This window comes from Pseudomonas tritici (assembly GCF_014268275.3).
GTDB lineage: Bacteria > Pseudomonadota > Gammaproteobacteria > Pseudomonadales > Pseudomonadaceae > Aquipseudomonas > Aquipseudomonas tritici.
The window spans coordinates 4,527,480-5,447,500 of record NZ_CP077084.1; the positions used below are offsets into that span (position 1 = coordinate 4,527,480).

Consider the following 920,021-nt stretch of genomic DNA (forward strand, 5'->3'; position numbering starts at 1 on the left):
GCCGATCATTTTCGGGTTCGCCCTTATCCTGGCGGTGTGGAGCCTGCTCGCCGCCGCGCTGATCTGGCTCAGCCACCGCGTCCGCGAACGCTTCGGCCTGCCCGAAGAATTGCCGCAACACCCACGCACCTGGGACATGGTGCGCTTCGCGCTGCGCAAGCTCGGCCCATGGCTGATCGCGCTGGTGATCACGGTCTACCTGAGCTATGCCCTGCCCTCGTCCCTGGGCAAATCCCTGGCGATGGTCTTGGCCTACGCGCTGGTGGTCGGTACCTGCTTCTCTGCCATCTGCGTGATTGCCTTTTCGGTGCTCGACGGCCCGCATCGCCATCGCGCGCTGTACATCCTGCGTCACCAAGCGTTCCGCCCCCTGTGGTGGATCGGCAGCTTTGCCGCCTTCGGTGAGGCCTTGAGCGACCCGCGCCTCGTCCTGGCTCTGGGCCAGCACCTGTCACACACTGCCGCGACGATCGCCAATGTCATGGCAGCACTGTCGACCGGTGTGTTTATCCTGCGTTTCCGCCGGCCCATCGCCCACCTGATCCGCAACCAGCCGCTGTCCCGTCGCCTGACCCGCAGGGCCCTCAGCGACACCATCGAAATCATCGGCTCCTTCTGGTACATCCCGGCCTTGCTGTTGGTGGGCATCTCGCTGTTCGCCACCTTCGTGTCTGCCGGCGATACCAGCACGGCATTGCGCCAGTCGCTGCTGTGCACCGTTTTGTTGGTGTTGTGCATGGTGATCAATGGCCTTGTTCGTCGCCATGCGCTCAAGCCGCAACGCGGGCACAAACGCCATGCGTTGTACTCCGAGCGGCTGAAGAGCTTCGTCTATACCCTGGCGCATCTGGTGGTCTGGCTGGTGTTTATCGAACTGGGCCTGCGGGTCTGGGGCCTGTCGCTGATTCGCTTTACCGAAGGCGACGGGCATGAAATCAGCGTCAAGCTGTTCGGCCTCGGCGGCACGCTGCTGTTTGCCTGGCTGATCTGGATCCTCAGCGACACCGCGATCCACCACGCGCTCACCCGCTCGCGCAAAGGCCTGGCCAATGCCCGCGCGCAGACGATGATGCCGTTGATCCGCAACGTGCTGTTTGTGACCATCTTTATCATCGCTGCCATTGTTGCCCTGGCGAACATGGGCATGAACGTCACGCCGTTGCTGGCCGGTGCCGGTGTGATCGGCCTGGCCATTGGCTTTGGTGCGCAATCGCTGGTGGCAGACTTGATCACCGGCCTGTTCATCATCATCGAAGACTCCCTGGCCATCGATGACTATGTCGATGTCGGCGGCCACCTCGGTACGGTGGAAGGCCTGACCATCCGCACCGTGCGCCTGCGCGATATCGACGGCATTGTGCACACCATCCCGTTCAGCGAGATCAAGAGCATCAAGAACTACTCGCGGGAGTTCGGCTACGCGATCTTCCGCGTGGCGATCCCCTACAACATGGAAATCGACGACGCCATCAAGCTGATGCGCGACGTCGGCCAGAAAATGCGCAACGACCCACTGCAGCGCCGCAACATCTGGTCGCCGCTGGAGATTCAGGGCGTGGAGAGCTTCGAGTCAGGCAGTGCGATTCTACGTGCGCGCTTCAAGACGGCGCCGATCAAGCAGTGGGAAGTGTCGCGGGCGTTCAACCTGTCGCTCAAGCGTCATCTGGATGAAGCCGGGCTGGACCTGGCGACGCCGCGCTTGAGTGTGCAGGTGGTCACCGCCGGCACTGTGCAGGAGAAAGCGCTACAACAATAAACTCAGGAGAGGTCCTTATGCGTTTAACCGGTCTGACACACCCATGGGTTTTGGGCATGCTGTGCGGGGTCGCCAGCAGTGCCGTGATTGCCGCCAGCAGCGGCCAGGACAGTGCCCGGGAGGAAATCGCCGCGCAGGCAAAAATCCTTGAACCGGCGTTGCTGGAAACCCGCCGCGACATTCACGCCCACCCTGAATTGGGCAATACCGAAACCCGCACGGCCGAGCTGGTCGCCAAGCAGCTGCGCGACCTCGGCCTCGAGGTGAAAACCGGCGTAGCACGCACCGGCGTTGTTGCCGTGCTCAAAGGTGCCCTGCCCGGCCCGACCGTCGCCCTGCGCGCCGACATGGACGCGCTGCCCGTCAAGGAAGTCGCTGACCTGCCTTTCGCCTCAAAAGCCAAGGGCACCTACCTGGGCAAGGAAGTCGACGTGATGCACGCCTGTGGCCACGACGCCCACGTTGCCATTCTGCTGAGCACTGCAAAGATCCTGACCGGCATGCGTGAACGCCTGCCCGGTAACGTGGTGTTCTACTTCCAGCCGGCCGAGGAAGGCCCGAGTGATTTCATCCCCGACGGCAAAAACACCTGGGGCGCCAAAATGATGGTGCAGGAAGGCGTGATGAAGGCGCCCAAGCCGGACGCGGTGTTTGGCTTGCATGTATGGGCCGGTGTGCCCGCCGGCCGGATTGCGTATCGCCCGGGCCCGACCCTGGCAAGCTCCGATGACTTGCGCATCAAGATCCTCGGCAAGCAAACCCACGCCGGTCGCCCTTGGGATGGCATTGACCCGATTACCGTGGGCGCGCAGACCATTGTCGGCCTGCAAACCGTGGTCAGCCGCCGCACCGACATCTCGTCGTTTCCGTCGGTGGTGAGCATTGGCACCATCAATGGCGGTACGCGCTACAACATCATTCCTGAGTCGGTGGACATGGCCGGGACCATTCGCTCCTACGACTATGGCATCCGCCAGAAACTGCACGCAGACGTACGACAGACCGTGGAGAAAATCGCCGAAAGCGGCGGTGCCAAGGCTGAAGTTACCATCATCGAGAAGTACGACCCCACCATCAACAACCCGGCGCTGACCGAGAAGATGCTGCCAAGCCTGCGCTGGGCGGCCCAGGATGATGTGGTGCAGGGCCCGCTGGTGGGCGGCGCGGAAGACTTCTCGTTTTATGCCAAGGAGGCGCCGGGGCTGTTTGTGTTCCTGGGAGTGACGCCGCGGGATCAGGACATGAGCAAGGCTGCGCCGAATCACAATCCAGGGTTCTTTGTGGATGAGTCGGCGTTGGTGGTAGGGGTGAGGACGTTGGCGTCGTTGGCGACGGATTACCTGTACGCCAACTGACCGCTATTGTAGTGAGCGGGCTTGCCCCGCGCTGGGGGGCGAAGCCGCCCCAATCCGGCCACCGCGTTCTGCCAGACAGAATTCAGGCGCCTGGTTTTAGGGCGGCTTCGCCCCCCAGCGCGAGGCAAGCCCGCTCACTACAGATCAGGCGAGCGTGGCACCGTCCATTTTCTGACGCAGGCTCAGCGGGCGCATGTCGGTCCAGACTTCTTCGATGTAGGCCAGGCACTCTTTCTTCATGCCGCTCTTACCCACGGTCCGCCAGCCTTCCGGCACGGCTTTGTAGTCGGGCCAGATGGAGTACTGTTCTTCATGGTTGACCACTACCTGAAACAGGATGTCGTCGCGGTCAAATACTGAGGTCATTGCTGTTCTCCATCGCTAAAAGGCCGGCTGCGCACTGCACGCAGCACTGATATCTGTAGAAACGTATCAAGTTGCAAAAAAATTAGAGGCTGGCGACCGCCGCTGCCAACGCGCGACCGAAGATATCCACCACCCGATCAACTTCCGCGGCAGTGATCACCAGCGGCGGCAGGAAACGCACGACGCTGCCATGTCGACCGCCCAGTTCCAGGATCAGCCCGCGCTTGAGGCATTCGCGCTGCACCAGCGGCGCCAGTTGGCGATGGACGGGTGGGTGGCCTTGGATATCCAGTGCGCCATCCGGCTCAACCAGTTCCACGCCGAGCATCAGCCCGCGACCGCGAATATCCCCCAGGTGCGGAAAGTCTCGCTGCAGGATGCGCAGGTGTTCGCCCAGGCGCTCGCCCATGGCGGACGCATGGCCGGCCACGTCGTGGTCCTTGAGATAGCGCATCACCGCCGAACCCGCCGCCATCGCCATCTGATTGCCACGGAACGTCCCGGCATGCGCGCCCGGCAGCCAGGTGTCGAGCCAGTCGCGATAGACCACCACCGCCAGCGGCAGGCTGCCGCCGATGGCCTTGGACATCACCACCACATCCGGGATGATGCCGGCGTGCTCGAAGGCGAACATCTTGCCGGTGCGAGCAAAACCGCTCTGGATTTCATCGACGATCAACGCCACACCCGCTTGCTCGGTGATGCGGCGCAGGCCGCGCAGCCAGTCCAGATCAGCCGGAATCACACCGCCCTCGCCTTGCACCACCTCGACAATCACCGCCGCCGGCAGCAACACACCAGCTTCTGGGTCATTCAGCAGGTTTTCCAGGTAATGCAGGTTGACCCGCACGCCTTGCGCGCCACCCAGGCCGAACGGGCAACGGTAGTCGTAGGGGTACGGCAAAAATTGCACGCCGTTGCCCAGCAAGGCGCCCAAAGGTTTCTTCGGCCCCAGGCTGCCCATCAGGCTCAAGGCGCCCTGGCTCATGCCGTGGTAACCGCCCTGGAAGGACAACACGGTGCTACGACCGGTGGCGGTGCGCACCAGTTTCAACGCGGCTTCCACGGCATCGGTGCCGGTGGGGCCACAGAACTGGATCTTCGCTTCCCGCGCCAGCGCTGGTGGCAACAGGCCGAACAAGTCCTGCACGAACTGGTCTTTGACCGGCGTCGTCAGGTCCAGCGTGTGCAGCGGCAGTTCATCGGCCAGCACTTGCTGGATAGCTTCGATCACCACCGGGTGGTTGTGCCCCAGCGCCAGGGTGCCGGCGCCCGCCAGGCAATCGATGAAACTGCGGCCTTCCACGTCTTCCACGTAAATGCCCTTGGCGCGTTTGAGCGCCAGGGGAATGCGTCGAGGGTAACTGCGGGCGTTGGACTCCTGCTGGCGCTGGCGGGCGAGCAGCGGGGTTTCGTCGAACTGGTAGAGCGTTTCATGCACCTGGGCGTCTTCGATACGGCTGGTAGCGACTGACATTTCTCGATCCCTCAATACGCTGATGGTGGTGACCAAACTGCCGATCCGCTGGCGTCTGGCCCCGAGGGAGCGTGCGAACGGATTTACTGTTCTGGAAACGCACCAGCGCCGACGGGATTTACTCCTCCGGTCGCGAAAAGCCTATAGACCGCAGCTCGGGCACCCGTATCTACACATTTCTCACTGCTACGCGGGTGGCTCGCTTTGGAGGTGTCGATACCTATGCTGTGATGCGGTCAACTCGGCGTATCAGGAAAATCCGGTCGATGCCATCGCAGGCAAGCCAGCTCCCACAGAAGAGCAGCCAGTATCAGAGCCCGCGGTATTTTTCATTCAGCGCATACAAAATCGCGCAGGTCTCGCCATCCAGAAACCCACAATAATCCCGCGCCCTGAAGTGCATCTGAAACGCTCGCGTGCGCTGTTGAAACCCCTGCGGGTTCTTTGCAGGTGCGTACCCGAACCGCTGAAACGCCCGCTCCACCTCGGCTTCCGGTGGCAACCCGACACAAAAGCGTCGCTGATACATCGCCCGCGTCGCCTCATCAAACCAGGCCCCCAGCCCCGCTTCATGCAAGCGCTGCCAAGGCAACCTGGGGCCAGGATCACTCTTGCGCGCGTATGCCACGTCCGAATGCCCGAGGATGTCCGTGGGCCCAACCTGTGGGTAACGCCCGAGAATGTCGCGCACTAGCGCAATCAACACCTCAATTTGTTCCTCACCGTACTCAGGGAACGTGAACACGCCGCCGACATCCCGCGCCAGGTTGACGATCTCGATGCCAATCGAGCGGCTATTGAGGTTATCGCGCCCTGCCCAATGGCTGACCCCGGCATGCCAGGCGCGCTTGTCTTCCTCCACCAAGCGGAAGACACGCAACTCTTCATAGCCAGCCGCGCGGTAGCTGGGATCTTTTGGGTCGGGCAGCAAGTAGTGCGCACTCACCCCGTCCTGGGTGAGGGTGCGCAGGGAGGAGCCAAAAGGCGCCGCGGTGTAATGCAGGATGACCTGCCCCACAGGCTCGCCGTTACGTTCGTTGAAGCCTGTAGCAGGAAAACTGGTATCGATGACCAACATAAGAACCGTCCTTTTCAATACAGGCAGAGTCGTTCAGCCCGTTCAAGCGCAAAAAAATTACCGCCATCCTGAAGGCTTGAACTTCAGGAAGGCGGTAACTATTTGGCACGTGAAAGAAAAGTGATCAGCGCCGCAGCGGCATGCCCAGGTCGACGCGCAGGCCATCCGGTTGACTGTCGAATTTCAAGGAACAGGAACACCGCTGCACAATGGCTTGCACGATCGCCAGCCCCAGGCCGCAGCCTTCGCTGCTGCCATTACGCCAGAAGCGTTGGGTCAGGTATTGCAGGTCATCGGCGGAAATCTGCGTGCCGTGGTCACGCACGCGGAACACCACGTTGTCGGTGTCGGTGAATACACTGAGTTCCACCCGCGTATCCGCAGGCGTATGACGCAAGGCGTTGTCCAGCAAATTGCGCAGGGCTGCGACTGCCAGGCCCACAGGCATTTCCACCGGGGTGGCCGAAAGGTTGTCCGGCAGGATCAGGTCAATGCGCGAATTGTCGCCGGCATTCGCATCCTGGATCGCCAGGCGTGCCACTTCTTCGGCGCTGGACTGCAGCCCATCGTCGAATGACAGGCTGCCTTCCACGCGGGCCAGCAACAGCAACTGCTCCAGGGTGCGATGCAAACGGTCGGCGCCCGCCTCGGCATGGGCCAGGGACTGATCGCGGGCCGCGCCGTCGGTCATGCGCGCCACTTGCAGGTGGGTCTTGATCGCCGTCAAGGGGCTGCGCAGTTCGTGGGCGGCGTCGCCAGTGAGGCGGCGTTCGCGCTCGATGGTCTTGGCGATACGCTGCAACAGTTGATTCTGAGTGTCGAGCAGCGGTTTGAGTTCGCTGGGCAATGGGTGGATCTGCAGCGGTTCGAGAGAGTCGGCGCTGCGCCGCATCAAGGCGTCACGCATGCGGTTGAGCGGCAGCAGGCTCTGGCCGATGCCCAGCCACAACAAGCACAGGCAGCCGAGCATCGCCACACCCACCGGCACCGACGCGGCCAGCAGGATCGACAGGTTCAGCGCCTCGCGTTCCACTTGGCGGTCGGCGGTGGTGATCAACAGGTCGCCACGGGACAGGGTAAAACTGCGCCAGTTGACGCCATCGATCACCTGGTCACGAAAACCACTCTGGCGCGATTCCAGCCCTTCATCCGGCGTGGCGTGGCTACGCGCCAGTACTTCACCGCGCAAGGAGCTGACCTGGCACGCCATGCCCCCCGGAACATTCAGTTGTGCCCCATGGAAATGCGCGCCGCCGCCCACACTGGCGAGGCCCGGCATCTGCTCGGTCAGCCCCGCCACCATGCGCGCCGACGCCACCAGGCGTTGGTCGAGGGAGAACATCATCTGGTTGCGCAGGTCACTGAGCATCCAGGCCGCCGCCAGGGCCCAGATCAGCACAAAAGCGGCGCCCAGCTTGAACGTCAATCGCAGGCGCAGGCTTTTCACGACGCGTCCTCGCCCCCGTCGGCCGAGCCCAGGCGATAGCCGAGGCCGCGCACGGTCTCGACAATGCCATTGCCCAATTTTCGCCGCAGGTGGTGGATATGCACGTTGAGCGCGTTGCTTTCCAGCTCATCGTTGAAGCCGTAGACGCTGTCCTTGAGTTGCTCGCTGGAAAGCACACGGCCTTTGTTATGCAGCAGGGCTTGCAACAGCGCCTGTTCGCGGCGTGACAGGTCCACTGGCTGGCCGCCCAGGAAAGTTTCGCGGCTGCTCGGATCGTAGGCCAGGCGACCGTGCTCAATCAGGTTGACGCTGCGCCCCGCCATCCGCCGCAGCAGAGTTTGCAGGCGCGCGGCAAGTTCGCGCAGGTCGAAGGGCTTGAGCAGGTAGTCGTCGGCGCCGGCTTGGAGGCCGTCGACGCGGTTGGTCACCGAGTCCCGTGCGGTCAGGATCAGTACCGGGATTTCCAGGCCCTGGCTGCGTAGTTGTTGCAGCAGCTTGAGGCCATCTTCGTCCGGCAGGCCGAGGTCGAGCACCATGATGTCGAATGTCGCCGCCTTGAGCATGGCGCGCGCCGCGCCAGCCGAGGCCACGCGCTCGACGGTAAAACCCTGGGCGGTAAGGCCGGCCACGATGCCGCTGGCGATCAGTTCGTCGTCTTCACAGACCAGTACGTGCATGGTGAACCCTTCATGAAAGATGGGGGTGATTAGAAGTGCAGCGGATTAAGCGCAGATTATGCCGCTAAATGGTCCACACTCCCTCTAGAATAGCCTCGGTTAATCATCGGTTAATCAACGCCACACATTGTGTGCCTACTTGCATCGAACTAAGGCTTGACCATGCGGCATCTGTTTACCTTTCTGCTGGTGTTGTTCGCAGGGTTTGCCCAGGCCGCGCCTGGTAACCCGTTTGAGACCAAACCCGATTTCCTTCCGGTGGGCAAAGCCTTCACCTTTACCTCCGAACGTCTTGAAAGTGGCGAGACCCAGCTGTATTGGCAGATTGCCGACGGTTATTACCTGTACAAGCAGCGCATGAAGTTCGATGGCTTGGCTGAAAAGCCCACGCTGCCGCAAGGCGAGGCCCATAGCGATGAATTCTTCGGTGACCAAGAGGTGTATCGCCAAGGCCTGGAAGTGAAGATCCCGGCCGGCGCAACCGGCCAGATCAAGCTCGGCTGGCAGGGCTGTGCCGATGCGGGCCTGTGTTATCCGCCGCAGTCGATCACCGTGGACCTTGGCGGCAACCCGGCCGTCGCAGCGACCGCCGAAGCTCAGGACCAAAGCCTGGCCAGTGGCCTGCAACAACGCAGCCTGGGTTGGAGCCTGTTGCTGTTCTTCGGCCTAGGCCTGTTGCTGGCGTTTGCCCCCTGTTCGCTGCCGATGCTGCCGATCCTCGCCGGTCTGGTCGTCGGCAGTGGCGCCAGCCCACGTCGCGGTTTTGCCTTGGCCAGCAGCTATGTGGTGTGCATGGCGCTGGTGTATGCCGCACTGGGCGTGTTGGCCGCGCTGCTCGGCAGCAATCTAGCCGCGCTGCTGCAAACCCCGTGGATCCTCGGCAGCTTCGCCGCCTTGTTCGTGATCCTTGCCCTGCCGATGTTCGGCTTCTTTGAACTGCAACTGCCCGCCTTCCTGCGCGACCGCCTGGACAACGTCAGCCGCCAGCAAAGCGGTGGCAGCCTGGTCGGCGCCGGGGTTCTCGGCGCACTGTCCGGCCTGCTGGTGGGCCCATGCATGACCGCGCCGCTGGCCGGCGCCTTGCTCTACATCGCCCAGAGCGGCAATGCGCTGCACGGTGGCCTGATCCTGTTCGCCATGGGCATCGGCATCGGCATCCCACTGTTGCTGCTGGTCACCGTGGGTAATCGCTTCCTGCCCAAGCCAGGCACCTGGATGAACGTGCTCAAGGGGGTCTTCGGCTTCCTGTTCCTCGGCACCGCCGTGCTGATGCTGCGCCCGGTGGTTGGCGAAAGCCTGTGGATCGGCCTGTGGGGCGTACTCGCGCTGGTGATGGCTTACTGCGGCTGGACGCTGGCCCGCGAATACGGCCTCGCGGCCAAGGTGTTTGGCGCCGGTTCCCTGGTGCTGGGCCTGTGGGGCGCCGTGCTGATGGTCGGCGCAGCCGGTGGCAGCGATGACCTGTGGCAACCGCTGAAAGTCTACAGCGGCTCGCGGACCGTCGCTGCACCGACCGCCCACGACGCGTTCATGACCATCAACGATCCCGCCGTGCTGCAAAGCCAACTCGACAGCGCCAAGGCTCAGGGCCAATGGGTGCTGGTGGACTACTACGCCGACTGGTGCGTGTCGTGCAAGATCATGGAAAAACAGGTCTTCGGCAAACCCGAGGTCATGGACGCCCTGAAGGACGTGCGCCTGCTGCGCCTGGACGTTACCGCCGACAACGCCGCCAGCCGCGCGCTGCTCGGCCGCTACAAAGTCCCTGGCCCACCGAGCTTCGTGTGGATCGGCCCGGACGGTGAAGAGCGCCGCGCCCAACGCATCACCGGCGAAGTCGATGCCGTCACCTTCCTGCAACGCTGGACGCACACCCGGGACGCCCTCTGAATGCTGACCCTGACCATCGGCACCTTCGCCATCGCCCTGAATCACTTGCTGCTGATTACCGCGCTGATTCTCGCCACTCTGGTGGGCTGGCGCGTGGCCAAGCGTGGCGGTGAAAACCCGGAATCGGTGCTGTTCAGCCTGTTCCTGCTGGCGATGCTGGTAGCTCGCGTCAGCTTTGTACTGATGTACTGGAGTGATTACCGCCACGACCCGTTGCAGATGGTCGACCTGCGCGACGGCGGTTTCCTCGCCTGGCCCGGCGTGATCGCTCTGGTCGTCGGCGCCCTGGCCTACGGCTGGCGTCGTCCGGCCCTGCGCAAGCCCCTGAGTGCCGGGGTGATCACCGGCCTGGTGTTCTGGGGCATGACCAGTTTATCCCTGAGCCTCTACGACAAAGGCTCGCAACTGCCGGACATCACCCTGCGCAATGCCAACGGCGACGTGGTGCAACTGGCCGACTACAAGGGCGGCCCGCTGGTGATCAACCTGTGGGCGACCTGGTGCCCGCCGTGCCGTCGCGAAATGCCGGTATTGGAACGCGCCCAACACCAACGCCCCGACGTAACCTTCCTGTTCGTCAACCAGGCAGAAAACATGCAAAGCGTCAGCACCTTCCTCGCGACTCAGGGCCTGACCCTCGACAACGTGCTGTTCGACGCCAGCGGCCGCCTCGGCCAGGCCGTGGGCTCGATGGCCTTGCCAACCACCTTGTTCTACAGAGCCGATGGACGCCTGATCAACAGCCACTTGGGCGAACTGTCGCAAGCCAGCCTGGCCCGCGCCATGGAACCCTTCGATACCGCTCCAATAAGGAAACCGACATGCCCCGCCTCCGCCACCTGCTGACCCTGCTGCCGCTGACGCTCGCCGCCACCTTGGCCCAGGCCGAAGACTGGCCGGCGCCGATCAAACAGATCGAGGCCAAGGGCGCGAAGATCCTCGGCAAATTCGACGCCCCCAGCGGCCTCACCGGCTACGCCGCGCAGTACCAGAACCGCGGCATGGCCCTGTACCTGACCGCCGACGGCAAAAACGTGATCGCCGGCAACCTGTACGACGCCCAGGGCAACGACCTCAGCACCGCGCCCCTCGAAAAACTGGTGTACGCACCGATGGCCAAGGAAGTCTGGGCCAAGATGCAAAAAAGCAGCTGGATCCAGGACGGCGACGTCAACGCGCCGCGCACCGTCTACCTGTTCAGCGACCCCAACTGCCCGTACTGCAACATGTTCTGGGAACAGGCACGCCCGTGGGTAAAAGCCGGAAAGGTGCAATTGCGCCACATCATGGTCGGCATCATCCGCGAAGACAGCCCAGGCAAATCCGCCGCGCTGCTCGCCGCCAAGGACCCGCAAAAAGCTCTGGAAGAACATGAAGCCGCCGGTAAAGGCAGCAAGTTGCAGGCACTGGACAAGATTCCGGCGGATATCGAGGCCAAGCTTGATGCCAATATGAAGTTGATGGAGGAGCTGGAATTGTCGGCGACGCCGGCGATTTTCTATCTGGATGACAAGGGCGGGCTACAGCAACAGCAAGGGGCGCCTTCGCCGGAGAAGTTGGGGAAGATTATGGGGCCCAAGTGAGAAAAATGCTCCTGCAACAGGCAGGAGCATTTTTCACGGTAAAACGACTTTTCGACTATCCGCTCACTCGAATATCAGTGATCGCATAGTCATTGCCGGAAGCGCCTGACGACTCATGGCTGCGTATCTCCAGTTGCATCGTTGGTGCATTCGCAACAAACGTGCCCCTCAGCAGTGTCCATGCCATGTTGTAAAAGGTCGTGACCGGCGTAACAGCACCTGCGCTGGCCCACAGAGACAACCTTGGCAATGGAGCGGCGCCGTTGTAGGTGCAGGCGAGAATGCTGAAATCATACGTCGCACCGACTACTAGCCCCGTGAAGACTTTATACAGGACGTTGCCCACGCCAGCAGTACTCGCGGTGCCATTTGCCACGCAGGTCTTGCCAAAAAACGAGGCATACCTCATCTCGCCAAGGGCTGCTGGTCCGGGAATCCATCCGTTCCAGTTATTGCCGGCAAACGGTGTGAAATCATCCAGCGGCGAAAGCACCTGCAGCACCCGCTGAGGGCACACCACATTCGCAGTCGAACTGCCGTTTGTAGCTACGCTGTAAGTTAAGGTCAGGTTGCTTTCGTCCTTCAACTTGTCCAGCTCGGATCGTAGTACAGGACTCGCCACCCCAGCGGTCTCCTCTGCCACCTTAATCGCTCTGGCCGCGTACACATTGAACGAGTAAGGATTACCGTTTTTATTCGTCCCGGCTGCCTGCAGCCAGCACTTCTGCCCTGCCCGCAAGAACCACATAGCCTTCATGTGTGAATTGGCATTCCCAGCAAATGTTCTCAGGTCCAGAGAGGCATTCTGAGTCTCGGGCGGCGTAGCCTCCGGCACGTTCGGCGTTTCCAGGCGCACTGGCAGACTGATATTCAAGTGCAAAGGCGGTGAAGTCTGCACCTTGCAGGCGGTGGTGACAGTAAACGTGATCTCCACCACTTTACCCAAGCTCTCGATCACGGCCTCCGACGGCAGCAACCAGATCACCGCGCCCGTCGTGCTACCAGGTTGGGAGGTCACCAACCAGCAAGAACCGTTCGGTCTCTCCCAGCAGATAATGATGGAGTGCTTGGGATTGCTGCCGGTGTACTTCACTTCAACATGTACGCCGTTGCGCCCATTGTATGCGGTCAATTGGTCAGCCACCGCCTCCCTCACTGACGGCTCGATCAGTGCCAAAGGCTCCTGCTCGATTTTGAAAGTCTGAACAGGAAATTCGTGGGCATCCTCCAGCTCACACTTGCCACAGAAACTCGCCGCAAAGTGCAGCTCAAATTCGCTGCAGTCTGCCAGCTTTTGCAGCTCGACCCTTGGTATCGAGGCAGCGACTCCATTAGTTTTTCTGGCATCCTTAACAGGGGCATCCACCAAAATATCAATGCGGATAGCACTGCCGTCTTCACGCTCACCCGTGATCCACATCCAGCGACATTCCGAGCACTCGGCATAATCCCATTCAGCCACAAAAGCTGTCGCTTCCTCCGTAAATGTGCCGAGGTCCAGGATATGACCCGTTGCATCTTCAATCCCTGGATGAGTGAATTGGGGCAACAATACGTTGACCACCTGCTCAGGTGATTGCTGTGCTTCACCGCTACTGGCGAATTGAACGGTATAAGTCAGCGTCATCGACATGCTGAAAAAACAAGCAATATCACAGGCAGAAAGCTCGATGGTTGCCGGATCCCCGTCATTTTTAATTGTCACGCAGCCGAGTGGCTTTTTTTCGTGACCGGGCCCGCCCACATAAAAACAGATCTGGTCGCCTGCATAGGTTTCCAAGTCGGGGACGTCTACATTTCCGCGATCTTTGGTGAGCGCAGAGTTAAGGCACCACTCATTGTTGTAAAACGTCGACTGTCGTAGATGAGGGGCCGGCATATTTCCCATGCGAGGATCGACAATCAGGGCACTGGTAGGGCGAGGACGACCTTCAAGTGCGTTTTCCGGGAGACGCGTCTCATGGATAGGATCGACACTAGCCGGAGGGCGTGGGTGGCGACCATCGCAAATCCATCCCCAATGAATCGTCAACGCCCCCCAGGGTCGACGACGTCCCATCCAACTGCGTTTCAAAGAAAGTCTGAACTCATGACCCGGCACCGCTTCATCAGCAGTCACAACGCGAGAAAAAGCCACTGTCTTGAATGCAAAGGGCGTGCTGTCCTGATCACCCGCTACGTTCACGAATAGTTGATCGCGTGCTTTAACGAGAGGATGGGCATACGCCACGATCGTTTCATCCCCGGTAAACGTATACATGTCCAAGGTATCCGTGTTGTGAACAGACTTGGAGTGGACAAACCGGGGCACATAACCTTCAAGGTCTATTTCATCGTAAAAACGTACTTCCACCTCTGCTACCCGAGACTCTGCGGCCTTCCCTCCCACCTTCCCTCTATACTTGAACAACAGCGTGTGACCCATACCGGATGTAATGATGTTCAGGGGGATTGGGATTTTCCGGGCGCCACCAATACCACTTCTATCCACAATCTCTTCGAATACGGGTCCGCCGCCATCCTCAACCCAAATTGTGACGACAATATCCGAGTCATCCATGTCCGGATCCGTGGTCAGGTGCGGGTCATCTTTCGCATCGAGCGGATATATGCTTCCGCCTTCCCCTTTGTAAACCACTGGGGCTAAAACCTCGATAGCCTTGGGTTTGCGCGTATTAACCGGTTTTAAAGAAGCATTAGGCGCCGTTATTTTTTTAGCCATGGTCAGAACTCCGTGTTCCAAGGGTTGTAACCCAAAGCCAGTCTAAGGCCGAGGTCTCCTATTAGTGAGCACTTTTAACGCTTCTTCGCCTACTGTCAAAATTAACAGTTTTGACGAATTTCCCTTGCTCTCCGATCAATGACCATCCCACAACGCCATAACTTCATTATTGTGCTACCCCCAATGTGAATCGAGTAATCAGCAACGAGCGCCTTCGCGGAATAATTGGGGAAGATTTTGGAACCGAGGTAAGTTACTCAACGGCCTTACGAAAAGGGCCTTCACACAGTGAAGGCCCTATCTTTACATCGTCTCGGAAAATCAGAGTGTTCCCTCAAACACCCTGATCCATGTCACATCAAAATCATTGGCGGGATCTATTCCCATCCTGCGATTATCAATGCCAAGCCTGGCCGTACTTGAATCAGCAACAAACTTGCCCTCCAGTAAAAACCAGTTTGTGCCAGGTTCGATTACTGGGGTTATGTCTTTCCCATTCACTGTGAGTGCCATGCGAGGCGGCAAGGGTAGGCCAACAGAATCGCGGATCCATGCATGGAACGTATAGGAGTTCCCCGGCTCCAGGTTGGTGAAAATCCTGAACAGTTTCTCACTTTGCGTTGCCGGGTTGGATGTATTCGTATATCCCCAGTCTACCAACCAATAACCCATCCCCGTTTCCCAAGGATAAGGACCGTACTTGAGCACCAGATCCCTGGGATCGGTGGCGCCCGCACCTCTCTGCCAACCATTCCACCCTTTCCTGTTTGGATCGAAGGGCGTTTGGTCAAGCAAGCGCTTGCGAAAGATCAACTTCAACGGTGGAAAAGGGATAGCCTCATCGATATTAGCGCTGCCATCCGCGGTCAGCCTGAATGTGAAGGTCAATTTAGCGCCGGTTTCGTATTTATCCAATTCGAGCCGTTTGAGTACACGCGACAAACTGTTGGTGACATCCGTTGCAGTAATCACCTCGGCGTCCATCACCTTAAAGGTATGGACCGATCCATCCCACAGCGGGCCCGAGCACTCCAGCCAGCCCCGTTGCCCGACCAGCATGAACCACCAGTCCGGCACGCCTATGCGAGCGTCCCCGGCAAACGTACGTAAATCCAGAATGCCGCCTTGGGTGGCGGGTGGCGTTGCCTGCTGCACTTCCGGCGTCGTCAGACGTACAGGCACGCTGACCTCCAGATCCAAATCCCCCGATGTCTGAAGCTTGCACGCACTGGTAACGGTGTAGTTGAGCGTCAGCGTCTTGCCAGCGGCATGAATCACTTCTTCGCGGGCAACGCTGAAGTCCACATAACCCGGATTGGAGTTGCCCGGTTTGGGGGGTAACGGCACATCAGTGCCATCTGATCGTTTCCAGTTCAACTGGATCTGATGCCTGCTGCTCATGTGTGGGTAGGCCACCCGGACGGTGACCCCGTCCCGCCCGTTGTAAATCGTCAGTTGATTGCCCACAGCTTCGCGCACTTCAGGCGGATTCAACGCAAAATCTACCTGATCGATACTGAAGGTCTGAACCGGAAATTCGAGGGCCGTCGCCAGATCGCAGTTGCCATCGAAGCTCACCGCCGCATGCAGCTCAAAGTCACTGCAATCTTCCAGTTTTTGCAGTTCAGCCCTGGGAATGGGGGCGTCGACGCCATTAGTCATCCAGCCTGCAGTCAGCGGCTCATCCATCAGGATGAAGAATTGGTAAGAGCTGCCGCCCTCCAGGGTTCCGCTAATCCAAACCCAGACACATTGCCCGACAGCAGCGTAGTCCCAGATAGGCACCAGCACCGTTGCATCGTCGTCGAATGTCTTGAGGTCGAGGGTGTCACCCGTTGCTTGTTCGATACAGAGCTTGGTCAACTGAGGACCAAGTACCTGGATTACACACCCGGGAGAGTTCTGAGGCAGGTAATTGTTAAATTGAACGCTATAGATCAGTGTCAACGTTTGGCAGAACAGGGCTGCGAAAATCTCAGGGGCGACTTCGAATGAAAGACTTACATCGCCCAGCTTCACGTCCTGGCAACCGAGCGATAAGGGCCCATAATTCGGCCCCGAGGCTTGCATACAAACATGATCACCTTCGGTCATGCCGGGGTAGGTCACTAATGCATGGCCGCCCTGGGTGGTGTTGGCCGGGTTGACCTGCCAGTTACCCGGGGATATCTGCACCGCTTCCTGTAGACGAGGCGGATTCAAATCCAGCGCAGGATCGACGCGCAGCAGCACCGTAGAACGCTGGTGGAAATCCTGAGCGTTTCTAGGCAGCGGGTTCACATTCGACACCGGAGCCTCAGGGTGACAACCGTCCCAGATAACCCCCAGATGGCAGGTACAGGACGTGTAATCATCCAAGTGTGCTAACCATGGGCGCGACAAGAAGAACTCAAACACGTAGTCCTCATGCGCTTCCTCGTCAGTTACTACGTGATCAAAGGCTGCCCAGCAAAATTCAGGTGGTACATTTTGCTCATTACCGGCGACAACAACAAACAATCGCGAGCCCGCCCGAATCATCGGCCAGGCCTTGACCCGGATCGTTTCATCCCCCGTGAAATTGAACATGTTCAACCACAACGTGCCCCACTCCAATTCGGCATGCGCGAACCCAGGCATTGACGCACGCAGATCCTCTTCGCGGACGTCCTGAATCTCAAGCTCCAGTACCAGTGACTCTTTGTGTGCACCACCGACAACGGCCTCGTACCAGATCAGCACGGTATGCCCGATACAGGTACTGATCCATTGCCAGGGAATATCGGCTACATCACCGCTTGCGACACTGATCGGCGGGAACGTCGCACAGGCCTGGCCTTTAATAGCGAAATGCACAATGACCTGCGTGCTCCCTGCGGGAAGCGTCAGTGTCGCGGTCGTACCTTGGGCTGAATCCAGAGGGTAAAGCAGACTATTGTTCGTAGCGTACTGGATGATTGCAAAGGGTAATTCAGCCGTGGCCACCTTGGTTGATGGGGCGGGCGCAACGCTCATAGCCTGAGCTGGGGAGGTTTTTTTAGAGATCGGTTTTTTAGCCACGATAAGACTCCTGTCCAACGTTAGATAACCGTCGAGGCTGGCCAGGCCAGCCAGAAACTTCGGTTATCTAACGCTCGGTTCAGAAATCTTGGCTACTGTCAGATCTGACAGTTCTGCCGCCAATTCACGACTTCCCCGACCAACGGCAAACTCAAAATCTTCGACGTCATAACTTCAGTCTCGATAGCAGGCATGGAAGTTATCGATAAACGAATAGTCGCGCACAAGAATGGTCAACCAACTGATAGCCGTCCCCGGTTCTGTCACATGCTCGACCCAGAAACCTCCTCGCCAATCGTCAGGATAATCGACACTGGTTATGACCTTACCGCCTTCATCATAATAGACGACCGTCGCGGGTTGTTGTTTCCAGGCCCAGGCAAACTTGACGGACTCCAATGGCCGGACGAAGTCAATTCGGTGCAGTTGTGGCGGAACTTGATTATCGACGTTTTCACACATGACAAAGTGCTTGCCCGAATAGAACTCATCATTAGCGTACGTGACAATACCCGCCACACCAGAGCCCGACGCAAAGGTGATCTTCATCAAAGAAGTCTGCACACTCCCACCCACGCCAAAAGTACCCAGCGGCAGTGATTCGAAACGCTCGATGCCACAAATCAAAGGTCGCTTGATAGTCAGCTTCAGCGCTGGGAAAATGGTCGCACCGCTCTCATGCTCGCTGCCATCGGATGCGACAAGACAGGTGACGGTCAGAGAGGAATCGTGTTTCAACCCATCCAGCTCTGCTCGGATCAAAGGTGCTGCCAGCCCGTTCAGGACCTCGTCGTGCGTGAGCCGTCTGCCTTGCACCGCGTAGAACGTGCGGGGGCTCCCGTCCTTATTTGTGCCCGTGCATTTCAACCAGGCGTGGTGTCCCGCCAGAGCGAACCACCAGGCCGAAACGGTGATTGATGCATCGCCAAGAAAGGAGGCCAAATCCAGAATGCCACCCTGCGTCGCAGGCGGCGTAGCTTGAGGCACTACCGGCGTCGGCAGGCGCACAGGCACACTGATCTCCAACTCAAGATCCGGCGACGTCACGTGCTTGCAACGGCTAACGACACTGAAGCGGATCGGCACTGTTTTGCCAATCCCATGAATGACCGCTGCGCGAGGGATATGGAAGTCCACATAGCCCGCAACGGAGTCTCCCGGCTGGGGAGCTAACGCCAGGCAACCACCCGCTTGCTCCCAGCACAACGCGATGGTATGGCGATCGCACATGCCGTCATAGGCCACTCTCACCGTCACGCCATCACGGCCATTCCAGACGGTCAATAAATTACCGACTGCCTCTCGCACCGAAGGCGCCACCAGCTCGAGGTCTTTCTGAACCATTTCCAATGACAACGGTAGGAATGCAATTGCGTCCTCCATCTGGGTCGAGCCGCTGAAGCTCACTGAAAAATGAATCTGGAATACCTGGCAGTCGGCCAGTTTTTCCAACTCATCCCGAATCAGTGCCGCACTCACGCCAGCGGTCACCCACTCGGGTTTTACGGTCTCAGCAGTGAGTATGTCCCAGTGAAATGGGCTGCCGTCTCCTAGTTCTCCCGTTATCCACAAACAAACGGTTTGCCCTAAGGCAATGTAATCCCAAATCGAAACCCTGACCGTAGCGTCACCGGGAAAAGTGTTGAGGCAAATCTTACCGCCGGTTTTTTCATCAACGTCTATACCGCTCAATCCGGTGGGCTCAAGCACCCGAGCCAGTAACTCCGACGAAGGCCACACACTGCCACGAAGGACGGTGTAAGACACCTTAATGGGTTTACCGAAGTTCGCACTGATGGCCGAAGCAGGCACGCCGAACAACAGGCTGGTCTCTCCCTGCTGCACGACCTGACACGCCAATACCGGAGTGCCTGGGCCCGGCGTACCTGCCAACTCTACACATACCTTATCACCGGGTTTAATGCCGTCGTACGCCACCACGACATGGGCCCCATTGACGGTATTCGCCGGGTTGATCAAATACCCTTTCCCCTCGACATACACGGCTTCCCGGATAGTCGGCGCATACAGCGTCAACTCCGGCTCACGCACTCGCAGGTTAGCCGTGGCTCGTCGAGACAACTGCGCGTTCCCCGGGAGCCGGGAAATTCGCGGGTCCTCAGGTGCGGTGGCCTCAACATCTGAGTAGATGATGCCCACCCCCGTGGTGACGGACGAATAATCGTCATTTTCAGCCAGCCACGCGCGCAGGATGCCCAACAGGAAACAGAAGCCACTCTGCGCCTCCTCTTCCGTCACGACATGATTTTCAAGAATCCAGAAGAAACGCGGTTGTGCATGGTGTTCATTGCCAACCGCTTCAAACCATATGCGCTGCCCGGCAGCGATAAAGGGCAAATCGCACAATTCGACGCCGGCATCGCCTGGAAAAGTGGCCATGTCCAGCCACCAGGAGCCGTCAACGAAGGACAGGTCGGTGAACCTGGGAACAGGCATGTCATCAGGCTTGATCACTTCAATGAAGAGTTCCAGCCGGAAGGACTCACCCACCGCCGTCTTGTACCAAATGATCACGGTCAGGCCGATGCAATAGCCAATGACCCATGCGGGAACATTTACCTCGACATTGGGCGCTCCGGTGCCTTGGGTCATGGCGGTGAAAACGGGATTGGCTTCTTGGCCCTTGATCGCCACGCTCAGCGTAATTTGAGTGCCTGCGGGAATCGCTGACGGGCACGTTACCGTCGTCCCCGCCGTTGCATCTATCGGATACAACGTGTTGTTAGTCGTGGCGTTCTTTACAGTCGGCAACAGGTATTGGTTGGCTGGTTTTTTGGGAACGCCGGCCGAGCTGCCCCGGCCCGAAGCCGTTGTATTCGCTGAGCCTGTTGTGTTTGGTTTAGTCGGTTTAGCCACGATCGGCACTCCCATCCAAGGAAAGATAACCACCCGGCCCGCCTCTGCAGGCCAGGAAACAATAGTTATCTAAACCTCGTATGAGCCCACTTGCCTACTGTCAGATCTGACAGTTTTGATAAATGGTCCGCTCAAAGCCCCTCCAATTCCGCCATCAAATCACTCAATCGATCCACCTTCTCGGCACTGATCTCATTCCCTGCCAACCCCTCAATATACCCAGCCAACTCCGCCACCGTGCTGCACTCGAACATCGCCCGCAGCGGCACATCGCGCTGCAAGGACTTCTGCACCCGCGAGGCAATCTGCGTGGCCAGCAGCGAATGCCCGCCCAGCTCAAAGAAGTTGTCCTGCACCCCTACCCTTTCGACTTTCAGCACCTCGGCCCAGATCGCGGCCAGGGTGGTTTCCAGTTCGTTGCGTGGCGCCAGGTAGTCCTGGTTGTGCAACTGGCCGATCTCCAGGGCCGGCAGGGCGTTGCGGTCGAGTTTGCCGTTGGCGTTGTGCGGCAGGCGGTCGAGCCAGAGCCAGTGCAGCGGCACCATGTATTCCGGCAGTTCGGCGCGCAGGCGTTGTTTGATGCGGTCCAGGCGTTCGCTTGGGTTGAGCGCTTCATCAGCTGCCACCAGGTAGCCAACCAAATGCTTACCGTTGACGCCTTCCTGCACACCCACCGCCGCGTCGCGTATTTCCGGTTGTTCGTGCAAGCGCGCTTCGATTTCGCCCAGTTCGATGCGGTAGCCGCGAATCTTCACTTGGTGGTCGACACGCCCGACGTACTCCAGCACGCCATCGCTGCGACGCCGCGCCAGGTCGCCGGTGCGGTAGAGGCGCTCGCCCGGTGCGCCGAAGGGGTTGGGCACGAACACCGGGGCGGTGCGCAGCGGATCGCTGACGTAGCCGCGACCGACGCCAGTGCCAGCGACGCACAGCTCGCCCACAGCGCCTTGGGGCACCAACTCCAGCGCACCGTCCAACAGGTACAAACGGTTGTTGTCGGTGGGCGTACCAATCGGTAGGTAAGTACCGCGGGTAGACGCCAGGTCGACGCGGTAGAACGCCACGTCATCCGAGCATTCCGCCGGGCCATACGCGTTGACCAAGCCAATCTGCGGGTAGCGCAGCAGCCATTGGTGCGCCAGCTCCGGCGGCATCGCTTCACCGGTGGGTAGCATCCAGCGCAGGCCGTCCAGGCTGATACGGTCCTGGGCCAGCATGCCCTGGATCAGTGACGGCACGCTTTCCAGCACGGTGATGCCTTGGGCCTGGACATGCTCCAGCAGGCCCTGGGGATCATGCGCAATGGTATTCGGCACGATATCTACCCGTGCGCCGAACAGCGGTGCAGCGAGGAATTGCCACACGGAAATATCGAAGCTCTGCGAAGCGGTTTGCGCGATCACGTCCGCGTCGCTCAAGACCAAGTACGGCACCTTGCTCAGTTGGTTATTGAGCATGCCGCGCTGCTCGACCATCACGCCCTTGGGCAGGCCGGTGGAGCCCGAGGTGTAGATCACGTAGGCGAGGTTGTCCGGGCCGCTGTAGATGCCGGGATTTTCGCCACGCGCCGGTATTTCTTCCCACACCAGCAACTGGCAGTCGAAACCGTCCAGCAACGCGATGGCCTGCTCGCGACAGGCCTCAGTGCACACCAGCAACGGCGTGCGGCTCAGGTCGATGATGCTGCGCAGACGCTGGCTCGGCAGGCCCGGGTCCAGCGGCAGGTAGCCGGCACCGCCCTTGAAGCTGCCGATGATCATGCCCAGCAAATCCAAGTTACGTTCGGCCAGCAAGGCAACCGGTTGATCCAGGCCGACGCCTGCTGCGATCAGCGCATGACCCAGACCGTTGCTGCGGCGGTTCAGTTCGTCATAGGTCCACTGCTGGTCGAGGCAACTGGCGGCGATGCGCTGCGGATGCGCGGCCACTTGTTCTTCGAACAACTCGATGTAGCTGCGCTCCAGCGGATAGGCGTGTTCGCTCTGATTGCAGCCGTCCACCAGGAACGCGCGCTCCTGCTCGCCGATCAGCGGCAGGTCGGCCATGTCGCCATGGAAGCCCTGCACCAGCGCCAGCAGCAGGCGCTTGAACTCGCCGAGCATGCCTTGCACGGTGGTTTCGTCGAAATAACGCTGGTCATAGGAGAGATGCAAACCGAGGTCATCACCCGGATAACACACAGCCGTCAGCGGGAAATTGGTGTGAGTGCGACCGGAGTCCGAGGTGGCATTCAGGCTTTGCGCGCGGTCCAGCACCGAGACTTCCACCGGGGCGTTTTCGAACACGAACAGGCTGTCGAACAGCGGCTGGCCCTTGGGCAATTCGCTGTGTTCCTGGATCGTCACCAGCGGCAGGTATTCGTACTCGCGCAGCTGCATATTGCTGTCGAGCAGGCCACTCAACCACTGGCGCACGCTGCAGCGCTGGTCATCCTCGGGCAGTTTCACCCGCAGCGCGATGCTGTTGATGAACAGGCCGACCGTGCGTTGCATCTGCGGCATGTCCACCGGGCGTCCGGCCACGGTGACGCCGAACAGCACGTCGCGATCGCCGCTCAAACGGCGCAGTACCAGCGCCCATGCGGCCTGGGCAAACGTGTTGACGGTGAGTTGATGGGCCTGGGCCAGTTCACGCAGTTGCACACCGTCGCAGGCGTCGAGGCGGGTGTAGCAATCGCCCACCACCATGCCGCCGCTGTGGCCCGCGTGTTCACGCAGGAACGGCCGGTCGCTCGGAATCGGCGTGGTGCGCTCGAAGCCTTGCAGGTTCTGCTGCCACCACTGGCGTGCCTCATTCAGGTTCTGGCGCTGCAGCCAGGCGATGTAGTCGCGGTAGCGCGGTGGCGTGGCCAGTTGCGCATCGCGGCCTTCGCCCAGGGCCATGTAGATCTCGAAGAAGTCGTTCATCAGCAACGACCGGCACCAGGCATCGATGAGGATGTGGTGGTTGCTCATCATGAACCAGTAACGCTCAGCACCGACACGGATCAGGCGCAGGTGGAACGGCGCCTGCTCGAGCAGATCGAAACCGGCTTCGCGCTCTTGCTTGAGCAAGGCTTGAAGGCGCGGTTCCTGTTCGCTTTCCGGATCGTTGCTCCAGTCCAGATACTCAATCGGCGTGCTGCCCGGCTTATGGACCACTTGCAGCATGTCTTCGCCGACGTTCCAGCAGAACGAGGCGCGCAGGGCTTCGTGGCGGGCGATCACCGCTTGCCAGGCCTGGGCAAAACGCTCCGGGTCCAACGCGCTGTTGATGCGGTAACGGTCCTGCATGTAGTAGAGGCCGGTGCCCGGCTCCAGCAGGGTGTGCAGCAGCAGGCCCTCCTGCATCGGGGTCAGCGGGTAAACGTCTTCGATGGCACTGGCCGGAACCGGCAAGCTGTCGAGCTGTGACTGGGTCAAGTGCGCCAGCGGGAAGTCGGACGGTGTGAGGCCGCCGGCGGTGTCCTCAAGGCAATGCGCGACCAGACTTCGCAGTTCGGCCAGATACGCATCGGCCAATTCGCGAATGGTCTGTTGATCGTGGCGCTCACGGCTGAAGGTCCAGCGCAGCACCAGCTCGCCGCCGTACACCTGGCTGTCCACGCTCAACTCGTTGGGCAACGGCGCATCCGGATCATGGGCCAGGCCCGCGGACTCATCCAGCGGGTGGAACAGTGCATCGGCGCCAAAGCTCTGGTCGAACTGGCCGAGGTAGTTGAAGGTGATCTGCGCGCTCGGCAGTGCAGCCATGGCGCGTTTGCACACGTCATCCGCCAGGTAGCGCAGCACGCCATAGCCCACACCTTTATGCGGCACGGCACGCAGTTGTTCCTTGATCGCCTTGATCGAATCGCCCTGTCCGGCTTGCGGGGTGAGGCGCAATGGATAGGCACTGGTGAACCAGCCGACACTGCGGGTCAGGTCGACCTCATCGAACAGGGCTTCGCGGCCGTGCCCTTCCAGCTGGATCAGCGCCGAAGCGTGACCACTCCAGCGGCACAACACGCGCGCCAACGCGGTCAGCAGCAAGTCGTTGACCTGGGTGCGGTAGGCGCTCGGGGCCTGTTGCAGCAACTGGAGGGTGTGCTCGGCATCCAGGCGCACGCTGACGGTGTCGGCGTCACGGTTGCGCAGCGAGCCTTGCGGGCGTGCCACAGGAAGTGCGGCCTGCGGGCCGGCCAGTTGGTGCTGCCAGACGCTCAACTCTTCGCGCAGGGATTCGCTGCCGGCGTAGGCCTGCAAACGCGCGGCCCAGTCACGTAGCGCACTGGTCTTGGCTGGCAGGCTGACGGATTGGCCGTCGCTCAGTTGGCGGTAAACGCTTTGCAAGTCTTCGAGCAATACACGCCATGACACGCCGTCCACCACCAAGTGATGGATCGCGATCAGCAGGCGTTGCTGGCCCTCGGGACCATCCACCAACAAAGCGCGCAACAGCGGGCCGTGCTCCAGGTCGAGGCTGCGATGGGTCTCGGTGAACAGTGCGGTACATTGCGCCATATCCCGTACTTGCGCCTGCATCAACACACCACCTTGCGGTACGGCGAGGTATTCGGCGTGCCATTGCGCCTCGCGCCGGGTGAAGCTCAGGCGCAGCGCGTCGTGGTGTTCCAGTACCGCCAGCAGCGCTTGCTCAAGGCGGTGCGGGTCAAGCAGTTGCAGCGGTTTGAGCAGCAGCGCCTGGTTCCAGTGCTGACGCTGCGGGATCTCGGTGTCGAAGAACCAATGCTGGATCGGCGTCAGGCCCGAGCTGCCCGTCAGCACGCCTTGCTCAGCGCTGATGTGCTCAGCGCGCGTGGCGACAGCGGCCAGGGTTTGCACGGTCTGGTGCTGGAACAGGTCGCGCGGGCTGAAGTGAATGCCCGCTTGCCGCGCACGGCTGACCACCTGGATCGACAGGATCGAGTCGCCGCCCAGTTCAAAGAAGTTATCGTCCAGGCCGACTTGCTGCACATTCAACACTGCGCACCAGATCGCCGCCAAGGTGCTTTCCAGCTCATTGCGGGGCGCTACGTACTGTTGGCGATTGGCCTCGGGGTCGGGCTGCGGCAAGGCACGGCGGTCGAGTTTGCCATTGGCGGTCAGCGGCATACTGTCCAGCACGATCAAGTGCGCGGGCACCATGTAGTCCGGCAGCTGCGCCTTGAGGTGGGCCTTGAGCGCGTCACGCAACGCGCCGTGGTCTGCGTCGCTGACCAGGTACGCCACCAACTGTTTGCCGCTTGGCGAATCCAGCGCCAGCACCACCGCTTCGCGCACGCCATCGTGCTCCAGCAGGCGGGTTTCGATCTCGCCCAGTTCAATACGGAAACCGCGAATTTTTACTTGATGGTCGATGCGCCCCAGGTACTCCACCAGGCCATCGGCGCGCTGGCGCACCAGGTCGCCGGTGCGATATAGACGCCCGCCATGCGTGGCAAACGGATCCGCAACGAAGCGCTCCGCCGTCATGCCCGGGCGCTGGTGATAACCCTGCGCCAGACCGGCGCCGCCAACGTATAACTCGCCGGTCGAACCCTGCGGCACCAACGCCAGGTCGGCGTCGAGAATGTAGGCCACGCGCTCACCGATGATGCTGCCGATCGGCACGCTTGCGGCGCCCTCCTCCAACTGCTCGGGCGCAAGACTGGCCAGCGGCATCACCACGGTTTCGGTCGGGCCATAGGCGTTGAAGAACACCTCAGGCAGAAATGCGGCACGGATGCGTTGCAAGTGCTCGCCGGTCAGCGCTTCGCCACCGGTGATGCACATGCGCACCGGCAAGGTCTGCTGCTGGGTCGCCAACCACTGCGCCAACTGGCTGCCGTAGCTCGGTGTGAAGCCCAGGATGTTGATGCCATGGGTGCGGATCAATCCGCAGATTTCCTCGGCATCCCACTGGCCCTGGGCACGCAACACTACCTGGGCACCGCTGAGTAGCGGCACCAGCAGACGCTCGGTGGCGGCGTCGAAGTTGATCGAATAGAAGTGCAGCTCGCAGTCATCGGGACGCATGCCAAAGCGCTCGATCACCGCCGCGCAATGCATGGCGATTTCACCGTGGGACACCACCACGCCTTTCGGCTTGCCGGTGGAGCCGGAGGTGTAGATCAAATACGCCTGGTGTTGCGGCAGGCTGATAAACGGCAGCGCATCGCACGGGTAGTTGGCGAGCACCGGCAAGTCATCTTCCAGGCACCAGCATGCGACCGTCTCCGGCAACTTGCCGAGGGCTTCGAACATCGCCGCATCGCTGAGCAGCAGGCCGATGCCGCTGTCTTCGATCATGTAGTGCAGGCGGTCCAGCGGGTATTCCGGGTCCAGCGGCACATAGGCGCCACCGGCCTTGAGGATCGCCAGCAGGCCGATGACCATTTCCAGGGAACGCGGCAACGCGAGGCCGACGCGCACCTGCGGGCCGACGCCACGCTCGCGCAGCATCCAGGCCAGGCGGTTGGCGCGGGCGTCCAGCTCGGCGTAGGTGAGCGTTTCACCAGCAAAGGTCAGGGCCGGGGCATCAGGGCGATGCATCGCCTGCTCGCTGAACAGTGGATGGATGCACTGGTCGAGACGGTGCTGACCTTGTTCAACGCCCAGGCTGTCTTGCACCACACGCTGTTCATCGGCGCTCAGCAACGGCAACTCGCTGAGGCGTTGCTGCGGATTGGCGATCAAGGCTTCCAGCAGATTGCGCCAATGGTCGGCCATGCGCGCAATACGCGGTTCGTCGAACAGGTCGGTGCTGTAGGTCAGGCAGCAACCCAGGCGATGGTCGAGGTCGGTGACTTCCAGGTTGAGATCGAACTTGGTCGCGCGGGCATCGTTGGCCAGGTACTCGACGGTCATGCCGGCCAGTTGGCGGCTTTGCTGGAATTCCCAGCGCTGCACGTTGCACATCACCTGGAACAGCGGGTTGTACGCCGCACTGCGCGGCGGTTGCAGGGCTTCCACCAGGTGGTCGAACGGCAGGTCTTGATGGGACTGGCCTTCGATCACCGTGTGGCGCACGTGCTCGAACAGTTCGGCGACGTTCATCTGCCCATTGAGCTGGCAACGCAGCACCTGGGTGTTGAGGAACGCGCCAATCAGCCCTTCGCTTTCCGGGCGAATGCGGTTGGCGACGGGGGCGCCGATGCGCAGGTCGGTCTGGCCGCTGTAACGGTAGAGCAACACGGCCAGGGTGGCGGTCATGGTCATGAACAGGGTCAGGCCGCGCTCGGCATTGAAGGTACGCACGCGGGCGGCCAGGTCATCGCTGAGGTCGAAGCGGTACAGCTCGCCCTGATGGCTTTGCACCGGTGGGCGTGGGCGGTCGCCGGGCAGTTCCAGCAGCGGATGTTCAGTGCCCAGTTGCGCGGTCCAGTAGTCGAGTTGGCGCTGACGCTCGCCGGACTCCAGCCACTGACGCTGCCACACGCTGTAATCCAGGTATTGAACCGGCAACGGCGCCAGCGGCGATTCGCGCTCGTCGATAAAGGCTTCGTACAGCGCGCTGAGTTCACGGGCAAAGATGTCCATGGCCCAGCCTTCGGTGACGATGTGGTGCAGGGTCAGCACCAGGTAGTGTTCCTGTTCGCCGGCCTTGACCAGGCAGGCACGCAGCAACGGCCCGGTTTCCAGGTTGAACGGCGTGTGCGCTTCATGATCAGCCAACTGCTGCAGACGCTGCTGGCGCTCGGTTTCGTTCAGGCCTGAGAAATCCTGCCAATCCATGCGCAAGCCGGTCTGCGGCGAGACTTTTTGATAGGCCACGCCGTCGATGCTCGGGAAGGTGGTGCGCAGGGTTTCGTGACGCATGATCAAGGCCTGCAACGCTGCCTCGAAACGCCCCACATCCAGCACGCCACGCAAGCGCGCCATGCCGCCGACGTTGTAGGCCGGGCTGTCCGGCTCCATTTGCCACAGGAACCACATGCGCTGCTGGGAATAGGACAACGGCACCGGCTGGCTGCGGTCGACCTTAGCGATAGCCGTCTGCTGGTTGCGTAGGCCCGACGCCTGGATCAGGCCGACCTGCTCGGCAAAAGCGTCCAGCTCACCGGCTTCAAACAAGGTGCGTAACGGCAGCTCGACGTCACACGCTTGGCGGGTACGGGAGATGATCTGCGTGGCCAGCAACGAGTGGCCGCCGAGGGCGAAGAAGTCATCGCGCAGGCCGATTTTTGGCAGGCCGAGGACTTCGCGCCAGATGGCGGCGATCTGCTGTTGCAGTGGGGTTTCGGGCTCAATGTGTTCGCGGGTTTGCCACACCGGCTCAGGCAACGCGCGACGGTCCAGCTTGCCGCTGGGGCTCAGGGGCATGGCGTCCAGGCGCATCAGCAGCGCGGGCACCATGTACTCCGGCAGCTCGGCGGCCAGGGCAATTTTGACCTGCTGTTCATCCCGTTCGCCGTGGGCGGTGTAGTAGCCGATCAACTGCGCGTCACGCACCAGCACCACGGCTTGGGCGATGCCGTCCAGGGCCAGCATGCGCGCTTCGATTTCTTGCGGCTCCACGCGGAAACCGCGCAGCTTGACCTGCTGGTCGAGACGGCCCAGGTACTCAAGCACACCATCGGCACTCCAACGGGCACGGTCACCGGTGCGATAAAGTCGCGCACCCGAGTGGTCGGCGACAAAGCGCTCAGCCGTCAACTCGGCGCGCCCCAGATAACCCCGGGCCAGGCCGATACCGCCGATGCACAGTTCACCCGGCACACCCCGCGGCACGGGGTTGAGCTGATCGTCCAGCACGCGGCAGATCACATTCCCCAGCGGGCGGCCAATCGGCGAGCGCTCGCCGTCCTCCGCGCGGCAGTGCCAGTGGGTCACGTTGATCGCGGTTTCGGTCGGGCCATAACGGTTGTGCAGCTGCACCGCCGGCAACTGCGCCAGGACGCGGTTGCGCAGTTCGGCGGGCAAGGCTTCGCCACCGGAAAACAGGCGACGCAGGCTGGTGCATTCGGCGGCCAGCGGTTCGTCGATGAACAGCTGCAGCAGCGGCGGCACAAAGTGCAACGTGGTCACGCCGTGTTCCTGCACCAACTGCGCGATACGGTGCGGGTCGCGATGCTCGCCAGGGCCGGCCAGCACCAGGCGGCAACCGGTGATCAGCGGCCAGAAACATTCCCACACCGACACGTCGAAACTGATCGGTGCCTTTTGCATCAGCACATCGGTGTCATTCAGTTGATAGGTGGCCTGCATCCACTGCAAGCGTTCGGCCAGGGCCGCATGGGTATTGCCCACGCCTTTGGGCTGGCCGGTGGAACCGGAGGTGTAGATCACGTAAGCGAGGTTATCGCCGTGCAGGTGCAGGCCGGGTGGCTGGGTCGGCCAGCTGTCGAGGTGCAGGCTGTCCATCGCAATCACGCAGACGCCGCAGGCAACTGGCACGTGGTCCAGCAACGCGGTCTGGGTCAGCAACAGGTGCACGCCGCTGTCCTCCAGCATGTAGGCCAGGCGCTCGGCGGGGTAATCCGGGTCCAGCGGCACGTAGGCGCCACCGGCCTTGATGATCGCCAGCAGGCCGATCAGCAGTTGCGGCGAACGCTCGGCGGCGATGGCCACGCACACGTCCGGGCCGACGCCTTTGTCGCGCAGATAGTGGGCCAGGCGGTTGGCCTCGGTGTGCAGTTGGGCAAAGGTCAGGCTGCCGTCCTGCCAGACCAGCGCGGTGTTGTCCGAGGTCTGCTGGTTGAGCAGTTCCGGCAACCACTGTTGGGCCGGCGCGCAGGGTGCTGCGCTCCACGGCTGCTGTTCGTCGTGCTGCATCAGCTTTAGATCGCCGATGGCTTGCTGCGGCTGGTCACACGCGGCTTGCAACAGGTTGATGAAGTGCTCGGCCAGGCGCTGGACGGTCGCGCTGTCGAACAGCTCGTCGGCGTAGTCGAACGACAGGCTCAGGCGCCCGTTGCGGTCTTCTTCGCTGTGCAATTGCAGGTCGAACTTGGCGTCGCGGCTGTGCCATGGCAGCTCGTCGGCGAGCATGCCCGGCAGACGGCGCAAAGCGCTGAGGTCGCGTTGTTGGTGGTTGAACATGACCTGGAACAGGCCTTGTTCGCGGGCCTGCGGGAAGGCTTCCAGCAGTTGTTCGAACGGCAGATCCTGATGGGCCTGTGCGGCCATTGCCGTCTCGCGGGTTGCCGCCAACAGTTCGTTGAACGGCAGACGCCCATCCAGCTCGGCACGCATGACCTGCGTGTTGATGAAAAAGCCGACCAAGCCTTGGGTTTCCTGGCGCGGGCGGTTGGCATTGGGCACGCCGATGCGGATGTCACGCTGGCCGCTGTAGCGGTAGAGCAGGCTCTGGAATGCCGCCAGCAACAGCATGAACGGGGTGGATTGGTGGGCCTGGGCGGTCTGGCGAATCGCTTCGCTGAGGTGCACGCCAAGGCGTACGGTATGGCGCGAAGCGCTGTTGCGCTGTTGCGCCGAGCGCGGGTGGTCAGTGGCCAGACTCAGGGTTGGATGTTCTTCACCGAGTTGCGCTTTCCAGTACGCCAGTTGGCGCTGGCCTTCGCCTTCGGCCAGCCATTGGCGCTGCCAGCTGCCGTAGTCGGCGTATTGCAGGGCCAGCGGCGGCAGCTCAAGGGTTTCGCCCTGGGTTGCGGCGGCGTACAGGCGTGAGAATTCGTCGATGAGGATATTCAGCGACCAGCCATCGGCGATAATGTGGTGCAGCGTCACCAGCAACTGGTGATCTTCATCGTCCAGGCGCACCAGGGTCACCCACAGCAGCGGGCCTTTTTCCAGGTCGAACTGGGTGCGTGCTTCGTCTTCGCGGATCTGTTGCGCGCGGGCTTCACGCTCGGCAGCGGGCAGGTCGCTGAGGTCGATGACTTGCAGCTCGAAATCCGCCTTGGCCTCGACGCGCTGGAAGGCCTGGCCGTCGCGTTCGTAGAAGCGGGTGCGCAGGGCTTCGTGGCGCTGGACCAGGTGTTGAAAGCTCAAGCGCACGGCGTCTTCATCCAGCTCGCCGCGCAGGCGCAGGGCGCCGGGGATGGTGTAGGCGCTGCTGTGGGGGTCCAGTTGCCAGGTGATCCACAGGCGGTTTTGCGCCAGGGATTGGGGCAGGTCTTCCTGGCGTGACAGGGGTTGGATGGCGCCTTGGGCGACACCGCCGTCTTGCTGCAACTGCGCAACATAGGCGGCAAAGCCTTCCAGGGTTGGCGCTTCGAACAGCATGCGCAGGTTCAGCTCCAGGCCGAGTGTTTCACGCAGGCGCGCGACCACCTGGGTGGCGGTGATGGAGTTGCCGCCGAGCAGGAAGAAATGATCATCGGCCGCAACCGTCGCGACGTGCAGTTGCTCGCACCAGATCGCGGCGATCCGATTTTGCAGCTCCGATCCCAGCGCTGCATCGTTGACCTGCGTTTGCTGGCCAGGGAACTGCGCATAGCTGTCGAGGCTGCCATCGACATACCGCAGCGCGCACGCTGCACGTTGCACCTTGCCGCTGGAGGTCTTCGGCAGGGCGCCAGGGTTGAGCAGCACCACCACGCTCGGCGCCTCCTGATACGCCTCGGCAACGGCTTGGCGGATCGCCTTGATCAGTGCTTCGGGCGGCAGGATTTTCTGCACGCTGCGGCTGATTTCGGCGGCAATGCCAATACCTTCCAGGCCTTGGTCATTCACTGCAAACGCGGCGACCCGGCCCTTGCGCACCACTTCCACTTCGCGCTCGATGGTCTGCTCGATGTCCTGCGGGTACAGGTTATGACCGCGCACGATCAGCAGGTCTTTCAGGCGGCCGGTGATGTACACCTCACCGTCGCGGATAAAACCCAGGTCGCCGGTGCGCAGCCAGGTACGGCCAGCGTGTCGCACAAAGGTCTTGGCGGTGGCTTCGGGGTTGCGCCAGTAGCCGTGGGCGATGCTCGGCCCGGTGGCCCAGAGCTCGCCGACGTTATTCTCGGCCAGTTCGGTGAGGGTGTGCGGGTCGGCGATCAGCACCGCGTGTTCGGGTTGGCTGGTGCCGCAACTCATGATCGCACTGCCCTGCCCCGGCTCGGCACGGTTGGCAGCCAATGCCTGCTCGTCGACGCGCAGCGCCGGGATGCCATGGCCGCGAATGCCACCAGCGACAAACAGGGTCGCTTCAGCCAGGCCGTAGGACGCGAAGAAATTATTCGGGGTAAAACCGCAGGCCGCGAACTTCTCGGCGAAGCGTTCCAGGGTGTCGAGGCGGATCGGTTCGGAGCCGGAATAGGCCACGCGCCACTGGCTCAAGTCCAGGCGCTCCAACGCCGACTCGCTGACCCTTTCGCTGCACAGGCGATAGGCGAAATCCGGGCCGCCGCTGATGGTACCGCCGTATTCGCTGATCGCTTCCAGCCAGCGCAATGGCCGACCGAGGAAGTACGCCGGCGACATCAACACGCAGGGCACGCCGCTGAAGATTGGTTGCAGCAGGCCGCCGATCAGGCCCATGTCGTGGTACAGCGGCAGCCAGCTGACGATCACGTCATCCGGGTTAAGATCGATGCCAAAGCCGCGACGGATCAGCACTTCGTTGGCCACCAGGTTGCCATGGCTGACTTGCACGCCCTTGGGCAATGCGGTGGAGCCGGAGGTGTATTGCAGGAATGCGATGTCATTGGGGTGCAGGTCGGGGGCGATCCAAGTGCCGGCACTCTCCAGAGTATCGACGCTCAATACCATTGGGGCGTTTTCGATCTGCGCCAGGCCATCGGCAAGGCTCGCGACGGTCAGCAGCAGGCGCGGCTCGGCATCGCTGATGATCGACAGCAGGCGTTCCTGGTGGTGTCGACGGGTCGACTCCGGCGGGTAAGCCGGCACCGCAATGACCCCGGCGTACAGGCAACCAAAGAACGCCGCGACGTAATCCGGGCCGCTGGGGAACAACAGCACCGCACGGTCGCCCAGGTCCGCATTGGCTTGCAAGGCAGCGGCGATGCTGCGGGCGCGCAGGTCCAGGTCGCGGTAACTGAGCACAACGCCGTGCTCGGCCGACTCAGCGAGGAAGCGCAGAGCGACCTGGTCAGGCGTCTGCACGGCGCGACGTTGAAGGGACTGGACCAGCGTTTGGGGAAGTTCGAAGGCGTCCATCATGGGGTTCCTGCCTGAAATCGGCTTGCGGGAAATTCGGGAATTGGGGGGCTTTTAGCCGGCGGCCAGTTGCCGCGCCGTTGCGCCAGCGGGCCAGGTGTTCGTCGGCGTAGCGCCGCACGCAGCGCAGCACGGCGCTTTCGTGTTGGATGAGGAAGAAGTGGTGGCCGTCGAACATGTCCAGGGAAAAGCCACTGGCGGCGTCGAGTTGCCAGTCGAGCAACTGGTCGGCGCGCACGCTGTCCTGTTTGCCGCCAAATACATGAATCGGCATGCCCAGCGGCGCCCGCTCGCCATAGGTGAAGCTGCCGCACAAGAGAAAATCGGCGCGCAGGATTGGCAGCATCAACTGCATCAACTCGGGGTTGGCCAGGGCTTCTTCGGCGGTGCCTTGCAGCTCGCGCAGGCGGGTGATCAGTTGTTCGTCGGTCTTTTCGATGGCGTATTCGCTCACGTCACGACGTGCCGGCCCGGCTGTACCGGAAGCGAACAGCGCCAACGGCGCAGGCACATTGCGTGCATTCAGCGCGTGGGCCAGTTCGAAGGCGAGCAGGCCGCCGAGGCTGTGGCCGAACAAGGCATAAGGGCCGTTCAAGTCACGGCTGATTTCATCCGCGAGCTGCGCGGCCAAGGCTTTGATATCGCGCTGCAACGGTTCGTCCATGCGCATGCCACGGCCAGGCAATTCCAATGGGCACACGTGCAACCACTCTGGCAGGGCCCGGCGCCAACGCGCGTAAACCATGGCGCTGGCGCCCGAATAAGGCAGGCAGAACAGGCGCAGTCGAGCCGGCGTACTCATCAGGCGACGACTCCAAACTGAAACACGCTGTGTGCACGATGCAAACCCATCTCGTCCTCCTGCGGGTGCTGATCCTTGGTCGTTTTACTAACGGACCTGTCACCCAGAAGAACGGACGGCACCGACAAATAATTAGTCGTCGGGTACAAGCGAGACGCGGTTCACACCTAACCAGAAAGCATAAGATTAGTTCGTCTTCTCATTTGACAATCATTATCATTCAGCATAATTTGTTGCCCGATGTGTAGGAGGCCTCAGCAAGGACGCCCTCCCCTAACCTCTTTTGCGACAAGGTGATTTCCATGACGGAACAAGTATCCACAGGCAGGTGCGACTCACCGCTTCTCCAGGCGTTCGTCGATAATCGACTGATTCTGGTGAAGATTGCGGCACGTATTACCGGGTGCCGCTCCCGGGCCGAAGACGTAGTGCAGGATGCCTACTTCCGCCTGCAGTCGGCGCCGACGATCACCTCATCGTTCAAGGCCCAGCTCAGCTATCTGTTCCAGATCGTGCGCAACCTGGCGATCGATCACTACCGCAAGCAGGCCCTGGAGCTCAAATACTCAGGCACCGAAGAGGAAGGCTTGAATGTGGTTATTCACGGCGCTTCACCGGAAACCTCGCACATCAATTTCAATACCCTGGAAAACATCGCCGACGCCCTGACGGAGTTGCCGCAGCGCACCCGCTACGCGTTCGAGATGTACCGCCTGCATGGCGTGCCGCAAAAGGATATCGCCAAGGAACTCGGCGTATCGCCGACCTTGGTGAATTTTATGATTCGGGATGCGCTGGTGCATTGCCGCAAAGTGTCGGGCAACCACAGCGATACGTTTGCGCGGCGGGTCTGACACGCCGCTGTAAACAATGTGGAAGCTGGCTTGCCTGCGATAGCGGTGGGTCAGCTACCCATGTTTTCCCTGATACACCGCTATCGCAGGCAAGCCAGCTCCCACAGTTTTGATCTGTGTTGTGCCTGTCAGGGTACCGGCGTCACATCAATCCGATACGGCTCGAAAATCTTCAACATCTCGCCATTTTCGCGCAAGCGCTTGAGCAACGCGGAAAACGCTTCCCCCGTGATCGGCGCTTGGGGGCGCAGCAATGCGTAGTGGTGATACACCTGGTCGATACGCTCCGACACCAGGAACTGCCCGGCCATGTCCACGTTGCGCACCATGAAATCACTCAGGTAAGAACGGGTCACCAAGGCGATGTCGGCCCGCCCGCGCGCGACCATCAACAGGTTGCTGTCATGGGAGTAGGTCAACGTGGCGTTGAAGTGCTCAGCCATGTACTTGGGATCGGGGTTGAAATGTGCGAAGGCGTAGTGGTAACCGCTGAATACCGCCAAATGCTTGCCGTTCAGGTCAGCGAAATAGGCCTGGTCGCGACCAGGCTCACGCTGGGCGACGAAAATTTCCGCGTCTTCCAGGCCCATGTCGACTGTCGTGTGGGGGATCTCCTGCCAGCCCCAGTCGGGGTTCTCGAAGATGGCCATATCAATCCGGCCCTGCTCGAAATCGCGAAAACGTCGCGGAATTGAGGTGGGCACCAGCACAAATTTATAATCGGTCTGCGAGGCGTTCAAGGCCTCGACCAGTTGCGGCAGCAAACCGGTGTCAGCGCCCTGCTCCGGACGCACGGTGTAAGGCGGGAAATGCGCCGCGCCGATCCTGACCAATTGGGCAGCCGAAGCCGGCATCCACCACGCGGCGCCCACTGCCCAAAAAGTTAGTCCTGCAGCCAGCCGCCATGGCGAAAACATCAAGGCACACACCGTTCAACACGCTAATGGCGATAAGCTAGGCGTTTTTGTCTGGCGAGACAACTTTTCTCCGGCAAATTAATACCTTGCGCCTCAATCGGCCTTCAGAACCATCAGCAGGGCTTCTTCGGCTAATTGCTCGAGGGTCATGCTGCCCTCGGCGCGGAACCAAGTGGTGGTCCAGGACAAAGCGCCGGTCAGGAAGCGCCGGGTGATAAACACATCGCCACGGATATAGCCGGCGTCCTTGGCCTCGCCCAGCACTTGCAGCCACAGCGCCTCGTACACATCGCGCAGGGCCAGCACCTGAGCCTGGCCTTCAGCCGACAGCGAGCGCCATTCGTACACCAGCACCGCCATCGCTTCGCCGCTGCCGCCCATGATCGACTGCAATTCGCAGCGGATCAGCGCCAACACACGTTCGCGCACGTCGGTGGCTTCCTCAAGAGATGCGCGCATCATCGCGGTGTTGTAGTGGATGGTTTCTTCCATCACCGCGCGCAGGATCTCGTCCTTGCTCTTGAAGTGATGAAAGATGCTGCCGGACTGGATACCCACGGCGCTGGCCAGGTCGCGCACGGTGGTGCGCTCGAAGCCCTTGTTGCGAAACAGGTGGGCCGCCGTTTGCAGCAGCTTGCCACGAGCGCTTTCGGGGTCGGTCAATTGGCCGCCGTCGATCATGGTGCGCATCACCCGCAGGGCTTTATGCTCATCCATGCCTCTCTCCTCTACTTCCACGGACGTCTTGGCCGGCAATTTAGGCCGTGACAGCCACCCAAGCAAGCGCTTGGCTAAAACTTGTGCATGGAGTTTACAAACCAAGCGCTTGCTTGGTAGTCTCGCTAACAGCCATTCGAGGAAGGATTTCTCATGAGCAAGACGGTTCGTATCGGCTGTGCCAGCGCCTTCTGGGGCGACACGTGTACCGCTGCCGCGCAGTTGGTGCACGGCGGTGAGCTGGATTACCTGGTCTTCGACTACCTGGCGGAAGTCACGATGTCGATCCTGGCCGGTGCGCGGATGAAAGATCCCCAGGCCGGCTACGCCACGGATTTTGTCGACGTGCTCACGCCGTTGCTGGGCGATATCCAACGCCAGGGCGTCCGTGTGATCAGCAACGCTGGCGGCATCAACCCCCAGGCCTGCGCCGCCGCTCTGCAAGCAGCCTGTGACCATGCGGGCGTTGCACTGAACATCGCCGTGTTGCTGGGGGATGACCTGCAGCCTCAGCTCAAACGGCTGCACGGCATCACCGATATGTTCAATGGCGCACCGCTGCCGCCGATGTGCGTGTCCGCCAATGCTTACCTCGGCGCACCGGGCATTGCACAGGCGCTGGCATTGGGCGCGGACATCGTCATCACCGGCCGCGTGGTGGACAGTGCGGTGGTCAGCGCGGCGTTGGTGCATGCGTTCAACTGGTCCTGGCAGGACTACGACCGCCTCGCCCAGGCCGCACTGGCCGGGCATATCATCGAATGCGGCGCGCAGTGCACCGGCGGCAATTTCACCGATTGGCGCGAGGTACCGGACTACGAGCACATCGGCTTTCCTATCGTAGACGTCAGCGCCGACGGCCAGTTTATTGTGAGTAAAGTCGACGGCAGCGGTGGGCTGATCAGCGAACTCAGCGTGGCCGAACAGTTGCTGTATGAAATCGGCGATCCGCATGCCTACCTGCTACCGGATGTCATCTGCGATTTCAGCCAGGTCAAATTGCAGCAGCAAGGTAAGAACCGGGTGCGCCTGCATGGCGCCAAGGGCTCGCCCCCAACCGACCAGTACAAAGTCAGCGCCACCTACCCGGAGGGTTTTCGCTGCACCGCCAGTTGCCTGATCGCCGGAATCGATGCGGTGGCCAAGGCCGAACGGGTCGGCCAGGCGATCATCAACAAAACCTCGGAGCTGTTCAGCCAACGCGGCTGGGCGCCCTACACCGAGGTGAATATCGAACTGCTGGGGAGCGAAGCGACTTATGGCGCCCATGCGATGCGCCAGGACTGCCGCGAAGTGGTGGTGAAATTGGCGGTGCGACACCCCAGTAAACAGGCGCTGGTGCTGTTCGCCCGCGAGATTGCCCAGGCCGCCACCGGCATGGCGCCAGGGCTGACCGGCATCGTCGGCGGGCGGCCAACGGTGTATCCGCTGATTCGGCTGTTTTCGTTCCTGATCGACAAATCCGCCTGCGAGCTGGAAATCGACCTCCGAGGCGAACGCCACACCTGCGCACTGCCGATTGCCGACGCCCCCACCCTGCCCGCTGCACCGATCGTCCCACCCAAACCCCAAGGCCGCGCCGACGCCAGCGTGCCTCTGGTGAAACTGGCCGTGGCGCGCTCCGGCGACAAGGGTAACCACAGCAACATCGGCGTAATCGCCCGTGACCCCGACTACCTGCCGTGGATCGCCGAGGCGCTGACCCCGGAGGTGATTGTCGATTGGATGGGCCACGTACTGGATCCCGTGCATGGCCGCGTCGAGCGCTGGTATTTGCCCGGCAGCCACAGCCTCAACTTTTTGCTGGAAAACGCACTCGGTGGTGGTGGCATCGCCAGCCTGCGCATTGACCCGCAAGGTAAAGCCCTCGCCCAGCAACTGCTGGAAATCCCGATTGCCGTGCCGCAGCACATAGCCGATCAACTCGTATAACCAGGAGCGTTGCCGTGGCCTTCGACTCGATCTTCAAAGCCGACCTGTTTCAGGGGCAAACCGTGATTGTCACCGGCGGTGGCAGCGGGATTGGCCGTTGCACTGCACACGAATTGGCAGCCTTGGGCGCCCAGGTGATTCTGGTGGGACGCAAGCCGGAAAAGCTGCAAGCGGTCGCAGCGGAAATCGCTGAAGACGGTGGCATCGCTCATTGGCAGGCCTGCGACATTCGCGATGAGGAGGCGGTGAAGACGCTGGTCAGCCAGATCCTGAGTGATCACGGCCCGATCCACGGTTTGGTGAATAACGCCGGCGGCCAGTACCCGTCACCATTGGCCTCGATCAACCAGAAAGGCTTTGAAACCGTGCTGCGCACCAACCTGGTCGGCGGTTTCCTGATGGCCCGTGAAGTGTTCAACCAATCCATGAGCAAGCACGGTGGTGCCATCGTCAACATGCTCGCGGACATGTGGGGCGGCATGCCCGGCATGGGCCACTCGGGCGCGGCGCGCGCCGGCATGGACAACTTCACCAAGACCGCCGCCTTTGAGTGGGGTTGTGCCGGCGTGCGAGTCAACGCCGTCGCGCCGGGCTGGATCGCTTCCAGCGGCATGGACACCTACGAAGGTGCGTTCAAGGCAGTGATTCCAACCCTGCGCGAGCATGTGCCGCTCAAGCGCATCGGCACCGAGTCGGAAGTCAGCGCAGCCATCGTCTTCCTGCTCAGCCCCGCCGCCGCCTTTATCAGCGGTAGCACCCTGCGCATTGACGGCGCCGCCAGCCTCGGCAGCCGCGCCTGGCCGTTGCACAAGGCGCAACCGTCGAGCGAACCGTTCAACGGCTTCCACCGCGCCTACCTGCCGGATGTGCTCAAGGCGGAGAAATAAGCCATGCCGGTGATTGAATCCCTGATCGATACCCACAGCCCACAGTTCGCGCAGAACCGTGAAGCCATGCTCGCCGCCATCACCCACGTGCGCGAACTGGAACACACCCTGCTGAGCAAGGCACAGGACGCCAAGCCCAAGTTCGACAAGCGCGGCCAACTGCTGCCCCGCGAACGCCTCAACCTTTTGCTGGACCCCGGCGCGCCGTTTCTGGAGCTGGCCAGCCTGGCCGGCTACAAGCTGCACGACGACAAGGACGGCAGCGCCGCCGGCGGTGGGTTGATCGCCGGGATCGGCTACGTCAGCGGCGTGCGCATGCTGGTGGTGGCCAATAACAGCGCGATCAAGGGCGGCACCATTTCCCCCACGGGCTTGAAGAAATCCCTGCGCCTGCAACAGATCGCCATGGAGAACAAGCTGCCGGTGGTGACCCTGGCCGAGAGCGGCGGTGCCAACCTCAACTATGCCGCCGAGATTTTCGTCGAAGGCGCGCGCAGCTTTGCCAACCAGGCGCGCATGTCGGCCATGGGCTTGCCGCAGATCACCGTGGTGCATGGCTCGGCCACGGCGGGCGGTGCGTATCAGCCGGGGTTGTCGGATTACGTGGTGGTGGTGCGCGGACGCGCCAAACTGTTCCTCGCTGGTCCGCCGCTGCTCAAGGCCGCGACCGGCGAAGTGGCGACCGATGAAGAACTGGGCGGCGCCGAGATGCACGCACAAACGGCCGGCACCGCCGAGTACTTGGCGGAAAATGACGCCGACGGCGTACGCATCGCTCGTGAGATTGTCAGCCTGTTGCCTTGGGACGATCGCCTGCCGCCGGTGCCGAAACGCGCCTTCGCAGAGCCGCTGTACCCCATCGAAGAACTGCTGGGCCTGATCCCCGACGACCCGAAAAAACCCTACGACGTGCGCGAAATCCTCGCGCGCCTGGCAGACGGCTCGCAGTTCCTCGAGTTCAAAGGCGAGTTCGATGCGCACACTGTCTGCGGCCACCTGCACATCCAGGGCCGCGCCGTCGGCGTGATTGGCAACAATGGCCCCATCACGCCGAAGGGCGCGAGCAAGGCCGCGCAATTCATCCAGCTCTGCGACCAGAGCCGCACGCCGCTATTGTTCCTGCACAACACCACCGGTTTCATGGTGGGCACCGAGTCGGAACAACAAGGCGTGATCAAACACGGCGCAAAGATGATCCAGGCGGTGGCCAATGCCCGCGTGCCTAAACTCACGGTGGTGGTGGGCGGCTCTTATGGCGCGGGCAACTACGCGATGTGCGGCCGCGGCCTGGACCCGCGTTTTATCTTCGCCTGGCCCAACAGCCGCACCGCGGTCATGGGTGGCGCGCAGGCGGGCAAGGTGCTGCGGATTGTCACCGAGGCCAAGCAGTTGAAGGACGGCCTGGTGCCGGATCCCAAAGTGCTGGATATGTTGGAGCAGGTCACCGCGCAGAAGCTCGACAGCCAGTCCACCGCGCTGTACGGCAGCGCCAACCTGTGGGACGACGGGTTGATTGATCCACGGGATACGCGGACCTTGCTGGGCTTTTTGCTGGATACCTGCCACGAGGCCGAGGTGCGTGAGTTGCAAGCCAATACTTTCGGTGTAGCGCGTCTCTAAATTTCGCCGGGACGCTCCGCGTCGCGATCAGGAGAACAATAAAAATGATCTTCACCCAGGAACACCAGGAACTGCGCCGCACCGTCCGTGCCTTCGTCGACCGCGAGATCAACCCCCATGTGGATGAATGGGAAAAAGCCGGGCGCTTTCCCATCCACGAGATCTTCCGCAAGGCCGGCGACCTCGGCCTGCTGGGCATTTCCAAGCCGGAGACATTCGGCGGCATGGGCCTGGACTACAGCTACTCTATCGTCGCCGCCGAAGAGTTCGGCACCATCCGTTGCGGCGGTATCCCCATGTCCATCGGCGTGCAAACCGACATGTGCACCCCCGCCCTCGCCCGCTTCGGCTCCGATGAACTGCGCGACGAATTCCTGCGCCCGGCCATCAGCGGCGAACAGGTCGGCTGCATCGGCGTCTCGGAAACCGGCGCCGGTTCCGACGTGGCCGGGCTCAAGACCCATGCGCGCAAAGACGGCGACGACTACGTGATCAACGGCAGCAAAATGTGGATCACCAACTCGCCCAGCGCCGACTTTATCTGCTTGCTGGCCAACACCTCCGACGACAAACCGCACATCAACAAATCACTGATCATGCTGCCGATGAACACCCCCGGCATCAGCGTTAGCCCGCCCCTGGAAAAACTCGGCATGCACAGCTCCGAGACCGCGCAGGTGTTTTTCGACAACGTGCGCGTGCCCCAGCGCAACCGCATCGGCCACGAAGGCGCAGGCTTCATGATGCAGATGCTGCAATTCCAGGAAGAGCGCCTGTTTGGCGCGGCCAATATGATCAAGGGCCTGGAGCATTGCATCGACAGCACCATCGACTACTGCAAAGAGCGCCAGACCTTCGGCAAGGCGCTGATCGACAACCAAGTCATCCACTTTCGCCTGGCCGAACTGTCCACCGAAATCGAATGCCTGCGCGCGTTGGTCTACCAGGCCACCGAGCAATACGTCAAAGGCAAGGACGTAACCCGCCTGGCCTCCATGGCCAAACTCAAGGCCGGGCGTCTGGGCCGCGAAGTCAGCGACAGTTGCCTGCAATACTGGGGCGGCATGGGCTTTATGTGGGACAACCCTGTGGCCCGCGCTTACCGCGATGTGCGCCTCGTATCGATTGGCGGCGGCGCCGACGAAATCATGCTGGGCATCATCTGCAAACTGATGGGCACCCTGCCGGGGAAAAAATCATGAATACCTTGCTGCTGGAACCGCACAACGGCGTGCTGCACATCACCCTCAACCGACCGGAAAGCCGCAATGCGATGAGCCTGGAGATGGTCAACGAACTGCGCGCCGTATTGGCACAGCTGGACAGCCAGGTGCGCGCGCTGGTGATCAGCGGCGCGGGCGGACATTTCTGCGCCGGGGCGGATGTGAAGGACCTGGTCACTGCGGGCAACCAACTACAGGCGCTGAATCGGGCGTTTGGCACGTTACTGCAAGAAGTGGAAGCGGTGCCGCAAGTAGTGATCGTAGTGCTGCAAGGCGCGGTGCTGGGCGGTGGGTTCGGGTTGGCGTGTGTGAGTGATATTGCGATTGCCGATCACCAGGCGCAATTCGGTTTGCCGGAGACCAGTCTGGGGTTATTACCCGCGCAGATTGCGCCGTTTGTGGTGAAGCGCATTGGCCTGACCCAGGCACGACGGCTGGCGCTGACGGCGGCGCGGTTTGATGGGATGGAAGCGGAGCGACTGGGCGTCGTGCACTTCACCGAGCGCGACCCGCAGGCATTGGCGGAGCGTTTGGATGAGGTGTTGGGGCAAGTGCTGCGGTGTGCGCCGGGCGCGAATGGGCGGACTAAAGCGCTGTTGCTGGCGAGTGTGGATGAACCGCTTGAAGGCGTGCTGGATCGAGGCGCGCAGTGGTTTGCCGAGGCGGTGAGGAGCGAAGAAGGGATTGAGGGGACGCAGGCGTTTGTGCAGAAGCGCAAGCCGGGGTGGTGCAGATGACGCCTTCGCAGGCAAGCCAGCTCCCACATTTTTGACCGCATACGACACACAAAGCCGGTCGGCCCTAAGGCCGCCGCGCTTTTGCTTTTGATCTGAGGCGCCCCGTCAAACACGCTGGCCGAACGCAGGCTTTGGAGCGTGGGTAACCCGGCAGGACGCCGGGTTAGCCGCGCTGGGCCAAGGATGGCCCATCGCGGCGGCAAACGCTCCAAAGCCGGAGTGAGGGCACACCGAGCCTAGGCGAGGTGCCGAGTGTTGGGGCGAAGGCCTTTTGGTTACTTTTGGGCCTTTCCAAAAGTGACCCGCTGTAAGAGCGGAACCCTAAGTAGCCGTTACCTAAATAACGGATATACCCACGGAGCAAAAAAATGCCACAGCTCACCAAAATCCTTATCGCCAACCGCGGCGAAATCGCCTGCCGCATCCAACGCACCGCCCAAGCCCTGGGCTATCGCACGGTCGCGGTCTACAGCGACGCCGACACCCAAGCCCTGCACGTCCAGATGGCCGACGAAGCCGTCCATATCGGCCCTTCCCCGGTCCACCAGTCATACCTCAACATCGAGGCCATCCTCGACGCAGCCAAACGAACAGGCGCCGACGCCATCCACCCCGGCTACGGCTTCCTCTCCGAAAACCCCCATTTCGCCCGTGCCTGCCAGGACGCCAGCCTCACCTTCATCGGCCCCAGCGCTGAGGCCATCGAACTGATGGGCAGCAAACGCCAATCCAAACTCGCCATGCTCGAAGCCGGCGTCCCCTGCATCGCCGGCTACCAAGGCAGCGCCCAGGACGACACCACCCTGCAACAACAAGCCGAACGCATCGGCTACCCTCTGATGATCAAAGCCAGCGCCGGCGGCGGCGGTCGCGGCATGCGCTTGGTGCACCATCCAAAAGACCTGTTGAACAACCTGCACACCGCCCGCTCCGAAGCCAAAAATGCCTTTGGCAGCGACGAACTGATCCTCGAACAAGCCCTGATCGACCCACGCCACGTCGAAATCCAACTGTTCGGCGACAGCCACGGCAACCTGATCTACCTCGGCGAACGCGACTGCTCAATCCAACGCCGCCACCAGAAAGTCATCGAAGAAGCCCCCTGCCCCGTCATGACCCAAGCACTGCGCCAAGCCATGGGCGAAGCCGCCCTGAAGGCCGGGCGTGCGGTGAATTACGTCGGTGCGGGCACCGTGGAATTCCTGCTCGACCGCCACGGTCAGTTCTACTTCCTGGAGATGAACACCCGCCTGCAGGTGGAGCACCCGGTGACCGAACTCATCACCGGGCTGGACCTGGTGGATTGGCAACTGCAGATCGCCGCCGGCCAAACACTGCCACTGACCCAAGCCGACGTAACCCTGGGCGGCCATGCCATGGAAGTGCGCCTGTACGCCGAAGATCCGGCCCAGGGCTTCTTGCCGCAAACCGGCGATGTGCTGCTCTGGGAACCGGCCGTGGGCGTGCGCATCGATCATGGCGTGGTGGAGGGCCAGCGCATCAGCCCGTTCTACGACCCGATGCTGGGCAAGATCATTGCCCATGGCGCCACACGTGAAGAGGCGCGGCGCAAACTGCTGCGGGCGGTTGAAGACACCGTGTTGCTGGGGGTCGCGACCAATCGGCAGCTGTTGGCCGATATGCTCAAGCACCCGGACTTTATCGCTGGGGATTTCAGCACCGGATTTATCGCAGAACACTTCAACGAAGTCCTGCCCCAGTCCGCATCAAACGACCAACTCGCCCTGGCCGCCGCGCTGTTTTATACGCACAGCGCCGACCCGCATCCGCAAGCCCTGGCGGGATGGCGCAACAGCGCCAGCGTCCCAGGCACCTATCGCCTTGAAGTCAACGGCGAAATCCACAGCGTCAGCGCTGATCCTCTGCCACTCACCACCGACGGGCGCTACGCCACCGTGGTACTCAACGGCATCCGCCGCCGCGTTGCCTATCATCTTGACGGCAACCAACTGTGGCTGCCCGGCCTCACGGTGACCAACCGCACCCAGCAAGTCGCCAGCCGCCAGGCCGACGCCAGCAGCGGCACCGTCAAGGCACCGATGGACGGCGCCATCGTCGATGTGCGGGTTTGCGCCGGCGACAGCGTGACCAAAGGCCAACTGCTGCTGGTGCTCGAAGCCATGAAAATGGAGCATCCGCTGACCGCCGGTATCGACGGCGTGATCAAGGGCGTGCAGGTTATTGCCGGAGATCAAGTGCGCAATCGTCAGGTTTTACTGGAGATCGAATAGCCCCTAGGCGGAACTACACGGCCGGGCTACGCTCTATCCCCAACAGAAAGGGAAGAGTACGGGAACCTGCGCGATGCCTCATTGGCTGATTATTGACCTTGAAGCCACAACGGATGAAGGCGGCTGGCCCGTGACGGAGATGGAAGTCATTGAGATCGGCGCGAGCCTGGTCAACCGCCAGGGGCGCGAGCTGGATCATTTCCAGCGCTTTGTACGCCCGCTGCGCCGGCCATTGCTGACGCCTTTCTGTCGCCAACTGACGCACATCACCCAGGCAAACATCGATGGCGCGGCGCCGATCACCGAGGTGTGGCCGCTGTTCGAACGCTGGCTGGGCCAGCATCAGCCGCGCCTGGAAGGCTGGGCCAGTTGGGGCGATTACGATCGCAAGCAGTTGGAGCTGGAGTGGCAGCGCAATGGCCTGGCCAGCGCGCTCGCCAACACGCCCCATGTAAACCTCAAGCAGCGCTTCGCCAAGGCCCGGCGTCTGGACAAGCCTCTGGGCCTCAACGGCGCCCTGCAATTGGCGGGGATGCAGTTCCATGGCCAGCAGCATCGGGCGCTGGAGGATGCGCGCAATACGGCGCGCTTGTTACCGCTGATTCTGCCGGTCTAGGCAGCTCCCCTGCCCTTGGGCATACTGGCCGACCTTTCCAGACCCTTTTCCGAGGAATCGCCCATGTTTAAAGTCAACGAGTACTTCGACGGCACCGTCAAGTCGATCGCTTTCGGCACTGCAGAAGGTCCGGCGACCATCGGCGTAATGGCCCCGGGTGAATACGAGTTCGGTACGGCGCAGCGTGAAATCATGCACGTGGTCTCCGGCGCCCTGACCGTCAAACTGCCTGACGCCAGCGACTGGGAAACCTTCGCTGCCGGCAGCCAGTTCAACGTACCGGCCAACAGCAAGTTCCAGCTCAAGGTCGCCGTGGACACCGCTTACCTGTGCGAATACCGCGGGTAAGGGTTTTCCAAGGCTCAAAAAAATGCCCGTCTCCTGCGAGACGGGCATTTTTTTATGGGCGGGTGAATTACTCGAGAAGGGTCACCGGCATTCCAATCTCCAGTCGCCCAACGCCGTCATTGACCAGGTTCTGGCCGAAAATCGCGCCATCCTCAGTCTTGCGATAAGTCTCCAGCGTCGCAAAAGGCTCGCGGTCGGCGCTGCGTTCGCCGGTGTGCGGGTCGATGGTGGTAAGAATGCAGCGCGAGCACGGCTTGACCGCACGGAACTCCACATCGCCAATACGCAGGCGTTTCCAGCCGTCTTCGGCGAAGGCTTCGCTGCCTTCGATCACGAGGTTGGGACGAAAGCGCAGCATTTCCATGGGGCGGCCGATGCGTTGCGAGAGGTCGTCCAGGGAGGCCTGGCCGATCACGAGCAAGGGGTAACCGTCGGCAAACGCGACCTGGTCATCGTCCTTGCCGTAACCCGCCTGGGTGGTACGCGCGCGCTCCAGGGGGATGTGGACCAGTCGCGTCGGTTTGCCGATAAAGTCACTGACCCAGGCAGCCGCTGCGTCGCCGGCGTCGGGCACGCGCAGGGTGTCACGCCAGATGGTCACACCCCGCAACGCGTCGTCGCTGGCCGGCAGCGCCACGTCCAGCGGCGTGTAGCCAGGCGAACTCAGGGTGAGGCCACCGCGGCTGTTCCACAGCGCCGACAGTTGGCTCATCTTCGCCACGGCGCGCTGTGTGAGGAAACGCCCGCTGGCTTCATCCACCAGCATCCAGCGTCGATCCCCGTCCACACCGAGTTTATCCAGGCCGACCTGTTGCAGTATTTCGGCCTTGCCGGACTTCAAAGGGTAACGGTACAACGCGCTGAGACGAAGCATGAGCCTGCATTCCTGAACGAGTAAAGCCCACACTATAACCGCTCACTACATGGCGGGCACTTCGTCCAGCATCAGACGTTGGCGCACCACGTCCACCAGCTTGTCGGGCTGGAACTTGGACAGGAAGTTGTCACAGCCGACCTTCTTCACCATCGAGTCGTTGAAGCTGCCCGACAACGAGGTGTGCAGCACCACGTAGAGGCTGCGCAGGCGCGGATCATTGCGGATCTCGGTGGTGAGGCGGTAGCCGTCCATTTCGGGCATTTCGGCGTCGGTGAAGATCATCAACAGCTTGTCGGTCATCACCTGGCCGCTGTCGGCCCAGGCCTTGAGCATGTTCAAGGCCTTGAGACCATCGCTGGCGATGTGCATCTTCACGCCCAGTTGGCCGAGGGTGTCGCGCAGTTGCGAGAGGGCCACGTTGGAGTCATCCACCAGCAGCACTTCACGGCCACGGGCGCGTTCCAGCACCGGGTCTTCGAGTTTTTCACGGGAGACCTTGGCGTTGTACGGCACGATCTCAGCCAGGACTTTTTCCACGTCGATGATTTCCACCAACTGGTCGTCGACCTTGCTGATGGCGGTGAGGTAATGCTGGCGCCCGGCGCTGGCTGGCGGCGGCAGGATGGCTTCCCAGTTCATGTTGACGATGCGGTCCACGCCGCCCACCAGAAACGCCTGCACCGAACGGTTGTACTCGGTGACAATAATGGTGCTGTTGGGCCCCGGCACAAGCGGGCGCATGCCGATGGCCTGGGACAGGTCGATCACCGGCAGCGTCTGGCCCCGCAGGTTGACCACGCCACATACGAACGGGTGGCGTTGCGGCATCAACGTCAGCTTGGGCAGTTGCAGGACTTCCTGCACCTTGAACACGTTGATCGCGAACAGCTGCCGCCCGGCCAGGCGGAACATAAGGATCTCAAGGCGATTCTCACCCACCAGTTGCGTGCGTTGATCTACCGTGTCGAGAATGCCGGCCATTAAAAGCTCCTGATGCGCTAGGGGATTGTGCAGTTCACATAAGGTTTGTTATCGGCGGCGAGCGCCAGACCTTGACCCCTGTAAAATGCCACGTAAATGCATTGATGTCACACTGACATCATGGTTTACTGCTCTGGCTCTACAAGTAGCGGTGCAGCGACGTTGCGCGACATTAAGTTCGACGCAAGGTTCCGCCATGTAAGGGATTCCCCTATGCGCAATCAGGCCCGACCTGATATTCGCAATATCTAATAGCCATTAATGTGACGCCATTCTCAATGCATGAATGGAGTCAGGCTTTTGTTTGCCATCCCAAGCCCTCAGCCCGCGGGTCTTCCAGACACTCAGATGTCGGCACTTGAAGGTGTGCAATTGACCCCATTCATGAGGGCCGCGCACAGCCGTCGCCGTCACTCTAATAAACGTCCTACTGAAATCTCAGAACCAACCTACAGATTTCAGTCATATTTCAGCGCTACTTTTAAGCCATTCACCCGGTGCGACATCTCATCACCCGACCTTATGTTGTGGAGACTTGCATGATGAACAACGGTAGAGAGTGGCAACTTGCACTTCCCGAATTCCTGCACGAGGCGGAAAAGCTGCTGGCCAAATCGGAGGAATGCTTGAGCCACTTGCATTTGATCCGAAACGACAGTGACGCCATCGACTGCATGAAGGCCAGCCTGATCAAGCTCGCCGAGAGCGCCGATCACCTTGCACTGCAGGCGATCAGCGAGTTCTCGCGGCATATTCAGTACCTGATCGCCAATGCCGAGAGCCCCTTGCAGTTGCATGATCAAGCCTTGGACGCCCTGGAAGAGTGCTTGAAATTGCTCGCCTGGCAGCTGGAGTTGATTGATGTAAGAACCGGCCAACTGGCATTGGATGAAGCGGAGCAAACGACGCTGATTGCTACGGTAACTCTGCATATTCCACAAAAGGATTTCAGCTTTAAACCTCAGCAGCGAATGCACCACACGTCTTGAGCGGATATCAGGTCGTGTTTAAACCTGAAGGTATCTAAAAACGACATCGCCACCCATCAAATGGAATTGAATCCCACCCACGCAATATCAATTAGCCATTAACGGTAATAACGATACAAATTCACGGAAGTAATATAACCCCTCACTTCATGAACTCCGGGAATACCACCTGGAACATTTGCACGTTTAATAACCCAGCCAGGCGACCAACGGTAATAGTGGTGGTACTATGCCCCGCTCGAAGTGACCCAACTTCATCATGCTTGAAAACGATTCGATAACGCATTCCAAACAGAGCCCTGTCAGCCGCCATGACCGGTCTTCCCGCAGCGAACCCTCATTGGCTCCATCCGCTATGTACGCCAGCCTCAAGACACTCATCGCAAGGTCCGCGTCCCGCAGCAATGCACGCCGTTTGATCCTCGCCCTGTGCCTTGGCTCGCTGTTGCTGAGCCTCTGGACCTATACCCGTTCTGCGCCCTTGCCGCTGCTGGTGATTGTGCTCAACCTGGCCACCCTGCTCGTGATGGGCCTGCAACAGTGGCGCTCGCGCAAATCCATCAAGTTCCAGCCCCAGGAATTGGCCGACCGCCTGCTGCAAGTCCAGGAAAACGAACGCCACCGCCTCAGCCGCGAGCTGCATGACGATATCGGCCAACTGCTCACAGCCGCCAAGCTGCAAAGCGAATGGCTCAAGCGCCGCCTGCCGGACGACCTGCAAAGCCAGTGCACGGTGCTGTGCAACACCCTGAATGAAACCCTGGCCAAGGTGCGCGACGTCTCCGCCATTCTCAACCCTCGCCAGCTGGCCAGCCTGGGCCTGGAAGCCAGCCTGCGCGCGCACCTGCTCAAGACCCTGGAAAACACCCAGGTGTGCTGGAGCCTGGAATGCCAGCAACGGCTGACCGGTATTCCGGAAGAAATGGCGGTAGCGGCCTTTCGCATCACCCAAGAAGCGGTGACCAACATGCTACGCCACGCCCAGGCGGGTAACCTGCTGGTCCGCCTGCAACGCCTGCCCGAGGGCCTCTCGCTGAGTATCTGCGATGACGGCCAGGGTTTTTCGCCGGCCATCAACCCTGCCCTGGAAGGCCAACGGGGCATGGCCGGCATGTCCGAGCGGGTTGATCAGCTTGGCGGTTCATTATCCGTCAGCAGCCAGCCAGGCAAAGGGACACGGATCGACGCGCTTTTCCCCTGGGCGCCCCGCGCCCTTGAACGGGCCAGTTCCCCTAAGGTTATCGAGTGACCTGCAAATTACTCCTGGTGGATGACCACGCTTTGATCCGGGCCGGCGTACGCGCGCTGGTCCAGGACATTCCCGGCTACACCGTCATCGGCGAAGCCAGCGATGGCGCGCAACTACTTGAGCAGTTCAGCGCCTTGCTGCCCGATATCGTGTTATTGGACCTGTCGATGAAGCACACCGGCGGCCTGGATGCCTTGCAGCAACTCAAGCGGGCCTACCCCAAGAGCCGCGTACTGATCCTGTCGATGCACACTGACCCGGAACTGATCATGCGCGCGCTGGAATCCGGCGCCCATGGCTACCTGCTCAAGGACACCACCGCCAACGAGCTGGAACACGCGCTGCTGGCCTTGCGCAACAACGAACGTTACCTGAGCCCGGCGATTGCCCACACGGTGATCAACCAGGCGCTGGTCCGTAGCCAGGGGCCCGCCACGCCCGCCGCGCACAGCCATAACCTCACGGCGCGGCAGCTGGAAATCCTGCGCTTGATCGTGCGCGGCAAGTCCACCCGGGAAATCGCCCACGGCTTGGGCTTGAGCATCAAGACCGTGGAAGCGCACCGCTCGCAAATCATGAAACGCCTGCAGATTTTCGACGTGGCCGGCCTGGTGTTATTTGCCGTGCGCGAGCAGATCATCAGCCTGGACGACTAACGGCGAATCCACCGGCAGGTGCACGCGCAAGGCCTTGGGCAAGGCCTCGAAGTGCAGGTCGTCGCCCTCCAGCGGCTCGCCATCCAAGTTGATGTACAAGCCTTGCGCAACCTTGATATTCACCCACGGCAGCCGTGCACGGACAAACATGGTGTCCAGGCCCCAGCCATTGGTCATCAGCTCACGCAGCGTGCCGACCACTTCCTGCGGCGCGGGCAGGATACTGACGTCCAGCAGGCCATCATCCGCCATTGCACCGGGGCATAGCTCATGCCCACCCCCCGCCTGGCGACCGTTGCCGATACCCAAGGCGAGCAACTCGCCCTTCCAGTGAAAATCGGGACCATCCAGCTCGGCGTAGGCGGCCTTCAACTCGCTGAAACGCGACAGGCCGGTGAACAGGTATGCGGCGCCGCCGAGCACCTTCTTCAAGTCTTCGGAAGTGTTGGCAGTGACCTGGCTGCCAAAACCGCCGGTGGCCATATTGAGGAAAATTTGCCCGCCCACCTTACCGAGGTCGATGGCCCGTGGCGGCACGTCCAGCAGCGCCAGGGCCTGGGCGGGTTCCAGCGGCACACCGGCAGCCTTGGCGAAGTCGTTGGCGGTGCCCAAGGGCATCAGCACCAGGCTGGCGTCGGTTTTGGCCTGGGCCATGGCTTCGGCCACATCACGCAAGGTACCGTCGCCGCCGCCGGCGATGATATGGGTGTAGCCGTCGGTGAGGGCTTCATTGACCAGGCGCTGGGCGTCACCGCCCTCCCACGTCACCCGCACCGCCAGCTCGCCGCCCTGCTCGCGCCGGGCCTTCACGGCATCGCGCACATCCTCGTTGAGGGCTTGCTTGCCATGGAGGATCAACAGTGCCTTGGGGGTGGTCATGGGTGGGTTACTCCTGGATTCAAAGGTGCTTGAAGGATGTGGACCTTTGGCGAGGAGAAAAAAGCCATGGAATGGGAAAATAATTGGATGACTGAGTACCTATCCGTTTTTTAGGTAACGGCCACTACTTTTGGATCCTTCCAAAAGTGACCCGCTGTAAGAGCGGAACCATAGGTAGTCGTTACCGCAGGAATGGATATGTACGCCGAGCAAAGCCCACAGTCAGCTCTTATGCAGCTTACTCATCAACTGCGCCTCAGCCTGCGTCAACCCACACGACTGCGTCAGCTCATCCACCGTAGCCCCCATCCCCACCAACTTGGCGGCCTGGGCAAACGACAGACTCGAGGGATCCCGCTGCTCAATCTGCGCCAGCTTATCCGGGATCGGCGCAAGGATCGCGCGCAGTTCATGCACCTCATCCCCAACCTTTACCGCACTCTGCTGGTAATGATCGACTCGCTTTACCAACTCAAGCACGCGCCGGTCACGCACAGCATCGCGCTCAGCCTGCTGCAACAACAACTCGCGTTGCTGGCGCACATAGCGCAGCAGGAATGCCAACGTCCCGGCCCACAACAGGGCCAGGACAATTACCGCTGCTTCAAGAAACAATCAGATGTTCTCCAGATCCGACCATTCTTCTTCGCTCATCATCTTGTCCAGCTCAACCAGAATCAGCAGTTCGCCGTTCTTGTTGCACACGCCCTGGATGAACTTGGCGGACTCTTCGTTACCCACGTTCGGCGCGGTTTCAACTTCGGATTGGCGCAGGTAGACCACTTCGGCCACGCTATCGACCATGATCCCGACCACTTGCTTGTCGGCCTCGATGATGACGATACGCGTATTGTCGTTGACTTCGGTCGGCACCAGGCCGAAACGCTGGCGGGTGTCGATCACCGTCACCACGTTGCCGCGCAGGTTGATGATGCCCAGCACGTAGCTCGGTGCACCCGGTACCGGGGCAATCTCGGTGTAGCGCAGCACTTCCTGCACGCGCATCACGTTAATGCCATAGGACTCGTTGTCCAGTTTGAAGGTAACCCATTGCAGGATCGGATCATCCAAACCTTGTGCGGACGCTGACTTGTTCATACCCCTGACCCCTTCAAATGCCGTTTTACACGGCGTGTGTGCTTCGCTGACCGCATTCACATGCGGCCCTTATTGTTCAATCAACTGCGTTTAGTTATTGGCATCGACTTGGCGGCGCCACTGGCGATCAACTCGGCCAGTTCGGAAACATCAAGCAACGCGCACATGTGTTCAATCACGGTGCCCGCCAGCCAAGGCCGTTGACCCCGATGGCTGCGCCATTTGATTTCGTTCGGGTCCAGGCGCAACGAGCGGCTGACTTGATGCACGGCCAGCCCCCACTCGTAGCCCTGCACCGAGATCACGTATTGCAAGCCCTGGCGGAAGTCGTCGCGGTAACGGTCAGGCATGACCCAGCGCGCGGTATCGAGGACTTTCAGGTTGCCGGCCTGGCTGGGCAGGATGCCGAGAAACCACTCCGGTTGCCCGAACAGTGGCGTCAGTTCCTGGCCTTCCAGTGAATAAATCGAGCCCAGGCACACCAGCGGCACCGCCAGGGTCAACCCGGCGACGTCGAACAGCAGGCATTCAAACGGCTCTGCAGCCCAGCTCGGGCGGCCATCACCGGTCACCGGCGGCGGCGTGATGCTCGGTGGCAGGTGCACTTCCACCACCGGCTCGAGCACGACGGGCGCAACCACCACAGGCGCGGTCACAACCGGCGTAATCGGCACCACAACCTGCGCATCTCGGGCTTGCTCTTCCAGCACCGCCAACTGGAATTCATCCAGCAAGGCCACTGGTTCGACAGCCGGCTCCAGCACCAGGATCGGTTCCGGCAGTTCTTGCGCGGTCGCATCCTGCAGCAAGGCATCCAGGTAGGATTCCAGTGCCAGTTGCGGCCGGGTCTTGAGTTTGGTGGGCCGGTTCATCACGCCACCTGCGCCACAAGCTGCTGGGACAGCAGGTGCTTGAGCAATGCGCGGTAGGCAAGGACGCCACGGCTCTTGCCGTCGAACTGCGACGGTGTGAGACCTGCACGGCTGGCGTCACGCAGGCGCGTGTCCACCGGGATGTAGCCGTTCCAGATGGCCTCCGGATAGGCATCGCGCAATACGCGCAGGGTGCCGAGGGACGCTTGGGTGCGACGGTCGAACAAGGTCGGCACGATGCTGTACGGCAGCGCCTGTTTGCGCGAGCGGTTGATCATCGCCAGAGTGCTGACCATGCGCTCCAGGCCTTTAACCGCCAGGTGTTCAGTCTGCACCGGGATCACCAGTTGCTGGCTGGCTGCCAGGGCGTTCACCATCAACACGCCAAGCAACGGCGGGCTGTCGATGATCGCGTAGTCGAAGTCTTGCCACAGTTGCGCCAGGGTCTTGGCGATCACCAGGCCCAGCCCGCTCTGCCCCGGCGACTGGCGCTCCAGGGTGGCCAGGGCGGTGCTGGAGGGCAGCAGGGAAATGCTTTCGTTGCTGGTAGGCAGCAGCAGTTGGCCCGGCAAATCGGCCGGCACGCTGCCTTTATGCAGGAACAGGTCGTAGTTGCTGTGTTCCAGCGCATCCGGGTCGTAGCCGAAATAGCTGGTCATGGAGCCGTGAGGGTCCAGGTCCACCACGACCACACGCTTGCCCGCCTCAGCGAGCAAACCGGCTAAGGCGATGGAGGTGGTGGTCTTGCCGACTCCACCTTTTTGATTGGCAACTGCCCAGACTCTCATTCGGTTGGTTCCTCCCGGCGGGCACAGGCGCGACCGAGACATTGCATAGGGTTATTGAGCCGGCGACGGAGAATTGACGGCACTCTGACGAACCGGCGGCTTTGCAGGTGCCGGTGCAGTTTGTGTGCCAGCCCGCTTCAACGCCGCATCCGGAGTTGCATTGGCAGTGCCGGTACCGGTCAGGCTGCGGCGCACATCCAGGTTGCGCGACACCACCAGCACCACCCGACGATTGCGTGCGCGGCCTTCTACCGTGGCGTTATTCGCCACCGGCTGGAACTCGCCGTACCCTACCGACGCCAGGCGCCCGGGGTTCACGCCCTGCATCGCGAGCATGCGCACGATGCTCGACGCCCGTGCTGCCGAAAGCTCCCAGTTGGTCGGGTACTGCGCGGTGGCGATCGGGAAATTGTCGGTAAAGCCTTCAACGTGGATCGGGTTTTCGAACGGCTTCAGAATCGTCGCCACCTTGTCGATGATGGTGAATGCCTGGTCGCTGGGCATCGCATCGGCGCTGGCAAACAGCAGGCTGGAATTAAGCTCGATCTCCACCCACAACTCATTACCACGCACGGTCATCTGGTTGGAACTGATCAAGTCGCCAAACGCGGCACTGATGTCGTCGGCGATGCTTTTCAGCGGATCGCTGGTGCCACCGACGCCGGCAGCGGTTTCATCGCTATCGTTGACCAGCGGCTTGGCCGGGGTCACGGTCTTGGGCCGTTCTTCGCCGATCGGGATCGGCTTGAGGGCGCGGTCGGCGTCGTTGAACACGCCAATCAGCGCCTGGGAAATGACTTTGTACTTGCCTTCGTTAATCGACGAGATCGAGTACATCACCACGAAAAACGCGAACAGCAAGGTGATGAAGTCCGCGTAGGACACCAGCCACCGTTCGTGGTTGACGTGTTCTTCAGGCTCGCGACGACGACGGCTCATAATCGATATCTCCCATCAATCCATGAAGCCCTGGAGCTTCAATTCGATGGAACGCGGGTTCTCGCCCTCGGCAATCGACAGAATGCCTTCGAGCAACATTTCGCGGTAACGCGACTGGCGCATGGCAATCGACTTGAGCTTGCTGGCCACCGGCAACAACACCAGGTTGGCACTGGCCACACCGTAGATGGTGGCGACAAATGCCACGGCAATACCGCTGCCCAGTTGCGACGGATCGGCGAGGTTGCCCATCACGTGGATCAGGCCCATCACCGCACCGATGATGCCGATGGTCGGCGCGTAGCCGCCCATGCTTTCATAGACTTTGGCGGCGTTGATGTCGCGGCTTTCCTGGGTGTAGAAATCCACTTCCAGGATGCTGCGGATCGCTTCCGGCTCGGCGCCGTCCACCAGTAATTGCAGGCCTTTGCGCGCGTAGCTGTCGGGCTCCGCATCGGCCACGCCTTCCAGGCCCAGCAGGCCTTCCTTGCGTGCGGTGAGGCTCCAGTTGACCACGCGGTCGATGCCGCCTGGCAGGTCCACGCGAGGCGGAAAAATGATCCATATCAGAATCTGCATGGCGCGCTTGAACGAGCTCATGGGCGATTGCAGCAACGCCGCGCCCACGGTGCCACCGATCACGATCAGCGCCGCCGGGCCGTTGGCCAGGGCGCCGAGGTGGCCGCCCTCAAGGTAGTTGCCGCCGATAATCGCGACAAACGCCATGATGATGCCGATCAGGCTCAAGACATCCATCAGAGGCAAGCCTCCACCAGATGCTTGCCAATGTCGTCCAGGCTGTAGACCGCGTCGGCCAGGTCCGCTTTGACGATGGCCATGGGCATGCCATAGATCACACAGCTGGCTTCGTCCTGGGCCCAGATGGCGCTGCCGCCCTGCTTGAGCAGGCGCGCGCCTTCACGGCCGTCGGCGCCCATGCCGGTGAGCACCACCGCCAGAACTTTGTCGCCGTAGGACTTGGCGGCCGAACCAAAGGTGATATCCACGCACGGCTTGTAGTTCAGGCGCTCATCGCCCGGCAGGATTTTGATCGCACCACGGCCATCCACCATCATCTGCTTGCCACCCGGGGCCAGCAGCGCCAGGCCAGGACGCAGGATGTCGCCATCCTCGGCTTCCTTGACGCTGATGCGGCACAGCTTGTCCAGGCGCTCGGCAAAGGCCTTGGTGAAGGCGGCAGGCATGTGCTGGATCAACACGATCGGCGCCGGGAAATTGGCCGGCAGTTGGGTCAATACGCGTTGCAGGGCAACCGGGCCGCCCGTGGACGTACCAATAGCGACCAGCTTGTAGGCTTTACGCTTAGGTGCAGGCGAATGCGCACTTGGCGCAGACGCACGTGCCGGCATCACCGCAGGCCGTGCAACCGGGGCCGGGGCCGGAGCTGGGCGACTGAATGAGGAACTAGCGGGTGCAGCAGGGGCCACCACCGGTGCAGGCGCTGGCGCGCTGAATAAGCTGCGACGGTTACTGCGCGAAATGCTGTGCACCTTCTCGCACAGCATCTGCTTGACCTTCTCAGGATTGCGCGAGATGTCTTCGAAATTCTTCGGCAAGAAGTCCACTGCGCCAGCGTCCAACGCGTCGAGGGTCACTCGGGCGCCTTCGTGGGTCAGCGAGGAGAACATCAATACCGGGGTCGGGCAGCGTTGCATGATGTGCCGAACTGCCGTGATGCCATCCATCATCGGCATCTCGTAGTCCATGGTGATCACGTCCGGTTTCAACGCAATGGCTTGATCAATCGCCTCTTTACCGTTGGTGGCCGTGCCGACCACCTGGATCGTTGGATCAGCGGAAAGAATTTCCGAGACGCGGCGACGGAAGAAACCCGAATCGTCCACCACCAGGACCTTGACTGCCATAAACACTCCGTTAGGCGGGGCGGGCTAACCGCCCTGCCCCACCAGAATCAAATACGCCGAGCGGCGTAACGCTTGAGCATGCTCGGAACATCGAGAATCAGCGCGATCCGACCGTCACCGGTGATGGTCGCACCCGACATGCCCGGGGTTCCCTGCAGCATTTTGCCCAAAGGCTTGATGACCACCTCTTCCTGGCCAACCAACTGATCGACGACAAAGCCGATACGCTGGGTGCCCACGGAGAGAATCACCACATGGCCTTCGCGCTGCTCTTCATGGGCAGCCGAAGCGACCAGCCAGCGCTTGAGGTAGAACAGTGGCAACGCCTTGTCGCGCACAATCACCACTTCCTGGCCGTCCACCACGTTGGTGCGCGACAGGTCGAGGTGGAAGATCTCGTTGACGTTGACCAGCGGGAAGGCGAAGGCCTGGTTGCCCAGCATCACCATCAGGGTCGGCATGATCGCCAGGGTCAACGGCACCTTGATGACGATCTTCGAGCCCTGGCCCTTGGTCGAGTAGATGTTGATCGAGCCGTTGAGCTGGCTGATCTTGGTCTTCACCACGTCCATGCCCACACCGCGACCAGACACGTCGGAAATCTCGGTTTTGGTCGAGAAGCCCGGGGCAAAGATCAGGTTGTAGCATTCGCTATCGGTCAGGCGGTCGGCGGCGTCCTTGTCCATCACGCCACGCTTGACTGCGATATTACGCAATATGGCCGGGTCCATGCCTTTGCCGTCATCGGTGATCGACAGCAGGATGTGGTCGCCCTCTTGCTCCGCCGCCAGGATCACCTTGCCGCCACGGGACTTGCCCGAGGCTTCGCGTTCTTCCGGGGTTTCGACGCCGTGGTCGACGGCGTTGCGCACCAAGTGGACCAGCGGGTCGGCCAGGGCCTCGACAAGGTTCTTGTCGAGGTCGGTTTCTTCACCCACCAGTTCCAGGTTGATCTCTTTCTTCAACTGGCGCGCCAAGTCGCGAACCAGGCGCGGGAAGCGGCCGAAGACTTTCTTGATCGGCTGCATCCGCGTTTTCATCACGGCGGTCTGCAGGTCGGCAGTCACCACATCCAGGTTCGACACGGCCTTTTGCATGGCTTCATCGCCGCTGCTCAGGCCCAGGCGCACCAGGCGATTACGCACCAGTACCAGTTCGCCGACCATGTTCATGATGTCGTCCAGGCGTGCGGTATCAACGCGCACGGTGGTTTCGGCTTCACTGGCAGGCTTCTCGGCAACCGGTGCCGCTGCAGCACGTGCAGGCGCCGGAGCGGCGGCCGGTGCGGGCGCAGGCTTGGCGGCCGGTGCAGGGGCGGCGGCTTTGGCGGCAACCGGTGCAGCCGTGGCCACCGCAGCGGCCGGAGCAACTTCGCTGAACTTGCCCTTGCCGTGCAACTCGTCCAACAGGGATTCGAATTCGTGATCGGAAATCAACCCATCGCCTGCCGGTGCAGCAGCGGCAGGCGCTGCAGTGTTGGCAGCCGCTGCAGGCGTGGCGGCGACGGCCGGCAAGGCATCGGCCGCGAAGGTGCCCTTGCCATGCAGTTGGTCGAGCAACGCTTCAAATTCGTCGTCGGTGATGTCAGTGCTGACGGGCGCGGCAGGTGCCGCGGCAGCCGCCGCCGGTGGCACGGCGTCGGCCGCGAACTGGCCTTTGCCGTGCAACTGGTCGAGCAGGGATTCGAACTCAGCGTCGGTAATGTCTTCGCTGGTCGGCGCCGCTGCCGGAGCAACGGCGGCCGGTGCTTCTGCCTCGGCCTTGACGGCACTGAGGGAGTTGAGCAGCTGTTCGAACTCGCTGTCGGTCACGTCCGGCTCGGCCTCAGCCAACGGCTCAGGCGCCGCTTCTGCTACCGGCGCAGCCGACAGGTCGGCGGGCTCCGCATAACGTGCCAGCGCAGCCAACAGTTCCGGCGTGGCCGCGGTGATCGGGGAACGTTCGCGGACTTCGCTGAACATCCCGTTGACCGCATCCAGAGCTTCGAGAATCACGTCCATCAACTCCGAATCAACGTGACGCTCACCCTTGCGCAGGATGTCGAACACGTTCTCGGCGATGTGGCAGCACTCCACCAGCTCATGGAGCTGGAGGAAGCCGGCGCCCCCTTTTACAGTGTGAAAACCGCGAAAAATTGCATTGAGCAGGTTCGCATCATCTGGTCGGCTTTCCAGCTCGACCAGCTGTTCGGACAGCTGCTCTAAAATTTCGCCGGCCTCTACAAGGAAATCCTGAAGGATTTCTTCATCGGCGCCGAAGCTCATGTGGGTGCTCCTTAGAAGCCTAAACTGGATAACAGGTCATCAACATCATCCTGACCCGATACAACGTCTTCACGTTTATCGGCATGAATCTGCGGACCTTCACCCTTGGCGAGATGTTTTTGTGGATCTTTTTCCGAGAGGATCGCTTCGCGGTCATGTTCGATACCGGCAAAACGGTCTACCTGGCCTGCCATAAGCACTAATTTGAGCAAGTTGCTTTCCACTTCGGTGACCAACTGGGTCACACGCTTGATCACCTGGCCGGTGAGGTCCTGGTAATCCTGGGCGAGCAGAATGTCGTTGAGGTTGCTGGAAACCGTGCGGTTTTCCTGCTCGCTGCGTGACAAGAACCCTTCGACCCGACGCGCCAGCTCACGAAACTCTTCAGCCCCGACTTCGCGACGCATGAAGCGGCCCCAGTCAACGCTGAGGGCCTGGGCTTCGGTGGCCATGCCATTGACCAGGGGCGTGGCATTTTCCACCAGGTCCATGGTGCGGTTGGCCGCCGCCTCAGTCAGCCTGACCACGTAGGACAGGCGTTCGGTGGCATCGGTGATTTGCGAAATTTCTTCGGCCTGGGGCATATGCGGGTCAATCTGGAAATTGACGATCGCACTGTGCAGCTCGCGCGTGAGCTTGCCCACTTCCTGATACAGGCCGCGGTCACGGGTCTGGTTGAGCTCATGGATCAACTGCACCGCGTCGCCGAACTGGCCTTTTTCAAGGCTTTCGACCAACTGGTGAGCATGCTTTTTCAGGGTCGACTCAAAGTCTCCCTGTGACGTTTCTTTATGCTCCATAGCTCCCCCGCGATGGCATTAGCCGTGGATGCGTTCGAAGATTTTTTCGATCTTCTCTTTCAAGGCCAATGCAGTGAATGGCTTGACCACGTAACCGTTAACCCCGGCTTGGGCGGCTTCGATGATCTGCTCACGCTTGGCTTCGGCGGTCACCATCAGCACAGGAAGGCTGCGCAGCTTTTCGTCAGCACGCACGTGGCGCAGCAAGTCGATACCGGTCATGCCCGGCATGTTCCAGTCTGTTACCAGAAAGTCGATGCTGCCGCTGTTGAGGATCGGAATGGCTGTGATGCCGTCATCCGCCTCGACCGTGTTAGTGAACCCAAGGTCACGCAACAGGTTTTTTATGATCCGCCGCATCGTTGAGAAGTCATCAACGATGAGGATTTTCATGTTCTTGTCCAATTCGACCTCCAAGCAGTCTTAAACGCGCCCAGCACCTGGACGCGCCATTTCATTCAACAGGCATTACACAAAAAGGACTGCCGGGGCCACCACGGGTCGAACCCGCGAAGGTCAATCACCGTCGCGGTATCGTCTGCAGTGCCCCCCACACTGCCTGTCAGCGCGCTCGCCACTCTCCCAAACGCCCCCGCAAGCGGGCTGCGCACTGGCTATGCAACTGGCTGACCCGCGATTCACTGACCCCCAGGACCTCACCGATTTCCTTGAGGTTCAGCTCTTCGTCGTAGTACAGCGCCAACACCAGCCGCTCACGCTCCGGCAAATTGGCAATCGCTTCCGCCAGCGCCCCCTGGAAGCGTTCATCTTCCAAGTCGCGCGATGGCTCCATATGAGCGCTCGCGCCGTCTTCGTGCAGCCCTTCGTGTTCGCCGTCCTGCAACAGGTCGTCGAAACTGAACAAGCGGCTGCCCAAGGTATCGTTCAAAATCCCGTAATAATCGTCGAGACTCAATTGGAGTTCGGCCGCAACTTCGTGATCTTTAGCGTCGCGACCGGTTTTTGCTTCAATTGCGCGAATTGCGTCACTGACCATGCGCGTATTGCGGTGTACCGAACGCGGCGCCCAGTCGCCTTTACGCACTTCATCGAGCATCGCGCCACGGATACGGATACCCGCATACGTCTCGAAACTCGCCCCCTTGCTCGCGTCGTATTTGGTCGACACTTCGAGCAAACCGATCATGCCGGCCTGGATCAAGTCTTCGACCTGGACGCTGGCGGGCAGGCGTGCCAGCAAGTGATAGGCAATGCGCTTGACCAAGGGCGCGTAGCGCTCGATCAACTCGCCCTGGCTGTCACGGGCAGACTTCTTGTAAGCGTTGTAGCCGTTCGCTGTCATAGCACCGGTCCTGCGCTCGTCTGATGCACCAATCGCTCGACGAAAAACTCCAGATGCCCCCGAGGGTTGGCGGGCAACGGCCAGGTATCGACCTTCTGGGCAATAGCCTTGAACGCCAATGCGCATTTGGAACGAGGGAACGCTTCGTAGACTGCACGCTGCTTTTGCACAGCCTTGCGCACACACTCGTCGTAGGGAACTGCGCCAACGTATTGTAAGGCGACATCGAGGAAGCGGTCCGTGACCTTGGTCAACTTGGCGAACAGGTTGCGCCCTTCCTGCGGGCTCTGGGCCATGTTGGCCAGGACGCGGAAGCGGTTCATGCCGTAGTCGCGGTTAAGCAGTTTGATCAGGGCGTAGGCGTCGGTGATCGAGGTGGGTTCATCGCAGACCACCAGCAAGACTTCCTGCGCGGCGCGCACGAAGCTGACCACTGACTCGCCGATCCCGGCGGCGGTGTCGATCACCAGCACGTCGAGGTTGTCGCCGATATCACTGAACGCCTGGATCAGGCCGGCATGCTGCGCTGGGCTCAGGTGCACCATGCTCTGGGTGCCAGAGGCGGCCGGCACGATGCGGATGCCACCGGGGCCCTGCAGCAGCACATCGCGCAGCTCGCAGCGGCCCTCGATCACATCGGCAAGGGTGTGTTTGGGCGTCAGCCCCAGCAGAACGTCGACGTTCGCCAGCCCCAGGTCAGCATCCAGCAGCATGACGCGACGGCCAAGCTCTGCCAGGGCCAGGGACAAATTCACTGACACGTTAGTTTTTCCGACGCCACCTTTGCCGCCGGTCACCGCGATCACCTGTACGGGATGCATGCTGCCCATTTTATTTCTTTACCTTGTCTTGCTTAGACGCAGGCTACATGGCTTGGCCGCGTGAATCGCTTGCAGACCATCGATGTAGATACATTTCATTGTGTTCATCCTGACCTCAACCCACCCGTTTTGCGGGGCTGTGGTAAAGGTCGGCGAACATATCGGCCATCGCTTCCTCGCTAGGCTCTTCTTGCATTTGCACGCTGACTGCACGGCTGACCAACTGATGACGGCGCGGCAGATGCAGATCATCCGGAATCCGCGGCCCGTCGGTCAGGTAGGCGACCGGCAATTCATGACTGATGGCCAGGCTCAGCACTTCACCCAGGCTCGCGGTTTCATCGAGCTTGGTGAGGATGCAACCGGCCAGGCCACAACGCTTGTAACTATGATACGCAGCGGTAAGAACCTGTTTCTGGCTGGTGGTTGCAAGCACCAGGTAATTCTTCGACTTGATGCCACGCCCGGCGAGGCTTTCCAGCTGCATGCGCAAGGCCGGGTCGCTGGCTTGCAGGCCGGCGGTATCGATCAGCACCACGCGCTTGCGCAGCAACGGGTCGAGGGCGTTGGCCAGGGACTGGCCCGGATCGACGTGGGTCACCGGCACATTGAGAATTCGGCCCAGGGTCTTGAGCTGTTCCTGGGCGCCAATACGGTAGCTGTCCATGCTCACCAGCGCGATATTCTGCGCGCCGTACTTGAGCACATAACGCGCCGCCAGCTTGGCCAGGGTGGTGGTCTTGCCCATGCCGGCAGGGCCGACCATGGCAATCACACCGCCCTCTTCCAGAGGTTCGATTTCCGGCGTGGTGATCATCCGCGCCAGGTGCGCCAACAACATGCGCCAGGCCTGGCGTGGCTCTTCGATTTCGGTGGTCAGGGCCAGCAGGTCGCGCGACAACGGGCCGGACAGGCCGATGCGTTGCAGGCGGCGCCACAGGTTGGCCTGTAGCGGCTTGCTGCCTTGCAACTGCGTCCAGGCCAGCGAGCCTAGCTGCACTTCGAGCAGTTCGCGCAGGCCGTTGAGTTCAAACCGCATCGAGTCGAACACACGCTGGTCGACGCCAGCAGCCGGGGCTGGTGCGGCGGGACGCGGCGGTTCTTTGAAGGTCGGCTCAACCAACGGCTCGGAAGCCGTCAGCGGCAAGCCAGCGAACAATTGGCGATTGGTGGTGGCATCGCTGTCGCCACGCATGCTCAGTTCAGCCTGGGCCGAGACAATGCGCGACGCGGTCTTGCGCAGCTCGTCTTCGAGCTCCATGTTCGGCACGCGCGGCGCCAGTGCCGAGGGGGTGTAATCCAGGGCAGCCGTCAGCTCGACACCGCCGGCAATACGACGGTTTCCGATAATCGCGGCGTCGGCGCCCAGCTCATCACGAACCAGTTTCATGGCCTGACGCATATCGGCGGCGAAAAAACGCTTAACTTGCATAACCCACTACCCTCAGCCGTTCGGCCCTACTGTCGCGACGATAGTCACTTGCTTATTGTCAGGAATTTCCTGATAAGCCAAAACGTGCAAATTCGGTACTGCCAGGCGCCCAAACCGCGACAACATCGCCCGGACCGGGCCCGCCACCAGCAGGATCACTGGTTGGCCCTGCATTTCCTGGCGCTGCGCGGCGTCGATCAACGAACGTTGCAGCTTCTCAGCCATGCTTGGCTCCAGCAGGACGCCCTCTTCCTGGCCTTGCCCTGCCTTCTGAATACTATTCAGCAAAATCTGTTCCAACCTTGGTTCCAAGGTGATCACAGGCAGCTCGGAGTCAAGCCCTACAATGCTTTGCACGATTGCGCGGGACAATCCGACGCGCACCGCAGCCACCAAGGCGGCAGTATCTTGACTCTTGGCGGCATTGTTGGCGATGGCCTCGGCGATGCTGCGAATGTCGCGCACCGGTACCTGTTCGGCCAGCAGCGCCTGCAACACCTTGAGCAATTGCGACAGCGAGAGGATGCCCGGCACCAGCTCTTCGGCGAGTTTTGGCGAGGCTTTGCCGAGCAAACCCATCAATTGCTGGACTTCCTCGTGGCCGATCAGCTCGTGGGAGTGCTTGTACAGAATCTGATTGAGGTGCGTGGCGACCACGGTGCTGGCATCCACCACCGTGTAACCGAGGGACTGCGCCTGACTGCGCTGGCTGATTTCGATCCACACCGCGTCCAGGCCAAAAGCCGGATCTTTGGCGGTGATGCCGTTGAGGCTGCCGAACACCTGCCCTGGGTTGATCGCCAGCTCGCGGTCCGGGTAAATCTCGGCTTCGGCCAGGATCACGCCCATCAAGGTCAAGCGGTAGGCGCTCGGCGCCAGGTCGAGGTTGTCGCGGATATGCACGGTAGGCATCAGAAAGCCCAAGTCCTGCGACAACTTCTTGCGCACACCCTTGATCCGCGCGAGCAATTGGCCGCCCTGGTTGCGGTCCACCAGCGGAATCAGGCGGTAGCCCACTTCCAGGCCGATCATGTCGATCGGCGTCACGTCATCCCAGCCCAACTCCTTGGTTTCCTGAGCGCGGGCCGGGGATGGCAGCAGCTCCTGCTGACGCGCAACGTCCTGCAAGGCCTGCACCTTGACCGCATTTTGTTTTTTCCAGAACAGGTACGCACCACCACCGGCAAGGGCCGCCATGCTCAGGAACGAGACGTGGGGCATGCCCGGCACGATACCCATGATCGCCATGATGCCCGCCGCCACGGCCAGCGCCTTGGGCGATGCAAACATCTGCCGGCTGATCTGCTTACCCATGTCTTCGGAGCCCGAAGCACGGGTCACCATGATCGCTGCCGCTGTGGATAACAACAGTGATGGCAATTGCGCCACTAAACCGTCACCGATGGTCAACAAGGCGTAAACCTTGCCCGCATCGCCAAAGGTCATGCCGTGCTGGAAGATGCCGACCGCGATGCCGCCGATGAGGTTGATGAACAGGATCAGCAAGCCAGCGATGGCGTCACCGCGCACGAATTTGCTGGCACCGTCCATGGAGCCGTAGAACTCGGCCTCTTGGGCCACTTCCAGGCGACGGGATTTGGCTTGGTTCTGGTCGATCAGGCCGGCGTTGAGGTCGGCGTCGATGGCCATCTGTTTGCCGGGCATGGCGTCGAGGGTAAAGCGTGCGCTCACCTCGGAAATCCGCCCGGCACCCTTGGTCACCACCACGAAGTTGATGATCATCAGGATCGCAAACACCACGATACCGACCACGTAGTTACCGCCAATCACCACCTCACCGAAGGCCTGGATCACCTTACCGGCGGCGGCGTGGCCGTCCTGGCCGTGGAGCATGACCACGCGGGTGGAGGCCACGTTGAGCGCCAGCCGCAGCAGGGTCGCCACCAGCAGGATCGTCGGGAATACCGCGAAATCCAGCGGGCGCAGAGCGTAGACGCACACCAGCAAGACGACGACGGACAGGGCAATGTTGAAGGTGAAGAACACGTCCAGCAGGAACGGCGGCATTGGCAACATCATCATTGCCAGCATCACCAGCAACAACAACGGCACACCCAGATTGCCCCGTGAGAGGTCAGTCAGGGTGGTACGTGCAGTGCCGAGCATTTGAGAGCGATCCACCACCGGTATTCCTCGTATCCCTTGAAGCAAAGTTTTGACGCTGGGAGGCGTCCTGGAGGCGGTATTGCAAGAAGCCTTCCAACTTTGGTTCCGGGCGTGGATAACCTTACAAGCGACCGAGCTCACAGGGTGTAAACCGATTCCACACTTTAACTGTGTTCGACTTATGAATGAGTTAGAGCTTACGCACGTTCCCGGCCTGTGGTCCTTTAGGCCCCTCGGTAATTTCGAACTCCACTTTTTGATGTTCATCCAAACTTTTATAGCCAGCATTTTGAATGGCTGAGTAGTGGACAAAAACATCCGGACCGCCATTTTCGGGCGTGATAAAGCCAAACCCTTTTTCCGCGTTAAACCACTTCACCGTGCCTGTTTCCATCACCGTTCTCCTGCCGTCACTTCCAAGGATTTGCGCCGGGCGTGCTAGATCAGTTTCATGCGATACGCGTAGATGCCCTTGGGGCGGTGGATTCTGGAGAACTGCACCCGCTGGCCCTTTCTAAACCACAGCCCTGCCGAACTATTGAGATCCAACATTACTGGCTCTCGCTCACCGTCCGGTTCGATCAGACCTTCTCCGGTGGTGCGGCTATAAGATTTGATCGTGCCTATCACCCTTTCCATGATCACCTCCTGCATCTCTTGATTACCTGCGCGCAGTGTCTGGCGCCATGGAACCGCAAGCGTCCAACACTGACTACTGTCAAAGTTGACAGGTAGAGGAGATTTCAAGACGAATGGCACGGTGGCAATCAGCGGCTTATCCAGGGGGGTGGAGACGGCACGTTCTGCGGCTCATGCGTCCGATGATCTTTTGCGTTTGCGGGGGTTTCGCGGCGCGGGAGGGGCTGGCGGGACGTCATTGCGCTGAATGCCGGTCGACTGAGCGGCAACCTCGTTGCCATCGCGATCCCGAGCGATAAAGCCGATGCCTTTGACGGCATCAGACCAACTGACCGTACGCCTATCCATCACCGCCTCCCGAGCCGCGCAGGCTGCGCGCCTCATCGTGCTATCAAACCGTGGGCGCGGCGTATTGACTACTGTCAACGTTGACAGGTAGCCGCACAATTGCAGGCTCGCGACGGTCAGGAATCGCGACGCAAATCCGGCGGAATCGGCAGGTCTTTGAGCGGGTCCGGGCGTTTGCCCTTGCCCGCGCGGTATTGGCGGATCTGATAGACATAGGCCAATACCTGCGCCACGGCCAGGTACAGCCCGGCCGGGATTTCCTGATCGAGGTCGGTGGAGTAGAAGATCGACCGCGCCAACTCCGGCGACTCCAGCAACAGGATGTCGTTGGCCACCGCAATCTCACGAATCTTAAGGGCCGTAAAGTCACTGCCCTTGGCCAACAACATCGGCGCGCCGCCCTTCTCCGGGTCGTACTTGAGGGCCACGGCATAGTGCGTCGGGTTGGTGATGACCACGTCGGCGTCGGGCACCGCAGCCATCATCTTGCGCTGGGACATTTCCCGTTGCAGTTGGCGAATACGCTGTTTCACCTCGGGGCGGCCTTCCGAATCCTTGTGCTCGTCGCGCACTTCCTGCTTGGTCATCAGCAGTTTCTTGTGGCTTTCCCACAGCTGGATCGGCGCATCCACGGCGGCAATGATGATCAGCCCGGCGGCCATCCACAGCGCGCTCCAGCCCACCACCTGCACGCTGTGGATGATTGCCGACTCCAGCGGTTCATGGGCGATGCGCAGCAGGTCGTCGATGTCGGACGACAACACCATCAGCGCCACAAACAAGATCAGAATAAATTTGGCCAGGGCCTTGAGCAGTTCCACCAAGGCCTTGGCGGAAAACATGCGCTTGAGCCCGGCACCGGGGTTCATGCGGCTGAATTTGGGGGCCATGCTGCCGGCGGCGAACAGCCAGCCGCCGAGGGCGACCGGGCCGATCAGCGCGGCCAGCAGCAAGGTGATCAGGATCGGCTGCACCGCCAGGAGCGCGATTTTCCCCGAGTGCAGCAGGTACTGGCCCATGGCGTCGGGGTTGAGCAGCACCTCGCGGGGCAAGGCGAAGTTGTGCTTCATCAACTCCATCAAATCCAGCGCCAGGCCGCCACCGTAGATCAGCAAGGCGCCGGCGCCGGCCATCATGGTCGCAACCGTGTTGAGCTCTTTGGAGCGCGCAATCTCGCCCTTTTCCCTGGAGTCTTTTTTACGTTTCTCCGTGGGGTCTTCTGTTTTGTCCTGACCACTCTCGCTCTCGGCCATGGCTCAGCGCGCCCGTGCCAGATCACGTAAGAACTGCAGGGCGTCGGTCGCCAGCGGTTGATACTGATTGAGAATGTCAGCCAGGCCGACCCAGAAAATCCCCATGCCCAACACCAGGGTCAATGGGAAACCGATCGAGAAAATGTTCAGTTGTGGCGCCGCGCGGGTCATCACGCCAAACGCAATGTTGACCACCAGCAACGCGGTGATCGCCGGCAGCACCAGCAACAGCGAGGCGCCCAACACCCAACCGAGGCGCCCGACGATTTCCCAGAAGTGATTGACCACCAGCCCCGAGCCGACCGGCAAGGTGGTGAAGCTCTCGGTCAACACCTCGAACGCCACCAAGTGCCCATTCATCGCCAGGAACAGCAGGGTCACCAGCATGGTCAGGAACTGCCCGATCACCGCCGCCGACACACCGTTGGTAGGGTCGACCATGGACGCGAAGCCCATGCCCATCTGGATCGAGATGATTTGCCCGGCTATGACAAAGGCCTGGAAAAACAGCGAGAGGGAGAACCCCAACATCGCGCCGATCAGGACCTGCTCGGCAATCAGCAGCAGTGCGCTGAGGTCAATGGCATTGACCGGCGGCATCGGCGGCAAACCCGGCACGATCACCACGGTGATCGCCACCGCAAAGTACAGGCGCACGCGCCGTGGCACCAGGGTCGTGCCGAACACCGGCATGGCCATCAACATCGCCGTTACGCGAAACAGTGGCAGGATGAAGGAAGCCACCCAGGTGCTGATCTGGGTGTCGGTCAATGCCAGCAAAGACTGCATCGGGTCAGCCGATCAACTGCGGAATACTGCCGTACAACTGCAGGATGTATTCCATGAAGGTCTGTACCAGCCACGGGCCGGCAACGATCAGCGTGACCAGCATCACCAGCAGGCGCGGCAAAAAGCTCAAGGTCTGCTCGTTGATCTGGGTCGCGGCCTGGAACATCGCCACCAGCAGGCCCACCAACAGGCTTGGGACTACCAGCACGGCGACCATCACGGTGGTCAGCCACAACGCTTCACGGAACAGGTCGACGGCAACTTCAGGTGTCATCGCGCTATACCCCGCCGAAACTGCCGGCCAGGGTGCCGATAATCAGCGCCCAGCCGTCCACCAACACAAACAGCATGATTTTGAACGGCAACGAGATGATCAGCGGCGACAGCATCATCATACCCATCGCCATCAGCACGCTCGCCACCACCAGGTCGATGATCAGGAACGGAATAAAGATCATGAAGCCGATCTGGAACGCGGTCTTCAACTCGGACGTGACAAACGCCGGCACCAGGATGGTCAGCGGCGCCTGGTCCGGCGTAGCGATGTCGGTACGCTTGGACAGGCGCATGAACAGCTCAAGGTCGCTGGAGCGGGTCTGCGACAGCATGAAATCCTTGATCGGGACCTGGGCTTTGTCGATCGCATCCTGGGCGGTCATTTTCTCTGCCAGGTACGGTTGCAGCGCTTGTTGGTTCACCTTGTCGAACACCGGCGCCATGATGAACATCGTCAAGAACAATGCCATGCCGGTCAGGATCTGGTTCGACGGCGTCTGTTGCAGGCCCAGGGCCTGGCGCAGGATGGAGAACACGATGATGATCCGCGTGAAGCTGGTCATCAGCATGACAAACGCCGGGATAAAGCTCAGCGCGGTCATGATCAGCAGGATCTGCAGGCTGACCGAATACTCCTGCGCCCCGTCCGCGTTGGTGCCCAGCGTAATAGCCGGGATCGACAGCGGGTCGGCGCCAAACGCCAATGGCGCGGCCAGCAACAGCATGAGCGTCAATAAAACGCGCATTACTTCTTATCCTTCTGATCCTTGCCCAGCAACTCCATCAGGCGCTGGGCGAATTCTGGCGTGGCGGGCTTGGACGAGTCCACGTTCACCGGCGTCTTGAGCACGTGCAGCGGGGTGATACGTCCGGGGGTAATGCCCAGCAGGATCTGTTCCTCACCCACTTGCACCAGCACCAGCCGATCACGCGGGCCGAGGGCGCGGGAGCCGATCATTTCGATCACCTGGCCGTTGCCCGGGCCCACGCGCTGTACGCGGCGCATCAGCCAGGCCAGCGCAAAAATCAAGCCGACCACCAGCAACAGGCCCAGCACCAGCTGAGTGAGCTGCCCGCCGACACTGCCCACGGGCGCAGCGGCGGCCTGGGCCACCGGCTCAGCAGCCCAGGCGTCCAGGGGCAATGCGACTAACAGTCCCACGATCAGCCGTTTCATATCAGCGCAACTTCTTGATGCGTTCGCTCGGGCTGATCACGTCCGTCAGGCGAATACCGAACTTTTCGTTGACCACGACCACTTCGCCGTGAGCAATCAGCGTGCCGTTCACCAGCACGTCCAGCGGCTCGCCGGCCAGGCGGTCGAGCTCGATGACCGAGCCCTGGTTGAGTTGCAGCAGGTTGCGGATGTTGATTTCGGTGCTGCCGACTTCCATGGAGATCGACACCGGAATGTCGAGAATCACATCCAGGTTCGGGCCGTCGAGGGTCACCGGTTCGTTGTTCTTCGGCACGCTGCCGAATTCTTCCATTTGCAGGCGATTGCCGGCCGGTGCAGTGGCGGCGTCAGCGGCCAGCAGCGCATCGATATCGTCTTGGCCAACATCGCCGGTTTCTTCCAGGGCAGCCGCCCATTCGTCAGCCAGGGCCTGGTCTTCGGCGGAAGTGTTTTCGTGTTCGGTAGCCATTACATGTCCTCGGCGGAGCAAACATTCATAAATTAATTAGGGCGAATCAGCGACGGTTGATCGGCTCGACCACTTGCAGTGCCAGGTTGCCCTTGTGGGAACCGAGCTTGACCTTGAACGACGGCACGCCGTTGGCGCGCATGATCATTTCTTCCGGCAATTCGACAGGGATGATGTCCCCCGGCTGCATGTGCAAAATATCGCGCAGACGCAACTGGCGACGGGCCACGGTGGCGCTCAGCGGTACGTCGACGTCCAGCAGGTCTTCGCGCAGGGCCTTGACCCAGCGCTCGTCCTGGTCGTCCAGGTCGGACTGGAAGCCAGCGTCGAGCATTTCGCGCACCGGCTCGATCATCGAGTACGGCATGGTCACGTGCAGGTCGCCGCCGCCGCCATCGAGTTCGATGTGGAACGTCGACACCACAATGGCTTCGCTGGGGCCGACGATGTTGGCCATGGCCGGGTTCACTTCCGAGTTGATGTACTCGAAATTGACTTCCATGATCGCCTGCCAGGCTTCCTTCAAGTCGATGAAGGCTTGCTCCAGCACCATGCGCACCACCCGAAGCTCGGTGGGGGTGAACTCACGGCCTTCGATCTTGGCGTGACGGCCGTCGCCCCCGAAGAAGTTGTCCACCAGCTTGAACACCAGCTTGGCGTCAAGGATGAACAGCGCAGTGCCGCGCAGCGGCTTGATCTTGACCAGGTTGAGGCTGGTGGGCACGTACAGCGAATGCACGTACTCGCCGAACTTCATCACCTGCACACCGCCCACCGCCACGTCCGCCGAACGGCGCAACATGTTGAACATGCTGATGCGGGTGTAACGGGCGAAACGTTCGTTGATCATCTCCAGGGTCGGCATGCGTCCACGGACGATGCGATCCTGGCTGGTGAGGTCATAACTTTTGACGCTGCCGGGCTCGGCAGCCATTTCGGTCTGTACCAGACCATCGTCGACACCATGCAGCAGCGCGTCGATTTCATCCTGGGACAGCAGGTCTTGCACGGCCATGTCGTGATCCTACTGCAATACGAAGTTAGTGAAGAGCGCCTGTTCGATCACGACTTTGCCGAGTTCCTTCTGGGCCACTTCCTGCACACTGGCAGTGACCTTCTGGCGCAGCATTTCCTGGCCTACCGGGGTGGCGAGCGTGTCGAAGCTCTGGCCGGAGAACAGCATCACCAGGTTGTTGCGGATCACTGGCATATGCACCTTGAGGGCATCCAGGTCCGACTGGTTACGCGCCAGCAAGGTGATGCTCACCTGCAGGTAGCGTTGACGACCGTTCTGATTGAAGTTGGCGACAAAGGCCGGAAGCATCGGCTCGAAGATTGCCGGTTGCTTGACGTTACTGGCGGTTTCAGCGGGGGCTGCCGGTTTGGCGGCGCTGCTGTGCATGATGTACCAGGTGCCACCCACCGAGGCGCCGATGGCCAGGAGCAGGCCCACGACTATCAACAGGATAAGCTTGAGCTTACCTTTGCCTGCGGGTGGTTTTGCTGCGTCGTCGCTCTTCGCCATGCCAATAATCCGTCACTATTCGGGGATTCATAGATCTACGGAAAGGCAAGAGCAAGTGTTATGCCAGAGTTGTCTGGCAATCGGGGAAGAAGGGACACCGCGAACCAAATGTGGGAGCTGGCTTGCCTGCGATGGCGGTGGGTCAGTTGGCATCTCTTGCACTGATACACCGCCATCGCAGGCAAGCCAGCTCCCACATTGAGTGTGTTTAACCAGGGATCAGGCGTAGTAATCGACAGCGCTGGAGCCGATCACCGTAGAGGTCACGGGCGCGACAGCTTCAGCCACGTCAACGTGAGCGCCGTTGTCGCCGCTGTCACCACGCCCGCTGGCGCCGCCCACTCCACGGGTCTGAGCTTGCTGCTGTTGTTGTTCCTGCCCCCGCGATTGATCAGACACGTTCACATCCACCTGCCCCATGCCCTGCTGGGCAAACATCTCCCGCAAACGGCCCGACTGGCTTTCCAGCGCCTCGCGCACCACCGGGTGGGCGCTCATGAAGTTGACCTGGGCTTGCTGGTCGGCGGTCATGTTGACCTTGATATCCAGACGGCCGAGCTCAGCCGGTTGCAACTGGATCTCCGCCGACTTGAGGTTGGCGCTGGACAGGTACATCACGCGGTTGACGATTTCGTCGGTCCAGCCGCTCTGGTGCATGGCCAATGGCGCATTGGTCACCGGCGGCAAGGCATTCGCGGTTTTCGGCGTGGCGGCTTGAGTCAACGCGGCCAAGCGGTTGGCGAAGTCATCGACACGGGTGTCGCTGCTGGCGTTCTTCAGATCCTTGAGGCCATCTTCGATCAGCCCGCTGAACGCTTTGTCGCCGCCTTGGTCAGTGCTGTCCTTGGTGGCTTGCTGGTCGACCATAGTGGCCAGGCCAGCAGCGAAATTCTGTGCGGCGGTCGGTTGATCCTGGGTCGGGGCCGGGGCCGCTTTCGCCTGCGCCTGGCTGCTGGCTGAGACATGACCGCCCTGCTCCATCGCCAGGCGCACGGCCGGCATGGCATCCAGGGGATCCGCTTGCGGGTCGAAGGCCGGCTTGGCCTCCTCGGTTGCTGCGATCGGTGCCGCGACTACCGGCTGAGCCTTGTCATCCTTGGCGGTGGTCACGGGCGCCGGGGTTTCTACCGGTATTACCGGCACAGCCACCGGGGTGACGGTGGCAATCAATGCCGGGTCGACCACCGGATCAGCCGGAGGCTGCTGCACGAGGGTCGGGTCGGCCGGTGCGTCATCGTCTTTGCTGGCAGAGTCGTCGGTCTTCGCCGGCGGGGTGGCAGGCAAGGGTTTGCCGCTATCGGCAACTGCTGGCGTGCTGGCGGCAGGTTTGTCGTTGCCCGCTGCGGGTTTGGCACTTGTATCCGAAGACTTGCCGGCAGTGGGTTTGGGCGAGTTATCGTCGGCCTTGACCGTGGGTTTGGCGCCTTGGCTGGCGAACACTTGAGCGAAGCCAGGGCCCGTGTCCCGTGGGGTCGCAGCCGCTGCCGGTGGGTTGGCGACGGGTGCTTGAGGCTTGGCCGCAGGGGCAGCCTGAAGGAGCGAATTCGGGGCGACTGGCATAGGTAAAGGTCTCCACTGCATGGGGATCGGGGATGCAGTATCAGGAGGTACAGCAAGAGTTGGGCCAGGTTGGTATATCGACCGAGTAAATATCCATTTTTTCGGTAACGGCCAAATGGTGGGAGCTGGCTTGCCTGCGATGCAGGCAACTCGGTACATCAGGTAAACCAGGGTGATGCCATCGCAGGCAAGCCAGCTCCCACATTTGAACCGAGATCGACAGTTAGAAACCGGTCGGCTTTCAGGCCGCCGCGCTTTTGATCTTGATCTGGGGCGCCCCGTCAAACACGCTGGCCGAACGCAGGCTTTGGAGCGTGGGTAACCCGGCAGGACGCCGGGTTAGCCGCGCTGGGCCAAGGATGGCCCATCGCGGCGGCCCACGCTCCAAAGCCGGAGTGAGGGCACACAGAGCCTAGGCGAGGTGCCGAGTGTTGGGGCGAGGACCTTTGGTTACTTTTGGGTCCTTCCAAAAGTGACCCGCTGTAAGAGCGGAACCAATAGTGGCCGTTACCTAAATAACGGATATGCACACACTCAACTCAAACCCCAAACCGCTGCCGCTCCGACTCATACATCGGCTTAACCAAAGCAAACTCACGATCAATCTGATCCACCAACTCGCCCAAATCCCCAACCGCAGGTCCAACCGATTCAACCTCCAACCGCTGACACAACTGTGCCAACCGCACCGCCCCAAGGTTCCCACTGCTCCCCTTGAAGCTATGCGCAATCCGCCCCAACGCCTTCGCATCATCCCTAGCCTTGCGCAGCGCCTCGACACGCTTCTGGGAATCATCGAGAAAGGTATCAAGCAATTTGGGATACTCACCCTCCATGACTTCCTGCAAACCCGACAACACATCCGGGTCCAGATGTAGATCAACCACTTGCTCGCTCCTTGATCAAGAATCGGCGGATTATGCCAGAGCCTCCCAGCAAAACTCCACGCAGACACTGCGCCCGCCGTCGGACCAGCGTACATCGCTGCTCAACTGCCGTACCAAGCTCAACCCCCGGCCAGACAGACGGTCGATGTCCAGCGGCCGCGCCAGCACCTGTTCCACGTCAAAGCCCGCGCCGCTGTCTTCAATACTCAGGCTCAGGCGACCGCCCCCCTGCGTCGGCACCACCTGCACATGCACGCGCACATAACCGCTGGTTAGCAGGTTCAGGCGGTCATTGCGCAGGTGGTAATACTCGGCAAACCCTTGGGCATCGCGCTTGAGCCGGGAGTCCAGGCCCAGCACGCCATGCTCCAGCGCATTGGAGTACAGCTCGGCCATCACGCTGTAAAGCGCCCCGCTCTGCTCGCGAAGGCCATGGATTTCCAGCAGCAGTTGCAGCAGGTACGGCAAAGGGTTGTAACGTTTTAACGTTTCGGCGCGGAATTCAAAACTCACCGACCAATCCAGCGGGCATGCCTGCCCGCTGTCGGCGTACAACTGCCCGGTGGCACGCGGCTGCTGGCCGGCTTGCAGGGTGATTTCCACCATGCTCACGTCATCCCGCGCTTCACCTCGAAACGCCGCCAGGGCCTGTTCGATATCTTCAAATAAACGGTCAGGTTCGCGATTGGCAGCGAACACCTGCTGCAAACGCTCTGCGCCAAACAACTGGTCATTGGCGTCAGCGGTGTCCAACACGCCATCGGACAGCAAGAACACCCGGTCGCCCAGGGCCATGGGCCAGACTTCGGTGCGATCATCAAAGGCCTCAGCCGCCAGCACCCCCAACGGCAAATGTCGGGACGCCAGTGGCGTACGCTTGCCGGTGGCGACTTCATGCACATACCCTTCGGGCATGCCGCCGTTCCACACCTCCACCACCCGCCGCTGCGTGCTCAGGCACAACAGCGTGGCGCAGCAGAACATGTCCACCGGCAAGATGCGCTTGAGCTTAGCGTTCATCTCGCCCAGGATTTGCGCCAGGCCATAGCCCTTGGCGGTCATGCCGTAGAACACTTCTGCCAGGGGCATGGCGCCCACCGCCGCCGGCAGGCCGTGGCCGGTGAAATCACCGAGCAACACATGCATGTCGCCGGAGGGCGTGTAGGCGGCCAATAACAAGTCGCCGTTGAATAACGCATAGGGCGATTGCAGGTAGCGAATATTCGGCGCGGCGTTGATACAGCCCGAATGCGCGACCTTGTCGAACACCGCCTTGGCCACCCGCTGCTCATGCAGGAGATAGTCATGATGCTTGGCGATCAGGTCTCGCTGCTGCAGGACCGTGGCCTGCAACCGCCGCAGACGGTCCATCGCATTGATCTTCGCCGCGAGAATAAGTTGGTTATAGGGTTTGGGCAGGAAATCATCGCCGCCGGCATCCAGGCATTGGGCCAGGGCTTCGCTCTCGCGCAGGGAGGTGAGGAAAATCAGCGGCACCAGCTCTTCACCCGCCAACTGCTTGATCCGGCGCGCGGCTTCAAAGCCATCCATCACCGGCATCAGCGCATCCATTAACACCAACTGCGGGCGCTCACGGATAAACACCTCGACCGCCTCCGCACCGTTGGTGGCCGTCAGCACGTGGTGGCCCTGGCGCCGTACGATGGTCGCCAGCAACAGCAGGTCAGCGGCGCTGTCTTCGGCGATCAGGATCGTCAGCGGCTCAAGAACGGGGGCCAGGACGCTCAACTGATGTCGAACAGTTTGTCGAAGTTGGAGATAGCGAGGATCTTGCGCACATCGGAGTTGCTGTTTATTACCCGGACCTCCGACTCGTCGCCCCCCGCGTGATCACGCAACAGCAAGAGCATGCCCAAGGCCGAGCTGTCCATGTAGGTGGTATCCTTCAAGTCGACGACGTACAACTCAGGCACTTTGTAGAACCGCTCATAGGCGTCGCGAAAGGTTTGATGGCTGCCGAAATCGAACCGGCCTTTGATCACGATCGTCAATTTCTTCCCATCCAGGGATACTTCTGACTCAACTGACATGCGACTGCTTCCTTGTCATTGGCAATGACACAAGGTTTAGCAGGTGAACCGGCTATGGGCAACACAACGAATCAAATGTGTGTGGGCGATGCAATATCGTAGTGAGCGGGCTTGCCCCGCGCCGGGCTGCGAAGCGGCCCTAAAACCTGGCACCGCGTTTTAGCTGAAAAACCCGATGGCCTTGTTGGGGAGGCTTCGCCCCCCGGCGCGGGGCAAGCCCGCTCACTACAATAGTGTGTAAATACCCATGGCCATCGCAGGTAAGCCCGCTCCTTAATACTGTTCTTGGCGTGGAAGGCGCTGTGACAGTTCATCCAACAGCTTCTGCTCGCGCTTGTCTTCCAGCGCCCGCGCTTCATCGATGTAACGCTGCACCAGTTTGCGCAAGCCTTCGACGCGGGCAAATGCCTGCTGCCAACTCTCGCGGGCCTTGTCGAGGTTGTTCTGGTGCCACGCCAGGCTCTGGCGTTGCTGGGCGACGGCAGTTTCCAGTTGGTTGAGAAAGCCTTGGTAGCCCATCAACCATTGGCCCGAGACACCTTTGGTGCCGCGCTCGATCCATTGCTGCTGGTACTCGCCGCGAAAGCGCTCCAGGTCACCCAGTTTGCTTTCCGCCAGGCGGACCTGGCCCTGGAAATAACCCAGGCGCTGAACGGCAGTTTTTTCGGCCTTTTCGGCCATGTCCACCACCGGAGCCAGGCGCGCAGCGCGGCTGTTGGCCATGGCTTAGCCGCCCGGCGCGGGAGCAAAGATCGTCTGCAGGTGCGCTTCGCTTTCGCCCATGCTGATCTTGTCGTTGAGGCCCTGGCGCAAGTAGGTCACCAACTGAGGTTGCAGGGCGATGGCCAGGTCGGTCTCGCGATCGCCGCCGGCCACGTAGGCGCCGACGCTGATCAAATCGCGGCTCTGCTGATAACGCGACCATAATTGCTTGAACTGTTGCGCGCGGGCCATGTGTTCCGGCGTGACCACCGCCGGCATAACCCGGCTGATGGACGCTTCGATGTCGATGGCCGGGTAGTGCCCCTCTTCTGCCAGGCGCCGCGACAGCACGATGTGACCATCGAGCACGCCCCGCGCCGAGTCGGCAATCGGGTCCTGCTGGTCATCGCCCTCGGACAGCACGGTGTAGAACGCGGTGATCGAGCCACCGCCGGCCTCGGCGTTACCGGCGCGCTCCACCAGCTTGGGCAGCTTGGCGAACACCGACGGCGGATAGCCCTTGGTGGCAGGCGGCTCGCCAATGGCCAGGGCAATTTCCCGCTGGGCCTGGGCGAAACGTGTGAGCGAATCCATCAGCAAGAGGACGTTCTTGCCCTTGTCGCGAAAATATTCGGCGATGCGGGTGCAGTACATGGCGGCGCGCAAACGCATCAGCGGCGCATCATCCGCCGGCGACGCGACCACAACCGAGCGCTTGAGGCCTTCTTCGCCGAGGCTGTGCTCGATGAATTCCTTCACCTCACGGCCCCGCTCGCCGATCAGCCCCACCACGATGATGTCGGCTTCGGTGAAGCGCGTCATCATGCCCAGCAACACCGACTTACCCACGCCGGTACCGGCGAACAGGCCAAGGCGCTGGCCGCGACCGACCGTCAATAATCCGTTGATGCTGCGAATGCCCACATCCAGCGGCACGCTGATGGGGTTACGGTTGAGCGGGTTGATGGTGGGCCCGTCCATCGGCACCCAATCTTCGGCCTTCATGCCGCCTTTGCCATCCAACGCACGACCGGCACCGTCAAGTACGCGGCCGAGCATGCTCATGCCCATGGGCAGGCGGCCGGTGTCGGCCAATGGCACCACGCGAGCGCCGGGGGCAATGCCCGCCAGGCTGCCGACGGGCATCAGGAAAATCTTGTTGCCGGAAAAGCCCATCACTTCGGCTTCGACCTGCACCGGGTGGTAACTGTCGTCGTTGATCACCATGCAGCGGCTGCCCATGGCGGCGCGCAGGCCTTCGGCCTCGAGGGTCAGGCCGACCATGCGCAGCAGGCGCCCTTCAAGGATTGGCTGGCCGGGCAACTCTGTGGCGTCGGCGTAACCGCTCAAGCGCTTGGCGAAGCTGGTGCGATCAAGGCGCATCGGGGGTGTCCAGGTCCACGCTCAGGTCCGGTTCGGCCGGGTTCAACACCTGCTCGTGGGCCTGGTCCAGCAGCTTGGCCATGATCTGGCTGATGCGGGTTTCCACCGTGGCGTCGATGCGGCTGTGTTCGGTCTCGACACGGCAGCCACCGGGTTGCAGCGCCGCATCTTCGACGATGCGCCAGGTTTCTTCATGGCGCTCGCGCAGGGCTTTGACCTGTTCGAAATCCTGCGGGTTGATGTACAACCGCACATTGCCGACGCCCAGGGGCAGCAGCTTGAGCGCTTCGCGCATCACGCTTTCGATATGGCTGGAGTCCAGCACCAGCTCACGCTGGATCACCTGGCGGGCAATGTGCTGCACCAGGTCGACCATGGACTTTTCGATCTGCGAATCCTGCTCAGCGATAGGCTCGAACAGGCAGCCCATCAAGCGTTCCAGGCTGGCCAGCTTGACGCTCAGCGCTGCCTCGGCTTCCTGGCGCACCTTGAGCGTGGTGCTGCGAAAACCGTCTTTTTCACCGGCGGCGAAGCCTTCGTTGTAGGCCTCCTGGCGGATGCTTTCCAACTCTTCCAGGGTCAGTGGCTGGACTTCATCCAGCGGCACTTCTTCCATTTCCACCGGGGCTTCTACAACCGGTTCCGGTTCAGGCTCCGGCACGTGCGGGTCGAAGCTGGGCAACGACCAGATGTCGAACCCGCCGACATCCCGTGCGCGAATCAGATCGCTGGGTGCCTCATCTTTGTTCGACATGGAAAGCGCCTTAAATCATTTCTTCGCCGCCCTTCCCGCCGAGAACGATTTCTCCGGCTTCGGCCATACGGCGGGCAATGGTGAGGATTTCTTTCTGCGCGGTTTCCACGTCGCTGACGCGTACCGGGCCTTTGGCTTCCAGGTCGTCGCGCAACAGTTCCGAAGCGCGCTTGGACATGTTCTTGAAGATCTTTTCCTTGACGCCCTCGTCCGAGCCCTTGAGGGCCAGCACCAAAACATCAGACGACACTTCACGCAGCAGCGCCTGGATGCCACGGTCGTCGACATCGGAGAGGTTGTTGAACACAAACATGAGGTCTTCGATCTGGCCGGACAGGGTGTCGTCGATCTCGCGGATCGAGTCCATCAACTGGCCTTCGACCGAGCTGTCGAGGAAGTTCATGATGTCGGCCGCGCGCTTGATACCACCCAAGGTGGTACGCGAGGCGTTCGAGTTGCCGGAGAACTGCTTCTCCAGAATGGTGTTCAATTCTTTGAGGGCCGCCGGCTGCACAGTGTTCAGCGACGACACGCGCAGGATGATATCCAGGCGCACTTTATGGTCGAAGTGGCCGAGGACTTCACCGGCCTGGTCGGGGTCGAGGTACGCCACTACGATCGCCTGGATCTGCGGGTGCTCGTAGCGGATCACGTCGGCAACGGCGCGCGGCTCCATCCATTTCAGGCTGTCGAGGCCGCTGGTATTGCCACCCAGCAGGATGCGGTCGATCAGGCCGTTGGCTTTGTCTTCGCCCAGGGCCGAGGTGAGCATCTTGCGGATGTAGCTGTCGGAGCCGACGCCCAGGCTGGTCTGGTCGCCGACGATCTCGACGAACTCGCTCATCACCTGCTCGACTTGCTCGCGGTGCACATTGCGCATTTGCGCCATGGCCACGCCGACTCGTTGAACCTCTTTGGGGCCCATGTGGCGCAGCACTTGGGCGGCGTCGGTTTCACCGAGGGACAGCAGCAAGACTGCGGCTTTATCGACCTTGGTGAGCTTGGCAACAGCGGCTCGATCACTCATCTGCGTTAATCCACTCTTTCACGACCTGGGCCACACGGCCCGGGTCTTCTGCTACCAGACTCTTGATTGCGTTCAACTGAGCGTCATAGCCTTCGCTCGGGCTTGGCAACAGAATGCTTTGCGGGCCGCCCAGGCTGACGCGGTCGTTGGCCAGTTCGCCGTCCAGGCCGCCCATGCCACCCAACTCGACATCGCTGCCACCAAAGGCAGCCAGTTGTTTCTTGCCGTTGCCGGTGATGTTGTTGAGCACCGGGCGCAGCACGCCAAACACCAGTACCAGGATAAACAACACACCCAGCACTTGCTTGACGATGTCCCAGAACCACGGCTGCGTGTAGAACGCAGCCTCGGCGATGACTTCGCCACGTTCGGCGGAGAACGGCATATTGATCACGCTGACGCTGTCACCACGGCTGGCGTCGAAACCGACGGCGTCCTGCACCAGGCGAGTGAAGCGCGCCAATTCGTCGGCGCTCCATGGGGCGCGGGTTACCGCACCGTCAGCAGCGTTGACCTTGACTTGATCATCGACCACCACCGACACCGACAGGCGATTGACGCGCCCCTGTTGCTGCTTGGTGTGGCTGATGGAACGGTCAAGCTCGAAGTTCTTGGTGGACTGGTTACGCTTGTCCGCCGGGTACGGTGCGAGCATCGGCTGGCCAGTGGCCGGGTCCATGATCTGCTGGCCGTTGGCATCCAGCAATGGCTGGCCAGGCTGGATCGCACCCGCGGTAGCGGCAGCGCCACCTGTGGTTTGCGGAGCCGAGGCCGGGGCCGGTGGCTGGTTGCTCAGGGCACCCGGCACGCCTTGCGGCGGGCCATTGGCGGCGGTGCGTTGTTCGCTGGTCGACTGCTCGCTGCGCAACGCCGGCTGGTCCGGGTTGAACTGCTCGGAGGTCGACTCGACGGCGCTGAAGTCCACGTCGGCGGACACTTCAGCCTTGTAGCGATCATTGCCCAGCACCGGTTGCAGGATGTTGTGCACACGCTGGGTGAGCATGCTTTCCATGCGACGGCTGTAGTCGAACTGCTTGCCGGCCTGGGTCAGCGCGGAGTTTTCGGCCATGTCGGACAGCAGGTTGCCCTTCTGGTCAACGACGGTGATCTGCGACTTGCTCAGCTCAGGAACACTGGTGGCCACCAGGTTGATGATCGCCAGGACCTGGCCAGGCTCAAGGGAGCGGCCAGAAAACAGCTCAACCAATACCGAAGCACTTGGCTTGCGCTCATCGCGCACAAACACCGAGCTTTTCGGAATGGCCAGGTGCACGCGGGCACCCTTGACGTTATTCAGGCTGGAGATAGTGCGCGCCAGTTCGCCTTCCAGGCCACGACGGTAGCGGGTGGCTTCCATGAACTGGCTGGTCCCCAGGCCCTGGTCCTTGTCGAGGATTTCAAAACCGATATTGCTGTCGGACGGGGTCACGCCGGCCGCCGCGAGCTTCATGCGCGCTCGGGCCACATCGTCGGCCTTGACCAGCAGGGCCCCGGAGTTGGGCTCCACGGTGTAGGCGATGTCGGCGGCGGCCAGGGTTTCCATGATCTGTTTGGAATCCATGCCCGCCAGGCTGCCGTACAGCGGCCGGTAATCAGGTTGCTGCGACCACAGCACCACGGCAAAACCAATCGCCACGCTGGCAGCCAGGCCGACCAACAGGCCCACCTGACGCAACATGGTCATTTCGGAGAGGTTTTCCAGGAACGACAGGCCAAACAGCGGCGGCTTGCCGTCTGCCTTGGCGGGTGCGTTGTCCACGACTGCTTCTGCCATGACTTAAATCTCGTCCTTAAACCGGCATCTGCATGATGTCTTGGTAGGCCTGAACCAGCTTGTTACGCACTTGGGTCAGCGCCTGGAACGAAACGCTGGCCTTTTGCGAAGCGACCATCACGTCGGTGAGGTCCACGCCGCTTTTGCCGATCTCGAACGCATTGGCCAACTGGCTGGAGGCTTGCTGGGTGCTACTGACTTTGTTAATCGCCGAACCCAGCATGTCGGCAAAACTGCTTTGGCCCAATTCCGGCGCTGGCGCGACGGATTTCGGTTGAGCCATGGCGTCCATTTGCATGGAGCGCATATCCAACATCAACCGATTGAACTCAATACCCTGGCTCATGACCTTCTCTCTCCGACAACCCGCAGTTTTTTGACGCTACGCCGCAATTACTAAGGGAGGTAGCAACAAGGGTGCCAGCTCTGTATCAACTCGTAAGAAAAGGCGACAAAGCTTGTCGGCCTTGATACTAACTGCCGCGATAAAACTAGGTTGCAAACAGATACGCTTCCACGTCCATGCCGGCGTCGCGCATCTGCGCCAGCTTGTAACGCAGGGTACGCGGGCTGATGCCCAGGCGTTCGGCGGCCTCTTTGCGGCGGCCGCGTTCAGAACGCAGGGTGTCGATAATCATCTGGAATTCGCGGCGACGCAGGTCGTCGCCCAGGGCACCAGCGGTTTCGATTTCAGCCACCACGGGCGCAGGCGCCAAGGTTGGGAGCGGCGCCACGCCGCTGCCCATGGCTAGGCAGAAATCCTGGGGCTGAATCAGGCCGCCCTGCTGCAAGATCAGCGCGCGCTGGATGGCGTTGTCCAATTCCCGCACGTTGCCCGGCCATGGGTAGCTGATCAGGCAGGCCTGGGCCTCAGCGGACAGGCGTGCCTGAGCGTGCTTCATTTTTTTGACGTGGTTGTTCAGCAGGCGCTCGGCCAGCGGGATGATATCTGCCGGGCGCTCACGCAGAGGGCGCCAGGCCAGGGGGAACACCGACAGGCGGTAGAACAAATCCTCACGGAAGCGCCCCGCCGCCACTTCGCCCGCCAGGTCGCGGTTGGTGGTGGCGACCACGCGGATATCCAGCTGGATCGGCTTGCGTGCGCCGACGCGCTCGACTTCACGCTCCTGCAGCACCCGCAGCAACTTGGCTTGCAGGCCCAGGGGCATTTCCGAAATTTCATCGAGCAGGATGGTGCCGCCGTCGGCCTGTTCGAACTTGCCGGCCTGCGCCGCGATGGCGCCGGTGAACGAGCCTTTTTCGTGGCCGAACAGCGTGGCTTCGAGCATGTTGTCGGGGATCGCCGCGCAGTTGATCGCGATAAACGGTTGTTTGGCGCGGGTCGATTGTTGGTGGATGTAACGCGCCAGCACTTCCTTGCCGGTGCCGGACTCGCCGGAGATCAACACAGTGGAATCACTGCGCGCCACGCGTGCCGCCAGCTCCAGCAACTGAGCACTGGCCGGCTCGAAGGCAATCGGGCCCTCGCTTTCGCTGGCCGAGATCACACCGAGGGCATGCCGCGCGACCAGCTCAATCAGTGCTTTAGGCTCGAAGGGCTTGACCAGGTAATCTGCCGCGCCCTGGCGCATCGCGTCGACCGCGCGCTCAACGGCGCCATGGGCGGTCATCAGCAACACCGGCAACTGCGGCTGGCGTGCACGCAGCAGGCTGAGCAACTGGTGGCCGTCCATGCCGGGCATATTCACATCACTGACCACCAGGCTGAAGGACTCCTGTTCCACTGCCTCCAAGGCTTCCTCGGCAGAACCGACCGCCCGGTAGTCATGGCCCGCCAGCAGCAGCGTGTCAGCCAATGCTTCACGCAGGGCGCGATCGTCTTCCACCAACAGAACCTTGATAGCCATATCCTCTCTACTCCGCGCTTGCCGCGCATGAAAACAGCGGCAAGGTCATCAATGCACAAGTGCCACGCCCCAGGCGGGAATGCAGCTGCAATTCTCCCTGATGAGCACGCGCCACTGCCTTGACCACGGTCAGGCCCAGGCCTGTACCGTTGGTCTTGGTGGTGAAAAAGGGTTCGCCCAAACGCTGCAACACGGCGGGCTCGATACCGCTGCCGCTGTCACTGATGCACAGGCGCAGAGTTTGCTCGCGGTTGTACAGGTGCACCTTGAGCCGCGCGCCAGGGCCGCTGGCCTGGGTGGCGTTTTCGATCAGGTTGAGCAGTGAACCCACCAAGGTGTCGCGGTTGCACAGCAGCTCACCGAGATGGCTGTCGCACTGCCAGCGCACCTGGACGTCTTGAATATGGGTGGCGGCCGCCGCTTGCAGGGCCTGCATCAACTCGGATGGCGTGATGCGGTCGGTCAGCGGCAGTTCACCGCGGGCAAACACCAGCATGTCGCGCACTTGGTGTTCCAACTCGTGCAAACGCTCCTTGAGGCGTCCGGCAAAGCGCTGGTGGGTGGCGGCGGGCAATTGCTCATCAGTCAAATGACTGGCGTAGATCAACGCTGCCGACAATGGCGTGCGGATCTGATGCGCCAGAGAAGCGACCATGCGCCCCAGCGAGGACAAACGCTCGTGGCGGGCCAGTTGATCTTGCAAGTGACGGGTTTCGGTCAGGTCGTTGAGCAGCACCAACTGGCCCGGCTCCGCGTCAAGAGAACGGGTAGCGATGGACAACCGGCGGCCATCCTTGAGCGAGATCTCGTGGCCGTCGTCTTCACGCGGCGCAAAACAGCGGGTGATGACGTGCCGCCACAGCTCGCCTTCCAGCGGCAGACCAAGCATGTCGCAGGCGGCCGGATTGGCTTCGCGCACGCGGCCGTCTTCATCGATGACGATCACGCCGCCAGGCAATAGCGAGAGCAGGTTCTGCAGACGGTTGGCCAGGCGCTCTTTCTCGGCCAATTCTTCCATGCGCTGGGCACTGACCACGGCCAGCTCGCCTTTTAGCTCGGACACCCGGGCTTCGAGCAGGCTGTAGGAATCGGTCAGTTGGCTCGACATTTGGTTGAACTGCGAGAACGCGTGCTCAAGACCCTGACGGGTCGGCGGTTCTACAGGCGGGATCAACCCCTGGATGACAGGGGCCGAAGATAGTTGGGCGGCGTGGGGCATCATGCTCTCTCGCTTGGCTGACCGTCAGTTAAACGGAACGTTGCGAGGGCTGTAGCAATACTTGTGCCGAAAAAAAACCAAGGTGCCCGGCCTCGCCAATACAGTTTCGTTTTGACGAGTGGCTGTTGCCGTCAGACAAGGCGCAGCGACGACTCATAGCTGGCTATGGGGAGGAGCTGCAACGCAGTATGACGGCAACAGACGCCGTCAAAAACGGAACAGTATTGGCGAGGCCGGACACCCAAAATCAGCGGCTTGAAAAACAGGCGTCAATCATCCGCCTGTTCATCACCTTCTTTGCGGCTCATACCGTACTTGCGCATCTTCTCCACCAGCGTGGTTCGACGGATACGCAGGCGCTCAGCGGCGCGGGCGACGATGCCGTTGGCATCGTCCAGGGCTTGTTGAATCAAGCCTTGTTCCAGGTTGCCGAGGTAGTCCTTCAGGTCCAGACCTTCAGGCGGCAACATGGCGGTGGAACCGAAGTCCGGAGTATGGCCGTTGATGGCTACGCGCTCTTCCATGTCGCTGCGCAGGCTGTCGACCAGTTGCTCGTCTTCGTCGTCGACGTAGCGGAATTTCTTCGGCAACTCGACCACGCCGATCACACCGTAGGGGTGCATGATCGCCATGCGCTCCACCAGGTTGGCCAGCTCGCGCACGTTACCCGGCCAGCCGTGGCGGCACAGGGACATGATTGCAGCGGAGTTGAACCGGATCGAGCCGCGCTTTTCGTGCTCCATGCGCGAGATCAGTTCGTTCATCAGCAACGGGATGTCTTCCACGCGCTCACGCAGCGGAGCCATCTCGATGGGGAATACGTTGAGGCGGTAGTACAGGTCTTCGCGGAAACTGCCGACCTCGATCATGCTTTCGAGGTTCTTGTGGGTGGCCGCGATGATGCGCACGTCGACGCTCTGGGTCTTGTTGCTGCCCACGCGCTCGAAGGTGCGCTCCTGCAACACGCGCAGCAGCTTGACCTGCATCGGCAGCGGCATATCGCCGATTTCATCAAGGAACAGGGTGCCGCCGTTGGCCAGCTCGAAACGCCCGGCACGGCTGGTGATCGCCCCGGTAAAGGCGCCCTTCTCGTGGCCGAACAGTTCGCTTTCAAGCAACTCTGCCGGGATCGCCCCGCAGTTGACCGGCACAAAAGGCCCGTCGCGGCGCTTGGAGTGATAGTGCAGGTTGCGCGCGACCACTTCCTTGCCAGTGCCCGACTCGCCGAGGATCAACACGCTGGCGTCGGTATCGGCCACTTGCTGCATCATTTGGCGCACATGCTGGATGGCACGGCTGGTGCCGACCAGGCTGCGGAACAGGTTAGGTTCGCGATGGCGACCGCGCTCGCGCGCCTGGTCGTACATCTCACGATAAACCTGGGCACGGTGCAGGGAGTCCAGCAATTTGCTGTAGCTGGGCGGCATTTCCAGGGTGGAAAGCACGCGGCGGCGTTGGTCTTCTGGCAGATCGACAGAAGAAATATCGCCCATTAGCAACACAGGAAGGAACTCATCCCATGTGGACAGTGTCTTTAACAAGCCCAAAACAGCGCCAGGAGCGTTTACCGTCCCGATCAGCACGCATATGACTTCACGGCTCGACGACAATGAGCTGACCACCTGCTGCCAGTCATGGCTGCCGCAGGGCAAATTTTCTTCACCGAGAAAATTTAAAATCACCGCCAAGTCGCGGCGGCGGACGCTATCGTCATCGATCAGCAGAATTTTGGTTTCACGCCACATGCAATAGCAACTTCCCTAGTAAAACTTCCTGCCCGGTGTGAGGGCAATCGAGACGGCTGTAGGACTTCTTACTCTATAGACGTCTGAAATCTGAAAACAGCACTAGTTAAGTCAAAAAAGCTGGCACGGTCAAATTTATGACGCGCCGAATCGGATTAACTGCGCCTGTTCAGCCGAACAGATGGTAAACCTTTGACGCGTTTTTCGCTTGGTTGATCTGCGACATCTCTTCGAAAATCGCCTGGCGCTCGCCAGTCGTCACCTCGAGCAATTGCTGGTACACCGCCAGTAGGCTCTCAAGCTTTTCGCGCAACGCATCCTCATCTACCGGCGCTTCGTTGAGCACCTCATCGATCACGTGACGGCAGCCCAGGTCCAGTTCGCCGATGGCGTCCCAGTTACGGTCCGCCAGCGCGCCCATCAGCGCCTCACGGGTTTCATCAATGCGTTGCAGTGCTTGGCTCATGACGTGTTCCTCAAGGCCGATGGCCTTATTCTGCTGCTGCCTGTGGCGCCGCGATAGCGTCCCAGCCTTCTTTTACGGTGATCAGCAACCGCGCCACTTCGTCGATCATGTCGGCGTCGTTATGCAGGTTCGCTTCCATCAGTCGGTTGGTCATATATGCATACAAACTTTCCAACTGCTGGACGTAAGCCGGGTTATCACTCTTTGCTGCATCCAGGCCGTCACGCAGGCCGATCACGATATCAATCGCCTTGCCGAGCATCAGGCCCTTGGCCGCGATGTCGCCACGCGCCAGCGCGCCTTTGGCCTGCGCCATGCGGTCCAGACCGCCCTCCATCAGCATCTGCACCAGGCGATGTGGGCTGGCTTCGGAGATCTGAGCATGGGAATTGACCTTCTGGTATTGGCGAAGGGCTCTCATGGGATTCATGTTTCTACCTCGTGACAGGCGACAGCGGAAAGGATTTCAGTAACCAATATGTCGACTGGCTCGCAAAAAGCTTTAGCGCGAGTCGTCGTCTGATACAAAAAGGCCAGGCAGTTTGCCTGGCCTTCTTTATTTACTTGGAATCAATTATTGGTTTTTGGATTGTTCAACGCATTGAGCGTGGTCATGACGCTGGTGCTTTGCTGGCGCAATTGGGCGACCAGGGTGTCCATGGCGTTGTATTTGGCAGAGAGGCTGCTGGTGAGCAGGGTCATGCGCTCATCGAGCGTTGCCTGATCCTTGGACAGATCTTTCAACGTGTTCGACAAAGAAGCCGTGCGCGTAGCCAGTACGCCCGTGCTTGCCCTGGCGTAATCATCCGTCGCACTTTTCATGCGCGCCAGCATGCCGGTTTTGCCGGAAAACATGCTGCTGATGTCGGCTGCGTTGGTCTTGACCGCCGCGTCCCACTTTTTATCGTCCAGCGCCAGCATGCCGGTAGTCGAACTTGTACCTACGCCGAATTGAGCCAGCGACTTGAACGTACCGGTGCCAGACAGCTTGTTGAACTCGTTGCGGATAGCGTTCTGCAGCGCACGCATGCTGGAGTCGCCCGTCAGAGCCGCCGCCGTAGTGCTGCCATCGAGGTTGGTAGTGACCTTGGTCTCGGCGGTCATCGCAGTCATCAAGGCGTTGTAAGTATCGACAAAGCCCTTGACCCCGGATTTGAGGGCCGCGTTGTTTGTGCTGACCGTGATCAGCGTGGCGTTCCTCGGCGCATTTTCGGAATCGTCACCAGCCGTCACGGTAGCCGAGACCGAGACCAGCTTGATGTTCACCCCACTCAGGGCGCCTTCGATGTTGTTGGACTTGGAAACGGAATTGACCCCATCAATGCTGTATAGAGCATCCAACGGTTTATCAACGACCGTAGCGCCGACATCCAATCCCGAAGTCCCCGACAGCGTCAGGTCCGAGCCCGTCCCCATGGTGGTCGAGGTCAGGATCAACCGCGAACCATTGGCGTCGGTCTGGATGTTCGCACTCAACCCCGAAGTACCGAATTGGGTATTGATCGAGTCACGCACCTGCTGCAGGGTCGCACCAGCCGGGACGCTCAGGTCGTAGCCCTTGCCCGACTGCGTGATAGTTAACTTCGTCGGCTTATCAGTGGCGTTTACCACCGCATTGGCACCCGCGGAGAACGTTGTACTGGACAACTTGGACGCCTGGGCCAACTGACTCACGATCAAACGGAAACTACCGTTGGACGCCGTATTGCTCGCCGTCATGGTGGCGACCTTTTCATCCGAGGATGAACCCGTCAAGCCGGTGAAGCTGTTGCCGGTGGACATAGTGTCCAGGGCACCACGAAACGCATCCAGCGCTGCCTGAATCTTGCCGATCGAAGACAGCGTGGTGGTCGCCTTCTGGGACGCGGTATTGATCTGCGTCTGCTTGGGCACCTTTTCGGCGTCCACCAAGGACTTCACGATCGCTTGCGTATCGATGTTCGAACCGATACCACTTACCGTTGAACCCGCCATCATCTATCTCCTGTTCGGTGGCTGCCGTTATCTTGACTTATTACACCTCAAGACACGACAGCAACAAGTTTCATGCCAGCTCAGGCCTTGTCGTCAAACAACAGGTGGCTTGCGCTGGAAAGGTTCTGTGCCAGCTTCAGCGCCGTTTCCGACGGAATCTGACGGATCACTTCACCGCTGTCGGTGGCGATCACCTTGACCACCACACGATGGGTGGAGTCATCAATTGAAAAGTCCAGCTTGCGCTCGGACGCTTGTACGAATTCGCGAATATCGGTAACTGCTTTTTCCAGGTCCGCACGCTCAGGCTCTTTGCCTGTTGCCGGGGTTTCCTGGACTTTAGTGACGCTCTTGTCGGCGGCCACCTGCACAGGTGCGCCTTGAGGGGCAACCGGCGGATAAGACTGGTTCAGCTTTACACTCATGTCCATGTCCAATCTCCTCTAAACCGAAAAAACGGAAGGGCACTTAGCGCGCCCTTCCGTTAGTGACCAAGCGCTGGAGTTACTGAAGCAGCTTCAGTACAGCGGATGGCAGCTGGTTAGCCTGCGACAGAATCGCGGTGGAAGCCGATTGCAGGGTTTGTTGCTTGGTCAGCTCGGCGGTTTCGGAAGCGAAGTCGACGTCCTGAACGGTGGAGCGTGCAGCGGTGGAGTTCTTCTGAATGTTCTGCAGGTTGTCTGCAGTAGTAGTCAGACGGTTCTGGGTAGCACCCAGGCCCGAACGAACACCGTCGATGGTGCCGATGGCTTTGTCGATGACAGCCAGGGCGTTCTGGGCCTTGGTGGCGTCGGTCACGTCGGTTTGAGCAACGGTGGTCTTGGTCGCAGCTGCTTCGGTAGCAGCACCGGCCGCGAACAGACCAGCAACACCAGCACCACTCAGGGAGTAGCCTTTGGCGGAGTCCAGCGACACTTGACCGGTAACGATCAGGGCGTCCGCCAAGGCAACTGCAGTACCGTAAGCACCAGCACCATCTTTAGCAGCAACAGTCACCGAACCTGGAGCAGTCGAACCGCTGACCACGATGTTCTCACCGGTGTCGGACTTGACTTCCAGAGTCTTTTTGGTTTCGTCGAAGCTGACGCTGATACCCAGTTTGGCGGCGTTGGATTTCAGCTGGTCGGCCAGGCCGGCTTGGGTGGTAACGCCCTTGAACTCAACGGCAGCGCCGCCAACGGTCAGGGTGAACGAAGCAGGAGTAGTAGTGGCAGCCGCTTCGTCTACAGTGAACTTGGCTTCGGTGCTGGCAGTTGCAGTCAGGCCACCGATGAGGCCGTTCAGGTTGCTGGCGATGGTTTTAGCCGAGTCGCCGGCACCGGCAGTGTAGGTACCGGTCTGGCCGTTACCAGTGACGTTGATCGCGCCGGCAACAGTACCGGTACCTGGAGCGATGGCAACGCTTTTCAGCTGCTGGGAGCCGATGTTGTTGGCCGAAACGTTTTCCAGGCTCAGGTTGATGGTTTCGTTAGCGTTTGCGCCAACCTGGATGGCTTTGGTACCGTACGAACCGTCCAGCAACTTCTGGCCACCGAAGGTGGTAGTAGTGGAGATACGGGTCAGTTCCGAAGTCAGAGCCTGGTATTCGTCGTTGTTCGACTTACGGTCGTCAGGGCTGAGGGAACCAGTTGCCGAGGACAGAGCCAGGGTACGCATTTTTTGCAGGATGTCGGTCGAAGCCTGCATCGCGCCTTCAGCGGTCTGAGCGATCGAGATACCGTCGTTCACGTTCTTGACTGCTTGGCCCAGGCCGTTGATTTGGCTGGTCAGGCGGTTAGCGATCTGCAGGCCGGCAGCGTCGTCTTTAGCGCTGTTGATACGCAGGCCGGAAGACAGGCGCTGCATGGAAGTGGCCAGGGCGCCGCCGGCTTTGTTCAGGTTGCCCTGAGTAGTGATCGAAGCAATGTTGGTGTTTACTGTTAAAGCCATGACGAAATCCTCGTTGGATGGATACTGCGGCTTCCGGCCCTGGCAACCGCCGGGTGTGGCCTGAGAACCTACGTAATAGTTATCGTCGTGGTAGCCGGATGCTTGAGGATTTTTTTGAAATTATTTACTGGCGTCGTGCCACCCCTTGTAATTCAAGGGTTTACGCAGGCTCGAAACCCAGATTTCATTAGGTTTTCTGGCGCCAAATAAAAAACGCCGATGATCTTTCGATCATCGGCGTTTTTTTATTGAAGCGATTAAAGCATCAAGGGCGATAAAGAATCGCCGAACCCCACGACAGGCCCACACCAAAACCACTGATGGCCACGCGCTTCCAGGTGGCGTCCATCACGTGTTTTTCCAGCAGCAACGGAATGCTCGATGAAACGGTGTTGCCGGTCTCGACCATGTCCTTGATGAACTTGTCCACCGGGGCGTCTTCAAAACGGCGCGCCACGGCGTCGACAATGGCCGCACTGCCCTGGTGAATGCAGAAGGCATCAATCTCGTCAGCCTTGAGGTCCGACTCGTTGAGCAGCTCGTGCAAATGCGCCGGCACTTTAAGCAGCGCGAAGTTGAACACCTGGCGGCCATTCATAAAGAACACGCCGTCGCTGACCTTAAGGTGCGGTGCGCCGGAACCGTCGGTGCCGAACTTGGACTTGCCGAGCAACCACGGCGCGTCTTCGCCCATCCAGGTGGCGGTGGCAGCATCGCCGAACAGCATGGTGGTGTTGCGGTCTTCCGGGTCGACGATCTTCGAGTACGGGTCGGCGGTGATCAGCAGGCCGTTTTTCAGGCCCGTGGCTTCCATGAAGCCTTTCATCGCATAGATGCCATACACGTAGCCGGAGCAGCCCAGGGAAATATCGAACGCCGCGACGTGAGTCGGCAGGCCGAGTTTGTCCTGGACGATGGCGGCGGTGTGGGGCAAGCCCTCTTCATCACCGTTCTGGGTCACGACGATCAGTGTGTCGATGGACTCGCGCTTCAAATCCGGGTTGTTGGCAAACAAAGCGTTGACCGCTTCGACACACAGGTCAGACGTTTCCTGCGCGGCATCCTTGCGCGGCAAAAACGCCGAACCGATCTTGCCAATGATGAACTCTTCATCCTTGGCGAATTTGGCACCCTGGGCGTAGTTATCGATCCCGTCTGCCGGCACGTAACTGGCGATGCTTTTTATGCCAATCATTGTGGCTTCCCAATACTAAATAGCTGGAGAACACCCCTGGGACTGCGCCCGGAGTGCTGACAATAAAGGGGATAACCCCATAAAAATCTCGCTGAAAGCCGCCCCGCAAGGACCCTGTGACGACTTATCCTTTTCACACGATACAGTGAAGATGCGCTTTATGACTCACAGGTCACTCAATTTTGTGTGCTTTGTGCAAAACCTTCAAACAATTAAACCCCATAAACGACAACGGCCCGCCCTGTTTCCAGAGCGGGCCGCTTGGCGTTACGCCACTTACATCTTGTTGAAGAGGCTCAACTGCGAGACTTTTACAAACGCCAGCTGTGAGGCTTCCAGCATGGTTTGCTGCAGGGTCAGGCTGATCGCGGCTTCGCCCATGTCGATATTGGCCAGTGCACTCATGGTGGTGGTGTTGGCCAGGCCGATACTGGCGTTTGCGTCGGATTGCACATCGAGCGCGTTTTCGCGCGCACCAATCGAGCCGATCACATTGCCCAGTTGGGTAGTCGAGTTATCCAGGTTACTGACTGCGGCGTTCAGCGCATCCTGAAGCTTCACGCGCGCGCCCGGAATACCGTCAGCCGGTTTTTCCAGCGCTTGGCGCAGCTGACTCAACGTGTCGAGGGCGTTCTGGGTTTTTTGAGTGCTGGCACCGGCTGAAAACTGGTCACCGACCGCAGGCGCACTGCTCAGACCGAAGGTAACACCCGCTGCGGTGATCGAATTCGGTGTGGTCGTCGTGTCTATCACGCCCGAGTCAATCGCCTTGCTGTTCGTGCTATACGGCTGCGCAAATACCTGGAAGGCCGTAGGGTCGGTGTCACTGAACTTGATCAGCACCCCGCTATTGCCGGGAAAGGTACTGGCATAGTCTGTCGCACTGCTGACGTTGCCATTAGTCAGTTGTGCCATCGACTGGTTGCTTGCGGTACGCGAAACGCTGAACGTATCCGGTTTGGCAGCCAGGCTGAACTCGCGGCCCTTGACCAACGCATCGGCATTCGGCCCGGTGGCAGTGTCGGTAAGGTCGATGGTGATGTCGAACTTAACCCCGCGAAGGTTCACGCTGCCGCTGCCTTCCTTGGTGGAATCGAACGTGCCATTACCCGCAATCTCTGAGGTAATGTCATTGTTGTCCTTGTCCGTCACCGTGTACTGGGTGCTGCTGGTGAAGGTGAGCTTATACGGCTGGCCGTCGGCAAACTGCTTGGTGTAATCGACGCCCGAGGTCACCAGGCCGGCCGAGATCGCTACCTTCTTGTCATCGACCAGCGGCGGAGAAATCGCTGGCGGCAGCGGCGCGGTCGCAGGTGCAATGTAGGTAGATTGGGTGCGGCTGCTGTTGGCCGCGCCTTCCAGAATGGTTTTGCCGGTATCGCCCGTGCGCACAGTGAGCGTCTCGGAAACCTGCAGGCTCAGTTCGTTTTCGTCGCCCTGGTAGCTGTAGGTGCCATCGCTGTTGCGCGAATACGGTGGTGTTTGGGTCTTGGAGCCGGAGAACAAGTAATTGCCCGCCGCGTCCTTGCTGTTGAGCAAACCCAATACCTGCTCTTCCAGGGCCCCCACTTCGACCGAGATGGACTTGCGATCAGCATCGCTGGTCACACCGCCAGCCCGCAGGGCCAGTTGCTTGCCAGCCTGCATCGCCTTGTCGAGCGCATCCAGGATGCTCTGCTCGTTGGTCAGCGAACTTTTCAGGGAGCTGATATTGCCGCTGGACTGCGCCAGCATATCTTTCTGCTGCTGCAACATCAGCAAACGCTGCGCGGCCACCGGATCATCCCCAGCGGTCTGTACACGCACGCCGGAACTCGCCTGCTCCTGGGCCTTAACCACGCTGGAATAATTGTTCTGATACTTGCTCGCACTGGTGTCGAAATACTGCTGTGTAGAAATGCGCATCGTCCCAGACTCCCTTAAAGACTATTAATCAGCGTGCTGAAGGTTTCTTGCGCAGCCTTGATGATCTGCGACGACGCTGTGTAGTACTGCTGGAACTTGATCATGTCGCCCGCCTCTTCGTCCAGGTTGACCTGGGACACGGAGTTGCGCGCATTCTTGTTAGCCGTCAACAACGCATTGGTGGCGCTAGTGTCAGTGCTGGCCGCAGCGGCCTTGGCGCCAACGGTGGACACCAACTTACTGTTGGCCCCGACCAGGCTGGTGCCGCCGGTGCCATCTGTCGCCACGCCCACGGTGGCCTTGGTTTGCAGATTCAGCAGTTGCTGGGCATTGCGGTTGTCGGATACGCCCGTGGCGTTAAACGAAAAGGTGGTGCTGTCCCCATCGGTTGGCGAGCCCGCAACCGTGGTGTCAAAGCCAAAACTCTTGGCCGGCACAACCAGGGCACCGCTGGCATCACGCATCGGCACGTTGACGGTGATTTTATTGGCCTGCCCCGGAATGATGGTCCCCGAACCGATAGGATCGCCCTTGGCGTCGTTAAGGGTATAGCTCTGAGTGCCATCAGCCGCCGGCTTGCCGAACACCATCTTCACCGGCATCGAATTTTCAATGCCAACGCGCAGTTGCGCGGTAGTGGCGCCACCCTGGATGTCCAAGGGCAGGGTCAGGGTCGGCGGTGTGAAGCTACCGGTGCCCTGGTTGGTTTTGCTGGCCTCCCCTTTCAGCGGCGCGGCAAACGCAATCTTGCTCGGGTCGTTGAGGACAGTACCGATATCCTGGGCGCCACTGGCGGTCGGGCTGACTTTAAAGCTGTCACCCGCCTGCATCGGTCCGTTCTTGAGTTCCAGGGTAAAACCATCGATCACCGAGGGCGGTGTGGCCGTGATATCAAACGTGCCCATGGCTTTGCCATCAGAGCGCTCGACGGTGATTTTGTTGAGATCGGCAGGGTCGCTGAAGGTGACCTTGTAATCGAAGTTGGTCAGCTTGCTGGTGTCCTTGATCGTAACACCCAGGCTACCAACGCCCTGATTGCCTTGAGCGGAAAGGCTACGCAGCGCGACAGACGCAGCGCTGTTGATGTCCTTGAACATCGACGAGCCGAATTCGCCGTTCAGGTCGATGCCCTGGCCCAGCTGGCTGTTGATCGTATCGGCAGTGACGATAGCAATGCGACCCAGGTCATTGATGGCCGGCATCAACACATCGCTGCGATAGCGCAGCAAGCCGCCGATGCTGCCACCACTGATCACATTGCCCAGGTCCATCGCCGTCCCGCCAGACGCATTCATCTGAATCGTGTACTGGCTGGTGTCGCTCTTGCTCGGTACGGCGGAAAGGGTGTTGGACCGATCGCCCAGCACCAGGGACTGGCCAGTACCGGTGCTGACGCTGAACACACCGTTCTTCTCGCTGGCGTTCACGCCGATCAACTCATTGAGCGAACGTACGGCTTCGGCGCGCGCGTCCAGCAGGTTGGCCGGGGTGGTGTTCGAAGACCCCTGCACCTGGGTGATCTGCTTGTTGAGCGAAGCAATCGACGAAGTCAGCTGGTTGACCTGATCGGTCAGGGAGGTCAGCTGGCTGTTAATGGTTTCTTTCTGCTGGCTCAACTGGCTGGAGATCGAGTTGAAGCGGTTGCTCAATGTCTGGGCGCTCGTCAGCAGTATTTGGCGAGCCGAGGTATCGCTCGGGTTGGCCGAGGCGGTCTGAACAGCGGCAAAGAACGAGCTGAGTACGGACGACATGCCCGTCGTCTTATCCGACAACGTCTTGTCCACGGCGCTCACTTGATCCAGGTAAGCCTTGGCATCGCTGTTGAGCGAGGTGCTGTTCTGGTACGCCGTGTCCAGGTATTCGTTGTACACCCGGCGCACGTCGGCCAGGGTCGTGCCGCTGCCGATGAATACGCCGCCATACTGGTTCGACGCATTCGCGCTCTGGGTAGTCTGCTGACGCGAATAGCCCGCCGTGTTGGCGTTGGCAATGTTGTTACTCAAGACCGACAACGATCCTTGAGCAGCGTTAAGCCCCGACATCCCGATATTGAGCAAACTCATGGTTCAGACCTTATAAATGTGTGGTTGCGCCAGCGGCAGCGTAGTTCTGGTAACTGTCCATCGTTTTGGCGATCTGCGAAATCTTGCTGGCGTAGGCCGGGTCAGTTGCGTAACCGGCTTTTTGCAACTCGCGTACAAACTGTTCCGGGTTGTCGGCCGACTTCACAACTTCTTTATAGCGATCATTGCTTTGCAGCAATGTCACCAGGTCATGGAAGCTGTCCTGGTAAGAGTTGTAGGAACGGAACTGCGCCGTTTCCTTGACCATTGCCCCATCACGGAACTCACTGGTGATCGCACGCGCCTGGCCGCCCTGCCAACTCTGGCCAGCCTTGATGCCGAACAGGTTATGGCTGCTGCTGCCATCTTCGGCGCGCATCACCGATTTACCCCAACCGGTTTCCAGGGCGGCCTGGGCCACCAGGTACTTCGGATCGACGCCAATGCGCGCGGCGGCGGCCTTGGCCATCGGCAACATGGTCGCGACAAATTCATCCTGCGAACTGAAAGCCTTCTTCGCCGGCGCCAACGGTGGCTGGGCCACGGCACGACCGTAGACCTGCATGCGGTCGCCGGGTACCGCGAAAGTGCGCGCCGTGCTGTTGACCACGTTGTCATCGGCCGCGCTGTTACGCAGTGGCGCGGACTTGGCGACGGTCGTTGCATCGGTGCTCGGCACGATGCCGGCGAGCAGGCGATCGGTCAGCTTGCTCGGCAAGGAAATACGGCGCTGGTTCATCAATTCCATGTCATTGCTGTGGGACGCAGCGGCGCCAGCCTGTGGCTCAGCCACGCGATAAGCCCACAGCGGGCGCTGGCCATTTGAGCGGCCCAACGGACCTTCGGCCTGGGTGCCGGCGGCAATTTCCGTCGGCACGTTGACCTTCTTGGCAGCCTCAGCCGCCGCCGGGCCCTGCAGGGTGGCGGCCTGGGCCTCCACCGGTTTGTTCTTCTGCATCTGGCGCATCAGCACATCGGCCAGGCCGATACCCCCGCCTTCGCGGGACATCGAGACCGCCAGTTGCTGGTCGTACATTTCCTGGTATTGCTTGGCGGCCGGCGTGTTCAGCGGGTTGTCCTTACCCAACGCCTCGGTGGCCGAACGCATGGACTTGAGCATCTCGCTCAAAAACAGCGACTCGAACTCCTGCGCGACCTTGCGCATGTTGCCTTCGCTGTTCTTGTCGTCGCCGACCTTGAGCTGGTTAAGCCGGTTCAAGTCGGAGTAAGACCCCGAGTCCGCCGTGCTGCTGATACCGCTCTTGCGCATGTCCATGACCATGGCCTCAGATCACGATCAGGTCGGCTTGCAGGGCGCCGGCCTGTTTCAGTGCTTCAAGGATCGCCATCAAGTCGCCCGGCGCCGCGCCCACCTGGTTCACCGCACGGACAATCTCATCCAGGGTGGTGCCGGGGCCGAACTTGAACATCGGCTTGGCTTCTTGCTGGGCGTTGACGCGTGAGCGTGGCACCACCGCCGTCTGGCCGTTGGACAAAGGCCCAGGCTGGCTGACGATAGGGTCTTCGGTGATGGTCACGGTCAGGCTGCCGTGGGTCACCGCTGCCGGAGACACCTTGACGTTCTGGCCGATCACGATGGTACCGGTCCGCGAGTTGATGATGACTTTGGCCACCGCCTGCCCTGGGTCCACTTCGAGGTTTTCCAGGATCGACAGGTAATCCACGCGTTGGCTTGGGTCCAGCGGCGCGGTGACGCGGATCGAGCCGCCGTCGATGGCCTGGGCGACGCCAGGGCCGAGCATGTCGTTGATCTTGTCGACCACGCGCTTGGCGGTGGTGAAGTCGGAGCGGTTGAGGTTCAGGGTCAGGCTGTTGCCCTGGTTGAAACCGCTCGGCACGGTGCGTTCAACCGTGGCGCCGCCCGGAATACGACCGGCCGATGGCACGTTGACGGTAATCTTCGAACCGTCGCGACCTTCAGCATCAAACCCGCCCACCACCAGGTTGCCCTGGGCGATGGCGTAGACGTTGCCGTCGATACCTTTCAAAGGCGTCATCAGCAAGGTGCCGCCGCGCAGGCTTTTCGAGTTACCGATGGACGACACCGTAATGTCCACCACCTGGCCCGGCTTGGAGAACGCCGGCAAGTCCGCACTGATCGACACCGCCGCGACGTTTTTCAGTTGTACGTTGCCCGAACCCGCCGGCACCTTGATGCCGAACTGCGAGAGCATGTTGTTGAAGGTCTGCAGGGTGAACGGGGTCTGGGTGGTCTGGTCACCCGTACCACTGAGCCCCACCACCAGGCCGTAGCCGATCAACTGGTTGGAACGCACACCGGAAATGCTCGCGATGTCCTTCAGGCGTTCGGCCTGGGCGACAGCGCTTAAGCAAAGCAGGAGCGCGGCCGCCATCAGCTGTTTGAAGTTCAAAGTGGCCACCTAGAAAGGGAACAGCGGGCTAAGGAAGAAACGGTCGAACCAGCCCGGCTGGCTCGCATCGGCAAAGGCGCCCGTGCCGGAATACGTGATGCGTGCATCGGCAATCCGCGTGGACGGCACGGTGTTGTCGGTGGAGATATCATCGGCACGGACCATGCCGGCAATGCGCACCAGCTCGTCGCCGGTGTTGAGGGTCATCCACTTTTCACCGCGTACGGCGATGATGCCGTTGGGCAGTACATCGGCCACAGTCACGGTGATCGAACCGGTCAGGCTATTGCCCTGCCCCGCCGCGCTCTTGCCGTTGGTGGCACGGTCGCCGCTGTAGCCGGCGCTGAGGCTCAGGTCGCCATCACCCAATGGGTTGTTGACGTTGGGCACGGCGCCGAACAACGACGTCAGGCCGATGCCAGCCTTACTGGTCTTGCCGACTTGAGAGTTGGCGTTCTTGCTGGCCTGGGTGCGCTCGTTCAGGGTGATGGTGATGATGTCACCGACCCGGAATGCCTTGCGGTCGCTGTACAGGTTCTGTTCGAAGCCAGCCTGATAAATCGAGCCATTGTTGGCAGCCGCCGGCAACGGCGTGCGTGGCAACACCGGCGCGTAGTACGGGTCATTGGGTTTTGGCGTCGGGGCGACACAGCCCGCGAGCACGGCAATCCCACTCAATGCCAGAACAGAAACATAGCGATTCATGACCCTTACCTCACGGTGTTGCAGGCGCTCTCAAGAACGCCCCATAGACTTGATTACAGATTCTGCGTTACGAACGAAAGCATCTGGTCGGCGGTGGAGATCACCTTGGAGTTCATCTCGTAGGCGCGCTGGGTGGTGATCATGTTGACCATCTCCTCAACCGTGCTCACGTTGGACGTTTCCAGGGTGCTTTGCAGCGTGGTGCCGAAACCGTTCAGGCCAGGGGTGCCGATTTGCGGCGCGCCGCTGGCGGCGGTTTCCAGGAACAGGTTGTTACCCATGGCCTGCAGGCCGGCCGGGTTGATGAAGTCGGCGGTTTGCAGGTTGCCGATCACTTGCGAAGCCGGGTTACCGGCGACGGTGATGGACACGGTGCCGTCGTTGCCGACAGTGAACGTCTTGGCATCAGCCGGTACGACAACGGCTGGCTCCAGAGAGAAACCGTTGGCCGTCACAATCTGGCCGTTGGAATCCAGGTGGAAAGTACCGTCTCGGGTGTAGGAAGTGGTGCCGTCCGGTTGCAGGATCTGGAAGAAACCACGGCCGTTGATGGCCATGTCCAGCGGCTGGCCGGTCTGCTGCAGGTTGCCGGCGCTGAAGTTCTTCTGGGTGCCGACGATCTGCACACCGGTACCCAGTTGCAGGCCCGACGGCAGTTCGCTGTCCTGGGTCGATTGGGCGCCTGGCTGCTTCTTGATCTGATAGAGCAAGTCCTGGAACTCGGCACGGTCACGTTTGAAACCCGTGGTCGACACGTTGGCCAAGTTGTTGGAAATGGTGGTCAGGTTGGTGTCCTGGGCGGACAGACCTGTTTTGGCAACCCATAGAGCCGGAAGCATGCTGTTCTCCTTCGTGCGCCTGTTTGTTGGCGCTGCGTTGCAAATTAATTAGGGGCTATCAGCTCATCTGCATGACGCGAGTCATGGCCTGATCGTCTTCTTTAGCGCTGTTCATCATCTTGATGTGCAGCTCGAACTGCTTGGAAAGCGCCAACACCGCTGTCATTTCTTCTACGGCATTGACGTTGCTCGCCTGCAGGAAGCCCGAGGTCAGCGTGACCCTCGCGTCGGCTTGAGCCGGCTGGCCATCCTTGGTGTGGATGGTGCCGTCCAGGCCTTTGCTCATGTTCTTCAGGTCCGGCTGGACCAGCTTGATGCGGTCCACTTCAGCCATCACACGCGGGCCTTCACCCATGGCGCGGATGCTGATGGTGCCGTCGGCACCCACTTCGATTTTCTGCTGGGGTGGCACGGCAATCGGGCCACCGTTGCCCATGATCGGCATGCCGTTGCCGGCCCGCAGCACGCCCAGTGCATCGACGTTCATGCTGGCACTGCGCACGTAGGCTTCGCCGCCATCCGGGGTTTGCACGGCCATCCAGCCATCGCCGCTGACGGCAACGTCCAGGTCTCGGCCGGTCTCAATCATCGCGCCAGGGGAGAAGTCGGTGCCTGGGCGCTCGGTCAAGGCAAACGCCCGCGCCGGAAAGCTGTCACCGAACACCGGCATCGAACGCGCCTGCTCCAGGTCACGCTGGAAACCATTGGTGGAAATGTTCGCCAGGTTGTTGGCATGGGCCTTCTGCGCCAGAGCATTCTGGCTGGCGCCGGTCATTGCCACATAAAGGTACTTGTCCACGCTCTTTCCTCTTTCTGACGGACGCTTGCCGCCCACCGCTGTACTGATGAGGCTTAAGCAATTTGCGAACCAACTTTTGAAAAGAGGCTCAAGTGCAGGCGGGGCGGGGGTTTGGCGGCAGGCCTCAAGTTTTCAAGGCTGGGAGAGAGTCGAAAAAACGGCGGACTACTGCCGCCTGCGGCAAGTGGCGGTCTTGAAAGCGACAAAGATCAAAGGTGGGAGCTGGCTTGCCTGCGATAGCGATCAGTCAGTGAAGCCTGCGGGAGCTGACGCTCCGCTATCGCAGGCAAGCCAGCTCCTACAGTTTGACCCTGTTTAGCCAGTGGGTTATTTGTCCGCCTTGATCACTTCGTAATCGCGCAACTTATTGGCGATGGTGGTGTGCGATACCCCCAACCGCTTGCCCAACTGCCGACTGCTCGGGTGCTCGGCGTACAAACTTTCCAATACCGCCTTCTCAAACCGCCCGACGATGTCTTCCAAGCCGCCCTCCAGGGAAAAATCGCCAAGCGGCTGACGCACCCCGTAATCCGGCAACCGAATATGCTCCGCCTTGACCATCCCGCCCTCGCACAACGACACCGCCTGGAACAGCACGTTTTCCAATTGCCGTACGTTGCCTGGCCAGTGGTAGTGGCTCAGGCGATCCATCGCGGCGGGCGCCAACTTGGGCAATGGGCAGCCGATCTGCCGGCTCGCCTGGTCAAGGAAGTGATCCACCAAGGGCGCCAGCCCATCGAGGCATTCGCGCAGCGGCGGGATGTGCAGGGACAGCACGTTGAGGCGGTGATAAAGGTCCTGCCGGAATTCGCCACGGGCGCACAGTTCAGACAAGTCCACTTGGGTAGCACAGATCACCCGCACATCCAGGTACACCTCTTCATCGCTGCCTACGCGGCGGAAGCAACCGTCCTGCAAAAAGCGCAGCAACTTCACCTGCAAGCGCGCGCTCATTTCCCCCACGCCGTCGAGAAACAGCGTACCGCCCGCCGTCAGCTCCAGCAGCCCCAGCTTGCCTTCGGCGCGTGCGCCTTCGAACGCGCCGGGGCCGTAGCCGAACAGCTCGGTCTCGGCCATGGACTCCGGCAGGCCGGCGCAGTTAAGCGCCATCAACGGCGATTGACCACGCGGGCTGGCCAGGTGACAGGCACGGGCCAGCAGTTCTTTGCCAGTGCCGGTTTCGCCTTCTATTAATAGAGGCGCATCCAGCGGCGCCATGCGTCGCGCTTCGCGAACCACGGCGGCCATGACCTTGGAACTCTGGAAGATGCTGTCAAAGCCGCGCAGCTCCTGCTTGCGCACGTTGTAGATGCGTTCACCGACGCGGTCGGCGCGGTGCAACGTCAGCACGGCGCCGGCCATGGCCTCGCTGTCATCATGTTCGGACGATTGCAGTGGCGCGATGTCCGCCAGGAACACGTCACCCTTGACCTTGACCCGCAGGCCGTTGATCCGCGATTTGCTCGCACGCACCAGCTCCGGTAAGTCGAAGTCCTCGGCATACCGTGACAGCGGAATCCCCGGCACTTCATCCACCCGCACCCCGAGCAACTGGGCCGCCGCACGGTTGGCGGCGACGATGGAACCGCCCATGTCGATCGACAGCACCGGAAACTCCAGGGCGCCGAGCAGCGCATTGAGTTCCATGTGCCGGCGCTCGCTGGGCATCAGCCCTACCCTTTTCACCCCAAACACGCCGGCAATCGCCTCGAACTGCGGGCGCAGCGCCTGGAACTGCATGTTCACCAGGTTCGGGCAGTACAGGTAAATGGCATTGCCATGCTCACCGCCGACCTCGCCCTTGGCGACGTTGACACCGTACTCCACCAACAGGTTGAGGATGTCCCGCAGGATGCCGATGCGGTTCTGGCAGTGCACTTTGATACGCATGAAAAGGCCCGAAAGTTGGGTAAGCGCCGCGTCTTTTTGTCGCTGGGCGCAGATAGTCGTCAAGATTATGTGACAGCTTTGGGGGTTTTCCCAGCCCAACACAGCAGCAAACTCGACATCCGTAACGAATACTTTACGAAAAACGGTAAACTTTCCTACTCAGAGGCGTTTTAAACAGATGGAATCCCGGCGCGCGCGGGTTATCAATAGGCTCAACGCAGGACATAACAAGAACGAATGCTTAGCAGGAGAGCCGTATGAAGCAGACGCAGTACGTGGCCCGCGAGCCCGATGCGCAAGGTTTTATCCATTACCCGCCAGAAGAACACGCGGTGTGGAACACCCTGATCACTCGTCAATTGAAAGTGATTGAAGGGCGCGCCTGCCAGGAATACCTGGACGGCATCGACAAGCTCGGCCTGCCCCTGGACCGAATCCCGCAATTGGGCGAGATAAACAAGGTGCTGGCCGAAACCACCGGCTGGCAAGTCGCCCGCGTGCCGGCGCTGATTCCCTTCCAGACGTTCTTCGAATTGCTCGCCAACAAGCAGTTTCCGGTGGCGACCTTTATTCGCACCCGCGAAGAACTGGATTACCTGCAAGAGCCGGACATTTTCCACGAGATCTTTGGCCATTGCCCGCTGCTGACCAACCCCTGGTTTGCCGAATTCACCCATACCTACGGTAAGCTCGGCCTGGCGGCCACCAAGGAGCAACGGGTGTACCTGGCGCGCTTGTACTGGATGACCATCGAGTTTGGCCTGGTGGATACACCCGAAGGTCGGCGCATCTACGGTGGCGGTATTCTGTCGTCGCCCAAGGAAACGGTGTACAGCCTGTCTTCCGAGCCTGAACACCAAGCCTTCGATCCGCTGGAGGCCATGCGCACGCCGTATCGCATCGATATCCTGCAACCGCTGTACTTCGTGCTGCCAAACCTCAAGCGCCTGTTCGAAGTCGCGCAGGAAGACATCATGGGCATGGTCGAGCGTGGCATGCAGCTGGGTCTGCACGCCCCAAAATTTCCACCGAAGCCCAAGGCTGCTTGAACCCTACATCTTAAGGCCAGGTGAGTCTGTTCCCTGGCCCCGCGTTGCTTTAGGGTAACGCTACTGACCTTCAAACATTCGAATTCAGGACACCTCCATGACCACCTTGAACCAAGCCCACTGCGAAGCCTGCCGCGCCGATGCCCCGCAAGTCAGCGATGAAGAACTGCCGGTGCTGCTCAAGCAGATCCCCGACTGGAACATCGAAGTCCGCGACGGCGTGATGCAGCTGGAAAAGGTTTTCCTGTTCAAGAACTTCAAATTTGCCCTGGCCTTCACCAACGCCATGGGTGAAATCTCCGAAGCCGAAGGCCATCACCCAGGCCTGCTCACCGAGTGGGGCAAAGTCACCGTGACCTGGTGGAGCCACTCCATCAAGGGCCTGCACCGCAACGACTTCATCATGGCCGCACGCACGGACGAAGTGGCCAAGGACGCCGAGGGCCGCAAGTAATGCATTTCGATGCCATTGGCCGCGTGCCCGGCGACCCGATCCTCGGGCTGATGGACCTGTATGCCCAGGACACCAACCCGAACAAATTCGACCTGGGCGTGGGCGTCTACAAGGATGACCAGGGACTGACGCCGATTCCACACTCGGTGAAGTTGGCCGAGCAGCGCCTGGTGGACACGCAAACCACCAAGACCTACATCGGCGGCCACGGTAATGCTGCGTTCGGCTCGCTGATCAGCGAACTGGTGCTCGGCGCAGAGTCGGCGCTGATCCGTGAACGCCGCGCCGGCGCCACCCAGACCCCAGGCGGCACCGGCGCCCTGCGCCTGAGCGCCGACTTCATCGCGCACAATCTGCCCGGCCGTGGCGTATGGCTGAGCAACCCGACCTGGCCGATCCACGAAACCATTTTCGCCAAGGCCGGGATTAAGGTCAGCCATTACCCATACGTGGGTGCAGACAACCGCCTGGATGTGGCGGCGATGCTCACTACCCTGTCCAGCGTGCCAGAGGGCGATGTGGTGCTGTTGCATGCCTGCTGCCACAACCCGACCGGTTTCGACTTGACCCAGGATGATTGGCGCCAGGTGCTGCAGATTGTGCGTGAGCGCCAGTTGCTGCCGCTGATCGACTTCGCCTATCAGGGCTTTGGCGATGGCCTGGAGCAGGACGCCTGGGCCGTGCGCCTATTTGCGGCCGAGCTGCCGGAAGTGTTGGTCACCAGTTCCTGCTCGAAGAATTTTGGCCTGTACAGCGACCGTGTGGGCGCGTTGATCGTGTGTGCGGCGGATGCCGAGAAGTTGACGGATGTGCGCAGCCAGCTTGCTAACACGGCACGCAATCTGTGGTCGACGCCGCCGGATCACGGCGCAGCCGTGGTGGCCACGATTCTGGGCGATGCCGAGCTGAAAAAGCGATGGAGCAATGAAGTCGAAGCCATGCGCTCGCGGATCGCCCACCTGCGATCCGGGCTGGTGGAGGCGTTGGCGCCCCACGGTTTATCGGAGCGGTTTGCCCATATTGGGGCGCAGCGCGGGATGTTTTCCTATACCGGCTTGAGTGCCGAGCAGGTCAAGCAACTGCGGGAGAAGCACAGCGTGTACATGGTGAGTTCGGGGCGGGCTAACGTGGCGGGGATTGATGCGACGCGGTTGACGTTGCTGGCTCAAGCCATCGCCGACGTCTCCAACTGACGAAACCGAATCAGAACTGTGGGAGCTGGCTTGCCTGCGATGGCGGTCTATCAACAAAAAATGTGGGGCTGACACACCGCTATCGCAGGCAAGCCAGCTCCCACATTTTTGACCGTGTGAAGCCTTTAACTTGTGACCAGTTCAGCCTTCAGCAGTGCCTCTTTCGCCTGCGCATCCGCCAACCGATACAACTCGATACTCCCATCCCAGTGCTCGATCAACGCCGTGCACGACTCCACCCAATCCCCGCAGTTGAGGTAATCCACCTCGCCCACCTTACGAATCTCCGCATGGTGGATATGCCCGCACACCACGCCATGCAACCCGCGCTTGGTCACTTCGTGGGCGATCGCTTCTTCGAAATCGCTGATGAAACTCACCGCCGTCTTGACCTTGTGCTTGAGGTACGCCGACAGCGACCAATAGCCATAGCCATACCGTGCACGCCAATGGTTCAGCCAGCGGTTCAGCGTAAGAGTGAACTCATAGGCCGAGTCGCCGAGAAACGCCAACCAACGGTGATAGCGGGTGATCACGTCGAACTGATCGCCATGGATCACCAACAGATGACGGCCATCAGCAGTCACATGCACCGCCTCATCCACCAGTTGGATATTGCCCAGGATCAGCTTGGAGTAGCGGCGCAGGAATTCATCGTGGTTGCCGGTGACGTAGATTACCTCGGTGCCGCGCTTGGCCATGGTCAGCAAGCGGCGGATCACGTTGGTGTGGGCCTGGGGCCAATACATGCCGCCGCGCATTTTCCAGCCGTCGATGATGTCGCCTACCAGGTAAACCTTATCGGCGTGGTAGCCCTTGAGGAACTGCGATAGATGTTCGGCCTGGCAATCCCGGGTGCCCAGGTGCACGTCGGAAATCCACAAGGTACGAACCCGTTGCTTACGGCTGGGCTTGACGAACTCGGCACTGGTCATGGGCATCCCTCGACGCTGTTTTGGCGAGCTTGCGCCTTGGCGGTTAATAGCCCATGACAGCTGTGCGTCAGTCTGATGACAGCGCCGGCCGGCGACGAAGCGTTGTAGACTGGCTTGGCTATCCAGGAACATGCAGCCTAGGAGACCGCGATGAGCCCCACTCTCACGCTACGCCACTACCTCGACACGCCCATCGCCCACAGCCATGACCATGCGCAATTGGTGTTCGGCCTGTCCGGGCACCTGGATTTCGAAGTGGACGGCCGTGGCAGCCAGGTGCGCGAAAGCAGCGTGATGGTGCTGCCCTTCTCCGCGCATCATGCCTGCGGCAGCCGCGATGGCAGCCGCTGCCTGGTGCTGGATGTGCCCACCGAGCATTGGGTGCTGCAATCGTTGGGCGAACATGCCGATGCCAGTCGCCGCCTGCTTGATCAACCCACGCGACTCGCCCTGGATTCGCGGCAAAGCCAACTGGTGCAATGGCTGGCGCAGAGCCCGGTGGATGATCCGCTGATCGTCCAGCAAGGCGCGGTGCTGTTGTTGGCCAGCCTCAATCACCCGCTGGCTCAACCGCTGCCGGGCCGGCGCCTGCCGTACGAGGCATTCAATGCGCATATCGAGCGCCACGTTGCACACCCGTTGCAGGTAGCCGACCTGGCGCGCATCGCAGACCTGTCGGTGGCGCGCTTGCACGCGCGGTTCATGGCGGAATGCGGGCAGACGCCAATGGACTATATCCGCCGCCGGCGCCTGCACATGGCCTTGGACCTGCTGCGCAAAACGCCGTTACCCATTGGTGAAATCGCCGATCGCGTGGGCTATACCTCGCAAAGCGCATTTGCGGCCGCGATGCTGCGCGAGTTTGGCGCCTCGCCGGGCGCATTGCGGCGCAACACGTAGGACGAGTCCCGCGATAAAAATCGCGAGCCGGACGACAGACGCCTACACGGCAGACCCACTAGACTGCGCTTCTGTCACCCGCTTGATTCAAGGATCGCAATGACTCCCCGCTCAGCCCTCGGCGCCCTGCACATCGGCGCATTGATGTTTGGCCTCACCGGTGTATTCGGCAAACTGGCGGCCGCCTCGCCCGCCATCATCGTCTTTGGCCGCGCTGTGTTTGCCGTGGTTGCCCTGGCACTATTTGCACGGTTCGCGAGCAACACTGCCTGGAAAAAGCTGGAGCTGCGCGACTGGCGCCGGCTGCTGGTCAGCGGCGTATTGCTGGCCGCGCATTGGGTAACGTTCTTTATTGCCGTCAAGGTGGCCGGCGTGGCCGTCGCGACCCTGGGGTTTACCGCGTTCCCGGCCTTTACCGTGATCCTTGAGGGACTGATTTTCCGCGAGCGCATTCGCGCCAATGAAGTGCTGTTGGTGGTACTGGTCAGCATCGGCCTGGTGCTGGTCACGCCGGACTTCAACCTCGCCAGCGAAGCCACCGGCGGGTTGCTCTGGGGGATCGCTTCGGGGCTGCTGTTTTCCCTGCTGTCACTGAACAATCGCGCCAGTTCCGGGCGCATCCCTGCGGTGCAGGCGGCGCTGTGCCAGAACGTGGTGGTTGCAGCGTGCCTGTTGCCCGTGGCAGCACCTGGGCTGGCGGACGTGCGGGCGATTGACTGGCTGTGGATCGGCTTGCTCGGCGTGTTCTGCACGGGCCTGGCCCACAGCTTGTTTGTCGCCAGCCTCGCGGTGATCAAGGCGCGCACGGCTTCGGTGGTGTTTGCCATGGAGCCGGTCTACGGCATCACCGCAGCCTGGCTGCTATTTGCCGAAACCCCGACGCTGCGCATGCTGCTCGGCGGTGTGCTGATCATCGTCGCGATCGTGTTGTCGGGCTTGATGGGCGGCGCCAGCCAGGCCAAACAGCCTGCGGCAACGGCCTGATCTCTAAAACTTACTGCGTGCGGTCGTTGTGCCCCAGGTCACGTTGCGGGTCGATCTGGTCGCGCACGCGCTGCTTGAGCACCTTGGCTTCAGGGAAGCCGCCGTCGGCCTTACGCTCCCAGATCTGCACGCCATCGCAGGTGATGCGAAACGCGCCGCCGGTGGCGGGCGCCAGTGACACTTTGCCCAGGTCATCGGCAAACGTGCTCAACAATTCCTGCGCCAGCCAGGCGGCGCGCAGTAGCCACTGGCACTGGGTGCAATAGGTGATAACGATCTCGGGTTTGATCGAAGACATAATTTGAGAAGCTCCAGGCGTAACGGGCTTGGCGGATCGAGTGGCTATAATACCGGCCTTTATCGTCCAGCCTTGAGATTCATGATGCGCCGCCTGCTGTCCTGCCTGTTTCTGTGCTTGCTTCCCCTTGTTGCCGATGCCGTTGAAACGCCACGCCCGAAAATCGGCCTGGTGCTGTCCGGTGGCGCCGCCCGTGGGCTGGCGCATATCGGCGTACTCAAGGCGCTAGAGGAGCAAGGCATTCAGATCGATGCGATTGCCGGCACCAGCATGGGCGCGGTGATCGGTGGGTTGTACGCGTCAGGCTATAAGATTGATGAGCTGGAAAAACTGGCGCTGAGTATCGACTGGCAACAGGCGCTGTCTGACGCACCGCCTCGGGAAGACGTACCGTTCCGGCGCAAGCAGGATGACCGGGATTTCCTGGTCAAACAGAAACTCAGCTTCCGCGATGACGGCAGCCTCGGCTTGCCACTGGGCGTGATCCAGGGCCAGAACCTGGCACTGCTGCTGGAAAGCATGTTCGCCCACAGCAGCAACACGCGTAACTTCGACAAGCTGCCAATCCCCTTCAGAGCCGTTGCCACCGATATCACCACGGGCGAAAAGGTGGTGTTCAGCAAGGGCCACTTGCCCCAGGTGATCCGCGCCAGCATGTCGATCCCGGCCGTGTTCGCGCCAGTGGAGTTGGACGGAAGACTGCTGGTGGACGGCGGCATGACCGACAACATCCCGCTGGATGTGGCACGGGAAATGGGCGTGGATATCGCCATTGTCGTGGACATCGGCACCCCGCTGCGCTCGCGCAAGCAACTGGCCACGGTGGTGGACGTGCTTAACCAATCCATCACCCTGATGACCCGGCGCAACTCCGAAGAGCAACTCAAGGACCTGCACCCCAAGGACGTGCTGATCCAGCCGCCGCTCGCTGCCTATGGCGTGACCGACTTTGGCCGCGCCAAGGACATGATCGACGCCGGCTACCGCGCTACCCGCGCCCTCGATGCCCGCCTCGCCCATCTGCGCCCCGCCGAGCCAATCGACCCGCAATTAATGGCGGCCCGTACCCCAGGAGAACGCACGCCGACAATCACCGCCATCAGCGTGGAAAACGACTCGAAAGTCAGCGATGACGTGATCCGCTACTACATCCGCCAGAACCTGGGCGAGCCGCTGGACCTGGGCCGCCTGCAAACGGACATGGGCACCCTGTATGGCCTGGATTACTTCGAGCAAGTGCAATACCGCGTCATCAAGAAAGGCAAGGAAAACACCTTGGTGATCAGCGCGCGCGGCAAGCGCAGCGGCACCGATTACCTGCGCCTGGGCCTGAACCTGTCGGATGACATGCGCGGCGATAGCGCCTTCAACCTTGGCGCGAGCTACCGCGTGAACGGTATCAACCGCCTCGGCGCCGAATGGCTGACACGGGTGCAGATCGGTGATCGACAAGAGCTGTACAGCGAGTTCTACCAGCCGATGGACACTGGCTCGCGTTACTTTGTCGCCCCTTATATCAGCGCCCAGGCGCAGAACGTCGAACTGATCCTGGACAACGACCCCATCTCCGAATACCGCCTGGAACGCTACGGTTTCGGCTTGAACGTAGGGCGCCAGATTGGCAACAGTGGCGAGATCCGCTTCGGCGTCGGTGAAGCCTGGGGCAAGGCGGACGTGCGCATCGGCGACCGCGACCTGCCCAGCGTGAGTTTCAGCGAGGGCTTCTATGAGCTGAAGTACTCCTTCGACACCCTGGACAATGTGTACTTCCCCCACACCGGCGAAGACATCGGCCTGGCCTACCGCGAATTCGAACCGGGGCTGGGCTCAGACCAGCGCTACCGCCAATGGGAGTTCAAGCTGGACAAGGCCATGAGCCACGGCCCGGACACACTTGTGCTGGGGGGGCGCTATGGGCGCACGCTGGATGATTCGGATGTGGTGATTTCCAGCTTCCTGCTGGGGGGCGCGCGGCAGTTGTCGGGCTTCCGCCAGGATGCGATCTCGGGCCAGAACATCAGCTTGATGCGGGCGGTGTACTACCGCCGGCTGACGCCACGCTCGTACCTGCCGCTGGATTTCCCGTTGTACCTGGGGGCGTCACTGGAGCGCGGCCGGGCGTGGAACAACGACAATGAGTTCGACAGCGGCTATATCAACGCGGCGAGTATTTTCCTGGGCTTTGATACACCGTTGGGGCCGCTGAACTTCAGCTATGGGTTCAACGATGACAATCAGAAGGCGGTGTATCTGAACCTGGGGCAGACGTTCTAGGGCTGCCACAGCACGAATGTGTGTGCTTGTTGTGGCGAGGGAGCTTGCTCCCGCTGGGGCGCGAAGCGGCCCTAAAAAGATTAACTCGTTTTTTCAGATAGACCGGGGTCTGCCATGGGGTTGCTGCGCAGCCCAGCGGGAGCAAGCTCTTTCGCCACAACAAGCCCCATTATCAATCCGCCGTATCAGGACTTTTCCAGGTTCGCCAGGATGTGCCCGTGCACGCGCATGCACACACTCAAATCGGCTTCATCCACCCCCACAAACAACTCATGACGCAACGCCGTGGCGATCGTCTCGATCTGCTCGATCAGTGGCCGGGCGGTATCACACAGCAGGATGCGCTTGGCACGACGGTCTTCCACCACCGCCTGGCGTTGCACCAGGCCTTGGCCTTCAAGGCTGTCCAGCAGCCGGGCCAGTGTCGGCCCTTCGACGCCAACGCTTTGCGCCAACTCACGCTGGGTGGGCGCTTCTTCGAAACGGGCAAGGTGCAGCAGCACCAGCCAGCGAGCTTGGGACAAGCCAAGCCCCGCCAAACGGCGGTCCAGCTCGGCGCGCCAACCACGAGACATCTGCGCCAGTTGCATGCCAAATCGGTGTTGATCGGTTAACGGCATAAAAAACTCTTGTTTTAGACTGAAAATAAAGTGTGGCTAATTATTAGTCAGCTAAGCATGAGCTTTGCCAGTAGGCAAGAGTTGCTATGTACTGATCTATTACATTGTCGTAATTGGCGCACTAAATCTCGAATTCAGACCGCAAAGCCGCCCGCACGCAGTACAAAACACCCTCAGGAACACGGCCGGTAAACAGCGGCGCGATCTCCGCCACAGGTGGCAATTCGCCCTCTCCGTCGAGAAACGCATCCTGGATTTCGCCGAGCAGATCCTCTGGCAAATCAAGCGCCTGCTCCAACGACAACTGCTGCTTGCCGATGGATTCCGCCAGCAAGGTGTAGACGTTCTTTTCCGAGCATTGCAGTTGGCCGGCGATCTGGATCGGGGTCATGCCGGCGCGTGCCAGGCTGATCAGTTCGTGGCGGATATCGGCGACTTCCTTCGGCGCTTCGGCCTGGCCGTCGAGCACTTCAAGGAAGGCCTGGCCGTAGCGCTCCAGCTTGCGTGCGCCCACGCCACTGACGCGCGCCATCTCGGCCATGCTGGTGGGTTGCTCGCGCAACATCTCCAGCAGGGTGGAATCGGGAAAAATAACGTACGGCGGCACGCTGTGTTCCTGCGCCAGTTTGCGGCGCAGGGTGCGCAAGGCCTCCCACTGCTCGCGCTCTTCGCCACGCACCAACTGGCTGGCCTGGCTGGTGCTGCTCTTGGCGGTGGTCTGCGGCTTGAGGTCGCGGCGCAGCTCCAGGCTCACTTCGCCCTTGAGCAACGGTCGGCAGCTGTCGTTCAGGCGTAGGCCGCCAAAGCCCTCGATATCGATGTCTACCAAGCCCCGCGCAACCATCTGCCGGAACAGTGAGCGCCACTCGCCCTCGGCGCGGGCCTTGCCGACGCCGTAGACCGAAAGTTTCTCGTGGCCGAAGCTGCGCACTTTCTCGTTGTCCTTGCCCAGCAACACGTCCACCAAATGACCGACGCCATAACGCTGGCCCGTGCGATAAATAGCGGACAGAGCCTGACGCGCCGGCTCCGTGGCGTCCCAGGTCTGCACGCCATCAATGCAGTTGTCGCAATGGCCGCAAGGCTCAGGCATGTCTTCGTCAAAATACGCCAGCAAGGTCTGGCGACGGCAACGGGTCTCTTCACACAGCGAGAGCATCGCGTCGAGCTTGTGCTGCTCCAGGCGTTTGTGACGCTCGTCGCCTTCGGAGTTCTGCAGCATCTGCTTGAGCATCACCACGTCTTGCAGGCCGTAGACCATCCAGGCATCCGCCGGCAGGCCATCACGGCCGGCGCGACCGGTTTCCTGGTAGTACGCCTCGAGGGATTTAGGCAGGTCCATGTGCGCGACAAAGCGCACGTTGGATTTGTCGATGCCCATGCCGAACGCGATGGTGGCTACCATGATCAGCCCCTCCTCATTGAGGAAGCGCTTCTGGTGAGCAGAGCGCGTTTCGTTGGGCAGGCCGGCGTGATAAGGCAAGGCCGGATAACCTTGCTCGCAGAGGAACGCGGCGACTTCATCAACTTTTTTACGCGACAGGCAGTAAACGATGCCCGCGTCGCTGCGCCGCTCGGACAGGAACGCGAGCAACTGCTTGCGTGGCTGCTCCTTGGGCACAATGCGGTAGAAAATATTCGGCCGGTCAAAGCTCGACAGAAAGCGCTCGGCGTTCTGCAGGTGCAGCCGCTCGACGATTTCTTCGCGGGTGCGCTTGTCGGCGGTGGCCGTCAGGGCAATCCGCGGAACGTCGGGGAACAACTCAGCCAATTGCCCCAGTTGCAGGTATTCGCGACGGAAATCGTGGCCCCATTGCGATACGCAGTGGGCTTCGTCGATGGCGAACAGGGCGATTTCCAGGCTCTGTAGAAAGGCCAGCATGCGCGGCTGCACCAAGCGCTCAGGGGCCAGGTAAAGCATTTTTACTTCACCGCGCTTGATACGGGCCGCCAGGTCGCGCTGTTGCTCGGCACTGAGGGTAGAGTTCAAGGCCGCCGCAGCGACGCCGAGCTCTTCCAGGGTTGCCACCTGATCGTCCATCAGTGCGATCAGCGGCGACACCACCACCGCCAGGCCATTGCGCAACAGCGCCGGCACCTGGAAGCACAACGACTTGCCGCCCCCGGTAGGCATCAAGACCAGTGCGTCACCACCACTGGCCACGCGCTCAATGATCGCACCCTGGCGGCCACGAAAACTGTCGTAGCCGAAGATGTCCTTGAGGACGCGTTGAGCCTGCTCGAGCATGTAAAACTCCAAAATAGTGCGGAAATCCCTCTGTACAGGCTGGTCGAAAAAACCCGGTCTCACGGGAAATAATCCGTAAGCGAAGTTTTCGCGCGCTGGGTTTGGCCTGCAAGGGCATCACAAAACGCGGCAGTATACCCGAGCGATACCCGGCAAAGGGCGCCACTGACGAATTGCAGCCCGTCTCTAAAAGCGGGCAAATCTGCATGGCGGCTGGCCTGGGCGCTCAAGAAAGCCTAGAATTCAGCATCGTTTATTTCCAAGGTAGTCCTTCAATGTCCTTCGCTGAGCAACTAACCCGCCTGCAAGCCTTCCTCGACGCCGATGAGCTGCATGACGAGGCGCTGGACTACGTGGCCGCCCACGGCTATCTGACCGCCCTGTCGATCTGCGCCGAGGTCGTACCCGACCGTGAATGGATCGACGCCCTGTTCGCCGAAGAGCCGCACTACGCCGACGACGCGCAACGCGAAGAAATCGAATCCACCCTGTTGGCCCTCAAGGCCCACATCGGTCGCCAACTGGCGTCGGACGAAGAATTCGAGCTGCCATGCGAACTGGACCTGGGCGAAGAGCCGGACGACTCCGACCTGCGCGGCTGGTGCATCGGTTTCATGGAAGGCGTGTTCCTGCGCGAAGCCGCCTGGTTCGAAACTGCCGAGGAAGAAGTGAGCGAAATGTTGCTGCCGATCATGGTGGGGTCGGGCCTGTTCGACGACCAGCCGGAGTTCGCCGATATCGCCGCCGACGCCAACCTGATGGACGACATGATCGTACAGATCCCGGAAGCCCTCACCGCGCTGTACCTGCTGTGCAACGCCCCTGACGAAAAACCGGCGATCCTCAAGCCACGTCACCACTGAGTCGCTTGCCCGTGACACCCATGGGCAATCGTTCGCTGCTCCTGCGCTACGTGCTGCTGGCCATCGGCTGGTTGAGCGTAGCGCTGGGGGTGATCGGCATCTTCCTACCGGTCTTGCCGACAACGCCCTTCCTGCTTCTCGCCGCCGCTTGCTTCGCCCGAAGCTCCCCACGCTTCTACCATTGGCTGGTGCAACACCCGCGCCTGGGTCCGTGGATCCGCGACTACCTGGACGGCAACGGTATCCCTCTTAAAGGCAAGGTCTACGCCATCGGCTTGATGTGGTTGAGCATCAGTGTGTCCTGCTACCTGGTGCCATTGCCGTGGGCACGTGGCTTCATGTTGACCAGTGCCGTGCTGGTGACGATCTACATCCTGCGCCAAAAGACCCTGCCGCCTCGATAACGGCGGCGCCTGGCTTGCCTGCGAGCAAGTCCTCTGCGTAGCAGCTGTCGAGCCTCGGCGAGGCTGCGTCAGCGGTGTGTCAGACAGGCCGCCAACGCAGCCTCGCCGGGGCTCGACAGCTGCTACGTGCTATGACATTGAAAATGTGTAGATACACCGCAGGTTCATTCAGAGGACGCGTCGCTGCGTTGCGGGCAAGTCGTGGCGTCGCACCGCGGGCGCCCACACGAACCACTCACCCGACCTTGGTCGACACTGACTAACCCCGAGCATCATGCGAGACTGTCCAACCGGGCCTGGAATGCCCGGGTGTTCCCATGCTCGGAGTTACCATGACGCTGTCCAGCGGGCTGATCGCCGCCGTTGCCCTGGCCTATATGGCCATAATGTTTGCCATCGCCTTCTATGGTGACCGTCGCCGTGCGCCACTGCCGCCGCGCATGCGTGCCTGGGTGTATAGCCTGTCGCTGGCCGTGTATTGCACCAGTTGGACATTCTTCGGTGCTGTAGGTCAGGCCGCCGAACAGTTGTGGGCATTTTTACCGATCTACCTGGGACCGGTGCTGTTGCTGGTGTTGGCACCCTGGGTCCTGCAAAAGATGATCTTGATCAGCAAGCAGGAAAACATCACGTCCATCGCCGACTTTATCGCCGCGCGCTACGGTAAATCCCAATCGTTGGCGGTGGTGGTCGCGTTGATCTGCCTGGTGGGGGTACTGCCCTACATCGCGCTGCAACTCAAAGGCATCGTGCTGGGCGTCAATCTGCTGATCGGCGCTGGCGCCGACACCACCGGCACTCGTGCTCAAGACACCGCGCTGATCGTGTCACTGGTGTTGGCGCTGTTCACGATTGTCTTCGGTACACGCAACCTCGACGCCACGGAGCACCACCGCGGTATGGTGCTGGCGATTGCGTTTGAATCCCTCGTCAAGCTGTTCGCGTTTCTCGCGGTCGGCGCGTTTGTGACCTACGGCTTGTACGACGGATTCGGCGACCTTTTCAGCCAAGCGATGCTCGCCCCCCGCCTGGATGAATACTGGAAAGAGACCGTCAACTGGCCGTCCATGGTGGTGCAGACCGGTGTCGCGATGATGGCGATCATCTGCCTGCCTCGGCAGTTCCATGTCACGGTGGTGGAGAACATCGACCCTCAGGATCTGCGCCTGGCCAAATGGGTGTTTCCCGCGTATCTGATTCTTGCCGCGCTGTTTGTAGTACCGATCGCCTTGGGCGGCAAGATGATGCTGCCCAGCTCGGTAATGCCCGACTCCTACGTGATCAGCCTGCCGATGGCCGAAGCCCATCCCGCACTCGCCGTACTGGCGTTTATCGGCGGCGCTTCAGCGGCCACCGGCATGGTGATCGTGGCGAGCATTGCCTTGTCGACCATGGTGTCCAACGACATGCTGCTGCCCTGGCTGCTGCGCCGTTCCGGCGCCGAGCGACCGTTCGAAGTGTTCCGCCACTGGATGCTGTCGGTACGCCGGGTCAGCATCGTGATCATCCTGCTGTTGGCCTACGTGAGCTATCGCCTGTTGGGCTCAACCGCGAGCCTGGCGACCATCGGCCAGATCGCCTTTGCCGCCGTCACCCAACTGGCGCCGGCGATGCTCGGCGCACTGTATTGGAAGCAAGCCAACCGACGCGGTGTATTCGCGGGGCTCGCTGCGGGCACTTTCCTGTGGTTCTACACCTTGGTCCTACCGGTTACGGCGAAAAGCCTGGGTTGGTCCCTTAGCCTTTTCCCAGGACTGACGTGGATGCATTCGCACCCGCTGGGTCTGTCCGTCACCTCATTGACCTTGGGCACGGTGTTCTCCCTGGCGGGTAACTTTACGCTGTTTGTGTGGGTGTCGATGCTGTCCCGCACGCGGGTTTCCGAGCATTGGCAAGCCGGGCGGTTTATCGGCCAGGAAATCAGCCAGCGCGCCACCGCACGCTCGATGCTGTCGGTGCAGATCAGCGACTTGCTCAGCCTGGCCGCACGCTTCGTGGGTGAGGAACGGGCACAGCAAAGCTTCATCCGCTTTGCCTATCGCCAGGGTAAAGGCTTCAACCCCAATCAGAACGCAGACAACGAGTGGATCGCCCACACGGAGCGGTTGCTGGCGGGTGTACTCGGCGCATCGTCGACCCGGGCGGTGGTGAAAGCCGCCATCGAAGGGCGCGAGATGCAGCTGGAGGACGTAGTACGCATCGCCGATGAAGCGTCGGAAGTGCTGCAGTTCAACCGCGCATTGCTGCAAGGTGCTATTGAGAACATCACCCAGGGCATCAGCGTGGTCGATCAGTCCCTCAAATTGGTGGCCTGGAACCGGCGTTACCTGGAGTTGTTCAACTACCCGGACGGGCTGATCAGCGTCGGTCGGCCGATTGCCGACATCATCCGCTACAACGCCGAACGCGGCCTGTGCGGGCCGGGCGAAGCCGAGGTTCACGTGGCGCGCCGCCTGCACTGGATGCGCCAGGGCCGTGCGCACACCTCTGAACGTTTATTCCCCAATGGGCGGGTGATCGAGCTGATCGGCAACCCGATGCCCGGCGGCGGTTTCGTCATGAGTTTCACTGACATTACCGCCTTCCGCGAAGCCGAGCAGGCACTCACGGAGGCCAACGAAGGCCTGGAACGACGGGTGACCGAGCGCACCCATGAGCTGTCGCAGCTCAACGTAGCGCTCACCGACGCCAAGGGCGTGGCCGAGTCCGCCAGCCAGTCGAAGACGCGCTTCCTGGCGGCGGTCAGCCATGACCTGATGCAGCCCTTGAACGCTGCACGCCTGTTCTCCGCCGCCCTCTCGCACCAGAACGAAGGCCTGTCCGGCGAAGCCCGGCAATTGGTGCAGCACCTGGACAGCTCGCTGCGCTCCGCCGAAGACCTGATCAGCGACCTGCTGGATATCTCACGCCTGGAAAACGGCAAGATCAATCCGCAGCGCCAGCCTTTTGTACTCAACGAGCTGTTCGACACTTTGGGGGCAGAGTTCAAGGCGCTGGCCCAGGAGCAGGGTCTGCGCTTCCGCCTGCGCGGCAGTCGAGTGCGTGTCGACAGCGACATCAAGTTACTGCGGCGAATCCTGCAGAATTTTCTCACCAACGCCTTCCGTTATGCCGACGGCCCGGTGCTGCTGGGCGTACGTCGACGCAAGGGCGAACTGTGCCTGGAAGTGTGGGACCGTGGCCCCGGGATACCGTTGGATAAACAGCAAGTGATCTTTGAAGAATTCAAGCGTTTGGACAGCCACCAGACCCGCGCGGAGAAAGGCCTGGGGCTTGGCCTGGCCATCGCAGACGGCCTGTGCCGTGTGCTGGGCCATCGCCTGAGCGTGCGCTCATGGCCTGGCAAAGGCAGCGTATTCAGTGTGCGCGTGCCACTGGCGCGCAACCAGGCCAGCCCGCAGGTCAAGACATCACAGGAAACCGGCCTGCCGCTGAGCGGTGCTCAGGTGCTGTGCGTGGATAACGAAGAGAGCATTCTGATCGGCATGCGCAGCCTGTTGACGCGCTGGGGGTGTGAAGTGTGGACCGCGACGGACCAGGCGCAATGCGCGGCGTTGCTGGCGGATGGCGTGCGCCCGCAACTGGCTCTGGTGGACTACCACCTGGACCATGGCGAAACCGGTACTGAGTTGATGGGATGGCTGCGCGCGCAATTGGCGGAGCCGATTCCCGGCGTGGTGATCAGTGCCGACGGCCGCCCGGAGATGATGGCCGAGGTGCATGCGGCGGGGCTGGATTATTTGGCTAAACCGGTCAAGCCGGCGGCGTTGCGGGCTTTGCTGAGTCGGCATTTGCCGCTGTAGGCCGGTCCGACTGGGTCAAATGTGGGAGCTGGCTTGCCTGCGATAACGGTGGATCTTTCACGACCGCTATCGCAGGCAAGCCAGCTCCCACACCCACCGCATCTTATTCAGGTAGATGGGCAACACCGTCTGAATCGGTCATCGCCCGCTCCAACAAATCCGCCGGCAAGCTCTTGCTGGCCCGAGCACCAAGCAACCGCAATTGCTCGGTCCGGCTGACCAGATTTCCGCGTCCATCTGTCAGCTTGTTTCGCGCCGAGCTGTAAGCCTTATCCAGCTGTTGTAAGCGGTTACCTACTTCATCCAGGTCTTGGATAAACAGCACGAACTTGTCATACAGCCACCCCGCACGCTCGGCGATTTCTCGCGCGTTCTGGCTCTGGCGCTCCTGCTTCCACAGGCTGTCGATCACGCGCAGGGTAGCGAGCAACGTGGTCGGGCTGACGATCACGATATGGCGGTCGAACGCTTCCTGGAACAGATTCGGTTCGGCCTGCAACGCAGCGGAAAACGCTGCTTCGATCGGCACGAACAGCAACACGAAATCCAGGCTGTGCAGGCCTTCCAGGCGTTTGTAATCCTTACCGGCCAAACCTTTGACGTGATTACGCAGCGACAGCACGTGCTGCTTCAACGCCGCCTGGCCGATCACATCATCATCCGCGGCCACGTACTGTTGATACGCGGTGAGGCTGACCTTGGAATCCACCACCACCTGCTTGTCGCCGGGCAACATGATCAGCACGTCGGGCTGGAAACGCTCGCCGTCCGGGCCCTTCAGGCTGACCTGGGTCTGGTACTCGCGGCCTTTCTCCAGGCCCGCATGCTCCAGCACCCGCTCAAGGATCAGTTCACCCCAGTTGCCTTGGGTTTTCTGGCCCTTGAGCGCGCGGGTCAGGTTGGTGGCCTCGTCTGACAGGCGCAGGTTCAGTTGCTGTAGGCGCTCAAGCTCCTTGGCCAGGGAAAAACGCTCGCGCGCCTCGCTCTGATAGCTCTCTTCCACGCGTTTTTCGAAGGACTGGATGCGCTCTTTCAATGGGTCGAGCAGTTGGCCCAGGCGCTCCTGGCTGGTTTCGGCGAAGCGCTGTTCACGCTCGTCGAAGATCTTGCCGGCCAGTTCGGCGAACTGTGCACGCAGTTCATCCCGCGAGCCTTGCAGGTCGGCTAGGCGTTGTTGATGGCTATCCTGCTGTTCACGCAGTTCTGCGCGCAAAGCGGCCGACAACGCATCGAGGCGGCGGAGCTCGGTCTCCCTGGCGCTGCGGTCGAGGTTCCAGGCGTGGGCGGCGTCGCGCGCGTTGTCGCGGTCGATCTGCAGCAGTTCGACTTCGCGGCGCACAGCGGCCAAGTCAGCCTGCTTGGCCGCGTTGGCCTGGCTCAGATCGCTGATCTCATCGCGGCTGGCATCCAACTGTGCGGCGAAGCCTTCCTGGGCCAGTTGCGCGGTCGCCAGGCGCTCTTCGAGCAGTTCCCAGCCGGTCATGCGCGCGGTCAGCCGGCGCTGAAGCTGCCAGCACACGGCCAATAAAGGCACAGCTGCGCCAGCAAGGCCCAGGGCAATACTGGTCCAGTCAAAAACCATAGACATGTCTGCCATCACCGAAAAAAAGCAAGGTTAGCGGAGCACAGGGCCTGAGGACAGCTCAGTCTTCGACCTGGCCCAGTTCACGCTGGGCGCGGCGGTCACCGGCGCGGGCCGCCAGGCGCAGCAGGTCGTGGCCGATGCGGCGGTCGCGGGCATTTCCGCACTCACGGCACATCAGTTGGCCCAGGCGGCTTTGGGCGGCAACCACGCCTTCACGGGCCGGCTGCTTGAGCAAACGCCCGGCGAAGTGTTTGACGTTGGTGTTGTGACCCAGGCGGGGGCTGTCGAGCAACCACAAGGCAACTTTCAAGGAGAAGCGTTTGGGAGCGGTAACAGTTTGAGGAGTGTCGGTAACAGAAGGTGATACTGAGCGAAACTTCATAAAGCACTGTGGGACAGAACGGAAGGCGCGCCACTCTACTCTTTTTTTCGTACAGGTAAAGCTGAAAAAACTCTGTACGCCCGTTCTAGAGCAAGCGCTCGGGACAATCCACAGAAGCTGTGGATAACTCAGTGGACAACCCTGCTTTAACTCGCGCAAAGCCCCATGGCATGGGGGTCGCAGTCAAACTGACGATTTTTTCACCAATAAAAAAAAGCCAGATTTTTCATTGACTTAAATTTCCATTGCAGGCAACTGGTGGCTCTGCAGTGCAGTTGACAGCGCGGTTACACACCCCGCAACTAATGTGCACAAGTACCCATCCGCTGGTTATATCGCCGGCTTTTCTTGAAGCAATTCGCCGCAATAATGTTACCGCCAGGGCAAAACAGGGACTTTTTCAAATCTTTGCTGGCTCGCCACACTCCCCGCCCTAAAACGCAACGGTGGGTGAGTCGATGAAAGGAATGCTGTTGTTCGCCGTGTTGCTACTGGCCATCTGCTCCGCTTCCCTGGGAATCAATGCGGCACTGCCCTCCCCGGATGGCGCGCTATTTGCCATCGCTATCCTGCTGTCGGCGGCTTTCACTGCCGTGAGCCTGTGCATTGAATTGGGCGAAGGCCGCATCAATGACATGGCCGATGTGATGAAGGTGGTCGAGACCGGCCAGTCCCTGCGCTTGACGCTCGCCGCCTACGGACTGGGCTGCTCGCTGGCAGCGGCGATCACCGTGTTGTTCTATCGAGGCCTGCTGGGCGGTTAATTGAAGTTTTTTGGCCAACACACTTCCCTTACCTGATTCAATCCGTTACTATCCGCGGCGTTAGTACCAAGCTGAAAGTCAATTCTGGTCGAACAACTCCCCTGAACAACACGGGATCGACCACCTCGATGGTTTCCAGGTATCACTTGCGACGACACGGCCTTTGAACAAGCAAAGGGTGTCGCGAAGTTTCAATACTCTGACCGAACCAGCCTGCAAATTGATCAGGATCTTCACCCCGGGCCCAGAACCTTTGCCCCTGTTGTGTTGCCTGCCCTCCTAAGTACCTACCTGCCAGCCCAAGCGCGCCTAAATTATTAGCGCTTCAAACTGGCTGCTTTGTTCCAGTCGGGTTCTTCGTTTGATCAATAGTGATCAACGTCACTGGAACGTTTTAATAAGGCACGGCTCTTAATCCGTGTCATTTGTAGGAACACCCATAAGATGAACGCTCAAATCCATACTCAGGATGCCATTCGCACCCTCACCAACGCTTTTGCCCCAATGAACTGCCTGATCATGGCCGCTCGCAAAGGCTGCTTCAGCTTCACCCTGGTTAACGAACACGGCATCGCACGTCACAGCGAACGCCTGTACCCCGATCAATACTCCAGCGCAGAACCGCTGCAGGCCGTGATCGAGCGTACCCGTCAGGCACTGGTTGCCTGATCGACCCGAGTCGCTGAAACACAAAAGGCCCTGCTCAAAAAGCAGGGTTTTTTATTGCCTGCGATTTGAGTATCAACCTTTTGCCCTAAGTTCAAATAGATATAACCGTTATAACTAAATGCAGAAGATGTTTTAAAAACAGTCCTTTACATCACGAATATGACACTACACTTCAACTCAAGCGGCTTGATCCGCTTCCGGCGGGCCTGAGACCCGATCCAACGCTGCCAAGCCCCCTTCTCAGGACTCGCCGACCACTTTCACGGATTGAGGCGTGTATGGGTATCGCTGCCAGCGAATTGTGTCGTTATGTGATCCGGCCGACCTTGCTTTACCTCGGCCGCCATAACCAAACGGCTGAGTCCTTGCTGCTGGGCATTGCCGCCAGCCAATCGGAATTGGGTTCCGCCTTGCATGACCGGCGTGGACACGGCCTGTACAGCATCACCGAACCTCGCCATCGCGCCTTGTGGGACGATTACCTCGCGCTGGACCCCGATCGCGCGAGCCTAGTGCGCGGCCTGGCCAGCCAGCATGCGTTCCTCAGCGCGCCGCAACTCGAACTGACGGTTAACCTGCGCTACGCCACGGCCATTGCCTGGCTTTTAGTCGAACAACACACTCTCGCACTGCCCCCGCCGGGTGATGTGCTGGGTATGGCGCGTATCTGGAAAGAAATTTTTCACCCTCAGGGACGTCTGCGCGATTTCACTCAAGCCTGGCAAACCTGTGTTTCACCCATGAATCACGTGGTTTGCTGACCGGGCAATTTGCAAGATTCGTCAATAAACCTGAATTCTGGTCGGATTGTCCTACAAAACCGCTCTATCTCCTACGTTTCAGCCTATAGCGCGATGTTAAATTTATTGATACTTTCCGCAGCGGTGATCACTCGGAGTTCTAATAATGAAAAAAGTAATGCTCAAGACCACACTTAGCCTCGCCGTTGCCATGGCCTCCTCCCAACTGTTTGCAAGCGGTTTCGCGCTGAACGAACAAAGCGTGAGCGGGATGGGTACCGGTTTCGCGGGTCGCTCTTCTTCTGCCGATGATGCAAGCACTGTTTACGGTAACCCTGCCGGTATGGCTCGCCTGAATGGCCAGCAAATCACGGGTGGCGTTGCAGCAATTGATGCCTCGACTGACATCAGCGACACCGGCGGCAACTCGCGCGGCTCGAATAAAGGCGACATGGTCCCGTTCACCGCGGTGCCATTCGGTTTCTACACCAACAAACTCAATGATCAGTGGGCCATCGGCTTCGGTGTATATGCACCGTTTGGCCTGGTGACCGACTATGAAAACGGCTTCCAGGGCCGTGGCTTCGGCAGCAAGAGCGAAGTGAAGGTCATGACCTTCCAGCCAACTGTCAGCTATGCCTTCAACGACCGCGTATCCATCGGCTTTGGCCCGACCATCAACCGGATTTCCGGTGTACTGGAATCGGACAGGACGCTGAACCCTGCCGTCAGCGATACCAACGTCAAGATCAAGGGTGACGATACCGCGCTGGGCTTCAACGTCGGCGTACTGGTCCAGGCCACCGATACCACCCGTGTCGGCCTGACCTACCACTCGAAGGTCAAGTACAAGCTTGAAGGCCACACCACCGTCAGCGGCCCTACGGCGACTCAACCGTTTTTGCGAAACAACCGTTACGATGCTTCGCTGAAAATCGACACGCCTGAGTCCTACGACCTGTCGGTCACTCAAGACCTGACCGATGCCTGGAAATTGTATGGCGGTGCTACCTGGACGCGCTGGAGCCGCCTGAAGGAAATCACCGTCAACAACGAAGGCGTTACAGCCGCTGGCGGCGCTTTGGCAACAAGCCAACTCACTTCCATCACCGAAGAACAAAACTGGCACGACACTTGGGCCTACGCGGTGGGTACCTCCTACCAGTTGACCAAGCAAGTGGTGCTGCGTACCGGCCTGACGTTCGACCAGTCGCCCACCAACAATACTGACCGCTCGCCGCGCATCCCGACTGGCGACCGTACGATTTTCAGCGTTGGCCTGGGCTACAAAGTCATGGATAACATGACCGTCGACCTGGCTTACTCCTACCTGAAAGAAGAAGACATCAAGGTCAACCAGACCGCTGATGCACCGTCGACGGCGAGCTACCGCGCCAAGTACGAAAACAGTGCCAATGGTTTCGGCCTGGGCATGACCTACACCTTCTGATCCAGACAGGTGTAAAAAAGCCCCGCTCTCCTGCAAAGGAGGCGGGGCTTTTTAACGGCTGACAATCAAGGCTTGGAAGCAATCGCCTCTTCCACCGCCTTGATCAGGTCCGGGTTGTCCGGCTTGGTCAGGCTGGAGAAATTGGCAATCACCTTGCCCTGCCGATCCACCACGTACTTGTAGAAGTTCCACTTCGGCGGCGCGTCGGTCTGCTGCGCTAACACCTTGAACAGATGTACCGCATCCGGCCCCTTGACCTTCTGTGGTTCGGTCATGGTGAAGGTCACGCCGTAATTCACATAGCAGACTTTAGCCGTCTCTTCGCCGGTCTTGGCTTCCTGCTTGAAGTCATCGGAGGGCACGCCGATCACTTCCAGCCCTTCGCCCTTGTAGCGTTGGTACAAGGCTTCGAGACCTTTGAACTGTGGGGCGAACCCACAGAAGCTCGCCGTGTTGACGATGACCAAGGGTTTGCCGGCAAACCGCTCGCACAGGTCGATGGATTCCTTGGCGCGCAGCTTGGGCAACTGGCCTTCCAGCAGCGGCGGGCAACTGGCAGCCAGGGCGGCACTGCCGACAGCCATCAAGACGGGTACAGCGAGCCAACGCATCTGCATGTCGTGTGTCCTTGAAAATAATCAGACCATGAAGTTAACAGATCGACATACCCAACTGCATCAACGCGAGACCGCCGTTCTGCCAGCCCCACCAGGCCAGCAGCACCAGGATCAACCCCGCGATAACGACTAAACCACGTATCGCTATGCTCATGCCGCCTCCATCTGCGCCTGCAATCGCGCCACTGGCCGCTCACGCACCGGCCAATTCAAGGCCGCGGCGAGCAGGCTCAACAGAATTGCCACCTGCCAGATCAAATCGTAGCTACCGGTTCGATCATAGACCACCCCACCCAACCAGCCCCCCAGGAACGAACCGAGTTGGTGGAACAGGAACACTATCCCACCAAGCATGGAGAGGTTTCGCACACCAAACAGCGTCGCGACTGTGCCGTTGGTCAGCGGCACAGTGGACAGCCACAAGAAGCCCATGGCCATGCCGAACACGTAGGCCGTAACTTCGGTAACCGGCGCCCAAAGAAACACCACGATCACCACCGCACGCAGCAGGTACAACCCTGTCAACAAACGCGGCTTGGACATGCGCCCGCCGAGCCAGCCAGCAGTGTAGGTACCGAAGATATTGAACAGCCCGATCAGTGCCAGCACCGTGGTGCCTGTGGTGGCTGGCAAGTGCTGATCCACCAGATACGCCGGCAGGTGCACGCCGATAAACACCACCTGGAAACCGCAAACAAAAAAGCCAAAGGCCAACAGCCAGAACCCGGAGTGAGAGCACGCTTCCTTCAAGGCTTCGCGCAAGGTTTGCTGACCGGTCATCACCGGCAGTGGCCGGTCCTTGAGCATGGCGACCAGTGGCAGAATCAGTGCCACCATCAAGCCCAGCGCAAGCAATGCGGCGGACCAGCCCAACCAGCTGATCAAACCCAGTGTGCCCGGCACCATGGCGAACTGACCGAACGAACCGGCAGCACTCGCGATTCCCATCGCCATGCTGCGTTTTTCCGGGGCCACGGCGCGGCCGACCACGCCGAGAATCACCGAGAACGAGGTGCCGGACAGGCCGATACCAATCAGCAGGCCGGCACTGAGGGACAGCGACCACGCCGAATCGGACATGCCCATCAGCACCAGGCCCACCGCGTAAAGAACGCCGCCGACAAACACCGCTCTGGTGGCGCCAAACCGATCGGCCAGGGCGCCGGTAAACGGCTGTGCCAGGCCCCAGATAAGGTTCTGCAAGGCGATGGCGAAGGCAAAGGTCTCGCGGCCCCAGCCGAACTCGCTGCTCATCGGCGCCAGGAACAGGCCGAAACCGTGCCGCACACCCAACGACAGTGCCAGGATCAGCGCACTCCCCACAAGAATCCAGCCACTGGTGCGCCACATGGAAGTCATTTCTTATTCTCCGCTCGCGGGTATATACCCGCTTATAGTCGAACAAACCCGCGTTCAGGCGAGTTCGTCCAGCAAGGCCAACAAGGTTTCGCGTTTTTCCGCGCCGAGTTGATCGATCAATTTTTGCTGCGCCGCCTCCCAGGCGGGTAAAGCTGCAGCGAGTCGTGCTTCACCGTCCGCCGTCAGCATCACCAGGCGATTGCGCAGGTCATCGCCTTCCACCAGTTGCACCAGGCCTTCGCCTTCCAACACCCGAAGGTTGCGCCCCAAGGTGCTGCGGTCAAGTCCCATGGCTTCCGCCAGGCTGGAGATGCTCGGTTGATCGAGCCGCTGCAAGTTGCACAGCAACGAATACTGGGCGACGTTGATCCCGAAGCCATCAAGGGCGCCGTCGTAATGCCTGCTGACGCCACGGGCGGCACGTCGCAGGTTGGTACATAAACACTGGGAGGCAAGCATGGAACGTGTATATACCCGCGATTAAGGAAATGCAAGAAAGTGTTACAGCGCCAGAGCGACCAGAACCGCGACTTCCAGCAGCTCCAGCAAGGCGCCAGCGGTGTCACCCGTGGTGCCGCCCAGGCGATTGACCATCAGTTGGCGCAGGCCCATGAAGCAGAGTGCAGCGAGCAATACCGCAAGCCCACCCCTGAAGCCGCCGATCAGGATGCAGGCCAGGCCGCTGAGGATCAGTACCTGTTGGCCGACGATCCTCGGTAAATGATCCGACAACGCCTGGCCCAATCCTCCGGCACGCACATAGCGTGTGGTCAGAAACAGCGCCAGCATCGATGCGCGTCCGATCAGCGGCGCCAGGATCAGCGCTGCACCGTCATGTTGCTCGATCAACGCCACCAAGGCGGTGAACTTGAGCAGCAGCACCAACCCCAGGGTGACCACGGCAATCGGCCCGCTGCGCGGGTCCTTCATGATCGTGAGCGTACGCTCGCGGTCGCCGAAACCGCCCAACCAGGCATCGGCGCTGTCCGCAAGACCGTCCAGGTGCAGGCCGCCGCTGAGCAACACCCAGGCCGTCAGCAACAGCGCGGCATGCAGCAACAGCGGCGCGCCCATCAATACCGTGTTCAAGGCCCACAACAGCACGCCGAACAAAAGCCCCACCACCGGATAAAACAGCAGTGAACGTCCCAGCTCCTGAGGCTGCGGCATGCCCGGCAGACGAATCGGCAGGCTGCTGAGAAATTGCAGGGCGATCCAGAATGGCAGCATGATCACTCCAGCGCCTTCAGCACGCCGTCAGCGCAAACTTGCAGGCTGAATAACCCACCGTGGCCGACTTCGACATTCAAGAGTTGCTCCCGGGGCAAACCGCGTGCCTGTGCCAATAACAGACGCATCACGCCGCCATGACTGATCAACAGCACGCGCTCACCCGCATAAGCCTGGTGCAGGCGTGCGACAGCACCCAAAACGCGCTCGGAAAATTCACTGACAGGCTCCCCTTCCGGCGGCGTGAAACTGTAGGGATCGGCCCAGAACAGGCCCAGCCCTTCGGCGTCGGTCTCCATCAAGGCTGCCGCACTCTGCCCTTCCCAGGCGCCAAAGTGCAGCTCTTGCAACGCCTTTTCCAGCGTTACCGGCAAATTGAGCTGAGCCCCCAATTCATCGGCAAACCGCGCGCACCGTTGCAGCGGCGAACTGACCACGCGGTCCCACGGCCCCTGCTCCACTATCGCCGCGCGCATCTGCGCCCAGCCCTTGACGGTGAGTGCGTCGTCCAGGCTGCCACGCAAGCCGCCGCCTAGCTCGGTTTCGCCGTGTCGCAGCAGGTCCAGGCGCAAGGTCATGCCGGGCGGTCTGCCACGGCGGCTTCGGCGAAGGTCGCCATCTGCCCGTGCAACGCACAGGCCAGGCGCAACAACGGCACGGCCAGCGCTGCGCCACTGCCTTCGCCCAGGCGCAGGCCCAGGTCCAGCAGCGGTTGCGCGTCGAGGCTTTGCAGCACATGACGATGACCTGGCTCGGCACCACGATGGCCGAACATCAGCCACTCCCGGCAAGTTGGGTTCAAGCGCGTCGCGACCAGTGCGGCGACAGTGCAGATAAACCCATCCACCAGCACCACGATGCCCTCTTGAGCACACGCCAGATACGCGCCCACCAGGGCTGCAATCTCAAAGCCGCCGAGATTGAACAGGGTGTGCAATGCATCACCGCGCTGTCCGGCGTGTAACGCCAGTGCACGTTCGATCACGGCCACCTTGTGGCTGACGCCCTGGGCATTCAATCCGGTGCCCGGCCCCGTGAGATCACTGACCTGGCAGTCGAGCAAGGCACACGCCAGCGCACTGGCAGCGGTGGTGTTGCCGATACCCATCTCGCCGCCGATAAACAACTGCGCACCGTTTACCGATGCACGATGCACGCTGTCGCGGCCGGCTTGCAGGGCCAATTGCCCCTGGACCTCGGTCATCGCCGGGCCGTTGACAAAGTTTGCGGTGCCCGCGCCAATATTCAGGTGGCGTACACCGGGCAGGTCCAGGGACGGATTCACCGTGCCAAGGTCGACCACTTCCAACTGCGCCCCCAGCTGCCGCGCCAACACGCTGATGGCCGCGCCACCCGTGACAAAGTTATGCAGCATCTGCCCGGTGACTTCCTGTGGGAACGCCGACACGCCTTCCGCGACCACGCCATGGTCACCGGCGAAGATGGCGACCCATAGCTGATCCACCGACGGTTTGACTTGGCCCTGCAAGCCGGCCAATTGCACCGCGAGCGCTTCCAACTGGCCGAGGGAACCGGCCGGCTTGGTCAATTGCTGCTGGCGCGCCAGGGCGTGTTCATACGCTTGAGCGTCGCTCGCCTTACACGGGTTGAGCCACCAGGTGTCAGTCATAACGCAGTACCTTTCAAAGTCAGGGGCAGGCCGGCAACGGTCAGGACCACACGCTGACATTGCTCGGCCAAGGCTTGATGCAGCCAACCGGCTTCATCCACATAGCGGCGAGTCAATTCGCCCAGCGGCACGACACCCAGACCGGTCTCGTTGCTGACAAAAATGATTTCACCCGGCAGCGAGGCCAGGGTTTGCAGCAGTTGATCGCGCTCCAAAGCCAAGCGCTCCGGGTCTTCCAGCATCAGCAGATTGGTCAGCCACAGGGTCAGGCAATCCACCAGCAGGCAGCGCTCGGCAGCCGCGTATTCGCGCAGCACCCGCGCCAGTTCGATAGGCTCTTCGACCAAGCCCCAATGGTCGGGGCGACGTTGACGATGCAAGGCGACACGCTCATTCATCTCGCCATCCAAAGGTTGGCTGGTGGCGATGTAAGTGACCGGCAAAGCGCTGTCGCTGGCGAGCTTTTCGGCAAGACGGCTTTTGCCGGAGCGGGCGCCGCCGAGGATCAGTTGGAGCATAGCGTCACACCTTTTTTTACAACGCGGTCAAATGTGGGAGCTGGCTTGCCTGCGATGCAGTCACCTCGGTGTATCAGGGAGACCCGGTTGATGCCATCGCAGGCAAGCCAGCTCCCACAGGGGGATCGTGTGCACACCATCAAATCCCGCACAGTTTGCGTAACAGCTCGGTGTCCAGGTGGTTTTCCACCAAATCGGCCAGGCGCTCGATATCGCGCTCGCGCAAGGCGTGGTAGTCGACCTCCTGCACATCCTGCAACCCCGCCCAACGTAGCAGCGCACTGCACGCGGCCGGGGTTTCGAACAAGCCATGCAGGTAAGTGCCGAGGATCTGCCCGTCTGCACTTTGCGCGCCATCACTGCGACCGTCATCGAGGCGCACAGCGGCGTTCGACAAGGCATCGCCAGACGTCACGCCCGCATGGATCTCATAACCGCTGACGTCGGCATCTTCCAGTAACAGGCGACCGCGTACGTTGCGCAGCTGTTTCTCTTCTTCCAAGGTGGTGCTGAACGCCAATAACCCAAGGCCATCGCTGGAGCCCGCAAGCCCTTCCAGGCCCAACGGGTCATGCACCTGCTCGCCGAGCATCTGCAAGCCGCCGCAAATGCCGAGCACCTTGCCGCCGTAGCGCAAGTGCCGCGCCACGGCGGTGTCCCAACCGTTGGCACGCAGATAAGCCAGGTCGCTGCGCACGCTTTTCGAGCCTGGAAGGATAATCAGGTCGGCAGCAGGGATCGGCTGGCCTGGCCCGATGAATTGCAAGTCCACCTGGGGATGCAAACGCAACGGGTCGAAATCCGTATGGTTGCTGATGCGCGGCAGCACCGGCACCACCACCTTGAGTACCTGCGCAGCCTTATCGATTTGGCGCTGATCGATGCCGTCCTCAGCTTCCAGATGCAGGTCCATCACGTAAGGCAATACGCCCACCACCGGTTTGCCGGTGCGCGCTTCCAGCCAGTCCAGCCCCGGTTGCAACAACGCAATGTCGCCGCGAAATCGGTTGATGATGAAGCCTTTGACCCGTGCCTGCTCGCTGGGCGAAAGCAGTTCCAGGGTGCCGACCAGATGGGCAAACACCCCGCCGCGATTGATATCGGCGATCAGCAGCACCGGGCAATCCACTGCTTCGGCGAAGCCCATGTTGGCGATGTCATTGGCGCGCAGGTTGATCTCCGCCGGGGAGCCAGCGCCTTCCACCATCACGACGGGGTAGGCTTGGCTCAACCGTGCGTGGGAGGCCAGCACCGCCTGCATCGCGATGGCTTTGTAGTCGTGATAGGCCACCGCGTTCATGCTGGTAACAGCGCGGCCGTGGATGATCACTTGGGAACCGGTGTCGCTGTTGGGCTTGAGCAGCACCGGGTTCATATCGGTGTGCGGCGCCAGGTTGGCCGCCTGGGCCTGCACCGCTTGCGCACGACCGATCTCGCCGCCCTCGGCCGTCACGGCGCTGTTGAGCGCCATGTTCTGTGGCTTGAACGGCACCACTGGCACGCCCTGGCGCACCAACCAGCGACACAGCGCCGTCACCAAGGTGCTTTTGCCGGCGTCGGACGTCGTGCCTTGCACCATCAACGTACTCATGTCGCGTCCTTATAAGCGGCCAGGGCTTCGTCCAGGCGTTGCCAGTCGGCGTCGGTATCCGGCAGGCCAAAACGCAGGCTGCTGTTATGGACAAACAGGCGCAGCAGGATGCCGCGCTGGGCCATGAATTCATGCATGCGTTCGGCGTGCGGCGTGATCAGCCACTGGAACAAGGCGCAGCCGCCCTGAGGTTGAAAGCCGTGGCGCTCGAGCGCGGTAAACAAGCGCTGGCTCGCCTCGATGCAGCGCGCGCGTTGCTGCGCCTGCCCGGCAGTGTCGCGTAGGCAGACTCGGCCCAGTACCCGCGTCGGCCCGCTGACCGCCCAAGGGCCAACCTGCTCGGCCAGCAACTTGAGCAGCTTGCGTTCGGCCAGTACGAAGCCCAGTCGCACACCGGCCAGGCCGAAGAATTTACCGAACGAGCGCAGCACAATCAGGCCGACCTGATGCGCCTGGCCCGCCAGGCTCAATTCCGGAGTCACGTCCATGAACGCTTCGTCCACCACCAGCCAGCCGCCGCGCTGGGCCAGCCGCGAGTGCCAGTCCAACAAGCGTTGCGGGTTCAGGCTCAGGCCGGTGGGATTGTTGGGGTTGACCACCACCAGCACGTCAAGGCCATCAAGAAAGAAGTCGACTTCCTGCTCCAGCACTTCGCGCACCACGTAACCGGCACGGCGCCAGGCTTCGGCGTGTTCGGCATAGCACGGCGACAATACCCCGACCTTGCCGGCGCGACGCAGACGTGGCAGCAACTGAATCGCCGCCTGGGAGCCAGCTACTGGCAACAGATGCGCTGCGCCGTAATACTCGCTGGCGGCCTGCTCCAGGCCGTCATCGGTTTCCGGCAGACGCGCCCAGGCGCGCAGCGGGATCTCGGGGATCGCCCAGGGCCAGGGCGCCAGGCCGCTGGACAGGTCGAGCCAGTCAGCTTCGGCAATTCCGTACTGAATCGCTGCCTTGCGCAGCCGGCCACCGTGCTCAAGCATAAAATTGCCCCCCGACGCATAAGATCAGCAGCCACAACCATACGCCGCGCTGCACCAGTTGCCAGCCCCGGTCGATGGCGTCCGCATCCGCCGCCGGGCCCTCGCCCAGCGGCGGGCGCTGGTGCACTTCACCGTGATAGATCGCCGCGCCGCCCAGTTCAACGCCCAGCGCGCCTGCACCGGCAGCCATCACCGGGCCGGCGTTGGGGCTGTCCCAGGTCGGGCCTTGGGTGCGCCAGCATTTGAGCGCCAGACGGGTCTTGCCGAGCACGGCATAGGTCAAGGCGACCAAGCGTGCCGGAATGTAGTTCAGCACATCGTCGATTTTTGCCGCGGCCCAACCAAAGCGCTCAAAACGTTCGTTGCGATAACCCCACATGGCGTCGAGGGTATTGCTCAGGCGATAAAGCACCACGCCCGGCACGCCCGCCACCACAAACCAGAACAACGCGGCGAAGACTGCGTCGCTGCCGTTTTCCAGCACCGATTCGGTCGCGGCGCGGGCGACTTCGGTGCGGTACAGTTCGCTGGTCTGGCGGCTGACCAAGTAGCTGACGCGCTTGCGTGCTGCCTCCAGGTCATCGCTGCGCAGGGCCTGGGCCACCGGGATCACATGCTCGCCAAGGCTACGCATGCCGAGGGCGCAATACAGCGCCAGAATCTCTACTACCCAGCCGATATACGGCGCCCACGACAACGCCGTGGCCAGCAGGGTCAGCGGCACTACGGCGATAAACCAAGCGGTCACGCCATGGCTGCGCCAGCCACGGCCACCGGAGTTAAAACGTTGCTCGATGCGCCCGGCGAAATTGCCGAATGCCACCAGCGGATGCCAGCGCCTGGGTTCGCCCAGCAGCGCATCCAGCGCCACTGCAGCGACGCACAGCAAGGCCACACTCATTGACTCACTCCCCACACATTCTCATACAACATGTCACTCAGCGGCCGAGGCTCGGTCCAGCCTTCGAGTTGCAACATCGGTGCCGGGTAGAACTCGGTTACCGGCCCCAGGCACAACACGGCCAGGGGTTTCGCGCCGGGCGGCAAACCGAGCAGATCGGCCAGGGCCTGGGGTTCGAACAGCGAAACCCAGCCCATGCCGAGGCCTTCGACGCGAGCCGCCAGCCACAGATTCTGGATGGCACAGGCCAGCGAGGCCATGTCCATTTCCGGCAAGGTACGACGGCCGAAGATGTGCCGCTCACGGTCATCCATCAGCGCCGCCACCAGCACTTCGGCGCAGTCGTGGATGCCTTCGACCTTGAGCTTCATGAACGCGTCGGAGCGCTCGCCCAGGGCTTCGGCGGTGCGTACGCGCTCCTCTTCTACTAACTGCTGAATCTGCCCACGCAGTTGGCGATCGCTGATGCGGATGAAGCGCCAGGGCTGCATCAGGCCGACGCTGGGGGCCTGGTGCGCGGCCTGGAGCAGACGGTGCAGCAATTCGGGGGCGACAGCGCCGCCGCTGAAGTGGCGCATGTCACGGCGTTCGGCGATGGCGCGGTAGACGGCGTCGCGGTCGGCCTGGGGGAAGGCGTTGTCCGTCATGGCCTCTTCGCGGGCAAGTCGAATCGTCGCACCGCCCCTCCCACATTTTGATCTGTGAACACTGTCGATGTGGGAGCTGGCTTGCCTGCGATAGCGACATCACGGTCTGGCGCAAACAGTGCGGCTACAGCGGCTGGATTCGACGGGAAATAAAAATGCACGTAAGAAGCCGTCATCCGCCCCTGACGGTAAACCGCCTCAGCCCCGCGCCCACCATTGGGGCTCACCCCCCTGGCAATCGGCTGCCAGTCGGTGCTGGTCAGCGAATGGTGATAGGTGTGACCACGCAGTGTGCCTTCCGGCAACTCGACGCTTTGCAGCGCCAGGGCCGCCAGTTTCTTTTGCATCACCGCATCGCCCTGCAACAGGCCCACCAGTTCGGCGCGGGTGCCGTCGACATCGGTGAGCGAGTCCAGCAGGTAGAGCATGCCGCCGCATTCGGCGAGCAAGGGTTTGCCGGCCGCATGGTGAGCGCGGATCGCGTCGAGCATTGGGGCGTTTTCCGACAGCGCCTGGTGGTGCAGTTCCGGGTAACCGCCGGGCAGGTAGAGGCTGTCGGCATGAGGCAATGCGCGATCGTGAATGGGCGAGAAAAACTTCAGCTCGGCGCCCATGGCCCGCAGCAGATCAAGACTGGCGCCGTAGGTAAAAGCGAAGGCTTCGTCGCGGGCCACCGCAATACGCACACCCTTGAGCAGTGGCTCGGCCTCGATCACTTCCGGTGCAGCAAAGGTCACCGGCGGCGGCAAGGCCACTTCGCAACTGCTGCCCAAGGCTTGGGCGGCGGCGTCAAGGCGCACATCAAGGTCATTCAGTTCGCTGGCTTGCACCAGGCCCAGGTGACGGCTAGGCAGCTCTATACCGGTCTCGCGGGACAACGCGCCGTACCAGCGCAGGCCTTCGGTGAGGCTGCCTTCCAGCAATTGCGCATGACGCAGCGTGCCAACGCGGTTGGCCAGCACCCCGGCGAACGGCAAGTCCGGCTGATAACGCGCCAGGCCCAGGGCCAAGGCGCCAAAGGTCTGGGCCATGGCCGTGCCGTCAATAACGCCCAGTACCGGCACGCCGAAGTGTCGCGCCAGGTCGGCGCTGGAAGGGGTGCCGTCAAATAAGCCCATCACGCCTTCGATCAGGATCAAGTCGGCCTCGCCCGCTGCTTCCCACAGCAGGCGGCGACTTTCCTGCTCGCCCACCATCCACATGTCCAATTGATACACCGGCGCACCGCTGGCGCGCTCGTGGATCATCGGGTCGAGGAAATCCGGGCCGCATTTGAACACGCGCACCTTGCGACCCAGGTTGCGGTGCAATCGGGCCAGCGCGGCGGTGACGGTGGTTTTGCCCTGGCCGGACGCCGGTGCGGCGATCAATACGGCCGGGCAATGACGGGGCTGATTCAAAGTTCGACGCCCTTCTGTGCCTTGATACCGGCCTGGAACGCGTGCTTGAGCATGCCCATTTCGGTGACGGTGTCACCCATTTCGATCAACTCAGGCTTGGCGCCACGGCCGGTGACCACCACGTGCTGCATCGGCGGGCGGGCCTGCAAGTCACTGAGCACCTGGTCCAGTTCGAGGTAGCCGTGCTTGAGGGCGATGTTCAGCTCATCCAGCACGACCATGCCGATGCTCGGGTCTTGCAGCAGTTCGCGGGACACCGCCCAGGCGGCTTCGGCCGCGGCGATGTCACGTTGGCGATCCTGGGTTTCCCAGGTGAAGCCTTCGCCCATGACGTGGAAACGTACTTGCTCGGGGAATCGGCGGAAGAACAACTCTTCACCGGTGCTGTGACGCCCCTTGATGAACTGCACCACGCCGCACTGCATGCCGTGGCCCATGGCCCGGGCCAGCATGCCGAACGCGGAGCTGCTCTTGCCTTTGCCGTTGCCGGTGAGCACCAGCAGCAAGCCGCACTCGTTGGGGGAATTGGCAATGCGTTCGTCGATCACGGCTTTTTTGCGCAGCATGCGCGCCAGGTGGCGTTCGTCGCGGTCGGGGGAATCGGTCATGACAGCTCTCCGTTGGGGCTGGACAAAAACGGCGGGCAGGAAAAAAGAAAAACAGACAGCCAAGCATCGCCCACCGTGATGCTGTTGGATGTAACAGGCCGGTCTCCGGGCTCATGAGTGGCGCCGTTGCCCTCGTATAGAGAGCGCGCAGGCCAACGCTACGCCTTCCCATATCGCTGGCGATACAGTGGCAAAAGGCAGCGTCTTGACTCATTTACCGTTGCGGGGGCAGCGCCGGAATCGCGGCAGCACTGTGTACAAGTGCGCTCACTCACCGGCTTCCCTGTTTCACTCGGTCGACCCATTGGTCACAGAGCACCTGGAACAAGCCGCGAAGGTTAGTGGGTTGGGGGTGGAGCGTCAATGAAAGCTGACCTTGCACTTGAACCATCGCACCGCCGACCTCCTCTACCCTTACAGGTATTAAGGAGAACACCATGCATAAAACAAGACTTGCCCTACTCATCCTGGTCGCCGGCACCCTCGCCGCCTGCGGTGAAAGCTCCACCCTCCAGGTCTCCGACGGTACCGGGCCTTCGCCCAAGTTGCCGGAACCGAACAAAACCCTGATCCCCACCGTCAATATCGCCCCCGCCATCGGTTGGCCCGAGGGCGTGAAGCCAACGGCCGCCGCCGGTACCCAGGTTGCGGCGTTTGCCGAAGGCCTGGACCATCCGCGCTGGCTGTATGTGCTACCAAATGGCGATGTGCTGGTAGCGGAAACCAACGCGCCGCCCAAGCCGGATGACTCCAAGGGCGTTCGTGGCTGGGTCATGGAGAAAGTCATGGGCCGCGCTGGCGCCGGGGTGCCGAGCCCGAATCGCATCACGCTACTGCGTGACGCCGACCACGACGGCGTCGCAGAGACGCGCACGGTATTCCTGGAGAATCTCAATTCGCCGTTTGGCATGACACTGGTCGGCAACGACCTGTACGTCGCTGACTCGGACAAGCTGCTGCGTTTCCCCTATCAACCGGGTGACACTGCGATCAAGCAAGCCGGCACCAACGTCGTCGACCTGCCGGGCGGGCCTCTGAACCACCACTGGACGAAAAACGTGGTGGCCAGCAAGGACGGCACCAAGCTGTACGTGAGCGTGGGTTCCAATAGCAACGTCGGTGAAAACGGCCTGCAAGCGGAAGAAGGCCGGGCGGCGATCTGGGAAGTCGATCGCGCCAGCGGCGAGCACCGCATCTTCGCCTCCGGCCTGCGCAACCCGAACGGTATGGCGTGGGAGCCGCAGAGCGGTAAGTTGTGGACGGCAGTCAACGAGCGTGACGAAATCGGCAGCGACCTGGTGCCGGACTACATCACCTCGGTCAAGGATGGCGGCTTCTATGGCTGGCCGTTCAGCTACTACGGGCAGCATGTGGATGTGCGGGTCAATCCGCAGAATTTGGACTTGGTGGCCAAGGCGATCGCGCCGGATTACGCGGTAGGCCCGCACACCGCATCCCTGGGGCTGACGTTTGCCGAGGGCAGCAAACTCCCTGCGCAGTTCAGTAACGGCGCGTTTATCGGCCAGCATGGTTCGTGGAATCGCAAGCCGCACAGTGGCTACAAGGTGATCTTCGTGCCGTTCGAGGGTGGGCAGCCTAAAGGGCCGCCGGTGGACGTGCTGACGGGGTTCCTCGATAAGGACGAGAAAGCCATGGGCCGCCCGGTGGGCGTGGTGATTGACCAGCAGGGGGATTTGCTGGTGGCCGATGATGTGGGGAATAAGGTATGGCGGGTGTCGGCCGCTAGATAGCGGAGCAGCAAGCCTCACGCTTGAAGCTGCAAGCAGGCATTGCGCCTTTTTGCAGCTGACAGCTCGTAGCTGCCGCTAGGGATTACGCGCCAGATTCGCCGGCAACACACGCTTGGCACTCAGGTACGCATTCTGCCAATACGCCTTGGACAAGGTATCCAGCTTCACCGTACCGCCCGTTTGCGGCGCGTGCACAAAGCGCCCTTCCCCCACGTAGATCCCGGCGTGGCTGACCTGTGAACCACCACCGGTGGCGAAGAACAGCAGGTCGCCGGTCTGCAGGTTCTGCTCGCTGACGTCCTGGGCGCGCATTACGATCAGTTCACGCGTAGTACGCGGCAATGAGATGCCGGCAGCGTCGCGAAACACAAAACCAATCAAACCGCTGCAATCAAACCCGGAGTCCGGCGTGTTGCCGCCCCAACGATAAGGCGTGCCGACCAGACCCAGCGCGCGGAAGAGCACATCTTCAGCCGCAGGCGAGAAATTCTGGGTGGAATAGTTGAACACCGGCTTAGGCTTCACCGCGACAGGCGCGGGCGGCGGTGGGCGGCTTGCACAGGCGCTGAGCAGCGCGGCGCAAACAATAAGAATCAGGCGGGCCGAGGTCGACATGTGCAGAACAATCCTGGTCTGGATGCGGCTTTTCGCTGCCGAACGCTGAAAACCAGAACGCGCAAGCAAAGCTCGCGCGAACGGATTACAACAATGTCCAGGGATTCTAGCGCTTACACGTCAAACTTCAAGTATCACTTTAAGTTTACTTGCTAGCGGTAACCGTCGTCGGGGCCATGGCGAGTGCGCGCTTGGCTTCGATGAAGGTTTTGCTCCAGTAGCTATCACCCAGGTTGTCGACTCGAACACCGCCACTGCGACGGCTGCTGGAGTGGATAAACTGGTTATCGCCCAAGTAGATACCGGCATGGCTGACGCGACCACGACCTGCCGTACTAAAGAAAAGCAGATCACCGGGCTTGAGGTTGTTTCGCGCGACCAACGGTGCATTCACGTTGATCATTTCGCGAGTGGAGCGTGGCAGGTTCATGCCCGCTTCTTCACGAAACAGGTAGCCGATGAAACCGCTGCAGTCGAAACCGGCTTCGGAAGTACCGCCGAAACGGTAACGGGTACCGATCAGGGACATGCCGCGTTCGAGGATGCTGTCGGCGAGAACTGGAAGCTGGTAAGGCTTGCTGCCGGAGAAATTGGCCAATTCTTTTTCAGTTGCCAGCTCTTCTTCGTAAACAGAAGCAGACTGTGCAGCAACAAATTTGGCCTGGTTTTGAACCTGTGGTTTTTGCTGTTCTGCCACCTGTTGAGGGTGGGAGGCGCAACCAAACAACAGGGTAACGAGTGCGAGAGGCACGAGGGGTGCGAAGCGATTTAGCATGGGCACGACCGTGGCTGGTATGTAAAGAAGCCGAGACTATGCCTTCTATCACATCGATTTGCAAATTCAATCGTGGTCTATGTGACTTCCCGATTGGACTATGCCATCTAAGCCGTAATTCCATTTATCGATTGAAATGCGTGACCAATACGGTTCAAACGCAGGTTTTCTGGCGCCTGAAAATTGCCGAACCCCGTCAATTCAATGGGTTACCAGCCCAACGTTTCTTTCAGGAAAGGGATCGTCAATTTTCGTTGAGCCTGCAAGGAAGCCTGATCGAGTTGCTCGAGCAAATCGAATAAGGCGCTCATGCTGCGTGTGCCACGGGTAAGGATGAAATGCCCCACCTCGTCGGTGAGATGCAGGCCGCGACGCGACGCGCGCAATTGCAAGGCGCGCAGTTTGTCCTCGTCGGACAGCGGGCGCATCTGGAAGATCAGCGCCAGGGTCAGACGCGACTTGAGGTCAGCCAGCTTGATCGGAAGTTCACGTGGGGAAGTCGAGGCGGCAATCAATAAACGCCGACCGCTGTCACGCAGGCGGTTGAACAGGTGAAACAGCGCCTCTTCCCAGTCTGCCTTGCCGGCGATCGCTTGCAGATCGTCCAGGCACACCAGCTCGTATTGCTCGAGGTGGTCGAAGATGCCGATGCCACGGTCCATCAACTCAGCCAGGGGCAGGTAAACCGCTGGCTCGCCCATCTGCTCGAAACGCAGGCACGCGGCCTGCAACAGGTGAGTACGCCCTACGCCGTGCTTGCCCCACAGATAGATCAGGCTTTCGGTCCACCCGGCGTCGGCTTCGCAGAGCCGCTCGACATAGCCGAGTGCAGCGGCATTGGCGCCTGGGTAGTAGTTGATAAAGGTGGCGTCATCACGCAGACGCACACCCAAGGGCAGCTGAATCGGTTTCATGCTGACTGAACGGCTCCAAACGAACCGTTAGTGGCCTCTGTGTAAAGTTTGCAAAGTTTATACCCGTGACGCCGGGCGCACAATGCAGCAGACCGCAAGCAAAATCAAAGGTTTGCGTTAACTTGTTGGATTTGTGCAGATTGTTTGGCGCCGTTGCTCCAGAAACAACAAACCCGGCCTTGGCCGGGTTTGTTACGAAGCGGTTACAGCTCGGGGTCTTCAACGCCGGTATACACATCCGAATCCTTGTACAGATCGTGCATATGGCGCACCAGCACCATGATCACCGCCGCCACCGGCAGTGCCAGCAGGATGCCGGTAAACCCGAACAGCTCACCGCCCGCCAGGATTGCAAAGATCACCGCCACCGGGTGCAGGCCAATCCGGTCGCCCACCAGCAAGGGCGTGAGCACCATGCCTTCCAGCGCCTGGCCGACCATGAACACCGCAACAATCCCCAGCATCGGGTACAAGTCACCGCCAAACTGGAACAGCCCGGCCACCAGCGCCGCGCCGATACCGATCACAAAGCCCATGTACGGCACGATAGCGGCCAGGCCGGCGATCAGGCCGATCAACAAGCCCAGCTCCAGACCGATCGCCATCAAGCCGCCAGCATAGATGATGCCCAGCGCCAGCATCACCAGCAGTTGGCCACGCACAAACGCGCCCAACACCTCATGACACTCGCCTGCCAAGGAAACAATGCGCTCCTCACGATCGCGCGGTAGCAGGCTGCGGATCTTGGCCATCATGATGTCCCAGTCGCGCAGCAGGTAGAACGCCACGACCGGGATCAGCACCAGGTTGGTCAACCAACCGATCAGCGCCAGGCTGGACGCAGTTGCCTGGCTGAGGATGACACCGACGATATCGGTGGTCTGGCCCATGTGTTCGCTGATCGCCGCCTTGACCTTGTCGAACTTCCAGAAGCCGTCCGACAGCCCGAGCTTGGCCTGGGCCCACGGCATTGCCGTGTGTTGCAGCCAATCGAGCATCTGCGGCGCCAGTTCATACAAGCGATACAGCTGCTTGGCCAGCATGGGTACCAGCACCAATACCAATGCCGTGATGATCAAGGTAAACAGCGCAAACACTGCCACTACCCCCAGGGTACGCGACAAGCCAGCCTTTTCCAGGCGATCCACCACGGGATCGAACAGATACGCCAGCAGCAACGCAACCAGGAACGGCGTCAGGATCGAATGCAGCAGGAACACAAAGACGCACAGCAGGACAATCCCGCCAAGCCACACCCAACGACGCGTATCCGCCATAAACCACTCCATCTATATAAAGAAGAAAACTGCTACCAACGAAAACGCAGCTGTGCTTGAGGTTCAGGTGCGATTGCAGGCTGAGCGCCATCTGTTACAGGCTGCTGGACCGGTGCTTCACCGGCAGGAATCTCCTGCAACTTGGCCAGGCTTAGCTGGGTACGTAACTGATCGGCACTGCCGTTGACGCGGTACACGATGCGATTGCCATCCACCCGTTGGGGCTGGCCACCAAAGGGCTCAAGCAGATGACCCAGCGCGGCGTAGCGCTCAAGGGTCATGCCTTGCACTTCCAGCAATTGCTCGGTGCTCACGCCAGGCTTAACCGCAAAACGCGGCGCCAATTTCTGGCTGACCGCCAGCATCACCGCATCGGCCACGGCAGCAGTGTCGGCGCCTTGCGCAGTACCCTGCTCGTTCTTGTCGCCCAGCCACAGGCGCCATTTGGCCTGCCATTGGCTGCCTTCCTGGCGCGCATGCACGGCCAGCAGGGCGTCGGCGCCGTAACGCTCGGAGGCGGCGCGCAACGGTGTGGCATCGGCACTTTCCAAGTTCGGCGCGGTGGCGACCACCTGCTCATCCAGGTCCCCCAGCGGCAGACGCAACGGCAGGCCACGGTGTTGCGCAGCGCGGCGCAGCGCCTGGGCTACGGTTTGGCCGTCGCCTACCAGGCTGCTGCCTTCAGTAGAGTCGTTCAACCACCAACCGAGGATCGAGGGGCGATTGCTGCCCCAGATCGACAGGCCCGCATCGCGCAAGGCGCGGTCAGTACTGACCGGATCAAAATCCACTTGCAGGCTTTCCGGCGGACCAGCGTCGTACCCATATTGCGTGATGATTTGTTGCGGATCCTTGCGAATCGCCGCCAGGCCCGGGCCTTCGGCGGCCTTGGCATCACCGGTCAGGCGGATCACCAGGGTTTGCACGGCACGCTGGGTAGCCTGGTCGCGCTCTTGCGGGGACTGGCTGCTGACAGGCTCAAGTACTTGATAAAGGCCATTGAGTGTTTCGGCATGACTCGCCAGGCTGACCAACGACAAGCAGCCTACAAAGAAGAAGTTACACAGACGCATGGAAGATTCCCGAACGACAAATTTAGCGGCTGCAACAGACCGCGTGAACTCGGTTTGGCAAGGCTGTGACCACAGCCACCGGTAAAACATTCACCGGGTCATGGCAGTTTTTGTACTGTCATAACGATAGCGGGTTAAAGGCTATACCTTAATACGTGCCAAAGCAGAGTCGATTAGCATTTTTTTAACCCGCTTTTTTGACCTATATGGCCCTGCCCGTCGGCCCGAGGATGGCCGCTGCCCCTCAAGCCTGATAAAATCGCGCGCCTTCGCAGACCGTCAACGGCTGGGCCTTTTACCAAAAGCGCCTGCCCGCTCGGTCGTTACCCCTGAATCCCCCCTAAAGGCCTGGATCATGAGCAAGCAACCCTCCCTGAGCTACAAGGACGCCGGTGTAGACATCGACGCCGGTGAAGCATTGGTCGAACGCATCAAGAGCGTCGCCAAGCGCACTGCGCGCCCCGAAGTCATGGGCGGCCTGGGCGGTTTTGGCGCCCTCTGCGAAATCCCGGCCGGCTACAAGCAGCCTGTACTGGTTTCCGGCACCGACGGCGTGGGCACCAAGCTGCGCCTGGCGCTGAACCTGAACAAGCACGACAGCATCGGCATCGACCTGGTTGCCATGTGCGTCAACGACCTGGTGGTGTGCGGCGCTGAGCCGTTGTTCTTCCTGGACTACTACGCGACCGGCAAGCTCAATGTCGAAACCGCGACCCAGGTGGTGACCGGCATCGGCGCTGGCTGCGAACTGTCGGGTTGCTCCCTGGTTGGCGGCGAAACCGCTGAAATGCCAGGCATGTACGAAGGCGAAGACTACGACCTGGCCGGCTTCTGCGTCGGCGTTGTAGAAAAAGCCGAAATCATCGACGGCTCCAAAGTGGCTGCCGGTGATGCCCTGCTGGCCCTGCCATCCTCCGGCCCGCACTCCAACGGCTACTCGCTGATCCGCAAGATCATCGAAGTGTCCGGCGCCGACATCGAGAACATCCAGCTCGACGGCAAGCCGCTGACCGACCTGCTGATGGCCCCGACGCGCATCTACGTCAAGCCTCTGCTCAAGCTGATCAAGGACACTGGCGCAGTCAAAGCCATGGCCCACATCACTGGCGGCGGTTTGCTGGATAACATCCCGCGCGTCCTGCCAAAAGGCGCCCAGGCGATCGTCGACGTGGCCAGCTGGCAGCGTCCTGCGGTCTTCGACTGGCTGCAAGAGAAAGGCAACGTCGATGAAACCGAAATGCACCGCGTGCTGAACTGCGGCGTGGGCATGGTCATCTGCGTGGCCCAAGAGCACGTTGAAACCGCGCTGAACGTGCTGCGTGAAGCCGGCGAGCAGCCTTGGGTCATCGGCCAGATCGCCACCGCCCCAGAAGGCGCGGCACAGGTTGAACTGAAGAACCTCAAGGCTCACTGATGCCTCAGACCTGTGATGTCGTGGTGCTGCTTTCCGGCACCGGCAGTAACTTGCAGGCCCTGATCGACAGCACGCGCACCGGCGACAGCCCGGTGCGCATCGCTGCGGTGATCTCCAACCGCAGCGACGCCTACGGCCTGCAACGCGCCAGGGACGCGGGTATCGACACCCGCTCCTTGGATCACAAGGCTTTTGAAGGTCGCGAGGCCTTTGATAACGCCTTGATCGAACTGATTGACGCCTTCAACCCCAAACTCGTGGTACTGGCCGGCTTCATGCGCATCCTCAGCGCTGATTTCGTACGGCATTACGAAGGGCGCCTGCTGAATATCCACCCTTCCCTGCTGCCCAAGTACAAAGGCATGCACACGCACCAGCGTGCGCTAGACGCCGGCGACAGCGAGCATGGCTGCAGCGTGCACTTCGTCACCGAGGAACTCGATGGCGGGCCTCTGGTCGTACAGGCAGTGGTTCCGGTAGAGTCTGACGACTCGGCGCAGAGCCTTGCGCAACGGGTTCACACCCAGGAACACAGGATTTACCCGCTGGCCGTTCGCTGGTTTGCCGAAGGTCGGTTGATTCTTGGCGACCAGGGTGCATTATTGGACGGTCAGTTACTCGCGGCCAGCGGCCACTTGATTCGAACCTAGGAGATTTTATGCGTCGCGCCTTGCTCTTCGCTTTTGCGCTGTTCGCCTTGCCTGCCGTGCAAGCAGCAGACCTTCACCCCTTCTCCGCCAGCTACACCGCTGACTGGAAACAGTTGCCCATGAGTGGTTCGGCAGAACGCAGCCTGACCAAGAACAGCGACGGCACTTGGACGTTGAACTTCAAGGCGTCCATGATGATCGCCAGCCTGACCGAAACCAGTGCGATCGTGTTCGACAAGGACACACTGCAACCGAAGAGCTACACCTTCGAACGCGGCGGCTTGGGGAAGGCGAAGAAGATCAATCTGGATTTCGACCAATCCGCCAAGAAAGTTACCGGTTTTGAAAACAAAGACCCGGTCAACGTCACCCTTGAAAGTGGCATGCTCGACAAGTCGACTTACCAACTCGCCCTCCAGCGTGACGTGGCTGCCGGCAAGAAAAGCATGAGCTACCGTGTGGTCGAAGGCACGGACGTCGATACCTATGACTTCCGCGTCATCGGCCCTGAAAAGGTCCAGACCAAGGTAGGCTCCATCGACGCGATCAAGGTCGAGCGTGTGCGCGACCCGTCGCAGAGCAAGCGCATCACCCAGATGTGGTTTGCCAAGGACCAGGGCGGCATCCTGGTTGCCCTGCGCCAGGTTGAGACCGACGGCAAGGAATACAACATCATGCTGCTGGACGGCACCGTTGACGGTAAGGCTGTCAAAGGTAGCTGATCAGTAGATGGAACAAAGAGCCTCGCGAATGCGGGGCTTTTTTTCGTCTGGAAGTTTTGTGTTGAAGCCTTACGCCAACATGAAACTTTTGTCATAAAACTCAACACCCTGCGACGCAATACCGCGATTTACGCGGCCTGCAGGACTGTTGCAGCGGCTGCAATGAATTGTTGCGCGAAAAGTCGGTTTACTTAGCAAGCTAACAAAACATATAACAAAAGCCTGCGACGACTTGCCGCAGACCCACCAGAGATTGGAGCAAGCAGATGACTGTAAAAGTAACTGAACGCGACGACGAACATATGTCCCACGAAGCCTTGGGCCATGGGATTCACATCTGGGACGTACACCAACAAGACCTGCTGGTCGGCATGTTTCACAACGAGAGCGACGCTCAAAATTATAAGAACGAGCTCGAAACCCTTGAGATGAGACGCCAGGCGCAAGATTCCTGAAGACATATCTGTAGTGAGCGGGCTTGCCCCGCGCTGGGTGGCGAAGCCGCCCTAATAAAGACACCGTGCATTTCCAGGTAGAGTCACGTCGCCTGGTTTGGGGCGGCTTCGCCACCCAGCGCGGGCGGTGCGACGATTCGACAAGCCCGCTCACTACAAACGACAAACCCCGCCTTTTGAGCGGGGTTTGTCATTTTTAAAGCCTTACCACATCAGGTCATCCGGGATCTGGTAGGCGGCGTACGGATCATCCTCATCCGGCACCTGGCTCTCCGTCAGGATGTTGAGCTGCACGATACGCTCCGGTGCGCGCTCCTGGATCTTCAGCGCTGCTTCGCGCGGGATCACCTCATAGCTGCCGCCGTGATGCACGATCGCTAGGGATCCGTTGCTCAGCTTGTTGCGCATCAAGGTGTTGACCGACAGGCGCTTGACCTTCTTGTCATCCACGAAGTTGTAGTAGTCCTCGGTGGTCAGCTTGGGCAGGCGCGAGGTCTCGATCAGTTGCTTGACCTGGGCCGTGCGGGCCTTGGCCTCGGCTTTTTCCTGCTGCTGGCGGTTCAGCTCCTGGTCGCGCTTGATCTTCTCAGCCTTTGCCTCGGCTGCCAGGCGGGCCTGGGTGTCGTCAGCCTCGATCTGGCCTTTGTGGACCAGGCGCTGCTGCTTCTGTTTGTCTTTGCCGACCTGCTTGGCCTGCTTTTGGTTGACCAGACCTGCTTTGAGTAACTGATCGCGAAGGGAAATGCTCATGGTGCTTACTCACTTAGGCAGCCGCTCAACCGCAGCTGGACATGTTCTTTTCCTGACGTTTGGCTTCGCCCCACAGGGCGTCCAATTCTTCGAGGGTGCAATCTTCTATGGGACGATGGGTATCGCGCAATGCCTGTTCGATAAATCGGAAACGTCGTTCGAACTTGGCATTGGCGCCACGCAGTGCGGTTTCCGGGTCGACCTTGAGGTGGCGGGCCAGGTTGACCGCCGCAAACAGCAGGTCGCCGACCTCGTCAGCAATGGCCGCCGAGTCGTTATCGGCCATGGCTTCGAGCACTTCATCGAGCTCTTCGCGCACGTTATCCACCACCGGCAAGGCCGATGGCCAATCGAAGCCAACCTGGCTGGCGCGCTTTTGCAACTTGGCGGCACGGGACAGGGATGGCAAGGCGGTGGGTACATCGTCCAGCAGGGAGAGTTGCTCTGGTGCGTCGGATTTTTCCGCGCGCTCCTCGGCCTTGATCTGCTCCCAGCGTTGCTTGACCTGCTCTTCGCTCAGCTGCGGGATATCCAGCGGTGCATACAGATCGCCGGTGGGGAATACGTGGGGATGGCGACGGATCAGCTTGCGCGTGATGCTGTCGATCACCCCGGCAAATTCGAAGCGCCCTTCCTCCCGCGCCAACTGGCTGTAATACACCACCTGGAATAACAGGTCGCCCAACTCGCCTTGCAGGTGATCAAAATCGCCGCGCTCGATGGCGTCGGCGACTTCGTAGGCTTCTTCCAAGGTGTGCGGGACGATGGTCGCGTAGGTTTGCTTGATGTCCCACGGGCAGCCGTATTGCGGGTCGCGCAGACGGTTCATCAGGTGCAGCAGGTCTTCGAGTGAATACATCAATTTGTGCCTGATCAAGTTGGAACGCCGCCGCTCAAATGTGGGAGCGGGCTTGCTCGCGAATACGGTGTGTCAGTTCCAGATGCATTGGCTGATCCACCGCATTCGCGAGCAAGCCCGCTCCCACATTTTCAGACCGCGTTCATCCAGATGTTCATGGCGTGCGATTACGCCGCGTCTCGATGATATTCGGCAACTGGGAAATCCGCCCCAGCAACCGCCCCAGTGCGTCCAACCCCGGAATCTCGATGGTCAGGGACATCAACGCGGTGTTGTCCTCTTTGTTCGAGCGGGTGTTGACCGCCAGCACGTTGATCCGCTCATTGAGCAGCACTTGCGACACGTCACGCAGCAAACCGGAACGGTCGTAGGCGCGAATGATGATATCCACCGGGTAGGTCAGCACCGGCACCGGGCCCCAACTGACCTGGATGATCCGCTCCGGCTCACGCCCGCCCAATTGCAGCACCGAGGCGCAATCCTGACGGTGAATGCTAACGCCACGGCCCTGGGTGATATAGCCGACGATGGCATCCCCCGGCAATGGCTGGCAGCAACCGGCGATTTGCGTCATCAGGTTGCCCACGCCCTGGATCTGGATATCGCCACGCTTGCCAGGCTTGTAGCCGGTGGCTTTGCGTGGGATCAGCTCCAGCTGTTCGCTGCCGCGTTCCGGTTCGACCAGTTGCTGCGCCAGGTTGACGAGTTGCGCCAGGCGCAAATCGCCAGCACCGAGGGCGGCGAACATGTCTTCGGCAATCTTCATGTTGGCTTTTTCGGCCAGCTTGTCGAAGTCCACCTGCGGCAGGCCCAGGCGTGCCAGTTCGCGTTCAAGCAAGGTTTTACCGGCGGCGACGTTCTGGTCACGCGCCTGCAACTTGAACCAATGGACGATCTTCGCCCGCGCCCGCGACGTGGTGATGTAGCCCAGGTTCGGGTTCAGCCAGTCGCGGCTCGGCGTACCGTGCTTGCTGGTGATGATCTCGACCTGCTCACCGGTCTGCAGGCTGTAGTTGAGCGGCACGATGCGCCCGTTGATCTTCGCGCCCCGGCAGTTGTGGCCGATCTCAGTGTGTACGCGGTAGGCGAAATCCAGCGGCGTGGCGCCCTTCGGCAGATCGATGGCGTGGCCGTCGGGGGTAAAGATATAGACCCGGTCCGGTTCGATATCCACCCGCAACTGCTCGGCCAGGCCGCCGATGTCACCGAGTTCTTCGTGCCATTCCAGCACTTGGCGCAGCCAGGAGATTTTCTCTTCGTACTGGTTGGACCCGGCCTTGACGTCCGTGCCCTTGTAGCGCCAGTGCGCACAAACCCCCAGCTCGGCCTCTTCGTGCATGGCATGGGTGCGGATCTGCACTTCCAGTACCTTGCCCTCGGGGCCTATCACGGCGGTGTGCAGCGAGCGGTAGCCGTTTTCCTTGGGGTTGGCGATGTAGTCGTCAAACTCCTTGGGGATGTGCCGCCACAGCGTGTGGACGATACCCAGCGCGGTGTAGCAGTCGCGCATTTCCGGCACCAGCACACGCACGGCTCGCACGTCGTAGATCTGGCTGAAAGCCAGGCCTTTGCGCTGCATTTTGCGCCAGATGGAATAGATGTGTTTGGCGCGGCCGCTGATGTCGGCTTCGACACCGGTGGCCTGCAACTCGGAGCGCAACTGGTTCATCACGTCGGCGATAAAACGCTCACGGTCGAGCCGCCGCTCGTGCAGCAACGTGGCAATCTGTTTGTATTGATCGGGTTCGAGGTAGCGGAAGGACAAGTCCTCCAGCTCCCACTTGATATGGCCGATACCCAGGCGGTGCGCCAGCGGCGCGTAGATATCGAAGACTTCGCGGGCGACGCGGTTACGCTTCTCGTCGTCGGCGGTTTTTACCGCACGGATCGCGCAGGTACGCTCGGCCAGCTTGATCAGCGCGACGCGTACGTCGTCGACCATTGCCACCAACATCTTGCGCAGGTTTTCGACCTGGCCCTGAGTGCCCAGCACCAGGGACTGACGCGGGCTGAGGCTGGCGCTGATCGCGGCCATGCGCAGCACGCCGTCGATCAGCTTGGCCACTACCGAGCCGAAACGCTGGCCAACGGTCGCCAACTGAATGTGCCCTTCCCGCACGCCGCGATACAGCACGGCGGCGATCAGCGAATCCTGGTCCAGCTTGAGATCGGCGAGGATCTCGGCGATTTCCAACCCGGTGCGAAAGCTTGACGTGCCTTCGGCCCACAGGTTCTTGGCCGCATTGTCTTGCTGCTCAGACTCACGAGCGAACTCGCAGGCTGCTTTCAAGGCTTCACGGTCCAGTGCCGGGTCGACACTGATGGCATGATCCAGCCATGCCTCGAGATTGATACTGCCGTCGGTGTTGATCGGCTGGTGTGCTCTCACCTGTACCATCTTGCTTACCTTCCCTACGACGCACCTTGGGTGCGCCAAAAATCATCCCGACCTTTGCTGCAAGCTCCCTGGCAGTTCACGGCCCTGAAGAATGCAGGCCAGTCGGATTAAACGGGCATCCTAGCCCGCTTCAAATAACGCCATGGCCTCGACATGCGCGGTTTGCGGAAACATATCGAGGATCCCGGCACGTTTTAGCCGGTAGCCTTGCTTGACCAACTCAACCGTGTCCCGCGCCAGCGTGGCTGGGTTGCAGGACACATACACCAGACGCTTGGCCTTGAGGGTCGCAAGCTTGCGCACAACCTCCAGGGCACCATCGCGCGGTGGGTCCAAGAGTACCGCAGAAAAGCCCTGTTTGGCCCATTCCGCGTCAGTCAAAGGCTGGGACAAATCGGCCTGAAAAAACTGCGCATTATGCAAATCGTTGCTGACGGCATTGGCGGCAGCCCGCTCTACCATGGCCTGCACACCTTCCACCGCCACTACTTCACGCACCTGGCGCGCCAGTGGCAGGGCAAAGTTGCCCAGGCCACAAAACAGATCCAGCACCCGCTCGTCGGGGTGTGGCGCCAGCCATTTCAGGGCCTGGGCGACCATCGCCGCGTTGACCCCGGCGTTGACCTGCACGAAGTCACCTGGCCGGTAGGCCAACTCCAGGTCCCATTGTTCCAATCGAAACCCCAACACCGAATCAGCTTCGACCGGTTCCGGCTGGCCCTCGCCATGCAGCCACAATTGGGCTTCATGGAAACTGCAGAATTCTTTGAGGATCAGCAGGTCCGCGTCCGACAACGGCGCCATGTGCCGCAGCAATACCGCGATGGACGTACCGCTGAACAACTCCACATGCCCCAGGGCCTGAGGTTTGCTCAGGCGGCGCAGCATGCCAGGCAGACGCTGCATGATCGGTTGCAAGGCCTGTACCAGCACCGGGCAATCATCAATGGCGACAATGTCTTGGCTGGCCACGGCGCGGAAACCGACTTCCAGACGCTTCGCCTTGGCATCCCAACGCACCGCCACGCGGGCGCGGCGTCGGTAGCCGAATTCCGGGCCACTCAAAGGTGCAGCCCACTCTTGCGGTTCGACACCCGCCACACGGGACAGTTGCTCGGCGAGCATGCGCTGTTTCAGGGCAAGTTGTTCGGCATGGGGCAAGTGCTGCACGCTGCAACCGCCACAGCGGCCAACGTGCGCGCACGGTGCCGGGCGACGCAGTTCGCTGGCGGTGAACACACGTTCGGTGCGCGCTTCGACGATCTTGCCGTGGGCGCCCAGTACCCGTGCTTCGACTTCTTCGCCGGCCAGCGCACCATTCACAAACCAGGTGCGGCCCTCAAAGAACACGATGCCGCGCCCGTCATTGGCCAGGCGCTCGATGGTCAGGCGTTGTTTCTTGCCCACGGGGATCTGCGGGGCTCGGCTGCCGCCCGTCGGTTGGAAGCGCAGCCCCCTCTCGTGCTTGGCCATCAGTTGGGTTCGTCGAAGATGCCGGTCGACAGGTAACGGTCGCCTCGGTCACAGATGATCGCGACGATCACCGCGTTTTCCACTTCTTTGGACAAGCGCAACATACCGGCCACAGCGCCACCGGAGGACACACCGCAGAAGATGCCTTCTTCACGGGCCAGGCGGCGGGTGGTGTCTTCGGCTTCACGCTGGGCCATGTCGATGATGCGGTCCACGCGGGTCGCGTTGTAGATCTTCGGCAGATACTCTTCGGGCCAACGGCGGATGCCCGGGATGGCAGAGCCTTCCATCGGTTGCAGGCCGATAATCTGGATCTCGGGGTTCTGCTCCTTGAGGTAGCGCGAATTGCCCATGATGGTGCCGGTGGTCCCCATCGAACTGACGAAATGGGTGATGGTGCCCCCGGTCTGGCGCCAGATTTCCGGGCCGGTGGTGGTGTAGTGCGCCTCGGGGTTGTCGCCGTTGGCGAACTGGTCCAGCACCTGGCCACGGCCTTCGGCGGCCATGCGTTCAGCGAGATCGCGCGCGCCTTCCATGCCTTCTTCCTGGGTCACCAGCACCAGCTCGGCGCCATAGGCGGTCATCGCCGCCTTGCGCTCGGCGCTGCCGTTGTCGGGCATGATCAGCACCATCTTGTAACCCTTGATCGCGGCGGCCATGGCCAGGGCGATCCCGGTGTTACCCGAGGTGGCTTCGATCAGGGTGTCGCCCGGCTTGATCTGCCCGCGCAACTCGGCGCGGGTGATCATCGACAACGCCGGACGGTCCTTGACGGAGCCGGCCGGGTTGTTGCCTTCGAGCTTGAGCAACAAGGTATTGCTGGTTTCGCCCGCCATGCGTTGCAAGCGGACCAGGGGCGTGTTGCCGACGCAATCGGCGATTGTAGGGTACTGCAAGGTCATGGCGTATTCGCAATCCAGACTGCGGGGGCGGACATCATACCGGGAAAGGCCGGCGGGCCATATCACGCAAAGTGCGGTGCTTATGGCTTAAAGGCATAAGCACAGAATGTGTTGCCTGGGAGGATGCTATCGCGGGCATGCCCGCTCCCACACTTGAAATGCGCGCTTCTGTGGGAGCTCGCTTGGCTGCGATGGCCGCGCATCGGTCAGCCTGCTAGCCATGCCGACCGTCGCCATGGTTTCGCTGAAAAACCGCGTCCCCCATCGCCGCAATCTGGCCTTCGATCAAGGCGTCGAAGGGCTTGAGCAACGGCTCGAATGAGGTGGGTGCCTCCAGCACTTGCAATGCCTGCACGATGGCTTCCACGGTGGACAAGGCACCCGGCCCTGGCGCCTTGCGCAGCCGATAGCGGGAAACGGCACCCTCGGCCAACGTTACCCGGGGCAACGCCGCCAACAATGGATTGAGGTGCAGCAGTTTGCGCGCCTTGCGCCAGGTGCCGTCGGGGACCACTAGCAACAGCGGTTGATCGCTGGGTGCATAGCCTTGCAGCAACTGAGCATCGTCAGCAGGAAACAATAGTCGCGCTTGGTAGCCGGGCGGATTCAGCAAGGTAGGCAAGTCATCAAACACCTCCCCCACCACCAATTGCGCATTGTTCAACCCCAACGCCGCTAAACGCGCAGTATTCAGCGCATGGTTGACCTCACTCGGGTGCTGCAATAGCAATACGCGGGTGCGGCTGTCGAGGCTGGGGATCAGCGCGCACAGGCAGTGGGGGGTAGGCCGCAAGCAGCGGGAGCATTGGGGTCTGGACATATGGGTTTCAGGCCTGGTTGAGCTGGGCTTTGAGCAAGTCGCGGAAGGTCTGGATCAGTGGTTCACGGCTGCGGCCGCGGCGCATGATCATCGAGAACGGCGCCTGGTAGCCGAAGGTCGCCGGCAGCAGCACGCGCAGGTCGCCCTTGTCGGCCCAGGCCTGGGCGTAGTGCTCGGGCAAATAGCCGATATAGGCACCGGACAGCACCAGGATCAACTGCGCTTCCATACTTTCCACGGTCGCGGCGCTGTGCTTGAAACCGTGGCGCGCCAGTTCGGCCTGGCTCCAATAGCCACGACCGACCATGCGTTGTTGGGTGATGACTTGCTCGGGGATACGCCGTTCATTGAATAAAGGATGCCGGGTGCTGCAATACAACCAATGCTGCTCGCGATACAGCGGCATGTAGATCAGCCCGCTCATGCGGTTGGAGAAAGCACCGATGGCCAGGTCCAGGCGATTGTCCTGCACGCCCAATTGCAATTCGTAAGGGCTCATCACCGACAAATGCAGGTGCACCGCCGGGTGTTCCTGGCTGTAGGCGCCGATGACTTCGGCGAACGGCAGGGCTTTGTCGCTGACGGTGGAGTCGAGCACGCCGAGCTTGAGGGTACCGCGCAGTTCGCCCTTCAACGCCGCCGCGTATTGTTCGAACCCTTCCAACTCACCGAGCAGGCGCAGGGTTTCCTGATGGAACAACTCGCCCTTGCTGGTCAGGCTGAAGCCGCCCCGGCCGCGATGGCACAACACCAGCCCCAGCGCCGATTCCAACTGGCTCATGTAGGTGCTGATGGCCGACGTCGACAGGTTGAGTTCGTGCTGGGCATTGGCGAACCCCTGGTGCCGCACGACGCTGACGAAGATGCGCAAGAGTTTCAGGTCGGGCAGAGCATTGGCCATGGGGTCTCCGAAGGCACACACAAAATCCTACATTTGAACCGAGTCTACCTCAGCCATTAGTTTAGAAAAATCTGAACTAAGTATTTGCCCCTGGCGATTCTTTCGTTTCCAGGGATTTCGCAGAATCGGCCCCTAATAAACAAAACAACGATGAGGCACTCCCGTGGACAAGATTTTTCACCAACCACTGGGCGGCAACGAAATGCCGCGCTTTGCCGGCATCGCCACCATGATGCGTCTTCCCCACCTGCAATCGGCCAAGGGCCTGGACGCCGCTTTTGTCGGCGTGCCGCTGGACATCGGCACCTCGCTGCGTGCCGGCACCCGTTTCGGGCCGCGTGAAATCCGCGCCGAATCGGTGATGATCCGCCCGTACAACATGGCCACCGGCGCCGCCCCGTTTGATTCGCTGTCGGTTGCCGACATCGGCGACGTGGCGATCAACACCTTCAACCTGCTCGACGCCGTGCGCATCATCGAAGAAGCCTATGACGAGATCCTCGAGCACGGCGTGATCCCGATGACGCTGGGTGGCGACCACACCATCACCCTGCCGATCCTGCGGGCGATCCATAAAAAACACGGCAAGGTCGGGCTGGTGCACATCGATGCCCACGCCGACGTCAACGACCATATGTTCGGCGAGAAAATCGCCCACGGCACCACCTTCCGCCGCGCCGTGGAAGAAGGCCTGCTCGATTGCGACCGTGTGGTACAGATCGGCCTGCGTGCGCAGGGCTACACCGCCGAAGATTTCAACTGGAGCCGCAAGCAAGGTTTCCGCGTGGTCCAGGCCGAAGAATGCTGGCACCACTCCCTCGCGCCGTTGATGGCCGAAGTGCGTGAAAAAGTCGGCGGTGGCCCGGTGTACCTGAGCTTCGATATCGACGGCATCGACCCGGCCTGGGCGCCAGGCACTGGCACCCCGGAAATCGGCGGGCTGACCACCATCCAGGCCATCGAGATCATCCGTGGCTGCCAGGGCCTCGACCTGATTGGTTGCGACCTGGTAGAAGTTTCGCCGCCCTACGACACCACCGGTAACACCTCACTGCTGGGCGCCAACCTGTTGTACGAAATGCTCTGCGTACTGCCAGGCGTGGCGCACCGCTGATGAGCACGCACGACGTGCTGCAAGCCGCCGCCGAGCTGGTGGCGGCGTTCGCGCGCAACGACCGCGACGCCTACTTCGGGGCATTCACGGCCGATGCCAGCTTTGTGTTCTACACCCTCCCCCAGCCGCTGCTCAGTCGCGATGCCTATCAGGTGTTGTGGGACAGCTGGCGCCGGGACGAGGGCTTCGAGGTGCTGTCGTGCACCTCGAGCAATGCCTTTGTCAGCCTGCAAGGCGACGTGGCGATATTCATGCATGACGTGGCCACCGAGCTGCGCATGCAAGGGGAGCAATTCTTTAGCCAGGAGCGCGAGACCATTGTCTTTAAACGGCAAGGGTCTGGCACACAACAAAAACAAGGCCTGTGGCTGGCCTGTCACGAACATTTGTCCGCTATGCCGGAAGGGCTGCCGCCCCCTTAGCCAATGTGATCGGAGCTGATCATGAATAATAAAAACAACGATAAAAGTATTCGCAAGATAGAAACCAACGGGGTCGAGCAGATCCCGGACCACGAACGCACCGCCACACCCAAGGATCTGTTCCGGCTGATCTTCGGCGGAGCCAATACCTTTGCCACCGCTGTGCTGGGCTCTTTCCCCGTGCTGTTCGGTTTGTCATTCCAGGCCGGCGTCTGGGCGATTGTGCTGGGCGTGCTGGTGGGTGCGCTGATCCTGGCGCCCATGGGCCTGTTCGGGCCGATCAATGGCACCAACAATGCGGTGTCTTCCGGTGCGCACTTCGGCGTGCACGGGCGGATTGTCGGCTCGTTTCTCTCGCTCCTTACCGCGATTGCCTTCTTCTCACTGTCGGTGTGGAGTTCGGGCGATGCGCTGGTGGGGGGTGCGAAACGTCTGATCGGCCTGCCGGAAACCGACCTGAGCCTGGGCCTGGCCTACGGCGTGTTCGCCATTCTCGTCCTGACGGTGTGCATTTACGGCTTTCGTTTCATGTTGTGGGTCAACCGCATTGCGGTGTGGGCGGCGAGCCTGCTGTTCCTGCTGGGGATCTTCGCCTTTGCCCCGGCTTTCGACCGCCATTTTGCAGGCACCGTAGCGATGGGACAGACCGGTTTCTGGGCGGCCTTTATCGGCGCCGCGCTGGTAGCCATGAGCAACCCGATTTCCTTCGGCGCGTTCCTCGGTGACTGGTCCCGCTACATCCCGCGTGAGACGTCGAAAATGCGCATCATGCTGGCGGTGGTCCTCGCGCAGATTGCCACCTTGATCCCGTTCCTGTTCGGCCTGGCCACCGCGACCATCGTGGCGATCAAGGCGCCGGACTACATCGCGGCGAATAACTATGTCGGCGGTTTGCTGGCGGTGGCGCCCACCTGGTTCTTCCTACCGGTGTGTTTGATCGCGGTGATCGGCGGCATGTCCACCGGCACCACCTCGCTGTATGGCACCGGGCTGGACATGTCCAGCGTGTTTCCGCGCTTGTTGTCGCGGGTCAAGGCCACGCTGCTGATCGGGGTGATGTCGATTGCCTTCATCTTTATCGGACGTTTCGCCGCCAACCTGGTGCAGAGCGTGTCGACCTTCGCCGTGCTGATCATCACCTGCACCACCCCATGGATGGTGATGATGATCATCGGGCTGATTGTGCGTCGCGGCTTCTACTGCCCGGATGACCTGCAGGTATTTACGCGCGGCGAAACCGGCGGCCGCTACTGGTTCAGCCATGGGTGGAACTGGCGCGGGCTGGGGGCGTGGATTCCGAGTGCGCTGGTGGGCCTGTGCTTTGTCAACCTGCCGGGGCAGTTTGTCGGTCCGCTGGGCAACCTGGCCGATGGCATTGATATCAGCCTGCCGGTCACGCTGGGGTTGGCGTCGGTGGTGTACCTGACCTTGCTGCGTGCGTTTCCGGAACCGACGGCTGTCTACGGCCCGACCGTTGTGGCGAGAGAGCTTGCTCCCGTTCGACAGCGAAGGTGGGGCCGCTTCGCAGCCCAGCGGGAGCAAGCTCCCTCGCCACAGCAAGCACCTTCACCACAATAAAAAGATAATTGGAGACTCGCCGTCATGGCTTTGGATTTATTCGTCGTACTCATCTACGCCGCCGGCATGCTCGTGCTCGGCTATTACGGCATGCGTCGCGCCAAGACCCATGAAGACTACCTGGTGGCCGGGCGCAACCTGGGCCCGTCGCTGTACATGGGCACCATGGCGGCCACAGTACTGGGCGGCGCATCGACCGTCGGCACCGTGCGCCTGGGTTATGTGCATGGCATCTCCGGCTTCTGGCTGTGTGCCGCGCTGGGCATGGGCATCATCGCGCTGAACCTGTTCCTCGCCAAGCCGCTGCTCAAGCTGAAGATCTTCACCGTCACCCAGGTCTTGGAAAAGCGCTACAACCCCATGGCGCGTCAGGCCAGTGCGGTGATCATGCTGGCGTATGCGCTGATGATCGGCGTGACCTCGATCCTGGCCATCGGCACGGTGTTGCAAGTGCTGTTCGGCCTGCCGTTCTGGATCTCGGTGCTGCTCGGCGGTGGCGTGGTGGTGGTGTATTCGACCATCGGTGGCATGTGGTCGCTGACGCTGACCGATATCGTGCAATTCGTGATCAAGACCGTTGGCCTGATGTTTATCCTGCTGCCGATCTGCCTGTACCGCGTGGGCGGCTGGGACGAGCTGGTGGCCAAGCTGCCGGCGTCGAGCTTCAGCTTTATCGCCATCGGCTGGGACACGATCATCACCTACTTCATGATCTACTTCTTCGGCATCCTGATCGGCCAAGACATTTGGCAACGGGTATTCACCGCCCGTGACGAAAAAGTCGCCAAGTACGCAGGCACTTTCGCCGGTTTCTACTGCATCCTCTACGGCCTGGCCTGTGCACTGATCGGCATGGCGGCGCATGTGCTGATTCCGGACCTGGATAACGTCAACAACGCCTTCGCGGCGATCGTGAAAGCATCGCTGCCCGACGGGATTCGCGGCCTGGTGATTGCCGCGGCTCTCGCGGCGATGATGTCAACGGCCAGCGCCGGTTTGTTGGCCGCCTCCACCGTCCTGACCGAAGACCTGCTGCCGCGCCTGCGTGGTGGTAAACAGTCGAGCCTGGCGATCAACCGTTTGTTCACGATGCTGACCGGTATTGCCGTGCTGGGGATCGCACTGGTGGTGAACGACGTGATCAGCGCACTGACCCTGGCTTACAACCTGCTGGTGGGCGGTATGCTGGTTCCGCTGATTGGCGCGATCTTCTGGAAACGCGCGACCACGTCGGGGGCGATTACCTCCATGACCTTGGGTTTTGTGACGGCACTGGTGTTTATGTTCAAGGATGGGCTGGATGCGAACACGCCGATTTACTACAGCCTGGCGGTTGGGCTGGTGAGTTTTGTCGTGGTGAGTTTGTTGTCGCGTAAGCCGGAGGCGGTGGCAACGGCGGTTTGATGCAGAACGAGCTTTAAAGCGGTTTCTTCAGCGGGTGCGACGTCGGATGTCGCACCCGTTTTTTTATCACTCAACGCTCAAGTGTTAGTTTGCTGGATGATTTCCTGAACTAAAGAAGCCCATACCAATCCCTGCGTTGTGCCCGCCGCGTAAGTTCCCCCAGCCGCGATTCGATGATAGGCCGACCAATAAACGATCGACAGTCCATCTGCGGTGCAAGGCCTGGCACATTCGATAATATGCAAGTCGCCACTTTCGATCGCCCTGCGGTAGGACATCGGAAAGTGCCGAGAAACAGCGGCCAGGCACGCCGCCAATATCTGCTCCTTGCATTCCGACGTCGAATCAGGCGGAACCTGCCCGCCGGAGACAAGTATGCAATCCCCATCCAACCGGCAATTCATGACGCCGACGGGCAGATCGTACTGCAGCTTGAGTCCGCGCACTTCGACGCCTTCATCACCGACAGCACGCAGTTTGAAAAACCAGCCAATGATCGCGATTACCTCTGACTCCTCCACCCCCATGGCTGTGATGACGAAGTGCTCTCTGCTCAGCTCAGTAATTTGGGCCGGACTCAGATGCTGGGGCTGAAACTGAACGCCAGAGCACTGCAGAAGCGCCTCTAGCTCATTCTTTAAATGGATGAACTCAACATCGTAGCCCGATACCTCAATAGCCCGACCAATCCCTGGGATTGCATAGTTTGCCTGGAATTGCAGTTGACTGATCTCTGCGAGTTCATATCCCGGCTTCCCACTTGGCCAACGCCTGCTTTCAATATCACGCTGCTCAAGAATCGCGGCCTCTACACCACTCGCACCCACCCTATAGGCTCGTACAATCCCCGCCTGTGCGAATTGTGCAAGCGATGGGTTGTCGGCCAGAAGCTTTTCAAAGAGCTCAATGCCTGCGCGGTTGCACGCAACAGCAAAGCACTGATTCCCGGGAGTCAGATGGTCATTATGCAGCGGCTTTGCAGTTGTCTCCGTTGCGGAAAGATGGCGCATGTTCACCTGCTTATGACTGGCTCCATTGCTCTCGCGATTTCCTCCGTATACGACGACCTGATAATTCGCCAGGCGTAACATCATGGCTTGGAGCAGACCGTTGATTCCTCTACCGATGATCGACACGCGCGGCGCACCGACATGTGTGTGTTGAGAGGGGATCATTAACGATTGTGCAAGCTTGCGCCTGACAACACCCCGCAACGCCATTAAGCTCAGTTGGACTGCGACCGCATAGTCAAGGTCGCAATGGCAGGCTTCGGTGGTTGCCGCCCGTGCAGTGAGCGTCGCCGGTTTACGCCACGTGGAGACACTACAGCCGAGCATTTGGGTACGCATCCGAAACACATCCAATGTCGTAGGTCCGTAATCGACGACAAGCTGGATGCCTCCAGCCGCCGCCAACATTCGCAATGCATCATCGCTAAAGACATCCGGTTTGGCGACACAGACCAGGCGAGCTTGTTTGTGCATACATTCAATGAGGGCCTGATCAATGCGATACGTAGACTCATCATTCAGTGATAAACATATGGCAACAGCAGAGGCACCCTCTAACGCCTCGAACCAGTCTGCGACAAAAGTCACCCGGTTATCGGAAAAGGCTGTCCCATTATTATCTGGCGCTCGACAGTGTCGAACCAACACCTTTATCCGAACATCCGGATCTCGATCAAGCAACAACTTGACCAGCTCTTTGCCTACATTGCCGTATCCCAATATACGGACATCATGGGGTAAGGAGCCGTCGGCCAGTTTCAACCAATGCGTGATATAGGCAGCCACATGCGGCGCATTGACCCCAGGCGTATTGATCACCCGAATACTGTTAGATTTACACAGGTCCAGCCGCACTTTATCCAAACTCGTACCTCTTCGGATCAGATAGAGGTCTTCAAAAGGATGAGATATACGCCATTGGTCAATGACGTCTGCATCGATAGATTGGTCGCCGACAATTATCGTTGATGGGCGCAGGAGCCCAATCTGTATGAGCAGAGCTTGCTTAGTTAACGTTGGGGGAAGAAAAACTACGTTGCTGGGGGCCTCAGCCTTCCAGGCTCTCGACACAGGCGCGATATGTAAAATGTTTTCAGTTATGGCAATGAGTGGCGCAGCGACGGGCGGAACCGAAGAGAGCAACATAGCTTTGTCTCCAACCAATTCTGACTTACTGGTACCTCAAAGCGAGGCACTCAATAAAGTTAGGGCGCGATGAAAATGCGCTTAGTTTTTATCCGAGACTAGTTGCCTTGGTCCCTAATGGAACCCAACCTACGCGTGTCTTTATAATTAAATAAGCCAGCCGATTCTGACAATCATGCAGTCCAATTCCGACAAATGAGTGCCAAAACCTGATTGACATGCGTGAAATCGGGCTAGTCACCCGAAATCCCGTGAACAAGAGCGGATACGACTTCAGATATCACTTCTATCTTTTCAACCCGTCGCTATTTTTTGGCGCCTTCAAACACATCACCGCAGTCCTTGCAGCCAAAGTACTGCGCAGTTGCCGGGCACTCAATCTCCCCCGTAGCGCCTGCCCTCACCCGCCAAATGCATGCCTTGCCTTGATATTTCAGCGTGCCCTCCAGGTAACAAGGCGCCCAGTCATACTCATCGTGCAGCGTACGACCATCAATAAGTTCAGCCTGCTTGAAAAAGGCCGCTACCTGCCGCTCATCCAGCGCAACGTCACTGGGACGGCAACGCTCAGGTTCTTCGGAATGGAAGCCCGCGATGGAGATAGCCTCAACATCACGCGGGGTGGACGCGCATCCGGCGAGTAACATCCACACGCCCAGTGTCCATCGCGCTGAAGTCATTGCCACACCGCACTGCTGGCTTCACCTGGATGTTTGTATGAGATTTGCGGGTGCGTGTAGATGTCTTCCGGTGTCAGACGGAAATGACCACGCAATTCAGACACCAACCACTGCAGAGACTGATTCTGCAGTGCGGTAACCCGCTCATAACGCGTGGCATCCAGGTGTTTGCCGACCAATTCGATACCCAGGGAGTCCGCATTCATCGGGTATCGTTCAGGATAGCCCTTGGTGCGTTCGTGCCGGTCCAGCGCGCGAATCTGTAACGTCCAGGTGAGCGCTTGAATCGACTGGATTTGAGCGGTATCACAGGTCGTTTTATCAACTGCCAGGCACTTGGAGCGCAGGTAGCGCCCAACGTGATAACAGCGTTTTTTCAGGCTGGCCGTCTGGTAGATGAGGCCATCTTTTTCAATCAAAAAGTGCGCACCGTTGCCTTTGGACAGATAACCGTTAAAGGTGTGCTGTGCCGTTGGGGCATCCGTCTGGTGAATCACCAAGGCACGCACGCTACGCATATCTCCCTGCTCAATCGATGGAAACCGACGACGCTCAACCCTGTCGGAAATCACCATACCTTCGCCATCAATGCTCGACATCCCACTACCCTTCCGTCCTTGTGAAGACAAAAATATAGAAGGACGAACCGGAAAAAGGTACGGATGACAGGATAAAAAGAAGGGTCCGACGACAACGCTGGCCTCGTCAGATAATCCAGTAAAGCGGCGGGGAACAAACTGCGGCTGCGCCCGAATGACAGGGAACCGAGCACGCCCTGAATAACAACCCATTGCAAAGCGCCCGCACGATCAACGAGTCGATCGCATGAGCGCTTCAGGACTTACCGGCGGCGTGGGCGGCGCTGCTCATCATCTGTGCGGATAGGCACCGGTTGTAGCGGAGGCTCGATCAAGCCCAGTGCAACACCCAGATCATGGAGCCAGTTTTGAATTTTCTCTTTCATGGTTGCCCCCCTTGAGGGTAATGCTGGTAGGCGCAAGTTCTGTCGCCTTTTCCTACACTGATAGTAGCCCTAAGTCCTACGTAATGCATGAACGAAACCACAACGAACTATTACTGAATTGATTCAAATCCTGACGGATCGTTCAAGCAATTGCGCGTGCGTCTCGCAGGACCTCTGCCTTGCCCTCTTGCTGAAGGTCGATCCATGCATTGAGGTTAGCGCCGAGCATACCCTTTCGCCACATCAGCCAGGTGGTCGCAGTGGCAAAAGGCCCCGTCAGCGGATGAACGGACACATTTTCCTTGCCTGGCAGGCTGTCGAGCATGGACTCGGACATCAACGCCACCCCGGAGCCAGCAATCACGCAGGCGAGCATGCCTTGATAGGATTCAATCTCGATTGCCCGCCCCATGGCCACACGCTCGTGGGAAAACCAGGTTTCCAGACGAGTGCGATAAGCGCAACTGCGGCGGAAGGTGAACACTGAACGCCCGGCCACATCCTGCGGCCCGCGCACCGACGGGTGATCGGCCTCGCATATCAGTACCAATCGTTCCTCGCACAGGGCGACTCCGTCCAGGGACGCGATTGTGATGGGGCCGTCCACGAATGCAGCATCCAGACGACCGGTGATCAAGCCTTCAAGCAACTCACCGCTGGGCGCCGATTGCACTTGCAGGTTCACCATCGGATAAGCCTTGTGATAGCGCGCCAGCAGCTTGGGCAAGTGAACCGCTGCCGTGCTGTACATGCTGCCCAACACAAAATCCCCAGCCGGTTGCCCGCCTTGCACGGCGCCATGGGCTTCATCGTGCAGCGCCAGCAGGCGGGTGCTGTAGTCCAGCAACACCTTGCCTACAGGAGAAAGCTGCAAGCGTTGGCGTTCACGTACGAACAGCTCGACGCCGAGCTGTTCCTCCATCTGCTTGAGCCGGGTCGACAGATTCGACGGCACCCGATGCAGACGCTCGGCGGCGCGGGTGATGGAGCCCTCTTCGGCCACGGCCTGGAAAATGCGCAATTGACTGAACTCCATAACTTTCTCCAAAACTGAACAAGTTGCTAACTATTATTCAATTTTACAGAAAGTCAATCAGCTTTAGCCTGAGGGTATTCGCTTACCCGCAGGAAACTTGACCATGTCTCCCTTGATACGCTTACTTGCCAGCTTCGTCGCCCTGATGATGGCGATGGGCATTGGCCGCTTCGCCCTCACCCCACAAATGCCGCACCTGCTCAGTGAAGGGCAGATCGACCTGACCGGCGCCGGCCTGATCGCTGCCGCCAACTACCTGGGCTACTTCGTCGGCGCGGTGGATTCGATCTTTGCGCGCAGCCACCACCACGTGCGCGGGCGCTTGTATGGCGGCTTATGGCTGTGTGTGTTGCTGACGCTGGCGTCGTATTGGGCTCATGGGTTCTGGCCGCACCTATTACTGCGCTTTGGTACCGGTGTCGCGAGTGCCTGGGCCCTGGTGATGATCACCAGCCTCAGCCAACCATTGGCGATTGCGGCCGGGCGTCCGCGCCTGGGCGCCTTGGTATTCGCCGGGCCAGGGTTGGGGATTCTGTTGACCGGGTTATTGGCGCTGGGCTCCAACCTGCAGGGGCAAAACTCGGCGACGTTATGGCTGGTGTATGGCGTGGTGGCGTTGGTGATGTTGTTGGCAATCCTGCCTTTCCTGCCCAGGCCTTATGCCGATGGCGCAGCGGTTGCCAGCCACACCGAGGGAGGCAGCAACGGCAGCATCGCGCATTTGTGCTGGATCTACGTGCTGTTCGGCCTTGGCTACATCATTCCGGCAACCTTCCTGTCGCAGATGGCCAGCGCGCAGTTCAAGGGCGCCTGGCAGGCCGATCTGTTCTGGCCGTGCTTTGGCCTGGCCGCAACGATTGGCGTGGGAGTGGCGAGTCTGCGCCGCAAGGACCCGCACACCACGCGCCGTTGGCTGATGACCACGCTGTGGCTGCAAGCGGCCGGCGTATTCGCCTGTTTGTTCGGCAATGGCTGGGGTTTAGCGCTGGGCGTGCTGCTGTGTGGCGGGCCGTTCCTGGCCTGCATGCAGTTGGTAATGGCCCGCCTGCGGGACGTCGCGCCCCACGGCTACCAGCGCAGTACCGGGCTGCTGACCGCCAGCTTTGCCATCGGCCAACTGAGCGGCCCGTTGCTGGCGTCGGTCAGCAGCCACCTCAGCGGCGGGTTGCAACCCGCGCTGGTGATTGCCGGCGCGGGCCTTTTAATAGCGGGCTCGGTGCTGCTCAGCCGACAACCAGCGGCGCAGGCACATGAATCTGCTCACGCCGAGCCAGCACCAGGAAAAACAGCCCACCCAGGAAGCAGCCGGTAAACCAGGCGAAGTTGGCCATAAACTGCAACGCCGGGGTAAAGGTGATCGCGACCCCCACCAGCGTCGCGGGCACAAGCGCTTTGACCGCCGTCCAGTTCACGCCACCGTCGAAGTAGTAGCGCCCGCTGGGGCTGTCATCAAACAGTGCATCCACGTCGATCTTTTGTTTTTTGATCAGGTAGAAATCCACCAACAGAATCCCGAACAGTGGCCCGATAAACGCGGCGAGGATATCCAGGGTGTAGTGGATCATCAGCGGGTTATTGAACAGATTCCACGGCGTGATAAAGATCGACGCCACGGCGGCGATCATCCCGCCGGCACGCCAACTGATTTTGCTCGGCGCGACGTTGGCGAAGTCAAACGCCGGGGAAACGAAGTTGGCGACGATATTGATACCAATGGTCGCGGTGACAAAGGCAAAGGCACCGAGCAACACCGCCATGCTGTTATCGATGCGCGAAACCGTGGCAATCGGGTCATGCAGCATTTCGCCGAACACCGGCAAGGTGCCCGAGACGATGACTACGGTGACCAGGGAAAACGCCAGGAAATTCACCGGCAGCCCCCAGAAGTTGCCGCGTCGTACGTCCTGCATGCTGCGACAGTAGCGGCTGAAGTCACCGAAATTCAGGGTGGGCCCGGAGAAGTACGACACCACCAGCGCGGTGGCCACGATCACCTGGCCAAACGCCTGCCAACCCGACAGGGATTTCTCTGACAGGGTGAAGCTGATATTCGACCAGCCCGCCTTCCACACGATCCAGCCGGCCAGGGCAAACATCACCGCATACACCACCGGCCCCGCCCAATCGATAAAGCGGCGGATAGACTCCATACCAGCCCAGAACACGGCCGCCTGGAGCAACCACAGGCTCAGGAATCCAAACCAGCCGAGGTACGACAGGCCTGCAAAGTGCGGTTCGGCATACACCGCCATCTGCGGGAAGAAGCGCAGCACCACGATGATCAACGCACTTGATGCCAAATACGTCTGAATCCCATACCAGGCCACGGCGATCAAGCCACGAATCACTGCGGGGATATTCGCGCCAAACACGCCAAACGCCAGCCGACAAATCACGGGATACGGCACAGCGGCCTGCTGGCTCGGCCTGGCCACCAAGTTAGCGATCAACTGAACAATGCAAATACCGGCGAGCAAGGCGATCAACACCTGCCAACTGGCCAGCCCCAGGGCGAACAGGCTGGCGGCGAACACATAACCGCCAACGCTGTGCACGTCGCTCATCCAGAAGGCGAAGATGTTGTACCAGGTCCACTTTTGCGGCAGTGGGCCCAAGTCCTTGTTGTACAGGCGCGGGCTGTAGCCTTTGGGCAATTGTTCGGTCATCGCTGGGCTCCTCGAAATACCGGCCTGCGCTTCCGTCACGGGGTGCATACGGGAGGCGGCATGGTTTGTATACGAGACAGTCAGCAGAATGCGTGCCAATTGAGCGCAATCCCTTTGATACGGTGTTCCAAAGAGATTGATACAGGTCTATAAGCGGGGACCGCGCTCAGCTACGGTGCACATCAATCCTGTACACAATCAACGGTGCACTCGATGTGCACACAAGTAGCCCACCGTACAGCACGCCGCCGTCAGAAAGGTGCCCCAGGCCATGTCCATGATCGCCAATTGCGCGGACCAACCTTGCAGCGTGGCCCAGTTGCTCAGGTCATAGGTGCCGTAGGCAACCAGACCAAGCAAGGCGCCAAGGCGTGCGGCGCGTTGCCAGCTTGTGCTGGGCAAGACCACGAACACTACGCAACCCAGTACATAAAGGAGATAGAAGAGTGTCGCAGGCAACAGGCGGGGCTGATCCAGCATCAGTGGACCCAGCAGGGATTTGTAGGTGGGTCCCATGAGGACGCCAAGCCAGAGGCCGTCCAGGATCAGGAACGCGAGCAGAGTGCCGAGGTAGGCGAAGAGCATTTTCTTGGTCATTGATGCAACCTCTGTAGGCACCGGACGGCGCCTACAGAAGAGCAAAGCGCGATCAGCTTAGTTCAATGCGATCCGCGTGAATCACGATCTGGCCCTGCTTATACAGCGCACCAATGGCTTTCTTGAAGTTGCCCTTGCTCACGCCGAACAAGTTACTGATCACCGTCGGGTCGCTTTTGTCGCTGACCGGCAAGATGCCGTTGTTTTCACGCAACTTGGCGAGGATCTTCGAGTTCAGGCTGGAGGCCGCTTCCTGTCCGACCGGTTGCAGGCTCAGGCTGATATTGCCGTCAGCGCGGATTTCTTTGATAAAGCCTTTTTCTTCCTTGCCCGGGCGCAGGAACTTGAACACTTCGTTCTTGTGGATCAGGCCCCAATGCTTGTTGTTGATGATCGCCTTGAAGCCCATATCAGTGGCTTCGGCCACCAGCAGGTCGACTTCCTGGCCCACCTGGTAGTTAGCAGGCGTTTTGTCCAGGTAACGATCCAGGCGCGCAGTGGCGGTGATGCGCTTGGTGTGTTTGTCGAGATAAACGTGCACCACGCAGTATTCACCTGCGGTCATCTGGCGTTTTTCTTCCGAGTAAGGCAGCAACAGATCCTTGGGCAAACCCCAGTCAAGGAACACGCCAATACTGTTGACTTCCACCACTTTCAAACTGGCGAATTCACCCACTTGAACTTTCGGTTTTTCAGTGGTGGCGATGAGTTTGTCATCGCTGTCCAGATAGATGAAAACGTTAAGCCAGTCTTCATCTTCGCTGGGAATATCTTTAGGGATATACCGATTAGGCAAGAGGATTTCACCGTCTTGCGCACCATCCAGGTACAAACCGAAGTTAGTGTGTTTTACCACTTGCAAGCTGTTGTAGCGCCCGACTAAAGCCATGTCCAAATACCCTCATTGCGTGAGCGGCATTCTACCCGAGTTGGACCCGCCACGCGCGGGCGCCTGAAAAAACGCGGGCTGAGGTGGCCTTGCAATAGCATCGCCCAACGCACAGCCCCGCTCGTCCGATCAATCGGCCAGTTTTTTCAAGCCGCCAACCCTCGACCGCCCCATGGTTTCGAATTAAAACAATAAGTTAGGGGGCTTATTTGAAAAATGAAACTTTGCTGTTTCCGACCGCTGCACTTATTCCCGGGGGATATTTACCAAGCAATTGTCAAGTATTTCCTGTACGATGCCTGGCCAAGTTAATTTTCTACAGGTTAGTGGCCGCCATGCGTGTAAAAGCATCCAACAGCAAAGCAAAGCCAGCTCCAGCCGTTGAAACCAGCGAATCGATCAACAGCCAGATCGCTGCGTTCCTTAAGTCCGGCGGCGAAATCCAGCAAATTGCCAAAGGCGTGAGCGGCCAGACTTTCGGCCCATCCAAGCAGATCAGCTTGGGTAAAAAGTAATACCGCGCAACACACCTGGTCCCTAAGCGTCTTGCCCTCAAGGCGCTAGGACTAGAGCTCGAAATACCCTCTCCAATCATCCACATTTTTGCATGAATCGACGAACGGGCCTCACCTGCAGGCATTCGCCGGTATGCTTGCACGCGTCTAGCACGGGCATCTGCCCGATTTCCTTCGTCACTGCTCCTCGCTTTTCATGGAGTGAAGCATGCTCAAATCCTGTATTTTCCTGGTCGGTGCCCTGGTGACCTGCCCCCTCGCCGAAGCGCAAATCTTTCAGCGCGAATTGGGTGATTTCGATTTGAAATTGGGCACCACTCCCAGCCGCAGCATGGCGCAGGGCTTGGTCAAGCCGACGTCGCCTGGCAGCGACTCGTTCCATGGCGGGTTGGACCTGAGCCACGACAGCGGCCTGTACTTCGGCCAGTTTTCCCCGAATATGGGCTTGTCCTCGGCCAGCACCCTCGAAGTCGATTCCTACATGGGTTTCAAACACCCCTTCGATCAGACCCTGGGCTACGAAGTGGGCTTGATCCATTACAGCTACCCCAAGCTCAGCCCCCTCGACAGCCAGGAGTTCTACGGCGGCCTGAACCTGCTGGGCAATCGCTTTGGCGCCTCCTTCAGCAACGATCCGGACCGCCAGGACAGCACCCTGTTTGCCGACCTCGGCGGCACCCAACCTTTCGGCATTGGGGTCAGCATGAAATACACCACTCATCAGTTGGGCGCTCCAGTCTCGGTGGACGGCGGCTCCATCCGCGCCTTCAGTGACTGGTCGGTGCAATTCTCGCGGGAATGGATGGGCGTTGACCTGAACCTGATCTACAGCGACTCCAGCCTGAGCGGCGGGGATTGCTCGGCGTATTCCGGACATAATTCGCAATGCGATGGTCTGTTGACGTTGAAGGCCGCGCGGACGTTTTATTAATGGGCTGAACTGTCGCGCCCAGCGCGGGTTCACATGTGACACCCCATTCCGCGAAGGACCCGCCCATGCTGCGTCGGCTCAAATTACTGGTGGTATTGCTGACCGTGAGCCTGATGCTCGCCGGCTGCAATCGCGTGGGCCTGGCCTACCGCAACCTGGACGTGATCATCCCCTGGACCCTCAACGATTACCTGGACATGAACGCCGGGCAAAAGAGCTGGTTCAACGACAAACTCAAGGAACACCTGGCCTGGCACTGCACCACGCAGCTGCCGGGTTATCTGGATTGGCTGGATCGCCTGCAACAGATGGTCGACAACAACCAGGTCACAGACGCCGCCTTGCAGACCCGTACCGCCGAAGCCAAGCAGGCTATTGACGAGGTCGCCCGTGAGATCACGCCATCGGCCATCAAACTGCTCAAGGGCCTGGACGATCAGCAGGTCAAGGAAATGAACGAGGCGCTGGCCAAGGATCTGCGCAAGCGCCAGGATGAATACCTGAAGCCGCCACTGGCCAAGCAGATCCAAGAACGTGCCGAGCGCATGAGCAAGCGCCTGGATACGTGGATGGGCCCGCTCAGCGCCAGTCAGCAGAATCGCGTGACGGCGTGGTCGCTCGCATTGGGAGACCAGAACACGGAATGGATCGGCAACCGTGCGCAGTGGCAGGCTCAATTCATCGACGCCGTGCAACACCGTGCAAGCGCCGACTTCCCGCAGAAAATGCAGCAGTTGCTGGTGGATCGGGAGAGCTTGTGGACCCCGGAGTATCGCGCTGCTTATGCCCAGACAGAGGCTGCAGCGCGCAGTCTGTTGGTCGACCTGATGGCAGACAGTAGCGCGCAACAACGCTTGAAGCTGACGCAGAAAATTGACGGCGTGCGCAGCGACTTCAAAGCGCTGAAATGCCTGAAGGCTGCCACGATCTAAAAATGTGGGAGCGGGCTTGCCCGCGATAGCGATCGGTCAGTAACGACTATATCGACTGACACGCCGTCATCGCGGGCAAGCCCGCTCCCACAGAAGCACTCAGGCAATCTGAGCTTTTGACGCCACTTCAGCAAAGGTCGCCGGATCCAGTGCATCCGCCTGCTCATCCAACACCTGACGCGGATGATCGTTGCCCGGGATCGAACTGTCGATCAGCGCCAGCAACTGCGCGCCGAGTGCAGTCAGGATGAAGTTCTCGCCATTACCGCCCTCTTCCTCAGGGCGCGATTCAATAAAGCCACGCTTGAACAGCAGCGCCTCATAATCCGCAGCGGTCTTTTTCAGCGCATCCAGGTTGCCGGTCGATTCGCCCGCCGTCGCCTTCTCGGCTGCTTCCTGCTCGGCATACTTGCGCGGCGCGAAGCTGCCCTCGCCGTTCTGCACTTCATGCAACAGCCGTTCGATCAGATCCCAGTTGTAAGTCGTCATCCTGATTCCTCCTGCAGGCTTAAGGAAAATTAGCCCGTCTTGAGGTGTGACCCGTCACGTCAGCCGCCGTTCAGCCGAATAGACGGCGTGTCATTTCTCTGAACTTTCCAGACGTTCGCGCCCTCAACAGCACATAACCGCCAAGGAGGTCTCTCCATGAAAACCCTGAAAAACCTGGCGATCGCCGCCACGCTGCTGACTGCTCTGCCAACCTGGGCCTGCACACCAGACGAGGCCACGGCCAAGCGCGAACAACTGGCCCAGGAAGTGGCCAAACTGACCGAACAGAACCCGACCAAGGCCAAGGAGATGAACGACGAGCTGCAGAAGATGGATCTGGATACCGAAAGTGCCGAGTTTCCTGACAAGTGCCAGTTGATCGATGCCCGACTCAAGGAACTCAAGGAAGCAGCCGCCAAAGCCAAAAGCTGAAGGCATAAAAAACCGGACAAATGTCCGGTTTTTTTCATCACTCAAGCCTTACTCAGCAGCCGGTGCTTCAGGCTTGCGGCGCTTAAGTGGCGCCATGCCATCTTTGCTGACGAGCGACAGGTTGTCGGTCTTCGGCCGGTTGGCGATCTTGCGCTTGGTCGGCGACTTGGCGCCGGTTTTCTTCTTGTCGCCCTTGGCGTCGGTCTTTTTCTTCTTTACGCCAACCGCCTTGCCCGACGCCTTGACCTTCTTCGGTCCGGTGTACGTGCCTTTGACTTCCTTGATGGTGCGACGCTCGAACGACTGCTTGAGGTAGCGCTCGATGCTCGACATCAGGTTCCAGTCGCCGTGGCAGATCAGCGAAATGGCCAAGCCGTCGTTGCCGGCACGCCCGGTACGCCCGATACGGTGCACGTATTCGTCGCCGCTGCGCGGCATGTCGAAGTTGATCACCAAGTCCAGGCCGTCCACGTCCAGGCCGCGCGCGGCAACGTCGGTGGCAACCAGAATCTTCACGCCGCCAGCCTTGAGGCGGTCGATGGCCAGTTTGCGGTCCTTCTGGTCTTTGTCACCGTGCAGCACGAACGCTTTGTATTCCTGGGCCACCAGGCGACCGTAGATGCGGTCGGCCGCAGCGCGGGTGTTGGTGAACACGATGGCTTTCTGATAAGTCTCGTTGGCCAGCAGCCAGTTGAGAATCTGCTCTTTGTGCACATTGTGGTCGGCGGTGACGATCTGCTGACGCGTGGTCGCGTTCAGGTCGCTGACGTTGTTGACCTGCAGGTGCTCAGGGTTGTTGAGGATCTTGGCGACCATTTCACGCAGGGTCGAACCGCCGGTGGTGGCGGAGAACAGCATGGTCTGCTGGCGGTTGACGCACTCGGCTACCAGGCGCTGCACGTCGTCGGCAAAGCCCATGTCGAGCATGCGGTCGGCTTCGTCCAATACCAGCACTTCGACTTCCTTGAGGTCAAGGTTGCCGGCGTTGAGTTGCTCGATCATGCGGCCAGGGGTGCCGATCAGGATATCCGGCACCTTGCGCAGCATGGCGGCCTGGACCTTGAAGTCTTCGCCGCCGGTGATCAGGCCGGACTTGATAAACGTGAACTGCGAGAAGCGCTCCACTTCCTTCAAGGTCTGCTGGGCAAGCTCGCGGGTCGGCAGCAGGATCAGGGTCTTGATGCTGACGCGGACTTTGGCCGGGCCAATCAAACGATGCAGAATCGGCAGGACGAAAGCGGCAGTCTTGCCACTCCCGGTTTGAGCAGTCACCCGCAGGTCACGCCCTTCGAGCGCGAGCGGGATGGCCGCTGCTTGCACCGGCGTAGGCTCGACAAATTTAAGCTCGGCCACGGCTTTGAGCAGGCGTTCGTGCAGGGCGAATTGGGAAAACACGGGTGCTACCTCGAAGAAATACAAAAAAACAGCTGCATAGGTTACCGGTTTCGGGCGTCCAAACCGAGTTTCTTTACGCGAACGGTACTAATCAGCTGCTTTTTTGTCAGGGCATTTGTCCATGACGTCAACTTTGTCGCACTTAAATGCTCTAATCGCCCCGTCTTGTCTTACAGAAGAATCGGTCTCATCCATGGATATCAAACAGCTCTGGCTCAACGTCCAAGACCTTTGGGGCACCCTCGATCAACACCCGTTGCTCCATGCCAGCCTCGGTCTGCTGGTGTTGCTGGTCGTGGCGCTGCTGCTTGGACGTGTAGCGCGTTATCTCATTCTCCACGCCGTCAAATTGCTCGGCCGGCAGCCGGCCCTGCACTGGGTCAACGATCTGCGGCATAACAAAGTCTTTCATCGCCTGGCCCAGATGACGCCGTCGCTGGTGATCCAGTTCGGCCTGTACCTGGTGCCGGACCTGAGCAAGACCGCCATTCTGTTTATCGGTAACGTGGCCCTGTCGCTCACCATTCTGTTCCTGGTACTGGCCATGAGCGCACTGCTCAGCGCCTTGCTGGACATCTACGCACGTACCGAACACGCACGCACCCGCTCGATCAAGGGCTATGTGCAGTTAGCGAAGATGGTGTTGTTCGTGTTTGGCGCGATCATTATTGTCGCCACCCTGATCGACCGTTCGCCGCTGTTGCTGCTCTCAGGCCTGGGTGCGATGTCGGCGGTGATCCTGTTGGTGTACAAGGACACCTTGCTGTCGTTCGTCGCCAGCGTACAACTGACCAGCAACGACATGTTGCGGGTCGGTGACTGGATCGAAATGCCCCAGGTCGGCGCCGACGGCGATGTGGTGGACATCACCTTGCACACAGTCAAGGTGCAGAACTTCGACAAGACCATCGTCTCCATCCCCACTTGGCGCCTGATGTCCGAGTCGTTCAAGAACTGGCGCGGCATGCAGGCCTCCGGCGGGCGCCGCATCAAGCGCTGCCTGTATATCGACGCCAGTGGCGTGCGTTTCCTGCGTGACGATGAAGAACTGCGCATGACCCAGGTGCACCTGCTCACCGACTACATCGGGCGCAAGCAGGCTGAACTCAAGGCCTGGAATGAAGCTCAGGGGAACAGCGCGCAATTGTCGGCAAACCGCCGCCGCATGACCAACCTCGGCACCTTCCGCGCTTATGCCCTGGCGTACCTGAAAAGCCACCCGGACATCCAGCCGAACATGACCTGCATGGTGCGCCAGATGCAAACCACCGCCCAGGGCGTACCGCTGGAGATCTACTGCTTTACCCGCACCACAGCGTGGGCGGATTACGAGCGGATCCAGGGGGATATCTTTGATTACCTGCTGGCGGTATTGCCGGAGTTTGGCTTGAGCTTGTATCAGCAGCCGAGTGGCAATGATCTGCGCGCTGGGATGTTGCCGGCGGTGCTCGGGGCCAGTCATTTGCCGGCCCCGGAAAAAATATCGATTTAACGACGCGGCCTATTGTGGGAGCGAGCCAGCCCGCTCCCACAAGGGGTTCAGCGTAACAATGGCGCCTTTCGCACACCCAACCGACTGATCCACACCGCCCCCAGAATCACCAACCCACCCAAGGCCAAGCGGCCCAGCGGTTCGTGCTGGTTCCAGATCAGCAGGTTCAGCAGCAGCCCCACCGGCACATGCAGATTGTTCATCACCGCCAGGGTGCCGCCATGGACCAGGCAGGCGCCTTTGTTCCACCAATACATCCCCAGGGCGGTGCTGACCAGTCCAAGAAATACCAGCACGCCCCATTGCAGCGGTGCTTCCGGCAGAAAGTTCGACTTGCCGAACAGCAGGAACGCCGGCAACACCACCAGCAACGCGCCCACGTAGAAGTAACCAAAGCGTCGGTAGTGCGGCAAATCACTGGGATAACGCGCGACCAAATGCTTGTACATCACCTGCCCGGCGGCGTAGGTGAAGTTGGCCAGTTGCAGCAGCAGGAAGCCCCCAAGGAAGTGCGGGGTGATCTGGTCGAAGCGGATCACCGCCGCGCCGGCCACTGCCACCAACGCGGCGATCAACGCCCACGGGTTGAAACGGCGGTTGAGGGCATCTTCGATCAGGGTCACGTGCAGCGGCGTGAGGATAGTGAACAGCAGCACCTCCGGCACCGTGAGCACGCGAAAGCTCAGGTACAGGCACACGTAGGTCACGCCAAACTGCAGCGCGCCAATCACTAGCATGCCGCGCATGAAGGCTGGCTCCACCGAACGCCAGCGCGTCAGCGGGATAAATATCAGCCCGGCCAGCAACACGCGCACCAGCACTGCAAAGTAGCTGTCGACGTGACCGGCGAGGTATTCGCCGATCAAGCTGAAGGAAAATGCCTGAATCAGAGTGACAACCAGTAAATAGCCCATGCGCGCCTCATTTCGAATGGGCGGGACATTAAAGGTTTTCGACGATTGAAGAAACTCGGCGCAAAAAAAACCCGACCTCGCTAATGCGTCAGTCGGGCAGGAGCACTCAGGAGCAAAAAGTGCAAAGGGAGGTTCGATACGCGTACTTGAAGGGTTGCGTGGCGCTAGATAAACACCGAGGGATTATCTGGCGATTAAAAGATCAGGCGACCTGTGCCAGCAGCGCCTTGGCGTGGTTAATGCCTTTTTCCTGGAAGTCCCCACTCAGGTTCACCCCTTCGGCGTGAATGAAGGTGACGTCGTGAATCCCGATGAATGCCATGACCTGACGCAGGTAGGGTTCCTGGTGATCGGAAGTGGCCCCCGTGTGGATGCCGCCGCGCGCGGTGAGCACGATGGCGCGCTTGCCGGTCAGCAAACCCTGAGAGCCGGTGGCGGTGTATTTGAAGGTCACACCCGCACGCAACACGTGGTCCAGCCAGGCCTTGAGGGTGCTGGGGATGGCAAAGTTGTACATCGGTGCGGCCATCACCAGTACGTCGGCCGCCAGCAGTTCGTTGGTCAATTCGTCGGAGCGATCCAGGGACGCCTGCTCGTTGCCGTTGCGCTGATCCGCGGGCTTCATCCAGCCGCCAAGCAAGTTGGCGTCCAGGTGCGGGACCGGGTTGAGGGCCACGTCACGCACAGTGATCTGATCCGCCGGATGGGCGGCCTGCCATTGGCTGATGAACTGCCGGGTGAGTTGGCGGGAAATCGAATCCTGCTGGCGGGCGCTGCTTTCGATGATCAGAACATTGGACATGGCTTTGTAGGCTCCATCTGTAATTGCTGTAAGTCGATGGAGTGAAGATTAAACAGAGCCAATTCGATTAAAAAGCGTAAAAAACTGCTATAACCCATCTATAAATTTGTTCATAAGCGGAGTATTGCTGTCAGCATGCTCCGCTGTCGGGTTACTTCGGCCCGCAAGCCAGGGCGATACGCATCTTGATAATGGCGCGGTTGAACTTGGCCGTGGTGTTCGTGCTTTTTCCCGCCGGCACCGTGACCGTGCGGCGACGCGGTGATTCCGGCCCGTTGGTGAAGGTTACCGAGCATACGGCGTCATTCGTGCCGTAGTTATTGAGCTGGATCGAACTGATATCGCCGTCCACATCGGAGGCGGTGTAATCGATGCTGACGCCGTCGATCTTTTTTGTGACGTCGATGGGGTAGGCAAATGCGCTCATCGGCAGCAGCGCCAGCAACACACAACAGAATTTTCTCATTCGGCAGTCTCCAATAAGGACTGTCAGCTTAGGACAAGAGGAACCCATCTTGAAAGCGCCCCGCGTTACCCTCGATCAATGGCGTACGTTGCAAGCCGTGGTCGACCATGGCGGCTTCGCCCAGGCGGCCGAAGCGCTGCACCGTTCGCAGTCTTCGGTGAGCTACACCGTGGCCCGCATGCAAGACCAGCTCGGTGTGCCGCTGCTGCGCATTGATGGGCGCAAGGCGGTGCTCACCGACGCCGGTGAAGTGCTGTTGCGCCGCTCCCGGCAACTGGTGAAAAACGCCAGCCAGCTGGAAGACCTCGCGCACCATATGGAGCAGGGCTGGGAAGCCGAGGTCCGCCTGGTGGTGGACGCGGCCTATCCGAACGCACGCCTTGTGCGCGCGCTCTCCGCCTTCATGCCGCAGAGCCGTGGTTGCCGCGTGCGCCTGCGTGAGGAGGTGCTGTCGGGCGTTGAAGAGCTGCTGATTGAAGGCGTGGCCGACCTGGCGATTTGCGGTTTCAGCATCCCGGGCTACCTGGGCACGGAAATGAGCGATGTGGAATTTGTCGCCGTGGCCCACCCCGAGCACACCCTGCACCGCATGAATCGCGAGCTGAGTTTCCAGGACCTGGAAAGCCAGATGCAGGTGGTGATCCGCGACTCCGGTCGCCAGCAACCACGGGATGTGGGCTGGCTTGGCGCCGAACAGCGCTGGACCGTCGGCAGCCTGGCCACCGCCGCCGCCTTTGTGGGCAGCGGCCTGGGCTTTGCCTGGTTGCCTCGGCACATGATCGAACGTGAACTCAGCGAAGGCGTGCTCAAGCAGCTACCCTTGGAACAGGGCGGCAGCCGCCACCCCACGTTCTATCTGTATTCAAACAAAGACAAACCCTTGGGGCCGGCGACGCAGATCCTCGTGGAACTGCTGCGCACCTTTGACACCGCCCCCCTGGACGCGCCCTTCGCTGCCCCCTGGCAAGCCTGAAACGGAGTTCAAGCATGGCCTGGTTCGACCACGAAGGATGCAGCCTGCACTACGAGGAATACGGCCACGGCACCCCGCTGATCCTGATCCACGGCCTGGGCTCCAGCAGCCAGGATTGGGAGCTGCAGATTCCCGTGCTGGCCAAACATTACCGCCTGGTCCTGGTGGATGTGCGCGGTCATGGGCGCTCGGACAAACCGCGCGAACGCTACAGCATCCAGGGCTTCACCTTTGATCTGCTCGCGCTGATCGAACACCTGGCCCTGCCGCCCGCCCATGTGGTGGGCTTATCCATGGGCGGCATGATTGCCTTCCAACTGGCGGTGGATGAACCTGCACGGGTCAAGAGCCTGTGCATCGTCAACAGCGCGCCGGAGGTGAAGGTACGCAGCGCCGATGATTACTGGCAGTGGGCCAAGCGCTGGAGCCTGGCGCGTGTGCTCAGCCTGGCCACTATCGGCAAGGCGCTGGGCGACCGCCTATTCCCCAAACCGCATCAGGCCGACCTGCGCCGCAAGATGGCCGAACGCTGGGCAAAAAACGACAAACGTGCTTATCTCGCCAGCTTCGATGCGATTGTAGGCTGGGGTGTGCAGGAACGCCTTTCGAGGATTACCTGTCCAACCCTTGTCATCAGCGCCGACCACGACTACACCCCCGTGGCGCAGAAAGAAAACTATGTAAAACTGCTGCCCGATGCGCGACTGGTGGTGATCAGAGATTCCCGCCACGCCACGCCATTGGATCAACCCGAAGTCTTTAACGCCACGCTGCTCGATTTTCTAACGACAGTCGAAACCACTACCCAGGATCATTGACCCATGCTGAAAAAAATCGCCTTTCTTGCCGGTTCTGTTTTGTTCGCTGCCAACCTGATGGCGGCCGAACCCGCCAAGGCGCCTCACGTACTGATCACCACCACCAACGGCGACATTGAAATCGAACTGGACCCGGTCAAGGCCCCGATCAGCACCAAGAATTTCCTGGCCTATGTCGACAAGGGCTTCTACAACAACACGATTTTCCACCGTGTGATCCCGGGCTTCATGGTCCAGGGCGGTGGGTTCACCCAGTCGATGTCGCAAAAGCCAACCGAAGCGCCGATCAAGAACGAAGCCAGTAATGGTCTGCATAACGTACGTGGCACCTTGTCCATGGCGCGCACCAGTGATCCGGATTCGGCCACCAGCCAGTTCTTCATCAATGTGGCCGACAACGCTTTCCTCGACCCAGGCCGTGATCGCGGTTATGCCGTATTCGCCAAAGTGGTCAAGGGCATGGACGTGGTCGACGTGATCGTCAATTCGCAGACCACCACCAAGCAAGGCATGCAGAACGTGCCTATCGATCCTGTCTACATCAAGTCGGCCAAGCGCATCGACTGAGATCTGCAGGAAGCTCCGTGCGCAGCCCACAAGGCTGCGCGCGCATTTGAACAGGAGAGCCCGCCAGGCGGGCGTCAACCCTAATGCTCTATCGTCGTTTTGAACAACTGATCGATATTTTCCGCGACGCGCCAAGCGCCGCCCCGCCCGATAAAGTCCTGCCGTTCTACCTCTACTACCTGCGCCAGGTGTGGCCATGTTTTGCCGCGCTGTTGGTGGTGGGCTTGATCGGCGCATTGATCGAAGTCGCGCTGTTCAGCTACCTGAGCCGTATCATCGACCTGGCCCAGGGCACGCCGCCCGCCAACTTCTTCCAGGTCCACAGCACCGAGCTGATCTGGATGGCCGCAGTTGCCCTGTTGCTGCGTCCGATCTTCGGCGCCCTGCATGACCTGCTGGTGCACCAGACCATCAGCCCCGGCATGACCAGCCTGATCCGCTGGCAGAACCATAGCTACGTACTCAAGCAGAGCCTGAATTTCTTCCAGAACGACTTCGCCGGGCGTATCGCCCAGCGCATCATGCAAACCGGCAACTCGCTGCGTGACTCTGCCGTGGCTGCGGTGGACGCGATCTGGCACGTGGCGATCTACGCCATCAGCTCCCTGGTGCTGTTTGCCGAGGCCGACTGGCGCCTGATGATCCCGCTGGTGAGCTGGATCATCTGCTACAGCCTGGCGCTACGCTATTTCGTGCCCCGGGTAAAGGAGCGCTCGGTGATTTCGTCCGAGGCGCGCTCCAAACTGATGGGCCGCATCGTCGATGGCTACACCAACATCACCACCTTGAAGCTGTTTGCCCATACTCAATCCGAGCAGGAATACGCCAAGGAAGCGATCATCGAGCAGACTGAAAAAACCCAGCTGGCCAGCCGGGTGGTGACCAGCATGGACGTGGTGATCACCACCATGAACGGCCTGCTGATTGTCACCACCACCGGCCTGGCGCTGTGGCTGTGGACGCAGTCGCTGATTTCCGTGGGCGCCATCGCGCTGGCCACCGGCTTGGTCATTCGCATCGTCAACATGTCCGGCTGGATCATGTGGGTGGTCAACGGCATTTTCGAAAACATCGGCATGGTGCAGGACGGCCTGAAAACCATCGCACAGCCACTGGCCGTGATCGACCGCGACAACGCCCCGCGCCTCAGCGTGCCCCGGGGCGAAGTGCGCTTCGAGCAAGTAGATTTCCACTACGGCAAGAAGAGCGGGATCATTGGCGGCCTTAACCTTGAGATCAAGGCCGGTGAAAAGATCGGCCTGATCGGCCCGTCCGGTGCGGGCAAGTCGACGCTGGTCAACCTGTTGCTGCGACTCTACGACCTGCAAGGCGGACGCATCCTGATCGACGGCCAGAACATCGCCGAGGTCGCCCAGGAAAGCCTGCGCGCACAGATTGGCATGATCACCCAGGACACCTCGTTGCTGCACCGCTCGATCCGCGACAACCTGCTGTACGGCAAGCCCGACGCCACCGACGAAGAACTCTGGGCCGCCGTGCACAAGGCCCGCGCCGATGAGTTCATCCCGCTGCTGTCGGACGCTGAAGGCCGTACCGGGCTGGATGCTCACGTGGGTGAGCGCGGCGTGAAACTCTCCGGCGGGCAGCGCCAACGTATCGCCATCGCCCGCGTGCTGCTCAAGGACGCGCCGATTCTGATCATGGACGAAGCCACGTCAGCCCTGGACTCGGAAGTGGAAGCGGCGATCCAGGAAAGCCTGGAGACCTTGATGAAAGGCAAGACGGTGATTGCGATTGCGCACCGCTTGTCGACCATTGCGCGGATGGACCGCCTGGTGGTGCTGGAGAAAGGCCTGATTGCCGAGAGTGGCAGCCATGCCGAGTTGCTGGCGCATGGTGGGTTGTATGCGCGGTTGTGGCAGCACCAGACGGGCGGGTTTGTCGGTATCGACTGACACAACACCGTGACCCCTGTGGGAGCTGGCTTGCCTGCGATGGCGGTCTGTCAGCCAGCCTCCCAGTACTGACCCACCGCTATCGCAGGCAAGCCAGCTCCCACCCTTGACTTGCGCCAGGCGTCCGACCCCAAAGGACACTGGCGCTTTTTCATGCCCTGGATTTGTGCCGCAATCGTGCTGTACTCAGTGCAGTGCCCAGACGGGCGCTGAAGTAAATCTGCAGGGAGCATCACTGATTTACTGATCTGGTAGAGCGATCTATCAAGGACGTGTTGCATGTCTTTGTTCAAGCGTTCAGTCACAGAGGGGTTAGGTACGTTTTGGTTGGTGTTGGGCGGGTGTGGGAGTGCGGTGTTGGCCGCAGCGTTCCCCGCAGTCGGGATCGGCTTGCTGGGTGTGGCCCTGGCATTCGGGCTCACGGTGCTGACCATGGCGTTCGCCATCGGGCATATCAGTGGTTGTCACCTCAACCCGGCGGTATCAGTGGGGCTGGTCGTGGGCGGAAGGTTTCCGGCCAGGGAATTACCGGCGTACATCGTGGCGCAGGTTATCGGCGGTACGGTCGCCGCGGCGCTGTTGTACTTCATTGCCAGTGGCAAACCGGGGTTTGAACTGGCGTCGGGGCTGGCGTCCAACGGCTATGGTGAGCATTCACCCGGTGGTTATTCGCTGGCGGCGGGGTTTGTCACAGAGCTGGTGATGACGGCGATGTTCGTGCTGATTATCCTCGGCGCCACCGACCGCCGCGCCCCACCGGGCCTTGCGCCCATTGCCATCGGTCTGGCGCTGACCCTGATCCACCTGATCTCCATTCCCGTAACCAACACCTCAGTCAACCCGGCCCGCAGTACCGGCCCGGCATTGATCGTCGGCGGGTGGGCGATCCAGCAATTGTGGATGTTCTGGCTCGCGCCGATCCTTGGCGCGGTGATCGGCGGCTTTACCTATCGATGGCTGGGCAAGGAGGAGCCAGGCTGAGGCAGAGCGCTATCCTTTGTAGTGAGCGGGCTTGTCCCGCGCTGGGCGGCGTAGCTGCCCTAACCAAGACGTTGCATTTTTTCAGGCAAATCGCAGCGCCGGGTTTTGGGGCAGCTTCGCCGCCCAGCGCGGGACAAGCCCGCTCACTACAAATACTTATTCATATCGGAACACGTATTCATCCAGTAGCACTCACCTTAGACCTGCCGATACGGCAGCGCCGTCTTCGCCTCTTCGGCATACGCCACGATCCCCACCCGCTCGCGCTCGAGGAAATCCTCTACGGCGTTTTTCAATCCGGGATGGCGCAGGTAATGCCACGACCGTGTAATCACCGGCTCAAACCCGCGAATCAACTTGTGCTCGCCCTGGGCTCCCGCATCAAAGCGTTGCAGGCCGTGGGCGATGGCGTAGTCCATTCCCTGGTAGAAGCAGGTTTCGAAGTGCAGGCGGTCGAATTCCGCCAGACAGCCCCAGTAGCGGCCGTAGAAGCTGTCACCACCGATCAGACTGAAGGCCATGGCGACCGGGCGGGTACCTTGTTTGGCCAGGACTACCCGAATCGCTTCGGGCATGCGCTCGGCCAGCAGGCTGAAAAAAACGCGGGTCAGGTAAGGGGCTTGGCGGCGGACCGCGTAGGTGTTGGCGTAGCAGGCGTAGACAAAATCCCACTGTGCTTCGCTCAGTTCATGCCCTTGCAGCCATTCGAACTCGATGCCCTGCCCCGCCACTTGCTCACGTTCCTTGCGCATCTGTTTGCGCTTGCGCGAGCTCAAGGCATCAAGGAAATCCTGGAAGTCGCGGTAGCCACGGTTCTGCCAGTGAAACTGACAACCCAGGCGCTGCAACCAACCCGGCTGTTGCGCCAGTGCAGCATCGGCCAGCGCGTCAGTGAAGTTGATGTGGGCACTGGAGAGTCCCTCGATTTCGAGGTAACCCGGCAGGCTTTTCAGCAACTCAAAACCCGCCTCGGCATTCGCCGCCAACAGGCGTGGCCCGCTCACCGGGCTGAACGGCACAGCCGTCAGCAACTTGGGATAGTAATCGATGCCGGCCCGCTCACAGGCATCCGCCCAGCCATGGTCGAACACGTACTCGCCATAGGAATGCCACTTGCGATAACTGGGTAACGCTGCCACCAGCCGATCACCGTCCCAATGCAGCAAATGCTCCGGCTGCCAGCCGGATTGCGGACCCAGGCTGGCGCTGTCTTCCAGGGCACTCAGGAAGGCATGCCGCACGAAAGGCTGGGCGTCCGGCACCAGTGCATCCCAAACCTGCGGGGCGATTTCGGACAGGCTGTCCAGGCGTTGCAACGGCATGTGCATCCTCACTGATCGGGGCGTGAAAGCCTCGCGAGTATCGCTTATCGCCGGTCCCAGCACACCCCCGAATCGCGTGACAAGGCTCTAAACCAATAGTTCCGATCCTAAATAATTTGTCATCTAGATGACATCACTTAGCCACTGCGCCGTCATAAACGATCGTGATACTGACGCCTGTTTTTAGAGCCCCTGGTTCTAGCAGGTGGTTATTTTTCCGTCCGTCATCGGTCGGTTGTGTCCTGGATGGTTTGCCATCCCTCCTCACTTTCGGAGATTGATATGCGTCTTGCTTCCACTAAAACTGCGGCGGCCCTGTGCGGCGGCCTGTTACTGGCCCTGAGCGTTCCGGCCAGCGCTGCAGTCGACGCTAAATTGCTCGACATGCTCAAGGCCAACGGTCAGATCACCGCGGCGCAGTACACTGAACTGCAAAGCGAATTGGCCAAAGACCAGAAAGAACAGCAGATCGCACGGCAAGCTCAACAAGAGACCAACGAACAGATCGCCGCCACCGCGAAGAAAACCAATGAGCTGAGCAGTTTCGACCAGAAGCTGGCCTGGGCTGCCAAGACCCAGCTCAAGGGTGACGTGCGCTTCCGCCACGAAACCATCAAGATCGACGGCACCCCGAACAACGGCGGCAAGGACAAGGACCGTGAGCGCATCCGTGCTCGTCTGGGCGCCTACACCGAGATCAACTCGCAGGTCGACACCGGCATCCGTATCGCCACGGGTAGCAGTGATGACGCGCGTTCCACCAACCAGGACCTGGACGGCTACTTCAACAAGAAGTCGATCTGGCTGGACCTCGGCTACATCGACTACCACCCGGACCAGATCAAGAACCTGCACGTGATCGGCGGCAAAATGCTGCAGCCGTGGGTCAGCATGGGTGATGTGATCTGGGATAGCGATATCAACCCGGAAGGCCTGGCCCTGACTTACAAATACCCACTGGGCAGCAGCGCCGAACTGTTCGGCAGCCTGGGTAACTACAACCTCAAGGACAACGTCAACGGCGACGGCGTGCAATTTCGCAATGACCTGCGCATGACCGCCGGCCAGTTGGGTTCGCGCTTCACCCTGACCGACAACCTGAAACTGACGCTGGGCGGCAGTGTTTATGCGTTCCAGAACGATGAAGACAGCCGCTGCCCGACCGCTGGCTCCACCGCTTGCCTGACTCCAGCCGAGACGGTCGCCAACACCACAGCCGGTAATGCCAGCGAGTACCGCTTGTATGAAGGCTTCAGCCAGATCGATATCGGCGGCCTGGCTGTACCGTTGTCGTTCTATGGCCAGTACGTGCAAAACACCAAAGCCACAGATAAAGACCAGGACACTGCCTGGTTGCTCGGTGCCAAGTCCAAAGTGTTCGGCTTCAACCTGGACTACAACTACCGCGACGTACAACGCTACGCAGTGGTCGGCGCCCTCACCGACTCGGACTTCGCCGGCGGTTTCACCGGTGCACGCGGTCACAAGTTCAAAGTCGGCTACGACATCGACAAGAACTTCGCTGTCGGCGCCACTTACTTCCTGACCAAAGCGGACTACGCCAGCGCCGCAGGCTACCGCGATGCCAACGCCAACACCCTTCAGTTGGACGCAGAAGCCAAGTTCTAAGACGGACAGCGGTGAGTTTCACGCTACACGCTTCAAGGAAGAGCATGTCACTTGCAGCTTCAAGCCAACCGCTTGAAGCTGCTTCTTTAACAGTCTTGCGCGGTTGGATCGATCCCCATCATCCGTTCGATCCAACCGCGCGAGCCTGCTTATTCCCCGCCTTTGTGATCCTTGAGCCGCTCGGCAGCCAGCCGCTGCGCCAAGGCATCCACGCCTTCAACCGGCTCATCCGGCATTATCTTCAGCGTTGCCTGCATCAGGCGCATCTGGCGGATAAACCGTCGGCAGTTCGGGCAGAACATCAAGTGATGACGCACCAGCAGACGTTCGCGAAAGGTCAATTGCCCATCGAGATAGTCACTGGAACGTGCCACTTGTTCTTTACAGGTCAGCATTCGCCCGTCTCCTCAAAATGCTCCACCGTGGCGAAGACTTTAAGCCGCGCTCGGTGCAACAGCACACGGACATTGGAGAGCGACAGCGTCAGGAGATTACAAATCTCTTCCAGCTCCAGGCCCTGGCGTTCACGCAGCACCAGCACGCTGCTTTGCAGCTCAGACAGGCTCAGCAATGTGTGTTCCAGGCATTCACGCAGTTCATCCTCGGTCAGCAAGGCTTCCGGAGTGTCCTGGTGCCAGGCGTAGGGGGCGACGGCCCAGTGGCCATCGTCCGGGGCGAAACGGTCATCACCAATGGTGCCGTGGGGTGAAGGCAGATCATCGAGCAATACTTCGCGACGATTCTGCTTGTAGCGCCCCTTGGCCGCGTTGGCGGTGATAGTCAGCAGCCAGGTCTTGAGGCTGGAACGCCCTTCGAATTTGCCCAGGTTGCGTACCACAGACAGCCAGGCATCCTGCACGATTTCGTCGGCGTGGCGCTGGCCGACGATGGCATAGGCCACTGCACGCATGGCGCTCTGATAGGTGGCGACCAACTCCTTATAGGCCCGTTGCTCACCCTTGAGCAGACGTTCAAGCAGGTGCGCGTCGTCCGCTGCTGCCATTGATTAACCTCGATTTCACTGTCGAAATCCGATCCCCTGTAGGAGCTGGCTTGCCTGCGATGGCATCACTGCGGTGTAACTGATACACCAAGGTGTCTGTATCGCAGGCAAGCCAGCCTCCCACAGTTGACCGTGATCGACCGGTAGATCAGCGTTTACGCAGGATCACGCTGCCAATCGAATAGCCCGCGCCAAACGAACTGAGCACGGCCACGGAACCCTTGGGCAAATCATCTTGATAGGTGTGAAACGCAATCACCGAACCTGCCGAACTGGTATTGGCGTAGGTGTCGAGGATCACCGGCGCTTCTTCCACCGTGGCTTCGCGGCCGAGCAGTTTCTTCACGATCAGGTGGTTCATGCTCAAGTTGGCCTGATGCAGCCAAAAGCGCTTCACATCGGCCACGTTCAGCTGGTTTTCCGCCAGGTGCACGCCGATCAGCTCGGCCACCATCGGGCAGACATCGCGGAAAACCTTGCGGCCTTCCTGCACGAACAGCTTGTCAGGCGCGCCGACGCCCTCTTCCGCGGCGCGGTTGAGAAAGCCGAAGTTGTTGCGGATGTTATTGGAGAACTTGGTCAGCAGCTTGGTGCTCACCACGTCAAACTGATGCTCGGAGGTGGCCAGGTCGGCGCGCTCGAGGATCACAGCCGTGGCCGCGTCACCAAAGATGAAGTGGCTGTCACGGTCGCGGAAGTTCAGGTGGCCGGTGCAGACTTCCGGGTTGACCATCAGGATCGCCCGCGCCTGGCCCAGCTGGATGCTGTTGGCGGCGTTCTGGATGCCGAAGGTGGCCGAGGAACACGCCACGTTCATGTCAAAACCAAAACCCTCGATGCCCAGGGCTTCCTGGACCTCAATGGCGATGGCCGGGTAGGCGCGCTGCAGGTTCGAACAGGCGACTATGACACCGTCGATGTCAGCGGCGGTCTTGCCGGCGCGTTGCAGGGCTTGTTCGGCAGCACCGATGGCCATCTGGCAGAGCACCGACCACTCGTCGTTGCTGCGCTCAGGCAGGCGCGGGGCCATGCGCTGCGGGTCGAGGATGCCGTCTTTGTCCATCACGAAGCGGCTCTTGATGCCCGAGGCTTTTTCGATGAAGGCTGCGCTGGATTCAGTCAAGGCTTGCACGTCACCGCGCTCGATGGCGGCGGCGTTAGCGCTGTTGAACTGTTGCACGTAAGCATTGAAAGACTGCACCAGCTCTTCGTTGGAGATGCTGTTGGCCGGGGTGTACAGGCCAGTGCCGCTGATGACGACGTTATGCACGGTCGTTCCTCTAAATCTGTCAGGCAGAAGATATTGGTACCGTCGTACCAAACTGTAAGTAGTCCGATTCCGCACCGCGGACACCAAACTGGCATCGCTTTATTCCATCGCGTCGCGACGCTTCACGACGATCCCGGCATTTATAACGGCGAAGTTTGCCACAAACCCTGGGATTTGGCGCCATCTCGCAGATATGTCCATTTTAATGTGGGAGCGGGCTTGCTCGCGAAGGCGGTGTGTCAGTCACAGATGTATCAACTGAAACACCGCCTTCGCGAGCAAGCCCGCTCCCACACTGGACCTGCGTCGTCCTTGAAACCGGGAACGATCTCAGGCCTCCACCAAGCTCCACTGTTTACTCAGGCGCTTGTCGGAAATCGGCACTTTGGTGCCCAATTGCTGGCCAAACAACGACACCCGATACTCCTCCAACCACCAGCGATACAGCTCCAACTGGGGATCGCGCTTGCCTTCCTGGGCGTGCTTTTTCAGGCGGTTTTCGTAGTGCGTCCACAAGCCTCCCAGCTCGCCGCTCCATACCCGATCCTTTTGTACTTGGCTGGGCAGTTTCTCCAGGCGCAGCTCGATAGCCTTGAGGTAACGCGGCAGTTCCTTGAACCACTGCGCCGGGGTTTCCCGCACGAAACCGGGGTACACCAGGCTGCTCAACTGCTGCTTGATGTCATTTAGGGCCACGGCCTGGGCCAGGTCGATCTTGCCTTTGAAGCGCTTCTGCAAGCCATGCCAGAGTTTCAGCACCTCGAGGGTCAAGCGCGCCAGGCGTTCGGCGTGTTCAGTCCAGCTGCCACGCTTGCGCTCAGCCAAGGCAGCCAAACCGGCACCGTCACGCGGCAGGCTGGCTTCGCCTTCAAGTACGCAGGTGTCGAGGCTGGCCAGCAGAATGTCTTCCACCAGCGCGTCGATACGCCCCAATTCGCGGTACATCAGCCCCAGTTCGGTCAGGCCAGGCAACTTGCCGCGCAGGAACTTGGCCGGTTCCGCCAGTTGCTGCATCAGCAGACGCTGCAATGCGCGGCGATGCTGGAATTCAGCCTCGGCCGCCGTCGAGAAGCGCCCCTCCTTGACCGTGCCGTTTTCTTCCACCAGCGCCGGATACACCGTCATCGACAGCCCGGCAATCTTCTGTTGAGTTTTTTCCGCCACCGCCGCAAACACCTTGGCCTCCACCGGCTGCTGGCTTTTCGCGGTTTGCGGCACGGCCAACGCTGCCTGGCTGGCCTCGGCAAAGCGCGCCGTCAGTTCAGCCAGGTCGCGGCCTTCGCCGAGGAACTTGCCCTGGCCGTCGACCACTTCAAGGTTCATCTTCAGGTGGTTTTCCACCTGCTGTGACGCTTCGGCCCAGGCTTCATCGCTGACCCGCGCGCCGGTCATGCGCAGCAGCTCGCGGCCCAACGCCTGAGGCAACGAGCCCTGGCCGAATTCGATGCGTTGCAAAGCGGCCTTGACGAAGTCCGGCACTGGCACAAAGTTTTTGCGCAGCGCCTTGGGCAGGTTGCGCACCAGGGCGATGCACTTGGCCTCGATCACCCCCGGCACCAGCCATTCCAGACGCTCCGGCGGCAAGGCCGGCAACAGCGGTGCCGGCACGCGCAGGGTCACGCCGTCGCGCGGGTGATTGGGTTCGAAGTGGTAACTCAACGCCAGTTCCAGGTCGCCCAAGTGCAGGGTGTCCGGATAATGCGCGGCGGTGACTTCATTGGCCTCGCGGGCCAGCACGTCTTCTTCGCGCATGATCAGCAGTTGCGGGTCTTTCTGGCTGTTGACCTTGTACCAGCTGTCGAAGGTCGCGGTCTGGTGGATTTCTGCGGGCAGGCGCGCATCGTAGAAAGCGTAAAGCGTTTCTTCATCGGCCAGGATGTCACGGCGGCGCGCCTTGGCTTCCAACTCGTCGAGCTGTTCCAGCAATTGCTGATTGGCCGTCAGGCACTTGGCCCGCGATTGAATCTCGCCACGCACCAGGCCTTCGCGGATAAACAGCTCGCGCGACACCACTGGGTCGATCGGCCCGTAATGCACCGGCCGCCGCCCGACCACAATCAGCCCGAACAACGTGATCTGCTCAAAGGCCACGACTTGCCCGCGCTTCTTCTCCCAATGGGGCTCAAAGTGGTTTTTCTTGATCAAGTGCCCGGCCAGCGGCTCGATCCAGTCGGCATCGATCTTGGCGACCATGCGCGCATACAGCTTGGTGGTTTCCACCAGTTCGGCGGTCATCAGCCATTGCGGGCGCTTCTTGCCGATGCCCGACGACGGGTGAATCCAGAAGCGTCGCTGGCGTGCGCCGAGGTAATCGCCGTCTTCGGTTTTCTGGCCGATCTGGCTGAGCAAGCCGGACAACACCGCCTTGTGCAGCTTTGGAAAGTCCGCCGGCTCTTTGTTGAGGGTCAACTGCATATCGCGGCAGATCAGGCTCAACTGCCGGTGGGAATCGCGCCACTCGCGCAGGCGCAGGTAGTTGAGGAAGTTCTTGCGGCACCAGTTGCGCAGCGGGCTGGCGGTCAATTCCTGGCGCTGTTCTTCAAAGCCGCGCCACAAATTGACCAAACCAGCGAAGTCCGAGTCCGGATCTTTCCACTGCGCATGGGCCTGGTCGGCGGCTTGCTGACGTTCGGGCGGACGCTCGCGCGGGTCCTGGATCGACATAGCACTGGCGACGATCAGCACTTCCTGCAAGCTGCCGAGTTTGGCCGCTTCCAGCAGCATGCGGCCCATGCGCGGGTCCACCGGCAGGCGCGCCAGTTGGCGACCCAACGGCGTGAGCTGGCTGTTACGGTCGACCGCCGAGAGCTCTTGCAGCAGGTTGAAACCGTCGCTGATGGCCTTGCCGTCCGGCGGCTCGATAAACGGGAAGTCGGTGATTTCGCCGAGGCGCAGGTGCAGCATCTGCAAGATCACGGCAGCGAGGTTGGTGCGCAGGATTTCCGGGTCGGTAAATTCCGGGCGGCCGATAAAGTCTTCTTCGCTGAACAAGCGAATGCAGATCCCCGGCTCGACCCGGCCACAGCGGCCTTTACGCTGGTTGGCGCTGGCCTGGGAAATCGCCTCGATCGGCAGGCGCTGCACCTTGGCGCGATAGCTGTAGCGGCTGATACGCGCGGTGCCGCTGTCGATCACATAACGGATGCCCGGCACAGTCAGCGAGGTTTCCGCAACGTTGGTCGCCAACACCACGCGCCGGCCCGGATGGGACTGGAAGATGCGCTGCTGTTCGGCCGGTGAGAGGCGCGCGTACAGCGGCAGGATTTCGGTGTGCTTGAGCTGGGCTTTGCGCAACATGTCGGCGGCGTCGCGAATCTCGCGCTCACCCGGTAGAAACACCAGCACGTCGCCGGGGCTGCGCCGTTCGCTGCGCTCATAAGCGGCGATCTCATCGAGGGTGGCGAGGATCGCCTGGTCAACCGTCAAGTCGTCTTCGACGCGGTTGCCCTCCTCGTCCTGCTCCAGGGTCAACGGGCGATACCACGTGTCCACCGGGAAGGTGCGGCCCGACACCTCGACAATCGGTGCACCGTCAAAGTGTTTGGAAAAACGCTCCAGATCGATGGTCGCCGAGGTGATGATCACCTTCAGGTCCGGGCGACGCGGCAGCAGGGTTTTCAGGTAGCCCAGCAGGAAGTCGATGTTGAGGCTGCGCTCGTGGGCTTCGTCGACGATGATCGTGTCGTAGCGTTCCAGATAGCGGTCGTTCTGGGTTTCCGCCAGCAGGATGCCGTCGGTCATCAGCTTGATCAGGGTGTTCGAATCGCTCTGGTCTTCGAACCGAACTTGATAGCCGACCAGCGCGCCCAGCGGCGTAGCCAGTTCTTCGGCCACCCGGCTGGCAACGCTGCGCGCAGCGATCCGGCGTGGCTGGGTGTGGCCGATCAGGCCGAACTGGCCCCGACCGATTTCGAGGCAGATTTTCGGCAGCTGGGTGGTCTTACCCGAACCGGTCTCACCGGCAATGATCAGCACCTGATGCTTGTTCAACGCCGCCTTGATTTCATCGCGCTTGGCGGCAATCGGCAGGCTGTCGTCGTAGCGAATCACCGGCAGGCTGGCACGCCGCGCCGTGACCTGGGCGCAGGACGCCTGCATCCGCGCAACCCACTGCGCCAGCTTTTCCTCGTCGGGTTTCTTGCGCAGCTCAAGCAACTGCCGCCGCAAGCGGTTGCGGTCGGCAAGCATGGCGTGATCGAGGGTTTTGAGCAGTTGGTCGATAGTCGGCGCTTGGTCAGTCATCAGGGCGGCAAGGGTCTTTTGGGTAAGGCAGGCGAGACCTGCACAGCATTAATCGATTGAGTGGGAGGGATTGTCGCAGATTTCGACCCATCGGGAGACGTTCCATCATGTGGCGATGGTCTTTATGCCTAACCCAACCGCGACTTTTACTACATGGCTTTGGAGCCCCTTCTCACTGTTAAAAAGCGAAAGTCCGATTTGATGAATGAGGCGCACAGGCTTCAATAGACCTCCAGATACGTCTCGCAAATCAGACCGCTCAACTATGAATACGGAGCTTTATATGCCAATCGATTCCGTCACGTCGCGCTTGCCAAGCTATGAAAAATCCATGCGAGCAAAACCGCGTTCGGCGGATACGCAGCCACCGCCCCGCTATGAGTTCCCTCCGGCCTACACGGAAAAGCCGCCCTCACCCCCCCCCCAACAGCCAAGTCTCGTCGGAGCAGCCAACCAACCTGAGGGCGAATATAATTTCGAACTACCCCGTTACAAGCCAAGCAGTACGAGGAATGAGTTTTATGAGCGGTCTATAACTCACAGAAGCAGCGATATCAGAGCTTTCTTACGAGAGAACGTTGAAAAAATCCCGCGCGCTTTTGAGATAAAGTTCATGTGCTCATGAAGACCTCCAAATCAGAGTGAGCGCTCCACTTATTAATTACCAAAATGGTTAGTCGGAGTATTTATGCCTATAGATCGTATGTCTTCTTCTCGTGTCGGAGGCTATGGACATTCATTTGCGGAAAAGCACCAACGCACCCCCGAATACACGTCACAAGGTGCATCGGCCCCCTCTTCCAGCTCATGGAAAACACTTGAGACTTTAAAAAAGCTCCCCACGGACTTCCCTACGTCCGTCGTGAGTCAAAGTTCCCTTGATAGACCTATAGGCTTATTACAGCGAAAAATAGAATTGGAGGGCAAGGGCGGTTCGACCAAGAATGTCGACCAAGCCTATAAGGATTCGATAAACAATCTGTATCAGGAAACTTCGAAAGCCCAGAGTAAGGCCCCAGACGAGAAAGACAGGAACCGCCTGACCAACTGGAGTGATCAAATACTACAAACTAATCAATACACGCCGTTTTTGACAAAATAGCAAATAAGCCTTACCGAAAATACACCACCTGTAAATACCTCCCACCTCAAACTACTGACACTTTCATAAGTGTCGGTAGTTTAACGGCACGTTCTAAAGATTACTAAGTCGCGATCATTAAGCTGTTCAAGACACTCCTCCTCACCTGCGCCGGTAAGGAAACACATCAATGACCTTGCCGGCGCGAATCGCTTCCTGCAGCCCTTTCCAGTAGTCGGCGTTGTACAACTCGCCATGCAGCTCATCAAACAGCTTGCGCTGGCCGGCATCGGCGAACAGGAACGGTGGGAATTCTTCGGGGAACACATCCAGCGGGCCGATGGAGTACCAGGGCTCGGAGGCCATTTCATCCTCGGGCGTACGCGGTGCGGGGATGTGGCGGAAGTTGGCCTCGGTGAGAAAGCAGATTTCGTCGTAGTCGTAGAACACCACACGGCCGTGGCGGGTGACGCCGAAGTTTTTCAGCAGCATGTCGCCGGGGAAGATATTCGCCGCCGCCAGTTGCTTGATGGCCAGGCCGTAGTCCTCCAGGGCTTCGCGCACTTGGGCGGGGTTGGCATTCTCGAGGTAAAGGTTGAGCGGGGTCATGCGCCGTTCGGTCCAGCAGTGGCGGATCAGCACGGTGTCGCCTTCTACTTCAACGGTGCCGGCGGCGACTTCCAACAGCTCGGCCAGGCACTCGGGTTCGAATTTGCTCAGGGGGAAGCGGAAGTCGGCGAACTCCTGGGTATCGGCCATGCGCCCGACGCGGTCGACACTTTTAACCAGGCGATACTTTTCGATCACCGTGGCGCGGTTGACGTTTTTCGACGGTGAAAAGCGGTCCTTGATGATTTTGAACACGGTGTTGAAGCCCGGCAGAGTAAACACGCTCATGACCATGCCGCGCACACCGGGGGCCATGATGAATTGATCGTCGGTGGTCGCCAGGTGGTTGATCAGGGCACGGTAGAACTCTGACTTGCCGTGCTTGTAAAAACCGATGGAGGTGTACAGCTCGGCGATGTGCTTGCCCGGCAGGATGCGCTTGAGAAAACCGATGAATTCCGCCGGCACCGGCACATCGACCATGAAGTAGGAACGGGTGAACGAGAAGATGATCGACACATCGGCTTCGTCGGTGATCAGCGCATCGATCTGGATGCCCTGGCCTTCGCGGTGCAGCAGCGGGATCACCAGGGGCCATTGTTCGTCGCGGGTATAGATACGCCCGACGAGGTAGGCGCCTTTATTGCGGTAGAGCACCGAGGAAAACAGCTCGACCTTGAGGTCCGGGTCCTTGCAGACCCAGTCCGGCAGGTTTTCCCGCAGTTGGGCTTCAAGGCGGCGCAGGTCGGCGGCGAGGTCGGCGTAAGGTTCGCTGAAGCTGTAGTCGGCAAAGATCTGCGCGAGCATTTCCGGGATTTTCCCGGCGGGCGTGTAGGTGCGCGTCTGCGCGGCCCTTGCCCGGCGCAGGCTGGGCCGGGTGGTGTGGATAAACATGCAGCCGTCGCTGATCAGGTCGTGACTGAACAGGCCGCAGAAGATCGAGTTGTACCAGGTCTCGGAAAGCTCATCGTCAAAACGCAGGTCGATCAGGCCGATGTAGGCGCTTTTCACCACGGGCCACACATCAATGTCGAGCAGCGCGGCAGCATCGAAGTGCTCGCGCAGGCGTGCGGTCACTTCACCGACCTTGTCTTCATAGAGGTTGATCCGCGCCGCCGACGCCGCCTGGCCCTGTTGCCACTGGGCCTTTTCAAAACGCTCGCGGGCGCCATCGGTGATCTGGCGGAAGTGCTCACGGTAATCGTCGAAGCCATCGAGGATCATCTGGGCGACAGCGAGGGCGGACTGCGACATGCGGGAAACCTCTATGGGCATCTGGAGGCCCTGAGCTTAGCCAGTGTACGAGGGCAGGAGAAGGGTCATTTTTTGGACTGCCTTGTACAACTTCGTTCATTTCGTACATTTATTTTCAATTTTTTAATTCGACCATTCGGTCAATAAACGCACCGTTTAGTCGCGCTGCGTTTTATCTGCACGCTTGAAACGGCGGGCCTTGGCAGCTTGAGGCTGCAAAATCGTCTTCCTCACTGGTCTGGGTGAGCCACCAGGGCATTGGATCCAAGTAAGGGAAACCCTGATTACCACAGTGATAGCACTTTGATATACAGCGCGCCCTCTCCCACCCTAACAAGGTCCAAAGACCGATCCGGGAGCAGGTTCTAATCGCCCAAGGAGCATTGAGATGTCATTGAGGAACATGAAGATCGGCCTGCGTGCCAGTCTGAGTTTTGCGGTTTTGGCCAGCTTGCTGGTGATCGTCGGGATGTTTGGCCTGGGCCAGATGGCCAAGCTGCGGCAAAGCGCACTGATCATTGAAGAATCGTGGATGCCGAGCATCGAGAATATCCACGACAGCGCGGCCATTGTCGCCAGTATCCGCCTGGAGGCCTTGCGTCTGGCGACTACTGACGAATCGCGGATCCGCGACAATAGCAAAGTCCAGATCACCCGCCAGCGCGTCGAACTGCAAACCCTGCTCGACCATCATAAAACCCTGCTCAGCGGCGACGAGGAAGGCGAGTTGCTCAAGCAGCTCGACGTTAACGTACACGCCTACCTGAGCCTGGTCGGGCAGATCATTGCCCTGGTGGACAAGGATCAGCAACAAGAAGCCATCGACCTGCTCAACAGCCGCCTCGCGCCACAGGGCGTGGCCCTCAACAAGAGCCTGGAAGACATGATCAGCTTCAACCAGAACGGCGTGGAAGCCGCAGCAGACGCCGCCGCGCAGACGTATTCCAGCGCGCAGTGGATCGTCGGCTTGATCATCGTGTTCGCGCTCATCGCCACCTTGCTGCTGGCCTGGCTGCTGACGCGCAGCATCACCGCCCCAATCGGCCAGGCGCTGATCGTGGCACGCACCATCGCCAGCGGCGACTTGAGCCAGCCGATCGCCGTCAGCGGTAACGACGAACCGGCTCAATTGCTCACCGCCCTCGCCACCATGCAGTTGCAATTGCAGGGCACTATCCGCGGCATCAGCGAATCGGCGCAACAGCTGGCGTCGGCTGCCGAAGAGATGAGTTCGGTGATGGAACAAAGCACCCGTGGCCTGCAGGCGCAGAACGATGAGATCGAACAGGCCGCCACCGCCGTGACTGAAATGAGCGCCGCCGTGGACGAAGTGGCAGGCAATGCCGTGTCCAGCGCCGAGGCGTCCCAGGCCTCGGACGAGGACAGCAAGCACGGCCACTACCAGATCAGCCAAACCATCAGCTCGATCCAGAACCTGGTGGACGAAGTGCTCGGCGCCTCGAACAAGGCCGAAGGCCTGGCGGTGCAGGCGCAGGACATCAGCAAAGTGCTGGAAGTGATCCGTGGCATCGCCGCGCAAACCAACCTGCTGGCACTCAACGCCGCCATTGAGGCGGCGCGTGCAGGCGAAGCCGGGCGTGGTTTTGCGGTAGTCGCCGACGAAGTGCGCTCCCTGGCGCAACGCACCCAGGACTCCACCGAAGAAATCGAACAGATGATCACCGGTATCCAGCAAGGCACCCAGGACACCGTCGAAGCCCTGAACAGCAGCGCCGAGCACGCCGGCCAAACCTTGCAACGGGCCAACAGCGCTGGCAGCGCCTTGGAGAAAATCACCGCGGCCATCTCGCAGATCAGCCAGCGCAACCTGGTGATCGCCAGCGCGGCCGAGCAACAGGCGCTGGTGGCACGTGATGTGGATCGCAGCCTGGTGAATATTCGCGACCTGTCCACCCAGACCGCCGCTGGCGCCACTCAAACTTCGGCGGCCAGCCAGGAACTGTCGCGTTTAGCGGTGGACCTGAATGGGATGGTGACGCGGTTTGTTCTGTAATCATTAGAAATGTCATGCAACACTCGCCGCCTATTTATGTGGGAGTGATCCGTGAGACCTGTCGACACCCTTTATCTGCTGGGGCTCGCCGCCATCTGGGGCGCGAGTTTCCTGTTCATGCGCATTATCGCGCCGGAAATCGGCACGGTGCCGACTGCGTTTTTCCGCGTGTCGATTGCCGCCGCCGGGTTGCTGGCGATCCTGGCGATGATGCGGGTGAGCTGGGATTTCCAGGGCAAGTTCAAGACCGTTTTGCTATTGGGGGTGATCAACTCCGGAATTCCGGCAACCATGTATTCGGTGGCGGCCCAGGTGCTGCCGGCGGGTTACTCGGCGATCTTCAATGCCACCACGCCGTTGATGGGCGTGCTGATTGGCGGGCTGTTTTTCAGCGAACGCCTGACGCCGTCGAAAGTCGCTGGGGTGTGCCTCGGCTTGTTGGGCGTGGGTGTGCTGACCCGCGCGGGGCCGGTGGCGTTTGACTTGGAGCTATTGATGGGCGCACTGGCCTGTCTGCTGGCAACCACCTGTTACGGCTTTGCCGGGTTCCTGGCACGGCGCTGGCTGGATCAGCGCGGCGGCTTGGACAGTCGCCTGTCGGCCCTGGGCAGCATGCTTGGCGCGACCTTGTTTCTGCTGCCGTTCTTCGCCTACAGCGCGATCAGCCAGCCTCCAGCGAGTTGGGGTGGTTGGCAGGTGTGGTTGTCGCTACTGGGATTGGGGCTGGTGTGCACGGCGTTTGCCTACATCCTGTACTTCCGCCTGCTGACGTCCATTGGGCCGGTGAGGTCGATGACCGTGACCTTCATGATCCCGCCGTTCGGCGTACTGTGGGGGGCGTTGCTGCTGGATGAGCCATTGTCCATGGCGCACCTGTATGGCGGGGTGTTGATTGCGGGCGCGTTGTGGTTGGTGTTGCGGCCGAAAAAACTGTGAGCGAAGCCGTTCGCTCACAGTTTGATTGGATCAGTTTTTACGGAAGACAAACATCAACCCGATGATGATCAACCCCATCCCCAACAGGCTCAGCACAGCGAGCGTGTTGCCAAAGATCAGGTAGTCCATCACCGCCGTCACCGCCGGCACCAGGTAAAACAGACTGGTGACATTCACCAGGTTGCCCCGGGCGATCAGGCGGTACAGCAACAGCGTTGCCAGCACCGACACCACCAGCGCCATCCACAACACCGGCAGGTAGAAACCGCTGTTATGCTCGAAGTGGAACGGCTGGAACGGCACCACCACCGAACACAGCAATAGCCCCGCCAGGTACTGCACCGGCAGCGTGCCCAAGGGGTTGTCGGTGATACGCTTTTGCATGATCGAGCCGAAGGTCATGCTTGCCAGGGCCAACAGCCCGAACAGCACGCCGGCCAGGGACATACCAGACAACCCGATGCCCTGGTAGACCACCATGATCAGCCCCGCCAACCCTAGCCCCAGGCCGAACAGCCGGCGCCACGAGCGCTGACGTTCCATCAGCACCACCGTCAGGATCGGCTGCACGCCCATGATGGTTGCCATCATGCCGGGAGTGACTTTCAGGTCCAGGGCCAACAGATAAAAAATCTGGTAGGCCCCCAGCAACACCAGGCCGGTAGCCGCCGCATACGCCATGGGTTTGCCGGGGCGTGGCAATTTCAGCGTGAGGATCGGCACCAGAATCACCAACCCCGCCAGGGCAATGGCAAAGCGGATCAACAGAAACGCGAAGGGTGAAGCATGGGCCAGGCCCAATTTGGAGAAGATCGCCCCGCTGCTCCACAGCAAGACAAACAGGCTCGTCGAGGCCGCTGCGGCCACGGATTGTTTCGAAAAAACAGACATGGATACCACCTGTCATCAGGCAAAAAAAGCCGATTCAGCAGTTGCTGAAACTCAGTAGGTTTTTTTCAGGCGGGCAGACGGGAACAGCAATCAGCTGATCAGCTGATCAGCCCGAAAGGCCAACACCCGGCGGTGATACGACTGCGTACACCGGCGTGCGACTGACAGGTGGGGGGTAGTGGCTGATCTGCGCAGGCTGCTGGTTCCCGCACGGCACGACTGCAGCGTTGGACGCTGAATCGACTACCGCTATGCGCTGGAAAGCTGGCATGGGCTGATCTTGTGTGAAGGGATGAAGAGGCCCGGACTATAACCAGTCGTTACCCGGGTTGGCAATCACTTCACCCACGCGCAGTGCGTGGAGGCGTTTTCATGCAGGCCTTGGCGGACCGGTCGCTATAATGCGCCCAGATTTTTCCAAGGACTTCCCATGCTCGCATTGCCCTGGCTGTACCTGGCGCTTCTTTCTATCGGCTACCTATTGGCCTTGATCTACGGGCAACTGGGGGTGCTGGCGGGTGTGTCCGTCGCCCTGCTGCTGATCGCCGGCTATGCCGTACGCCAGCAACGCACACCTTGGGCGCGCTACCTGGGCCACGGGCTGTTTATTGTATTGGCCCTGGGCCTGGCGATGCACTGGCTGCCGGGTTTCTACAACGGGCGTGGTATTGCCCCACAACGTTTCACCGCCGACGCCGTGCCCTTCTCGATGTACCTGAACCAGGACAAACCGCTGATTGGCTTCTGGCTGTTGCTGGCCTGCCCCTGGATCGTGGCGCGGCGCTCGCTGCGCCTGTCGATCTGCGTGACCGCCCTGGCCCTGACCCTCACCGCCATCGCCGCCTTGGGCACTGCCACCTTGCTCGGAGTGATCAGTTGGGCGCCGAAATGGCCGGAACCGGCCTGGCTCTGGGTGCTCAATAACCTGCTGTTAGTGACCCTGGTAGAAGAAGCCCTGTTCCGTGGCTATGTCCAGGGCGGCTTGAGCCAGCGCTTCAAACATCTGCCTTACGGCGAAAACCTCGCACTGCTGCTGGCCTCGCTGCTGTTTGGCCTGGTGCATGCCGGCGCAGGCTGGCACTGGGTGCTGCTGGCCAGCATTGCCGGGGTGGGATATGGCCTGGCTTATCGCTTCGGCGGCCTGGGCGCGGCGATAGCCACGCACTTTGGTTTGAATCTGCTTCACTTTGGGTTGTTTACCTACCCGATGCTGGCAGGCTGACTCGACCCGCTTTACGTGACACAAAGGCCGCCTCAGGGCGGCTTTTGAGTTTTCACAAGACCGGTAACATGCCGTAACTAGCCGAACGGTCAGTAGTCGGCCACGCCCCCTTGAGGCAAAATCAACTCTTCTTTTCGTACCCAACCCAATCCGCACAACCCAGTTACCACGTGCTCAAAAGCCTGGCACTGCGTTGAAGGCAGCTGTGCACCCGCGTTTCAGGCTCAGCGTTTATTCATCCGCTAAACAAGAAGCCATCCCCATGCCTCTCAAGACACTGTGCATATTCGGCACTCGCCCCGAAGCCATCAAAATGGCACCGATGGTTATCAACCTCGCGAACGACGATCGTTTCCACTCGAAAGTGTGTGTCACAGCGCAACACCGCGAGATGTTGGACCAAGTGCTTGAACTGTTTGGACTGGTGCCTGACTACGACCTGAACATCATGACCGTCGATCAGAGCCTGACCCATGTAACCACCGCGATCATTCAAGGGCTGCAATCGGTACTGGAAGACTTCAAACCGGATGTGATCCTTGTGCATGGCGATACGGCGACCACTTTTGCGGCAAGCCTGGCGGCTTATTACCAGCAAATCCCCGTCGCGCATATCGAAGCCGGGCTGCGTACACACAACCTTTACTCACCCTGGCCAGAGGAAGGCAACCGACGCCTCACGGGCAGCCTCGCATCGATGCATTTTGCGCCCACTCAAACCTCCCGGCAGAACCTGCTGAATGAGGGCGTCCTCGCCGAGCGCATTCATGTCACGGGCAACACTGTGATCGATGCGCTGCTCAGTGTTGTCGAGAAACTGCGCTCTGCTACATCGCCACTGCGCAGCCGACTTGACCAGCAATTTTCCTTCCTGCCCCCAGGTCAGCGCATGGTCCTGGTGACGGGGCATCGCCGAGAAAACCTTGGCGACGGTCTTGAGCGTATATGCGAGGCGTTGGCAGAAACCGCCGCGAGCTTCCCAACCGTGGCCTTTGTTTACCCTGTGCACCTGAACCCCAATGTGCAAGAACCCGTACAACGCCGGCTGGCTGGCATCAAGAATGTGCATCTGATCGGGCCACAGGACTACCTGCCGTTTGTCTACTTGATGACCCGCGCGTACGTGATTCTCACGGATTCGGGCGGTATCCAGGAGGAAGCGCCTGCGCTCGGCAAGCCGGTGCTGGTAACACGCGACACAACTGAACGTCCCGAAGCCGTCGACGCCGGGACGGTCCGGCTGGTGGGCACCGAGATCGCGACTATTACCCATCACCTTAAAGAGTTGCTCAGCAATGAAGCCGTCTATCGAGCGATGAGCAACGCCCACAACCCCTACGGTGACGGCAACGCTTGCGGACGCATCCGCGAAGTTCTTATCGCAACCTGGCGCGAAAACGAGGTGGCGGCATGAGCCTTCCAACGTTATGCGTCGTGGGCCTGGGTTACATCGGCCTGCCCACCGCTGCGCTGTTTTCCTCACCTCAACGGCAGGTCATTGGCGTCGACATCAACCAGCACGTTGTGGACCTCGTCAATCTTGGCCAAGTGCATATCGTCGAGCCAGCGCTGGACCCGTTGGTCCACTCAGCGGTCAGCCAAGGCTATCTGCGTGCGACAACCCAGCCAGAACCAGCGGACGCCTTCTTGATTGCCGTGCCGACGCCATTCCTGGAAAACCGTGAGCCAGACCTGAGCTGTATCAAAGCGGCCAGCCGCGCCATTGCTCCTGTGCTGAAAAAGAACGACCTCGTGATCCTGGAGTCGACATCTCCGGTCGGCACCACCGAACTGATGGCTCAATGGCTGGCCAATGCCCGCCCGGACCTGACCTTTCCCCCAACCCATGGGGAAGCCAGCGATATCCGTATCGCTCACTGCCCGGAACGTGTGCTGCCGGGTCATATCTTGGGAGAACTGGTCTCCAATGACCGAATCATCGGCGGCATGACCCCTGCCTGCTCAAGCGCAGCAGTACGGCTGTATAAACAGTGTGTTGAAGGCCAGTGCATTGTCACCGGCACACGCACCGCCGAGATGTGCAAGCTGACCGAAAACAGTTTTCGCGACGTCAATATCGCCTTCGCCAACGAACTCTCGATGATCTGCGCGCAGTTGGAGATAGACCCATGGGAGCTGATACGCCTGGCGAACCACCATCCACGCGTAAATATCCTGCAGCCAGGGTCTGGCGTCGGCGGGCACTGTATTGCGGTCGATCCTTGGTTCATCGTCAGTAAAACGCCCGAACTGGCGCGGTTAATCCACACTGCGCGCCGGGTCAACGACAGCAAGCCACAATGGGTTATCCAACAGGTCAAGCTGGCGGTGGCGAATCTTCTATTCAAGCACCCGGGGCTTAGCGCGCACGACGTGCGAATTGCCTGCTATGGCTTGGCGTTCAAGGCAGACATCGATGACCTGCGCGAAAGCCCCGCACTTGGCATCGCCCGGCAGTTGGCCAAGGAATTGGGGGTTACGTTGCTGCTGGTCGAGCCGAACATTCATACGCTTCCCGCCGATCTGCGCAGCCATACATTGACCGATACGGCCTGTGCCTGGGACACCGCGCATATCCATGTGTTGTTGGTCGGGCATCGCGAGTTCAGGTCACTGCCTGCGCAACACACCCACGAGGTGGTGATTGATGCTGCCGGCGTATTGGCGAACTGACGATGAATGCCCCACGGCCACTGGCCGATACCCACGATCGCGTCATGGAAGCCTACTACGGCAAGCTGGGTGAGCACTTCATGCAGGAGACGCGCGCGCGGATCCATTGGATCTGCGCCCAGATCATCGGCAAGACAGTCCTCGACGTAGGCTGCTCTCAGGGCATCATTCCTGTATTGCTCGCCCGTGAAGGGCATGTGGTCACGGGCGTGGACAGCAGCCCCCAGGCAATCAAACAGGCCGGCGACTATCTGCGGGCGGAACCCGACCACGTGCAGCAGAATATTTGTTACTTGAACGCAGACTTTCTGTCGCTGGATACCGAGCGTGTCGAACCTGACAGCATCGTGATCAGTGAAGTGCTTGAACACCTCATCCACCCCGCCACCTTCGTCGAGAAAGCAGCGTCGATGCTCAAACCGCATGGCCGATTGATCATCACCGTGCCATTCGGGGTGAATGATTTTATCGATCACAAGCACACGTTCTACCTGCTGGAGCCGTTTCGGTTATTGAGTTCGCACCTGCACGTCGTCCGGATTGAAATACTGGGCAAGTGGGTGGGAATGGTCGCCATCAAAGCCGAGCCGGGGAAGAGCTCACTGGAGCTTGACCACATCCGCCAGCTCGAAACTGCGTTCGAGTCAGTCGAGCGAAGCCTGCTTCGCCAGCTAGCCGCCAGTCGCCAACACTGGGAGCAGGCGAATCAGAAATACCGTGGAACCACTGAACACATTGACCTACTCAAGAACAAGCTTAGGCTCTGTACCCAGCAAATGGAGGCCCTGACCGCCAGCCTGCAACGCGCGGATGCCAGATGCCATCTGCTGGAAAATCGCTTGATCAAGACGCGGGCCAGCACGACCTATCAGTTGGGTTATCAACTGCGTATGGCGGCGGGCTCGCTGCGCGAGTGCCTGCGTTTGCCAGTGGCGTTATTCAAGCTGTACCAGCACGCCTGCGCGCGTCGCAATGGCCAAGCACCCACGTCATTCGCAGACCGTGACGCTCTCCCAACAACGTCATCTGACACCGCCGTTTTCCTTGCAACACCGGCCCCCACGCCATTGCCGGATGCAGCCTATGTGCGCAGCCAACTGATGCTCGCCCCTCATGACACGGCCAAGCCCTTCAGAATTGCCTGCGTGCTGGACACCTTTTCCCATGAGGCATACCGGTATGAAAGCGAGCTGTTGCAACTGACGCCAGAGCAGGGCCTGGCCGAGCTGCGAGCATTTAAACCGGACCTGCTGTTCATCGAATCCGCATGGCGCGGCAAGGAGGACCGCTGGCAGAACAAGATCGCCCAGAACAGCGTAGAACTGCGCGGGATCTTGCACTGGTGCCGGGAACACAAAGTGCCAACAGTGTTCTGGAACAAAGAAGACCCGGTGCACTTTGAGACGTTCCTGGGTACCGCCAAGCAGTTTGACCTGGTGTTCACCACGGATATCGACTGTATTCAACGCTATAAAAGCGCGTTGGGGCATGAGCGTGTCTACCTGCTGCCCTTCGCCTGCCAACCGGCCATACACAATCCGCTCGAACTGTATGAACGCAAGGATGCGTTCTGCTTCGCCGGCGCCTACTACACCCGATACACCGAGCGGACCCGCGATCTGGAACACTTTATCAACGACCTGCCTGGCTTCCGTCCCCTGGAGATCTACGATCGTAACTTCGGTACCACAGAGCCCAACTATCAGTTTCCAATCCGGTATCGGGGCCACATTGCTGGCACGTTGAACGCGGCGCAAATGGACCTGGCTTATAAGGGCTACCGCTATGCGATGAATCTCAACTCGATCAAACAGTCGCAATCCATGTTCGCCCGCCGCATCTATGAATTACTGGGGTCCAACACCCTCACCGTCAGCAACTTTTCTCGCGGCCTGCGTGTACTGATGGGTGATCTGGTCATTTGCAGCGACAGCAGTCAGGAAGTATTACGTCGCCTCGACACTCCCGGTGAGCACGCCAGGCAGCGGTTGGCCGGCCTGCGCAAGGTGATGCAGGAACACACCTATGCCCATCGTTTGCGCTATGTGACGAGCAAAATCACAGGTCGCGTGGATGACGTGCCTCTGCCGACCATTTGCCTCGTCGCCGAGGCGCTCAATGACGTTCAGCTGCAGGCACTCAAGGAGCATCTGCAACGCCAGCGCTACCCCCACGTCAATCTGCATGTCGTGGTGAACGATTCGACAACAAGGCAGCCCGCCAGCGTGGATTCCCGCTTACACCTGATTGGGCGCAGCCAGCTGGATAACCTTACCCTGGTCGACTTGGCAAATGGCGCAGAGTGGTGTGGCGTGATGATTGCGGCTGACTACTACGGCCCTCACTACCTGCTCGACCTGGCCTTGGCCACGCGTTACAGCAAGGCGCATGTGATCGGCAAGATGGCTCATCATGCCGCGGACAAACAAGGCGTACACCTGATAAACCCGGGTCAGGAATACCGCTGCACGCTCGGTATAGCCGCACGCCGAGCCATGATCAGGACGGTGGCAGTGGCGCAACAGCGCGCCCGTGATTGGCTGGAAAGCCTGTCAAGTCTCACCTACACGCACCCTGATTCCCTCGCGATTGACGCTTTCAACTACTGCGAAAACGCCGCAGGCAGCGATCTACAGCATGTTATCAACGTGGTGAACGACCTTGATTTGAATACCGGTATCAGCCTCGATCAGCTTCAGCGCAGCAGTGAAGCCATCCCGCCACTGAACGCAAGTAGCTCCGGCCCGCAGACCAGCGGCGAGGGCCTGGCAAAACTGTTCGGACCACTGCGCAGTAAGCATTTGCAAGCCCAGGTCGAAGGCAACACCTGGCATATCCACTCCTCTCTCGCAGACGGAAAACACGAATACCACTACGCCAGGCAGACCTTGAGTGTTGCGCAACTAGAGGGGACCGAAGGCACATTGAGATTGATGCTCGATGCCACGCCGGGCCTGAACCTGCAACTGGTTGTACTGTTTCTGGATGCGCAGGCCCAACGGATCAGCCATGTCATGCAACTGGCTAATCGGAGTCAGGCCTGGGATGTACCGCCAGAGACGGCTTCCTTGCGTCTAGGCCTGCGCGTCTACGGCAATGGCAGTTCGACGATCAAGACGCTGGTTCAAGGCCATTTCGACATTCAACCCTCTACCGTCCTCGCGAAGGCTAAGCATCTGCTGCTCACCAACCACTACCCGGCCTATGGCGACCTGTATCGAAATGGTTTTATTCATACCCGTGTCTCGGCCTATCAGGAGCAGGGCCTGCCCATAGACGTCTTTCGGTTGCGACCCAACGAACCGATCAGTTATCACGAATTTGACAATGTTGACGTAGTGACCGGGCCTGGAAGCGCCTTGAAGAACATGCTTGACGCCGGACACTACACATCGGTGCTGGTGCACTTTCTGGACCTGCAGATGTGGGAAATAGTGCGCCCCTACCTGCCTCGCCTTCGATTGATTGTCTGGGTGCACGGCGCGGAGATCCAACCCTGGTGGCGTCGGGCTTACAACTACGGCGATCAAGCGCAGTTGCAACTGGGCAAGCTCGACAGCGAAAGACGCATGGCATTCTGGCGCAGCGTGCTGCAACCCATGCCACCCAATCTGCAAGTGGTATTCGTGTCGCGGCAGTTCGCCGAGGAAGCAATGGAAGACCTAGGGTTCCGGTTGCCTCATAACCAACACCGAATCATCCACAACCCCATTGATACCCGACTGTTTTCTCACGCGGAGAAAGCGCTTGAACAGCGCAAAAAGATCCTGTCGATCCGCCCCTATGTATCACGCACTTACGCCAATGATCTGAGCGTCAAAGCCATTCAACTGCTGGAGACAAAGCCTTGGTTCAACGAGCTTGAGTTCCTGATGGTGGGCGATGGGCCGTTGTTTGAAGAAACCCTTGCACCGCTGCGCAAGTACCCGAACGTCCGGATCGAAAAAGGTTACTTGAAACAATCCCAGATCGCCGACCTGCATAAACACTACGGCGTATTTCTGTGCCCCAGCCGAATGGACACTCAAGGCGTTTCTCGCGATGAAGCGATGGCCTCAGGCCTGGTCCCTATTACCAATCGGGTCGGAGCAATCCCCGAGTTTGTTGATGACGCCTGCGGTTTTTTAGCTGATCCCGAGAGTTTTACCGGGATCAGCGACGCGATAGAAACGCTGTTTTTAAACCCGGGAATGTTCAAGGAAAAGTCCTTGAACGCCAGACAACGAGTGCTGATGCAAAGCGATGTGCAATTGATCACCGCATCAGAACTAAGCCTTATACGAGAACCCCACGGTGAGCCGAGAAATCAGGGCCTTGCACCACAGTATCCTGTCGACACTCATCTGGTGCGTACACTTGGGCCGTAACTTCATGAACATCGCTCCACGCGCAATGTTGATGGCTCATGCTGCGCATTTTTGCGCACAGATGTTGTTGATAACGACCCATTTCCTGCCGATCAAGATTGTCATTCTGCTCGGCTCAGAGACGGTTCCAGCCTATTTGCCGCCGGTGCTGAAAGACCTTAATAAAATCACCCTGATCATCGGGTTAGGCCTGTTGACGGTCATCCTCTAAGTTTTTTACCTAGGGGCCGGTTTTATGGCGTCCCGTTACTCAAGAAACGGCGCACGCGCTCTGATAAAACGCTGCGCAGAACCAACACTGCTCAAAACCCAATTACCCCTGGCTGCCAAAGCGTTTTCCAGATTCACACGGGGCTTATCCGATGCCGTGTTTGCCCTGACCGTTTTCATGGCATTGCTCTACCTTTACCCGTCACTCCTGGCCGTCAGCCTTATCTATTATGCAACCGCAGCGGCTGTGCTGATTGGTTTGAACAACCGTAGTCACCGCGTGCATTCGATGCTGTCCCGCCACCCTCTCACAGTAGCCGACACATTCCATGCCACCGGTTTCCTGGTGACATTCGCCTTCATCATTGTCGACTTTCTTTATCTGACGCCTCCCCACCTTTACATCGCGCTTATAGCGCTGATTCTCCTGCGTCAAAGCTTCAGCCGGTTGAAGGTCCTCACACAGGACGTTCTTTACCTGAGCAGTCACTCGCTGAACATCAATCGGATGTTTCTTGCCACCAACCCGATTCACTGAACACCCGCGAAATCAACAGGAATTCCCCCGTGCCCCCTATCGCCATGATCGTCTGGAATGAGTTCCGCAATGACGCCCGCGTATTGAAACAAGCCCGGACACTCCAAGCGGCTGGTTATCAAGTGACAGTGTTCGCATTGCATACACCAGGCGTAACGCAGCGCCAGGAAGTACTGGCGGAAGGCATCCGTGTGATACGCGTGGCACGCAGCCTGAGATGGCGACCCGCAAGTGCTGGATCTTGCGATTCAACCGGCTCACCGCCAACAGAACAGTCGATGCCGCTGCCACGCATCCTTTCACGACTTTGGGTGCATGCAGGGCTAATGGTGCGGATCACTCTGCATCGCGCCGCAGTTGTGCATGCCCATGATGTTAATACGCTGCCCACTGCATGGCTGGCCGCCCGGCTCAGCAGAGCGAGACTGGTGTACGACGCCCATGAAGTCAGTACCAGCCGCGAGGGGTATGCGCGCTTTCGCAAGTGGGTTGCCTGTATCGAAAAAGCCTTGATGCCCAGGGCTGAGGGCACCATTACCACCACACAAAGCAGGGCTAAGTTCTTTGCCAGGGCCTACGGGATAACCCGTCCGCTGGTGCTGCAAAATCGTCCGTGCCTGATCGCCAGCCCACCGAGCCAGAGGATTCGCCATGAGCTGGGTTTGAAACAGCCCTGGCCCATCGTTCTCTATCAGGGCGGCCTTCAACAGGGGCGCGGCCTGGAGCGTTTGTTACGCGTCGCAGTCACATTGCAATGCGCTTACTTCGTACTGATCGGGGGCGGCAGGCTTACGACCCCCCTGAAGATGTTGAGCGAGGAGCTTGGCTTGACAGAGCGAGTGCACTTTATTCCGACTGTTTCATTAGCGGATTTGCCCAGCTATACCGCGTCAGCCGATATCGGTGTGCAGCCTATAGAAAATACCTGCCTGAACCACTTCACCACCGACTCCAATAAGCTGTTCGAATACATCATCGCCGGGCTGCCCGTGGTCGCGACGGAGTTTCCGGAGATTCGCAAAATTGTCCGGTCCCACGCTGTGGGGGTGTTGGTGGCGGCAGGCTCGGATCAATCACTGCACCGGGAATTACAGCGGTTGATCGATGAACCGTTGTTACGTCAGACACTGGCCCAAAACGCAAAAAATGCCGCCTCGTCTCTAAGTTGGGAGCAGCAAGAAAGCAAATTGCTAACACTGTATGAACGCGTACTGACGGGCAAGACTGAGATGTGCATATGACAGTGCGTATTCTTTTATTGAGCTATTACTTTCCGCCCGACCTGTCGGCCTTTCGCGTCGAGGCGCTGGTCAATGGCTTGCTCACCCACGGTAACGATGAGATAGCGATCGACGTGCTGACCACTCAGCCGAACCGCTACCCATCTTATAAGCTCTCCTGGGATCGCACCGCACATCAGCCAAGGCTGTCCATCACCCGCATAGACCTGCCCACGCACGGATTCAGCGTTTGGGGCCAGGCCTTGGGGTTTGCCAACTATGCCTGCGGCGTACTTCGAGCGGTAAAAGGCAAGCAGTACGACGTGATTGTCGCGACTTCTTCCCGGCTGATGACGGCCGCACTGGGCGCCGCTATTGCGCGCCAAAAAAAGGCACCGTTCTATCTGGATATCCGAGATATCTTTGTCGACGTACTGCCTGAACTTTTCCCTGGCGTCCTGGGCAAACTCCTGGCGCAAGTATTTTCCCGCTTTGAAAAATTCACCCTTGATCGCGCAACGCGGGTAAACCTGATATCACCCGGGTTTCTGAGTTACTTCTCGGCTCGTTATCCACACAAACGCTTTTCAACTTTCACCCACGGTGTGGACGATCTCTTTCTTGAAACCCCGTTCTATCCAGACACGCCTAACGAACCAACACGCCCACTGAAGATTGTCTACGCTGGCAATATCGGCGTCGGCCAAGGCTTGGATAAAATACTGCCATCACTGGCCGAACGGCTCGCGAACACAGCTTGTTTCTACGTGATTGGCGATGGCAGTACGATGAAAAAACTGCGCGAAACGCTGATCAAGGGACATGTAAAGAATGTCGAGCTTATTCCGCCCATGCCCCGACACGAACTGATTCATTACTATCAGCAAGCCGATGTGCTTTTTTTGCACCTCAATGACTTCAAGGCATTCTTGAAAGTCATTCCCTCCAAACTGTTTGAATATGCCGCTACCGGAAAGCCAATACTCGCGGGACTGGAGGGTTATTCAAAAGCGTTCACACTCAATCATATTCCCAATGCTTGCGTGTTTGCCCCCGGCAACGCGGACGCGGCGGTTGCCGCACTTGCCCGCCTTAGGCTCAGTGCGACTGACCGCGAGGCATTTTTAAGAGCGTATTCCCGAAGCACAATCCAGCAGCGCATGGCGTTCGACATTCTCGAGACCGCAAAACTTAAAGAACAGTGACGCGAGGCGTTGGTCGGTTGATTGTTGCAAAATTAAGTTAAATAAAAGCGTTTTCCGGCCGACAACCCTTGAAAGCCTTGCGGATTGAACAATCATGCGTAATAACCAACCCGTTACCCAGCGCGAACGTACCTTCCCCGCTCAGCAACGGTTGATCTCCACCACAGATGCCAAGGGCGTGATCACCTACTGCAACGACGCATTTGTCGAAATCAGTGGGTACACCCACGAAGAACTGGTCCGTGCCCCGCACAACCTGGTCCGTCACCCGGATGTTCCGGCGGGGGTGTTCGCGCACATGTGGTCGACGCTCAAACAAGGCTTGCCATGGATGGGCATCGTCAAGAATCGCTGCAAGACCGGTGATCACTACTGGGTTAACGCCTATGTGACGCCCGTCTTCGACGGCAACCAGGTGGTCGGCTACGAATCGGTGCGCATCAAGCCCACCTCTGAGCAGATCCGCCGGGCCGAAGCGCTTTATCACCGCATCAACCAGGGCAAGTCAGCGATCCCGCAGCGGGACAAGTGGCTGCCGGTGTTGCAGGACTGGCTGCCGTTTATCCTGGTGAGCCAGCTGAGCTTCATGATCGGCGCGTCACTCAACTCCCACTGGGGCTTTGCCCTGGCGGCTGGGTTGTCGGTGCCGTTGGGCCTGCTCGGCCTGAGCTGGCAACAGCGTGGCCTCAAGCGCTTGCTGCGACTGGCCGAGCAGACCACGTCCGACCCGTTGATCGCGCAGATGTACACCGACAGCCGTGGCGCCCAGGCGCGCCTGGAGATGTCGATCCTCAGCCAGGAGGCGCGTCTGAAGACGTGTCTGACGCGCTTGCAGGACACTGCCGAGCACCTGAACGCCCAGGCGGCGCAGTCCAACACCCTGGCGCATAACAGCTCCAGCGGCCTGGAACGCCAGCGTGTGGAAACCGAGCAGGTGGCTACGGCGGTCAACCAGATGGCGGCGACGACCCAGGAAGTCGCCAGCCATGTGCAGCGCACCGCCGATGCGACCCAAGAGGCTAACCGCCTGACCGGTCGCGGTCGCGACATTGCCGGGGAAACCCGCGAGGCGATTCAGCGCCTGTCAGCCGCCGTTGGAGAGACGGGCGCGACCGTTACCCAGTTGGCCAAGGACAGTGATGAGATCGGCGGCGTAGTCGACGTGATCAAGGGCATTGCCGACCAAACCAACCTGCTGGCGCTGAACGCAGCCATCGAAGCGGCGCGTGCCGGTGAAATGGGCCGTGGGTTTGCGGTGGTCGCTGACGAAGTCCGTCAACTGGCCCAGCGTACCGCCGAGTCGACCGGGCAGATCCATGCCCTGATCGCCAAGCTGCAGCACACCGCTGCGGCGGCTGTGCAAACCATGGACGCCGGGCATCGCCAGGCCGAAGAAGGCGTAGCGCGGGTGATGGAAGCGGATCAGGCGTTGGTTGGCATCAGCGAAGCGGTGGCACATATCACCGACATGACCACCCAGATCGCTGCTGCCACTGAAGAGCAAAGCTCCGTGGCCGAAGAGATCAGCCGCAATATCAGCACGATTGCGCTGTTGGCGGACCAGACGTCGGAGCAAGCGTTGAACTCGGCGCAGTTGAGTGAAGAGCTGACGCATACCGCGAATACCCAGTATTCGCTGGTGGAGCGTTTTAACCGGTAAATGGATTGTGGCGAGGGAGCTTGCTCCCTCGCCACAGGTTTCACTCAAGCTCTCTAATAAAGCTAGAAACCCGCACCGCCGCAGCCTCCAGATGCTGCTCATGACTACACCCCGACGCCTTCAACGGCTTCAAATCATGATCCCCCGCCACCAGCCACATCACCTCGATGCTCGGCGACAAGTCGTACCTCTCCACCGCCGCCCGATTACCCAGCGCATCGCGCTCGCCCTGCACAATCAACGTCGGCGCCTTCAACCCGGCCAGGTGCTCGACCCGTGGTTTTTCTGGCTTGCCCACCGCATAGAACGGATACCCCAGGCACACCAGCCCATCGGCGCCCACTTCATCGGCCAACAAACTGGCCATGCGTCCGCCCATGGACTTGCCGCCGATAACCAGTTTCCCAGCGACATGACGTCGCACCTCGGCATACACCTCACGCCAGGCTTCGAGCAGTTTTGGCGCCGGATTCGGTGGCCGCCTGCCCCCGTCCACCCGGCGCTGGGCCATGTACGGAAACTCGAAGCGCAACACGTTCACACCATGCCCGGCAAGGCGTGCAGCCATGTCGTTCATAAACCCGGAATCCATTGGTGCACCGGCGCCGTGGGCCAGGATCAGCGTGACGGGAGCGGCTGAAGTCGTCCTCGACGCCGCATCCCACAACCACCCATGTTCCCGCACACACTGCGCCCATTGATCCCCGTCAATACTGGCCTTGTGCTCTTTGCCCATGCTTGCCTCGCTTTTTAGTCTACCTATAACTCCAGCCCAAGTGCCGCATCTGCTTGGGTTGAACCGTGGATGGGGAACCATGAACACTACTTTAAGTACCGCCTATAACTACAAGGTGGTCCGCCAATTCGCCATTATGACGGTGGTGTGGGGCATCGTCGGCATGGGGCTCGGGGTTTTTCTCGCTGCTCAATTGGTTTGGCCTGCACTCAACTTCGACTTGCCCTGGACCAGCTTCGGCCGCCTGCGCCCGTTGCACACCAACGCGGTGATCTTCGCCTTCGGTGGCTGCGCGCTGTTCGCCAGCTCCTTCTACTCGGTGCAACGTACCTGCCAGACGCAGCTGTTCGCGCCGAAAATCGCCGCATTCTGCTTCTGGGGCTGGCAGCTTGTCATTCTCTTGGCCGCCATCTCCTTGCCACTGGGCTACACCAGTTCCAAGGAATACGCAGAACTGGAATGGCCGATCGACATCCTGATCACCATTGTCTGGGTGGCGTATGCCATCGTGTTCTTTGGCACGATCATGAAGCGCAACACCAAGCACATCTACGTCGGCAACTGGTTCTTCGGTGCGTTCATCATCACCGTGGCCATCCTGCATATCGTCAACAACCTGGAAATCCCGGTCAGCCTGACCAAGTCCTACTCCCTCTACGGCGGTGCGACGGATGCCATGGTGCAGTGGTGGTATGGGCATAACGCGGTAGGATTTTTCCTCACCGCCGGCTTCCTCGGCATGATGTATTACTTCGTGCCGAAACAGGCCGAGCGCCCGGTGTATTCCTATCGGTTGTCCATCGTGCACTTCTGGGCACTGATCACCCTGTACATCTGGGCCGGCCCGCACCACTTGCACTACACCGCGCTGCCGGACTGGGCACAGTCGCTGGGCATGGTGATGTCGCTGGTGCTGCTGGCACCGAGCTGGGGCGGCATGATCAACGGCATGATGACGTTGTCGGGTGCCTGGCATAAGTTGCGCAGCGACCCGATCCTGCGCTTCCTCGTCGTCTCCCTGGCGTTCTACGGCATGTCGACCTTCGAAGGCCCGATGATGGCGATCAAGACCGTCAACGCCCTCTCCCACTACACCGACTGGACCATCGGCCACGTACACGCCGGCGCCCTTGGCTGGGTGGCGATGATTTCCATTGGCGCGCTGTACCACATGATCCCGAAAGTCTTCGGTCGCGAGCAGATGTACAGCCTTGGCCTGATCAACGCGCACTTCTGGCTGGCCACCATCGGCACCGTGCTCTACATCGCCTCGATGTGGGTCAACGGCATTGCCCAGGGCCTGATGTGGCGTGCGGTCAACGAAGACGGCACCTTGACCTACTCCTTCGTCGAAACCCTGGTGGCCAGCCACCCTGGCTTCATCGTGCGGTTGGTGGGCGGTGCGATCTTCCTCAGCGGCATGTTCCTGATGGCTTACAACACTTGGCGCACCGTGCGTTCGGCGCAACCTGCCGAAGTTGCCGCTGCGGCGCAGATGGCCTGAGGAGTCTGTGATGAAACACGAAACGATTGAAAAGAACGTCGGCCTGCTGATGCTGCTCATGGTGCTAGCCGTGAGCATCGGCGGCCTGACCCAGATCGTCCCGCTGTTCTTCCAGGACGTGACCAACAAACCGGTTGAAGGCATGAAGCCCTACACCGCGTTGCAACTGGAAGGCCGTGACATCTACATCCGCGAAGGCTGCGTACAGTGCCACTCGCAGATGATCCGCCCGTTCCGCGCCGAAACGGAACGCTACGGCCACTACTCGGTCGCCGGTGAAAGCGTGTGGGACCACCCGTTCCTGTGGGGTTCCAAGCGCACCGGGCCGGACCTGGCGCGCGTTGGCGCACGCTACTCGGACGACTGGCACCGCGCGCACTTGTACAACCCGCGCAACGTGGTGCCCGAGTCGAAAATGCCGGCCTATCCGTGGCTGGTCACCGCCCAGGTCGACAGCAGCCATACCGAGACCAAGTTGAACGTGATGCGCACCCTCGGCGTGCCCTACACCGACGACGACATCAGTGCCGCCGTGGCCAGCCTCAAAGGCAAGACCGAGATGGACGCGCTGGTTTCGTACCTGCAAGTACTCGGTACTGCCATCAAGAGCAAGAGGTGAGCCATGGGATTTGAATTCGATGCGGGCACCATCCGCGGCCTCGGCACGCTGGTGGTCGCCATCGCCTTTATCGGCCTGTCGCTGTGGGTGTTCAACAACCGGCGCAATGCGGAATTCGAGCAGGCGCGCCTGCTGCCCTTCGCCGATGAACCTTCTCCATCCGACGCTCAAGAAGAGCCTGCAATAAGGAGCACTCGGCCATGACCCTGTTTTGGAGTACATGGATCTGCGTACTGACCCTCGGCAGCCTGATCGGCCTGACCTGGCTCTTGATCGGTACCCGCAAGGGCGAGACCAAGGGCAGCGTCGACCAGACCATGGGCCACGCCTTCGACGGTATCGAGGAATACGACAACCCGCTGCCCCAGTGGTGGTTCATGCTGTTCGCCGGCACCCTGGTGTTTGCGGTCGGCTACCTGATCCTCTACCCGGGCCTGGGCAACTGGAAAGGCGTGTTGCCGGGCTATGAAGACGGCTGGACGTCGGCCAAGGAGTGGGACAAGGAGATGGCCAAGGCCGACACCAAGTTCGGGCCGATCTTCGCCAAATTCTCGGCCATGCCGCTGGAAGAAGTCGCAAAGGACCCGCAAGCGCTGAAAATGGGCGGTCGCCTGTTCGCTTCCAACTGCTCGGTGTGCCACGGCTCGGATGCCAAGGGCGCGTTTGGTTTCCCAAACCTGGCGGACAACATCTGGCGCTGGGGCGGTTCGGCTGAAGCGATCAAGACCACCATCCTGAACGGCCGCCACGCGGCGATGCCGGCCTGGGGTGACATGCTCGGCGACAACGGAGTGAAAAACGTCGCTGCGTACGTCCGCCACGACGTGGCCAAGCTGCCATTGCCTGCCGACAGCACCGCTGACCTGGCCGCAGGCCAAGCGGCGTTCAACACCACGTGTGTCGCGTGCCACGGTCCAGAAGGCCACGGCATGGAAGCCATGGGCGCACCCGACCTGACCAAACCGGCCGGCTACATCTACGGCACCAGCCTCGCGCAGTTGCAGCAGACCATCCGTCACGGCCGCCAAGGCCAAATGCCGGCGCAGGAAGTGCTGCAAGGTAACGATAAGGTGCACTTGTTGGCCGCGTATGTTTACAGCCTGTCCCACAACGCTGATGGTGCAACGCCAGAAAGCCAGCCCGAGTGACCTCTGAATGCCGCCCCAACTTGGGGCGGCAGCTCTACCCCGCTACGCGACCAAGTGTCGCACCCTTCCAAAGCACACCTTTCCCCCCCTCACTTTCGGGTCTACGCTTGTTCCCACAGCGGACCAATTCTGGCGTACGCAACGACATGCGTTGCGACCCCAAAATTTTCCTGTCCACTTGATCAGCTTTCTATTTCGGATTTTATCCCTACGCTAAACATGGAAAGGGCGCAGAATCTGGCGTGGAACGCATTGATACAGGTCAGCCATTGCGTTGCAATGGCCCCTCGCTTTCTCCATACTTGCGGCCGATTTTACCTATAAAAAAACCTAAACCGTGGAACCTTAGAATGAGCACAGCAATCAGTCCGACTGCTTATAACTATAAGGTAGTCCGCCAGTTCGCCATCATGACGGTGGTCTGGGGGATCCTTGGCATGGGGCTCGGGGTGTTTATCGCCTCGCAACTGGTTTGGCCGGAATTGAATTTCGGTTTGCCATGGACGACCTTTGGCCGCCTGCGCCCGCTGCACACCAACCTGGTGATCTTCGCCTTCGGCGGATGTGCATTGTTTGCCACCTCCTACTATGTCGTGCAGCGAACCTGCCAGACGCGACTGATCTCCGACAGCCTCGCGGCCTTCACCTTCTGGGGTTGGCAAGCGGTCATTGTCGGCGCCATCGTCACCCTGCCACTGGGGTACACCACCACCAAGGAATACGCCGAGCTGGAATGGCCCATCGCCATTTTGCTTGCCATTGTGTGGGTGACCTATGCCGTGGTGTTCTTCGGTACCATCGTCAAGCGCAAGACCAAGCACATCTATGTGGGCAACTGGTTCTACGGCGCCTTTATCCTGGTGACGGCGATGCTGCACATCGTCAACCACGCCTCGTTGCCGGTCAGCCTGTTCAAGTCTTACTCGGCTTACGCCGGGGCGACTGACGCGATGATCCAGTGGTGGTACGGCCACAACGCCGTAGGGTTTTTCCTCACCACCGGTTTCCTGGGGATGATGTACTACTTCGTGCCGAAACAGGCCGAACGTCCTATTTACTCGTACCGCCTGTCCATCGTGCACTTCTGGGCGCTGATCACCCTGTACATCTGGGCCGGCCCGCACCACTTGCACTACACCGCGTTGCCGGACTGGGCGCAGTCCCTGGGCATGGCAATGTCGATCATCCTGCTGGCCCCGAGCTGGGGCGGCATGATCAACGGCATGATGACCCTGTCGGGGGCCTGGCATAAATTGCGCACTGACCCGATCCTGCGCTTCCTCGTGGTATCGCTGGCGTTCTACGGCATGTCGACCTTTGAAGGGCCGATGATGGCGATCAAGACCGTCAACTCGCTGTCCCACTACACCGACTGGACCATCGGCCACGTACACGCCGGTGCGCTCGGTTGGGTCGCGATGATCTCCATCGGCGCGATCTACCACATGATCCCCAGACTGTTCGGCCGCGTGCAGATGCACAGTGTCGGGCTGATCAACACGCACTTCTGGCTGGCGACCATCGGTACCGTGCTCTACATCGCCTCGATGTGGGTCAACGGCATCACCCAGGGCCTGATGTGGCGTGCAATCAACGATGACGGCACCCTCACCTACTCCTTCGTCGAAGCGCTGCAGGCCAGCCATCCGGGCTTTATCGTCCGCGCGTTGGGCGGTGCGTTCTTTGCCACCGGCATGCTGTTCATGGCCTACAACGTCTGGCGCACCGTGCGTGCCTCGGACCCTGCCGAAGCCGAAGCCGCCGCCAAGATCGCCGTTGTGGGAGCCCACTGATGAAGCATGAAGTAGTCGAGAAGAATATCGGCCTGCTGGCCTTCTTCATGGTCATCGCCGTGAGTATCGGCGGCCTGACCCAGATCGTTCCGCTGTTTTTCCAGGACGTCACCAACAAGCCGGTGGAAGGCATGAAGCCGCGCACCGCGCTTGAACTGGAAGGCCGCGACGTCTACATCGCCAACGGTTGTGTCGGCTGCCACTCGCAGATGATCCGTCCGTTCCGCGCCGAAACCGAACGCTACGGCCACTACTCGGTCGCCGGCGAAAGCGTGTGGGACCACCCATTCCTGTGGGGTTCCAAACGTACCGGCCCGGATTTGGCGCGTGTCGGCGGTCGTTACTCTGATGACTGGCAACGTGCGCACTTGTACAACCCGCGCAACGTTGTGCCTGAGTCGAAAATGCCAGCGTACCCGTTCCTCGTGGAAAACAAGCTCGACGGCAAGGACACCGCGAAGAAGATGGAAGTCTTGCGCACCCTGGGCGTGCCCTACACCGACGAAGACATCGCCGGTGCAGCCGCAGCAGTGAAAGGCAAGACCGAAATGGACGCATTGGTGGCCTACCTGCAAGGCCTTGGCACCATCATCAAAAGCAAACGGTGATTCTTCATGGATATCGGGATGATTCGTGGCTTGGGCACCGTTGTGGTGATGGTGGCCTTTATCGGCCTGGCGTTGTGGGTGTTCAGCCCCAAGCGCAAGTCGGAGTTTGAAGACGCGACCTTGCTGCCCTTTGCGGATGATCCCGAAGCCATCAAGCACGTCGAGCAAGCTTCTAGGAGTAACAAAGAATGACTACGTTCTGGAGTCTGTACGTCACAGTCCTCAGTCTGGGTACCATCTTCGCCCTGACCTGGCTGCTGCTGTCGACCCGCAAGGGCCAGCGCGCCGAGCAAACCGACGAGACTGTCGGCCACTCGTTCGACGGCATCGAGGAGTACGACAACCCACTGCCCAAGTGGTGGTTCATGCTGTTTGTCGGCACCATCATCTTCGCCCTCGGCTACCTGGTGCTGTACCCGGGCCTGGGCAATTGGAAGGGCCTGCTGCCGGGCTACAACTACCTCGACAACGACAAGCAAACCGCTTTCGCCAATGGCCAGACCGGTTGGACCGGCGTGCACGAGTGGGAAAAGGAAATGGCCAGGTCGGACGCCAAGTTCGGGCCGATCTTCGCCAAATTCGCCTCGATGCCGATTGAGGAAGTCGCCAAGGATCCGCAAGCCTTGAAGATGGGGGGCCGCCTGTTCGCCTCCAACTGCTCGGTGTGCCACGGTTCCGACGCCAAGGGCGCCTATGGCTTCCCCAACCTGACCGACGCCGACTGGCGATGGGGTGGCGAGCCCGCCACCATCAAGGAAACCATCATGAAGGGCCGCCATGCCGTGATGCCGGCCTGGCTGGATATCCTCAAGGAACAAGGCGTCAGCGATGTCGCCGCCTTCGTGGTGACCAACCTCGACGGTCGCAAGCTGCCAGAAGGCGTCAAGGCTGACGTGGCCAACGGCGAAAAACTCTTCGCCGCCAACTGCGTGGCCTGCCATGGCCCGGCCGGTAAAGGCACGCCCGCCATGGGCGCACCCGACCTGACCCACCCGGGTGCATTCATCTACGGTTCGAGCTTCGCCCAACTGCAACAGACCATCCGTTGGGGCCGCCAGGGCCAGATGCCTGCGCAGGAGCAACTGCAGGGGAACGACAAGGTGCACTTGCTGGCAGCCTATGTTTACAGCTTGTCCCATGGGGATAAGAAGGCTGAAGAGCAGTAAGACCTCGAAACATCAAAGCCCCGTGCAGCGAACGCTGGCGGGGCTTTGTTCATTCTGGCTTTCGAAGACTCTGTAAGCAGGTACCCGCTACCACTCGTAGCCTCACACTTGCGACCTGCAACAACCAAGTAGTAACGTAACTACATCCAGCCAAATAAAGGGGGCTCCCCCATGACCATCACCACCATTTCCAGCCGCGAATTCAACCAAGACACAAGTGGTGCCAAAAAAGCAGCCCGCCAAGGGCCGGTTTTTATCACCGATCGCGGCAAGCCGGCCCATGTACTGCTAAGCATTGAGGACTACCAGAAACTGACAGGGCTCAATGCCGACATCGTTGATCTGCTAGTGATGCCAGAAGCGGCCGATATCGACTTCGAAACCGAACGCGCCGTGATCACTCATCGACCTGTGGACCTCTCTTGATGTATCTACTCGACACCAATGTTATTTCTGAACTTCGCAAACCCCACGCCGACGCAAAGGTGGTCGCATGGGCAAAGAGTGTCATCGCTCCACGCATGTTTATCTCTGCGATAACGCTTAAAGAACTGGAGACCGGAGTCTTGCGCATAGAGCGGCGAGACCCGGCGCAGGGGAAGGTATTGCGTACCTGGCTCAAACGCCATGTGATGCCCGCTTTCGATACCCGAATCCTGCCTGTTGACGCTGCGGTCGCACTGCGTTGCGCACATTTGCATGTTCCAGATCGGGCCAATGAAAGTGATGCGTTGATCGCCGCTACCGCCTTGGTTCATGGCCTCACCGTTGTGACGCGCAACGTCAGTGACTTCACATCCAGTGGCGTTTCACTGATTAATCCATGGGACGAATAACCGGCTTGGCCGCAAAAACCGTCCATACTTCCCAAGTCAATTGATCCAGGTCACGTACACCATCAATTGATTTCACCCAACGCGACCAAAGGTCGCACCCTTGACGTACTATCGGGGGCGTATCATTAGGCCACCGCAACACCCTTAATTTGACCCCGGTTGGCACGTACTGGCCGAGGCAAATCTCCACCGCCGTGGGATGCAATGATGAGCGACCAAATACCGGTACATAACGTTACCCCGCCTGCCAAAACCGTCGACCTCTACGCCTCGCGAGAGAAAATCTACACCCGTGCCTTCACCGGCCTATTCCGCAATCTGCGCATGCTCGGTGGTGCCGGCCTGTTCCTGCTCTACTTCGGCACCGTGTGGCTGAACTGGGGTGGCCACCAGGCCGTGTGGTGGAACCTGCCGGAACGTAAGTTCTTTATTTTTGGTGCGACCTTCTGGCCCCAGGACTTCATCCTGCTCTCAGGTATTTTGATTGTTGCGGCGTTTGGCCTGTTCTTTATCACTGTGTACGCCGGTCGCGTGTGGTGCGGGTATACCTGCCCGCAAAGCGTGTGGACATGGATCTTCATGTGGTGCGAAAAGGTCACCGAAGGCGACCGCAACCAGCGCATCAAGCTGGATAAAGCGCCGATGGGCGCCAACAAATTCTTGCGCAAATTCAGCAAGCACACCCTTTGGCTGCTGATCGGTTTTGTCACCGGCATGACCTTTGTCGGCTACTTCTCACCGATCCGCGAACTGGTGTTCGAGTTCTTCACCGGCCAGGCCGATGGCTGGTCGTATTTCTGGGTCGGTTTCTTCACCCTCGCCACCTATGGCAACGCCGGCTGGCTGCGCGAACAGGTGTGCATCTACATGTGTCCGTATGCGCGCTTCCAGAGCGTGATGTTCGACAAAGACACCCTGATCGTCTCCTACGACCCACGTCGTGGCGAACTGCGCGGCCCGCGTAAAAAGGGCGTCGACTACAAGGCCCAGGGCCTGGGGGATTGCATCGATTGCACGATGTGCGTGCAGGTGTGCCCGACCGGTATCGACATCCGCGACGGCCTGCAGATCGAGTGCATCGGCTGCGCCGCCTGTATCGACGCCTGCGACAACATCATGGACAAGATGGACTATCCGCGCGGCCTGATCAGCTACACCACCGAGCACAACCTGTCGGGGCAGAAAACCCACAAGCTGCGCCCGCGATTGATCGGCTACGCGCTGGTGTTGCTGGCGATGATCAGCCTGCTGGTGGCGGCGTTCTTCATGCGCTCGCTGGTGGGTTTCGACGTGAGCAAAGACCGCGTGCTGTTTCGCGAAAACGCCGAAGGGCGTATCGAAAACGTCTACAGCCTGAAGATCATGAACAAGGACCAGCGCGACCACACCTACGTGCTCGATGCTTCGGGCCTGCCGGACCTCAAGCTGCAGGGCCGCCGCGAGATCAAGGTGGCCGCCGGCGATATCGTCAGCATGCCGGTGGAGCTGTCGAGTGCGCCGGAGCAATTGCCGTCGAGCACCAACGAGGTGACCTTCATGCTCAAGGATGCCGATGACACCAGCGTCCAGATTGAAGCCAAGAGCCGATTCATCGGCCCGCAAGTTCGTTAATCAAGAGAACCGAACAATGTCCGTAGCAACTGCTGCAAGCCCTTGGTACAAGCATCTGTGGCCCTGGATCATCATCGGGATCCTGGCCTGCTCGGTGACCTTGACCCTGTCCATGGTGACCATCGCGGTGAACAACCCGGACAACCTGGTCAACGACAACTACTACGAGGCCGGCAAAGGCATCAACCGTTCTCTCGACCGTGAGCTGCTGGCCCAGACCCTGCAACTGCGCGCCAAGGTGCACCTGGATGAGTTGACCGGTGAAGTCGAGGTGAACCTCACCGGCAACAGCAACCCGACCACCCTGGAATTGAACCTGATTTCCCCGACCCAGCCCGAGAAGGATCGCAAGATCAACCTGGCCCGCAGTGACAGTGAACCCGGCCGCTACATAGGGCAGGTCACCGACAAGGTCGAAGGCCGTCGCTTCGTCGAATTGCTCGGCGTGGAAGGCGACCGCACCTGGCGCATGTTCGAGGAAGAACAGGTCAGCCACGACAAGGACTTGCTGCTGGGTGATGAACCGCTGCAGGGTGCCGAAGACCTGAAAAAGTAAAAACCTGCGCAAAGAGGTCCTCCCTGCCACCTTAGATTCCAGATCATGACCATCCCGTGCTACCACTGCGCCCTCCCCGTCCCCTCCGGCAGCCGGTTTACCGCCGTGATCCTCGGCGAACGCCGCGAACTCTGCTGCCCCGGCTGCCAGGCAGTGGCCGAAGCGATTGTCGCCGGTGGCCTGGAAAGCTACTACCAGCACCGTAGCGAAGCCTCGGCCAACCCCGAGGCGTTACCCGTGCAGTTGGTGGACGAGCTGGCGCTGTTCGACCGCGCCGACGTGCAAAAACCCTTTGTACGCCACGACGGCGAACTCGCCGAGGCCACCCTGCTGATGGAAGGCATCAGCTGCGCCGCCTGTGGCTGGCTGATCGAGAAACACCTGCGCAGCCTGCCCGCTGTGGCCGAGGCGCGGCTGAACTTGTCCAACCACCGCTTGCTGGTGCGTTGGGCTGACGGGCAGTTGCCGTTGAGCCAGTTACTCAGCGAGCTGCGCCATATCGGTTACGCCGCCCACCCGTATCAAGCGGACCGCGCGGCCGAGCAATTGGCCAGCGAAAACCGCCTGGCCCTGCGCCAATTGGGTGTTGCTGGGCTGCTGTGGTTCCAGGCGATGATGGCAACCATGGCTACCTGGCCGGAATTCAACATCGACCTGAGCCCGGAGCTTCATGTGATCCTGCGCTGGGTGGCGATGTTTCTTACAACACCCATCGTGTTCTACAGCTGTGCACCGTTTTTCAAGGGTGCCCTGCGCGACTTGCGTACGCGTCACCTGACCATGGATGTGTCGGTTTCATTGGCCATCGGCGGTGCATATCTGGCGGGCATCTGGACCACGATCACCGGCCTAGGTGAGTTGTACTTCGATGCGGTGGGCATGTTTGCGCTGTTCTTGCTGGCCGGTCGCTACCTCGAGCGGCGTGCCCGCGAGCGTACAGCCGCCGCGACGGCGCAGTTGGTCAACTTGCTGCCCGCCTCGTGCCTGCGGCTGAAGGCGGATGGTCAAAGCGAGCGCATCCTGCTTCCCGAGCTGGCGTTGGGTGACCGTGTACTGGTGCACCCAGGTGCCGTACTGCCGGCGGATGGCGTGATTCTCGACGGCCAATCCAGCATCGATGAATCCCTGCTCACCGGTGAATACCTGCCGCAACCGCGCCAAACCGGGGATGCGGTCACGGCGGGCACGCTCAATGTGGAAGGCGCCTTGACAGTCGAAGTGCGCGCCTTGGGCCATGACACGCGCCTGTCCGCCATCGTGCGCCTGCTGGAGCGCGCCCAGGCCGAGAAACCGCGCCTGGCGCAGATCGCTGACCGCGCTGCGCAGTGGTTCCTGCTGTGCTCGCTGATCGCCGCCGCCCTGATCGGCTTGCTGTGGTGGGAATTGGATTCTTCGCGGGCGTTCTGGATTGTACTGGCGATGTTGGTCGCGACCTGCCCCTGTGCATTGTCCCTGGCCACCCCCACCGCGCTCACTGCCGCCACTGGCACCTTGCACAAACTCGGGTTATTGCTGACCCGCGGACACGTGCTGGAAGGGCTGAACCAGATCGACACGGTGATTTTCGACAAGACCGGCACCCTCACCGAAGGCCGCTTGGCCTTGAGAGCCATCCGCCCCCTGGGCACATTAAGCACGGACCTGTGCCTGAGCCTTGCCGCCGCCCTGGAAAACCGTTCCGAACACCCGATTGCCCGCGCCTTTGGTCGCGCGCCGCTGGCCGCCGATGAGGTGCTCAGTTCGCCTGGGCTTGGTCTTGAAGGTCGCGTTGGCGAGCGCCAATTGCGCATTGGTCAACCCGGTTATGTCTGCGAACTCAGTGGTTGCGCGATCCCCGCCTCACCGACAGATTCGGGTCAATGGCTGCTGCTCGGCGACCGCGAAGGCGCCCTCGCCTGGTTTGTGCTCGATGACCGCCTGCGCAGCGACGCGCCGGCCCTGCTGGCCGCCTGCAAGGCACGCGGCTGGCGCACGCTGTTGCTGTCCGGGGACAGTTCGCCGATGGTCGCCAGTGTCGCCGCCGAATTGGGCATCGACGAAGCCCACGGCGGCCTGCGCCCTGATGACAAGTTGCAGGTGCTGCAACAACTGCACAAGGAAGGCCGCAAGGTGCTGATGCTCGGCGATGGGGTCAACGATGTGCCCGTGCTCGCCGCCGCGGATATCAGCGTGGCCATGGGCACCGCCACCGACCTAGCCAAGACCAGCGCCGATGCGGTGTTGCTGTCCAACCGCCTGGACGCGCTGGTGCAAGCCTTTTCCCTGGCGCGGCGCACCCGTCGCGTGATCATTGAAAACCTGCTGTGGGCCGGGCTGTACAATGGCCTAATGCTGCCGTTTGCCGCCCTGGGTTGGATCACGCCCATCTGGGCGGCTATCGGTATGTCCCTCAGTTCGTTGACCGTGGTGCTCAATGCCCTGCGCCTGACTCGCCTGCCGAGCGCGCCAGTTGCCCGAGCCCCCTCAGTAACCCGCCCGCTGCCGGTGTGAGCCGCGCGGGCATGGAGTGCAGATGCCAGCTTTATACGTGATGATTCCGGCGGCGCTGCTGTTAGTGGGCGTGGCCATCTACATCTTCTTCTGGGCCGTGGACAGCGGCCAATACGACGACCTCGATGGGCCGGCCCATAGCGTGCTGTTCGACGACCAGGACCCGAATCACCTGGCCGGCGTCGAAGAAGCCAACCACCCCGAACAACCGCCTAAAGACCCACCCCATGCTTGAACTGGCGCCGCTGCTGGTCTCCGCACTGATCCTCGGCCTGCTGGGGGGCGGCCATTGCCTGGGCATGTGCGGCGGGCTAATGGGCGCGTTGACCCTGGCGATCCCCAAGGAGCAGCGCAGCCGCAGGTTTCGCCTGCTGCTGGCGTACAACCTGGGGCGCATCCTCAGCTATGCCGCTGCCGGCGTGTTGATTGGCCTGGCCGGCTGGGCGGTGGCGAACAGCCCGGCCGCGATGTTCATGCGCGTACTTGCCGGGCTATTACTGATCAGCATGGGCCTGTACCTGGCGGGCTGGTGGAGCGGCCTCACCCGCGTCGAAAGCCTCGGGCGCGGCCTGTGGCGGCATATCCAGCCGGTTGCCAACCGTTTGCTGCCGGTGTCCAGCCTGCCGCGCGCGTTGCTGCTGGGCGCACTCTGGGGCTGGTTGCCGTGCGGATTGGTCTACAGCACGTTGCTGTGGGCGGCGAGCCAGGGGAATGCGCTGGACAGCGGGTTGCTGATGCTGGCGTTTGGACTGGGCACTTGGCCGGTACTGTTGGCCACCGGCCTGGCGGCTGAGCGGGTCACGGCGCTACTGCGCAAACGCAGCGTGCGGATGGCCGGTGGCTTGTTGGTGATCCTGTTTGGTATCTGGACGTTGCCGGGGCCGCACCAGCACTGGCTAATGGGCCACTAAATGCATAGCGCCGCTCCCCGTTGATGCAAATCAAGATGCCACCTTCGACGCGCCCCTAGACTCACCCCACTAGCCAATCCGGGGGAGCGCCCGCATGCTCGACGCCATTCGTTGGGACACCAATCTGATTCACCGCTACGACTTGGCGGGACCGCGCTACACGTCCTACCCCACCGCCGTACAATTCGACAGCCAGGTCGGCACGTTCGACTTGCTCCACGCCCTGCGCGACAGTCGCAAGGCTGTGCGGCCATTGTCACTGTATGTGCATGTGCCGTTTTGCGCGAACATTTGCTACTACTGCGCCTGCAACAAAGTCATCACCAAGGATCGTGGCCGCGCCCAGGCTTACCTGCAACGCCTGGTGCAGGAAATCCAACTGGTGGCCTGCCACCTCGACCCGAAACAACCGGTGGAACAACTGCACTTCGGCGGCGGCACGCCGACGTTTCTCAGCCACGACGAACTGCGCCAGGTCATGGCATGCCTGCGTCAGCACTTCAATTTGCTGGATGATGATTCCGGCGACTACGGCATCGAGATCGACCCCCGCGAGGCGGATTGGGCCACGATGGGCCTGCTGCGTGAGCTGGGCTTCAACCGCGTCAGCATCGGCCTGCAAGACCTCGACCCCGAGGTGCAACGCGCGGTCAACCGCCTGCAAAGCCTGGAAGAAACCCGTGCGGTCATCGACGCGGCGCGCACCCTGCAATTTCGCTCGATCAATATCGACCTGATCTACGGCCTGCCCAAGCAGACCCCGCTGAACTTCGCGCGCACCATCGAGGAAGTGATCAACTTGCAACCGGACCGCCTGTCGGTATTTAACTATGCGCATCTACCGGAACGCTTCATGCCGCAGCGGCGCATCAACACCGACGACTTGCCTTCACCGGCAGAAAAGCTGCTGATGCTGCAAACCACCATCGAGCAATTGACCCAGGCCGGCTATCGCTACATCGGCATGGATCACTTCGCTCTACCGGACGACGAGCTGGCCATCGCCCAGGAAGAAGGCACCCTGCAACGCAACTTCCAGGGCTACACCACCCACGGTCATTGCGACCTGATCGGGCTCGGGGTGTCGGCGATCAGCCAGATCGGCGACCTGTACTGCCAGAACAGCAGCGACCTCAACGCCTACCAGAACAGCTTGGCCGGCGCGCAACTGGCCACCAGCCGCGGCTTGGTCTGCACCACGGACGATCGGTTGCGGCGGGAGGTTATCCAACAGTTGATCTGCAATTTCAGCCTGGCGTTCGAGAAGATCGAGCCGGCCTTCAACATTGATTTTCGCGGGTATTTTGACGACATCTGGCCGCAACTGGAGACCATGGCCGAAGATGGCCTGATCGAACTCGGCGCCCAGGGCATTCGTGTATTGCCCGCCGGGCGACTGCTGGTGCGTTCGGTGTGCATGGTGTTCGATGCCTACCTGGAGCACCAGAATCGGCAACGATTTTCACGGGTAATCTGATTACATCGACAACGAGGCGGCCTTCATCGAGTCGTTGGCGCTCATACCTTTCATCGACTTGGCCAGGGAGGTCTGAGCCGACATCAGGCCCGCCTGCAAAGCACTGATTTCGCTTTGCAGAGCACTGGTCTTGGCTCGAGCCTCTTCGGGCGAGAGGTTATTGGCCGCCGCGACTGCCGCCAGTTCGGCCTGTTTTTCGGCGATCTGCTGTTTCAGTTGGCGGATCATTTTCAGCACCTGTTTGACGTTGTCGTCCAGGCCACTGTCATCGATATCCGCATTGGAGCTTTTGGCCGCACCAGCGGCTTTGAAGGCATCGGCGGAAATAGTCACGGTCACACCTTCAACCACTTTGGGTGCAGTAGCCGTTTCAGCGCCTGGTGCTTCTTCCTTGGCCTCAGCCAGTGGTTTTGCATCCGGCACAGTCGGAATGCGGATGGCAGGGTTGTAGGCGGCGATAACAGACATGATCCAGGCTCCGACTAAATAGGTATGCCTGCTGTATCGACCTCGGTACAAAAACCTTTATATGGTTGCCGGTTTTTTGTACACGCTGGCTTCAGCGACCTCCAGTGCGTTACCCTTACGTCTTATGTGTGTTTTCCCACAAGGATTTAAGAAATGTCCGAGCCAGTTAAACTGCGCGCTCACAGCCAGGCCCATTGCAAGGATTGCAGCCTGGCCCCCCTGTGCCTGCCACTTTCGTTGAATTTGGAAGACATGGAAGCGCTGGACGAGATCGTTAAACGCGGTCGCCCGCTGAAAAAAGGCGAGTTTCTGTTTCGCCAGGGCGACAAGTTCGATTCCGTTTATGCAGTGCGTTCGGGCGCGTTGAAGACGTTCAGCCTGAGCGATGGCGGCGAAGAACAGATCACGGGGTTCCACTTGCCCAGCGAACTGGTGGGGCTGTCAGGCATGGACACCGAGATTCACCCGGTGTCGGCCCAGGCTCTGGAGACTACGTCAGTGTGCGAAATCCCCTTCGAGCGCCTGGACGAACTGGCCCTGCAATTGCCGCAACTGCGCCGTCAGCTGATGCGCGTGATGAGCCGCGAGATTCGCGACGACCAGCAAATGATGCTGCTGTTGTCGAAGAAAACCGCCGACGAGCGCATCGCCACCTTCCTGGTCAACTTGTCCGCGCGGTTCCGTGCCCGTGGTTTCTCGGCCAACCAGTTCCGCCTGAGCATGTCGCGCAATGAAATCGGCAACTACCTGGGCCTGGCGGTGGAAACCGTGTCCCGCGTGTTTACCCGTTTCCAGCAGAACGAGTTGATCGCTGCCGAAGGCAAGGAAGTGCATATCCTCGACCCGATCCAACTGTGTGCGTTGGCCGGCGGCACGGTCGACGCCTGATCCAGACGCTGCGGCCGCGCCAACTGGCGAGGCCGCAGGTATACTTCGAGTCCGTTTCCAGCCCAGGACTCTTCGACGATGACCTTTGATTCGTTCGACATCAAATCCCTGATCCGCCCTGTCATCGACTTCCCCAAGCCTGGGGTGATCTTTCGTGACATCACCCCGCTGTTCCAATCGCCTCGCGCCCTGCGCCTGGTGGCCGACAGTTTTGCCCAGCGTTATGTCGAGGCTGACTTCACGCACATCGGCGCGATGGATGCGCGGGGGTTCCTGATCGGTTCGATCATCGCCTATCAACTGAACAAGCCGCTGATCCTGTTTCGCAAGCAGGGCAAGCTGCCAGCCGACGTGCTGGCCGAGGGTTACCAGACCGAGTACGGCGAGGCCTTCCTGGAAGTGCACGCTGACAGCCTGTGTGAGGGTGACTCGGTATTGATCTTTGATGATTTGATTGCCACCGGCGGCACCCTGATCGCGGCGGCGAACCTGGTGCGGCGCATGGGTGCGCAGATTTTTGAAGCGGCGGCGATCATTGATTTGCCGGAGTTGGGTGGGTCGCAGCGGTTGGAAGACATGGGGATTCCGACGTTTTGTCTGACGCAGTTCGCGTTGACTGAAAGGTAACGGTTGCCTGGACTGGCCTTTTCGCGGGCAAGTCGAATCGTCGCACCGCCGCTCCCACATTTGATTGGGTCCACACATTCATATCTGTGGGAGCTGGCTTGCCTGCGATGAGGCCCGAAAGAACACTGCAGCTCACAACCCCATCTGCTTGCTGATGATTTCATTCATCACTTCCCGGGTCCCTCCCCCGATGGACAGGATGCGGTTGTCCCGATACAGCCGCTCCACCAGGCTCCCACGCATATACCCCTGGCCCCCGAGTATCTGCACGGCGTCAAACGTCACGCGGTCGGCGGTGTCGGTGGCGAGATTCTTGGCCATGGAAATTTCCTTGATCACACTTTTTCCGGCGGCCATCTTTGCCGCCTGGCGATAGGTGAATTCGCGGGAGACTTCAACGGCGGTGGCCATTTCCGCCAGGCGATGCTTGATCACTTGGAATTTGCCGATAGGCTTGCCGAAGGCTTCGCGTTGCGCGGCCCATTTGAGGCTTTCCTCAAGTGCCAACTGTGCGGTCATGTTGGCCATAAGGGCCAAGGCCAGGCGTTCGCTCTGGAAGTTGCCCATGATGCAGGCGAACCCCATGTTCTCGGCGCCGATCAGGTTGCCCACCGGCACCCGGCAATCGTCGAAGAACAATTCAGCCGTGTCCGACGCCCACCAGCCCATTTTCTTCAGAGGCTGGCCGACGGTAAAACCGGGGGTGTCTTTTTCGATCAGCAGCAGGCTGATACCGGCAAAGCCCGGCCCGCCGGTGCGCACGGCCACGGTGTAGAAATCGGCGCGGATGCCGCTGGTGATAAAGGTCTTGCTGCCGCTGACGCGGTAGTGGTCGCCGTCGCGAATGGCGCGGGTTTGCAGGCTGGCCACGTCGGAACCGCCGCCCGGCTCTGTGACAGCCAGGGCGATGATCTTCTCACCCGACAACACCAGCGGCGCTACGCGCTGACGGACGTCGGGTCGCGCCCACTTGACGACAGGCGGCAGGCCGATATCCAGCGAACCCAGCCCCGCCACCACGCCGCCGGAGCCGCAGCGCATCAACTCCTCGCTGGCGGCCACTTTGGCGAACAGATCACCTTCATGGCTGCCCCCCAGGGCTTCGGGGTAACCGATGCCCAGTATCCCCGCCGCGCCGGCCTTGAGGTACAGCGCTCGGGGAAAACTCTCGGCCTCTTCCCACTGCTCGACGCCGGGCAACATTTCGCGTTCGACAAAACGGCGCACGCTGTCGCGGACCAATTGGTGGCTGGGGTCGAAGTAGTCCTGATAGGCAGACATCGGCAAGCTCCACGGAGAGGTGGAGCAAAATTACCAAGCGCTTGCTTGGTTATCAAGCCGGATGCAGATTTCACCAACAACACAAAACCAGTGTGGGAGCTGGCTTGCCTGCGATGCAGGCACCGGGGTGTGTCAGTTACACCGTGGTGATGCTATCGCAGGCAAGCCAGCTCCCACCGTTGTAGTGCGGTGTGCCTTTAGAGGGCGATGGGTTTGCGACCGGCGAAGGAATGCGCCAGCGTCCCACCGTCCACCAATTCCAACTCGCCACCCAGCGGCACGCCATGGGCGATGCGCGAGGTGATCAGGCCTTTGTTACTCAGGAGTTGGGCGATGTAATGCGCGGTCGCCTCACCTTCCACCGTCGGATTGGTGGCCAGGATCACTTCGGTAAAGGTGCCCTGCTCTTCAATTCGCGCCACCAGTTGCGGAATGCCGATGGCTTCCGGGCCCAAGCCGTCCAGCGGCGACAGGTGGCCCTTGAGCACGAAGTAGCGCCCGCGATAGCCCGTCTGTTCCACCGCGTACACATCCATCGGCCCTTCCACCACGCACAGCAGCGTGTCGTCGCGGCGCGGGTCGGCACATTGCGGGCAGAGTTCCTCTTCGGTGAGGGTGCGGCACTGGCGGCAGTGGCCCACTCCGGTCATGGCCTGGCTCAGGGCCTGGGCCAACCGGGTGCCGCCGCTGCGATCACGCTCCAGCAGTTGCAGCGCCATGCGCTGGGCGGTTTTCTGGCCCACGCCCGGCAAAGTGCGCAGGGCGTCGATCAGTTGGCGAATCAGGGGGCTGAAGCTCATGGGCGAAAGGTCCGACAAAACAACGAGACGCGGTTTATACCCGCGCCTCGGATTAGCGTCAAATGCTCAATCCTGTGCGACGCGCACCACCAACTTGCCGAAGTTGCGTCCCTCCAGCAAACCGATGAAGGCTTCGGGCGCCTGCTCCAGGCCGTCGACCACATCTTCGCGGAACTTGATCTTGCCATCGCGCACCCACGGCGCCATGGCGCTGAGGAACTCGGGCTGGCGATCACCGTAGTCGTCGAACACGATAAAACCCTGGATGCGCACACGCTTGGTCAGCAACGTACGCTGCAAGGCCGGCAACCGGTCCGGCCCGCTGGGGGCTTCATGGGCATTGTAGCCGGCGATCAACCCGCACAGCGGAATGCGCGCCTTGGGGTTGAGCAAGGGCACCACGGCGTCGAAGACTTTGTCGCCGACGTTCTCGAAATAGATGTCCACGCCCTTGTCGCACGCCTGCGCCAATTCGTTGGCAAAGTCCTCGCTCTTATGGTCGATGCAGGCATCAAAGCCCAATTCGTCCACCACGTAGCGGCACTTGTCCGCCCCCCCGGCGATCCCGATGACGCGCAAGCCCTTGAGCTTGGCCACCTGCCCCACCACCGAACCGACCGCGCCGGATGCCGCTGCCACTACCAGGGTTTCCCCCTCCTTGGGCTGGCCGATGTCCATCAGCCCCATGTAGGCGGTCATGCCCGGCATGCCCAGCACACCCAGGGCCATCGACGGGCTGGCGAGCCCTTTTGGCACCGGCATCAGGTTGCGACCATCGGAAATGCTGTGGCTCTGCCAGCCGGTAGCACCGACTACCAGGTCGCCTACTTCGAATTTCGGATTACGCGACTGCTCGATACGGCTGACAGCGCCACCGGTCATCACTTCGTCGATTTCCACCGGCGCTGCGTAGGACGGTGCGTCGCTCATGCGTCCGCGCATATACGGGTCAAGTGACAGGTACAGCGTCTTAAGCAGGACCTGGCCGTCTGCCAGGTCCGGCAGATTCACCCGCTCCAGGCGGAAGTTTTCCGGGGTGGGGGCGCCCTGCGGGCGTGAGACCAGGACAATGCGCTGGTTCAGGATCGGTTCTTGAGACATGAGGGGGCTCCTTTATCGAATTCATCGGTATAGGGTGCAGACACCGGCTGATACCTCGAGGTTCTATAGAGTCACCGACTCGTAGCAGCTGTCGAGCGCCAGCGAGGCTGCGTCGGCCACACCAATGTCTTGCGCCAGGCGAATATCCGAGGCGCCCCCACGCAGCCTCGCTGGCGCTCGACAGCTGCTACGGGCGAGTAAAAAAAATGCCAGGCACGAGGCCTGGCATTGGAGTCTAGCTAAAGCTTGCCGGTCAGAACGGCAGCTTCATGCCCGGTGGCAATTGCATGCCAGCGGTCACGCCGCCCATTTTTTCCTGGCTGTTGGCTTCGATCTTGCGCACGGCGTCGTTGACGGCCGCGGCGAACAGCGCCTCGAGCATTTCCAGGTCATCTTCGCTGGTGCCTGGCAATACGCTTGGGTCGATGCTCACGCGCTTGATGTCGTGACGACCGGTCATTACCACACTGACCATATCGCCACCGGCCTTACCGGTGACTTCGGCGTTGGCCAGTTCTTCCTGCATCTTGGCCATCTTTTCCTGCATCTGCTGCGCCTGCTTCATCAGGCCGGCCATGCCACCTTTCATCATGGGAATCACCTCAAAAGTACGTGGATCAATGAGTAGCCCGGTGTTATGACGCTTGGGGCACCGGGGCTTCGACGGGTTCAATAGTATCGTGACGGACGACCGCACCGAACTGTTGCATCATTTGCTGGATGAGCGGATCAGCGTGGATCGAGTCCTCTGCTTCACGCTGGCGGTTGATACGCCGGCGGCTCGCGGCCTGGGCCGGGGTTTCCTGCTCAGGCTTGATCAGCTCGATGGCGATGGTCAGCGTGCGCTCATGGTACTGGTTCAGCGCATCGTTCAGGCGGCGCTGCTGGGTCGCGTTGAACAGGGCGCTGTGGGCCGGGTCCAGGTGCAACAGCCAGTGGTCGCCCTCAATGGAAATCAGTGTGCAGTTGGCGGCGATGCTGCCGGTCATGCCGGAGATCGGCAGTTTCGGGAACAGCTCCAGCCATTGCAGGGCCAGGCCGGTGGCCGGGGCTGCAGCGGGTTCCGCCTCGGGCTCAGGGGCCGGCTCGGCGGTGTGTTCGCTGGCCAGGTCGTCCAGGTAGCTGTAGGCCGAATCCATGTCCGGCTCGATATAGTCTTCGTCCAGCGGCGGTTCGTCGTCGAGGTCGATGCCTGGGGTGGCAGCTTCCACTTGGGCCACGGTTGGCTCGGGGACAGGCGCAGAGGCCCACTCAGGGGCATCCGGCACCACGCTGTCCGGGGTCGGCGTGGGCATCGGCGTCAGCTCGGGCTGCTCGCTGCTGGTTTCCAGCACGGGCTCCACGGCAGGCACCTGCTCGACTTCAGCGTCGGCGTCTACCGGATCATTCCAAGGCAAATCGACGACCGGCTCAGGCTCGACAATCGGTTCCGGCTCGACCACTGGCGCCACAGGCTCAGGCTCAGGTGCCGGCGCGACCGGCGCGGGTGCAGCCACCACTGGCGCAACCGCTGCCGCGCCAGCCACTGGTTTGGCGGAATCAACTGTGGCCTGGCTGATCCCCACTGGCTTTAGCGGCTGTCTCGGCGCATCGGCCGAGTCGGCGGGCCGGAAGGCCAGCATGCGCAGCAGCACCATTTCAAAGCCACCGCGCGGGTCCGGCGCCAAAGGCAGATCCCGGCGACCGATCAGGCCCATCTGGTAGTAGAACTGCACATCTTCGGCCGGCAATGCCTGGGCCAGGGCCAGCACGCGGTCGCGGTCGCCATGGCCATTGTCGACACCTTCCGGCAGAGCCTGGGCGATGGCAACGCGGTGCAGCACATTGAGGATTTCCGACAGCACGCCGTTCCAGTCCGGGCCTTGCTCCGACAGGTGACGCACGGCTTCGAGCAACGCCTTGGCGTCGCCTTCGATCAGCGCGTGCAGCACGTCGAATACCTGACCGTGGTCGAGGGTGCCGAGCATGGCGCGCACGTCGGCGGCCATGACCTTGCCTTCACCAAAGGCGATGGCCTGATCGGTGAGGCTCATGGCGTCCCGCATCGAACCATCGGCGGCGCGGCCGAGCAGCCACAAGGCGTCGTCTTCAAACGGTACGTTCTCGACGCCCAGCACGTGGGTCAAATGCTCGACCACTCGCTCGGGGGTCATGTTTTTCAGGGAGAACTGCAGGCACCGCGACAGAATAGTTGCAGGTAGTTTCTGCGGGTCGGTGGTGGCCAGGATGAATTTGACGTAGGGCGGCGGCTCTTCCAAGGTTTTCAACAAGGCGTTGAAGGAATGGCTGGACAGCATGTGCACTTCGTCGATCAGGTAGACCTTGAAGCGGCCACGGCTCGGCGCGTACTGCACGTTATCCAGCAGCTCGCGGGTGTCTTCGACCTTGGTACGGCTCGCGGCGTCGATCTCGATCAGGTCGACAAAACGCCCTTCGTCGATTTCCTTGCACACCGAGCAGGTGCCGCAGGGCGTCGAAGTGATACCGGTTTCACAGTTCAGGCATTTGGCGATGATGCGCGCAATGGTGGTCTTGCCCACTCCCCGGGTACCGGTGAACAGGTAGGCATGGTGCAGCCGTTGGCTGTCCAAGGCATTGATCAGAGCCTTGAGCACATGGGTCTGGCCGACCATTTCGCGGAACGAGCGCGGACGCCATTTACGTGCAAGAACCTGATAACTCATCGAAAACCGTCGCAACTGGGAAGCGGAAGCCGGTAATGCTAGCGGAGCAAGGGGGAAATTGCATCCGGCACGCTCGCCTAATCTGACTAAGCTTGCCTGATTGGCCCCAAAAAGGCCTGAACCCGGAGAGCATATGCGCGTAGTCCTGGGCGCCTTATGGATGATTACCACGGCAAGCCTGGCAGCGCCCGCACCGTTGCGTTTCTCGGTTTCCGACAGCTGGGCGATGCCCATGGTGCAATTGGAGGGCGGACAGCCCACCCAAGGCATTTTGTATGACCTGATGTTGAGCCTGGCCACCCAGGTCGGCCACCCGGCCGAATTCCACGTACTGGCTCGCGCGCGAATTGCCAGCGCTATGGAGCATGGCGAGATTGATGTGCGCTGTTATGTCACCCAGGCCTGGGTCGACAACTTGTCCGGTGACTACACGTGGAGTATCCCGTTGATGGTGCAGCGCAACCTGTTGATCAGCACCCATATCCCTGCGCAGCCGGTTCAGGTTGTCAAACTTGCGCCACAAGCCATCGGCACGGTGCTCAATTATCGCTACGCCACCCTTGAGCCTTTGTTTGCCAGCGGCCAGCTCAGCCGTGACGATGCCCGCAGCGAAGAGCAGGTGCTGCAAAAACTGGTGGCCGGGCGCTTCAAGTTCGCCGTGACCAATGAATGGACACTCGACCGGTTCAACCAGCGGATGCCGGTCGGCAAACGCCTGCACAAGGTCGCGGTGATCGATCAACAGAACCTGGGCTGCACCGTGCGCAATGATCCGAATGTGCCCGTGCAAAAAATCCTGCGCACCTTATTGCGGATGAAGATATCGGGCGAGATCGACGAAATCATCAAGCTGTATACCGGAGAGGCCAGCGTAAACGCCCCTCCAGACTGATTGCTGCCACGCTGGCCAATACAATCACGCCGCCCAGCACCACTTGCAGGGCGATGTGCTCACCCAGCAACGTCGCCGCCATCACCATGGCGACCGGCGGGATCAGGTACATCGCCACCGAGGCGCGGCTGACCTCGACATGCTTCAACACGTAGCCCCACGCCAGGTACGCCAAAGCGCTGGGGAAAATCCCGAGCACCAGCACTGCAAGGTTCTCCGACAGCGGCGCCTGCATCACGGCAGCGGGCAGGCCTGGCAGGTTCACGCAGAGCATCAACGTGCCCACCCACACCATGTAGCACGCCATCGTCAGCGGGCTATAGCGATGGGCATAGTGTTTCTGGATGACGAAGTACAGGCTCCACGACACCGCCGCCAGCAGGATCAGCGAACCGCGCGGGTCGATATCGCCCACGACGTGATCGCCCCAGATCACCACCAGCACGCCGAGCAAGCCAAGCAACACGCAGCTCCAGCGCCAGAGGCTGACTCGCTCCTTCAAGCAGAAAAACGCGATCAAAACACTGAACAGGGGTGCCGATTGCGCCAGTACGCTGGACGCCGCGGCACTCACGAATTGCTGTCCATAATTGAGGCTGGTGTGATGCAGGAACACCCCGAAAAAGCTCAACACCAGCAGCCACGGCACATCCCTCAGGCGCGGCCGGCCGATGCCCATCACCAGCGCCACACCAGCCATGAACACCGAAGCGATCAGAAACCGCAGCAGCGCGAGCTGCCCAGGGCTGTAGCTGTGCAGCCCGATGTGCACGCCAATCGGCGAATAGGCCCAACAGAGGATGACGCTGGCGATGACTAGCGTAAGCTTCAGGGGTGACGGGGTGTTCATCGACGGCATCCGAAAACTGAGAAGGAATGCCGTCAGTCTTGGCCCGGGCAAGGCGTAGGACAATTAAGCGTTTCTGACTTCTGAAATCACTGGAACTGAGTAATGGAACTGGCCCAACTGAAAATGGTGCGAGCCGTGGCGCAGACCGGCAGCGTGGCCCAGGCCGCCCTGCAATTGCACTGTGTGCCGTCCAACATCACCACGCGTATCAAGCAGTTGGAAGGCGAGTTGGGCACGCCGCTGTTTATCCGCGCCGGGCGCGGGCTGGCGATCAGTGCTGCCGGTGAGATTTTCCTCGAGTATTGCGAACGCATCCTGGCCTTGGTCGACGAATCCAAACGCGCCGTGGATGCCAACGCCATTCCCCGTGGCACCCTGCGCATCGGTGCGGTGGAGTCCAGCGCCAGCGGCCGTCTGCCGCCGCTGCTGGCGGAATATCACCGGCGCTACCCGGATGTGAGCCTGGAGCTGGTCACCGGCGCCTGGGGCGAACTGCTCGATGACCTGCAACACCACCGCCTGGATGTGGCGCTGGTGGCTGCCGGCAACAAACGCGCGAAGCTCGAGCACAGCGTGGTCTACAGCGAACGCCTCGTATTGATCGCCAGCGCCTCCAGCGCACCGATCCACAGCGCCGAGGACCTGGCCGGCCGTACCCTGCTGGTATGGCCGCCTGGCTGCCCGTATCGGGCGGCGCTGGAGAACTGGGTCAAGCCCCATGACTTCAAGCCGGCCATCGCCAGCTATGCCAGCTGGGGCACGATCATCGGTTGTGTCAGCGCGGGGATTGGCGTGGCGCTCGCGCCGGAAGGCATCCTGGCCCGCTATGAGCAGGCCAATCAGCTGGCGTCGTACCGGTTTGATGAACTGCAGGCCGTGGGCAATTTGCTGTTCTGGCACAAGGACACCCAGCGGCACCTGGCGCGGGATGCGTTTGCCGGGTTGTTGCGGGAGACTTTTGGCTAACCCGTAACAGGTTCTTTCAGTTATTATTTTGCGAAATTAATTCAAAATGTAAGGGACTACCATGAATTACTTCCGCCTGTTGTTGGCGGCGGCCGTTTTGAGCCTGCCTGCCGCCCCCGCCTTTGCCGCTTCCACACCCGCGCCCGTTGAAGCCAGTGCGCCCGCCGAAACGGCCGAGCACTTCCTCAAGTCCCTCAAGCAGAAGACCGGCACGGTCACCCTGCCCAGTGGCATAGCAACCCTCAAGCTCAACGACGAGTTCTATTACCTCGACCCCGCCGACACCGAGCGCTTGCTGACGGACGGCTGGGGCAACCCGCCGGGCTTCAAGACCCTGGGCATGATCGTGCCGAAAGCCGTTAGCCCACTGTCGGAACGTGGCTGGGGCGTGATCGTCAGCTACAAGGCCGACGGGCACATTTCCGACGAGGACGCCGCAAAAATCGACTACGCCGAACTGCTCAAACAAATGCAGGAAGAAGACGAGGCCGAAAACAAAGAACGCCAGCAACAAGGCTACGCCGGCCTGCACTTGCTGGGCTGGGCCGAGCCGCCGCACTACGACGACACCACCCACAAGATGTATTGGGCCCGCGAACTGAAGGCCGACGACGCCGAGCAGACCACCCTCAACTACAGCATCCGCGTGCTGGGCCGTGAAGGCGTGCTGGAACTCAACGCCGTCGCCGCCATGACCGACCTGCCCACCATCAAGCAGGAATTGCCCAAGGTCTTGGCCTTCACCAACTTCACCGACGGCAACCTGTACACCGACTTCAACCCGAGCACCGACAAGCTTGCCACTTACGGCCTCGCGGCGTTGGTCGCCGGCGGGATTGCGGCCAAAGCCGGATTGTTCGCCAAGATCGGCATCTTCCTGCTGGCCGCGAAGAAGTTCCTGGTGATAGGCGTGGTGGCGTTGTTCGCCGTGATCCGTAAGCTGTTCAACCGCAACAAAGCCTGAACCCAGACATGAAAACGCCGCAACGTGCGTGGCACGTTGCGGCGTAATCGGAGGTTCTGAGTTGGGCTGCGCGTGTCTAGGGTTTAGGCGCAGACAAACGGCTGTACTGATCCTGGCTGATCCAACCGGTAAACGAACGGCTCTGCGCATTGATGAATTCGACCTGCGCCCAACCATCCTTAAAGGCCAGCACGCCGACCACGTCGTTTTTGACAATGTAGGGGCGTTTCACGGGCTTGGCAGTTGGGGTTTTCAGCAAGTACGCCTTGTCGGCGGACACCGTCACCAGGCCGATCCATTTCTTGTTGGCGGTCTGGGTCAAGTCCAGGCCGGTGGCGATCTCCGGCATCAGCACATTCAAGCAACCGGGGTGCTGGCGGCCCTCTTTTACGGTCAGGGTCACGCCGTCCGAAGAAGGCGCCACGCTGCCAGGGTAGGCCTCATCGTTCCAGGTGGTCAGCGCGTCAGGCTTGCCTTGCAGGTAGAACGTGCAACTGCGCGTGACACCCTCACCCATCGCTTCTGCGTAATAGCCTTCGACCTGATGCTCGGGCGTCACCGCCAGCATCAACCCCTCGTACTTGCCCGAATGCAACGCGGGTGCACCGGCCAAGGCAGGCGCTACGGCGCACAACGACAACACACCCACTGCTAGAAAACGGATCATCTTATTTTTTCCCTTCAAGTTTCTCGTAGGCTTCTTTCATCAGGACGTCATAGTTGCCGTAGTCCTTGCCGTTATAGTTTCGCGCCATGGAAGTGAAATCCTTGGCTTTCATGGCCGTCATCAACGCTGAGCTGTTAGCGCAAAACGCGAGAAACGCCTTCAGTTGGTTACCGACATTCACTTTCAATGCCGCGGCAAACTCAAACACCGTCTTGTAACCGCATGAGGCGTAGTTGAACCCCATGGTCTGAAACATGCCCCACGACGCCGACATCAACGCCGCTTCCTGATCCAGGGCGAAGGCGGTGGCCATGGTTTCCCAGGCCTTGACCTGATCCTTGTTATTGACCTGCCACTGCGGCCCGGCCTTTCTTACATAGACGTACGAAAGCAACGGGTGCGCCTGGTCGTAGATATGCTTGGTGTACTTGCGAAACTGGTGCCCTTCAAACGCAATGATCGGCAACTTGGCCGGCCCAAAACCTGATCGACCACCGGACTCAACCGTGGCGAAGGCCCTGATGACATTCACCGAAATGCCGTTGCCCAACTGCTTGGCGGCATTCTGAAAATCCGCATCGGAGAGCGTCATGCCGCCGTCGCACGTGGCCTGGAGCATTAACTGGCGGTTACGTCGCTCGGCTTCGATCATCGCGCGCATGCGGTCCAGGTACACGTTGACCGTCGCCTGCACTGCATCACCCTGATTGTTACCGAATGCGTTCAGAAAGCTTGGAATGCGCATGCTCGGGAAGGCCTTCAACGGCACCTTTACCGCTTCTTCGATCAAGCTGTTGAAGGTGCGACCGGTGGGGTCGATCACGCCATCGGGGTGGGCGTATTTGAGGTGACGGAACTGGTACTGGCTGATGCACTGCACCAACTGGCCATCGCACTTGCCGTTCTCGGCCAGCGGAAAACCCAGTTTGGGAATGATCAGGTTGAATAAATACTGGATGCACTGCACATCGGCGGGCAAGTTGCGGGCTTTACCGGGAGTCCCTACCGAAGCACTGATAAGACGGGGTAACCCTTGCAGGCTTTTCATCACAGACATCCTTGTTAGTTAAAGAAGTGATAGCACTTCAATATCAACTACACACCCTTGTCATACTCTGAAACAAGTGGCTGGCGGAAACTAGCAAGGCGGTTTGGGGTTGTCCAGAAAGTGTTTTAAAAGCTGTGAGGGAGCCCTCAAGGACAGATCGGGAACACGCAGTTTTTCGACTGATAGGCAGTATTCAGCCGCCTGTTGGGCTACTGTCTCTGCCTCACATTATTTTCAAGGATTGAAATGAAAATCACGTTAGTTGTTTTGTCTGTCTTGGCCCTGCTCTGCGGTTGCACTTCGCCCCCAGCCACTGTTGCCCCCGACCTGTCGCGCCCATCCATTGCCGAAACCAAATCGGTGGTGTTCGACGGCAAGACATTCGTCCTGAAATTTCAGAAACCCGGCCTATGGGAATACTTCCCGGCGCAGGAAAGCGTCGATGCCTGGAATGAGATGGTGGATTTTACCGTGGTCCCTCGCGAGATGAACCGTTTCGAACCCCTCGACCTCGCCAAGAATACCGTCCGGCTTCACCAGCAGGAAAACCCCAATATGCCGTCGATCCTCGCGACGGACAATGCCACCGGGATCGTGTATTTGGTGATGTATTTCCCCGAGTCTCTGCGCAAGGACGGACGTTTCTCTGAAGTCAGTTTCTTCAAATATTACCGGGACAGTGGCACCGGCCAGACCATCATCTTTCACTTTGCCAGGAACATTCCAACACCGAGCGATCCGCCAAAAACGGTAGAGGCGATGGGCCCCGAAATTGTCCCGGTGATCAAGGCATTCCCGGTGTACCGGCCGTAATATCAGTAACCGTGCGACCCGCTGAACCCCTGATAATGGTGATACTTGAGCCATTCGACCACATCGTAAGGGACGTAAAGCTGTTGCTTTGCGCGGGAAATTGCGATGTACACGGCACAGATCCGCTGATCGAACGCGTAGGCATCCTTGAACTTCACGTTGGTCAGCAGCTCAGGGGTCAGCAGCACCCGATTGAATTCCATGCCACCCGCCTCTTCCGCCAGCATCAGCAGGCAACGCTTGCCGGGGACCCCGCCCAAGCGGTTCAAGCGTGTGATATCGGCGACATTGAAGCCTTTTTCCAGCTCACTCTCGACCCACAGGAACGACTCATCAAACTGGCTGGCATCACGCACCTGTTGCCAGTCAGCCATGTCGCTGAAATACACGTGCGGCCCGTTCTCGTTGTGCTCGTTGCTGTAGAACTGCGGCTTGAACAGGGCGATGGCGCTGATCATGAAGCGCTGGAGATCCTGCTGCGCCGCGTTGTCGGGGAACCCGAACGGGCAGTTGGCCTGCTGCAAATGAATGGCCCATTTCATCGTGTCCCAAGGCGACGCGGTCAACACCACGCAGCCTTCCGGCGGCACGAAGCCCTGGGGGTAATGTTCGATGCCGACGTCCGCATCCCGCGCGCCTTCGAAGGGGGTCTTGCACTTTTGCGAGTGCACGCTGATCAACGGGTTGACCAGCCGCTCGACGTTGCGGCCCGAGCGCACGGAATAGCTGATGTCGGTGTGCCGGACTTCGCGCTTTCTTCTGACCATCACACCGCTGGCCAATTGGTACTCATCGCCGAGGGTGATCAGCACTTGGCGGCCGCGTTCGATAATCTGCAACAACGAAGGCGGGATGTCCTGGCTTTCATCGATCAATACATGGGTGTACCGAGGCGGCACCACACAACCGTCGAGACTCGCGCGCTTGATCAGCAACAACGCCGCGAACTCGGGTGGGCTGGCCCATTGCGGGTTGGCCTCCAGGTAAGTCCACACACGGCTGGAATACTCCAGTAACACCTGGGCATCCACACCTGACAACGGTTGTTTGAAATGCGGCAAATGCCTGGCCGAGAGGCTGTGATGGCTGGAATGACAATAGCGTTCGAGCACCTTGAGACACACATCGACGGTCGCTGGACCCTCGTGGCCGCGCCACCCATGGATATCCAGGGTTTGCGCCACAGCCAGTTTGCCGGGCAACCTGGCCGGCGTTGCCTGCGCGGGCGGGCGTGGCCCGTGCAACAGGGCCTTGGCGAAACCAGCAAACGTCGAGCCGGCCTTGCTGTCGCGCCCCAACCCCATACGTTCGCGAAGAGTCGCCAGCTTTGCTGGCGTGCGCGCCAGTATCAGGGTCTGTTCAGGCCGCAGGCACTCCATCAAGGCGCCGAGCAGGTGGCTCTTGCCGATGCCCGCGTAGCCTTGAACATGCAAGTCTTCATTCAAGTTGGCCCGAAAGGTGCGCACCAGCTTGTCCTGAGCCGGGCTGAGCCAGCGTTCGCGGTGCCGGGGTGTAATCATTTGCTGGCTGAACGGGTCATTGCTGCGCAGATGGCGGACCTTGTAGCCGATATCCCATTTACCCGTAGGCAACAGGTAATACCGCGCCGCCACTTCTTCAGCTGAAAGCAGGCGCAGGTTCACGCTTTTGAGCGCGTTAAACCCAAAGTACAGCTTGCGCGGGTCGAACAGCCGTTGCGCTTCAGACAGCAACGTCGCAGCGCCCGAAGACGGTGAATCCACTGCCCAGCCGAGCAACTTTTCCAGGATGCGTTCAGCGCCAGCGCACGTCAGGTCTTTTTCCGCGGCCTGGGCCAGGTTCTGGATGACGAGCACGGCGGCCAGCTCCGGGTCCGTCAGGCCGACCAAGGCCTCGGCGCCGTTCGTGCCGAGCAGGGCGGTGCAGGTTTCGTCCGTGACGGGCAGGAAGACGGGGCTGGATAAATCAAAGTGTTCCGGTTGCATAGTTCCTCGCAGCCAGGGGCCGACGTACGTCGCGTGGATCAGGCATGGTCCTGGCTACCCAGTTCGAACCGATACTCGCCCAGGGAGCCTGACATCCCGCCGCAGCGGGCCGGCGAGTCAGCCCCAGAGGCCATCGCATTGATCTGCTGCTGGAGTTCGAAAACCGCCATCTCGAGCAACCTGCGCAAGTCTTCGGCACTCTGCGCGGCCACATTCAATTGCAGCGTGCAGGCGCCCGCGAGTGGCGGCGGCGCGGGCTGGGCGATCGGCGCGGGGGCATCCGTCACTTCCTCGACCCGGATCATTTGCGCCTCGCTGAGGATTTGCGCGTGTTCGTCGTCCATCAGGTCCAATACCCTCGACAATTCCAGGGTCTGTTCAGGATGCGATTGAATACGGTCCTTGATCTCCAGGCGCCGCATCTGCCATTCCCGCAGTTTTTCGCGCGTGAGGTCGTCGACTTTTTCCACGTGTGCTGTCTCCGGATGCCAGGCATAGGAGTATGCCGCCATGGACTGCCCGATGGCAGATGGCGTGAAAGCATTTTTGAATTGAAAGTGATGAGGTGTTGCAAGAAAGAGCGTTATGGAGGCAACCCCACCAGCCACACCCCGGCACACAATGTTCCCGCTGTGGCTGCTGCCTTCCGGCTCTGACCAGGTTCACGGGTAATCGTTGCGGGGGGACCGATGGGGTCACCATAACGACGCCTGCCTCTCGGCAAGCGGGGCCATTGTACCGATCTCATCGGAAGTTACAACCGTTGGGGCCGGATTAAAAATATGAAGGAGCTCAAGCACTTGTCTGCGCCCCAGGGAGCCACACAGAACCCTGTGGTAGCCGGGCTTGCCCGCGATGCTGACGACTCGGTCTGCCTGGGCTACCGAGTGATGCCATCGCAGGCAAGCCAGCTCCCACACACGGCGAGTTACTGCGCCTGTACCACCTCATCCGCCCTACCGCCCTCTTCCTGGATCACCAGGTGAATAAAGTGCAGCTTGGCGATTACTGCCGGTGGCAGCACGAAGGGATAGAAATCCGGCTGGCCCATGCTGCGCGACAGCTCGTTAAGCATGCCGGCCAGTTCGATCCAGGCATTGACGAACGACAGGAACGCTGCACCGCCAGGGTGTTCAGGGTCGTAGAGCGTGCTGAGCGGGAATGGCTGGTAATCCAGCTCCATCGTGCGGGCGCTCATGCCGAAGCCGAGGGCGGTGTCGACCGCGTCCATCATGTGCAGGTAGTGGGCCCAGGTTTCGGCCCAGTCTTCCCAGGGGTGCATGGTGGCGTAGGCACTGACGCAGGTTTGCTGCCAGTCGGGGCGTGGCCCGTTCTGGTAGTGCTGGTCGAGCGCATCGGCATAACTGGCGCGTTCGTCGCCGAACAGGTTGCGAAACGCTTCAAGCCAATGGGTATTGGCGACCAGGCGATCCCAGTAATAGTGACCGACCTCATGGCGAAAGTGCCCGAGCAAGGTGCGATAGGGTTCGCGCATTTGCACACGGACTTTTTCACGGTGGGCGTCGTCGGCTTCCTTGATGTCGAGGGTGATCAGACCGTTCGCATGGCCGGTCATGGGCGCGTTGCCTTCCAGGTCGATACCAACGAAGTCGAAGGCCAGGCCGTTATCTTCATCGGCACTCTTTGGCACAACGCGCAAACCCAAGCTGATCAGTTGCGCGACCAAGCGGCGCTTGGCGGTCTCGACCTTGCGCCAGCGGTCGTGGTTTTCCGCGATCGACAGGTCGGGGATGGTGCGGTTCAAGCTGCAGGCCACGCACAGCGATGCCGTGCTGTGGGCCGGGATCAGCCAGTTGCAGGCGGCCGGCGTGTCGAGGTTGGCGCAGCGGCGGAAGGCGCCGGCGGCGAGGTTGTCGTCCTGTAGCCAGGTGCCCTCGACGGGACCGGGCTGCAGGGAGGACAGGCGACTTTGTTGCGCTTGATACCCCAGCAACGCCTGGCAGGCCAGGCATTGGCTGTTGCGAAAAAACAGCGATTGACCGCACCGGCACTGCCACACCTTGCTATCGCGAGACGTGCCGGCTACGAACGGTGCAGCGATGCGCGAACTGAGTTGTTCGAAGTAGCGGAACATGGCGATCTCTTCCTGTCTTGAGTACCAAAAATAACCGCGTAGCCGCTGTCGAGCTTAAGCGAGACTGCGTCGGCAACACTGCCCATCCTGCGTCGGGCCCTGCACCGCATCGCCTCCAACGCAGCCTCGTTGGCGCTCGACAGCTGCTACGGGGCGCGCGTAGGAACTCTGAGCATCGCCAGTAAGAGATCGTTCAGTAAGAATCAGACCGTGATGTTGTGCTTGGCGAGGAAGGCGACGAAGGCTTCTTCATCCAATACCTTCAAGCCCAACTCGCTGGCTTTGGCCAGCTTGGAACCCGCCCCCGGCCCCGCCACCACGCAATGGGTTTTCGCCGAGACGGAACCCGCCACCTTGGCGCCGAGGCTTTCGAGTTTTTCCTTCGCCACGTCGCGACTCATCAGCTCCAGGGAGCCGGTGAGCACCCAGGTGTGCCCGGCTTCGGGCAAACCTTCGACGACTTTCTTCTCGCTCAGCCAGTGCATGCCGAAGTCCTTGAGCTGCTGCTCGATGGCCAGGGCGCGGTTGGCATTGCCTTGGTTGTCAAAAAAGTCGCGTACGGCCTTGGCCTGTTTCTCGGGCAGGGCCTGGCGCATATCCAGCCAGTCCGCCTTGATCACGCCTTCGAGGGTGCCGAACTTGTCCGCCAGTTTCTGCGCAGCGCCCGGGCCGACGCTCGGCACGTGCAACTTGTCGAGCAAGCCGCCCAAGGTGGTGCTGGCGGCGAATTCGGCACTCAGGTCGCCCTGCTCCTGCAATTGCAGACCGCATTCATCCGGCGACAGCAGCGCACCGATCACATCCTGGTTATGGCTGTCTTCAAAGAAGCTGTGGATCTCGTGCGCCACTTCCAGACCGACGTCCGGCAAGTACGTCAGCACTTCCGGCAAGGCCTTCTGCACACGTTCCAGCGAGGCCAGGGAGCGCGCCAGCACCTTGGCGGTCTCCTCGCCTACGTCGGGAATGCCCAGGGCATAGATAAAGCGCGCCAGGGTCGGGGTCTTGCTGTTTTCGATGGCGCTAATCAGCTTCTTGCTGGAAATATCGGCGAAGCCTTCCAGGTCGATGATCTGCTCGTACTTCAGTTTGTAGAGATCCGCCGGCGAGCCGATGAGTTTTTCATCCACCAACTGTTCGATGGTCTTGTCGCCGAGGCCGTCGATATCCATGGCACGACGCGAAACAAAATGGATGATCGCCTGCTTGAGCTGCGCGCCACAGGCCAGGCGGCCGACGCAACGGTACACCGCGCCCTCGCTGACGGTTTCCTTGCCTTTGCTGCGCTTGACCAGTTGCGTGCGTTCCACATGGGAACCGCACACCGGGCAGCGCTCGGGGATCGGCACTGGCCGCGCCGTTTCCGGGCGTCGTTCAAGCACCACCGACACGACTTGTGGGATTACGTCACCGGCACGGCGGATGATCACGGTATCGCCGATCATCACGCCCAGGCGCGCCACTTCGTCCATGTTGTGCAAGGTCGCGTTGGACACGGTGACACCCGCGACCTTGACCGGCTTCAGGCGCGCCACCGGCGTGACGGCACCGGTGCGGCCAACCTGGAATTCGACGTCGAGCAGTTCGGTCAGCTCTTCCAGGGCCGGGAATTTATGCGCGATGGCCCAGCGCGGTTCGCGGGCGCGGAAACCCAGTTCGCGCTGGGAGGCAATGCTGTTGACCTTGAACACCACACCGTCGATCTCATACGGCAGGCTGTTCCGCCGCTCGCCGATATCACGGTAGTACTCCAGGCAATCCTGGATGCCCTTGGCCAGCTTCAGCTCGTGACTGATGGGCATGCCCCACTGCTTCAGTTGCTGCAGGTTGCCAATGTGGCTGTCGCTGATATCGGTGGTCACGCCATAACAGCAAAATTCCAGCGGGCGGCTGGCAGTGATCTTTGAGTCCAACTGGCGCAGGCTGCCGGCAGCCGCATTGCGCGGGTTGGCGAAGGTCTTGCCGCCGACGTCCAGTTGCGAGCCGTTGAGCCGCTCGAAACCGGCCTTGGACATAAACACTTCGCCGCGCACCTCAAGGGTGGCCGGCCAGCCGCTGCCGTGCAGCTTCAATGGGATATTGCGCACGGTGCGCACGTTGACGCTGATGTCTTCACCGGTGGTGCCGTCGCCACGGGTAGCGCCCCGTACCAACTCGCCATCCTGGTACAGCAGGCTGACCGCCAGGCCGTCCAGCTTGGGCTCGCAGCTGTACTCCACCGCCGCGCCACCGCCAAACAGATCGCCTGCAGGCAGGTCGAGACCTTCGGTCACCCGGCGATCGAACTCCAGCATGGTGGTTTCATCAAACGCGTTGCCCAGGCTGAGCATCGGAATCTCGTGCTTCACCTGCGTGAACGCCGACAGCGCCGCACTGCCGACCCGCTGCGTCGGTGAGTCCCGCGTAATCAGCTCCGGATGCTCGGCCTCCAGGGCCTTGAGCTCATGGAACAACCGGTCGTACTCGGCGTCCGGAATGCTTGGCTCGTCGAGGACGTGGTAACGGTAGTTGTGCTGATCCAGTTCAGCGCGCAGTTCGAGGATGCGGGTAGGGGCGGCGGTCATGGGTGTTCTCTCATAAAGCAAAAGAGCAGCCGAAGCTGCTCAATATGTTAGTGCACGGATTCTACAGGCAACGCTTAAGATCAGGCCTCAGCGTTTCTGTGTCAGGGCGCGACGCTCGAACTCGACGATGCGCTGACGGTAATGTTCGATGGTCTGCGCAGTGAGGACGCTGCGCTGGTCGTCCTTGAGCTCGCCATTCAGTTCCTGGGACAGCTTGCGGGCTGCGGCCACCATCACGTCGAATGCTTGTTTCGGGTGACGTGGGCCTGGCAGGCCAAGGAAGAAGCTCACTGCCGGGGTGCTGAACAGGTCGATATCGTCCAGGTCGAAAGTGCCCGGCTTGACCGCATTGGCCATGGAGAACAGTACTTCGCCGTTACCCGCCATGCTTTCGTGACGGTGGAAAATATCCATCTCGCCAAAACGCAGGCCGCTTTCCAGGATGTTCTGCAGCAGGGCCGGGCCTTTGAAACCGGCGGCGTCGCGGCAGATCACGCTGATCACCAGCACTTCTTCGGCGGCGGGCTGGTCGTTGACCGATTGGCGCGGCGCGCTGGAGGTCTTGCCGACGTTTTCGTCCGGGAAATCATCGTCGCGGCTGCTGAAGCTCGGGCCTTCATCGACGTCAAGGTTCAAGTCGCCCTGATGCGGCTCGGCAGCGCCGGTACTGGCGCGCTTGCCACGCTTGGACGACGGCTCGCGGGCTTCACGCAGCGGCGCGCTCATCGACGGCAAGTCGTGCTCGTCCAACTGAGGTTCTTTATGGGTATCGAGCACACGGGGCGGCCCCAGCAGCTCGGCGGCACCGTCGTCGTCAGGCAAGTTGGACAGATTGCGGTCCAGACGAAATTTAAGCTTCCCCTTGCCACCGCGCATGCGGCGCCAGCCATCAAAAAGAATACCGGCAATGACAATGATGCCGATGACGATCAGCCACTCGCGCAGACCGATTTCCATGTAATCCCGTGCCTCTAATAAAAAATGCTGAAAAATAAGGGGTTTAGCACTGTGCAAACCGCTTTAAAACGTGGCGCCAACTCTATGTTCTGACTGACGTTTTGCCCACGCAGATGAAAATTTGACATTAAACTAGCACGACCAAAGATAACTTTACACCGTCTGTCAAAATGGCTTGAACAAATATGTCCATTTGCCACTTTCGCCAGACCGGTAAAGCGTCTTACCGCACGCTATAAAAATTCTCCCCCGGCAGGGCTCAAGACTCCACCAACGCCATCGCTTCTTCGACATCCACCGCTACCAAACGCGAGCAGCCGGGCTCATGCATCGTCACACCCATCAACTGATCCGCCATTTCCATGGCGATCTTATTGTGGGTGATATAGATGAACTGCACGGTCTGGGACATCTCTTTGACCAACCGCGCGTACCGTCCAACGTTAGCGTCATCCAGCGGGGCGTCAACTTCATCAAGCATGCAGAACGGCGCCGGGTTCAACTTGAAGATGGCAAATACCAGGGCCAATGCGGTCAGGGCTTTCTCGCCGCCGGACAACAAATGGATGGTGCTGTTCTTCTTGCCCGGAGGCCGCGCCATGATCGTTACCCCTGTATCGAGTAGATCTTCGCCCGTCAGTTCCAAGTAAGCGCTGCCACCGCCGAAAACTTTTGGGAATAACGCCTGTAAACCGGCATTAATCTGATCAAAGGTATCTTTGAAGCGGTTACGGGTTTCCTTGTCGATCTTGCGGATCACGTTTTCCAGGGTGTCCAGCGCTTCCACCAGGTCGGCGTTCTGGGCATCCAGATAACGTTTACGCTCGGATTGCTGCTGGTATTCGTCAATGGCCGCCAAGTTGATCGCGCCCAGTCGCTGGATACGCGCAGCAATGCGTTCGAGTTCTTCTTCGGCCTCTTTCTCGTTGGCCTGGGCGGTCAGGGTGTTGAGCACGCCGTGCAGGTCGTAGCCGTCTTCCAGCAATTGGTCTTGCAGGGTCTTGCGGCGCACGGTCAGGGCTTGCCATTCCATGCGCTGTTGCTCGAGCTGACCACGGATAAGCTGGGACTGCTGCTCGGCCTGGGTCCGGCGTTTTTCGGCGTCGCGCAATTCGCGGTCGGCGTCTTCCAGGGCGATCTGCGCGGTCTTGAGTTCTTCGTCGACGGTCATGCGCTTGTCGAGCAATTCTTCGAGCTTGAGGCGCAGCTCTTCCAACGGCGCTTCGCCCTCCTCCAGATTGAGGCTCAACTGCTCGCGCTTTTCGGTGAGGCGTTCCGATTGCATCTCCAGGCGCTCAAGGGCCTGAGCCGTGGAGTTGTGCTGGGCGCGCAGGGAGCCGAGGCGCACTGCCAATTGGTGGGCGTGGTCTTTGTGCTGGCGGGCTTCCTGGCGCACGCGGTCGAGGCGTTCGCGCAGGCTGTCGCGCTGGGCCAGCAGCAATTCACGTTGCTCGGTGTCGAGGGCCATGCTGTCCAGGGCCTCCTGCAACTGCAGGCGCGCTTCGCCGATCTGCTCGTGTTCGAGCGCGCGTTGTTCGCCCATCTCGGCGACTTCTTCATCAAGACGGGTGCGGCGCAGGGTCAACTGTTCGGCCTTGGCTTTGCTCGCGGAGAGCTGGGCCTTGAGCTCGCCTTGCTGGCGCGCTTCGTCCTGCAACAGGCGGCGCAGGTGTTCGCGGCCGGTCTCTTGCTGGCGCTGGGTGGCGCGCAGGGTCTGCAGTTCGGTTTCCAGGCTTTCGAGAGTGGCTTCGCGTTCTTCGCGTTCGGCGCTCAGGTTGACGATTTCCTGGCCTCGGGCCAGGACGCCGCTTTCGGCTTCACTGGCACGGCGTACCCGCAGGAAATGGCGACCGACCCAGTAGCCGTCGCGGCTGATCAGGCTCTCGCCGACGCCAAGCTGGCCGCGCTGGGCCAAGGCCTGCTCAAGTGATTCAACCGGTTTGACCTGGCCCAGCCACGGCGACAGATCAATTGCCGCTTCGACCTTGTCCAGCAAACTGCCCGGCACCCGCGTGCCATCGGCCGCAGGGCTGAGCAAGCGCAGATCACCCTGGGCAAAACCGGCCAGGTCGAAGCCGCCAAAATCATCCACCAGCACAGCCTGCAGGTCGGCGCCGAGCACGGTTTCCACCGCCAGCTCCCAACCCGCCTCGACCTTCAAGCCTTCCGCTAATCGCGGGCGTTCGGCCAAATGCTGCTCGCGCAACCATTCAGCCGTACCGGTGCCTGGGTCCAGGGCGGCTTGCTGCAAGGCCTCAAGGGAGGCCAAGCGCCCATTGAGCCGCTGCAAATCACCCTGGGCCTGCTGCTGCGCCTGGGTCGCCTGTTGCAATTGCTGACGCAATTGCTCCAGGCGCTCCACTTGCTGTTCTTCGCTGGCTTCCAGCTCCTCGAGCGTCATTTCGCTTTCGGCCAGTTGCTCGCTCAGCGCCATGATTGCCGCGTCTTCCGGGTCGGCGGCGAGCAACACACGCTCTTCCTGCAGACGACGCTGGCGTTCGGCCAGGCGCTCCATGCTGGTTTCCAATTGCTGGATGCGCGACTGCTGCACCTCGGCCTGGCGACGCGGCTCGGCGGATTGCAGGTTGAAGGTGTCCCACTGCTCCTGCCAGCCGTGCATAGTGGTTTCGGCTTCTTCCAGAGCGGCAGCAGCCTCTTCGGCGGCGGCGCTGGTGATTTCCTGCTCGGGGGTGAGCATGTCCAGCTCTTCGCCAAGGGTCAGCAGCAACGTGCGGTCGTGGCCCAGGTGAGATTCTGTTTCCAGGCGCGCGCGCTCGGCTTCCTTCAAGTCATCCTGCAATTGGCGCAAGCGCTGCTGGCCGTGCTGGATGCTCTGCTCGACGCGAGCAATATCGCCGCCCACCGAATAGAAGCGGCCCTGCACCAGATTGAAGCGCTCGGACAGGTCGTGGTGCCCATCACGCAGGCGTTCGATGCTGGCGTCGGCATTGCGCTGCTCGGCCACCAGCGCTTCAAAACTGATTTCCTGGGTGCCAATGATCGCTTCGCGCTGGCCAACCTGGTCATTCAGCGCTTGCCAACGCAGGGCCGACAGTTGTGCCTTGAGCTGGCGCTCTTCGCCCTTGTATTCCTGGTACTTCTCGGCGGCCTGGGCCTGGCGGTGCAGGCGCTCCAACTGGCGCTCCAGCTCTTCGCGCAGGTCGGTCAGGCGGGCGAGGTTCTCGTGGGTACGGCGGATGCGGTTTTCGGTCTCGCGGCGGCGCTCCTTGTACTTGGAGATGCCGGCCGCTTCCTCGATAAAGTTACGCAGGTCTTCGGGCTTGGCTTCGATCAGCTTGGAGATCATGCCCTGCTCGATGATCGAGTAGCTGCGCGGGCCCAAGCCTGTGCCGAGGAAAATATCGGTGATGTCCCGACGGCGACACTTGGTGCCGTTGAGGAAGTAACTGTTCTGGCTGTCGCGCGTCACTTTGCGGCGGATCGAGATTTCGGCGTAGGCCGCGTACTCGCCGACCAAGGTGCCGTCGGAGTTGTCAAATACCAGTTCGATGCTGGCCTGGCTGACGGGCTTGCGGCTGGTGGAACCGTTGAAGATGACGTCGGTCATCGATTCGCCGCGCAGGTTTTTTGCCGAGCTCTCGCCCATCACCCAGCGTACGGCGTCGATGATGTTCGACTTGCCGCAACCATTGGGCCCGACCACCGCCGCCATATTACTGGGGAAGTTCACCGTGGTCGGGTCGACGAAGGATTTGAACCCCGCCAGTTTGATGCACTTGAGCCGCACGTTTAGGCGTCCGCCAACGCGGCGATGACCAGCGATGAACTGCGCTGGCAGTAGGCCGACAGCACCAGGCGAATCTGCACCAGGTCACGGGCCAGTACAGCGGCGAGCAGTTGTTCGAACAGGGCCAGGTACTCGCTCATGGACGCCTTGCGTTGATCCAGGGCCAGGTAATAGGCACGGTTCATCGCTGGCTGCAGGTTCTCGACGGTTTCCTGCAAATAGGGGTTGTTGGCGAAGGGGTACGCGGCGCGCATGACATTGAAGCTTTCTTCAACGAAGGCGCGGATGTCCTCGCGCTCATAGCTGACCTGCAGGCGCTGCTGTATTTGCAGAAACGGCGCCATGTCGACCTGGCTTTGCCAGCCTTCGGCAACCGCATTGCCGAGCAGGATGTACATCTCGCCCATTAACGTACACAGGCTCTGCACCTTGTGCGCGGTGAGTTCGGTGACGTGGGCGCCACGGCGCGGCAGGATCGCGATCAGGTGGCGACGTTCGAGGATCAACAAGGCTTCACGCACGGAACCACGGCTGACATTGAGTGCCAGCGTGACCTTTTGCTCCTGGATCCGCTCCCCAGGCTTGAGATCGCCGCGAATGATGCGTTCGGCGAGGTGGTGAGCGATTTGCTCGGCGAGACTGTCCGGCGCCTTGAACGTCATGTTTTCCCTTCAAAATCTTCTATCAATACAAGCGCGGCAGTGTAGCGCATTGGCCCGCTGATGGCGCTACGCCCACCGTGGCGAATTTGGCACGGAATAAGCAAAGATTGCAGTGCATAAGCCCGCAAAAACAACGGTTCCAGAAGACTGGACCATAATTGAACGTGTTGCGATCGCATTTTCTTGACCCTTAGGTCAGAAAACAATTGACCGAAAAGTCAGACATGACTAGATTCGGCGCAAAGCGGTTAACAACAATAATGAGTCTGCGAGGCCTTCCGTGATCCAGTTTTTACTTAACCAGGAACTCCGTAGCGAGCACGCCCTGGACCCCAACCTGACTGTGCTCAACTATCTGCGCGAGCATGTGGGCAAATCCGGCACCAAGGAAGGCTGCGCCAGCGGCGATTGCGGTGCCTGCACCGTGGTGGTCGGCGAACTGCACACGGACGATCAAGGCGCCGAGCAGATCCGTTATCGCAGCCTCAACTCCTGCCTGACCTTTGTCTCGTCCCTGCACGGCAAACAACTGATCAGCGTCGAAGACCTCAAGCACCAAGGCCAACTGCACAGCGTGCAACAGGCCATGGTCGAGTGCCACGGTTCACAATGCGGCTTTTGCACCCCCGGTTTTGTGATGTCATTGTTTGCCCTGCAAAAGAACAGCGACGCCCCCGACAGCCAGAAAGCCCATGAAGCCCTGGCCGGCAACCTGTGCCGCTGCACCGGTTATCGCCCGATTCTCGCGGCCGCCGAACAGGCTTGCTGCAACAAACCCCAGGATCAGTTCGACAGCCGCCAGGCCGACACCATCGCCCGCCTCAAAGCCATTGCGCCGACACAAACCGGTGAACTCAACAGCGGCGACAAACGTTGCCTGGTGCCGTTGACCGTTGCCGATCTGGCCGACCTCTACGATGCTTATCCCCAAGCGCGCTTGCTGGCCGGCGGCACCGACCTGGCGCTGGAAGTCACCCAGTTCCACCGCACGCTGCCGGTGATGATCTACGTCGGCAACATTGAAGAAATGAAGCGCATCGAAGAGTTCGACGACCGCCTGGAAATCGGCGCGGCCACCGCCCTCTCCGATTGCTACGCCGCGTTGAACGCGGAATACCCGGACTTTGGCGAACTGCTGCATCGCTTCGCCTCTCTGCAAATCCGCAACCAGGGCACCCTGGGCGGCAATATCGGCAATGCGTCGCCGATTGGTGATTCGCCACCGCTGCTGATCGCCCTCGGCGCGCAGATCGTGCTGTGCAAGGGCGAAACCCGCCGCACCCTGGCGCTTGAAGATTACTTCATCGATTACCGCGTCACCGCGCGCCAGGACAGCGAGTTCATCGAGAAAATCATCGTGCCGAAGGGCCACGCGCTGTTCCGCGCCTACAAGGTTTCCAAGCGCCTGGACGATGACATTTCCGCCGTGTGCGCCGCGTTCAACTTGAAGATTGAAAACGGTGTGATCAGCAACGCCCGCGTCGCCTTCGGCGGCATGGCTGCTACGCCAAAACGCGCAAAAAACTGCGAGACGGTATTGCTCGGCGCCACCTGGAACTCGACCACCGTCGAACAAGCCTGCGCCGCCCTGGCCGAGGATTTCACCCCGCTGTCAGACTTCCGCGCCAGCAAGGAATATCGCCTGCTCAGCGCGCAGAACCTGCTGCGCAAATACTTCATCGAACTGCAAACGCCGCACATCGAGACTCGGGTGACCGCTTATGTCTAACCATCACGCCGTCGTTAAAACCCAAGCCGAACTTGCCGAGCTGTTCGCCCAGGACCTCACCTCTGGCGTGGGCCGCAGCGTCAAGCATGACAGCGCCGCCAAGCACGTCAGCGGTGAAGCGCAATACATCGATGACCGCCTTGAATTCCCCAACCAATTGCACCTGTATGCGCGCATGTCCGACCGTGCCCACGCGCGGATCATCAGCATCGACACCGCACCCTGCTATGCCTTTGAAGGCGTGCGCATTGTTATCACCCATGAAGACGTGCCGGGCCTGAAAGACATCGGCCCGCTGATGCCCGGCGATCCGTTGCTGGCGATTGATACGGTGCAGTACGTCGGCCAGGTTGTACTCGCTGTGGCTGCCCGCGACCTGGACACCGCACGCAAAGCAGCGATGGCGGCGGTGATCGAATACGAAGACCTGAAACCGGTGCTGGATGTGGTCGAGGCGTTTCGCAAAAAACACTTCGTGCTCGACAGCCACACCCACCAGCGCGGTGATTCAGTCGGCGCATTGGCCACGGCCAAAAACCGTATCCAGGGCACTCTTCATATCGGCGGCCAGGAACACTTCTACCTGGAAACCCAGATCTCGTCGGTGATGCCCACCGAAGACGGCGGCATGATCGTCTATTGCTCTACGCAAAACCCCACCGAAGTGCAGAAACTGGTGGCCGAAGTACTCGACGTGTCGATGAACAAGATCGTCGTGGATATGCGCCGCATGGGCGGTGGTTTCGGCGGCAAGGAAACCCAGGCCGCAAGCCCGGCGTGCTTGTGCGCGGTGGTTGCACGCCTCACTGGCCAGCCGACCAAGATGCGCCTGCCGCGTGTGGAAGACATGCTGATGACCGGCAAGCGCCACCCCTTCTATATCGAATACGACGTCGGCTTCGACGACAGCGGTCGCCTGCACGGCATCAACCTGGAGCTGGCGGGTAACTGCGGCTGTTCGCCGGACCTGTCCAACTCGATTGTCGACCGTGCAATGTTCCACTCCGACAACGCGTATTACCTCGGCGATGCCACGGTGAACGGCCATCGATGCAAGACCAACACTGCGTCCAACACCGCCTACCGTGGCTTCGGCGGCCCGCAAGGCATGGTCGCCATCGAGGAAGTGATGGACGCCATCGCCCGCCATTTGGCGCTCGACCCGCTGGCGGTGCGCAAGGCCAACTACTACGGCAAGACCGAGCGCAACGTCACCCACTACTACCAGACCGTCGAGCACAACATGCTCGAAGAGATGACCGCCGAGCTTGAAGCCAGCAGCCAATACGCCGAGCGCCGCGAAGCGATTCGCCTGTACAACGCCAACAGCCCGATCCTGAAAAAAGGCCTGGCTCTGACGCCTGTGAAGTTCGGCATTTCGTTTACCGCCAGCTTTCTCAACCAGGCGGGTGCACTGATCCACATCTATACCGACGGCAGCATCCACCTGAACCACGGCGGCACCGAGATGGGCCAGGGTTTGAACACCAAGGTCGCGCAGGTGGTGGCCGAGGTGTTCCAGGTGGAGATCGACCGCGTACAGATCACCGCCACCAACACTGACAAAGTGCCCAACACCTCGCCGACCGCCGCCTCCAGCGGTGCTGACCTGAACGGTAAGGCCGCGCAGAACGCCGCCGAAACCATCAAGCAGCGCCTGGTGGAGTTTGCCGCACGCAAGTACGACGTGAGCGAGGCAGATGTGGAGTTCCACAACGGCCATGTGCGCGTGCGCGACCAGATCCTGACCTTTGAGGCGTTGATCCAGCAGGCGTATTTCGCCCAGGTTTCGCTGTCGAGCACCGGCTTCTACAAGACCCCGAAAATCTTCTACGACCGCAGCCAGTCACGCGGTCGGCCGTTCTACTACTTCGCGTTCGGCGCGGCCTGTTGCGAAGTGATCGTCGACACCCTGACCGGCGAATACAAGATGCTGCGCACCGACATCCTCCACGACGTCGGCGCCTCGCTGAACCCGGCCATCGACATCGGCCAGGTCGAAGGCGGCTTTATCCAGGGCATGGGCTGGCTGACCATGGAAGAGCTGGTGTGGAACAACAAGGGCAAGCTGATGACCAACGGCCCTGCCAGCTACAAGATCCCAGCCGTCGCGGACATGCCGCTGGACCTGCGCGTCAAGCTGGTGGAAAACCGCAAGAACCCGGAAGACACGGTGTTCCATTCCAAGGCCGTGGGCGAGCCGCCGTTCATGCTCGGGATTGCTTCGTGGTGCGCGATCAAGGACGCGGTGGCGAGCCTGGGTGATTATCGCCATCAGCCGAAGATTGACGCACCGGCGACGCCGGAACGGGTGTTGTGGGGGTGTGAGCAGATGCGGCAGTTGCAGGCGGCGAAAGCCATTGAGACTGAAACCGATATGGCTTCGCTCTAGACCGAGGCGCTGCCATCGCGGGCAAGCCCGGCTCCCACATGTTGATCTGTGAACCCGATCAACTGTGGGAGCTGGCTTGCCTGCGATAGCGGCCTCACAGACACCACTGGAGGTGACTATGAACAACTGGATCAGCGCCCTCGCCGACCTGCAAAACCAGGGCGAACCCTGCGTCCTGGTGACCATCATCGAAGAGCTCGGCTCCACGCCGCGCAACGCCGGTTCAAAGATGGTAATCAGCGCCGCGCAGACCTTCGACACCATCGGCGGCGGGCACTTGGAATACAAAGCCATGCAGATCGCCCGCGACATGCTCGTACGTGGCCAGCAGAACACCCATCTGGAACGCTTCAGCCTCGGCGCGAGCCTGGGCCAGTGCTGTGGCGGCGTGACCGTGCTGCTGTTCGAACCCATGGGCCAAGTGCAGGCGCAGATCGCGGTGTTTGGCGCCGGGCATGTTGGGCGCGCATTGGTGCCGTTGCTGGCGAGCCTGCCGTGCCGGGTGCGTTGGATCGATTCGCGCGACCAGGAGTTTCCGGAACATATCCCGCAAGGCGTGCGTAAAATCGTCAGCGAAGAGCCGGTCGACGAAATCGCCGACTTGCCGGCAGGCAGTTACTGCATCGTGATGACTCACAATCACGCGCTGGACCTGGAACTGACCGCCGCCCTGCTCAAACGCAATGACTTTGCCTATTTCGGCCTGATTGGCTCAAAGACCAAACGGGTCAAATTCGAACATCGCCTGCGTGATCGCGGCTTCGACGCCGCGCAGCTGCAACGCATGCGCTGCCCCATGGGCCTCACCGAGGTGAAGGGCAAATTGCCGGTGGAGATCGCCATTTCCATCGCCGGCGAAATCATCGCCACCTATAACGCGAATTTCGGCCAGCACACCGCCAGCGCCGAACCCATTGCCAAACTGCTGCCGGCTTCGCGTCGCAGCCAAGCCCTTTGAATTGAGACGATCATGCCTTTGACTCGCAAAGCCTACCGTGCCGCCATTCTGCACAGCATCGCCGACCCCGCTGAAGTGGGGATCGAAGCGTCCTACGAGTATTTCGAAGACGGCCTGCTGGTGATCGAAAACGGCCGGATCAGCGCGGTCGGCCATGCCGGCGATTTACTGCCGACGTTGCCCGCCGATATCGACATCACCCACTACCAGGACGCGCTGATCACGCCCGGCCTGATCGACACCCATATCCACCTGCCGCAAACCGGCATGGTCGGCGCGTATGGGGAGCAATTGCTGGATTGGCTGAACACCTACACGTTCCCGTGCGAAAGCCAGTTCGCCGACAAGGCTCACGCCGAGGAAGTCGCGGATATCTTCATCAAGGAATTGCTGCGCAACGGCACCACCACCGCGCTGGTGTTTGGCAGCGTGCATCCGCAGTCAGTGAATGCGTTTTTTGAAGCGGCTGAAAAGCTCGACCTGCGCATGATCGCCGGCAAGGTGATGATGGACCGCAACGCGCCGGACTACCTGACCGATACCGCCGAATCCGGCTACCAGGAGAGCAAGGCGCTGATCGAGCGCTGGCACGGCAAGGGCCGCCTGCACTATGCGGTCACGCCGCGCTTTGCGCCGACCAGCACGCCGGAGCAATTGGCGTTGGCCGGGCAACTGCTGGGCGAATACCCGGACCTGTACATGCAGACCCATATCAGTGAGAACAAACAGGAAGTTGAGTGGGTGAAGGCACTCTTCCCGGAGCGCAATGGCTACCTGGACGTGTACGACCACTACCAATTGCTGGGCGAGCGCTCGGTGTTTGCCCATGGCGTGCACCTGTGCGATGACGAATGCGCGCGACTGGCTGAAACGGGCTCGGCCGTCGCGTTTTGCCCGACCTCGAACTTGTTCCTCGGCAGCGGTTTGTTCAACCTGCCGATGGCCGAGAAGCACAAGTTAAATGTAGGCCTGGGCACGGACGTGGGCGGCGGCACCAGTTTCTCGTTGCTGCAAACCTTGAACGAAGCCTACAAGGTCATGCAGTTGCAGGGCGCGCGGTTGAGCCCGTTCAAATCGCTGTACCTGGCGACCCTGGGCGGTGCGCGGGCGCTGCGGTTGGAAGACAAGATCGGCACATTGCAGCCGGGGACGGATGCGGACTTTTTGGTGTTGGACTACAACGCTACGCCGTTACTGAGCTATCGCTTGAAGCAGGCGAATAACATTGCCGAGACGTTGTTTGTGTTGATGACACTGGGGGATGATCGAACGGTGATGCAGACGTATGCGGCGGGGCAATTGGTGCACCAGCGCTAATATTAGTCACCACACAAAACCAAATGTGGGAGCAAACCCGCTCCCACATTTTTAATTCCGGGTGAGCCTGGGAAATTACAGTTTGACCGAAGAGCGCCCCGGCTTCTTGGTCTGCAACAAATGCGAAAACACCGCGTGCAAATCATCCGACGCGCTTTCCTCATCGAGGTTGAGCTTGCTGTCGATATGGTCCATGTGGTGCATCATCAAATTCACCGCCAACGCCGCATCCCGCGCTTCGATCGCATCGATCAGCTGGGTGTGTTCATCATAGGAACAGTGCGAGCGGTTGCCGCTTTCGTACTGGGCGATGATCAATGAGGTCTGTGACACCAGGCTGCGCTGGAAGCTGATCAGCGGCGCGTTCTTCGCCGCTTCGGCCAGCTTGAGGTGGAACTCGCCGGAGAGGCGGATACCCGCACCGCGGTCGCCACGAGAGAAGCTGTCGCGTTCGTCGTTGACCATCTGGCGCAGCTCGGCCAGTTGTTCGGCGGTGGCGTGTTGCACCGCCAATTCAGTGATCGCCCGCTCCACCAGACGTCGCGCGAGGAACACCTGGCGCGCTTCCTCGACGCTCGGGCTGGCCACCACCGCACCGCGATTGGGCCGCAGCAGCACCACGCCTTCATGGGCCAGGCGCGACAGGGCGCGGCGAATGATGGTGCGGCTGACGCCGAAGATTTCGCCCAGTGCCTCTTCACTCAATTTAGTACCGGGTGCCAGGCGTTGTTCGAGGATCGCCTCGAAGATATGCGCGTAGACGATATCGTCCTGGGTTCCGCTGCGACCGGCCTTGCCGGCTCGCGGTGTTTTCTTGAGAGGTTGCAACTGTTCGTTCATGGGCACTCGGGTTTGGAGAACGGCGGCGAATTAACGGTAATACGTCAACAGCGGGTCGCTGGCAAGTATCACCTAAAAACAGGGCACATTGTACACAACCGGATGCGCCAACACACTGTACGGCTGTTTGCGCCGTCGGCTGTATTGCAATGAGTCGTTACGTTTGAGTTTAGGCTTGAATCCGTGCCGCCAACGGCAAAAACCCAGGTAAAAGGAACGCCTCTTCATGAACGACGCCACCCAAGCGCCTTTGCGCCCGCTGGCCGACACGTCTGCGTCGGCCGTCGTCGCCGGCTTCATCGCCATGATGACCGGCTACACCAGCTCCCTGGTGCTGATGTTCCAGGCCGGGCAAGCCGCCGGCTTGACCACGGCGCAGATTTCTTCATGGATCTGGGCGATTTCCATCGGCATGGCGGTGTGCAGCATCGGCCTGTCCTTGCGTTATCGCACGCCCATCACCATTGCCTGGTCGACGCCAGGCGCGGCGCTGCTGATCACCAGCCTTGGCGGCGTCAGCTATGGCGAGGCCATCGGCGCCTACATCACCTGCGCCGTGCTGGTGACGATTTGCGGGCTGACCGGCAGCTTTGAAAAACTGGTCAGGCGTATTCCGGCGTCACTCGCGGCCGCCCTGCTGGCGGGTATTCTGTTCAAGATCGGCAGCGAGATCTTCGTTGCCGCGCAGCATCGTACCGGGCTGGTGCTGGGGATGTTCTTCACTTACTTGATCATCAAACGCCTGTCGCCGCGTTACGCGGTGCTGGCCGCGCTGGTGATCGGCACGGGATTGTCGGGGTTGATGGGGCTCCTGGATTTCAGCGGGTTTCACCTGGAAGTAGCAACGCCGGTGTGGACCACGCCGCACTTCTCGCTGGCGGCGACCATCAGCATCGGCATTCCACTGTTCGTGGTCGCGATGACTTCACAGAACATGCCCGGCGTCGCGGTACTCAGGGCCGACGGTTACACCGTGCCCGCCTCGCCCCTGATCACCGCCACCGGCCTGGCGTCCCTGGTGCTGGCGCCGTTCGGCTCCCACGGCATCAACCTGGCAGCGATCAGCGCGGCCATCTGCACCGGGCCACATGCCCATGAGGATCGTAACAAGCGCTACACCGCGGCGGTGTGGTGCGGGGTGTTCTACGGAATCGCGGGAGTGTTCGGCGCGACCTTGGCGGCCTTGTTCGCAGCCTTGCCCAAGGAACTGGTGCTGTCGATTGCAGCCCTGGCGTTGTTTGGCTCGATCATCAATGGCTTGAGTATCGCCATGAATGAGCCGAAGGAACGGGAAGCGGCGCTGATCACCTTTATGGTTACCGCGTCTGGCTTGACGCTGTTTTCCATCGGTTCGGCGTTCTGGGGAATTGTGGCGGGGGTGTTGACGCTGCTGATTCTGAACTGGCGCAAGGCATAAAAAAACGGCGACCCTGAGGTCGCCGTTTTTTTTAGTATCACTTAGCCGCGTTGATCGGCTTTTCCGGATACCACACGTCCAGCAACGGGCTGACTTCAGCGCTTTTCAGTTCGCTGCGGCCTTTGAGCCAGCTTTCAACAGCTACGCGCTGTTCTTCGTTGACAGAGCCACGCTTCTGCAGGCAAACCAGACCGAAGTCATCGCCGCCGACATAGCCCAGACCATTGGCTTCCATGGCTTCTTTGATGAATGCTTCGAGGAAAGCATCGGTAGCTTCTTCACTCAGGCCTTCTTTGAAGTCCAGGTTCAGTTCGAAACCCAGCTCTTGAAATTCATCAACGCACAGTTTTTTGCGCAGACGCTGGGAACGGTTAGTCGCCATTGGAACAATCCTCATAAGTAATAACGGGCGGCACTTTAGCAGTTTAAGGCGACGATTGCCCGACTCTCTGGGACAGGCGGCACAATGCCGGCAAAAAAAACGCTGAATACCCGCTATCGTTCAGCTACAAGTGAGCCTACCTTGGGGCATAATGCCGACACTTTCATGACCATTGAGGGATTTTTCTTATTTACCCCTCGCCTTTTTCACCCTCCTCAGCAGTAGGGTTTTACTTCTTATGATCAAATCTTTGCGTTCAGTGTTTTTCGCCGGTCTTATTCTGCCACTGGCCTTTTCGGCCACCGCTGCCCCCGTCAACAACACCCTGCCGCCGAATGTTCAGCAGGCCCTTTCAAAAGCCAAACTGCAAAACAATGCGTTGTCCCTGGTAATGATCCCTTTGAACGGCCCGGGCACGCCTACCGTATTCAATGCCGACGTCTCGGTGAACCCAGCGTCCACCATGAAACTGGTCACCACTTACGCGGCCTTGGAAATGCTCGGCCCCAACCACCAGTGGAAAACCGAGTTCTACACCGACGGCACCCTCAGCGGTGGTGTGTTGCACGGCAACCTGTACCTCAAGGGCGGCGGCGACCCCAAGCTGAACATGGAAAAACTCTGGCTGCTGATGCGCGACCTGCGCGCCAACGGCGTGCAGCAAGTCACCGGTGACTTGGTGCTGGACCGTGGCTTCTTTATCCAACCGCAATTGCCCGAGTTCAATGACGATGGCAATGACGAGAACAAGCCGTTCCTGGTCAAACCAGACGCGCTGCTGGTCAACCTGAAGGCGCTGCGTTTTGTGACTCGCAATGATTCCGGCCGGGTACTGGTGTCGGTCGAGCCGCCGATTGCCAGCATCCGCATCGACAACCAGGTCAAGGTCTCCAACGCCAAGCAATGCACCGGCGATGTGCGCTACAACCCAGTCACCGCCGCCGATGGCAGCGTGACAGTAACGGTCAGCGGCCAATTGGCCGAAGGCTGCAGTTCGCAGACCTATCTGTCGCTGCTGGACCACGCCACCTACACCGCCGGCGCCGTACGGGCGATCTGGAAGGAATTGGGCGGCACTATCCAGGGCCGGGATATCCAGGCGCCCGTGCCCAAGGATGCCAAAGTGCTGGCCCGGGCGTTCTCGCCGGACCTGGCGGAAATCATTCGCGACATCAACAAATACAGTAACAACACCATGGCCCAGCAGTTGTTCCTGAGCCTGGGTGCACAGTTTCGCAACGATGCCGATGGCGACGATGCCAAGGCGGCGCAACGCGTAGTGCGCCAGTGGCTGGCGAAGAAAGGCATCACCGCGCCGCACTTGGTGATGGAGAACGGCTCCGGCCTTTCCCGTGCTGAACGCGTCAGCGCCCGCGAGATGGCAGCCATGCTGCAAGCGGCGTGGAAAAGCCCTTACGCGGCGGAATACATCAGCTCGATGCCAATTGCCGGCACCGACGGCACCATGCGCAAGCGCCTGAAGACCACTGCCATGCGCGGCGAAGCCCACGTCAAGACCGGCACCTTGAACACCGTGCGCGCCATCGCCGGGTTCAGCCGCGACAACAACGGCAATACCTGGGCGGTGGTGGCGATTCTCAACGATCCGAAGCCATGGGGCGCTTCGTCGGTGCTGGACCAGGTGTTGCTGGACCTGTATCGCCAACCTAAATTGGCAGCGGCTGCACCTGTCCTCTAAATAGCAACAGCTCCCACATTGATAGTGTTTTGCCTAGAAGACCCTGTTAATCAAGCCCGAAGCCGTTCCGCCTCGACGCGGTCGCGGCCCGCCTGCTTGGCCACGTACACCGCTGAGTCGGCGCGCAGCAGCAACCCGTCGACACCTTCATCCACCCGCCAGCTGGCCACGCCAAAGCTGGCGGTGACAGTGCCGACCGGCTCCATCGGTGCGCTGCGCAGTGACTTCCACAACTCTATGGCCAGGCTGTAGGCCTGCTCGCCATCGGTATGGGGGCACAGCACCATGAATTCCTCGCCTCCCAGGCGACAGAACACATCAGTGCGGCGCAGGCGCTGGCTGATGCGTTTGCACAACTCCTGCAATACCCCATCGCCGACGGCATGCCCATGCCTGTCGTTGATGCGCTTGAAGTGATCGATATCCAGCATGATCACCGACAGTGCCCCCGAGGTGCGGTTGAGCTTCACCATCTCGGCCCTCAGGCGATCCTGAAAATAGCGGCGGTTATGAATCCCGGTCAGGGAGTCAGTGATGGAAAGCGCGCGTAGCTCCTCTTCCACCCGCTTCAAGTCGGAAATATCCGACACATAGCCATGCCACAGCGTGCCGCCTCCCGGTAACTCTTCCGGGGTGGCCTCCCCACGAATCCAGCGCAGGCCGCGTTGTGGCAACTGCACCCGGTACTCTTCGCGCCAATGGCTCAACTGCAACGCGGACAAGCGGATCGATGCGCGCACCCGTTCCACATCCTGCGGATGGATACGCTCAAAGACCCTCTTCGCGTCTTGCTGCAATACGCCGGGCTCGATTTCATAGATGTCGCGCATGCCATCACTGGCGTAGATGAATTTCCAGTTGTTCTGGGGCTCCAGGGTGAACTGGAAGATGCCGCCGGGGACATGGGCGCTGAGTTTCTTGAGCAGGCGGTCCCGCGCCGCCAATGCCTCGTAGGCACGCTTTTGCTCGGTAATGTCCAGGTAAATCGCCAGGTGGCCGATCCACAAACCATGGTCGTCCAGCAGCACGGTGGCCAGCATGTTTACGGTCAACTGGCTGCCGTCTTCGCGGACCAAGGTCCATTCGCGGGCTTCGTGCAGGTTGTCCGGGCTTTCCACCAACATCGCCTGGCTCGCGGGAATACGCTTGCCCAAGGCCACACTCAAAGTGGCGGAACGCGCCTCCAGTTCCACCGCCAGGTGCAGGCTTTCCAGGGTGTGTGTGCCCACCACTTGCTCGGCCTCGAACCCCAGCATCTGCTCCGCACCGGCGTTGAAGGTGTTGATGACGCCGCGCAGGTCGGTGGCAATGATTGCGACCTGCGTGGCCGCATTGAGCACGCTGCGCAACTGACCATGAGCCGCGCGTAACTCCTGCTCGCGCATACGCAGTTGCACGGTACGTTGCTCCACCAGTTTCAACGCGCGTTGGCGTTGGCTCACCAGTACATAGAGCAAGGCACTGAGCAACAGGCTGAGCAGGCCCCCCATGGTCAGAATCGCGGACAACGAAGAATGGTTGGCCTGTTCGAATACCTGGCTCGGACGCAGGTTCAGGGCGTAGACGTGATCGCCCAGCGTCAGGCGGCGCGTGCCGACAAGGTCGTTTTTGCTGGCCCCGAACGTGCCGGACTCGAAAAGCACGCGCATGTGCAGGTCGGAGGTGTCGACTATCTGCATCATCAGGTTATCCCGGTCAGGCTTGGGCAAACCGTCGGCCACCAGCTGGCGAATGCTGATCACCGCCATCACATAGCCGTAGGGTTCGTTCTGGGATTGTCCGGAGAGGGGCAAGTGGCTCACCGGCGCGACCAGTAACACTCCAGTGGCATAGGCCGGTTCTACGCCCACCCATTGCATGGGCTGGGACACCGCCAGCTTGCCGGTCTTTTGCGCACGCTCAAGGGCTGAACGCCGCAGGGGCTGGGCCAGCAGATCAAAGCCGAGTGGTGCACCCATCGGGTTTTGGGTCTGGCTGTACAACATTGGCACGTATTCATCGCGCTCGGTCGCAGGGGCCAGCTCACCCGCCGAATTCAACTCACGGATAACAAAGGGCACGCCTCCCCGCTCGGACACGTTTTGCTCAAACTGGCTGCGTTGTTCGCGATACACCCGGGGCGCCCAGGAGTATGCGAGGGTGCGCAACAACAAGGGCTGGGCAAAACCGTCGAATTCTTCGTGGGACACATCATCGGAATTGACAAAGAAACGCCGCAGGCTGTTCAGCCGCTGCTCCTGGTCTTCGAAACGTTCCTGCAGGCGGGTATAGCGTTCATTAACCAGCAATTGAAAGCGCTGGCGCAGTTGCTGCTGATAGAGGTCGGAGGCTGCCCAGGCAACAATGGCCGTCAAGGCAAATCCCGCCAGTAAAACCACCAATGCCACCAGCCAAGCCGACGCCTGCTCATTGATAAAGCCTAGGATTTTCGGGCGAACAGCTTGCAGCGACATAGGCAACACTCACAGCGCCAGCGTGCGGGGGTGTCACTTTGGCTGGACCTTAAGTTATAGCCATCGACCTTGAGTTTGACCAGCGTAAAAAAGCCGCAAGCCCGGAATAATCCAGGCTTGCGGCTTTTTAGTGGCGGCGATCAGCGAGCAGTGATTTTCCACGCCCGGTGGATCTTCGCATTACGTGCGAAATCCGGGTCGATGGTCTTGTCACTGATCTCCTCGACCGCATAGCGTTCGCTGAGGTTGTCCTCCAACGCAAACTTGCGGAAGTTGTTCGAGAAGTACAGCACGCCGCCCGGTGCCAGGCGTGCCATGGCCAAGTCGAGCAATTGCACGTGGTCACGCTGTACGTCGAAGATGCCTTCCATGCGCTTGGAGTTGGAGAAGGTCGGCGGGTCGATGAAGATCATGTCGAACTCATCGCGGCTGGCTTCCAGCCACGCCATCACATCACCCTGCTCCAGGCGGTTCTTGTCGGAGAAACCGTTGAGCGAGAAGTTGCGACGCGCCCAGTCCAGGTAGGTCTTGGACAGGTCGACACTGGTGGTGCTGCGCGCACCGCCCTTGGCCGCGTGCACACTGGCGGTAGCGGTGTAGCAATACAAATTGAGGAAGCGCTTGCCGGCGGCTTCTTTCTGGATGCGCATGCGCATCGGACGGTGGTCGAGAAACAGGCCGGTGTCCAGGTAATCGGTGAGGTTGACCAGCAACTTCACGCCGCCTTCACTGACTTCGGTGAACTTGCCTTGGGCGCTCTGACGCTCGTACTGCTTGGTGCCGCTCTGACGCTCGCGGCGCTTGACCACCACGCGGCTCTTGTCGATGTTCAGGGCCTGGGGAATCGCAGCCAGGGCATCGAACATGCGCGCGGAGGCTTTTTCCGGGTCGATGGACTTCGGTGCGACATATTCCTGCACGTGGACCCAATCGTGATACAGGTCGATGGCCATGGAGTATTCCGGCATGTCGGCGTCGTACACCCGGTAGCAATCCACGCCTTCGCGCTTGGCCCACTTGCCCAGCAGCTTGAGGTTCTTCTGCAGGCGGTTGGCGAACATCTGCCCGCCTTCACTCAGGCGCGGCTGCTCAACCACAGGCGCCGGAGCGGGTTTGATCGGGTTGCCGTTCTTGTTGTACTGACGCTCTTGCGGCTCAGCCGGGGCTTGATCGTAAGCGGCTTGCTCACGTTCGGCCTGGCGCTGTTCCGGGGTGCGACGCTCACCGGTGACGAACTGGTCGGGGTTGACCTTGATCAGCAACAATTTGCACGGCAGGGCGCCGTTCCAGAACGAGTACTGCTTGTGGCTACGGATACCCATGCGCTTGCCCAGGTCCGGCGCGCCAGTGAATACCGCCGCTTCCCAGCCCATGCACGCTTGGCGCAGACGCTCGCCAAGGTTCTGGTAGAGGTACAACAGGCTGGCTTCGTCACCCAAACGCTCGCCGTACGGCGGGTTGCAGATGACCAGGCCTTTCTGGTTCTGGTCCGGGCGCGGCTCGAAGGTGCCGACTTCGCCCTGGTACACCTTGATCCAGTGGCTGAGGCCGGCACGCTCGATGTTATTGCGCGCGGGCTGAATCAGACGTGGGTCGGCTTCGTAGCCGCGAATCCACAGCGGCGGCTTGTTCATGCCGACGGCGGCACGTTCGGTGGCCTCGGTGTGCAGTTTTTTCCACAATGCCGGGACGTGACCCAGCCAGGTGGTGAAACCCCACAGTTCGCGATTCAGGTTGGGCGCCATGTCGGCAGCGATCATCGCGCCCTCCACCAGGAAGGTACCCACGCCGCACATTGGGTCGCTCAGCGCGCCGCCTTCAGCCGCAATGCGCGGCCAGCCGGCACGGATCAGGATCGCGGCCGCCAGGTTTTCTTTCAGCGGTGCCGCGCCCTGCTGCAGACGGTAGCCACGCTGGTGCAAGCTGTGGCCGGAAAGGTCGAGGGACAGGATCGCTTCGCCGCGGTCTAGGCGCAGGTGGATGCGCAGGTCCGGGTTGATCTTGTCGATGGACGGGCGTTCGCCGGTGGGGGTGCGCAGCTTGTCGACAATCGCATCCTTGACCTTCAGTGCGCCGAAGTGAGTGTTGTCGATGCCCGAACCATGGCCGCTGAATTCAACAGCAAGTGTGCCATCGGAGACCATATGGTCGGCCCACTCGATATCCAGCACGCCGTGGTAGAGGTCTTCGGCGTCCTTCATCGGGAAGCGCTTGAGTACCAGCAGCACGCGGTTGGCCAGGCGCGACCAGAGGCACAGGCGGTAGGCGGTTTCCATGTCGGCCATGCCGCGCACGGCCGAGGTGTGCTCGCGGGCTTCCTCAAGGCCAAGCCCGACGGCTTCCTCGATCAGCAGGCCTTCGAGGCCCTTGGGGCAGGTGAGGAAGAGTTCAAAACGGTCCGACATGGGGCATTCCAGGCTTTTCAGCAATAAATGAACGGGCGACGCATCGCCGGCTCGGTTTTCAATCAAGCACTTTTCTTGAAGAGTGCTCGCGTGGCACGAATGTGCCGTCCCACCCCGTCTGCCGGGCCCTTGGGCCCTCATCGACGAGGCAGAGAGAACTGTTTAACAACAAAACGCGTAACAAAAAGAAATATTCCGCCCTTTCGTCGAATAATAACCGACCGCAACGGACGGGCATTCTCACTAAAGGATTAAACCCATCCTCTTTGCAGGGCACATCATAGCTGGGTTTGCCGGATAAATGGGGCGAAAAGCCAGCCCAGCTTATGGCTATAGCATCGTTATCGTTACGTGCTTATGACAAAACGATCATTGAATCCATGTGACCTATTGGTTAGAACTCAACACAGGTTGGCGCCGTAACGACGCCGACACATAGGCTCGCCACGCCGGCAGCGAGCCCACCAACGGCAGAAAAACTCTGCCCGGCCCCAGACGAGGCCGAAGGATATCAAGACAGTCAACAAGTGAGGGAAACACCCTATGAGAAGACTTAAGCGTGATCCGTTGGAAAGAGCATTTTTACGCGGATATCAATATGGCGTTCATGGCAAATCCCGTGAGCTTTGCCCATTTACTCTACCGTCGGTACGCCAAGCCTGGATTAACGGCTGGCGAGAAGGACGCGGCGACAACTGGGACGGTATGACTGGCACTGCGGGAATCCACAGACTCAACGAACTTCACGCCGTCGGCTAATCAAGGGCAATTAATTCCGACATCACACCTTTGAATGTGTAACGACTTAACCACGCACGTCCTATCCGGGCGGCGGGCTTCGGCCCAGGGGGCTCCTTCAAGGAGCCCTTTTTATTGGCTGGCGCATAAGGGCCTGAGTCGCCTGTACCTTTATGGCGACGATTCGTAAGGCTGAAAAATCTTTTTGTAGTGAGCGGGCTTGCCCCGCGCTGGGCTGCGAAGCTGCCCCAACAAAGACACCTCCGAGTTTCAGGATAAACCCAGGTCGCCTGGTTTGGGGCCGCTTCGCAGCCCAGCGCGGGGCAAGCCCGCTCACTACAAGGTTGTGTAGATACCTTTAGCTATCGCAGTGCAGCGATTGCATCCACCGACTGGCGGATCAGCGCCGGGCCTTTATAGATGAAGCCGGAGTAGAGCTGCACCAGGCTGGCACCCGCGGCGATCTTCTCGGCTGCGTGCTTGCCTTCGGTGATGCCACCGGCGGCGATAATCGGCAAACGCCCCGCCAATTCGGCAGCCAGCACCTTGACGATATGCGTGCTCTGCTCGCGCACCGGGGCACCCGACAGGCCACCCGCTTCATCGCCATGGGCCAGGCCTTCGACGCCTACGCGGCTGAGGGTGGTGTTGGTCGCGATCACCGCGTCCATGCCTGAGTCCACCAGGGCCTGGGCGACCAGCACGGTTTCCTCGTCGCTCATGTCCGGGGCAATCTTGATCGCCAACGGCACGCGCTTGCCATGGCGCACAGCCAGGTCTTCCTGGCGCTGACGCAAGGCTTCGAGCAGTTGCTTGAGGGAGTCGCCGAACTGCAGGCTACGCAGGCCCGGGGTGTTGGGCGAGCTGACGTTGACCGTGACGTAGCTGGCGTGGGCGTAGACCTTGTCCAGGCAGATCAGGTAGTCATCCACGGCACGTTCAACCGGGGTATCGAAGTTCTTGCCGATATTGATGCCCAGGATGCCTTTGTACTTCGCCGCTTGAACCCGCGACAGCAGATGATCAACCCCCAGGTTGTTAAAGCCCATGCGGTTGATGATCGCCTCGGCTTCCGGCAGGCGGAAGATACGCGGCTTGGGGTTACCCGGTTGCGGCCTTGGGGTCACGGTGCCGATTTCGACAAAACCGAAACCCAACTGAGCAAAACCATCAATGGCCGCACCGTTTTTATCCAGGCCAGCCGCCAGCCCGACCGGATTGGGGAAATCAAGCCCCATCACCGATACCGGCATTTTTGCCGGCGCCTTGCATACCAGGCCATTGAGCCCCAGGCGACCACCGGCACCGATCAGGTCCAGGGACAGATCGTGTGAAGTTTCCGGGGAGAGTTTGAACAACAGCTGGCGGGCCAGGGTATACATGGGCGGGCTAGACTCGGATGGCGGCGAAAGGTGGCGGCGATTATAGCCGGGGAGGCAGGGAGCGCGCGAGGCGCGAACCTCAATCGTCAGTAGCGATGCGCGACCAACTGCTCGTAATACGCCCAGATTTTCTGCGCATACCGCATGCGCAACGCCTCACGCTCGGGCCCGGAGCCCGTCCCAACGTTGTAGGAACCTACCGCTGTCCAGTTGTAGCCAAAGCGCTGGATGAACTCGGCGAGAATCGAAGCGCCCACCTCAACCGACAGACAGGGCTCGTTGATCAGACGCTCCTCGGTAATACCCTGCTCGAGCAGGCGAGGCAAATGGATGCTGTTGATCTGCATCAGGCCGATGTCCCGAGTGCCATTACGGTTGGCAAGATTCATCGCTTGTGCCCGATTACCTGACTCCACGACGGCGATCGCTTGCAGCAACTCGGGTTCGATATCGTAGTGCCTGGCGGCCTCCTCCCAGCAATAGGCCAAGGCTTGATGACTGGTCATCATCAGGCTCAACACCAAGCCTTTGCTCCAGAACCTAGCCACGGTTTATCGAACCAGGGCTGACTTGGCCGCAGGCCGAGCACACATGTCTCATGCAGCCCGGCGCATGCTCCTCGGCGGTGACCGGGCAAGTAAAGCGGTACCCTTGACCGTAGATCGTCTTGATAAACCCCTTGTCGACGCCAAGGTACTTGCGCAGTGAGTAAATGCAGCGCGTCAACGACTCCTCGGCCACCTCCCCCTGCGGCCAGGCCAGCTCCAGCAAGCGATCCTTGGTCATCAACGCGCCACCGGATGCCAGTAGCAGTCGCAACACCTGCCATTCCTTGGGCGGTAACTGAACATCCGAACCCTCGCCGGTCAGGCGACCGTCGTGATGCAGGGTCCAGCGCGAAAAAACCAGGGAAGTCGTCGTCCCTGCATCATCCATGACGGCCATCATTACCTCGGCATCCGACTACTGACATTGAAGTCCTCATTTGCATCACTGGCTCATGTACCTAGGTCACGACTATAAAAACCTGCCTCCCGACTCACGCTAGGAAAAAGCCCATTCATCCAGCGGTTTTCGATACTGCTCTGTAAGACCTTTCCCTATCCGCCGCCTCCAGGCAGCCACGCCTGATACACCTCATGCAACTCAACCCCTAGCCTGTCCTCCAACTGCACCAGTTCGCCCAAGGCGAGTAATTGCCCATTCACCCGAACTTCCACGCAGTGGGTTATCTGCTGCGTCAATGGCAATATCTTTCCGGGCGCGAAGGCTGCCAGGCGCCTGCGGCTGATCAGCTGTTCCTGTAGAAGAATTTCCAGATGCATGGGTTACCACCTTGTTTACGGTGAAACATCGCGCCCCGGCCGCACAAAAGCACGTTGAACGCGCTCATATTGCGCGGCGGTCAAGGGTGGTGGCCCTACGCCCTCGTCCGGCCCCTTCAACGCGCCGCCCACCGCTCTGGCCTGGATCACAAATAGGCGCACTAGTGCCGGGCGACCAGCCCCCCGTCCTTCTGACTCCCTTTGAAACGCGCCCAGCCATAGGCGTCTGCCTTGGGGCACACGCACCACACTGTTGACGCCCACTCGTCCCACCGCTGTGTTTTTTTCACGCCGTCCCGGCTCGGTCATCTGGCGACCCTCGTCGACCTCAACGCGCATCTCGATCTGGTTGGCCTCGGCAAAACGCGGCAAGACACTGACTTGGGTGCCGTAACGCACTGGTGTCCAGCCGGTTTTGTCGTTTTCGGGAGGTGGCAGATAGAACGTGTGGTTGTCCTGAAAAACCGCCGGCACGTTCTCCTGGGTGAGAATCACCGGCAGTGTTGTTACCTTCGCGCGCCGACGACGCTCCAATGCGCTGATCTGCACCATCAGGTGGCTATCGTCCAACGGCGCTAACACGCGCGATGTCGAAGCCTTGCTTTGCGTATCCCAATCCAAGCCCAGCGTCTTCAGTTCGTCGCGCTCCACATCCACCCACCACAGCGAGACCTCGATCGCGCGCTTGGGTACGTCGAGTTCCGCTACCAGTTTCTGGATGAAACTCACCTGTGCTGGCTTACCCTTGATAAGCAGGCTGTTGCTATCCGGGTAGGCAATAACGCCAAGGCTCTTGTCGGACAGCAACCCCTTGTGCTCGCTGGCCAGCAGGGTCTCGATCATCGACGCCATCCCCGGGACGGTGACCGGGCTGTCGCTTGTGCCGTACTGATGGTTCGCCACATCGGTGTTGAGCACTTGCACGACGCCAAAGGCCTGTGCCCCCACCCGTAACTCAGCCCTTTGACGGTCCATCAACTGGGCCAGGCGCAGCACCTGGTCGACATAATTCGGTGGGCCGGACACATAGAATGTTCGGCCGGTACTTTCACGCAACGGATAGCGCGACTCATCCAGGCCCGAGCGGCGCATGAGGCTACGCAGCCTGTCGACGGAAATATGCCGCAAGGTCACCGCAGAGCTTTTAGCCTCGCCCGCGTCATAGACATACAGCGCTTGCCCGTCGCTGTACCAGATCAATCCTTGTTGCAACGCAAGCGTCTCCAGGGCCTGTTGCGGTGCATCGAAATCCAGCGCTGCGCTGAGGCGTTTGCGTGCCACCTCACGGCTGACAACGATGGGCAAGCCCAATGGCTCCGACAGTGCGGTAAACACGGTATGCAGGCTTTCATCCTGCGCCTGGTAAAGCCCGGCCCAGGCAACCGCACTTTCGGACACCAGCACGGCAAGCAGCGCAGTAAAAAACAGCCAGCGGCGGGGCATCGTTGCAAGGAAGTCGGCGTACACCGTGGGGTTTCCTGGGCGGTCTGGCATTAAGAATGCGGCCATACTGAAAGGCCGCCCGATTTCAATCTTGATGGAAAGTTGACGGCTGCCCGGGCCTCACCCCCGTGGCATGTGCCTTGCTATGCACTCTGTATCAGAGCACGCGCCAACGGCGGAGCGAGCTTACGGACAAAGGCGTCGTTACCCGCACTGGCTTACATCGCCATCTGAGGGAACGACGCTTTTTTTTGAAAGAAAAGGTAGGTATTGATGAACGATTCTGTTGGCAACAGCCCGATGAACGACCCACTGGCGTGGGTCAACGGCAGTGATGCCCCGGAAAAGAGCAGCATCGACCTGGGCTTCATGGCTTTGAGCGACTGCGCATCAATAGTGGTAGCGGCCACCCAGGGCTTCGCTCAACCCTATGGCCTGACCCTGAACCTCAAGCGCCAATCGTCCTGGGCCAACCTGCGCGACAAACTGGTCAGCGGCGAACTGGACGCCGCCCACAGCCTGTACGGGCTGATTTATGCCGTGCACCTGGGCATCGGCGGCGTAGCGTCCACCGACATGGCGGTACTGATGGGGCTTAACCAGAACGGCCAGAGCATCAACCTGTCCCACGGGTTGCAGCAACAAGGGGTGATCACTCCTGAGGCACTGGAACGCCATGTGCACCAAAGCCGAACAAAACTGACCTTTGCTCAGACCTTTCCCACAGGCACCCACGCCATGTGGTTGTATTACTGGCTGGCGAGCCAAGGCATTCATCCCTTGCGGGATGTGGACAGCGTGGTGGTCCCGCCACCGCAAATGGTTGCGCACCTGCACGCCGGACGCATCGATGGTTTTTGCGTCGGCGAACCCTGGTGCGCCAGTGCGGTCAAGCAAAACCAAGGGTTTACCCTGGCAACAACCCAGGCGATCTGGCCGGATCATCCAGAAAAGGTGCTCGGCTGTACCCAGGCGTTTGTCGACCAGTACCCCAACACCGCGCGCGTACTGGTAATGGCGATCCTGGAGGCCAGTCGATTTATCGAAGAAAGCACCGAAAACCGCCGTTCCACCGCGCAACTGCTCAGTGGCCGCGAGTACCTCGACGCCCCACTCGACTGCATCGAACCGCGCCTGCTCGGCGCCTACAACGATGGCCTGGGCAACCGGTGGCAGGATCCCCACGCCTTGCGCTTTTTTGCTGATGGCGAGGTGAACCTGCCCTACCTCTCTGACGGCATGTGGTTCATGACCCAGTTTCGGCGCTGGGGCCTGCTGCGTGAAGACCCGGACTATCTCGGCGTTGCGCGCCAAGTGCAGCAGTTGCCGCTGTTTCGCCAGGCGGCCGACGCGCTGGGTATCACGGCGAAAGACCAGGACATGCGCAGCAGCCAACTGATCGACGGCAAAATCTGGGACGGTTCCGACCCCGCCGGCTATGCCCGCAGCTTCCGCCTGCATGCCCTGGCCAACACCACCCACCGCCAAGCCTTGCGCTGACAGGAGGACTTCCATGCTGCGAATCCTGTTGATCAACGACACACCGCGCAAAGTCGGCCGACTTAGGACGGCGCTGATCGAGGCCGGTTTTGAAGTCATCGACGAGTCCGGCTTGACCATCGACCTGCCCGCACGCGTCGAAACAGTGCGCCCGGACGTGATCCTGATCGATACCGAGTCACCGGGCCGTGATGTGATGGAGCAAGTGGTATTGGTCAGCCGCGACCAACCCCGGCCGATTGTGATGTTCACCGACGAACACGACCCAAGCGTGATGCGCCAGGCTATCAAATCCGGTGTCAGCGCTTATATCGTCGAAGGCATCCAGGCCGAGCGCCTGCAGCCGATCCTCGATGTGGCCATGGCGCGCTTCGAAAGCGACCAGGCCTTGCGCGCTCAGCTTCACGCTCGAGACCAGCAACTGGCCGAACGCAAGCGCATCGAGCTGGCCAAGGGCATGCTGATGAAAATGAAGGAATGCAATGAGGAAGAGGCCTACACCTTGATGCGCCGGCAGGCCATGAGTCGCCAGCAGAAACTGATCCAGGTGGCGGAGCAGATTATCGCCATGAGTGAGTTGCTCGGCTGATGTGGCGCAGCTCTTGCTAAGTAAACATCACAGGTAGCCAACGGCGGTTGCCCCTCCACGACAAAGACGTCGCACACCCGGTTTGCCCTCGCGAACCCGGTGGCGGCGTTTTTTCGTTTTGGCCCCCGCTAAAGGGGCCGGTGGGGCGGCCTTAACCGGCTGTTCCATCACCAGGCCTTCTTACAAGACTCCCAACCGTTGAGGTGCGTGATGAAATCAAGCTTCTGGAAATCCGGGCACACCCCGACCCTGTTTGCCGCGTTCCTGTATTTCGACCTGAGCTTCATGGTCTGGTACCTGCTGGGCCCACTGGCGATACAAATTGCCGCCGACTTGCACTTGACCACTCAACAGCGCGGCCTGATGGTCGCAACGCCCATCCTCGCCGGTGCGATTTTGCGCTTTCTGATGGGGATGCTGGCTGACAAGCTGTCGCCGAAGACCGCGGGGCTGATTGGCCAGGTGATTGTGATCTGCGCCCTGTTCGTCGCCTGGAAGCTGGGAATCCACAGTTACGAGCAAGCCTTGCTGTTGGGCGTGTTCCTCGGCATGGCCGGCGCATCGTTTGCCGTCGCACTGCCACTGGCCTCCCAATGGTACCCGGCAGAACACCAGGGCAAGGCCATGGGCATCGCCGGCGCGGGCAACTCCGGCACTGTATTCGCCGCATTGTTGGCGCCTGTGCTGGCGGCCGCTTTTGGCTGGAACAACGTCTTCGGCTTTGCCGTGATTCCACTGGTGTTGACCCTGATTGTCTTTGCCTGGCTGGCGCGCAACGCCCCTGAACGCCCGAAAGCCAAATCCATGGCTGACTACTTCAAGGCCCTGGGCGACCGTGACAGCTGGTGGTTCATGTTTTTCTACAGCGTGACCTTTGGCGGGTTTATCGGCCTGGCCAGCGCCCTGCCCGGCTACTTCAACGACCAGTACGGCCTGAGCCCGGTGACCGCCGGTTACTACACCGCCGCCTGCGTGTTCGGCGGCAGCCTGATGCGCCCCCTGGGTGGCGCCTTGGCGGACCGTTTCGGCGGGATTCGTACCCTGTTGGGCATGTACAGCGTGTCGGCGATTTGTATCGCAGCGGTGGGTTTCAACCTACCGAGTTCCTACGCGGCACTGGCACTTTTCGTCTGCACGATGCTCGGCCTGGGTGCCGGGAATGGCGCGGTGTTCCAACTGGTGCCACAGCGTTTCCGTCGCGAGATCGGCGTGATGACCGGCCTGATCGGCATGGCCGGCGGTATCGGCGGTTTTGCTCTGGCGGCGGGCATGGGCGCGATCAAACAAAGCACCGGCAGCTATCAACTGGCCCTGTGGCTGTTCGCCAGCCTGGGCGTGTTGGCCTGGTTCGGCTTGCATGGCGTGAAGCGTCGCTGGAGGACCACCTGGGGCTCGGCTGCCGTGACGGCTGCGCGGGTCTGATGAGCCTGCAACTGAGCGTCGCCCAAGCCAGTGCCATCGGCCCACGGGCGGAAAACCAGGACGCGCTGCGGGTGGTGACTCCTGTGGCCGAACTGGCGGCGAGCAAAGGTTACTTGTGCGCCATCGCCGACGGCGTAAGCCAGTGCGCCGACGGTGGTCTGGCCGCGCGCACGACCCTGCAGGCGCTGGCGTTGGATTACTACGCCACGCCGCAAACCTGGGGCGTGGCCCAGGCCCTGGAACGTTTGCTGCTGGCACAGAATCGCTGGCTGCAGGCGAATGGCGGTGGTCAGCCCTTGCTGACCACCCTCAGCGCCCTGGTGTTTCGCGGCCAGCGCTTTACCCTGGCGCACGTCGGCGATTGCCGGGCCTATCGTTGGCTGGATGGCGAATTGCAGCGCATCAGCGAGGATCACGTGTGGGAACAACCGGGCATGCAACATGTGCTCAAGCGCGCGCTCGGCCTGGATCAACACCTGGTGTTGGATTTTCTCGACGGCCAACTGCGCGAAGGCGAATGTTTCCTGCTGCTCAGTGATGGCGTATGGGCGACGTTGGGTGATCAGAGCATCCGCGCGATTTTACGCGAGCAAACGGACCTGGATCTGGCGGTCAACACGCTGGTGAGCGCCGCACACCTGGCCGGCAGCCAAGACAATGCCAGCGCACTGCTGGTGCGCATCGACAGCCTAGGTGCAGCCACGCTCGGCGACGCCTTGGTGCAGTTGCAGCAATGGCCCCTGCCACCACCGCTGAAAGCCGGGCAACACTTCGAAGGCTGGCACGTGGAGACCGTTCTGGCGCAAAGCCGACAGTCGTTGTTGTACCGGGTAAGGGACGCCCAGCAGCAACCCTGGCTGCTGAAAACCCTGCCGTTGAGCCGTGACGATGATCGCGACGCCGGCCAGGCATTGCTGTCGGAGGAATGGTTTTTAAGGCGGGTTGCAGGGCGGGCATTTCCTGAAGTGCATGTCGCCAGCGGGCGCCAGCATCTGTACTACGTGATGCGTGAATATTCCGGTGAAACCCTGGCTGAACTGTTCCAGCGCCAAGGTCCATTGCCCCTGGCGCAATGGCAGTCTATGGCCGAACGCTTGCTGCGGGCGGTGGGGATGCTGCATCGGCGGCAGATCCTGCACCGTGATATCAAGCCGGAAAACCTCCTGCTGGGGGACGACGGCGAACTGCGGGTGCTGGATTTCGGCCTGGCGTACTGCCCAGGCCTGTCGGAAGACCATCCCCATGCACTGCCGGGCACGCCAAGCTTCATAGCACCGGAGGCATTCAATGGCGACCGTCCTACGGCCCAACAGGATTTATACAGTGTCGGCGTCGCCCTTTATTACCTGCTGACCGGGCATTACCCCTACGGTGAAATCGAAGCCTTCCAACGGCCAAGGTTTACCCACCCTGTCAGCGCCAGCCGCTATCGCCCCGACCTGCCGGATTGGTTGCCCCTGAGCCTGGAAAGGGCCGTGGCTGCCCATCCGACAAACCGCTATGAAACCGCCGAAGAGTGGTTGCGGGTGCTGGAACAGGCTGACCGGCAGGAACTGAGCATCCGCCCCAGGCCGTTGCTGGAGCGTGAACCCTTGAAGGTCTGGCGCGCGCTGGGGTTGATCTCAATGCTGATCAACCTGGTGCTGTTGTACTCACTCTTTCACAGCTGACGTCATCCCTGGACGAGGAAAAACCTATGAACGCAAAAGTCTGGCTGGTAGGCGCAGGTCCCGGTGACCCGGAGCTGTTGACCCTCAAGGCCGTTCGGGCCATGCGCGAAGCCGATGTGGTACTGATCGATGATCTGGTCAACCCGGCGGTGCTGGAACACTGTGCTCAAGCGCGGGTGATTACCGTGGGCAAACGCGGTGGCTGTCGCTCGACTCCACAGGATTTTATCCACCGCCTGATGCTGCGTTATGCGCGCCAAGGCAAATGCGTGGTGCGGCTCAAGGGTGGCGACCCGTGCATTTTCGGCCGCGGTGGTGAAGAAGCAGTGTGGTTGCGTGAGCGAGGCGTCGAGGTGGAATTGGTCAACGGGATTACTGCCGGCTTGGCCGGCGCTACGAATTGCGCGGTTCCGTTGACGTTACGCGGGGTAAGCCGTGGCGTGACCCTGGTCACGGCGCACACTCAGGACGACAGCAGCCTGAATTGGCGTGCGCTGGCAGAGGGCGGGACAACCTTGGTGGTGTATATGGGCGTGGCGAAACTGGAGGAAATTCGCCAGCAATTGCTGGATGGCGGGATGACGCCGGATATGCCGGTGGCGATGATTGAAAATGCATCGTTGCCGCAGCAAAGGGAATGCCGCAGCGATCTGTCCCATATGCATGAGGATGCCCGTGCGTTTGCCCTGAAGAGCCCGGCAATCCTGGTGATCGGCCGCGTTGCCGCCACCGAACAGGCTGTTTGCCTGGCAGAGGCAGCCCGCGCCTGAGGCAAATCCCAGGCGAAAAAAAGCCCGGCCTAAGCCGGGCTTTTTTCTACAACTCAGTAATTACTGAGCGGTAGCTTCAACCGACGCTTCTACGCGACGGTTAACAGCGCGACCAGCTTCAGTTGCGTTGTCAGCAACTGGGCGGGATTCGCCGTAACCTACTGCAGTTACACGGCTTGGAGCAACGCCGTCTTTAACCAGGACTTGCTTAACAGCGTCAGCACGACGCTGGGACAGCTTCTGGTTGTAAGCGTCTGGACCTACGGAGTCAGTGTGACCAGCAACTTCTACGTTGGTAGCTGGGTACTGAGCCATGAAGTCGGCCAGGTTTTTAACGTCGCCGTAGCTGTTAGGCTTAACAACAGCCTTGTCGAAGTCGAACTTAACGTCCAGCTCAACACGAACAACCTGAGCAACTGGAGCTTCTGGCTCTGGAGTTGGCTCTGGAGCTGGTGCTGGGGTAGGAGCTGGAGCTGCTGCGCCAGCGTTACCGCCGAAGTTCACGCCCAGGCCGACCAGTGCGGAGTAGTCCCACTTGCCGTTGTCCAGACCGTAGTCAGCTTCAACACCGGCACGAGCGTACAGGTTGTTGGTGAAGTAGTACTTCACGCCAGTACCAACGGTAGCGAAAGTGGTCTGGTCGCGACCGCTGTGGCCGTCAGCTTGAACGTTGGTACGGCTCTGGTGGCCGAAACCGCCTTCTACGTACGGACGCAGGCTGTCTACGCCAGCTTGACCGAAGTGATACTGGGCAACCAGGCTGCCGGTATCGCCTTTGATCTTCTGGTTACCAGTACCGTCGTTCGAACGGGTGTGGTTGGTCTTGTCGTAGGACAGGTTCAAGGACAGGTCGTCGGTCAGGAAGTAACCGATGCGAGCGCCAGGATTGAAGCCGTCTTCGATGTGCTTGACGCTATCGTTGTACTGCTTCTTGTAGAACAGCTCGCCTTCAACTGCGCCTTGGCCTTGTGCCAGAACGCCGAAAGAAGTAGCGGCAATAAGAGAACCAATGGCCAAGCCCAAGGTGTTTTTCAGTTTCATCCGTTAAATCCCCATCTGGTGATTGTAAAGCAGTCCCACAAACCGGGGGACAACTCGGCGACAAGTCTAACAGAACTTGCCTACACGTAAGAGATATTTGCCACGCACTAAGTTTCAGTCTCGCCCGCAAATTTCTCACGTAATTTATCAAGAGCACGTTTGTAACGCATTTTTGTAGCACTCAAACCCATGTGCATGATGTCAGCGATTTCCTGAAATTCCAGCTCTGCGACAAATCGTAGCACCAGAATTTCGCGGTCAATCGGGTTCACATACACCAACCAGCGATCAAGTCCGCCCTTATCCTCGGGTGCCGGCGCCTTTTCTTCAGACGCCTCCTCAAGGGGGTCAAGACTCAAGGCGTCCATCAAGCGACGCTTTCGCCGTTCCTTCCGATACTGCGTGATGCACTCGTTGTACGTGATGCTGTACAGCCACGTCTTGAACTTCGATTTGCCCTCGAAGTTCTTCAGGCCGTAAAGCACCTTGAGCATCACTTCCTGACAGACATCATCCGCATCTCTATCGTTCCCTAAATACCTTGAACAAACGTTGAACAGAGTGCGTTGATATCTGCGCATCAATTCTTCATACGCACGAGTTACGTGAAACAGCTCCGTGTGCGAGCGCGCGACCAACTCCTCATCAGAGAGCTCACGGGGGTCATAGCGCGTGGACAGCGTTTGGGCTTTATTCAAAACAAGTCGTGCCGACAGTCAGGTCAATGTCCGCCACAGCCCGGTCAGCCGGGTTCGCGGCGGCGTACATTAGCAGGGTTTTCCGGATTAGCGGCTACTGACCTGCTGCTCGAGGAGAATCCGATTGGACAACGACACCAGGTCGCCGTCATCGGTGAGCACGGTCGTCTTGACTGTGCCGATCTCTTCGATTTGCCCTTCGACCTCGCCCACACGCACCTGTTGCCCTACCTGATACAGCTCACGCACATAGATTCCCGCAAGAATCTGACCGGCAATTTCCCGGCTTCCCAAGCCCATGGCCAGCGCAACGGCCAGACCAACGGTAATCAAAACGATCACAATCACGTGGTTGAGCAGGTCAGTCTTGACCTCCAACTGGCTGATCGCGACCGAAATACTGATGATGATCACCAGTCCCTGAGCAATTCGCCCAAGACCGGCGGCATAGTCCAGCCCCACTCCTTCAGCGGCGCCGCGCACCAGCCCATTGGCCAATTGCGCCAGCAAAACGCCTACCAGCAGTACCAGCGCGCCGCCGAAAACCTTCGGCAAATACAGCGCCAGCATGTCGAGCGTAGCTGAAACTCGCTCAAGTCCAAGGGATTGAGCCGCAGAAACCAGAAAAATCAGCAAAACAAACCAATAAACGATCTTGCCGATCAATGTGGAGATCGGCACCTGCAGCCCTGCGCGGCCCAGCAGCTTAGTCAGGCCAGTGCCTGCCATCAAGCGGTCGAGGCCCAATTTTGCAAGCAGCTTGGACAGCAGGGTGTCGAGCAACTTGGCCACGACAAAGCCCAGCAGTACCAGTACCAGTGCACCAAACAGGTTGGGAATGAAATTCGCCACCTTGGTCCACAATGCAGTCATCGCAGTGACCAGGCTCTGGGTCCAGAGATCAAGTTCCATATTCAATCAGCCTTATCAGCAGTGCGAGCAAGAGGTTTACGACGGGAAACCGGCGATACGTGGGCCGAACCGTTGTTCAGGGCCATCATCAACGCCGGTACCCAGCGGCCGAGCAGACCGAACAGGTCACCCGCACCCACCTGACGGTTGGCGGTTTTCAACACGCGACCCAGGCAAGCATCGTCGTCACGGTTGGACGGCGAGGCATTGAGCATGTCACGCAAAGACTGTTCGAACGGATCGTGCATATAGACCTCTCGCAAGTGATTTAAAAGACGAGGGTAAAATTCTTGAGGTCACATAGGCCCCTTCCTACGTTCAGCTCATATTCAGCTCAAACCCAGCGCAATCGTCGAAAAAGCCACCACTGGCCGAGCGCAACCGAGGCCATCAACAGGCACGCAATCATGAATCCATAGGGGCTGGCGGAGAACGGAATCCCCCCCACATTTATACCCAGCAGACCGGTGAGAAAACTCATCGGCAGGAAGATCCCGGTAATGATCCCGAAGCGGTACATGGTGCGGTTCATACGCACGCTCAAGCGCCGATCTTCGGCCTCAAGCACAAGCCCCACGCGCTCTCGGGTCAATTCGAGCTCTTCCAGATAACGGGTCAGGCTGTTGTTCAATTCGTTCCAGTAGTCGGCATCGTCGTCACAGAACCACGGTAATTTGATGCGTGTGAGCTGGGCAAAAATATCCCGCTGCGGCGCGAGGAATCGCTTCAGCCCGGCCGCTCTCCGGCGGATCTGCAAAATGCTGCCATGTTCCGGGGTATACCGTTCGTCGGTATCGAGTTTTTCTTCCTCGGCGTCGACGACTTCCGACAGGTCGGCGACCAAATCCTGCACTTTATGGGTCAGGTACTGCGCCATATAAAGGATGAGTTCCGAAGCGGTTCTAGGCCCCTTACCGTCCGCCAATTGCACCAGCAGCTCATCAGTGGCGCGCAACGGGCGCAATCGCAGGGAAATCACACGGCTGGCCGCTGCGAAAATACGCACCGAAACCATATCTTCCGGTTCTGCGCCCGGGTTGAGGTTGACCCCACGCAGGAACAACAGCAATTCCGAGTCCGGCAGCGGCAACAGACGCGGCCGGGTATTTTCCTCCAGCAACAGGTCACAGGCGAACTCACTCAACCCACTGGATTTACGCAACCAGGTCTGGGTTTGCGGGTGGCTGCGATCCCAATGCAGCCAGAGGCTTTCCTGGGGCTGCAGTTGCAAATCATCGAGCTCAGTCCGGGCAATCGAACGCGCACCGCCTTTACCGTCCAGCACCAGGGCATGCACCAGCCCCCATTGCGCGTTTTCTTCCTCGAACATCCTCACTCCTGTCTTATTCAGGCATTTTCAGCGGGCTGGGTGAAACGATCACGCCGTTGTTATCGGCGTATACGTATTCACCCGGGCGAAACGTCACGCCTGCAAACGTGACCACTACGTTCAGGTCACCGATACCGCGCTTGTCAGTCTTCATCGGATGGCTGGCCAGCGCCTGAATACCCAGGTCGGTCTGGGCGATCACATCGACGTCACGGATGCAGCCGTAGATCACCAGGCCTTCCCAGCCGTTTTTCGCGGCTTTCTCGGCAATCATGTCGCCCAGCAGCGCGCGGCGCAGCGAACCACCCCCGTCGACCACCAGCACCTTGCCAGCGCCAGGCTGGTCGGCTTGTTCCTTGACCAGGGAGTTATCTTCGAAGCATTTGATGGTGACAATCTCGCCGCCAAACGAATCTCGGCCGCCGAAATTGCTGAACATCGGCTCCAGCACTTGCACCAGGTCCGGGTAGGCGTCGCACAGGTCGGGAGTCACGTAATGGTTCATTGAAAAATTCCTTTCTGTCAAAGAGGTGTCTTTCGAAAGAAGCGCCAGGCCAAGCAGGTGCGAAACATCCCATCCGCTTCGCCGCAACGCAATAGCCACTGCGCGACTGAATATGACCAGAAGCGTTTAACGCGTCATATCTTAGCCGCAACCACACACGAGTGAAACGCCCTTGGCAGAGCGCTCCTTCAAACCTCGGCCAATACCTCGGCTTGCGCGCCAGTCAAGGGTGTGAGCGGATCTTTCAGCCACTGCGCCACCAATGGCCACACTTCGACCTGCGCGGCTTTGCTGACGAGCATTTCCACATGCCCGAAATCCCCGCTGAACCCTTGTTGGCGGCCCAGGCACAAGTATTGGCGGTGCTCGGAGCCGACTTGCTCGAACAACGTGCGGCAGGCCCAGTCGGGGTCTTGATGATCCCCGGCAGCACTGACAGCCAGCAGCGGTACATCGACGCTTGCCAAGCCTTTCCACCAGTCGTGTTTACCTTCGCCAAACCGCCCGAACAGGCCATTCCAGCGCATCGCCTCGATCAACACGCCCGCAGGCTCGTCCTCCGGGCCGCGCTTGAAGCGCGAACCAGACAGCTCGCCGAAGCGTTTCAAGAGCAAGCGGCCCGTCCATTCCACCGGGGGGAGTTTCAACGGCCAGTGGGTGCGACTGACCTGACAGCCAAACAGTGCCACTGAAGCCACTGCCGGCGCGCCAAGGTGCTGCCCACCCAAGGCCGCCGCCAAGCTGGTCCCCCCCAGGGAGTGGCCGATCCAGTGTGGAATCTGCCCGCTTTGCTCACGCACAAACGCGCCAATGGCCGGTAAGTCATAGCGTGCATAGTCCGCGACGCGGTTGCGAGCATAGTGATGATTGCGCTTGGACAGGCCGTGACCGCGCATTTCCGGGATCCACACATCAAAGCCCTGGCGTGCCAGATAAGCGCCCAGGCCAATCCCCTTGGGCGAGTACCAGAAGCGCCGATTGGAAAAACTGCCATGCAACAAAATAACCGGAATGCCCCGGCTTTCCGGGACATCGGCCAAGCCCAAACGGGTAACCGCCAACTCGACGGTGCCGTCGGGGCTGTTGCCGGGTTTGAGGCGGTACACATCTTCACTCAGGTCGCCACGACGTTCAGCGCTGATCAGGGCGACGGGAAACAGGTTGCTGCTGCTTTGCATAATGCTCTTGCACAAAAAAGGGCGGCGTCCGGAAGGAGTTCCGCCCTGCACAGATAAGAATGCCGGTCACCCTCAGCGGGTGACCGGCACTTTTGACGTGACGACCTTAGGCCGGCGCTTGGCCTTCCGCCAGGAAGAACCAGGTTTCCAGCACGGAATCGGGGTTCAGCGAGACACTTTCGATGCCCTGCTCCATCAGCCATTTGGCCAGATCCGGGTGATCGGAAGGACCTTGGCCGCAGATACCGATGTACTTGCCGGCCTTGTTACAGGCCTGGATGGCGTTGGCCAACAGCTTCTTGACAGCAGGGTTACGCTCGTCGAACAGGTGAGCGATGATCCCGGAGTCGCGGTCCAGGCCCAGGGTCAGTTGGGTCAGGTCGTTGGAGCCGATGGAGAAACCGTCGAAGAATTCCAGGAATTCTTCAGCCAGGATGGCGTTGGACGGCAGTTCGCACATCATGATGACGCGCAGGCCGTTCTCGCCACGGGACAGGCCGTTTTCCGCCAGCAGGTCAACCACCTGGCTCGCTTCGCCCAAGGTGCGCACGAACGGCACCATGATCTCGACGTTGGTCAGGCCCATCTCGTTGCGCACGCGCTTGAGGGCGCGGCACTCGAGTTCGAAGCAGTCACGGAACGCTTCGCTGATGTAACGCGAGGCGCCACGGAAGCCCAACATCGGGTTTTCTTCTTCCGGCTCGTAGAGTTTGCCGCCGATCAGGTTGGCGTATTCGTTGGACTTGAAGTCCGACAGGCGCACGATGACCTTTTTCGGGTAGAACGCCGCCGCCAGGGTGCTGATGCCTTCCACCAGCTTCTCGACGTAGAAGCCCACCGGATCGTTATAGCCAGCGATGCGCTTGTCGACGCTTTCTTTAATATCCAGCGGCAGGCCGTCGTAGTTCAACAGGGCCTTGGGGTGCACGCCGATCATGCGGTTGATGATGAACTCCAGGCGGGCCAGGCCCACGCCGGCGTTCGGCAACTGCGCGAAGTCAAAGGCACGGTCCGGGTTGCCGACGTTCATCATGATCTTGAACGGCAGGTCAGGCATGGCGTCGATGGAGTTCTGCTTGATATCGAAGCCCAGTTCGCCTTCAAAGATAAAGCCGGTGTCGCCCTCGGCGCAGGAAACCGTCACGCCCTGACCGTCCTTGAGCAATTGGGTGGCGTTACCACAACCCACTACCGCAGGAATCCCCAGCTCACGAGCGATGATCGCCGCGTGGCAGGTACGCCCGCCCCGGTTGGTGACGATGGCGCTGGCGCGTTTCATCACCGGTTCCCAGTCCGGGTCGGTCATGTCGGAAACCAGTACGTCACCTGGCTGGACTTTGTCCATTTCGGACACGTCCTTGATGATCCGCACCTTGCCGGCGCCGATGCGCTGGCCGATGGCACGGCCTTCCACCAGTACGGTGCCGGTTTCTTTCAGCAGGTAGCGTTCCATGACATTGGCCGAAGTGCGGCTCTTCACGGTTTCCGGACGGGCCTGCACGATGTACAGCTTGCCGTCGTCACCGTCTTTGGCCCATTCGATGTCCATCGGGCACTTGTAGTGCTTTTCGATGATCATCGCTTGTTTAGCCAATTCGCTGACTTCAGCGTCGGTCAGGCAGAAACGCGCGCGCTCGGCCTTGTCGACATCAACGGTCTTAACCGAGCGACCGGCCTTGGCCTCGTCGCCGTAGATCATCTTGATGGCCTTGCTGCCCAGGTTGCGGCGCAAGATGGCCGGACGGCCGGCTTCAAGGGTGTGCTTGTGTACGTAGAATTCGTCTGGGTTGACCGCGCCTTGTACAACGGTTTCGCCCAGGCCGTAGGCACCGGTGATGAACACCACGTCACGGAAGCCCGATTCGGTATCCAGGGTGAACATCACACCGGCGGTGCCGGTTTCCGAGCGCACCATGCGCTGTACACCGGCGGACAAGGCCACCAGCTTGTGGTCGAAACCTTGGTGCACACGGTAGGAAATCGCGCGATCGTTAAACAGCGAGGCGAAGACTTCCTTGGCTGCGCGGATCACGTTTTCCACGCCGCGGATGTTCAGGAAGGTCTCTTGCTGGCCGGCGAAAGAGGCGTCTGGCAGGTCTTCGGCGGTGGCCGACGAGCGCACGGCGACGGCCATGTCCGGGTTGCCAGCCGACAGGGTAGCGAAGGCGACGCGGATTTCTTCGTTGAGCTTCTCGGGGAACTCGGCTTCCATAATCCACTTACGGATCTGGGCGCCAGTCTTGGCCAGGGCGTTGACGTCATCGACGTCCAGAGCGTCCAGCGCGGCGTGGATCTGAGCGTTAAGGCCGCTCAGTTCGAGGAAATCGCGGTAAGCCTGGGCCGTGGTGGCGAAACCACCGGGCACCGACACACCTGCGCCTGCAAGATTACTGATCATCTCGCCGAGGGATGCGTTCTTGCCCCCCACGTGCTCTACATCATGGACGCCGAGCTTATCGAGGGAAACTACGTACTCTACCAAGGTGATCTCTCCACTAAACTGTGTTGGAAAAGCTCAGGACGCCGGCAGCTCAGTAGGAGCATTCGCCAGCGCTTGTGGCCTGGACCTGGAAAATAAGTGAGAATGCGGCCCACTGCGGGACGGCAAAATCGCGCCTATCATATCCAAGATTCGCCATCAGCTTAAGGCCCAGGGCTCAAATGAAACGATCTGCTTTCTTTATCTCCGACGGCACCGGCATCACAGCCGAAACATTGGGTCAAAGCCTGCTCGCGCAGTTCGAAAACAATACCTTCGCCAAATTCACGCGGCCCTATATCGACAGCGTGGATAAAGCGCGGGCCATGGTACAACAAATCAATCTGGCGGCTGAAAAAGACGGCTTTCGGCCGATCATTTTTGACACCATCGTCAATCAAGACATCCGTGAGATCCTCGCAACCTCCAATGGTTTCATGATCGACATCTTCTCGACGTTCCTGGCGCCGCTGGAGCAGGAGTTGAGTGAACACTCCTCCTATTCAGTAGGAAAGTCCCATTCCATTGGTCATAACTCCAACTATATGGAGCGGATCGAGGCCGTCAACTTCGCCCTCGACAACGATGACGGCGCCCGCACTCACTATTACGACAAAGCCGACCTGATCCTGGTGGGCGTGTCGCGTTGCGGCAAGACCCCGACCTGTCTGTACATGGCTATGCAATTCGGCATTCGTGCGGCCAACTACCCGCTGACCGAAGATGACATGGAGCACTTGACGCTGCCGGCCGCCCTGCGCGCGCATTCGCACAAGCTGTTTGGCCTGACTATTGACCCGGACCGCCTCACTGCGATCCGCAATGAGCGCAAGCCCAATAGCCGCTACTCCAGTTATGCCCAGTGCGAGTTCGAGGTGCGCGAGGTAGAAAATCTGTTCCGTCGCGAGAATATTGCGCATATCAATTCCACGCATTTTTCGGTGGAAGAGATTTCGGCGAAGATTTTGGTGGAGAAAGGGGTGGAGCGTAGATTCAAATAATCGATTGACCGGACTGACGCTATCGCAGGCAAGCCAGCTCCCACATTTGACTGCATTCCAAAGTTGGAACTCGGTCAAATGTGGGAGCTGGCTTGCCTGCGAAGACCGATAACTCGGTAAGCCTGCCTACAAATGAAACCGCCCGCCCCCCTGCCCCAGCGCCGTGGCCAACGCATCAAACCCCGCCCGCAACAATTGATCATCCCCCGACGTATTACAGATACTCGCCCGAATAAACTGCGGCACTGCCGTCTGCCCCACGGCAAACGCCTCGGCCGTAGCAATCAAGTAGTTGTTCTGCCTGAGTTCCGCCTCGATTTCCGACGCACGCCACGGCTCCGGCACTTCAATCCAGAAATGCGGGCTGTTGAGGTGGGTGCGGTATTCCAGGCCCGCCAGAAGATCACGTACCAGCGCCTTACGCCGGCTGATCTCATTGATCTGCTGGCGCAACAGGTATTCCGCCGTGCCGTTTTCAATCCACTGGGTGGCCAGCTCAAGGGTGACGGGCGTGGCCATCCAGCAGGTAGAACGCAGCGCCGCCGAAATACGGCTGACCAACGCCGGCGGCGCATGCACATAGCCCACACGCAGCCCGGCCGACACCGCCTTGCTCAGGCTACTGATCAAAATCGTACGCTCGGGGGCGAAATGGCTGAGGGGCGGCGGTCGGTCTTCGACCAGCACCCCGTGGGCCTCATCCTCAAGAATCAGCAGGTTGTGTTCCCGACACACCCTGACCAAGGCTTCGCGACGCGCCACCGAGAGCACCGCGGTGGTCGGGTTCTGGATCGTCGGCGTGCAATACAGCGCTGAGACCCGGTGATTACGACAGACTTCATCCAGCGCGCTCGGCAGCACACCTTCTTCGTCCATTTCCAGGCCGATCAACCGGATACCCAGCATGCGCGCGGCGGTGATCAAGCCGGGGTAAGTCAGTTGTTCGGTGACCACCGTATCGCCGGCCCGCAACAGCGCCATCATCGAGCACAGCAAGCCATGCTGGCCGCCGTTGACGCAGATGACTTGCTCGGGGATCGGATGAAAATCACGCTGCACCAGCCACTGCGCACCGGCTTCACGGTAGCGCGGCAGGCCGGCGTCCGGGGTGTAGGCACTGATGTCCTGGAGGAACTTGGCGTTGGTCGACAGGGTTTGGAAGCTCTGGGCCAGAAACAGCGTTTCCTGCCCCGGGATGTGCATGTTGCGGCTCATGTCGAAAAACTGGCGCGGCTCTTCGCTGAAGTTGCGAAAACCTTCATCGCGCTGGCGCTCCATTCCACGCTTGCGCACGAACGTGCCGTCACCGACCCGCGCGACAACTAACCCCAGGCGTTCCAGCTCGCCGTAAGCGCGGCTGATCGTGCCGATGGTGACGCCAAGATTGTCGGAAAGCACCCGATGGGGCGGCAGTTTTCGTCCGGGTTCAATCAAGCCTTCAAGGATGCCCCGTTCCATGACATCGGACAGGCGCTTGTACTTCACGCCCTGCCCGTTGGACAACCCATCACGCATAATTGACACCATGTCAATATTTGTTTTGACAGCCATCTTTCGCCCTAATAGTGTGCTTTTACGGGTTCAATCGCCGAATTTTACAACTCATTACAAGCTCAATATAGAGTTCAATTTCGGCTCAGGGAAGCAATAAACGATGCCAATGTTCGCCGTTCTCGAAAACACTGCCAAGACAAAAACCCAAAAACAGTGGTTGGCTGGCTTGGTCACCAGCGTGATGTTCCTGATCGTGTGCCTGAGCTGGGGCACAACCTGGCTGGGGATCAAGATTGCCGTGGAGAGCGTTCCTCCACTGACCTCCGCCGGTTTGCGCTTCCTCATCGCCTTCCCGCTGTTCCTGTGTTTTGCCATGGTGCGTCGCGAGCCGATCCTGTTTCCCCGTGAGAGCCGCTGGTTCTTCGTGTTCGTGACCTTGTCCTACTTCAGCGTGCCCTACTACCTGCTCAACTACGGCGAGATGCATGTCTCATCTGGCCTCACAGCGCTGTTATTCAGCTGCATGCCGGTATTCATCCTGATTTTCTCCGCGCTGTTCCTGCGCGAACGTATCTACTTTTCCCAGGTGGTCGGCATCGGTATCGGCTTCGGCAGCCTCTACATGATCATCAAGAGCCAGGGCCTGCACCTGGACCACGCGGAGTTCTTTGGCGTCCTGGCGATCCTGACCGCCGCGATCATGCATGCCTTGTGCTACGTGATTACCAAGCAAAAAGGCAGCGCCATCAGCGTTATTACCTACAACACTTTGCCCATCGGCATTGCCGGGATGATGCTGTTCGTCGCCGGCTTGTGGTTTGAAACGCCGACATTCGAAGACATCACCCTGCGCTCCTGGAGTGCCCTGTTCTACCTGGGGCTGGTGGCTTCAGTGGGTGGGTTCATCGTGTACTTCATGCTGCTCAAGCGCTTGAGCCCGATCATCCTGTCGTTCGTGTTCATCATCTTTCCGGTGTTCGCGGTGATCATCGGTGCCTGGTACGAAGGCTTGGCGATTTCCCGCGACCTGATGCTGTATTCGGCCATTCTGCTGGCCGGCTTTGCGATTACCAAATTGCCCATCGAGAAACTCATGGCCAAGAAAAATTGACCCTCCTTTCCCATCAACATGAGCAACGCGAGAGAAACATGGACGTCCTCCGCCCAAAAGCCCTGGAACAGATTTACGCCCACGCCAGCCGCAGCTACCCCGAGGAGTGCTGTGGCTTTGTCTTCGCCGACGGCAGCGTGTACCTGGGCAGCAATATCCAGAATGAGCTGCACCGCAAAAACCCTGAGATGTACCCGCGCAGCGCGGCCAATGGCTACACGTTTTCGGTGGCCGACACCCTGCTGATGAACAAGGCGTTTCGCAGCGACAACCCGGTGGTGGTGATCTACCACTCCCATCCGGATGTGGGCGCCTATTTCAGCGACGAAGACCAGGACAAGGCACTGTTCATGGGCGAGCCGATCTACCCCGTCAGCTACCTGGTGGTAGACGTTCGCCAGGGCCAGGCCCTGGGCTCCAAGCTGTTTGCCTGGGACGGCAAGCATTTCGCCCTTAAACCTTTCAACGACCTGCACACGGAGTTGTCCATGAACGCTGTCTCTTTCCCTGACATTCTGGTTCGCGTGGCCAAGCTGCCGGAATCGACCCTCGAGGGCACCGGATCGACATTGCGCGAAGTCATTGAAAACCTCTGCAGCAGCCACCCGCAATTGCGTCCGCACCTGTTTCACGAGAAGAACAACCAGCTCAAGGAACACTTCCTGTTTACCGCTGAGGAGGCGCTGGTTGATCCCGATGAACGGCTGCCGGAAAAAGCCAGAATCGAAGTACTGCTCGCCACGTCGGGCGGCATCGACGTCGACGCTTTGAGCAACGAGGAAGTACAGCGCTATGTGCGCCACATCACCCTGCCGGGTGTCGGTCGCGAAGGTCAGTTGAACCTCAAGAAAGCCAAGGTGCTGATCATCGGCACCGGTGGCCTGGGTTCGCCGATCAGCCTGTACCTGGCAGCCGCCGGCATCGGCACCCTGGGGCTGGTGGACTTCGATGTGGTGGAAAGCAGCAACCTGCAACGCCAGATCGTCCACGGCAACAGCACGTTGGGCATGCCAAAGGTCGAATCGGCCAAGCAGCGCCTGCAAGACCTCAACAGTCATATCCAGATCAATGCCCACGACACCGCCCTGAATGCCGACAACGCCCTGGAACTGGTGGGCGCCTACGACCTGGTGATCGACGGCACCGACAATTTCGACACCCGCTATTTGGTCAACGACGCCTGCGTGCAACTCGGCAAGCCCTTGGTGTACGGCGCCATCTACCGCTTCGACGGGCAGATCAGCGTGCTCAACTACAAAGGCGGCCCATGCTACCGCTGCCTGTTCCCCAGCGCGCCGCCTGCCGAACTGGCACCCAATTGCAGCGCCGGTGGCGTGATCGGCGTACTGCCCGGCGTGGTCGGGATGATCCAGGCGACCGAGGCCATCAAGCTACTGATCGGCATTGGCGAGCCTTTGTCCGGCCGCTTGATGCGTTTCGATGCGCTGGCGATGAAGTTCAGCGAGATCCGCTTCAAGCGCCGCGCCGATTGCCCGTGCTGCTCGGAACTGCGCCACAGCCAGCCCCACACACCAGCGGTCTGCGCCGACGCCGTACCGAACAAGCCTTCACTGGCCGAAGAACGCTACATCAAGCCCCGCGTGCTCAAGCAACTGCTCGACCACCCACGCAGCGCCGACGTACTGCTGGACGTGCGTGACGCCAGCGAACTGGAAGTGTGCAAATTGCCGGGCGTGGTGCACATCCCCCTCGCCGAACTGGATGGGCACCTGGACAGCCTCAGTCGGGACAACACCCACTACCTGATCTGCTACGCCGGGACCCGGGCCGAACAAGCCGCCAGTACCTTGCTGGCAGCCGGCTTCGCTAACACCAAAGTCCTGCAAGGCGGCATGAAACACTGGGTTCGCGACGTCGAACCCGACATGCCTTTGTACTGAGCCGGGAGCTGACTGATGTTGCATAACTCCATTCTCGACGTGATCGGCCATACGCCGATCGTGCGCCTGGCGCAGTTTTCCGAAGACCTGGGCATCGAAGTGTATGCCAAGCTGGAATCCCTCAACCCGGGCGGCAGCCACAAGGCGCGCATCGCGCTGGGCATGATCCTCGACGCCGAACGCCGGGGTGTGCTGATCCGCGACTCCGGGCAAACCATCATCGAGCCCAGCGGCGGCAATACCGGCATTGGCCTGGTCATGGCCGGCAATGTGCTGGGCTACAAAGTCGTGCTGGTGATCCCCGACAACTACAGCCCCGAAAAACAGAAGTTGCTGCGTTTGTACGGGGCCAAGGTGGTGCTGTCGGACAGTCGCTTGGGTAACAATTCCCACGGCGAAAAGTGCATGGAACTGCAGCTGGAAAACCCCAGCTACGTGATGCTCAACCAGCAGCGCAACGGCGCCAACCCGCAAACCCATCGCGACACCACCGCACCGGAAATCCTCCGTGCGTTTGGTGATCTTCGTGTGGACTATTTTGTCAGCGGCATCGGCACCGGCGGGCACATCACCGGCATCGGCGAAACGCTGAAAGCCGCCTGGCCAGCCCTTCGCGTCATGGGCGTGGAACCGGAAGAATGCGACCTGCTGAAAGACCAGCATGCGCCGCACCACATCCAGGGCCTGTCGATCGGCCTGATCCCGAGCATCCTCAACCTGAAGGTGATCGACGGCATGCTCAAGGTCTCGCGCCAGGCGTGCATCGACATGATGAAACGCATCATGCGCACCGACGCCATCAGCCTGGGCCTGTCTTCCGCCGCCAACATGGTGGCCATCGCCAAGCTCGCCCCCGAACTGCCGCCCGAAACGGTGGTGTTGACCATGGTCTACGACAATGCCGACAGCTACCTGCCGAGTTTCGAATAATCGGTTTTCCAATCATTCAGAATGCGGGGGTGCCTCCATGGGCGGCTTTATCGACATGCAACAGTTGCACGATGAGTTGATCACTCACCTCATCAAGACCCTCACACCCTTGCAAATGAAACAGTTGGAACCGCATCTGGCACCGTTGATCCAGAATGCTGCCCAGGCAGTGGCCGAGGACCTGATCGCCTACGCCTACCGCGATCCTGCATCGCGTGGGCGCGGCGAGCTGATCCTGGAGTCCTACGCCTCGTTCAAGGCGGTGCTGTATTACCGCCTGGCGCACCTGGTGTGGAATTTTCCCGACCAGACCAACGGGATGTTTTCCCGCATCGCGCTCAAGCTCAGCAACCAGGGCAAAGTGCTCTCCGGTGCCGAGATCCACCCGGCAGCGCGGATCGGCCGACGCTTCGTGCTGGACCACGGCTACGGCACGGTGATCGGCGAAACCTGCGAGATCGGCAACGACTGCTACATCCTCTGCGGCGTCACCCTGGGCGCCCGTGGCATCGCCAACAACCCCGACGGCAAGCGTCACCCGCGCCTGGGCAATAACGTCGAAGTCGGCTCCGGCGCCCGCGTGCTGGGTTATGTGCTGATCGGCGACAACGTATTTATCAGCCCGTCCTGCGTGATCACACAGGACGTTCCCGCCGGCACCAAAGTGAAGGTAGTGAACCAGATCCAACTGCAAAAGAACGATGAGTCGGACCACAGCAACTACCTCGGCGCCTTCGCCCTGGATGAGCGGTTACATGTGGTTGGCGAGATCAATGTCAGCCACAAGGTGACGGTGCTGGACGCCGACTTTCACCCCTTGCAGGGCCTGATGCTGGAGCCCACGGTAAAAGAGCGTCACCACCTGCAGTTCCGGTTGCACCGGGTGGAGTCGGGCAACCAATTGCCGCGCTTGCCACTGAACCTGAAGGTCTGCGGCCCCGAATTTGAAATCACCCTGCTCTCACCTCCTGGCTTGAGTGCAATGGTGCGTTCCCTGCTGCAAGCCAGCCCACTGATCGTGCGAGGTTGAACATGTCTGTGCACACCATGGAAACCCTGGCGCTGTTCGACAGCGCGCCCTACCAGAATGCTTTCAGCGCCCGGGTGATTGCCGTCAGCGAACACGGCATTGCCCTGGAGCACACGCTGTTCTATCCCACGGGTGGCGGGCAGCCAGGCGACACCGGCCACCTCACACTGGCGGACGGTACGCGGGTCGAAGTGACGGGCACGGTGCGCGACCCGGTGCTGCGCTCGATCATCTGGCATCAGGTGGAACACTGCCCCGAGCAACTGGTTGCCGGGGTGCAGGTGGACGCCGGACTCGATTGGGATCGCCGTTACCAGCACATGAAAATGCACACCTGCCTGCACCTGTTGTGCTCGATCATCGACGCACCGGTAACGGGATGCAGCATCAGCGCGGATAAGGGCCGCCTGGATTTCGACCTGCCGGAAATGACCCTCGATAAAGACACCATCACCCGCGACCTGAATGCGCTGATTGAACAGGCTCACGCGGTCAAAACCCTGTCGATGCCGGCTTCCGAATACTCGACTCTGCTACAGATCACCCGCACACAAGCCGTGGCCCCGCCGGTGATTCAGGGCTCGGTCCGAGTGATTGAAATTGCCGGTATTGATATCCAGCCGTGTGGGGGCACCCATGTGATCAACACCGAAGAAATCGGCCGGGTGTTTTGCGAGAAGATCGAGAAGAAGAGCAAGCACAACCGCCGGGTGATCCTGCGGTTTGAGTGAACACGATTCAATGTGGGAGCGTCGAACCGCAGTTCCCACATTGACCCTGTTACGGCTTAGATCACGAACAGGTCCACAAACCGATTGACGGGAGTGGCCTCAAGTCGCGCCTGGTCCTTGCATAACGCAAAAATCTCAGCGCTGCGCTGGCCGGTAAACCGCGTCGCCAGGTTGGCCTTGAACTTGTCTTCCAGCAACGGAATGCCATCCACCCGGCGCCGACGATGACCAATCGGGTATTCAACCGCCACCTGCTCAGTGCTGCTGCCATCCGTGAAGAACACCTGAACGGCGTTGGCGATGGAACGCTTGTCGGCTTCCAGGTATTCACGGCTGTAGCGTGGGTCTTCGACGATGACCATTTTTTCCCGCAACTGATCGATGATGGGATGCGCGGCGTGGAATTCATCTTCGTACTGCTCGGCCACCAGATTGCCGAAGGCCAGCGGTACCGCAGTCATGTATTGCAGGCAATGGTCACGGTCCGCTGCATTCGCCAGTGGGCCGACCTTGGAGATAATGCGAATCGCCGACTCGTGGGTGGTAATGACGATACGCTCGATTTCATGCAGGCGATCTTTCACCCATGGATGCAAGGTCACCGCCGCTTCACAGGCCGTTTGCGCGTGGAACTCTGCAGGGAAGCTAATCTTGAACAGCACGTTCTCCATCACATAAGTGCCGTAGGGCTGGGACAGGCTGAACGCGCGTTTGTCCTCCGGCTTGAGCATCTGGTCCTTGTTGGTGTGGCTGAACAGCACGTCGTAGAACCCCCACTGCGGCGCGCTCAATACGCCGGGAATACCCATCTCGCCACGCAACGCGATATCTGCCAGCCGCACGCCCCGACTCGACGCATCCCCTGCCGCCCAGGATTTGCGCGACCCGGCGTTCGGCGCATGCCGATAAGTGCGCAACGCCTGCCCATCGACAAACGCATGCGACAACGCCGCCAGCAACTGCTCCCGGTTGGCGCCCATCAGCTTGGCGGTGACGGCCGTGGAGGCGACTTTCACCAACAGCACATGGTCTAGGCCGACGCGGTTGAACGAGTTTTCCAGGGCAATCACGCCCTGGATTTCGTGGGCCATGATCATCGCTTCCAGCACTGTGCGAACGGTCAGCGGTGCGTCGCCATGGGCCACGCGCTTTTGCGACAGGTGATCGGCGACGGCGAGGATGCCGCCGAGGTTATCCGAAGGGTGACCCCATTCGGCGGCGAGCCAGGTGTCGTTGTAGTCGAGCCAACGCACGATGCAACCGATGTCCCACGCCGCCTTGACCGGGTCCAGCCGGAACGACGTCCCCGGCACCCGCGCGCCAAACGGCACCACCGTGCCCTCGACGATCGGCCCCAGGTGCTTGGTGCACTCGGGGAAACGCAGGGCCAGCAGGCCGCAACCGAGGGTATCCATCAAGCAATGACGGGCGGTGTCCAATGCGTCCTGCGAGTCGATCCGGCAGTTGAGGACGTAGTCGGCGATGTCCTGCAGGACCTGGTCGTAGTCGGGGCGGTTGTTCTGGTCGACGTTGGCGCTCATGGCAGTACTCCAAAAAATGGGTGGGGGGTAGTCCTCGGGTCACGGTTGATCGGGTTACGGCAGGTCTGGCGCCTGCCTATATGCGAAATGCACCACTAAACCATGTGGGAGCGGTGCAGGCAGTTAGAAAGAATCGCCGGGCACGCGGACGAAACCTTCCATCAAGACGCGTGCGCTGCGGCTCATGATGGCTTTCTTAACAATCCATTCGCCATTCACTTGAGTGGCTTCGGCCCCAACACGCAAGGTGCCGGACGGATGCCCAAACCGCACGGCGTTACGCTCGATACCACCGGCTGCGAGGTTGACCAAGGTCCCGGAAATGGCCGCTGCAGTGCCAATCGCCACTGCCGCCGTGCCCATCATCGCGTGGTGCAGCTTGCCCATGGACAGCGCGCGCACCAGCAAGTCCACATCGTCGGCCTTGATCGCCTTTCCGCTGGAAGCCACGTAATCCGAAGGCTTGGCCACAAACGCCACCTTCGGCGTGTGCTGGCGCTGCGCGGCTTCGTCCAGGTGTTTGATCAGGCCCATGCGCAACGCGCCGTAGCCCCGCACGGTTTCGAACATGGCCAACGCTTTCGGATCGCTGTTGATTGCGCCTTGCAGCTCGGTACCGGTGTAGCCGAGGTCTTCAGCGTTGATGAAAATCGTCGGGATGCCGGCATTGATCAGCGTCGCCTTGAAGGTGCCGACACCGGGGACTTCCAGGTCATCTACCAGGTTGCCAGTGGGGAACATCGAGCCACCACCGCCCTCTTCTTCCGCCGCGGGGTCCATGAACTCCAACTGCACTTCGGCTGCCGGGAAGGTCACGCCGTCCAGTTCGAAATCGCCGGTTTCCTGCACCGCGCCGTCCGTGATCGGTACATGGGCGATGATGGTCTTGCCGATATTCGCCTGCCACACGCGCACCACGGCCACGCCGTTACGGGGCACGCGGGCGGGGTCAACCAAGCCGGCGCTGATGGCGAAGGCGCCGACCGCCGCCGACAGGTTGCCGCAGTTGCCGCTCCAATCGACGAAGGGTTTGTCGATGGAGACCTGGCCAAACAGGTAGTCCACGTCATGCTCGGCGCGGGTGCTTTTGGCCAGGATTACGGTTTTGCTGGTGCTCGACGTGGCACCGCCCATACCGTCGATCTGCTTGTCATACGGGTCGGGGCTGCCGATCACCCGCAGCAACAGGGCATCCCGTGCGGCGCCCGGTACTTGCGCCGCTTCGGGCAGGTCCTGGAGGCTGAAAAATACACCCTTGCTGGTGCCGCCACGCATGTAGGTGGCGGGGATCTTGATTTGCGCTACGTGTGCCATGGTTCCCCCTCAGGCAGTCGCCGCCGATTCCAGGAAGTCCTGGGCAAAACGCTGCAACACGCCGCCCGCCTCGTAGATCGACACTTCTTCGGCGGTGTCCAGGCGGCAGGTCACCGGCACTTCGACACGTTCGCCATTCTTGCGGTTGATCACCAATGTCAGCGTGGCACGCGGGGTGCGCGCACCAACAACGTCATAGGTCTCGCTGCCATCGATCTTCAGCGTATGGCGATCCGTGCCCGGCAGGAACTCCAGCGGCAACACGCCCATGCCCACCAGGTTAGTGCGGTGGATACGCTCGAAGCCTTCGGCGGCAATCGCTTCCACACCGGCCAGTCGCACGCCTTTGGCCGCCCAGTCGCGGGACGAGCCCTGGCCGTAGTCGGCGCCGGCGATGATGATCAGCGGCTGCTTGCGTTCCATGTAGGTTTCGATGGCTTCCCACATCCGCGTGACCTGGCCTTCCGGCTCGATCCGCGCCAGGGAACCCTGCTTGACCTTGCCGTTTTCAACGACCATTTCGTTGAACAGTTTCGGGTTGGCAAAGGTCGCGCGTTGCGCTGTCAGGTGGTCGCCGCGATGCGTGGCGTAGGAGTTGAAGTCGACTTCCGGCAAGCCCATTTTCGCGAGGTATTCGCCGGCGGCGCTGTCGAGCATGATCGCGTTGGACGGCGACAGGTGGTCAGTGGTGATGTTGTCCGGCAGCACCGCCAGCGGGCGCATGCCCTTGAGCGGGCGGGCGCCGGCCAGTGCGCCTTCCCAATACGGCGGGCGGCGGATGTAGGTGCTTTGTGGGCGCCAATCGTACAACGGCGCGACTTTCGGGCCGGTGTCTTCGTGGATCGCGAACATCGGAATGTAGACCTTGCGGAACTGCTCCGGCTTGACCGAGGCCTTGACCACCGCGTCGATCTCTTCGTCGCTCGGCCAGATGTCCTGCAGGCGGATTTCCTTGCCGTTGGCGTCGAGACCGAGCACGTCTTTTTCGATGTCGAAACGAATAGTGCCGGCAATCGCGTAAGCCACTACCAGCGGCGGCGAGGCCAGGAAAGCTTGCTTGGCGTACGGGTGAATACGCCCGTCGAAGTTGCGGTTGCCCGAGAGCACGGCGGTCGCGTACAGGTCGCGGTCGATGATTTCCTGCTGGATCACCGGGTCGAGTGCGCCGGACATACCGTTGCAGGTGGTGCAGGCGAAGGCCACGACACCAAAACCAAGCTGCTCCAATTCAGTGGTCAAGCCGGCTTCGTCGAGGTACATGGCCACGGTTTTCGAACCAGGAGCCAGGGACGATTTGACCCACGGTTTGCGCACCAGCCCCAGTTTGTTGGCGTTGCGCGCCAAGAGGCCTGCGGCGATGACGTTGCGCGGGTTGCTGGTGTTGGTGCAACTGGTGATAGCGGCGATGATTACCGCGCCGTCGGGCATTTGCCCCGGCACTTCGTCCCACTGGCCAGAGATGCCTTTGGCCGCCAGGTCACGGGTAGCGACGCGCGCGTGCGGGTTGCTCGGGCCGGCCATGTTGCGCACGACGCTGGACAGGTCGAAGGTGAGACCACGCTCGTATTGCGCGCCTTTGAGGTCATCGGCCCACAGGCCAGTGTGGCGGGCGTATTGCTCAACCAAGGTGACTTGTTCGTCTTCGCGACCGGTGAGCTTGAGGTACGCGATGGTCTGCTGATCGATATAGAACATCGCCGCCGTAGCGCCGTATTCCGGGGCCATGTTGGAGATGGTCGCACGGTCGCCCAAGGTGAGATTTGAGGCACCCTCGCCGAAGAACTCCAGCCAGGCGCCGACCACTTTTTGCTTGCGCAGGAACTCGGTCAGCGCCAGCACCATATCGGTGGCGGTGATGCCAGGTTGCAGCTTGCCGGTGAGCTCCACGCCAACACTTTCCGGCAGGCGCATCCACGAGGCGCGGCCAAGCATCACGCTTTCAGCTTCGAGACCACCGACGCCGATGGCGATTACGCCCAACGCGTCTACGTGTGGCGTGTGGCTGTCGGTGCCGACGCACGTGTCGGGGAACGCAACGCCGTCACGCACCTGAATCACCGGGGACATTTTCTCCAGGTTGATCTGGTGCATGATGCCGTTGCCCGGCGGGATCACATCGACGTTCTTGAACGCCTTCTTGGTCCACTCGATAAAGTGGAAACGGTCTTCGTTGCGACGGTCTTCGATGGCGCGGTTTTTCTCGAACGCGTCCGGGTCAGAACCACCGGCTTCGACGGCCAGGGAATGGTCGACGATCAATTGGGTCGGCACCACCGGATTGACCTGCGCCGGGTCACCGCCTTGCAGGGCGATAGCATCGCGCAGGCCAGCGAGGTCGACCAAGGCGGTCTGGCCGAGAATGTCGTGGCACACCACACGCGCCGGGAACCACGGGAAGTCGAGGTCGCGCTTGCGTTCGATCAGTTGGCTCAGGGACGCGTTGAGGGTGGCCGGGTCGCAACGACGCACGAGGTTTTCTGCGAGGACGCGGGAGGTGTAGGGCAAGGTGGCGTAGGCGCCGGGGGTGATTGCCTCGACAGCCGCACGGGCGTCGAAGAAATCCAGGCGGCTGCCGGGGAGTGGTTTGCGAAATTCAGTGTTCATCGTCAGGACTCGGTCACGGTAGTTAGGCGGCACGAACCTGCTGCAGGGGTCTGGATGAACTCGGTCCCTGTGAGAGCCGGGCTTGCCCGCGATGACTGACTGTCATTCAACACATGTGTCGACAGTAATACCGCTATCGCGGGCAAGCCCGGCTCCCACATTGACCCGGTTCCAACCATGAAAACCGGTGCCTCAGGTTCATCCCATTCAGCGACGTTCGATTGGCACGAACTTGCGCTGCTCAACGCCGGTGTATTCGGCGCTTGGACGGATGATGCGGTTGTTGGCGCGCTGCTCGAAGACATGCGCGGCCCAGCCAGTCAGGCGCGAGCACACGAAGATCGGGGTGAACAGCTTGGTCGGGATGCCCATGAAGTGATACGCCGAGGCATGGTAGAAATCGGCGTTGGGAAACAGCTTCTTCTGTTCCCACATGGTTTTGTCGATGGCTTCGGAGACCGGGAACAACACCTTGTCCCCTACCTCGTCAGCGAGTTTTTTCGACCAGCCCTTGATCACTTCATTGCGCGGGTCGTTGTCTTTGTAGATCGCGTGGCCGAAGCCCATGATCTTGTCCTTGCGCGCCAGCATGCCGAGGGTGCCTTCGACGGCTTCTTCAGCCGACGAGAACCGCTCGATCATCTCCATCGCCGCTTCGTTGGCGCCGCCATGCAGAGGACCGCGCAGGGAACCGATGGCGGCGGTGACGCAGGAATAGAGGTCGGACAGGGTCGACGCACACACCCGTGCGGTGAAGGTCGAAGCGTTGAATTCGTGCTCGGCGTAGAGAATCAGCGACACGTTCATGACCTTCTCGTGCAACTCGCTCGGCTTTTCGCCGTGCAACAGGTGCAGGAAGTGGCCGCCGATGGTCGGCTCGTCGGTCACGCAGTCGATACGCTTGCCGTCGTGGCTGAAGCGATACCAGTAGCACATGATCGCCGGGAAGGCCGCCAGCAGACGATCGGTAACGTCGCGCTGCACGCTGAAGTCTTTCTCTGGCTCGATATTGCCGAGGAACGAGCAACCGGTGCGCATCACGTCCATCGGGTGGGCGTCGGCGGGGATGCGTTCCAGTACTTCCTTCAATGCGTGCGGCAGGTCGCGCAGCTTGCTCAGCTTGGCACTGTAGGCGGCCAGTTCGGTCTTTGTCGGCAGCTCGCCATACAGCAGCAGGTAGGCGACTTCTTCAAACTGCGCATCGGCGGCCAGTTCACGCACGTCGTAGCCGCGATAGGTCAGGCCGGCGCCGGCTTGGCCGACGGTGGACAGTGCGGTCTGCCCGGCCACCTGGCCACGCAGGCCGGCGCCACTGAGTACTTTTGCTTCAGCCATGTTCTTTCTCCAATCTTGAATTTATTAGGGAGGCCGTTCGTTACTTCTTGGCTGCGAACAGCGCGTCGAGCTTCTGCTCGAAGGTGTGGTAGTCGATGCGATCGTAAAGCTCCATGCGGGTTTGCATGGTGTCGATCACGTTCTGCTGGGTGCCGTCGCGACGGATCGCGGTGTAGACGTTTTCGGCGGCCTTGTTCATGGCGCGGAAGGCCGAGAGCGGGTACAGCACGATGGAAACATCGGCAGATTTCAACTGTTCGGTGGTGTACAGCGGCGTGGCGCCGAATTCGGTGATGTTGGCCAGGATCGGGACCTTTACCTTTGACGCGAAGAGCTTGTACATCTCCAATTCGGTAATGGCCTCCGGAAACACCATGTCGGCGCCGGCTTCGATGCAGGCGGCGGCGCGTTCCAGGGCGGATTCCAATCCCTCGACGGCCAGGGCATCGGTGCGCGCCATGATCACGAAGCTGTCATCGGTGCGCGCATCCACGGCGGCCTTGATGCGGTCGACCATTTCCTGCTGGGACACGATTTCTTTGTTCGGGCGATGGCCGCAGCGCTTGGCGCCGACCTGGTCTTCGATATGGATGGCAGCCGCGCCAAACTTGATCATCGACTTGACGGTACGCGCCACGTTGAACGCCGAGGAGCCGAAACCGGTGTCCACGTCCACCAGCAGCGGCAGGTCGCACACATCGGTGATGCGGCGTACGTCGGTGAGTACGTCATCCAGGCCGGTGATGCCCAGGTCCGGCACGCCGAGGGAGCCGGCAGCCACCCCGCCACCCGACAGGTAGATCGCCTTGAAACCGGCACGCTTGGCCAGCAGCGCGTGATTGGCGTTGATCGCACCGACCACCTGCAAGGGGTGCTCACTGGCGACGGCGTCACGGAAACGCTGGCCGGGGGTGCTTTTATTGTTAGAACTCATGACTCACCTCTATCAGTAGCACCGCCTGGGAAGTGACGGGCAATGTTGCGTTTGGAAGCGCCGATATGCCGGCGCATCAACAGTTCGGCCAGTTCACCGTCGCGATCGGCAATCGCGTCAAGAATGCGGTGGTGCTCGGCAAAGGCCTGGCGTGGACGATTGGGGGTGGCGGAAAACTGGATGCGGTACATGCGCACCAGTTGGTACAGCTCGCCGCAGAGCATTTGGGTCAGGGTGCGGTTGCCGGCGCCTTGAATGATCCGGTAATGAAAATCGAAGTCGCCTTCCTGCTGGTAATAGCCGAGGCCGGCCTGGAAGGCTTCATCGCGCTCGTGGGTGTGCAGCACCTGGCGCAGCTCTTCGATTTCCGCATCGGTCATGCGCTCGGCGGCCAGGCGACAGGCCATGCCTTCGAGGGATTCGCGGATTTCATAGAGTTCGATCAGCTCGGCATGGCTCAACGACACCACCCGCGCGCCGACGTGGGGCACACGCACCAGCAGGCGCTGGCCTTCCAGGCGGTGGATCGCCTCGCGCAGCGGACCTCGGCTGATGCCGTAGGTGCGTGCCAGTTCCGGCTCGGAGATCTTGCTGCCGGGGGCGATCTCACCCTTGACGATGGCGGCCTGGATACGCCGGAAGACGTTCTCGGACATGGTCTGGGAATCGTCTTGCGCCACTACTGGGGATTCCAGCTGATCCAGCATATTGTCGACACCTTTAAAAGCAATGCCGCAAAAACTAGCCAATCAGACCAAGATAGTCAAAGAATAAATCAACATTGTCGACAATCGTCTAATAACCGCTGCTGAACTCGTGCAGGGCATGGCCGCCTGCCAGCGCTGGCGCCAAAAAAGCATCATGTTAGAATGCTCGCCGTATTTGCCTGACATCACTAGATGAAACGGCGCACGAGGGAGCTTGCGCAGTAATGCCAGTCGCCTTGAATCAAACATCGCACTGCACCGCCTCAGGATTTATGAGACTCAAGCCCTTCCCCCTGTTCTGCCTATTGTTCATGCCAGGCCTTGGCACCGCTGCCGAGAAGACCGTGTATGGCCTCAACGAATACGCCCAATTGGCCGGCATTAACCTGGAAGTCGCCGCCAAACTGGACACCGGTGCCAAGACCGCGTCCCTCAGCGCCCGCGACATCAAGCGCTTCAAGCGCAACGGCGAATCCTGGGTTCGCTTCTACCTGGCCATCGACACCGCCCATTCCCACCCCATCGAACGCCCCCTGGCCCGCGTCAGCAAGATCAAGCGCCGCGCCGGTGACTACGACCCCGATGAGGACAAGAACTACACCGCCCGTCCAGTGATAGCCCTGGATATCTGCATGGGCACCGCTTTACGCAGCATCGAAGTGAACTTGACTGACCGCAGCGCATTCCAATACCCGCTGCTGATTGGCTCCGAAGCGCTGAAACGCTTTGATGCGCTGGTCGACCCCAGTCTTAAATACGCAGCGGGCAAACCCGCTTGCGCCGCCGACGCTCATACCGCCGAGTAAAACGAATGCGCTCTCTGACCCTGCACCTGAAAATCCTGATCGCCATCCTGGTGGTGCTGGGTATTTCGGTCACCTCCTATCAGATCTTCGTGCTGGGGATCCCCGTTACCGAGGACGCCACCGACGACTTGTGGAACATCGACGCCAAGGTCGAGTTCGTCGCCAACCCGAAAGATCCCGTGAAAATCCAGATGTTCGTGCCGCCCTTGAGCCGCGACTTCGTCAGCCTCAACGAGAGTTTCATCTCGAATAATTACGGCGTGAGCGTCAACCGCACCGACGGCAACCGCAAGGTCACCTGGTCGGCACGCCGCGCCAAGGGTAACCAGACCCTGTATTACCGCCTGGTCCTGACCAAGCGCTACAGCGGCGAAAAGGTCAAGGTCAAGGGCCCCACCTTCCGCGACAGCATTGCCGTCGAAGGCCCGGAGAAAATCGCCGCCGAAGCCCTGCTTGCGCCGATCCGCCAGCACTCGGCCGACGTCGAGACCTTTATTACTGAAGCCATCAAGCGCACCAACAACCTCAACGACGACAACGTGAAACTGCTGCTCGCGGGCGATCCGTCGACGCCGCACAAAGCCAAGATCGTCGAATTGCTGCTGTCCATTGCCCACGTGCCGGTGGAAAAAGTCCACACCATCCGCCTGGTCGCCGACCAGCCGCAAAGCCCGGAACTGTGGCTGCGCAGCTTCAACGGCAATGACTGGTTGTACTTCAACCCGGAGACCGGCGAACAAGGCCTGCCCGCCGACCGCCTGCTGTGGTGGACAGGCGATGAAAACCTGATCACTGTCGATGGCGGCAAGAAGGCCATGGTGACCTTCAGCTTGAACAACAGCGAAATGAACGCGATTCGCCTGGCCAAGCTGACCGACGAGAACACCGACGCCAACTTCCTCGAGTACTCGCTCTACGGCCTGCCGCTGCAAACCCAGCAGACCTTCATGATCATGGTGATGATCCCGATTGGCGTGTTGGTGATTTTGATCCTGCGCAACCTGATCGGCCTGCAGACCTTGGGCACATTCACCCCGGTGCTGATCGCCCTGGCGTTCCGCGAGACGCAGCTGGGCTTCGGGATTGTGCTGTTTACGATCATCACGGCGCTGGGCTTGTCGCTCAGGTCGTACCTGGAACACTTGAAGCTGCAGATGCTGCCGAGGTTGTCGGTGGTGTTGACCTTTGTGGTGGTGCTGATCGCGGCCATCAGCCTGTTCAGCCACAAACTGGGGCTGGAGCGCGGGCTGTCGGTGGCGCTGTTCCCGATGGTGATTTTGACCATGACCATCGAACGCCTGTCCATCACTTGGGAAGAGCGCGGCGCCAACCATGCGCTGAAAGTGGCGATTGGTACGCTGTTCGCCGCATCCCTGGCACACCTGATCATGAGCGTGCCGGAACTGATCTACTTTGTGTTCACCTTCCCGGCGATCCTGCTGATTTTGGTGGGCTTCATGCTGGCCATGGGTCGGTATCGCGGCTACCGCTTGACCGAGCTGGTGCGATTCAAGGCCTTCTTGAAGGCTGATCAGTAATGTTCGGATTCTGGAAGACCTGGAAAGCGCTGGAAGCGCGGGGGATCATGGGCATCAACCGGCGGAATGCCGACTACGTGCTCAAGTACAACAAGCGCAGCCTGTACCCGATTGTGGATGACAAGATCATCACCAAGGAACGCGCGCTGGCGGCCGGCATCCATGTGCCGGAAATGTACGGGGTGATCTCCACCGAGAAGGAAATCGACAAGCTCGACGAGATCCTCAAAGGGCGCAGCGACTTCGTGATCAAGCCGGCCCAGGGCGCCGGCGGCGACGGCATCCTGGTGGTGGCGGACCGCTTTGAAGGGCGCTATCGCACGGTGTCCGGCAAGATCATCAGCCATGAAGAAATCGAACATCAGATTTCCAGCATCCTCACCGGCCTGTATTCGTTGGGCGGCCACCGTGATCGTGCGCTGATCGAATACCGCGTGGTGCCCGACCAGATCTTCAAGAGCATCAGCTATGAAGGTGTGCCGGACATTCGCATCATCGTATTGATGGGTTACCCGGTGATGGCCATGCTGCGCTTGCCGACCCGCCAATCGGGCGGCAAGGCCAACCTGCACCAGGGCGCCATCGGTGTGGGGGTGGACTTGGCCACGGGCCTGACCCTGCGCGGCACCTGGCTGAACAACATCATCACCAAACACCCAGACACCACCAATGCGGTGGATGGCGTGCAACTGCCCAACTGGGACGGTTTCATGAAGCTCGCAGCCGGCTGCTATGAGCTGTGCGGGCTGGGTTACATCGGCGTGGACATGGTGCTGGACCAGGAGAAAGGCCCGCTGATCCTGGAACTGAATGCGCGACCGGGGCTGAATATCCAGATCGCCAACGACTGTGGTTTGACCCTGCGCACCCATGCGGTGGAGGCGCGGCTGGAAGAACTGAAGGCAGCCGGCGTGACAGAAACTCCTGAGGAGCGGGTTAAGTTTGCGCAGGAGATGTTTGGGCATATTCCGCCTGTAGAAGGCTGAGCGCTCCCACATTTAGACTGCGCTCTAGGATCAAACCCTTCGTGGGGACTACAATCCCCTCCCCCACGCCAACAGCTGATCCACCCCGCATGTCGACCTGTTCCGTACACCCGCTGCCCTACCGGGCCAACCCCGCCGAGTATTTCGCGGTCATTCGCCACGCGCCTGGTGCCGTACTGCTGGACAGTGGCCGGCCAGCGGCTGAACGCGGGCGGTATGACCTTCTCAGCGCTTGGCCGCAAGCAACGTTGACGGTGTCGCCTGATGAAAGCGGTGGCGATTTCCTGCAACGGTTGCGGGAAAATCTCACGCAGCTGGGTGAGGCGGATTTGCCTGTCGAGTATGAGCTGCCATTTGCCGGAGGCCTGATCGGCTACCTGAGCTATGACTTTGGTCGGCACCTTGAGCAGATGCCGCACCTTGCAACAGACGACCTGCACCTGCCGGATGCGCGCTTTGGGCTGTATGCCTGGGCGCTGGTCAGCGATCACCACACGCAGACCAGCCAGTTGGTGTTTCATCCGGCACTGGCCGATAGCGAGCAGCAACGGTTGATTGCGCTATTCAGCACTGGCGCTATCGACGCGCCCGCGTCCTTCAAACTTCACGGCCCCATGGCCCCGGACCTCACCGCCGAGGCTTACCGTCAGGCCATCGTGCGCATCCAGGATTACATTCAGGCCGGCGACTGCTACCAGGTCAACTTCGCCCAGCGTTTCCGTGCACCGTGCATGGGCGATCCATGGGTCGCCTACTGCGCCCTGCGAGAAGCCTGCCCGACGCCGTTCTCCGGGTTCCAGAGCCTGCCGGACGACGGCGCGGTACTGAGCCTGTCGCCCGAGCGCTTCGTGCATATCAGCAAGCGTCGCGTCGAAACCCGCCCCATCAAAGGCACCCGCCCCCGTGGCCTGACGCCCGAAGAAGACGCCGCCAACGCCGCCGAACTGCTGGCCAGCCCCAAGGACCGCGCCGAAAACCTGATGATCGTCGACCTGCTGCGCAACGACCTCGGCCGTACCTGCCGCACCGGCTCGGTGAGCGTGCCGGAGCTGTTCAGCCTGGAAAGCTACCCCAACGTCCACCATCTGGTGAGCAGCGTTATCGGCGAGTTGGCCGACGACAAAGACGCTCTCGACCTGATCGCGGGCAGCTTTCCCGGCGGCTCGATCACCGGCGCACCGAAGATCCGTGCGATGCAGATCATCGACGAGCTGGAGCCTACTCGACGCGGACTGTACTGCGGTTCTTTGGTGTATCTGGATGTTAGGGGGGAGATGGACAGTTCCATCGCCATCCGTAGCTTACTGGTCAAGGAGGGTCAGGTCTGCTGCTGGGGCGGCGGCGGGATCGTGGCGGATTCGCAGTGGGAGGCGGAATATCAGGAGTCGCTGACGAAGGTGCGGGTGTTGTTACGCACTTTGGAAGGCCTGTAATAACCAAGCCCCTCCAGGTTTCGGGTGCAGCGCTGGTCGGCAGGAAAAAGCCTGAATCAGAACGTCTATGGACGGAGTTTGCGCTGGTAGATAGCGTCCAGCCCCGACCGTCCACTGGCCGTCTGTGAGGGATCACATGAAACGACTGCTTACTCGTCAGAAATTATTTCCGAGATTGCATCTCAAACCAACCGCACCTATCATCTCCCAAATTGGGAGGTTTCAGCGATGCGGATAATCGCTCTCTCCACCCTACGCATATTTTGGGAAAGCCACTGCGCCTATTCCGACGCAAAAACACCCCTGGTCGAGCTGTATCGCCATATGGAGAAAGCAACGTACCCAACGCCGCAAGCGCTCAAAGCAGAGCTTAGAACAGCAAGCATTCTTAAAAGTGGCAGGGTTGTCTTCAACGTCGGTGGCAACAAGTACCGAGTAATCATGGCGATCGATTATCAGCGACAGCTTGGGTTCATACGCTTCGTAGGAACTCACGCGCAGTACGATCAGATCAACGCGGAGACCGTGTGATGAACATCAAACCGATTCATTCCCAAGAGGATCTAACTGCAGCCCTCGCTCGTGTGGAGCAAATATGGGGAGCGGAAGTCGGCTCACCCGAAGGTGACGAGCTGGAAGTCCTCGCAATACTCATCGAAAAATATGAGGCCGAACATTATCCAATGCCCCCTTCGGACCCGGTGGAGGCGATCAAATTTCGCATGGAGCAACTGGGCATGACCGCCCGCGATCTGGAACCCTTTATCGGCACCAGTGGGCGGGTGTCAGAGGTGTTGAACCACAAGCGCAAGCTCAGCTTGTCGATGATCAAGCGCTTGCACGAGGGGTTGCGCATTCCTTATGAGAGCTTGCTGGCAGGGGTTTAGGCGGTGAACGTGCTGGCCTCATCGCGGCATAAGTATCCACACATCTTGAGGGAGCCCTCTGCTACGCAATTTCACATTGAAAATGTGTAGATACCTATGCCCATCGCGGGCAAGCCCGGCTCCCACATTTGATCGGGTTCACATCATTCAAATGTGGGAGCTGGCTTGCCTGCGAAGAGGCCATCAGCCGCGCTGAAGGACCTACAAGCTCAACTGCCGATTCGAGGCCTTGATGAACTCTTTCTTCAAGTCCTCAAACGTATGCACCGCCGGAAACTGCGGGAACTCGCGAATCACGTTCTCCGGCGCATGGAACAAGATCCCACGGTCGGCCTCGCCCAGCATGGTGGTGTCGTTGTAGGAATCGCCGGCGGCGATCACGCGGTAGTACAGGCTCTTGAAGGCCAATACCGACTGGCGCTTGGGGTCTTTCTGGCGCAGTTGATAACTCACCACGCGGTCGGTTTCGTCGGTGATGAGGCGGTGGCAGAGCAGGGTCGGGAAACCCAGTTGGCGCATCAGCGGCTGGGAGAACTCGTAGAAGGTGTCTGACAGGATCACCACCTGGAAGCGCTCGCGCAGCCAGTTGACGAACTCGATAGCGCCGTCCAGCGGCTTGAGGGTGGCGATCACTTCCTGGATGTCGGCGAGCTTGAGCCCGTGTTCGTCGAGGATGCGCAGGCGTTGCTTCATCAGCACGTCGTAGTCGGGAATGTCCCGGGTGGTGGCCCGCAGGGATTCAATACCGGTTTTTTCGGCGAAGGCGATCCAGATTTCCGGAACCAGTACCCCTTCCAGGTCAAGGCAGGCAATTTCCACAAGACACTCCCATTTAGATGTTGTTGATTGAGCGGGCAAAAGGACTGCCGAACTCTAGCGACTCACGCTCGCCGCCGCAACGCAGGGCGGATTTTGATACCATCGCTCCCCTATAGAGCGCTCAGCGCCACTGACCTGTAGGAAACCGTCCTGATGAACCAAGCCTTCGACGTCGTTGAACTCGCCACGACTTACGCCAACAAGTCTGCGCAGGACATTCTCAAGCTGGCGTTCAGCCAGTTCGGTGATGACCTGTGGATCTCCTTCAGCGGCGCCGAGGACGTGGTGCTGGTAGACATGGCCTGGAAGCTGAACAAGAACGTCAAGGTGTTCAGCCTCGACACCGGCCGCCTGCACCCGGAGACCTACCGGTTTATCGAGCAGGTGCGCGACTTCTACAAGATCGACATCGAGTTGATTTCACCGGACCAGAGCAAGCTGGAGCCCTTCGTTAAAGAGAAGGGCCTGTTCAGCTTTTACAAGGACGGCCATGGCGAATGCTGCGGCGTGCGCAAGATCGAGCCGCTGCGTCGCAAACTCTCCGGCGTAAATGCCTGGGCCACCGGCCAGCGCCGCGACCAGAGCCCGGGTACACGGAGCCAGGTGGCGGCACTGGAAATCGACACGGCGTTCTCTACGCCGGAGCGCACCTTGTACAAGTTCAACCCGCTGGCGCAAATGACCAGTGAGGAGGTTTGGGGTTACATCCGCATGCTGGAGCTGCCGTATAACAGCTTGCATGAGCGTGGTTTCATCAGCATTGGCTGCGAACCTTGCACGCGTCCGGTGTTGCCGAACCAGCATGAACGCGAGGGGCGTTGGTGGTGGGAAGAGGCTACGCAGAAGGAATGTGGGTTGCATGCGGGGAATATCATCAGTAAGGCTTGATGCCTGGCGCGATATGAAAATGTGGGAGCGGGCTTGCTCGCGAATGCAGTGTGTCATTCACCGAATAAGTGACTGATACACTGCATTCGCGAGCAAGCCCGCTCCCACATTTGTTTTGTTTTGACCCCTAAAATGTACACAAAGATGTAACCATCGGTGCCATATATGTGTGCGATCCTCCTTGATCCGCACCATAACGTAACACCTCTACTCGCCCTCTTTTTCCTATCGCGATCCGTCGCTTTCCCACAGAAAAATAAATAGCTGTTCAAACGGTCAATTTATATCGCTTTTAATTCAGCTAGTTATTTAAAAATTCTACAAAAAGGAAATTATCCGCCGTTTTCATAGATCGAAAACTGGCACGCATGTGGCTTAAGGTGAAATACGCTTTGTATACAATAAATACAAAACCTACATACACTTTGCCATCCGCGGCCCGACTGCTGATGTGCTGGAGCCTGCCGGAATGCGTACTAGCCTCTCGAATAACATCGCACTGGATCCGCCCTCCTCCCTGAACCCCGAGGCCACACGGCCGGGCCCGCTGGTACTCAGCCCGCGCCTGCATAACAAGGACCTGGCGCCCACCAAGGTCGAAGGCCGGCGTTGGGGGCGCTACAGCATCTTTGCGTTATGGACCAACGACGTACACAACATCGCCAACTATTCGTTCGCCATTGGCTTGTATGCATTGGGCCTGGGCGGCTGGCAGATCTTGTTGTCCCTCGGCATCGGTGCGGCGCTGGTGTACTTCTTCATGAACTTGTCGGGCTATATGGGGCAGAAGACCGGCGTACCGTTTCCGGTGATCAGCCGCATCAGTTTCGGCATTCATGGCGCACAGATTCCGGCGTTGATCCGCGCGGTGATTGCGATTGCCTGGTTTGGTATCCAGACCTACCTGGCCTCCGTGGTTTTCCGCGTATTGCTGACGGCGATTCATCCAGGCTTTGCCGACTATGACCACAACTCTATCCTCGGTCTGTCCTCCCTCGGCTGGGCGTGTTTTGTGGCGATCTGGCTGGTGCAGCTGGTGATCCTGGCCTACGGCATGGAAATGGTGCGCCGCTATGAAGGCTTCGCCGGGCCGGTGATTCTGCTGACGGTGGCTTCACTGGCCGGTTGGATGTATTTCCAAACTGGCGGCAACATCGCCTGGTCGATCCGTGAACCGCTGAGCGGTGGCGAGATGTGGCGCAATATCTTTGCCGGCGGCGCGCTGTGGCTGTCGATCTACGGCACGTTGATTCTCAACTTCTGCGACTTCGCCCGCTCCTCGCCATGCCGCAAGACCATCCAGGTCGGCAACTTCTGGGGCCTGCCGGTGAATATCCTGGTGTTCGCCGCAATCACGGTGCTGCTGTGCGGCGGGCAATTCCAGCTCAATGGCCGGGTGATCGAAAGCCCGACCGAGATCATCGCAGCCATCCCTGATACCGTGCTTCTGGTACTGGGTTGCCTGGCGTTCCTGATCGTCACCGTGGCGGTGAACATCATGGCCAACTTTGTCGCGCCCGCCTTTGTGCTGAGCAACCTGGCGCCCAAGTACCTGAACTTCCGTCGCGCCGGGTTGATCAGCGCCACCGTGGCCGTATTGATCCTGCCGTGGAACCTCTACAACAGCCCGCTGGTGATCGTGTATTTCCTGTCTGGCTTGGGCGCACTGCTGGGGCCGTTGTACGGGGTGATCATGGTCGATTACTGGTTGATCCGTAAAAGCCAGGTGGATGTGCCGCAGTTGTATAGCGAAGACCCCCGTGGTGTTTATTACTACAGCCACGGGGTCAATTTACGTGCGGTGGCGGCGTTTGTTCCTGCGGCAGTGATCGCCATTCTCCTGGCCCTGCTGCCCGGTTTCGCCAGCGTCTCACCGTTTTCCTGGATGTTTGGCGCCGGTATTGCAGCGCTGCTGTATGGGCTGATCGCCAAGCGCCAGCCGTTCTACGCCGATGTCAGCGGCGAAAGCATTGCAGTCGATAACGTCAGTCACTAATCAAGGACATTCCATGCGTATCCTCGTGGTCAACGTCAACACCACCGAATCCATCACTGAAACCATCGCCCAGCAGGCACGAGCCGTGGCCGCGCCGGGCACCGAGATCGTCGGGCTCACGCCCTACTTCGGCGCGGAGTCGGTAGAGGGCAATTTTGAAAGCTACCTGGCGGCCATCGCGGTGATGGACCGGGTGATGGCCTACGACCAGCCGTTCGACGCGGTGATCCAGGCCGGCTACGGCGAACACGGCCGCGAAGGTTTGCAGGAGTTGCTCAACGTGCCGGTGGTGGACATCACCGAAGCCGCCGCCAGCACCGCGATGTTCCTGGGCCACGCCTATTCGGTGGTCACCACGCTGGACCGCACTGTGCCGCTGATCGAAGACCGCCTGAAACTCGCCGGCCTGTACCAGCGTTGCGCCTCGGTGCGGGCCAGTGGAATGGCGGTGCTGGAGCTGGAAGAAGACCCGTTGGCGGCGATGGAGGCTATCGTGCGTCAGGCCGAACTGGCCATCCGCGAGGACAAGGCTGAGGTGATCTGCCTGGGGTGTGGCGGCATGGCCGGGCTGGATGAGCAGATTCGCCAGCGCACCGGGGTGCCGGTGGTGGATGGCGTGACTGCAGCGGTGACCATTGCTGAGTCCTTGGTACGGTTGGGGTTGTCGACGTCGAAGATCAGGACGTATGCGACGCCGCGGCCGAAGAAGGTCATTGGCTGGCCGGGCCAGTTCGGCCGGTAGACCGAGGTGTGGCCATCGCAGGCAAGCCAGCTCCCACAGGGGAATGCATTTCAAGGTGGGAGCTGGCTTGCCTGCGATGGCCGCGACGCGGTGTGTGAGTGCAATCAAATGGCACTGAATCGCTGGCTCAGTTGCTGCTCGGCGAACTGCTCAATGATGAAGTCCACAAACGCCCGGGTCTTGCCGGGCAGCAGTTTGTGTTCGGCGTAGTAAATGGAGATGTTGCCGTCGTCGACATACCAGTCGGGCAATACTCGCACCACAGCGCCACTGTCGAGGAACGGCACAGCCATCGGCATACTCACCAAGGCAATGCCCAGGCCCTGGGCGCTGGCGCAGCAGGCGGCTTCGGAGTCACTCATGGTCATCCTTGGCTTGAGCACCAACGGGCGTTGCTCTCTTTCACTGCTGGTCAACTGCCAGGAGCGGATGCGACCGGTTTGTGGTGAGCGGATCAGGATTCCCGTGCAACGTGCCAAGTCTTCAGGCGTGTCTACCGGCGGTCGTTGCGACAGGTAATCCGGTGAGGCCACCAACACTCGGTGCGCGGGCGTGAGCTTACGGGCCACGACGCCCTGGGGCAGCTCAAAGCCACCGCCGATGGCCGCGTCAAAGCCTTGTCCGATCAGGTCAACCTGGCGGTTATCGAAATGCCAGTCCGGGCTGATGTCCGGAAAGCGCCGCATGAACGCTCCCAGCAGCGGCACCACATAGCGATTACCGAACACCGGGCCCATGCTGACCTTGAGCGTGCCCACCGGCCGGCCTTCGGCGCTGGCCAGGTTGGCCACGGCGTTCTGGATGGTGGTGAGGCTACCGCTGACTTCTTCGAGAAACAGTTTGCCGGCCTCGGTCAGGGTCAAGCGTCGGGTGCTGCGCTGGAACAGACGCACACCGAGACGCGCTTCCAGCTTGGCAACGCTTTTACCTACCGCTGCAGGGGTCAGGCTCAGGTGCCGCGCCGCCTCTGCAAAGCTGCCCCCTTCGGCGCTGCGCACAAAGCATTCGATACTGCCAAAGCTTTCCATTCCATCCACTCTAAACTTTTGGTTTACACAGACTATAGCAATCACGGTCTACCGACAGTGACGGGTGAGGTCGATACTCGGTTCCAACAACAAGGCATCCCGCCTTGAACAGCTAGGAGATCGACATGACCACACAAGACCTCAGCGGTAAAGTCGCCTTGATTCAAGGCGGTTCCCGCGGCATCGGCGCCGCCATCGTCAAGCGCCTCGCCGCACAGGGTGCAGCGGTTGCCTTTACCTACGTCAGCTCGGCCGCCAAGGCCGAAGCATTGCAGAACAGCGTGATCAGCGAAGGCGGCAAAGCCCTGGCGATTCATGCCGACAGCGCCGATGCCGACGCGATCCGCAACGCCGTCAACGCCACTGTCGAAGCCTTCGGGAGCCTGGATATCCTGGTGAACAACGCCGGCGTGCTGGCCATCGCGCCGCTGGAAGACTTCAAGCTGAAAGATTTTGACCAGACCTTGGCCATCAACGTACGCAGTGTGTTTATCGCGACCCAGGAAGCCGCCAAGCACATGGGTGAAGGTGGCCGGGTGATCAACATTGGCAGCACCAATGCCGAGCGCATGCCATTTGGCGGGGGTGGCCCGTATGCAATGAGCAAGGCGGCGCTGGTCGGTTTGACCAAAGGGTTGGCGCGAGACCTGGGGCCTCGTGGGATTACCATCAATAACGTGCAGCCTGGGCCGGTGGATACTGATATGAACCCGGCGAACAGTGATTTTGCCGAGAGCTTGATTGGGTTGATGGCGGTGGGCAGGTATGGGCATGTCGAGGAGATTGCCAGCTTTGTGGCCTACCTCGCAGGGCCGGAGGCTGGGTACATCACCGGTGCAAGCTTGACTATCGATGGTGGCTTCAGCGCCTAGATTGTTGGAACACTGCAAACCAAATGTGGGAGCGGCGGTGCGACGATTCGACTTGCTCGCGAAAGCAGGGTGCCAGTCACTGGATACATCGACTGGTACACCGCTATCGCAGGCAAGCCAGCTCCCACATTTTTTTGACCGCGTTTTGGTCAGGGGAGCGGCGGCAGGCCGTAGGCGGCCAGGTCGAAATCCGCGAGCTTGCGAATGATCTGGTCGGCGTGGTGGTACTTGCTGTCGGCCATGGCTTCATCCGGCACGGCGATGGCAGTCATGTGGGCAGCCTTCGCGGCGGTCACGCCGAAGGGCGAATCTTCGAATACCAGGCAATCCTCGGGCGCGACGCCCAGGCGGCGGGCGGCGGTGAGGAAAATGTCCGGCGCAGGTTTGGCCGCGCCGACTTCCGGGTCGTCAGCGGTGACGATGGTGTCGAACAGGCCAAACCACTCGCGGTGCAACGTGGTTTTGTGGCCGAACGAATTGCGCGACGAACTGGTGCCCACAGCGATCGGGATATTGTGTGCCTTCAAATGCCGCACCAATGCTTCGGCGCCGGGCATGCCCAAGGCCTTGGGGAAGCGCTCGCTCATCAGCGGTTCACGGATCTCGAGAAACTCGGCCGGTGTGATCGGCAAATCCAGCGCCTTGACCACGTAGTCGGCCAAATCCTGAGCGCCACGCCCGATGATGTGCTGCTTGATGCTCCAGTCGTAGGTACGGCCGTAGCGTTCGGCGATGATCTGCGTGACTTCGGTGTAGATGCCTTCAGTGTCCAGCAACAACCCGTCCATATCGAAAATCACGGCCTTGATCGGACCGACTGCGCTACGCGGTGCATTCATCACTACAGAACCCTGGAGGAAGGACTAAAAGGATTCAGCACAATAACGGCCACGCTTGTCAGCTAGCAACCCTTTAGACTATCCACCTCCCCTTTCGAAGTGTCCGCGATGCTCTACCGCCTAGCCGCCGACAGCCTGGTGCTGTTTCACCTGTGCTTTATCCTCTTTGTTCTGTTCGGAGGCCTGCTCGCGCTTAAGTGGCGTAGTGTGATGTGGTTGCACTTGCCCGCTGCTGCATGGGGCGTGGCCGTCGAGGTGTTTCACCTGCCTTGCCCATTAACCCGTTGGGAAAACCTGTTTCGTCATCTCGCCGGGCAGGACGGTTATGGCGGTGGGTTCATCGAGCATTACATCCTCACACTCATCTACCCCGCCGGGCTGACCCCACAGATCCAGTTGGGGCTGGGCGCGCTGGTGCTGATGATCAATATCGCGGTGTATGCGCGGTTGATCCGGCGTTACGTACAGGCTTGAGACAGCTTCGCTGGTGAAGAATCAGACGCCCTCATTCCCTTCACAGACGCCGCCATGTCCGAAGCCTTCGAAGTCCCCAGCCCCCACGAAAAACACATCGAACACACCACCGAACATGCCCACGGCCGCGGGGACAATTTCGCCAGTCGCATCGCCGTGATGACCGCCCTCATGGCCACCCTTGGCGCCATGCTCAGCTACCAGGCCGGCTCCACCGAAAGCGAAGCGGCGATGGACAAAAACAACGCCGCCATCTTCAAGACCGAAGCCGCCAACCAGTGGAATTACTACCAGGCCAAATCCAGCCGACAAAACCTCGCTGAACTCGCCACGCACATTCCAGGTGTGGACGCCGTGCATTACAAGGAAGAGATCGAGCGCTACAAGGGCCAGAAGGAAGACGTGCGCAAGCAGGCCGAAAAGCTTGAAGCCACGTCAAAGGAATGGGATGAGAAGTCAGAGCAGGCGCTGCACCAGCATCATCGCTGGGCCCAGGCGATGACTGCGATTCAGATCGCGATTTCGTTGGCGGCGATTACCTTGTTGACGCGTAAGGAATGGCTTAAACGCCTGTCGTATACGGCCGGTGGCGTAGCCGTGGTGCTGGGCAGCCTGGCGTGGCTGCATATCTGACATAGCGCAGGCCAAAGGTAGGCGCTGGCTTGCCTGCGATGACCATAGGTATTGATGGTGCGTAGCAGCTGTCGAGCCCCAGCGAGGCTGCGTTTGCGGCCTGTCTGACACACCGCTGACGCAGCCTCGCCGGGGCTCGACAGCTGCTACGCCGGGGATGGCTAAAGATGTGTAGATACCTATGTTGCGATGACGGACCATCACTCAACATCATAGTTGACTGTCACACCGTAATCGCAGTCTGGCCAGCTACCAGATCTACTGCCTTGCGCAGGGCTGAATCAGGCCCGATTCGCCGCACTGCTGTGGTGGAAGTACAAGTAAGCCAGCCCAACCGGCGCAATGAAAATAGCCATGCTCCAGCAGATCGCCATGGTGAACACCTTGACGGTCAGCATCAGAATCGCATTCACGAAGAACACGTTGTTGCCAAAGATGTAATCCATGATGCTTTCGTAAACGAAGCGTGCGTAGGGGTAAAGCACGCTGTTGACCACGCAATAAAACAGAGCCCCCATTGTGAACACTCCGGTTTTCGAGTGGGTAAGCGCGGTATAGATCAGCACGGGAAAAATCAGCCCGAACAGAAAATTGCGAATGTAGTACTGGGCAGAAAGCCCGCCGAATGTCTTGCGAAGCACCGGATGCATTTAGATCCCTCTGAATGGCGTGTTGGAAAGGCGGCGACCTTAACAAGTCTTAGAATTCATGACCAGCATTTGTAAGCCCTTTGCCATCACACCGCGATAGAGTAAAACCTCAAACAAATCCGTCCCGTTTATCCATCTATCTACAAGGAAGTACTCATGCGGATGCTGTTTTTATCACTCTGCTGTTTGTTGATCACCGCCTGTGCAAGCAACCCGGCGACACTGTTTGAAGAGCAAGTCAAAAACAGCACCACGCCGTTAGCGCAAACGCCCGCCGAGGCCATGCATAACACCCATGCGGTGCCCATGCCGGTCGACCCAGGCTGGCGGCCGCCCCAGTGGAAAATCACCGCCGCCGAGCCGCGCATCCTGATCAACGGGATACCCTCGAACTATCGATTGTTCAGCGTAGCCTTAACCAAAGACACACCCTTCCATATCGACGTTAACTCCTGGTGCGTCAATGCGTGCCTGGGGTTCAGCAAATACGCCCTGAACCCTTATTTGATCCTGATGGACGACCAGGGCAATGTGCAGGCGGAAGGCTTTGGCAATGCGACCGGCATAGTGGGAGTCATCAGCCAGGTGTTGAAGGGCACGGTGAAAAACAGCGGCACTTACTACCTGATTGTCGCGGCGGATAACCGGGCGCCGGGAGAAACTATTGTTATCGACAACGTACTGCTGATGGGTGCGGCGGCGAGCCCGATAGCACCGTTGCGGATTGGGATGGGCAGCTATCCGTTTGGGTCGGTGGGGCCGTTATTGAACACGCAAGGGACACCCTGAACGAGCGGCGTACCATGGGCCTGACTTTCGGAGACGCCCCATGAACCTCAGCATTGTTTACGCACTTGCGGCAGCTGCCCTTTTCGGCGCCAGCACCCCACTCGCCAAAAGCCTCGGCCTGGGCCTCTCTCCCATCCTGCTCGCAGGGTTGCTATACCTCGGCAGCGGCCTAGGACTCGCCGCCTTACGCCTTATCCGTGATCGCGGCTGGAAACCTTCCGGGCTGACGTCCTCGGAGTGGCCCTGGTTGCTGGGTGCCATTGGGTTTGGCGGCATCCTCGGGCCGGTTGCGTTGATGTTTGGCCTGACACGCACTGCCGGAGCGACCGCCTCCTTGATGCTCAACCTTGAATCGGTGCTGACCGCCGTTATCGCCTGGCTCGTGTTCAGGGAAAACGCGGATCGACGTATCGTCCTGGGGATGATCGCCATTGTGTTGGGCGGCGTGGTGTTGTCATGGTCCGACGGCGGCGGCACGGACCACGATTGGACGGGGCCGTTTGCGGTTGCCGTTGCGTGCCTGTGCTGGGGGATTGATAACAACCTGACGCGCAAGGTGTCCGCGTCTGACGCGCTATTTATCGCGGGCGCCAAAGGGTTGGTTGCTGGACTGGTGAACTGCAGCCTCGCGCTTTATCTGGGGGCACAGATTCCAGGTGCGGCGCAGCTCGCGCCTATCTTGCTGGTTGGGCTCCTGGGCTACGGCATCAGCCTGGTTATGTTTGTGCTGGCGCTACGCGGTCTGGGCAGTGCGCGTACGGGGGCTTATTTCTCCACGGCGCCGTTCCTGGGTGCAGTGATTGCGTTGCTGGTGTTGGGTGAGTCGGTGTCGGCGGCATTCTGGATTGCGTCGGCGCTGATGGCCGTTGGCGTGTGGCTGCACCTGACGGAGCGGCACTCGCACGATCATCAGCATGAGGCCACGGAACATGGGCATCGGCATGTGCATGATGAGCACCATCAGCATGAACATGGGTTTGAGTGGGATCCCACGATGCCGCATAGCCATGTACATGTGCACACTCCGATGAAGCACAGCCATGCGCACTTTCCGGATGTGCATCATCGGCATAGGCATTAAGGTTTGGGTTTGTCACGGAGGCCGTAAGTCGAGCGGGTGAAACGATGACTTTCACATTGTTCTCCTGACTGTTTTCCCGATGACAGGCAGGTATCGGAACATGAAATCTTCAGGCGATTGATTTCAATATGTTGCCCGAGCAATTAGAGTAGCGCCCCCTCGAGAATTGGATCTCGATATTTCGTCCATGGAGTTACACCGTGAAGTACGTCAGTAAAGCAGTTGCCGCAGCCGTTCTTGGTCTCGCCCTCGCAGGTTGCACCGGCACCGCCATCAAATCCCCGCAATACGACAGCAGCCAATACACCGTGCTGGGTCACAGCGAAGCCAGCGCCACTGGCATCATGCTGTTCGGCATCATCCCGATCGGCCAGAACAGCCGTTTCGTTCGCGCCCAGGATGCTGCCATCAAGGCAAAAGGCGGCGATGCGCTGATCAACACTCAGATCCAGGAAAAATGGTTTTGGGCGTGGGTGCTGAGCGGTTACACCACCAAGATTTCGGGTGATGTGGTCAAGCTGAAAACCGCACAGTAAAGCGGCACGCATAAAAAAACACCGGGCATTGCCCGGTGTTTTGGTTTTTTGAATGTGGATTTAATGCATTAGGCCGCCCATCACTCGTTTCAGACTCGAGCGGGTGACACGATGATTTTCACGTTGTGCTCCTTGTTGTTGACCAGTTCCTCGAAGCCCTGACCCACGATCTGTTCCAACTGAATGCGCCCAGTCACCAGCGGCGTGATGTCGAGCCGGCCATCCGCGATAAAAGCGATCACGTCAGCGAACTCACCGTTGTAGGCCAGTGCCCCCAGTACCTGCTTTTCCGTGGCCACCAACTCGAAAAAGTTGAACTCGCTGGGCTCCTCGAAAATCCCCACCAGTACGCACTTGCCGGCCTTGCGGATCAAATCGATCGCGAGCTTGGCCGTGTGTTTGTTACCGATGCATTCGAAACTGACATCCGCCCCGAGCCCACCCGTCAAGCGTCGTACCTCAGCCAGAACGTCGCATTGGTTGGGATCGAGCACATGCGTCGCCCCCACTTCCAGGGCCTTGGCCTTGCGCGCTGCGGACATTTCCAGAGCGATCACCTGAGCCGCACCCGCCGCCTTGGCACACATGATGGTACACAGGCCAATGGTGCCGGCACCGACCACCACCACGTGTTGCCCGAGCAGGCTTCCGGCTTTTTTCACCGCGTGCATGCCCACCGCCAGCGGCTCGATCAGTGCCCCTGCTTCAGCCGGAAAGTTCGCCGGCAACTTGTACAGCAGGTTGGCTGGCACATTGACCAGTTCGGCGAAGGCACCATTGTTCATCAACCCAGTGAACGCCAGGTTCTCGCAAATGTTGTACAGCCCGTGAGTGCAGTAGTAGCACGTGCCGCAATGTTGGCACGCATCGGCCGCCACCGGCTCGCCGACACTGAAGCCCTGCACGCCGTCACCGAGTTCGACGATCTCGCCACAAAACTCATGACCGAGAATGCACTGGCCCTTAATCCCGGTCAGCGGGTGCGGAGCGTCAACCGGTATGAACACCGGCCCCGCCACGTACTCATGCAAATCGGACCCGCAAATCCCGCACCATTGCACCCGGATCTGCACCCAACCAGCAGGCGGAGAAATCGGCAGCGGAACGTCCTCGACGCGAATATCGTTGCGGCCGTGCCAGACAGCGGCACGCATGCTGCGTTGCGGTTTGATCGAAAGGGTCATCGCGACATCTCCTTGAGACGGTTGGTCCTGGCGCCCCGCAACCGTCCGCCGGCAGGGGCCTCAGTGCTATTGCACAGCGGCCAAAACCAGTCGATTGAGCAGGACATCGGGCACTTCTTTTTATTATTGGTTGACCAGTCGGGCTGGGTGCTGGAGCTAGAGCAAGGTGGGTGCCAGATCCGCAAAAACACCTGGATAACCCTTTGTTAGAGCGGTGGGATGGGTACTCAAGGATGGCGGGAGTCGGGTTCAGATGAGACGCTGCAGGTCAGGGCGCACGAGGTAGCCACGAGAACGTGAGACGTTGCGTCTCAGCGCCAGGCCCGAGGAATGAAGCAAGTTGGGATCAATGAAGACGGCCACTCCAGCAGCCCGTGTTCCCATGGATATTCCCAAATGGGCTTTTTTGGCCCCCTGAAAACACAAAACCCCTGAAAACTTTTACGTTTTCAGGGGTCTTGTCGTTTCGAATGTGGCGGTGAAGGAGAGATTCGAAAGTACCCGCACCCTCAATCTCGCGGCCGAAGCCCCGGAATACAAGGGCTCCAGCGGTGCTAGTTGCGCAAACGCATTCCCACGCCATTCCCACGAGCATCAGCAGGTACCTCAGTACGCGTGCGCATCACACGTATAGGGGGCTGGGATTCGAGATCTAGAGGGGGGCAAAAAAAAGAGTAACATAAGTAATCTTGACCATTTTTTACGCTCAAGCCATTGAAATTAAATGGTTTTTTGTTTCGACCAAAAAGTAATTTTTAAGTAACATTGAAGTAATCTGATTACTCTTTATAAATGTAATTCTCTTTTTTATAAAAACCCTTTAAAAACAACATTTTAGCAAAAAATTACCTTTTCAATTACTTCTCTGTTACTCCTTTTTGTAATACCGAACCCCGCGGGTTACGCGGCCTCCAGCCCATTGCCCAGACGTGGTAACTGAAATTACTCTTTTTGAAATACCCCCCTCTACCTGCACAGCCACGCATCCAGACCTTTCGGAAAAAGCCCCCCTCGGGGCATGGAAAAAGGGGACAGATTTATTTAACACTGAGTTTCGTGTTGTACGATCAAGACACAGCCCCCTCTGACCCCTTCCTACCGCCAACCCTTCGCATTATCCGTCCCAGATCCCAATGCCCTCAGACCTAGCTCCACCGCGATCCCTCTCGCGCCGCTTCTCCGTCGCCCCCATGATGGATTGGAACTACTGAACCAAAGAGCCTTTAAAACAAAGACCTACAGCTGATTCATCTTTATCTCGTACCATTTATGTACCACTGGACCCCATTCTGCCCATACTTCCGACCTGACTAGCCGCAATAGGCATCAGGCAGATAGCGGCCAGAGGTGGCCCCTCAATGGTGTCTATCAAAACAGCGGTATTCATTTCCTGACGGACCTCGGTTTAGGTTTTGTACGAAGTTTAGGGACGGTTAGAATTGCCGACATGATTGACTGAAGGCCCGCACGGTATAGAGTTACGACTCCGATGCATCCTGTGAATTGATCAAGAACCTGGTTTCTCCCGAGCAGAAGATGGGTCGACGTCGAGCACGCCTTAACGCGCTGCTTACAGTCGATCAGACTCTTCCTCCGAAACCAAGTACTCAACAAAATCCAAGTAGGAGCCCCATACTTCAGGTGCTGTCATCAGTGCTTCTTTACCAATACGATTAACATCAATCGCATCACACCAGAGCACTTGCCCCAATTGGGAATTGCAGTCCATCACGATCAAACCTTCAGCAGGCTCCCCCAACACAAGATAGTTTGATAAAAGTCGGCCACTGCTTCTCAAACGCTTCGTTTCATCAAGAACGTTAGTTGGGGATTCCCAACCGATCTGGTGCAGCGGTAAAACATAAATACCACTTCCATCGAAAAATTCCCCAACCAATTTGAAACTATCTGGAAGTGATATTTTCAACTCATGCTCGAGCTTTTCAATAAAATCCGGATCCACTGTGCGAATGCCATTCAACGACTCAAATCGACTCTTTACCATCTCTAAGCTTGACATACCAAACCCGCCGTTTTTTACGCGCCATTGCCAATATTCTCACATGCCCTGCACTTTAACTTATGCAGCGGATAGGAAATCGGGGGAGATTCGTCCTGTTTACGATGCAGCAATCATGTGACTGCTTTCCAACAGCGGAGATACCAGGGCTCGTTAGACTGTCGCTCTCGCAGCATTTTGAGATTCTCGGCAACCTGCATGGCTTGTTCAAGAAGCAAAGCGTTCTCCTCATAAGCACATGGATCATTGGTGCCCTGGTACAATTGCCCGCCCTGCGAAACGTCTCTCACAACACTATCTGCAAGCTGATAGAACCTGACAATGAGGGCTGCTTGTTCCGCATCCAAGCAACCGATGTTTTGAATGTTCCCGGCGTAAACCCTGCAGTAATGGTCTGCCACTGATATACGGTATTCCTCGGCTGGCTTGGACGGGTCGCTGCGATAAAATTCTGCGCGCACTCTCAAATCTTGCAAAAAGTGCCGATGTCTCGTTATCTCCGTTAGCGCCATGATCTCCGAGTAGATAGCTCGACCAACTGTGCTTTGCTCCCGAGATAGCTTTAGCCACCAGGCAAGGATCGCCAAGACCACAGGCAGTGAAAATTTGACTACTTCGTCCATGCGCCCTCTCAGTTGCGTGAATTTCAAAAGGAAGCCCCAAATGCTTTTTTTCAGCCCGTGTCAGCCTTAATTAAAGCTCATGCGCGAAAATTTGCTGGAGAAATAGCGGCCCTCATGAATTAAAAAAATATCGAGCGGCCGCGTTTGGCCGACTGCTGCCGGTCACGAGCGAAAAACATCAGCCTTTTCGGTGATGGATTGGAATTACTAATCCTGTAGGCCACGTATTCCTTGCTCTACAGAGCCGACCTGAAAGCCGCGTACCACTTTTGTACCAGTACTACTTCCAAGCAGTGACGCCATGTTACTCACGACAGGCGGCAATCGGCCAAAAGCAGTCACTGCGCGGATGCTGAATGGGAAGCGGTGGGCGTCTGGTGTTATGTGGGTTCAAATCTCTCTTTCACCGCCAAATTCAGAAAACGCAAATCCATGATTTTCCTAGAGAAAGTCGGGTTTTTTTGGGTTTTTACGTCCAAAAAAATAGCCCCATAGGACCACCATGGGACTGGTGCTTCTTTTTGGTGCGCTTTTGGGTCGCCAGATAGGGGGCAATTGCTTTCTCTGTGAACTTAGTGCTAAACCCACTACTCGTTACAGAAGGGGGCCACTTCGTATGCCCCGTCTTCAACTGTTTGAAAGCTTGGGTAGGAAGTCATGTTTGGCGCCAGTAACAAAAGTCATCCCGCAGAGAGCCGGTCTGCTCATTCACTCGCCGGGATTGCGCACGCAGCCACCGCATTTGAAGCACGGGATTGTGAGATTCTCACGCGTGAGTTGATATTGAATCTTCATGAAGAAGAGACAATTTCCGGACTCGACGCTGATAACCTACGAATCCTGAGCAAAGTGGCGCTTGAAAAGCGTCTCTTTGAAATTGCGAACTTGTAAGATTTTCGCATTGCCTGAATCGACATAACGCGCCCTATGTTCAATGGCCCCCCACACCAAGGCTCGCTCCGGCGGGCTTTTTTGCGTTTGGTGGATACCAGGGGTCTGGTCTACCATTCCCGCAGGCCATAACCGCTAAGGACGAGAGACGTGTCGCTACCCATCACCGCACGGCAGATGAATGCGCTAAGGGCGCTGCAGCGCAAGGACCCGGATCTGGGCGAGCTGGCCACCGCCATCGCGCTGGCCTTCGATGCCACGATGATTGAGAACCCGCATATGGCGCGCTTGATCCTGGAGAAGACCTGCCGGCGCATGGTCGCCAAGGAACCCGGCAGTCAAGAAGCCATGATCCAGCACTTGGTGACATTCGGTAAGTTGAATTGCCTGACGCCCACGCAGGTAAGCGACTTTACCGATCGAGTCAGGAGGCACGGTTAATCATTCACAACGGAATTCACGAAGAAGCACTGCGCGCCTGGTTGAGGGTCGCGCGGATTTCGTGTGGAGCGGTGAACGAATCTGAAACTGTGTACCACTTCCCCCCGTAAATCATCACTTCTATCGGGCGGTACCTATCACCACGCTGACGCTCTGGCTCAAGGCTCTTGTCGATCCCATCCCGACACCACTGACAAGCACATCTTAGCGGTGACAGCGATGTGCGAGAAAGCGTTCGCGCATGATCATTACGAGTGCATAAAGAAGCGCGCGCAGGCGCCGCGTGTATAGCGGTTGCGTTTTTTTGGGTTCGACATCGGAAAAAGGTAAGACAAGCAATTTCAGCTACTGAATCGGCTATAACCCTTGATTTCTAAGGCTTTGAGGGTGAAGCAGAAAGGTAATATCTAAGTAATAAATAGGTTATATAATTACTTCTATGAAAGGTAATATCAAAAGAAGATAAAACCCTTTAAAATCAGCATATTAATAAAATATTACTTCATGAATTACTAAAAATAACTTATTTAAGTAATTCACGAACCCCAATGAATTCGGGGCTTCCAGGCGTTTGCCTACCACCATATTTCCTAATTACTCTTTTCCGACGCCTTTCCTGAAAACACCTACAAGCATCACCAACCCCCTTCAGCAATCCCCCTACCTTCGCAGGGTTCCGCAGGTTCCCCCCCCTCCCAAAACGCCAACCAGACGCCCAGCCGAAGCCGCCGAGAGAGGTCCGCAGGGGCGCAGAAAAAACGACCCATTTAGCCCGCAGGCGAGGTGGGGGGACGACGGCGCGCGCCGGCCTGAGAAGCACGTCACTGCCCCGCTGTGGCACGCCTGTAGCCCGACTTGTGGCACGCCAAATCTCCACATTGTCGGCAACTCCCTGGGGGCGAACCACGCAGCCCAGAAACCCCGTGTTTATTGGGCCGAGGAGCCGCTTTGGCTTGCCGTGACACCCTTCAAATGCTATGTTGAACTGGGTTTTTTCATGCTGTTGAAGAGCAAATTTTCATCTATCCCTGCTTACTTTTTCTGATCCAACGCTCCCTCCCCCTACAGTTCGTCGCCACAAATCGCGTCATGGGCAAACCTCATCTACTGTATGCACATACAGTACTGGATTCGCCCCCATGAATAACGATGAAGACACCCTCGGCTGGCTTGGCCTCCCTACCCCATTGCAAATGTACCGGCAGCACTGCCGCCTCCTGGAGAACGAGATCCGGGACCTGAATGTGCAACTGCGCAAAGCGCGGGAGGATGTCTTCGGAATCAGTCAGATGCTGCTGGCTACCCAGGCGAAGAACGCCGAGTTCGCTGGATACCTCCGTCAGAGAGGCGGCGAAGCGGCTGAGATGCGCAAGCAGATCGACACCCTGACGACGTCACTGAGGGTCAGTCAGCGTGAAGCCGAAGGCCTGAAGCGAATCGTCAACGAGATGAGACCTCGACCAACCACGATTGTCTAAGATCAAATGGAAGGAGGGCTTGGCTATGTGCGGAAGGCTGTCGCAGTACAGGGGAATCCACGACTTCGTTGCGGCGCTGAGCATGCCCAACGCCCTGGGAAACTCGGTGGGTGACCAACCTATCGAGCGGTACAACGTTGCTCCGACGACCCAGGTGGCATTGCTGCACCTGCAAGGTGAACTGCTGCATGCTGATCCAGTTCGCTGGGGGTGGCGACCGCATTGGGCGAAAGACCGCGCCGCACCGATCAACGCACGCGTCGAGAAGGTCGCCCACGGTCCATTCTTCCGGGCGATCTGGCCGCACCGTGCGATCACGCCTATCGACAATTGGTTTGAATGGGTGGATGAAGGTGGACCGAAGAAACAGCCCTACCTGATCCGCAGGCGGGACGGCGCGCCGATCCTGTGCGCCGCCATCGGCCAATTACCAGACGCCGATGAAGGCCCAGGCGAGCATGACGGCTTTGTGATCATCACCGCCGACAGTGCCGGTGGCATGGTGGACATTCACGACCGAAGGCCCGTGGTACTGACGCCGGATCTTGCCCGCGAATGGCTGGACCCGGCAACGCTTAAAGAGCGTGCCGAGCAGATGGTGTTGCACCAGGGCGAGCCGGCCGAGGCCTTTGAATGGTTCAAGGTCAGCACCGCCGTGGGCAACGTGAGGAATAAGGACGCCTGTTTGATTGAGCCAGTGCCCTAGACGCCCCCCATTCCTCTGACTTCCGCAGCCGCTCCCGCTTGCCGTAATGCCATGCAAGCACGAAGTTTAAGTGGTATTTTTCACGCGCAAAGAGCTAAAAGTCCCGGTTTCAGACGTCAATTTTTTCGGCGTAACAATTCACTCCACGGACATAAAAAGCATATTGAGTATGCAATTTGACTCACATAGGGAGATTCACCAATGGAGCAAGACAACTTTCACGCAAACGTTCAGTACGATGACTTCACAGGCACTGCGGCAGCTGATCACCATGACACGAAGGATATTTCCAAGTATCTCTCCGCTAAGGGGTTGATAAACGAAGGGGAGTTCCTCGTTGGTATTGAAGCGTACGCAACAGAACTCATGAGCACCCCTAAAGTAACCGACGTCGATGTCACCGTGCTTTTGACTAAGTACGAGGGCCACGACAATGTCCAAGCTGCTGTGGATAGCGGCGAACCACTGAAGGTCCGCAGGGTTAAATTTGAAATGCCCTTGACGGACTTTTTCACACTCTTCAAGCGTTTCAAAATTTCCATTTCCAGTCACGGAATGATAAATAATCGCGATATCAGTTTCGACAGCTGACCAACGCGCCCCAGCCTAAACCGCCGGGGCCAACTCATACGGTTTGAACCGCATTACCTCTTCACCAAGCCAGTCATTCACCTGCGCCATACGCGCCTGAATCGGCTCCAGTTCATTGGCTGCATATATCTGCGCCGCCTCCCTAATCGACCCAAACCCTCCCGCGTTCTGCGGCACGATACCCATCAGCTGCGGCGGAATGCGTAAGCTGGCCAACACGTCGTCGCGGGTCTGGTTTTTGATCGAGTTGAATTCATCCTTGGCCGTCACTTCGCTTACCGGGATGATCTGCAACCCGTCCTTTTTGCCGTTCGGCGAGTACACGAACAGGTTGCGGAAGTTGCCAGGCCCCTTGGAGTCCTTCAGCGCTTTGCGCAGTGAGTCGACGTCCGATTCGTTCTGCGCGGCGTCGGTCATGTAGAGGATGAAGCCGGCATGGCTGCCGTTCTCGTAGTACTTGCGTCGAAACAGCGTGGCCGATTCATTCAGCAGCGCCGACTGCAAGGCGCTGATCCACTCGGGCAGGCCGTACACCTCCTGATGCAGATCAGCTTCCCGCAGATGGAACACGGTACCAGGCTCAAACTCGTGCTCTTCTTTCCAGCCTTGGACCATGAACTGCCGGCCATCCTTACCGGAGCGCATGTATTTCGCCAGCGTCGGTACTAGCTCACGCACCGGCCCGAGCAATGAGCGCCGCCCTTCCAGGTAGCCGTTTCCCAAACACAGGAAGTCCAGGGCGAACTGTTCGAACGCCGCGCGCGACAGCAACCGATGCGGGATAAAGGTCTTGCTCAGCAGGTTGCGCTTGAACATCAGACCCGAATGCAGATGCACACTGGAACCCACCGACCGCGCCAGGCCATCCAGCGACAGCGGCGGCTCGTACCAACGCCCGTTAAACCAGCATTCCAGATAATCAAACACCTCCCGACCACTCAGCACCGGTGAAGGATCGCCAAAGCTGAATGCCTCCATCTTGCTGTCACTGCGCGGAATAAATTCCTGCGTTGCAACCGAGGAAGCCTGAGCCACTTGCTTGGTATTTCTGCGGCGGTTCGACATCAAAAAATCTCCATCCGCCCGGTGTTGGCAGTGGTCTGCCCCTCCAGCGGTTCGTTGTGCAATGCGTGAAAGAGCGCCCATGCCAGGTCGGCGTGGCCGGTGTTATCGTTGCGGCCAGCGGTGTAGGTGAATTGGCGACCGCCCGCAGTGATGGTTTTGCGGATCGCCATCAGCGACTGCGCCATGTCTGTCCAACCGGCGTCGAACTCCAGCCGGCCCCGGTGGATGACGTCGTAGGCCTTGAGCACCAGACGGGTCTTGACCTCGGGCGAGTAGCTGAACGTGGTGACATTGGGGAAGAATTGGCGCACCAGCTGCGCCACGCCGCTGCCCAGACCGGTGACATCGATTCCGATGTACGTCACCCAGTAGCGGTCGCAGACGGCTTTGATCACGCTGGCCTGCGCCGCGAAGTCCATGCCTCGGAATTGGTGCCGCTCCAACACCCGAAACTTGCCACCTGGCACCAGCGGCGGCGCGACCACCACCAGGCCAGAGCAATCGCCGGTTTCCGCTGGGTCATAGCCCACCCACACCTGGCGGTCGCCGAACGGCCGCATGGCAAACGGCTTGTAGTCCTCGGCCCACTCAACCCAGCTGTCGACCATGCACGGCTGCAACACCGTCAGCGGGAAGATGCTCGCGCCGTCATCGACAAATTCGCACATGAGCAGGTTGGCAAACGCTTCCGGGCTGTACTCCCGCCGCAGTTCTTCAATGTCGAACAGGTCGCAACCGCCCTGCTCCGCGTCGAGAATGGTGACGATCTGTCGCCACAACCGGTCTTCGCAGAACCTACCCTGCTGGAGCGCTCCGTGGGATACGTCGACTTTGGTGTGTTGCGCCGCCGGCTTGCCCTTGTTGAAGCGCTCGCCCGTCCAGAAGGTGTAGGCCTCATGGGCCATGGTCGACGGCGTCGAGAAGTAGGTTTTGCGCCACTTCTTGTGCATCGCCATACCCGATGCAACCTTGTTCAGCTCCTCAAACTTGAACGTCCAGAAGAATTCGTCGAAGTAGAAATTGCCGTGGTAGCCCTGAGCCGTGCGCGCGTTGGTACCGAGAAAAAACAGTTCCGCGCCGTTCGGCAGCACGATGGGATCACCGGTCAGCTCGACGCCGATGACCTCGCGGGCAAACGCCTGGATGTACCCTCGGAACAGGTAGGCCTGATTCTTCGACGCCGACAAGAAAATCTGATTTCGCCCGGTTTCCAGCGCATCAATAAACGCCTCACGGGCGAAGTAGTAAGTGGCGCCGATCTGCCGGCTTTTGAGGATGACGCGGGTGCGCTGATTGCCCGCCCGGTGCCAGTCTTTCTGGTAGTCGAAACACCCATCGATAAACGCTTCGCGCAGCAGCTCGATCTGGTCTTCGCTGATGTCGTTTTTCGGGGTCTTTTTCTTCGGGCCTTCGTTGCGTTTTGCGAGGTTTGGGTTGAGTTCGGTTTCGGTACCGCCACCCTGGAAGCGCTGGATGCGAGCCTGTCGCTCCAACTGCCGGTGCAGCAGGTCGATCTCTTTGAAGTCCCCGCCGCTCTTGCCTTCCTTGAGGATCAACTGCACCAGACGCGCTTCCAGCGCCCCACCGATGCGCTCGACGTTATCCGCCCGGTCCCACTCGTCGCGGGCCTTCCAGCTGTGTAGCGTTTTTTCCTTTTCGCCCGTAGCCTCGGCAATCTCGCAGATACGCCAACCCATCCAATACAGGAACTTGGATTGGCGTCGGGGATCGATTGGGAGCAGTTCAGTCGTAGTCATGGCCGCGATGCTGCCGCCCGCGCCTGCGAGTCAGTAGCGCCGCCCCTTGTAGTCCCGCTCTCTACAATCCCGTCCCGTTGCCGCAACTCGCGCGCGTCACGACCATGCCCCTCATTGCAACGCACTTAGCGCCCAACGCATTGAGGATTCCCGGCATGAAGAAATTCCGCAGTAATTGGTTCCGCGTCGCCGTCGAGGGCGCTACCTCTGACAAGCGCACCATCAAACGCAGCTGGCTGGAACAGGCGGCGAAGAACTTCAATCCAGCCACCTATGGTGCTCGCATCTGGCTGGAGCACTTCCGCAGCCTGCTGCCCGACAGCCCTTTCAAGGCCTACGGTGACGTGCTCGCGGTCAAGACCGAAGAGGTGGAAATCAACGGCCAGAAGAAGCTGGCCCTGTTCGCCCAGGTCGAGCCGACGCCCGATTTGATCGCCATGAACAAGGCCAAGCAGAAGATTTACACCTCGATCGAAATCGACGACAGCTTCTCGGACACCGGCGAGGCCTACATCGTCGGCCTGGCGGTGACCGACTCCCCGGCCAGCCTGGGCACTGATGTACTGTCTTTCTCCGCGCAGAAGCCAGAATCCAGCCCATTCAAAGACCGTCATTATTCCGCGACGTCGATGTTCACCGAGGCGGTGGAAACCGAGTTGCAGTTTGAGGAAATCGAGGACAAACCCAGCCTCGGCGCCCAGCTCTTCAGCAAGGTGCAGGCACTGCTCGGCGGCAAACAGGCGAAGGACGACGCCGAGTTCGCGCAAATCGGCCAGGCCGTCGAAGCGATTGCCGATCACGTCAAGGATCTGCCCGATCGGCTGGCTGCCGAGAAGAAATTCTCCGGCGAACTGAATACCAAGGTTGAGCAGCTCAGCAAAGACCTGGTCGAGCTGAAAACCACCCTTGGCAAAACCCAAGACCACTCCCAACCCCAGCGCCCACCGGTAACCGGCGGCGGCAAACAAGCCCTGGCTGAGTTCTGACCTGCGGCCTACACCGCCCAGCCCACTATCGGAGACACCCATGCGTAACGACACTCGAAAACTCTTCACCGGCTACCTCAGCCAGGTCGCACTGCTCAACGGCGTTGAAACGGCCACAGCCACATTCAGCGTCGACCCAACCATCCAGCAGCGCCTGGAAACCAAGATTCAGGAGTCGAGCGAGTTCCTGACCAAGGTTAACGTCATCGGCGTTGATGAACAGGAAGGCGAAAAGGTCGGACTGGGCGTGGGCGGCACCGTTGCCAGCCGTACCAACACCAACGTCAAAAAACGTGAGCCGCGCAGCATCGGCACTCTGTCGAGCGATAAGTACAAGGCCGAGCAGACCGACTTCGATACCTTCGTCAGTTACAAACAGCTCGACGCCTGGGCCAAGTTCCCGGACTTCCAAACCCGCCTGTCCAGCGCCATCGCCCAACGTCAGGCGCTCGACCGTATCCAGATCGGCTTCTACGGCACTTCGGCTGCCGAGCAGACCGACCGCACTGCGCACCCACTGCTGGAAGACGTCAACATCGGGTGGCTCCAGCAGTACCGCACCCACGCACCCGACCGTGTGCTGAAGGAAGGTGCCGTCGCCGGCAAGATCACCATTGGCAAAGCCGGCGACTTCAAGAACATCGACGCCCTGGTCTACGACGCCATCCAGTTGCTCGACCCTTGGTACCGCCGCAACCCTGGTTTGGTGGTGCTGACCGGCCGCGAGCTGGTCCACGACAAGTTCCTGGCCCTGGTCAACAAAGACCAGGACGCGACCAACACCCTGGCGAGCGACCTGATCATCTCGCAACGCCGCGTCGGTGGTTTGCCGCTGTACGAGGTGCCGTACATCCCCGAAGGCACGATCCTCATCACCACCTTCGCCAACCTGTCGGTGTACTGGCAGATCGGCGGGCGGCGGCGCTACCTCAAGGAAGAGCCGGAGTGGAACCGCGTCAGCAACTTCGAATCGTCGAACGAGGCCTATGTGGTCGAGGAATACGGCCTGGGCTGCCTGCTGGAAAACATCACCCCAGTCGAAGACGCCGGCGGCGAGGGTTAATCCCATGGCACTCAGCATCGCTCAAGCTCACCAGCGCCGCGCTCGCGCGGCCATGGAGGCAGCCAAAACGGCACCGCAGCAATCAATGGCCGGTGCCACAGCGTACGAGCATCAGTTGAATCAGCTGCTTCAGGACCGGCTACGCCTGAAGGCGATTCAGTCCACCGCCGCCAAGGAAGCGCTCAAGCCGCAGCTGTTGCCTCAGTACGTCCCTTATGTCGAGGGCGTGCTCGCAGGCGGCAACGGCGCCCAGGATGACGTTCTGACCACCATCATGGTTTGGCGGATTGACGCCGGTGAATACGCCGGTGCGCTGGACATCGCCGACTACGTACTCAAGCACAAACTGATCATGCCCGATCGTTTCGAGCGCACCACCGGCTGCCTGGTCGCGGAAGAAATCGCCACCGCAGCACTGAAGGCGCAAAAAACCAACGGCACTTTCGACCTGAGCATCTTGCATCGCACCATTGAGCTGACCGACGGAGAGGACATGCCTGACCAGGCCCGCGCCAAGCTCTACCTGGCAACGGGCCGTGCCACGGTGCATGGCATCACGGCTGAGGAACCCGGCCAGCCGGGACAGATTCAAGCCGGTATCGACCTGCTCAAGCGCGCCATCGAGCTGCACGACAGCTGCGGTGGCAAGAAGGATTTGGACGGCGCCGAACGCCTCCTGAAAAAACACGCTGCTCCCAGCAGCTAACCGAGCGTCCCCACGCACCCCGCCGGCTCGGGGCGGATCGGCCAGGCCGCTCCTCCTGAACGTGAAGCCCCGACCACCGGCGATCTATTTTTGAGTGCCGTTTCATGAGCGCATTTGTAGCCAGCGGCCCAATCAGCGGCGGCCATATCAACACCGACCCGTTCTGGCCCTCAATTGATCTTGAGCAGTTGCGGGCAACACTGCGCATCGACAACAGCGTCACGCCAGCCCGCCTGGAAACTGCCGTAGTCGCCGCAGCCATCAATATCAACCGTGAGTTGAAGTCGTGGAAAACGGCGCAAATGGCTGCCGGCTACGCAACTCTGGATGACGTACCCGATGACAAGATCAACGACGTGTCGGTCCAGGCCCACCTGTACCGTCGTGCGATCGAGGCCGGTACCGGCGCCGAAGTCTGCGAGCGGTACCGCGACTACAGCGCGACCAACACCGGCAGCGACAAAGCCGAAGAAACCACCCCAACCATCGACGACTATCGCCGCGACCTGCGCTGGGCCGTCCGTGACTTCCTCGGGATCAGCCGCACCACCGTGGAGCTGATCTGATGCCCGTCGCCATCCGCACCAATCAAAACGACACCGTCGACGCCCTCTGCTGGCGATTCTACGGCCGCACCGCCGGCGTCACCGAGGCCGTGCTGGAAGCCAACCCCGGCCTGGCTGAACACGGCCCGATCCTGCCGCAAGGCCTTGTCGTCAACATGCCCGAAGCCCAAACCAGCGCGCCCCAGCGGCAGATGGTGCAGCTATGGAACTGACCCCCTGCATCCAAGGAAAACCACACCATGGCTGATCCGACTTCCAGCGTTGTGACTGGCCTGCTCATTGGTTTGGGCCTGTCCACCGTAACGCCCGTTATCGACGATGGGGCGCTATTTGGCGCCATCCTCGGCGCCTGGCTGGTTACTAGTACCAAGCGCGACCTCAAAGTCTGGCAGCGGCTGGGCTCACTATTCCTGTCGGCTGGCGTGGGTTACCTGTTTGCGCCCATGGCCTTACAGGCAATTCCGTTTATCACCAGCGGCGGCAGTGCATTTCTCTGTGCCCTGGTGGTCATCCCGATCAGCATCAAGCTGATGGTGTGGGTGGAAAAAGCGGACATCTGGGACATATGGCGTCGTATCAGAGGGGGCACCTGACATGCCAAACATCGAACTGGCCGTGCAGTTGATCGCGGCGATCGCCTACCTGCTGAGTGCCCTGCGCCTGGCCTGCTACACCCGAGGCGATGCGAGGTACCGGCGCAGCATCTCGCTGCTGGCAAGCCTGTTTGGCGCCACGTTGTGCATCTGCGGTCTGGAGATCCTGCTGGAGCGACAGCCGACCAGCCTCGGGCAGGCCGCTGCCATCGTGCTGCTCTGCATCCTTATATTCCGTTCACGCGGCAACGTCGCCGCCCTGTTGAGGCCCAGCGCATGACTACCACCCTTCGCCATGGCGACCGCTCGCAAGCGGTGCTGATGCTGCAAAAGAACCTCAATAAGCAGGGCGCCAACCTGGTGCCGGATGGACACTACGGCGACACCACCGAAGCTGCCGTCCGCGCCTACCAGGTCAAAGTCGGACTGGTCGCCGACGGCGTCGCCGGTACCAAGACCCAAACCAGCCTAGCGGGCGGCGACTGTGCCCAACTGCTGCGCAACAACGACCTGGTGACCGCTGCCGAACGCCTCGACGTGCCGTTGGCGAGCATCTACGCGGTCAATGAGGTGGAATCCAAGGGCAAAGGGTTCCTCGACAACGGCAAGCCGGTGATCCTGTTCGAACGGCACATCATGTACCGCCAGCTCGCCACGGCACGACATTCCGGCGATGACGCGGCCGAACTCAAGCGTCACGCGGACCAGCTCGCCACCGCCAACCCTGCCCTGGTCAACCCGAAGCCCGGCGGATACATCGGCGGTACCTCCGAACACCAGCGCCTGGCCATGGCCCGCCTGATCGACGACACAGCCGCACTGGAGTCGGCTTCCTGGGGAGCGTTCCAGATCATGGGCTTTCATTGGAAGCGCCTCGGCTACTCCAGCGTGCAGGCCTTCGTCGCGGCAATGACTGCCGGCGAATCGCAGCAGCTCGACGCCTTCACCCGCTTCATCGAAACCGACCCGGTGCTGCACAAGGCGCTGAAGGGCCGCAAATGGGCCGAGTTCGCCAGGCTCTACAACGGGCCAGATTATTTGCGGAACCTCTACGACACCAAGCTCCAGCGCGCCTACGAGCGGCACGCGGCCTGCGAGTGTGGCAAAGGAGTCGCGGCATGATCGACTTCAAAGCGCTGCAAAAGCTGCGGGTAAGTGACGGTGACCTGCTGGTGGTACCGGAGTCGACCGAACAAAGCGATATGGAGTTGTTGGCCGAAGCCATCCAGATCATGAACGGCGCACGGGCCGTAATCGTGCGCGGCCCGATCAAACAGCTCGATACCGCCGACATGAACAAGCTCGGCTGGTACCGCGCGTGAGCACGCTGCGCCAGGCCCTATATGGCCTCGCCCTGCTCGGCGCTCTGGTGCTGCTGATCTGGGTCCAAGAAACACGCATCGACGTCGCTGAAGGCAAAACCGAACAGGCACAAGATGCGGCCAAGTCCGCCCGCGACGACGCCGACCGCAACCTGAAAACCGCCAATGCCCTCGCCGATACCCTGAAACAGGAACGCGACGCACAGAGCACCCTGCGCGGCCAGCAGGACCAGCTGCGCCAGAGCCTGGCCAAACGCGAGCGAACAATAGAGGAGCTAAAACTTGAAAACGACGAACTACGCGACTGGGCTACTCAGCTTTTGCCTGATGCTGCTCGCCGGCTGCGCGAGCGCCCCGCCCTCACCGGCGCCGCCGCTTATCGTGACTGGCTGTCCGGCCGTGGTGCCGTGCCAGCTGCCGGCGACAAGCCCCATCAACAACGGTGACCTTTTGACCGACGAAGACCGCGCCGAAGCTGCCTGGGCTGACTGCGCGGCGCAGGTCGACATGGTCTACAAACACCAGCAGGCCAACCCATGAATAAGCCGGAAAGCCTACGCGCCCACCTCCTGGCCACCGTCGCCGAGATCAAACACAACCCTGACCGCCTGTTGATTTTCATCGACAACGGTAAGGTCCGCTGCACTGCTGCCCACACGCTGTCCTTTGAATACAGCTTTGACCTGCAGATCATCCTCACCGAGTTCGCCGGTCACCCCGACAGCGTGATTCTGCCGATCCTGGGTTGGCTGAGTGTCAATCAGTCCGAGCTGCTGGAAAACCTCGAAAAGGTCAAAGACGGCATCCAGTTCGAAGCCGACATCCTGGACAAGAACAAGGTGGACCTCAGCATTACCCTGCAACTGACAGAGCGGGTTGTCGTCGGAGAGGATGACCAGGGCAACACCACCGTGAAGCATCCGAACGAGCCGCAGTACGTAGCGGGTTACCTCGATCCGAACTGGAAGCCTGGAGCCCAAGGCAATACCAGTGAGTGGAAAGTGCCCAATGGCGAATAACCTGGAAGCCCTAGAGACCTGGGCGGCAGTGCTGCTGGATCGGCTGGAACCGACGGAGCGCAGCAAACTGGCTCGGAACATTGGCCAGGAGCTGCGCCGCAGTCAGCAGAAGCGCGTGATGGCGCAGGAAAACCCTGACGGGACCAAGTTTGCTCCACGCAAACAACGAAACCTTCGTGGGAAGCAAGGTCGCGTTCGGCGCAAGCTGGCGATGTTCAAAAAACTGCGGACAGCGTCATACCTGAAGGTTCGTGGTGACAGTAACGCCATTACCGTTGGTTTCACCGGGCGTATCGCCCGGATTGCCAGGGTTCACCAGTACGGTTTGAAGGATCGTGCTGAGCGTGGTGCTCCCGATGTGCGTTATGAACAGCGTGAGGTCTTGGGCCTCACCGAAGCAGATCTAGATTTGATCCGCGACGAGTTATTGAGGGGATTGGTGAAGTGACGTAAAGTGCCTCGAAAACAAGCAAGGCAGCCAAGGAAGAAAAATGTCCATTTTAAACAATGCTGTTTTATCGATACAGCTTGGAATAGACGACTACATTGAGGCTCAAACTTCAGAAGCAAAGGTCCTTTCCGCAATTAGAAACCTTACTGCCGGCCTGATTCTTTTATTCAAAGTAAAACTTCAAGAACTTAGCCCAGAAGGCACTGACGAGGTACTCCTGAGATCAAAAATACTTCCCAATATCGACGAAAAAGGCGAAGTATATTGGAAGGGTAAAGGTAACAAAACCGTCGACGTTGATGAAATTGTCGAACGCCTAACTTCTCTTGGCGTAGATGGTGTCGAATGGAATCGATTAAAAACACTTCGAAACATTCGAAATGAAATCGAGCATTACTATTCAAAGCACCCAACCAGCCGAATAATTGAAGCTATGGCCTCATCTTTTTACTTAATCCAGCAATTCGTACCGAGACACTTGGGGCTGAGTCCACAAGAGCTACTCGGCAAAGAATATTGGAACTACTTAGTTGACCAAGACGCCTTTTTTACCGAAGAGTTGAAAGATTGCCAAGCAAACCTAATGAAGGTTCAGTGGCCTGCCAAAGACCTTATCGATGCCATACCAGAAATGGCATGTATGGACTGCGGGTCACCACTGGTTAAAGCTGACAACCCGGAAGCTAATATATTTGAAATTTCTATATGCTGCACAAAATGCGAGTTCGTTACAGCTTACGAAGAGCACGTCGAATTTACATTATCTGAATATTTTGCAACAGAGCTGTATCAAGCTGCGCGTTTCAAAATATCTGACCCATTACTAGAGTGTCCAAGCTGTGAACGATTGACGTACATCCCCTCAGACGACAAGTGTGCGGCTTGCTTAGAAACTCCTAGAAAACACACATGCCAAACCTGCGGTGATGATTTAGATCCTTTTGGAGACGGTACTTGCTCATACTGCGATTGGGAGTCGAAGATCGTTTACTGAGGAAGCTCTCAAGAGAATCAACAATTTGAGATGATCAATCTGTCGGGTTGTATTCCTCGCTAATACAACCTGACAAAGCTGCACTCTCGCACGCGCAACGCCACCATCGGCGCCATGAACGACTTCGCCGCCCTCTCCCGCATGCTCGAAAACCTCATCCGCTTTGGCGTCATCGCCGCCGTGCAGATGGAGCCCCCGCGAGTGCAGGTAAAAACCGGAACACTGGACACCGCTTGGCTGCCATGGCTCGCCCTGCGCGCTGGAGCTGACCAAGAGTGGGACCCGCCCACCGTGGGTGAGCAAGTAATCCTGCTCAGCCCATCCGGCCAGCTCGCAAACGGCATCGTCGTAACCGGCCTATTCAGCGACCACATCCCTGCCAACGCTAATCGCCCCGGCCTGCATCGGCGCACCTACGCCGACGGCGCGGTGATTGAGTACGACAGCGTCGCCCATCACTTGAACGCCACCCTGCCCGGAAGCGGTACCACCAGCCTGGTGAGCAAGGGCGGGATCAACATCATCGGCCCCATCAATCACCAGGGCGATTACAACCAAACCGGCAACCAGAACGTGGTCGGCCTGGTGACCGTCTCCGAAGACGTGGTCGCGGCCACCATCAGCCTGGTCAAGCACCTGCACGGCGGCGTGCTGGTGGGCAACGCGAAGACGGGGAAAGCAGAATGAACCGAGAAACCGGCGCAACCATCAGCGATCTGGACCACATCGGCCAGAGCATCACGGACATTCTCACCACCCGCATCGGCACGCGCGTGATGCGCCGCGAATACGGCAGCCTGCTGCCCGAGCTGGTGGACCATCCCTTCAACGACGCCACCCGCCTACGCGTTTACGCGGGCTCAGTCATGGCGTTGATGCGTTGGGAGACCCGTATCAGCCTAAGTCGCGTGCAGTTCCTCGGCGCCAACCTGCAAGGGCAGTCCGTGCTCGATCTGGAGGGCTCCGTCGTCGACACCAATGAACCCTTTAGCCTGAGCCTGCCACTGCAACTGGGGGGAAGCGTATGAATTCCTTTGCCGCGATTGACCTCAGCCAGCTCCCGGCGCCGCAGATCGTCGAGCAGATCGACTTCGAATTGATCCTGGCCGAGCGCAAGGCTTACATGATCAGCCTGTGGCCGATCGAGGAACAGGAGCAGATTGCAGCGCGCCTCGACATGGAATCGGAACCCCTGGCAAAGCTGCTGCAGGAGAACGCCTACCGCGAAACCATCTGGCGTCAGAGAGTGAATGAGGCGTCCATGGCGAACCTGCTGGCCTTTGCCAAAGGCCCCGACCTGGATCAACTGGCTGGCAATTTCAACGTACGGCGCCTGGTGGTTCAGGAAGCCAAGCCCATGGCGACCCCGCCCCTCGCGCGGATTATGGAAAGCGACGACAGCTTGCGCGAACGGGCGCAAATGGCCTGGGAGGGTTTGAGCACCGCCGGCCCGCGCCAGAGCTACATATTCCACGCCCGAGGCGCTGACGGCCGTGTTGCCGATGCCACGGCCGAAAGCCCATCACCCGCCGTGGCGGTTGTTACCGTGCAGGCGCTGCTAGGCGACGGCAGCGCGTCTGCCGACCTGGTCAACGTCGTCAAAAAACACCTGAGCGACGATGACCGCCGGCCCGTTGCCGACCGCCTCACCGTCCAGGGCGCGGAGATCATCCGTTACGCGGTTAAAGCCAAGCTCTACCTGCTGACTAGCGGCCCCGAGTCAGAGCCAATCCTTGCGGCAGCCGAACAGCGCCTGCTGGCATACGTCCACCAACGTCGACGCCTCGCAATGGAGGTGTCGGAATCAGCGCTGCACGCCGCGTTGTTCGTCGAAGGGGTTCGCAAAGTTGAGCTGGAAGACTGGGTCGATATCGTCGCCACCAAAGAACAGGCGCCCTACTGCACCGGTGTGGCCATCATGCGGGGCGTTGAATAATGGGCGCCCAGCAGCTACTGCCGAACAACTCCACGTCGCTTGAGCGCCAGGCTGCTCAGGCCCTCGCGCACATTCAGCGCGTACCGATCCCGCTGAGAACGCTCTGCAACCCAAACACCTGCCCGGTCGTGGCACTGCCCTACCTGGCCTGGGCCTTCTCCGTCGACCGCTGGGACAGCAACTGGACCGAAGCTACCAAGCGAGCCGCCATCCGATCATCCCGCTACATCCACGCGCACAAAGGCACCATCGGTTCCCTGCGCCGAGTGGTCGAGCCCCTGGGCTACCTGATTGAGGTGGTGGAATGGTGGCAGACCGTACCGGAAGGCGTGCCCGGCACCTTTGCGTTGAAGGTCGGAGTGCTGGACACCGGCATCACCGAAGAAATGTACCAGGAGCTTACCTGGCTGATTGATGACGCCAAGCCGCTCACCCGCCCACTGACCGGCCTGGCCATCAGCCTGGAAAGCACCGGCACCGTGTTCATTGGGGCCTGCGTGTACGAAGGCGACGAACTCAGCGTTTACCCACCGACCCAGCGCGATATCGACGTCAGCGGCTTGTACCGCATCGGTGGCCGCGAACACCATATCGACACGATGGACATCTACTCATGACCGACCAAAACAGCCAGTTCTTCGCGATCCTCACCGCCGTCGGTGAAGCAAAGCAGGCGAACGCCGCAGCGCTCGGCACATCCTGGACGTTCGCCCAGATGGCCGTGGGTGATGCCAACGGCACCGACCCTATCCCCAGCCGCACCCAAACCAAACTGATCAACGAGCGCCGACGTGCACCGTTGAACCAAGTGAAGGTTGACCCGGCCAATGCCAGCGTGATCATTGCCGAGCAGATTATCCCCGAGAGCGTCGGCGGCTGGTGGGTGCGGGAGCTTGCGCTGTACGACGCGGACGGCGATATGGTCGCGGTCGCCAACTGCGCGCCCACGTTCAAGCCGCTGCTCAACCAGGGCTCTGGCCGGACGCAGGTGATTCGAATCAACCTGATCGTCAGCAGCACGGCGAACATTGAGCTGAAGATCGACCCCAGCGTTGTCTTGGCGACTCGCGAATACGTCGACACGGTCATTGTTGAGGCGCTATCAAAGCTGGACTACAAGCACTCAGTGCTGGCGGCAACTACGGCAAATATCACGCTGAGCGGTATCCAGACCATCGACGGCGAGCTGTTGCCGGCCGGTGCCCGTGTCCTGGTGAAGGATCAGGCTCAAGCCAAGGAAAACGGTATCTACGTTCTCCCCGCAGCGGGCGCCTGGAAACGTGCGCTGGATGCTGACACCAGCGTCGAAGTGACGCCTGGGCTGTTTGTCAGTGTCGAAAAGGGCACGGTCAACGGCGATAGCGTGTGGCAGCTGGTGACGGATGCGCCGATTGTCCTGGGCACCACTGCGCTGGCCTTCGAAATGGTCGCTGGACGCACGGGTGTCAGCGCGGGCGCATACACCAAGGTGACGGTCGACAAGTACGGCCGGGTGATTGCCGGTACCACCCCTACCACACTGGCGGGTCACGGAATCACCGACACATACACCAAGGATGAAATCGCGGCGATGATCGCCCAGGCCTCGGCGTTGCCTGTAGGTTCGATGATCGGTTTTCCCGTGGATAAGGTGGCGCCGGGCTTTCTAGAGCTGGACGGTAGCGTGAAAAGTGCGGCGGCTTATCCGGACCTGGCCACGTTTCTGGGCGGGGCATTCAACAAGGGTGACGAGGGTGCTGGAAATTTCCGCCTGCCAGAGTCACGCGCTGAGTTCCTGAGGGGCTGGGATCATGGACGCGGTGTGGATGCAGGGCGTTCGCTCGGCAGCTATCAGCTTGACGGGATTCAGGGGTTCCGTTTGGAGACCATGCGAGCGCTGAGTGGCGATACATGGGGTAACGACAATGGTGGTGCTGGAGCGCCCGCATCCGGTCCGCCATTGGGGACGGGAACCCCAGGAGTTCGTCCTCGAAATCTTACTGGGGCATTCGTCACGGATGGAGTAAACGGAGTGCCCCGTGTTGGCTCGGAGACCCGTCCGCGAAACTTGGCGGTGATGTGGTGTATCAAGGCCTGGAACGCGCCAATCAATCAGGGAAATATTGATGTTGCCGCGCTTGAGACTGAGGTGCGCGCCCTCAGAAAAATGACGCTGTCCGGCTACAAGGGGCTTTATGTCTCGGCAACTGGCACAAACGCACTGATTGCGATCAGGGCGCGCAGTTTGACCATAGGGGGCGGTGTATCGGCGCGGGTGGTTGAGTTTCTGGATCTGATCGTCAACCTCGGAACTTTAGGGCTTGGCGGGTTGGATGCTGGAGTTCTCGCGGCGTCGAGCTGGTACAGCACTTGGGTGGCGACAAATGGTGAAGTGACGGCGGGTATCGCGGCGCTTATTCCGATTGTTACAGGCAACACCACAGCGGGCTCTGCCGTCATTCCTGGTATTGCCAGTACGGCGTCTATGCGCCCAGGCATGCAGTTTTCCGGGGCTAGCTTCCCACCTGGGGCATTCATCAAGTCGGTCGACTCGCCAACCCAAATCACTGCCAGCGTTCCGGCGATCACTACCGGTGCCGGGGCACTGCTGCGATTTGTTTATGAGCCTCTGTTGCCTGCTGGTTACATCGCCAAGCGAGTTAACGCATTTGTTACCGATGCTACGGCGAACAAGTACCCCCTGTGTTTCGATCAGACCGGTGGCAGGGTGACAATGAGTCCAAGGGCTGGGACCAACGGAGCCAGTAACATTGCGATGGCTCAGGGCGTTCAGGGGACGATTAGCGGAACAGGGGTAAGCGTTTCAATTGATCCCTTCGTCCCGCCAACGGCGTCGGCCATTGAGATTTTCATCAGTACGCAATCATCGTCCGGCGGAACGGTGCAGGTGGGGCGTGCGGGGAGTCTTCTGGTGGGTATTGTCTTGAGCATCACTAACGAAGCAAACCAATTTTCTAGTGCTGTCATCACATTGGACAGCGTTGGACGGAGCTTGAATTTCGCCAGCAACTTGACCGCCGGTATACTGGGTTGCAGGGGCTGGGAGGACAACTTATGAGCTTTGCAATTTGTGTTGATAGGCCGGCGTTTCGTGCTGTGAGCGGCCCTGACGATGTTGGGCCTGGCGAATACTGGAGCCAATTCCCGCTCGACAATGTCCCGCTGTTGTCGGGGGCCGAGGAGGCCGCACTGCAAGAGCGAGTTTGGCGAGATAGTGCGCTTTCGTCGGCTTTGTGGTTGCGTGAGCGCCATAGGGATCAGCTCGAAATTGAACATCCGACCACGCTGACGCAAGAGCAATTTACGTCACTGTTGGTTTACATGCAGGCCCTGCGGGACTGGCCGCAATCGCCGGACTTTCCGAACAGCGACCACCGCCCTATTGCTCCAGACTGGATCGAAACACAGATCCGATAATTATCGTTGATGGGTGGCGCGCCTTGTAGCGTTGCCACCTACAACGCTTGCCTCTCGCCCTTCCGGCGCGCGCGCGGCAGCCTGTGCACTGTCATTCCATCACAGCGCAGGCAACCACCCATGGCCGGTTCAGACTATCTCCACGGCGTGCGGGTTCTCGAACTCAACGACGGCACCCGCCCCATTCGCACCATTGCAACCGCAGTCATCGGCCTGGTATGTACGGCTGAAGATGCAGACCCGCTCGCTTTCCCGCTGGACACCCCTGTCCTGCTGACCAATGTGCAAACCGCAATCGCTAAAGCCGGCGTCAAGGGCACCCTGGCGAAGAGCCTGCAGGCCATCGCGGACCAGACCAAGCCCTACACCATCGTGGTGCGGGTCAAGGAAGGCGCAGATTCATCAGCCACCACCACCGCCCTGATCGGCACCACCACCGCCGACGGCAAATACACCGGCATGAAAGCCCTGCTCGCCGCCAAGGCCCGAGTAGGCATGACGCCGCGCATTCTCGGTGTGCCAGGCCTCGACAGTCAGCCGGTGGCCACCGCATTGGTATCGATCGCCAAAGACCTGCGTGCCTTCGCCTACGTCAGTGCGTGGGACTGCAAAACCAAGGAAGAGGTGGTGGCCTACCGCGAAAACTTCGGCGCCCGTGAAGTCATGGTGATCTGGCCGGAGTTCCAGAACTGGGACACGGTCACCAACGCGACCGTCACCGCGCCGGCAGTAGCCCGTGCGCTGGGCTTGCGGGCGCTGATCGACAAAGACATCGGCTGGCACAAGACCATCTCCAACGTCGCGGTCAACGGCGTGACCGGCATCAGCGCCGATGTGTTCTGGGACCTGCAAAACCCGGCCACCGACGCCAACTACCTCAACAGCAACGAGGTCACCACCCTGATCAACGAGGGTGGCTTCCGCTTCTGGGGTAGCCGCACGTGCAGCGACGACCCGCTGTTCGCGTTCGAAAATTACACCCGCACCGCGCAGATCATCGCCGACACCATGGCCGAGGCGCACATGTGGGCCATGGACAAGCCCATGCACGCCTCCCTGGTCAAAGACATCATCAACGGGATCAACGCCAAATTCCGCGAACTGATCAACCAGGGCTACCTGATCGGCGGCAGCTGCTGGTACCCGGAAGACATCAACGACAAGGACACCCTCAAGGCAGGCAAGCTGACCCTGGATTACGACTACACCCCCGTGCCGCCCCTGGAAGACCTCACCTTGCGTCAGCGCATCACCGACCGCTACCTGATGCAGTTCGCCGCCGCCGTCAACGCTTAAACCGGGCCTCCCCGCAAGGGGAGTTAACCCTGTGCCATAACCCCGGAGATTCCCGCCATGGCCATGCCTTACAAACTGAAAAACATGAACCTGTTCAACGACGGCGGCAGCTACCAAGGCAAAGTCAAAACCGTCACCCTGCCCTCTCTGGGCCGCAAGATGGAAGCCTGGCGCGCCGCCGGCATGAATGGCCCGGTCAAGGCTGACTTGGGCATGTCCGACGACGGTATCCAGCTGGAATGGAAGCTGGGTGGCCTGGATCTGATCGTGCTCAAGCAATTCGGCGCCGTCAACGCAGCGGGTGTTGCTCTGCGCTTCGCGGGTGCCTTCCAGCAGGACGACACCGGTGAAATCAGCGCCGTAGAGGTGACCGTTCGCGGCCGTCACGAAACCATTGAAATGGGTGACGCCACACCTGGTGAAGACACCGAGCACTCCATCACCACCACCTGCAGCTACTACAAGCTGACCGTCGACAACGAAGACATCATCGAAATCGACCTGCTGAATTTCATCGAGAAGGTCGGCGGCGTCGACATGCTTGAGAAACAGCGCAGCGCCATCGGCCTTTGATCGCCGGCATCGATCGCTAACCGTCCCCCTTATCAGGAGCTTTACCCATGAAAACCGCAGCTACCGAACAACCCGACGTGCAACCACTGGCCAACGACAACACGGTCATCCTCGACACGCCGATCCGCCGTGGCACCACCAGTATCGACAGCATCACCTTGCGCAAACCTAACTCGGGCGAGCTGCGCGGCGTCAGCCTGGCAGATCTGCTGCAGATGGACGTCAACAGTTTGATCAAGGTGGTGCCGCGCATCAGCACCCCTTCCCTGACTGCCATCGAAGTCACGTCGATGGACCCGGCGGACCTGGTCGCGCTCAGCACGAAAATCACCGGTTTTTTGCTACAGAAATCGGCGAAGACGGATGCATCCCTCGTTGCGTAGAAGAGGCCATGGCCGACCTAGCCGTGGTTTTTCACTGGGCACCGGCTGACATGGATCAATTGGGCCTGCAAGAGCTGATGGACTGGCGCGAACGTGCCAGGGTGCGGAGTTCCACCGATGGCAAATGATCTGCGGCTACGGGTGGTGCTGGACGCCATCGACAAAGCCACCCGCCCGTTGAAGCAAATCAACAATGGCAGCCTGGAGACCGCCCGTGCGCTCAAGGCTGCCCGCGACCGCCTGAAGGAACTCAACACCCAGCAGAAAGACGTCAGCGCCTGGCGAACTCAACGCGCCGCGTCTGAAATGACCAGTGCAGCCCTCACTGCCGCCCGCGAAAAAGTAAAAGCCCTCAGTCAGCAATTTGCCGCAACCGGCGCGCCGACCAGGGCCATGACACGAGAGTTTCAGGCGGCGGTACGCGAAGCCACCAAGCTCAAGCAGCAGCACCAGCAACAAAGCGTGCAGTTGCAGGGCCTGCGGTCGAAACTCTACGACGCCGGCATCAGCACCAAAAACCTGGGCACCCACGAACGCCAACTGCGCGGGCAGATGAGCGCTGCCAACGCCAGTATCAGCGAACAAACCAAACGCCTCACGGCCCTGAGCGCCCGCCAGAAGCGCATGGCAGAGACCCGTGGCGCCTACGACAAGGGTAAACAGTTTGCGGGCAACGCGGCGGTGGCCGGCGGCTCGAGCCTGGGCGTGGCGTACGCCGCCAGCCGCCCGATCATCGGAGTGGTGAAGGAATACGTCGATTTCGAAAGCGCCATGATGGGTGTCGCCAAGCAGGTCGACGGAGCACGGGACAACAACGGCAAGCTCACCGCGACCTACTACGAGTTTGCTGACGCGATCAAAGCGGCCAGTAACGAAATGCCCATCGCCACCACCGAGTTCGCCGCCCTGGTAGAAGCTCAGGCACGGGCCGGTATCCAGGGTAAGGAAAACCTACTGACCATGGCGAAGGTGTCGGCCACCGCTGCTGTGGCCTTCGACCTGCCGGCGGAACAGGTCGGTGAGGACATGGGCCGTATCGCCGGCCTGTACAAGGTGCCGATCAAGAACATCTCCGCACTGGGTGACGCGCTCAACTACCTGGACGACAACACCCGCTCCAAAGGCGGCGACATCATTGAAACCCTGACCCGCATGAGCGACGTGGCCGACAAGCTCGACTACCGCAAGGCGGCGGCGCTGGGCAGTACCTTTCTGTCCCTCGGCTCTGCACCAGAAGTGGCCGCGAGCGCTTCCAGGGCTATGGTTCGCGAACTGTCCATCGCCACCATGCAGAGCAAGAAGTTTCAGGAAGGCATGGCCATGGTTGGCCTTGACTCAAAAGCCGTCCAAAGCGGCATGAGCAAGGACGCTATGGGCACGTTGATGGGTGTCCTGAACCGCATCAAGAAACTGTCGCCTGAGCAGCAGACAGAGGTGTCGACGCGGATTTTCGGTAAAGAGTTCGGCAAGGACGCTGGCAAGCTGGTCAACAACCTGGACGAGCTTAAACGCCAGCTCGACCTGGTCAATGACGCAGCCGCCAACGGCTCTATGCAGCGCGAAATGGATATCCGCGCCGACGCGATCGAAGGTCGCTGGCAGGTGCTGCAAAACAAGTTGTTCAACACCAAAAGCGGCGCGGGTGAATCGGTTCGGGCCACGATGGTCGACGTCATGGACGCCATCGGCGGCGTGCTGGATAAGGTGAATGGATGGGTCAAAGCCAACCCCGCGTTGACCGCGACCCTATTGAAGATCGTAGCCAGTGTAGTGGTGTTGTCAGCTGCTTTCGGCGGGCTCGCCTTAACACTCGCCGGTATCCTGGGACCGTTCCTGTTCCTGCGGTTCGGCCTGGCTATGTTCGGCCTACGCCTGCCCGGCGTGATCGGTATTTTCAAGGTGTTCGGCACAGTGCTGCGAACGCTGGGCGGGATTCTGATCGGCCCGCTTGTGACTGCGCTTCGCACCGTCGGCATCGCGTTATGGGGCCTATCGGCCAACCCGCTTGTCCTGGTCATTGCCGCCGTTGTCGCCGCATTGGCGGGTGGTGCCTACCTGATCTACAAGAACTGGGACGCGGTGAAGAACTACTTCGCCAATGCCTGGACAGAAATCAAAGCGGGTTTCGACGGCGGAATTGGCGGAATCATCACCACTTTGGTCAACTTCAGCCCGCTCGGCCTGCTGTACCAGGCATTTGCCGGAGTGCTGAGCTACCTGGGCATTGAGCTGCCCAGCCGGTTTACTGAGTTCGGCGGAATGATCGTCAACGGCTTGGTCAACGGACTTACGGCTGGGCTCGGCGCGGTCAAAAATGCCATCAGCTCGATCGGCGACTCCAGCATTGGATGGTTCAAGGAAAAGCTCGGCATCCACAGCCCTTCGCGCGTGTTCGCGGAGCTGGGCGGGTTCACCATGGCCGGTCTGACGCAGGGCCTGGAAGGTGGGCAAAAAGGGCCGCTAGACGCCCTGACCACAATGGGCAAGCAGATGACGGCGGCGGGCACCCTGGCGCTGGGGGCAACCGCTATGCCCGCGTTTTCCGTGGACACCAAGGCGCCGATCAGCGCCGCTCCGCCGGAAGTGGTTTACGACAGCCACGACACCTACGAATTTAACTTCCCGGTAGGCCCCGGCACGGACATGCAAAGCCTTGAGAAGACACTGCGCGCCTTGATTGCCCGCATCGAAAACGAAAAGAAAGCGCGTCAGCGCAGCAAACTCTCCGATCTGGAATAACCACCATGATGATGGCCCTCGGCATGTTCGTGTTCAGCCTCCACACCGCCGCTTATCAGGAACTGCAACGCCAAACCGATTGGCGCCACGCCAGCAACAACCGCATCGGTGCAGCCCCCGCGCGGCAATTCGTTGGCCGTGGCGAAGACGCCATCACACTCCCCGGCATCCTTTTCCCCGAACTGGCCGGCACAGCCCTCAGCCTCGACTCGCTACGCCTGATGGCAAACACTGGCAAGGCGTGGCCCATGGTCGAGGGCACCGGGCGGATCTACGGCCTGTGGGTGATCGAAAGCCTCAGCGAAACCAGGACCATATTTTTCCCCGACGGCACGGCACGACGCATTGAGTTCACCCTGAGCCTTAAGCGTACCGACAATGACCGTATCGACCTGCTCGGCGCCGGTACCAGCATCGGCGTCAACATCCTGCGGGGCCTACTGTGATCGAGCCTATAATTGCCAAGGTCACAGGCTATCTGCGCAACACTGCAGAGCGCTACGTCCGTGACGCTGCCTATCCGGTGCCGGCCTTCCGGCTCGCCGTCGACGGCCTGGACATCGCACAAATCATCAGTCCAAGGCTGATGAGCCTGGAGCTGACCGACAACCGCGGCGTCGAGGCCGACCAACTCAGCATCACCCTCAGCGACCATGACGGCTTGCTGACGATTCCGCCGAAGGGTGCAGTGATCCGGTTGTGGTTGGGCTGGAGCGACACAGGCCTGGTGGACAAAGGCACCTATACCGTCGACGAAACCGAACATAGCGGTGCGCCCGACGTGCTCAGCATCCGCGCTCGATCGGCAGACCTGCGCAAGGGCCTCAAAACCAAACGCGAACGCAGCTGGAGCAACACCACCCTCGGCGACGTCCTGGGTGATATCGCCATCGGCAACGGCCTAACCTCCACCATCGCCGGCGCGCTGGACGGCCTGCCCATCCTACAACTGGACCAGGCCAACGAATCCGACGCCAACCTGATCAGCCGACTGGGTGAAGAATTCGACGCGGTGGCCAGCGTGAAAGCCGGTTGCCTGCTGTGCTTGCCGGCGGGTGGTGGCAAGACCGCCAGTGGCATGGATCTGCCGCACATCACGCTCACCCGCGCAGACGGTGACCAGCACCGTTACCTGCAGGCCGACCGAGACAGCTACGACGGCGTGCGCGCCTATTACTACGACGTCAACAGCGCCAAGAAACAGGAGGCCATTGCCGGCGGCGGTGACAACCTCAAGGATCTGCGCCACACGTACAGCGATCAGCAGTCAGCCTTGCGTGCTGCCCGCGCTGAGTTCCGGCGCCTGCAACGCGGCAGCGCCACGCTCAGTTACACCCTGGCCATGGGGCGGCCGGATCTGATCCCCGAGCTGACGTACACGCTCCAGGGCGTGAAGGCGGAAATTGACGAGATCATTTGGTACGGCGGGAATGTGCAACACAGCCTCACTGACAGCGGCGGATATACGGTGAGCCTGGAGCTGGAGAGCAAGTTGCCAGAGGACAATGTTGAAGACCTGGCGGAAGAGAACAGGGGCGATTACACGGGGATTATCGCGTACTACCGCGACCAGAAAACTGGGAAGGAAAAAACGATCACGGCGGGGAATCAGGCGAAGCCGAGGCGGTTGCGGTGGTTGTATGCCAGTGAGAAGACGGCTAAGCGGGCGGTGGATCGGGAGTGGAGTCGAATGCAAAGTTATAAGAGGTAGTATCGACAGTAAAGTACCAACCCGTATCATCCGGGTTGGTAACAAACTCTTTACTTCAAGCGATGGGCCAATTCCACGACATCACTATACTTACGCAACAAGTTAATCCCATCATCATTTATAAGTGAATAATAAACATTTGACCTCCAAGCCTGAAGATTAGATGACATACCCCTAATTTCATCTCGATCCGCGTTAAGAATTGTCAAGTAAAATAGAGCCATATCCTTAATCGACGTCAATTCCGTGACAAACGAAAACGTAACCAGTTTACCTTGTGAAGTATCAAAGGATTCAACCGACTCTCTCCACTTATCCGGAGATTTTAAACCATAATACTCTTCAGCCTTTGAAGCCTTGAAAAAAACCAAATATGCAAGCCAAAAAAACTGAATTTTTCCGCCAATTGTGTCCGCTGCACTTTTAATTTGCTTTACGTAATTTGTAAGCTCTCGTAATTCAACGCTAAAATAGCGACACAGCCCGACAAGTATTAGTTGATTATCTGTAAACCCTTCCATCATGGTTACTACAGTGTGTTTCTTCGTATCTACGGCATCGGCATTACTAAAGTTATAACGCCCCACTCGTCCCGAGATGTTGATATCTAAACCTACACTTGCAATTTCTGGAAGGCAACGATGAACCATCGAGAAAATATCGCTGTTATCCAAATTAAACTCAGCATCAAAGAAACGATTCAGATATCGTTCTGAAGAAAATCCCTGACCGTATACGGCTCGTATCGAATGGGCAAGCTGTTTTGAATCGGACGCAATTATAAATCTGCACCCTTCCAATTCGAAAAAGTGCTTGATTCGTTCCAAAAGCTCTATTGCATAAGTAGGGCGACAGCGATCAAGTTCATCGATAAAAATAAAAGCCGGTTTGTTCAAGTCATTATTTTCCGCAGCAGCACTAAGCCTTTCCACTACAGCAGCTTTAAAGTCCTCGACTTGCTTAGTAGTCTTTGCCTGATCCTCAATTAATGAAGCGACAAGACTTCCTGCTGCATCCGATGCATCATCAGAACTTCCCTCTCCGATCAAATCCTCAAGCTCAACCCCCACATACTTCCTAACCAGACCTTTCGCAATTAAAGGAGCTGCTTTCCTAAGTATCGAAGCGCCCAAATTTACAGCACGCCTGCCAGCTACAGACGCAGTAACATCAAGTTCATCTTTAGTTTGCTGCTCTATGCAAGTAATCAGTGCCAGCAGCGGTTCAGCAGAGTAATCCGTCTCCCACGCGTTAAAAAAAACGCAAACATGTTTTTTACTTAACTCTGCCCGCCAGCGCTCCAAGAAAAATGATTTACCAGCACCCCAGGGCGAATTAACATTAAGAACTTTTATATCATTAGCCAAAATATATGTTGTAAGAAATTCACTACTAGGCTTTCGATCCATGAAATCATCAGCCCATACATCTACTTCTACCTCTACGCTCATTCCCTATCCCCTTTTCCGATTCAGCCAATCATCTAAATTCATTTTATAGCCCCTGGACCACTCCTGGGGCTCCGATTACTATTCAGAATTTTTTGCGAAGACCTCAAATATCCGAAGCACATCCATCTGTCGCTGCGCAGTCATGGACCTGAACATTGCCAGCAACATCACTTCCTGATCGGTAAGGCAGTTCACATTTACGACTGACGCTTGGCATTCCGACACACCGCTGTTCTCCATCATGCGAATACTCCTTTCACACGCAACGGGGACTCGGCGCCTACATGGCGCCGTTAAAGACTCCCGGGGAACAGCTAATTTCCTTCACGTTTTGCTGTGTCATCGGACATCAATCAAAAAAATTATGTGTTTTGTTACGTCACTGCACAGGCTTGAACGGGGGCAGCGTCATGTACACCCCGCTCTCGCCCCAGCCTTGCAAGTTACCACTGGCATCGACAACGTAATGCTCGTTGAAGTCGCTTTCGGGATCGTCAAGCCGCAGCCCACCATCCGGCAGTTTCTTTCCTACATAGTGCTGCGTATTTTTCCCACCACTGGCAAAGACAGAGTCGATCGCATACTTATCTTTCTGCTTGTACAAGACCATCACGTGCCCCAGAGCACCATCCCGCAACCAGCTACCGATCCTGTTGGGATAAGCCTTCAAATCCATTGCTCGCAAGGTTTGGAAGTCTTGAGCGCTAACGCCGATAAGTGATGCCCGGTAATCGGGATCGAAACTAGCATTGGCCCAGTACGTTTTTTCGGTCTGCCCCTCCACTCGGAAGCCTATGAAGGTTTTATCGGCTTTGAATTTCGTCTCGACGCGGATGGCTTTTGCCACTTCAGCAAGCTCAGTGTCATTGAGTCGCCGGGGCAACATGACCTCAACCTTACGAGGCCGCCCCTCGCGAAATTCGTCTTTTGTGATGGTGTAAGTGGACGGCAAAACGGAGCTTTGAGCAGGCTTCTCCGCAAGCGGTGCCTTATCAGCAGCTTTGTCCTTATCACCACCTGAACACATCGTGACAGCGCCGGCGATAATGACCAGCAGGATTAGCAGCCCGAATATCTGCTGTCCGACAGTCACTCCAGGGTTCTTTACGCCACAGTTGGGACAGACCTTTGCCGTCGCATCCACCGTGTGTCTACACGATTTACAAGGCTTCAACGCCATTCGAACATCCCCTTTTCATCCGACGAAAAAAACCGACCCTCATGGTCGGCGTATCAAATCCGCGTCTATGGCTGTCGTTCGCTAATGGGGCTACTTGTTCCCTGGCTGACTTGCCGCGCTGGCAAATGCAGCTGCCGTCCGCAGAAGCACATTACGATCATCCTCTGACATTCGCCGCATGTTCCCCAAAACTGCCGACTCGACGTCGCTCAGGTTGTTGAGGTCCGTGTCGCCGCGCGAGCCGGTCAGCACGTAATGCACGTCAACTCCAAGCTCTTGGAGCCCAGAGAGATAGCGCACATCGGGAGAGCTGGACTCAAGTTCATAAGCCTTTTGAGTTCCACGGCTAACCCCAGCGGAGACGCCAAAGTCGGTCTGGTTTTTGCCCAGCCGCTCGCGTTCTTCCCGCAGGCGTTCACCTACCCCTAAAGAAATGAGCAATTTTTTGATCAAAATAATTTGACTTGAGCAGAAATCTGACCAAGAATCCTTTTCGTCGAACACGATTAAACACGGACGAACACTATGCATGCCCTACAGACCCTCGAGCAAGCCCGCGCGGTTCTTGATCGCGAGGGTAAAAGCATTGCCGAATTTAGCCGCCAACATGGCTTGAACAAAAATCTGGTCAGCGACCTGCTAAACGGCCGTAAGAAAGGCCGTCGTGGTGAAGCGCACCGAGCGGCTGTGTTGCTCGGAATCAAAGACGGCCAGATCACAAACTAGGGCCTCTGGCTCCAAGGGGAAACCAGAAGATGAAACGCCCAGTTCTAGACAGCAGAAAAAGCGTCGTAATGGCCGTCATAGGCGCCTATCCAGGCGGTCGGTCGTACGCCTCGGCTGACCTCGGCATGCCGCTCAAGAAGTTCGACAACCAGGCTTACGAGAACGCCGGCAGCCGCCCGCTGACCGACGAACACATCCACCGTCTGGAACAAGTCGCCGGCACAACGTTCTTGGCTGATTACATCGCTTCAATGTACGGCGGCATGTTCGTACCGCTGAGCCTCCCGGAGAATCTGGATAACGTGGAGTTGTACAGCCGCTCGCTCAAAGCCTCGGCCAAGCGGGGCAAGGTCGACCAGATCATGTCTGCCGCCCTGGACGATGGGGTCATCGAAAGACGTGAAGCCGACGCGATCATCGCCGCCCTGCTCACCTACATGTCAGCTCGCTATGCCGAAGTGTTCGCAACTATCCAGCTCTACAGCCAGGGAGCTGTCTAGTGAGTACCTACAAACTCGTGTGCCCTCACTGCCACGGCCGCATGCGCATCCGTACCAGCGAAGGCCAACATATTTTCCTGCGCATCACCTACATGCAATGCACCAACGAAGCGTGCGGCTGGGCTGTGCGTGCTGAATTTCAGATGACCCACGAACTGAGCCCCAGCGGCATGCCCAACCCAGCTGTAAAGCTGCCCGTTGCGGACGTGGTCATTCGTCGCCAGGCAATGCGAACCCCCAACGATCAACCCGATCTGCTGGACCAAATGGCAATGGAGCGAGCGTGATGAATACAGCTACCCACACCGATTACCAGGAATACCAGGCAACCATGCAAACCGCTGGCCTTTCCTTTTTGCAACGTCACCAGGGCGAATACCTTGGCAACGACCAGTTGTTGTTCTGCCGCGCCGTACAGCACCTAGTGGGCAGTTTGGAAGTGCCATTGCACATGGCTGAAAAACTGATCAGTCGTGCCTACGGTGAACTCAAATCCAACAACGACCGCCATCAGTTGGACGTAGATGCCAGCTCTGGTGCCGTGGCAGTTATTACCGACCCAGGCAGCGGAATGACCTGGGCTGTGCCGGTGAGCCTCATCTACCAGCGAATCATCAACGCACCGGAAAACCGCCGACTGCGTCTCGTAACACCTTAAACCCCGACTAAACACGCCCTGCCCCATTCCCAATGGGTTTGGGTGAGCTTTGCCCGCAATCCGAGGTGGACCATGGAAATCGACATCGCCATCACCGCAAAACTGCCCCGCGACCAGGCCGAGGCACTGCTCGTTGAGCTGCGTGCGCAGTACGCGCTGCTGTTCAACGAGCATTGGTATGACGACCGTTTTCGCATGATTCCCGAAGGGTTGCGGCACGGCTCGTTGCTGGTGGCCTTCCCTGGGTTGGCCGCACGAAAAAGCCTGATTGGCGCCCTTAAACACAGTCTCGACGAAGCGAAGTAAGCCACGATGGAAATGGAACAAAGGCTGCGAGCCGACGTCATCCAACGCATTGAGCGGGACTACCAGCTCAAGCACATGGCCAACACCAATTACATGCGCAAGGGTGTGTGCCCAGCGTGCCGCCAGAAAACCCTTTACACATTCTACGACTCGCCCTGGACGTTGATCTGCGGTCGGCCGGAAAAATGCGACCACCGCGTCTACGTGAAAGACGTCTACGACGATCTGTTCAACGACTGGAGCAAGACCGCGCCGTCGACAGCGGACAACCCACAGGCCACAGCACGCGCCTACCTTGAGTTTGCGCGGGGTTTCAAATTTGAGCTGATCGCCGGCTTGTTCACTCAGGATAACTACTGGGATGGACGGCTAAACATCGGTAGCGCCACGGTGCGTTTCGCCTTGGAGAAAGGTGGCTACTGGGAGCGCCTGATAGATCGGCCCGATCGATTCGGCAAGATGAAAGCCCGCTTCCGCCCCACCGGCGAAGGCTTGACTGGTTACAAGGGCGTCTGGTGGTGCCCACCGAGTGTGGACCTGCTGGAAGTCGACGAACTATTCATTGTCGAGGGAATCTTCGACTCCATTGCTCTGCTGCACAACGAAGTGCCGGCCGTGTCGATGATGTCCAGCGCTCCCTGCCCCATCGACTCACTCAAGGCCCTGGTCAAGTTACGTCAGGACGCTGGCAAACGTCTGCCGCGCCTAGTGTGGGCACTGGATAACGAGCCAATCGCCAAGGCCAACATGCGCCGCTGGGCGAAGGAAGCGAGCGAGCTGGGCTTCACCTCTAAAGCAGCCGTTATCCCGCAGCCCACCGGAAAAAAGGTCGACTGGAACGATCTGCACCTGCGGTGGAAGTCGATCGAGGGCGACGACAAACGCGCAGAGCGCATTGAGCAAGACCTTGGCGAAGCGCGCCACCAGGGCGATTTGCTGCTGGCTGATTCGGCTGAAGAAAAGGCGTTCTTAATCTACGTGCGCAACGAACGCAAAGAATTTCATTTCACGTTCCGCAAACGCTTGTACTGGTTTCGGCTGGACCTTGAGAAATACGACCGGGCGATGACCGATCTGGAAAGCTCGGAACGCCACGAAGACCAGTTGCTCACGGAAGAACAGCGACGCTACAAGGCACTGCGCCAATCTGGCTCGGTGACCAGCATCGCCAACTGCAATTTCCAAGCGCTGTATTACATGCGCAACGACCTGACCGACGAGGCCTGGTACTACTTCCGCATCGAGCGCCCGCAAGGGCCTGCCATCAAAAGCACGTTCACGGCCAAGCAGCTCACGTCAGCACCTGAGTTCGCCAACCGCCTGCTCAACGTCTCCAACGGCGCGATGTTTGAGGGCAGCGCTCAGCAACTGAAACGGATTTTGGCGCCTCAACTGGATTGCCTGAAAACAGTAAACACAATCGAATGGATAGGTTACAGCCGCGACCACGGCGCCTATGTCTTCAACGACCTGGCCTTTCACGGCGGCAAGGTTCAGGTGCGCAACAAGGAAGACTTTTTCGACCTGGGCAAGCTGAGCATCAAGTCACAGAGCCAGTCGCCGGTGCTGCACATCAACACCGACCTCAACGCCTATAACGAAGGTTGGTTCGACATCTACTGGCGCTGCTTTGGCGTACAGGGGCTGGTGGTGCTGGCCTGGTGGCTGGGCGCGTTGCACGCCGAGCAGATCCGCCAGATACACAAGTCGCTGATGTTCCTTGAGCTGGTGGGTGAAGCCGGATCGGGCAAGACCACGCTGGTGGAGCTGCTGTGGAAGTCGGTCGGGCGCACTGATTACGAAGGCTTCGACCCGTCCAAAGCAACCGCCGCGAGCCGTGCGCGTAACTTCTCGCAGGTCAGCAACTTGCCGGTAGTGCTGATCGAATCCGAGCGTGAACAAAAGGAAGGCCAGCCGGTTAAACACTTCGACTGGGACGAACTGAAAACCGCCTATAACGGCCGCAGCGTTCGCTCCACCGGCGTGAAAAACAATGGGAACGACACCCACGAACCGCCGTTCCGCGCGGCCCTGCTGATTGCGCAGAACAACCCAGTGAACGCATCAGAGCCAATCCTGCAGCGTATCTGCCACGTCCACCTGACACGTGAACACCACACGCCGGAGACCAAGCAGTACGCCGAGCAGCTGGAACGCATGCCGATGGACAGCATCAGCGGCTTCCTGGTCAAGGCGCTGCAACGCGAGGCCGAAACCATGCGGCTGCTGGAGGAAAACACCTCCGGCTACGAACAGGAGCTGCTAGCCCTGCCTGGCGTGCGCACCGTGCGTATCGCCAAGAACCACGCCCAGCTGCGCAGCCTGGTGGACGCATTGGCCGGCGTCGTACCGCTCGGCGATCGACGCAAGGCCCTCGCCCACGCCGAAATCAGCCGCATGGCCCTGGAGCGGCAGCAGGCAATCAATGCCGACCACCCGACCGTGCGCGAGTTTTGGGACCTGTACGAATTCCTCAACGGCATGGACGAGAAAGCAGCGCTGAACCATGCGCGCCGCGATGGACTGATCGCCGTGAACCTCAACGAGTTTGTGGAAATGGCCGCCAACAAACGGCAACAGGTACCGCCGCTGAGCGACCTGAAACGCCTGCTGAAGACCAGCAAGTCACCCAAATTTCTGGAATCGAACAAGCCGGTCAACTCGTCGCGCCAGGTTGACGCCTTCGACAAGCCTAAAACCATTCGCTGCTGGGTATTCCAGGGCGTGTAACCACCGCAACAACAGGAGCAGCACCATGAAAAACGAACTCAAATCGGCCATTCGCTTCAACGACTTTGTCGCCTACTTCGGCGCGCGCGGGGTACTGGCTATGGCCTGGTGGATGGGAGCAGTGCATGCCGGCCGAATTCGCGAAGACCAGGCCAGCTTCCCATTCCTGCAGATCGTCGGCGCCGCCGGCAGCGGCAAGAGTCTGATGCTGGGCTACCTCCAAAAGCTGAACGGGCAAACGCCTTATTCCAACTCTTTGGGGCATTCCACTCCAGCCGGGCGAGCGCGCACGTTTGCCAGCGCAGGGCAACGGATTGTGATTTGCGAGGAACAAGGCGAGTTAGGCCAATCCATTGACTGGGATGAATTGAAGCCGCTTTTCAGCTCCGGCAGCGTGAGCATTCGCTCGGGGGATGGCCTTAGTGAGGAAGTGACATTCCGCGGGGCTTTGGTGATAACCGCCAACCAACGGCTGGAGTGCAGTGATGCGGTCACCAGCAGAATGGTTACGGTCGATCTCTCAGCTCACGACGCCCACACGCCAAGGATCCGGCCGGAAGCCATTGGCAACGTCGACGCAGCTGAGGCAAGTGCGTTCGGTATCGAGATTGCGCAGTCTGGAGAATGGATTTGCAGCAGTCTCAAGGCTTTTTTACCCGCATATCAAGCCCAGCTCACTCGTAAATACGGGGCGGACCTCAACGGGCGGACAGCCCTCAACTGTGCACAGATGATCTGTCTGGTTGACCTGCTCTGCAATCTTCTAGCTGTTCCGCAGGACCTTCAGCTTGAGACCAGGAAGTTGATTCACGACATCGCTTTCCACGACACCATTCCTTACTGATCCGGTCTTCGAAAGGAAAATGCGCATGAACATGCCTGCCGAAAAGCCGCAGCCTAACTGGTTTCAGCAGTTGCAAGAGTTTGAAGCCAATCGCCCCGCCATCCGAAAAGCAGGTATCGAGGCACTCGCTCGCTTGGTTCCTGTCGCCCAGCGGGATACAGGCCAGAGCGCAGTCATCGGTCGCTTCCTGCTCGGGCTCTACAACGGCCGCGACTACCCCTTCGTCCTGACCAGTCTGCGCGGCCTCGACACCGCATTGTTCGACGACTGCCTGGCGGTACTGCAACTGGACTACTCGCCAGAGCAAGAGGTGCACACGTACCTGCCTGACGGCGATGCGATCTGGGAAGAACTGATAGGTACCTGGGCATGAAATGGGCGCCGAAACGCAATAGGGACGGGCAAGTCCAGCAGAACTGCTGGGTTACCGACAACGGCTACACCGTCGCGCTGTGCCGGTTGCCAGAGTCTCGCTACCCGATCACTCGCCCAGGGGGCGAATTGCCCTTCGCTTATGCGAAAGACCGGGACGAAGTCATAACGATCATTGAGCAAGACCAGGCCAAACCGGCCTGAAAGATGGTGTCGAGGAGCGCCAACTCCCCGACACCTACCACTACAAAGGAGCAGCACCATGCAAGCACAGAACCCAAGCAGCAGCGCCGTAGAGGCTAGCACCCCACCGAACATCAAGCGATACCTGGTCAAGGAAACCTGGAAGGAATACCAGGTCACTCTTGAGGTAAATCACGACGTACTGACCGAGGAAACTGCCTCACTAATCAACGGTTTTTGGTCGAACGCCGATGACCGGCTCTCTGCTGAAAATGGAGATGTCGTCCGGACCGTTATCCGCTTGTTTGGTCAAACGATGATCTACCGGATGCTGAGCGAAGGCGGCGCAAGTTTCAGCATCACCACCAAAAACCTTATGACAGGTGACAACCCTGGGCCTTTTTGGACCGAAGACCTTCACACCGAAGAAGGCTGGGGTGGCAATGAACCTGGGCCTTACGGCTTTTGCGGCATTCGCGTCATCGCAGCTGATGTCGATACACCTGGTTACGACGATGTCGAGTTGGTGGAGGCTGGCGCATGACCGTATTCCTTCTGCTTTACCTGTGCGCAGATGCGACCCGAACGAATTGCCAGGTGGTGAAGGCTGATACCTGGAATGGCCCTTACGCCTATGAAGAATGCATCGGCGTCGTGCCAGACCTGACCGAGGCGCTGACCGCCCCCAACAGGAAGCGGCATCGGTTTGTTTGCGAAATCCAATCCAACACCGCGCAGCCCGCTGATCATGTGGCCCAACCGACGCTTATTCATCAATCGCTTCGCATGTGAAGGGGGCTCAATGAACAACGACAAAGCCTTTCCCTGGAACCTCGATCTAACCGGCGTCTGCGACCAGTGCGGTAGATCCCGAGCCCACGGCAACCATCAGAATTGCAGCAAGGCGCGCCAGGCGGCCAACGCCAAGCGTCGGGCTGAGGAGGCCCAAGCCGGAGTCACACCGGCACCTAGAAAAAGTGCCAGCCTGTTCTGGTTACTTCGCCAGCAGTGATCGGCAACACTTCACCGCAACACACAAAAGGCCCGGAGACGGGCCTTTTTTCTTTCACCTGGAAGAATCTTTCAATACATCGCGTGGGGACGCATATGGCAGATGGCGTAGAGGCCCGTGGCAATTCGGTACGGGTTTATTTTCGTTTCAATGGCGAGCTGTGCCGGGAACTGGTGCCCGGCGGCAACACACCGGCCAACCGCGAGCATGCAAAGCGCCTGGTCACGGTGATCGAGTACGAGATCCAGGCCGGTACCTTCGATTACCGCCGGCATTTTCCCGAGTCGACCAAACTGGCCGAGAACAGCTTTGGGCACTACCTGGACCTGTGGCTGACCATCAAGAGCAACAGCGTGGCCGCGACCTCTTTCCGTGGGTACAAGAACAAGGCTGAGGTCCATGTGCGGCCGCGCTGGGGCGACGTTCAGATCGATCAGATTGACCACCTGGACCTGCAAGAGTGGATTCAGGGGCCGCTGTCGAAGCGGCTGAAGAATAAGACCATCCGCGACATCATCAGCAATGTGCGCCAGGTGTTTCGGCTGTACCGCACCCGGAAGAAGGTCGCACACGACCCCACCGAGGGTTTGTTTGTGCGTCTGCCAGATCCAGAGGCGCCCGACCCGTTCACCAGGGCGGAAATCAAGCAGATCCTCAACACGCACACCAGCCGCACCCAGGAGCTGCTGATGGTGCAGTTCATGATTTGGGCGGGCCCACGGGTGTCTGAGACGATTGCGCTCGCCTGGGAGGACGTCGATCTGAAACAGGGGACGGTGACTTTTCGCCGATCCAAGGTTCGCGGGGCCTATCGAGTGACCAAAACCCGGCGATCTACACGCAAGGTTCGTCTGCTGGAGCCAGCGTGGGATGCATTGCGCAAACTGGACGCCATCAACCAGGTCAAGACTGTGGACACAGTCAATGTCGTCGAGCGGGACAATAAAACCGTCCGCAAGCACAAGCTGCACTTTGTATTCCTGAACACCAAGAGCGGCTTGCCACACGTCAGCGACTTTGTGGTGAGGGACAGGTTCTTCAAAGCACACCTGAAAGCGGCAGGGGTTCGCTATCGCGGTCCTGGCCAGTGCCGACACACCTACGCCAGCCAGTTGCTCACCACTGGCGTGGCTTCGGTTGACTGGATCGCGGAGCAGATGGGCCACACCAGCGCGAACATGATCCGACAGCACTACGGCATGTGGATCAACGAGGACGGCCCGGACGTCATCGGCATGCTGCAGCACGCCCTGGGCATTCAGCCACCAGGTGGTGATGAAGCCTTGTAAACCGGGGTTCGAACGCGAGCAGTCCAGCAGCCCGTATTCCCATGGATGTTCCCATATGGGCCTTTTTTGACTCTCTTAAAACACAAAACCCCTGAAAACTTTAACGTTTTCAGGGGTTTAGTCGTTTCAAATTTGGCGGTGAAGGAGAGATTCGAACTCTCGATACAATTTCTTGTATACACACTTTCCAGGCGTGCTCCTTAAGCCACTCGGACACTTCACCGTATCTCGTCAAACCAGTTCAGTCTGTCGAGGCGCGCTAATGTAGTCGAAAGCCTTTCTGATGGCAAAGGTTTTTTTCAGAATTTTCATGCGGTTAGCCGGTTATGGCTGGACGCATCCGGCGAGGGGTGGTGATTGTGCCATTCTCAGGCATCGGCGGTGTGCGTCTGGGACAGCCATTGTGCCCTGCCCCAGGCATTCCAGCCGCGTGTATGCGGGAAAAGTCTGACTGGCCAGTCAGTCACAGTGCTTTACCGGGGCGGGTGTGGTGGGTAACGTCTGCGCATGCACGTCTATTAACATGCCTTCTATAACAAATCCTACAAGGAACCGCGTCATGAGTGAGTTGATTGCCTACCACCTCGAAGACGGTATCGCGACCCTGACCTTGAGCAACGGCAAGGTGAATGCCATTTCTCCTGCAGTGGTCAGTGCCTTTAATGAAGCGCTGGACCAGGCGGAGAAGGACCGGGCGGTGGTGGTGATCACCGGCACGCCGGGGATTTTGTCGGGTGGTTATGATTTGAAGGTGATGACTGCCGGCCCTAAAGAGGCAATCGGCCTGGTGACGTCGGGTTCGACGTTGGCGCGTCGTTTGTTGTCGCACCCGTTTCCGGTGATTGTGGCGTGCCCTGGGCATGCGGTGGCCAAGGGCGCGTTTTTGCTGTTGTCGGCGGATTATCGGATTGGGGTAGAAGGCCCGTTCAGCATCGGTCTGAATGAGGTGGCGATTGGCATGACCATGCACCACGCGGGTATCGAGCTGGCGCGGGATCGGCTACGCAAGTCGGCGTTTCACCGCTCGGTAATCAATGCCGAGATGTTCGACCCACAGGGTGCACTGCAAGCGGGCTTCCTCGATAAGGTGGTCGCGCCGGAGGAGTTGCAGGCAGCGGCGCTGGAAGCAGCGCGTCAGTTGAAGAAGCTTAATATGAACGCCCACAAGCACACCAAGTTGAAGGTGCGTAAGGAACTGCTGGAGGCCTTGGACGAGGCAATCATCCAGGACCAAGGGCATATCCTGAGCTAAACCCTTACATCTGATACGCCAGAGCCCGACCTTGAGTCGGGCTTTTTCTTACACTTCAAACCGAATGATCTTCAGCCGCTCTGGCCCGCCAGTGTCGGCAGATGTTGAAACATGCACTAAAACATCGGCCATCTCCTACCTCTACCGGGGTAATTGCCGAATCCAGTGCACATCCGTACACTGCGCCACCTTTTGTCTCGATAGGCCGTGTCGATGCTTTATCTGTTGCGTATGTTGTTGATGAGCCTGCACTTTATGCTCGCCGGTGTGCTGGGTGTGCTGGTAGGTATCTGCCGGCCATTCAATCCGGACAACAGCCGCCTGTGTGCCCGCCTTTACGCGCTGCCGGCCATGTGGATTCTGCGTTTGAACGTAAAAGCCGATGTGGACTCGTTGCGCAACAAGCCCGGCACCTGCGTGGTGATCGCAAACCACCAGTCCAACTATGACCTGTTTGTCGTGGGCAATGTGGTGCCGTACCGCACGGTGTGTATCGCCAAAAAAAGCCTGAAATGGGTGCCGCTGTTCGGCCAGTTGTTCTGGCTGGCGGGCAATGTGTTGATCGACCGGGGCAATGCGCACAAGGCGCGCCGTGCGATGCTCACCACGACCCAGACACTGCAACATAAAGACACGTCGATTTGGGTATTCCCGGAAGGTACGCGCAACCTGGGTAACGGTTTGCTGCCGTTCAAGAAGGGTGCGTTCCATATGGCGATCGCGGCGGGTGTGCCGATCGTGCAGGTGTGTGTCAGCAATTACGTCACTCACATGCGGCTTAATCGCTGGAACAGTGGTGATGTGCTCATACGTTCGTTGCCGCCAATTCCTACTACAGGCATGACGGTGGATGACATCCCGGCGTTGATGCAGGCCTGTTATGCGCAGATGGATGAATGCATTGCGCGGATGGATCGTGAGTTGCGGGCGGCCTGAATAACGATTGGGGGGCGCTTCGCACCCCGGCGCGAGCAAGCTCGCTCACTACAACGGCAGCTACAACGGAACGCCATTCAAGCTAAGCTGCCCAACATCTGTCCCCCCAATAAGAAGTGATCAGCACCATGGGTAGAGTTGTTGCGGCCGCCGTCTACAGCGCCGGTAAGAAAGTCTCTGATATCACCCTCGACGAAGGCGCGGCCTGGGCCGCCAAACCTGGTCACTTTGTATGGATCGGCCTGGAAGAACCCAACGCCCAGGAACTGACCAACTTGCAACGCCAGTTCAACCTGCATGAGCTGGCCATCGAAGACGCTCTGGAAAAACACAGCCGCCCCAAGCTTGAAACCTTCGGCGATGCACTGTTTATCGTCACCTATTCACCGGTGCGCGAGAACGGCAAGCTGGAGTTTATCGAAACCCATATCTTTGCCGGTAATGGCTACATCATCACCGCACGCAACGGTCACTCGGCGTCCTACGGCTTTGTGCGCCAACGCTGTGAGGCGCGACCGCTGTTGCTGGAGCATGGGGAAGATTTCGTACTCTATGCGCTGCTGGATTTTGTCACCGAGAACTACCAGCCGGTGAGTGAAGCGATCCATGCCGAGATCGATGAGCTGGAGCGTAACGTGCTGTGCAGTTCGCTGAGTGAACGCGACATCCAGAAGATCCATGGCCTACGTCGCGACGTGCTGCGGCTCAAGCGTTACGTGGCGCCGATGGTGGAGATCAGCCAGGAGCTGCAGAAGCTGAGTTTTCCGTTTATCGACAAGAACATGCGCCCGTATTTCCGTGACGTGCAGATCCACGTGACACGGCAGATGGAAGACCTCACCACCCTGCGCGATATCGCCAGCCAGACCATCGAGATCGGTGTATTACTGGAGGCCTCGCGCCAGAGCGTGGTGCAGCGCAAGTTCGCCGCATGGGCGGCAATCCTGGCGTTCCCCACTGCGGTGGCGGGGATTTATGGGATGAACTTCCAGAACATGCCCGAGCTGCAATGGCACTACGGCTATTTTGCGGTGCTCGGGTTTATTGCGACCGGTTGCACCGGCCTGTGGGCCAGCTTCAAACGTTCGGGATGGCTTTAAACCCGGGCCTCGGGCTTGTGTGCCACAAAGCGCATCATCCATTCCGCCACAGTGGCGCCGTGGTGGTCGCGTTCAAGGCTGGCGACGCCGTTTGTGTAGACCTTTTCACCCAGCGTTGTCTGAAGAATCTCCAGCAATTCGCGGGAATAGTCGTGGATAAATTCCGGGTGGCCTTGGAAGCACAGCACTTGATCGCCGATGTGGTACGCGGCGAACGGGCAAAACGCGCTGGACGCGATGACCGTGGCATTTTCCGGCAGCGTGGTCACTTGGTCCTGGTGGCTGATCAATAGCGTCAGCTCTTCCACTTCCGGGCTCATCCACGGCGCCTTGGCGTCGAGCTTGTAATCGTGAATGCCGATGCCCCAACCCTGGCCGGCGCGCTCAGCCTTGCCGCCGAGCAGCAGCGCCAGCAACTGGTGACCGAAGCAGATACCGAGCAGCTTGTCGCCGCGCTCGTAACGTTCGAGCAGGTAGGTCTTGAGGGTCTGGATCCAAGGGTCAGTGCCGAAGGAGTCGGCCTTGCTGCCGGTTACCAGGTACGCGTCGAACACTTCATCGTCCGATGGGTATTCGCCGTTCACCACGTTGTACACGACAAACTCAGCGGGGATGGGTTGCTTGGAGAACAGGCGCTTGAACATCTGCCCATACCCTTGGTATTGATCGATCAAGCCTGGACGCAGGATATCGGTTTCCAGGATACAGACGCGTAGCGACATAAAAAATACCTGACACGGTGATGGGAATAATGCACACCCCAGAGCCTGCCTTGAAATACCCCCTTAAGGCAAGCCCCCCCTTAACCCGTAGTACCTACACAATATTGTAGTGAGCGGGCTTGTGCCGCGCCGGGCTGCGAAGCGGCCCTAAAACCTGACACCACGTTTCACCTGAAAAAACGCGACGGCCTTACTGGGGCTGCTTCGCAGCCCAGCGCGGGACAAGCCCGCTCACTACAGGTTATTGGTGCCCCCCTTGATCACCGGAACACGTCACCCTCGGCAGCTTTTTCCAGCAATAAAGCCGGCGGTGTGAAGCGTTCGCCATACTGCTCGGCCAGATAGCGGGCGCGGGCGACAAAATCGTTCAGCCCATATTGGTTGATGAACTGCAAGGCGCCACCGCTCCAAGCCGCGAAACCAATGCCGAAAATCGAACCTACGTTAGCGTCCGCCGTGGACATCAACACCCCCTCCTCCACACACCGCACTGTTTCGATGGTCTGGATAAACAGCAGGCGGTCGCGCACATCTTGTGGCGAGATGCGTTGATCGGGCCGTTCAAAGCGGCTTTTCAGCTCCGGCCACAGGTACTTCTGCCCTCCGTTGGGGTACTCATAGAAACCGCCTCCCGCCGCCTTGCCGACGCGTTTGTATTCGTTGACCAAAAGGTCGATGACCGCTGCCGCCGGATGCGCGGGCACTGCCTTACCTTCCGCCTGCAGATCCTTGGCCGTCTGCTGCCTTATATGGCTCATCAGGCTCAGAGAGACTTCATCCGACACTGCCAGCGGGCCCACCGGCATGCCGGCCTTGCGCGCTTCGGTCTCGATCATCGGTGCGGCCACGCCTTCGCCAAGCATGGCGATGCCTTCGTTGGTAAAGGTGCCGAACACCCGCGAGGTGAAAAAGCCACGACTGTCGTTGACCACGATCGGGGTTTTCTTGATTTGCAGTACGAAATCGAAACCACGGGCCAAGGTTTCGTCTGAGGTATGCGCCCCTTTGATGATCTCCACTAGTGGCATTTTGTCCACCGGGCTGAAGAAATGCAGGCCGATGAATTTGCCTGGATCCGGCACTGCTGTGGCCAGCCCGCTGATGGGCAAGGTGGAGGTGTTGGAAGCAATCACCGCGTCGGCGCCCACGACGCGTTGCGCCGCGGCGCTGACTTTAGCCTTGAGTTCGCGGTCTTCGAACACGGCTTCGATGACCAGGTCGCAGCCCGCAAGGTCGGTATCGGAGGCCGTAGGATGAATCCGCGCCAAGATTGCTTCCCGCTGCTCAACGCTCAGTTGCCCACGGCTGACCTTCTTGTCCAGCAGCGCCGCCGAATGCGCCTTGCCCTTCTCGGCGGCCTCCAGATTGATGTCCTTGAGCACCACCTCAATACCTGCACTGGCGCTGACATAGGCAATGCCTGCGCCCATCATCCCAGCGCCGAGCACGCCGACTTTGCGCGTGACGTAAGGCGCGAAGCCTTGCGGACGTGAACTGCCGGCGTTGATCTCGTTGAGCTGGAACCAAAAGGTGCCGATCATGTTTTTCGCCACTTTCCCGGTCACCAGCTCGGTGAAGTAGCGAGTCTCGATGAGGTGCGCAGTGTCAAAATCTACCTGGGCACCTTCAACGGCGGCGCAGAGGATTTTCTCCGGGGCCGGGAAACAGCCGTGGGTTTTACTGCGCAAAATCGACGGCGCAATTGCAAGCATCTGCGCCACTTTTGGACTGGACGGTGTGCCGCCGGGCAGTTGGTACGCCTTGGTGTCCCAAGGCTGCTTTGCATCCGGGTGGGCCAGAATCCAGGCGCGGGATTTGGCCAGCAGCTCTTCGCGGTTTGCCGCCAACTCATTGATCAACCCGGCTTGCAGCGCCTGGTGTGGCCTGACTTTTTTACCTTCCAGCAAATACGGCAAAGCCTTTTCCAGCCCCAGCATGCGCACCATGCGCACCACCCCGCCGCCGCCCGGCAGCAGGCCCAAGGTGACTTCCGGCAAGCCAAGCTGCACTGACGTGTCATCCAGCGCGACGCGATAGTGGCACGCCAGGCAAATCTCCCAACCACCCCCCAGCGCCGCGCCATTGATGGCAGCCACCACGGGCTTGCCGAGGGTTTCCAGGCGGCGCAGTTGCGCTTTCAGCACCAACACACCGTTGTAGAAATCCTTGGCGTGGGCCTTGTCGACCTTGATCAGTTCATTGAGGTCGCCACCGGCAAAAAACGTCTTCTTCGCCGAGGTGATCACCACCCCGGCAATGCTGTCCCTCTCCGACTCCAGGCGCTCGACCGTTGCCGCCATGGCCTCGCGGTACACGCCGTTCATGGTATTGGCGCTCTGGCCGGACATGTCGAGGGTCAGCACCACGATCCTGTCCTGGCCTTGTTCGTAACGAATGGCTTGGGTCATGAAAAATTCCTTGGGCTCAGAGGCGTTCGATAATGGTGGCGATGCCCATGCCACCGCCGACACACAGCGTGGCCAGGCCGTAGCGCTGCTGGCGTACTTCAAGCTCGTCGAGCAAGGTGCCGAGGATCGCGCAGCCAGTGGCGCCGAGCGGGTGGCCCATGGCGATCGAGCCGCCATTCACGTTGACCCGCGCAGCGTCGATGCCCATGTCCTTGATGAATTTGAGAACGACAGAGGCAAACGCTTCATTGACTTCGAACAGGTCGATGTCTTCGACACGCAAGCCGGCCTTGGCCAGCGCTTTGCGCGTTGCCGGCGCGGGGCCGGTGAGCATGATGGTGGGGTCGGTGCTGGTGACCGCCGTGGCGACGATGCGCGCGCGCGGTTGCAGGCCCAGCTCGCGGCCCATGGCCTCGGAGCCGATCAGCATCAGCGCGGCGCCATCGACGATGCCGGAGCTGTTGCCGGGGGTGTGCACGTGATGGATGCGCTCGACGTGGCTGTAGACCCGTAACGCGGTGGCGTCGAAGCCCATCTGCCCCATCATTTCGAAGCTCGGCTTGAGCTTGCCAAGGCCTTCGAGGGTGGAGTCGCCGCGGATGAATTCGTCTTGGTCCAGCAGCACAATGCCGTTCTGGTCCTGCACCGCGATCAGCGATTTGTTGAAGGAACCGTCTGCACGCGCCCTGGCCGCTTTGTGCTGCGAATGCAGGGCAAAGGTGTCGACGTCCTCTCGGGTGAACCCTTCCAGGGTCGCGATCAGGTCAGCGCCAATGCCCTGCGGGGTGAAATGGCTGTGCATATTGGTTTGCGGGTCCAGAACCCAGGCGCCGCCATCACTGCCCATGGGCACGCGGGACATGGACTCGACGCCACCGACCACGACCAAGTCTTCGAAGCCGGAGCGGACTTTCATCGCCCCCAGGTTGACCGCTTCCAGGCCTGAGGCGCAGAAGCGGTTGACTTGTACACCGGCAACGCTGATGTCCCAATCCGCCACCAGCGCGGCGGTCTTGGCAATGTCGGCGCCCTGATCGCCCACCGGGGTCACGCAGCCGAGCACGATGTCGTCCACTTGATGGGTGTCGAGGTCGTTGCGCCGGGCCAGCGCCGTGAGCAAACCAGCCACCAGGTTCACTGGCTTGACGCTGTGCAAGGCGCCGTCCGCCTTGCCTTTGCCGCGGGGCGTGCGTATCGCATCAAAGATCAAAGCTTGGGTCATGACATCCTCGAACCGCTGTGCATGGATGCCTCTACCTTAGGCCCGATTGACACGGTTTCAATGACGGATGCGCTCATTGCTTTTGACCCCGACGCTCGGACGAACGGTAGCCACCTAAGTTAATTACGTGATTAATCGGTTTAGCTGTCTAGCCAAGGCATTGGCGCCAAGATGGCGTTATGCCTCATGCCTTTTTAAGCTGAATTGTTGATTAGCTGATACGAAATAGGTCTAAGCCACGAAGAACGAGGGCTCTAAGGTTGAATCAGTAAGAAGCTGCTGCCGGGTTTTGCTGGAGCAGCTGTAAGAAAAGTGACACGTCATCTCGCCATACTGAAATAAAACCGGCACGCATTTGACGCTCAGGAATAACAACAAAAGGCAGTCAGCCATGTTCAAACATTCGAAAGTACGTCAGGCGGGACTTATTCTGTTCGCCACCACACTGATCCTGATCTTGCCCAACTTGACCAAGGTTATTGGGTGACGCCTCAACACTCACATTGCGTGCCTACACAGCACCGGGTTTGCAGCTTTTGGCAGCACCTGCCGGGACATTGCGCATAGCGGTCCTGCAGGGGCTGCCTTTTTATGTATGGATTTCCGGTATCGTGAGCACCATCGCCACTGCGCACCGGGCCTCCCTCTTGAAAGTCATCTTCGCTCTCTTCGCCTTGCTGATCGGCCTGCCCGCTTCGGCGGCGCAATTGACCATCGAGCTCGACCACAGCAGCAAGACCTGGCAGACCGCCGACTTGCTCAAGCACCCACAAGCGCAAACGGTACAGATCGTTGATGACGTTTCCTACAAGCGCACCATGACTTATCGGGCCGTGCCGCTGGCCTTGCTCCTACCGGGACTGAAACCTGAGAGCCACCTGCAGGCTGTGGCCTTGGATGGTTTCGCCGCCGAGCTCACCGCTGCACCGCTGCTGGAAAAACAGGGCGCACGTGCCTGGCTGGCGGTGGAAGATCCCGCTCAACCGTGGCCTGCATTGACGGAAGGAAAACCGAGTGCCGGGCCGTTCTATCTGGTGTGGACCGATCCGCAAGCCGGGCATATCAGCCCTGAGCAGTGGCCGTTCCAGATCTCAGGGATCAAACAATTGAAGACCGTGGCGGAGCGCTTTCCGGCGTTGTTGCCCGACCCGAAACTGGCGGTAGATGACCCGATCAATCAGGGCTTTGCGCTGTTCCAGAAGAATTGCCTGGCCTGTCATCGCCTCAACGGTGCCGGTGACGCGCAGGTGGGGCCGGACTTGAATATTCCCTATAACCCCACCGAGTATTTTGGCGGCGATTTCCTCAAACGCTATATCCGCGACCCACAGAGTTTGCGGCATTGGCCGCAGGCGAAGATGCCAGCGTTTGCGGCCAGTGTGTTGCCGGACGGTGAGCTGGATTTGCTGGTTAGTTATTTGAAACATATGGCAGGGCGTAAATTGTAGTGAGCGGGCTTGCCCCGCGCGGGTGGCGAAGCCGCCCCAAAACCAGACAACTCGGTTCTGCCTGGAAAAGTACGATGGCAGGATTAGGGCGGCTTCGCCACCCAGCGCGGGGCAAGCCCGCTCACTACATCCGTTACTGCTGTTGGACTGAAATCACCGGCGTCGGCGCCACAAATACCTTGGCATGCATCTGCTCATGCCCGCCGCCACGGCGCATACCGCGTACCGGGCAGGCATCGAGGTAATCCAACCCCACCGCCAGTTTCAAATGCCGCTCCGGCCGGGCCAGTTGGTTGGTCACATCAAAGCTGTACCACGCCTCATCCAGCCAGGCTTCGGCCCAAGCGTGGCTGGCCAGGTGCGTACTGTCCTCAGTGTACAAATACCCCGACACATAGCGCGCAGGGATCCCAAGGCTGCGCGCGCACGCCAGGAACGCATGGGTGTGGTCCTGGCACACGCCTGCACGGCCAGCGAAGGCCTGGGCGGCGCAGGTGTCGACGTCGGTCGCACCGGGCGTGTAGACCATCGACTGGTTAAGCGCATGCATCAAATCAATCAGCGCCGTACGGTCGCGGCGTTGATGGCAGTGCTGGTGGGCAAAGCCGCGCAGGGCGTCATCAGGCTCGGTCAGACGGGTGCAACGCAGGAACGGGAACGCCGACTGGCTCTCGTGTTCGGCCTCGCGCAACTCGTCAATATCCACCTGGCCGCGGGCGCCGATGATGATGGCGTCGTGCGGTTCATCCAGGGTCAGCACGTGCAGGATGTTGCCGAACGGGTCCACCTGGGCGCGCACCGGACGCGGCAGGTCGAGCTGCCAACTGAGTACGCGCTGGCGCTCACTGTCGTGGGGTGTAAGACGCAGGTACTGGATGCTGGCGCGCACCTGGTTTTCGTAGTGGTAGGTGGTTTCGTGGCTGATGGAGAGTCTCATGCGGCCTCCAGGTAGGAACTGTAGATGGCGTCGCCCAACTGGCGAACCAAGGGAATGAAGTCGGTCAGCCAGGCGTGCAGGCCTTCCTCGAGGATTTCATCGATGGCGGTAAAGCGCAGGCGCGCGTCCATCTCGGCGGCCAGGCGCTGGGCCGGTCGGCCATTGAGGCCGGGCAGGCTGGCGAGGATCTGGTCGATCTCTTCGCTGCAGGCGCGTAATGAGCGCGGTACGTCGGCGCGCAGCAGCAGTAATTCCGCGACCTGCCGGGCGCCGGGGGCGTCACGGTAAATCTCGGTGTAGGCCTCGAACGACGACAAGGCGCGCAGCAAAGCGCTCCATTGATAGTAGGCGTGGGCCGTGCCATCGCTGACGGCTTCGGCCTGGTCGCCGGCCATTTCATAGCGAGCGTCCAGCAGGCGCAGGGTGTTATCGGCACGTTCGATAAAGGTGCCCAGGCGAATGAACCGGAACGCATCGTTGCGCATGATGGTGCCGTAGGTGGCACCGCGGAACAGGTGAGACCGCTCCTTGACCCACTCACAGAACCGGCTCATGCCATAGCGGCTCAAGCCCTGCTGGGCGATGTCACGAATATCCAGCCAAGTAGCGTTGATGTTTTCCCACATGTCGGCGGTAATTCGCCCACGCACGGCATGGGCGCTGGCCCGCGCTGCGCCGAGACAGCTGTAGATGCTGGCCGGGTTCGCCGCGTCCAGGGCAAAAAAGTGCAACAGGCGTTCGGCGTGCAACTCGCCGTGGCGCGCGTGGTAATCCTCCAGGGTGCCGGTGATCAACAGCGGCATCGCCAGTTCATGCAGGCCATCACCGCGCCCATCTTGAGGCATCAGCGACAGCGAATAGCTGACATCGAGCATGCGCGCGAGGTTTTCCGCGCGCTCCAGGTAGCGCGACATCCAGTACAAATCCGAGGCAGTTCTACTCAACATGGCATCAGTCCTCGACCACCCAGGTGTCTTTGGTGCCGCCGCCCTGGGAGGAGTTGACCACCAGCGAACCTTCACGCAATGCCACACGGGTCAGCCCGCCTGGGACTACACGGGTTTCCTTGCCGGACAATACGAATGGGCGCAGGTCGATATGGCGCGGCGCAATGCCGTTTTCGACAAAGGTCGGGCAGGTGGACAAGCACAGGGTCGGTTGGGCGATATACGCATGGGGCTTGGCCTTGATGCGCGCACGGAAGGCTTCGATTTCGGCCTTCGTGGACGCCGGGCCGACCAGCATGCCGTAGCCGCCGGAGCCTTGGGTTTCCTTCACCACCAGGTCCGGCAGGTTGGCCAATACGTGGGACAGTTCGTCAGGCTTACGGCATTGGAATGTCGGAACGTTCTTCAGGATGGGTTCTTCATCCAGGTAAAAACGGATCATCTCGGTGACGAAGGGGTACACCGACTTGTCATCCGCCACCCCGGTGCCGATGGCATTGGCCAGCACTACGTTGCCCGAGCGATAAGCCGCGAGCAGGCCAGGCACGCCGAGCATGGAATCCGGGTTGAAGGCCAATGGGTCGAGGAACGCATCGTCGAGGCGGCGGTAGATCACGTCCACGGCCTTGGGGCCATCGGTGGTGCGCATGAATACGCGGTCATCGCGCACAAACAGGTCGGCGCCTTCCACCAGCTCCACGCCCATTTCCCGGGCCAGGAACGCATGTTCAAAGAACGCGCTGTTAAAGCGGCCCGGGGTCAGCACGACCACGCTGGGGTTATCCAGGGGGCTGGAGCTTTTCAGGGTGTCGAGCAACAGGTTGGGGTAATGATCGATGGGCGCGATACGCTGGGCGGCGAACAGTTCGGGGAACAGGCGCATCATCATCTTGCGGTCTTCGAGCATGTAGCTGACGCCGCTCGGGGTACGCAGGTTGTCTTCAAGCACGTAGTACGTGCCGTCGCCGTCACGTACGAGGTCGACACCGGAGACGTGGGAATACAGGTCGCGGTGCAGATTCAAACCCTGCATCGCCAGTTGGTATTGCTCGTTGGCCAGCACCTGTTCGGCAGGAATGATCCCTGCCTTGATGATGCGTTGCTCGTGATACAGGTCGGCGAGAAACATATTCAGCGCCTTGACCCTTTGGATGCAGCCGCGCTCGACAATCCGCCATTCGCTGGCGGGAATGCTGCGCGGGATGGTGTCGAACGGAATCAGGCGCTCGGTGCCCTGCTCGTCCCCGTAGAGCGTGAAGGTGATACCGGCGCGGTGAAACAGCAAATCGGCCTCACGCCGGCGCTGGGCCAGCAGTTCAGCAGGGGTATCAGCCAACCAGCGGGCGAACTCGCGGTAATGCGGTCGGACCTGCCCTGCCCCGTCGTACATTTCATCGTAATAAGTGCGGATCATGCCGAACTCCTTGTCACCCGGGCGCTAGAACCATCGCAAGGCCCGTGCCAGCGGCATAAACACTTAAGAATCAGTGAGTTGAATAAGCACCGGAATCCATTCGCACCGTCCTGGTGCGCAGAATGCCCGGTGCACTGCCCCCTGCTTCATCGCAATGCGGGCTTTGACTATCAACAGCATAGCCAGAGTTGATTTCACTGCCCGGTCAAGCGTACGGATAATTACCAACATCTGCTGAACAGGACGTGTCCTACAGCTCAACCCTTTGCGCGATCGGTAACGTAGTGCTTCGTGTACCGACCGGCCTCCCGGTCTTCCCTTTTGGCCACCCTGCTCGGGTGGCCTTTTTTTTGGCCCTGAAAAGACCTGGATGGGCGCCAAAAACAAAATCGGCCGACCCAAAGGTCAGCCGATACGCTGTGTTTCTCATACTGCTCGCTGCTACATGGGTAACCCACGCACCTCCTGCTTCACGCCCCATCCCTCGATGATCCCGCCCAGCGGCTCGACCACCGCCTCAAAGTCTTGCTCGAAGTCTCCTATGCCGTCGTAGGTGGCAGACATGATTTTGCTCAGTTCCAAGTACCAGGCGCCATCGTCGCGCGCACTGACCTGGGCATTCAGCGATTCCCCACGAAACTCACCCGCAGCCCTGCGCGCCCGTTCTTCATCAGGAAAAATGGCGTAGAACTCAATGGGGTGGAAGCGTGAAAAGTCAAAGCCGCCCTCTTTCATGCGGCGCAGAACATTGGTGCTGATGTCTTCTTGATAGGCTGTGCTCATGAAAAGTGCTCCTCAGACTGATGGATAGACTTTCCGTGCTTCCCGAAGCCCACGCCGTACTGGCGTGGGAGCTACGGCAATAACATCACCGCTGGAAAACAAGCATGTAGCTGACAAGACCAGTACCTAGCGATTCATTCGCTGATCTCACTTGCAGAGTAGCGCGAAGCTATCGCCTCCACCAGAGGTGCTTGAAGGGTGTACAGCGAATGTTCAGACGGCAGGAGAGATGTCGAGGATCTGGATACTGTTCTGGTCTTTGAGGATCTTGACCGTAGGATCGGACTGGCGGCCCTCAAGGTCATTGAGGTCGAGCTCGGCGGCGACAGGCACCAGTTTGTTGCGAATCATGTGCGCAGCATCTTCGAGGCTAGGTCTTTGTTCGCAGGTGAACTGCTCCACGGACTGTACGCCGTGATCATCAACGAAAGTAATCTGCCACTTTTGCATCGGTGCCTCCTCGATAAAGCCCGCGTGTGGGCTCACATCTATCTGGACCTTGAGGGTTCGGCAAACGTTCCACTCTGGGCAGGAAGCACCGGATCAAATGCGCTTATTTTTCAGCGTGTTCTTTCAAGGCTTTCAAGGTGTTGAACGGCGCGTCCACCACGAACTTGTTGGCCAACCACGATGGCACGCTGCCGCCTGGCTCGGTGTGTACCTGGTAAGTGACTTCGGTCTGGTTGTCGCCTTTTGGCACCAGTTTCCAGAAGCCTTCGACTTGGGCAACCCGTACGAAGCCTTTTTCTTCTGGCTGATAGGTCGGGACCTCCAGCAAGGTTCGGGTCACGCTGCCGTCAGCGCCCTTGGAGGTGGTGATTTTGAGGATCGAATCACGATTACTGACGGGGAACGGAGCATTGAACTGGGTGTAGGTGTAGCTGACGTCACCCTCGTGTTTCAGCAGTTTTTGCAATTTGCACTCGTGAATCCATTTGCAGGCACCCGCTACGTCTTCCTGCAGCGCAACAATCTTGGCAACCGGCGCCTTGACCACGGTCACGCCGCGATACGCCTTGTACTTGGAGCCGGCAACTTCGCTCAGGGACACCTTGATACCGTCTTCGTCCTTGGCGACTTGCCAATCCTCAGCCTGGGCAGTAGCAGCAAACAACACCGTAAAACCGCACAACACAGCCATTCGTTTCAGCGAACCCATAGGTGTATTCCTTATTGTTGAAGTTACGAGAGTAGAGCCCATCAAGCCGCCGTCATCTGCTCCCACCAGCCGATCAAACGGATGGCATCGGCCTGGTCGGTGCCGCAGACCTCGATGTCCGCCTTGAAATCACTGCACACCGCCGGGCGTTCCGGTTGCCCGAACAGCTGGCATAGCTGTTCGACCGACAGGTGCAGGCAGCGTTCGCCGGCCGGTTTGCCTTGTGGCATTCCAGGTAATGGCGAGCTGATGGAGGGGGCGATGCAGCAAGCGCCACAGCCTTCACGGCAATTCATGACCAGCAGGTCCTCGACGACTCAATGTGGATGGCCGGGCTAGAGTACGCCCTTAAACAGCCGTTTTAAAATGGTCTAACAGGGGTTTTTCGCGGAAAACAAAAGTGACTGGCCAGTCTGCGACAGATGGTCGAAGGGCGGCGTCACGTGTGTGGGAAAAGTTTACTGCTTGAACTCGAATTCCAACGCTGCGCCTTCCACTTCACGCCGCTCTTCATTGCGCAACTGCAGCTTCATCTCATTGCTGAGCAGGCGGCCGTTGATCTGGAATGCACTGTTGTCGGTGGGCTTCTCGCCAAACATCGGCGGCAGCAAGGGCACGCTTTTAGGCTTGGCCATGGTGCCAATGGGCTGAAGGTGCCTGACCATGTCCGTTGGCAATGACAGATCCAACTGTGCCGGTGGCAATTGTGTCTGCGCCACTTCACGGGACGATTTGGATCGACTTGCCGCACGTTTTTTGGCCGCAGCACTTTGCTTCTTCACGGCGGGGGCTTTCTTGGCGGGGGTCTTCTGTTCCGAACTGGCAGCGGGCTTGGTTTCGCTCACAGGTGCTGCCGCCAGCGCGGTGCTGACGTTGCACAGGCTTAACAGGCCAATCACACAAACAGCGCGAAAAATCGAGGTCATATTGCCTACAGCATTAACGGCAGAGGGCCATATGCTCGCTTGTTGTGCGCGGCATGACAAGTGCGCTGATTAGCGCGCTATAGGATTTTTCCCGTTTGTGCGCGTCAAAGGCCGGCTGCCGTTTCCTGGCAAAGCTGGCTGGCAAGCATCCCCAGCGTCATCAGCGCCCGCTCTGCCTCACGGTTCCAGGGCGTACCGCAGTTGAGGCGAATACAGTGATTGAACTGCTCGGTATTACTGAAGATCAGGCCTGGTGCAATGCTGATGCCCTGTTGCAGTGCGCGTACATGCAGTTCCTGGGTATTGACCCGTCCGGGCAAACTGACCCACAAAATGAAGCCGCCGGTCGGGCGGGTCATCTGCGTGCCTTCCGGGAAATATTGCTGCACCGCGAGCTGGAACGCGCTGAGATTCTTGCGGTACTCCTGGCGTATATAGCGCAGGTGCCGATCGTAGCCGCCGTTTTCCAGGTAGGCCGCAACGCCCATCTGGGTGACGCTGCACGCCGAGTGAGTACTGAACATTTGCAGGCGCTGCAGCTCCTGCTGGTATTTGCCGGCGATCATCCAGCCGATGCGCACACCGGGGGACAGCGTCTTCGAAAAGCTCGAGCAATAGATAACTCGGTCGAGGCGGTCATAGGCTTTCAGGGCCTTGGTGCGGCCCAGTTCGAACATCAGCTCGCCGTAGATATCGTCCTCGACGATCTGGATATCGAAATCCGAAGCCAGGCGCAGCAACTGTTTCTGACGTTCCTCGGGCATGGTGCCGCCCAAGGGGTTGCTCAGGCGCGTGGTCAACACCAGCGCTTTGATCGACCATTGGTTGGCCGCCAGTTGCAGGGCTTCCAGGCTCATGCCGGTGGATGGGTCGCTGGGGATCTCGATGACCTTGAGCCCCAGCAAGTCAGCCAACTGCAGCAAGCCGTAATAGGTTGGCGATTCAGCGGCAATCAAATCGCCAGGCCGTGTCAGCACCCGCAGTGACATCTGCAACGCATCGACACACCCGTGGGTGATCACAACTTCGGAAGGGTCCACCACCACACCCGCATCGCGCATACGGATCGCCACCTGGCGGCGAAGCGGCTCGAAGCCGGGGCTGAACATGTAACTGAACGCCCGCGGGCTCTGGAAGCGCGTGACCTTGGCCAACTGCTGGTGCAATGCGCGTACCGGCAGGTAGTCCACGCTGGGCACAGCAGCGCCCAATGGGAACACGCCTTCGCGCCGCGACTCGCCCAATACCTGCTGGATGATACTGCTGCGGGTGACCAACCCTGGGCGTTCGACCCGTGCGATGTCGGGCGTCGGCGCGGTGAGCGCTGGTGTCTGGTGCACGTAATAACCGGATTGCGGCCGCGCCCGGATCAGCCCCTGGTCTTCCAGGTTGGCGTAGGCCTGCAACACCGTGGCGTGGCTCACGTTCAACTGCGAGCTCATCTTGCGCACCGAAGGCACGCGCTCGCCCGGTTGATAGACACCGCGCCGGATATCTTCAGCCAGTTGCTGGGCGATACGTTGGTAAAGCAACAGATTGGTCATGACGCAGCACTCGATTTCACGGGTATTTTATTTTTGTGTGAAACATACCGGCACAGTTTAGAAGTGTACGGGGACAGTTGCCACAATAGTCGAGCGCGGGCGGGAGTGACAGTAAAAACTGTAAGGGTGGTGACAGGAATTTCAGGCATAAAAAAACCGATCATGGATCGGTGCACTCCCTGTGGGAGCTGGCTTGCCTGCGATTGCATCGCCTCGGTATGCCTCAGAAACCGCGTTGCCCGCATCGCAGGCAAGCCAGCTCCCACATTTTGACTGGTGCCAGACGCCTAGCGAGCGGCGCCCAATTGGCCCTTCTCGTCCGAGAAGACGATCTCTACCCGACGGTTCTGCGCCCTGCCCCGCTCGGAAGCATTGGCCTCCACCGGGAACTGGTCACCATAACCTTCAACCTGGATGCGCTTTTCGTCGATACCCAGGTCCACCAGCACATCCGCCACCGACTGCGCACGGTCGCGGGACAGTTTCAGATTTTCCCGCTCACCGCCCGTGTTGTCGGCATAACCCTCGATGCGCACCACGCGCTTGGGGTTCAATTGCAGGAACTGTACGATTTTCAGCACAGTGCGGTTGGCCGAGTTTTTCAGTTCTGCCACACCGGTATCGAACAGCACGTCGCCCAACGTCATCACCAGGCCGCGATCGGTCTGGGTGGTGGCCAGGCTGGCGATCTGTTCTTCGAGCCACTTGCCCTGCTGCTGCACGCTGATCAGCTTGCTTTCACGCAGGGCCAGTTGCAGGCGCTGGCGTTCCAGCTCCAGCTTGGCGGCGCGCTCTTCGTTGAGCGCCTGCTCGGTGTGCTCGCGGGCAATGGCGCTGTAGCGCTGGCTCAGGTAGGCGTAATGCACGACGTCGGAGCCGCTGCCCCAGTAACTGGACAAGCGGTCGGCACGGGCCAGGGATTCACCGGCACGGATCACGTCCTTAGGGGCGATGCGCAACACATTGGCGTCTTCCTTAACCTTCTGGAAGTCAGTGCCCGCCTGTTGCAAGGCCTGTTCGCTATCGGGATGGCTGGCGCAACCGCCCAGCACGGCAGTGCCCAGCAGCACGGCACCACTCAAACTGCGGATCATCGGGCTCATTGGGCTTCCCCCAACTGCAATTGCTTGCGCAGGCGGGTGATACGGGTGTTGAGCACGTTCAGTTGTTCCTGGCTCTTGCGCGTCAGCACCTTGGCTTCGGCCAGGCGTGCGTCCAGCTCGGCTTGCTCGAAACGCATACGCGCGTTTTTGTAGGATTCGTCGGCCATGCTCGACTTGGCTCGGGCGAATTTAGCTTCGGCCAATTTCAATTCAGGCGATTCATCCGCGTTGGCACCCACGGCACTGGCTTGCTCCAAGGCTTGCTGGGTCAGGCGCATTTGTTCATTCGGCGCAGGATCGGCTGCACATCCCGCCAGAGCGACAACGGCGAGGGCCGCGAAAAGAGGTCGAAGAGTCACTGAAAATCCCTACTTTGTTGGGGTGCCGACGGGTTGCTGCAATTGTGCTTTCCAGCGCTCCAGATTGCGCTGCAGCACCGCTTCCGCCACACCGGACGTCGGCAATTCTGTCATCTTTTTAGCAAGCTGTCCGCGCAACCACGGATCATTGCAGGCCGAGTTGTGTGAAATCGCCAGGTACAGGCCCGGCTGATCGATCGGCACATCGCGGGCGACCAGGTCGTTGCTCATGCCCAAGGTCTGCGCCATGGCCATGCCGGGATAACGCCCGGCGAGCACATAGTCCACCTCGCCCAGCAGCAGTTTCTGAAACGCTGGCGTCAGGGATGGCAGGCGTTGCAAGGTCAATTGCTGGCCGGCGAAGGTCTCGAAGCCCGCGCTGAGGCGCGCCCGCTCGGACACGGCGCCCTTGTGCCCATGCAGATCGGCGGCTGTGGTGTAGGCCAGCGCCGAATCCTTGCGCGTCCAGACCAGATAGTCGAGCTGCACCAGCGCCGGGTGGATGTAGTCGAGGGTTTCCAGCTCACCCAAGTTCAGCGGCGCATCGGCGAGGATGTCCATGCGCCCACTGCGCACTTCATCCAGGGCCAGGGAACGCTTGCCGCCGTAGAGCAGGTCGATTTTTAACCCGAGGTCCTTGCCCACTTGTTGCAACACATCGGCGGTGGCGCCGATCAGGTGCGTGGGGTCCTGCGGGTCGCGCCAGAGCAAAGGGGGTGTGTCCGGGCTGCCGGTGATCACCAGGCGATCGCATTTGCCCGCCGCCAGCGACAGCGTCGGCAGCAGCGTGAGGCCCAGCAAAACGCTCCAGGGGCGCAGTTCCATGGCGAAGCTCTCCGGTGTTCAAAAAAGGGGCCGCAAAAAAAAGCCCGGTCATAAGACCGGGCTCTTTATAAGTGAAGCGACTGGATTAGACCAGCTTCTCCAACTCAGGTACGGCTTCGAACAAGTCCGCCACCAGGCCGTAATCAGCCACCTGGAAGATCGGTGCTTCTTCGTCCTTGTTGATCGCGACGATTACTTTGGAGTCTTTCATACCGGCCAAGTGCTGGATCGCGCCAGAAATACCGACGGCGATGTACAGCTGTGGCGCAACGATTTTGCCGGTCTGGCCGACCTGCATATCGTTGGGTACGAAACCTGCGTCGACGGCCGCGCGGGAAGCGCCGACCGCAGCGCCCAGCTTGTCAGCCAGGGCGTACAGGTGCTTGAAGTTGTCACCGTTCTGCATGCCACGCCCGCCCGAAACGACGATCTTGGCAGCGGTCAGCTCAGGACGATCCGACTTGGCCAGCTCTTCGCCAACAAAGCTGGAAGTACCAGCGTCGTGGGCAGCCGCAACAGCTTCAACGGCAGCCGAACCACCTTCGGCGGCAACCGGGTCGAAACCGGTGGCACGTACGGTGATGACTTTTACCGAAGCAGTCGATTGCACGGTGGCAATGGCGTTACCGGCGTAGATCGGGCGCTTGAAGGTGTCGGCGCTTTCGACCGAGATGATCTCGGAGATCTGGTCAACGTCCAGCTGCGCGGCAACGCGTGGCAGGATGTTTTTGCCGTTGGAGGTCGCGGCAGCCAGAATGTGGCTGTAGCCAGCGCCCAGCTCAGCTACCAGCGGCGCGACGTTTTCCGGCAGTTGATGAGCGTAGGCCGCGTTGTCGGCGACCAGTACTTTGCTCACACCGGCGATTTTCGCAGCGGCTTCAGCCACGGCGCCAGCGCCCTGGCCGGCAACCAGTACGTGAATGTCGCCACCGATTTTAGCGGCGGCAGCCACGGTGTTCAGGGTGGCCGGAGCCAGCACCTTGTTATCGTGTTCGGCGATTACGAGGATAGTCATGATCAGATCACCTTCGCTTCGTTTTTCAGTTTCTCGACCAATTCAGCCACCGACTTGACCTTGATGCCTGCGCTGCGAGCAGCCGGCGCTTCAACTTTTACGGTCTTGTTGGTGGAGGCGGTGGAAACGCCCAAAGCGTCAGGCGTCAGCACTTCGAGAGGCTTCTTCTTGGCTTTCATGATGTTTGGCAGGGACGCGTAGCGCGGCTCGTTCAATCGCAGGTCGGTGGTCACGATGGCCGGCAGTTTCAGCGAAACGGTCTGTGCGCCGCCGTCGATTTCACGGGTTACAGCAACGCTGTCGCCGCTCACTTCGACTTTCGACGCGAAGGTGCCCTGGCCGTAACCGGTCAGTGCAGCCAGCATCTGGCCGGTCTGGTTGTTGTCGCTGTCGATGGCTTGTTTACCAAGGATCACCAGCTGAGGTTGTTCCTTGTCGACAACGGCCTTGAGCAGCTTGGCCACGGCCAGGGAGGTCAGGTCTTCAGCGGACTCGACCAGGATAGCGCGGTCGGCGCCCAGTGCCAGAGCGGTACGCAGCTGCTCTTGAGCAGTGGTAGGACCGATGGAAACCACGACGATTTCAGTCGCCACGCCTTTCTCTTTCAGGCGGACGGCTTCTTCCACAGCGATTTCGCAGAAAGGGTTCATCGACATTTTGACGTTAGCAAGGTCGACGCCGGAATTGTCCGCCTTGACGCGAACTTTCACGTTGTAATCGACAACGCGTTTGACAGCTACAAGAACCTTCATGGATTCCTCGTTACTCTCCGGTGAAAAGAAAGTCGCCTAGGCGAACCTGGCGGTTGATGCTCATCGGCACACAAGGGCACCTCCAAAAACCTCGGCGAGTGACCTGGCTCACGGGAAATGATGACCGTTCGTCAGTGGTGACTGAGAGGTCATTCTTTATCGCAGCGTGTAAACTGCGCGCCAAAGTTTGGGCACGCGTCACCTGTCTTGCTTTTGGACGTGCTCTTGAAACCTGCAGTCTGCCTACGGTAAGCGCGAAACCGACCGTATATTGACCGGAACACCTATTCTGGTCAATACGGCAAAATAGCCAGTCATAAGCCGCGCCTCTTTGATTTTCCTAGCCTGCGGGCAATTCAAACAAACGTTTGTATTGGACGCTAGCAGTGGTCTATATATAATGCGCCACCTAGAGAGAAAGGTGGGTCCGGCCCTCGCGCCAGACGACACCGAACCTCCACCCATTAGAAAAAAAAGCCTGTTGAGCCTTGAGTAGGAGATAGCCTGTGGAACGCGAATACATGGAATTCGACGTGGTCATCGTCGGCGCTGGCCCGGCGGGCCTGTCTGCCGCCTGCCGACTGAAGCAGAAGGCCGCCGAAGCCGGTAAGGAAATCAGCGTCTGCGTGGTCGAAAAAGGCTCCGAAGTCGGCGCACACATCCTCTCCGGTGCCGTGTTCGAACCACGCGCCCTGAACGAACTGTTCCCGGACTGGAAAGCACTCGGTGCCCCGCTCAACACCCCCGTGGTGCGCGATGACATTTATGTACTGCGCAGCCCGGACGCTTCCACCAAGGTGCCTGACTTCTTTGTGCCCAAGACCATGCACAACGAAGGCAACTACATCATCTCCCTGGGCAACCTGTGCCGCTGGCTCGCCCAGCAGGCCGAGAACCTGGGCGTGGAAGTCTACCCAGGCTTCGCCGCCCAGGAAGCGCTGTTCGACGAGAACGGCGTGGTGCGCGGGATTATCACCGGTGACCTCGGCGTCGACCGCGAAGGCAATCCAAAAGAAGGCGTATACACCCCGGGTATGGAGCTGCGTGGCAAATACACGCTGTTCGCCGAAGGCTGCCGTGGCCACATCGGCAAGCAACTGATCGAACGTTTCAACCTGGCCAGCGATGCCGACGCCCAGCACTACGGCATCGGCCTGAAGGAAATCTGGGAGATCGACCCGGCCAAGCATCAGCCAGGCCTGGTGGTGCACACCGCCGGCTGGCCGCTGGACATCATGGGCAACGAGAACACCGGTGGCTCGTTCCTTTATCACCTGGAAAACAACCAGGTGGTTGTCGGCCTGATTGTCGACCTGTCTTACAGCAATACCTTTCTGTCGCCGTTCGATGAGTTCCAGCGCCTCAAGCATCACCCGGTGCTTGCCCAGTACCTGGAAGGTGGCAAGCGCATCAGCTACGGCGCCCGTGCCTTGGCCAAAGGCGGTATCAATTCGCTGCCGAAGATGATCTTCAAGGGCGGCGCACTGATCGGTTGCGACCTGGGCACCATGAACGTGGCCAAGATCAAAGGCAGCCACACCGCGATGAAGTCCGGCATGCTCGCCGCCGACGCCGTGGCCGATCGCCTGTTTGCCGACTCCGAGGGCGGTGATGAACTGACCGGGTACGTCGACAGCTTCAAAGCCAGCTGGCTTTACGAAGAACTGTTCGCCAGCCGTAACTTCGGCCCGGCGATGCACAAGTTCGGCCCGATCATCGGCGCGGGCTTCAACTGGTTCGACCAGAACATCCTCGGCGGCAAAATGCCGTTCACCCTGCACGACACCAAGCCGGACTACGCCTGCCTCAAGCTGGCCAAGGACAGCAAGAAGATCGACTACCCGAAACCCGACGGCAAGCTGAGCTTCGACAAGCTGAGCTCGGTGTTCATCTCTGGCACCAACCATGAAGAAGAGCAGCCGTGCCACTTGAAGTTGAAAGACCCGAGCATCCCGATCGGCACCAACCTGCCGCTCTACGATGAACCGGCGCAGCGCTATTGCCCGGCGGGTGTGTATGAGGTGATCACCCAGGAAGACGGCGAGAAGCGCTTCCAGATCAACGCCCAGAACTGTGTGCACTGCAAGACCTGTGACATCAAGGACCCTTCGCAGAACATTACCTGGGTGACGCCGGAAGGCGCGGGTGGGCCGACTTATCCGAATATGTAAGTCAGCGGCTTGAAAAACGAGGCCCTCATTGCGAGGGCCTTTTTTTGTGCTCGACTCGGTCAAAATGTGGGCGCTGGCTTGCCTGCTCCCACATTGACCGGGTTGAATCACTAAGATTTATGCAGCCCGCTCTTCACCAGGGTTGCGCTCGAAGTAGCGCTTATATTCCCGGCTGAACTGCGACGTACTCTGATACCCCACGCTATGCGCCGCCTGCGCCACCCCCATCCCTTCCACCAGCAGCAACTGCTGGGCCTTGAGCAAGCGTAAACGCTTCAGGTACTGCACCGGCGACAACAGCGTGCAGCGCTTGAAGTGCTCATGAAACGTCGACGCGCTCATGTGCGCATAGCCCGCCAGCGTCTCGATATTCAGCGGCTCGGCGTAATGCGCATGCAGGTGATTCAGTGACGTGGCAATTCGCGAGAACTGCCCTTGCTGTTCGACCAGCGCGCGCAGCACATCGGCCTGCGGCCCGCGCAACGCGGTGAACAATAACTCGCGCACCCGCGCCGGGCCCATGATCCGGCTTTCCAGCGGATCGTGCAGGCACTGCAACAGCCGTTCGACACACCCGCGCATGGCATCATCGAGCACCACCGAACTCATCGACTCCAGCGTCTGCGCCGTCGGCGGCGGCCCGGCCTGAATGCCCATGGCCATCACCAGTTCGCCCAGCACCACGCGATCAATCCCCACCGTCACCCCCAAAAGCGGTGCATCCGGCGCCATGGCAAACGTCTCGCACTCGAACGGCACCGGCATCGCCTGGATCAGGTAATGCCCGGCGCCATACTCCAGCGTACGCGGGCCCAGGTAGGCGACCTTGCTGCCCTGGGCCACAAACATCAGGCTCGGCTCATAGATCTGCGGGCCGCGCGCCACGTCGCAACTGGCGCGCAGCACCTGCACGCCGGGCAGGTGGGTGGGAGAAAAACCGTCACGCGGCGTGAGGCCTTCAATCAAGGAAACCAGCGTGGCGTTGGCGTCGAGATGGCGAGTCAACAACATGGCAAAAAACTTCGCGAAAAAGGGATGAGAACATCATCGCAGGTCTGGCGGCACAAAAATCCAATCAGGGGGCACTCCCGGACGAATAGGCATGAGACTCGGAGCAATCACCATGGCCGCATCAAGGCCCGGTGCGGAAAATGCGCGGCCTCTCCTGTCATTGCTTTTGCGAGGTTTCCCCATGTACACCGCCATCGGTTACGCCGCCCAGTCGGCCACCACTCCCCTCGCCCCCATGTCCTTTCAGCGCCGCAGCCCACGCGTGGATGACGTGGCTATCGAGATCCTGTACTGCGGCGTGTGCCACTCCGATATCCACCAGGCGCGCAACGAATGGGGCATCGCCGTGTACCCGCTGATGCCGGGCCACGAGATTGTCGGCAAGGTCACCGCTGTTGGCGCCAACGTCACCGCACACAAAGTCGGCGACCTGGTCGGCGTGGGCTGCATGGTCGATTCGTGCCGTCATTGCGATGCGTGCAAAGCCGACCTGGAGCAATATTGCCTCGAAGGTCCAACCATGACCTACGCCACCCCGGACCGCGTCGACGGCAGCAACACCATGGGCGGCTACTCGGACAGCATTGTGGTCAGCGAGCACTTCGTTGTGAAGATCCCGGCCAAGCTCGACCTGGCCAGCGCCGCGCCGATCCTGTGCGCCGGCGTCACCATGTATTCGCCGATCAAGCACTACGGCATCAAGGCCGGCGACAAAGTGGGTGTACTGGGCATGGGCGGCCTGGGCCATATGGGCATCAAGCTGGCCAAGGCGATTGGCGCGGAAGTGACCTTGTTCACCCGCTCCGCGAGCAAGGCCGAAGAAGGCCGTCGCCAGGGTGCCGATCACGTGATCGTGTCCACCGACGCCGAGCAGATGAAAGCCGCCGCCGGGCACTTCGACTTCCTGCTGGACACCATCCCGGTGCAGCACGACCTCAACCCCTACCTCGACGTATTGCGCTTTGACGGCGTGCACATCCTGGTCGGCCTGATCGAACCGGTCGACCCGCCGGTCAACGCCGCCAAGCTGATCATGGGCCGTAAAGTGCTGGCTGGTTCGTTGATCGGTGGCATTGCCGAAACCCAGGAGGTCCTGGATTTCTGCGCCGAGCACGGCATCAGCTGTGACATCGAGATGCTCGATATCCGCCATATCAACGAAGCCTACAGCCGCATGATCGCCGGCGATGTGAAGTACCGCTTTGTCATCGACATGGCGACCCTGAAGGTCTAACCAAGCGACGCTCGCCCGTAGCCGCTGTCGAGCCTTGGCGAGGCTGCGTCTGAGGTGTGTCAGGTACACCGCTGACGCAGCCTCGCCAAGGCTCGACAGCTGCTACGGGCGGGTCAGGTTTTTGCGCCCAGTTCTGCGGAGAGGCGCGCTGCAACTTGTTTGATCACAGGAATCAGCTCGGCCATTTTTTCCAGCGGCATGTAGGGCACGGTACTGGCGATGCTGATGCCGGCGACGATTCGCCGGCTGGCATCGCGCACCGGTGCGGCCACGCAACGGATCGACGGTTCGTTGTCTTCCAGGTCGAACGCATAACCGCCCACCACGTATTCACGCATGCGCTGCTCGAACTGCGCCCAGGATTGCTCCGGGTGCTGCGGCCATTGCAGGTTCTTGCCGCCCTCCGGCAAGCTGGCTTCGTAGAGACGCCGCCATTCCTCAGCCGAGTCATCCAGCAACATCGCCTTGCCAACCCCGGTCCGTGCCAGCGGCATGCGATGACCGACCCGCGAACGCATTTCCGGGCCGTAGCGGCCAGGGTTCTTGTGCAGGTAAAGCACGTCGTCGTATTCGCGAATAGCCAGGTGAATGGTGTCACCGGTCAGGGCCGACAGCTCGTCCAGATACGGGATGGCCAGGGTCACCAATGGCAACTCTTCCCGCGCCTGAAAACCCAATTCGATCAACTTCGGCCCCAGCAGGTAACCGACCTGGGGCACCACGCGCAGGTAACGCTCGTCCACCAGGCAACTGGCCAGGCGGTGGGTGGTGCTGCGGGTGGTGCCGATGCGCCGGGCGATCTCTTTCAGATCCCGCGCACCGGCCGCCACTGCCTGTACCACGCCCAGGCCACGCAGCAGGGTCTGGGTGCCGGTGGGGGCGGTATCTTTGGTGGGGGTGTGGGCGTTTTCCTGCATATCGGGCCTATTGGGAAGTACGAAAACGGCGCCATTATGGCAAATACCATCCTCCAGAGCAGAGGAGATCCCACATTTTGATCTTCACATGGCAGGACGTCAGCGTTGCTTCATGCGGTCGATGATGACGGCCAGCAACAGGATCGAGCCCCGGATCACATACTGGTAAAACGTGTCGATGTTCTTCAGGTTCATCGCATTCTCAATGATCGCCAGAATCAACACCCCGGCAATCACATGGCGGATCATGCCGATGCCGCCGCTCAACGACACCCCGCCCAGCACACAGGCAGAAATCACTGTCAGCTCAAAACCCTGGCCAATCATCGGCTGACCCGAGGTCATGCGCGACGCGAGAATCACCCCGGCCAAGGCGCCAATCAAACCATGCACGGCAAAGATGATGATCTTGGTCCGGTCAACGTTTACCCCCGCCAGCAACGCGGCTTCCTGGTTACCGCCGATAGCCATGGTGTTGCGCCCGTAGGTGGTGTAGTTGAGCAGCCAGCCGAAGAACATAAAGCACAGCACGGTGATGATGATCGGCACTGGCACACCCAGCAGTTGGCCGTTGCCGAAGACGAAGAAGTCTTCGTTCATCACGCCGACCGCCTTGCCGTTGGAGAAGATGTACGCCAGGCCGCGCACGATCTGCATGGTCGCCAACGTCGCGATCAACGCGTTGATGCGCAGCTTGGCGATGACGATGCCGTTGATCAGCCCTACCACCAGGCCCATGGCCAAGGCCGCCGATACGCCAAGGACCACGCTGTCGGTGTCACGAATCACAATGCCCGCGACCACGCCGGCACAGGCGATCACCGAGCCCACCGACAAGTCGAAGTGGCCCGACGCCAGGCAGAACAGCATGGTGCACGCCGCAATGCCCACCGTAGAAATCGCCAGGCCCAGCCCGCGCATGTTCAGCGGAGAAAGGAAGTTGTCGATAAACAGCGCGCTGAGCACAAAGATGCCGAGTGCTGCCAACAGCATCACCCAATCGTCCAGGAACTTACGCTGGTTGAAACCCGGCCAGAAGCCCTTTGCAGTTTTTATCTCAGACATCATTCACCTCGAAATCTTCAAGCCCGCGAACGCGGGAGAGCCAGTTGCAACAGCCGTGCTTCATCCGCCTGATCGCGGGCCACTTCGCCGGTCAGGGCGCCTTCACTCATCACCAGAATGCGGTCGGAAATCCCCATGACTTCCATCAGGTCGCTGGACACCACAATCACCGCGATGCCACTGGCTGCCAAGTTATGGATGATCTGGTAGATCTCCGATTTGGCGCCGATATCGATGCCCCGGGTCGGCTCATCCAGCAGCAGCACTTTCATCGGCATCGACAGCCAGCGGCCGAGAATGGCCTTCTGCTGATTGCCACCGGACAGGTACATGATTTTCTGTTCGGCGTTAGGCGTTTTGACCTTCATGGCCTTGATTTGCTGGTCGGCGTTGCGCGTTTCCCAGCCGTCGCGCAGCAGCCAGCCAAAGGCGGAATGGGCACCGCGTGCGCTGATATTGATGTTCTCGGCGACGCTGGACAGCGGAATGATGCCTTCCTTCTTGCGGTCTTCCGGGCACAGCAGCACGCCGGCGGCGATGGCATCGCGCGGTGAGCGCAGTTGCAGTTTTTCGCCGCACAATTCCAGGTGCCCTGCGGTCGTACGCGTTAATCCGCTTAAAAGCCGAAACAGCTCGGTACGCCCTGCCCCCACCAGCCCGAACAGGCCGAGAATCTCGCCCTTGTGGACTTGGAAACTGACCGGCTCACGCAGCCCTGGACCGAGCAGCCCCTGAACCTTGAGTGCCACTTCGCCGCGTTCACGCGCACGGTAGTCGTAGATATCCTGGATATCGCGACCGACCATGCAGGTCACCAACTGGTCGTGGGTCAGCGCGCTCATGTCATCAAAGGTGCGCACGTAGCGGCCGTCCTTGAACACCGTGACCGCGTTGCAGATGCGGAATACTTCTTCCATGCGGTGCGACACGTAGAGCACCACTTTGCCCTCATCGCGCAGCCGCGTGATGATCGCCATCAAGCGGTCGATCTCCCGCGCCGACAGGCTGCTGGTGGGTTCATCAAACGCGATCACATGCGCACCACGGGACAACGCCTTGGCGATTTCTACCAGTTGGCGCTGCCCCAGGGACAGGCGGCCGAGCTTTTCATCCGGGTCGATTTCATCCGCCAGCCCCTTGAGGCAAGCCAACGCCTGCTGGCGCAACTGGCGGCGGTTGACCACACCAAAGCGCGTCGGCAAATGCCCAAGGAACAGGTTCTCGGCCACGGTCATTTCCGGCACCAGATGCAGCTCCTGGTGGATCACCGCCACGCCGCTGGCGATGCTGTCGGCCGCGCACTTGAAGGCCATGGTCTGCTCGCCGATTTGCAGCGTGCCGCTGTTGGGGATGTAGGCACCACCGAGAATTTTCAGCAGCGTCGACTTGCCCGCGCCGTTCTCGCCCATCAGCGCGTGCACCTCGCGCGGCCGCGCTTCAAAGCTGATCTGCGCCAGGGCCTTGACCCCAGGAAACTCCTTGCCGATGCCGTTGAAGCGCAAGGCCGCGCCGGTCATTTCCACAGCCCGATTTTGGTCAGTTCTTCCTGGAAGTTGGCGCGGGTGATCAAGGTTACTTCGTCCATGGCGGTGTATTTCGCCGGTTCCTTGCCGGTGGTGACCCACTCGTACATCGCCAGCGCGGTGTTGTAGCCCTCAATGTGCGGGCTGGGCAGCATCGAGCCAAAGAAGCCGCTGTCGGCTTTCTTCAATTCGCCGATGGCGTCAGTGCCATTGATGCCGATGCCGATCACGTTGGCCGCCTTGAAGCCAGCGCTTTCGGTGGCGCGCACGCCGCCCAGTACGGTGTTGTCGTTCATGCCGCCGATGATCAGGTTTTTCGCGCCGCTGGGCAGCTTGACCAGGGCTGAGTTGGTGGCGTCCATGCTGCCGGGAACATCAAGGGTCTTGAGAGCAGCGGTCAGGATGTGGTCTTTGGGAATACCCGCCTCTTCAAGGGATTTGATCGAACCGTCGGTGCGTTTTTTGCCGGTGTCGAGTTCGTTATAGGTGTTGATCACAGCGTAGGTTTCTTTCCAGTCCCAGCCGCGTTTCTTCGCTTCGGCGGCCATGGCGGCGCCCTGCTTCTGGCCGACTTCAAAGGCGGCCATGCCCAGGTACGGCACGTCTTCCATGAAGTTGCCCTTGGCGTCGACAAAGCGATCATCCACCGCCATCACCTTCAAGCCGTTGACCTTGGCCTTGGCGACGATGGCCGGGCCCAGGGAGACGTCCGGCGGGCAGATCACAAAGCCCTTGGCGCCATTGGCGGCCAGGCTGTCGATGGCCGAGAGGGTTTTCTCGCCATCCGGTACGGCGATCTTGATCACGGTAAAACCGTGTTCCTTACCGGCTTTTTCGGCGAAGGCCCATTCGGTCTGGAACCAGGGTTCTTCAGCCTGCTTGACCAGAAAGCCGATCTTCACTTCCTCGGCAAGTGCCACGCCGCTGAACGCCATCGCAAGCGCTACTGCGCCTAGAGTCTTCTTGAACATGAGCTACCTCTTGTTGTTATTGAGCGCTGCAGGTTTTAGTCGTGGTACATCACAGACCGCCCGCCATCGATCATCAGGCAGGTGGCATTGATAAAGGGCGCCTCGTCGGTCGCCAGGAACAATGCAGTCATCGCCACCTCGATCGGCTGGCCGATGCGCTTGGGCGGGTGCAGGTCGAAGGCGCGCTGGCGCTCGGCGTGGGGGTCGACGAAGCCGTTCCAGTAGTCGACGTTGAGCTGGGTTTCGATATAGCCCGGCGCGATGGCATTCACACGAATGCCCTTGGGCGCGTACTCGATGCCGAGGGCCCGCGTAAGGCCGAGCAGGCCGTGTTTGGCCACGGGGTAGGGAAAACAGCCGGGAATGATGTGGCTGGAATGGGTGGAGGCAATGTTGATGATGTTGCCGATGCCCTGCTCGATCATGTGCGGCAACACCGAGCGGCAGCCGTACCAGGCGCCGTCGAGGTCGATGGCGAAGCAGCGGCGCCAGTCTTCGTCGGTCATTTCCAGCGGGTCGCGGAACACATTGACCCCGGCGCAGTTGACCAGCACATCCACGCGGCCGAAGCGCTCAAGGGTCAGATTGACCAGCGCCTGCCATTGATCTTTAGACGTAATGTCGACGGCTTGCGCATAGATGTCAGCCCCGCGTTCGCGCCAGTGGGCGGCGACTTGCTCGACTTTCTCACCCTGGATATCGGCGATGACCAGGCGCGCCTGCTGAGCCTGGAAACACGCGACGATGGCCTCGCCAATACCTTGGGCGGCGCCAGTGATGATCACCACTTTGCCTTTGAGCCGCTCGCCATAGGTGGGCTCGGGCACGGCGGGGAGTGACAACGGTTGTGCCTGCATCGCTTCACCTGTTTTATTTTTGGTAGTGAGTGCTGATGCAGCCGACTATAAACCTATCATTTGAAATATCTCAATATATAAATTTGCATCCCATATAGTGAGAGCGACACAAAAATAATGTGGGAGCGGGCTTGCTCGCGAATGCGATGTGTCAGTCACCAAAAATGTCGACTGATCCACTGCATTCGCGAGCAAGCCCGCTCCCACATTTTGATCTTCAGTGTTTACAGAAGGGTGCTAGCCGAGGGCGAAGTCGCGTAGTGCATCGCCTTCCATGCGATAGCGCACCCACTCTTCCTGCGGCTGCGCGCCGATGGATTTGTAGAAGGCAATCGCCGGCTCGTTCCAGTCCAGCACGCTCCACTCAAAGCGCCCGCAACCGTTATCAAAAGCAATCTTCGCCAAATGGCGCAGCAGCTTCTTGCCCGCCCCGCCGCCGCGTTGCTCCGGGTTGATGTAGAGGTCTTCCAGGTACAGGCAGTTGCTGCCCAACCACGTGGAATAGCTGAAGAAAAACACCGCGAACCCAATCGGCACGCCATCGCGTGAACAGATCAGGCCGTGGGCGGTGGCGCCCTCGCTGAACAGGCTGCGCTCAATGTCCACCACGCTGGCGATCACTTCATGCCGGGCTTTTTCGTACTCAGCCAATTCAGTGATGAACGTCAGGATCTGCGCAGCATCGCTGGGCACAGCGGGGCGAATCTCGATGGTCATGGGTGAGCCTTGGCAATTTCAAAGCACACATACTAAGGCGCTTTCATGACTGATTGCAGTGCATTTTCACTGGGGCCGGGGCGCTTTACTCCGCTGTGGAGCAATGCGAGCACCATCAACCACAGAACAATCCGCGCAGGCAGGCATGGTAAACAGACGGCACACCTCCAACAATTCGAGACGTGCCCATGCCTGCGATGCCCTCGGTGAGCGCGAAAACCTTCGCGCTGTTCTGCCTTGCCAGTTTCCTGCTGTCGCTGTCCTACGGCTCGACCTTTTTGCTGTCGCTGTTGATTCATTCACGCGGCGGCAATGAGCACGATGCCGGTAGCGTGATCTCCACGGCGATGCTCAGTACCTTCGTCGCGGTGGTGCTTTCCGGGCATTTGGCGGATGCGTTGGGTGCGGCGCGTGCGATTGCGGGGATGGGCGTATTGCTGGTGGTGGCCTGCCTGGGTTTTGCGCTGGTGCCAGGGTTTGGTCAAGGCTTGATGCTCTTCGGGCTGTCGCTGGGGCTGGGCTGGGGCGTGTTCTACACGCTGGGACCGATCATCGTGACGTTGCTGGTAGAGCCTCACCATCGGGCCAAGTATTTTGCGCTGCTGTCGGGCAGCATGTTGAGCGGCATCGGCGCAGGCCCTTTGCTCGGGCGAGCCGCCAGCGCGCTGGAGCTGCCACTGACAACCGCATTTTATATCGCCGGATTGGCCAGCCTGGCAGGTGCCGTGATGTTCTGGCGCATGGGCGCACAGCTCAAGCATCACACCCACGTCCCCACGGCAAAGATCTCCTGGGCTGCCAGCCGTCGAGTGCTGTCTTCCAAAGCGGTGTTCGCCATCCTGATGGTCGGCCTGGGGGGTTGCGTATTTGGCGGGCTTTCATCGTTCCAGACCAGCTACGCCGCCGCCCATGGGCTGGATTATTCGCTGTTCTTCGCGGGTTTCCTGAGTGCGGCAATCACCAGTCGCCTGTTGATCGCCGGCTTTGTGGTCAAGCGTGATGCCTACCGGGCGGCCTGCGTGTTATCCGGGATCATGCTCGGGTCGATCGCGCTGTTTGCCTTTGGCGTGAGCGGAAACCTCAGCTATTTGCTGGCAGCGGCGCTGTTGGGGGTCGGGTACGGACTGACATATTCCGTGATCAACGGGCTGGTGGCCCATGAGGCGCCATCCGGCATGACGTCCCAGGCGTTGCTGCTGTTCAGCCTGGCATATTTTGTCGGAGTCTTCGGGTTTCCGTGGTTGGCGGGCAAGCTCATCGTCGACTACGGCTTGTCGGCGCTGATGATGAGCGTGCTGGGGGTGGCCACCTGCAATTGGTTAATCAGCGTCGCGCGATTGGCCTGGCGTCGAGTCTCGTCACACAAAATCTTACAGGTCACTTGATACCGTTCGTCGCCATCAAGGCACGATCAGGAAACGTCCACTGACCAATAGAGGGTAAGGACATTAATCATATGGAGACACCCTCATGAAGAATTCCACGTTTGCTGCCCTCGCGCTCACCGGCCTGCTGTCGGCAGTGTCCCTGAGCAGTTTTGCCGCCACATCGTCGACCGGCACCACCACGCCTGACGCGACCAGCGAGTCGCAGAAATCCATGGGCACTGGCCTGGATACCAATGGCGGCGCGGTCATCGACAATACCAATGGCGCTGACCCGCACACCAAAGGCCACGACGCCGAACGCCAGGCGCCTGCCGCCGTCGGCAACGGCAAAATGGGCCCATCCGTGAATGAGCCGAAGATCAATAAAGGTGATGATTCGAACCTGCCAGGCGCGCCGAAACAACCTGCGCCATAAACAGCGAATCGCTCTACAGACACCCGATCATTTCCCAGTGAAGAGGTATGCATGAACGTCGATAAAGACCTTGAAAAAGAAGTCCTCACCCGCCTGCTGCACGCTCACCCTCAAGGGTTGGGCAAGGAAGTGCTGGATAACTACCGCGGAGAAAAAGTGGTCGCCAGTGCCTTGGCATTTCTGCAGGATCGCGGGCTTATCAAGGATGGGCATGTGACCACCGATGATGCCGGGGAGTATTCGTTGAATCTGCCGATCAAGCTGACGGCGTCAGGGGTGGATGAGGCGCGGAAGCTGGAAAGTCAGACCGCCCAGTAATGTAGGGCACACCGCAAAACACTGTGGGAGCCGGGCTTGCCCGACTCCCACAATTTTGATTGGGTTTATTCAGTGAGCAGGGCATTGACCTCAGCGGTGCCAGGTGAGGTTGCTGGTCCCCAGCGTGTCACCGCCAGCGCCGCTGCCGCATTCGCCCGCTGCGCCGCTTCAGCGGGTGTAAGACCATTCGCCAACCCCGCGATAAACACCCCCGCATGGGCATCCCCCGCGCCATTGCTGTCCAGCGCCTTCACCTTGAAGCCCGGCACATGGTCGGCCTGGCCTTGTCGGCTGACCCAGCAACCATTCGGTCCATCACGCACCACCAACAATGCGGTCTCGGGCAGATGGTGCCTCAAGTCGCCCAGTGCATCCGCCAACGTACCCGTCCCCGTAAACGCCAGCGCCTCCGGGCCATTGCTGGTCCAGATATCGATACGCGGCAGCAGGGCCACCATCAGAGCAGAATCGGGTGCCTTGACCAGCGGGCCCGGGTCGAACACGACGGTGATGTGACGGGGCAGCGCCAGCAGCCAGTCGACCAACACCTGAGCCTTGCCTTCCAGCAACAGGCTGTAACCGCTGACATAAACGTAATCGTCCGATTGGGGCACCACGCCCGCCAGATCCTCGGCGCTCAAATCACCTTCCGCGCCGATATGGGAAATGAACGTGCGCTCGGTGCTGGCCTCGGTCAGCGAAACGCATAGCCCCGTGTCTTTATCCGTGCTGGGCGCCTGGGCGATTTCCACACCTTCGGCCAGCATCGCTGCGCGGGCCAGGTCGCCAAAGCGCCCGTTGCCGTGGCGCCCCAGATAGATCACCGACAGCCCATTGCGCTTGGCCGCGGCCATTACATTGAAGCCCCCGCCGGTTTCGAAGCTGGCCGATTTTGCCAGCACGTCGCCGCCGGATGCGGGCAAGGTATCGAGGGCCATGACCAGGTCGACGATGACTTGGCCGGTGTGCAGCAATCTAGACATTGGGGCTCTCTACCAAAGCCGGGCGACGGTCAGCCGCGCCGCCCAGTAGCGCATAAATCCCGCCGGCCACCAGGAAGGTGACGATCCAGCCCAAGCCGTTATGGCCCAGCCACGAGTCGGACAACGGCCCGGCGAACCAGATGTTTTCGGCGGTGGTGCCAATGGTGGTGAAGCTGAAGCCCAACACAATCGCGAGGGCCCAGGCGCCGAATGCGCGCCACTCCACACCGCCGCGATACCAATAGGCGCTGCTTGGGCTCACGTCCAGCAAGTCCGTGGGGCTGTAGTAGTGACGGTGGATCAGGTCGACCACGAAAATACCGACCCAGGCCGTAATCGGCACCGCCAGCAACGAGATGAACGTGATAAATGGGCCATAGAAACTGTCGGCGATCAGCATGAAGTAAATCGAACCGGCGAAGATTGCCACGATGTCGACGATCACCGCGTGCACACGCTTGACCTTCAAACCGAGGGTCAAGGTGGTGAGGCCTGCCGAATACACCGACAGGTTGTTGGAGAGCAGCAGCCCGCCGAACGCCGTGATCAGGTACGGGACCGCCATCCAGGTCGGCAGCATGTCGCGGATCGCGATGATCGGGTCAGTGGCCGACGCCAAGTCGTTATTGCCCACCGACAGCAGGCCGCCGAGGGTGATCAGCAACACCAGCGGGATGCCCGCACCAAACGCGGCAGATGCCACCAGGCGCGCAGCTTTTACACTGCGGTGCTGGTAGCGCGACATGTCGGCGCCGGCATTGGCCCAGCCGATACCGGTGCCCGCGGCCATGGTGCCGACGCCAATGATCATCGCGCTGAGCGGTGCCGGCGTGGCATTGAACACTGCGCTCCAATCGATAGTGGCGCAAAGGAAGCCGCCGACCAGAATGTTCAAGGCGCCGAACACGTAGGTGGCCCACTTCTGGATCACCAGCAGGGTGGCGTGTCCGAGGCCGGATACGGCCAGGGTCAGCAGCACGAAGATCGCGATGAATATCAGGGTGAGTACCGGTGCGCTTTTCGCTTCCACCGCAGAACCGAACAGGATCGAACTCAACGACAGCAGCACAAAGGCCGCTGTGGTGGTGTTGACGGTTTCCCAGCCCAGGCGTGACATCAGCGACACCAGCGTTGGGCCGATATTGCCGCGCACGCCAAAGATGGCGCGGGACAGCGTCAAGCTGGGCGCGCGGCCACGCCGACCGGCGATGGAGATGATGCCTACCACGGCAAAGGAACCGGCAGCGCCGAGGATCGCCACGATGATTGCCTGCCAGATCGCCAGGCCGCGAAACGCCACCAGCGTCGCGCCAAGCGGTAAGCCAAGAATGCTGATGTTGGCCGCAAACCACACCCAGAACAGTTGCAGCGGGTGCCCGTTACACTCGCTTTCCGGGACCGGTTCGATACCACGTGTTTCCAATTGCCCAGCGCTCTGGCCGGAAGAGGTGCTGCTCATGAGGGACGCTCCTGGTGCCTGTATTGTTGTAATTGTGGCAAAGAATCCAATCTCTAAGCCGGTCATCCTGACTCAACGCAATCAGTGTGGGAGCTGGCTTGCCTGCGATAGCGGTCAACCCGTTAGTGCATCAATGGCTGGCACACCGTCATCGCAGGCAAGCCAGCGCCCACATTTTTTGCTCTGCGGTGTTCAGCGCAATGTGAGCAGCCCTTGAACCAACGGCTGCAAATCCAGGCCGTTGACCTGCTTGACCTGATCGATCATTGCCTCAGGCCAGCACTGCATGCCCAGGCATGCGCCCAACATGGCACCCAGAATCGCGGCGATGGTGTCGGTGTCGCCGCCAAGGCTGGCGGCCAGGCACAGGGCCTCGAAGGCATTCATCTCGCCCACCGCCACTTGCTGGGCCAAAGCAAAGGACACCACCACCGACTCCTGTGAGGCCACGGAGGTGCCAATCAACTCATACAGCAGGTCGGCGAACAGGACCTTGTCACCGCTGTCGACGCTCAACGTCCGCGCCCAACTGATGCGCGTGGAAATACGTCCGCCGGCAATCCAGTGGCCATGGTTTTCGGCTTGTTGGGCGATTTGCATACCGATATTGAGTGCCTCACCCAAATCCACGCCGTTAATGCCAGCCGACACCACCGCCGCTACCGCCGCTGCACTGGAGATACCCAGGGTGGTGTTATGGGTGACCTGGCAGGCCTGGATCACCGCCTGGATGAAGTGCGCCGGGTCGCTGACATCCGCGGCGATCCCCACCGGCGTGATGCGCATCGCGGCGCCGTTGGTGGTGCCATAGCGCCCGGATTCTTCCGGCGTGTGGCCGGCGAGGATCATGTCGATCGCGCGCTTGGTCGATGGGCCGAGTAAATCCTGCGAGCCCTTGGCACGCATGACTGCCTCCCAGTCGATCAGGCGCTGGGCGAGCACGGTGGGTTCAATCGTGCCCTGGCCTTCCACCAGCAATTCGCCCACCAGGATCGCCTGCTCGGTGTCATCGGTGATGGAGCCGGCGGGCATGTTTGGCGCGATGGGCTGGTCGGCATCGGCATCTTCCAGGCCGGTGATAGCACCGAAGCGCGCCCGGACTTGCTCGCGGCTCAAGGATTGGGTGGGCATACCCAGGGCATCGCCCAAGGCCAGGCCGTAGAAGGCGCCGAGGGCGCGAGTGTGCGGGGTCATTTCGAATGTCCAAACTGCAGGTGCAGACGAAAGTGCAGAGGATCGAGCCAGCTTTCGACGTACTCCATGAAGCGCTCGCGACGATCGTAGGTCGTGCGCGACGCCTTGAGAAACACCGTGCCTGCAGGGCGACCAAGCAACTCGGCGTCTGCATCGCTGAGGGGCTCGGCACCGATCCACTGGTCACCTTCGGCCCCGACATACCCGTAGGCTGCCAGGGTGATGGTCAGGGAATCATCGATCAGGCCCACGTCAGGCAGGCTCTCCAGGCCTCCGGAGGCTGGCATCAGCGAGCGCTCCAGGGACACGGCGGTGCCGTCGGTAGTGCGGCGGCGCCGGTCGAGGGCGATGAATTGGTCACTGCCGAAACGGTTGAACAGGTCCGGGCGAGTCACCGCTTCCAGGCGCAGGATATCGGTGCTCACCCGCGCGCCGGTGTCGGCCAGGGCTTGGGCCCAACCGCTATGTTGGTCGAGCACCATGCCGTCAAAGGTGACGATGGAACCGACGCCGCTCTGGGTCGCGATGTAATTGCGCCGTTTGAGTTCAGCCAGGGCTTCGCGCAGGGTGCCGCGACTGACCGCAAACTCCTCGGCCAATTGGTGCTCACCCGGCAACAGAAAACCGTCGACCATCACTCCGCCCTCGATACGGCGAATAAGCTCGTCGACGACGCGTTTTTTCTTATCAAATCGAACATGTCTAATCATGTACAAATTGATAACCGAAACCGGTTATTTACAGCAAGCGAATTATTTCAGGAACGTGAAAAAACGGGCCCTAAGGTTCCAGCCCAATACGGAAAAACTCCCCAGCGCTCCAGACACCAAGCCAGTTCTGACCGTTGATCGGACGGCTCACCGCCAGCTCCACCAATTGGTAGAACGCGTTTCGATGCACCAAGGCTTCAAGGTTGGTGCGCACCCGAATGTAGGGCGCGGGCTCCTGGGTGAGCGGATCGATCACCACGCGCAACGGATGTTCAAGACCGGCTTCGACCTGCTCATCCACGTTGGTGGTAAAACGCAATACCTGGCTTTCGCCCTGCCCTTCGACTTCCAGGGTCACGGCGACAAACGGCGCATCGTCGACGGTGATGCCGACTTTTTCCACGGGAGTGATCAGGAAGTAATCATCGCCATCGCGGCGGATGATGTTGGAGAACAGCTTGACCATCGGCTTACGCCCGATCGGCGTACCCTGATAGAACCAGGTGCCGTCGCGGGCGATGCGCATGTCGATGTTGCCGCAGAAATCCGGGTTCCACAGATGCACCGGCGCCGGTCCCTTGCCTTTGGGCAGTTGGGCCAACAGATCGTTGGCCTTGGCGGAATCGGTCATGGGCTTCTCCTGGTGCTTATTGATCACTCATCCCAAGCAGGCCGCGGGCGTACTGCGCCAGGGGGCGGGCAATCAAGTCTTCTGGCTTATTGTCGTGGAACGTCAGTAAACCGCCACGACTGCGAATACGCGCAGTATCAATCAAATACTGGGTGCTGGTCTCGATCAACATGATCTGGATGACACCGTTGTCCAGGCCAACACGATCAAGGGCCTGCTGATCAGCCCACTCGTCGGCATTGCCGATACGGTCATCCGCTGCGGCAAATCGGCAGTACAACAGGTAGTGAGCGCCGGCTGCACGGGCTTCGGACATTGCCTGCTCCAGACCTTCCGGTTGACGGGCGCGGCGGACCATGGGGAAGTATTCGACGAAGCCGTTGAAGGCTTCCTCTGCCACCACGTTAGGACGCGGGTAGGCACTGCCTGGCGGCACGAAGGCACCCTGGGCGATAAAGATAAAGGAGTCCGGCTGCACGCGAATCGAGGCCGTGCGACGGGTGTCACTGTGGTCGAGCAAGCCGGCATCGCTCATCTGATAGCGGGTGCCTTCGGCCATATCGCTGACGGTCATGCAACCACTCAGCGTCAACGACGCCAGCAACAAAACCAGACTACGCATCCTAATCCTCCAGAAGCCGGTGACGGAAAACCGGCGAATGGGCGTGAGATGCAGATTCTGCGCCAGCTTGACGACAACACATAGCAAATGTGGGAGCTGGCTTGCCTGCGATGGCGGTCTGTCAGTGGCCTGATTGGGTGACTGACATTCCCATATCGCAGGCAAGCCAGCTCCCACAGTGGCGGTATGCCGGATTGAAATTGATCAGCCGCCAATAATCTTCATGATGGTGGCACCGCCGGAGAACGCCACTTCCTGTTTATCCCCCAACGCCTTCATCAACAGGCCTTGCAGCGCAGGCAGCGCTTGATGGCGCGGCTTGTCCAGCAGGTCGCCGACATAGTGACGGTTGCTCGACGACAGGCAGCCATGCAACCAGCCGGTGGACGACAACCGCAGCCGTGAACAGGTACGGCAGAACGGCACACTCTCGTTGGCAATCACGCCAAAGAAACCCTTGCCCGGTACTTCGTAGCGTACGGCGGTGGCGTCCACGGGGGCATTGGCTTGCAGGTATTCATACCGTTCGCCGATCAGGCTCAGCAGTTGCTGCAAGCTGACAAATTGCTGCAGGAACGCGTTGGAGTCCTTGGCCAGGTGGCCCATGCGCATCAGTTCGATAAAGCGCAACTCGTAGCCGCGCTCCAGGCAGTAATCGAGCAGCGGCATCACTTGGTCGAGGTTCTGGCCGCGCAACGGCACCATGTTGACCTTGATCTTGATCCCGGCAGCGCGGGCCTGGTCCATGCCATCGAGCACGGTGGCCAAGTCACCGCCACGGGCGATGCTGCGGAAGGCGTTCGCATCCAGGGTGTCGAGGGAGACATTGATGCGCTTGATCCCGGCCTCCACCAGCAACGGCAGTTTGCGCGCCAGCAGTTGGCCGTTGGTCGTCAAACTGATGTCACTGAGGCCCATCTGCCCCACTGCGCCCATGAAGGCTTCCAGCTTGGGGCTGACCAGCGGCTCTCCGCCGGTAATGCGCAGACGGTCGATGCCGGCCGCCTCAATAAGATAAGCCACGCCGCGCGCCATCGCCTCGGCCGAGAGTTCGTCCTGGGCAGCCACCAGCCGCTTGCCGTTAGGCACGCAGTAGGTACACGCGTAATTGCAGGCTGAGGTCAGGCTGATCCGCAAATTGCGAAAACGCCTGCCTTGACGATCAACGATCATGGATCACTCCGGCAGAGGATGATTCGGGCGCGCTAAAAGCTGACTGATAAATCAGCTTTTAGCAAGAGTCCATGCCTGAGTATATTCCTGGGGTACTGCGCGTGGCAGCAAATCATTACGTGGCGGGCGTTTCAGCCGGTGGCTGCTCGGCGCTGTGCTTGCGCTTGTTGCCCATGCGCACGCCGATATCCATCAGGAACTGGAAAAAACCTTCCTGATCTTCCAGCACATTGCTCCAGAACGGCGAGTGATACAGCGCGACAGCACCGTGTACCAAGGCCCAGGCGGCGCAATAGTGGAAATACGGCGGCACGTCTTCCAGCTTGCCTTCGCTGATGCGACCCTTGATCAGCAGCGTCAGGCGCTCGAAGTTCGAGGCGCGGATCTTGTGCAACTCCTCGACCATTTCCGGCACTTGATGGCCCTTGACCACCTTCTCTTCCAGACGGTCGAACAGGCGGTAGCGCTGCGGATCGCGCATGCGGAACTCGAAGTAGGCGCGGGACAGCGCTTCCTTGTCCTTGTCCACATCGGCCGAGTGCAACAGCTCGTTCAAATCACGCTCGTAGTCGAGCATCAGGCGCAGGTAAATCTCGGCCTTGGACTTGAAGTGCTTGTAGATCGTGCCTTTGCCGATACCCACGGCATCCGCAATCATCTCGACGGTGACGCTGTCTTCACCCTGTTCGAGGAACAACTTCAATGCGGTGTCGAGAATTTCCTGCTCACGGCGGCGAAACTCACGGACCTTACGGGGTTCTTTGTGCATGAGAAAGAGGTCTGCAGAGGTCGAAATAGGGAGGGTTGCGCAGGGCCACGGATACGTGGCGATACGATTTACCCAGTGCGAGGGATTATCCCGACTGAACGGTCGTTGGGCAATGTCTATGTGAACCCGTAATGCACTTTACTTTCAGCGCACCAACGTTTGCATTGATTTCAGTCAGAAATAATACGCAACAACTGCCCCTGTACACCTGCTTGATGAGAACTCAAGCGAAGCGCGCGTATTCCAAATCTGTTTAAAAAACGACCAGTCGCGACTGGACTGAATCGGATACTGATCAATACTTGAACTGTCGGCGTGACATCTCCCCCAAGTGACGCGTCGACCTGGGTACCAACGGACCGCGTGCCCTTGTTTTACTCCTAATGGTCTTAGCCCGGATTCACCCCCCCAGAACCCGGGTTTTTTTTGCCTGCGATTTAGTTATCTACACAATGCTGTAGTGAGCCGGCCACGTGAGCCAGCGGGAACAGGCGCTTGAAGTTCTCGGTGGTCTGTTCGGCAAAGCGCTCGTAGGATTCGCCGCGCAGCATCGCCAGGTAATCCGCCACATCGCGCACATACTCCGGCAGGTTTGGCTTGCCGCGATGTGGGATGGGCGCCAGGTAAGGCGAGTCGGTTTCCACCAGCAGGCGATCGGCCGGGACTTGGCGCGCGACGTCGCGCAGGGCGTCAGCATTGCGGAAGGTAACGATGCCCGACAGGGAAATGTAGAACCCGAGGTCCAGGGCCGCCTTGGCCATGTCCCAGTCTTCGGTAAAACAGTGCAACACGCCAGCCTGGGGCAGCGCGGCTTCGCGCAGCAGGGCCAGGGTGTCGGCACGGGCGCCACGGGTGTGGACGATCACTGGTTTACCGGTCTGTTGGGCAGCCTGCAGGTGCAAACGGAAGGAGGCTTGCTGCAACTCGGCGGCTTCGGGCTCGTAGTGATAATCCAGGCCGGTTTCACCGATGGCCACAACGCGCGGGTGATTGAGTTCGCCCAGCAGCCAGTCGAGGGCCGGGGCTTCGCCGGGCTTGAGGTCCAGCGGATGGATCCCCACCGAACAATCCACATCGGCATACCGATCAGCCAGGGCTTTGACGTCGGCAGCATTTTCAGCGCTGACGCCGATGCACAGGAAGTGCCCTACTCCGCGCTGGCGTGCCGCTTCGAGCGCGGCGTCAAGGGAGCCGCCGTGCTGGGCAAGGTCAAGGCGATCAAGGTGGCAATGGGAATCTACGAGCATAAGAATTAAGTCACTGAAAGTGTTTGACCAACGATACCCGTCAGCCAGGGAAATTAACGCCGGCCAAGCAAACCGACCCACTGCACCAGCAGCGCTTCAAGCAACAGCACACGGTTGAGGTTGGCTTTGCCGAGCACCTTCTGACGCTGGGCGAGGATCCAGTCCTGGATCGTCAGCACTTTGTCCTGAGCACTTTTTTGCGCCAGGTACTGCACCACTTTGCGCATGTCCGGCAGGCCCAGGCCGTTTTCATCCTGGGTCAGCTGGTAGCGCAAGATCAGGCTCGACCAATCGCAGAACCAATCGAACAGCAATAGCAGGGGAACGTCCTTCCAGGCGGTTTCAGCCAACTGGGTGGCGGACACTTCCTGCTTGATCAGTTTCTTTACGCCCTCCACCACCAGTGCGCGTTGCTCACGCACACCTTGGGCTTGCAGCTTCACCGCGGCCAATGGCGAACCCGCGGCCAGTGTCAGCAACTCGACCCGTTCTTCCTGACTGCACTGCGGCAACGCCTGCGCCAGCCACTCAAGACTCAGCGCCTCGCTTGGCAGCGGGCACGCCTGCTGAACGCAACGGCTGCGGATGGTCGGCAGCAAACGGCTCGATTGGTGGCTGACCAGCAACAACACGGTATCGCCAGATGGCTCTTCCAGGCTCTTGAGCAAGGCGTTGGCGGCGTTGATGTTCATCGCCTCCACCGGCTCGATCAACACCACCTTGCGCCCGCCCATCTGCGCGGTTTGCACTACGAAGCTGACGAGGTCACGGACTTGGTCGACCTTGATCGCCTTGTCGGCTTCCTCGGGCTCCAGCACGTAGTTGTCGGGATGGCTGCCGGCCTTGAGCAACAGGCAGGATTTGCACTCGCCACAGGCTTCCAGGTCGACCGGGCGCTGGCACAGCAGCCTGGCCATGAGTCGCTCGGCCAAGTCCCGCTTACCGATACCCACCGGCCCATGCAACAGGTAGGCATGGGCGTGGTGAGCACGGCCGGCCAATTGTTGCCACAGGCTGGCCTGCCACGGATAGGCTTCAGGCACGGGCGCGCTCCAGCAGTGTTGGCAACAGCGCGTCGATGGCTTGCTGCACCTGGGCCAGCGGTTGGGCCGCGTCCAGCAGGTGATAACGCGCAGGCTCGGCCGCAGCACGTTTGAGGAACGCGGTACGGACCGCGTCGAAGAAGGCCTGGCCTTCCAGCTCAAAACGGTCCAGGCGACCACGGGCACTGGCGCGGGCCAGGCCCACTTCCACCGGCAGGTCGAACACCAGGGTCAGGTCAGGGCGCAGGTCGCCTTGGACGAAGGTTTCCAGAGTGGCGATGCGCTCCAGGCACAAACCCCGACCGCCACCCTGGTAGGCATAGGTGGAATCGGTAAACCGGTCGCAGATCACTACGGCACCGCGCGCCAGAGCCGGGCGAATCACCTCGGCCAAGTGCTGGGCGCGCGCGGCGAACACTAGCAGCAGCTCGGTGTCCGGGTTCATCTGCTCTTCACCCGGAGCGAGCAGCACCTCACGGATGCGCTCGGCCAACGGCGTGCCGCCGGGCTCACGGGTCAACACCACCTCGATGCCTTGGGTGCGCAAGCACTCGGCCAGGTAATCGCGGTTAGTGCTTTTGCCGGCGCCCTCGGGGCCTTCCAGGGTAATAAACAAGCCAGTCACAGGCAGTCCTTAGTCAGAATTATTGCGGGCTTGGCGGCGCAGTGGTGTCCGGCGCAGGCTCGGCCGGTTTATCAGCTGGCACATCCGCCGGTGGCGTTGCGTCTTCCGCAGGCTTCACCACCGGTGCCGGACTGGAGCGGTAATCGGCGCGGCGTTTGAGTTGAAACTCGCGCACGGCGGCATTATGCGCATCCAGGTCATCGGAGAAAATATGGCTGCCATCGCCCCGTGCGACGAAATACAGGCTGCTGCCCGGCACCGGATTCAGCGCGGCATGGATCGCCTCGCGGCCGACCATCGCGATAGGCGTCGGCGGCAGACCGGCAATCATGTAGGTGTTGTAAGGGTTGGCTTCCTTGAGATGAGCGCGGGTCAACTTGCCGTTGTAGCGCTCGCCCAGGCCGTAGATCACCGTCGGGTCGGTCTGCAACAGCATGCCGATCTTCAAGCGACGCACAAATACCCCGGCGATCTGCCCACGCTCCTCAGGTACGCCGGTCTCTTTCTCCACCAGGGAAGCCATGATCAGCGCTTGATAAGGGTCAGTGTATGGCGCATCGGCGGCGCGCTTGCTCCACTCCTGAGCGAGTACATCGTCCAGGCGGTTGTAGGCTTTTTTCAGGAATTCGACGTCGGTCATGCCACGCACGAAGCGGTAGGTATCGGGGAAGAACCGCCCCTCGGGGAACACGCCAGGGTGGCCGAGTTTATCCATGACTTCGCTGTCAGTGAGGCCCGAAAGGCTCTGCACGATCTTTTCATGCTTGGCTAAGGCCGAGCGCACCTGGCGGAAGTTCCAGCCTTCGACCAGGGTCAGGCTGTATTGAACCACTTCGCCACGCTGCCAGAGGCCGATCAAGCCCTGCGCCGTCATGCCAGGCGTCATGCGGTATTCGCCGCTGTGCAGTGGCTGGCCGTCGAGGTTGAAGCGCCAGTACAGGCGCAACCAGAACGCGCCGTCGAGCACGCCATCGGCTTCCAGGCGATTGAAGGTACCGGTCGGGGTCGCCCCTGCCGGTACATCGAGCAATTGCTCCTGGGTCAGGTTCAAAGGCTGCTTCAAGGCAGCATCGAACTTCCAGGCCGAATAGCCCAACAGCAAAGCCGCCGAGAACAGACCGACCAGCAGCAGTACAACCAGTTTTCGTATCAACTCAAATTTCCAATAGCGCGCGAACAATGCCCTGCAGTTTACGGGTGAGCGGGCCAACCGACCAGCTCATCGCAGCGTACCCGCGCACAGGCCAAATGCCATAAACGCTGTTGCACACAAAGACTTCGTCAGCCTGCTGCAACTGCACGAGGCTGATGTCGGCCACGGCCACCGGGGTGCCCAGCGCTTGAGCCTGGGCCAGAATCTCGGCGCGCATCACGCCGGCAACGCCGCAACGCGTCAGATCAGCGGTTAGTAACAAGCCGTTGCGCACAAGGAACAGGTTGCTGAATACGCCTTCGATGACACGCCCAGACATGTCCAGCATCAAACCTTCAGCGTGCTCGGCATCCTGCCATTCGGCACGGGCGATCACCTGCTCAAGGCGATTCAGGTGTTTGAGGCCGGCCAGCAGTGGCTGCTCGGCCAACCGGGTGGCACACGGAAACAGGCGGATGCCGTCGGCTCCATGGGCGAGGGGATAAGTAGCGGGCGGGTTGCCCTGCAAGATACGGCGCACTGGCGCGCCAGGGTTGATGCCATAGCCACGCAGACTGTCGCCACGGGTAAGGATCAACTTGAGGACACCGTCGCCAAGGGCGGCGGCATAGGCCAGCACTTCGTTGCGGATCAAAGGCTGATCTGCAACCAAAGCGAGGCGCCTGCAACCCTCATCGAGGCGTTGCAGGTGACGGTCGAGCAGCACCGGCTGCCCGGCCCTGACGGCGATGGTTTCGAACAGCCCGTCGCCATACGCCAGGCCGCGATCTTTCAGGGGCACGTTATCCGCTGGCTGACCGTCGACCCAGCTGTGCATCACTCGGCGAACCGGCGGAACACCAGGGACCCGTTAGTGCCACCAAAACCGAACGAGTTGGAGATCACCACGTCGATCGGCATCGGCTGCGCTTCGTGAGGCACGAAGTTCAGGTCGCAGCCTTCGTCCGGCTCATCAAGGTTGATGGTCGGGGGAGCGACCTGATCCTTGATGGCCATCACGCTGAAGATCGCTTCAACCGCACCCGCCGCGCCCAACAAGTGGCCGGTCATGGACTTGGTGGAGCTGACCGCCAGCTTGTAGGCATGCTCGCCGAACACCGACTTGATGGCTTCAGCTTCCGCCAAATCGCCAGTCGGCGTCGACGTGCCATGGGCATTGATGTACTGCACCTGGTCCGGGTTGACCTTCGCATCGCGAAGGGCGTTTGTGATGCAACGCGCAGCGCCGGCACCGTCGGAGGGTGGCGAGGTCATGTGGTAAGCGTCGCCGCTCATGCCAAAGCCGATCAGCTCGGCATAGATGGTCGCGCCACGCGCCTTGGCGTGTTCCAACTCTTCCAGCACCAGGGCACCGGCGCCGTCGGACAGGACGAAACCATCACGGCCTTTGTCCCACGGGCGACTGGCGCGGGTGGGCTCGTCGTTGCGGGTCGACAGTGCACGGGACGCACCGAAGCCGCCCATGCCAAGGCCACAGGCCGCCATCTCGGCGCCGCCAGCGATCATCACGTCGGCTTCGTCATAGGCGATGTTGCGCGCCGCCATGCCGATGCAGTGCGTGCCGGTGGTGCACGCCGTAGCGATGGCGTAGTTAGGCCCCTGTGCGCCCAAGTGGATGGACAGGAAACCGGAAATCATGTTGATGATCGAGCCCGGCACGAAGAACGGTGAAATTCGACGGGGCCCGGAATCGTGCAACGTGCGGCTGGTTTCTTCGATATTGGTCAAACCACCAATACCCGAACCCATGGCCACGCCGATGCGGTCACGGTTGGCGTCGGTGACTTCCAGGCCGGCGTTCCGCACTGCCTGAAAACCGGCTGCCAGGCCGTATTGAATGAACAGGTCGAGTTTGCGAGATTCTTTGACCGAGAGATATTCCTCGACATTGAAGCCCTTGACCGAGCCGCCAAAACGGGTGGAATAGGCAGAAAGGTCCGTGTGTTCGATCAGACCAATACCACTGTGGCCAGCCAGAATGCCCTGCCAACTGCTCGGCACATCCGTGCCCAGTGGCGACAACATACCCATACCGGTGACTACGACGCGTCTACGCGACACAGCACTCTCCTTTTTCTAATGACGACACTTTTGCTTCAGCGCTCACATTTCGTCAGGGCTAAAGAAAAAACCGCACGCCGTTACAGCAGTGCGGTTTTTCCCTGAAAGCAAGCGACGACTACAAACTATTACGCCTGGTGGCTAGTAACGTAGTCGATAGCAGCTTGAACAGTAGTGATTTTTTCAGCTTCTTCGTCCGGGATTTCGGTCTCGAATTCCTCTTCCAGAGCCATCACCAGCTCAACGGTGTCAAGGGAATCGGCACCCAGGTCTTCTACGAAGGAAGCAGTGTTGACCACTTCTTCTTCCTTAACGCCCAGTTGCTCGGCGACGATTTTCTTGACGCGCTCTTCGATGGTGCTCATACCTTGTTTAACTCCTAATGGACAAATTCAGGCAGCTGGCCAGTGGGTAAGTGTATAGAAAGCCATTTCAGCTTTTCAACTGAAAGCTTCACCCAGTACCCGGTCGGCCACCCGCCTATAAATTAAGTTGCAGCTTTATAACGGATTTTAGACAGCTCGTATGACATTTTTTTGAAGCGATCCGTCACAATTTAACTCATGTACATCCCGCCGTTCACCGGGATTGTAGCCCCAGTCACGTATGCCGCACCGTCGGATGCCAGGAAAGTGACCACATTCGCGATCTCTTGAGCCTGGCCCAGACGGCCCAGCGGAATCTGCGTCAGCAAGGCTTCACGCTGTGCTTCCGGCAACTCGCGGGTCATATCGGTGTCGATGAACCCTGGAGCCACCGAGTTGACCGTAATCGACCGCGAGCCGACTTCACGTGCCAATGCACGGCTGAAACCTTCCAGACCGGCCTTGGCGGACGCGTAGTTTACTTGGCCTGCGTTGCCCATGGCACCCACTACGGAGCCAATATTGATAATTCGGCCCCAACGCGCCTTGGTCATGCCACGCAAAACGCCCTTGGACAGGCGAAACAGACTGTTCAAGTTGGTATCGACCACGTCGTACCACTCGTCGTCTTTCATGCGCATCATCAGGTTGTCGCGGGTGATGCCTGCGTTGTTCACCAGAATTGCCGGCGCGCCAAACTGTGCGGTGATCGCGGCCAGTACGGCAGCCACGGACTCATCGCTGGTCACGTTCAGCTCAAGGCCGGTGCCTTGCACGCCGTTTTCCTTCAGGGTCGCGGCGATACGCTCGGCGCCCGAGGCGGACGTGGCAGTGCCGATCACAATGGCGCCCTGACGGCCCAGCTCCAGGGCGATAGCCTGGCCAATGCCACGGCTTGCGCCGGTAACCAGTGCAACTTTACCTTGCAGACTCATGCAGGCTTCTCCTAAGTTCGGAAATTGAGGGTCAGACCAGGGCTGCGCGAGCGGCAGCAAAGGCGTCAGGTGTATTGAGGTTGGCCGTCGAGACGCCGTCGGCGCAGCGCTTGTTCAGGCCGGCGAGGACTTTGCCCGGGCCGCACTCGACCAGCTCGGTGGCGCCATTGGCCGCCAGGGTCTGGACCGATTCAACCCAGCGCACGGGCTTGTAGAGCTGCTCGAGCAGGTCGCGCTTGAGGGTGTCGAGGTCGGCCGCCACGGCGGCGCTGACGTTCTGTACCAGCGGGATCTGCGGTGCCTGCCAGTTGATGGCAGCGATGGACTCGGCAAAACGCTCGGCCGCCGGGCGCATCAATTCGCAATGGGACGGTACGCTGACCGGCAACGGCAAGGCACGCTTGGCGCCACGGGCCTTGCAGATTTCGATTGCGCGCTCAACGGCAGCCTTGGCACCCGCGATGACCACTTGGCCAGGGGAGTTGAAGTTAACGGCGCTGACCACGTCGCCCTGGGCCGCTTCGGCGCAGGCTTCGATCACCACGGCGTCGTCCAGGCCCAGGATAGCGGCCATGCCGCCCTGCCCTGCCGGAACGGCTTCTTGCATCAGCTGCCCACGACGCTCGACCAGCTTGACCGCTTCAGCCAGGGTCAAGCTGCCCGCCGCCACCAAGGCGCTGTATTCGCCAAGGCTGTGACCGGCGACGAATGCTGGACGCGCGCCGCCTTCCGCCAGCCACAAGCGCCACAGGGCGATCGAAGCGGTCAGGATGGCCGGCTGGGTTTTATCGGTTTGATTGAGTTGCTCTTCCGGCCCCTGCTGGGTCAGTGCCCACAGGTCGTAACCCAGGGCGTCGGAAGCTTCCTTAAAGGTGTCCAGGATCAACGGGTATTGCGCGCCCAGTTCGGCCAACATGCCGAGGGACTGCGAACCCTGCCCTGGAAAGACGAATGCGAGGGATGTAGACATGTAACAAGCCCCTAATGATCTGGTCGTCAAAAATGCGCACGCCTACGGTGGGAGCGCACGAAACTGACAGATTGGATGGTCAATTGAACTGGCCGGTCACATTTAAGCATTCCCGGGCCGATTCGCCTAAGGCAACAGATCCTCAAGACGGCCGTGCAAGCGTTGCGGCAGGTTCTCCTGAATCTCGATCACGGCCCGCGCAATAGCACTTTGAAAGCCCTCGACGCCAGCCGAGCCATGGCTTTTTACCACAATGCCCTGCAACCCCAGAAAACTTGCGCCGTTATGCCGCGCCGGGGCCAGGTCAGCCTGCAAGCGGCGCATCAACGGCAGCGCCAGGGCGCCGACCAGGCGCGACGCCAGGTTCTGCTTGAATAACGCCTCGATACGCGTGGCGATCATGGTCGCCAGGCCTTCGCTGGACTTGAGCAGGATATTGCCGACGAACCCGTCGCACACCACCACGTCCGCCTCGCCACGGTACAAACCATCACCCTCGACGAATCCGATGTAGTTCAAGCCGCGCGCGCTTTGCAGCAAGGTGGCGGCGAGCTTGACCTGCTGGTTGCCCTTGATGTCTTCGGTGCCGATATTCAGCAACGCCACCCGCGGCCGGGCCACGCCCAGCGCTTCGGCGGCCACCGAGCCCATCACGGCAAACTGCAACAGGTGCTCGGCACTGCAATCGACATTCGCACCCAGGTCCAGCAACTGGCAGTAACCTTTCTGCGTCGGAATCGCCGCCACCATCGCGGGGCGATCAATGCCTGGCAATGTCTTGAGCACATGCCGCGACAACGCCATCAAGGCCCCCGTGTTGCCGGCACTGACACAGGCTTGCACCTTGCCATCACGCAGCAGCTCCAGGGCCACCCGCATCGAAGAATCGGGCTTGCCACGCAGGGCTGCCGCCGGTTTTTCATCCATACCAATGGTTTCGCTGGCCGGCGTAATCGTCAGGCGCGCGCGATCCACCGCCGGATGGCTGACAATCAGTTCTTCAAGAAGGGAGGGTTGACCAACGAGGGTCAGGTGCAGCGAGGGTGTGGCAGACAGGCTGGCAATGCAGGCCTGAACAATGCTGCGGGGACCGAAGTCCCCGCCCATTGCGTCTATCGCGATGACTAGAGCAGACAAGTGATTACTCGTCAGCGCCCTTGTCGATCACTTTACGACCACGGTATACGCCTTCTGGCGATACGTGGTGACGCAGGTGAATTTCACCGGTGGTTTTTTCTACAGACAGAGTGCTCGCCGTCAGGGCATCGTGCGAACGACGCATGTCACGGGCAGAGCGGGATTTTTTGTTCTGCTGAACAGCCATAATTGATTAACTCCTAAACGTTTGGGTCACGCTTTAACTGCGCCAATACACTGAACGGGTTGGACCGCGTTACCTCGTCCTCGCTCGGTTCGGACTCGTCGCCGAGGTCCGCCGGCTGCTGGCATTCTTCCGGATGATGAGCAGGCACAATGGGCAAGGCGAGCAGAAGCTCCTCCTCGATCAGTGCATGCAGATCCAATGGATCTTCGCCCAGTTCCAGCACGTCATAACCTTTCGGCAACGACTGGGTATTCGCACCCTCTTTCACCACAGCATAACTGCATTCGCTGTGGATCGGCAGGGTGACCAGCTCAAGACAACGCTGGCAAACCATTTTGACTTCGGTGTCGATAACGCTGTGAATTACCACAGATTTACGTTCATCTCGTTCAAAAACGAATTTAGCCTGCACCGTACCGACAGTGTCGGAAAGCGGGTCGCAGAGTCTCTCCAAATTGGCCAACAGCAACTCACCTTGAAGGGAAGTGCCACGATCAGCCAGTTTGCGCGGGTCAACGTGAGGTGGAATCGGGTCATTCAACATAGGCGCAGCATTATAGGGATGCACCGGGCCATGTCAAAGGAAATTCAGCCCTGTGCGTCAGCCGGTCACGCGCTAGAATCTGCCACTGCCTTTGAGGAGTCACCCATGCTGCCTTTATTACTCGCATCCAGCTCGGTTTATCGCCGGGAATTGCTGAGCCGCCTGCACTTGCCGTTCATCTGCAGCTCGCCGGATATCGATGAAAGCCATCGCGCAAATGAGTCCGCCATTGAGCTGGTCAAGCGCCTGGCCGAAGAGAAGGCCCGCGCGCTAGCGGCCAGCCATCCAGGGCATTTGATTATCGGCTCTGATCAGGTTGCCGCGCTGGAAGGCCGGATCATCGGCAAGCCTCACACCTTTGAAAACGCGCGCGAGCAATTATTAGCCGCCAGCGGCAAGCGCGTCAGCTTTCTCACCGGCCTGGCGCTGCTGAACAGCGAGACAGGGCACTGCCAAGTCGACTGCGTACCTTTTACCGTGCACATGCGTGAGCTGGACGTTGAGCGTGTTGAGCGCTATCTGCGGATTGAGCAGCCGTATGACTGCGCAGGCAGCTTCAAGGCTGAGGGGCTGGGCGTGAGCCTGTTTCAGAGTACTGAAGGGCCGGACGCAACCAGCCTGGTTGGCCTACCGCTGATCCGCCTGGTGGACATGCTATTGGCTGAAGGCGTGCAAATCCCTTAATTCCACCACCAAACTACTGTGGGAGCTGGCTTGCCTGCGATAGCGGTGGTCCAGCCATTATAAATGTCGACTGGCCAACCGATATCGCGGGCAAGCCAGCTCCAACATTTGAATCTATGCATCTGTTAGATCAGCGCAGGGTCGGGCCCTGGAAGCCCATATACAGCGCCAGCTTCTCGGCGACGCTGGCACCCAGTTTCTTGGAGAACCGGTCAAACGGCGATTCTTCAACCGTAAAATCCACAAGCTCCTTCTCGCCAATCACATCCCGCGCAACCAAACTGGCACTCCCCAGGCCGTCGATCAAGCCCAACGGCAACGCCTGCTCGCCTGACCACACCAATCCGGAGAACAACTCGGGATGGTCCTTATCCTTCAGGCGGTCGCCACGCCCCTGCTTCACGCTGGCGATAAACTGGCGATGGGTGGTGTCGAGCACGCCCTGCCAGAATGCGGTTTCATCAGCCTTTTGTGGCTGGAACGGGTCGAGGAACGACTTGTGCTCGCCCGAGGTGTAGGTACGGCGCTCCACACCCAGCTTCTCCATGGTGCCAACAAAGCCGTAACCGGCCGCCGTCACACCGATGGAACCCACCAGGCTGGCCTTGTCGGCGTAGATCTGGTCTGCGGCGCTGGCAATGTAATAGGCACCGGAAGCGCCCAGGTCGGAAATCACCGCGTACAGCTTGATATCCGGGTGCAGGCCACGCAGACGGCGAATTTCGTCATACACATAACCCGACTGCACCGGACTGCCGCCCGGGCTGTTGATGCGCAGGATCACGCCCTTGACCTTGGGGTCCTCAAACGCGGCACGCAGGCTGCTGACGATATTGTCAGCGCTGGCGGGCTCCTTATCGGCAATCACCCCGCGCACTTCGATCAGTGCGGTGTAGTGGGCGCCACGGGTCGCATTTTTTTCCATATCCATCAGCGGGCTGAACAATGCCAGCATGGCAATAAGCCAGACAAAGGTCAGCAACTTGAAGAAAATCCCCCAGCGCCGCGCACGACGCTGCTCCTGAACGCTGGCCAGGAGGGTTTTCTCCAGCAGTTTCCAGCTCTTGTCATCACCGCTTTCAGCCTTTTCGGGCGCTTTCCATTCGTCACTCATGCCATTAACCCCAGCAAAGACTCATCGGGCCCGGTTTAGCCAAGCCTGCAATTCGGAAAAATGATCAATCGTCAGTCGCGGCTCGTACTGCTGCAAAGCCTCGGCAGCCTGGGCGCCGTAGCTGACCGCCACACTGTCCATGCCTGCATTGCGCGCCATCATCAGATCGAAAGAGGCATCCCCCACCATCAAGGCCTGGCGTGGCGACACGCCGCAATGCGCCAGGATCTGCTCCAGCATCAGAGGATGAGGTTTGCTGGCGGTTTCATCGGCAGCACGGGTGATATCGAAATAATCATCCCAACCGTGGGCCTTGAGCACTCGATCCAGCCCGCGACGAGACTTGCCGGTGGCGACCGCCAAGTGGTAGCCCTCGGCGCGAAAGGCCTGCAGGGACTGCGCCACGCCCTCAAACAGCGGCGAAGGCTCCGCCTCCAGCGCCGTGTAGTGATCGGCGTAGTGCTCGCGAAACGCGACCAATTCGGCTTGGCTAATGTGGGGGTACAAGGTGCGGATCGCCTCAGGCAAACCCAGGCCGATAATGCCCTTGACCGCGAAGTCGCTGCACAGCTCGAAGCCCGAGCGCGTTGACGCCATGTGCATCGATTCAACGATCCGGCCAATGGAATTGGCCAGGGTGCCGTCCCAATCAAATATCAGCAGTTTGTAATCACGGTGCGACACTCAAACGCTCCACGGTCTTGGCCCACATCTCATCGACCGGCGCTTGCAGCTTCAACTCGCCACCATCCGGCAGCGGCACTGTGAGCATGTAGGCGTGCAGGAACAGGCGCTTGCCGCCCAGGTCGCGGATTTCCTTGGAGAAGTCCTCGTCGCCGTATTTGGTGTCACCCGCAATGCAGTGGCCAGCATGCAGCGTGTGCACACGAATCTGGTGGGTGCGACCGGTCACCGGTTTGGCCTCGACCATAGTGGCAAAGTCGCCGAAACGGCGCAGTACCTTGAACAACGTCAGGGCTTCTTTGCCCTCCTCGTCGACTTCCACCATGCGCTCGCCGGAACGCAGGTTGCTCTTCTGCAACGGCGCACGAACGCTCTTGATGGAACTGGCCCAGTTGCCGCGCACCAGCGCCATGTAGCGTTTGTCCACGCCATCGCCACGCAGCGCGGTGTGCAGGTGGCGCAACATGCTGCGTTTCTTGGCGATCATCAGCAGGCCGGAGGTGTCTCGGTCCAGGCGATGGACCAGCTCCAACTCCTTGGCGTCCGGACGCAACTGACGAAAGGCTTCGATCACGCCAAACGTCAGGCCGCTGCCGCCGTGAACCGCAATGCCGCAGGGCTTGTTGATCACGATCAGCTTGTTGTCTTCAAAGACAATCGACGCCTCGAGGCGCTGCAACAGACCCTGCGCCAATGGCACGGGCTCATCACGCTCGGGCACGCGAACCGGCGGCACACGGACGATATCGCCCGCCTGCAACTTGTACTCGGGCTTGATCCGACCCTTGTTCACCCGCACTTCACCTTTACGCAAGATGCGGTAAATCAAGGTCTTGGGCACGCCTTTGAGCCTGGCCAGGAGAAAATTGTCGATGCGTTGGCCGGCATATTCCGGCGAGACCTCAAGCAGCTGGACGCTGGGGGTCTGGGGGGCGGTATTCGTCATGGCGGCGATGATAACAATTTTTATGGAATTGAAGCACTTAATCATTGCTGCTATAGTCGCGAACGCCGCCAAAAGCGGCCTGGGCAGAGGACTAGCGGCAAACTGCCGGCCCTGACCATCGCAATTCATCAGGACGCGAGGCCGTCCTACGGGGTGTTCGCCACCTTGGAAGGCTCAGGATTGTAACGAGCGCAGGTGACATGAGGCCTGAAGCGAGCGCGATGCGCAGAGTGAATACTCGCGTTTTTCGCCGATATTTACGGCCAGTTCACAAAGTGCAGTCAGTTCTGAGCCAGACCATGGCGAATGCTTCGGAAACAACGCCTGTTAAGAGCTGAGTGAGAGCGCAGTCGCCCACATTCAGTCTTGTTTAGCCATGAGCGTGGGCTCCCCATTGGAGAACACGGTAAATGCCAACCCGCTGCGGATTCTGCGCGCGGCAGCACCCGAATTATCAGGGATACGTGTAGGGTGGAGATGCACAACCGTCGGACCGTGTAGCACTAGGCTTATATTTAGACGCTTCATCTCGTCCACAGTCGTCGGTTGATTCCTCCTCCTGACCTTAGCTTTTGTTGAAGTGGTGCCTTTGTCACCACCGCTAACAAGCAGGACGCGTCCGTCGCGATACGGCCCAATTGGCCTGTTATTGCTGGACACTGGAGTGGCCAACCACTCTTGACGCACCTGACACCGACCGTGAGAAGTCGTGTGTGCCGAACGCCGTTTCCGGCAGCCCGGAAACCGACGGTACAACATGAAAAGAATGCTGATTAACGCAACTCAACCCGAAGAGTTGCGTGTTGCACTGGTAGATGGCCAACGCCTCTACGACCTGGACATCGAATCCGGTGCACGCGAGCAAAAGAAGGCCAACATCTATAAAGGCCGAATTACTCGCATCGAACCAAGCCTTGAGGCTGCCTTTGTCGATTTCGGCTCCGAGCGCCACGGCTTCCTGCCCCTCAAAGAAATCTCCCGCGAATACTTCAAGAAAGCCCCTGAAGGCCGCGTGAACATCAAGGACGTCCTGAGCGAAGGCCAGGAAGTCATCGTCCAGGTCGAAAAAGAAGAACGTGGCAACAAGGGCGCCGCCCTGACCACCTTCATCAGCCTGGCCGGTCGTTACCTGGTGCTGATGCCGAACAACCCACGTGCCGGCGGCATTTCCCGTCGCATCGAAGGCGAAGAGCGCAACGAACTGCGTGAAGCGCTGAACGGCCTGATCGCACCCGCCGACATGGGCCTGATCGTTCGCACTGCCGGCCTGGGCCGCAGCAGCGAAGAAATGCAGTGGGACCTCGACTACCTGCTGCAATTGTGGACCGCCATCAAAGAAGCGTCCCTGGATCGTTCCGCGCCGTTCCTGATCTATCAGGAAAGCAACGTGATCATCCGCGCCATCCGCGATTACCTGCGCCAGGACATCGGCGAAGTGCTGATCGACAGCGTTGAAGCTCAGGACGAAGCCCTGACCTTCATCCGCCAGGTGATGCCGCAGTACGCCAGCAAGATCAAGCTCTACGAAGACAGCGTTCCGCTGTTCAACCGTTTCCAGATCGAAAGCCAGATCGAGACCGCCTTCCAGCGCGTGGTCGAACTGCCTTCCGGCGGCTCCATTGTGATCGACCCGACCGAAGCCCTGGTGTCCATCGACATCAACTCGGCGCGTGCGACCAAAGGCAGCGACATCGAAGAAACCGCGCTGCAGACCAACCTGGAAGCGGCAGAAGAAATCGCCCGCCAACTGCGCCTGCGTGATATCGGCGGCCTGATCGTGATCGACTTCATCGACATGACCCCAGCCAAGAACCAGCGCGCCGTGGAAGAGAAAGTCCGCGAATGCCTGGAAGCTGACCGTGCCCGCGTGCAAGTCGGCCGCATCTCGCGCTTCGGCCTGCTGGAAATGTCTCGTCAGCGCCTGCGTCCATCCCTGGGCGAAAGCAGCGGCATCGTCTGCCCGCGTTGCAACGGCACCGGTATCATCCGTGACGTTGAATCGCTGTCCCTGGCGATCCTGCGCCTGATCGAAGAAGAAGCCCTGAAAGACCGCACCGCCGAAGTCCGCGCACAAGTGCCGATTCCGGTTGCAGCTTTCCTGCTCAACGAAAAACGCAACTCGATCACCAAGATCGAACTGCGCACCCGTGCCCGTATCGTCATCCTGCCGAACGATCACCTCGAAACGCCGCACTTCGAAGTGCAGCGCCTGCGTGATGACAGCCCGGAAGCCCACAGCGGCCAGTCCAGCTATGAAATCGCCGCTGCCGCTGCCGAAGTGGAAGAAGTCCAGCCAGCCGCTGCGACCCGTACCCTGGTTCGCCAGGAAGCTGCGGTCAAGACGGCCCCTGCCCGTGCCAACGCACCGGTACCCGTTGAAGCAGCAGCGCCTGTTGCCGCTCCGGCCGTTATGCCTGAGCCAAGCCTGTTCAAAGGCCTGGTGAAATCGCTGGTCAGCCTGTTCGCCACCAAAGAAGAGCCAGCCGCTCCGGTTGTGGTTGAAAAACCGGCTTCCGAGCGTCCTGCACGCAACGAAGAGCGTCGCAACGGTCGCCAACAAAGCCGTAACCGCAACGGTCGCCGTGACGAAGAGCGCAAGCCGCGCGAAGAACGTGCGCCGCGTGAAGAACGCGCCCCACGTGAAGAGCGCGCACCTCGCGAAGCCCGTGAAGAAACCCCAGTGGTAGAACGCGCACCGCGTGAAGAGCGCGCGCCACGTGCCCCACGTGCCCCGCGTGAAGATCGCAAGCCTCGTGGCGAGCGTGAAGAGCGTGTGCGTGAATTGCGCGAGCCACTGGACGCTGCGCCAGCCGTTGCCGGTGCCGCTGTCGTTGCAGAAGAACGCCCGGCTCGCCAACCGCGCGAAGAGCGTGCGCCACGTGAAGAACGCCAACCGCGCGCTCCGCGTGAAGAGCGTCAACCACGCGCCGAGCAAGCGGCTGCCGCCAGCGAAGAAGAGGAAGTGCTGACCAGCGAAGAGCAACTGCAGGAAGACGGTCAGGAAGGCGCCGAAGGCGATCGTCCACGCCGCCGCTCCCGCGGCCAGCGTCGTCGCAGCAACCGTCGTGAGCGTCAACGTGACGCCAACGGCAACGTGATCGAAGGCTCGGAAGAAGCCGGCGAAAACGCAGAAGCCGCTACCAGCGAGCCAACTGGCGAAGAACTGGCTGCCGGCCTGGCCGTTACGGCTGCCGTTGCCAGCTCGGTTATCAGCGCACCTGCTGAAGCCCAGGCCCACGAGCAGGCTGAACGCGCCACCGCCGCCATCGAAGAAACCGCCGCTGTGGAAGCACCTGTTGCCGAGACCCCAGTGGTTGAAGCGCCGGTTGTTGAAGCGCCTGCTGCTGAAGCGCCAGTCGTAGAGGCACCAGTTGTCGAAGCGACCACCCCAATCGAAGCGCCGGTTGTACCGGAAGTGGAAGTGGCGCAGGCGCCTGAAGCTCAGCCAGAAGTTGAAGTGGCCGCTGTTGAGCCCGCACCTGTGGTTGAACCTCAGCCAGTGGTCGAAGCGTTTGTTGAAGCACCGGTTGTCGAAGCAGCGCCGGAAGTACGCGAAGTTCGTGAGGAACAGACCGCCTTCCAATGGACTGCCGAGCCTGCCGCTCCGGTTGAAGCGCCAGCCCCTGCCCCCGTGGTAGAAGAAGCGCCAGCACCGGTTGCTGAAGTCGTGGTTGCCGAGCCTGCCCCAGTGGTTGAGCCCGCTCCGGTCGTTGAACCTGCGCCAGTCGTTGAAGCGCCGGTGGTTGCCGAAGTGGCCGCTCCAGTGGTTGAAGCCGCACCGGCCAGCGCGCTGACCGAAAACGGCCGTGCACCGAACGACCCACGTGAAGTGCGTCGTCGTCGCAAGGAAGCTGAAGCAGCCGCCGCTGCTGCACGGGAAGCAGAGCACGAGCCTAAACCCCTCGTCTGATTCCAGCAGCGACTAAAAAGCCCCGCCTGAGTGATCAGGCGGGGCTTTTTTATGGCGACGAAAACACTGATTCATCGATTTGAAATGCAAGCAAAGGTGGGAGCTGGCTTGTCGAATCGTCGAACCGCTGCGATAGCCATTAGCATCTACACATCTTCAAAGTGAAATTGCGTAGCAGCTGTCGAGCCCCGGCGAGGCTGCGTTTGCGGGCTGTCTGACACACCGCTGACGCAGCCTCGCCGGGGCTCGACAGCTGCTACGCAGAGGGCTCTCTCAAGATGTGTAAATACCTATGCTGCGATAGCGGTGTATCAGTCACAGGTGTTTTGGCTGACAGACCGCTATCGCAGGCAAGCCAGCTCCCACACTTAGACCGGGGTGAAATTCAGGGACTGCGGCAAATCGACATCCCATAACACGCCGGGGTCATTCAGCTGCACTTCCCTCACCACCGCCTGCGCAAACAACGGTTTGGCCCCACGGTCACCGGTCAACGCCATCAGCGCCGACCCAGATGACCGGTCAAACGCCACAGGATGCCCATACTGCCCATCCTGCAGCGGCACGCTGATGCCACCCTCCTCCAACCCATCGATTACTTGCTCAATGCTCGATGACTGAATAAACGGCATGTCCCCCAGCAGCACCAGCCAGCCGTCCGCCGGACCGCTGGCCACCACCGCCGCGGCAAGACTGTCGCCCATCCCCGCCGAGCGTAGCAGCAGGACGTCGCAGCCATACGCCTCAGCCAAACGGATCACCTGCGTTCGCTCCGGCGAGGTCACCAGCCAGCGCTTTACAACGCGCTTCGGTAAATTCACCAGCACCTGCTCGATCACTGGCCGAGTCACGCCATCCAGGCCGACGCAATCAGCCAACAGCTTATCCTGGTCAGCCCCCGCCTCGGCACGAAAGCGACTGCCCTGCCCCGCCGCGAGCACAATCGCCGTCAGCGTCACTCAGCTACCATCGGCAGCGGCTTTTTCTGCATGGGCGCCACACCGTTCTTGATCGCAACAATTTCCGCCATTAACGACAGCGCGATTTCCGCCGGCGTATGGCTGCCGATGTGCAACCCGATCGGCCCGTGCAGGCGCGCAATCGCTTGCGCCGACAACCCCAGCGCCGCGAGGTTTTCCCGGCGTTTCTGAGTGTTGACCCGCGAACCCAGGGCGCCGATGTAGAACGCCGAGGAATTCAGTGCCGTAAGCAGTGCCATATCATCCAGGCGCGGATCATGGGTGAGGCAGACGATGGCCGTGCGCTCATCGGTCTGGATATTCAGCACCGCTTCATCGGGCATGCCCCGTACCAAGCGGCCGTGCTGTTCTTCCCAGCCGTAGACGAACTCGTCGCGCGGGTCGCAGATCAGCACTTCGAAATCCAGCAACCGCGCCATTTCCGCTACATAACGCGACAACTGCCCGGCGCCGATCAACAGCAAACGCCAGCGCGGGCCATAGATAGCCCGCAGGCGTTCGCCGTCGAAGGTCACCCCATCGGTCTTGCTCGCGCTGCTCAAGGTGACGTTACCGGTGGTCAAGTCCAGCTCACGTGCGACGATCTGATGATCTTCACAACGCGCCAGCAGTTCCGACACCCATTCCCACGCGTCCACGCGCTCTTCAGTCAGGCGCAAGGTGCCACCACATGGCAGGCCAAAACGCGCCGCCTCGTCGCGGGTGACGCCGTAGGTCACCAACTGCACCGGCGGCCCGTCTTCAGGCAGTCGGCCATCCTTCAGGCGTGCAATCAAGTCATCCTCGATGCAGCCGCCAGACACCGAGCCGATCACCACGCCATCGCCGCGCAGCGCCAGCATGGCGCCCGGCGGGCGCGGCGCGCTGCCCCAGGTCTGGACCACGCTGTATAACACCACTCGCTGCCCGGCGCGACGCCATTCCAGCACGCTGCGCAGGACATTCAGATCCACACTGTCCACAAAACCTCCTGCAAGCGTAAAAAACCATTCACTTACTGTAAAACAAAAGCCGCCAAAGTGACGCGCCAGAAACGCAAACGCCCCGAACCAGTCGGGGCGTTTGTGCGTTGCGGTCGGCGTTAGTTCACGCCATCAGCAGTTTACTTGACGACAGGTGCAGGGCCTTCGGCCACGCCCAGGTCATCCAGCTCGCGCGTTTCCGAGATACCGGTACCGCCGGACGCCAGCTCGCTTTGCAGCTTGTCGGTGTCCAGTTCCTTGACCCACTTGGCCACAACGATGGTTGCAACAGCGTTACCCACCAGGTTGGTCAGCGCGCGAGCTTCGGACATGAAGCGGTCGATACCCAGGATCAGCGCCAGGCCTGCAACAGGCAGGTGGCCTACAGCCGACAGGGTCGCAGCCAGGACGATAAAGCCCGAACCAGTCACGCCAGCAGCGCCTTTGGAAGACAGCAGCAGCACCAGCAACAGGGTGATCTGGTGGGTGATGTCCATGTGGGTGTCAGTCGCCTGGGCGATGAACACGGCAGCCATGGTCAGGTAGATCGACGTACCGTCGAGGTTGAACGAGTAGCCCGTCGGGATCACCAGGCCGACTACGGATTTCTTCGCGCCCAGACGCTCCATCTTGATCAGCATGCGTGGCAGTGCGGATTCGGAAGACGAAGTACCCAGTACGATCAGCAACTCTTCACGGATGTAGCGGATCAGTTTGATCACGCTGAAGCCGTGAGCGCGGCAGATGCCACCCAGCACCACCAGCACGAACAGCAGGCAGGTGATGTAGAAGCAGATCATCAACTGACCCAGTTGCACCAGGGAACCTACGCCGTAGGCACCGATGGTGAACGCCATGGCGCCCAGGGCACCGATTGGCGCGAGCTTCATGATCATGTTGATGATGTTGAACATCACGTGGGCGAAGCGATCGATGAAGTCCAGCACTGGCTTGCCGTAGGCACCCAGGCGATGCAGGGCGAAACCGAAGATCACCGAGAACATCAGCACTTGCAGGATGTCGCCGTTGGCGAAGGCGCCGACGATGGTGTTCGGGATGACGTTGAGGATAAAGCCAACGATGCTCTGGTCTTTACCGGCAGTGACGTAGGCCGCGACTTTGGAAGCGTCCAGGGTCGCTACGTCGATGTGCATGCCGGCGCCCGGTTGCACAACGTTGACCACGATCAGGCCGATCAGCAGCGCGACGGTAGAAACGATTTCGAAGTACAGCAGCGCGTAGCCGCCGGTTTTGCCCACCGATTTCATGCTTTGCATGCCAGCGATGCCGCTGACAACGGTGCAGAAGATGATCGGGGCAATGACCATTTTGATCAGTTTGATGAACCCGTCACCCAGTGGCTTGAGGGCCACGCCGGTCTGCGGGTAGAAGTGACCGAGCAAAATACCGATAACGATTGCAACGATCACCTGGAAGTACAGGGATTTGTAGATTGGCTGACGAGTCGTCATTGCAAAGTTCCTCAATCGTCCCGTGTGGCAAATATCCGCCATTGCCCACGACACTTGAATTGCGAACCCTCCTGCACTGGAGGGATTTGTTGTTTGCGAGCCCTGTAGAAACAAGCCTGCGCTGTAGTCCTTATCGCAAACGCCGTGCCACTTCTCTTAAAATCCGCAAAGGCCTTTAGGCATAAGGGCTTGGGACTTCCTGGCATCCTCCCAAGCGCATAAGCAAGTGGCGGATTTCCGCCCCCTCACCCAATCCCGTCCTACAATTTGGCGGATATCCGCCTTGTGACCCTCTCCAGCGCTGGCTACCATCCGCGACTCCATGGACGAGGCCTTCGCATGCGTGAACGTACCATCGCCAGTCATTTCGCCCGGGCTGCTCTCGGCGGGGCGCGTCGGGCCGGTTACGACTATTCGGGGCTGCTGGACCAAGTGGGCATCACGCCGGAGCTGCTCACCGAACCCCGTGCCCGCATCGCGCCGGAGCAATTCGCCCGGTTGCTGCAAATGCTCTGGCTGGCGCTTGACGATGAATATCTTGGGTTCGCCGACGGCCCAAGCAAACGCGGCACCTTCGCGATGATGTGCCACGCGCTGATCCACTGCCGCACCTTGGAGAAAGCCCTGGAACGCGGCTTATTATTTTATAGCCTATTCCCACAAGGCCCGCGCTGGCAGCTGACACGTGAAGGCGAAATGGCCCGCTTGAGTCTGGACGACTCGCAGTTGTGGGACCCGGATCACTTCCTCAGCGAATGCCTGCTGGTGATCTGGCATCGCCTGGGCAGCTGGCTGATCGGCCAACGGATTCGGCTGCACCAGGCCACCTTCAGTTATCCGATGCCGGCTCACGCCGGCGAATATGACCTGCTGTTTCCCTGTGCCCAGGTATTCGGTGCGCCGAACAGTAGCCTCGTGTTTCCCGCGCGCTACCTGAACCTGCCGCTGCTGCAGGATGAACGCACACTCAAGCACTTTTTGGAGCGCTCACCCGCCGACTTGCTCTCTCGGCCAGATGAAGGCGATAGCTTGAGCAGTCAGCTACGCCGCTTGCTCAGCCGCGACCGCACGCCCTGGCCGGACTTGGAAGCCGTCGCCCAGCACCTGCACATCAGCCCGCAGACCCTGCGCAGGCATTTACGCGAAGAAGGCACCAGTTTTCAGGCTCTCAAGGATGAGCTGCGGCGGGACATCGCCATTTATCATTTGGGCCGAGCGGATTTGTCATTGCAGGAGATTGCCGAGCAGTTGGGGTTTTCCGAGCCGTCGGCGTTTCATCGGGCGTTCAAGAAGTGGACGGGGCTGACGCCAGGGGCGTATCGCGCGCAAGAGAGTTAGAGCTGTGTTGCTTGTGCGGGCCTCATCGCGGGCAAGCCCGGCTCCCACAGTGGATTGGGTTAACACAGTGATTTGTGAACCCAATCCACTGTGGGAACTGGCTTGCCTGCGATGAGGCCAGTGGAGTCAATAGAGATCACAAGGCCGGAAAATGAATCTTGAATGCCGCGCCACCCAACGGTGAATCCCCCAGGGTCAAGCGTGCGCCGTAGCTTTCAATAATATCCTTGACCACCGCCAACCCAATCCCCTGCCCGGGATGCTGGCGATCCAGCCGTTCACCCCGTTGCAAAATCCGCGCACGCTGGTCCGCCGGCACACCCGGCCCGTCATCCTCAATGCACAGCTCACTGCCCTCCAGGCTTTCCACCAGGCTGATGCGCACTTCGCTCAAACACAGGCGGTAAGCGTTTTCCAGCAGGTTGCCGAGCAATTCCAGTAAGGCGCCCTTTTCCATGGGCACGTCGCATTCATCCGGCAGTTCAAAGGAGACGGTGACGCGTTTGTCGCGGTAGACCTTGTCCAGTGTGTCGCACAGGCTTTGCAGCACCGGCGCCAGGCGTACCTGGTGGCGCACCAGGCCGCTTTTGCGCAGGCTGGCGCGTTGCAACTGGTAACTGATCTGCTGGCTCATGCGCTCAATCTGTGACTGCAAAACCCAGGCCTGGTCGCGATCTTCCGGGCGCTGGGCCATGTCTTCGCTCACGCCCTGCAACACCGCCAGCGGGGTTTTCAGGCTGTGGGCCAAATCGTCAAGGGAGTCGCGGTAGCGCGCACGTTGCTCACGTTCGCTGTGCAGCAAACGGTTGAGGGAGCCGGTGAGGCGCAGCAATTCGCGGGGGTGTTGTTCACTAAGGCTTTCTCGGGTGCCGCCTTCGATCTGGTCGAGTTCCTGGCTAAGCCGCCGCAAGGCTTGCAAGCCCCAGGTCAGGCCCAGCCAGAGCAAGGTCAGCAACACCAGCAACGCCGCACCAAAGCCCAGGTAGAGGTTTTCGCGCAGGCCTTCGAGGGTCAGTTGGTATTCACGCACCGGTTGCAGGGCGACGATACTAAACGCCGCGCTCTTGCCGCCCAGCAGCCTGACCTCGACGTCATACACAAAGAATTCCTGACCATTGGCCTCACGAATTCGCGCAAATTCATTACCGCGCCCGTCGTAGCGCGGTTTGTAGTTGATGTTCTCTTCCTTGGTCGCCCGCGAACGCCACACCAGGTGGCCCTCGCGGTCGTAGATATAGCCGAGCAGGCGGCTGTCGGTGAGGTTGAAACGTTCGTCCGGCAACTGCGCCGGCATCTGCAGGCGGTTATTGTCGACCCGCGCGGCGGAAATCAGGGTGGTGACGTCCGACGCCAAGCGCTGCTCGATGGAGTCCTGCAACGCCAGGCTGAACGCCCCCTGCATGGCCGGCAACAAACCCAGCATAAACAGCACGGCCAGAGTGGCGGCCGCCAGCATCAAGCGCACGCGTAACGAGCGAATCAACGGCAGCGCTCATTGAAGAGGTAGCCCAGGCCACGCACGGTGTCGATCGGCTTGAACCCGGCCGGGCCTTCCAGCTTACGGCGTAGGCGACCGACCAGCACTTCGATGACATTGGGATCACGCTCGTCGTCATCGGGGTAAAGCTGCTCCATCAAACGGTCCTTGGCGACCACTTGCTGGTGGTGGCGCATCAGGTATTCGAGAATCCGGTATTCGTAGGCGGTCAGTGCCAGGGGCTGTTCGTCGAGGGACGCTTGCTTGCGGTTAAGGTCCAGCAGCAACGGCCCGGCCACGATGGTCGACTGGGTGAAACCACTGGAGCGACGCAGCAACGCGTTCATCCGCGCTTCCAGCTCTTCAAACTGGAACGGCTTGACCAAGTAGTCGTCGGCGCCGGCAGCCAACCCTTCGACCTTGTCCTGCCAGTTGCCGCGAGCCGTGAGGATCAGGATCGGGAAGGTCTTGGCCTGGGTACGCAGTTGGCGGATCAGGTCCAGGCCGCCCAGGCCGGGCAGACCCAGGTCGATGATGGCCAGGTCATGGTTGAATTGGCCCGTCTGGTAGAGGGCCTCTTCGGCATTGGCCACGGCCTCGACCACGTGGCCGCTGTCGGTCAGGCGGGTAAACAGGTGATGGCGCAGCAGCGCCTCATCTTCCACCACCAGCAATTTCATAAGGCTCTCCAAAGCAAATCAACTGTCCGACAGAGGGATATCATAGCGGCCCTGCAGGTCTTGCGGGCGCAGTTTAATACCATTGAACTGACCGGTCAGGTGTTCATAGCCAGCGCGGTACGCCGGCTGCGGGGTGACAAGGCCAAGGGATTGGCCCCAGGGCGTAGGTTGGCTGCCAGCGTCTTCGAGGCTGACACGCTGAATCAAGGTGCTGGTTTTTCGGGTCTTTTCTTTGCCGAATGCGGCAAAAGCACCATCAGCGGCCTGGACCCCAGCGGTGGCACTGAGCATGGTTAACGCCAACATCAGCTTTTTGATCGCACTCATGGTGCTTACCTCCACGCATTTTGGCTGTTAGGCCAGACTACGCAGGCGCCCCTGAACTCCCCCTGAACAGGCTCTGAACCGCACCTGAACCGCAGCGGACTATCCTGTTGCCCATCAACTCGGCAAAATACCGCCCATGAATTCCCTACCCGCTTGCTGCACTCCACTCGACGCCCATTGGCCGCTGCCCGATCCCTTGCCGGGCACGGTGTTTCTCAGCACCCGGTTTGACCCTGCCTTATTAGCGCCAGGCGACTTCCAGCGCAGTGCCGTGCCGCCCCCCGCGAGCATCCAGCGTTCAGTGGCCAAGCGTCAGGCCGAGTTCCTGGCCGGCCGGCTGTGCGCCCGCGCTGCACTGCAACAGCTCGATCACCTCGATTGCGTGCCAGCCATCGGTGAAGACCGTGCACCGGTGTGGCCCGCGCACATCAGTGGCTCCATCACCCACAGCACCGGGCACGCCGCTGCGATTGTCGCGCACACGGCGCAATGGCGTGGGCTTGGGATGGACCTGGAGAATGTGCTGACGCTGGAGCGGGCTGAACGGCTGGCCGGGGAAATCCTGACTGCCGATGAAATGCGGCGTATGGCCGCCCTCCCGCGAGAGCAGATCGCTTTGCTGGTGACGCTGACGTTTTCGGCCAAGGAAAGCCTGTTCAAGGCGCTCTATCCGATTGTGCAGAAACGTTTTTATTTTGAGCATGCGGAGTTGCTGGAGTGGTCCGAGTCGGGCCAGCTGCGGCTACGGTTGCTGACGGATCTTTCCAGTGAGTGGTGCCATGGCAAGGAGCTGGTGGGGCAGTTTGCGGTGAGTGATGGACAACTGTTGAGTCTGGTAGCCATCCGCGCTTGATAGATCGCTATCGCAGGCAAGCCAGCTCCCACATTTGGAGTGCATTCCAAAGCTGGAACTCGATCGAATGTGGGAGCTGGCTTGTCGGGTCGCCGCACCGCTGCGATAGCGGTATCAGGGTTTGTCCTGATCCCTGGGCCAACTCAAGCTGAAGCACGCCCCACCCAAATTGTTGCTCTTGCTGATCAACGCCCGGCCGCCGTGCCAGTAGATAATCCGACGCACAATCGATAAGCCCAGGCCATGCCCACCCGAGGCGCGGGTGCGGCTGTCGTCCAGGCGCAGGAACGGCGTGAAGATGCGCTCCCAAGCGCTTTCCGGCACGCCGGGGCCGTCGTCTTCCACGTCGATACGGCAGCGCACCTGGCCCACCTGATAACTGATCAACACGTGGCCTTGGGCGTGGCGCATGGCATTGCTCACCAGGTTCTGCAGGGCACGGTGCAAATAACGCGGCTCGGCGTCGACCCAGGCGTCATCCCAATGCGTCGAAGACAGGCAGATACCCCGTGCCACGTTGATCTGCGGGCGCAGTGGCGATAATTCGCCGATCACCTGATCAAGCAGCGCATTCAGGTCGACTCGCTGGAAATTCAGCTCCGGCGAGCCCTGTTCCAGGCGCGCATAAGTGAGCATTTCATCGACCAGGCCATCAAGGTCCTGAATGTCGCTGTCCATGCCTTCGAGGTATTTGCGCCGTGCCTCGGGGGTGGTGGCATCGCCGACCATCTCCAGGCCGAAACGCAGACGCGCCACCGGCGTGCGCAGTTCGTGGGACACCGCGCGCACCAGTTCACGCTGGATCGCCAGCAACTGCTGCAAGTGCTCGGCCATGCCGTTGAACGCTGCAGCGAGGCGCCCCACCGAGTCAGCGCCACGGGCCGGCACGCGGACTTCCAGGTTGCCCTTGGCAATGCGTGTGGCGGCGGCTTCCAGGCCGCGCAAGCGGCGTTCAAGCTGACGCACCAATAGATAGACGATCAGACCGATCAGGGTCAGGCCGATCAAGGCGATCAGGATGAGCCACTGCGCCGGATAAGGGTTCATCTGATACAGGGGACCGAGTTCCAGCACCCACGGCGTGCCGACCATGCCGGCAAACACGCGGATCGAATCGCCGCCCTTGCCCAGGGCCATCACCGTATCGCCTTCCGATACGCGACGGCGCTGGTCCTCGTCCATATCAGCCTGGTCGAGGGTCATCAGGTGCATGTCGAAGCCAAAACCCTTGGCTTCTTTTATGTCTGCCAGGCGCTGCGGCTGTTCGGCCACCGGGAAGCGCACCAGTTCGTCGGCGAGCAGGTAGATCGTCGCGCGCGCCAGTTGCTCGCTGATCTGCTGCACCTCCCCCTCCAGCACGAGTGGTTCCTGGGCACTGACCAATCGCAGCACCCGCGCGGCGTGAGGACCCGTCTGTTGCACCAGCACTTGGCCACGTTGCAGGCTGTTGCGCTGGCTCAAGTCCAAGTGCACATCGGCCAGGGGGCGCAACTCCAGCGGGATACCCAGCAAACGCTCCCACACCGCCAGGGCGCGTTGGCGCTCGATGGGACTCATGGGCTGCAGGTTGTCGCCCATCAAGGCAAAGGTGCCATGGGCCAGGCGCTCGCGGTACTGGCCGCTGCGCACCTCGTTGAGCAGGTGCAGGGCCAGTACGCCGAGCAGCGCCACCAGAATCAGCGCTGCGCACATGCCGCCGTAGATACGCAGGAAGATCGAATTCACAGCGGCATGTCGGCGGCGGCTTCGGGGACGAACAAATAGCCTTTGCTGCGGACGGTCTTGATCAGGCGTGGGTGGATCGGGTCGTCGCCGATTTTCGGGCGGATGCGCGAGATGCGCACATCAATCGAACGGTCCTGGCCGTCGTAGCCGATGCCGCGCAAGGCGATGAAGATTTCTTCGCGGGACAGGATGCGACCGGCATTCGCCACCAGCAGCCAGAGCAGGTCGAATTCAGCACTGGTCAGCTCAATACCGTCATTATTCAACCAAGCCTCGCGCAGGGCATTGTCCACCACCAAAGGGCCAAATTGCAGGCGGCGCTGATTCTCTACCGCAGGCGGTTCCGCCGGTTCGCTGCGCCGCAGCAGGGCCTGGATGCGCGCCAGCAACAGACGCGGGCGCACGGGTTTGCACACGTAGTCATCGGCGCCCATGTCCAGGCCCATCACCTGGTCCATGTCGTCGGTGCGCGCGGTGAGCATCAGGATCACGCCGTCATAGCGCTCGCGCACCTTGCGGCAAATGCTCAGGCCGTCCTCGCCGGGCAGCATCAGGTCCAGGATCACCAGGTCCGGTTGCTCGGCGATGATACGCGCGGCCGCCTGGGCGCCATCGCCTTCCACTGACACCCGCAGGCCATTGCTCTCCAGATACTCACGGGTCAGTTCGGCCAGTCGCTGGTCGTCCTCGACGATCAGTATTTGCCAGGCTTCTTGCTCCACGGGTGGTCCTCGTTGTTATTAGAAACTGCGTTGGCCATACCCTGTTTGTCATGTTTTGAGGGCATAACAATGGCCGATTGTAGCCATGCCCCAACCCCCAAACACAAGCCGGGAAATCCATTCGGTGATCGCGTTTTTTTGTGATAGGGTTCGCGCCCTCAAAAATCCAACCCGTTGTTTTTATCTTGGAATATCCGGTGACAAACGGCCGAATCCAGCAGCAATGCGGCCTACACGGGTGTTCCACGTTTCATACACATTTTACCCACAACGTTATCCACAGGTAGTGCGTTGCTAAGCCCCCCAAAACGCATTATCTTGTAGCCCGGCGCAAAAAAAACCCTACATGTAGGGTTTTGAGCGAAAAAACCAAACACAGATCAGACAAGAAACTCAAGCCCTTTCTTGCACTCGTTTGGTTGAACCCACGCATTTTTTGAACGCCCAAACCGCGTACGCGGATGGCAGCCGTTTTCAAGCGCCTACAGCGCAAAACGGTACGGGTGTTGCAGTGTCTGAACCTGGCAACTGTCACCCACCAGGAATACGGCCAAGGGCTTTTCAGCCCCGAACCGAAGACTTCGGCATGGAAGCGGCGCGAACAGCTCCCTTCCTCCTGTCCCGAAGTTGTTATGCCAGGCCCAGGCCTGCTGTAAGTGCTTCAGGACGGAACGGTGGGCACCGAGATGGTGCCCAAATAAATATAGAATGTGGAGACAACCCCCCATGCAAACCGACACAACTCGCGAGAACCCGCAGGGCTCCGTGCCGCAGGCCGCTGATTCGAACCTGGATCTGTCCGCCACTGCACCTGGCCAATTGCGCGTGATCAAGCGTAACGGCACTGTCGTTCCTTACACCGATGACAAAATCACCGTCGCGATCACCAAAGCGTTTCTTGCAGTTGAAGGCGGCACAGCTGCCGCTTCGTCGCGCATCCACGACACCGTTGCCCGCCTGACCGAACAAGTCACCGCGACCTTCAAGCGTCGCATGCCCTCGGGCGGCACCATCCACATCGAAGAAATCCAGGACCAGGTCGAACTGGCCCTGATGCGTGCCGGCGAGCAAAAAGTTGCCCGTGACTACGTGATCTACCGCGATTCGCGTGCCAAGGAACGTGCCGTGCGCGCTCCGGCCGACGAAGCCGCCGTACAAGCGCACCCATCGATCCGCATCACCCTGGCCGACGGTACATTTGCACCGCTGGACCTGGGCCGCCTGAACACCATCATCACCGAGGCCTGCGAAGGCCTGGAAGAAGTCGACGGTGACCTGATCCAGCGCGAAACCCTGAAGAACCTGTACGACGGCGTGGCCCTGACCGACGTCAATACCGCCCTGGTAATGACCGCCCGTACCCTGGTTGAACGTGAGCCGAACTACTCGTTCGTGACCGCGCGCCTGCTGATGGACACCCTGCGTGCCGAAGGCCTGGGCTTCCTCGGTGTCGCCGACAGCGCTACCCACCACGAAATGGCCGACCTGTACGCCAAGGCCCTGCCGGCGTACATCGCCAAGGGTATCGAATTCGAATTGCTGAACCCGATCCTGGCCACTTTCGACCTGGAAAAACTCGGCAAGGCGATCAACCACGAGCGCGACCAGCAGTTCACGTACCTGGGCCTGCAAACCCTGTACGACCGTTACTTCATCCACAAGGACGGTATCCGTTTCGAACTGCCGCAAGTGTTCTTCATGCGCGTGGCCATGGGCCTGGCGATTGAAGAGAAGCACAAAGAAGACCGTGCCATCGAGTTCTACAACCTGCTGTCGTCCTTCGATTACATGTCGTCGACCCCAACCCTGTTCAACGCCGGCACCCTGCGTCCACAGCTGTCGAGCTGCTACCTGACCACCGTGCCGGATGACCTGTCGGGCATCTACCACGCGATCCACGACAACGCCATGTTGTCCAAATTCGCCGGTGGCCTGGGCAACGACTGGACGCCAGTACGTGCCTTGGGTTCGTACATCAAGGGCACCAACGGCAAGTCCCAGGGCGTTGTGCCGTTCCTGAAAGTGGTGAACGACACCGCCGTAGCGGTCAACCAGGGCGGCAAGCGCAAAGGCGCGGTGTGTGCCTACCTGGAAACCTGGCACATGGACATTGAAGAGTTCATCGAGCTGCGCAAGAACACCGGTGATGACCGTCGTCGTACCCACGACATGAACACCGCCAACTGGATTCCTGACCTGTTCATGAAGCGTGTCTTCGATGACGGCCAGTGGACCCTGTTCTCGCCCTCCGAAGTGCCGGACCTGCACGACCTGACCGGCAAGGCCTTCGAAGAGCGCTACGAGTACTACGAAGCCCTGTCCCAGTACCCTGGCAAGATCAAGCTGTTCAAGACCATCCAGGCCAAAGACCTGTGGCGCAAAATGCTCTCCATGCTGTTTGAAACCGGCCACCCATGGCTGACCTTCAAAGACCCGTGCAACCTGCGCAGCCCGCAGCAGCACGTGGGCGTGGTCCACAGCTCGAACCTGTGCACCGAGATCACCTTGAACACCAACAAGGACGAGATCGCCGTTTGCAACCTGGGCTCGATCAACCTGCCGAACCACATCGTCAACGGCAAGCTGGACACCGCCAAGCTGGAACGCACCGTCAACACCGCCGTACGCATGCTCGATAACGTGATCGACATCAACTACTACTCAGTGCCACAAGCGCAGAACTCCAACTTCAAGCACCGCCCGGTTGGCCTGGGCATCATGGGCTTCCAGGACGCGCTGTACCTGCAGCACATTCCTTACGGTTCGGATGCGGCGGTCGAGTTCGCCGACAAGTCCATGGAAGCGGTCAGCTACTACGCGATCCAGGCTTCCTGCGACCTGGCTGACGAGCGCGGCGCCTACGAGACGTTCCAGGGTTCGCTGTGGTCCAAAGGCATCCTGCCGCTGGATTCGCAACAGATCCTGATCGAACAACGTGGCCAGAAGTACATCGACGTTGACCTGGAAGAATCCCTGGACTGGGCGCCGGTACGTGCCCGCGTGCAGAAAGGCATTCGTAACTCCAACATCATGGCCATCGCACCGACCGCCACCATCGCCAACATCACTGGCGTATCGCAGTCGATCGAACCGACCTACCAGAACCTGTATGTGAAATCGAACCTGTCGGGCGAATTCACCGTGATCAACCCGTACCTGGTTCGCGACCTGAAAGCCCGCGGCCTGTGGGACTCGGTCATGATCAACGACCTGAAGTACTACGACGGTTCCGTGCAGCAGATCGAGCGCATCCCGCAAGAACTCAAAGAGCTCTACGCGACCGCCTTCGAAGTGGACACCAAGTGGATCGTTGACGCCGCCAGCCGTCGCCAGAAATGGATCGACCAGGCACAGTCCCTGAACCTGTACATCGCCGGCGCTTCGGGCAAGAAGCTCGACGTGACCTACCGTATGGCGTGGTACCGTGGCCTGAAAACCACTTACTACCTCCGTGCCCTGGCCGCGACCAGCACCGAGAAGTCGACCATCAACACCGGCAAGCTGAACGCAGTTTCCAGCGGCGGCAACCACGGTGATGACTCGGTACTCGCCGCGCCAGCCGGCCCGGCCCCGGTGCCAAAGGCTTGCGCGATTGACGAGCCGGATTGCGAAGCTTGCCAATAAGCTGAGGCGGTTACGGATCGTGATGATCCGGAACTGAAAAACGCCGGCAAACCTGAGCATGATTAGGTTTGCCGGCGTTTTTTTTGGTCGTTAGAAAAGCACTGTATAAATGCCCGGTCCTGGAGCTCCACCTCGCCTGCCCCATAGCTCCTTATGATTGCCAATCACCGCCATGGAATGCGCATCCGTTTCATAAGTCCCCACCATCCCCCGCTCGAAATCACTTTGAAAGCCCGGCCTGTAGTGATTTTTCAGCCCAAGCCTGTGCAAGCCTTCACGGGAATGCTCACCATCATTCAGGCTTATCAGCGCATCTGTGTAGCTGCTCGTGGCATCTCTGTCGTTTTCTCCCGGTGAGCCACTGTTCCCTTCCATCTGGGCACGCTTGGCGCTCGCGGCGTATAGAAAGTTGGCGTTGGTCATTAACGTAGGGTCATCACCCTTGAAGCGCGCTTCTCGCGCAGCCATGCTCAGCTCATCTTTGGTCAGTTTGAGTTTGAATCCATCACGCATCTCCACCTCATAGGTATTTCCCTTTAACTCAACATTTTTGAAAATGTCTTTAGGGTCCTGACCAAAGTGCTGCATCGCTGCTTTTATTGAAGACACCGTCGTGCAATTGCCTTCGAAGCCCTGAGAGAAACCACTCCAAATGTTATCCGGCTTTTTCCCACGCACACTTTTATCGGGCTGGTAATCATGGTAATTCGCCCCCTCTGTGAGGGGCTTGTTGCTCATGGCGTCGGAAGGACCAAAATTCTCCCTGTTCACCCGGCCGCCACCGCCACCGCCCCCACCGCCCCCACCAATGTTTATGGGCTCAGGTGGAGAGGGAGATCCGTCATCAGTAAACAGCTCCGGAAAAAGCGCCTTCAAGAACGCGAGCCAACTGTCAGACGCGTCTTTCTTTAACGCCTCAATAACCTCCTTGAATCTCTCCTCGCCGAGCTTCTTGCGTACCTCATTGAGCTTGTCACGCAAATCCTGGACGGTTTGGCTCTTGGACGTTTTCTGAGCCTCCTCCAACGCCTTCAGGATCTTAGAAACGACCGCCTTGTCGGCATCCAGACTCTCGGCACCCTCAGTGTTGTCCTTGGTGTTTTCAGTGCCGTATGTGTAGCTTCCGCCGCCAAAAGAAATCCGAGCCGCTTGGCCTGCTACCTGTTGAGCCCATTGCATAGACTTCTCCACCCGTAAGCCACTGTCGGTTTACTTGGTAGGGAAAACTGTGCCGGCCGTTCCGGTAAAAACGAGTGGTCTCTAGGGACACGGACTGTATGAAAAATCACGCCAAACAAAATGAATGCAAAAAAAAACCCTCGTAGAGGGTTTTTTTCGTCAGGGTCTGACCAGCAGCATCACGTCATCTGAATGATGGTCTGCATGATGGTGCTCTGGGTGGAGATGGTCTTGGCGTTCGCCTGGTAGTTGCTCTGGGCCTTGATCAGGTCCACCAGCTCGTTGGTCAGGTTGACGTTGGAGTTCTCCAGGGAGTTGGCCACGATCGAACCCAAGGTACCGGCTTGCGGGGTGTCGTAACCCGGCTGGCCCGAGGCGAAAGTCTCTCTCCACGTGGTGCCGCCCGATGGCTGCAGGCCTTGTTCGTTGTTGAAGCTGGCCAGGGAGATCTGGCCGATGGCCTTGCTCTGCTGGTTGCTGAACGTGGCGAACAATACGCCGCTGCCGTCGATTTTCAGGCCGGTGATCTGGCCGGTCGCGTAACCATCGGTGGTCGGCGGGTTGCGGTAGCTGGCCGAGTTGTACTGGGTGACGTTACCCAGGTTGACGGCAATATCCGGCGCTGTAGCGTCGTTTGGCGCCCAATTACCGTTGGTCACCGTACCCGGCACCCAACCCGTGAGCGTCAGGGTCGTGCCGACCACACCGGTACCGGTGACACCCGTAAGCTTACCGGCACCGTCAAAGGTGTAGGTCGCTGGCACGGGGGCGGTGGCGCCGGTGGTTGTAGGCTTAGTGCCATCCAGGTTACGGCCGTCGATCAACGTGTAGGCCTTCCACTCGTTGGCGTCCGATTTCACCATGTACTGCACCATTTCGTGGGAGTTACCCTGGGCGTCGTACAAAGTGGTGCTGTTCTGGGTGGTGAAGGTGCTCGTGTCAGTAGGATCGAACGGCTTAGTGGTCTGGTTGATCACCGGCGACGACGAGTTCAGGTTACTGGTGGAGTCCACCTTGGTTGAAGCCTTGGGCGGCAGGTACGACAGGTTCAGTTGCAGGTCGGTCAAGCCGCCCTTGACGATGTTGCCGTCCGCGTCCGCGGCGTAGCCTTGCAAACGCGAAGTGCCCGTATTGTTGGTGACATAGCCGTCTTTGTCGGCACGGAAAGCACCGCTGCGGGTGTATTCCAGCGAACCGTCGCTGCCCTTCTGAACGAAGAAGCCACCGCCCTGGATCGCCATGTCCAGCACGCCGCCGCTGTTGTTGACGTCACCCTGGGTGAACTGCTGGGACACAGCCGCCAGGTTCACACCGTTGCCGATGCTGTTCTGGCCGGTGCCCAGTTTGGAGGCGGCGTAGATGTCCGCAAACTCCGCACGGGACGACTTGAAGCCAGTGGTCGCGACGTTGGCGATGTTGTTGCCGGTCACGTCCAGTTGTTTGTTGGCCGCATAGAGGCCGCTAAGGCCGATATTAAAAGACATGTTTCTCTCCCTCTGCCGTATTTAGCCGGCTCTATGTACCGATAGTCTGGATTTGCGACAGCTTGACGCTGCCCATGCCGCCTGCAAGGTTCAGCAGCATTTCGCCGCCGGTCTTGCTCAACGTCACGCTGGTTACCGTTGCCGGCAGCGAAGTTGCCAAGGCAACCGCGTCGCCCTTGTCATTCTTGGTGGTGGCCGCGAAGGTGTAAGTGCCCGCTGGGGCGACCTCACCGTTGTCGTTCTTGCCATCCCAGATAAAGTCGGAGTTGCCTGCACTCTGGGCGCCCATATCAATGGTGCGCACCACGTTGCCGTCTTTGTCGGTGATCTTGATGGCGACGTTGCCTGTCGCCGCAGTCACGGCTACCGAACCGGTCATGCTCTTGCTGGTGTCCACCAGAGCCTTGTCGGTCTGGGTGATGATCGAACGCCCTACCAGCGACGACGCCTGCAACGCTTGCGACGAGCTGAAGTTGCTCGAGATGTTGTTCACCGAGTCGTTCAGGGTGTTGATGCCTTCCAGGCTGCTGAACTGCGCCAACTGGGCCACGAACGCACCGTTGTCTTGCGGCGACAGCGGGTTCTGGTTTTTCAGTTGGGTCACGAGCAGTTGCAGGAACGCGTCCTTGCCCAGCGACTGGCTGCCCGTCGCTGCCTTGGAGGCACTATTGACGCTGCTGGTGTCGGTCGCGGTCTTGACCTTGGAGTTGAAAAGGTCCTGGACTGCCGTGTTGTTACTCGTATCAACGATGGCCATTATTTGGCGCCCCTTATCACTGACCCAGGGTCAGGACCTTCTGCATCATGGTTTTGGCGGTGTTCATCATTTCCGCATTGGTCTGGAACGAACGGCTGGCGGAAATCATGTCGGCCATTTCCTCAACCACGTTGACGTTGGGGTAGTAGACATAACCCTTTTCGTTCGCGGCGGGATGGTTGGGTTCGTAGCGGGCTTCAAGGTTGCTCTGGTCTTCGACCACACCAAGCACCTGCACGCCAGAACCGGCATTACCCTGGTCCTGGAACAGCGAATCGCTGCCGCCAGCCTGGCCACCCTGGAACATGGTGGCGAACACCGGGTGACGGGCACGGTAGGTCTGGTCAATGCTCGAAGACACGGTCTCGGCGTTGGCGATGTTACTGGCGACGGTGTTCAAACGCGTGGTCTGCGCGCTCATGCCACTGCCGGCAATATTGAAAACACTGGACAGGGACATGGCTTACTCTCCGCGCAGGGCTGACATCAGCCCTTTGAATTTGCTGTTAAGCAGGGTGAAGCTGGCTTGAAAGTTCACCGAGTTCTCGGCATAGGCCGATTGCTCAAGCTGGGCGTCGACGGTGTTCTGGTCGATCGACGGCTGCATCGGTGTGCGATACAGCAACGACTCGTCACCATTGCTCAGGCCTTGCGCTTCAATATGACGGCTGTTGGTCATGTTCAAGGCGAAGGTGCCGTTTTTGGTCTTGTCCTGCTGTGCGGCGAGCACGGCGGAGAAGTCCAGATCCCGAGCCTTGTAGTTCGGGGTGTCGGCGTTGGCAATGTTGTTGGCCAGGACTTCAGCACGCTGGGCGCGGAAGCCCAGGGCTTGTTCGTGGATACCGAGCGCTTTATCGAAGCTGATGCTCATGGCGGAAACCTTTAGGCTGACCTGCTTTTCGTTAACAGGGTTATAGCAAGGTGCATGCCAATCTTGCGGAGGCCCGTATATCAAGGGTTTGCGGGGCGGTTGCCGGCGGCAATGCCAGAAAAGCGGCAAGAGGTTTCCGCGTGGCGCCAGTAAAGCGGCAATGGAGAGTTGCCGCTGTTGGGAAAATTGCCGCAAAAAAAATGGGAGCGGGTTTGCTCGCGAATGCGGTGGGTCAGTCAACTTATCTATGACTGATCCACCGCATTCGCGAGCAAACCCGCTCCCACATTTAGATTTGCGTACTATTTAGCCTGGTAAATGATCCCAGGGCTGCACTGCACCATCTGGTAATGATCCGGCAAACCGTTCAGCGCTTCGGATGCACCGAGGAACAAATAGCCGCCCCGCTTGAGCGTGCCGTGGATGCGTAGCAGGATGTCCTTCTTCACTTCAGCGGAGAAGTAGATCAACACGTTGCGGCAGAACACCATGTCGAACTTGCCCAGGCTGGCGTAGCTGTCGAGCAGGTTGAACGAGCGAAACTCCACACGGTTCTTGATCGGCGCTTTGATCGCCCAACGTCCCGCCCCTTTCGGGTCGAAGAAACGTTGCAGGCGCTCCGGGGACAGGCCACGGCCCAGCGCCAGGCTGTCGTACTCGCCGGTCTTGCAGTTGGTGAGCATGGTGCCGGACAGGTCGGTGGCCACGATTTGAGCACCGGCCTTCAATTGGCCCATATTGGTCCGCTCGAACTCATCGATGGACATCGAGATCGAGTACGGCTCCTGCCCCGAGGAGCACGCCGCCGACCAGATGCGCAGGCGCTGGCCCGGGCTGGCCTTGATGGCCTCCGGCAGCACTTTGCTCTTGAGCACTTCAAAGGGGTAGGTGTCGCGAAACCACAGGGTTTCGTTGGTGGTCATGGCATCGACCACCATTTCCTTGAGCCCGCTGCGCGGCTGGCCCTGGATGCGCTGGACCAGCTCACCCAACGACTTGATGCCCTGCTGCTCCATCAGTTTGTTGAGACGGCTGGATACCAGATACTGCTTGTTTTCACCGAGCAATATGCCACAGGCCTTTTCCAGGAAGACCCGGAACTGTTCAAAATCCAAATTACCCGTAGACACTGATACCGCCTCTTAAATCGTGTGACCGCCAGGGAAAAAGCCCCTAGCCGTGATCTGCTGCTTTGATCCGCTCGACGACCCGGGATGCCAGGTCATCGGGGCGGAATTTGGCCAGGAAGTCATCGGCACCGACCTTCTTGACCATCGCCTGGTTGAATACACCCGACAACGAAGTATGCAGGATGATATGTAATTTTTGCATGCGTGGATCGTTGCGTATCTCCGCCGTGAGGGTGTAGCCGTCCATTTCCGGCATCTCGATGTCGGAGATCATCATCAAGAATTCTTCTTCCGGCTTCTTGCCCTCGTCCACCAGCTTGCGCAGGTAATCCAACGCCTGGCGACCATCGTTGAGGGCCACCACTTCCACGCCGACGGTTTGCAGGCAACGGGTCACCTGTTTACGGGCCACAGAAGAGTCGTCCACCGTCAACACGCGCAGGGAGACTGCCTTGTGCGCAGTTTCAGCGTCCACCACACCCACGGAAATCGACTCCGAGGTGGGTGCCACTTCGGCGAGGATTTTTTCCACGTCGATGATTTCGACCAACTGGTTATCCACCCGCGTCACTGCCGTGAGGTAGTGATCGCGACCCGTGCCCTTGGGCGGCGGATGGATCTCTTCCCAGTTCATGTTGACGATACGTTCCACCGAGCGCACCAGGAAACCCTGGGTCTTGGTGTTGTACTCGGTGATGATCACAAATGGATTCTGGCGGTCCTGCAAACCTGCAGAACCGGTGGCCAGGGCCAGATCAAGAATCGGGATCGTCGCACCCCGGATATTGGCAACGCCACATACCACCGGGCTGGACTTGGGCATGATCGTCAGCTTGGGGCATTGCAGCACTTCCCGCACCTTGAACACGTTGATGCCATACAGCTGTTTGCCATCCAGGCGAAAAAGCAACAACTCCAGGCGATTCTGCCCTACCAGCTGTGTGCGCTGGTTTACTGAATCCATTACTCCTGCCATGCCCAGACTCCTACGCTAAAACCTTTGAGGGTGCGACGCGCACCCAACGCTAAACGGCACGAGCTTTGCTATTTATTGATTATGGATATTAAAACGACGGTTTCCCGACGCGCCAACCCTACACGGTTTTGCAGATTGTTCTGCACACCGCTGGCGATACTCGCCTTGGGTCTGAGCGCCACAGCCCGCGCAGATAACGTCACCCTGCCTGATCTACTTATCGGCGTCACTCAAGGCTTTCTTGAGTTCACTGTAGAAGATTATCTGGCGACCACACAGACGCCAGGGCGTTATGAAATCCAGGTCAACCAGTTGGACCCGCGTTTGCGCATGCCAATGTGCGACAAGGAATTGACAGCCACCCTGGAAAGCCCGGCACAGCCCATTGGCCGCGTGACGGTCAAGGTTCGCTGCGACGGCGCCTCGCCCTGGACCGTGTTCGTGCCGGCCCAGGTCAAGTTGTTTCGCGATGTGGTGGTGGTGGCCCGCCCACTCAAACGCACCGGCATCATCGGTTTCGAAGACGTTGTGTTGCGCGAGCGCGACATCAGCATGATCAGTCAGGGCTACCTGACGTCCCTCGATCAGGCCGTCGGGCAGAAATTGACCCGACCAGTGGTCACTGACCAGGTGATCACACTGGTGCATCTTGAGCAGGCAGAGGTGATTCGCAAGGGCGATCAGGTGGTCATTTCCGCCAGCAGTGGTGCACTGCAGGTAAAAATGCCGGGGGAAGCCTTGTCCAACGGCGGTATGAGCGAACAGATACGCGTCAAGAACCTCAATTCCAACCGGGTCATCAAGGCCAGGGTAACGGCGCCGGGGCAAGTCGAGGTCGCTTTATAGATTGCTGGTAGTGGACGCTGGGTTTTTCTACACTGTGCACGAGATGTTCCGTGCGGAGATTTATTGTCATTCGCGCCTAAAGTTAATCCGGGTATTGCCGAAAACATGGCAAGCGTCCAAATACCCAGAGGTTTTTTTATCATGGTCATCGATTTCAGTCGTTTGAATAACGCCCCATCAACGGCAGGCACTACGCGTTCCAAGGAAAGCGTGGAGGCCAAGGCCCAGCCACTGCCTGCCAAGGCAGAACAGGCCAGCGCCAGCCAGAGCGGGGAATCCGTACACCTGAGCAATGAGGCTCAACAGTTGCAGAAGGTCACTGACTCGCTGCGCGATCAACCGGTGGTCAATAAAGCCCGTGTGGCTGAATTGAAACAGGCAATCGCCGATGGCAGCTATAAAGTCGACAGCAACCGTGTAGCCAGCAAGCTGCTTAACTTCGAAGCCGAGCGCTAGGCAAAGGCCTGCGCCGGGCTTTTGGACGCTTAAAACCCAAGGCCAGCCATGCATCACGACGAAAATCTGCTACAGCTGATCATTGATGATCTAGCGCCGACGCAACAGCTGCTCGAGCTGCTCAGGGAGGAATCCCTGGCCCTCTACGGCCGCGATATGCCCCTGCTGGAAGAAATTCTGGCGCGCAAGCAGTCGTTGATTGTCCTGCTGGAACAGCACGGCAAAAAACGCAGCCAGATCCTCATCAGCCTGGGCCTGCCCGCCGACCAGGACGGCCTGGCGCAGTTGGCCAGCCACTCCTCGGTCGGCGACCAATTACTGGCCCAGAGCAAAGAACTCAATCAATTGCTCTCCCTGTGCCAGGAAGCCAACCTGCTCAACGGTCAGTCGATCCAGCTTCAGCAAGCTACGACCGCGAACCAGTTGCGTATACTTCACGGCGGTGAGCCTCCGGCGCTATATAACGCGCAAGGTTCTACCTCGCGCCTGGTCAAGCCAAGCACCCGCAGCCAAGCCTGACGCCCGTTTACAGCGCGGCCTATCCAAGGCGCGCCACATACTGGCAGAATGCCTGCTCTTGCGTGTAGTCGTATTTTGTCTGGAGATGGAAGAACCGTGTTCAACGCCCTTAATGCGGAAGATGCCCCGCAGCCACCCAAGGTCCTCACCACCCCTCTGGAAATCGCCGGCACCTTGCGGATGCTGCAAGAAAGCCATGACCCGCTGATCATTACCTTCCATGAACGCAGCCAACGCTTCCAGAGCTACTTGGTGGACGTCAATCGGGACGGCGGTACCCTCGCCCTGGATGAAATGATCCCCCGCGACGGCGAACGCCACCTCGAGAATGGCGAACCCTTCCGCATTGAAGGCTTCCATGACGGTGTGCGCGTCGCCTGGGAAAGCAACGGTACGCTGACCGTAACCGAAAAGGACGGCCACCGTATTTACACCGGCGGCCTACCGGACGAGGTGGTCTACCATCAACGGCGCAATGCCTTTCGCGCCGCGTTGAAGCTGGCGCAATTGGTCAACATTGAATTGGGCGGCGAGAAACTCCAAGCGCCGGTCAACGGCAAGTTGCTGGATATTTCCGCTACCGGCTGCAAACTGCGTTTTGAAGGCGACATTTCCGAGCGCCTGCAACTGGGCCAGGTCTACGACCGGTTTATCGCGGCCCTGCCCTTTGGCAGCATGACCACCTCGGTCGAACTGCGTCATCTGCATTTCGAAGAAAGGATCAACACCACCTTCGCCGGCGTGCGCTTCCACAACATGAGTGGTTTGGTGCAGCGTCAGGTCGAGCGTTTTGTCTACCAGCTCCAACGTGAAGCACGGCGCTTCGACAAAGACGACGATTTTTAAACCCTGACAACCGCAATAAAAAACGGGCAGATCCTTGAGGGATCTGCCCGTTTTTGCTTTCAGGGGCGCGCCCTGCTCAAGTCATGCGGATGCTCTTCGGGCCCCAGCGGCTCCGGCGGTCCCTCAAAGGGCGGCTCATCCGTCGGTGGTTGCGGCTCGATTTCCGGCTCCGGGTCGGGAACGGTGTTTTGCATCTGCTCTTGCACCACCTGCTCATCAACCCGCGGGTCCAGGGCAGCGACCAGCGGTGAACTGGACATACTGTCAGGCATTGCCACGTGATGCAGTGGCGCATCTTCCACTTGGTGCAGGTTGGTCACGGCTTTGGGCCGGATACGCCACACCAGAATCACCGCGCACAGGCTGAAGAACGCGTACAGCATCTGGCTGCCAAAGAGCTTCATCACCACGCCCGCCAACAACGGCCCGATGCTGGCGCCGACACCGTAGGTCACCAGCAGCATCGCTGTCAGGGAGACCCGACGATCGCCTTCGACATGGTCGTTGGAAAACGCCACGGCCAACGGGTACAGGCAAAACTGCACCAGCGAGCACAGGAACCCGGCGACAAACAGCACTTCCAGCGGGACTTTGGTCATGATCGCCAGCGGCAATGCCGCCACCGCGAGGCACAAGGCAAAACAGCGGATCAGCAGTGCTCGGTCATACCGATCCGACAACCAGCCCAGCGGCCATTGCACCAGCAAGCCGGCAAAAATGCAGCTACCCATGAACAAGCCGACCTGCTCGGTGCTGAGCCCTTGCTGCGACGCATAGAGCGGCGCCAGACCGTAGAAAGAACCGACAATCAAGCCCGCCCCCAGCACAGTACTCAGTGACTGCGGCACGCGCTTGATAAAGAAGCGCGGCTCCATCGGCGCCGGATGCAGCGCTGCCGGGTGAATACGCCGGGTCATGGCCACCGGCACCAGGCACAGGGCAAAACACAGCGCGACCAGCATCAGCAATTCAAGGCCAAGCTGGGGGTGCATGACCAGGATCAGTTGGCCGAGCACCAGGCCCAGATAGGACGCAATCATGTAGCCACTGAACACCACGCCACGCTGCTTGGCGTCGGCCTGCTCATTAAGCCAGCTTTCGATCACCATGTACTGGCACATCATCCCCAGGCCCACGATGATCCGCAGCACGATCCAGGCCGGCAGCCAGTCGACTAGGCCATGGCCCAGCACCGCCGCGCCGACAATGCCAGCACAGGTGGCATAGGCGCGGATATGCCCGACCCGGGCAATCAGGCGGTGCCCGATCTTGCCACCCAGCACCAGGCCAAAATAGTTGGCCGCCATCAGCGCACCCACCCACAGGCTGTCGACATGGTCGGCCGCCAGGCGCAAGGCCAGGTAGGTACTGAGCAAGCCGGAGCCGATCAGCATCATCAAAGAGGCGAAATAGAGGGCTCGAAAAGATTTCCAGATTTGGCGCATCGGCGTTCCGAGCGGCTCCTTGCGGTGAGAGGTAGGGCTATCGGCATGATAGTCCGGGGTGGCCGGGTCCGGACAGGCAACATGCGCTGTTTCCGGGGATTATTTTGCGTAATAGCTCAGACGCTGCCCGGCCACTTGCAAGGTACATAAGTTGCGATAAATACACCGCGCACGTGCTGAGAGCCCTGAACACCGACAAGGTTCGACAAAAGTATCGAAAATGCTCAGCTCTCAGGGCTTCTCGCTTTCACACAGCGTCACTCCACGTAACGCAACCACAGGTGCCTGCGACCGGAGATCGCCTCTGTGGCTACACGAACCTGTGCTGGCAGGCTTTCATCGCCAGTGTTGTAGAGCGCACAAAAATCCTTCGCGACGCGGTCAGCCAGGGATATATCGGGCGGCTCAGCACGAATGAAGCCGATGTAAGAGGCACCGACGCCCATCAGCTCATAGCCATGTAATTCTGAGAAGTGACGCGCAAGCCCCCCCTGCATTCTCCAGGTGATGGGCGCACGCTTTACACCGGAGTGACTGTGGACTGCTGAGCGGGGGCATTGCGCAAGTATGGCCTGCGCAGCTCGGGGCACGGAGATGCCGTACCGGGCAGAGGGAGGATAGCTGAAAGCCTTGAAGTAGATGGTGTCCCAGGGCCGGTTCGAACGGCCAACCTTCCCCTTAGGAGGGGGATGCTCTATCCAATTGAGCTACTGGGACAAATGACAGTCGTCTGGCCAAGGGCACGGCGACGGACGGCGTGCATGTTAACGGCCGAGGTGGGTTTTGTCATGTCGTCCGTCGGCTTTTTGAGTGTAGGCCGATCCCTGCCGGGCTGATCGCAGTTTCGCCCCGTAAACCCGGGCACTTGCCGCCATCGTGCAAAATGCACTCCCTCAAAATGCCATCATTGCAAATTGCAACCTTTCGACCCTTTAAAGTACACTCAAGCCATTGATTTTAATGGATTAATAGATTGGCACGAGACCTGCAATACTTCTCCTACAAACCCAATAAGCCACGGCGTTAAGCGGAGAACATGACCATGAACAGTGCCCTTCTGTTAGCCCTCAACACTGTAGCCTTGGCTGTATTGGTTACATTCCATTTTCAATCGACTGGCGCTAACGATCCCGCGCAGATCAGCCAGGCTGTCCCGCATCACCTGCAACAGCGGCCGCAGCTGGCGGTAATGACGCCCAACGCGCAATCGCCGGTACGCCTGACCGAAGGCACCCACGCTGCACCTGCATCTGAACACTGGGTTTTCTAAGGAAATCGTAAATGACCAAATCTGCCTGGCTGTTTTTGTGCCTGACCGCCTTCACCGGCGCCGCGGGCTTGGGCGCCGAATCGCAAGACGGCCAAACCACCGCATTCATTGCCACCGGTGTGTTTGCCAGCCTGTTGTTGATCACCCTCATTGTCGGTCGTCGTATCAAGTTCGACCCAGTCCTTCGCTAATCTCCTCCTACCTTATGTCGCCTGGCTCTGGCTAATCGGCAAATTGCCACTAGTCTTAAACCTAAGGGCAAAGTGCCACCTTGCTATAGGATGTGCGGCCTCAAACCCTGTGCTGGTCTGGAGTTCCGGGAAGTTCCCTCGCGGAATCACGCGTAGAAGATTTTTCCAACCAGTCCGCAAAAAAACAAATGAGTGCTGGCATAAAGCCTTTAGTCGGTTCAATATTTGTCACAGAATTGACGCCAAGGAACTGGCAAATCTGAGGCATGATGCGGCCTCTTTGCAATTCGGGTTGAACTTTGGTCGTGAGTCTTGTCTTAACACTCATCTTGCGGCCAATTCCAAAAACCGCTCCCCTGAACTAACCGGTTAAATATATGCGCCCATTGAAACAGGCAATTTATTCCAGCCGTACGGCTGACAAGTTCGTCGTACGTCTGCCAGACGGAATGCGGGAACGCATTGCCGAGGTGGCTCGCAATCATCACCGCAGCATGAACTCCGAAATCATCGCGCGCCTGGAACAAAGCCTCATTCAGGAAGGTGCGTTGGGCGAAGAGTTGAGCATGCGCCTGGACAGCCCCGAGCTGTCGCTGCACGAACGCGAACTGCTGCAGCGTTTTCGCCAGCTTTCCCACCGCCAGCAAAATGCTCTCGTCTCGCTTATCGCGCACGACGTTGAGGCGGCCGCAGAAGCCAATTGATTTGCAGCTGAAAGCCGAAGCCAGCCATGTGCTGGCTTTTTTTTGCGCGCAATTCGGGAAGAGGATGTGAGGTGGGGGCAGATTTGCCCCCACTGGATGGAATCAGAGCAGGAATATCGTCGCCAGGCCCAGGAAGATGAAGAAGCCACCACTGTCGGTCATGGCTGTGATCATCACGCTGGCACCCATCGCTGGGTCGCGTCCAAGACGGGCCAGGGTCATGGGGATCAATACCCCCATCAGGGCCGCCAACAGCAGGTTGAGGGTCATGGCAGCAGTCATCACCACGCCAAGCGACCAACTGCCATAGAGCAAGTAGGCCACCACACCGATCACCCCACCCCACACCAAACCGTTGATCAGGCCCACGGCCAGCTCTTTGCGCAACAGACGCGATGAGTTAGCCGTACTCACTTGGTCCAGCGCCATCGCGCGCACGATCATCGTGATCGTCTGGTTGCCGGAGTTGCCGCCAATACCGGCCACAATCGGCATCAACGCGGCCAGGGCTACCAGCTTCTCAATGGAGCCCTCGAACAAGCCGATCACACGCGAGGCGATAAAGGCGGTAACCAGATTGACCGCCAGCCAGGCCCAGCGGTTACGAAGCGAGCGCCAGACCGACGCAAAGATATCTTCCTCTTCACGCAAACCCGCCATGTTGAGGACTTCAGTTTCACTCTCTTCACGAATCAGGTCGACGATCTCATCGATGGTCAAACGGCCAATCAATTTGCCGTTCTTGTCGACCACCGGCGCCGAGATCAAGTCATAACGCTCGAACGCTTGCGCCGCGTCGTAGGCATCTTCATCCGGGTGAAAACTCACCGTATCGCTGGCCATCAAATCCGCAACCATCTTGTCCGGATCATTGACCAGCAGACGCTTGATCGGCAGTACACCCTTGAGAATGCCTTCGTAGTCGACCACGAACAGCTTGTCGGTGTGACCAGGCAGCTCTTTAAGCCGGCGCAGGTAGCGCAGGACCACTTCCAGGCTAACGTCTTCGCGGATGGTGACCATCTCGAAGTCCATCAGCGCGCCGACTTGATCCTCATCGTAAGACAACGCAGAGCGCACGCGCTCGCGCTGTTGCGTGTCCAGCGCTTCCATCAGCTCATGGACAACATCACGTGGCAGCTCGGGGGCAAGGTCAGCCAGCTCGTCGGCGTCCATCTCCTTGGCCGCAGCCAGGAGCTCGTGGTCGTCCATGTCGGCGATCAGGGTTTCACGGACTGAGTCAGATACTTCGAGCAGGATGTCGCCGTCACGATCAGCCTTGACCAATTGCCAAAGGGCCAGTCGGTCATCCAGCGGCAGGGCTTCGAGAATATAGGCGACGTCGGCGGAGTGCAGGTCATCGAGCTTGCGTTGCAGCTCGACGAGGTTTTGCCGATGGACCAGGTTTTCGACCAAGTCGTTATTCGGACCATCCTGGCGGTGCGTAAGGTCTTCGACCACGCGCTGGCGCTGCAGCAGCTCGATAACTTGAGCCAAGCGATCCTGCAGGCTGTCTTGTGTTTTTTTCTTTACTTCTACTTCGGTCATAGGCGAACTCCACTCCCAGCAGCGGGGCACGCCGGAAGGATCAATCAGTCAATTCATGATTGGTAAAACGGGGTACTGAGTAACTACTGGGTAAGTCCATGGAGGTATTCCACAAGCCCCGGCGGGGCTGACGGGCGCAATGATACACCGCCCGGCCACTTTAAACGTTAAAAAACTGGAAAGAACAAGCGCTTGCGAGCCAAAGCTAAGCATTGGCTGCATCTATGAACTGCGACGACGCCGTGTGGAAGGAAAACACATGAGAGAGGAGAAAAAGAACAAATCCTACACAAACCCCAGACGGCAAAAAGCCCGCACTAGGCGGGCTTTTTGTTTGTATGGTGCACTCGACAGGATTCGAACCTGTGACCGCTCGGTTCGTAGCCGAGTACTCTATCCAGCTGAGCTACGAGTGCAGATTGTGTTTTTAGACCAGATCACAACTGGTTGTAACCGAATCACCTGCATTGCTGCAACTGACTCTTAAATGGTGCACTCGACAGGATTCGAACCTGTGACCGCTCGGTTCGTAGCCGAGTACTCTATCCAGCTGAGCTACGAGTGCATTTGTTGCCGCGCATTATAGGCCGTTCAATCTCTATGTAAAGCTATTTTTTCGAGTAATTTCAACAACTTACCGAAAAAACCAGATTGCAACGTACTAAGCAAATAATGGCGGAGAACGGGGGATTCGAACCCCCGACACCCTTTTGAGGTGTACTCCCTTAGCAGGGGAGCGCCTTCGGCCACTCGGCCAGCTCTCCGCAACACGGGGCGTATATTAACCACGTTCATCCCCGTTTGCAAACATAAAAAACGATAAAAATTAAAGGCTTGGTTCTTCGTCCTTCTCTTTCTTGATCCGCAGGTAGATTTCCTCGCGGTGCACCGCTACCTCTTTCGGAGCGTTAACCCCGATACGTACTTGATTGCCTTTGACGCCGAGCACGGTCACGGTGATTTCGCCATCACCGATAATCAGGCTTTCTGCGCAACGACGAGTCAGAATCAACATACCTTTCTCCTCACGCATTTCAGTTCAGGAACAACAGTCTGCAAAAAAAAGGCATTCGACCTACAACCCAAAAGCCGTAGCCCTACCACCTAAGTATTGTCGAGCCCACGCAAAAGAACATGCGCCCTACAAAAAATGAAAGGCGCGGTAAACCGCGCCTTTCTGGCACTGCATCACTCGCCCTGTCGGGCCGGAGCGTCCAGCTCAAAAGCGGTATGCAGCGCACGTACAGCCAGTTCCAGGTACTTCTCTTCGATCACCACCGAAACCTTGATTTCGGAGGTGGAAATCATCTGGATATTGATGCTTTCCTTGGCCAGGGCCTCAAACATACGGCTGGCAACGCCGGCATGGGAACGCATGCCCACACCCACGATCGACACCTTGGCAATCTTGGTGTCGCCGATCACTTCGCGGGCACTGATTTCCTGCGCAGTGTTCTGCAGGATCCGTTCCGCCGCATCGTACTCGTTGCGGTGCACGGTGAAGGTGAAATCGGTGGTGTTATCGTGCGAAACGTTCTGCACGATCATGTCGACTTCGATGTTCGCGCCGCTGATAGGGCCCAGGATCTTGAACGCCACGCCCGGGGTGTCTGGCACGCCACGGATGGTCAGCTTGGCTTCATCACGGTTGAAAGCGATACCGGAAATGATTGGCTGTTCCATGGATTCCTCTTCATCAATAGTAATGAGGGTGCCCGGACCCTCTTTGAAGCTGTGCAATACGCGCAGCGGAACGTTGTACTTGCCGGCAAACTCCACCGCGCGGATCTGCAACACCTTGGAACCAAGGCTGGCCATTTCCAGCATCTCTTCAAAGGTGATCTTATCCAGGCGCTGAGCCACGGACACCACACGCGGATCGGTGGTATAGACACCATCCACATCGGTGTAAATCTGGCATTCATCGGCCTTGAGCGCCGCCGCCAGCGCCACGCCGGTGGTATCTGAACCGCCACGCCCGAGGGTGGTGATATTGCCCTGCTCATCCACACCCTGGAAGCCCGCCACAACTACCACGCGGCCGGCTTTCAGATCAGTACGAATTTTCTGATCATCAATTTGCAGGATGCGCGCCTTGGTATGCGCGCTGTCAGTGAGGATACGCACCTGGCTGCCAGTGTAGGACACCGCCGGCACACCGCGCTTATTCAGCGCCATGGCCAGCAAGGCGATGGTCACCTGCTCGCCGGTGGACACGATCACATCCAGCTCACGCGGGAGCGGCTGTTGATCACCACTGATTGCCTTGGCCAGATCGATCAGGCGATTGGTCTCGCCGCTCATGGCCGACAGCACCACCACTAGGTCGTCGCCAGCATCGCGGAACTTCTTAACCTTGTCGGCCACCTGCTCGATTCTTTCGACAGAGCCGACCGAGGTGCCTCCAAATTTCTGTACGATCAAAGCCATTTCTAAGCCGCCTCAGCCCGTAAAGGGGCGCCTGATAACCAATCAACCAGCACCGAACCAGCCCGCGACTAGACCACGGGCTGATTAACAGTGCCTTAAATACCTGCCTCGACAAACGGCACGGTCAGGGCCAGGGCTGCGTCCAGGGCGCCAGCGTCTACACCACCGCCTTGCGCCATGTCCGGACGACCGCCGCCCTTCCCGCCCACTGCCGCGGCGGCTTGCTTCATCAAATCACCGGCCTTGAGTTGGCCAGTCAGGTCCTTGGTTACACCGGCAACCAGAACGACCTTATCCTCATGGACACCGCCGAGCAGGATCACTGCGCGGCCGAGCTTGTTCTTCAACTGATCGACCAAGGCCAACAGCGCCTTGCCGTCCTGACCGTCCAGGCGCGCAGCCAACACTTTCACATCCTTGACGTCCACCGCAGAAGCCGACAAATCGTCGCCCGCCGCACTGGCCGCCTTGGCCTGCAACTGCTCCAGCTGTTTCTCCAGCGCACGGTTGCGCTCCAGCACAGCCGACAGCTTGTCGATCAGGTTGTCACGGCTGCCCTTGACCAGGCTGGCCGCTTCCTTGAGTTGTTCTTCAGCCGCATTGAGGTAGGCCAGGGCCGCAGCGCCGGTGACGGCCTCGATACGACGCACACCGGACGCCACACCCCCTTCGCTGATGATTTTCAGCAGGGCGATGTCGCCGGTACGGTTGGCGTGGATACCGCCACACAGTTCCACAGAGAAACTGCCGCCCATGCTCAATACACGCACGTTGTCGCCGTACTTCTCGCCGAACAGCGCCATGGCGCCTTTGGCCTTGGCGGTCTCGATGTCGGTTTCTTCGGTTTCTACCGCGGTGTTCTTGCGAATCTCAGCGTTGACGATGTCTTCCAGGGCCTTGATCTGCTCGGGCTTGATCGCTTCAAAGTGGCTGAAGTCGAAGCGCAGGCGCTGGCTGTCGACCAACGAACCTTTCTGCTGGACGTGCTCGCCCAGTACCTGGCGCAGCGCGGCGTGCAGCAGGTGAGTGGCCGAGTGATTCAACGCCGTCGCATGGCGTACATCGGCATCGACCTGAGTGTCCACCGGCGCACCGACCGTCAAGTTGCCCAGCACCAACACACCGTGATGCAGGAACGCACCGCCGGTCTTGGTGGTGTCGCGCACCTCAAAACGGCCGGACGTCGAACTCAGGAAACCACAGTCACCAATCTGGCCACCCGACTCGGCGTAGAACGGCGTCTGGTCCAGGACCACAACCGCCTCTTCGCCTTCACTCAACACGTCGACCGACTTGCCGTCTTTGTAGATGGCAACGATCTTGGCAGCGCCAACGGTAGCCTTGTAACCGATGAATTCGGTAGGCACGTCAACCTTGACCAGGGTGTTGTAGTCCAGGCCGAAGGAACTGGCGGAGCGGGCACGCACGCGCTGGGCTTCCATCTCACGCTCAAAACCGGCCTCATCAATGGTCAGCTCACGCTCACGGGCGATGTCGGCGGTCAGGTCCATCGGGAAGCCATAGGTGTCATACAGCTTGAACACCACATCGCCAGGCACCACGGTGCCTTTGAGTTCAGCCAGGTCCTGCTCCAGGATTTTCAGGCCGTGTTCGAGGGTCTTGGAGAACTGCTCCTCCTCAGCCTTGAGCACGCGCTCGATATTGCTTTGCTGCTGCTTGAGTTCCGGGAAGGCTTCGCCCATCTCGGCAACCAGTGCGGCCACGATTTTGTAGAAGAAGCTGCCAGTGGCGCCCAGCTTGTTACCGTGACGGCAGGCGCGACGAATGATACGGCGCAGCACATAGCCACGGCCTTCGTTGGAAGGCAACACACCGTCGGCGATCAGGAAACCGCAGGAACGGATGTGGTCAGACACCACCTTGAGCGAAGACTGGCTTTCATTGGCACAACCAATGGCCGCGGCCGACGCGCTCAACAAGTTGGTGAACAGGTCGATTTCGTAGTTGGAGTGAACGTGCTGCATCACCGCACTGATCCGCTCCAGGCCCATGCCGGTATCCACCGACGGCGCAGGCAGCGGATGCAACACGCCATCGGCGGTGCGGTTGAACTGCATGAACACGTTGTTCCAGATCTCGATGTAACGGTCGCCGTCTTCTTCCGGCGAACCCGGTGGGCCACCCCAGATGTCGGCGCCGTGGTCGTAGAAGATCTCGGTGCAAGGGCCACACGGGCCGGTATCGCCCATGGTCCAGAAGTTGTCGGAAGCGTACGGGGCGCCCTTGTTGTCGCCGATGCGAATCATGCGCTCGACGGGCACGCCGATTTCCTTGGTCCAGATGTCGTACGCTTCGTCGTCCGTGGCGTACACGGTTACCCAGAGTTTTTCCTTTGGCAGCTTCAACACGCCGGTCAGGAAGGTCCAGGCGAACGTAATCGCATCTTTCTTGAAATAGTCACCAAAGCTGAAGTTACCCAGCATTTCGAAGAACGTGTGGTGGCGGGCGGTGTAGCCCACGTTTTCCAGGTCACTGTTCTTGCCGCCGGCACGCACGCACTTCTGGCTGCTGGTGGCGCGGGTGTAGGCGCGCTTTTCCTGGCCCAGGAAGCAGTCCTTGAACTGGTTCATCCCCGCGTTAGTGAACAGCAGGGTTGGGTCATTGCCTGGGATCAAGGAGCTGGAGGCGACACGGGTGTGACCTTGCTCTTCGAAGAAGCGAAGGAAGGCTTCACGGATTTCTGCGCTTTTCATTAGGTTCTTCCACGGAGGCTGCGGCCAAAGGCCAATGCGCAACATCATCAGACGGAGCGACGGCAAAGGGCCGCATTATATCGGCCCTTTGCCGGGGGTACAGCGTGTTTATACGATTGAAAGGTTCAATTAGACGGTCTGCACGCTCATTTGCGCGAAAACTCGACGAATGCCTGCACGACTTGCTCGATCTGCGCCCGGCTGACATCCATATGCGTGACCATGCGCAGGCGCGGTGCAGTGCTCAACTTGATCCCGCGCTCGGCGGCAAAAACCTTCAAGGCTTCGGCCCGATCACCGATCTGCACGTAGACCATGTTGGTCTGTACCGGCTCCACTTCATAACCCACTTTGCGCAGCTCATCGCCCAGCCATTGGGCGTTGGCGTGGTCGTCGGCCAGGCGCTGCACCTGGTGGTCCAGCGCATACAGCCCCGCCGCCGCCAGGGAACCGGCCTGGCGCATGCCGCCGCCGACCATCTTGCGCAGGCGCCTGGCCTTGGCGATCAACGCCGTGGAACCGCACAACACCGAGCCAATCGGCGCGCCAAGGCCCTTGGACAGGCACACCGACACCGAATCAAAGTGCTTGGCAATCTCGCGCGCCTCCACGCCCAGCTTGACCGCTGCGTTGTAGAGCCGTGCGCCGTCCAAATGCAGGGCCAGGCCCTGTTCACGGGTGAATGCCCGCGCCTTCGCCAGGTAGTCCAGCGGCAATACCTTGCCTTGCATGGTGTTTTCCAGCGCCAGCAGGCGCGTGCGGGCGAAATGGAAGTCGTCCGGCTTGATCGCCGCCAGCACCTGGTCCAGGTCCAGGGAACCATCTGCCTGCATGTCCAGCGGTTGCGGTTGGATCGAACCCAACACCGCTGCGCCGCCACCTTCGTATTTGTAGGTGTGGGCCTGCTGGCCGACGATGTATTCCTCGCCACGCTCACAGTGAGCCATCAACGCCAGCAGGTTGCTCATGGTGCCGGTGGGCACGAACAGCGCAGCGGCAAAGCCCAGGCGCTTGGCCAACTCGGCCTCCAGACGATTGACGCTGGGGTCTTCGCCATACACGTCATCGCCGCTGACAGCAGTAGCCATGGCGTCGAGCATGCCGGGAGTGGGTTGGGTCACAGTGTCGCTGCGCAGGTCAATCACGGACATGAAACAAGCCTCCAGGGGTTCAGTAAGTTCTTTTTGTGAATGATTACTGCGGGCAAAGCCACGGAATATCAAGCCCCCGCTGCATTCAATCGAATACCAACCAAACAAACCGATATAGCTTATCGATACAGCGATCGTGCAGTTTGCGAAAAACCGTGTTAAAAACTCTCCGCCGCCAGAGTTCTGGTGGCAACGTTCTCAGGGCGGGGTGCAATTCCCCACCGGCGGTAATTACACGCAATGTGTATAGCCCGCGAGCGCTTGGCGCCTCGAACTGCTCACGCAGGACGGCGACAAGGTCAGCAGACCCGGTGTGATCCCGGGGCCGACGGTCATAGTCCGGATGAAGAGAGAACGGGATTGGCACCTAAGGGCCGCGCACGAAGTGTGCTTGCGTACCCTTAAATCCCATTCGATTCATAACGCCCTGTTTTTTTCTTAAACAGGAGTCAGAACATGCAACCCACTGCGATCGACAGCAAAAGCAAAAACCATCACGGCGAGCGCGTCGCGTTTATCCAGGCCTGCTGGCACAAGGATATTGTCGACCAATCGCGCAAAGGCTTCCTCGCCGAAATGATCGCCCAGGGCTACCAGGAATCGGATATTGATTTCTTTGAAGTCGGCGGCGCCTTTGAAATGCCCCTGCACGCCAAGCTGCTGGCCAAGACCGGCCGCTACGCCGGTATCGTCGCTGCTGCGCTGGTGGTGGATGGCGGCATCTACCGTCACGAATTCGTGGCCCAATCGGTCGTCAGCGGGTTGATGCAGGTGCAGCTGGAAACTGAAGTGCCGGTGTTCTCGGTATCGCTGACACCGCATCACTTCCATGCGGGCACTGAGCACCACACCTTTTTCTACGAGCACTTCGTGCACAAAGGCCAGGAAGCGGCGCGGACCTGCGCCGATACGCTGCATAAAGTGCGTGCGATCCGTCGCAGCGAGCCGCGTGCTGTAGCGGTCTAAACAACACCGCCAGGCCCAGCCTCAGAGCTGGGCCTGTGTGGGAGCTGGCTTGCCTGCGATGGCATCGCCTCAGCGTCACTGACGGACCGAGTTGATCCTATCGCAGCATAAGTATCTACACATCTTGAGCGAGCCCTCTGCGTAGCAGCTGTCGAGCCCTGGCGAGGCTGCGTCAGCGGTGTGTCAGACAGACCGCAAACGCAGCTTCGCCAGGGCTCGACAGCTGCTACGCACTATCACATTGAAAATGTGTAGATGCCTGTGCCTATCGCAGGCAAGCCAGCTCCCACATTTGATCGCGGTGGACCTTTAGATTCAGACCAAACCAGCGTCCGTCGTCGGCACAATCAATATCCCCGCCCGCAAGCCATTCTTCACCTTCGGGTTGGGAAATATGATGCGCGCGCCCTCCTCTTCGATCACCCAACGGGTCTTGGCCACGTCTTCGGCCAGCAGATAGCCCTTTTCCAGCTCCGAAAAGTTTTCCACATCCGTCGGCAAGTGCATCAGGAAGGCATCGCTGTGCTTGATCACTTCCCGCGCAACGGCGAACAGCTTCAGGCCTTCAAGGCTATCGGTCTCAGGCTCGGTGCCTTCGATGATCTGCTTGAGGCGGGTTTCCAGGCGCGACACGTCCACACCCTGGTTCTGCCCGAACGGTCGCGCCTTGCCCAGTTCCAGCGTGAAGGCCTCGGCTTCCAACTGCTCGTAGGTAAACGCGGTGAAGGTGATCGAGGTTTTGTTCTGCAACAACACCGCTTCCATGCCAGCGGCACGCAGCCGTTCCAGCTCACTACGAGCGTGCTGGCGACCTTCCTTCCACGGATACAGGGCGAACTGCTCGATCTTCGAGCCGCGAATGGCCGTGTGCAGGTCGTAATGCAGGCGCGAACGGTCAGGCACGCTGAAGAAGCTGCGGGCCAATTGCTCAAGCTCGGCGGCACGCATGGCTTCAGGGCCGATGTTTTTTTCATGACGGCCGTTGAACAGCCGGTTGACGTCCAGTTCGAGGTAACGCTCGCCGCGGCGCATGGCCTCGGGGTTGCCGAACAGGAACAGAATACGATTGCGGGGTTTGATCTCCCCACGGGCGATGCCATGCAACAGGCGGTCGAGCAGTTCGATCGGCGCGGTTTCGTTGCCATGGATGCCGGACGACAGCAGTAAGTCCCCGCCTTTGTCCTGGGCTTGCGGCGGGCGCACTTCAAGTGCGCCCTCGCTGAGCCAGCGCATTTGCACGCCGTCGACGGTCAGTTGAATTTTTTGCGCCGGTTCACGTCCGGCGAGGGTCAGTTCAAGCAGTTTGCCGAGGGCGAGCATACGCAGCTTCCTTAGTGGTTGCAGCCTGGGCCGTGGACGTGATCGTCGTCATCACCTTCAACGTCGGCCGGTTCCATTTCCAGCTGCAGGCTCATCAGGTTGGTGGCCAATGGGCGCATCAGCAGGTTGGCGTATTCGGCGTCGCCTTCTTCCACGTCTACGCCGATCAGCAGTTGGCCACGGCCGTCGTGCTGAATCCAGATTTCCTTGCCCTGCCAGACCACAGCGACGCGGGTGCAGGAGGTTTCCAGCTGGGTGCCGTCGGTGTCTTCAAGGATCAGTTTCAGGGTGTCGGTGGTCATAAAATAACTCTCAGCCATGCGGCATTAATTGATCTGGAAAGGATAAACCGAGCCCAGTTTAAGGATTTGCGTCAGTTCATCCAATGCCGTCCGGCACTCCAGCAGCAATTGCGGGTCAGCCAGGTCGGTTTCACGCAGGCTGTCGCGGTAGTGCTTGTCGACCCATTGGGTCAGGGTTTCGTACAACGGTGCAGTCATGATAACGCCTGGATTCACCGCCGCCAGTTCGGTTTCGTTCAAAGCTACGCGCAAGCGCAGGCACGCCGGACCACCGCCGTTCTGCATGCTTTGCTTGAGGTCGAAGACGTTCACTTCGCGAATCAGCCCGCCGGAAGCCGTGAGGCCTTGCAGATAGTGCCAGACGCGTTCGTTGGCGCGGCACTCTTCCGGCACGATCAGCAGCATTGAGCCGTCGGCACGGGTCAGCAACTGGCTGTTGAACAGGTAGGAACGCACTGCGTCCTCGACGCTGACCTGGGCGCGGGGCACGCAAACAGACTGGAAGTTGCCGCCCAACTTGCCCAGTTTGCCTTGCAGCTCGCCAAGCATCTGCTCGGTATTGAGGAATGCGTCCTCGTGATAGAACAACACTTCACCGTTGCCCACCGCGATCACATCGTTGTGGAATACACCGGCATCAATCACCGCTGGGTTCTGCTGGGCGTAGACCACGCCCTCATCCTTCAAGCCGTGCAGGCGTGCGACAGCCTGGGACGCTTCAAGCGTCTGACGCGCCGGGTACTTCTGTGGCGCCGGGTAGCGGGGGTCGAACGCACTGCGACCGAACACGAAAAACTCAACGCCGGCCTCACCGTATTCACGGCAGAAGCGCGTATGGTTGGCCGCACCCTCGTCGCCGAACTGCGCCACCGCCGGCAACGCAGCGTGGTGAGCGAAGTGCTTTTCATCGGCAAACATCGCGCCCAGCACACGGCTGGTGGTCGGGTGTTCGATGCTGCGGTGGTATTTGCAATTGAGGTTGGCAGCAGTGAAATGCACGCGGCCGTCGGCCGTATCAGCGCTCGGGCTGACGGTGGCGGCGTTGGCTACCCACATGCTCGACGCCGAGCAGCTCGCGACCAGCAAAGGCATTGCCTGCTTGGCCGCCTGCTGAATCACCTGAGCATCGGTGCCGTTGAAACCAAGGTTGCGCAAAGCGGCCACGTCCGGGCGCTCCTGCGGCGCAAGCACGCCTTGCACAAAGCCCATGTCCATCAGGGCTTTCATTTTTTGCAGGCCCTGCAACGCCGCTTCCTTGGGATTGGAATGCTGCTGGCTGTTGCTCTGGGACGCGACGTTGCCGAAGGACAAACCGCCGTAGTTATGGGTCGGCCCCACTAGACCGTCAAAATTGACTTCATAGGATTTCATCGGCGAGGCTCCACGAACATCTGTTTTTATAGGCAATCTTCAGCACACCACAGGTCTTTATCTGTGAACCCGCTCCCACACTCGATAGGTGGCATCTTTAGCTCAGCGTAATGCCGGGGGTGAGTGTGGCTGGAACAACCAAGTCAGGCGTTTCCAGCGACGCCACCGGGTACGCACAATAATCCGCCGCGTAATACGCACTGGCGCGGTGGTTGCCCGACGCCCCTACACCGCCGAACGGCGCGGTACTGGCGGCGCCGGTCAGCTGTTTGTTCCAATTGACGATGCCCGCGCGGCTTTCCAGCCAGAACTGCTGGTAGCGTGCCTCAGAATCCGACAACAAACCCGCGGCCAGGCCGTACTGGGTGTTGTTGGCCTCGACAATCGCCGCTTCAAAATCAGCGTAGCGGATCACTTGCAACAGTGGGCCAAACAGTTCTTCGTCTTCACGCTCGGTCACGGCCGTCACATCGATGATGCCTGGGGTCAGCAAGGCGGCCTGATCCTGAGGCTGAGTCATTTCCAGCAACGCCACAGCGCCGTTGGCCAGCATCAGCTCCTGGGCGTCCATCAAGGCTTTGGCGGCGCCGAGGGAGATCACCGAGCCCATGAACGGCGCCGGTTGCTGGTCAAACGCACCCACTTCAATCGTCGCGCTGACCGCCACCAGGCGCGCCAGCAACGCATCGCCCCAGGCGCCTTCTGGCACCAGCAAACGGCGGGCACAGGTGCAACGCTGGCCGGCGGAGATAAACGCCGACTGAATGATGGTGTAGACCGCCGCGTCCACATCGGCCACTTCGTCGACCACCAGCGGGTTATTGCCGCCCATTTCCAGGGCCAGGATCTTGTCCGGGCGCCCAGAGAACTGCTGGTGCAGGTGATTGCCGGTGCGGCTGGAGCCGGTAAAGAACAACCCGTCGATGCCTGGGTTGGCCGCCAGCGCGATACCGGTCTCCCGCGCGCCTTGCAGCAGGTTCAGTACACCCGCCGGCAACCCGGCGTCGATCCAGCACTGCACGGTCAGCTCGGCGACTTTAGGGGTCAACTCGCTCGGTTTGAACAGCACAGTATTGCCCGCCAGCAAGGCCGGGACGATATGCCCGTTCGGCAAGTGGCCAGGGAAGTTGTACGGACCGAACACCGCGACCACGCCGTGAGGTTTGTGACGCAATACAGCGGTGGCGTCGCCCAACGGGCCGCTCTTCTCGCCGGTACGTTCGCGGTAGCTTTGCACCGAGATCGCGATCTTGTTGGCCATGCTGGTGACTTCGGTGGCCGATTCCCACAGCGGTTTGCCGGTTTCTTCGCCGATGCAACGGGCGATTTCATCGGCGCGGCTTTTCAGGGTGGCGGCGAAGGCTTCCAGCACGCTGATGCGTTCTTCCAGCGGGCGCTTGGCCCACGCCGGGAATGCCTGGCGCGCGGCCTGCACGGCGGATTCGACCTGCTCGATGGTGGCGCCATTGCCGGCCCACAGCACTTGCTGGGTCACCGGGTTGCGCGATTCGAACAGTTCACCCTGGCCGGCCAGCCAGCTCCCTGCGATATACAGCGAATTCATTATTTCGACTCCCGGGCAGCGGACAACGGTACGGCACGCACTTGATCACCGGCGATCAGCTGCAGGCGCTTGGCGGTGAGCGGATCGACCACCAGGGTGCCTGCCGCCAGCCGCGCGGGGGCGGCGGTGATGCGGCAATCGTCGCGTTTACGGTTATGGATCAGGAACGGGGTGGCATCGTCGCCGGGCGTGCCGATCGCCAGCACCAGCGCTTCGCTGTCGCGGACCGCGCGGATCTTACTGGTCTCGCATTCCACCGCAGGGCCGGCATCGAAGATGTCGACATAGCCCTGGTAGCTGAAACCTTCACTCTTGAGCATGCTCAGCGCAGGTTCGGTGTCCGGGTGGACCTTGCCGATTACGTTGCGTGCGTCTTCCGACAGGAAGCAGCTGTACAGCGGAAACTTCGGCATCAGCTCGGCGATAAACGCTTTGTTGCCCACGCCGGTGAGGTAATCGGCCTGGCTGAACTCCATTTTGAAGAAATGGCGGCCCAGGCTTTCCCAGAACGGCGAGCGTCCGGCGTCGTTGGACACACCGCGCATCTCGGCAATGATCTTGTTACCGAACAGTTGCGGGAATTCAGCGATAAACAGCAAGCGCGCCTTGGCCAGCATGCGGCCGTTGAGGCCGGTGCGGTAATCGGCGTGCAGGAACAACGAGCACAGCTCGGAATTACCGGTAAGGTCGTTGGCCAGGAACAGCGTCGGAATCTCGCGGTAGATATTCAGCTCCTGGGAAGCGCTGACCGTCAGGCCGACCCGGAAGTTGTACCAAGGCTCACGCAGGCCGACAGCGCCGGCAATGGCGGAAATGCCCACCACGCGGCCTTCGTCGTTTTCCAGCACGAACAGGTAGTCGGCATCGCCGCGCCCGGCGTCGCCGCGAAAGGTTTTTTCCGCCCAGCCAACCCGGTGGGTCAGGCGCTCTTCGTTGGCCGGCAAGGTGGTGAGACCGGTGCCGGTGCTGCGCGCCAGATCAATCAGGGCCGGTAAATCGCTGCTGCGTACGGGACGAACGATCATGCTATCTCCTCAGACGGGCCGCCTGCTTCAGGCCACCCGCGAAACTCTGCTTTTAAACCGCTACCAAGCGCACGCTTGCGCCTTCGCCGACGCCCAAGGCCTCGGCGGCTGCCAGGTCCAGGGTCACCGGTTTGCCGGGCGCATAGTCCAGTTCCAGCATCACCGCACGGTAATCCTGCAACTGCGCGTTGCTCACCAGGTACTGGCGGCCCACACCCTTGGCCATTTCGCCGATCTTTACCGGCACCACGCGGCTCTGGGCGATGGAGCGAATGCCCGAGACCCGCGCATGCAGCGTCGGGCCACCGTCGAAGATGTCGATGTAGTGGTCGGTCTCGAAGCCTTCACGCATCAGGATGTCGAAGGTGATCTGCGCACGCGGGTGCACCTGGCCCATCGCCTCTTGGGCTTCGTCCGGCAGCAGCGGCACGTAGATCGGGTAGTGCGGCATCAGCTCGGCGAGGAATGTACGGCTTTTCAGCCCGCACAGGCGCTCGGCGGCAGCGTAGTTGAGGTCGAAGAAGTTGCGGCCGATGGCGTCCCAGAACGGCGAATCACCGTTCTCGTCGCTGTAGCCGACGATTTCGGTCACCACCGAGTCGGCAAAGCGCTCGGGGTGGCTGGCGACAAACAGCAAGCGGCCACGGGAGTTGAGTTCCGACCACGGCGAACCGACCAGTTCCGGCACCACGTAGAAACTGGTGAGCAGGCTGTTGCCGGTGAGGTCATGGCACTGGGAAAGCACGTGGATCTTATTGTGGATCTTCAGCTCGCGGGAGGCGTGCACGAAGGTCTCGTTACGGAAGCTGTAGAACGGCTCCGAGTAACCGGCCGAGGCGACGATGGCCGAGCAGCCCGCCAGCTTGCCGGTCTCGGTGTCCTCCAATACGAAGAAATAGCTTTCTTCACCGTTGAAACTGACCTCGGCGGCGAAGGACGCTTCGCTGGCAGCGATCTTGTCGCTCAGGCGTTCCACATCATCCGGCAAGGAGGTGACACCAATCGGGCTGTCCGCAGCCAGACGCTGTACCTCGCCCAGATCAGCCATTTGCGCGGGGCGCATCACCAGCATGGTGTCACTCCTTAACTCGAAAACTTCATAGAGGGAAAAATGCCGGACACGAGATCTGAGTTCACATACATCTCGATATGCAAGCAGATCCATGTGGGAGCTGGCTTGCCTGCGATGCAGGCAACTCGGTCTGTCAGTTGCACCGAGGTGATGCTATCGCAGGCAAGCCAGCTCCCACATTTGACTCGGTCCGGCATATAGAATTTTTGCTCGACGCCCGATCGCCAGGCGCCGAGCGGTAGATCAAACTTGCGTCAGTGCTTTTACAGCACGTTCAAAACGGTCCAGACCTTCGTTGATGTCCGCCTCTTCCACCACCAGACTCGGCGCAAAACGCACCACATCCGGGCCGGCTTGCAGGATCATCAGGTTTTCTTTCTCGGCCGCGTTGAACACGTCCTTGGCCTTGCCTTTGAACGCATCGCTCAGCACGCAACCAATCAGCAGGCCCATGCCGCGCACTTCGGTGAAGATGCCGTATTGCTTGCCGATCTGCTCCAGGCGGGCCTTGAACAGGTCGTGCTTGGCGTTCACACCGGCCAGCACTTCAGGGGTGTTGATCACGTCAATCACCGCCTCGGCCACCGCGCACGCCAGCGGGTTGCCGCCGTAGGTGGTGCCGTGGGTGCCAACGACCAGGTGCTTGGCCAGCGCTTCGGTGGTGAGCATCGCCGCAATCGGGAAACCGCCGCCCAGGCTCTTGGCGCTGGTGAGGATGTCCGGCGTCACGCCGTAATGCTGATAGGCAAACAGGTGGCCGCTGCGGCCCATGCCGGTTTGCACTTCGTCGAACACCAGCAGCGCGTTGTTCGCGTCACACAGTTCACGGGCGCCTTGCAGGTAAGCCAGCTCGGCCGGCAACACGCCGCCTTCGCCCTGGATCGGTTCCAGCACCACGGCGCAGGTCTTGCCCGAAACAGCCGCTTTCAGCGCGTCCAGATCGTTGTAAGGCACGTGGGTGATGCCGGTGATTTTCGGGCCGAAACCATCGGAATACTTGGACTGGCCACCGACGTTAACGGTGAACAGGGTACGGCCGTGGAAGCTGTTCAGCGCGGCGATGATCTCGTACTTCTCGGTGCCGAAACGGTCGAACGCGACGCGACGGGCCAGCTTGAACGCGGCCTCGTTGGCTTCGGCGCCGGAGTTGCAGAAGAACACCCGCTCGGCAAAGGTGGCGTCGATCAGCTTATGCGCCAGGCGCAAGGCCGGCTCATTGGTGAAGACGTTGGAGACGTGCCACAGCTTGTTGGCCTGTTCGGTCAGAGCCCCGACCAGCGCCGGGTGGGCGTGGCCCAATACGTTGACCGCGATGCCGCCGGCAAAGTCGATCAGCTCGCGACCGGCCTGGTCCCACACGCGCGAACCTTCGCCACGTACGGGGATGAAGGCAGCAGGTGCGTAGTTGGGAACCATGACCTGGTCGAAATCGGCACGTTGCACCGGGGCTTGCTCAACGGACATCGGAGTCTCCTGAAGAGGAACGCCTGCCTGGAACTGGCGGGCGATGCAGGGATTGTAAGGACAGTTTTCAGTAGGGCCTTGCCGCCAAGCGACAACTTCTTATAGCGCCAACCCGCGATTTTGGCGGGTTTACGCCAATGCGACAAATAGCATCGCAATGGCGCAGTTTAAACGGTGTGTTGCTGGAGAGGCAGAGGCACGGCTCGCTGATTTCTCTGCTTGCTTCATCTATCTACAGCCCCGGCGGCCGTCAGGCTGATGTGATGACGGTAAATTCACTCACCGAAGGATTCGCCGCATGTCCACGCTGACTTTAACCCCTATCACCCAACGCCTTGTAGAAGCAGCGAGCCGAGTGCCCGCCGGGGTTCATGCGCGCCTGCCGAAATGGCTTGGAAATGCCTCGAGCGACAGGCGTCAAGCCTTGAAAAACATCCCACTGGAATTTGCCGCCTGGCAGGGTGAAGCCAATCGCTCACAACACGCCCCCCTGAAAAAAGCCGTGCAGACCAGTTGGGAGGCGCAAAACCGGCTCGATACGGCCTTCGCAACGCTCCAGTCCCCCCAAGCCTTCGCGGCACCGTTACTGCAAGAGGCACTCAAGCAGCAGTTTGACGTTGAGTCCAATGTCACTACCACCTATCTGCGCCTGTATAAGCCTTTGACTTTACCCTTGGCGCCCCTCGAGACGGGCGCCAAACCCTGGACCGTGTCGCTGGTGGAGGCCGCGCTGCACAACTTCGACGCGGACGAAGGCAAAACAACGGCTTACACCGCAGAGTCAACCTTCATTACCGAACCGTCCACCACCGGGCAGTTCGACACGCTGCCGGGGCTGCGCGAGCAGATCAGCATCGCGCAATTCATCGGGTTGTGCCGCCAGCTGGATATCGGCGCGCACTATCAGCGCTACCTCAAGCATTTTTTCGGGTTCCAGGACGCTGTTCTCAAAACCCGGCTACGCAACAAAGTCATCCAGAGCCTGAAAGCCGATGCGCAAACGAGCCTGCAAATGGCCCGTCTCAAAAAGGATGTGACGCCCCCGGTCTTTGATGCACTTGGCCGCTGTCTGAATAACCTTGGCGCCGAGCTTGCCGGCAAGGCACTGCTCAGCCACGACCTTAACCTGATGAACGCGCCGCTGACCGGCATCGTACTGTTCGCTCCCGACCTGGAGTTACACCGCAGTGCAGCCCCGGTCGTGGCCTACATCCCCGGCGACCCACAGTCCCCGCTCAAGTACTACGTCAACGGCGCAGCATTTATGCAGGATCTGGCCAACAAGCTACGCAACACCGACTACCAGGCGTTTTTCAGCCGTTTCGTCAACCAGGAGCACCGTGGCTACTTCTTTGCCGGCCTCAACAGCCGCTTATCGCAAGTGGTCTGGCACGAGCACAGCGTCGGTGATCCACGACCCACCTGGCGCGACGAGCCGATAGCCCAACCCCGACTGCAATTTTACGCAGAGAAAATCACCGGCGATCTTTACCAACACCTGTACGAAAGCAAACTCAACAAGCTGCTCAATGATGCGCGGGTGACAGCCATCTCGACCGCCGACGCCGATAGCAAGGCACGCTGGCAACGCTGGGACATTGTGCAAAAAATCGGTAAAGCCATTCTCGAAATCGCCGCGTTCATTGCCGCGCCCTTCATTCCACCGCTGGGGTTGCTGATGCTCGGCTATACCGCCTATCAACTGCTTGATGAAGTCTTCGAAGGCATCATCGATTGGGCAGAAGGGCTCAAGAAGCAGGCATTCGGGCACCTGATGTCCATCCTTGAACAAATGCTTCAACTGGGCATGTTCGCGGTCGGCGCACCGATTGCCGAGGGCCTGCTGAGACAGGCGCTACCGAAGGAGCTGTGGGACTTTTTCGACTCACTCACGCCGGTCACTGCCGGCGGCAAAACCCGCCTGTGGAACCGCGACCTGAAGCCCTATGCCCATGAGATTCAACTGGGTGCGGCGGCACGCGCTGACGCGCAGGGGCTGCATGCCCATGCAGGCAAACGAGTCCTGGCACTCAACGGGCAGCATTTTTCTGTCACGCAACACGCGGGCAACGCTTTCCTTGCACACCCCACCCATGCGCACGCCTACCGCCCGCGGATAATCGGCAATGGCAAGGGTGCCTGGATAACCCCAGGGGATCGCCCGCTGACCTGGGATCGCACCACCCTGCTGCGCCGCCTCGGGCCGCCGGCCGAGGGGATCAGTGAGGTAGGCCTTGAACTGGCCCACCGCATCAGCGGGACCGATGATGCGGCCCTGCGCAAAATGCACCTGGACCACCAGTCGCCGCCCCCACTGCTGATTGACACGCTCAAGCGCGTCAAGATCGATGAGCAGCTACAAGCCTTCATCGACCAGATGAACAGTGACGATCCTCAGGTTTATCAAAAAGCCGACCCACAGACCCAACTGTGGCTGCTCAGCCAGACCGGCTTATGGCCTGAATCCAAGACCCTGCGGTTTCTCAACGCAAAAGGTGAAACTGTCTGGGAGCACCAAGGCCGCAAAGACGCCGCCGTAGCACAAATACACGAAGCTCAGATGAACAATGGCGACCTGCTGCAAACCCTGCTGGAAACCTTGGACGAGTCAGAACGCAAAACCCTGCTTGAAGAGGCGTTCGGCAGCCCCACCACCCCGATGAACGTGCGTATTGCCACGCTGCGCAAACGCTTGGCACGCCAAGCCCAGGACAAACGCGCCAGCCTGTTTGACTCGCGCTATCGAAAAGAGGAAATCATCGATACCGCACGCCTGCAAAAAGTCATCGACACCACCTCCGGCCTGCCGACGAGCGCTGCCGAAGAAGTATTACGCAGTGCGACCGGGGAAGAGCTATCGGGCATCGACCAAGGCAAAGTGCCCGCATCGGTGATAGAGCGCGCACGCTGGGCTGCCCATGAAGTGCGCATCAGTCGGGCCCATGAAGGGCTGTACATGGACGCCCTGGAAAGCAATGACACACACCGTCTTGCCTTGCATTCGCTGGAAAACCTGCCGGGATGGTCGCCGCAGGTGCGCCTGGTAGTCACCGACTTCAGCCGTACCGGCAAGGTACGCGATGCTATCGGCAGCCCCCAGGCACCGATACACCGCACGCTCGTGTGCACTGTCGAGGGCGATTACATTCCCGAAGACGGCAAGGGCACCCTGTTTGGCGCAACCGACTTCTACACCGCCGTTCTCCAGGCACTGCCGGACGCGCAGCGCAACGCACTGGGCATTCATATCGGCCAGGGTCCGCTGCTGAGGCAAACCTTGCGTCAACACACGCTGGCGCGTGAAGCGCTGGGCACTCTGCTGGCCGAAGCCCCCGTGCGTAAACCCTCTTACGACCCGGCCCTGATGCGCCTGCCCGGCGGCATGGAAGGCTACGGCAGCAGCCCGGCAACCCCGAGCCCCCCTCTGGAGACTCAGTTATTACATGAGCTGTACCCGAGCCTGAGCCCAGCACAAGTGACCAACGCATTGAACTTCATGAGGTACCGGCCCGGCTCCCCCCTGCAAACGCTTCAATACTTGAAGAACGAATTTTTACAGTTAGAAAACAGCCTTTCGACCTGGAACTCCAACACGCCGCAAACCCTTCAGGGTACCGACATACCGCTCCCCCCCTCGACGATCGCCGATGAGCAACTCAATCGCTGGAGATGGACGCGCGAACTGATCCGCGCCTGGCGTCATGAAACCCCACCGGATCCAGCCTTCAGCGAGGGCCACCAGTTGCACCTGCCGCCGCTGTACGGCGAACTCCCCACACTCAATACACGCTTCAAGTTCATCTCCACCCTGAGTCTGAGGGGCTACCGCACCACCCGGGACGCACCCGCGTTCCTCACGCACTTCCCCAACCTGCGAACGCTGGCTATCCGCGATATTGCCCTCAACACAATCCCCCCAGAGGTCATTGGGCTGCCCCACCTCGACAGCCTGACGTTACGCAACTGCAACCTTCACCTGTCCCTTCAAAATCGTGCAGACCTTGCCACGCGGACCGGGCTTCGCCATCTGGACCTGTCTGACAACAACCAACTGTCGCTCACACCCGACCTCAGAGCCCTGGCCGACTTGCAGACACTGAATCTGAGCCAGACCAATATCTCCCAATTCCCCGAAGGCCTGCTCAACCGCCCTCGGTTGACGCGTGCCGACCTCAGTAACAACTATTTGAGGCGGCTACCCGAGGCCGCCTTCAGCGTGCCCCGCGCAACCGCCAGAGTCTTTGATCTGTCAGGCAACCCGCTGTCTCGCGCCACGCTGGAGCGCATCAAACGCTATTGCCAGAGAACCGGCGAACACTTTGGCGCAGACGCCCATCCTGCCGAGCGCCAGCGGGTCCTCGAGCTCTACCCCAGCTACACCGCCACTGAAGCCAATAACTTTATTTTCAAGCTGCCCGGTGGGTTGGATGACTCCATGGCAATCCTGGAACGCCTGAAAGTCGACTACGAGCGCCTGCAAGCGGACTTGGGAGAATGGGCGGCAAACGTACCCGACCCGCACGAGGGGGCGCCAATGGACGAAGACGCGCAGGCGCGACAACAAGTCCTGCGAGGCCAACTCAAGGCATTGATTGAGGAAGGCTGGCGCAGGGAGACCAGCCTGAATGCAGAGCATGAGCCACCCACCACCTCCCACAACATGACATTAGCCGTGCCGCTGCTCGGCGATCTGCCGGTGCTGAGGGTCGATTTCGAACATATTTCAAGGCTGGAACTGAGGGGGGAGGACACCACATCGATCCCCGCGGGATTTATCGAGCGTTTTCCCAACCTAGAGAGCCTGTTTATCCATCGGTATGCACTGCCAGACATTCCCGCCGGCGTATTCAAGCTGCCGAAGCTCAAGCGGCTCAACCTGACTCAAAGCACGGTCCGTTTGACGCAAAAAAGCGCCGCAGACTTGAGCGACCTGCACACCCTTGAATACCTGGACCTGAGTCACAACACAGACCTGGGCATTTCCCCCGACATCAGCAAAATGTCCGGACTGGAAACCCTGATGATTGAAAGCGCCGGCCTCACCGAGCCCCCTCACGGGATGTTCAACCTGCCCCGCCTCGATGTGGTGAGCCTGAGAAACAACCGAATGACCGAGCTTCCTGACGACCTGTTTGAACTGGACGCTGACAGGGCTGACGGCTTCAATCTCGGCGGCAACCGTTTCTCTACCGGGACGATAGACAAGCTGCGCCACTACTACCGGCGTACGGCCGTGGACTTTGACGTACCCGAAGCTCGACAGCCCGAGGCGACGCTGGCCGACACCGGCTCCGAAGAAGAGGGGGAGGAATAAAAAATGCTCAACCGCGCTCGGATGGCACCGACGACAGCTCGAACGGGCTGCTGCTGCGCCGCTGGTTGCGGTCTTCACGGGGTGTGGCGCCGAAGAAGTTGCGGTAGGCGCTGGAGAAATGCGGCCCCGAGGAGAAGCCGCACGACAGGCCGATCTGAATGATCGACTTGCTGGTTTGCATGAGCATCTGGCGCGCCTTGTTCAGGCGCAGTTCCAGGTAGTACTGGCTGGGGACGCGATTGAGGTATTGCTTGAAGATGCGTTCGAGTTGTCGTCGCGATACACAGACGTGCTGGGCGATTTCATCGGTGGTCAGCGGTTCCTCGATATTCGCCTCCATCAACAAAACCGCCTGGGTCAGCTTCGGATGGCTGGAACCCAGGCGGTTTTGCAGTGGAATGCGCTGGCGCTCGCCGCCTTCGCGAATGCGCTCCACCACCAGCTCTTCGGAGACTGCACCGGCCAGTTCGGCGCCGTGATCACGAGCGAGTACTGCCAGCAGCAGATCGAGCACAGACATGCCACCGCAGGCGGTGAGGCGGTCGCGGTCCCAGTCGAACAGATGGCTGGTGGCGATGACCTTGGGGAAACGCTCGGCGAAATCGTCCTGCCAGCGCCAGTGCACGGCGGCGCGGTAGCCGTCGAGCAGGCCGAGCTGGGCCAGCGGGTACACACCCGCCGACAAGCCGCCAATCACGCAACCGGCGCGAACCAGCTGCTTGAGCGCGGTGCTCAGTTGCGAGGCGATGACGGTCGGCGGTTCGTCCGCCAGCAGGAACAGCTTCTGGAAGCCCTCGAGCTTACCGGCCCACGGCTCGCCCGGCAGTTGCCATGCGCCTTCGGCCGCCGGTTCCGCGAGCAAAAACGACAGCTCGTAGACCACGTCCGGATGCACCCGCTGAGCAACGCGCAAGGCCTCCTCAGCCAGCGCAAGCGTCAGGGCTTTTGTGCTGGGCCAAATCAGGAAACCAATTTTATGGGCGGTCATGGAGGGCTATCCGAAACGAAGAACGGTAATGAAGACAAGGGCTAATGCTAGCCCGTAAACCAACACAAATCTCAAAACATAGGGAGATCAAATGTGGGAGCTGCCTTGCCTGCGATAGCACTGGGTCAGCTGGTATATCTGTTTCTGATACACCGCTATCGCAGGCAAGCCAGCTCCCACAGGGGATCGGCGTCAACCTCAAGACTGTTGAGCATGCATTATTTCAGTGCATAAAAGCAGTCCTGATTATTTCAAGCTACCCGACAAGAACTGCTGCAAACGCTCGGACTGCGGGTTCACCAGCACTTCCCTCGGGTTGCCACGCTCTTCAACGATACCTTTGTGCAAGAACACCAGTTGGTTCGACACTTCACGGGCAAAGCCCATTTCGTGGGTCACCACCACCATGGTGCGGCCTTCCTGGGCCAGGTCCTGCATCACCTTGAGCACTTCGCCGACCAGTTCCGGGTCGAGCGCCGAGGTGGGTTCATCGAACAGCATCACCTCCGGCTCCATCGCCAAGGCACGTGCGATTGCCACGCGCTGCTGCTCACCGCCCGACATATGGCCGGGGAACGCATCCTTACGATGGCCCACCCCAACTTTGGCCAGGTAGTGCTCGGCCTTTTCACGGGCTTCTTTTTTCGACATGCCGAGCACGTGCACCGGCGCTTCCATGACGTTTTCCAGCGCGGTCATGTGCGACCACAGGTTGAAATGCTGGAACACCATGGACAGGCGCGAACGCATGCGTTGCAACTGCTTGGGGTCGGCGGCCTTCATGGCGCCGTCTTTGTTGGCCACCAGTTTCAGCTCTTCATTGTTGAGCAGAATCTTGCCGGCGTGAGGCTGCTCGAGCAGGTTGATGCAGCGCAAAAAGGTACTTTTGCCCGAACCACTGGAACCAATGATGCTGATTACATCACCGGCCGCGGCGGCCAGGGACACGCCTTTGAGCACTTCATGACTGCCATAGCGTTTATGCAGGTCTTGGACTTCAAGTTTGTACATGCGGTCGGTTCTCACAAAAACAGGTGGTCAGTCGTTGAGCAAGCGCCCGTGACGCAGCGCTTCGCGCCCCGCCACCTTGGCCAGCCAGAAACCCGCTTGGGCATAACGTAGCCGTTCAACGGCAAACAACACCCCCGAGGTTCCCGCGCAAACGGTGCTCACGCGGTCGTCCAGGGGGTCAATCACTTCAAAAATCGGCTCGCCTTTTTCGATCCACTCACCGGCTTTACGCAGGTAGCTGATCACCCCGGCGTGGGGTGCGAACAGCAGCTCGGTGCCTTCAAAAGGCATGCCTTCGCAGGGTTCGAACTGTGGCGCGGGCCATTCCCCCTTGATCAAGCCCTGCTCGGCGAGAAACGCGAGAATGCCTTCGGCGTGGAAGATCGCCTCGTCACGACCCGTGTCGGCCTGGCCGCCCAGTTCCAGGGTCGTCGCCAGGCAGGCCAGCGGGACCTGTGCTTCGGGGAACGCCTGGGACAAGCGCAGCCACGGCAGCGAGCAGGCTTCATCAAACGAACTGCCGCCGGAATCTTCCGCCAGCAGGCCGACCTTCACCCCCAAATGCGCCGACAGCGAGCGCCACTGCGGCCAGTGCTGCGGCAGCGCATACATGTGCAGTGCGGCTTCGGCGTCGCAATGCAGGTCGAGCACCACATCGGCGGTGCAAGCGTGGCTCAGCAGGATGCGTTGCATGCCTTGCAGCTGGCTGCTCGGCTCTGGCAACGCGCTGAGCACATCACTCATGGCCTGGCGGATCAAGCGCACATTGGCGTGAGGATCATCGCCCAACTTGCCCTTGAGCAACTCAGTGACCGGCTCGCTCAACTCGACGAAATCGCGGTTAAAGTTCTTGCCGCTGCCCACTTCGAAACGGCCCTGGTGGCTGCCTTGCAGCAACTGACCCAGGCCCATCGGGTTGGCCACCGGCACCAGCTCGATCACGCCATTGAGCGCACCTTGCTGTTCCAACTCGGCCAGGCGCTTTTTCAGCTCCCACGCGGCGCGCATGCCGGGTAATTCATCGGCGTGCAGGCTGGCCTGGATATACGCCTTGCGCTCGCCCTTGCCAAAGCGGAACACGCTCAGCTGGCGCTCGCACCCCAGGTGGCCCCAGGGCAACAGGTGATCGATACGTTCCATATCAGTGCTTCCGTGGAGCCAGGTAGCTGAGCCAGCGGCGCTCGGCCAACTTGAACAGGCGCACCAGGATAAAGGTGAGGCACAGGTAGAACACACCAGCGGTGATATAGGCTTCGAACGGCAGGTAGAACTGCGCGTTCACCGTGCGCGCGGCACCGGTGATGTCGATCAGGGTGACGATGGAGGCCAGGCTGGTGGTCTGCAACATCATGATCACTTCGTTGCTGTACTGCGGCAGCGCGCGGCGCAGGGCCGACGGCAGCAGGATGCGGCGATACAGCTTGTAGCGCGACATGCCCATGGCCTTGGCCGCTTCGATCTCGCCGTTGGGCGTGGCCTTGAGGCTACCGGCAATGATCTCGGCGGTGTAGGCGCTGGTGTTGATCGCAAACGCCAGGCACGCACAGAACGTGGCGCTGGATAGCAGCGGCCACATGAAACTCTCGCGCACCGCCTCGAACTGGGCCAGGCCGTAGTAGATCAAGAACAGCTGCACCAGCATCGGCGTGCCACGGATCACATAGGTGTAGAGCCAGGCCGCACCGTTGATGATCGGCTGCTTGGACACACGCATCAGGCCCAGGGGCAAGGCGGCGAGCAGGCCGAAGAACAGCGAGATGGCGAGCAGTTTCAGGGTGGTCAGCAGGCCGCCAAGGTACAGCGGCATGGCCTCCCAGATGACGTTGTAGTCGAAGATCATAGATCAGCCGCCCTTACGCCTACCGAGTAGCGCTTCTCAAGATAACGCAGGGCCAGCAACGACACGCTGGTGATCACCAGGTACATCGCCGCCACTGCGAGGAAGAAGGTAAAAGGCTCACGGGTGGCATCTGCCGCCTGCTTGGCCTTGAACATCATGTCTTGCAGGCCCACCACCGAAATCAGCGCGGTGGCCTTGGTGAGTACCAGCCAGTTGTTGGTAAACCCAGGGATAGCCAGCCGAATCATCTGCGGCACCATCACCCGGAAAAACACCTGAAAACTGCTCATGCCATACGCAAGGCCGGCTTCGGCCTGGCCCTTGGGAATGGCCATGAAGGCGCCACGAAACGTTTCCGAGAGGTAGGCGCCAAAGATGAAACCCAGAGTGCCGATACCGGCGGCCAGGGGGTTCAAGTCGATATAGTCGTCATAGCCAAGCATCGGCGCGACGCGGTTAAGCAAGTCCTGACCGCCGTAGAAAATCAGCAGGATCAGCACCAGGTCGGGGATCCCGCGGATCACCGTGGAGTACAAGTCACCCAGCCAAGCCAACCAGCGCACCGGCGACAGGCGTAATGCGACCCCGATCAGACCCAGAACAATGGCCAAGGCCATGGACGACAAGGCGAGCTGAAGCGTCAACCATGCGCCATCGAGGATGACGGCCCCGTAGCCTTTCAACATGATTCAGGTCCTCGAAAAGGGGGATGAAAAAATGGCGCAAACCTCAGGAACTCTGTTGCTTGCGCCATTCAGGACAGACAGCTACGACGGTTTACTTGGCTTCAGGGCCGTAAATGTCGAAGTTGAAGTACTTTTTCTCGATTTCTTTGTACTTGCCATTGGCACGGATCGCCGCGATAGCAGCGTTGATGCGGTCCAGGTTTTCCTTGTCGCCTTTACGTACCGCGATGCCGATGCCGTCGCCGAAGTATTTGGCGTCGGTGAAGGCCGGGCCGGTGAACGCGTAGCCTTTGCCGGCTGGGGTATCGAGGAAACCTTCCTGCAGCAGGGTAGCGTCAGCCACGGTGCCGTCGAGGCGACCGGCTTCCACGTCCAGGTAAATTTCGTTCTGCGAGCTGTAAGGCACAACCGTGGCGCCTTTAGGGGCCAGGACTTCCTTGGCAAAACGGTCATGGATCGAACCGCGCTGCACGCCGATTTTCTTGCCTTTCAGTTCATCCAGACTGTCGCTGACCGCAGTGCCTTCCTTCAACACCAGGCGCGCTGGGGTCAGGTAGTAGCGGTTGGTGAAGTCCACGGACTTCTTGCGGTCTTCAGTGATGGACATGGACGACAGGATCGCGTCGATCTTGCGCACTTTCAGCGCAGGGATCAGGCCGTCGAATTCTTGCTCGACCCAGGTGCACTTGACCTTCATCTCTTCGCACAGGGCGTTGCCGATGTCGTAGTCAAAGCCGACGATGCTGCCATCGGGAGCTTTAGAGGCGAACGGAGGGTAAGCCGCTTCGATACCAATTTTCAGCGGCTTGCCTTCAGCGAAAGCCTGCATGGACAGCACGGACAGCGCCAGGGCGCCCAACAGCACGAGTTTCTTCATCTTGGGACTCCATCGGTATAGGGCAAAAACAGCAGTATGAGCCATGGCCCACGATGCGACTTAAAGGAAACCGAATTGCGGTGCTGCGTCCTACGCCAGTTAAACCTGCGACGACGAGCGAGTGATCGGCATTCTAACGACAGGCTGGAAGCCGATATTTCCTCAATGCGACAACAATTTACAGAAGCACCGAGAAAGCCGTTCCAACTTATTGACAGCCTCTGGATTTTATGCAGAGACAAAAGACATTAAACCTGTAGACGCTGCAAATTGCGGGCCTATTATTCGCAAACCCTTCTGGCACGGCAAGTGTGGCGTTTAATCTTATTTGCTGGGGTGTCTGGAATGCGGTTTTTGCGGGCGGGGGCGTAGCACTTTGCCTCATGTTTGGGCGCGGGGTTACACATTTGCGTTCGACGGTAACATTCAGAAACCTCCTACGTGAGAAACCGATATTTATTGGTTTGGAAGTAACCCGGCCCGTCAGAACACCACCGAGGCCCGCGATGGAATACAACCCAAATGTGGGCTTGCTCGCGAATGCGGTGAGTCAGCTACATATGAGCCAACTGATCCACCGCTTTCGCGAGCAAGCCCGCTCCCACTGGGGATTTGCATCGACTCAATTCCCACAAAAAAGCCCCACCCGACTTACACCGAATGGGGCTTTATCTGACTATCCCGCGCTTACGCGACGTTCATGGTCTTGTGCGTCTCAATCAAATGCGCCACCACGCCCGGATCCGCCAGGGTGGAGATATCCCCCAACCCGTCATACTCAGCCGTGGCAATCTTGCGCAGAATCCGCCGCATGATTTTCCCCGAGCGCGTCTTCGGCAAGCCCGGCGCCCACTGGATCACGTCCGGCGAAGCAATCGGCCCGATCTCTTTGCGCACCCAGTTTTTCAGCTCCAGGCGCAGCGCTTCGTTCGGCTCTTCGCCATTTTTGAGCGTGACATACACATAGATGCCCTGCCCTTTGATGTCGTGCGGCACACCGACAACGGCCGCTTCGGCAACTTTCGGGTGCGCAACCATCGCGCTTTCAATCTCGGCGGTGCCCATGCGGTGGCCGGACACGTTCAACACGTCGTCCACACGCCCGGTGATCCAGTAGTAACCGTCCTCGTCACGCCGCGCACCGTCACCGGTGAAGTACATGCCACGGAACGTCTTGAAGTAGGTGTCGACGAAGCGGTCATGGTCGCCAAACAGCGTACGCGCCTGGCCTGGCCACGAATCGAGGATCACCAGGTTACCTTCGGCGGCGCCTTCGATCAGGTTGCCCAGGTTATCCACCAACGCCGGCACCACACCAAAGAACGGCCGTGCCGCCGAACCCGGCTTGAGCGCGTGAGCGCCCGGCAGTGGGCTCATCATGTTGCCGCCGGTTTCGGTCTGCCACCAAGTGTCGACAATCGGGCAACGGGATTGGCCGACGTTCTTGTAGTACCAATCCCAGGCTTCCGGGTTGATCGGCTCGCCCACCGAACCCAACAAACGCAGGCTGCTGCCATCGGCGCCTTCACAGGCAGCGGTGCCCGAAGCCATCATTGCGCGGATCGCGGTCGGTGCGGTGTAGAGGATGTTGACCTTGTGCTTGTCGACGATCTTCGCCACCCGGGTGATGTCCGGGTAGTTCGGCACGCCTTCGAACAGCAAGGTGGTCGCGCCATTGGCCAGCGGGCCGTAGACAATGTAGGTGTGGCCAGTGACCCAGCCGACGTCGGCGGTGCACCAGTAGATTTCGCCTGGGCGGTAGTCGAACACACGTTCATGGGTCAGGGCCGCGTAAAGCAGGTAGCCGCCGGTGGTGTGCTGCACGCCTTTAGGCTTGCCGGTTGAACCGGAGGTATAAAGGATGAACAGGGCTTCTTCGGCGCCCATCTCTTTGGGTGCGCACACAGTGCCGGCCACTTTCATCAGGTCTTCGTACCAGATGTCGCGATGCTGGTTCCACTTGATCTGGCCATTGGTGCGCTTGCACACGATGACTTTCTGGATGCTGCTGGTTTCCGGGTTGGTCAGGGCGTCGTCGACGTTGGCCTTCAGCGGAATTTTCTTACCGGCGCGAATGCCTTCATCGGCGGTGATCACCACCTTCGACTTACAGTCAATGATGCGACCGGCCAGAGCCTCCGGCGAAAAACCGCCAAACACCACCGAGTGAATCGCACCGATACGGGTACACGCCAGCATGGCGACCACAGCTTCGGGGATCATCGGCATATAGATCGTCACTACATCGCCGCGGTGCACATCCTGGCCGCGCAGGGCGTTGGCGAACTTGCAGACTTGTTCATGCAGCTCGCGGTAGGTGATGGTGCGGCTCTCGGCAGGGTCATCGCCCTCCCAGATGATCGCCGCCTGGTCGCCACGCTCAGCGAGGTGACGGTCCAGGCAGTTGTAGGAAACGTTCAAGGTGCCATCGGCAAACCACTTGATGTCGACATGGTGATCGTCGAAAGAGGTCTGCTTCACCGTGGTGAAAGGCTTGATCCAGTCAAGACGCTTGGCTTGCTCGCGCCAGAAGCCATCGGGGTTGACCACCGACTGCTGGTACATGGCCTTGTAGGTTGCCTCGTCAGTCAGCGTGTTGGCTGCTACTTCGGGGCGAACGGGGTACAGGGAAGCCGCACTCATCTTTCTTACCTCGGTGACATAGTTGTTGTTGTATGGCCCTGTTGTAGCCGGGGCTGGCCTATAGAACCATTCGACGATGGTAGTAACAAGCCCCTACAAATTACCCTGACATCCCCGTTCACGCCCCTAGCCCGCGGGCTGCGGCGGTTCGCAGCATTGTGAAAAAAGCTTTACCACAGGATTGTTACAAAAACCGCCAAAAGTGTTTATCAAAAGTGCGGGTATATGAATATAACCCACACGCCTAGAATCACTTCCGCCAACACAGGCACTGCGATTGACAACGTAACAGCCCCCACGAAGGCAACGTTAATCCGAACTCACCAACCCTAAGTTACACACGTGGCCTCACAAGGGCCCCGTGACCCCTTTCGCCCTGAAGAAGGTAAGTAAAGAAATGAAAGCTTTATTAGTTATGGCCTTGAGCAGCTTGTGCGCCACCGCCGCCCTGGCCGACGAGGCCCCGACTGAACTGGCCGGCCAGAGCGCGCCGATTGTTGAGGACTACACTTACAGCACCCATCTGGACGTCGCCAAAGTATTATCGATGAGCAACATCCCGGAAGTTTGCGAAGTTGTACCGGTGAAGATGGAATATGAAGATTCGCAAGGTCAGCGTCATATTCTTAACTATCACGTGATGGGTAATGGTTGTTCTAACGGGTAATAACTTATTACGTCAGGTTTAACCCCGGATCTTGGTCGCCGCAAGAAATCGTTCTTGCGGCCAAGGACCCACCTCGAATCCCGCAAATCAAATGTGGCAGCTGGCTTGCCTGCGATAGCGGTTATAGCCACAACCACGCTGCAAAGCCTTACCCCACTCCCCCGCCCAAAAAACCTCCCGCCGTCCGTCAAAAATTTCGAGCCCCAGCAAAGCCTTATAAAACCGCACTCTGGCCGAAAAACACGCCATTCTGGCCGGTCTCCGTGACCATCCGTCCCAACACAAACCCATTTTTTTCCCCTACAATGCGCGAGTAAATCGGGCCTGCAATATCCCTTTACACAGGGACGAAGAGCCAGACTGAGGCCTCCGCAGGAGCAAGCACGCACCGCTCCGCACCTCAAGCCTCACGCAGAGTACCCGTAACCCTATTCCGTTTAATGCCTGCGCTAGCTGCTGCAACAAACGATTCCTTAAGATCCACCGCGGCCTCTGGGCCGTGTGAACACCCAACCATCCGGTTTCACACGGGCACCTTTGAGCCCTCACGCAGGAGACGACACGTCATGCTGAGCTGGGACGAATTCGACAAAGAAGAAGAAGGCGAGGTAGCCACCAAAGGCGCCAACGCCGGCCACGCCACCGAAGCCAACATGGACCGCCTCGACGGTGCCGGCGCTGCCGCCGCCCTTGAAGCCCGCGCCGTCACCGCCAGTGACTCCGCCGCCATCGTCCGCGCCAAGGCCGCCCTGGACAAACTCGACGTCGCCGAAGGCCTCGCCGAACTCGAAGGCGCCTCCGCCCGCGTCGCCGTTGACGAAAAGCGCATGATCAACTGCCGCGCCGACCTCAACCAACTCGTGCCCTTCAAGTACGACTGGGCCTGGCAGAAGTACCTCGACGGCTGCGCCAACCACTGGATGCCGCAAGAGGTCAACATGACCGCCGACATCGCCGTGTGGAAAGACCCCGAAGGCCTGACCGACGACGAACGCCGCATCGTCATGCGCAACCTCGGCTTCTTCTCCACCGCCGACTCCCTGGTTGCCAACAACCTGGTCCTGGCCGTGTACCGCCTGATCACCAACCCAGAGTGCCGCCAGTACATCCTGCGCCAGGCCTTCGAAGAAGCGATCCACACCCACGCCTACCAGTACTGCATCGAATCGCTGGCCATGGATGAAGGCGAGATCTTCAACATGTACCACGAGATTCCATCGGTCGCCAAAAAGGCTGCCTGGGGCCTGAAGTACACCCGTTCGATCTCCGATCCGAAGTTCGAAACCGGCACTGTCGAGACTGATAAAGAACTGCTGCGTAACCTGGTCGCCTACTACTGCGTGCTGGAAGGCATCTTCTTTTACTGCGGCTTCACCCAGATCCTGTCCATGGGCCGTCGCAACAAAATGACCGGCGTCGCCGAGCAGTTCCAGTACATCCTGCGCGACGAGTCGATGCACCTGAACTTCGGTATCGATGTGATCAACCAGATCAAAATCGAAAACCCGCATTTGTGGGATGCCGAGATGAAGGAAGAAGCGACCCAGATGATCCTGCAAGGGACTCAGCTGGAGATCGAATACGCGCGCGATACCATGCCGCGCGGCGTGCTGGGCATGAATGCGGCGATGATGGAGGATTACCTCAAGTTCATCGCTAACCGTCGCCTGTCGCAGATTGGTTTGAAAGAAGAGTATCCGGGCACCACCAACCCGTTCCCGTGGATGAGCGAGATCATGGACTTGAAGAAAGAGAAGAACTTCTTCGAAACCCGTGTGATCGAGTACCAAACAGGCGGCGCGCTGAGCTGGGATTAACTCCTAAGCCAAGCAACATCAAGGAGCCCTGACTTGTTCAGGGCTTTTTTATGCGCGTTGATTTGCCATTTCTTGAAGCACATCGCGCTGATCACCTCGCCGAGAAGGGTTCGGATCGTACAAGCAATGCTGTAGCCTTGCATCCCAATTGCCATCAGTGTTGCACCGATAAAGTATCGGTAGCCTTCATCGACGGGCTCTACAAAAGCCCAAAGATTGGCACGGGAGTAATCTCCCGCTGTCACACCTGACACGCACCTAAAAATACTAGATAGGACCGAGGCCAACCCGTGAACCCAGACATGCTCGAAGCCGGCCCCGCTGACGCCAAAGTACTCTCCGTCTTTGACTTCGACGGCACGCTCACCCACCACGACAGTTTCGTGCCGTTCCTCAAGTTCGCCTTTGGCACCGGTGAGTTTTATGGCCGGATGGTCAAGCTGGCGGTGCCAGGTCTGCGCTTTTTGTTGCAGCAGATCAGCCGGGATGAGTTGAAGGCGCAGTTGATCCGCACCTTTATGACCGGGGTGGAGAAGGCGTGGGTGCAGCAGAAGGCCGAGGAGTATTGCCAGCGCAATTGGGCGCGGTTGATGCGCCCGGCCGGCGTGCTGTCGGTGGAGCAGGAGTTAGGTTCGGGCGCGGTGGTGACGCTGTGCTCGGCGTCGCCGACGTTGGTGTTGCAGCCGTTTGCCGATCGTCTTGGGATCAAGTTGATCGGGACTGAGCTTGAGGTGGTGGATGGGGTGCTGACCGGTAAGCTCACCGGGAATAACTGCCGGTGTGAGAACAAGGTGTTGCGGCTTGAGGCGGTGTATGGGGACCTGGGGGAGTATCGGCTGCGGGCCTGGGGCGATACGCGTGGGGATCGGGAGTTGCTGGCGGCGGCGCAGGATGCGCATTTTCGGCATTTTCATGCGAAGAAGAAAAGGCGGGCTCGGTTGCAGCGGTGATGCGGGGGGTTGGGTTGGCGGGGGGATCGAGGTGATCCCATCGCACCATGGCTGGGGTTCGACAGCTCCCACCGTTTGATCGGTGTCAGACTGGGTAACGCACTAGCATGGGGTGCCCGGGGTTGAGTGGCCGCATAGGCCCATCCCGATCACTCGTTAACGCTACCCGATTCTTGTTCTTCAAATGCGGATCGCACCGCTTCCACTACCCGTTCGGCTAAGTGAGCAACTTCCAACTGCGGATAAGCTTTTTTCAATTTCCCCGATATCTGCCAGCCATTTTCCTTTAGCGAGCGAATGACGCGGTTTGCGTCCTGATCCGGCATTTCCAGCACTTCTTTGAGCTGCTCCTGAGCGCGCTGAAAAATGACCAATACACGCGCTTCATCAGCCATTTCTGTCCGGACGGTATGCGCCACAACCTGTGCCGTATACAGGACATGCTCAGTCAAATCGGGATAGCGCCACGCGAATTGCGCATCTTCATAGTCATCAAAGACCAGGTTGCTGCGGGTGCCGTCCTCGTAGACGACGAGTTCGCCAAACCGATAAGACGCGGCGTAGCGTTGCATGAATGGTCGCGAAAACACCTCCAGCGTGCGATCGTAACGTGCCCGAAAATCAATCGAACTTGTGATCGTGGCTGATACCGGCAGGATCACGCCATCAGGCACCGCATTATCACGGATCAACGTATCGTTGATAAGAAAGCGATGGATCCGACCATTGCCGTCCCGCATGGGGTGGATATACACGAAGGCGAAAGCGATTACAGCTGCCCGGGCCAGCGACTCAGAACCTCGTGTTGCCAGCTCGAATGCTTTCAAGCCATTGAGCAGTTGCGTCAGCACCTCAAATTGCGGCGCAATGTAGTGCACGATGTCCTCGCGCATGGTCGCCTGCCCCACAAAGATCGGCGAGCGCCGCAAGCCCAGCCCGAGAGCCTCGCCTCCCAAAATACCGGCTTGCAACGTGTGCAGGCTTTCGTTGCTCAACGGATCCTCGATATGGCCACAGTATTTGGCGATCACGTGGGCAAACCGCTGGATCCTGTCGGCTTTGTCTGCCTCTCTCTCGATCAAGAAGCTGGCACGCGACTCCTTGAACGTCAGCCAACTTGCCGTGCGCATCAGGATATCGGCGCCAAAGGTCTGGTTCAGTTCTCGCAGTGCTGCACCCAGATCAAACTGCAGCGCGTCTTGTACAGCTTCGGTACGGCGGATCAGAGGGGAGAACGCTGGCACGCCGGGAAGATTATCGTTGATGCGCCAGCGTCGTATCCTCAGAGGCTCAACGCGGGTCAGGTAATGCTGCGATGAAACAGCATCGACATAGCCGCCATTGGTCACGTCTGGCACATCAAGCTGCCGTCCGGTTACCCATTCGTACAGGAATCCGGTGCGGCGGGCATATTGACCAAAGGGCGTTTGCCGGCACCAGGCTTCAACGGGTTCGGGGCCGGCGGCAGCAAATAGGCGAGCGAAGAATTCGAGGTGAATTTCTTCGTACTTGAGCCCGAACTCGAAATGCCCTGCAAAGTCGTCCGAGGGTTGGTAGCTGAGGGGGTACTTACGCTCGACATGTCCATTGCTCTCGTGGCTCATACGGGTCGTACCGATTACCGATTCGACGCGTAGTGGCTGTGCAAGCGCGATACGGTAGCGGTCAGCGAGTGCCTTGAAGCCTACCTGCATGGTCGAATCCCCTAACGAACGCTAAAAAACGATAACTATTAGGGAATGGTAGGCGAAAACGATAATTTTGTGAGTACGAAAATGCTAATGCGCTATTAAATTTGCTAACAATTCAGCTATTTCATTTGAAAACGATAACGACCTAAAAGAAAGCGATCCGAGTTTAGGGTCCGTCAGGAGACCGAGGCGATCCCTTCGCAGCCTCGCTGGGGCTCGACAGCTCCCACAGTTGATCTCTGTCGCTCGGAGGGACGGTGTTTGGCTTGAGTGTCGTGGCTTTGAGGTCCACACCCAGCGCCGTTGCAAAGGCTTTTACCATCGGGCTGCGCGGGGCGTTGTGGCGCAGGATGAGGTTGAAGGCGGTGCTCAGGTGAACTTGCTCCGGACACAGTGCGCGCAGGCGCCCTTCCCTTACCAATGGCGAGGCGTAGTGTTCGGGCAGGAAGCCGAGGAAGCGGCCGGTGAGGATCAGGATGGCGACGGCTTCGACTTGTGAGGCCGAGGCGGACTGGCTGTCGTAATTGACGAAGGTGGCCTTGTCGCGGTGGATCGCATACCGGTGGTTCACCACTTCGTATTGGCGCAGCACGTCGGGCGTGATGTCGCTCGCGCTGAAGAGTGGATGTCCTACAGCGCAGTAGACGTGGGCTTTTTCTTCGTACAGCGGGAAGTAGTCAAATTCCTCTCGGCGTTGGTACACCGGCACGATGCCGACGATCAAGCGGCCTTCCACCACGCCACGTTCAACTTCGTCCAATTGCGAGGCATGTAGGCGCAATCTAATTTTTGGTGATTCGCTATGTAATTTCCCCAACGCGGTAATTAGCGGGGAATTAACGTCGGACACGGTGTTATCAATAACCCCCACACTAAGGTCGCCAATGAGTTCGTTTTGCGCCGAACTAAGCTTGTCGCGAAAACTGTCCACCGAGGTAAATAACTCGATGGACGCCTGATACACCAACTTGCCTTCTTCGGTCAGGCCGAACCCTTCCCTCCCCCGTGTACACAGGCGCATGCCGATGCGGATTTCCAGGTCGGAGATTTGTTTGCTGATAGCCGCGAGCCCCACGTTCAGCTCGTTTTGCGCGGCGCTAAAGCCGCCGGCTTCGACCACGGCCATAAATACCCGCAGCAATTTGAAGTCCAGCCCGCTCAGCTGCAGGGGCGGTCGTGTGCCGGGTTTTGGCGGTAGGTTTCCAGAAGTGGAAAGTGGAGTTTCCATAATACGCGTTGACCTCAAGTGCCATATTCAACAGGCTTCAACCCAGTCCTTGAACATAGCCAGGCGGCGATAATGAACATAAACAACCGCCCTTGGCAACCTTGAATACGGCGCGTCAGACGCTGATTCAGTCTAGTTGAAAACTTATTTTTACTGCCTCCGACTCTTCTAAAAACAAGCGTGAGGAATACCCATGTCCCAGCCCACCGACCGCCTTTGGGGCGCTCGTTTCAAGACCGGTCCGTCTGCTGCATTGGCCGCGTTGTCGCGTTGCCCTGAGCGCTATTTTCGCCTGACGCCCTACGACCTGGCCGGCTCCCGTGCCCATGCCCGTGAGTTGCAGCGCGCCGGTTTGCTGGATGAGTCGGAGACCTTGCGTACCCTCGAAGCCCTGGAGGGGATCGGCGCTGACTTCGCCGCCAGCCGCCTGCATCCGACCCTGGATGACGAGGACGTGCACACCTTCATCGAACGCGTATTGACCGAGCGCCTCGGCGTCTTGGGCGGCAAGCTGCGCGCCGGGCGTTCACGCAATGATCAGACCGCGAATGACCTGCGGCTTTTCCTACGCGACCACGCGCGCACCATCACCACTGAGGTGTTGGGTCTGCAAAAGGCGTTGGTGGAACAGGCCGAGCAGCATGTGGAGAGCATCTGCCCAGGCTTTACCCATTTGCAGCAGGCGCAGCCGATTGTGTTTGCCCACCACTTGCTGGCTCATGCGCAGTCGATGCTGCGGGATGTGCAACGTTTGGTGGATTGGGATGCGCGTGCAGCGCTGTCACCGTTGGGTGCGGCAGCCATGGCCGGTTCGGCGATTGCGCGCCAGCCGGAGCATTCGGCCAAGGAAATGGGCTACACCGGGCCGTGCGAAAACTCGATTGACGCGGTAGCCAGTCGCGACCATGTGGCGGAGTTTCTGTTTGTGGCGGGCATGCTCGGGGTGAATATTTCGCGGCTGTCGGAGGAGTTTTGCCTGTGGTCGTCGCGCCAGTTTCGCTGGGTGGTGTTGGACGATGCCTACGCCACCGGCAGCTCGATCATGCCGCAGAAGAAGAACCCGGATATTGCCGAATTGGCGCGGGGCAAGGCTGGGCGCTTGATCGGCAACTTGACCGGGTTGATGTCGACGCTCAAGTCGTTGCCGCTGTCGTACAACCGCGATTTGAGTGAAGACAAGCACAGTGTGTTGGACAGCGTGGACACCTTGCTGCTGGTACTGCCGGCGATGGCCGGGATGGTTGCGACCATGAAGGTGCAGGTGGAAGAGCTGCGGCGTCAGGCGCCGATGGGCTTCACCTTGGCGACGGAGGTGGCGGATTGGTTGGCCACCCGTGGTGTGCCGTTTAAAGAAGCCCATGAGATTACCGGCGCGCTGGTGCAGGCCTGTGAGAAGCATGAGATTGAGTTGTGGGAAGCCTCGCCGGCGATGTTGGCGGAGGTGGATGCTCGGTTGCTGCCTGAAGTGCGGGACTGCTTGACCCTGGAGGCGGCGATTGCGGCGCGCAGTGGGTGGGGTGGGACGGCGCCGGAGCGGGTCAGGGAGCAGATTGGGCGGTTGAAGGTGGCGTTGGCTGAGCAGCAGCGATGGGCTGAGAGTTATCAGGGGTTTCGGATGTAAGCCTGGGAGATTTGTAGTGTTTGGGCTGGCGCTTTTGCAGGCAAGCCAGCTCCCACATTGGATCGGGTTTTAACTGTTGGATCGAGTAGAGCGGTAATCGCTTTTTTGGAGAATCACCATGAACCAAACCCCGGCCGAGCGCTTGGAAATAGAGCGCAAGTTGTCCGAGAACCAGTTCGATATCACGCAGTACGAACACGTGCCGCGTCGCTATTACGGGCGGATGTTTTTTGCCACGTTGATCGTGATCGTATTGGCCGCGCTGTTGCGTGCATTCGCCAACGGCCAGATCGAATGGTCCTACATCGGTCAGTTCCTCACGTCTGAGGCCATCCTCTGGGGCCTGGTGAACACCATCGTCATGTCGATCCTGGCGATGGCGCTGGGCGTGGTGATCGGGGTGATCACGGCGATCATGCGCATGTCGGCCAACCCGATCCTGCGGTATGTGGCCATCACCTACACCTGGCTGTTCCGTGGCACGCCGTTGATTCTGCAGTTGCTGCTGTGGTTCAACCTGGCGCTGATTTTCCCGGTGATCGCGATTCCCGGCCTGTTCAGCATCGACACCGTCGACCTGATGACACCGTTCGTGGCCGCCCTGCTCGGCTTGAGCATCAACCAGGGCGCCTACACCGCCGAGGTGGTGCGCGCCGGCTTGCTGTCGGTCGACACCGGCCAGTACGAAGCCGCCAAGTCCATCGGCATGCCGAGCCTGCAAGCGCTGCGTAGGATCATTCTGCCGCAGGCCATGCGGGTGATCATTCCGCCTGTAGGCAACGAGTTCATCAGCATGGTGAAAATGACCAGCCTGGCCAGCGTGATCCAGTACTCGGAGCTGCTGCACAACGCGCAAAACATCTACTACGCCAACGCGCGAGTCATGGAGCTGCTGATTGTGGCCGGCATCTGGTACCTGGCGGTGGTGACTGTTCTTTCATTTGGTCAAAGCCGCCTCGAGCGTCGTTTTGCCCGCGGCGCCGGCAAGCGTTCGTAAGTCTGGGTTGAGGAGATTTGCCCCATGAGAAGCATCGTAAAGGCCGTCAACCTGAACAAGTATTACGACGAATATCACGCGCTGCGCGACATCAATATCGAGGTCGAGCAAGGCGAAGTCATGTGCATCATCGGCCCGTCGGGTTCGGGTAAAAGCACGCTGCTGCGTTGCGTCAACCAGTTGGAAAAAATCGACAAGGGTGGCCTGTGGGTCGACGGCGAGCTGGTGGGTTACCGGGTGGTCGGCAACAAGCTGCACGAGATGAATGAATCGCAGATCGCCCGCCAGCGCTTGGCCACCGGGATGGTGTTCCAGCGCTTCAATTTGTTCCCGCACATGACCGTGCTGCAGAACATCATCGAAGGCCCGTGCCAGGTGCTCAAGCGCTCGCCCAAGGAAGCCATTGAGGATGCGTTGGAGTTGCTCGCTCGCGTGGGCCTGGCGGACAAACGAAATGCCTACCCGGTGGAATTATCCGGTGGGCAACAGCAGCGCGTGGCGATTGCCCGAGCGCTGGCGATGCGCCCCAAATTGATGTTGTTCGACGAACCCACGTCAGCCCTTGACCCGGAGCTGGTAGGAGAAGTGCTGTCGGTGATGCGCGATTTGGCCACCACCGGCATGACCATGATCGTGGTCACCCATGAGTTGGGCTTCGCCCGCGAAGTGTCCAACCGCATGGTGTTTATGGATGCCGGCCAGATTGTGGAAGCCGGCAGCCCCGAAGAAATTCTAATAAGCCCACAAAACCCGCGTACCCAAAGCTTCATTTCTGCCGTTCGCACTTAACTAGAAAACTAACGAGAACGCCCCCATGAAAAAATTGTTTATCCCAACGTTGCTCGCAGGCCTGATGGCTTCCACCTGTGTATTGGCGGCATTGCCGGCGGCAATCAAGGACAAGGGTGAGATCAGCGCGGCCATCGTGCCGAATTATCCACCGATGGATTTCAAGGACCCCGCCACCAATAAGCTCACTGGTTTCGACTTCGACTTGGGCAATGCCCTCGCCGAACGCCTGGGCGTGAAGATCAAATGGCAGGAAACCGGCTTCGAGCAAATGCTCAGCGGCCTGACCACCAAGCGCGTGGACATCGTGCTGTCGGGCATGACCGACACCGCCGAACGCCAGAAGTCGGTGACCTTTATCGACTACTTCACCAGTGGCCCGCAGCTGTACACCCTGGCCAAGCGTGAAGAGATCAAGGAATTGACTGACCTGTGCGGTAAAAAAGTCGGCACCAGCCGTCGTACCACCTGGCCGTCGGAAATTGCCGCGTGGAGCAAGGAAAACTGCGAAGCAGCGGGTAAGCCAGCGATCGTGGTGATTGGTACTGAGGGCTCGGCGGATGCGCGGGCGCAGTTGCAGCAGAACCGCCTGGATGCGGCGATGCAGGGCAGCGAGACGATTCCTTATTTGATGTCGTTGGACAAGGGCAAGTACAAGCCGGTGGGCCTGGCGATTTCCAAGCAGTTTACGGGGCTCGGGATTGAGAAGAGCAACACCGAGTTGGTCACGGCGATCAGTGAAGCGTTGCAGGGCATGATTGATGATGGGACCTACGGCAAGATCCTGAAGAAGTGGGATCTGGAGCAAGGTGCAGTGGAAAAAATCTCCATCAATGCCGGCCAGTAAAATGATCTGAATGTGGGCGCTGGCTTGCCTGCTCCCACATTGATCTGTGTCCACATTTGATGTGTGGTGCATTGGCACAATAAAAAGGACGCTCGCCCACCGTGGTCACCTACTCCCTGGTAATCCGCCGCCTGCTGATCTGCTCGGTGACCATCGTGGTCAGCCGTGCCATGACCAGCCCGCTGCTGGCCTTGCTGCTCAGCACGCGCCTGGGCCTTAACCAGCAGGACATCGGCTTGCTGATGGGCATCGCCGTATTCATCGCGACACTGTTGGGCCTGTACGGCGGCTACATCATCGACCGCCTGGAAAAGCGCAAGCTGCTGATCCTGGCCATGCTGTCCAGCTCCATCGGTTTTCTGTTGCTGACCTTTGCCAGCAACCTCTACCTCACCACCTTGACCCTGGTGATCACCGAAGCGGCGTCGGCGCTATTCCTGATTGGCTCCAAAGCCATCATCAGCGAAAACCTGCCGGTGGGTGATCGCGCCAAGGTGTTTTCCCTGCGCTACACGCTGACCAACGTCGGCTATGCCACTGGCCCGATGGTCGGCGTGGTGATTGCCGGCCATATGCAGTTGGCGCCGTTTCTGATCGCCAGCGCCATCGCGTTTGGTAGCGTATTCCTGATGATAGGCATTCCACCCACCCAACGGGATGACAGCCACAAACCCTTGAGTTTCCTCAGCACCTTGCGCACGTTGCGCAGCGACCGCACGCTGATCCTGTTCACCAGCGGCAGCCTGCTGAGCACCATTGTCCACGGGCGCTACACCCTGTATCTGTCGCAGTTTTTGCTGGTGGCCTACAAGCCCGCCGAGGCGCTGAAGATTCTGTCTGCGGTGCTGGCCTGCAACGCCGTCACCGTGATCTTGATGCAGTACCAGATCGGGCGGTTTCTCAAGCGTGAGCAACTGCGTTACTGGATCGTGCTCGGCACCTTGCTGTTCATTGTCGGGCTGATCGGGTTCAGCCTGGCCGACAGCCTGCTCACCTGGTGCCTGGCGATGTTCGTATTCACCTTGGGCGAGATGATCATCTACCCCTCGGAGTTCCTGTTTATCGACACCATCGCTCCCGATGCCCTGCGCGGCAGTTACTACGGTGCGCAGAACCTGGCGGCGTTTGGCGGAGCGATGAGCCCGGTGATTTGTGGTTATCTATTGATCAATGCGGCGCCCGCCAGCATGTTCTATGCCCTTGGTGCACTCACAGCAATCGGTGGCACCTTGTGCTTCATGAGTGGGCGACGCGTGGCTGAGAACCCGCCGCCCCCAACACTACACATCTAATGTGGGAGGCGCTCGCTCCCACATTTTTGATCTCCATAGGGCTGATATTTGCGTAGTATCGCGCTACTCATCTCACGGACCCGAGCCCCATGAAATTCGACACGGCCTACTGCCTGAGTCTCGACGACAAGCTATCGATCTACGACGTACGAGACCTGAATTTCGACGAAACCGCTGATTTCGACTCAGACAAGGACAGTTTCCTGTGCCCCAATGATGCCTGCCGCGCAGCGTTTGATAAGGGCGGCAATACGCTGAGCACTTTCAACGCGAAGAACGTTAACTACCAGCGCACGCCGCATTTCAAGAACAAAACCAGCACCCGGCATATCGACGGCTGCCGCTACGCCAGCACGCACAAAACCGCGACGGATGAAGGTGACGACGAGCGCGAGGAAAATTTCCCATCGGAATTTGTGCTTACACGGCGTCAGTACGAGCGCAAGGCGCCACTGACCGGCGCGGAAGGAAGCAGCCCTCAAAATGCAGCGAAAACACCTTCAATTCGTGTATCCACATCCCACAGCACCAACGACAGCACCCCAGACAAAACCAGCGTCTTCGCCCACCCAGTGGAATGCTATGTGTCCAACATCGACGACAAGGACAAGCTCAAGAGCATGCCGTTGAAGATCGGCGAGCACACGGCAAGCTACTGGACGTTTTTCAAGAAGATCGAATACCTGCAAGACAACAAGGGCTTGATCTACTGGGGCAAGATCAAGGCGATCAAGGACTACACCAGCAGCTTTCGCATCGACTTCGAAAAGAAGGTGTGGCTCGATAAAAAGCCCTACTCAGTCAACGTGTACCTGAACAAAAAGCTTATCGAGAACTACCGCATGCGCACGGCGTTCCTGGAGCAGATCAAGGCTGCGGTGGACAGCGAGCGGGCGTTGTATTGCTTCTTCTACGGGGTGACCCCGGAGCTGAAACAGGTGCCGAGCAAGAAAAACCCCGAGCAGACATTTGGGGTGTTCAGCGCGAATATCGAGAACCTGGATCACTTGATCATTCGTGAGGCGCCGGGGGTGGATTAGTGGGTGAGTACAAATCCAGTTGATGAGCGGTCAAAACAACTGTACAAAAACACAGTATAGTTTGTCCTCCCCCGTCGAACCCTGGAGAAACCCCATGTCCTCTCTGGCAATGAGCTCTTTCGTAGAACAGCAGATCGTCCTGCATCAATTCACCGCCAAACACAGCGTACAGGCACGCGCGATGCTGGGCTGGAGCCGGGAAGACCTGGCCCGCCTGGCAGGTGTGTCGGCGGAGGCGATTCAACAGTTTGAAAGCCAGCGAGATGTGGGTGATGAAACCCGTCTGGCATTGGCATTTCGGTTGGAGGCCGAGGGGTTGGTATTTTTCCCGGGGTTTGCGCCGGGGTGGGGAATGAGTGTGCGCCGGTTTGACACGACCTCAACCGAGCCCACGCCCCAAGGCATCATCTCCCGCTTGCTCGGCACACCGACGGCATCAATTGACTCACCAACCCCTCAACCGAATGGTGCGTAGAGTCCAGCCGCATCACCGGGCAGGTCAGCGCCTTTAGCCAGGTTTCATGCCGGCGCAAGCTACGCAGGCTGTGGTTACCGCCATCATAGCGGGCGGCCCAGGCCAGGAACGCGACGCTGTTTTCATGGCGGCTACCACCTGGCAGGATCGCATCGCCGTAGCGTTGCACTTCCCGCAGGCGCAGACGGTGCAGGCGTGATTGCGAGTCGAGACGCAGGAATACTACGTGGGTGAAGTGCGGGATCATGGGGTCGCCCCAGCCGCACAGTGAGCCGGACAGCACCCAGCCTTCAAGATCGGCGGCTTGTTCCTGCAGCAAGCGGATGCGTTCATCTTTGGGTCGCGCGACGGTGAAAGGGTCTGGCGTCTGCTGCCAGTAGAAGTTGTCCGAATCGAAATAGGCAACGTTCAAGCGTTCGGCCAAGGCCTTGCCCAGCGTCGTGGTACCGGCGCCCGCTGCACCGAGGATGTGAATTCTGTAGGCCATGGCGGCCCTCCATGGCACTGAGTGTAGACGCCGGGAACCTCAGGACTGCGGTTGCAGTACCCGACGCCCCATTTGCGATGTGAAATTATGAGCCCGGTCAAAGCCCAGGTTTGATTGCCGCCTGGGCTGCCTGCTCATACCCATGGGCCACTGCCAACAACGTGGGCTCGGACCAGCGGGTACCAAAAAAGTAGGCACTGGTCGGTAGCCCGTCCTCGTTCGCCCCGGAAGGTACGGCGATCCCTGGGTAGCCGGCCGCTGCGACACCGAAGTAACTGTTGGTCTCGAAATCCGAGACCATGGCGTCGAGTTTTTCCGACGTGATCGGGTCGTCCACTGTGCTGCGAAAATCCTGGATCAATTCGTCCCACAGTGGCTTGCGCTGCTCCGGTGTCAGGGTTGAAGCGCTGATTTCCTTGAGCACCGGTTGATGATCCACGTCGGTGCCATCGCGCTCGTTGTTGAACTTGATCAACTCGGTCAACGACTTGACTGGTAACCCCGAACGCTTGGCCAGGTAACCGTTCAGTTCCTCCTTTACATCCGAAAGCAGTAACTCGTCGTAGCGTGAGGCATCCGCCAAGCGCATGTTGACCGGCACCAATACCGCATCCTGCTCGCGAAGCACCTCAAGTGTCCGGCCAAATTGCACGCTATTCACCACTGGCAGGGTTTCGCCATTTGCGGAGAACGTCGCGGGATATCCAATACGCTTGCCTTTCAAGGCGCCCGGAACCAGTAGTTCGGTGTAATCAATACCTTGGGGCGCTCCTACACTCGCTGGGTCTTGAGGATCGCTGCCGGACATGGCATTGAGCATCAGCGCTACGTCGAACACCGAGCGAGCCATCGGGCCCGGTGTGTCCTGGCGCTGGCTCGCGGGGATAATCCCATTGCGATCCAGCAGGCCGACGCTGGGCTTGAGCCCGACAACACCATTGAACGCTGCCGGCACAATGATCGAACCATTGGTTTCAGCCCCCACCGCCAAGGGTGCCAGGCCAGCGGCGACTGCGGCGGCGGAACCGGAGCTGGAACCGCCGACGTCCGCACCGGGCTGGTGAGGGTTGCGGGTTTGCCCACCCCGGCTACTCCAGCCATCGGGGCCACCTCGAAACCCAGCCAGTTCGGTCATATTGGTTTTACCCAGGATTACCGCGCCCTGCTGAATCAGGTGATCAACCAACGGCGCGTTCTTGCCGGCCGTTGCGCCGACCAGTCCATACGCACCTGCACTGGTTTGCATGCCTGAGGTTTCAATGGTGTCCTTGAGCAAAACAGGAATGCCATGCAGCGGCCCGCGCACGTTGCCGCTGGCTCGCTCACGATCCAACTCGCGTGCGGCCTCAAGTGCTTCAGGGTTGAGTTCAATGACGGAGCTCAGTTGCGGGTCCACCTTGCGAATCCGTTCCTGCAGGTAAGTGACCAGATTGGCCGATGTGAGCCCGTCCGACCGGGCCATTTGCGTGCCTAGCTCTTTGACACTGAGGTATTCGGTACCTGGAGGAACTGCCTTTGACGCGACGGGAGCGTAGTCGCCAGCGAAGGACTGCACGAGTTGCCGAACGATGGAGCCCATACCATATGCGATACCTAACATAAGACCTCTTAGGGGGTAAGAAATGACGAAGGACCCAGATTGATCCGTGCCCCAGTCTAAAAACCCATCCCCCGTTCAGCAGCGCGACGCAGGTCATTTACAACGTAGGATTATTCAACGCTGTGGGTAGCCACGCCTGCATCCATCAGATCCCGGACGCTCCGATACCCCTGTACCAGGCTTTTCAGCGAATCCCTCGACCATTGCGCACCGTAGAACCATAGCGTCGCACCATCCCCCAGTGGTTCGCCAAGCACCGGATACCCACTCCTGCAAGCGCTATGGAAAGCGGCGCTGCGGCTGTCGGACACCAACGCGTCCAGTTGATATTCATGCACAAGCTCATCGATTTCATTGCGCGAGTACTGCGGGCCATTGCCTTGGTGTGCAAGCACCGGTACCGGCTGAGCCCCCGCCTGTGACAGGATGTCCAGCGCTCTCAGGAAGGATGAGTTGTGCTCAATGAGCTCGTGTTCATGGCCGCCGGCGAACCGCTCGGCAAACCCCACGCGCCTGCCACTCAACGCTTGGGCTGGCGTAAAGGGGCTGTTGTTTTGGACGAGGGGCACTTGCACCATCACCGGCCCAGAAGGATCGACACCACTCAAGGCAATCAGTGACAGCGACGGGTCGCGCAGGGGTTTAAGGGGAAGTCCTGGGGCGTCATACCCCGGGACCGGAACGCTGCTCACAGGCTGATCATGAGCGCGGGGATCGATGCCAAAATTGATGCCTCTGAGGCTCGCATGATCCTTGGACGTAATTGCCTGACCTGACCGTTCAGTGAACACAGGTGCGGGGTGGTCTGTCGGACACGGCATACCCGCTGGCCAATATTTCCCACACTTACTCTCCATAAGATCTGCCTCCCGAAAAATGACTTTCCGGGAATCATCGCACCCTTGACCGGCGTCTGTCGCAGCTCTGAAACAGCTTGAAAACTCCTTTTTCCGATACCTCTTTCGTCAGCTGGCGAGGTGTTCCTGTGCGCCTTGGGTTTCCACCTCCAACCACCATGCATACCCACGCTCGGGTTGATTCAAGCTGAATGCCTGCCCCATCGGCGGCGTGGTAATCGAAACGCTGCGCTCCCACGCCAGGGCCATGATGCGGTCAAACGGTTCGTGCCACGCATGAAACGCCAGGTCGAAGGTGCCGTTGTGAATCGGCAGCAGCCAGCGGCCTTTGAGGTCGATGTGCGCTTGCAGGGTTTGCTCCGGCTGCATGTGCACATGGGGCCAATCGACGTTGTAAGCACCTGTTTCCATCAACGTCAGGTCAAACGGGCCGTACTGTTCGCCGATGCGTTTAAAGCCATCGAAGTAACCGGTATCACCGCTGAAAAAGATACGCCGCGCGCCATCGATCATCACCCAGGAACACCACAGGGTCTGGTTGGCATCAAACAGGCCGCGCCCGGAAAAATGCTGCGCAGGCGTGGCGACAAATCGAATGCCATCCACCTCAGTGCCTTGCCACCAATCCAACTGATGCACTTTGCTCGCCTCCACGCCCCACTTCACCAGGGTGTCGCCCACGCCCAGGGGCGCAAGAAAATAGCGGGTTTTGTCAGCCAATTGGACGACAGCCTTGCGGTCAAGATGGTCGTAGTGGTTGTGGGAAAGAATTACCGCTTCCAACGGCGGTAATTCCTCAAGACTGATGGGCGGTTGATGGAAACGCTTGGGGCCGGCCCAACTGAACGGGGACGCGCGCTCGGCGAACACCGGGTCGGTCACCCAGAATTTACCGCGCATTTTCAGCAATACAGTGGAATGCCCGAGGCGGAACACGCTGTGATCCGGGGCCGCCAGTAACTGCTCGCGGGTCAGCGGTTGCACCGGGATCTGCCCCACCGGTCGCGTGCTGCGCGGCTTGTTGAACAGCATGTTCCAGAAAATGCGCAAGGTCTTGCCGAAGCCACCGTGCTGCACAGGGGCATCGTTGCTGAAGTGGCCCTGGTCCTGCCTGGGGGTTGCTGGCGAAGAATCGACACGGGACGAGATCGTGGCCATTACCGGGTGACTCCTACGGGTCGCTATAAATTACACTGCACAGTGTAGTTTCAAGATTGCAACAAAATCCGGAGCAAGTAAACTACCGAGTGTAATTTTCCCTGAAGAGCCGAGCGCTGCCCATGACTGCCCCTCAACGCCTCACCGACCGCAAACGCGAAGCCATCGTGGCAGCGGCCATCGCCGAGTTTCGCGAGAACGGTTTCGAGGTCACCAGCATGGACAAGATCGCCGCCACCGCCGGCGTTTCCAAGCGCACGGTGTATAACCACTTCCCCAGCAAGGAAGAGTTGTTCGCCGAAATACTCCATCAACTCTGGGCCAGCAGCGTCGCACAACTCGACGTCAGCTACGCCAGCGATCGCCCGCTGCGTGAACAACTGCGTGGGTTGCTGGAAGCGAAGATGAAGATGATGTCGGACGCCAATTTCCTCGACCTGGCCCGGGTCGCGATCGCCGCCACCATCCACTCCCCGGAGCGCGCACAAGACATGGTCAACCGCCTGAGCACGCGTGAAGAAGGCTTCACCCAGTGGGTACGCGCCGCTCAAGAGGACGGCCGACTCAACTGCAGCGACCCGGCATTTGCCGCGCACCAGATCCAGAGCCTGCTCAAAGCCTTCGCATTCTGGCCGCAGATCACGTTGGGCCTGCCGGTACTCGACGCGGCCAATCAGGCCAGCGTTATCGAGTCAGCCATTGACCTGTTTCTGGCTGGGTACGCGGTCCCCCCTTCAAGTCATCAGTAAGAAACCGTTGCTTGAGCGACATTCCTGGTCGTTTTTGACGTATTCGCACGCTGTCCTGCACAAATGGCTTGGAAGGACACTGATTATTCACACGCGAATCACTGACAATATTCACCATTATTATCCGATCAACGGTTCTACCCGCTGACGCACATCGCTGCACCCGCAGAAAAAAGAACTGCCCCAGGAATTTATGGAAAACAGACGAGGCAAAGGGCTTTCATTTGCCAGGCGTATCTACAAGCCAAGGATTATCGGCCTGGGTATCGGCTGCATCAGTGTCGCAGGCGCCCTTTATCCGCTGGCGATGCCGGGCTGGGTATGGGCATTCCTGCTGTTCAACGGTTTTGCCTGGGCGCATCTGGCATACCAACTCTCGACTCGTGCGCAATTCCCCTATCAGGCCGAGCAGCGCAATCTGCTGTACGACTCGTTGTGGGGTGGATTCTGGGCCACGGCCACGCAGTTCACGCCCCTCACAACCGTGACGATCCTTTCAATGATGACCATGAACAACGTCGCTGCGGGCGGCAAGCGTCTGTTCCTGCGCGGGTTGTTGGCGCAAGCCGCCGGTATCGGCGTCGCAGGTGCGCTGTTCGGCTTCACGTTCAACCCCAATGTCAGCCTCACTCAGGTTTACACCTGCCTGCCGATGCTGACGCTCTACCCCATGGCCATCGGGATGGTCTGCTACCAACTGGCGATCAAACTGTCCGAACATAAACGTGCGCTCAGCGCCCTCAGCCGCACCGACAGCCTCACCGGCCTGCTTAACCACGGTTCATGGAAAGACCTGCTGCACCTCAAGTTCCACAAGTGCCAGCAGCAACAAAGCCACGCCACGATTGCCTTGATCGATATCGATCACTTCAAACAGATCAACGACACCCACGGCCACATCGTCGGTGATGCCGTACTGCGCCAATTGAGCCTGGAACTGCGGCGCAACCTGCGTGAAAACGACTTGGCCGGGCGTTACGGTGGCGATGAGTTCTGTGTGATTCTTCCGCAAGTACCGTTGGAAGAAGCGGCGCAGGTGATGGAACGCATGCGCGAAACCTTCTGCAACTATCGCAACCCGCAGATCCCAGAGCTGCGTGTCAGCCTGAGCATCGGCCTGGCAGATTTCCACCCCTACTTCACCGATGCCGCGATGTGGCTGAATGCGGCGGATCGGGCGCTGTACGCCGCCAAGGACACCGGGCGCAACCGGGTCAATGTCAGCGAAGAAGTGATCGCCCACTCCGCCTGAAGTTGTCCTACGACTCTTCGTCTGAATCTTCCTCTCGGCACCCGAGAAGGAAGCACAATGCCACCATTGGTCGGCTACCCAAAAAAGGTCCTGCCCCTGGGGCGAACTTCTTGCCAGGCTGATCACTCTGAACCCGTTGTTCCCCCCCTCTGTCAGCACAAGGAAGCTGACAATGAGCAAGTCAACCGTATGGCGGATGCCTTACGGGGGCAGGCGCATACCCACGGAAACCCTAGAAGTTTGCTTGCCCGAGCACCCGAACATGCTATTCAACGCCCATAAAAAAACCATCAACACCTTGCAACACACCATTGCCCAACAGGCCAGCCTGCTGGACGCTATCGAGCGCTCCATGGCGGTGATCGAATTCGACCTGTCCGGCAACGTGTTACGGGCCAACCCCAACTTCCTCCAGACCATGGGCTACCGCGCCGAGCAGGTCGAGGGCCAGTCCCATCGAATGTTCTGTACCCCAGCGTTCGCCCGCAGCGCCGAGTACAACCAATTGTGGTCGAACTTGCGCAATGGTCAGTTCCAGTCCGGCACCTTTGAACGCGTGGCCGGCGATGGCCAGTCGGTGTGGCTGGAAGCCAGCTACAACCCGGTGCGTGATGACGCGGGTCAAGTGATCAAAGTGGTGAAGTACGCCATGGACGTCACCCCACGGCTACAGGCCGAAAGCGAAGCCAATGCCAAACTCGAGGCCATCGGCCGTGCCATGGCGGTGATCGAGTTCAACCTCGACGGCACCATCATCACTGCCAACGCAAACTTCCTGCAGCGCATGGGCTACAGCCTGGCGCAGATCCAGGGTCAGCATCACCGTATGTTCTGCACCGCAGAGATGGCCAAAAGCTCGGCCTACAGTGATTTCTGGCAGCGCCTGAACCAAGGCGAATTGTTCAGCGGCCAGTTCGAGCGGGTGGATAAAAATGGCCAAACCGTGTGGCTCGAAGCCAACTACAACCCGGTGTACGACGCCAGCGGGCGCCTGTGCAAAGTGGTCAAGTTCGCCTCCGATGTCACCGCTATGGTGCAACAACATGCCGCCGACGCTGCCAGCGCGGCCCAGGCGTACCATATTTCCCTGACCACTCGGGACATCGCCGAAAAAGGCGCCGAGGTGATCCAGCAAACGGCCAGTGGCATGCGCGACATTGCCGCGGACATCGACAGCTCCTCGCAGCTGATCGCCAAGTTGGGCGAGCGTTCGCAGCAGATCACCACCATCGTCAACACCATTCGTGGCATCGCCGACCAGACCAACCTGCTGGCACTCAACGCCGCCATCGAGGCGGCGCGTGCAGGCGAACAAGGTCGCGGGTTTGCGGTGGTGGCGGATGAAGTACGCCAACTGGCGGCGCGCACCAGCGGCTCCACGACGGAAATTTCCAGCATGATCGCGATGATCCAGGATGAAACCCGCCAGGCCATCCACAGCATGGACGGCACCCGCGACCGCGCTGCGCAAGGGGTCGACCTGGCCAATCGCGCTGGCACCGTGATCCTGCAGATTCGCGAAGGCACCAGCGAGGCGGTCCAGGCGGTGAGTACGTTTGCCAATGAGCGCGGCGGCAACTGACCGGTTCTTCATGTGCCTGCCGGGGGGCTCGGTCTATAGTGCTTGATTGTCTGCAAGCAAAAGACCCGAGCCCGCCATGACCCCAGAAAAGCCCGAAGCCACGCCCGTTGACCACCTGCGCTTCCACCGCTCTCACGCCCACCTGGCACCGACCTTCGGCAACGACACCTTTGCCCTCAAGGCCGAAGCCTTCGCCCGCTTCTTCGGCACTCCCACCTTCCTCGGCGCGCAAACCGCAATCGTGGTGCTGTGGGTGGTGCTGAACGCAACCGGCATCACGCACTTTGATGTGTACCCGTTCATCCTGCTCAACCTGGCCTTCAGCCTGCAATCGGCCTACGCCGCGCCGCTGATCCTGCTGGCCCAGACGCGCCAGGCTGCCCGCGACAAAGCGCAGACGGACGCCGATGCCCTGCACCGCGAAGCCTTGGCGACTGCCAATACCGAGCGCCAGGCCCAGGCCGAGCAGACCACCAGACAGTTACTGGAACTGCTGGAGCAAAATACCCGGCTTACGGAAATGACCAAACAACTGACAGAACACATCGAAAGCCTGACGTGTGAAATGCATGAGCACTTTGTCCGAAAACCTCAAGAACTCCAGTGATCCCCGGTGGGAGCGGCGGTGCCACACTTCATCCCAATATGCCGCCCCAGTTCATCGAACAGCGTCACCACCGAGCGCAACGCCCGGCAGTCCGCGCGCGTGAGCAACCACAACGCCGTATCGTGCCCGGCCAACGCGGGGCCCAGCGGTTGCAGGCCTGCATCCAATAGAAAGTCCGGCAACGCCGCCACCCCCAACCCCGCCCGCACCAAATCGGTGACCGATAACATGCTGTTGCAGCGATAACTGGGGCGCACACCGGGCAGGTGCTCGCAGCGCCAGGCGACCGTAGGGTGGTCGGGCAGGAAGTCATCCGGGGCGATCCAGGGCAGGTCGGCCAACTCACGGCCCGCGTGTTGGCGGGCGAAACCAGGGCTGGCGCATACCTGATAGGCCACGCCGCCAAGGCGACGGCCCACCAGATGCTCCGGCGGCGTGCGGGTCAGGCGCAGGGCGATGTCCGCGTCGCGGCGGCTGAGGTTGGCGAAATCATTCGACGTGCTCAGCTCCAGGATCAACGCAGGGTACTGCGGCATGAATTGCGCCAGGGCCGGCAGCAATAAACCCTGCAACACCGAATCGGTACAGGTCAGGCGCACCGTGCCGCTGATCACTTCCCCCCCCTGCTCCACGCCAACACGCGCCGCCTCCAGTGCTTGTTCAGCGCGCTCCGCCTGTTGGGCCAGGTTGCTTGCCAGGCTGGTGGGCAAGTAGCCAGTGCGGCTCTTTTCAAACAGTGTCTGGCCCAGCGCCGCCTCCAGGCGCCGCACTGCGCGGAACACCGTGGACACGTCCACCCGCAACAACGCCGCCGCCCGAGCGAGGGTGCCGCCGCGCACCAGGGCAAGGATCAGCGACAGGTCAGGGTAGTCAATTGAATAGTGCGTGGCTGCATTGAACATGTGGGAAAACGCCAATTTTAATTGCGTGCTCGCCAATCTATAGTGCACCCCAGGACACCACAAGCCATGGGACGTACACGATGAACGCCACACCCTTGCACCTCGCCCTGATCGGCGATTACAACCCCGATGTTATCGCCCACCAGGCCATACCCGTGGCGTTGCAACAGGCAGCCGACACCCTGGGCCTGACCGTTCATACCCAGTGGCTCGACACGGATGCCCTGCCCCAGTCACTGCATGGCTTCGACGGGTTCTGGTGCGTGCCCGGCAGCCCCTACCGCGATACCGATGGCGCACTGCGAGCGATCCGTTTTGCCCGCGAACAGCGGCGACCGTTTCTCGGCACCTGCGGCGGTTTTCAACACGCAGTGTTGGAATATGCCCGCAATGTGCTGGGCTGGAAGGACGCCGAGCATGGCGAACTCGCTCCGCATGCAAAGCGCGCGGTGATCACGCCACTGAACTGCACACTGGTGGAAGCCACCGACACCGTGCGTTTGGCGCCCTACACCCGCATCGCCGAAGCCTACGGGACTCTTGATGTACAGGAAGGTTATCGTTGCCGCTATGGCGTGAACCCTGAGTTTCTCAATGCCCTGCTGGAAGGCGATCTGATCCCCAGTGGCCATGACTCGGCAGGTGACCTGCGCGCGGTGGAACTGCTCGACCACCCGTTCTTCGTGGCCACCCTGTTCCAACCCGAACGCAGCGCATTAAAAGGCGTCACCCCACCCTTGGCGATTGCCCTGCTCAAAGCCTGTCAGGCGGTGTCGGCATGATCGCGCGCACGCCTGCCCCGCCCTACTACGCGGTGATTTTCAGCTCACTGCGCACCGAGGGCGATCAAGGTTACGGCCACGCGGCCAACCGCATGCTGGAACTGGCGCGCGAACAACCGGGGTTTCTCGGTGTGGAATCGGCACGGGAAGATGGCCTGGGGATTACCGTGTCGTACTGGGAGAGTGAGGCGGCGATTTCGGCGTGGAAGCAGCACGCCGAGCATCAAGCGGTGCGCGAACAGGGGCGCGCCACTTGGTACTCGGCCTTTCAGACCCGGGTGTGCAAAGTCGAACGGGCCTACGCATTCCAAAATTGAAATAGTACCTGAAGAGCAGCACAAAACCCTGTGAGGCTTGCTTGCGATAGCCAAAGGTATCTACGAAATATTGTAGTGAGCGGGCTTGCCCCGCGCTGGGCTGCGAAGCGGCCCTAAAACCTGACACTGCGTTTTGTCTGGATAACCGCGGTGGCTTTATTGGGGCCGCTTCGCAGCCCAGCGCGGGGCAAGCCCGCTCACTACAAACACCTATGGTTGTCGCCTTATTCAGCTCACCAGACTGCGCAACGCACTGATCTGCGCAATCTCCACCCGCCGCATGTACACCCGCAACGGTTCGGTGATGTTGATGCGGTCGTCGATGTTCTGGTCCAGCAGCAATTGGAGGCGTTCGCGGGACAGGGTCATGGTCTGCTCCGGGGCCGGCAGCCAGACAAACTCGGCGGTGGGGATGATGCCGTCATCGGCCACGTCCATACCGAAGGCGTCTTCGCTGAAACGTACGATGTACTGGCCGGTCTTGCGGTTGAGGCCAACAAACCCGTGGAGTTGGTCGGCGGCCTGGCAGATAAGCTCGGAGGTGATGCGCATGGTAAACCTCACTGAAAAGTCCTACATGGACTGGAAAGATGGTTTACACGCGTGGCGAAAAGTACCGTCCTCTAACGGGGCAGCTTCGGCCAAGAGTACTGCAATGCATCCCATAAAAACCCGAAAATTTTGCCCGTGCGCACGTTAATGTCGGTTTGGTGATAGCGCCTTTCGCCATCAATTGTTAAAAAGGAGGCCTTCTCAAAGCCTCCTCCACGAAAGGACTTCGCATATGCCTGTCACGTTTACCAAGAGCGCCCTGCTGCTGGCCCTGATGCTCGGCCTTGGCCAAGCACAGGCTGCCGACCCGATCAGCCCGGCTGAATTGGCGACTAACGAAGGCATCCCCTACCCTGCCGTGATCGCCCACCGGGGCGCTTCGTACGACGCCCCTGAGTCCACCGCCGCCGCCTACAAGGTTGCGCGTGACTTGGGCGCCGACTACCTGGAACTGGACCTGCAGCGCAGCAAGGACGGCGTGCTGTTCGCCCTGCACGACAACAACTTGCAGCGCACCACCGACGTGGCCACCAAGTTTCCCGACCGCAAGGACGCCCCGGCCAACGAGTTCACCTGGAAAGAATTGCAAACCCTCGACGCCGGCAGCTGGTTCAACGCCGCCTACCCGGACCGCGCCCGCCCGGGTTTCGTCGGCCTGAAAATCCAGAGCCTGGACGACATCATCAAGATCGCCGAAGGCAACCCGCAGCACAAACCCGGCCTCTACATCGAGACCAAGGAGCCCAAGCAATTCCCAGGCATCGAAGCCGACCTGAAGAACAAGCTGCTGGACAAAGGCTGGCTGAGTTCCGCTGGCTCCAAGCTGGGCAAGAGCAACACCGGCGTCGGCCAGGGCAAGGGCCGCGTGGTGCTGCAAACTTTCGAAGTGGCGAGCCTCAAAGAGCTGCAGAACGAAATGCCCAACACCCCGAAAATCCTCCTGCTGTGGGTGGGTGAAGGCAGCATCGAACCGAAAAACAAGCAGACCTTCGCCGAATCCGGTGAAACCACCAAGGCCGCCTACTACGCCAAGCAGGAGCCTAAGGACGCTGCTGAGTTCGAAAAATGGGTCGACGAAGCCAAGAGCCTCGGCGCCATCGGCACCGGCCCATCGGCTGAGCTGACAGACCACGGCGACCAGAGCTATACGGACTTAGTCAAACCCGAGATGAACAAGCTGACCCACGACAAAGGCCTGCTGGTACACGTCTACACCGTGGATGAGCCGGTCGACTTCGAGAAGGTAATGAAAGCGGGCGTCGATGGCATCTTCACCAACCGCGCCGCCGAACTGCTGAAGTTCTACAAACGCTGGCCGTCGTCCAGCGTGCAGGACCTGCTGAACGACTATAAGTACTGAGTGAAGGCCGAATGGTCAGGCCGCCTGTGGTTGGGGCGTGACTACGGCCTTATCCTCGGCGAGCTGGGGCGCACCGCGCCCCATGCACATTACGCCCACCAGTTGATGCTCTGCGCCCGGCCAATCACGGTCAGCCTCGATGGCCAGGTCACTACAACCCATCGCCTGTTTATCCCTTCGCGGCAGACCCACGCCATTCTCGACACTGAGGGTGAGGTAAAGGTGCTGTATGCCGAACCCGCCGTGTTTGATACCGCCCACTTGCAACACCTGTTGATCCACGAGCAGCTGTCCCTGGAGGGGTTGCGCCAACTCCCCCGGCGCACGCTGGATGATCCACGCGTGGAACGAGCCCTTGCTGCACTGGATCAACAGTTGAGCGGCAAGGTTTCTGCCCACGCCCTGGCCGAAGCGGCGCACCTGTCATTGAGCCAACTGGAGCGGCTGTTCTCGGATCAACTCGGCTTGCCCGTGCGCCGCCTGGTGCTGTGGCGACGCTTGCGCATCGCCCTGCAATTGGCACTTGCCGGCGGCACACTGACCGACGCTGCGCACGGTGCGGGTTTTGCCGATTCCGCGCACTTCTCACGAACCATGAAGCAGTTGTTTGGCGTCACGGCGGCAGCCTCATTGCGCCAGCTGGAGGTGCAGCTATTAGCGTAAATCGTCTGGCAGTGCCGGCTCCTTGCTCAAGGCAACCGGCCTGAACGGGTCACGCAACTGTTCCCCATATGCCACCGGGAAATCCGGTCGACTGCCAATCCCCAGGTCTCCCGGCCCCATGCGATACCCCTCGCGATAGAACGCCGTGCCCAGCAGCCAATCCCACAGATTGAAAAACAGCGCGAAATTCACATCCCCGGCGCGACCGTACTTCATATGGTGAAACCGATGCACCGGCGCCCAGGCGAACACCCAGCGCAACGGCCCCAGGCGCATGTCTACATTGGAATGCTGCAACAACAATTGAACGGCGATGGTCAATGCCAGCAACTGCGCAACCGGCGTGGGAATGCCCAGCAGGATCAATGGCAACAGCCCCGCCGTGGCTTCCAGCATCTGGTGCAACGGATGCTTCATCAAACCATTGAAGCCGTAAAGCCGCTGCACGCTGTGGTGCACCGCATGCAAACGCCACAGCGCCCCAATGCGGTGGCTGGCGTAATGCATCAAGGTAATACCGGCATCAGCGAGCACAATCGCCATCAGCAGTTGCTCCCACAGCGGCCAGCCACGCGGCCAGATACCTTCAAACGCCAACAGCGCCGTAAGCCCCGGCAGGATCAACAACCCAGCGGCATTCAGGCTTTCGTTGACCAAGGCGTGCAAGGTGTCGCGCCGACGATCGCCCAGGCTGCGATTCCACTGCGGTTCATAGGGCAACCACCGCTCTGCCAGGAATGACACTGCGACGGCTATCACGAACAGCAGAATCAAGCTGTTCGGCTGCCACAGTCCGCAACCGATAAACCCCAGCAAAAAGGTGGGCGCGTAGATCCAACTCACTAACCGTTTCATGCCGAGTCTCCTTTGAAGTGAGCCCCCAGCATGAAATCCCCCGCGCGCGTCGGATTGAACAAACTGCGCAACCGCTTGAAATAATTAAGGATGAATTAAGTTGCGCTGGATAACCTGATCCCACTTAAACAGCTCACCAGACAAGGACACACACCATGAAAAACCTGACCGCTTTGTTCGCCGCTACCGCCCTGACCCTGACCGCCGGCCTGGCCCAGGCCGATGTTCGCCCAGACCAGATTCCAGGCCTGTTGCAGTCCGGCGCCGTGAAGCCTTTCGAGCAGCTCAACAAAGACGCCGTAGCCAAACACCCCGGCGCCACCATCAATGACACCGAGCTGGACAACGAAGCCGGCCGCCTGGTCTACGAGGTGGACCTGACCGACACCACCGGCAAAAAGTGGGACGTGAAGCTTGACGCCAAAACCAGCGAAGTCCTGGAAAACAAGCTCGACACTTGAGTTGTCTTCTTAAAAAACCGCGCCACCTAAGGGTGGCGCGGTTTTTTTGTGCGCGCTCGTCGGCAAGCTGTAGGAAATTCATCCCGGCGACGAAGGAAGTTGCCTACATACACTGCAAGGCCGTTAGAATCCCGTGCATCAGCCAAGGCATGACGCCCACCGCACACCAACAGAGACAGCCAATGGGGCAAAAAGCTGCCGACATCGCCACTATCGGTCGCATCAGCGCCGTGCCGGCCATGCTCAAGGTCATCAGTGACATGACCGGCCTGCGGTTTGCCGCTGTTGCCCGCGTTACGGAAAACACCTGGACAGCCTGCGCGGTGCTCGACACCCTGGGTTTCGGCCTGGGTGTCGGTGGCGAGCTGGACCTGACCACCACCCTCTGCCACGAAATCCGCAGCTCCCACGTGTCTGTGGTGATCGATAAAGCCAGCGAAGACCCGCTCTACCACGACCACCACACCCCACAGATCTACCGATTTGAAAGCTATATTTCCGTGCCCGTGTTTCGAACCGATGGGCGCTTCTTCGGCACCATTTGCGCGCTCGACCCCAACCCCGCCTGCCTGCGCAACAGCACCATCCAATCGACCATGGAGTCATTTGCTCGCGTGCTGTCGCTGCAAATCGAGGCCGAAGAGAGCCAGCAACGAACCGAAACCGACTTGCAGGAAGAGCGTCGCACCGCCGAATTACGCGAGCAGTTCATCGCGGTGCTCGGGCATGATCTGCGCAACCCACTGTTCGCGATCAATTTCGGCGCCGAACGGCTGCTGCGCAAGCACCCCGACCCTGCCACTGACAGCACCGTGCGGCATATCCTCACCAGTGGTCGGCGTGCGGCGCAACTGGTGGAAGACGTGCTGGATTTCGCCCGTGGACGTATGGGCAGCGGCATTCCGGTAAGCATGGGCGATTGCCAGGGCTTACAGGCCGCGTTGCAACATGTGGTGTCAGAGGTCCAGAGCGTCCACCCACGACGCGAGATTGTGGCGAATATCGGCGAACTTCGAGGGTTCAAGGGTGACCGGGAACGGTTGGCGCAACTGCTCTCCAACCTGGTCGCCAACGCCATCCACCACGGCAGCCACGATGGCCCTGTTGAAGTCACGGCCAGGGTCGAGCAGTCGCACTTCACGCTGACGGTGAAAAACCCCGGGCAGATCAGTGCACAGGCCCTGCCTCGGTTGTTCCAGCCCTATGCGCGGCCGGTCAAGGAGGCGCCCCAGGCCGGGCTTGGCCTGGGGTTGTACATCGTCAAGCAAATTGCCGATGCCCACGGCGGTGAGCTGAGCGTGTCCACCACCGAACAGCACGGCACCGTGTTCACGTTCAGCTTGCCGACCGCTTGATCAGGCGCCCAAACGCGCCGTCACCTCATTCAACTCGCTCGACAACCCGCGCAGGTTGTGGCTTGCCGCTTCGGTGCGCTTGACGTTATCGAGGTTGGCCGTGGCCACGGTGGTGATCTGCGTGATGTTGCGCGAGATATCCTCCGCCACCGATGTCTGCTCCTCGGCAGCCGTGGCGATCTGGCGGTTCATGTCGCGGATCGCCTCCACCGCCTGGGTGATGTGAGCCAGCATGGCGCCGGCTTGCGTCACCTTCTCCACGCTGTCATCACTGCACGACTGGCCGCTCAGGATGGCTTCGGCCGCGTCCACCGCGCCGGTTTGCACGGCCTCGATAATGCCGTTGATCTCGATGATCGACGCCGCCGTGCGTTGCGCCAGGCTGCGCACTTCATCGGCCACCACCGCGAAACCACGACCGGCCTCGCCTGCGCGCGCGGCTTCGATCGCAGCGTTGAGCGCCAGCAGATTGGTCTGCTCGGCGATCCCGCGTATCACTTCCAGCACCTTGCCGATGCGCACGCTATCGGTTTCCAAGCGGCGGATGATGGTGCCGGTGTTGAGGATCTCGTTGCGCATCTGGCCGATGGTGGCGATGGTGACCTTCATCACCTCACCGCCTTCGCGGGCCGAATGATCCGCCTCATCAGCAGCACGGGAAGCACTGGCGGCGTGGCGCGCAACTTCCTGAGCGGTGGCCGACATTTCCGTCATGGCCGTGGCCACCTGGTCGGTGCGGTTGAATTGATCACTGGTACCGTTGGCCATCTGCCCGGCGATAGCATTCAACTCGCCGCTGGAACTGACCAGGTCGGTGGCGCTGCGCTGCAGGCGGCTGAACGTTTCGGCAAGAAAATCGCGCAAGGTATTCGCCGCTGCGGCCAGATGGCCCAGCTCATCCTGGCGACGGCTGGCCACGCGCTCGGCGAAGCGACCGTGGCTCAGTTGCGTCACGTAATCGATCAGGCTGCGGATCGGCAGGATCAGGTTACGGTTGATCAACCACAGGCTGAACAGACCGATCAACACACCGGACAGCAACATAACCGCCAGGCCCACCAACACGGTGCGCTCAGCGTAGGCGCTGATGGCTTTGGATTGTTGGCTGCCTTGCGCACGCAGGTCGTTGACCAGTGCACTCATCTGCTCGCTGGCAGCGCGGTCCACGCCCTTGACCGCCGTGTCGCCAGCGGTTGCATCGCCGCCCGCGGCTACGTAGGCATCGCGGCCCTTCTGGTAGGCCACGCCGAGTTGCACGTGTTCCTGGCGCAGGGTTTCGATACGCCGGCTCAGGGTCGGGTCGCCGATGGTCTGGGTGACCAGCCGCGTGAGGATGCCTTGCACATCGCGCTGGCGGTCCTGGAACTGGCCCCAATATTTCTCCATGTCCTGAGGCTGCTTGCCGCGTAGCAGGACGTTTTTCCATTCCTGCACCTGCACTTTGAATTGCAGGTTGGCCTCGTCAATCATCTGTGAAGTCAGTAACGGCCCATCAATCAAACTGCGATAACTCTGCACCCCGTTGGACAGGAAGTTGAAACACGCCAGGGCGATCAGCAAGATCGCCAACAGGCTGCCACCGAGCAGCGACAGGATTTGTGCTCTCAAGGAGGTTCGCAAAACATTCATCGGGGAAAAGCCTCGATACAAGGAATTGGTGCGTGCACGCCTAACGTCCTTGTTGTTAAAGCACCGCCCATCCACAGCGGTTCATAACGCCCTGAATCGGCCGAGCTAGAGGCTTCTTGAACGGTTGCTGACAAACGGTCAAATAAATGTCACCGCAACGAAATAATTCCAGAATCGTCACAAAACTGTCATTTCCCCTTGCAATGATCGCCCACGCGACCTGTGAAACGTCCTACAGGCCATTTCTCTGCGAGCCTCCATGAACCACAGCATTGATCACAGCCACCAGGATCCCGATCTGTTTGGCTTGCTCTACGGTTTCCGTTTTCGGCCCGGTGAGAAGGGCGAGCAGATAGATTCGGCCACGGCGCTTCAGGCCCTGCAGCAACCGGCCGACCCGGAAGAGTTTTTGTGGCTGCACCTGAACCTGGCCCACGCGGCGTGCGAACGCTGGATGCAGGCACACCTGGACCTGCCGGAAGAGTTCTTCGAAGCCCTGCATGAAGGTTCGCGCTCCACGCGTATCGAACATGTCGACTCGGCCTTGCTGGCCGTGGTCAACGACGTGGTGTTCAACTTCAGCAGCATGGTGTCGTCGGATATTTCCACGCTCTGGGTCTGCGCCCGCAGCCGTCTGTTGATCAGTGCGCGCCTGCAACCGCTGCACTCGGTGGACAAGTTGCGCTCATCGGTGAAAGCCGGTGAGCGCTTTCGCTCACCGCTGGCCCTGCTGGTGCACCTGCTGCGCGACCAGGGTGAAGTACTGACGCAGATCGTGCGCAAGACCAGCATCAGCGTCGACCATATCGAAGACCAGTTGCTGTCCTCGCGCTTGTCCACCAACCGCGCCGAACTGGGTGCCGCGCGCCGGGTGCTGGTGCGCCTGCAACGCCTGCTGGCGCTGGAGCCGGGCTCGCTGCTGCGCCTGCTGAATCGCCCGCCGCAGTGGCTGCAAAAGGAAGACGTGAAGGAATTGCGCAAGTCCACCGAGGAGTTTGCGCTGATCATCAACGACCTGATGGCCCTGGGCGAACGCATCAAGCTGTTGCAGGAAGAGATCGCGGCCAACCTCAACGAGCAAAGCAACCGCACGTTGTTCACTCTCACCGTGGTGACGGTGCTGGCATTGCCGATCAATATCATCGCCGGTTTTTTTGGGATGAACGTCGGGGGCGTGCCGCTTTCACAGGATCCGGAGGGGTTTTGGATATTAGTGGCGTTGGTGGCGACCTTCACGTTAATCGCCGGACGCTGGGCATTCCGCAAATTCTCAAGCTGAAATGAGATCAACCGTGGGAGCTGCGGTGCTTTATGGACCGGCGGCAAATCCAATTCCCTAAACACTGACCTGCGGCAGCATCTCTGTAACATTCTGCAATGACTATGAACGGCATCCTCACAACACTGGATGCTCCGGCATGGCCACCCCTTCCTTGACTGCCTCCACCCACACCTCAGTTGCAGACCCCAAACCCAGGCTGGACAAGAAACCCAGCCTGGTGACGGTGATCATCTTCTTCGCCGTACTCGCCATGGGCCTGTTGTTTACCGCCTACAGCCTGATGCATGACATGCACGAAATGGGCGCGCAACTCACCACCTGGACACCGTTCCTGCTATTGGGCGTAGCGCTGTTGATTGCCCTGGGGTTCGAGTTCGTCAACGGCTTCCACGACACCGCCAACGCGGTGGCGACGGTGATCTACACCAACTCGCTGCCGCCCCATTTTGCGGTGGTGTGGTCGGGCTTTTTCAACTTCCTCGGCGTGCTGCTTTCCAGCGGTGCGGTGGCGTTTGGCATCATTGCGCTGCTGCCGGTCGAGCTGATTTTGCAGGTGGGCTCATCAGCCGGTTTTGCGATGATCTTCGCGCTGTTGATCGCCGCCATCCTGTGGAACCTCGGCACGTGGTGGCTGGGGTTGCCGGCGTCGTCTTCCCACACGCTGATTGGCTCGATCATCGGCGTTGGCGTGGCGAATGCCTTGATGCACGGGCGTGACGGCACCAGCGGTGTGGACTGGAGCCAGGCGATCAAGATCGGTTACGCCTTGCTGCTCTCGCCGCTGATCGGCTTTGCGTTTGCGGCGATGCTGTTGCTGGCCCTGCGCGCCTTCGTCAAGAACCGCGCGCTGTACAAGGCGCCGAAAGGCGACACGCCACCGCCGTGGTGGATCCGCGGCATGCTGATCGCCACCTGCACCGGCGTCTCCTTCGCTCACGGTTCCAACGATGGGCAGAAAGGCATGGGCCTGATCATGTTGATTCTGGTCGGCACGCTGCCGATGGCCTACGCGCTGAACCGGGCGATGCCCGCCGAGCAGTCGTTGCAGTTCGCGGCCGTGGCCGAAGTCACCCAGGTCGCCCTGGTAAAAAGCGCGCCGCAAGCGCTGACAGGCGACCCGCGTCCGATCCTCTCGACCTACGTGCGCACCAAGGAAGCCACGCCGGAACTGGTGCCCGCCCTCGCCGCGCTCGCCGGGCAGATCGGGGATGAAGTCAAAGGCTACGGTTCCCTGGCCAAAGTGCCCGCCGAAGCCGTCGGCAACGTACGTAACGACATGTACCTGACCAGCGAAACCATTCGCCTGATGGACAAGGGCAAGGTCGGCAATTTCGACGCCGACACCCAGGGCAAGCTGCAACTGTTCAAGCAACAGATCGACAGTTCCACACGCTTCATTCCGCTGTGGGTGAAAATCGCCGTGGCCATCGCCCTGGGCCTGGGCACCATGGTGGGCTGGAAGCGCATCGTGGTGACAGTCGGCGAGAAGATCGGCAAGACGCACCTGACGTATGCTCAAGGCGCCTCGGCCGAGATGGTGGCGATGCTGACCATCGGCGCGGCGGACATGTACGGGTTGCCGGTGTCGACCACGCATGTGCTGTCGTCGGGTGTGGCAGGGACCATGGTGGCGAATGGCGGTGGGTTGCAGATGCGCACTATCCGTAATTTGCTGATGGCGTGGGTGCTCACATTGCCCGCGGCCATTCTTCTTTCGGGCAGCCTCTACTGGCTGTTCACCAAACTCTTCTGACACAACTCAGAGCAAAAATGTGGGAGCTGGCTTGCCTGCGATAGCGGATTAACATTCAACACATTTGTTGACTGAAAGATCGCCATCGCAGGCAAGCCAGCTCCCACAGTGGTTTTGCAGGTATTCAGTTGTTGAAGAGTCCAGTCATCGCTTTGACGCGTTTCTTGTACACCCGCCGCGCCTCCAGTGCTTCCTCCAGCGTCACCGCCACAAACCCCGCCCGCTGGTTCGGCTGCATCTGCCCGATCAAGTCCAGATCGGCACTGATCACCGTGCCAATCATCGCGTACCCACCGCCCGACACCGCGTCCCGATGCAACACGATCGGCTCCAACCCGGCCGGCACCTGGATCGAGCCGATCGGGTAGCAACTGTCGACGATATTAGAAGGATCGGAGCCCGCGCCAAACGGCTGCTCCCGTGGCTGAAAGCTCAGCGCACTGCCGCCTTTGAAGCGATAGCCGATGCGGTCGGCTTCGGAACCCACTGTCCAGGGCTCGGCAAAAAAGCTGTTTTTGGCCGCATCTGTCAGCCGCTCGTAATACAGCCCCGGCACCACGCGCAGGGTCACATCACCGCCCACCGAACGGCGCAACGCCATCGGTAAACTGTCGCCCGCACGGCCCGTACCACTGGCGTCACCGATGGGCAATTCGTCGCCTTCCTGCAAGCGCCGACCGTGAAACCCGCCGAGTGCGCCGAGGGTGTAAGTCGAACGACTGCCGAGCACCAACGGCACGTCAATACCACCGGCCACCGCGAGATACGTCCGCGCGCCGGCCTTGGGAAATTCAAAGCGTAAAACCTGCCCGGCGCGCACCTGGAACGCGGTGTCCTGGTGCACGACTTCACCGTCCAGGCGCGGCGACATCAAGGCACCGCTGAGTGCCACCAACGCGTCCTGTTGAAACGCCAGTTCGGGGCCTATCAGCGTGCATTCCAACCCCGCCGCGCCGACCGGATTGCCCACCAGGTGATTGGCTGCGCTCAATGCATATTGGTCCAACGCACCCGACGGCGGGATGCCCAAGTGGTAATAACCTTCGCGGCCAAGGTCCTGCACGGAGGTGGCGAGGCCGGGTTTGAGCACCTTGATCATGCCAGCGCCTCCTGCAGGGATTTCGGATAACCCATGGGGTCGGCGAGAAAGGCGTCGAGGGAAAATTCCACCGGGCGGATGCGCAGGTCGAAATGTCCTGCGTCCACTTCGGCCACCGCCAGGTCGTAGGCGTCACGGTCCATCGGTTTGAACTGCACGATATCGCCGGGACGGAAGAACACCATGTGTTCCTTGAGGTACGCCAATTGCTGCGCCGGGTCGTAGATCGGCGCCGGGGTCACGCCGAACATCTGGTAGCCACCTGCGCCGCGTACCGAGTAGATGCAGCCGAAACAGCCACCATGGCCGAGGGTCAATTTGGGTGTGTCGGTGCGCGGCCGCAGGTACTTGGGCACCTGCAATTGACGCTCGCGCTCGACCATCTGGAACATGAACGGCAAGCCCGCGACAAAGCCGACCATCGACACAAACCACGGCGCGCCACTGTGGGCGGCGATAAACGCATCCACATCGGCCAGGCCATTGATACGCGCCGCGTACTCAAGGTCGGTGCCGCTGGGGTCTTGGTGGCGGTCGCGAAAGCGCATCAGGGTTTCATGGGTCCAGGGGTCGTTGTAGAGCACCGGAATTTCAATGATGCGCGTGTGCAGGGTGCGTTCGGCCACGGCCTGGGCTTCGGCGGTCTGCACCGCATCGAGCAATACATGGGGCGCGATGCGGTCGGGGTCGAAGCGAATCTGGAACGATGCGTTGGCCAGGCACACGTCCAGCACGCCCTCCAGCGCCAGGCGCTCCACCGCACGCGTCACGGCCATGCCTTTGAAAAAGGCCTCCAGCGACATACTCTCGCTGACCTCGGCAAACAGGTGTTCATCACCGCCGAAGCTGTAGCGGATGGGGGACGTTTCAGCCATGTCTGTTCCTCTTGGAATCATTGTAGAAAGGCAGGCGAAAAAAAATGATGTTTCGATCTTATTGAGGTGTTTTGACGGTGATGCCCGCTTGGTCCAGGGCTTCGCGGGTCGCCTCCACCAGTTCAAGCGCGCCGGGCGTGTCGCTGTGCAGGCAGATGGAATCGAATTCGATAAACAAGTCTTCGCCTTCTACGGTGCGCACCAGACCGGTCTGACACGCACGCAGGACTCGCGCCGCCACGGTCGCCGGATCCAGCGCCCGCACATTGCGCGTAAACACGATGGAGCCCGTCAGATCGTACTCACGGTCGGCATAAAACTCGCGCACCACCGGCTGCCCGAGTTCCTGGGCGACGCGCCAGATCACTGAGTTGGGCATGCAGTACAGCAGCAACGTCGGCTCGATGATTTGCAGGTTTTGCACCAGCAGCCGCGCGGCTTCTTCGTCGCGGGCGAGGTGCATGTACAGCGCGCCATGGGGTTTGATGTGTTGCAGGGTCATGCCCTGGGCGCGCGCGATTTCACGCAGCGCGCCGAGCTGATAGAGCATGTCGTCCACCAGCTCCTGGGCCGGCGCGTTGATGTGGCGCCGGCCGAAGCCGACCAAATCACGGAAGCCAGGGTGCGCACCGATAGCGACGCCCAGTTGCTTGGCACGCTCGACGGTACGGCGCATGGTGCCTGGGTCACCGGCGTGAAAGCCGGTGGCGATATTGGCCGAGCTGATATAAGCCATCAGCTCCGCGTCGACGCCGTCGCCAATGGTCCAAGGGCCGAAGCCTTCGCCCATGTCTGAGTTGAAATCCACTGCCTGCATCAGGGTCGCTCCGCCAAAAGGTGATGTTGGAAAGTAGGCTGCCGCTTGACCCCTTGGGAAGATCTATTATCAGATGACCCATCTTCTGAAAATCAGATAGCCCTACGTTTTGGAGAGGCAGATGTCCCTGACCTTGCGCCAAGTCCGCTATTTCGTCGCCACGGCTGAGATTGGCCAGATTTCCCAGGCGGCGATTCACCTGAATATCTCCCAATCGGCAGTGACCACGGCGATCAAGGAATTGGAGGCCATGCTGGGTGTGCAACTGTTCGTGCGCTCGGCCCAGGGCATGAACCTGACCGACGCCGGCCGGCACTTTCTCAACCGCGCCTATGTGATTGTGCGCAGTGTCGATGATGCGTTGAACAGCCCGTTGCCCGACTACCGCGCCAGTGGCGTGTTGCGCCTGGCGGCCAGCTACACGGTGCTCGGCTACTTCCTGCCCCACCACCTGCAGCGCATGGAACACTGGCACCCGGACGTGACCATCGAGGTCTTTGAACAGGAGCGCCAAGCCATCGAACAAGGTTTGCTCGACGGCCAGTTCGACATGGCGGTGGTGCTCACCGCCAACCTCACCCACCCGGATATCGTCTCGGAAATCCTGTTCAATTCGGAACGTCGCCTGTGGCTGCCCAGCCATCACCCCCTGTGCGAACGCGGCGCCGTGAGCTTGGCGGATGTGGCCCAGGAACCCTACATCCTGCTCACCGTCGACGAGGCCGAACACAGCGCCATGCGCTACTGGGAACAGGCCGGGCAAACGCCAGGGGTGCGGCTGCGCACCAGTTCGGTGGAGGCGGTGCGCAGCATGGTTGCCAATGGCAGCGGTGTGGCGATCCTGTCAGATTTGGTGCACAGGCCTTGGTCACTGGAAGGCAAACGCATCGAAACCCTGACCGTCACCGACCCGGTAACGCCCATGAGCGTCGGCCTGGCCTGGCACCGTGAGCGTGCGTTTACCCCGGCGATGCAGGCGGTGCGCGATTACTTCCACGACGCGTTCCTGGCGCCGCAGCAGTTGTCGGCACGACGCTAAAGCCGGGCTTGCAAGGTGGCGGCAAGCCAGTCCATGAATACCCGTACACGCTGCGGCAAATGTCGCTGGCCGGCGTAAAGCAGCGAGACATCCAGCGGGGGTGCCGGGTAGTCCGGCAATAGCGCCACCAACTCACCGCTGTCCAGCAGGTCACGAATGCCCAGCGCCGGTACCTGGGTAATGCCGAAGCCGCCGAGGCACGCCGCCCTGTACGCATCGGTGCTGTTGACCGTCACCCGCCCGGCCATGGGAACGCGCTGCACCTTGTTGCCCTGCACGTATTCAAAGCCCGCCGAGCGTGAGCCCAACGGCCGCACGTAATGCACCAACTGATGCTGCGCGAGGTCGGCCAGGGTCTCGGGCACGCCGTAACGTTGCAAGTACGCCGCGCTCGCGCAGTTGATCATCGGCAGGTTGCACAGCAAGCGTGCCACTACGGTCTGGTCCGGTTGTGCGCCGACGCGCAGCACGCAATCAAAGCCTTCCGCGAGCAGGTCGACCTGACGGTCGGTGGTGCTGATTTCCAGCTCGATCAGCGGGTGCGCGTCCATGAATGCCGGCAGTTGCGGCAGGATCAATTCCCGCGCCATCACGTTGGGCATGTCCACACGAATACGCCCGCTCAGCTGCGCTTCGTCCTGGCGAAACAGCCCTTCCAGTTCCTCCATGTGCGACAACAAATCCTTGCTGCGCTCATACAACACGCGGCCGTCCTGGGTCGCCTGGACCTTGCGCGTGGTGCGTTGCAGCAGGCGAGCGCCGAGCAGTTCCTCCAGCGCCTGCACATGCTCGGAAACGGTTGAACGCGGCAGGCCCAGGCTCTCGCCTGCCTGGGTAAAACTCGACAGTTCGGTGACGCGCACGAAGGTGCGCAGCAGCTCAAGTTTGTTCATGGGATTGTTCGCTCTATCCGGCCAGTGATTCCGGTTTAACCCTGTTTATCACGTTATGACCGGACAAATACACTCAGTCTCACCACTACTTCAGAGGACTTCACCATGACCCGTAAAATCGCATTGATCACCGGCGCCAGCCGTGGCCTGGGCAAAAGCGCCGCACTGCACCTGGCGGCGCAAGGCGTCGATATCATCGGCACTTACCACAGCAAGGCCGACGAGGCGCAGGCCGTGGTCGCGCAGATCGAACAATTGGGTGGCCGCGCGGCGATGCTGCAACTGGATGTCAGCCAAAGTGCGAGCTTCAATGAGTTTGTTGGCAGCGTCGGCGATGTGCTCAAGGCGGTTTTCGCACAGGATCACTTCAACTTTCTGGTCAACAACGCCGGCATCGGCGCCCACGCCAGCTTTGCCGACACCACTGAAGCGCAGTTCGACCAATTGGTGGCTATCCACTTCAAGGGGCCGTTCTTTCTTACGCAAAAACTGCTGCCGCTGATCCGCGACGGTGGCCGCATCCTCAACATCTCCAGCGGCCTAGCGCGGTTCAGCCTGCCGGGCTATTCAGCGTACGCGTCGATGAAAGGTGCGATGGAAGTGCTCACGCGCTACCAAGCCAAAGAGTTGGGCGTTCGTGGTATCACCGTCAACATCATCGCGCCTGGTGCCATTGAAACCGACTTCGGTGGTGGCGCCGTGCGCGATAACGCTGCCCTCAATACCATGGTCGCCAACAACACCGCCCTGGGCCGAGCCGGCTTGCCGGACGACATCGGCGGGGCGATTTCGAGTTTGCTGGCCGACGGCAGCAACTGGATCACCGGTCAGCGCATTGAGGCTTCGGGGGGGATGTTTCTTTAAGCCCCAGGAGCTTCTCGCGCAGCACGTCATAGCCCCAGTGATACACATAGGTGTACGGCAGGAAAAACAGCAGTACACCTATGTCGAGGATGAACGCCTGGATCAGGCTGATGTTCAGCCACGCCGCGATCAGCGGCACACACACCAGAATCAGCCCGCCTTCAAACAGCAACGCATGCAACACCCGCGTCCACGGCGTGTTGGCCAGTTGCAGGCGCGCTTTGAGGCGGTCGAACAGGCCGTTGAAGATCACGTTCCAGGTCAGCGCGATCAGGCTGATCGCCAGGGTGACCATGCCCATTTCCAGGGCGGGCTTGTCCATGATCCACGCCAGCAATGGGGTGCAGATCAACAATGCCAATCCCTCAAAACCGATGGCTTGGCAAACACGTTCAGTAACCGACTTGGTAGGGCTCATAACCAGCGCTCTGTGAGTGACGAGGGTTGCCATGTTTACCCTTTGACTCGATACTTCATAACCAATAACCATCGATCAAGGCGATAGTCATGGCCTCCCATGAAGTGCTGCAGGCGTTCGTACAGGCAGCTACGCAAGGCTCGTTTTCCGCAGCGGCGCGCAAGCTGGGCAAGAGCCAGTCCACCGTCAGCGCGGCAGTGGCGAGCCTGGAGATTGATTTGGACGTGGTGCTGTTTGACCGCACTAGCCGCAAGCCGACACTGACCCCGGCCGGCCATGTGTTGCTGCAACGCGCCGAGCAGGTGCTGGAGGCCAGCAGTCGTTTGGAACTGGCGGCGAGCCAACTGGCCCAGGGGTTGGAGCCTAAGCTGACCATCGCCATGTCCGATACTTACCAGTCCGATCGCTTCGAGGTCGCGCTCAGCGCCTTTGAGCAGCGTTACCCGGACCTTGAACTGGAATGCCTGATCGCTGAGTGCGAGGACTTGATGGCCTTGGTGCAAAGTGGCCGTGCGCACCTCGCTTTTATTGAAAAACAGGATAACTACCCGCCTGACCTCACCGGCGCGCCGGTAGCAGAAAGCACGGAAATCTCACTGTTCGTCGCGGCCAGGCACCCACTGGCCAAACTGAAAAACATCCCCGCCGACACGCTGCAGCAGCATCGCGAACTGCGCCTGGCCAGCATCATCAACCCGACTGAAACCCGCCCCAGCGGCCGCGTGTGGTCGGCGCCGAGTTACTTGATGTTGATGGAGATGGCGCAACTGGGCTTCGGCTGGGCACCGCTGCCGCGCTGGCTGGTGGAGCGTTTTGATGGCGGCCAATTGGTGGAGCTCAAAGCACGCAGTTGGCCGCGCTCGGTGGCGGTGGACGCGTTGTGGTCGCGGCAGCACCCGCCGGGGCCGGCGGGGAGTTGGTTGTTGGGCAAGATGCTCGAGTGATCCCGACCAGACAATGAAGATCAAATGTGGGAGCGCCTACCGTTAGCTCAATCCCTCATGCCTTCGGTGACCAGCGTCACCAGCCGATCCAGGCTCTGGCCCCAGCCGTCATGAAACCCCATGGCCTCAGGGGCTTTTTTATCTTCAGCGCTCCAGTGCATGGCGCGGGCGGTGTAGAGGGTCTTGTTGCCGTCGACCTCTTGCAGGGTCACTTCAGCGGTCATGAACGGCTTACCCGACGGGATCCAGCCCGGCGTAAACGCGTCGGTAAACACCAGGCGCCGTATTGTTGTGTTCAGAGATTCAATGGGCGCACGGGGCTCACTATAGTTCGCGTCGCTCAAGGTTTCCGGTCGACCCGACAGACGCCAAACCCGCTAGAATCCCCGCCTCTTTGTAGGATTTCGGATGCACCCCCCCCCCATGGAAACCCGCCTCGTCCCCTATGAGACGCTGAGCCTTGTACAGAAACAGCAGCTCGACACCCTGCAAGTGCATCCCGAGCAACTGGCGTATTCCGGTGATATCTACTGTGCGCTGAACAGCCTGCTGGTCAATCCCAATCCCGGCGCGATCAAAGGCTTCGCCCTGCTCGCCGACGACCAGCCCGTGGCCTTCCTGTTGCTCAAACGCCCACCTTGCCTGCCCCATTGGGCGCATGAACACAGCGCGACGCTGCATGCATTGCAGGTGGACCGGCACCAGCAAGGGCGCGGATTCGGCAAGGCGTGTTTGCAGGCGTTGCCGGCGGCGGCATTGCAAGCGTGGCCACAGATCAAGGGCTTGGAGTTGTCGGTGGACGCGGACAATGTGGCGGCGATGCGGCTGTATCTGGCAGCAGGCTGGGTGGACAGTGGGGAGGCGTACAAGGGGCGGATTGGGTATGAGCGCCGGTTGGCGTTAGTATTTTGAACGGTAAGGATGTGGTAAGCATGCTGACAACCCTCGAACAACTCGACACCCTCTACGGCCTCCCCCACGAGCGCGCCGTGCGCAAGGAAATCCCGTTTCTCAACGAGGACTACCAGGCCATGGTGCGGGCGTCGCCGTTGGTGGTGGTGAGTTCGTCCGGGCCGGACGGCATCGACGGTTCGCCACGCGGCGATGTGCCTGGGTTTGTGCGGATTGTGGATGAGCGCACCCTGGCGATTCCGGATCGGCCGGGGAACAACCGCGTGGATACCTTGCGCAACCTGATCCAGGACCCGCGGATTGCCTTGCTGTTCATCATCCCGGGGATTGGCGAGACCTTGCGCGTGAATGGCCGGGCGCAGATTTCCATCGAACCTGCGCTGCTGGAGAGCTTTGCGGTGAATGGCAAACCGGCGCGGTCGGTGATACTGGTGCAGGTGGAGGCCGCGTATTTCCACTGTTCCAAGGCGTTTGTGCGCTCGGATTGCTGGAACCCAGAGAAACAGTTGGACCGCTCGGCGTTGCCGTCAGCGGGGGCGTTTCACAAACGGCTCAATGATGGGCAGTTCGACGCCGAGGCGTATGACCGGGAGATGCCGGAGCGGGTCAGAAATACGTTGTACTGATATCCCGCAGAAGCCGGCTAGCCGGCTTCTGCAAGGCGGTCGTCAGCCTCTTTCGCCAACCGGCAACCAGATCTCCACCGTCCCGGTGCCTTTGCGCCCATCAAAATCCGCGCTATACCGCTCGAAATCCGCGCCCATCACCTTATAGCCCGAATGGGGCAGCCATTCGAACATGATGCGCTCGTAGGTTTGCTCAAGCGCCTGCACCGGCCCGTAATGCGGGAACACGGCATAGTTGAGCGGCGGAATTTCGATAGACTCGAAGTTGCCCGGCACTTCGGCTTTGCTCGGGACTTCAACACCGGCCATGTAATCGAATTCGCCGTGATGGGGGTTATGGCAAACGCCATACGTCACCCCGCCAACGCGCTGCTTGATGTCCTTGATGCAGGTATCGAACAACTCCCAAAGCTTGGGGATATCACCCACGGTGGCCTTTGAATAACGCCCTTGTACGCCGGCAATCACCAGGGCCTTGCCCGCTTCCATGCGCGGTTCTAACGGTTGTTTTGTCTGCTGATCCATACGAACAGTCTCCTTCTTATGAGGGAACAAACCCGCATCGAGTATAGGGGCATATCCGTATTGGACTCCATGCAGAAAATTTTCCTACGCATCTGGACAACTGGCCATCACCGACCGTATTGTCTGCCCCGCAGGCCACCGCAGTGGCCGACGTCGCTCGGACGGTTCCGGGCGCTTACGTACCCTCGAGGCAACAATGGCTGACCAAGGTTTGCCGCGCCGCTTTGCGCGCATAGATCGACTCCCCCCTTACGTGTTCAATATCACTGCCGAGCTGAAGATGGCTGCGCGTCGGCGCGGCGAAGACATCATCGACTTGAGCATGGGTAACCCTGACGGCCCGACCCCACCGCATATCGTGGAGAAAATGGTCACCGTCGCCCAGCGTGAAGACACCCACGGCTACTCCACCTCCAAAGGCATTCCGCGCCTGCGCCGGGCGATTTCGCGCTGGTACAAAGACCGCTATGAAGTGGACATCGACCCAGAAACCGAGGCCATCGTGACCATCGGTTCCAAGGAAGGCCTGGCGCACTTGATGCTGGCCACCCTGGACCAGGGCGACACTGTTTTGGTGCCGAACCCGAGCTACCCGATCCACATCTACGGTGCCGTGATTGCCGGCGCCCAGGTCCGCTCGGTGCCGCTGATTCCTGGCGTGGACTTCTTCGCTGAACTGGAACGGGCGATTCGCGGTTCGATCCCCAAACCGAAGATGATGATCCTGGGCTTCCCGTCCAACCCCACTGCGCAGTGCGTGGAGTTGGATTTCTTCGAGCGCGTGATTGCGCTGGCCAAGCAGTACGACGTGCTGGTGGTGCACGACCTGGCCTACGCCGACATCGTCTACGACGGCTGGAAAGCCCCGTCGATCATGCAGGTACCGGGCGCCAAGGACATTGCGGTGGAGTTTTTCACCCTGTCCAAGAGCTACAACATGGCCGGCTGGCGCATCGGTTTCATGGTGGGTAACCCGGAACTGGTCAACGCCCTGGCGCGGATCAAGAGCTACCACGACTACGGCACGTTCACCCCGCTGCAAGTGGCGGCGATTGCGGCGCTGGAAGGCGATCAGCAATGCGTGAAGAACATTGCCGAGCAGTACCGCCAGCGCCGCAATGTGTTGGTCAAGGGCCTGCATGAGCTGGGTTGGATGGTGGAAAATCCGAAGGCGTCGATGTACGTCTGGGCGAAAATCCCCGAGCAGTATGCCGCCATGGGTTCGCTGGAATTTGCCAAGAAGTTGCTGCTGGAAGCCAAGGTGTGTGTGTCGCCGGGGATTGGGTTTGGCGAGTACGGGGATGATCATGTGCGCTTTGCACTGATCGAGAACCAGGACCGGATTCGCCAGGCCGTGCGCGGGATTCGCGGGATGTTCCGGGCGGATGGCCTGGTCACCAAGGCCTGACCCAATCTCCCTGAAGAAATGCGGTCAAACATGTGGGAGCTGGCTTGCCTGCGATAGCATCACCTCGGTGTATTTGCTACACCGAGGTGCCTGCATCGCAGGCAAGCCAGCTCCCACATTTGATCGGGTTACCACAGGGGTAACGGTGGTGCGGCTTACACCACCAACGACAACAGCATGATAAAGATCAACGCCACGATCGACAGAATCGTCTCCATCGCCGTCCACGTCTTGAACGTCTCAGCCACGGTCATGTTGAAGTACTGCTTAACCAGCCAGAACCCCGCATCGTTGACGTGAGACAGGATTAACGAACCCGCCCCTGTCGCCAACACCAGCAGCTCACGGTTAACCCCTGGAATCATGCCTACTACCGGCACCACAATGCCCGCGCCAGTAATGGTCGCCACGGTGGCCGAGCCCGTCGCGACGCGAATCACCGCCGCCACCAGCCACGCCAGCAGGATCGGGTTGATCTGCGCGTTCACCGCCATATGGCCAATCACGTCGCCCACACCGCTGGTCACCAGCATCTGCTTGAAGCCACCACCGGCACCGATGATCAGAATGATCGCGGCGGTCGGCGCAAGGCTGGCGTCGAGCAGCTTGAGGATTTGCTTGGAGTGAATGCCTTGGCGATGGCCGAAGGTATACAGCGACAGCAGCAACGCCAGCAGCAGCGCAGTGATCGGGTGACCGATCATGTCCATCCAGTTGCGCACCACGTTGCCTTCGGCAAACGCGATGTCGGCAAAGGTTTTGAGCAGCATCAGGAACACCGGCAGCAGCACAGTGACCAGGGTGATGCCAAAGCTCGGCAACGACTTGTTATCGGTCTCGCGGGCCAGTTGGTCGACCAGTTCCTGGGACGGGTTGCCCGGGATGTACTTGGCGATAAACGTACCGAAGATCGGGCCTGCGATGATGGCAGTCGGCAGTGCGACGATCAGGCCGTACAGGATGGTCTTGCCGATGTCCGCGCCAAACACGCCGATAGCCAGCAGCGGGCCCGGGTGTGGTGGCACCAGGCCGTGTACCGCCGACAGGCCGGCCAGCAGCGGGATGCCGATCTTGATCAGCGACACGCCGGTGCGGCGCGCGACGATGAATACCAGCGGGATCAGCAAGACAAAACCGATCTCGAAGAACAGCGGGATACCCACCAGGAACGCGGCAAACATCATGGCCCACTGGACCTTGTCCTTGCCAAAGGCGCGGATCAGGGTCTGGGCGATCTGATCGGCACCGCCGGATTCGGCCATCATCTTGCCGAGCATGGTGCCCAGCGCGAGGATGATGCCGACAAAGCCGAGCACCCCGCCGAAACCGTCCTGGAACGCCTTAATGATCTTGTCCACGGGCATGCCCGAGGTCAGGCCGAGGAAGCCGGCCGCGATGATCAGTGCAATGAACGGGTGCACCTTGAACTTGGTGATCAGAACGATCAACCCGATGATAGTGACCACTGCGTCTAGCAGCAGGTAGGACTCGTGGGACATGCCAAACATGGGGGGTCTCTCCTGTTTGTTGTTGTTATTAAAGCGGGTGTTGAATCTTTCGCCGGGGATAGCGCTATCTTTCCGGCAAAAAATTATCGGGTTCGTTCAAAGCCGTGTTGCAGCCACCAAGTGTTGGTCTGCTCGGCCAGTTCCTCGATGCTGTCTTCGCTGGCGTTGAGGGCCAGGGTCAGCGGTTCGCCTATCGGCGATTCAAGGGTGGCGAACTGGCTGTCTATGAGGCTGGCCGGCATGAAATGGCCGGGGCGATGGGACACGCGGTCGGCGGCCACTTCGCGGGTCAGCTCCAAAAAGACAAACCCCAGGCCCGGCGCGGCTTCGCGCAGGTGGTCGCGGTATTTTTTCTTGAGTGAGGAGCAGGTGAGCACCGGGTGTTCGCCGGCCTTGAGCGAACGGCGCAGTTCATCGCACAGGATGTCGAGCCAGCCGGCGCGGTCGTCGTCGTCGAGGGGGTGGCCAGCGCTCATCTTTTCGATATTCGCGGCGGGGTGAAAGCTGTCGCCTTCAATGGCGGTGGCGCCGTTCAGCCGGCACAGGGCCTCGCTGACGCTGGTCTTGCCACAGCCGGCAACACCCATGATAACCAGGGCGGTAACAGGTTGACTCATGAAACACCTCAGGACGCAGATAGCGCTACCTTTGCACGCTGTAAGGCTAGTGCAAAAACAGGCTTTTCCCGCGCCTCTTGTCTTTTTTTATGGAGTGACGCGTGCATCCGCTCCAATCATTCGAACGGGATCAGGCAACCCAACGTTCAAGCATTTGCAGCCGTTTGGAGACAGCGCTACCTTAGTGCCTCGATTTTTGTTTGGCAAGCCGCCTGATGACCTCTAAGAACGATAAAAAATTGCGCACCACGGGTCGCCCGACCCTTAACGAAGTCGCCCGCCTGGCCGGCGTCAGCCCGATTACCGCGTCGCGCGCCCTGCGTGGCATCAGCACCGTCGCCACCGAGCTGGTGGAAAAAGTGCAGCAAGCCGCCGCCGAACTCAACTACGTGGTCAACCCCGCCGCCCGCGCCCTGGCCTCGGCACAGAGCCATTCGGTGGTGGTGTTGGTGCCGTCGCTGTCCAACCTGCTGTTCATCGAAACCCTCGAAGCTATCCACCAAGTGCTGCGGCCCAAGGGTTTTGAAGTACTGATCGGTAACTTCCACTATTCCCGTGACGAAGAAGAAAACCTGCTGCGCAACTACATGGCCTACCAGCCACGTGGATTGCTGCTCACCGGGTTCGATCGCACCGAAAGCGCCCGACGGATGGTCGAGGCCAGCAACGTGCCCTGCGTGTACATGATGGACCTGGACCCGAATGCCGGCGTGAACTGCGTGGGTTTCTCGCAACTGGCGGCGGGTGAAACGGCGGCAGCGCATTTGCTGTCCCGTGGGTACAAACGCTTGGCGTACATCGGTGCGCAACTGGACCAACGCACTTTGCTGCGTGGCGAAGGTTTCCGCCGGGCGCTGCAACAGGCCGGCCTGTATGACCCGGCGCTGGAATTGCTGACACCGCGGCCCTCTTCGGTCGGCTTGGGTGGCGAGCTGTTTTTGCAGCTGTTGGCCGCCCATCCGGATGTGGATGCGATCTTCTTTGGCAACGACGACTTGGCCCAAGGCGCGCTGCTGGAAGCCATGCGCCATGACATCAAGGTGCCGGAGCGCGTCGCGGTGCTGGGTTTCAACGATCTGCCCTCCTCTTCTTATATGGTGCCGCGCCTGAGCAGCATCAGCACGCCGCGTGAAGCGATTGGCCGGCGCTCGGCGGAGCATTTGCTAACGATCATGGCGGGTAACAAGATCGCCAAGCCGGTGGTGGATATGGGGTTTGAGTTGCAGGTGCGCGAGAGCACGTAAGCGCTTTGCGGCGTGCATTCTGAGCCAAAACACAGCAGGTTGTACTCTTCTGACCTGTCAACTTTGACAGTAGGCAAGCACCGGTGGGCGCCTTATAAGTACATCCTCAAGGATATTTCCTGACACTTGGTTCTCACTGAAAAGGGTCTTGCCATGTACTCGCTCATCTCCAATAAAACGCTATTCGCCAAAGGTGTGATCGGCTGCAATGCATCGGTTACACCCCTCCCATTCACCTCAGACTCAGTGGATCTTCAAGACGCGAGCAATACCCAATTTGTAGTCGTTGGCAGCGACAAATCAAAGGATCGAGTTTTATTCATCTACCTAAACAAAAATATCTCCCCAGGAACCTACAACATTGGGCGAGACGAGGAAGTGTTTGCCTATTATTATCATCGTTACTCAGGCTTTGGATGGAGCTACTTTGCGGACAGTGGAACCTTCACGCTATTAAGTGTTGATTTTGCCAACTCGCTATTGGATGGGACTTTTAGCTTCAACGCGCCAGGCATGGAAGGTGAACCGGAAATGAAGATAACAAACGGTGTTGTTAAACTTACTGGCTCTTCACTTTGAAGAAGTATTTTTATTCATTTGACGCGCTAAGGGCCCTTCGCTTGCCAGAGAGCTCTTAACGCCAGCGCCTTACGACGGTCTCGCGCCACCCGCATGTCCCTGCTAAATTGGCTGCTCTCCATCGCAAGGGAAGCACCATGGGACACTCACTGAAAATCCTCGGCCGTACGTCCTCCATCAACGTGCGCAAAGTGCTGTGGACCTGCCAGGAACTCGGCATCGACTACACCCGCGAAGATTGGGGCATCGGTTTCAAGCCTACCCAGTCTGCTGAATTCCTCGCCCTGAACCCCAACGCCCAGATCCCCGTGCTGATCGACGACCACGGCGTGCTGTGGGAATCCAACACCATCTGCCGCTACCTCGTGAACCTCTACCAACGGCATGACCTGCTGCCCGCCGAACCTGCACCGCGGGCCCGGGTCGAGCAGTGGATAGACTGGCAAGCCATCGAACTCAACCGCGCCTGGGGCGATGCGTTCACGGCCTTGGTGCGTAATAACCCGGATGGTCTGGACGCCGCGCAGATCGACGCTGCTGTGCAGGTTTGGAACGACAAGATGGGCATTCTGGAGCAACAGCTCGTTCGCACAAACGCTTACGTGGCCGGTGATGAATTCACCCTCGCCGACATCCTGATCGGGCTGTCGGTGCACCGCTGGCAGATGACGCCTATGGCACGCCCGCCCTACCCGGCTATTGGCGCGTACTACCAGCGGCTGAGCCAGCACAAAGGCTTCCAGACTTTTGCCCTCGACGGCCATAACTAAAATAAGGACTCCACCGTGAAAGGACTCAACGTACTGCTCACCGGCGCCTGCGGCAGAATCGGCAAGACGTTTTTCGAGGCCTCGAAAGACCGCTACCGTTTCACCCTCACAGACCGTATCGCGCCGGATGTCGACCTGGGCGAGCACCGTTTTGTGCACGCCGACCTCAGCGACCCATCCAGCCTCGCCGCCCTGCTCGACGGCATCGACGTAATCGTGCACCTGTCAGGCATTCCGCACGCCAGCGCGTCATTCGACGAATTGCTGCCCAACAATATCCTCGCCACCACCTACCTGTTCGAAGCCGCCGTGGCCGCCGGGGTAAAACGCCTGGTGTTCGCCAGCAGCGCCCAGACCATCGAAGGCTATCCGGTAGACCGCCAGATCACCCCTGGCATGCAGGTGATGCCCGCCAACCTGTATGGCGTGAGCAAATGCTATGGCGAAGCACTGTGTGGTTACTACGCAGCCAAAACGCCACTTTCGACGATCGCCCTGCGCATCGGCGCCTTTGAATTTCCCGAAACCCACGACCTGAACAACGCCCGCGACCTCAGCGCCTGGCTCAGCCCGCGTGATGCGGTGCAGTTGCTGCAGCGCTCGGTGGAGGCTGAAGGCGTGAAGCACCTGATCGCCCATGGCATATCCAATAACCGCTTCAAGCGCCTGGACCTGAGCGAAACCACACGCGTGCTGGGTTACCAACCGGTGGACGACGCCTTCCAGACGTTTGAAATACCCGTAACCTACTGAGGCTCTGCGCCATAAAACCTTGAAAGATAGAGCTTTGGCGCAATAAATCGGTGAATGTGCGGCCAAACAAGCTCAACTTCACAAGCACCGATTTCCGTTAGCCCGCTAAGATTCCAGGTCACTGCCCCTGGAATCGCCTCCCATGTCCACACTCACCGCCTCTGCCGCCGACGGCATCGACCCCCTCCGTGCAGCTCATATCAGCGCGCGCATCGACCGCCTGCCCGCCGTTGCGACGGTCTGGCGCCTGGTGGCGCTGCTGTCGATTGGTGGCTTTTTCGAGCTGTATGACCTGTTCCAGACCGCCTATATCAGCCCCGGCTTGATCAGCGACGGGATTTTCCATACCGGCAGCGCGGGCGTATTCGGCTTCTCCGACCAGGCCGCGTTCGCCTCGGCAACCTTCCTTGGCCTGTTCCTCGGCGCCAGCCTGCTCAGCCCCATCGCCGACCGCTATGGTCGGCGGGCGATCTTCACCTTTGCGTTGATCTGGTACACCGTCGCCACCGTGCTGATGGGTATCCAGACCTCCGCCGTGGGCATCATCTGCATGCGTTTTCTGGTGGGGATTGGCCTGGGCATTGAGCTGGTGACCATCGACGCCTACCTCTCGGAACTGGTGCCCAAGCGCATGCGCAGCTCGGCGTTTGCCTTCGCGTTCTTTATCCAATTTCTGTCAGTGCCAGCCGTGGCATTGATGTCGTGGTGGCTGGTGCCGCAAGCGCCGTTCGGCGTGTCCGGCTGGCGCTGGGTGGTACTGTCGAGCGCGGTGTTTGCGTTGTTTATCTGGCAACTGCGCAAACGCCTGCCGGAGTCGCCGCGCTGGCTTGCGCAAAAGGGCCGCTTCGAAGAAGCCGGTGCGATCATGGATAACCTTGAGGCGCGCTGTCAGAAAGATCACGGCAAACCACTGGACGAGCCTGAGCCGGAAGCCGTCAGCGTGCAGGGCAGTGGCCGTTTTGCCGATATCTGGCAACCGCCGTACCGTCGCCGCGCGTTGATGCTGATTGTGTTTCATGTGTTTCAGGCCATCGGCTTTTTCGGCTTTGGCAATTGGTTGCCGGCGCTGCTTTCGGGCCAGGGCGTCAGCGTGACCCACAGCTTGCTCTACGCCTTTATCATCACCCTCGCCTACCCGCTGGGGCCGTTGCTGTTTGTGAAAGTGGCCAACCGCTTTGAAAACAAATGGCAGATCGTCGGCTCAGCCATGGGCGCGGTGATCTTCGGCAGCCTGTTCGCGCTGCAGACCACGGCGGTGGGGCTGGTGATCTGCGGGGTGATGATCACGTTCTGCAATGCCTGGCTCAGCTTCAGCTATCACTCGTACCAGAGCGAGCTGTTCCCCACCAACATCCGCGCGCGGGCGGTGGGGTTCTGTTATTCGTTCAGCCGCTTGTCCACGGTGTTCAGCAGCCTGTTGATCGGTTTTATCCTTGAACACCTGGGCACGCCAGGGGTGTTGGCGTTTATTGCCAGCAGCATGTTGATCGTGATGATCACCATCAGTTGGTTCGGGCCGCGTACGCGTAATTTGGCATTGGAAAATATCGCCCATTGACGGCAACAGTTGGCCGCCTGCGGGACAATGCTTGCCGCGGCGGCCACGTCATCCCCAACAAAACCGGGCGCTTCGCACCCGGCACGCTATTTGCTCCACCTGTGGCACCGAACATTCCACAGGTGACCGATCATGCTGGTTAACAACAACACCCAAGCCGTGTCGACCGTTCAACAGATCAAACGGCCTGATATGGACCCTGCCAACGCCGCTGCCAGCGCGCTGTACAGCGGTGCCCTGCAGGCGGCGCAGCAAAGCGTGACCGTGCCGGCCGCGCAAAAGGAACTGGACAAGGCCACCGACCGTATCGACGAAGCCTTCGCCAAGACCCGCGTGCAACTGCAGACCTCCGCTTCGGCCTCCGATGTGCCCGCGACCAGCGCTACCTCCGGCGCGCGGGCGGATTTTACCGACTACATGAGCAAGACGCCGGCCGAGCGTATCCGTGAGCAATTGCTCAAGGAACAGGGTTTGACCGAGGCGGATGTGCAGAACATGTCGCAGGAAAAGCAGGACGCTATTTCCAAGCAAGTGGCTGAGCGTTTGAAGCAGCAACAAGAGCAGCAGGTAGCGGCGAAGACAGCTGAGCCGCAGGCGCGGGCGGTGAAAGAAACCCTGGCCGCGATCTAAGCCACACCACTGATCAAATGTGAAAGCAGACGTGTGTGAGAGCTGGCTTGCCTGCGATAGCATCACCTCGGCCTACCTGATAGACCGAGGTGTCTGCATCGCAGGCAAGCCAGCTCCCACATTGATTCGGGTTACCAAATCCGCAGTGGCGTTATTGCAGTTGTAGGGTCGAGTTGAACTGACCGATCGCATCCACCACGTGCCGTGAGCCTTCCTGAATCTCCAGGATCACTTGCCCCGCTTCATTCGCCAGCTCCACCCCGAGCCCCGTGCGGCTCAAGCTCGATTGCATGCTCGACACGGCGCTCAGCGACAGGTCGTGGTTCTTGCGCACTACATCCACTATCTCCACCGTCGCCTGGCTGGTGCGCGCCGCGAGGCTGCGTACTTCGTCGGCCACCACTGCAAAGCCGCGCCCGTGGTCACCGGCCCGCGCCGCTTCAATCGCAGCGTTCAGCGCGAGCATATTGGTTTGCTCGGCAATGCCGCGGATGGTCTGCACGATGGCGCCGATGATGTCCGACTGCTTGTTGACCGCATCAATGCTCTCGGCGGCCTGGTTCAAGTCGTGGGAAATCTGTTCGATGATCTGCACGGTTTGCTGCACCACCTCCGAGCCCTTGCGCGCGCAGGCATCGTTTTGCACCGAGGTGGCGTGGGCCGAGTCGGCAGCGGTGCGCAGGGTGGTGACCTGGTCGGTGATGTCGCTGGCGAACTTCACCACTTTGTACAGGCGGCCATTGGGATCGAAGATCGGGTTGTAGGAGGCTTCCAGGAACAGGGTCTTGCCGTATTTGTCTTTGCGCTCGAAGCGGTGTGAATGGTATTCGCCGCGATTGAGGGACGCCCAGAATGCTGTGTAGGCCGGCGATTCCACTTCGTTGCGGTGGCAGAACATGCTGTGGTGCTGGCCGACGATTTCATCCAGGGAATACTGCACGGTCTTCAGGAAGTTTTCGTTGGCATTGAGAATCTGGCCCTGGGGCGTGAACTCGATCACTGCCATGGAACGGCCGATGGCGTCGATCAGGCTCTGGTTTTCATGTTCGTGGTGAACCCGCGCAGAAATATCCGACGCGACTTTGATCACGCTCTGCACCTGATTGTCCTTGTCCAGCACCGGCATGTAGCTGGCTTCAAGCCACACCTCCTGGCCGTGCTTGTTCAAGCGCATGAAGGTGCCACTCAGCGCCTCGCCCCGCGCCAAGTTGCGCCATAGCTTGGCGTAACCGTCGGTATGGGTATAGGCCTCGTCGCAAAAGAGGCGGTGATGCTTGCCGCGAATCTCCTCGGCGCTGTAGCCCATGGTTTTGCAGAAGTTGTCGTTGGCGTCGAGGATCACGCCAGTGGCGTCGAACTCGATCATGGCCATGGAGCGGCTGATGGCCGCGAGTTTGGCGTTGGTTTCGGTCAGTGCGCAGGAAAAGCGTTGGATTTCAAGCAGGTCGGATTTGTGATGGCGGTTGAACATGGTCAGATCACCCTGGATTCCCGGCGCCCGGAAGGCGCATTCCATTTCATATGTAACCATCCAAATCGCTTTATATCCCAAGCGTCATCAACGGTTCTGGGTGAGCATAGACAGGGCTAGGCGCTATGCAAGGCCACTAATCAGCCAGCATTTCTAATAAAGCGCGGGCAGCGGCTGACGGGTCACGGGTGGGCGAGCCGACCAAGGCAAACTCACGGTGCAGCGGCACCGTCAGCGGCATCACGCGCAAGCCTTTGCGCTGGGCCGGCAGAGCCATTTCCGGCACCAGCGTGACGCCAACGCCCTCGCGTACCAGGCTGAACGCGCTGTTCCATTCGCGCACTTCCACGCGGATATCGCGCAGCGTCAGCCCCGCTGCGGCGCCCAGGCTGCGCGCATTCGCGGTACACCCACCGGTGGCGAGCACGAACGGCTGCTCAAGTAATTCCTCAAGCGACACACTGGCATCGGCCGGACGTTGCGCCAACGCATGATCCACCGGTAGCACGGCCATCCAGAAGTCCCGGCCCAATACCGTGGCATTGCGTTCGGGCGTGGGGTTAAGCACTACACCCAGGTCGATCAGCTCCGCATCGAGCAAAGTGAGCACTTCGTTGTCGGTGACATCCAGGGTGGTCACCTCGATCCCCGGATAAAGCTGGGCAAAGCGCTGCAACAACGGTGTCAGGAACCTCGCCAGCACCATGGGAAAACTGGCGATGCGAATCGTCCCACGCAGCATTGGGCGGGCTTCATCCACGGTGCTGCGAATGGTCTGCAAGGCTTTGAGCATCACCCGCGCCTGTTCGATCACACTCAAACCCAGGGCGGTGGGCAAGGTCTTGCGCGGTGCACGGGTAAACAGCTGCGCGCCCAGCGTCGCCTCCATGCCGGCCATGGCCTGGCTGGCGGCGGATTGAGTCATACCGACGCGCTCGGCGGCGGCAGTGATGCTGCCGTGATCGGCCACAGCCACCAGCAGGCGCCAGTGCATCAGGTTCATCATGGCATTCGCTGTCCTTATGGCAGGGGTCTGAAGGTTTAATTTTACGCACGGTGCCATGCCCGCGAGACTGGCGCAAATTCAACGGAGCTGTTCAAGATGAAACTGTATTTCTTTCCCCACGCCTGCTCCCTCGCCCCGCATATCGTGCTGCGCGAACTGGCGTTGCCGTTCGACCTGGTGCGGGTCGATAACCAGGCCAAGACCACTGCCGACGGCGAAGACTTCCTGCAGATCAACCCCAAGGGCTACGTTGCAGCGCTGAAACTGGACAACGGCCAGGTGCTGACCGAAGCCAGCGCGATCCTGCAGTACCTGGCTGACCTGAAACCCACAGCAAATCTCGCGCCGGCCAATGGCAGCTGGGAGCGTGTGCGTTTGCAGGAATGGCTGAATTTTATCGCCACCGAAGTGCATGGTGGCTTGGCGGTGTTCTTCAACGATGCGATTCAGGGCGAGGTGCGAGCCATGTTCCAGGCCACGTTGTTCAAGCGTTTTGCGGTGCTGGTGCAGACGCTGGAACGCCAGGACTATTTGCTGGGCGCGCAATACTCGGTGGCGGATGCGTATCTGTTCGTGGTGCTGCGCTGGGCGGCCTTTCACGCGATTGATCTGAGCGAGTGGCCGGCGCTGGCGGCGTTTCAGCAGCGGGTGGGTGAGCGGCCAGCAGTGATTGCCTCGTTGGCCGCCGAATCCCCCGAAAGCTGAGTTCATTCAAAAACGGGTCTCAGTGACCGAACAGACCTGTCTCGGTTTTCTTGGCTTTCTTGTCAGCGCGTTTTTCATCGGCGGTCTTTGCCGGTTTTTTCTTCGCGGCTTTCTTTGAATCCATACCTTTGGCCATGATGCATGCTCCACTTAACAGGGGATGTAACACTGGGTATACCACCTATTGCGACGTAGAAGGCGCTTATAATCCCCAGCCCCTGATAACGCTGCCTGAACACCATGCCCGAATTACACATCGAACCGCTGGCAGAACCGTTGTGGCCGCTGCTGAACAAGTTTTACCGCAGCCATAATTCGCCGATGAAGGCGCTCAAGGGCGGCCGTTTGTGGGTGGCCCGGGAGGGTGAGATCGTCGCGGGGCTGTGCCTCACGCCGGTGGTGGGTGGGCAGTGGTTGACCGGTGTGTATGTGGCACCCGCGTATCGCGGCCAGGGGTTGGCGGCGCGGTTGATTCTTACGGCGGTGGCTGCTTGCGAGGGAACCGTTTGGTTGTTGTGTCATCCGGATCTGGAAGGGCTATACCAGCGCATGGGATTCACTCAGGACACGCTGCTGCCGCAATCGCTTAGCGAGCGGTTGGTGCGCTACAAACGCAACAAACCCATGATCGCGATGGGCTTAGATCGCTTGGTGAGGTCGATCTCGAATAATGTGTGATCAGCGCGCGCCAGTGTTCGGCAAACCGGCGTCGGCGGATGCCGTGCTCGGTGTGGAAGACCACCGGGCCAGGTATGTGGCGGTCAGGGAGTCGGATCGGATGACGTTGCGGTTCGTAAAGCCTGCTAGATAATCTGGCCAGAACGCGGTCTGAAAATGTGGGAGCGGGCTTGCTCGCGAATGCGGTGAATCAGTCGCCAAATATATTGACTGACACTCCGCATTCGCGAGCAAGCCCGCTCCCACATTTGGACTTCATTGGATCTGAAAGCTATTCGTCAGCAGTGGGTTCCAACTCCGGGAACATCACGTCAATAAACCCGAACTTACTGAAATCCGTAATCCGTGACGGGTACAACCGGCCGATCAAGTGATCGCACTCATGCTGCACCACCCGCGCATGAAAACCATCGGCAAAACGCACGATAGGCTCACCCTTCGGATCGAAGCCCTCATAACGAATCTGCTGGTAACGGTTCACCGCGCCACGCAGGCCCGGCACAGACAGGCAACCTTCGTAGCCCTCCTCCAGCACCGGGCTCAGTGGGGTGATCAGCGGGTTGATCAGGATGGTCTGCGGCACCGGCGGCGCGTCCGGGTAGCGTTCGCTGGACTCGAAACCAAAGATCACCAATTGCAGGTCGACACCAATCTGCGGTGCGGCCAGGCCGACGCCGCCCACGTGTTCCATGGTCTGGAACATGTCATCGATCAATTGCCACAGCTCGGGGCTGTCGAACATTTCCGGCGGAACCGGCGGCGCGATACGCAACAGGCGCTCGTCGCCCATTTTCAGGATTTCACGGATCATCGATCAGACTTCGTCAGGGGTGGGCTTGGAATGGTCCCGGCCGAGGCCTGAGACGTGCTGTTTTTCAGTGGTATGAGCCGGTGCATCAAACTCTTTTTCACCCGGTTCCTTACCTTCGGCGGACATGTGTTCGATCACTGCATTCATCTCCGCACCCAGCAGCAGCACCGCGGCGGAAATATAGAAGTAGAGGAGCAGTACGATAATTGCGCCGATACTGCCATACATGGCGTTGTAGTCGGCAAAGGTTTTAACGTAATAGCCAAAGCCCAGGGACGCGACGATCCACACCACCACCGCCAGCACCGAGCCGGGCGTGATAAAGCGGAATTTCTGTTCGACGTCGGGCATCACGTAGTACATGAGGGCCACGGCGAACATCAGCAGGATCACGATCAGCGGCCAGCGCAGGATGGTCCACAGGGTGACCACGAATTCCTGCATGCCGATCTGCGCGGCGATCCACTCCATCACCTGCGGGCCAAGCACCATCAGCGCGGCGGCGGCCAACAGCATGCCGGCAATACCGATGGTGTAGAAAATCGACAGCGGGAAGCGCTTCCAGATCGGCCGGCCTTCAACCACGTCGTAGGCGGCGTTCATCGCGCTCATCATCAGGCGCACGCCAGCTGAAGCCGTCCACAGCGCAATCACGATACCCACGGACAGCAGGCCACCCTTGGATTGCTGCAACTGGTCGATGACCGGGTTGACCTGCTCCAGCGCCTGGGGCGGCAACACCAGCTCCGACTGCAGGCGCAGCCAGGAGAAGAAATCCGGCAGGTGCAGGAAGCCGATCAGCGCGATCAGAAACAGCAGAAAAGGAAACAGCGAGAACAGCATCTGGTAGGCCAGCGCCGAGGCGTAGGTGGGCATCTCGTCATCGAGGAACTCGGTCACGGTGCGCACCAGCACTTTGTGCAGCTTGAGGCCTTGTAATACCGGAAAAAGCATAGCGTCTCCTTTCGCCGCAAAAGGTTGAGTTCGTGGGCGACTCAGGGGCCGTTTTCTACATCAAAGTAGCCCATTTGGCGACTTTGAAACAATTTCGAAAGTTTAGTTGCAGCGGAGGATACAAAAACGGCCATCCGTGGATGGCCGTCGGGCGGGTAAAACCAGCCAGCGATTCGAAATTACTTGGTCGCTTTTTTCACGGCGTCTTTGGTATCGCCGACCGCTTTCTGCACTTCGCCTTTCTTTTCCTGTACCACACCTTCAGCGCGCAGTTTGTCGTTGCCAGTCACTTTACCGACACCTTGCTTCACGTTGCCGGCCACTTCGTTGGCTGTACCTTTTACCTTGTCCGATGTGCTGCTCATGGTATTTCTCCTGGAACAATCGATGGTTTTTGGTCACTACGTAAAGATTGACCCGAGGCGGTTTGGCAGAGTTTCAATTATTTTTGCCTGTGCATTTCATCGCCAGCCGCAGGTTGGGCTTTATGTTTTGTGGCCAACCCACGAGAATGCCCGGCACATTCAGGCTACAACGCTGAATAACAGATCCCGTAGGAAGGTTATGAAACTCAATAAAGCACAGGCTATCGCCCGCAGAAACACTGAACTGGGCGGTGCCGTACTCGGCGTCAACAACTGCCACTTCACCGACCTGGACCAGAAACGCAACATCTGGTGGTTCGACCTGCCGCTGGGCCGTATCGCCGTGGGCCAGTACGAGTGGATTCATTTGTTGATGCACAATGCCGAGACTGACCAGTTGCTGCACCTGAAGGTGCCGACGGTGTTTTTGCGTGAAAAGCTCGAGGGTTTGGTGGTGCGTAATGCGGGCAAGCGCAAGCCGGAGATCACCCTGGAGTTGAGTGCGGATAAGGATTCGTTTCTAAAGGACGTACGCCCAGCAGGCGCTGGTGTCAGTTTCGCGCAGTTCTCCCTGTAAGAACGCGGTTAAACCTGTGGGAGCGGGCTTGCTCGCGAATGCGGCGTGTCAGTCGCCTGATAGGTCACTGATAGACCGCATTCGCGAGCAAGCCCGCTCCCACATTGGATTGCATTTCAACGCCCGCAAATCCGCAGGCAACAAAAAGCCCCGCATCTGCGGGGCTTTTTGTTTCAGGCCAGGTTACTTTTTCAGACCGAGCTTCTTCAGCTCTTCATCGCGCAACTCACGCCGCAGGATCTTGCCCACGTTGGTGGTCGGCAACGCATCACGGAACTCCACAGCCTTGGGCACTTTGTAGGCGGTGACGTTGGCGCGCATATGCTCCATCACCTGCTCCTTGGTCAGGGTTGCGCCCGGCTTGACCACGATAAACAGCTTGATGTGCTCCCCGGACTTCTCGTCCGGCACGCCGATGGCCGCGCACTGCAGCACGCCCGGCAGGCCCGCCAGTACGTCTTCCAGCTCGTTGGGGTACACGTTGAAGCCCGAGACCAGGATCATGTCCTTCTTGCGGTCGACAATGCGCATGTAGCCGTCGGGCTGGATGATCGCGATGTCACCGGTCTTCAGCCAACCTTCGCTGTCGAGCATCTCGTCGGTGGCGTCCTGGCGCTGCCAGTAGCCCTTCATGACCTGTGGGCCCTTGACGCACAGCTCGCCGGTTTCGCCCAGCGCCAGCTCGGTGCCGTCGTCGGAAATGACTTTACACACCGTGGACGGCACCGGAATCCCGATGGTACCCAACTGGATATGCTGGATCGGGTTCACAGTCGCCACCGGGCTGGTTTCGGTCATGCCATAACCTTCGCAGATGCCACAGCCGGTCACGGCCTTCCAACGCTCGGCCGCCGCCAGTTGCAGGGCCATACCGCCCGACAAGGTGACTTTCAGCGCAGAGAAGTCGAGCTTGCGGAACGCCTCGTTGTTGCACAGCGCCACGAACAGGGTGTTCAGGCCGACAAAGCCGCTGAACTTCCACTTCGACAGTTCCTTGACCATCGCCGGCAGGTCACGCGGGTTGCTGATCAGGATGTTGTGGTTACCGATCAGCATCATCGCCATGCAATGAAAGGTGAACGCATAGATGTGGTACAGCGGCAGCGGCGTGATCAGGATCTCGCAGCCTTCGTTGAGGTTGGAGCCCATCAGCGCCTTGCATTGCAACATGTTGGCGACCAGGTTGCGGTGGGTGAGCATCGCGCCCTTGGCCACGCCGGTGGTGCCGCCGGTGTATTGCAGCACGGCCACATCACTGCAGGCCGGGCTGACTTCGTTGACCGCCTGGCCATGGCCCTTGGCGAGCACGTCGTTGAACTTGATCGCCTGTGGCAAGTGATAAGCCGGGACCATTTTCTTCACGTACTTGATGACGCTGTTGATCAGCAGACGCTTGAGCGGCGGCAACAGGTCGGCGACCTCGGTGACGATCACATGCTTGACGGCGGTCTTGGGCACGACCTTTTCCGCCAGGTGCGCCATGTTGGCCAGGCAGATCAGGGCCTTGGCACCGGAGTCATTGAATTGGTGTTCCATTTCCCGCGCGGTGTACAGCGGGTTGGTGTTGACCACGATCAGGCCAGCACGGATGGCGCCGAACACCGCGACCGGGTATTGCAGGACGTTAGGCAATTGCACGGCAATTCGATCGCCGGGCTTCAAGTCGGTATGCTGTTGCAGATAGGCGGCGAAGGCGCCGGACAGTTCGTACAATTCACCGTAGGTGATTGTCTTGCCCAGGTTGCTGAAAGCCGGTTTGTTGGCGAAGCGCTGGCAGGACTGCTTCAGTACCGCCTGAATATTCGGATACTCGTCTGGATTGATTTCTGCAGCAATCCCGGCGGGGTACTTATCCTTCCAAAAGTCTTCGTTCATGGAAGCCCACTCCTCAGCGACGCGAATTCATCATCGCATTTGATGCGATTATTATTGGTGTGTGTTTTTTTAGGTGAATCTGGCGCTTTAAAGCAGGCCGAGACGTCACAAAGCGCGCCGAGAGTAGCAGCTTTGCCAAGGGCCGCCTAGAGCCAAACGAGGGCCCTACGGTCATAAACATGACTCAAGAACAACCAGTGGTCATTTTTAGAGCAAAAATTCTAGATCATTGAAAACGGCTCTGGAATGGGCATTCCAGAACAATGAATAATAATGTGGGAGCTGGCTTGCCTGCGATAGCGGTGTTTCAGTCACCCAATGTATCGACTGATAAACCGCTATCGCAGGCAAGCCAGCTCCCACCTGTTTGATTGCATTTCAACTCAGAGTCAGGCGATGTCGCGCAGCTCACGCCGCAGAATTTTCCCCACCGGCGTCATCGGCAACGATTCGCGCAACACAATATGCTTAGGCACTTTGTACCCGGTGAAGTTGGTCTTGCAGTACGCCTTCAACTCCTCAAGGCTCACACCCTCCGCACGCGCCACCACAAACAGCTTCACCGCCTCCCCCGTGCGTTCATCCGGCACACCGATCACCGCGCAGTTGGCCACGGCCGGGTGGGCCATCACCACGTCTTCGATTTCGTTGGGGTACACGTTGAAGCCCGAGACGATGATCAGGTCTTTCTTGCGGTCGACAATGCGCACGAAGCCATCGTCATCGATCACCGCGATGTCACCGGTCTTCAGCCACCCCTCGGCGTCCAGGGCCTCGGCGGTGGCGGCTGGTTGCTGCCAGTAGCCCTTCATCACCTGCGGGCCTTTGATGCACAGCTCGCCACGCTCGCCCAACGGCAGCTCGACGCCCTGATCATCAATCACCTTCATCGCCGTGGCCGGCACCGGAATGCCCACGGTGCCCAGGCGGGATTTGTTGCCGTACGGGTTGGTACTGGCCACCGGAGAGGTTTCCGTCAGGCCATAGCCCTCGCCAATCGCACAGCCGGTGATTTGCTCCCAACGCTCGGCTGTAGCCTTGATCAACGCGGTGCCGCCGGAGTTGGTGAGCTTGAGGTGGGAGAAATCCAGGGTCTTGAAGTCCGGGTGGTCCATCAACGCGACAAACAGCGTGTTTAGCCCCAGCAATCCGGTGAACCGCCACTTCTTCAGCTCTTTGATAAAGCCGCCGATGTCCCGTGGATTGGTGATCAGCACGTTATGGTTGCCGGAGACCATCATGCACATGCAGTTCGCGGTGAATGCATAGATGTGGTACAGCGGCAGCGGCGCGATCATCACCTCCTGCCCTTCCTTGATCAGCGGGTGGCCGTCCTCGCCGGTCTGGGACATGCAAGCGCGCACTTGTTGCATGTTGGCCACCAGGTTGCCGTGGGTGAGCATCGCGCCCTTGGCCAAGCCGGTGGTGCCGCCGGTGTATTGCAGCACGGCGATGTCGTCCAGGCTCACCGGGTGACGGGTAAGACCCAGGCCCGCGCCCATGCGCAACGCGCGCTTGAAGGAGACGGCACGCGGCAGATTGTAGGCCGGGACCATCTTCTTGACCTTATCGACCAAGGTGTTGACCAGCCAGCCCTTGGCGGCGGGCATGAAGTCGCCCATCTTGGCTTCGATCAGGTAGTCGATCTCGGTGTCGCTGCACACTTCCTGCACCCGCGAACCGAACAGGTTGAGGTAGACCAGCGCCCGCACGCCAGCGTCCTTGAACTGGTGACGCATCTCGCGCGGGGTGTACAGCGGGTTGGTGTTGACCACGATCAGCCCGGCGCGCAGTGCGCCGAACACGGCAATCGGGTAATGCAGCACGTTGGGCATTTGCACCGCGATACGCTCGCCCGGCTTGAGGTCGGTGTGCTGTTGCAGGTAGCCGGCAAACGCCGCGCTCTGGCGTTCAAGCTCGGCGTAGGTCAGGGTGATGCCCATGTTGCTGAATGCCGGACGGTCGGCAAAAGTCTTGCACGAGCGCTCGAAGACTTCGATCACCGACTTGTAGGCACAGAGGTCGATGTCATTGGGAACGCCCGCCGCGCGTTTGTCATTCCAGAAATCAGGTTGCATTATTCTTGTCCTCTTACCTGAGTGTGTCCGGCCGCTGCTGCTGCAAAAGTGTACAGCTATAAAAAGCGGAGCTTTGGGGACGTTAGCAGCTATGGCCAAACAGGCAAATACAGGAAGGCGCTTCATTGATTGCGTGAATCTTCCTACACGTGCCCGCACTGATCAGACGCTTGCGTGGGATGAGCGATACACTGCAACGCAGACCTTGAGCAGACCGTGAGCAAAGGAACCGCCATGAACCACAGCACCTTCTGGCTGACCGCGAATGACCGCAGCCGCCTGTACGTCAATCAATGGATGCCCGACGGCACCGCCAAGGCCCTGGTGATGCTGTCCCATGGCATGGCCGAACACAGCGGTCGTTATGCACGCCTGGCTGAAGCCTTGTGCGGCGCCGGCTACGGTTTATATGCGCTGGACCAGCGGGGCCATGGCCGTACTGCCGATGAAGGCACCTTGGGCCTCTACGCCGAAAAGGACGGCTGGAACAAAGTGGTGGGCGACCTCGCCAGCCTCAACCAGCATATCGGCCAACAGCAGCCGGGGCTGCCGATCATTCTGCTGGGCCACAGCATGGGCAGTTATATTGCCCAAGCGTACTTGCTGCACCACAGCGCCAGCCTGCATGGGGTGATTCTCTGCGGTTCGAATTTCCAGCCGGTGGCGCTGTATCGCGCCGCACGGGTGATTGCCCGGGCCGAACGCTTGCGCCAGGGCTTGCGCGGGCGCAGTGCGCTGATCGAATTCCTGTCGTTTGGATCGTTCAACAAGGCGTTCAAACCCAATCGCACCGCTTTCGACTGGCTCAGCCGTGACCCGGCTGAAGTTGATAATTACATCAATGACCCGCTGTGCGGGTTCCGCTGCACCAACCAGCTGTGGATCGACCTGCTCGGCGGCTTGCAGCAAATCAGCAAAGCGTCCAATCTCGCGCAGATCGATCCGGGCCTGCCAATCCTGGTGATGGGCGGCGAATGTGATCCGGTGAGTGAAGGCAAGCGTCTCAAAAGCCTGGCCCATGCGTTGCGTGAAGCCGGCTGCCAGCACCTGCACCTGAATATCTACCCGCAGGCGCGCCATGAAGTGTTCAATGAAACCAACCGCGACGATGTCACAGCGGATGTGCTGGCATGGTTCGACCAGGCGCTGACATTACGCAGGCCGACCCGTTGCGAATGATTTTTTATTTAAAATCAAATGTTTAAATTACCGATTAGCCACAGGATGCACCTTTAGATGACCCAGGTAACCAACACCCCGTACGAAGCCCTCGAAGTCGGCCAGACCGCCAGCTACAGCAAGCTGGTGGAAGAGCGCGATATCCAGCTGTTCGCCGCCATGTCCGGTGACCACAACCCGGTGCACCTGGACGCCGAATACGCCAAGGCCACCATGTTCAAGGAGCGTATCGCCCACGGCATGTTCAGCGGCGCCCTGATCAGCGCGGCGGTTGCCTGCGAGTTGCCTGGGCCGGGCACGATCTACATTGGCCAGCAGATGAGCTTCCAGAAGCCGGTGAAGATCGGCGACACCCTCACGGTGCGCCTGGAAATTCTCGAGAAGTTGCCGAAGTTTCGTGTGCGCATTGCCACCCGTGTATTCAACCAGCGTGATGAGTTGGTGGTGGACGGTGAAGCGGAAATTCTTGCGCCGCGTAAGCAGCAAGTCGTGACGCTGACCGAGTTGCCGCCAATCAGCATTGGCTAACACTTATGCAATACGAATGTGGGAGGGGGCTTGCCCCGATAGCGGTAGATCAGTCACAAGATGCAGTGATTGACACTCCGCAATCGGGGGCAAGCCCCCTCCCACATTTCTTACAGCATTTAAAGCACAGAGCTTACGACTGAGCGCGAGCCTGGTTACGCAGGGCTTTTACCTGGTCGTGGTTGCGTTGTACGCCGTGGTACTGACGCTCAACCAGGTCACGAATGCCCAGCAGGTTGTGCTTGTTGATCTTCTCGATCGCTTCACGGTAAGCCTTCAGTGCGTGGTCTTCACCGCGCTCGGCTTCGTTTAGCACAGCTTCTTCATCTTTACCGGTAACCATCGATTTAACATCGACCCAACCGCGGTGCAGAGCACCAGCAACGCTACCGGAATCTTCCGGATCGCCACCCAGGGCACGTACGGCGGTTTTCAGTTCAGCTGCAGCTGTCGCGCAATCAGCGGAACGCTTGGCGAACAGTGCTTTGAGTTCTGGGTGCTTGATGTCTTCAGCGCACTCTTTGAAACCTTTCTGACCGTCAATGCTGGTCTCGATCAGGTCGTTGAGTACGGAGATGGATTCTTTATTGATGTCAGTCATTTTTCAATTCCTTTGGCAGGTTAGAAGGTTGCAATAAGAATTGCAGCGTCCGTGCCAGCTTTTTGAAAAACTATTTTCCGTTATAAATCAAAAGCTTAAAAATTCTTGAACCTTCTGTATGTGCGTTTTTTGCATGATCTGTCATTTGGCCTTCATGCAGAATGCCTGTATTTTCCACTGCTACGACTGACCTTCACGAAGCGCCCATGAACCCCGAAAAACTCGAACTGCTGATCACCCGCGAAATGCCCTTCGGCAAATACAAGGGACGGATCATCGCCGACCTGCCAGGTCCCTACTTGAACTGGTTTGCCCGTGAAGGCTTCCCTCACGGCGAACTAGGCGGGTTGCTGGCATTGATGCAGGAAATCGACAGCAACGGGTTGTCTGAATTGCTTGAACCACTGCGCGCCAAACACGGTAAACCCGCCCCTCGTCATTAAGAGCGCCCTATGCCACGGAATGCAGACAACGAACGTCACTGGCTGGCCATCGCCCAGCGCTACGACCTGGAACCCGGCCCGATCAATCTGGAAAACGGCTACTTCGGCCGCATGAGCCAAGCGGTGCAAACGCAGTACCTGGAACACGTTGCGTTTATCAACCGCAGCAACTCGCTCTATGTGCGTCAGACGTTCGAAACAGGCGAAAACGTCGAGATTCGTCGGCAATTGGCCGGGCTGATGGATGTCGACCCAGCGTCAGTGGCTTTTACCCGTAACGCCACTGAAGCCCTGCAATCGCTGATCCGCAACTACAACCGCCTGCAACCGGGCGATCAAGTGCTCATCAGTGACCTGGAGTACGACACCGTGAAAGGCGCCATGCGCTGGCTGGCAGGCTATCGCGGCGTGGAGGTGATCGAACTGTCCCACACGCACCCGGCCAGTTTCGACAGCCTGGTGCAGACTTATCGCGAAGCGTTCGTTAAGTACCCACGCCTCAAAATGATGGCGCTGACCCACGTTACCCACCGCACCGGGCTGGTCATGCCCGTTGCAGCGATTGCCCAGGCGGCGCGCGAGCATGAAATCGATGTGATCCTGGATGGCGCACATGCCCTGGGCCAGATCGAGTTCAACCTCGACGAATTGGGCATTCAGTTTGCCGGCTTCAACTTGCACAAATGGATCGGCGCGCCGTTGACCCTGGGCTTTCTGTACATCGCCCCGGAGCGCCTGGCCGATATCGACCCGGACATGGGCGAGTTTCACTACCCGGCTACCGACATACGCGCGCGGACGTCCTACAGCACGCCGAACTTTCCAGCGCTGATGACCTTGCCATTGGTGTTTGAAGAGCACCGGGAATTGGGTGGCTCGGCGGCCAAGGGTGCGCGGGTTAATTACCTGCGGGATTTGTGGGTGAACCAGGTGCGGGCGTTGCCGGGGATTGAAGTGCTGACGCCGGATGATCCGAGGCTGTATTGCGGGATTACGGCGTTCAAGTTTGTCGGACGGGATCAGCAAGTGATGGTGGATCGGTTGCTCAGGGACTTTGACTTGTTTACCACCACGCGCGTGAGTGCGTCGTTCGGGACGTGCATTCGGGTGACACCGGGGCTAGTGACTTCAGCTGCGGATATCAGCGTGTTGGTGAACGCGATTACCCAACTGAACGCAGACTAAAAATGTGGGAGCGGCGTTGAATTCAAGTTTTCTACAGGCAAAAAAAAGCGGCACACCGACCAAGTGCACCGCAAAAATGCCGTTAAGCACAGCAACAACGATTCGATAAATCAGATCAATCCAACAGCGCCAGCGCTTCGGCGGTGACTTCCTGGATACGGGCCCAGTCGCCGTTCTTGATCCATTCAGGATCGAGCATCCAGCTACCACCTACGCACATCACGTTTTTCAACGCCATGTAGCTTTTGATATTGGCCGGGCTAACGCCGCCAGTCGGGCAGAACTTCACTTCGCCAAACGGGCCACCGAGGGCCTTGATGGCAGCAACGCCACCGCTGACTTCGGCCGGGAACAGCTTGAAGCGGCGATAGCCCAGGCCATAGCCTTCCATGATGCCCGAAGCATTACTGATGCCCGGCAGCAGCGGAATCGGGCTGTGCACCGACGCTTCCAGCAGGTCGCGTGTAATGCCGGGGGTGACGATGAATTGCGAGCCCGCCACTTCGGCCGCTTCGAGCATGTGGCGATCCAGCACAGTGCCGGCACCGGTGCACAGTTCAGGGCGTTGCTCGCGCAATACCTGAATGGCCTTGAGGCCGAACTCGGAACGCAGGGTCACTTCCAATGCGGTCAAACCGCCGGCTGCCAAGGCATCGGCCAGCGGCAGGATGTCCTGTTCGCGGGCGATGGTGATCACCGGCAGGATCCGCGCCTTCGCGCAGAGGCTGTCGATCAGGGCAACTTTATCCGCCATGGACACGGTCGGTTGAGGGCTTTTCATAGCGGCTGATCCTTGGCTCATGGGCACCAGTAAATCTCTAATGTAGGTTGCAAAAACGCGCGAATCGGCATGGCAGCGACATCGTCACTGGCCAGCGCGGCGCTCAAGGTGGTCAACTTCGAACTGCCGGAAATCGACAGTACGGTGTAGTGGGCAGTGGCAAGCAACGCGCGACTCATGGTCAGGCGCTGATGGGGCACGGTCGGCGCCAGCATCGGCCAGCAACGGCGGGTACCGTCGACCTGCAAGGCTTCAGTCAGGTTCGGGCTGTTGGGGAACAGCGATGCGGTGTGGCCGTCATCGCCCATCCCGAGCACCAGCACATCGATGGCTGGCAACTCGCCCAGCAGGCGATCAGCCTGCTCGGCAGCGTCTTCAAGGTTGGCCGCGGCGCTGTACAGGCTGAGAAACTTGGCCTTGGCCGCCGGGCCCTGCAGCAGGTGTTGCTTCAACAGGCCGGCATTGCTGTCGGCGTGTTCCACCGGCACCCAGCGTTCGTCGGCCAGGGTGATGGTGACCTTGGACCAGTCCAGGCCTTGCTTGGCCAAGTGCTGGAAAAACGCCACGGGGCTGCGGCCACCGGACACCACCAGGGTCGCTTCGCCACGGGCACTGATGGCTCCGCGCAGTTGCTCGGCCACATCATTCGCCAGGCCTTCCGCCAACAGCACCGGCGTGCGGTACTCGTGGGGGGTTACGCCCTGCGGCAGTTTCAATTCAGATATCGCCATACCACGACCTCCCATCCCGCGTGATCAGTGCAATTGAGCTCATCGGCCCCCAGGAACCCGCCGCGTACGGCTTGGGCGCATCACCAGATTTTTTCCACCCGGCAATCAACTGGTCACACCACTTCCACGCGGCTTCGATTTCATCTTTGCGAACAAACAGGTTCTGATTGCCGCGCATGACTTCCAGCAACAACCGCTCATAGGCATCGGGAATCCGTGCGCTGCGGTAGGTGTCGGAAAAATTCAGTTGCAGTGGCCCGCTGCGCAGTTGCATGCCTTTGTCCAGGCCCTGCTCCTTGGTCATCACGCGCAAGGAAATACCTTCGTCCGGTTGCAGGCGGATGATCAGTTTGTTGCTGATCTGCAAGCGCTGCTCGGGGGCGAAGATGTAGTGGGACGGTTCCTTGAAGTGGATGACGATCTGCGACAGCTTTTGCGGCATCCGCTTGCCGGTGCGCAGGTAGAACGGCACCCCGGCCCAACGCCAGTTGCGGATATCGGCACGCAGGGCGACGAAGGTTTCTGTGTCGCTCTGGGTGTTGGAGTTGTCTTCTTCCAGATAACCCGGCACTGGCTTGCCAGCGCTGTAGCCGGCAATGTACTGGCCGCGCACCACTTGGGTGGTCAGGCCGTCCGGGCTGATGGGCGCCAGGGCCTTGAGCACCTTGACCTTCTCGTCGCGGATGCTGTCGGCGGACAGGTCGGCCGGCGGGTCCATGGCGATCAGGCAAAGCAGTTGCAACAGGTGGTTCTGGATCATGTCGCGCAACTGGCCGGCCTTGTCGAAGTAGCCCCAACGGCCCTCGATACCGACCTGCTCGGCCACGGTGATTTCCACGTGGGAAATGTAATTCTGGTTCCACTGGGTTTCGAACAGGCTGTTGGCGAAACGCAGCGCGATCAGGTTCTGGACGGTTTCCTTGCCCAGATAGTGGTCGATGCGGTAGGTGCGGTTTTCCGGAAAATACTGCGCCACGGCGTCATTGACCTTGCGCGAGGACTCCAGGTCCGAACCGATCGGTTTTTCCAACACAACGCGGGTGTTTTCCGCCAGGCCGACCTTGGACAGGTTCTCGCAGATCGCGCCGTAAACTGCTGCAGGCGTGGCGAAATAGGCAATCAGGCGCTGCTCGGTGCCGGCAATTTCAGCCAGCGCCACGTAGTCATCAGCCTTCATGAAGTCGACGTGAACGTAGGTCAGGCGCGCGAGGAAACGCTGGGCGATGGTTTCGTCCAGTTCCTTGCCGACGTATTTGCGCAGTGCTTGCTCGATATGGGCCAGGTGCTGTTGCTCGGAACCGGCTTCACGGGCCAGGGCCAGGATGCGCGTGTCGTCGTGCAGCAACCCGGCGCCATCGAGTTGATAGAGAGCAGGAAATAACTTGCGCAGCGCCAGATCACCCAAGGCGCCAAACAGGGCAAAGGTGCAGGGTTCTACGGTTATCGAAGGCATGATGTTTGTTCTTTTATCAAGTTAAGCTACAAATACCTTTTTTCAAGGCATCACTCAAGGAAAAATGTAGTAATAACCACAACATTTTCCCGAAATACGCATTGCGAGTGGTGGTGTTCAGCTACCCTCAGTAGGATAGGCCACCGCAAAAGACCACTCATCGATTGGTCGCCACCTTTTATTTGCATCGTCGCCCGAAGGAAAGACTGAATGGACCGCGTGCGAAATCTTCTGGAACAGATCCGGAACCGCCTCGAAGAATTAAACAAGGCCGAGAAAAAAGTCGCCGAGGTCATCCTGCTCAACCCGCAGCAGGCGACCCGCTTCTCCATTGCCGCCCTCGCCCAGGCTGCCTCGGTCAGTGAACCGACGGTCAACCGTTTCTGCCGTTCGTTCGGCGTGAGCGGTTACCCTGAACTGAAATTGCAGCTGGCGCAAAGCCTGGCCAGTGGCGCGGCGTATGTCAGCCGCGCGGTGGAGGCCGATGATAACCCTGAGGCCTACACCCAGAAAATCTTCGGCAGCGCCATCGCCTCGCTGGACAGTGCCTGCCAGGCGCTGGACCCTGCCCTGATCAGCAAAGCCGTGGATTTGTTGATCCAGGCACGGCAGATCCACTTCTTCGGCCTGGGCGCTTCGGCCCCGGTGGCCATGGATGCGCTGCACAAGTTCTTCCGTTTCAACTTGGCTGTTACCGCCCACGCCGACGTGCTGATGCAGCGCATGATCGCCTCGGTGGCGCACACAGGCGAGTTGTTCGTGATCATTTCCTACACCGGGCGTACCCGTGAGCTGGTGGAAGTGGCGCGGATCGCACGGGAAAACGGCGCTTCCGTGCTGGGCGTGACGGCTGAGAATTCGCCGCTGGCCAAGGCCAGTACGGTAAGCCTGAACATTCCGCTGCCGGAAGACACCGACATCTACATGCCGATGACCTCGCGGATCATCCAATTGACGGTGCTGGATGTGTTGGCGACCGGCATGACTTTGCGTCGTGGCGTGGATTTCCAGCCGCATTTGCGCAAGATCAAGGAAAGCTTGAATGACAGCCGGTATCCGGTGGGCGATGAGTTTAACTAAACACACATTTGAGGTGGCACTACTGGCCTAATCGCGGGCAAGCCCGCTCCCACATTTGGAATGCACTCCCCTGTGGGAGCGGGCTTGCCCGCGATGGTGCCATCAGCCACACCGTTAAACCCCGGCTCTAGCCTGCAAACTCAAATGCGCCCTCTCCCCCGGCGCCAAACTGGCCCCGGCCATCGCCGACTCCACGCACACAAACCCCGACGCCTCGTTAAAGCTCACCCCCAACAGCGGCCGGCTGCCGGGATGCCACACCACCGTGTCAGCGCTGTCACCCGTATCAATGCACAGTTCACGCTGCCAGGCGTGATCCTTGAGCTGCAACTCACCCTCGTGCTGGAACACCCGCTGGCACCCGCCCTCTACCCTTAGCTCACCTTCCTGCTGGCAAACCTGGCGATTGAGCTGGTCGTAACCTTGCGCGCCATCAAGCCCAGACAGCGCTACCTCATCAACGTGACCAATACGCCAATAAGCGTGCAAAGCATGGCTCAGCTGGCACGGGAGCTCGTCCTGGTGCTCGGTGCTCAGGCGCAGTTCCAGGGTCTCCCCGAGGTGCGCGTGCAGGTCGACCTGCCAGTCGCACAACTGCAATTGCCAATGCAGGCGCACGCCCTCATCGTCGGTGCTGCTGTCGAGCAGCTTCCAGTCGATCAGCCGCGCCCAGCCATGGGACGGCCACGCATTTTCGCTCGGGTGGCGGCCATACCACGGCCAGCACACCGGTACGCCACCACGAATGGCACCGACCTGTGGCCATTTGGCTGCACACCACAGCCAGGGTTTCTGGCCACGGGGTTGGAAGTGCAACAGCTGCGCGCCCTGGCGACTGAACACCGCCTGGCACAGCGGATGGTCGATCACCAACACGTCGCGCATCTGAAAGCGCTCCCAGGCGAACACCGGACGCTCGCGCAGGGATTTGAAAAAGCGTTGCAGCGGTTGCTCATGCATGTGCCACGGTCCTGAATATCTTCACAATGCGACCCAAAAAAAAGCGGATAGCCATGGCTACCCGCAAAATGCGCACAGAGAGAGGAGCTTATCGCAACAGCGTTAGAACGTAGACTGAATTTTCAGACCCGCCACGAGCGCGTTGTCGACTTTATCCACGCCGCCAGGCTGGACGACGTATTGCAGGTTAGGACGCACGGTCAGCCAGTTGGTAACGTGGAAGCCGTAGTTGATTTCGAAGTTGTACTCGGTCTCGCGAATGGGCGAGAACAGCGCATTGTCGTAATCATTCACGCCATTGGCGACGTTCAGCAGCTCAGCGTTTTTCTTCACGTCATCGTTGACGTGCAGGCGAGCAGCACCAATGCCGACATCATCTTTTGGACGCGCGTCGAATGGGCCTTTGTACACCAGCATCAACGACTGATAGTTGTCGACCAGGTTGGTTTCTTTGTCGTGGAAGGTGGCGTTGGCCGCGATATTCAAGCCGCGGGAAGCGTCGCCGTTATGCGTGGTGAGTTGCTGTTGGGCAACAAACCAGTAGCCTTTCTTGCTGCTGCGGGTACGGTACGCGGCGCCAGTGGTAGCCGCATCGTTGCCGTTCACGTCTTCACGTACGTCGGCAGCATCAGCCGCGCTCTTGTAGTAACCCACACGGTATTCGCCCGGCAGGTTGTTGACCTTCGGCGACCAGACCAATTCCACCGGAATCACGGTGCCCTTGGTGCCGCTGCCGCTGAGCTTGAAGCCGTTGCCGTGCTCAAGCTGCGATGGGTTCTGGTTGTAGGCACCGATTTGCGCATACAGCTCAGGCGTGATGTTGTACTTCACGCGGATCGCGGCCTGGCTGACGGGCCAGTTGTACCAGGTATTTACATAGTTGCCGACCTGGGAGCCGCAGAACGACAGGTTCTGGAAGTCGCACGGGAAGGTGTTGAAGTCTTCGCCTTCACCGAAGTAGCCGAGTTTGACGTCCAGCTTGTTGTCGAACATCTGGTGCTGAATCCAGAACTGGGTCAGACGCACCATGTGGCCACGGCCGTAGACTTCCATCGACGAACTGAGCGTGCCGGCACGTGGGTCGCCGATGCGGTCGTTGGAGATATTCTGACCATTACGGTTGGTGAACTGGATCTTGGCCTGGGTGTTATCCCAGCCCCACAGCTTTTGCAGGTCCAGCGCTACGCCCAGACCGAACTGGTCAGAGTAACGGCCGGTCCTGTCGTCGTTGTAGCCGCCGCGCAGGTTGGCGCCCATTTCCCCTACGTAGTCAGCCTTGATGTCGATACCTTGCTCGATCAGCTTGGTACGCTCACCACCCCAATCGCCGGTCATCCACTTGGAGTCGGCACTGAATGCATCGGCCGCCATCGCATTGGCGGACAAAACCAGGGCTGCTGCAGCTGACATTTGGCAGATCAGCCGAGTGTTGTTGTGTTGCTTTTTCATCCCTACATCCTCGTCTTTATTGTTATTAAACTGTTTTTATCTAACGCGGGTTACTTTTTTATTTAAAACAACAACTTAGCTGCTTCAGCGGCCTTTGAATTGGGCCACGTTGTCGGCATGCCCCTGTGCGGGCAATGAAGAAGCAGTGCCTAGGCGTTCGCCAGTGTTGGCGTCGAACAGCAATACCTTGGCCGGATCAAATTGCAGGGTCAGGGTCTCGCCGACCTGGGGCGCCACATCCGGCGCCAAACGGCAGCAGACCTTGGTGTCATTGAGCTGCACGAACACCAGGGTGTCCGGACCGGTCGGTTCGGTGACCTGGACTTCAGCGCGAATGCTCGACGAACCGTTGCCCTCACCCGCCGCCAACACGATCTGCTCCGGGCGCAGGCCCAGAATCACATCACGGTCCTCCAGGCCTGCGTCGTTCATGCCTAACGGCAATTCGCAACGGGCCTGGCCGCTGTCGAGCAGCGCGACCAAACGACCTTCCTTGCGTTTTAGGCGCATAGGAACGAAGTTCATTGGTGGTGAACCGATAAAGCTTGCCACAAACAGGTTGGCCGGGTCGTTGTAAATTTCTTTCGGCGTGCCGAATTGTTGGATGATGCCGTCCTTCATCACCGCCACTTTGTCGCCCAGGGTCATCGCTTCGATCTGGTCGTGGGTCACGTAGACCGTGGTGGTCTTGAGGCGCTGGTGCATCAGTTTCATTTCGGTGCGCATCTCAACGCGCAGCTTGGCGTCGAGGTTGGACAGCGGTTCGTCGAACAGGTAGATCTTCGGCCGGCGCGCCAACGCACGGCCCATCGCAACACGCTGTTGCTGCCCGCCAGAGAGCTGGCCCGGCTTGCGGTTGAGCAGGTGTTCGATCTGCAGCAGCTTGGACACGCGCGCCACTTCAGTGTCGATCTCGGCCTGGGGCATCTTGCGGATCTTGAGGCCGAACTCGATGTTCTCGCGCACGCTCATGGTCGGGTACAGCGCGTAGGACTGGAACACCATGGCGATGTCGCGATCCTTGGGGCTCATGCCGCTCACGTCTTGATCACCGATCATGATCGCGCCGCCGGTGATGGTTTCCAGGCCCGCGATGCAGTTCATCAGCGTGGATTTGCCGCACCCCGAAGGGCCGACCAGGATCAGGAATTCGCCTTCCTTGATCGACAGTTCGATGTTCTTCAAGGTGTCGGGCAGGCCGGCGCCATAGGTCTTGTTTACATTGCGAAGTTCAAGCGTAGCCATGATTACCCCTTGACCGCGCCGGCCGTGAGGCCGCGCACGAAATACTTGCCTGCGATCACATAGACCAGCAGGGTCGGCAGCCCGGCGATCATCGCCGCCGCCATATCCACGTTATATTCCTTGGCCCCGGTGCTGGTGTTGACCAGGTTGTTCAGCGCCACCGTGATGGGCTGGGAGTCGCCACTGGAGAACACCACGCCGAACAGAAAGTCGTTCCAGATCTGGGTGAACTGCCAGATCAGGCAGACCATGATGATCGGGGTCGACATCGGCAGGATGATCAGGCGGAAAATGGTGAAGAAACCGGCACCGTCCAGGCGTGCCGCCTTGATCAGCGCATCCGGAATGCTGACGTAGTAATTACGGAAAAACAGCGTGGTGAACGCCAGGCCGTAGACCACATGGATAAACACCAGGCCGGTGGTGGTGCTGGCGAGGCCCATCTTGCCGAGGGTGAAGGAAGCCGGCAGCAGCACGGTCTGGAACGGCAGGAAGCAACCGAACAACAACAGACCGAAGAACAACTGCGAACCCCGGAAGCGCCAGAACGACAGCACGTAGCCGTTCAACGCACCGATGGCGGTGGAGATCAGCACAGCGGGCACGGTGATCTTGATCGAGTTCCAGAAGTAGCCATCCACGGTGGCCCAGGCCTTGACCCAGCCGATGCCGGAGACCACGGTCGGCCAGCTCAGCAGGTTGCCGGTGCTGATGTCTTCCGGGGTCTTGAAGCTGGTGAGCAACATCACCACCAGCGGCACCAGGTACAGCAGCACGGCGAGAATCAACACCGCATAGATCGCGATGCGACTCAGGCTGATGGGCGATTTGGAGACGAGACTAGTCATTACGTTTGGTCCTCAGCTCGGAGTAGAGGTAAGGCACGATGATCGCGAGGATCGCACCGAGCATCAGGATTGCACTGGCCGAGCCCATGCCCATCTGGCCACGGCTGAAGGTGAACGAGTACATGAACATCGCAGGCAGGTCGGACGAGTAGCCGGGGCCGCCAGCCGTCATCGCCGCCACCAGGTCGAAACTCTTGATCGCAATGTGCGCCAGGATCATCACCGCACTGAAGAACACCGGACGCAGGCTTGGCAGCACCACGCTCCAGTAGATGCGCGGCAGGCTTGCGCCGTCGATCTGCGCAGCGCGGATGATCGATTGATCAACGCCACGCAGGCCCGCAAGGAACATCGCCATGATGAAGCCCGAGGCTTGCCATACCGCGGCGATCACCAGGCAATAGACCACGCGGTCCGGGTCGATCAGCCAGTCGAGACGGAAGCCTTCCCAGCCCCAGTCACGCAGGAGTTTGTCCAGGCCCATGCCCGGGTTGAGCAGCCATTTCCAGGCCGTACCGGTGACGATCATAGAGAGCGCCATCGGGTACAGGTAAATGGTGCGGATAAAGCCTTCGCGACGGATTTTCTGGTCGAGGAAGATCGCCAGTGTCACGCCGATCACCAGGGTGATGCCGATAAACATCCCGCCAAACAGGGCCAGGTTCTTGCTCGCGACCCACCAGCGGTCGTTGTCGAACAAACGCTCATACTGCGCGAGACCCGCCCATTTGTAGCTTGGCAGGAACGTAGACGTCGTGAACGACAGTACAAACGTCCACAGGATGTAGCCGTAGAAGCCCACCAACACGATGAACATGCTGGGCGCCAGCACCAGTTTGGGTAGCCAGCGCTGCAGTGCATCGAACGGCGAGGCTTTGCTGAAGACAGCAACAGAACTCATGGGGAAATCCAATACAGGGAAAAAGGACCAGCCAATAAACCTTGTGACGCTGGCTTTGTGGGAGCGGGCTTGCTCGCGAAGCAGGCGACGCGGTGTAACCGTTACACCGCGGTGATGCCTTCGCGAGCAAGCCCGCTCCCACACAAGCCCGGCTCCTACAAAAAGCCGCTACCTGGCCTTACTTAGCCGACTTGATCGCAGCGCCGAGTTTCTTGGCGGTGTCGGCCGGGTCAGCTTTCGGGTCGTTGATGTAGTTGGTCACGACGTCAAAGAACGCACCTTGCACAGCCAGGGTCGTGGCCATGTTGTGCGCCATGCTTGGCTGCAGGCCGCCGGTCTTGGCGTCTGCCAGGAAGTCCTTGGCAGCGGTCTGGGCGCACGAGTCGAAGCCGTACGAATCCATTTTGGTCAGCATGTCGTTACGCACAGGGATCGAACCCTTGTTGATGCTGAACACTTTCTGGAAGTTTTCACCCAGCACGACTTTGGCAATATCCTGCTGACCTGCCGCAGTGCCTTTGTCTTTCTGCTTGAACACCGCCAGGGAGTCGATGTTGTAGGTGAAGGCTTTGTCGGTGCCTGGGAAAGCTACGCACTCGTAGTCCTTGCCGGCGACTTTCTTGGCGGCGGTCCACTCGGACTTGGCCCAGTCACCCATGATCTGCATGCCAGCCTTGCCGTTGATGACTTTGCCCGCTTCGAGGTTCCAGTCCTGGCCTTTGCCGTCGACGTCCATGTAGGTCGCGACTTTCTTCAGCTCGGTCAGCGACTTGACCATTTCCGGACCGGTCAGTGCAGCGTTATCCAGGTCGACCAGGGCTTTCTTGTAGCCATCGGCCCCCATCACCGACAGGACGACGGCTTCGAAAACGGTGCTGTCCTGCCACGGCTGGCCACCATGGGCGAGCGGAATGAAGCCCGCGGCCTTGAGCTTGTCGCCCGCTGCGTAGAATTCTTCGAGGGTGGTTGGGTTCTTGGTGATGCCGGCTTTCTTGAAGACTTCCGGGTTGATCCACAGCCAGTTCACGCGGTGGATGTTGACCGGTACGGCAACGTAGTCACCGTCGTACTTCACGGTGTCGGAGACTTTCTTGTCGAGCAGGGAGTCCCATTTTTCGTCTTTGGCGACAGATTTCAGAACGTCGGTGTCGAGCAGGCCGGTGGACGCCCATTCCTGGATGTCGGGGCCTTTGATCTGGGCAACGCCGGGCGGGTTGCCGGCGACCGCGCGGCTTTTCAGCACGGTCATGGCCGTTGCGCCACCGCCACCTGCGACGGCACCGTCTTTCCAGATGAAACCGTCTTTCTCAACTTGGGCCTTCAGGACATCTACAGCCGCTTTTTCACCGCCCGAGGTCCACCAATGCACAACTTCAACCGTCCCTTTCGAGTCGGCGGCAAATGCACTGAGGGGAAACAACGAGGCAATGGAAATAGCTACGGCGAGGCGATTAATCGCGTTCATCTGAATACCTTTCTTGTTGTTATGCATGCAAGTCTTAAGCTTGCGCTGCACGGAGTTTAAACATGGATTTTTGAGGCGCAGGTAACAAAGGGATGCACAAATGTCACCAACTGGTGACATAACACCCAGCCCCGATGGCACTGGCCATACTCGGTGCCAAGGGCAGTGCAGGCAGCACGACCGCTTGCCAAGCATGGTACAGGTCTGGCTTGCCGCCCCAGATGTTGCTGCTGGGTTGGTTGTGCGGGCTGAGTTCGTGGTGCCAACTGCCGTGGAGACGATCGATAAAGTGGGCCTCGCAAAACTCCCAGAAGCGCCGGTACCACGTTTCGTAGTGCAACTCGCCGGTACGCTTGAGCAGCGCCTGGGCAGCGGCGCTGGCTTCGGCGTGGGTCCAGTGCAGGCGTTCGCGCACCACCGGGCGGTGGTTCCAGTCCAGCGTGTAGACGATGCCGGGGGCGCCATCCACGGACCAGGCATATTCGCAGGCGCTGGCGAACAGGCCCTTGGCGTCGGTCACCAACCATTCTGGTGTGACGAGCCCGGCTTGCAGGCGCGCTGCCTCCAGGTGCAGCACCAGCCGCGCCCACTCGAAGCCGTGGCCGGGCGTGATGCCGTAGGGGCGGAAGCCGTCGGCGGGGTTGTCTTCGTTGTAACCGAGCAGCGGTTGCCAATGCGCGTCGAAATGCTCGATCACCATGAACTGGTTACCGGCGGCGTGGGTGTGGATCACACGCTCGACGATCCGCAGCGCGCGGTCCAGCCAGCGTGTATCGCCGGTGACATCGGCCAAGGCGAGGAAGGCTTCGGTGGCGTGCATGTTGCTGTTGGCGCCGCGGTAGGCCTCGACGCCGCTCCAGTCTTGGGCGAACGACTCAAGCATCACGCCCTCCTCCTCGCTCCAGAAAAACTGGTCGATGATATGGATGGCGTCGTTCAACAGGTTTTGTGCGCCGGGAGCGCCGGCTACCACCGCCGAGCTGGCGGCCAGGGCGACAAAGGCGTGCAGGTAAGCAGCCTTGCCACGGTTGCCATCGATGGCCTGGGGTGCGGCGAACCAGCCTCCGTGCTCAGCGTCGCGCAGCGGGCCACTGAGGGCTGCGACACCGTGTGCGACCAACTCGGCATACCCTGGCAAACCCAGGGCGTGGGCCATGGCAAAGCTGTGGGTCATGCGGGCGGTGTTCATGGTTTCGGCGTGGGCATTGGCCGGCAGTTGGCCTTTGTCGTCGAGGTTGCCGAAACCATCGGGCAGCCGACATGCCTTGGCGAATGCCAGCAGGCGCTGGCCTTCAGCGGCGAGCCAAGCGTGATGGGCAGGCGCGTTCAGCCAACTGCTGGCAGGCAGTGGTTGCGTGGTCATGGGTGGCCCTTATTATTTTTTGTGGGATGACCGGAGTCTAAACAAGGGCGCGGCGGGGGCAAGTAACGAAGGGGATGGGAAATGTCACCGAACAGTGACAATTTAAAAACCTGGACACGATTCAGCGCTTCGCCCCAATCAACGGTGGGCGGGCTTGCTCGCGAATGCAGAGTGTCAGTCGCCTGATGGGTCACTGATACATCGCATTCGCGAGCAAGCCCGCTTGTGTCTTGAACCGGTTTCGATCATTGACTCTGTGGTGTGCCGCCGCCGGGCGCATTCAGCCGCTGGTTCAGGTTCTGCACCTGGCTCTGCAACGTGGTGATGTTGCGCGTGGTCTGGATACGGAACACGTCGAACTCTTTATTGGTTGGCGCGTCGCTGTTGGCCGGCTGGTTATCCTGCGCGCTTTTGAGCACTACCAGATCCTGCTCGATCCGGGCGATGGCCGCACTTGGGTTGCCCTGTTTCTTCAACGCGGCCACGTCAGCGGAAAGCTCCTTGATTTCGGCATCGCGCTTACCTGCGTCACCTTGCGCCGCCTTAAGCGTCGCCACGGCGTCGGTCAGGGCCTGGACCTGGCCTTGCAGCTTGCTGTTGGCGTTGGAGAGTTCAGTGGTGCTGGCCGTCATTTGCGCCAGCCGCTTATCCAACTCGGTGGCCTGGCCGGCCACGCCGACCTGCTGTTTGCCCTGCTCCAACAACTGGCTTTCGAGCTGCTTGATCTGCAGTTTCAACGCTTCGCTGCCGTTGTTGACGCTGGCTTCACTGGCCACCACCTTGCCGGAAATATCCTGCAGGCGCCCCGCCGCTTCTTCGCTGATGCGCGCAAAACTTTCCTGGGTGGCAACCAATTGCTGGCCCATCAGGGAAATCTGCTGGAAGCTCCACCAGGCCAGGCCCGCAAAAGCGATCAGCAGCGCGCCGATCAACGCCCATAACGGGCCGGTGCTGGCGCCCTTGACCTTGACTACCTTCGTGTTGCGCGAACGCACCGAGGTGGCCGGGGTCGGTTCGAAATCATCGTCATCCCCGACATCGGCCCGCAGGCTGGGAACGTTGTCGAAGTCGTCTTTAGCATCGTTGCGCATGAATCAACCCTGAATCGGTGAAATGGCGAGCGACGGGAGTATAAACCGCCTTCCCGGCGCACTGGTCGACCTGGAAGGCCAGATTCGGTTCCCCAAGTGTTGCCTGTTGTGTGCTCACTTGAACCCTGGGTCCTGGGCCTTCCACCAACTGCAGAACTCGTCGAGGGCGGTCCACAGGCTGACCTTGGGCTCGTAGTCCAGATAATGCCTGGCGCGGCTGATGTCTAACGTGAAATCTTTGTTCATGACTTGCATGCCCAGGCGCGACAATGCTGGCTCCGGACGCCCGGGCCACATCGCGCAGAAGGCCTCGTTGAGGGCCGCCACGCTGTAGGACAAACCGTAGGACCGATACCGCGTTACCTGCGGCAACTCCATTTGGCGCATCACGTAGTTCACCACATCCCACACCGGCACTGGCGTGCCGTTGCTGATGTTGTAGGCCTTACCCAGTGCTGAACCGGTGGCGAGCAGGCTGCTGAGCAGCGCTTCATTGAGGTTGTGCACGCTGGTGAAATCGACCTTGTTCAGGCCGTCGCCGACGATAGCCAGGCGGTTCTTGCGCTGCATTTTCAGCAGGCGTGGGAAGATGCTCATGTCGCCGGCGCCGGTAACGAAGCGCGGGCGCAGGGCCAGCACTTCGAGGCCGAACTCCTGGGCGCCGAACACCTTTTGTTCCGCCAAGTATTTGGTGGCGGCATAGGGATGCTTGAAGCGCTTGGGGACTTGCTCTTCGGTCAGGCCCAGGTGGCCGCGGCCGTCAAAATAGATTGATGGCGACGACAAGTGCACCAGTCGGCCGACCCGTTGCTTGAGGCAGGCCTCGACCACGTTCTCAGTGACCTGCACGTTGCCTTGATGAAAGTCCTGATAGCGCCCCCACAGCCCGACAGCACCCGCGCAATGCACCACGGCTTCGACATCGCGGCACAGCCCGCGCACCAGGTCGGCGTCATTCAGATCACCCTGGATAAACTCGGCGCCGCGCCTCACCAGGTGTTCCACACCTTCAGCGCGCCGCCCGTTGACCCGCACGTCCAGGCCCTGCTCCAAGGCGAAACGCGCGAAGCGCCCGCCAATGAAGCCGCTTGCGCCGGTGACCAGAATCTTCATGTGTTACCCCGTGTGCTTTCGTTTTTCATCGCTGTTGCCTTGACGCGCGCCATTACTCCAACGGCACCAACCATTGGCCACATGCCTGGGCCAGGTGATCCGTCAACAAGCCCAGCAGTTGCCCGCCACTGCGCCAATGATGCCAGTACAACGGCACGTCGATGGGCTTATCTGGCAATAACTCGACCAATACGCCCTTTTCCAGTTGGTCGCGCACCTGCAATTCCGGCACCAGCCCCCAGCCCAGGCCTGCTTCTGTCAAACGGATGAAGCCTTCGGACGAAGGGCACAAATGGTGCTCGAAACCACCGTCCACGCCGAGGGACGCCAGGTAACGGTGTTGCAGGAAATCATCCGGGCCGAACACCAGTGCTGGTGTGCGCGCCAGTTGATCTGCGCGTACGCCATCCGGAAAATGCCGGGTTATAAAAGCCGGGCTGGCCAGCGCCCGATAGCGCATAGCGCCCAGCAACAGGCTGCGTGCCCCGGCAACCGGGCGCTCGCTGGCGCAGATGCAGGCGGCCACTTCGCCAGCACGCATGCGTTTGAGGCCCACGGTCTGGTCTTCCACCACCAAATCCAGCAGCAAATGGTGTTCGGCGCAAAAATCGCTGACGGCCTCTGCCCACCAAGTGGCCAGGCTATCGGCGTTCAACGCGATGCGCAGGCGCTCGGGCATGCCTTCCTCGTCCAGTGCCGGCACCTGACTTTGCAGGTCGCGTTCCAACAGGCGCACCTGTTGCACATGGTTGAGCAGGCGACGGCCGATCTCGGTAGGCGTCGGCGGCGTGGCCCGCACTAGCACCGGCTGGCCGATGCGCGCCTCGAGCAACTTGATGCGCTGGGAGATCGCCGATTGCGAGAGCCCCAACACTTGCGCGGCGCGCTCGAAGCCAGCCTGTTCCACCACCGCCGCCAGGGCAGAAAGCAATTTATAGTCGAACATCAGTTTCTCTAATGAGCGATCAGCAATATTTGTTTTTCTTATACAGCCTGTGCCAAGAGAATAGCCAGCATCGCTTCTCTTGGCAGCGGACACGGAGTAATCCCTATGTGGCAAAGTTATCTGAATGGCCTGCTGGTCGCGCTCGGCCTGATCATGGCCATCGGCTCCCAGAATGCCTTTGTATTGGCGCAAAGCCTGCGTCGCGAGCATCACTTGCCGGTCGCGGCGTTGTGCATAGTGTGCGATGCCCTGCTAGTAGCCGCCGGGGTGTTCGGATTAGCGACAGTGCTGGCACAAAGCCCATTGCTGCTGGCGATTGCCCGTTGGGGCGGCGCAGCTTTCCTGATCTGGTACGGGGCTTGCGCACTGCGTCGGGCCTGTTCAAAACAGAGCCTGGAACAAGGCGACAACCTCAAGGTGCGCTCCTTGCGCGCCGTGTTGCTCAGTGCCTTGGCGGTGACGCTGCTCAACCCTCACGTGTACCTGGACACTGTTTTGCTGATCGGCTCTCTCGGCGCGCAGCAAACCGAGCCCGGCGCCTATGTGGCCGGTGCCGCCAGCGCCTCGTTCCTGTGGTTCGCCACGTTGGCACTCGGCGCGGCCTGGCTGGCCCCCTGGCTGGCGCGCCCCGCCACCTGGCGCCTGCTGGACCTATTGGTAGCGGTGATGATGTTCAGCGTGGCCTACCAATTGATCAGCGCCTGAGGAATATTCCAAAACGCTCTGGAACCTCTATCCCACACAGTTGTTGCGTGGTTTTGCCGCACCCCCGGTGCTATGATCCGGACCCTGCGCCGCAAAGAGTACAAACTCCCCGGCGCTTGTTTGGCCGCCCGTGATCGGCCTTGCGCTCACCGCAACTGACCTGATTAGGAGAATCATCATGGCTTTCGAATTGCCGCCGCTGCCCTACGCACACGATGCCCTGCAGCCGCACATCTCCAAGGAAACCTTGGAATTTCACCACGACAAGCACCACAACACCTATGTCGTGAACCTGAACAACCTGGTGCCAGGCACCGAGTTCGAAGGCAAGACCCTGGAAGAGATCGTTAAATCCTCTTCGGGCGGCATCTTCAACAACGCTGCTCAGGTCTGGAACCACACTTTCTACTGGAACTGCCTGGCGCCAAACGCCGGCGGCCAACCTACCGGCGCGCTGGCTGAAGCCATCAACGCTGCGTTTGGTTCGTTCGACAAGTTCAAGGAAGAGTTCACCAAAACGTCCGTCGGCACCTTCGGTTCCGGTTGGGGCTGGCTGGTGAAAAAGGCTGACGGTTCCCTGGCCCTGGCCAGCACTATCGGCGCCGGCAACCCGCTGACCAGCGGCGACACCCCGCTGCTGACCTGCGACGTATGGGAACACGCCTACTACATCGACTACCGTAACGTGCGTCCAAAGTATGTGGAAGCGTTCTGGAACCTGGTCAACTGGAAGTTCGTGGCTGAGCAGTTCGAAGGCAAAACCTTCACTGCCTAAGCACCGCTTGCAGCAGAAAGGGCCCGGCGATTGCCGGGCTTTTTTGTGGGTGTTCCACAACGTCGACCTGCCCAGAATCGTGGAACGCGCGGAAGGGAATGTGCCACCCATCCAGCGAGAGGAATACCCCTCCCACACGCTTCTGGAGAATCAATGATGGAAGAAATCGGAAAAGCAGGCGCACAGATGGCGATGCAATTAATCACCGGACTTATGAAAGGCCTCGCCGGCGGGGCGGGTGGCGGTGATGGCGCTGCTGCCAGCCCTCCCAGCAAACCAGGCGAGGACATGATGCCGCCGGCGCCACCAAAGATCGAGATTTCAGCCTATCAATAAAAGCGGCCACGGTAGGAAAGGCATTTGCCTGACCACACGTACGCCGAGCCCCCCACGCGGCGGAGCAAATCCGCCGTTTTTTCTGGTTTTTTCTCCCTCCCCACCGCCAAGACGTCTCCAGCCCTAATGTTCCTTTGACTGGCCTCACGGGATTGCCAATACTCATGGCATATTGAAGGCCACCCGCATGAGACAAGGAATGCCCCTTTGAAGCTGGAACTCAAGAACAGCTTGTCGGTGAAGTTACTACGGGTTGTGCTGCTGTCGGCATTGATCGTGGGCGTAGCGCTGAGCGTGGCGCAGATCGTTTTCGATGCCTACAAGACGCGCCAGGCCGTGGCCGGCGATGCCCAGCGCATCCTCGACATGTTTCGCGACCCCTCGACCCAGGCCGTCTACAGCCTGGACCGCGAAATGGGCATGCAAGTGATTGAGGGCCTGTTCCAGGATGACGCGGTGCGCATGGCGTCCATCGGCCACCCCAACGAAACCATGCTGGCCGAGAAGAGCCGCGCCTTGCAGCACGCCCCGAGCCGCTGGTTGACCGACCTGATTCTTGGCCAGGAACGCACGTTTACCACGCCTCTGGTCGGCAAAGGCCCCTACAGCGAGTATTACGGCGACCTGAGTATCACCCTCGACACGGCCACCTATGGCCAGGGATTTATCGTCAATTCGGTGATCATCTTTATTTCCGGTGTATTGCGCGCCCTGGCCATGGGCCTGGTGCTCTACCTGGTTTATCACTGGCTGCTGACCAAGCCGCTGTCGCGGATTATCGAACACCTGACGTCGATCAACCCGGACCGGCCCAGCGAACACAAGATCCCGCAGCTCAAGGGTCACGAACGCGACGAATTGGGGCTGTGGATCAACACCGCCAACCAGCTGCTCGAGTCCATCGAGCGCAATACCCACCTGCGCCATGAAGCCGAAACCAGCCTGCTGCGCATGGCCCAGTATGACTTCCTGACCGGTTTACCGAACCGCCAGAAACTGCAGGAGCAACTGGACAAGATCCTCATTGACGCAGGCCGCCGACAACGGCGCGTAGCGGTGTTGTGCGTGGGGCTGGATGATTTCAAAAGCGTCAACGAACAGTTCACCTACCAGGCCGGTGACAAACTGCTGCTGGCGCTGGCCGACCGTTTACGCGCGCACAGTGGGCGCCTCGGCACCCTGGCCCGTCTGGGCGGAGACCAGTTCGCGCTGGTCCAAGCCGATATCGAACAGCCTTACGAGGCCGCCGAGCTGGCACAAAGCATCCTTGATGACCTGGAAGCAGACTTCGTCCTCGACCACGAACGGATCCGCCTGCGCGCCACCATCGGCATCACCTTATTCCCAGAAGACGGCGACAGCACTGAAAAGCTGCTGCAAAAAGCCGAACAGACCATGACCCTGGCCAAGACCCGCTCGCGCAATCGCTATCAGTTCTATATCGCCAGCGTCGACAGTGAGATGCGCCGCCGCCGGGAGCTGGAAAAAGACCTGCGCGACGCCCTCAGCCGCAACCAATTCCACCTGGTGTACCAGCCGCAGATCAGTTACCGCGACCACCGTGTGGTGGGCGTGGAAGCCCTGTTGCGCTGGGAGCATCCGGAACACGGCCTGGTCCCGCCGGACCTGTTTATCCCGCTGGCGGAGCAGAACGGCACGATTATCCCGATAGGCGAGTGGGTACTCGACCAAGCCTGCCGCCAATTGCGCGAATGGCACGACCTGGGCTTTACCGATCTGCGCATGGCGGTCAACCTGTCCACCGTGCAGTTGCACCACACCGAATTGCCGCGGGTGGTTAATAACCTGATGCAAATCTACCGCTTGCCGCCGCGCAGCCTGGAACTGGAAGTCACGGAAACCGGCCTGATGGAAGACATCAGCACCGCCGCCCAGCACCTGCTGAGCCTGCGCCGGTCCGGTGCGTTGATCGCGATTGATGACTTCGGCACCGGCTACTCATCCCTCAGCTATTTGAAAAGCCTGCCCTTGGACAAGATCAAGATCGACAAGAGCTTCGTCCAGGACCTGCTGGACGATGACGACGACGCCACCATCGTGCGCGCGATCATCCAGCTGGGCAAAAGCCTGGGCATGCAGGTGATCGCCGAAGGCGTGGAAACCGCTGAGCAAGAGGCCTACATCATCTCCGAAGGCTGCCATGAAGGTCAGGGATACCACTACAGCAAACCCTTGCAGGCCCGAGAGCTGGCGGCTTTTTTGAAGCAGTCGGAGCGCAATAACGCCGCCATTCTCTGACTTGGCATAACGATACTGAATATTTCCCGCGTATAACCCTTTACACAAAATGCAAATCTTTCGCATTATGTCGCAGTTTTGCGCGCCCCCGCGCGCCCTCTCAACAACCGAAGCAGGATGTTCGCCATGATTCGTATGCCCCTGGCCACCGCCAGTCTGCTGGCCATTGCCATTTCTCTCGCCGGTTGCGGCGAAGGTAAAGACAAGGCCCCTGCAAACCAGGCGCCGACCCCGGCTGCCAGCACCACCGCTCCAGCCGCTGCCACCCCTGCCGGCCAGGTCGACGAAGCAGCCGCCAAGGCCGTGGTCGCGCATTACGCAGACATGGTGTTTGCGGTCTATAGCGACGCCGAGTCCACCGCTAAAACCCTGCAAACCGCGATCGACGCGTTTCTCGCCAAGCCGAACGACGAAACCCTGAAAGCCGCGCGTACCGCCTGGGTGGCCGCCCGCGTTCCGTACCTGCAGAGCGAAGTGTTCCGCTTCGGCAACACCATCATCGACGACTGGGAAGGCCAGGTGAACGCATGGCCGCTCGACGAAGGCCTGATCGACTACACCGACAAGTCCTACGAGCACGCCCTGGGTAACCCAGGCGCTACCGCCAACATCATCGCCAATACCGAGATCCAGGTCGGCGAAGACAAGGTCGACGTGAAGGACATCACCCCGGAAAAACTCGCCAGCCTCAATGAGCTGGGCGGTTCCGAGGCCAACGTCGCCACCGGTTACCACGCCATCGAATTCCTGCTCTGGGGCCAAGACCTGAACGGCACCGGCCCAGGCGCCGGCAACCGTCCTGCGTCGGACTACCTGACCGGCGACGGTGCCACCGGCGGCCACAACGAGCGTCGCCGTGCCTACCTGAGCGCTGTGACTCAACTGCTGGTCAGCGACCTGGAAGAAATGGTCGGCAACTGGAAACCCAACGTCGAAGACAACTATCGCGCCACCCTGGAGGCAGAACCTGCCACCGACGGCCTGCGCAAGATGCTGTTCGGCATGGGCAGCCTGTCCCTCGGCGAGCTGGCCGGTGAGCGCATGAAGGTTTCCCTGGAAGCCAACTCGCCGGAAGACGAGCAGGACTGCTTCAGCGACAACACCCACAACTCGCACTTCTACGACGCCAAGGGTATCCGCAACGTCTACCTGGGCGAGTACACCCGTGTTGACGGCACCAAAATGACCGGCGCCAGCCTGTCGTCCCTGGTGGCCAAGGCCGATCCAGCTGCCGATACCGCGCTGAAAGCGGACCTGGCAGCCACCGAAGCGAAGATCCAGGTCATGGTTGACCACGCCAACAAGGGTGAGCACTACGACCAGTTGATCGCTGCGGGTAACGATGCGGGCAACCAGATCGTGCGTGACGCCATCGCTGCGCTGGTCAAGCAGACCGGTTCGATCGAAGCGGCGGCAGGCAAGCTGGGCATCAGCGACTTGAACCCGGACAGCGCTGATCACGAGTTCTGATCAGTAGCGCGTTAAAAAAGGCGACCTTCGGGTCGCCTTTTTTGTGCGCGCTACCTGCTACCACACAACTCCTGTGGGAGCTGGCTTGCCTGCGATAGCGAGCTGTCAGTTGACGAATGTTTCGCAGACCCACCGCTATCGCAGGCAAGCCGGCTCCCACACTTGACCGGTTTCGCCTCGGACGCCCCGGTTTACAAGACCTGCACCGCAGGTAGAATGGCGCCTCTACCCAATAACCCCGAGCTCACTTCATGGCGTTGCCGACCCTACGCATCATCGGTTTCATCATCGGCATCTTCCTGATCACCCTCGCGATCGCCATGGTCGTGCCAATGGCGACCCTGGTGATCTTCGAACGCACCCGTGACCTACCCTCTTTCCTGTGGGCCAGCATGATCACCTTTCTCGCCGGCCTGGCCCTGGTGATCCCGGGTCGCCCCGAGCATGTGCACCTGCGCCCGCGGGACATGTACCTACTCACCGTTACAAGCTGGGTGGTGGTATGCATCTTTGCTGCGCTGCCGTTTCTGTTGACCCAGCACATCAGCTACACCGACTCGTTTTTTGAAAGCATGTCCGGCATCACCGCCACCGGCTCCACCGTATTAAGCGGCCTGGACGCCATGTCGCCAGGCATCCTGATGTGGCGCTCGCTGCTGCACTGGCTGGGTGGCATCGGCTTTATCGGCATGGCGGTGGCGATCCTGCCACTGCTGCGTATCGGTGGCATGCGCCTGTTCCAGACCGAATCCTCGGACCGCTCGGAAAAGGTCATGCCCCGCTCGCACATGGTGGCGCGGCTGATCGTGGCGGCCTACGTCGGTATCACCATCCTCGGCAGCCTGGCGTTCTGGTGGGCCGGGATGGGCCTGTTCGATGCGATCAACCACGCGATGTCGGCGATTTCCACCGGGGGGTTCTCCACCTCCGATGAATCCCTGGCCCACTGGAAACAACCGGCGGTGCACTGGGTGGCGGTGGTGGTGATGATCCTCGGCAGCTTGCCGTTCACCCTGTACGTGGCCACGCTGCGCGGCAACCGCCGGGCGTTGATCAAGGACCAGCAGGTACAAGGCTTGCTCGGATTGTTGCTGGTGACCTGGCTGGTACTGGGCACCTGGTACTGGTGGACCACCAACCTGCATTGGCTGGACGCCCTGCGTCATGTGGCGTTGAACGTGACCTCGGTGGTCACCACCACAGGTTTTGCATTGGGGGACTACAGCCTGTGGGGCAACTTCTCACTGATGCTGTTCTTTTACCTGGGCTTTATCGGTGGTTGTTCAGGCTCTACGGCGGGTGGGATCAAGATCTTCCGCTTTCAGGTCGCCTATATCCTGCTCAAGGCCAACTTGAACCAGTTGATTCACCCGCGCGCGGTGATCAAGCAGAAGTACAACGGCCATCGCCTTGACGAAGAGATCGTGCGTTCGATCCTGACGTTCTCGTTTTTCTTCGCCATCACCATCTGCGCCATCGCCCTGGCCTTGTCGCTGCTGGGACTGGACTGGATGACCGCCTTGACCGGCGCAGCCAGTACCGTGTCCGGCGTCGGCCCGGGCCTGGGGGAAACCATTGGCCCGGCGGGCAACTTCGCCAGCCTGCCGGATGCGGCCAAGTGGATTCTGTCACTCGGCATGCTGTTGGGCCGGCTGGAGATCATTACAGTCTTTGTTCTGTGCATTCCGGCGTTTTGGCGTCACTGACGGTCGACGCTTCCAGCAACCGCGCCCGGTATTCGCCGGGCGTGGCGTCGAACCAACGACGAAACGCGCGAAAGAAGTTGCTCGGGTCGGCAAAACCCAACAGGTAGGCGATTTCCAATAACGTCATGCTGGGCTGCGCCAGGTACTGCTCGGCCAGTTCGCGACGGGTGTCATCGAGCAGGGTCTGGAAGCTGGTGCCCTCCTCCTGTAGACGCCGCTGCAAGGTGCGCTGGGAAAGGTGCAACGTCTGGGCCACCACTTCTCGCTTGGGCTCACCTTGGGGCAACAGGCGGCACAACACCTGCCGTGCCTTGTGGGTCACGCGGCTTTCCGAAAAACGCGCCAGGTATTCGCCGGCAAATCGATCATGCAGCAGCGCCATGGCCTCGTTGGCCGTGGGCAGCGGCGCGTCCATGTCGGCCCGCTCGAAAATCAGCGCGTCATAGGGCGCGTTGAATTCCAAAGGTGCATGGAAGGCTTGTTTGTAGGGCGACAGGTCCGCCGGTTGATCACCCTGCAACACTACCTTGCGCGGCTGCAGGGTACGGCCGGTCAGCCAACCGCACAGGGCCAGGGCACTGGCCAGCGACGCTTCGGCGCTTTGTCGGGTGGGCGGCAGGTGATCGCCATGCACCGTCAGAATCAGCGCATAACCTTCGGGGATCAGTCGGAAACTCAGGTCGGCACTTTCGGCGATGATGCGCTGGTAGCGCACCAGGCGCATAAAGCCCTCGGCAAGGGTATTGCTGGACATCAGTGCATAGCCAGCTACATGAAACGACGCCGGGCGCACCACTTTACCCATGTTCAAGCCGATCGCCGGGTTGCCTGAAAGCTCCACCGCCCGTTGCCACAGGCGCGTCATGGAGTCTTGCGGAAACCGCGCATCGGGTTCACTCAGGGCGGCGTAGTCCAGGCCGAGCTGCTTGAACAAGGCGCGGCAATCCAGGCCGTCCATTTCCAATGCCTTGACGATCCCCATCGCCCAGCTTGCAGAAGTTGTTCGTTCGCTCATGGCGTCTTCTTAAAAAAGCAGGTTCAAATGGCAGCCAGGAAGCCAAGGATACTAAAGTGGCGTCTATTGTCACTGGCTGTTACTACTGATCACTCTAGACTCAAATAAGCTCCCCGCCGAACACCTGTTGGGCGGCATAACAATCAAAGGGCCGGTCACTGTGGAAAACGTCAAGCAATTCAATAGCTTTGCTGAGTTCTATCCTTATTACCTGAGCGAGCACGGCAACAGCACGTGCCGGCGCCTGCATTTTATCGGCACCACGCTGGTGATCGGAATTTTGGCGTACGCCATCGGCAGAGGCTCGCTGGGCCTACTGATTGCGGTGCCAATTGCCGGCTACAGCTTTGCGTGGATCGGCCACTTCTTCTTCGAAAAAAATCGCCCGGCGACGTTTCAGCACCCGTTCTACAGCTTGCTCGGGGATTTTGTGATGTATCGCGACATGATCCTGGGCAAAGTGCCGTTCTAAAGGTAAGTGTGACCCCATGTCACTTGCGTTTGCAGGATGAAGGGTCGCCTATCCGTCGAGATAAAAGTCTATTTGTCATTTACAGTGCTGTATCCTGCCAAGGCTTTTTGAGAGCGCGGAATCACCTGCGATTGAAAAAACAGACCTTGCGAGGAGCGACGACGATGCACGAGATACCTAATCTCCCCTTCCCAAGCCTGCACCCTACAGAGCAGCCAACACCGCAGCAGGCCAGCGACAAGCAGCCTGAGGCCAGAGAAGCAAAACCAGTCGACAGCAAAAGCCAGGACTGACGCCGTACCAGACCGTGTGGAAAGCGCAGCTTTGAGCGCTTTCCACACTGCCTGAATTATCCGAGATACCTGCCATGACTGACTCCTCCCCCACTCCCCCGGACACCGCCGTACTCGATGCTGCCCTGCAGATGGTCGAGGTCTGGAACCGCCTCAGCGCCGACAAGCAAGCCGTGCTGCTCAAGCGCTTCGGCACCCAGGAAAACGCGCTGGCCGCCCTGGTCACCACGCAATTGCTGGCCCCTGCGCAAACCTGAGGTCTTTGTGACCTGAGGTTTTTGCGTTTTACCGCCCTGCGCGGGCCAAACCACCGGTATCATTAGCAGCCTATCTTTACCTGCTGCGACAGTGGACCTCTCCCCATGCCAGATACCCAGCGCCCCATGGCGGTCACGCTGCAAGTTGTTTCCATCGTGCTGTTCACCTTTATCGGCTACCTGAATATCGGCATTCCCCTGGCCGTATTGCCAGGCTATGTCCACAGTGAGCTGGGCTACGGCGCGGTGATTGCCGGCCTGGTGATCAGCGTGCAATACCTGGCCACCCTGCTGAGCCGCCCCTATGCGGGCAAAATCATCGACAACTTGGGCAGCAAGCGTGCGGTGCTGATCGGTTTGGCGGGCTGTGGCCTGAGCGGCGTGTTCATGCTGCTCGCGGCGTGGTTTTCAAGCGTGCCTGCCGTGAGCCTCTGCAGCCTGCTGATTGGCCGACTGGTGCTGGGCAGCGCTGAAAGCCTGGTGGGTTCGGGCGCCATCGGCTGGGGCATCGGCCGGGTCGGTGCGGCAAATACCGCCAAAGTCATCTCCTGGAACGGCATTGCCAGCTACGGCGCCTTGGCCGTCGGCGCGCCATTGGGCGTATTACTGGTGAGAAACTTCGGGCTGTGGAGCATGGGCGTCAGCATCATCCTGCTGGCGGTCGTCGGCTTGTTGCTGGCCTGGAACAAAGTCGCAGCGCCGATCGTCACTGGCGTGCGCCTGCCGTTCATGAATGTGCTGGGCCGGGTATTGCCCCACGGCTGCGCCCTCGCGCTGGGCTCCATCGGCTTTGGCACCATCGCCACGTTTATCACCTTGTATTACACCACCCAGCACTGGGACAACGCGGTGTGGGCCCTGAGCCTGTTCGGCGCCAGTTTCATCGGCGCGCGCTTGCTGTTCGGTAACCTGATCAACCGCATCGGCGGTTTTCGCGTGGCGATTGCCTGCCTGTCCGTGGAAATCCTAGGGCTTCTGTTGCTGTGGCTGGCGCCGGACGCCAACCTGGCCTTGGCCGGCGCGGCGTTGAGCGGCTTCGGCTTTTCCCTGGTGTTTCCGGCGCTGGGGGTGGAGGCAGTTAACCTGGTACCGGCGTCCAGCCGTGGCTCGGCGGTGGGGGCCTATTCGCTGTTTATCGATTTATCGCTGGGCATCACTGGCCCGCTCGCCGGCGCCGTGGCGGCTGGCTTCGGCTTTGCGTCGATCTTCCTGTTCGCCGCCCTCGCCGCCCTGGGTGGTTTGCTACTGAGCGTGTACTTGTACCGCCAGGCCCCCAAGGCCCGTGAAGCGCGCGGCGACTAAAAGTCGACCTTGCCGCGCCCGGCCTTGATGCTGCCACGCTTGGTCTTGGATTCGAGGCGACGCTTTTTCGAGCCCAGGGTCGGCTTGGTCGGGCGGCGCTTCTTCTCGACCTTGGTGGCGCTGAGAATCAACTCCACCAAACGCTCCAGCGCATCCGTGCGATTTTGTTCCTGGGTCCGGTATTGCTGGGCCTTGAGCACCAGCACGCCTTCGCTGGTGATACGGCTATCGCGCAGCGCCAGCAGCCGCTCCTTATAGAATTCCGGAAGCGACGACGCCGGAATGTCAAAACGCAGGTGCACCGCGCTCGACACCTTATTCACGTTCTGCCCACCTGCGCCCTGGGCGCGAATGGCGGTCAGCTCGATCTCGGCGTCGGGCAAGTGCACGTTGTTGGAAATCACCAGCATCAATCAAAACCCTTACGCAACGGACAAGCCCAACTCGGACAACAACATCGAGGCCTGGGCTTTGGAAATCACAGCGCCTTTGAACAGTTTGGCATCATTGAGACGGAAACCGCTTAAATCCGCACCGCGCAAATCGGCGCCGGCGAAATTGGCACCGTTGATACGGGCGTGGGCGAGGCTGCAGTCGATCAGTTCGGCCTTGCGAAAGTCGGCGTCCGACAAATCGCTGTCGGAGAAGTCCAGGTTATTCAGTACGGTGCGCGCAAACGACAGCCCGGACAGGAAAGCGCTGTTCAGTCGAGTCTCGCTGAAGCTCAGGCCCAGGGAAGCGCAATGGGTGAAGTTGGCCCCGGTCAACTTGCAGTGTTCAAAGCTCGCCTGGGACAGCTTGCTGCGCTGCCAGCGGGTGTTGTTCAGGTCGCAGCTGTGGAACTGCGCCTCCAGTAGGTTTGCCGCCTCAAATATGGCGTGGCCGGCCCGACAGCTTTTCCACTGGGTACCTTCCAGGCGCGAACCGAGGAAGGAGGTCTGGACGAGGATGCAGCGTTCAAACACCCAGTGATCCAGCACCATGCGCGACAGATCGGCGCCACTCAGGTCGACGCCGATCAGGCGTAAGGGCCCGCCGTGCTGGTCGATGAGGTCTTCCAGATCAAAGCGCTGTAAAGCGCCGCCGTCGATGTCGGTGTGTTGCATGGGACCTCCGGGCGAGCGCTGGAAAAAACGAGGGGCGATTCTAACCTGCTGCCGCAAACAAAAAACCCGGCAAGGTGCCGGGTTTTCTATTCGCGGAAAGGTCCTACTCCAAAACTGTCCGCGTTGTGCTCGCGACCACACGGGCACTGCGCTTATTCTTGATCCAGTAGCACACCGCCATAAACGCCACCCACACCGGGATCGCGAACACCGACACCTGAATCCCTGGAATCATCAGCATGATCACCAGGATAAACACCACGAACGCCAAGCACACATAGTTGCCGTACGGGTACCACAACGCCTTGAACAACGGCACCTGACCGGTGCGGTTCATTTGCTGGCGGAACTTGAAGTGGGAGAAGCTGATCATCGCCCAGTTGATCACCAGCGTCGCCACGACCAGAGACATCAGCAGTTCCAGTGCGTGTTGCGGGATCAGGTAGTTCATCAACACCGCCACCAGGGTGATCGCCGCCGAGGCGAGGATAGAGCGCACTGGTACGCCGCGCTTGTCGATCTTCGCCAGTGCTTTGGGCGCATCACCCTGTTCGGCCATACCCAGCAGCATGCGGCTGTTACAGTAAGTGCCGCTGTTGTACACCGACAGCGCCGCCGTCAGGACCACGAAGTTAAGAATATGCGCGGCGGTGTTGCTGCCTAGCATCGAGAACACCTGCACGAACGGGCTGCCGCTGTAGGCATCGCCCGAGGCGTTGAGGGTTGTCAGCAGGCTGTCCCACGGTGTCAGCGACAACAGCACGACCAGCGCACCGATGTAGAAAATCAGGATGCGGTAGATCACTTGGTTGATCGCTTTCGGGATCACAGTGCGTGGCTGGTCCGCTTCGGCGGCAGTGAAGCCAAGCATTTCCAGGCCACCGAAGGAGAACATGATGATCGCCATGGCCATCACCAAACCGCCGACGCCGTGAGGGAAGAACCCACCGTGCGCCCATAGGTTAGTCACCGAAGCCTGCGGCCCGCCGCTGCCGCTGACCAGCATGTAGCTGCCCAGGGCGATCATGCCGACGATAGCCACCACCTTGATGATGGCGAACCAGAACTCAGCCTCACCAAAGACTTTGACGTTGGCCAGATTGATCAGGTTGATCAGCACGAAGAACGCCGCCGCCGAGACCCAGGTCGGAATCTCCGGCCACCAGTAATGCACGTATTTGCCGACAGCCGTCAGCTCCGACATGCCCACCAAAATGTACAGGATCCAGCAGTTCCAGCCCGACAGGAAGCCAGCGAAACCGCCCCAGTACTTGTGGGCAAAGTGACTGAAGGAGCCGGCGACCGGCTCTTCAACGATCATTTCGCCGAGCTGGCGCATGATCATGAAGGCAATGAAGCCGCAGATGGCATAACCCAGGATCATCGAAGGGCCGGCGGATTTGAGCACCCCGGCAGAGCCCAGGAACAGGCCGGTGCCGATGGCGCCCCCGAGGGCGATCAACTGGATATGCCGATTTTTCAAGCCGCGTTTCAGCTCGCCTGAAGAGGAATGGGGTCCACTCATGAAAAGGGTCTCACGCAAGGTTTGATGATGTTGAATGCACGTTGCTGCCTTGAATCTCGACTCAAGCAGCGCTGCTCAAACCCCAGCGCAGGCACCAGGAATACAGCGTCTTTCTAACGGTCATGCGTCACCTGTTTATTTTTATCTGTGACGAAATCGAACCCGTCTGGCTCGTGGCCGGGCGGAGTGATCAGGGTCGATAACCCTGAGGTCTTGGCCTTTTGCGTGGGTACGCAAGGGGCGTCACAGTAAAACGCGGCGGATTGTACACCGCTCGACAGCTTGGGGCCGCCCCGCAACGGTGCATGCGACGATCTGTCAGGCATTTCTTACACAGTTTCACCGCTCAACAAGCGCGCGACTTTATCGTCAAATAATCGTTACAGCGCGGAAATCTACGTTACAGGCGTGAACTCACGGAAAATTGGCGGTGGGAAACTTCTTACAAATCCTCATGATCAGCCTGCTGTTTTTTATGAAAAAAAAGCTAATGGCCCTAAATAGAAAAAATTGTGTAATTGGAACCGTGTCAATAAATATTTTGCATTCTGAAACAGGCTCTCCTAGGTTCATTCCACTTGCCCAGCGCAGCCCGTTGGCAAGCCGTTCTCAAACAACGTCCTCTAGGAGATACACCATGCAAGCACTGGAAAACGACCTGGAAACCGAACTGCAACTCGACGATTGGTTTGAAGCGCCGACCCATGAGGCCGCCGTTAAAATGATGCAAGCCGATGCCGTCGTGCCGTTCGGCACCGCGATGTGGCCTTTCTAAAAATCGGCAGGTATCCGGCAGGTGCTGTGCACGGCACCTGCCACCCTTACCCAAGGCACAATAGGATGTACGTCATGGACAAGGCCCGCGCCGTCGAACACTTTCTCTACTACCTTGCGCACCACCCGGCCCTCAGCGGCCTGAATCGTCCCACCGTGTTACTGGGCCATACCGAGCGCTACGACGCCATTGCCCAGGCGATCACCCACAGCAGCGCCGCCCGCTTCAACTTTCAGGTGCAGCGCCTGGACCTGGCGGCCAGCGACACACTCGCCCAGGCCATCGAAACCTGCGACCTGTACCTGTTCCTCTACGATTCCTCCACCTTGCCCAATCCACGCGCCGAAGGCCCGGACTTTATCCGCACCCTGCAGGGCGTGATGGCCGAGCACTGGAAGAAATCCCTGCTGTTCAAGGATTACGGCGACTATTTCTACGACACCTTCAGCGTCGAGCCGCAGCGCATCGCCGACCTCAACGCCACACTGATCCGACGCATGTCCCAGGCCAATGTGTTGAGCTTCACCGACAAGCACGGCTCGCGGCTGGAGGCGCCGCTGAGCAGCATCAAGAAGTGGACCAATATCAACGGCATCGGCAACCACGACCTGGCACCCGGCGAGATCGCGACCCACAGCGAAGCCATCAATGGCCAGGTGCGGTTTGTCGGCACCTTTCTCAGCACCATCCCGTTTGCACGCAAATATGGCGTGCTGCAATCACCGCTGGAGCTGTGGATCGAGAACTCGACCGTCTGCAGCGTAGCCAGTGAGGTGCCGGGGTTGGCCGATGACTTCAACAAGTACCTGAATGCCAACCCGTCCAACCGGCGCGTGGAGGAATTAGGGATTGGGACCAATGAAGGGGTCAAGGATTTGTATGCGCGCAATGCCGGGTTTGAGGAGCGCCATTGTGGGTTGCATTTGGGCTTGGGGGGTGGGCAGAAAGGCAGCCATCACCTGGACCTGATCTTTGCCAGCGGGGTGTTGGCGCTGGATGACAAGCCGGTGTTTGATGGCAGGTTTGCGTTCTAACCACTGACCTCATGAACGCTGAGGCTCTAAATGTGGGAGCTGGCTTGCCTGCGATGCAGACACCTCGGTCTATCAGACAGACCGCAGTGATGCCATCGCAGGCAAGCCAGCTCCCACAGTTGAACGCATTTCAAATTCAGACCAAAAAAAACGCCAACCCGAAGGTTGGCGTTTTTTTATGCAGCGCTTAGCAAATCACTGCGGCTTCTTGCGACCAAAACCAGGACGCTGACCCGAACCGGCCGGGGCGCCACGGCGCTTGCCCGACGGCTCGTCCGCGACCAGTTTGGGGCCGGGGCGCTTATTTGCCGCCGGCTTGGCTGGACGCTTGGTGCTGGCGTTGTCGGCGGGGCGATCCGCTTCACCGCGATTGCTGCGACCACCGGCCGGAGCTGGGCGCGGCGTGCGTGGAGCACGCTCGCCTTCCTGGCGCGATGGCGCGGTCGGACGACGCTCGCCTTCGATCTGCGGCTCACGGGAAATACGACCGCCGGTAGCCGGTGCATTCAGCGCAGGGCGCAGGATGCGGGCAACGCGCTCGGTACGAGCAACCGGACGCGACGATTTACGCTGCATACGCTCAAGCTTGTCTTTGCTCTTGGCGTTCATCTGCGGCATCGCGACTGGCGTCAGGCCGACTTCGGCGCTGAGGATGTCGACTTCGTACTGGCTCATTTCGCGCCAGCGGCCCATCGGCAGGTCGGAGTTCAAGAACACCGGGCCGAAACGCACGCGCTTCAGGCGGCTGACCACCAGGCCCTGGGATTCCCACAGGCGACGCACTTCACGGTTACGGCCTTCCATCACCACGCAGTGGTACCAGTGGTTGAAACCTTCGCCGCCTGGGGCCTGCTTGATATCGGTGAACTTGGCCGGGCCGTCTTCCAGCACCACGCCGGCTTTCAAGCGCTCGATCATCTCGTCATCGACTTCGCCACGCACACGCACAGCGTATTCGCGGTCCATCTCGTAGGACGGGTGCATCAGGCGGTTGGCCAATTCACCGTCAGTGGTGAACATCAGCAAGCCGGTGGTGTTGATGTCGAGACGACCGATGTTGATCCAACGGCCTTCTTTCGGCTTAGGCATCTTGTCGAACACGGTCGGACGGCCTTCCGGGTCGTCACGGGTGCAGATCTCGCCATCGGGCTTGTTGTACATGATCACGCGGCGCACCGATTCGGCGGCCTCTTCACGCTTGATGACCTTGCCATCAATGGTGATTGCATCGTGCAGGTCGACGCGCTGGCCGAGGGTAGCCTCGACGCCGTTGACCTTGATGCGCTTCTGGGTGATCCAGGCTTCGACGTCGCGGCGCGAGCCCACGCCGATACGCGCCAGCACCTTTTGCAGTTTTTCACCTGCTGGGCCGATTTCCTGGCTGTCGTTCTGGTCTTTGTCGTTCATCTTAAGCACCTCCCGGTGGGTCGATTCAGGCGTGGCCTGAAGAGTGTTGAAAGCGGGGCTTTGGCCGAATAGCTCGGCAAAGGGTCGCGAATCATACGCGCATGACGCGCGTTGCGCATCAGAGACTAGTCGATATGGCCCAAGTCATTTGCTTTTCCGCCGACCGGTGGCGCCCAGGGCCAGCAATCGGAGCTCGGCCTCGGCCAACACTGTGCGCTTGTCGACCTTGTCGAGTTTCTTCCAGGCACGGATTTCGCGCTTGTTGCGGCCACAGCCAAGGCAGATGTCGTCGCTGAATTTGCAGACGCTGATGCAGGGGTCTTTGGTTGAACTCATATGATTTCTCCCTGGCAACAATAATCAAATGTGGGAGCGGGCCTGGCGGATCGCGTTAGTCTTCAAACTCGCGGCGCTCGTTCTCGATGGCTTCGGCCAGGGCCCTGGCTTCGTCTTCTTCGTCGCTCAGCGGCGGCTGTTCGAGGGCGGCGACGGCGGCCAGGAGTTTCTCGCGGGCTTCGGCCACGCCGAGGACATCTTCTTCGGGCTCAGGCTCGGATTCAGGTTCGACCTCGGGCTCAACGTCCACGTTCACTTGGGCTTCAGGCTCTGCCGCGCCATCACGCAACAGGTCGTCGAAGTCGGTCTTGATGCCCTGCTCCATGTCGTCCAGCTCAAGCAACAACGTGTGGAAACTGGTCTCGTCCTTCGGTTCTTCCGGCTCGGCGCTGGCATCCGCCAACTCTTGCAGGCTGGCGGGCACGGGGGCGTCGTCGAAGTCCAGCACCGGGTCGGGTTCCATTTCGCGCAGTTCGGCGAGCGGCGGCAGGTCGTCGAGGTTTTTCAGGTTAAAGTGGTCGAGGAACACCTTGGTGGTGGCAAACATCGCCGGTTTGCCGGGAACGTCACGGTAGCCAACGATGCGGATCCACTCGCGCTCCAGCAAGGTCTTGACGATATGGCTGTTGACCGCCACGCCACGTACGTCCTCGATCTCGCCCCGGGTGATGGGCTGGCGGTAGGCGATCAGCGCCATGGTTTCCAGCATTGCCCGCGAATAACGTTGCGGGCGCTCTTCCCACAAACGCCCAACCCACGGGGAAAACTTCTCACGGATCTGCAGGCGATAACCCGACGCCACCTCGCGCAGTTCAAAGGCACGGCCGTCGCAGGATTTGCGCAATATCTCCAGCGCCTTCTTGAACACCGGCGGCTCAGGGCGCTCGGCTTCTTCAAAGAGTTCGAACAAGCGCTCCAGGGATTGCGGTTTACCCGAGGCCAGGAGAAAGGCCTCCAGCAGCGGCGCCAGTTCGCGGGGTTCAGTCAGATTCATCGATTCAGCTCTTTATTCGGCTCGCGCCCGCACGTGGATAGCCGCAAAAGGCTCATTCTGGACCAGCTCGACCAAGGATTCCTTGACCAATTCAAGGATCGCCATAAAAGTCACCACCACCCCCAGGCGCCCTTCTTCTTTCGTAAACAGTTCGACAAAAGGCACAAACCCGCCACCTTTGAGGCGATCCAGCACATCGCTCATGCGCTCGCGGGTCGACAACGCTTCGCGGCTGACCTGGTGGCTTTCAAACATATCGCCACGGCGCAGTACCTCGGCCATGGACATCAATAATTCTTCCAGGCTCACGTCCGGCAGCAACTTGCGCGCGCGGGCCTCGGGCGCGTCGAGTTTGGGCACGACCACGTCGCGGCCCACCCGGCTCAAGCCATCGATACCTTCGGCGGCCGCCTTGAAGCGCTCGTACTCTTGCAGGCGACGGATCAGTTCGGCGCGCGGGTCGTCTTCTTCGGCCTCAACCGTCTCCGAGCGCGGCAGCAGCATGCGCGACTTAATCTCGGCAAGCATGGCGGCCATCACCAGGTACTCGGCGGCCAGTTCCAGGCGCACCGACTGCATCAACTCTACATAGCCCATGTACTGACGGGTGATTTCCGCCACCGGGATGTCGAGGATGTTGATGTTCTGCTTGCGGATCAGGTAGAGCAGCAAGTCCAGCGGGCCTTCGAAGGCTTCAAGGAAGACTTCCAGGGCGTCCGGCGGGATGTACAAGTCCAGCGGCATTTCCAGCACGGCCTGGCCGTACACCATTGCAAATGGCAGTTCCTGCTGGGCGCCGGCCTGGCTGTCGACGGTTTCCACAGACGACATTCAGGCCTCAACCATAAATGGAGCAGGGTCGCCGCAACCCACACGGATGACCTCGGGTTCGCCGTCGGCCAGGTTGATCACCGTAGAGGCTTTGCCACCGCCGAAGCCGCCGTCGATGATCAGGTCCACCTGTTTTTCCAGGAGCTGGCGCATTTCGTACGGGTCTTCCAGCGGTTCGCTGTCGCCGGGCATGATCAACGACACGCTCATCAGTGGCTCACCCAGCTCGGCCAGCAGCGCCAGGGCAATCGGATGCTCCGGCACGCGCAGACCGATGGTACGTTTCTTCGGGTGCAGCAGCAGGCGCGGCACTTCGCGGGTGGCGTTGAGAATGAAGGTGTAGGGTCCAGGCGTGTGAGCCTTGAGCAGGCGGAAGGTGCCGGTGTCGACCTTGGCGAACAGCCCCAGTTGGGACAAGTCGCTGCAGATCAGCGCAAAGTTGTGGTTCTTGTCCAGGTCACGCAGGCGTCTTACACGCTCTACCGCGCCCTTGTCGCCGATCTGGCAACCAATAGCGTAGGACGAATCCGTTGGGTAGATCACCACGCCGCCGGCGCGAATGATCTCGACGGCCTGTTTGATCAGGCGCGCCTGGGGGTTTTCCGGATGAATCTGGAAAAATTGACTCACGTGTTCTACCTGTTCAGACGGTGGCAATAATGGGGTCATGCTTGAATCGCCCCCACAAGAGCGGCAAATCCTCCGGGACCTGGCGATACTCGCCGATCTCGGACCAGCCGCCTGGGCCATGAAAGTCACTGCCGGCACTGACCAGCAGACCAAATTCGCGAGCAAGAATCGCCAGGCTGCCCACCTGTTCGGCGGGTTGATGCCCGTTGACCACTTCAATCGCGTGACCACCCGCACCAATATAGTCGCTGATCAGCTTGCGGCGCTTGCTGCGGGTGAAATCGTAATGCCAAGGGTGCGCCAGGCTGACCCAGGCCCCGGAGGCGCGCAGGGTCTCGACGGTGTCTTCCAGGGTCGGCCAGTGCAACTTCACATCCCCCAACTTGCCGGCGCCCAGCCATTTGCGAAAGGCTTCGGCACGGTCTTTAACAAAACCTTCACGTACCATCCAGTCGGCAAAATGCGGCCGGGCCGGTGCGTTGCCGCTGTCGCCCAGTTCCTGCTGGATGGCGCGGGCGCCGTCGAGGGCATTGGGCATGCCTTTAAGGCTGAGTTTTCGGCTTATTTCTTCGGACCGCAGCCAACGGCCATCGTGCAAATTAGCGATGGCCTGCACCAGTGCCGGGGCTTTCTGATCAAACCCGTAGCCAAGCACATGAATGGTGGCGCCGCCCCAGGTGCAGGACAATTCCACGCCGTTGACCAGCTGCATGCCCAGCGCGTGCGCGGTTTCGCGGGCTTCGTCCAGCCCTTCGAGGGTGTCGTGGTCGGTCAACGAAAGGACTCGCACGCCTTTTTCAAACGCACGCGCAACCAGTACCGCAGGCGCCAGGGCGCCGTCGGAGGCCGTGCTGTGGCAGTGCAAATCAACATTCACGGGGCTTTGTAACCTCAAGTCAGCTGGCGCTTTCGCTACCAAGGATGTTTGTTATTATGCCGCCACATCCAGCTTCTGGCTCTTACTGTGAAACAATTCATCGACTTCATCCCGCTGTTGCTGTTTTTCATCGTTTACAAACTCGACCCCAGGGTCATTGATCTGGCCGGCCATGAGCTGACGTTCGGGGGCATCTACAGCGCCACCGCCGTGCTTATCATCAGTTCCCTCGTGGTCTACGGCGCCCTCTTCATCTCCCAGCGCAAACTGGAAAAAAGCCAATGGCTGACTTTAGTCGCGTGCCTGGTCTTCGGCAGCCTGACCCTGGCCTTCCACAGTGAAACCTTCCTTAAATGGAAAGCCCCGGTGGTGAACTGGCTGTTCGCCCTGGCGTTCATCGGCAGCCACTTCATCGGTGACCGCCTGCTGATCAAGCGAATCATGGGCCATGCGCTGACCCTCCCGGAGCCGGTGTGGGTGCGTTTGAACGTGGCCTGGATCGTGTTTTTCCTGTTCTGCGGTGCTGCCAACCTGTTCGTGGCGTTCACCTTCCAGGACTACTGGGTCGACTTCAAAGTCTTCGGCAGCCTTGGCATGACCGTGCTGTTCCTGGTTGCCCAGGGTATTTACCTGTCGCGCCATCTGCATGACACCGACCCTACCACGCCAAAAACCGAGGACTGACATGCTCTACGCCATCATTGCTACCGACGTTGCCAACTCGCTGGAAAAGCGCCTTTCCGTGCGCCCGGCTCACGTCGAGCGCCTCAAACAGCTGCAAGCCGAAGGCCGTATCGTATTGGCCGGCCCGCATCCGGCAGTGGACAGCAATGACCCGGGCGATGCCGGTTTCACCGGTAGCCTGATCGTCGCCGAGTTCGCCTCCCTGGCCGATGCCCAGGCTTGGGCCAAGGCCGATCCTTATGTTGCAGCAGGCGTTTACGCTGACGTCGTGATCAAGCCGTTCAAGCAAGTCCTGCCTTGACTCAGGTCGCGCCGAACCATTTCAGTTCGGCGCGCTCCTAATTGCTCATTATTCTGGGTAACCTGCCGACAACGTTCTGAATATTCGTGTGGAATCAGGAGTTCCGATGCGCTTACGTCAGTTGTGTCTGTTGGTAGTGTTAATGATCGGGGCTACGGCCCACGCTGAAGAAACCTCGAACACCGGCAGTTCCACGCCCCTGTCCCTGAGTGCCGGCGCCCAGATCACCGAGTTGCAGCAACGTTTGAAAGAAAGCGAACGCCAGCGTGAAGAACTGGGCAAGCAGCTGCAAAGTGCGGATGCCTCCCGCGAAAGCGCCCAATTGAGTCGCCTTCGCCAAGAGAACCAACGCCTGGCCCAGCAACTCAAAGATTCACAGGGCGGCGCCTTGAACCGCTGGCTGACCGAGCAACAGCAATGGTTTGTCACCGGAGGGGCCGTCGCTCTGATCGCCCTGCTGTGCGGGATCTTCGCCAGCGGTGGGCACCGTCGCCGTCGACAATGGCTAAATTGAGTGAGTCATGAGCGAGCTGTTACTGATAGATGATGACCAGGAGCTCTGCGAGCTGCTGACCAGTTGGCTGAGCCAGGAAGGCTTCCAGGTGCGCGCCTGCCATGACGGCTTGAGCGCCCGCAAAGCCTTGGCCGACAGCGCCCCGGCAGCGGTGGTGCTCGACGTGATGCTGCCCGACGGCAGCGGGCTGGAGCTGCTCAAGCAATTGCGCAACGACCACCCGGAGCTGCCGGTGCTGATGCTCTCGGCCCGCGGCGAACCCCTGGACCGCATCCTCGGCCTGGAACTGGGCGCCGACGATTACCTGGCCAAACCCTGCGACCCACGCGAGCTTACCGCTCGCCTGCGCGCCGTTCTGCGCCGCAGCCACCCGGCCGCCGTGTCCTCACAGCTGGAACTGGGCGACTTGTGCTTCAGCCCGGTGCGCGGCGTGGTCAGCATCGATGAACAGGAATTCACCCTCACCGTCTCCGAAAGTCGTCTGCTGGAAGCCCTGCTACGCCAGCCCGGCGAGCCGCTGGACAAACAGGAACTGGCGCAGATCGCCCTGGGCCGCAAGTTGACCCTTTACGATCGCAGCCTGGACATGCACGTCAGCAACCTGCGCAAAAAGATCGGCCCGCACCCGGATGGCCGGCCGCGGATCGTGGCGTTGCGTAGCCGTGGTTACTATTACAGCCTCTAAGCGCTAACCCTGTGGGAGCTGTCGAGCTTTAGCGAGGCTGCGATGGGATCGACTCGGTGCATCTGTGATACCGAGCCGATCCCATCGCAGGCAAACCAGCTCCCACAGGCGATACACCCAGCGCTGATAGTTTTGTCAGTTACCGACAAAATCCTCTTTACCGAAGCTTTACCCACACCTGACCGCCGCTGACCTTGATCTCCGTAATCTACTCACATCCGGAATCACCGGAATAGAGACAGGAGAATCACCATGCGCAAGACCCTTATCGCTTTGATGTTCGCCGCTGCCCTGCCGACCGTTGCCATGGCAGCAATGCCAGAAGGCCCAGGCCCAGGCCCAGGGCCGATGGGTGGCCCGGAAGGTCACATGATGGGTGGCCCGGGCCACGGCGGTGAACACGGTCCGCGTGGCAAAGGCGGCCCCTTCAGCCAGCTGGACCTGAGCAAGGAACAGCGCCAGCAAATCGGCAAACTGATGGGCGACCAATGGCACGCTCGCAAAGACCTGACCAAGAAGTACTTGGACAAACTGCCAGCCGCTGACCAGAAAGCCATGCAGGACGAAATCGCCGCCGGCAAGCAGAAAACCCAGGCCGATATCCGCGCGGTACTCAAGCCTGACCAGCAGAAAAAGTTCGACGAGATCGTCAAGAAGCAAGAACAGCGTCGTGCCGAATGGAAGGAATTCCAAGCCTGGAAAGCGCAACAACCGCAAAAAGCGCAATAATGCCCTCGCGTTAACGTTCCCAGCCCAGTGGCCCCCGCCACTGGGCTTTTCCTGTTTGAGGGTTTCCTGTGCGTTCATTGTTCTGGCGCATCCTGGCCAGTTTCTGGCTGGCCATCGCCCTGGTTGCCGGGTTGTCGATCCTGATTGGGCACATGCTCAATCAAGATGCCTGGATTCTCAGCCGTCACCCCGGCCTCAATAACCTGGCGCAAGAGTGGACCCAACTCTACGAAGCCCAGGGTGAGGAGGCTGCGCAGGATCTGCTGCAACAGCGCAAACGCCAGTACCACATCGACGTGCAAGTGCTCAACGAAAGTGGCGACCCGGTGGTGCGCGGTACTTTCCCACGTCGCGCCGCCGCTTTCGAAGCCCGCCAGAATGACAGCCAGGACGGCCACCTGCCCTGGCGCCGCCTGACTGCCGAATACACCAGCGAAAAAACCGGCGACACCTACCTGTTGATCTACCGCATCCCGCACCCGGAACTGGACGAATGGCACCGCAGTAGCCTGACGTGGCCGTTGAGTGCACTGGTGATTGCGCTGATAGTGCTGACCCTGTTCAGCCTGCTGGTGACGTTGTCCATCACTCGCCCGCTCAGCCGTCTGCGCGGTGCAGTGCATGACCTCGGCCAGGCCACCTACCAGCAAAACAGCTTGGCGCAACTGGCTAACCGGCGCGATGAGTTCGGCGTGTTGGCCACCGACTTCAACCGCATGGGCGCACGCCTGCAAAGCCTGATCGGCAGTCAGCGCCAATTGCTGCGGGACGTGTCCCACGAACTGCGCTCGCCCCTGGCCCGCTTGCGCATCGCCCTGGCCCTGGCCGAACGCGCCACCCCCGAAGAGCGGGAAAAACTCTGGCCACGCCTGACCCGCGAATGCGATCGACTGGAAGCGCTGATCAGCGAAATCCTGGTATTGGCCCGCGTCGACGCCGACAATGCCAGCGCCGAAGACGTCGACCTCAACCCACTGCTCAAGACCCTGCAGAAAGACGCGCAACTCGGTGCGCCGGACCAAGCAGTGAACCTGATCGCCGACACCGACCTGCACCTCAAGGGCTGGCCGACCATGATCGAACGTGCTGTGGATAACTTGCTGCGCAATGCCCAGCGCTTTAACCCGCCGGGATTGCCGATCGAGTTGCAGGCCCAGCGCCTGGGCGAGCGCATCCTGATCAGCGTGCGCGACCACGGCCCCGGCGTTGAAGCCGAATACTTGAGCCAGTTGGGCGAACCGTTCTATCGCGCTCCCGGCCAAACAGCACAAGGCCACGGCCTGGGCCTGGCGATTGCCCGTCGCGCCGCCGAACGCCACGGTGGCAGCCTGATTCTGGCCAACCATGCAGAGGGTGGCTTTATCGCCAGCATCGACCTGCCGTTGGTGCCTGGGGTTGTCACACCGGGCTGATCATCTCTTATAGTGGCCCTTCTCTTACGGAGGGCCTTCGATGACTGACCTGCTGACTCCCATCCAAGCTGCACTCAACCTACCGCAAACGCCCCTGACCTTTACCGAAGCCGGCGCCCTGCCCTCGACCTTCGCCGTGACCGAGCTGGCCAGCGCCAGTATCGGCGCTGCCGGCCAGGCCGTGGCCCAGTTGATCCAGCAACAGACCGGGCGCTTGCCCGGCATCAGCGTGGACCGGCGCCTCGCCTCTTTCTGGTTTTCATCCTCGATTCGCCCGGTGGGCTGGCAAGTGCCGCCGCTGTGGGACCCGGTAGCCGGTGACTATGCCAGCGCCGATGGCTGGATTCGCTTGCACACCAACGCCCCCCATCACCGTGCCGCCGCCGAGCGAGTGTTGGGCAACGTCACTGACCGTGCCGAGATGGCTGCCCGCGTTGCCCCATGGAGCGCCGCTGAACTGGAACAGGCGATTGTCGATGAAGGTGGCTGTGCGGCGCAGATGCGTGCCTGGCAGGCCTGGCAAGGGCATCCGCAAGGGTTGGCGGTGAATGCTGAAGACCTGGTGCAGCGCCAGACCTTTGAAACCGGCGCCGACAAACCCTGGCTCGGCTCGGTGACGCGGCCACTGGCGGGCATCAAGGTGCTGGACCTGACTCGCGTGCTGGCCGGCCCCGTGGCCAGTCGTTTTCTCGCGGGCCTGGGCGCCGACGTGCTGCGTATCGACTCGCCGACCTGGAACGAACCCGGCGTAGTACCGGAAATGACCCTCGGCAAACGCTGTGCCCGTCTCGACTTGAAGACCCCCGAAGACCGCCGGATTTTCGAAAGCCTGCTCAAGGAGGCCGACATTCTGTTCCACGGCTACCGTGCCGACGCCTTGGAGCAATTGGGTTACACCGCCAACGAACTGCAAACCCTCACCCCCGGCCTGATCGACGTGAGTCTCAACGCCTACGGCTGGAGCGGCCCGTGGCGAAATCGCCGGGGTTTCGACAGCCTGGTGCAAATGAGCAGCGGGATTGCCGACGCGGGCATGGCCTGGAAACAATCGGATAAACCGGTGCCGCTGCCGTTGCAGGCGCTGGATCACGCGACCGGGTATTTGATGGCGGCCAGTGCGATTCAAGCATTGAGTGAGCGGCTGAAAACCGGGCGTGGCGGTTCGGCGCGGTTGTCGTTGGCGCGTACGGCGAAGCTGTTGGTGGAGGCGGGACAGGTACCGGAGCAACCGGCGTTGCGTGCCGAGGAATTGAGCGATCAGGGTTTGGTGGCGGAGCAAACAGCCTGGGGCCAGGCTCATCGGTTGTTGGCGCCGCTGACCCTCAGCGGCACGCCGTTGCAGTGGGATTTGGCGGCTGGGGAATTGGGGTCGCACCGGCCGCAGTGGTGACCTGACCTGCGATGAGGCCAGTACAGACACTATCAATCTGACCGTTGCAACGACGTCCACAAATGCTGCGCCGCATAAGCCCTGAGCGGCCGCCAAGCCTCAGCCCGCCCACCCAACTGCCGCGCCGAAACCGGCCCACCCTCCAAGGCTGCCAGCGCATTGATCAAGCCGATATCCCCCGTCGCAAACGCATCCGCCTCGCGCATCTGGCGCATCGCGATGTACTGCGCCGTCCAATCGCCAATCCCCGGCAAGGCCACCAGCCGTGCCACGCCTTCCTTGAGGCTGGCCTTGGGTTCGAACACTTCAGGATCATCCAGCAACGCTTGTGCGACACCCGACAACGTGCGCCCGCGCGCCTTGGGCATGCCCAGGGTCGCCAGGTCCGCCGCCGCCAATACCTCGGGCGTGGGAAAAACATGCGTGATACCGGCGTGCGGCGTATCCAGCGGCTGACCGTATTGCGCCACCAGCTTGCCCGCCAAACGAATCGCGGCCACCACCGTGATCTGCTGGCCCAGCACTGCCCGAATCGCCAGTTCCAGGCCATCCCAAGTGCCCGGCACGCGCAGGCCGGGACGCGCTGCAACCAGTTGCGCCATCAATGGGTCCGTCGCCAATTGCGCGTTGATCAACTGAGGCTGGGCATCCAGATCAAACATCCTGCGCAGGCGCCGTTCGATCTCAGGCAGCGCCGCAGCCTCTGGAAACTCCACCCCCACGTCCAACCAATCGCCAGCCCCCGGCGTCACGCTGATCCAGCCGTGCTGGCCGCTCACGCTGATACTGCGCCGGTACAGGCCGGCTTCGACCGTCTCCATCCCAGCGATAGCGCGCGCCGATAGAAAACCCACCATCGCCGCCCAGTCATAAGGCGGCTGATACGCCAGTCTCACAGCGACAACACCCCGCTATACAACCCATACGCCGCCAACCCGGCGCCTGCGATCACGCAGCTGAAAATGCCTTTTTCCAAGTGGGTAAACAGGGGCTGGCCCTGCTCACGCTTGGCGAGGGCAAACAGGATCACGCCCGGTGCATACAGCAGCGCCGACAGCAGCAGGTACTTCAAGCCGCCAGCGTAGAGCAGCCACACCGCATAGCCGAGGGCGATCAAGCCCACCAGCAAGTCTTTCATGCGCTGGCCGTGAGCGCCTTCGTAGGTTTCGCCGCGTCCGCTCAATAGCACGGCATAGGCCGCCGACCATAGGTAAGGCACCAGGATCATCGATGAGGCCAGGTAAATCAGCGTGGTGTAGGTGCTGTGGGAAAACAGCGTGATCACCAGGAAGGCCTGGATCATCACATTGGTCAGCCAGAGCGCGTTGACCGGCACCTGGTTGGCATTTTCCTTTTTCAGGAAGGCCGGCATGGTCTTGTCATGGGCGGTGGCGTAAAGGATTTCCGCGCAGAGCAGCGCCCAGGACAGTAAGGCGCCGAGCAGCGATACCGCCAGGCCAATGCTGATTGCCATCGCCCCCCAGGGCCCGACGATGTGCTCCAGCACACCGGCCAGGGACGGGTTTTGCAACTGCGCGAGCTCCGGCTGGCTCATGATTCCCAAGGACAGCACATTCACCAGCACCAGCAACGCCAGCACGCCAAGGAAACCAATCAGCGTGGCGCGGCCCACGTCCGAGCGTTTCTCGGCGCGCGCCGAATACACGCTGGCGCCTTCGATGCCGATAAACACAAACACGGTGACCAGCATCATGTTGCGCACCTGGTCCACCACATTGCCGATGTCCGGATTGCCCAGGCCCCAGATATCCCGGGTGAAAATATCTGCCTTGAACGCTACGGCAGCGATCACGATGAACATCAGCAACGGCACGATCTTGGCCACCGTGGTGATCTGGTTGATGAACGCCGCCTCCTTGATTCCGCGCATCACCAGGAAATGCACTGCCCACAGCAGCAGTGACGCACAGCCGATGGCCACCGGCGTGTTGCCCTGGCCAAACACCGGAAAAAAGTAACCCAGGGTGCTGAACAACAACACGAAGTAGCCGACGTTGCCCATCCACGCGCTGATCCAATAGCCCCAGGCAGACGAGAACCCCATGTAATCGCCAAAACCCGCCTTGGCGTAGGCGTACACCCCCGAGTCCAGATCGGGTTTGCGATTGGCCAGGGTCTGGAACACAAAGGCAAGGGTCAGCATGCCGACGGCGGTGATCGCCCAGCCGATCAATACGGCACCAACCTCGGCGCGCGCGGCCATGTTTTGCGGTAGGGAGAAGATCCCACCACCGATCATCGAGCCCACTACCAAGGCAATCAAAGCACTGAGTCGAAGTTTCTGGGCCGGCTGGGACATGTGGACTCCTGAACAAATAACAGCTTGAGCTGACAGCCGTAAACTCAACTAATTAACTCAGCGAGTATAACGTTTATTAGAGACCGCGATAAAAACAACACACTCATAACCCAACGGCATGGCGGCTTGTATGATTGAGCTTATTTATAATTTAAATACGGCAAATACGTTGTCGCTTCCAAGCTACTTGCTGTCGCATTTTCGAAAAGTTTGCATAATCGAGAAAACAGTCTAGTTTCAAACGTCCTTACGCAACACTAAATGATTAACCAAAACGCAGGGGCCGCTCTGGAGAGCGTCTTTGCGCGGAAAAATATCGCCTGAGGCTTTCCACCCCAAGTTATTAATTCACAATGGAATGTGCCAATGAAGTGATCTGAGTCAGCTGATTGATTAGCGCACGGAATTATTCTGTGGTCTCTCTTCTCCTGCATTGGAGTTATGCAATGTCTGAATCTCCCGGAAAACTTCGATTAGGCGCGCTGGTTGCACTTGTCGTCGGTTCAATGATTGGTGGCGGGATCTTCTCACTGCCGCAAAACATGGCCGCCAGCGCCGATGTCGGTGCGGTGTTGATTGGTTGGGTGATTACCGCCATCGGCATGCTGACCCTCGCGTTTGTCTTCCAAACTCTCGCCAACCGCAAGCCCGACCTCGACGGTGGGGTGTACGCCTATGCCAAGGCCGGTTTCGGCGACTACATGGGGTTCTCCTCCGCCTGGGGCTACTGGATCAGCGCCTGGCTGGGCAACGTCGGTTACTTCGTGTTGCTGTTCAGCACCCTCGGCTACTTCTTCCCGATCTTTGGCGAAGGCAATACGCCGGCCGCAGTGATCGGTGCGTCGGTACTGCTGTGGGCCGTACATTTCCTGGTACTGCGCGGAATCAAGGAAGCGGCGTTCATCAACCTGGTGACCACCGTCGCCAAGGTCGTGCCGCTGGTGCTGTTCGTGTTGATCGCAGTGTTCGCGTTCAAGCTGGACATCTTCACCGCGGACATCTGGGGCGTGAAAAACCCGGACCTGGGCAGTGTGATGAACCAGGTGCGCAACATGATGCTGGTCACCGTGTGGGTGTTCATCGGCATCGAAGGCGCGAGCATTTTCTCCTCCCGTGCGGAAAAACGTTCCGACGTGGGCAAGGCCACCGTGATTGGTTTCATCACGGTGCTCCTGTTCCTGATGCTGGTGAACGTACTGTCCCTGGGGATCATGACTCAGCCAGAACTGGCCAAGCTGCAGAACCCGTCGATGGCCGCCGTGCTGGAGCATGTGGTGGGTCACTGGGGCGCGGTGCTGATCAGCGTCGGCTTGATCATCTCGCTGCTCGGGGCGTTGCTGTCGTGGGTGCTGCTGTGTGCGGAGATCATGTTCGCCGCCGCCAAGGACCACACCATGCCGGAGTTCCTGCGCAAGGAAAACGCCAACCACGTGCCGGTCAATGCCCTGTGGCTGACTAACGCGATGGTGCAGGTTTTCCTGGTGATCACGCTGTTTTCCGCCAGCACTTACCTGTCGCTCATCTACCTCGCCACCTCGATGATCCTGGTGCCTTACCTGTGGTCGGCGGCCTACGCCCTGCTGTTGGCAGTGCGCGGCGAAACCTACGAAACCGCCCTGGCCGAACGCAAGAAAGACCTGTTCATTGGCGCTGTCGCCCTGATCTACGCGATCTGGCTGCTCTACGCCGGCGGCACCAAATACCTGCTGCTCTCCGCCCTGCTCTACGCCCCTGGCGCGATCCTGTTCGCCAAAGCCAAGCGTGAACTGGGCAAACCGATTTTCACCCACGTCGAGAAGCTGATTTTCGCCGCAGTGGTCATTGGCGCCCTGGTGGCGGCATATGGGCTCTACGACGGCTTCCTGACTCTGTAATTGTATTCTCTGGAGGATGTGTAATGACCACGGAAAAAGTGAAATACGGCGTACATTCCGAAGCCGGCAAACTGCGCAAAGTCATGGTGTGCTCCCCAGGCTTGGCCCACCAGCGGCTGACGCCCAACAACTGCGATGAACTGCTGTTCGATGACGTGTTGTGGGTGGCCCAGGCCAAGCGCGACCATTTCGACTTCGTGACCAAGATGCGCGAGCGGGACATTGATGTGCTGGAAATGCACAACCTGCTGACCGACATCGTTGCCATCCCTGAAGCGCTCGACTGGATCCTGGCGCGCAAGATCACCTCCAACACGGTTGGCCTGGGCCTGGTTGATGAAGTCAGCTCCTGGCTGCGCAGCCTGGAGCCGCGCAAGACCGCTGAGTTCCTGATCGGCGGCGTATCGGCGGATGACCTGCCGAGCAGCTTTGGTGGCAAAACCATCGAGATGTTCCGCGACTTCCTCGGCCACGCCAGCTTCATCCTGCCCCCGCTGCCCAACACCCAGTTCACCCGTGACACCACCTGCTGGATCTACGGCGGTGTGACGCTGAACCCGATGTACTGGCCGGCGCGACGTCAGGAAACTCTGTTGGCCAGCGCCATCTATAAGTTCCACCCTGAGTTCACCAACGCGGACTTCCAGATCTGGTACGGCGACCCCGACCAGGAACACGGTGCCGCCACGCTGGAAGGCGGCGACGTGATGCCGATCGGCAATGGCGTGGTCTTGATCGGTATGGGCGAACGCTCGTCCCACCAAGCCATCGGCCAATTGGCGCGCAACCTGTTCAAAAACAAAGCCGTGGAACGCGTGATCGTTGCCGGCCTGCCGAAATCCCGCGCGGCGATGCACTTGGATACCGTGTTCAGCTTCTGCGACCGCGACCTGGTCACCATCTTCCCCGAAGTGGTCAACCAGATTGTGCCGTTCACCCTGCGCCCTGACGAAAGCAAGCCGCACGGTATCGACATCCAACGCGAGAAAACCAACTTCCTTGAGACCGTAGCCGCAGCGCTCAACCTCAAGGCCCTGCGTGTGGTTGAAACCGGCGGCAACAGCTTCGCCGCCGAACGCGAGCAGTGGGACGACGGCAACAATGTGGTCGCCGTGGAGCCTGGCGTGGTGATCGGTTACGACCGCAACACCTACACCAACACCCTGCTGCGCAAGGCCGGTGTGGAAGTCATCACCATCAGCGCCGGTGAGCTCGGCCGCGGCCGTGGCGGCGGCCACTGCATGACCTGCCCGATCATCCGCGACCCAATCGACTATTAAGGAGATCCATCATGGCTTTCAACATGCGCAACCGCAGCCTGCTCTCGCTGATGCACCACACCACCCGCGAGCTCAACTACTTGCTGGACCTGTCCCGCGACCTCAAACGCGCCAAATACACCGGCACCGAGCGTCCGCACCTGAAAGGCAAGAACATCGCGCTGATCTTCGAAAAAACCTCGACCCGCACCCGTTGCGCTTTCGAAGTCGCGGCCCATGACCAGGGTGCCCACGTCACCTATATCGATCCGGTTTCATCGCAGATCGGCCACAAAGAAAGCATGAAAGACACCGCCCGTGTGCTCGGGCGCATGTTCGATGCCATTGAGTACCGTGGCTTCGAGCAGGAAATCGTCGAAGAGCTGGCCAAATTCGCCGGCGTGCCGGTGTTCAACGGACTCACCGCCGAATTCCACCCCACGCAAATGATCGCTGACACCCTGACCATGCGCGAACACAGCGACAAGCCACTGCATGACATCAGCTACGCCTACCTCGGCGATGCCCGTTACAACATGGGCAACTCGCTGCTGATGATCGGCGCCAAGCTGGGCATGGACGTACGCATCGGCGCGCCGAAAGCCCTGTGGCCGCACGAAGATTTCATCAAGCAATGCCAGGCGTTCGCCGAAGAAAGCGGCGCGCGCATCACCATCACCGAAGACCCGAAAGAAGCCGTGAAAGGCGTGGATTTCATCCACACCGATATCTGGGTGTCGATGGGTGAGCCGGTGGAAGCGTGGGACGAGCGCATCGAGCAACTGCTGCCGTACCAAGTCAACGCCAAGATGATGAAAGCCTCGGGCAACCCGCGGGTGAAGTTCATGCACTGCCTGCCGGCGTTCCATAACAGCGAAACCAAGGTCGGCAAGGACATCGCCGCGCGTTATCCGAACCTGGCCAATGGCGTGGAAGTGACTGAAGAGGTGTTTGAATCGCCGGCCAACATCGCGTTTGAGCAGGCGGAAAACCGCATGCATACCATCAAGGCGATCTTGGTGTCGGCGTTGGCAGATATCTAACCCTTAAGTTGGCAATGAGGACAAATGTGGGAGCCGGGCTTGCCCGCGATGCAGGCACCTCGGTCCATCAAGCAGACCGCGGTGATGCTATCGCAGGCAAGCCGGCTCCCACATTGACCGCGTTCCTTCATCAGAACTTTCAGAAGGACACTCTGTATGCGCATCGTCGTAGCCTTGGGCGGCAACGCCCTGCTCCGCCGTGGTGAACCCATGACGGCGGACAACCAACGCGCCAACATCCGCATCGCCACCGAGCAGATCGCCAAGATCCATGCCGGCAACGAGCTGGTGATCGCCCACGGCAATGGCCCGCAAGTCGGCCTGCTGTCATTGCAGGCGGCGGCCTACACCCAGGTTTCACCCTACCCACTGGACGTGCTCGGCGCCGAGACCGAAGGCATGATCGGCTACATCATCGAGCAGGAACTGGGCAATCTATTGGACTTCGAAGTGCCGTTCGCCACCTTGCTCACCCAGGTGGAAGTCGACGCCAAGGACCCAGCGTTCCAAAACCCAACCAAGCCCATCGGCCCGGTGTATTCCAAGGCCGAAGCGGAAAAGCTCGCCGCCGAAAAAGGCTGGGCGATTGCACCAGACGGTGATAAATACCGCCGCGTGGTCGCCAGCCCACGGCCGAAACGCATCTTTGAAATCCGCCCGATCAAATGGCTACTGGAAAAAAGCGCCATCGTGATCTGTGCGGGCGGTGGCGGCATCCCGACAATGTACGGCGAAGACGGCAAGCTCCAAGGCATCGAAGCGGTGATCGACAAAGACCTCTGCTCATCCTTGCTGGCTGCGCAACTGGACGCCGACTTGCTGGTGATCGCCACTGACGTCAACGCCGCTTTCATCGACTACGGCAAGCCCAGCCAAAAAGCCATCGGCCAGGCCCACCCTGACGAAATGGAAAAACTCGGCTTCGCCGCCGGCTCCATGGGCCCCAAGGTCCAAGCCGCCTGCGAGTTCGCCCGCCAGACTGGCAAAACCGCCGTCATCGGTTCACTCTCGGACATCGAAGCCATCGTCCAGGGCAGTGCCGGTACACGCATCAGTACGGCAAAACCTGGCATCACCTATCTGTGAAGTAGAGGAGATACGCCTATGGCCACTTTTGAACCGGGTCACTTGCACGTTGAACGTCACGCACTGAATGCCCAGGACTACAGCTACAACCTGTGCATCGACTATGAAGTCAGCCAGGACCCCAAGGAAGGCAAGGGGATGCTGTTCAAGCTGCATGGCTCGGTGCAGGGCAAGGACCTCAAGGAAGAGTTCTTCCTGCCCAAGGACCAGGCGTTCGACTTTGCGCGGCATGCGATGAACATTGCGCAGAAGTATGGAATGCCCAAGGTCGCGGTGCTGAACGGCTCGATGCACAAGCAGTACGACTTGATGTTCGAGGATGTGCGGCATCAACTGGATGTGAAGTCGGGTGATCCGGTCAAGCCGGAACATTTGGAGTAAGAACGACGCAAATCCCCTGTGGGAGCGGGCTTGCTCGCGAAGACGGAGTGTCAGTCACTTAATTTATCGACTGACCCAACGCATTCGCGAGCAAGCCCGCTCCCACATTTTGATCTCCATCATCTCCAAGGCATACTGGCCACCCTCCGCACTCTAGAATCAAGATCCGCCCCATGCGTATCCACGTCAGCTTCATCGACCGCGTCGGCATCACCCAGGAAGTCCTGGCCTTGCTCGGTGGGCGTAATCTCAACCTGGATGCGGTAGAAATGGTGCCGCCCAACGTCTACATCGATGCGCCAACCCTGAGCGCCGAGGTGCTGGAAGAGCTGCGCGACGCCCTCTTCAGCGTGCACGGCGTACAGGCGGTCACGGTGGTGGATATCCTCCCCGGTCAACGCCGCCACCTGCAACTCGATGCCCTGCTGGCCGCCATGACCGACCCGGTGCTGGCCCTGGACAGCGCGGGCAAGATTCTGTTGGCCAACCCGGCACTGATCGCCCTGTATGGCCGCGAACCGGCAGGGGAAAGCATCAGCGAGCTGTTCAACGACCCGACGCTGTTGGACACGTTGCTCGAACACGGCTTTCGCCTGCCGCTGCGTGAGATCAGCGTCAACGGCCAGACCTTGCTGCTGGACGCCACGCCGATCACCGACGCCGGCGCCCTGCTCACCCTCTACCCACCCAACCGTATCGGCGAACAACTGTCGGCGCTGCACCACGACCATGCCGAAGGGTTTGATGCGCTGCTCGGCGAATCCCCTGTCATCCGTACGCTCAAGGCGCGCGCGCAGCGGGTGGCGGCATTGGATGCACCGTTATTGATTCAAGGCGAAACCGGCACCGGCAAGGAGCTGGTGGCACGTGCCTGCCACGCCATCAGCGCGCGTCACAGCGCGCCCTTTTTGGCATTGAACTGCGCGGCGCTGCCGGAAAACCTCGCCGAAAGTGAGCTGTTCGGTTATGCACCGGGCGCCTTTACCGGCGCGCAGCGCGGCGGCAAGCCGGGGCTGATGGAGTTGGCCAACCAGGGCACGGTGTTCCTGGATGAGATCGGTGAGATGTCGCCGTACCTGCAGGCCAAGCTGCTGCGTTTTCTCAATGACGGCAGCTTCCGTCGCGTCGGTGGCGACCGTGAAGTGAAGGTCAATGTGCGCATCCTCAGCGCCACCCACCGCGACCTGGAAAAGATGGTCAGCGAGGGCACCTTTCGCGAAGACTTGTTCTACCGCCTCAATGTGCTCAACGTCGAAGTACCGCCGCTGCGCGAACGCGGCCAGGACATCCTGCTGCTGGCGCGCTATTTCATGCAGCAGGCTTGTGCGCAGATCCAGCGTCCGGTCTGCCGCCTGGCGCCCGGCACTTACCCGGCGCTGTTGGGCAACCGCTGGCCGGGCAATGTGCGCCAGTTGCAAAACGTGATCTTCCGCGCCGCCGCCATCTGTGAAAGCAGCCTGGTGGACATTGGCGACCTCGACATCGCCGGCACGTCAGTCGCGCGCCAGGGCGACGGTGAAGTCGACAGCCTGGAACAGGCCATGGAAGATTTCGAGCGCAGCCTGCTGGAAAAGCTCTACAGCAGCTACCCCTCGACGCGCCAACTGGCCAGCCGCTTGCAGACTTCCCACACGGCGATTGCCCATCGCCTGCGCAAGTACGGCATTCCCAACAAACCCTGACTGAACAAACCCAGCTCCCACAGGACCGTATTTCAAAATTTGGTCTGAGAACGACATCGGCTGTACTGAAAGCGCTACAGTGGAACGATATCGCTACAACCTTGTTTTTTTCTCGCCATGCAAGGCTTTGATCCGCATAGGCTTTTTTTCGCGCGTCGGAGTGTAGCGAAATCGCTACAGCCGAATTCCATATCGTCATGACCATTTTTATTAAGCCATTGATTTACAAGGCTTTAACAAGCTTGGCCGCGATATTGCTAAGTAACTCCCCATTATTCCAATCCCGTCCACCAGACGAATCTGGCCCCGAGGAGTTTCCATGAGCGAGTTGCGTTTCACTGAAGATCACGAATGGCTGCGCGCCGAAGCCGACGGCAGCGTCACCGTGGGTATCACCGCTTTCGCGCAGAACGCGCTGGGTGATGTGGTTTTCGTGCAACTGCCGGAGTTGCAGGCTTACGATAAGGGCGCCGAAGCGTCCACCGTCGAGTCCGTAAAAGCCGCCAGCGGCGTGTACATGCCGTTGGACGGTGAAGTGCTCGAAGTGAACGACAAACTCGATGGCAGCCCGGAACTGGTCAACGAAGACCCAATGGGCGAAGGTTGGTTTTTCCGCTTTAAACCGGCCGACGCCGAGGCGGTGGCTAAACTGTTGGATCAGGACGCGTACGACCGCCTGATCAAAGCCAACGCTGAAGCTTGAGGAGCGCGCAATGACCGTTCAACTGAACACCGCCAACGAATTCATCGCCCGCCACATCGGCCCGCGCCAGGAAGACGAGCAGCACATGCTCGCCAGCCTGGGTTTCGACTCCCTGGAAGCCCTGAGCGCCAGCGTGATCCCGGAAAGCATCAAGGGCACCAGCGTGCTCGGCCTGGAAGACGGCCTGAGCGAAGCCGAGGCCCTGGCCAGGATCAAGGCCATCGCCGGCAAGAACCAACTGTTCAAAACCTACATCGGCCAGGGCTACTACAACTGCCACACGCCGTCGCCGATCCTGCGCAACCTGCTGGAAAACCCGGCCTGGTACACCGCCTACACGCCGTACCAGCCAGAGATTTCCCAAGGCCGCCTGGAAGCGCTGCTGAATTTCCAGACCCTGATCAGCGACCTCACCGGCCTGCCGATCGCCAACGCCTCCCTGCTCGACGAAGCCACCGCTGCCGCCGAAGCCATGACCTTCTGCAAACGCCTGAGCAAGAACAAGGGCAGTAATGCCTTCTTCGCCTCGATCCACAGCCACCCGCAAACCCTCGACGTGCTGCGCACACGTGCCGAGCCGCTGGGTATCGAGGTGGTGGTAGGCGATGAGCGCGAACTGACCGACGTCACCCCGTTTTTCGGCGCCCTGCTGCAATATCCAGCCAGCAACGGTGACGTCTTCGACTACCGCGAGCTCACCGAGCGCTTCCACGCCGCCAACGCACTGGTCGCGGTAGCCGCTGATCTGCTGGCCCTGACCCTACTGACCCCACCGGGTGAATTCGGCGCCGACGTGGCCATCGGCAGCGCGCAACGCTTCGGCGTGCCGCTGGGCTTCGGCGGCCCGCACGCGGCGTACTTCTCCACCAAGGATGCGTTCAAGCGTGACATGCCGGGCCGCCTGGTCGGTGTCTCCGTCGACCGTTTCGGCAAGCCGGCCCTGCGCCTGGCGATGCAGACCCGCGAGCAGCATATCCGCCGCGAGAAGGCCACCAGCAACATCTGCACAGCCCAAGTGCTGCTGGCCAACATCGCCAGCATGTACGCCGTGTACCACGGCCCCAAAGGCCTGACCCAGATCGCCCGACGGGTGCACCAGTTGACCGCGATCCTGGCCAAGGGCTTGACCGCACTGGGCCTGAAAGTCGAGCAAGCCAACTTCTTCGACACCATCACCCTCAACACCGGCGCCAACACCGGCGCCAACACCGCCGCCCTGCACGACAAGGCCCGCGCCCAGCGCATCAACCTGCGTGTGGTGGACGCTGAGCGCCTTGGCGTGTCGGTGGACGAAACCACCACCCAGGCGGATATCGAAACGCTGTGGAGCCTCTTCGCCGACGGCAAGGCACTGCCAGTCTTCACTGCCAACGTTGACAGCGCCCTGCCGGCCGCACTGCTGCGCCAGTCGCCCGTCCTCAGCCACCCGGTGTTCAACCGTTATCACTCGGAAACCGAGCTGATGCGCTACCTGCGCAAGCTGGCCGACAAGGACCTGGCGCTGGACCGCACCATGATCCCGCTGGGCTCGTGCACCATGAAGCTCAATGCCGCCAGCGAAATGATCCCGGTGACCTGGGCCGAGTTCGGTGCCCTGCACCCCTTCGCCCCGGCCGAGCAAAGCACCGGTTACCTAGAGCTGACCTCCGACTTGGAAGCCATGCTCTGCGCAGCCACCGGTTACGACGCGATCTCCCTGCAGCCGAACGCCGGCTCCCAAGGCGAGTACGCGGGGCTGTTGGCCATCCGTGCTTACCACCAGAGCCGTGGCGATGAACGCCGCGACATCTGCCTGATCCCATCGTCGGCCCACGGCACCAACCCTGCCACCGCCAACATGGCTGGCATGCGCGTTGTCGTCACAGCCTGCGATGCGCGTGGCAACGTCGATATCGAAGACCTGCGTGCCAAGGCCATCGAGCACCGCGACCACCTCGCCGCGCTGATGATTACCTACCCGTCCACCCATGGTGTGTTCGAAGAAGGTATCCGCGAAATCTGCGGCATCATTCACGACAACGGCGGCCAGGTGTACATCGACGGCGCCAACATGAACGCCATGGTCGGCCTGTGCGCCCCGGGCAAGTTCGGCGGCGACGTGTCCCACCTGAACCTGCATAAGACCTTCTGCATTCCCCACGGCGGTGGCGGCCCGGGCGTCGGCCCGATTGGCGTCAAGTCGCACCTCACGCCGTTCCTGCCAGGCCACGCAGCCATGGAACGCAAGGAAGGCGCGGTCTGCGCGGCGCCGTTCGGCAGCGCAAGCATTCTGCCGATCACCTGGATGTACATCAGCATGATGGGCGGCGCGGGCCTCAAGCGCGCTTCGCAACTGGCGATCCTGAATGCCAACTACATTTCCCGTCGCCTGGAGGAGCACTACCCCGTGCTCTACACCGGCAGCAACGGCCTGGTGGCGCATGAATGCATCCTCGACCTGCGCCCACTCAAAGACAGCAGCGGTATCAGCGTAGATGACGTGGCCAAGCGCCTGATCGACTTTGGCTTCCATGCGCCGACCATGTCGTTCCCGGTGGCAGGCACCTTGATGATCGAGCCGACCGAGAGCGAATCCAAGGAAGAACTGGACCGCTTCTGCGACGCCATGATCGCCATCCGCGAAGAAATCCGCGCGGTGGAAAACGGCACCCTGGACAAGGATGACAACCCGCTGAAGAACGCGCCGCACACCGCAGCCGAGCTGGTGGGCGAGTGGACACACCCGTACAGCCGTGAACAGGCTGTGTACCCGGTGGCTTCGTTGATCGAAGGCAAATACTGGCCGCCGGTTGGCCGGGTCGATAACGTATTTGGCGATCGCAACCTCGTGTGTGCATGCCCGTCGATCGAGAGCTACGCGTAACTTGAGGATGTACTCGGTGTAAATGTGGGAGCGGGCTTGCTCGCGAATGCGGTGGATCAGTCACCAGGTGTATCAACTGAGAGACCGCTTTCGCGAGTAAGCCCGCTCCCACATTTGGCCGAGTACACCTGATAAATAATAAGAAACCGGAGAACAACTCATGTCTTTAAGCGTGTTCGACCTGTTCAAGATTGGCATCGGCCCCTCCAGTTCCCACACCGTCGGCCCGATGCGCGCGGCAGCTCGATTCGTCGAGGGCCTCAAGCGTGACAACCTGCTGAGCGCCACCACCACCGTCAAGGTGGAACTCTATGGATCGCTGGGCGCCACCGGCAAAGGCCACGGCAGCGACAAGGCCGTGCTGCTCGGACTGGAAGGCGAACACCCGGACACCGTCAACACCGAAACCGTGGCGACGCGCCTGGCGCAGATGCGCAAGGACGGCTGCCTGAATTTGCTCGGCGAACACAGCATTGCGTTCAATGAGAAAGAACACCTGGCGATGATTCGCAAACCCCTCGCCTACCACCCCAACGGCATGATCTTTCGTGCCTTCGACGCCGCCAACATCCAGATCCGCAGCCGCGAGTACTACTCGGTCGGTGGCGGGTTTGTGGTGGATGAAGACGCCGCAGGCGCTGACCGGATTGTCGAAGACGCCACGCCGCTGACCTTCCCCTTCAAACACGCCAAAGACCTGCTCGGTCATTGCACCACCTATGGGTTGTCCATCAGCCAGGTGATGCTGACCAATGAAAGTGCCTGGCGCCCCGAAGCGGAGACCCGCGCAGGCCTGCTGAAAATCTGGCAAGTGATGCAGGACTGCGTCGACGCAGGCTGCCGCAATGAGGGGATTTTGCCGGGCGGCTTGAAGGTCAAGCGGCGCGCTGCTGCGCTGCATCGCCAGCTGTGCAAGCACCCGGAATCGTCGCTGCGCGACCCGTTGTCGGTGCTGGATTGGGTCAACCTTTACGCCCTGGCAGTCAACGAAGAAAACGCCAACGGCGGGCGCGTAGTCACGGCGCCGACCAACGGCGCGGCGGGGATCGTGCCCGCCGTACTGCATTACTACATGCGCTTTATCCCCGGCGCGAACGAAGACGGCGTGGTGCGTTTTCTGCTCACCGCCGCTGCCATCGGCATTCTGTACAAGGAAAACGCCTCGATTTCCGGCGCCGAAGTCGGTTGCCAGGGTGAAGTTGGCGTGGCCTGTTCCATGGCGGCGGGCGCACTGTGCGAAGTGTTGGGCGGCAGCGTCTCGCAAGTGGAAAACGCGGCCGAAATCGGCATGGAACACAACCTCGGCCTGACTTGCGACCCGATTGGCGGGCTGGTGCAGGTGCCCTGCATCGAGCGCAATGCCATGGGTTCGGTCAAGGCGATCAATGCGGTGCGCATGGCCTTGCGCGGCGACGGCCAACATTTCGTCTCGCTGGATAAAGTCATCCGCACCATGCGCCAGACCGGCGCCGACATGAAAAGCAAATACAAGGAAACCGCCCGTGGCGGTTTGGCGGTCAACATTATCGAGTGCTGACGCCTAACGGCGCGCCAGCACGTTTTTCAGGAGCTGAATATGTCCACCGAAACCCTGTTGAAAACCCCACTGCACGCCCTGCACATTGAGCTGGGCGCGCGCATGGTGCCCTTCGCCGGCTACGACATGCCGGTGCAATACCCTCTGGGTGTGATGAAGGAACACCTGCACACCCGTGATCAAGCCGGGCTGTTCGACGTGTCCCACATGGGCCAGATCCGCCTCACCGGCGCCAATGCGGCCAAAGCCTTGGAAACCTTGGTACCGGTCGACATCATCGACTTGCCGGTGGGCATGCAGCGCTACGCGATGTTTACCAATGACCAGGGCGGTATTCTCGACGACCTGATGGTGGCCAACCTGGGTAACGACGAGCTGTTCCTGGTGGTCAACGCCGCCTGCAAGGATCAGGATCTGGCGCACCTGCGCCAGCATATCGGCGACCAGTGCAGCATCGAACCGCTGTTCGAAGCGCGTGCATTGCTGGCCCTGCAGGGTCCGGCGGCGGTGAAAGTACTGGCGCGCCTGGCACCGGAAGTCACCAAGATGACCTTCATGCAGTTCACCACCCTGCGCCTGCTGGGTGTGGACTGCTACGTCAGTCGTTCGGGCTACACCGGTGAGGACGGCTTTGAAATCTCCGTGCCGGCCGCCAACGCCGAAAGCCTGGCCCGCAGCCTGCTCGCTGAGACCGAAGTACAGGCCATCGGCCTGGGCGCCCGCGACTCACTGCGCCTGGAAGCCGGCCTGTGCCTGTATGGCCACGATATGAACACCGACACCACACCCATCGAAGCCAGCCTGTTGTGGGCGATCTCCAAGGCCCGCCGCGCCGACGGCGCACGTGCCGGTGGCTTCCCGGGCGCCGACAAGGTCTTCACCCAGCAGCAAGCCGGCGTAAGCCGTAAACGTGTCGGCCTGTTGCCACAGGAGCGCACGCCAGTGCGTGAAGGCGCGGAGATCGTTGACGAACACGGCACAGTGATCGGCAGCGTGTGCAGCGGTGGTTTCGGTCCGACGCTGGGTGGCCCGCTGGCTATGGGTTACCTGGACAGTGCATTCATCGCGCTGGATACCGAAGTGTCTGCGCTGGTGCGTGGGAAAAAAGTGCCACTACGTGTAAGTAAAATGCCATTTGTGCCGCAACGTTACTACCGCGGTTGATTGACTGTTTCTATAAGTAACGCGGTTGCGCCAGCGTGCACTAATCTGTAACGCAACCGCCACAAAACAGTGCATCACCGATAGTCTTTATCAAGTGTTTTAACCGATAACAAGTGACCAACTCTATCGAATAAGTCGACGCCTCATTATTCGCCAAAGTGTCATAAAGCCCAGCAAACACGGGGCATTTGCCAGGGCTTGTTTTTTATCTATTAGTTGGCGTAGAGTTTGCGCACTGTGTTTGCATGGGTCGCTTGGAACCTGGACCTGGGCAGTAGCTGAAGTAGTTGTGCTACAACCCGTTCGACGTCTCTTACTTTCCTGCAACCCAGCCCAGTACTCTTTCATGTGAAAGAGGCTGTCATTAATTTTAGCGTCAAGGAAATAAGAAAATGGCTGAACGTCAGAGCGGTACCGTCAAGTGGTTTAACGACGAGAAAGGGTTTGGTTTTATCACGCCAGAAAGCGGTCCGGATCTGTTCGTGCATTTCCGCGCCATTCAGGGCAACGGCTTCAAGAGCCTGAAAGAAGGCCAGAAAGTGACGTTCGTTGCTGTGCAAGGCCAGAAAGGCATGCAGGCTGACGAAGTACAAGCAGAAGGCTGATCCCAACTGCGACAAAAAGCCCCTGATGCTGACATCAGGGGCTTTTTTATGTGCGATTGCTCGTAAAATGGCTTTTTCCATTAGAGAGCCCTGCCATGTCGAAACCCCTGCTGAGCCCCACAGGCGATTTCCCCGCCGTTGGCCTGGGCCGTCGCTTGGCAGCGATGTTCTACGACTTCCTGTTGTGCACCGCGCTGCTGATCGTTACTGCGTTCATCTACAAGCTGATCTGGATCGCGTTTGTAGGCGAAGCCAGGATGCGCACGCTCACTGAGTCCGGCGCACTGGATGGTGATCCTCTGCTGTCGACGATTCTGTTGTTTGTACTGTTTGGTTTCTTCGCCAAGTTCTGGACCCATTCCGGGCAGACCCTGGGCATGCAGGTGTGGGGCGTGCGCGTGCAGAACGCCGACGGCTCGCGGATCAGCCTGTGGCAGGCGCTGTTACGCTTTGTGGTGTCGATTGCGTCGTGGCTGTGCGTGGGGCTGGGGTTTATCTGGTCGCTGTTCGATAAGCAAAAGCGCAGCTGGCATGACATCTATTCGGATACCCAGCTGGTGCGGGTTCCGAAGCAGAAGAAGTAATTGCAGACGACACACATCAACTGTGGGAGCTGGCTTGCCTGCGATAGCGCTGGTTCAGTCACTGCAACATTGACTGATAGACCGATATCGCAGGCAAACCAGCTCCCACAGTTTGACAGTGTTCACAACGGGGTCAGGCGTTGCCGGCCAGCTTCAGGCGCGCTGCCTGGGTGAAGTCCAGCATGCGCTTGAGCGGGCGCACCGCATGCGGGATCACCGACGGCTCGACGAATATCTCGTTGCTGCCCTCACGCAGGCACTGCAGCGTGCGCTCCAGCGTATTCATCGCCATCCACGGGCAGTGTGCGCAACTGCGGCACGCGGCGCCGTTGCCGGCGGTAGGCGCTTCGACAAAAACCTTGTCCGGGCACAGCTGCTGCATCTTGTAGAAGATGCCGCGGTCGGTGGCGACGATAAAGGTCTTGTTCGGCAAGCGTTGGGCAGCCGCGATCAGTTGGCTTGTTGAGCCCACGGCGTCCGCCAGTTCGATCACCGCCGTCGGCGACTCCGGGTGTACCAGGATGGCTGCATCCGGGTACAGCGCCTTCATGTCTTCCAACTGCTTGGACTTGAATTCTTCGTGGACGATGCAGGCACCGTCCCACAACAGCATATCGGCACCGGTCTGGCGCTGGATGTAAGTACCCAGGTGCTTGTCCGGGCCCCAGATGATCGTCTCGCCGTTGTCCATCAGGCTTTCGACAATTTCCAGCGCACAGCTGGAGGTCACCACCCAATCCGCCCGGGCTTTGACCGCCGCCGACGTGTTGGCGTACACCACCACGGTGCGCTCGGGATGCTGATCACAGAACGCCGAAAACTCCTCCACCGGGCAACCCAGGTCCAGGGAACACGTGGCTTCCAGCGTCGGCATGAGAATGCGTTTTTCGGGCGTAAGGATTTTGGCGGTCTCGCCCATGAAGCGCACACCGGCGACCAGCACGGTCTTGGCCGGATGCGCGGCGCCGAAGCGGGCCATTTCCAGCGAGTCGGAGACACAGCCACCGGTTTCCTCGGCCAAGGCCTGGATCACCGGGTCACAATAGAAGTGGGCAACCAGCACCGCGTCTTGAGCTTTGAGCTCAGCGGCGATGGCAGTGCGTAGGCTCGCCTCTTCATCAGCGCTAAGGGCCTTGGGCTGCTTGGCGTCGAGATGGGCTTGAACCAGAAGGCGTTCAGAAATTTGCGTCATGTTCGCAAGACCTGCAGGCGCAGTAGCGCGAAAGTCGAGTGTACCACCGGCTCTGGAGCCCTTCGGGCGCCGCCGGACGAAGTGATTGTGTTCATCAAGCACGGGTAAAGGTGAAGCTCGGCAAGGCTACAGAATATCGAATGGATTCAAAAGCCTAATCTGGCATCTGCGGGCGCGTCTGTCGGGCAAAAAAACGGGAAACCCCAGGGCGGGGTTTCCCGTTCTCGCAAGCGGTGTCAGCGCACCAGTGCGGATGGATCTTCCTGCAACATCACCGAAGCATGCAGGTCGGCCAGGGCATCTTTCAATGTGGACGCCTGCAGTGCGTCTTTGGACTTCTTGCTTTCCTTGGCCGCGTACTCGAGAAGGACGAGGTAATCGCGTTTAACCGAGGCGTCTTTCGGCACAGTGGTGTCCTCCGTCAGCTTGCCCATCACGTACTTCTGCGTACGAGTGTTCTGGCTGGCACTCTGCTCGACGGATGCGTTGACCAGCAGGCCGTCCTTGTAGGAGAGACTGGCCGAACTGCTGGCCTTGTCCTGCACTTGCACATAAAGATAGTTCTGCGACTCCGGGCTGCCATCCAGGGCCGGTGCCTTTCCACCCTTGAGGCCTTTATGGAAACTCGCGGACAGGCTCGACTGCTGGTCCTGGCTCACGCTGCGGTCCAATACGCTGCTGCCGCCGACGCGGGTCTTTTGCGACACGTCATAAGCAAAGCCGTCCACCTCGGACGGGCGCATCGGGTTGGGTGAGTCAGTGGCCTGCTTGATCGACGCCTTGAAATCAGCAAGGCCGGTCAGCAACCCCTGGTCGGTCGGGTTGCGGGTCAGCGCTTCCGGCAGGGAAATGGCCTGTGGATAGTTGCTGTTCATGGCGCGGAACGCGTCCTTGAACATCGCCATCAACTCCGGCTTGGCGCTGCCGCGTTCCTGCGCGCGATCAAACTGGGTGAGGTAGCTTTTCAGCGCATTGGCCTGCTGCTTGGCGTCGCCCAGGATCGCGCTGTTTTTCAGGTCCACCGCCACGTTAAGTTCGCCCAGCGGGCTACTCATGCGTGTAGTGCGGCTTTGACTGTCGGCGTGGAAGGCCAGGCTCAGGTCCTGACCGTCCAGGCCCTTTAGCTTGGCGTTGAGGTCCACCGAGGTCAGCAGCTTGGAATCAAACTGTGTCAGTTGGCTCAGGTCGAGCTTCGGCGGCGTCGCCGTCACCCCATCCACGGCGGCCTGGAAGGCGCTGCCCAATCTTCCGACCGCTTCGAGTTCGTCATCGCTCAAGGTGCCGCCATCCACCGTGGCCTGCACACCCAGGCCATCGGCCTGGCTGGAAAGGCTGAAGGTCACGGTCTTGCCGCTGGCGGTCTGGATGCTGAGGCTCAGCAGATTGTCAGCCTTGGTGTGCAGCAGGCTTTGATCGATCTTGAGTTCACCGGCGTTTTGCGCCCGATCGGCACTCGCGTACAAAACAGACTGGGAAACCCCCACCCCGCCGCCCTTGACGAACTGCGCAATCAAGCCGGTGCCGAGGCCACTGAAGCGGGTAGCTGTCGACAGCGAGTTGAAGTTGGTATTCAGGGTTTTGCTGAGCGCATCCTGGCTTTCGCTTTCCCAGGCCCTCACGGTCTCTTGACCCGGTAATTGCCCACGGCGGGAATACGTGTCGGCAAGCGTATCGGAGACAACATTGCCCAGGCTGACGACCAGGGACGGTCGCTTTACACTGACGTCCGTGCCTTGCGCCAGGGCGACGGTCGGCGTCTCGGCCGGACGGGGAATAAGTGCAGTGGCGGAGGTGATGGGCGAAAGCGTGGTCATGACGGTCCTTGTCCTGAGCTGTATAGCACTCAATCTACCCGCGATTCGGATCGTTTGACAACTAATGGGGAGCAAAAGCCTTGCCCCTGCGCTGACGCTTGCCGTCGAACAGATACAAAAAAGCCCCAGGCTTCTGGTCCGCCTGGGGCTTTGGGTATTTTCAAACAGGCAAAAAAAAACCCGGAAATCCTCACTTGCGTGGGCCTTCCGGATTTTCTAAACCGCCAAAAATGGTGGGTCGTGTGGGATTCGAACCTACGACCAATTGGTTAAAAGCCAACTGCTCTACCAACTGAGCTAACGACCCGCTGTGTGGTGGCGCGTATAATACTGATTTCTAAGGATTATTCAACACCTTATTTGAAATAAATCAGAAATAACGCGTTGGGTCAGCAATTCCGACCGCTTGGAAGCCTTCTGCACGCAGTCGGCAGCTGTCGCATTTCCCACAAGCACGGCCGTCATTGTCTGCCTGGTAGCAGGAAACAGTCAGCGAATAATCAACGCCAAGTCCTACGCCAGCCTTGACGATATCGGCCTTGCTCAGGTTTTGCAGCGGCGCGAGGATGCGAAAGCCCAGCCCTTCTACACCGGCCTTTGTCGCCAGGTTGGCCATGCGTTCGAACGACTCGATGAACTCTGGGCGGCAGTCCGGGTAGCCGGAGTAATCCACCGCATTGACGCCGATAAAAATATCACGGGCGTTGAGCACTTCTGCCCAACCGAGGGCCAGGGACAGGAACACGGTGTTACGTGCAGGCACATAAGTCACCGGGATGCCTTCGCTGGGTGCTTCCGGCACATCGATGCTGCTGTCGGTCAGTGCAGAGCCGCCAATGCCGTTGAGATTGAGGCCGATCACCTTGTGCTCGACCACGCCCATCTCACGAGCAACGCGGGCGGCGGCGTTCAGCTCGGCACGGTGGCGCTGGCCGTAGTCGAAGCTCATGGTGTAGCAGCTGTAGCCTTGCGCTTGTGCCATGGCAACTACGGTGGCGGAATCAAGGCCACCGGAAAGCAGAATTACCGCGCGTTTTTGATCCATTGGTTGTTCTGTCATATCAGCGTCCTGGCTCGTCGTTCCAAAGGTATTTATGCAACTGCAATTGCAGGCGCACCGGTAGATTGTCCGCCACGACCCAATCGGCAAGGTCACGTGCGTTCAGGTCATGGTGGCTTGGCGAGAACAGCACCTCGCCCGCTCGACGGTCCAGGCCATATTGAATCAGCTTGGAGTTTGCCCAGTCGTAATCGTCGCGGGAACAGATAACGAACTTGACCTGGTCGTTCGCCGTCAGCAGGTCGATGTTCTCGTAGCGGTTGCGATGCGCTTCCTTGGAGCCTGGGGTCTTGAGGTCGACCACACGGCTTACACGGGGGTCAACCGCAGAGATGTCTAAAGCGCCACTGGTCTCCAGCGACACTTCATAACCGGCATCACACAGCTGCTTGAGCAAAGGGATGGCATTGGGCTGGGCCAGCGGTTCACCGCCGGTCACGCAGACGTAACGCGGCTTGTAGCCGGCAACCTGCTCCAGGATGTCATCAAGGGTGCGCACCGTGCCGCCACTGAAGGCGTAGGCGCTGTCACAGTATTGGCAACGCAAAGGGCAACCGGTCAGCCGCACGAATACTGTGGGCAGGCCGGCCGTTCGCGTTTCACCCTGCAACGAGTAAAAAACTTCGGTAATTCGTAATGTGTCTTGCATAGTCGCCACGGGCGTAACAGCTAAACAGGCTGTCCGCCTCCGTCAGGCACTTCAAGAGACCTCGCCAACGCGTAGACCCCAGGAAGCGTGTTTCATAAAAGGGCGTGGATTCTAACGAAAAAACCCGCGCCAGGCGCGGGTTTCTTCTAAACGGGCGGCATCGCTTACAAGCGTTGCAGGTCCCGCTGGGCCAACTGGGCAGCGGAAGTACCCGGATATTGGGCCACGACCTGCTGCAGAATACCTTTGACCTTGTCGGTATGACCCAGGCGGCGTTCTACGTCAGCGAGTTTGTACAGCGAATCCGGCACCTTGGCGTGCTTGGGGTACAGCTGGCTGACCTTGGCAAATGCCTGGCCCGCCCCCTGCAGATCACCTTTGGCCAGGTTAACTTCGCCCAACCAGTATTGGGCGTTGCCCGCGTACTGGCTGTTTGGGTATTTGCGCAGGAAAGCGGTAAAAGCCTGGCTGGCCTTATCGAAATCCTTGGCTTTGATCAGGTCGAAGGCTGCATCGTAATACAGCTTTTCCTTCGCCGGATCACCCGGTTCGCTGCTGGCAGGGGCTTGGCTTGCAGCCCCCGCTGCGGCACCACCGGCAGCAGCGCTAGGCGCGCCACCGGCAGAAGAATTATCAGGAGTGGCGGCAGGTGCAACACCGGCTCCAATACGTCGATCAAGATCCTGGTAACGCTCCAGGCCTTCTTGCTTCAGCTGGTTCACTTGATTCTGCAGTACTTCAATGGTGCCTTGTTGCTGCGCCAATTGATCCTGCATGCGTTGCAGCTGGTTGAACAGTTCGCCCTGTGCCGAGGGAGCGGACGTAGCCGCTCCCCCCGCATAGGCGCCGTTCGTACCATAACCCGCTGGTGGATAGCTGCTCCCGCTATTGTTATAGCCTGAGTTGCTATCTTCCACAGGAACCGCAGCCCACACCGCAAGCGGTGCTAGGCTGAGAGCCAATACAGTTAGAGCACGACGGCACGTTCGCATGACGAATTACTTACGCAGTTCGACGCGACGGTTTTGAGCCCAGGACTGCTCATCGTTACCGGTGGCAACTGGACGCTCTTTACCGTAGGAAACCAGTTCCAGTTGGCCTGGAGCAACACCTTGCAGTACCAGGTAGCGCTGAACGGCTTTCGCACGACGCTCGCCCAGTGCCATGTTGTACTCACGAGTACCACGGGCGTCAGTGTTACCTTCCAGAACAACGCGAGCGCCGTTAGCTTTCAGGTCCTTCGCGTGAACGTCCAGAGCGCGCATGGCTTCTGGTTTCAGGTCCGAACTGTCGTATTCGAAGTAGAAAGTGGTGATCGCGCGCAGAGCAGCTTCTTCGCTCAGGGAGCCGTCAACTGCACCAGTGTTAGCGCCGTAACCAGCGTTTGGATCAACAGCTGCGCCTTCACCGGCATTGTCGCCGCCTTTAGACGAGCAACCAACGGCTACGGACAGAGCCAGAGCCAGAGCAGCAAACTTACCAAACTTCAGCATTTCCATCGTGAAACTCCTAATGAACCCCAGTGTGTTAAGTACTTCTTTTTGTAGCGCCGCGTCAGTTCAGGTAAGGGGACCAGGATGGTTCTCTGACTTCGCCTTGTGCGGTAGGAAGCGGGAGCCTTACGCGTCCATTAATGGACACGAGCATCAAGACTCCCCGGCCCTGCTGGCGGGTGGCGTAGATTACCATGGTGCCGTTGGGCGCAACAGTGGCTGACTCATCAAGGTTGGTATCTGTGAGGATTTTTACGGTTCCGCGCTGCAAATCCTGGGCCGCAACCCGGAAATTAGTGAAACCATCCTGACGGTGAATCATCACCAACGTCTTTTCATCGGCCGAAAGCTTAGGGTTGGCGTTGTAGTTACCAATAAAGGTCACACGTTCCGCACCGCCGCCATTCACGTTTGCCTTGTAGACCTGTGGCTTGCCGCCACGGTCAGAAGTGAAGTAAATGGTCGAACCATCCTTACCCCAGAACGGCTCGGTATTGATGCCAGGGCCATTGGTCACGCGGCTGATCTGGCGCGAAGCCATGTTCATCACGTAGATATCCGGGTTGCCATCTTTGGACAGCACGAACGCCAGGCGCGAACCATCCGGCGACCACGCTGGTGCACCGTTGAGGCCTTCAAAGTTAGTGATCTGCTCACGACGGCCAGTATCAATGTGCTGCACGAAAATCCGTGGACGACGCTGTTCAAACGACACATAGGCAATACGCTTGCCGTCCGGCGCAAAGCGCGGCGACAGGATTGGCTCACGCGATTGCAGCAGGGTCACTGCGCGTGCACCGTCGTAGTCCGAGCGCTGCAGCGTGTAGCGAGTGTTATCCACGGAAAAACGTTCGGCCGTTACATAAAGCAGACGCGTCGAGAACGCACCCTTGATGCCGGTGAGTTTTTCAAACGACTGGTCCGAGATGTAGTGGGCCATGTCCCGCAGTTGTTCGGCGGTGCCCGAAACGCTGCCGGTCAAGACCTGCTGCTCGGTCGCCACGTTGAACAAGGTGTAGGTGATTTGCAGGCGACCGCCGGCCGGCGTGATGTTGCCGACCATCAGGTACTGGGCGCCAACAGCCTTCCAGTCACGGAACACAACTTCGCTGGCCTGGTTCGGCTGGCTGATCATGTTGCCCTTTGGAATCGGTGCGTAGTAGCCGGAGTTGCGCAGGTCGTCACTGACGATCTGGGCCATGTCGTCCGGCAGCACGCTGCCGCCCTGCCAGCCGAACGGTACTACCGCGATCGGGGTGGCCCGATCGCTACCGCTGGTGACTAGGATGTTCTTTTCATCCGCCGCCGCTATCCCTGCCATACAGCAAATAACGACAAGCATTCCTCGAAGAAGGTTTCTCACAAGGCTAGATCCTCAGGTGTGAATGTCATCTTGAATGATCGATAGGGAGCGAAGTCGCTTGGTTTCATTCCCTGCATCTCGGTCAACCGGCCAATATTCTTGACCGCGGCAACCGCCGAACTGTCGAACGAACCGTCACCACTGGACTTGGCCACGCTGACCGAAGTCACCGTACCGTCCGGCAACATGCCGATCTGCAGCACTACTGTCATGCCTTTACGCGCCGAAGGTGGACGTGTCCAGCCTTCTGCTGCCCGCGCCCGAATCAGGTCGTCGAAACTGCCCGCGACATCATCACCCTGCTCATCGGCCAAGGCTTGCTGACGCTGAGGCGTGTCGGAAAGCAAATCTGCCAAGGCCTGGGCCTTTTTCTCTTCGGCGGATTTACGCGCTGCTTCCTGGGCCTTTTTCTTGGTGGCGTCGGCGGCAGCTTTCTTCTTCGCGTCGTCGGCGATTTTCTTCTTCGCCTCGTCTGCTTCAGCTTTTTTCTTGGCGTCTTCGGCGGCTTTTTTCTTCGCGTCTTCGACTATTTTCTTCTTGGCGTCTTCAGCGGCCTTTTTCTTGGCCTCTTCTTCAGCAGCTTTCTTGGCTTCTTCTTCAGATTTCTTCTTGGCTATATCAGCCAATTGTTTCTCTTCAGCCTTTTTAGCTTCGGCAGCTTTCTCGGACTTCTTGGCTTCATCAGCCTTTTTCGCCTCGTCAGCTTTCTTGGCTTCGTCAGCCTTTTTCGATTCCTCGGCCTTTTGAGCCGCCTCTTCTTTCTTTTGTTCCGCAGCAGCCTTCACCGCTTCCTGCTCGACCTTCTTCTGTTCCATCTGTTCGACTTCAGTCTGGCGCGCAGCCGACTTCTGGGCCTCACCCGCAATCTTCTGATTGGTCTGGGTGGTGGCCTGACTTTTCGATTTCAGCTGATACAGGGTCGCCTGCACGATCGGCTTGGCTGGCGGCAGGTCCGGGGTCATGGCAAAGCTGACGAACAGCATGCCAAACACCAGGACGTGCAGGGCAATTGCCCAGACGCTAGGCCAGAAGAAGCTTTCCGAGGCGGACGGCTCTCGCTGTTGCTGCATCAGGGCGCCTCGGTAATCAAGCCAACGTTACCGACGCCGGCCTTCTGCAGCCCGCCCATGGCGCCCATGACGGAACCGTAGTCGACCGACTTGTCGCCGCGAATGAACACCTGGGTGTGCTTGCCGCCTTCGTTGCCGGAGCGAATGATCTTGGTCACGGCATCAGTCATCGCCGGCAAGGTCAGGGCCTTGTCCTGCTGCTTCTGGGTGTCGACTTCGCTGCCAAGGTTCCAGTAGTAGGTCTTGTCAGCCTTGATCGAAATGGTCAGGACCTGAGTGTTGTTGTCTTGCGGCAAGGCTTCACTGGAAACCTTGGGCAGATCAACCTTCACGCCCTGGTTGAGCATCGGCGCGGTCACCATGAAGATAACCAGCAGCACCAGCATCACGTCGATGTAAGGCACTACGTTCATCTCGGCGACCGGCTTGCGCTTTTTGCGAGCTCGAGCGATTAAAGCCATTGGGAATTACCTGCTTATTCTTCGCTGGTGTGCACTTTACGGTGCAGGATCGCCTGGAACTCATCGGCGAAGGTGTAGTAACGGCCAATCAACGTCTCGCTGGTAGCGGCGAAACGGTTGTAGGCGATTACTGCCGGGATCGCAGCGAACAGGCCGATAGCGGTAGCGATCAGGGCTTCAGCGATACCCGGGGCCACGGTGGCCAGGGTCGCTTGCTGGGCCTGGGCCAGGCCGCGGAAGGAGTTCATGATCCCCCACACGGTACCGAACAGACCGATGTACGGGCTCACGGAACCGACGGTGGCGAGGAACGGCAAGCTTTGCTCAAGCTTCTCTTCTTCACGGGAAATGGCGACGCGCATGGCACGGGCCACACCTTCCATGACCGCTTCCGGGTCAACGCCTGGCTGCTGGCGCAGACGGGAGAATTCCTTGAAGCCCGCGCGGAAGATCTGTTCGACGCCCGAATCCGGGTCCGGGTTGCTGCCGGCCTGGCGGTACAGCTTGGACAGGTCGATACCCGACCAGAAGCGCTCTTCAAAGCTCTCCAGGGCACGTCGACCGGCACGCAGCAGGTTGCTGCGCTGAAAAATCATGACCCAAGAGGTAACCGATGCGGCTACCAGGGTCAGCATCACCAGTTGAACCACAACACTGGCATTACTGACCAGGCTCCACATGGAGGAATGGTCGACGACGGTAGGTTCCACGCTAAATCTCCTGCGTTGATTGTTTACCCGCGCCGCTTACGCCGGCAAAGGCCGCACGTAGAGCTTCGGGAATGGCCCGGGGTTTCAAACTATTGGTGCGCACACAGGCCACCAGGAACTGCCCCTCACAGAGCAGCGTTGCATCCGTTGCCCGCCTGACCTGCTGCTTGAAACGCAGGCTGACACGGTTCAATTCGATTACTTCAGCGCTTACCAGCAATTCATCGTCCAGCCGCGCCGGCGCGTGATAACGCGCCTCGCTGGAATGCACGACGAATAACAGGTCCTCCCCTGCCAGCTCGGATTGGGCAAAGCCCAGCTCCCGTAGCCGCTCGGTTCGAGCCCGCTCCATGAACTTGAGGTAATTGACGTAATACACGATGCCGCCCGCATCGGTGTCCTCGTAATATACGCGACAGCGATGTGCGAACGACTGATCCCCGTTTTGCGCGCGCATACTCTAGTGCTTACTCCTCAGGTTGCCAATCCGGCCAGGCAACTGTTTTTTCATTCTCTGAACCATATCCAGTGACTGAAAGACGACGCCAGCCACTAGGACAGCACAAACATCGAATAAATCGACTTGCGTGAAGCTTTTAATCGTCCACTGCATCGAGGAATTCGTCTACCACGGGCATCTCACCCAATCGTGACGGAATGTTTAACCCAAAGTGCAGGTAGGCATGGCGTGTAACGACCCGGCCCCTTGGTGTACGCATGATATAGCCCTGTTGGATCAGGTACGGCTCCAGCACATCTTCAATGGTATGGCGCTCCTCACTGATCGCCGCCGCCAGGCTGTCGACGCCCACCGGCCCCCCGTCGAACTTCTCGATCATGGTCAAGAGCAGACGTCGATCCTGGTGATCAAAGCCGTGCTCATCCACATCCAGCAGATTCAAGGCCAGGTCGGCCACGGGCTTGGTGATATGGCCCTTGGCGCGCACTTCGGCAAAATCCCTCACGCGACGCAGCAACCGGTTGGCAATCCGTGGCGTGCCACGGGCCCGACGGGCAATTTCAAACGCGCCTTCCGGGTCCAGCGGCAAGCCAAGAATGCCTGCCGAACGGCTGACGATGGTCGCCAAATCCGCTGTGCTATAGAACTCTAGACGTTGAACAATGCCGAAACGGTCTCGCAACGGGTTGGTCAACATGCCGGCGCGGGTGGTGGCGCCGACCAGCGTGAAAGGTGGCAGGTCGAGCTTGATCGAGCGCGCCGCAGGGCCTTCGCCGATCATGATATCGAGCTGGAAGTCTTCCATCGCGGGATACAGCACTTCCTCGACAATCGGCGAGAGTCGGTGGATCTCGTCGATAAACAGCACATCGTGCGGTTCAAGGTTGGTCAGCAACGCTGCCAGGTCGCCCGGGCGCTCCAGCACAGGGCCGGAGGTCGACTTGATCGACACACCCATTTCCTGGGCAATGATGTTGGCCAGAGTGGTCTTGCCCAGACCCGGTGGGCCAAAGATCAACGTGTGATCCAGGGATTCACTGCGCCCGCGCGCGGCCTGGATAAACAGCTCCATCTGCTCGCGCACGGTAGGCTGGCCGATATAGTCCGCCAGGCTCAGTGGACGGATGGCGCGGTCCTGGATTTCTTCACGGTCGCGCGGGCCGGTGGCCGCGATCAGACGATCAGCTTCAATCACTTAAATCATTCCCTTCAGGGCACGGCGGATCATGTCTTCACTGCTCAGGTTCTTATCCTTGATGGCCGATACAGCCTTGCTGGCTTCCTGCGGCTTGTAGCCCAGGGAGATCAGCGCGCTGACCGCATCACTTTCGGCGCTGGCGACCTGACCTGCCGGCATATCCGGCTGGTTCGGCACCAGGGCAAACATGCTCGGCACGACTTCCCAGGCCTTGAAGCGGTCCTTGAGCTCCACCAGCAGGCGCTCGGCGGTCTTCTTGCCGACGCCAGGCACCTTGGTCAACGCAGAGGTATCCTGGGCCGAAACGGCTCGCACCAGTTCATCCACTTCCAGGCTCGACATCAAGGCCAGGGCCAGTTTCGGCCCCACACCATTAAGGCGGATCAGCTCGCGGAAGAAGTCACGGTCGCGCTTGCCAATGAAACCATAAAGCAGTTGTGCGTCTTCGCGCACCACCAAATGAGTGTGCAGCGTTATCGGCTCACCGACCGACGGCAGGCGATACAAGGTGGTCATGGGCACTTCCAGCTCATACCCCAACCCATTTACATCCAGAATCAGGTGCGGCGGCTGTTTCTCAGCCAGGGTGCCGCGCAAGCGTCCAATCACGGTTCGATCCTTAAAGCTTGGGGTCAGATCAAGGCCTGACCGGAAATAACGATTGCGCTGATGCTATCAGAGACGCAGGCGCCCGCCACGACTGCGTGCCGTACCGAGGCCGTGCGGTAGCAGACTGGATCGGGTGTGCGCATGGCAAATGGCGATGGCCAGGGCGTCGGAGGCATCAATCTGCGGCTTGGCGGTGAGTTTGAGCATGTGCATGACCATCATCTGCACCTGTTCTTTGTTGGCCGCACCAGTGCCGACCACGGCCTGCTTGACCTGGGTCGCGGTGTACTCCGCAATCTCCATGCCCTCCTCCGCGCCGGCCACGATGGCCGCGCCACGGGCCTGGCCAAGTTTAAGGGCTGAGTCGGCGTTCTTTGCCATGAACACCTTCTCGATGCCCATGGTCACCGGCCCGTACGTCTGGATCACTTCACGCACGCCGCGATAGACAATCTGCAAGCGCTCGGCCAACTCGCCCGCGCCGGTACGGATGCAACCCGAAGCGACATAGATGCAGCCACGCGGGGTGTGCTGCACCACGCCAAAACCGGTGATGCGCGAACCGGGGTCGATACCTAGGATTAAAGTCATAACGCCTGCAGGTTGGGTTTGCACACATTTGTGTAACAGCATAGAACCCTGTGGGAGCTGGCTTGCCTGCGATGCAGACACCTCGGTGTGTGAGTTACACCGTGGTGATGCCATCGCAGGCAAGCCAGCTCCCACATTGGATCCCTATCGTGCTTAAGCGAGTTGTTCGGCTACGGACTCTGGAATATCGGCATTCGAATACACGTTCTGAACATCATCCAGGTCTTCGAGCATGTCCAGCATCTTCAGCACTTTTTGCGCACCGTCCAGGTCCAGCTCGGCGCTGGTGGTCGGCAGCATCACGATTTCCGCGTCAGTGCCTTTGAAACCAGCGGCTTCCAGCGCATTGCGCACGGCATAGAACCCGGCAAACGAGGTGAACACGTCGATGGAGCCATCGTCGTTGGTCACTACGTCGTCGGCATCCGCCTCCATCGCGGCTTCGATCAGTGCATCTTCATCCACACCCGGAGCAAAGGAAATCTGCCCCTTGCGCTCGAACAGGTAGGCCACCGAACCGTCAGTGCCGAGGTTGCCGCCGCACTTGCTGAACGCATGGCGCACAGCTGCTGCGGTGCGGTTGCGGTTGTCGGTCATGCACTCGACCATCACCGCCACGCCGCCCGGGCCGTAGCCTTCGTAGCTCAGCTCGACCATGTCGTCGGTATCGGCGGCACCGGCGCCACGGGCCACGGCGCGGTCGATGATGTCACGGCTCATGTTCGCGCCGAGGGCCTTGTCCAGCGCCAGGCGCAGGCGCGGGTTGGAGCCTGGGTCACCGCCGCCTTGGCGGGCAGCGACGGTCAGCTCGCGGATCCACTTGGTGAATATCTTGCCTTTCTTGGCATCCTGACGCTCTTTGCGGTGCTTGATGTTCGCCCACTTGGAATGGCCAGCCATAACACAACTCCGAAATTCTGTAGAAACCTTAACAATCCCACCCCTGGCAGGACTTCCCTCTTTAAAGCACATCCCTTGTAACGCAAAGGCGCATCCGAAGATGCGCCTTTTTAGACTGCGTAAACCTCAGTGCGCGTTCACGCAGCGGCCTTACTCAGCCTTCGGCGTCTCGCGCAGACGAATGTGCAGTTCGCGCAATGCCTTGGCATCCACCACACCTGGAGCCTGGGTCATGACGTCCGCAGCACTCTGGGTTTTCGGGAAGGCGATCACTTCACGGATCGACTGGGCGCCAGTCATCAGCATCACCAGGCGGTCCAGGCCGAAAGCCAGGCCACCGTGCGGCGGTGCGCCGTATTTCAGGGCGTCGAGCAGGAAGCCAAACTTCTCTTCCTGTTCTGCTTCGTTGATACCCAGCAGGCGGAAGACCGCTTGCTGCATCTCTTTGCGGTGGATACGGATCGAACCGCCACCCAGCTCGGTGCCGTTGAGCACCATGTCGTAGGCGCGGGACAGAGCGCCAGCCGGGTTGGCTTCCAGCTCAGCCGGGGAGCACTTCGGCGCGGTGAACGGGTGGTGCAAGGCGCTGAAGCTGCCGTCGTCGTTCTCTTCGAACATCGGGAAGTCGACAACCCACATCGGTGCCCACTTGCAGGTCAGCAGGTCGAGGTCGTGGCCCAGCTTGATGCGCAGTGCGCCCAAGGCTTCGCTGACGATCTTGGATTTGTCGGCGCCGAAGAACACGATGTCGCCATCGACCGCACCGACGCGATCAAGGATCGCGTTCAGGTTGTCCAGCGGGATGTTCTTGACGATCGGCGATTGCAGACCCTCAACGCCATTGGCGCGCTCGTTGACCTTGATGTACGCCAGGCCCTTGGCACCGTAGATGCCGACGAACTTGGTGTAGTCGTCGATCTGCTTGCGCGGCATGCTCGCGCCGCCAGGCACGCGCAGGGCGGCGATGCGGCATTTAGGGTCGTTGGCCGGGCCGCTGAACACCTTGAAGTCGACTTCCTTGAGCTGGTCGGCCACGTCTACCAGTTCCAGCGGGTTACGCAGGTCTGGCTTGTCGGAACCGTAGCGGCGCATGGCCTCTTCGAAGGTCATGTGCGGGAATTCGCCGAACTCCAGATCCAGCACTTCCTTGAACAGGTTGCGGATCATTTGTTCGGTGATGCTCATGATCTCTTTTTCATCGAGGAAACTGGTCTCGATGTCGATCTGGGTGAATTCCGGCTGGCGGTCGGCGCGCAGGTCTTCGTCACGGAAGCACTTGGCGATCTGGTAGTAGCGGTCGAAGCCGGCCACCATCAGCAGTTGCTTGAACAGCTGTGGCGATTGCGGCAAGGCGAAGAAGCTGCCGGCGTGGGTACGGCTCGGCACCAGGTAGTCACGCGCACCTTCAGGGGTGGCCCGGGTCAGGATCGGCGTTTCGACGTCGAGGAAGCCGTTTTCGTCGAGGAAGCGGCGGATGCTGGTGGTCATGCGCGAACGCAGGCGCAGCTTCTCGGCCATTTCCGGACGGCGCAGGTCCAGGAAGCGGTAGCGCAGGCGGGTTTCTTCGCCCACGTCGGAGTATTCGTTGAGTGGGAACGGCGGGGTTTCCGACTCGTTCAGCACTTCCAGCTCGTAGCCCAGCACTTCGATGCCGCCGGACGCCATGTTCTTGTTCACAGCGCCAGCCGGACGCAGGCGAACCTTGCCGGTGATCTTCACAACGTATTCGCTGCGCACGCGGTCGGCGGCGGCGAAGCTCTCGGCGCGGTCCGGGTCGAACACCACTTGGGCCAGACCATCACGATCACGGATATCGAGGAAGATGACCCCGCCGTGGTCGCGGCGACGGTGAACCCATCCGCAAAGGGTGATTTCCTGACCTTCCAGGGTCTCGTTCAGTTGGCCGCAATAGTGGCTGCGCATCATGGTAGTGGTTTCACTTCTCGTAATTCGAAATTCGGTGGAGGCCCGCCTCGTCACCGTACATTAAAGCAGGGGACGGATAATGCAGGAGCCTGCGCGTAGAGTTCAACTCAGTCTGCTTTGTCGCCGCCGGCCAGGTTCTTCTTCGAGCCGGTCTTGAAGTCGGTCTCGTACCAGCCGCTGCCGCTCAAGCGGAAGCCCGGCATGGACAACATCTTCTTGAGCTCCGGAGCCTGACAGGCCGGGCAATCGACCAACGGCGCGGCGCTGATCTTCTGAATGGCTTCCAACTGATGACCACAGGAAGCGCATTGATAGTCGTACATGGGCATGGAGATGTCTCGGCGATCAGATCGTTACTGCGCCACGCCTGCCCTGCGGGTTCGCAGCATGCGTAGCAAAGCGCGGGATTATATCTGGTAAATCGAGGCAGCGCAGCCGGCTTTCTGCCCTGGGCCAAACTCACTTCAGCGGACAACCCGTAGTGAGCGGGCTTGCCCCGCGCTGGGTGGCGTAGCCGCCCCAAACCAGGCGGCCTAGGCGTATCCTGGAACTCGCGGTGTCCTTATTGGGGTGGCTTCGCCACCCAGCGCGGGGCAAGCCCGCTCACTACAAGGGCCGGCCCCGGTGCCCGATGACTACCCCGGTGAGTATGAAGGTTCAATACGCCCTTTCAAGACGTGAACCACGCACACCACCCTGACCAACCCACTGAAGTTCTTCACACCGCCATAACGCAAGTGCACTTCCCGATCGACGTAAGACAGCAACGCACTGACTGAACAGGCGTTGATCCTGGCTATTTCCGTGAGGATATTCCAATAGATCTGCTCCAGCCGCAGGCAAGTGGAAAACCCGTTGAGCCTCACCGACCGGGACAATGGCTTGGCCAGCCCCATATCGAACCCTTTTGCAAAAGGGTCGACCTGTATCTTATGAAAACCACCGGTTTCCATCACTCCATTACCGACTCCACGTGACATACACCTGACACTCCATTGCCAAACAGCAGCCCACGGGCTATCCCCTTGGGCAATGGCCCTATAAAACAGCAGCGAGCGACGGGCAGCCAGAAGACGCGGGAGTTGATCGGCGTAGGACAACGCCAGGAAATGCGCGGAAACAAGCAAGCGGCGCCAGGACGGCGCCACTCAGGGTCGGCGTTTACTGATTTTCGAGCAGCGAACGCAGCATCCACGCGGTTTTCTCGTGAACCTGCATACGCTGGGTCAACAGGTCGGCCGTGGGCTCATCGCTGACCTTGTCGAGCAATGGGAAGATGCCGCGCGCTGTGCGCGTGACGGCTTCCTGACCGGCCACCAGTTGCTTGATCATCTCTTCGGCACTGGGTACGCCCTCTTCTTCCTTGATAGAAGAAAGACGGGCATAGATCGAGTAGGCACCCGGCGCCGGGAAACCCAGGGCACGGATACGCTCGGCAATGGAGTCCACTGCCAGGGCCAACTCGTTGTACTGCTCTTCAAACATCAGGTGCAACGTACGGAACATGGGGCCCGTGACGTTCCAATGGAAGTTGTGGGTCTTCAGATACAGTACGTAGGTATCGGAAAGCAGTCGCGAAAGCCCATCGACGATGGATTTACGATCTTCTTCACTGATACCGATATCGATTGCCATGTTTATCCCCTTCAGTTGACCAGCATTCATTGATCAGGTGCAGGACCACTCTAGCAAGAGTGCGGGTGATGCGCAGCCCGCCGCGGCAATTCGCCCCGGTGTAACGTGTCAGACAGCGCAGCCGCAGCCTTCGAGCCATGTGGAAAATATCTCTACCTGCCGTTTAAAAAGCCTGCACGTGTCTAGGACAAGCGTTTGACGCAGAAATGCCGCCCTCCTTGCAACACCCCGAAATGCTTGATTTGAGTAGGCACAGCCTTTGCTGTTAAATAGGCGGCGTGTCGTCGCCGTTACTTTCTGCGGCACCGACATAGGCTGATACCCGCGCACGTGCCCAACGCCTCCCATTGTTCAGAAGCGAACCGTGCCAGTCAGCTCTTCCTCGTGATCCGTCTTAACGTGAGTTAATCAAAATGTTGAAAATCGTCCACCTGCTAACGGGCGTTGCAGCTTTGCTGCTGTCCTTTATACCGAGCTTGCAACAGGGAAGTCCTCCCTACCTGGAACAACACGACGCTCTGTACCTGGCCTTGTTCGGCCTTCTTAACCTGACGCTGGCACCTGTGATCCCTTACTGGAACAAAGGCACACGTCATCAACTGCAAAACCTGGTCAGCGCGCTGCTGGTGCTGACCGTTGTCGTACAAACCCTCACCCTCCTGGCCCCCATGCCTGAAGTCGGCGGCCACCCGGCCATCCTGCTCAGCCTAGTGATTGCTGTGGTCGCCATCGTTCTTCACCTGGCCATCAGCTTCTACCGTTCGTCTCCTGCGGCCTCGTCGCAAACCTACGACATGACCAATCGGGATACCGGTACCGTCAAGTGGTTCAACACGTCCAAAGGCTTCGGCTTTATTTCCCGTGATTCGGGCGACGATATCTTCGTCCACTTCCGGGCCATTCGCGGCGAAGGCCATCGCGTCCTGGTGGAAGGCCAGCGCGTGGAGTTCTCCGTCATGAATCGCGACAAAGGCCTGCAAGCCGAAGACGTGATCGCTGCACTGCCGCGTCGCTGATACCCGCCTTCGCAGCAAAAAAAAACCGCGAGCCAGCATTGCTGGATCGCGGTTTTTTTATGCGCGGCTATCAATAGTGCGGCGGCGGCGCTTCTTCTTCGGAGGTCTCGAATTGGCCGCCCATCTCTTCCTGGCGCTTGAGCAGCGCGGTCATCTGCAACTGCAGGCGCTCTACCGCACGTTGCTGCGTGACGAGAATGTCGTTCAGGGTCTCGATGGTGTCATCCTGGAAGGCCAGCCGGCTTTCCAGGTCGGTAACACGGTCTTGCAAATCCATAATTCAGCCCTGGGTAAAGATGAAGTCGGCGGGTAGCAGCTCACGCAGGCGAGTGCGGATGGCTGCCACTTGCTCATCGGTATATGGCTGAGCCGGGTGCCTGCCCCACACAGGCGCCGGCCAAGCGGCATCGTCGCGCTTGCGCACGATCACGTGCACGTGCAACTGACTGACGACGTTGCCCAGTGCGCCGATATTCATCTTGTCAGCCGCAAGGCCTTCATTCAGCAATTGCGCCAAGGCGGTGGTTTCTTGCCATAACCGCTGCTGGTCGGTGACATCCAGCTGAAACACTTCGCTGATACCGTTGATACGCGGCACCAGGATGAACCAAGGGTAGTTCGAGTCATTAGACAGCAGCAGGCGACAGAGGGGGAAATCCCCCATCACCAGCGTGTCTTGTTGAAGGCGTTGATCTAAAGCGAACACCGCAGGCACTCCGTTCGGCAGGACAGGTTCAAGGCCGATAGCATACCTGCGAATCGGTACCGCTTCACGCGGCGCCCTATGCGCATTGGCAACGCATGGCAAAAAAAAGCGCACCATTTCGAGACAGTCGATTATTTCGACTACGCTCAATGACCAATACTTCAGCGATTGGCCAGATGCTGGTCGAACCATTGCGACGAGACCCTCGGTACAGAGGCCTCAACAAATACAGGCATTGAGCTATCACGGCAAACCGAGCCATGAGGGTTATTGCACCAAAATGACCCACTCATGCCTCAAAGCGAGCCTCCGTCTACCCACTGAATGGGGTGAACGGGTAACGTTTTTGCAAGGTTGAGGATTTATGCACCCGCGGACAGCTAAGGAGCATGGGCATCACGCTCAAACCAATCGGCTTAAAAACCCCGTGCTTATGCGGTTTTCACGAAGCTGCAACGTTTTTCACGAAAAAATGACATTCGGTTTACGGTTTGGGCGCGCTTGTTGCATTCATCCCTCTATCGTCGGCAACGGCACCTAAAGGGACCCAGGTGTTTCGCGATGAAAAACAACAGCGGTTCAATGTGCACCAGGGAAGATTTCAAACTTTAAAGTACGTTTTCTACGCTCTTTTAATGGTTTGGAAACAGCATTGAAGTTGTCAGTCTCGTTACAGTGAGGCTGTGAAATTGCGACATGGATCTAGCAATTTACGACCAGCTCGTAAAGAAGCTGAAAGGAAAGTGGGGCAAGTATCGCCAACAATGTCAGCGTGATATAACTTTGCGCCGACACAAAAAGAAAGAGCCGCCCAGACAAAAATACAGGTGGGACGGCAGTACTCTTCCTAAAACCAAAGGAGCAAATCACGATGCGCGTGATGAAGTGGAGCATGATCGCCCTGGCTGTTTCAGCAGGCACTACGCAGTTCGCAATGGCGTCCGCCCAAAGCGATTCCAAAGGCTTTGTTGAAGACAGCACTTTCAGCATTAATACCCGCGCTCTGTACTTCAGTCGCGACTTCCGTAACAACCCGTCGGGCCCGGGCTCTCAGAGCCGTGCCGAAGAGTCCGGTCTTGGCTTCAACGCCCTGTACCAGTCGGGCTTCACCCAAGGCACCATCGGTGTCGGTGTTGACGTGATTGGCCTGCTGGGTGTCAAGCTTGACAGCGGCAAGGGTCGCGCTGGTACCGGTCTGTTCCCAACCGGTTCCGACGGTCGCTCGCAAGACGATTACTCCAAAGGCGGTGGCGCCGTTAAGTTCCGTATCTCTGATACGGTCCTGAAAATCGGTGACCAGTACACCACAGCACCTGTGTTCGCCTCTGACGACAGCCGCTTGCTGCCAGAGCTGCCACAAGGTATCTCGATCACCAGCAGCGAGATCAAGGGCCTGAAGCTGGAAGGCGGTCACTTCACCTCCAGCGTTGCGCAGAACCAGACTTACCATGACAGCCTGGGCCTGACCAAAACCGACTTTGTCGGTGGTGTGTACTCCTTCACTCCAGAGTTCACCGGTAGCCTGTACTACGCGAAGACCGAAGATTACTTCCGTAAGTACTACAGCAACCTGAACTGGACCCACGCGCTGAGCGACGATCAGTCGTTTGCCTTGGACTTCAACATCTACGACACCAAGAGCGAAGGTGAAGGCCTGCAACGTGCTTCCAAAGACAGTGCCCTGCCTTTCGCAGAGCGCACTAAGCTCGACAACCGCGCGTTCAGCTTGCAGGGTGCCTACACCATTGGTGCACATACCTTCACTCTGGCAGCCCAGAAAGTTACCGGTGACGGCGACTACGGCTATGGCGTAGACGGCGGCGGCACAGTGTTCCTGGCCAACTCCATCGCCCGTTCCGACTTCAACGCCGAAGGCGAGAAGTCCTACCAGGCTCGTTATGACATCAACATGGCAACCTTTGGCATTCCTGGCCTGAGCTTCATGACTCGTTACGTGACCGGTAGCGGCGCAAACACCGCCACCACCTCGAACGGTAAAGAGTGGGAACGCGACATCGAAGCCAAGTACGTGATTCAGAATGGCCCGGCTAAAGACCTGAGCCTGCGTCTGCGTCAAGCGACCTACCGTTCCGGTGATGGCGTTTACTACGGTTCGCCTTCGATCGACGAACTGCGTCTGATCGCGCAATACCCGCTGAACATCTTGTAATTGACGGTTTGATTACAACGATGACTTAAGGCTTCGGCCTTAAACAAAAAAAGCCGCTCCCTTGTTAACAAAGGAGCGGCTTTTTTATGGCTGTAATGTTTCAGCGCCAGAATAACTAGCAAGCTAACTAACTAGATTAACACCAGCACCTTGAACCTGACCTAATGGCCAAGTCCACGGTTATTGCTCGACATTACTTAGCGGCGGTTTCCTGCATTACACGAATAACGCGCTGCGGAAACGGAATATCAATCCCCGCCGCTTTCAAACGGTCACGTGCCAGTTCATTGAACAGGAACATCACATCCCAGTAATCCGACGTCTTCGTCCAGCAGCGCAAGGACACAGTGATTGAGCTGTCACCCAGGGTTGAAACCACGGCCACAGCTTCCGGGTCCGCCAGCACGCGCGGATCTTTCGCCAGTTCCAGCAGCACTTCGCGGGCTTTCTGCAGGTCAGCGTCATAGTCCACACCTACGTCAAACACCACCTTGCGAGTCGGCTGGCGATTGGTATTGGTAATGATGCCGTTGGACAGGATGCCGTTAGGTACGATTACCGTCTTGTTGTCGCCGGTACGCAGCACAGTGTGGAAGATCTGGATGCTGTCGACGGTACCCGAGGTGCCCTGAGCTTCGATCCAGTCACCAATACGGAACGGACGGAACAACAGAATCAATACGCCGCCGGCAAAGTTGGCCAGGCTGCCTTGCAACGCCAGGCCGATGGCCAGGGTAGCGGCACCGATCGCAGCAACGAACGAGGTGGTCGCCACGCCGATCATTGAGGCCACGCTGACAATCAGCATGACTTTGAGCGCAATGTTCGCCAGGCTGGTGACGAAGTGCTGCAGTGCCAGGTCCGCGTTACGGATGGCCAGCAAACGCCCCACTCGGTGGGTAAATACGTTGATCAGCCACCAACCAATGGCCAGGGTGATGACAGCGAGCAATACCCGGCTGCCGTATTCCATGATCATCGGGATCCACGACTGTGAGGTCTTGATCAAGTGATCCATTTCAGCGTTCAAATCCATCTACATTCTCCTGGTTACCGGATGTTCGGCGTATTCGGTGGCCACCAATGCAATTGAGCCCCGTAGGGCTCAAGAGCAGGCGTAGGTTTATGGGGCGTGGGACGTCAAAAACGCCCGCGGGTTCCCCAATGTGCCATCAGTCGCGGAAGTTATTGAACTGCAGCGGCATATCGAACGTCTTGGCACGCAAGGCCGCAATGGCCTCTTGGAGGTCGTCACGCTTCTTGCCAGTGATACGCACCTGCTCACCCTGGATGGCGGCCTGGACTTTCAGCTTGGCGTCCTTGACGTGGGCCACGATCTTCTTCGCCAGCTCCTTATCGATGCCTTCCTTGAGCACGGCTTCCTGCTTCATCAACTTGCCGGAGGCGTAGGCGTCCTTGATTTCAAGGCATTGCGCATCGATCTTGCGCTTGACCAGCGACAGCTTGAGGATTTCGATCATCGCTTCCAGCTGGAAATCGGCTTCAGCGGTCAGGTTGACGGTCAGTTCCTTTTCCTTGAATTCGAAGCTGCCCTTGCCTTTCAAGTCATAGCGGCGATCCAGCTCCTTGACGGCGTTCTCGACGGCGTTGGTGACTTCGTGTTTGTCCAGTTCGGATACCACGTCGAACGAAGGCATGTCATTTCTCCAATATAAGGGGCGGGCTCAGTAGAGATGGGGCGCGCCCGAGCTAAAATGCCGGAGCATTATAGCGGTTCTTTCGCCCCGTTCACTGTGAGCGACCCTACGGAGCACAAACTGATGTCGACCACCTGGCATATTCTCGGCGCTGGCAGCCTGGGCACACTCTGGGCCACTCGCCTGGCGCGCGCGGGCGTGCCCGTAAGGTTGATCCTGCGCGACGAGGCACGCCTGGCCAGTTATCAGGCTGCCAAGGGGCTGACCCTGGTAGAACAGGGCGTCGAACACACCTACCCGGTGATCGGCGAAATACCCGACAGCCCCGAACCGATTCACCGCCTGCTAGTGGCATGCAAAGCCTACGACGCCCAAGACGCTGTCGCACAGTTGCAACATCGGCTGACACCCGATGCCGAGCTGATCCTGTTGCAGAACGGCCTTGGCAGCCAAGACGCAGTGGCCGCGCAACTGCCCCAGGCTCGCTGCATCTTTGCCTCCAGCACCGAAGGCGCATTTCGCGATGGCGACTGGCGCGTGGTGTTCGCCGGCCATGGCTACACTTGGCTGGGCGATGTAAGCCACCCTACCCCGCCACTTTGGCTCGATGATTTGAACGCTGCCGGCATCCCCCACGATTGGAGCACCGATATCCTCACGCGGCTGTGGCGCAAATTGGCACTCAATTGTGCGATCAACCCACTGACGGTGCTGTACCAGTGCCGCAATGGGGAACTGCAAGCCCATCACTGCGAAGTCGCCACCCTTTGCGCCGAACTGGGTGAACTGCTGGAATGCTGCGGCCAACCCGCTGCGGCGCAGGACCTGCAGCACGAAGTAGAAAGGGTAATCCACGCCACGGCCGCCAATTACTCCTCCATGTTCCAGGACGTGGCTGCCGGCCGACGCACCGAAATCAGCTATCTATTGGGCTATGCTTGCCAGGCGGCCACCCGTCATCAGTTGAGCCTGCCGCATTTGCAACAGCTGCAAGTACGCCTGGTCGAGCAGTTACTTGCACGCGGATTGCCCCGCGGCTGAGCCACGCGCTACCCTGCCCGTCTGTCTATTACCTGGGAAAACCCTGATGCCGCTGCGCCAGCGTCTTGAAAACCTACCGGTCGGGCAGAAACTGCTGGCCGCCCTGCTGGTGCTGCTGACCACCGTCTTGCTGGTGGCCAACCTGACCTTTATCAGCGCCGCCTACTGGATCTCCCAGGAAAGCATGGCGCCCCAGGCGTTGCAGGCCATTGGCCGCCTTGTGTCCAACCCCGCGCTCGCCGCCGAGGCCCTTGAGTCGCCCGCGAAAGCTGACGCCCTGCTCAATGAACTGACCAGCTATTCCCCCCTGCGTGCCGCCGCCCTGTACGACGGTGCTGGCAATCTCTTGGCGCAGATGCAACACGGCGACCGCCTGCACCTGCCGGACCACTACCGGCATATCGAAGCCTGGCGTGTCACCGAGTTTCGCAGTAATCAGATCATCACCCTGCCCCGTGCGGGCCAACCGTCCGGGCATCTGTTGCTGGTAGCCAGCAGTGAATTGCCGGTGGCGTTCTATACCGGCACGCTCACGGCCAGCCTGGGCATCCTGATTTTCAGCGTGCTGCTGTGGCTGGTCATTGCCCGCCAGATCAAACGCCTGATCACCCGGCCGATCCATGAACTGGAAGAACTCTCGCGCCAAGTCACCCGCGAAGAGAACTACGCCCTGCGTGCCGGCCGTGGCAATCACGATGAAATCGGCAGCCTGGCCGAAGCCTTCAACACCATGCTGTCGCGTATCGAAGCGCGCGAGCAGCAACTCAAGCGTGCGCGGGACGACTCCCAGGCCGCCTACGACCAAGCCCAGGGCCTGGCCGAAGAAACGCGCCACACCAATCGCAAGCTCGAACTGGAAGTTCAGGTTCGCAGCAAGATCGAGAAAAAGCTCACCGGGTTTCAGAACTATCTGAACAGCATCATCGACTCGATGCCCTCGGCGCTGATCGCCCTGGATGAACAGCTCTACGTCACCCAATGGAACCAGGAGGCCAGCGCCCTCTCCGGTACGCGCCTGGATGAAGCCCTGAACCAGCCGATCTACCTGGCCTTCCAGCCGCTCAAACCGTACCTGCCGCAGATCAGGGCAGCCGTCGAACAGCACACCGTGGAGCGCATCGAGCGCGTCACCTGGTTCAAGGACGATGAACCCAAGCATTACGCCTTGACCTTCTACCCGCTGATGGGCGGTGCCGGGCGTGGCGTGGTGATCCGTATCGATGACATCACCCAGCGCCTGTCCCTGGAAGAAATGATGGTGCAGTCGGAAAAAATGCTGTCTGTGGGTGGCCTGGCCGCTGGTATGGCCCATGAGATCAACAACCCGCTGGGGGCGATCCTGCATAACGTGCAGAACATCCGCCGCCGCTTGTCTCCCGACCTGCCCAAGAACCTGGAGCACGCTGAACAGGCTGGCATCGAACTGGATACGGTCAACCGCTATCTCGAAGGCCGCGAAGTGCCGCAGCTGCTCGATGGTATTCAGCAGGCCGGAGCGCGGGCGGCGAAGATCGTCACCCATATGCTCAGTTTCAGCCGCCGTAGCAACCGGCAAATGGCGCCTTGCGATTTGCCGGCGCTGATCGACCAAGCCGTGGAAATCGCCGGTAACGACTTCGACCTGGCCATCGGCTTTGACTTCAAGGGCCAGGCGATCACCCGCCAGTTCGACCCCCAACTGGGCCCGGTTCCGGGCACCGCCAACGAGTTGGAACAGGTGCTGCTCAACCTGCTGAAAAATGCCGCCCAGGCCATCCACCTGCGTGCAGACGGTAGCGAGCCGGGTCGCATTATCCTGCGTACCCGCCTCAACCCGCCGTGGGCAGAGATCCAGGTGGAAGACAACGGCATCGGCATGAGCGAGAACGTGCGTAAGCGCACCTTCGAACCGTTCTTTACCACCAAGGAAATCGGCCAGGGCACCGGGCTTGGGCTGTCGGTGTCGTATTTCATCATCACCAACAACCACAAGGGCCAGATGGAGGTGCACTCCACCCTCGGCCAAGGCACCTGCTTCACCCTGCGCCTACCCTTGGCCGGCAGCCAACTGCCCCCTACGAATTGAACCAACTGGAGCACTGACCATGGGCTTTCGCCTGTCGAAGATCTACACCCGTACCGGCGACAAAGGCGAAACCGGCCTCGGCGACGGCCGCCGCGTCCCCAAGGACCACCCGCGCATAGAGGCGATTGGCGAAGTCGACTCGCTCAACAGTCAGCTCGGGTTGCTGTTGGCCTATCTCGAAGGACTGGGCGGCCAGCATCCGGGCCTGCAAGACGTGATCGAGGTGCTGAGCCCTTGCCAGCATCGGTTGTTCGATCTGGGGGGCGAGTTGGCGATGCCGGAGTACAAGGCGTTGAATGCAGCGGAAGTGGACCGGCTGGAAGCTGCGATTGATCGCTGGAATGAGGACGTGGGGCCGCTGGAGAACTTCATCCTGCCCGGTGGCTCAGCGCTGATCGCCCAGGCCCATGTATGCCGCAGCCTGGCGCGCAGTGCGGAGCGGCGGTGTCAGCACTTGAATGCGGTAGAGCCGTTGGAAGGGGTTGGGTTGGCGTATATCAATCGGCTATCGGATTTGTTGTTTGTGGCGGCGCGGGTGATTGCCAAGCGTCAGGGTGTTGCTGAGGTGTTGTGGCAGGCCGCGGCCAAGCCTCATTAATTATGAGGCGTCTGACCTGACGCCTTCGCGAGCAAGCCCGCTCCCACATTTGACTGCATTCCAAAGGTGAAACCCGGTCAACTGTGGGAGCGGGCTTGCTCGCGAAGAGGCCCGTCAGAACCCCATCAAACTTCCGGCCAAAACGCCCTGATCCCAGCGACACCTTGAGCCCCAGCCTCCCAAGCTTTTTCCCGCTCAGCAGGCCCAACCCCACCCAACAGAAATACCGGTTTGCTGAACCCGCTGATCAACTCAGCCGCCTGCTCCCAACCCAACGGCTGTGCATCAGGATGAGTCTGCGTCGGCTGCACTGGCGACAGCGTGACAAAATCCACGTCCATCATTTGCGCCAACGCCAGCTCTTCAGCGTTGTGGCACGAAGCCGCCAGCCAGCGATCCTTCGGCAGTGGGCGGCCCTTGCTCGCGTATTTACGCAGTTGCGCCGCCGTCATGTGCCAGCCGGCTGCAGGAAAGTCCCCCAACCATTCAAACGGTCCCTTGAGCATCAGCTGGGCCTTGCCCGCACACAAACCCACCGCATCCACCGCAAGATCGCGGTATTTGGGGTCGTAGCCGTTGGGTGCGCGCAGCTGAACCAGCTTGATGCCGCCGGCGATGGCTTGCTGGATACCGCGCAACAGTGTCGGGGTTTCCAGCTCGCCAGGGGTGATCAGGTATTCAGCAGGCAAACGCGCAGCCGCCACAATCGGAGCATTGGCTGCCGGGAACTCATAGTTGAGAAGATCCCGAGGGGCAACCCATTCCAGCGGCTGCCCTTCGGCGCCGTGAGGTTCGCCGGTAAAGGCCGAGACTTCCCAGACATCCAGCAACACCTGCTTGTCCGGGTAATCATGCTGCACCTTGATCAGCGGCCGCGCCGTGATGACCTGGATGCCCAGCTCTTCCTGCAATTCGCGGGTCAGCGCACTGGCGACCGATTCATCAGCCTCCACCTTGCCACCGGGAAACTCCCAGAGGCCGCCCTGATGCTGGGTATCGGCGCGGCGCGCGAGCAGGATCCTGCCGTCGACACCTCGGATTACCGCTGCTGCTACATGCACTCGTTTCACCGCGCTTTTCCTCTCTGCGATCAGGTACGGTATTCCGCGTTGATCTTCACGTATTCGTGGGACAGGTCGGTGGTCCAGATGGTTTCGCTGCACTCGCCGCGACCCAGCTCGATGCGGATGGTGATTTCTTCCTGCTGCATCACCGCCGAGCCTTGGGCTTCGGTGTAGGTCTCGGCGCGGGCGCCACGGCTGGCAATGCACACATCACCGAGGAACACGTCGATCTTGCTCACGTCCAGGTCTGGCACGCCAGCACGGCCGACTGCCGCCAGGATACGGCCCCAGTTAGGGTCAGAGGCGAACAATGCGGTCTTGATCAGTGGCGAGTGAGCCACGGTGTAACCGACATCCAGGCATTCCTGGTGGTTGCCGCCGCCGTTGACTTCAACCGTCACAAACTTGGTCGCGCCCTCGCCGTCACGCACGATGGCCTGGGCCACGTCCATGCACACTTCGAACACGGCCTGCTTCAACGCCGCGAACAGCGGGCCGCTGGCCTCGGTGATTTCCGGCAGGTTGGCCTGGCCGGTGGCGATCAGCATGCAGCAGTCGTTGGTCGAGGTATCGCCATCGATGGTGATGCGGTTGAACGACTTGTTGGCGCCGTCCAGGATCAAGCTGTGCAGCACGTCGCGAGAGACTTTGGCGTCGGTGGCGATGTAACCGAGCATGGTGGCCATGTTCGGGCGGATCATGCCCGCGCCCTTGCTGATGCCAGTCACGGTGACGGTCACGCCATCGTGCACAAACTGGCGGCTCGCGCCTTTTGGCAGGGTGTCGGTGGTCATGATGCCGGTAGCCGCTGCCGCCCAGTTATCCACAGACAGGTCATCGAGTGCGGCTTGCAGTGCGCCTTCGATTTTTTCCACGGGCAGTGGCTCGCCGATTACGCCAGTGGAGTATGGCAGCACTTGGCTGGCGTCGACGCCGGTCAACTGGGCCAGCTTGGCGCAGGTGCGCGCGGCGGCCACCAGGCCAGGCTCGCCGGTGCCGGCGTTGGCATTGCCGGTGTTGGTCAGCAAGTAACGGATGGTGCCAGCCACGCGTTGCTTGGCCAGGATCACCGGCGCGGCACAGAACGCATTGAGGGTGAATACCCCGGCGACGGTCGAGCCTTCGGCGCAACGCATCACCACCACATCCTTGCGCCCCGGGCGCTTGATGCCGGCCGAAGCGATACCCAGTTCAAAACCGGCAACCGGGTGCAATGTGGGCAAAGGACCAAGACCAACAGCCATGAATGCGCTCCTTAAAAATCGGTGATGTCTGTACCGTCATGATCGACGGCGAAATTAATGGCAAAACGCCGCGACGGCAGAGGCCGGTCGCGGCGCAGGGTGTTGCAGCGTCAGGCGGAAATCTTATTCGATCTGGCCGTGGCAGTGTTTGAACTTCTTGCCCGAACCGCAATAGCACAGCTCGTTGCGACCCAGCTTCTGGTCGTTGCGAACCGGGGTTTGAGCCAGCGCCACATCAATCTCTTCGCCCAGTACTTCAGGGGCTTCCAGACCTGGCGCCTCGTCATGCTGGAACTGCATGCGTGCCGCCAGTGCCTCGGCCTCCTGGCGCAGGCGGGCTTCTTCCTCGATCGGGTCTTCGCGACGCACCTGAACGTGGGACAGCACGCGGATCGAATCGCGCTTGATCGAATCCAGCAGTTCGGAGAACAACGTGAACGACTCGCGCTTGTACTCCTGCTTCGGGTTCTTCTGGGCGTAGCCACGCAGGTGGATGCCGTGACGCAGGTGGTCCATGGTCGACAGGTGGTCTTTCCACAGGTCGTCCAGCACGCGCAGCACGATTTGCTTCTCGAACGTGCGCAGTGCTTCGGCACTCGCCTGCTCTTCTTTCTCGTTGTACGCAGCCAGCAGCTCGGTCATGAGCTTCTCGCGCAGGGTCTCTTCGTAGAGGTGATCGTCTTCGTCCAACCACTGCTGAACCGGCAACTCGACACCGAAGTCGTTCTTCAACGCGGCTTCCAGGCCGGCAACATCCCACTGCTCTGGCAGGGATTGTGGCGGGATGTGAGCGCTGACGGTGGCATTGAGCACGTCCTGACGGAAGTCAGCAATGGTCTCGCCAATGTTGTCGGCGGCCAGCAACGTGTTACGCATGTGATAGATCACTTTACGCTGCTCGTTGTTGACGTCATCGAACTCGAGCAGTTGCTTACGAATATCGAAGTTACGCCCTTCAACCTTGCGCTGTGCCTTCTCGATGGCATTGGTCACCATGCGGTGCTCAATCGCTTCACCGGACTGCATGCCCAGGGCCTTCATGAAGTTCTTCACGCGGTCCGAGGCGAAGATGCGCATCAGGCTGTCTTCCAGCGACAGGTAGAAGCGGCTGGAACCGGCGTCACCCTGACGACCAGCACGACCACGCAACTGGTTGTCGATACGGCGCGATTCGTGACGCTCGGAGGCGATTACCTGCAAGCCACCGGACTCCAGCACGGCCTGGTGGCGTTTCTGCCAATCCGCCTTGATCTGTGCGATCTGCTCTGGAGTCGGGTCTTCCAGCGAAGCCACTTCCACTTCCCAGTTACCGCCCAACAGGATGTCGGTACCACGACCGGCCATGTTGGTGGCGATGGTCAGCGCGCCTGGGCGACCGGCCTGGGCGATGATCTCGGCTTCTTTTTCGTGGAACTTGGCGTTGAGGACCTTGTGCTCGATACCTTCCTTGTTGAGCAGGTTGGACACGTGCTCGGAAGTTTCGATGGTGGCGGTACCCACCAGGATCGGACGACCCTGGGCCATGCCATCCTTGATGTCGTTGATGATTGCCGCGTATTTCTCTTCGGCAGTCAGGAACACCAGGTCGTTGAAGTCTTTACGCGCCAGCGGCTTGTTCGGCGGGATAACGACGACCGACAGGCCATAGATCTGGTGGAATTCGAACGCTTCAGTGTCAGCCGTACCGGTCATGCCGGACAGTTTGTTGTACAGACGGAAGTAGTTCTGGAACGTGGTTGAGGCCAACGTCTGGCTTTCAGCCTGGATGTTGAGCACTTCCTTGGCTTCGATGGCCTGGTGCAGGCCTTCGGACAGACGACGACCCGGCATGGTACGACCGGTGTGTTCGTCAACCAGAACGACCTGGCCGTCCTGCACGATGTATTCAACGTTGCGATGGAACAGTTTGTGCGCGCGCAGACCGGCATACACGTGGGTCAACAGGCCCAGGTTGTGCGCCGAGTACAGGCTTTCGCCTTCGGCCAGCAGGCCGATCTGGGTGAGCATGTCTTCGACGAACTGGTGACCGGCTTCGTTGAGTTCGACCTGGCGGGTCTTCTCATCGATGGTGAAGTGACCTTCTTTGGTCACTACGCCTTCCACTTCTTCGATGTGCTGCTCCAGACGCGGGATCAACTTGTTGATCTCGGTGTACAGGCGCGAGCTGTCTTCGGCCTGGCCGGAGATGATCAGTGGGGTACGGGCTTCGTCGATCAGGATGGAGTCGACTTCGTCGATCACGGCAAAGTTGAGTTCGCGCTGGAATTTTTCTTCCATGCTGAACGCCATGTTGTCGCGCAGGTAGTCGAAACCGAATTCGTTGTTGGTGCCGTAGGTGATGTCGGCAGCGTAGGCGGCGCGCTTCTCTTCCGGCGGCTGGAACGGCGTTACCACGCCGACGGTCAGGCCAAGGAATTCATAGAGCGGGCGCATCCAGTTGGCGTCCCGGCGAGCCAGGTAGTCGTTCACCGTCACAACGTGCACGCCCTTGCCGGACAGTGCGTTGAGGTAAACGCCCAGGGTTGCCACCAGGGTCTTGCCTTCACCGGTACGCATTTCGGCAATCATGCCTTCATGCAAGGTCATGCCCCCGATCAACTGGACGTCGAAGTGGCGCATGCCCATGACACGCTTGCCGGCTTCGCGGGCGACCGCAAAGGCTTCGGGAAGCAGCTTGTCGAGGGTTTCACCTTTGGCTATGCGGGCCTTGAACTCTTCGGTCTTGGCGCGCAATTGCTCGTCCGAAAGGGCAACCATCTGCTCTTCGAAGGCATTGACCAGCTGCACCGTCTTGAGCATGCGTTTGACTTCGCGCTCATTCTTGCTTCCAAAAAGTTTCTTTAACAAAGGCGCAAACATATCGGCAGGTTCTTCCACACATAGGGATGGAGGGCGCACCGTGAGTGGCCCGAGCAGCCCTCACGGCCGCATGCGAACGCGCATTCTACCCGGATTCGTGGGTGAGGAAAGTGGCGTTGTTCCCCGATGCTGGTGCGGCGCTGTGAGAGGGCTTGTTTAAAATAAGGGCTTTTGCTGGAACTTCAACCCATGGAGCGAAGAAGTTACTGATTGATTTCACGCACAAAACCCCATGGAGGCATGGCCTGAGGGCATACAGGCGCTTTCTGCTAAGATGGCCGCTCTGTTACTTAAGGTGTCCAATAATGGCATTTCGCCCACTAACAGCCCGCGCGCCTGCCGTGTTGCTGCGCGAAGCCAAGCCGTTGAAAGCTATCTTTGGCCATGCACAACGCTTGGGCCATCTGCAACGCCTTCTCGAAAGCCAGCTGCAACCCGCCGCGCGCGAACACTGCCGCGTGGCGTCGTGGCGTGAGGGGAACCTGCTGCTTATTGTCACAGATGGCCACTGGGCAACGCGTTTGCGTTATCAGCAAAAACGCCTGCAGCGTCAATTGATGACCTTTGATGAGTTTGCTGGTTTGACGCGCATCCAATTCAAAGTACAACCGCCCACCCCCCTACCCGGCGTGGCGGGTCATACCCTGGACCTCTCGACAAATGCGGCCGAAACCATTCAGGCAACGGCCGACGGCATCAGCGACCCCGGCTTGCGCGCGGCGCTTGAGCGGTTGGCTGCCCATGCCAAGCCCAAACCCTGATTCGCTATTTGCGCTTGCTCCCGCCCAATAACGACCCCAACAAACCACGCACCAGTTGCCGGCCCATCTGATTGGCGGCTTGCTGCATCGCTGACTTCAGCGCCTTGCCCGCCGTCGTGCCGAGAAACGCCCCGGCCCTGTCGGTAAAGCTTGGCTCATCGGTGGCTGGCTTGGCCTCTTCGGTCGGCCCAAGCTCCTTGCGTGACATAAGCACTTCATAAGCGGATTCCCGATCGATCGGTTTGTCATACCGGCCCTGCAATGGCGAACTGGCGACCAAGGCAGCGCGCTCGGCTTCGCTGAGCGGCCCGATCCGTGATTGTGGCGGTGCGACCAGTACGCGCTGGACCACCTCCGGCGTGCCCTTTTCCTGCAAGGTGCCCACCAAAGCCTCACCCGTGCCCAGTTCGGTCAATACCGACAACGCGTCGAAGGCCGGGTTTGGCCGGAAGCCGTCCGCTACGGCGCGCAAAGATTTCTGTTCTTTAGTGGTAAACGCCCGCAGGCCATGCTGGATGCGCAGGCCGAGTTGGGCCAGTACGCTGTCCGGCAGGTCGCCTGGCGACTGGGTGACAAAATACACGCCAACGCCTTTCGAACGAATCAGCCGCACCACCTGCTCCAAACGCTCTTGCAACGCCTTGGGCGTGTCGGCGAACAGCAAATGCGCTTCGTCAAAAAACAGTGCGAGCAGCGGTTTGTCGGCGTCACCGCGCTCGGGCAGTTGCTCGAACAATTCCGCCAACAGCCACAGCAGGAACGTCGCGTATACCTTCGGCGCTTCGTGCACCAGGCGGCTGGCGTCCAGCAGGTGGATGCGCCCGCGCCCGTCGCTGGTGGGCTGCAGGATATCTTCCAATTGCAAGGCCGGCTCGCCAAACAAGGCTTCGGCGCCCTGCTGTTCCAACACCGCCAGGCGTCGTAACAATGCCTGGCTGGAACCCGTGGTCATCAGCGCTGCGTCTTCGCCCAGCAATTGCGGGTGATAGCGCAGATGGTTAAGCAGTGCTTTGAGGTCTTTGAGGTCCAGAAGCAACAGGCCTTCGCGATCCGCCACCTTGAAGGCGGCATAGAGCGCCGACTGCTGGCTGTCGGTAAGTTCCAGCAGGCTACCGAGCAACAACGGCCCCATTTCGCTGATGGTGGTGCGCAACGGATGGCCAGACTGCCCGTGGATGTCCCACAGCGTGACCGGATAAGCCTTGGCCGTGTAGTTCAGGAAAGGCATGCCGGCGATGCGCTCGGCGACCTTGCCTTGGGGGTTCGCCGCGGCGCCGAGGCCGCACAGGTCACCCTTGATGTCGGCAGCAAACACTGCCACGCCTGCATCACTGAAGGCTTCAGCCAGACGTTGCAACGTGACGGTCTTGCCCGTGCCGGTGGCGCCGGCGATCAACCCGTGACGGTTGGCCAGGCGCATGGCCTGGGCGATAGGCTGGCCAGAAAGGTCAGCACCGATAAGGAGTTGCGTGGAATCAGGCATTTCGTCACCCATGGTTAATCTTTAGTGTCGCCAGGTCGATACAGGCCTATGTGAGACCCACAAAGTCTAAAACAGGTCGGATAGTTCCTACAGTGACCCACAGAGCTATCACCCGAATTATTACACCTTTTTTGACGCTACCATTTTGCGTATCCCACGAGGACGCGCCTCGGATATTAAGACCATAGCGGACCCTACAAGCCATGAATAAAAATCTGCGCTTCAGCCATAAAATCCTGCTTGCAGCCTCCCTTATCGTCATCGCCGCTTTCGCGCTGTTTACCCTCTACAACGATTACCTGCAACGCAACGCGATTCGTGACGACCTCAACAACTACCTGCATGAAATGGGCGATGTCACCGCTAGCAACATTCAAACCTGGCTGACCGGGCGCATTGCACTGGTTGAAAACGCCGCGCAAAACATCGCTATCAACCCCGAGCCTGCCGCCGTTGCCAGCCTGCTGGAACAAAAAGCACTGACCTCTTCGTTCATGGCAACCTACGTCGGCGACAGCAAGGGCGCCTTCACCATCCGCCCCGACGCCAAGATGCCGGACGGCTTCGATCCGCGTGTGCGCCCTTGGTACAAAGGCGCCCAGAGCAGCAACGGTTCAACCCTGACCGAACCCTACATCGATGCCGCCACCGGCAAATTGATCATTTCCGTTGCCACCCCCAGCACCCAGGGCACCCAGAGCATCGGCGTGGTCGGTGGCGACCTGAGCCTGCAAACGCTGGTGGATAACATTGGCGCGCTGAACTTTGGCGGCATGGGCTATGCCTTCCTGGTCAGTGCCGATGGCAAAGTATTGGTACACCCGGACAAAAACCTGGTGATGAAGACCCTCGCCGACGTGTACCCGAAAAACACCCCGAAGATCAGCGCAGACTTCAGCGAAGTCGAGGCCAACGGCAAAGACGCTATCGTGACCTTCACACCGATCAAGGGACTGCCCTCGGTGAACTGGTACCTCGGCATCTCGGTAGATAAAGACAAATCCTTCGCCATGCTCAGCGAATTCCGCACTTCCGCGGTCATCGCTACGATCATTGCCGTGGTGATCATCATCGCCCTGCTCGGCATGCTGATCCGCGTGCTGTTGCAACCCTTGCATGTGATGACGCGCGCCATGCAGGACATAGCCGACGGCGAAGGCGACCTGACCCGTCGCCTGAGCATCCAGAACAATGATGAATTCGGCACGCTGGGTATCGCATTCAATCGGTTTGTGGAACGTATTCATACCTCGATCCGTGAAGTGTCTTCGGCCACCGAACAGGTCAATGAGGTGGCGCTGCGGGTCGTCAGCGCGTCCAATTCGTCGATGGTCAACTCCGACGAACAGGCCAATCGCACCAATAGCGTGGCGGCCGCCATCAACGAACTGGGCGCTGCCGCCCAGGAAATCGCGCGCAATGCTGCTCAAGCGTCGAGCCAGGCCAGCGACGCGCGACACTTGGCTGAAGACGGCCAGCAAGTGGTGGAGCGCAATATCAAGGCGATGAACCAACTGTCGGCGATGATCAGCGCCTCCAGCAGCAACATCGAAGCGCTCAATAGCAAGACGGTGAATATCGGGCAGATTCTTGAGGTGATCACCAGTATTTCCCAGCAAACCAACCTGCTGGCACTGAACGCCGCCATCGAAGCGGCCCGCGCAGGGGAAGCCGGACGTGGGTTTGCGGTGGTCGCGGATGAAGTGCGCAACCTGGCTCATCGCACCCAGGAATCGGCGCAACAAGTGCAAACGATGATTGAGGAACTGCAAATCGGCGCCCGGGATTCGGTCAGCACCATGAGTGAAAGCCAGCGTCACAGCCTCGACAGTGTGGACATCGCCAACCTGGCCGGAGAACGCTTGAACAGCGTGACCCAGCGTATCGGTGAGATCGATGGCATGAACCAGTCGGTCGCCACTGCCACTGAAGAACAAACCTCGGTGGTGGAGTCGATCAACATGGACATTACCGAGATCAACACCCTCAATCAGGAGGGCGTGGAAAACCTGCAGTCCACGCTGCGCGCCTGTGGCGACCTTGAGCGGCAAGCGTCACGATTGAAGCAATTGGTGGGCAGTTTCCGCATCTGATCCAGGCGGGCGATTACGCGTCCTCGGGCTCGGGCTTACCCTGCTCCTGCTCCCACAACTCGGCGGCACCGGGAAATTCGGTGCCGTCCTCACTGTCGAGGTCATCCGGGTCATATCGACTCAAACACCCTTCCCCCAGGGTCGCCGGGGCTTTTGACGTGGCTTTGTCCAGCGGGTCACTCATGACTCAATCCTCAACAACGCACAACGAAAAAGGGCCTGGAGCGATTTAACGCCCAGGCCCTTCATTCTTCAATCACAGCACGTCGGTCAGAACACGACCGTCTTGTTGCCGTGCACCAGCACGCGGTCTTCCAAGTGGTAACGCAGGCCACGGGCCAGGACCATCTTCTCGACATCACGGCCGAAACGCACCATGTCTTCAATGCTGTCGCTGTGGCTGACACGCACCACGTCCTGCTCGATGATCGGGCCGGCGTCCAGCTCTTCGGTGACGTAGTGGCAGGTCGCGCCGATCAACTTCACGCCGCGCAGGGAAGCCTGGTGGTACGGCTTGGCCCCTACGAAGGACGGCAGGAAGCTGTGGTGGATGTTGATCACCTTGCCAGCGTATTCGCGGCAGAGCTCCGGCGGCAGGATCTGCATGTAGCGCGCCAGCACCACAACGTCGGCCTCATGTTGCTTGACCAGACGCGAGACTTCAGCGAACGCCGGCTCCTTGTCCTGCGGGTTGACAGGCACGTGGTAATACGGGATGCCATGCCATTCAACCATGCTGCGCAGGTCATCATGGTTGGAAATCACGCAAGCGATCTCGCAGTCCAGCTCATCGCTGTGCCAGCGGTGCAGCAAATCAGCCAGGCAGTGGGATTCGCGGCTGGCCATCAATACCACACGTTTTTTCTGCTCGGTGTCAGTGATGTGCCAGGTCATCGAAAACTCTTCGGCGATCGGCGCAAACGCTTCGCGGAAGGCATCAAGACCAAAAGGCAGCGAGTCGGCACGAATCTCGTGACGCATGAAGAACCAACCGCTGAGATCGTCCGAGTGATGACTCGCTTCGGTGATCCAACCATTGTGGGAGGCCAGAAAGTTACTGACTTTGGCAACGATGCCGACCCGGTCCGGGCAAGCAATCACCAGCCGAAAAGTGCGCATTAGGGGGAAACTCCAGAACTTCACAAAGGCCGCCATTCTAGCCATTGCGCGAGAAAACTGCAGTATTCGTTGAGGCTTATTCTGATCGCTGGCCCGTACCATGCCCCTTAATAGCCTATGGTTTTACCACCTTTATATGAATCTACTGCGTTACCCTATGGGTGTTCCTCGCATTTCAAGCAGATTGTCTTAGGTTCACGCCCTAGTAATTAACTCGAATGCATAGCAATGCTACAAACATTCAAAGTAATTCACATAAATACGACCTTAAATGTTTACTTGGGGAAACCGCCTGACTATTATTGGGCCACTATCCCTGTCAATCAGCGCTCTACATAAGGTAGTCCACATGTCTCTGATCAACGAATACCGTGCCACCGAAGAAGCTATCAAAGAGCTGCAAGCCCGTTTGAAGAATCTGTCCCAAGACGACAAACTGCAAACCGAGCTGGAATTCGAAGGCAAATTGCGCACCCTGATGGGTGAATACTCCAAATCCCTGCGTGACATCATCGCGCTGCTGGATCCAGATTCGAAAGTTAAAGCACCGCGCGGCGCTGTAAAAACTACTGGCACCAAGCGCGCTCGCAAAGTCAAGCAATACAAAAACCCGCACAACGGTGAAGTGATTGAAACCAAAGGCGGCAACCACAAAACCCTGAAAGAGTGGAAAGCCAAGTGGGGCGGTGACGTGGTTGAAGGCTGGGCTACCCTGCTGGGCTAAGCTTCGCCAGGCCTCCTGCGCCTGATACGCAACACCTTAAAAACGCCAGCCTGCTGGCGTTTTTTATTGCCTGCCTGTTTTGTCAAAGTCGACTACAGGTTTACCTTGGCGGCCAGAGAGTCCGCATACTCCTGCCACTGCTCCAGTACCTCGGCCTGAAACGGCGTTGCACTAACGGCAAACTCTTGCCGAGCCTGCTTAAATGCCCCAAGGGTATTCGGCGCGCCCCACTGCGGGTCAGACAAACGTTGCTGACAGAAAAGTGTCCAGCGTTGTTGCTCCTCATTGTTCAAGGTATCGGGGAAGTTACGCGCGCGGTAGCGAAACAATAATTCAGGCAAACGCTGATCATCAAAAGGCCATTGCTGGCGAGCTAATTGCGCAGGCTCGGCCGTCCGGACTTGTTCGCATAAGCGCCGATCACGATCTCCGATAAAACCATCATAAAGCTGTTGCTCCGGGTCTGAACTCGGGACGAAATCATCTTCGGCGTAAATGATCGCCAACTTATCGCGCCAAAGTTCCTGTGCGTCAGTTAGCCGCAGCGCTCGTTCCTGATAGATATTCATATCCAAGTGCAAGCGTTCACGATCTTCAGCCCGTAGCACATTCAACGGGGCAACCACCGGGCAGCGGTTGATATGTACCAACTTGAGCGGTACCGGCAGCTCACCCTCGGCAAGATCGTCACGGCGGGTATAAAGGCGTTGGCGCAAGGCATCCGCATCAAGGTCCAGCAACCCTTGTGGATCAAGCCCAAGATCGCAGACGATCAATGCATTACGATTGCGCGGGTGCCACGCCAGCGGCAGCACCACCCCCAGGTAATGGCGCTCGGCGGAAAACCGCCCGGAGATATGCACCATCGGTTGCAGCAAGCGTACCTGGTCCATCACCCGTTGCTTGCTGCGCAGTTGAAACAACCATTCATACAGCTTGGGCTGCTTCTCACGGACCCGTCGAGCCAACGCAATCGTGGCGCGTACATCGGACAACGCATCATGAGCCTGGCCATGGTCGATACCGTTGGCTTCGGTCAGGCGCTCCAGCTTGAGCGTGACACGCCCATCCTGTTGCGGCCATTCAATACCTTCCGGGCGCAGGGCGTAGGCCGTGCGGACCACGTCGATCAAATCCCAACGACTGTTACCGCCCTGCCACTCCCGCGCGTAAGGGTCGAAAAAATTGCGGTACAGGCTGTAGCGCGTCATTTCATCGTCAAATCGCAAGGTGTTGTAGCCGGCGCCACAAGTACCCGGCGCGGCCAGTTCAGCATGCACTCGCGTCATGAAGTCGGCCTCGGCCAGGCCTTTTTCCGCGAGTATCGCGGGCGTGATACCGGTAATCGCGCAGGCGACGGGATGCGGCAGGATATCGTCGCTGGGCCGGCAGTAAAGATTGACCGGGGCGCCAATCTCATTGAGTTCAAAGTCCGTCCGGATGCCGGCTACCTGGAGTGGGCGATCGCTACGCGGGTTGATGCCGGTGGTTTCATAGTCGTACCAGAAAATGGAGGTCACGGGCTATTCCTGTACTGAAGATCGACAAAGTCTAGGCGCTGAACCGCGTCCGCGACCAGCACCAAATGCACTGTACAAACATCCAGTAAAACCTTGAGTGGTTGCTTCCATCGCCGACACTGCTAGCATCCGTGTCTCCCAGCCTCTGCGCACTGCCAAGGATCGCGATGCCGTCAACCCCATTGGACACCCGCTACCAGATCGAAACCCCGGAGGGCATCGATCTGCCCCTGCGCCCGGCCGGCCTGGTGCCACGCGTGCTGGCCTTTGCCTTCGACCTTGGTTTGCGCGGGATCGTCATGGGCATTCTGCTGGTGCCATTGGCCTTGCTCGGCAACGTCGGCATCGGCCTGGGTTCGCTGCTGCTGTTCCTGATCAGTTGGTGGTACATGGTGCTGTTCGAAGTACTCAACCAGGGCTGCTCACCCGGCAAACAGGTCATGGGGCTGCGTGTCGTCCAAGATGATGGCACTCCGGTTGGCTGGTCCGCATCACTGATCCGTAACCTGCTGCGGTTTGTCGACATGCTGCCATTCGGCTACTTTCTCGGCGCGATCAGTTGCCTGCAACACCCTCACTTCAAGCGCCTAGGTGACTTGGCCGCCGGCACACTGGTGATCTACCGGGAACAGCCGTTGGTGCGCCCTCAAATCCCGCAAGCGGCGGCCTTGCGCCTGCCCTTCGCCCTGGATTTGAGTGAACAGCGGGCCATCCTTGGCTTCGCGGAACGTCAGGGTGAACTGTCCACCGAACGCGTTCATGAGTTGGCCTCGATTCTCGCCGCGCCCTTGCAGGTATCCCCGGCTCGCGCCGTGGAGCAACTCAATGGTGTGGCCCGTGGCCTATTGGGGCCGACATGAAACAGAGCCTTTTCGAAAGCCGCTACCAGCCTCAATGGCAAGCCTTTGCCGAACACCTGAAACAGTTGGAGCAAGGCAAGGCCAAAGCCAGTGACGTGGCCGACTTCCCCCATCAATACCGACGATTGTGCCAACACCTGGCCCTGGCCCAGGCGCGCGGCTACAGCAGCTATCTGGTAGATCCGTTGCAACAACTGGCCCTGCGCGGCCACCAACAGCTCTACCGGCATCGCAGCCAATTGGCGGCAAATGTGCTGGGGTTCGTACTCGCCGATTTTCCTCGGTTGGTGCGAGAACAATGGCGTTTCGTACTGATCGCCAGCCTGCTGTTTTTTGGCAGCCTGGTAGGTATCGCGCTCTTGGTCTACCTGTTCCCCGACTTGATTTATAGCGTCGTCAGCCCGCAGCAAGTGGCCGAGATGCAGGGCATGTATGACCCCGACGCCAGCCGCCTGGGCCGCGCCGCCGAGCGTGCGTCAAGCGAAGACTGGATGATGTTCGGCTACTACGTGATGCACAACACCGGTATTGCGTTCCAGACGTTCGCCGCCGGTTTATTGTTCGGGCTGGGCAGTGTGTTCTTTCTGATTTTCAACGGCCTGGTCATCGGTGCAGTCTCCGGGCACCTGACTGAAATCGGCTACGGGCAGACCTTCTGGTCATTCGTCATAGGCCATGGTGCATTCGAGCTGACAGCAATCGCACTCGCCGGTGCCGCAGGCTTGCAACTGGGCTGGGCGATGATCGCTCCCGGGCAATTGACCCGTGGCGAATCATTGCGGCGGGCAGCGCGCAAGAGCGTGCAGATGTTGTGCGGTGTCATGATATTCCTGCTGATCGCTGCCTTTATCGAAGCTTATTGGTCGTCCACCACCGCCATCGCCCCTTGGGTCAAATACTTGGTGGGCGCTGCTCTGTGGCTGCTGGTGGCGGCTTACCTGGGCTTTGCCGGAAGGACTCGCCATGCGCCTGAGTGATGCAAGCGTGGTAATCCGCCCACGTACTGCCTGGGAAGCCATGGACCTTGGCGTATTGATGGCCCGCGAATATCGCCTGCTACTGATGGGCAGTTGGGCGCTGGTGAGCCTGCCAGTGTTCGTCTTACTGACTGCACTGCTGTGGCAGTACCCGTCTACTGCACTATTCGTGTTCTGGTGGCTCAAACCGGCCTTTGACCGTTTGCCGCTTTACATCCTGTCCAAGACCTTGTTTGGCGAAACACCCAGCATCAAGCAGGCCGTGCACGAGTGGCCGAAACTGCTGAAAGGCCAGCTGCTGGCCAGCCTGACCTGGCGACGACTCAGCCTGAGCCGCAGCTTTGTGATGCCGGTGAGTCAACTCGAAGGCCTGAATGGCCCGGCACGCCAAAAACGCCTGGGCGTGCTGCAGCAACGTAACGCAGGAGCCGCACGTTGGTTGACAACCATCGGGGTGCACCTGGAAATCGGCCTGTGGTTTGGTTGCATGGCACTGCTCTATCTGTTCATTCCCCAGAACGTCGAGATGGATTGGGACTGGCAACGTCTGGCACTGGCGACAAGCTCGGAAAAATTGTGGCTGGAACACCTGAGTAACGCGTTCTATGCATTGATCCTGGTGTTTTGGGAGCCCATCTATGTCGCCTGCGGTTTCAGCCTTTACCTTAACCGCCGCACCGTACTCGAGGCCTGGGACCTGGAACTGGCGTTCCGACGCCTTCGTCAGCGCCTGAGCAGCGTAGCGCCGCTATTATTACTGATAATAGGGCTGACGCTTCTGCCATTCAGCCCACCCGCCATGGCCGATGCTTCCAACCCCGCCAAGCCACTGAACACCCAGGACGCGAGCCAATCCATCAAGTCGCTGCTGGATAAGCCTCCCTTCAAAAATCCGGAAACCGTAACCCGCTATCGCTTTGGCGAAGACAAGACCCCTGTTAAAAACAAGGCTCACAGCGACGGTAAACTCCCGGACTGGTTGAAGGCGCTGCTGAACAACCTCAACAGCAATACCTTCAAGCACATCGCCCAGGGCTTGGAGGTACTGTTATGGGGACTGCTGATCGGCGTCTTGATCATGCTGGCATGGCGTTATCGCGAATGGTTGAGCACGTTTGTAAGCCGGCGCGGGCCGCGCAAGCCCAACGTCATGAAACCCGTGCCGACACAATTATTCGGTCTCGAACTGGGCACCGAAACCTTGCCCGACGACGTTGCCAGCGCCGCCGAGCACCTATGGGCCACCCAACCAAGGGAAGCCCTCGGCCTGCTGTACCGAGGCCTGTTAAGCCGACTGCTGCATGATTTCAATCTGCCGCTTAAAAGCGCTGACACAGAAGGCCAGGTCCTGGCGCGCGTGCACCAGCTGCAACAACCGCAGCTGCTGGCCTTCAGTGACGAATTGACCCGACATTGGCAAAACCTTGCCTACGGCCATCACCTTCCCCCCCTTTCAGCCCAGCAAAAACTCTGCAGTGATTGGCGCACCCTGTTCAGCTCGGGGAACGCCTCATGAACCGGCCTTTGATATGGGTGGGATTATTGCTGGCGTGCCTGCTTGGCGCGGGTGGTTACTTCGTGTGGAGCAAGGCGATCCCCTACGACGAAGTGGTGGATCGCGGCCCTTCTCCAGAAGCCCTGGCGAACCCCTACCTGGCGGCAGAACACTTTCTGAGCCAACAAGGCCTGGCCGTGGACCATGCCAACAGCGTGGAACGGTTGACGACGCTGCCCGCCAAGGGCCACAGCCTGTTATTGCTTGGCGAGCGCAGCAACATGTCACCACGCCAGGTAGAGCAACTGCTGGCTTGGGCCAAATCCGGCGGCCATCTGTTACTGGTGGCCGAGGCGCTGTGGGATGAAGAGACTGGCAAAAGCGGCGACCTGCTGCTCGATCGCCTGGATATCCACCAGGCCTTGAGTGATGAACCTGAAGAGCTTGCGCCTACCGAGAAGAAGCCTCTCAAAAAGAAAGCCCCGGACCTGACCAAACTCTACGTCGACAATGAAACCGCACCGGCTTATTTCAGTTTCGACACGGACTTCAACCTTACCGACCCCAAGCACCTGGCTCAATTTTCTGCCAACAGCGCAAGGTCGAGCCACCTGATGCAACTCGACCTTGGGAGAGGCCGCGTCACGGTGATCACCGACAGTGACCTATGGAAAAACCCGAGTATTGGTAGGCACGACAATGCCTGGCTGCTGTGGTATCTGACCCAGGGCACAGCCGTGACCCTGCTGTTCAACAGTGACTTCGACGACTTGTTTACCCTGCTGGTGCGGTACTTCCCCCAGGCCCTGGTCGCACTCATTGCCCTGGTCGCCCTGGCACTGTGGCGGGCCGGGATGCGTCAAGGCCCGATCCAGTCTCCCCCACCCAACGCACGCCGCCAGTTGCAGGAACACCTGAAAGCCAGCGCCGACTTCCTGCTGCGCCGCAGTGGCCAAGGCACGCTGCTGCGTGCCCTGCAGCGCGATGTCTTGCGTGCCGCCCGGCGTCGTCACACCGGTTTTGAACACCTCGACAATGCAGAACAGTGGCGGGTACTTGAACACCTGACGCACCAACCCTCTCACGTCATCAGCCAGGCCCTTGGCCCACTTCCGGCAAAACGGCTTTCCAGCGCCGATTTCAGCCGGCAGGTGGCGTGCCTGCAAACCCTCAGGAATGCCCTATGAGCGAAATTCCAAGCGCCACTGCCCTGACCAGCGAAACCTTGCAGCGTGCCAGCGGGCAAGCCCAGGCTCTAGGCACTGAATTGCGCAAGGCAGTGATTGGCCAGGACCAGGTGATCGACGATGTCCTGACCGCACTGATCGCCGGCGGCCACGTGCTGCTCGAAGGGGTGCCAGGGCTGGGCAAAACCCTGCTGGTACGCGCCCTCGCACGTTGCTTTGATGGCGATTTCGCGCGTATCCAGTTCACCCCGGACCTGATGCCCAGCGATGTCACCGGCCACGCCGTGTATGACCTGCACACCGAGCAATTCAAATTGCGCAAAGGCCCGGTGTTCACCCACTTGTTGCTGGCCGACGAAATCAACCGCGCCCCGGCCAAGACCCAGGCGGCCTTGCTTGAGGCCATGCAGGAACGGCAAGTCACCCTTGAAGGCGAGGCGCTGCCTATCGGCCAACCGTTCATGGTACTCGCGACCCAGAACCCCATCGAACAGGAAGGCACCTACCCCCTACCGGAAGCGGAACTGGATCGTTTTATGCTCAAGGTGCGCATGGATTATCCCGACGCGCAGCAGGAGCTGGACATGGTGCGCGAAGTCACGCGCTCGTCCCGGGCCGACATGCTGGATGTACACCCATTGCGCACCGTGTTGCAGGCCGAGGACGTGCTGCAACTGCAGCGGATTGCCAGTGAACTGGCCCTGGATGAACAGGTGCTCGACTATGCCGTGCGCCTGGCGCGCGCCACCCGTAGTTGGCCGGGGCTGACCATCGGCGCCGGGCCGCGGGCCTCCATCGCCCTGGTGCGTGGCGCGCGTGCTCGCGCCCTGTTGCGCGGTGGTGAATTCGTCACCCCGGACGACATCAAGGGATGCGCCTTGGCGGTACTGCGTCATCGGGTGCGTATAGCGCCAGAGTTGGACATCGACGGGCTGGAGGTCGACCAGGTGCTCAAGCAAATGCTCGATCAGATACCGGCGCCCCGGCAATGACTCGCCCATGAAACCGACCCGTCTGCTGCTGAACTGGCTCGGCGTATTGCTGGGCTTGGGCATATTGCTGGGCACCGCAACGGCGTTGCAGTTCAAGGTGCCCGACACCTTGCACTCAATCGCATGGGGGTTGCTTCTTGCACTGTTGCTGCTGGCTACGCTGGATGCGATGCGTATGCGTCGACGCCCATCCCCCCGCGTGCAACGACAGATGCCCGGCAGCCTGGCGCTCGGAAGGTGGGGCGAAGTACGCCTGGCCTTGGAGCATGACTTCCCACAGCCACTGACGGTGCAGGTATTCGATCATGTCCCCGACGGATTGAGTGTCGAGAACATGCCCCAGTCCATAGCGCTGCGCCCCGGTGAAAGCAGTGAGCTGGGTTATCGCCTTCGCCCTTTGCGGCGCGGGCATTTCAGTTTCAGCCACTGTGAAATTCAGCTGCCCAGCCCGATGGGCCTGTGGTCGGCGCGGCGAATTATCGAAGTGAGCGATGCCACACGCGTCTACCCGGATTTCGCCCGACTGTACGGCGCGCAATTGCTGGGGGTGGACAACTGGCTGAGCCAACTGGGTGTACGTCAACGTCAACGACGTGGATTGGGGCAGGAGTTTCATCAACTGCGCGAGTTTCGCGACGGTGACAGCCTAAGGCAGATCGATTGGAAGGCCACCGCCCGACAGCGCACGCCCATCGCCCGCGAATATGAGGATGAGCGCGACCAACAGATCGTGTTCATGCTTGATTGTGGACGACGCATGCGTAGCCAGGATGACGAGCTGTCGCATTTTGACCACGCCCTCAATGCCTGCCTGTTGCTCAGCTACGTTGCCTTGCGCCAGGGTGATGCGGTGGGCCTGTGCACCTTTGCCGGTGAACAGCCACGCTACCTGGCACCGGTCAAGGGCAGCGGCCAGCTGAACCTATTACTCAACGCCGTGTACGACCTCGATACCACCCGACGGACTGCCGATTACCAGACCGCGGCAAGTGATTTGCTGGCTCGACAAAAGCGGCGCGCGTTGGTGATCGTGGTGACCAACCTGCGCGATGAGGACGATGAGGCACTGCTGACTGCAGTCAAGCGTATCAGCCGCCAGCACAGGGTGCTGGTCGCCAGTTTGCGCGAGGAGGTACTCGATCAACTGCGCCAAGCGCCCGTGCAAACCTTGCCTGAAGCCTTGGCCTACAGCGGCACCATCGACTACCTGAATACCCGCGACGAATTGCATGACCGCCTCGCCGCCCAAGGCCTATCCGTATTGGACACCTTGCCGTGTGAACTGGGACCGGCCCTGGTGACACGTTACCTGGGCTGGAAGAAAGCGGGTGTGCTCTGAAAGAAGCACGCGCACACGGCAGGGGCACTCCACCCAAACCGGGTAGACAATGCACTGTGTCTAGGCCGAAGCCTGCAAGGGATCAAAACTGAAGTAGTGCAGCAACACGTTGATCAGTTGCCCATATTCCTCGGGAGCGTGGAGCACACTGAAACCTGAATCGTACTGCTGCGGGTTGATATCCTCGTGGCTCCACAGGCAGGTTGCTGTCAGATCGATTGGATGGAAGGTGCCGTCAGCATTGGGAATCTTCAAGCGCAGCTCGAAGTCCACGTCGACCATCATGGGCAATTGGCTGATTAACATCAGCCCATCTTCCGAGACATTGCCCAAGAAGCCGATGGGCTTATCGGTGCGCCGGTTAAACACTTGCAGAAAGTAAGGCAACTGATGCCGCTCAATCCGTCGGTCGGTAAACATGGTGAGATCGCCATCCAATGGCCATGACTGCGGCCGTGCCAGTGATTCGGAACGAGAAAACCGCTCGCTCTCCCTGGATCTCGGTGCGACAACAGGCAATATTTGCCGCTGGACGGCCGCCGAGTCCGGACCTGCATTCGTTTGAATAGAAACTTGTACAAACGAACATCCAAAGGATAGCTCAAGACTGACAACGGGCCAGTTATGAAATGACGAATATCATCATAGAGAGGCTGGGCGCGGCTGGGCGACGCGTGCTCCGGGGTAATGCCCCAGTTGTTGCAGGGTATCGAGCCTCGCGCGAGCACGGTAGGCGTACTCACTCGACGGAAACTGATTAATGATGAATTGATAAGTCTGTGCCGCGTCGACAAACAGCTTTTGCCGTTCCAGGCATTGGCCCCGCAACATCGAGACCTCCGGCTGTACATAACGCCGGGAACGACTTTCTCGGTCGACCTGGGACAATTCCAGGGTAACGCGCTCGCAATCACCGACCTTGTAGGCGCGGTAGGCGTTGTTCAAATGGTGGTCCATCGACCAGCGGGTGCAGCCGACAACACTAACGGCCAGGGCAGCAATGAGCAAAATTCGCATGAGGGTTCTCCTGTCTTGTGCAGTGTATCGACCCATCGTCGAAAATCTTCAAGGATGTTCGTATTCAGCCGCAGCGAAAACAAGTCAATCGTCGATAAGTAGTGCAAACGAACAATGACTACAACGAAAGAGCATAGTAGCCTTCCCCAGCGCTTGAACTCAGGAGTCTGTGCATGTCCGTCCGTCGCACCAAAATCGTCGCCACCCTTGGCCCGGCCAGCAACTCGCCGGAAGTCCTCGAACAGCTGATTCTGGCTGGTTTGGACGTCGCCCGTCTGAACTTCTCCCACGGCACCCCGGACGAGCACAAGGCTCGCGCCAAGCTGGTGCGTGACCTGGCCGCCAAGCATGGCCGCTTCGTCGCATTGCTGGGTGACCTGCAAGGCCCGAAAATTCGTATCGCCAAATTCGCCAACAAGCGCATTGAGCTGAAGATCGGTGACAAATTCACCTTCTCCACCAGCCACCCGCTGACCGAAGGTACCCAGGACGTCGTCGGCATCGACTACCCGGACCTGGTCAAGGACTGCGGCGTCGGTGACGAACTGCTGCTGGACGACGGCCGCGTGGTCATGCGCGTCGACACCGCCACCCCAACTGAGCTGAACTGCACCGTGCTCATTGGCGGCCCGCTGTCCGACCACAAAGGCATCAACCGTCGCGGTGGTGGCCTGACCGCCCCGGCCCTGACGGAAAAAGACAAGGCCGACATCAAGCTCGCCGCCGAAATGGAAGTGGACTACCTCGCGGTATCGTTCCCGCGTGACGCCGCCGACATGGAATACGCACGTAAGCTGCGCGACGAGGCCGGCGGTACTGCCTGGCTGGTGGCGAAGATCGAACGCGCCGAAGCTGTGGCCGATGACGAAACCCTCGACGGCCTGATCAAGGCTTCCGACGCAGTGATGGTTGCCCGTGGCGACCTGGGCGTGGAAATCGGTGACGCCGAACTGATCGGTATCCAGAAGAAGATCATCCTGCACGCGCGCCGCCACAACAAAGCGGTGATCGTAGCGACCCAGATGATGGAGTCGATGATCCAGAACCCGATGCCGACCCGCGCCGAAGTGTCCGACGTAGCCAACGCTGTGCTCGACTACACCGATGCCGTGATGCTCTCGGCTGAAAGTGCCGCGGGCCCGTATCCGCTGGAAGCTGTGCAAGCCATGGCGCGTATCTGCCTCGGCGCCGAAAAGCACCCCACCAGCAAGACCTCCAGCCACCGCATTGGCAAAGAGTTCGAAAGCTGCGACCAGAGTATCGCCCTGGCCGCCATGTACACCGCCAACCACTTCCCGGGTGTGAAGGCAATCATCGCCTTGACCGAAAGTGGCTATACGCCGTTGATCATGTCGCGCATCCGTTCGTCGGTGCCGATCTACGCGTTCTCCCCGCACCGCGAAACCCAGGCCCGCGCGGCCATGTTCCGTGGCGTGTACACCGTTCCGTTCGACCCGGCTTCGTTGCCACCGCATGAAGTCAGCCAGGCGGCCATCGACGAGTTGATCAAGCGCGGCGTCGTGGAGAAAGGTGACTGGGTCATCCTGACCAAGGGCGACAGCTATCACACCATCGGCGGCACCAACGGCATGAAGATACTGCACGTTGGCGACCCAATGGTCTGAGTGACCGGTAAGTGAAAAAGCCCCGACTGGTTCGGGGCTTTTTTATGCCTGTGGGTTTTGTAGTGCCCTGAGGGCCTCATCGCGGGCAAGCCCGGCTCCCCCAGTGGATCGCATTCCAATGTGGGAGCTGGCTTGCCTGCGATAGCGCCAGCGCAGTCAACGCACATTCATTAGCGAGAAATGAAAGCCGACAACGCCGCAATCGCCTCCGGCGACCTCAATCGCTGGGTAAACAACGCGCCCTCCTCCTCAATCACCTGCCGCAATTGCTCGCGATCCACACTTTTCATGAGTTGCTTGGTCACCTGCACCGCCCCCGGCGCCAGGGTTTCAAACCGCTCGGCCATTTCCCGCGCCCTGGCCAACGCCGCCTCACCGCTGCACAACGCCTCGGTGGCAATCCCCAACGCCGCCGCCTGTTCGCCGCTGAAGCCCTCGCCCAGCAGCAATAACTCAGCCGCCTTGGCGTGCCCCAACAACCTCGGCAGGATCAGGCTCGAACCAAACTCCGGGCACAGCCCCAGATTGACGAACGGCATGCGCAATCGCGCATCACGGCTGACATACACAAGGTCGCAATGCAGCAGCAGGGTTGTACCGATACCCACGGCTGCACCTGCTACCGCGGCGATCACCGGCTTGCGGCAGTTGAGCAGGCTCTTCATGAAATGAAACGGTGGGCTATCGAGGTCGCTGGGCGGTTGTTCGAGAAAGTCGCCGATGTCGTTGCCCGCAGTGAAACAGCCACTGCTGCCCTGGATCAGCACGCAGCGGATATCCGCGTCCGCATCGGCCTGCTCGAACGCCTCGGCCAACTGGGTATACATGGCCCGAGTCAGCGCATTTTTCTTCTCGGGACGATTGAGCTGCAGGATCAGCAGCCCGCGTTCACGGTGCTGCAGGATAGCGTCAGTCATGGCAGATCTCGCGGCTGTAGAGTTCAGCGCTCAACCACGGGGCAGGAACACATCGGCCAGCAGTTGATTACGCGGCAGTCCCGCCAGAAACAAGCGCTTTGAGAAGGCTTCTACGCTGATGGGGTGTCCGCAGAGTAAAGCCAGCGTTTGCCGCGAAACAAGCCGCAGTTGCGCCAATGCCTGTGCCGACCCGGCCGCCGTCCATAGCTCCACCGTGAGGTTGGGATGCTGCGCAGCCAACGCCCCCAAGGGCTCGGCGAGATAATGGCCTTCAGTATCATGGGCCAGGTGAATCAGGCGAATGTCGCCCTGATGATCCTGGCGCAGCGCCTCACGCAATACACCCCACAACGGCCCTAACCCGGTACCGGAGGCCAGCAGCCACAGCGGTCGGGATTGCCAGTCCGGGTCGTATTGCAGCGCGCCGCCGCGCAATTCGCCCAAACGCAGGCGGTCGCCAACCTGCAACTGCCGGGCTAGATCACTGAATTCGCCAGGCTGGCGGCAGTCGAGATGAAACTCCAGGAATGCATCTTCCTGGGGCAAACTCGCCAGAGAATACGGCCTCGCCACCTGCCCCGCCCACAACACCAGGTGCTGCCCGGCGCGATAACGCAGGCCACGCTCCGGCTGCAAGCGCAGGCGCAGCACGGTTGGGTTCAACCAATCGACACCGACCACCTGAGCCGCCAAACCGTCACGCGCCGGGTCAAACGCCTCGACGCGAAGGTCCGCGCTGACCTGGCATTGGCAGGCCAACCGCCAGCCATCCTGGCGTTGCGCCGGGCTCAAGGCCTCGGGTTGCTTGTCCTCGACATCACCTTGGCAACGCACCAGGCAGGCATGGCAGCTCCCAGCGCGGCAACTGTAAGGCACAGCCACACCGGCCTGGTTCAGGGCATCCAGCAGGTTGCTGCCGGTAGATACCGACCAATGGCGTTCGCCGACGTACAGTTCAGGCATATAAGGACTCAATCACAATAGGCGCGCACAGGGAATCATGCCTGCGACAGTTTGACCATAGTCGGGTGTATCGGCCACCGTGTCGGGTTATACTGCCGCGCCTTTTTAGCGTCGCGCCTGCACCAGTGGCGTGCCTTGGAAAGGTGGTTTCAGCCGACCGATGCACCCCACTGAAGCCACCTTATTGAATGTTCCCTTATAGAGGAGCGCGACTCATGACCGTGATCAAGCAAGACGACCTGATTCAGAGCGTTGCTGACGCCCTGCAATTCATTTCCTACTACCATCCGGTTGATTTCATCCAGGCCATGCACGAAGCCTACCTGCGCGAAGAATCGCCAGCGGCCCGTGACTCCATCGCCCAGATCCTGATCAACTCGCGCATGTGCGCCACCGGCCATCGCCCGATCTGCCAGGACACCGGTATCGTTACCGTGTTCGTGCGCGTGGGCATGGACGTACGTTGGGATGGCGCCACCATGGGCCTGGACGACATGATCAACGAGGGCGTGCGTCGCGCCTACAACCTGCCGGAAAACGTCCTGCGCGCATCCATCCTCGCCGACCCGGCAGGTGCGCGTAAGAACACCAAGGACAACACCCCGGCGGTCATCCACTACTCCATCGTCCCGGGTAACACCGTGGAAGTGGACGTGGCGGCCAAGGGCGGCGGTTCCGAGAACAAGTCGAAAATGGCCATGCTCAACCCGTCCGACTCGATCGTCGACTGGGTACTGAAGACCGTTCCGACCATGGGTGCCGGCTGGTGCCCACCGGGCATGCTCGGCATTGGCATCGGCGGTACCGCCGAAAAAGCCGCCGTGATGGCCAAGGAAGTGTTGATGGAATCCATCGACATCCACGAGCTGAAAAAGCGGGGCCCGCAGAACCGTATCGAAGAGATGCGCCTGGAGCTGTTCGAGAAGGTCAACCAACTGGGCATCGGCGCCCAGGGCCTGGGTGGCCTGACCACCGTGCTCGACGTGAAGATCATGGATTACCCGACCCACGCCGCCTCGCTGCCGGTGTGCATGATCCCCAACTGCGCCGCCACCCGTCACGCACACTTTGTGCTCGACGGTTCGGGCCCGGCGTCGCTGGAAGCGCCACCGCTGGACGCCTACCCGGAAATCGTCTGGGAAGCTGGCCCATCGGCCCGTCGCGTCAACCTCGATACCCTGACCCCGGAAGAAGTGCAGAGCTGGAAGCCGGGCGAGACCGTGTTGCTCAACGGCAAGATGCTCACCGGTCGCGATGCGGCGCACAAGCGCATGGTCGAGATGCTGAACAAGGGCGAAACCTTGCCAGTGGACCTCAAGGGTCGCTTCATCTACTACGTTGGCCCGGTTGATCCGGTGCGCGAAGAAGTGGTTGGCCCGGCTGGCCCGACCACCGCAACGCGGATGGACAAGTTCACGCGTCAGATCCTCGAGCAAACCGGCCTGCTGGGCATGATCGGCAAATCCGAGCGCGGCCCTACCGCGATTGAAGCGATCAAGGACCACAAAGCCGTGTACCTGATGGCCGTGGGCGGTGCTGCTTACCTGGTGGCGCAAGCCATCAAGAAGTCGCGCGTTGTCGCCTTCGCCGAACTGGGCATGGAAGCGATCTACGAGTTCGACGTGAAAGACATGCCGGTCACCGTTGCGGTGGACAGCAAGGGCGAATCCGTGCACATCACCGGTCCTGCCATCTGGCAGAAAAAGATCAGTGAAAGCCTGGCGGTGGAAGTGCAGTAAGCGCTTCCTTCGCGGGGACAAAGGCGACTGCGGCTCATGGCCCAGTCGCCTTTTTTATGGCCGACTGTTTTGTCATGGTGAACTCGGTCATGTGGGAGCGGGCTTGCTCGCCACAACATTAACGTCGTGCATGCTATGGTGCACTCCCCTTTCTGCGCCTGCTCATCACCGTATGATCGTGATCCCTCGCCCCCTGCGCCTGACCTTCTACTCCTTGCTGATCATCGCCGGTGCGGTGCTGGCCGCGGCCTTGGCCACACGCCATGCTGAACGCCAGGCCTTGGTGGACGATGCGGCCCGTGCCAATCAGCAACTCGCGCTGTATGCCAACTCACTGCATACCCTGATCGAACGCTACCGCGCGCTGCCGGCTGTGCTGGCGCTGGACTCGGAGATGATCAATGCCTTGAAAAGGCCGGTGGATGCTCAAACCCAGGACGTACTGAACCGCAAGCTCGAACGCATAAACGGTGCCGCGCAATCGTCCACCCTGGAATTGATGGACCGCACCGGCCTCGCCGTTGCCGCCAGCAACTGGAACCTGCCGAGCAGCTATGTCGGCCATAACTACGCCTTCCGGCCGTATTTCAGCCAGACCCTGAGCCAGGGCACCGGGCGTTTTTACGCGGTCGGCGTGACCACTGGCATACCGGGTTACTTTCTCTCCAGCGCCGTGGTGGATGAGCACGAACAGTTCCTGGGCGCCATGGTGGTCAAGCTGGAGTTCCCCGAACTTGAGCGTGAGTGGGCCCAGGGCAATGACCTGCTGCTGGTCAGCGACGCGCGTGGCATCGTGTTTATCGCCAATCAACAGGGCTGGCGTTATCGCAACCTGCGGCCGCTGTCGGCCAGCGATCTCGCCGAACTCAAGGCCACCCGCCAATACGACAAAAAACACCTGCAGCCGCTGGACACCCAGACGCTGCAACGCTTTGACGAAAACAGCCACTTGATGCGCGTCAACGGCCCGGACGGTAACGCCAATTACATTTGGGAATCCCTGCCGCTGAAGGCCGAAGGCTGGACCCTGCACCTGCTGCGTAAACCGCAGTTCGCTTTTGAGGACCAGCGCAACGCCGGCCTCGCCGCCGCCGGCTCCTGGCTGGCGCTGGTGTTCCTGGTGCTGTTCCTGACCCAACGCTGGCGCCTGGCTCGCCTGCGCCAGCGCAGCCGCGAAGAGCTTGAGCAACTGGTGGAAGAACGCACCCAGGCGCTGCGCACCGCCCAGGATGGCCTGGTGCAGTCGGCCAAATTGGCGGCACTGGGGCAAATGTCCGCCGCCCTCGCCCATGAAATCAATCAGCCGCTGACGGCCCAGCGCATGCAGTTGGCCACCTTGCGCCTGCTGCTGGATCACGGCCGCGTCAACGACGCCTACAAGGCGCTCACGCCGCTGGACGACATGCTCACGCGCATGGCCGCGCTCACCGGCCACCTCAAGACCTTCGCGCGCAAAAGCCCGAGCGGCCTGCGTGAGCGCCTGGACTTGGCCACCGTGGTCGATCAGTCCTTGCACCTGCTCGACGCACGCTTGCGTGATGAAGCCATCGGCGTCGTGCTGGACCTGACCCGCCCCGCCTGGGTCCGTGGCGATGCAATCCGCCTGGAACAGGTGCTGATCAACCTGCTGCGCAACGCGCTCGACGCCATGGCCGACAAACCACGCAAACGTCTGGAAATCCGCCTGCACGCCGATGAACAACTGTGGCAACTCACCGTCAGCGACAGCGGCGGCGGGATTGCCGAAGAACACCTGAACAGCGTGTTCGACCCGTTCTTCACCACCAAGCCGGTGGGTGACGGGCTCGGCTTGGGGCTGGCAGTGTCCTACGCTATCGTGCACGAACTGGGCGGCCGCCTGGTCGCCGCCAACCGTGGCGACGGCGCGGTTTTCACCCTGACCCTGCCTATCGCGCTGGAGACGCCCGACCTATGTTGAACGCGGTGATTGTGGTCGACGACGAAGCCAGCATCCGAACGGCGGTCGAGCAGTGGTTGAGCCTGTCTGGGTTTGAGGTGCAGTTGTTCAGCCGCGCCGAAGAATGCCTGGCGAAACTGCCCAAGGACTTTCCCGGGGTGATCCTGAGCGACGTACGCATGCCGGGTCTCAGCGGCCTGGAACTGTTGGCCGAGGTGCAGCGCCGTGATGCGGATTTGCCGGTGATATTGCTGACCGGCCACGGCGATGTGCCGATGGCCGTCGACGCCATGCGCGACGGTGCCTACGACTTCCTGGAAAAACCCTTCAGCCCCGACGCCCTGCTCAACAGCCTGCGCCGCGCCCTGGACAAGCGTGGCTTGATCCTGGAAAACCGTCGTCTGCACCAACAGGCCGATCATCGCGCACAGTTGGAGTCGACCCTTTTAGGCGTGTCTCGAGGGTTGCAGACCCTGCGCCGCCAGGTGCTGGATTTGGCGAGCCTGCCGGTCAATGTACTGATCCGTGGCGAGACCGGCAGTGGCAAGGAGCTGGTTGCCCGTTGCCTGCATGACTTCGGCCCACGGGCGAAAAAACCCTTTGTGGCACTCAACTGCGCGGCAATCCCCGAGCAGTTGTTCGAGGCCGAGCTGTTCGGCCACGAAAGCGGCGCATTCACCGGTGCCCAGGGCAAGCGCATCGGCAAACTGGAATACGCCCACGGCGGCACGCTGTTCCTCGATGAAATCGAAAGCATGCCGCTGGCCCAGCAGGTGAAACTGCTGCGCGTGTTGCAGGAACAGAAGCTCGAACGACTGGGCTCCAACCAAAGTATCCACGTGGATCTGCGCATCATCGCCGCCACCAAACCGGACCTGCTGGAAGAGGCCCGCGCCGGGCGCTTTCGCGAAGACTTGGCCTACCGATTGAACGTCGCGCAATTGCGCCTGCCGCCCTTGCGTGAGCGCCGGGAAGATATCCCGTTGCTGTTCGACCACTTCTCACAGAGTGCCGCCGAACGCCTGGGCCGCCGTGTTGAACCGCTGAGCGCTGCGCAACTGGGGCGCCTGCTCAGCCATGACTGGCCGGGCAATGTGCGTGAATTGGCCAACGTCGCCGAGCGCCAGGTACTTGGCCTTGGCGAGCCGGAGCCGGAAGGCGTCGAGGCCGGGCAATCGTTGGCGGCGCAGCAGGAGGCGTTTGAAGCGCATTGCCTTAAAGCTGCGCTGGCGCGGCACAAGGGCGATATCAAGGCCGTGCTGGCCGAGCTGCAACTGCCTCGGCGAACCTTGAATGAAAAGATGCAGCGGCATGGGTTGGTGCGGGAGATGTTTCTCTAGCGACCTTCAGACCGCCATCGCAGGCAAGCCAGCTCCCACATTTTGAACTGTGAATACATTTCCAATGTGGGAGCTGGCTTCCCTGCGATGAGGCCCGTGCCCATAAGCGGTTTTCCGCTCATCACCTGAAAATCATCAGCGACTTTCCGCTCAAAAAAATCCTGTAACCCTTCTATTCCGGGCCTTCATCTACCTGGCACAGCTCCTGCTATAGCCCAAGCCAGGCAGTGCTCAAGCACGCTCCACAAAAACAATTAGATGAAGGATCCTTTAATGGATAACTCCAACTCCCTGCCTCTGGGGTCGGCGGCTGCGCCGGCAAAAGCACGCACCACGTCCAGCCGGATCAAATCGATCTTCAGCGGATCGGTCGGCAACATGGTCGAATGGTACGACTGGTACGTCTACGCCGCCTTCTCGCTGTACTTCGCCAAAGCCTTCTTCCCGAAAGGCGACACCACCGCCCAATTGCTCAACACCGCCGCGATCTTCGCTGTGGGTTTCCTGATGCGCCCGATCGGTGGCTGGCTGATGGGCCTGTACGCCGACAAAGTCGGGCGTAAAAAAGCCCTGATGGCCTCGGTCTACCTGATGTGCTTCGGCTCGCTGCTGATTGCCCTGAGCCCGGGTTATGAAATGATTGGCATCGGTGCGCCGATCCTGCTGGTGTTTGCCCGTTTACTGCAGGGGCTGTCGGTCGGCGGCGAATACGGCACCTCCGCCACTTACCTCAGCGAGATGGCAACCAAGGAACGTCGTGGTTTCTACTCCAGCTTCCAGTACGTGACCCTGATTTCGGGCCAGCTCATCGCCCTGGCCGTACTGATCGTGCTGCAACAGGTATTGACCACCGAGCAGCTGTACGCGTGGGGCTGGCGTATCCCGTTCGCCATCGGCGCCCTGTGCGCAGTCGTCGCGCTGTACCTGCGTCGCGGCATGGAAGAAACCGAGTCGTTCACCAAGAAGGAAAAAGCCAAGGAAAGCGCGATGCGCACCTTGATGCGCCACCCCAAGGAACTGATGACCGTGGTCGGCCTGACCATGGGCGGTACCCTGGCGTTCTACACCTACACCACCTACATGCAGAAATACCTGGTGAACACCGTCGGCATGAGCATTTCCGACTCCACCACCATCTCGGCGGCGACGCTGTTTCTGTTCATGTGCCTGCAACCGATCGTCGGCGGGCTGTCGGATAAAGTCGGTCGTCGGCCAATCCTGATCGCCTTCGGTATCCTCGGCACGCTGTTCACCGTGCCGATCCTCACCACGCTGCACACCATCCAGAGCTGGTGGGGCGCGTTCTTCCTGATCATGGCAGCCCTGATCATCGTCAGCGGCTACACCTCGATCAACGCCGTGGTGAAGGCCGAGCTGTTCCCGACCGAAATCCGCGCCCTGGGTGTGGGCCTGCCGTATGCCCTGACGGTGTCGATCTTCGGCGGTACCGCTGAATACATCGCGCTGTGGTTCAAGAGCATCGGCATGGAAACCGGTTACTACTGGTATGTGACGGCGTGTATTGCGGTGTCATTGGTGGTCTACGTGACGATGAAAGACACGCGCAAACACTCGCGTATCACCACGGACTAAAAATGTGGGAGCGGCGGTGCGACGATTCGACTTGCCCGCGATAGCGGTGGTTCAGTCGAAGTTGTATTCACTGACCGAAAGCTATCGCGGGCAAGCCCGCTCCCACATTGGGTATGATGTGCTCCCGAGAATTGAGAACAGAACCCGGCCATGTCCGACGATATCCATTTCTACGAACCCGCCAACGGCCACGGCCTGCCCCATGATCCGTTCAATGCCATCGTCGGTCCACGGCCGATCGGCTGGATCTCGTCCCACGACAGCGAAGGCCGCTTGAACCTGGCGCCCTATAGCTTCTTCAATGCGTTCAACTACATTCCGCCGATCATTGGGTTTTCCAGTGTCGGACGCAAAGACAGCCTGAACAACATCGAGCAGACCGGCGAGTTTGTGTGGAACCTGGCGACCCGCCCGTTGGCCGAGCAGATGAACCAGAGCTGCGCCGCCGTATCGCCAGAGGTAAACGAATTCGAGTTGTCCGGCTTGACGCCGGTGGCTTCGAAGATCGTTGGCGTGCCTCGGGTGGGCGAGAGCCCGGTGTCGTTCGAGTGCAAGGTGACGCAGATTATCCAACTGCAGCGTGCCGACAAGGCGCTGGTGCCGAGCTGGCTGGTGCTGGGCGAGGTGGTCGCGGTGCATATCGCCAAGTGGCTGCTCAAGGATGGCATCTACGACACCGCCGCCGCCGAGCCGATTTTACGTGGCGGCGGGCCGGCGGATTACTTCCAGCTGGGGCCTGAGGCGCTGTTCAAGATGTATCGCCCTGGTGCCACAAAACCCTGAATGGAATGAGCTCTAAATGTGGGATCGGCAGCGTTCCCTAGTTTTCGGCAGTTGCCCAGGTCAGCTGACCCTCTTGGTCCACATCGACCAATCGCTCCAATTGCACAGTAGCGGCATCATCCGCATCAGAAGCAGTCTTGAACGTCTGCCCATCAAGGATCTTGTGAAACCGCGGTGCGCCCATGCCATCGAGTGCCTTGACGGCAACGGCGGCGCTGTAGCCACCTTCTCCGGGTACGACGGCGGAAACGGCTTCGTGGTGAGCAAATTGTTTACGTGCCATGTTGCAGGTCCTGGCCAATGGAAAGTCGGCCATTCTAAACCCTAACCGGCGAGTTGCAGGTACTCGCCATAGGCATTGGCGGCTGAGGCATCGGTAAAGGTCTGGAAGTCCATGCTGCGAACCACCATGTCGTTCAACAGCTCGGTAAAGATCATCAGGGCCGGAGAATTGAAGTAGGCGCTCATCGCCTGCTCGCTGCTCCAGAAGCCCGAGACCAGCCAGACATCAGGGTCGACCTGGGAATGCTGCAACGAGAATTGCAGGCAACCCTGAGCCTGGCGGCCCGGTTCGATCAAACTGCTCAAGCGTGCACCGAGTTCGGTGCTGCACCCGGTGCGGGCGCGGATAAAGGCCATATGGCTCGCGGGAATGGGGGTGGACATGTTCGACTCTCCCGTTGAGAAGTGATGCTCGGCAAGCACTGTGGGGGCGTGTTGCCACAGGGTCAAAGATAACGGCGCGGGTGCGGGCGCGGTTAGTCGATTCCTGCTGGCTTATTGCACAATCCTGCGAGAAGCGCAGATAGGACGTTTGGCCCCGGCATTTATTCCAAGGGCAACCGCCTTGTTTCAGGGAGATGACAGCCCCCACGATTGCCTGATTCACGATGTGTCGCAGGATCAGGCAAGGATTGTGCAGAATCGACGTAACACTGTTTGCACGGCCGCCGCTAAGCTGACCCCATCGAAGTAGCCTGTAGAGGACGCCCCATGCCGTCGCCCGAACCCCGATCCCTCCCCCTCGATGCCGAGATGGAAAAGCAGCGCGCCGAACTGGCGAGCATTGTGCAGCGGCATACCTGGGAAGACGGCTCCTACGGTACGGCAATCACCTCGCTGTACCTGAACCGCCACAACGCACCGCGCGACTTCATGCCGGTACTGGTGGAGCCGGCCCTGTGCATTCTGGCCAGCGGCAGCAAGGAAGTGCGCCTCGCCGATGAAGTGTTCGCCTACGACCCGCTCAATTACCTGGTGTTCTCGGTAGCGATGCCGGTGGCTGGCCGGATCATGGAGGCCACGCCGCAAGACCCCAACCTGTCGATCAGGATCAACATCGACCCGGCCCAACTCACTGCGCTGATCGCGGAAGCCGGCCCGATGGGTGTGCCGTCGCGCCCGACCTCCCGTGGCATGTACGTCGACCGCATCGACAACCAGTTGCTCGACGCGGTGCTGCGCCTGGCGCGGTTGCTGGATACGCCCAAAGACATCGCCATGCTTGCGCCGCTGATCAATCGGGAAATTCTTTATCGCCTGTTGCGGGGTCCGCAGGGTTATCGGCTGTATGAAATTGCCGTTGCCAACAGCCAGAGCCACCGAGTGAGCCAGGCGATCAAGTGGTTGAACAGCAACTACGAGCAACCGCTGCGCATCGACGACTTGGCCAGGGAAGTGAACCTGAGCGTCTCGACCTTGCACCACCGCTTCAAGGCAATTACAGCCATGAGCCCGTTGCAGTACCAGAAGCAATTGCGCTTGCAGGAAGCGCGGCGGTTGATGATTGCCGAAGGGTTGGAAGCGTCGGCGGCGGGGTATCGCGTGGGGTATGAAAGCCCGTCACAGTTCAGCCGCGAATACAGCCGGTTGTTTGGTGCGCCGCCGTTGAGGGATTTGGCTAGATTGCGCCAAAGCATCTGACCGGATGAAGATCAACATGTGGGAGCTGGCTTGCCTGCTCCCACATTGGCCTCGCGTGTGTTCAATCGAGGCCGCGGGGGAGCTGCAGGGTCACGCGCAACCCGCCCTCACGCAGGTTCTGCAAACTCACTTCACCGCCATGGCTGTGGGCAATGTTGCGCGCAATCCCTAGTCCCAAGCCGTAACCCTGCTGGTGCCCTGCCAGACGGAAGTGCGGTTCAAACACTTGCTCCAGCCGCTGCTCCGGAACCCCAGGCCCCTCGTCATCCACATGCAGGATGAACTCCGCGCCGTTGTCCTCGATGTGCAAATGCGCGTTCTGCCCGTACTTCAACGCGTTGTCGATCAGGTTGCCGATGCAACGCTTGAGCGCCAGCGGCTTGCCCGGATAAGGGGTCAGTGCGCGGCCATGCTGGGTGACGCGGCCATTGCCGTTGGGCGCCAGGTACGGTTCCACCAGGCAGTCGAGCACGTGGTTCAGGTCCACCGGCTCGATATTTTCGTGAATATCGGTGTCTTTCACGCATTGCAGCGCGCCTTTCACCAGCAACTCTAGTTCATCAAGATCGCGGCCGAATTTGGTTTGCAGGTTTTCGTCTTCAAGCAGTTCCACGCGCAGGCGCAGACGGGTAATCGGTGTGCGCAAATCATGGGAAATGGCGCTGAACAACTGGCTGCGCTCGGTCAGGTAGCGGCTGATACGTTCGCGCATCGCGTTGAACGCACGGCCCACTTCCACCACTTCGCTGCCGCCGCCTTCGGCTACCGGCTCTACGTCAGCCCCCAGGGACATATCCCGCGCCGCCCGCGCCAGGCGTTTAAGGGGCCGACTCTGCCAGTGCACCAGCAAGCCGATAAACAGCAGCAGGAAACCGCTGGTCAGCACGATAAACCACACTTGCTGGGACGGCAGGCCTTGTTCCTCAAGACTGGTGTAGGGCTCGGGCAGCAGCGAAGCAATGTACAGCCATTCGCCCGGGGCGAGCTGGATCTGGGTCACCAGCACGGGCGGGTTCACCGGTTCCAGGGTCAACGCGTAATGCGCCCAGGAACGCGGCAACTCGTCGAGTTTCAGGCCAGCATTGAAGATGCGCAGGTCTTCGGCGCTGACAAACTCCACCGAGATGTGCACGTCGGCGCCGAGGGTCTGGCGCAGCACTTCATCCACGGCCACCAGCACGGCATGCTTGCGCGGGGTCTCCGGCAAGACCTCCATGTCCAGCGGTCGGTCGTTGAGGGTTACCACGAAGCGGGTGCCGCCCATGCTGCGCAATTGGTCCAGGACCAACGGGCGATACGCCACCGGCAACGAACGGAAGTAGCTCACGCTGGCGGTCATCGAATGCGCCAGGCTACGGGCGCTGGTGACCAGGCCCTCGAGCTGGGTGGCGCGCAACTGCGACACCCAGATCACGCTGGACAGCGCCTGGGCAAACAACACCGCCAGCAGCGTCAGCAGCAGCATGCGCCCCAGCAGCGAGCGCGGCACCGGGAAACGGCGGCGGCGCTCGGTCACATGTTCAGTGGGCATTGCCGGCAACCACGCTGGCTGCCAGTTGATAACCGCTGCCGCGCACGGTGCGGATCAGCCTCGGGGGTTTTTCGGTATCGCGCAGGCGTTGGCGCAGGCGGCTGACAGCCATGTCGACGATACGGTCCAGCGGCATCAAGTCGCGACCACGGGTGGCGTTGCCGATGGTGTCACGGTCGAGGATTTGTTGGGGGTGGTCGAGAAACAATTTGAGCAGGGCAAAGTCGGCACCGGAAAGGATCACTTCTTCGCCATCCACATGAAACAGCCGGTGGCTGATCATGTCCAGGCGCCACTCATCAAACACCAGCACATCCCCGCCTACGCTGCGTTCCTGGCCAAACTGGCAACGGCGCAACAGCGCTTTGATCCGCGCCTGCAGCTCACGGGGGCTGAAGGGTTTGCCGATGTAGTCATCGGCACCCAGCTCCAGGCCGATCACGCGGTCGGCTTCGTCAGAGCTGGCGGTGAGCATGATGATCGGCACCTGCGCCTGGCGCGGGTGCTGGCGGATCCAGCGGCAGAGACTGAAACCGTCTTCGTCCGGCAACATCACATCAAGGATGACCAGGTCGCATGGCGCCTCGTTCATCGCCTGGCGGAACCCCGCGCCATCCGGCACGCCACGCACCTGGAAACCGGCGCGACTGAGGTAGGTCTGCAGCAACTCGCGGATTTCCTGGTCGTCGTCGACGAGGAGAATGGATTTACTGATTACGCTCACGGGGTCCTCCTTGTTGTTATGGCCAAGCTTAAGTCATTTGTTGCTCTTGAGGCCCTGATCGCGGGCAAGCCAGCTCCCACAGGAGAATGCACTCCAAATGTGGGAGCTGGCTTGCCTGCGATGGGGCCATCACGGCCTACGCAAACGCCTGCTCCAACGCCACGCCAGCCCCGGTCAACCCGGAATACGGGGCTGTGACCAACCACACCGGAATGCCCTTGAAGTAGTCGCTCATGCAGCCTTTGTCCGCAAAGCTCTTGGCGAAACCGCTGCGGATAAAGAAGTCGGCAAACCTCGGTATCACGCCGCCCACGATGTACACGCCACCGCGCCCGCCGGTGGTCAGCACGTTGTTGCCGGCTACTCGGCCCAGCCAGATGCTGAACTGGTCTAACACTTCCATCGCCACCGGGTCGCCGGCCAGGCCTGCGGCCGTGATGGCTTCGGGCGTGTCCAGCACCGGGGTGTGACCGTCCACTGCACAAATCGCTCGATACAGGCGCGGCAAGCCGCCTCCGCTCAAGGCGGTTTCGGCGCTGACGTGGCCGATCTCGCTGTAGATGTGCTGCCACAACTGGGTTTCCCGCGGGCTGCTCAAAGGCAGGTCGACATGGCCGCCCTCGCCCGGCAATGCGGCGAAACGCCCGCCCCCCAAATCCAGCAATGTGCCAACACCCAGGCCGGTGCCAGGACCAATCACCACCGCCGGGCGCAACGGCTCCGGCGTGCCTTCGCAGACCACACGAAACTCGTCGGGCTGCAAGCGCGTCATGCCTAGGGCCATGGCCGAGAAGTCGTTGACCAGTAGCAGCTCATCCACCTGCAAGGCTTTACAGAAAGCAGTCTTGCTCAGGCGCCAGTGATTGTTGGTGAATTTAAATTCATCCCCACTCACCGGCCCGGCCACCGACAGGCACACCGCACCGATGTCACCGATTTCCAGGCCTTCTTCCTTGAGATAAACCTTGATCGCCTCTTCGGGGCTGGAATGATCCGCCGTGGCATGCACGCGGATCGAATGCAGCGCCTGGTCCCGCCACAACGCGAAACGCGCGTTGGTTCCACCGATATCACCGACCAGCGCTAGCTTCACTTAAGCGTCTCCAGGGCAGAGGTAAAGGCGCTGGCGCCCTGCTCTGCGGAGCTTGCGGCCAAGCGCATAAATGCAAACAGCTCACGACCGGCTCCCACGTTATTGCCCAACAGGCCCGTGGCAGGTGCGCGCGCTGCAAATTCTTCGGCGTCTACCTTAAGCTCCAAGATGCCTTTCACGCCATCCACGCGAATGATATCGCCATCGCGCACCCGCGCCAGTGGCCCGCCGCTGTGGGCTTCGGGGTTAACGTGAATCGCGGCGGGGATCTTACCCGACGCGCCGGACATACGCCCGTCTGTCACCAGCGCAACTTTGAAACCGCGGTCCTGCAACACGCCGAGGAATGGCGTCATCTTGTGCAGTTCCGGCATGCCGTTGGAGCGCGGGCCCTGGAAGCGCATCACCGCGACAAAGTCTTTTTCCAGCTGGCCGGCCTTGAAGGCGTCGGCCAGGTCCTGCTGATCCTGGAACACCACGGCGGGTGCTTCGACAATTTGATGCTCGAGGGCTACCGCCGAGACTTTCATTACGCCACGGCCGAGGTTGCCTTCCATCACACGCAAACCACCTTCCGGCGAGAACGCACGGGCCACGGGGCGCAGGATGGTTTCGTCGAGGCTTTCGATCGGACCGTCGCGCCAGACCAGCTCGCCATCCACCAGGAACGGTTCCTGGATATAACGGCTCAGGCCCTTGCCGGCCACGGTGTTGACGTCTTCATGGAGCAGGCCGGCTTCAAGCAGTTCACGGATCAGGAACGACATGCCGCCCGCCGCCTGGAAGTGGTTGATGTCCGCCTTGCCGTTCGGATACACGTGGGACAGGGTCGGCACCACCTCGGAGAGGTCGGCCATGTCCTGCCAGGTGAGAATAATGCCCGCCGACATGGCGATAGCCGGCATGTGCAGCGTGTGGTTGGTGGAACCGCCGGTGGCGTTGAGGGCGACGATGGAGTTGACGATGGACTTCTCGTCGACGATCTCGCCGATCGGCGTGAAGCTGCCGTTGGCCTTGGTCAGGCGCGTGACCTGGTGCGCGGCTTCGCGGGTCAGTGCGTCACGCAGCGGCGTGTACGGGTTGACGAACGAGGCGCCTGGCAAGTGCAGGCCCATCACTTCCATCAGCAACTGGTTGGTGTTGGCAGTGCCGTAGAAGGTGCAGGTGCCAGGGCTGTGGTAGGACTTCATCTCCGATTCCAGCAGCTCTTCGCGGGTCGCCTTGCCTTCGGCATAGCGCTGGCGCACATCGGCTTTCTGTTTGTTGGAGATGCCCGACGGCATCGGGCCGCCCGGGACGAAGATCATCGGCAGGTGGCCGTAGCGCAGTGCGCCCATCATCAGGCCGGGGACGATCTTGTCGCAGATGCCGAGCATCAGCGCGGCATCGAACATGTTGTGGGACAGCGCTACCGCCGTGGACATGGCAATCACTTCACGGCTGAGCAGGCTCAGCTCCATACCGGGCTCGCCTTGGGTCACGCCGTCGCACATGGCGGGGGTGCCACCGGCGAACTGGCCGACCGAACCGACTTCGCGCAGGGCTTTCTTGATCTGTTCCGGGAAGTGTTCGTACGGCTGATGCGCCGAGAGCATGTCGTTATATGACGAAACAATTGCCACGTTGGCGGCATTCATCATACGCAGGCTATTTTTATCTTCAGTGCCGCAACCGGCCACGCCGTGGGCGAAGTTGGCGCATTGCAGCTTACCGCGCATCGGACCGTCGATGGCTGCACCGCGAATGAGCGCAAGGTAAGCCTCGCGAGTGGCGCGGCTGCGGGCGATAAGCCGTTCGGTGACCTCAAGAACGCGGGGATGCATGTGTAGAACTCCAGGCTAACGGATGTGGCGACCCTCGTTCCTGGGTTGATCAAACGCCCGCAGCGCATGGGATGGCAGGGAGGCATTTGGATCATCGGACCAGTTGATTCAGGTCACTCGTTGTAGATTGAACAAAATATTGCCACTAAAAAGGCTTGTTTTCTATTTTTATGCGAATAATCTTGTAATTCTTACAACAAATCGACGACAGGCACTCTCCAATGACTCTTCGTATCGCAATCAATGGTTTTGGCCGTATCGGCCGTAATGTCCTGCGCGCACTGTATACCCAAGGCTACCGCCAGGATTTGCAGATCGTCGCCATCAATGATCTGGGCGACAGTTCGATCAACGCCCACCTGCTCAAATACGACACCGTGCATGGCACTTTCGAAGCAGAGGTCGCCCACGATCAGGAAAGCCTGACCGTCAATGGTGACCGGATTGCCGTCAGTGCCATTCGCAACCCGGCCGATCTGCCATGGGCTGCACACAAGATCGACGTGGTGTTCGAATGCACCGGTCTGTTCACTGACCGTGACAAGGCTGCCGCCCATATTACCGCTGGCGCGCGCAAGGTGATCATCTCTGCACCGGCCAAGGGCGCGGACGCCACCGTGGTCTACGGCGTGAACCATGACATTTTGCGTCAATCCCACCAGATCATCTCCAACGCCTCATGCACCACCAACTGCCTGGCGCCTGTGGCCCAAGTGCTGCACCGCGAGTTGGGTATCGAAAGCGGCCTGATGACCACGATTCACGCCTACACCAACGATCAGAACCTCACCGACGTCTACCACACCGACCCGTACCGCGCGCGTTCGGCCACCCAGAACATGATCCCAAGCAAGACCGGCGCGGCTGAAGCGGTCGGCCTGGTGCTGCCGGAACTGGCGGGCAAGCTGACCGGCATGGCCGTGCGGGTACCGGTGATCAACGTATCGCTGGTGGACCTCACCGTACAGCTGAAGAAAGAAGCCACTGCCGAACAGGTCAACGCGCTGCTCAAAGAAGCCAGCCAGCACTCGAAGATCCTCGGCTACAACACCCTGCCGCTGGTTTCCAGTGACTTCAACCACAACCCGCTGTCGTCGATCTTCGATGCCAATCACACCAAGGTCAGTGGCAAGTTGCTGAAAGTGCTGGCGTGGTACGACAACGAGTGGGGCTTTTCCAACCGTATGCTGGATAACTGCCTGGCGCTGTGCAACGCCGAGTAATCGGGCAACGCAGATCGCTTGTGGGAGCCGGTTTTTTGTGAGAGTCGGACTTGCCCGCGATGCAGGCAACTCGGTGTTTCAGTCAGACCGAGGTGATGCTATCGCGGGCAAGCCAGCTCCCACATAAGCCTGGTTCGCACAGGGATCCGTAAACCCGCTCAAAGTGCCCCTTGCCATTTGAGTTGATGATAAGCATTATCATTAACTGCATATCGGTCTGGTATCACTGTGAGCCAATCTCGCTTCAACCATGTCTTTCTCACCCAACGGGTGATTCTGCTTCGCACCTTGCAGCGGATGGTGAATAACCACAGCACCGCCGAGGACCTGTTGCAGGAAACCTACCTGCGCGTCACCCGGGCCCTGAGCGAGCGGCCGATCGATCACCTTGAACCCTTTGTCTATCAGACGGCGCGCAACCTGGCGCTGGATCACCTGCGCGCGCGTCGGATCCAGGCCCGCACGTTGCAGGAAGATGTCCCGCTGGACGTTCTGCAAAGCGTCGCCGCCCCTATCAGTACACCAGAGGACGCCACCCAGGCCGAGCAAATGCTTGAGGCCCTGAGCGTCAGCCTGGGCCAGTTGAGCGCCCGTCAGCAGCAGATTTTCATCCTCAGCCGCCTGCATGGTTGCAGCTACCAGGAGATTGCTGATCAGTTACACGTGTCCTTGAGCACCGTGCAAAAGGAACTGAAATTGATCATGGCCATCTGTGTAGGTGTGGCCGAACGGCTGGATCGGCCTTAAGCTTCACCCGACAGAAGCGTCGGCACAGGCTGTACGAAAGTTGAATAGAACGTGGCGAAGACCCGAGGAACACCGTGACGGACCCGAATAAACTGCGGCCCCATGAGCTGGCTCATGAGGTGTTGCAAGACACGGCTATGGACCAAGCCCTCGACTGGCTGATCGCCTTGCAGTGCCCGAAGCCCGGGCAGCAGGCCGAATTTGAAGCCTGGCTGATGCGTGACCCGGCTCACGTCCGCGCCTTCGACAAGGCCCAGGCCGCCTGGGGTGGAGCGCCGGTACACAGCGCCGCCGTTGCACTGGCCGTGCCACGCAAGCCCAGCGCCTGGCGCCGGGTCAAACCGCATTGGAAACCGTTGGCCACCGCCGCCGTGCTGTTGATCGGCCTGTTCAGCTTCAGCAACCTGCCGGTACGTCTGCAAGCTGACCACCTCACCGTGGTGGGCGAACGCCAGCGCCTGCAATTGGACGACGGTTCGAAGGTGTTGCTCAACACCGACTCGGCGTTTTCCAGCAGCATCAAGGACCACCAGCGCATCGCCCGCCTGTATCAGGGCGAGGCGTTTTTCGAAGTCGTGCCCAATCATGGCCTGCCTCTGGAAATCGACGCCGGCCCCGTGCGTGCCAGCGTGCGCGACACCGCTTTCGCCGTGCGTTACCTCAACGGTGAAGCCCAGGTGCAAGTGCAGCGCGGCGATGTCGACCTGAGCAATACCTTCGACGATGCCCGCGTGCGCCTGAGCGCCGGTGAAAGTATCCGCATCGGGCCCAAGGGCTTCGGCCAACCTGCCAAGCTGGACGCCAACAAAGACCTGGCCTGGGTGCAAGGCCGGCTGATCTTCGAAAACTGCCCGATGAGCGAAGTGCTCGCCGAACTGCGCCGCTATTACCCCGGCTGGATCGTCAACACCAACGACCGGCTCGCCAGCGTCGCCGTCACCGGCAATTACCGCCTCGACCAGCCCCTGGATGTAGTGCGTTCACTGGCTCACATCACCTCGGCCAAGCTGTCGGAATACCCGGCGCTGGTGATCTTGAACTAAATGAGAATTATTTTTACTCGATAGCTGACGGTGGTACGTCTCGTCTTAGCCAATGCAACTGATTCCTATTTGTTTCAGTTCGCAACTATAAGATTCGTATCCCGGAGCGCTCTCGATGTCCTCTTGTTTCAACCGCCGGTCCTCCTCGCCCGTCCTGTCCTTGCTGACGGCGGCCATCCTGCTGGCAGCTGCGCCAGTGATGACGGCCGCTGCTGCCGAACCTGCGCCGCGCAGCCATGGCAATTACACCTTCAGCATCGAGCAGCAGCCGCTGGTCTCGGCACTCAACGCCTTTACCGCCGTCACCGGCTGGCAAGTCGGCCTGCCGGCGGAACTCGGCCAGGGCGTATCGTCCCCTGGCGCACGCGGCCCGTTGTCGCCGGAAAAAGCCCTGGATCGGCTGTTGGTGGGGACCAACCTGAGCTACCGCAAACTGGGCAACAACAACATCGTCCTGGAAAAGCGCGCAGCGGGAAGCACCCTCAACCTGCAGCAGGTGACTATCAGCGCCACCCGTAACGAGCAGGATGTAAACAGCGTGCCGAGCAGCGTCAGCGTGCATGAACGTGAGGAGCTGGACCGCCAGAACGTGAAAACCATTCGCGAGCTGGTGCGTTACGAGCCCAACGTCTCAGTAGGCGGCGCCGGCGGCCGTGCGAGCAACTCGGGCTACAACATTCGTGGCATTGACGGCGACCGCATCCTCACCCAGGTGGATGGCGTGGAAGTGCCGGACAATTTCTTCAACGGCCCTTACGCCAAGACCCGCCGCAATTACGTGGACCCGGAAATCGTCAAGCGCGTGGAAATCCTGCGCGGCCCGGCCTCGGCCCTGTATGGCAGCAGCGCCATTGGTGGCGCCGTCAGCTATTTCACCCTCGACCCGGATGACATCATCAAGCCCGGCCAGGACTTCGGCGCCCGCCTGAAGACCGGCTACAGCTCCGCCGACGAGAGCTGGTTGACCTCTGGCACCGTCGCCGGGCGCGTGCAGGACTTCGACGGCTTGCTGCACTTGAGCCAGCGTAATGGTCACGAAATGGAATCCTACGACGGCAACAACGCCGCGGGCCTGGCGCGTACCGGCGCCAACCCCGAAGATGCGCGCACCACCAACGTGCTGGCCAAGCTGGGTTGGAATTATGGCGATGACAACCGACTGGGCCTGACTTACGAGAAGTTCAAGGACGATCGCGACGTCAACCTCAAGAATGCCGTGGGCGGCCCATTCACAGGCGGGCGCGGCTTCAACTTCTACCGGGCGCGGTCGGGCAACGACACCATCACCCGCGAACGTTTCGGTATCGAAAACCGCTTCGCCCTCGAATCGCCGATTGCCGATCACATCAAGACTAGCCTCAACTACCAGATCGCCAAGACCGACCAGACCACTGCCGAGATCTACCAGCCATCACGGCGTGTCTTGCGCACCCGCGAAACCCTTTATGAAGAAAAACAGTGGGTGTTCGACGCACAGTTGGACAAGGCCTTCAGCCTGGGTGAAACCGATCACCAACTGACCTATGGCACCACCCTCAAACAACAGAAGGTTACCGGCTCCCGCGAAGGCGCGGCGACCTGCCTGGCGGTCGGCAGCGGTTGCACGGCCATCGGCGCGCCCAGCCCGATTGCCAGCGACAGCGTGAAAAAAGCCAGCGACTTCCCGGACCCGACTATCAACACTTACTCGCTGTTCGCGCAGGACCAGATCACCTGGGACAAGTGGACCTTCCTGCCCGCGGTGCGCTATGACTACACCCAACTCAAGCCCAAGTTGACTGAAGAGTTCCTCAACACCGTCGACCCGACGCGGATCTACGCCCACAGTGACAAGGAAAAAACCTGGCACCGTGTGACGCCCAAATTCGGCCTGACCTACGCGCTGACCGATCACTACACCTGGTTTGGTCAATACGCTGAAGGTTTCCGCACACCGTCAGCCAAAGCCTTGTACGGCCGCTTCGAAAACCTGCAGCAGGGCTACACCGTCGAGCCCAACCCGGACCTCAAGCCGGAAAGCAGCAAAGGCGTGGAAACCGGGATTCGTGGCAACTTCGATTCCGGTTCGTTTGATATCGCCGTGTTCTACAACAAATACCGCAATTTCATCGACGAGGACGCCTCCGTCGCCGGCAGTACCTCACAGCAATTCGAAGCCAACAACATCAAGCACGCTACCATCAAGGGGATCGAAGCCAAAGGGCGCCTGAACCTTGACGCGTTTGGCGCACCGCAAGGCCTGTACACCCAGGGTTCGGTTGGCTACACCTATGGCCGCAACGACGATAATGGCGAGGCGCTCAACAGCGTCAACCCGCTCAAGGGCGTATTCGGCCTGGGCTACGACCAGGACAACTACGGTGGCGTGCTGAGCTGGACCCTGGTGAAAAAACAGAATCGCGTCGACAGCACCACCTTCCATGCGCCTGACGGCAGCACCACTGGCCCCTTCAAGACCCCAGGCTTCGGCATTGTCGACCTGACCGCCTTCTATAAGGTCACCCACGACGTGACCCTCAACGGTGGTCTCTACAACCTGACCGACAAGAAGTACTGGAACTGGGATGACGTGCGCAGCTACGACGGCGTCGGCGAGGCCGGTGTGACCTCGCCCGCCAACCTCGACCGCCTGACCCAGCCGGGTCGCAACTTTGCGATCAACGTGGTCTGGGACATCTAACGCGCACCACTCACCTCGTCGAAATTTCATCGCCGGGGTGAGGATTTTTTACTGTGCCGCGTCTTCTTGTTCGTCTAGTTGATAACCGCTCTCTTTAAGAGCAATAAGGCGCTCCCCTTCTCAAGGACTTATTCATGACCGCTTCTCCTACCGCAGAACGTCCAAGCCTGCGCTCCCAGCGCCTGAACCAGATCACGAACGAGCCGCACACCAAGCTCGACGCATTGGTCAAAGCCCACGCGCCGTTCGAGACACAGGCCAACTTCGCGCGTTTCGTGGTGGCGCAGTATCTGTTCCAGTCGGAACTGGTGGCCCTCTACAACGATGCCGAACTGATCAAGATCGTGCCGGACCTGGCGGAGCGCTGCCGTGCGGACGCCGCCAAGCTGGACCTGGCCGACCTGGACACCGAAGTGCCTGCGCCGGTGGCGGGCGCCGTGAAGAACCCGAGCAAGGCCGAAGCCCTCGGCTGGCTGTTCGTTTCCGAGGGCTCAAAGCTCGGCGCTGCGTTCCTGATCAAGCGCGCCGTGGGCCTGGGCCTGAGCGAAACCTTCGGTGCCCGTCACCTAAGTGAACCGGCCGGCGGTCGTGCCGAAGGCTGGAAGCGCTTCACCCGCACCCTCGACGCCTTGGCGTTCAGCGCCGAAGAGGAAGCCGCAGTGGAAAAAGGCGCGGTCGACGCGTTTGTACGCTTCACCGTCTTGTTGGAACAGGCGTACGCTAGCGCCCCTGAACTGGCGTAATGCTCCGGTAGAAACCGGATCAATGTGGGAGCTGGCTTGCCTAGCCAGCTCCCACCCTTGATTGCATTTCAACTCAAGCAATCTGTCTCTCTTTCCACCAGATAAGCTTCACCATGACCCGCAAACCCCAATCCACCTCGAAAATCGCGCAGATCCTCTTCGGCCTGCTGGCCTACGTCAGCCTGGGCATCGGATTAGTGGCGATTGTCATCCCGGGTTTGCCCACCACCGAATTCATCCTCTTAGCCGCCTGGGCCGCCACCAAAAGTTCGCCGCGCCTCAGCGCCTGGCTGGAAAACCACCGGCTGTTCGGGCCGATCCTGTCCAACTGGCGCAACGGCAAGATCATCGCGCGGCGGGCCAAGGTGAGCGCCACCGTGAGCATGCTGCTCTGCGCGATCCTGATGCTGGTGATGCTCGACCACGGCTGGCCGATCTACCTGGCGATTGCCGGCATGAGCCTGGGCAACCTGTGGATCTGGTCACGCCCGGAACGGCTTGCACACCCCACAGAACGCTGCCTGTAGGCATTCTCCTACCGCTCATCGCTTGCTTCTCATGAATTGATTTATGACGCCGATGTTTCAGACATAGCGCCGAATGGACTTGGCTCTGCTGCTTGCATACCAATACGTCCATTCGCGAGTGAACCTATGTTCGACACCCTCTCCATCCGCTTGAAAATCGTGCTGTTGTCAGGCCTTTGCCTGTTGGGGGTGATAGCGCTGATCATCAGTATCAACCTGTACGAGACTGATCAGAACGATCACCTGATCAGCGATTCAAGCTCGCGAATGCTCACCAGCAGTGTGCAGAACCTGCTGCAAGCCAAGGCTGCCGAACAGGCGGTGCAACTGCAGAAAACCTTTGGCGAGAACCTGTTGGTGGTGACTGCCCTCGCCGACCAAGTCAAGGACTTGCGCAACCTCGCCGCCAAGCGCTCACTGGACCCCGGCGCGCTGCGAGAGGAACTCAACCAGAGTCTTAAAACCACCTTCGAACGCAACAGCAAGGTGCTCGGTATCTGGTTGTCGTTCGAGCCCAATGGGCTGGATGGCAAGGACAGCGAATTCATCGGCGACAAGGCTCGCGTGTCCAACGAAAAAGGCCGCTTCTCCAGCTACTGGAGCCGTGCCGGTGGCGAAGGCCTGAACACCATAATGGTCGAGGATGACCTGACCAAGACCGCCCTCAACCTCAGCGGCACGCCCTACAACATTTGGTACACCTGCCCACGAGACACCCGCAGCACATGCCTGCTGGACCCGTACGAAGACACCGTGGGCGGCAAGCCGGTGCTGATGACCACCATCTCCCTGCCGCTGATCGTGGACGGTAAAGTGATCGGCGTAGTCGGTGTCGATATCGCCCTCAACAGCCTGCAAACCCTCGCCGATGCTGCACAAAAGGAATTGTTCGAAGGCGCCGCGCAGTTGGAAGTCATTTCCAGCACCGGCCTGATTGCCGCCCACAGCGGCGAGCCGGCCAGGGTCGGCAAAAACCTGGTCGACACGCTCGGCGCCGAAGGCAAGGAAATCGTGCAACTGCTGGCCAGTAACAGCCACGTCAACCGCGAACAGGGCGACACGATCCGTGCGGTCTACGCGGTCAAACCTATCGCCGATGCAAAAGCCTGGGGCGTGGTGGTCAAGCTGCCCAAACACGTCATGCTTGCCGACGCCACGAAACTCCAAGGTGTGCTCGACAAAGCCCAGGCCAGCGGCACCCTCAAAGCCTTGCTGGTGGGCGCCGCCGCCGGCTTGCTCGGCTTGCTGCTGATCTGGCTGACCGCCACCGGCGTGACCCGTCCGATCAACAGCGTGGCCGCCATGCTCAAGGACATCGCCAGCGGTGACGGCGACCTCACCCAGCGCCTGGCCTATGCCAAGAAAGACGAGCTGGGCGAACTGGTGAACTGGTTCAACCGCTTCCTCGACAAGCTGCAGCCGACTATCGCGCAGATCAAGCAAAGCATCACCGAAGCGCGGGGCACTGCCGATCAGTCCTCGGCCATCGCGCGCCAGACCAGCGAAGGCATGCAGGTGCAGTTCCGCGAAATCGACCAGGTGGCCACGGCGTCCAATGAAATGAGCGCCACCGCCCATGACGTCGCTAACAGCGCGTCCAATGCCGCCAGCGCGGCACGCGGCGCCGACCAGTCGGCACGTGAAGGCATGCAGATCATTGAAAAGAGCACACGGGACATCACCACCCTGGCCGAGGAAGTCAGCAAGGCGGTGACGGAAGTCGAAGCCCTGGCGGTCAATAGCGAGCAGATCGGCTCGGTACTCGAAGTGATCCGCAGCATCGCCGAGCAGACCAACCTGCTGGCACTCAACGCTGCCATCGAAGCCGCGCGCGCCGGGGAAAGCGGTCGTGGGTTTGCGGTGGTGGCCGACGAAGTACGCAACCTGGCCAAGCGCACCCAGGATTCCGTGGAGGAAATCCGCCTGGTGATCGAACGCATCCAGAGCGGCACCCGTGGCGTAGTGGCGACCATGCATTCGAGCCAAAGCCAGGCCCAGAGCAATGCCGGGCAGATCCATCAAGCGGTGCAGGCCCTGGGCAAGATCAGCGATGCCGTCACGGTGATCAGCGACATGAACCTGCAGATCGCCAGCGCCGCCGAGCAACAAAGCGCCGTGGCCGAAGAGGTCAACCGCAACGTCTCGGCAATTCGTACCGTGACCGAAACCCTCACCGGGCAAGCCACCGAGTCGGCGGCGATCAGCAGCCAACTGAATGCATTGGCCAGCCAGCAGATGAAGTTGATGGATCAGTTCCGGGTGTAACCCGATCTTCAAAACAATGAAGATCAAAAATGTGGGAGCGGGCTTGCTCGCGAAAGCGGAGTGTCAGTCGGCACATGCATGACTGACACACAGCTTTCGCGAGCAAGCCCGCTCCCACATTTAGATCGCTTGTGGCTTAACGACCCGGCCAGGCCTGAACAAACGCCGCCACATCTTCCTTCGGCGCCGTACGCGGCGGGTTCTGCGGCGTGCCTAGGTAGAGGAAACCAATCACTTCCTCACCCGCCGCCAGCCCCAAGCCTTGAGCAACGTGCGCCGAGTAAGACAATTCGCCAGTGCGCCACACCGCACCAATGCCCTGGGCGTAGGCCGCCAACAGGATCCCATGGGCAGCGCAGGCTGCAGCCAGCAGTTGCTCGGACTTCGGCACCTTGGAATGTTCCTGCAAGCGGGCAATCACCACCAACACCAACGGCGCACGCAGCGGGCCATTCTGGGCTTTGTCGATGGCGGCTTGCGGCGCTTCAGCGTCTTGCAGGCGCGCCGCCTCAGCCAGCAACGTGCCCATTTGCTCGCGGGCGGCGCCTTCCACCGTCAGGAAACGCCAAGGGCGCAACTGCCCGTGGTCGGGCGCCCGCATGGCCGCGGCGAACAGCACGTCGCGCTGCTCCTGGGTCGGTGCCGGTTCCAGCAAACGCGGCACGGAAACACGGTTGAGCAAAGCGTCGAGAGCCTGCATTGGCCACCTCCAGAGAAAAATGTGCGGTCATTCTAGCGGGAATGAATCGGGATGCCACCAAACGATAATTGCTCTTATTCATTGCGCCCTGCCCTGTTAGACTTTGCGCCCATAATTTGCGCATTCGCTTAGGGATTTCGATGTTCCGTCCGTTTTTTCGCCTGTCCGCAGCACTGCTGGCCTTGAGCCTGACGGCCTGCGATGACGCGCCCAGGTTCACCAAGGCCGAGCCCGGTGAATCACGGGCGGGCGGCGCAGCGACGGTGAACAAGCGCGACCAGAACGCGTTTTCCCTGCCTTCGGCCAACTTGTCGGCCACGCGGCGCCTGGATTTCAGTGTGGGCAACAGCTTCTTTCGCAGCCCTTGGGTGATCGCGCCGTCCACCACCACGGCGCGTGATGGCCTGGGCCCGTTGTTCAATACGAATGCCTGCCAGAACTGCCATATAAAAGACGGCCGTGGGCATCCACCGTTGCCCGACGCACCGAATGCGGTGTCGATGCTGGTGCGCCTGTCCATTGAGAATAGCCCTGCGTATGCCAAGCTGATCGAACAGATCGGCGTAGTCCCTGAACCGGTCTACGGCGGGCAACTGCAAGACATGGCCGTGCCCGGCGTTGTGCCCGAAGGCAAGGTGCGGGTCGACTACACGCCGGTCAACGTTACCTTCAAGGACGGCACGGTAGTTGAACTACGCAAGCCGGACCTGCAAATCACCCAGCTTGGCTACGGCCCGATGCATCCGGATACACGCTTCTCCGCGCGCATCGCCCCGCCGATGATCGGCCTGGGCCTGCTGGAAGCCATCAGCGACGCCGATATCCTGCGCAACACCGACCCGAAGACCGCCGACAAAGAAGCCATCGTCGGCCGCGCCAATTGGGTCTGGGACGACGCCCAGCAAAAAACCGTGCTTGGGCGTTTCGGCTGGAAAGCCGGGCAACCCAACCTCAATCAACAAAATGTTCACGCGTTTTCTGGTGATATGGGCCTCACCACGTCCCTGAGACCGTTCGATGACTGCACCGATGCTCAAGTCGCCTGCAAGCAGGCGCCCAATGGCAATGGCCCCGACGGCGAGCCTGAAGTCAGCGACAACATTCTGCGCCTGGTGCTGTTCTACACGCGCAACCTGGCGGTGCCAGTGCGCCGCGACGTCAACTCGCCGCAAGTGCTGGCCGGTAAAAACCTGTTCTATCAAGCGGGCTGCCAGGGTTGCCACACACCCGCGTTCACCACGGCCGCCTCTGCCTCCGAACCTGAACTGGCCAGCCAAGTGATTCGCCCCTACAGCGACCTGCTGTTGCACGATATGGGCGACGGATTGGCCGACAACCGTAGCGAATTCAAGGCCGGTGGCCGCGACTGGCGCACGCCGCCGTTGTGGGGCATTGGCCTGACGCAAACCGTGAGTGATCACACCCAGTTCTTACATGACGGCCGCGCGCGCAACCTGCTCGAAGCCGTGCTGTGGCACGGCGGCGAAGCACAAGCGGCGCAGCAGCATGTGTTGTCTTTCAATGCCGAGCAGCGCGCTGCGTTGCTGGCGTTCCTGAATTCTTTATAAGCTTTGTCCCAATTACAGAAGGGAGCTCGACATGTTCCGTCCCAAGTTGTTGTTCACCAGCCTGGCCGCTCTCGCCCTCGGCGCTTGCTCACCGCAAGACCCGCAAGCAGTGACCTCGGCGGCTATCGCCAAGCAAGTGATTTTGCCGACCTACAGCCGTTGGGTTGAAGCCGACCGCCAACTGGCCGTCAGCGCCCTGGCTTACTGCCAAGGCAAGGAAAGCCTGGACACCGCGCGCGCCGACTTCCTGCATGCGCAAAAGGCCTGGGCCGAGTTGCAACCGCTGCTGATCGGCCCGCTGGCCGAGGGCAACCGTGCGTGGCAGGTGCAGTTCTGGCCGGACAAGAAGAACCTGGTCGGCCGCCAAGTCGAACAACTGGTCGCCAGCCAGCCACAGATCGACGGCGCGGCCCTGGCCAAGTCCAGCGTGGTCGTGCAAGGCCTGTCGGCCTACGAATACATCCTCTACGACGCCAAGACCGACATCGCCGACGACGCCCAAAAAGCCCGTTACTGCCCGCTGCTGGTGGCTATCGGCGACCGTCAGAAGGCCCTGGCCGAAGAAATCCTGGCCAGCTGGAACAGCACCGACGGCATGCTTGCGCAGATGACCAAGTTTCCTAACCAGCGCTACGCCGATTCCCACGAAGCCATCGCTGATCTGCTGCGCGTCCAGGTGACTGCGCTGGACACCCTGAAGAAAAAACTCGGTACGCCGATGGGCCGCCAGACCAAGGGTATCCCGCAGCCATTCCAGGCCGATGCGTGGCGCAGCCAGTCGTCCCTGCAAAGCCTCGAGACCAGCCTCGCGGCGGCCCAGACTGTGTGGGTCGGCGTCGACAACAAAGGCCTGCGCGGCCTGTTGCCTGCCGAGCAGAAGCCGTTGGCCGACAAGATCGATGCCGCCTATGCCGCCTCGCTGAAGCTGTTCGACAGCAACCAGCGTACCCTCAACGAACTGCTGGCCGACGACGCCGGGCGCCAGCAGCTCAACGACATTTATGACAGCCTCAACGTTGTCCACCGCCTGCACGAAGGCGAACTGGCCAAGGCGCTGGGCATCCAACTGGGCTTCAATGCCAACGACGGTGACTGATAATGCTCAGGCGACAGGCTTTGGCGGTTGGCAGCATGCTGCTCAGCGCGCTCACCTTGGGTGGCTGGACGCTGTTCAAAAGCAAAGACAAAAGCCCGCTGCTGCTCTCGGCGCGCGATGATGCGGACGGCAAGCACTACGCTGTGGGCTATCGCCTGGACGGCAAGCAAGTGTTCGCCACCCAGGTCGGCCAGCGCTGTCACGACATCATCAACCACCCGACGCTGCCCATTGCGCTGTTTGTTGCCCGTCGCCCGGGCACTGAGAGTTATCTGATCGACCTGCGCAGTGGTGCGCTGCTGCAAACCATCACCTCCCATGCCAATCGCCACTTCTATGGCCATGCGGTCATTCACAAGAGCGGCGACTGGCTGTACGCCACCGAAAACGACACGTCCGACCCCGGCCGTGGCCTGCTCGGCGTGTACAGGTTCGAAGGCGAGCGGCTGGTGCACAGTGGCGAGATTTCCACCCATGGGATCGGCCCGCATCAGGTGTCGTGGATGCCCGACGGCGAAACCTTGGTGGTGGCCAACGGCGGCATTCGTACCGAAGCCGAAAGCCGCGTGGAGATGAACCTCAACGCCATGGAACCGAGCCTCGTGCTGATGCACCGCGACGGTACGCTGATCAGTAAGGAAACCCTCGGCCAGCAGATGAACAGCGTGCGCCATATGGGGATCGCCAGCGATGGCACCATCCTTACCGGGCAGCAGTTCATGGGGCCGTCCCAGGAGCGTTCCGAGTTGTTGGCGATCAAGCGACCGGGCCAGCCTTTCGTCGCGTTCCCAGTGGCCGACGAGCAGTTGCAGGCGATGGGGCACTACACCGCCAGCGTCGCGGTGCACAGCGAATTGCGCCTGGTGGCGTTGACCGCCCCACGGGGCAACCGCTTCTTTATCTGGGACATGGACAGTGGCGAGCTGCGCCTGGATGGACCATTGCCCGACTGTGCCGGTGTCGGCGCCGTCGAGGATGGCTTTGTCGTGACCTCGGGCCAAGGCCGTTGCCGGTTCTACGATTGCCGTCAGAAACAGTTGGCAGCAAAACCGTTGGAATTGCCGGCAGGGCTCTGGGATAACCATCTGCATCTGATCTGACGCACCCCTCTGAACAGGGCCAGTCCTGGCCCTGTTCCCGGTGATAAACACCGTCTGGAATACCCACTACACTTCTACAAAAAAATCGTCTGCCAAAGTTTTCCAGGGAACCGGAATATGCTGCGCCGTCGCATGCTGATCATGTTGGGTATCGTCCTGTTAATCGTCCTGCTGCTGGGGGGCTACAAAGCCTTTTCCATCTACCAGCAGATCCAGGTCTTTTCCACGCCAAAACCGGCGGTCAGCGTGGCGGTCGCGACGGTGGTCGAACAACCCTGGCAACAGCGCCTTCCATCCGTCGGCTCACTCAAAGCCCTGCAAGGTGTGAACCTGAGCCTGGAGGTGGCCGGCACGGTCAAGGAGGTGCAGTTCGAGTCCGGGCAGAAGGTCAAGGCCGGACAACCGCTGGTGCAACTCGACAGCGCAGTGGAAAGCGCCCTGCTGGAAACCGCCCAGGCTGACCTCGGGCTGGCCCAGCTGGATTATGGTCGCGGCAGCCAACTGGTGGGCAGCCAGGCGATTTCCAAAGGCGAGTTCGACCGCCTCTCCGCGCAACTGCAAAAGAACAAGGCCACGGTCAATCAGCTCAAGGCTTCGCTGGCAAAAAAACACATTGTCGCGCCCTTCAGCGGCACCATCGGCATTCGCCAGGTGGATGTGGGTGACTACCTGGCCAGTGGCACGGTGATCGCTACCTTGCAGGACATCAGCAGCCTCTACGTCGACTTCTACATCCCCGAACATGCCGTGCCCAAGCTCGCCCTCGGGCAAGCCGTGCAGGTGCAAGTGTCGGCTTACCCAGGCCAGCCATTCTCCGGCAAGGTCAGTGCAATCAACCCCAAGGTCGAGAACAGCACCCGCAACGTGCTGGTGCGCGCCACCTTGGCCAATCCTGACGGCAAGCTGCTGCCCGGCATGTTCACCAGCCTGGACGTGCTGCTGCCCAATCCCGCCCCGCAAATCGTGGTACCGGAAGGCGCGATCACCTACACCCTCTACGGCAACTCGGTGTACGCCGTGGCCGAGAAAAAAACCGAGCATGGTGAGGTCGAAAAAGACACCAGCGGCAAGCCGCTGCTGATCGCAGAACGGCGGTTCGTCGAGACCGGTGAGCGGCGCGGCGGCCTGGTGCTGGTGAGCAAAGGCCTGAGAGCCGGTGAGCAGGTGGTCAGCGCCGGCCAGTTGAAACTGGATAACGGCACACCCATCGCCATCAGCCCGGACAAAAACCAGCCGGCAGGGCACTAGGCCATGAAGTTCACAGACGCCTTTATCCGCCGTCCGGTGCTGGCCATGGTGGTCAGCCTGCTGATTGTGCTGCTGGGTTTCCAGGCCTACAGCAAGCTGCCGCTGCGCCAATACCCGAGTATGGAAAACGCCCTGATCACGGTGACCACCGCCTACCCCGGCGCGAATGCCGAGACCATCCAGGGCTATATCACCCAACCGCTGCAGCAAAGCCTGGCCAGCGCCGAAGGCATCGACTACATGACCTCGGTGAGTCGCCAGAACTTTTCGGTGATCTCGATCTACGCGCGCATCGGTTCCAACAGCGACCGCCTGTTCACCGAATTGCTGGCCAAGGCCAACGAGGTGAAGAATAAACTGCCGCAAGACGCCGAAGACCCAGTGTTAAGCAAAGAGGCCGCTGACGCCTCGGCGCTGATGTACATCAGTTTCTCCAGCCAGCAGTTGAGCAACCCGCAGATCACCGATTACCTGTCACGGGTGATCCAGCCCAAGCTCGCCACACTGCCGGGCATGGCCGAGGCGGAGATCCTTGGCAACCAGGTGTTCGCCATGCGCATCTGGCTCGACCCGGTGAAACTGGCAGGCTTCGGCCTCAGCGCCAGTGACATCACCGACGCCGTGCGCCGCTACAACTTCCTGTCCGCCGCCGGCGAGGTGAAGGGCGAGTTCGTGGTCACCAGCGTCAACGCCAACACCGACCTCAAGTCCGCCGACGCCTTTGGTGCGATCACCGTCAAAACCGACGGCGACAGCCGCGTCCTGTTGCGCGACGTGGCCCGGGTGGAAATGGGCGCGGAGAACTACAACGCCATCAGCTCGTTTGGCGGAACGCCGTCGGTGTACATCGGCATCAAGGCCACGCCCAGCGCCAACCCGCTGGATGTGATCAAGGAAGTGCGCAAGATCATGCCGGAGTTGGAATCCCAGCTCCCACCCAACCTCAAGGCGGAAATTGCCTACGACGCCACGCTGTTTATCCAGGCGTCCATCAACGAGGTGGTCAAGACCCTGTTTGAAGCCGTATTGATCGTGATCGTGGTGGTATTCCTGTTTCTGGGCGCCCTGCGTTCAGTGGTGATCCCGGTGATCACCATCCCGTTGTCGATGATCGGTGTGCTGTTTTTCATGCAATTGATGGGCTACTCGATCAACCTGCTGACCCTGTTGGCGATGGTGTTGGCCATCGGCCTGGTGGTGGACGATGCCATCGTGGTGGTGGAAAACATTCACCGGCATATCGAAGACGGCAAGACACCGCTGGATGCGGCACTGGAAGGCGCGCGGGAGATTGCCCTGCCGGTGGTGTCGATGACCGTCACCCTGGCGGCGGTGTATGCACCCATTGGTTTTCTCGAAGGGCTCACCGGCGCACTGTTCAAGGAGTTCGCCCTGACCCTGGCGGGAGCGGTGATCATCTCCGGCATTGTTGCCCTGACCTTGTCGCCGATGATGTGCGCGCTGCTATTGCGCCACGATGAAAACCCTTCGGGCCTGGCCCATCGCCTCGACCGGATTTTCGACAGCCTCAAGCGCCGCTACCAGCGCATGCTGCATGGCACCCTGAACACGCGGCCGGTGGTGATCGTGTTTGCGTTGATCGTACTGTGCCTGATCCCGGTGTTCCTCAAGTTTACCCAGTCGCAACTGGCCCCCGACGAAGACCAGGGCATCATCTTCATGATGGCCAGCGCACCGCAGCCGACCAACCTGGAATACCTCAACACCTACACCGACGAGTTCATCAAGATTTTCAAGGAGTTCCCGGAGTACTACTCGTCGTTCCAGATCAACGGTTTCAACGGTGTGCAATCGGGCATCGGTGGCTTCCTGCTCAAACCGTGGAACGAGCGCGACCGCACCCAGATGCAGATACTCCCCGAGGTACAAAGCCGCCTGGAGCAGATTCCGGGCCTGCAAGTATTCGGCTTCAACCTGCCCTCCCTGCCGGGCACGGGCGAAGGGTTGCCGTTTGGCTTTGTGATCAACACGGCCAACGATTATGCCTCGTTGCTCGAAGTGGCCAACCGCGTGAAGAAACGCGCGATGGAGTCAGGCAAATTTGCCTTCGTCGATATCGACTTGGCATTCGACAAACCCGAAGTGGTGGTGGATATCGACCGCGCCAAGGCCGCGCAGATGGGCGTGTCGATGCAAGACCTCGGCGGCACCCTCGCAACGCTATTGGCCGAGGCGGAAATCAACCGATTCACCCTCGATGGACGCAGCTACAAAGTGATCGCCCAGGTAGAGCGCGCCTACCGCGACAACCCCGACTGGCTGAACAACTACTACGTAAAGAATAACCAGGGCGAACTGCTGCCGTTGTCGACCTTGATCACCCTCACCGACCGCGCTCGTCCTCGGCAATTGAACCAGTTCCAGCAACTCAATTCGGCACTGATCTCGGGGTTTCCCATCGTGAGCATGGGCGAGGCCATCGACACGGTGCGCCAGATCGCCCTTGAAGAAACCCCACCCGGCTATGCGTTCGACTACAGCGGTGCGTCGCGGCAATTCATCCAGGAAGGCACGGCGCTGTGGGTCACGTTTGGCCTGGCCTTGGCGATCATCTTCCTGGTGCTGGCGGCGCAATTCGAGAGCTTTCGTGACCCTCTGGTGATCCTGGTGACAGTGCCGTTGTCGATCTGCGGAGCGCTGATTCCGCTATTCCTGGGCTGGTCGAGCATGAACATCTACACCCAGGTCGGCCTGGTGACACTGATCGGTTTGATCAGCAAACACGGCATCCTGATCGTGGAATTCGCCAACCAACTGCGCAAAGACAAGGGCCTGACACCACGGCAGGCAGTGGAGGAAGCGGCGGCGATTCGCTTGCGGCCGGTGTTGATGACCACCGCGGCAATGGTATTCGGCATGGTGCCGTTGATTTTCGCGACAGGGGCAGGTGCGGTGAGCCGGTTTGATATCGGAATGGTGATTGCCACGGGGATGTCGATCGGCACACTGTTTACGCTGTTTGTATTGCCCTGCGTGTACACCCTGCTAGCCAAACCGGATACGCCTTGAACCTACAAAGCAAAAAAAGGGCCTCGCATCGCAAGGCCCTTTTCTGGGGGTTTGAATCGTTTCAACTCTGTGGCCTCATCCCTTGAGACATTCCAAACATAAACAGCAACAACTCGTGATCAGGCTTTACCGCCGTGCTCGCCTTGGCGACGCGCGGCAACGGGCATTGCGCGCCACCCTGCATTGCGCTGAGCACCTGTGTGCGAGGCTGCTCCCACGCCGCCAGCGCCAAGGCTGCAACGCCCAGCGCCCCGACCAAAAACAAACCTCGTGCTATTTCTAGCTTCATCTGGTTAAACCCTTGATAGCGCTGCCAAACGCCGTCTCGTAAAAGTAGCTGAGTTTTTTCCAGTCGGCATCGCTCCACGACGAATGGCGGCGCAATTGCAGCATGTCATGGGAGGCTGCCCGATAAGCGGTCAAGCGCTGGCGGCATTTCTCGAAATCCAGCAGCGCCACTTCAACATTGGCCGAATCACCTTCGCCTGTCACCCGCACAAAAATATGCTTGATGTACAGACAGCCATGCTGCCAACGCCCCTTGTGCATGCGCGCCAGGGTGCCAGCCAATTCCTTGAGCACGCGTTCATGCACCTGCTCGCCGTATTGCTCGCGGCCACCGGCGGCGTACCAGTTTTCAATTTCGTCAAAGCCATCAAGGGCTGCGGTCACCAGCAGTGCCTGCCAACGGTGCTCGGGGTCGCGGCGCGCCTCGCAAAAGACCATTTCCGGAACGCGTACGTCCAACAGGCGCAGGCCTTTGATGGCATCGCGTTCACGCAGCACGGTGGGACGGCCGAAGGGGTGCAGCCAACTGCGGTAGATATGCCCGGTCTGGCGCTTGCTATAGAGCAAACGTCCATTGGAGCTTGTCACGCGCTGCACGCCACTTTCACCGCCGCGCCGGCGGTTGGGCTCTTCGACCCATTCGCCCTGCTGGCGCCAGAAATAATCGAATCGCTCTTCGGGCGCTACGTGACTGCCTGCTACGCACTCAACTGCCATCCTGTTACCTCTTGCGTAATACGTACACCCGCCACATGGCGTAGAGCGGTATGAAGTCCAGGGATTCCTGAACGCGAAAGCCGGCTTCCTCGAACTCCGCTTCGACAGTAGCAGCCGGTAACACAAATCTGTTTTGGTAACCTTCCTGCTCACCGTTCTTGCGACGCTGCCCTTCGAGACGCTTGCGTTTCCAGGCTTTGAAATTGCCATCGACCCACAGCGAAATGATCACGCTGTCACGGGTAACACGCTGAAACTCCCGCAATATCGCCAGCCGATGCGCCGGATCACCAATGTGGTGCAACAGGCGCATACAAAAAATGCTATCGACGGCGTTATCCGGCAGATCGATATCAAACGCAGACGTTTGCAAAGGCCGTACCCGTTTCACCACTTCGGCGGGCTGGGCGACCGTTGCCACCTTCAACATCGAGGCGGAAGTGTCAGCACCGATGATCACACGGTTGGGTTTTTCGGCCAGCAGCGGCCAGAAGCGCCCGGCACCGCAGGGCAGGTCCAGCACCAAGCCAGGCTCACCGGCCATCGCCAGCGCGCCACGGGCCAATTGCTCGTCGCGCTTATGGGACAGCCGGCGTGCCAGATTGTCCTGATGCTTGAGCAAATATTCGTGGGCGTGCTCGTCGTCGTACTTTTTCGAAAATTCGAGCTTTATCGGGGTAGACATCTACGGATCTCCAGTTGCTGATGCCTACAACCTTAAGCAGCAATCTGTGATCAACAGGTCAACCCGTTGTGAAAAACTTGTCCTGTCCAATCCCATACATTTCAAGACTTTACAGACACAAGCAATAGCATCGGGCCATTTTCGCCGAATTACGGTGATGTCTGGCAGGATAACGGTAGGGGGTGGAGTCAGGCGTTGACCTGACTCAGTTGCACATGAAAGCGGCAGCCGTTGGGCTCCATGGTGCTGAGGCTCACGCTCCAGCCCTGGTTCTCGCAGATGCGCTGGACCAGAGACAAACCCAGGCCCAAGCCGTCACCGCGCTTCTCGTTGCCGCGCACGAACGGCTCGAACATCGCTTCGCGCTTGTCTTCGGGAATCCCCACACCGGAGTCTTCCACCACAAAACCACTGGGCTCCAGGGTCAGGCGGATAAAACCGTGTTCGGTGTAATGCAAGGCATTGCGCAGCAGGTTGCCCATTACCGCGTGCAGGAACGTCGCGTTGTACCGGGTATCCAAGGGGTTGCCCGGCTGGTAGATCAACTCCAGGCCCTTGCGCTCAATGGGCTCGCGCCAGATACCGAGCAGATCATCGGCGACCTGCTCCAGGCTGACCTGGGGCGACATGGTGCCGTCGTCATGCTCCGCGCGGGCCAGCATCAGGAAGGTCTGCACCAGTTCACGCATTTCCTCACAGGCACGGGCGATCCGCTCGACCTGGTTACGCCCACGCTGATCGATGGCCGGGTTTTCCAGCAGCAGTTCGCAGGAACTGGCCAGCACCATCAACGGGGTGCGCAACTCGTGGCTGACATCACTGGTGAACATCTGCTCTCGAGACAGGGCCTGACGCAGGCGGCCCAGCGTGGCATCGAAGGCCACGGCCAGCTCACCCACTTCGTCAGCCGCGTAATCTGGCGCCAGAGGGGGTGCCAAACCCAGCAATTGGTCACGGTGACGTACTTGGCGAGCCAGGCGCACCACCGGTGCCATCACTTTGCGCGCCAACACCCACCCCAGGAAAACCGCCAGCGCCAGACTGAGTACGAAACCCACCAGCACCACGGCAAACAGCACGCGTTCGCGCTCTTCGAAATCGCTTTGGTCCTGCAACAACACGTAGCGCCGGCCGTCGACCACTTCAACCATGGCGTGGTAAGACAGCGACTCGCGGAATACTTCGTGGAAACCGGGTTCGAGGTGACGCAGATCCTTGGGCAATTCAAAATCGCCGGGACCTCCGCTGAAGTAAAACAGCTGGTCCGGCTCGGGCCGGTGGCGCCAGTCCTCGACGGTATCCATCAGCAACAGGCGCTGCAGGTCACCGCCCAGGCCGGCCGAGATCAGTTTTTCTTCCACCAGGTGCACAGTCGCGACGATGCCCATGGCGAAGGCGCCCGCCACCAATGCACTCATCAAGGCAAAGGCAATGATGATCCGTTGGGCAAGGCTCTGCTTAAACTCCATCACGCCCCTCGGCCAAGCGATAACCGACACCGTGCACGGTTTGCAGCAATGGCTTGGCGAACGGTTTATCGATCACTTGGCGCAATTGGTGGACGTGGCTGCGCAGACTGTCGCTGTCCGGGCAGTCATCGCCCCACAGCGCTTCTTCAAGGATTTCGCGGCGCAGCACGTGCGGGCTCTTCTGCATCAGCACCGCCAGCAGTTTCAGGCCGACCGGGTTGAGCTTGAGCAGGCGCCCTTCGCGGGTGACTTCCAGGGTGTCGAGGTCGTAGCTCAGGTCAGCCACCTGCAGTGTGCGACGACCGCCGCCCTGTGCACGGCGCAGTACGGCTTCGATCCGCGCCGCCAATTCCGACAGGGCAAAGGGTTTGAGCAGGTAATCGTCGGCGCCAGACTTGAAGCCTTGCAGCCGATCATCCAGTTGATCGCGGGCGGTGAGCATGATCACCGGCGTGTCACGGCGCGCATCTTCGCGCAGGCGCTTGCACAGGGTGTAGCCATCGATGCCGGGCAGCATGATGTCGAGCACGATCAAATCGTAATGTTCAGTGGCAGCCAAGTGCAGGCCCGACAAACCGTCCTGCGCACAGTCAACGGTATAACCCTTCAACCCCAGGTAATCCGCCAAGTTGGCGAGGATATCGCGGTTGTCTTCAACCAATAAAATTCGCATGGGAGTGTCTCCGTACGCGGTAGCGGCCGTGTTGGCTCGCGCAGCTTAAGGCCAAGTGTGGCTCAGGGATAGGCCTGGAGGGCATGCTGATAAAGCTTTTCAACCAAGATTTATAGTGAACGAGATTTTCACTATGGCTTCACACAGTGGCGACAGTGCCAGGGCGAAAATTTGCGGTTAATTCAACGTTTCATCGGTTCGCAGTGCGCCATCGCAGGCAAGTCAGCTCCCACAGTTGACTGCAATTCAAACTCAAACAATAAAAAAGCCCCGCCTGCATCACTGCAGGCGGGGCTTTTTCAGTACGGGGGTAAGGCTGGCTTACATCATGCCGCCCATGCCACCCATGCCGCCCATGTCTGGCATACCGCCACCGCCAGCGCCTTCAGCCTTAGGCTTGTCAGCAATGGCAGCTTCGGTGGTCAGGATCAGGCCACCGATGGAGGCAGCAGCTTGCAATGCCGAACGAGTCACCTTGGTAGGGTCCAGGATGCCCATTTCGATCATGTCGCCGTAGACGCCAGTCGCAGCGTTGTAACCGTAGTTACCTTTGCCGTTCTTGACTTCGTTGACCACAACGCTTGGCTCGTCGCCGGAGTTGGCAGCGATCTGGCGCAGCGGTGCTTCAACAGCACGACGCAGCACAGCAATACCGACGTTCTGGTCAGCGTTGTCGCCGGTCAGGTTAGTCAGGGCTTCCAGTGCACGGATCAGCGCAACGCCACCGCCAGGTACCACGCCTTCTTCAACGGCTGCACGGGTTGCGTGCAGGGCGTCTTCAACGCGGGCTTTCTTCTCTTTCATTTCAACTTCGGAACCCGCGCCAACCTTGATCACTGCAACGCCGCCGGACAGCTTGGCCAGACGCTCTTGCAGTTTTTCACGGTCGTAGTCGGACGAAGTCTCGGCAACCTGGGCGCGGATCTGAGTGATGCGCGATTGGATGTCGCCTTCAACGCCAGCACCGTCAACGATGATGGTGTTTTCCTTGGAGATGGTCACGCGCTTGGCACTGCCCAGGTTTTCCAGGGTGGCGCTTTCCAGGCTCAGGCCGATCTCTTCGGAGATAACGGTACCGCCGGTCAGAACAGCGATGTCCTGCAGCATGGCCTTGCGACGGTCGCCGAAGCCTGGAGCCTTGACGGCTGCGACTTTAACGATGCCGCGCATGTTGTTCACAACCAGCGTCGCCAGGGCTTCGCCTTCAACGTCTTCGGAAACGATCAGCAGTGGGCGGCCGGCTTTGGCAACGGCTTCCAGTACTGGCAGCATTTCGCGGATGTTGGAGATCTTTTTGTCGACCAGCAGGATCAGCGGGCTGTCCAGCTCGGCAACCATGGTTTCAGGCTTGTTGACGAAGTACGGGGACAGGTAGCCACGGTCGAACTGCATGCCTTCTACAACCGACAGTTCGTTTTCCAGGCCAGTGCCTTCTTCAACGGTGATCACGCCTTCTTTGCCGACTTTTTCCATGGCTTCGGCAATGATGTCGCCGATGGAGCTGTCGGAGTTGGCAGAGATGGTACCTACCTGGGCAATAGCCTTGGTGTCAGCGCATGGCTTGGACAGGTTTTTCAGCTCAGCAACGATGGCGATGGTCGCCTTGTCGATGCCGCGCTTGAGGTCCATCGGGTTCATGCCGGCAGCGACGGCTTTGTAGCCTTCGTTGACGATTGCCTGAGCCAGAACGGTAGCGGTGGTGGTGCCGTCGCCTGCGTCATCGTTGGCACGGGAGGCAACGTCTTTGACCAGCTGCGCGCCCATGTTTTCGAAACGGTCTTCGAGTTCGATTTCTTTTGCTACCGAAACGCCGTCCTTGGTGATGGTCGGAGCGCCGAAGCTCTTCTCGATGATCACGTTACGGCCTTTAGGGCCCAAGGTCGCTTTTACTGCGTCAGCCAGGATGTTGACACCGGTGAGCATTTTTTTGCGGGCGGAATCGCCGAATTTAACTTCTTTAGCAGCCATGATCGATATTCCTTAAATACTTTGGAGTAACGGGAAAATGAGCGGGGAAATCAGTCTTCCAGAACAGCGAGAATCTCGTTCTCAGCCATAACCAGCAGGTCTTCGCCGTCGACTTTCACAGTGTTGCTGCCGGAGTAAGGACCAAATACAACCTTGTCACCGACTTTAACGGCCAGCGCACGCACGTCACCGTTTTCCAGGGTCTTGCCTGGGCCTGCAGCGACGATCACACCGTGGTTGGCTTTTTCAGCAGCCGAACCTGGCAGAACGATACCGCCAGCGGTTTTCTTTTCTTCTTCGCTGCGACGGATTACGACGCGGTCGTGCAGAGGACGAAGCTTGCTCATTGTCGATCTCTCCTAATTGTGTTTTTCATCGGCCGGTATCAGTACCGGCAGGTTGTATTCCGGCGGTGCCGGTCGCGCCTCGCCAAGCAAGACGCGGAAGTCTGTCTGATGTCACCACCAGAAACCTTGCGGTGACCGTTACATAAGGGCGCATAAGCTTATTACAAGGGCCTCGACGGAAATTTTTTGAGTGTGTCGACGGCTCAAAGCAACACGGCACCCAGAGGTGCCGTGCCAGTGAAGCGGTTATTTGCTGTCGCGGTGTTCGAATTCGCCTTCGATCACATCACCTTCACGCCCCAGTGGCTGGCGCGGAGCCGGACCGCCACGAGGTTGCAGGTCATCGGCGAACGCACGCTGGCGAATCGCCGCCTCTTCGGCACGCTGACGCATCTTGCCGGCAAGCAGCTTGCGAGTGACTGGCAGCAACATCACCAGGCCGACCACATCGCTGATAAATCCCGGCAGGATCAACAGGCCACCGGCCAGGGCCATCATCAGGCCTTCAAGCATGGTCTGTGCGGGCAGCTCGCCACGATTCAGGCTTTCACGGGCACGCAGCGCCGTGGCCAGGCCGGCGACGCGCAGCACCAATACGCCGAGCATCGAGCCGAGAATGATCAACAGCAGGGCCGGGAAAAACCCGATCGCACTGCTGACTTGAACGAATACGAACAGCTCCAACACCGGGAACAGCAGAAAGAGCAATAAAAAAGGGCGCATCAAATGGTTCCTCAACGCAAGAATGCCTTGCCAGTCCACCTTAGATGACGTCGCCATTTCGTGAATTCAAGCGTCAGCGGCTTCTTTTTTCGGCCAGACGTCAGCGTGCGCCAATGAAACCAGGGCTTCGCGCACTTGTGTCGGAGTGTTGCAAGGCTCTGCGAACGGTAACCAATATAAGGATTGGCCGATACGCAGGTGCATGCCTTCGCTGTCGATACCGGCCAACTGCGCAGGCTCGGAAGTCGGCAAACCGGCCAAGTCGACGTAGTGGGCAATGGCTTTGGTGTGATCGCTGTTCATGTGTTCGATCATGCTGCGCTCAGCCGCACCCGCGAACGGGTTGGCCAGGGTCAACTGGTCGACCCAGTGAATCGCCCCAAAGCCGCCGATGTAACGGTGGCGCACCGGCTTGAGCACCCAGAAGTCGAAGTCGTGGGCTTGGTGGTAGTTGGCCGAATCGGGGAAGTAGCGGTAATAACGCTCGGCCGCTGCCTCGATGGCAGCGCCCTCCTGGAGTTTTACGGCCTCAGCGAGGTAGGTGAGGCGCCCGACGGCCTGCACGTCATCCGCCTCACGCTCACCTACCAGCAACGAACACTTTGGGTCTTTTTGCAGGTTGTGGGTGTGCTGGGCAATACGGCTGATGAGGATCAGCGGACGGCCCTGCTCGTCCAGGCAATACGGCACGACCGAACCAAAAGGGAAACCCGGCATGGCTTTGGACTGTGTGGCGAGAGCCCCACGGTATTCCTTGAGCAACAGCTCTCGGGCGTTCTTGGCAACCTGTGCGCTCAACGTTGACTCCTCGGGTATTCAGCCGCCCATGACTTATGGGAATGGATCTCAACACAAGGTAATCAATCTACGCGCCGGTTGCCAGAGCCCCCCCTGCCGGGATTTGTCGAAGGGTGTTACCAGGCCACGCCGAACCCTGCGGTGTAGCGGGTTTTGCTCAGGCTGCTTTCCGAGTCGCCACTGATGACGTCGCGTTCAGCCTTGAGGTTGAGCGAAGCCCACTCGGTGACTTTGTAGCGCAGGCCCATTTCCGCATCCAGGGAGTATTCCGCTGGGCCATCGATAGGTTTGCCCAATTCGCCATTCGTGAAGAATTCAACGGTCTTGCCCACCAGGTAGCGGTTGTAGTTCCACTTCATGGCCAGGGAATAGAAGTTGTCCTTGCCGCCTTCGGCGTATTCGTAATCGGTGCGGTTGACGAGCGACCCCAGGGAGAATGCCCCCAGCTCATCATCCCAGAACTGGTAGCCAGGGCCGGTACCGACGGTACGCTGGCGAGCCAGGTCTTCAACCTTGTCACGCTTGTAAGTCAAGCGTCCCTGCCAGAACCAATGCTCGGTCAGGAAGCGGTCCAGGTCATATTCCAACGCCCAGTTGTCGGTGGTGGTCACGTCGTCCTGGAACTCGCGGTTGTACTCGCCCTGCCCGGTGTGGCGCCATTGGCCATGCCGCGCGGTGGTCTTGAAGTCGATGTCATAGTCGTTGGTATCTTTTTCGGCGCGCTTGTAGTCCAGAGCCATGTCGACATTGCCCTTCCACACCAAGTCTTCGATCACAGGCTTGGGCTTGAGGATCTGCTGAATGCTTGCCAGCTCGACGGTCTTTGGCGCCTCGCCATTGGCCAGCACCACTTTGCCTTCATCCGCCGGTTTCAGGGACTTGGCCTTTTCGCCGGTGTAGGCATCTTGCTTGACCAGCAGCTCCTGGTCGCTTTCCAGGGTTTTCACCTGTTTCCAGTCCACAGGAATGGCGCCCGCGTAATCGGTCTGGATCAGCAACTTGCCACCGTCGAAGACCTTGATCTTGCCAGTCAGACGGTCACCGTTCTTCAACCAGACGGTATCGGCCAGCAAGGGCGTGGAGGCGCTGAAAACAGCGAGGCACAACAGGGTTCTGGACAACATAAGCGGATTCGGGGCTCGAGGTTGGCGAAAAGAGGGCATTATCGTGTTAGATACGACTGACTCAAGGATTTATATTCAGTTCAATCCTCGATGCCATGGTTACAGACGTTTCTTACAATAAGTCAGCCGATCTCAACGGATATGCGCACAGTGAATCAACCCGCCGAGCCCCCGCAAAGCCCTGCCGAAATGCGCCGCACTGCGCTGTACCTGACCCTGGCGCAAGTGCCCGCAGGGTGCGTGGTCAGCTACGGCGAGCTGGCTCACCTGGCTGGGCTGGGGCGTGCGGCGCGCTGGGTAGGCCGCACCCTGAGTCAACTGCCTGCAGACACCAAACTTCCCTGGCATCGCGTGCTGGGTGCCGGTGGTCGGATAAGTCTGCCGGTGGGCAGTGCCTCGGGTGACGAGCAACGCGCGCGTTTGCGCGATGAAGGCATCACGGTCCGCAACAATCGCGTGGATATTCAGCGCCATGGCTGGCGCCCGGTAGAGCACAGCGGTTAGAGTGCGCGCTTTGTTTCCGCAAACCTGAGGCAGACTCCAGCCCATGCCCCGTAAAACCTGGCGCGCCGCGCTCGCTGCCTATGCCAGCCCCTCGACGTTAGTGCTGTTGTTGCTCGGCTTTGCCGCCGGCTTGCCTTACATGTTGGTGTTCTCGACGCTGTCGGTGTGGTTGCGTGAGGCCGGTGTGGCCCGCGAGACCATCGGCTATGCAAGCCTGATTGGTTTGGCCTATGCCTTTAAATGGGTCTGGTCGCCGCTGCTCGACCAATGGCGCCTGCCGTTGCTCGGTAAACTCGGGCGACGCCGGTCCTGGCTGGTCCTTGCCCAGTCGCTGGTGATCCTCGGATTGATCGGCATGGGCTTTTGCGACCCGCAGAAACATTTGTCCTGGCTGATCGCTATCGCCGTCGTCGTGGCCTTCGCGTCCGCCACCCAGGATATTGCGGTCGACGCCTACCGTCTGGAAATCGCCGATGACAGCCGCCAGGCCGCGTTGGCCGCCAGCTATATGTCCGGCTATCGCATCGCCGCCCTGCTCGCCACGGCAGGTGCACTGTTTTTTGCTGAAGGTTTCGGCTCCACCGGTTTCAACTATAAACACTCGGCCTGGACCGGCACCTATGTGCTGTTCGGCGTATTGATGGTTCCTGCGTTGCTGACCACGCTGTTCATGCGCGAACCCAATGTGCCACTGCGCACCCAGCTGCAGGCCGGGCGCTACAGTTTCGTGCATCAACTGGTCTCGGTATTTGTGCTGATCGTATTGCTGGTGTCGGTGCCGGCGATGTTCACCCAGCTGTTCAACACTGATTTCGCAAGCGTGCTGTTCCACGGCATGAGCCTGTGGGACCTGCTGATGGATGACCGTGCGTTCCTGCGCGCCATTCTCTATATCACGCTCACCGCACTGTGCCTCTCGGCCATGGGTCGCCGGGGCCTGGCGCCGGTGTTGACGCCGGTCAACGACTTCATCCTGCGCTATCGCTGGCAAGCATTACTGCTGCTGGGGCTGATCGCCACCTATCGCATGTCTGACACCGTGATGGGCGTGATGGCCAACGTGTTCTACATCGACCAAGGCTTTACCAAGGACCAGATCGCCGGGGTCAGCAAGATCTTCGGCCTGATCATGACCCTGGTCGGCGCCGGCATGGGCGGCCTGCTGATTGTGCGCTTCGGTATCCTGCCAATCCTGTTCATCGGCGGCGTGTTCTCTGCCGGCACCAACCTGCTGTTCGTGGCGCTCGCCGACATGGGCCCGGACCTGCAGATGCTGATTTTCACGATTTCCCTGGATAACTTCAGCTCGGGCATGGCCACATCGGCGTTTGTGGCCTATTTGTCGAGCCTGACCAACCTCAAGTTCTCCGCCACCCAATACGCGCTGCTCAGCTCGATCATGCTGTTGCTGCCGCGCCTGATCGGCGGGTATTCGGGGGTAATGGTGGAGAAGTTCGGCTACCATAATTTCTTCCTGATCACCTGCATGCTGGGTGTACCGACACTGCTGCTGATTGCACTGCATTGGTATCAGGAGAATCGGCGGATTCGGTTGAATCCCCCGGTAGACGACTGATACACCTCGATCTATGTGGGAGCTGGCTTGCCTGCGATGATGTCGCCTCGGTGCTACAGATACACCGCGTCGCCTGAATCGCAGGCAAGCCAGCTCCCACACAAGCACGGTTCCGACAGAAACACCCCGCAACCTGATGCCTGTACTCCGGCGGCAACCGCCCGTACAATCCAGCGTCATTTCAAGTCCAAGCAACCGACAACGGCCTACCATGCGCACCAGTCAATATTTGCTCGCCACACAGAAAGAAACGCCTTCCGATGCGGTCGTGATCAGCCATCAGCTGATGCTGCGCGCCGGCATGATCCGCAAACTGGCCTCGGGCCTGTACACCTGGCTGCCCATGGGCTTGAAGGTGATGCGCAAGGTCGAAGCCATCGTTCGTGAAGAAATGAACGCTGCCGGCTCTCTGGAAGTGTTGATGCCGAGCACCCAACCGGCTGAACTGTGGCAGGAATCCGGGCGCTGGGAAGAGTACGGCCCTGAGTTGCTGCGCTTCAAGGACCGTCATGGCCGCGATTTCTGCGCCGGCCCGACCCATGAAGAAGTGATCACCGACCTGATGCGCAACGAGCTGAGCAGCTATAAACAGCTGCCGCTGAACCTGTATCAGATCCAGACCAAATTCCGTGATGAAATCCGCCCACGCTTCGGCTTGATGCGCGGCCGTGAATTCATTATGAAGGACGCGTATTCGTTCCACGCCGACCAGGCTTCCCTGCAGGTCACTTACGACCGCATGCACCAGGCCTATTGCAACGTGTTCACGCGCCTGGGCCTGAAATTCCGTCCGGTAGAAGCGGACAACGGTTCCATCGGTGGTGCCGGCTCCCACGAATTCCACGTACTGGCCGAATCCGGCGAAGACGATATCGTGTTCAGCAACGGTTCCGACTACGCAGCAAACATCGAGAAAGCCGAAGCCGTGCCACGGGAAACGTCCCGCCCTGCACCGGCCGAAGAGCTGCGCTTGGTAGACACGCCAGAGACCAAGACCATCGCGGCCCTGGTGGAAAAATTCAATCTGCCGATTGAAAAGACCATCAAGACCCTGATCGTGCGCGCCGAAGAAGAAGGCAAGCTGATCGCCCTGGTGATCCGTGGCGACCACGAACTCAACGAAATCAAAGCCGCCCAGCAACCTGGCGTGGCCAACCCACTGGTCATGGCCAGTGATGCCGAACTGCGCGACGCCATTGGCGCTGGTGCTGGTTCCCTGGGCCCACTGAACCTGCCGTTGCCAATTATCATCGACCGTTCGGTCGAGCTGATGAGCGACTTCGGTATTGGCGCGAACATCGACGACAAGCATTACTTCGGTGTGAACTGGGAGCGTGACCTGCCGGTTCCGACCGTGGCCGACCTGCGTAATGTGGTCGCTGGTGACCCGAGCCCGGATGGCAAAGGTACCCTGGAGATCAAGCGCGGCATCGAAGTCGGGCACATCTTCCAGCTGGGCAATAAGTACAGCAAGGCCATGAAGTGCGAAGTGCTGGGCGAGAACGGCAAGCCGATCACCCTGGAAATGGGCTGCTACGGCATTGGCGTTTCGCGCGTGGTTGCAGCTGCCATCGAGCAGAACAACGACGAGAAAGGCATCATCTGGAGTGACGCCCTGGCGCCGTTCCAGGTCGCCCTGGTACCGCTGCGCTATGAAACCGAGCAAGTACGCGAAGCCACCGACAAACTGTATGCCGAACTGACGGCCGCCGGTTTTGAAGTGTTGCTGGATGACCGGGACAAGAAAACCAGCCCGGGCATCAAGTTCGCCGACATGGAACTGATTGGCATCCCACACCGGATCGTGGTCAGTGACCGCGGCCTGGCGGATGGCAATCTGGAATACAAGAGCCGGACCGAAGCCGAAGCCCAACCGTTGCCGGTGGCTGACGTGCTGTCTTTCCTTCAGGCGCGTATTCGTCGCTGAAAACCAGATCAAGAGAAGTCATGTTCAAGCGAAACACCAGAGCCCTGGGGGGCGCCGCCTTGTGCGGCGCCTTGCTGGTCAGCGGCTGCGCCAACCAGATGTCGCAACGCAGTGAGCACGAGGAGCGGGTCGAGCGTAAGTTGCTCGACCACAGCCTGCAGATCGATGTAGGCGACCCCAAAGTGCTGGAGCTGCCGCAACGCCGAGTGCGCATTCACGAGCAAAAGACCTTCGAGGTCACCGAGTTCGAAGTCACCCGTCGTTACGACCGCTACACCCCCTACCAACCCTGGCGCGAACTCTATGAAGTGCCTTTGGGCACGGTCGCCTTGGTGGCGGGTGCGGGGGCTAACGTGGCGAATATCTTCGCCCTCGGCAACCTGCCTACCAGCATGACCCACGACTGGCTGACCTACGGCGTAGACGGCCTCAACCCGTTCATGAACGTACAATCCCATGGCCGTGCGCAACAGAACCTGGCCGGTATCGATGAAGTCCAGCGCGACAAGCGCGTGGAGTATTCGAGCCTGCCCTGGAGCGAACGCCCGGTGCAGGTTACTGCGGGCAAGCAAGTGCATGAGTTGACCACCGACCGCAACGGCGTCTTGCGCCTGAACCTGTTGGACAGCCCGTTTGCCGAGCAGGACCTTAACCGCGTCACGACCTTGAAGATCAGCGTGGAAGATGGCCAGGACGACGTGCATTCGGACTCGACACTGGCGATCAGCAGCACGCTGCGCGGCAAGTTGCTGGAAGCCCACGGCCTGATCTACGACGACCTGGAAGACGATGAAGTCAGCCAGTGGGTGCACCGGGTCAAGCGTCTGTCAGAGCTGGGCCTGGAAGAAGAAGCCAGCGAACTGGAACAAAGCCTGATCGAACTGACCCGCAATGATCCCGAGTTGCAGCAGGAATTCCTGCAGGCGCTGACCAAGGATGCGGGGCGTCTCGTTGCCGATCCAGGCGCACGCTGAGACTCCACAAATGTCGCAGATCTAAATGTGGGAGCGGGCTTGCTCGCGAATACGGAGTGCCAGTCACCAGATGTATTGACTGATCTACCGCATTCGCGAGCAAGCCCGCTCCCACATTTGGTTTTGGGTTACTACCAGGAGAACTCGAGTTGTTCGTTGCCGTTGCTTAAATCCAGCAACCGCACCCCAATCCCCAACAACCGCACCGGCTTCCCACCCCGGTTAAACGCCTGCGTCAGCAGCTGTTGATAACTCTCCAAATCCCGCCCTGCCCCTGCCTGCTCCAGTGTCGTCTGGGTAAAGTCATGAAACTTCACTTTAACGAACGGCTTGCCCGCCCGATAACTGCTGTCGATTCGCGCCATACGCCCGGCCAGGGTTTCCATCAGTTCGGGAAGCTTTGCCAGGCAGCTTGAAAGATCCGGCAGGTCCACATCGTAGGTATTTTCCACACTGATGGATTGCCGACGGCTATCGTTGTGCACTGCGCGGTCATCAACCCCACGCGCCAGGCTCCACAGTCGCTCGCCAAAGCTGCCAAATTCCCGCACCAGCGCCAGCTTGTTCCACTCACGCAGTTGCAGGCAGTCTTCAATTCCCAGGCGCGCCAGTTTGTCTGCCGTGACTTTACCCACGCCGTGCAATTTGCTCACACGCAACTGCGAGACAAAGTCTTCGACCTGGTCCGGGGTAATCACAAACAACCCATTGGGTTTCTTCCAGTCGCTGGCGATCTTGGCCAGGAATTTATTCGGCGCGACACCGGCAGACACGGTGATATGCAACTGGTTGGAGACGCGGCGGCGAATGTCCTGGGCGATGCGCGTGGCACTGCCGCCGAAATGCGTACAGTCAGACACGTCCAGATAGGCTTCATCCAGCGACAGCGGTTCGATCAGGTCGGTGTAGTCGCGAAAGATCGTCTGGATTTCCTTCGACGCTTCCTTATAGGCGTCCATGCGCGGCTTGACGATGGTCAGGTCCGGGCACAGCTTCAACGCGTGGCGTGACGACATGGCCGAGCGCACGCCATAGGCCCGCGCCTCATAGTTGCAGGTAGCGATCACCCCGCGCCGGTCAGCCGAGCCACCCACCGCCAGCGGCTTTTGCGCAAGGCTCGGGTCATCGCGCATCTCGATGGCGGCGTAGAAGCAATCACAGTCAACGTGGATGATTTTGCGCTGCGTCATATAAACAGGGTGTGAAACCACGGGTGGCCAGTATCGCACTCACACCTGTATATAGCACCAGTAGTTTGATTCTTCCGTTTGAACGGTAGGAAAATTCGTAGATGAATTTATTTTCTCAATCGAATTTGGCATTCCGATAGAGCCGAAACCCTTGGCCAGACTGGCTTCCAGCGCATCCACGTACAGCGATGGAGAGCTAACCGATTGAACCACAAGCGCTTTTCTTCAGAACACGGGTTGACACACTCGCGATCCTCTGTAGAATGCCGACACACAGACGCGGGATGGAGCAGTCTGGTAGCTCGTCGGGCTCATAACCCGAAGGTCGTCGGTTCAAATCCGGCTCCCGCAACCAAACATCAAAAAAGGCTACTCGAAAGAGTGGCCTTTTTTGTGCCTGTCAGTTTTTTGATTGTCGGACAAAAATTCAAGCCTATCGCACACTTATCGTACTTGGCGGCGGCTCAGTGGATTAATTCACACTTATTTGACCGATACATCCATTAACGGTTGACACCCCGCCGCTGGGCTGTAGAATGCCGCCCACAGACGCGGGATGGAGCAGTCTGGTAGCTCGTCGGGCTCATAACCCGAAGGTCGTCGGTTCAAATCCGGCTCCCGCAACCAAACATCAAAAAAGGCTACTCGAAAGAGTGGCCTTTTTTGTATCCGGTGAAAAAGTTCTTCTGAAACAATGGCATGGCATCTTTCATGAAACCGTACACGGTTTGTAGAGTCCATCTCATTGCGAGCTATGCTCAATGCTCAGTGCTCCCCTCTACGACCAATGGCCGCTGTCGCCGCCCCCGGTGATACGCGTTAATATTTGTAATTATTTTGTCCATAGGGATTGGTAACTTGGCTGGATACCTCCATCCTGTCGCGCACAATCCACGAGGTGATTGATGCGCGCCAACTCGTCTGAACCACAAGACACTGTTACAGCAGAACAACCGATCCCTCCCGCTCGTTTGCGTTGGCTGGATCTGGTGAGCAAATACCGGCAACCCATCGGGCTGGCCGTCACACTATTGCTGTTCGCCATCGCGTTGATCGCCTGCCGACACCTGCTGCTGGAACTGGATCTTTACGCCCTCCACGATTCGATCCTGGAAGTGCCCAGGCCCGCCCTGCTCGGTGCGTTTGCCGCAGGTGTCGCCGGCTTCGTCATTCTATTAGGCTACGAATTTTCCGGCGCGCGCTACGCGGGGGTACAACTGCCCGCCAAGACCCTGGCCTTGGGCGGCTTTACCGCGTTTGCCATCGGCAATGCGATTGGCCTGTCCATGCTCTCGGGCGGTTCGGTGCGTTATCGTTTATATGCGCGCCATGGCATCGGGGCTTCAGAAGTGGCGCACATGACCGTGTTCGCCAGCCTGGCCCTGGGCTGCGCCCTGCCGCCGCTGGCGGCACTGGCCACCTTGAGTAACTTGCCGGCGGCCTCCACTTATTTGCATCTGTCGCAAGGGTTGCTGGGCGGCATTGCCGGCGCCGTGTTGCTGTTGTCGGCCGCGCTGTGCATCGGCATTTATCGCCGTCGCCTGCCGGAGCAACCCTACCCGGATAACCTGCTGGTAAAAGCTGGCCGCCGTACCCTGCGTCTGCCGGGCCGGCGTTTGACCTTCCTGCAACTGATCATCACCGCACTGGACGTCGCCGCCGCTGCCACCGTCCTTTATCTGTTGTTGCCGGAAGCGCCGCCCTTCGGCCCCTTCCTGTTGGTGTACCTGCTGGCCCTGGCAGCCGGCGTACTCAGTCATGTACCGGGCGGGGTTGGCGTATTCGAAGCGATTCTGCTCGCCGCCTTCGCCGACAAACTGGGCGCCGCGCCATTGGCCGCGGCCCTGCTGCTGTACCGCATGATCTACGTGGTGCTGCCGCTGTTGATTGCCTGTGTGTTCCTGCTGGTCAACGAAGCGCAGCGTCTGTTCCAGACCCAGCAAAGCCTGCGGGTCGCCTCGGGGCTGGCAGCGCCAGTACTGGCCGTACTGGTTTTTTTGTCCGGCGTGGTCCTGCTGTTTTCTGGCGCCACGCCCGAAATCGACTCACGCCTGGAAAACATCGGCTTCCTGATTCCCCACCGCCTGATTGACGCCTCGCACTTTGGCGCCAGCCTGATCGGCGTGCTGTGCCTGTTGCTGGCCCAGGGCCTGCGTCGACGCTTGTCAGCCGCCTGGATGCTGACCATGGTGCTGCTGCTGACCGGTGCGTTGCTCTCGCTGCTCAAGGGTTTCGACTGGGAAGAAGCCAGCTTGATGACCATGACCGCGATCCTGCTGGCGATTTTCCGACGCTCGTTCTACCGCGCCAGCCGCCTCACCGAGCTGCCCTTCTCGCCGCTGTACCTGGTGGCAAGCGTGTGCGTGCTGGGGGCTTCGATCTGGCTGCTGCTGTTCGCTTATCAAGACGTGCCGTACAGCCACCAGTTGTGGTGGCAGTTCACCCTGGACGCCAACGCGCCCCGTGGTTTGCGCTCGCTGTTGGGCGCCGCCGTCCTGCTGGTGATCGTGTCCCTGACCTGGCTGTTACGCACCGCGCGCCCGGTGATCCACCTGCCGACGCCCGACGAGCTCGAGCGCGCCAGCAAGATCCTGATGGCCTCGTCCCAACCCGACGGCGGCCTGGCGCTCACCGGCGACAAGGCGCTGCTGTTCCATCCCAATGATGAAGCTTTCCTCATGTACGCCCGTCGCGGGCGCAGCCTGGTAGCCTTGTACGACCCGATCGGCCCGACCCAGCCACGCGCCGAGATGATCTGGCAGTTCCGCGACCTGTGCGACATCCATCACGCGCGCCCAGTGTTCTATCAAGTGCGCGCAGAGAACCTGCCGTACTACATGGACATCGGCCTTACCGCGATCAAACTGGGTGAAGAAGCCCGCGTCGACCTGAAACGCTTTGACCTGGAAGCCAAGGGCAAAGAGATGAAGGACCTGCGCTATACCTGGAACCGTGGCACCCGCGACGGCCTGTCCCTGGAGATCTTTGAACCGGGCACGGCACCGATGGACGCGCTCAAAGTGATCTCGGATGCCTGGCTGACCGGCAAGAACGTACGGGAAAAAGGCTTTTCCCTGGGACGCTTCAGCGACGACTACCTCAAGCACTTTCGCATCGCGATCATTCGCTTCGAAGGGAACCCGGTGGCCTTCGCCAACTTGCTCGAGACCTACAACCACGATCTGGCCAGTCTCGACCTGATGCGCGCCCACCCTGACGCACCCAAGCTGACCATGGAATTCATGATGGTCGGCCTGATTCAACATTATAAGAGTCACGGCTACGCCCGCTTCAGCCTCGGCATGGTGCCGTTGTCGGGCCTGCAGCCACGCCGCGGCGCGCCGTTGACCCAACGCCTGGGTTCGATGGTGTTCCGCCGTGGCGAGCAACTGTATAACTTCCAAGGTTTGCGCCGCTTCAAAGACAAGTTCCAGCCTGACTGGGAACCCCGTTACATGGCCGTGCCCGCAGGACTTGATCCGCTGGTGGCACTGGCCGATACCGCCGCCCTGATCGCGGGCGGCTTGACTGGATTGGTGAAACGCTGATGATTCGACGTTCCTGGCGGTATGTATTGGCCTCTGTAGTGCTGCTCGCCTTGATCGCAGGCGGCGGCTTTTGGTACTGGAACCGCCCTGCCCCGCAGCCGACCCTGGAGCAACTGCCCCAGGCCGATGGCTCGGTGATGACCCGCGTGACGCCCAATGGCACGCCGAAAGCCCGTGTGGCCGTGGCCGTAATGGCCGACGAAATCCTGACCGACAGCCAACTGATCGCTCTGAGCCAGGGCGGCAAGGCGCAGATTGTTCAGGTGATCTTGCCCAAGGATGACTGCAAGCTGCAGGAACAAGCGCTGCAAAGCGCCCTGGGCCAGCTCAAGGGCCCGGCCACTCTGGTCAGTGGCATCGGCCCAGGCGCAGCCCTCGCCTGGCGCTGGCTGGCGACCCAGAATGACGACAAGGCCAATGCCATCTCCGTCGGCTTCGCTTTGGTGCAGGAAGGTTGCAAGGACCCACTGCCGAAAACCGCCGCGCACGGCAATTGGTTGGTGGCCTGGAACGACAACCCTGACGATGAAAGCGCCAGTTTCGTACGCGATACACCGCGCGCCACCACCAGCATCAGCGACTACGACATTCACTACCCGCAAGTGCTGAACAACGAGCTGCGCAAGCAACTGGTGGGCTCGGACAACGGCGGTCTGGCGATTCCGGTGGTTGAAGTGCCGGCCGGTCAGGCAAAGGACACCGTCACCCTGTTCCTCTCCGGTGATGGCGGCTGGCGTGACCTGGACCGCGACGTGGCCGGCGAAATGGCCAAGATCGGCTACCCCGTCGTCGGCATCGACACCCTGCGCTACTACTGGCAGCACAAGACCCCGGAACAAAGCGCCAAGGACCTCACCGAGCTGATGCAACACTACCGTCAGAAGTGGGGCACCAAGCGCTTCGTACTGACCGGTTATTCATTCGGTGCCGATGTATTGCCGGCCATCTACAACCGTATGCCGGAAAACGAACAGCAGCGGGTCGATGCGATTATCTTGCTGGCTTTCGCACGCACCGGCAGCTTTGAAATCGAAGTGGAAGGTTGGCTGGGTAACGCCGGTAAAGAGGCCGCTACGGGCCCGGAAATGGCCAAGCTGCCGCCGGAGAAAGTGGTGTGCATCTACGGTGCGGAAGAAGTCGATGAGAGCGGCTGCACAGACAAGACTGCCGTGGGTGAAGCGCTGAAGCTGCCAGGTGGGCATCACTTCGATGAGAACTACCCGGCGCTGGCCAAGCGCTTGGTGGATATCATTGTGAAGCACCAGGCCAAGGATAAAGCCGAGTAACTTCAGGCTGTACACGGATTAAAAATGTGGGAGCGGCGGTTCGCCGCTCCCACATTTGCTTTAGGGTGAGACCGATATTTAGCGCGGTTCGATGTGCGCAATCATCAACTGCACGGTTTCATTCCCACGAAACTCGTTCACATCCAGCTTGTAGGCCAACTCCACCCAACGCACGGTCGGGTTAGGCCAAACCTCACGGTCGACCCCAAACGCAATGCCATCGAGTTTCACCGAGCCGCATTCGCTCTTGAGCACCACTTTCAGGTGCCGCTCCCCCACGACACGCTGCTCCACTAACTGAAACACGCCATGGAACAACGGCTCGGGAAAGTGTTGCCCCCACGGGCCGGCATGCCGTAAGGCCCGCGCCAGCTCCAGGTGAAACTCTTCTACCGCCAGGGTACCGTCGGTCAACAACCTGCCGGTCAGGTCTTCCTCACACAGTTGCCGGCGCACTTCAGCATCAAATGCTTCGGCAAACAGTGGGAAATTCGACTCGGGCAATGTCAGCCCCGCCGCCATGGCGTGGCCGCCGTATTTGGCGATCAGGTTGGGATGCTGGCTTGCGACCACTGCCAGGGCATCACGGATGTGAAAACCCTGCACGGAGCGCCCTGAGCCCTTGAGCAGGCCGTCACCGGCGTCTGCAAAGGCGATGGTCGGGCGGAAGTAACGCTCTTTCATGCGCGACGCGAGAATCCCGATCACGCCTTGGTGCCACTCCGGGTCGAACAGGCACAACCCGTAAGGCATCGACTCCACCGGCAAATCTTTCAGTTGGGCCAGGGCCTCGCGCTGCATGCCTTGCTCGATGGATTTGCGGTCCTGGTTCATGCCGTCCAGTTGCGCCGCCATTTCCCGTGCGGCGGCGAAGTCGCTGGTGAGCAGGCATTCGATACCCAGGCTCATATCATCCAGGCGCCCAGCGGCGTTCAGGCGCGGCCCGAGGATAAAGCCCAGGTCGGTCGAGGTGATGCGTGCAGCGTCGCGCTTGGCCACCTCCAGGATCGCCTTGATCCCCGGCCGTGCGCGACCTGCACGGATACGCTCAAGGCCCTGATGCACCAGGATGCGGTTGTTGGCATCCAGGGGCACCACGTCGGCAACGCTGCCCAGCGCGACCAGGTCGAGCAGCTCGCCGATGTTCGGCTGCGGCGTGTTCTCGTACCACCCCAAACTGCGCAGGCGCGCACGCAAGGCCATCAGCACATAAAAGATCACGCCCACGCCGGCCAGGGCCTTGCTCGGGAACTCACAGCCCGGCTGGTTCGGGTTGACGATGGCATCCGCAGCCGGCAATTCGTCGCCGGGCAAATGGTGGTCGGTCACCAGCACCTTCAACCCCGCGGCTTTGGCGGCTGCCACGCCTTCGACACTGGAGATGCCGTTGTCCACGGTGATCAGCAACTGCGGTTCGCGCTGCAGGGCCACGGCGACGATTTCCGGGGTCAGGCCGTAGCCGTATTCGAAACGGTTGGGCACCAGATAGTCGACATGCGCCGCTCCGAGCAAACGCAGGCCCAAGGTACCCACGGTGCTGGCAGTGGCGCCATCCGCGTCGAAGTCACCGACGATCAGGATGCGCTGGCGTTGCTCCAGCGCCGTCACCAGCAAGTCCACGGCCGCGTCGATGCCCTTGAGGTGCTGGTAAGGGATCAACCGCGCCAGGCTTTTATCCAGTTCGGCTTCCGACTGCACCCCGCGTGCGGCGTAGAGACGGGTCAACAGCGGTGGCAAATCTCCGAGGAACGGCAGGATAGCGGGCAATGGGCGAGGATCGATACGCATGGGGTGACGGAGACTTCTCTGCAATACAACGGTTAAACAGGAATTTTGAAAACAACACACTTCAAATGTGGGAGCTGGCTTGCCTGCGATGGGATCACCACGGGGTGACTGTTACACCGAGGCGCCTGCATCGCAGGCAAGCCAGTTCCCACATTATCAGCCGCGTTCGCCGACCAGCCATTGCAGTTGCACTTCATGCTGGCCACGGTCGTCGGTGACGAAGATCGTGCCTTCGCTGATCATCACGTCCCACTTGATAACACGGGGCATGTCTTTGGCCAGTACTTCGAGGATTTCCTGGGGCACGGCGGCGATGTGTACGTTTTTCAGGTTATTCGCCACCGGCACCACCTTGCCTTCCCATACACGCAGGCTGCCGTAGGCCAGCAGGCTGGTACGTTCGGTGCGGCGCGAGCACCAGGTCAAGCGGTCGGCATCGGGCTGGCCGACTTCGATCCAGTGCAAAACCCGATCATCCAGGCTTTTTTCCCACAGGGCTGGCTCGTCTACATCTGACAGCCCACGACCGAACGCCAGTTGCTCGTTGTAAAACAGGGCGTAGGCCAACAGACGCACGGTCATGCGCTCTTCGGTTTCCGAAGGGTGGCGGGCGATGGTCTGTTTGACGCTCTCGTACACCGAACGATCGAGGTCAGTAAGGTTGAGTTCGAATTTGTAGGTCGTGGACGGCTGGGCCATGAACGGACTTCTAGAGACAGGGAAAGGCGGCCAGTCTAACCGATGGCGGGGTCATTCAACGAATCCTGCGCTGCATCATCCTTATCCCTGGGCCGCCCGCCTATGTTAAAAGGCATCACACCACCGCCCTGCGCAGACAAGGATCCTCATGTCGTTTAATGCCAAACCGCTTGCCGGCCTGAAAGTTATCGAACTCGGCACCCTGATCGCCGGCCCGTTCGCCTCACGTATCTGCGCCGAATTCGGCGCCGAGGTGATCAAGGTCGAATCGCCGGACGGCGGCGACCCGCTGCGCAAGTGGCGCAAGCTGTACGAGGGCACGTCGTTGTGGTGGTTTGTGCAGGCGCGCAATAAGCAGTCGCTGACGCTGAACCTCAAGCACCCGGACGGCCTGGCCATCCTCAAGCAGTTGCTGGCGGACGCCGATATCCTGATCGAGAACTTCCGCCCCGGCGTGCTGGAGAAGCTCGGCCTGAACTGGGAAACCCTGCACGCACTCAACCCCAAGCTGGTGATGGTGCGTCTCTCCGGCTTTGGCCAGACCGGCCCGATGAAAGACCAGCCTGGGTTTGGCGCGGTGGGCGAATCCATGGGCGGCCTGCGCTATATCACCGGCTTCGAAGACCGCCCACCGGTGCGTACCGGCATTTCCATCGGCGACTCGATTGCTGCGCTGTGGGCGGTGATCGGCGCGCTGATGGCGCTGCGTCATCGTGAAGTCAACGGCGGCGTGGGCCAGGTGGTCGATGTAGCGCTGTATGAAGCCATCTTCGCGATGATGGAAAGCATGATCCCGGAGTTCGATGTGTTCGGCTTTATTCGCGAACGCACCGGCAACATCATGCCCGGTATTACGCCGTCCTCGATCCACACCAGCGCGGACGGCAAGCATGTACAGATTGGCGCCAACGGCGATGCGATCTTCAAGCGCTTTATGTCGGCTATTGGCCGTGAAGATTTGGCCAACGATCCTGAGTTAACCAGCAATGACGGACGCGATGGCCGCCGTGATGAGCTGTATGGCGTCATTGATCGCTGGGTGAATTCGCTGCCACTGGATGAAGTGGTCGCAATATTGAATAAAGCCGAAGTGCCTGCCAGTCGAATCTACAGTGCCGAGGACATGCTCGGCGATCCGCAATTCCTCGCCCGGGAGATGTTCCTCAAGGCCCAGCTTCCCGACGGCAAGGACTTCAAGATGCCCGGCATCGTGCCCAAGTTGTCGGACACGCCAGGCAGCTGCGAATGGGTCGGGCCGCAGCTGGGTGAACATAACAACGTGCTACTCAATAAACTGGGATACGACAGCGCGGCCATTACTCGCTTGCGTGAGGATGGCGCGATTTGATGGTTTACCATGCTCGGCGCCGGCTACTGCAACTCTGTCTTGTCTGCGCGATAGCGAGCGAATGGCCGCTGTCCGCCCACGCAGAAGAAACACTGACCTGGCTGCTGCGCGACTTACCACCGGTCACCATCTTTGAGGGGCCGCAGAAGGGCCAAGGGGTGCTGGACAAGTTATTGCCCATACTCAGCGAGCGCCTGCCGGAGTATCGGCACCAGGTGATGCACGTCAATCGTGCCCGGGGTATTCAGATGCTGCGCGACCCCACTGTCCTGACGTGCGACCCGTCGCTGCTGTGGACGGAGGAACGAGCCAAGTACGTTGTATTTTCCGCCCAGGCATTCGTCTCGGTGAGTAATGGGGTGACCCTGCGACGCATCCAGCAGGAAGAACTGGCCCCCTTTATTGGTGAGGGCCAATTCGACCTGCACGCTTTTCTTGGCTCCCATAGAGCACGTATAGGCGCAACCGCCGAACGTAGCTACGGCCCGCTGATCGATGAACAGCTCAAGGGTGCCGACCCTCACACACTGGCACTCCATTACGGCAATGACGCCCTGGGCAGCCTGCTGCAAATGCAGCGCCTGGGCCGGCTGGAAGCCGTTCTGGGTTACGCGCCGGAGATCCGCTATCACGCCATGCAACAAGGCATTGCCCCTGAAGACCTGATGTTCTACCCCATCAAGGGTTCAGCGCCCTACCAGCATACGCATATCGGTTGCTCGGCCACGCCTGAAGGTCGCCTGGCCATACAGCGAATTGACCAGGCCTTGCGCGATATCCCACAGGAACAGCTACAGCAAGCCTACGCCGAGTGGCTGGACCCGGTCATGCGCGAACACTATCTACAGGACAACCCGAGCTTTTTCCTGGATTCACCTGAACCCTGACAAATCGCAGGCAAAAAGAAACCCCGAAGCATGGGGAGACACTTCGGGGTTAAACGTGGCCTACAAAGACCAGTACAGCAAGGCACAAACACCGGAGCACAATGCCTGCTCTTGCTGTTACGAACTCTGACCGGCCACCTTGTAGGAAGTTTCCACATTTAAACAATTCTTCATGCAACGGCAGCGCCACGGGTCTGGGCGGCGTTGCGCATGGCCGCAATGACTGAGGGTTCCACGCGCCCCTCGGCAATCTTTATGTCGCGCAACAGGCAATCCACTACATCCACCAGCACGCGCTTATCCATCAATTGCGCGCGATCGACTTCACGCTCGACCACGATAGCGCCAGCAGGATTCTTCACCGTCACCAGGCACTCGCCCTGCACACCAGAGGTGGTCAGCGTAACCTGATAAGGGCTCAGTGCTTCTTCGAGCAATAGGCTGATACTTTCCATCTCGATCACCACTCAATAGTTCGGGAACAATCGTTTCAACGGGAGCTGCATCTATCCTAAGTGACTGTTTGTGACGTAGGAAAGTTCGCTTTATCGTCTTTATGGGGCCGTCAGGGGGTGACGGATTCCAGCATGCGCTTGCAACATGACAACGAAAAAACGGCCGCACATAACTGCTTACGCAATGGGTGGCTGATTTGGGGGTTGCCGGGGGCTGAGGCTGGTGGTGAATCCTATACTCGTTGAGCGCGGTCACGCTGCTACCCAGGTAAAAGCGCATGTCAAAAGGCCCTTATTGCGAAGGATGAAGATGATGGCGGAACACAATGAACAGCAAACATCGACAGACAGAATGCACGCCGAGGTCTCACGTATTTTTGCTGAAATCGCACGTATGAACGCAGAGCAGAACAAACTCAACAAAGAATCCCTGAAGATAACCTGTGAGACTTTCTGGTACCCGGTGGGTATCGCGACAGGGTTCTATGCCGCCGTAGGCACCGTCATAGTCGTCGCGCAGAAACTATTCTCGTAACACTAGACCGGGCCTGCCAGAAACAAAAACGCCGCTGACCCAAGGAAGGGAAAGCGGCGTTTTTGCCTGCACGGTTTGCCTTACAACGGCTTACCACGATTGCCATGCTGGCTGACAAACGCCTGCACAGCCTTCAGGTCATTGGCCAATACGGTGCAACGCTCTTCGCGCTTGAACAGGTCAGCCAAGTGCACCGGCAATTCCAGCGCCTTGCCAACGCCGGCCTTCTCCACCGCTTCCGGGAATTTCACCGGGTGCGCGGTGCCCAGGATCACCATCGGGATATCCAGGCTGCGACGGCATTCGCGGGCGGCCTTCACACCAATGGCAGTGTGCGGGTCGAGCAGCTCGCCGGTCTGGGCATAGACTTCTGCGATGGTTTCGCAGGTCTGCGCATCGTCCACAGCCAGGGAGTCGAAGAGCTTGCGGGTTTCGGTCCAGCGCTCTTCGTCAACGCTGAAACCGCCGCCGCTCTTGAAGGTGTCCATCAAGCCCGCGATGGCCGCACCGTTGCGACCGTGCATGTCGAACAGCAGGCGCTCGAAGTTCGAAGAAACCATGATGTCCATCGACGGCGACAGCGTGGCGTGCAGGGTTTCCTTGACGTACTGGTTGCCGCTCATGAAGCGGTGCAGGATGTCGTTGCGATTGGTGGCGACGATCAACTGGTTGATCGGCAGGCCCATGTTGCGTGCCAGGTAACCGGCAAAAATGTCGCCGAAGTTGCCGGTCGGCACCGAGAACGACACCGAACGCGCCGGGCCGCCCAACTGCAGGGAGGCGTGGAAGTAGTAGACGATCTGGGCCATGATCCGCGCCCAGTTGATCGAGTTCACTGCCACCAGACGCGTGCCTTTCAGGAAGCTCTGGTCAGCAAAGCTGTTCTTGACCATTTCCTGGCAGTCATCGAAGTTGCCTTCAATGGCGATGTTGTGGATGTTCTCACCAAAAATGGTGGTCATCTGGCGACGCTGCACTTCCGACACGCGCTTGTGCGGGTGCAGGATGAAGATGTCGACGTTTTCGCAGTGCTTACAGCCTTCGATGGCGGCCGAGCCGGTGTCACCGGAGGTAGCGCCGATAATCACCACGCGTTCGCCGCGCTTCTCCAACACGTAATCGAGCAGACGACCCAGCAGTTGCAGGGCAAAGTCCTTGAACGCCAGCGTCGGGCCGTGGAACAGCTCCAGTACCCATTCGTTGCCGTTCAGCTGACGCAACGGGGCGATGGCGCTGTGGGAAAACACGCCGTACGTCTCTTCCAGAATCTTTTTAAAGTCCGCATCCGGAATGCTGCCGGTGACGAACGGGCGCATCACCCGGAACGCCAGCTCGTGGTACGGCAGGCCGGCCCAGGAAGCGATTTCTTCCTGGGTGAAGCGTGGCAGGTTTTCCGGCACGTACAGGCCGCCGTCAGTGGCAAGGCCTGCCAGCAAAACGTCTTCGAAATTCAGGGCCGGTGCTTGGCCGCGGGTGCTGATGTAGCGCATGACTGGCTCCTCTAAAACATTCTTGACCAGAGGCCGCCGACTGCACGGGGCCCCCGGAACATATCGGTTAGTTCAAGTGCTCAACGCGGATCCGGACTACCGGGCCAACCACGCCTTGCAAGGCTTCTAGGGCGGCGATCGCGTCGTTCATGTGCTGTTCGAGCACCCGGTGGGTCAGCAGGATCATCGGCACCTGGCCGTTTTGCTCCTCGACTTCCTTCTGCATGATCGACTCGATGTTGATCCCGCGCTCCGACAGGATGCTGGCGACCTGGGCCAACACGCCCGGATGGTCCTGGGCCTGGATACGCAGGTAGTAGGCACTTTCGCAGGCTTCGATCGGCAGGATCGGGTGGGCCGACAGCGAGTCCGGCTGGAAGGCCAGGTGAGGCACGCGGTTCTCCGGGTCGCTGGTCATGGCGCGGACCACGTCCACCAGGTCGGCGATCACCGACGAAGCCGTTGGCTCCATGCCGGCGCCGGCGCCGTAGAACAGGGTCGAACCGGCGGCGTCACCGTTGACCATCACAGCGTTCATCACGCCATTGACGTTGGCGATCAGGCGATCGGCCGGGATCAGCGTCGGGTGCACACGCAGCTCGATACCGGCCGACGTGCTGCGCGCTACGCCCAGGTGCTTGATGCGGTAGCCCAGGGCTTCGGCGTAGTTCACGTCAGCAGTGGTCAGCTTGGTGATGCCTTCGGTGTAGGCCTTGTCGAACTGCAGCGGGATACCAAAGGCGATGGACGCCAGGATGGTCAGCTTGTGTGCTGCGTCGATACCTTCCACATCAAAGGTCGGGTCGGCTTCGGCGTAACCCAGGGCCTGGGCTTCGGCCAGCACGTCTTCGAAGGTACGGCCCTTCTCGCGCATTTCGGTGAGGATGAAGTTACCGGTGCCGTTGATGATGCCGGCGACCCAATTGATGCGGTTGGCGGACAGGCCTTCACGGATTGCCTTGATCACCGGGATGCCACCGGCCACAGCGGCTTCGAACGCAACGATCACGCCCTTTTCACGCGCCTTGGCGAAGATCTCGTTGCCGTGCACGGCGATCAGCGCCTTGTTGGCGGTGACCACGTGCTTGCCGTTCTCGATGGCCTTGAGCACCAGCTCGCGGGCCACGGTGTAGCCGCCGACCAGCTCGATGACGATATCGATTTCAGGGTTGGTGGCAACGGCGAAGACATCGTTGGTAATCGCAATACCGGTCGTTTCGAACTGAGGCTTCGGCGAACGCGTGGCAATTTGCGCCACTTCAATCCCACGGCCTGCGCGGCGGGAAATTTCCTCAGCGTTACGCTGAAGTACGTTAAAGGTGCCGCCACCGACGGTCCCTAACCCACAGATGCCTACTTTGACCGGTTTCACTGAAGAACTCCCCATGAAACGGCCGACGCGAGGTCGGCCGTGGAAAACAGCCGCATAACTGCGGCTTTCAATTAATGGCCCGCCGACTTATCCACGGGCCATGATCGTCAAAGGTTCGACGATGCTGGTTTATTTGGCACTCAGCGCCAGTTTGGCAACTTGTGGCGCCGGCTGGTAGCCCGGAATCACTTGGCCGTCAGCCAAAACGATGGCCGGTGTACCGTTCACGCCGATGGACTGGCCCAGCGCGAACTGCTTGGAAACCGGGTTGGCGCACTTGGCGGCCTTGATTTCCTTGCCATCGACCATCTTGTCCATGGCCGCTTTTTTGTCGGCCGAGCACCATACGGCTTGCAACTGCTCGTCACCCGGCGAACCCAGGCCCTGGCGCGGGAACGCTACATAGCGCACTTCCACGCCCAGCTTGTTCAGCGCAGGCACTTCAGCGTGCAACTTATGGCAGTACGGGCACGTGGTGTCGGTGAACACCGTGATGTGGGTCTTGGTCTCGCCGATCGCCGGGTAGACCACGGTTTCAGCCACAGGGATGCCATTGATCAGCTTGGACACGCCCAGGCGCTCGGCTTTCTCGGTCAGGTTGACCGGTTTGCCGTCCTTCAATTGGAACAGGTAACCCTGGACGATGTACTGGCCGTCGGCACTGGCGTACAGCACGCGGCTGCCCTTGAGCTTGACTTCGTACAGGCCGGCCATCGGGCTGGCACTGATACTTTCGATCGGGGTGTCGAGCTGCAGGTTGGCCAGGCTCTTGCGGATGGTCTGCTCGGCGGCGTCGTCGGCGACAACAAAGGTGGAAACCAACGCAATGGCTGCGGCGGCAATAATCTGGGTCAAGCGCATGGGAACTCCTGAAGGCAGATGCAGGGACGGGGGCAAGACATGGGTCTGTTAATACAGGTCTGAGCCGTCCCCTTTGCTAACCGGCAAAGCCTACCACAGTTGGGCCGCAGGGCAGCCCGCGGCGGAATAAATTGGCGGTTTTCAGCCTCTCGGGTGGTGCTTGGCGTGCATTTCCTGCAAACGCGCGCGCGCCACGTGGGTGTAGATCTGGGTGGTGGATAAGTCGCTGTGGCCGAGCAGCATTTGCACCACGCGCAAATCCGCACCGTGGTTGAGCAAATGGGTGGCGAAGGCATGGCGCAACGTGTGGGGCGACAGGGACTTGCTGATCCCGGCGACCTTGGCCTGATGCTTGATGCGGTGCCAGAAGGTCTGGCGGGTCATCTGCTCACCGCGCAGGCTGGGGAACAACACATCACTGGGGCGTCCGCCAAGCAGTTCGCCGCGGGCATCACGCATATAGCGCTCGACCCACACTATTGCCTCCTCCCCCATCGGTACCAACCGCTCCTTACTGCCCTTGCCCATCACCCGCAATACACCCTGGCGCAGGTTCACTTGTTCCAGGGTCAGGCTGATCAACTCGGTGACCCGCAGGCCGCACGCGTACAGAACCTCGAGCATGGCGCGGTCGCGCTGGCCGATGGCTTCACTGAGATCGGGAGCAGCAAGCAAAGCCTCCACGTCGCTTTCCGACAAAGACTTAGGAAGAGGCCTACCTAATTGTGGCATGTCGACTTGTAGAGTCGGATCGACTGCGATCAGCTTTTCGCGCAGCAAATAGCGATAAAAGCCACGCACGCCGGAGAGAAATCTCGCAGTGGAACGTGGCTTGTAGTGTTGCTCCAGACGCCAGGCCAAGTGATCGAGGATCAGCTCACGTCCAGCATTGATCAGCTCGAGGTTTTTCTCCTGCAGCCAACCGTTGAACAGGGCCAGGTCACTGCGGTAAGCCTGGCGCGTGTTGTCCGACAGGCCTTTTTCCAGCCAAAGGGCGTCGAGAAAACGGTCGATAAGGGGGTGGTCAATGGCGGGCATGGGCACTCAAGCGACGCGGCACGGGGCTTTGCGGCAATTAATTAGTGAACTGTGATTAGGGTCACTAGTCTTTCATAGCCCGCTACTTCAAGGAACAGGGAGCTTTAATGAACGAACAACAGATTTTGTTGGCCTTTGGCGGCATTGGTGTGGCCGCACTCGGCTGCCAATGGCTGGCCTGGCGCCTGAAACTGCCAGCAATTCTGTTTCTTTTGCTGAGCGGGATTCTGGCCGGACCGGTACTGGGCTGGCTCGACCCGCAAGAAATGTTCGGCCCCTTGCTGATGCCACTTGTGTCGTTGGCGGTGGCGCTGATCCTGTTTGAGGGCAGCCTGACGCTGCACCTATCGGAATGGAAGGAGATTGGCAGCGTGGTCCACCGCCTGGTGACCCTCGGCGCGCTTTCGACCTGGGCGGTGATCACGCTGGCAACCCACTGGCTGCTGGGTTTCGACTGGATGCTGGCCCTGCTGTTCGGCACGCTGACGCTGGTGACGGGCCCCACGGTGATCGTCCCGATGCTACGCGTGGTGCGCCCCAAAGCCTCCATCGCCAACATCCTGCGCTGGGAAGGTATCGTCATAGACCCGATTGGCGCACTGCTGGCCGTGGTGGTCTACAGCTTCATCATCAGCCGCGCCTCCGGAGATGGCTTGAGCCATAGCCTGCTGACTTTCGGCGGCGTGATTGCCTGCGGTAGCCTGTTCGGGGTTGCCGGCGGCTGGCTGCTGGGGCAGATCATGCGGCGACAGTGGTTGCCGGAATACCTGCACAACCTGGCGACCCTGGCCGGGGTGCTGGGCGTGTTCATCGCCGCCAATGAAGTCATGCACGAGTCCGGCCTGTTGGCGGTGACGCTGATGGGCATGTGGATGGCCAACATGAAAGGCGTGGATGTGCGACACATCCTGCACTTCAAGGAAAACCTCAGCGTACTGCTGATTTCCGGTCTGTTTATCCTGCTGGCGGCGCGCCTGGACCTGAATGCCTTGATTGCCCTGGGGCCCTTCGTCCTGATCCTGTTGCTGATCATTCAGTTTATTGCCCGCCCCCTCAATGTCGCGCTGTCGACCGTTGGTTCGAAGCTGAACTGGCGAGAACGTGCGCTGCTGGCGTGGATCGCCCCACGCGGCATTGTGGCCGCAGCGGTGTCGGCGATATTTGCGATTCGCCTGGATGAAGCCGGTCACGAAGGTGCATTGCTGCTGGTGCCGCTGACCTTTGCGGTAATTATCGGCACCGTGGTGCTGCAAAGCGCCACCGCCCGCCCCCTGGCCCGCCTGCTGAAAGTCGCCGAGCCTGCGCCCAGTGGCTTTCTGATCGTCGGTGCAAATGGCCCGGCGCGCATCCTGGGCAAGGCCCTGCAGCAACTGGGCAGCCGCGTGCTGTTGACCGACTCCAGCTGGGAGAACATCCGCGCCAGCCGTATGGAGGGGCTACCAACCTACTTCGGCAACCCGGCCTCGCAGCATGCCGAATCGCACCTGGACCTGGTGGGGCTCGGACATTTGCTGGCACTGTCGCCCTCGGGCGAACTGAACACGCTGGCCGCCATGCGCTTTCGCCACGACTTCGGGCATCGCCTGTTTACCTTGACCAGCAGCCAGGAGAGCCGTCGCACGGACAAGCACCGGGCCAGCCATGAACACCGCGGGCACTTGCTGGGCAGCCAACCCTTGAGTTATTCCAAGCTCGCCAGCCTGCTGGGGCAAGGCGCCGAGCTGTACACCACCCACCTGACCGATGGGTTTGGCTGGAACGACTATCAGGCACTGCATGGTGAACGGGCGATCCTGTTGTTTGCCCGTGACAACAGTGGCTGGGTGCATGTGGTAACACCAGAGAGCGGCTTGAAACCAGTGGCGGGGTGGGCGTTATTGGCAGTCATCCAGCCAGGGCAGTCCTAGCCACAACTGCCACCCTGCGATCCGCACAAATCGCAGGCACAAAAAAGCAGCCCGTAGGCTGCTTTTTTCTGCATCGGGAAGCTGGGCTTAAGCCAGTTTTTCCTTGATGCGAGCTGCTTTACCGGACAGGTCACGCAGGTAGTACAGCTTGGCTTTACGTACGTCACCGCGACGCTTGACGGCCATGCTGTCGATTTGCGGGCTGTAGGTCTGGAAAGTACGCTCTACGCCAACACCGTTGGAGATTTTACGAACAGTGAAAGCACTGTTCACACCACGGTTACGCTTGGCAATTACCACGCCTTCGAACGCTTGCAGACGCGAACGGTCGCCTTCCTTCACTTTCACCTGAACGACAATAGTGTCGCCCGGGGCAAAGGTAGGGATCTCTTTGGTCATCTGCTCTGCTTCGAGTGCAAGGATGATTTTGTTAGTCATGCTGTGCTCCTAAGGTAAGTCAATGGACCTACCATCGATACGTTGTTAACTATCGTCCCGCGCGAGGATGTATTCCTCGAGCAGCTTCTTCTCTTCTCCAGAAAGCGAGCGGCTATCCAGAAGATCGGCGCGTCGTTCATAGGTCCGACCAAGGGACTGCTGTAAACGCCAACGCCGGATGTGTGCGTGATTGCCACTTAGCAATACGTCGGGAACACGCTGATCCGCATACACCTCCGGTCGGGTGTAGTGCGGGCAATCCAGCAAACCATCCGTGAAGGAATCTTCCTCCGCGGAGTCCGCATGCCCTAAAGCTCCAGGCAGCAGTCGTGTAACCGCATCTATCAGGACCATCGCCGGCAGCTCGCCGCCAGACAGGACATAGTCCCCAATCGACCACTCTTCATCGACATGAGCTTCAATAAAACGCTCGTCAATGCCTTCATAGCGACCGGCAATCAGGATCAGTGCTTCCTCATTCGCCAGTTCGCGGACCCCTGCCTGTTTCAGCTGACGGCCTTGAGGGGACAGGTAAATTACCTTCGCCTTCTCCCCGGCGGCGGCCTTGGCCTGAGCCAACGCGTCTTCCAGGGGCTTGATCTTCATCACCATGCCCGGGCCACCGCCAAATGGGCGGTCATCCACAGTGTGATGTCGATCCGTCGTGTAGTCTCGCGGGTTCCAACAGGTAAGCTGCAACAGCCCCTGTTTCACCGCCCGACTGGTGATGCCGTACTCGCTGATAGCGGAAAACATCTCGGGAAACAAACTGATCACTTCAATGCGCAGATTAGCCACGCTTAGAAGTCCGCATCCCATTCCACCTTCATCTCGCCCGCGGCCAGATCGATGGCCAACACGCATTGCTCTGTATAGGGCAACAAGCGTTCGCGATCATCCAGGCTGCCAGCGCAAGGCTTGACCACCATTACATCATTGGCGCCGGTTTCCAGAAGATGATCGATTTTCCCGAACAATTGCCCGAGTTGATCAATAACCTTCAGACCTTCCAGCTGGTACCAGTAGTACTCGCCGTCGGTCAATTCAGGGAACAGGTTGCGCGGCACGCAGATCTCATAACCGGCCAGAAGACGAGCTTCTTCACGGTCATCAAGACCCTTGAGCTTTGCGACCAGGAACTTATCGCTCCCGCGTCCACTGACCAGCTCGACCTGTTTCACACTACCTTCGCGCTTGAGCGTCCAGGTTTTGTACTGCAACAGGTTTTCAGTCGGATCAGTAAAGGAATACACCTTCACTTCGCCGCGAACGCCATGAACAGAGTAAATCTTGCCGATAACGATCAAATCATCAGCAACAGCTGGCGTCGCGTTCATATTGCTCAGGCTGCGGCCTTAGCCGAGTCCTTCAACAACTTTGCAACGCGCTCGGATGGCTGTGCACCCACGCTCAGCCAGTAGGCTACGCGCTCTTGGTTCACGGACAGACGAACTTCTTGACCACGAGCAACAGGGTTGAAGAAACCAACCTGTTCCTTGTGCGAACCGTCGCGCGGGTTGCGGCTGTCGGTTACGGTCAAGTGGTAAAACGGGCGCTTTTTGGAGCCGCCAAGGGCAAGACGGATTGTTAGCATGTGAACATCGTTCCTGTAGTCGGTGCTGCAAATCTAAATGCACAGCGGGCATAGGTGCCCGAAAGGCCGCATATTCTAAGGAATATCCGGACTTTTGCAAATGTCTTTTTTTGGCGCCTATCAGTGTGCCATTCAGATCTGCTATAGAGCCGTCGGTTAAAACGGCAGGTCAGCCCCCGCCAATAGCGGGTTTGCTGGAGATCCCACATCCCTGTGGGTCGGAGCAGGAGCTGGGCTCCCGCTCGAATACTTTACATTTTAGGCATGCCGCCGCCGGGCAACATGCCGCCCATGCCGCGCATCATCTTGGCCATACCGCCCTTGGCGGAGAATTTCTTCATCATCTTCTGCATCTGCTTGTGTTGCTTGATCAAGCGACCGATGTCCTGCACCTGGGTGCCGGACCCCATGGCGATCCGACGCTTGCGCGAACCGCTGATCAGCTCAGGGTCGCGGCGCTCGGCCGGGGTCATGGAGTTGATGATGGCTTCCATCTGCTTGAACTGCTTCTCTGCCGCGCCCTGGGCATTGCCCATTTGCGCCAGGTTCACACCGCCGATGTTTGGCAGCTTGTCCATCAGGCCGCCGAGGCCGCCCATGTTCTTCATCTGTTGCAGCTGGTCGCGGAAGTCTTCGAGGTCGAAGCCCTTGCCCTTCTTCAGCTTCTTGGCCAGTTTATCGGCCTTGTCCTTGTCGAGCGTGGCTTCGGCCTGCTCGATCAGGCTGAGCACGTCGCCCATGCCGAGGATTCGCGAGGCAATACGCTCGGGGTGGAACGGCTCGAGCGCTTCGCTCTTCTCGCCCATACCGATGAACTTGATCGGCTTGCCGGTGATGGCACGTACTGACAGCGCAGCACCGCCACGGGCATCGCCGTCGACCTTGGTCAGGATCACGCCGGTCAGCGGCAGTGCGTCACCAAATGCCTTGGCGGTGTTGGCCGCATCCTGGCCGGTCATGGCATCGACCACGAACAGCGTCTCGACCGGGTTGATCGCGGCGTGCAACGCCTTGATCTCGCCCATCATCTCTTCATCGATGTGCAGGCGACCGGCGGTATCGACGATGACCACGTCGATGAACTTCAGCTTGGCTTCTTTAATAGCTGCGTTGGCGATGTCGACCGGCTTCTGGCTCAGGTCGGACGGGAAGAAGGTCACACCGACTTCGCCGGCGAGCATTTCCAACTGCTTGATGGCCGCCGGACGGTACACGTCGGCCGACACCACCATGACGGACTTCTTCTTGCGCTCTTTAAGGAAGCGCGCCAGCTTGCCGGCGGTGGTGGTTTTACCCGCGCCCTGCAAACCGGCCATCAATACGACGGCCGGCGGCACGGCGCTCAGGTTCAAGTCTTCGTTGGCCGCGCCCATCAGGCTTTCGAGCTCGGCCTGGACGATCTTCACAAAGGCCTGGCCCGGCGTGAGGCTGCGGGACACTTCGGTGCCTACCGCGCGCTCTTTGACCGAGTTGACGAAGTCCTTCACCACCGGCAAAGCCACGTCGGCTTCCAGCAACGCCATGCGCACTTCACGCAGGGTGTCTTTAATATTGTCCTCGGTCAGCTTGGCCTTGCCGGTGACATGGCGCAGCGTCTGCGAGAGACGGTCAGTCAGGTTTTCAAACATGCGCGATCCTTTCAGGCCCTATTCAACAAAATGCATTGGTAGACCGAGGTAGTGGCGACCGAGGCTGTGGTAAATCGCTATTAAAAACAGCGCTCGGCGAGCCTGCGGCGTGGGCAGGTCGCGGATTATAGCGAAGACTGCGGCCATGCACACCCGCTGTCTGGCCTGAGAGTCTTTCGTGTTACGCGGGGGTATGCCAAACTCAGCGCCTTTCGGGCTTGCCTATCAGGATTTATGCTCCCTTTGTCACCCAGTTTGCTACCCAGCCTCGCCGCCGCCATTTTGTATGCCGCTGCGACTCTCTATCAGGGCACTCGTCTGGCCCAAGGCACCAAGGCGGACAAACGCCTGCTGGTCGGCCTTGGCGTCCTAGCCCTGCTGGCTCACGCTGCCAGCCTGTTTACCCACCTGATGACCCCAGTCGGCCTGGGCCTGGATTTTTTCAGCGCCGCCAGCCTGATTGCGGCGGCCGTCATCGCGCTGACCCTGCTGGCCTGTTATCGGATTCCCGTCGAGAACCTGCTGGTGCTGCTATTCCCATTGGGCGTGCTGACGGTGCTGCTGGCGCAATTCGCGCCCACGGGTACGGTGCAGGTGATTGATGAAGAGCCGGGCATCCTCGCGCATATCCTGCTTTCCATCCTGGCCTACGGCATGTTCACCATTGCCGTCTTCCAATCCCTGCTCCTGCTGCTGCAGGACCACCAGCTCAAGCACAAGCACCCCTCAGGGCTGATCAAGAACTTCCCGCCGCTGCAAACCATGGAAAGCCTGCTGTTCGGCTTCCTCTGGGCTGGCTGGACGCTGTTGTCATTGTCGCTGATTTCCGGCTGGCTATTCGTCGAAAACCTGTTCGCCCAGCACCTGGTGCACAAGACGTTGCTGGCGTGCCTGGCATGGGTAGTGTTCAGCGTATTGCTGTGGGGCCGCAACCGCCTCGGCTGGCGTGGGCACAAGGCGATCCGCTGGACCCTGGCCGGTTTCTGCCTGCTGATGCTGGCCTATTTCGGCAGCAAGCTGGTCCGCGAATACATCCTGCACATCTGACGGGCCGTGATCATGGACAACTTGCCGCTGGAGCCGATGCTCGCAGTAATCGCCTTGCTGGTGTTATGGGCCGCGCTGTTTACCGCCATCGAAGCCGCGCAACAGCACTTGCTGGCCTTGCGCCCTGGTACACGCCAGGGTGACAAGGCTGCTGCCCGCCTGAGCTTCCCGCGTAACAGCCTGATCCTGTGCAACAGCCTGTGTCGCGCCGCGGTAGTCATTCTCTGCACCTTGCTGGCGATCTACGCCTGGGCGCAGAACGGACCTTGGCTGGGCTGGATGATTGCCTGCGCGCTCCTGCTGATATTCGCCGACTACCTGCCTCGTGCCCTCGCCGTTCGTTATCCGCAAGCGGTGTTGGGCTTCGGCAATACGCTTTTGGGCGTGCCGCTGAAAATCCTCTACCCCCTTGCCTGGCTGCTCAATGGCATCAGCCTGTTGCTGTTGCGTCCATTCGCACGTCAATCCGGCGTGGTGAAAAAGAGCGATGAACCGCTGCCCGACCACGACGACGAACCGGAACCGGAAGCCGACGAAGACCGCACCCCCGGGATGCCCGGCATCCACGCCCTGGACAACATCACGGTCAACGACATCCTGGTACCGCGCAGTGAAGTGGACGGCATCAACCTGGATGACTCAGTCGAAGAGATCATCGAGCAACTGCGCACCTCCGAGCGCACGCGCCTGCCGGTGTTCCACAGTGATATCAACCAGGTCCAGGCGGTGCTGAACACGCGACAGATCCAGCACCTGCTGCCCGACGCCAGCCTGACCAAGGAAGCGTTACTCGCCGCCTGCCACGAACCCTACTTCGTCCCCGAAAGTACGCCGCTGCAACTGCAACTGCTGAACTTCCACAAGCAACAGCGACGCCTCGGCATGGTGGTGGACGAGTACGGCGAAGTGCTGGGCATTGTCACCCTGGAAGATATCCTCGAAGAAATCGTCGGTGAGTTTGAGAGCGAACAGAGTGCCGACAACCCGCATATCGACGCGCAACCGGATGGCCGCTATATCATCGACGGTGCCGCCTCGATCCGCGACCTGAATAAGAGCCTGAACTGGCACCTGCCCAGCGACGGTCCAAAGACCCTCAATGGCCTGGTCACCGAAGCACTGGAGACCATCCCGGACTGCGCGGTGTGCCTGAAAATCGGGCGCTACCGCCTGGAAATCCTCGAGACCGAGGACAACCGCGTGAGCAAGGTGCTGATCTGGCATACCAGCAGGATGCCGGTGGCTGCCTAACCTATCCCTGATACTACTCAAGCTCCCACATTTTGATTTGCGGCGTGTCAGCACACTTGTTGTATCTCCAAACCCCTTCCTATAATCCCTGCGGCTTACCAGAGCCCCGCCCGACCGTGTGCTACCCGCACCCAACGCGTCAAGGCACCGCTTCATCCTGTCTGACCGGTGTTCGCTCCCATCCCGAGCCGCCCCGCGCACTACCCTGATCCATGGGTGTTCGACCAATAATAATCCGCGTCCAAACGCGCAACGACCGTCAGGGATACCGCCATGAGCACCACCTATAACGAGGCCGCGCCCGCCGCCCCGACCAACTCGACTGCACGGGTTGCCACCGCGAGCATTGTCGGCACCGCCATCGAGTTCTACGACTTCTATATCTACGCCACGGCTGCTGCGCTGGTGATCGGCCCGGTGTTCTTCCCGCAGACCTCCGGCACCGCGCAGATGCTGGCGTCGTTCCTGACCTTTGGCATCGCCTTTATCGCCCGCCCGCTGGGCTCGGCACTGTTCGGCCACTTCGGCGACCGCATTGGGCGTAAATCCACGCTGGTGGCCTCGCTGTTGCTGATGGGCGTGTGTACCACGCTGATCGGCTTATTGCCCGGTTATGACAGCATCGGCGCCTGGGCGCCGATCCTGTTGTGCGTGCTGCGTTTCGGCCAGGGCCTTGGCTTGGGCGGGGAATGGGGCGGCGCGGCACTGCTGGCGACCGAGAATGCGCCCAAGGGCAAGCGCGCCTGGTTCGGCATGTTCCCGCAACTGGGCCCTTCGATTGGCTTTCTCGCGGCTAACGGCTTGTTCTTGATCCTGGCGATGAGCCTGAACGACGAGCAGTTTCGTAGCTGGGGCTGGCGCATTCCGTTCATTCTCAGCGCTGCGCTGGTGATGGTGGGCCTGTATGCGCGCCTGAAGCTGCATGAAACGCCAGTCTTCGCCAACGCCGTGGCCAAAGAAGCCCCAATAAAAGTGCCGTTGGTGGAACTGTTCAGCCAGCATTGGCTGCCAGTATTGCTGGGCGCCGCGTCGATGGTGGTGTGTTATGCGTTGTTCTACATCACCACCGCGTTTTCGCTGAGCTACGGCGTTTCGACCTTGGGCTACAGCCGCGAGACCTTCCTTGGCTTGTTGTGCTTCGCAGTGCTGTTCATGGGCCTGGCCACGCCACTGGCGGCCCTGGCGAGTGATCGCTACGGGCGCAGGCCGGTGCTAATCGTCGGAGCGATCCTGGCGATCCTGTCGGGCTTCACCATGGAGCCGCTGCTGACCCACGGCTCGACCTGGGCGGTGGCGCTGTTCCTGGCCCTGGAGCTGTTCCTGATGGGCGTGACCTTCGCGCCGATGGGCGCCATGCTGCCGGAGTTGTTCCCGACGCGCGTGCGTTATACCGGCGCGTCGGCGGCGTATAACCTGGGTGGGATCGTGGGGGCTTCAGCGGCACCGTTCTTCGCGACCAAGCTGGTGGCGATGGGTGGGCTGAGTTATGTCGGTGGGTATGTGTCGGCGGCGGCGTTGCTCAGCTTGATTGCTGTGCTGTGCCTGAAAGAGACGCGGGATAATGATCTGAATAAGGTCGCCTGATAGACCGCTATCGCAGGCAAGCCCGGCTCCCACAGGGAAATGCATTCCAATGTGGGAACTGGCTTGCCTGCGAAGGGCGCGCCTCGGTTACAGCTCTACCACAACAGCCTTGGAAGCACGGGTAGCCTTGGCTCGAGCCGCTTCAATCGACTCATCCCGCGCCAACGTCACGCCCATGCGGCGCTGGCCATTCACTTCTGGCTTACCAAACAGACGCAACGCCGTATCCGGTTCGCTCAACGCCGCACCGAGGTTGGCAAACGCCGTCTGGGTCGACTGCCCTTCCACTAGGATCACCGCCGAAGCCGAAGGCCCGAACTGACGGATCAACGGAATCGGCAAGCCCAGGATTGCGCGAGCGTGCAGCGCGAACTGCGACAAGTCCTGAGAAATCAGGGTCACCAAGCCCGTGTCATGCGGACGCGGCGATACTTCGCTGAACCACACCTGATCACCCTTGATGAACAACTCCACGCCAAACAGGCCACGGCCCCCAAGGGACTCGGTCACGGCCTTTGCAACGCGCTCGGATTCGGCCAGCGCAATCGGGCTCATGGCCTGCGGCTGCCAGGATTCCTGGTAGTCGCCCTTCTCCTGACGATGGCCAACCGGTGCACAGAACGTGGTGCCACCGACGTGACGCACCGTCAGCAAGGTGATTTCGTAGTCGAAGTCGATAAAGCCTTCGATGATCACCCGGCCCTTACCGGCACGTCCGCCTTCCTGGGCGTAATCCCAGGCTTTCTGCACGTCGTCAGCGCTGCGCAACAGGCTCTGGCCCTTGCCCGACGAACTCATCACCGGCTTGACCACACACGGGAAACCCAGGTCCTGCACGGCCTTGCTGTAGTCCTCGAAAGTATCGGCGAAGTGGTACGGCGAGGTCGGCAGGTCCAGCTCTTCGGCGGCCAGGCGACGGATGCCTTCGCGGTTCATGGTCAGCGAGGTGGCACGCGCGGTCGGGATCACGGTAAAGCCTTCGGCTTCCAGCTCCACCAGAGTGGCGGTGGCGATGGCCTCGATTTCCGGCACGATAAAGTCCGGCTTCTCGGCTTCGATCACAGCACGCAGGGCGGCACCGTCGAGCATGTTGATCACGTGGCTGCGATGCGCCACCTGCATGGCCGGCGCGTTGGCGTAGCGATCCACGGCAATCACTTCAACGCCCAGGCGTTGCAGTTCGATCACCACTTCCTTGCCCAGCTCACCGCAGCCACACAGCAAAACGCGGGTCGCGGTTGGCGACAATGGAGTTCCGATTCGGGTCATCTCAGGTCCTCAGGGGAGCGGATCATGGGGAGAAAGGCCGGCATTTTACATGAACTGTAAAAATTGGCCTCAGTTGGCGACGGCACGCTTGCGGATACGCCACGCCATGATCAGCCACACCACCGTGACGCCGGCAAATTTCGACACCAGTGCGGTACCCGCCACCGCTGGAGTGAGCGCGCCGATCAGGCCGAAAAAGATAAAGGTATCGAGGGGAATGCTCAGCGCCGAACTTATCCACAGGCGATCGTGGAGCGGGCGCTTGGTGATGCTGAACACCAGCCAGTCGATGCACTCGGAGACCGCAAACGCTGTGGCACTGGCCAGTGCGATAGAAGGGTCGGAGGTGATATACGACAGCACCAGCGCCGCCAGCATGGCGATGATCGCACCATGGCCAAAACGGGTTTGCACCATGTCGCGCAGGATAAATACCAGGCCGCCCCAGGCGGACCAGATGACATCCAGGTGCGGCGCGGTGGAGAAGGCGAAGTTGATCAGCACGACGCTGCTGATGTAGGCGATCAGGAAGAGCATGGGGGATGGGCCTGTGGATGATGGCGCACAGGGTACTTCACAATTAGAAAGATGTCGTCTGGGAGGGCCTCATCGCAGGCAAGCCAGCTCCCACATTTTGAACGCGTTTAACCTGTTGGAACGCGGTCAAAATGTGGGAGCTGGCTTGCCTGCGATAGCGGTCTATCAGCCGCCAGGTTTCCCAGAAACCATAAACACCAACCCACCCGCCACCGCCCGCTCATGGCACAACCCCAACACCACCCGGCGCTCGGCATTGTCCATGCGGCTCCACCGCGTAATCTCATCCACGGTGCGCTGACAGCCGGTGCAAATATCATCATCATCCAGCGCACAAATGCTCACGCACGGCGAAGCAACGGGGCGTTCACTCGGGTTCATTCTTCCTGCTCAACCAGATCCCGCGCATAACGCTGCGAGTTATGCACATAGTGCGCAGCGCTGGCTTCAAGCATGCGTTTCTGCGCGTCGGTCAGCTCACGCACCACCTTGCCCGGTGAACCCACCACCAGCGAACCATCCGGAATTTCCTTGCCCTCACCGATCAGCGAATTGGCGCCGATGATGCAGTGCTTGCCGATCTTCGCGCCATTTAGGATCACCGCGTTGATACCGATCAGGCTGTAATCATCCACCGTGCAGCCGTGCAGCATGGCGTTATGACCAATGGTCACGCCGGTGCCCAGCGTCAGCGGGTAGCCCATGTCGGTGTGCATTACGCTGCCATCCTGCACATTGCTGTTCTTGCCGATCAGGATCAGTTCGTTGTCGCCACGCAACACCGCGTTAAACCAGACGTTGGCGCCCTCCTCCAGCTTGACCTTGCCCACCAGCGTGGCATTCGGTGCCACCCAGCTCTGTGGATGAGTCTCGACGCGGGCGTCGCCCAGGCGGTATTTCATGGTTTTCCCTCACGGCGTTGCCATTCAAACGATGGCTTAGATATTGATGAAGCTCTTGGGTGGCTGATGCAGGCTGATGTTGGCGTCGTCATAGAGCAAATTGATCAATTCGACGATCATGATCGCCGTCAGCCCCCAGATCTTGTATTCACCAAACCGATAGCTGGGCACGTACCAACTGCGGCCCTGGTAATCGATTCGGTGGGTATGTTCGCGCGGGTCCTGTCGGAAAAAGTCCAAAGGCACGCTGAAAACAGCGGCAATCTCGGCATCATTGGCCAGGTATTCGACGTAATCGGGAATCACACCAACGTAAGGCGTGACCCGAATGCCGTGCAGGGAGATCAAAGGGCTCAGCGGGCCGATCACTTCGACCAGCCCGGGCGGCAGGCCGATTTCTTCTTCGGCCTCGCGCAGCGCGGTGAAGATCAGGTCCGGGTCTTCGGGGTCGCGGCGCCCGCCGGGAAAGGCCACTTCGCCACCATGGGTCGACAGGCCACTGGCGCGCAGGGTCAGGATCAGCTCAGGTTCGTCACTGCGGGTAATCGGTACCAGCACCGCGGCCTCGGGGAAACGCCCGTCGGTCTCCAGCGAATGGGGGGTGTGATTGCTTACCCGGCGAAGTAGCTCGTCCAGCATGAGTCATCTCGGTCTGTTGGCTACCTTGCATCATGCACCAAAGCTCGCGGGTGCCCAACCCCAAAACCCGCGTGGTGTCGCTAAACGACAACTTGCAGCGCCCTGCCCGTCACGCCAAGATAGACGCACTTTCCAGGAACCCCAGCATGAACTTCTGCAGCCAGTGCGGTAAACCGGTTACCCAGCGCATCCCCGAAGGCGACGGCCGCCTGCGCTTTGTGTGTGATCACTGCTCGACCATTCACTATCAGAACCCCAACATCGTTGCCGGCACGGTGCCAGTGTGGGGCGAAAAAGTGCTGCTGTGCCGCCGCGCCATCGAGCCGCGCCTGGGTTACTGGACCCTGCCCGCAGGGTTTATGGAGAACGGCGAGACGGTGGAACAGGCCGCCGCCCGCGAAACCCTGGAAGAAGCCTGCGCGCGCGTGCACAACATGAGCATCTACACCCTGATCGACGTGCCGCACATCAACCAGGTGCATATCTTCTATCGCGCCGACCTGCTCGACCTGGACTTTGCCGCAGGCCCCGAAAGCCTGGAAGTGCAGTTGTTCGACGAAGCCGACATCCCATGGTCAGAGCTGGCTTTCCGCACGGTCGGGCGGACCCTGGAATACTTTTTCGCTGACCGCCGGCAGCAATCCTTCCCGGTGCGCAGCGAGGCTGTACCGCCGCTGGGCAAGCCCGCCCCATGACACTAGGGATACCCGTTTCAATGCGTTGGTTGCTTGCGCTTATCTGCCTGTCGTTCGCGACCCTGTCGTCGGCCTCCACGGTGGAAACCCTGGGCGGCAAAACCGTCGAAAAAGTCCTGGTGCTCAAATCTGCCCACCAATTGCAGTTGATCAACGACGGCAAGCCCATCAAGACCTACCGCATTTCCCTGGGCAAGAACCCCAAGGGCCACAAGCTGATCGAAGGCGACCGCCGCACGCCAGAAGGCCTCTACTGGCTCGACTGGCGCAAGACCAGCGACCGCTTCAACCTGGCCATGCACATTTCCTACCCGAATATCAGCGACGCCGCCCGTGCCCGCCGCGAAGGCGTGAAGCCGGGCAGCATGATCATGATCCACGGCACCCCCGACACCGAGGACTACCCGGAACAGTGGTTCCATACCCTGGACTGGACCGACGGCTGCATCGGCATGCGCAACGTGGATATGCGCGAGGTCTGGAACCTGGTCAAAGACGGCACCCTGATCGAGATTCGTCCGTAATCTCGTACCGTTCGTAAAATAATTCAAAAAAAATTCCTGCCCCAGGCAGCGCCTGCCGGTGAATACCAGTTCACTGCGCCGGGCTGCGCGGTTCTGCGCGCGATACAGACCTCTCTAATACCACTTGATACCAGGCCCCATTACAGGGCCTATAAACCATTGCTTGCACCGTTTTGGTTGCATTGACATGGTATTTAAGTGGTATTAATTTCCGGCCATTACCGGGCGACAACACTCCAATAACGCATCGGAAACCTGACAGATGAATCCCATCCTGGCCCTGCGCCCTGACGACAAACAATCCACGCCGCTGTACCTGCAATTGGCGCGCAAGCTGGAAGCGGCAATCCATGCCGGCCAGTGGACGTCCGAACAGGCACTGCCGTCGGAACGCGTGCTCAGCGAGCAATTGGGCATCTCGCGAGTCACCGCTCGCAAAGCGCTGGAAGTGTTGTTTGCCCAAGGACTGATTCGCCGCAATCAAGGCTCCGGCACCTATATCTCGCCACGCTTGGAACAGCCGCTGTCACGCTTGTCGGGGTTCAGCGAGATGTTGCGGCTCAAGGGCTTTGTGCCCAGCTCCCAATGGTTGGAGCGTGAAATTACCCAGCCGACCCACGAAGAGCTGATTCGCCTGGGGTTGTCGCCCGCCGACAAAGTGGCGCGCCTCAAGCGTTTGCGTAAGGCCGATGACACGGTGATGGCAATTGAAATGACCACCCTGCCCGCCTCGGTGCTGCCGCATCCGCAAGCCATTGGCAACTCGCTGTACGAATACCTGGAAGGCATCGGCAAACCCGTGGTGCGTGCCCTGCAGCACATCCAGGCAATCAACGCCTCGGATGAGTTCGCCAAGCTGGTGGGCATCGCGCCCGGCACCGCCATGTTGCTGATGACCCGGGTCGGCTACACCGCCGACAACACCCCGATCGAAATCACCGACACCTACTGCCGCAACGACTACTACGACTTCGTCGCAGAACTGCGCCGCCATGACTATTCCGCTGAACTGCGAATTTAGAGAACTGCCCATGTCCGAAGACAACATCCTCACGCCCAGCGGCTGGATTCGCGGCCGCCTGGCGCACGAACACGGCAAGGTGACCGCCATTGAAGGCGTGCCCTGCGACCCGGCGGAAAACGACCTGCCTTACTTGCTGCCCGGCTTTATCGACCTGCACGTGCACGGCGGTGGCGGCAAAGACATCATGGAAGGCTTGGAGGCCTTCGAGACGATTACCCGCACACACGTGCGCTTTGGTACGACCTCGCTGCTGGCTACCACCATGACTGCGCCGGTCGACGAGATTTCCAGCGTACTCGGCCAGCTCGGCAGCTTCTGCGAACAGCGTCCGACAGGCAGTGCCCGCGTACTCGGCGTGCACCTGGAAGGGCCTTACATCAATCCGGGAAAACTCGGTGCCCAACCCAATTTCGCCCACACCGCGCTGATGGCGGAAGTGGAAGCCTACCTGCGTTTGGCGCCGATCCGCGTGATCACCATCGCGCCTGAAATTGCCGGCCATGACGCCCTGATCCGCGCCCTCAGCGAACGCGGCGTGCGCATGCAGATAGGCCACACCCTCGGCAGCTATGAAGAAGGCGTCGCCGCCCTCGCCGCCGGTGCCACCAGCTTCACCCATTTATACAACGCCATGAGCCCACTGCATCACCGCGAGCCCGGCATCGTCGGCGCGGCCCTGGCTCACGCGAAATATGCAGAACTGATCCCAGATCTGCTCCACGTGCACCCCGGCGCCATGCGCGTGGCGCTGCGTGCGATCCCATGCCTGTATTGCGTCACCGATTCCACCGCCGCCGCCGGCATGCCCGATGGCGAGTACAAGCTGGGCAGCCACACCGTGACCAAATGCCTGGGCGGCGTACGCCTGGCCGACGGCACCCTGGCCGGCAGCACGCTGACCATGGACCAGGCGCTGCGCAACCTGGTGAAAATCGGCCTGCCCATCAGCGAAGCCTCACAACGCCTGTCGCAATTTCCCGCGGACTACCTGGGCCTGGAAGAACGCGGCCGCCTGCAACCCGGCAGCTTTGCCGACTGCGTGCGCCTGGACCGCTCCCTGACACTCACCGACGTAATGGTCGAAGGAGAAACCATTGACTTCAAAAATGCTTGAAGAGGCCCTGGCCTCCTGCGACGCCGTCGCCGCCCAACTGCAACGCCTGGATCCGCCGCTGGAAGAAATCGCCGGCCGCCTGCGCCGCCAGCCGCCACAAGTGGCGATGACCATTGCACGGGGCAGCTCGGACCATGCTGCCAGCTATTTTGCGTATTTGGCCATGCAACACGTGGGCATCCCGGTGGCGTCGCTGCCGATGTCGGTGGTGACCCTGTTGCAAGCGCCGATGAAAGTCAGCGGCCAGGTGGTGTTTGGGTTTTCCCAGTCGGGACAAAGTCCAGACTTGGTGAACAGCCTGCGCCTGCTGCGCAAGCGCGGTGCCCTGAGCATTTCGCTGGTCAACGCCGAAGACTCGCCGCTGGAAGCCGCCTGCGAGTTTCATATACCGCTGTGCGCCGGGCCGGAACACAGCGTGGCCGCGACCAAGAGTTTTATCGCCACCCTCAGCGCCAGCGCGCAGTTGATCGGCCACTGGAATCAGGAAACCGAGCTGCTGCAAGCCTGTCGTGCGCTGCCCGATGACCTGCGTGCCGCCGCCAAACAAGATTGGACGGTTGCCATTGACGCCCTGCGCGACTGCCAGCAACTGATGGTCATCGGCCGCGGCGCCGGTTTTGCCATCGCCCAGGAAGCCGCGCTCAAGCTCAAGGAAACCTCGGCGATCCAGGCCGAAGCCTTCAGCAGCGCCGAGGTGCGTCACGGCCCGATGGCCCTGATTGGCGACAACTACCCCCTGCTGGTCTTCGCCCCGCGCGGTGCCGAACAAGCCGGCCTATTGAGCCTGGCCGCCGACATGCGCCAGCGCGGCGCCCGTGTGCTGCTGGCCGCGCCGGACGATATCGCTGAACGCGACCTGACCCTGAGCCGCGCCGAACACCCAAGCCTGGACCCGATCCTGGCGATCCAGAGTTTTTACGTCATGGCTGCAGGTTTGGCCGAAGCCCGGGGCATGAATCCCGACCAGCCACGCCACCTGAGCAAAGTCACTCGCACTCACTGAGTCGATTGCCGTGTTTTCCTGATGAGTACCGTGCCGATGTCCAACAACAATAATGATCTGACCCTCAGCGCTCCCCTCAGTGGGCCGGTGCTGGCCCTGGGCAACGTCCCCGACGAAGTGTTCGCCAGCGGCGCGATGGGCGACGGCATTGCCATCGACCCGTTGAACGATTGCCTGCACGCACCGTGTGACGGGGTGATCATCCATGTCGCCCGCACCGGGCATGCGCTGACCCTTCGCGCCGATAACGGCGCCGAAGTATTGATGCATGTGGGCATCGACACGGTCGAGCTGAATGGCGAAGGCTTTGCCTTGTTGGTGAAGGACGGCGCGCGGGTCAGCAAGGGCCAGGCGTTGGTGCAGTTTGACCTGGACCGCATTGCGCGCCAGTGCAAAAGCCTGGTCAGCCTGATCATCCTGACCAATGGCGAGCGCTTCGAATTGCGCGCGGTAGCGGGGAAAACGGTCAAGGTCGGCGAGCCGCTGGTACAGATCGTGGCGCGTTCGGCGGCGTCGGCTCAAGCGCCTGTGGATAACTCGGACGCTGAAACCAGCGCCAACGTGCGCATTACCCACCGGGGCGGTTTGCACGCGCGCCCGGCGGCATTAGTACGCAAGGCCGCCCAGGGTTTCAGCAGCCAGGCACAGCTGCAGTTCGGCGATAAGTCGGCGTCGTGCGACAGCCTGATTGGCTTGATGGGTTTGGGCATTGGCGAGGGTGACGAAGTCCGTGTGAGCTGTCGCGGCAAGGATGCTGAGGCAGCATTGCAGGCGCTGGTCGCGGCCTTGTCCGCGGCTATCAAAGAAGAACACCACGCCCCTGCCATCGTCGCGCCACGCCGGACAAATACCGAAGTCGGCGTATTGCAAGGCGTGTGTGCTGCGCCGGGATTGGTCTGCGGGCCACTGTTCCGCCTGACCGGTATCGAACTGCCAGCCGACACCGGCAACCATTCTGCCGACGAACAACTGCAACGCCTGGACACTGCGCTGGAGCAAGTGCGCAGCGAAATCCGCACGACACTGGACCACGCCCGCCAGCGTAAGAACGTCGAGGAAGAGGACATCTTCGCGGCGCATCTCGCCTTGCTGGAAGACCCAACACTGCTGGAATCGGCTACCGGCGCCATCGAAAACGGCAGCGCCGCTACCCACGCCTGGCGCAATGCGATCCAGGCGCAATGCGCGGTGCTGCTGGCCTTGGGCAAACCCCTGTTCGCCGAGCGTTCAAATGATCTACGGGATTTGCAACAACGCGTATTACGAGCGTTGCTGGGTGAAGCCTGGCACTTCGAATTGCCTGCCGGTGCGATCGTCAGCGCCCACGAGTTGACGCCGTCTGACCTGCTGCAATTGAGTGCCCAGGAGGCTGCCGGCATCTGCATGGCCGAAGGCGGCGCGACGTCCCATGTAGCGATCCTGGCCCGCGGCAAAGGCTTGCCGTGTGTGGTGGCGCTGGGTGCCGAAGTACTCGACGTGCCCCAAGGCCAGCGCGTGGTACTCGACGCCGTCAACGGCCGTCTGGAATTGGAGCCCACCGAAGCGCGTCACGCCGAAGTGCACCAGATTCGTGACGCACAGAATCTGCGTCGCCAACAGCAACAGGCCCAAGCCCAGGAGCCGGCGCGCACCAGCGATGGCGTGACCATTGAAGTCGCGGCCAATGTCGCCTCCAGTGCCGAAGCCCAGGTGGCCTTTGAAAACGGCGCTGATGGCGTCGGCCTGCTGCGCACCGAATTTCTCTTCGTCGACCGCCGCACCGCGCCGGATGAGCAGGAACAGCGTCACGCCTACCAGGCAGTGCTGGATGCCATGGGCGACAAGTCAGTGATCATCCGCACCATCGATGTGGGCGGCGACAAACAGCTCGATTATCTACCGCTGCCCGTCGAGGCCAACCCGGTGCTGGGCCTGCGCGGTATTCGCCTGGCACAGGTGCGCCCTGAGGTGCTCGACCAGCAACTGCGTGCCCTGCTGCAAGTAAGCCCGCTGGCGCGTTGCCGCATCCTGCTGCCGATGGTCAGCGAAGTCGACGAACTGCTGCAGATCCGCCAGCGCCTGGATGAGCTGTGCGTAGAGCTGAAGCTGACCCAACGCCCCGAACTCGGTGTGATGATCGAAGTGCCTGCCGCCGCGCTGATGGCCGACCAGTTGGCCAAGGACGCAGACTTCCTGTCCATCGGCACCAATGACCTGTCCCAGTACACCCTGGCCATGGACCGCGACCACGCCGGGCTCGCCGCGCGGGTCGACGCGTTGCACCCGGCGCTGTTGCGGCTGATCGCCCAGACCTGTGCCGGTGCAGCCAAGCACGGCCGTTGGGTCGGCGTCTGTGGCGCCCTCGCCTCCGACCCGCTCGCCACGCCGGTGCTGGTCGGCCTGGGCGTCAGCGAACTGTCGGTGAGCCCGCCGCAGATCGGCGAAATCAAGGACCGCGTCCGCCACCTGGACGCGGCGCAATGCCGGCAATTGAGCCTAGGCCTGCTCGACCTGAGCAGCGCAAAGGCCGTTCGCCAAGCCTGTCAACACCACTGGCCGTTGAGCTGATAACAACAACAAAAGGAGACACGCCATGTACCAACATTTCATCGAAGGCCTGCAACGCCTGGGCCGTGCACTCATGCTGCCGATTGCGATCCTGCCGATCGCCGGCCTGCTGCTGCGCCTGGGCGACACCGACCTGCTGAACATCGCGGTGATGCACGACGCCGGGCAGGCGATCTTCGCCAACCTGGCACTGATCTTCGCCATCGGCATCGCCGTGGGTTTCGCCCGCGACAACAACGGCACAGCCGGGTTGGCTGGCGCCATTGGTTACCTGGTGATGGTCTCCACGCTCAAGGTGATGGACACCTCTATCAACATGGGCATGCTCGCCGGTATCGCCAGCGGCTTGATGGCGGGCGGGCTGTACAACCGCTTCAAGGACATCAAGCTGCCGGAGTACCTCGCGTTCTTTGGCGGGCGAAGGTTTGTGCCGATTGTCACGGGGTTCAGCGCGGTCGGATTGGGCGTGATCTTTGGTTTGATCTGGCCGCCGATCCAGCACGGCATCAACAGTTTCGGCGTGTTGCTGATGGAGAGCGGCAGCCTCGGCGCGTTTGTGTTCGGCGTGTTCAACCGCCTGCTGATCGTCACAGGCCTGCACCATATCCTCAACAATATGGCGTGGTTTGTGTTTGGCACCTTTACCGATCCGGTGACCGGCGCCGTGGTCACTGGCGACCTCACCCGCTACTTCGCTGGCGACCCGAAAGGCGGCCAGTTCATGACCGGCATGTTCCCGGTGATGCTGTTTGGCCTGCCGGCGGCGTGTTTGGCGATGTACCGCAACGCGTTGCCGGAACGCCGTAAAGTGATGGGCGGGATTTTCCTGTCGATGGCGCTGACCTCGTTTTTGACCGGGGTGACTGAGCCGATTGAATTTGCGTTCATGTTCCTCGCGCCGTTTCTGTACCTGATTCACGCCGTGCTGACAGGCCTGTCGATGGCTGTCACCAATATGCTGAATATCCACCTGGGCTTTACCTTCTCCGGTGGGTTTATCGACATGGTGCTGGGTTGGGGCAAGTCCACCAATGGTTGGTTGGTGTTCCCGGTGGGGTTGGCTTACGCGGTGATCTATTACAGCGTGTTCAATTACTGCATTCGTCGCTTCAACCTGAAGACGCCGGGGCGTGAAGATATTCAGGTGGTGCAGGCTGAGGTAATGACGGATAACCAGCGTGCCACGGCCTACATCCAGGCCTTGGGTGGTGCAGAGAATTTGCTGAGCGTCGGTGCCTGTACGACGCGCCTGCGGTTGGACATGGTGGATCGCAACAAGGCGGTGGATGCGGAGTTGAAAGCGCTGGGCGCCATGGCTGTTGTCCGGCCGGGGAATGGCGGGAGTTTGCAGGTGGTGGTGGGGCCGATGGCAGATAGCATTGCTGATGAGATTCGCTTGGCGATGCCGTCGTTTGTTGCCAATGCACCGGCGACGGTTGCGCCTGTGGATAAGCCGGTGGCGGTGAATATGCAGGAAGCTGAGAAATGGCTGAATGCCTTGGGCGGCCGGGGGAATGTGCGGCAGTTGGAAGCGGTGGCGATGACGCGGTTGCGGGTGGAGTTGGGGGATGATTCTGTATTGTCCGAAGCTCAACTTACTACACTCGGCTGCCAGGGTGTCAGCCAGCTGGAAAGCGGTGTTTGGCACTTGTTGATTGGTGACAAGGCGTCAGGATTGGGTGAGGCGTTAGAGCGGTTGGTTACCCGTCCAATCAACGCCTGACCACCCTGTGGCGAGGGAGCTTGCTCCCGTTGGGCTGCGCAGCAGCCCTTCGCTCAGAACACCCATTCTTTCAGAAGAACTCTGTGGCAGGTTTTGGGGGCGCTTCGCACCCCAACGGGAGCAAGCTCCCTCGCCACAGAGTGGGTGAGGTCAGTTGCTGATCGGTACTTCCTGTAGGTCCAACACCCGATCGACCATCAACTGGATACCTTCCACCATCCGATGAATCCCCAGCACTGCATCTCGCTGCGGGCCGTCGACGTCAAAAGCCAGATTGCCCGCCAGTGCCTGCACGGATGCCAGGTCTTGGGAAGCATTGGCGAGCAGGGTTTCGCTGTTCAGGTTGGTTAGGACGGTGAAAATTTGGTCGGTGGGTTGGGAATCTGACGGGGGGTTTGGGCTGTCTTTGATCATGGTAAACCTCTGGTGTGAAGTAAGGACTACCAGCATCACTTGCAGATGATGGGTGGCAGCTGTGTGCGGGCCTGCAAGACCGAGAGTCACCAGCAAGTCTCGGTAGACCCGAAGGTCTCCCGCACACAGCCGCCATAAATGGCGACCATGAAAAAGCGCCGCAATTATAAAGGCGCTTGTAACTAACTGGTGAGGTTTCGGCGGGCTTGCAGTCCCGGTCACTGAATTGGCAGCGACTGACGAAGGTTAGTTGTGCGAGTTCCGACGGACAACCTGAAAGGCTTATCGGAAATCTCCTAGAGCTGAAGACATCGCAGACAGCAAAAAACCGGCTAAGCCGGGTTCTTTGATAGCTGTCGATACCTAGGCAGACGCCACCCGCTGTTCGGCTGCGTAGTGGCGGGTCTGAAACGGCATTAAGGTCTGAACCTTCAAACCCAGTCCCTCACTCACCCCCCAGGACATTGCCAGTTCGTCACGACGACTACGCAACGCAACAGCACCTTGTGGTTTCACGTATTGCTTGGACGCTGAAAACAGTTCAAGCGCTTTCAACGCTTCCTTTACCCGACTATCTGTCGCACAAGAAAAGCGTGTGAAGCGCTCAAGCAAATAGCCTGCGCGACGCACTTCCAATTCACTGGAGCACCCTTTCAGAAATATTTTCACTTCACCCACAAGATCCTCGTCGGAGTACCACACCGCTTTCGCCGCACTGATCAGGGCAACGTCGTCAGCATGGTCCAGGGGCTTTTTGACCAAAATCCTCAAGGCGGAGTGAAGGCAGGGAGAGCTATTGAGAAACTTCGCCATTGCCTTTCTCGACTTTAAGATGAGGTAAAGAGACTATTGAACTGGTTTCCTAACCGCAATCCCGCCATTTTGTCGGAAGACTCTGGAACGATCGCAATCGGACGACCGTAGGTAGGCCAGATTTGATTGATGGACTAGAATGCCAACCAGAACCAGTAGCCCATCGTCCAGACAGGGAAGGCGCTCCAATGGCTACGGCCCAACAAATCATTGCTCTGCTAAGCAGCCATAATCAAGGTGACGAGGAGCAGTTCCTATCTATCGCTCTACAGGTTGCTGCTGCAGAGGCGCGCCGTGGACGAAAAGACGTCGCGGACGAGTTGAAAACACTTGTTGATACGGCTCGAAAGCGCAGCCCCGCTAAGGCTGCTCAGTCATTGCAAAACCAGAAGGTAGCGATTCCTATCTCCAAACCGAGAGGAGATCTGGAAAACTTACTGTCAGTAGCTTATCCCAAAACACAAATTCAGGATTTGATTCTGGATGATCCGAAACGAGCACGCCTCGACCGGCTTATACACCAGCAGCGTCAACGGGACAAACTTCGAAGTCACGGCTTAGTCCCCAGTTCAAAACTACTGCTAGTTGGGCCTCCGGGTTCAGGTAAAACGCTTACTGCATCCGTTTTAGCGGGAGAGTTACGGTTACCATTGTTCACTATCAGATTAGAGTCGGTAATCACCCGATTCATGGGTGAAACCGCGTCAAAGCTTCGGTTAATCTTCGATCATATTGCAACAGTGCGTGCCGTTTACTTATTTGACGAATTTGATGCCATCGGCGGTCGTCGAAATGCTGATAACGACGTCGGAGAGATGCGCAGAGTACTAAACTCTTTTCTACAGTTTCTAGAAGAGTCAAATAGCACTGATAGTTTAGTACTAGCAACAACCAATCACCCAGAGCTACTCGACAAAGCGCTATTTCGTAGATTTGATGACATTATCGAATATGCGCTACCCAACTCAGATGGTATTAAAGCAGTTCTCGAAATGCGTATGCACGCTTTTCTACCCAAAAGAATATCATGGGCAAAAATCGCATCCGCTGCAGCGGGGCTTAGTCAGGCTGAGTTAAGCCAAGCGGCAGCAGAAGTCATTAAAGACTTGGTTCTTCATGACGCTAAAAATGCGTCTATCGAACAAATATCGAACGCACTACAACAACGCCGCACACTTAAGAATACTTTGTCAGGCTTGAGCTCTAGCTAGCAGAAGTAAGCGAGCAGAGCCATGGATTTATGGAAAATTCCAAATGGCGTCGTACGAGCTTCCGCATTTCCGATTTGAAAAATTCCAAAGTGGTCGTCCTTATCAACGCCCACAGAAGGACATGAGTGGCCTATCTTCAGAGCGCGGAGAGGGTCATGGGAGCCGTCTCAGGGAAAAATTCGAATTAGCAATAACTGCGTTTTCTGGGCAGAACGGGTATTTCAGTTCCGATATTTGTGAGGGCTCGCCTGGGTTGTACCTTGAAGTTATCTTTGAGTCGGGTAGCGTACCTTCAGACCTTAACTGGAAAACTCAAAACATTAGACTTTCCGCGCTAAGAGTTTCCGAGGATGGCGGCGCCATAGGTGCCTTATACGTCCCAATAGATGCAGTTGATTTCCTAGGTGAAAAACTAAGAGAATATGCGGAGGAAAAGACACCTAAAGGAAACGCAAAAAACGATAGCAAATTCTCATCAGTAAACGAATTTACCCTTGGAAATCTTGAAACTTTATGGACAGACTCGCGCCCCTTTCCAGCCGGGCTTTCTAAACAATTGTGGTGGGAGTGCTGGTGCATTCCTACAAGAGTCGACCAGCTACGTCGCATCTGTCAAACTCTCAAATTACGAGTAAGTGAAAACCATCTCAGCTTTCCAGACACAGAAGTACTACTTATTTACGCAAATACATTGGAAATATCACTTCTTACAAATAACTCTGATGGAGTTGAGGAGCTTAGAGGAGCTACTGACAACCCATATTTTTTTACTCGGTTACCTCCCAAAGATAAATTTCATTGGACCTCCGATCTCTCAGGACGCATTAAACCTCCAGCAGCTGACAGCCCTTCGGTCTGCATTCTCGATAACGGAGTAAATCACGCACATCCTCTTTTACAACCAGCGATCTCACTTGAGGATTGTCAGTCTGTTAATCTTGACTGGGGCAGCGATGATCACCATGGTCATGGGACCAACATGGCAGGAGCGGTGCTATTTGGGGATCTGACTTACTCGCTTGCGGACCAGAGAAGCGTTAACCTAAACGCAAAGATCGAGTCTGTTAAGTTTCTACCTCCACGAGGATGGGAGCGAAACAGTCCCTCAAGCTACGGAGTGATTACCCAGTCCGCAGTAAGCCTTGCTGAAACAAGAGCACCGACACGAAATCGCGTTTACTGTATGGCAGTATCCAACGAGCATGTTTCAGGTATAAGACCTACGACGTGGAGCTCTTCAATCGACCAAATTTGCTCCGGTTCTATGGTTGGCGATTTTGATGATGATGGAGAATTGGGACCTAGGCGCCTGTTCATTCTCTCGGCAGGAAACATTCCTGACTCTTCAAATCCTGAGGATGTATCAGATCTATACGAATTTCCAATTGAAGATCCCGCGCAAGCCTGGAATGCTTTAGCTGTAGGCGGATTCACAGACAAAGTAGATTTGCAAAGCCAACCCGGATATGAAGATTGGCACCCAGTAGCTAACGTTGGCGATCACAGCCCATATAGCCGTGCCTCAATTGACTGGGAGCACTCCAAAACGCCAATCAAACCGGAAGTAGTTTTTGAAGCGGGGAACAAAGCTATAAGTCCTGATGGACGACAAATAATTTCAGGCATACCTTCCCTATCTATCCTTACTACAGGAAAGGATTTTACTAATAATCCTGTGGAAGAGTTTTGGGCGACTAGCTCAGCTACTGCCCAAGCAGCGGGTCTGGCTGCTGCTATAATGGCCCATCATCCAAAACTCTGGCCGGAGACTATACGAGCGCTAATTATTCATAGTGCTCAATGGACTCCTGTAATGCTTAGCCGACTGAAGGGAAAGAGCAAAAAGGATCGTGTGTTACTCGCCAGGCACTTTGGATACGGCGTTCCACAATTGCAACGCGCCCTTGCCTCTGCGCAAAATGATCTAGCACTAATTTCCGAAACATATATACAACCTTTTATCAGGGATTGTGATGATAACGGTCGAGAAAAGGGTGAGCCACATTTCAACGAAGTCCATTATTACGATCTTCCCTGGCCAAAGGCTGAACTGGAGCGTTTAGAGAATAGTGAAGTTCAGCTTAAAATCACGTTATCTTACTTTGTAGAGCCGAGCCCAGGAGAGATGGCGCAAGTTGTTCCCGCCAGATATCAATCATTCGGTCTACGATTCGACCTAAAAAGAAAATCTGAGACTGAGGCAGCCTTCAGGCACCGTATAAATAAGCTGGAGCGCCTAGAGAAAAATCCTCCGCCTGCCGAATCAGACAATAATTGGACCTTTGGTTCAAAACATGTCGCTGCTGGATCGATACATAGCGACGTTTGGACTGGCCCAGCTATTGATTTAGCCGCACGAGACAAAATTGCTATATATCCCGTAGCTGGCTGGTGGCGTTATAGACCTCATTTAGGGAGGTGTAACAGTCGTAGTCGCTATAGCCTTGTAGTTTCGATTTCATCAACTGAAGAAGACGTACAACTATATACAGAGATTGCCAATCTAATATCCCTCTCCGTCGAACCAGAAGTATCTATTAGTACGGACCATTAAAAATCCTTCCAAAATGAGGCATTTAGAAGCAAAAAAAAACCCGCTGACCAAACTGGCTCAGCGGGTTTCTTGTTTTTGCAGCGTGCGAGTTAAAAATCCGCCAACTGCCACACCTCATACGCCGGTGTCTCATACGGATGGCTAAGCTTGAGTGCAGCCACAACAGCCACAATCAACTCATCCGCCACCACCAACTCAACCTTCCATTCCTCAACCACTTCAACCTGGCCCACCTGCCCAATAAACGGCTGGCTGCCGTCCATCGCGCGGAATTGGCCCTGGCCCAGCACTTGCCAGGCGCAGCTGTCGTAGCTGCCGATGCGTCCGCCGCCGGCGGCGAAGACGGCGGTTTTCACCGTCTCCACATGGCTGTCGGGCACGAAGAAGGCGAGCTTGTACACCGTCTTAGTTCACCCACACGCGCGCGTTGCGGAACATGCGCATCCAGGCGCCGTCTTCGTTCCACTCTTCCGGGCGCCACGAGTTCTGCACGGCGCGGAATACACGCTCCGGGTGCGGCATCATGATGGTGACGCGACCGTCGCGGCTGGTGAGACCGGTGATCCCGCGCGGCGAGCCGTTCGGGTTGGCCGGGTAGGTCTCGGTGACCTTGCCGTGGTTGTCGACGAAGCGCAGCGCCACCGTGCCGGACAGGTCGGCTTCGAGCAGGGCTTCTTCGCTGGCGAACTCGGCATGGCCTTCACCGTGTGCGATGGCGATTGGCATGCGCGAACCGGCCATGCCTTGCAGGAAGATCGAGTTGGACTCCTGCACCTGCACCATGGCAACACGGGCTTCGAACTGCTCGGAACGGTTGCGCACAAAGTGCGGCCAGAACTCGCTGCCCGGGATCAGTTCGCTGAGGTTGGACATCATCTGGCAACCGTTGCACACACCCAGGGTGAAGCTGTCGGTGCGTTCGAAGAAGCCCTGGAACGCGTCGCGGGCACGGCTGTTGAACAGGGCCGATTTGGCCCAGCCTTCACCGGCACCCAGCACGTCGCCGTAGGAGAAACCGCCGCAGGCGACGAGGCCTTTGAACTCATTGAGGTCAACGCGACCGGCGAGGATGTCGCTCATGTGCACGTCGATCGCATTGAAGCCGGCGCGGTCGAACGCGGCCGCCATTTCCACCTGGCCGTTGACGCCCTGCTCACGCAGTACCGCAACTTGTGGGCGGATGCCTTTCTTGATGTAAGGCGCGGCGATGTCCTGGTTGACGTCGAAGCTGAGCTTGGTGCTCAGGCCAGGGTTGTCTTCTTCCAGGATCACGTCGAATTCCTGCTCGGCGCATTCAACGTTGTCGCGCAGACGCTGGATCTGGAAGCTGGTCTCGGCCCACTGGCGTTGCAGCAAGCGGCGCTGGCCGGCAAACACGGTGTCGCCATTGAAAGAGATGTTGATCTCGCCGTTGTTGATCGGCTGGCCGATCACCGCCACGCAGTCGTCCAGGCCGGCGGCGCTGAATTGGGCGAGTACGTCCGGGGTCGCGTCCTGGCGCACCTGGATCACGGCGCCCAGCTCTTCGTTGAACAGGATGCCGTTGATTTCAGACGCATCCTCGGCAACGCTGTCGAGCACGATGTTCAGGCCGCAGTGACCGGCGAAAGCCATTTCCACGACGCTGGTCAGCAAGCCGCCATCGGAACGGTCGTGGTAAGCCAGCAGGTGGCCGTCGGCATTCAGGCCCTGGATCACGGCGAAGAAGGCTTTGAGGTCTTCGGCGTCGTCGACGTCCGGCGCGTGCTTGCCGAGCTTGCCATGGGTCTGTGCCAGGATCGACGCGCCCATGCGGTTCTGGCCACGGCCCAGGTCGATCAGGATCAGGTCGGTGGTGCCCTTGTCCATGCGCAGTTGCGGGGTCAGGGTCTGGCGGATGTCGGTGACCGGTGCAAAACCGGTAACGATCAGCGACAGCGGCGAGGTGACGCTCTTGTCGGTGCCGTCTTCGTTCCAGCGGGTGGCCATGGACATGGAGTCCTTGCCTACCGGAATGGTAATGCCCAGCTCCGGGCACAGTTCCATGCCGACTGCTTTAACCGTGTCGTACAGGCGTGCATCTTCACCTGGGTGACCGGCAGCGGACATCCAGTTGGCCGACAATTTGATGTCGGACAATTTACCGATGCGCGAAGCAGCGATGTTGGTGAGGGTTTCACCAATCGCCATGCGGCCCGACGCCGGAGCGTCCAGCAGGGCCAGCGGCGTGCGCTCGCCCATGGCCATGGCTTCACCGGTGTAGACGTCGAAGCTGGTGGCGGTGACGGCAACGTCAGCCACTGGAACCTGCCACGGGCCGACCATTTGGTCACGAGCAACCAGGCCGGTGATGGTGCGGTCGCCGATGGTGATCAGGAAGCTTTTGCTCGCCACGGCCGGGTGGTGTAGCACGCGTTCGATGCTATCGGCCAGTTCCAGCGCGCTTGGGTCGAAATCATCGCCCAGCTCGGCTTCACGCACGGCCGAACGGTGCATGCGCGGGGCTTTGCCCAGCAGCACTTCGAGTGGCATGTCCACCGGGCTGTTGCCGAAGTGGCTGTCTGTAACAGTCAGTTGCGGCTCGGCCGTGGCTTCGCCGACCACGGCAAACGGGCAACGCTCACGTTCGCAGATGGCCTGGAAGCGCGCGAAGTCTTCAGGGCCAACGGCCAGAACGTAGCGTTCCTGGGATTCGTTGCTCCAGATTTCGTGCGGGGCCATGCCCGGCTCGTCGTTTGGAATGTTGCGCAGTTCGAAACGGCCACCGCGGTCGCCATCGTTGACCAGTTCCGGGAAGGCGTTGGACAAACCGCCGGCGCCGACGTCGTGGATGAAGCTGATCGGGTTCTTGTCACCCAACTGCCAGCAACGGTCGATGACTTCCTGGCAGCGGCGCTCCATCTCTGGGTTTTCGCGCTGTACCGAAGCGAAGTCGAGGTCCGCCGAGCTGGTGCCGGTGGCCATGGAGGAAGCGGCGCCGCCGCCCAGGCCGATCAACATCGCCGGGCCGCCGAGTACGATCAGCTTGGAGCCGACCAGGATCTCGCCTTTCTTGACGTGTTCTTCACGGATGTTGCCCATGCCGCCGGCCAACATGATTGGCTTGTGGTAGCCGCGCACTTCATCGCCACGCGGGGTGGTGATGGACTGTTCGAAGGTACGGAAATAACCGGTCAACGCCGGACGCCCGAATTCGTTGTTGAACGCGGCGCCGCCCAGCGGGCCTTCGATCATGATGTCCAGCGCGGTGACGATACGCTCAGGCTTGCCGTACGGCACTTCCCACGGCTGTTCGAAGCCGGGGATCTGCAGGTTGGACACGGTGAAACCGGTGAGGCCAGCCTTTGGCTTGGCGCCACGGCCGGTAGCACCTTCGTCGCGGATTTCGCCGCCGGAACCGGTGGCTGCGCCTGGGAACGGGGCAATCGCGGTCGGGTGGTTGTGGGTTTCAACCTTCATCAGGATGTGCACCGGCTCCTGCACCGCGCCGTACTGGCGGGTCTCAGGGTCCGGGAAGAAACGGCCGGCAACAGAGCCGACGATGACCGAGGCGTTGTCCTTATAAGCCGACAGAACGCCTTCGCTGTGCATCACGTAGGTGTTCTTGATCATGCCGAACAGGCTTTTTTCCTGGCTCTCGCCGTCGATGTCCCAACTGGCGTTGAAGATCTTGTGACGGCAGTGCTCGGAGTTGGCCTGGGCAAACATCATCAGTTCGATGTCGTGCGGGTTGCGCTTCAAGCCGTTGAAGGCGTTGATCAGGTAGTCGATCTCGTCTTCGGCCAGGGCCAGGCCCAACTCGGTGTTGGCCTTCTCGAGGGCGGCGCGGCCGCCGCCCAGCACGTCAATCGCGTTCAGCGGCTTGGGCTCGGCGTGGCTGAACAGGCCGGCAGCCTGTTCCAGCTGGCTGACGATGATCTGGGTCATGCGGTCGTGCAGGCTGCTGGCGATCAACTCGGCGTCGGCATCGCTGAACTGGCCCGCGACGTAGAAGGCGATACCGCGCTCCAGACGCTGGATTTTTTCAAGGCCACAGTTGCGGGCGATATCGCTGGCCTTGCTCGACCAGGGCGAAATGGTGCCAAACCGTGGCAGTACCAGGAACAAGCGGCCATTAGGCTCTTGAACGGGGACGCTTGGGCCGTACTTCAGAAGGCGTGCGAGCACTTGCTGTTCGTCGGCGGCCAACACGCCGGTAACGTCGGCGAAGTGAGCAAATTCAGCATACAGGCCTGTAACCGCTGGAACCTTCTGGCTCAGTTGCTCAAGGAGTTTGCTGTGGCGAAAGGCAGAAAGGGCAGGAGCGCCGCGCAGGATCAACATCTTCGGGACAGCCTCGGGAAGGGGTGTGCTTTGAGGCCGTGCATTCTAGCGTAAACCGCCGCCAACGGCACCCGAAACGCTACCGGTGGCTGCTGCCAGACGTCAGTTGGCCGGATTGCACCGCTTTTGAGGGGCCATCCGGGGTATTCCGCGCAGTTATTTTAACCGTCACAATCCCTCGCCAAGCCGCATTTCTGCGGGCTGCAGCACAGTTTTGCAAGCGCTAGCAGACAAGTCCCGCGCTGTCGAGATATGGCGCCGTGGGCCGTTTGCGTATACTGCGCAGATGTTCTCCCCAACTGCTTTGCGCCCGCGATGCGCCAAATGGCTCATCGCAACCGGACTCTTCCTGATGCTCAGCGCCTGTGTTGATAAACCCAGCACGCTCGAGCGAATCAAGGAGGATGGCGTATTGCGGGTGATCACCCGAAACAGTCCGGCCACGTATTTCCAGGACCGCAACGGTGAAACCGGTTTCGAGTACGAACTGGTCAAGCGCTTTGCCGACGACCTGGGCGTGAAGCTGGAGATCGAGACCGCTGACAACCTCGATGACCTGTTCGGCCAACTGGGCAAGCCCAACGGCCCGGTCCTCGCGGCGGCCGGCCTGGTCAGCAGCGAACAGCGCCAGACGCAGGTGCGTTTCTCCCACCCTTATTTAGAAGTCACCCCGCAGATCATCTACCGCAATGGCCAGTCCCGCCCGACGAACGCGGCAGACCTGGTGGGCAAGAAGATCATGGTGCTCAAGGGCAGCACCCACGCCGAACAACTGGCGGCGCTCAAGAAACAGAACCCTGCGATTGAATACGAAGAGTCCGACGCCGTTGAAGTCGTCGACCTGCTGCGCATGGTGGACGAGGGGCAGATCGACCTGACCCTGGTGGACTCCAACGAAGTCGCCATGAACCAGGTGTACTTCCCCAACGTGCGCGTGGCCTTCGACCTGGGCAATGCCAGCAATCAGAGCTGGGCCGTGGCGGCGGGTGAAGACAACAGCTTGCTCAACGAGATCAACAGTTACCTGGACAAGGTCGAGAAGAACGGCACCCTGCAGCGTCTCAAAGACCGCTATTACGGGCATGTCGATGTACTCGGCTATGTGGGCGCCTACACCTTTGCCCAGCATCTGCAGCAGCGTTTACCCAAGTATGAGAAACACTTCCGGGCCTATGCCAAGGAAGAAAAGGTCGATTGGCGCCTGTTGGCAGCCATTGGCTATCAGGAATCGCTGTGGCAACCGGCCGTCACCTCCAAGACTGGCGTGCGCGGCCTGATGATGCTGACCCAGAACACCGCCCAGGCGATGGGCGTGTCCAACCGCCTGGACCCCAAGCAAAGCATCATGGGTGGCGCCAAGTACCTGGCCAAGATCAAGGATGAACTGGACGACAGCATCGCCGAGCCGGATCGCACCTGGTTCGCCCTCGCCGCCTACAACGTCGGCACCGGCCATCTGGAAGACGCACGCACGCTGGCCAAGCGCGAAGGTTTGAACCCGAACAAGTGGCTGGATGTGAAGAAGATGCTGCCGCGCCTGTCGCAGAAGCAGTGGTACAGCAAGACGCGCTATGGTTATGCGCGCGGCGGTGAGCCGGTGCATTTCGTGGCGAACATCCGGCGGTATTACGACATTCTTACCTGGGTGACCCAGCCGCAGCTGGAAGGCAACCAGGTGGTCGAAGGCAATTTGCATGTGCCGGGTGTGGACAAGACCAAGCCGCCGGAAGATAACCAGCCGTTGTAAATACACTCTCCCAAACGCCACAAAATCCTGTGGGAGCCGGGCTTGCCCGCGATGGCGGCCCGTCAGTCGAAATATCCGCCGCCTGACACACCGCTATCGCGGGCAAGCCCGGCTCCCACATTGATCTCCTTTGATCTCTAGGCCGAGTTCAGGCCAGTGAGCAGGTGCACAACCCCACCGGCCAACACCATCACGCCCGGCACACCCGCCACCTTCAGCGCCTGCGCATCAAGCTTCGCCGCATCCTGCAACTGCACCCGCACCCGCGTCAGTGCCATCCGCTGCTGCGACTTGAGATTATCCGCGCCACCCAATGCCCTCAGCACATCAGCCGACAACAAACCCGGCGGCGCTACCGTCTCGGCAATCAAATCCGGCGTCAGGGCCTTCCAGAACGCCTGCTGCAATTTCTCGAACATGCTCAAAGCTCCACGACAGGTGAGGTTTCAACGGTAGCCGCGTGATACTGGCGCAGGGCCTCACGCACTTGGACGGCGTCCTCCAGCCCCAACACCTGGCGGGCGATGGCCTGACAGTCAGCCAGGTCCAGCTCACGCACGGTGGCCTTGATGGTGGGGATCAACGGCACGCTGACCGACAACTCATCCACACCCAGCCCGATCAGCACCGGCACCGCCAGCGCTTCGGACGCCAACGCACCGCACACGCCGACCCACTTGCCATGGGCATGCGCGGCCTTGACCGTGGTGACGATCAAGCGCAATACCGCCGGGTGGAGACTGTCGGCCTGACTGGCCAGGCGCGGGTGGTCGCGGTCCATGGCGAGGGTGTATTGAGTCAGGTCGTTGGTGCCAATGGAGAAAAAATCCACATGGGGCGCGAAGACATCCGCCATCAGCGCGGCGGACGGTACTTCAATCATGATCCCCAGCTTCGGCAGTTCAGTGAGCCCGAGCGCCAGCGCTTCCTCTTTAAGGATTGCGCGCGCCAGGTGCAGTTCCGACAGCAGGCTGACCATCGGCAACATGATATGCAGCCGCGCAAAACCGGCACTGGCGAGGATCGCGCGGAACTGTTCGCGCAGCAGCTCCGGGCGCTCCAGGCACAGGCGGATGCCGCGCAAACCAAGGAAAGGGTTGGTCTCGGCATCCATGGGCACATAGGCCAACGGTTTGTCGCCACCAACGTCGAGGGTGCGCACCACCAGGTTGCGCTCGGGGCCCAGGGCACGGGCGATCGCGGTGTAGGTCGCCGCTTGTTCGTCGGGGCTCGGTGCGCGGTTGCGGCCCAGGTAGAGAAATTCCGAGCGCAACAGGCCGACGCCTTCCCCGCCGAGGCTCAAGGACTGTTCCACCTCCGTCAACGAAGCCACGTTAGCGGTGACTTCGACGTGATGGCCATCGCGAGTGGTTGCCGGTAGAGACGCGTGCGCCACGTCGCGCTGATGGCGCAGAGCCTGTTGTTTGCGCGTTACTTCCAGGTGTTCGATCTCGGCCGGGTTGGGGTTCAGGTGCAGCTCGCCTTTGTCGGCGTCGAGCAGGACCTGTTTGCCATTGGCCAACGCCAGCACTTGGGCCGACACGCCGCAAATCGCCGGTATACCCAGGGCGCGGGCGAGGATGGCGACGTGGCTGGTCGCGCCGCCGCCGACCGTGACAAAACCCAACACCTTGCGTGTATCCAGGCTGGCGGTCTGCGACGGCGTCAGTTGTTCAGCGATCAGGATCGCGCGTTCCGGCAAGTCCCACGCGCTGTCTTGAATGCCGAGGATCAGTTTCAGCACGCGCTGGCCGACGTCGGCCAGGTCTGCCGCACGTTCGGCAAGCAGGGCATTGCCTGAGCCCTGGAACAGTTGGGCCGTCGCGACGGTGGCACTGTTCCAGGCAAATGCGGCGCTCTTGCCGTCAGCCAACAGGCTGTGGGCTTGTTCCAGCAAGGTCGGGTCTTCGAGCAGTTCCTGATGAGCGCGGAAGATCTCTGCCTGGGCACTGCCGGCGGCCTTGTCTTGCAGAGCTTGCAGCGCTTCGTTTGCAGCCTGGAGGCCGCGCGCCAAAGCGGCATGCTCAGCCGTTTCACCCGTGCCTTGTTCAATGATAGCCAGCTCAGGCTCGGTCACTTGAACGACCTGGCCAAACGCCGAACCCGGTGATGCACACACGCCCAGCAACAACGTTGCCGACAATTCCGCCGTAACCGGCTCAGCAACGGTCGCAACCGCCTCGCCACAGCCTTCAGCCAACAAGGCCACCAGCGCGTTGATCGCCGCCTCGGCCTCCTCCCCTGCCGCGCTCACTTGCAAGGTGTCGCCCTGCACGGTTTGCAACGCCATGATCGCCACCAGCGACTTCGCATTGGCGCTCTGGGTTTGCTTGTGCAGGTAGATGCTCGCATTGAAACCCTTCGCCGCCTGGGCGAACACCGCCGCAGGGCGGGCGTGCAAACCGTTGGCGTTGGGCAAGGTCAGCGGTTTGGAGAACAGCGCATCGCCCGCCTCCTCGTCCAGCGCTTCAACCGTTTCACTTGGGGATAACTGCAACAACGGCTGGCCGACCTCCACAAGACCGTTCGCCAACAGGGTAAACGGCTCGCCGCTGACCACCAGCATCAAGGTCAGCAAACTGCGCGCATTGAGCGCCACATAATCGGCATCGAATTCGATCAGCGCTTGCCCGGCCTCCACCCGCTGGCCTTCCTGCACCCGCCGGGTGAAGCCCTGGCCCGCCAGGTTCACGGTGTCCAGGCCGATATGCATCAGCACCTGGACGCCGTTGTCGTCGGTGACGCTGATGGCATGCCCACTGTCTTGGATATTGCTGATCACCCCGGCTAGTGGCGCGCAGAGGGTCTGCGACGTGGGGTCGATGCATAGGCCGTCGCCGATCAGGCGACTGGAGAATACCGGGTCGGGCACCTTGTCCAACGCCAGCAGCACACCCGACAAGGGCGCCAGCAGTTCCAGGGGTTGAGTTGTGGTCATGGCTTCACCTGCTGTTTTGTTCTGTAAAAATCATTGGATTAATGCAAACCCCAGGACGACGACGTTCCAATGTGGGAGCTGGCTTGCCTGCGCTAGCATCGCCTCAGTTTTCCTGAAAGACCGAGTCGCCTGCATCGCAGGCAAGCCAGCTCCCACACAAAGCGCATTCACATGAGTTCGCGCTATTTCCACCAGTATTCAACTTGCACACCAACGTTCGACCCATGCCGTGCCGTGCCGTAGGAGCCGGTATCGGACAACGCCGACCCCGCCGCCCATTCATTCGCCGCGCGCTTGGCCGCTTCGTTCCACGTTGCATAGGTGTAGTACAAGCGCACTTCCGGCCGCGCCCAGAAATCCGGGCCTTTGGGCGACCAGGTTGGGGCGAAGGTAAATTTGCTCAGCTTGCGCGTGCCGCCGCTGGCGTCGACCTGATCATGCCCAAGCTCGGTGACCAGCTTGAACTGCTCGCTGATGGCGTACGCCGGGCGCACACCGAGGGACATCCAAGTCTGATCCTGGCTGCCGGGACGAATGTCCTTCTGGTACACCGCCTCGATCTGCCCACCGAAACGCGGAGTCATCTGCCAGTCGAAAAACTCGACGGCGCGGTAACTTTTGCTGCTCTTATCCAGGAAGGTATTGCCGGTGTAACCCAAGCCAGTACCGGGGCCTTCGCCGTACTGCAAGGCAAACTTGTTCTTGCCGCCCAGGAAAGGCTTTTGCACGTGCTGCGCGGTGATCGCCCAGCCGCTGTTGGTGTCACGCCCGCCCGCTTTTTCGATGTAGCTCAAGCCCAGTTCCAGCTCGCCGCCGGGGTTGGTCTTGAAGCCCGCGACGTTGAAGTCGTGACGGGTGGCGTATTCCTTCTGGTACAGGTTGTCCTTGCGGGAAATCGCGTAGCTGTACTTGAGGTCGCCGATCAGCACGTCCTCGATGCCCCCGCCCGTGGCGCTCTGGTTCCAGTAGTAGAAGTCGGAGATATGGATGTCGTTACGCTTGTAGTAACGCCGACCGGCCCACAGCGAGCCGCCATTGAGGCTGGGCAGGTTGGACCATTGCGCATACATCTGCGGCATGCGCGCGGTGCCGTTGTTCTCGCCCTGGAACTTCAGTTCACGGTCGTACTTGTTGTAGAGCGACGCCATGGCATCGACGCTGAGCACCGAGCCGTCGTCGAGGGTGACCAGATCCTGGCGCAACTCCAGTTCGCCATACTGCTCGCATTCGTTACCCAGGCGGTATTTGGTTTGCGCCCCCGGCAGTTGGAAACACTGCTGTGGGCCGCTGCCCGTTGAAGTCCCCGCGCCACTGCGCACGTAACCGGCAAATTCCAAAGCTTGAGCGCCAATAGGCAGGCTTAAACAGGACGCAACGAGGCCCAGCTTTATTGTTGTTTTCATAAAGCACTCCGATATTTTTATTATGTTTTTTCAAAGCGCCCCGTGCTCCCACACGGGGTTACAACGGGTCTCAGTCCTTGAGGTGCAGCACAAACGATTCGTAAGGGCGCAGCGTCACCGTGGCGGTACGTTGCGGGCAGTCGGGGTAGTTGCTGATCAGCAGGCGTTGCTCACTTGCCGGATTGATCACGGTGTCCGGCAGTTGGATTTCGCAGGGCGTGCCGTAGAAGTTATTCAGCACCAGCAGGCGCTCGCCATGGCCTTCGCGCAGGTACGCCCAGACGTGCAAGTGGTCTTGCAGCAGTTGACGGTAAACACCTTCCTGGATCAGAGGCTCATGCCGCCGCAAGGCAATCAGCGCACGGTAGTGATGCAGCACTGAATCCGGGTCATCCTGCTGGCTTTCGACATTGATCGTTGAAGCATTTGCCGGAATACCGATCCAGGGCTCGCCGGCGCTGAAACCCGCATTTTCCTCGGCATTCCATTGCATCGGCGTGCGACCGTTGTCCCGCGACTTCTGCATAATCGCCGCCATGCTCGACGCCTCGGACTCGCCGGCATCGCGCTTGAGGCGGAAGATATTCAGCGTCTCCACATCGCGGTACTGCTCGATCCTGTCGAAGCCCGGATTGGTCATGCCCAGCTCTTCGCCCTGGTACACGAACGGCGTGCCCTGGAGGAAGTGCAGCGCGGTGGCGAGCATCTTGGCAGAGACCACGCGATGCTCGCCGTCATCGCCAAAACGCGAAACCACCCGTGGCTGGTCGTGGTTACACCAGAACAGCGCGTTCCAGCCGCCACCGGCTTGCATGCCCATTTGCCAGTCGGAGAGGATCTGCTTGAGTTGCAGGAAATCGAAGTCAGCTTTCACCCACTTCTGCAGGTTCGGGTAATCCACTTTCAGGTGATGAAAGTTGAAGGTCATCGACAGTTCTTTCGACTCCGGCCGCGAGTAGCGAATGCAGTGTTCGAGGCTGGTGGATGACATCTCGCCGACATTGATCAGGTCATGCCCTTCGAAGACTTCGCGGTGCATTTCCTGCAGGTATTCGTGCACATTCGGGCCGTCGGTGTAGAAACGGCGGCCGTCGCTGTTGTCTTCGGGAAAGTCGACGGGCTTTGAGATCAGGTTGATCACGTCCAGGCGGAAACCGCCCACGCCCTTGTCACGCCAGAAGCGCATCAGCTTGAACACCTCGGCGCGCACCTGCGGGTTGTCCCAATTGAGGTCGGCCTGGGTGTGGTCGAACAGGTGCAGGAAGTACTGGCCGGTTTGCGCCTCGTATTCCCAGGCCGAGCCGCCGAACTTGGATTCCCAGTTGTTCGGCTGGTCGCGCCAGATGTAGAAGTCCCGGTACGGGTTGTCGAGGCTGCTGCGCGCTTGCTGGAACCACTCGTGCTCGATGGAGGTGTGGTTGACCACGATATCCAGCATCAGCTTGATGCCACGTTTGGCCGCTTCGCTGATCAGCAGGTCGCAGTCGGCCATGGTCCCGTAGCTCGGGTCGATGGCGTAGTAGTCGCTGATGTCATAGCCGTTGTCGCGTTGCGGCGAGCGCAGGAACGGGGTGATCCACAGGCAGTCCACGCCCAGCCATTTCAGGTAATCGAGTTTGTCCACGATGCCCAGCAGGTCACCGGTGGCGTTACCCGCGTGGCTGTGGAAGCTTTTGGGGTAGATCTGGTAGATCACCGAGTGTTGCCAGTTTTGCATGGTGGGTTCCTTCAGTTGATTTTTGTGCTGGCCTTGAGGGCCTCTTCGCGAGCAAGCCCGCTCCCACAAGGGGGAACGCATTTCAAATGTGGGAGCGGGCTTGCTCGCGAAGGCGGTAGTTCAGGCGACCCTGTATCCGGGCCGAACAATCTTCATGCTCAACGCACAGGTCAAAACAAACGGCACCACCATCGCGATGACCATGCCGATCACAAACACCGCGATGGATTGCGGCACGATCGAGATAAATCCAGGCAAGCCCCCCACCCCAATGGCCGAGGCCTGCACCTTGTTCAGCGCGAGGAAAATGCTGCCCAGCGCCGAGCCAACAAGGGCCGCATAAAACGGAAACTTGAAGCGCAAATTCACCCCGAACATCGCCGGTTCAGTGATGCCGAAATACGCCGAAATTGCCGAAGTCGAAGCCATGCTTTTGTCCCGCGCATTGCGGCTCATGTAGAACACCGCGAGCGCGGCGCTGCCCTGGGCCAGGTTGGACATGACGATCATCGGCCAGATAAAGGTGCCGCCCTGGGTGGAGATCAGTTGCAGGTCCACGGCAAGGAACATGTGGTGCATGCCGGTGATCACCAGCGGCGCATACAGCAGGCCGAAAATCGCCCCGCCGACCATCGGCGCCAGGTCAAACAGGGTGACCACGCCTTCGGTGATCAGGATGCCGAGGTGACGGGTCACCGGGCCGATAATCGCCAGGGCCAGCACACCGGTAACGACGATGGTGGTGATCGGCACGACGAGCAGTTGAATCGCATTGGGCACCCGCGCCCGCAACCATTTCTCGATCACGCTCATCACATACGCCGCCATCAGGATCGGCAGGATTTGCCCTTGGTAGCCGACTTTTTCGATCTGGAACCAGCCGAAAATATCGAAGTACGGCAGGCTCTGGCCGTCGAGCCCGGCCACGGCTTTGCCGTAGTTCCAAGCGTTGAGCAGGTCCGGGTGCACCAGCATCAGGCCAAGCACAATGCCAAGGATTTCACTGCCGCCGAAGCGCTTGGCCGCCGACCAGCCGACCAGCGCCGGCAGGAACACGAACGAGGTGTTGGCCATCAGGTTGATCAAGCTCCACAGCCCATCCAGGTTCGGATAGGCCTCCAGCAGCGTCTTGCCCTCGATGAACATGCCCTTGGCGCCCATCAGGTTGTTCACGCCCATCAACAGGCCGGCGATGATCAGCGCGGGCAGGATCGGCATGAACACATCGGAAAACACCCGCACCAGGCGCTGCATAGCGTTGGTCTTGTCGGCGCCCTTCTTCTTCACATCGGCGATGGTGGCGGCGGCGAGACCGGTCTGTTCGCGCAGGGCGGCGTAGACCTTTTCCACTTCGCCGGGACCGATCACCACCTGGAACAGGCCGCCGGTGAAGAACGAACCCTTGACCAGATCGACCTGGTTCAGCGCGCCGCTATTGACCAGGCTCGGGTCCTTGAGCGCCAGGCGCAGGCGGGTCACGCAGTGGGCAGCTTGCTCAAGGTTGTCACGGCCCCCGAGGTTTTCGAGGATCTCGCGGGCAATGTTCGAATAGTCGTGGCTCATGCTTGTTTTCCACTTTGATTTTTTTATTTGAGGGGCAGTCATTGGCAGCACGCCGAGGGCAAAAGTACTCGTCTGTACGAGTTAAAGCAACAACTCGTCTGTACGAGTTTGATTTTGTTTATTTCCTGTAGGCCACCGCATCGCTGCAAGCCGCATAAATCCAAGGGTCTAATGGACAAACCCCCTCTCTGCCACTAAGGTTCCTGCCTTGACCGCAACCCCGGCAAAGAGCCATCCCCATGAGCAAATACAACCAGATCTACACGGATCTGCTTGCCAGCATCACCACCGAACGCCTGCAGCGCGGCACGCGCCTTCCCTCCGAAACCGAACTGATGGACAGCTACCAAGCCAGCCGAGGCACCGTGCGCCGCGCCATCGAGCAGTTGCAGGAGCGTGGGTTCGCGCAAAAAATCCATGGCAAGGGCACATTCGTGTTGTCGCCTAACCCGATTGAGTTCCAACTCGGCGGCATCGTCAGCTTCCACGAAACCCACGCCGACTTGGGCGACGACGTACGCACTGAAGTGGTCGAGTTCACCCAATTCCCACTGGAGGGTTCACTGCTGCAGCACATCGAAGCAGAGCCCGGTACGCTGATCACCCGCATCAAACGGGTACGGCGCATCGACGGTAAACGCGTGATCCTCGACATCAACCACTTCGTCGCTGATGTGATCCCCGGCCTGGACCGCTCGATTGCCGAACAGTCGATCTACGCGTTTATCGAACAGACTTTGCAGCTGCAAATTGCCTACGCCCAACGCACCATCGAAGCCCTGCCACGCGGCAAGGACGACCAGGCACACCTCGACCTCGAAGGGCAGAGCCATGTGATCGTGGTGAGCAACCAGACGTTTTTGCAGGATGGTCGGCAGTTCGAGTACACCGAGTCGCGGCATACGTTGGATAAGTTTTACTTTTCGGATATTGCGCGGCGGTAAGCATCAACCGGGAAGATCATTGCACTGCGATACTTTTTGCCAGCCCTGCCGTCCATGCAGCAGTCATCTTCTCTCCTACCGCCGCGAACTCTGGGTGAGTGCTTCGCCGATATACAACCGATCCCTTTGACTCATCATGGAAGCTTACTGATTTCAATTCATCGAGGGTTTTGCGCCGACGTTTTGGTATGGCGGTCAATTCGTACCCCAAGCCCTCGAGGATCGCTTCGACTTTGCGAATTCCCACTTCGGAGATCGTGTTGTTCTCGACCCCCGAAATAGTGGAGCGGCTCATGCCATGACGGTGCGCAAGCTGGCTTTGTGAAAGGCCCGCTGTTTTACGGAGGCTGCGGATCAATTTGCCTAACTCTTCCATATCAAAATGCCCCCCATATACTGCATGAATAGATAAATCTGAATTTATGCACCCTATATGATGCATTTCATTCTGAGTATTGTTTATCTGATACGGTTTTTGACCAAAGACTTACATGCCATAAACACAAAACCCCGGCACATGGCCGGGGTTTTGTTGTTCAGCATTTACCTGCTAACGCAGGATCACTCCCACTCAATCGTCGCCGGCGGCTTGCTCGACACGTCATACGTCACGCGCGAAATACCTTCGATCTCATTGATGATACGACCGCTGACGGTTTCCAGCAGTTCGTACGGCAGGTGTGCCCAACGGGCGGTCATGAAGTCGATGGTTTCTACGGCGCGCAGTGCAACTACCCACGCGTAACGACGACCATCGCCTACAACACCAACGGATTTCACCGGCTGGAACACCACGAACGCCTGGCTGACTTTGTGGTACCAGTCGGCCTTGCGCAGTTCTTCGATGAAGATGTGGTCGGCGCGACGCAGCAGGTCGGCGTATTCCTTTTTCACTTCACCCAGGATACGCACACCCAGGCCCGGGCCTGGGAATGGGTGGCGGTAGACCATGTCGTACGGCAGGCCGAGTTCCAGGCCCAGACGGCGGACTTCGTCCTTGAACAGTTCGCGCAGCGGTTCTACCAGCTTGAGGTTCATTTCCTCAGGCAGGCCACCCACGTTGTGGTGGGACTTGATAACGTGGGCCTTGCCGCTCTTGGCGCCGGCCGACTCGATCACGTCGGGGTAGATGGTGCCCTGGGCGAGGTACTTGATGTTGTCCAGGTGTTTGGCCTGGGCATCGAAGACGTCGATGAAGGTGCGACCGATGATCTTGCGCTTCTTCTCTGGGTCGGACTCGCCGGCCAGGTTGTTGAGGAACTGGTCCTCGGCGTTGGCGCGGATCACCTTGACGCCCATGTTCTCGGCGAACATGGCCATCACTTGCTCGCCTTCGTGCAGGCGCAGCAGGCCGTTGTCGACGAAGACGCAGGTCAGCTGGTCGCCGATGGCTTTGTGCAGCAGCGCAGCAACCACGGAGGAGTCAACACCGCCGGACAGGCCGAGCAGTACGTTGTCGGTACCGACTTGGGCGCGCACGTTGGCGATGGCGTCTTCAGCGATCTTCGACGGCGTCCACAGGGCTTCACACTCGCAGATGTCGAGGATGAAGCGCGACAGGATGCGGCCGCCTTGTTTGGTGTGGGTCACTTCCGGGTGGAACTGCACGCCGTAGTAACGGCGCTCGTCGCTGAACATGCCGGCGATCGGGCAGCTCGGCGTGCTGGCCAGGATATGGAAGTCTTCCGGCATCTTGGTGACTTTGTCACCGTGGCTCATCCACACGTCGAGGCCGAACAGGCCGTCGGCGTCGATGTGGTCTTCAATGCCGTCCAGCAGGCGGCTCTTGCCGACCACGTCGACACGGGCATAACCGAATTCACGCAGCTCGGACCCTTCGACCTTGCCGCCCAGTTGCTCGGCCATGGTCTGCATGCCGTAGCAAATACCGAAGACCGGCACGCCCAGATCGAATACAGCCTGCGGGCAACGCGGGCTGTTGGCTTCGTGCACGGACTCGGGGCCACCGGCGAGGATGACGCCTTTAGGTGCGAATTCGCGGATCGCTTCGTCGTCCATGTCGAACGGATGCAGTTCGCAGTACACGCCGATTTCACGCACGCGGCGGGCAATCAGCTGGGTGTACTGGGAACCGAAGTCGAGGATCAGGATGCGGTGGGCGTGAATGTCGAGGGCCATGAAGTCAGTCTCGTCTAATGAATCAGAAACAACTCGGGGCTGAAAGAACAGCCCCGGTTACTTAACGTTTTGCTGGAAGCCTCAACCTACTCGGTAGTTTGGCGCTTCCTTGGTGATCTGCACGTCGTGGACATGGGATTCAGCCATGCCGGCGCCGGTGATCCGCACGAACTCTGGCTTGGTGCGCATTTCTTCGATGTCGGCGCTGCCGGTGTAGCCCATCGAGGAACGCAGGCCGCCCATCAGTTGATGGATGATCGCGCTCAGTGTGCCTTTGTACGGCACACGGCCTTCGATGCCTTCCGGGACGAGTTTCTCGGCGCCTGCCGAGGAGTCCTGGAAGTAACGGTCGGAAGAACCTTGCGCCTGGGACATGGCGCCCAGCGAACCCATGCCGCGGTAAGCCTTGTAGGAACGGCCCTGGAACAGTTCGATCTCGCCTGGCGCTTCTTCAGTACCGGCGAACATCGAGCCCATCATCACGCAGGAAGCACCGGCAACGATGGCCTTGGACAGGTCACCGGAGAAACGGATGCCGCCGTCGGCGATCAACGGAACGCCGGTGCCTTCAAGGGCAGCGGCGACGTTGGCGATGGCGCTGATTTGCGGCACGCCCACACCGGCAACGATACGGGTGGTGCAGATCGAGCCAGGGCCGATACCGACCTTGACTGCATCGGCGCCCGCTTCAGCCAGGGCCTTGGCCGCTGCGCCGGTGGCGATGTTGCCGCCGATCACTTGTACATCAGGGAAGTTCTGTTTGACCCAACGCACGCGGTCGATCACGCCTTTGGAGTGACCGTGGGCGGTGTCGACCACCACCACGTCAACGCCGGCAGCGACCAGGGCCGAAACGCGGTCACCGGTGTCTTTACCGGTACCGACGGCGGCGCCAACGCGCAGACGACCTTGGTCATCCTTGCTGGCCAGCGGGTAAGCCTTGGCTTTTTCGATGTCGTTGACGGTCATCATGCCCTTGAGGGCGAATTTGTCGTCGACGATCAGCACGCGCTCGATGCGGTTTTTATGCAGCAATTCGCGCACATCATTCTTGTCGGCACCTTCGCGGACAGTGACCAGGCGCTCTTTAGGCGTCATCACATCGCGTACAGTGACTTCCATGCGGTTCTCGAAACGCACGTCACGGGAAGTGACGATGCCGACCAGGTCGCCATCGTGCAACACCGGAACGCCGGAGATGTTGTGCATGCGGGTCAGTTCGAACAGGTCACGCACGGTAGCGTCGGCTTCGATGGTGATGGGATCTTTCACCACACCAGCTTCGTAACGCTTGACCTTGCGCACTTCGGCAGCTTGCTGCTCGATGGTCATGTTCTTGTGGATGATGCCGATGCCGCCTTCCTGAGCCATGGCGATTGCCAAACGGGCTTCAGTGACGGTGTCCATGGCAGCGGAAACCAGGGGAATATTCAGCTCGATGCCACGGGTTAGGCGGGTCTTGAGACTGACTTCGTTAGGAAGCACCTCGGAATAACCGGGCACTAGGAGAATGTCGTCGAATGTCAGAGCTTCTTGGCTGATACGCAGCATCGCGGGGGCTCCCGAGCGGGAAAATGGAAGCGCGCCATTATATACATGCACCCTGTCGGGCTCAATGTAAAACTCTGACAAACTTGGTAATACTGATAGAAGGGTTAAAGCTCGACTTTGACCCAACTCATCTTCTGGTCCAGCCAATCGGCAAATTCGTCGATAAAGCTCTGCTTGAACCCTGCCTCCGCCCAGTTGTTGAAAATGAATCCCAGGTTGGAAAACCCGCATTCCTGTAGGAACAGGAACCCATTGATGTCGTCTTCATGCCCACACAGCGGGCAGGTGAAGTTATCGGTGTGGCCGGGCATCCAATCTTCCAGGCTGTCGAACAAGGCTTCGCCGACTTCCTTGCGGCATTCCGGGCAGCCGGCTTCTTCGAGAAAGCCCTTGGCCGGCGTGTAGATGCAGCGCTTGTAGATGATTTCCAGGCCGTTGATCGGCTCGTTGAACGGCAGCGCCTCGGGGTGCAGCACCACGGCGCGGGCACCACCGGCCAGGGCGTAGGCCATGCGGTTGCCGGTGCGGCCACAGGTGGTCAGCTCTTCCTTGATGATGTTCTTGCGCACCAGCCAGCGCACGATCGCCCGGGCGCGGGGTTCGTGGACGGGCAAGGTGGAGATTTTGGGGACAAGGATGCTTTGGGAATTCATGAGAGTCCTGCGGTGTGGCTACTGGCGCCATCGCGGGCAAGCCCGGCTCCCACATTTAATCGCAATCAACTGTGGGAGCCGGGCTTGTCCGCGATGAGGCCCTGAAGGCTGGCAGCTTAATCCCTGAAGAAATGAGGTCAAGTGCTCAGGTAGCGCCCGATCAAGGCAATACCGCTCGCCAGCACCAGCCAGGTCACCAATCTTACAAACGCTTCACGGGACATGCGCATCGTCAACCTGCGCCCACACCACAGCCCAAGCGCCATCGCCGGCAACAGGCACACCGCCAACATCAACAACGGCAAATCCGCATACACCCCGGCAATCAGGAACAAGCTCAGGCGCACCACCGTGCTGCAACTGATCAACGCACTCTGGGTGGCGCGCGCCGCGTCCTTTGGAAGGCGGCTATTCAGATAGATCGCGTAGAGAAAGCCGCCACTGCCGAACAACGCACCAAATAACCCGCCCACGGTGCCCATCGGAATCGACCATCCCGCCGCCAGCTGAGCCGGCCGCGCCTTTACCGCCAGGCTGTAGAGAGCGTAGGCACTGATGAACAGGCCCATCAGCAGCAATAACAGGTCCGAATGCAGGTTTAGCAAAAACACCATGCCCAGTGTGCAACCCATCGCCATGCACGGCAGTAACCGCAGCAGTTCCGGCTTGTTCACATCACGCCGCGCTTGCAGCAGGTTGCCAAAGGCCGCGACAAAATCCAGCAGCACCAGCAGCGGGATGATTTTCGACAGTGGCATAAACAGGATCAGCAGTGGCCCCGCCACCAACGCCGTACCAAAGCCGGCGATGCCAAATACGATATAGGCCACAACGATGCCCAGGCCGATGACCAACCAATCCATACCATCAAACGACCACTGGCTCATCAACTCGACCGGGCTCATGGGTAATTCCTTATTAGAGATGGCAATCACTTTAGCCAGCGGTGAGCGATGCGACTAATATCTTCAAAGCCATCCACCCATCTCGAAAAGGCATGACGCGTGATTTCCACCCGCCAACTGCGCTACTTCGTTGAAATCGCCGACAGCGGCAGCTTCACTGCCGCCGCCGAGCGTCTGTTTGTGGCGCAGTCAGCGCTGAGCCGGCAGATTAAGGAGCTGGAGACCCACCTGCAAACCCCGTTATTCGAACGCACGGCGCGCCAGCCGCGACTCACGGCTGCGGGTGAAGCCTTCTATCCTCGAGCCCGCAACCTGCTGAGCGAATTACTCAAGGCCAGCGAGATGGCAACCCAAGTGGGTAATGGCGAATTGGGCACGCTGCGCCTGAGCCATTCGAGCACCGTGCCGATGAGCGGCCCATTGCTGCAAGGTATCAGCACATGGCTGGAACGCTGCCCAGGGGTGTCGATGGACATCGTTAAACTGTCTTCCGAAGCGCAGTTGGAAGAGATCGCCGACGGACGCCTGGACGTCGGGCTCTTGCGCCTGCCCGTGTTGCGCCAGCGCGAAGGCGTGCGAGTCGTGCCTTTATATAGCGAGCAACTGTTGCTGGCGGTGCCGCCGAATCATGGGCTGGCGCGCAGCAATGCGCCTATCGAACTGGAGCAATTGAAGGACGAAGCGTTTATCTCGATCCCCCATCCCCAACGCGGCGGCCTGAGTTATCTGTCAGCCGAGTTGTGCATGCGCGCGGGATTTTTCCCCAAGGCCGCGCGGGTGATGTCCCGCAAGACCACCCAGTTGCAGCTGATCCAGGCGGGCTTCGGTATTGCCTTGTTACCAAAGTCCATGCGGGACATCGCCCCGGTCAACGTGCACTTTCTGCCCCTGGCCGACCCGGACTGCCTCAGCACCGTGGCCCTCGCCTGCGCGCAGGCGCCAAGTGCGCTGGTGGAGCAATTCTGTCAAACACTGCGCGAATGCCTATAAACTGCCGCCCATGATTAAAGATCCTTTTGCCCGACTGGGCCTGGACCGCGAAGTCCTGACTGTCAGCCAGCTCAACGGCCGCGCGCGGGTGTTGCTGGAAGACGTGTTCACCAATATCTGGGTCGAAGGCGAGATCTCCAACCTCGCCCGCCCGGCCTCCGGCCATGTGTATTTCACCCTCAAGGACAGCGGCGCCCAGGTGCGTTGCGCGCTGTTTCGCAACAACGCCGCGCGGGTTCGCCAGGCGCTGAAGGATGGCCTGGCGGTGAAAGTGCGTGGCAAGGTCTCGCTGTTCGAAGGCCGGGGTGATTACCAACTGATCCTCGATACCGTGGAACCGGCCGGTGATGGCGCGTTGCGCCTGGCGTTCGATGCGCTGAAAGAAAAGCTCAGTGCCGAAGGTCTGTTCAGCGCTGAACGTAAAGTGCCGCTGCCGGCGCATCCTCGGCGCATCGGCATTATCAGCTCGCCAACCGGCGCGGTGATCCGCGACATCATCAGCGTGTTCCGCCGCAGGGCACCGAACGTTGAGCTGACATTGATCCCGACAGCCGTGCAAGGCCGCGAAGCCATCCCGCAGATCGTACGTGCGCTGAAACTCGCCGACGCACGGGGCTTTGATGCGCTGATCCTGGCGCGTGGTGGCGGTTCGCTGGAAGACCTCTGGTGCTTTAACGAAGAGGCCGTGGCACGCGCGGTGGACGCCTGCGTTACGCCCATCGTCAGCGCCGTTGGCCATGAGACCGATGTGTCCATCAGCGATTTCGTCGCCGATGTCCGCGCCCCTACCCCATCCGCCGCAGCGGAATTGCTCGCGCCGGACGCCAGCCACTTGGTACGCCAAGTCGAAAACCTGCACCGTCGCCTGGTGATGCTGATGCGCAATCGCCTGAGCCATGACCGCCTGCGCCTGGAAGGCATGGCCCGACGTCTGCGTCACCCTGGCGAGCGTCTGCGCCAACAGGCCCAGCGCCTGGATGACCTGGACATGCGCCTGCGCCGTGCGTTCGAGCGCAGCCTCAATACCCGGCGCGAACGCTTGATCCGCCTGGAAACCCGTCTTGCCGGCCAACACCCCGGCCGCCAACTGGCCCTGCTGCGTCAGCGCCTGGACAGCCTCGCCGAACGCCTGCCCCGCGCCATGCGCGAAGGCCTCAAGGCGCGGCGCCTGCAACTGCAAAGCCAGGTGCAGACGCTGCAGGTGGTCAGCCCGCTGGCGACCCTGGGCCGTGGTTACAGCATCCTGCTGGACGAACGCGGCCAGGCCATTCGCAACGCCGCGCAGACCCACACCGGCCAGCGCCTCACCGCGCGTCTCGGTGAGGGCCAATTGCAAGTACGGGTGGAAGACAACCACCTGACACCCGTCACCCTTTCGTTATTGGATTGATTAATGCCACGTCTCTTTAGTCTGTTGATGCTGCTGTGCCTCGCCGTAAATGCCCAGGCCGACAGCTATATCACGCGCACCTTGAACAAACCCGTGCCGGGTGGCGTTGCAGTCGTAGAACTCGGCCCCTCGGCGGCAGCGCCGAAAGCCACCTATCAAGGCAAACCGGTACTGGTAGTGAAGGAGGCGGACAACTGGCTGGCGATTGTCGGCATCCCGTTGACCGTTAAACCGGGCAACGAGCGCCTCAGCAGCGGCGGGCGCAGCCTGCCGTTTATCGTCGGTTACAAGAAGTACCCGGAACAGCGCATCACCCTGAAAAACAAAAGCCAGGTAAACCCTGAACCGGCGCAACTCAAGCGCATCGAAGGCGAACTGGCGGTGCAGCTCAAGGCCTACCGCAGTTTCAGCCCGAACCTGCCGAGCAACCTGGTGCTGGATAAACCGGTGAACGGGCCGCTGTCGAGCAAGTTTGGCGTACGCCGTTTCTTCAACGGTGAAGAACGCAATCCGCATTCCGGCCTGGATTTCGCCGTACCCGCGGGCACTCCAATCAAGACCCCGGCGAACGGCAAGGTGATTCTCACCGGTAACTACTTCTTCAACGGCAATACGGTGTTCGTCGACCACGGCCAGGGCTTTATCAGCATGTTCTGCCACATGTCGAAGATCGACGTGAAAGTGGGCGATCAACTCACGCGCGGCGCAGTGGTCGGCAAGGTCGGTTCAACGGGCCGTGCGACCGGACCGCACATGCACTGGAATGTCAGCCTGAACGATGCACGGGTCGACCCGGCAATCTTTATCGGCGCGTTCCAACCCTGAACCGTCCGATTGCGCGCTCGATAATGGGCGCGCAATTAAAACCAGCCATCACCTTATAACCAAGCACAAAATCTCGTTTCCTACGCAGATAACAGAACTTCTCTCAATTTTTCTCGACTGCTTGCCATCTTTCACCCCGGCGGTTAGGGTTGAGCTTATGAAAACCTCTCACACCCTCATTCAGCTCCGCCAGCACCGCAGTTTGTGCCTCGTCAGCGCACGACTGCCAAGCTGAATCGATCTGCCTCGTCTATACGTTTTATCCCTAAAAACAGTTCTACGGCAGGCCGCCTTTTCTCGGCCCCTACTACAAAGGATTTCCCGATGAGCATGCTCAAAGACCCGTCTTCGAAGTACCGCGCGTTTCCGACCATCGATATCCCGGACCGCACCTGGCCATCGAAGACCATCACCGAAGCGCCGATCTGGTGCAGCTCCGACCTGCGTGATGGCAACCAGTCGCTGATCGAGCCAATGGACGCCGCAAAAAAGCTGCGCTTCTGGAAGACCCTGGTAGCGGTAGGCGTTAAAGAAATCGAAGCCTCGTTCCCGGCTGCGTCGCAAACCGACTTCGACTTCGTACGCACCCTGATCGAAGACAACCACATCCCCGAGGACACCACCATCCAGGTGCTGACCCAGGGCCGTGAAGACTTGATCGCGCGCACGTTCGAATCCCTGCGCGGCGCCAAGAAAGCCATCGTTCACTTGTACAACGCCACATCGCCGTCGTTCCGTCGCATCGTGTTCAACCAGGACAAGGACGGCATCAAGGCCATCGCGGTCAACGCCGCCAAGCTGTTCGTCAAATACGCCGCCCAGCAGCCGGAGACCCAATGGACCTTCGAATACTCCCCGGAGACCTTCAGCGCGACTGAGCTGGAGTTCGCCAAGGAAGTGTGTGACGCGGTGATCGAGGTGTGGAACCCGACGCCTGAGCACAAGATGATCCTCAACCTGCCGGCCACCGTGGAATGCGCCACGCCAAACATCTATGCCGACCAGATCGAGTGGTTCGGTCGCCATATCAACCGTCGTGACAGCGTGATCATCAGCCTGCACACCCACAACGACCGTGGCACCGGCGTGGCCGCCACCGAGCTGGGCCTGATGGCCGGCGCCGACCGTGTCGAAGGCTGCCTGTTCGGCAACGGCGAGCGTACCGGTAACGTCGACCTGGTCACCGTGGCCTTGAACATGTACACCCAGGGCCTCGACCCGCAGCTGGATTTCTCCGACATCGACGGCGTGCGCAAAGTCGTCGAAGAGTGCAACCAGATCCAGGTGCACCCACGTCACCCGTACGTTGGCGACCTGGTGCACACCGCGTTCTCCGGCTCCCACCAGGATGCGATCCGCAAAGGTTTCTCCCAGCAGAAAGACGATGCGCTGTGGGAAGTGCCGTACTTGCCGATCGACCCAGCGGACATTGGTCGCAGCTACGAAGCGGTGATCCGTGTAAACAGCCAGTCGGGCAAAGGCGGCATCGCCTACCTGCTGGAGCAGGAATACGACATCAGCTTGCCGCGCCGCATGCAGATCGAGTTCAGCCAAGTGGTACAGGCCGAGACCGACCGCGTCGGCCTGGAGATGACCGCGCCGCAGATCTACGCGTTGCTGCAGCGTGAATACCTGCAAGCCAACACCCCGTACGCGCTGGTCAGCCATCGTCTGCAGGAAGAGAACGGCAACAGCTTTGTCGAAGTGGAAGTTTCGGGCAAAGGCCAGGGAGAAACCAACCTGCACTGGAAAGGCAAGGGCAACGGCGCGCTGGAAGCGCTGGTGGCGGGCTTGCCGATTGGCGTGGAGATCATGGACTACAACGAACATGCGATTGGCGCGGGGACCAACGCCAAGGCGGCGGCCTACATTGAGCTGCGTGTGAACGGTGAGCGTCCCGTGCATGGTGTGGGGATTGATGAAAACATCACCACTGCCAGCTTTAAAGCGCTGTTCAGTGCGCTGAACCGGTCGTTGAGCCAGTTGGAAGCGAAAGCGGCGTAACTGACCGCTGAATGCGAAAGGCCCCTGGGTGAGAACTCAGGGGCCTTTTTGTTGGACTTGGATTTTGTGCTGTTTGTGAAGGCCTCATCGCGGGCAAGCCCGGCTCCCACACTTGACTGGGTTCACACATCAAACTGTGGGAGCGGGCTCGCCCGCGATGGCGGTCTTTCAGACAAACAGAAAGTTGTCGGCATCCAGGTTCGCCGGAAACCGCGTACGATACGCCGCCAGCTCGGCCGCCTCCAGACACACCTCAAACACACCATCCGCCTCCCCGGCACTCAGCAAGGTCTCACCCTGGAAGTCCAGCACCTGGCTATCCCCGGTGTAGGCAAACCCCTTCCCGTCCGTCCCCACCCGATTGACCGCCGCCACATAGCACAGGTTTTCAATCGCCCGCGCCGGCAACAGCCGATTCCAATGCTGGCGCCGCGCGCCCGGCCAGTTGGCCGTGTACAGCAGCAGGTCGGTGTCCTGGGCATCGCGGCTCCACACCGGAAAGCGCAGGTCATAGCAAATCAACGGGCGAATACGCCAACCCTTCAACTCAAATTGCACCTGCCGCTCGCCGGGGGTGTAGTGATCATGCTCGCCGGCCATGCGGAACAGGTGGCGCTTGTCGTAATGCAGCACTTCGCCATCCGGCCGCGCCCACAGCAGGCGGTTGCGATGGCTGCCGTCGGCGGCCTGGATGATCAAACTGCCGGTGATCACCGCGTTGTACTTCGCCGCCTGGGCCTGGAGCCAGCGATGGGTGGGGCCGTTTTCCGGTTCGGCCTGAGTGGCCGACTCCATGGAAAAACCGGTGGTGAACATCTCCGGCAGCACGATCAGGTCGGCGCCCTTGGCCTGCTCCAGCAGCCGTTCGAAGTGCTCGAGATTGGCCTGGCGGTCGTGCCACACCAGGGTAGTCTGGACCAGAGCGATGTTCAGGTTTGGTAACGCAGTCAAATCACGCATAGTTTCTCGGCTGCTTGTTGCAGCGTTTCCTCGCGTTTGGCAAAGCACAGGCGCACCAGGCGCTGGCCTTGGGGTGGGGTCTGGTAGAACACCGAGACAGGGATGGTTGCCACGCCGTGTTCGCGGGTCATCCAGAGGGACATGGCGACGTCGTCCAGGTCCGGGCGGATCTGTGAGTAATCGACCAACTGGAAGTAGGTGCCGGTGACGCGAGTAAAGCTGAAACGCGACGGTGCCAGCAGGTCACAGAACAGGTCGCGCTTGGCCTGGTAGAAGGCCGGCAGTTCATCGACGTGCTCTGGGTGGTCGGCCATAAAATCGGCCAATGCGAACTGCAACGGCGTCACGCCGCAGAAGTTAACGTATTGGTGCACTTTGCGCAGTTCGGCGGTAAGGGCCGGTGGCGCGACGACGTAGCCGGTTTTCCAGCCGGTGACGTGGTAGGTTTTGCCAAAGGAACTGACCACAAAGGCGCGCTGGTACAGCTCTTCGTGGGCCAGCACGCTGACATGGGGCACACCGTCGAATACCAGGTGTTCGTAGACCTCGTCGCTGACCAGGTAGATATCGCGGTCGCGGATCAACGCCGCCAGTTGGTCCAACTCGGCGCGGCTGATCAAGGCGCCAGTGGGGTTGTGCGGAGTGTTGAGGATGATCATGCGCGTGCGCGGCGACAGCGCAGCCTTGATCTTTTCGACGTCGAGAGCAAAGCCTTGCAGGCTCAGTTGCACATGCACGCAACGGCCACCGGCCAGTTCGACCGAGGGCTCATAGCTGTCATAGCATGGGTCGAACACGATGACTTCATCACCACTGCGAATCACCGCCTGGATTGCGCAGAAGATCGCAGCGGTAGCACCAGGGGTGATGGTCACTTCGCTGTCGGCATCCACCGTGGCGCCATAGCTGCGGGCGATCTTGGCCGCCACTTGTTGACGCAAGGCTGGCAGGCCGGTCATCGGTGAATATTGGTTGTGTCCGCTGGCAACGTGCTTGCCCACGGCATCGAGCAAACCTTGGGGACCGTTGAAGTCCGGGAAGCCCTGGGACAGGTTGAGCGCACCGGTTTCGGCAGCGAGTTGCGACATGGTGGTGAAAATGGTGGTGCCGACATTTGGCAGCTTGCTGGTGATCATCGGAGGCCCCTGCAGGTGAGCCCCAAGTTTTAAGCTGCCAATTGAAGCGGGTCAAGGCACAAACCGTCGCGCACAAAAAAGGGCTCGTAAAGAGCCCTTTTTTGATAAGTCGATGTCAGCGCTTGTCGCGGCGCTTTTTGTCGGCTTTCTTGTGGTGCGTCATCATCCGGCGCTTTTTGTTCACTTGGCGGTCGGTGAGGCTGTTCTTGTTACCTTCGTACGGGTTTTCGCCACCCTTGAACTCGATACGGATCGGCGTACCGACCAGCTTCAAGACACGGCGATAGGTGTTTTCCAGGTAACGCACATAGGACTTCGGCACCTTCTCGATCTGGTTACCGTGGATCACGATAATCGGCGGGTTGGCACCACCCAAGTGGGCGTAACGCAGTTTGATCCGGCGGTTGTTGACCATCGGCGGTGCATGCTCGCCCACCGCATCTTCCAGGATCTGGGTGAGGCGGTTGGTCGGCCAGCGGGTGACCGCGGACTTGAACGAGTTCTGTACGGACGCGTAGAGGTTACCCACGCCGGTGCCGTGCAGTGCCGAGATAAAGTGGATATCGGCGAACTCGACGAAGAACAGGCGACGCTGCAGCTCGATCTTGACGAAATCGCGCTCGCTCGGCGTCATGCCGTCCCACTTGTTGATCGCGATCACCAGTGCCCGACCAGCCTCAAGGGCAAAGCCCAGCAGGTTGAGGTCGTGGTCGACCACGCCTTCGCGGGCGTCCATCACGAAGATCACCACGTTGGCGTCTTTGATCGCCTGCAGGGTTTTCACCACCGAGAACTTTTCAACTTCCTCGTGGATTTTGCCGCGCTTGCGCACACCAGCGGTGTCGATCAGCGTGTATTTTTCTTCGTTACGTTCGAACGGGATGTAGATGCTGTCGCGGGTGGTGCCGGGCTCGTCATAGACGATTACCCGGTCTTCACCGAGCATGCGGTTGACCAGGGTCGACTTGCCGACGTTAGGGCGACCGATGATGGCGATCTTGATACCGTCTTTTTCACTCGGGCCAGGAATGCGCTTGGCTTCCTCACCTTCGGCGACGATCTCTTCTTCACCCTCTTCTTCCTCAGCGTCATCCTTTGGGAAAGTGCTAAGGGCAATTTCCAGCATCTGGGTGATGCCGCGACCGTGAGCACCGGCGACCGGGATCGCGTCGCCCAGGCCCATCGGGCTGAATTCGGCACGGGCCTGCTCAGGATCGATGTTGTCGATCTTGTTAGCGACCAGATAGGAACGCTTGTTGCGCTTGCGCAGGTGCTCGCCAATCATCTGGTCAGCAGCGGTGTAGCCCGCACGGGCGTCCACCAGGAACAACACGACATCAGCTTCTTCAATGGCCAGCAGCGACTGCTCGGCCATCTTTTCGTCCATGCCATGTTCGTCACCGGAGATACCACCGGTGTCGACAATAATGTAGGAGCGCCCTTGCCACTTTGCCTCACCGTATTGGCGATCACGGGTCAGACCGGACAAGTCGCCGACGATGGCGTCGCGAGTCCTGGTCAGGCGATTGAACAAGGTGGACTTGCCGACGTTAGGTCGGCCCACCAGGGCGATTACGGGAACCATGCGGCTCTCCACTTCGTTATTTCAGAAAATACAAAAGCCGCTGCAAGGCAGCGGCTGGTGCTCGGGGCAGCATCATCAGATGCCGCATGCCTCGCCGAAGCGAGGCCGCCTGGGTGTTACCCCAAGCATAGTTCTTACTTGATGGTCAGGGCTTCCAGCTTGCCGCTGTTGCCATACACATAAAGCATGTTACCCACCACCAGCGGACGCGCACGCAGGCCGTCGCTGTCGATACGCTCGCGACCTACGAAGCGACCGTCTACCTGGCTCAGCAGGTGCAGGTAGCCTTCGAAGTCACCGACCGCGACGTAGCTGGAGAACACTTCCGGTGCCGACAGTTGGCGGCGAGCCAGGGAGTCGTTGCTCCACAGTGCAGTGGTGGAACGCTCGTCGACACTTTCAACGGTGCCGGACGCAAGGCTTACGTAGACGCTGCCAAACCCTTGGGCGACACCTGCGTAGCTGGAAGCATCACGCTGCCAGTTAACGCGGCCGCTCTGCAGGTCCAGTGCGGCAACGCGGCCCTGGTAAGTGGCGACATAGAGGGTTTCACCGGACAACAGCAAGCCGCCGTCGATGTCCACTACGCGGTCCAGCTCGGAACGACCTTGCGGAATGGCCACACGGGTTTCCCAGGCCGGCACGCCGTTCTGAGTGTTCAGGGCGACCACTTTACCGGTCGACAGGCCCGCAACGGCCAGATTGTTGGTCACAATCGGACCACTGGTACCACGCAACGTCAGTACCGCAGGGGTGCTGTCGTACAACCAACGCTGTTCGCCAGTGCTGGCGTCGAGGCCGATGACGCGGTCGTCCTGCGTCTGTACCACGACGATATCGCCGTTGGTAGCAGGCGGTGCGAGTACTTCACTGGTCACGCGAGCGCGCCATTTCTCTTCACCGGTGCTGGAATCCAGCGCCACGACTTCGCCCTTGAGCGTGCCGAGCATCACCATGCCATAACCCACGCCTACGGCGCCGGAGACAGGCAATTCGAGATCCTTGGACCACTTCACGTCGCCGTTCATGCGGTCCATGGAGGTCACAACGCCAGTCACGTCAGCGGCCACAATGTTGTCACCGTCGATTGCCGGTACCAACATGTTGTAGGTGTCGCCCTGACCGTCACCAATGGAGCGGCTCCACTGCTTTTGCAGGACCACTTCTTCCTTGAAGCTGGTCAGCTCGGCAGGAGGCAGTTCTTTTTTACTGTTGCTGCTGCAACCCGCGGCCAGAACGGCCAGAGCCAGCAATGCTGCATGTTTCCAACGGATCACGTCACGCATCCCCTTTGGCCAAGTCGTCCAGCTTGATTTGTAAGCCACCGACCGCCGCTTCATCAGACAGCGCCGCCTTGGCTTTTTTGTACGCAGCATTGGCTTCGTCGGTACGACCCAATTGGACCAACAGGTCGCCCTTGAGCTCTTCGCGAGTGGCTACAAATGCCTTGTCAGCATCGCCGTCGAGCAGTTTGAGTGCTTCGTCAGCCTTATTCTGTGCCGCGAGTACCTGAGCCAGGCGCTGACGTGCGATTTCACCCAGGGTCGGGTTGGTCGGCTTGTCGGCGACAGCCTTCAGTTCTGCGGCGGCGTCGTCCAGCTTGCCGGTGTCGACCGCAACTTTCGCGACGAACAGGCTGCCGTATTGGGCGTAGGTGCTACCGCCGAATTCGTTCTTCAGCTTGCCGGCCAGGTCAGCGACCTGCGCGGGGTCCGGCTTGCCATCTGGCGTCAGCGTGGTTTCCAGCAATTGCTGATAGAGGATCGAGGCGCCTTGGGACTGGTTGGCCTGATATTTGGTCCAGGCTTGCCAGCCGAACACCACTACTAAAGCCAGCAGACCGCCAGTAACCAGGGGCTTGCCATTACGCTGCCACCAGTCCTTGAACTCGGCCAGTTGATCATCATCAGAACTCGACACCCCAATACTCCTTAATCGCTAAATTCGGCTGTTCGACAGCTTCAACCCTGCACGACGCAGGTGGCCAAGTGCGCAGCGAGCGCATCAAAGGCAATGTTCTGTTGCTCGCCCTGGCCACGCAGGGGTTTAAAACCTATCACTTGCTGGGCCAATTCGTCATCGCCGAGGATCAGTGCATACAGCGCACCGCTCTTGTCGGCCTTTTTGAACTGGCTCTTGAAGCTACCAGCGCCGGCATTGACCTGCAGGCGCAGGTTCGGCAGTTGGTCGCGCACTTTTTCGCTCAGGGCCAGGGCCGCCAGTTCGGCAGCCTCGCCAAAGGCGCAGAGGTACACGTCCACCTGACGGGAAATTTCTTCAGGGACTTGCTCCAGGGTTTCCAGCAGCAGGATCAGCCGCTCGATGCCCATGGCGAAGCCCACACCCGTGGTCGGCTTGCCGCCCATCTGCTCGACCAGGCCGTCGTAGCGGCCACCGGCACACACGGTGCCCTGGGCGCCGAGCTTGTCGGTGACCCACTCGAAGACAGTCTTGCTGTAGTAGTCGAGGCCGCGCACCAGCTTGGTGTTGATCACGAACGGAATACCGGCCGCATCCAGGCGAGCCTTGAGGCCCTCGAAGTGGATACGGGATTCGTCGTCCAGGTAATCGGCCATTTTCGGCGCATTGATCAATACGGCCTGGGTATCGGCGTTCTTGGTGTCCAGTACGCGCAGCGGGTTGGTCTTCAGACGGCGCTGGCTGTCTTCGTCCAACTTGTCCAGGTGGGCTGACAGGTACTCGACCAGGGCCACCTTGTAGCGGCCGCGGGATTCGCTGGTGCCCAGGCTGTTGAGCTCAAGCTTGACCGCGTCGCGGATGCCCAGCAGGCCCCACAGGCGCCAGGTCAATACGATCAGCTCGGCATCAATGTCTGGGCCATCGATGTTGAACACTTCCAGGCCGATCTGGTGGAACTGGCGATAACGGCCTTTTTGCGGACGCTCGTGGCGGAACATCGGGCCGATGTACCACAACTTCTGCGGCTGGCCAGCACCGGTGAGACCATGCTCAAGCACGGCGCGCACGCACGCGGCAGTACCTTCCGGACGCAAGGTCAGGGAGTCACCGTTGCGGTCTTCGAAGGTGTACATCTCTTTTTCGACGATGTCAGTCACTTCACCGATGGAGCGCTTGAACAGCTCGGTGAACTCGACGATCGGCATGCGGATCTGCTTGTAACCGTAGTTATCCAGCAGGCGCGCGACAGTGCTTTCGAAGTAGCGCCACAGCGGCGTCTGCTCCGGCAGGATGTCGTTCATGCCACGAATGGCTTGCAGAGACTTGCTCACATCAAATCCTTAAATTCGTTCAATCAGCCGCGCGCTATCAGCGCTGCGTCAGCTGCAACCTTTTCGGCCGCTTTCTGGCGGATCAGCCTTTCGAGCTCATCCACCAGATTGTCATTCGTTAACTTCTGCGCCGGCTTGCCGTCGATGTAGATCAGGTTCGGGGTACCGCCAGTCAGGCCCACATGGGCTTCCTTGGCTTCGCCTGGCCCGTTCACCACGCAACCGATCACTGCAACATCCAGCGGCACCAGCAGGTCTTCGAGGCGCAATTCCAGATCGTTCATGGTTTTCACCACGTCGAAGTTCTGCCGCGAGCAGCTCGGGCAGGCAATGAAATTGATGCCACGGGAACGCAAACGCAGGGATTTGAGAATGTCGTAACCGACTTTCACTTCCTCTACGGGGTCTGCCGCCAGGGAGATGCGGATAGTATCGCCAATCCCTTCGGCGAGCAGCATACCGAGACCCACCGCAGATTTCACTGTGCCTGAACGTAAACCGCCCGCTTCAGTGATACCCAAGTGCAGTGGCTGTACGATTTCCTTAGCCAGCAAGCGGTAGGCTTCGACCGCCATGAACACGTCGGAGGCCTTTACGCTGACCTTGAAGTCCTGGAAATTCAGGCGTTCAAGGTGTTCGACGTGGCGCAGTGCCGATTCAACCAGCGCTGCCGGGGTGGGCTCGCCGTATTTCTTTTGCAGGTCTTTTTCCAGGGAACCGGCGTTGACGCCGATGCGGATCGGAATGCCACGGTCACGAGCAGCATCAACCACAGCGCGAACACGGTCTTCACGACCGATGTTGCCCGGGTTGATACGCAGGCAATCCACACCCAACTCGGCTACGCGCAATGCGATCTTGTAGTCGAAGTGAATGTCGGCAACCAACGGCACCTTGACCAGTTGCTTGATGCGACCGAAAGCTTCGGCAGCGTCCATGTCCGGCACGGACACCCGCACAATGTCCACGCCAGCGGCTTCCAGGCGGTTAATCTGGGCAACGGTGGCGGCCACGTCATTGGTGTCGCTGTTGGTCATGCTTTGTACCGCGATGGGGGCATCGCCACCCACCGGCACCGAGCCGACCCAGATCTTGCGCGATACGCGACGTTTGATTGGAGATTCGCCGTGCATGACTATTGTCCCAACTTCAGGCGAGCTGTCTCGCCACTGGTGAACGGCGCCACGTCTACAGGCTGGCCGTTATAGGCCACTTGCGCGCCGCGGGCAAAGCCCAGACGCAGCGTCAAAGGAGACTTGCCGCCCTGATCAAGCGTATCTCCCTTACGCTTCAGACCGCTGAACAGCACTTTGCCATTACCATCGGTGAGTTGCGTCCAGCAGTCAGCGACAAAGGTGATCTGTACGCGGCCATCACCGGCGATCAACGCTGGGGTGGTGGGCGGCGAAATCGTAGCGGCTGGAGCTGGAGTCGCTGGCGCCTGCGCAGGAGCGGCCGGGGTATGGGCCTGGGCAACAGGGGCGGTCGGCGTGTGAGCCGGTGCAGCCGGTGTCGCGGGAGTCGGTAGGGCAGCGGTCGCGTCAGGCGCGGTTTCCGGTGCTGGCTGCTCAGTGGCAGTTGGCGCTTCAGGCGCGGCCTGGCCTTCGACAACGGCCTGGTCTTCCGGCTCGTCCAGCGGATGAATCTGAGTGGTGCCGTCGGCGCTTTCGACTTCGACGTGCTCCATGGCGTTGCTGGTCATGTCCTTGGTGCGCTGGGAGGCCTGGTCTTGCCACCAGACGAAACCGCCGCCAATGACAGCAACCAGCAACAACAGGCTGACAATTCGCAAAATAGTGTGGGAAACCCGCACTGGCTCTTCGATTCGACCCAAGCCATGCACATTGCTGCCTTGGGAGTCGGTACCGGTGAATTGATCGAATTGCTGGACCAATATGGCCTGGTCAATACCCAGCAATTTGGCATAGGCACGGATATAGCCACGGGCAAAGGTATGCCCAGGCAGCTTATCGAACGCGCCGGCTTCCAGGTTGCCAAGGGACGTGGTGGTCAAATTGAGCTTGAGGGCCACTTCCGCCAGCGACCAACCATTGCTTTCGCGGGCCTGACGCAAGGTGTCGCCTGGGTTTACGCGATTAGCTGCTACAACTTCCGGGTGCGCCGCTTTCATCATTGCTCCGACAGGTATTGCTGATATTCCGGCGTACCGGGATAGAGTCGTTCGAGTTGCTGGCCAAAACGTGCGGCTGTGTCGCGTTCTTCATGAACCGTCGCCAGGCGCACACCGAGCAATAGACTACGTGCATTTTGCCCGCTGAGCAGGCTAAAACGCTCGTAATAGTCACGTGCCGGCACATAATGCCTGTCTTCGTAGGACAACTCAGCCATTTCGAGCAATGCCCGAGGCTGGCGACCGTTCAAATGCAGGGCTTTTTCCAGTTGTTGGCGGGCGCTGTCGCGTTGACCGAGACGCATGGAGGTCACCCCGAGGTTCTCGAACACCCGCGAACGCTCAGGATAAAGGGTATCGGCGCTGGCTTGCTGAAAATAACGAGCGGCCTGGTCATAACGTTTCTGCGCAAACAGAAAGCTGCCGTAATTGTTCAGCAGCCGCGGGCCTGCAGGTTTTGAGGCGAGTGCCTTGAGGAAATACTGCTCAGCCAGTTCAGGCTCGGCCTGGGCCTGGAACACCAGTGCCAGCGCGCCATTGGCGTCAGCATCGTCGCTGTCCAGCTCAAGGGCCTTCTTCAACGGCACCTTGGCCTGCTCGCTCATGCCTTGCTGCAGGTAACCCAAGCCCAATTGCACATAGGCAACTCGCGCCTCATCACGGCCTTTACCCGTGTGCATAGGGCTGTCATAACCCGATGAAACACAACCGGCCGCGAGACCGGTAACCAGCAAAAGCAGCGCAAGGCGCAAGGGCATAGAGATCCTCTCTCAGATTCGATTCACAGCAATCAGCGGCAAATCGTCGGCGGCGTTCAGTTCGCGTCCGGCGATATAACGTTCGCTGCGGCGGGTGCGGTCCATCACCTGCCCTACCAATTGGCCACAGGCGGCGTCGATGTCTTCACCACGGGTGGTGCGCACGGTGACGTTGTAACCGGCCTGGTGCAGTTGATCCTGGAAACGGCGGATGGCGTTGTTGCTCGGCCGCTCGTAGCCAGAATGGGGAAACGGGTTAAACGGAATCAGGTTGATCTTGCACGGGGTGTTCTTGAGCAGTTCGATCATCTCGACCGCGTGTTCAACCTTGTCGTTGATGTCCTTGAGCATGGTGTACTCAATAGTCAACACGCGCTTCTCGCCCAAAGTTGCCATGTAGCGCTGGCAAGATTCGAGCAGCATCTTAAGCGGATACTTCTTGTTGATTGGCACCAATTGGTTACGCAATGCGTCATTCGGTGCGTGCAGCGACAACGCCAGGGAGACGTCGATGTGCTTGGCCAACTCATCGATCATCGGCACCACGCCGGAGGTCGACAGGGTCACACGGCGCTTGGAGATGCCGTAGCCCAGGTCGTCCATCATCAGGTGCATGGCCGCGATCACGTTGTCGAAGTTCAGCAGCGGCTCACCCATGCCCATCATCACCACGTTGGTGATGGCACGGTCGACGGTCGCCGGGACGCTGCCAAAGGATTTGTTGGCAATCCACACCTGGCCGATGACTTCGGCGGCGGTGAGGTTGCTATTGAAGCCTTGCTTGCCGGTGGAGCAGAAACTGCAGTCCAGGGCACAGCCTGCCTGGGACGAAACGCACAAAGTGCCACGTTTGCCCTGGGGAATGTACACGGTCTCGACGCAACTGCCGGACGCCACACGCACCACCCATTTACGGGTGCCGTCGGTGGAGATGTCCTCGCTGACAACCTCGGGACCACGGACCTCAGCGATGGCTTTGAGCTTGTCGCGCAGGGCCTTGCTGACGTTCGTCATGGCGTCGAAATCGTCGACGCCAAAGTGGTGAATCCATTTCATTACCTGACCGGCACGGAAGCGCTTCTCCCCGATTGAGTCGAAGAATTTCTCCATTTCCGGCTGAGTCAGACCCAGCAGGTTGGTTTTAACAGTCGATGTCGTCATGGATTCACCCTCACTCTTTAAGCCAATGCTTAGCGAGCGGTTACTTCAGTAGCAGCGAAAAAGTACGAGATTTCGCGGGCAGCAGCGGCTTCGGAGTCCGAACCGTGTACAGCGTTGGCGTCGATGGATTCAGCGAAGTCAGCGCGGATGGTGCCGGCAGCAGCTTCTTTAGGGTTGGTAGCGCCCATCAGCTCGCGGTTCAGAGCGATAGCGTTTTCGCCTTCCAGAACCTGAACAACAACAGGACCGGAGATCATGAAGGCAACCAGGTCGCCGAAGAAGCCACGAGCGCTGTGCTCAGCGTAGAAGCCTTCAGCTTCAGCTTTGGACAGTTGCTTGAGTTTCGAAGCTACAACCTTCAGGCCGGCTTTTTCGAAACGAGTGGTGATCTCGCCGATGACGTTTTTTGCAACAGCGTCAGGCTTGATGATGGAGAAAGTACGTTGAACAGCCATGGTGTAACTCCAGAAACGGTAATTTACGAAAAATTAAACCCGCGAATTATACGCGGGTTATTGGGTATTGCCTAACTGCGTAAAAAGGCGGCTCAGTCTGCTTCTTCGATCCACAGGCCTTGAATCGCCTCCAGGACCTTTTCGCCACCCCGGTCAGGGATGTCGTCGAAGTCCGGCAGCGCCATTACCAGATTGCGCAGCTTGACGAAGTTGACCGTAAGAGGATTGACCTCAGGATGAGCTTCAGCAAGTTGTATAGCGATTTCTTGTACATCAACCCATTTCAGGCTCATGACATTTCCTTGAATCAATGCGGCGCTTCGGCTGCATGGTTGAGGGAATACTTCGGAATTTCGACGGTGATGTCTTCCGTCCCGACCTTTGCCTGACAGCTTAGACGCGAAGTCGCTTCCAGGCCCCACGCACGATCAAGAAAGTCCTCTTCCAGCTCATCAGCCTCTTCAAGGCTGTTGAAGCCCTCGCGAATGACGCAATGACAAGTGGTGCAGGCGCACACACCGCCGCAGGCGCTTTCGATTTCGATGTGGTTGTCATGGGCAACTTCGAGGATGGACTTGCCGGTCTCAGCCTCCACGACCATACCGTCCGGGCAATGCTCGGCGTGTGGCAGAAAAATGACCTGCGGCATTAATTATTCCTCGAGTTCATTCAGGTTGCGCCCCGCCAGGGCGGCTTTTACCGACTGGTCCATACGGCGGGCGGCAAAGGCATCGGTCACTTGCGACAGACGCTTGGTCTGTTGCTCGATGGCGTAGCCATCGGTGCCTTTCATCAGTTCGGCCAGCTCCTGCATCTGCAGGTCGATAACCATGCGCTCTTCGGCGTCCAGCAGGCGCTCGCCGTCCGCATCCAGGGCACCCTGCACGGCTTCGAGCAGGCGCTGGGCATCGACTTGCTGCTCACGCAGTACGCGGGCGACCTTGTCGTCACCGGCGTATTGGAACGAATCCTTGAGCATCTTGGCGATTTCGCCGTCGGTGAGGCCGTAGGACGGCTTGACCTGGATGCTGGCTTCAACGCCCGAAGCCAATTCGCGCGCAGCGACACTGAGCAGGCCATCGGCGTCGACCTGGTAGGTCACGCGGATCTTCGCGGCACCGGCCACCATCGCCGGAATGCCGCGCAACTCAAAGCGCGCCAGGGAGCGGCAATCGCTGATCAGCTCGCGTTCGCCTTGCAGCACATGAATCATCATGGCCGTCTGGCCATCTTTGTAAGTAGTGAAGTCTTGGGCGCGGGCGACGGGGATGGTGGTGTTGCGTGGGATCACCTTCTCCATCAGGCCGCCCATGGTTTCCAGCCCCAGGGACAGTGGAATCACGTCAAGCAGAAGCAGTTCGCCACCATCACGTTTGTTGCCGGCCAGGGTATCGGCCTGGATTGCAGCGCCAATGGCGACCACTTGATCCGGATCGATTTCGGTCAGCGGTTGGCGACCAAAGGCCTCGGCGACAGCGTCGCGAACACGTGGCACGCGGGTAGAACCGCCAACCATGACCACGGCACCGACATCTTCCAGCTCGACACCGGAATCACGCACAGCGCGGCGGCAGGCCTTGAGGCTACGAGCGACCATCGGCTCGATCAACGAATCGAAGGCTTCGCGCGTCAGCTGGGCCGACCAAGTGCCGTAGGACACTTCAACGGATACAGCCTCCGTCAGCGCTTCCTTGGCGGCACAGGCAGTTTGCAACAGGTTGCGCTGTTCGCCCGGGTCGAGGTCGGCAGACAAGCCGGCACTGCTGATGATCCAGCCCGCGATGGCGTGATCGAAGTCATCGCCACCCAAGGCGGTGTCACCACCGGTGGCCAGCACTTCAAAAACACCGCCGGTCAGGCGCAGGATCGAAATATCAAAGGTACCGCCGCCCAGATCGTAAATCGCGACCAGGCCTTCGGCATGCTGGTCCAAACCGTAAGCCACAGCGGCTGCGGTCGGCTCGTTGAGCAGGCGCAACACGTTCAGGCCGGCGAGTTTCGCCGCGTCCTTGGTCGCCTGGCGCTGGGCGTCATCGAAATACGCCGGCACGGTGATCACAGCCCCTACCAGTTCGCCGCCCAAGGTGGTTTCTGCGCGCTGGCGCAGCACCTTGAGAATATCGGCCGACACTTCCACCGGGCTTTTCGGGCCCTGGACGGTATCGATAAACGGCATATGGGATTCGCCGCCGATAAAGCGGTACGGCAGTTGGTCGCCCAGTTGCTTGACGTCGGACAGCCCACGACCCATCAAGCGCTTGACCGACAGCACAGTGTTCAAAGGATCGGTAGACGCTGCCAATCTGGCCGACTCACCGACTTCGGTGCGATCAGCGTGGTAACGCACGGCAGACGGCAGGATCACCTGGCCATCGGCGTCGGGCAGCGGTTCGGACAGGCCGCTGCGCAAGGCAGCAACCAGAGAATTGGTAGTGCCCAGGTCAATACCGACCGCCAGGCGACGCTGGTGCGGTTGGGGGCTTTGGCCGGGTTCGGCGATTTGCAGTAGGGCCATGGTAATCAGGTCTTATCTGTCTATCAGGCGTGCATCACGGGCAGCACTGGGTTAATCGTCGAGGCGCTCTTCTAGCTGGCGCACTTCGTAGGAGAGCTTGTCGAGGAACTGCATGCGCCGCATCAGGCGTTCGGCCTGTTCGCGTTGCGCTGCATCATTCCAACAAGCTGCGAAGCTTTCGTTGAGCTCATCCTGGGCCGCTTTCAGACGACGTTTGAAGACTGCGACACCCGCCACATCGGCTTCGTCCTGCAAGTCTTCGAGTTCTTCGCGCCACTGCATCTGCTGCATCAGGAAGTCGGGGTCGTGCACCGTGACTTCAAGCGGCAACTCGCCACCGTTCATCGCGAGCAGGTAACGCGCACGCTTGGGTGGGTTTTTCAGCGTCTGATAGGCTTCGTTGAGGCTGGCCGATTGCTCCAGCGCCAGGCGTTGCTCACGCTCGGAAGCGTCAGCGAAGCGGTCCGGATGCACTCCACGCGCCAGTTCTCGGTAGCGCGTGGCAAGCTGCTCGAGGTCCAGCCGAAAGCTCGGCTGCAGCTCGAATAAAGCGAAATGACAAGGAGTGCCCACGAATAGCCTCAGATGTTGAAGCTTTCGCCGCAGCCACATTCACCGCGTACGTTGGGGTTGTTGAACTTGAAGCCTTCGTTCAACCCTTCCTTGACGAAATCGAGTTCGGTGCCGTCCAGGTAGGTCAGGCTTTTAGGGTCGATGATCACTTTCTCGCCGTGACTTTCGAACACCTGGTCTTCCGCAACCACCTCGTCGACAAACTCCAGCACGTAGGCAAGGCCGGAACAGCCCGTGGTGCGAACACCCAGACGAATCCCCTCACCTTTACCGCGCCCATTCAGGGAGCGGCGAATGTGCTGCGCAGCCGCTTCTGTCATGCTGATAGCCATCGTTGACTCCTTACCTGTCGCCAAATGCTTAGATCAAGCCTTTCTTCTGCTTGTAGTCGCGAACGGCCGCCTTGATGGCGTCTTCAGCGAGTACCGAGCAGTGGATTTTCACTGGCGGCAGGGCCAGTTCTTCGGCCAGCTGGGTGTTGCTGATAGTGACAGCCTCATCCAGGGTCTTGCCTTTCATCCATTCTGTCGCCAGGGAGCTGGAGGCGATGGCCGAACCGCAGCCGTAGGTCTTGAACTTGGCGTCTTCGATAACGCCAGCGTCGTTGACCTTGATCTGCAGGCGCATCACATCGCCGCACGCCGGAGCGCCGACCATGCCGGTGCCGACATCAGGGTCTTCCGCGTTCATCTTGCCGACGTTGCGCGGGTTTTCGTAGTGGTCGATGACCTTTTCGCTGTAAGCCATGGTACTGAATCCTCACTCATCAGGGCCGCTCTGGAACCCTGTAGAAACGCCTGCGTTTTCCGCCACGTTGCTACAGAGCTGGGGTGGCGGCTTCTATAGTTAGTGTGCCGCCCACTCGATCTTGGAAATATCGACACCGTCTTTGTACATGTCCCACAGCGGCGACAGAACGCGCAGCTTGTTGACAGCTTCGCAAACTTTTTGCGCGGCGTAGTCGATTTGCTCTTCGGTGGTGAAGCGGCCGAACGTAAAGCGGATCGAGCTGTGTGCCAGTTCGTCGTTGCGGCCCAGGGCGCGCAAAACATACGAAGGCTCAAGCGAGGCCGAGGTGCAGGCCGAGCCGGACGAAACCGCCAGGTCCTTGAGCGCCATGATCAGCGACTCGCCTTCGACATAGTTGAAGCTCAAATTCAGGTTGTGCGGTACACGGGCGGTCATGCTGCCGTTGATGTACAGCTCTTCAAGGTTCTCGACCTGCTTATAGAAGCGATCGCTGAGTGCCTTGATGCGCACGTTTTCGGCAGCCATGTCTTCCTTGGCTACGCGGAAGGCTTCGCCCATGCCGACGATCTGGTGGGTCGCCAGGGTGCCCGAACGCATGCCGCGCTCGTGACCGCCGCCGTGCATGGTCGCTTCAATGCGCACGCGAGGCTTGCGGCTCACGTACAGCGCGCCGATGCCTTTAGGACCGTAGGTCTTGTGGGCAGAAAACGACATCAGGTCGACTTTCAGTTTCGACAGGTCGATATCGACCTTGCCGGTGGACTGAGCAGCGTCGACGTGCAGCAGGATGCCCTTGGAACGGGTCAGCTCGCCGATGGCCGCGATGTCGTTGATGGTGCCGATTTCGTTGTTCACGTGGATCACGGAAACCAGGATGGTGTCTTCACGCAGCGCGGCTTCGATCATGGCCGGGGTGACGATACCGTCGGTGGTTGGCTCGAGGTAGGTCACCTCGAAACCTTCACGCTCCAGTTGGCGCATGGTGTCGAGGACAGCCTTGTGCTCAATCTTGGTGGTGATCAGGTGCTTGCCTTTGGTCGCGTAGAAATGCGCCGCGCCCTTGATTGCCAAGTTGTCGGACTCGGTGGCACCGGAGGTCCAGACGATTTCACGCGGGTCTGCGCCAACCAGGTCGGCGACCTGGCGACGGGCGTTCTCGACCGCTTCCTCGGCTTTCCAGCCGAATACGTGGGAACGGGAGGCAGGGTTGCCGAAGTTTCCGTCAACCAGCAGGCATTCGCTCATCTTTTGCGCGACACGCGGATCAACCGGGGTGGTCGCTGAGTAATCAAGGTAAATCGGCAATTTCATGGACTTTCTCCTAATCAGGCTGGCTGGCGTGCCGTTAGCTCTTCGGCTGTCACTCGACGGCGGACGCTTCAATCTTGTCCAGACGCGGCGCCTTGGTGTTGCAACGGCGCTGGTCCTGACGCTGGGCTACTTCTTGCACCTCACGGCGAGTCACAAGATCAGCCAAGCTGATACCACTCAAAAACTCATGGATCTGCAGGCTCAGATCGCACCACAAGTGGTGCGTCAGGCAGGTGTCGCCGGCGTGGCAATCACCCTGGCCCTGGCATTTGGTCGCATCGACGGATTCGTTGACCGCGTCGATCACCTGAGCCACCTGGATGCCCTGCATGTCGCGGGACAGTTGATAGCCGCCACCTGGACCACGCACACTGGAAACCAGATTGCTACGGCGCAACTTGGCGAACAGCTGCTCGAGGTAGGACAGGGAAATGCCTTGGCGCTCGGAGATATCGGCCAGGGACACAGGCCCAGTTTGCGCGTGCAAAGCCAGGTCAAGCATGGCGGTCACCGCGTATCGGCCTTTTGTAGTCAGTCTCATGGACAAGTACCAAGGTGTTTCAGAATGGGAGCAAGTATGCGATTCCCGAGTATTTAAGTCAACTATAAGACCTAGTACTTTAGTCAGGATTACCCGTAAAAAGGGCGCGCGAATCATAGCAGGATGGGGTGGGGACGAACAGCGGCAACAAGGTCGAACGGAAATTGCGAGACCAGAGGACATCAAATGTGGGAGCGGGCTTGCTCGCGAAAGCGGTGAATCAGTCGATATCCCTGGTGACTGACACTCCGTATTCGCGAGCAAGCCCGCTCCCACATGGGTTTTGCAGCGGTCTTTAGACCTTAGCTGGCCTTGGTGGTGGCGGCTTCGTCCTTGATCTCGGCAAAATCCTCTTCGCGCAATTCGGGCAGATCTTTGGCGCAGTAAGGGCTGCCAAGGTCTTTCAACGCACCGCACATACCCTCCAGCTTGCCGTCCACCGCTTGCAGGTGGTCGAGCAACTGGCCAATGGCGCGCGCGACCGGGTCAGGCATGTCTTCGCTGACACCATAGGCATCGAAACCGATCTTCTCGGCCATGGCCTTGCGCTTGGCTTCTTGCTCATCACCGGCTTCCGGCTTGACGATGATTCGGCCAGGGATACCGACAACGGTAGCGCCAGGCGGCACGGCCTTGGTCACCACGGCATTGGAACCCACCTTGGCCCCGGCACCGACGGTGAACGGGCCGAGCACCTTCGCGCCCGCCCCTACCACTACGCCATCGCCCAGCGTCGGGTGGCGCTTGCCCTTGTTCCAACTGGTGCCACCGAGGGTCACGCCCTGGTACAGCGTCACGTCATCGCCAATCTCAGCGGTTTCGCCGATGACGATCCCCATGCCATGGTCGATGAAGAAGCGACGCCCGACTTTGGCGCCGGGATGAATCTCGATCCCGGTCAACCAGCGGCCAAAGTTCGACACCAACCGCGCCAGCCATTTCCAACCCATGCCCCACAAGGCGCCGGACAGGCGGTGAATCCAGATCGCGTGCATGCCGGGGTAGCAGGTCAGCACTTCAAAGGCGTTGCGCGCCGCCGGGTCACGGTGGAAAACACTCTGGATATCTTCTCGCAAACGCTCGAACATTTTTAATCCTTCCGCTTAAGAAGCTCGCCACGGGCCGCTTTCTGGGTTTCCGTGAGGATGCCACGCAATATATTCATTTCCGCTCGGCTCACCGAGCTACGCCCGTACAGGCGACGCAGGCGCGCCATCAAGTGCCGGGGCTTGTCCGGATCGAGGAATTCGATGGCCACGAGGGTTTGCTCCAAGTGCTCATAGAATCGCTCCAACTCGTCCATGGTGGCCAACTCGCCACTTTTGGTCGATGCAACTTCATCCTTTTCCACTTTACTCGGCTGACCTTCGGCGGCCAGCCAAGCCATGCGCACTTCGTAAGTCAACACCTGCACCGCTGCCCCGAGATTCAGCGAGCTGAACTCAGGGTCTGATGGAATGTGCACGTGGTAATGACATCGCTGCAGCTCTTCATTGGTCAGGCCGGAGTCTTCACGGCCGAATACCAAGGCGATTTCCGCGCCGCCGGCGGCCTCTTCCACCACTTTGGTGCCGCACTCGCGCGGATCCAGCAGAGGCCAAGGGATGCGACGGTCGCGGGCGCTGGTGCCAAGCACCAGGTTGCAGCCGACCAGCGCGTCTTCCAGAGTGGCGACGACCTGAGCTTTTTCCAGGAGGTCATTGGCGCCGGACGCGCGAGCATCGGCTTCGTGGTGCGGAAACAGGCGCGGCTCGACCAGCACCAGGCGCGTCAGACCCATGTTTTTCATGGCTCGCGCCACCCCACCGATGTTGCCGGGATGACTGGTATTGACCAAGACGACACGAATGTTTTGCAGCAAGGGAGGCGCTCTCGGACACGGGAAAGGGGAGCAAATCTTACAGAACAGCCTAAGGTTATGCCATGAAAGCTAACGTCGTCCTTCACCTGAAGAAAGTTTCTGCTAAACTGCTCGGCTTTCTTTAACAACCTTAGGTGACCTATCCATGCAGCCCATGCTGAATATCGCGCTGCGCGCCGCCCGCAGCGCCAGTGAATTGATCTTCCGCTCCATCGAGCGCCTGGATACCATCAAGGTCGACGAAAAAGACGCCAAGGATTATGTATCCGAGGTGGATCGCGCCGCCGAACAGAAAATCATCGACGCCCTGCGCAAGGCCTACCCTACCCACGGCATTCTCGGCGAAGAAACCGGCCTGCACAAAGGTAGCGGCGAAGGCGAAGACTACCTGTGGATCATCGACCCACTGGATGGCACCACGAACTTCCTGCGCGGCATCCCGCACTTTGCCGTGAGCATCGCGTGCAAATACCGTGGCCGCCTGGAACACGCTGTTGTGCTGGACCCGGTCCGCCAGGAAGAATTCACCGCCAGCCGTGGCCGTGGCGCCCAACTGAACGGTCGTCGCCTGCGCGTCAGCGGTCGCACCAGCCTCGACGGCGCCCTGCTGGGTACCGGCTTCCCGTTCCGTGACGACCAGATGGACAACCTGGAAAACTACCTGGGTATGTTCCGCGCCCTGGTTGGCCAGACCGCTGGTATCCGTCGCGCTGGCGCAGCGAGCCTGGACTTGGCTTATGTGGCTGCTGGTCGTTTTGATGCATTCTGGGAGTCGGGCCTGTCCGAGTGGGACATGGCGGCAGGCGCACTACTCATTCAAGAAGCTGGCGGCCTGGTGAGCGACTTCACCGGTGGTCATGACTTCCTGGAGAAAGGCCACGTGGTTGCCGGCAACACCAAATGCTTCAAGGCAGTGCTGACGGCGATCCAGCCGCACCTGCCGGCTTCGCTGAAGCGCTAAGCGAGCAGGCACAAAAAAGCACCCTTAGGGGTGCTTTTTTTATGCCTGGGATTTGAGGTTTGCCGCAACTCCAGCAACAACACAAATCAATTGTGGGAGAGGGCTTGCCCCCCGATTGCAGTGGGTCAGCACCTAATAAGCTGACTGACCCACCACTATCGGCGGCAAGCCCCCTCCCACATTTTTGAACTCACACAATTTTTTGCATCTGTACCAGGCTTGGGATTACTGCTGGTTCTGGCCCAGCACCAAGCGCCCTTCCTTGTCGACTGGAATCTGGCCGCCTGGATCACGATCCATACGCACCGAGCCTTCCTTGCCATCCAAGGTGTAACGCACGTCATAGCCGACAACCTTGTCGCTGATATCGTTGACGGTGTTACAGCGAGTCTGGGTAGTGGTGTAGGTATCGCGGTTCTGCATGCCTTCCTGAACTTTGTTACCGGCATAACCACCGCCGACCGCACCGGCTACGGTTGCCAGCTTCTTACCATTGCCGCCACCGACCTGGTTGCCCAGCAGGCCACCGGCCAGCGCACCGACCACGGTACCAACGATCTGATGCTGATCCTGCACCGGCTTCTGCCGGGTTACCGCGACGTCCTTGCAGACCTCTCGCGGGGTTTTGATCTGGGTTTTCACCGGCTGCACCGCCAGCACTTGCGCATACTCAGGGCCGCTTTTTACCAGGCTGTAGGTGGCGACAGCACCCCCGGCAGTCACACCGACAGCACCCAATACCGCACCAACCAGTAACGACTTGTTCACGTTGAACCTCCTGACCATCACAAACGGACCGAACGATCCGCGCTATACCCAGCCTTGGAGCAAAAAAAAAGGCACGAGTTCAATACTCGTGCCTTCTTTGTAACAGCAAGTCAACGACACCCCATCAAGGGCGGTCGTCAACCTCCTTGCCGGTAGCGGCAGGAGGGATCAAGTCTTCGCTGTTGAGGTTCAGCCAGATCAGCACCACGTTGGCAATGTAGATCGACGAGTAGGTACCCGCCAGCACGCCGATGAACAGCGCCAGGGAGAAGCCCCACAGGTTGTCGCCGCCAAAGATCATCAGTGCCGCAATCGCCAGTAAGGTGGAGATTGACGTCGCCATGGTCCGCAGCAGGGTCTGCGTGGTGGAGATATTGATGTTCTCAATCAGCGTCGCTTTGCGCAGTACGCGGAAGTTCTCACGAACCCGGTCGAATACCACGATGGTGTCGTTGAGCGAGTAACCAATGATCGCCAGCACGGCCGCCAAAACGGTCAGGTCGAAGGTGATCTGGAAGTAAGCCAGGATGCCAACGGTCACGATCACGTCGTGGATCAGCGAAACAATGGCGCCGACACCGAACTTCCACTGAAAGCGGAACGCCAGGTAAATCATGATACCCGCCAGCGCCATCAGCATGCCGAGGCCGCCCTGGTCGCGCAGTTCTTCACCGACTTGTGGGCCGACGAATTCGACGCGCTTAACCGATGCCGGGTTGTCGCCGCCGACCTTCTGCAAGGCTTCGGCGACCTGGTGACCCAGTTGCGGGTCTTCGCCCGGCATACGCACCAGCAGATCGGTGGTCGCCCCGAAGTTCTGCACGATGGCTTCGTGATAGCCGGCCTTGACCAGCTCGTTGCGCACCACGGTAACGTCGGCCGGCTTCTCGTAGGTCAGCTCAATGAGCGTACCGCCGGTGAAGTCCAGCCCGTAGTTCAGGCCCTTATGGAACCAGCTGAACAACGCCAGAACGGTAAGGAGCACAGTGGCGCCGAACGCAATGTTGCGAACGCCCATGAAGTTGATTGTACGTAACATGGCAGCCCCTTAAATCCACAACTTCTTGAAGTCACGCCCGCCATAGATCAGGTTGACCATTGCGCGGGTCACCATGATGGCCGTGAACATCGAGGTAAAGATACCGAGGGACATGGTCACCGCAAAACCTTTGACCGGGCCGGTGCCCATGGCAAAGAGAATCCCGCCGACCAGCAATGTGGTCAGGTTGGAGTCGAGAATCGCGGTAAATGCCCGGCCGAAGCCTTCGTTGATTGCACGCTGTACGGTCATGCCATTGGCGATCTCTTCACGAATCCGCGAGAAGATCAGCACGTTGGCGTCCACCGCCATACCCATGGTGAGTACGATACCGGCGATACCTGGCAGGGTCAGCGTAGCGCCCAGCAGCGACATCAAGGCCAGCAACATCACCATGTTGCCCGCCAGGGCCACAGTGGCGATGACGCCGAAGAAACGGTAGATGGCGATGATGAACAGCGACACAAACAGCATGCCCCACAAGGCTGCGTCGACACCCTTGGTGATGTTGTCGGCACCCAGGCTCGGGCCGATGGTACGTTCTTCAGCGAAGTACATCGGCGCAGCCAGGCCACCGGCACGCAGCAACAGGGCCAGTTCCGAGGACTCACCCTGACCGTTCAGGCCGGTGATGCGGAATTGAGCACCCAGCGGCGACTGGATGGTCGCCAGGCTGATGATCTTCTTCTCTTCCTTGAAGGTCTGTACCGGCACGTCTTTCTCGACGCCGTTGACCATTTGCTTGGTGTAGGTGGTCACCGGGCGTTGCTCGATGAAGATCACCGCCATGCTGCGACCGACGTTGCTGCGCGTAGCGCGGCTCATCAGTTCGCCGCCGTGGCCATCCAGGCGGATGTTCACTTCAGGGGTACCGTGCTCGCCAAAACCCGCCTTGGCGTCAGTCACCTGGTCACCGGTGATGATCAAGCCACGCTCGATCAGCGCTGGAGGACGGTTACCTTCGCGGAACTCGAACTCTTCGGAAGTGGCGCGGGTAGCACCCGGCTCAGCCGCGAGGCGGAATTCCAGGTTGGCGGTTTTACCCAGGATACGCTTGGCTTCAGCGGTGTCCTGTACGCCCGGCAGCTCAACCACGATGCGGTTGGCACCCTGGCGCTGAACGATCGGCTCGGCCACACCCAGCTCGTTGACGCGGTTACGTACCGTGGTCAAGTTCTGCTTGATGGAGTATTCACGGATTTCCGCGATCTTGGCCGGGCTCATCGCCAGACGCAGTACAGCCTGGCCATTGAGGTCAGCCGGTACGATATCGAAATCGTTGAAGTTCTTGCGGATCAGCGCACGGGCCTGTTCGCGGGAAGCTTCGTCAGAGAAGCCCAGCTGGATGGCACCGTTGAGCTGCGGCAGGCTGCGATAACGCAGGCGCTCTTTACGCAACAGGCTCTTCACGTCGCCTTCGTAGACTTTCAGACGGGCGTCGAGGGCTTTGTCCATATCGACTTCCAGCAGGAAGTGCACACCACCGGACAAGTCCAGACCCAGCTTCATCGGGTGCGCGCCAATGCTGCGCAGCCATTGTGGCGTGGTCTGTGCCAGGTTTAATGCAACGACGTAGTCGTCACCCATGGCCTTGCGCACGACATCTTTAGCCGGCAATTGGTCTTCTTGCTTGGTCAGGCGCAACAAGCCGCCTTTCGAACCAGCCGCCAAAGTTGCCGCTTTAACCTGAATGCCCGCGTCAGTGAGCGCTTTGCTCGCACGGTCCAGATCAGCCTGATTGACCTGCAGCGAAGTGCTGGCGCCAGAGATCTGGATCGCAGGGTCATCAGGATAGAGATTGGGAGCGGAATAAATAAAACCGATCGCCAGCACCGCCAGGATCAGTACGTATTTCCACAGAGGGTATTTGTTCAGCATCACGCCGCCCGCTTATAACGCGGGGCGCCTTGCGCGCCCCGTCGATTGGTAAAGGTTGTTACTTAGATCGCTTTGAGCGTGCCTTTTGGCAGCGTGGCAGCGATGGCGCCCTTCTGGAACTTCATTTCTACGGTGTCGGAGACTTCCAGCACCACGAAAGCATCGGAAACCTTGGTGATCTTGCCAGCGATGCCGCCGGTGGTCACAACTTCGTCGCCTTTCTGCAGGCTGCCCAGCAGGTTTTTCTGCTCTTTGGCGCGCTTGGCCTGTGGGCGCCAGATCATCAGGTAGAAGATGACCAGGAAGCCGACCAGGAAAATCCACTCGAAACCACCGCCCATAGGGCCGGCAGCAGCAGGCGCAGCGGCGTCAGCCATGGCGTTAGAGATAAAAAAGCTCATTTAGCACTCCAGTTGCAAATAGTGAATCTTAGGGTCGGAAAACTCAGTCCAAGGGCGGCACAGGGAGCCCGCGCTTGGCATAGAAGGCATCGACGAAGGCGGCCAATGTACCCTGTTGAATAGCCTCGCGCAAACCAGCCATCAGGACTTGGTAGTGACGCAAATTGTGGATGGTATTCAACATGCTACCCAGCATTTCCCCGCACTTGTCCAGATGGTGCAGATAAGCACGGGAGAAGTTCTGGCAGGTGTAGCAATCACAGGTGGGATCCAGCGGCGAATCATCATGGCGATGGAACGCGTTACGGATCTTCAGCACGCCTGTATCAATGAACAGATGCCCATTGCGGGCATTACGGGTTGGCATCACGCAATCGAACATGTCCACACCGCGGCGCACACCCTCTACGAGATCTTCCGGTTTGCCAACGCCCATAAGGTAACGAGGTTTTTCAGCGGGCATCAGGCCCGGCAGGTAATCCAGCACCTTGATCATCTCGTGCTTGGGCTCGCCCACCGACAAACCGCCGATGGCCAGGCCGTCAAAGCCGATCTTGTCGAGGCCCTCCAGCGAGCGTTTACGCAGGCTTTCATGCATGCCGCCCTGGACGATACCGAACAACGCCGCCGTGTTGTCGCCGTGGGCATTCTTCGAACGCTGGGCCCAACGCAGGGACAACTCCATGGAAATCCGCGCGACGTCTTCGTCAGCCGGGTACGGCGTGCACTCGTCAAAAATCATCACGATGTCGGAGCCCAGGTCGCGCTGCACCTGCATCGACTCTTCCGGGCCCATGAACACCTTGGAACCGTCGACCGGCGAGGCGAAGGTCACGCCCTCCTCCTTGATCTTGCGCATGGCGCCCAGGCTGAACACCTGGAAACCACCGGAGTCAGTGAGGATCGGGCCTTGCCACTTCATGAAGTCATGCAGGTCGCCATGCTTCTTGATCACTTCCGTGCCCGGGCGCAGCCACAGGTGGAAGGTGTTGCCGAGGATAATCTCGGCACCGGTGGCGACGATGTCGCGCGGCATCATGCCTTTAACGGTGCCGTAGGTACCCACTGGCATAAAGGCCGGGGTCTCGACGGTGCCGCGTGGAAAGGTCAAACGGCCGCGGCGAGCTTTACCATCCGTGGCCAGCAATTCAAACGACATACGACTCATGATTGTTCCTCTGGGCCGCGCGGCGCCGGATTGCGGGTGATAAACATCGCATCACCGTAGCTGAAAAAACGGTACTCGTTAGCGATGGCGGCTTGATAAGCGGCCATGGTTTCCGGGTAACCGGCAAATGCCGACACCAGCATCAACAGTGTGGATTCCGGCAAATGGAAGTTGGTCACCAGGCAATCGACCACATGGAACGGCCGGCCTGGGTAAATAAAGATATCGGTGTCGCCACTGAACGGCTTGAGCACGCCATCACGCGCCGCACTCTCCAGCGAGCGCACGCTGGTCGTCCCCACCGCCACCACTCGCCCGCCACGCGCCTTGCACGCGTTAACCGCATCCACGACGTCCTGGCCGACTTCCAGCCACTCACTGTGCATATGGTGGTCTTCAATGTTATCCACACGCACCGGCTGAAACGTACCGGCCCCCACGTGCAGGGTCACATAAGCGGTCTCGACGCCCTTGGCGGCAATCGCATCCAGCAGCGGCTGGTCAAAATGCAGCCCGGCCGTCGGCGCAGCGACGGCACCGGGGCGCTGGGAGTACACCGTCTGATAGCGCTCGCGGTCCGCGTCTTCGTCGGGGCGGTCTATATAAGGAGGCAACGGCATATGGCCGACGCGCTCCAGCAGCGGCAACACCTCTTCGGCGAACTTGAGCTCGAACAGCGCATCATGACGCGCCACCATCTCGGCTTCGCCGCCGCCATCGATCAAGATGACCGAGCCCGGTTTCGGCGACTTGCTGGAGCGTACATGGGCCAGCACACGATGGCTGTCCAGCACCCGCTCCACCAGAATTTCCAGCTTGCCGCCGGAAGCTTTCTGGCCAAACAGCCGCGCCGGAATCACCCGGGTATTGTTGAACACCATCAGATCGCCTGGGCGCAAATGCTCAAGCAAATCAGTGAATTGACGGTGTGCGAGGGCACCGCTCACCCCGTCCAGGGTCAGCAGTCGACTGGCGCGACGCTCGGCCAAAGGGTGGCGAGCGATCAGCGAATCAGGGAGCTCAAAAGTAAAGTCAGCAACGCGCATGATGGGGTTCGTCTAGCAGGGCCGGGAAGTCTAGCGGAAATAGTGAAAATTGACCATGAAACGTGATTGACCAACGGTAATCTCATCTCTATACTTCGCCGCCATTGAGCCCTGATGGCGGAATTGGTAGACGCGGCGGATTCAAAATCCGTTTTCGAAAGAAGTGGGAGTTCGATTCTCCCTCGGGGCACCATCTTAAAGAAAGACCTTGAAATTCAAGGTCTTTTTTTTCGCCTGTAGAAAAGTGGGCGGCCAGCTGATTCACTGCTCACCACCCACTATCTGTCTGCAACACGATCTACTGTGGGAGCTGGCTTGCCTGCGATGACGCCAGCCCCAACACCTCAAATCCCCTGCCTACACACCAACCCCTTCCCCCTCCTCCACCACCCCATTCGCCAAATCATCCACCACCGCCTTCGCCATCTCCCCCAAATAATGCGCCGCCCAGGCGTGGCGATCTGCGCTGTTGTCCATGGCGGCATCCAATGCCAGCATTTTTGAACAATGGAGAAGCTCGGAGGCATGCTCCAGGGCATCGCGAATGGGTACGCCGGAATTCACGCGGAATAGGTGGCGAAGGTTGGGTTGTTTGCCGCAGGTGAAGAAGGTGATGACGCCGAGGCGTTAGACGCTCAAATCGAACGATTCTTCTCCTCGGCTCTGGCCTAAATTGGGAGTCATTCGATTTCTCAACAAACCTGGAGCCGAGTCGTTTTTTAAAGAAGGGCCTCGTGTTTTCGGGCGCCACTAAGCGCCCTGATAACCAAGAAGACGCATCATGGGTTGGCATACAACATTGGTGTAAGTGCTTATGGGACATTCGTATCGCGGTGTCTGGTTGCGAATGAAATGTTGCGGTCGAAGACCATGAAATGCAGTGGGGTGCGATAGTCAACGCGTATGACCCGACACGATAAGAAAGGGGTGTTCCGTAAGCGCACGCCAACTCACCTTGCGTAATTCAGGCCGGCACCCACTGATGCGGTAGCAGTTGGCAGATCTCATTGGCCCGTTGTCAGCACATCTTTGAGATAGGCATACGGATCAGCCCGTCGACATTCCGATGCAGCCTCTTGAGGGCGCTCGTCTTGTTTCAAATAATTGGCAACATTTACGAGGCTGTGCCAGCATCCGGCTACAAACGTTGGCAAGGAAGTTGAACAATGCTCGATGCTCTGGAAGGCACGCCACTCTGGGTTTACGGCGCATTTCTCTTGGTCTGCTACTACGGTTTGAGTGCTAGGATAACCAGTCGTGAAAGTCAGCGGTCGCTGGTCATCACACCGGTTGTTTTGGTGATCTGGTCACTCCTTTCTCTTAGCTATGCGGACCGCGTTGAGTTGACCGTTGGCAGTTGGTTCACGGGAATGCTTTTAGGTGGCTTAGTCGCATTTGCACTATTTCCTCGACGCGGACTGGCTTTGGACGAGGAGGGCAAGCATCTGATCGTGCCTGGGACATGGAAAGTTCTTGGTATCTCGCTTCTCTTTTTTGCCGTGAAATACTTCATCGGTTATCAAGCTGCCGTACATCCAGAATTCTCGGCCACTGTGGAAATGCTCGTCCTTGCTGGTGCCGCATCAGGATTTACCGTCGGCTTGTTCTGCGGACGCACGGGTGTCTTCTACTTGGCGTGGCTTGCACTTCGAGATGTCCATGAAAGCAAACGCACTATTTGAACTCGCTCGTTGATACTCGATGCACGCTAATAGAGAGGATCGGACACGCTTTTGTACGCCGTATAGTGGCAATAATTTTTCGGTCAAAGGAATGGCTATGACCCCGTTAAGCGGCTTACCCATCGGTGCAATTGGCGATTTCGACATCGGAAATACCACTTCGCATTGCACGAAAAGGGAAGCGCCATGCGTGCAGGATGCAATGTTAGCGGCTACGCCTGAGCAGGTGGAAGCTATGCAGCATGCCTCCATCGCCCGTCTTGCCAAAACCGAAGCGGCCAGACCAGGCCTGGTGGCAGCGGGGATAAACTCGGACCGAAAGACTATGGCCGATGCCATGTATGAACTGATGGTTACCGATTTGCGGCCTGAGCTTGGACGCATCAAGGTGCCTGTCGAGGTCGTTTATGCCTACGACTCGCATTACGGCATAGAGGCGTCCCAAGTTGATGCAATGTTCCGTAACGCCTATGCCTCAACCCCAAACATCAGCTTCAGGCGCATTGACGGCAGTTTTCACTTCATCATGCTTGATCAGCCAGATCTGTTTGCCGGTGCTGTCATCAAGTATCTGAACCCCTGAGCGATAGCTTTTGGCCCAGAGCGGACAAGCACATCCTTACAAGTGATCGTCCCCGCCCCTCACCAACTTGCAGGATCGTACAAGCTCTCCTTCCCCCTCCTTCGCTAACCTGACCACCCTCACCCACCCGAGTCCCCGTCATGGTCCAGCCACAGCCTCCAACAAATCCCATAAACCTCACCCAAAAAGCCTCCCTCATCGACCAACACTGGAGCCCACGCGTCGTCGCCGAGATGAACGACTACCAATTCAAGGTAGTACGCATCGAAGGCGAATTCATCTGGCACTCCCACCCCGAAACCGACGAGGCCTTCCTGGTGCTGGAGGGCACGCTACGTATCGACCTCCCAAACGGCCCGGTCTATGTAGCGCCAGGTGAACTCTACGTAGTCCCTCGCGGCATAGAGCACCGAACCGCCGCCGAAGGCGAAGCCAAGTTGATGATGATCGAGCCACGGGGCATCTTGAACACCGGGCATGAAGGTGGGGACCGTACCGCCGTGAATGATCAGTGGGTCTGAGGGTTGGCATTTCCTTGAGGTCGCCAGTCCTTTCAAACCGTTATGATCTAGCGCCATCCTTCAAGGAAGAACCCGATCATGCCGCCGCGTCGCCAACGGCCTGCACATCACAGTCAAGGGCGCCGTCTCGGTCGGATTACCAGAGCAACCTCTACCTGGAAGACAGCGACACTTGCACCACCTACCGTGTAAGCCTCGAACAGGTCGAGACCCGACCGCCCTTGCCGAGCGGTCGGTAGGTTTATTTCAGTACGACAATCAGCGCGCAGACAACTGTGGTCGCCAACGTAGGCTCAAGCTGGTGCGCGTGCCTGCTCTTCTACCGCCAACACGACATCAAGCGTATTGAGGAAGAGGTCATGGCTCAGAATGCCGGTGGCGATGGTCGACAAGACGGGCTTGCCGTTCTCGTCCTTGATCACTACGTTTTCGGTCCAGGCGTTGAGGTCTACCGTGCGCAGCGACGACATCGGCACTGTGTTGCCCTGGTACTCGAGGAAATCCCGGTTCACCACAATGGGCGACGTGGTGATTTTCAGGAAGTTGCCGGTCACTCGCTTGCCCCAGACCTGCTTGGAGTTGATGCAATTGAAGGTGACCGAACGGCCCGCCTCCAAGGCTTCTGCCACGGCTGGCAGGCGCGCGCGGACGTGTAGGTCACGGACCAGTTCCTGAAACTTCTGAAAGCCTTTGAGGGTTTCGATCACCCGATGAAACGGCTCTGCGGCATTACGGCGATAGGCCAGGTTTGTGATCAGGCCGGTCAATACGGTTTGCCCGGAGCTGAACAGATACAGGTCTTCAATTTCAGTAAACGGTGTGTAGTCGCGCTGGTCTTTGGTGATGCGCACGAGGCCGTGTTCATACACTTCGTAGTGGGTGTTGCGCAGTTTTTTTTGCCAAACGTAGATACCTACTATGCACAGCCCCACAACGGCCAACAAACCGCTGGTGAAATAAAACACGCTGTGTTGGCTGGCGAAATTCAGGGTCATGCCTCGGGACGTGTGAAGGCTAACCGGGCCGTCATTGCCCATCGGCACAATCGTGCTCAGGTAGAAGACGAATACGGCGAGGCCCAAAAGCGCAGCGGCCAATATCAGGCTGAAAATCAGGAAAGCTTTGCCTTGGCGGAACGTCGCGATCAGTTCGCCCGTGGTGGCTGGGGCATGAGTGGGAGATGGTTGCATGGGTGTTTGCGTCCTTGTCAGTGGGTAAAGTGCGGGCTGTCAACGCAGCGCCAAATGAGCCTTGTACCCGGTCATCTGTGTGACCGGGAAGCCTGGCACTGCGCGTAGGAACATGGCTAATTAATATCGTTCCTTGGTCGCCGCAACTTAATCCTCAAAACGTGTATTTGAAGCTCGTCATGAAGTTACGCGGCGCACCGTAGACGCTCCAGCTATCGGCGTAGGCGTAATAACTGCGATCAAACACGTTGTTGACGTTCAACGTCGCACTGAGGTTTTTACTGATTTCATACCGCGCCATCAGGTTGGTCAGCGCATAACTGCCTTGCTCAAACGTATGCAGATCCTGCCCTGTCTTGCTTTGCCAGTTGACCCCGCCGCCCACGGTCACTTTGTCGAACACGCCCGGCAGGCGATATGTGGTGAACGTCTTGAGGCTATGCCGCGGGCTGGTGGTGACGATGCGTTCGTCATCCTGGTTGGTACTTACGCTGTAGGCGTAACCCGCCGACGCTTGCCAGCCTTCGCTCAGTTCGCCGTTGAGTTCCAGCTCGACGCCTTGGGTGGTCGTTCCTTGCTCCAGGCGGTAGATGTCCGGGCTGCGCACGTAGACCGCGAGGTTGTCCTGGTCGATCTTGAAGAGTGCCAGGCTGGCGTTGAGTTTGTCGTCGTTGAAGCTCCCCTTGAGCCCCACTTCATAACCGGTGCCTTCCTGCGGCTCCAGGGCTTTGTTGTTTTCGTCGTGGATGCCGTAGGCCTGCGGATTGAAAATCTTGGTGTAGCTGGCATATACCGACCACGTGTTGCTCAGGTCGTAGACGATGCCGGCATAGGGCAGGAACACACCGTTACGGGTTTCCTTGCTTTCGGTGTTCTGGGTCGGATCGGCGTATACCGTGACTTGGTTGTTGCGCTTCCAGTCGGTGACGCGACCGCCGAGGATGACGGCGGTGTTGTCGGTAACGTGGAAGCGTGAGGTCAGGTAGGCCGCGTACTGGTTTTCTTCGATGTGGGTTTTGCCCACGGGTGTGGTGTCCGGGCGGTTGGCGCCGCTGCCGTTCCAATTGAAGATGTTCGGCACGGTGCCGTTATAGCCGGTCCAGGGGCCAAACCAGCCGCCGTGGCTTGGGGTGTTTTCCTCGTAGCGCGACATCGTGACGCCGGCGATCAACTCATGCTCGCGCCCGAACAGGTTGAACGGCCCGGTGAGGTAGGCGTCGAGGTTGTTCTGCCGTGGCGTGCCGGACCAGCGGTTGGGATACAGGTAGGCGCCCTGCCCGGTGGCTTGGTCGATATCACCGTTCATGTAGTTGATCAGCTCATCGAACTCATTCTGGGTATGGCTGACTTCCACCTTGCCGCTCCAGCCGTTATCGAACTGATGCTCGATGGAGGTGAAGACATTGGTCTGCTTGCGGTCGTTGTAGGCCCAGTCCGGTGCGCTGTTGGCAGAGCGGCTGAAGTGGGTGCGGTTGCCGTTGCTGTAGAACATCTGGAAACCAGTACGCAGCGGGTCGTTGACCTGGTTGTTGATGTAGCTGAAACCCACCGTGAGCATGGTCGCTTCGCTGAGGTCGAACTCGGAAATGCCGTAGACCAGTTGGGAGTCGGTGTTGACGCGGTCGACCCAGGAGTTCTGTTTCTTGTAGTCCACCACCAGGCGCCCGCGGATATTGCCGCTGTCGTTCAGCGGCCCGGACACATCAAAACCGGTGCCGTAGCGATCCCAACTGCCGGCCTCGCCGGTGATGCTGGCTTGGGCCTCGGCGGTAGGACGCTTGCGGATCAGGTTGATGGTCGCCGAGGGCGTGCCCGAGCCGCTGATCAGGCCGGTGGCGCCGCGCACCACTTCAACGCGGTCGTACATTGCGGTGTTTTGCGTGGTGTTGTCCAGGCGCGCCGAGGTGGGTACGCCGTCGATTTCGAAGTTGTTGATCTGGAATCCACGGGACCAGTACGTATCGTTCTCTGCACCCACACCGACGCGCAGTACGGTGATGCCCGGCGTGGCTTCCAGCACTTCGGTGAGGTTGGTGAGCTTCTGGTCGTCGAGGCGCTGGCGGGTGATGACGGTGAGCGATTGCGGGGTTTCTTTCTGGGTCAGGTTCAGCCGCGTCGAACTGCTGGACGAGTAGGTGGTGTACAGCCCGGTACCTTCGGTGGTGGAGCCCGGCGCCATGCCGGAAATCGACACCGCGCCCAGTTGCAAGGCGCCGCCTGCGCCAGGCTGTAGTTGATAGCGCCCTTCGCCGGTCTGCACCACCGTCAGTTCACTGCCCGCCAATAACGTTTGGAGTGCCTGCTCAACCGTGTAGCTGCCACGCAGCGCCGGGCCAGACTTGCCGGCGGTCAGCGCAGCATTACCGGCCAGGTAGATACCGGCCTGCGCGGCGAGCTGGTTGAGTTGATCGGCCAGGGCGCCAGCGGGCAGATCGTAGGTCTGGACGCTCGACTGTTCAGCGGCTACCGCCTGTGGCGCCATGCTCAGGTAGGCGGGAATCGCCAAGGCGAAAGCGATAGCCAGCGTTAAAGGTTGTGGTGAGTTACGCAGGAATGAGGACATAAAACAGTTCCGGTCGAAGGAGGCATCAAGCCGTTGTCCTTCTCTAATTCGAATGAAAAATCAAAACCGGAAGCCTGAATGCAAAAAAACCGTCAGCGCGGAACCACCGTGGTCCACCAGGCAAATCGACGCTCGATGCGCACGGGCAGTACCTGCTCAAGCATGGCCAGGACCTGATCGGTGTCTTGCAGCGGGTAGGTGCCCATCACCCGGAGATTGGCGACCTGTGGATCGACTCCCAGATGGCCATGGCGATAACTGGCCAGTTCACCGATAAAGTCCTCCAGACGCATATCGTTCGCCATCAACACGCCCTTTGCCCAAGCCTCACGCCCCGGCTGCGCGCGTTGCGTTGCGGCCAGACGCTGTCGGTCGAAGGTAACGCCCTGCCCGGCCGGCACGATGCGGGTTTGATGGGTATCAACGCAGGTCGCCTCCACGCTGCCTTCAAAGACATTGAGCAAGGTGCGGCCGTCCTGTTCACGCACGCTGAATCGTGTACCCAGCGGACGCAAGCGGCCGTGGGGCGTATCGACAACAAAAGGCCGGCTGTCCTTGCCGGTGTTGATCAGGATTTCGCCGCTGTAGAGCTTCAACTCGCGCTGGCCGGCGTTGAAGTTCACATCCAACGCCGTGCCGCTGTTGAGCCAGATGCGCGTACCATCGGCTAAAAGCTGCTCGCCCAGCACTGTGGTGCTCGTATGGAAATCCGTATTCCAGGCCCCCGGTAACCAACGCTGCTGCCAACTGCCCCACCCCAGCAACGCGCCACCCATGACCACCGACAACCCACGCAACACCTGACGCCGCGAACGCTGGGAATGGCGCAAATTCTCCAGCGTCTTATTGGCCCCCGCGACATCTTCCTGCAACGGCGCAAATCGTTGCCCTACGCGTGCGACATAGCTCCAGGCCAGGCGATTGGTTTCACTGTGTCCATGCCATTGGCGCCAGGCCTCATGCAGTGGCAAGGCGTTGGGCTCGGCACTCAGGCGGGCGAACCAGTCAGCGGCTTGTTGCAGGGTGGCATGGTCGAGGCCGCCGGGCTGGGTGTTCATGACAAGGCACCGTCCAACTCGGCCTCCAGCACCATGCACTGGAACATGGCCTGGCCGATGTATTTGGTGACGGTGCGCTCACTCACGCCAATGCGCGCCGCGATTTCGCGATAGCTCAAGCCCTCGATCTGGGCCAGGCAGAACGCCTCGGACACCTTGGCCGGCAAGCGATCGAGCATCGCCTGCAAATGCACCAGAGCCTCCAACACCAACGCGCGGTGTTCTTCCGACGGCGCGCATTCCTCAGGTCGGCTCGCCAACACCTCAAGCCAGGCTTGCTCCACCTGCTTGCGTCGGAAAAAATCCACGCACACATTGCGTGACAAGGTGCTGAGGTACGCACGCGCGTGCCCCTCGCTGCCAAATTCGCGCGGATGGCTCAACAGCCTGACAAAGACATCGTGAGCCAGCTCGGCGGCATCACTGACATTGCCGAGTTTTCTGGCCAGCCAGCGTTGAATCCAGCCGTGATGGGCCGAATACAGGCTGCCAACGCTGAAAGGTGCGGCGACGGACTCGGGAAGCGGGGGCATACAAAGCCCTACGAATAAGAATTGTTCCCAATGGTAATGAGAAAAAGTGGCCACCACAACGAGCAAAAGCGACCGCACCGCAACAGACGGCATACAGCCCCGGGTCTTTTTTTTCAGCCACAGAACAGGGATCATCGCCGTCCCCCCAAAGCCCCAGGAACCGAGACCATGGAATTGACGCTGGAAGCGGTTGCGCTCTTTGCACTGAAACTGGTGCACGAGACGGACGGCGGCAGCCCGCTTTTGCGCGATGATCTGGTGATGGATGGGTATGAGCGGGAGGTGTTTGGGTTGTTGGTGCGGCAGGAGAGTTTGGCGGTTATTCAATCCAAACTTGCCGAGTGTATTGATCAAGCGCTTAACGCATTGGGCGGGGCTGACACGGTAATGGGTCGCGAATTGCAGAGGCTGGCGACTGATGTGCAAAACGCAGATCAGCTCGATGAACTGCGTGCACCGCTAACCAACCTCAGGGATTACCTTAAAGACATCCAGTAGGCGAACTTACCGCCGCCCTTCCACCGTCATACGCACCGCCAACCCCATCAACACCGACCCCATCAACCAGCGCTGCACTACCTGCCAGCCCGGCCGGGTGACGAAAAACACCGCAATAGAACCCGCCAGGGTGGCGATCACCGCGTTGACGCTCACGCTGATAAAAATCTGCGTAAAGCCCAGCACCAGCGATTGCGCCAGCACACTGCCGTGGCCATTCGGGTCGATGAACTGGGGCAGCAACGATAAATACATCACCGCCACCTTGGGGTTCAGCAGATTGGTCACCAGGCCCATCGTGAACAACTTGCGCGGGCTGTCCACGGGCAACTCCCGCACCTGGAACGGTGAGCGCCCACCCGGCCTGACCGCCTGCCAAGCCATGTAGGCCAGGTACAACGCCCCGCCGAAGCGCAGCGCGTCGTAGGCAAACGGCACCGCCATGACCAAAGCCGTGATCCCCAACGCCGCGCACAGCATGTAAACCAGGAAACCCAACGCCACGCCAGCCAGGGAAATATACCCGGCGGTGCGGCCCTGGCAGATCGAACGGGAAATGAGGTAAATCATGTTCGGGCCGGGCGTCAGCACCATGCCGAGGGAGATCAGCGCATAGGCTAGCCAGCTGGACACTTCAGGCATGGTTTGGCTCCTGGACGGTTGTGCTGTCGACGCGAAACATTTGGTCAACGTTGTAGGGTTGGACGCTATGGTAGGGCGTTCAAAATGCGTGCGTTAGATACAGATCCGCGAGCAAAACGGCATACACCCAAGAGGGCAGGCACATGATCGACTTCAACAACAAAGGCTTCTTCAAGCTCAAGCAAAACAACGAATACGCCGAACGCGTCACCGCCCTGCTGCTGGACGGCGAAGAAGTAGTCGACGCGTACAAGGCCATGCGCGATGGCGTGGTGTTTACCACCAAGCGGATTATCGCGGTGAATGTGCAGGGGATTACTGGCAGTAAGAAGGACTTCACGTCGCTGCCGTACAAGAACATCGTGGCGTATTCGGTGGAGACGTCCGGGACATTTGATCTGGATTCGGAGTTGGAGATTTACTTTTCGTCGCTGGGGAAGGTGAAGTTTGAGTTCACGGGGAAAACTTCCATAGTCGAGATCTCCAGGCTGATCTCCAAGCATCTGCTGAGCTGACCTTGGCGTCCCAAGGCCTTTTCGCTGCTTAAACAATTCAACAGATGTTTCCGGATTAAAATATCGGAGGGGGCGGTACGACGATTCGACTTGCCCCCGATAGCACTTACCCGCATGAAACCTACAGCATGATCTCATAAGGCCCAAGCACCTTACTGGTCTGCACCAACCCTTGCCGCATCAGCATCTCAAGATAACCTTCCCCATCCATCGAAGGACGCGCCAACGCCCGCCTCTGTTTCTGCGCCGCAGCTAATACCGCTGCCTGATCCAAATCCCAAAGGTCCGATATAAAGTCATCCGGATGCATCGGTTCTATGTCATAACCTGCCAACACATGTGCGGGGAAGTCCTTCAAATTAAAGGTCACGATGACTTCAGCCTTACTCCGAATGGCTGCAGCCAGCACATGACGATCATCCGGATCAGGTAAGTCCAAGCTTGAACACAGATCTTCATACCCAGTTACCAACGCGTCCGGTATGGCCTTGTCCATCAACGCAGAGATATTATTCACCCGATCCGGAGTGAGGTCTGGTCGGTTCTTAAGCACATTACGTTTCCACTCCTCATGTATCTGACGGGTCCACCGCGCTCGGTACAGGCCAGATAAACCAAGCCACATCAGCAAATCCCGCAGTGCTGCCGGGTAAAGAACACAAGCGTCGTATACGGCCGTGAAAGGCGAACACCTCATTCGTCATACCCCAATCCCAACTCCCGAGTCTGCCGCACCAGTTCCTCCATTGCGTCCTGACTTTCCTGATCTCGCCGCTGCTTGAACGCCATCAAATCCGAAAACCGAATTCGCCGATGCCGACCCGTTTTTGTAAAAGGAATAGCGCCCTCCTCCAGCATCTTGACCAGATGCGGGCGTGAAACGTTAAGCAGGTCGGCAGCCTCCTGCGAGGTCAATTCGGCATGCACCGGCACTACCTTGACGGCATTGCCGATAGCCAACTCGCCCAGGATATCGACCAGCAGGCGCAACGCTGAGGTTGGAAGTACGAGCGTGTGGGGTTTGTCTTCCTTGTCGAAGATGTCGATGCGCTGGGTTTCAAATTTGGTCGACAGCAGCGACGCCAATTCGCGTTGGCCTTGCACGGCGGCTTCGACTTCTTTTTCCAGTGGAAGAATCGTTTTGGGGAGGTGGTTGGTGATCATGATGCAACTCCGGCGTTACGCAATTCAGTTGAGATCAACGCTAAACGAAACAAACGAAAATCGCAATATTCGAAACAGATCTACTGACTCACGCACCAATCTACTTTTCCCACACCGACCACCGAATTAAGCCGACATCGGCTTCTGATTACCCCTCGTAGGCTCACTCCCTCGCACAAGGAAGTGAGCCGGTCATGTCAGAACGCTTTTATCCCCCCACTGAAGAAGAGTTACTCAAACGACGGATCCTGACTCCGCAGCCGTCGCGTGTGCCGTATTCGCCGTCTGTTGATTATTTCGAGCCATCCCCCGCCCCAGCACCTACGCTAGCCAAACCTCCCGGCTGCGTTTTTATCAAGCCCTGCCAACTGCCTGACGGCATCACCCATTACTTCAATCCCGCCGGGTACGTCCCGTTGGAGCTGAAGGAGTACGGCCATTTAAGCCTGTTGGGTGGCCGCGAAGTGGACGGTAAGGGCGTGGTTGCCTTGCGCAAGATCAGCGGCAGCGCACTGCCCGTTGGCTTAGGGCAGTTGGCGTTGCGTTCGGCGGTATTCGAGTCAGCAGCCACCGCCGTCGGCTCAGTAGCCGGTGGCTTGTTGACGGGTTTGGTGGCGCTGGCTTGGCCATCGGAGCTGGGTGATAGCGCGCTCTACAGCGAGGAGCAATTGCGTTCAATGCAACGGGCGCGTTCGCAGATGCGATTGCATATCGAGCAACGCGAGGACGGCACGCTCAAGGGGTATGGATTTTACACGGGCAACAATGCCGATTGGCAAATGATTGATGTGGTGCAGTTTCAACGCCGTGGCGATCAGTTTGTCGCGGATTTGGGTGAGGGGGTGGAGCTGATATGGACGCCGGCGATTGATCCGGGTGACACCCTTGGTATTCCAGCCTTGGAGGCTGCACCGCAAGCGCCGGTGATCTGGATTTACCCGCCGACGGAGAAGGCCACGCAGATTCTGGTGAACCCGATTTATCCGCCGGAGTATCGGGATTTTATTCTGGTGTTCCCGGTGGAGTCGGGGGTTCGGCCGCTGTATGTGGTGGTGAGTGTTAAGGCAGGTGATCACAAGTACCACAAGGCGCCTAATACTGAACAAATAACTGGCTTTGAAAACCTGATAAAAGCAAAACCCATGACTCCCAGACAGGGTGGTACCGGGTTGAGAGAGCGTTGGATTGAGGAAAAAGGCCGGAGAATCTATGAATGGGACTCTCAACATGGGGAGTTGGAAGTTTATCTAGCAAGTGATGGGAGTCATCTAGGTGCGTTCAGCCACGTAACCGGCGAGCAGCTAAAAGGACCGAAGAAAAAACGAAATATCAGAAAATACCTATGAGGGCTACATGGGACTAAAAGTGAGATTGGAATGGTTCGACAGAACCACAGAACGGCTGAGCGGAACGGAGAACTCAGCAGACTTAGGAGATGACTACTCCGTGATTTCTAAGCTTGGGCTGTCGGCAGATGAAGACGTCAATAATGGCATGCTTGAACTGCGGAGGGAGTGGCTACCCCTCATACAGGCACATTTCTCTCATGAAATTACTCTTTCAGAAAACGATTACTTCATCGCGTTTGATTACGAAAATGCAAACGAATAACACAAACTTAAAGAGTTCAGCTTCATGCGCAAACTGTCACTGACAAACAAAAAAATCCGCAACATTCCCAGGCATCTCAGAGCCCTGACCCGCTGGGCAGATAGCTTCGAAGGCTGCTTTTACGAAAAGTTACCGTCGCAACCCGACTACGTAAACGTAAGAATCCCCGTTATCGAAAATCTTGTTGAAGGTTATCAAACCACACCGGGAATTCTGGCGCATTGCGCTCAACAGTTGATCAAAGTAGCAGGCCATCTGGTTGAAGCGCGATCAGACGATGACCCCGAATGCTGGATTGTCGCCTGCATTATGGTCCCGGACATGTTCTCAAGCCGTGTTTGTATCTATACCGACAAAGCCCGCTATCTCGGACACACCCAACCCTTCGACTATGAGTACTTCCGCCAAACCCGCATTACCGGCCGAAGCCTTGCCAGCAAATGGGGACTGACAGTTCCGCCGGGGCTTCACGAGGTTGGCTTTCATTTTGTCCATGAGGACGAAAAAGGAAACGTCTTCGAGTCAGAGCATTGGTACTTCGGCGAAGTCAGCACGGCCGATGAGGCCACTGGCGGAGAGCACTGGAAGTATCAAACCTTCCGGTCCTTCCAAGCGCAGCATCCGCATTTGTTCGGTCTGTCCGCTTAACCTTCTTTCGCCTCGCGCCCCTACCCCCAATCAACACCCGATTCACCGGATCAGTAATATCAGACACCTGCCGCACATACGCCGAGGAATCGAGTTTGAACATGAACTCCACCAGACACCTTTGCCTTCTACGGAGCAAACCGTGCTCATCACCAGCACACAGCTGTAATAAGACACCGCAGAGCGCCACGCCTCCCCGTTACGTCTTCACCAAAACCGTCGCAATTACCGATTGAGAGAGGTTTCCATAATGCTGATGAAAATCAGATTGCGGTGGTACCAAAAGCACAGCAATGACTTGAAGGCGGATGAGTATTCAGCGGATATCGCAGATCCAGACAGTGTTTCTGAAGCATTGGGTTTAGGCGAGGAGACCGCGATATATGCCGATGTATTCAACATGCTGCCTAACTGGATAACGATTATTCAGCCGTATTTCCAGCACATGATTGAACCCGACTACCTCGACTACCAAATTTCCTTCCGCTACCAAGGCGCTTGGCCACTGCCTCCAAAGCAACCTAAGAAGGAGTCTTAATGCAATGAGACCTACGCTGCAAAAGCCCCTCCTCTACCGCTCAGTCAACACCCGAACCCACGGCGTGCGCCACGGCAGTTGTCGCGCCTATCAGTATGAGCGTCACACCAAGGGCGAAAAAGACAAACAATCAAACCGCGGTTCGATGCATAGCCATCAACGGCATGGCTTTGATTACACCCCGCTCTTCCGGTTTCTCCTATCCAAAGTCGGCCACCCGTGGGATCAGGTTTTCAGCGAAGCCAACGCTCGCCTGGATCGTCCAGAACCGGTGTTTTGGATGGTTGCGCTGCATGAATGCGACAAGCAGGATTACGTGAGAGCGGATGAAAATAGCTACTACAGCGGCTTATGGGTCGACGAAGCCGGCCTGCTGCAAAAGGTCAACGCACAGCTGACGCCCGAACAGATGAAACCCTTTTGCGACTGCTGCACCCACACCTTCAACGGAGTGGTTTTCGCCCAACCGCTACCACGCAAACGGTGGACAACGCCCACCGTTCAATCAACCCCTTTTAACTCGCCTTCACCTCACTCCCCTCCCCCCCAATCAACACCCGATTCGCCGGATCCGTAATATCAAACACCTGCTGCGCACACGCCGAACGACTAGGCGCGAACTGGAACTCCACCAGATACACCTTCGCCTTCTCCGGGATGAACGTGCTCTCCGGCGGCACGCAGCTGTAATAAGCCCCATTGCCCACGCTTCCTGCCCTGCCGAATACAGTTAGTTTCTTGCCGGGGTCCGCCTGGATCTCCAACTGCGGAAAGCGTTTAAACACCGCACTGGACGCGGTCTGGTTGACTTTGGCGATCCAGTTGAAAACCCGGCCTTCACCGTTGTCCACGACGGTACCGAGGGTTTCCAGGCGTTGATCGGGGTCACCTTCGCGGCGGATGGCGAACTGGACGGGGTTGGTGCCACCGTAAGCCTTCATGATGACTTTCGCGTGTTCCGCATCCACAGCTACGGTTTTCTGGCGCAGTTGAATGCCGTCTTTAAACAAGCTGGGCGATGAGTCACGTTGGTTGGATTGGCAGGCGCAAAGGGCCAGGGTGATGAGGGAGAGCAGTGCAATCCGTTTCACAGGGAGATGTCCTTATCGGTGAAATAGGTGTGAGGAACGGACCTGCATTTAAACAAAATGTTCCGCTCCGACAACGCCGTCACTTGGGCTGAAACGTCTCAAGATACGCGAGGATGTTTTCAATCTTCTCCTGATCACTGATCCCCCAGAAGATCATCCGCGTACCACTCACCACCTTCTTCGGCGCCTCGATGTAGGCGGCGAGTTTGTCCCGGGTCCAGACCACACCGGAGTTTTTCATCGCATCGGAATACTGATAGTCAGGGGTAATCCCCGCAGGTCGGCCGATGATGCCGTTGAGTTCAGGGCCGAAACCACCGCGTGCGCCCTCGCCGACACTGTGGCAGCCGCCGCAGGTCTTGGTGAAGAGTTTGCCGCCCGCTTCGGCGTCGCCCGCCGCATAGGTCAGGGGGCTGGACATACCAGCGGCGAGAATCAGCGCCAGTGAGGCGGTGTATTTCATGGGGGGCTCCACATCGAGTGCTGGCAGCAACGGTGGTGCAATTATGCCTGCTAGCCAGCCCAATACACCAAACCGTGCGGCAACATGACCATCCATCGGCAAAAAAACTTCGCATCGAAACTCTTACATTCCTGACCCACTCCACCTTATGAACCCTGATGGTGGAGTAACGAAAATGGCTCAGCCATCGATATTAGTATTGGAAGACGACGAAATCATTCGGGCGTTGATGGTGGATGTACTGGAAGATTGTGGGGCGGTAGTGACGTCATTTCCTTCGGCGGATGAGGGAATGATTTACCTGGAGCGCGAGGCTGATCCGGTGCACCTGATCGTCAGCGATGTGCAGATGCCAGGTTTGCTTAACGGTTATGACTTAAGCCGAGTGGTCGCGCATCGGTGGCCAACGGTGCCGGTGGTGCTGACGTCCGGAAACACCAGGATTGCAGCACAACTAGGTGGGTCGGTGCGTTTCTTGCCCAAACCCTGGAGCACTGAGCACCTGATCGACTGTGTGCAAGCGGCGCTGTCCCAGCAGGGGCTGTCCATGCATTGATAGCGTCGCGACATCATCTCAGCCGAACTTCACGGCGTGCGCTATGGTCTCTGAATGAGCAAGCAGCGACTTTTCGGATTTGTTTGTCAGCATTTTCGCCCATTACGTGCGGCTGATGACCTTGAGGTGTGTAGAATCGTCGTCCATTTGCGCACGTCACTCATCGCCGAAAGGCCTACAGTTCGAGCTTACTGAATGCAGTCACAGGCCCATGACGTTGGTGCGCCCTCTTTATTGGAAGCGCTGCGCACAGGCACAGCACTGCTGCATGTCGCGCTGGAAAAGCGCCTGCCGTTTTTTTCCGAGTACTTGGATGCCAAGGGGTACCGTCGCTTGCTCCAAGCGTATTACGGCTTTTATAAGCCAATGGAAGCGGCGCTGTATGACAGTGATCTGATCCCCGAAGGCTTTGACACAGCACTGCGTGTGAAAACGCCCACGCTTGTTAGCGATCTTCACGCTCTCGGCCTGGATAAGCGCGCCATCGATGCCCTGCCTCGCTGCTGCGAGCTCCCGATTCTTGCCCAGCCCGCTGCCTGTCTCGGCGCCCTGTATGTACTGGAAGGCGCGACGCTGGGAGGCCAGGTACTGCGTCGGGAAATGGCCAAGCGTCTGGACTTGGACGCGGACAATGGCGGCGCATTTCTCAATGTATACGGCATCGAAACCGGTCGACGCTGGAAAGATTTTCTTGAGTACCTGGGCCATCAGACATTGGACACACCGGCGAAGCAACACGCAGTAGACGCTGCCTGTTCGACATTCAGCTGCTTTGAGCAATGGCTCGACAGCCAGAAGGTACTGCTATGAAAACCGAAGATTTTGAAGAGCTGCTTGCCAACTGTGCCGACGAGCCCATCCGCTTTCCGGGGGCGATCCAACCCCACGGTGTGCTGCTGACGTTATCGGAGCCGGGGCTGAATATCATCCAGGTCAGCGCCAACGTCGGCACGTTGTTCGGGCGCGCACCCGAGGCGTTGTTGGGCCAGCCGCTGCACACGCTGATAGGCACCGAGCACGCCAATGCCGTCGGCGCCATGGCCGAAAACAATACGTTTTTCGACGCGGCACCGCTGCACGTCACGCTCAACGGCGCGGAGTTCGAAGGCCTGCTGCACCGCCATCAGAATGTGCTGGTGCTGGAGTTCGAACCACGGCTCAAGGACTTTCGCCCACGGGTGCTGAATGGTCGCACCAGTGACCTGGGCAAAATGCTGCAGCGTTTGCAGTCGGCGAAAACCCTGCAAGCGCTGTACGAAATCAGCGTGACCGAAATCCAGGCCATGACCGGTTACGACCGTGTATTGATCTACCGCTTCGAAGATGAAGGCCACGGCCAGGTGATCGCCGAAGCGTCGGCGCCGTCCATGGAGCTTTTCAACGGGTTGTTCTTCCCGGCGTCCGACATCCCGGAGCAGGCCCGTGAGCTGTATCGCACCAATTGGCTGCGTATCATCCCGAACGCCGCCTACGAGCCGGTGCCGCTGTTGCCCAAGCTGCGCCCTGACTCCGACCAGCCCTTGGACCTGAGTTTCGCCACCCTGCGCAGCGTGTCGCCAATTCACTGCCAGTACATGCAGAACATGGGCGTGCTGTCGTCCATGAGCATCTCGCTGATGAAAGGCGACAAGCTTTGGGGTCTGATCAGTTGCGGCAACCGCGAACCGCTGCTGGTGCCGAATGACCTGCGCACCGCTTGCCAGACTATCGGCCAGGTGTTGTCGTTGCAGATCAGCGCCATGGAGGCCTTGGACCTGACCCGTCAGCGTGAAGAGAAAGTCGAGACCCTGACGCGGCTGGATCAAGCGATGAAAGCGTCGCACGTAAGCGTGTTCGACGGCCTGGCCCAGCAACCTCAGTTGCTGATGGACCTGACCGTGTCCGGTGGCGTGGCGATCATCGAAGACAAGCAACTGCACTGCTACGGCAACTGCCCGGAGCCCACGCAGATCCGTGCGTTGCACGCGTGGTTGCAAGGGAGCGAAGAGACTGTCTTTTCCAGCCACAACCTGGCATCGGTGTACCCGCCGGCAACGGATTTCCAGCAGGTGGCCAGCGGTGTCCTGGCCATGAGCCTGCCGAAGCCAGTGGACAACGGTGTGCTGTGGTTTCGCCCGGAAGTCAAAGAGAACATCCACTGGAGCGGCGACCCGAAAAAGCCACTGAACCTGGAAAATTCCGACGCGGGCCTACGCCTTCGCCCACGCACCTCGTTTGAAATCTGGAAAGTCGAGATGGCAGGCATCTCCACCAAGTGGAGCCATGGCGACCTGTTCGCCGCCAACGACCTGCGTCGCTCGGCCCTGGAAAACGACCTGGCCCGCCAGGTACTGCGCGAACAACAAGCCGTGCGCGCCCGCGATGACCTGGTGGCAGTGGTGTCCCACGACCTGCGCAACCCGATGACGGTGATTTCCATGCTGTGCGGCATGATGCAGAAGACCTTCAGCTCCGAAGGCCCACACACCTCACGGCGGATTTCCTCGGCCATCGACACCATGCAACAAGCCGCCGGGCGCATGAACGTGCTGCTGGAAGATTTGCTCGACACCTCGAAAATCGAGGCCGGACGCTACGTGGTAAAGCCAGTGGTACTCGACGTGAGCCAGATGTTCGAAGAGGCCTACGCCTTGCTCGCACCGCTGGCGATGGAAAAAGGTATCGACCTGACGTTCAACGCCGAGCCCGGCCTGCAGATCAACGGCGACCCCGAGCGTCTGTTTCAGGTGCTGTCGAACCTGATCGGCAACGCCATCAAGTTTACTCCGCGCCAGGGCAATATCGGTGTCAGCGCCATGAGCACCGACGAAGACATCGTCTTCTCGGTGCGCGATTCCGGTGAAGGCATTGCACCCGAGCACTTGCCTCACGTGTTCGATCGCTACTGGACCCAGGCGGATAACAACCCGACCGGAAGCGGCCTGGGGCTCTACATCACGCAAGGTATCGTGCAGGCCCATGGCGGCAAGATCGTCGCTGAGAGCGAGCTGGGTCGGGGCAGTGAATTCCGGTTTACGTTGCCGAAGGTGATTGAAGACTTGCGTACCTGACACGGTTAAAAATGTGGGAGCACCGCCGCTCCCACATTTGTTTTGCACTGCCTGGTAAATCTCACACCGGCAGCACCACTACTGCCTCCAACCCACCACCCTGGCGCTCGGCCAGGGTCAGGGTGCCACCGTGCTCCAGCACAATTGCCCGTGCGGTAGAAAGCCCCAGCCCGACGCCTCCCGTGCTTTTGTTGCGTGACCCTTCAAGGCGATAGAACGGCAGAAACACCTGCTCCCGATGCTCCACGGGAATGCCCGGCCCGCGATCCGATACGCGAATCACCACCTCATCATTCTTCTGCTGCAACTCAATTTCCGGCGCCACGCCGTAGTGGATCGCGTTGTCCATCAGGTTGGTCATCACTCGCTTGAGGCCCAGCGGGCGTCCGAAATACACCAGGCGCGGCGGGCCGCGAAAGGTCAGGTCGATGGCCTGGTCGCGGTAGTCATCGATCAGGGTTTGCAGCAATTCCGCTAGGTCCAGTTGGGTGGCTTGTTCCAGGCGGGCGTCGTCGCGGAAGAATTCCAGGGCGGTGTTGATCATGGCCTGCATTTCATCCACGTCGCGAAACAACTTTTGTTGCTGGTCAGCGTCCTCAATGAACTCACCGCGCAGACGCAACCGGGTCAACGGCGCGCGCAGGTCGTGGGAGATGGCGGCGAGCATTTGGGTACGGTCCTGGATAAAGTGCCGCAACTGCGCCTGCATGCTGTTGAAAGCGAGGATTGCCTGGCGTATTTCGTGGGGCCCCACTGGCTCAATGGGCGGCGCGCGAAAGTCCGCACCAAAGCGTCGCGCGCCCTGGGCGAAGTGTTGTAGAGGACGGGCCAGGCGGCGGGTCGCGACCAGGGTGACCAGCGCAGTGGAGATCAACACGAGCAACACCACAATCAGACTGCGCGCGCCGTCGTCCAGTCCCCAACTGCGAGTACCCGCGCTGAACATCAGCCAGGACTTATCCGCCAGCTGCATCAACAGCACATAGTGCCCATCGCCGTCCGGCCAGTCGGACGGTTGATAAGCCTCCATCGGCCGGGTCGGCCCCTCAAGCAGATGCTTGAGTGCCTGTTCGCCCGATTGAAAATCCGGGTCGTCGAGCACCGGCAAATCAAACGCTGCGCGCTGCGCTGCCCACATCACGCTGAAAGAACCATCGCCCATCACCTGAGCAAGACGCGGTCGCTGCGCCGGATCGGACGCCTCGACTGCGCGCACCACCACCGCGATCTTCTCCAGCAACCCGGTTTCGGTCAGCGGTGGCCTGGCCCACACGCCCGCCAATTGCACGAACAACGCGTTGAACGCCAGCGCGGTAAACATTGCGATCAGGATGGTCAGGGCGATCCAGCGGGCCACGGTGTCGCGTGGGCGGCGGCTCATGAGCGGGTCACACTGGCGGTGAACTGGTAGCCGCCGTTACGCACCGTGCGGATCATCGCCGGGCGCTTGGTATCGAATTCCAGCTTGCGGCGCAGTCGACTCACTTGCACGTCGATGCTGCGGTCGAACGCATCATGGCTGTGCCCGCGCGCCAGGTTCAATAACTGCTCGCGGGTGAGCACCCGTTGCGGGTGTTCGGCAAACACCAACAGCAGGTCGAACTCTCCGGAAGACAGCGGGATCATCACGTGGTCAGGCGAGCGCAGTTCGCGACGCGTGACGTCCAGTTGCCAGCCGGCAAAACAGATCAGCGGGCGCGCGACCTGCCCCATCGCGGGTCGGCTTTCACCCGCCCGGCGCAAAACCGCGCGCACCCGTGCCAGCAACTCGCGGGCGTCGAAGGGTTTGCTCAGGTAGTCATCGGCACCCATTTCCAGGCCCACCACGCGGTCGCTGAGTTCGCCCATGGCGGTGAGCATGATCACCGGCGTGGCGTATTGCTGGCGTAGGCGCTGGCACAGCAGCAAGCCGTTGTCGCCGGGGAGCATCAGGTCGAGGATGATCAGGTCGGCGGGCCCGCGCTTCATCGCCGCCCACAATTCGGTGCCACTGGCCACGGTCTCGACCGCGTAGCCGTGTTGCAGGAAAAACTTCTTCAGCAGGGCGAGGACTTCAAGGTCATCGTCGACGATTAACAGGTTGCTCACCGGCAGGCTTCACTGGGCTGGGTCAAGGTGCCATCTAAAACCATTCGGCGCGGTCCGTCATATATTTCAATCGTGCAATAAAGCGTCAAAGGCGCAATAAACCCGACATCTTTGCGCAAGGCTCGAATGCCAGCATCGGCCTCCTTTTTGCGGAGACTGTGCCCATGCGTTCGCTGACCTATTCCCGGCAACTGGCCCGCCAGGCCGTGCTGTTGCTGACCGTGACTTACCTGACGGGCTGCGCCAGCCCGGCACCCGTAGCGCCTACCACTCGTTGCGCACAGGTGAACTACCCGGTGTATGACCCAGCCGAACCGGTCAACCGGGGCGTGTTCGCGTTCAACCGTGTTGTGGATAACTACGCCCTGGCACCTGTGGCTCGCGGTTACCGTTACCTGCCGAATTTTTTCCAACAGGGTGTGCATAACTTCGCGAGCAACTTCAGCGAGCCAAAGGTGTTTATCAACGACCTGCTGCAAGGTAACCCAGGGCGTTCAGTCAATACCCTGGGGCGTTTCGCAGTGAACACCACGGTGGGCGTGGTGGGGCTGTTCGATGTGTCGGACCGCCTGGGCATCCCGCGCCACACAGCCGATTTCGGCCAGACATTCGGCGTGTGGGGTGTGGGCAACGGGCCCATCGTCGAGCTGCCATTGCTGGGTACCAGTAACAGCCGGGATGCGGCAGGCAAAGTGTTGAGCTTCCTGGTTGCGCCGCTGGGGGACAGCGACACAGTGCAGACCCTGGGTACTATCAGCCTCGTCGGCGGCACGATCGATACCCGTGCGTCACTGTTGCCGCTCACCGATAGCCTGCAAAAACTGCCGGATTACTACAGCGCGTTGCGTAATGTGGTGGCGGAAAATCGCGCGACTTTTGTGCGGGAGGGCAAGGAAGGCGCGACGTCTCCCGGGCTAAACAGTTGCGCGAACAGCGCCTCTGATGACTTCTGAAGCGCGTTCCCCACGACAGTCATATCTTGCAGCAGCGCGTTTATAGCAGCCCCGCTTCGCCCTCTATAAGTTTGGCCTGACTTCGCTTTCACAAGCGGAGTAATCCTCTACCCACTAGAAGGAAACATCCATGCTTAACGCTATCAACCACTCACTGGGCCACTTTCACTACCCACCGCTGCAGAAGGATGATGCAGAGCCCCAGCGCAGGAAGCGCAGCATTGACGACACACAAACGCAACTGCATGCCGCTGCCCCTGGAAGTACGGCAGCCAATGACCGCGGAGGCAAAAACAGCGGTGGGCTAGACAGCCTGGGTCAAGGCCACCTGCTTTAATCGGCCTTATACGGAGGGCAGTGCACGGCCCTTCGTACCCTCGCCCTTAACAAAACAATGACATTCACTGGGTTAATCTTGCCGGTTCAACCCTGCCCGGAATCCTTGACTGCATGCCGCACCCCGACACACTGCCCGCCGTACTGGCCGGCCCACTGCTGCGGCGCCTCGAACCTCGGCGCCTGGTGTTGTGGCTGGTGGGAAGCCGCGCACTGGCATTGACGCTGAAGTTGCATCTGCCAACGCAGACACTGGAGATCACCCTGGACCCGTGCCAGGTTGTGGCCGTAGGGCGCCAGGCGTTTATTCATTTGATCGACGTGTCACTGGACGACGCACTGCCCCTGGACGTGGCGATCAGCTACGACCTGTTGTTTGACAACACCGGCATTGCCGACTGGGCACCGCACCTGCTGTACGCCAACGCCCAACTTCCGAGTTTCGTATTGCACAGCCGTATTCACCAGTTGGTGCATGGCTCATGCCGCAAACCCCATTACAGTGCCGACGAGGGTTTGCTGTGTGTCGACCGCCTGTTGGCAGACACCCACACCCCAACCGATCGCCCAGCCCTGCTGATGATGAGCGGCGATCAGGTCTACGCCGATGATGTGGCCGGGCCGATGCTGCGGGCGATACATTCATTGATCGCACGCCTGGGCCTGTTCGATGAATACCTGGAGGGCGCCGTGGTCGATGACAGCGCCAGCCTCTACGGGCACAGCGCCAGCTACTACCATCGCGCCGACTTGCTGCCCGCACTGGACAGCAACGAAACCCTGCGCGAACGCTTCTTTGGGGGTGTAAAAAAGCCCATCTTCACCAGCAGCACCGCCGACAATCATCTGGTGACATTCGCTGAAGTCATCGCCATGTACTTGCTGGTATGGTCGCCCACGCCCTGGACGTTGATTGCGCCTCAACCTCCGCAGCTGAACGTAGAAAGACACCAGCGCTACGCGCGCGAACAGGTACAGATCAATAAATTTCGCGACGGCCTACCGGGCGTCGCACGGGTATTCGCCCACCTGTCGACCTTGATGATCTTTGACGATCACGACATCACCGACGACTGGAACCTTAGCGCCCAATGGGAGGAGACTGCCTACGGCCACCCTTTCTCCAAGCGCATCATCGGCAACGCCCTGCTTGCCTATTTGCTGTGCCAGGGCTGGGGCAACCAACCGGATGCATTTGGCGAACTGGTCAGCCAAACCCAAGCCCTCACGGCTCAGCCCAAAGCCAATCATTTGGACGCGGGCGCGCAGGATGAACTGCTCGAAACGTTGCTGAAATTCCAGCGCTGGCATTACGTACTGCCCACCACCCCCGCCCTGGTGGTGCTCGACACTCGCACTCGCCGTTGGCGCAGCGAGTTCACCCTCAAACAACCTTCCGGCCTGCTGGACTGGGAGGCCTTGAGCGAACTGCAACAGGAACTGCTGGATCACCCCTCGGCCATCATCGTCTCGCCCGCGCCAATCTTCGGCGTCAAGCTGATCGAGACAGTGCAGAAGGTGTTCAGTTGGTGCGGCCACCCCCTGCTGGTGGATGCTGAAAACTGGATGGCCCATCGCGGAGCCGCCCAAGTGATCCTCAATATCTTCCGTCATTCCCGCACGCCGGGTAACTACGTGATCCTCTCCGGTGACGTGCACTACTCGTTCGTCTACGAAGTGCTGATCCGCCATCGCAACGCCGGCCCCAGGATCTGGCAAATCACCAGCAGCGGTATCAAGAACGAATTCCCACCCCGCCTGCTGGAGTGGTTCGACCGCCTTAATCGCTGGCTCTACTCGCCGCGCTCGCCGCTCAACTGGTTCACCCGCCGCCGCACCATGCAGGTGGTGCCCCATATTCCGGAGCACGCCGAAGCCGGCGAGCGGTTATGGAATTCGGCGGGGATTGGCCAGGTATTTTTTAACGAACAAGGGCAGCCTGAAGCGATTTATCAGCACAACGCGGATGGGAAGGTGCCGACTAGGATGGTGGCGCCGAAGCAATAGCTATTTGCCATCAATCTTTCGCCGTACATCTGCCCTATTCAAAGCATCCAGGCCCCGTTGTACAGTGGCTCCAGCCACGGAGTATCGGCGACAACAGTGGTAGGCGTTGAATGCCTGCCCACGCAAGGAATGCGCAGATGAACGATACCTCCGACACTAATCCGTTAGAGCAAGATTTCTCTCACTTCAACGCCGACATGCTGCACACCATTCTGGAGCTGGTCAGTGACGGGATCTGGGATTGGAATGCCAACACAGGTTTCGTCTACCGCAATCCAGGCTGGTACGAAATGCTTGGCTATCACCGCCATGCACTAGAGAACACTGTGTTCACCTGGGAGAACGTGATTCACCCGGACGACTACCCCCAGGTGATGAAGCTGTTCGACGACTACATCCACCGTCGCGCCCCCCATTACCAAGCCGAATATCGCTGCCGCAAAAAAGAGGGCAGTTACCTGTGGATCGAAGACCGCGGCTACGTGATTGCACGTAACGCCGACGGCTCGGTGGCGCGAATGGTGGGCGCCCATCGCGATATTCATCTGCGCAAATGCTCCGTCGAACAGCTGGAAAAGCGCAATCAATCGCTTGAGGCACTGGTGGCCGAACGCACGCGCGAGCTGTCGCGGGTCAATCAGCAGCTGCAGCTGCAACTGGATGAAAATCGCTCCCTGGCCGAAAGGGATGCGCTGACCCTGGTCGCCAATCGCTATCGCCTGGAGAAAGTGCTGCTCGAAGAATGCGACCGTGCCCAGCGCTTTCGCCTGCCGCTGGCATTGATTGCCATAGACATCGATAACTTCAAGCTGATCAATGACCGCTACGGTCATGGTGTGGGCGACCAGACCTTGGTGCGGGTGGTGGAATGCCTGGAAAGTTGTATCCGCCCTAATGACCTGCTGGCCCGATGGGGCGGCGATGAGTTTGTGCTGGTCCTGCCCAAAACCTCGCTGGACATCGCAAAGGCGCTGGCAGAACACATCCGCCAGACGTTCAGGAATCGCCCGCAAAGGGACGACTTCAAGGTAACCCTGAGCCTGGGTGTTGCTGTGCGTCTAACGGATGAATACCCCGCGGCCCTGATGGCGCGCGCTGATCAGGCGTTGTATCGCGCCAAGGCGGCGGGGAAGGACGGCGTGTCCGAATGAGCAATGTTCACTGCAGGCGCGGGCTTGCCAGCGCCTGCAGCGGCACCGCGTTTATCTGACTGGCGGCGCGTATTGGATGCCGCCGTTGTTCCACAGCGCATTGAGCCCGCGCTTGATTTTCAGCACGCTGCCCTGGCCGATGTTGCGCTCGAACACTTCGCCATAGTTGCCCACTTGCTTGACGATCTGTACCACCCAATCCTTGCGCAGTTTCAAGTCCTTGCCGTATTCGCCATCAACCCCCAGCAACCGCGCAATGTCCGGACTCTTGGTGGTCTTGGCCTGCTCTTCGACATTCTGCGAGGTGATGCCCATTTCCTCGGCGTTGAGCATCGCGAACAAGGTCCATTTGACGATACTGAACCACTCGTCATCGCCTTTACGCACCAGCGGTCCCAACGGTTCCTTGGAGATCACTTCCGGCAACACCACAAACTCGTCCGGGTGGGCCATCTTGATTCGCTGGGCATACAAGCCCGATTGGTCGGTGGTGAGTACGTCGCATCGCCCGGCTTCCAGGCCCTTGGCGCTTTCGTCGGCGGTGTCAAAGGTGATCGGTGTGTACTTCATCCCGTTGGTGCGGAAGTAATCGGAAACATTGAGTTCAGTCGTAGTACCGGCCTGGATGCACACGGTGGCGCCGTCCAATTGCTTGGCGCCAGTAACGCCCAGCTTGTTGTTCACCAGAAAGCCAATGCCGTCGTAGTAGGTCACGCCGGTGAACACTAAGCCCATGCCCGAATCACGGGAGCTGGTCCAGGTGGTGTTGCGTGAGATCAGGTCGATCTCACCGGACTGCAGCGCCGTGAAACGCTCCTTGGCGGTCAACTGCGTGAACTTCACTTTCGACGCGTCGCCGAATACGGCTGCCGCCACCGCGTGGCATACGTCCACATCGATACCGGTCATCTTGCCCTGGCTGTCGGGCACGCCGAAGCCCGGTAGCCCATCGCTGACACCACATTGGATAAAGCCTTTTTTCTGGATGGCGTCCAGGGTTGCGCCCGCGTGGGCGGTGCCTGCCAGGCCAAGCACGGCGCTGGCGCCAATCGCGGCCAACGTAATTTTGAATGAGTTCATGCAAGGCTCTCCCTGTCATTCCTTATTATTCGGCGCCGTATCGCCCGCGCCGGTTTATAGTGCTGCCGGGCAGTATCCACGGCTTTACGCCGCTGCCACAAACGACCTTTAGGCAAAGGCTCCTTCCGATTTGGAATGAACTGCATGATTTCAAAACGCTTGACCCCTTCGATGACGGCCTTGCAATGCTTCGAAGCCGCCGCCCGCCACCTGAGTTTCACCCGTGCCGCCGAAGAGCTGCACCTGACCCAGAGTGCCGTCAGCAAGCAGGTGGCGCAGCTGGAAGAAATGCTCTGCCACAACCTGTTCGAACGGGTTCGCCAGCGCTTGTACCTGTCGCCAGCGGGGTCGCTGTACCTGGCCGAAGTGCACAAAATCCTGACCCAGGTGGACATCTCCAGCCGCTACATCCTCACCTACGGCGGCGAGACCGAAGTGCTGCGCATCGCCACGCAGCCGACCTTCGGCGATCGCTGGCTGGTGCCCAAGCTCAAGGATTTCGCGGCGAAACACCCGAATATCCACTTGGATGTGCGCAACGAGCTGGAGCCTTTCGATGTGTTGCAGGCCAAGGCCGATATCGCGTTTTTCTATGGGCAGGGCTCATGGCCGGGCGCGACGTGCATTGAGCTGTTCCGTGAAGCCGTGGTGCCGGTGTGCGCACCGGGCTTTGTCGCCGAAGGCAGCGATGCTTCGTCGCGCCACACGTTGCTGCAATGCACCTCGCGCCCGGAAGCCTGGCACGAATGGTTCCTCGAACAGGGGCTGCACTCGCAGAACAGCTACCACGGGCCGCGTTTCGACACGTTCTACATGTGCATTCGCGCAGCACAATCGGGCTACGGCGTAGCGTTGGTGCCGCAGTACCTGGTGGCCGAAGAGTTGGCCCAGGGCAGCCTGATGATTGCGTGGGACTACGCAATGCCCAGCAGCGGCGCGCACTTTATCGCCCATGCCGAGCATGCCGGCGAGGTCCCCAAAGTGAAGGCCTTCCTGAACTGGATGGTGGACTACATTCACGCACATCCCGACTTTTAATAATGACCCGGCGACTTTATTTCGTTTGCGACAAGGGCGGGCGCCCAGCTTAGATAAAAGACGCCCGTCACTGCCGAGTCCCCGATTCATGAGCCACGAAACCATCAGCCAATCGATTTCCATCGTTCATCCCATCAGCCTCAGCCACGGGAAAAACGCCGAAGTCTGGGACACCTCGGGCAAACGCTATATCGACTTTGTTGGCGGCATCGGTGTGCTCAACCTCGGCCACTGCCACCCGGGCGTGGTCGAGGCAATTCGTGAACAAGCGACCAAACTGACCCACTACGCGTTCAACGCCGCCCCGCACGCGCCCTACATCGAACTGATGGAGCGCCTGAGCGCATTTATCCCGGTGGGCTACCCAGTCAGCGGCATGCTCACCAACAGCGGCGCGGAGGCGGCGGAAAACGCGCTGAAGATCGTGCGCGGCGCTACCGGCCGTACGGCGGTGATTGCATTTGACGGTGCCTTCCACGGCCGCACCCTGGCCACGCTCAACCTCAACGGCAAGGTCGCGCCCTACAAACAAAAGGTCGGTGTACTGCCCGGCCCGGTGTACCACCTGCCCTACCCCAGCGCTGATAACGACGTGACCTGCGCTGAGGCACTGAAGGCCATGGACCGCTTGTTCAGCGTAGAAATCGACGTCAACGATGTGGCCTGTTTCATTATCGAACCGGTGCAGGGCGAAGGGGGGTTCCTCGCACTGGATATCCAGTTCGCCCAGGCTCTTCGGCGCTTTTGCGATGAGAAGAACATCCTGCTGATTGCCGATGAAATCCAATCCGGCTTTGGCCGTACCGGCCAACGTTTTGCGTTCTCACGCCTGGGGATCGAACCGGACTTGATCCTGCTGGGTAAAAGCATCGCCGGGGGTGTACCGCTGGGCGCCGTAGTGGGGCGCAAGGTGTTGATGGACAACCTGCCGAAGGGCGGCCTGGGCGGCACATATTCCGGCAACCCTATTGCGTGTGCCGCAGCATTAGCCACCCTTGACGCAATGACAGATGAGCACCTGAACACTTGGGGAGCGCAACAGCAAGAAGCCATCGTTCGCCGCTATGAAGCCTGGTGCGCACAAGGCCTCACGCCCTACCTCGGCCGCCTGACCGGCGTCGGCGCCATGCGCGGCATCGAGCTGGCGAACGCCGATGGCACACCCGCACCGAAACAGCTTGCTCAACTGTTGGGCCTGGCACGGGATGCCGGGTTGTTGCTAATGCCCAGCGGCAAGTCGCGGCATATCATCCGTTTACTGGCACCGCTGACGATTGAACCGGCAGTGTTGGAGGAGGGCTTGGATATCCTCCAAGCGTGCCTGAGACACTTGTCCCAGTAAGGAAGGCCGGGGTTTACCGTAGGTCTGTTTTGCAGGCGGGCAGTCCGGCTGCAACGGGCGCTGCCGGGGTAACGTCGGGATAAGGGCATTGTGCTGCCTTGACCTGATCCCCCTCCCCCCTGAAAATGCCCGACGCTTTTTTGTCCTCGTTTACTGAAGTAGTGAAATTTCAATGCCCGATTCCTACACCATCGAAGAATCCGCCGAAGAAACCGTAGTCGCCTTGCACGCCAAAGCCGAGTACGAAAACGCCATCAATCTTTCACAGCATCTGCCAGCGGCCAAGATCATCAGCGAGATGGTGCTGGACGCTTTCCACACGTCCAAGGAAAGCGACCAGATCCGCGAACTGCGCGTGGCTATCCGCCAGGCCCACGATGCCTTCGACGACGACAAGGCCTACGACCTGATGGGCCAGCTCAAGCAATTGAAAGACGCCGAGGCGGCCGACAATGCAGCCCTGGAGAACCTGAGCAGCCAGTTCTCGATCAGCCGCATCCTGTCGAGCTTCAAGGACGACCCCGAGTTCCAGGAGCTGGTCTACGGCCTGGCGTTGAAGGTGCTGAACCAGAGCCACCAGGCCATCAGCAACCCAAGCGCCGGCAAGAGCAAGGCTTCACGGCCCAAGAAAGAAGCCGAAGTGTTTGTGATCAGCAAGGATGGCATCAGCGTCACCCTGCCACTGCGCACGCCACGCTCGAAGCTGAACGTTGACCGTGAGGCGTTTGAGTTCCTTGGCTTCAGCTTTGTGGGTGAAGGCGATGAAGCGGAGCTTACGGTTGAAAGCTTTGTGGACAACACCGGTGCTGAACAGCCGTTGAGCCGCAAAAGCGTGATTACTGCGCTGCAACAGCAGACGGCGTTTGATGGGTACAGCATCGCGCAGCAGTAACTCGTAGCAAGCTACACCGCAGAATCAAGTGTGGGAGCTGGCTTGCCTGCGATGCAGACGCCTCGGTACATCAGTGAAACCGAGGTGATGCAATCGCAGGCAAGCCAGCTCCCACATTTGATCTGTGCTGTGTCAACTGACCCGTTCGACGTGTGCTGCAAACACTTCCCGAAACCGCGCCATCTCACGCTTGTCCCCCACCGTCACCCGCACCCACTGCGGCCAGCCTTTAAACACCCGGCCGATCAGCACGCCCTGCGCCGCCAACTGCTCGATCACCTGCTGCGCCGGTTGCTTCACGTCGATCATGAAGCAGTTGGCCTGGGAGGCGGTGCAGGTGAAACCACGGCCTTTCAGCCAGGCCACGGTCTCGTCACGCAGCTGGTTATTGAGCGCCTTGCGTTGCGGCAGCAGTTTCACGTCTTCCAGGCTGGCAATGCCGCCGAGCAGGGTGGAACCTGCCGGTACGTTGTCGCCGCCAAACACGGCCAGCCGCTCCAGCAGCGCAGGGTGGCCGATTGCCAGACCCAGACGGGCGCCGGCCATGCCGTAGATTTTCGAGAACGTGCGCAGCACCAGCAGGTCGTCATGGTCCTTGACCCAACTGACAACGCTGGGGACGTCGGCGAAGTCGATATAGGCCTCGTCCACCACCAGCACACTGCCTTTGGGTTTGTTTGCCAGTGCCTGGCGGATGGCCTCGGTAGACGTGACAGTGCCAGTGGGGTTATTGGGGTTGCACAGGTAGAGCATGCCCGCCTGGGGATCGGCGGCGAGCATCGCCGGGATGTCGTGGGCGTGGTCGGCGCTCAGACTGACTTCCTTCACCGGCGCCTTGTTCGACTCGGCCGCCTGGCGCGGCACTTCGTAGGACGGCGTGGCCATCACCAGGCCACGGGTTTCGCTGGTGAATGCCAATACGGCATAGCGCAAAGCCGCCATCGAGCCTGCAAATACCGCCACCTGTTCCTCGGCAATTTCCTGCTGTTGGGCAAACAGCCCGGCTAACGCATACATATGGCCGTAAGGATAACGTCCGGAGGTGGCGATGCCCCGCTGCATCGCCTCCCGCGCAGCCCCTGAAGGGCCGTAGGGGCTTTCGTTGTAGTTGAGCCGCACCTTGTCAGACGTTGCCGGCGACGGCGCCGCAACCGCCCAATCCAGGCGCCCCAGCAATGGCAGGGCGGCGCCCACGGCGAGAAGGGACCGACGACTTACGCTGACCATATGACAACTCCTTGTTGTAGGGCGGGTGATGGATTCGCACAGCTCGTACAAAAGTGTATGACGAGAAAGGCGTCGGCCGATTTAACCGAGCGCCCAAGAAAAAGCCCCGCGCTTCTCTCGAAGGCGGGGCTTTTTCACTGCGGGACCACTCAGTGAGCGTAGGTCAGCAACAGCTCTTTCGGCACTTGGAAATCCAGGGACATCATCACGCTGAGCGCGGTGATGGTGAAAATCGAGAACACGAACAGCTTGCGCGCCCAGACGGTGTCATCCACCGCCTTGTAGCCGGTCCAGGCCATGTACAACCAGTACATGCCCATGGCGGCGGCGACAGCGAGGTAGCTCATGCCGGCGTAGCCACTGAAGGTCAACATCAAGGTCGCCACAAGGAAGGCCAGGATGTACAGCAGGATGTGTTTCTTGGCGACCTGGATGCCACGTTTAACCGGCAAAACCGGAATCGACGCAGCCAGGTAGTCATTGAAGCGGAAAATCGCGATGGCGTAGGAATGCGGCATCTGCCACAGGCTGAACATCACCAGTAGCACCAGCGCGGCCATGTCGAAGCTATTGGTCACAGCCACATAACCAATGACCGGCGGCATCGCCCCCGACAGACTGCCCACCAGCGTGCCGTGAACCGACTTGCGCTTGAGGTACAGGCTGTAGAGGCCGACGTAGATGACAAAGCCGATCACGGCAAACAGCGCCGCCAGCGGGTTAGCCACCTTGTACAACAGCACCACACCGGCAACACCCAGGACGGTCGCGAACAGCAGCGCCAGCTTCAGGGAAACCAGCCCCTGTACCAGCGCGCGGTTCTTGGTGCGCTCCATCTTGATGTCGATGTCGCGGTCGATGCAGTTGTTGAACACACATCCGGAAGCTACCACCAGGGAGGTGCCGATCATTGCAGCCAGGAAGATGGCCAGATCGACATGTCCCTTGGAGGCCAGGAAGAAACCGCCCGCCACAGAAAGCACGTTACCGAAAATGATCCCCGGTTTGGTGATTTGGATAAAGTGCTTAAGCGACATCGGGTCTTACCTCACTTCGCCATCATGAACGTATGGATGCTGAACATGATCCATATCGACAGGCCAACCAGCAGCAGGATTACTAGGCCTGCGAACACGAACGCAATCACGTTATCGCGCTGCTCTTTCGAGCGATCCAAGTGCAGGAAGTACACCAGGTGAACCAGCACCTGAATCACCGCGAACGCCAGCACGATCATCAACGTGATCGACTTCGGCAGGGTTGGGTACATCACCAGGCCGAACGGGATCAGGGTCAGGATTACCGACAGGATGAAGCCGATGGCGTACGACTTAACGCTGCCGTGGCTCGCATCATGGCTGTCATGGTCATGGGAGTGTGCATTAGCCATTACAGAGTCCCCATCAGGTAAACAACGGTGAAGACGCAGATCCAGACCACGTCCAGGAAGTGCCAGAACAGGCTCAGGCAGCTCAGGCGAGTCTTGTTGGTGTTGGTCAGGCCGTGTTTATTGACCTGATACATCATCACCGCCATCCACAGCAGGCCTGCCGTTACGTGCAGACCGTGGGTGCCGACCAGCGTGAAGAACGCCGACAGGAAACCGGAACGGTGCGGGCCGTAGCCTTCGGAGATCAGCAGGTGGAACTCGTTGATCTCCATGCCGATGAAGCCCAGGCCGAACAGGAAGGTCAGGCCCAACCAGCTCAGTACGCCCTTCTTGTTGCCCTTGTAGAAGGCCAACATGGCGAAGCCGTAGGTGATCGAACTGAACAACAGCAAGGCGGTTTCGCCGAGCACGTAAGGCAGTTCGAAGATGTCGTGGCCCGACGGGCCACCCGCTACGTTGTTTACCAGTACCGCGTACACCGCGAAGATCGACGCAAACAAGATGCAGTCGGTCATCAGGTAGAGCCAGAAACCGAAAACGGTCATCGGCCCCGAGTCGTGGTGATGGTCATCGTGCCCATGGTCATCGACATGGGCGTGTCCAGCATTGGTCACTAAGTTCGACATGGTTTAAGCCTGTTCCAACGAGGTTTCTACACGGTTGGCCGGGATTTTCTTCTCGGCGACCAGGCGAGCGTGCTGCTCGGCTTCGATGCGCTCGATCGTTTCGACCGGCACCATGTAGCCTTGATCATCACGTGCAGCGTGGACAATGAAGTAGCCGATGGTGCCCACCAGGCTAACGATTGCCAGCCACCAGATGTGCCAGATCATCGCGAAACCGAACACGGTCAACAGCGCACCCATCACCACGCCAGTGGCGGTGTTGCTTGGCATGTGGATCGGTTCGTAGTGCTTGGGCTTCTGGTACGCAGTACCGTCTTCCTTGGCTTCGGTGAACGCATCGATGGTGTTCGCAGTAGGGATCACGGCGAAGTTGTAGAACGGAGGTGGCGACGAAGTCGACCATTCCAGGGTGTGGCCGTTCCATGGGTCGCCGGAGTCGCAAGCGTTCTGCTTACGGTCACGGATGCTCACATACAGCTGGATCAACTGGCAGGCAATACCCACAGCGATCATAATTGCACCGAACATGGCAACGTACAGGTACGGTACCCACTCAGGGTTGGTGGTAGCGTTCAGACGACGGGTCATGCCCATGAAGCCCAGTGCATAGAGCGGCATGAACGCGACGAAGAAGCCCGAGATCCAGAACCAGAATGCAGCCTTGCCCCAGCCTTCGTGCAGCTTGAAGCCGAACGCTTTCGGGAAGTAGAAGCTGAAACCCGCGATGTAGCCGAATACAGCACCACCGATGATCACGTTGTGGAAGTGAGCGATCACGAACAGGCTGTTGTGCAGGACGAAGTCAGCACCCGGGATGGCCAGCAGTACGCCGGTCATGCCGCCAATGGCGAAGGTCACCATGAAGCCCAGGGTCCACAGGACCTGGCTGGTCATGCGCAGACGACCGTGGTAGATGGTGAACAGCCAGTTGAATAGCTTCACCCCCGTCGGGATGGAAATCAGCATCGTTGCCAGGCCGAAGAAGGCGTTGACGCTGGCCCCCGAACCCATGGTGAAGAAGTGGTGCAGCCACACCATGAAGCCCAGTACAGAGATTGCGCCCGATGCGTAAACCATCGAGTGGTGACCGAACAGGCGCTTGCCGGTAAAGGTCGAGATCACTTCGGAGAAGATACCGAACGCTGGCAGGATCAGGATGTACACCTCAGGGTGACCCCATGCCCAGAACAGGTTCACGTACATCATTGGATTGCCACCAAGTTCATTGGTGAAAATGTGGAAATCCAGGTAACGGTCAAGCGACAGCAGCGCCATGGTAGCGGCCAGGATCGGGAACGAAGCCACGATCAGCACGTTTGCCCAGGTGCAGGTCCAGGTGAAGATCGGCATGTCCATCAGCTTCATGCCAGGGGCGCGCATTTTCAGCACGGTGGCCAGGAAGTTGACCCCCGTCAGCGTCGTCCCGAGTCCTGATAACTGTAGCGCCCAGATGTAGTAGTCCACACCCACGCCAGGGCTGTATTGCAGGCCCGACAATGGCGGATACGCAACCCAACCGGTCTTGGCGAATTCGCCGACGCCCAGGGAAACGTTGATCAGCACAACGCCGGAAACCAGCAGCCAGAAGCTCAGGGAGTTCAGGAACGGGTAAGCCACGTCACGCGCGCCGATCTGCAGGGGCACTGCAAGGTTCATCAGGCCGGTGAAGAAAGGCATCGCCATGAAGATGATCATGATCACACCGTGGGCGGTGAAGATCTGGTCATAGTGTTCAGGCGGCAGGTAGCCAGGCGAACCCTCGGTGGCCATGGCCAACTGGGTACGCATCATGATGGCGTCGGCAAAACCACGCAGCAACATGACCATGGCGACGATGATATACATCACGCCGATTTTCTTGTGGTCGACCGACGTCAGCCACTCGGTCCACAGGTAGGTCCACTTCTTGAAATAAGTGATTGCCGCAAACAGTGCCAGACCACCCAACGCGATCATGGCGATGGTAATCATCACAATCGGCTCGTGGAACGGGACCGCATCCCAACTTAATTTACCAAACATCGTTTACTCCTCTGCCCCAGCAGTTGAATGCGAGCCCGCGTCAGAACCTTCAACCGCGGCCACTTCTTTCTTCTCGTGCTTGACCGGCTTGCCTGGCTTCATACCTTCGTACTTGTCGACGATTTTCTGAAACAGGTTCGGCTCAAACGCGGAGTACAGCGCGACTGGGTTGTTCTGGCTTGGTTTGGTCAGGGCGTCGTATTCAGCTTGATCAAGCTGTTTAGGTGCGGCCTTGACTTTGGCGACCCAGGCGTTGAAATCTTCCTGGCTCGTCGAGATCGCTTTGAATTTCATGCCGGTGAAGCCAGCGCCGCTGTAGTTCGCGGAGATGCCTTCCATTTCAGCTTTTTCGTTGGCGATCAGGTGCAGTCGGGTCTGCATGCCTGCCATCGCGTAGATCTGACCGCCCAGGGCTGGGATGAAGAACGAGTTCATCACGGCGTCGGAGGTAATCCGGAAATTAAGCGGAGTGTTCTCCGGGAACTGGATCTCGTTGACAGTGGCGATACCCAGGTCCGGGTAGATGAACAGCCACTTCCAGTCCAGCGCAACCACTTCGATATTGATCGGCTTGACGTCGGATTCCAGCGGACGGTACGGGTCCAGCTCGTGGGTCGACTTATAGGTGATGTAACCCAGGGCGATGATGATGAGGATCGGAACCAGCCACACCGCGATTTCGATCTTGGTGGAGTGCGACCACTTCGGCGCGTAGGTCGCGCTGGTGTTCGACGCGCGGTATTTCCAGGCGAAGGCGAAGGTCATGATGATCACAGGGACCACGACCAGCAGCATCAGCAGGGTGGCGGTGATGATCAGGTTTCGTTGATCCAGACCGATCTGTCCTTTTGGGTCCATCAAGGTCCACTTACAGCCTCCCAGCATTAACATCATGCCAAGCAGCGGCAAAAAGCCTAGTAATCGGGGGTACCTGTTTTTACTCATCTCACGACCTCTAAAGCAGCTTGCGCAATGCAGTTGGGTTTTGATCGCCAACACTTCACCCTGCCAAGGGTTGGCATTTCTCTTCGATTGAATAAGAGCCTGCCCGTCACGCCATAAATCTACGTTTCACGGACCTGCGGTGAGTTCTTATTCGATTTCGTGGCTAAAGGCCTTGTTACAGACCAATTCCATTTGGTGCGGGTAGTTGAAAGGCTGCCGGAACCTTGGGGTCGCACAGAGCCATCCATCTGCCCCTCGACCGCTCCAGTGCTCAAAGATTGAACAGCACCGGACATTCAGTGCGGGCGATTGTAGTTAGCTAGCGATGTATAAACCATGTCTTATAAAGAAATAATTTTTATCGATTACAGCAATAATCCTTCACCTTTATTGCAAAGGTTCGCGATCTTATCGTGTTCGATTCTCAACAAAAACCACAAAAATTGCCGTGTTATAGGGCAACCTGCCGCAGTCCTTACGGTCTGTAAGGGCACGCCAAACCGATGCAACCCCCCATAAAACAAGGCATTCAGACATCACGAAATCGCGGGAGCAGCGTGAGGTGCACGCCACTGGCGGAGCCACGAAGTGACAGCACATCTTGGCCGCATGATGCAAATTTAAGCGACCGTTTGGCGGGTCAGAAACGTCCTGCGGCCGCTTCCGTGTGACAACATGTCGCATGCTGCGCGCACTCGCCGTTGTCCTGCGTCACGCTCTGTTCACAAATCCCCACAAACAAAAAACGCCCCGGCCTTCCTTTAAGGAGGACCGGGGCGTTTCAGTAAATGGCTCAGGCTTTGCGCTGGCGATTCCGGTAAATGCCCAGGGGCACCAGGATTACCGTCAGCACGAACGCGACCAGCGCCCATTGCGCCAGGGACAGGCCCAGCACCGGTGGGTACGGGGTGCTGCAGAAACCATCGACCTGAAAGCCCAAGGGAAACACCTTGGCCAGGGGCAGGTCATCGACGATCGGTTGCAGCACATCAATGCCGCAGCTGACCTGGGGATAGAACTGGGTGTACACATGGTGACCGGCTGCGGCCACACCACCGAGGGCGCTGAGGATCACCAGCCCCTCGAAAAAGGTGAGCGCCCCTTTGGTGCGCATGGCCGCGCCGATGAACGCGAAGATCGCGATCAGCAATAAGGCATAGCGTTGCAGGATGCACAGTGGGCATGGCGCCTCGCCCAGCACCACCTGCATGTAGAGCGCACCGCCGATCAGCGCCAGGCAGATGATGCCCAGCAACACCAGAAAGCGCCGCTCCCTGCCTAAACGCAATTCGTCACTCATTTCCGGTTCCCTTTGTTTGGTTGTGCCAATGGCCGCAAGTTTACACACAGGGAGTGGTTTAAACAGAGGGGGGTTAACGGGGGATTAATCTGGAGAAATAGAGAACCCAATGTGGGAGCAACTGTCTTGATGGTTTTCATCAAGCCATTTTTTCCAGAGGCGGCAACGCTCCCACGGCTGTACTCCGTGTAACTGCTTTAGGAAATAGCTACCGCAGGATTTTAGGCGGCTTGCTCTTTCCATTCAGATCCATCACGGATCATTGCGTTTAGGCGTACCAGCAAAACACGCATACACGCGATGAGTGCCACTTTGGCGCATTTTCCTTTCTCGCGCAGCGCCTTATATCGCGCGGCAAACTCAGGCTGAAACCGGATCACTGACCAACAGGCCATATACAGTGAGCGCCTCGCGGCGAACCTGCCGCCGCTGATATGACGCTTGCCTTTGTGCTTGCCGCTATCGTCGTTGTAGGGCGCAGTGCCGCTCAATGCTGCAATCTGATGTCTACCCACCTCGCCTAGCTCCGGAAGATAGGACATCAAGCTGGCCGCTGTAACAAGTCCTATGCCTTTGACTGAGCACAGAAGGGCTACTTTTTTACGATCCAGACGTTCTGTACTTTGGCGGATCAGGCTTTCCAGCTCCTTCAGCACTTTTTGCAAATAGTCGATATGACTCTGCAGCGCAGGCTTGACCACGTCAGAGGAGGCCGTTTTAAGCCGCCGTTTGTCGTCATCTCTTTGCTGAACAAAGTGCTCTCGCTGTTGGACTAGGGCGCGCAAATCATCCTGCTCGGCGCTGGTAACCCGGCTATCGGGCGATTTGATGACCGCTGCGAACTGCGCAAGAAGGCGTGCATCTATCGGATCGGTTTTGGCTTGTTGCCCCATAGCCCGGGCAAAGCTTTTGGCTCGGCAAGGGTTGATCCGTATGACTTCAAAGCCCGCAGCTTGAAGCGCTTTCATGACTTTGCGCTCGTAACCGCCAGTGGCCTCCAGCAACACTCGACCCACGCGATGCAGGGTTAGCCATCCAATTAACCCAGGAAAATCACTCTGCGAATTGGAACAACTCATCGCTACATCCAGTTGATCAACCCGAATCTCGAGGCTACCGCTGGAGACATCAATACCTGCTGGATAGGAAAACATAGCCAAATCCTCTTACACTCAAGGTGAGAGCGCTCTGGCTTGGCCCACGCTTGTAACTGTTCGAGGTGGGCTCGTTCAACTGTTCGGGCTCAATGACCAGAGTGGAGAGGTGAGTGACAGCATGGGCTCCCACACGTGCTTTAAGCACTTCGGGCATTCAGCTTGTCACTCACCGCTCTCACCTTCAGTTTAAGCCTGGTTCAAGACACAAGCGGGCTTGCTCGCGAATGCGGTGTGTCAGTCAACTTATGTATGACTGATCTACCTCATTCGCGAGCAAGCCCGCTCCCACATTTTTGGACAGTGTGGACCTTCAGGCCTTATTCCAGGGCCGCCGCTGGGCCGAAGAATTCGTAGCGGCTTTGTTTTTCGGGGACACCCAAGGCTTTGAGGTGGCGCTTGATCGCGGCCATGAAGCCTTTGGGGCCAAGGAAATAGGCGTCGATATCGCGCTGCTCGGGCAACCACGCCGCAAGCTGTTCCAGGCTGAGCAACCCCACCTTGTCCGCCACTGGGCTCACACCATCATCTTCGGCGTAGCAATAGAAGCGCTTGAGCTGCGGGTGCTTGGCGGCCAGGGCATCCACCCAGTCACGGAATGCATGCACGCCGCCATTGCGCGCGCAGTGAATGAAGTGCACCGGACGCTCGGTGGCCAGGGCGGCTTCGAGCATCGGCAAGGTGGGCGTGATGCCGACCCCGCCGCTGATCAGCACCAGCGGTTTATCGCTGGCCGCCAGGGTGAACTCACCCGACGGTGGGAACAGGTCGATGGTCGCGCCGACGTGCAATTGGTCATGCAGGTAGTTGGATACCCGCCCACCGGCTTCGCGCTTGACGCTGATACGGTACAGGCCCGTGTCAGTCAGGGCCGACAGGGAATAGTTGCGGCGCACTTCCTCGCCATCCAGCACCAGCTTCATGCCGATGTACTGGCCCGGCGCGGCATTGAGGATCGGGCCGTTGTCCACCGGGGCAAAGTAGAAGGAGATGATCTCGTCGCTCTCCTCCACCCGCTTGACCAGCAGGAACGGCCGCGCACCACGCCAGCCACCGGGTGCCTGGGCTTTCTCTTCATAGATCGCCGCCTCAGCGCCGATCAGGATATCCGCCAGTTGGCCGTACGCCGCGCCCCAGGCACTCATCACTTCGGGGGTCGCGATCTCGCTGCCCAGCACTTCGGAAATCGCCCGCAGCAGGCAGGCACCGACGATCGGGTAATGCTCCGGCAGGATCTGCAGGGCCACGTGCTTGTTGATGATCTTGGCCACCAAATCACCCAGTTGATCCAACTGGTCGATATGTCGCGCATACATCAACACACCGTTGGCCAGGGCGCGGGGCTGGTCGCCGCTGGCCTGGTGCGCCTGATTGAACAGCGGACGAACTTCTGGGTACTCGGAGAGCATCATGCGGTAGAAATGGGTGATCAATGCTTCGCCACCACTTTCCAGCAGGGGCACGGTGGACTTGACGATGGCACGGTCTTGGGCACTAAGCATGGGAGCCTCCTGGGCTTCTTCACTGATTACCCTGACTTACTCAGTATTCGTGCCAACTTATTAATCTTTACTTTTCAAGCACTTAAATTACATGTAGTCAGTATGACTTCCTACACCTTATAGTCATAAGGACTACAAGGAGTCTTTATGACTGCGCACTCATTGCTCACCACCCTGCTGCCTCTGGTCGCCGACCTGTCCCGCGAGCTGCCTGAAGGCGAGCGTTACCGCCGCCTGCTGCAAGCGATGCGCGCCCTGCTCCCTTGCGATGCCGCCGCGTTGTTGCGCCTGGACGGCGAATGGCTGGTGCCACTGGCCGTCGATGGCTTGAGCGCCGACACCTTGGGTCGACGCTTCAAGGTCAGCGAGCATCCGCGCTTTGCCGTGTTGCTGAGCAGCCCCGGCCCCACGCGCTTTGACAGTGACAGCGAATTGCCCGACCCCTATGACGGCTTGGTGGATGGCCTGCATGGCCACTTGGAAGTGCACGACTGCATGGGCTGCCCGCTGTTCGTCGACGACCAGCCCTGGGGCCTGCTGACCCTGGATGCCCTCGACACCGAGCGTTTCGAACGCGTGGAACTCGATGCCCTGCAAGCCTTCGCCAGCCTCGCCGCCGCCACCGTCAATGTAGCCGAGCGCATCGAGCGCCTGGCCTTGCGCGCCGAAGACGAACACCAGCGTGCCGAGATTTACCGCCAGGCCAGCGGCCAGCAGCACAAGGAAATGATCGGCCAAAGTAAAAGCCACAAGCGCCTGGTCGAGGAGATCAAATTGGTCGGTGGCAGCGACCTGACCGTACTGATCACTGGCGAAACCGGAGTGGGCAAGGAACTGGTGGCCCAGGCCATCCACGCCGCATCAACACGCGCGGACAAACCGCTGATCAGCCTCAATTGCGCCGCCCTGCCGGAAACCCTGGTGGAAAGCGAGCTGTTCGGCCATGTGCGCGGCGCCTTCACCGGCGCGTTGAATGAGCGCCGCGGCAAATTCGAACTGGCCAATGGCGGTACGTTGTTCCTGGATGAAGTGGGTGAGCTGTCACTGACAGTGCAAGCCAAGCTGCTGCGGGTACTGCAAAGCGGCCAGTTGCAGCGGCTGGGCTCGGACAAGGAACACCAAGTGGACGTTCGCCTGATCGCCGCCACCAACCGCGACCTGGCCTTTGAGGTGCGCAACGGCCGCTACCGCGCCGATTTTTACCACCGCCTCAGCGTGTACCCCCTGCAAGTACCGGCGCTGCGCGAACGCGGGCGCGATGTACTGCTGCTGGCCGGCTACTTCCTCGAACAGAACCGCTCGCGCATGGGCCTGGGCAGCTTGCGCCTGACCAGCGATGCCCAGGCGGCGCTGCTGGCCTATAACTGGCCGGGCAACGTGCGAGAGCTGGAACATTTGATCGGACGCAGCGCGCTGAAAGCCTTGGGAAACTGTCGCGAACGTCCGAGGATTTTAAGCTTGAGTGCCCAGGACCTCGACCTGCCCGATGTCAGCGCGCCGCAGATCGAAGAACAGACTGACATGGCGACCGCCGTCACCGGCGACCTGCGTCAGGCCACCGAGCACTACCAGCGCCAAATCATCAGCGCTTGCCTGGAGCGCCACCAGCACAACTGGGCCAGCGCCGCCCGCGAACTCGGCCTGGACCGCGCCAACCTCGGCCGAATGGCCAAACGCCTTGGAATGAAATAACCCAAACAACCCGCTCCCACATTTAGATTTGTTGTGCCTTAAAGACTGGGTTCACACGCTTCACCCTCCGAAACACCAACACATTCCCCACCATCACCAGCACCAACCCCACCAACGCCGGCGCCGTCCACTGATACCCCTCAACAAACGCCGACACATTCAGCGCCACCACCGGAAACAACACCGTGCAATACGCCGCACGCTCCGGCCCCATCCGCCCCACCAACGTCAGATAAGCCGTAAACCCAATCACCGACCCCGGAATCACCAGGTACCACAACGCCCCAACATACCGGGCGCTCCAGTCCATCTCGAACGGAATCCCGCGTACCAGGCAATACGTCGCCAACATCGCCGCGCCATACGCCATGCCCCAGGCATTGGTGGTCAACGGCCTGAGCCCGGCCTTCTGCTGCAAACTCGAGAGCATATTGCCCGCCGAGAAACACATTGTCCCCAGCAACGCCAACCCCAAGCCGAGCAAGGTCTGCGGACTGGCGGTATGCCCCACCAGTTCTGGCCAGAACAGCAAGCCCAGTCCCAGCAAGCCAAGGCCGCCGCCCATCAACACATTGCGCGCCACCCGCTGGCCGAAAAATACCCGGGCATTCAGCGCGTTCCACAGCGTAGCCGTGGAGAACACCACCGCCACCAACCCACTGGGAATCCACTGGCTGGCCGTAAGAAAGCACATGAAGTTGACGCAGAACAGGCACAGCCCTTGGGCCAGGCAGATCAAGTGCCCACGCCGGTTCATCACCTGCAACTTGCGGCTGAGCACCAACAGCGCAAACAACACCAGCGCCGCCAAGCCAAAGCGATAAACGATGGACACGGGGATGGCCACCACGCCCAGTTGCCACTTGAGGGCGATCCAGGTGGTGCCCCAGATCAGCACGGTGAGTAAATACAGGGAAAGGTTCATAGCGGGCTCCATCGGTTGAGCCACAGTGTGGCCCGCCCTCCGTGGCGCGCTCTTGCACAATCTTGCGCTTTTGTCGGACGACGGGATCACAGCGCCAACTGCGGGGAGTAGGATGCAAAGCGTCGGAGAGTACTCACCATGCCTGATCTGGAATCCCTGCAAGTCTTTCAAGCCCTTAATCGCTCGCCCAACGCACGCCTTGAGGCCTGCGCCGAGCTCGGTGACGGCTTGTCTGCGGCGTTGTGGAGCAACCACCATGACTCGCAGGATTACCAGGCGCCGAGCCATCACACGCTGTCGTGCTACATCGGCGGCGGCACCGGCACCTTTCGGCGTGACCAGCCGGGCACCAAGGGCGGGCCCGACAAGCTGTGCATCCTGCCCGCCGAGCATCAGTCGGCGTGGGTGATCAACGGCGAGATTCGCCTGGCCCACGTGTATTTCAGCCCGGAGCAGTTTGCGTTGGGCTGCATCACCCTGCTCGACCGCGAGCCCCGCACCTTGCACCTGCGCGAAAGCACCTTCCTGGAAGATGCCAGCCAGGCCCGGCGCTTTCATCAATTGATCGCGCTGAACTGGCACGAACCCGCCGAGCGCTTGCTGACCAGCAGCCTGGCCCATGAAATGCTCAGCCACACCCTGCTCAGCCAGGTGGGCGCGCGTGAAGGGCTGCGCCTGAAAGGCGGGTTGGCGGCGTACCAGCGACGACTGTTGGTGGACTACATCGATCACCACCTGGAAGACCCGATCAGCCTGGGCCAATTGGCCGGGATGTGCGCGCTGTCGGAGTACCATTTCGCGAGGATGTTCCGCCAGACGTTCGGCCTGCCGCCCCATCAATATTTGTTGGCGCGGCGATTGACCCGTGCCCAGGCGCTGCTGCGCAGCGGCGCCCTGCCCTTGGGCGAGATCGCCTTGATGTGCGGTTTCTCCAGCGCCAGCCACTTCACCCATCGCTTTCGCCAGGCCATGGGCGCCACACCCGGCGAGTATCGCCAGGCGTTCTGCGCTTAGATCATCAACCCCAGGGTCTTGGCCTTGGCCACCGCTTGCGTACGCCGCTCCACGCCGAGTTTGCTGTGGATGCGCCGCGCGTGGGTCTTGACGGTGTGCAGGGAGATAAACAGGCGGTCGGCGATTTCCAGGTTGGAGTTACCCAGGGCGATCAACTGCAGCACTTCCAGCTCGCGCTGGCTGAGTGGGTTCTCGACCGCTCCTGACGTTGAGGCTTGGGGCTCCATGCCCAGCTCGCTCAACAACCCCGGCGAGCGCAGCCGCAGCTCGCGAATCGCCTGCTGCACCTGGCAACGCTCCGCCAGCTCCAGCCCGGTTTGCAGCGAACGGCGCGCCAGTGAGGCGTCGCCGACTTGCCAAGCCACTTCGCCGAGCACCAAGTGCAGCTCGGTCTCCAGGCAGAGCATGCCGCGTTGGTGGGCGATGCCCAGCAAGGCCGTAAGCCGCGCTACGGGTTGCTCGGCACAGCCCAGTTTCACTTCCGCCAGTACCAGCAGGTATTCCAGACGCGGGATCAGTTCCAGGGTGGCCGGCGGCGCCTGCTTGGCCTCGGGCCCACGGAAATGGCGCAGTACGCGGCGCACTGCTTCTACGGTCAGGTCGGCGCGCCCCTGTTGCAACCAGAAATGCCCGCTGACCAACAGCAGCACCGCGCGATACACCCTGTCGGGCACCTGGCGTTGTTGCATCAGCCGTTCGGCTTCGCGCAGTTGGTCAAAGGCTTGGGCGTAGTCGCCACGATTGGCCGCCATCAGCGCCAAGCCGAGAAACCCGTAGAGCACGCGCTTGTCCTGGCTGTGCAGGCACACCTTCAAGCCTGTTTCGAAGCATTCGACCGCCAGGCTGTCTTGCCCCTGGCGCAACGCCAGATGCCCGCGCCGCAGGGCAATGCGCCCGACCAAGGGCCCGGCCTTGAGCCGCTGCTTGAGTAACATCGCCTGCACATTTTCCAGCAGGCTTTGCGCCCGATACGGCGCGCCGCGCTGCTCCAGCAATTGCGCGTGATCCAGTTCGAGCAAGGCCTCGAGCAGCAACGAACCATGGGCCCGGGCCAGGCACAACGCTTCACGGCTCAGGCTCTGGGCCACGTCCAACTCGCCACGCAGCAAGGCTTGCTGGGTCAGGCCCGACAAGCACATCAGCCGCGACGTCCAGGCACTGTCGGGCAAGGCTTGCAGCGCCTCCAGGAAATGTTCGCGAGAGCGCTCTGCATCGCCGCCCAAATGCAGCAGCCAGCCCCATTGCGCCTGCCAGCGCGCCAGCAGGTAGCGTTGTTGCGCCGCCGTCGGTTGCGGGGCGAACCGCGCAAGCTGGTCGATGCATTGCGCGGCCCTGTCGAAACGCCCGGCGAACAGCAATGCCGCCGTCACCAGCCCGACCAGTTGCGCCGAGCCGAGCATCAATTCATCGCCATGCTGCTCGTGCAAGCTCAACAGCAACACCGCGTTCTGCTGGCGGAACAGGTCCTCGAAACTGAAGTACTGCAACAGGCTCACCGCGACTTCATATTCTTCGGCCAGCAAGGCGTGCTCAAATGCCGCCTGCCAGTCCTGTTCGGCGGTGAACCATTGGCAGGCGCGCCGGTGCCAGGAGCGCTTGGCCGGCCAGGGCTCATCACGCATCAGCTGTGCCAGCGGCGGGAAAACCTGTAGCCAATCCGTGTCTTCCCAAGGCTGGATAAACGCGCCGAGGGCCTGCAAGTCCCGCAGGTATTGGACGCCGTCGCCAAAGCCGAACAGGTGCTCGCACAACCCCGTATTAAAGCGCGGCAGATGGGCCAACACGCGCCAGGCTTCGGCCAGCTCGGCCGGCAAGGTGCTGAACAGCTCGTGTTGCAAATAGTCGAGCAAGGTTTTGTCCGGGTGACCATCGCCGAGCAGCGCGATGCGCACACCGGCGCACCAGCCGGCGCTGAACTGCAACACACGGTCGACGGACTGCCCTGGCGCATGGCTGAGCAGTTGCTTGATTTCCTCAGGATCAAACGCCAACTCGGCGCCACACTCCAGCAACTCATCGTCGAGCAACAGCCGTGGCCAATTGCACGCCGGACGGCGCCGCGCCCCAAGCCACCAGCTCAACGCCGGGCTGCTGGCAGTGAGCAGGCGGTCGAGCAAGGCGTCGGTGTCGGGCGCGGGTAAGCGGCAGAAGTCATCGAGGAACACCCACGCCGAGGTGTGCCAGCGGCCAAGGTCCAGCAGCAACGTGGCTTCATCGGTGAATGGCAAGCCGAGGCTTTGTGCCAGGCGCAGGCACAGATCGAGAGGGCTGAGGGCAACACCATTGAGCGGCAACCAGTACACCTGGCAATCCTGGGGTGCCTGCAATGCGCACTCGGCGAGCAACGCACTTTTGCCACTGCCACCCGGCGCGCACAACAGCTTCACCCTGACCTGCGCCGCCAGCAAAGGCACCGCCAAGCGCGGGCGCAGCAGATGGTGGGCGGACAGCCGAGGCATGAATCCAGGACGGTCCAGGCAGCGTGTCATGGCGGTCATTGCTGCATCCTGCGTTTTTATTGTTATGCAACGTGGCGACTACCCTAGTCCTGTGGTCGGCGGTTGTTGAAGAAGTATTCAGCGGGGTGATTGAAGGGCATAAAATTCAAGGCATACACAAACCAATGTGGGAGCGGGCTTGCTCGCGAATGCGGTGGATCAGTCTAAGAATCCAGTGACTGACACTCCGCATTCGCGAGCAAGCCCGCTCCCACATTTGGATTATGTTTCAAATGGAGATCAGCGAACCCCCTCTGCCCTCAACGCCGCCGGCGTGTAATCCGCCGCCTTGGCATTGAACCCAAACACAAAACTGCTCTTCTCCTCGTTCTTCATCCCCAAGGCGATGTAGCGCCCGGCGATGATGTCGTACAGCGTCTCCACCGTGTAGGCGGGCACCTGGTGGTTGTAGTAGAACTGCGCATGCCCCTCGGCAACCCGCCACAGTTGGCCACGGCCGTCGTAGTGATCCACCAGTGCCACCTGCCAGCTGTCTTCGTCGATGTACATGTGGCGCTTGGCGTAGATGTGCCGCTCGCTCGGCTTGACCGTGCCAACCACTTCCCACACGCGGTGCAGCTCATAGCGGGTCAGGTCCTGGTTGATGTGGCCGGCCTTGATGATGTCGTCGTACTTGAGCGTCGGCTGGTCCAGCTTGTAGCTGTTGTAGGGGATGTACATCTCCTTCTTGCCCACCAGCTTCCAGTCATAACGGTCAGGCGCGCCGGAGAACATATCGAAGTTATCCGTGGTGCGCAGCCCATCGGATGCAGTACCCGGACCGTCATACGACACCTGCGGCGCACGGCGCACGCGGCGCTGGCCGGCGTTGTAGATCCAGGCCAGGCGCGGCTCCTTCACCTGGTCGAGGGTTTCGTGTACCAACAGCACGTTGCCCGCCAGCCGCGCCGGCGCCGTCACCGATTGCTTGAAAAAGCTCAGCACGTTGGCGGCCTTGGCCTGGTCCATGTCCGGGATCGCTTGCGGCACCGCCACTTCTTCTTCGAAGCGGATCGGCGTGTACCCGCCGTTGGTCTGCGGGGTGGCCTGGGTGATGATGCGGCGCAGGTTGCCACCGTGGTATCGGGTGATGTGGTTCCACAGCACTTCCACGCCATTCTTCGGAATCGGGAACGCGTAGTAGCGGTTGCCGGTGAAATTTTCCAGGCCATTACCGTCGTTGATGGCCTTGACGTTCAGCGCGCTGCGCTTGATCGACTCGTAGATCTCCGGCGGCAGATTGACCGTGCGGTGGCTTGGATACACCGGAATTTTATAGGTCTCGGGATAGCGCTTGAACATCGCTACCTGGCCGTCAGACAGCTTGTCTTTATATGTGTCGACGGTGGCGGCGGTGATCACGAACAATGGTTTTTCACTGGCGAACGGGTCGGCGAGGAAGCCCTTGCTGTCCACCGCACCGGCGTTTTTGGGAATGCCGCCAGTCCAGGCCGGGATCGAGCCATCGGCGTTGCCGGCTTTTTCGGCGCCCACCGGGGTCAGGGTGGTGCCCAGCTTGGCCGCCTCGTCCGGCGACACCGCCGCCATCACGTTGGCGGCCAACAGGCTGAGGGCCATTACCGCAATTATCTTACGCATAGAGTCTTGTCCTTCTTTAAGCCAAATCAGAAGTTCACGCCGAAGCTGAGGGCGAGGAAGTCGCGGTCGGTCAGGGTGTTGTAGTCGCCACCAAAGAAGTCGGTGTAGCTGAGGCTGGCGGTGTAGGTGTTGCGGTAGTCCGCATCGACCCCCGCACTGATCGCCTTGGCGCCTTTGTTGAACAGGCCGTTGGGGCCGTAGCCGGCGACGTCATGGGACCAGGACAGGTTGGGCTTGAGGTTGATCCCGGCGATCACGTTGTTGTAGTCAAGGATCGCTCGCGCGCGGTAACCCCAGGAGGTGGACGTGACAAAGCCATCGGTGTCGCCTTCGAAACCATAAGCGCCGTACACCGAGTCGCGGCCGTAACGCAGTTTGGATTTATCCTCTAGGCCCCCGACGTGCACGATGGCCGCTTCGCCCACCAGCGTCAGGCGTTCAGCGCCGAGTACCTGGTCGAAAAATTGGGTCATGCTGCTTTGGATCTGGGTGATTTCCTTGCGGCGGTAGCCTTTGTTGTCAGAACCGAAGTTGCTGCGGATAGGTGAGGCGAGCTGGCCTGCGACGGGGTTGATCAGGGCCAGGGTCAGGTCGGTGGTATTGAGTTGCACCGGAGCATTTGGGCGGTAGCTGATCTCTCCGGTCCACGCCGTGCCGGTGGGCAAGGTGGTGGAAAAACTGGCCCCGAACAGGCGAATATCTTCCGGGTAGTCGAGGTAGTACTGGCCGCGGCCGAGCATCAGGCTCTGCACCAGGCCCGCACCGGAGCCCGGCGCAATGGCGTTGGCGGTGCCGGAGATCGCGCCGAGTGTCGCCAAGTTGGTGTTGTTGGTGATGGTGCCCACGATCGGTGAACGGCTGTGGTAGTTCATGAAGTACAGGCCGTACTCGGTGTCATCCCCCAGCCAACGCAAGGCCGTACCGAACTGGCCGGAATCCCGCGCATCGCGGTCACCGGCGCGACGTACGATCACGCCTTCATTGGTCGCGCCAAACCCTTGGCCGAACGCCGCCGCCACAGGTTGCAACGGCCTGATCGCCGGGTTCCCGACGGTGTAGTTGTTGGTGCAACCATCCGCCGCCACATCGCTGCCAAAAAAAGTGCCGCAGTTATCCAGCACCGTCTGGTCCCATTCCAGCTGGTAGAACCCTTCTACGGTCAGTTGGCTGGTCAGGCTTTGTGAAGCGAACAGCATGTTGACCGGGATCAGCCCTTCCTTGATCTCGGCACCCGGGCGACGGAAGGCAGACACGTCAATAGGGTTGATGCTGTTGATGGAGTTGCCGATGAAAGTACTTTCACCCCAGCTCACCACTTGCTTACCCGCGCGCACGGTGCCCGGCAGATCGCCCAGTGAGTAGTTGTGATAAACGAAGGCATCGAGGATCTGCGCACCGCTGGACTTGGCGCCTTCCTTGCGGTTGTGGTCGCTGATCTGCTTGAACTCGCGATCTTCGTCCTTGAGTTCGAAGTCGTACCAGTATTTGCCACGGACAAACACGCCCGTGTCGCCGTACTTCAATTCAAGGTCGTGCAGGCCTTTGAAGATTTTCGAGAAGGTCTCGCCCTTCTTGAAGTTCAGGCGCCCGTCATCCCCGGTGGAAGCCTGGCCGGTGCCGCCATTGACGGTGCCCACCAGTTTTTTGTCCGCATCGCGCATGCCCCAACTCGCGCCCACCGACAGCGAGGAATCGAATTGCCCTTCGATCTCGCCAATGTTGAATGAAACAGCCTGTGCCTGCGCACAGCAACCCAACGCAACCGCAGCGGCCAGCGCCTGTGGCCTGAAGATGGCGCGCATTGTTGTTCTTGTCATGCGTCTTCCCCGGTGAGTGACAGAAGGCCCCACCCTACTGCCGCCCATCAGGAGGGATAAGCGCACCAAGGAGGGATTCGTGTTGTCGCTCGAAAGGATTACCGGGCGCTCTGGCGTGGGTCTGCGCGCGGGCATGCACCGTGTGGATGGCGGGTTATCAGGAAGATGGATGGAGCACGTTAGAACTGTTGCTGATTCAGCAACAGTCCTTGTCATGAATCGGCATTACTCATTTTGTTACTAACGGCTATTCTTGCCGGGCTTTCAGGGCAAACGGCCCGCTTCCCCGACCGGAAGAAAAGCGAGATTTAAATGGATTGATGACTGTTTTCAATCCGTTACCGGTGTTCACTGACGTTGATTTGTCGCTCCTTGATCCAACGTCTTACTTCGGCCGCTGCCTATGCAGCGGCCTTTTTTATGCCTTGAATAAAACGGGGCGCCATCAGCGCCCCGTAGGATTCACTCTTTTTCAAGCAACGATCACAGGCTGTATTTCTGCAGATTGGCCATCATCTCCTTCAACGCCTCGATATTGTCCTTGGGGTGGGCCGCACCGTCGAAGTCGCAGATCTGCTGCCAGTGTGCGGCCACATCGTCGGGCGAGAAGCCGGCTTCAGGGTCAAAGCCCACGCCCAAGCTGCGTTCCCAGCGGGTCTTGCCGATCCAGCCGCCGCCTACTTCAAACAGCCCCGAGGTTTCCTGACACGCCTCACTGCCCAGGTACACCACCAGCGGGCTGACCAGCTCCGGCTTGAGGCGCTCGAACACTTGCGGTGGGATCAAGCCTTCGGTCATGCGCGTGCCGCCGGTGGGGGCAATGGCGTTCACCAGAATGTTGTTCTTGCGCCCTTCCAGCGCCAGCGTGCGGGTCAGCCCATAGAGGCCAAGCTTGGCCATGCCGTAGTTGGACTGGCCGAAGTTGCCATAGATGCCCGAGGTGGACGCAGTGAAAATCACCCGGCCGTAAGCTTGCTCACGCAGATGGGGCCAGGCAGCGCGGGTGACTTTGTAGGCGCCTTCGACATGCACCCGGTAAACCAGGTCCCAATCGCTGTCGTCCATTTTGTGGAAAGTCTTGTCACGCAGAATACCAGCGTTATTGACCACCACATCGATACGGCCGAAGGCATCGAGGGCGTTCTGCACGATCTTGTCACCGTCGGTGACAGAGTCATGGTTGGCCTCGGCAATACCGCCCGCTTCACGAATCTCGGCCACGACCCGGTCGGCGGCCGAGGCATTCGCGCCTTCACCCTGGGTAGAACCACCGAGATCGTTGACCACCACTTTCGCGCCATGTTTAGCGAACAACAGCGCATGGGCCCGGCCCAATCCGCCGCCGGCACCGGTGACGATCACGACCTTATCCTGGAACTGCACTGACTCACTCATACCGAACTCCAATGGCGACAATGGGAATGGGTCGAGTGTCAGGCACGGGGGCTCTGGTCACAATAGATACGGCAGGGGCTGAATGGTGCTCGATAAGGCTGAGGGATGATTGTGATGGACTAACGAAAATCTAAATGTGTGTAGTGAGCGGGCTTGCCCCGCGCTGGGTGGCGAAGCCGCCCCAATAAAGACACCGCCGAGTTCCAGATAGAACCCATTTGCCTGGTTTAGGGCCGCTTCGCAGCCCAGCGCGGGGCAAGCCCGCTCACTACAAGTGTTCTTGAGGCTTTAATGGCTATCGCAGGCAAGCCAGCTCCCGCACTGGGCCAGCAATTCGCTCGCGAAACGCCAGGTAGTGCTTGAGCACCTGCACCGGCGCCTCGATCTGCGGATAGTGGCCGATATTGGCCAGCAAGACCGTGTCGGCGTGGGGCACCAACTCGTGGTAACGCTCCACCATGTGGGCGCCGGAGATCGGGTCTATCTCGCCATCAATCACCCGCAGTGGGACTTCAGCCTGCTGCATTGCCGCGACCCAACGATCACGCAGGCGCCGACGCTGAGGAATGTAGGCGATGAGCTTGTGCAGGATGCGCGTGCCATCGTGACACTCGATCAGGCTCCAAAAATCATCCAGGGCGCTTTCGCTGGGGCGGGTATTGGGGCCGAATATCTGGCTGAAGCTGTTCGCCAGGGCATTGCGCCCAAACGCACGGCCGATCATCCAGCCCAGGGGGCTGAGCAAGAGCTTTTGTACCAGCGCCGGGCGATGGGTCTCAGGAAACAACCCCCCGTTGAGAAACACACAACTGGCCATCTGAAAGCGACCTTCATAGTGCCGCGCCAGTAATTCCTGGGCGACGCTGTCGCCGTAGTCATGGGCCAGCACATGCACCGGCTGCTCGACTCGCAGGTGCTCGAGCAGTGCCTGCTGCAAATCCGCCTGTTCCAGTAGGCAATAACCGTGGTCCAGCGGCTTGGCCGAGTCGCCAAAACCGAGCATGTCGCAGGCGATCACCAAGTTGCGGTGGGCCAGGGGCTGCCACACGTAGTGCCAGTCCCAACTGGCAGTGGGAAAGCCATGGATCAGCAGCAACGGCTCGCCCTGCCCCGCCACCCAGTAACGGATGCTGCGGCCGTGGAATTCGAATGTCTGGCTGCGTTTGCGCCAGACACTGAGCGGAATCTCGGCGAGTGGCATCAGGTTTTATACCCAGGATCGACGCGGTCCAACTTGCGCAGCAACGCCGGCCAGGCCAGCGCGCCCCCCATACCTTGTGCGCTCTTTGTGACAGCCGCCACCATTGCCTTGGCACCGACGAGTATCTGCGGCCCGATGGCGATCAATTCAGCGCCGCCGCTTTGCGCCAGCACCTGGATATCGCAGGCGCGCTGGAAGGTAAACATCATCAAAAAAGTGTCGGCGATGGTGCTGCCGCACGTCAGCAGCCCGTGGTTGTGCAGCATCAGGAAATTGTTTTCGCCAAGATCGGCCTGCAAGCGGGCCTTCTCTTCGTGGTTCAACGCCACCCCTTCGTAGGCGTGATAGGCCAGGCTCGACAGCACGAATAGGGACTGCTGGCTGATCGGCAACACGCCTTGTTTCTGCGCCGCCACCGCAACACCCGAAGCGGTGTGGGTGTGCAGCACACAGGTCACGTCGTGGCGAACTTCATGGATGGCGCTGTGGATGGTGTAGCCCGCGGGGTTGATCTCGTAGGGGCTGTCCATCAGCTTGTGGCCGGCCTGATCGACCTTGACCAGGCTCGACGCGGTGATCTCGTCGAACATCAGCCCATAGGGGTTGATCAGGAAATCATCGGTCCCCGGCACCTTGGCCGAGATATGCGTAAAGATCAGGTCATCCCAACCATGCAGCGCCACCAAGCGATAACAGGCTGCCAGGTCGACGCGGGTTTGCCATTCGGCAGCGCTGACCTGATCGTGGACATTCTGTGGCGATAGAACGGGGGCTAGGCTCACGGTAACGACCTCCTTGGCGTACTTTCTTATTATTTTTTTGAGTGATGGGGCAGTCTAGCCAGACGTCGTGGGCGCCGTAGTTGCCTTGGCAGCCAGCTTGATGACCGTACGAGTCAGTGTTGAGAATAGTTTAAATACGTGAGTACAACGTCAGAGAAGTGCCGCCAATAAAGGGGCGGCACAGGCATTGGTGCGCGAATGAGCGCTCAACCGCGCAGCGCAATGACCAGCTCGGCCAGCCACGGTTCGGCGTCAGTTTCCGGGGTGACACTTTCGCTGGCGTCCAGGCGCAGCATCGGCAGCACCTCGCGCACGCCCAACTCAGCAAACAGCTCACGCATTTGCTCGCCGCCACCGCAGAAGGTATCGCCATAGCTGGCGTCGCCCAAGCCGATGACTGCACCAGGCAGGCCGCGCCAGGCGGCGGGCAGTTGGTCGCGAATGGTCGAATACAGGGGTTGCAGGTTGTCGGGCAACTCACCCATGCCGGTGGTGGACGTCACCGCCAGAAAAGCGTCCGGCGCAAATGCCTGCACATCCGCCAGACTAGCGCGAGGGTTGTGCCAGGCCTCGAAACCTGCGGCATTGAGGATACTGGCAGCATGACGAGCGACTTCTTCGGCTGTGCCGTAGACCGAGCCGGAAAGGATGGCGACTTTCATCAATCTAATCCTGTAGTTGAGCGAAAGCGTGGGATATTAGCAGCTCGACCCACCCCTTCAAAAAAACGTCGTGCTCGGATGGAAAGAATACCGGGGTGTCTTAGACTTGCGACACCTTACATAGATGAAGCCCCGTATGATTAACGCTCAATTGATGCAAATGATCATTGATGCCTCGAACGAAGGCATCGTTATCGCTGAACGGGAAGGCGAGGATTTGCCACTGATCTACGTCAATCCCGCCTTCGAGCGGATGACTGGCTACACCCAAGACGAAGTGCTCTATCAGGACTGCCGCTTCCTGCAATCGGGAGACCGGGACCAACCGGGCCTGATCGCCATTCGAGACGCGCTGGGCAATGATGGCAATTGTCGCGAAACCCTGCGCAACTACCGCAAGGACGGCACGCATTTCTGGAACGAGCTGTCGATATCCACCGTTTACAACGCCGCAGACAAACAGACGTACTTCATCGGCGTTCAAAAGGACGTCACCGTCCAGGTCAAAGCCCTGCAGCGCGTGGCCCAATTGGAAGCGCAGGTCGCCGAACTCAAAGCAGAACTGGCCGCACTCAAGACGACGAGTGGATCTAACAAAAATTAGATAAAACGGTGATTAAGAGGATAATGGCGTTTTAACACCTACCCGTTGAGCAGGCCTCATGCAACGCGACGCACTCCTGACGCAGGACGAACTGGATTTTATCCAGACCATGCAGCACAACCCACAGTTGAACCTGCGGGATGCATCGTCGAGCCTGACGGTCAACGGGGGGGCGCAGATTCGCGACCTGCTCACTCGCCTGGCCGCCCACGACCATGTCACCATCCAGGCGCAGTTCGACAACCAGCAACTCACGTTCCCACTGCACTTGGTCGAAGATGAGTTTCACGCGGTTCACCTGCGCTTGGGCGTGCCGAGTATTTTCGAAGACGGCCCGATGATTCGTCCGTGGCGCCTGGCGCTTGAAACGCCAGTGGCCCTGGAGAACATCAAGGGCAACCCGGGGGCGATGTGGGTGCATGAGGTGTCGTTCAAAGGCGTACTGGTGGAAATTCGGGGCCGGATCAAGCCGCCCAAAACCTTTTCACTGTGGTTCAGCCCATCGGGCTATGAGCGCATTGCGGTGCGCGGAACGTTCGAACGAGAAACGGCACGCGGGCTGTTCGCCTATCGGCTGAGCCAAGGCGACGCCGATGAAACCGAGCGTCTGCGTCAGTTCATCCTGCACCAGCACCGCCTGGCCCATCCTGAAGTGCATGCCTGAAATCAGGTATCCAGGCTACCGCTCAAGAATTGCTGCAAGCGGCGCTGCATCAGCCGCCCCTCATTACCGAGACAACCAATTGACGAGTCCGCAAGACGCTCCTGCGCCAACTCCGCAGCATCACCCGCCAGCAACAACGGGCAATCCAGGGTCATAGCCAGACGCTTGAGTCGCAGCGGCAGTTCACTGCCGGGCGCTCGATTGGAAAACAGCACCAAGGCTTGCGGCTGGGTCTTTTCGCAGATCAGCGTCAGTTCATCGAATGGCTGGCCTACGCCCATGACCTTCACTGCGAGCTTTTCCCCCGACATCAGCAGGCCCGCGACCAGCAACTCCAACTCGCGGCATTCCCCGGCAACGGCCGCGAGCAATACCCGAGGTACCGACGTGGCCGCTGCCACTTGCAGACGTTGCGCAGTGCGCGAGCGCAGGAAATTGTCGAAGAACAGCCACTCGCTGGCTTGGCCGAAGCGCCCTTGGTGACGCAGCAATGCCTGCCACAGCGGCATGAGAATGTCTTGAAACACTACGGTAATCGGGTAGGCGGAAAAGATCTGGCCGTACAGCCGGTCCAACTCACGGTCATCGAATGCGCTGATTGCAAGGCGCAGACGCCCATGCCACTGGACCCACTCCACCTGCGTTTCAGGCGCGGTGCCAGGGTCGCTGAGCAGTTCGTCTCGTGCGAGGATTTTGCCGACTTTGCTCACCGCGACGCCACGTTCGATCCAGTCCAGCACCCGGTGCACGGTGTCGATATCGTCGCGTGAGTACAACCGATGCCCGCTTTCGGTGCGGGTTGGCTGGATCAGGCCGTAGCGACGCTCCCAGGCGCGCAAGGTGACCGGGTTGACGCCGGTCAGCCGGGCGACTTCACGAATAGGGAAAAGGTCGTCGCAATCAGTGACATTGCTAGGCGTCTTTTCGCGCTGGGGAGCAGTAATTTCGGGCATCAGAGATGAAAAACATCCGCGTCAGTTTGAACACTATTTAACGCTTATTCGGCGGTGCGACACAAGTTACAGGGCGACCCGACCAAAGTACCTGGCGTATTTCGATAAAACAGGAATAATCCTTGCCTGTTTTTTCTACGTCGCTGCAACACCCCGCAGCCTCGTTTGTGTGCCGCCTACCCGGCCCAGCACACCCGCACACTTGGAGATACACAATGTCTACCTCTCCCGTCACCCTGATGGTTGCGCGTCGCGTGGCCAAGGGTCGCTATGAAGAACTGATGGCCTGGCTGCGCGAAGGCGAGCAATTAGCCACGGACTTCCCCGGCTACCTGGGCTCAGGCGTCCTTGCGCCGCCGCCCAATGATGATGAGTTCCAGATCATTTTCCGCTTCGCCGATGAGCACACCCTGCATGCCTGGGAGTTTTCTGCCTCCCGCAGTGCCTGGTTGAGCCGTGGCAGCGAATTGTTTGCCGACCCGTCCGAGCACCGCGTACGCGGCATCGACGGCTGGTTCGGTGCGGTGGGTGCTCGCCCGCCACGCTGGAAGCAGGCCGTGGCGATCTGGCTGGCGTTCTTCCCGGTATCGCTGTTGTTCAACTTTGTATTGGGCCCGCTGCTCAATGAACTGGAGCTGGTGCCACGTGTGCTGGTCAGCACCCTGGCGCTCACGCCCTTGATGGTTTATCTGTTTATCCCACTGTCGACCCACCTGCTGGCGAATTGGCTACATCCTTCCCCACCGCGCAAGGTCACTGAAGCTGCCGCTTGAGTACAGGGGCGTGCGGTCGCTGGTATAGTTTCAATCTGCCAGCGACGCGAGCCCCTCATGACTGCAACGAACGCCCCGATCCTGATCACCGGCGCCGGCCAGCGTGTCGGCCTGCATTGCGCCCAGCGCCTGCTGGACGAAGGCCACTCGGTGATTTTCAGCTACCGCAGCGAGCGGCCCGGCGTGCAGGCGTTGCGCGAGCGTGGGGCCACCGGTGTATATGCCGATTTCTCTGACGAAACCGGAATTCTCGCGTTTATCGCCGAGCTGCACACCCACACCCAGAGCCTGCGCGCGATCATCCATAACGCCTCGGCCTGGGTCGCGGAAACGCCTGGCGACGAAAGCCGCGCTTTTACCGACATGTTCAGCGTGCACATGCTTGCGCCGTACCTGATCAACCTGCATTGTTCACCCCTGCTGCAACGCTCGACACCGGCCGACATCGTGCATATCAGCGATGACGTGGTGCGCAAGGGCAGCCGCCAGCACATCGCCTACTGCGCCACCAAGGCCGGGCTCGACAGCCTTACGCTGTCATTTGCCGCGCAGTTCGCGCCGCTGATCAAGGTCAACGGCATCGCACCGGCGATGGTGATGTTCAACGAGGGCGACAATGCTGCCTACCGCGCCAAGGTACTGGCCAAGTCGGCACTGGGCATCGAGCCTGGGCCCGAGGTGATCTACCAGAGCGTGCGCTACCTGCTGGACAACCCTTATGTCACCGGAACCACCCTGACCGTCAACGGCGGGCGGCATATCAAGTAAGCCGTTTGTGAGGATGTTGTATGACCTTATCCCTGCCCCAACACTACCGCGAGATCCTTAAAGGTCTGGGCGAAGACCCCGAGCGCGAAGGCTTGCTCGATACCCCCAAGCGCGCCGCCAAGGCCATGCAATACCTGTGTCATGGCTACGCGCAGAACCTGGAGGAGATCGTCAACGGCGCGCTGTTCGCTTCTGACAATGACGAGATGGTGATCCTCAAGGACATCGAGTTGTACTCGCTGTGCGAACACCACCTGCTGCCCTTTATCGGCAAGGCCCATGTGGCCTATATTCCGACCGGCAAGGTGCTGGGCCTGTCGAAACTGGCGCGTATCGTCGACATGTTCGCCCGGCGCCTGCAGATCCAGGAAAACCTCACGCGGCAAATTGCCGACGCCATCCAGGACGTGACCCAGGCGGCCGGCGTGGCCGTGGTGATCGAAGCCAAGCACATGTGCATGATGATGCGTGGCGTAGAAAAACAGAATTCAACCATGAACACCTCGGTGATGCTCGGCGCGTTCCGCGAGTCGAACACCACGCGCATGGAGTTCCTGCAACTGATCGGACGGAGCAAGTAGCAATGCCACAACTTCAACCAGGCATGGCGCGTATCCGGGTCAAGGACCTGTGCCTGCGCACCTACATCGGTATCAACGAGGAGGAAATCCTCAACAAGCAGGATGTGCTGATCAACCTGACCATCCTGTATGCCGCCCAGGAAGCCGTGCGCGACAATGACATCGACCATGCGCTGAACTACCGCACCATCACCAAGGCGATCATCGCCCATGTGGAAGGCAACCGCTTTGCGCTGCTAGAGCGCTTGACCCAGGAATTGCTGGACCTGGTGATGAGTAATGAATCAGTGCTGTACGCCGAAGTCGAAGTCGACAAGCCCCACGCGCTGCGCTTTGCCGAATCGGTTTCGATTACCCTGGCGGCCAGCCGCTAACCCCTGAATTGCCAGTGAGCCTTATGAACGATCAACAACGCCTCGAACTCGAAGCCGCCGCCTTTCGCCGGCTGGTAGCCCACCTGGACAGCCGTAAGGATGTGCAGAACATCGACCTGATGAACCTCTCGGGCTTCTGCCGCAACTGCTTGTCCAAGTGGTACAAGGCTGAAGCTGACGAGCGCCAGATCGAGCTGAGCCTCGATGACGCCCGTGAAGTGGTGTACGGCATGCCATACGCCGAGTGGAAAGCTCAGTATCAGAAAGAAGCCAGCGCCGACCAACAGGCAGCGTTCGCTAAAAACGGCAACGGTAATAACTGATTAAACATGGAAGCAACCAAAGGAAGGTCAAGTGAAGCACTCAGTATATAAATTCGCCTTAATGCTAGGCCTATTGTCGTTAGGCGCTTGCTCCACCGCTGACAAATATGCCAGCGGACGCTATTACGAAATTTATTCTGTGAGCGGTCTGGGTGGCTGCGAGTTTAAACCGGCCTTTAACGACTGTGCCGAACAACGCGTTTTCGACGTAAAAATATCGGACAACAAAGAAAAAGTTGCGTTAGCAAAGTTCATCAACCCAAGTGACAGTGTCAGCTATTTTGGATTTATCCGAAACGACTATCAGGCACAAGTCAAACCCATACGTGACTTCCTAGCATGGGCACAGGCCGACACGCACACCGCCAAGCGTTTAACGATGAAACGGCCTGCGGGGAACACCTATGGTTATCTTTTTGAAAACAGAGAAGTCGAGTATCAGTTTGACTTTACTCAAACCCGCGCGGGCGTGCCGATGCTGGTGATTCACATCGACGGCAAGGATCGCTACTTCGGGCTGACGGTAGAACAGGCTAAAAAACTACTCAGCACGCTGGATGCCTGGTACGACAATCGTTCTGTAGGCTACAAGCTGACCTAATCCGGCGGGCAGGCAGCCGCAACGGCTGCCTGCCAATACGGAATCAGAACTTCTGCAGCCTGAACGTGCCATCCTCACAGTTTTCCAGAGCCAAGTCGGTGACAGGCTTTTTATCGTAGTAGCCCTTCTCGGTTTTGTAGACTTCATAAACAGTGAGCGTGCGCGGGGCATACTGATTAACGAAGAGCCCGGTCACATAATAGTAAGACCCTACGACCGGTTTGAACGTGACAGTACTGTATGAACCATTAGCTGAAATCATACGCACTGCGATATTTTTTTGTGCACTCACCCAAAACTCGCGGCGCAGCGGCGGGGTTTCTGGAATGTCGGGAAACCCTTCGATCTTATTGTTCATTGCTGTCTGAAAACCCACCGCATTATTGGTATAGCCATTTTGCGGGTCATCCAGATTTATACACGTACCGGTATTAGGGTAGACACGGATATAGTCAATATTACGGTTATCAAAACTGACACCGACCCGTTCGCCGCCCTGAACATCTTCCAATTTGTGGCTGTAGGTAGCCACCGAACAACCACTTAACAAGACTCCCGCAACCGTCGCACACAACATTATCCTTAACACAGCAACTCCTACAGTTATTCAAACCCTGTTACTCGTTCAATCGAGCGGGATGGTTGCGCGAATTCTAGGAAGCACCACCACGAAAACGCAAACCTTTTAAAATATCCCTGCACCGAATGATCTCGACACTCAAAAAAGCTACCATGCGCGCGCGTGCACATACGCGTGTATATATTGACCCCGACGTTAAAAGGCTCCATACCCATGACCGACCTGACCACCCTTCGCGCCAGCCTCAACAGCGGCGAACACGTTTTTTCCGACACCTTGGCTTTTGTCGCTGCCGGTTACGATTACCAGCCGCAAGCTTTCACCAATGGCGCTGTAGAAAATGCGGCCGGGCAGAACGAGGGTTCGTGCAAGACATTGGGTCTGGCCCTGCTGGAAGGTCTGAGCGATCAGGAAGCGCTGTTGGCTTTTGGCGAGCATTACCGTTCGGTAGTGGCGACGCCTGAGGGCAGCGACCACGCCAACATCCGCGCCTTGATCGCGCATGGCCTGGCCGGCGTAAAGTTCACCGCACAGCCCCTGACTCGCAAGTCCTGAGTCAAACACAGATCAAAATGTGGGAGCGGGCTTGCTCGCGAAAGCGGAGTGTCAGTCACTTAATGTGTATTTGATACACCGCGTTCGCGAGCAAGCTCGCTCCCACATTTGAACTGAGGCGTTAATCAAATCTCAGACATAAAAAACCGGCCTCACAGCCGGTTTTTTAGTTCAACGGGTTCAGAACGAAGCGTTCTGCAGGCCGTCGAGGTAACGCTCGGCATCCAGTGCCGCCATGCAGCCAGCACCGGCCGAGGTGATCGCCTGACGATACACGTGGTCAGCCACGTCACCGGCAGCGAAGATACCTTCGATGTTGGTGGCGGTGGCGTTGCCTTCACGGCCGCCCTGCACCACCAGGTAACCGTCTTTGGCTTCCAGCACGCCTTCGAACAGCGAGGTGTTCGGGGTGTGGCCGATGGCGATGAACACGCCGTCGACTTTCAGTTCGTCAAAGCTGCCGTCGTTGTTTTTCAGGCGAGCACCGGTCACGCCCATGTTGTCGCCCAGGACTTCGTCCAGGGTGGCGTTGAGCTTGAGGATGATCTTGCCTTCAGCGACACGGGCGTGCAGCTTGTCGATCAGGATCTTCTCGGCGCGGAAGGTCTCGCGGCGGTGAACCAGGGTCACGGTGCTGGCGATGTTCGCCAGGTACAGCGCCTCTTCCACGGCCGTGTTGCCGCCGCCGACCACGGCAACCGGTTTGTTGCGATAAAAGAAACCATCGCAGGTCGCGCAGGCGGATACGCCCTTGCCCATGAACGCTTCTTCCGATGGCAGGCCCAGGTAGCGGGCGCTGGCGCCCGTGGCGATGATAAGCGCGTCACAGGTGTACACACCGCTGTCGCCCCTCAGGCTGTAAGGTTTTTTGGAGAAGTCGACCTTGTTGATGTGATCGAACACGATCTCGGTTTCAAAGCGCTCGGCGTGTTCTTTCATGCGCTCCATCAGCACCGGGCCGGTCAGACCGTGGACGTCGCCCGGCCAGTTGTCGACTTCGGTGGTGGTGGTCAACTGACCGCCCGCCTGCATGCCGGTGATCAGCAGCGGCTTGAGGTTGGCCCGGGCAGCGTAGACCGCAGCGCTGTAACCGGCAGGGCCGGAACCGAGAATAATCACTCGCGAATGACGGGTATCAGACATGACTCACTCCTATCGACCGCCCGGACTACAAGGCGGCTGGAATAAAAAAGGGACTACGAAGCACTTGGGGAAGGCTTGAACTCGCAGGCCCTGAAAAATAATGGGTGCAGCGTATCGAGGGGGGCAAGATTAAGGAAATACGGAATAACAATCCAGCTCATAGGTGGTCTCTATGCAGTCGGGTTGGTTCATCGACACGTTTGTTACCGCTGATGTCGCCGCTTTCGCCTAAGGTGCAAAGTCGGTAAGGTCGGCGCGTTCGCCCCTTTGCTCGGAGTTCTCCATGCCCGCCCCTGCTCTTTCTGGCCCGCAATACCTGCGTGAAGGCCTCAAACTGGTGTTGAGCCCTGGCCTGCGACTGTTTGTTTTGCTGCCGCTGGCGATCAACCTGATGCTGTTCGTCGGCTTGATCTATTTCGCCGGTCACGAGTTCAGTGTGTGGGTCGACCATTTGATGCCGACGCTGCCGAGCTGGCTGAGTTTTCTGAATTACCTCATCTGGCCTCTGTTCGTGGTGCTAGTGGTGCTGATGGTGTTTTTCACCTTCACCATGCTGGCCAACATCATCGCCGCGCCCTTTAACGGCTTTCTCTCGGAGAAGGTTGAAGTGGTGGTACGTGGCACCGACGACTTTCCGGCCTTCAGCTGGGGCGAGTTGGTCGCCATGGTCCCGCGCACGCTGGCCCGGGAAATGCGCAAGCTGGGCTACTTCCTGCCACGGGCCATCGGCTTGTTTATCCTGTCGTTCATTCCGGTGGTCAACCTGATCGCCGCGCCACTATGGCTGTTGTTTGGCGTGTGGATGATGGCGATCCAGTACATCGACTACCCGGCGGACAACCACAAGCTGGGCTGGAACGAGATGCTTGCCTGGCTGCGCCAGAAACGTTGGCAGAGCATGAGTTTCGGCGGCATCGTCTACCTGGTGCTGCTGGTGCCGGTGGTCAACCTGCTGATGATGCCGGCGGCGGTGGCCGGGGCGACGTTGTTCTGGGTGCGCGAGCAAGGTGCCGAAGCGATGGCGCAGCCGAAAAAAGTGACCCCGTCATAAATCCATCATGCCGATGACACAATGACGACATGGCCCACGGCGACACTGTGGGTCATGACGACAGCCTCGCTTCACATCACCCTGATTACCGAAACCTTCCCGCCAGAGATCAACGGGGTGGCCAATACCCTTGGCCGCTTGTGCGAGGGTTTGCGCGCGCGCGGCCATCAAGTCGAGCTGGTGCGCCCACGCCAGGGCGTCGACCAGAGCCGCCCCAGCGACGATGAGTTGCTGCTGTGCCGTGGCTGGCCGCTACCCGGGTACCCGGGCCTGCAATGGGGACAGTCGTCGATGCACAAATTGCTGCGACGCTGGACCCGTCAGCGTCCGGACGTGCTGTACATCGCCACCGAGGGGCCATTGGGTCTCTCTGCCCTGCGCGCTGCGCGGCGCCTGGGGATCAGCGTGGTCAGTGGCTTTCATACCAATTTCCAGCAGTACTCGAACCAATACGGCTTGAGCATGCTGAGCCGAATGGTCACTCACTACCTGCGCTGGTTTCATAACCGTTCGACCTTGACCCTGGTGCCCAGCGCCAGCCAGCGCCTGGAGTTGGAGCGCAGGCATTTCGAGCGTCTGGGGATGTTGTCACGCGGGGTGGACAGCCAGTTGTTCCACCCAGCCAGACGCGACAACGCGCTGCGGGAAAGCTGGGCATTGAACAGTGAGCAAACTGCCGTGCTCTACGTAGGCAGACTTGCGCAGGAGAAGAACCTGGGAGTGCTCAAGCGTTGCTTTGAGACGTTGCAGGACACTTATCCACAGCGTCAGATGAGGCTGATCATCGTCGGCGATGGCCCACAACGGGCGATGATGGAAAAGGAACTGCCGGAAGCGATCTTCTGCGGCACCTTGCGAGGCGAGGAACTGGCGCGGCATTACGCGTCAGGCGATGTGTTCCTGTTCCCCAGCCTGACCGAAACCTTTGGCAACGTGGTGTTGGAGGCGATGGCATCGGGCTTGGGTGTGGTGGCCTACGATCAGGCGGCTGCGACCCAGCATATTCGCCATGGCTACAACGGTGTGCTGGCGATGCCGGGAGATGAGAATGCGTTTTGTGAGGCCGCGAACTGGTTGCTGGAGGACGCAGAAAGCTTGCGCCGCATGCGCCTGAATGCCCGTCAGCATGCGAGCCGCCAGGGTTGGCCGGCGATTATCGAGCAGTTTGAGCATCAGCTACGGGGTGCATGCGATGAAAACCCTGCGCTTCCTACACAGCCTTACGTGCGATAAACCCTTAAGTCTTTCCTTATATTTAAGCTGGGAACTCCTTAATGCTGAACGCCAATTATTGATACCTGCTATGCAAGCAGGGCTTTCAATTATTGGAGATACGAAAAATGTCTGCTTACGGAATGGGTGCACGCAATGGCGTCAACATGCCAAACGCCGAATGGACGCGTCAGCAACAATGGCTGGATAAATCCCGGGCAGCCCCCCCTGTCTACGGTCAGACCGGGCATAAAGACCCAAACAAAACCGACCACAGTAAAGAGCTGTACAAGGGGCCGCAGTACTAGTCACTAAAACCATAAAGCTCCCTGTGCGGCCACAGGGAGTCCAACCACTCAAACCAGGGTCGTCAACGCCTCACGACTGAATGGCAGGATGTCGCTCTCCCGGCCCTCGCGCACCTTCACGGCCCAATCCGGGTCCACCAGCAGGGCACGGCCCACGGCGACCAGGTCGAACTCATCGTTGTTCAAGCGTTCCAGCAGTTTCTCAAGGCTGGCCGGTTGCGCGACCTTGTCAGTGTTGACCATGAACTGCAGGAACTCGCCATCCAGGCCCACGCTGCCCACGGTAATGGTCGGCTTACCGGTGAGCTTGCGGGTCCAGCCGGCCAGGTTGAGGGTGGAGCCTTCGAATTCAGGCTCCCAGAAGCGACGGGTGGAGCAGTGGAAAATATCCACACCGGCGTCAGACAACGGCTTGAGGAACTCGCCCAACGCTTCCGGGGTTTGCACCAGGCGAGCGGTGTAGTCCTGCTGTTTCCACTGGGAGAAACGGAAGATGATCGGAAAGTCCGGGCCAACTACGGCGCGGGTGGCCTCGATCAGCTCGATCGCAAAGCGCGAACGGTTGGCCAGACTGCCGCCGTATTCGTCGGTGCGCTGGTTGCTGCCTTCCCAGAAGAACTGGTCCACCAGGTAGCCGTGGGCGCCGTGGATCTCTACACCGTCCATGCCGATGCTCTGGGCATCCCTGGCGGCCTGGGCGAAGGCGTTGATCACTTCTTTGATGTCCTGAGGGGTCATGCCGTGGACGACCACGTTGCCATCCTTGAGTTTTTCCATCGGGCCATAGGCTGGCACGCTGGCATCTGGCTCGGTGCCAATACGACGCACGCTGCCTACGTGCCACAATTGCGGAACGATCTTGCCGCCTTCAGCGTGCACCGCGTCGACTACCTTCTTCCAGCCAGCCAGGGCGGCTTCACCGTAGAAATGCGGAACATTGGGGTAGCCGTTTGAGGCTTGATGGCCGACCACCGTACCTTCGGTGATGATCAGGCCCACGCCCGCGGCGGCGCGGCGACGGTAGTACTCGATGACGTTGGAATTGGGGACGCCACCCGGGGAGAACGAGCGGGTCATCGGCGCCATGACCACGCGCGTCGACAGTTGCAATGCACCGAGCTGGAACGGTTTGAACAAGGCTTGGACAGGCATGGGGGCACTCCACGGGAGACTGGATTTATGATGTGGATAATATGGGGAGTGCGCAGCGCTGAGTAGCACTATTGATCTGAGTGATTAAGGGGTAAAAGTGGCAAGGCTTTCAGGGCTGCTGCGCAGCCCAACGGGAGCAAGCTCACTCGCCACAGGGGGGGAAGTTTAGCTCAGGGCTTTTTCGATGGCCTGGACGATCGTCGGATCATCCGGCGCTGTACGTGGCGAAAAGCGCGCGAGCACCCGGCCGTCTTTACCCAACAGGAATTTTTCGAAATTCCAGGTGATATCCCCGGGGAACTCGGCGCCCTCGCCTGCCAGCAGGCGGTACAGTTGATGCCGATCAGGGCCGTTGACCTCGAGCTTGCTGCCCAGCGGGAACGTTACCCCGTAGTTGAGGCTGCAGAACGCCTGGATCTCTTCCTCAGTACCCGGCTCCTGGCCGGCAAACTGATTGCACGGCAAGCCAAGTACGGTAAAACCCTGGTCCTTGTACTGCTGGTAGAGTTTTTCCAACGCGGCGTATTGCGGGGTCAAACCACATTTGGAGGCTACGTTGACCACCAGCACCACTTGCCCCTTGAAGGGCGCCAGCGGCAGCTCTTGTCCGTCCAACGCTTTGAGTTTCAGGTCGTGGAAAGCACTCATGACGAACTCCAGATATCCCATATTCTTCGCATTGCAGCGCTTCGAGATTACAGCTCGCAAGCCTGCAATCATAGACGCCGATTGCAAAACTCGCCTGCGGGTTACTGAGCGGTCGGCCAGGGCAAAATCGGAATCGCCGTCACGGCGTTCTGCGGGCTGCCTTCGATCAGTCGGTCGCTGTACACCAGATACACCAGGGTGTTGCGCTTCTTGTCGAGGAAACGCACCACCTGCATGGTCTTGAACACCAGTGAGGTGCGCTCCTTGAACACTTCGTCGCCATCCTTGAGCTCGCCCTTGAAGCGGATCGGCCCCACCTGACGGCAGGCGATCGAGGCTTCGGCGCGGTCTTCAGCCAGGCCCAGGCCGCCTTTGACGCCGCCGGTCTTGGCGCGCGACAGGTAGCACGTCACGCCGTCGACCTTGGGGTCATCAAACGCTTCGACCACGATCCGGTCGTTGGGGCCGACAAACTTGAACACCGTCGACACCTGGCCGACTTCCTCGGCGGACGCCAGCAGCGGCATGGCCAACAGCAGGCCGAGCATTCCCTTCATTAAACGCATCGTGTATTCCTTTGGTTAGACCAGGATCAGGTTGTCGCGGTGCACCAGTTCAGGTTCCGCCATGTAACCCAATAGTCCGACAATCGCATCAGACGATTGTCCAATGATTTTCTGCGCTTCAAGGGCGCTGTAGTTGGCTAGGCCACGAGCAATTTCACGACCGTCCGGCGCAACGCAGACCACCATCTCGCCACGGCGGAAGCTGCCCTGCACCAATTTGACGCCCACCGGCAGCAGGCTCTTGTTGCCCTGGGACAACGCTGACACGGCACCCTCGTCCAGCACCAGTGTGCCTCGGGTTTGCAGATGACCGGCCAGCCACTGTTTGCGCGCCGCCAGCATGCCGCGTTCCGGCGACAACAGGGTGCCGATGCGCTCACCGGCCTTGAGGCGGTCCAGCACGCGCTCCAGGCGCCCGCCGACGATGATGGTGTGCGCGCCGGAACGTGCGGCCAGGCGTGCGGCACGCAGTTTGGTCTGCATGCCGCCACGGCCCAGGGCGCCGCCGACACTGCCGGCCACGGCGTCCAGCGCCGGGTCATCGGCGCGCGCTTCGTAGATGAGCTGGGCATCAGGGTTGTTGCGCGGGTCGGCGTCGAACATGCCGTCGCGGTCGGTAAGAATCACCAGCAGGTCGGCTTCCACCAGGTTGGCCACCAGGGCGGCCAGGGTGTCGTTGTCGCCGAAGCGGATTTCGTCGGTGACCACCGTGTCGTTTTCGTTGATGACCGGGATGACCTTGAGCTCCACCAGCGCACGCAGGGTGCTGCGGGCGTTGAGGTAGCGCTTGCGGTCGGACAGGTCGTCGTGGGTCAGCAGGATCTGCGCCGTGTGGCGACCGTGCTCGGCAAAGCTGGATTCCCAGGCTTGCACCAGGCCCATCTGGCCGATGGCGGCGGCGGCTTGCAGCTCGTGCATCGCGCTGGGTCGCGCGGTCCAGCCGAGGCGGCTCATCCCGGCAGCAACTGCCCCGGACGACACCAGCACCAACTCGACGCCTGCTTCATGCAAGGCCACCATCTGCTCGACCCAGACGCTCATGGCTGCGCGATCCAGACCTTTGCCATCCGCCGTCAGCAGCGCACTTCCGATCTTTACGACCCAGCGCTGCGCACCTGTCACTTTGCTCCGCATCATCTTCAACCTTAAAGTGATGGCTGCGCGACCCAGCGCCGCCCATAACGTTATACCCAGATACCAAAACGCCGCTCTAAAAGGAGCGGCGTTCAAGTTTATCGCAACAGATCAGTCGCGCACGTAAATGATTTCCGGACCGTCTTCATCATCCACGTCTTCTTCGTCCCAATCATCGTCGCCGATGTCATGGACCGACTTCACGCCGCTGCGGCGCAGGGCACGCTGGTCGTCCAGGGCTTGCAACTGGGCACGGGCCTCGTCTTCGATCTGCTGATCGAGCTCAGCCAGTTCGGCCTTGAACACCGGGTCGGCCGCGAGGCGGTCGGCACGGTCTTCGAGGTAGCGCATGATGTCGCGGGTCAGGCGCTCGGTGCCTTCTTTGGCGATGGCCGAGATCACGTAGACCGGGCCAGTCCATTCCAGGCGGTCAACGATTTCCTTGACGCGCTCTTCGTGCTCTTCTTCGAGGATCTGGTCGCACTTGTTCAGCACCAACCAGCGATCACGCTCGGCCAGGGCCGGGCTGAACTTGGTCAGCTCGCTGACGATCACTTCGGCGGCGTCCGGTGCACTGGTGTCATCCAGCGGCGCCATATCGACGAGGTGCAGCAGCAAACGGGTACGCGACAAGTGCTTGAGGAAGCGAATCCCCAGGCCAGCACCGTCGGAAGCACCTTCGATTAGGCCAGGAATGTCAGCGACCACGAAGCTTTTCCAACGGTCGACGCTGACCACGCCCAGGTTGGGTACCAGGGTGGTGAACGGGTAGTCGGCGACTTTCGGCTTGGCGGCCGATACCGAACGGATGAAGGTACTTTTACCGGCGTTCGGCAGGCCCAACAGGCCTACGTCGGCGAGGACTTTCATTTCCAGCTTGAGGTCACGCTGCTCGCCCGGCTTGCCTGGCGTGGTCTGGCGTGGCGCGCGGTTGGTACTGGACTTGAATCGGGTGTTACCCAGACCGTGCCAGCCGCCCTGCACAACCATCAGCTTCTGGCCGGCCTTGGTCAGGTCGCCAATCACTTCCTGGGTGGCCGAGTCGATGATCGTGGTGCCAACCGGTACGCGCAGTACCAGGTCTTCGCCTTTTTTACCGGTGCAGTCGGTGCTGCCGCCGTTGGAGCCACGCTCGGCATCAAAGTGCCGGGTGTAACGGTAGTCGACCAGGGTGTTGAGGTTTTCGTCGGCCATCATGTAGATGGAACCGCCGTCACCGCCATCACCGCCGTTAGGACCACCGTTTTCGATGAATTTTTCGCGACGGAAACTCATGCAACCGTTACCGCCGTCGCCTGCTTTTACTCGGATGGAAACTTCATCAACGAACTTCATAACAAAACGCCTCTCGCCGCACGGACGAGCTTAAGAAACCAAGACATAAGACTCTTGCAAAAATGAGCGCAGCGACCTCAATCAACGACCGCACATCCCGCGCTTGAGCCCATTACAAACAGCTTTGCAAGAGACTCACCCCACAAACGAAAAAGCCCCGTCGCGAGACAGGGCTTTTCCAGCGATCTCGCAGTTAAGCTGCGACAACGCTCACGTAACGGCGGTTGAACGCGCCTTTTACTTCAAACTTGATCACGCCTTCGATTTTAGCGAAGAGGGTGTGATCTTTACCCATGCCAACACCGTAACCGGCGTGGAATTGGGTGCCGCGCTGACGCACGATGATGTTGCCCGGAATGATTTTCTGGCCGCCATACATCTTAACGCCAAGGCGTTTGGCTTCTGAGTCGCGACCGTTACGGGTACTACCACCAGCTTTTTTGTGTGCCATGAGTCAATTCTCCTAGTGAGGAATTAGGCTGAAATTAAGCCTGAATACCGGTGATTTTGATCTCGGTGTACCACTGGCGGTGGCCCATACGCTTCATGTGGTGCTTACGACGACGGAACTTGATGATGCGGACTTTATCGTGACGACCTTGGGAGATCACTTCAGCCACAACGGTAGCGCCAGCAACAACTGGAGCGCCGATGTTCACGTCATCGCCATTGGCGACCAACAGAACGCGATCAAAAGTAACGGATTCGCCGGTAGCGATTTCCAGTTTTTCGATCTTCAGGTATTCACCTGGGGCGACCTTGTATTGCTTGCCACCAGTAACAATTACTGCGTACGACATGGTATTTCTCCGATAATCCTGCTCACCCAGCGCTTTATAAGAAGAGGTATTGGCTGGCATGGCTGCATGGGATGGACGTCCCGAATGCAATTGCGTAAGGCAGGTGCTGCCCAGGAAGTTCAGGGTGCGCGATTGTACGCAAGGCTTTGACGCGTTGCAAGTGGCCGTCTATCGCGCCTTGACACCCGGGGGCCTGGGTCCTAGCATGCCGCGCAACCCTTCTGGAGCGACTGTCGCTGATGCAACCCCAAGCTTTCTACCGCGCGGTCGCGGACGATTTTAGCGCCGTCGACGGCATCATCAAGAAGCAGCTGACTTCTAAAGTGCCGCTGGTCTCCAAAATTGGCGACTATATTACGTCGGCGGGCGGTAAACGCCTGCGTCCTTTATTAGTGTTGCTGTGCGGCAAGGCCCTGGGTCGCGAAGGCGATGACCTGCGCCTGCTGGCGGCCACTATCGAGTTCCTGCACACCGCCACCCTGCTGCATGACGACGTGGTCGACATGTCCGGCATGCGCCGTGGCCGCGAAACCGCCAATGCCATGTGGGGCAATGCCCCTAGCGTACTGGTGGGCGACTTCCTGTACTCGCGATCGTTCGAAATGATGGTTGAACTTGGCTCGATGCCGGTGATGAAGATTCTTTCACAGGCCACACGCATCATCGCCGAAGGCGAAGTGCTGCAACTGTCGAAGGTCCGCGACGCCAGCACCACCGAAGAAACCTACATGGAAGTGATTCGCGGCAAAACCGCGATGCTCTTCGAAGCCTCCACCCATAGCGCGGCTGCACTGTGTGGCGCGACGGCCGAACAGTCCGAAGCCCTGCGCACCTTTGGCGACCACCTGGGCGTAGCCTTCCAATTGGTAGATGACTTGCTCGACTACCGTGGCGACGCAGAGACCCTGGGCAAGAACGTCGGCGACGACCTGGCCGAAGGCAAGCCGACCTTGCCGCTGATCTACACCATGCGCGAAGGCACGCCGGAACAAGCCGCCCTGGTGCGCAAGGCGATCCAGAAAGGCGGGATCGAAGACCTGAAGGCCATCCGTGCCGCCGTCGAGGCGTCAGGCTCGCTGGAGTACACCGCACAGTTGGCGCGTGATTATGTCGCCCGTGCGATCAAATGCCTGGACGCCCTGCCGGCCAGTGAATACCGGGACGCCCTGGTTGAGCTGAGTGAGTTTGCGGTCGCGCGTACGCACTAAAGACTATTGGCGGAATGGGCTTGTGTGGGAGCGGGCTTGCTCGCGAAGGCGGTATATCAGTGAGAAGCTTCTAGCTGACCCACCGCCTTCGCGAGCAAGCCCGCTCCCACATTTGGACCTCATTACCACCCACTGCCCCGCTCTCGCTGCAAATCCCTATATAATGTGCGACTTTTAGCCATCCTGACTTTTAAGGAGCTTTAGTGAGCACGTTGCCACCCTGCCCGAAATGCAACTCCGAATACACCTACGAAGACGGCGCCCAGCTGATCTGCCCGGAATGCGCCCATGAGTGGTCCGCCAATGGCGAAGTCGAAGCGGCCAGCGACGACGCCGTGAAGAAAGACTCTGTAGGCAACGTCCTGCAGGACGGCGACACCATCACCGTGATCAAGGACCTCAAGGTCAAGGGTACCTCCCTGGTGGTCAAGGTCGGCACCAAGGTCAAGAACATCCGCCTGTGCGACGGCGACCACGATATCGATTGCAAGATCGACGGTATCGGCCCAATGAAGCTCAAGTCCGAGTTCGTGCGCAAAGTCTGAATGTGCTACCTCCATCCCGCGCCCGCCGCGGGATGGCGTTTCGCCCTCTGCGTTGACCCCACGCAATATCCACACAGAAAAAACCAGAAACCGCCAATAGACACTTGCTATTCTACGAATAAGAATTATTCTCATTGAAACCCATCAAGGAGATGCAACCCATGACTTATTTGATAGATGCCTGGCTGGACCGCCCACACCCTTACCTGCGGATCCTGCATCGGGAAACCGGCGAAGTCTGTGCGGTACTGGAAGAAGAAGCCCTGAATGAACTGCAGGATCAGGGTGATCTGGACGTCAACGGGCTGAGTTCAAGTGAACCTGGCGTGTTGAAGGAAGTGGTGCGCAATCTGTTTCTGTTCTGCTATGCCCGAGCGTTGCGCCCGGCCACGGAGCTCAATGGCAAGTTTCATCCATGAGCGACACTACAAGCCATGAATGCACCGGCCTGGTGTGGGAGTCGACGCTTCGACTTGCCCGCGATGCAGACGACTCGGTCAACCTTGCTACCGAGGTGATGCTATCGCAGGCAAGCCAGCTCCCATATCAAGCTGGCGTCAATGCTGCCCAGTCTTACAGAACGTCGAGCAGTTCGACGTCGAACACCAGAACGCTGTGCGGCGGGATGCTGCCAACGCCTTGAGCGCCGTAAGCCAGTTCGCTTGGCACGTACAGGCGCCATTTGCTGCCGGCATTCATCAGTTGCAGGGCTTCAGTCCAGCCAGCGATCACGCCGCCAACCGGGAATTCTGCAGGCTGGCCGCGCTCGTAGGAGCTGTCGAACACAGTGCCGTCGATCAGGGTGCCGTGGTAGTGAGTACGCACTTGGTCTTCACGGGTTGGCTTGGCGCCATCACCTGCGGTCAGCACTTCGAATTGCAGGCCGGAAGCCAGGGTGGTGATGCCATCACGCTTGGCGTTTTCAGCCAGGAACGCCAGGCCGGCGCCCGCTGCAGCTTCAGCCTTGGCAGCCGCTTCGGCTTGCATGATTTCGCGGATCACTTTGAAGCTGGCGGCCATCTGCTCTTGGTCCACACGGCTTGGCTTGCCGGCGAAGGCGTCGGTCAGGCCGGCCAGGATCGCGTCCAGGCTCACGCCCGGCGGCGGGTTGTCGCGCAGTTGGTCACCCAACTGACGGCCAATACCGTAGCTGACGCGGGTTTCGTCGGTGGACAGATTAACTTCGGACATGAAGAGGCTCCGCTGTAGGAAGACACCGAAAAAGCTGCATGAGCGCTGCGCTTCCCGTGTCCTCCAGAACTAAAAGGGCCAGCAGACTAGCACAGAAAACCTGCCCCTGATGAGCCCACCCCTGCCCCCTAGCTATCTACCGCTGCGCCGCCCGGGCGTCACCTCATGCTGAGGATTCACTTCATCATCATGAGGACTGTGCCGATGAGCACCCTGACCGAACCCACCCTTGAGCAGCTCGAGACCCAACTGCTCGAGATCGACCCGACACTGCGCGGCCAGACGCTGCGCCCCGTCCAATTACCACACACGCTCCAGGCGTTGGAAAAAGTGAACGCCACGCTCAAGCAAGCCAACGCGGCTTTCTTCACCCAGGCCCGCGCGCTCTACAACGGCCTTGCCGAAGACGACACCTCGCTCGCGCGCCTGAAAACCAATCTAGACCAGCAACTGCAAACCCTGGATGAAACCAGCCGCGTGGATGGCCAGGGCCGCAAGGCCTACATGACCTATACCGCCGGCAGCACCGCGCTGGAACAGGAAGCGCGCCTCAACGCCAAGGACTACCTGCTCACACCGTCCGACCAGCGCATGGTGGAAGACTGCTCCCGCGGCCCGGCGTTCCGTCCAGGCATGTATGCCCTGACGTTCACCTATCAGGAACAGACCGTGGCCTTTGCCGGCGCCTTCGTGCTCACGCGCCAGGCCAGCCCCGTGGTGAACGACTTGACCTCCGGCGAGCCGGTCGGTCCGGTGCTGCTTTTCATGCCATCCCGTGGCCTGGAACCCTTCGACTCGTTGCACGACCTCGACCAGGGCCTGCTGACAATCATGGCAACCGCCACCGACCGGGACGTGCTCACTCGCCACTTGCCTGTGGCTTATCAACATTTGGACAGCGCCGGTATCTGGCCCCTGGAACTGCAACCGATCACCGACCAGCCGCTGTTCGAATTCAGCTACCAGGCGCTGCTGGACAAACGCAGCCTCGACATCGAGGCCGCCCTGGCGAACCACACGCCTGCCACGCGGGTTCCATTGCTGGACGCCGCCATTCAGGCGGCGCTGCCCGACCTCTCCGAACGCCTGGAATTTCGCGCCCAACGCCTGCTGGAACAAGCCCTCTACAACCGTTTGCCCGTCTGGTTCCGCAATGCCGCAGCGACTGACCAACACGCGTTGATCGCGAAACTGGCGGACTACAATCAGGCCCGCCAGTTATTCCTCGACCTGTTCGGCCCCGCCGCCACACCACAGGCCCTGGCGCACTACCAACTGGTAGAGCGGCTGGCAGACGACCTGGATATCCACGACCTCGATCCGCATCAACTGCACATCACCACCCAGCGCAAGGTCGCCCTCGCCGGCGACTATGCACAACGCCATAACCTGGTGGCGTTGTCATTGGCAGGCCTGCACACCGACGACGGGTTGCCTGGCTCCGACTTCCTGCATCGCAGCCAACTCACCTACGCCGACACGCCGTTGCAGGGGGATCATGCCCAACTGACTCCGCACGTGCTGGCCCTCCTGTTACAAGACCTGCATCCGCGCCTGGACTTTGCCGCCGAGCAAAAAAGCATGCTCGGTACGCCTGAAATCAAACAGGCGACAAGGACGCTGCTCGATCAACGCCTGCTCACGCTGGCGAGCCTCGCCAGGCTCCAGGGCCATCTGGACCCGGCCGATTACCGGCGCTTCGAACAACTGCGCGCCAATCTTCATCCGCACCTGCGGGCGCAACCGGTGCTGGTCCATGGCGCGCAACTCAAAGACCTGTGGGTACTGCGCGACGAAGATGCCAGCGGCCAGGTCAAGCGCCTGCTGCTATGCACACCCGAAGCCCCGCGCGCTCGGCAGTTCATGGCCTTCGACAGCCTGCGGGAATGCCAGGCCCACATCATCGGCTGGGCGGATGAAGCGTCCGGGGCGATGCGTGACTATGTGATCCAGCAAGTCCCCGTGCGCTTTCGTCCCAAGATGGCGACCTTCCTGAACAACCTGAGCTTTAAGCCAGGGGACAACGAGTATCAGGAAGTCACCTTCGGCCCGGCGTGTAACCATACGGACTGCCTGGACGCGATGGTCGCCCATTGGCTCGAATCCCAGGCGCTGGACGACTACCAGCACAGCAGCCCACCCTGGTATCGAGCGGCGTCGGCAGCCGACCGAATCAAACTCACCAGCCTGGCCGAAGATGCCCAGGGCGCACAACGCGCCTACGATGCCCGGCCCGATTCGGAGGCGCGCCTGCCGACCTTTGAGGCGTATGTGCATGAACACGCCAAAGCCAGCCTCAATCGGCTGTTGGGGCGTAAGCAGAATGATGTCGATCCAGACACGGTTTTCGTCTACTCGCCCAAGCCGCTGCTGGGGCCGAAAACCGAAATGCCCTACACGCAGTTGTACCGCGACGGTTACGAAGACGGCGTGGGGTTCCTCGACGAAAAATTCTCCGCCAGCGCCACTTTCCGCGGCCTGGCTGGCGTGGACCTGAGCCCGCTGACCGCGCAGAACGTGGCCCGCTCAGTGACTGGGGTGTGGATCGGCCAGCGCTACACCGATCAGGTCCGTCTGCAACTGCAAGTCGATAGCCAGGGCTATGCCGAACGGCGCAACGCCATCCTGAAGATCAACCAACTGCAGATGAAAGGCGCGGCCCTTGAGTCGCGCCTGCAAGGCCATATCGCCAGTGTCGACCTCGCCTGGCTGGAGCGCGCCATCGATGGCCTGGGCGACACGGCCGTCAGCCAACGCAACAGCTACCGCGTGCACCGCGTATTCATCGACGGTGAATGGGTGATCGGCAACTACCTGTTCAGTCACGCCGACAACCCTACGCTGCTCTATACCCCGAACGCTCCAGATGGCATCAGTTTTCGCGAGGCCAGGCTGTTCAACTATCTGCTCAAGCAGGTCGACGGCATGCCGGCCTACTTCTGTGGGCGCGTGCCGACGCAGTCCCGATCGCGGGTCAGCGGATTTCTGGAGAGCGTGCGCAACGGCCTGCCCAGTGATATCAACCGCACGACGCCAAGCCCGGCCCGCTATGACGCGATCGCCCACGCGCCCCCCCTGGCCGATCTGCGCCATGAGTTCTACAACATGGCGCTGCAACGCAAGATCGACGACGTCAACGCCACGACGGGCAACCGCACGCAGATGATCACCGGCATTCTCTGGACCTGCGTGGAATGGCTGACCGCCGTCGCCACGATCCCATTCCCGCCCCTGAGCCTGAGCCTGGGCGGCCTGCTGGCATTCAAGGACGCCATGCTGGCGCTCAACGCCTATCAGCAGCGCGACAAAGGCATGGCGCTGCAGCACTTTCTCGGTTACTTGCTTAACAGCGGCGGTGCCTTGCTGTTTGATTACCGCCAGGTTCTAAAGGGGACGTTCAATTTGCTGTCGCCCCTGCGTCCGTTGATTCCCGCCAGCAAGCAGGCCCTGAAAACCGCGGCACTCAAACCACTCAAAAGCACCGTGCCACCCGGCCTGCAACCCGCGCTGTTTGACGGCCAGACGCTATGGGCCGCGCAAAAGCCGGATGCGCTGGGACGGCATTTGCTTTACCGCCTGGACGCTTCGACGGGCGAGTATCGCTCGACAGCGCGTTTGGTCAGTCAGGACGCCAAGGGCCGTTGGACGCGCTCAGGCATGGCCGGCGGCGGACGCACGAGATATGAAAAGCTGCCGGAAGACGCCGAAAACCCGCTTGCCCCGTATGAGATCGCCCGCGACCAAAGCAAGAATTTGCGCACCGTGCTGGCGCCGGACTTCCTCAAGGAACAGACCGATTGGGGTTCCGGCCTGGACTTCGCCGCCCGTGCCAGTGCCAGCACAGCACTGGCGCCACTCAAAGAGGCCTACCCCGCGCAGGTACAGCGGTTGAGCGCGGATGCCGAAGCCTTCTTCCAGGCGCTTGGCCCGCGTCCTGCACGGCCCGCCAAGCCGACATTCGCACCCGACGCCGCCCACGCTGACATTTTGCAAAACCTGTTCACGCCGCAAAAACGCCTGATTATCGGCGCCCACAACAACTCCATCGCCAGCAAGCAATTGCTTATCGAGAACATGCCAGCCCTGGCGGAGAAAGGCTTGAAGCGCCTGTACATCGAAAACCTGCCAGCGGATATTTTCCGCAGCAAATTGCAGGTCCTGAATAAGCAGGTCAAAGGCGATATCGCCCGCGCACTCAAACAGGTGGAGGCGCACCTGGCCAACGTCGACGTGGCGCTCGGGCTGCACCGCCAAGCGCCCTTCAGTTACCGCCAACTGATGCTCAGCGCCCACCGCCACAACGTCGCAGTGGAGGGGTTAGATGGTTCGGCGTCATATCATCTGGAACAGGTATTGGCCCTGGGGGAAGGCGAGCGCCTTATCCCCCGCGCCAGCAAGCTCAGGAACTTCTATTCCCACAAAGTCATGGAGCGCGACGCGGCGGATGGGTGGATCGCGTTGGTCGAGCAAAATCGCCTTGGCACCTATGAGCAAGTGGCAGGCCTGGCCGACCTGCAGAACACCCTGGCCCTGCGCATCGCGGACGCAGCTCCGGGCCAACCGACGGGCATCTGGCCCGATGCAAATGTCGCCACCCAGGCGCGCGGTGACTACCGGCTGGCGCTGCCCACCGCTCATCACGTCCTCGCACAACAAGGTACATCGCGATTGTCGCAGGTCGGGATGGTGGCGACGCATTTCAATGAGTTCGATATCCCGCAGCATTTCCACGCGGACATCATGCAAATAGCCGGCGAGCCTCGCGGGTTGGACCCTCGCTACACGTCGCTGAACCTGGCCGCACCGCAAAAAGAGGCACTGCGAAGCTTTACTCAGATACGCAAAAAACTGCATGACCGTGCCAGCAGTTTTCTCGACACGTATACCCCCGCGGCGCGGCCATCCTTGGCTCATCTGACCACCGCAAACACCGAGACGGATTTCATCGAGCAGGTGTACAAATTCAAGCTGGGCCTGGTGATCGGCGAAGTGCATTCGGCGGTATCGCCCAAGCAATTTCTGATCAAACACATGAAGTGGCTGAAGAAGCAGGGCGTCAAGACCCTCTATGTGGAACACCTGCTGACAGACATGCACCAGGCGCAATTGGAGAGTTTCCATAGCACCTTGAAGATGCCTGATCGTTTGCAACGCTACCTGAAGGCACAGGACCAGGGCCATATGTGGCGCTACACCGGCCCCAACACCTACACCAATGTACTGGCCGCCGCCAATAAGTACGGGCTCCGCATTCGGGCGCTGGACTGCACTGCCAGCTACCACACCAAGGGCATTGGCGACGCCAGCGAGCGCAATACCTTGTTCAGTTATTTCGCCAACGAAGTGATCAAGGCCGACCAGGCAGCACAAGGCGCGCACAAGTGGGTGGCGCTGATGGGCACGGCGCATACCGACACCTATTTTCTTGTGCCGGGCATCGCGCAATTGCAGGACGCCATCAGCCTGCATATCCACGATGTAGCGCCAAGCCTTGCGAAAGCGCTGCATCTCGGCGCTTGGGAAACGGCTGACGAAGCGGGTGGAATGGCCCTGCGCAGTGACTTCAAGCTGAGCGTAGGACTACCCGGAAAACCGCTGCCACCGCCAGTACCACGGGCTGATCGCAGCACACTCAAACTGGCCGGCGAGTTCCTGATCGAGCGGCCCTCGGCGACTGAAATCTACCTGGTGCATCGTTCCAGGAATGAAGGTGTCGTAACCACCGCCATTCAAATCGACGACCGTGGGCGCTACTTCATTGACCGTTGGGATCGGCTCAAGGAACAACGTTTTCTGTACTTGGCGCAATTGATCGAGGCACTCAAGAGCCATCCGCCGCTGGGCATCGGGCCGGGTTTGCGCGCGGTCACCTGAGCCACGCCACACGGCCCCGCCCAATGCCAGGGGCGGGGCCGTTTTCGACCGCCGAGTCATTCGGGCGACGAAAGTATTTCAGGTTCACACATTGCCGCCGATACAGGCCTACATAACTCGGCTGGCCCCAACAACAACACCGTCCAGCACACCGAAATCATTCTTGCGGAGTATTCGATGAACAGCTGGTTCGGCAACATCAGCGTCAACCTCAAACTCGGCCTGGGCTTTGGCCTGGTGCTGGTTCTCACCTCGATCCTGGCCCTCACCGGCTGGACCAGCCTGGGCGGCCTGATCGACCGCAGCAACTGGATGAGCGACATCACCCAGCTCAACGCCTCCCTGACCAAACTGCGAATCGTGCGCCTGCAGTACATGCTCGCCAACGGCGACGAAGCCGTGGCGCAGAACGTACAGACCAACCTGGACACCTTCGTTGCCCAGCAACAGAAACTGCTGGACAGCTTCAAGAGCCCGGAAAACCTCAAGCTGCTCAACGAGCAGAAATCCATCATCACCGCTTATCAGCAATCGCTGAACAAAATGCGTGAGGCTTACCGTAACGGCAACGCCTCGCGCCAGTTGATGGGCGACAAGGCCGACATTGCCAATGCACAAATCAATGCGCTGGAGTCCAGCGTGAAGCAGATGCCTGACAGTTCGGAGCGCTTCGCACAGTTCCAGGCCGTCGCCGATGCCAAGATGCAATTCCAGTTGGCCCGCTACGAAGTGCGCGGCTACACCGGCAACGTCAACCCGGACACCGAAGCCCGCGCCGCCGAGCAAATCGAAAAAGCCATTGCAGGCTTGAAAGGCCTGAATACTGCCTTTGGCACCAGCCAGCAAAGCGCATTGACCGCATTGGAAACAGCCTTGGGTGCCTATCGCAGCGCCGTGCAAAACTACAAGGCCGCCAACGCCAACATCGTGTCCGCCCGTGCCGAGATGACCACCCAGGGCGCCGATATCGTTACGATCAGCGACAAATTGTATGAGATCCAACTGACCCGTCGCGACGCCGAAAGCGCCCAGGCCCGCAGCCTGCAGTTGATCAGCACACTGCTGGCGCTGCTGGTCGGCGTTATCGCCGCGTGGGTCATCACTCGCCAGATCACTCGCCCGATCCAGGACACCCTGGCCGTGGTGGAACGCATTGCCTCCGGCGACCTGAGCCACAACATCCAAGTGACCCGTCGCGATGAACTGGGTGTGCTGCAACAAGGCATCCAGCGCATGGGCACCACCTTGCGTGAGTTGATCAGCGGCATTCGCGACGGCGTGACGCAGATCGCCAGCGCCGCCGAGGAACTGTCGGCCGTGACCGAGCAGACCAGCGCTGGTGTGAACAGCCAGAAAATCGAGACCGACCAGGTCGCCACCGCGATGCACGAAATGACCGCCACCGTGCAGGAAGTGGCACGCAACGCCGAGCAAGCCTCCCTGGCCGCGGCCGATGCCGACGGCCAAGCCCGCGCCGGCGACAAAGTGGTCGCCGAGGCCATTGCCCAGATCGAGCGCCTGGCCGCTGAAGTGGCGCGCTCCACCGACGCCATGACCCATCTGCAACAAGAGAGCAACAAGATCGGCAGCGTGATGGACGTGATCAAGGCCGTGGCCGAACAGACCAACCTGCTGGCCCTCAACGCGGCGATTGAAGCAGCGCGTGCCGGTGAAGCCGGTCGTGGGTTTGCCGTGGTGGCCGATGAAGTGCGCGGCCTGGCCCAGCGCACCCAGAAATCCACTGAAGAAATCGAAGGCCTGGTCGCCGGCTTGCAGAACGGTACTCAGCAAGTCGCCGCGGTGATGAACAACAGCCGCAACCTCACCGACAGCAGCGTCGAGCTGACACGCAAGGCTGGCGTGTCCCTGGAAAACATCACCCGAACGGTGTCGAACATCCAGTCGATGAACCAGCAGATTGCCGCAGCGGCCGAGCAGCAAAGCGCGGTGGCTGAAGAAATCAGCCGCAGCATTGTGAATGTGCGCGATGTGTCGGAGCAGACGGCGACGGCGAGTGATGAGACGGCCAAGTCGAGTGTGGAACTGGCGCGGTTGGGTAGCCAGTTGCAGCAGATGGTCAGCCACTTCCGGGTTTAAGAAACCAAAAAGCCGCCTCGGCCTAGACCGAAGCGGCTCCACTTCTCAGACCTTAACGGTCATCAAAGCTGTCCCGCAGGAACTTCCATACGTGATAAGCACGCAGGCAGTTCACTACGAGGTTCCATGTACGTCGTGCAAACTTAAACATACTCGGCCCTCCGTAAGTTGGGCCTTACCTCCAGCGCACTTACCGGAACACGTGAGCCTTCAGATGCACGTCAATGCTTCCTTTGAGGCGGCCGGGTTTATGATCCTTCCACATGTATCCGGCACGGAGTGCAAGTCCGTGGCGGTCGGTCGAAATCTTCGCGTTAACCCAGCCAACCTGTAAAACGACGAACGTGAAACCGAGCCGATACTAACCCGACCTTCCAGCTGAAGGTGTGACGGTCGGCGCCCGAATACCCGCTTACCCCCTTCAAATCTGTTGCTACTTTTTACAGATAATACTGATACATCAAAAAATGTAACCGCTCAGTATCAAACCTTGCATGACAGACTTCAGGGGCCTTAATATCGCGATGCACGTCATTGCTCCTTTGAAGCCGCAACCCCAGCCGCAAACTGGGATTGCAATAAAAAACCGCCCTACTAAGGCGGTTTTTTACTGCCTGCGATTTACCCCTCAGCCCTCACCTTCCTCGGCAAACACCACCCGATTCCCAAACGGGTCCTTGATGCTCATCTCGCGCGAGCCCCAAGGCGTGTCCTCAACCTCAGGCTTGGCATAACGGTAATCCTTGCCCGCCAATTGCTGCTGATAGGCGTCCACGCCCTGCGCCTGAATGCGTACCGCCGAACCTGGCGAGGCGTCGCCATGATGCTCAGTCAAATGCAGCACGCACTCACCCAGCGACACCTGCAGGTACAACGGATAATTCGCCTCGAAACGATGCTGCCAATCCACCTTGAATCCCAGGAAGTCGACGTAGAACTCCAATGCCTTGGCCTCGTCGAAAATCCTCAAAATGGGGGTGACTTTTCCTAAGTGCATGTATCCGCCTCCGTGTCTGAAAACCACAACTATAGAGGGTTTCCCGTGTTGAATGACAGATCGCAATCGCAGTCAAGCCAGCTCTCACTGTTGATCGCATTTATCCAGCCACATTCGGTCAACTGTGGGCGCTGGCTTGCCTGCGATGAACGATAACCCGGTCTATCCACCCACCACGAATCCACGGCGCAAATCCCCACTGCGCGCCAGGAAGCGACCTGCGCGCAGGCCTTTCGCATGCCCGTCGCTGTAGCTCAACACGCCATTGACCCACACACCATCGATGCCTTCCGCCGCCCGCTGTGGCTCTTTGAAATCCGCCACATCGCGCACGCGCAGCGGATCGAACAACACCAGGTCGGCCCAGTGCCCTTCACGGATTTCACCGCGCCCGGCCAAACCAAACCGCGCCGCCGACAAGCCGGTCATTTTGTGCACCGCCGTGTGCAGCGGAAACAACCCGACATCCCGGCTGAAATGCCCCAATACCCGTGGAAACGCCCCCCATAAACGCGGATGTGGAAACGGGTCTTCCGGCAGCCCATCCGACCCGACCATCGACAATGGATGCGCCAGGATCTTGCGCACATCTTCTTCATCCATCCCGTAATACACAGCCCCTGCCGGTTGCAGGCGGCGCGCTGCATCCATCAACGAAACGCCCCACTCGGCGGCGATGTCCTGCAAGTCGCGCCCGCCCAATTCGGGGTGCGGTGTCGACCAGGTGATGGTGATCCGAAACGCGTCAGTTACCTGCTTGAGGTCCAGGGTCGAAGAACTCGCCGCATAGGGATAACAATCACACCCCACTGGATGGGTTTTCGCAGCCGCTTCCAGCGATGCCAGCAGCTGCGGGCTACGCCCCCAATTCCCCGCGCCGGCGCATTTGAGGTGGGAAATAATCACCGGCGCCTTGGCATGCCGGCCAATCAAAAACGCCTCGTCCATCGCCTCCAGCACCGGCTCGAATTCACTGCGCAAATGGGTGGTGTACACCGCGCCAAACGCGGTGAGTTCTTCACTCAGTTGCAGCACTTCATCAGTCTCGGCATTGAACGCACTGGCATAGGCCAGGCCTGTGGATAAACCAAGGGCGCCGGCCTCGAGGCTTTCCTGCAACTGCACGCGCATGGCGGCGATCTCATCCAGCGAGGCGCTGCGGTGCAGGTCGTCCATATGGTTGCTGCGCAATGCTGTGTGGCCGATCAGTGCGGCGACGTTCACCGCCGGATGCGCCCCGTCCACCGCCGCGCGGTAGTCGGCAAACCGTGGGTAAGTGAACGCCTCGCGCGTGCCCAACAAATTCATCGGGTCCGGTGGATCGCTGCGCAAACTCACCGGCGAGGCGCTGATGCCACAATTGCCGACGATCACCGTGGTCACACCCTGGCTGAGCTTGGGCAGCATTTGCGGATGGCGAATCACCACGGTGTCATCGTGGGTGTGCACGTCGATAAAACCCGGCGCCAGCACGCGTCCCATGGCGTCGATTTCATGCTCGGCCACGGCCGCCGACAAGTCACCGATCGTCTCGATGCGCCCGTCGCGCAACCCCACATCAGCAACGTAGCCGGGCGTATTGCGACCATCGATGATCAGCGCCTGGCGTATCAACGTGTCGTACTTCATATCAGTCTCCAAGCGGCAGGCTGTCGGGGCCGCCGCGGTAATCGTCCAGGGCCAGCTTGATCCGGCGCAGGCGTTCCTGGTTGTCGTCGGGCATGGCCAGCGCCAGCTCGGTGGCGAGCAGGTCGATGGCCAGCAGCATGCCGTAGCGCGCGGCGGTGGGCTTGTAGATAAAACTGGTTTCGGCCGGTTGTAACGGCAGCAGCACATCCGCCAACTGGGCCAAGGGCGAATCGGCCAGGGTGATGGCGACGATACGCGCGTCGTAGTTGCGCGCCAGTTCCACCACGTCCAGTAACTCAGGGGTGAGGCCGGTCAGGGAACACACAATCAATGCATGCTCCGGGCCCAAGGTCGCTGCCGTGACGCGCATCATCACTGGGTCATGACAAGCCGCAATCGGATAGCCCAGGCGCACCAAGCGCACCTGTAATTCATCGCTGCACAAGCTCGACGGGCCGCCCATGCCGAACGCGTGGATCATCCGTGCCTTGCCCAGCAGGCTGACCGCGTCAACGAAACTCGCCTGGTTGAAGCCCGACAAGTGCTGACGCAACGTCGCCTCGATATCACCCAGAATCTGCCGATGAAACGCCGACTGTTCCGGCAACCCGGCAGGGTCCAGGAAGCGGCTGCCGACGCCACTGGCTTGGGCCAATTGCAGGCGCAAGTCGCGTAAATCCCGGCAGCCCACACTGCGCGCAAACCGCGACAAGGTCGCCGTGCTGACCTCGGCCCGCTGGGACAACGCTTCCAGGCTGGCCGAAGCGGCAAAGCCTACGTCCTCCAGCATCAGCCTGGCGATACGCCCTTCACCGGCGCTGAAGGAATCCTGGCGGGCGCGGATCTGGTAGAGGATGTCCATGGGGTCTCCGGGTTACAAAATGCAGGACAGACCGTACGTCAGACCAAAGGCGACAAGAGAGATCAATGTCTCCAGCACAGTCCAGGTCTTGAAGGTCTGGATCACCGTCATATTGAAGTATTCCTTGATCAGCCAGAAGCCGCCGTCGTTCACGTGGGAAAAGATCACCGAACCCGCGCCGGTGGCCAGCACCAGCAATTCGGGGTGTGGATAACCCAGGCCCATGGCGACCGGCGCCACCACGCCGGAGGCGGTGGTCATAGCGACAGTGGCAGAGCCTGTAGCAATACGCATCAGTGCAGCGAACAGCCAACCCATCACCAGCGGCGACAGATGGAAGGCATGGGCCAGACCGAGAATCTCGTTGGTGACGCCCGCATCTACCAGGATCCGATTCAAACCGCCGCCCGCCCCCACCAGCAAGGTGATACTGGCGGTCGGCGCCAGGCACTCATTGGTAAACCTGAGGATCGACTCGCGGTTGAAGCCCTGGGCCAGGCCCAAGGTCCAGAAACTGACCAAAGTCGCCACCAACAACGCGATCACCGAGTTACCGATAAACAGCAGGAATTGATTAAAGCCCGTGCCCGGCGTGGAAATCACGTTGGCCCAGCCGCCAATCATCATCAACACCACCGGCAACAGGATAGTGCCCATGGTCAGCGCGAAGCTCGGCAGGCGCGTACGCGGTTCGCGGTCGATGAACTGGCGTTCCAGCGGGTTTTCCGCCGGCAGGTGAATACGCGGCACGATGAATTTGGCATAGACCGGGCCGGCAATGATTGCCGTGGGAATGCCGATCAAAATCGCATACAGCACGGTCTGCCCTACCGAGGCGTTGTACGCCAGTACCGCCATCATCGCCGCCGGGTGCGGCGGCACCAGCGCATGCACCACCGATAAACCGGCGACCATCGGCAAGCCGACCATCAGGATCGACACGCCCACGCGCCGCGCCACGGTAAAGGCGATCGGCACCAGCAACACAAAACCGACTTCGAAAAACAGCGGCAGCCCCACCAGGAACGCGATGCACACCATCGCCCAGTGCGCGTTGCGTTCGCCAAACCGGTTGATCAGCGTGCGCGCCACCTGCTCGGCACCGCCAGACTCGGCCATCATCTTGCCCAGCATGGTGCCCAGCGCCACCACCAAAGCAATATGCCCCAGGGTCTTGCCGACGCCTGCCTCGTAGGAACCCATGATGGTATCCGCCGGCATCCCGGCCATCAGCGCCAGGCCGATGGACACCAGGGTGATGACGATAAACGGGTTGAGCCGGTAACGTGCAATCAGCACGATCAAAGCAATGATGGCGATGGCAGCGTATGCCAATAGCCCGAAGCCCGGTGATGCGGCCATGCGGTACTCCTCGGAAAGGGTCACGTCGAGTTGGTTGTGAAACTCATAAATCATTACCGAAGGGCATTTTCAAATTCTATGAAAGTAATTTTCGCCCACAGGTAAGCGCTGTCGCGTTGGGGTATGCGCGACAGCCGTGCATGAAAATTCGGGGGGTGTTCTTACATGAGGTTCAGAAAAGACTGGAAACTCAACGCGAGCGCTTGAGTCATAGAATGCACATCCCTCGAAGCCCAGGAAAATCGACCATGATTCGCACATCCCTTGCTGCCGGTACCGTGCTTCTCGCCCTGTGTGGCACTGCTTCAGCCGCCGACAACGCGGCCTTGAAAAAATGCATGGACGGCGCCAACACGACCGTAGAAATGGTCAGTTGCAACGTCAAGGAAGCCAAGGTCCAGGACACGCGCCTGAACAAGGCCTACAAAACCGCCCTCGCCGCCCAGAAAGGCTCGCGCAAGCAACAACTGCAAGACGTGCAGCGCCTGTGGATAAAGTACCGTGACGCCAATTGCGCCTTCGCAGGGTCCGCCACCGGCGGCACCATCGACCAGGTCAACGGTACCGGCTGCATGCTAGACATGACCCAGACCCGCGCCCAGGAACTGGAAAACCTGGTCGGGCCGTGATCACTTACTCATGATGTACCCGGGCGCGCTTGAGCAACTTCTTGCAGCGCTCGGACAAATGCAGCACCCGCAGATGCTTGCCAGCCTTGGTGTAGCGCTCGCGCAGGGTCATCAGTGCAGCAATCGCCGAGTAATCGACAAAGCTCAGGTGGCGGCAATCCAGCGTCACCTGGTCCGGATCATTGGCCGGATCGAATTGATTCAGGAACGGCGTGGTCGAGGCAAAGAACAGCGTGCCGTGCAGGCGATAGAGCTTGCTGCCATCGGCCTCCAGATGTTCATCGGCATACAACTCGCGCGCTTGTTGCCAGGCGAAATTCAACGCCGCGATCACAATGCCGCACAGCACCGCCGTGGCCAGGTCGGTGAACACGGTGATCACCGTCACCGCGATAATCACCAGCACGTCATTGAGCGGCACTTTGTTGATCACGCGCAACGACGCCCAGGCGAAAGTCTGTTGCGACACCACAAACATCACCCCCACCAGCGCCGCCAGCGGAATCCGCTCGATAAACGGCGACAGAAACAGAATGAACAGCAAGATCATCACCCCGGCAAACACCCCGGAGAAACGCCCGCGCCCGCCGGAGCTGAGGTTAATCACGGTTTGCCCGATCATCGCGCAACCGCCCATGCCGCCGAACAGGCCCGAGACCATATTCGCTGCACCCAGGGCCACGCTTTCGCGGTCGGGGTAGCCACGGGTCTCAGTGATTTCGTCGGTGAGGTTGAGGGTGAGCAGGGTTTCCAACAGACCAACCATCGCCATCAGGAACGCGTAGGGCGCGATGATGCCGAGGGTTTCCAGGGTCCAGGGGATTTGCGGCAGCGCAAACGTTGGCAGGCCGCCGGCGATGTGGGCCATGTCGCCAAGGGTGCGGGTCGGCAGGCCAAGGAGGTAGACCGCCAGGCCGACGCCGAGGATCGCCACCAACGCGGGCGGCACGGCACGGGTGATGCGCGGCAGCAGGTAGACGATGGCCATGGTCACCAGCACCAGGCCGGCCATCACGTACAGCGGCGTACCGCTGAGCCAGGTCTCACCGCTTTTGAAATGCTCCAACTGTGCCAGGGCGATGATAATCGCCAGGCCGTTGACGAAGCCGAGCATCACCGGGTGCGGCACCATGCGCACCAGCTTGCCCAGGCGCAGCAGGCCGAAAGCAACCATGATTAACCCGCCCAGCAATACCGTGGCCAGCAGATACTCCACGCCGTGTTGCACCACCAACGCAACAATCACGACGGCCATCGAGCCTGCCGCACCGGACACCATGCCGGGGCGACCACCAAACAACGCCGTGAGGGTGCAGATGATAAAAGCGCCGTAGAGCCCCATCAACGGGTTGAGATGGGCCACCAGGGCAAAGGCGATGCATTCGGGCAGCAACGCAAAAGACGTGGTGAGGCCGGCCAGGGCATCGGCGCGCAGACGGATGAGGTTCATGAGGTACCAGGGTAATGCGGGGGATAAGGCGGGGAATGGTACGGAATTGAGCGCGGTGGGGCCAGTGTCGGGTGAACCCGTCAGACCGAGTGGCCCCTATCGCAGGCAAGCCAGCTCCCACATTTGAATGTATTCACAAATCAAAATGTGGAGCTGGCTTGCCTGCGAAGGCAGCACCTCGGTCTCAAGTGACCATCACACCATCTCGTGGCGAATCCACTCCACAACGCAAGTCCGCTTCGGCGCCCAGCCCAACAGTTCACGGGCATGCTTGCCTCGCACGCGGCTGTTGGAGCCCAAACCATAATTCGCCATTTCATAGCCCCACTCGGCCTCGGCGTCGGCCAGTGGCCAATCCTGCGGTTTACCCAGTTTCAAGGCTTCGGCAATGGCCGTGGTCATGTCGATAAACGACGCCTCGCCGCTTTCCACGAAGTAAAAAGTGCCTGGCACATTCTTGGCCAGCGCCAGCACGTACAGCGCAACCACGTCTTCAATATGCACATTGGACCAAATGTTCTGCCCGCTGCCCACATGACGCACCACCCCGCTCTTGCGGGCTTGCTTGAGCAGACGCGGCAATTGCACGCTGTCGCGCTTCACGCCCAGGCTGTGGCCGTAGATCAACGTGTTGCAGATCACTGCCGAATTCACACCGTCCTGAGCGGCGGCCAGGATCAGGTTATCGATGGCGACACGGGCAGCTTTATCGACAGTCGGTTCAGGAAGGTTGTCTTCGAAGTAAATGACATCACTTTCTTTGCCGCCCGACGCATCACCGACGATGCTCGAACCGCTGGTGTGCAGGAACGGCTTGTTCGAGCCCTTCAATGCCGCCAGCAGGGTTTCAACGGCCACACGATGGTCGCTGCTCGCGGCATTGATCACCGCATCGGCCTTTTGCGCCTGCTCGGTCAACACCGCGCTGTCATCCAGGGTGCCGATTACCGGGGTGATGCCCAGGGCGGTCAGCTCGGCGGCTTGTTCGGCGCTGCGTACCAGGCCGGTAACGGTGTGGCCGGCCTTGACCAGGCCAGTGGCGATGGAACCACCGATAAAACCTGCTGCGCCGGTAACGAATACGTTCATGGAGAGTGCTCCTGACTGGGTAAGTAATGGCCGCATTGTTACGGCACCCGACCTGTCGAATAAGCCCCATTCACCCAATTCATTCTTGCGTGGAGGTCAAGAATCCCGTAGCAGCTGCCAAGCGCCAGCGAGGCTGCGTTTGCAGCACCGCCGTTATGAGCCAGGCACATAATCGAGTCGCGCCTGACGCAGCCTCGCTGGCGCTCGACAGCTGCTACGGTTGCCTTTGTGCACTACTTAGCAGGCATACCGCGCCAGCTTGGCCTGGATAAAGTCGAGGAAACACTGGATGCGCAACGCCAGTTGCGAGTTGCGGTAGAACACCGCGTGGATCGGTTGGCGATAGCCACTGTTGAACGCTTCCAGCACCGGCACCAGGCGCCCGGCGTCGATGTCGGCGACGGTCATGAAGTTCGACAGGCAGCAAATACCCTGGCCCTCCAGCGCCAACTGGCGCACGGTCTCGCCGCTGGAGGCGGCCACGCTGGGTTGGATCAGCCAGCGGTCACCGTCTGCATGGCGCAGCGGCCAGTGATTGAGGGTTTCAGTCTGGGTGAACCCCAGCAAGGTGTGGTCCGCCAACTCAGCGACCGTGCTCGGCACGCCGTATTGCTTGAGGTAGTCGGGGCTGGCGAGGATATGCAGCGGCGTACTGCCAAGGGCCCGTGCATGCAGGGTGGAATCGGCCAGGGCGCCGATGCGAATAGCGATGTCGGTGCTTTGCTCAAGCAAATCGATAATCAGATCATCGCTGTTCAGCTCCAGCTGGATCTGCGGGTAGAGGCTGCGAAACTCAGCGATGTACGGCACGATGCCATGCAGCATGAACGGCACGGCGGCATTGATGCGCAGACGCCCGGCGGGCTTTTTCTGGCGCGACGACAGGCGTTCCTCCAGCTCATCCATCTGCGCCAGGATCACCTTGGCCTGCTCGAAGAAGTACTTGCCCTCCTCGGTCAGGTCCATGCGCCGCGTGGTGCGGTTGATCAGCGTGGTGTCGAGCTTGGCTTCCAGGCGCGACAAGGTGCGGCTGACCGCCGAGGGCGTCTGCCCGACCTGTTCGGCGGCGGCGGAAATCGAACCGCACTCAATCACGCTGACGAAGATCTGTAGCTCATCGGATCGGGCTTTCACACGCTGTCCTCTCTCATCGGTTCGCAGCAGCTTACACCGAGAGATTGAACTGCCGCGCCCTCAACCACTGATCAGCAGGTGAGCGCCCAATAGCGCCATGCTGATGAAAAATACGCGTTTGAACAGCACCGCACTGATGCGCTGGCGCAGCGCCTGGCCGAGCCACATGCCCAGCAGCGACGGCACCAGCGCCAGCAGCGACGCGTTGATTTCGCCACCGCCCAGGGTGCCGCGCCAGGCTAAACCGGTGGCCAGTGCCAGGGTCGATACGGTGAACGACAGCCCCAGCGCCTGCACCAACGGGTCGCGGTTCAAGCCCAGGGCTTGCAGATACGGCACCGCAGGAATCACGAATACGCCAGTCGCCGAGGTAATGATGCCTGTGATCACTCCGCACAGAGGGCCGAGCCAGCGTTCGGTCTGGGGCTTGACCTTGAACGTGGGCAGGAACAATCCGCTGAGTGCGTAAAGTAGCAACGCCCCGCCCAATGCATGGACCACCCAGCCACCACCGTCCATGCCCAACCACAAAGTACCAAACCCAGTGCCGAGAAATATCAGCAGAAGCATCGGCCATAAACGTTTGGTCAACCCGCTCAAGTGGCCGCCGACCGCCAATTGCCAGAGGTTGGTGACCGTCGATGGAATGATCAGCAATGCCGCAGCCTGCGCCGGCAACATAGCCAGGCCGAGCAGGCCCATGGCGACGGTGGGAAGTCCGAGGCCGATCACGCCTTTGACGGTGCCGGCCAGCAGGAAGGTGCCGATCACCAGCAGGGTCAGCGCCGGGCCGATATTTTGGTAGAAGGCGAGGAAGGTATTCATGGAGGGATTGTTCGGCTTTTCGATGAGGGGTGAAATTCGCCATATACTGAGGCAGCCTCTTGTTTTGTGTGAGGCTGATGCCGTCATCGCAGGCAAGCCAGCTCCCACCGTTGAATGTGCTCACAAATCAAATGTGGGAGCTGGCTTGCCTGCGATGAGGCCAGTCCAATCACAGGGAAACCCCGCCATGCACTTTGACCTGATCGACCTGCGCCTCTACCTGCACATCCTCGACACCGGCAACATTACCGCCGGCGCCGCCCGCAGCCATCTATCATTGGCCGCCGCCAGCGCTCGCATTCGCGCAATGGAGGCCTCACTGGGCATCGAATTCCTTGAACGTGGCCGCCGAGGCGTAACGCCAACACCTGCCGGCAAAGCATTGGCCCGCCACGCCCGCCTGCTCTTGCAACAGGCCGAGCACCTGCAACAGGACCTGGCGGAATACGCCAACGGCATCAAAGGCCAGCTGCGCCTGCTGTGCAACACCACCGCCCTCAGCGAATACCTGCCCGAGCTGCTGGCGGACTTTTTGCGCGAGCACCCCAACCTCGATATTGACCTGCAAGAGCTTCCGAGCCTGCGCATCACCCAGGCCTTGCGTCAGGGCACGGCGGACCTTGGGATCATTTCCGACGCCGTAGACACCCACGGCCTGCAGACCCTGGCGTTTCGTGACGATCCGCTGGTGCTGATCATGCCGCTGGATCATCCGCTGACGACGCAACACGTGAGCTTCATCGCCAGCCTGCAACACGACTTCGTAGGCCTCGCCGCCAACAGCGCGCTGTCGGTGTACCTGGAAGAACAGGCGCTGCACGCAGGCTTTCGCTTGCAGACCCGCATCCGTGCCGAGGGTTTTGATGGCGTCATTCGCATGGTCGCCCGTGGCGCCGGCCTGGGTATCGTGCCCCAGGCCGCACTGGAGCGTGGGCAGCAAGAACGTCGCTTCAAGGCCCAACCGTTGCAAGAGGATTGGGCCTGCCGAAAGCTGCTGCTATGTGCGCGCTCGTTCGAACACCTGCCGGGCTACGCCAAAGCCTTGTTCGAGGCCTTGGCCCTGCCTTTGCGGAAAAACACGTAATATACCGCCGACAGAATCAATAGAAACGGCACACCAAACACCAGCGTCATCTTGAACGCCTCGGTGAAATAGGTGGTGATCATCACCGCGCCCATCAGCACCAGTCCCAGCAGGGTGCTGTACGGAAACAGCCGCAGCTGGAAGGATAACTTCGGCCCGCCGTGACGCTTGCGATAGCGCCGGAAAAACAGGTGCGTGAGGAAGATCATGAACCAGGTGAAGATCGCGCCAAACATCGAAATCGCCATCATCAAGGTGAACGAACTTTCCGGGTACACCACATTGAGCAGCGTCGCCAGGGCGATGCCCGAGCTGGACAGCAACAACGCGTTCAACGGAATGCCGCTCTTACTCAAGGCGCCCATGGACGTGGGCGCAAAGCCGGCGCGGGACAAGCTGAACATCATGCGCGTGGTGATGTAGAGCTGGCTGTTCATGGCCGACAGCGCCGCAATCAGAATTACAAAATTCATCACCCCGGTGGCGCCGGGAATGCCGATGGTCTGCATCACTGTGACGAATGGGCTTTGGGTTTGCCCGGCCTGGTTCCACGGCACGATGGCCAACATCAGCGCCAGGGTCAGCAGATAAAACACCACCAGGCGCACGATGGTGGCGCGGAAGGCTTTCTTCACTGCTTGTTCCGGGTCCGCCGCTTCACCGGCGGCCACCGCGATCATCTCCACGCTCAAGTAGCTGAAGATCGACACGATCACCGCGATCCACATGCCGCTCAAGCCATGGGGGAAAAAGCCGTCATGGGCCGTGTAGTGCTGCACGCCGTAGTCCGGGTTGCCGGAGCCGAACACCACGTACACCGCGAGAATAATGAAGCCGACGATGGCGCTGATCTTGATCGTCGAGAACCAGTATTCGAAGTTGCCGAAGGTCTTCACGCTGATCGCGTTGAGCACAATCAGCACGCTGGAAAACGACACGATCCACACCCATTCCGGTACGTTGGCGAACCAGTACTTCATGTACATCGCCACCGCCGTGACCTCGGCCCCCACCGCCAGCACAATCGCTGCCCAGTAGGCATACCGCACCAGAAAGCCCGCCAGCGGGCTGATATAGAACTCGGCGTAGGCGCCAAAGGAGCCCGAGGTGGAATGCGCCACGGTCATTTCCGCCAGACAGCCCATCAACAGCAAGGTGATCAGCGCGCCGATGGCGTAGCTCACCAGCACGCTGGGCCCGGCATAACCGATGGCGTAGGCGCTGCCCATGAACAGCCCGGTGCCGATGGCGCCACCGATGGCGATCATGCTCATCTGGCCGGAAGTGAGCTGGCGCCGCAGGCCCAGTTCGCGGTGGGTGATCTCTGCAAAGCCGTTGTCTGGCGTAGTCACGTGGTGTGCCCCTTTATTATTGTGAGGGTTGTTGCTGGCGCTGAACCCTGTGGGAGCTGGCTTGCCTGCGATCGCGATGGTGAATTCACTGCCGTCATCGCAGGCAAGCCAGCTCCCACATTGGATTTGGGTTGTGCTTAAGTGACGCTGTTTCGGACTTTGTATTGCGGCTGGTCCCAGGTGTGGTTGTCGAGGATGTCGCCGAGGATTTCCACCGCATCGAATACCTCGGTAAAGCGGGTGTACAGCGGGGTAAAACCAAAGCGCATGATGCGCGGCTCACGGTAATCGCCGATCACTCCACGGGCGATCAAGGCCTGGATCACTGCGTAGCCTTCGGGGTGTTCAAAGCTCACATGGCTGCCGCGCCTGGCGTGCTCACGCGGGGTGATCAGTGCCAGACCGTGGGCGCCGCAGCGGGCCTCGACCAGGGCGATAAACAGGTCAGTCAGGGCCAGGGATTTGCTGCGCAGACACGCCATGTCGGTTTGGGCAAAAATTTCCAGGCCGCATTCCACCATGGCCAGCGAGGTAATCGGCTGGGTGCCGCACAAGTAACGCGCGATGCCTGCGCTCGGTGCGTAAGTCGTCTCCATGGCGAACTGGCGGTTGTGCCCGAACCAGCCGGACAACGGCTGGCGCACCTCATCCACCAACGCCGGGTTGACCCATACAAACGCCTGGGAGCCCGGGCCACCGTTAAGGTATTTGTAGGTGCAGCCAATCGCATAGTCGGCACCGGCCTGATGCAGGTCGATGGGCACGGCACCTGCCGAATGCGCCAGGTCCCAGATACTCAACGCGCCACATTCATGGCTCAGGGCGGTCAGCGACTGCATGTCGTACATGTAGCCGGTCTTGTAGTTGACGTGGGTGAGCATCACCACCGCCACGTCCTCGTCGATGGCCTGGGGCAATTCGTCCGGGCTGTTTACCAGGCGCAGGGAATAACCTTGCTGCAGCAGCTCGGCCAGGCCCTCGGCGATGTACAAATCGGTAGGAAAGTTGCTCGCTTCGCTGACGATCACTTTGCGATGAGGCTGGCGTTGACGTTGCACAGTCAACGCCGCGCTGAGCACCTTGAACAGGTTGATCGAGGTGGTATCGGTGATCACCACTTCGCCGTCATGCGCACCAATCAGCGGCGCCAGGCGGTTGCCCAGGCGCTGGGACAACTCCGCCCAACCGGCGCTGTTCCAGCTGCGAATCAGGCCATTGCCCCATTCTTCGGCAATCACCGCCTGCGCCCGCGCCAGCGCCGCCACCGGACGCGCGCCGAGGGAGTTGCCGTCGAGGTAGATCACGCCCTCAGGCAAGGCGAACTGACGGCGCAACGGCGCCAACGGGTCCTGCGCATCGAGGGCTTGGCAATGGCTTCGGGTGGTCATGGGTTGTCCTGGTTTTTATAAGTGAGAATGGACCAAATAATGAACGAAGTTTTAGAGAATTTTCGTGCAAAGTGGTAGGTAACAGGCTAATTAAGCTGTAGGAAATTCGAATTTAACCTCCAAACACGCGGATTTATTCTAACCATGATTCTCGACGCCACCGACCTGCGCCTCCTGCATTTCCTGCAACAGGACGGCCGTATCAGCAACCAGGAGCTGGCGGAAAAAGTTGCCTTGTCGCCTTCCGCCTGCCTGCGCCGTTTGCGCCTGTTGGAGAGTGAGGGAATCATCAGCGGCTACCGCGCAGTGCTGAATGCCGAGCAATTGGGAATCGAGCTGGAAGCCATCGTCCACCTGTCGTTACGCCAGGACGTGGAGGATTGGCATGAGACGTTTATCAAGAAGGTGCAGGGCTGGCCGGAAGTCGCCAGTGCCTATGTGATCACGGGCGCCAGCAACTATGTGCTGCGCGTGCAGGCGAGGAATCTGAAGCACTTTTCCGACTTTATCGTGAACCACTTGAACCGCACGGCGGGGGTGATGGATATCCGTTCGGAGATTGTGTTGCAGAAGATCAAGGATCGGGATGAGGTGCTGGATCTGGTCATCCGCAAATAGCGCCAACCACAAAACCCTGTGGAAGCTGGCTTGCCTGCGATAGCGATGGTGCATTCACCACCGCTATCGCAGGCAAGCCAGCGCCCACATTTTTAACCGCGCTTAGTCTTCGAGGGCGCGTACGCGTTGCATGCGCTTTTGCTCTAACGGCGCGTCAGCCACCTGCAATTCAAAGTCAAAATCAATCTGCGCAAACCGCCCCTCCACGCCGAACTCCTGCGCCAGTTGCGGGTCGTCACTGAAGCGAATCTGCGCAATCAATTCATCCCGCGTGGCGTAGGCAAAATCATCATGCAGGTACGGGTCATCCGACAGGTTGATCTGCGTGGTCAGGTGCCGATGCCCCGGCGCCGAGATAAAGAAGTGGATATGCGCCGGCCGCTGTCCGTGACGCCCGAGTTGATCGAGCAGTTGCTGGGTCGGCCCGCTCGGCGGGCAACCGTACCCCGACGGCACGATGCTGCGAAAACGGTAGTTGCCCTGGGCATCGGTCTCGATGCGACGGCGCAGGTTGAATTCGGATTGCGTCGGGTCGAACCACGAATACGTACCCCCGGTGTTGGCCTGCCACACATCCACAATCGCCCCCGCCAACGGCTTGCCATCGATGTCACGCACCTGCCCGCGCATGAACAGCGGCACCGCATCATCCTTGCCATCATCCAGCCGTGCCTCGTACTTCGACAACGGTGCCCCGGCCACGTACAACGGGCCTTCGATGGTGCGCGGGGTGCCGCCGGACTTGCCGGCCTCTTCATCGGCGGCGTCCATCAACAGGTCCAGGTAATGCTCCAGGCCCAACCCGGCGGCGAGTAAACCGGCTTCCTGGTTTTTGCCCAGCTCGTTGAGGTAGTTGACCGCTTTCCAGAACTCTTCCGGGGTCACCTCCAGGTCTTCGATGATGTTCACGGTGTCACGCAGGAGCCGGTAGATCAGCGCTTTAGTGCGTGGATTGCCGCCGTCGTTAAGGTTGCCGCTGGCTTCTTCGAGAAACTGTTGGGCATGGGCAGTCTGGGACAGTCGGGTGGACATGGTGCATTCCTCATCTTGTAGTTATTGGTTTGAACATCGGCCTAGCGGTCATCCTCATGGATCGACGAAGGGTGACGGCACAAGGCATTCACTTCGATAGCCATGTAGGGGTAAAGCGGCAGCTGCATCAGCAGGTCGTGCAGTTCCTGCACACTGTCGACGTCAAACACGCTGTAGTTGGCGTAGTGCCCGGCAATGCGCCACAGGTGGCGCCATTTGCCGTCTTGTTGCAGGCGTTGCGCCAAGGCTTTCTCATCGGCCTTGAGGCTGGCTGCACGTTCGGGGTTCATGTCGACGGGCAGGTTCACGGTCATTTTTACGTGGAACAACATGGAAGACGCCTCTTAGTGTTTGTCACGACGGAAGAACGCCAGGCGCTCCTCATCGATGGCCAGGCCCAGGCCCGGTGCGTTGGAGACATGCAGCTGAAAATCGCGATAAACCAGTGGCTCGGTGAGGATGTCTTCGGTCAGCAGCAACGGACCGAACAGTTCGGTGTCCCACGCCAGTTTGTTCAGCGTGAGAAAGGCATGCGCAGAAGCCAGCGTGCCGATACCGCCCTCGAGCATGGTGCCGCCGTACAGGCCAATACCCGCCGCCTCGGCAATCGCAGCCGTGCGCAACACTGCGCGGGGGCCGCCGTTCTTGGCGATTTTAAGGGCGAACACCGACGCCGCGCCTTCGCGGGCCAGGTTGAAGGCATCCTCGACACACTCAATGGACTCATCGGCCATGATCGGCGCCGGGCTCGACAGGTTGAGCCGGGCCATGCCGCCACGGTTATTGCGTGAGATCGGTTGTTCGATCAGGTCGACCCCGTTGTCGCCGAGCACCTTGCACGCCCGTAGTGCCACGGCTTCATCCCACGCCTGGTTGACGTCGACACGCACACTGGCACGGTCGCCCAGGGCCTTTTTGATCGCGATCACATGGGCCAGGTCATGGCTGACTTCGCCCGCACCAATCTTCAATTTGAAGATGCGGTGGCGGCGCAGGTCGAGCATCTTTTCTGCCTCGGCAATGTCCTTTTCGGTGTTGCCGCTGGCCAGGGTCCAGGCCACCGGCAACGCGTCACGCACACGGCCGCCGAGCAACTCGCTGACCGGCAGGTTCAGGCGTTTGCCCAGCGCGTCGAGCAAGGCGCTTTCGATACCGGACTTGGCAAAGGTGTTGCCGCGAATGCTGCGTTCCAGGCGCAACATGGCCGCGTTGATATTGCTCGCGTCTTGGCCAATCAACAGCGGTGCGAAGTGGCGGTCGATGTTGACCTTGATGCTGTCGGGGCTTTCATTGCCGTAGCTCAGGCCGCCAATGGTAGTGGCTTCGCCGATGCCTTCGATACCGTCGGCGCAGCGCAGGCGGATGATCACCAGCGTCTGGTTTTGCATCGTGTGCATCGCCAACTTGTGCGGGCGAATGGTGGGGAGGTCGACGATGACGGTGTCGATCGACTCAATGGCGCAAATCGGCATGGCTATACCCGTTGGGTTCTTTTTAGAGTTGCGCCGATTCTGTTCCGCATCTTTCGAGGCTTCCAATATAGAATTAGTCTCGACCAATACCCTAAAGGTATGAAAGGAGCCGTCATGGAACTGCGTCACTTGCGCTATTTCCAGGTGCTGGGAGAAACCTTGAACTTCACCCGCGCCGCCGAACGCCTGCACATCGCCCAGCCGCCGCTGAGTCGGCAGATCCAGCAATTGGAGGATGAGTTGGGCGTGATTTTGCTGGAGCGTGGCCGGCCGCTGCGGCTGACCGAGGCCGGGCGGTTCTTCTATGAGCACGCCAATGTGCTGCTGGAGCAACTGAACAAAGTCTGCGACAACACGCGTCGCATCGGCCAGGGTGAAAAGACCTGGCTGGGTATCGGTTTTGCACCCTCGACCTTGTACGGCGTGCTGCCTGAATTGATTCGGCGATTGCGCAGTCATGAGGCGCTGGAGCTGGAATTGGGGCTGTCGGAGATGACCACCTTGCAGCAGGTCGAGGCGCTCAAGGCCGGGCGGATTGATGTGGGGTTCGGACGGATTCGTATCGACGATCCGGCCATCGTCCAGCGTGTGCTGGTGGAGGAACGGCTGGTCGCCGTGTTGCCCGCCGGTCACCCCTTGCTGGGCGCGCCCGCCACCCTCACTCAGCTGGCCGCCGAGCCGTTTGTGCTTTACCCCGGCAACCCGCGCCCCAGCTATGCCGACCACGTGATTGCGCTGTTCGACGCCCATGGCTTGAGCCTCAAGGTGGCGCAGTGGACCAACGAATTGCAGACCGCTATCGGGCTGGTCGGCGCCGGGATGGGGGTGACGTTGGTGCCGGCTTCGGTGCAGGTGCTGCACCGGGCGGATATCGGCTATACGCCGATTGTGGAAGCCACGGCGACGTCGCCGATCATCCTCAGCCGACGGGTGAATGATCAGTCGCCGGGACTGAATCATTGCCTGCAACTGGTGGAAGAATTGATCTGAGCCCTCCCAAACACTGAGGATCCAATGTGGGAGCTGGCTTGCCTGCGATAGCGCTTGGTCAGTTGGCACATCTATCGGCTGGCCCACCGCTATCGCAGGCAAGCCAGCTCCCACAGTTTGATCTTCATTGTCTTCAGATACTGCGCATGCGCTTGCGCTGCTGGGTCTGGCTGGGGGATTCGTCGAACAGCTTTCGGTATTCGGCCGAAAATCGCCCCAGGTGGGTAAAGCCCCAGCCCAAGGCGATCTCGGAGATCGTACGGGTGGGGCCATGCTCGAGGATTTCTTGGCGCACGGCAGAAAGCCGGTATTTCTTCAAATAAGCCATCGGCGACAGCGCGAAGTACTTACGAAACGCATCGAACAGCTTGAACCGCGACACCCCCGCAGCTGCTTCGAGGTCTTCAAGGTGCACGACTTCGCGAGCGTTGTCGTGGATGTACTGGCGCGCACGGATCAGGTAGTGCGGCAGTTTCACGCCCAATACGTCGCGCAGTTCTTCGGAGTAATTGTTCGGCTGGGCCAGAATCAGGCCCTTAATCAACGAACTTTCCAGGTCGCGGGTGAACGCAGCCTGCTCATACAACTCGCTGCCGTGTTCCAGCTCCGCAATGAAGTAACGCGCCATGCGCCACCACGACGCTGAAGCGCCGTCCACCGCGTCCATCACCGACTCAAAGCGCAACGGCGCCTCAATCGGCCGATGCAGCAACCCTTCCAGGGACTCGCTCATCGCTGCGCGCGTGATCACCACCTGCAACTTGCGACAGTCACCGGAAATCGCCAGCACCTGGTGCTCGTTAGGCGAGATGATCACCCCTTGGTCACGGTTGGAACTCAGGCGCTCGCCGTTCTTGCTCAATTCCTGCTCGCCCACCAGCGGCAGGCTCAGGCTATAGCTGCTGAAATGCTCGGCGTCTTCGATGTCGATGGTCACGTCGGTGCCGTATTCGATCACGCCCAAGGTAGTGGCGCGCGACTTGAACACGTTGGCGCTGTGATGAAAACGCAGGCGTTCGGGCGTGGCGGTGGCCAGGCGATGGGGCCCGCAGATGCCGGACATCCAGCTGCGGGCGCCTTCCAGGTCGAAGCGTTGAATCGTTTGGCTGCTCATCAGGGTGCACCCACGGCGGTTAGGCTGTTGCGCGCTCTGGCGGCGCGTCGTTGTTGTTCGACAGCAAATAATGCGCCACGCCAGCGCAATGGCCAGCGAGTGGATAGCAATGGTCGATTAAGTGGATAAGACACCGACTTTTCCGACCATTGTCCAGCAAGACAGTAGCGCATTCCGTCACCGGCCTGCACCGGGTTGGGTATTTGCTGCCCAATTATCCGGCGCAGGTTCCCCCATTAAGCGGATAGCCCGCGCCCTGCCCCGCTGCCTCTAATGAACCACCGTTTAGCCCCAATCAAAAAGGTGCCTCCCATGAGTGGTGCAAGAAGCGTCGAGCAATGGAAAAGCTTTATCGAAAGCTGCCTGGATTTTCGCCCCGCAGATGAAGTGTTCCGCATCGCCCGCGACATGTTCACCGAACCGGAACTGTTCGACCTGGAGATGGAACTGATCTTCGAAAAGAACTGGATCTACGCCTGCCACGAAAGCGAGCTGGCGAACAACCACGACTTCGTGACGATGCGTGCCGGGCGCCAGCCAATGATCATCACCCGCGATGGCGACGGCCAGCTCAACGCGCTGATCAACGCCTGTCAGCATCGCGGCACCACATTGACGCGAGTCGGCAAAGGTAATCAGTCGACCTTCACGTGCCCATTCCACGCCTGGTGCTACAAGAGCGATGGCCGGCTGGTGAAGGTCAAGGCGCCGGGGGAATACCCGGAAGGTTTCGACAAAGCCACACGCGGCCTGAAAAAAGCCCGCATCGAAAGCTACAAAGGGTTCGTGTTTATCAGCCTGGACGTGAAGGGCACGGACAGCCTGGAAGACTTCCTCGGCGATGCGAAAGTGTTTTTCGACATGATGGTCGCCCAGTCCGCCACCGGCGAGCTGGAAGTGCTGCCGGGCAAGTCCGCCTACACCTACGATGGCAACTGGAAATTGCAGAACGAAAACGGCCTGGACGGTTATCACGTCAGCACCGTGCACTACAACTACGTGGCCACGGTGCAGCACCGCCAACAGGTGAATACCGAGAACGGCAGCGCGTCCGGCACCACTCTGGACTACAGCAAACTCGGCGCCGGCGACGCGAACACCGATGACGGTTGGTTTGCCTTCAACAACGGCCACAGCCTGTTGTTCAGCGACATGCCCAACCCCAGCGTGCGTTCCGGCTACGCCACCATCATGCCGCGCCTGGTCGAAGAGCACGGCCAGCAAAAGGCCGAGTGGATGATGCACCGCCTGCGCAACCTGAACATCTACCCGAGCCTGTTCTTCCTCGACCAGATCAGCTCGCAACTGCGCATTATCCGGCCGATGGCGTGGAACAAGACCGAAATCATCAGCCAGTGCCTGGGGGTGAAAAACGAGTCGGACGCCGACCGCGAAAACCGTATTCGCCAGTTTGAAGATTTTTTCAACGTTTCGGGCATGGGCACGCCGGACGACCTGGTGGAGTTTCGCGAAGCCCAGCGTGGTTTCCAGGGCCGGCTGGAGCGCTGGAGCGATATCTCGCGCGGCAGCCATCGCTGGGCAACCGGGCCCACGCCCAACAGCGAAGCCATCGGCATCCAGCCGGCCATGACCGGCACCGAGTTTACCCACGAAGGCCTCTACGTGAACCAGCACCGCAACTGGCAGCGGTTTCTGTTGGATGGCCTGGACCGACAAGCGCTGAAACTGCGGGAGGTGGAATGATGAACGCGCACCTGCAATACCAGATAGAGCAGTTTTTCTACCGCAAATCCGAGCTGTGCGACGCCCAGGACTGGGATGCCTATGTGCAACTGTTCGATCCGCAGAGTGAATTCCACCTGCCGCAATGGGACTCGGAACACGTCTACACCCGTGACCCCAAGCGCGAGATGTCGTTGATCTATTACGCCAACCGTTCGGGCCTGGAAGACCGCGTGTTTCGGTTGCGCACGGGTAAGGCGGCGTCGGCGACACCCATGCCGCGCACACTGCACCTGATCAATAACGTGCGGATTGCCGAGCAGGCGGGTGGGGCGCTGGAAGTGCGATTGAACTGGCACACGTTGTTTTATCGGATGGCCACTTCGGAGCAGTTTTACGGGCAGGCCACTTACAGCCTCAAGCCCCATGGCGACAGTTGGTTGATTACGCGCAAGCACGCGTTGCTGCTCAACGACAGCATCAACTCGGTGCTGGACTTCTATCACTTGTGAACACCTCCCACGTAGCAGCTGTCGAGCCTTGGCGAGGCTCGACAGCTGCTACGGGGTGTTTGGAGCACAATCAGATGAATCACAAAGTGGCCTTCAGTTTTGCCGATGGCAAGACCTTGTTTTTCCCAGTGGGCGCCCATGAAATCCTGCTGGACGCGGCGCTGCGCAACGGCATCAAAATCCCTCTGGACTGTCGCGAAGGCGTATGCGGCACCTGCCAGGGTCGTTGCGAGTCAGGCGATTACAGCCAGGATTATGTGGACGAAGAAGCGCTGTCGAGCCTCGATCTGCAACAGCGCAAGATGCTCAGTTGCCAGACGCGGGTGAAGTCCGACGCAACGTTCTATTTCGACTTTGATTCAAGCCTGTGCAATGCGCCCGGTCCGGTGCAGGTGCGAGGCACGGTGAGCGCGGTGCAGCAGGTGTCGGCGAGTACGGCGATCCTGCAGGTGCAGTTGGATCAAGCGCTGGATTTTCTGCCGGGCCAATACGCACGCCTGTCGGTGCCAGGCACGGACAGTTGGCGGTCGTATTCCTTCGCCAACCTTCCGGGCAATCAACTGCAATTCCTGATCCGCCTGCTGCCCGATGGGGTGATGAGCAACTACATCCGCGAGCGCTGCCAGGTCGGCGATGAGCTGTTGATGGAGGCGCCACTCGGTGCCTTCTACCTGCGCCACGTCACCCAACCGCTGGTGCTGGTGGCAGGCGGAACCGGGTTATCGGCTTTGCTGGGCATGCTCGACGAACTGGCCGCCAATGGCTGCGACCAACCCGTGCACCTCTACTATGGCGTGCGCGGTGCCGAGGACTTGTGCGAAGCGGCGCGCATCCAGGCCTACGCCTCAAGCATCGCGGACTTCCGCTACACCGAAGTCCTCAGCGCCCCCTCAGAGGATTGGCCCGGCAAGCGCGGCTACCTGACCGAGCATTTCGACTTGGCCGAATGGCGGGACAGATCGGCGGATATGTACCTGTGCGGCCCTCCTCCAATGGTCGAATCCATCCAACAATGGCTGGCGGATCAGGCACTTGATGGCGTTCAGCTGTATTACGAAAAGTTTACGCAGAGTAATATCTGACCCCTCAGCACTTCTGAGGGGTTGGTGCTGCGTGCAATCGACCCTGAGAAAAACAAGTAGAAGGGAATGTTAATGGCGGATGACATGGTTAACCCGGTAGGCCTCAAGCGTGGCCTGAAGAACCGACACATTCAGCTGATCGCCTTGGGAGGGGCGATCGGCACGGGGTTGTTCCTCGGCTCGGCCGGGGTGCTCAAGTCGGCGGGGCCGTCGATGATCCTCGGTTACGCGATTGCCGGTTTTATCGCGTTTCTGATTATGCGCCAGCTCGGCGAGATGATCGTCGAAGAGCCCGTGGCGGGGTCCTTCAGCCACTTCGCCCACAAATACTGGGGCGGCTACGCAGGCTTCCTGGCGGGCTGGAACTACTGGGTGCTCTACGTGCTGGTGGGCATGGCCGAACTGACGGCCGTGGGCAAGTACATCCAGTTCTGGTGGCCAGAGATCCCGACCTGGGTCAGCGCCTTGGTGTTCTTCGTCGCGGTGAACCTGATAAACACCCTGAACGTGAAGTTCTTTGGTGAGACCGAGTTCTGGTTTGCGATCATCAAGGTGGTGGCGATTGTCGGCATGATCGTGCTTGGCTGCTACCTGCTGTTCAGCGGCACCGGCGGCCCGCAAGCCTCGGTCAGCAACCTGTGGAGCCACGGCGGGTTCTTCCCGAATGGTGGCATGGGGCTGTTGATGTCCATGGCCTTCATCATGTTCTCGTTTGGCGGCCTGGAACTGGTGGGCATTACCGCCGCCGAGGCCAGCGAGCCGCGCAAAGTGATCCCGAAAGCGATCAACCAAGTCGTCTACCGGATCCTGATCTTCTACGTCGGCGCACTCACCGTGCTGCTGTCGCTGTACCCATGGGATCAACTGCTGCAAACCCTCGGTGCGTCGGGCGATGCCTACAGCGGCAGCCCGTTTGTGCAGATCTTCTCGCTGATCGGCAACGACACCGCTGCGCACATCCTCAACTTCGTGGTGCTGACCGCGGCGCTGTCGGTGTACAACAGCGGCGTGTACTGCAACAGCCGCATGCTGTTCGGCCTGGCCGAGCAAGGTGATGCGCCAAAAGCGTTGATGAAACTCAACAAGCAAGGCGTGCCGCTGCGGGCGCTGGCGATTTCTGCACTGGTGACGATGCTGTGCGTGGTGGTCAACTACGTCGCGCCGCAGAGTGCGCTGGAGTTACTGTTTGCGCTGGTGGTTGCCTCGCTGATGATCAACTGGGCGTTGATCAGCATCACCCATATCAAGTTCCGTAAGGCCATGGGCGAGCAAGGCGTGACACCGTCGTTCAAGACCTTCTGGTTCCCGTTCAGCAACTACCTGTGCCTGGCGTTCATGGTGATGATCATCAGCGTGATGCTGGCGATTCCAGGGATTAACAAGTCGGTGTATGCGATGCCGGTGTGGGTGGGGATTATCTATGTGGCCTATCGGTTGCGGGTTCGCAGGAGTAACGCGGTAGTCAACGCACAGTGATCCCTGTGGAAGCCGGGCTTGCCCGCGATAGCGGTGTATCAGTCGCTGAATGTGCGAGCTGATATACCGCTATCGCAGGCGAGCCAGCTCCCACAGGTTTGATTGCATTCCAAATGAAAAGCCCCGGTAATCCGGGGCTTTTTGTTTAGAGCGTTGAGCGTACTCGCCACAACTCGGGGAACAACACCGTGTCGAGCATCTTGCGCAAATAGCCCACGCCTTCGGTGCCGCCAGTACCCGGCTGGAAGCCGATAATCCGCTCCACCGTGGTCACATGGCGGAAGCGCCACTGACGGAACGAATCCTCCAGGTCGATGAATTTCTCGGCCAACTGATACAAATCCCAGTACCGGCTTGGATCGCGATACACCTCGCGCCACGCCGTCTCCACGGATTCATCGTGAACCGTCGCCGCCGTCGGGTCGCGCTCGGCACGTTTCGGGTCAATCGCCAAACCCGCCTTTACCATCAGGTTGATCGCCTCGTCATACAGCGATGGCGTAGCAATCGCCACTTTCAACTCATTCAACAGCTCCGGCCGATGGGCGTGGGGCCGCAACAGCGCCGCGCTTTTATTGCCGAGGATAAATTCGATCTCACGGTACTGGAACGACTGGAACCCAGACGACTGCCCGAGGAACGGCCGAATGGCCTTGTACTCCGACGGCGTCATCGTCGCCAGCACCGCCCAGGCGTGCACCAATTGATCAAAGATCCGCGAGACCCGCGCCAGCATCTTGAACGCCGGCGGCAACTCGCCCAGGCGCACGTGTTCGCGGGCGGCCTTGAGCTCGTGGAGCATCAGTTTCATCCACAACTCAGAAGTCTGGTGCTGGATGATGAAGAGCATTTCGTTATGGTCCGGCGACAGCGGGTGCTGGGCGCTGAGGACTTTGCCCAGGTCCAGGTAATCGCCGTAGCTCATGGACTCGGAAAAATTCAGTTCGGCGTTATGCCATTCTTCCGGGGGTTGGTAATCAGGCGAGAAAGGACATTGGCTCATCGCGTGGGCTCCTTGAGCGGGCGGAGAATGGCGCGAACCGGGCTGGCGTCGAGGTTGGCAAAACGCAGCGGCAGCGCGATCAGTTCATAGTCGCCCTCCGGCACGTCATCGAGCACGATGCCTTCCAGAATCGCCATGCCATGGCGGAACACGGCGTTGTGGGAATCCATGGTCTTGGACTGCTGCGGGTCCAGGGACGGGGTGTCGATACCGATCAAACGCACACCCAGGCTGGCCAGCAGCTCGATGGTTTGCGGGGCGATGGCGGTGAAATTCGAATCCCATTGGGTCAGTGGCGCTTGTGGATAAGTGCGCAGCAACACACGCTCGGGCAACTTATCCACACGGCCTTCCAACTGATGCGGCTGCACCAGTGCGCCGCTGTCCAGGCAATGCAGCACCCGGCACGGCCCCATGTACACGTCCAGCGACACTTCACCGATCGGTGCACCGTCGGCGCTGTAATGCAGCGGTGCATCCACATGGGCGCCGGTGTGCGGCGACAAGGTAATGCGCCCGACATTCACCGGGCACTCCGGGCCGAACTGCCACACGCGCTCTTCCTGGAACGGCGTATCGCCCGGCCAGGTCGGGGTCGCCGTACTCAAGGGTGGGCTGATGTCCCACCACGTTTTTATTGGGTTCATTTGAAGGCTCTCGACGGGTACTGGGGTGAATGATACGAGGGCCTGCTGCGAATTTTCTTGCGAATTCTGGCGCGAAGCGGGAAATCTTTCGCACTTACTGCGAGGAATGGGTGGATTGGCGCATAAAGCTATCGCTCAGCCTTACAGCATCCCCCCTGTGGGAGCCGGTGATTCAACGATCATCAGGTAGCTGCGCTTCTGGGCATCCCAATGTCGAGTCCAGACCACTGGCGCAACGCCCAAGGCCTTAGGGTGGATCTTTCCATTCACTGCCCTGGAGTCATCATGTCCACGCCCATCACCGTACTGCGCGACACCCACCCCCTGCCGGTCCTGGACGCGTGCAAATGGGAAAAGCTCGAAGGCGACCCACACACCGTCAACCTCAACGCCTACACCAGCGAAGACGGCAGCAAGATCATGGGCACCTGGATCTGCACACCGGGCAAGTGGTATGTGGACTACGTGAAGTGGGAATACTGCCACTTCCAGGAAGGCTACTGCATCATCACGCCAGAAGGCCTGGAGCCGATTCACTTGCGGGCTGGGGATATCTTTGTGGTGGAACCAGGGATGAAGGGGACGTGGGAAGTGGTCGAGACGGTGCGTAAGTATTTTGTGTTTGCTTGAGCCGCAAAAAACCGGGAGCCCGCCACAGGCAGGCCCCCGGAAAACGCCCTATTTGGGCTTGCGATAGCTGTTGATAATCGCCGAGAAGTCCTTGCCCCCTTCCCCACGCTGGCTCATTGATTGATACAACTGCTGGGCCACGGCGCCGAGGATCACCGGCTGCTTGGCCTGGCGCGCCGCTTCAGTGGCCAGGCCCAAATCCTTGAGCATCAAGTCGGCACCAAACCCACCGGTGTAGCCACGGGACGACGGCGCGGTTTCAATCACGCCCGGCCATGGGTTGTAGGTGTCGGAACTCCAGCAACGCCCGGTGGAGCTGTTGATAATGCCCGCCAGCACTTGCGTGTCGATACCCAACGCATCGCCCAGGGCCATGGCTTCGCTGACGCCGACCATGCTGATGCCCAGCAACAGGTTGTTGCAGATTTTGGCGATTTGCCCGGTGCCCACGTCGCCGCAATGCACGATATTGCGGCCCATCTGCGCCAGCACCGGTTGCAGGGTGGCGAACAGTTCCGGGTTGGCGCCGACCATGAAGGTCAGCGTACCCGCCTGGGCGCCACCCGTGCCGCCAGAGACTGGCGCGTCAGCCACGGCCACGCCTTGCTTGGCCGCTGCAGCCGCCACATCGCGGATGGTTTGCGGGTCGATGGTGCTGCAATCCACTGCGGGTACGCCCTTGCCGATGCCAGCGAGTACGCCGTCTTCATTCAGCCAGACGCTGCGCACGTGGGCTGCAGCCGGCAGCATGGTGATCACCAGCTCCGCGCCGTTGGACGCATCACGCGGTGAGTCGCTGATAGTGCCGCCCAACTCGGCCAGTTCCTTGAGCACCGTCTGGTTCAAGTCGAACAGGTTCAGCGCGTGGCCGGCCTTGATCAGGTTGCGAGCCATGGGCGCGCCCATGTTGCCCAAGCCGATAAATGCAATCTTCATGGTCGTCTCCCGAATCAGCGCAGGTTGATGGTGGTGTTGACGCCATCGTTGACTGTGTCGTCATCGAACCAGCGGCTGGTGACGGTTTTGGTCTGGGTGTAGAACTGCACCACTTGCTTGCCGTACGGGCCGAGGTCGCCGAGCTTGGAACCGCGGGAACCGGTGAAACTGAAGAACGGCACCGGCACCGGAATCGGGATGTTGATGCCGACCTGGCCTACATCGATTTCGCTCTGGAACTTACGCGCCGCCGCGCCGCTCTGGGTGAACAGGCCGGTGCCGTTGCCGAACGGGTTGGCGTTGACCAGTGCGATGGCCTCATCCAGGGTGTCGACTTCCAGCACCACAAGCACCGGCCCGAAAATTTCCTGGGTGTAGATTTGCATGGAGGGGGTCACGCCCGAGAACAGGGTCGGGCCGACAAAGTTGCCTTGCTCGTAGCCCGGCACCTTGATGTCGCGGCCGTCCAGCTCCAGCTTGGCGCCTTCTTTCACGCCGCTTTCGATCAATTCCAGGATACGTGCCTTGGCGCGCTTGGAGATCACCGGGCCCACATCCGTGCCCGCTTCGCTGCCCGCGTTGACCTTGAGCTTTTGCGCCAGCGCCTTGAGATCCGGCAGCCACTGCTTCGACGCGCCCACCAGCACCACCACCGAGGTGGCCATGCAACGCTGGCCTGCCGCGCCGAAACCGGCGCCGACCAGGGCATTGAGGGTGTGTTCGCGGTTGGCATCCGGCAGCACCACCGCGTGGTTCTTGGCACCCATCATCGATTGCACGCGCTTGCCGTGTTTGCCGGCCAGGTCGTAGACGTGAGTACCCACGGCAGTCGAGCCAACAAAGGACACGGCCTTGATGTCTTTGTGGGTGCACAGCGCATCCACCACATCCTTGCCGCCGTGCACCACGTTGAGTACGCCGGCCGGCACACCAGCTTCCAGCGCCAGCTCCACCAGCAGCATGGTCGACAGCGGATCCTGCTCGGACGGTTTAAGGACGAACGTGTTACCGCAGGCAATCGCCATCGGGAACATCCACAGCGGAATCATCGCCGGGAAGTTGAACGGGGTGATACCGGCGCACACGCCGATGGGTTGGCGCAGCGTGTAGGTATCGACGCCACCGGCGACGTTTTCAGCGAATTCGCCCATTTGCAGGGTGCCGATGGAACACGCGTGCTCCACCACTTCCAGGCCACGGAAAATATCGCCCTCGGCATCGGCAATGGTCTTGCCCTGCTCGTTGCTGAGCACCACGGCGATGCGCTTGGAATGTTCGCGGATCAAGGCTTGCAGCTTGAGCATGATGCGCATGCGCGCGCCGATCGGCGTCAGCTTCCAGGTCTGGAAGGCGCGATGGGCGGCGTCGATGGCGGCGTTCACTTCATCGGCCGTGGCGAACGGGACTTTGGCCAGCACCTGCTGGGTGGCCGGGTTGACGATGTCTTGCCACTCGGTGGTCTTGGACTCGACCCACTCGCCGTTGATCAGCAACTTGACCTGTTGCACGGAAATATCGGCAGATGCGTTCATGTGGTCTCCAAATCTTATAGTTATGCAGAGAACCAAGGCGTTGAATCGCCTTGAAGAATGAGGCGTTCGGACTGTTTTTGGAGTATAGATGTGCAAATCTCTAATAAGAACGCACATAAAAGCCGGACCAATATGCAAAAAAACATCACGTCGCTGGGCTCCCTGAACTGGGATGACCTGAAGTTTTTCCTCGAAGTGGCCCGCACCCGCAAGGCCAGCGTGGCCGCCAAGCGCCTGGCGGTGGACTACACCACCGTGTCGCGGCGCATCAGTTCACTGGAAGCGTCCCTCGGCACCCTGCTCTTCGAAAAATCCCGGACCAACGGCTTCGTCCTCACCCCCGAAGGCCAGCGTTTGCTGGGCTACGCGGAGTCCATCGAAAGCACCCTGCACATGGCTTGCGAACAGGTGTCCGGCTCCGGCGTGGCACTGTCCGGCCATGTGCGCATGGGCTGCACCGAAGGCTTCGGCAGCTTTTTCGTCACCCCGCAATTGAGCCACTTCGTCGACACCTACCCGGCGATCTCAGTGGACATCCTGCCCCTGCCCCACTTCATCAGCCTGTCCAAGCGCGAAGCCGACATCGTTATCGCCCTGGAGCGCCCGGAACACGGGCCCTACGTGTGCTGCAAATTGTGTGATTACAAACTGCAGCTGTACGCGACCCAAGAATACCTGGACCAACACCCGCCGATACAACGCCCGGCGGATTTGGCTGAGCATCCGTTCATCAGTTATGTGGATGACCTGGCGTTCAGCTCGGAGCTGCTGTACCTGGCGAACGTGGTGCCCGGCGCCAGCGCCAGCCTGCGCAGTACCAGCGTGATCGCGCAGTACGTGGCGGCGCAACAGGGGCGGTCGATGGCGATATTGCCGTGCTTTTTGGCGGCGCAGGATCCGCGGTTGCTGCCGGTGCTGGGGGCGCAGATTGCGATCACACGGCAGTTCTGGATGTATTGCCGGGAGGATTTGAGGAAGTTGAAGCGGATCACGTTGTTGTGGGATTACATCAGGGAAGTGACGGAGCAGAATCAGGGGTTGTTGATGGGGGAGACGCGGGAGATCAGGTTCGCGGATTAAAGGGCCATCAACGATGATTCGCTTTAAATAGCAGGACGTTTCCTAGAGGCTCTCTACCCCATTGCGCCTTACCGTTTGGGTCACTAGCCTCCTGACTTCGCTGCTCATCAGCGATCGGGTTTAGCGACTCTGATTAGTTGGGATGTGATGCCCAAGTATTGCCAGGCTTTTTATCTGTCTTTACCGTTTTATGGCGGCTGTACGCGGGAGACCTTCGGGTCTGCCGATAAGCGAACACCGTTCGAATGCGGGAGGAGCCTTGCTCCTTCCTACATTTAAACCGCACCAGCCCCGGCAATTTGCGGATACCGAGCCCGAACTTCGCGCAGAAACTTACTCGCACTGGTCTTGAGCCATTCAATCAGCCGAGCGATATCCGGCTCTAATTGCCGCCCGTTTCGACAAATGATGTAGTACGCCGCTGGCGACATCATCGCGGGGCTTTTCAACGCAACCAACGCGCCGTCTTCCAATTGGTCGTATACCAACGCAGTCCTGCCCAGTGCGATGCCTGTGCCCTTCACCGCCAGGCTGATCGCCAGGCTCGAATCCGGAAATCGCGGCCCATGGTGATAAGGCGGCGCCGCCAGCCCCTGAAACGCAAACCAGCTTTCCCACCCCGGACACACCTGATCGTCCACCCGATGAATCAGCGGGTACCGGGAGACATCCTCCAGTGAAATATCCCCCTTCAACCGTAGAAATTCCGGCGAGCAAACGGGAAATACTGCGTCGCACATCAGCAGTTCAACATGATGATCCGGATAATCGCCGTACCCCATCACCACCGCGACATCGTATTGATGAGCTTCCAGGCTGGTGCTGTTCATATCGGCGCTAGTCAACACCAGATCAAGGTTGAACGAGGCCTCTGTGTGCGACCCATGCATCCTGGGGATTAGCCACGTCGAACAGAGAGAAGACGTGCATGAGAGGTACAACGGTCGGGATTTACCGGGGTTGAGAGATTGCAGTACCCCATCCAGCGCCTTGAAAAAACCATCGGTAACCGGCAACAAGGCTTGCCCCGCCGGCGTCAGCTTGACGCCGCGTGAATGCCGCTCAAACAACTGCACGCCCCACCATTCCTCCAGGCCCGCAATTTGATGACTAATGGCGCTGGCAGTGAGGTTAAGCTCAGACGCCGCACGCGCAAAACTACCGGTTTGCGCAGCGCTGACGAACGCTTGAAGCATCGGTGTGGGAGGCGGACGCTGAGCCATCAGGTGCTCACTTTGATCAAGATGATCCCGCTAACAATGACGAATGCCGACAGCATACGTCGCCAGCCGAACCGTTCATGAAAAAACAGCGCGGCAATAATGGCGCCGATAATAACACTGGTTTCCCGCAGCGCTGAGACCTTGGCCACCGCGTCCAGCGACAACGCAAACAACACCAGTGCGTAGGACGCCAAGTAAAAAACGCCGCCTAATAGGCCGACTCGCCAATGCCCACGTATGGCTTGAGCCAAAGCCGAGCGCTCTTTGGAAAATGCCAGCAGTGGGATCGGAATACTCTGGAACACCGTCAGGTAGATGATGTACTGCAGCACCGTCTCGCTGGCTCTTACACCTTTGGCGTCCACTACCGTGTAAGACGCGATAAACGCTCCAGCGCACACCGCCATCAGGATCGGCTTGAACATCTGCGCCGTCATCCTGTGCACGAAGGTCAGGCTGATAATTCCCACACATATCAGCGACACCCCCACCAGCGCCTGAAGTGACAACTGTTCATGCAGCAGAAAGTAGGAAAACAGCGCGACCAATACCGGCGGTACCCCACGCATCACCGGGTAAACCTGACCGAAGTCACCCGTTTCGTACGCTTTGACCAGAAATAACCGATAGACCGTATTGAGTATCACCGAGACGAGGATATAACCCCCTACCTCCAGGCTCGGCACACTGACAAGAGGCAACGCCAGCAGGCATATCACCAGCGCGGAGCCATCCACCATGGCCAAGGTCATGAAGCGACTGCTACCGGCGCGGACTACGGCGTTCCAAGTGGCGTGCATAAAGGCAGAGATCAGGACCAGCGTGATCGCGATATCGGAGTTGTCCATGGGGTTCGGCTTATGGCGGATAGTGGGGGGATGTAAGTTATGAGCATCGGTGCATCATTGTTTGCGTAACCACATCCGTAGCATGTAGCGATTTAGATCGTTCAAGGATTCCGCATCATCAATCACGCAACGTGGAGTATTCATATCTATAAAGTGCGTGCGGGTGTGGAGAAACTTGTTATCGGCTGAAATGAGTACCTGCCCTGGTTCCAGCAACACTCGATGCTGAACCGATGACTGATCGAGAACGGTGTCCAGAAAGTCTAGCGCTTGGGATTGGGCCACTGTTAACGGCACTCCCGCCTTAAGGTGAGCGGACTCAATGTAGACGCGAAAATATCTGATCAGCGGGATACCCTCATTGGAAAAGCTCAAAATAGGTGTTTTGAACAACTGTTCCTCATCTGACATACCGCGGTTTTCAAAAAAGAAGTCGCACTTAAGCTCTTCCAATATTTCTGGAAACGCCATCAGCTCTGCGTATACCGCGCTTGCATCAATCAGAATGCTCTCACCTCCCAAAAGCGCTTTTTGTCCGCAAGCCAAGATCAAGTAATCGATAGGCAACGGGTCGCTCACTCCATCGTTGTGCACATAGGCACCTTGGCGGGTTTGATGGTATCTCGCACCTTCCTCAATGCTCTTACCGCCTCTGTCATAAACCTCAATCACCTTGTGACCGAGATGGTTTTGCACCATTGGCACACCGAGTAGAGATCCAAATGTCCATATCAGCGATTTGAAACTTGCAAGTTTGTCGACCTTAAAACCATCAAGAATCAAGACATGGCTTTCATGATCGACCATGGTTCGGATTCTATCTAGCTCCTTATTCAGGACGGGTAATTGTAGAGGATTGATGTGCGCGGCTTTGGTATCGAATCGAACTCCCTTACGCTCAGACTCGAACAACTCTCTTGCGCTCAACAGCTCGTCAAAAGCAATGTTTGAAAGTCTAGCTTTAGAAACTTCCTGGCGGAAATTACTGACGTTTATGCTCATCGCAGTCCTTTACGGTGGTTAGTTGGCGCGGCCATTTAACTAAGCCCACCCTTTGCGAAAAAGCGAAACCTCGTCAGCCTAGCCATCAAGATTCGTCATGGCAGACGTCTCCTACAGGAAACATACTTGACGGTCTTTGCTGAGATACGGTGATGGTGCATCAACGCAGGCGATGACACCGGGCAGCTAAGCGAACACTGTAGCAAGGCACCGCAAAACCCACTGTGGGAGCTGGCTTGCCTGCGATGGCAGTGTGTCAGTCAGTACATCGCGTACTGATACACCGCGTTCGCAGGCAAGCCAGCTCCCACATTTTGACTGCATTTCAAATTGAATTCGCTCAGCCCGCACTCACCACGATCGACACTCGCCGATTCTCGGTGCGCCCTTCAGCGGTGTCATTGGAGACCACCGGTTTGCTACTGCCCAAGCCGCGCAGCTGGATGTTTTCTTCTTTCATACCCACGCCGGTCAGCACCGTGGCCACGCTTTTGGCACGGCGCAGGGACAGCTGCTGATTGTAGGTTTCCTTGCCAGACGCATCGGTGTGGCCATCGACGCGAACGCGTTCGATACCTACGCCAAGCAGGGCCTTGCCGATACGCTGGACGATGTCGGTGCTGGGTTGGTTGAGGGTCTCGACATCGCTGCCAAACAGCACTTTGCCGGACAGGCCGAATGACCAGCCTTCGTCGGTCATTTCAAAGCCTTGCTGCTTGAGGACCGCGACCTGCGCTGGGGTCAGGCCTTTGGGTGGGGGCGTCTGACAGCCGCCGAGGGCGAGCAGTGCCATCAGCAGGGTGATCAACATGAAACGTGCGGTGGTGAACAAGGGGTCAACTCCTGTGTTGAAGATTGACGGCGGCGTGCTCCGACTCCGCCGTGTGCTGGCCGCCCGAGGACAGGCGCTTGGCCTGGTACATCGCCGCGTCGGCCGCATTGAGCAGGGTGCCGGGGGTGGCACCATGATCGGGGTAGATGGCGATGCCGATACTCAGGGAGGTCAATACCTCGGTATTGCCGGGCACGGGGATCGGCAGGTCCATGCTGGCAATGATTTTGTCGGCGATACGCTCGGCGTCTGCCACCTTGTGCAACGGCGCCAGCAGGATGGCGAACTCGTCTCCCCCCAGGCGCGCCACCAGGTCATCTTCACGCAATTGCGCACGCACACGCTGGGCGACGGCCACAAGGACGGCATCGCCGGCGGCATGGCCAAAACTGTCATTGATCTCTTTGAAGCGGTCGCTGTCGAGATAGAGCACCGCCACCTGTTCTTTGACTTTGGCGGCGCTGCGCAGGGCGCGAATCAGGCGGCCTTCGAAGAACGCCCGGTTGGGCAAACCGGTGAGGCTGTCGTGGTTGGCCTGGTGGGCGAGGAATTCGTTTTCGCTCTGCAGGTGGCTTTGCCAGGCTTCCATCTCGCCGAGCAAGGCATTGAAGTCACTGCCCAGACTGTCGAGCTCGGCGATTTGCGCCGGCGGTACGCGGCGATCGAAGTCACGCTCGCTACGAGCGGCGTGGGCCACGGCGGCAAGGCTTTGCAGCGGGCCGGTGATGCCCCGCAACAGGCGTCGCGCCAAATGCAGGGCAACCCACGCGCTGAGGGCGGTGCAGATCAGGATGCCAGCCAGACCACTGAGCAGGAAGCGCAGCAAGCTACCGCCGTGGCCAGTGAGAAGAATGCTGCCGACGGCTCGCCCTTGGTGGAGGATCGGCTGGCTGATGGGTTGCTCGAGCAGGGTATGCGCCAACTCCAGCTCAACCCGCGACAGCATGCTGGTTTCCGGGCGCACCCACTGAGCCAGCAACTTGCCATTGGCATCAAGGACTTCAGCCTGGGCCACCTCTTCGGTGGAGGCAATCACGCTGAGGGCCTCGGTGGCCGCCGCACTGTCGTTGAACACCACCGCTGCCTCAACGGTATAGCTGATAGAGCGCGCGATCAGGTGCAAGTTGTGTTCGGCATAGACCCTCAGCGCCAGCACGCCGAGCAGCGTCAGGGAAACACTGGCCAGAATCACCGCCACCAGCGCCAGGATCAGGTGCCCCCGGCCGATGACCGAGCGTAGCGTCGGTCGCACTTTATCGGCCTTCATGGTGCGGGCGCTCGGCGACGTGACAACTGCAACACGCTGGGGTGAATACGTACGCCACTGCGGGCGACGGAGTCGAGATTGACTTCGAATGACACTTGCTCATCACTCACCCGCAGGCAGAACAGGCTGCCCACGGTGCACTGGTCGCCGCCTTCGCTGATGCTGAGCACCGGGTGGCCGATCAATGAGGTAAACAGCTGGCTGCGCTCATCGGCACTGAGTTTGCCGATGTACACCGCATCGCAGGCGTCGACGATATCGGGATGGCTGGCCAGCAGGCGTTGCACAACGACCGGACGGCCGGTGGCCTGGGTCGTGCCTTTGACCAGGTCGTCGGTGTATTGGGTCGGGCCGACGATACACAGGCGCAATTGCGCAGGCTCTACCGGCCAGCGCGCATAACTGAGGATACCGAGCACCACTTGGGTGACCGCTTGGGCACGGTGGGCGGCAAGGTCAATGGGCTCGGGCGCCTGGGCGAAGACGCGTGGTGCGAGCACGCACAGGGCCGCCACCAGCAACATGCGTCTCCAGCTCAAACTGCGCTCTGTGGGCGAGACAGCCACGTTCATGCAGCGATACTCTCAGTTTTTTTTCAGATGATGCCGCAACGATAGCACAGTGGTGGAACCCCTCAGCGGAATGGGTCTTCACGTGGCCCGCTATTTTTTCAGAAAAATCAGACGCCTGAATAAGAAATATTACATGACCTGTCACTCAGTTTTTTCTGATTCGTGCCCCAGCTCAAGCATCAGCCCACTCAAGCGCTTGACCTTGCGCCTTACCGCTTCTTCAAACACGCCGCCACGCGGTTCGATCAGGCTGAACCAGCGCTTGGCCCGGGTGATGCCGGTGTAGATCAGTTCTTTGGTGAGCACCGGGTTGAGCGCATCCGGCAGGATCAATGCCGTGTGGATGAACTCCGATCCCTGGGATTTATGCACGGTCATCGCGTACACGGTTTCCACATCATTCAGGCGGCTGGGCAGCACAAAACGCACGCCGCCCTGGCCATCGTTACGTGGGAAGGCGACACGCAGTACCTGCGGGCCGCCATCGCTTTCGGGCAATTTGAGGGCGATGCCGATGTCGCCGTTCATCAAGCCCAGGCCGTAATCGTTGCGGGTCATGAGCACCGGGCGGCCTTCGTACCATTGCTCGTCGCCCTCGACCAGCCGCACCTTGCGCAAGGCTGCGGTGATGCGCAGATTCAGGCCTTCCACACCCCAAGGGCCTTTGCGTACCGCGCAGAGCAGTTGGAAGGCATCGAAGGCTTGCAGCAGTTGTTGCGCCCAACGGGTCCAGGCGGGGGCTTCGCGTGGGGTGTCGGGAGATGGACGCGCGCTTTGCAGCAGGTTGAGGTAGTAGCGATAACCTTGGGCGCCGTCGCTGCACTGCCCGTCCAGGACCAGGCGCTCGAGGGCGTGGTCGCGCTCGCCCTTCAGGCTGACGCAGAACAGGTCACTGTGGCTGCGTGCCGTCAGCAGCTTACGGGCTTCTTCAGCATTTTGCTGGTTGACCCAACGCGCCAGTTGGCCGATGCCACTGCCTTCGCCGAAACGGCGTGAGTAACGCAGCATCACCACTTGCTGGGCCAGGGGATGGCTGCCGTCGAGGTCTGCCTGCAGGCCACTGGTGCTGAGGTCTTCGCCACTGACGGCTTGCAGCCATTGGCGGGTCTCGGCGCTGTAGAAGCCGGCTTCCGCGTCGCGGCACAAATCACCGAGCACGGCACCCGCTTCTACCGAAGCGAGTTGGTCCTTGTCGCCCAGTAGCACAAGCCGTGCATGGGGCGGCAAGGCGTCGAGCAGGTTGGCCATCATTTCCAGGTCAATCATCGAGGCTTCGTCCACCACCAGCACATCCAAGGGCAATGGGTTGCCGATGTGATGACGGAAATGCCGCGTGCCCGGGCGACTGCCGAGCAAGCGGTGGACAGTGGTGACCTGAGTCGGGATCTTTTCCTTCACGTTGTCCGGCACTTTCAGCGACAGCACTTGCTGGCTGATGGACTCGGTGAGGCGTGCAGCGGCCTTGCCGGTGGGCGCAGCCAGGCGAATGCGCAGTGGGCTGCCGGTTTCCACCGCCGGCGCCTGCAACAGCGCGAGCAGGCGCACCACGGTGGTGGTCTTACCGGTGCCGGGGCCGCCGGTGACGATGCTGAATGCTCCGCGAGTGGCCAGGGCGCAGGCGAGCTTTTGCCAATCGATCACGCCGTCAGGCGGCGGCTGGTCGAACAGGCTGTCAAGGCGCTGCGGCAAATCGGCGGCGACGCTTTCCTGGGTGGCGAGCCGCAGGCGCAAGGCGGTGTCGATACGTCGCTCGTAGGTCCAGTAGCGGCGCAGGTACAGGCGTTTGCCGGACAGGACCAATGGGCGACTCTGGGCGGCTTCGCTGCCATCAACTGCCAACGCGACCAGATGGCTGGCGGCCAGCGTGTGGCACCAGTGGGCGCCGTCGAGGCCGTCGAGCAACTGCGACGGCAGCAGCATGGCGCCGGTTTGCAGGTCGCCTTCAGGCGGCAACGACAGGGCGAAGTCCGGGGCTTTGAGCGTTTCGAACAGGTCGAGGCAGACGTGGCCATGGCCCAGTTGATGGCTGGTCAGCGCAGCGGCCAGCAGCACCAGCGGGTCAGCGTGCGGATCAAGTTCGTGCAGGAAGCCGACGAAGGCTTTGTCCAGGGCGCGCAACCAACCGCGATCCACCCAACGCTCCAGCAGCTGCACCAGGTCAGTGGCACGGCTGAGAGGCATCAGGTCCTCGAGCGGTAACGGCGACAGGCTCATAGCAGCACTCCTTGTTCCCAGGCGGGCTCAACCTTGGGCGGGAGGGGCTTGCCCTGGAACAGCAGGTCCAGGCCTTCGATCAGTTCCCGTGGTGGCCGGGTGAAATACGCGCCCTGGCTCACGGACTGGGTGCCGCGCAGGAATAGGTAAAGCGCACCGCCGACATGGCGGTCGTAGTCGTAGTCCGGCAGGCGCGCCTTGAGTTGGCGGTGCAGGGCCAGCAGGTAAAGTACGTATTGCAGGTCGTACCGATGCTCGAGGATCGACTGTTCCATGGCGTCCTGTGTGTAGGCCGAATCGTCGGGGCCGAGCCAGTTGGATTTGTAGTCGGCCACGTAATAGCGGCCGTCATGTTCGAACGTCAAATCGATAAAGCCCTTGAACATACCGTTGAGCAACACGGGTTCGGCGGCGACGCGGGAAACGCCGTTGTGGGTGTACTGGCACACCAGTTTGTCGAGGGCGAGTACGTCGACTTTATGGCTGGCGAACCAGAACTCCATTTCGATCTGGTAATGCTGCAGGCTTTTCAGGCTGACGTAATCGTTGTCCACAGGCAGCGCCGCTTGCAGCAAGTGGCCCAGCCAACTGCTGAGGGTGACGATCCAACCTTCCCAGTTGCGGCGATTGCAACGAGCCCCTACGGCTTTTTCGATAGCCTCGGGGGTGACGTTGAAGCCCTCCTCCCCCGCCCACTCCAGCAGACCGTGGAGAAAGGTCCCAGGGTTCGGACCGCGTGGGAACCGGTGAATGTCGCCGCCGGACGCCGCTAACTCGCGGGGAGCGTCGGGGTCGAGGCGTTCGTCATCGAACAGCTTTTGGGCTTGTGGGCTTTCCGGCGCTTCGAGACTGGCGGCACTCATGCTGTCGCCAATGCGCAAGGCGCTGTAGGAGGCGATCCACCAGTTTTCGGCCGCCTTGCGTTTGGGCAGCAAGGGCGCTCTAAGCAGGGCTTCGTTGCGCGGCGGGTGGAAGATGATGTCTTGCGCGTCGGGCACGTGGGCATAGTGGATTGCGGTGCAACCTTCTTGCAGATCCAACAACCAGCGCGCCAGACCCGTGGACTCTCCCAGCGATGCACCCGCGCCAAGCAAATAGCCCAACGCCGACAAGTGCAACACGGAGCTATTGCTGTTGCCACGCTTGAGGTCGGCGATGCCGAGCCAGCACGCATGTTTGGCACGGGTCAGGGCTACATAGAGCAGGCGCAGATCTTCGGCCAAGCGCTCGTTGTCGGCCTGGTCGATCAACTCGGCGGTCGGACGCAGACTGACCTGCGACTTGCCGTGTTCATCATGGTAGTGAAGGGGCAAACGGCTGCCATCGACTGGTTTGGCTGAGCAGATGAAAGGCAGGAAGACCAAGTCGTATTCCAGGCCCTTGGATTTGTGGATAGTCACCACCTTGACCAATTGTTCATCACTTTCCAGGCGCAGGATTTGTTCCTCACCCGCCTGGCCCGACAGCGCCAGGTGTTCGGCCAAGTGGCGGATCAGCGCCTGTTCGCCGTCCAGTTCCGATGCGGCCTGTTGCAGCAGTTCGCTGAGGTGCAGCAGGTTGGTCAGCACACGTTCGCCGTCACTGCGCGCGATCAGGGTTTGCGGCAGTTTAAAATCGTGGAGCAGGCGACGCAGCATTGGCAGCACACCTTGGGTGCGCCAGATCACGCGATAGCCACGGAACTGCATGACGCGGCTTTCCCATGCGAGTTCGTCCTGGTTCAGGCGCTCCAGTTCCGGAAGTGACAGGTTCAGGGTGACGCAAGCCAGGGCAGCGCGCAGCGGGCGCTCAACATCCGGCTCGGCGCAGGCCTTGAGCCAGGCCAGCAGGTCGTGGGCTTCCTGGGCGGCGAAGACCGAGTCTTTGTCGGACAGGTACACACTGCGCACGCCACGCGCAGCCAGTTCAGCCCGCACGACTTGAGCTTCCTTGCCGTCGCGAACGAGGATGGCGATATCTGACGGAAGCACGCCGTTGAAGCTCGCGTCCGGTTGTAGGAAACCGGCTGTGCCTTGCTGTCCGCCGTTGAGCAATTCAACAATCTGCGTGGCACAGGCGGCAGCCAATTGCTGACGGTAAACCACGTTGGAAACCGGCTGTTCTGTGGGCAAATGCCAGAGGTTCATCGCCGGCAGCGTTTGGCCATTAACGTGCAATCGTTCCTTGCGGCCTTGGGACAGCACCGAGTGGAACGGCACCGGATTCTGACCATCCGGTTCGCGGAACAGGAACGCGCCACGGCCTTTTTCTGCGCGCTGGAACACGTGGTTCACTGCCTCGACCATCGCATGGCTGGAGCGGAAGTTGGTGCCCAGCGTGTGGTGGCGGCCGGTGGTGGACTGGCGGGCGCGCAAGTAAGTGTAAATGTCAGCGCCACGGAAGGCGTAGATCGCTTGCTTGGGGTCGCCGATCAGAAACAGGCCACTGTCGAGGTGGTTTTCTTCGATGCGGTAGATGCTGTCGAAGATGCTGTACTGCACTGGGTCGGTGTCCTGGAACTCGTCGATCAGGGCCACCGGGAATTGCTCGCGGATGACACTGGCAAGGCGCTCGCCGCCGTCAGCTTTCAGCGCGGCGTTGAGGCGGATGAGCATGTCGTCGAAGCCCATTTCGGCGCGGCGGCGTTTTTCTTCTTCGAAGCGTTGCCCCACCCAGCCGGCGGCGTGCTGCAACACAGCGGCCTCGGGGGTTGGCAACGCATCGAGGGCCGACTTGAGACCGGCCATGGCGTCGATGCCAGGATGCTGGGGCGGCTCGCCCTTCCAGGCTTCGGCCATACCGTCGGGCGTGAGGCGGGTGAAGCCAGTACCGATATCGAGTTGTTCGAGAGTGTCGTCAGCAGCCCAGGCGCCGATCTTTTCGAACCACGGCTCGAAATAACGCGCTTGCATCTTGCGGCCGTCGACGGCTTTGGCGGCCACGGCTTGCAGGCAGATATCGCGTAGCTCGGCGGCCCATTGTTGCCAGGGCGCCTTGATGGTTGTCAGCGCTTCGCGACGCTCTTGAAGGCAAGCCGTGATCAGTTCGGCAGGTTCGCGGGCGTCATCGGTGGGCCGTTCGCTGCCGAACAGCGCGCGCACCCGTGGCATCAACGCGGCGGGGCCACCCCAGTTGTTGCGCACCCAGTTGAGGGCGTCGTCGTGCATCGGGTAGCAAAACAAACGCCAGTAGTCGCGCAGCACCTCACCGAGCAGGTCGCTGTGGTCGGTTTCCAGGGTCTGGGTGAACAGGCTGCCGCTGTCGAAGGCGTGTTCGCGCAGCATGCGCTGGCACCAACTGTGGATGGTCGAGACGGCGGCTTCGTCCATCCATTGCGCGGCGATGTCCAGGCGGTTGGCACAGGCGGGCCACTGTTCGGGTGGGTACTCGTCGCGCAGATCAGCGATCAGGGCGTCAGGCTGTTCAATTTCTTCGCGGAAGAACCGCGCGGCCTCGGCAAGACGAATGCGGATGCGTTCGCGCAGCTCTTTGGTGGCGGCGTCAGTGAACGTCACTACCAGGATTTGCGGCGGCAACAGCTCGCGACCAAAACCGGAGTCGTCGCCACCGTGGCCGAGGACCAGACGCAGGTAAAGGGCGGAGATAGTGAACGTCTTGCCGGTACCGGCGCTGGCTTCAATCAGCTGGCTGCCCTTGAGCGGGAAGGCAAGGGCCAAAGGTTTGCGGGTCATGCGCCGGCCTCCTCACCTGTGAGTGAGCGCCATGGAGCGTTGATCAGGGGGCGATACAGGGTTTCGCACCAACCTTCGAATTCTTCGCTGGCGATGAGCGCGGCGTAGTCGGGGAATTGCCGGGTGAGCGCTGGGGTTTCGCGACGTTCGCCGTCGGAGGTCAGGGCGTCGCCTTCGTAGGCTTTACTGGCGGCCGCCTGGGCCTTGACGGGGTCGGTTTGACCGAGCCAGGCGAAGGCGGTTTTGACGGCCACGGGCAGCGGTTTGCTCATGCCTGTGTGCCAGGCGAGCAGCAGGTTGCCGAGGATTTCCTGTGCGATGGACTTATCCAGAGGCGGCAGGAGCAAGGTGTCGTCACTGGCCACCAAGCCGGTGCTTAAAGGCAGGCCGCAAGCGCAGGCAACCACGTGATTGACCCAAGGGCGAATGAGGCGATGCCACTTGCGTGTCTTGATCGAGCCAATGCTGTTGGGGATGGTGGTGACGCTTAGCAGGCCGCCATCACTGCGTCGATGCAGACCGCTGATCCAGCCTTCCAATTGAACACCTCGATACTCAAAACTGACAGGTTCTGCGCCAGTATGCCGGGTGGGCCAAAGGGCCAACAATTGTTGATAGCGTTGCAGCAGGTCGGGCAACGGCTCGATCAATTCGTTGCGCAGGCATTCGCCGAAACCGACCATAGGCAACAGGCCACTGCCTTGCAGTCGCAAGGCCTGGGCGTGTAGGGCCTGCTCGAGATGATCGGGTTCAGTGAGTGCGGCGTTCAGCAGGCTGTCGCTTAGACTGTAGCGTTGCAGTGCGTCGAGGACGAAGGGTTCTTCGTCGGCCAACGGCACTTCGGCGGCTTCGAAGAATACTTTCAGACGTTGGCTGAAGAAGTGTTTGACTGGGTTGCGTAGGAAGTCTTGTAACTGGCCGAGGCTCAGGGGCTCGTCCTGTTTGTGCGGTGCCAGGTCGTGTTCTGTTGGGGTGGCGTCACAGGCTTCGTGGAGCAATTGCCATTCGCGGGCGTAGCTGAATAGCGCGTCGCCCTCATGGAAGTAGCGGGCGCTGAACGGTTGCAGTGGATGCTCTTGGGTCATGGCTTCGATAAGCGCTTCATCGCTGTTTGCGTGACGCCAGCCGCTGGCGAGATGGTCGCGTAGTTGGCCGATCAGTACCGAGGCAGGGCGGTCGCTGTTGTCGCGGATGCTGCGGCCCACCCAACTGATGTAAAGCTGGTCACGCGCTGAAAGCAGGGCTTCGAGCAGCAGGTACCGATCGTCTTCACGGCGTGAACGGTCGCCGGGGCGGTAATCACTGCCCATCAGGTCGAAGTCCAGCGGTGGTTGGGCGCGGGGGTAATCGCCGTCGTTCATGCCGAGCAGGCAAACGAGCTTGAACGGGATCGCACGCATGGGCATCAGGGTGCAGAAATTAACAGCCCCGGCGAGAAAGCGCTGGGACAGGCGCCCTTGGTCCAGGCCAGCCAGCCAGGCTTCACGGACTACGGTGAGAGGTAACTCGTCTTGTAGGCCCACGGACTCGCAGGTTTCCAGCCAGGTCTCTCGGAGTTGTTCGAGTTGGCCCAACAGGTAGTCGTCGTGTTCGCTGCTCGGTAGGAAGAACAGCTGCATCAGGCGTTGCAGGCGTTCGCCCCACGTCTGCGGAGGCGCGGGGTGCGACAGGGCTTGATGGGCGTCACTGAGTGCGTCGAGCAAGGCGACCAGCGGGCCGATCAGGGCGGCGTCGAGACCACCGATTTCGTCGTAGGGCTCGATGCCGTCCCACGCGGCGCCGGTGCCTACGGCGTAACCGAGCAACATGCGGCGCAGGCCGAAACGCCAACTGTTTTGTTCCAGTTCCGTGGGCAGGCCCAGGCCTGCGCGCTGTTCGGCGTTGAGGCCCCAGCGGATGCCGGCGCCTTCAATCCAGCGGTGCAGTGTGGGCAGGTCGCGTTCCTTGATGGCGAAGCGTTCGCGCAGGGCAGGAACGTCAAGCAGATCGAGGATTTCGCTGACAGGGAAGCGGCTGTCGGGGATTTTCAGCAGATGTTCGACGGCGATCAGCAGAGGGTCGCGGCCGCGCTGGCCTTGGTCAGTCAGGGTGAACGGGATGAAGCGCGGGTCGTTGCGCTCAAGCTGGCCGAACACGGCGCGGATATGCGGCGCGTAACTGTCGACGTCGGGGACCATGACGATGATGTCCCTGGGACGCAGCGTGGGGTCGGCGCTAAAACGTTGGAGCAGTTGGTCGTGGAGGATTTCTACTTCGCGTTGAGCGCTGTGGGCGATGTGGAAGCGGATTGAGGTATCTCGCTCCAGATCGACGGCAGGCCATAGTTCGCGGGTTTCATTGAGTGGGCGCAGTTCGAGGATATCGTCCTGGAGCTGATTGAGCAGCGTGGTGGGATCGCTGTCACTGAATAGGTCGATACGACCATCGCGGAACGCTGCACGGTAGCTGTTGGGGTCATCGTAGCTGTCCAGCAAGCTGATGTAGTCACGGCCTTGTTTGCCCCAGGCAGCCAGTAGCGGGTGGGCGTGCTGGTGCAGGGTTTGTGGATCGATAGTGACCGGCATGCCGGATTTACGCGCTTGGCGTTTGTATTCGTTACGCAGCAGGTCTTTGTCGGCGACGATGTCGGACCAGTGATGGCGACACGGGTTGTGTACGCAAAGCAGGACTTGGCTGAATCGTGCGAGCCCGGCAAGGGCTTCCAGCGCCTGTGCTGGCAACGAGGAGATTCCGAAAACAATGACTCGGGATGGCAGCCCTGGTGGGGCGCTCTCGAGCGTATTGATGCGTTCGATGAAGCGTTGGTGGACGCCTGCACGGCTTTCGGCCATGCCTTCTTCACCGACATCCAACAGCAGTGCGCGCCACAGTTCGGCTTGCCAGCAGTTAGCAGGATTGAGCGGTTTGGCGTCGCCCCGGCCGTTACGCAGTTGGTGGCGGCCGGCAGCCCAGTCTTCCAGCCAGTCGGCGCGGTAGACCTGGTATTGGTCGAACAAGTCAGCCAGGCGCTCGGCGAGTTGGTAGCGTTTACGCAGGTCGGTGTCGTGGGTGAGGAAGCGCTGCAACGGTTCGAAGTGCGGCTGATCGATAAGCTCTGGGAGCAGGCGCATCAGGCGCCAGGTCAGGGGGGCCTTGTCCAGCAGGGACTTGGGCGGGATTTCGTCACGGCCAAGCACCATTCGGTAGAGCTGCCACATGAAGCTGCCGGGCAGTTGCACGTCAATTGCGGCAGCAATACCGCAGCCGCCCATGTCATCCTCTTCCGGATCTTCAGCCAGGGCCAACTTGAGCCATTGAGCGATGCCGTTGCTTTGCACCAGGGCGATTTCGTTTTCCAGGGGCGCCAGGGGGTAGCGTCGCATCCAGCTGACCACCAGGCTGCGCAGTTCATCCAGGCGATTGCCGTGAACCACCATGAATCCAGCGCTGAGGGACGTCGCATCCGGCATAACGGCTTCCTTGGGAAAAGCAAAATCGAGGGTGCGACTTTAGCACTGTGGACAGTTATTGGCGGAATTGGGATGTTAGATGTCTTTTCGACCGCCCAAAACAAAACCCCTGTTCGCGTTAGCAAACAGGGGTTTCGGAATTTAATCTTGACGATGACCTACTCTCACATGGGGAAACCCCACACTACCATCGGCGATGCATCGTTTCACTACTGAGTTCGGGATGGGATCAGGTGGTTCCAATGCTCTATGGTCGTCAAGAAATTCGGGTACTGAGTCGTGACCAGATGGCCTCGCTTCAGCAAATTGGGTATGTGACAGCTTTCGGTGTTTTCGTGAGATCGAACTTTCGGTTCTATCGTCTTCACACACCGCAATCTGATGCTCTTTCGAGTAGTCAAATTGCTTGGGTGTTATATGGTCAAGCCTCACGGGCAATTAGTATTGGTTAGCTCAACGCCTCACAGCGCTTACACACCCAACCTATCAACGTCGTAGTCTTCGACGGCCCTTCAGGGGACTCAAGGTCCCAGTGAGATCTCATCTTGAGGCTAGTTTCCCGCTTAGATGCTTTCAGCGGTTATCTATTCCGAACATAGCTACCCGGCAATGCCACTGGCGTGACAACCGGAACACCAGAGGTTCGTCCACTCCGGTCCTCTCGTACTAGGAGCAGCCCCTCTCAAATCTCAAACGTCCACGGCAGATAGGGACCGAACTGTCTCACGACGTTCTAAACCCAGCTCGCGTACCACTTTAAATGGCGAACAGCCATACCCTTGGGACCGGCTTCAGCCCCAGGATGTGATGAGCCGACATCGAGGTGCCAAACACCGCCGTCGATATGAACTCTTGGGCGGTATCAGCCTGTTATCCCCGGAGTACCTTTTATCCGTTGAGCGATGGCCCTTCCATACAGAACCACCGGATCACTAAGACCTACTTTCG

844 protein-coding genes, 9 tRNA genes, 2 rRNA genes, 1 other RNA gene, 11 pseudogenes and 2 riboswitches (2 of these 869 cut by a window edge) are annotated in these 920,021 nt (G+C 59.8%); of the genes and pseudogenes, 373 read left to right on the forward strand and 494 right to left on the reverse strand.

Features of this window, described 5'->3' with window-relative positions:
• Both HU722_RS20550 and HU722_RS20555 read left to right on the forward strand, forming a co-directional pair.
• Window positions 1–1,756, forward strand: the 3' portion of a protein-coding gene (locus tag HU722_RS20550; RefSeq protein WP_065891071.1) for a mechanosensitive ion channel family protein. The gene continues 410 nt to the left of window position 1, outside the view; 1,756 of the gene's 2,166 nt are visible here — the last part of the coding sequence; the start codon falls outside the window, past its left edge; it ends in the stop codon at window positions 1,754–1,756.
• Window positions 1,757–1,773: 17 nt separating this feature from the next.
• A complete protein-coding gene (locus HU722_RS20555; protein WP_186752064.1) occupies window positions 1,774–3,111 on the forward strand; it encodes an amidohydrolase in 1,338 nt (445 codons plus the stop codon).
• Between the two features lie 144 nt (window positions 3,112–3,255).
• Here the strand turns inward: HU722_RS20555 and HU722_RS20560 are convergent, their stop codons facing one another.
• The 5 genes from HU722_RS20560 to HU722_RS20580 all read right to left on the reverse strand — a co-directional run bounded on the left by HU722_RS20560 (window position 3,256) and on the right by HU722_RS20580 (window position 8,156).
• Window positions 3,256–3,477 carry an MbtH family protein gene (locus HU722_RS20560; RefSeq protein WP_065873388.1) on the reverse strand — a complete coding sequence of 74 codons (222 nt, stop codon included), beginning with the start codon at window positions 3,475–3,477 and terminating at the stop codon, window positions 3,256–3,258.
• 82 nt (window positions 3,478–3,559) lie between these two features.
• Window positions 3,560–4,954, reverse strand: coding sequence for an aspartate aminotransferase family protein (locus tag HU722_RS20565; protein WP_065891073.1), 1,395 nt, complete (start codon window positions 4,952–4,954; stop codon window positions 3,560–3,562).
• A 310-nt stretch (window positions 4,955–5,264) separates the two neighbouring features.
• Complete coding sequence (locus HU722_RS20570; RefSeq protein ID WP_186752065.1) at window positions 5,265–6,032, reverse strand: N-acetylmuramoyl-L-alanine amidase; 768 nt, start codon at window positions 6,030–6,032, stop codon at window positions 5,265–5,267.
• A 124-nt stretch (window positions 6,033–6,156) separates the two neighbouring features.
• Window positions 6,157–7,479 (reverse strand): ATP-binding protein, encoded by a 1,323-nt coding sequence (locus HU722_RS20575; RefSeq protein WP_065873391.1) that lies wholly within the window; start codon window positions 7,477–7,479, stop codon window positions 6,157–6,159.
• Window positions 7,476–8,156, reverse strand: coding sequence for a response regulator (locus tag HU722_RS20580; protein ID WP_065873392.1), 681 nt, complete (start codon window positions 8,154–8,156; stop codon window positions 7,476–7,478). The genes HU722_RS20575 and HU722_RS20580 overlap by 4 nt, the downstream gene beginning before the upstream one ends.
• Window positions 8,157–8,318: 162 nt before the next feature.
• On the opposite strand from HU722_RS20580, the gene dsbD reads away from it, so the two are divergent.
• From dsbD to dsbG, 3 genes are read left to right on the forward strand one after another with little or no spacing between them, the layout of a single operon-like run.
• Entirely contained in the window at window positions 8,319–10,046 is a 1,728-nt protein-coding gene (gene dsbD, locus HU722_RS20585) for a protein-disulfide reductase DsbD (protein ID WP_065880797.1), read from the forward strand.
• On the forward strand, window positions 10,047–10,892 hold the full coding sequence (locus HU722_RS20590; RefSeq protein WP_065873394.1) for a TlpA disulfide reductase family protein: 846 nt from the start codon (window positions 10,047–10,049) through the stop codon (window positions 10,890–10,892).
• Entirely contained in the window at window positions 10,868–11,629 is a 762-nt protein-coding gene (gene dsbG / locus HU722_RS20595) for a thiol:disulfide interchange protein DsbG (protein ID WP_065873395.1), read from the forward strand. The genes HU722_RS20590 and dsbG overlap by 25 nt, the downstream gene beginning before the upstream one ends.
• A gap of 55 nt (window positions 11,630–11,684) precedes the next feature.
• Here dsbG and HU722_RS20600 read toward each other — a convergent pair whose 3' ends face one another.
• The 5 genes and pseudogenes from HU722_RS20600 to HU722_RS20620 all read right to left on the reverse strand — a co-directional run.
• The gene (locus HU722_RS20600) at window positions 11,685–14,351 is read right to left on the reverse strand and encodes a hypothetical protein (protein WP_065891074.1); all 2,667 of its coding nucleotides are present in this window, start codon (window positions 14,349–14,351) and stop codon (window positions 11,685–11,687) included.
• Between the two features lie 321 nt (window positions 14,352–14,672).
• Entirely contained in the window at window positions 14,673–17,390 is a 2,718-nt protein-coding gene (locus tag HU722_RS20605; protein WP_065891075.1) for a hypothetical protein, read from the reverse strand.
• A 174-nt stretch (window positions 17,391–17,564) separates the two neighbouring features.
• Window positions 17,565–20,267 (reverse strand): hypothetical protein, encoded by a 2,703-nt coding sequence (locus HU722_RS20610; protein WP_225930649.1) that lies wholly within the window; start codon window positions 20,265–20,267, stop codon window positions 17,565–17,567.
• 131 nt (window positions 20,268–20,398) lie between these two features.
• Window positions 20,399–33,280: a non-ribosomal peptide synthetase gene (locus HU722_RS20615; protein ID WP_065891076.1), complete on the reverse strand. Its 12,882-nt coding sequence runs from the start codon at window positions 33,278–33,280 to the stop codon at window positions 20,399–20,401.
• Window positions 33,281–33,347: 67 nt separating this feature from the next.
• Window positions 33,348–34,079, reverse strand: a pseudogene (locus HU722_RS20620) (thioesterase II family protein); the annotation flags it as partial.
• A 302-nt stretch (window positions 34,080–34,381) separates the two neighbouring features.
• On the opposite strand from HU722_RS20620, the gene HU722_RS20625 reads away from it, so the two are divergent.
• Window positions 34,382–34,933 carry an RNA polymerase factor sigma-70 gene (locus HU722_RS20625; protein ID WP_027603895.1) on the forward strand — a complete coding sequence of 184 codons (552 nt, stop codon included), beginning with the start codon at window positions 34,382–34,384 and terminating at the stop codon, window positions 34,931–34,933.
• A gap of 128 nt (window positions 34,934–35,061) precedes the next feature.
• On the opposite strand, the gene HU722_RS20630 is transcribed toward HU722_RS20625, so the two are convergent.
• Window positions 35,062–35,850: a substrate-binding periplasmic protein gene (locus tag HU722_RS20630; protein ID WP_083213995.1), complete on the reverse strand. Its 789-nt coding sequence runs from the start codon at window positions 35,848–35,850 to the stop codon at window positions 35,062–35,064.
• 93 nt (window positions 35,851–35,943) lie between these two features.
• Window positions 35,944–36,567, reverse strand: a complete 624-nt coding sequence (locus tag HU722_RS20635) for a TetR/AcrR family transcriptional regulator (RefSeq protein ID WP_065873400.1) — start codon at window positions 36,565–36,567, stop codon at window positions 35,944–35,946.
• A 153-nt stretch (window positions 36,568–36,720) separates the two neighbouring features.
• Between HU722_RS20635 and HU722_RS20640 the strand changes: the two genes are divergently transcribed.
• From HU722_RS20640 to ppnP, 8 genes are all read left to right on the forward strand, one after another.
• Entirely contained in the window at window positions 36,721–38,499 is a 1,779-nt protein-coding gene (locus HU722_RS20640; RefSeq protein ID WP_065891078.1) for an acyclic terpene utilization AtuA family protein, read from the forward strand.
• A gap of 14 nt (window positions 38,500–38,513) precedes the next feature.
• The gene (locus tag HU722_RS20645) at window positions 38,514–39,386 is read left to right on the forward strand and encodes an SDR family oxidoreductase (protein ID WP_065873402.1); all 873 of its coding nucleotides are present in this window, start codon (window positions 38,514–38,516) and stop codon (window positions 39,384–39,386) included.
• Between the two features lie 3 nt (window positions 39,387–39,389).
• On the forward strand, window positions 39,390–41,006 hold the full coding sequence (atuC, locus tag HU722_RS20650) for a geranyl-CoA carboxylase subunit beta (RefSeq protein WP_065891079.1): 1,617 nt from the start codon (window positions 39,390–39,392) through the stop codon (window positions 41,004–41,006).
• 44 nt (window positions 41,007–41,050) lie between these two features.
• Window positions 41,051–42,208, forward strand: coding sequence for a citronellyl-CoA dehydrogenase (gene atuD / locus HU722_RS20655; RefSeq protein ID WP_065873404.1), 1,158 nt, complete (start codon window positions 41,051–41,053; stop codon window positions 42,206–42,208).
• Window positions 42,205–42,966 carry an enoyl-CoA hydratase/isomerase family protein gene (locus tag HU722_RS20660; protein WP_065873405.1) on the forward strand — a complete coding sequence of 254 codons (762 nt, stop codon included), beginning with the start codon at window positions 42,205–42,207 and terminating at the stop codon, window positions 42,964–42,966. Before atuD ends, HU722_RS20660 begins: the two co-directional genes overlap by 4 nt.
• A gap of 368 nt (window positions 42,967–43,334) precedes the next feature.
• On the forward strand, window positions 43,335–45,218 hold the full coding sequence (locus HU722_RS20665) for an acetyl-CoA carboxylase biotin carboxylase subunit (RefSeq protein ID WP_065873406.1): 1,884 nt from the start codon (window positions 43,335–43,337) through the stop codon (window positions 45,216–45,218).
• Window positions 45,219–45,291: 73 nt separating this feature from the next.
• The gene (locus tag HU722_RS20670) at window positions 45,292–45,834 is read left to right on the forward strand and encodes a 3'-5' exonuclease (RefSeq protein ID WP_065873407.1); all 543 of its coding nucleotides are present in this window, start codon (window positions 45,292–45,294) and stop codon (window positions 45,832–45,834) included.
• 63 nt (window positions 45,835–45,897) lie between these two features.
• Window positions 45,898–46,182, forward strand: coding sequence for a pyrimidine/purine nucleoside phosphorylase (gene ppnP, locus HU722_RS20675; RefSeq protein WP_058424671.1), 285 nt, complete (start codon window positions 45,898–45,900; stop codon window positions 46,180–46,182).
• 67 nt (window positions 46,183–46,249) lie between these two features.
• On the opposite strand, the gene HU722_RS20680 is transcribed toward ppnP, so the two are convergent.
• Window positions 46,250–47,056 (reverse strand): MOSC domain-containing protein, encoded by an 807-nt coding sequence (locus tag HU722_RS20680; RefSeq protein WP_065873408.1) that lies wholly within the window; start codon window positions 47,054–47,056, stop codon window positions 46,250–46,252.
• A gap of 45 nt (window positions 47,057–47,101) precedes the next feature.
• Window positions 47,102–48,040, reverse strand: a complete 939-nt coding sequence (locus tag HU722_RS20685; RefSeq protein ID WP_065873409.1) for a chemotaxis protein CheV — start codon at window positions 48,038–48,040, stop codon at window positions 47,102–47,104.
• A gap of 539 nt (window positions 48,041–48,579) precedes the next feature.
• On the opposite strand from HU722_RS20685, the gene HU722_RS20690 reads away from it, so the two are divergent.
• From HU722_RS20690 to HU722_RS20700, 3 genes are all read left to right on the forward strand, one after another.
• Window positions 48,580–49,029: a hypothetical protein gene (locus tag HU722_RS20690; RefSeq protein WP_175403045.1), complete on the forward strand. Its 450-nt coding sequence runs from the start codon at window positions 48,580–48,582 to the stop codon at window positions 49,027–49,029.
• A 355-nt stretch (window positions 49,030–49,384) separates the two neighbouring features.
• The gene (locus HU722_RS20695) at window positions 49,385–50,278 is read left to right on the forward strand and encodes a sensor histidine kinase (RefSeq protein WP_065873410.1); all 894 of its coding nucleotides are present in this window, start codon (window positions 49,385–49,387) and stop codon (window positions 50,276–50,278) included.
• Window positions 50,275–50,934 (forward strand): response regulator transcription factor, encoded by a 660-nt coding sequence (locus tag HU722_RS20700; RefSeq protein WP_065873411.1) that lies wholly within the window; start codon window positions 50,275–50,277, stop codon window positions 50,932–50,934. Before HU722_RS20695 ends, HU722_RS20700 begins: the two co-directional genes overlap by 4 nt.
• Here the strand turns inward: HU722_RS20700 and yegS are convergent.
• The 52 genes from yegS to HU722_RS20960 form a co-directional block, all read right to left on the reverse strand.
• The gene (gene yegS / locus HU722_RS20705; protein WP_065873412.1) at window positions 50,893–51,813 is read right to left on the reverse strand and encodes a lipid kinase YegS; all 921 of its coding nucleotides are present in this window, start codon (window positions 51,811–51,813) and stop codon (window positions 50,893–50,895) included. The two genes, HU722_RS20700 and yegS, sit on opposite strands and share 42 nt — an antisense overlap.
• 222 nt (window positions 51,814–52,035) lie before the next feature.
• Entirely contained in the window at window positions 52,036–52,428 is a 393-nt protein-coding gene (locus HU722_RS20710; protein ID WP_065873413.1) for a DUF2802 domain-containing protein, read from the reverse strand.
• Window positions 52,429–52,911: a chemotaxis protein CheW gene (locus tag HU722_RS20715; protein ID WP_003236843.1), complete on the reverse strand. Its 483-nt coding sequence runs from the start codon at window positions 52,909–52,911 to the stop codon at window positions 52,429–52,431.
• Window positions 52,912–52,991: 80 nt separating this feature from the next.
• Complete coding sequence (locus HU722_RS20720) at window positions 52,992–53,783, reverse strand: CheW domain-containing protein (protein WP_065873414.1); 792 nt, start codon at window positions 53,781–53,783, stop codon at window positions 52,992–52,994.
• Entirely contained in the window at window positions 53,783–54,571 is a 789-nt protein-coding gene (locus HU722_RS20725; protein WP_065873415.1) for a ParA family protein, read from the reverse strand. Before HU722_RS20725 ends, HU722_RS20720 begins: the two co-directional genes overlap by 1 nt.
• A gap of 51 nt (window positions 54,572–54,622) precedes the next feature.
• Window positions 54,623–55,510 carry a flagellar motor protein MotD gene (gene motD, locus HU722_RS20730; protein ID WP_049712169.1) on the reverse strand — a complete coding sequence of 296 codons (888 nt, stop codon included), beginning with the start codon at window positions 55,508–55,510 and terminating at the stop codon, window positions 54,623–54,625.
• 15 nt (window positions 55,511–55,525) lie between these two features.
• The gene (locus tag HU722_RS20735; protein WP_033900785.1) at window positions 55,526–56,266 is read right to left on the reverse strand and encodes a flagellar motor protein; all 741 of its coding nucleotides are present in this window, start codon (window positions 56,264–56,266) and stop codon (window positions 55,526–55,528) included.
• Complete coding sequence (locus HU722_RS20740; protein WP_065873416.1) at window positions 56,266–57,396, reverse strand: protein-glutamate methylesterase/protein-glutamine glutaminase; 1,131 nt, start codon at window positions 57,394–57,396, stop codon at window positions 56,266–56,268. The genes HU722_RS20735 and HU722_RS20740 overlap by 1 nt, the downstream gene beginning before the upstream one ends.
• 47 nt (window positions 57,397–57,443) lie before the next feature.
• Window positions 57,444–59,660, reverse strand: coding sequence for a chemotaxis protein CheA (locus HU722_RS20745; RefSeq protein ID WP_065891080.1), 2,217 nt, complete (start codon window positions 59,658–59,660; stop codon window positions 57,444–57,446).
• An 11-nt stretch (window positions 59,661–59,671) separates the two neighbouring features.
• Window positions 59,672–60,460, reverse strand: a complete 789-nt coding sequence (locus tag HU722_RS20750; RefSeq protein WP_065873738.1) for a protein phosphatase CheZ — start codon at window positions 60,458–60,460, stop codon at window positions 59,672–59,674.
• Between the two features lie 18 nt (window positions 60,461–60,478).
• Complete coding sequence (locus HU722_RS20755; RefSeq protein ID WP_015885173.1) at window positions 60,479–60,853, reverse strand: chemotaxis response regulator CheY; 375 nt, start codon at window positions 60,851–60,853, stop codon at window positions 60,479–60,481.
• Window positions 60,854–61,022: 169 nt separating this feature from the next.
• Window positions 61,023–61,763, reverse strand: coding sequence for an RNA polymerase sigma factor FliA (gene fliA, locus HU722_RS20760; RefSeq protein WP_049712165.1), 741 nt, complete (start codon window positions 61,761–61,763; stop codon window positions 61,023–61,025).
• The gene (gene fleN, locus HU722_RS20765; RefSeq protein WP_003192912.1) at window positions 61,760–62,593 is read right to left on the reverse strand and encodes a flagellar synthesis regulator FleN; all 834 of its coding nucleotides are present in this window, start codon (window positions 62,591–62,593) and stop codon (window positions 61,760–61,762) included. The genes fliA and fleN overlap by 4 nt, the downstream gene beginning before the upstream one ends.
• A gap of 106 nt (window positions 62,594–62,699) precedes the next feature.
• Window positions 62,700–64,016, reverse strand: coding sequence for a flagellar biosynthesis GTPase FlhF (gene flhF / locus HU722_RS20770; protein WP_065891081.1), 1,317 nt, complete (start codon window positions 64,014–64,016; stop codon window positions 62,700–62,702).
• A 12-nt stretch (window positions 64,017–64,028) separates the two neighbouring features.
• The gene (gene flhA, locus HU722_RS20775; protein WP_189683241.1) at window positions 64,029–66,143 is read right to left on the reverse strand and encodes a flagellar biosynthesis protein FlhA; all 2,115 of its coding nucleotides are present in this window, start codon (window positions 66,141–66,143) and stop codon (window positions 64,029–64,031) included.
• Window positions 66,144–66,333: 190 nt separating this feature from the next.
• On the reverse strand, window positions 66,334–66,537 hold the full coding sequence (locus HU722_RS20780; protein WP_065873740.1) for a cold-shock protein: 204 nt from the start codon (window positions 66,535–66,537) through the stop codon (window positions 66,334–66,336).
• 44 nt (window positions 66,538–66,581) lie between these two features.
• Entirely contained in the window at window positions 66,582–66,782 is a 201-nt protein-coding gene (locus HU722_RS20785; RefSeq protein WP_065874014.1) for a cold-shock protein, read from the reverse strand.
• Window positions 66,783–67,246: 464 nt separating this feature from the next.
• Window positions 67,247–68,383 (reverse strand): flagellar biosynthesis protein FlhB, encoded by a 1,137-nt coding sequence (gene flhB, locus HU722_RS20790; RefSeq protein WP_065873741.1) that lies wholly within the window; start codon window positions 68,381–68,383, stop codon window positions 67,247–67,249.
• A 3-nt stretch (window positions 68,384–68,386) separates the two neighbouring features.
• A complete protein-coding gene (gene fliR / locus HU722_RS20795) occupies window positions 68,387–69,172 on the reverse strand; it encodes a flagellar biosynthetic protein FliR (RefSeq protein ID WP_049712161.1) in 786 nt (261 codons plus the stop codon).
• Window positions 69,173–69,176: 4 nt separating this feature from the next.
• Window positions 69,177–69,446, reverse strand: a complete 270-nt coding sequence (gene fliQ, locus HU722_RS20800) for a flagellar biosynthesis protein FliQ (protein ID WP_010208761.1) — start codon at window positions 69,444–69,446, stop codon at window positions 69,177–69,179.
• A 4-nt stretch (window positions 69,447–69,450) separates the two neighbouring features.
• The gene (fliP, locus tag HU722_RS20805; protein ID WP_049712160.1) at window positions 69,451–70,194 is read right to left on the reverse strand and encodes a flagellar type III secretion system pore protein FliP; all 744 of its coding nucleotides are present in this window, start codon (window positions 70,192–70,194) and stop codon (window positions 69,451–69,453) included.
• On the reverse strand, window positions 70,194–70,625 hold the full coding sequence (gene fliO, locus HU722_RS20810) for a flagellar biosynthetic protein FliO (RefSeq protein ID WP_065881158.1): 432 nt from the start codon (window positions 70,623–70,625) through the stop codon (window positions 70,194–70,196). Before fliO ends, fliP begins: the two co-directional genes overlap by 1 nt.
• 1 nt (window position 70,626) lies before the next feature.
• Window positions 70,627–71,094, reverse strand: coding sequence for a flagellar motor switch protein FliN (gene fliN / locus HU722_RS20815; RefSeq protein ID WP_049712158.1), 468 nt, complete (start codon window positions 71,092–71,094; stop codon window positions 70,627–70,629).
• A gap of 46 nt (window positions 71,095–71,140) precedes the next feature.
• Window positions 71,141–72,109, reverse strand: coding sequence for a flagellar motor switch protein FliM (gene fliM / locus HU722_RS20820; RefSeq protein WP_010208755.1), 969 nt, complete (start codon window positions 72,107–72,109; stop codon window positions 71,141–71,143).
• Window positions 72,110–72,118: 9 nt separating this feature from the next.
• Window positions 72,119–72,619 (reverse strand): flagellar basal body-associated protein FliL, encoded by a 501-nt coding sequence (fliL, locus tag HU722_RS20825; protein ID WP_065873742.1) that lies wholly within the window; start codon window positions 72,617–72,619, stop codon window positions 72,119–72,121.
• Between the two features lie 219 nt (window positions 72,620–72,838).
• A complete protein-coding gene (locus HU722_RS20830; protein WP_065881160.1) occupies window positions 72,839–74,179 on the reverse strand; it encodes a flagellar hook-length control protein FliK in 1,341 nt (446 codons plus the stop codon).
• Between the two features lie 539 nt (window positions 74,180–74,718).
• Complete coding sequence (locus HU722_RS20835) at window positions 74,719–75,066, reverse strand: Hpt domain-containing protein (RefSeq protein ID WP_065873744.1); 348 nt, start codon at window positions 75,064–75,066, stop codon at window positions 74,719–74,721.
• A 30-nt stretch (window positions 75,067–75,096) separates the two neighbouring features.
• Window positions 75,097–76,815: an ATP-binding SpoIIE family protein phosphatase gene (locus HU722_RS20840; RefSeq protein ID WP_065873745.1), complete on the reverse strand. Its 1,719-nt coding sequence runs from the start codon at window positions 76,813–76,815 to the stop codon at window positions 75,097–75,099.
• Window positions 76,812–77,117, reverse strand: a complete 306-nt coding sequence (locus tag HU722_RS20845; protein WP_049712153.1) for an STAS domain-containing protein — start codon at window positions 77,115–77,117, stop codon at window positions 76,812–76,814. Before HU722_RS20845 ends, HU722_RS20840 begins: the two co-directional genes overlap by 4 nt.
• A gap of 273 nt (window positions 77,118–77,390) precedes the next feature.
• The gene (gene fliJ, locus HU722_RS20850; RefSeq protein WP_065873746.1) at window positions 77,391–77,840 is read right to left on the reverse strand and encodes a flagellar export protein FliJ; all 450 of its coding nucleotides are present in this window, start codon (window positions 77,838–77,840) and stop codon (window positions 77,391–77,393) included.
• 3 nt (window positions 77,841–77,843) lie between these two features.
• Window positions 77,844–79,202: a flagellar protein export ATPase FliI gene (gene fliI, locus HU722_RS20855; RefSeq protein ID WP_065873747.1), complete on the reverse strand. Its 1,359-nt coding sequence runs from the start codon at window positions 79,200–79,202 to the stop codon at window positions 77,844–77,846.
• Window positions 79,192–79,956: a flagellar assembly protein FliH gene (fliH, locus tag HU722_RS20860; RefSeq protein WP_065873748.1), complete on the reverse strand. Its 765-nt coding sequence runs from the start codon at window positions 79,954–79,956 to the stop codon at window positions 79,192–79,194. The genes fliI and fliH overlap by 11 nt, the downstream gene beginning before the upstream one ends.
• A gap of 10 nt (window positions 79,957–79,966) precedes the next feature.
• The gene (gene fliG / locus HU722_RS20865) at window positions 79,967–80,983 is read right to left on the reverse strand and encodes a flagellar motor switch protein FliG (protein ID WP_015885192.1); all 1,017 of its coding nucleotides are present in this window, start codon (window positions 80,981–80,983) and stop codon (window positions 79,967–79,969) included.
• A complete protein-coding gene (gene fliF / locus HU722_RS20870; protein ID WP_065873749.1) occupies window positions 80,976–82,757 on the reverse strand; it encodes a flagellar basal-body MS-ring/collar protein FliF in 1,782 nt (593 codons plus the stop codon). The genes fliG and fliF overlap by 8 nt, the downstream gene beginning before the upstream one ends.
• A 16-nt stretch (window positions 82,758–82,773) precedes the next feature.
• Window positions 82,774–83,103 (reverse strand): flagellar hook-basal body complex protein FliE, encoded by a 330-nt coding sequence (gene fliE, locus HU722_RS20875; RefSeq protein ID WP_049712148.1) that lies wholly within the window; start codon window positions 83,101–83,103, stop codon window positions 82,774–82,776.
• 145 nt (window positions 83,104–83,248) lie between these two features.
• Window positions 83,249–84,625 carry a sigma-54-dependent transcriptional regulator gene (locus HU722_RS20880; protein ID WP_065891082.1) on the reverse strand — a complete coding sequence of 459 codons (1,377 nt, stop codon included), beginning with the start codon at window positions 84,623–84,625 and terminating at the stop codon, window positions 83,249–83,251.
• Between the two features lie 7 nt (window positions 84,626–84,632).
• Entirely contained in the window at window positions 84,633–85,844 is a 1,212-nt protein-coding gene (locus HU722_RS20885; protein ID WP_065891105.1) for a sensor histidine kinase, read from the reverse strand.
• 269 nt (window positions 85,845–86,113) lie between these two features.
• Complete coding sequence (locus tag HU722_RS20890) at window positions 86,114–87,589, reverse strand: sigma-54 dependent transcriptional regulator (protein WP_049712146.1); 1,476 nt, start codon at window positions 87,587–87,589, stop codon at window positions 86,114–86,116.
• 169 nt (window positions 87,590–87,758) lie between these two features.
• On the reverse strand, window positions 87,759–88,055 hold the full coding sequence (gene fliT, locus HU722_RS20895) for a flagellar protein FliT (RefSeq protein WP_065873751.1): 297 nt from the start codon (window positions 88,053–88,055) through the stop codon (window positions 87,759–87,761).
• A 25-nt stretch (window positions 88,056–88,080) separates the two neighbouring features.
• Window positions 88,081–88,485 (reverse strand): flagellar export chaperone FliS, encoded by a 405-nt coding sequence (gene fliS, locus HU722_RS20900; protein ID WP_065873752.1) that lies wholly within the window; start codon window positions 88,483–88,485, stop codon window positions 88,081–88,083.
• Between the two features lie 140 nt (window positions 88,486–88,625).
• Window positions 88,626–90,029: a flagellar filament capping protein FliD gene (gene fliD / locus HU722_RS20905; RefSeq protein WP_065891083.1), complete on the reverse strand. Its 1,404-nt coding sequence runs from the start codon at window positions 90,027–90,029 to the stop codon at window positions 88,626–88,628.
• 80 nt (window positions 90,030–90,109) lie between these two features.
• Window positions 90,110–90,460, reverse strand: a complete 351-nt coding sequence (locus HU722_RS20910; RefSeq protein ID WP_049712143.1) for a flagellar protein FlaG — start codon at window positions 90,458–90,460, stop codon at window positions 90,110–90,112.
• A gap of 73 nt (window positions 90,461–90,533) precedes the next feature.
• Complete coding sequence (locus HU722_RS20915; RefSeq protein WP_065873754.1) at window positions 90,534–91,958, reverse strand: flagellin N-terminal helical domain-containing protein; 1,425 nt, start codon at window positions 91,956–91,958, stop codon at window positions 90,534–90,536.
• A gap of 265 nt (window positions 91,959–92,223) precedes the next feature.
• A complete protein-coding gene (locus tag HU722_RS20920; protein ID WP_065891084.1) occupies window positions 92,224–93,153 on the reverse strand; it encodes a ketoacyl-ACP synthase III in 930 nt (309 codons plus the stop codon).
• A gap of 276 nt (window positions 93,154–93,429) precedes the next feature.
• The gene (locus HU722_RS20925; RefSeq protein WP_065891085.1) at window positions 93,430–95,058 is read right to left on the reverse strand and encodes a flagellar hook-associated protein 3; all 1,629 of its coding nucleotides are present in this window, start codon (window positions 95,056–95,058) and stop codon (window positions 93,430–93,432) included.
• Between the two features lie 14 nt (window positions 95,059–95,072).
• On the reverse strand, window positions 95,073–97,121 hold the full coding sequence (gene flgK / locus HU722_RS20930; RefSeq protein WP_065881163.1) for a flagellar hook-associated protein FlgK: 2,049 nt from the start codon (window positions 97,119–97,121) through the stop codon (window positions 95,073–95,075).
• 10 nt (window positions 97,122–97,131) lie between these two features.
• Entirely contained in the window at window positions 97,132–98,403 is a 1,272-nt protein-coding gene (gene flgJ / locus HU722_RS20935) for a flagellar assembly peptidoglycan hydrolase FlgJ (protein WP_065891086.1), read from the reverse strand.
• 4 nt (window positions 98,404–98,407) lie between these two features.
• Complete coding sequence (locus tag HU722_RS20940) at window positions 98,408–99,496, reverse strand: flagellar basal body P-ring protein FlgI (RefSeq protein WP_175402991.1); 1,089 nt, start codon at window positions 99,494–99,496, stop codon at window positions 98,408–98,410.
• Between the two features lie 27 nt (window positions 99,497–99,523).
• Window positions 99,524–100,219, reverse strand: coding sequence for a flagellar basal body L-ring protein FlgH (gene flgH / locus HU722_RS20945; protein WP_010208725.1), 696 nt, complete (start codon window positions 100,217–100,219; stop codon window positions 99,524–99,526).
• 53 nt (window positions 100,220–100,272) lie between these two features.
• Window positions 100,273–101,058, reverse strand: coding sequence for a flagellar basal-body rod protein FlgG (gene flgG, locus HU722_RS20950; protein WP_065873759.1), 786 nt, complete (start codon window positions 101,056–101,058; stop codon window positions 100,273–100,275).
• A 58-nt stretch (window positions 101,059–101,116) separates the two neighbouring features.
• Complete coding sequence (locus HU722_RS20955) at window positions 101,117–101,857, reverse strand: flagellar basal body rod protein FlgF (RefSeq protein WP_065873760.1); 741 nt, start codon at window positions 101,855–101,857, stop codon at window positions 101,117–101,119.
• Between the two features lie 327 nt (window positions 101,858–102,184).
• Window positions 102,185–103,747 (reverse strand): sigma-54-dependent transcriptional regulator, encoded by a 1,563-nt coding sequence (locus HU722_RS20960; RefSeq protein ID WP_065881166.1) that lies wholly within the window; start codon window positions 103,745–103,747, stop codon window positions 102,185–102,187.
• A gap of 257 nt (window positions 103,748–104,004) precedes the next feature.
• Here HU722_RS20960 and phhA point away from each other — a divergent pair, with 257 nt between their 5' ends.
• The 3 genes from phhA (at window position 104,005) to HU722_RS20975 (ending at window position 106,443) form a co-directional block, all read left to right on the forward strand.
• A complete protein-coding gene (gene phhA, locus HU722_RS20965; RefSeq protein ID WP_065881168.1) occupies window positions 104,005–104,796 on the forward strand; it encodes a phenylalanine 4-monooxygenase in 792 nt (263 codons plus the stop codon).
• A 97-nt stretch (window positions 104,797–104,893) separates the two neighbouring features.
• Window positions 104,894–105,250, forward strand: coding sequence for a 4a-hydroxytetrahydrobiopterin dehydratase (locus tag HU722_RS20970; protein ID WP_010208721.1), 357 nt, complete (start codon window positions 104,894–104,896; stop codon window positions 105,248–105,250).
• A complete protein-coding gene (locus tag HU722_RS20975; protein WP_065873763.1) occupies window positions 105,250–106,443 on the forward strand; it encodes an amino acid aminotransferase in 1,194 nt (397 codons plus the stop codon). Before HU722_RS20970 ends, HU722_RS20975 begins: the two co-directional genes overlap by 1 nt.
• 125 nt (window positions 106,444–106,568) lie before the next feature.
• Here the strand turns inward: HU722_RS20975 and HU722_RS20980 are convergent, their stop codons facing one another.
• On the reverse strand, window positions 106,569–107,378 hold the full coding sequence (locus HU722_RS20980) for a UDP-2,3-diacylglucosamine diphosphatase (protein WP_049712134.1): 810 nt from the start codon (window positions 107,376–107,378) through the stop codon (window positions 106,569–106,571).
• Window positions 107,379–107,528: 150 nt separating this feature from the next.
• Here HU722_RS20980 and HU722_RS20985 point away from each other — a divergent pair, with 150 nt between their 5' ends.
• Window positions 107,529–108,278, forward strand: a complete 750-nt coding sequence (locus tag HU722_RS20985; protein ID WP_065873764.1) for an AraC family transcriptional regulator — start codon at window positions 107,529–107,531, stop codon at window positions 108,276–108,278.
• 99 nt (window positions 108,279–108,377) lie between these two features.
• Window positions 108,378–109,262, forward strand: coding sequence for a DMT family transporter (locus HU722_RS20990; protein ID WP_065881170.1), 885 nt, complete (start codon window positions 108,378–108,380; stop codon window positions 109,260–109,262).
• 10 nt (window positions 109,263–109,272) lie between these two features.
• Here the strand turns inward: HU722_RS20990 and HU722_RS20995 are convergent, their stop codons facing one another.
• Window positions 109,273–109,560 carry an Rdx family protein gene (locus HU722_RS20995; RefSeq protein ID WP_065873766.1) on the reverse strand — a complete coding sequence of 96 codons (288 nt, stop codon included), beginning with the start codon at window positions 109,558–109,560 and terminating at the stop codon, window positions 109,273–109,275.
• A gap of 84 nt (window positions 109,561–109,644) precedes the next feature.
• On the opposite strand from HU722_RS20995, the gene HU722_RS21000 reads away from it, so the two are divergent.
• A complete protein-coding gene (locus HU722_RS21000; RefSeq protein WP_065873767.1) occupies window positions 109,645–111,834 on the forward strand; it encodes a patatin-like phospholipase family protein in 2,190 nt (729 codons plus the stop codon).
• A 185-nt stretch (window positions 111,835–112,019) separates the two neighbouring features.
• Here the strand turns inward: HU722_RS21000 and HU722_RS21005 are convergent, their stop codons facing one another.
• Window positions 112,020–112,454, reverse strand: coding sequence for a MarR family transcriptional regulator (locus HU722_RS21005; RefSeq protein ID WP_028617350.1), 435 nt, complete (start codon window positions 112,452–112,454; stop codon window positions 112,020–112,022).
• 121 nt (window positions 112,455–112,575) lie between these two features.
• Window positions 112,576–114,702, reverse strand: a complete 2,127-nt coding sequence (gene recQ, locus HU722_RS21010; RefSeq protein WP_065891087.1) for a DNA helicase RecQ — start codon at window positions 114,700–114,702, stop codon at window positions 112,576–112,578.
• 275 nt (window positions 114,703–114,977) lie between these two features.
• Between recQ and HU722_RS21015 the strand changes: the two genes are divergently transcribed.
• The 3 genes from HU722_RS21015 (at window position 114,978) to HU722_RS21025 (ending at window position 119,772) form a co-directional block, all read left to right on the forward strand.
• Window positions 114,978–115,565, forward strand: a complete 588-nt coding sequence (locus HU722_RS21015; protein ID WP_049712128.1) for a UPF0149 family protein — start codon at window positions 114,978–114,980, stop codon at window positions 115,563–115,565.
• A 20-nt stretch (window positions 115,566–115,585) separates the two neighbouring features.
• Window positions 115,586–115,969: a YbaN family protein gene (locus HU722_RS21020; protein WP_065873769.1), complete on the forward strand. Its 384-nt coding sequence runs from the start codon at window positions 115,586–115,588 to the stop codon at window positions 115,967–115,969.
• Window positions 115,970–116,301: 332 nt separating this feature from the next.
• Entirely contained in the window at window positions 116,302–119,772 is a 3,471-nt protein-coding gene (locus HU722_RS21025; protein WP_065881177.1) for a hybrid sensor histidine kinase/response regulator, read from the forward strand.
• A gap of 103 nt (window positions 119,773–119,875) precedes the next feature.
• On the opposite strand, the gene HU722_RS21030 is transcribed toward HU722_RS21025, so the two are convergent.
• Both HU722_RS21030 and HU722_RS21035 read right to left on the reverse strand, forming a co-directional pair.
• Window positions 119,876–121,240 (reverse strand): DNA recombination protein RmuC, encoded by a 1,365-nt coding sequence (locus HU722_RS21030; RefSeq protein ID WP_175405797.1) that lies wholly within the window; start codon window positions 121,238–121,240, stop codon window positions 119,876–119,878.
• Window positions 121,241–121,415: 175 nt separating this feature from the next.
• Window positions 121,416–121,739: an SEL1-like repeat protein gene (locus HU722_RS21035; protein ID WP_025855837.1), complete on the reverse strand. Its 324-nt coding sequence runs from the start codon at window positions 121,737–121,739 to the stop codon at window positions 121,416–121,418.
• 458 nt (window positions 121,740–122,197) lie between these two features.
• Here HU722_RS21035 and HU722_RS21040 point away from each other — a divergent pair, with 458 nt between their 5' ends.
• The 4 genes from HU722_RS21040 to HU722_RS21055 all read left to right on the forward strand — a co-directional run bounded on the left by HU722_RS21040 (window position 122,198) and on the right by HU722_RS21055 (window position 125,362).
• Window positions 122,198–122,503, forward strand: coding sequence for a hypothetical protein (locus HU722_RS21040; RefSeq protein WP_065881181.1), 306 nt, complete (start codon window positions 122,198–122,200; stop codon window positions 122,501–122,503).
• 444 nt (window positions 122,504–122,947) lie between these two features.
• Window positions 122,948–123,172, forward strand: a complete 225-nt coding sequence (locus HU722_RS21045) for a hypothetical protein (RefSeq protein ID WP_003175353.1) — start codon at window positions 122,948–122,950, stop codon at window positions 123,170–123,172.
• A gap of 278 nt (window positions 123,173–123,450) precedes the next feature.
• Window positions 123,451–123,933, forward strand: a complete 483-nt coding sequence (locus HU722_RS21050; RefSeq protein ID WP_065873773.1) for a hypothetical protein — start codon at window positions 123,451–123,453, stop codon at window positions 123,931–123,933.
• Window positions 123,934–124,078: 145 nt separating this feature from the next.
• On the forward strand, window positions 124,079–125,362 hold the full coding sequence (locus HU722_RS21055) for an OmpP1/FadL family transporter (protein ID WP_065873774.1): 1,284 nt from the start codon (window positions 124,079–124,081) through the stop codon (window positions 125,360–125,362).
• Between the two features lie 65 nt (window positions 125,363–125,427).
• Here the strand turns inward: HU722_RS21055 and HU722_RS21060 are convergent, their stop codons facing one another.
• The 13 genes from HU722_RS21060 to cobO form a co-directional block, all read right to left on the reverse strand.
• Window positions 125,428–125,979, reverse strand: a complete 552-nt coding sequence (locus HU722_RS21060; RefSeq protein ID WP_065873775.1) for a glutathione peroxidase — start codon at window positions 125,977–125,979, stop codon at window positions 125,428–125,430.
• A gap of 150 nt (window positions 125,980–126,129) precedes the next feature.
• Entirely contained in the window at window positions 126,130–127,329 is a 1,200-nt protein-coding gene (locus tag HU722_RS21065) for an MFS transporter (RefSeq protein ID WP_175405798.1), read from the reverse strand.
• A gap of 63 nt (window positions 127,330–127,392) precedes the next feature.
• Window positions 127,393–127,797: a MarR family winged helix-turn-helix transcriptional regulator gene (locus tag HU722_RS21070; RefSeq protein WP_065873777.1), complete on the reverse strand. Its 405-nt coding sequence runs from the start codon at window positions 127,795–127,797 to the stop codon at window positions 127,393–127,395.
• Window positions 127,798–127,839: 42 nt separating this feature from the next.
• Window positions 127,840–128,568, reverse strand: coding sequence for an adenosylcobinamide-GDP ribazoletransferase (locus HU722_RS21075; protein WP_065881184.1), 729 nt, complete (start codon window positions 128,566–128,568; stop codon window positions 127,840–127,842).
• Window positions 128,569–128,570: 2 nt separating this feature from the next.
• Window positions 128,571–129,146, reverse strand: a complete 576-nt coding sequence (cobC, locus tag HU722_RS21080) for an alpha-ribazole phosphatase family protein (RefSeq protein WP_065891088.1) — start codon at window positions 129,144–129,146, stop codon at window positions 128,571–128,573.
• On the reverse strand, window positions 129,143–130,198 hold the full coding sequence (gene cobT / locus HU722_RS21085; protein WP_065891089.1) for a nicotinate-nucleotide--dimethylbenzimidazole phosphoribosyltransferase: 1,056 nt from the start codon (window positions 130,196–130,198) through the stop codon (window positions 129,143–129,145). The genes cobC and cobT overlap by 4 nt, the downstream gene beginning before the upstream one ends.
• Complete coding sequence (gene cobU / locus HU722_RS21090) at window positions 130,195–130,716, reverse strand: bifunctional adenosylcobinamide kinase/adenosylcobinamide-phosphate guanylyltransferase (RefSeq protein ID WP_065891090.1); 522 nt, start codon at window positions 130,714–130,716, stop codon at window positions 130,195–130,197. Before cobU ends, cobT begins: the two co-directional genes overlap by 4 nt.
• A 139-nt stretch (window positions 130,717–130,855) precedes the next feature.
• A complete protein-coding gene (locus HU722_RS21095) occupies window positions 130,856–132,307 on the reverse strand; it encodes a cobyric acid synthase (RefSeq protein WP_065873782.1) in 1,452 nt (483 codons plus the stop codon).
• Window positions 132,304–133,293 carry a threonine-phosphate decarboxylase CobD gene (gene cobD / locus HU722_RS21100; protein WP_065881191.1) on the reverse strand — a complete coding sequence of 330 codons (990 nt, stop codon included), beginning with the start codon at window positions 133,291–133,293 and terminating at the stop codon, window positions 132,304–132,306. The genes HU722_RS21095 and cobD overlap by 4 nt, the downstream gene beginning before the upstream one ends.
• Window positions 133,286–134,194 (reverse strand): adenosylcobinamide-phosphate synthase CbiB, encoded by a 909-nt coding sequence (gene cbiB / locus HU722_RS21105; protein ID WP_065891091.1) that lies wholly within the window; start codon window positions 134,192–134,194, stop codon window positions 133,286–133,288. Before cbiB ends, cobD begins: the two co-directional genes overlap by 8 nt.
• On the reverse strand, window positions 134,191–134,841 hold the full coding sequence (gene bluB, locus HU722_RS21110; protein WP_065873785.1) for a 5,6-dimethylbenzimidazole synthase: 651 nt from the start codon (window positions 134,839–134,841) through the stop codon (window positions 134,191–134,193). The genes cbiB and bluB overlap by 4 nt, the downstream gene beginning before the upstream one ends.
• A complete protein-coding gene (locus HU722_RS21115) occupies window positions 134,838–136,241 on the reverse strand; it encodes a cobyrinic acid a,c-diamide synthase CobB (protein WP_065891092.1) in 1,404 nt (467 codons plus the stop codon). The genes bluB and HU722_RS21115 overlap by 4 nt, the downstream gene beginning before the upstream one ends.
• Window positions 136,238–136,849 (reverse strand): cob(I)yrinic acid a,c-diamide adenosyltransferase, encoded by a 612-nt coding sequence (gene cobO, locus HU722_RS21120; RefSeq protein ID WP_065881194.1) that lies wholly within the window; start codon window positions 136,847–136,849, stop codon window positions 136,238–136,240. Before cobO ends, HU722_RS21115 begins: the two co-directional genes overlap by 4 nt.
• Window positions 136,850–136,928: 79 nt before the next feature.
• Window positions 136,929–137,187, reverse strand: a riboswitch (cobalamin riboswitch).
• Between the two features lie 99 nt (window positions 137,188–137,286).
• On the opposite strand from cobO, the gene HU722_RS21125 reads away from it, so the two are divergent.
• Window positions 137,287–138,600, forward strand: coding sequence for a PQQ-dependent sugar dehydrogenase (locus tag HU722_RS21125; RefSeq protein ID WP_065891093.1), 1,314 nt, complete (start codon window positions 137,287–137,289; stop codon window positions 138,598–138,600).
• A 75-nt stretch (window positions 138,601–138,675) separates the two neighbouring features.
• Here the strand turns inward: HU722_RS21125 and HU722_RS21130 are convergent, their stop codons facing one another.
• From HU722_RS21130 to HU722_RS21150, 5 genes are all read right to left on the reverse strand, one after another.
• Window positions 138,676–139,215: a C40 family peptidase gene (locus HU722_RS21130; protein WP_046036011.1), complete on the reverse strand. Its 540-nt coding sequence runs from the start codon at window positions 139,213–139,215 to the stop codon at window positions 138,676–138,678.
• 145 nt (window positions 139,216–139,360) lie between these two features.
• Window positions 139,361–139,990: a C40 family peptidase gene (locus tag HU722_RS21135; RefSeq protein ID WP_065873789.1), complete on the reverse strand. Its 630-nt coding sequence runs from the start codon at window positions 139,988–139,990 to the stop codon at window positions 139,361–139,363.
• A gap of 209 nt (window positions 139,991–140,199) precedes the next feature.
• On the reverse strand, window positions 140,200–140,904 hold the full coding sequence (gene hda / locus HU722_RS21140; RefSeq protein WP_025855817.1) for a DnaA regulatory inactivator Hda: 705 nt from the start codon (window positions 140,902–140,904) through the stop codon (window positions 140,200–140,202).
• 203 nt (window positions 140,905–141,107) lie between these two features.
• Window positions 141,108–142,181, reverse strand: a complete 1,074-nt coding sequence (locus HU722_RS21145) for an AI-2E family transporter (protein WP_065873790.1) — start codon at window positions 142,179–142,181, stop codon at window positions 141,108–141,110.
• Between the two features lie 32 nt (window positions 142,182–142,213).
• Complete coding sequence (locus tag HU722_RS21150) at window positions 142,214–143,254, reverse strand: DUF2066 domain-containing protein (protein WP_065873791.1); 1,041 nt, start codon at window positions 143,252–143,254, stop codon at window positions 142,214–142,216.
• 355 nt (window positions 143,255–143,609) lie between these two features.
• Between HU722_RS21150 and purM the strand changes: the two genes are divergently transcribed.
• From purM to HU722_RS21170, 4 genes are all read left to right on the forward strand, one after another.
• Window positions 143,610–144,668, forward strand: a complete 1,059-nt coding sequence (gene purM, locus HU722_RS21155) for a phosphoribosylformylglycinamidine cyclo-ligase (RefSeq protein ID WP_065873792.1) — start codon at window positions 143,610–143,612, stop codon at window positions 144,666–144,668.
• Complete coding sequence (gene purN / locus HU722_RS21160; protein WP_065873793.1) at window positions 144,668–145,318, forward strand: phosphoribosylglycinamide formyltransferase; 651 nt, start codon at window positions 144,668–144,670, stop codon at window positions 145,316–145,318. The genes purM and purN overlap by 1 nt, the downstream gene beginning before the upstream one ends.
• Window positions 145,319–145,326: 8 nt before the next feature.
• The gene (locus HU722_RS21165) at window positions 145,327–146,040 is read left to right on the forward strand and encodes a DUF3108 domain-containing protein (protein ID WP_065873794.1); all 714 of its coding nucleotides are present in this window, start codon (window positions 145,327–145,329) and stop codon (window positions 146,038–146,040) included.
• Window positions 146,041–146,306: 266 nt separating this feature from the next.
• Complete coding sequence (locus HU722_RS21170) at window positions 146,307–146,495, forward strand: hypothetical protein (RefSeq protein ID WP_065873795.1); 189 nt, start codon at window positions 146,307–146,309, stop codon at window positions 146,493–146,495.
• A gap of 204 nt (window positions 146,496–146,699) precedes the next feature.
• Here the strand turns inward: HU722_RS21170 and HU722_RS21175 are convergent, their stop codons facing one another.
• The 7 genes from HU722_RS21175 to HU722_RS21205 form a co-directional block, all read right to left on the reverse strand.
• Entirely contained in the window at window positions 146,700–147,245 is a 546-nt protein-coding gene (locus HU722_RS21175) for a DUF2058 domain-containing protein (RefSeq protein WP_065873796.1), read from the reverse strand.
• Window positions 147,246–147,270: 25 nt separating this feature from the next.
• Window positions 147,271–148,104, reverse strand: a complete 834-nt coding sequence (gene mazG, locus HU722_RS21180; protein ID WP_065873797.1) for a nucleoside triphosphate pyrophosphohydrolase — start codon at window positions 148,102–148,104, stop codon at window positions 147,271–147,273.
• Between the two features lie 154 nt (window positions 148,105–148,258).
• A complete protein-coding gene (gene relA / locus HU722_RS21185; protein ID WP_049712098.1) occupies window positions 148,259–150,502 on the reverse strand; it encodes a GTP diphosphokinase in 2,244 nt (747 codons plus the stop codon).
• Between the two features lie 120 nt (window positions 150,503–150,622).
• The gene (gene rlmD / locus HU722_RS21190) at window positions 150,623–151,975 is read right to left on the reverse strand and encodes a 23S rRNA (uracil(1939)-C(5))-methyltransferase RlmD (RefSeq protein ID WP_186752066.1); all 1,353 of its coding nucleotides are present in this window, start codon (window positions 151,973–151,975) and stop codon (window positions 150,623–150,625) included.
• Complete coding sequence (gene cysM, locus HU722_RS21195; protein ID WP_065873799.1) at window positions 151,975–152,877, reverse strand: cysteine synthase CysM; 903 nt, start codon at window positions 152,875–152,877, stop codon at window positions 151,975–151,977. Before cysM ends, rlmD begins: the two co-directional genes overlap by 1 nt.
• A 214-nt stretch (window positions 152,878–153,091) precedes the next feature.
• Window positions 153,092–153,697, reverse strand: a complete 606-nt coding sequence (locus HU722_RS21200; protein WP_065873800.1) for a tRNA-uridine aminocarboxypropyltransferase — start codon at window positions 153,695–153,697, stop codon at window positions 153,092–153,094.
• A gap of 7 nt (window positions 153,698–153,704) precedes the next feature.
• Window positions 153,705–154,598 (reverse strand): LysR family transcriptional regulator, encoded by an 894-nt coding sequence (locus HU722_RS21205; protein WP_049712094.1) that lies wholly within the window; start codon window positions 154,596–154,598, stop codon window positions 153,705–153,707.
• 163 nt (window positions 154,599–154,761) lie between these two features.
• Between HU722_RS21205 and speB the strand changes: the two genes are divergently transcribed.
• The 4 genes from speB to HU722_RS21225 are packed head-to-tail and all read left to right on the forward strand — an operon-like array spanning window position 154,762 to window position 159,116.
• Window positions 154,762–155,712 (forward strand): agmatinase, encoded by a 951-nt coding sequence (gene speB / locus HU722_RS21210; protein ID WP_049712093.1) that lies wholly within the window; start codon window positions 154,762–154,764, stop codon window positions 155,710–155,712.
• A complete protein-coding gene (locus HU722_RS21215) occupies window positions 155,712–156,134 on the forward strand; it encodes a YybH family protein (RefSeq protein ID WP_065891095.1) in 423 nt (140 codons plus the stop codon). The genes speB and HU722_RS21215 overlap by 1 nt, the downstream gene beginning before the upstream one ends.
• 21 nt (window positions 156,135–156,155) lie before the next feature.
• Window positions 156,156–157,712 (forward strand): purine-cytosine permease family protein, encoded by a 1,557-nt coding sequence (locus tag HU722_RS21220; protein WP_065891096.1) that lies wholly within the window; start codon window positions 156,156–156,158, stop codon window positions 157,710–157,712.
• A 24-nt stretch (window positions 157,713–157,736) separates the two neighbouring features.
• Window positions 157,737–159,116, forward strand: coding sequence for a sodium:solute symporter family protein (locus HU722_RS21225; RefSeq protein WP_065891097.1), 1,380 nt, complete (start codon window positions 157,737–157,739; stop codon window positions 159,114–159,116).
• A 77-nt stretch (window positions 159,117–159,193) separates the two neighbouring features.
• Here HU722_RS21225 and HU722_RS21230 read toward each other — a convergent pair whose 3' ends face one another.
• The 5 genes from HU722_RS21230 to ptrR all read right to left on the reverse strand — a co-directional run bounded on the left by HU722_RS21230 (window position 159,194) and on the right by ptrR (window position 163,952).
• Window positions 159,194–161,272: an FAD-dependent oxidoreductase gene (locus HU722_RS21230; protein WP_065891098.1), complete on the reverse strand. Its 2,079-nt coding sequence runs from the start codon at window positions 161,270–161,272 to the stop codon at window positions 159,194–159,196.
• A 305-nt stretch (window positions 161,273–161,577) separates the two neighbouring features.
• Window positions 161,578–161,925, reverse strand: coding sequence for a hypothetical protein (locus HU722_RS21235; RefSeq protein WP_210172791.1), 348 nt, complete (start codon window positions 161,923–161,925; stop codon window positions 161,578–161,580).
• A gap of 23 nt (window positions 161,926–161,948) precedes the next feature.
• Entirely contained in the window at window positions 161,949–162,551 is a 603-nt protein-coding gene (locus HU722_RS21240; protein ID WP_065873806.1) for a peptidoglycan recognition protein family protein, read from the reverse strand.
• A 242-nt stretch (window positions 162,552–162,793) separates the two neighbouring features.
• Window positions 162,794–162,916, reverse strand: coding sequence for a PA1414 family protein (locus HU722_RS29010; RefSeq protein WP_003193089.1), 123 nt, complete (start codon window positions 162,914–162,916; stop codon window positions 162,794–162,796).
• A gap of 142 nt (window positions 162,917–163,058) precedes the next feature.
• The gene (ptrR, locus tag HU722_RS21245; protein WP_186752067.1) at window positions 163,059–163,952 is read right to left on the reverse strand and encodes a putrescine utilization regulator PtrR; all 894 of its coding nucleotides are present in this window, start codon (window positions 163,950–163,952) and stop codon (window positions 163,059–163,061) included.
• A 103-nt stretch (window positions 163,953–164,055) separates the two neighbouring features.
• On the opposite strand from ptrR, the gene HU722_RS21250 reads away from it, so the two are divergent.
• On the forward strand, window positions 164,056–165,264 hold the full coding sequence (locus tag HU722_RS21250; protein WP_065881204.1) for an MFS transporter: 1,209 nt from the start codon (window positions 164,056–164,058) through the stop codon (window positions 165,262–165,264).
• Here the strand turns inward: HU722_RS21250 and HU722_RS21255 are convergent.
• The 3 genes from HU722_RS21255 to HU722_RS21265 all read right to left on the reverse strand — a co-directional run bounded on the left by HU722_RS21255 (window position 165,176) and on the right by HU722_RS21265 (window position 168,104).
• A complete protein-coding gene (locus HU722_RS21255; RefSeq protein WP_065891099.1) occupies window positions 165,176–166,618 on the reverse strand; it encodes an NCS1 family nucleobase:cation symporter-1 in 1,443 nt (480 codons plus the stop codon). The two genes, HU722_RS21250 and HU722_RS21255, sit on opposite strands and share 89 nt — an antisense overlap.
• A 198-nt stretch (window positions 166,619–166,816) precedes the next feature.
• Window positions 166,817–167,215, reverse strand: coding sequence for a DUF2177 family protein (locus tag HU722_RS21260; RefSeq protein WP_065891100.1), 399 nt, complete (start codon window positions 167,213–167,215; stop codon window positions 166,817–166,819).
• A gap of 52 nt (window positions 167,216–167,267) precedes the next feature.
• Window positions 167,268–168,104, reverse strand: coding sequence for a CvfB family protein (locus HU722_RS21265; protein ID WP_065873811.1), 837 nt, complete (start codon window positions 168,102–168,104; stop codon window positions 167,268–167,270).
• Between the two features lie 335 nt (window positions 168,105–168,439).
• On the opposite strand from HU722_RS21265, the gene HU722_RS21270 reads away from it, so the two are divergent.
• The 3 genes from HU722_RS21270 (at window position 168,440) to HU722_RS21280 (ending at window position 170,482) form a co-directional block, all read left to right on the forward strand.
• Window positions 168,440–168,619, forward strand: a complete 180-nt coding sequence (locus HU722_RS21270) for a PFL_1563 family small protein (RefSeq protein WP_003193095.1) — start codon at window positions 168,440–168,442, stop codon at window positions 168,617–168,619.
• Between the two features lie 208 nt (window positions 168,620–168,827).
• Window positions 168,828–169,550: a TorF family putative porin gene (locus HU722_RS21275; RefSeq protein WP_065873812.1), complete on the forward strand. Its 723-nt coding sequence runs from the start codon at window positions 168,828–168,830 to the stop codon at window positions 169,548–169,550.
• A gap of 65 nt (window positions 169,551–169,615) precedes the next feature.
• Window positions 169,616–170,482 (forward strand): DUF6279 family lipoprotein, encoded by an 867-nt coding sequence (locus HU722_RS21280; RefSeq protein ID WP_186752068.1) that lies wholly within the window; start codon window positions 169,616–169,618, stop codon window positions 170,480–170,482.
• Window positions 170,483–170,581: 99 nt separating this feature from the next.
• Here HU722_RS21280 and HU722_RS21285 read toward each other — a convergent pair whose 3' ends face one another.
• The gene (locus HU722_RS21285; RefSeq protein WP_017134854.1) at window positions 170,582–170,971 is read right to left on the reverse strand and encodes a hypothetical protein; all 390 of its coding nucleotides are present in this window, start codon (window positions 170,969–170,971) and stop codon (window positions 170,582–170,584) included.
• A gap of 156 nt (window positions 170,972–171,127) precedes the next feature.
• Here HU722_RS21285 and HU722_RS21290 point away from each other — a divergent pair, with 156 nt between their 5' ends.
• A complete protein-coding gene (locus tag HU722_RS21290) occupies window positions 171,128–171,403 on the forward strand; it encodes a hypothetical protein (protein ID WP_065873814.1) in 276 nt (91 codons plus the stop codon).
• A 48-nt stretch (window positions 171,404–171,451) separates the two neighbouring features.
• Here the strand turns inward: HU722_RS21290 and HU722_RS21295 are convergent, their stop codons facing one another.
• Window positions 171,452–172,798, reverse strand: a complete 1,347-nt coding sequence (locus tag HU722_RS21295; RefSeq protein WP_065873815.1) for a DEAD/DEAH box helicase — start codon at window positions 172,796–172,798, stop codon at window positions 171,452–171,454.
• A 193-nt stretch (window positions 172,799–172,991) separates the two neighbouring features.
• Between HU722_RS21295 and HU722_RS21300 the strand changes: the two genes are divergently transcribed.
• Window positions 172,992–174,290 carry a mechanosensitive ion channel family protein gene (locus HU722_RS21300; protein ID WP_065873816.1) on the forward strand — a complete coding sequence of 433 codons (1,299 nt, stop codon included), beginning with the start codon at window positions 172,992–172,994 and terminating at the stop codon, window positions 174,288–174,290.
• Between the two features lie 47 nt (window positions 174,291–174,337).
• On the opposite strand, the gene HU722_RS21305 is transcribed toward HU722_RS21300, so the two are convergent.
• The 3 genes from HU722_RS21305 to HU722_RS21315 form a co-directional block, all read right to left on the reverse strand.
• The gene (locus HU722_RS21305; protein WP_065873817.1) at window positions 174,338–175,204 is read right to left on the reverse strand and encodes a carboxylate/amino acid/amine transporter; all 867 of its coding nucleotides are present in this window, start codon (window positions 175,202–175,204) and stop codon (window positions 174,338–174,340) included.
• Window positions 175,205–175,406: 202 nt separating this feature from the next.
• On the reverse strand, window positions 175,407–176,006 hold the full coding sequence (locus HU722_RS21310; RefSeq protein WP_065891101.1) for an FMN-dependent NADH-azoreductase: 600 nt from the start codon (window positions 176,004–176,006) through the stop codon (window positions 175,407–175,409).
• 151 nt (window positions 176,007–176,157) lie between these two features.
• Window positions 176,158–176,472 (reverse strand): 3-phosphoglycerate kinase, encoded by a 315-nt coding sequence (locus tag HU722_RS21315; protein ID WP_065873818.1) that lies wholly within the window; start codon window positions 176,470–176,472, stop codon window positions 176,158–176,160.
• 49 nt (window positions 176,473–176,521) lie between these two features.
• Between HU722_RS21315 and HU722_RS21320 the strand changes: the two genes are divergently transcribed.
• The 5 genes from HU722_RS21320 to aqpZ all read left to right on the forward strand — a co-directional run bounded on the left by HU722_RS21320 (window position 176,522) and on the right by aqpZ (window position 181,727).
• Window positions 176,522–177,445, forward strand: a complete 924-nt coding sequence (locus tag HU722_RS21320) for a PA3225 family LysR-type transcriptional regulator (protein WP_065891102.1) — start codon at window positions 176,522–176,524, stop codon at window positions 177,443–177,445.
• 14 nt (window positions 177,446–177,459) lie between these two features.
• Window positions 177,460–178,263 carry an alpha/beta fold hydrolase gene (locus HU722_RS21325; RefSeq protein WP_065873820.1) on the forward strand — a complete coding sequence of 268 codons (804 nt, stop codon included), beginning with the start codon at window positions 177,460–177,462 and terminating at the stop codon, window positions 178,261–178,263.
• Between the two features lie 3 nt (window positions 178,264–178,266).
• Window positions 178,267–178,830 carry a peptidylprolyl isomerase gene (locus HU722_RS21330; protein ID WP_065873821.1) on the forward strand — a complete coding sequence of 188 codons (564 nt, stop codon included), beginning with the start codon at window positions 178,267–178,269 and terminating at the stop codon, window positions 178,828–178,830.
• Between the two features lie 83 nt (window positions 178,831–178,913).
• Window positions 178,914–180,746: an ABC transporter ATP-binding protein gene (locus HU722_RS21335; RefSeq protein ID WP_065873822.1), complete on the forward strand. Its 1,833-nt coding sequence runs from the start codon at window positions 178,914–178,916 to the stop codon at window positions 180,744–180,746.
• A 279-nt stretch (window positions 180,747–181,025) separates the two neighbouring features.
• Window positions 181,026–181,727: an aquaporin Z gene (gene aqpZ, locus HU722_RS21340; RefSeq protein WP_065881213.1), complete on the forward strand. Its 702-nt coding sequence runs from the start codon at window positions 181,026–181,028 to the stop codon at window positions 181,725–181,727.
• 197 nt (window positions 181,728–181,924) lie between these two features.
• Here the strand turns inward: aqpZ and HU722_RS21345 are convergent, their stop codons facing one another.
• Window positions 181,925–183,049, reverse strand: a complete 1,125-nt coding sequence (locus HU722_RS21345) for a GNAT family N-acetyltransferase (RefSeq protein ID WP_065873823.1) — start codon at window positions 183,047–183,049, stop codon at window positions 181,925–181,927.
• A gap of 282 nt (window positions 183,050–183,331) precedes the next feature.
• Between HU722_RS21345 and HU722_RS21350 the strand changes: the two are divergent.
• Window positions 183,332–184,207 (forward strand): annotated as a pseudogene (locus HU722_RS21350) (putative porin); the annotation flags it as partial.
• A gap of 620 nt (window positions 184,208–184,827) precedes the next feature.
• Here HU722_RS21350 and HU722_RS21355 read toward each other — a convergent pair.
• From HU722_RS21355 to aceK, 5 genes are all read right to left on the reverse strand, one after another.
• Window positions 184,828–185,073: an anti-sigma factor family protein gene (locus tag HU722_RS21355; protein ID WP_049712065.1), complete on the reverse strand. Its 246-nt coding sequence runs from the start codon at window positions 185,071–185,073 to the stop codon at window positions 184,828–184,830.
• Complete coding sequence (locus tag HU722_RS21360; protein WP_065873825.1) at window positions 185,067–185,681, reverse strand: RNA polymerase sigma factor; 615 nt, start codon at window positions 185,679–185,681, stop codon at window positions 185,067–185,069. Before HU722_RS21360 ends, HU722_RS21355 begins: the two co-directional genes overlap by 7 nt.
• 148 nt (window positions 185,682–185,829) lie before the next feature.
• Entirely contained in the window at window positions 185,830–186,951 is a 1,122-nt protein-coding gene (locus tag HU722_RS21365) for a beta-ketoacyl-ACP synthase III (protein ID WP_065873826.1), read from the reverse strand.
• A gap of 330 nt (window positions 186,952–187,281) precedes the next feature.
• Complete coding sequence (gene hrpA / locus HU722_RS21370) at window positions 187,282–191,193, reverse strand: ATP-dependent RNA helicase HrpA (RefSeq protein ID WP_065889774.1); 3,912 nt, start codon at window positions 191,191–191,193, stop codon at window positions 187,282–187,284.
• 1,243 nt (window positions 191,194–192,436) lie between these two features.
• Complete coding sequence (aceK, locus tag HU722_RS21375) at window positions 192,437–194,137, reverse strand: bifunctional isocitrate dehydrogenase kinase/phosphatase (protein WP_065889776.1); 1,701 nt, start codon at window positions 194,135–194,137, stop codon at window positions 192,437–192,439.
• 403 nt (window positions 194,138–194,540) lie between these two features.
• On the opposite strand from aceK, the gene HU722_RS21380 reads away from it, so the two are divergent.
• Window positions 194,541–196,151, forward strand: a complete 1,611-nt coding sequence (locus HU722_RS21380; RefSeq protein ID WP_371913936.1) for a methyl-accepting chemotaxis protein — start codon at window positions 194,541–194,543, stop codon at window positions 196,149–196,151.
• A gap of 51 nt (window positions 196,152–196,202) precedes the next feature.
• Window positions 196,203–197,087: a DMT family transporter gene (locus HU722_RS21385; RefSeq protein ID WP_065889779.1), complete on the forward strand. Its 885-nt coding sequence runs from the start codon at window positions 196,203–196,205 to the stop codon at window positions 197,085–197,087.
• A gap of 30 nt (window positions 197,088–197,117) precedes the next feature.
• Here HU722_RS21385 and HU722_RS21390 read toward each other — a convergent pair whose 3' ends face one another.
• Complete coding sequence (locus tag HU722_RS21390; RefSeq protein WP_065873831.1) at window positions 197,118–197,978, reverse strand: DMT family transporter; 861 nt, start codon at window positions 197,976–197,978, stop codon at window positions 197,118–197,120.
• Window positions 197,979–198,408: 430 nt separating this feature from the next.
• On the opposite strand from HU722_RS21390, the gene HU722_RS21395 reads away from it, so the two are divergent.
• From HU722_RS21395 to HU722_RS21435, 9 genes are all read left to right on the forward strand, one after another.
• Entirely contained in the window at window positions 198,409–199,200 is a 792-nt protein-coding gene (locus tag HU722_RS21395) for a CPBP family intramembrane glutamic endopeptidase (RefSeq protein WP_065881219.1), read from the forward strand.
• Between the two features lie 262 nt (window positions 199,201–199,462).
• Complete coding sequence (wecB, locus tag HU722_RS21400; RefSeq protein ID WP_065889781.1) at window positions 199,463–200,614, forward strand: non-hydrolyzing UDP-N-acetylglucosamine 2-epimerase; 1,152 nt, start codon at window positions 199,463–199,465, stop codon at window positions 200,612–200,614.
• Window positions 200,611–201,873, forward strand: a complete 1,263-nt coding sequence (wecC, locus tag HU722_RS21405) for a UDP-N-acetyl-D-mannosamine dehydrogenase (protein WP_186752069.1) — start codon at window positions 200,611–200,613, stop codon at window positions 201,871–201,873. The genes wecB and wecC overlap by 4 nt, the downstream gene beginning before the upstream one ends.
• Before the next feature lie 44 nt (window positions 201,874–201,917).
• Window positions 201,918–206,240 carry a methyltransferase domain-containing protein gene (locus tag HU722_RS21410; protein WP_225930651.1) on the forward strand — a complete coding sequence of 1,441 codons (4,323 nt, stop codon included), beginning with the start codon at window positions 201,918–201,920 and terminating at the stop codon, window positions 206,238–206,240.
• The gene (locus HU722_RS21415) at window positions 206,230–206,451 is read left to right on the forward strand and encodes a hypothetical protein (protein ID WP_186752071.1); all 222 of its coding nucleotides are present in this window, start codon (window positions 206,230–206,232) and stop codon (window positions 206,449–206,451) included. Before HU722_RS21410 ends, HU722_RS21415 begins: the two co-directional genes overlap by 11 nt.
• 24 nt (window positions 206,452–206,475) lie before the next feature.
• On the forward strand, window positions 206,476–206,988 hold the full coding sequence (locus HU722_RS21420) for a hypothetical protein (protein ID WP_186752072.1): 513 nt from the start codon (window positions 206,476–206,478) through the stop codon (window positions 206,986–206,988).
• A 29-nt stretch (window positions 206,989–207,017) separates the two neighbouring features.
• The gene (locus HU722_RS21425; RefSeq protein ID WP_139114526.1) at window positions 207,018–208,229 is read left to right on the forward strand and encodes a glycosyltransferase family 4 protein; all 1,212 of its coding nucleotides are present in this window, start codon (window positions 207,018–207,020) and stop codon (window positions 208,227–208,229) included.
• Complete coding sequence (locus HU722_RS21430; RefSeq protein WP_083213937.1) at window positions 208,226–209,413, forward strand: glycosyltransferase family 4 protein; 1,188 nt, start codon at window positions 208,226–208,228, stop codon at window positions 209,411–209,413. The genes HU722_RS21425 and HU722_RS21430 overlap by 4 nt, the downstream gene beginning before the upstream one ends.
• A gap of 94 nt (window positions 209,414–209,507) precedes the next feature.
• Complete coding sequence (locus HU722_RS21435; protein WP_065889787.1) at window positions 209,508–211,073, forward strand: methyl-accepting chemotaxis protein; 1,566 nt, start codon at window positions 209,508–209,510, stop codon at window positions 211,071–211,073.
• 40 nt (window positions 211,074–211,113) lie between these two features.
• On the opposite strand, the gene HU722_RS21440 is transcribed toward HU722_RS21435, so the two are convergent.
• Entirely contained in the window at window positions 211,114–211,809 is a 696-nt protein-coding gene (locus tag HU722_RS21440; protein ID WP_065889788.1) for an alpha/beta family hydrolase, read from the reverse strand.
• Window positions 211,810–211,888: 79 nt separating this feature from the next.
• On the opposite strand from HU722_RS21440, the gene ccoN (HU722_RS21445) reads away from it, so the two are divergent.
• The 16 genes from ccoN (HU722_RS21445) (at window position 211,889) to hemN (ending at window position 226,528) form a co-directional block, all read left to right on the forward strand.
• Complete coding sequence (gene ccoN / locus HU722_RS21445) at window positions 211,889–213,313, forward strand: cytochrome-c oxidase, cbb3-type subunit I (RefSeq protein WP_049712053.1); 1,425 nt, start codon at window positions 211,889–211,891, stop codon at window positions 213,311–213,313.
• Window positions 213,314–213,323: 10 nt separating this feature from the next.
• Window positions 213,324–213,932: a cytochrome-c oxidase, cbb3-type subunit II gene (gene ccoO / locus HU722_RS21450; protein ID WP_065881223.1), complete on the forward strand. Its 609-nt coding sequence runs from the start codon at window positions 213,324–213,326 to the stop codon at window positions 213,930–213,932.
• 3 nt (window positions 213,933–213,935) lie between these two features.
• On the forward strand, window positions 213,936–214,136 hold the full coding sequence (locus HU722_RS21455) for a cbb3-type cytochrome oxidase subunit 3 (protein WP_010208563.1): 201 nt from the start codon (window positions 213,936–213,938) through the stop codon (window positions 214,134–214,136).
• Entirely contained in the window at window positions 214,133–215,080 is a 948-nt protein-coding gene (gene ccoP / locus HU722_RS21460; protein ID WP_065873837.1) for a cytochrome-c oxidase, cbb3-type subunit III, read from the forward strand. The genes HU722_RS21455 and ccoP (HU722_RS21460) overlap by 4 nt, the downstream gene beginning before the upstream one ends.
• A gap of 350 nt (window positions 215,081–215,430) precedes the next feature.
• A complete protein-coding gene (ccoN, locus tag HU722_RS21465; protein ID WP_065873838.1) occupies window positions 215,431–216,873 on the forward strand; it encodes a cytochrome-c oxidase, cbb3-type subunit I in 1,443 nt (480 codons plus the stop codon).
• Window positions 216,873–217,481 carry a cytochrome-c oxidase, cbb3-type subunit II gene (ccoO, locus tag HU722_RS21470; RefSeq protein ID WP_003193167.1) on the forward strand — a complete coding sequence of 203 codons (609 nt, stop codon included), beginning with the start codon at window positions 216,873–216,875 and terminating at the stop codon, window positions 217,479–217,481. The genes ccoN (HU722_RS21465) and ccoO (HU722_RS21470) overlap by 1 nt, the downstream gene beginning before the upstream one ends.
• A 6-nt stretch (window positions 217,482–217,487) precedes the next feature.
• A complete protein-coding gene (locus tag HU722_RS21475; RefSeq protein WP_003175465.1) occupies window positions 217,488–217,673 on the forward strand; it encodes a CcoQ/FixQ family Cbb3-type cytochrome c oxidase assembly chaperone in 186 nt (61 codons plus the stop codon).
• Entirely contained in the window at window positions 217,670–218,647 is a 978-nt protein-coding gene (gene ccoP / locus HU722_RS21480; RefSeq protein WP_049712048.1) for a cytochrome-c oxidase, cbb3-type subunit III, read from the forward strand. The genes HU722_RS21475 and ccoP (HU722_RS21480) overlap by 4 nt, the downstream gene beginning before the upstream one ends.
• A gap of 171 nt (window positions 218,648–218,818) precedes the next feature.
• Window positions 218,819–219,073, forward strand: a complete 255-nt coding sequence (locus HU722_RS21485; RefSeq protein WP_010208555.1) for a type II toxin-antitoxin system Phd/YefM family antitoxin — start codon at window positions 218,819–218,821, stop codon at window positions 219,071–219,073.
• Window positions 219,073–219,483 carry a type II toxin-antitoxin system VapC family toxin gene (locus HU722_RS21490; RefSeq protein WP_065873839.1) on the forward strand — a complete coding sequence of 137 codons (411 nt, stop codon included), beginning with the start codon at window positions 219,073–219,075 and terminating at the stop codon, window positions 219,481–219,483. Before HU722_RS21485 ends, HU722_RS21490 begins: the two co-directional genes overlap by 1 nt.
• A gap of 207 nt (window positions 219,484–219,690) precedes the next feature.
• On the forward strand, window positions 219,691–221,094 hold the full coding sequence (ccoG, locus tag HU722_RS21495) for a cytochrome c oxidase accessory protein CcoG (protein WP_065873840.1): 1,404 nt from the start codon (window positions 219,691–219,693) through the stop codon (window positions 221,092–221,094).
• A 16-nt stretch (window positions 221,095–221,110) separates the two neighbouring features.
• On the forward strand, window positions 221,111–221,650 hold the full coding sequence (locus HU722_RS21500; RefSeq protein ID WP_015885303.1) for a FixH family protein: 540 nt from the start codon (window positions 221,111–221,113) through the stop codon (window positions 221,648–221,650).
• 45 nt (window positions 221,651–221,695) lie between these two features.
• Window positions 221,696–224,140 carry a heavy metal translocating P-type ATPase gene (locus HU722_RS21505; protein WP_065881228.1) on the forward strand — a complete coding sequence of 815 codons (2,445 nt, stop codon included), beginning with the start codon at window positions 221,696–221,698 and terminating at the stop codon, window positions 224,138–224,140.
• A gap of 22 nt (window positions 224,141–224,162) precedes the next feature.
• Window positions 224,163–224,375: a cbb3-type cytochrome oxidase assembly protein CcoS gene (gene ccoS, locus HU722_RS21510; protein WP_010208549.1), complete on the forward strand. Its 213-nt coding sequence runs from the start codon at window positions 224,163–224,165 to the stop codon at window positions 224,373–224,375.
• The gene (locus HU722_RS21515) at window positions 224,368–225,051 is read left to right on the forward strand and encodes a sulfite exporter TauE/SafE family protein (RefSeq protein WP_065873842.1); all 684 of its coding nucleotides are present in this window, start codon (window positions 224,368–224,370) and stop codon (window positions 225,049–225,051) included. The genes ccoS and HU722_RS21515 overlap by 8 nt, the downstream gene beginning before the upstream one ends.
• Before the next feature lie 94 nt (window positions 225,052–225,145).
• Window positions 225,146–226,528: an oxygen-independent coproporphyrinogen III oxidase gene (gene hemN / locus HU722_RS21520; RefSeq protein ID WP_065881231.1), complete on the forward strand. Its 1,383-nt coding sequence runs from the start codon at window positions 225,146–225,148 to the stop codon at window positions 226,526–226,528.
• Here the strand turns inward: hemN and HU722_RS21525 are convergent, their stop codons facing one another.
• Window positions 226,529–226,996, reverse strand: a complete 468-nt coding sequence (locus HU722_RS21525) for a FlxA-like family protein (protein WP_064052670.1) — start codon at window positions 226,994–226,996, stop codon at window positions 226,529–226,531.
• Window positions 226,997–227,149: 153 nt separating this feature from the next.
• Between HU722_RS21525 and fnr the strand changes: the two genes are divergently transcribed.
• Together fnr and HU722_RS21535 are read left to right on the forward strand one after the other, a co-directional pair.
• Window positions 227,150–227,884, forward strand: coding sequence for a fumarate/nitrate reduction transcriptional regulator Fnr (gene fnr, locus HU722_RS21530; RefSeq protein WP_065873844.1), 735 nt, complete (start codon window positions 227,150–227,152; stop codon window positions 227,882–227,884).
• A gap of 78 nt (window positions 227,885–227,962) precedes the next feature.
• A complete protein-coding gene (locus HU722_RS21535) occupies window positions 227,963–228,511 on the forward strand; it encodes an adenine phosphoribosyltransferase (protein ID WP_065873845.1) in 549 nt (182 codons plus the stop codon).
• 132 nt (window positions 228,512–228,643) lie between these two features.
• On the opposite strand, the gene HU722_RS21540 is transcribed toward HU722_RS21535, so the two are convergent.
• The 5 genes from HU722_RS21540 to dnaX all read right to left on the reverse strand — a co-directional run bounded on the left by HU722_RS21540 (window position 228,644) and on the right by dnaX (window position 234,377).
• Window positions 228,644–229,792 carry an acyl-CoA dehydrogenase family protein gene (locus HU722_RS21540; RefSeq protein ID WP_065889789.1) on the reverse strand — a complete coding sequence of 383 codons (1,149 nt, stop codon included), beginning with the start codon at window positions 229,790–229,792 and terminating at the stop codon, window positions 228,644–228,646.
• Window positions 229,793–229,989: 197 nt separating this feature from the next.
• Window positions 229,990–230,592: a recombination mediator RecR gene (recR, locus tag HU722_RS21545; protein ID WP_065873846.1), complete on the reverse strand. Its 603-nt coding sequence runs from the start codon at window positions 230,590–230,592 to the stop codon at window positions 229,990–229,992.
• A 66-nt stretch (window positions 230,593–230,658) separates the two neighbouring features.
• Window positions 230,659–231,693 (reverse strand): NADPH-dependent curcumin/dihydrocurcumin reductase, encoded by a 1,035-nt coding sequence (gene curA, locus HU722_RS21550; RefSeq protein ID WP_065873847.1) that lies wholly within the window; start codon window positions 231,691–231,693, stop codon window positions 230,659–230,661.
• Window positions 231,694–231,946: 253 nt separating this feature from the next.
• Window positions 231,947–232,285 carry a YbaB/EbfC family nucleoid-associated protein gene (locus HU722_RS21555; RefSeq protein ID WP_049712036.1) on the reverse strand — a complete coding sequence of 113 codons (339 nt, stop codon included), beginning with the start codon at window positions 232,283–232,285 and terminating at the stop codon, window positions 231,947–231,949.
• A 43-nt stretch (window positions 232,286–232,328) separates the two neighbouring features.
• Entirely contained in the window at window positions 232,329–234,377 is a 2,049-nt protein-coding gene (gene dnaX / locus HU722_RS21560; RefSeq protein ID WP_065889790.1) for a DNA polymerase III subunit gamma/tau, read from the reverse strand.
• A gap of 133 nt (window positions 234,378–234,510) precedes the next feature.
• Between dnaX and HU722_RS21565 the strand changes: the two genes are divergently transcribed.
• Complete coding sequence (locus HU722_RS21565; RefSeq protein ID WP_065889791.1) at window positions 234,511–235,269, forward strand: substrate-binding periplasmic protein; 759 nt, start codon at window positions 234,511–234,513, stop codon at window positions 235,267–235,269.
• Here HU722_RS21565 and HU722_RS21570 read toward each other — a convergent pair.
• Window positions 235,223–236,119, reverse strand: coding sequence for a DMT family transporter (locus HU722_RS21570; RefSeq protein ID WP_065889792.1), 897 nt, complete (start codon window positions 236,117–236,119; stop codon window positions 235,223–235,225). The genes HU722_RS21565 and HU722_RS21570 overlap by 47 nt on opposite strands.
• Window positions 236,120–236,221: 102 nt before the next feature.
• Between HU722_RS21570 and HU722_RS21575 the strand changes: the two genes are divergently transcribed.
• Window positions 236,222–237,085 carry a LysR family transcriptional regulator gene (locus tag HU722_RS21575; protein WP_065889793.1) on the forward strand — a complete coding sequence of 288 codons (864 nt, stop codon included), beginning with the start codon at window positions 236,222–236,224 and terminating at the stop codon, window positions 237,083–237,085.
• Window positions 237,086–237,146: 61 nt separating this feature from the next.
• Entirely contained in the window at window positions 237,147–238,049 is a 903-nt protein-coding gene (locus HU722_RS21580) for a DUF2167 domain-containing protein (protein ID WP_065873852.1), read from the forward strand.
• 76 nt (window positions 238,050–238,125) lie between these two features.
• On the opposite strand, the gene HU722_RS21585 is transcribed toward HU722_RS21580, so the two are convergent.
• Both HU722_RS21585 and HU722_RS21590 read right to left on the reverse strand, forming a co-directional pair.
• Window positions 238,126–238,716, reverse strand: coding sequence for a hypothetical protein (locus HU722_RS21585; RefSeq protein WP_065889797.1), 591 nt, complete (start codon window positions 238,714–238,716; stop codon window positions 238,126–238,128).
• Window position 238,717: 1 nt separating this feature from the next.
• On the reverse strand, window positions 238,718–239,764 hold the full coding sequence (locus HU722_RS21590; protein ID WP_065889799.1) for an N-acetylmuramidase family protein: 1,047 nt from the start codon (window positions 239,762–239,764) through the stop codon (window positions 238,718–238,720).
• A 246-nt stretch (window positions 239,765–240,010) separates the two neighbouring features.
• Between HU722_RS21590 and HU722_RS21595 the strand changes: the two genes are divergently transcribed.
• Window positions 240,011–240,577 (forward strand): HI_0983 family protein, encoded by a 567-nt coding sequence (locus tag HU722_RS21595; RefSeq protein ID WP_186752073.1) that lies wholly within the window; start codon window positions 240,011–240,013, stop codon window positions 240,575–240,577.
• Between the two features lie 2 nt (window positions 240,578–240,579).
• On the opposite strand, the gene HU722_RS21600 is transcribed toward HU722_RS21595, so the two are convergent.
• From HU722_RS21600 to HU722_RS21635, 8 genes are all read right to left on the reverse strand, one after another.
• Window positions 240,580–242,541 (reverse strand): hypothetical protein, encoded by a 1,962-nt coding sequence (locus HU722_RS21600; RefSeq protein ID WP_186752074.1) that lies wholly within the window; start codon window positions 242,539–242,541, stop codon window positions 240,580–240,582.
• A 38-nt stretch (window positions 242,542–242,579) separates the two neighbouring features.
• Complete coding sequence (locus HU722_RS21605) at window positions 242,580–243,011, reverse strand: hypothetical protein (RefSeq protein ID WP_065889804.1); 432 nt, start codon at window positions 243,009–243,011, stop codon at window positions 242,580–242,582.
• 125 nt (window positions 243,012–243,136) lie between these two features.
• Window positions 243,137–243,233, reverse strand: an RNA gene (gene ffs, locus HU722_RS21610) — signal recognition particle sRNA small type.
• A 236-nt stretch (window positions 243,234–243,469) separates the two neighbouring features.
• Window positions 243,470–244,636 carry a zinc-binding metallopeptidase family protein gene (locus HU722_RS21615; protein ID WP_065881252.1) on the reverse strand — a complete coding sequence of 389 codons (1,167 nt, stop codon included), beginning with the start codon at window positions 244,634–244,636 and terminating at the stop codon, window positions 243,470–243,472.
• A gap of 203 nt (window positions 244,637–244,839) precedes the next feature.
• Window positions 244,840–247,197 carry an NAD-dependent DNA ligase LigA gene (gene ligA / locus HU722_RS21620; RefSeq protein WP_065889808.1) on the reverse strand — a complete coding sequence of 786 codons (2,358 nt, stop codon included), beginning with the start codon at window positions 247,195–247,197 and terminating at the stop codon, window positions 244,840–244,842.
• 87 nt (window positions 247,198–247,284) lie between these two features.
• Complete coding sequence (gene zipA / locus HU722_RS21625; RefSeq protein ID WP_065889810.1) at window positions 247,285–248,154, reverse strand: cell division protein ZipA; 870 nt, start codon at window positions 248,152–248,154, stop codon at window positions 247,285–247,287.
• A gap of 259 nt (window positions 248,155–248,413) precedes the next feature.
• Complete coding sequence (gene smc, locus HU722_RS21630; protein ID WP_065881253.1) at window positions 248,414–251,902, reverse strand: chromosome segregation protein SMC; 3,489 nt, start codon at window positions 251,900–251,902, stop codon at window positions 248,414–248,416.
• A 2-nt stretch (window positions 251,903–251,904) separates the two neighbouring features.
• Window positions 251,905–252,564: a GntR family transcriptional regulator gene (locus tag HU722_RS21635; RefSeq protein WP_065873869.1), complete on the reverse strand. Its 660-nt coding sequence runs from the start codon at window positions 252,562–252,564 to the stop codon at window positions 251,905–251,907.
• A gap of 280 nt (window positions 252,565–252,844) precedes the next feature.
• Here HU722_RS21635 and xdhA point away from each other — a divergent pair, with 280 nt between their 5' ends.
• From xdhA to guaD, 4 genes are all read left to right on the forward strand, one after another.
• Window positions 252,845–254,293 carry a xanthine dehydrogenase small subunit gene (xdhA, locus tag HU722_RS21640; protein WP_065889812.1) on the forward strand — a complete coding sequence of 483 codons (1,449 nt, stop codon included), beginning with the start codon at window positions 252,845–252,847 and terminating at the stop codon, window positions 254,291–254,293.
• Complete coding sequence (gene xdhB / locus HU722_RS21645) at window positions 254,286–256,685, forward strand: xanthine dehydrogenase molybdopterin binding subunit (RefSeq protein WP_186752075.1); 2,400 nt, start codon at window positions 254,286–254,288, stop codon at window positions 256,683–256,685. Before xdhA ends, xdhB begins: the two co-directional genes overlap by 8 nt.
• A gap of 118 nt (window positions 256,686–256,803) precedes the next feature.
• A complete protein-coding gene (gene xdhC, locus HU722_RS21650; RefSeq protein WP_049712015.1) occupies window positions 256,804–257,643 on the forward strand; it encodes a xanthine dehydrogenase accessory protein XdhC in 840 nt (279 codons plus the stop codon).
• A gap of 12 nt (window positions 257,644–257,655) precedes the next feature.
• The gene (gene guaD / locus HU722_RS21655) at window positions 257,656–258,960 is read left to right on the forward strand and encodes a guanine deaminase (protein ID WP_065873873.1); all 1,305 of its coding nucleotides are present in this window, start codon (window positions 257,656–257,658) and stop codon (window positions 258,958–258,960) included.
• A 75-nt stretch (window positions 258,961–259,035) separates the two neighbouring features.
• On the opposite strand, the gene HU722_RS21660 is transcribed toward guaD, so the two are convergent.
• Window positions 259,036–259,800, reverse strand: a complete 765-nt coding sequence (locus HU722_RS21660; RefSeq protein ID WP_049712013.1) for a GntR family transcriptional regulator — start codon at window positions 259,798–259,800, stop codon at window positions 259,036–259,038.
• Between the two features lie 226 nt (window positions 259,801–260,026).
• Between HU722_RS21660 and HU722_RS21665 the strand changes: the two genes are divergently transcribed.
• Complete coding sequence (locus tag HU722_RS21665; RefSeq protein WP_065873874.1) at window positions 260,027–261,217, forward strand: benzoate/H(+) symporter BenE family transporter; 1,191 nt, start codon at window positions 260,027–260,029, stop codon at window positions 261,215–261,217.
• Window positions 261,218–261,254: 37 nt separating this feature from the next.
• On the opposite strand, the gene HU722_RS21670 is transcribed toward HU722_RS21665, so the two are convergent.
• Entirely contained in the window at window positions 261,255–261,599 is a 345-nt protein-coding gene (locus HU722_RS21670) for a YggL family protein (protein WP_065873875.1), read from the reverse strand.
• A gap of 238 nt (window positions 261,600–261,837) precedes the next feature.
• Here HU722_RS21670 and dacB point away from each other — a divergent pair, with 238 nt between their 5' ends.
• Entirely contained in the window at window positions 261,838–263,298 is a 1,461-nt protein-coding gene (gene dacB, locus HU722_RS21675) for a D-alanyl-D-alanine carboxypeptidase/D-alanyl-D-alanine endopeptidase (RefSeq protein WP_065873876.1), read from the forward strand.
• 50 nt (window positions 263,299–263,348) lie between these two features.
• Here dacB and HU722_RS21680 read toward each other — a convergent pair whose 3' ends face one another.
• Both HU722_RS21680 and rlmKL read right to left on the reverse strand, forming a co-directional pair.
• On the reverse strand, window positions 263,349–265,751 hold the full coding sequence (locus HU722_RS21680) for a sensor domain-containing diguanylate cyclase (RefSeq protein ID WP_065873877.1): 2,403 nt from the start codon (window positions 265,749–265,751) through the stop codon (window positions 263,349–263,351).
• A 140-nt stretch (window positions 265,752–265,891) separates the two neighbouring features.
• Window positions 265,892–268,156, reverse strand: a complete 2,265-nt coding sequence (gene rlmKL / locus HU722_RS21685) for a bifunctional 23S rRNA (guanine(2069)-N(7))-methyltransferase RlmK/23S rRNA (guanine(2445)-N(2))-methyltransferase RlmL (protein ID WP_065873878.1) — start codon at window positions 268,154–268,156, stop codon at window positions 265,892–265,894.
• A gap of 543 nt (window positions 268,157–268,699) precedes the next feature.
• Here rlmKL and rmf point away from each other — a divergent pair.
• A complete protein-coding gene (rmf, locus tag HU722_RS21690; RefSeq protein ID WP_002553055.1) occupies window positions 268,700–268,915 on the forward strand; it encodes a ribosome modulation factor in 216 nt (71 codons plus the stop codon).
• A gap of 341 nt (window positions 268,916–269,256) precedes the next feature.
• On the opposite strand, the gene HU722_RS21695 is transcribed toward rmf, so the two are convergent.
• The 5 genes from HU722_RS21695 to sctC form a co-directional block, all read right to left on the reverse strand.
• Complete coding sequence (locus HU722_RS21695) at window positions 269,257–270,276, reverse strand: quinone-dependent dihydroorotate dehydrogenase (protein ID WP_021491531.1); 1,020 nt, start codon at window positions 270,274–270,276, stop codon at window positions 269,257–269,259.
• Between the two features lie 86 nt (window positions 270,277–270,362).
• On the reverse strand, window positions 270,363–270,824 hold the full coding sequence (locus HU722_RS21700; protein WP_083228092.1) for a transglycosylase SLT domain-containing protein: 462 nt from the start codon (window positions 270,822–270,824) through the stop codon (window positions 270,363–270,365).
• The gene (locus HU722_RS21705) at window positions 270,817–271,221 is read right to left on the reverse strand and encodes a winged helix-turn-helix domain-containing protein (RefSeq protein WP_083207180.1); all 405 of its coding nucleotides are present in this window, start codon (window positions 271,219–271,221) and stop codon (window positions 270,817–270,819) included. The genes HU722_RS21700 and HU722_RS21705 overlap by 8 nt, the downstream gene beginning before the upstream one ends.
• Before the next feature lie 155 nt (window positions 271,222–271,376).
• Window positions 271,377–271,601, reverse strand: coding sequence for a FliM/FliN family flagellar motor switch protein (locus tag HU722_RS21710; RefSeq protein ID WP_065873881.1), 225 nt, complete (start codon window positions 271,599–271,601; stop codon window positions 271,377–271,379).
• A 15-nt stretch (window positions 271,602–271,616) separates the two neighbouring features.
• Complete coding sequence (sctC, locus tag HU722_RS21715; RefSeq protein ID WP_065889816.1) at window positions 271,617–273,044, reverse strand: type III secretion system outer membrane ring subunit SctC; 1,428 nt, start codon at window positions 273,042–273,044, stop codon at window positions 271,617–271,619.
• 273 nt (window positions 273,045–273,317) lie between these two features.
• On the opposite strand from sctC, the gene HU722_RS21720 reads away from it, so the two are divergent.
• The 5 genes from HU722_RS21720 (at window position 273,318) to cobA (ending at window position 278,995) form a co-directional block, all read left to right on the forward strand.
• The gene (locus HU722_RS21720; protein ID WP_065889818.1) at window positions 273,318–274,544 is read left to right on the forward strand and encodes a CmpA/NrtA family ABC transporter substrate-binding protein; all 1,227 of its coding nucleotides are present in this window, start codon (window positions 273,318–273,320) and stop codon (window positions 274,542–274,544) included.
• A 13-nt stretch (window positions 274,545–274,557) separates the two neighbouring features.
• Window positions 274,558–275,133: an ANTAR domain-containing response regulator gene (locus HU722_RS21725; protein WP_065873884.1), complete on the forward strand. Its 576-nt coding sequence runs from the start codon at window positions 274,558–274,560 to the stop codon at window positions 275,131–275,133.
• Window positions 275,134–275,343: 210 nt separating this feature from the next.
• Entirely contained in the window at window positions 275,344–276,555 is a 1,212-nt protein-coding gene (locus HU722_RS21730) for a nitrate/nitrite transporter (protein ID WP_065889820.1), read from the forward strand.
• Window positions 276,555–278,225, forward strand: a complete 1,671-nt coding sequence (locus tag HU722_RS21735; RefSeq protein ID WP_065889822.1) for a bifunctional protein-serine/threonine kinase/phosphatase — start codon at window positions 276,555–276,557, stop codon at window positions 278,223–278,225. Before HU722_RS21730 ends, HU722_RS21735 begins: the two co-directional genes overlap by 1 nt.
• A gap of 26 nt (window positions 278,226–278,251) precedes the next feature.
• Complete coding sequence (cobA, locus tag HU722_RS21740) at window positions 278,252–278,995, forward strand: uroporphyrinogen-III C-methyltransferase (RefSeq protein WP_065881270.1); 744 nt, start codon at window positions 278,252–278,254, stop codon at window positions 278,993–278,995.
• A 60-nt stretch (window positions 278,996–279,055) separates the two neighbouring features.
• Here the strand turns inward: cobA and HU722_RS21745 are convergent, their stop codons facing one another.
• The 8 genes from HU722_RS21745 to ppsA all read right to left on the reverse strand — a co-directional run bounded on the left by HU722_RS21745 (window position 279,056) and on the right by ppsA (window position 287,141).
• A complete protein-coding gene (locus tag HU722_RS21745) occupies window positions 279,056–280,036 on the reverse strand; it encodes an OmpA family protein (protein ID WP_065873888.1) in 981 nt (326 codons plus the stop codon).
• Between the two features lie 107 nt (window positions 280,037–280,143).
• Window positions 280,144–280,734, reverse strand: coding sequence for an RNA polymerase sigma factor SigX (gene sigX, locus HU722_RS21750; RefSeq protein WP_049712000.1), 591 nt, complete (start codon window positions 280,732–280,734; stop codon window positions 280,144–280,146).
• 87 nt (window positions 280,735–280,821) lie between these two features.
• A complete protein-coding gene (locus HU722_RS21755) occupies window positions 280,822–281,646 on the reverse strand; it encodes a mechanosensitive ion channel family protein (RefSeq protein ID WP_003175519.1) in 825 nt (274 codons plus the stop codon).
• A 2-nt stretch (window positions 281,647–281,648) separates the two neighbouring features.
• Window positions 281,649–281,894, reverse strand: coding sequence for a hypothetical protein (locus HU722_RS21760; protein ID WP_025854229.1), 246 nt, complete (start codon window positions 281,892–281,894; stop codon window positions 281,649–281,651).
• An 86-nt stretch (window positions 281,895–281,980) separates the two neighbouring features.
• Entirely contained in the window at window positions 281,981–282,976 is a 996-nt protein-coding gene (gene cmaX / locus HU722_RS21765) for a divalent cation transporter CmaX (protein WP_065873889.1), read from the reverse strand.
• 13 nt (window positions 282,977–282,989) lie between these two features.
• Complete coding sequence (rraA, locus tag HU722_RS21770) at window positions 282,990–283,481, reverse strand: ribonuclease E activity regulator RraA (RefSeq protein WP_065873890.1); 492 nt, start codon at window positions 283,479–283,481, stop codon at window positions 282,990–282,992.
• Window positions 283,482–283,669: 188 nt separating this feature from the next.
• Window positions 283,670–284,659: an alpha/beta fold hydrolase gene (locus tag HU722_RS21775; RefSeq protein ID WP_065873891.1), complete on the reverse strand. Its 990-nt coding sequence runs from the start codon at window positions 284,657–284,659 to the stop codon at window positions 283,670–283,672.
• Between the two features lie 106 nt (window positions 284,660–284,765).
• A complete protein-coding gene (ppsA, locus tag HU722_RS21780; protein WP_065873892.1) occupies window positions 284,766–287,141 on the reverse strand; it encodes a phosphoenolpyruvate synthase in 2,376 nt (791 codons plus the stop codon).
• Window positions 287,142–287,320: 179 nt separating this feature from the next.
• Here ppsA and ppsR point away from each other — a divergent pair, with 179 nt between their 5' ends.
• Window positions 287,321–288,139, forward strand: a complete 819-nt coding sequence (gene ppsR, locus HU722_RS21785; RefSeq protein WP_027603681.1) for a posphoenolpyruvate synthetase regulatory kinase/phosphorylase PpsR — start codon at window positions 287,321–287,323, stop codon at window positions 288,137–288,139.
• A gap of 126 nt (window positions 288,140–288,265) precedes the next feature.
• On the opposite strand, the gene HU722_RS21790 is transcribed toward ppsR, so the two are convergent.
• Window positions 288,266–289,690 carry an aminotransferase-like domain-containing protein gene (locus tag HU722_RS21790; protein WP_065873893.1) on the reverse strand — a complete coding sequence of 475 codons (1,425 nt, stop codon included), beginning with the start codon at window positions 289,688–289,690 and terminating at the stop codon, window positions 288,266–288,268.
• Window positions 289,691–289,850: 160 nt separating this feature from the next.
• Between HU722_RS21790 and HU722_RS21795 the strand changes: the two genes are divergently transcribed.
• From HU722_RS21795 to HU722_RS21815, 5 genes are read left to right on the forward strand one after another with little or no spacing between them, the layout of a single operon-like run.
• The gene (locus HU722_RS21795; protein WP_175403055.1) at window positions 289,851–290,744 is read left to right on the forward strand and encodes a DMT family transporter; all 894 of its coding nucleotides are present in this window, start codon (window positions 289,851–289,853) and stop codon (window positions 290,742–290,744) included.
• A 38-nt stretch (window positions 290,745–290,782) separates the two neighbouring features.
• Window positions 290,783–292,645 carry a molybdopterin-synthase adenylyltransferase MoeB gene (gene moeB, locus HU722_RS21800; RefSeq protein ID WP_065873895.1) on the forward strand — a complete coding sequence of 621 codons (1,863 nt, stop codon included), beginning with the start codon at window positions 290,783–290,785 and terminating at the stop codon, window positions 292,643–292,645.
• Between the two features lie 15 nt (window positions 292,646–292,660).
• Window positions 292,661–293,575, forward strand: coding sequence for a PLP-dependent cysteine synthase family protein (locus HU722_RS21805; protein ID WP_065873896.1), 915 nt, complete (start codon window positions 292,661–292,663; stop codon window positions 293,573–293,575).
• A gap of 37 nt (window positions 293,576–293,612) precedes the next feature.
• Entirely contained in the window at window positions 293,613–294,605 is a 993-nt protein-coding gene (locus HU722_RS21810; RefSeq protein ID WP_065873897.1) for a serine O-acetyltransferase, read from the forward strand.
• A 2-nt stretch (window positions 294,606–294,607) separates the two neighbouring features.
• Window positions 294,608–295,336, forward strand: coding sequence for an alanyl-tRNA editing protein (locus HU722_RS21815; RefSeq protein WP_065873898.1), 729 nt, complete (start codon window positions 294,608–294,610; stop codon window positions 295,334–295,336).
• Between the two features lie 56 nt (window positions 295,337–295,392).
• Here HU722_RS21815 and prpD read toward each other — a convergent pair whose 3' ends face one another.
• The 6 genes from prpD to HU722_RS21845 all read right to left on the reverse strand — a co-directional run bounded on the left by prpD (window position 295,393) and on the right by HU722_RS21845 (window position 303,771).
• Window positions 295,393–296,877: a 2-methylcitrate dehydratase gene (gene prpD / locus HU722_RS21820; RefSeq protein WP_065889824.1), complete on the reverse strand. Its 1,485-nt coding sequence runs from the start codon at window positions 296,875–296,877 to the stop codon at window positions 295,393–295,395.
• Between the two features lie 123 nt (window positions 296,878–297,000).
• Window positions 297,001–298,191, reverse strand: coding sequence for a 2-methylaconitate cis-trans isomerase PrpF (gene prpF / locus HU722_RS21825; protein ID WP_065873900.1), 1,191 nt, complete (start codon window positions 298,189–298,191; stop codon window positions 297,001–297,003).
• Window positions 298,192–298,200: 9 nt separating this feature from the next.
• Complete coding sequence (gene acnD / locus HU722_RS21830; protein WP_065873901.1) at window positions 298,201–300,795, reverse strand: Fe/S-dependent 2-methylisocitrate dehydratase AcnD; 2,595 nt, start codon at window positions 300,793–300,795, stop codon at window positions 298,201–298,203.
• A gap of 207 nt (window positions 300,796–301,002) precedes the next feature.
• Window positions 301,003–302,130, reverse strand: a complete 1,128-nt coding sequence (gene prpC / locus HU722_RS21835) for a bifunctional 2-methylcitrate synthase/citrate synthase (RefSeq protein WP_065873902.1) — start codon at window positions 302,128–302,130, stop codon at window positions 301,003–301,005.
• Window positions 302,131–302,170: 40 nt separating this feature from the next.
• A complete protein-coding gene (gene prpB / locus HU722_RS21840; RefSeq protein ID WP_065873903.1) occupies window positions 302,171–303,064 on the reverse strand; it encodes a methylisocitrate lyase in 894 nt (297 codons plus the stop codon).
• Window positions 303,061–303,771: a GntR family transcriptional regulator gene (locus tag HU722_RS21845; protein WP_065873904.1), complete on the reverse strand. Its 711-nt coding sequence runs from the start codon at window positions 303,769–303,771 to the stop codon at window positions 303,061–303,063. Before HU722_RS21845 ends, prpB begins: the two co-directional genes overlap by 4 nt.
• A 272-nt stretch (window positions 303,772–304,043) precedes the next feature.
• Between HU722_RS21845 and rloA the strand changes: the two genes are divergently transcribed.
• The 6 genes from rloA (at window position 304,044) to HU722_RS21875 (ending at window position 309,421) form a co-directional block, all read left to right on the forward strand.
• The gene (gene rloA / locus HU722_RS21850) at window positions 304,044–304,577 is read left to right on the forward strand and encodes a retropepsin-like aspartic peptidase RloA (protein WP_065873905.1); all 534 of its coding nucleotides are present in this window, start codon (window positions 304,044–304,046) and stop codon (window positions 304,575–304,577) included.
• Window positions 304,578–304,582: 5 nt separating this feature from the next.
• Entirely contained in the window at window positions 304,583–306,115 is a 1,533-nt protein-coding gene (gene rloB / locus HU722_RS21855; protein ID WP_065889826.1) for an osmotic stress tolerance membrane protein RloB, read from the forward strand.
• On the forward strand, window positions 306,115–307,101 hold the full coding sequence (locus tag HU722_RS21860; RefSeq protein WP_065873906.1) for an alpha-L-glutamate ligase-like protein: 987 nt from the start codon (window positions 306,115–306,117) through the stop codon (window positions 307,099–307,101). Before rloB ends, HU722_RS21860 begins: the two co-directional genes overlap by 1 nt.
• An 89-nt stretch (window positions 307,102–307,190) precedes the next feature.
• Window positions 307,191–308,534, forward strand: coding sequence for an aminodeoxychorismate synthase component I (gene pabB / locus HU722_RS21865; RefSeq protein WP_065881283.1), 1,344 nt, complete (start codon window positions 307,191–307,193; stop codon window positions 308,532–308,534).
• Between the two features lie 228 nt (window positions 308,535–308,762).
• On the forward strand, window positions 308,763–309,065 hold the full coding sequence (locus tag HU722_RS21870; RefSeq protein ID WP_065873908.1) for a type II toxin-antitoxin system HigB family toxin: 303 nt from the start codon (window positions 308,763–308,765) through the stop codon (window positions 309,063–309,065).
• Entirely contained in the window at window positions 309,065–309,421 is a 357-nt protein-coding gene (locus HU722_RS21875; protein ID WP_065881286.1) for a helix-turn-helix domain-containing protein, read from the forward strand. Before HU722_RS21870 ends, HU722_RS21875 begins: the two co-directional genes overlap by 1 nt.
• 201 nt (window positions 309,422–309,622) lie before the next feature.
• Here the strand turns inward: HU722_RS21875 and thrH are convergent, their stop codons facing one another.
• Window positions 309,623–310,240: a bifunctional phosphoserine phosphatase/homoserine phosphotransferase ThrH gene (gene thrH / locus HU722_RS21880; protein WP_049711978.1), complete on the reverse strand. Its 618-nt coding sequence runs from the start codon at window positions 310,238–310,240 to the stop codon at window positions 309,623–309,625.
• 153 nt (window positions 310,241–310,393) lie between these two features.
• Between thrH and HU722_RS21885 the strand changes: the two genes are divergently transcribed.
• From HU722_RS21885 to HU722_RS21895, 3 genes are all read left to right on the forward strand, one after another.
• Window positions 310,394–311,128, forward strand: coding sequence for a phosphoadenylyl-sulfate reductase (locus tag HU722_RS21885; protein ID WP_065873909.1), 735 nt, complete (start codon window positions 310,394–310,396; stop codon window positions 311,126–311,128).
• A gap of 469 nt (window positions 311,129–311,597) precedes the next feature.
• Complete coding sequence (locus tag HU722_RS21890; protein WP_065889828.1) at window positions 311,598–313,124, forward strand: NCS1 family nucleobase:cation symporter-1; 1,527 nt, start codon at window positions 311,598–311,600, stop codon at window positions 313,122–313,124.
• Between the two features lie 13 nt (window positions 313,125–313,137).
• Window positions 313,138–313,866, forward strand: coding sequence for an aspartate/glutamate racemase family protein (locus HU722_RS21895; RefSeq protein WP_065873911.1), 729 nt, complete (start codon window positions 313,138–313,140; stop codon window positions 313,864–313,866).
• 104 nt (window positions 313,867–313,970) lie between these two features.
• Here the strand turns inward: HU722_RS21895 and HU722_RS21900 are convergent, their stop codons facing one another.
• Window positions 313,971–314,894, reverse strand: coding sequence for a LysR family transcriptional regulator (locus HU722_RS21900; RefSeq protein WP_065889830.1), 924 nt, complete (start codon window positions 314,892–314,894; stop codon window positions 313,971–313,973).
• 125 nt (window positions 314,895–315,019) lie between these two features.
• Between HU722_RS21900 and HU722_RS21905 the strand changes: the two genes are divergently transcribed.
• Complete coding sequence (locus HU722_RS21905) at window positions 315,020–315,766, forward strand: 3-oxoacyl-ACP reductase family protein (protein WP_065889831.1); 747 nt, start codon at window positions 315,020–315,022, stop codon at window positions 315,764–315,766.
• 149 nt (window positions 315,767–315,915) lie between these two features.
• Here the strand turns inward: HU722_RS21905 and HU722_RS21910 are convergent, their stop codons facing one another.
• On the reverse strand, window positions 315,916–316,605 hold the full coding sequence (locus HU722_RS21910) for an HAD-IA family hydrolase (protein ID WP_065873914.1): 690 nt from the start codon (window positions 316,603–316,605) through the stop codon (window positions 315,916–315,918).
• A gap of 108 nt (window positions 316,606–316,713) precedes the next feature.
• On the opposite strand from HU722_RS21910, the gene HU722_RS21915 reads away from it, so the two are divergent.
• Together HU722_RS21915 and HU722_RS21920 are read left to right on the forward strand one after the other, a co-directional pair.
• Entirely contained in the window at window positions 316,714–317,079 is a 366-nt protein-coding gene (locus HU722_RS21915; protein ID WP_065873915.1) for a DUF2784 domain-containing protein, read from the forward strand.
• 54 nt (window positions 317,080–317,133) lie between these two features.
• Window positions 317,134–317,712: a DUF4337 domain-containing protein gene (locus HU722_RS21920; protein ID WP_065873916.1), complete on the forward strand. Its 579-nt coding sequence runs from the start codon at window positions 317,134–317,136 to the stop codon at window positions 317,710–317,712.
• A gap of 281 nt (window positions 317,713–317,993) precedes the next feature.
• On the opposite strand, the gene HU722_RS21925 is transcribed toward HU722_RS21920, so the two are convergent.
• Window positions 317,994–318,362: a hypothetical protein gene (locus HU722_RS21925; protein WP_065873917.1), complete on the reverse strand. Its 369-nt coding sequence runs from the start codon at window positions 318,360–318,362 to the stop codon at window positions 317,994–317,996.
• Window positions 318,363–318,518: 156 nt separating this feature from the next.
• Here HU722_RS21925 and HU722_RS21930 point away from each other — a divergent pair, with 156 nt between their 5' ends.
• The 3 genes from HU722_RS21930 to HU722_RS21940 all read left to right on the forward strand — a co-directional run bounded on the left by HU722_RS21930 (window position 318,519) and on the right by HU722_RS21940 (window position 320,768).
• Window positions 318,519–319,151 carry a hypothetical protein gene (locus HU722_RS21930; RefSeq protein ID WP_065873918.1) on the forward strand — a complete coding sequence of 211 codons (633 nt, stop codon included), beginning with the start codon at window positions 318,519–318,521 and terminating at the stop codon, window positions 319,149–319,151.
• Between the two features lie 40 nt (window positions 319,152–319,191).
• A complete protein-coding gene (locus HU722_RS21935) occupies window positions 319,192–320,232 on the forward strand; it encodes a DMT family transporter (RefSeq protein ID WP_065881298.1) in 1,041 nt (346 codons plus the stop codon).
• 200 nt (window positions 320,233–320,432) lie between these two features.
• Window positions 320,433–320,768, forward strand: coding sequence for a hypothetical protein (locus tag HU722_RS21940; protein WP_065881300.1), 336 nt, complete (start codon window positions 320,433–320,435; stop codon window positions 320,766–320,768).
• An 89-nt stretch (window positions 320,769–320,857) separates the two neighbouring features.
• Here the strand turns inward: HU722_RS21940 and HU722_RS21945 are convergent, their stop codons facing one another.
• The 3 genes from HU722_RS21945 to HU722_RS21955 all read right to left on the reverse strand — a co-directional run bounded on the left by HU722_RS21945 (window position 320,858) and on the right by HU722_RS21955 (window position 324,595).
• Entirely contained in the window at window positions 320,858–321,922 is a 1,065-nt protein-coding gene (locus HU722_RS21945) for a 2,3-butanediol dehydrogenase (RefSeq protein ID WP_225930709.1), read from the reverse strand.
• A 1,600-nt stretch (window positions 321,923–323,522) separates the two neighbouring features.
• Window positions 323,523–323,972 (reverse strand): SMI1/KNR4 family protein, encoded by a 450-nt coding sequence (locus tag HU722_RS21950; protein WP_065882289.1) that lies wholly within the window; start codon window positions 323,970–323,972, stop codon window positions 323,523–323,525.
• Between the two features lie 113 nt (window positions 323,973–324,085).
• On the reverse strand, window positions 324,086–324,595 hold the full coding sequence (locus HU722_RS21955) for a hypothetical protein (protein WP_065882287.1): 510 nt from the start codon (window positions 324,593–324,595) through the stop codon (window positions 324,086–324,088).
• A 657-nt stretch (window positions 324,596–325,252) separates the two neighbouring features.
• On the opposite strand from HU722_RS21955, the gene HU722_RS21960 reads away from it, so the two are divergent.
• The 5 genes from HU722_RS21960 to HU722_RS21980 all read left to right on the forward strand — a co-directional run bounded on the left by HU722_RS21960 (window position 325,253) and on the right by HU722_RS21980 (window position 328,702).
• Window positions 325,253–325,486, forward strand: coding sequence for a hypothetical protein (locus HU722_RS21960; protein WP_186754502.1), 234 nt, complete (start codon window positions 325,253–325,255; stop codon window positions 325,484–325,486).
• Window positions 325,487–325,636: 150 nt separating this feature from the next.
• A complete protein-coding gene (locus HU722_RS21965; protein ID WP_186754501.1) occupies window positions 325,637–325,927 on the forward strand; it encodes a hypothetical protein in 291 nt (96 codons plus the stop codon).
• Between the two features lie 1,139 nt (window positions 325,928–327,066).
• Window positions 327,067–327,405 carry a hypothetical protein gene (locus HU722_RS21970; protein WP_186754499.1) on the forward strand — a complete coding sequence of 113 codons (339 nt, stop codon included), beginning with the start codon at window positions 327,067–327,069 and terminating at the stop codon, window positions 327,403–327,405.
• A 25-nt stretch (window positions 327,406–327,430) separates the two neighbouring features.
• Complete coding sequence (locus HU722_RS21975) at window positions 327,431–328,111, forward strand: SOS response-associated peptidase family protein (protein WP_186754496.1); 681 nt, start codon at window positions 327,431–327,433, stop codon at window positions 328,109–328,111.
• 201 nt (window positions 328,112–328,312) lie between these two features.
• Complete coding sequence (locus HU722_RS21980) at window positions 328,313–328,702, forward strand: hypothetical protein (protein WP_186754494.1); 390 nt, start codon at window positions 328,313–328,315, stop codon at window positions 328,700–328,702.
• Between the two features lie 15 nt (window positions 328,703–328,717).
• Here the strand turns inward: HU722_RS21980 and HU722_RS21985 are convergent, their stop codons facing one another.
• Both HU722_RS21985 and HU722_RS21990 read right to left on the reverse strand, forming a co-directional pair.
• A complete protein-coding gene (locus tag HU722_RS21985) occupies window positions 328,718–329,767 on the reverse strand; it encodes a phage portal protein (RefSeq protein WP_186754492.1) in 1,050 nt (349 codons plus the stop codon).
• On the reverse strand, window positions 329,767–331,524 hold the full coding sequence (locus HU722_RS21990; RefSeq protein ID WP_046035102.1) for a terminase ATPase subunit family protein: 1,758 nt from the start codon (window positions 331,522–331,524) through the stop codon (window positions 329,767–329,769). Before HU722_RS21990 ends, HU722_RS21985 begins: the two co-directional genes overlap by 1 nt.
• A gap of 155 nt (window positions 331,525–331,679) precedes the next feature.
• On the opposite strand from HU722_RS21990, the gene HU722_RS21995 reads away from it, so the two are divergent.
• The 27 genes and pseudogenes from HU722_RS21995 to HU722_RS22120 all read left to right on the forward strand — a co-directional run bounded on the left by HU722_RS21995 (window position 331,680) and on the right by HU722_RS22120 (window position 351,279).
• Window positions 331,680–332,510, forward strand: coding sequence for a GPO family capsid scaffolding protein (locus tag HU722_RS21995; RefSeq protein WP_186754491.1), 831 nt, complete (start codon window positions 331,680–331,682; stop codon window positions 332,508–332,510).
• A 40-nt stretch (window positions 332,511–332,550) separates the two neighbouring features.
• On the forward strand, window positions 332,551–333,573 hold the full coding sequence (locus HU722_RS22000; RefSeq protein ID WP_186754490.1) for a phage major capsid protein, P2 family: 1,023 nt from the start codon (window positions 332,551–332,553) through the stop codon (window positions 333,571–333,573).
• Between the two features lie 4 nt (window positions 333,574–333,577).
• The gene (locus HU722_RS22005; RefSeq protein WP_186754489.1) at window positions 333,578–334,279 is read left to right on the forward strand and encodes a phage terminase small subunit; all 702 of its coding nucleotides are present in this window, start codon (window positions 333,578–333,580) and stop codon (window positions 334,277–334,279) included.
• 104 nt (window positions 334,280–334,383) lie between these two features.
• Window positions 334,384–334,845 carry a head completion/stabilization protein gene (locus HU722_RS22010; protein ID WP_186754488.1) on the forward strand — a complete coding sequence of 154 codons (462 nt, stop codon included), beginning with the start codon at window positions 334,384–334,386 and terminating at the stop codon, window positions 334,843–334,845.
• Entirely contained in the window at window positions 334,845–335,057 is a 213-nt protein-coding gene (locus tag HU722_RS22015; protein WP_046035108.1) for a tail protein X, read from the forward strand. Before HU722_RS22010 ends, HU722_RS22015 begins: the two co-directional genes overlap by 1 nt.
• 27 nt (window positions 335,058–335,084) lie before the next feature.
• On the forward strand, window positions 335,085–335,438 hold the full coding sequence (locus tag HU722_RS22020; protein ID WP_122748500.1) for a putative holin: 354 nt from the start codon (window positions 335,085–335,087) through the stop codon (window positions 335,436–335,438).
• A 1-nt stretch (window position 335,439) separates the two neighbouring features.
• Window positions 335,440–335,718: a phage holin family protein gene (locus tag HU722_RS22025; RefSeq protein WP_046035110.1), complete on the forward strand. Its 279-nt coding sequence runs from the start codon at window positions 335,440–335,442 to the stop codon at window positions 335,716–335,718.
• Entirely contained in the window at window positions 335,715–336,560 is an 846-nt protein-coding gene (locus HU722_RS22030) for an N-acetylmuramidase domain-containing protein (protein ID WP_186754487.1), read from the forward strand. The genes HU722_RS22025 and HU722_RS22030 overlap by 4 nt, the downstream gene beginning before the upstream one ends.
• On the forward strand, window positions 336,557–336,760 hold the full coding sequence (locus tag HU722_RS22035; protein WP_154845348.1) for a hypothetical protein: 204 nt from the start codon (window positions 336,557–336,559) through the stop codon (window positions 336,758–336,760). The genes HU722_RS22030 and HU722_RS22035 overlap by 4 nt, the downstream gene beginning before the upstream one ends.
• A 47-nt stretch (window positions 336,761–336,807) precedes the next feature.
• A pseudogene (locus HU722_RS28925) lies at window positions 336,808–337,122 on the forward strand (Rz-like lysis system protein LysB); the annotation flags it as partial.
• Window positions 337,088–337,300, forward strand: coding sequence for an Rz1-like lysis system protein LysC (lysC, locus tag HU722_RS22040; RefSeq protein ID WP_218490445.1), 213 nt, complete (start codon window positions 337,088–337,090; stop codon window positions 337,298–337,300). The pseudogene HU722_RS28925 and the gene lysC, both read left to right, overlap by 35 nt.
• Window positions 337,297–337,779, forward strand: a complete 483-nt coding sequence (locus tag HU722_RS22045) for a phage tail protein (protein WP_186754483.1) — start codon at window positions 337,297–337,299, stop codon at window positions 337,777–337,779. The genes lysC and HU722_RS22045 overlap by 4 nt, the downstream gene beginning before the upstream one ends.
• Window positions 337,769–338,227 carry a phage virion morphogenesis protein gene (locus HU722_RS22050; protein WP_186754481.1) on the forward strand — a complete coding sequence of 153 codons (459 nt, stop codon included), beginning with the start codon at window positions 337,769–337,771 and terminating at the stop codon, window positions 338,225–338,227. Before HU722_RS22045 ends, HU722_RS22050 begins: the two co-directional genes overlap by 11 nt.
• Before the next feature lie 43 nt (window positions 338,228–338,270).
• Complete coding sequence (locus tag HU722_RS22055) at window positions 338,271–339,224, forward strand: hypothetical protein (protein WP_186754479.1); 954 nt, start codon at window positions 338,271–338,273, stop codon at window positions 339,222–339,224.
• 114 nt (window positions 339,225–339,338) lie between these two features.
• The gene (locus HU722_RS22060; RefSeq protein WP_186754477.1) at window positions 339,339–339,911 is read left to right on the forward strand and encodes a phage baseplate assembly protein V; all 573 of its coding nucleotides are present in this window, start codon (window positions 339,339–339,341) and stop codon (window positions 339,909–339,911) included.
• Window positions 339,908–340,252 carry a GPW/gp25 family protein gene (locus HU722_RS22065; protein WP_154845354.1) on the forward strand — a complete coding sequence of 115 codons (345 nt, stop codon included), beginning with the start codon at window positions 339,908–339,910 and terminating at the stop codon, window positions 340,250–340,252. Before HU722_RS22060 ends, HU722_RS22065 begins: the two co-directional genes overlap by 4 nt.
• Window positions 340,249–341,160, forward strand: coding sequence for a baseplate J/gp47 family protein (locus tag HU722_RS22070; RefSeq protein WP_186754475.1), 912 nt, complete (start codon window positions 340,249–340,251; stop codon window positions 341,158–341,160). The genes HU722_RS22065 and HU722_RS22070 overlap by 4 nt, the downstream gene beginning before the upstream one ends.
• Window positions 341,160–341,777 (forward strand): phage tail protein I, encoded by a 618-nt coding sequence (locus tag HU722_RS22075; protein ID WP_186754473.1) that lies wholly within the window; start codon window positions 341,160–341,162, stop codon window positions 341,775–341,777. The genes HU722_RS22070 and HU722_RS22075 overlap by 1 nt, the downstream gene beginning before the upstream one ends.
• On the forward strand, window positions 341,774–344,218 hold the full coding sequence (locus tag HU722_RS22080; protein WP_186754471.1) for a phage tail-collar fiber domain-containing protein: 2,445 nt from the start codon (window positions 341,774–341,776) through the stop codon (window positions 344,216–344,218). Before HU722_RS22075 ends, HU722_RS22080 begins: the two co-directional genes overlap by 4 nt.
• Window positions 344,215–344,577 carry a phage tail assembly chaperone gene (locus HU722_RS22085; protein ID WP_186754469.1) on the forward strand — a complete coding sequence of 121 codons (363 nt, stop codon included), beginning with the start codon at window positions 344,215–344,217 and terminating at the stop codon, window positions 344,575–344,577. Before HU722_RS22080 ends, HU722_RS22085 begins: the two co-directional genes overlap by 4 nt.
• Window positions 344,578–344,697: 120 nt before the next feature.
• Entirely contained in the window at window positions 344,698–345,873 is a 1,176-nt protein-coding gene (locus HU722_RS22090; RefSeq protein ID WP_186754467.1) for a phage tail sheath protein, read from the forward strand.
• Window positions 345,874–345,930: 57 nt separating this feature from the next.
• Window positions 345,931–346,446 (forward strand): phage major tail tube protein, encoded by a 516-nt coding sequence (locus HU722_RS22095; protein WP_186754465.1) that lies wholly within the window; start codon window positions 345,931–345,933, stop codon window positions 346,444–346,446.
• 47 nt (window positions 346,447–346,493) lie between these two features.
• Window positions 346,494–346,829, forward strand: a complete 336-nt coding sequence (locus HU722_RS22100) for a phage tail assembly protein (RefSeq protein ID WP_186754463.1) — start codon at window positions 346,494–346,496, stop codon at window positions 346,827–346,829.
• A gap of 8 nt (window positions 346,830–346,837) precedes the next feature.
• A complete protein-coding gene (locus HU722_RS22105) occupies window positions 346,838–346,957 on the forward strand; it encodes a GpE family phage tail protein (RefSeq protein WP_017477242.1) in 120 nt (39 codons plus the stop codon).
• Window positions 346,947–349,568, forward strand: a complete 2,622-nt coding sequence (locus tag HU722_RS22110) for a phage tail tape measure protein (protein WP_186754461.1) — start codon at window positions 346,947–346,949, stop codon at window positions 349,566–349,568. Before HU722_RS22105 ends, HU722_RS22110 begins: the two co-directional genes overlap by 11 nt.
• 5 nt (window positions 349,569–349,573) lie before the next feature.
• The gene (locus tag HU722_RS22115) at window positions 349,574–350,014 is read left to right on the forward strand and encodes a phage tail protein (protein ID WP_186754458.1); all 441 of its coding nucleotides are present in this window, start codon (window positions 349,574–349,576) and stop codon (window positions 350,012–350,014) included.
• The gene (locus HU722_RS22120; RefSeq protein ID WP_186754456.1) at window positions 350,011–351,279 is read left to right on the forward strand and encodes a phage late control D family protein; all 1,269 of its coding nucleotides are present in this window, start codon (window positions 350,011–350,013) and stop codon (window positions 351,277–351,279) included. The genes HU722_RS22115 and HU722_RS22120 overlap by 4 nt, the downstream gene beginning before the upstream one ends.
• 50 nt (window positions 351,280–351,329) lie before the next feature.
• Here the strand turns inward: HU722_RS22120 and HU722_RS22125 are convergent, their stop codons facing one another.
• The 3 genes from HU722_RS22125 to HU722_RS22135 form a co-directional block, all read right to left on the reverse strand.
• The gene (locus tag HU722_RS22125) at window positions 351,330–352,730 is read right to left on the reverse strand and encodes a KAP family P-loop NTPase fold protein (protein ID WP_186754454.1); all 1,401 of its coding nucleotides are present in this window, start codon (window positions 352,728–352,730) and stop codon (window positions 351,330–351,332) included.
• A gap of 379 nt (window positions 352,731–353,109) precedes the next feature.
• Complete coding sequence (locus HU722_RS22130) at window positions 353,110–353,823, reverse strand: zinc ribbon domain-containing protein (RefSeq protein ID WP_225930653.1); 714 nt, start codon at window positions 353,821–353,823, stop codon at window positions 353,110–353,112.
• Between the two features lie 177 nt (window positions 353,824–354,000).
• Window positions 354,001–354,414 carry an XRE family transcriptional regulator gene (locus HU722_RS22135; protein ID WP_437182530.1) on the reverse strand — a complete coding sequence of 138 codons (414 nt, stop codon included), beginning with the start codon at window positions 354,412–354,414 and terminating at the stop codon, window positions 354,001–354,003.
• Window positions 354,415–354,435: 21 nt separating this feature from the next.
• On the opposite strand from HU722_RS22135, the gene HU722_RS22140 reads away from it, so the two are divergent.
• The 13 genes from HU722_RS22140 to HU722_RS22200 all read left to right on the forward strand — a co-directional run bounded on the left by HU722_RS22140 (window position 354,436) and on the right by HU722_RS22200 (window position 362,530).
• Window positions 354,436–354,636 carry a DNA-binding protein gene (locus HU722_RS22140; protein ID WP_186754450.1) on the forward strand — a complete coding sequence of 67 codons (201 nt, stop codon included), beginning with the start codon at window positions 354,436–354,438 and terminating at the stop codon, window positions 354,634–354,636.
• A 29-nt stretch (window positions 354,637–354,665) separates the two neighbouring features.
• Entirely contained in the window at window positions 354,666–355,136 is a 471-nt protein-coding gene (locus HU722_RS22145; RefSeq protein WP_186754448.1) for a YmfL family putative regulatory protein, read from the forward strand.
• Window positions 355,136–355,423 (forward strand): Ogr/Delta-like zinc finger protein, encoded by a 288-nt coding sequence (locus tag HU722_RS22150; protein WP_186754446.1) that lies wholly within the window; start codon window positions 355,136–355,138, stop codon window positions 355,421–355,423. The genes HU722_RS22145 and HU722_RS22150 overlap by 1 nt, the downstream gene beginning before the upstream one ends.
• Complete coding sequence (locus HU722_RS22155) at window positions 355,423–355,794, forward strand: hypothetical protein (RefSeq protein WP_186754444.1); 372 nt, start codon at window positions 355,423–355,425, stop codon at window positions 355,792–355,794. The genes HU722_RS22150 and HU722_RS22155 overlap by 1 nt, the downstream gene beginning before the upstream one ends.
• Before the next feature lie 72 nt (window positions 355,795–355,866).
• Window positions 355,867–356,100, forward strand: coding sequence for a hypothetical protein (locus tag HU722_RS22160; protein ID WP_064453706.1), 234 nt, complete (start codon window positions 355,867–355,869; stop codon window positions 356,098–356,100).
• Window positions 356,101–356,112: 12 nt separating this feature from the next.
• Window positions 356,113–358,830 (forward strand): toprim domain-containing protein, encoded by a 2,718-nt coding sequence (locus HU722_RS22165; RefSeq protein WP_186754504.1) that lies wholly within the window; start codon window positions 356,113–356,115, stop codon window positions 358,828–358,830.
• A gap of 25 nt (window positions 358,831–358,855) precedes the next feature.
• On the forward strand, window positions 358,856–359,674 hold the full coding sequence (locus HU722_RS22170) for a hypothetical protein (RefSeq protein ID WP_186754442.1): 819 nt from the start codon (window positions 358,856–358,858) through the stop codon (window positions 359,672–359,674).
• Between the two features lie 25 nt (window positions 359,675–359,699).
• Complete coding sequence (locus HU722_RS22175) at window positions 359,700–360,047, forward strand: DUF7673 family protein (protein ID WP_105227886.1); 348 nt, start codon at window positions 359,700–359,702, stop codon at window positions 360,045–360,047.
• A complete protein-coding gene (locus HU722_RS22180; RefSeq protein WP_105227888.1) occupies window positions 360,044–360,250 on the forward strand; it encodes a hypothetical protein in 207 nt (68 codons plus the stop codon). Before HU722_RS22175 ends, HU722_RS22180 begins: the two co-directional genes overlap by 4 nt.
• Before the next feature lie 58 nt (window positions 360,251–360,308).
• Entirely contained in the window at window positions 360,309–360,773 is a 465-nt protein-coding gene (locus HU722_RS22185) for a DUF2528 family protein (protein ID WP_186754440.1), read from the forward strand.
• A complete protein-coding gene (locus HU722_RS22190; protein WP_186754438.1) occupies window positions 360,770–361,021 on the forward strand; it encodes a hypothetical protein in 252 nt (83 codons plus the stop codon). The genes HU722_RS22185 and HU722_RS22190 overlap by 4 nt, the downstream gene beginning before the upstream one ends.
• 10 nt (window positions 361,022–361,031) lie before the next feature.
• Complete coding sequence (locus tag HU722_RS22195) at window positions 361,032–361,241, forward strand: hypothetical protein (RefSeq protein WP_186754436.1); 210 nt, start codon at window positions 361,032–361,034, stop codon at window positions 361,239–361,241.
• Between the two features lie 95 nt (window positions 361,242–361,336).
• Window positions 361,337–362,530, forward strand: a complete 1,194-nt coding sequence (locus HU722_RS22200; RefSeq protein ID WP_186754434.1) for an Arm DNA-binding domain-containing protein — start codon at window positions 361,337–361,339, stop codon at window positions 362,528–362,530.
• Between the two features lie 133 nt (window positions 362,531–362,663).
• On the opposite strand, the gene HU722_RS22205 is transcribed toward HU722_RS22200, so the two are convergent.
• Window positions 362,664–362,753 (reverse strand) — tRNA-Ser (locus tag HU722_RS22205).
• A 336-nt stretch (window positions 362,754–363,089) separates the two neighbouring features.
• On the opposite strand from HU722_RS22205, the gene HU722_RS22210 reads away from it, so the two are divergent.
• The 3 genes from HU722_RS22210 (at window position 363,090) to HU722_RS22220 (ending at window position 365,818) form a co-directional block, all read left to right on the forward strand.
• Complete coding sequence (locus HU722_RS22210; protein WP_065873931.1) at window positions 363,090–363,782, forward strand: crotonase/enoyl-CoA hydratase family protein; 693 nt, start codon at window positions 363,090–363,092, stop codon at window positions 363,780–363,782.
• A gap of 213 nt (window positions 363,783–363,995) precedes the next feature.
• A complete protein-coding gene (locus tag HU722_RS22215; RefSeq protein WP_065873932.1) occupies window positions 363,996–364,718 on the forward strand; it encodes a 1-acylglycerol-3-phosphate O-acyltransferase in 723 nt (240 codons plus the stop codon).
• Window positions 364,719–364,846: 128 nt separating this feature from the next.
• On the forward strand, window positions 364,847–365,818 hold the full coding sequence (locus HU722_RS22220) for a magnesium and cobalt transport protein CorA (protein WP_065873933.1): 972 nt from the start codon (window positions 364,847–364,849) through the stop codon (window positions 365,816–365,818).
• Here HU722_RS22220 and HU722_RS22225 read toward each other — a convergent pair.
• The 3 genes from HU722_RS22225 to HU722_RS22235 all read right to left on the reverse strand — a co-directional run bounded on the left by HU722_RS22225 (window position 365,815) and on the right by HU722_RS22235 (window position 370,170).
• Window positions 365,815–366,540, reverse strand: coding sequence for an amidotransferase (locus HU722_RS22225; protein ID WP_065873934.1), 726 nt, complete (start codon window positions 366,538–366,540; stop codon window positions 365,815–365,817). The genes HU722_RS22220 and HU722_RS22225 overlap by 4 nt on opposite strands.
• Before the next feature lie 260 nt (window positions 366,541–366,800).
• Window positions 366,801–368,948 (reverse strand): 3-hydroxyacyl-CoA dehydrogenase NAD-binding domain-containing protein, encoded by a 2,148-nt coding sequence (locus HU722_RS22230; RefSeq protein ID WP_065889835.1) that lies wholly within the window; start codon window positions 368,946–368,948, stop codon window positions 366,801–366,803.
• A gap of 16 nt (window positions 368,949–368,964) precedes the next feature.
• The gene (locus tag HU722_RS22235) at window positions 368,965–370,170 is read right to left on the reverse strand and encodes an acetyl-CoA C-acetyltransferase (RefSeq protein ID WP_065873936.1); all 1,206 of its coding nucleotides are present in this window, start codon (window positions 370,168–370,170) and stop codon (window positions 368,965–368,967) included.
• Window positions 370,171–370,817: 647 nt separating this feature from the next.
• Here HU722_RS22235 and HU722_RS22240 point away from each other — a divergent pair.
• The gene (locus tag HU722_RS22240; protein WP_065874019.1) at window positions 370,818–371,618 is read left to right on the forward strand and encodes a cytochrome c; all 801 of its coding nucleotides are present in this window, start codon (window positions 370,818–370,820) and stop codon (window positions 371,616–371,618) included.
• 133 nt (window positions 371,619–371,751) lie between these two features.
• Here the strand turns inward: HU722_RS22240 and HU722_RS22245 are convergent, their stop codons facing one another.
• The 14 genes from HU722_RS22245 to HU722_RS22310 all read right to left on the reverse strand — a co-directional run bounded on the left by HU722_RS22245 (window position 371,752) and on the right by HU722_RS22310 (window position 383,382).
• Window positions 371,752–372,555 (reverse strand): transglutaminase family protein, encoded by an 804-nt coding sequence (locus HU722_RS22245; RefSeq protein WP_065889837.1) that lies wholly within the window; start codon window positions 372,553–372,555, stop codon window positions 371,752–371,754.
• A complete protein-coding gene (locus HU722_RS22250) occupies window positions 372,552–373,502 on the reverse strand; it encodes an alpha-E domain-containing protein (RefSeq protein ID WP_065873938.1) in 951 nt (316 codons plus the stop codon). The genes HU722_RS22245 and HU722_RS22250 overlap by 4 nt, the downstream gene beginning before the upstream one ends.
• Window positions 373,503–373,506: 4 nt before the next feature.
• Window positions 373,507–374,916, reverse strand: a complete 1,410-nt coding sequence (locus tag HU722_RS22255) for a circularly permuted type 2 ATP-grasp protein (RefSeq protein ID WP_065873939.1) — start codon at window positions 374,914–374,916, stop codon at window positions 373,507–373,509.
• Between the two features lie 441 nt (window positions 374,917–375,357).
• Window positions 375,358–375,699 (reverse strand): ribonuclease E inhibitor RraB, encoded by a 342-nt coding sequence (locus HU722_RS22260; RefSeq protein ID WP_065873940.1) that lies wholly within the window; start codon window positions 375,697–375,699, stop codon window positions 375,358–375,360.
• A gap of 213 nt (window positions 375,700–375,912) precedes the next feature.
• Entirely contained in the window at window positions 375,913–376,149 is a 237-nt protein-coding gene (locus HU722_RS22265) for a hypothetical protein (protein ID WP_065873941.1), read from the reverse strand.
• Between the two features lie 103 nt (window positions 376,150–376,252).
• Window positions 376,253–376,858 carry an START domain-containing protein gene (locus HU722_RS22270; RefSeq protein ID WP_049711956.1) on the reverse strand — a complete coding sequence of 202 codons (606 nt, stop codon included), beginning with the start codon at window positions 376,856–376,858 and terminating at the stop codon, window positions 376,253–376,255.
• A gap of 41 nt (window positions 376,859–376,899) precedes the next feature.
• Window positions 376,900–377,154: a YkgJ family cysteine cluster protein gene (locus HU722_RS22275; protein ID WP_065873943.1), complete on the reverse strand. Its 255-nt coding sequence runs from the start codon at window positions 377,152–377,154 to the stop codon at window positions 376,900–376,902.
• A 162-nt stretch (window positions 377,155–377,316) separates the two neighbouring features.
• Window positions 377,317–377,784: a translation initiation factor 2 gene (locus HU722_RS22280; RefSeq protein ID WP_065873944.1), complete on the reverse strand. Its 468-nt coding sequence runs from the start codon at window positions 377,782–377,784 to the stop codon at window positions 377,317–377,319.
• 104 nt (window positions 377,785–377,888) lie between these two features.
• Window positions 377,889–379,328 carry an aminotransferase-like domain-containing protein gene (locus HU722_RS22285; RefSeq protein WP_049711953.1) on the reverse strand — a complete coding sequence of 480 codons (1,440 nt, stop codon included), beginning with the start codon at window positions 379,326–379,328 and terminating at the stop codon, window positions 377,889–377,891.
• 287 nt (window positions 379,329–379,615) lie between these two features.
• Complete coding sequence (locus HU722_RS22290) at window positions 379,616–380,431, reverse strand: OmpA family protein (RefSeq protein ID WP_065889838.1); 816 nt, start codon at window positions 380,429–380,431, stop codon at window positions 379,616–379,618.
• The gene (locus tag HU722_RS22295; RefSeq protein ID WP_049711951.1) at window positions 380,428–380,790 is read right to left on the reverse strand and encodes a DUF4398 domain-containing protein; all 363 of its coding nucleotides are present in this window, start codon (window positions 380,788–380,790) and stop codon (window positions 380,428–380,430) included. Before HU722_RS22295 ends, HU722_RS22290 begins: the two co-directional genes overlap by 4 nt.
• A gap of 9 nt (window positions 380,791–380,799) precedes the next feature.
• Window positions 380,800–381,615: a substrate-binding periplasmic protein gene (locus HU722_RS22300; RefSeq protein WP_065889839.1), complete on the reverse strand. Its 816-nt coding sequence runs from the start codon at window positions 381,613–381,615 to the stop codon at window positions 380,800–380,802.
• Between the two features lie 85 nt (window positions 381,616–381,700).
• Complete coding sequence (locus HU722_RS22305) at window positions 381,701–382,630, reverse strand: electron transfer flavoprotein subunit alpha/FixB family protein (protein WP_065873947.1); 930 nt, start codon at window positions 382,628–382,630, stop codon at window positions 381,701–381,703.
• Between the two features lie 2 nt (window positions 382,631–382,632).
• The gene (locus HU722_RS22310) at window positions 382,633–383,382 is read right to left on the reverse strand and encodes an electron transfer flavoprotein subunit beta/FixA family protein (protein WP_032887429.1); all 750 of its coding nucleotides are present in this window, start codon (window positions 383,380–383,382) and stop codon (window positions 382,633–382,635) included.
• A 506-nt stretch (window positions 383,383–383,888) separates the two neighbouring features.
• Here HU722_RS22310 and HU722_RS22315 point away from each other — a divergent pair.
• The gene (locus HU722_RS22315) at window positions 383,889–385,553 is read left to right on the forward strand and encodes an electron transfer flavoprotein-ubiquinone oxidoreductase (protein ID WP_065881308.1); all 1,665 of its coding nucleotides are present in this window, start codon (window positions 383,889–383,891) and stop codon (window positions 385,551–385,553) included.
• Window positions 385,554–385,670: 117 nt separating this feature from the next.
• Here HU722_RS22315 and HU722_RS22320 read toward each other — a convergent pair whose 3' ends face one another.
• Window positions 385,671–386,564 (reverse strand): AraC family transcriptional regulator, encoded by an 894-nt coding sequence (locus tag HU722_RS22320; RefSeq protein WP_049711947.1) that lies wholly within the window; start codon window positions 386,562–386,564, stop codon window positions 385,671–385,673.
• Between the two features lie 181 nt (window positions 386,565–386,745).
• On the opposite strand from HU722_RS22320, the gene HU722_RS22325 reads away from it, so the two are divergent.
• A complete protein-coding gene (locus tag HU722_RS22325) occupies window positions 386,746–387,798 on the forward strand; it encodes an NAD(P)-dependent alcohol dehydrogenase (RefSeq protein ID WP_065873949.1) in 1,053 nt (350 codons plus the stop codon).
• Window positions 387,799–387,911: 113 nt separating this feature from the next.
• Here the strand turns inward: HU722_RS22325 and HU722_RS22330 are convergent, their stop codons facing one another.
• The 6 genes from HU722_RS22330 to HU722_RS22355 all read right to left on the reverse strand — a co-directional run bounded on the left by HU722_RS22330 (window position 387,912) and on the right by HU722_RS22355 (window position 393,848).
• A complete protein-coding gene (locus HU722_RS22330; RefSeq protein WP_065873950.1) occupies window positions 387,912–388,715 on the reverse strand; it encodes an IclR family transcriptional regulator in 804 nt (267 codons plus the stop codon).
• A gap of 99 nt (window positions 388,716–388,814) precedes the next feature.
• Complete coding sequence (araH, locus tag HU722_RS22335) at window positions 388,815–389,780, reverse strand: L-arabinose ABC transporter permease AraH (RefSeq protein WP_065874020.1); 966 nt, start codon at window positions 389,778–389,780, stop codon at window positions 388,815–388,817.
• Window positions 389,781–389,797: 17 nt separating this feature from the next.
• On the reverse strand, window positions 389,798–391,297 hold the full coding sequence (gene araG, locus HU722_RS22340) for an L-arabinose ABC transporter ATP-binding protein AraG (RefSeq protein ID WP_065873951.1): 1,500 nt from the start codon (window positions 391,295–391,297) through the stop codon (window positions 389,798–389,800).
• Window positions 391,294–392,274 carry a substrate-binding domain-containing protein gene (locus tag HU722_RS22345; RefSeq protein ID WP_049711944.1) on the reverse strand — a complete coding sequence of 327 codons (981 nt, stop codon included), beginning with the start codon at window positions 392,272–392,274 and terminating at the stop codon, window positions 391,294–391,296. The genes araG and HU722_RS22345 overlap by 4 nt, the downstream gene beginning before the upstream one ends.
• A gap of 35 nt (window positions 392,275–392,309) precedes the next feature.
• Window positions 392,310–393,131, reverse strand: coding sequence for an SDR family oxidoreductase (locus tag HU722_RS22350; RefSeq protein ID WP_186754433.1), 822 nt, complete (start codon window positions 393,129–393,131; stop codon window positions 392,310–392,312).
• A gap of 237 nt (window positions 393,132–393,368) precedes the next feature.
• The gene (locus tag HU722_RS22355; protein ID WP_034099874.1) at window positions 393,369–393,848 is read right to left on the reverse strand and encodes a GNAT family N-acetyltransferase; all 480 of its coding nucleotides are present in this window, start codon (window positions 393,846–393,848) and stop codon (window positions 393,369–393,371) included.
• 188 nt (window positions 393,849–394,036) lie between these two features.
• Between HU722_RS22355 and HU722_RS22360 the strand changes: the two genes are divergently transcribed.
• The 3 genes from HU722_RS22360 (at window position 394,037) to HU722_RS22370 (ending at window position 395,969) form a co-directional block, all read left to right on the forward strand.
• The gene (locus HU722_RS22360) at window positions 394,037–395,233 is read left to right on the forward strand and encodes an MFS transporter (RefSeq protein WP_065881310.1); all 1,197 of its coding nucleotides are present in this window, start codon (window positions 394,037–394,039) and stop codon (window positions 395,231–395,233) included.
• 85 nt (window positions 395,234–395,318) lie between these two features.
• The gene (locus HU722_RS22365; RefSeq protein WP_065873954.1) at window positions 395,319–395,651 is read left to right on the forward strand and encodes a hypothetical protein; all 333 of its coding nucleotides are present in this window, start codon (window positions 395,319–395,321) and stop codon (window positions 395,649–395,651) included.
• Between the two features lie 51 nt (window positions 395,652–395,702).
• Complete coding sequence (locus tag HU722_RS22370; protein WP_065873955.1) at window positions 395,703–395,969, forward strand: hypothetical protein; 267 nt, start codon at window positions 395,703–395,705, stop codon at window positions 395,967–395,969.
• A 65-nt stretch (window positions 395,970–396,034) separates the two neighbouring features.
• Here the strand turns inward: HU722_RS22370 and HU722_RS22375 are convergent, their stop codons facing one another.
• The 20 genes from HU722_RS22375 to HU722_RS22470 all read right to left on the reverse strand — a co-directional run bounded on the left by HU722_RS22375 (window position 396,035) and on the right by HU722_RS22470 (window position 413,777).
• The gene (locus HU722_RS22375) at window positions 396,035–396,952 is read right to left on the reverse strand and encodes a PfkB family carbohydrate kinase (RefSeq protein WP_065881312.1); all 918 of its coding nucleotides are present in this window, start codon (window positions 396,950–396,952) and stop codon (window positions 396,035–396,037) included.
• Complete coding sequence (locus tag HU722_RS22380) at window positions 396,945–398,411, reverse strand: purine-cytosine permease family protein (RefSeq protein WP_065873957.1); 1,467 nt, start codon at window positions 398,409–398,411, stop codon at window positions 396,945–396,947. The genes HU722_RS22375 and HU722_RS22380 overlap by 8 nt, the downstream gene beginning before the upstream one ends.
• Window positions 398,412–398,603: 192 nt before the next feature.
• Window positions 398,604–399,605: an ADP-ribosylglycohydrolase family protein gene (locus HU722_RS22385; protein WP_065881314.1), complete on the reverse strand. Its 1,002-nt coding sequence runs from the start codon at window positions 399,603–399,605 to the stop codon at window positions 398,604–398,606.
• Window positions 399,602–400,315 (reverse strand): GntR family transcriptional regulator, encoded by a 714-nt coding sequence (locus HU722_RS22390; RefSeq protein ID WP_065873959.1) that lies wholly within the window; start codon window positions 400,313–400,315, stop codon window positions 399,602–399,604. Before HU722_RS22390 ends, HU722_RS22385 begins: the two co-directional genes overlap by 4 nt.
• Before the next feature lie 70 nt (window positions 400,316–400,385).
• Window positions 400,386–400,946: a DUF1285 domain-containing protein gene (locus tag HU722_RS22395; protein ID WP_065873960.1), complete on the reverse strand. Its 561-nt coding sequence runs from the start codon at window positions 400,944–400,946 to the stop codon at window positions 400,386–400,388.
• A gap of 16 nt (window positions 400,947–400,962) precedes the next feature.
• Window positions 400,963–401,568 carry a DUF4823 domain-containing protein gene (locus HU722_RS22400; RefSeq protein WP_065873961.1) on the reverse strand — a complete coding sequence of 202 codons (606 nt, stop codon included), beginning with the start codon at window positions 401,566–401,568 and terminating at the stop codon, window positions 400,963–400,965.
• A 204-nt stretch (window positions 401,569–401,772) separates the two neighbouring features.
• The gene (locus tag HU722_RS22405; RefSeq protein WP_065881319.1) at window positions 401,773–402,741 is read right to left on the reverse strand and encodes a GTP 3',8-cyclase MoaA; all 969 of its coding nucleotides are present in this window, start codon (window positions 402,739–402,741) and stop codon (window positions 401,773–401,775) included.
• Between the two features lie 115 nt (window positions 402,742–402,856).
• Window positions 402,857–403,510 carry a TetR/AcrR family transcriptional regulator gene (locus tag HU722_RS22410; protein WP_010208394.1) on the reverse strand — a complete coding sequence of 218 codons (654 nt, stop codon included), beginning with the start codon at window positions 403,508–403,510 and terminating at the stop codon, window positions 402,857–402,859.
• A gap of 437 nt (window positions 403,511–403,947) precedes the next feature.
• Complete coding sequence (locus HU722_RS22415) at window positions 403,948–404,757, reverse strand: TatD family hydrolase (protein ID WP_065881320.1); 810 nt, start codon at window positions 404,755–404,757, stop codon at window positions 403,948–403,950.
• A 53-nt stretch (window positions 404,758–404,810) separates the two neighbouring features.
• Complete coding sequence (locus HU722_RS22420; RefSeq protein WP_065873964.1) at window positions 404,811–405,800, reverse strand: DNA polymerase III subunit delta'; 990 nt, start codon at window positions 405,798–405,800, stop codon at window positions 404,811–404,813.
• Window positions 405,793–406,425 carry a dTMP kinase gene (gene tmk / locus HU722_RS22425; RefSeq protein ID WP_065873965.1) on the reverse strand — a complete coding sequence of 211 codons (633 nt, stop codon included), beginning with the start codon at window positions 406,423–406,425 and terminating at the stop codon, window positions 405,793–405,795. Before tmk ends, HU722_RS22420 begins: the two co-directional genes overlap by 8 nt.
• Window positions 406,426–406,444: 19 nt before the next feature.
• On the reverse strand, window positions 406,445–407,578 hold the full coding sequence (gene mltG / locus HU722_RS22430; protein WP_065889843.1) for an endolytic transglycosylase MltG: 1,134 nt from the start codon (window positions 407,576–407,578) through the stop codon (window positions 406,445–406,447).
• 1 nt (window position 407,579) lies between these two features.
• Entirely contained in the window at window positions 407,580–408,395 is an 816-nt protein-coding gene (pabC, locus tag HU722_RS22435; protein ID WP_065889845.1) for an aminodeoxychorismate lyase, read from the reverse strand.
• On the reverse strand, window positions 408,395–409,639 hold the full coding sequence (gene fabF / locus HU722_RS22440; protein WP_034108354.1) for a beta-ketoacyl-ACP synthase II: 1,245 nt from the start codon (window positions 409,637–409,639) through the stop codon (window positions 408,395–408,397). The genes pabC and fabF overlap by 1 nt, the downstream gene beginning before the upstream one ends.
• Before the next feature lie 128 nt (window positions 409,640–409,767).
• A complete protein-coding gene (gene acpP / locus HU722_RS22445; RefSeq protein ID WP_003175607.1) occupies window positions 409,768–410,004 on the reverse strand; it encodes an acyl carrier protein in 237 nt (78 codons plus the stop codon).
• A 191-nt stretch (window positions 410,005–410,195) separates the two neighbouring features.
• Window positions 410,196–410,939 (reverse strand): 3-oxoacyl-ACP reductase FabG, encoded by a 744-nt coding sequence (gene fabG / locus HU722_RS22450; RefSeq protein WP_065889847.1) that lies wholly within the window; start codon window positions 410,937–410,939, stop codon window positions 410,196–410,198.
• A 31-nt stretch (window positions 410,940–410,970) separates the two neighbouring features.
• A complete protein-coding gene (gene fabD, locus HU722_RS22455) occupies window positions 410,971–411,909 on the reverse strand; it encodes an ACP S-malonyltransferase (protein WP_065873968.1) in 939 nt (312 codons plus the stop codon).
• 126 nt (window positions 411,910–412,035) lie between these two features.
• Entirely contained in the window at window positions 412,036–413,046 is a 1,011-nt protein-coding gene (gene plsX / locus HU722_RS22460; protein ID WP_083207179.1) for a phosphate acyltransferase PlsX, read from the reverse strand.
• A 4-nt stretch (window positions 413,047–413,050) separates the two neighbouring features.
• A complete protein-coding gene (gene rpmF / locus HU722_RS22465) occupies window positions 413,051–413,233 on the reverse strand; it encodes a 50S ribosomal protein L32 (RefSeq protein ID WP_008152339.1) in 183 nt (60 codons plus the stop codon).
• Window positions 413,234–413,246: 13 nt separating this feature from the next.
• Window positions 413,247–413,777 (reverse strand): YceD family protein, encoded by a 531-nt coding sequence (locus tag HU722_RS22470; RefSeq protein WP_049711923.1) that lies wholly within the window; start codon window positions 413,775–413,777, stop codon window positions 413,247–413,249.
• 105 nt (window positions 413,778–413,882) lie between these two features.
• On the opposite strand from HU722_RS22470, the gene HU722_RS22475 reads away from it, so the two are divergent.
• Window positions 413,883–414,461, forward strand: coding sequence for a Maf family protein (locus HU722_RS22475; protein ID WP_065873970.1), 579 nt, complete (start codon window positions 413,883–413,885; stop codon window positions 414,459–414,461).
• 130 nt (window positions 414,462–414,591) lie between these two features.
• Here the strand turns inward: HU722_RS22475 and HU722_RS22480 are convergent, their stop codons facing one another.
• Genes HU722_RS22480 through rluC form a run of 3 tightly spaced genes read right to left on the reverse strand, consistent with a single transcriptional unit; the run spans window position 414,592 to window position 417,205 of the window.
• A complete protein-coding gene (locus tag HU722_RS22480; protein WP_065873971.1) occupies window positions 414,592–415,575 on the reverse strand; it encodes a S49 family peptidase in 984 nt (327 codons plus the stop codon).
• A 21-nt stretch (window positions 415,576–415,596) separates the two neighbouring features.
• Complete coding sequence (locus HU722_RS22485) at window positions 415,597–416,259, reverse strand: HAD-IA family hydrolase (protein WP_065889850.1); 663 nt, start codon at window positions 416,257–416,259, stop codon at window positions 415,597–415,599.
• Entirely contained in the window at window positions 416,246–417,205 is a 960-nt protein-coding gene (gene rluC / locus HU722_RS22490) for a 23S rRNA pseudouridine(955/2504/2580) synthase RluC (RefSeq protein WP_065890058.1), read from the reverse strand. Before rluC ends, HU722_RS22485 begins: the two co-directional genes overlap by 14 nt.
• A gap of 757 nt (window positions 417,206–417,962) precedes the next feature.
• Here rluC and rne point away from each other — a divergent pair.
• Window positions 417,963–421,115: a ribonuclease E gene (gene rne, locus HU722_RS22495; RefSeq protein WP_175403032.1), complete on the forward strand. Its 3,153-nt coding sequence runs from the start codon at window positions 417,963–417,965 to the stop codon at window positions 421,113–421,115.
• Window positions 421,116–421,483: 368 nt separating this feature from the next.
• Here rne and HU722_RS22500 read toward each other — a convergent pair whose 3' ends face one another.
• The 3 genes from HU722_RS22500 to HU722_RS22510 form a co-directional block, all read right to left on the reverse strand.
• Window positions 421,484–422,074: a nucleotidyltransferase family protein gene (locus HU722_RS22500; RefSeq protein WP_065889855.1), complete on the reverse strand. Its 591-nt coding sequence runs from the start codon at window positions 422,072–422,074 to the stop codon at window positions 421,484–421,486.
• Window positions 422,071–423,057, reverse strand: a complete 987-nt coding sequence (locus HU722_RS22505; RefSeq protein ID WP_065889856.1) for an XdhC family protein — start codon at window positions 423,055–423,057, stop codon at window positions 422,071–422,073. The genes HU722_RS22500 and HU722_RS22505 overlap by 4 nt, the downstream gene beginning before the upstream one ends.
• Window positions 423,058–423,197: 140 nt before the next feature.
• Window positions 423,198–424,529, reverse strand: coding sequence for a dicarboxylate/amino acid:cation symporter (locus HU722_RS22510; RefSeq protein WP_065873976.1), 1,332 nt, complete (start codon window positions 424,527–424,529; stop codon window positions 423,198–423,200).
• Window positions 424,530–424,868: 339 nt separating this feature from the next.
• Here HU722_RS22510 and HU722_RS22515 point away from each other — a divergent pair, with 339 nt between their 5' ends.
• Window positions 424,869–425,867 carry an AraC family transcriptional regulator gene (locus HU722_RS22515; protein ID WP_065889857.1) on the forward strand — a complete coding sequence of 333 codons (999 nt, stop codon included), beginning with the start codon at window positions 424,869–424,871 and terminating at the stop codon, window positions 425,865–425,867.
• A gap of 136 nt (window positions 425,868–426,003) precedes the next feature.
• Here the strand turns inward: HU722_RS22515 and HU722_RS22520 are convergent, their stop codons facing one another.
• The 3 genes from HU722_RS22520 to HU722_RS22530 are packed head-to-tail and all read right to left on the reverse strand — an operon-like array spanning window position 426,004 to window position 428,351.
• A complete protein-coding gene (locus HU722_RS22520) occupies window positions 426,004–427,350 on the reverse strand; it encodes an ATP-binding protein (protein WP_065889858.1) in 1,347 nt (448 codons plus the stop codon).
• Window positions 427,347–428,024, reverse strand: a complete 678-nt coding sequence (locus tag HU722_RS22525) for a response regulator (protein ID WP_049711914.1) — start codon at window positions 428,022–428,024, stop codon at window positions 427,347–427,349. The genes HU722_RS22520 and HU722_RS22525 overlap by 4 nt, the downstream gene beginning before the upstream one ends.
• A gap of 18 nt (window positions 428,025–428,042) precedes the next feature.
• The gene (locus tag HU722_RS22530; protein ID WP_065873979.1) at window positions 428,043–428,351 is read right to left on the reverse strand and encodes a hypothetical protein; all 309 of its coding nucleotides are present in this window, start codon (window positions 428,349–428,351) and stop codon (window positions 428,043–428,045) included.
• A 136-nt stretch (window positions 428,352–428,487) separates the two neighbouring features.
• Between HU722_RS22530 and HU722_RS22535 the strand changes: the two genes are divergently transcribed.
• Window positions 428,488–429,204: a 4'-phosphopantetheinyl transferase family protein gene (locus HU722_RS22535; protein ID WP_065873980.1), complete on the forward strand. Its 717-nt coding sequence runs from the start codon at window positions 428,488–428,490 to the stop codon at window positions 429,202–429,204.
• A gap of 114 nt (window positions 429,205–429,318) precedes the next feature.
• Here the strand turns inward: HU722_RS22535 and HU722_RS22540 are convergent, their stop codons facing one another.
• Together HU722_RS22540 and HU722_RS22545 are read right to left on the reverse strand one after the other, a co-directional pair.
• Entirely contained in the window at window positions 429,319–430,929 is a 1,611-nt protein-coding gene (locus HU722_RS22540) for an ATP-binding protein (RefSeq protein ID WP_065881337.1), read from the reverse strand.
• Window positions 430,926–431,651, reverse strand: coding sequence for a response regulator (locus HU722_RS22545; protein WP_065873982.1), 726 nt, complete (start codon window positions 431,649–431,651; stop codon window positions 430,926–430,928). Before HU722_RS22545 ends, HU722_RS22540 begins: the two co-directional genes overlap by 4 nt.
• A 726-nt stretch (window positions 431,652–432,377) precedes the next feature.
• Here HU722_RS22545 and HU722_RS22550 point away from each other — a divergent pair.
• A complete protein-coding gene (locus HU722_RS22550) occupies window positions 432,378–435,275 on the forward strand; it encodes a ribonucleoside-diphosphate reductase subunit alpha (protein WP_065873983.1) in 2,898 nt (965 codons plus the stop codon).
• 90 nt (window positions 435,276–435,365) lie between these two features.
• Here HU722_RS22550 and HU722_RS22555 read toward each other — a convergent pair whose 3' ends face one another.
• The 7 genes from HU722_RS22555 to HU722_RS22585 all read right to left on the reverse strand — a co-directional run bounded on the left by HU722_RS22555 (window position 435,366) and on the right by HU722_RS22585 (window position 441,672).
• On the reverse strand, window positions 435,366–436,454 hold the full coding sequence (locus HU722_RS22555; protein WP_186754431.1) for a hypothetical protein: 1,089 nt from the start codon (window positions 436,452–436,454) through the stop codon (window positions 435,366–435,368).
• 179 nt (window positions 436,455–436,633) lie between these two features.
• Window positions 436,634–437,938, reverse strand: coding sequence for a flagellar hook protein FlgE (gene flgE, locus HU722_RS22560; RefSeq protein WP_065873985.1), 1,305 nt, complete (start codon window positions 437,936–437,938; stop codon window positions 436,634–436,636).
• Window positions 437,939–437,969: 31 nt separating this feature from the next.
• Window positions 437,970–438,695, reverse strand: coding sequence for a flagellar hook assembly protein FlgD (gene flgD, locus HU722_RS22565; RefSeq protein WP_065873986.1), 726 nt, complete (start codon window positions 438,693–438,695; stop codon window positions 437,970–437,972).
• Window positions 438,696–438,711: 16 nt separating this feature from the next.
• Window positions 438,712–439,155: a flagellar basal body rod protein FlgC gene (gene flgC / locus HU722_RS22570; RefSeq protein WP_065873987.1), complete on the reverse strand. Its 444-nt coding sequence runs from the start codon at window positions 439,153–439,155 to the stop codon at window positions 438,712–438,714.
• 3 nt (window positions 439,156–439,158) lie between these two features.
• On the reverse strand, window positions 439,159–439,566 hold the full coding sequence (gene flgB / locus HU722_RS22575; RefSeq protein ID WP_010208346.1) for a flagellar basal body rod protein FlgB: 408 nt from the start codon (window positions 439,564–439,566) through the stop codon (window positions 439,159–439,161).
• Window positions 439,567–439,868: 302 nt separating this feature from the next.
• The gene (cheR, locus tag HU722_RS22580; protein WP_065873988.1) at window positions 439,869–440,696 is read right to left on the reverse strand and encodes a protein-glutamate O-methyltransferase CheR; all 828 of its coding nucleotides are present in this window, start codon (window positions 440,694–440,696) and stop codon (window positions 439,869–439,871) included.
• A 43-nt stretch (window positions 440,697–440,739) separates the two neighbouring features.
• A complete protein-coding gene (locus HU722_RS22585; protein ID WP_065873989.1) occupies window positions 440,740–441,672 on the reverse strand; it encodes a chemotaxis protein CheV in 933 nt (310 codons plus the stop codon).
• Window positions 441,673–441,753: 81 nt separating this feature from the next.
• Between HU722_RS22585 and flgA the strand changes: the two genes are divergently transcribed.
• The 4 genes from flgA to HU722_RS22605 all read left to right on the forward strand — a co-directional run bounded on the left by flgA (window position 441,754) and on the right by HU722_RS22605 (window position 444,339).
• Window positions 441,754–442,518 carry a flagellar basal body P-ring formation chaperone FlgA gene (flgA, locus tag HU722_RS22590; RefSeq protein WP_065873990.1) on the forward strand — a complete coding sequence of 255 codons (765 nt, stop codon included), beginning with the start codon at window positions 441,754–441,756 and terminating at the stop codon, window positions 442,516–442,518.
• Window positions 442,519–442,659: 141 nt separating this feature from the next.
• On the forward strand, window positions 442,660–442,974 hold the full coding sequence (gene flgM, locus HU722_RS22595) for a flagellar biosynthesis anti-sigma factor FlgM (RefSeq protein WP_065873991.1): 315 nt from the start codon (window positions 442,660–442,662) through the stop codon (window positions 442,972–442,974).
• A 48-nt stretch (window positions 442,975–443,022) separates the two neighbouring features.
• Complete coding sequence (locus HU722_RS22600) at window positions 443,023–443,493, forward strand: flagella synthesis protein FlgN (RefSeq protein WP_065873992.1); 471 nt, start codon at window positions 443,023–443,025, stop codon at window positions 443,491–443,493.
• A 96-nt stretch (window positions 443,494–443,589) separates the two neighbouring features.
• Window positions 443,590–444,339 carry a flagellar brake protein gene (locus tag HU722_RS22605; RefSeq protein ID WP_065873993.1) on the forward strand — a complete coding sequence of 250 codons (750 nt, stop codon included), beginning with the start codon at window positions 443,590–443,592 and terminating at the stop codon, window positions 444,337–444,339.
• A 59-nt stretch (window positions 444,340–444,398) separates the two neighbouring features.
• On the opposite strand, the gene HU722_RS22610 is transcribed toward HU722_RS22605, so the two are convergent.
• Together HU722_RS22610 and HU722_RS22615 are read right to left on the reverse strand one after the other, a co-directional pair.
• Window positions 444,399–445,784: an MFS transporter gene (locus HU722_RS22610; RefSeq protein WP_065889862.1), complete on the reverse strand. Its 1,386-nt coding sequence runs from the start codon at window positions 445,782–445,784 to the stop codon at window positions 444,399–444,401.
• A 640-nt stretch (window positions 445,785–446,424) separates the two neighbouring features.
• Window positions 446,425–446,501, reverse strand: a tRNA-Arg gene (locus HU722_RS22615).
• 325 nt (window positions 446,502–446,826) lie between these two features.
• On the opposite strand from HU722_RS22615, the gene HU722_RS22620 reads away from it, so the two are divergent.
• The 3 genes from HU722_RS22620 to HU722_RS22630 all read left to right on the forward strand — a co-directional run bounded on the left by HU722_RS22620 (window position 446,827) and on the right by HU722_RS22630 (window position 447,949).
• The gene (locus HU722_RS22620; protein WP_065874022.1) at window positions 446,827–447,054 is read left to right on the forward strand and encodes a hypothetical protein; all 228 of its coding nucleotides are present in this window, start codon (window positions 446,827–446,829) and stop codon (window positions 447,052–447,054) included.
• A gap of 11 nt (window positions 447,055–447,065) precedes the next feature.
• Window positions 447,066–447,245: a PA3371 family protein gene (locus HU722_RS22625; RefSeq protein ID WP_065889864.1), complete on the forward strand. Its 180-nt coding sequence runs from the start codon at window positions 447,066–447,068 to the stop codon at window positions 447,243–447,245.
• 377 nt (window positions 447,246–447,622) lie between these two features.
• A complete protein-coding gene (locus tag HU722_RS22630; protein ID WP_003193592.1) occupies window positions 447,623–447,949 on the forward strand; it encodes an Arc family DNA-binding protein in 327 nt (108 codons plus the stop codon).
• A gap of 102 nt (window positions 447,950–448,051) precedes the next feature.
• On the opposite strand, the gene mgtE is transcribed toward HU722_RS22630, so the two are convergent.
• From mgtE to ltaE, 8 genes are all read right to left on the reverse strand, one after another.
• On the reverse strand, window positions 448,052–449,497 hold the full coding sequence (gene mgtE / locus HU722_RS22635; protein ID WP_065873997.1) for a magnesium transporter: 1,446 nt from the start codon (window positions 449,495–449,497) through the stop codon (window positions 448,052–448,054).
• Between the two features lie 339 nt (window positions 449,498–449,836).
• Window positions 449,837–449,913, reverse strand: a tRNA-Arg gene (locus tag HU722_RS22640).
• Window positions 449,914–449,985: 72 nt separating this feature from the next.
• Window positions 449,986–450,062: transfer RNA gene (locus tag HU722_RS22645), tRNA-Arg, on the reverse strand.
• 108 nt (window positions 450,063–450,170) lie between these two features.
• A tRNA-Ser gene (locus HU722_RS22650) sits at window positions 450,171–450,261 on the reverse strand.
• Between the two features lie 62 nt (window positions 450,262–450,323).
• A complete protein-coding gene (gene csrA, locus HU722_RS22655) occupies window positions 450,324–450,512 on the reverse strand; it encodes a carbon storage regulator CsrA (protein WP_003175645.1) in 189 nt (62 codons plus the stop codon).
• Window positions 450,513–450,685: 173 nt separating this feature from the next.
• Window positions 450,686–451,927, reverse strand: coding sequence for an aspartate kinase (locus HU722_RS22660; protein ID WP_065873998.1), 1,242 nt, complete (start codon window positions 451,925–451,927; stop codon window positions 450,686–450,688).
• A gap of 95 nt (window positions 451,928–452,022) precedes the next feature.
• Complete coding sequence (gene alaS / locus HU722_RS22665) at window positions 452,023–454,641, reverse strand: alanine--tRNA ligase (protein WP_065873999.1); 2,619 nt, start codon at window positions 454,639–454,641, stop codon at window positions 452,023–452,025.
• A gap of 146 nt (window positions 454,642–454,787) precedes the next feature.
• Complete coding sequence (gene ltaE, locus HU722_RS22670) at window positions 454,788–455,792, reverse strand: low-specificity L-threonine aldolase (protein WP_065874000.1); 1,005 nt, start codon at window positions 455,790–455,792, stop codon at window positions 454,788–454,790.
• Between the two features lie 190 nt (window positions 455,793–455,982).
• A riboswitch (FMN riboswitch) is annotated at window positions 455,983–456,152 on the forward strand.
• Window positions 456,153–456,248: 96 nt separating this feature from the next.
• Between ltaE and HU722_RS22675 the strand changes: the two genes are divergently transcribed.
• Window positions 456,249–456,758 carry a 6,7-dimethyl-8-ribityllumazine synthase gene (locus HU722_RS22675; protein WP_065874001.1) on the forward strand — a complete coding sequence of 170 codons (510 nt, stop codon included), beginning with the start codon at window positions 456,249–456,251 and terminating at the stop codon, window positions 456,756–456,758.
• A 315-nt stretch (window positions 456,759–457,073) separates the two neighbouring features.
• On the opposite strand, the gene astE is transcribed toward HU722_RS22675, so the two are convergent.
• The 7 genes from astE to HU722_RS22710 all read right to left on the reverse strand — a co-directional run bounded on the left by astE (window position 457,074) and on the right by HU722_RS22710 (window position 464,876).
• Window positions 457,074–458,078 (reverse strand): succinylglutamate desuccinylase, encoded by a 1,005-nt coding sequence (gene astE / locus HU722_RS22680; protein ID WP_065874002.1) that lies wholly within the window; start codon window positions 458,076–458,078, stop codon window positions 457,074–457,076.
• An 11-nt stretch (window positions 458,079–458,089) separates the two neighbouring features.
• Entirely contained in the window at window positions 458,090–458,380 is a 291-nt protein-coding gene (locus tag HU722_RS22685; protein ID WP_003214319.1) for a hypothetical protein, read from the reverse strand.
• Between the two features lie 24 nt (window positions 458,381–458,404).
• Entirely contained in the window at window positions 458,405–459,751 is a 1,347-nt protein-coding gene (gene astB / locus HU722_RS22690) for an N-succinylarginine dihydrolase (protein ID WP_065881346.1), read from the reverse strand.
• A 97-nt stretch (window positions 459,752–459,848) separates the two neighbouring features.
• Window positions 459,849–461,318, reverse strand: a complete 1,470-nt coding sequence (astD, locus tag HU722_RS22695) for a succinylglutamate-semialdehyde dehydrogenase (RefSeq protein WP_175403033.1) — start codon at window positions 461,316–461,318, stop codon at window positions 459,849–459,851.
• Window positions 461,315–462,340, reverse strand: coding sequence for an arginine N-succinyltransferase (astA, locus tag HU722_RS22700; RefSeq protein WP_065874005.1), 1,026 nt, complete (start codon window positions 462,338–462,340; stop codon window positions 461,315–461,317). Before astA ends, astD begins: the two co-directional genes overlap by 4 nt.
• Window positions 462,341–462,392: 52 nt before the next feature.
• Entirely contained in the window at window positions 462,393–463,412 is a 1,020-nt protein-coding gene (gene aruF, locus HU722_RS22705) for an arginine/ornithine succinyltransferase subunit alpha (RefSeq protein WP_027607766.1), read from the reverse strand.
• A 243-nt stretch (window positions 463,413–463,655) separates the two neighbouring features.
• Window positions 463,656–464,876, reverse strand: coding sequence for an aspartate aminotransferase family protein (locus HU722_RS22710; RefSeq protein WP_065874006.1), 1,221 nt, complete (start codon window positions 464,874–464,876; stop codon window positions 463,656–463,658).
• A gap of 424 nt (window positions 464,877–465,300) precedes the next feature.
• On the opposite strand from HU722_RS22710, the gene HU722_RS22715 reads away from it, so the two are divergent.
• Window positions 465,301–470,190: a leucine-rich repeat domain-containing protein gene (locus tag HU722_RS22715; protein ID WP_225930654.1), complete on the forward strand. Its 4,890-nt coding sequence runs from the start codon at window positions 465,301–465,303 to the stop codon at window positions 470,188–470,190.
• Window positions 470,191–470,197: 7 nt separating this feature from the next.
• Here the strand turns inward: HU722_RS22715 and argR are convergent, their stop codons facing one another.
• The 7 genes from argR to acs form a co-directional block, all read right to left on the reverse strand.
• Window positions 470,198–471,178 carry a transcriptional regulator ArgR gene (gene argR / locus HU722_RS22720; RefSeq protein ID WP_049711881.1) on the reverse strand — a complete coding sequence of 327 codons (981 nt, stop codon included), beginning with the start codon at window positions 471,176–471,178 and terminating at the stop codon, window positions 470,198–470,200.
• Window positions 471,179–471,424: 246 nt separating this feature from the next.
• Window positions 471,425–472,189, reverse strand: a complete 765-nt coding sequence (locus tag HU722_RS22725; RefSeq protein WP_005790637.1) for an ABC transporter ATP-binding protein — start codon at window positions 472,187–472,189, stop codon at window positions 471,425–471,427.
• A 27-nt stretch (window positions 472,190–472,216) separates the two neighbouring features.
• Window positions 472,217–473,329 (reverse strand): succinylglutamate desuccinylase/aspartoacylase family protein, encoded by a 1,113-nt coding sequence (locus HU722_RS22730; RefSeq protein ID WP_065881349.1) that lies wholly within the window; start codon window positions 473,327–473,329, stop codon window positions 472,217–472,219.
• Between the two features lies 1 nt (window position 473,330).
• Entirely contained in the window at window positions 473,331–474,029 is a 699-nt protein-coding gene (locus HU722_RS22735) for an ABC transporter permease (RefSeq protein WP_049711879.1), read from the reverse strand.
• Window positions 474,026–474,715 (reverse strand): ABC transporter permease, encoded by a 690-nt coding sequence (locus HU722_RS22740; protein ID WP_032886746.1) that lies wholly within the window; start codon window positions 474,713–474,715, stop codon window positions 474,026–474,028. The genes HU722_RS22735 and HU722_RS22740 overlap by 4 nt, the downstream gene beginning before the upstream one ends.
• A gap of 91 nt (window positions 474,716–474,806) precedes the next feature.
• The gene (locus tag HU722_RS22745; RefSeq protein ID WP_065874010.1) at window positions 474,807–475,592 is read right to left on the reverse strand and encodes an ABC transporter substrate-binding protein; all 786 of its coding nucleotides are present in this window, start codon (window positions 475,590–475,592) and stop codon (window positions 474,807–474,809) included.
• Between the two features lie 687 nt (window positions 475,593–476,279).
• Complete coding sequence (gene acs / locus HU722_RS22750; RefSeq protein ID WP_065874011.1) at window positions 476,280–478,235, reverse strand: acetate--CoA ligase; 1,956 nt, start codon at window positions 478,233–478,235, stop codon at window positions 476,280–476,282.
• A gap of 397 nt (window positions 478,236–478,632) precedes the next feature.
• Here acs and HU722_RS22755 point away from each other — a divergent pair, with 397 nt between their 5' ends.
• Both HU722_RS22755 and HU722_RS22760 read left to right on the forward strand, forming a co-directional pair.
• Entirely contained in the window at window positions 478,633–478,902 is a 270-nt protein-coding gene (locus tag HU722_RS22755) for a DUF2790 domain-containing protein (protein WP_065874012.1), read from the forward strand.
• A 566-nt stretch (window positions 478,903–479,468) separates the two neighbouring features.
• On the forward strand, window positions 479,469–480,719 hold the full coding sequence (locus HU722_RS22760; RefSeq protein ID WP_049711875.1) for a ribonucleotide-diphosphate reductase subunit beta: 1,251 nt from the start codon (window positions 479,469–479,471) through the stop codon (window positions 480,717–480,719).
• Here the strand turns inward: HU722_RS22760 and HU722_RS29095 are convergent.
• Window positions 480,716–480,964: a hypothetical protein gene (locus tag HU722_RS29095; protein ID WP_186753122.1), complete on the reverse strand. Its 249-nt coding sequence runs from the start codon at window positions 480,962–480,964 to the stop codon at window positions 480,716–480,718. The genes HU722_RS22760 and HU722_RS29095 overlap by 4 nt on opposite strands.
• A 57-nt stretch (window positions 480,965–481,021) precedes the next feature.
• Between HU722_RS29095 and HU722_RS22770 the strand changes: the two genes are divergently transcribed.
• A complete protein-coding gene (locus tag HU722_RS22770; protein ID WP_065875417.1) occupies window positions 481,022–481,669 on the forward strand; it encodes an HAD-IB family hydrolase in 648 nt (215 codons plus the stop codon).
• A 149-nt stretch (window positions 481,670–481,818) separates the two neighbouring features.
• Here the strand turns inward: HU722_RS22770 and HU722_RS22775 are convergent, their stop codons facing one another.
• Together HU722_RS22775 and HU722_RS22780 are read right to left on the reverse strand one after the other, a co-directional pair.
• Window positions 481,819–483,363: a Fic family protein gene (locus HU722_RS22775; protein ID WP_065875416.1), complete on the reverse strand. Its 1,545-nt coding sequence runs from the start codon at window positions 483,361–483,363 to the stop codon at window positions 481,819–481,821.
• Between the two features lie 163 nt (window positions 483,364–483,526).
• Window positions 483,527–484,588 (reverse strand): LysR family transcriptional regulator, encoded by a 1,062-nt coding sequence (locus HU722_RS22780; protein ID WP_225930655.1) that lies wholly within the window; start codon window positions 484,586–484,588, stop codon window positions 483,527–483,529.
• Between the two features lie 193 nt (window positions 484,589–484,781).
• On the opposite strand from HU722_RS22780, the gene argH reads away from it, so the two are divergent.
• The 7 genes from argH (at window position 484,782) to HU722_RS22815 (ending at window position 491,649) form a co-directional block, all read left to right on the forward strand.
• Window positions 484,782–486,209 (forward strand): argininosuccinate lyase, encoded by a 1,428-nt coding sequence (argH, locus tag HU722_RS22785; RefSeq protein WP_065875414.1) that lies wholly within the window; start codon window positions 484,782–484,784, stop codon window positions 486,207–486,209.
• Window positions 486,210–486,327: 118 nt separating this feature from the next.
• The gene (locus HU722_RS22790) at window positions 486,328–487,206 is read left to right on the forward strand and encodes an amino acid ABC transporter permease (RefSeq protein ID WP_025859372.1); all 879 of its coding nucleotides are present in this window, start codon (window positions 486,328–486,330) and stop codon (window positions 487,204–487,206) included.
• Between the two features lie 24 nt (window positions 487,207–487,230).
• Window positions 487,231–487,995, forward strand: a complete 765-nt coding sequence (locus HU722_RS22795) for an amino acid ABC transporter ATP-binding protein (RefSeq protein ID WP_065875413.1) — start codon at window positions 487,231–487,233, stop codon at window positions 487,993–487,995.
• A 25-nt stretch (window positions 487,996–488,020) separates the two neighbouring features.
• The gene (locus tag HU722_RS22800) at window positions 488,021–488,842 is read left to right on the forward strand and encodes an ABC transporter substrate-binding protein (protein WP_065875412.1); all 822 of its coding nucleotides are present in this window, start codon (window positions 488,021–488,023) and stop codon (window positions 488,840–488,842) included.
• 101 nt (window positions 488,843–488,943) lie between these two features.
• Window positions 488,944–490,134 (forward strand): MFS transporter, encoded by a 1,191-nt coding sequence (locus tag HU722_RS22805; RefSeq protein WP_065875411.1) that lies wholly within the window; start codon window positions 488,944–488,946, stop codon window positions 490,132–490,134.
• Window positions 490,135–490,223: 89 nt separating this feature from the next.
• Window positions 490,224–491,174, forward strand: coding sequence for a hypothetical protein (locus HU722_RS22810; RefSeq protein ID WP_065875410.1), 951 nt, complete (start codon window positions 490,224–490,226; stop codon window positions 491,172–491,174).
• Window positions 491,175–491,268: 94 nt separating this feature from the next.
• Window positions 491,269–491,649 carry a helix-turn-helix domain-containing protein gene (locus tag HU722_RS22815; protein WP_083207121.1) on the forward strand — a complete coding sequence of 127 codons (381 nt, stop codon included), beginning with the start codon at window positions 491,269–491,271 and terminating at the stop codon, window positions 491,647–491,649.
• Here HU722_RS22815 and HU722_RS22820 read toward each other — a convergent pair.
• The 4 genes from HU722_RS22820 to HU722_RS22835 form a co-directional block, all read right to left on the reverse strand.
• Window positions 491,579–492,136, reverse strand: a complete 558-nt coding sequence (locus tag HU722_RS22820) for an AAA family ATPase (RefSeq protein ID WP_065875409.1) — start codon at window positions 492,134–492,136, stop codon at window positions 491,579–491,581. The genes HU722_RS22815 and HU722_RS22820 overlap by 71 nt on opposite strands.
• A gap of 97 nt (window positions 492,137–492,233) precedes the next feature.
• Window positions 492,234–493,736, reverse strand: coding sequence for an amidase family protein (locus HU722_RS22825; RefSeq protein ID WP_065889870.1), 1,503 nt, complete (start codon window positions 493,734–493,736; stop codon window positions 492,234–492,236).
• 110 nt (window positions 493,737–493,846) lie between these two features.
• Window positions 493,847–494,428, reverse strand: a complete 582-nt coding sequence (locus HU722_RS22830) for a hypothetical protein (RefSeq protein ID WP_225930656.1) — start codon at window positions 494,426–494,428, stop codon at window positions 493,847–493,849.
• A 273-nt stretch (window positions 494,429–494,701) separates the two neighbouring features.
• The gene (locus HU722_RS22835) at window positions 494,702–495,751 is read right to left on the reverse strand and encodes an MBL fold metallo-hydrolase (protein WP_065875406.1); all 1,050 of its coding nucleotides are present in this window, start codon (window positions 495,749–495,751) and stop codon (window positions 494,702–494,704) included.
• A gap of 122 nt (window positions 495,752–495,873) precedes the next feature.
• Here HU722_RS22835 and HU722_RS22840 point away from each other — a divergent pair, with 122 nt between their 5' ends.
• The 4 genes from HU722_RS22840 (at window position 495,874) to HU722_RS22855 (ending at window position 499,941) form a co-directional block, all read left to right on the forward strand.
• Window positions 495,874–496,500 (forward strand): TetR/AcrR family transcriptional regulator, encoded by a 627-nt coding sequence (locus HU722_RS22840; protein WP_065875405.1) that lies wholly within the window; start codon window positions 495,874–495,876, stop codon window positions 496,498–496,500.
• A gap of 193 nt (window positions 496,501–496,693) precedes the next feature.
• On the forward strand, window positions 496,694–497,752 hold the full coding sequence (locus HU722_RS22845) for a diguanylate cyclase (RefSeq protein WP_065889877.1): 1,059 nt from the start codon (window positions 496,694–496,696) through the stop codon (window positions 497,750–497,752).
• Between the two features lie 262 nt (window positions 497,753–498,014).
• Complete coding sequence (locus tag HU722_RS22850) at window positions 498,015–499,334, forward strand: methyl-accepting chemotaxis protein (protein WP_065875403.1); 1,320 nt, start codon at window positions 498,015–498,017, stop codon at window positions 499,332–499,334.
• A gap of 76 nt (window positions 499,335–499,410) precedes the next feature.
• Entirely contained in the window at window positions 499,411–499,941 is a 531-nt protein-coding gene (locus HU722_RS22855; RefSeq protein ID WP_065875402.1) for a DUF1003 domain-containing protein, read from the forward strand.
• Here HU722_RS22855 and HU722_RS22860 read toward each other — a convergent pair.
• Window positions 499,926–500,843 (reverse strand): LysR family transcriptional regulator, encoded by a 918-nt coding sequence (locus HU722_RS22860; protein WP_065875401.1) that lies wholly within the window; start codon window positions 500,841–500,843, stop codon window positions 499,926–499,928. The two genes, HU722_RS22855 and HU722_RS22860, sit on opposite strands and share 16 nt — an antisense overlap.
• Before the next feature lie 80 nt (window positions 500,844–500,923).
• On the opposite strand from HU722_RS22860, the gene HU722_RS22865 reads away from it, so the two are divergent.
• Both HU722_RS22865 and HU722_RS22870 read left to right on the forward strand, forming a co-directional pair.
• Window positions 500,924–501,625 carry a CTP synthase C-terminal region-related (seleno)protein gene (locus HU722_RS22865; RefSeq protein WP_065875400.1) on the forward strand — a complete coding sequence of 234 codons (702 nt, stop codon included), beginning with the start codon at window positions 500,924–500,926 and terminating at the stop codon, window positions 501,623–501,625.
• The gene (locus tag HU722_RS22870) at window positions 501,622–501,942 is read left to right on the forward strand and encodes an antibiotic biosynthesis monooxygenase family protein (RefSeq protein ID WP_065875399.1); all 321 of its coding nucleotides are present in this window, start codon (window positions 501,622–501,624) and stop codon (window positions 501,940–501,942) included. The genes HU722_RS22865 and HU722_RS22870 overlap by 4 nt, the downstream gene beginning before the upstream one ends.
• 228 nt (window positions 501,943–502,170) lie before the next feature.
• Here the strand turns inward: HU722_RS22870 and HU722_RS22875 are convergent, their stop codons facing one another.
• Window positions 502,171–502,494, reverse strand: coding sequence for a DUF2025 family protein (locus tag HU722_RS22875; protein WP_065875398.1), 324 nt, complete (start codon window positions 502,492–502,494; stop codon window positions 502,171–502,173).
• A gap of 232 nt (window positions 502,495–502,726) precedes the next feature.
• Between HU722_RS22875 and HU722_RS22880 the strand changes: the two genes are divergently transcribed.
• Window positions 502,727–503,854 carry a glycerophosphodiester phosphodiesterase family protein gene (locus HU722_RS22880; protein ID WP_065875397.1) on the forward strand — a complete coding sequence of 376 codons (1,128 nt, stop codon included), beginning with the start codon at window positions 502,727–502,729 and terminating at the stop codon, window positions 503,852–503,854.
• Window positions 503,855–504,517: a helix-turn-helix domain-containing protein gene (locus HU722_RS22885; RefSeq protein WP_065889878.1), complete on the forward strand. Its 663-nt coding sequence runs from the start codon at window positions 503,855–503,857 to the stop codon at window positions 504,515–504,517. It abuts the gene before it with no gap.
• On the opposite strand, the gene HU722_RS22890 is transcribed toward HU722_RS22885, so the two are convergent.
• Complete coding sequence (locus HU722_RS22890; RefSeq protein WP_065889879.1) at window positions 504,509–505,372, reverse strand: sterol desaturase family protein; 864 nt, start codon at window positions 505,370–505,372, stop codon at window positions 504,509–504,511. The genes HU722_RS22885 and HU722_RS22890 overlap by 9 nt on opposite strands.
• Before the next feature lie 155 nt (window positions 505,373–505,527).
• On the opposite strand from HU722_RS22890, the gene HU722_RS22895 reads away from it, so the two are divergent.
• Together HU722_RS22895 and HU722_RS22900 are read left to right on the forward strand one after the other, a co-directional pair.
• Window positions 505,528–505,833, forward strand: coding sequence for a PepSY domain-containing protein (locus tag HU722_RS22895; protein ID WP_065875394.1), 306 nt, complete (start codon window positions 505,528–505,530; stop codon window positions 505,831–505,833).
• 182 nt (window positions 505,834–506,015) lie between these two features.
• Complete coding sequence (locus tag HU722_RS22900; protein ID WP_065889881.1) at window positions 506,016–507,188, forward strand: GAF domain-containing sensor histidine kinase; 1,173 nt, start codon at window positions 506,016–506,018, stop codon at window positions 507,186–507,188.
• On the opposite strand, the gene HU722_RS29315 is transcribed toward HU722_RS22900, so the two are convergent.
• Both HU722_RS29315 and HU722_RS29320 read right to left on the reverse strand, forming a co-directional pair.
• Window positions 507,189–507,956, reverse strand: coding sequence for a methyl-accepting chemotaxis protein (locus tag HU722_RS29315; RefSeq protein ID WP_405045929.1), 768 nt, complete (start codon window positions 507,954–507,956; stop codon window positions 507,189–507,191). It lies immediately after the preceding gene.
• 165 nt (window positions 507,957–508,121) lie between these two features.
• Window positions 508,122–508,817 (reverse strand): annotated as a pseudogene (locus tag HU722_RS29320) (methyl-accepting chemotaxis protein); the annotation flags it as partial.
• Window positions 508,818–509,076: 259 nt separating this feature from the next.
• On the opposite strand from HU722_RS29320, the gene HU722_RS22910 reads away from it, so the two are divergent.
• Complete coding sequence (locus HU722_RS22910) at window positions 509,077–510,096, forward strand: transporter (protein ID WP_065875391.1); 1,020 nt, start codon at window positions 509,077–509,079, stop codon at window positions 510,094–510,096.
• Window positions 510,097–510,235: 139 nt separating this feature from the next.
• A complete protein-coding gene (locus HU722_RS22915; protein ID WP_065875390.1) occupies window positions 510,236–511,852 on the forward strand; it encodes an inorganic phosphate transporter in 1,617 nt (538 codons plus the stop codon).
• 124 nt (window positions 511,853–511,976) lie between these two features.
• Here HU722_RS22915 and HU722_RS22920 read toward each other — a convergent pair whose 3' ends face one another.
• The 3 genes from HU722_RS22920 to HU722_RS22930 are packed head-to-tail and all read right to left on the reverse strand — an operon-like array spanning window position 511,977 to window position 514,643.
• Window positions 511,977–512,951, reverse strand: coding sequence for a 5-oxoprolinase subunit C family protein (locus tag HU722_RS22920; protein ID WP_065875389.1), 975 nt, complete (start codon window positions 512,949–512,951; stop codon window positions 511,977–511,979).
• On the reverse strand, window positions 512,948–513,826 hold the full coding sequence (locus HU722_RS22925) for a 5-oxoprolinase subunit B family protein (protein WP_065875388.1): 879 nt from the start codon (window positions 513,824–513,826) through the stop codon (window positions 512,948–512,950). The genes HU722_RS22920 and HU722_RS22925 overlap by 4 nt, the downstream gene beginning before the upstream one ends.
• Before the next feature lie 58 nt (window positions 513,827–513,884).
• Window positions 513,885–514,643, reverse strand: coding sequence for a 5-oxoprolinase subunit PxpA (locus tag HU722_RS22930; RefSeq protein ID WP_065875387.1), 759 nt, complete (start codon window positions 514,641–514,643; stop codon window positions 513,885–513,887).
• 121 nt (window positions 514,644–514,764) lie between these two features.
• On the opposite strand from HU722_RS22930, the gene HU722_RS22935 reads away from it, so the two are divergent.
• The gene (locus HU722_RS22935; protein WP_065875386.1) at window positions 514,765–515,682 is read left to right on the forward strand and encodes a LysR family transcriptional regulator; all 918 of its coding nucleotides are present in this window, start codon (window positions 514,765–514,767) and stop codon (window positions 515,680–515,682) included.
• Here HU722_RS22935 and HU722_RS22940 read toward each other — a convergent pair.
• Entirely contained in the window at window positions 515,679–516,575 is an 897-nt protein-coding gene (locus HU722_RS22940; protein ID WP_065875385.1) for a LysR family transcriptional regulator, read from the reverse strand. The genes HU722_RS22935 and HU722_RS22940 overlap by 4 nt on opposite strands.
• 105 nt (window positions 516,576–516,680) lie before the next feature.
• Here HU722_RS22940 and HU722_RS22945 point away from each other — a divergent pair, with 105 nt between their 5' ends.
• Window positions 516,681–517,439 (forward strand): SDR family NAD(P)-dependent oxidoreductase, encoded by a 759-nt coding sequence (locus HU722_RS22945; RefSeq protein ID WP_065875384.1) that lies wholly within the window; start codon window positions 516,681–516,683, stop codon window positions 517,437–517,439.
• Here HU722_RS22945 and HU722_RS22950 read toward each other — a convergent pair.
• On the reverse strand, window positions 517,396–517,857 hold the full coding sequence (locus HU722_RS22950; protein WP_065875383.1) for a multidrug/biocide efflux PACE transporter: 462 nt from the start codon (window positions 517,855–517,857) through the stop codon (window positions 517,396–517,398). The two genes, HU722_RS22945 and HU722_RS22950, sit on opposite strands and share 44 nt — an antisense overlap.
• Before the next feature lie 89 nt (window positions 517,858–517,946).
• On the opposite strand from HU722_RS22950, the gene HU722_RS22955 reads away from it, so the two are divergent.
• The gene (locus HU722_RS22955) at window positions 517,947–518,801 is read left to right on the forward strand and encodes a LysR family transcriptional regulator (protein ID WP_065875382.1); all 855 of its coding nucleotides are present in this window, start codon (window positions 517,947–517,949) and stop codon (window positions 518,799–518,801) included.
• Between the two features lie 47 nt (window positions 518,802–518,848).
• Here the strand turns inward: HU722_RS22955 and HU722_RS22960 are convergent.
• Window positions 518,849–519,085 (reverse strand): annotated as a pseudogene (locus HU722_RS22960) (SRPBCC domain-containing protein); the annotation flags it as partial.
• A gap of 139 nt (window positions 519,086–519,224) precedes the next feature.
• On the opposite strand from HU722_RS22960, the gene HU722_RS22965 reads away from it, so the two are divergent.
• Both HU722_RS22965 and HU722_RS22970 read left to right on the forward strand, forming a co-directional pair.
• On the forward strand, window positions 519,225–519,713 hold the full coding sequence (locus tag HU722_RS22965) for a GNAT family N-acetyltransferase (RefSeq protein WP_065889882.1): 489 nt from the start codon (window positions 519,225–519,227) through the stop codon (window positions 519,711–519,713).
• 20 nt (window positions 519,714–519,733) lie between these two features.
• Window positions 519,734–520,339, forward strand: a complete 606-nt coding sequence (locus tag HU722_RS22970) for a pyridoxamine 5'-phosphate oxidase family protein (RefSeq protein WP_065875381.1) — start codon at window positions 519,734–519,736, stop codon at window positions 520,337–520,339.
• Window positions 520,340–520,381: 42 nt separating this feature from the next.
• Here HU722_RS22970 and HU722_RS22975 read toward each other — a convergent pair whose 3' ends face one another.
• Complete coding sequence (locus tag HU722_RS22975; protein WP_049711832.1) at window positions 520,382–520,864, reverse strand: GyrI-like domain-containing protein; 483 nt, start codon at window positions 520,862–520,864, stop codon at window positions 520,382–520,384.
• Window positions 520,865–521,060: 196 nt separating this feature from the next.
• Here HU722_RS22975 and alaC point away from each other — a divergent pair, with 196 nt between their 5' ends.
• Window positions 521,061–522,272, forward strand: a complete 1,212-nt coding sequence (gene alaC / locus HU722_RS22980; protein ID WP_186753121.1) for an alanine transaminase — start codon at window positions 521,061–521,063, stop codon at window positions 522,270–522,272.
• 155 nt (window positions 522,273–522,427) lie between these two features.
• On the opposite strand, the gene HU722_RS22985 is transcribed toward alaC, so the two are convergent.
• Together HU722_RS22985 and HU722_RS22990 are read right to left on the reverse strand one after the other, a co-directional pair.
• The gene (locus HU722_RS22985) at window positions 522,428–523,780 is read right to left on the reverse strand and encodes a GntP family permease (protein WP_065875379.1); all 1,353 of its coding nucleotides are present in this window, start codon (window positions 523,778–523,780) and stop codon (window positions 522,428–522,430) included.
• 83 nt (window positions 523,781–523,863) lie between these two features.
• A complete protein-coding gene (locus HU722_RS22990; RefSeq protein WP_065875378.1) occupies window positions 523,864–524,397 on the reverse strand; it encodes a gluconokinase in 534 nt (177 codons plus the stop codon).
• A gap of 212 nt (window positions 524,398–524,609) precedes the next feature.
• Here HU722_RS22990 and gntR point away from each other — a divergent pair, with 212 nt between their 5' ends.
• From gntR to HU722_RS23020, 6 genes are all read left to right on the forward strand, one after another.
• Window positions 524,610–525,641: an HTH-type transcriptional regulator GntR gene (gene gntR / locus HU722_RS22995; RefSeq protein WP_175405776.1), complete on the forward strand. Its 1,032-nt coding sequence runs from the start codon at window positions 524,610–524,612 to the stop codon at window positions 525,639–525,641.
• A gap of 153 nt (window positions 525,642–525,794) precedes the next feature.
• On the forward strand, window positions 525,795–526,220 hold the full coding sequence (locus HU722_RS23000) for a DUF6252 domain-containing protein (RefSeq protein WP_139114530.1): 426 nt from the start codon (window positions 525,795–525,797) through the stop codon (window positions 526,218–526,220).
• A 137-nt stretch (window positions 526,221–526,357) separates the two neighbouring features.
• Window positions 526,358–526,990 carry a glutathione S-transferase family protein gene (locus HU722_RS23005; protein ID WP_065875375.1) on the forward strand — a complete coding sequence of 211 codons (633 nt, stop codon included), beginning with the start codon at window positions 526,358–526,360 and terminating at the stop codon, window positions 526,988–526,990.
• 15 nt (window positions 526,991–527,005) lie between these two features.
• Window positions 527,006–527,743 carry an NAD-dependent epimerase/dehydratase family protein gene (locus tag HU722_RS23010; RefSeq protein WP_065875374.1) on the forward strand — a complete coding sequence of 246 codons (738 nt, stop codon included), beginning with the start codon at window positions 527,006–527,008 and terminating at the stop codon, window positions 527,741–527,743.
• A gap of 142 nt (window positions 527,744–527,885) precedes the next feature.
• Entirely contained in the window at window positions 527,886–529,301 is a 1,416-nt protein-coding gene (locus HU722_RS23015) for an MFS transporter (RefSeq protein WP_065889889.1), read from the forward strand.
• Window positions 529,302–529,433: 132 nt separating this feature from the next.
• Window positions 529,434–529,931: a hypothetical protein gene (locus HU722_RS23020; protein WP_065889890.1), complete on the forward strand. Its 498-nt coding sequence runs from the start codon at window positions 529,434–529,436 to the stop codon at window positions 529,929–529,931.
• A 151-nt stretch (window positions 529,932–530,082) separates the two neighbouring features.
• On the opposite strand, the gene HU722_RS29325 is transcribed toward HU722_RS23020, so the two are convergent.
• From HU722_RS29325 to HU722_RS23030, 3 genes and pseudogenes are all read right to left on the reverse strand, one after another.
• On the reverse strand, window positions 530,083–530,652 hold the full coding sequence (locus HU722_RS29325) for a methyl-accepting chemotaxis protein (RefSeq protein WP_371913937.1): 570 nt from the start codon (window positions 530,650–530,652) through the stop codon (window positions 530,083–530,085).
• Window positions 530,626–531,462: pseudogene (locus HU722_RS29330) on the reverse strand (PAS domain-containing protein); the annotation flags it as partial. The gene HU722_RS29325 and the pseudogene HU722_RS29330, both read right to left, overlap by 27 nt.
• Before the next feature lie 76 nt (window positions 531,463–531,538).
• Complete coding sequence (locus HU722_RS23030; RefSeq protein ID WP_065875371.1) at window positions 531,539–532,408, reverse strand: LysR family transcriptional regulator; 870 nt, start codon at window positions 532,406–532,408, stop codon at window positions 531,539–531,541.
• Between the two features lie 96 nt (window positions 532,409–532,504).
• Here HU722_RS23030 and gstA point away from each other — a divergent pair, with 96 nt between their 5' ends.
• Both gstA and HU722_RS23040 read left to right on the forward strand, forming a co-directional pair.
• On the forward strand, window positions 532,505–533,113 hold the full coding sequence (gene gstA, locus HU722_RS23035) for a glutathione transferase GstA (RefSeq protein ID WP_065875370.1): 609 nt from the start codon (window positions 532,505–532,507) through the stop codon (window positions 533,111–533,113).
• Window positions 533,114–533,353: 240 nt separating this feature from the next.
• Complete coding sequence (locus HU722_RS23040; protein WP_065875369.1) at window positions 533,354–533,791, forward strand: GNAT family N-acetyltransferase; 438 nt, start codon at window positions 533,354–533,356, stop codon at window positions 533,789–533,791.
• Between the two features lie 271 nt (window positions 533,792–534,062).
• Here HU722_RS23040 and def read toward each other — a convergent pair whose 3' ends face one another.
• The 3 genes from def to HU722_RS23055 all read right to left on the reverse strand — a co-directional run bounded on the left by def (window position 534,063) and on the right by HU722_RS23055 (window position 535,921).
• Window positions 534,063–534,602, reverse strand: a complete 540-nt coding sequence (gene def / locus HU722_RS23045) for a peptide deformylase (RefSeq protein ID WP_065889892.1) — start codon at window positions 534,600–534,602, stop codon at window positions 534,063–534,065.
• Between the two features lie 3 nt (window positions 534,603–534,605).
• Window positions 534,606–535,556 carry a YihY/virulence factor BrkB family protein gene (locus HU722_RS23050; protein WP_065881044.1) on the reverse strand — a complete coding sequence of 317 codons (951 nt, stop codon included), beginning with the start codon at window positions 535,554–535,556 and terminating at the stop codon, window positions 534,606–534,608.
• Between the two features lie 179 nt (window positions 535,557–535,735).
• The gene (locus HU722_RS23055) at window positions 535,736–535,921 is read right to left on the reverse strand and encodes a CsbD family protein (protein WP_065881042.1); all 186 of its coding nucleotides are present in this window, start codon (window positions 535,919–535,921) and stop codon (window positions 535,736–535,738) included.
• Between the two features lie 199 nt (window positions 535,922–536,120).
• Between HU722_RS23055 and HU722_RS23060 the strand changes: the two genes are divergently transcribed.
• Window positions 536,121–536,498: a hypothetical protein gene (locus HU722_RS23060; RefSeq protein ID WP_065875365.1), complete on the forward strand. Its 378-nt coding sequence runs from the start codon at window positions 536,121–536,123 to the stop codon at window positions 536,496–536,498.
• A 183-nt stretch (window positions 536,499–536,681) separates the two neighbouring features.
• Here HU722_RS23060 and fadD1 read toward each other — a convergent pair whose 3' ends face one another.
• Window positions 536,682–538,373 carry a long-chain-fatty-acid--CoA ligase FadD1 gene (fadD1, locus tag HU722_RS23065; protein ID WP_065889900.1) on the reverse strand — a complete coding sequence of 564 codons (1,692 nt, stop codon included), beginning with the start codon at window positions 538,371–538,373 and terminating at the stop codon, window positions 536,682–536,684.
• A 389-nt stretch (window positions 538,374–538,762) separates the two neighbouring features.
• Window positions 538,763–540,451, reverse strand: a complete 1,689-nt coding sequence (gene fadD2, locus HU722_RS23070) for a long-chain-fatty-acid--CoA ligase FadD2 (protein ID WP_065889902.1) — start codon at window positions 540,449–540,451, stop codon at window positions 538,763–538,765.
• A gap of 234 nt (window positions 540,452–540,685) precedes the next feature.
• Here fadD2 and HU722_RS23075 point away from each other — a divergent pair, with 234 nt between their 5' ends.
• The gene (locus tag HU722_RS23075) at window positions 540,686–541,630 is read left to right on the forward strand and encodes an alpha/beta hydrolase (RefSeq protein ID WP_065889904.1); all 945 of its coding nucleotides are present in this window, start codon (window positions 540,686–540,688) and stop codon (window positions 541,628–541,630) included.
• A gap of 57 nt (window positions 541,631–541,687) precedes the next feature.
• Window positions 541,688–542,158, forward strand: coding sequence for a MaoC family dehydratase (locus HU722_RS23080; protein WP_010208208.1), 471 nt, complete (start codon window positions 541,688–541,690; stop codon window positions 542,156–542,158).
• 133 nt (window positions 542,159–542,291) lie between these two features.
• Here the strand turns inward: HU722_RS23080 and HU722_RS23085 are convergent, their stop codons facing one another.
• Entirely contained in the window at window positions 542,292–542,759 is a 468-nt protein-coding gene (locus HU722_RS23085; protein ID WP_003175720.1) for a ferritin-like domain-containing protein, read from the reverse strand.
• A gap of 206 nt (window positions 542,760–542,965) precedes the next feature.
• On the opposite strand from HU722_RS23085, the gene HU722_RS23090 reads away from it, so the two are divergent.
• Window positions 542,966–543,202 carry a DUF3820 family protein gene (locus HU722_RS23090; protein WP_010208204.1) on the forward strand — a complete coding sequence of 79 codons (237 nt, stop codon included), beginning with the start codon at window positions 542,966–542,968 and terminating at the stop codon, window positions 543,200–543,202.
• A 9-nt stretch (window positions 543,203–543,211) separates the two neighbouring features.
• Window positions 543,212–544,387, forward strand: a complete 1,176-nt coding sequence (locus HU722_RS23095; protein WP_186753120.1) for an aminotransferase class V-fold PLP-dependent enzyme — start codon at window positions 543,212–543,214, stop codon at window positions 544,385–544,387.
• Between the two features lie 115 nt (window positions 544,388–544,502).
• On the opposite strand, the gene HU722_RS23100 is transcribed toward HU722_RS23095, so the two are convergent.
• From HU722_RS23100 to zwf, 3 genes are read right to left on the reverse strand one after another with little or no spacing between them, the layout of a single operon-like run.
• Complete coding sequence (locus HU722_RS23100; protein ID WP_065873545.1) at window positions 544,503–545,168, reverse strand: bifunctional 4-hydroxy-2-oxoglutarate aldolase/2-dehydro-3-deoxy-phosphogluconate aldolase; 666 nt, start codon at window positions 545,166–545,168, stop codon at window positions 544,503–544,505.
• Between the two features lie 17 nt (window positions 545,169–545,185).
• Window positions 545,186–545,899, reverse strand: coding sequence for a 6-phosphogluconolactonase (pgl, locus tag HU722_RS23105; RefSeq protein ID WP_065889907.1), 714 nt, complete (start codon window positions 545,897–545,899; stop codon window positions 545,186–545,188).
• Window positions 545,886–547,352, reverse strand: a complete 1,467-nt coding sequence (gene zwf, locus HU722_RS23110) for a glucose-6-phosphate dehydrogenase (protein ID WP_065881034.1) — start codon at window positions 547,350–547,352, stop codon at window positions 545,886–545,888. The genes pgl and zwf overlap by 14 nt, the downstream gene beginning before the upstream one ends.
• Before the next feature lie 219 nt (window positions 547,353–547,571).
• On the opposite strand from zwf, the gene HU722_RS23115 reads away from it, so the two are divergent.
• Complete coding sequence (locus HU722_RS23115; RefSeq protein WP_170039859.1) at window positions 547,572–548,432, forward strand: MurR/RpiR family transcriptional regulator; 861 nt, start codon at window positions 547,572–547,574, stop codon at window positions 548,430–548,432.
• A gap of 114 nt (window positions 548,433–548,546) precedes the next feature.
• Here the strand turns inward: HU722_RS23115 and HU722_RS23120 are convergent, their stop codons facing one another.
• From HU722_RS23120 to HU722_RS23165, 10 genes are all read right to left on the reverse strand, one after another.
• Window positions 548,547–549,392, reverse strand: a complete 846-nt coding sequence (locus tag HU722_RS23120) for a D-hexose-6-phosphate mutarotase (protein WP_065873549.1) — start codon at window positions 549,390–549,392, stop codon at window positions 548,547–548,549.
• A 102-nt stretch (window positions 549,393–549,494) separates the two neighbouring features.
• Window positions 549,495–550,841 (reverse strand): carbohydrate porin, encoded by a 1,347-nt coding sequence (locus HU722_RS23125; RefSeq protein ID WP_015885551.1) that lies wholly within the window; start codon window positions 550,839–550,841, stop codon window positions 549,495–549,497.
• An 84-nt stretch (window positions 550,842–550,925) separates the two neighbouring features.
• Window positions 550,926–552,086, reverse strand: a complete 1,161-nt coding sequence (locus tag HU722_RS23130; RefSeq protein ID WP_065873550.1) for an ABC transporter ATP-binding protein — start codon at window positions 552,084–552,086, stop codon at window positions 550,926–550,928.
• Window positions 552,087–552,088: 2 nt separating this feature from the next.
• Window positions 552,089–552,934, reverse strand: coding sequence for a carbohydrate ABC transporter permease (locus tag HU722_RS23135; protein WP_065873551.1), 846 nt, complete (start codon window positions 552,932–552,934; stop codon window positions 552,089–552,091).
• Window positions 552,927–553,835 (reverse strand): carbohydrate ABC transporter permease, encoded by a 909-nt coding sequence (locus HU722_RS23140; protein WP_003175732.1) that lies wholly within the window; start codon window positions 553,833–553,835, stop codon window positions 552,927–552,929. Before HU722_RS23140 ends, HU722_RS23135 begins: the two co-directional genes overlap by 8 nt.
• A gap of 178 nt (window positions 553,836–554,013) precedes the next feature.
• Window positions 554,014–555,300 (reverse strand): ABC transporter substrate-binding protein, encoded by a 1,287-nt coding sequence (locus tag HU722_RS23145; protein WP_065873635.1) that lies wholly within the window; start codon window positions 555,298–555,300, stop codon window positions 554,014–554,016.
• Between the two features lie 103 nt (window positions 555,301–555,403).
• Window positions 555,404–556,663, reverse strand: coding sequence for a D-mannose isomerase (locus tag HU722_RS23150; RefSeq protein ID WP_065889909.1), 1,260 nt, complete (start codon window positions 556,661–556,663; stop codon window positions 555,404–555,406).
• 245 nt (window positions 556,664–556,908) lie between these two features.
• A complete protein-coding gene (locus HU722_RS23155; RefSeq protein WP_065889911.1) occupies window positions 556,909–557,754 on the reverse strand; it encodes an ATPase in 846 nt (281 codons plus the stop codon).
• Window positions 557,755–557,868: 114 nt separating this feature from the next.
• Entirely contained in the window at window positions 557,869–558,867 is a 999-nt protein-coding gene (locus HU722_RS23160; protein ID WP_065889913.1) for an NAD-dependent epimerase/dehydratase family protein, read from the reverse strand.
• Between the two features lie 52 nt (window positions 558,868–558,919).
• A complete protein-coding gene (locus tag HU722_RS23165) occupies window positions 558,920–559,813 on the reverse strand; it encodes a LysR family transcriptional regulator ArgP (protein ID WP_065873557.1) in 894 nt (297 codons plus the stop codon).
• Window positions 559,814–559,918: 105 nt separating this feature from the next.
• Here HU722_RS23165 and HU722_RS23170 point away from each other — a divergent pair, with 105 nt between their 5' ends.
• From HU722_RS23170 to HU722_RS23195, 6 genes are all read left to right on the forward strand, one after another.
• Window positions 559,919–560,518 carry a LysE/ArgO family amino acid transporter gene (locus HU722_RS23170; RefSeq protein ID WP_065881027.1) on the forward strand — a complete coding sequence of 200 codons (600 nt, stop codon included), beginning with the start codon at window positions 559,919–559,921 and terminating at the stop codon, window positions 560,516–560,518.
• Window positions 560,519–560,696: 178 nt separating this feature from the next.
• On the forward strand, window positions 560,697–561,293 hold the full coding sequence (locus HU722_RS23175; protein ID WP_017125974.1) for a superoxide dismutase: 597 nt from the start codon (window positions 560,697–560,699) through the stop codon (window positions 561,291–561,293).
• A 153-nt stretch (window positions 561,294–561,446) separates the two neighbouring features.
• Window positions 561,447–561,629 carry a hypothetical protein gene (locus tag HU722_RS23180; protein WP_065881025.1) on the forward strand — a complete coding sequence of 61 codons (183 nt, stop codon included), beginning with the start codon at window positions 561,447–561,449 and terminating at the stop codon, window positions 561,627–561,629.
• 207 nt (window positions 561,630–561,836) lie between these two features.
• Window positions 561,837–563,888 (forward strand): putative bifunctional diguanylate cyclase/phosphodiesterase, encoded by a 2,052-nt coding sequence (locus HU722_RS23185; RefSeq protein ID WP_065873561.1) that lies wholly within the window; start codon window positions 561,837–561,839, stop codon window positions 563,886–563,888.
• A 126-nt stretch (window positions 563,889–564,014) separates the two neighbouring features.
• Complete coding sequence (locus HU722_RS23190; RefSeq protein WP_049711788.1) at window positions 564,015–565,358, forward strand: imelysin family protein; 1,344 nt, start codon at window positions 564,015–564,017, stop codon at window positions 565,356–565,358.
• 251 nt (window positions 565,359–565,609) lie between these two features.
• On the forward strand, window positions 565,610–567,064 hold the full coding sequence (locus HU722_RS23195) for a TrkH family potassium uptake protein (protein WP_065873563.1): 1,455 nt from the start codon (window positions 565,610–565,612) through the stop codon (window positions 567,062–567,064).
• Here the strand turns inward: HU722_RS23195 and HU722_RS23200 are convergent.
• Entirely contained in the window at window positions 567,021–568,079 is a 1,059-nt protein-coding gene (locus HU722_RS23200) for an AraC family transcriptional regulator (protein ID WP_065889915.1), read from the reverse strand. The two genes, HU722_RS23195 and HU722_RS23200, sit on opposite strands and share 44 nt — an antisense overlap.
• Before the next feature lie 160 nt (window positions 568,080–568,239).
• Here HU722_RS23200 and HU722_RS23205 point away from each other — a divergent pair, with 160 nt between their 5' ends.
• The 3 genes from HU722_RS23205 (at window position 568,240) to HU722_RS23215 (ending at window position 570,403) form a co-directional block, all read left to right on the forward strand.
• Window positions 568,240–568,551 carry an Mpo1-like protein gene (locus tag HU722_RS23205; RefSeq protein ID WP_049711785.1) on the forward strand — a complete coding sequence of 104 codons (312 nt, stop codon included), beginning with the start codon at window positions 568,240–568,242 and terminating at the stop codon, window positions 568,549–568,551.
• A 367-nt stretch (window positions 568,552–568,918) separates the two neighbouring features.
• Window positions 568,919–569,101 carry a hypothetical protein gene (locus HU722_RS23210; protein WP_065873565.1) on the forward strand — a complete coding sequence of 61 codons (183 nt, stop codon included), beginning with the start codon at window positions 568,919–568,921 and terminating at the stop codon, window positions 569,099–569,101.
• 105 nt (window positions 569,102–569,206) lie between these two features.
• Complete coding sequence (locus HU722_RS23215; RefSeq protein ID WP_065889921.1) at window positions 569,207–570,403, forward strand: MFS transporter; 1,197 nt, start codon at window positions 569,207–569,209, stop codon at window positions 570,401–570,403.
• On the opposite strand, the gene arfB is transcribed toward HU722_RS23215, so the two are convergent.
• From arfB to HU722_RS23230, 3 genes are all read right to left on the reverse strand, one after another.
• Window positions 570,400–570,813, reverse strand: coding sequence for an alternative ribosome rescue aminoacyl-tRNA hydrolase ArfB (arfB, locus tag HU722_RS23220; protein WP_065873567.1), 414 nt, complete (start codon window positions 570,811–570,813; stop codon window positions 570,400–570,402). The two genes, HU722_RS23215 and arfB, sit on opposite strands and share 4 nt — an antisense overlap.
• Before the next feature lie 12 nt (window positions 570,814–570,825).
• Window positions 570,826–571,509 carry a pentapeptide repeat-containing protein gene (locus HU722_RS23225; protein ID WP_065889922.1) on the reverse strand — a complete coding sequence of 228 codons (684 nt, stop codon included), beginning with the start codon at window positions 571,507–571,509 and terminating at the stop codon, window positions 570,826–570,828.
• Window positions 571,510–571,612: 103 nt separating this feature from the next.
• On the reverse strand, window positions 571,613–573,034 hold the full coding sequence (locus tag HU722_RS23230; RefSeq protein ID WP_065889924.1) for an amino acid permease: 1,422 nt from the start codon (window positions 573,032–573,034) through the stop codon (window positions 571,613–571,615).
• Window positions 573,035–573,671: 637 nt separating this feature from the next.
• On the opposite strand from HU722_RS23230, the gene HU722_RS23235 reads away from it, so the two are divergent.
• Window positions 573,672–573,809: a hypothetical protein gene (locus tag HU722_RS23235; RefSeq protein WP_175403017.1), complete on the forward strand. Its 138-nt coding sequence runs from the start codon at window positions 573,672–573,674 to the stop codon at window positions 573,807–573,809.
• A 74-nt stretch (window positions 573,810–573,883) separates the two neighbouring features.
• A complete protein-coding gene (locus HU722_RS23240; RefSeq protein WP_065889927.1) occupies window positions 573,884–574,843 on the forward strand; it encodes a M29 family metallopeptidase in 960 nt (319 codons plus the stop codon).
• Window positions 574,844–575,038: 195 nt separating this feature from the next.
• On the opposite strand, the gene rluB is transcribed toward HU722_RS23240, so the two are convergent.
• From rluB to HU722_RS23270, 6 genes are all read right to left on the reverse strand, one after another.
• Entirely contained in the window at window positions 575,039–576,250 is a 1,212-nt protein-coding gene (rluB, locus tag HU722_RS23245; protein ID WP_065889929.1) for a 23S rRNA pseudouridine(2605) synthase RluB, read from the reverse strand.
• A gap of 144 nt (window positions 576,251–576,394) precedes the next feature.
• Complete coding sequence (locus tag HU722_RS23250; protein ID WP_065873572.1) at window positions 576,395–576,586, reverse strand: DUF1289 domain-containing protein; 192 nt, start codon at window positions 576,584–576,586, stop codon at window positions 576,395–576,397.
• A gap of 55 nt (window positions 576,587–576,641) precedes the next feature.
• Entirely contained in the window at window positions 576,642–577,580 is a 939-nt protein-coding gene (scpB, locus tag HU722_RS23255) for an SMC-Scp complex subunit ScpB (protein WP_065873573.1), read from the reverse strand.
• Between the two features lie 12 nt (window positions 577,581–577,592).
• The gene (locus HU722_RS23260; protein ID WP_065881023.1) at window positions 577,593–578,411 is read right to left on the reverse strand and encodes a segregation and condensation protein A; all 819 of its coding nucleotides are present in this window, start codon (window positions 578,409–578,411) and stop codon (window positions 577,593–577,595) included.
• A complete protein-coding gene (locus HU722_RS23265; protein ID WP_065873575.1) occupies window positions 578,412–579,041 on the reverse strand; it encodes an L-threonylcarbamoyladenylate synthase in 630 nt (209 codons plus the stop codon). It abuts the gene before it with no gap.
• Between the two features lie 13 nt (window positions 579,042–579,054).
• Complete coding sequence (locus HU722_RS23270; RefSeq protein WP_065873576.1) at window positions 579,055–579,918, reverse strand: PHP domain-containing protein; 864 nt, start codon at window positions 579,916–579,918, stop codon at window positions 579,055–579,057.
• An 87-nt stretch (window positions 579,919–580,005) separates the two neighbouring features.
• On the opposite strand from HU722_RS23270, the gene HU722_RS23275 reads away from it, so the two are divergent.
• From HU722_RS23275 to HU722_RS23305, 7 genes are all read left to right on the forward strand, one after another.
• Complete coding sequence (locus HU722_RS23275) at window positions 580,006–580,602, forward strand: septation protein A (RefSeq protein WP_065873577.1); 597 nt, start codon at window positions 580,006–580,008, stop codon at window positions 580,600–580,602.
• 1 nt (window position 580,603) lies between these two features.
• The gene (locus HU722_RS23280) at window positions 580,604–580,903 is read left to right on the forward strand and encodes a YciI family protein (protein WP_015885584.1); all 300 of its coding nucleotides are present in this window, start codon (window positions 580,604–580,606) and stop codon (window positions 580,901–580,903) included.
• Between the two features lie 106 nt (window positions 580,904–581,009).
• Window positions 581,010–581,417: an SH3 domain-containing protein gene (locus HU722_RS23285; RefSeq protein ID WP_065873578.1), complete on the forward strand. Its 408-nt coding sequence runs from the start codon at window positions 581,010–581,012 to the stop codon at window positions 581,415–581,417.
• A gap of 7 nt (window positions 581,418–581,424) precedes the next feature.
• The gene (locus HU722_RS23290) at window positions 581,425–582,102 is read left to right on the forward strand and encodes a response regulator transcription factor (protein ID WP_049711772.1); all 678 of its coding nucleotides are present in this window, start codon (window positions 581,425–581,427) and stop codon (window positions 582,100–582,102) included.
• A gap of 252 nt (window positions 582,103–582,354) precedes the next feature.
• Window positions 582,355–582,831 carry an LTXXQ domain protein gene (locus HU722_RS23295; RefSeq protein WP_065889933.1) on the forward strand — a complete coding sequence of 159 codons (477 nt, stop codon included), beginning with the start codon at window positions 582,355–582,357 and terminating at the stop codon, window positions 582,829–582,831.
• A 68-nt stretch (window positions 582,832–582,899) separates the two neighbouring features.
• Window positions 582,900–584,243: a sensor histidine kinase gene (locus HU722_RS23300; RefSeq protein WP_065873580.1), complete on the forward strand. Its 1,344-nt coding sequence runs from the start codon at window positions 582,900–582,902 to the stop codon at window positions 584,241–584,243.
• Window positions 584,244–584,283: 40 nt separating this feature from the next.
• A complete protein-coding gene (locus HU722_RS23305; protein ID WP_065873581.1) occupies window positions 584,284–585,633 on the forward strand; it encodes a CoA transferase in 1,350 nt (449 codons plus the stop codon).
• Window positions 585,634–585,665: 32 nt separating this feature from the next.
• On the opposite strand, the gene HU722_RS23310 is transcribed toward HU722_RS23305, so the two are convergent.
• Both HU722_RS23310 and arcD (HU722_RS23315) read right to left on the reverse strand, forming a co-directional pair.
• A complete protein-coding gene (locus tag HU722_RS23310; RefSeq protein WP_065873582.1) occupies window positions 585,666–586,529 on the reverse strand; it encodes a DNA-3-methyladenine glycosylase family protein in 864 nt (287 codons plus the stop codon).
• Complete coding sequence (gene arcD, locus HU722_RS23315; RefSeq protein WP_065873583.1) at window positions 586,526–587,953, reverse strand: arginine-ornithine antiporter; 1,428 nt, start codon at window positions 587,951–587,953, stop codon at window positions 586,526–586,528. The genes HU722_RS23310 and arcD (HU722_RS23315) overlap by 4 nt, the downstream gene beginning before the upstream one ends.
• A gap of 446 nt (window positions 587,954–588,399) precedes the next feature.
• Here arcD (HU722_RS23315) and arcD (HU722_RS23320) point away from each other — a divergent pair, with 446 nt between their 5' ends.
• The 12 genes from arcD (HU722_RS23320) (at window position 588,400) to HU722_RS23375 (ending at window position 602,734) form a co-directional block, all read left to right on the forward strand.
• Window positions 588,400–589,827 carry an arginine-ornithine antiporter gene (gene arcD, locus HU722_RS23320; protein ID WP_065873584.1) on the forward strand — a complete coding sequence of 476 codons (1,428 nt, stop codon included), beginning with the start codon at window positions 588,400–588,402 and terminating at the stop codon, window positions 589,825–589,827.
• 23 nt (window positions 589,828–589,850) lie between these two features.
• Entirely contained in the window at window positions 589,851–591,107 is a 1,257-nt protein-coding gene (arcA, locus tag HU722_RS23325; RefSeq protein ID WP_065881016.1) for an arginine deiminase, read from the forward strand.
• Window positions 591,108–591,118: 11 nt separating this feature from the next.
• Entirely contained in the window at window positions 591,119–592,129 is a 1,011-nt protein-coding gene (locus HU722_RS23330) for an ornithine carbamoyltransferase (protein ID WP_032890962.1), read from the forward strand.
• Between the two features lie 156 nt (window positions 592,130–592,285).
• Entirely contained in the window at window positions 592,286–593,215 is a 930-nt protein-coding gene (gene arcC / locus HU722_RS23335; protein WP_065873586.1) for a carbamate kinase, read from the forward strand.
• Window positions 593,216–593,233: 18 nt separating this feature from the next.
• Window positions 593,234–593,596 carry a DUF5064 family protein gene (locus tag HU722_RS23340; RefSeq protein ID WP_065873587.1) on the forward strand — a complete coding sequence of 121 codons (363 nt, stop codon included), beginning with the start codon at window positions 593,234–593,236 and terminating at the stop codon, window positions 593,594–593,596.
• 173 nt (window positions 593,597–593,769) lie between these two features.
• Window positions 593,770–595,278: a transcriptional regulator GcsR gene (gene gcsR, locus HU722_RS23345; protein WP_065873588.1), complete on the forward strand. Its 1,509-nt coding sequence runs from the start codon at window positions 593,770–593,772 to the stop codon at window positions 595,276–595,278.
• Window positions 595,279–595,597: 319 nt separating this feature from the next.
• A complete protein-coding gene (gcvH, locus tag HU722_RS23350) occupies window positions 595,598–595,981 on the forward strand; it encodes a glycine cleavage system protein GcvH (protein ID WP_032879722.1) in 384 nt (127 codons plus the stop codon).
• Window positions 595,982–595,991: 10 nt separating this feature from the next.
• Window positions 595,992–598,844: an aminomethyl-transferring glycine dehydrogenase gene (gene gcvP, locus HU722_RS23355; RefSeq protein WP_065889936.1), complete on the forward strand. Its 2,853-nt coding sequence runs from the start codon at window positions 595,992–595,994 to the stop codon at window positions 598,842–598,844.
• A gap of 160 nt (window positions 598,845–599,004) precedes the next feature.
• Entirely contained in the window at window positions 599,005–600,381 is a 1,377-nt protein-coding gene (locus tag HU722_RS23360; RefSeq protein WP_065889937.1) for an L-serine ammonia-lyase, read from the forward strand.
• A gap of 39 nt (window positions 600,382–600,420) precedes the next feature.
• Window positions 600,421–601,545: a glycine cleavage system aminomethyltransferase GcvT gene (gene gcvT, locus HU722_RS23365; RefSeq protein WP_186753119.1), complete on the forward strand. Its 1,125-nt coding sequence runs from the start codon at window positions 600,421–600,423 to the stop codon at window positions 601,543–601,545.
• Between the two features lie 392 nt (window positions 601,546–601,937).
• Entirely contained in the window at window positions 601,938–602,150 is a 213-nt protein-coding gene (locus HU722_RS23370) for a cold-shock protein (protein ID WP_003365337.1), read from the forward strand.
• A 95-nt stretch (window positions 602,151–602,245) separates the two neighbouring features.
• A complete protein-coding gene (locus tag HU722_RS23375; protein WP_065873592.1) occupies window positions 602,246–602,734 on the forward strand; it encodes an RDD family protein in 489 nt (162 codons plus the stop codon).
• Between the two features lie 133 nt (window positions 602,735–602,867).
• Here HU722_RS23375 and nadA read toward each other — a convergent pair whose 3' ends face one another.
• From nadA to HU722_RS23475, 20 genes are all read right to left on the reverse strand, one after another.
• Complete coding sequence (gene nadA / locus HU722_RS23380) at window positions 602,868–603,926, reverse strand: quinolinate synthase NadA (RefSeq protein WP_065873593.1); 1,059 nt, start codon at window positions 603,924–603,926, stop codon at window positions 602,868–602,870.
• Window positions 603,927–604,162: 236 nt separating this feature from the next.
• Entirely contained in the window at window positions 604,163–605,740 is a 1,578-nt protein-coding gene (locus HU722_RS23385) for a lactate dehydrogenase (protein ID WP_225930657.1), read from the reverse strand.
• A 231-nt stretch (window positions 605,741–605,971) separates the two neighbouring features.
• Window positions 605,972–606,047: transfer RNA gene (locus HU722_RS23390), tRNA-Lys, on the reverse strand.
• Between the two features lie 63 nt (window positions 606,048–606,110).
• A complete protein-coding gene (gene queC, locus HU722_RS23395; protein ID WP_175405777.1) occupies window positions 606,111–606,785 on the reverse strand; it encodes a 7-cyano-7-deazaguanine synthase QueC in 675 nt (224 codons plus the stop codon).
• A gap of 16 nt (window positions 606,786–606,801) precedes the next feature.
• Window positions 606,802–607,449, reverse strand: coding sequence for a 7-carboxy-7-deazaguanine synthase QueE (gene queE / locus HU722_RS23400; RefSeq protein ID WP_065873595.1), 648 nt, complete (start codon window positions 607,447–607,449; stop codon window positions 606,802–606,804).
• A 164-nt stretch (window positions 607,450–607,613) separates the two neighbouring features.
• A complete protein-coding gene (gene ybgF / locus HU722_RS23405) occupies window positions 607,614–608,441 on the reverse strand; it encodes a tol-pal system protein YbgF (RefSeq protein ID WP_049711754.1) in 828 nt (275 codons plus the stop codon).
• Between the two features lie 6 nt (window positions 608,442–608,447).
• On the reverse strand, window positions 608,448–608,948 hold the full coding sequence (gene pal / locus HU722_RS23410; protein WP_003193861.1) for a peptidoglycan-associated lipoprotein Pal: 501 nt from the start codon (window positions 608,946–608,948) through the stop codon (window positions 608,448–608,450).
• Between the two features lie 55 nt (window positions 608,949–609,003).
• Window positions 609,004–610,284: a Tol-Pal system beta propeller repeat protein TolB gene (tolB, locus tag HU722_RS23415; RefSeq protein WP_175403016.1), complete on the reverse strand. Its 1,281-nt coding sequence runs from the start codon at window positions 610,282–610,284 to the stop codon at window positions 609,004–609,006.
• Window positions 610,285–610,301: 17 nt separating this feature from the next.
• Entirely contained in the window at window positions 610,302–611,375 is a 1,074-nt protein-coding gene (gene tolA, locus HU722_RS23420; RefSeq protein WP_015885608.1) for a cell envelope integrity protein TolA, read from the reverse strand.
• Window positions 611,375–611,827, reverse strand: coding sequence for a protein TolR (gene tolR, locus HU722_RS23425; RefSeq protein ID WP_161793227.1), 453 nt, complete (start codon window positions 611,825–611,827; stop codon window positions 611,375–611,377). Before tolR ends, tolA begins: the two co-directional genes overlap by 1 nt.
• 23 nt (window positions 611,828–611,850) lie before the next feature.
• The gene (gene tolQ, locus HU722_RS23430) at window positions 611,851–612,546 is read right to left on the reverse strand and encodes a protein TolQ (protein WP_015885609.1); all 696 of its coding nucleotides are present in this window, start codon (window positions 612,544–612,546) and stop codon (window positions 611,851–611,853) included.
• A 1-nt stretch (window position 612,547) separates the two neighbouring features.
• Window positions 612,548–613,003, reverse strand: a complete 456-nt coding sequence (gene ybgC / locus HU722_RS23435) for a tol-pal system-associated acyl-CoA thioesterase (protein ID WP_065873596.1) — start codon at window positions 613,001–613,003, stop codon at window positions 612,548–612,550.
• Window positions 613,004–613,142: 139 nt separating this feature from the next.
• The gene (gene ruvB / locus HU722_RS23440) at window positions 613,143–614,201 is read right to left on the reverse strand and encodes a Holliday junction branch migration DNA helicase RuvB (protein ID WP_024077146.1); all 1,059 of its coding nucleotides are present in this window, start codon (window positions 614,199–614,201) and stop codon (window positions 613,143–613,145) included.
• Window positions 614,202–614,813 (reverse strand): Holliday junction branch migration protein RuvA, encoded by a 612-nt coding sequence (gene ruvA / locus HU722_RS23445; protein WP_003175802.1) that lies wholly within the window; start codon window positions 614,811–614,813, stop codon window positions 614,202–614,204.
• Between the two features lie 66 nt (window positions 614,814–614,879).
• Window positions 614,880–615,404, reverse strand: a complete 525-nt coding sequence (gene ruvC / locus HU722_RS23450; RefSeq protein ID WP_049711750.1) for a crossover junction endodeoxyribonuclease RuvC — start codon at window positions 615,402–615,404, stop codon at window positions 614,880–614,882.
• Between the two features lie 153 nt (window positions 615,405–615,557).
• Window positions 615,558–616,304 (reverse strand): YebC/PmpR family DNA-binding transcriptional regulator, encoded by a 747-nt coding sequence (locus HU722_RS23455; RefSeq protein ID WP_049711749.1) that lies wholly within the window; start codon window positions 616,302–616,304, stop codon window positions 615,558–615,560.
• A 150-nt stretch (window positions 616,305–616,454) separates the two neighbouring features.
• Window positions 616,455–618,230 carry an aspartate--tRNA ligase gene (gene aspS / locus HU722_RS23460; RefSeq protein WP_065889941.1) on the reverse strand — a complete coding sequence of 592 codons (1,776 nt, stop codon included), beginning with the start codon at window positions 618,228–618,230 and terminating at the stop codon, window positions 616,455–616,457.
• A gap of 107 nt (window positions 618,231–618,337) precedes the next feature.
• The gene (locus HU722_RS23465) at window positions 618,338–618,559 is read right to left on the reverse strand and encodes an FmdB family zinc ribbon protein (RefSeq protein ID WP_010208103.1); all 222 of its coding nucleotides are present in this window, start codon (window positions 618,557–618,559) and stop codon (window positions 618,338–618,340) included.
• Between the two features lie 306 nt (window positions 618,560–618,865).
• A complete protein-coding gene (locus tag HU722_RS23470) occupies window positions 618,866–619,210 on the reverse strand; it encodes a ribbon-helix-helix domain-containing protein (protein WP_065889943.1) in 345 nt (114 codons plus the stop codon).
• Between the two features lie 181 nt (window positions 619,211–619,391).
• On the reverse strand, window positions 619,392–619,865 hold the full coding sequence (locus HU722_RS23475) for a Dps family protein (RefSeq protein WP_003193874.1): 474 nt from the start codon (window positions 619,863–619,865) through the stop codon (window positions 619,392–619,394).
• Between the two features lie 413 nt (window positions 619,866–620,278).
• Here HU722_RS23475 and HU722_RS29045 point away from each other — a divergent pair, with 413 nt between their 5' ends.
• Window positions 620,279–620,881, forward strand: a complete 603-nt coding sequence (locus HU722_RS29045; protein ID WP_025854767.1) for a cold-shock protein — start codon at window positions 620,279–620,281, stop codon at window positions 620,879–620,881.
• 70 nt (window positions 620,882–620,951) lie between these two features.
• Here the strand turns inward: HU722_RS29045 and HU722_RS23485 are convergent, their stop codons facing one another.
• Together HU722_RS23485 and HU722_RS23490 are read right to left on the reverse strand one after the other, a co-directional pair.
• The gene (locus HU722_RS23485) at window positions 620,952–621,158 is read right to left on the reverse strand and encodes a SlyX family protein (RefSeq protein WP_015885618.1); all 207 of its coding nucleotides are present in this window, start codon (window positions 621,156–621,158) and stop codon (window positions 620,952–620,954) included.
• 3 nt (window positions 621,159–621,161) lie between these two features.
• A complete protein-coding gene (locus HU722_RS23490) occupies window positions 621,162–621,587 on the reverse strand; it encodes an HIT domain-containing protein (RefSeq protein ID WP_065881081.1) in 426 nt (141 codons plus the stop codon).
• 871 nt (window positions 621,588–622,458) lie between these two features.
• On the opposite strand from HU722_RS23490, the gene HU722_RS23495 reads away from it, so the two are divergent.
• Window positions 622,459–623,757, forward strand: coding sequence for an OprD family porin (locus HU722_RS23495; protein WP_065873599.1), 1,299 nt, complete (start codon window positions 622,459–622,461; stop codon window positions 623,755–623,757).
• Between the two features lie 193 nt (window positions 623,758–623,950).
• On the opposite strand, the gene HU722_RS23500 is transcribed toward HU722_RS23495, so the two are convergent.
• On the reverse strand, window positions 623,951–624,793 hold the full coding sequence (locus HU722_RS23500) for a mechanosensitive ion channel family protein (protein WP_049711744.1): 843 nt from the start codon (window positions 624,791–624,793) through the stop codon (window positions 623,951–623,953).
• A 136-nt stretch (window positions 624,794–624,929) separates the two neighbouring features.
• Window positions 624,930–625,415 (reverse strand): YajQ family cyclic di-GMP-binding protein, encoded by a 486-nt coding sequence (locus tag HU722_RS23505; RefSeq protein ID WP_003209785.1) that lies wholly within the window; start codon window positions 625,413–625,415, stop codon window positions 624,930–624,932.
• 123 nt (window positions 625,416–625,538) lie between these two features.
• Between HU722_RS23505 and HU722_RS23510 the strand changes: the two genes are divergently transcribed.
• From HU722_RS23510 to HU722_RS23520, 3 genes are read left to right on the forward strand one after another with little or no spacing between them, the layout of a single operon-like run.
• Complete coding sequence (locus HU722_RS23510) at window positions 625,539–626,456, forward strand: putative 2-dehydropantoate 2-reductase (RefSeq protein WP_065873600.1); 918 nt, start codon at window positions 625,539–625,541, stop codon at window positions 626,454–626,456.
• Window positions 626,457–626,502: 46 nt separating this feature from the next.
• Window positions 626,503–628,521 (forward strand): sensor histidine kinase, encoded by a 2,019-nt coding sequence (locus HU722_RS23515; protein ID WP_065880993.1) that lies wholly within the window; start codon window positions 626,503–626,505, stop codon window positions 628,519–628,521.
• A gap of 19 nt (window positions 628,522–628,540) precedes the next feature.
• The gene (locus HU722_RS23520) at window positions 628,541–629,119 is read left to right on the forward strand and encodes a cob(I)yrinic acid a,c-diamide adenosyltransferase (protein WP_065873602.1); all 579 of its coding nucleotides are present in this window, start codon (window positions 628,541–628,543) and stop codon (window positions 629,117–629,119) included.
• A 125-nt stretch (window positions 629,120–629,244) separates the two neighbouring features.
• Here the strand turns inward: HU722_RS23520 and HU722_RS23525 are convergent, their stop codons facing one another.
• From HU722_RS23525 to secA, 3 genes are all read right to left on the reverse strand, one after another.
• Window positions 629,245–630,189, reverse strand: coding sequence for a Nudix family hydrolase (locus tag HU722_RS23525; protein WP_065873603.1), 945 nt, complete (start codon window positions 630,187–630,189; stop codon window positions 629,245–629,247).
• 20 nt (window positions 630,190–630,209) lie between these two features.
• The gene (gene argJ, locus HU722_RS23530) at window positions 630,210–631,427 is read right to left on the reverse strand and encodes a bifunctional glutamate N-acetyltransferase/amino-acid acetyltransferase ArgJ (protein WP_065889944.1); all 1,218 of its coding nucleotides are present in this window, start codon (window positions 631,425–631,427) and stop codon (window positions 630,210–630,212) included.
• Window positions 631,428–631,550: 123 nt separating this feature from the next.
• The gene (gene secA / locus HU722_RS23535) at window positions 631,551–634,286 is read right to left on the reverse strand and encodes a preprotein translocase subunit SecA (protein ID WP_065873605.1); all 2,736 of its coding nucleotides are present in this window, start codon (window positions 634,284–634,286) and stop codon (window positions 631,551–631,553) included.
• A gap of 305 nt (window positions 634,287–634,591) precedes the next feature.
• Here secA and HU722_RS23540 point away from each other — a divergent pair, with 305 nt between their 5' ends.
• Window positions 634,592–635,047, forward strand: a complete 456-nt coding sequence (locus tag HU722_RS23540) for a DUF721 domain-containing protein (protein WP_065873606.1) — start codon at window positions 634,592–634,594, stop codon at window positions 635,045–635,047.
• A 4-nt stretch (window positions 635,048–635,051) separates the two neighbouring features.
• Here HU722_RS23540 and HU722_RS23545 read toward each other — a convergent pair whose 3' ends face one another.
• A complete protein-coding gene (locus tag HU722_RS23545) occupies window positions 635,052–636,530 on the reverse strand; it encodes a helicase HerA-like domain-containing protein (RefSeq protein ID WP_065873638.1) in 1,479 nt (492 codons plus the stop codon).
• A 203-nt stretch (window positions 636,531–636,733) separates the two neighbouring features.
• Here HU722_RS23545 and HU722_RS29335 point away from each other — a divergent pair.
• Window positions 636,734–637,765 (forward strand): annotated as a pseudogene (locus HU722_RS29335) (HAMP domain-containing protein); the annotation flags it as partial.
• A gap of 93 nt (window positions 637,766–637,858) precedes the next feature.
• A complete protein-coding gene (locus HU722_RS29340) occupies window positions 637,859–638,623 on the forward strand; it encodes a methyl-accepting chemotaxis protein (RefSeq protein ID WP_371905447.1) in 765 nt (254 codons plus the stop codon).
• A gap of 13 nt (window positions 638,624–638,636) precedes the next feature.
• Here the strand turns inward: HU722_RS29340 and HU722_RS23555 are convergent, their stop codons facing one another.
• Both HU722_RS23555 and purU read right to left on the reverse strand, forming a co-directional pair.
• Window positions 638,637–638,807 carry a hypothetical protein gene (locus HU722_RS23555; protein ID WP_175403015.1) on the reverse strand — a complete coding sequence of 57 codons (171 nt, stop codon included), beginning with the start codon at window positions 638,805–638,807 and terminating at the stop codon, window positions 638,637–638,639.
• An 86-nt stretch (window positions 638,808–638,893) separates the two neighbouring features.
• Window positions 638,894–639,742, reverse strand: coding sequence for a formyltetrahydrofolate deformylase (gene purU, locus HU722_RS23560; RefSeq protein WP_065873608.1), 849 nt, complete (start codon window positions 639,740–639,742; stop codon window positions 638,894–638,896).
• Window positions 639,743–640,091: 349 nt separating this feature from the next.
• Here purU and mvaT point away from each other — a divergent pair, with 349 nt between their 5' ends.
• A complete protein-coding gene (gene mvaT, locus HU722_RS23565; RefSeq protein WP_008432352.1) occupies window positions 640,092–640,466 on the forward strand; it encodes a histone-like nucleoid-structuring protein MvaT in 375 nt (124 codons plus the stop codon).
• Between the two features lie 92 nt (window positions 640,467–640,558).
• Here the strand turns inward: mvaT and sbcB are convergent, their stop codons facing one another.
• Window positions 640,559–641,986, reverse strand: a complete 1,428-nt coding sequence (sbcB, locus tag HU722_RS23570) for an exodeoxyribonuclease I (protein WP_065873609.1) — start codon at window positions 641,984–641,986, stop codon at window positions 640,559–640,561.
• Window positions 641,987–642,153: 167 nt separating this feature from the next.
• Between sbcB and HU722_RS23575 the strand changes: the two genes are divergently transcribed.
• The 6 genes from HU722_RS23575 to HU722_RS23600 are packed head-to-tail and all read left to right on the forward strand — an operon-like array spanning window position 642,154 to window position 648,836.
• Complete coding sequence (locus tag HU722_RS23575; RefSeq protein WP_065873610.1) at window positions 642,154–642,846, forward strand: RDD family protein; 693 nt, start codon at window positions 642,154–642,156, stop codon at window positions 642,844–642,846.
• Window positions 642,843–643,823 carry a stage II sporulation protein M gene (locus HU722_RS23580; RefSeq protein WP_065873639.1) on the forward strand — a complete coding sequence of 327 codons (981 nt, stop codon included), beginning with the start codon at window positions 642,843–642,845 and terminating at the stop codon, window positions 643,821–643,823. Before HU722_RS23575 ends, HU722_RS23580 begins: the two co-directional genes overlap by 4 nt.
• Window positions 643,810–645,339, forward strand: a complete 1,530-nt coding sequence (locus tag HU722_RS23585; RefSeq protein WP_065873611.1) for a DUF4129 domain-containing protein — start codon at window positions 643,810–643,812, stop codon at window positions 645,337–645,339. Before HU722_RS23580 ends, HU722_RS23585 begins: the two co-directional genes overlap by 14 nt.
• Entirely contained in the window at window positions 645,336–646,505 is a 1,170-nt protein-coding gene (locus tag HU722_RS23590) for a DUF4350 domain-containing protein (protein WP_065873612.1), read from the forward strand. The genes HU722_RS23585 and HU722_RS23590 overlap by 4 nt, the downstream gene beginning before the upstream one ends.
• Complete coding sequence (locus HU722_RS23595) at window positions 646,502–647,497, forward strand: AAA family ATPase (RefSeq protein ID WP_065873613.1); 996 nt, start codon at window positions 646,502–646,504, stop codon at window positions 647,495–647,497. Before HU722_RS23590 ends, HU722_RS23595 begins: the two co-directional genes overlap by 4 nt.
• Before the next feature lie 7 nt (window positions 647,498–647,504).
• Window positions 647,505–648,836, forward strand: coding sequence for a DUF58 domain-containing protein (locus HU722_RS23600; RefSeq protein ID WP_065873614.1), 1,332 nt, complete (start codon window positions 647,505–647,507; stop codon window positions 648,834–648,836).
• A gap of 60 nt (window positions 648,837–648,896) precedes the next feature.
• On the opposite strand, the gene HU722_RS23605 is transcribed toward HU722_RS23600, so the two are convergent.
• Together HU722_RS23605 and HU722_RS23610 are read right to left on the reverse strand one after the other, a co-directional pair.
• Window positions 648,897–649,256 (reverse strand): PilZ domain-containing protein, encoded by a 360-nt coding sequence (locus HU722_RS23605; protein WP_065873615.1) that lies wholly within the window; start codon window positions 649,254–649,256, stop codon window positions 648,897–648,899.
• Window positions 649,257–649,478: 222 nt separating this feature from the next.
• A complete protein-coding gene (locus HU722_RS23610; protein ID WP_065873616.1) occupies window positions 649,479–649,853 on the reverse strand; it encodes a tol-pal system YbgF family protein in 375 nt (124 codons plus the stop codon).
• Window positions 649,854–650,026: 173 nt separating this feature from the next.
• On the opposite strand from HU722_RS23610, the gene pyk reads away from it, so the two are divergent.
• Window positions 650,027–651,478 carry a pyruvate kinase gene (pyk, locus tag HU722_RS23615; RefSeq protein ID WP_065873617.1) on the forward strand — a complete coding sequence of 484 codons (1,452 nt, stop codon included), beginning with the start codon at window positions 650,027–650,029 and terminating at the stop codon, window positions 651,476–651,478.
• A 170-nt stretch (window positions 651,479–651,648) separates the two neighbouring features.
• Here the strand turns inward: pyk and HU722_RS23620 are convergent, their stop codons facing one another.
• On the reverse strand, window positions 651,649–652,395 hold the full coding sequence (locus HU722_RS23620) for an enoyl-CoA hydratase-related protein (protein ID WP_065880979.1): 747 nt from the start codon (window positions 652,393–652,395) through the stop codon (window positions 651,649–651,651).
• Between the two features lie 30 nt (window positions 652,396–652,425).
• Window positions 652,426–653,358: an iron-sulfur-binding ferredoxin reductase gene (locus HU722_RS23625; protein WP_065873619.1), complete on the reverse strand. Its 933-nt coding sequence runs from the start codon at window positions 653,356–653,358 to the stop codon at window positions 652,426–652,428.
• Window positions 653,359–653,573: 215 nt separating this feature from the next.
• Here HU722_RS23625 and HU722_RS23630 point away from each other — a divergent pair, with 215 nt between their 5' ends.
• The 5 genes from HU722_RS23630 to HU722_RS23650 all read left to right on the forward strand — a co-directional run bounded on the left by HU722_RS23630 (window position 653,574) and on the right by HU722_RS23650 (window position 660,731).
• Window positions 653,574–655,097 carry a fumarate hydratase gene (locus tag HU722_RS23630; protein ID WP_010208051.1) on the forward strand — a complete coding sequence of 508 codons (1,524 nt, stop codon included), beginning with the start codon at window positions 653,574–653,576 and terminating at the stop codon, window positions 655,095–655,097.
• A gap of 172 nt (window positions 655,098–655,269) precedes the next feature.
• Entirely contained in the window at window positions 655,270–657,036 is a 1,767-nt protein-coding gene (locus HU722_RS23635) for a sensor histidine kinase (protein ID WP_065873620.1), read from the forward strand.
• Window positions 657,030–658,355: a sigma-54-dependent transcriptional regulator gene (locus HU722_RS23640; protein ID WP_065873621.1), complete on the forward strand. Its 1,326-nt coding sequence runs from the start codon at window positions 657,030–657,032 to the stop codon at window positions 658,353–658,355. The genes HU722_RS23635 and HU722_RS23640 overlap by 7 nt, the downstream gene beginning before the upstream one ends.
• 273 nt (window positions 658,356–658,628) lie before the next feature.
• Entirely contained in the window at window positions 658,629–659,948 is a 1,320-nt protein-coding gene (locus HU722_RS23645; RefSeq protein WP_065873622.1) for an MFS transporter, read from the forward strand.
• A 150-nt stretch (window positions 659,949–660,098) separates the two neighbouring features.
• Window positions 660,099–660,731 carry a flavin reductase family protein gene (locus HU722_RS23650; RefSeq protein ID WP_065873623.1) on the forward strand — a complete coding sequence of 211 codons (633 nt, stop codon included), beginning with the start codon at window positions 660,099–660,101 and terminating at the stop codon, window positions 660,729–660,731.
• 37 nt (window positions 660,732–660,768) lie between these two features.
• Here HU722_RS23650 and HU722_RS23655 read toward each other — a convergent pair whose 3' ends face one another.
• Window positions 660,769–661,014 (reverse strand): hypothetical protein, encoded by a 246-nt coding sequence (locus HU722_RS23655; protein WP_065873624.1) that lies wholly within the window; start codon window positions 661,012–661,014, stop codon window positions 660,769–660,771.
• A 41-nt stretch (window positions 661,015–661,055) separates the two neighbouring features.
• The gene (locus HU722_RS23660; protein ID WP_049711718.1) at window positions 661,056–661,397 is read right to left on the reverse strand and encodes an antibiotic biosynthesis monooxygenase family protein; all 342 of its coding nucleotides are present in this window, start codon (window positions 661,395–661,397) and stop codon (window positions 661,056–661,058) included.
• A gap of 327 nt (window positions 661,398–661,724) precedes the next feature.
• Here HU722_RS23660 and HU722_RS23665 point away from each other — a divergent pair, with 327 nt between their 5' ends.
• Window positions 661,725–662,654 (forward strand): AraC family transcriptional regulator, encoded by a 930-nt coding sequence (locus tag HU722_RS23665; RefSeq protein WP_065873625.1) that lies wholly within the window; start codon window positions 661,725–661,727, stop codon window positions 662,652–662,654.
• A gap of 61 nt (window positions 662,655–662,715) precedes the next feature.
• Here HU722_RS23665 and HU722_RS23670 read toward each other — a convergent pair whose 3' ends face one another.
• The 4 genes from HU722_RS23670 to edd all read right to left on the reverse strand — a co-directional run bounded on the left by HU722_RS23670 (window position 662,716) and on the right by edd (window position 667,825).
• Window positions 662,716–664,143, reverse strand: a complete 1,428-nt coding sequence (locus HU722_RS23670; protein WP_210172768.1) for an ATP-binding protein — start codon at window positions 664,141–664,143, stop codon at window positions 662,716–662,718.
• 31 nt (window positions 664,144–664,174) lie between these two features.
• Window positions 664,175–664,909 carry a response regulator gene (locus HU722_RS23675; RefSeq protein ID WP_025854798.1) on the reverse strand — a complete coding sequence of 245 codons (735 nt, stop codon included), beginning with the start codon at window positions 664,907–664,909 and terminating at the stop codon, window positions 664,175–664,177.
• Window positions 664,910–665,045: 136 nt separating this feature from the next.
• The gene (locus HU722_RS23680; RefSeq protein ID WP_065873627.1) at window positions 665,046–666,002 is read right to left on the reverse strand and encodes a glucokinase; all 957 of its coding nucleotides are present in this window, start codon (window positions 666,000–666,002) and stop codon (window positions 665,046–665,048) included.
• Window positions 665,999–667,825: a phosphogluconate dehydratase gene (gene edd, locus HU722_RS23685; RefSeq protein ID WP_065873628.1), complete on the reverse strand. Its 1,827-nt coding sequence runs from the start codon at window positions 667,823–667,825 to the stop codon at window positions 665,999–666,001. The genes HU722_RS23680 and edd overlap by 4 nt, the downstream gene beginning before the upstream one ends.
• 221 nt (window positions 667,826–668,046) lie before the next feature.
• Here edd and gap point away from each other — a divergent pair, with 221 nt between their 5' ends.
• From gap to HU722_RS29350, 8 genes and pseudogenes are all read left to right on the forward strand, one after another.
• Window positions 668,047–669,048 (forward strand): type I glyceraldehyde-3-phosphate dehydrogenase, encoded by a 1,002-nt coding sequence (gene gap / locus HU722_RS23690; protein WP_049711713.1) that lies wholly within the window; start codon window positions 668,047–668,049, stop codon window positions 669,046–669,048.
• 228 nt (window positions 669,049–669,276) lie between these two features.
• Complete coding sequence (locus HU722_RS23695; RefSeq protein ID WP_065873629.1) at window positions 669,277–669,795, forward strand: RNA polymerase sigma factor; 519 nt, start codon at window positions 669,277–669,279, stop codon at window positions 669,793–669,795.
• A 74-nt stretch (window positions 669,796–669,869) separates the two neighbouring features.
• Window positions 669,870–670,838, forward strand: a complete 969-nt coding sequence (locus tag HU722_RS23700) for a FecR family protein (RefSeq protein ID WP_065873630.1) — start codon at window positions 669,870–669,872, stop codon at window positions 670,836–670,838.
• Between the two features lie 115 nt (window positions 670,839–670,953).
• Window positions 670,954–673,518, forward strand: a complete 2,565-nt coding sequence (locus HU722_RS23705) for a TonB-dependent receptor (RefSeq protein ID WP_065889946.1) — start codon at window positions 670,954–670,956, stop codon at window positions 673,516–673,518.
• A 134-nt stretch (window positions 673,519–673,652) separates the two neighbouring features.
• Window positions 673,653–674,261 (forward strand): biliverdin-producing heme oxygenase, encoded by a 609-nt coding sequence (locus HU722_RS23710; protein ID WP_065873632.1) that lies wholly within the window; start codon window positions 673,653–673,655, stop codon window positions 674,259–674,261.
• 113 nt (window positions 674,262–674,374) lie between these two features.
• Window positions 674,375–674,788 (forward strand): YbaN family protein, encoded by a 414-nt coding sequence (locus HU722_RS23715; protein ID WP_065880973.1) that lies wholly within the window; start codon window positions 674,375–674,377, stop codon window positions 674,786–674,788.
• Between the two features lie 267 nt (window positions 674,789–675,055).
• Window positions 675,056–676,195: pseudogene (locus HU722_RS29345) on the forward strand (methyl-accepting chemotaxis protein); the annotation flags it as partial.
• Between the two features lie 102 nt (window positions 676,196–676,297).
• Window positions 676,298–677,053 (forward strand): methyl-accepting chemotaxis protein, encoded by a 756-nt coding sequence (locus tag HU722_RS29350; protein ID WP_371905445.1) that lies wholly within the window; start codon window positions 676,298–676,300, stop codon window positions 677,051–677,053.
• 136 nt (window positions 677,054–677,189) lie between these two features.
• On the opposite strand, the gene HU722_RS23725 is transcribed toward HU722_RS29350, so the two are convergent.
• Window positions 677,190–677,753: an NAD(P)H nitroreductase gene (locus HU722_RS23725; RefSeq protein ID WP_065880778.1), complete on the reverse strand. Its 564-nt coding sequence runs from the start codon at window positions 677,751–677,753 to the stop codon at window positions 677,190–677,192.
• A 140-nt stretch (window positions 677,754–677,893) separates the two neighbouring features.
• On the opposite strand from HU722_RS23725, the gene HU722_RS23730 reads away from it, so the two are divergent.
• The 5 genes from HU722_RS23730 (at window position 677,894) to HU722_RS23750 (ending at window position 685,795) form a co-directional block, all read left to right on the forward strand.
• Complete coding sequence (locus HU722_RS23730) at window positions 677,894–679,321, forward strand: di-heme oxidoreductase family protein (protein WP_065889947.1); 1,428 nt, start codon at window positions 677,894–677,896, stop codon at window positions 679,319–679,321.
• A gap of 31 nt (window positions 679,322–679,352) precedes the next feature.
• The gene (locus HU722_RS23735) at window positions 679,353–680,417 is read left to right on the forward strand and encodes an imelysin family protein (RefSeq protein ID WP_065889948.1); all 1,065 of its coding nucleotides are present in this window, start codon (window positions 679,353–679,355) and stop codon (window positions 680,415–680,417) included.
• 2 nt (window positions 680,418–680,419) lie between these two features.
• Window positions 680,420–681,517, forward strand: coding sequence for a DUF1513 domain-containing protein (locus HU722_RS23740; RefSeq protein ID WP_065874587.1), 1,098 nt, complete (start codon window positions 680,420–680,422; stop codon window positions 681,515–681,517).
• Window positions 681,518–681,634: 117 nt separating this feature from the next.
• On the forward strand, window positions 681,635–682,765 hold the full coding sequence (locus HU722_RS23745) for an efflux RND transporter periplasmic adaptor subunit (RefSeq protein ID WP_065874586.1): 1,131 nt from the start codon (window positions 681,635–681,637) through the stop codon (window positions 682,763–682,765).
• Window positions 682,766–682,768: 3 nt separating this feature from the next.
• A complete protein-coding gene (locus HU722_RS23750; protein WP_065874585.1) occupies window positions 682,769–685,795 on the forward strand; it encodes a multidrug efflux RND transporter permease subunit in 3,027 nt (1,008 codons plus the stop codon).
• A gap of 61 nt (window positions 685,796–685,856) precedes the next feature.
• Here HU722_RS23750 and HU722_RS23755 read toward each other — a convergent pair whose 3' ends face one another.
• The 10 genes from HU722_RS23755 to HU722_RS23800 all read right to left on the reverse strand — a co-directional run bounded on the left by HU722_RS23755 (window position 685,857) and on the right by HU722_RS23800 (window position 694,587).
• Window positions 685,857–686,084, reverse strand: a complete 228-nt coding sequence (locus HU722_RS23755) for a hypothetical protein (RefSeq protein WP_049711701.1) — start codon at window positions 686,082–686,084, stop codon at window positions 685,857–685,859.
• On the reverse strand, window positions 686,081–686,800 hold the full coding sequence (locus tag HU722_RS23760; protein ID WP_065874584.1) for a lipopolysaccharide kinase InaA family protein: 720 nt from the start codon (window positions 686,798–686,800) through the stop codon (window positions 686,081–686,083). Before HU722_RS23760 ends, HU722_RS23755 begins: the two co-directional genes overlap by 4 nt.
• 4 nt (window positions 686,801–686,804) lie before the next feature.
• A complete protein-coding gene (locus HU722_RS23765; protein ID WP_065889949.1) occupies window positions 686,805–687,485 on the reverse strand; it encodes a class I SAM-dependent methyltransferase in 681 nt (226 codons plus the stop codon).
• Between the two features lie 188 nt (window positions 687,486–687,673).
• Entirely contained in the window at window positions 687,674–688,954 is a 1,281-nt protein-coding gene (locus HU722_RS23770) for a sensor histidine kinase (RefSeq protein WP_065874582.1), read from the reverse strand.
• Window positions 688,944–689,627: a two-component system response regulator ColR gene (colR, locus tag HU722_RS23775; RefSeq protein WP_049711697.1), complete on the reverse strand. Its 684-nt coding sequence runs from the start codon at window positions 689,625–689,627 to the stop codon at window positions 688,944–688,946. Before colR ends, HU722_RS23770 begins: the two co-directional genes overlap by 11 nt.
• A gap of 321 nt (window positions 689,628–689,948) precedes the next feature.
• Entirely contained in the window at window positions 689,949–691,595 is a 1,647-nt protein-coding gene (gene groL / locus HU722_RS23780) for a chaperonin GroEL (RefSeq protein WP_049711696.1), read from the reverse strand.
• Between the two features lie 50 nt (window positions 691,596–691,645).
• The gene (locus HU722_RS23785) at window positions 691,646–691,942 is read right to left on the reverse strand and encodes a co-chaperone GroES (RefSeq protein ID WP_003175874.1); all 297 of its coding nucleotides are present in this window, start codon (window positions 691,940–691,942) and stop codon (window positions 691,646–691,648) included.
• A gap of 246 nt (window positions 691,943–692,188) precedes the next feature.
• The gene (locus HU722_RS23790; protein ID WP_016971150.1) at window positions 692,189–692,665 is read right to left on the reverse strand and encodes an FxsA family protein; all 477 of its coding nucleotides are present in this window, start codon (window positions 692,663–692,665) and stop codon (window positions 692,189–692,191) included.
• 66 nt (window positions 692,666–692,731) lie between these two features.
• Entirely contained in the window at window positions 692,732–693,463 is a 732-nt protein-coding gene (locus HU722_RS23795; RefSeq protein ID WP_065874581.1) for a HugZ family pyridoxamine 5'-phosphate oxidase, read from the reverse strand.
• Between the two features lie 116 nt (window positions 693,464–693,579).
• A complete protein-coding gene (locus HU722_RS23800; RefSeq protein ID WP_065889950.1) occupies window positions 693,580–694,587 on the reverse strand; it encodes a DUF481 domain-containing protein in 1,008 nt (335 codons plus the stop codon).
• A 141-nt stretch (window positions 694,588–694,728) separates the two neighbouring features.
• Here HU722_RS23800 and HU722_RS23805 point away from each other — a divergent pair, with 141 nt between their 5' ends.
• From HU722_RS23805 to HU722_RS23820, 4 genes are all read left to right on the forward strand, one after another.
• Entirely contained in the window at window positions 694,729–695,091 is a 363-nt protein-coding gene (locus tag HU722_RS23805; protein ID WP_065874579.1) for an MGMT family protein, read from the forward strand.
• A 43-nt stretch (window positions 695,092–695,134) separates the two neighbouring features.
• The gene (locus tag HU722_RS23810; protein WP_065874578.1) at window positions 695,135–696,667 is read left to right on the forward strand and encodes an AmpG family muropeptide MFS transporter; all 1,533 of its coding nucleotides are present in this window, start codon (window positions 695,135–695,137) and stop codon (window positions 696,665–696,667) included.
• 211 nt (window positions 696,668–696,878) lie between these two features.
• On the forward strand, window positions 696,879–698,594 hold the full coding sequence (locus HU722_RS23815; RefSeq protein WP_065874577.1) for a proline--tRNA ligase: 1,716 nt from the start codon (window positions 696,879–696,881) through the stop codon (window positions 698,592–698,594).
• A 20-nt stretch (window positions 698,595–698,614) separates the two neighbouring features.
• Window positions 698,615–699,568, forward strand: a complete 954-nt coding sequence (locus HU722_RS23820; protein ID WP_049711690.1) for a hypothetical protein — start codon at window positions 698,615–698,617, stop codon at window positions 699,566–699,568.
• Window positions 699,569–699,699: 131 nt separating this feature from the next.
• Here the strand turns inward: HU722_RS23820 and dinB are convergent, their stop codons facing one another.
• The gene (gene dinB, locus HU722_RS23825; protein WP_065880773.1) at window positions 699,700–700,758 is read right to left on the reverse strand and encodes a DNA polymerase IV; all 1,059 of its coding nucleotides are present in this window, start codon (window positions 700,756–700,758) and stop codon (window positions 699,700–699,702) included.
• Window positions 700,759–701,036: 278 nt separating this feature from the next.
• On the opposite strand from dinB, the gene HU722_RS23830 reads away from it, so the two are divergent.
• The 4 genes from HU722_RS23830 (at window position 701,037) to HU722_RS23845 (ending at window position 705,592) form a co-directional block, all read left to right on the forward strand.
• A tRNA-Met gene (locus tag HU722_RS23830) sits at window positions 701,037–701,113 on the forward strand.
• 195 nt (window positions 701,114–701,308) lie between these two features.
• A tRNA-Met gene (locus HU722_RS23835) sits at window positions 701,309–701,385 on the forward strand.
• Window positions 701,386–701,663: 278 nt separating this feature from the next.
• Window positions 701,664–704,306, forward strand: a complete 2,643-nt coding sequence (mprF, locus tag HU722_RS23840) for a bifunctional lysylphosphatidylglycerol flippase/synthetase MprF (RefSeq protein ID WP_065874575.1) — start codon at window positions 701,664–701,666, stop codon at window positions 704,304–704,306.
• Window positions 704,306–705,592, forward strand: coding sequence for a virulence factor family protein (locus HU722_RS23845; protein ID WP_065874574.1), 1,287 nt, complete (start codon window positions 704,306–704,308; stop codon window positions 705,590–705,592). Before mprF ends, HU722_RS23845 begins: the two co-directional genes overlap by 1 nt.
• 78 nt (window positions 705,593–705,670) lie before the next feature.
• Here HU722_RS23845 and recJ read toward each other — a convergent pair whose 3' ends face one another.
• Window positions 705,671–707,380, reverse strand: coding sequence for a single-stranded-DNA-specific exonuclease RecJ (recJ, locus tag HU722_RS23850; RefSeq protein WP_065874573.1), 1,710 nt, complete (start codon window positions 707,378–707,380; stop codon window positions 705,671–705,673).
• A gap of 156 nt (window positions 707,381–707,536) precedes the next feature.
• Entirely contained in the window at window positions 707,537–708,079 is a 543-nt protein-coding gene (locus tag HU722_RS23855) for a YaeQ family protein (RefSeq protein ID WP_032890801.1), read from the reverse strand.
• A 148-nt stretch (window positions 708,080–708,227) separates the two neighbouring features.
• Between HU722_RS23855 and HU722_RS23860 the strand changes: the two genes are divergently transcribed.
• Together HU722_RS23860 and HU722_RS23865 are read left to right on the forward strand one after the other, a co-directional pair.
• The gene (locus tag HU722_RS23860; protein ID WP_065874572.1) at window positions 708,228–709,427 is read left to right on the forward strand and encodes a CaiB/BaiF CoA transferase family protein; all 1,200 of its coding nucleotides are present in this window, start codon (window positions 708,228–708,230) and stop codon (window positions 709,425–709,427) included.
• Window positions 709,427–710,314 (forward strand): TIGR02285 family protein, encoded by an 888-nt coding sequence (locus HU722_RS23865; RefSeq protein WP_065889952.1) that lies wholly within the window; start codon window positions 709,427–709,429, stop codon window positions 710,312–710,314. The genes HU722_RS23860 and HU722_RS23865 overlap by 1 nt, the downstream gene beginning before the upstream one ends.
• 170 nt (window positions 710,315–710,484) lie before the next feature.
• On the opposite strand, the gene HU722_RS23870 is transcribed toward HU722_RS23865, so the two are convergent.
• Window positions 710,485–710,769: a DUF3509 domain-containing protein gene (locus tag HU722_RS23870; protein WP_065889953.1), complete on the reverse strand. Its 285-nt coding sequence runs from the start codon at window positions 710,767–710,769 to the stop codon at window positions 710,485–710,487.
• A 313-nt stretch (window positions 710,770–711,082) separates the two neighbouring features.
• Between HU722_RS23870 and HU722_RS23875 the strand changes: the two genes are divergently transcribed.
• A complete protein-coding gene (locus tag HU722_RS23875; protein WP_049711681.1) occupies window positions 711,083–711,304 on the forward strand; it encodes a hypothetical protein in 222 nt (73 codons plus the stop codon).
• Between the two features lie 80 nt (window positions 711,305–711,384).
• Here HU722_RS23875 and thrC read toward each other — a convergent pair whose 3' ends face one another.
• From thrC to xerD, 4 genes are all read right to left on the reverse strand, one after another.
• Window positions 711,385–712,794, reverse strand: a complete 1,410-nt coding sequence (gene thrC / locus HU722_RS23880) for a threonine synthase (protein WP_065889955.1) — start codon at window positions 712,792–712,794, stop codon at window positions 711,385–711,387.
• Window positions 712,795–712,861: 67 nt separating this feature from the next.
• Complete coding sequence (locus HU722_RS23885) at window positions 712,862–714,166, reverse strand: homoserine dehydrogenase (RefSeq protein ID WP_065889956.1); 1,305 nt, start codon at window positions 714,164–714,166, stop codon at window positions 712,862–712,864.
• Between the two features lie 129 nt (window positions 714,167–714,295).
• A complete protein-coding gene (locus HU722_RS23890) occupies window positions 714,296–715,027 on the reverse strand; it encodes a thioredoxin fold domain-containing protein (RefSeq protein WP_064053737.1) in 732 nt (243 codons plus the stop codon).
• Between the two features lie 141 nt (window positions 715,028–715,168).
• A complete protein-coding gene (xerD, locus tag HU722_RS23895) occupies window positions 715,169–716,065 on the reverse strand; it encodes a site-specific tyrosine recombinase XerD (protein ID WP_065874567.1) in 897 nt (298 codons plus the stop codon).
• 107 nt (window positions 716,066–716,172) lie between these two features.
• Between xerD and HU722_RS23900 the strand changes: the two genes are divergently transcribed.
• Window positions 716,173–717,972: a cation:proton antiporter gene (locus HU722_RS23900; RefSeq protein ID WP_065874566.1), complete on the forward strand. Its 1,800-nt coding sequence runs from the start codon at window positions 716,173–716,175 to the stop codon at window positions 717,970–717,972.
• An 87-nt stretch (window positions 717,973–718,059) separates the two neighbouring features.
• On the opposite strand, the gene rplS is transcribed toward HU722_RS23900, so the two are convergent.
• From rplS to ffh, 5 genes are all read right to left on the reverse strand, one after another.
• Window positions 718,060–718,410, reverse strand: a complete 351-nt coding sequence (gene rplS / locus HU722_RS23905) for a 50S ribosomal protein L19 (protein WP_003175895.1) — start codon at window positions 718,408–718,410, stop codon at window positions 718,060–718,062.
• A gap of 45 nt (window positions 718,411–718,455) precedes the next feature.
• A complete protein-coding gene (trmD, locus tag HU722_RS23910; protein ID WP_175403014.1) occupies window positions 718,456–719,229 on the reverse strand; it encodes a tRNA (guanosine(37)-N1)-methyltransferase TrmD in 774 nt (257 codons plus the stop codon).
• A complete protein-coding gene (gene rimM / locus HU722_RS23915) occupies window positions 719,211–719,747 on the reverse strand; it encodes a ribosome maturation factor RimM (RefSeq protein ID WP_049711676.1) in 537 nt (178 codons plus the stop codon). The genes trmD and rimM overlap by 19 nt, the downstream gene beginning before the upstream one ends.
• A gap of 5 nt (window positions 719,748–719,752) precedes the next feature.
• Window positions 719,753–720,004 carry a 30S ribosomal protein S16 gene (gene rpsP, locus HU722_RS23920; protein WP_003175899.1) on the reverse strand — a complete coding sequence of 84 codons (252 nt, stop codon included), beginning with the start codon at window positions 720,002–720,004 and terminating at the stop codon, window positions 719,753–719,755.
• Between the two features lie 251 nt (window positions 720,005–720,255).
• A complete protein-coding gene (ffh, locus tag HU722_RS23925; RefSeq protein ID WP_003193965.1) occupies window positions 720,256–721,632 on the reverse strand; it encodes a signal recognition particle protein in 1,377 nt (458 codons plus the stop codon).
• Window positions 721,633–721,866: 234 nt separating this feature from the next.
• Here ffh and HU722_RS23930 point away from each other — a divergent pair, with 234 nt between their 5' ends.
• From HU722_RS23930 to HU722_RS23940, 3 genes are all read left to right on the forward strand, one after another.
• Window positions 721,867–722,679 (forward strand): cytochrome C assembly family protein, encoded by an 813-nt coding sequence (locus HU722_RS23930; protein WP_065889957.1) that lies wholly within the window; start codon window positions 721,867–721,869, stop codon window positions 722,677–722,679.
• 12 nt (window positions 722,680–722,691) lie between these two features.
• Window positions 722,692–723,930, forward strand: a complete 1,239-nt coding sequence (locus HU722_RS23935) for a transporter associated domain-containing protein (RefSeq protein WP_065889959.1) — start codon at window positions 722,692–722,694, stop codon at window positions 723,928–723,930.
• A gap of 273 nt (window positions 723,931–724,203) precedes the next feature.
• Window positions 724,204–725,514, forward strand: coding sequence for an MFS transporter (locus HU722_RS23940; protein ID WP_065889961.1), 1,311 nt, complete (start codon window positions 724,204–724,206; stop codon window positions 725,512–725,514).
• Window positions 725,515–725,601: 87 nt separating this feature from the next.
• Here HU722_RS23940 and purT read toward each other — a convergent pair whose 3' ends face one another.
• The 5 genes from purT to HU722_RS23965 all read right to left on the reverse strand — a co-directional run bounded on the left by purT (window position 725,602) and on the right by HU722_RS23965 (window position 728,861).
• Complete coding sequence (purT, locus tag HU722_RS23945; RefSeq protein WP_186754657.1) at window positions 725,602–726,783, reverse strand: formate-dependent phosphoribosylglycinamide formyltransferase; 1,182 nt, start codon at window positions 726,781–726,783, stop codon at window positions 725,602–725,604.
• Window positions 726,784–726,852: 69 nt separating this feature from the next.
• Window positions 726,853–727,320 carry a VUT family protein gene (locus HU722_RS23950; protein WP_065874561.1) on the reverse strand — a complete coding sequence of 156 codons (468 nt, stop codon included), beginning with the start codon at window positions 727,318–727,320 and terminating at the stop codon, window positions 726,853–726,855.
• Between the two features lie 165 nt (window positions 727,321–727,485).
• Complete coding sequence (locus tag HU722_RS23955; RefSeq protein WP_065874560.1) at window positions 727,486–727,701, reverse strand: DUF1289 domain-containing protein; 216 nt, start codon at window positions 727,699–727,701, stop codon at window positions 727,486–727,488.
• Complete coding sequence (locus tag HU722_RS23960; protein ID WP_065874559.1) at window positions 727,698–728,222, reverse strand: gamma carbonic anhydrase family protein; 525 nt, start codon at window positions 728,220–728,222, stop codon at window positions 727,698–727,700. The genes HU722_RS23955 and HU722_RS23960 overlap by 4 nt, the downstream gene beginning before the upstream one ends.
• 36 nt (window positions 728,223–728,258) lie before the next feature.
• On the reverse strand, window positions 728,259–728,861 hold the full coding sequence (locus HU722_RS23965; protein ID WP_065874558.1) for a CoA pyrophosphatase: 603 nt from the start codon (window positions 728,859–728,861) through the stop codon (window positions 728,259–728,261).
• Window positions 728,862–729,007: 146 nt separating this feature from the next.
• Between HU722_RS23965 and HU722_RS23970 the strand changes: the two genes are divergently transcribed.
• The 7 genes from HU722_RS23970 to nagE all read left to right on the forward strand — a co-directional run bounded on the left by HU722_RS23970 (window position 729,008) and on the right by nagE (window position 737,491).
• Window positions 729,008–729,556, forward strand: coding sequence for an NUDIX hydrolase (locus tag HU722_RS23970; RefSeq protein ID WP_065874557.1), 549 nt, complete (start codon window positions 729,008–729,010; stop codon window positions 729,554–729,556).
• Between the two features lie 20 nt (window positions 729,557–729,576).
• Window positions 729,577–730,080 carry a L,D-transpeptidase family protein gene (locus tag HU722_RS23975; protein ID WP_049711666.1) on the forward strand — a complete coding sequence of 168 codons (504 nt, stop codon included), beginning with the start codon at window positions 729,577–729,579 and terminating at the stop codon, window positions 730,078–730,080.
• A gap of 262 nt (window positions 730,081–730,342) precedes the next feature.
• Complete coding sequence (locus HU722_RS23980) at window positions 730,343–731,101, forward strand: GntR family transcriptional regulator (RefSeq protein ID WP_065874556.1); 759 nt, start codon at window positions 730,343–730,345, stop codon at window positions 731,099–731,101.
• Between the two features lie 10 nt (window positions 731,102–731,111).
• Window positions 731,112–732,218 carry an N-acetylglucosamine-6-phosphate deacetylase gene (gene nagA / locus HU722_RS23985; RefSeq protein WP_065874555.1) on the forward strand — a complete coding sequence of 369 codons (1,107 nt, stop codon included), beginning with the start codon at window positions 731,112–731,114 and terminating at the stop codon, window positions 732,216–732,218.
• Window positions 732,199–733,221 carry an SIS domain-containing protein gene (locus tag HU722_RS23990; protein ID WP_139114532.1) on the forward strand — a complete coding sequence of 341 codons (1,023 nt, stop codon included), beginning with the start codon at window positions 732,199–732,201 and terminating at the stop codon, window positions 733,219–733,221. The genes nagA and HU722_RS23990 overlap by 20 nt, the downstream gene beginning before the upstream one ends.
• Window positions 733,222–733,257: 36 nt before the next feature.
• On the forward strand, window positions 733,258–735,768 hold the full coding sequence (gene ptsP, locus HU722_RS23995; RefSeq protein WP_186754659.1) for a phosphoenolpyruvate--protein phosphotransferase: 2,511 nt from the start codon (window positions 733,258–733,260) through the stop codon (window positions 735,766–735,768).
• Window positions 735,769–735,793: 25 nt separating this feature from the next.
• Window positions 735,794–737,491 carry an N-acetylglucosamine-specific PTS transporter subunit IIBC gene (nagE, locus tag HU722_RS24000; protein ID WP_065889970.1) on the forward strand — a complete coding sequence of 566 codons (1,698 nt, stop codon included), beginning with the start codon at window positions 735,794–735,796 and terminating at the stop codon, window positions 737,489–737,491.
• Window positions 737,492–737,641: 150 nt separating this feature from the next.
• Here the strand turns inward: nagE and HU722_RS24005 are convergent, their stop codons facing one another.
• Both HU722_RS24005 and HU722_RS24010 read right to left on the reverse strand, forming a co-directional pair.
• Window positions 737,642–737,905: a DUF6124 family protein gene (locus HU722_RS24005; protein WP_065874551.1), complete on the reverse strand. Its 264-nt coding sequence runs from the start codon at window positions 737,903–737,905 to the stop codon at window positions 737,642–737,644.
• A gap of 363 nt (window positions 737,906–738,268) precedes the next feature.
• Window positions 738,269–738,718 (reverse strand): hypothetical protein, encoded by a 450-nt coding sequence (locus tag HU722_RS24010; protein WP_065874550.1) that lies wholly within the window; start codon window positions 738,716–738,718, stop codon window positions 738,269–738,271.
• A gap of 188 nt (window positions 738,719–738,906) precedes the next feature.
• Between HU722_RS24010 and HU722_RS24015 the strand changes: the two genes are divergently transcribed.
• Both HU722_RS24015 and HU722_RS24020 read left to right on the forward strand, forming a co-directional pair.
• On the forward strand, window positions 738,907–739,929 hold the full coding sequence (locus HU722_RS24015) for an AAA family ATPase (RefSeq protein WP_065889971.1): 1,023 nt from the start codon (window positions 738,907–738,909) through the stop codon (window positions 739,927–739,929).
• A 43-nt stretch (window positions 739,930–739,972) separates the two neighbouring features.
• A complete protein-coding gene (locus HU722_RS24020) occupies window positions 739,973–742,483 on the forward strand; it encodes a S8 family peptidase (protein ID WP_083207109.1) in 2,511 nt (836 codons plus the stop codon).
• Between the two features lie 89 nt (window positions 742,484–742,572).
• On the opposite strand, the gene HU722_RS24025 is transcribed toward HU722_RS24020, so the two are convergent.
• Window positions 742,573–742,884, reverse strand: a complete 312-nt coding sequence (locus HU722_RS24025; RefSeq protein ID WP_065874547.1) for a YqfO family protein — start codon at window positions 742,882–742,884, stop codon at window positions 742,573–742,575.
• A 4-nt stretch (window positions 742,885–742,888) separates the two neighbouring features.
• Complete coding sequence (purL, locus tag HU722_RS24030) at window positions 742,889–746,785, reverse strand: phosphoribosylformylglycinamidine synthase (RefSeq protein WP_186754661.1); 3,897 nt, start codon at window positions 746,783–746,785, stop codon at window positions 742,889–742,891.
• A gap of 286 nt (window positions 746,786–747,071) precedes the next feature.
• Between purL and mltF the strand changes: the two genes are divergently transcribed.
• Complete coding sequence (mltF, locus tag HU722_RS24035) at window positions 747,072–748,532, forward strand: membrane-bound lytic murein transglycosylase MltF (RefSeq protein ID WP_065874545.1); 1,461 nt, start codon at window positions 747,072–747,074, stop codon at window positions 748,530–748,532.
• A 137-nt stretch (window positions 748,533–748,669) separates the two neighbouring features.
• Here mltF and HU722_RS24040 read toward each other — a convergent pair whose 3' ends face one another.
• From HU722_RS24040 to treP, 5 genes are all read right to left on the reverse strand, one after another.
• Window positions 748,670–748,951, reverse strand: coding sequence for a PTS sugar transporter subunit IIB (locus tag HU722_RS24040; protein ID WP_065889975.1), 282 nt, complete (start codon window positions 748,949–748,951; stop codon window positions 748,670–748,672).
• 2 nt (window positions 748,952–748,953) lie between these two features.
• Window positions 748,954–751,470: a phosphoenolpyruvate--protein phosphotransferase gene (ptsP, locus tag HU722_RS24045; protein ID WP_065874543.1), complete on the reverse strand. Its 2,517-nt coding sequence runs from the start codon at window positions 751,468–751,470 to the stop codon at window positions 748,954–748,956.
• Between the two features lie 182 nt (window positions 751,471–751,652).
• Complete coding sequence (locus HU722_RS24050; RefSeq protein WP_186754663.1) at window positions 751,653–752,873, reverse strand: maltoporin; 1,221 nt, start codon at window positions 752,871–752,873, stop codon at window positions 751,653–751,655.
• Window positions 752,874–752,943: 70 nt separating this feature from the next.
• Window positions 752,944–754,590, reverse strand: a complete 1,647-nt coding sequence (gene treC, locus HU722_RS24055) for an alpha,alpha-phosphotrehalase (RefSeq protein ID WP_065889979.1) — start codon at window positions 754,588–754,590, stop codon at window positions 752,944–752,946.
• A 120-nt stretch (window positions 754,591–754,710) separates the two neighbouring features.
• Window positions 754,711–756,153: a PTS system trehalose-specific EIIBC component gene (treP, locus tag HU722_RS24060; protein WP_065874540.1), complete on the reverse strand. Its 1,443-nt coding sequence runs from the start codon at window positions 756,151–756,153 to the stop codon at window positions 754,711–754,713.
• 239 nt (window positions 756,154–756,392) lie between these two features.
• On the opposite strand from treP, the gene treR reads away from it, so the two are divergent.
• Window positions 756,393–757,097: a trehalose operon repressor gene (gene treR, locus HU722_RS24065; RefSeq protein ID WP_065874539.1), complete on the forward strand. Its 705-nt coding sequence runs from the start codon at window positions 756,393–756,395 to the stop codon at window positions 757,095–757,097.
• 133 nt (window positions 757,098–757,230) lie between these two features.
• On the opposite strand, the pseudogene HU722_RS24070 reads toward treR, so the two are convergent.
• The 5 genes and pseudogenes from HU722_RS24070 to HU722_RS24090 form a co-directional block, all read right to left on the reverse strand.
• Window positions 757,231–757,473: pseudogene (locus tag HU722_RS24070) on the reverse strand (helix-turn-helix domain-containing protein); the annotation flags it as partial.
• 185 nt (window positions 757,474–757,658) lie between these two features.
• Window positions 757,659–759,236, reverse strand: a complete 1,578-nt coding sequence (gene guaA / locus HU722_RS24075; protein ID WP_064053754.1) for a glutamine-hydrolyzing GMP synthase — start codon at window positions 759,234–759,236, stop codon at window positions 757,659–757,661.
• A gap of 81 nt (window positions 759,237–759,317) precedes the next feature.
• Complete coding sequence (guaB, locus tag HU722_RS24080; protein WP_065874538.1) at window positions 759,318–760,787, reverse strand: IMP dehydrogenase; 1,470 nt, start codon at window positions 760,785–760,787, stop codon at window positions 759,318–759,320.
• Window positions 760,788–760,891: 104 nt separating this feature from the next.
• A complete protein-coding gene (locus HU722_RS24085; protein WP_065889981.1) occupies window positions 760,892–761,440 on the reverse strand; it encodes a sugar ABC transporter ATPase in 549 nt (182 codons plus the stop codon).
• Window positions 761,441–761,577: 137 nt separating this feature from the next.
• Entirely contained in the window at window positions 761,578–762,345 is a 768-nt protein-coding gene (locus HU722_RS24090) for a sulfite exporter TauE/SafE family protein (RefSeq protein ID WP_065889983.1), read from the reverse strand.
• 99 nt (window positions 762,346–762,444) lie between these two features.
• Between HU722_RS24090 and HU722_RS24095 the strand changes: the two genes are divergently transcribed.
• The 4 genes from HU722_RS24095 to leuA all read left to right on the forward strand — a co-directional run bounded on the left by HU722_RS24095 (window position 762,445) and on the right by leuA (window position 767,554).
• Window positions 762,445–763,335: a LysR family transcriptional regulator gene (locus tag HU722_RS24095; RefSeq protein WP_065889987.1), complete on the forward strand. Its 891-nt coding sequence runs from the start codon at window positions 762,445–762,447 to the stop codon at window positions 763,333–763,335.
• 10 nt (window positions 763,336–763,345) lie between these two features.
• Window positions 763,346–764,725: an exodeoxyribonuclease VII large subunit gene (xseA, locus tag HU722_RS24100; protein ID WP_065874534.1), complete on the forward strand. Its 1,380-nt coding sequence runs from the start codon at window positions 763,346–763,348 to the stop codon at window positions 764,723–764,725.
• Between the two features lie 3 nt (window positions 764,726–764,728).
• Window positions 764,729–765,550 (forward strand): M23 family metallopeptidase, encoded by an 822-nt coding sequence (locus HU722_RS24105; RefSeq protein ID WP_065880755.1) that lies wholly within the window; start codon window positions 764,729–764,731, stop codon window positions 765,548–765,550.
• Between the two features lie 324 nt (window positions 765,551–765,874).
• Window positions 765,875–767,554 carry a 2-isopropylmalate synthase gene (gene leuA / locus HU722_RS24110; protein WP_065874532.1) on the forward strand — a complete coding sequence of 560 codons (1,680 nt, stop codon included), beginning with the start codon at window positions 765,875–765,877 and terminating at the stop codon, window positions 767,552–767,554.
• A gap of 168 nt (window positions 767,555–767,722) precedes the next feature.
• Here leuA and HU722_RS24115 read toward each other — a convergent pair whose 3' ends face one another.
• From HU722_RS24115 to trmJ, 21 genes are all read right to left on the reverse strand, one after another.
• Window positions 767,723–768,514 (reverse strand): amidohydrolase, encoded by a 792-nt coding sequence (locus HU722_RS24115; RefSeq protein WP_065880754.1) that lies wholly within the window; start codon window positions 768,512–768,514, stop codon window positions 767,723–767,725.
• Complete coding sequence (locus HU722_RS24120; protein ID WP_065874530.1) at window positions 768,502–769,650, reverse strand: pyridoxal phosphate-dependent aminotransferase; 1,149 nt, start codon at window positions 769,648–769,650, stop codon at window positions 768,502–768,504. Before HU722_RS24120 ends, HU722_RS24115 begins: the two co-directional genes overlap by 13 nt.
• A gap of 115 nt (window positions 769,651–769,765) precedes the next feature.
• The gene (der, locus tag HU722_RS24125; protein WP_049711641.1) at window positions 769,766–771,235 is read right to left on the reverse strand and encodes a ribosome biogenesis GTPase Der; all 1,470 of its coding nucleotides are present in this window, start codon (window positions 771,233–771,235) and stop codon (window positions 769,766–769,768) included.
• 134 nt (window positions 771,236–771,369) lie between these two features.
• On the reverse strand, window positions 771,370–772,521 hold the full coding sequence (gene bamB, locus HU722_RS24130; RefSeq protein ID WP_049711640.1) for an outer membrane protein assembly factor BamB: 1,152 nt from the start codon (window positions 772,519–772,521) through the stop codon (window positions 771,370–771,372).
• Complete coding sequence (locus HU722_RS24135; protein WP_065874529.1) at window positions 772,514–773,155, reverse strand: YfgM family protein; 642 nt, start codon at window positions 773,153–773,155, stop codon at window positions 772,514–772,516. The genes bamB and HU722_RS24135 overlap by 8 nt, the downstream gene beginning before the upstream one ends.
• Window positions 773,156–773,196: 41 nt before the next feature.
• Complete coding sequence (hisS, locus tag HU722_RS24140) at window positions 773,197–774,486, reverse strand: histidine--tRNA ligase (RefSeq protein ID WP_065889990.1); 1,290 nt, start codon at window positions 774,484–774,486, stop codon at window positions 773,197–773,199.
• A 23-nt stretch (window positions 774,487–774,509) separates the two neighbouring features.
• Window positions 774,510–775,619, reverse strand: coding sequence for a flavodoxin-dependent (E)-4-hydroxy-3-methylbut-2-enyl-diphosphate synthase (gene ispG / locus HU722_RS24145; RefSeq protein WP_017736818.1), 1,110 nt, complete (start codon window positions 775,617–775,619; stop codon window positions 774,510–774,512).
• Between the two features lie 2 nt (window positions 775,620–775,621).
• A complete protein-coding gene (locus HU722_RS24150; RefSeq protein ID WP_065889992.1) occupies window positions 775,622–776,617 on the reverse strand; it encodes a RodZ domain-containing protein in 996 nt (331 codons plus the stop codon).
• Window positions 776,617–777,375, reverse strand: coding sequence for a type IV pilus biogenesis/stability protein PilW (pilW, locus tag HU722_RS24155; protein WP_065874527.1), 759 nt, complete (start codon window positions 777,373–777,375; stop codon window positions 776,617–776,619). The genes HU722_RS24150 and pilW overlap by 1 nt, the downstream gene beginning before the upstream one ends.
• Before the next feature lie 12 nt (window positions 777,376–777,387).
• Window positions 777,388–778,536 carry a dual-specificity RNA methyltransferase RlmN gene (gene rlmN / locus HU722_RS24160; protein WP_049711635.1) on the reverse strand — a complete coding sequence of 383 codons (1,149 nt, stop codon included), beginning with the start codon at window positions 778,534–778,536 and terminating at the stop codon, window positions 777,388–777,390.
• 29 nt (window positions 778,537–778,565) lie between these two features.
• A complete protein-coding gene (gene ndk, locus HU722_RS24165) occupies window positions 778,566–778,991 on the reverse strand; it encodes a nucleoside-diphosphate kinase (RefSeq protein WP_003175956.1) in 426 nt (141 codons plus the stop codon).
• Window positions 778,992–779,083: 92 nt separating this feature from the next.
• On the reverse strand, window positions 779,084–779,284 hold the full coding sequence (iscX, locus tag HU722_RS24170) for a Fe-S cluster assembly protein IscX (RefSeq protein WP_032879605.1): 201 nt from the start codon (window positions 779,282–779,284) through the stop codon (window positions 779,084–779,086).
• Window positions 779,285–779,298: 14 nt separating this feature from the next.
• A complete protein-coding gene (gene fdx, locus HU722_RS24175) occupies window positions 779,299–779,640 on the reverse strand; it encodes an ISC system 2Fe-2S type ferredoxin (RefSeq protein ID WP_015885743.1) in 342 nt (113 codons plus the stop codon).
• Window positions 779,641–779,643: 3 nt separating this feature from the next.
• Complete coding sequence (gene hscA, locus HU722_RS24180) at window positions 779,644–781,506, reverse strand: Fe-S protein assembly chaperone HscA (protein ID WP_065889994.1); 1,863 nt, start codon at window positions 781,504–781,506, stop codon at window positions 779,644–779,646.
• 51 nt (window positions 781,507–781,557) lie between these two features.
• The gene (gene hscB / locus HU722_RS24185; RefSeq protein ID WP_065889996.1) at window positions 781,558–782,079 is read right to left on the reverse strand and encodes a co-chaperone HscB; all 522 of its coding nucleotides are present in this window, start codon (window positions 782,077–782,079) and stop codon (window positions 781,558–781,560) included.
• An 8-nt stretch (window positions 782,080–782,087) separates the two neighbouring features.
• Complete coding sequence (gene iscA, locus HU722_RS24190) at window positions 782,088–782,411, reverse strand: iron-sulfur cluster assembly protein IscA (RefSeq protein ID WP_003175963.1); 324 nt, start codon at window positions 782,409–782,411, stop codon at window positions 782,088–782,090.
• 28 nt (window positions 782,412–782,439) lie between these two features.
• Window positions 782,440–782,826: a Fe-S cluster assembly scaffold IscU gene (gene iscU, locus HU722_RS24195; RefSeq protein WP_003175965.1), complete on the reverse strand. Its 387-nt coding sequence runs from the start codon at window positions 782,824–782,826 to the stop codon at window positions 782,440–782,442.
• Between the two features lie 99 nt (window positions 782,827–782,925).
• Window positions 782,926–784,140: an IscS subfamily cysteine desulfurase gene (locus tag HU722_RS24200; protein WP_065874523.1), complete on the reverse strand. Its 1,215-nt coding sequence runs from the start codon at window positions 784,138–784,140 to the stop codon at window positions 782,926–782,928.
• Between the two features lie 49 nt (window positions 784,141–784,189).
• Window positions 784,190–784,681 carry a Fe-S cluster assembly transcriptional regulator IscR gene (iscR, locus tag HU722_RS24205; RefSeq protein ID WP_065874522.1) on the reverse strand — a complete coding sequence of 164 codons (492 nt, stop codon included), beginning with the start codon at window positions 784,679–784,681 and terminating at the stop codon, window positions 784,190–784,192.
• A gap of 302 nt (window positions 784,682–784,983) precedes the next feature.
• A complete protein-coding gene (gene cysE / locus HU722_RS24210; protein ID WP_065874521.1) occupies window positions 784,984–785,769 on the reverse strand; it encodes a serine O-acetyltransferase in 786 nt (261 codons plus the stop codon).
• Window positions 785,770–785,771: 2 nt separating this feature from the next.
• Entirely contained in the window at window positions 785,772–786,542 is a 771-nt protein-coding gene (gene trmJ, locus HU722_RS24215) for a tRNA (cytosine(32)/uridine(32)-2'-O)-methyltransferase TrmJ (RefSeq protein ID WP_065874520.1), read from the reverse strand.
• A 145-nt stretch (window positions 786,543–786,687) separates the two neighbouring features.
• Between trmJ and suhB the strand changes: the two genes are divergently transcribed.
• Window positions 786,688–787,503 carry a type III secretion system regulator SuhB gene (gene suhB / locus HU722_RS24220; protein ID WP_003175971.1) on the forward strand — a complete coding sequence of 272 codons (816 nt, stop codon included), beginning with the start codon at window positions 786,688–786,690 and terminating at the stop codon, window positions 787,501–787,503.
• A 225-nt stretch (window positions 787,504–787,728) separates the two neighbouring features.
• On the opposite strand, the gene HU722_RS24225 is transcribed toward suhB, so the two are convergent.
• The 6 genes from HU722_RS24225 to queA form a co-directional block, all read right to left on the reverse strand.
• On the reverse strand, window positions 787,729–788,271 hold the full coding sequence (locus tag HU722_RS24225) for a glycine zipper 2TM domain-containing protein (RefSeq protein WP_015885750.1): 543 nt from the start codon (window positions 788,269–788,271) through the stop codon (window positions 787,729–787,731).
• 124 nt (window positions 788,272–788,395) lie between these two features.
• Window positions 788,396–789,310 carry a protein translocase subunit SecF gene (secF, locus tag HU722_RS24230; RefSeq protein WP_065874519.1) on the reverse strand — a complete coding sequence of 305 codons (915 nt, stop codon included), beginning with the start codon at window positions 789,308–789,310 and terminating at the stop codon, window positions 788,396–788,398.
• Window positions 789,311–789,319: 9 nt separating this feature from the next.
• Window positions 789,320–791,188, reverse strand: a complete 1,869-nt coding sequence (gene secD / locus HU722_RS24235; RefSeq protein WP_065880750.1) for a protein translocase subunit SecD — start codon at window positions 791,186–791,188, stop codon at window positions 789,320–789,322.
• A 62-nt stretch (window positions 791,189–791,250) separates the two neighbouring features.
• Window positions 791,251–791,589, reverse strand: a complete 339-nt coding sequence (yajC, locus tag HU722_RS24240; protein ID WP_003175975.1) for a preprotein translocase subunit YajC — start codon at window positions 791,587–791,589, stop codon at window positions 791,251–791,253.
• 43 nt (window positions 791,590–791,632) lie between these two features.
• The gene (gene tgt / locus HU722_RS24245) at window positions 791,633–792,748 is read right to left on the reverse strand and encodes a tRNA guanosine(34) transglycosylase Tgt (protein ID WP_175403018.1); all 1,116 of its coding nucleotides are present in this window, start codon (window positions 792,746–792,748) and stop codon (window positions 791,633–791,635) included.
• A 5-nt stretch (window positions 792,749–792,753) separates the two neighbouring features.
• Window positions 792,754–793,803: a tRNA preQ1(34) S-adenosylmethionine ribosyltransferase-isomerase QueA gene (gene queA / locus HU722_RS24250; protein ID WP_065889998.1), complete on the reverse strand. Its 1,050-nt coding sequence runs from the start codon at window positions 793,801–793,803 to the stop codon at window positions 792,754–792,756.
• Window positions 793,804–793,911: 108 nt separating this feature from the next.
• On the opposite strand from queA, the gene HU722_RS24255 reads away from it, so the two are divergent.
• A tRNA-Leu gene (locus tag HU722_RS24255) sits at window positions 793,912–793,996 on the forward strand.
• A 164-nt stretch (window positions 793,997–794,160) separates the two neighbouring features.
• Here the strand turns inward: HU722_RS24255 and HU722_RS24260 are convergent.
• The gene (locus HU722_RS24260) at window positions 794,161–794,418 is read right to left on the reverse strand and encodes a DUF3077 domain-containing protein (protein ID WP_065880748.1); all 258 of its coding nucleotides are present in this window, start codon (window positions 794,416–794,418) and stop codon (window positions 794,161–794,163) included.
• A gap of 551 nt (window positions 794,419–794,969) precedes the next feature.
• On the opposite strand from HU722_RS24260, the gene HU722_RS24265 reads away from it, so the two are divergent.
• The 3 genes and pseudogenes from HU722_RS24265 to HU722_RS24275 all read left to right on the forward strand — a co-directional run bounded on the left by HU722_RS24265 (window position 794,970) and on the right by HU722_RS24275 (window position 796,589).
• Window positions 794,970–795,485, forward strand: coding sequence for a hypothetical protein (locus tag HU722_RS24265; protein WP_065890000.1), 516 nt, complete (start codon window positions 794,970–794,972; stop codon window positions 795,483–795,485).
• Between the two features lie 190 nt (window positions 795,486–795,675).
• Window positions 795,676–796,068: pseudogene (locus HU722_RS24270) on the forward strand (alpha/beta fold hydrolase); the annotation flags it as partial.
• 140 nt (window positions 796,069–796,208) lie between these two features.
• The gene (locus HU722_RS24275) at window positions 796,209–796,589 is read left to right on the forward strand and encodes a cupin domain-containing protein (protein ID WP_065890001.1); all 381 of its coding nucleotides are present in this window, start codon (window positions 796,209–796,211) and stop codon (window positions 796,587–796,589) included.
• Window positions 796,590–796,882: 293 nt separating this feature from the next.
• On the opposite strand, the gene HU722_RS24280 is transcribed toward HU722_RS24275, so the two are convergent.
• The 4 genes from HU722_RS24280 to HU722_RS24295 all read right to left on the reverse strand — a co-directional run bounded on the left by HU722_RS24280 (window position 796,883) and on the right by HU722_RS24295 (window position 801,933).
• Entirely contained in the window at window positions 796,883–797,779 is an 897-nt protein-coding gene (locus HU722_RS24280; protein ID WP_065890003.1) for a hypothetical protein, read from the reverse strand.
• 154 nt (window positions 797,780–797,933) lie between these two features.
• Window positions 797,934–800,342, reverse strand: coding sequence for a TonB-dependent siderophore receptor (locus HU722_RS24285; RefSeq protein ID WP_065880746.1), 2,409 nt, complete (start codon window positions 800,340–800,342; stop codon window positions 797,934–797,936).
• A 92-nt stretch (window positions 800,343–800,434) separates the two neighbouring features.
• A complete protein-coding gene (locus HU722_RS24290; RefSeq protein WP_083213941.1) occupies window positions 800,435–801,400 on the reverse strand; it encodes a FecR domain-containing protein in 966 nt (321 codons plus the stop codon).
• A complete protein-coding gene (locus HU722_RS24295) occupies window positions 801,397–801,933 on the reverse strand; it encodes a sigma-70 family RNA polymerase sigma factor (protein ID WP_065874510.1) in 537 nt (178 codons plus the stop codon). The genes HU722_RS24290 and HU722_RS24295 overlap by 4 nt, the downstream gene beginning before the upstream one ends.
• Window positions 801,934–802,101: 168 nt before the next feature.
• On the opposite strand from HU722_RS24295, the gene HU722_RS24300 reads away from it, so the two are divergent.
• Entirely contained in the window at window positions 802,102–802,431 is a 330-nt protein-coding gene (locus HU722_RS24300; RefSeq protein WP_065874509.1) for a hypothetical protein, read from the forward strand.
• A gap of 6 nt (window positions 802,432–802,437) precedes the next feature.
• On the opposite strand, the gene HU722_RS24305 is transcribed toward HU722_RS24300, so the two are convergent.
• Window positions 802,438–803,073 (reverse strand): LysE family translocator, encoded by a 636-nt coding sequence (locus tag HU722_RS24305; protein ID WP_065890004.1) that lies wholly within the window; start codon window positions 803,071–803,073, stop codon window positions 802,438–802,440.
• Window positions 803,074–803,216: 143 nt separating this feature from the next.
• Between HU722_RS24305 and HU722_RS24310 the strand changes: the two genes are divergently transcribed.
• Window positions 803,217–803,588: a PH domain-containing protein gene (locus HU722_RS24310; RefSeq protein WP_065874507.1), complete on the forward strand. Its 372-nt coding sequence runs from the start codon at window positions 803,217–803,219 to the stop codon at window positions 803,586–803,588.
• A 121-nt stretch (window positions 803,589–803,709) separates the two neighbouring features.
• On the opposite strand, the gene HU722_RS24315 is transcribed toward HU722_RS24310, so the two are convergent.
• Together HU722_RS24315 and HU722_RS24320 are read right to left on the reverse strand one after the other, a co-directional pair.
• Window positions 803,710–804,285, reverse strand: coding sequence for a PIN domain-containing protein (locus HU722_RS24315; RefSeq protein ID WP_065890006.1), 576 nt, complete (start codon window positions 804,283–804,285; stop codon window positions 803,710–803,712).
• Window positions 804,282–804,752, reverse strand: coding sequence for a helix-turn-helix domain-containing protein (locus HU722_RS24320; RefSeq protein WP_065890007.1), 471 nt, complete (start codon window positions 804,750–804,752; stop codon window positions 804,282–804,284). Before HU722_RS24320 ends, HU722_RS24315 begins: the two co-directional genes overlap by 4 nt.
• A gap of 194 nt (window positions 804,753–804,946) precedes the next feature.
• On the opposite strand from HU722_RS24320, the gene HU722_RS24325 reads away from it, so the two are divergent.
• From HU722_RS24325 to HU722_RS24345, 5 genes are all read left to right on the forward strand, one after another.
• The gene (locus HU722_RS24325) at window positions 804,947–806,098 is read left to right on the forward strand and encodes an S-type pyocin domain-containing protein (RefSeq protein ID WP_065890009.1); all 1,152 of its coding nucleotides are present in this window, start codon (window positions 804,947–804,949) and stop codon (window positions 806,096–806,098) included.
• 7 nt (window positions 806,099–806,105) lie between these two features.
• Window positions 806,106–806,363 (forward strand): colicin E3-like toxin immunity protein, encoded by a 258-nt coding sequence (locus HU722_RS24330; protein ID WP_065874503.1) that lies wholly within the window; start codon window positions 806,106–806,108, stop codon window positions 806,361–806,363.
• A 24-nt stretch (window positions 806,364–806,387) separates the two neighbouring features.
• A complete protein-coding gene (locus tag HU722_RS24335; RefSeq protein WP_065880741.1) occupies window positions 806,388–807,011 on the forward strand; it encodes a DUF3916 domain-containing protein in 624 nt (207 codons plus the stop codon).
• Window positions 807,012–807,261: 250 nt separating this feature from the next.
• Window positions 807,262–807,549: a colicin E3-like toxin immunity protein gene (locus HU722_RS24340; RefSeq protein ID WP_065890011.1), complete on the forward strand. Its 288-nt coding sequence runs from the start codon at window positions 807,262–807,264 to the stop codon at window positions 807,547–807,549.
• A 4-nt stretch (window positions 807,550–807,553) separates the two neighbouring features.
• A complete protein-coding gene (locus tag HU722_RS24345; RefSeq protein WP_345945868.1) occupies window positions 807,554–808,126 on the forward strand; it encodes a hypothetical protein in 573 nt (190 codons plus the stop codon).
• Here HU722_RS24345 and HU722_RS24350 read toward each other — a convergent pair.
• The gene (locus tag HU722_RS24350; RefSeq protein ID WP_065890013.1) at window positions 808,065–808,640 is read right to left on the reverse strand and encodes a hypothetical protein; all 576 of its coding nucleotides are present in this window, start codon (window positions 808,638–808,640) and stop codon (window positions 808,065–808,067) included. The two genes, HU722_RS24345 and HU722_RS24350, sit on opposite strands and share 62 nt — an antisense overlap.
• A gap of 79 nt (window positions 808,641–808,719) precedes the next feature.
• Window positions 808,720–809,103 carry a c-type cytochrome gene (locus tag HU722_RS24355; RefSeq protein WP_065874499.1) on the reverse strand — a complete coding sequence of 128 codons (384 nt, stop codon included), beginning with the start codon at window positions 809,101–809,103 and terminating at the stop codon, window positions 808,720–808,722.
• A 175-nt stretch (window positions 809,104–809,278) separates the two neighbouring features.
• On the opposite strand from HU722_RS24355, the gene HU722_RS24360 reads away from it, so the two are divergent.
• The 3 genes from HU722_RS24360 (at window position 809,279) to HU722_RS24370 (ending at window position 812,709) form a co-directional block, all read left to right on the forward strand.
• Window positions 809,279–809,659: a response regulator gene (locus tag HU722_RS24360; RefSeq protein ID WP_065874498.1), complete on the forward strand. Its 381-nt coding sequence runs from the start codon at window positions 809,279–809,281 to the stop codon at window positions 809,657–809,659.
• 195 nt (window positions 809,660–809,854) lie between these two features.
• On the forward strand, window positions 809,855–810,469 hold the full coding sequence (locus HU722_RS24365) for a biliverdin-producing heme oxygenase (protein WP_065890015.1): 615 nt from the start codon (window positions 809,855–809,857) through the stop codon (window positions 810,467–810,469).
• Window positions 810,466–812,709: an ATP-binding protein gene (locus tag HU722_RS24370; RefSeq protein WP_065890016.1), complete on the forward strand. Its 2,244-nt coding sequence runs from the start codon at window positions 810,466–810,468 to the stop codon at window positions 812,707–812,709. The genes HU722_RS24365 and HU722_RS24370 overlap by 4 nt, the downstream gene beginning before the upstream one ends.
• Before the next feature lie 61 nt (window positions 812,710–812,770).
• Here HU722_RS24370 and HU722_RS24375 read toward each other — a convergent pair whose 3' ends face one another.
• The gene (locus HU722_RS24375; RefSeq protein ID WP_065874495.1) at window positions 812,771–814,090 is read right to left on the reverse strand and encodes a sensor histidine kinase; all 1,320 of its coding nucleotides are present in this window, start codon (window positions 814,088–814,090) and stop codon (window positions 812,771–812,773) included.
• Complete coding sequence (locus HU722_RS24380; protein ID WP_065874494.1) at window positions 814,087–814,797, reverse strand: response regulator; 711 nt, start codon at window positions 814,795–814,797, stop codon at window positions 814,087–814,089. The genes HU722_RS24375 and HU722_RS24380 overlap by 4 nt, the downstream gene beginning before the upstream one ends.
• A gap of 164 nt (window positions 814,798–814,961) precedes the next feature.
• Here HU722_RS24380 and HU722_RS24385 point away from each other — a divergent pair, with 164 nt between their 5' ends.
• From HU722_RS24385 to HU722_RS24395, 3 genes are all read left to right on the forward strand, one after another.
• Window positions 814,962–815,750 carry an MlaA family lipoprotein gene (locus HU722_RS24385; protein WP_065890017.1) on the forward strand — a complete coding sequence of 263 codons (789 nt, stop codon included), beginning with the start codon at window positions 814,962–814,964 and terminating at the stop codon, window positions 815,748–815,750.
• A gap of 450 nt (window positions 815,751–816,200) precedes the next feature.
• Window positions 816,201–818,093, forward strand: coding sequence for an alkaline phosphatase D family protein (locus HU722_RS24390; RefSeq protein WP_065890019.1), 1,893 nt, complete (start codon window positions 816,201–816,203; stop codon window positions 818,091–818,093).
• 137 nt (window positions 818,094–818,230) lie between these two features.
• Window positions 818,231–819,244, forward strand: a complete 1,014-nt coding sequence (locus tag HU722_RS24395; RefSeq protein ID WP_065890021.1) for a diguanylate cyclase domain-containing protein — start codon at window positions 818,231–818,233, stop codon at window positions 819,242–819,244.
• A gap of 51 nt (window positions 819,245–819,295) precedes the next feature.
• On the opposite strand, the gene HU722_RS24400 is transcribed toward HU722_RS24395, so the two are convergent.
• A complete protein-coding gene (locus tag HU722_RS24400) occupies window positions 819,296–820,324 on the reverse strand; it encodes an amino acid ABC transporter substrate-binding protein (protein WP_065874489.1) in 1,029 nt (342 codons plus the stop codon).
• A gap of 144 nt (window positions 820,325–820,468) precedes the next feature.
• On the opposite strand from HU722_RS24400, the gene HU722_RS24405 reads away from it, so the two are divergent.
• The 3 genes from HU722_RS24405 (at window position 820,469) to HU722_RS24415 (ending at window position 823,596) form a co-directional block, all read left to right on the forward strand.
• Window positions 820,469–821,362, forward strand: coding sequence for a LysR substrate-binding domain-containing protein (locus HU722_RS24405; RefSeq protein WP_065874488.1), 894 nt, complete (start codon window positions 820,469–820,471; stop codon window positions 821,360–821,362).
• Between the two features lie 88 nt (window positions 821,363–821,450).
• A complete protein-coding gene (locus HU722_RS24410) occupies window positions 821,451–822,704 on the forward strand; it encodes a 2-aminoadipate transaminase (RefSeq protein ID WP_065890022.1) in 1,254 nt (417 codons plus the stop codon).
• Between the two features lie 172 nt (window positions 822,705–822,876).
• Window positions 822,877–823,596 carry a hypothetical protein gene (locus HU722_RS24415; protein WP_065880732.1) on the forward strand — a complete coding sequence of 240 codons (720 nt, stop codon included), beginning with the start codon at window positions 822,877–822,879 and terminating at the stop codon, window positions 823,594–823,596.
• 132 nt (window positions 823,597–823,728) lie between these two features.
• Here HU722_RS24415 and ptaA read toward each other — a convergent pair whose 3' ends face one another.
• The 9 genes from ptaA to hmpA all read right to left on the reverse strand — a co-directional run bounded on the left by ptaA (window position 823,729) and on the right by hmpA (window position 833,762).
• Window positions 823,729–824,823, reverse strand: coding sequence for a pyoverdine biosynthesis transaminase PtaA (gene ptaA / locus HU722_RS24420; RefSeq protein ID WP_065890024.1), 1,095 nt, complete (start codon window positions 824,821–824,823; stop codon window positions 823,729–823,731).
• Window positions 824,824–824,972: 149 nt separating this feature from the next.
• Window positions 824,973–825,860: a heme o synthase gene (gene cyoE / locus HU722_RS24425; RefSeq protein ID WP_049711593.1), complete on the reverse strand. Its 888-nt coding sequence runs from the start codon at window positions 825,858–825,860 to the stop codon at window positions 824,973–824,975.
• Window positions 825,861–825,871: 11 nt separating this feature from the next.
• Window positions 825,872–826,213, reverse strand: coding sequence for a cytochrome o ubiquinol oxidase subunit IV (gene cyoD, locus HU722_RS24430; RefSeq protein WP_010206434.1), 342 nt, complete (start codon window positions 826,211–826,213; stop codon window positions 825,872–825,874).
• Window positions 826,213–826,839, reverse strand: a complete 627-nt coding sequence (locus HU722_RS24435) for a cytochrome o ubiquinol oxidase subunit III (protein WP_017734786.1) — start codon at window positions 826,837–826,839, stop codon at window positions 826,213–826,215. Before HU722_RS24435 ends, cyoD begins: the two co-directional genes overlap by 1 nt.
• 3 nt (window positions 826,840–826,842) lie before the next feature.
• On the reverse strand, window positions 826,843–828,861 hold the full coding sequence (gene cyoB / locus HU722_RS24440) for a cytochrome o ubiquinol oxidase subunit I (protein ID WP_049711591.1): 2,019 nt from the start codon (window positions 828,859–828,861) through the stop codon (window positions 826,843–826,845).
• Between the two features lie 3 nt (window positions 828,862–828,864).
• Window positions 828,865–829,806, reverse strand: coding sequence for a ubiquinol oxidase subunit II (gene cyoA, locus HU722_RS24445; protein ID WP_049711590.1), 942 nt, complete (start codon window positions 829,804–829,806; stop codon window positions 828,865–828,867).
• Between the two features lie 793 nt (window positions 829,807–830,599).
• The gene (locus HU722_RS24450) at window positions 830,600–831,106 is read right to left on the reverse strand and encodes a disulfide bond formation protein B (RefSeq protein ID WP_065874484.1); all 507 of its coding nucleotides are present in this window, start codon (window positions 831,104–831,106) and stop codon (window positions 830,600–830,602) included.
• Between the two features lie 221 nt (window positions 831,107–831,327).
• Window positions 831,328–832,260, reverse strand: coding sequence for an IS110 family transposase (locus HU722_RS24455; RefSeq protein WP_065889165.1), 933 nt, complete (start codon window positions 832,258–832,260; stop codon window positions 831,328–831,330).
• Between the two features lie 320 nt (window positions 832,261–832,580).
• The gene (hmpA, locus tag HU722_RS24460) at window positions 832,581–833,762 is read right to left on the reverse strand and encodes an NO-inducible flavohemoprotein (RefSeq protein ID WP_065874483.1); all 1,182 of its coding nucleotides are present in this window, start codon (window positions 833,760–833,762) and stop codon (window positions 832,581–832,583) included.
• 147 nt (window positions 833,763–833,909) lie between these two features.
• On the opposite strand from hmpA, the gene norR reads away from it, so the two are divergent.
• On the forward strand, window positions 833,910–835,454 hold the full coding sequence (gene norR, locus HU722_RS24465; protein ID WP_065874482.1) for a nitric oxide reductase transcriptional regulator NorR: 1,545 nt from the start codon (window positions 833,910–833,912) through the stop codon (window positions 835,452–835,454).
• 22 nt (window positions 835,455–835,476) lie between these two features.
• Here norR and HU722_RS24470 read toward each other — a convergent pair whose 3' ends face one another.
• On the reverse strand, window positions 835,477–836,379 hold the full coding sequence (locus tag HU722_RS24470) for a DMT family transporter (RefSeq protein ID WP_065890025.1): 903 nt from the start codon (window positions 836,377–836,379) through the stop codon (window positions 835,477–835,479).
• 138 nt (window positions 836,380–836,517) lie between these two features.
• Here HU722_RS24470 and HU722_RS24475 point away from each other — a divergent pair, with 138 nt between their 5' ends.
• Window positions 836,518–837,393 carry a helix-turn-helix domain-containing protein gene (locus HU722_RS24475; protein WP_065874480.1) on the forward strand — a complete coding sequence of 292 codons (876 nt, stop codon included), beginning with the start codon at window positions 836,518–836,520 and terminating at the stop codon, window positions 837,391–837,393.
• Here HU722_RS24475 and HU722_RS24480 read toward each other — a convergent pair.
• The 7 genes from HU722_RS24480 to HU722_RS24510 all read right to left on the reverse strand — a co-directional run bounded on the left by HU722_RS24480 (window position 837,390) and on the right by HU722_RS24510 (window position 847,347).
• The gene (locus HU722_RS24480; RefSeq protein ID WP_065890027.1) at window positions 837,390–839,891 is read right to left on the reverse strand and encodes a LuxR C-terminal-related transcriptional regulator; all 2,502 of its coding nucleotides are present in this window, start codon (window positions 839,889–839,891) and stop codon (window positions 837,390–837,392) included. The genes HU722_RS24475 and HU722_RS24480 overlap by 4 nt on opposite strands.
• A 240-nt stretch (window positions 839,892–840,131) precedes the next feature.
• A complete protein-coding gene (locus tag HU722_RS24485; protein ID WP_065880729.1) occupies window positions 840,132–841,490 on the reverse strand; it encodes a DUF1329 domain-containing protein in 1,359 nt (452 codons plus the stop codon).
• 26 nt (window positions 841,491–841,516) lie between these two features.
• On the reverse strand, window positions 841,517–843,307 hold the full coding sequence (locus HU722_RS24490; RefSeq protein WP_083213942.1) for a DUF1302 domain-containing protein: 1,791 nt from the start codon (window positions 843,305–843,307) through the stop codon (window positions 841,517–841,519).
• 483 nt (window positions 843,308–843,790) lie between these two features.
• Complete coding sequence (locus tag HU722_RS24495; protein ID WP_065890031.1) at window positions 843,791–844,702, reverse strand: SDR family oxidoreductase; 912 nt, start codon at window positions 844,700–844,702, stop codon at window positions 843,791–843,793.
• A 295-nt stretch (window positions 844,703–844,997) separates the two neighbouring features.
• A complete protein-coding gene (locus HU722_RS24500; protein WP_065874476.1) occupies window positions 844,998–845,903 on the reverse strand; it encodes an alpha/beta fold hydrolase in 906 nt (301 codons plus the stop codon).
• On the reverse strand, window positions 845,903–846,685 hold the full coding sequence (locus HU722_RS24505) for a class II aldolase/adducin family protein (RefSeq protein ID WP_065890033.1): 783 nt from the start codon (window positions 846,683–846,685) through the stop codon (window positions 845,903–845,905). Before HU722_RS24505 ends, HU722_RS24500 begins: the two co-directional genes overlap by 1 nt.
• A gap of 206 nt (window positions 846,686–846,891) precedes the next feature.
• Window positions 846,892–847,347, reverse strand: coding sequence for a flavodoxin (locus tag HU722_RS24510; RefSeq protein WP_065874474.1), 456 nt, complete (start codon window positions 847,345–847,347; stop codon window positions 846,892–846,894).
• Between the two features lie 136 nt (window positions 847,348–847,483).
• On the opposite strand from HU722_RS24510, the gene HU722_RS24515 reads away from it, so the two are divergent.
• Together HU722_RS24515 and HU722_RS24520 are read left to right on the forward strand one after the other, a co-directional pair.
• Entirely contained in the window at window positions 847,484–847,951 is a 468-nt protein-coding gene (locus tag HU722_RS24515; protein ID WP_065874473.1) for a PAS domain-containing protein, read from the forward strand.
• Window positions 847,952–848,009: 58 nt separating this feature from the next.
• On the forward strand, window positions 848,010–848,615 hold the full coding sequence (locus HU722_RS24520) for a hypothetical protein (protein ID WP_065874472.1): 606 nt from the start codon (window positions 848,010–848,012) through the stop codon (window positions 848,613–848,615).
• A 2-nt stretch (window positions 848,616–848,617) separates the two neighbouring features.
• Here HU722_RS24520 and HU722_RS24525 read toward each other — a convergent pair whose 3' ends face one another.
• Complete coding sequence (locus tag HU722_RS24525; protein WP_065880728.1) at window positions 848,618–849,568, reverse strand: MerR family transcriptional regulator; 951 nt, start codon at window positions 849,566–849,568, stop codon at window positions 848,618–848,620.
• 215 nt (window positions 849,569–849,783) lie between these two features.
• On the opposite strand from HU722_RS24525, the gene HU722_RS24530 reads away from it, so the two are divergent.
• From HU722_RS24530 to HU722_RS24555, 6 genes are read left to right on the forward strand one after another with little or no spacing between them, the layout of a single operon-like run.
• Complete coding sequence (locus HU722_RS24530; RefSeq protein WP_065874470.1) at window positions 849,784–850,341, forward strand: putative antibiotic biosynthesis monooxygenase; 558 nt, start codon at window positions 849,784–849,786, stop codon at window positions 850,339–850,341.
• A 57-nt stretch (window positions 850,342–850,398) separates the two neighbouring features.
• Window positions 850,399–851,109 (forward strand): dihydromonapterin reductase, encoded by a 711-nt coding sequence (gene folM, locus HU722_RS24535; protein WP_065890034.1) that lies wholly within the window; start codon window positions 850,399–850,401, stop codon window positions 851,107–851,109.
• A gap of 20 nt (window positions 851,110–851,129) precedes the next feature.
• Window positions 851,130–851,690 carry a GTP cyclohydrolase I FolE gene (gene folE / locus HU722_RS24540; RefSeq protein WP_049711572.1) on the forward strand — a complete coding sequence of 187 codons (561 nt, stop codon included), beginning with the start codon at window positions 851,130–851,132 and terminating at the stop codon, window positions 851,688–851,690.
• 2 nt (window positions 851,691–851,692) lie between these two features.
• Window positions 851,693–852,064, forward strand: a complete 372-nt coding sequence (gene folX, locus HU722_RS24545) for a dihydroneopterin triphosphate 2'-epimerase (RefSeq protein WP_065874468.1) — start codon at window positions 851,693–851,695, stop codon at window positions 852,062–852,064.
• 23 nt (window positions 852,065–852,087) lie between these two features.
• Complete coding sequence (locus tag HU722_RS24550; protein WP_065874467.1) at window positions 852,088–852,387, forward strand: DUF1244 domain-containing protein; 300 nt, start codon at window positions 852,088–852,090, stop codon at window positions 852,385–852,387.
• 31 nt (window positions 852,388–852,418) lie between these two features.
• Complete coding sequence (locus HU722_RS24555) at window positions 852,419–852,988, forward strand: hypothetical protein (RefSeq protein WP_065874466.1); 570 nt, start codon at window positions 852,419–852,421, stop codon at window positions 852,986–852,988.
• Between the two features lie 43 nt (window positions 852,989–853,031).
• Here HU722_RS24555 and HU722_RS24560 read toward each other — a convergent pair whose 3' ends face one another.
• Window positions 853,032–853,520 carry a hypothetical protein gene (locus tag HU722_RS24560; RefSeq protein ID WP_202895309.1) on the reverse strand — a complete coding sequence of 163 codons (489 nt, stop codon included), beginning with the start codon at window positions 853,518–853,520 and terminating at the stop codon, window positions 853,032–853,034.
• A gap of 261 nt (window positions 853,521–853,781) precedes the next feature.
• Between HU722_RS24560 and HU722_RS24565 the strand changes: the two genes are divergently transcribed.
• Window positions 853,782–854,123 carry a HopJ type III effector protein gene (locus HU722_RS24565; protein WP_065874465.1) on the forward strand — a complete coding sequence of 114 codons (342 nt, stop codon included), beginning with the start codon at window positions 853,782–853,784 and terminating at the stop codon, window positions 854,121–854,123.
• 180 nt (window positions 854,124–854,303) lie between these two features.
• Here the strand turns inward: HU722_RS24565 and trxB are convergent, their stop codons facing one another.
• A complete protein-coding gene (gene trxB / locus HU722_RS24570; protein ID WP_065890035.1) occupies window positions 854,304–855,266 on the reverse strand; it encodes a thioredoxin-disulfide reductase in 963 nt (320 codons plus the stop codon).
• 283 nt (window positions 855,267–855,549) lie between these two features.
• Between trxB and cysZ the strand changes: the two genes are divergently transcribed.
• From cysZ to HU722_RS24585, 3 genes are all read left to right on the forward strand, one after another.
• Window positions 855,550–856,317 (forward strand): sulfate transporter CysZ, encoded by a 768-nt coding sequence (cysZ, locus tag HU722_RS24575; RefSeq protein WP_065880727.1) that lies wholly within the window; start codon window positions 855,550–855,552, stop codon window positions 856,315–856,317.
• Between the two features lie 54 nt (window positions 856,318–856,371).
• A complete protein-coding gene (locus HU722_RS24580; RefSeq protein ID WP_065874463.1) occupies window positions 856,372–857,550 on the forward strand; it encodes a glycosyltransferase family 4 protein in 1,179 nt (392 codons plus the stop codon).
• Between the two features lie 107 nt (window positions 857,551–857,657).
• Window positions 857,658–857,837, forward strand: a complete 180-nt coding sequence (locus HU722_RS24585; protein ID WP_065874462.1) for a hypothetical protein — start codon at window positions 857,658–857,660, stop codon at window positions 857,835–857,837.
• Between the two features lie 48 nt (window positions 857,838–857,885).
• Here HU722_RS24585 and HU722_RS24590 read toward each other — a convergent pair whose 3' ends face one another.
• The 7 genes from HU722_RS24590 to rplU form a co-directional block, all read right to left on the reverse strand.
• Complete coding sequence (locus HU722_RS24590) at window positions 857,886–858,989, reverse strand: NADH:flavin oxidoreductase (RefSeq protein WP_065880726.1); 1,104 nt, start codon at window positions 858,987–858,989, stop codon at window positions 857,886–857,888.
• Between the two features lie 165 nt (window positions 858,990–859,154).
• A complete protein-coding gene (locus tag HU722_RS24595; RefSeq protein ID WP_049711568.1) occupies window positions 859,155–859,637 on the reverse strand; it encodes a glutathione peroxidase in 483 nt (160 codons plus the stop codon).
• A 101-nt stretch (window positions 859,638–859,738) separates the two neighbouring features.
• On the reverse strand, window positions 859,739–860,203 hold the full coding sequence (locus HU722_RS24600) for a CreA family protein (RefSeq protein ID WP_065874460.1): 465 nt from the start codon (window positions 860,201–860,203) through the stop codon (window positions 859,739–859,741).
• Window positions 860,204–860,218: 15 nt separating this feature from the next.
• Window positions 860,219–861,337 (reverse strand): glutamate 5-kinase, encoded by a 1,119-nt coding sequence (gene proB, locus HU722_RS24605; protein WP_005791305.1) that lies wholly within the window; start codon window positions 861,335–861,337, stop codon window positions 860,219–860,221.
• 111 nt (window positions 861,338–861,448) lie between these two features.
• Window positions 861,449–862,672, reverse strand: coding sequence for an Obg family GTPase CgtA (gene cgtA, locus HU722_RS24610; RefSeq protein ID WP_065874686.1), 1,224 nt, complete (start codon window positions 862,670–862,672; stop codon window positions 861,449–861,451).
• A 193-nt stretch (window positions 862,673–862,865) separates the two neighbouring features.
• Window positions 862,866–863,123 carry a 50S ribosomal protein L27 gene (gene rpmA / locus HU722_RS24615; RefSeq protein WP_003176049.1) on the reverse strand — a complete coding sequence of 86 codons (258 nt, stop codon included), beginning with the start codon at window positions 863,121–863,123 and terminating at the stop codon, window positions 862,866–862,868.
• A 34-nt stretch (window positions 863,124–863,157) separates the two neighbouring features.
• Window positions 863,158–863,472, reverse strand: coding sequence for a 50S ribosomal protein L21 (rplU, locus tag HU722_RS24620; protein WP_003176051.1), 315 nt, complete (start codon window positions 863,470–863,472; stop codon window positions 863,158–863,160).
• A 239-nt stretch (window positions 863,473–863,711) separates the two neighbouring features.
• Between rplU and HU722_RS24625 the strand changes: the two genes are divergently transcribed.
• The 3 genes from HU722_RS24625 (at window position 863,712) to HU722_RS24635 (ending at window position 865,644) form a co-directional block, all read left to right on the forward strand.
• A complete protein-coding gene (locus HU722_RS24625) occupies window positions 863,712–864,680 on the forward strand; it encodes a polyprenyl synthetase family protein (protein WP_186754941.1) in 969 nt (322 codons plus the stop codon).
• Window positions 864,681–864,883: 203 nt separating this feature from the next.
• Window positions 864,884–865,225 (forward strand): zinc ribbon domain-containing protein YjdM, encoded by a 342-nt coding sequence (locus HU722_RS24630; RefSeq protein ID WP_065874684.1) that lies wholly within the window; start codon window positions 864,884–864,886, stop codon window positions 865,223–865,225.
• Window positions 865,226–865,386: 161 nt separating this feature from the next.
• Entirely contained in the window at window positions 865,387–865,644 is a 258-nt protein-coding gene (locus HU722_RS24635; RefSeq protein ID WP_003194088.1) for a PA4570 family protein, read from the forward strand.
• Window positions 865,645–865,798: 154 nt separating this feature from the next.
• On the opposite strand, the gene bamJ is transcribed toward HU722_RS24635, so the two are convergent.
• A complete protein-coding gene (gene bamJ / locus HU722_RS24640; RefSeq protein ID WP_003176055.1) occupies window positions 865,799–866,416 on the reverse strand; it encodes a BamJ family beta-barrel-assembly machinery protein in 618 nt (205 codons plus the stop codon).
• A gap of 204 nt (window positions 866,417–866,620) precedes the next feature.
• On the opposite strand from bamJ, the gene HU722_RS24645 reads away from it, so the two are divergent.
• The 3 genes and pseudogenes from HU722_RS24645 to HU722_RS29360 all read left to right on the forward strand — a co-directional run bounded on the left by HU722_RS24645 (window position 866,621) and on the right by HU722_RS29360 (window position 874,387).
• A complete protein-coding gene (locus tag HU722_RS24645) occupies window positions 866,621–872,290 on the forward strand; it encodes a membrane-targeted effector domain-containing toxin (protein ID WP_186754942.1) in 5,670 nt (1,889 codons plus the stop codon).
• 312 nt (window positions 872,291–872,602) lie between these two features.
• Window positions 872,603–873,532 (forward strand): annotated as a pseudogene (locus HU722_RS29355) (methyl-accepting chemotaxis protein); the annotation flags it as partial.
• On the forward strand, window positions 873,524–874,387 hold the full coding sequence (locus HU722_RS29360; RefSeq protein ID WP_371905354.1) for a methyl-accepting chemotaxis protein: 864 nt from the start codon (window positions 873,524–873,526) through the stop codon (window positions 874,385–874,387). The pseudogene HU722_RS29355 and the gene HU722_RS29360, both read left to right, overlap by 9 nt.
• A gap of 628 nt (window positions 874,388–875,015) precedes the next feature.
• Here the strand turns inward: HU722_RS29360 and HU722_RS24655 are convergent.
• The 4 genes from HU722_RS24655 to HU722_RS24670 all read right to left on the reverse strand — a co-directional run bounded on the left by HU722_RS24655 (window position 875,016) and on the right by HU722_RS24670 (window position 879,237).
• Complete coding sequence (locus HU722_RS24655; protein WP_065874682.1) at window positions 875,016–875,384, reverse strand: glyoxalase superfamily protein; 369 nt, start codon at window positions 875,382–875,384, stop codon at window positions 875,016–875,018.
• A gap of 162 nt (window positions 875,385–875,546) precedes the next feature.
• The gene (locus HU722_RS24660; RefSeq protein ID WP_065890040.1) at window positions 875,547–877,013 is read right to left on the reverse strand and encodes an N-acyl-D-amino-acid deacylase family protein; all 1,467 of its coding nucleotides are present in this window, start codon (window positions 877,011–877,013) and stop codon (window positions 875,547–875,549) included.
• A 1-nt stretch (window position 877,014) separates the two neighbouring features.
• On the reverse strand, window positions 877,015–877,875 hold the full coding sequence (locus tag HU722_RS24665) for a MurR/RpiR family transcriptional regulator (RefSeq protein ID WP_065874680.1): 861 nt from the start codon (window positions 877,873–877,875) through the stop codon (window positions 877,015–877,017).
• A 12-nt stretch (window positions 877,876–877,887) separates the two neighbouring features.
• Window positions 877,888–879,237: a GntT/GntP/DsdX family permease gene (locus HU722_RS24670; protein ID WP_065874688.1), complete on the reverse strand. Its 1,350-nt coding sequence runs from the start codon at window positions 879,235–879,237 to the stop codon at window positions 877,888–877,890.
• A 248-nt stretch (window positions 879,238–879,485) separates the two neighbouring features.
• Between HU722_RS24670 and HU722_RS24675 the strand changes: the two genes are divergently transcribed.
• Entirely contained in the window at window positions 879,486–879,866 is a 381-nt protein-coding gene (locus HU722_RS24675; RefSeq protein WP_065874679.1) for a lysozyme inhibitor LprI family protein, read from the forward strand.
• A 4-nt stretch (window positions 879,867–879,870) separates the two neighbouring features.
• Here HU722_RS24675 and HU722_RS24680 read toward each other — a convergent pair whose 3' ends face one another.
• From HU722_RS24680 to HU722_RS24695, 4 genes are all read right to left on the reverse strand, one after another.
• On the reverse strand, window positions 879,871–881,316 hold the full coding sequence (locus tag HU722_RS24680) for a SulP family inorganic anion transporter (RefSeq protein ID WP_065880725.1): 1,446 nt from the start codon (window positions 881,314–881,316) through the stop codon (window positions 879,871–879,873).
• 195 nt (window positions 881,317–881,511) lie between these two features.
• Window positions 881,512–882,405 (reverse strand): NAD-dependent epimerase/dehydratase family protein, encoded by an 894-nt coding sequence (locus tag HU722_RS24685; RefSeq protein WP_065890041.1) that lies wholly within the window; start codon window positions 882,403–882,405, stop codon window positions 881,512–881,514.
• A gap of 237 nt (window positions 882,406–882,642) precedes the next feature.
• Window positions 882,643–883,539 carry a LysR family transcriptional regulator gene (locus tag HU722_RS24690; protein WP_065880724.1) on the reverse strand — a complete coding sequence of 299 codons (897 nt, stop codon included), beginning with the start codon at window positions 883,537–883,539 and terminating at the stop codon, window positions 882,643–882,645.
• 60 nt (window positions 883,540–883,599) lie between these two features.
• Window positions 883,600–884,364 (reverse strand): sulfite exporter TauE/SafE family protein, encoded by a 765-nt coding sequence (locus HU722_RS24695; protein ID WP_065880723.1) that lies wholly within the window; start codon window positions 884,362–884,364, stop codon window positions 883,600–883,602.
• A 187-nt stretch (window positions 884,365–884,551) separates the two neighbouring features.
• On the opposite strand from HU722_RS24695, the gene HU722_RS24700 reads away from it, so the two are divergent.
• Window positions 884,552–885,448: a LysR substrate-binding domain-containing protein gene (locus tag HU722_RS24700; protein WP_065880722.1), complete on the forward strand. Its 897-nt coding sequence runs from the start codon at window positions 884,552–884,554 to the stop codon at window positions 885,446–885,448.
• On the opposite strand, the gene HU722_RS24705 is transcribed toward HU722_RS24700, so the two are convergent.
• Both HU722_RS24705 and kynU read right to left on the reverse strand, forming a co-directional pair.
• On the reverse strand, window positions 885,394–886,800 hold the full coding sequence (locus tag HU722_RS24705; RefSeq protein ID WP_065880721.1) for an amino acid permease: 1,407 nt from the start codon (window positions 886,798–886,800) through the stop codon (window positions 885,394–885,396). The genes HU722_RS24700 and HU722_RS24705 overlap by 55 nt on opposite strands.
• Before the next feature lie 137 nt (window positions 886,801–886,937).
• Window positions 886,938–888,188 carry a kynureninase gene (kynU, locus tag HU722_RS24710; RefSeq protein WP_065890042.1) on the reverse strand — a complete coding sequence of 417 codons (1,251 nt, stop codon included), beginning with the start codon at window positions 888,186–888,188 and terminating at the stop codon, window positions 886,938–886,940.
• 144 nt (window positions 888,189–888,332) lie between these two features.
• Between kynU and HU722_RS24715 the strand changes: the two genes are divergently transcribed.
• Entirely contained in the window at window positions 888,333–888,806 is a 474-nt protein-coding gene (locus HU722_RS24715; RefSeq protein WP_016974903.1) for an Lrp/AsnC family transcriptional regulator, read from the forward strand.
• A gap of 102 nt (window positions 888,807–888,908) precedes the next feature.
• Here the strand turns inward: HU722_RS24715 and catA are convergent, their stop codons facing one another.
• Genes catA through HU722_RS24730 form a run of 3 tightly spaced genes read right to left on the reverse strand, consistent with a single transcriptional unit; the run spans window position 888,909 to window position 891,310 of the window.
• Window positions 888,909–889,838: a catechol 1,2-dioxygenase gene (catA, locus tag HU722_RS24720; RefSeq protein ID WP_065874671.1), complete on the reverse strand. Its 930-nt coding sequence runs from the start codon at window positions 889,836–889,838 to the stop codon at window positions 888,909–888,911.
• A gap of 41 nt (window positions 889,839–889,879) precedes the next feature.
• On the reverse strand, window positions 889,880–890,170 hold the full coding sequence (gene catC / locus HU722_RS24725) for a muconolactone Delta-isomerase (protein ID WP_065874670.1): 291 nt from the start codon (window positions 890,168–890,170) through the stop codon (window positions 889,880–889,882).
• A gap of 12 nt (window positions 890,171–890,182) precedes the next feature.
• Window positions 890,183–891,310, reverse strand: coding sequence for a muconate cycloisomerase family protein (locus HU722_RS24730; protein ID WP_065874669.1), 1,128 nt, complete (start codon window positions 891,308–891,310; stop codon window positions 890,183–890,185).
• Window positions 891,311–891,424: 114 nt separating this feature from the next.
• On the opposite strand from HU722_RS24730, the gene HU722_RS24735 reads away from it, so the two are divergent.
• Window positions 891,425–892,300 carry a LysR family transcriptional regulator gene (locus tag HU722_RS24735; protein ID WP_065890044.1) on the forward strand — a complete coding sequence of 292 codons (876 nt, stop codon included), beginning with the start codon at window positions 891,425–891,427 and terminating at the stop codon, window positions 892,298–892,300.
• 133 nt (window positions 892,301–892,433) lie between these two features.
• Here the strand turns inward: HU722_RS24735 and HU722_RS24740 are convergent, their stop codons facing one another.
• Window positions 892,434–893,414: an AraC family transcriptional regulator gene (locus tag HU722_RS24740; RefSeq protein WP_065874667.1), complete on the reverse strand. Its 981-nt coding sequence runs from the start codon at window positions 893,412–893,414 to the stop codon at window positions 892,434–892,436.
• A 312-nt stretch (window positions 893,415–893,726) separates the two neighbouring features.
• Between HU722_RS24740 and antA the strand changes: the two genes are divergently transcribed.
• From antA to HU722_RS24760, 4 genes are all read left to right on the forward strand, one after another.
• On the forward strand, window positions 893,727–895,118 hold the full coding sequence (gene antA / locus HU722_RS24745; RefSeq protein WP_065890046.1) for an anthranilate 1,2-dioxygenase large subunit: 1,392 nt from the start codon (window positions 893,727–893,729) through the stop codon (window positions 895,116–895,118).
• The gene (gene antB / locus HU722_RS24750) at window positions 895,118–895,609 is read left to right on the forward strand and encodes an anthranilate 1,2-dioxygenase small subunit (RefSeq protein ID WP_065874665.1); all 492 of its coding nucleotides are present in this window, start codon (window positions 895,118–895,120) and stop codon (window positions 895,607–895,609) included. The genes antA and antB overlap by 1 nt, the downstream gene beginning before the upstream one ends.
• Window positions 895,610–895,683: 74 nt before the next feature.
• Window positions 895,684–896,691, forward strand: coding sequence for an anthranilate 1,2-dioxygenase electron transfer component AntC (gene antC / locus HU722_RS24755; protein ID WP_065874664.1), 1,008 nt, complete (start codon window positions 895,684–895,686; stop codon window positions 896,689–896,691).
• A gap of 72 nt (window positions 896,692–896,763) precedes the next feature.
• Window positions 896,764–898,167 (forward strand): amino acid permease, encoded by a 1,404-nt coding sequence (locus HU722_RS24760; protein WP_065890048.1) that lies wholly within the window; start codon window positions 896,764–896,766, stop codon window positions 898,165–898,167.
• Window positions 898,168–898,312: 145 nt separating this feature from the next.
• Here the strand turns inward: HU722_RS24760 and kynA are convergent, their stop codons facing one another.
• Both kynA and kynB read right to left on the reverse strand, forming a co-directional pair.
• Window positions 898,313–899,170, reverse strand: coding sequence for a tryptophan 2,3-dioxygenase (gene kynA, locus HU722_RS24765; protein WP_065874662.1), 858 nt, complete (start codon window positions 899,168–899,170; stop codon window positions 898,313–898,315).
• On the reverse strand, window positions 899,167–899,817 hold the full coding sequence (kynB, locus tag HU722_RS24770; protein ID WP_065874661.1) for an arylformamidase: 651 nt from the start codon (window positions 899,815–899,817) through the stop codon (window positions 899,167–899,169). Before kynB ends, kynA begins: the two co-directional genes overlap by 4 nt.
• A 285-nt stretch (window positions 899,818–900,102) precedes the next feature.
• On the opposite strand from kynB, the gene HU722_RS24775 reads away from it, so the two are divergent.
• Window positions 900,103–900,447 carry a cupin domain-containing protein gene (locus tag HU722_RS24775; protein ID WP_049711538.1) on the forward strand — a complete coding sequence of 115 codons (345 nt, stop codon included), beginning with the start codon at window positions 900,103–900,105 and terminating at the stop codon, window positions 900,445–900,447.
• 48 nt (window positions 900,448–900,495) lie between these two features.
• Here the strand turns inward: HU722_RS24775 and mmsB are convergent, their stop codons facing one another.
• Both mmsB and HU722_RS24785 read right to left on the reverse strand, forming a co-directional pair.
• Window positions 900,496–901,383 (reverse strand): 3-hydroxyisobutyrate dehydrogenase, encoded by an 888-nt coding sequence (gene mmsB / locus HU722_RS24780; RefSeq protein ID WP_065880781.1) that lies wholly within the window; start codon window positions 901,381–901,383, stop codon window positions 900,496–900,498.
• Window positions 901,384–901,397: 14 nt separating this feature from the next.
• On the reverse strand, window positions 901,398–902,915 hold the full coding sequence (locus HU722_RS24785) for a CoA-acylating methylmalonate-semialdehyde dehydrogenase (protein WP_065874659.1): 1,518 nt from the start codon (window positions 902,913–902,915) through the stop codon (window positions 901,398–901,400).
• 132 nt (window positions 902,916–903,047) lie between these two features.
• Here HU722_RS24785 and HU722_RS24790 point away from each other — a divergent pair, with 132 nt between their 5' ends.
• Entirely contained in the window at window positions 903,048–903,995 is a 948-nt protein-coding gene (locus HU722_RS24790; protein WP_065874658.1) for a LysR family transcriptional regulator, read from the forward strand.
• A 275-nt stretch (window positions 903,996–904,270) separates the two neighbouring features.
• On the opposite strand, the gene HU722_RS24795 is transcribed toward HU722_RS24790, so the two are convergent.
• The 11 genes from HU722_RS24795 to HU722_RS24845 form a co-directional block, all read right to left on the reverse strand.
• Window positions 904,271–905,218, reverse strand: a complete 948-nt coding sequence (locus HU722_RS24795; RefSeq protein ID WP_065880782.1) for a LysR substrate-binding domain-containing protein — start codon at window positions 905,216–905,218, stop codon at window positions 904,271–904,273.
• Window positions 905,218–906,066: an EamA family transporter gene (locus HU722_RS24800; RefSeq protein WP_065874656.1), complete on the reverse strand. Its 849-nt coding sequence runs from the start codon at window positions 906,064–906,066 to the stop codon at window positions 905,218–905,220. The genes HU722_RS24795 and HU722_RS24800 overlap by 1 nt, the downstream gene beginning before the upstream one ends.
• Window positions 906,067–906,120: 54 nt before the next feature.
• On the reverse strand, window positions 906,121–907,068 hold the full coding sequence (locus tag HU722_RS24805) for a TauD/TfdA family dioxygenase (RefSeq protein ID WP_065880783.1): 948 nt from the start codon (window positions 907,066–907,068) through the stop codon (window positions 906,121–906,123).
• Window positions 907,069–907,408: 340 nt separating this feature from the next.
• Window positions 907,409–907,900, reverse strand: a complete 492-nt coding sequence (gene yfiB / locus HU722_RS24810; RefSeq protein WP_065874654.1) for an outer membrane lipoprotein YfiB — start codon at window positions 907,898–907,900, stop codon at window positions 907,409–907,411.
• Window positions 907,901–907,904: 4 nt separating this feature from the next.
• Window positions 907,905–909,167 (reverse strand): diguanylate cyclase DgcN/YfiN, encoded by a 1,263-nt coding sequence (gene dgcN / locus HU722_RS24815; RefSeq protein WP_065874653.1) that lies wholly within the window; start codon window positions 909,165–909,167, stop codon window positions 907,905–907,907.
• The gene (yfiR, locus tag HU722_RS24820) at window positions 909,164–909,739 is read right to left on the reverse strand and encodes a regulatory sequestration protein YfiR (RefSeq protein WP_065874652.1); all 576 of its coding nucleotides are present in this window, start codon (window positions 909,737–909,739) and stop codon (window positions 909,164–909,166) included. The genes dgcN and yfiR overlap by 4 nt, the downstream gene beginning before the upstream one ends.
• Window positions 909,740–909,880: 141 nt before the next feature.
• Complete coding sequence (gene recD / locus HU722_RS24825; RefSeq protein WP_065880784.1) at window positions 909,881–911,953, reverse strand: exodeoxyribonuclease V subunit alpha; 2,073 nt, start codon at window positions 911,951–911,953, stop codon at window positions 909,881–909,883.
• Window positions 911,950–915,624 carry an exodeoxyribonuclease V subunit beta gene (gene recB / locus HU722_RS24830; protein WP_065880785.1) on the reverse strand — a complete coding sequence of 1,225 codons (3,675 nt, stop codon included), beginning with the start codon at window positions 915,622–915,624 and terminating at the stop codon, window positions 911,950–911,952. Before recB ends, recD begins: the two co-directional genes overlap by 4 nt.
• The gene (gene recC, locus HU722_RS24835) at window positions 915,621–919,073 is read right to left on the reverse strand and encodes an exodeoxyribonuclease V subunit gamma (protein ID WP_065890053.1); all 3,453 of its coding nucleotides are present in this window, start codon (window positions 919,071–919,073) and stop codon (window positions 915,621–915,623) included. The genes recB and recC overlap by 4 nt, the downstream gene beginning before the upstream one ends.
• A 145-nt stretch (window positions 919,074–919,218) precedes the next feature.
• Window positions 919,219–919,334: ribosomal RNA gene (rrf, locus tag HU722_RS24840) — 5S ribosomal RNA — on the reverse strand.
• A gap of 156 nt (window positions 919,335–919,490) precedes the next feature.
• Window positions 919,491–920,021, reverse strand: a 23S ribosomal RNA gene (locus tag HU722_RS24845) (it continues 2,361 nt past the right edge of the window).

Bases quoted from the DNA above. Each gene is read 5' to 3' on its own strand.
- pgl (WP_065889907.1), bottom strand. From the start codon at position 545,899: ATGGCGATATCTGAATTGAAACTGCCGCAGGGCGTAACCCCCCACGAG.
- HU722_RS21305 (WP_065873817.1), bottom strand. From the start codon at position 175,204: ATGGGCTATTTACTGGTTGTCACTCTGATTCAGGCATTTTCCTTCAGC.
- HU722_RS21290 (WP_065873814.1), top strand. From the start codon at position 171,128: ATGAAAACCCTGAAAAACCTGGCGATCGCCGCCACGCTGCTGACTGCT.
- ndk (WP_003175956.1), bottom strand. From the start codon at position 778,991: ATGGCTGTTCAACGTACTTTCTCCATCATCAAGCCTGACGCTGTTGCA.
- recD (WP_065880784.1), bottom strand. From the start codon at position 911,953: ATGAGCCTGTCGCCGTTACCGCTCGAGGACCTGATGCCTCTCAGCCGT.
- HU722_RS23170 (WP_065881027.1), top strand. From the start codon at position 559,919: ATGTGGCAAAGTTATCTGAATGGCCTGCTGGTCGCGCTCGGCCTGATC.
- HU722_RS24280 (WP_065890003.1), bottom strand. From the start codon at position 797,779: ATGCAACCATCTCCCACTCATGCCCCAGCCACCACGGGCGAACTGATC.
- HU722_RS24090 (WP_065889983.1), bottom strand. From the start codon at position 762,345: ATGAGCCCGGTCGAGTTGATGAGCCAGTGGTCGTTTGATGGTATGGAT.
- HU722_RS22915 (WP_065875390.1), top strand. From the start codon at position 510,236: ATGGCCACCCCTTCCTTGACTGCCTCCACCCACACCTCAGTTGCAGAC.
- HU722_RS24015 (WP_065889971.1), top strand. From the start codon at position 738,907: ATGGCTACGGCCCAACAAATCATTGCTCTGCTAAGCAGCCATAATCAA.
- HU722_RS22270 (WP_049711956.1), bottom strand. From the start codon at position 376,858: ATGGGTTCGCTGAAACGAATGGCTGTGTTGTGCGGTTTTACGGTGTTG.
- ptaA (WP_065890024.1), bottom strand. From the start codon at position 824,823: ATGGTCAGCGTAAGTCGTCGGTCCCTTCTCGCCGTGGGCGCCGCCCTG.
- motD (WP_049712169.1), bottom strand. From the start codon at position 55,510: ATGAGCCGTCGTCGTCGCGAGCCTGAAGAACACGTCAACCACGAACGG.
- HU722_RS22290 (WP_065889838.1), bottom strand. From the start codon at position 380,431: ATGAGCCCGATGATCCGCAGTTTGAGTGGTGCCGTGCTGCTGGGCACT.
- HU722_RS24400 (WP_065874489.1), bottom strand. From the start codon at position 820,324: ATGAACTCATTCAAAATTACGTTGGCCGCGATTGGCGCCAGCGCCGTG.
- HU722_RS22850 (WP_065875403.1), top strand. From the start codon at position 498,015: ATGCTATTCAACGCCCATAAAAAAACCATCAACACCTTGCAACACACC.
- HU722_RS21205 (WP_049712094.1), bottom strand. From the start codon at position 154,598: ATGGCCAATGCTCTGCCCGACCTGAAACTCTTGCGCATCTTCGTCAGC.
- ltaE (WP_065874000.1), bottom strand. From the start codon at position 455,792: ATGTCCGTGATTGACCTGCGCAGCGACACTGTGACCCAACCCACTCCC.
- HU722_RS22475 (WP_065873970.1), top strand. From the start codon at position 413,883: ATGCTGCCTTTATTACTCGCATCCAGCTCGGTTTATCGCCGGGAATTG.
- HU722_RS29045 (WP_025854767.1), top strand. From the start codon at position 620,279: ATGTTGAAAATCGTCCACCTGCTAACGGGCGTTGCAGCTTTGCTGCTG.
- HU722_RS23790 (WP_016971150.1), bottom strand. From the start codon at position 692,665: ATGCGCCCTTTTTTATTGCTCTTTCTGCTGTTCCCGGTGTTGGAGCTG.
- sctC (WP_065889816.1), bottom strand. From the start codon at position 273,044: ATGCCCCGCCGCTGGCTGTTTTTTACTGCGCTGCTTGCCGTGCTGGTG.
- fliG (WP_015885192.1), bottom strand. From the start codon at position 80,983: ATGAGTGATCGAGCCGCTGTTGCCAAGCTCACCAAGGTCGATAAAGCC.
- HU722_RS22390 (WP_065873959.1), bottom strand. From the start codon at position 400,315: ATGATTAGACATGTTCGATTTGATAAGAAAAAACGCGTCGTCGACGAG.
- HU722_RS22140 (WP_186754450.1), top strand. From the start codon at position 354,436: ATGCATGCCCTACAGACCCTCGAGCAAGCCCGCGCGGTTCTTGATCGC.
- HU722_RS23785 (WP_003175874.1), bottom strand. From the start codon at position 691,942: ATGAGCAAGCTTCGTCCTCTGCACGACCGCGTCGTAATCCGTCGCAGC.
- HU722_RS23160 (WP_065889913.1), bottom strand. From the start codon at position 558,867: ATGAAGATTCTGGTCACCGGCGCAAGCGGCTTCATTGGCGGGCGCTTC.
- HU722_RS21720 (WP_065889818.1), top strand. From the start codon at position 273,318: ATGAACGATTCTGTTGGCAACAGCCCGATGAACGACCCACTGGCGTGG.
- HU722_RS24115 (WP_065880754.1), bottom strand. From the start codon at position 768,514: ATGCGTGATTTGACTGCGTTACCAAACCTGAACATCGCTCTGGTCCAG.
- fadD2 (WP_065889902.1), bottom strand. From the start codon at position 540,451: ATGCAACCTGATTTCTGGAATGACAAACGCGCGGCGGGCGTTCCCAAT.
- HU722_RS24120 (WP_065874530.1), bottom strand. From the start codon at position 769,650: ATGATCACCAGCAAGCTGCCAAATGTCGGCACCACCATTTTCACCACC.
- fliI (WP_065873747.1), bottom strand. From the start codon at position 79,202: ATGCGCCTTGATCGCACCAGCTTCGCCAAGCGCTTGAGCGGTTACGCC.
- fliP (WP_049712160.1), bottom strand. From the start codon at position 70,194: ATGCGCGTTTTATTGACGCTCATGCTGTTGCTGGCCGCGCCATTGGCG.
- HU722_RS22760 (WP_049711875.1), top strand. From the start codon at position 479,469: ATGCTGAGCTGGGACGAATTCGACAAAGAAGAAGAAGGCGAGGTAGCC.
- HU722_RS21595 (WP_186752073.1), top strand. From the start codon at position 240,011: ATGAAAATCACGTTAGTTGTTTTGTCTGTCTTGGCCCTGCTCTGCGGT.
- HU722_RS20660 (WP_065873405.1), top strand. From the start codon at position 42,205: ATGAATACCTTGCTGCTGGAACCGCACAACGGCGTGCTGCACATCACC.
- HU722_RS21670 (WP_065873875.1), bottom strand. From the start codon at position 261,599: ATGGCGACTAACCGTTCCCAGCGTCTGCGCAAAAAACTGTGCGTTGAT.
- HU722_RS20925 (WP_065891085.1), bottom strand. From the start codon at position 95,058: ATGCGCATTTCTACACAGCAGTATTTCGACACCAGTGCGAGCAAGTAT.
- HU722_RS20880 (WP_065891082.1), bottom strand. From the start codon at position 84,625: ATGGCTATCAAGGTTCTGTTGGTGGAAGACGATCGCGCCCTGCGTGAA.
- ruvC (WP_049711750.1), bottom strand. From the start codon at position 615,404: ATGACTTTAATCCTAGGTATCGACCCCGGTTCGCGCATCACCGGTTTT.
- HU722_RS22195 (WP_186754436.1), top strand. From the start codon at position 361,032: ATGAACAACGACAAAGCCTTTCCCTGGAACCTCGATCTAACCGGCGTC.
- ccoP (WP_065873837.1), top strand. From the start codon at position 214,133: ATGACCCTGTTTTGGAGTACATGGATCTGCGTACTGACCCTCGGCAGC.
- HU722_RS21275 (WP_065873812.1), top strand. From the start codon at position 168,828: ATGCTCAAATCCTGTATTTTCCTGGTCGGTGCCCTGGTGACCTGCCCC.
- HU722_RS20960 (WP_065881166.1), bottom strand. From the start codon at position 103,747: ATGCGTATCAAAGTGCACTGCCAGAACCGCATCGGCATCCTGCGGGAC.
- phhA (WP_065881168.1), top strand. From the start codon at position 104,005: ATGAAGCAGACGCAGTACGTGGCCCGCGAGCCCGATGCGCAAGGTTTT.
- HU722_RS22920 (WP_065875389.1), bottom strand. From the start codon at position 512,951: ATGATCAAGGTGCTCAAACCCGGCCTCGCCACCTCCGTGCAGGACCTT.
- kynB (WP_065874661.1), bottom strand. From the start codon at position 899,817: ATGAACCCAATAAAAACGTGGTGGGACATCAGCCCACCCTTGAGTACG.
- HU722_RS22865 (WP_065875400.1), top strand. From the start codon at position 500,924: ATGAACGCCACACCCTTGCACCTCGCCCTGATCGGCGATTACAACCCC.
- aqpZ (WP_065881213.1), top strand. From the start codon at position 181,026: ATGTCTTTGTTCAAGCGTTCAGTCACAGAGGGGTTAGGTACGTTTTGG.
- csrA (WP_003175645.1), bottom strand. From the start codon at position 450,512: ATGTTGATTCTGACTCGTCGTTGCGCAGAAAGCCTGATTATCGGTGAT.
- HU722_RS23650 (WP_065873623.1), top strand. From the start codon at position 660,099: ATGTCCGACGATATCCATTTCTACGAACCCGCCAACGGCCACGGCCTG.
- HU722_RS24795 (WP_065880782.1), bottom strand. From the start codon at position 905,218: ATGGCTCAGCGTCCGCCTCCCACACCGATGCTTCAAGCGTTCGTCAGC.
- HU722_RS24525 (WP_065880728.1), bottom strand. From the start codon at position 849,568: ATGCCCGAAATTACTGCTCCCCAGCGCGAAAAGACGCCTAGCAATGTC.
- recR (WP_065873846.1), bottom strand. From the start codon at position 230,592: ATGAGCTTCAGCCCCCTGATTCGCCAACTGATCGACGCCCTGCGCACT.
- HU722_RS24595 (WP_049711568.1), bottom strand. From the start codon at position 859,637: ATGAGTGCTTTCCACGACCTGAAACTCAAAGCGTTGGACGGACAAGAG.
- cgtA (WP_065874686.1), bottom strand. From the start codon at position 862,672: ATGAAGTTCGTTGATGAAGTTTCCATCCGAGTAAAAGCAGGCGACGGC.
- HU722_RS23755 (WP_049711701.1), bottom strand. From the start codon at position 686,084: ATGAAGCTAGAAATAGCACGAGGTTTGTTTTTGGTCGGGGCGCTGGGC.
- rlmN (WP_049711635.1), bottom strand. From the start codon at position 778,536: ATGACGACATCGACTGTTAAAACCAACCTGCTGGGTCTGACTCAGCCG.
- HU722_RS23005 (WP_065875375.1), top strand. From the start codon at position 526,358: ATGGGACACTCACTGAAAATCCTCGGCCGTACGTCCTCCATCAACGTG.
- HU722_RS23165 (WP_065873557.1), bottom strand. From the start codon at position 559,813: ATGTTCGACTATAAATTGCTTTCTGCCCTGGCGGCGGTGGTGGAACAG.
- suhB (WP_003175971.1), top strand. From the start codon at position 786,688: ATGCAGCCCATGCTGAATATCGCGCTGCGCGCCGCCCGCAGCGCCAGT.
- HU722_RS21095 (WP_065873782.1), bottom strand. From the start codon at position 132,307: ATGAGTACGTTGATGGTGCAAGGCACGACGTCCGACGCCGGCAAAAGC.
- HU722_RS24685 (WP_065890041.1), bottom strand. From the start codon at position 882,405: ATGAACGTATTCGTTACCGGCGCAGCAGGTTTTATCGGTGGTTCCATC.
- HU722_RS22550 (WP_065873983.1), top strand. From the start codon at position 432,378: ATGCAAACCGACACAACTCGCGAGAACCCGCAGGGCTCCGTGCCGCAG.
- HU722_RS21665 (WP_065873874.1), top strand. From the start codon at position 260,027: ATGAACGACGCCACCCAAGCGCCTTTGCGCCCGCTGGCCGACACGTCT.
- fabD (WP_065873968.1), bottom strand. From the start codon at position 411,909: ATGTCTACATCCCTCGCATTCGTCTTTCCAGGGCAGGGTTCGCAGTCC.
- HU722_RS22185 (WP_186754440.1), top strand. From the start codon at position 360,309: ATGCAAGCACAGAACCCAAGCAGCAGCGCCGTAGAGGCTAGCACCCCA.
- HU722_RS22325 (WP_065873949.1), top strand. From the start codon at position 386,746: ATGTACACCGCCATCGGTTACGCCGCCCAGTCGGCCACCACTCCCCTC.
- HU722_RS24785 (WP_065874659.1), bottom strand. From the start codon at position 902,915: ATGAACGCATCTGCCGATATTTCCGTGCAACAGGTCAAGTTGCTGATC.
- HU722_RS24695 (WP_065880723.1), bottom strand. From the start codon at position 884,364: ATGAATACCTTCCTCGCCTTCTACCAAAATATCGGCCCGGCGCTGACC.
- bamB (WP_049711640.1), bottom strand. From the start codon at position 772,521: ATGCGTGACGTGATCCGTTGGAAACATGCAGCATTGCTGGCTCTGGCC.
- HU722_RS24315 (WP_065890006.1), bottom strand. From the start codon at position 804,285: ATGAGGTGTTCGCCTTTCACGGCCGTATACGACGCTTGTGTTCTTTAC.
- HU722_RS22050 (WP_186754481.1), top strand. From the start codon at position 337,769: ATGGCGAATAACCTGGAAGCCCTAGAGACCTGGGCGGCAGTGCTGCTG.
- rpmF (WP_008152339.1), bottom strand. From the start codon at position 413,233: ATGGCTGTTCAGCAGAACAAAAAATCCCGCTCTGCCCGTGACATGCGT.
- gcvH (WP_032879722.1), top strand. From the start codon at position 595,598: ATGAGCGAGTTGCGTTTCACTGAAGATCACGAATGGCTGCGCGCCGAA.
- yajC (WP_003175975.1), bottom strand. From the start codon at position 791,589: ATGAGCTTTTTTATCTCTAACGCCATGGCTGACGCCGCTGCGCCTGCT.
- HU722_RS21065 (WP_175405798.1), bottom strand. From the start codon at position 127,329: ATGTGGCGCACCAGTGGCTGGATTCTTGTGGGGAGTGCGCTGATCCTG.
- prpF (WP_065873900.1), bottom strand. From the start codon at position 298,191: ATGGCACACGTAGCGCAAATCAAGATCCCCGCCACCTACATGCGTGGC.
- HU722_RS24675 (WP_065874679.1), top strand. From the start codon at position 879,486: ATGATTCGCACATCCCTTGCTGCCGGTACCGTGCTTCTCGCCCTGTGT.
- fliT (WP_065873751.1), bottom strand. From the start codon at position 88,055: ATGAGCCAAGCACTGCAACGCATTGATGAAACCCGTGAGGCGCTGATG.
- HU722_RS20755 (WP_015885173.1), bottom strand. From the start codon at position 60,853: ATGAAAATCCTCATCGTTGATGACTTCTCAACGATGCGGCGGATCATA.
- HU722_RS22525 (WP_049711914.1), bottom strand. From the start codon at position 428,024: ATGAAATTGCTGGTGGTGGAAGATGAGGCGCTGCTGCGCCATCACCTG.
- hrpA (WP_065889774.1), bottom strand. From the start codon at position 191,193: ATGACTGACCAAGCGCCGACTATCGACCAACTGCTCAAAACCCTCGAT.
- tolA (WP_015885608.1), bottom strand. From the start codon at position 611,375: ATGCAGCAACAGCGAGAGCCGTCCGCCTCGGAAAGCTTCTTCTGGCCT.
- HU722_RS21955 (WP_065882287.1), bottom strand. From the start codon at position 324,595: ATGGACGAAGTAGTCAAATTTTCACTGCCTGTGGTCTTGGCGATCCTT.
- HU722_RS22200 (WP_186754434.1), top strand. From the start codon at position 361,337: ATGGCAGATGGCGTAGAGGCCCGTGGCAATTCGGTACGGGTTTATTTT.
- HU722_RS21015 (WP_049712128.1), top strand. From the start codon at position 114,978: ATGTCCTTCGCTGAGCAACTAACCCGCCTGCAAGCCTTCCTCGACGCC.
- HU722_RS22235 (WP_065873936.1), bottom strand. From the start codon at position 370,170: ATGACCCAAGCTTTGATCTTTGATGCGATACGCACGCCCCGCGGCAAA.
- HU722_RS22015 (WP_046035108.1), top strand. From the start codon at position 334,845: ATGCCCGTCGCCATCCGCACCAATCAAAACGACACCGTCGACGCCCTC.
- HU722_RS20845 (WP_049712153.1), bottom strand. From the start codon at position 77,117: ATGTCAGTTGAGTCAGAAGTATCCCTGGATGGGAAGAAATTGACGATC.
- HU722_RS22265 (WP_065873941.1), bottom strand. From the start codon at position 376,149: ATGCAAAAGTGGCAGATTACTTTCGTTGATGATCACGGCGTACAGTCC.
- HU722_RS22010 (WP_186754488.1), top strand. From the start codon at position 334,384: ATGAGCGCATTTGTAGCCAGCGGCCCAATCAGCGGCGGCCATATCAAC.
- HU722_RS29010 (WP_003193089.1), bottom strand. From the start codon at position 162,916: ATGAAAGAGAAAATTCAAAACTGGCTCCATGATCTGGGTGTTGCACTG.
- HU722_RS22770 (WP_065875417.1), top strand. From the start codon at position 481,022: ATGCTCGAAGCCGGCCCCGCTGACGCCAAAGTACTCTCCGTCTTTGAC.
- HU722_RS22900 (WP_065889881.1), top strand. From the start codon at position 506,016: ATGGGGCAAAAAGCTGCCGACATCGCCACTATCGGTCGCATCAGCGCC.
- ligA (WP_065889808.1), bottom strand. From the start codon at position 247,197: ATGACCGCCGCCCCTACCCGCATCCTCGAACTGCGCGCTGAACTGGAT.
- HU722_RS21490 (WP_065873839.1), top strand. From the start codon at position 219,073: ATGTATCTACTCGACACCAATGTTATTTCTGAACTTCGCAAACCCCAC.
- secF (WP_065874519.1), bottom strand. From the start codon at position 789,310: ATGTTACGTACAATCAACTTCATGGGCGTTCGCAACATTGCGTTCGGC.
- HU722_RS22115 (WP_186754458.1), top strand. From the start codon at position 349,574: ATGATGATGGCCCTCGGCATGTTCGTGTTCAGCCTCCACACCGCCGCT.
- HU722_RS23515 (WP_065880993.1), top strand. From the start codon at position 626,503: ATGCCGCTGCGCCAGCGTCTTGAAAACCTACCGGTCGGGCAGAAACTG.
- HU722_RS21660 (WP_049712013.1), bottom strand. From the start codon at position 259,800: ATGAACGAACAGTTGCAACCTCTCAAGAAAACACCGCGAGCCGGCAAG.
- HU722_RS22215 (WP_065873932.1), top strand. From the start codon at position 363,996: ATGCTTTATCTGTTGCGTATGTTGTTGATGAGCCTGCACTTTATGCTC.
- mprF (WP_065874575.1), top strand. From the start codon at position 701,664: ATGCGCGCCAACTCGTCTGAACCACAAGACACTGTTACAGCAGAACAA.
- HU722_RS22020 (WP_122748500.1), top strand. From the start codon at position 335,085: ATGGCTGATCCGACTTCCAGCGTTGTGACTGGCCTGCTCATTGGTTTG.
- aceK (WP_065889776.1), bottom strand. From the start codon at position 194,137: ATGTCGCAGTCCGCCCTCGCTGTCGCCCAGATGATCCTCGATGGCTTC.
- HU722_RS21515 (WP_065873842.1), top strand. From the start codon at position 224,368: ATGCTTGAACTGGCGCCGCTGCTGGTCTCCGCACTGATCCTCGGCCTG.
- HU722_RS23555 (WP_175403015.1), bottom strand. From the start codon at position 638,807: ATGAGTGACCCGCTGGACAAAGCCACGTCAAAAGCCCCGGCGACCCTG.
- HU722_RS22825 (WP_065889870.1), bottom strand. From the start codon at position 493,736: ATGTTAGGTATCGCATATGGTATGGGCTCCATCGTTCGGCAACTCGTG.
- cobU (WP_065891090.1), bottom strand. From the start codon at position 130,716: ATGCTCCAACTGATCCTCGGCGGCGCCCGCTCCGGCAAAAGCCGTCTT.
- HU722_RS20715 (WP_003236843.1), bottom strand. From the start codon at position 52,911: ATGAACAAGTCAGCGTCCGCACAAGGTTTGGATGATCCGATCCTGCAA.
- HU722_RS24020 (WP_083207109.1), top strand. From the start codon at position 739,973: ATGGCGTCGTACGAGCTTCCGCATTTCCGATTTGAAAAATTCCAAAGT.
- mgtE (WP_065873997.1), bottom strand. From the start codon at position 449,497: ATGACCGAAGTAGAAGTAAAGAAAAAAACACAAGACAGCCTGCAGGAT.
- HU722_RS24790 (WP_065874658.1), top strand. From the start codon at position 903,048: ATGCAAAAAAACATCACGTCGCTGGGCTCCCTGAACTGGGATGACCTG.
- HU722_RS24585 (WP_065874462.1), top strand. From the start codon at position 857,658: ATGTCTGCTTACGGAATGGGTGCACGCAATGGCGTCAACATGCCAAAC.
- kynA (WP_065874662.1), bottom strand. From the start codon at position 899,170: ATGAGCCAATGTCCTTTCTCGCCTGATTACCAACCCCCGGAAGAATGG.
- flgG (WP_065873759.1), bottom strand. From the start codon at position 101,058: ATGCTTCCGGCTCTATGGGTTGCCAAAACAGGTCTGTCCGCCCAGGAC.
- HU722_RS20740 (WP_065873416.1), bottom strand. From the start codon at position 57,396: ATGGCAGTCAAGGTCCTGGTGGTGGACGATTCGGGTTTCTTCCGTCGC.
- HU722_RS23745 (WP_065874586.1), top strand. From the start codon at position 681,635: ATGCTGCGCCGTCGCATGCTGATCATGTTGGGTATCGTCCTGTTAATC.
- HU722_RS23190 (WP_049711788.1), top strand. From the start codon at position 564,015: ATGATTCGTATGCCCCTGGCCACCGCCAGTCTGCTGGCCATTGCCATT.
- HU722_RS23280 (WP_015885584.1), top strand. From the start codon at position 580,604: ATGCTCTACGCCATCATTGCTACCGACGTTGCCAACTCGCTGGAAAAG.
- acnD (WP_065873901.1), bottom strand. From the start codon at position 300,795: ATGAACACTGAATTTCGCAAACCACTCCCCGGCAGCCGCCTGGATTTC.
- HU722_RS23875 (WP_049711681.1), top strand. From the start codon at position 711,083: ATGGCGGAACACAATGAACAGCAAACATCGACAGACAGAATGCACGCC.
- HU722_RS21755 (WP_003175519.1), bottom strand. From the start codon at position 281,646: ATGGAACTTGATCTCTGGACCCAGAGCCTGGTCACTGCGATGACTGCA.
- HU722_RS22385 (WP_065881314.1), bottom strand. From the start codon at position 399,605: ATGACCCCGCACACTCGCGCCCTCGGCGCCTTCTACGGCCTGGCCTTG.
- HU722_RS20985 (WP_065873764.1), top strand. From the start codon at position 107,529: ATGAGCCCCACTCTCACGCTACGCCACTACCTCGACACGCCCATCGCC.
- cysZ (WP_065880727.1), top strand. From the start codon at position 855,550: ATGCCCGCCCCTGCTCTTTCTGGCCCGCAATACCTGCGTGAAGGCCTC.
- HU722_RS21360 (WP_065873825.1), bottom strand. From the start codon at position 185,681: ATGGCAGCAGCGGACGACGCGCACCTGCTTGAACGTCTGCTCAAGGGT.
- HU722_RS21435 (WP_065889787.1), top strand. From the start codon at position 209,508: ATGCGTAATAACCAACCCGTTACCCAGCGCGAACGTACCTTCCCCGCT.
- rne (WP_175403032.1), top strand. From the start codon at position 417,963: ATGAAAAGAATGCTGATTAACGCAACTCAACCCGAAGAGTTGCGTGTT.
- HU722_RS24405 (WP_065874488.1), top strand. From the start codon at position 820,469: ATGATTTCAAAACGCTTGACCCCTTCGATGACGGCCTTGCAATGCTTC.
- HU722_RS20785 (WP_065874014.1), bottom strand. From the start codon at position 66,782: ATGGAAAGGGTGATAGGCACGATCAAATCTTATAGCCGCACCACCGGA.
- colR (WP_049711697.1), bottom strand. From the start codon at position 689,627: ATGCGAATTTTATTGGTTGAAGACAACCGCGATATCCTCGCCAACTTG.
- HU722_RS23155 (WP_065889911.1), bottom strand. From the start codon at position 557,754: ATGCGCAACGATGCTAAAGACGACTTCGACAACGTTCCCAGCCTGCGG.
- ispG (WP_017736818.1), bottom strand. From the start codon at position 775,619: ATGCACGGCGAATCTCCAATCAAACGTCGCGTATCGCGCAAGATCTGG.
- HU722_RS20735 (WP_033900785.1), bottom strand. From the start codon at position 56,266: ATGGATGTCTTGAGCCTGATCGGCATCATCATGGCGTTTGTCGCGATT.
- HU722_RS24475 (WP_065874480.1), top strand. From the start codon at position 836,518: ATGCCTGATCTGGAATCCCTGCAAGTCTTTCAAGCCCTTAATCGCTCG.
- alaS (WP_065873999.1), bottom strand. From the start codon at position 454,641: ATGAAAAGCGCAGAAATCCGTGAAGCCTTCCTTCGCTTCTTCGAAGAG.
- HU722_RS21705 (WP_083207180.1), bottom strand. From the start codon at position 271,221: ATGGCCGTCATGGATGATGCAGGGACGACGACTTCCCTGGTTTTTTCG.
- HU722_RS23800 (WP_065889950.1), bottom strand. From the start codon at position 694,587: ATGTTGTCCAGAACCCTGTTGTGCCTCGCTGTTTTCAGCGCCTCCACG.
- HU722_RS20670 (WP_065873407.1), top strand. From the start codon at position 45,292: ATGCCTCATTGGCTGATTATTGACCTTGAAGCCACAACGGATGAAGGC.
- HU722_RS20565 (WP_065891073.1), bottom strand. From the start codon at position 4,954: ATGTCAGTCGCTACCAGCCGTATCGAAGACGCCCAGGTGCATGAAACG.
- HU722_RS22620 (WP_065874022.1), top strand. From the start codon at position 446,827: ATGAACAGTGCCCTTCTGTTAGCCCTCAACACTGTAGCCTTGGCTGTA.
- HU722_RS24200 (WP_065874523.1), bottom strand. From the start codon at position 784,140: ATGAAATTGCCGATTTACCTTGATTACTCAGCGACCACCCCGGTTGAT.
- trmD (WP_175403014.1), bottom strand. From the start codon at position 719,229: ATGGGATGCGGACTTCTAAGCGTGGCTAATCTGCGCATTGAAGTGATC.
- HU722_RS21915 (WP_065873915.1), top strand. From the start codon at position 316,714: ATGCTCTACCGCCTAGCCGCCGACAGCCTGGTGCTGTTTCACCTGTGC.
- HU722_RS24665 (WP_065874680.1), bottom strand. From the start codon at position 877,875: ATGGACATCCTCTACCAGATCCGCGCCCGCCAGGATTCCTTCAGCGCC.
- HU722_RS23250 (WP_065873572.1), bottom strand. From the start codon at position 576,586: ATGAGTTCAACCAAAGACCCCTGCATCAGCGTCTGCAAATTCAGCGAC.
- HU722_RS21695 (WP_021491531.1), bottom strand. From the start codon at position 270,276: ATGTATACCCTGGCCCGCCAGCTGTTGTTCAAACTCTCCCCGGAAACT.
- queA (WP_065889998.1), bottom strand. From the start codon at position 793,803: ATGCGCGTTGCTGACTTTACTTTTGAGCTCCCTGATTCGCTGATCGCT.
- HU722_RS22555 (WP_186754431.1), bottom strand. From the start codon at position 436,454: ATGCAATGGGCTCAACAGGTAGCAGGCCAAGCGGCTCGGATTTCTTTT.
- HU722_RS20725 (WP_065873415.1), bottom strand. From the start codon at position 54,571: ATGAGAGTCTGGGCAGTTGCCAATCAAAAAGGTGGAGTCGGCAAGACC.
- lysC (WP_218490445.1), top strand. From the start codon at position 337,088: ATGCTGCTCGCCGGCTGCGCGAGCGCCCCGCCCTCACCGGCGCCGCCG.
- HU722_RS23100 (WP_065873545.1), bottom strand. From the start codon at position 545,168: ATGAAAAGCCCTCAACCGACCGTGTCCATGGCGGATAAAGTTGCCCTG.
- HU722_RS21590 (WP_065889799.1), bottom strand. From the start codon at position 239,764: ATGAAAAGCCTGCAAGGGTTACCCCGTCTTATCAGTGCTTCGGTAGGG.
- HU722_RS22210 (WP_065873931.1), top strand. From the start codon at position 363,090: ATGAGTGAGTTGATTGCCTACCACCTCGAAGACGGTATCGCGACCCTG.
- HU722_RS23215 (WP_065889921.1), top strand. From the start codon at position 569,207: ATGCCAGATACCCAGCGCCCCATGGCGGTCACGCTGCAAGTTGTTTCC.
- guaD (WP_065873873.1), top strand. From the start codon at position 257,656: ATGCCTTTGACTCGCAAAGCCTACCGTGCCGCCATTCTGCACAGCATC.
- fliM (WP_010208755.1), bottom strand. From the start codon at position 72,109: ATGGCCGTGCAAGACCTGCTGTCCCAGGATGAAATCGACGCGCTGCTG.
- HU722_RS21730 (WP_065889820.1), top strand. From the start codon at position 275,344: ATGAAATCAAGCTTCTGGAAATCCGGGCACACCCCGACCCTGTTTGCC.
- HU722_RS21240 (WP_065873806.1), bottom strand. From the start codon at position 162,551: ATGTCGAGCATTGATGGCGAAGGTATGGTGATTTCCGACAGGGTTGAG.
- HU722_RS23090 (WP_010208204.1), top strand. From the start codon at position 542,966: ATGAACCCCGAAAAACTCGAACTGCTGATCACCCGCGAAATGCCCTTC.
- HU722_RS23980 (WP_065874556.1), top strand. From the start codon at position 730,343: ATGAATCCCATCCTGGCCCTGCGCCCTGACGACAAACAATCCACGCCG.
- pal (WP_003193861.1), bottom strand. From the start codon at position 608,948: ATGGAAATGCTGAAGTTTGGTAAGTTTGCTGCTCTGGCTCTGGCTCTG.
- HU722_RS24485 (WP_065880729.1), bottom strand. From the start codon at position 841,490: ATGCGTAAGATAATTGCGGTAATGGCCCTCAGCCTGTTGGCCGCCAAC.
- HU722_RS23815 (WP_065874577.1), top strand. From the start codon at position 696,879: ATGCGCACCAGTCAATATTTGCTCGCCACACAGAAAGAAACGCCTTCC.
- HU722_RS23150 (WP_065889909.1), bottom strand. From the start codon at position 556,663: ATGACCACGCAACCACTGCCTGCCAGCAGTTGGCTGAACGCGCCTGCC.
- HU722_RS23935 (WP_065889959.1), top strand. From the start codon at position 722,692: ATGGACAACTTGCCGCTGGAGCCGATGCTCGCAGTAATCGCCTTGCTG.
- yegS (WP_065873412.1), bottom strand. From the start codon at position 51,813: ATGACCACCCCCAAGGCACTGTTGATCCTCCATGGCAAGCAAGCCCTC.
- HU722_RS22710 (WP_065874006.1), bottom strand. From the start codon at position 464,876: ATGTCCGTTGAGCAAGCCCCGGTGCAACGTGCCGATTTCGACCAGGTC.
- HU722_RS23330 (WP_032890962.1), top strand. From the start codon at position 591,119: ATGGCTTTCAACATGCGCAACCGCAGCCTGCTCTCGCTGATGCACCAC.
- queE (WP_065873595.1), bottom strand. From the start codon at position 607,449: ATGCAAGACACATTACGAATTACCGAAGTTTTTTACTCGTTGCAGGGT.
- HU722_RS21020 (WP_065873769.1), top strand. From the start codon at position 115,586: ATGGGCAATCGTTCGCTGCTCCTGCGCTACGTGCTGCTGGCCATCGGC.
- iscU (WP_003175965.1), bottom strand. From the start codon at position 782,826: ATGGCTTACAGCGAAAAGGTCATCGACCACTACGAAAACCCGCGCAAC.
- yfiR (WP_065874652.1), bottom strand. From the start codon at position 909,739: ATGAACGTGGCTGTCTCGCCCACAGAGCGCAGTTTGAGCTGGAGACGC.
- HU722_RS23730 (WP_065889947.1), top strand. From the start codon at position 677,894: ATGTTCCGTCCGTTTTTTCGCCTGTCCGCAGCACTGCTGGCCTTGAGC.
- HU722_RS22320 (WP_049711947.1), bottom strand. From the start codon at position 386,564: ATGTTGTTGACTCGCCATCTCGACGCCAACGCCACGCTGGTTTCCTTG.
- HU722_RS21225 (WP_065891097.1), top strand. From the start codon at position 157,737: ATGGCTTTGGATTTATTCGTCGTACTCATCTACGCCGCCGGCATGCTC.
- HU722_RS21860 (WP_065873906.1), top strand. From the start codon at position 306,115: ATGTTCGGATTCTGGAAGACCTGGAAAGCGCTGGAAGCGCGGGGGATC.
- HU722_RS20720 (WP_065873414.1), bottom strand. From the start codon at position 53,783: ATGAACCGGCCCACCAAACTCAAGACCCGGCCGCAACTGGCACTGGAA.
- HU722_RS21025 (WP_065881177.1), top strand. From the start codon at position 116,302: ATGACGCTGTCCAGCGGGCTGATCGCCGCCGTTGCCCTGGCCTATATG.
- HU722_RS22170 (WP_186754442.1), top strand. From the start codon at position 358,856: ATGAAAAACGAACTCAAATCGGCCATTCGCTTCAACGACTTTGTCGCC.
- HU722_RS23145 (WP_065873635.1), bottom strand. From the start codon at position 555,300: ATGAACGCGATTAATCGCCTCGCCGTAGCTATTTCCATTGCCTCGTTG.
- HU722_RS22030 (WP_186754487.1), top strand. From the start codon at position 335,715: ATGACTACCACCCTTCGCCATGGCGACCGCTCGCAAGCGGTGCTGATG.
- ccoS (WP_010208549.1), top strand. From the start codon at position 224,163: ATGCCAGCTTTATACGTGATGATTCCGGCGGCGCTGCTGTTAGTGGGC.
- HU722_RS21165 (WP_065873794.1), top strand. From the start codon at position 145,327: ATGCGTCGCGCCTTGCTCTTCGCTTTTGCGCTGTTCGCCTTGCCTGCC.
- HU722_RS24395 (WP_065890021.1), top strand. From the start codon at position 818,231: ATGAACGATACCTCCGACACTAATCCGTTAGAGCAAGATTTCTCTCAC.
- edd (WP_065873628.1), bottom strand. From the start codon at position 667,825: ATGCATCCCCGCGTTCTTGAGGTCACCGAACGGCTTATCGCCCGCAGC.
- HU722_RS24670 (WP_065874688.1), bottom strand. From the start codon at position 879,237: ATGGCCGCATCACCGGGCTTCGGGCTATTGGCATACGCTGCCATCGCC.
- HU722_RS21790 (WP_065873893.1), bottom strand. From the start codon at position 289,690: ATGGCTGTCAAAACAAATATTGACATGGTGTCAATTATGCGTGATGGG.
- fdx (WP_015885743.1), bottom strand. From the start codon at position 779,640: ATGCCGCAGGTCATTTTTCTGCCACACGCCGAGCATTGCCCGGACGGT.
- HU722_RS23955 (WP_065874560.1), bottom strand. From the start codon at position 727,701: ATGAACCCGAGTGAACGCCCCGTTGCTTCGCCGTGCGTGAGCATTTGT.
- rloB (WP_065889826.1), top strand. From the start codon at position 304,583: ATGCGCTCTCTGACCCTGCACCTGAAAATCCTGATCGCCATCCTGGTG.
- HU722_RS24360 (WP_065874498.1), top strand. From the start codon at position 809,279: ATGGCTCAGCCATCGATATTAGTATTGGAAGACGACGAAATCATTCGG.
- def (WP_065889892.1), bottom strand. From the start codon at position 534,602: ATGATCCGTGAAATCCTGAAAATGGGCGACGAGCGCCTGTTGCGTATC.
- HU722_RS21265 (WP_065873811.1), bottom strand. From the start codon at position 168,104: ATGGCTTTAGTCGGGCGCTACAACAGCTTGCAAGTGGTAAAACACACT.
- HU722_RS20990 (WP_065881170.1), top strand. From the start codon at position 108,378: ATGACTCCCCGCTCAGCCCTCGGCGCCCTGCACATCGGCGCATTGATG.
- HU722_RS22005 (WP_186754489.1), top strand. From the start codon at position 333,578: ATGGCACTCAGCATCGCTCAAGCTCACCAGCGCCGCGCTCGCGCGGCC.
- hda (WP_025855817.1), bottom strand. From the start codon at position 140,904: ATGAAACCGATTCAGCTGCCCTTGGGTGTGCGTCTGCGTGATGACGCC.
- flhF (WP_065891081.1), bottom strand. From the start codon at position 64,016: ATGCAAGTTAAGCGTTTTTTCGCCGCCGATATGCGTCAGGCCATGAAA.
- catC (WP_065874670.1), bottom strand. From the start codon at position 890,170: ATGTTGTTCCACGTAAAAATGACCGTGAACCTGCCCGTCGACATGAAC.
- HU722_RS23950 (WP_065874561.1), bottom strand. From the start codon at position 727,320: ATGCTCTTCCTGATCGCCTACATCAGCAGCGTCGTGCTGATCAACTTC.
- HU722_RS21170 (WP_065873795.1), top strand. From the start codon at position 146,307: ATGACTGTAAAAGTAACTGAACGCGACGACGAACATATGTCCCACGAA.
- HU722_RS24455 (WP_065889165.1), bottom strand. From the start codon at position 832,260: ATGTTTTCCTATCCAGCAGGTATTGATGTCTCCAGCGGTAGCCTCGAG.
- HU722_RS24510 (WP_065874474.1), bottom strand. From the start codon at position 847,347: ATGAAAGTCGCCATCCTTTCCGGCTCGGTCTACGGCACAGCCGAAGAA.
- cyoE (WP_049711593.1), bottom strand. From the start codon at position 825,860: ATGTCGCTTAAGCACTTTATCCAAATCACCAAACCGGGGATCATTTTC.
- recQ (WP_065891087.1), bottom strand. From the start codon at position 114,702: ATGCTCGAGCAGGCTCAACGCGTCCTCAAGGACATCTTCGGCTACGAC.
- HU722_RS22345 (WP_049711944.1), bottom strand. From the start codon at position 392,274: ATGTTCAAGAAGACTCTAGGCGCAGTAGCGCTTGCGATGGCGTTCAGC.
- tolB (WP_175403016.1), bottom strand. From the start codon at position 610,284: ATGCTTGTCGTTATTTGCTGTATGGCAGGGATAGCGGCGGCGGATGAA.
- HU722_RS21985 (WP_186754492.1), bottom strand. From the start codon at position 329,767: ATGTCGAACCGCCGCAGAAATACCAAGCAAGTGGCTCAGGCTTCCTCG.
- dsbD (WP_065880797.1), top strand. From the start codon at position 8,319: ATGCGGCATCTGTTTACCTTTCTGCTGGTGTTGTTCGCAGGGTTTGCC.
- HU722_RS23295 (WP_065889933.1), top strand. From the start codon at position 582,355: ATGCGCAAGACCCTTATCGCTTTGATGTTCGCCGCTGCCCTGCCGACC.
- purL (WP_186754661.1), bottom strand. From the start codon at position 746,785: ATGTTGATCCTGCGCGGCGCTCCTGCCCTTTCTGCCTTTCGCCACAGC.
- acs (WP_065874011.1), bottom strand. From the start codon at position 478,235: ATGAGTGCGGCTTCCCTGTACCCCGTTCGCCCCGAAGTAGCAGCCAAC.
- HU722_RS22085 (WP_186754469.1), top strand. From the start codon at position 344,215: ATGAGCTTTGCAATTTGTGTTGATAGGCCGGCGTTTCGTGCTGTGAGC.
- HU722_RS22745 (WP_065874010.1), bottom strand. From the start codon at position 475,592: ATGAAGAAACTCGTGCTGTTGGGCGCCCTGGCGCTGTCCGTGCTGTCC.
- HU722_RS21635 (WP_065873869.1), bottom strand. From the start codon at position 252,564: ATGACGTTCAAGGCGCCGGACAGTCTCGCCGAGCAAATCGCTCACCAC.
- HU722_RS23960 (WP_065874559.1), bottom strand. From the start codon at position 728,222: ATGAAATACCGCCTGGGCGACGCCCGCGTCGAGACTCATCCACAGAGC.
- HU722_RS22740 (WP_032886746.1), bottom strand. From the start codon at position 474,715: ATGTTGAAAGGCTACGGGGCCGTCATCCTCGATGGCGCATGGTTGACG.
- HU722_RS22515 (WP_065889857.1), top strand. From the start codon at position 424,869: ATGCGTGAACGTACCATCGCCAGTCATTTCGCCCGGGCTGCTCTCGGC.
- HU722_RS21315 (WP_065873818.1), bottom strand. From the start codon at position 176,472: ATGAGAAAATTCTGTTGTGTGTTGCTGGCGCTGCTGCCGATGAGCGCA.
- HU722_RS23125 (WP_015885551.1), bottom strand. From the start codon at position 550,841: ATGAAAAAGCAACACAACAACACTCGGCTGATCTGCCAAATGTCAGCT.
- HU722_RS21125 (WP_065891093.1), top strand. From the start codon at position 137,287: ATGCATAAAACAAGACTTGCCCTACTCATCCTGGTCGCCGGCACCCTC.
- purN (WP_065873793.1), top strand. From the start codon at position 144,668: ATGCCTCAGACCTGTGATGTCGTGGTGCTGCTTTCCGGCACCGGCAGT.
- HU722_RS24335 (WP_065880741.1), top strand. From the start codon at position 806,388: ATGCGCAAACTGTCACTGACAAACAAAAAAATCCGCAACATTCCCAGG.
- HU722_RS23210 (WP_065873565.1), top strand. From the start codon at position 568,919: ATGACTGACTCCTCCCCCACTCCCCCGGACACCGCCGTACTCGATGCT.
- cyoB (WP_049711591.1), bottom strand. From the start codon at position 828,861: ATGTTTGGTAAATTAAGTTGGGATGCGGTCCCGTTCCACGAGCCGATT.
- arcD (WP_065873583.1), bottom strand. From the start codon at position 587,953: ATGTCCCAGCCGGCCCAGAAACTTCGACTCAGTGCTTTGATTGCCTTG.
- HU722_RS23635 (WP_065873620.1), top strand. From the start codon at position 655,270: ATGATCGTGATCCCTCGCCCCCTGCGCCTGACCTTCTACTCCTTGCTG.
- HU722_RS24375 (WP_065874495.1), bottom strand. From the start codon at position 814,090: ATGAGCCGCCGCCCACGCGACACCGTGGCCCGCTGGATCGCCCTGACC.
- HU722_RS22795 (WP_065875413.1), top strand. From the start codon at position 487,231: ATGAGAAGCATCGTAAAGGCCGTCAACCTGAACAAGTATTACGACGAA.
- HU722_RS22630 (WP_003193592.1), top strand. From the start codon at position 447,623: ATGCGCCCATTGAAACAGGCAATTTATTCCAGCCGTACGGCTGACAAG.
- HU722_RS24390 (WP_065890019.1), top strand. From the start codon at position 816,201: ATGCCGCACCCCGACACACTGCCCGCCGTACTGGCCGGCCCACTGCTG.
- HU722_RS22600 (WP_065873992.1), top strand. From the start codon at position 443,023: ATGCATCACGACGAAAATCTGCTACAGCTGATCATTGATGATCTAGCG.
- flgA (WP_065873990.1), top strand. From the start codon at position 441,754: ATGGATATTAAAACGACGGTTTCCCGACGCGCCAACCCTACACGGTTT.
- atuC (WP_065891079.1), top strand. From the start codon at position 39,390: ATGCCGGTGATTGAATCCCTGATCGATACCCACAGCCCACAGTTCGCG.
- HU722_RS20920 (WP_065891084.1), bottom strand. From the start codon at position 93,153: ATGATTGGCATAAAAAGCATCGCCAGTTACGTGCCGGCAGACGGGATC.
- HU722_RS21250 (WP_065881204.1), top strand. From the start codon at position 164,056: ATGTCTCCCTTGATACGCTTACTTGCCAGCTTCGTCGCCCTGATGATG.
- cyoD (WP_010206434.1), bottom strand. From the start codon at position 826,213: ATGGCTAATGCACACTCCCATGACCATGACAGCCATGATGCGAGCCAC.
- xdhC (WP_049712015.1), top strand. From the start codon at position 256,804: ATGAACAACTGGATCAGCGCCCTCGCCGACCTGCAAAACCAGGGCGAA.
- HU722_RS21475 (WP_003175465.1), top strand. From the start codon at position 217,488: ATGGATATCGGGATGATTCGTGGCTTGGGCACCGTTGTGGTGATGGTG.
- HU722_RS21845 (WP_065873904.1), bottom strand. From the start codon at position 303,771: ATGCTGGATCAGCTGGAATCCCCAGTAGTGGCGCAAGACGATTCCCAG.
- HU722_RS23120 (WP_065873549.1), bottom strand. From the start codon at position 549,392: ATGCATGAGCAACCGCTGCAACGCTTTTTCAAATCCCTGCGCGAGCGT.
- HU722_RS23180 (WP_065881025.1), top strand. From the start codon at position 561,447: ATGATGGAAGAAATCGGAAAAGCAGGCGCACAGATGGCGATGCAATTA.
- HU722_RS21050 (WP_065873773.1), top strand. From the start codon at position 123,451: ATGGGTATCGCTGCCAGCGAATTGTGTCGTTATGTGATCCGGCCGACC.
- HU722_RS20635 (WP_065873400.1), bottom strand. From the start codon at position 36,567: ATGGATGAGCATAAAGCCCTGCGGGTGATGCGCACCATGATCGACGGC.
- HU722_RS23290 (WP_049711772.1), top strand. From the start codon at position 581,425: ATGAGCGAGCTGTTACTGATAGATGATGACCAGGAGCTCTGCGAGCTG.
- HU722_RS29315 (WP_405045929.1), bottom strand. From the start codon at position 507,956: ATGGCCAACGGTACCAGTGATCAATTCAACCGCACCGACCAGGTGGCC.
- HU722_RS24480 (WP_065890027.1), bottom strand. From the start codon at position 839,891: ATGACCGCCATGACACGCTGCCTGGACCGTCCTGGATTCATGCCTCGG.
- HU722_RS22380 (WP_065873957.1), bottom strand. From the start codon at position 398,411: ATGAGCAGCACCTCTTCCGGCCAGAGCGCTGGGCAATTGGAAACACGT.
- HU722_RS22945 (WP_065875384.1), top strand. From the start codon at position 516,681: ATGACCCGTAAAATCGCATTGATCACCGGCGCCAGCCGTGGCCTGGGC.
- HU722_RS21815 (WP_065873898.1), top strand. From the start codon at position 294,608: ATGTCTGTGCACACCATGGAAACCCTGGCGCTGTTCGACAGCGCGCCC.
- araH (WP_065874020.1), bottom strand. From the start codon at position 389,780: ATGTCTGAGATAAAAACTGCAAAGGGCTTCTGGCCGGGTTTCAACCAG.
- HU722_RS23540 (WP_065873606.1), top strand. From the start codon at position 634,592: ATGGCATTTCGCCCACTAACAGCCCGCGCGCCTGCCGTGTTGCTGCGC.
- HU722_RS23095 (WP_186753120.1), top strand. From the start codon at position 543,212: ATGCCACGGAATGCAGACAACGAACGTCACTGGCTGGCCATCGCCCAG.
- fliD (WP_065891083.1), bottom strand. From the start codon at position 90,029: ATGGCGGGTTCAACGGTAAGTGGTATCGGTTCGAACATCGATACGCAA.
- HU722_RS22280 (WP_065873944.1), bottom strand. From the start codon at position 377,784: ATGACCTCGATTTTTCGCGCTGTTTGTGTGATTGGCCTGTTAAGCCTG.
- HU722_RS21615 (WP_065881252.1), bottom strand. From the start codon at position 244,636: ATGTTCCGCTACTTCGAACAACTCAGTTCGCGCATCGCTGCACCGTTC.
- HU722_RS20665 (WP_065873406.1), top strand. From the start codon at position 43,335: ATGCCACAGCTCACCAAAATCCTTATCGCCAACCGCGGCGAAATCGCC.
- HU722_RS21390 (WP_065873831.1), bottom strand. From the start codon at position 197,978: ATGTCTGTTTTTTCGAAACAATCCGTGGCCGCAGCGGCCTCGACGAGC.
- antC (WP_065874664.1), top strand. From the start codon at position 895,684: ATGAATCACAAAGTGGCCTTCAGTTTTGCCGATGGCAAGACCTTGTTT.
- HU722_RS24105 (WP_065880755.1), top strand. From the start codon at position 764,729: ATGCCACGTCTCTTTAGTCTGTTGATGCTGCTGTGCCTCGCCGTAAAT.
- HU722_RS22800 (WP_065875412.1), top strand. From the start codon at position 488,021: ATGAAAAAATTGTTTATCCCAACGTTGCTCGCAGGCCTGATGGCTTCC.
- HU722_RS22725 (WP_005790637.1), bottom strand. From the start codon at position 472,189: ATGTACAAACTTGAAGTCCAAGACCTGCATAAACGCTATGGCAGTCAT.
- HU722_RS22025 (WP_046035110.1), top strand. From the start codon at position 335,440: ATGCCAAACATCGAACTGGCCGTGCAGTTGATCGCGGCGATCGCCTAC.
- HU722_RS24285 (WP_065880746.1), bottom strand. From the start codon at position 800,342: ATGTCCTCATTCCTGCGTAACTCACCACAACCTTTAACGCTGGCTATC.
- HU722_RS20600 (WP_065891074.1), bottom strand. From the start codon at position 14,351: ATGGCTAAAAAAATAACGGCGCCTAATGCTTCTTTAAAACCGGTTAAT.
- HU722_RS21145 (WP_065873790.1), bottom strand. From the start codon at position 142,181: ATGGCGGATACGCGTCGTTGGGTGTGGCTTGGCGGGATTGTCCTGCTG.
- HU722_RS23750 (WP_065874585.1), top strand. From the start codon at position 682,769: ATGAAGTTCACAGACGCCTTTATCCGCCGTCCGGTGCTGGCCATGGTG.
- hscA (WP_065889994.1), bottom strand. From the start codon at position 781,506: ATGGCCCTACTGCAAATCGCCGAACCCGGCCAAAGCCCCCAACCGCAC.
- HU722_RS23575 (WP_065873610.1), top strand. From the start codon at position 642,154: ATGCCGTCAACCCCATTGGACACCCGCTACCAGATCGAAACCCCGGAG.
- HU722_RS24520 (WP_065874472.1), top strand. From the start codon at position 848,010: ATGCAACGCGACGCACTCCTGACGCAGGACGAACTGGATTTTATCCAG.
- HU722_RS21000 (WP_065873767.1), top strand. From the start codon at position 109,645: ATGCGCCGCCTGCTGTCCTGCCTGTTTCTGTGCTTGCTTCCCCTTGTT.
- flgB (WP_010208346.1), bottom strand. From the start codon at position 439,566: ATGAGCATCAGCTTCGATAAAGCGCTCGGTATCCACGAACAAGCCCTG.
- HU722_RS24565 (WP_065874465.1), top strand. From the start codon at position 853,782: ATGACCGACCTGACCACCCTTCGCGCCAGCCTCAACAGCGGCGAACAC.
- gstA (WP_065875370.1), top strand. From the start codon at position 532,505: ATGAAACTGTATTTCTTTCCCCACGCCTGCTCCCTCGCCCCGCATATC.
- HU722_RS24590 (WP_065880726.1), bottom strand. From the start codon at position 858,989: ATGCCTGTCCAAGCCTTGTTCAAACCGTTCCAGCTCGGTGCATTGCAA.
- ppsR (WP_027603681.1), top strand. From the start codon at position 287,321: ATGAAACGATCTGCTTTCTTTATCTCCGACGGCACCGGCATCACAGCC.
- ccoN (WP_065873838.1), top strand. From the start codon at position 215,431: ATGAGCACAGCAATCAGTCCGACTGCTTATAACTATAAGGTAGTCCGC.
- HU722_RS22950 (WP_065875383.1), bottom strand. From the start codon at position 517,857: ATGAGCCCTACCAAGTCGGTTACTGAACGTGTTTGCCAAGCCATCGGT.
- HU722_RS20745 (WP_065891080.1), bottom strand. From the start codon at position 59,660: ATGAGCTTCGGCGCCGATGAAGAAATCCTTCAGGATTTCCTTGTAGAG.
- folE (WP_049711572.1), top strand. From the start codon at position 851,130: ATGACCTTATCCCTGCCCCAACACTACCGCGAGATCCTTAAAGGTCTG.
- HU722_RS22990 (WP_065875378.1), bottom strand. From the start codon at position 524,397: ATGAGTCAACCTGTTACCGCCCTGGTTATCATGGGTGTTGCCGGCTGT.
- HU722_RS20570 (WP_186752065.1), bottom strand. From the start codon at position 6,032: ATGTTGGTCATCGATACCAGTTTTCCTGCTACAGGCTTCAACGAACGT.
- HU722_RS24450 (WP_065874484.1), bottom strand. From the start codon at position 831,106: ATGAGTGACGAATTGCGTTTAGGCAGGGAGCGGCGCTTTCTGGTGTTG.
- HU722_RS21005 (WP_028617350.1), bottom strand. From the start codon at position 112,454: ATGCCGTTAACCGATCAACACCGATTTGGCATGCAACTGGCGCAGATG.
- HU722_RS22585 (WP_065873989.1), bottom strand. From the start codon at position 441,672: ATGGCAGGAGTAATGGATTCAGTAAACCAGCGCACACAGCTGGTAGGG.
- HU722_RS22965 (WP_065889882.1), top strand. From the start codon at position 519,225: ATGGAAACCCGCCTCGTCCCCTATGAGACGCTGAGCCTTGTACAGAAA.
- HU722_RS21600 (WP_186752074.1), bottom strand. From the start codon at position 242,541: ATGCAACCGGAACACTTTGATTTATCCAGCCCCGTCTTCCTGCCCGTC.
- HU722_RS21745 (WP_065873888.1), bottom strand. From the start codon at position 280,036: ATGAAACTGAAAAACACCTTGGGCTTGGCCATTGGTTCTCTTATTGCC.
- rlmD (WP_186752066.1), bottom strand. From the start codon at position 151,975: ATGGCCAAGCACGAGAGGGGGCTGCGCTTCCAACCGACGGGCGGCAGC.
- ptsP (WP_186754659.1), top strand. From the start codon at position 733,258: ATGTCCAACAACAATAATGATCTGACCCTCAGCGCTCCCCTCAGTGGG.
- HU722_RS24085 (WP_065889981.1), bottom strand. From the start codon at position 761,440: ATGAATTCCCAAAGCATCCTTGTCCCCAAAATCTCCACCTTGCCCGTC.
- ccoO (WP_003193167.1), top strand. From the start codon at position 216,873: ATGAAGCATGAAGTAGTCGAGAAGAATATCGGCCTGCTGGCCTTCTTC.
- HU722_RS22180 (WP_105227888.1), top strand. From the start codon at position 360,044: ATGAAATGGGCGCCGAAACGCAATAGGGACGGGCAAGTCCAGCAGAAC.
- HU722_RS22875 (WP_065875398.1), bottom strand. From the start codon at position 502,494: ATGCGCATCACCTCCGAGCTTATCTGCCAGGCCGCCGACCAACTCCAC.
- HU722_RS22625 (WP_065889864.1), top strand. From the start codon at position 447,066: ATGACCAAATCTGCCTGGCTGTTTTTGTGCCTGACCGCCTTCACCGGC.
- HU722_RS20560 (WP_065873388.1), bottom strand. From the start codon at position 3,477: ATGACCTCAGTATTTGACCGCGACGACATCCTGTTTCAGGTAGTGGTC.
- fliA (WP_049712165.1), bottom strand. From the start codon at position 61,763: ATGACAGCGAACGGCTACAACGCTTACAAGAAGTCTGCCCGTGACAGC.
- mltF (WP_065874545.1), top strand. From the start codon at position 747,072: ATGTTCTCCCCAACTGCTTTGCGCCCGCGATGCGCCAAATGGCTCATC.
- antB (WP_065874665.1), top strand. From the start codon at position 895,118: ATGAACGCGCACCTGCAATACCAGATAGAGCAGTTTTTCTACCGCAAA.
- HU722_RS24355 (WP_065874499.1), bottom strand. From the start codon at position 809,103: ATGAAATACACCGCCTCACTGGCGCTGATTCTCGCCGCTGGTATGTCC.
- cmaX (WP_065873889.1), bottom strand. From the start codon at position 282,976: ATGTTCGAGGAAGAAAACGCGCAATGGGGGCTGGTGCATGCCCTGGTG.
- HU722_RS20690 (WP_175403045.1), top strand. From the start codon at position 48,580: ATGATGAACAACGGTAGAGAGTGGCAACTTGCACTTCCCGAATTCCTG.
- ccoP (WP_049712048.1), top strand. From the start codon at position 217,670: ATGACTACGTTCTGGAGTCTGTACGTCACAGTCCTCAGTCTGGGTACC.
- flgE (WP_065873985.1), bottom strand. From the start codon at position 437,938: ATGTCTTTTAATATCGGCCTTAGCGGCCTCTATGCGGCCAACAAACAA.
- HU722_RS23595 (WP_065873613.1), top strand. From the start codon at position 646,502: ATGAGCGAAATTCCAAGCGCCACTGCCCTGACCAGCGAAACCTTGCAG.
- HU722_RS23455 (WP_049711749.1), bottom strand. From the start codon at position 616,304: ATGGCTGGCCATTCCAAGTGGGCGAACATCAAGCACCGCAAAGAGCGT.
- aruF (WP_027607766.1), bottom strand. From the start codon at position 463,412: ATGCTGGTGATGCGCCCCGCGCAAATGGCTGATCTGGGCGAGGTACAG.
- rluC (WP_065890058.1), bottom strand. From the start codon at position 417,205: ATGACGAATACCGCCCCCCAGACCCCCAGCGTCCAGCTGCTTGAGGTC.
- iscX (WP_032879605.1), bottom strand. From the start codon at position 779,284: ATGAGCCTGAAATGGGTTGATGTACAAGAAATCGCTATACAACTTGCT.
- pabB (WP_065881283.1), top strand. From the start codon at position 307,191: ATGTCGACCTGTTCCGTACACCCGCTGCCCTACCGGGCCAACCCCGCC.
- HU722_RS21280 (WP_186752068.1), top strand. From the start codon at position 169,616: ATGCTGCGTCGGCTCAAATTACTGGTGGTATTGCTGACCGTGAGCCTG.
- HU722_RS21575 (WP_065889793.1), top strand. From the start codon at position 236,222: ATGGAACTGGCCCAACTGAAAATGGTGCGAGCCGTGGCGCAGACCGGC.
- HU722_RS22095 (WP_186754465.1), top strand. From the start codon at position 345,931: ATGGCCATGCCTTACAAACTGAAAAACATGAACCTGTTCAACGACGGC.
- HU722_RS21905 (WP_065889831.1), top strand. From the start codon at position 315,020: ATGACCACACAAGACCTCAGCGGTAAAGTCGCCTTGATTCAAGGCGGT.
- rpmA (WP_003176049.1), bottom strand. From the start codon at position 863,123: ATGGCACACAAAAAAGCTGGTGGTAGTACCCGTAACGGTCGCGACTCA.
- xseA (WP_065874534.1), top strand. From the start codon at position 763,346: ATGATTAAAGATCCTTTTGCCCGACTGGGCCTGGACCGCGAAGTCCTG.
- zipA (WP_065889810.1), bottom strand. From the start codon at position 248,154: ATGGAAATCGGTCTGCGCGAGTGGCTGATCGTCATCGGCATCATTGTC.
- HU722_RS22930 (WP_065875387.1), bottom strand. From the start codon at position 514,643: ATGCAGGCAGTGGATTTCAACTCAGACATGGGCGAAGGCTTCGGCCCT.
- der (WP_049711641.1), bottom strand. From the start codon at position 771,235: ATGGTTCCCGTAATCGCCCTGGTGGGCCGACCTAACGTCGGCAAGTCC.
- ffh (WP_003193965.1), bottom strand. From the start codon at position 721,632: ATGTTTGAAAACCTGACTGACCGTCTCTCGCAGACGCTGCGCCATGTC.
- HU722_RS22530 (WP_065873979.1), bottom strand. From the start codon at position 428,351: ATGAGTGCGATCAAAAAGCTGATGTTGGCGTTAACCATGCTCAGTGCC.
- HU722_RS24805 (WP_065880783.1), bottom strand. From the start codon at position 907,068: ATGAGCATAAACGTCAGTAATTTCCGCCAGGAAGTTTCTAAAGCTAGA.
- cysE (WP_065874521.1), bottom strand. From the start codon at position 785,769: ATGTTCGAGCGTTTGCGAGAAGATATCCAGAGTGTTTTCCACCGTGAC.
- HU722_RS22660 (WP_065873998.1), bottom strand. From the start codon at position 451,927: ATGGCTTTGATCGTACAGAAATTTGGAGGCACCTCGGTCGGCTCTGTC.
- HU722_RS24740 (WP_065874667.1), bottom strand. From the start codon at position 893,414: ATGAGCAGCCAAACGATTCAACGCTTCGACCTGGAAGGCGCCCGCAGC.
- HU722_RS24490 (WP_083213942.1), bottom strand. From the start codon at position 843,307: ATGACAAGAACAACAATGCGCGCCATCTTCAGGCCACAGGCGCTGGCC.
- HU722_RS23015 (WP_065889889.1), top strand. From the start codon at position 527,886: ATGTCCACACTCACCGCCTCTGCCGCCGACGGCATCGACCCCCTCCGT.
- HU722_RS22870 (WP_065875399.1), top strand. From the start codon at position 501,622: ATGATCGCGCGCACGCCTGCCCCGCCCTACTACGCGGTGATTTTCAGC.
- fliE (WP_049712148.1), bottom strand. From the start codon at position 83,103: ATGAGCCAGGGTATTGAGTTCAATCGGTTGATGTTGGATATGCGCTCC.
- rimM (WP_049711676.1), bottom strand. From the start codon at position 719,747: ATGAACGCGACGCCAGCTGTTGCTGATGATTTGATCGTTATCGGCAAG.
- HU722_RS21570 (WP_065889792.1), bottom strand. From the start codon at position 236,119: ATGAACACCCCGTCACCCCTGAAGCTTACGCTAGTCATCGCCAGCGTC.
- HU722_RS21535 (WP_065873845.1), top strand. From the start codon at position 227,963: ATGACCTTTGATTCGTTCGACATCAAATCCCTGATCCGCCCTGTCATC.
- HU722_RS21150 (WP_065873791.1), bottom strand. From the start codon at position 143,254: ATGCGTCTGTGTAACTTCTTCTTTGTAGGCTGCTTGTCGTTGGTCAGC.
- HU722_RS24290 (WP_083213941.1), bottom strand. From the start codon at position 801,400: ATGAACACCCAGCCCGGCGGCCTCGACCATGCCACCCTGCAACAAGCC.
- HU722_RS23085 (WP_003175720.1), bottom strand. From the start codon at position 542,759: ATGACTGACATCAATAAAGAATCCATCTCCGTACTCAACGACCTGATC.
- HU722_RS23500 (WP_049711744.1), bottom strand. From the start codon at position 624,793: ATGGATTTGAACGCTGAAATGGATCACTTGATCAAGACCTCACAGTCG.
- HU722_RS22055 (WP_186754479.1), top strand. From the start codon at position 338,271: ATGTCCATTTTAAACAATGCTGTTTTATCGATACAGCTTGGAATAGAC.
- HU722_RS21710 (WP_065873881.1), bottom strand. From the start codon at position 271,601: ATGCATCTGGAAATTCTTCTACAGGAACAGCTGATCAGCCGCAGGCGC.
- HU722_RS22065 (WP_154845354.1), top strand. From the start codon at position 339,908: ATGAACCGAGAAACCGGCGCAACCATCAGCGATCTGGACCACATCGGC.
- HU722_RS21735 (WP_065889822.1), top strand. From the start codon at position 276,555: ATGAGCCTGCAACTGAGCGTCGCCCAAGCCAGTGCCATCGGCCCACGG.
- HU722_RS21310 (WP_065891101.1), bottom strand. From the start codon at position 176,006: ATGTCCAATGTTCTGATCATCGAAAGCAGCGCCCGCCAGCAGGATTCG.
- HU722_RS20940 (WP_175402991.1), bottom strand. From the start codon at position 99,496: ATGGCGGCCGCGCTCCTGCTTTGCTTAAGCGCTGTCGCCCAGGCCGAA.
- HU722_RS21910 (WP_065873914.1), bottom strand. From the start codon at position 316,605: ATGAATGCACCGCGTAGCGCAGTCGGTCCGATCAAGGCCGTGATTTTC.
- HU722_RS23660 (WP_049711718.1), bottom strand. From the start codon at position 661,397: ATGTCCACCCCCATTCCCGCGAGCCATATGGCCTTTATCCGCGCCCGC.
- bluB (WP_065873785.1), bottom strand. From the start codon at position 134,841: ATGACGGACAACGCCTTCCCCCAGGCCGACCGCGACGCCGTCTACCGC.
- HU722_RS22160 (WP_064453706.1), top strand. From the start codon at position 355,867: ATGGAAATCGACATCGCCATCACCGCAAAACTGCCCCGCGACCAGGCC.
- HU722_RS23040 (WP_065875369.1), top strand. From the start codon at position 533,354: ATGCCCGAATTACACATCGAACCGCTGGCAGAACCGTTGTGGCCGCTG.
- guaA (WP_064053754.1), bottom strand. From the start codon at position 759,236: ATGGCCCTCGACATTCACGCCCACCGCATCCTGATCCTCGACTTCGGT.
- astE (WP_065874002.1), bottom strand. From the start codon at position 458,078: ATGCTCGCCCTCGGCAAACTGCTTGAACTGACCCTCGCCGGACGTGAA.
- guaB (WP_065874538.1), bottom strand. From the start codon at position 760,787: ATGCTGCGTATCAGCCAAGAAGCTCTGACATTCGACGACATTCTCCTA.
- HU722_RS22395 (WP_065873960.1), bottom strand. From the start codon at position 400,946: ATGACCGATTCCGCCAAGGCCAACGATCTGTTGGCCCAACTGCCCAAA.
- HU722_RS22790 (WP_025859372.1), top strand. From the start codon at position 486,328: ATGAACCAAACCCCGGCCGAGCGCTTGGAAATAGAGCGCAAGTTGTCC.
- HU722_RS24295 (WP_065874510.1), bottom strand. From the start codon at position 801,933: ATGCCCCCGCTTCCCGAGTCCGTCGCCGCACCTTTCAGCGTTGGCAGC.
- HU722_RS23135 (WP_065873551.1), bottom strand. From the start codon at position 552,934: ATGACTAGTCTCGTCTCCAAATCGCCCATCAGCCTGAGTCGCATCGCG.
- HU722_RS23625 (WP_065873619.1), bottom strand. From the start codon at position 653,358: ATGCCTGAACTGTACGTCGGCGAACGCCATTGGTCGGTATCTACCGGC.
- HU722_RS21285 (WP_017134854.1), bottom strand. From the start codon at position 170,971: ATGACGACTTACAACTGGGATCTGATCGAACGGCTGTTGCATGAAGTG.
- HU722_RS22855 (WP_065875402.1), top strand. From the start codon at position 499,411: ATGACCCCAGAAAAGCCCGAAGCCACGCCCGTTGACCACCTGCGCTTC.
- HU722_RS21980 (WP_186754494.1), top strand. From the start codon at position 328,313: ATGGAGCAAGACAACTTTCACGCAAACGTTCAGTACGATGACTTCACA.
- HU722_RS21995 (WP_186754491.1), top strand. From the start codon at position 331,680: ATGAAGAAATTCCGCAGTAATTGGTTCCGCGTCGCCGTCGAGGGCGCT.
- HU722_RS24775 (WP_049711538.1), top strand. From the start codon at position 900,103: ATGTCCACGCCCATCACCGTACTGCGCGACACCCACCCCCTGCCGGTC.
- HU722_RS21270 (WP_003193095.1), top strand. From the start codon at position 168,440: ATGCGTGTAAAAGCATCCAACAGCAAAGCAAAGCCAGCTCCAGCCGTT.
- xdhB (WP_186752075.1), top strand. From the start codon at position 254,286: ATGTCTAACCATCACGCCGTCGTTAAAACCCAAGCCGAACTTGCCGAG.
- antA (WP_065890046.1), top strand. From the start codon at position 893,727: ATGAGTGGTGCAAGAAGCGTCGAGCAATGGAAAAGCTTTATCGAAAGC.
- HU722_RS22175 (WP_105227886.1), top strand. From the start codon at position 359,700: ATGAACATGCCTGCCGAAAAGCCGCAGCCTAACTGGTTTCAGCAGTTG.
- HU722_RS21890 (WP_065889828.1), top strand. From the start codon at position 311,598: ATGCGTACTAGCCTCTCGAATAACATCGCACTGGATCCGCCCTCCTCC.
- ybgF (WP_049711754.1), bottom strand. From the start codon at position 608,441: ATGCGAACGTGCCGTCGTGCTCTAACTGTATTGGCTCTCAGCCTAGCA.
- HU722_RS21430 (WP_083213937.1), top strand. From the start codon at position 208,226: ATGACAGTGCGTATTCTTTTATTGAGCTATTACTTTCCGCCCGACCTG.
- HU722_RS22260 (WP_065873940.1), bottom strand. From the start codon at position 375,699: ATGAGCACAGCCTATCAAGAAGACATCAGCACCAATGTTCTGCGCCGC.
- rlmKL (WP_065873878.1), bottom strand. From the start codon at position 268,156: ATGTCGGACCGTTTTGAACTCTTCCTCACCTGCCCCAAGGGCCTCGAA.
- HU722_RS23200 (WP_065889915.1), bottom strand. From the start codon at position 568,079: ATGAGCGAACGAACAACTTCTGCAAGCTGGGCGATGGGGATCGTCAAG.
- HU722_RS22220 (WP_065873933.1), top strand. From the start codon at position 364,847: ATGGGTAGAGTTGTTGCGGCCGCCGTCTACAGCGCCGGTAAGAAAGTC.
- HU722_RS22035 (WP_154845348.1), top strand. From the start codon at position 336,557: ATGATCGACTTCAAAGCGCTGCAAAAGCTGCGGGTAAGTGACGGTGAC.
- HU722_RS23505 (WP_003209785.1), bottom strand. From the start codon at position 625,415: ATGCCTTCGTTCGACGTGGTATCCGAACTGGACAAACACGAAGTCACC.
- HU722_RS21920 (WP_065873916.1), top strand. From the start codon at position 317,134: ATGTCCGAAGCCTTCGAAGTCCCCAGCCCCCACGAAAAACACATCGAA.
- HU722_RS21455 (WP_010208563.1), top strand. From the start codon at position 213,936: ATGGGATTTGAATTCGATGCGGGCACCATCCGCGGCCTCGGCACGCTG.
- HU722_RS22815 (WP_083207121.1), top strand. From the start codon at position 491,269: ATGTCCTCTCTGGCAATGAGCTCTTTCGTAGAACAGCAGATCGTCCTG.
- gcvP (WP_065889936.1), top strand. From the start codon at position 595,992: ATGACCGTTCAACTGAACACCGCCAACGAATTCATCGCCCGCCACATC.
- HU722_RS22955 (WP_065875382.1), top strand. From the start codon at position 517,947: ATGGCCTCCCATGAAGTGCTGCAGGCGTTCGTACAGGCAGCTACGCAA.
- HU722_RS23060 (WP_065875365.1), top strand. From the start codon at position 536,121: ATGAAACTCAATAAAGCACAGGCTATCGCCCGCAGAAACACTGAACTG.
- HU722_RS21355 (WP_049712065.1), bottom strand. From the start codon at position 185,073: ATGCTGACCTGTAAAGAACAAGTGGCACGTTCCAGTGACTATCTCGAT.
- HU722_RS21970 (WP_186754499.1), top strand. From the start codon at position 327,067: ATGAATAACGATGAAGACACCCTCGGCTGGCTTGGCCTCCCTACCCCA.
- HU722_RS20975 (WP_065873763.1), top strand. From the start codon at position 105,250: ATGCATTTCGATGCCATTGGCCGCGTGCCCGGCGACCCGATCCTCGGG.
- HU722_RS21585 (WP_065889797.1), bottom strand. From the start codon at position 238,716: ATGATCCGTTTTCTAGCAGTGGGTGTGTTGTCGTTGTGCGCCGTAGCG.
- zwf (WP_065881034.1), bottom strand. From the start codon at position 547,352: ATGCCTTCGATAACCGTAGAACCCTGCACCTTTGCCCTGTTTGGCGCC.
- HU722_RS23050 (WP_065881044.1), bottom strand. From the start codon at position 535,556: ATGCTTTTTCCGGTATTACAAGGCCTCAAGCTGCACAAAGTGCTGGTG.
- HU722_RS22245 (WP_065889837.1), bottom strand. From the start codon at position 372,555: ATGAGACTCTCCATCAGCCACGAAACCACCTACCACTACGAAAACCAG.
- HU722_RS23385 (WP_225930657.1), bottom strand. From the start codon at position 605,740: ATGACCACGCTTTCGCCCATCACCTCCGCCACTGCACTTATTCCCCGT.
- HU722_RS20615 (WP_065891076.1), bottom strand. From the start codon at position 33,280: ATGATGGACGCCTTCGAACTTCCCCAAACGCTGGTCCAGTCCCTTCAA.
- HU722_RS22810 (WP_065875410.1), top strand. From the start codon at position 490,224: ATGAAATTCGACACGGCCTACTGCCTGAGTCTCGACGACAAGCTATCG.
- curA (WP_065873847.1), bottom strand. From the start codon at position 231,693: ATGTCTCAAGAACCGATCCTGAACCAGCGCATTGTCCTGGTCTCACGC.
- HU722_RS24385 (WP_065890017.1), top strand. From the start codon at position 814,962: ATGCGTTCGCTGACCTATTCCCGGCAACTGGCCCGCCAGGCCGTGCTG.
- HU722_RS20910 (WP_049712143.1), bottom strand. From the start codon at position 90,460: ATGGACATGAGTGTAAAGCTGAACCAGTCTTATCCGCCGGTTGCCCCT.
- HU722_RS22275 (WP_065873943.1), bottom strand. From the start codon at position 377,154: ATGAATTGCCGTGAAGGCTGTGGCGCTTGCTGCATCGCCCCCTCCATC.
- HU722_RS23485 (WP_015885618.1), bottom strand. From the start codon at position 621,158: ATGGATTTGCAAGACCGTGTTACCGACCTGGAAAGCCGGCTGGCCTTC.
- secD (WP_065880750.1), bottom strand. From the start codon at position 791,188: ATGCTGAACAAATACCCTCTGTGGAAATACGTACTGATCCTGGCGGTG.
- ccoG (WP_065873840.1), top strand. From the start codon at position 219,691: ATGAGCGACCAAATACCGGTACATAACGTTACCCCGCCTGCCAAAACC.
- HU722_RS22060 (WP_186754477.1), top strand. From the start codon at position 339,339: ATGAACGACTTCGCCGCCCTCTCCCGCATGCTCGAAAACCTCATCCGC.
- HU722_RS22675 (WP_065874001.1), top strand. From the start codon at position 456,249: ATGCAACCCACTGCGATCGACAGCAAAAGCAAAAACCATCACGGCGAG.
- HU722_RS20680 (WP_065873408.1), bottom strand. From the start codon at position 47,056: ATGCTTCGTCTCAGCGCGTTGTACCGTTACCCTTTGAAGTCCGGCAAG.
- ccoO (WP_065881223.1), top strand. From the start codon at position 213,324: ATGAAACACGAAACGATTGAAAAGAACGTCGGCCTGCTGATGCTGCTC.
- arcA (WP_065881016.1), top strand. From the start codon at position 589,851: ATGACCACGGAAAAAGTGAAATACGGCGTACATTCCGAAGCCGGCAAA.
- HU722_RS24410 (WP_065890022.1), top strand. From the start codon at position 821,451: ATGAGCCACGAAACCATCAGCCAATCGATTTCCATCGTTCATCCCATC.
- hmpA (WP_065874483.1), bottom strand. From the start codon at position 833,762: ATGCTTAGTGCCCAAGACCGTGCCATCGTCAAGTCCACCGTGCCCCTG.
- rplU (WP_003176051.1), bottom strand. From the start codon at position 863,472: ATGTCGTACGCAGTAATTGTTACTGGTGGCAAGCAATACAAGGTCGCC.
- HU722_RS24470 (WP_065890025.1), bottom strand. From the start codon at position 836,379: ATGAACCTTTCCCTGTATTTACTCACCGTGCTGATCTGGGGCACCACC.
- nadA (WP_065873593.1), bottom strand. From the start codon at position 603,926: ATGACGCAAATTTCTGAACGCCTTCTGGTTCAAGCCCATCTCGACGCC.
- HU722_RS20995 (WP_065873766.1), bottom strand. From the start codon at position 109,560: ATGTCTTCGATCAAACCCGAGATCGTTATCACCTATTGCACCCAGTGC.
- prpC (WP_065873902.1), bottom strand. From the start codon at position 302,130: ATGGCTGAAGCAAAAGTACTCAGTGGCGCCGGCCTGCGTGGCCAGGTG.
- HU722_RS23975 (WP_049711666.1), top strand. From the start codon at position 729,577: ATGCGTTGGTTGCTTGCGCTTATCTGCCTGTCGTTCGCGACCCTGTCG.
- HU722_RS21945 (WP_225930709.1), bottom strand. From the start codon at position 321,922: ATGCGTGCCGCTGTCTGGCACGGCCGCAACGATATTCGCGTCGAGGAC.
- HU722_RS21040 (WP_065881181.1), top strand. From the start codon at position 122,198: ATGAAAGGAATGCTGTTGTTCGCCGTGTTGCTACTGGCCATCTGCTCC.
- HU722_RS22480 (WP_065873971.1), bottom strand. From the start codon at position 415,575: ATGAGTGACGAATGGAAAGCGCCCGAAAAGGCTGAAAGCGGTGATGAC.
- HU722_RS21260 (WP_065891100.1), bottom strand. From the start codon at position 167,215: ATGACCAAGAAAATGCTCTTCGCCTACCTCGGCACTCTGCTCGCGTTC.
- HU722_RS22775 (WP_065875416.1), bottom strand. From the start codon at position 483,363: ATGCAGGTAGGCTTCAAGGCACTCGCTGACCGCTACCGTATCGCGCTT.
- HU722_RS24580 (WP_065874463.1), top strand. From the start codon at position 856,372: ATGACGACAGCCTCGCTTCACATCACCCTGATTACCGAAACCTTCCCG.
- HU722_RS21760 (WP_025854229.1), bottom strand. From the start codon at position 281,894: ATGCACGATCCGTTCGAACAGTCTTTGCGTGACATGCTCAATGCCTCG.
- HU722_RS20640 (WP_065891078.1), top strand. From the start codon at position 36,721: ATGAGCAAGACGGTTCGTATCGGCTGTGCCAGCGCCTTCTGGGGCGAC.
- HU722_RS22075 (WP_186754473.1), top strand. From the start codon at position 341,160: ATGGGCGCCCAGCAGCTACTGCCGAACAACTCCACGTCGCTTGAGCGC.
- arcD (WP_065873584.1), top strand. From the start codon at position 588,400: ATGTCTGAATCTCCCGGAAAACTTCGATTAGGCGCGCTGGTTGCACTT.
- fliO (WP_065881158.1), bottom strand. From the start codon at position 70,625: ATGAAACGGCTGATCGTGGGACTGTTAGTCGCATTGCCCCTGGACGCC.
- HU722_RS24550 (WP_065874467.1), top strand. From the start codon at position 852,088: ATGAACGATCAACAACGCCTCGAACTCGAAGCCGCCGCCTTTCGCCGG.
- fliQ (WP_010208761.1), bottom strand. From the start codon at position 69,446: ATGACACCTGAAGTTGCCGTCGACCTGTTCCGTGAAGCGTTGTGGCTG.
- HU722_RS21255 (WP_065891099.1), bottom strand. From the start codon at position 166,618: ATGACCGAACAATTGCCCAAAGGCTACAGCCCGCGCCTGTACAACAAG.
- prpD (WP_065889824.1), bottom strand. From the start codon at position 296,877: ATGAGCGCCAACGTCGACCAGAACAACCGCCCCGACTACGACCAGGTC.
- HU722_RS21420 (WP_186752072.1), top strand. From the start codon at position 206,476: ATGGCGTCCCGTTACTCAAGAAACGGCGCACGCGCTCTGATAAAACGC.
- HU722_RS21410 (WP_225930651.1), top strand. From the start codon at position 201,918: ATGGAAGCCTACTACGGCAAGCTGGGTGAGCACTTCATGCAGGAGACG.
- HU722_RS20580 (WP_065873392.1), bottom strand. From the start codon at position 8,156: ATGCACGTACTGGTCTGTGAAGACGACGAACTGATCGCCAGCGGCATC.
- recB (WP_065880785.1), bottom strand. From the start codon at position 915,624: ATGACCCGCAAACCTTTGGCCCTTGCCTTCCCGCTCAAGGGCAGCCAG.
- HU722_RS21440 (WP_065889788.1), bottom strand. From the start codon at position 211,809: ATGGGCAAAGAGCACAAGGCCAGTATTGACGGGGATCAATGGGCGCAG.
- fliH (WP_065873748.1), bottom strand. From the start codon at position 79,956: ATGTCGAACAAAGATGAGGCACCCAGCGATCTGATTCGCGCACGGGAT.
- HU722_RS22370 (WP_065873955.1), top strand. From the start codon at position 395,703: ATGAACGTCGATAAAGACCTTGAAAAAGAAGTCCTCACCCGCCTGCTG.
- HU722_RS24265 (WP_065890000.1), top strand. From the start codon at position 794,970: ATGCTCGATGCTCTGGAAGGCACGCCACTCTGGGTTTACGGCGCATTT.
- secA (WP_065873605.1), bottom strand. From the start codon at position 634,286: ATGTTTGCGCCTTTGTTAAAGAAACTTTTTGGAAGCAAGAATGAGCGC.
- HU722_RS23770 (WP_065874582.1), bottom strand. From the start codon at position 688,954: ATGGAGTTTAAGCAGAGCCTTGCCCAACGGATCATCATTGCCTTTGCC.
- HU722_RS22080 (WP_186754471.1), top strand. From the start codon at position 341,774: ATGACCGACCAAAACAGCCAGTTCTTCGCGATCCTCACCGCCGTCGGT.
- HU722_RS20555 (WP_186752064.1), top strand. From the start codon at position 1,774: ATGCGTTTAACCGGTCTGACACACCCATGGGTTTTGGGCATGCTGTGC.
- HU722_RS22255 (WP_065873939.1), bottom strand. From the start codon at position 374,916: ATGATCCGCACTTATTACGATGAAATGTACGACGGGGCAGGGCAGGTC.
- HU722_RS22975 (WP_049711832.1), bottom strand. From the start codon at position 520,864: ATGGATCAGCAGACAAAACAACCGTTAGAACCGCGCATGGAAGCGGGC.
- trxB (WP_065890035.1), bottom strand. From the start codon at position 855,266: ATGTCTGATACCCGTCATTCGCGAGTGATTATTCTCGGTTCCGGCCCT.
- HU722_RS21775 (WP_065873891.1), bottom strand. From the start codon at position 284,659: ATGCAAAGCAGCAGCAACCTGTTTCCCGTCGCCCTGATCAGCGCTGAA.
- HU722_RS23305 (WP_065873581.1), top strand. From the start codon at position 584,284: ATGACTGACCTGCTGACTCCCATCCAAGCTGCACTCAACCTACCGCAA.
- HU722_RS20980 (WP_049712134.1), bottom strand. From the start codon at position 107,378: ATGACCAGTGCCGAGTTCGTCAAGCCCAGCCGTAAGCAACGGGTTCGT.
- HU722_RS24625 (WP_186754941.1), top strand. From the start codon at position 863,712: ATGCAACCCCAAGCTTTCTACCGCGCGGTCGCGGACGATTTTAGCGCC.
- HU722_RS22860 (WP_065875401.1), bottom strand. From the start codon at position 500,843: ATGTTCAATGCAGCCACGCACTATTCAATTGACTACCCTGACCTGTCG.
- pabC (WP_065889845.1), bottom strand. From the start codon at position 408,395: ATGCACAGCTGGGTCGACGGTCAGCCAGCGGATAACGTGCCCCTGAAA.
- HU722_RS22125 (WP_186754454.1), bottom strand. From the start codon at position 352,730: ATGAGCGTAGAGGTAGAAGTAGATGTATGGGCTGATGATTTCATGGAT.
- flgD (WP_065873986.1), bottom strand. From the start codon at position 438,695: ATGGCCATCGTTGATACGAGTAACAACACGGCAGTCCAGGACCTTTTC.
- HU722_RS22230 (WP_065889835.1), bottom strand. From the start codon at position 368,948: ATGACCCAAGCCATTCGTTACGAACAAGGCCAGGACAGGATCGTGGTG.
- HU722_RS20970 (WP_010208721.1), top strand. From the start codon at position 104,894: ATGACCACCTTGAACCAAGCCCACTGCGAAGCCTGCCGCGCCGATGCC.
- HU722_RS22510 (WP_065873976.1), bottom strand. From the start codon at position 424,529: ATGACGACTCGTCAGCCAATCTACAAATCCCTGTACTTCCAGGTGATC.
- HU722_RS24500 (WP_065874476.1), bottom strand. From the start codon at position 845,903: ATGCCACTCGCCGAGATTCCGCTCAGTGTCTGGCGCAAACGCAGCCAG.
- HU722_RS22145 (WP_186754448.1), top strand. From the start codon at position 354,666: ATGAAACGCCCAGTTCTAGACAGCAGAAAAAGCGTCGTAATGGCCGTC.
- HU722_RS22880 (WP_065875397.1), top strand. From the start codon at position 502,727: ATGCCTGTCACGTTTACCAAGAGCGCCCTGCTGCTGGCCCTGATGCTC.
- HU722_RS21300 (WP_065873816.1), top strand. From the start codon at position 172,992: ATGGATATCAAACAGCTCTGGCTCAACGTCCAAGACCTTTGGGGCACC.
- HU722_RS24735 (WP_065890044.1), top strand. From the start codon at position 891,425: ATGGAACTGCGTCACTTGCGCTATTTCCAGGTGCTGGGAGAAACCTTG.
- HU722_RS23360 (WP_065889937.1), top strand. From the start codon at position 599,005: ATGTCTTTAAGCGTGTTCGACCTGTTCAAGATTGGCATCGGCCCCTCC.
- HU722_RS29350 (WP_371905445.1), top strand. From the start codon at position 676,298: ATGCAGGTGCAGTTCCGCGAAATCGACCAGGTGGCCACGGCGTCCAAT.
- folX (WP_065874468.1), top strand. From the start codon at position 851,693: ATGCCACAACTTCAACCAGGCATGGCGCGTATCCGGGTCAAGGACCTG.
- HU722_RS22355 (WP_034099874.1), bottom strand. From the start codon at position 393,848: ATGACCATCGAGATTCGCCCCGCTGTGCCCAGCGATGCTGCGCAGATC.
- purM (WP_065873792.1), top strand. From the start codon at position 143,610: ATGAGCAAGCAACCCTCCCTGAGCTACAAGGACGCCGGTGTAGACATC.
- HU722_RS22310 (WP_032887429.1), bottom strand. From the start codon at position 383,382: ATGAAGGTTCTTGTAGCTGTCAAACGCGTTGTCGATTACAACGTGAAA.
- HU722_RS23900 (WP_065874566.1), top strand. From the start codon at position 716,173: ATGAACGAACAACAGATTTTGTTGGCCTTTGGCGGCATTGGTGTGGCC.
- HU722_RS21875 (WP_065881286.1), top strand. From the start codon at position 309,065: ATGAACATCAAACCGATTCATTCCCAAGAGGATCTAACTGCAGCCCTC.
- HU722_RS23495 (WP_065873599.1), top strand. From the start codon at position 622,459: ATGCGCGTGATGAAGTGGAGCATGATCGCCCTGGCTGTTTCAGCAGGC.
- HU722_RS24600 (WP_065874460.1), bottom strand. From the start codon at position 860,203: ATGCGTTTAATGAAGGGAATGCTCGGCCTGCTGTTGGCCATGCCGCTG.
- HU722_RS23705 (WP_065889946.1), top strand. From the start codon at position 670,954: ATGTCCTCTTGTTTCAACCGCCGGTCCTCCTCGCCCGTCCTGTCCTTG.
- proB (WP_005791305.1), bottom strand. From the start codon at position 861,337: ATGCGGAGCAAAGTGACAGGTGCGCAGCGCTGGGTCGTAAAGATCGGA.
- HU722_RS23225 (WP_065889922.1), bottom strand. From the start codon at position 571,509: ATGCAACACACCGACATCGACGGCGGCGCTTTACAGCGCTTTGATCTG.
- HU722_RS22925 (WP_065875388.1), bottom strand. From the start codon at position 513,826: ATGGCTGAAACGTCCCCCATCCGCTACAGCTTCGGCGGTGATGAACAC.
- treR (WP_065874539.1), top strand. From the start codon at position 756,393: ATGAGCAAATACAACCAGATCTACACGGATCTGCTTGCCAGCATCACC.
- HU722_RS21045 (WP_003175353.1), top strand. From the start codon at position 122,948: ATGAACGCTCAAATCCATACTCAGGATGCCATTCGCACCCTCACCAAC.
- flhB (WP_065873741.1), bottom strand. From the start codon at position 68,383: ATGGCCGAGAGCGAGAGTGGTCAGGACAAAACAGAAGACCCCACGGAG.
- fliL (WP_065873742.1), bottom strand. From the start codon at position 72,619: ATGGCGAAGAGCGACGACGCAGCAAAACCACCCGCAGGCAAAGGTAAG.
- HU722_RS22890 (WP_065889879.1), bottom strand. From the start codon at position 505,372: ATGAAACGGTTAGTGAGTTGGATCTACGCGCCCACCTTTTTGCTGGGG.
- HU722_RS22940 (WP_065875385.1), bottom strand. From the start codon at position 516,575: ATGAACAAACTTGAGCTGCTGCGCACCTTCGTGCGCGTCACCGAACTG.
- HU722_RS24655 (WP_065874682.1), bottom strand. From the start codon at position 875,384: ATGCACTTAGGAAAAGTCACCCCCATTTTGAGGATTTTCGACGAGGCC.
- gap (WP_049711713.1), top strand. From the start codon at position 668,047: ATGACTCTTCGTATCGCAATCAATGGTTTTGGCCGTATCGGCCGTAAT.
- HU722_RS21725 (WP_065873884.1), top strand. From the start codon at position 274,558: ATGCTGCGAATCCTGTTGATCAACGACACACCGCGCAAAGTCGGCCGA.
- cbiB (WP_065891091.1), bottom strand. From the start codon at position 134,194: ATGAGTGTGGCCTTGCTGTGCGTCGCTGCAGTGGCGCTGGATGCGCTG.
- HU722_RS23620 (WP_065880979.1), bottom strand. From the start codon at position 652,395: ATGACTGACGCTATCCTGCAGCACCGTGAACGCGGGCTGCTGATCCTG.
- HU722_RS22400 (WP_065873961.1), bottom strand. From the start codon at position 401,568: ATGCGTAGTCTGGTTTTGTTGCTGGCGTCGTTGACGCTGAGTGGTTGC.
- HU722_RS22225 (WP_065873934.1), bottom strand. From the start codon at position 366,540: ATGTCGCTACGCGTCTGTATCCTGGAAACCGATATCCTGCGTCCAGGC.
- tgt (WP_175403018.1), bottom strand. From the start codon at position 792,748: ATGTCGTTTGAATTGCTGGCCACGGATGGTAAAGCTCGCCGCGGCCGT.
- HU722_RS22820 (WP_065875409.1), bottom strand. From the start codon at position 492,136: ATGGCCTACAGAATTCACATCCTCGGTGCAGCGGGCGCCGGTACCACG.
- HU722_RS21380 (WP_371913936.1), top strand. From the start codon at position 194,541: ATGAAGATCGGCCTGCGTGCCAGTCTGAGTTTTGCGGTTTTGGCCAGC.
- argR (WP_049711881.1), bottom strand. From the start codon at position 471,178: ATGACCGCCCATAAAATTGGTTTCCTGATTTGGCCCAGCACAAAAGCC.
- catA (WP_065874671.1), bottom strand. From the start codon at position 889,838: ATGTCCACCCGACTGTCCCAGACTGCCCATGCCCAACAGTTTCTCGAA.
- HU722_RS21055 (WP_065873774.1), top strand. From the start codon at position 124,079: ATGAAAAAAGTAATGCTCAAGACCACACTTAGCCTCGCCGTTGCCATG.
- HU722_RS21130 (WP_046036011.1), bottom strand. From the start codon at position 139,215: ATGTCGACCTCGGCCCGCCTGATTCTTATTGTTTGCGCCGCGCTGCTC.
- HU722_RS23810 (WP_065874578.1), top strand. From the start codon at position 695,135: ATGCCCCGTAAAACCTGGCGCGCCGCGCTCGCTGCCTATGCCAGCCCC.
- nagE (WP_065889970.1), top strand. From the start codon at position 735,794: ATGTACCAACATTTCATCGAAGGCCTGCAACGCCTGGGCCGTGCACTC.
- HU722_RS23645 (WP_065873622.1), top strand. From the start codon at position 658,629: ATGGATAACTCCAACTCCCTGCCTCTGGGGTCGGCGGCTGCGCCGGCA.
- HU722_RS24050 (WP_186754663.1), bottom strand. From the start codon at position 752,873: ATGAAAACAACAATAAAGCTGGGCCTCGTTGCGTCCTGTTTAAGCCTG.
- HU722_RS21935 (WP_065881298.1), top strand. From the start codon at position 319,192: ATGAACCTCAGCATTGTTTACGCACTTGCGGCAGCTGCCCTTTTCGGC.
- HU722_RS23075 (WP_065889904.1), top strand. From the start codon at position 540,686: ATGAACCACAGCACCTTCTGGCTGACCGCGAATGACCGCAGCCGCCTG.
- ptrR (WP_186752067.1), bottom strand. From the start codon at position 163,952: ATGGAGTTCAGTCAATTGCGCATTTTCCAGGCCGTGGCCGAAGAGGGC.
- HU722_RS22970 (WP_065875381.1), top strand. From the start codon at position 519,734: ATGCTGACAACCCTCGAACAACTCGACACCCTCTACGGCCTCCCCCAC.
- HU722_RS23725 (WP_065880778.1), bottom strand. From the start codon at position 677,753: ATGCAGGCTCTCGACGCTTTGCTCAACCGTGTTTCCGTGCCGCGTTTG.
- HU722_RS23340 (WP_065873587.1), top strand. From the start codon at position 593,234: ATGGCCACTTTTGAACCGGGTCACTTGCACGTTGAACGTCACGCACTG.
- HU722_RS21485 (WP_010208555.1), top strand. From the start codon at position 218,819: ATGACCATCACCACCATTTCCAGCCGCGAATTCAACCAAGACACAAGT.
- HU722_RS24435 (WP_017734786.1), bottom strand. From the start codon at position 826,839: ATGTCGAACTTAGTGACCAATGCTGGACACGCCCATGTCGATGACCAT.
- HU722_RS24300 (WP_065874509.1), top strand. From the start codon at position 802,102: ATGGAATTGACGCTGGAAGCGGTTGCGCTCTTTGCACTGAAACTGGTG.
- HU722_RS24330 (WP_065874503.1), top strand. From the start codon at position 806,106: ATGGGACTAAAAGTGAGATTGGAATGGTTCGACAGAACCACAGAACGG.
- HU722_RS22845 (WP_065889877.1), top strand. From the start codon at position 496,694: ATGGAAAACAGACGAGGCAAAGGGCTTTCATTTGCCAGGCGTATCTAC.
- HU722_RS22470 (WP_049711923.1), bottom strand. From the start codon at position 413,777: ATGTTGAATGACCCGATTCCACCTCACGTTGACCCGCGCAAACTGGCT.
- rluB (WP_065889929.1), bottom strand. From the start codon at position 576,250: ATGAACGACAAAGACCAGAACGACAGCCAGGAAATCGGCCCAGCAGGT.
- HU722_RS22330 (WP_065873950.1), bottom strand. From the start codon at position 388,715: ATGCAGGAAAACGCCCACACCCCCACCAAAGATACCGCCCCCACCGGC.
- dinB (WP_065880773.1), bottom strand. From the start codon at position 700,758: ATGACGCAGCGCAAAATCATCCACGTTGACTGTGATTGCTTCTACGCC.
- fliJ (WP_065873746.1), bottom strand. From the start codon at position 77,840: ATGGCCAACAGCCGCGCTGCGCGCCTGGCTCCGGTGGTGGACATGGCC.
- HU722_RS23520 (WP_065873602.1), top strand. From the start codon at position 628,541: ATGGGCTTTCGCCTGTCGAAGATCTACACCCGTACCGGCGACAAAGGC.
- fabG (WP_065889847.1), bottom strand. From the start codon at position 410,939: ATGAGTCTGCAAGGTAAAGTTGCACTGGTTACCGGCGCAAGCCGTGGC.
- HU722_RS23630 (WP_010208051.1), top strand. From the start codon at position 653,574: ATGACCGTGATCAAGCAAGACGACCTGATTCAGAGCGTTGCTGACGCC.
- treP (WP_065874540.1), bottom strand. From the start codon at position 756,153: ATGAGCCACGACTATTCGAACATTGCCCGCGAGATCCTCGAAAACCTC.
- HU722_RS21525 (WP_064052670.1), bottom strand. From the start codon at position 226,996: ATGTCTGTTATCGCCGCCTACAACCCTGCCATCCGCATTCCGACTGTG.
- HU722_RS20750 (WP_065873738.1), bottom strand. From the start codon at position 60,460: ATGGAGCATAAAGAAACGTCACAGGGAGACTTTGAGTCGACCCTGAAA.
- HU722_RS22835 (WP_065875406.1), bottom strand. From the start codon at position 495,751: ATGGCCACGATCTCGTCCCGTGTCGATTCTTCGCCAGCAACCCCCAGG.
- HU722_RS21500 (WP_015885303.1), top strand. From the start codon at position 221,111: ATGTCCGTAGCAACTGCTGCAAGCCCTTGGTACAAGCATCTGTGGCCC.
- HU722_RS22250 (WP_065873938.1), bottom strand. From the start codon at position 373,502: ATGTTGAGTAGAACTGCCTCGGATTTGTACTGGATGTCGCGCTACCTG.
- HU722_RS24040 (WP_065889975.1), bottom strand. From the start codon at position 748,951: ATGTTCGAGAAATTGCAGCAGGCGTTCTGGAAGGCCCTGACGCCGGAT.
- prpB (WP_065873903.1), bottom strand. From the start codon at position 303,064: ATGAGTTCTAACAATAAAAGCACCCCCGGCCAGCGTTTCCGTGACGCC.
- HU722_RS22910 (WP_065875391.1), top strand. From the start codon at position 509,077: ATGAACCACAGCATTGATCACAGCCACCAGGATCCCGATCTGTTTGGC.
- HU722_RS24530 (WP_065874470.1), top strand. From the start codon at position 849,784: ATGTCTACCTCTCCCGTCACCCTGATGGTTGCGCGTCGCGTGGCCAAG.
- recC (WP_065890053.1), bottom strand. From the start codon at position 919,073: ATGCCGGATGCGACGTCCCTCAGCGCTGGATTCATGGTGGTTCACGGC.
- HU722_RS24005 (WP_065874551.1), bottom strand. From the start codon at position 737,905: ATGATCAAAGACAGCCCAAACCCCCCGTCAGATTCCCAACCCACCGAC.
- cyoA (WP_049711590.1), bottom strand. From the start codon at position 829,806: ATGAGTAAAAACAGGTACCCCCGATTACTAGGCTTTTTGCCGCTGCTT.
- fliS (WP_065873752.1), bottom strand. From the start codon at position 88,485: ATGAATCCCATGAGAGCCCTTCGCCAATACCAGAAGGTCAATTCCCAT.
- HU722_RS23600 (WP_065873614.1), top strand. From the start codon at position 647,505: ATGAAACCGACCCGTCTGCTGCTGAACTGGCTCGGCGTATTGCTGGGC.
- HU722_RS22110 (WP_186754461.1), top strand. From the start codon at position 346,947: ATGGCAAATGATCTGCGGCTACGGGTGGTGCTGGACGCCATCGACAAA.
- HU722_RS22360 (WP_065881310.1), top strand. From the start codon at position 394,037: ATGCCTGCGATGCCCTCGGTGAGCGCGAAAACCTTCGCGCTGTTCTGC.
- fliR (WP_049712161.1), bottom strand. From the start codon at position 69,172: ATGCAGTCTTTGCTGGCATTGACCGACACCCAGATCAGCACCTGGGTG.
- HU722_RS21580 (WP_065873852.1), top strand. From the start codon at position 237,147: ATGAATTACTTCCGCCTGTTGTTGGCGGCGGCCGTTTTGAGCCTGCCT.
- HU722_RS23610 (WP_065873616.1), bottom strand. From the start codon at position 649,853: ATGCGAATTTTGCTCATTGCTGCCCTGGCCGTTAGTGTTGTCGGCTGC.
- HU722_RS22045 (WP_186754483.1), top strand. From the start codon at position 337,297: ATGAATAAGCCGGAAAGCCTACGCGCCCACCTCCTGGCCACCGTCGCC.
- HU722_RS24515 (WP_065874473.1), top strand. From the start codon at position 847,484: ATGATTAACGCTCAATTGATGCAAATGATCATTGATGCCTCGAACGAA.
- HU722_RS22070 (WP_186754475.1), top strand. From the start codon at position 340,249: ATGAATTCCTTTGCCGCGATTGACCTCAGCCAGCTCCCGGCGCCGCAG.
- HU722_RS23030 (WP_065875371.1), bottom strand. From the start codon at position 532,408: ATGATGAACCTGATGCACTGGCGCCTGCTGGTGGCTGTGGCCGATCAC.
- HU722_RS21900 (WP_065889830.1), bottom strand. From the start codon at position 314,894: ATGGAAAGCTTTGGCAGTATCGAATGCTTTGTGCGCAGCGCCGAAGGG.
- HU722_RS22090 (WP_186754467.1), top strand. From the start codon at position 344,698: ATGGCCGGTTCAGACTATCTCCACGGCGTGCGGGTTCTCGAACTCAAC.
- hemN (WP_065881231.1), top strand. From the start codon at position 225,146: ATGCTCGACGCCATTCGTTGGGACACCAATCTGATTCACCGCTACGAC.
- scpB (WP_065873573.1), bottom strand. From the start codon at position 577,580: ATGAATCTGACTGAACCCCGCGAACTGGCGCCGCTGCTGGAGGCCTTT.
- HU722_RS21680 (WP_065873877.1), bottom strand. From the start codon at position 265,751: ATGTCGCTGCAAGCTGTTCGCCCGAAAATCCTAGGCTTTATCAATGAG.
- HU722_RS23735 (WP_065889948.1), top strand. From the start codon at position 679,353: ATGTTCCGTCCCAAGTTGTTGTTCACCAGCCTGGCCGCTCTCGCCCTC.
- HU722_RS24730 (WP_065874669.1), bottom strand. From the start codon at position 891,310: ATGCCGATTTGCGCCATTGAGTCGATCGACACCGTCATCGTCGACCTC.
- HU722_RS21135 (WP_065873789.1), bottom strand. From the start codon at position 139,990: ATGCTAAATCGCTTCGCACCCCTCGTGCCTCTCGCACTCGTTACCCTG.
- HU722_RS22190 (WP_186754438.1), top strand. From the start codon at position 360,770: ATGACCGTATTCCTTCTGCTTTACCTGTGCGCAGATGCGACCCGAACG.
- HU722_RS23140 (WP_003175732.1), bottom strand. From the start codon at position 553,835: ATGAGTTCTGTTGCTGTCTTCAGCAAAGCCTCGCCGTTCGATGCACTG.
- flgH (WP_010208725.1), bottom strand. From the start codon at position 100,219: ATGAATCGCTATGTTTCTGTTCTGGCATTGAGTGGGATTGCCGTGCTC.
- gcvT (WP_186753119.1), top strand. From the start codon at position 600,421: ATGTCCACCGAAACCCTGTTGAAAACCCCACTGCACGCCCTGCACATT.
- purT (WP_186754657.1), bottom strand. From the start codon at position 726,783: ATGACCCGAATCGGAACTCCATTGTCGCCAACCGCGACCCGCGTTTTG.
- dnaX (WP_065889790.1), bottom strand. From the start codon at position 234,377: ATGAGTTATCAGGTTCTTGCACGTAAATGGCGTCCGCGCTCGTTCCGC.
- HU722_RS21805 (WP_065873896.1), top strand. From the start codon at position 292,661: ATGTTGCATAACTCCATTCTCGACGTGATCGGCCATACGCCGATCGTG.
- HU722_RS23375 (WP_065873592.1), top strand. From the start codon at position 602,246: ATGTCGAAACCCCTGCTGAGCCCCACAGGCGATTTCCCCGCCGTTGGC.
- HU722_RS22840 (WP_065875405.1), top strand. From the start codon at position 495,874: ATGACTGCCCCTCAACGCCTCACCGACCGCAAACGCGAAGCCATCGTG.
- HU722_RS24660 (WP_065890040.1), bottom strand. From the start codon at position 877,013: ATGAAGTACGACACGTTGATACGCCAGGCGCTGATCATCGATGGTCGC.
- treC (WP_065889979.1), bottom strand. From the start codon at position 754,590: ATGCAAAACTGGCAACACTCGGTGATCTACCAGATCTACCCCAAAAGC.
- queC (WP_175405777.1), bottom strand. From the start codon at position 606,785: ATGGATCAAAAACGCGCGGTAATTCTGCTTTCCGGTGGCCTTGATTCC.
- HU722_RS23130 (WP_065873550.1), bottom strand. From the start codon at position 552,086: ATGGCTACGCTTGAACTTCGCAATGTAAACAAGACCTATGGCGCCGGC.
- HU722_RS23585 (WP_065873611.1), top strand. From the start codon at position 643,810: ATGCGCCTGAGTGATGCAAGCGTGGTAATCCGCCCACGTACTGCCTGG.
- araG (WP_065873951.1), bottom strand. From the start codon at position 391,297: ATGACCGGCGCGGCCTTGCGCTTCAACGGCATCGGCAAGGAGTTTCCT.
- ptsP (WP_065874543.1), bottom strand. From the start codon at position 751,470: ATGACCACAACTCAACCCCTGGAACTGCTGGCGCCCTTGTCGGGTGTG.
- HU722_RS23000 (WP_139114530.1), top strand. From the start codon at position 525,795: ATGTACTCGCTCATCTCCAATAAAACGCTATTCGCCAAAGGTGTGATC.
- HU722_RS21950 (WP_065882289.1), bottom strand. From the start codon at position 323,972: ATGTCAAGCTTAGAGATGGTAAAGAGTCGATTTGAGTCGTTGAATGGC.
- dacB (WP_065873876.1), top strand. From the start codon at position 261,838: ATGATCAAATCTTTGCGTTCAGTGTTTTTCGCCGGTCTTATTCTGCCA.
- HU722_RS23870 (WP_065889953.1), bottom strand. From the start codon at position 710,769: ATGGAAAGTATCAGCCTATTGCTCGAAGAAGCACTGAGCCCTTATCAG.
- cobT (WP_065891089.1), bottom strand. From the start codon at position 130,198: ATGACTGACACCTGGTGGCTCAACCCGTGTAAGGCGAGCGACGCTCAA.
- HU722_RS24680 (WP_065880725.1), bottom strand. From the start codon at position 881,316: ATGAACCTCATCCGTCTGCGCGCCGATGCCCTGGCCGGCCTCACCACG.
- HU722_RS22100 (WP_186754463.1), top strand. From the start codon at position 346,494: ATGAAAACCGCAGCTACCGAACAACCCGACGTGCAACCACTGGCCAAC.
- HU722_RS22365 (WP_065873954.1), top strand. From the start codon at position 395,319: ATGAAGAATTCCACGTTTGCTGCCCTCGCGCTCACCGGCCTGCTGTCG.
- HU722_RS24495 (WP_065890031.1), bottom strand. From the start codon at position 844,702: ATGAGTGAGTCAGTGCAGTTCCAGGATAAGGTCGTGATCGTCACCGGT.
- HU722_RS22610 (WP_065889862.1), bottom strand. From the start codon at position 445,784: ATGCGCCAAATCTGGAAATCTTTTCGAGCCCTCTATTTCGCCTCTTTG.
- HU722_RS22685 (WP_003214319.1), bottom strand. From the start codon at position 458,380: ATGACCACCGACACCCTGAAACTGATCCTTGAAGACACCGACGGCACC.
- HU722_RS21810 (WP_065873897.1), top strand. From the start codon at position 293,613: ATGGGCGGCTTTATCGACATGCAACAGTTGCACGATGAGTTGATCACT.
- HU722_RS23020 (WP_065889890.1), top strand. From the start codon at position 529,434: ATGCTGGTTAACAACAACACCCAAGCCGTGTCGACCGTTCAACAGATC.
- HU722_RS21925 (WP_065873917.1), bottom strand. From the start codon at position 318,362: ATGCATCCGGTGCTTCGCAAGACATTCGGCGGGCTTTCTGCCCAGTAC.
- aspS (WP_065889941.1), bottom strand. From the start codon at position 618,230: ATGATGCGCAGCCACTATTGCGGCCAACTGAACGAGACCCTGGAAGGT.
- HU722_RS22375 (WP_065881312.1), bottom strand. From the start codon at position 396,952: ATGTCTAGATTGCTGCACACCGGCCAAGTCATCGTCGACCTGGTCATG.
- HU722_RS22755 (WP_065874012.1), top strand. From the start codon at position 478,633: ATGAAAGCTTTATTAGTTATGGCCTTGAGCAGCTTGTGCGCCACCGCC.
- HU722_RS23860 (WP_065874572.1), top strand. From the start codon at position 708,228: ATGTCGTTTAATGCCAAACCGCTTGCCGGCCTGAAAGTTATCGAACTC.
- HU722_RS23175 (WP_017125974.1), top strand. From the start codon at position 560,697: ATGGCTTTCGAATTGCCGCCGCTGCCCTACGCACACGATGCCCTGCAG.
- HU722_RS24635 (WP_003194088.1), top strand. From the start codon at position 865,387: ATGACTTATTTGATAGATGCCTGGCTGGACCGCCCACACCCTTACCTG.
- HU722_RS20915 (WP_065873754.1), bottom strand. From the start codon at position 91,958: ATGGCTTTAACAGTAAACACCAACATTGCTTCGATCACTACTCAGGGC.
- HU722_RS23970 (WP_065874557.1), top strand. From the start codon at position 729,008: ATGAACTTCTGCAGCCAGTGCGGTAAACCGGTTACCCAGCGCATCCCC.
- HU722_RS23760 (WP_065874584.1), bottom strand. From the start codon at position 686,800: ATGGCAGTTGAGTGCGTAGCAGGCAGTCACGTAGCGCCCGAAGAGCGA.
- thrC (WP_065889955.1), bottom strand. From the start codon at position 712,794: ATGCGCTACATCAGCACCCGCGGCCAAGCACCGGCCCTGAATTTCGAA.
- fliF (WP_065873749.1), bottom strand. From the start codon at position 82,757: ATGGCAGAAGCAGTCGTGGACAACGCACCCGCCAAGGCAGACGGCAAG.
- HU722_RS22735 (WP_049711879.1), bottom strand. From the start codon at position 474,029: ATGATCTTCGACTACAACGTCATCTGGGAGGCCATGCCGCTGTACCTT.
- HU722_RS20685 (WP_065873409.1), bottom strand. From the start codon at position 48,040: ATGGCCGGCATTCTCGACACGGTAGATCAACGCACGCAACTGGTGGGT.
- pyk (WP_065873617.1), top strand. From the start codon at position 650,027: ATGTCCGTCCGTCGCACCAAAATCGTCGCCACCCTTGGCCCGGCCAGC.
- HU722_RS24370 (WP_065890016.1), top strand. From the start codon at position 810,466: ATGAAAACCGAAGATTTTGAAGAGCTGCTTGCCAACTGTGCCGACGAG.
- cobD (WP_065881191.1), bottom strand. From the start codon at position 133,293: ATGCTTGAGCACGGTGGCCGGCTGCGCAAGGCAGCGATTCAGTACGGA.
- HU722_RS24010 (WP_065874550.1), bottom strand. From the start codon at position 738,718: ATGGCGAAGTTTCTCAATAGCTCTCCCTGCCTTCACTCCGCCTTGAGG.
- flhA (WP_189683241.1), bottom strand. From the start codon at position 66,143: ATGCTCGGCACTGCACGTACCACCCTGACTGACCTCTCACGGGGCAAT.
- HU722_RS21540 (WP_065889789.1), bottom strand. From the start codon at position 229,792: ATGTCTGCCTATCAGGACTACTTCGACCCCAGCCACCAATTGGTCCGC.
- HU722_RS29360 (WP_371905354.1), top strand. From the start codon at position 873,524: ATGGGCACCACCTTGCGTGAGTTGATCAGCGGCATTCGCGACGGCGTG.
- HU722_RS21335 (WP_065873822.1), top strand. From the start codon at position 178,914: ATGCTCTATCGTCGTTTTGAACAACTGATCGATATTTTCCGCGACGCG.
- HU722_RS23465 (WP_010208103.1), bottom strand. From the start codon at position 618,559: ATGCCCATGTACGACTATCAATGCGCTTCCTGTGGTCATCAGTTGGAA.
- HU722_RS20780 (WP_065873740.1), bottom strand. From the start codon at position 66,537: ATGGAAACAGGCACGGTGAAGTGGTTTAACGCGGAAAAAGGGTTTGGC.
- HU722_RS22405 (WP_065881319.1), bottom strand. From the start codon at position 402,741: ATGATCGTTGATCGTCAAGGCAGGCGTTTTCGCAATTTGCGGATCAGC.
- HU722_RS24715 (WP_016974903.1), top strand. From the start codon at position 888,333: ATGATTCTCGACGCCACCGACCTGCGCCTCCTGCATTTCCTGCAACAG.
- HU722_RS23510 (WP_065873600.1), top strand. From the start codon at position 625,539: ATGTCGACCACCTGGCATATTCTCGGCGCTGGCAGCCTGGGCACACTC.
- iscR (WP_065874522.1), bottom strand. From the start codon at position 784,681: ATGAGACTGACTACAAAAGGCCGATACGCGGTGACCGCCATGCTTGAC.
- norR (WP_065874482.1), top strand. From the start codon at position 833,910: ATGACTGCGCACTCATTGCTCACCACCCTGCTGCCTCTGGTCGCCGAC.
- HU722_RS20625 (WP_027603895.1), top strand. From the start codon at position 34,382: ATGACGGAACAAGTATCCACAGGCAGGTGCGACTCACCGCTTCTCCAG.
- HU722_RS21035 (WP_025855837.1), bottom strand. From the start codon at position 121,739: ATGAAGTTTCGCTCAGTATCACCTTCTGTTACCGACACTCCTCAAACT.
- HU722_RS22305 (WP_065873947.1), bottom strand. From the start codon at position 382,630: ATGACTATCCTCGTAATCGCCGAACACGATAACAAGGTGCTGGCTCCG.
- fleN (WP_003192912.1), bottom strand. From the start codon at position 62,593: ATGGGCAGCATGCATCCCGTACAGGTGATCGCGGTGACCGGCGGCAAA.
- HU722_RS22415 (WP_065881320.1), bottom strand. From the start codon at position 404,757: ATGCTCGTAGATTCCCATTGCCACCTTGATCGCCTTGACCTTGCCCAG.
- HU722_RS21990 (WP_046035102.1), bottom strand. From the start codon at position 331,524: ATGACTACGACTGAACTGCTCCCAATCGATCCCCGACGCCAATCCAAG.
- HU722_RS21200 (WP_065873800.1), bottom strand. From the start codon at position 153,697: ATGTCCAGACCCCAATGCTCCCGCTGCTTGCGGCCTACCCCCCACTGC.
- HU722_RS24345 (WP_345945868.1), top strand. From the start codon at position 807,554: ATGAGACCTACGCTGCAAAAGCCCCTCCTCTACCGCTCAGTCAACACC.
- HU722_RS20885 (WP_065891105.1), bottom strand. From the start codon at position 85,844: ATGCCCCACGCCGCCCAACTATCTTCGGCCCCTGTCATCCAGGGGTTG.
- HU722_RS20590 (WP_065873394.1), top strand. From the start codon at position 10,047: ATGCTGACCCTGACCATCGGCACCTTCGCCATCGCCCTGAATCACTTG.
- HU722_RS21975 (WP_186754496.1), top strand. From the start codon at position 327,431: ATGTGCGGAAGGCTGTCGCAGTACAGGGGAATCCACGACTTCGTTGCG.
- HU722_RS23940 (WP_065889961.1), top strand. From the start codon at position 724,204: ATGAGCACCACCTATAACGAGGCCGCGCCCGCCGCCCCGACCAACTCG.
- HU722_RS23055 (WP_065881042.1), bottom strand. From the start codon at position 535,921: ATGAGCAGCACATCGGACAAGGTAAAAGGTACAGCCAACGAAGTGGCC.
- HU722_RS23845 (WP_065874574.1), top strand. From the start codon at position 704,306: ATGATTCGACGTTCCTGGCGGTATGTATTGGCCTCTGTAGTGCTGCTC.
- arcC (WP_065873586.1), top strand. From the start codon at position 592,286: ATGCGCATCGTCGTAGCCTTGGGCGGCAACGCCCTGCTCCGCCGTGGT.
- HU722_RS20630 (WP_083213995.1), bottom strand. From the start codon at position 35,850: ATGTTTTCGCCATGGCGGCTGGCTGCAGGACTAACTTTTTGGGCAGTG.
- HU722_RS23710 (WP_065873632.1), top strand. From the start codon at position 673,653: ATGACCGCTTCTCCTACCGCAGAACGTCCAAGCCTGCGCTCCCAGCGC.
- HU722_RS24415 (WP_065880732.1), top strand. From the start codon at position 822,877: ATGCCCGATTCCTACACCATCGAAGAATCCGCCGAAGAAACCGTAGTC.
- flgM (WP_065873991.1), top strand. From the start codon at position 442,660: ATGGTCATCGATTTCAGTCGTTTGAATAACGCCCCATCAACGGCAGGC.
- HU722_RS21505 (WP_065881228.1), top strand. From the start codon at position 221,696: ATGACCATCCCGTGCTACCACTGCGCCCTCCCCGTCCCCTCCGGCAGC.
- HU722_RS21395 (WP_065881219.1), top strand. From the start codon at position 198,409: ATGCTCGCATTGCCCTGGCTGTACCTGGCGCTTCTTTCTATCGGCTAC.
- purU (WP_065873608.1), bottom strand. From the start codon at position 639,742: ATGCGCACTTTTCGGCTGGTGATTGCTTGCCCGGACCGGGTCGGCATC.
- HU722_RS22935 (WP_065875386.1), top strand. From the start codon at position 514,765: ATGTCCCTGACCTTGCGCCAAGTCCGCTATTTCGTCGCCACGGCTGAG.
- astA (WP_065874005.1), bottom strand. From the start codon at position 462,340: ATGATCGTTCGTCCCGTACGCAGCAGCGATTTACCGGCCCTGATTGAT.
- HU722_RS22410 (WP_010208394.1), bottom strand. From the start codon at position 403,510: ATGCACAAAGAACCCCGTAAGGTCCGTGAGTTTCGCCGCCGTGAGCAG.
- HU722_RS23890 (WP_064053737.1), bottom strand. From the start codon at position 715,027: ATGCGCTTGACCCAGATTATTGCCGCCGCAGCCATTGCGTTGGTTTCC.
- relA (WP_049712098.1), bottom strand. From the start codon at position 150,502: ATGGTACAGGTGAGAGCACACCAGCCGATCAACACCGACGGCAGTATC.
- alaC (WP_186753121.1), top strand. From the start codon at position 521,061: ATGGCTGACCAAGGTTTGCCGCGCCGCTTTGCGCGCATAGATCGACTC.
- HU722_RS23665 (WP_065873625.1), top strand. From the start codon at position 661,725: ATGCCGTCGCCCGAACCCCGATCCCTCCCCCTCGATGCCGAGATGGAA.
- HU722_RS23715 (WP_065880973.1), top strand. From the start codon at position 674,375: ATGACCCGCAAACCCCAATCCACCTCGAAAATCGCGCAGATCCTCTTC.
- moeB (WP_065873895.1), top strand. From the start codon at position 290,783: ATGGACGTCCTCCGCCCAAAAGCCCTGGAACAGATTTACGCCCACGCC.
- mmsB (WP_065880781.1), bottom strand. From the start codon at position 901,383: ATGAAGATTGCATTTATCGGCTTGGGCAACATGGGCGCGCCCATGGCT.
- HU722_RS23195 (WP_065873563.1), top strand. From the start codon at position 565,610: ATGGCGTTGCCGACCCTACGCATCATCGGTTTCATCATCGGCATCTTC.
- dgcN (WP_065874653.1), bottom strand. From the start codon at position 909,167: ATGAAGGCCGATAAAGTGCGACCGACGCTACGCTCGGTCATCGGCCGG.
- HU722_RS23740 (WP_065874587.1), top strand. From the start codon at position 680,420: ATGCTCAGGCGACAGGCTTTGGCGGTTGGCAGCATGCTGCTCAGCGCG.
- fliN (WP_049712158.1), bottom strand. From the start codon at position 71,094: ATGGCTACCGAACACGAAAACACTTCCGCCGAAGACCAGGCCCTGGCT.
- HU722_RS21060 (WP_065873775.1), bottom strand. From the start codon at position 125,979: ATGCAGATGCGTTGGCTCGCTGTACCCGTCTTGATGGCTGTCGGCAGT.
- HU722_RS24150 (WP_065889992.1), bottom strand. From the start codon at position 776,617: ATGAAAGCGGCGCACCCGGAAGTTGTAGCAGCTAATCGCGTAAACCCA.
- HU722_RS29340 (WP_371905447.1), top strand. From the start codon at position 637,859: ATGGTCAACTCCGACGAACAGGCCAATCGCACCAATAGCGTGGCGGCC.
- HU722_RS23475 (WP_003193874.1), bottom strand. From the start codon at position 619,865: ATGGCAATCGATATCGGTATCAGTGAAGAAGATCGTAAATCCATCGTC.
- HU722_RS21930 (WP_065873918.1), top strand. From the start codon at position 318,519: ATGCGGATGCTGTTTTTATCACTCTGCTGTTTGTTGATCACCGCCTGT.
- rmf (WP_002553055.1), top strand. From the start codon at position 268,700: ATGAGAAGACTTAAGCGTGATCCGTTGGAAAGAGCATTTTTACGCGGA.
- HU722_RS23805 (WP_065874579.1), top strand. From the start codon at position 694,729: ATGCGCACAGTGAATCAACCCGCCGAGCCCCCGCAAAGCCCTGCCGAA.
- HU722_RS23240 (WP_065889927.1), top strand. From the start codon at position 573,884: ATGGACAAGGCCCGCGCCGTCGAACACTTTCTCTACTACCTTGCGCAC.
- HU722_RS23820 (WP_049711690.1), top strand. From the start codon at position 698,615: ATGTTCAAGCGAAACACCAGAGCCCTGGGGGGCGCCGCCTTGTGCGGC.
- acpP (WP_003175607.1), bottom strand. From the start codon at position 410,004: ATGAGCACCATCGAAGAGCGCGTCAAGAAAATCGTCGCCGAGCAACTG.
- HU722_RS24700 (WP_065880722.1), top strand. From the start codon at position 884,552: ATGCACTTTGACCTGATCGACCTGCGCCTCTACCTGCACATCCTCGAC.
- HU722_RS23235 (WP_175403017.1), top strand. From the start codon at position 573,672: ATGCAAGCACTGGAAAACGACCTGGAAACCGAACTGCAACTCGACGAT.
- HU722_RS23580 (WP_065873639.1), top strand. From the start codon at position 642,843: ATGAAACAGAGCCTTTTCGAAAGCCGCTACCAGCCTCAATGGCAAGCC.
- cysM (WP_065873799.1), bottom strand. From the start codon at position 152,877: ATGACCTTGCAGTACCCTACAATCGCCGATTGCGTCGGCAACACGCCC.
- HU722_RS23965 (WP_065874558.1), bottom strand. From the start codon at position 728,861: ATGCTGGACGAGCTACTTCGCCGGGTAAGCAATCACACCCCCCATTCG.
- HU722_RS22155 (WP_186754444.1), top strand. From the start codon at position 355,423: ATGAATACAGCTACCCACACCGATTACCAGGAATACCAGGCAACCATG.
- dsbG (WP_065873395.1), top strand. From the start codon at position 10,868: ATGCCCCGCCTCCGCCACCTGCTGACCCTGCTGCCGCTGACGCTCGCC.
- HU722_RS21175 (WP_065873796.1), bottom strand. From the start codon at position 147,245: ATGAGCATTTCCCTTCGCGATCAGTTACTCAAAGCAGGTCTGGTCAAC.
- mvaT (WP_008432352.1), top strand. From the start codon at position 640,092: ATGTCTCTGATCAACGAATACCGTGCCACCGAAGAAGCTATCAAAGAG.
- atuD (WP_065873404.1), top strand. From the start codon at position 41,051: ATGATCTTCACCCAGGAACACCAGGAACTGCGCCGCACCGTCCGTGCC.
- HU722_RS20830 (WP_065881160.1), bottom strand. From the start codon at position 74,179: ATGCCAGTCGCCCCGAATTCGCTCCTTCAGGCTGCCCCTGCGGCCAAG.
- HU722_RS24365 (WP_065890015.1), top strand. From the start codon at position 809,855: ATGCAGTCACAGGCCCATGACGTTGGTGCGCCCTCTTTATTGGAAGCG.
- HU722_RS24340 (WP_065890011.1), top strand. From the start codon at position 807,262: ATGCTGATGAAAATCAGATTGCGGTGGTACCAAAAGCACAGCAATGAC.
- cobC (WP_065891088.1), bottom strand. From the start codon at position 129,146: ATGACCTTGCGCCTGGACCTGCTGCGACACGGCGAAACCGAGCTAGGC.
- bamJ (WP_003176055.1), bottom strand. From the start codon at position 866,416: ATGTCCGAAGTTAATCTGTCCACCGACGAAACCCGCGTCAGCTACGGT.
- HU722_RS21075 (WP_065881184.1), bottom strand. From the start codon at position 128,568: ATGCTGCCATTCTGGATCGCCCTGCAATTTCTCAGCAGCCTGCCGATT.
- HU722_RS23855 (WP_032890801.1), bottom strand. From the start codon at position 708,079: ATGGCCCAGCCGTCCACGACCTACAAATTCGAACTCAACCTTACTGAC.
- HU722_RS23655 (WP_065873624.1), bottom strand. From the start codon at position 661,014: ATGGCACGTAAACAATTTGCTCACCACGAAGCCGTTTCCGCCGTCGTA.
- HU722_RS22895 (WP_065875394.1), top strand. From the start codon at position 505,528: ATGAAAAACCTGACCGCTTTGTTCGCCGCTACCGCCCTGACCCTGACC.
- HU722_RS22350 (WP_186754433.1), bottom strand. From the start codon at position 393,131: ATGCAGGCACAACCGTTGTCACTCCCCGCCGTGCCCGAGCCCACCTAT.
- HU722_RS24325 (WP_065890009.1), top strand. From the start codon at position 804,947: ATGTCAGAACGCTTTTATCCCCCCACTGAAGAAGAGTTACTCAAACGA.
- HU722_RS20695 (WP_065873410.1), top strand. From the start codon at position 49,385: ATGTACGCCAGCCTCAAGACACTCATCGCAAGGTCCGCGTCCCGCAGC.
- HU722_RS22000 (WP_186754490.1), top strand. From the start codon at position 332,551: ATGCGTAACGACACTCGAAAACTCTTCACCGGCTACCTCAGCCAGGTC.
- HU722_RS22165 (WP_186754504.1), top strand. From the start codon at position 356,113: ATGGAACAAAGGCTGCGAGCCGACGTCATCCAACGCATTGAGCGGGAC.
- HU722_RS21070 (WP_065873777.1), bottom strand. From the start codon at position 127,797: ATGCTTGCCTCCCAGTGTTTATGTACCAACCTGCGACGTGCCGCCCGT.
- xerD (WP_065874567.1), bottom strand. From the start codon at position 716,065: ATGCCCGCCATTGACCACCCCCTTATCGACCGTTTTCTCGACGCCCTT.
- HU722_RS23640 (WP_065873621.1), top strand. From the start codon at position 657,030: ATGTTGAACGCGGTGATTGTGGTCGACGACGAAGCCAGCATCCGAACG.
- HU722_RS21555 (WP_049712036.1), bottom strand. From the start codon at position 232,285: ATGATGAAAGGTGGCATGGCCGGCCTGATGAAGCAGGCGCAGCAGATG.
- HU722_RS23470 (WP_065889943.1), bottom strand. From the start codon at position 619,210: ATGTCACGTGGAGTCGGTAATGGAGTGATGGAAACCGGTGGTTTTCAT.
- argJ (WP_065889944.1), bottom strand. From the start codon at position 631,427: ATGGCTGTTGGTCTTGGTCCTTTGCCCACATTGCACCCGGTTGCCGGT.
- fnr (WP_065873844.1), top strand. From the start codon at position 227,150: ATGTCCGAGCCAGTTAAACTGCGCGCTCACAGCCAGGCCCATTGCAAG.
- HU722_RS23930 (WP_065889957.1), top strand. From the start codon at position 721,867: ATGCTCCCTTTGTCACCCAGTTTGCTACCCAGCCTCGCCGCCGCCATT.
- ppnP (WP_058424671.1), top strand. From the start codon at position 45,898: ATGTTTAAAGTCAACGAGTACTTCGACGGCACCGTCAAGTCGATCGCT.
- HU722_RS21325 (WP_065873820.1), top strand. From the start codon at position 177,460: ATGGCCTGGTTCGACCACGAAGGATGCAGCCTGCACTACGAGGAATAC.
- flgJ (WP_065891086.1), bottom strand. From the start codon at position 98,403: ATGGTCATGGACATGCGCAAGAGCGGTATCAGCAGCACGGCGGACTCG.
- HU722_RS21230 (WP_065891098.1), bottom strand. From the start codon at position 161,272: ATGTTGCTCTCTTCGGTTCCGCCCGTCGCTGCGCCACTCATTGCCATA.
- HU722_RS24645 (WP_186754942.1), top strand. From the start codon at position 866,621: ATGAGCACCCTGACCGAACCCACCCTTGAGCAGCTCGAGACCCAACTG.
- HU722_RS24800 (WP_065874656.1), bottom strand. From the start codon at position 906,066: ATGGACAACTCCGATATCGCGATCACGCTGGTCCTGATCTCTGCCTTT.
- argH (WP_065875414.1), top strand. From the start codon at position 484,782: ATGTCCCAGCCCACCGACCGCCTTTGGGGCGCTCGTTTCAAGACCGGT.
- HU722_RS21885 (WP_065873909.1), top strand. From the start codon at position 310,394: ATGAACCAAGCCTTCGACGTCGTTGAACTCGCCACGACTTACGCCAAC.
- ccoN (WP_049712053.1), top strand. From the start codon at position 211,889: ATGAACACTACTTTAAGTACCGCCTATAACTACAAGGTGGTCCGCCAA.
- HU722_RS22780 (WP_225930655.1), bottom strand. From the start codon at position 484,588: ATGGAAACTCCACTTTCCACTTCTGGAAACCTACCGCCAAAACCCGGC.
- HU722_RS21565 (WP_065889791.1), top strand. From the start codon at position 234,511: ATGCGCGTAGTCCTGGGCGCCTTATGGATGATTACCACGGCAAGCCTG.
- HU722_RS20890 (WP_049712146.1), bottom strand. From the start codon at position 87,589: ATGTGGCGTGAAACCAAAATTCTGCTGATCGATGACGATAGCGTCCGC.
- pilW (WP_065874527.1), bottom strand. From the start codon at position 777,375: ATGCCCTTGCGCCTTGCGCTGCTTTTGCTGGTTACCGGTCTCGCGGCC.
- HU722_RS22105 (WP_017477242.1), top strand. From the start codon at position 346,838: ATGGCCGACCTAGCCGTGGTTTTTCACTGGGCACCGGCTGACATGGAT.
- HU722_RS24760 (WP_065890048.1), top strand. From the start codon at position 896,764: ATGGCGGATGACATGGTTAACCCGGTAGGCCTCAAGCGTGGCCTGAAG.
- HU722_RS22730 (WP_065881349.1), bottom strand. From the start codon at position 473,329: ATGGAACGTATCGATCACCTGTTGCCCTGGGGCCACCTGGGGTGCGAG.
- HU722_RS24310 (WP_065874507.1), top strand. From the start codon at position 803,217: ATGATCGACTTCAACAACAAAGGCTTCTTCAAGCTCAAGCAAAACAAC.
- HU722_RS23080 (WP_010208208.1), top strand. From the start codon at position 541,688: ATGACCCAGGTAACCAACACCCCGTACGAAGCCCTCGAAGTCGGCCAG.
- HU722_RS21870 (WP_065873908.1), top strand. From the start codon at position 308,763: ATGCGGATAATCGCTCTCTCCACCCTACGCATATTTTGGGAAAGCCAC.
- gcsR (WP_065873588.1), top strand. From the start codon at position 593,770: ATGCGTATCCACGTCAGCTTCATCGACCGCGTCGGCATCACCCAGGAA.
- HU722_RS22535 (WP_065873980.1), top strand. From the start codon at position 428,488: ATGAATTCCCTACCCGCTTGCTGCACTCCACTCGACGCCCATTGGCCG.
- HU722_RS24320 (WP_065890007.1), bottom strand. From the start codon at position 804,752: ATGATCACCAACCACCTCCCCAAAACGATTCTTCCACTGGAAAAAGAA.
- HU722_RS22300 (WP_065889839.1), bottom strand. From the start codon at position 381,615: ATGGAACTGCGCCCCTGGAGCGTTTTGCTGGGCCTCACGCTGCTGCCG.
- cobA (WP_065881270.1), top strand. From the start codon at position 278,252: ATGAACGCAAAAGTCTGGCTGGTAGGCGCAGGTCCCGGTGACCCGGAG.
- fadD1 (WP_065889900.1), bottom strand. From the start codon at position 538,373: ATGAACGAAGACTTTTGGAAGGATAAGTACCCCGCCGGGATTGCTGCA.
- arfB (WP_065873567.1), bottom strand. From the start codon at position 570,813: ATGCTGGTGATTTCCAACAACGTGCACTTGCCCGACGCCGAGATCGAG.
- leuA (WP_065874532.1), top strand. From the start codon at position 765,875: ATGAGCATGCTCAAAGACCCGTCTTCGAAGTACCGCGCGTTTCCGACC.
- ybgC (WP_065873596.1), bottom strand. From the start codon at position 613,003: ATGCGCGCGCAAAACGGGGATCAGTCGTTCGCACATCGCTGTCGCGTA.
- HU722_RS23230 (WP_065889924.1), bottom strand. From the start codon at position 573,034: ATGAGTGGACCCCATTCCTCTTCAGGCGAGCTGAAACGCGGCTTGAAA.
- HU722_RS21895 (WP_065873911.1), top strand. From the start codon at position 313,138: ATGCGTATCCTCGTGGTCAACGTCAACACCACCGAATCCATCACTGAA.
- HU722_RS23285 (WP_065873578.1), top strand. From the start codon at position 581,010: ATGCGCTTACGTCAGTTGTGTCTGTTGGTAGTGTTAATGATCGGGGCT.
- HU722_RS24275 (WP_065890001.1), top strand. From the start codon at position 796,209: ATGGTCCAGCCACAGCCTCCAACAAATCCCATAAACCTCACCCAAAAA.
- iscA (WP_003175963.1), bottom strand. From the start codon at position 782,411: ATGGCTATCAGCATGACAGAAGCGGCTGCGCAGCACATTCGCCGCTCC.
- kynU (WP_065890042.1), bottom strand. From the start codon at position 888,188: ATGACCACCCGAAGCCATTGCCAAGCCCTCGATGCGCAGGACCCGTTG.
- HU722_RS21330 (WP_065873821.1), top strand. From the start codon at position 178,267: ATGCTGAAAAAAATCGCCTTTCTTGCCGGTTCTGTTTTGTTCGCTGCC.
- mazG (WP_065873797.1), bottom strand. From the start codon at position 148,104: ATGTATTCACTCGAAGACCTGCTGCACCTGATGAACCGTCTGCGCGAC.
- HU722_RS23590 (WP_065873612.1), top strand. From the start codon at position 645,336: ATGAACCGGCCTTTGATATGGGTGGGATTATTGCTGGCGTGCCTGCTT.
- flgC (WP_065873987.1), bottom strand. From the start codon at position 439,155: ATGTCCCTGTCCAGTGTTTTCAATATTGCCGGCAGTGGCATGAGCGCG.
- flgK (WP_065881163.1), bottom strand. From the start codon at position 97,121: ATGAGTTTGCTCAATATCGGGATGTCGGGGCTTAACGCTGCTCAAGGA.
- HU722_RS21220 (WP_065891096.1), top strand. From the start codon at position 156,156: ATGAATAATAAAAACAACGATAAAAGTATTCGCAAGATAGAAACCAAC.
- nagA (WP_065874555.1), top strand. From the start codon at position 731,112: ATGTCCGAAGACAACATCCTCACGCCCAGCGGCTGGATTCGCGGCCGC.
- cobO (WP_065881194.1), bottom strand. From the start codon at position 136,849: ATGACCGATTCCCCCGACCGCGACGAACGCCACCTGGCGCGCATGCTG.
- rplS (WP_003175895.1), bottom strand. From the start codon at position 718,410: ATGACTAACAAAATCATCCTTGCACTCGAAGCAGAGCAGATGACCAAA.
- wecC (WP_186752069.1), top strand. From the start codon at position 200,611: ATGAGCCTTCCAACGTTATGCGTCGTGGGCCTGGGTTACATCGGCCTG.
- HU722_RS21345 (WP_065873823.1), bottom strand. From the start codon at position 183,049: ATGCCGTTGCAACGCCTGGACAGCCTGTCCGAAATCGCCCCGCAGGTT.
- groL (WP_049711696.1), bottom strand. From the start codon at position 691,595: ATGGCTGCTAAAGAAGTTAAATTCGGCGATTCCGCCCGCAAAAAAATG.
- HU722_RS21215 (WP_065891095.1), top strand. From the start codon at position 155,712: ATGAGCACGCACGACGTGCTGCAAGCCGCCGCCGAGCTGGTGGCGGCG.
- rloA (WP_065873905.1), top strand. From the start codon at position 304,044: ATGAGACTCAAGCCCTTCCCCCTGTTCTGCCTATTGTTCATGCCAGGC.
- HU722_RS23370 (WP_003365337.1), top strand. From the start codon at position 601,938: ATGGCTGAACGTCAGAGCGGTACCGTCAAGTGGTTTAACGACGAGAAA.
- HU722_RS24305 (WP_065890004.1), bottom strand. From the start codon at position 803,073: ATGCCTGAAGTGTCCAGCTGGCTAGCCTATGCGCTGATCTCCCTCGGC.
- HU722_RS23765 (WP_065889949.1), bottom strand. From the start codon at position 687,485: ATGTCTACCCCGATAAAGCTCGAATTTTCGAAAAAGTACGACGACGAG.
- recJ (WP_065874573.1), bottom strand. From the start codon at position 707,380: ATGCGTATCGATCCTCGCCCATTGCCCGCTATCCTGCCGTTCCTCGGA.
- rpsP (WP_003175899.1), bottom strand. From the start codon at position 720,004: ATGCTAACAATCCGTCTTGCCCTTGGCGGCTCCAAAAAGCGCCCGTTT.
- HU722_RS22985 (WP_065875379.1), bottom strand. From the start codon at position 523,780: ATGTTTGGCATGTCCCACGAGTCCTACCTGCTGCTAGACGCAGTGGTC.
- astB (WP_065881346.1), bottom strand. From the start codon at position 459,751: ATGAAATCCTATGAAGTCAATTTTGACGGTCTAGTGGGGCCGACCCAT.
- rraA (WP_065873890.1), bottom strand. From the start codon at position 283,481: ATGAACCATTACGTGACTCCCGACCTGTGCGACGCCTACCCGGACCTG.
- HU722_RS23545 (WP_065873638.1), bottom strand. From the start codon at position 636,530: ATGCCTGATTCCACGCAACTCCTTATCGGTGCTGACCTTTCTGGCCAG.
- HU722_RS22285 (WP_049711953.1), bottom strand. From the start codon at position 379,328: ATGACCAATCTGTTGCTTTACCAACGTATCGCCCAGCAACTGGCTGAA.
- HU722_RS23260 (WP_065881023.1), bottom strand. From the start codon at position 578,411: ATGTCGTCTGTGGAAACCGTCGACAGCCAGGCCGGCGCCCAGCAGGAA.
- wecB (WP_065889781.1), top strand. From the start codon at position 199,463: ATGCCTCTCAAGACACTGTGCATATTCGGCACTCGCCCCGAAGCCATC.
- HU722_RS23605 (WP_065873615.1), bottom strand. From the start codon at position 649,256: ATGTTTACCGACCGACGGATTGAGCGGCATCAGTTGCCTTACTTTCTG.
- HU722_RS21960 (WP_186754502.1), top strand. From the start codon at position 325,253: ATGTTTGGCGCCAGTAACAAAAGTCATCCCGCAGAGAGCCGGTCTGCT.
- folM (WP_065890034.1), top strand. From the start codon at position 850,399: ATGACTGCAACGAACGCCCCGATCCTGATCACCGGCGCCGGCCAGCGT.
- HU722_RS23865 (WP_065889952.1), top strand. From the start codon at position 709,427: ATGGTTTACCATGCTCGGCGCCGGCTACTGCAACTCTGTCTTGTCTGC.